Consider the following 911,277-nt stretch of genomic DNA (forward strand, 5'->3'; position numbering starts at 1 on the left):
CCGACGCGGTCGGAACAGTGGCGGGGGACAAGTTGAGAGCAGGTCGTCTGCGCGGTACGGCAATCGCCGCCGCGCTCGGCGTCGTCGCGGTGCTGGGCATCCAGGGCGTCGCGAACGGCATCGGAGCGTCCGACGGGGGAGAGGTCTCCCCGTACAGCGCCCGGGCCCGGGAGAAGGGGCCGGTCGAGGGGGAGCTGCACAAGCTCGCCCTGAAGCCGAAGGGCAGGGGAGAGGCCGTGCTCTCCCAGCAGGACACCGAGCCCTTCGGGCTCCTCGGCGTCTCCTGGAGCGACCCCGAGGCCGAGGTCAAGGGCCGGATCGAGGCCCGCACGCGGGACGCCGACACCGGCAAGTGGTCCAAGTGGGTCCAGCTGGAGCAGGCCGAGTCCGGCCTCGACGGCAAGCGGCCCGGCCTGCGCGGCGCCACCGAGCCCGTGTGGGTCGGCCCGTCCGACGGCGCCGAGGTACGCGTCATCGGCGGTGGCGGCGCCGCGCTGCCCGCCGGGATGGAGCTGACCCTCGTCGACCCCGGCGCGGGAGCCGCGAAGACCAAGAAGAAGAACGACCTGGGCCTGGCCCCGGTCGCCGCCGCCCTCCCCGCCGACGACCCCGTGCCGCCGGTGCCGACCCCGGCACCGGCCTCGACCGCGCCCCGGCCGGACGTGGTCTCCCGCGTGCAGTGGGGCGCCGACGAGTCCCTGAACAACGAGGGACCGATCTACCTGCCCGGCGGGCGGATCAAGGCCGTCTTCGTCCACCACACCGCGGCCACCACGCCGTACGAGTGCTCCGAGTCCGCGGCCATCGTCCGCAGCCTGCACGTCTACCACGTACAGGGCAACGGCTGGCGCGACCTCGGCTACAACTTCCTCGTCGACAAGTGCGGCACCGTCTTCGAGGGCCGCCAGGGCGGTGTGGACCAGCCCGTCCAGGGCGCCCACACCTACGGCTGGAACGCCGAGTCCACCAGCGTCTCCGTCCTCGGCGACTACACCAACGCCGGTGCCTCGGGCGCCGCGCTCGACGCCGTCAACAGGGTCGCGGCCTACAAGCTCGGCCAGTACGACGGCGACATCAACGGCACGACGACGCTGACCGCGGGCGACACGCAGAAGAACTACTTCGGCACCTCCTTCACCAAGGGGCAGCAGTACACCTTCAAGTCGCTCTCGGGCCACCGGGACGGCTTCAACACCCAGTGCCCGGGCAACGCCCTCTACCCCCAGCTGGACTCGGTCCGGACCTCGGGCCCCGCGGCCCAGCTGAAGATCTCCTCGGTGAACGGCGCGGCGGCCACCCCCGGCGCCACCCTTCCCAGCGGAGCCTTCCTGACGGTCGACTGGTCCACCAGCACGCCGAACGCCCGGCTGAACAAGTTCGAGCTGCTCGTCGACGGCGAATCCGTGGCCGTCACCGACGGCACGGCCCGCCGGGCGAGCGCCGCACTCACCGACGGCAGCCACCAGGTGCAGGTCCGCGCGACCACCACCAACGGCAAGGTCTCCACCGCCCTCGCGGTCACCGTCGCCGCGGACGTCAAGGGCGCCAAGTTCGTCCCGCTCGCCCCCAAGCGCCTGATGGACACCCGTACGGGCCTCGGTGTCCCGGCCGGGGCCGTCGGCGCCGGCAAGGTCGTCACCCTCCCGGTGGCCGCCGCCACCGGCGGCACGCCCACCGCAGTGGTCCTCAACGTGACCGCGACCAACCCGACCGAGGCGAGCTTCGTGTCGGTCTACCCCAGCGGCACGACCCGCCCCAGCGCCTCGAACCTGAACTTCACCCCCGGCCGCACCATCCCCAACCTGGTGGTCGTGCCCGTCCTGGACGGGAAGGTCAGCTTCTACAACAACCAGGGCAGCGTCGACCTGATCGCCGACATCACCGGCTACTTCACCTCGACCGGCGGCGGGGCCACGCAGACCAACTTCGGCCCGAAGCGGCTGATGGACACCCGCACGGGCCTCGGTGTCCCGGCCGGCGCCCTCGGCGCGGGCGGCGTCGTCACCCTGCCCGTGGCCGGCCTCGACGGCATCCCCGCCACCGGCGTGAAGGCCGTGGTCCTCAACGTGACCGCGACCAACCCGACCCAGCCCAGCTTCGTGTCGGTCTACCCCAGCGGCACGACCCGCTCCGGCGCGTCGAACCTGAACTTCACCCCCGGCCAGACCATCCCCAACCTGGTGATCGTCCCGGTCGTGGACGGGAAGATCAGCTTCTACAACAACCAGGGCACCGTGGACCTGCTCGCCGACATCACCGGCTACTTCTCGGACGCACCCGAGGGCGCCCTCCAGGCGAACTTCGGCCCGAAGCGCCTGATGGACACCCGTACGGGCCAGGGCGTGCGCCAGGGCCCCGTCACCGGGGGCGGCGTCGTCACCCTGCCCGTGGCGGGCGTCGGCGGGATCCCGGCCACCGGCGTGAAGGCCGTGGTCCTCAACGTGACCGCGACCAACCCGACCGAGGCCAGCTACGTGTCCGTCTACCCGAGCGGCACGCCCCGTACGAGCGCGTCGAACCTGAACTTCACCGCCGGGCTCACCATCCCCAACCTGGTCGTCGTCCCGGTCGTGGACGGCAAGGTCAGCTTCTACAACAACTCCGGATCCGTGGACCTGCTCGCCGACATCACCGGCTGGTTCAGCTCCTGACCGACCGCAGCACCCGCAGGTGAGGGGCCCCGCACCGGATGGTGCGGGGCCCCTCGCGTCGCCCGCGGACGACGCGGCCGCACGCACCCCGCCCCCCCACACACACACGAACGAAGCACGCACACACAGGACGGGACCGGACGATGGCGAACGACAGGGACAACGGCAGGCCGGGCATGTCCGACGAGGACTGGGCCCGCTTCCAGCAGCAGGCGGCCGCGGGCGGCGCGGCGGCTCCGCGCGAGCCCTCCGCACGGGCCCGGGAGGTCACCGCACGGCTGCGGGCCACCCAGGGGCAGGAACCGCCGGGCTGGCGCACCGGGCCGGCGTGGCAGCAGCGCCGCCGCCCGGGGCGCACGCTCAAGGCCACCCTGGCCGTCGCCGCCATCGCCGGCCTGGCCCTCATCGCGGTGCGGCCCGAGCTGCTCATCGACCGGATCACCGGCGAGGCCGAGGCCCGGCAGGAGGCGCGCAACGCCGCACCGCTCCCCGCCGAGACCGCACGCCCGCTCGCGCCCCCGCCCTCCCTGGCCCCCGACCAGCCGACGCTGTCGGAGCCCTTCCGCGGCTCCCCGGCGCTCCAGTGGGCCGACGGGGCCGCCGGCATCGAGGTGCCCGCGGCGACGCCCATGGCCGGGATGTCCGCGGAGAAGGTCGCGGACGCGCTGCAGAAGGCCAAGCAGTTCCTCGTCGCGGCCAACCTGGACCCGGCGACCCTGCGGGGGGAGCGGCCGGCCGCCGCCATCGAGCTCCTCGACCCCCGCCAGCCCGGTCTGATGAAGGACGTCGAGCGGTACCTGAGCGCGCCGACCGCCCAGGACACCCCGGTGATGCTGTTCACCCGCTTCGACCCGGCCGAGGTCAAGCCGGTCGGCGAGGTGGTCAAGGTCCGCGGCAGCATGCGCGCTGAGCCGGGGGAGCCCGGGGAGCTGCGCGTGGTCACCGACTACACCTTCGTGCACCCCGTGACCCCCACGAAGGGCGGCACCGACGTCCAGCGGACCATCGTGCGCCGGCAGGTCACCCTCTCGCTGCTGGACCCGGCGCGCTGGGAGACCACCCGCGGCCGACTGCAGCTGCACACCTACAGCTCCGAGTGGTCCAACGTGGGGTGCGAGGCGGCCGACGGCTTCCTCCACCCGCAGTTCGCCGGGGACGCGCTCCCGGGCCCGCAGCCCACCGGGCCCGCGGTGGACCCGTACGACCGGAGCAGGGAGATCAGGGGCGAAGAAGGGTGCGGGACGGTCACCCGGTCCTGACCGGAGGGGCCCCGCCGCGCGACGGGCGCGCCGCGGTTTGACCACTCAGCGTGGCGGGGTATTCTCTTCGGCCCGATTGGCCAGGTACGTGTCTCGTATGGCAGACTACTCAAGTTGCTCGGCTGAGTGCCGATGCTGCGCGCCTCCCGCCGGGAGGACCGGAAGCGAGTCCCACAGTACTCGTCGTCCTTAATCTGCCCCTCGGGGCAGCAATGGGGACGGACGTACGGGAATCTTCTGGGAAGTGTCAGCACGGTGCCCACCAGGCACTCGGTGGGTGTTTCTCCCCCGAACCGCGGTCATGGGACCGCACCCCCTTGGACGAGGGAATTTCCGTATGGGAATTTTCTGTGGAGGGAGTGCGACACGCCCGACCGCGTGGGTCGGAGAGAAGCGGCGGGATCCGTCCCGCAGCCGACCGAGGGCCAGAGCGTTTCCACACAGAGACAGGACTACGGAGTAGCCATGGCGGGACAGAAGATCCGCATCCGGCTCAAGGCCTACGACCACGAGGTCATCGACTCCTCGGCGAAGAAGATCGTCGAGACGGTGACCCGCACTGGTGCGTCGGTCGCGGGCCCGGTGCCGCTGCCCACTGAGAAGAACGTGTACTGCGTCATCAAGTCGCCGCACAAGTACAAGGACTCGCGCGAGCACTTCGAGATGCGCACGCACAAGCGCCTGATCGACATCCTCGACCCGACGCCCAAGACCGTTGACTCGCTGATGCGCCTGGACCTTCCGGCCGGCGTCGACATCGAGATCAAGCTCTGAGAGGCGTCGAGAAGATGGCAAAGCAGATCAAGGGCGTCCTGGGCGAGAAGCTCGGCATGACCCAGGTCTGGGACGAGAACAACCGTGTCGTCCCGGTGACCGTGGTCAAGGCCGGACCCTGCGTCGTTACCCAGGTCCGTACGAACGACATCGACGGCTACGAGTCGGTCCAGATCGCCTTCGGCGAGATCGACCCGCGCAAGGTGAACAAGCCCCTCAAGGGCCACTTCGCCAAGGCCGACGTGACCCCCCGCCGCCACCTGGTGGAGCTCCGCACCTCCGACGCCAGCGAGTACACGCTCGGCCAGGAGATCACTGCTGAGGTGTTCGAGTCCGGCGTCAAGGTCGACGTCACGGGCAACAGCAAGGGCAAGGGCTTCGCCGGTGTCATGAAGCGGCACAACTTCCGGGGCCTCGGCGCCGGTCACGGTGTGCAGCGCAAGCACCGCTCCCCCGGTTCGATCGGTGGCTGCGCCACCCCTGGGCGTGTCTTCAAGGGCATGCGCATGGCCGGTCGCATGGGTAACGAGCGCGTCACCACCCAGAACCTGACCATCCACGCGGTAGACGCGGAGAAGGGCCTGCTCCTCATCAAGGGCGCAGTTCCCGGTCCGAACGGCGGCCTCGTCCTGGTCCGTACCGCGGCCAAGGGGGCTTGAGGTTAATGAGCACCATTGACATCCTTTCGCCGGCAGGCGACAAGGCCGGTACCGTCGAGCTCCCCGCGGAGATCTTCGACGCGAAGACCAGCGTTCCGCTGATCCACCAGGTCGTCGTCGCGCAGCTGGCCGCTGCCCGTCAGGGCACGCACAAGACCAAGACCCGCGGCGAAGTCCGTGGTGGTGGCAAGAAGCCTTACCGCCAGAAGGGCACCGGCCGCGCCCGTCAGGGTTCGACCCGCGCTCCGCAGTTCGCCGGCGGTGGCGTCGTCCACGGCCCGCAGCCGCGTGACTACTCGCAGCGGACCCCGAAGAAGATGAAGGCCGCCGCCCTCCGCGGTGCCCTCTCGGACCGCGCGCGTCACTCCCGCATCCACGTCGTCACCGGCGTGGTCGAGGGTGCCGCCTCCACGAAGGCCGCCAAGACGCTGTTCGGCAAGATCTCGGAGCGCAAGAACCTGCTCCTGGTCGTCGAGCGTGCCGACGAGGCCGCGTGGCTGTCCGCCCGCAACCTGCCCCAGGTTCACATCCTGGAGCCGGGCCAGCTGAACACGTACGACGTGATCGTCTCTGACGACGTGGTCTTCACCCAGGCCGCGCTCGAGTCCTTCGTGTCTGGCCCCAAGGCCGATGAGACCGAAGGGAGCGACGCCTGATGTCTGAGGCGACCGTTACCAGCAAGACCTTCACCGACCCGCGCGACCTGCTGATCAAGCCGGTCGTCTCGGAGAAGAGCTACGCGCTGCTGGACGAGAACAAGTACACGTTCATCGTCGCGCCCGGCGCCAACAAGACCCAGATCAAGCAGGCCGTCGAGGCGGTCTTCTCGGTCAAGGTCACCGGGGTCAACACGATCAACCGTCAGGGTAAGCGCAAGCGCACCAAGACCGGTTTCGGCAAGCGCGCCAACACCAAGCGCGCCATCGTGACCCTTGCCGAGGGCAACCGTATCGACATCTTCGGCGGCCAGGCCTCCTAACGGAGGTCTAGTCGTCCGGAATCGGACGAGGACTGAGAAATGGGTATCCGCAAGTACAAGCCGACGACCCCGGGCCGTCGTGGCTCCAGCGTCGCCGACTTTGTCGAGATCACGCGGTCCACGCCGGAGAAGTCGCTGGTCCGCCCCCTGCACAGCAAGGGCGGCCGTAACAACACCGGTCGTGTGACCGTTCGCCACCAGGGTGGTGGCCACAAGCGCGCCTACCGCGTGATCGACTTCCGTCGTCACGACAAGGACGGCGTGCCGGCCAAGGTCGCGCACATCGAGTACGACCCCAACCGCACCGCGCGCATCGCGCTGCTGCACTACGCCGACGGCGAGAAGCGCTACATCATCGCGCCGCGCGGTCTGCAGCAGGGTGACCGGATCGAGAACGGCCCGACGGCCGACATCAAGCCGGGCAACAACCTCGCGCTCCGCAACATCCCGGTCGGTACCACGATCCACGCGATCGAGCTCCGCCCCGGTGGCGGCGCCAAGTTCGCGCGTTCCGCTGGTGCCTCCGTGCAGCTGCTCGCGAAGGAGGGCGTGATGGCCCACCTCCGCATGCCGTCCGGCGAGATCCGTCTCGTCGACGCGCGCTGCCGCGCCACGGTCGGCGAGGTCGGCAACGCCGAGCAGTCGAACATCAACTGGGGCAAGGCCGGCCGCATGCGCTGGAAGGGCGTCCGCCCGACCGTCCGCGGTGTCGCGATGAACCCGGTTGACCACCCGCACGGTGGTGGTGAGGGCAAGACCTCCGGTGGTCGTCACCCGGTCAGCCCGTGGGGTCAGAAGGAGGGTCGTACTCGCTCGCCGAAGAAGGCTTCGAGCAAGTACATCGTCCGCCGCCGCAAGACGAACAAGAAGCGCTAGGAGCGGGTTTAGATGCCGCGCAGTCTCAAGAAGGGGCCCTTCGTCGACGACCACCTCGTAAAGAAGGTGGACGCCCAGAACGAAGCCGGCACCAAGAACGTCATCAAGACCTGGTCCCGTCGCTCGATGATCATCCCCAGCATGCTGGGTCACACCATCGCGGTGCACAACGGCAAGACCCACGTCCCGGTGTTCGTCACCGAGTCGATGGTCGGCCACAAGCTCGGCGAGTTCTCGCCGACTCGCACCTTCCGCGGCCACGTCAAGGACGACCGGAAGTCGAAGCGCCGCTAAAGGCGGGGTGGTTACGACTATGACTTACACCGAAGGGACAACCATGGAAGCCAGGGCCCAGGCGCGGTACATCCGCGTCACGCCCATGAAGGCCCGCCGCGTGGTGGACCTCATCCGTGGCATGGATGCCACGGAGGCTCAGGCGGTCCTGCGTTTCGCCCCGCAGGCCGCGAGCGTGCCGGTCGGCAAGGTGCTGGACAGCGCCATTGCCAACGCCGCACACAACTACAACCACCCGGACGCCTCCACGCTGGTCATCAGCGAGGCGTACGTGGACGAGGGCCCGACCCTGAAGCGGTTCCGTCCGCGTGCCCAGGGCCGTGCCTACCGGATCCGCAAGCGGACCAGCCACATCACCGTGGTCGTCAGCAGCAAGGAAGGTTCCCGGTAATGGGCCAGAAGGTAAACCCGCACGGGTTCCGACTCGGCATCACCACGGACTTCAAGTCCCGCTGGTACGCCGACAAGCTGTACAAGGACTACGTCAAGGAAGACGTCGCCATCCGTCGGATGATGACGTCCGGCATGGAGCGCGCCGGCATCTCGAAGGTTGAGATCGAGCGCACCCGTGACCGCGTGCGTGTGGACATCCACACCGCTCGTCCCGGCATCGTCATCGGCCGCCGCGGCGCCGAGGCCGACCGCATCCGCGGTGACCTGGAGAAGCTGACCGGCAAGCAGGTCCAGCTGAACATCCTCGAGGTCAAGAACCCGGAGCTCGACGCTCAGCTGGTGGCCCAGGCCGTCGCCGAGCAGCTCTCCTCCCGCGTCTCCTTCCGCCGTGCCATGCGCAAGAGCATGCAGGGCACCATGAAGGCCGGCGCCAAGGGCATCAAGATCCAGTGTGGTGGCCGTCTCGGCGGCGCCGAGATGTCCCGGTCCGAGTTCTACCGCGAGGGTCGTGTGCCGCTGCACACGCTGCGCGCGAACGTGGACTACGGCTTCTTCGAGGCCAAGACCACCTTCGGCCGCATCGGCGTGAAGGTCTGGATCTACAAGGGCGACGTCAAGAACATCGCCGAGGTTCGCGCCGAGAACGCTGCGGCCCGTGCGGGTAACCGCCCGGCCCGTGGCGCCGGCGCTGGCGACCGTCCCGCCGGCCGTGGTGGCCGTGGTGGCGAGCGCGGCGGCCGTGGTGGCCGCAAGCCGCAGCAGGCTGCTGGTGCCGAGGCCCCCAAGGCCGACGCTCCCGCCGCCGCTCCGGCCGAGAGCACCGGAACGGAGGCCTGACCGACATGCTGATCCCTCGTAGGGTCAAGCACCGCAAGCAGCACCACCCGAAGCGCAGCGGTATGGCCAAGGGCGGTACTGAGGTCTCGTTCGGCGAGTACGGCATCCAGGCGCTCACCCCCGCCTACGTGACGAACCGCCAGATCGAGGCGGCTCGTATCGCGATGACCCGCCACATCAAGCGTGGCGGCAAGGTCTGGATCAACATCTACCCGGACCGCCCGCTCACGAAGAAGCCTGCCGAGACCCGCATGGGTTCCGGTAAGGGTTCCCCGGAGTGGTGGATCGCGAACGTGCACCCGGGCCGGGTCATGTTCGAGCTGTCCTACCCGAACGAAAAGATTGCGCGTGAGGCTCTCACTCGTGCGGCCCACAAGCTGCCGATGAAGTGCCGCATCGTCAAGCGCGAGGCAGGTGAGTCGTGATGGCGACGGGAACCAAGGCGTCCGAGCTCCGCGAGCTCGGCAACGAGGAGCTCGTTGCCAAGCTGCGCGAGGCCAAGGAGGAGCTGTTCAAGCTCCGTTTCCAGGCGGCCACCGGCCAGCTGGAGAACAACGGCCGGCTCAAGTCCGTCCGTAAGGACATCGCTCGCATCTACACCCTGATGCACGAGCGTGAGCTCGGTATCGAGACGGTGGAGAACGCCTGATGAGCGAGAACAACGTGACTGAGAAGACCGAGCGCGGCTTCCGCAAGACCCGTGAGGGTCTGGTCGTCAGCGACAAGATGGACAAGACCGTCGTCGTCGCCGTCGAGGACCGCGTCAAGCACGCGCTGTACGGCAAGGTCATCCGCCGTACCAACAAGCTCAAGGCTCACGACGAGCAGAACGCTGCCGGCGTCGGCGACCGCGTCCTCATCATGGAGACGCGTCCGCTGTCGGCGAGCAAGCGCTGGCGCATCGTCGAGATCCTCGAGAAGGCCAAGTAAGCACCTGAGGGGTTTCCCTTAGGTTCGTTCCGCCAGGCTCGGCCGGGGCCCTCCGCTCACAGAGCGGGGCCCCGGCCGGGAACCGGCAGACAAACAGGAGATAGACGTGATCCAGCAGGAGTCGCGACTGCGTGTCGCCGACAACACTGGTGCCAAGGAGATCCTTTGCATCCGTGTTCTCGGTGGCTCCGGTCGCCGCTACGCGGGCATCGGTGACGTCATCGTCGCCACCGTCAAGGACGCGATCCCCGGTGGCAACGTGAAGAAGGGTGACGTCGTCAAGGCGGTCATCGTTCGCACCGTCAAGGAGCGCCGCCGCCAGGACGGCTCGTACATCCGCTTCGACGAGAACGCCGCCGTCATTCTGAAGAACGACGGCGACCCTCGCGGCACCCGTATCTTCGGCCCCGTCGGCCGTGAGCTGCGCGAGAAGAAGTTCATGAAGATCATCTCGCTCGCGCCGGAGGTGCTGTAAGCATGAAGATCAAGAAGGGCGACCTGGTCCAGGTCATCACCGGTAAGGACAAGGGCAAGCAGGGCAAGGTCATCGTCGCCTTCCCCGCCGAGAACCGCGTCCTCGTCGAGGGTGTCAACCGGGTCAAGAAGCACACCAAGGCCGGCCAGAACCAGGCGGGCGGCATCGTGATCACCGAGGCTCCGGTGCACGTGTCCAACGTCCAGCTGGTCGTGGAGAAGGACGGCAAGAAGGTCGTCACCCGCGTCGGTTACCGCTTCGACGACGAGGGCAACAAGATCCGCGTTGCCAAGCGCACGGGTGAGGACATCTGATGGCTACCACTCCGCGTCTGAAGACGAAGTACCGCGAGGAGATCGCGGGCAAGCTGCGTGAGGAGTTCTCCTACGAGAACGTCATGCAGATCCCCGGCCTCGTCAAGATCGTCGTGAACATGGGTGTCGGCGACGCCGCCCGTGACTCGAAGCTGATCGACGGTGCCATCCGCGACCTGACGACGATCACCGGTCAGAAGCCGGCCGTCACGAAGGCCCGCAAGTCCATCGCGCAGTTCAAGCTGCGTGAGGGTCAGCCGATCGGCTGCCACGTCACCCTCCGCGGTGACCGCATGTGGGAGTTCCTGGACCGTACGCTGTCGCTCGCGCTGCCGCGTATCCGTGACTTCCGTGGTCTGTCGCCGAAGCAGTTCGACGGCCGTGGCAACTACACCTTCGGTCTCACGGAGCAGGTCATGTTCCACGAGATCGACCAGGACAAGATCGACCGTACCCGGGGTATGGACATCACCGTGGTCACCACGGCGACCAACGACGCTGAGGGCCGCGCGCTCCTTCGTCACCTCGGCTTCCCCTTCAAGGAGGCGTAAGCGAGATGGCGAAGAAGGCTCTCATCGCGAAGGCTGCCCGTAAGCCCAAGTTCGGTGTGCGTGCGTACACCCGCTGCCAGCGCTGCGGTCGCCCCCACTCCGTGTACCGCAAGTTCGGCCTCTGCCGCGTGTGCCTCCGTGAGATGGCTCACCGTGGCGAGCTGCCGGGCGTGACCAAGAGCTCCTGGTAGACCCCGCGCCCTTTGGGTGTTGAGGTATTCCAGACGCTCTCGGTAAGCATCAGGTCGGCGGACCGTCCTTCCCGCATGCCGTAGGCTTGTGGGGTTGGGCGTCCGCCGCCCTACCGACTTACTACGCCGTAGGTCCCCGTGCCGCACCCGTCCCGCCACTGAGTGGGGAGAGGGATGGCGCATACAGGAAACCCCGGCGAGAGAGGCCGAAGGCCACTTCATGACCATGACTGACCCCATCGCAGACATGCTCACGCGTCTGCGTAACGCTAACTCGGCGTACCACGACACCGTCGTGATGCCGCACAGCAAGATCAAGTCGCACATCGCGGAGATCCTCAAGCAGGAGGGTTTCATCACCGGCTGGAAGGTCGAGGACGCCGAGGTCGGCAAGAACCTCGTCCTCGAGCTGAAGTTCGGGCCGAACCGTGAGCGCTCCATCGCGGGCATCAAGCGGATCTCGAAGCCCGGTCTGCGCGTGTACGCGAAGTCCACCAACCTGCCGAAGGTCCTCGGCGGCCTGGGCGTGGCGATCATCTCCACGTCGCACGGTCTCCTGACCGGTCAGCAGGCAGGCAAGAAGGGCGTAGGTGGGGAAGTCCTCGCCTACGTCTGGTAGTCGGGAACGGAGGAAAAGCAATGTCGCGAATCGGCAAGCTCCCCATCCAGGTTCCCGCCGGTGTGGACGTCACCATCGATGGCCAGACGGTCAACGTGAAGGGCCCCAAGGGTTCCCTCGCGCACACCGTTAAGGCGCCCATCGCAGTTGTCAAGGACGAGGACGGCGTTCTGAACGTCACCCGTCCGAACGACGAGCGTCAGAACAAGGCCCTGCACGGCCTGTCCCGCACGCTGGTGGCGAACATGATCACCGGTGTGACCACGGGATACGTCAAGGCTCTCGAGATCAGCGGTGTCGGTTACCGCGTGGCCGCGAAGGGCTCCGACCTGGAGTTCCAGCTCGGCTACAGCCACCCGATCCTGGTGGAGGCGCCCGAGGGCATCTCCTTCAAGGTCGAGTCGCCGACCAAGTTCTCGGTCGAGGGCATCGACAAGCAGAAGGTCGGCGAGGTCGCCGCCAACATCCGCAAGCTGCGGAAGCCCGACCCGTACAAGGCCAAGGGTGTCAAGTACGCCGGCGAGGTCATCCGCCGCAAGGTCGGAAAGGCTGGTAAGTAGCCATGGCATACGGTGTGAAGATCGCCAAGGGCGACGCGTACAAGCGCGCTGCCAAGGCTCGCCGCCACATCCGCATCCGCAAGAACGTCTCGGGTACGGCGGAGCGTCCGCGCCTCGTCGTGACGCGTTCCAACCGCAACATCGTTGCTCAGGTCATCGACGACCTCCAGGGCCACACCCTGGCGTCCGCGTCGACCCTGGACGCTTCGATCCGCGGTGGCGAAGGCGACAAGAGCTCCCAGGCCCAGGCCGTCGGCGCGCTCGTCGCCGAGCGTGCCAAGGCCGCGGGTGTCGAGACCGTCGTGTTCGACCGCGGTGGCAACCGATACGCCGGGCGCATTGCCGCTCTGGCTGACGCCGCCCGCGAAGCCGGGCTGAAGTTCTAAGCCCCGGTTCCGGGACTCACGGACGTAACAGAGAGAGGTAATCCAATGGCTGGACCCCAGCGCCGCGGAAGCGGTGCCGGTGGCGGCGAGCGGCGGGACCGGAAGGGTCGCGACGGTGGCGCTGCCGCCGAGAAGACCGCTTACGTTGAGCGCGTTGTCGCGATCAACCGTGTCGCCAAGGTTGTCAAGGGTGGTCGTCGCTTCAGCTTCACCGCGCTCGTCGTGGTGGGTGACGGTGACGGCACCGTAGGTGTCGGTTACGGCAAGGCCAAGGAAGTTCCCGCGGCCATCGCCAAGGGCGTCGAGGAAGCCAAGAAGAACTTCTTCAAGGTTCCCCGCATCCAGGGCACCATCCCGCACCCGATCCAGGGCGAGAAGGCGGCCGGCGTTGTCCTGCTGAAGCCTGCTTCCCCCGGTACCGGTGTTATCGCCGGTGGCCCGGTGCGCGCCGTTCTGGAGTGCGCCGGCGTTCACGACATCCTGTCGAAGTCGCTCGGCTCCGACAACGCGATCAACATCGTGCACGCGACCGTGGAGGCCCTGAAGGGCCTGCAGCGTCCCGAGGAGATCGCGGCTCGCCGTGGTCTGCCGCTCGAGGACGTCGCCCCCGCGGCTCTCCTTCGTGCACGTGCCGGGGCGGGTGTCTGATGGCCCGCCTCAAGATCACGCAGACGAAGTCGTACATCGGCAGCAAGCAGAACCACCGCGACACGCTGCGTTCGCTCGGGCTCAAGCGCCTGAACGACGTCGTCGTCAAGGAGGACCGCCCCGAGTTCCGCGGAATGGTGCACACCGTCCGCCACCTCGTGACGGTTGAGGAGGTTGACTAATCATGGCTGAGAACAGCCCGCTGAAGGCTCACAACCTCCGTCCCGCCCCCGGCGCCAAGACCGCGAAGACCCGTGTCGGTCGTGGTGAGGCGTCGAAGGGTAAGACGGCTGGTCGTGGTACCAAGGGTACGAAGGCCCGCTACCAGGTTCCGCAGCGCTTCGAGGGTGGCCAGATGCCCCTCCACATGCGCCTGCCGAAGCTGAAGGGCTTCAAGAACCCGTTCCGCACCGAGTTCCAGGTTGTCAACCTGGACAAGCTCGGTGCCCTCTACCCCGAGGGTGGAGAGGTCACGGTGGCCGACCTGGTCGCCAAGGGCGCGGTTCGCAAGAACAGCCTCGTCAAGGTCCTGGGCCAGGGCGAGCTCTCCGTGGCGCTGCAGGTTTCGGTTGACGCCGTTTCCGCCTCCGCCAAGGAGAAGATTGCCGCTGCCGGCGGCACCGTCACCGAGCTCGTCTAAGACGATTTCTGTGGCTGAATAGCTCGAAACCCGACCGGGGATGCCTCACATATGGGGCATCCCCGGTTGGTCGTTCCACGGGAGGCACACTCGCCGGTAAGGTGGCGTGCACCTTTGCTTTGTCGTATACGTCGATCCCTCAGACCGTCACCTCTGACGCAGTAGCGCGGGGGTCGCAGGAGGCACCGTGCTCACCGCGTTCGCCCGGGCGTTCAAGACGCCCGACCTGCGCAAGAAGCTGCTCTTCACGCTCGGCATCATCGTGCTGTTCCGGCTCGGGTCCCACATCCCGGTACCCGGCGTGAGCTACAAGAACGTCCAGATCTGTGTGGACCAGGCGGGGAGCAGCAACGGGCTCTTCGGTCTCGTCAACATGTTCAGCGGCGGTGCGCTGCTGCAGATCACGATCTTTGCGCTCGGCATCATGCCGTACATCACGGCGAGCATCATTCTGCAGCTGCTGACCGTGGTCATCCCGAAGCTGGAGACCCTCAAGAAAGAGGGCCAGTCCGGCACGGCGAAGATCACTCAGTACACGCGCTATCTGACGGTCGCGCTCGCGATCCTCCAGGGCACCGGCCTCGTCGCCACGGCCCGTACCGGCGCCCTCTTCCAGGGCTGCCAGGTCGCCAGCCAGATCGTCCCCGACCGGTCGATCTTCACCACCGTCGTCATGGTCATCACCATGACCGCCGGTACCTGCGTCGTCATGTGGCTCGGCGAGCTCATCACCGACCGCGGCATCGGCAACGGCATGTCGATCCTGATGTTCATCTCGATCGCCGCCGGCTTCATCGGCGCCCTCTGGCAGATCAAGCTCCAGGGCAAGATCGCGGACGGCTGGGTCGAGTTCGGCGTCGTCATGCTGGTCGGCCTCGCGATGGTGGGCCTCGTGGTCTTCGTCGAGCAGGCGCAGCGACGGATCCCGGTCCAGTACGCGAAGCGCATGATCGGTCGCCGTGCCTACGGCGGTACGTCGACCTACATCCCGCTCAAGGTGAACCAGGCGGGCATCATCCCCGTCATCTTCGCCTCGTCGCTGCTCTACATCCCGGCCCTGGTCGTGCAGTTCAGCGGGTCCACCGCGGGCTGGGCCACCTGGATCCAGAAGCACTTCGTCAAGGGCGACCACCCGTACTACATCGCCGTCTACTTCCTCCTGATCGTCTTCTTCGCGTTCTTCTACGTGGCGATCTCGTTCAACCCCGAGGAAGTTGCAGACAACATGAAGAAGTATGGTGGGTTCATCCCGGGCATCCGCGCCGGCCGGCCCACCGCCGAGTACCTGAGCTACGTGCTCAACCGGATCACCTGGCCGGGGTCGCTGTACCTGGGTCTCATCGCTCTTGTGCCGACGATGGCGTTGGCAGGCTTCGGAGCGAACCAGAACTTCCCGTTCGGCGGGACGAGCATCCTGATCATCGTGGGTGTGGGTCTGGAAACCGTGAAGCAGATCGAGAGCCAGCTCCAGCAGCGTAATTACGAAGGGTTCCTCCGCTGATGCGAATCGTCCTCGTCGGACCGCCCGGTGCGGGCAAGGGAACGCAGGCCGCGTTCCTTGCCAAGAACCTGTCGATCCCGCACATCTCCACGGGTGACCTGTTCCGGGCCAACATCAGCCAGGGCACCGAGCTGGGCCTGCGCGCCAAGGCGTTCATGGACGCCGGCGACCTCGTCCCCGACGAGATCACCATCGGCATGGCGAAGGACCGGATGGAGCAGCCCGACGCCGCCGGCGGCTTCCTGCTCGACGGCTTCCCGCGCAACGTCTCCCAGGCCGAGGCCCTCGACGTGATGCTCCAGGAGTCGGGCATGAAGCTCGACGCCGTCCTCGACCTGGAGGTCGAGGAGGACGAGGTCGTCAAGCGCATCGCCGGCCGCCGGGTCTGCCGCAACGAGTCCGCGCACGTCTTCCACGTCGTGTACGCCGCCCCGAAGACCGAGGGCGTCTGCGACCAGTGCGGCGGGGAGCTGTACCAGCGCGGTGACGACTCCGAGGCGACGGTCCGCAACCGGCTGGAGGTCTACCACACGCAGACCGAGCCGATCATCGACTACTACAAGGCCCAGGGCCTGCTGGTGACCATCCCGGCCCTCGGTGAGGTCGCGGACGTCACCAAGCGCGCCATGGACGCCCTGCAGAAGTAGTCCCCAGCAGTACAGGTACGGCCGCGGTGTCCCCAGGGCATCGCGGCCGTACTGTTGAGAAGACCCGCATCAGAGGTGGAAGGCAGTTCCATGGTCCAGATCAAGACCCCCGAGCAGATCGCGAAGATGCGCGAGGCGGGGCTGGTCGTCGCGGCGATCCACGCGGCGACCCGTGAGGCGGCCGTGCCGGGCGCCACGACACGGGACCTGGACATGGTGGCCCGCAAGGTCATCGCGGACGCCGGGGCCAAGTCGAACTTCCTCGGCTACGGCGGCTTCCCCGCGACGATCTGCACCTCGGTGAACGAGGTCGTCGTCCACGGCATCCCGGACGACAAGACGGTCCTCAAGGACGGCGACATCATCTCGATCGACGCCGGCGCGATCGTGGACGGCTGGCACGGAGACGCCGCGTACACGGCCTTCGTGGGCACCGGTCACGCTCCGGAGCTGGTGGAGCTCTCCCGGGTCACCGAGGAGTCCATGTGGGCCGGTATCGCCGCGATGAAGCTCGGCAACCGCCTCGTGGACATCTCGAAGGCGATCGAGACGTACATCAAGCGCCAGCCCCGCCCCGCGACGGGTGACCACAGCCTCGGGAAGTTCGGGATCATCGAGGACTACGGCGGCCACGGCATCGGGTCCGAGATGCACATGGACCCGCACCTGCTGAACTACGTCTCGCGCAAGCGGGGCAAGGGGATCAAGCTCGTCCCGGGCCTCTGCCTGGCGATCGAGCCGATGGTCTCCCTGGGCACCGCCCAGACGGAGGTACTCGCGGACGACTGGACGGTCATCACGACGGACGGCACCTGGTCCTCGCACTGGGAGCACTCCATCGCGCTGACGGAGGACGGCCCGATCGTCCTCACCAGCCCGGACTGCGGCAAGGCGAAGCTGGCGGAGTACGGGGTCACCACCGCCCCGGACCCCCTGGGCTGACCCCGGGCCGCTCCGTGGCCGGGTCGGCGCCGCGGTCGTGCCCCCGGCGGTGCCGACGGGTGTGCGGCCGACGGACGGAGTCCGGCGCAGCCGTGCGAAGCATGTGAGGCGCGCCAGCGCCGAGCCCGCGAGCGCGGCGTGGAGAAGGAGGGGCCGGGGTGACGACGGCCCCGGACCCCCTCGGTTAATGATCTAGACTCGTGGGCAAACTTTCCGGATTCGTCTTTCTGGGTGCCCTGACGTAGACTGACTCGTCGGCTCTCGTGCACTTCCATGTCCGTATGGAGCGCGGAGCCGATCAAGGTAGCCGATTCGAAAGGCGAAGCGTGGCCAAGAAGCAAGGTGCCATCGAAATCGAGGGCACCGTGATCGAGTCCCTCCCGAACGCCATGTTCAAGGTGGAACTCCAGAACGGTCACAAGGTCCTCGCGCACATCAGCGGCAAGATGCGTATGCACTACATCCGCATCCTGCCCGATGACCGGGTCGTCGTGGAGCTCTCTCCCTACGACCTGACGCGTGGCCGGATCGTCTACCGATACAAGTAGATCTTGCTCTCACTCCTGCCTGGGCGTCCGTCCCGGTGCGGGTGGTGGCACTGACCCGGAGAACCTCACCAACATGAAGGTCAAGCCGAGCGTCAAGAAGATCTGCGACAAGTGCAAGGTGATCCGCCGTCACGGTCGGGTCATGGTCATCTGCGACAACCTGCGCCACAAGCAGCGCCAGGGCTGACGCACGCCGACCGACCTGCACTCCGCAGTTCTTCGCGCGACGTAAGAAAACGTACATACGCAGAACCCGCCCAGCCCTGTGAAGGGCCGGCGGCACCTCCGGCGGGGGCCGGGGACCCGGACGTACCACCACTCCACCCGGGGTGGTCGGCGGTCGGGAACGGTTCTGTGGAAGACCCCCGAATCACACAGGAGCCATTGAATGGCACGCGTTTCCGGTGTTGACATCCCGCGCGAAAAGCGTGTGGAGATCGCACTCACCTACGTCTTCGGTATCGGGCGCACCCGGTCCAAGGAGATCCTCGCCTCCACCGGCGTGAACCCGAACACCCGCGTTCGTGACCTGGCCGAAGAGGATCTCGTCAAGATCCGCGAGTACGTGGACGCCAACCTCCGTACCGAGGGTGACCTCCGCCGCGAGATCCAGGGCGACATCCGCCGCAAGATCGAGATCCAGTGCTACCAGGGCATCCGTCACCGTCGTGGCCTGCCGGTGCACGGTCAGCGCACCAGCACGAACGCGCGTACCCGCAAGGGCCCGCGTCGCGCGATCGCCGGTAAGAAGAAGCCGGGCAAGAAGTAGTCCTGTTCAGCGGTCTTGCGCTGTAGGACCGACCACCTCCCGTAGGAGTAAGAGATGCCCCCCAAGGGTCGTCAGGGCGCTGCCAAGAAGGTGCGCCGCAAGGAAAAGAAGAACGTCGCTCACGGGCACGCCCACATCAAGAGCACGTTCAACAACACGATCGTCTCGATCACCGACCCCTCGGGCAACGTGATCTCCTGGGCCTCCGCCGGCCACGTCGGCTTCAAGGGCTCGCGCAAGTCCACCCCCTTCGCCGCGCAGATGGCCGCCGAGTCGGCCGCCCGCCGCGCGCAGGAGCACGGCATGCGCAAGGTCGACGTCTTCGTCAAGGGTCCCGGCTCCGGCCGTGAGACCGCGATCCGCTCCCTCCAGGCCACCGGCCTCGAGGTCGGCTCGATCCAGGACGTCACCCCCACCCCGCACAACGGCTGCCGTCCGCCGAAGCGCCGCCGCGTCTGACGCAGCGACGCCCGTGCGTCCTTGAGTGTCCGGGCGGTACGGCCCCTCCGGGGGGCGTGCCGCCCGTACCCTTGCAGTACCCAGCAGTACATGTCGGGCGTCAAATAGTGGGCGTCCACGACTGAAGGAACACAGACATGCTTATCGCTCAGCGTCCTTCGCTGACCGAAGAGGTCGTCGACGAGTACCGCTCGCGGTTCGTGATCGAGCCGCTGGAGCCGGGCTTCGGTTACACCCTCGGCAACTCCCTGCGCCGTACCCTCCTGTCCTCCATCCCGGGTGCCGCTGTCACCAGCATCCGCGTGGACGGCGTCCTGCACGAGTTCACCACCGTGCCGGGCGTCAAGGAAGACGTCACGGACATCATCCTCAACATCAAGCAGCTGGTCGTCTCCTCGGAGCACGACGAGCCGGTCGTGATGTACCTGCGCAAGCAGGGTCCCGGCCTGGTCACCGCTGCCGACATCGCGCCCCCGGCCGGTGTCGAGGTGCACAACCCGGACCTGGTCCTCGCCACGCTCAACGGCAAGGGCAAGCTGGAGATGGAGCTGACCGTCGAGCGCGGTCGCGGCTACGTCTCCGCCGTCCAGAACAAGCAGCTGGGCCAGGAGATCGGCCGCATCCCGGTCGACTCCATCTACAGCCCGGTCCTCAAGGTCACCTACAAGGTCGAGGCGACCCGAGTCGAGCAGCGCACCGACTTCGACAAGCTGATCGTCGACGTCGAGACCAAGCAGGCCATGCGCCCGCGCGACGCCATGGCGTCCGCCGGCAAGACCCTGGTCGAGCTGTTCGGTCTGGCGCGCGAGCTCAACATCGACGCCGAGGGCATCGACATGGGCCCGTCCCCCACGGACGCCGCCCTGGCCGCCGACCTGGCGCTGCCGATCGAGGAGCTGGAGCTCACCGTTCGGTCGTACAACTGCCTCAAGCGCGAGGGCATCCACTCCGTGGGTGAGCTCGTCGCCCGCTCCGAGGCCGACCTGCTCGACATCCGCAACTTCGGTGCGAAGTCGATCGACGAGGTCAAGGCGAAGCTGGCCGGCATGGGCCTGGCCCTCAAGGACAGCCCGCCCGGGTTCGACCCGACCGCCGCCGCCGACGCCTTCGGCGCCGACGACGACGCGGACGCCGGTTTCGTCGAGACCGAGCAGTACTGAGAAAGCTTGCGGGGGGCTCGCGCCCCCCGCACCCACCCTCTCGCGACCGCTTGAGGGAACTGACACCGGTACCTGACACGGCCGGTGCAGATATGAAGGAGTAACAATGCCGCGTCCCGCTAAGGGTGCCCGCCTGGGCGGCTCCGCCGCGCACGAGAAGCACCTGCTCGCGAACCTCGCGAAGGCGCTCTTCGAGCACGGCCGCATCACCACCACCGAGGCCAAGGCCCGCCGCCTGCGTCCCTACGCCGAGCGTCTGGTCACCAAGGCCAAGAAGGGCGACATCCACAACCGTCGCCTGGTGCTGCAGACGATCACGGACAAGAGCATCGTCCACACGCTCTTCACCGAGATCGCCCCGCGCTACGAGAACCGCCCCGGTGGTTACACGCGCATCACCAAGATCGGCAACCGTCGTGGCGACAACGCCCCGATGGCCGTGATCGAGCTGGTCGAGGCCCTCACGGTCGCCCAGCAGGCCACCGGCGAGGCCGAGGCCGCCACGAAGCGCGCGGTCAAGGAGGCGGAGGCCAAGGCCGAGGCCACCGAGACCGAGGCCGCGGAGGAGACCAAGGAGGCCTGATCCCGACACGGGATCGAGCTTGCTTGATCGGCTCTGAACGGGCCCGCCCCTGCACGGGGCGGGCCCGTTCTGCATGTGCGTCCTTCTGAGAGGATCGGTCACGTGAGTGACGAGGTGGAGCCCGGGCACGTCCGGGTACGGCTGGACCTGAGCTACGACGGCAAGGACTTCTCCGGCTGGGCGAAGCAGCGCACGCTGCGGACCGTCCAGGGCGAGCTGGAGAGCGCCCTGCAGACCGTGATGCGGCTGAAGGAGCCCGTCGAGCTGACCGTGGCGGGCCGCACGGACGCGGGTGTGCACGCCCGCGGGCAGGTCGCGCAGTTCGACCTGGCCGAGGAGGTGTGGGCCGAGCACCACGACAAGCTGCTGCGCCGCCTCGCGGGGCGGCTGCCGCACGACGTACGGGTGTGGAAGGTCGCCGAGGCCCCCGAGGGCTTCAACGCCCGCTTCTCGGCGATCTGGCGCCGCTACGCCTACCGCGTGGGCGACCACCAGGGCGGGGTGGACCCGCTGCGCCGCGGGCATGTGCTGTGGCACCAGTGGCCGCTGGACGTGGACGCGATGAACGAGGCCTCCGCCGCGCTGCTGGGGGAGCACGACTTCGCCGCGTACTGCAAGAAGCGCGAGGGGGCCACGACGATCCGTACGCTCCAGCAGCTCGGCTGGGAGCGTGCCGAGGACGGGATCGTCACCGGGACCGTCCGCGCCGACGCCTTCTGCCACAACATGGTCCGCTCCCTGGTGGGCGCCCTGCTGCACGTCGGCGACGGCCACCGGCCCGTCGACTGGCCCGGCAAGGTGCTGGCGGCCGCCGTACGGGACTCCTCGGTGCACGTGGTCAAGCCGCACGGGCTGACCCTGGAGGAGGTCGGCTACCCGGCGGACGAGCTGCTGGCCGCCCGCAGCAAGGAGGCGCGCAACATGCGGACCCTCCCGGCGGCCGGCTGCTGCTGAGCCGCAGCGAAATCGTTTGGGCGGAACGCGCGCCGACCTGGACAATGCCCGGCATGGGACATCTCGAAGCCAGCCACCTGGAGTACTACCTTCCCGACGGGCGGGTCCTGCTCCCCGACGTCTCCTTCCGCGTGGGGGAGGGGGCGGTGGTCGCCCTGGTGGGGGCGAACGGGGCCGGCAAGACCACCCTGCTGAAGCTGATCTCCGGCGAGCTGCAGCCGCACGGCGGCGGGGTGTCCATCAGCGGCGGCCTCGGCGTGATGTCCCAGTTCGTGGGCTCCGTGCGCGACGAGACGACCGTACGGGACCTGCTGGTCTCGGTGTCCCAGCCGCGGATCCGGGAGGCCGCGAAGGCCGTCGACCGCGCCGAGCACCTGATCATGACGGTGGACGACGAGGCCGCGCAGATGGCGTACGCGCAGGCCCTCAGCGACTGGGCCGACGTGCAGGGCTACGAGGCGGAGACCCTGTGGGACGTCTGCACGATGGCCGCGCTGGCCATCCCGTACGACTCCGCGCAGTTCCGCGAAGTGCGCACGCTCTCGGGCGGTGAGCAGAAGCGGCTGGTGCTGGAGGCGCTGCTGCGCGGCCCCGACGAGGTGCTGCTGCTCGACGAGCCGGACAACTACCTCGACGTCCCCGGCAAGCGGTGGCTGGAGGAGCAGCTGAGGGCGACCCGCAAGACGGTCCTCTTCGTCTCCCACGACCGGGAGCTGCTGACCCAGGCCGCCGAGAAGATCATCAGCCTGGAGGCGAGCCCGATGGGCTCCGACGTCTGGGTGCACGGCGCCGGCTTCGGCACCTACCACGAGGCCCGCAAGGAGCGCTTCGCCCGCTTCGAGGAGCTCAGGCGGCGCTGGGACGAGGAGCACGCCCGGCTGAAGGCCCTCGTGCTGCGGCTGCGCAACCAGGCCGCGATCAGCCCCGACATGGCCTCGCGGTACCACGCGATGCAGACCCGCTTCAAGAAGTTCGAGGAGGCCGGGCCGCCGCCGGAGCCGCCGCGCGAGCAGGACATCAAGATGCGGCTCAAGGGCGGCCGGACCGGCGTGCGCGCGCTGACCGTGGAGAACCTGGAGCTCACCGGGCTGATGAAGCCCTTCTCCCTGGAGGTCTTCTACGGGGAGCGGGTCGCGGTGCTCGGCTCGAACGGCTCCGGCAAGTCGCACTTCCTGCGGCTGCTGGCGGGCGAGGACGTCAAGCACACCGGCGTCTGGAAGCTGGGGGCACGGGTGGTTCCCGGCCACTTCGCACAGACCCACGCCCACCCCGAGCTGTTCGGCCGCACCCTCGTCGACATCCTGTGGACGGAGGCGGCCAAGCCCCTGGGACAGGCCATGGGGGCGCTGCGCCGCTACGAGCTGGAGCGCCAGGCCGAGCAGCCCTTCGAGAAGCTCTCCGGCGGCCAGCAGGCGCGTTTCCAGATCCTGCTGCTGGAGCTGGCGGGCACCACGGCGCTGCTCCTGGACGAGCCGACGGACAACCTGGACCTGGAGTCGGCGGAAGCCCTCCAGGACGGTCTGGAGTCCTACGACGGGACCGTGCTCTGCGTCACGCACGACCGGTGGTTCGCGCGCACATTCGACCGTTTTCTGGTCTTCGGTTCGGACGGTGTGGTGCGGGAGACTCAGGAGCCCGTCTGGGACGAACGCAGGGTCGAGCGCAAGCGCTAGGAACGGGGGAGGGGCACCGTGGGCCTGAGGCCTGGTAGACGGCTCGTGAAGTGGCGGGAGCGGGTCGCGGGGGCGGGGGGACGGCCGGCCGGGCTGCTGCTCGCGCCGGCGCCCCGGACCTGGCAGGTCCTCTCCCTCGCCGTGCTCCTCGGGATCTGCGTCTCGGCGAGCCTGCGGGAGAACTGGGGCTCGGACAACGCCTTCGTGGTCAAGGCGGCCGACACGCTCCTGGCCGGCGGGTCCCCGTACGAGGACAAGCGCTTCCTCTACCTGCCCAGCGCGGTGCTGATGGCGGTGCCGGAGGCGCTGGTGCCGCGCGGGGTGCTGCGGTGGATCCTGCCGGTCGGGATGGCGGCACTGCTCGCCGGGGGCTGGGCGGCCGCCCTGCGGCTGTTCGCGGTGCCGCTGCGCTCCCGCTTCGCCGTCGGCGGGCTCGCGGTCCTCGCGCTGGCGTACAAGCCCTTCGAGAACCTCGTGCTCATCGGCAACTGGACGGCGATCTCGGCGGCGGCGCTGCCCGCCGCGCTGCTGCTCGCGCACCGCGGGTCCTGGGGCAGGGCCGGGCTGGTGGTCGGGCTGGCCATCGCCTGCAAGCCCATGCTGGTGCCGATCGGGCTGCTCTTCCTGCTGGCCCGGCGGTGGCGGGCGCTGGCGGCGGCCGTCCTGGTGCCGCTGGGGCTCTCGCTGGCCGGGGCGCTGCTGATGCCGAGCCCCTCGCTGTTCTTCACCAAGACCCTGCCGTTCCTGCTCCAGGGGCAGGACGCGTACGCGCTGCCCTGGGACGCCTCGCCCATCGCGGTGCTGCCCCGGCTGGGGGTGCCCCAGGCCCTGGCGGTGCTGGTGGCCTTCGCCGGGGCCGGGGCCGGGCTGTGGGCGGCCCTGGTGCGCTGGCGGCGGCCGGATCCGGAGGGTGACGACGGGGCGCTGCGGCTCGCGGAGACCGCCTGCATGGTGATGCTCGCCGCATTCCTGGTGTCCCGGCCGTCCTTCGACCACTACCTGCTCGTGGTGCTTCCGCTGCTGCTGGCCTCGGCCCCGCGACCGGGCTCGATGCCCCGCTCGCCCTGGTTCTGGCTGGCCCTGACCCCGCAGATGGCGCTCCTTCCGTGGCCCTCGGAGCTGGCCCACAAGAGGCGCGCCTTCAAGGACTGCGCCACCCTCTGCGGACTGGCGATCCTGCTGACGCGTCGTGCACTGCGCTCCGGTCGGGTTATTCTGGAGCCCGTAACAACTGCGGGGTCCCCACCCAGGACCGAACCGGAGTGCGCCGCGACGCCAGCAGCATCGGCATCGCGGACCGCGTTTTGACCCGTACGGGTCTGCTTGGGTATCCTGCTGGTTTGTTATGCGTATTGGCTTTCTCATTCTCACGTGAAAGGGCCTTACGCCGGTCCACCGGACCGATGACCAGCAGTGGCCGTTCACACGGGTTGCGTCCCCGAAGTGAACGAGGGCTGTCGTGATCGTCCGTGGTGACCCTGTCAGGACCTTCCCGCCGGGCTTGCGCCCGTGGGATACCACCACTGAAGAAGCGAAGGCATACGCGTGCGTACGTTCAGCCCCAAGCCCGGCGACATCTCGCGCCAGTGGCTCGTCATCGACGCCCAGGACGTCGTCCTCGGCCGTCTGGCGACCCAGGCCGCTGCCCTCCTGAAGGGCAAGCACAAGCCGACCTATGCCCCTCACATGGACATGGGCGACTTCGTCGTCATCATCAACGCCGACAAGGTGCACCTGTCCGGCAACAAGGCCTCCCAGAAGATGGCCTACCGCCACTCCGGCTTCCCGGGTGGTCTGCGCGCCGTGCGTTACGACGACCTGCTGGCGAACAACCCGGAGAAGGCCGTCGAGAAGGCCATCAAGGGCATGCTCCCCAAGAACACCCTGGGCCGTCAGATGCTCTCGAAGCTGAAGGTCTACTCGGGCGACCAGCACCCCCACGCTGCCCAGCAGCCGGTGCCGTTCGAGATCACCCAGGTCGCGCAGTAGTTCCGGCCACCCCCTAAGACGTAGAAAATTCTGAGGAGCATCGTGGCCGAGACCACCGCCGAGACGACCGTCGAAGAGTTCGAGGGCAACGTCGAGGAGTACACCAGCGAGTCTGAGGTCGTCGTCGAGGGCGACTACACCTCCGAGTCCCTTGCCGGTCGCTTCGGCGACCCCCAGCCGGCCGCCGGCCTGGGCCGTCGCAAGAACGCCATCGCCCGCGTCCGGATCATCCCGGGCACCGGCAAGTGGAAGATCAACGGTCGCACCCTTGAGGACTACTTCCCCAACAAGGTGCACCAGCAGGAAGTCAACGAGCCCTTCAAGCTCCTCGAGCTTGACGGCCGCTACGACGTCATCGCCCGCATCTCGGGTGGCGGCGTCTCCGGTCAGGCCGGCGCCCTGCGCCTCGGCGTGGCCCGCGCGCTGAACGAGGCGGACGTGGACAACAACCGCCCGGCGCTGAAGAAGGCCGGCTTCCTCTCCCGCGACGACCGTGCGGTCGAGCGCAAGAAGGCCGGTCTCAAGAAGGCCCGTAAGGCTCCGCAGTACAGCAAGCGTTAATCTGCGCCTGCTGTTCTGCAACGAAACCGCCCCGGCAGCACTCTCTGTGCTGCCGGGGCGGTTCGTTTACCGCCACAAGCGGCAAATACCTGTCACAAGCGGTCATACGCGAAGCGCAAACTCGGGAGGACAACAGTGGGACGACTCTTCGGGACGGACGGTGTACGCGGCGTCGCCAACGCGGATCTGACGGCGGAGCTCGCGCTCGGCCTCTCCGTGGCGGCTGCCCACGTACTGGCCGAGGCGGGCACCTTCGAGGGCCACCGGCCGACCGCCGTGGTCGGGCGGGACCCCCGTGCCTCCGGCGAATTCCTGGAGGCCGCCGTCGTGGCCGGCCTCGCGAGCGCGGGCGTGGACGTCCTGCGCGTCGGTGTGCTGCCCACCCCGGCGGTGGCGTATCTCACCGGTGCGCTGGGTGCCGACCTCGGCGTGATGCTCTCCGCCAGCCACAACGCCATGCCGGACAACGGCATCAAGTTCTTCGCCCGCGGCGGCCACAAGCTCGCCGACGAGCTGGAGGACCGCATCGAGTCCGTCTATGAGGAGCACCGCACCGGAGCCCCCTGGGACCGGCCCACCGGCTCCGGCGTCGGCCGCGTCTCCGACTACACCGAGGGCTTCGACAAGTACGTCGCCCACCTGATCGGCGTCCTCCCCAACCGTCTCGACGGCCTGAAGGTCGTCCTCGACGAGGCCCACGGTGCCGCCGCCTTCGTCTCGCCCGAGGCCTTCGCCCGCGCCGGCGCCGAGATCGTCACCATCGGCGCCGAGCCGGACGGCCTGAACATCAACGACGGCTGCGGCTCCACCCACCTCGGCCTGCTCAAGGCCGCCGTGGTCGAGCACGGCGCCGACTTCGGCATCGCGCACGACGGCGACGCGGACCGTTGCCTGGCCGTGGACCACACCGGCGCCGAGGTCGACGGCGACCAGATCCTCGCCGTGCTGGCGCTGGCCATGCGCGAGGCGGGGCAGCTGCGCGAGAACACCGTCGTCGGCACGGTCATGTCGAACCTGGGCTTCAAGCTCGCCATGGAGACCGAGGGCATCCAGGTCGTGCAGACCGGCGTCGGCGACCGCTACGTGCTGGAGGCGATGAAGGAGCACGGCTACGCCCTCGGCGGCGAGCAGTCCGGCCACGTGATCATCCTCGACCACGCGACCACCGGCGACGGCACCCTGACCGGCCTGCTGCTCGCGGCCCGGGTCGCCGCCACCGGCAGGTCCCTGGCCGAGCTGGCGGGCGTCATGGAGCGGCTGCCGCAGGTGCTGATCAACGTTCCCGACGTGGACAAGTCCCGCGTCGCCACCTCCGCCGAGCTGGCCGTGGCCGTCGCCGACGCCGAGCGCGAGCTGGGCGCCACCGGCCGGGTCCTGCTCCGTCCGTCCGGCACCGAGCCGCTGGTCCGGGTGATGGTCGAGGCCGCGGACATCGAGCAGGCCCGCGCGGTCGCCGGCCGCCTGGCCGACGCCGTGAAGTCCGCCCTCGGCTAGGCCGTCTTTCCGGTCGTGCCGGGCCCGCGGGCCCGGCACAACCCGGGTCCCCCGTCCCGGGGACCCCGTACCGCGCCCCGCTCAGATCCGGGACGCGGGCGGCGCCAGCCGCTTCCAGCGGCCCCGCTGGGTGGACCACAGCAGCTTCCAGCCGTAGAGCGTCAGCGTTCCGGCGACCATGATCCCGCCCAGGTTCAGCAGGAGCTGCTCCATCGAGCCCCACATCTGGGCGAAGTCCCCGTAGCTGAGGGCCACCGCGGCGTTCGCGCCCGCGGGGACGGTCGTCACCGAGATCGCGACGCCCACCAGCGCCCCGGACTTCGCCGAGGTCAGCGACAGCATCCCGACCACCCCCGCGAGCACGGCCACCACCAGCGAGAACGGGTCCGGGTTCCAGATGAAGGCCGTGTTCGGCCGCGGGTCCTCCAGCATGCTCGCCTCGAACAGGCCGAAGGCGTCCATCACCAGGCTGAACACGGTGGTGGCCGCGATCGCCGCGCCGAAACCGATCAGCAGGGCCGTCAGCGAACGCCAGGCCAGTCGCGGCCTGCGCTGCACCATACCGGTGCACACCCCCGCCAGCGGCCCGAACTCCGGGCCGACGGCCATGGCGCCCACGATCAGGATCGCGTTGTCGAGCACCACACCGCAGGCAGCGATCATCGTCGCGACGATCATGAACGCGGCGTAGGTGATGGTGAGGGTGGACTCCTCGTGGGTGGCCTCGGCCAGCTGCTCCCAGATCACCGCGTCCGCGGGCTCGCCGGGTGCCTCCTCCTCGGCCGCATCGGCGCGCGCCGACAGGGAGAGGTCGATGTTCTCCACCGCGACGGAGCCGTCCCGGTCGATGCGCAGCTCCCGGAGCCCGTGCAGCAGCTGGTCCCCGGCCTCGCGGGCGACGTCGCACATCACCAGGTCGCCCCGCGGGTCCAGAGCGGCGCCGGGGAGCACCGCCAGGTGGGTCGTGCCCACGGTCGACGTGATGAGCCCGACCACGGCCTCCGTCCGCTCCGCCGGGACGATCAGCCTCAGATGCATCATGTGCGCACCCTACGCACGACGGGGTCAGAGCTTGCGCAGGCTCAGTTTCTGCACCTTGTGGTCCGGGCCCTTGCGGACGACGAGGGTGGCCCGGCCGCGGGTGGGCGCCACGTTCTCCAGGAGGTTGGGCCGGTTGATCGTCCGCCACATGGTCTGCGCGTACTCCATCGCCTCCTCCTCGGAGACCTGCGTGTACTTGCGGAAGTAGGAGAACGGGTTCTGGAAGGCGGTCGCGCGCAGCTTGCGGAAGCGGTTGAGGTACCAGCGCTCGATGTCCTCGGGGCGGGCGTCCACGTACACGCTGAAGTCGAAGTAGTCGGCCAGCGCCACCCGCGTGCGGCCGTCCGTGCCGGGCAGGGCCGGCTGGAGGACGTTGAGGCCCTCGACGATGAGGATGTCCGGGCGGCGTACGACGAGCTCCTCGCCCGGCACGATGTCGTAGATCAGGTGCGAGTAGACGGGTGCCCGCACCTCGTCCTTGCCGGCCTTGATGTCGGCGACGAAGCGGGTCAGCGCGCGGCGGTCGTAGGACTCCGGGAAGCCCTTGCGGGAGGTGAGTCCGCGGCGCTGGAGCTCCTTCATCGGATACAGGAAACCGTCGGTGGTGACCAGCTCCACCCGCGGGTGCTCGGGCCAGCGGGCGAGGAGGGCCTGCAGCAGACGCGCCACCGTCGACTTGCCGACGGCGACCGATCCGGCGACCCCTATGACGAAGGGCGTGCCGGACTGGGCGCCGTGGCCGTTGCCCGCGTCGCCGAGGAAGGTGTTGAGGGTCCCGCGGAGGTTGCTGGTGGCGCCCACGTAGAGGTTCAGCAGGCGGGAGAGCGGCAGGTAGACGTCGCGGACCTCGTCGAGGTCGATGACGTCGCCGAGGCCCCGCAGCCGCTCCACCTCGTCGGCGGTCAGCGGCAGGGGGGTCCGCTCGCGCAGGGCGCTCCACTCGGCGCGGGAGAGGTCGACGTACGGCGAGGCCTCGGGGCCCCGGCGGTGCGTGGTGCGCGAGGGGTGCCCCTCCCGGCCGGTGTGCTCCGTTGCACCCTCGGGCGTGCTGCTTCGTGGCGGCGAAGTGATCACACCGCCATTGTCGGGGCTCGGGGCCGGTTGTGGGTGGTGGGGTCGGTCACGTGACCAACGGCGCGCAGGCCGCGACGGTCTCGATCCGGGGTGCCGCCGGTCTCGCCTGCATCACGATCCGCGTTCCGGGTCGCGAACGGCGGAACGCCCGGCCCGGGCGGCCGTACAGTGCGGAACATCGCAGTCCGGATCATCGTCCGCCCTCGGGGCCGGGGCGCGTTCCCGGCTGCCCGAACGACACTCTTCCCGGGGGAGCCCTCACGTGCGCACCGCACTCGTCCGTCGTGCCGTCCTGACCGCGTCCGCGCTGTCCTTCAGCCTGCTGGCCACCGCCTGCGGCCCGTCCGGCGACGCCGACGGCGCGGCCGGGAGCAAGCCGTCGGCCGCCGCCCCCTCGCCCTCTCCCACCCCCGAGGCCAAGGCCCTCGGCGCCGCCGAGCTGGAGAAGCTGACCCTCGCCGACGGCGACGTCCCGGGCGTCAAGACCGAGAAGGCCGGCGCCGACGACGTCGCCAGGACCGCCGAGGTCACCACCGACAAGGCGGCGTGCCAGCCGATCGCGCAGGCCGGCGGCCTGGCCCCGGTGGGCAAGGCCGTCACCACCACCGAGCGCATCGCCGCCACCGTGCCGGCCGACGAGGCCGGGCTCAAGAGCATGTCCGTGACCTCGGTGCAGCTCGCCTCGTACGACGGCAAGGGTGCCGAGGAGGCCCTCGCCTCGCTGAAGGCCGCCGGCGAGGCCTGCGCCGGCGGGTTCGTGACCACCGTGAAGGGCGAGAAGACCCGGATCAAGGCGGTCGCGCCGGCCCCCGTGACGGCCGGCGACGACGCCGCGGGCTGGGCCATCACCGGAGAGGACGAGGGCGAGGACCTGCACAGCCGGATGGTCGCCTTCCGCAAGGGCAACAACCTCGTCGTCATCCACACCTTCCGGTTCGATACCAAGCCCGACGTGCCGCAGGCCTTCATCGACGCGCAGCTGAAGAAGCTCGGCTGACCCGGAAGCTGTCCGTCCGGCCGTTCCGCTTCCTCTGTTGCGTTCCCCCCGGTCCGGCCGTGACGGTCTCGTGCTGATCACGATGTTGCGGCTGTGCCGGGAATTCGCGAGCCGCTGATCGTTTGCCTCTGTAGATTGCGCATACAGCAGTCCGAGCCGCTCCCCGCGTCCGCGGGGGCCGCTCCTGCATGCCGTTTTCTTCGCTGTTCCTGGGGGAGTCCTTCCGTGCGTACCGCATTCGTCCGTCGTTCCGTCATGACCGCTTCCGCGGTGTCCCTGGCCGTGCTGGCCACCGCCTGCGGCTCGTCGGACAAGGCCGACACCAAGGCCGACGCCAAGCCGTCCGCCCCCGCCTCGGCCCCCGCCGCGGCGAAGGGCAAGACGGACGCCGAGCTGGCTCCCCTCCTGCTCACCCAGGCGGAAGCCCCCAAGGACACCCTGGTGAAGGCGCCCTCCGCGGCCCAGGTCGCGGGCCTCGCGGGCACCTCGGACAAGGCCGAGTGCAAGCCGATCGTCCAGGCGGCCTCCATGGCGCCGCAGGGCACCTCCACCGGTGTGGCCCGCACCAACGTCGCCGGCACCTCCGGCAAGCCCGCCGACCCGAACGCCTCGGAAGCGGACAAGGTCAAGGCCGGCCTGGAGATGCTCACCGGTGTCACCGGCACCGCCGTGACCCTGACGTCCTACGACGGCAAGGGCGCCGAGGAGGCGTTCGCCGCCTTCAAGACGGCCGGCACCGCCTGCGCCGGCGGGTACACGATGACCCAGGACGGCGAGGCCGTGAAGATCAACAAGGTGACGCCGGGCGAGGCCGTCACCGCCGGCGACGAGGCCGTCTCCCTCATCGCCGACTTCAGCGACGCCGAGGCCTCCATGGCCGCGCAGATCATCGTGGTGCGCAAGGGCAACACCCTGGCCACGTTCTCCGTGCAGAACCTCGGCGGCAAGCCCGCGCTCCCGAAGGACATCATCGACGCCCAGGCGAAGAAGCTCGGCTGAGGCTCCGGCCGACGCACCGTCAACCCCGCCCCGGCCGCCGTGCCGGGGCGGGGTTTTCGTCTTGTTCGGCTACGGGGCAGACGGCCGGGCGAGGCGTACGCTGCGCCCTATGTGCGGAATTGTGGGTTACGTGGGAGCGCAGTCTGCGCTCGATGTGGTCATCGCCGGACTGAAGCGGCTGGAGTACCGCGGCTACGACTCGGCGGGAGTCGCCGTGCTCGCCGACGGGAGCCTGGCCACCGCCAAGAAGGCCGGAAAACTCGTCAATCTGGAGAAGGAGCTGGTCGGGCATCCGCTGCCGGCCGGTTCCACGGGGCTCGGGCACACCCGGTGGGCGACCCACGGCGGGCCCACCGACGTCAACGCCCACCCCCACCTCGACAATTCGGGGCGCGTGGCCGTCGTCCACAACGGCATCATCGAGAACTTCGCAGCCCTGCGCGCCGAGCTCGCCGAGCGCGGGCACCGGCTGGACTCCGAGACGGACACCGAGGTCGTGGCGCACCTGCTCGCCGAACAGTTCTCGGCGACCGGCGACCTCGCCGAGGCCATGCGGCAGGTGTGCCGGCGCCTCCAGGGCGCCTTCACGCTCGTCGCGGTGCACGCCGACGACCCCGACGTCGTGGTCGGCGCCCGCCGCAACTCGCCCCTCGTGGTGGGCGTCGGCGAGGGCGAGAACTTCCTCGCCTCCGACGTGGCCGCGTTCATCGCCCACACCCGCTCCGCCATCGAGCTGGGCCAGGACCAGGTCGTCGAACTGCGCCGCGAGGGCGTCACCGTCACCGACTTCCACGGGGCGGCCGCCGACGTGCGCGCCTACAACGTGGACTGGGACGCCTCGGCCGCCGAGAAGGGCGGCTACGACTACTTCATGCTCAAGGAGATCGCCGAGCAGCCGAAGGCCGTCGCCGACACCCTCCTGGGCCGCGTCGACGGCAGCGGCTCGCTCAGCCTGGACGAGGTGCGCATCCCCGTCTCCGTGCTCCGCGAGGTCGACAAGGTCGTCATCGTGGCCTGCGGCACCGCCTACCACGCGGGCATGATCGCGAAGCTGGCCATCGAGCACTGGACCCGCATCCCCTGCGAGACGGAACTGGCCAGCGAGTTCCGCTACCGCGACCCGATCCTCGACCAGCGGACGCTCGTCGTCGCGATCTCCCAGTCCGGCGAGACCATGGACACCCTGATGGCGCTGCGCCACGCCCGCGAGCAGGGCGCCAGGGTGCTGGCCATCTGCAACACCAACGGCTCGACCATCCCCCGCGAATCGGACGCCGTGCTCTACACGCACGCCGGTCCCGAGGTCGCCGTCGCCTCTACCAAGGCCTTCCTGACGCAGCTGGTGGCCTGCTACCTCGTCGCCCTCTACCTCGGACAGGTGCGCGGCACGAAGTGGGGGGACGAGATCCGGGCCGTGGTCCGCGAACTGTCCGACATCGCGGCGGCCGTCGACACCGTCCTGGAGACGATGGAGCCCGTACGGGCGCTGGCGCGGTCCCTCGCCGACAAGGACACCGTGCTCTTCCTCGGCCGGCACGTCGGCTACCCGGTGGCCCTGGAGGGCGCGCTGAAGCTGAAGGAGCTGGCGTACATGCACGCCGAGGGCTTCGCCGCGGGGGAGCTCAAGCACGGGCCCATCGCCCTCATCGAGAAGGACCTGCCGGTGGTCGTCGTGGTGCCGTCGCCGCGCGGCCGCTCCGTGCTCCACGACAAGATCGTGTCGAACATCCAGGAGATCCGGGCCCGCGGCGCGCGGACCATCGTGATCGCGGAGCAGGGCGACGAGGCGGTCGTCCCGTACGCCGACCACCTGATCCGGATCCCGGCGACGCCCACGCTGCTGCAGCCGCTCGTCGCGACGGTCCCCCTCCAGGTGTTCGCGTGCGAACTGGCGACGGCGCGGGGCAACGAGGTGGACCAGCCGCGTAATCTCGCGAAGTCGGTGACCGTGGAGTAGTCGGGCAGTGGGGTAGTCGTTGTGATTGTCGGCGTCGGGATCGATGTGGCGGAGATCGAACGGTTCGGCGCGGCGCTGGAGCGCACGCCGAACCTTGCCGGGCGGTTGTTCGTCGAGGCCGAGCTGATGCTGCCGAGCGGCGAACGGCGCGGGGTCGCCTCGCTCGCCGCCCGGTTCGCGGCGAAGGAGGCGCTGGCCAAGGCGCTCGGCGCGCCCGCCGGGCTGCTGTGGACCGACGCCGAGGTGTACGTGGAGGACAGCGGGCAGCCGCGGCTGCGGGTGTCGGGGACGGTGGAGGCGCGGGCGCTGGCGCTGGGAGTGAAGTCCTGGCACATCTCGCTCAGCCACGACGCGGGTGTGGCGTCCGCCGTGGTGATCGCAGAAGGGTAGGGGCAGTCCGTGCGAACTGCTTACGGAGTGGAGACCGTCCGGACGGCCGAGCGGGAACTGATGGCCCGGCTGCCGGAGGGCGCCCTCATGCAGCGGGCCGCGGCCGGGCTCGCCGCCGTGTGCGCGCGGCTCCTGGCCCGGCACCGCCGGGTGTACGGGGCGCGGGTCGTGCTGCTCGTCGGCCCCGGGGACAACGGCGGCGACGCCCTGTACGCGGGCGCCCGGCTGGCGCGCCGCGGGGCCGCGGTGACGGCCGTCCCGATGGACCCGGAGCGGATGCACCCGGGAGGCCTGGCCGCGCTGCGGGCCGCCGGCGGACGCGTGGAGCCCACCGTGCCGCAGCGGGCGGACCTCGTCGTGGACGGGCTGCTCGGGATCGGCGGCCGGGGCGGCCTGCGGCCCGCCGCCGCGGCCCTGGTCGAGCGGATCCCGGCGGGGGCCCCGGTGCTCGCCGTCGACCTGCCGAGCGGCGTGGACGCCGACACCGGTGAGGTGACCGGACCCGCCGTGACCGCCGACGTGACGGTGACCTTCGGGGCGTACAAGCCCGGCCTGCTCATCGACCCGGGCGCCTCGCACGCCGGCGCGGTGCACCTCGTCGACATCGGGCTGGAGCTGCCCGAACCGGAACTGGAGGCGCTCCAGCACACGGACGTCGCGGCGCTCCTGCCGCAGCCGACGGCGTCCAGCGACAAGTACCGGCGCGGGGTCGTCGGCGTCGTCGCCGGTTCGGCGCAGTACCCGGGCGCGGCGGTGCTGGCCGTGGCGGGCGCCCTGCGTGGCGGCGCGGGCGCCGTGCGCTACGTCGGCCCGGCCGCCGACGCCGTCCTGGCGCGCTACCCGGAGACCCTCGTCGGGCCCGGACGGGTCCAGGCCTGGGTGGTCGGGCCCGGCCTGGGCGAGGGCCGCGCCGGGGAGGTCGCGGACCTCCTCGCCGGGGACGCGGCGGTACTGGTCGACGCGGACGGGCTGCGTGGCCTGGACCCGGCGGTGCTGCGCGCGCGGACCGCCCCGACCCTGCTGACCCCGCACGCGGGCGAGGCGGCGGCACTGCTCGGCGTGGCACGGGAGGCGGTGGAGGCCGGCCGGCTGTCCGCCGTACGGCGGCTCGCGGAGCGGTACGGGGCGACGGTCCTGCTGAAGGGATCGACGACGCTGGTCGCCTCCGCCGGCGTGCGCGCCGTCCGGGTCAACCCGACGGGGACGCCGTGGCTGGCCACCGCGGGCAGCGGCGACGTCCTGTCCGGCCTGGCCGGCTCCCTCCTGGCGGGCGGGCTGTCCGGCGCGGACGCCGGCGCGGTGGGCGCGTACCTGCACGGCCTGGCGGCCCGCCGGGCCGGCGGCCCGCTGGTGGCCCACCAGGTCGCCGAGGCCCTGCCCGCGGCCTGGCAGGACACCACCCGCACCTGACGCCCGCGCCGCCGCGGGCCCGTTCTCCCGCCCCGTGCGGGGACTCTGAGAGACTGTCCGCGATGAACGAGACAGCGACGCGCGTGTACGCCGAGATCGATCTTGACGCCGTACGGGAGAACGTGCGCGCCCTGCGCGAGCGGGCCCCCCGCTCCCAGCTGATGGCCGTGGTCAAGGCCAACGCCTACGGCCACGGCGCCGTCGAGTGCGCCCGGGCCGCCCGGCAGGCCGGTGCCGGCTGGCTCGGCACCGCCACCCCCGACGAGGCCCTGGCCCTGCGGGCGGCGGGGGTCGAGGGCCGGATCATGTGCTGGCTGTGGACCCCCGGCGGACCGTGGCGGGAGGCCGTCGAGGCCGACCTCGACGTCTCCGTCAGCGGCATGTGGGCGCTCGACGAGGTCCGCGCGGCCGCCCGCGCCGTCGGCCGCACCGCACGGATCCAGCTCAAGGCCGACACCGGCCTCGGCCGCAACGGCTGCCAGCCCGCCGACTGGGAGGCGCTGGTCGGCGCGGCCGTCGCCGCACAGGCCGAGGGCACCGTAAAGGTCACCGGCCTCTGGTCGCACTTCGCGTGCGCCGACGAGCCCGGCCACCCCTCCATCCGCATCCAGCTCGACGCCTTCCGCGACATGCTCGCGTACGCCGAGAAGGAGGGACTCGACCCCGAGGTCCGGCACATGGCCAACTCGCCGGCCACCCTCACCCTCCCCGAGTCCCACTTCGACCTCGTCCGCCCCGGCCTGGCCGTCTACGGCGTCTCACCCGCGCCCGAACTGGGCACCCCCGCCCAGCTGGGCCTGCGCCCCGCCATGACCCTCAAGGCCTCCCTCGCCCTGGTGAAGACCGTGCCCGCCGGCCACGGGGTCAGCTACGGCCACCACTACGTCACCGGCACCGAGACCACCCTCGCCCTGGTCCCGGCCGGATACGCCGACGGGATCCCGCGCCACGCGTCGGGCGCCGGGCCGGTCCTCGTCGGCGGCAGGATCCGCCGGGTCGCCGGGCGCGTCGCCATGGACCAGTTCGTGGTCGACCTGGAGGGCGACGAGGCCCGGGCCGGTGACGAGGCCGTCATCTTCGGTGACGCGGAGCGCGGCGAGCCCACCGCCGAGGACTGGGCACAGGCCGCGGGGACCATCGCGTATGAGATCGTCACCCGTATCGGTGGACGCGTGCCCCGGGTGTACCTGGGCGGCTGAACGCAGAGAGGGCGGCGGCGTGAGCGAGAACTGGCGCAGGGCGGGCTGGGCCGGGGCCGCGATCGGCGTGCTGGCCGCGGGTGCGGCGGCCGGTGTCGCCGTCGAACGGATCACCGTCGGCCGGGGCGTGCGCCGCAAGGCACGCCTGGCCCTCGACGCCGCCGGCGACTACGGCTCCCTGCGCGGCACCGAGGGCAGCTGCCGCGCCGACGACGGCACCGAGCTCTACTACGAGGTCGACGAACTCCCCGAGGACGGCAAGCGGCGCCGCCTGCGGCGCAAGGGCGAGGAACGGGCCACCGTCGTCTTCTGCCACGGCTACTGCCTCGGCCAGGACTCCTGGCACTTCCAGCGGGCCGCCCTGCGCGGCGTGGCCCGCGCCCTCTACTGGGACCAGCGCAGCCACGGCCGCAGCGCGCGCGGCCTGGCCCAGGCGGACGGCGAACCGGTGACGATGGAGCAGCTCGGCCGGGACCTGAAGGCCGTCATCGACGCCGCGGCCCCCGAGGGCCCGCTGATCCTCGTGGGCCACTCGATGGGCGGTATGACCGTCATGGGATTCGCCGAGCAGTTCCCCGAACTCGTCCGCGACCGCGTCGTGGGCGTGGCCCTGGTCGGCACCTCCAGCGGCCGGCTCGACGAGGTGACGTACGGGCTCCCCGCCGTAGGCATGGGCGCCGTGCGGCGGATCCTGCCCGGGGTCCTGAAGGCCCTCGGCTCGCAGGTGGAACTGGTGGAGAAGGGCCGCAGGGCCACCGCCGACCTCTTCGCCGGGATGATCAAGATGTACTCGTTCGGCTCCCGGGACGTCGACCCGGGCGTCGCGCGCTTCGCGGAGCGGCTCATCGAGGCCACGCCGATCGACGTGGTCGCCGAGTTCTACCCGGCCTTCCAGGTCCACGACAAGACCGCCGCGCTCCAGCGGTTCACCGACATCCCCGTGACCGTCGTCGCCGGGGACAAGGACATGATCACCCCGGCCGCCCACAGCATCGCCATCAAGGAGGCCCTGCCCTCCGCCGAGCTCGTGGTCCTGGAGTCCACCGGGCACCTGATGATGCTGGAACGCCCGGAGACGGTGACCCGGCTGCTCACCGAGCTGCTCGCCCGCACCGGGGCGGTGGCGGTCCCGGCAGGGACTACCGTTGGGACGCATGGAAGAAGCACCGCTCGAAGCGCAGCACAGCCAGGCACCGGCACCTGAGACCGCGGGAGCCGTGGGAACCGCCGGGCCCGCGGCCGCGGAGGTCCTGGAGGCCGTGGAGGCCCGGATCACCGTCGGCTCCCCGGACGCCATGCAGGACCTCGGCCGCAGGATCGCCGGTCTGCTGCGCCCTGGCGACCTCGTCCTGCTCACCGGTGAGCTGGGCGCCGGCAAGACCACGCTGACCCGGGGCCTGGGCGAGGGGCTCGGCGTGCGCGGGGCCGTGACCTCCCCGACCTTCGTGATCGCCCGGGTGCACCCCTCGCTGACCGGCGGGCCGGCGCTGGTGCACGTGGACGCGTACCGGCTGGGCGGCGGCCTGGACGAGATGGAGGACCTGGACCTCGACGTCTCGCTGCCCGAGTCCGTGGTCGTCGTGGAGTGGGGCGACGGCAAGGTGGAGGAGCTGTCCGACGACCGGCTGCACGTGGTGATCGCCCGCGCGGTCGGCCACGAGGAGGTCCTGGACGACGTACGGGAGGTATCCGTGCGCGGCATCGGGGCGCGCTGGGCCTCGGGCGCCGGGCAGGCCGTACTGGCCGGGGCGCTCGCGGGGTAAACGTGCCGACAACTCGTCGGCAACATATTGCGCTGGTGGCGGCGCTCGTGGTCACATGGTACCGAGAGTTTCTTAGGTATACCTAAGTGCGGTGTCCCCGGGTCCAGGAGGCAGCCATGTCGGCACCAGCAGGAGCACAGCGCGAACCCCGCCCGCACGTCGTCTCCATGCATGCGCTGCTGGCCGCCGGAGAGGCCGCGATCGCCGTGTCCACACCGCCCGCGCGCGACCGCGCACCGGGCGAGAACGAGGCGGCGGCCCGCACGCGCGAACAGGCCGCTCCGGAATCCGAAGCGGCCTGAGCACTCACTCGTACGGGTGAAAGCGGGTGTTCCGTCAGGGAACGACGACGACCTTCGAGTTGATCGTGGCGAACGCCCACATCGCATCGCCGTCCGCGCGCGACATCCGGATGCCGCCGGTCTTCTTCGACAGGTCCGGCTCCGGGGTCGCGCCGTCCACCCGGGCGCTGAAACCGACCGCCACGCCCTCCGCCGTCGCGAACCGCACGACGTGCTCGATCGGGACCCCGTCCGAACCCGTCACGGCACCCGAACGCGAACCGACGACATAGGTGCCCGGCTTCGGATGCACCGTGCTCGGCACCACCGTGAACGACTTCGGCGGCTGCGACGGGTCCCCGACCAGCCACGCCCGCTTCTGGCCCACCGAGTACACGACCCGCACCCCGGTCCCGGAACCCTCCGGCACCGGCACCGGCTTCGTCGGGTCCTGCTTGCCCGCCGCCGCGCTCTCCACGGGAGCCGGCTGGGGAGCCGCGGCCTTCGGCGGGACCGCCGGAGCGGACGCGGAAGCCTGGTAGCCGAGGAAGGCGATCGCGACCAGTGCCGCGGCGGTGAGCCCGGCCACGATTCCCGAGCTGCTGCGTGCCACCTTGCTCCACCTCTCCGCGCCGACGTGATCCCTGGTGATCCCGGTGATCCCTCGGTCGAAAGGTAGCAGCCACCCCGCTCCACGACCGGGCGCGAGGGGCCCGGCCGCAGGAGTCGTACGCTGTTTGCGTGCTCTTGCTTGCCGTAGATACCGCCACGCCCGCCGTCACCGTCGCCCTGCACGACGGCGAGTCCGTCGTCGCCGAGTCCAGCCAGGTCGACGCCCGCCGCCACGGGGAGCTCCTGCTCCCCTCCGTGGACCGGATCCTCGCCGAGGCCGGACTGAAGCTCGACGCCGTCACCGGCATCGTCGTCGGAGTCGGCCCCGGCCCCTACACCGGGCTGCGCGTGGGCCTCGTCACCGCCTCCACCTTCGCCGCCGTCCTGGGCGTGCCCGTCCACGGCCTGTGCACCCTCGACGGCCTCGCCCACGCCGCGGGGACCGCCGGCATCGAAGGCCCCTTCACCGTCGCCACCGACGCACGGCGCAAGGAGGTCTACTGGGCGCGCTACGAGGACCCGCGCACGCGCGTCGGCGAACCCGCGGTCGACCGCCCCGCCGACATCGCCGAGCAGGTCGCCGGCCTGCCCGCCGTCGGCCAGGGCGCCCGCCTCTACCCCGAGGTGTTCCCCGACGCCCGCGACCCCGAGCACCAGTCGGCCGCCGCGCTCGCCTCCCTCGCCGCGGAACGCCTCGCGTCCGGCGCCGGGTTCCTCCCCCCGACCCCCCTCTACCTGCGCCGCCCCGACGCGCAGGTGCCCAAGAACTACAAGGTGGTCACCCCGCAGTGACGGCCCACAGGCTCCGCGAGATGCGCTGGTGGGACATCCCGCCCGTGCTGGAGCTGGAGCACGACCTGTTCCCCGAGGACGCCTGGTCCGCCGGCATGTTCTGGTCCGAACTCGCCCACGCCCGCGGCCCGCACGCCACCCGCCACTACGTGGTGGCCGAGGACGACACCGGCCGGCTCGTCGGCTACGCCGGGCTGGCCTCCGCCGGCGACCTCGCCGACGTACAGACCATCGCCGCCTCACGCGACCAGTGGGGCACCGGACTCGGCGCCCGGCTCCTCACCGACCTGCTGCGCGCCGCCACCGCCTTCGAGTGCGCCGAGGTCCTGCTGGAAGTGCGCGTGGACAACACCCGCGCCCAGAAGCTCTACGAGCGCTTCGGCTTCGAGCCCATCGGCTTCCGCCGCGGCTACTACCAGCCGGGCAACGTCGACGCCCTCGTCATGCGACTGACCGACCCCGCACAAGCACGAACTGAGAGCAGTGAGAGCAATGGCTGACGAACCGCTCGTCCTCGGCATCGAGACGTCCTGCGACGAGACCGGCGTCGGCGTCGTCCGCGGCACCACCCTGCTCGCGGACGCCATCGCGTCGAGCGTCGACGAACACGCCCGCTTCGGCGGCGTCGTGCCCGAGGTGGCCTCGCGCGCCCACCTGGAGGCGATGGTCCCCACCATCGAACGCGCCCTGAAAGAAGCCGGGGTCAGCGCCCGCGACCTCGACGGCATCGCCGTCACCGCCGGACCCGGCCTCGCCGGCGCCCTCCTGGTGGGCACCTCCGCCGCCAAGGCCTACGCCTACGCCCTCGGCAAGCCCCTCTACGGCGTCAACCACCTGGCCTCGCACATCTGCGTCGACCAGCTGGAACACGGACCGCTGCCCGAGCCGACCATGGCGCTCCTGGTCTCCGGCGGGCACTCCTCGCTGCTCCTCGCGCCCGACATCACCTCCGACGTACGGCCGCTCGGCGCGACCATCGACGACGCCGCGGGCGAGGCCTTCGACAAGATCGCGCGCGTGCTCCAGCTGGGCTTCCCCGGCGGCCCGGTCATCGACCGGCTCGCGAAGGAGGGCGACCCGAAGGCGATCAACTTCCCGCGCGGCCTGACCGGCTCGCGCGACCCCGCCTACGACTTCTCCTTCTCCGGCCTGAAGACGGCCGTCGCCCGCTGGATCGAGGCCAAGCGGAACGCGGGCGAGGAGGTGCCCGTGCGCGACGTCGCCGCCTCCTTCCAGGAGGCCGTGGTGGACGTCCTGACCCGCAAGGCGATCCGGGCGTGCAAGGACGAGGGCGTCGACCACCTGATGATCGGCGGTGGCGTGGCCGCCAACTCCCGGCTGCGCTCCCTCGCGCAGGAACGCTGCGACGCGGCCGGGATCACCCTGCGCGTGCCGCGCCCCAAGCTGTGCACGGACAACGGCGCGATGGTCGCCGCCCTGGGCGCGGAGATGGTCAAGCGGAACAGACCGCCGTCCGACTGGGACCTGTCGGCGGACTCCTCGCTGCCGGTGACCGACCCGCACGTGCCGGGTACGTCGCACACCCACGGCCACGACCAAGGCCACGGCCATGCGCACGGCCACGGTCACGACCACGACCACGTGCACGAGCTGAGCAAGGACAACCTCTACTCGTGAGCACCGTCGCGCTGATGTGGGAGGCCCGCGCCGCCGACGGCCGCGGGAACGAGCTGCTGGAGTGGGCACGGTCCCGGGTCCTCGCCCGGGACCCGGTGCGCCGCGAGGTCTTCCGGGCCCCGCAGGACCGGGTCCTCGTCATCACCTGGTGGGAGGCGGCCGAAGGAGTCGCGGCGGACCTGCCCGAGCTCCCCGAGCCGCCCGCCGACCTGATCACGCGGGCGGTGCACCGCTGGCGCTTCGAGTCGGTGGAGGTCGACGGGGACTAGCCGGCCGGGCCGCTCGGGGCGATCAGCCCGGCGTGGCGGCCTCCCGCCCTTGCGCCGCCCGCCGCGCCAGTGCCCGCTGCGTCACCGGCCGGGCGTCGCCGCAGGCGGCACGGCGGGCGCGCCGATCAGCATCGAGGGAGCCCCCGCCACCCGCGTCAGGAACACGGTGGCCGCGTTCGGCCCCTGCGGCTTGACCTTCTTGCGCAGCTCCTCGGGCTCGATCGCCGAACCCCGCTTCTTCACCGTCAGCACCCCCACCCCGCGCTCGCGCAGCAGCGCCTTCAGCTTCTTCAGCCCGAAGGGCAGCACGTCCGTGATCTCGTACGCCGTCGCGTACGGCGTCGCACGCAGCTCGTCCGCGGTGACGTAGGCGATGGTCGGGTCGATGAGCCGGCCGTCCAGCTGCGCCGCCACCTCGGCGACCAGGTGGGCGCGGATGACGGCCCCGTCCGGCTCGTACAGCCAGCGACCGACCTGCCCGGCCTCCGGATCCGGCAGCGGATCGGCGGTGTGCAGCGCCCGCGGCCCGGGGAGCAGCGTGGCGCGCACCGTCCCGGGCTCGGTGCCGAACCACAGCACGGCCTCCTTGACGTCACCCTGGTCGGAGATCCACTCCGCCTCGGCCTCCGCGGGCACCGCCTCGTGCGGGATGCCGGGGGCGATCTTGATGGCCGCGTACTTCGCCGCACGGGCCGCCCCCACCGCCCACGACAGGGGCGGGGAGTAGGACTCCGGATCGAAGATCCGGCCGCGCCCGCCGCGCCGGGCCGGGTCGATGAAGACGGCGTCGAAGCCGGCGGTGTCCACCTCCGTGACGTCCGCCTCGCGCACCTCGATCAGATCGGCCAGGCCCAGCGCCTCGGCGTTGGCGCGCGCGACGGCGGCCGTCAGCGGGTCGTGGTCCACCGCGAGCACCCGGATCCCCAGCCGGGCCAGGGCGAGGGCGTCCCCGCCGATCCCGCAGCACAGGTCCGCGACGCTGCGCACGCCGAGGGCCGCGAGCCGCTCCGCCCGGTACGCGGCCACGGACGCGCGGGTGGCCATCTCGCCGCCCCCGGGCGTGAAGAACATCCGGTGGGCGTCCTCGGCGCCGAACTTCGCCACCGCGCGCTGCCGCAGCCGGGCCTGTCCGAGCGCCGCGGAGACCAGCCCGGTCGGGTGCTCGCGGCGCAGCCGGGTCGCCACGGCCAGCTCCTGGGCCGGGTCGTGGTCGCGGAGCGAGTCGAGGAGGGCACGGCCCTCGTCGGTGAGGAGGGCGGCGAAGTCTTCGGGGGTCACGGCTCCATTGTCGGCGACGCGGGGTGTGGGCCGGTCGGAGGAACGTCGCGCCCCGGCGCGCGGTGTCTTCCGGGAACGCCGCGCGCCGGGTGCCAGGATGCGCTGCTATGCAGCTAGTCGGACAAAAGGGAAATAAGGCGCAACAGGGTCACCGGCACGCGGCGGGTCCGCGCGGCCGGTTCGGGGTGGCCGTGGCCGCCCTTCTGGTGGCCGCACTGGGAACGGCCTGCGGTTCGGGGCAGTCGGGAGCCCCGGACCAGGCCGAGAAGGCCAAGGCCGCGGCCGAGAAGGCCAAGGCGGCGGGCGCCGCGGGAGCGCTCAGCGCCGCCGAGAAGGCCAAGGCGCTGCAGCAGGCGCGCGTCGCGGCGGCGAAGAAGTGGGGCCTGCGCGCGACGCCCCTCGCCGCGCCGCCCGCCCCCAAGGAGAAGCCCGAGATCACCACGCGGGACGGCTTCGAGGTGTACGACCACGAGGAGGACGAGCTGCCTCCGGTCTTCACCACCGTCCCGACCGAGGACAAGGTCGTCTTCCTCACCATCGACGACGGCTCGGAGAAGGACCCCGAGTTCCTGAAGATGATGCAGGAGCTGAAGATCCCGTACACGGCCTTCCTCAGCGACTACCTGGTGCGGGACAACTACCCGTACTTCAAGCAGATGCAGGCCGCCGGCGTCACCATCAACAACCACACCATCAACCACCGCTACATGCCCGGTCTGTCCTACGAGCAGCAGCGCGAGGAGATCTGCGGCCAGCAGGACACCATCCAGAAGCGGTTCGGCAAGCGGCCGACCCTCTTCCGGCCGCCGTACGGAAACTACAACCAGGACACCCTGCGCGCCGCGAAGTCCTGCGGTATCAAGGCCGTCCCGCTCTGGAACGCCGAGGCGTTCACGAACCGGATGGACTACCGGGAGTGGGACCGGGACCTGCACCCCGGCGACATCATCCTCACGCACTTCCGGGGCAAGGAGGACTGGAAGGGCACGATGCCTGACATGATCCGTCAGGTCATGAAGACCGTCACGGAGAAGGGCTACGCCGTGGCCCGCCTGGAGGACTACTTGTGAGGTACGCGCGCCGGTTGGTAGCCGGAACGCTGGCGGCCGGCGCGCTCGCGCTGTCACTTACGGGGTGCGGGGACAGCGTGGACCCCATCGAACGGCTGGGACGCAAGACGACGCAGGAACCGCAGGAGTCCAAGGACCCGAAGGGCGCGGCCGGGGCGACACCGTCGGCCCCCGCCTCGCCCTCGGGTCCGGCCGACGAGGCGTACCGGAAGTGGGGCCTGACGGCCCCCGTCCAGTACGCCCCGAAGCCGGCGCAGAAGCCGCAGATCCCGAAGGCGGCCCCGGGCAAGGTCCCGGTCGTGGACCGAATACCCGTCCCGGCCGGGGAGAAGGTCGTCTTCCTGACCTTCGACGACGGCGCAGAGAAGGACCCCGAGTTCCTGAAGATGGCCGCGGACCTCAAGCTGCCGATCAGCATGTTCCTGACGGACAGCGTGGCCTCGTCCGACTACGGCCACTTCGAGAAGCTCCGCGACAACGGCTCGGCGAGCACGATAAACAACCACACGCTGACCCACCCGAACCTGCGCACCCTGTCCTTCGAGGCCCAGAAGAAAGAGATCTGCGGGCAGCAGGACACGCTGGAGAAACGTTTCGGGAAGCGCCCGCCCTACTTCCGCCCGCCCTTCGGCAACTACAACGACGACACCCTCCGAGCGGCCTCGGAGTGCGGTGTCCAGGCGGTCCTCCTGTGGCGGGTGTCGATGCAGATCAACAACTTCCAGTACGCCCAGGGCTCCGCCCTCCAGCCCGGTGACATCGTCCTCGCCCACTTCCGCGGCCCTGCAGAACTCAAGGGCGCGACGGAAACCCAGATGACCACCCGCATGCTCCAGCGCATCCAGGAACAGGGCTACCGGATCGCGCGGCTGGAGGACTATCTGTAGGGGGGGGCGGGGGTTCGGGGAGACGGGGGCTTCGGCGGGGCGGTGTCGGAGGGGGCTTGGGGGTTTCCCGTCAGTCCCATCGTCTCTCCGTGTCGGGCCGGCCCGTCAAGGGCGCTCCTTCGTCGCGTCGCTTCGCGATGGCCTTCGGCCACCCTTGACCGACCGTCCCGCCCCGGACATACGAGGACAGCCGGGAAACCCCCAAAGGAACGGGCCGGGCGACAGGACCAGAGACGGGGAGTCGGAGAAGGCCGGGCCGAGCCCAGGGGACGCCCCGGATCGCTACGCGCTCCTCACCTCTCGGCGTCCGCCCCTCGTCCGTGGCGGGTGGACGCCCTCTCATCCGCAGGGGCACCCCGCTTGGGCGGCTGCGACCTCCGATGGCCGGGCACAAGCCGCCACCGATCGCTACGCGCTCCTCCAGGACAGCGACCGCCGGCTGACGGGGGCTGACCTCACCCGAGGTGAAGCACGGGCCGGGTCAGATCTCCTGCGGGCATCGTGGAGGGAGGGACGGGTCGGTGCTAGGCGTCGAAGTCGTATTCGAGGACGTAGGAAGCGGAGTCGAGGATCATCTCGTTGACCTCGACCGCGCGCCCGCCCTCCGTGAAGGCGGTACGGACGATCTCGATGACGGGTGTTCCCGTGCCGAGGGTCAGCAGGTCGGCTTCGTCTGCGGACGGCATCCGGGACCGCACTTCCTCACGGAAGTGCACGGGGACGTGCCCCAGTTCCGCCAGGCGCGCGTACGTCCCACCCGGGCCCGTATCGGTCTGGGTGATGGGGGAGCCGGCGACGATGTCCGACGGCAGGTGGGACGTCGCGAACAGGACGGGCTTCCCATCGAGGACGAAGCGGCGGCTGCGGGACCAGACCCGGTCCCCGGGAACGATGTCGAGAGCGAGGGCGATCCGATCGTTCGCACCTTCTTCGTGCACGACGATCTGATCGACGACGAGCTCGCGGTCCTCCGAATCGACGGACCAGACGGACCGTCCTGAGCCCCACTGCTCCTGGGCCAACCGCTGAATGCCGCGCCTGCGCAGCGGACGGAACGCGCGCACGAACACCCCGGCGCCCTTGCGGGCCTCGGTGAGACCTTCGTTCTGCAGCACCCCGAGGGCCTGGCGCGCGGTCATCCGGGCGACTTCGTAGGTGGCCATGAGGTCGTTCTCGCCCGGCAGCCGGTCACCCGGGCCGTACTCACCCGACTGGATAGCCGTCCTCAGCGCATCGGCGATCCGCTGGTACTTCGGCTGCTGGCTGCTCACGAAACCGATCACTCCCTCTCCTCTCTAGACACCCTAGATCGGGAGGGTGGCCACCGCACTCACCTCCATCGGGCGTATTTGCGCGCGGATCTCTAGAGATGTATTGACCATGTGGGGCTCGGTCGGCTGTAGTGGGATATCTCTAGAGATGTTGTGCTAAGGAGTGTTTGTGATGCGGCAGCCCCGCGATCTCTTCGCCATCGACACCGAAGAGATCTCCTCGGCCGGCTTCGAGGTCAGGGGTGAGCCGGGCTCGGACCTTCTGGACCGGGCCCAGGTCGGGTGGGAGCGATTTCTGGGCACTCTGCGAGAGGCGTCGGATGAGCGATGGATTTGAGTACGTGCCGCACCGGCTCCTGCGGCGCCGGGTTCGCGACATCGCCTCCGGGGTCGAGGGGGAGTTGATGGCCGTCGTCAACGAGAACGTCTCGGCCACCGAGGTGGAGCACTGGATCGAACTGGCCTACATCCGCACCTCGTCCGGCCGAGAGTTCACCACCGCGGTCTCGAACGTCGAGCCCGCCGGCTGAGAGTTCATCTGCCGCTCGCCCCACCGAACCGGCAGCCCGAGACGGGCCGCCGTGCCGGGCGGGGATGCAGCGCGATAAGGGTGCCATCGGACGCTCTTCCCGCCGCAGCCCGCAATCGGATGCACCCGCCTCGACAACTCCCGGTCGCCGTCCCTGAACGCGCCCACCTCCCTCTGCCGGCCCCGTGCTTCACCTCAGGTGAGGTCAGCCCCTGTCAGCCGACAGTCGCCCTCGCAGAGGAGCACGTAGCGATCGTGGGCGGCCTATGCCCGGCCGCAGGGGCTCGCAGCCGCCCAAGCCGGGGCGACCCCGCGGGTGAGAGGGCGTCCATCGGCCACGGACGGCCTGCGGACGCTGAGACGTGAGAAGCGCGTAGCGATCTGGGGCGTTCCCTGGGCCGGGCTCCGCCCGGGCAGGACGCTCCCTCGTCTCGTGATGGATTGTCCCGGCCCGTTCCTTTGGGGGTTTCCCGGCTGTCCTCGTTTTTCCGGGGCGGGGCGGTCGGTCAAGGGTGGCCGTAGGCCATCGCGTAGCGACGCGACCGGAGGGAGCGCCCTTGAGGGGCCGGCCCGACACGGAGAGACGATGGGACTGACGGGAAACCCCCAGGACTGCTGTGATGCCGTTCCGGTGGCTCCCGCCCCTACCCCGCCCCGCCGAAGCCCCCGCTCCCCCTACACCCGCACCACCGGCGTGATCGTCGTTTCCACCGGGCCCTGGGCGTCCGCCTCGCGCTGGCGTTCCGCGCTGTCGCTGATGCGGAGGAGGAGGGCGATCATGATCCAGTTGGCCAGGAGGGAGGAGCCGCCCTTGGCCAGGAAGGGCAGGGCCTTGCCCGTCAGCGGGATCAGGCCCGTCACGCCGCCCGCGACCACGAAGACCTGCAGGGCGAGTGCCGAGGCGAGGCCCACCGCCAGCAGTTTCCCGAACGGGTCGCGGGCGCCGAGGGCCATGCGCAGCCCCCGCTGCACGAGGAGCGCGTAGAGGATCAGGACGGCCATGACCCCGGCCAGGCCGAGTTCCTCGCCCACGGTCGTCAGGATGAAGTCGCTGCGCCCGGCGAACGCGATGAGATCGGGGTGGCCCATGCCCAGGCCGGTGCCGGACACGCCGCCGGTGCCGAAGCTGAAGAGCGCCTGGGCCGACTGGTCGGAGGTGACGCCCGGTGGCCGGTTCTCCCAGTAGTACGACAGCGGGTTGAGCCAGGCGGCGACGCGCGCCTTGACGTGCGGCTCGGTGGAGCCGACGACGAAGGCGCCCGCGGCGGCCATGAGGACCCCGCAGACGATCCAGCTGGTGCGCTCGGTGGCGACGTAGAGCATCACCACGAAGACGCCGAAGAAGATCAGGGACGTACCCAGGTCGCGTTCGAAGACGAGCACCAGCATGGAGACGATCCACACGGTGACGATCGGTCCGAGCTGCCGCATCGGGGGCAGGCGCATGCCGAGGAACTTGCGGCCCGTCAGGGCAAGCGAGTCGCGGTGCACGACCAGGTAGCCGGCGAAGAAGATCGCGATCATGATCTTCACGAACTCGCCGGGCTGGAGCGAGAAGCCGAAGAGTTTGATCCACCGCTTCGCGCCGTAGGTGTCCGCGCCGAAGAAGGCCGGTGCGATCAGCAGCACCAGTGCGACGGCCATGGTGATGTAGATGAAGCGCTGCAGCAGCCGGTGGTCGCGCAGCAGGGCCAGCACCAGCAGGCAGGCGGCGACTCCGACCACCGTCCACATCAGCTGGCCGGGGGCGTTCGCGTCGGAGTTGTAGCGCTCGATGTAGCCCTGGTCGAGGCGGTGGAGCAGCACCAGCCCGAGCCCGGTCAGCAGCATGGCCAGCGGCAGGACGAGCGGATCCGCGTAGGCCGCGAAGCGGCGCACGCCCAGGTGGGCCACCAGCGACAGCAGGGTCAGGCTGAGGGTGAATCCGGCCAGGTTGGGCGGCAGCCGGTCGTTCATGGCGAGTCCGGCGGCCGCGTGCCCGAACACGGCGATGACGATGACGAAGGCGAGGAGCAGCGCCTCGGTGCGCCGGCGGGCGCCCGCCGGCGTCAGAGGTTTCAGTCCACGCACGGGATGCCGCCACCGTCCTTGGGTATGGAGGAGGGTGCCGGCGACGAGGACGAGGGCGCGCTCGCCGTGGGGCCGGCCGTGGCGCCGGGCGCACCCGGCGTGGCCGGGGCGTTCGGGCTGATGGCGGCCTTGGGTCCGATCTGATCGGCAATGAGGCGCTTTATCTTCATATCGTCTACGACGTTTATGTCCTCCCCGTGGTTCCGTCCGAAGCCCTCGATGGGCAGTGTCGTGAACCGCACCCGCCCTCCCGACAGGTTCTTCGCCTGCTTCACGAAGGCCGACAGGTCCCACCCCGCGTCCGTCACCAGGTCCTTCTTCGCGGCCTCCACGAGCTTGAGCAGCTTGGCCGGATCGGTGAAGGTCCCGGCCGAGTTCAGCTTCTTCGTCGCGCCCGCCAGGAACGCCTGCTGCCGCTTCGTCCGGTCCAGGTCGCCCCCGTCCAGACCGTGCCGCTGCCGTACGAAGGCGAGCGACTGGCGGCCGTCGAGGGTCTGCGGGCCCGCGGGGAAGTCCGCCCCCGAGTACCGGTCCTTCACCGCCTTGTTCAGGCACACGGGTACGCCGCCCAGCGCGTCCGCGAGGTGGTAGAAACCGGCCAGGTTCAGCTCGGCGAAATGGTCCACCGGGACGCCCAGGAACGCGCGCACCGTCTCGATCTGCGCCTTGCGCCCGGCCTCCCGCCCGGCCTGCTCCAGCTGCCGGCGGTCCGTGACGCCCTGCCCGGACAGGCGCGCCTGCTCCTTCGCCTTCGCCAGCCCGTACGCCTTCTTGATCTTGTCCTTGCCGTGGCCGGGTATGTCGACGAAGTCGTCCCGCGGAACCGAGAAGCCCTGCGCCTGGCTCCCGTCCCCGGGCACGTGCAGCAGGATCAGGGTGTTCGCGTTGTAGCCGCCGATGTCCGAGCTGCCCGCGTGCAGCGCGTCCAGGACCTCCTCCGGGAGCTCCTCGCCGTTCTGGTCGCGGCGGCTGTCCAGGCCCATGAGCAGGATGTTGGTGTCGCCGGACCGGGACTTCTCCGCGCCCTCCAGGGCCCGGGAACTGCCGATGCCGGCGGCGAGGTCCCGGTAGAGGTACCAGGCGCCGCCGCCCGCCATGACCGTGAGGGCGCAGCCCCCGACCAGCAGCGTGCGGACCAACCTGCGCCGTCGTGACACGGGGCGGCGTCGGGTGCTCGTCTTCCTCGTCCTGTTCGTCCTCCGGTGCGCGCTCATGCCTCTCGATGCTGGCGCAGGCGTGCTGAAGGAATCCTGAGTGTCCTGAAATCGCCTTCAGGACGGCAGTAGCTGCCCCGGGGGTCGGCGCGGGACCCTCAGCACCAGCCGTGCGCCGCCGGCCGGTGCGGGCAGTGCGCGGACGTCGCCCCCGTGCGCCCGGGCGATCTCCCGTGCGATGGCGAGGCCCAGCCCGGTGCCGCCCGCGGCCCGGCCCCGGTCCGCGTCCAGCCGTACGAACCGCTCGAAGACCCGCTCCCGGTCGGCCTCCGGGATCCCCGGCCCGTCGTCGGTCACCTCCAGCAGCACCCAGCCGTCGGCGTCGGCCGCCCGTACGACGACCTCCGTACGGGCGTGCTGCACCGCGTTGTCCACCAGGTTGGCCAGGGCCCGTTCCAGCCGGGCGGGGTCCCCGGCGGCCGGTACGGGCGCGGGCGCGTCCAGCCGGGTAGCCACCCGGGCGCGGCCCCGGCGGGCCACGTCCTCGGCGGCCAGCAGGGCCAGGTCCACCGGTTCGGTGCGCGGCAGCGGGCCGCCGTCGAGGCGGGCCAGCAGGAGCAGGTCGGCGGCGATCCGCTGGAGCCGATCGGTTTCGGCCAGTGCGGCCTCGACGGACTCGCGGTCGGGGCGGTCCGCGGCGAGCGCCACCTCCAGCCGGGAACGGACGGCGGCCAGCGGATTGCGCAGCTCGTGCGAGGCGTCCGCGGTGAACTGCCGCTGCCGGGCGTCGGCGTGCTCCAGCCGGTCCAGGGTGTCGTTGACGGTGCGGGCCAGCCGGGCGATCTCGTCCGCCCCGCCCGGGTCGGGGACGCGCCGGTCCAGCTCGCTGGAGGTGACCGCCGCCAGCCCCGTCCGGATCGCGTCCACCGGGCGCAGCGCACGGCCCGTCACCCACCAGGCGAGCGCCGCCGCGAAACCGGTCAGCGGGGGAGCGCCCGCGAGCAGCCCGACGGCGACGGCCCGGGTCGCGTCGTCGACGTCGCCGAGCACCGTCATCGCGTACACCGTGTGCGCCCCCGGAGCCTGCACCACGACGACGGCACGCCGGTGCCCGCCGGGGTGCGCGGGCGGCAGGACGGCCGAGACGGAGTCCTCGCCGTGGGCGGGGCGCGGCGCGCCGTCCAGGCCGGGCGCGGCCGCGCCCGGGCCCGTACCGCCGGTGCTCGCGACGGTGCGGCCGGCCGCGTCCCGTACGAGGACCAGGTCCACGCCGTTCTCCGGCGCCGGCAGCCGGCTGCCGGGCGGCGGGGTCCGGACGTCGAGCTGCGCGGCGACCTTGCGGGCGGCCAGCTCGGTGCGGCCGGTGGTGTTGTCGAGCAGGTTGGCCCGCAGCAGGGCGTGCAGCCACAGCCCGCCGGCGGCCAGGACGCAGGCCATGGCGAGCGCGGCGGCCGCGGCGGTGCGCGCCCGGATGCCGGGGCGCCTGCGGCGCGCCGGGCGGACCGCGCCGGGCCGGGGCCTAGCCACCGTCGGGGGCCATCCGGTAGCCGGTCCCGTGGACGGTGAGGATCGAGCGGCGGCCGAAGGGGGCGTCGATCTTCCGGCGCAGCGAGGAGACGTACACCTCGACGATGTTCGGGTCGATGTCGTGCGGGGCGTCCCAGACCTCGTCCAGGATGTCCTGCTTGGACACCGCCCGGCCGGGCTGCTCCATGAGGCAGGCGAGCACGCCGAGTTCGCGGGCGGTGAGCTCGATGTCCCGCTCGCCCCGGCGGCAGCGGCGGCCGCGGGGGTCCAGGAGGAGGTCGCCGGCCCGGAGGGTGCCGCGGTCGGGGGCTCCGGCGCGGCGGGCCAGTGCGCGGATCCGGGCGGCGAGGACCACGCGGGAGAACGGCTTGGTGAGGTAGTCGTCCGCGCCGGCGTCCAGGCCGTCCGCCTCGTCGTGCTCGCCGTCGCGGGCGGTGAGCATCAGGACCGGGGTGGTGTCGCCGTGGGCGCGCATCCGCGTGCAGATCGCGTGGCCGCCGGGACCCGGGAGCATCAGGTCGAGCAGCACGACGTCGTACGGGCCGCCGGCGAGGGCGAGCTCCAGGCCGCGGTGGCCGTCGTGGGCGATGTCGACGTGGTGCCCGTCGGCGGACAGGCCGCGCCGCAGGGACTCGGCGAGGCCTTCTTCGTCTTCGACCACGAGAATGCGCACGGGCCCAAGCGTTGCATATCCCCCATAACGGGTGCCCTGTGGGCCTGCTCGGCTGGCCGGGGCGGCTTCGGCGGTCCGGGCGTCGACCTGCTGGGCGGTGTCCTGCGGCCCTGGTCGGCGGGGCGGTGGTGGTCGGGGGGCGGGGGTCGGTGCCGGGTGCCCTGCGGGCTTGCTTGGCTGGTCGGGGCGGCTTCGGCGGTCCGGGCGTCGACCTGCTGGGCGGTGTTCTGCGGGCCTGGTCGGCGGGGCGGTGGTGGTCGGGGGGCGGGGGTCGGTGCCGTGCCGGGGTGTCTCCTCGGCTCGGCGCGTGCGGGCATGTCGCGGTTGTACCCGGTGGTCGCGCCTCGTCCTGCGGGGACACCCCGGCACGTCCCCGCCCCCCTCGGCCGCGGACCCCGGCCCCCGGCACAGCGCCCCCTGGCCGTTCCCCGGCCGGCCGGCGGGCCAGTGGGCCCGGCTGCGTTCCCGCCAGGCCGGTCGGAGAGCCAGTGGCCCGGCTGGCTTGCAGCCCGGCCGACCGGCGAGCCACGGGGCCCCGGACGCGCTCCCGCCCGGTCGGGTGGCGAGGCGGTGGGACCGTGCCGCGTTCGCCCGGCCGGTCGGTGAGGCGGTGGGCCTTGGTCGTGTGGGCCTCGGCGGGGCAACTGGGCGGTGGGTGCGGGCTGGGCGGAGTCGGCCCGTGGGGTGGGGACACGGAGGAGGGTCCCCGCAGGACGAGCGCGCGACCCAGGCCGCCTGGCCGCGACACACCCGCACGCGCCGAGCCGAGGAGACCCTCCTCCGGGTCCCCGCCCCACACCCCGCCGCCCCCGCCGTCGAATCCCGCCGTCACCCGCGAAGCCACCCCGCAGGGGAACCGCGCACCCCCGTCACAGCAACCGCCGCCACCCGCGCAGCCGCCCCGCAACGGGCCCGCCCCACAGGCCCGGCCGTCACCCGCGAAGCCACCCCGCAGGGGGAGTCGGCCGAGCGGGCCCGCAGGGCGATCCGCAACACCCCGGCAGCGGGAATTGGCACTCCGCTTGACCGAGTGCTAATCGCCGGAATAGTCTCGCACCTGGCACTCACCCCCGGTGAGTGCCAACACAGCGACAGGCAGGTCCGGCACCCGCGACGACGGATCGACCTGGTCGCCACCTCAGACAGTTAACCCCGGATCTCCGAAGGGGGAGGTCGGACAGTGACGACCGCCAGCTCCAAGGTTGCCATCAAGCCGCTTGAGGACCGCATTGTGGTCCAGCCGCTCGACGCCGAGCAGACCACGGCCTCCGGCCTGGTCATCCCGGACACCGCGAAGGAGAAGCCCCAGGAGGGCGTCGTCCTCGCGGTCGGTCCGGGTCGCTTCGAGGACGGCCAGCGTCTCCCGCTGGACGTCACCGTGGGCGACATCGTGCTGTACAGCAAGTACGGCGGCACCGAAGTGAAGTACAGCGGCGAGGAGTACCTCGTCCTCTCGGCTCGCGACGTGCTCGCGATCGTCGAGAAGTAATTCGCTTCACGCACTGCTTTGAGCTGCGCCCCTGGTCACCCCGCTGATTGCCGGGCGGCGAGGGGCGCAGCCCGTTAAACCGAGTTTTCGAGAGGGCTGAACCGCTCCCATGGCGAAGATCCTGAAGTTCGACGAGGACGCCCGTCGCGCCCTCGAGCGCGGCGTCAACAAGCTTGCCGACACGGTCAAGGTGACGATCGGCCCCAAGGGCCGCAACGTCGTCATCGACAAGAAGTTCGGCGCCCCCACCATCACCAACGACGGTGTCACCATCGCCCGCGAGGTCGAGCTGGACGACCCGTACGAGAACCTGGGCGCGCAGCTCGTGAAGGAGGTGGCGACCAAGACCAACGACATCGCGGGTGACGGCACCACCACCGCCACCGTGCTGGCCCAGGCGCTGGTCCGCGAGGGTCTGCGCAACGTCGCCGCGGGTGCTTCCCCGGCCGCCCTGAAGAAGGGCATCGACGCCGCGGTCAAGGCCGTCTCCGAGGACCTCCTCGCGACCGCCCGTCCGATCGAGGACAAGTCCGACATCGCCGCCGTGGCCGCGCTCTCCGCGCAGGACTCGCAGGTCGGCGAGCTCATCGCCGAGGCGATGGACAAGGTCGGCAAGGACGGTGTCATCACCGTCGAGGAGTCCAACACCTTCGGCCTGGAGCTGGAGTTCACCGAGGGCATGGCCTTCGACAAGGGCTACCTCTCCCCGTACATGGTCTCCGACCAGGAGCGTATGGAGGCCGTCCTCGACGACCCGTACATCCTGATCAACCAGGGCAAGATCTCCTCGATCCAGGACCTCCTGCCGCTGCTGGAGAAGGTCATCCAGGCGGGTGGCTCGAAGCCGCTGCTGATCATCGCCGAGGACGTCGAGGGCGAGGCGCTCTCCACCCTCGTCGTCAACAAGATCCGCGGCACCTTCAACGCGGTGGCCGTCAAGGCCCCGGGCTTCGGTGACCGTCGCAAGGCGATGCTGCAGGACATGGCCACCCTCACCGGTGCCACCGTCATCGCCGAGGAGGTCGGCCTCAAGCTCGACCAGGCCGGTCTGGACGTACTGGGCTCCGCCCGCCGCGTCACGATCTCCAAGGACGACACCACCATCGTCGACGGCGCGGGCAGCTCCGACGAGGTCCTCGGCCGCGTGAACCAGATCAAGGCCGAGATCGAGGCCACGGACTCGGACTGGGACCGCGAGAAGCTGCAGGAGCGCCTGGCGAAGCTCGCCGGCGGCGTCTGCGTCATCAAGGTCGGCGCCGCCACCGAGGTGGAGCTCAAGGAGAAGAAGCACCGTCTCGAGGACGCGATCTCCGCGACCCGCGCCGCGGTCGAGGAGGGCATCGTCTCCGGCGGTGGCTCCGCGCTCGTCCACGCCGTGAAGGTCCTGGAGGGCAACCTCGGTCTGTCGGGCGACGAGGCCACCGGTGTCGCGGTCGTGCGCCGCGCCGCCGTCGAGCCGCTGCGCTGGATCGCCGAGAACGCGGGCCTCGAGGGCTACGTCATCACCTCGAAGGTCTCCGAGCTCGACAAGGGCCAGGGCTTCAACGCCGCCTCCGGCGAGTACGGCGACCTGGTCAAGGCCGGCGTCATCGACCCGGTGAAGGTGACCCGCTCCGCGCTGGAGAACGCCGCCTCCATCGCCTCCCTGCTGCTGACGACCGAGACCCTCGTCGTCGAGAAGCCGGCGGAGGAAGAGGGCGACGCCGGTCACGGCCACGGTCACGGCCACAGCCACTGATCGCGCTCCACGTCGAAGGCCCCGTTCCGCAGTCGCGGAGCGGGGCCTTCCCCGTGTTCGGGGCTCAGGTTCCGTAGGGCGTTCCGGTCCCGCCCATCTGGCGTTGCAGGGCTCCGGTGTCGTAGTGCCACCAGCCTTCGGTGATCTCTCCGTCCAGGCACCGGAAGGTGGTGGTCCCGGACATCTCGTACGTCTTCCCGGTCGGTGCGACCCCCATGAACTCTCCCTTGTGGGTGCCGCGCCAGTTCCACACCGTCGTGACCATGTCGCCCTCGGCCACCTGGGCCGTCGGCTCGAAGGTCATGTCGAAGGCCGCGCGCCACATCTCCAGGTCCGAGCGCATGCCCTCGCGCCCGATGACGGTGGACTCCTCCTTGCCGGCGTCGTGGTCGATGTAGTTCACCGCGAAGCACTCGTCGAGGACGCTCATGTCGCCGGCCATGGCGGCTTCCTGGAACACCCGGTTCGCGAGCTGCTTGTTGAGGTGCTCGTCGCGGACGACGTCGAGGTTCATGAACTTCGGCATCCCCTCGCAGAGGGACACCATCTCCTGGAACATCCGGTCCGTCTCGGGGAGCTGAGAGTTCCTCATCGCCTCCTCGTACGAGGCGAACTCCACCATGTCCACGTAGTGGTTCCGGGCCTCGCGGTCCTGACCGATCATCGTGTGCGTGGCGGTGCGCCTGCCGCTGCTCTGTTCCGCCCAGCGGTCTATGAGCGCGTTCATCTCGTCGAACCGCGTCGTCTCGTAATCGATCACTTGTACGAATGTCATCGCGCCGCCTCCCGCAATGGATGGGACAGGTCCATTTTAGGGAGATTTCACCCGATCGGCCGCATCTCGGGGCGGCCGCCACGGCTACTGGGGGCCGTACTTCCGCCCCGTCCGCGAGGACATCCCGCCCAGCAGACCGCGCGGCGTCAGCTTCACCACGCCCATCAGCGCCTTGTACCGCGGATCCGGGATCGACACCGTCTTCCCTCGCGCCAGGTCGGCCAGGGCCGCGGCCACCAGCTTGTCCGCGTCCAGCCACATCCAGCCGGGGATGTTGTCCGTGCCCATGCCGGCCCGCTGGTGGAACTCCGTCCGCACGAAGCCGGGGCAGAGCGCCATCAGCCGCACCCCCGAGCCCGCCATGTCCCGCGCCGCGCCCTGGGTGAACTGCACGACCCACGCCTTGCTGGCCCCGTACGTACCGCGGGGTACGAAGGCGGCCACCGATGCCACGTTGATCACGCCGCCGCGGCCGCGCGAGCGCATCGACTCCGAGGCGGCCGAGGTCAGCCGCAGCACCGCCTCGACGTGCACCTTCAGCATGGTCAGCTCGTCGGCCATGGAGACTTCCAGGTAGCGGCCCTTGTTGCCGAAGCCCGCGTTGTTGACCAGCAGGTCGACCGGGTGCGTACGGTCGCCGAGCCGGTGCTCGACGGCCGCGATGCCCTCCTCCGTGGCGAGGTCGGCCGCGAGCACCTCGGCCTCGATGCCGTGCCGGTCGTGCAGCTCGGTGGCCTGTTCGCCGAGCCGCTTCGTGTCACGCGCCACCAGCACCAGGTTGTGCCCCTGGGCGGCGAGTTTGCGTGCGAAGGCGGCGCCGATGCCCGCCGTGGATCCCGTAATCAGCGCAGTCGTCATAGGCGCAACCTAGCCGCCCCGTCCGACGGCGCTATCGCGCCCCGGCCCCGTCCCCGTACTTCTCGACGTACTGGCGCACCGTCTCGTGGGCCGCCGGCTCCATCGCGGCGCCCGCGGCCAGGGTCCGCGGCAGCAGCGCCCGTTCGGTGGTGAAGGCCCGGAACCAGAACTGCACGGTCACCTCGTGGTCCGCCCGGTGGACGATCTCGATCGGGTCGCCGGGGGAGACCGATCCCTCCCGGACCACCCGCAGGTACGCGCCCGGGCGGGCCTCCCGGGTGAACCGCCTGACCCAGCCCGGCTCGCCGAGGACCCCCTGGAAGGTCCGGCACGGGATGCGGGCGGAGGCCACTTCGAGGACGAGGTCCGAGCCCACCCGCCAGCGGTCGCCGAGCCGCGCGGTGTTCAGGTCGATGCCGGAGGTGGTGAAGTTCTCGCCGAAGAGTCCGCCGGGCAGCTCGCGGCCGAGCTCGCGCTCCCACAGGTCCAGGTCCTCGCGGGCGTAGGCGTAGACGGCCTGGTGGTCGCCGCCGTGGTGGCGCCGGTTGCAGACGGCGTCGCCCTCCAGGCCGCTGCCGAGGCCCTCGGCCTTGGAGCCGGGGGCGAAGACGCGGACCGGCCCGGGGACCGGGCGCTTGCCGATGCCCGTCACCCCGCCCTCGTGGTCGGTGTGCTCGTCCGGCTCGGCGCGGCCGATGTTCACGGAGATCAGATGCATGGGGCCCATGGGACCACGCTAGCCCAGGCATCCCAAAGGGTCCCGGGATTATTCGCGCATCGATGAAAGCGGGCCTTATGCTCGAAGGGTGATCGAGGCACGTCATCTCCGCGTACTGCGCGCCGTCGCCGGTACCGGTTCCTTCTCCGCCGCCGCCCGCGAACTCGGCTGCACCCAGCCGGCCGTCTCCCAGCAGATGAAGGCGCTGGAGCAGTCGGCCGGCACCCCGCTGCTCATCCGCACCGGCCGCGAGATGCGGCTGACCCAGGCCGGCGAGGCGCTGGTGCGGCACGCCGCCGGGATCCTGGCCGGGCTGACGGCGGCCGAGGAGGAGGTCGCCGCCATCGCCGGTCTGCGCGCGGGGCGGGTCCGCCTGGTCTCGTTCCCGAGCGGCAGCTCCACCCTGGTGCCGACCGCGCTCGCGGCGATGCGCGCCGAGCACCCGGGGACCCGCGTCTCCCTGGTGGAGGCGGAGCCGCCGCGGTCGGTGGAGATGCTGCGCGAGGGCGACTGCGACGTCGCGCTGGCCTTCCGCTACGGCGCGGACGGCGGTCCGGCCGGGGCGGGCGGGTCCGCGGGGTCCGCGGCGTCCGTTGCGGAGTGGGAGGACCTGGTCGTGCGGCCGCTGCTGACCGACCGGCTGGTGGGGCTGGTGCCGGAGGGGCACCGGCTGGCCGGGGCGGAGCGGGTGGGCATGGCCGAACTGGCCGGCGAGCCCTGGATCGCGGGCTGTCCGCGCTGCCGCCGGCACCTGGTGGAGGTGTGCGAGGAGGTGGGCTTCACCCCGCGCATCGACTTCGCCACCGACGACTATCCGGCGGTGGTCGGCCTGGTCGGCGCGGGTCTGGGTGTGGCGGTGCTGCCGGAGCTGGCCGTGGAGTCCGTACGGGCCAAGGGTGTGAGCACGCTCGTGGTGGAGCCGGCCGTCGAGCGCGAGGTGGTGGCGCTGACCCTGCCGGACCTGGCGCGGGTGCCGGCCGTGGCCGCGACCATGGCCCAGCTGGAGCGGGCGGCCACGCGCTGACCGTACGCACGGGGGTGCGTACGGCCGAACGCGTGAAACCGGGCCGGGGGGCGACACGCCCGGGCGTGCTGTGTGCGGAGGGTTCGGAGGAAACGTTCCTTCTTGTCGTGCCGGTCGTGGTTCCGTCGGTTCTCAGTCCGGAGTGATCCGTCCGATCGCGCTCGACGCGGGGATGAGTCGGTGCCGGGCGCGGCCCATCAGTTCCTCGCGCTCGTCCTCGGTGAGGCCCCCCCACACCCCGTAGGGCTCACGGACGGCGAGTGCGTGTGCGGCGCATTCCGAGCGAACCGGGCAGCGCATGCAGACCTCTTTAGCCGAGGCCTCGCGCGCGCTCCTGGCCGCACCCCGCTCGCCTTCCGGGTGGAAGAAGAGGGAGCTGTCGACCCCGCGGCAGGCTGCGAGCAGCTGCCAGTCCCAGAGGTCGGCGTTGGGTCCGGGGAGGCGGGAGAAATCTGCCATTGGTAGTCCTCTTGGTGCCGGTACTGAGGCGGATACGGTCCATGTCTCCACACCTACTGTCCGAGTAGATGTAAATATGACTCATTGGGAATCTAGCCTCAGACACGTGCCAAACGGAAGGAAAGCCGCCAAATAGGGCATAGCTCCAGATGGAGGACAGGCGGCTTGCGCCTCCACCGCCGTGTTCGCTTCCTCACGTAGAGTGCCGAAGGTGTCCGTCCGACCCGTAACTCTTTCGAGTGACCATCGTTGAGAGTGCGAAGGCGGTTGAACCGACAAGTTCTCGGACAGGTGTCCGGGGGCATCGACCGCACAGGTGACGATACGTACCAGCCTGGAGGCTCAAGGTGACGCGCATCAGCAGCTGCGGAGGGCGGTCATGACTTCCGTCCTCGTCTGCGACGACTCCCCGCTTGCCCGAGAGGCGCTCCGTCGCGCGGTTGCCACCGTGCCCGGCGTCGAGCGTGTGACGACGGCTGCCAACGGCGAGGAAGTCCTCCGCCGCTGGGGCGCCGACCGCTCCGACCTGATCCTGATGGATGTACGGATGCCCGGGCTCGGCGGTGTGGAGACGGTCCGCCGCCTCCTCTCGGCCGACCCCGGCGCCCGCATCATCATGCTGACGGTCGCCGAGGACCTGGACGGCGTGGCCCTCGCGGTCGCCGCCGGCGCCCGCGGTTACCTGCACAAGGACGCCTCGCGCGCCGAGCTGCGGGCCACGGTCACCCAGGCCCTCGCCGACCCGACCTGGCGACTGGCCCCGCGCCGGCTCCGCTCGGCGGAGATGGGCGCCGCGCCCACCCTCACCGCGCGGGAGATCCAGGTGCTGGAGGGCATGAGCCACGGCCGGTCCAACGCGGAGATCGGGCGCGAGCTCTTCCTCTCGGAGGACACGGTCAAGACGCACGCCCGCCGGCTGTTCAAGAAGCTCGGCGCATCGGACCGCGCGCACGCCGTGGCGCTCGGCTTCCGCTGGGGTCTCGTCCGCTGACCCCCGATGCGGCCGGGCCCGGCCGGGTCCGCCGCGGACCGCGCATCGTCGCGAGCGGTCCCGTCCGCCGCCGACGGACGGGGCGGCGCGCCGCCCCGGTCCTCCTCCGGCGCCCCGTGCCGCCCCGGCGCCCCGTACGTCTCGGGTCGCCGCGCCGCCCCGGGTCGCCGGGCCTTTCCCGTCCCGCCGTACCCGGTGCGCACCCGAGGGTTGGCGGGGCACAATCCGGGAAACGTCTCGCTTCGTGCGCGATGCCGCATCCTTGAGGGTGTGGAGTCTCTCGGGGACCAATCGGCCGAGCGGGAAGGGGAGGGCGCAGATGAAGAGTTCCGGCGCACCCGCTCATAACGCTTCGACGCACAACAAGGGCCACGGTGCCGCGGATGCTCCGGCGTCAAGGCACCATGGACGGATGCGTGACGACGAGGCCCTGGGGTCCCCCGCGGCCACAGGCCCCACCGGCGCCGCCGGAGGCGGCGGTACCGGGGGCGTCAGCGCGCTCGTACGCCGGGCGGTGGAAGGTGACGAGCAGGCCACGCACGACCTGCTCGCCTTCGTCCACCCCCTCGCGATCCGCTACTGCCGCACCCGGCTGTCGCGACTCCCGGGTGATGCCCGCCACTTCGTGGAGGACTTGGCGCAGGAGGTCTGCGTCGCGGTGCTGATGGCGCTCCCGCGCTACCGGGACACCGGCCGGCCCTTCGAGGCCTTCGTCTTCGCCATCGCCGCGCACAAGGTCGCCGACCTGCAACGGGCCGCGATGCGGCACCCGGGCAGCACGGCCGTGCCCTCGGACGAGATGCCCGAGCGGCCCGACGACTCGCTGGGCCCGGAGGAGCGCGCGCTGCTCAGCAGTGACGCGGCCTGGGCCAAGAAGCTGCTGGCCAACCTCCCGGAGAATCAGCGCGAGCTGCTCGTCCTGCGGGTGGCCGTCGGGCTGACCGCGGAGGAGACCGGGCAGATGCTCGGGATGTCCCCGGGAGCCGTCCGGGTGGCCCAGCACCGGGCCCTCAGCAGGCTCCGCGCGCTCGCCGAGCAGTAGGCCGGACGTAGGAACCTACGAATCTTGCGGTTGACCTTGGTCGTGGAATGAGACGCGTCGGGATCCCGTTAGCATGGACATCCGCGCTGAGCAAGACCATTTGGGAAGGTGTCATGACCGCCGACGGAGTGCCCGACAAATTCGCCACGCTCGGACTGACCTACGACGACGTGCTGCTGCTGCCGGGTGCGTCGGACATGGCCCCGGACGACATCGACACCTCTTCCCTCATCTCGCGCAACGTGCGCGTGAACATCCCGCTGCTCTCTGCGGCCATGGACAAGGTCACCGAGGCCCGCATGGCCATCGCGATGGCCCGCCAGGGCGGCGTCGGCGTGCTCCACCGCAACCTCTCCATCGCCGACCAGGCCAACCAGGTCGACCTGGTCAAGCGCTCCGAGTCCGGCATGGTCACCGACCCGATCACGGTGCACCCGGACGCGACCCTGCGCGAGGCCGACGAGCTCTGCGCGAAGTTCCGCATCTCCGGCGTCCCGGTCACCGACCCCGCGGGCAAGCTCCTCGGCATCGTCACCAACCGCGACATGGCCTTCGAGTCGGACCGCAGCCGCCAGGTGCGCGAGGTCATGACCCCGATGCCGCTGGTCACGGGCAAGGTCGGCATCTCGGGCGTGGACGCCATGGACCTGCTGCGCCGCCACAAGATCGAGAAGCTTCCGCTGGTCGACGAGGCGGGCATCCTCAAGGGCCTCATCACGGTCAAGGACTTCGTCAAGGCCGAGAAGTACCCGAACGCGGCCAAGGACAAGGAAGGGCGTCTCCTCGTCGGCGCGGCCGTCGGCGTCGCCGGCGACGCGTACGAGCGCGCCCAGGCCCTGATCGAGGCCGGCGCCGACTTCATCGTCGTCGACACCGCCCACGGTCACTCCCGGCTGGTCGGCGACATGGTCGCCAAGATCAAGTCGAACTCCTCGGTGGACGTCATCGGCGGCAACGTCGCCACCCGCGACGGCGCCCAGTCCCTGATCGACGCCGGCTGCGACGGCATCAAGGTCGGCGTCGGCCCCGGCTCCATCTGCACGACCCGCGTCGTCGCCGGCATCGGCGTCCCGCAGGTCACCGCCATCTACGAGGCCTCGCTCGCCGCGAAGGCGGCCGGCGTGCCGGTCATCGGCGACGGCGGCCTGCAGTACTCGGGCGACATCGCCAAGGCCCTGGTCGCGGGCGCCGACACGGTGATGCTCGGCTCGCTGCTCGCGGGCTGCGAGGAGTCCCCGGGCGAGCTGCTCTTCATCAACGGCAAGCAGTTCAAGTCCTACCGCGGCATGGGCTCGCTCGGCGCGATGCAGTCCCGCGGCGACCAGCGCTCCTTCTCCAAGGACCGCTACTTCCAGGAGGGCGTGGGCGGCGACGACAAGCTCATCCCCGAGGGCATCGAGGGCCAGGTGCCCTACCGCGGCCCGCTGTCCGCGGTCGTCCACCAGCTCGTCGGCGGCCTGCGCCAGTCGATGTTCTACGTCGGCGGGCGCACGGTGCCCGAGCTCCAGGACAACGGCCGCTTCGTCCGGATCACCTCGGCGGGCCTCAAGGAGAGCCACCCGCACGACATCCAGATGACGGTCGAGGCACCGAACTACTCCCGCAAGGGCTGAGCAGGCAGAACGCGCGAGGGGCGGACCCGGGTCACCGGGTCCGCCCCTCGCGCGTGGCGTGCGCGGACGTCGGCAGCCGGGCCGCGGGCGTCCGTACGGCGGGCACGGGAACGCGGCTCTCCGGCGTTCGGGGATACTGGACGGGCAGACCCAGAGGAAAGGCCACCACACGTGACTGAGATCGAGATCGGGCGCGGCAAGCGCGGCCGCAGGGCGTACGCGTTCGACGACATCGCCATCGTCCCGAGCCGGCGTACCCGGGACCCGAAGGAGGTCTCGATCGCCTGGCAGATCGACGCGTACCGCTTCGAGCTCCCCTTCCTGGCCGCCCCCATGGACTCGGTCGTCTCCCCGCAGACCGCCATCCGCATCGGCGAGCTCGGCGGCCTGGGCGTGCTGAACCTCGAAGGCCTGTGGACCCGCTACGAGGACCCGCAGCCGCTGCTCGACGAGATCACGGAGCTGGACGAGGAGTCGGCCACCCGCCGCCTCCAGGAGATCTACTCCGCGCCGATCCAGGCCGACCTGATCCGGCAGCGCATCAAGGAGGTGCGCGACTCCGGTGTCGTCACCGCCGCCGCGCTCTCCCCGCAGCGCACCGCCGAGTTCTCCAAGGCCGTCGTCGACGCGGGCGTGGACATCTTCGTCATCCGCGGCACGACCGTCTCCGCCGAGCACGTCTCCGGCGCCGCCGAGCCGCTGAACCTCAAGCAGTTCATCTACGAGCTCGACGTCCCGGTCATCGTGGGCGGCTGCGCCACCTACACCGCGGCCCTGCACCTGATGCGCACCGGCGCGGCGGGCGTGCTGGTCGGCTTCGGCGGCGGCGCCGCGCACACCACGCGCAACGTCCTCGGCATCCAGGTCCCGATGGCGACCGCCGTGGCCGACGTGGCCGCCGCCCGCCGCGACTACATGGACGAGTCCGGTGGCCGCTACGTGCACGTCATCGCCGACGGCGGCGTGGGCTGGTCGGGTGACATCCCGAAGGCCGTGGCCTGCGGCGCCGACGCCGTGATGATGGGCTCCCCGCTGGCCCGCGCCACCGACGCGCCGGGCAAGGGCAACCACTGGGGCATGGAGGCCGTGCACGAGGACGTGCCGCGCGGCAAGAAGGTCGACCTCGGCACGGTGGGCACCACCGAGGAGATCCTCACCGGCCCCTCGCACAGCCCCGACGGCTCGATGAACATCTTCGGCGCGCTGCGCCGCTCGATGGCCACCACGGGCTACAGCGAGCTGAAGGAGTTCCAGCGCGTCGAGGTCACCGTCGCGGACTCCCAGCACCGCCGCTGACCCCGCGCCGCAGGCGCAACGCCGGAGGGCCGGCACCCCGAGCGGGTGCCGGCCCTCCGGTGCGTCGGGGTCAGGCCGCCGTCTTGCGGGCGGTCTGGAAGGCCGCGTAGCCGCCGATGGCGAAGAAGAGGAAGGTCATCGGGTTGGCCTCCTCCTTCCAGCCGTCGAACAGCACGGTGACGCCGAGGCCGAGGACATCGGGGAGGGAGAGGGCGTTCTGGTCGGCGACGATCATCGCCATGCCGAGGATCTGGCCCGCGAGCACGGCGGCGAGGGCGAGGAGGACGCTCAGGACCGGCAGGACCGGGTTGCGGCCGCCGACCTTGCCGGCGACGACGCCGATCAGGGCGCCGACGGCGACGGCCGCGTAGCCGATCTCGTACTTGGTCGCACCGATGATCGCGCCGTACACCCCGGCGAGGACCAGCGCGGAACCCACCGTCGCGGCGATGCCCAGTCCGAGGTTGCCGCTGCGGGCCGGCGCCGGCGCGGGGGCCGGGGTGTAGGACGCGGGCGCGGGCGGCTGGAAGTTCTGGGTCATGCGGAGGTCCCCCCAGGGATGAAGATCGCACGCCTGCCCTCGGGACATAAGTGCGAGATAAGTGACGCCGAAGGCTAGCAGCCTCGTCGGACATCGCCAGGGGGATTTCCGGGGGGTCAGAGGCGGTGGGCCGCGCCGGCGGGGCTGGCGCCGCGGGTGTCCAGGAGGAGCTGGGCCTTCACCGCGAGACCCTGGAGGTCGTAGGTGCGGTGGTGCTGGAGCAGGATCGTCAGATCGGCGTTCGCGGCCGCCTCGTACAGGGACTCGGCCCGGGGGACCGGCCGGTCGCGCACCCGCCAGCCGGTGATGTACGGGTCGTGGTAGCTGATCAGTGCGCCCAGGTCGATGAGGCGGCTGGCGATCTCCCGGGCCGGGGAGCCCTCCTGGTCGGCGAGGTCGGGCTTGTACGTGACGCCGAGCAGCAGGACGCGGGCCCCGCGGGCGGATTTGCCGTGCTCGTTCAGCAGGGTGGCGGAGCGCTGGATGACGTACTGCGGCATCCGGTTGTTGATCTCCTGGGCCAGCCCGACCATGCGCAGCGGGTGACCGGGGGTGCGGGTGGTGTGGGGGAGGTAGTTCGGGTCCAGGGGGACGCCGTGGCCCCCGACGCCCGGGCCGGGGCGGAAGGCCTGGAAGCCGTACGGCTTGGTCTCGGCGCAGCGGATGACGTCCCACAGGTCGACGCCGAGGTCGTGGCAGAGCACGGCCATCTCGTTCATGAGGGCGATGTTGACGTGCCGGTAGTTCGTTTCGAGGAGCTGCACGGTCTCGGCCTCGCGCAGCCCGCGGGCGCGGACCACCTTCTCGGTGAGGCGGGCGTAGAAGGCGTGCGCGGACTCGGTGCAGGCGGGGGTGAGACCGCCGATCACCTTGGGCGTGTTGGAGATGCCGTGGGTCCGGTTGCCCGGGTCGTGGCGGCTGGGGGAGTAGGCCAGGTGGAAGTCGCGGCCGGCCCGCAGCCCGGAGCCCGCTTCCAGGACGGGGCGCAGGTAGTCCTCGGTGACACCCGGATGGGCGGCGGATTCGAGGATCACGGTGGTGTGCGGGCGCAGGCGGGCCGCGAGGACCCGGCCGGCCTCGCCGACGGCGGAGAGGTCCAGCGCGCGGTCGGCCCCGAGCTGGGTGGGGGCGCAGATGACGGCCGTGCGGACCCGGCCGAGCTCGGCGGGGTTGGTGGTGACCCGGAAGCCGGCCGCCGACATGCGGCGGATCTCGGCAGCGGTGAGAGTGGAGTCCGTGACCGGACCGCTGTCGTAGCCGACCGTCTCGATGCCGGCGGCGACGGCCGCCTGGGCGAGCGGCAGGCCGAGGTGGCCGAGTCCGATGACGGCGAGGTCTGCGGGCATGGGGGTGCCGTCCCTTCCCTGACGTGAGGGGGATGCCGCGCAAGTCCTCCGTGGGGCAGGGGAGCTGGCGCAATGTCAGACTAGGCTTATATATGACAGATATGTCGCATTCTGGAGCGAACGCCACCGTTGTGTTGTCCACAGGCGGTGGCTGATGTGGGTCCGGGGGGTCAGAATCATGAAACGGGGCATGTGAGCGGGATCTCACCCGCACCAACGGGAGGCAGCCGTGAGGACAGCGACACTGGGGCCGGCGCAGCGGGCCGAGGCCCTCACCCGGATGGCCGAGCGAGAGGTGGACGTGCTGGTCGTGGGCGCCGGAGTGGTGGGCGCCGGCACCGCGCTGGACGCCGTCACCCGCGGCCTCTCCACCGGACTGGTCGAGGCCCGGGACTGGGCCTCGGGCACCTCCAGCCGCTCCAGCAAGCTGATCCACGGCGGCCTGCGCTATCTGGAGATGCTCGACTTCGCCCTGGTGCGCGAGGCCCTGAAGGAGCGCGGCCTGCTGCTGGAGCGCCTCGCGCCGCACCTCGTCAAGCCGGTGCCGTTCCTGTACCCCCTGCAGCACAAGGGCTGGGAGCGGTTCTACGCGGGCTCGGGCGTCGCGCTGTACGACGCGATGTCCGTCTCCAGCGGGCACGGGCGCGGGCTGCCGGTGCACCGGCACCTGTCGCGGACGCGCGCCCTGCGGGTGGCGCCGGCGCTGCGCAAGGACGCGCTGGTGGGTGCCCTGCAGTACTACGACGCCCAGATGGACGACGCGAGGTACGTCGCCACGCTCGTGCGGACGGCCGCGGCGTACGGGGCGCACTGCGCCAACCGGGCGAGGGTCGTCGGCTTCCTGCGCGAGGGTGAGCGGGTCGTCGGCGCGCGGGTGCGGGACGTCGAGGGCGGCGTCGAGTACGAGATCCGCGCCAAGCAGATCGTGAACGCCACCGGGGTGTGGACGGACGACACCCAGGCGCTGATCGGGGAGCGCGGGCAGTTCCACGTGCGCGCGTCGAAGGGGATCCACCTGGTCGTGCCCAAGGACCGGATCCATTCGAGCACCGGGCTGATCCTGCGGACCGAGAAGTCGGTGCTGTTCGTCATCCCGTGGGGGCGGCACTGGATCGTGGGGACCACCGACACCGACTGGGACCTGGACAAGGCGCATCCGGCGGCGTCGAGCGCCGACATCGACTACCTGCTGGAGCACGTGAACTCGGTGCTGGCGGTCCCGCTGACGCGCGACGACGTGCAGGGCGTGTACGCGGGCCTGCGGCCGCTGCTGGCCGGCGAGTCGGACGCGACGAGCAAGCTGTCGCGCGAGCACACCGTCGCCCACCCGGTGCCGGGGCTGGTGGTCGTCGCGGGCGGCAAGTACACGACGTACCGGGTCATGGCGAAGGACGCGGTCGACGAGGCGGTGCACGGGCTGGACCAGCGGGTGGCGCCGTGCGTGACGGAGGACGTGCCGCTGGTGGGCGCCGAGGGCTACCGGGCCCTGTGGAACGCGCGGGCGCGGATCGCCGCCCGGACGGGTCTTCACGTGGTGCGGGTGGAACACCTGTTGAACCGCTACGGGGCGCTCACGGAGGAGCTGCTGGACCTGATCGCCGCCGATCCGGGGCTCGGCAAGGGGCTGACCGGCGCGGACGACTACCTGCGGGCGGAGATCGTGTACGCGGCGTCGCACGAGGGGGCGCGGCACCTGGACGACGTGCTGACGCGCCGTACGAGGATCTCGATCGAGACGTTCGACCGGGGGACGCGGTCGGCGCGGGAGTGCGCCGAGTTGATGGCGCCGGTGCTGGGCTGGGACAAGCAGCAGATCGAGAAGGAAGTGGAACACTACGAGAAGCGGGTCCAGGCGGAGCGCGAATCCCAGCGCCAGCCCGACGACCAGACGGCGGACGCAGCACGGCTGGGGGCGCCCGACATCGTTCCGTTGTAACTCCGGAATGCGGAAGGGGGAACCGCAGACCCGGGGGGCCCGTCCGTTGCGGAGTGAGGAACAATGAGGGCTCTGCCGGGGCGGGTTACCGTGAGCCCCGGCCGCCGGGTCGCTCAGCCGCTGGGGCAGGCGGAGCAGCGGCGCGATCGCAGAGGGGACGCATGTCGAAGCCGGAGCACACCGAGTCACCTGCCGTTGCGCCTGCGGCGTCGCTCGAGGGTACGGATTCGGCCGGGGCCGGGTCCGCGGCTGCGCCTGCGTCCGCGGGGGATGCCGAGGGGGCGAAGCCCGGCCGGGACAAGTCCGCTGCCGCTTCGCCTGCGGCGTCGCCCGAGGGTAAGGATTCGGCCGAGTCCGAGTCCGGGTCCGGGGCTGCGCCCGTGTCCGCGGCGGCTGCTGACGGGGCGAAGCCCGCCTCCGCGAAGCCGCGCCCGGACGAGGCTGCTGCCGCAGAGTCGGGGGACGGGGCGGAGCCCGCGTCCGCGGAGCCCGGTCCGGAGAAGGCCGGGGCCGCGGAGTCCGAGGGCGGGGCGAAGTCCGCGTCCGCGGGGCTGCGGTTGGACAAGTCCGCTGCCGCGGAGGCCCAGGGCGGGGCTGCGCCTGCGTCCGCGGAGCCTGGTCCGGAGAAGACCGGGGCCACCGAGGCCCAGGGCGGGGCTGAGCCTGCGTCCGCCGAGCCCGGCTCGGAGAAGGCTGCCGCCGTGGAGTCCGAGGGCGGGGCGAAGCCCGTGTCCGGGGGGCTGCGGTTGGACAAGTCCGCTGCCGCGGAGCCTGTCTCCGCGAAGTCTCGCTCGGGCAAGGGCGGTGACGAGGCGGCAGGCGTCGAGGAGCGGCCCGCAGCGAAGGCCGCGGCCTCCAAGCCGAAGGCCGTGCCCGGCGGCACCGGGGTCAACCCCGTCGTGGAGAAGGCCGACGCCATGGCCGCCGCCGTGAAGGCCGCGGCCGCCAAGGCCGCCGACGACGGCCAGGACGAGGGCCGGCTGCTGGCCGGCCGCTACCGGCTGCGGTCCGTGCTCGGCAAGGGCGGCATGGGCACCGTGTGGCGGGCCCAGGACGAGACCCTCGGCCGCACCGTCGCCGTCAAGGAACTCCGCTTCGGCAACGGCGTGGACGAGGACGAGAAGCGCCGCCTCATCACCCGTACCCTCCGCGAGGCCAAGGCCATCGCCCGGATCCGCAGCGGCGGCGCCGTCACCGTCTACGACGTCGTCGACGAGGACGGCCGGCCGTGGATCGTCATGGAGCTCATCGAGGGCCCGTCGCTCGCCGAGTTCATCCGGGAGAACGGCCCCCTCACCCCGCACCGCGCCGCCGAGGTCGGCCTCGCCGTGCTCGACGTGCTCCGGGCCGCCCACGGCCAGGGCATCCTGCACCGTGACGTCAAACCCTCCAACGTGCTCATCGCCGGCAACGGCCGTGTCGTCCTGACGGACTTCGGCATCGCCCAGGTCGAGGGCGACCCCTCCGTCACCTCCACCGGCATGCTCGTCGGCGCCCCCTCCTACATCTCCCCCGAGCGCGCCCGCGGCCAGAAGCCCGGCCCGCCGGCCGACATGTGGTCGCTCGGCGGTCTGCTGTACGCGTCCGTCGAGGGAGTCCCCCCGTACGACAAGGGATCGGCCCTCGCGACGCTCACCGCCGTCATGACCGAGCCCGTGGAGCCGCCGAAGAACGCCGGCCCGCTCACCGAGGTCATCTACGGACTGCTCGTCAAGGACCCTGACCGCCGACTCGACGAGGGCCGCGCCCGGGACCTGCTGACGGCCGTCCTCGCCGCGCCCGAGCCCGCACCCGCCCCTCCGGTGGCGGCCGCCGAGGAGACCCGGCAGATCTCCCTCGCGGACGCCAAGGAGGCGGCGGAGAAGGCCACCGCCGAGAAGGCGGCCGAGAAGGCCGCGAAGAAGGAGCGGGACCGGCGGGAACGCGAGCAGCGCGAGCGCGCCCGCGCCGCGCTGAAGGCCGCCCGCAAGGCGGCGTCGGCAGCCCCCGCGGCCGCCGCCACCGCGACGGCCGCCTCGGCCGCCGAGGCGCCCAGGCCCAGGCCGGGCCGCGTCCCCGCACCGCTCACCGACGTCATGCCGCGCCGCACCATCGCGCTCGCCATAGCGGCCTTCGTCGTGGTCCTCGCGGTGGTCGGCTCGCTCATCGTCTACGCCTTCAGCGGCGACGACGACAAGGCCGGGAAGAACGAGGGCAAGGACGGCAAGGCCACCCCGGCCGCGTCCGCCCCGCAGAACCCGGGCGGCGACAAGCCGTCCTCCCCGCAGCCCGCCCCCAACGGCGTCGGGACGGCCGGCAACGCCAACGCCGGCACCGGTACGGGCGACGGCGGCCAGCCGGGCGGCGGTCAGGGCCAGCAGACCCCGGGCGCCGGCCAGGGGCAGGGGCAGGGGAACACGACCGGCGGCGCCGGCGGCGGTGAACTGCCCGCGGGGTACGCCACGGTGCAGGACTTCGCCTTCCGCTTCTCCATGGCGATGCCCGAGGGCTTCACGATGGACGCCATAGCGGGCGAGAACTCCGGGGCCATATACAACCGCGACGGCGGATTCCCGCGGATCCAGGTCGACTACACCGGCACGCCGGGCAACGACGCCCGTCTCGCCTGGAGCAAGGCCGTGAGCGGCGTGGCCGGCAGCAGCAAGGACTACCGGACGATCCGGATCGACGCGGTGGAGTACCGCGGCTATCCGACCGTCGCGGACTGGGAGTTCGAGCGGGAGCAGAAGGGCATCAAGGTCCGCGTCCTCAACCGCGGCTTCAAGGTGGACGCCACCCACGGCTACGCCATCATGATCAGCTGCCCGGCCGACCAGTGGGACGGTCCGGAGTGCACCCAGATCCGCGACGTCGCCTTCCGGACCTTCCAGCCTCTCGGCTGACCCCGGGACGCGGGTGCCCCCGGCGACGTATCGTGTCAGCGGGGCCATGGGGGACCTGCCGCACTCGGGGGAGGCGATGTGGAGGAGTACGCGGGCCGGATACTGGCCGGCCGCTACCGCCTGCCGCTGCCGCCGTCCGACGAGTACGAACTCGTCGAGACCCGCGCGTTCGACACCCGCAGCGGGCAGGAAGTCCTGGTCCGGCAGGTGCCGTTGCCGGAGGTGGTGGACGCCGAGCTGGTCGAGGGGACCCGCGCCGTCCCGGCCGCTCCGGGCCGCGGCCCGGCCGATCTGCCCGCCGTGCGGCGGGCGATCGAGGCGGCTCAGGCGGCGGCCTCGATCCCCGACCATCCGCGGCTCGACCAGGTCTTCGACGTGTTCGCCGAAGGCGGCTCGTTGTGGATAGTGAGCGAACTGGTCCCGGCCAGGCCGCTCGCGGCGCTCATCGCCGACGAACCGCTCAGCCCCTACCGCGCGGCCGAGGTCGCGTCGGACGTGCTGACGGCGCTGCGCGTGCTCCACGCGCACGGCTGGACCCACCGCAACATCACCGTCCGCACGGTGCTGGTGTGCGAGGACGGCAGGGTCGTGCTGACCGGCCTCGCGGCCGGGGCGGCGGAAGAGGCCCTGTGCGGGTACGACCCGCTGCCCGAGTCCGCCGACGCGGAACCCGGCACGGGATGGGGTGCCGCGCCCACGCCCCGGACCCCACGGGCACCGCAGACCCCTCAGGCACCCCGGATCCCGCAGGGACCGCCCGCGCCCCGGGCCGCCTCTGCCGCCGTTCCCCCGGAGCGACCGAGCCCGCCGCCGGGCCCGGACCCCGCGACGGCACCGGACCCCGGCCCCCGGTACGCCCCGCTCGTCGCGCCCGGTTACGACACCGGGCCCCGCTACAACGACCACATCACCCCCGACCGTCCGCAGGAGCGGCCCGACCCGCAGGCCGCGGCCCGGGCCGGGGCCATCGCCGCCTACCGGGCCGGGGCGCAGGCCGCCGCCCGGATCACCGCCCAGCGCAGGGCCGGCGTCGCCCCGGGCCCGGCCGCGCCGGAATCCGGAACCGACGGCGGGACCGGCACGGAGACCGGCGCCGACGCGCAGAACGGTGCCGCCCCGGGCACCGGGCTCGAACCGGCCCAGGCGCCCGAGCGCAGGCCCGCCGGATCGACGGTCCCGCAGGGCTACGCCTACCCGTACGGAGGTCCGGAGGCCGCGGGCACCGGCGCCTGGCACGGTGCGACCCCGCGACGGCCCGCGCTGCCCGAGGCCGGACCGGCACCCCGTCCCGCCCCGGCACGGCTCCCCGCCCCGGAGCAGGCGCCCGAACGGGCCCCGGAGCCGGATTCCCTCCACGCACCGGCCCCGCGACCGGGCGCTTCACCGGCAGCCCCCGTACCGGCCCCGGGCCGCCCCCAGCCGGACCCGGCCGTCCTGCCCGCCCGCATCCCGCTGCCCCAGGGCTACCGGCAGGCCGACGCCGCGGCCGTGCCCGTCCCCGTTCCGGCCGCCGGACCGGCCGAGCCCGCCGCCGGCGCCGGGAACGGCGGCAGCGGGTGGTCCGCCCCGCGGACCGGCCCCCGTACCGGGCTGGACGCCGAACGGGCCCGCCAGACGCGCATGGCCGTCGTCGGTGCGGTCACCGAGCGCTGGGCGCCCGAACAGGCCGGTCCCGTGCACGGCCACTGGCAGCTCGCGGCTCCCGTCGGGCCCGCCACCGACCTCTGGGCGCTGGGCGCGCTGCTCTACCGGGCCGTGCAGGGCCACGCCCCCTACCCGGAGGACAGCGTCGCCGAGCTGGTCGAGATGGTGTGCGCGGAGCCCCCCGCCTTCGCGGAGGACTGCGGTGCGCTGCGCCCCGTGGTGGAGTCGCTGCTGCGCCAGGACCCCACCGAGCGGCCCGACTTCGAGGAGCTGCGCGGCTGGCTGCGCTCGCTCGTCCGGTCCGCGCCGGAGCCCGACGCCGGTCTGGGCGTGCTCCCGATGCCGGAGCCGGACCCGGCGCGCCTGCCCGTGGTCCGCCGCCGCGGCGAGGTCCACGGGCGCCACCGCAACCCCGCGGGCCCCCGCAAGCCGCTCGCCCTGGGCCGGACCCTGCTCCTCGGAGTCCTCGCCCTGCTCGCCGCGGGCGTCGCGTACGCCGTGCTGTTCCTGCCGCGCGCCGATGTGGGCGGGGCCGGGGACGAGCGGCCCGGTGCCGAGGCCCGGCCCTCGCCGTCGGCCACGGCCGGCAGCCCCACCTCCCGGCCGGCGCCGCAGACGACCGCCCCCGCCGCGTCGCAGCCCGCACCCGCGCCCGCTCCGCCCGGCTACACCACCCAGCAGGACCCCGAGCACTTCGAGATCGCCGTGCCCGACGGCTGGGAGCGCCGCGGGATCAACGAGGCCGGCCAGGTCCGGTACACCGACGGGCAGTTCGTGCTGACCGTGGTCCCCGGCCGGGACAAGGTGCAGGGGAATCCGGATCCGGCGGCCTACCAGAAGGACAAGGAGCCGGAGCTGACGCCGTACCGGACGTCCACCTGGTCGACCGTCGGGGAGGTGAAGACGACCACTGTCGGTCAGCAACTGCGGGCCACGGGACGGTACACGTGGATCGACGGGACCGGCCGCAACGTCTACGCCCGCAACTTCGTCGTCGCGCTGGCGGGCAGCTACCACGTCGTCCTCGTCACCGGACCGGAGGACGAACAGTCCAAGGTCACCGAGGTCTTCGAGAAGGCCACGGCGAGTTACAAGGCGGGCGGTTGAACGGATACTGACGACGGATCAGTACGGCGATTGCGTCACAGTGCCGTCTTTCGGCGCCCCGGCGGTTCCAGCAGCCCCCGTGGGCTCCGTAATCTGGCCTGAAGTGCAGAGAGCGGCGGGAATTCGTGGAACAGCAGACAGGTGGGGGCGCCGTGCTGGCGGGCCGGTACCGGCTCGTCGAGCCGATCGGCCGGGGCGGCATGGGCAAGGTGTGGCGCGCGCATGACGAGCTGCTCCACAGGACCGTTGCCGTCAAGGAACTGACGGCGGGTCTGTACGTCGCGCAGGCCGACCGGGACGTCATGCACGCCCGGACCCAGAAGGAGGCGCGGGCCGCGGCCCGCATCCAGCACCCGGCGGTCGTCACCGTCCACGACGTGCTGGAGCACGACGACCGGCCGTGGATCGTCATGGAGTACATCGACGGGCCCTCCCTCGCGGAGGCGGCCAAGGCGGCCGGGCGGATCGAACCCCGCGAGGCGGCCCGGATCGGGCTGCACGTGCTGGGCGCGCTGCGCGCCGCGCACGCGGTCGGCGTACTGCACCGGGACGTGAAGCCCGGCAACGTGCTGCTGGCCAAGGACGGACGGGTGCTGCTCACGGACTTCGGCATCGCCGCCATCGAGGGCGACTCCTCGATCACCCGGACGGGTGAGATCGTCGGTTCCATCGACTACCTGGCGCCCGAGCGGGTGACCGGCGGGATCCCGGATCCGTCCTCGGACCTGTGGTCGCTGGGCGCGACCCTGTACACGGCGGTCGAGGCGCGCTCCCCGTTCCGCCGTACCTCGCCCATCTCCAGCCTGCAGGCCGTGGTGAACGAGGAGCCGCCGGCGCTGCGCCAGTCCGGGGTGCTCGGCCCGGTGATCACGGCCCTGCTGCGCAAGGACCCGATGCAGCGCCCCTCGGCCGAGGAGGCCGAGCGGATGCTGCTGGAGGCGATGGAGGGGCGCGAGCCGAAGGCGGCGCAGGCGTTCGTGCCGACGCGCGCCGTCCGCTCCGAGGAGCTCGCTCCGGCGCAGGACAGACCCGAGGAAACGTCCCCTCCGGTGGAGCCCACCGCCTCGCAGACGGCCCCGATGCCGGAGTCGGCTCCCCGCCCGGCCGGGCCCGTGACCGTGCCCGCGGTGGCGGCGGACCCGGCCCGCGGCTGGAAGGGGCGGGCCGTGGCCGTGGCCCTGGTGGCGGCGCTGGTCGGCGGCGGCGGAGTGTTCGCCGTGCTCAAGTACACCGGTGACGCGGGCTCCGGCTCGGACCGGGCGGTGAGCGCACCGGACGGGCAGGGCGACGACGACGGGAAGCCGAAGGCGGCTACCCCGCCGGCCGGCTGGCAGAAGGTCACCGACCCCACCGGCTTCACCCTCTTCGTCCCGGACGGCTGGACCCGTCAGATGGACGGCGACCAGATCGACTACACCCCGGACAACGGCAAGCACTTCATCCGGATCGCCGCCGATCCCACCCCCGACTTCCGGGATCCGTACGCGCACGTCCTCGACCTGGAACAGCAGGTGCAGAAGCGGACGGACTACAAGCGGCTGAAGCTCAACCAGAACACCTTCCGGGACAGCACCCGGTCCGCGATCTGGGAGTTCACCTGGACGGAGAAGGGCACGCACGCCGGTCCCCGGCGGGCGAAGGAGCAGATGTACATCGCGCCGGACGGCACCGAGTACGCGATCTACATGTCGGGTCCCGTGGCCGGCTGGGCGACGACCAGCCAGCAGTTCGACGTCGTGCTGAGCGGCTGGGAGCCGCCCGCGAAGACGGGCTGACCGGGCCGGCGCCGCCATTCCGCCAGTGTTCACTGGCGGAAAAGGGAAAATCCGGTTACCGGCGGGTACCCAAAGCCTGCCGGGCGCAATACGCTCACCGGCATGACGGACTCGCAGGCCCCCGCCGCCCCCCTCCGGACCGCACCGCAGCCCACCAACCCGGTCGCCCCGGCACCGGCCGGTGCCCGCACCGCCGCCGACGTGGTGACCCCCGACCTGGTCGCCCGGCTGACCCGCGGGGTGATCGGCTCCGGTCGCACCGCCAACCACACCCCCTTCACCGGGGACCGGCTGGCGGAGCTCCCCGAGGCCACCCCCGCGGACGTGGCGGAGGCCTTCGAGCGTGCCCGCGCCGCCCAGCCCGCCTGGGCGGCGGTCCCGGTCCGCAAGCGGGCGGCGGTCATGCTCCGCTTCCACGACCTGGTGCTGGCCCGGCAGGCCGAGATCCTCGACCTGATCCAGCTGGAGACCGGCAAGGCCCGCCTGCACGCCCACGAGGAGGTCCAGGCGGTCGCCGTCTCGGCCCGCCACTACGGCCGCAAGGCCCCCTCGTACCTGCGTCCCAAGGGCCACACGGGCGCCATGCCCACCCTCACGAAGGTCACCGAGCTGCGCCAGCCGCGCGGGGTCGTCGGCCAGATCGCGCCCTGGAACTACCCCCTGGAGCTGTCGGTCGGCGACGCCCTGCCGGCCTTCGTCGCGGGCAACGCGCTGGTCATGAAGCCCGACACCGAGACCGCGCTGACCGCCCTGTGGGCCCGCGACCTGCTGATCGAGGCCGGACTGCCCGCCGAGGTGTTCCAGATCGTGCTCGGCGAGGGCCCCGTCGTCGGCCCCGAGGTGGTCCGCCACGCCGACTACGTCTCCTTCACCGGCTCCACCCGCACCGGCCGGGAGGTCGCCCAGGGTGCGGCGGCCCGCCTCGTCGGGGTCTCCCTCGAACTCGGCGGCAAGAACGCCATGCTCGTGCTGCACGACGCCGACGTGGAGAAGGCCGCCGCGGGCGCCGTCCGTGCCTGCTTCTCCTCCGCCGGGCAGCTGTGCATCTCCATCGAGCGGCTCTACGTCCACGCCTCGATCGCCGACGCCTTCGTCGAGCGGTTCGCGGCCCGCACCCGGGCCATGCGGCTCGGGGCCTCCCTCTCCTACGGCGCCGACATGGGCTCGCTGGTCGGCGAGCGCCAGCTCGAGACCGTGCAGCGGCACGTGGACGAGGCCGTCGCCAAGGGCGCCACCCTCGTCGCCGGCGGCACCGCCCGCCCCGACATAGGCCCGCTGTTCTACGAGCCCACGATCCTCGACGGCGTCGAGGCGCCGATGGCGGTGTGCGGCGAGGAGACCTTCGGCCCGGTCGTGTCGATCTACCGCTTCACCGACGAGGAGCAGGCGATCGCCGAGGCCAACGCCACCGCCTACGGCCTGAACTCGAGCGTCTGGACCAGGGACGCCCGCCGCGGTCACTCCGTCGCCGCCCGGCTGCGGACCGGCACCGTCAACATCAACGAGGGCTACGCCCCCGCCTACGGCAGTGCCCAGGCGCCCATGGGCGGCATGAAGGACTCCGGCCTCGGTCGGCGGCACGGCTCCGAGGGCATCCTCAAGTACACCGAGGCGCAGACCGTCGCCCACCAGCGGCTGGTCCCGATGGCGCCCTCGCTGGGCATGGACGACGAGAAGTACGCGGCGTTCATGACCCGCAGCCTCAAGGTCATGAAGGCTCTCCGACTGCGCTGAGGAGGTATCCGTGTCGCACGACGTGTCGGACGACGAGGCCTACGACTACGACGTCATCGTCGTCGGGTCGGGCTTCGGCGGGGCGGTCTCGGCCCTGCGCCTCACCGAGAAGGGGTACCGGGTCGGTGTCCTGGAGGCGGGGCGCCGCTTCACGCGCGAGAGCCTGCCGAAGAACAGCTGGGACCTGCGCAACTACCTGTGGGCGCCGGCGCTCGGCCTGTACGGGATCCAGCGGATCCACCTGCTCGGCAACGTGATGGTGCTCGCCGGCGCGGGCGTGGGCGGCGGCTCGCTCAACTACGCCAACACCCTGTACGTGCCGCCGGACGCCTTCTTCCAGGACCGGCAGTGGGCGTCCGTCACCGACTGGCGGGAGGAGCTCGCCCCGTACTACGACCAGGCCAGGCGCATGCTCGGGGTGCGGCTGAACCCGACCATGACCCCCTCGGACGTCCATCTGAAGGCCGCGGCCGCGCGGATGGGCGTGGAGGACTCCTTCCACATGGCCCCGGTCGGCGTCTTCTTCGGCGACGGGGACGACGCCGGGGGCGAGGTCCGGGCCCGGCCCGGCGAGGAGGTCGCCGACCCGTACTTCGGGGGCGCCGGACCGGCCCGCAGGGCGTGCACCGAGTGCGGCGAGTGCATGACGGGCTGCCGGCACGGGGCGAAGAACACCCTGAACGAGAACTACCTGCACCTCGCCGAGAAGGCCGGCGCGGTGATCCACCCCATGACGACCGTCACCGCCCTGTCGGAGCACCCGGACGGCGGCCACCGCGTCCGCACCGTGCCCACCGACGGCCGCCGCCGCGGGAAGGCGAAGGTGCTGCGGGCCCGGCACGTCGTCCTCGCCGCCGGCACGTACGGCACGCAGACCCTGCTGCACACCATGAAGGACCGCGGCGAGCTGCCGCGCCTGTCCGAGCGGCTCGGCGCGCTGACCCGTACCAACTCCGAGGGCATCGTGGGCGCCCAGACCGACGACCGCCGCTACCGCAGGCGCCGCGGGGCGGGCCCCGGCGGGCAGGAGCGGGCCGACTTCACCCGCGGCGTGGCGATCACCTCCTCCGTGCACCCCAACGCCGACACCCACATCGAGCCGGTCCGCTACGGCAAGGGCTCCAACGCCATGGGGTTCATGACCGTCCTCCAGGTCCCCTACGGCGCCCACCGGGTCCGCGGCTGGCTGGCCAGGACCGCGAGGCACCCGCTGCAGCTGGCCCGTTCGCTGTCGAACCGGCGCTGGTCGGAGCGGACCATCATCGGCCTGGTGATGCAGTCCCTGGACAACTCGCTGACGACGTACCGCAAGCCGGGCGGCATCGGCAAGGGGCTGCTCACCGCCCGCCAGGGCCACGGCGCCCCGAACCCGGTGCAGATCGCGGAGGCCACGCGGGCGGCGACCCTGCTGGCCGAGGAGATCAACGGCTTCCCCGGCAGCAACGTCGGCGAGCTCATGGGGACCCCGCTCACCGCGCACTTCCTCGGCGGCTGCCCGATCGGGGCGTCGGCGGAGGAGGGCGTGGTGGACCCGTACCACCGGCTGTACGGGCACCCGGGCATCTCGGTGGTGGACGGCGCGGCCGTCTCGGCGAACCTCGGGGTCAACCCGTCGCTGACGATCACCGCGCAGGCGGAGCGGGCGATGTCGTACTGGCCGAACAAGGGGGAGCGGGACCCGCGTCCCGTGCAGGGGGCGGGGTACGTCCGCCTGGACGCGGTGGAACCGGTTCGTCCGGCGGTGCCGAAGGAGGCCTTCGGCGCACTGCGGCTGCCGTTCCTCGCGGTGCCGGAGGTCCCCCCGCGGCATGCGGAGCCGACCGGCTGACAGCGGCGGGTACCGCGCTCCCCCTCCGAGCGCGGTACCCGCCGCGGTACATACGTGACAGATGTTCAGCCTTGATGGTTGTACCGGAATCCGCCAGGCCGGGCTGTGGTGTCGATCACACGGCGAAGTGTGCAACTGCGACCGGCGCTGGGCCGTCAACGCTGTATGAGAAAGCGCATCTCCTTGCTGGCTGCCTGCGGCCTCGTCGCCCTGGGGCTCGCCGCCGCTCCCGCGCACGCCGCGGACCCCGTCTTCACCCTGGCCGGACCGGCCGAGACCGGACTGCGCCCGCACCCGGGCCAGGGCGCCGAACCGCAGAAGACCTCGGTCGAGTTCCGCCTGGTCAACGAATCGGCGGCGGCGTTCGACCGGGAGAGCACCTTCACGATCGACCTCGCGCCCCTCAAGGGCGTCGCCGACGTCGCGCTCGGCGAGCACCAGGGCTCGGACTGCGCGCTCACCGCGGCCACCGTCACCTGCAAGCGCCCGGCGCTGTGGCGGGGCGAGACCACGGTCGTGGACCTGGACCTCAGCGCGGCCAAGGGCAGCACGGTCGGCGCGACCGCGGCCCTGACACTGACCGGCACGGCGCAGGGAGCCACCTTCAGGCCGGTGACCACCACGGTGCGGGTCGGCGGCCCCGACCTGGTGATGGAGCGCGCCCGGCTCACGACGGAGCAGAAGCCGGGCGACAAGCAGGCGCTGTCGGTCGTCTTCGCGAACGAGGGCACGCAGTCCGTCCACGGCGTCGTGCTGGAGATCCGCACCACCCACGGCATCGGCCTGGTCGAGCAGTACGACAACTGCTCCTACTCCGAGGACCCGGTCCAGGACCAGCCGTGGAACGCCGGCTGGAGCACCGTGCAGTGCCTGCTGGAGGGCGAGTACCTGGCCGGGGCCGTGTACGGCCTCGACGGTTCGCTGACCCTGAAGGCGGCCCCGCACGCCTTCATCGACTCGCTGACGTACGCGGTCTACGCGAGCGGCCACCAGCCGAAGACGGAGAAGACGCGCAAGCCGGCCGGCGGCAGGATGCTGACCACGCAGGCCCGCCCGGCCAAGGCCGGGGCGCGGTCGGTGGACCTCGACCCGTGGAACAACCTCCAGGAGTTCGACTTCAGGACCAGGAACAGCGCCGACCTCGTGGCCGGTGCGCTGTCCCTCGGCGGCAAGGTCGGCGACACGGTCAAGGCCGACCTCGGCTTCCGCAACAACGGCCCGGCGTGGGTGGCCTACCTGCGTTCCGGCGAGTCCGTCGCCCGCACGGACTTCGTCGTCCCGCCCGGTGCGCGGGTCACCAAGGTGCCGGCGGGCTGCCGCGGGGTCAACGCCGACGGCAGCACCCGCGAGCAGAGCCTGGGCGCCCCGCGCTACTTCTGCTCCACCGGCCATGTGGTGGGGGAGAAGGAGAAGGTCGGCTACCCGTTCGAGCTGAAGATCGAGGAGGCGGTGACGGACGCCGCGGGCTCGGTCTCGGTGGGCCAGTGGACGCCGCAGGGCACCCGGGGTCAGGAGTGGGACCCGAACCACTCCAACGACAAGGCGCAGGTCGTGATCAACGGCAAGACCGGTCCCACGCCGACCGCGACCGCGACGGCGACCCCGACCGCCACGGTCTCCGCGTCGCCCAGCGCCTCCGCCTCGACGGCCGCGGCCACGCCCACCGCCTCCTCCTCCGGCACCGGGCAGGGCGGCGACCTGGCCTCCACCGGCTCCTCGGTCGGACCGCTGGCGCTCGGCGGCGCGGTGCTGCTGGTGGCCGCCGGCGGCGGGCTCGTGCTGGCCTTCCGCCGCAGGAACGGCAGCCACGCCTGACGGTGTACGGGGCGTGCGCACGCGCCCCGTACGCGGTGGCAGAACGCAGAACGCAGAACGCAGAACGCAGAACGGCCGGCCCGGGGCGTCCCCGGGGCCGGCCGTCCTTACGGGGTGACCGGGCTGCTGTCCCCTGCCGTCCGGTCACGCGAGGGAGCGAGGTCCCACGACGCGCGCGCCACGAGGGGCGTGCGTCTCATCGCTCCGGCGGAGCCACGCGTGGTGTTGCGGTCCCGCGGCTGGCTGTCGCGGACATCCTCACCAACGAAGGGCCCCGGGGCCGGTCACGGTCCGGACGAGTGACGAACAGCCGTCACACCCGGCCCCGGCACAGCTCCAGCAGGGTCATGGCGAGCGAGGTGCCCGGCTTGCCGAGCGCGTCGCTCCAATGGGACAGCACCTCCATCTCCCGTGAGAGGTGCACCCGGCGCCCGCCGGAGGCGATGCGCGCGTCCTGGATGACCGTCGAGACGGCCATCCGCTCCTGGATCAGTCCGATGATCCGGTCGTCGATGGCGTCGATGCGCGTGCGGGACTCGGCGATCAGCTGCTCGGGCGCGGTGGTGGTGGTCGTGCTCATGGTCTTCTCTCCTGTCGGGGGTGGGCCCGCAGGTCCGGGAAGACGCAGAGCGCCCCGGTCCTGTCGGACCGGGGCGCTCTGGGAAGTCAGCGGCTCAGGCGAGCATCACGATGACCCATGGCGACCGGACCGGCCGGTGCCATAGGTAAAGAGGAAGCTCAGCTGCTTGCGCACGGAACGGATTATGTCCGTACGTCCCCGTCCGTGCCAACCCGATTCGGATGGTGAGACGAAAGGGCCCCGGCGTCCCCCGTTAGAATCGACAAAACAGCCACCTCTTCCGCCGGAAGGCCGCCCCGTGCCAGAAGCACCCTCCGCCGCCCACGACAGCGCCCCGGACACGGTTCTCGTCGTCGACTTCGGCGCCCAGTACGCCCAGCTCATCGCCCGCCGCGTCCGCGAGGCACGGGTCTACAGCGAGATCGTGCCGAGCTCGATGCCCGTCGACGAGATGCTGGCCAAGAGCCCCAAGGCGATCATCCTCTCCGGCGGTCCGTCCTCCGTCTACGAGGAGGGTGCCCCGCAGCTGGACCGTGCGATCTTCGAGGCCGGCGTCCCCGTCTTCGGCATGTGCTACGGCTTCCAGCTGATGGCCGTCACCCTCGGCGGCACCGTCGACAACACCGGCGCCCGCGAGTACGGCCGCACCCCGCTGCACGTCTCCAAGGTCGGCTCCACCCTCTTCGAGGGCACCCCGGAGAACCAGTCGGTGTGGATGTCCCACGGCGACGCCTGCTCCGCCGCCCCGGAGGGCTTCACCGTCACCGCGTCGACGAACGTCGTTCCCGTGGCGGCCTTCGAGAACGACGAGAAGAAGCTGTACGGCGTGCAGTACCACCCCGAGGTGATGCACTCCACGCACGGCCAGCAGATCCTGGAGCACTTCCTCTACCGCGGTGCCGGACTGGCCCCCACCTGGACCACCGGCAACATCGTCGAGGAGCAGGTCGCGGCCATCAAGGCGCAGGTCGGCGACAAGCGCGCCATCTGCGGCCTGTCCGGTGGCGTCGACTCCGCGGTCGCCGCGGCCCTCGTCCAGAAGGCCATCGGCTCCCAGCTCACCTGCGTGTACGTCGACCACGGTCTGATGCGCAAGGGCGAGACCGAGCAGGTCGAGAAGGACTTCGTGGCCGCGACCGGCGTGCAGTTGAAGGTCGTCGACGCCGAGGAGCGCTTCCTGACCGCGCTCGCCGGGGTCTCCGACCCGGAGACCAAGCGCAAGATCATCGGCCGTGAGTTCATCCGCGTCTTCGAGCAGGCGCAGGCGGAGATCATCGCCGAGGGCGGCGCGGACGTGGCCTTCCTGGTGCAGGGCACCCTGTACCCGGACGTCGTCGAGTCCGGCGGCGGCACCGGCACCGCGAACATCAAGTCCCACCACAACGTGGGCGGGCTCCCCGACGACATCGAGTTCGAGCTCGTCGAGCCGCTGCGCCAGCTGTTCAAGGACGAGGTCCGGATGGTCGGCCAGGAGCTCGGCCTGCCCGAGGAGATCGTCCAGCGCCAGCCGTTCCCCGGCCCCGGCCTCGGCATCCGCATCGTCGGCGAGGTCACCAAGGAGCGCCTGGACCTGCTGCGCGAGGCCGACGCCATCGCCCGCCACGAGCTGAGCGCCGCCGGTCTCGACCGTGAGATCTGGCAGTGCCCGGTGGTGCTCCTCGCCGACGTCCGCAGCGTCGGCGTCCAGGGCGACGGCCGCACCTACGGCCACCCCATCGTGCTGCGCCCCGTCTCCTCCGAGGACGCGATGACCGCGGACTGGACGCGCATGCCGTACGAGGTCCTCGCGCGGATCTCCACCCGCATCACCAACGAGGTGCCGGAGGTGAACCGTGTGGTCCTGGACTGCACGAGCAAGCCCCCGGGCACCATCGAATGGGAGTGACAGGGGCCCCGCCCCGGTGACGGTGCCGCCGCCCGGTCCTTCCGGGCGGCGGCGCCGTCGTCTTCGCCCCGTGCGCGGCCCTGTTCTCCTCGCGCGGCGCCGAGTACCGTGCGCCGACGGCGGCGGAGCCGGACCGGAGGAGGGCGGGCGATGTCCGAGGAGACGGGGACGCCGGGCGCACGGCCCGGCCCGGTGCCGGTGGACCGGCTGCGCCTGGAGCTGCCGCCCGTGCACGGCACCGCCGGGGAGGAGCGCGCGCACCGCAAGGAGCGGCTCGCCGGCGCGCTGCGGCTGTTCGCGCGCCTCGGCTACGAGGACGGGGTCGCCGGACACATCAGCGCCCGCGACCCGGAGTTCGAGGACTGCTACTGGGTGAACCCCTTCGGCCGCGCCTTCGCCGGCCTCGGCCCCGAGGACCTCCTGCTCGTCGACGGCGACGGTCGGGTGCTCCGCGGCGGACGGCGGGTCAACGAGCTGGCCTTCGCCGTGCACGCGGCCGTGCACCGGGCCCGCCCCGAGACGGTCGCCGTCGTCCGCACGCACGCGCCGTACGGGCGGGCCCTGTCCTGCCTCGGCGAGCTGCTGGCACCCGTCACCCACGAGGCGTGCGCCTTCTACGAGGACCACGCGCTGCTCGACGAGTACACCGGTGCGGAGGACGGTGAGCGGATCGGCCGCGCGCTCGGCCCGTACAAGGCGCTGCTCCTGCGCAACCGCGGACTGCTGACGGTGGGAGCCTCGGTCGACGCGGCCGCCTGGTGGTTCGTCGCGGCCGAGCGCGCGGCGCAGGTCCAGCTGATCGCCCGGGCGGCCGGGAAGCCCGTGCTCATCGACCACCGAGCTGCCGTGGCCGCGCGCGAGCGGTTCGGCGGCGACCTGGCCGCCTGGGTGAGCTTCCAGCCCCTGTGGCAGACGGTGGCGTCAACATCATGAACCGTTAATCACCTGCTCTGACATCGTGCGCAATCCGGAGCACTGCCGCAGTGGTGCACAATTCGCTGGCATTGCCCCGTAGTTCAGAGAGGCGGCACGTACGTGGCTGTCCAAGAGATGTCCCGCGGCACGCACACCACTGCCTGTGCCTGCGAGGAGTGCGCGCGCGAAGGGCACCGCCGAGCGGTCGCCGCCTTCCTGGAGAAGCGCGACGAGTTCGCTTCCGGCCAGGGCGTGCCCTCCGCCGTCGCCCACTCCCTCGGCGCCTCCCGCCAGTGGGTGTCCGACGAGCTGACCCTGTCCGCGCGCCACGTCGCCGACCGCGGCCGGGAGGCCGGCAACACCTGGCTGTACGTGTTCTCCCGGCGGGCCGTCCTCGCGGTGTGGATCGCCGCCGGGGTCCTCCTCGTGATCCAGGTCGCCGCGGCCCTGGGCACCGGCTGGTCCACCGCGCGCACCGCGGGACTGCTGGCGGCCCTGCTCCTCGCCGGACTGCTCACCTTCGCCGCCCGGGCCCAGTCGGTGCGCGGCGGTCTCCTGGCCCCGCTGATCGGCGAGGACAACCGGCTGTCCACCTCCAAGGCCGTGCCCGGCACCTGGGTGCTGCTGACGGCCTTCGCGACGCTGCTGCCCGCGCTGCGGCTGGCGGCCTCGACGCCCGGGCCCGAGCGGCAGGCCCTGTACGCGGGCCTCGCCCTGGAGCGGGCGCTGCCCCTGCTGGCGGTGGTCGCGCTCACCTCGGCCGTGGCGGTGCTCGTCCGCCGCGTGGTCTCCGTACGGATCATGGGGCAGCGGCTGCAGAAGCTCCCCGCCGACCGGCCGCGCGGAGCGGACCTGCTCACCGACGACGCGGGCCGCGGCAGCTTCCCCGACGCGCAGTACGTCCTCGTCTCCACCGCCGTGCTGGTCTACGCGGCGGCCTCGCTGGCCCGCTTCCCGGCCCGGCTGCCGCAGCTGCCGTGGGCGCTGGCCCTGCTGGTGGCGCTGTCCGCGGCGGTGTACCTGGCGGCCAAGTACGCCGAGGGGAACCGCCCGCTGGTGCTGTCGGTGGTCCGCAGGCGGGAGCCCGGCGGCCTGGACTCCGCCGTCCGGCCCGGGGACGACATCGAGATCCGCGGCGTCGGCTTCGTCCCGCCGGGAGCGCAGACGCCCGAGATGCTCGCCCGGATCGTGGTGCGGATCGGCGCGGTGCACGTGCACGTCCCGCTGGTGCCGGTGCCCGGAGGCTTCAGCAACCCCTCCGACGCCGTGCTGACGGTGCCGGTCCCGGCCGAAGTGGAACCGGGCCGCGTGGAGGTCCAGGTGGTCACGGCCGCCGGAGTGGAATCCAACAGATGCACCATCGACGTTGCCGAATGATCGGGGTAGACATGGTCCGTGACCAGAACCGAAGCACCTCCCCGGACCGACGTACCGCGCGGGCTGCGTGACCAGGCTGCCCGGTACCACCTGCTCCCCCTGCGGCTCTTCCTCGGCGTGACCTTCGTCTACGCGGGCCTGGACAAGCTCTTCGACCCCGCGTTCCTCTCCTCCTCCGGCGAGGGCTCCATCGGCGACCTGATGCGCGGGGTGCGCGACACCTCCGCCGTCCCCGCCCTGGTGGACCTCTCCCTGGCGTCCCCCGTCGGCTTCGCCGTGTTCCTCGCCGTCGCCGAGGTCCTGGTGGGCCTGGGCACCCTGGCCGGGCTGCTCTCCCGGACCGCGGCCCTCGGCGGAGCCCTGATCTCGCTCAGCCTCTGGCTCACGGTCTCGTGGGCGGTGACCCCGTACTACTACGGCAACGACCTCATCTACCTGATGGCCTGGACCCCGCTGGTCCTCGCCGGTGCGCCCTACCTGTCGCTGGACTCCGCGATCCGGTCGCGCCGGTCGCGCCGCACGGCGTAGGTGACCAGGCCCACCAGCGCCGCCAGGGAGAGCCCGCCCATGGTGATCGGGACGACCGCGTACCACGGCACGTCCGCCTCACCGGTGGTGTCGAGCAGGTAGAGCACGCCCGCCAGCAGCAGGACCAGCCCCGCGATCAGCCGTCCCGGCTGGAACTCATGACGCCGCACGGGCCACCTCCACCTGTCCGAGACCCGCGCTCAGGTCCAGTTCGATCGTGCCGCCCGCCTCCACGCCGGCGTCCGGCGCGAGGGTCGCCGTGCGGTGCTGCCGGCCGGGCTGCTCGATCCGGCCGGCGTAATCCCCGGGCAGCTGTACGTCGCCCAGCCGCCGGATGGTGATGTCGGCCCGCGCGGTGACCTCCCGCGGCAGGATCACCTTGAGCCGGCCCGCCTCGATGGAGGCCCCGACGGGCACCGTGGTCCCCTTCGGCACGTCCAGACCGCTCAGGTCCAGGGTCGCGAGCCCGGTGCCCGCCTCGTACACCGGCCGCACCTGGGCCACCGCGGCCGGCCGCCACTCGACCTCCCGCCAGTCCGTCCCGATCTCCCGCGGCAGCACCGCGGCGCCCGCGAGCAGCCCCGACGTGAACACGGCCAGCACCACCGTGCCGAAACCGGTACGGCCCATCAGCGAGCTCACCGCGAGGCCCAGACCGAAGACGACCAGCGCGGCGGCCAGCCCCGTCTGCAGGGCCTCGCCCAGCGGGCTGCCCTCCCAGTCGGCGGCCGTGCCCGCCGCGCCGGCGAGCAGCGCCAGCACGAACACCCGGCCCCCGATGCCGCCGCCCCGCTGCCGCACCGGCCCGTCCGGCCGCCGCTCGGTCTTCCGCGGGCCGCCCCCGGCCTCCGGTACGGCGGCCTCCTCGGGACCCCACAGATAGCCCGTGGACCCGACCGGGCCCGTCGTACCGTCCTTGACCAGCGGGTCCCGCCACCAGGACGGGCCCCCCGGGGAGGGCGGGGCCTGGGTCTCCGGCGGGGCCGGCGGGTGCGCCGCGCGCTGCGTGCCGCCGGCCGGGGCCTCGGCCTCCGCGTCCGGGCCGGAGGCCAGCCGCCGCCGCTGCGACCAGTAGGAGGCGCCGCCGAGCGCGAGGACCACCAGGACCGAGAACACCGCCAGCGCGCCGTTGTCCAGCATCGACAGGAACAGCGCGCAGCCCACCAGGGCGGTGAACACCGCGGCCAGCGTCGCCCCCTCGACCCGGCCCGTCAGCAGCCTCTTCGCCTCGCTGTCCTCCTCGCCGTCCTGCGCCAGCAGCAGCCAGGCGAACCCGTAGAAGATCAGGCCGACGCCGCCGGTGACCGCGAGGACACCGAGGACGACCCGGAAGACCACGGGGTCCAGGTCGAAGTACCGGCCGAGGCCTCCGCACACGCCCGCGAGGACCTTGTCGCGCTTGCTGCGCCGCAGGGGCGGCCGGGCCGCTGCGGCGGCCTGCGGTGCCCCGGGGCCGGCCGGCGGGGCGTCGTGTACTTCGGTCATGCGTCCATGGTGACGGGCCGCGGCCGCGGCCCGTATCCGGCCCGACCCTGGGACAACCCTGATATCCGCGGGCCGGAACTGGGGGGATGCCCTGATGCCGCACCACGGCCGCGCGTGTGAACCTTGGTGACATGCCCGTAGCCGCCGCGCCCCGCGCCCCGCACGCCCCGGACACCGACGACCCGCCGCAGCGCAAGCTCTACCGGAGCGTCGACGGCCGCATGCTCGGCGGTGTCGCGCGCGGGCTCGCCGGGCACCTCGGGCTCCCCGTGGGCTGGGTACGGCTGGCGTTCCTGCTGCTGTTCATGTGGGGCGACGGGCTGGGCGTGCTGCTGTACGCCGCGTTCTGGGTGTTCGTCCCGCTCGGCGTCGGCGGCCGGGCCGGGCACCGCTCCTACTTCGAGGTCCTCCCCGACGGCACCCGCCGCCTGCGCAAGCCGGACCGCGGCCAGATCACCGCGCTGATCGCGCTGTTCGTCGGCGCGGGCATCTTCATCTCCAAGGTGCAGGTCGGCGGCGCGTCCGGCCGGTACGTGTGGCCGACGCTGCTGGTCGGCGCCGGGGTCGTGCTCGTGTGGCGGCAGGCGGACAACGCCCGCCGGGACCACTGGAAGTCCTCGCCCGGGCGGTACGGACGGCTCTTCCAGGCGGCCCGCGCGCTCGCCGGGGTCGTCCTGGTCGGGGTGGGCCTCACCGTCTTCATCGTCGTCCGGGGCTCCGCGGCCCAGCTCGGCAACGTCCTGACCGCCACCCTCGCCGTCCTCGTCGGCGTCGCCCTGCTCGCCGGACCCTGGCTGATCCGGATGACCCAGGACCTCTCCGAGGAGCGGCTCATGCGCATCCGCGCCCAGGAGCGCGCCGAGGTCGCCGCCCACGTCCACGACTCGGTGCTGCACACCCTCACCCTGATCCAGCGCAACGCGGAGGACGCCGGCGAGGTCCGCCGGCTCGCCCGCGCCCAGGAGCGCGAGCTGCGCAACTGGCTCTACAAGCCCGAGGGCACCGGCAAGGACGAGGCGGAGGAACCGGACAGCCTGGCCGAGGCGGTGAAGAAGACCGCGGCCGAGGTGGAGGACCACCACGGAGTGCCCATCGAGGTCGTCGTGGTCGGCGACTGCGCGCTCGACGAGAGGCTGGGGGCGCAGATCCAGGCCGCGCGCGAGGCGATGGTCAACGCCGCCAAGTACGGTGGCGAGGGAGGGCCGGTGCAGGTGTACGCGGAGGTGGAGGGGCAGACCGTCTTCGTGTCCGTACGGGACCGGGGACCGGGCTTCGACATCGACGCGGTACCCGACGACCGCATGGGCGTACGAGAATCGATCATCGGCCGGATGCAGCGCAACGGCGGGACGGCACGACTGCGGTCCGCGCCCGACGGCGGCACGGAAGTCGAGCTGGAGATGGAGAGGGCGGCGAACACGGCATGACCGAGGCCGGAGAGAACACGGGCACGGGGGCCACCAGGCAGGTCCGGGTGGTGCTCGTGGACGACCACAGGATGTTCCGTACGGGCGTGCAGGCCGAGATCGGCGAGACCGGTCGCACCGGCGTGGAGGTCGTCGGCGAGGCCGCCGACGTCGACCAGGCCGTCACCGTCATCACGGCCACCCGTCCCGAGGTGGTCCTGCTGGACGTTCACCTGCCCGGCGGCGGCGGGGTCGAGGTGCTGCGGCGCTGCGCCCCGCTGATGGCGGCGGCGGAGCGGCCGGTGCGGTTCCTGGCACTGTCGGTGTCCGACGCGGCGGAGGACGTCATCGGGGTGATCCGCGGCGGCGCCCGCGGCTACGTCACGAAGACGATCACGGGCACGGACCTGGTGGACTCGATCTTCCGGGTCCAGGACGGGGACGCGGTGTTCTCGCCGCGGCTGGCGGGCTTCGTGCTCGACGCGTTCGCCTCGACGGACGCCCCGCCGGTGGACGAGGACCTGGACCGGCTCACCCAGCGCGAGCGCGAGGTGCTCCGGCTGATCGCCCGCGGGTACGCGTACAAGGAGATCGCCAAGCAGCTCTTCATCTCGGTGAAGACGGTGGAGTCGCACGTCTCGGCGGTCCTGCGCAAGCTCCAGCTGTCGAACCGGCACGAGCTGACCCGCTGGGCGACCGCCCGCAGGCTGGTGTGACGCACGTGGTGCGGGTGACATCCGACACCTGAGGCCCGCCGCCCGTCGCGCACCGGGCGCCGTTGACCTGCGGTGTGACGAAAACCGCAGGTCGACCCGGCAACCGGGGCCCGGCGAGCCGCCCTCTACGGTGGCGTGATGAGCCTGACCGGGACCCCCTTCTTCGCCACGGTGATCGCGCTGACCGCGATCGCCGTCATCCTGCCCCTGGCCGTGTGGAGCAAGGTGCGCGGCCCTGCCGCCGCGCGGACCGCCCAGCGCTTCCTGATGCTGGCGTTCGCGCAGGTCACAGCGGTCGCCGTGGTGTTCGTCGGGGTCAACAGGGCCGAGCACTTCTACAACTCGTGGGGCGACCTGCTCGGCACGGGCACGTACGTCACGGCGGCCCCCGACCTCGGCCCGGACGGACTCGGCGGCAAGAAGGCCGAAGAGGCGCCGAAGGTGAAGCAGGTCTTCGAGCCCGTCGAGGGACTCGGCGGGCGGGTCCGCAAGACCGAGCTCGACGGGAAGATATCCGGCGTCAGGGGAGACGTCCTGGTGTGGCTGCCGCCGCAGTACGACGACCCCGCCTTCAAGGACAAGAAGTTCCCGGTGGTCGAGCTGATCCCGGGCATCCCCGGCACGGGCAAGTCCTGGTTCCAGGGGCTCAAGGCGCACGAGGTGCTGGAGCCGCTGATGAAGAGCGGCAAGGTGCAGCCGTTCATCCTGGTCTCACCGCGCGCGATGCTGCTCGGCAACGGCGACACCGGCTGCGCCAACCTCCCCGGCAAGGTCAACGCGGACAGCTGGTTCAGCGTCGACGTCCGCAAGATGGTCGTCGACAACTTCCGCGCCTCGGACGAGGCCCGCACCTGGGGCGTGGCCGGCTACTCGGCCGGCGCCTACTGCGCGGCCAAGCTGGCCATCTCCCACCCCGACCGCTACAGCGCGGCCGTCTCGCTGTCCGGCTACAACGACCCGGGCCAGGAGCCGACTTCGCTCGTGGCGCAGGACCCGCAGACGCGGACCGCCCACAACCTGAAGAACATCCTCAAGGCGCAGCCGGCCCCGCCCGCCGTCTCCCTGTGGCTGTCGGGCGCGGAGCAGGACGGCTACCTGTCCGGCCTGGACCTCAAGGGCCTCGCGCAGAAGCCGACCACCGTGCACGCGGAGAAGGTCGTCGGCGGGCACAACCTCGAGTCGTGGTCCAAGCAGCTGCCGCAGACCTTCGGCTGGCTGAGCGGCGTGGTCAAGGCGCCGTAGCGGCACAGGGGGCCGGGCCGGGGCTCACGCGGGACGGGACGCGCCGGCCCAGGGCATCGAGTCGATCGGGGCCAGGCGGACCGTCGAACCGGGGCGCGGGGCGTGGATCATCTGGCCGTTGCCGACGTAGAGGCCGACGTGGGTCACCCCGGAGTAGAAGAACACCAGGTCGCCCGGGGCCAGCTGGTCGCGGGCGACGCGACGGCCGGCGTTGATCTGCGTGTAGGTGGTCCGGGGCAGGGTGACACCGGCCGAGCGCCAGGCCGCCTGGGTCAGGCCGGAGCAGTCGTAGGAGCCGGGGCCGGTCGCGCCCCAGACGTAGGGCTTGCCGATGGCCCCGTACGCGAAGGCCACGGCGCGGGCCGCGCGCGAGCCGTCGGCGGGGGCCGGGGGAGGGGCGGCCGCCGGGGCGGCGGTGGAGGGGGAGGCGTTGCCGGGCGCCTGGGCCTCGTAGGCGGCGCGTTCCTCGGCGGTGAGTTTGGCCAGCAGCTGCTTGGCGGCGGCGAGCTTGCCCTCGATCTCCGCCTTGTGGCCGGCGAGTTCGTCCCGGCGGGCGCGGAGGTCGGCGAGGCGGCCGGAGGCCCGCTCGCGCAGGGCGCCGACCTCGTCGAGCTTGCGGCGGACGCTGGTGATCCCGGCGGCGTTGCGTTCCCCGGCCCGGGAGATGAAGGAGGCCTGCGCGAGGTACTCCTGGGGGTCGTCGGCCAGGGCCAGCTGTACGGCGGTGCCCAGGGAACCGCTGCGGTACTGGGAGGCGGCGAGGGTGCCGAGCGCGCCGCGGGCGGTGTTGAGCTGTTCGGTCCTGCGGGCGGTCTCCTCGCGCAGGCCGGTCAGCTCGCGCTCGGCCTCGTCGGCCCGTTCCTTCGCCCCGTTGTACCGCTCGGTCGCGGCCTCGGCCTCCTCGTAGAGCCGGTCCACCTCGGCGGTGATCTGCCCGGTGGTGGGCCGGGGATCGGCCTGGGAGGTGCCTTCGAGGGCAGTGGCGGTGGCAGCGCCCGCGAGGGCGATGGTGGCGGCGGTGCGTACGGTGCCGCCGGAGAGCGGGCGCTGCCTGGGCTTTCGATGACTGGCCACGAGGGCCTCACGTCCTTTCCTCTGCCGGTGCTCGGCCGGTGCTTGGAGGAGGACGCTAGACCCGGAGGTAACGGGGGGATGACGAGATGACCGCAAGTGCCCCGATGCGACCGGAGCTGGCCGCCCGAGGCCGGAACGGATCGTTCCGGTGCGGGTCAGTGCCAGAGAACGGCGATGAAGATGTTGATCACGGTCAGCCCGCCGACCGCGCCGAACAGCGCCTTGTCCACCCGCTCCTCGTCGCGCTTGACGTAGACCAGGCAGAGGATCACGAAGAGGATCGCGAGCTTCACGCCGACCTTGACGTTGTTGACGGGCGAACCGTCCATCTCGTTGAAGCCGACGAGCAGCACGCCGGTGAGGAGCATGGTGAGCGCGCCGTGCAGCATGGCGGGCGTGAAGCGCGCGGTGCCCGCGCTCATCGCCTTCGTCTGGGTCAGGAACCCGCCGAGGAGCGAGGCGATCCCGATGATGTGCAGGCCGACGAAGACATTGATGAGTACGTCCATGGCGTCGAGCGTACGGGGACGTCCCGCGGGCCCGAGCGGCGCCCCGGGGTGATCGTTCCCGGGCTCCGGGAGCGGTCGCGGCGGTACGGATCCGCGGACCGTCCGGCCGGGTCCTTACGAGATCTGCGTACAGTGGGGGCATGCCCGCCGCCGACCCGACCCACCCCGCCGCGGACCGGATCGAGCTCGCCGAGGTCCTGGCGGCCCTCGGGCACCCCGTCCGGCTGGAGATCGTCCACAGGCTCGCCTCCGGAGCGGAGGCCTTCTGCGGCGAGGTGGTGCCCGACCTGCCCAGGTCGAGCGTGACGCACCACCTCAGGACGCTGTGCGAGAGCGGAGTGATCCGCCGCAGCCCCCGGGGCCGCAGGCAGTACCTCGCGCTGCGCCGCGAGGAACTGGACCTCCGCTTCCCCGGTCTCCTGGAACTCGTCCTGGCCTGTCGGTCCCGCCCCCTAGACTCGGATTTGCGATGAGCAGCCTCTTTGACGACAGCTTCCTGGCGGACCTCACCCCCTCCGACGAGGTCCCGCCGCCACCCGAGGAGCACCCCGCCCCGGAGGCGGGCGCGGACGATCTCTTCGGGGGCCACTTCGACGTGCCCATGACCGGGGACGCGTACTACAGGGACGGCGCCCCCAAGCCCGTCATCGACCCGGCGACGCTCCTCGACGGGCTCAACGAGCAGCAGGCCGCCGCCGTGGTGCACGCGGGCAGCCCGCTGCTCATCGTGGCCGGTGCCGGCTCCGGCAAGACCAGGGTGCTCACCCACCGCATCGGCCACCTCCTGGCCGCGCGCAACGTCCACCCCGGCCAGATCCTGGCGATCACCTTCACCAACAAGGCCGCCGGTGAGATGAAGGAACGCGTCGAGGGCCTGGTCGGCCCGCGCGCGAACGCCATGTGGGTCTCCACCTTCCACAGCGCGTGCGTCCGCATCCTGCGCCGCGAGTCCAAGAGGCTCGGCTTCACCTCCTCGTTCTCGATCTACGACGCGGCCGACTCCAAGCGCCTGATGGCCCTGGTCTGCCGGGACCTGGACCTGGACCCGAAGAAGTTCCCGCCCAAGTCCTTCAGCGCCAAGATCTCGAACCTGAAGAACGAGCTCATCGACGAGGACGCCTTCGCCGGCCAGGCTGCCGACGGTTTCGAGAAGACGCTCGCCCAGGCGTACGCGATGTACCAGGGGCGGCTGCGCGAGGCCAACGCGCTCGACTTCGACGACATCATCATGACCACCGTCCACCTGCTCCAGGCGTTCCCGGACGTCGCCGAGCACTACCGGCGCCGCTTCCGGCACGTCCTGGTGGACGAGTACCAGGACACCAACCACGCCCAGTACACCCTGGTGCGCGAGCTGGTCGGCACCGGCTACCCGGACCTGCCGCCCGCCGAGCTGTGCGTGGTGGGCGACGCCGACCAGTCGATCTACGCCTTCCGCGGCGCGACCATCCGCAACATCCTCCAGTTCGAGGAGGACTACAAGGACGCGACGACGATCCTGCTGGAGCAGAACTACCGCTCCACGCAGACGATCCTCTCCGCGGCCAACGCCGTCATCGAGCGCAACGAGAACCGCCGCGCCAAGAACCTCTGGACCGAGGCCGGCACCGGCGCGGTCATCACCGGCTACGTCGCGGACACCGAGCACGACGAGGCCCAGTTCGTCGCCGACGAGATCGACCGGCTCACCGACGCAGGGGACGCCAAGGCCGGCGACGTGGCGATCTTCTACCGGACCAACGCCCAGTCGCGTGTGTTCGAGGAGATCTTCATCCGGGTCGGACTGCCGTACAAGGTCGTCGGCGGCGTCCGCTTCTACGAGCGCAAGGAGGTCCGCGACGTCCTCGCGTACCTGCGCGTCCTCGCCAACCCGGAGGACAACGTCCCGCTGCGCCGCATCCTGAACGTGCCCAAGCGCGGCATCGGCGAGCGCGCCGAGGCAATGATCGACGCCCTCGCGCTGCGCGAGAAGATCACCTTCCCGCAGGCGCTGCGGCGCGTCGACGAGGCCTTCGGGATGGCCGCCCGCTCGACCAACGCGGTGAAGCGCTTCAACGTGCTGATGGAGGAGCTCCGCACGATCGTCGACTCCGGAGCCGGCCCGGCGGTCGTGCTGGAGGCGGTCCTGGAGCGCACCGGCTACCTCGCCGAGCTGCAGGCCTCCACCGACCCGCAGGACGAGACCCGCATCGAGAACCTCCAGGAACTCGCCGCGGTCGCCCTGGAGTTCGAGCAGGCGCGCGAGGCCGCGGCCGCCGAGGCGCCGGAGGGCGCCGCCCCGGCCGGACCGGGCACGCTCGCCGAGTTCCTGGAGCAGGTCGCCCTCGTGGCGGACTCCGACCAGATCCCCGACGAGGACGAGGACGGCTCCGGGGTCATCACGCTGATGACCCTGCACACCGCCAAGGGCCTGGAGTTCCCGGTGGTCTTCCTGACCGGCATGGAGGACGGGGTCTTCCCGCACATGCGCGCGCTGGGCCAGACGAAGGAGCTGGAGGAGGAGCGCCGCCTCGCGTACGTCGGCATCACCCGGGCGCGCGAGCGGCTCTACCTGACCCGGTCGAGCATGCGCAGCGCCTGGGGCACGCCCTCGTACAACCCGCCGTCGCGGTTCCTCGAGGAGATCCCCGACCAGTACCTGCACTGGAAGCGCACGGGCGCGGCCCAGAAGCCGGCCGGTCCGATGCGCAGCTCCGGATACGGCTCGGGGTCCGCGGGCGGTCGGGCCTCCTTCGGCACCTCGCCCGAGGCGTTCCTGTCGTCGTCGCGCACGAAGTCCGGGCCGTCCGGGTTCGCGACGCGCCGGGCCGCCGACAAGCCGGTGATCGCCCTGCTGGTCGGGGACCGGGTCACCCACGACCAGTTCGGGCTCGGCACGGTGACGGAGGTCAAGGGGGCCGGTGCGGACGCGCAGGCCACCATCGACTTCGGGGACGACAAGCCCAAGCGGCTGCTGCTGCGGTACGCGCCGGTCCAGAAGCTCTGAGGTCCGGGGCGTACGGCCCCCGCACACGCAGGAGCCCGGCAGCGTGAACGCTGCCGGGCTCCTGCGTGGAGTCCGTGGGACCGGGGCGACTACCTCGGGTCCAGGCCCTTGCTGCGCAGCCAGGACAGGGGGTCGATCGCGGAACCCCCGCCCGGCCGGACCTCGAAGTGCAGGTGCGGACCGGTGGAGTTGCCCGAGTTGCCGGAGTAGGCGATGACATCGCCCGCCTTGACCTTGCCGCCGCGGATCTTGGTGGAGCTGAGGTGGCAGTACCAGGTCTCGGTGCCGTCGGGGGCGGTCACTATGGCCATGTTCCCGTAGGCGCTGTTGTACTGCGTGCGCACGGTGCCGTCGGTGGCCGCCATCACGGGGGTGCCGTAGGAGACCGGGAAGTCGATGCCGGTGTGGACCGACATCCACATGCCGCCGGCCTGGCCGAAGCTGGCACTGAGGCCGTGCTGCGCGACCGGGACGGCGAACTTGGGGCGGGCGGCCTCCTTGGCCGCGGCCTCCTCGGCCTTCTTCTTCTTTTCCTCTTCCTGGCGTTCGCGCAGGTCGATGCGTTCCTGCGTGCGGCTCGCGCGGTCGGCGAAGTCGCCGGCGTCGGCGCTGAGCGCGACCAGCTGGGTGTCCAGCTTGGTGTTCGCCGCGACCGGCTTCACGGAGGCCGGGTCGGGCGCGGCCATCGTGGTGGTGTCCTCGGCGGGCTTGTCCGTGCCGGTGAGGCCGCCGACGGAGGCTGCGGCCACACCCGCCACACCCATCACACAGGCCGAGGGAACGGCCACCGTCAGCAGGGCGGAACGCTTCGCCGGGCTGCGTCGGCGGTTGCCCGCCGCCTTCGCGGCACCGGACTTGGCGGCGGCGGACTTGGCGTTGCCCTTGCCGGCGGTGCGGCGCGCGGAGCGCGGGACGGAGGGCGTCACGGGCATGGCCTGCGTCGGCATGTCGTGGACGCCGTGCAGTTCGTGGACCTCGGGCAGTTCGTAGGCCTCGGCCGCGCCGTGGGTGTCGGCGTCCGGTCCGGGCGTGCCGTCGGTCAGCACCTCGAAGACGGCGGTCTCGCTGTACGCGGCGGTTGCGTGGTCGGCCGCGAGGTCGACGGCCTCGATGCCCCCGACGGTGGTGGCCTCGTACGCGTACTCCTGCTGCTGCTGCGCGGGCTGGTAGCCGTACCCGTAGTCGGTGCCCTCGTGCAGGCCGGGCGTCTCGGCCGGGGCGGGCGCCGGGGTGGCGGTGTTCCAGGCGGTCGCGTCGTAGGCGCCGGTCTCGGTGCCGGTCGCGCCGTAGCCGGGCACGGCCCAGTGGCCGGTCTGCGTGGCGGAGGCGTCGTAGCCGAAGGAGGCGGTCCCGTAGGCGGGGTAGCCGGAGTGGTCGGTGCCCGCGGTGTTCCAGGCGCTCGCGTCCCAGGTCCCGGTGGTGTCCTCGGGGAGCGACTGGGAGGGGATCGTGCCCGGGTAGGTGTCCTGGGGGAGCCAGGAAGTGGTGTCGTACGTGCCGGTCTCGTAGGAGCCGTAGGCCGCGTAGTTGACCCCATGTCCCTGTGTTTCATGGGAAACATAGGGCGAGTCACCTGCGAAAGCGGTGGTGGAAAGGCCGTCATACCCGGTTTCCGGGTACTGGCCCGACGTGGGGCGGTCGTTCACCAACTTCTCTTTCGCCTCGGCAGTGGGGGCCTGGGTGGCCGGGAACTCGAAGTTCACCGGAGGAGAGCAGTGGCGTGACTGTACCCGGCGGTTACTCGCCTCGACAATCTTCGCCGGGTCCCCAGATCTCCGGAACCGGGCATTCGGCCGCCTTTCGGTCGCCGAAAGACGCAGCCTTGGCCTTGAGTTCGAAATTAGTTCGACTGACGGTCGTCGGTCGGCTAGGCGACGGAAGCGGCGCCCGCGTCCGGTACGGCGACCGGTCCGGGCCCGTCGAGGGCGCGCCGGACCGCCGCGATGACGGCGGGGTGCGCGGGCAGTGCCAGGTGTCCGATCCCGGTGACCTGCACGTTCTCCACACGTAAGTCCGCGTGTTCGATCCGGGCGGAGCCGGCCGGGGACAGCAGCGCGTCGAACTCGCTCCAGAACGCCACGCACCGGGTGGCGCAGCCGGGCGCCGGCGCGGCCAGCTCGGCGAGCACCTCGGAGTCGGGCCGCATCTGCCGCACCAGCGGGTGCGCGTCCATGAAGGGGGCGACCCGGGTGCCGGAATGCGGGGTGCCGAGCGTGACGAGGGTGCGGACCCGGGCGTCGCCGCCCAGCCGCTGCACGTAGTACCGGCCGACCAGTCCGCCCAGGCTGTGGCCGACCAGGTCCACCCGGTCATGCCCGGTGCGCGCGCACAGTTCCTCGACGCGCCGGGCGAGATGGCGGGCCGTGACCCGCAGGTCCACGGTGAAGGGGGAGTAGTTGTACGCCTCCACGTGCCGCAGCCCGTCCGCCCCGAGGGCGCGGCGCAGCAGGACGAAGACCGAGCGGTTGTCGGTGAAACCGTGGAGGAGGAGGACGGGCGGACGGTCGGCGGGCCGGCGCGGGGCCACCGCCGGCTTCTCCTGGCGCACCCCGGTGGGATAGAGGAGGAGATGCCCGCCGAGCACCACGATCTCCAGCGCGCCCGCCCGCAGCGCGGCGCCGGACAAGGGCATGGACATGGGTATGAGCAGCCCCATCGACGGCCTCCCCTGAGCCTCGTGGGACTGCGGACGCCGCGCCACCGTGCCGTGCGGCTGGCGGCACGGTGGCGCAATGCCGTCCCACGTGTGATTTCCCCCTCGTGATTGACCGCGAAACGGCAGCGTGCGCGATGCTGTACTTAACGTTCGTTCACTCGGGAGGCAGTGCGATGGGTGTGACCGGTCCGATCCGTGTGGTGGTGGCCAAGCCGGGTCTCGACGGCCACGACCGCGGGGCCAAGGTGATCGCGCGGGCGCTGCGGGACGCTGGCATGGAGGTCATCTACACCGGCCTCCACCAGACCCCCGAGCAGATCGTGGACACCGCGATCCAGGAGGACGCCGACGCGATCGGCCTGTCGATCCTCTCCGGCGCCCACAACACGCTCTTCGTGCGCGTGCTGGAACTCCTCAAGGAGCGCGACGCGGAGGACATCAAGGTCTTCGGCGGCGGCATCATCCCGGAGGACGACATCGCCCCCCTGAAGGAGAAGGGCGTGGCGGAGATCTTCACCCCGGGCGCGACGACGACGGCGATCGTGGACTGGGTCAACGCCCACGTCCGCCAGTAGCCTCCGGCGTTCCGGCAGCGCGGCGGGACCGGCCGGTCCCGCCCCGCGCGGCGGGCTTCGGCGCGGCGCGGATCCGGGTGGCCGGGTGCCCCGCAGGGATCAGGCCGGGATCAGGCCGGGGTCAGCTCCGACAGCATCGTCGCGCGCAGGCGCAGGGTGGCCGCCAGGCGCTGGAAGGCCTCCGCCCAGTAGGACGCGGCGCCCGGCGAGGCGTCCGCGGGATCCGCCTCGAACGCCGTCAGGGATTCCAGGCGGCCCGCCTCCGCCGGGTCGAGGCAGCGCTCGGCCAGCCCCATCACCCCGCTGAAGCTCCACGGGTAGCTGCCGGCCTCGCGGGCGGTGTCCAGAGCGTCCACGACCGCGTGGCCCAGGGTCCCCGCCCACGGCACCACGCACACGCCGAGCAGCTGGAAGGCCTCGGACAGTCCGTGGGCGCGGACGAACTGCGCCACCCACTCGGCCCGTTCCCCGTCCGGCAGGGTCTCCAGCAGCTTGGCCCGCTCCGCGAGCGAGGCCGTGCCCGGACCTGCCGCCGGCGGCGCCGACGCCGGCCCGAGCAGGGCGCGCGACCACTGCGCGTCGCGCTGGCGCACCGCCGCCCGGCACCACGCCGCGTGCAGTTCCTCCGTCCAGCCGTCGGCCGCCGCCACCGGCAGCGCGACGATCTCCGCCGGGCCGAGCCCCCCGAACCGCTCGTGCCAGCAGGACAGCGGCGCCGCCTCCACGAGCTGGCCGAGCCACCAGGCCCGTTCCCCCCGTCCGGCGGGCGGCCGCTTCACCACCCCGTCGCGGAGCATCCCGGCGTCGCAGTCGTCCGGCGGGGTCACCCCCTCCGGGCCCACACAGGCCAGCGCCCGCTCGGCCATCCGTCCCGCCAGCGCCGACCGCGGCAGGGCCGAGAGCAGCTCGGCGGCGGTCGCACGGACGTTCCGGCTGCGGTCCCCGAGCGCGGCCTCCAGGAACGGCTCGTCCCCTTCCGACAGTCCCGCCCTCAGCGAGTCGAGGAACATCAGCCTGTCCTCGGCCCGTTCGCTCGCCCAGGTCGTCGCGAGCAACCGGGGCGCGGCCGCCGCCTCGTGCGCCCGTACGGCGCCCAGCAGGGCCACCCGTTCCGCGAACAGGCCCTCCTGCCACAGCCGTTCGACCGCGGCCTGATCCGTCACGTCGGGCAGCTCGCCGCCGCCCGCCCCGCCCCGCAGGGCGAAGCGCCAGTCCGGATTCAGCCGGGCCAGCCACAGCCCCCGCGTTCCCGCGAGGGCCAGCGCCTGCGGTCTCAGGTCCGTGCGGGCGCGGGCGGCGTCCAGCAGCGCCGGTACGAGCGCGGCCGGCGCGCGGTAGCCGTGGCGGGCGGCGGCCGCCAGCCACTGGGGGAGCAGCTCCGTCAGGTCCGGGGCGGACCCGCGCCGCCCGCCGCCGCTGCCCGCGCCGGTCCGCCCGGCCAGCAGCTGGGCCAGCCGCCGGCCGGCCGCGTCCGGCGGGGCCGGCCGCGGGTCGTGGGCGGCCGGCCGCGGCCGGTCGGCCGCCGGGCCGGGCCGCAGCCCGGCCCGGCGCCGCACGGTGTGCACGGCCGCCGCGTCCAGCAATGCCTCCGGAGAACCGGCCGGGCCCCCGCCCCGGCGCCGGTCGGTGCCCAGCAGGGCGGTGCCGACCAGCTCCTGCCACTCCCCGTACCCCTCGTCACCCTTGCCCATCGGTGCCCCTCCCTCGTCCCTCGGCCCTCGTGCCGCCGTGTGCCGCCCCGGTCCCGCCCCCTCCGCGGGACCGGGGCGGCTCTCAGGGCCCGCTTCTGCGGATGCCCCCTTCAACCGGCGTCTCAGCTCGCGTGGTTGTCGTTCATGAAAGCCCCCCGGCTTCTCGTCGTTCCCTGTGCGGCGCCCCCCGGCGCCGCACCTCTCCTGTGCCGCCCCCGTGACGGCACAGGCCCCCCGGGACCCGTTCGCCCCCGTTCAGGACAGGGCGACGGGCTCCGGCACGTCCGGCTGCCAGGCCGTCAGCGGGGTGAAGCCGCGGTGGCCGCACTCGCCGAAGACCGTCACCGGGCCCCCGCCCGACAACGCGGCCAGCTGCCACAGCCCCCCGCGGGAGCGGCTGCCGGCCCCGGTCAGGGGGACCGGCAGGGCGGTGTCGCCCTCCGCGTCCGCGAGCTGCCAGCCGAGCTCGCCCGGGATCGGAACCACCGGGCCGAGCACGACGGGCCAGGACTCCAGCCACGGGTCCTCCCGCAGCGCCGCCCCGTACGCCTCCAGGGCCGCCCGCGTGCTCACCCCGACGGGAACCTCCGCGCACGGCACCGCCGCCACGGATCTCTCCCCGAGGTCCGCCCGCAGCCCCGCGGACCCGGGCCGGAAGCGCACCTCCGCCTCCAGCACCAGCCCCACGGGCAGCGCCAGCGCCGGCGGCCGCCCGGGCGGCCCGAAGTCCAGCACCAGCGCCGGACGCCCGCCGTCCAGCCCCCGCAGCCATATCCGGCGGGTGGTGAGACGGCCGTCGGGTGACGCCGTGTCGTACTGGGACAGCACCAGCCAGCGGTCCCGTACGGCCTCCCCCTCCCCGGAGGCCGGCAGTCCCACCCGGCTGCGCACCGTCGCCGCCAGTGGATCCGGCAGTCCTGAAACCCCCATCCAGGACCGGTCCAGCAGGTGCAGCAGCGCCGCCTCCTCCAGCATCCGGGCGGGCCAGCCCGGCCCGCAACTGGGTATCGTCCCCAACTCCCTTACACGGCCCGCCAGTCCGGGAGCCTGGGCGTCGACCATCCGGGCCGCCGTCTCCTCCCATCCCGCGTAGCCCGTCCGCTCCTGGCCCGCGAGGCCGTCGCGGACCAGGTCGGTCAGCCGCCGCTCCAGCTCGGTGACCCCCGCCCCGACGCGCGCCGCCCGCCGCCCGGCCCGCCGCCGGGCCGCCTCCTCGTCGGCCGGCCCCGCCCCGGCGGCCGGACGGGCCGCCCTCGCGGCCCGGTCGGCCAGCCATTGCGCGGCCCACTCGGGCGCCTCCCCGGGCTCGCCGACCCCCTCGGCGGACCAGAGCAGGAGCAGCCCCAGCGCGTGCTTGCACGGGAACTTCCGGCTCGGGCAGGAGCACTTGTACGCCGGTCCCGTCAGGTCGACCACCGTGCGGTACGGAGTGCTGCCGCTGCCCTTGCACGACCCCCACACAGAACCGGAAGCGGAACCTCCGATCTGTGACCACGGCCCCGCCCCGCCGAGTCGCCCGCCCGCCTTGCGCGAGGCCTCGTCGGGAGCCAGGGCCAATACCTGTTCCGCCGTCCAGCGGACCCCCTGCTCAGTCATGTCAACCACCGTAGAGACCCCCACTGACAATCCGTCTGACCTGCAACAACGCCCCGAGGGGCGGGCGTTGTCAGTGGCGTGGTGCACCGTGGGAGCAGCAGTCGGGAGCGGCTGCGGAGCCTTGGAGGGGGACCATGAGCACGTCCGAGAACGGCACCGGCGCGCAGGCGCTGCGACCGCACGCCGAAGACGCCTTCGCACACGAACTGAAAGCCCTGTCGGCCGCCGACGACCGGCCCCGCCCGGCCCGTTGGAAGCTCTCCCCGTGGGCCGTCGCCACCTACCTCCTGGGCGGCACGCTCGACGACGGCACGGTCATCACGCCCAAGTACGTCGGCCCGCGGCGCATCGTGGAGGTCGCCGTCACCACCCTCGCGACCGACCGCGCCCTGCTCCTGCTCGGGGTCCCGGGCACCGCCAAGACCTGGGTCTCCGAACACCTCGCGGCCGCCGTCAGCGGGGACTCCACCCTCCTCGTCCAGGGCACCGCCGGCACCCCCGAGGAAGCCATCCGGTACGGCTGGAACTACGCCCGGCTCCTCGCCCACGGCCCCAGCCGCGAGGCCCTCGTCCCCAGCCCCGTCATGCGCGCCATGGCCGACGGCATGACCGCCCGCGTCGAGGAGCTCACCCGCATCCCCGCCGACGTCCAGGACACCCTGATCACCGTCCTGTCCGAGAAGACCCTGCCGATACCGGAGCTCGGCGAGGAGGTGCAGGCCGTCCGCGGCTTCAACCTCATCGCCACCGCCAACGACCGCGACCGCGGGGTCAACGAGCTCTCCAGCGCGCTGCGCCGGCGCTTCAACACCGTCGTCCTGCCGCTGCCCGCCACCCCCGAGGCCGAGGTCGACATCGTCGCCCGGCGCGTCGACCAGATGGGCCGCGCCCTCGACCTGCCCGGCGCGCCGGAGGGCCTGGAGGAGATCCGCCGCGTCGTCACGGTCTTCCGGGAGCTGCGCGACGGGGTCACCGCCGACGGCCGGACCAAGGTGAAGTCGCCCAGCGGCACCCTGTCCACCGCGGAGGCCATCTCCGTCGTCACCAACGGACTGGCCCTCGCCGCCCACTTCGGGGACGGCGTGCTGCGCCCGTCGGACGTGGCCGCCGGGATCCTCGGCGCCGTCGTCCGCGACCCGGCGGCCGACACGGTGGTCTGGCGGGAGTACCTGGAAGCGGTGGTCCGCGAGCGCGACGGCTGGAAGGACTTCTACCGCGCCTGCCGGGAGGTGACGGCATGAGCCCCGGCCCGGAGGGCCCGCTCCTCCTCGGCGTGCGGCACCACGGGCCCGGTTCGGCCCGCGCAGTGCGGGCCGCCCTGGACGCGGCCCGGCCGGCCGCCGTCCTGGTCGAGGGGCCGCCCGAGGGGGACGGGCTGCTCGCCCTCGCCGCGGACCCCGGCATGCGCCCGCCCGTGGCACTGCTCGCGCACGCCGCGGACGACCCGGGCCGGGCCGCCTTCTGGCCGCTGGCCGAGTTCTCCCCCGAGTGGGTGGCGATCCGCTGGGCGCTGGAGGCGGGCGTACCGGTCCGCTTCATGGACCTGCCCGCCGCCCACTCGCTCGCCGCCGCCCCGCAGCCGGAGGAGGACGACACCGACGCGGTGCGGGTGGACCCGCTCGCGGTGCTGGCCGAGACCGCCGGGTACGAGGACCCGGAGCGCTGGTGGGAGGACGTGGTCGAGCACCGCGGCACCGCCGGCGCCGCGGCCGAGCCGCTGCGCGCGTTCGAGGTCCTGGGCGAGGCCATGGGCGTCCTGCGCGAGGCGTACGGCGACGGGGGACACCGGCGCGACCTCGTCCGTGAGGCGTACATGCGGCAGCGGATGCGGGCCGCCCGCCGCGAGTTCGGCGACGGGTACGCCGTCGTGTGCGGCGCCTGGCACGTCCCGGCGCTGCGCGCCAGGACGACCGTCGCGGCCGACCGGGCACTGCTGAGCGGCCTGCCCCGGACCAAGGTGGAGACCACCTGGGTGCCCTGGACCCACCGCCGGCTCGCCCGGGCCGGCGGGTACGGCGCGGGGATCACCTCACCCGGCTGGTACGCCCACCTCTTCGCGTCCGCCGACCGGCCCGTCGAGCGGTGGCTGACCACGGTCGCCGGCCTGCTCCGCGAGGAGGGCCTGCCGGTCTCCTCGGCGCACGTCATCGAGGCGGTCCGGCTCGCCGAGACCCTGGCCGCGATGCGGGGGCGGCCCCTGCCGGGGCTGGCGGAGACCCTGGAGGCGGTCCGGGCCGTCATGTGCGACGGGTCAGACGTGCCGCTCGCCCTGATCGAGGACCGCCTGGTGGTCGGGGACGTCCTCGGGGAGGTCCCGGACGGGGCGCCCGTCGTCCCGCTCCAGCGGGACCTGACGCGCCGGCAGCGCTCGCTGCGGCTCAAGGCGGAGGCGCAGGAACGCGAGCTGGAGCTCGACCTGCGCAAGGACACCGACACCGCCAAGTCCCTGCTGCTGCACCGGCTGCGGCTGCTCGGCATCGGCTGGGGCACCCCGACCGCCTCCCGCGGCAGCACCGGCACCTTCCGCGAGACCTGGCGGCTGCGGTGGGACCCGGAGCTGTCCGTGCGGGTCGCCGAGGCCGGCATCTGGGGCACGACCGTCCTCGCGGCGGCCACCGCCAAGGCGGAGGCGGACGCCGCCGGCGCCGGAGAGCTCGGCGAGGTCACGGCGCTGGCCGAGCGGTGCCTGCTGGCCGGGCTGTCCGACGCGCTGCCGGCCGTGCTGCGGGCCCTCGCGGACCTGGCCGCGCTGGACACCGACGTGGCGCGGCTCGCCGAGGCCCTGCCGGCCCTGGCCCGTTCGCTGCGGTACGGGGACGTGCGCGGCACCGACGCGTCGGCGCTCGGTGCGGTCGCCTCCGGCCTCGCGGAGCGGATCTGCGTCGCGCTGCCGCCGGCCTGCGCGGCCGGCCTGGACGCCGACGCGGCGGCGGGGCTCCGGGGCCACGTGGACGGGGTGCACGCAGCCGTCGGCCTGCTGGCGGACGGGGACGGAGGGCTGCGGGAGCGCTGGTCCGCGGTGCTGCGGACGCTGGCCGGCCGGGACACCGTGCCCGGCGTGATCCGCGGCCGGGCGGCCCGGCTGCTGCGGGACGACGGACGGCTGGAGGCCGCGGAGACGGCCCGGCTGATGGGGCTGGCCCTGTCCCCGGCGGCCCCGCCGGCGGACGCGGCGGGATGGATCGAGGGGTTCGCCGGCGGCTCCTCCGGCGGCGGCACGCTGCTGGTCCACGACGAGGACCTGCTGCGGCTGATCGACACCTGGCTTTCGGGGGTGCCGGAGCAGGCCTTCACCGACGTGCTGCCCCTGCTGAGACGGACCTTCGGGGCGTACGAGCCGGGGGTGCGGCGGACCCTGGGCGAGCTGGTCCGCCGCGGCCCAGGAGGGTCCTCCGCGGCGCGGCCGGCGGGAGACGCCCCCGAGGGCTTCGCCCCCGGCCTGGACCCGGAGCGGGCGGACGCGGTGACGGAGCTGGTCCTGATGCTGCTTGCGTCCTCCGACGGGGCGGAGGCCGCCTGAGGGGCGGAGCCGCCGCGGGGGCGGGGCCGAACGGACAAGGACGACCACGACGAATGCAGGGGGACGGACGGATGAGCGGTGACGGGACGGGCACGGCGGCGGGCCGGGACGGCGCGGACCACGCCGGGGCAGAGCGGCTGCGGCGGTGGCGGATGGTCCTCGGCGGGGGCGAGGCCGACGGCACCGGGCACGCGCTGACCGGGCGGGACGCGGCGATGGACGCCGCGCTGGGCGCGCTGTACGGGGGGAGCGGCGAGGCGGGGGCGCGCCGGGCCACGGGCACGGCGCGGTCGGCCGGGCTCGGCGGTTCCGCGCCGAACGTGGCCCGCTGGCTGGGGGACATCCGTACGTACTTCCCCAGCCCGGTGGTCCAGGTGATGCAGCGCGACGCGATCGACCGGCTGGGCCTGTCCGCGCTGCTGCTGGAGCCGGAGATGCTGGAGGCCGTCGAACCGGACGTGCACCTGGTCGGCACCCTGCTCTCCCTGAACAAGGCGATGCCGGAGGCGACGAAGGAGACCGCGCGGGCGGTGGTCCGCAGGGTGGTCGAACAGCTGGAGCAGCGGCTCGCGGCGCGCACCCGGGCCACCCTCACCGGCGCCCTCGACCGCTCCGCCCGCGTCAGCCGTCCCCGCCACCGCGACATCGACTGGGACCGCACGATCCGGGCCAACCTGAAGAACTACCTGCCCGAGTACGGCACCGTCGTCCCCGAGCGGCTGATCGGCTACGGCCGGGCGGCGCAGTCGGTGAAGAAGGAGGTGATCCTCTGCATCGACCAGTCGGGTTCGATGGCGGCCTCCGTCGTCTACGCCTCCGTCTTCGGCGCGGTTCTCGCCTCCATGCGCTCGATCGCCACCCGCCTGGTCGTCTTCGACACCGCCGTCGTCGACCTCACCGACCAGCTTGACGACCCGGTCGACGTCCTCTTCGGCACCCAGCTGGGCGGCGGTACCGACATCAACCGGGCCCTCGCGTACTGCCAGTCGAAGATCACTCGGCCCTCCGACACGGTCGTGGTCCTCATCAGCGACCTCTACGAGGGCGGCATCCGCAACGAGATGCTGAAGCGGGTCGCCGCCATGAAGGCGTCGGGCGTGGAGTTCGTGACCCTGCTGGCCCTGTCGGACGAGGGCGCCCCGGCCTACGACCACGAACACGCCGCCGCCCTGGCCGCGCTCGGCGCGCCCGCCTTCGCCTGCACGCCCGACCTGTTCCCGGAGGTGATGGCCGCGGCGCTGGAGAAGCGCCCCCTGCCGACCCCCTGAGGTTCCTCCGACACGCCCGTCCCGGCAGCTCGTGTGAATCGGTGGATCGCACGAATTTCCAGTTCAACCGTGAGGCGTTCTGTGACAGGTATCACCGCTCAGGTGTGATCTGCGATTTAGGGTCGCACGCCCCACGGGGATAACCTGCCGGACGGACATGCCGCGTCCACGGTCACCGTGTGCGCCTTCCTTGTGACAGCACCGTCACGTTGCCCTCCGCGGCACGCCCACGCAGATAGCAGACAACCGCGAATCACTGCGAATCTTTAAAAAGACAAGGGACGGACGCGCGTGGACCTGTTCGAGTACCAGGCGAGGGACCTCTTCGCCAAGCACGGTGTACCGGTGCTGGCCGGTGAAGTCATCGACACGCCTGAGGCGGCTCGCGAGGCCACCGAGCGGCTGGGCGGCAAGTCGGTCGTCAAGGCGCAGGTGAAGGTCGGCGGCCGCGGCAAGGCCGGCGGCGTGAAGCTGGCCGCCACCCCGGACGAGGCCGTCGCCCGCGCGACGGACATCCTGGGCATGGACATCAAGGGCCACACGGTCCACAAGGTGATGATCGCGGAGACCGCTCCCGAGATCGTCGAGGAGTACTACGTCTCGTACCTCCTCGACCGCACCAACCGCACCTTCCTGGCCATGGCCTCGGTCGCGGGCGGCATGGACATCGAGCAGGTCGCCGAGGAGACCCCGGAGAAGCTCGCCAAGGTCCCGGTGAACGCCAACGAGGGCGTGACCATCGAGAAGGCCCGCGAGATCGTCGCCCTGGCGAAGTTCCCGGCCGAGGTCGCCGAGAAGGTCGCCGAGGTCCTCGTGACCCTGTGGGACACCTTCATCGCCGAGGACGCGCTCCTCGTCGAGGTCAACCCGCTCGCGAAGGTCGCCTCCGGCGAGGTCATCGCCCTCGACGGCAAGGTCTCCCTCGATGAGAACGCCGAGTTCCGCCAGCCGGGTCACGAGGAGTTCGTCGACCACGCGGCCGCGAACCCGCTCGAGGCCGCCGCCAAGGCGAAGAACCTCAACTACGTCAAGCTCGACGGTGAGGTCGGCATCATCGGCAACGGCGCGGGTCTCGTCATGAGCACCCTGGACGTCGTCGCCTACGCCGGTGAGAACCACGGTGGCGTCAAGCCCGCCAACTTCCTGGACATCGGCGGTGGCGCCTCCGCCGCCGTCATGGCCAACGGTCTCGAGATCATCCTCGGGGACCCGGACGTCAAGTCCGTCTTCGTCAACGTCTTCGGTGGCATCACCGCGTGCGACGAGGTCGCCAACGGCATCGTCCAGGCGCTGGCCCTGCTGGAGGAGAAGGGCGAGGCGGTCACCAAGCCGCTCGTCGTCCGTCTCGACGGCAACAACGCCGAGCTGGGTCGCAAGATCCTCTCGGACGCCAACCACCCGCTGGTGCAGCGCGTGGACACCATGGACGGCGCGGCCGACAAGGCCGCCGAGCTCGCGGCTGCGAAGTAAGGGCAGAGGTCACAGACTCACATGGCTATCTTCCTCAACAAGGACAGCAAGGTCATCGTCCAGGGCATGACCGGTGCCACGGGCATGAAGCACACCAAGCTGATGCTGGCTGACGGCACCAACATCGTCGGCGGCGTGAACCCGCGCAAGGCCGGCACGACCGTCGACTTCGACGGCACCGAGGTCCCGGTCTTCGGTTCCGTCGCCGAGGCGATGGAGAAGACGGGCGCCAACGTCTCCGTCCTCTTCGTCCCGCCGGCCTTCGCCAAGGCCGCCGTCGTCGAGGCCATCGACGCGGAGATCCCCCTCGCCGTCGTCATCACCGAGGGCATCGCGGTGCACGACTCCGCCGCCTTCTGGGCGTACGCGACCGCCAAGGGCAACAAGACCCGCATCATCGGCCCGAACTGCCCGGGTCTGATCACCCCCGGCCAGTCCAACGCCGGCATCATCCCGGGCGACATCACCAAGCCCGGCAAGATCGGTCTCGTGTCCAAGTCCGGCACGCTGACCTACCAGATGATGTACGAGCTGCGCGACATCGGTTTCACCTCCGCCGTCGGCATCGGTGGCGACCCGGTCATCGGCACCACGCACATCGACGCCCTGGAGGCCTTCGAGGCCGACCCGGAGACCGAGCTGATCGTCATGATCGGCGAGATCGGCGGCGACGCCGAGGAGCGTGCGGCGGACTTCATCGCGAAGAACGTCACCAAGCCGGTCGTCGGCTACGTCGCGGGCTTCACCGCCCCCGAGGGCAAGACCATGGGCCACGCCGGCGCCATCGTCTCCGGCTCCTCCGGCACCGCGCAGGCCAAGAAGGAGGCCCTCGAGGCCGCCGGCGTCAAGGTCGGCAAGACGCCGACCGAGACCGCCGAGCTCGCGCGCGCGATCCTGAACGCCGCTCAGTAGGCAGAGGCCGTACGGCCGAACGGGCGTGGCCCGCACCCCTCGGGGTGCGGGCCACGCCCGTTCCGCGTCTCCGTACCCCCGTCATTCGATCCGGGGGGCGACGCGGGCCGGTCCGGCCTCCGGGTCCGCGCGCAGCCGGTCCCTCAGCTCCTGGCTCCGCTCGGTGAGCCGCTGGGGGCCGCTGAGCGGAGGCACCCCGGAGACGCTCTCCCCGGGCCACATCGGGGGTTCGTAACGGGTCGGCGCGGTCGTGGCCGTGTAGGCCGTGGCCATGGTGATCATCGCGGTGAGGCTCAGGGTGGCGCGGGTCCACATGCGCACGCGCCGCTCGCCGCCGCCGCGCACCGCCGCCGCCGGGCGCGGTTCGAGCCCGAAGGGCGGCCTGAGCGAGCCGAGCAGCTCGCGCAGGACCGCGGAGTGCTTCTCCGGCGGTACGTCGGCCAGTTCGGGGACGCGGTCGGCCAGGTCCGCGTGCGCGTGCAGGAGGCGGTTGCCGGTGGCCGGGGTGGTGGCCTCCGTCTCGGCGGCCGTGTCCGGGAGGTCGAGGCCCACGCCGTCGTAGAGCATGACGGTCCGCCGGTGGACCGAGGACAGCGCGAGCAGGGCGTCGAGCAGGATCCGGTCCGCGGGGTCGGCGGGCGGCTGGTCCGGATGCCGGTGGGTGCGCCGCAGCCTGTTCCAGGGGGAGAGGGCGTACTCGTAGGCGAGCGCGCGCACCCAGCCCACCGGGTCCGGGTCGGTGGCCACCTCGGGCCACTGGTCCCAGGCGCGCGTGAACGCCTTGTCGACGGCCTCCAGGGCGAGCAGCCTGCGTCCGGTGAGGAGGTAGGTCTGCCGCACCAGCCCGGGTGCGGCCCGGGTGTAGAGCTCGTCGAAGGCCTCGGCCGCCCCCGGTGCCTCCAGTGCCTCCGGCCCCTCCGGCGCCGCCCGGGTCCGCGGTGGCGGCGGGCCGTCGGGCGCCGCCGCGGCCTCCGGCTCCGTCGCCCCGGGGGGCCGTACGGGACCGGCGCGCGGGTCCGGCGGGTCGGTCCGCGGATCCGGTGGGGCCGGTTCGGCCGTCCGGGGCGGGTGAGCGGGGCGCGCCGCTTCCGCCGTTGCGGCGACCGGGTCTGACGCGGCGTCCGGGACGGGCTCGGCCGGGGCGCCGAGCCGGGCCAGGAACTGCGCGTACACCAGGCGCTTGCGTCCGCGCGGTGCCGTGCGGCCCGCCTCCCAGGAGCGGACCGTGCTCGTGGTGACCCCCACCGCCACCGCGGCCTGTTCGAGCGTCAGGCCCGCCTCCTCGCGCAGTCCGCGGCGTTCCTTGGGGGTGGGCAGGCTCGGATCCGGGGCGGGTGAGGAGGCCGGATCGGCGCTTCGTGTCATGCCACGCTCCCCGCGTTCCGGCAGCACTGGGCAATAAAGTACATAAACGTATATTGGGCGACACCACGGGCATTCGCCTGTTACCCGCCCATAGCGCGTGTCGTTGGCACCATGGCGGGGTGACCCAAGTGACCGAACGCGGGACCCCGTTGCGGACGGCCCCGCGAGCCGGCGTGCGCCGCCGCTCCCCGGCCGCCGCCGCGTGCGTGGTGGGCGGCGCCGTGGCGGCAGGACTCGGGCTCGGCTTCCTCGCCGTGCTCGTCATCGTGCTGTGGATCAGCTCCCCCTATCCCGACAGCGGCCCCGGCGGGGCCCTGCACCTGGCCGCCGGGCTGTGGCTGCTCGCCCACGGGACGGAACTGGTGCGCTACGAGACCCTCTCCGGCGTCCCGGCACCCGTCGGGGTGACCCCCCTGCTGCTCGTCGCGCTGCCCGTCCTGCTGATGCGGCGCGCCGCCCGGCTCGGGGTCGCCTCGGAGGAGGACGACGAGGAGGTGCTGCCCGCGGCGGCGGTGTTCTCGGCCGTGCTCTGCGGGTACCTCGGCGTCGGGGCCCTCGCCACGGTCTACGCGGCCGGTGGCCCCATGCCGGCCGACCCGATCAGCGCCGCCTGGCACGTCCCGCTGGTCGCGGTGGCGGCCGCCGCCGGAGGGGTGTGGAGCGCGAAGGGCCGCCCGCTCGGGCCCTTGCCGGACCGCCTCCCGGAGGGCGTACGGAGAGCCTTCGCGCGCCCCCGGTACGCGCTTGCGCTCCGGGCGGGCGCGGGCGGAGCCATGGTGCTCCTGGGCGGCGGAGCGCTGCTCGTCGGAGCCTCGCTCGCCTGGCACGGCGCACAGGTCCAGGGCTCCTTCCTGTCACTGACCGGGGTGTGGTCGGGCCGGTTCGCGGTCCTGCTGCTCGCCGTGACCCTCATTCCGAACGCCATGGTCTGGGCCGCCTCCTACGCCCTCGGGCCCGGTTTCGCCCTCGGCGCCGAGGCGACGGCCACGCCGATGGGGTTCACCGGGGTGTCCGCGCTGCCCAGGTTCCCGCTGCTGGAGGCGCTGCCCCCCGCGGGCCCCGGCACGCCGCTGACCTGGGCGTCGGCCGCGGTGCCGGTGGTGGCGGGACTGGCCGTGGGCTGGTTCGCCGTACGCCGGGCGCGTGAGGTCTCGTACGGGGAGACGGCGCTCACCGCCGCCCTCGGCGCGGTGGTGTGCGCACTGGCGATGGCCGGGCTGGCGGCCGCGTCGGCGGGGTCGCTGGGATCGCAGCGGCTGGCCGAGGTGGGGCCGGTGTGGTGGGCGGTGGGCACGGCGGCCCTCGCGTGGACGCTGGCGCTCGCCGTGCCGGTGGCCGTGGGGGTGCACGCCTGGCGCAACCGGCCGGCCGGCGGGCCGGCCGCCGCCCCGGACCTGGGCGGGGTGGTCACCGACCGGTGGCACGACAGCGGGGTCCGGGAGATCCGCTGGGAGGCGATGCGGAAGGTCGCGGGCGCGCTGGTGCCGGACATGGCGGCGGAGCCGGTGCTCGGGCCGCCGGTGGTGGAGCCGGCCGGGCCGGCGGCCGGTTCGTCGGCCGTTGCGCCGGCTGGGCCGGGTGTGCGGGCGCACCGGGCGGTGACCGTGGTGGCGGGGCTCGGGGCGGAGCTGGGGGCGCTGCCGGTGCGGGGTGTTCCGGGGGCGGGCGGGACTCCGGTGGCGCCGGCGCCGCCGGACGCGGGTGTGGTGCGGCCCGACGGTGCGGGGCTGGCTCCGCCGGTGCTCGGGGCCAGGGTGCTGGCGCGGCGGCGGCCCCCGGTCTGAGGGCCGGCTGCGGCCCGGCCTCCGGGGGCGCCGCCCCCGCACCCCCGCGCCTCAAACGCCGGCGGGGCTGGGGTGTGGGGCGCCGCTCGGTGTCCCGGGCCTCGAACGTGTCGGCGCGGCTGAATGAGCGGGGCGCCGCCCCGGGCCCCGCGCCTCAAGCGCCGGCGGGGCTGGGGGGTGCGGCGGTGGGGCTGGGGTGGGTCAGCGGACCTTCATGACGTCGCCCAGGACGTTGTCCGGCAGGAGCGTGTTGCACTGGAGTTCCGCAGCGTTCGTCAGGGCGTCGTCGCGGCAGACGTAGAAGTCCTTGTACGCGAGCTGCACCCCGTACGAGGCCATCGCCAGCAGGATCGCCAGCGAGGCTGTGACCAGCCCGCTGATGGCCGCCGTGCGCTGGGGGCGGGCCGCCGGGCCGAGGGCCTGGAGGCCCGTCGGGGCCTCCGGGTCGGTGGTCGACGCCGGCTTGCCGCGCAGCGCGCTGATGCCCCAGTACAGGGCGAGCGCGCCCAGCAGGAGTCCGACCGACGGGACCCCGAAGATCCCGAAGAAGAAGCCCCACATGCCCGCCAGCAGCGCGTAGCGGGCGCGGCGCTGGATCGGGTCCGTGGGGTCCCAGCGTGCCGGTCCCCGCCGGTCGTCCGAGTCCTTCGGGCCGTCGCCGTCGCCGTTCCCGCCGCCGGTACCGCTGCGCGGCTCCCACGGCTGGTCGGGCCGGCCTTCCGGCGGCGCCGCGAAGGGGTTGTCGTCGGTGGGGGAGTCGGGCTGACGGCGGTCCGGCATCGGGTGTGTTTCATCCCCTGTGTCATGGACGTCGCGAGGACATCGTGGCGAGGTGGGCCAGTTTGAGCCTTGTGGGCCCGACGCTACCGCCCGCCCGTCCCCCCGTCCCTCGGGGGCCGCCCGGTGTGCCGGTATCGTTGCAGGCGGTCGGTGGCTTCGTATGGTTCCCCGTATATCGGTACCCCGAAGTTTCGTATGACCACACAAAGACGAACGCCGCAATTCCGTGAGAAAGGGCCTCCCATGGCCGCCTCCCGCCTGGTCGTGCTGGTCTCTGGTTCCGGCACCAACCTCCAGGCCCTGCTCGACGCCATCGACGCCCACCCCGGCGGACCGGAGGGCTTCGGTGCCGAAGTCGTCGCGGTGGGGGCGGACCGGACGGACATCGCCGGCCTGGAGCGGGCGGAGAAGGCGGGGATCCCCACCTTCGTCTGCTCGGTGAAGGACTTCGCCGACCGGGCGGAGTGGGACGCGGCCCTCACGGAGGCGACGGCGGCGCATGCGCCCGACCTCGTCGTGTCGGCCGGGTTCATGAAGATCGTGGGCAAGGCGTTCATCGACCGCTTCGGCGGCCGGTTCGTCAACACCCATCCCGCCCTCCTCCCCTCCTTCCCCGGCGCGCACGGCGTGCGCGACGCGCTCGCCTACGGCGCGAAGGTCACCGGCTGCACGGTCCACTTCGTGGACAGCGGCGTGGACACGGGTCCGATCATCGCCCAGGGTGTGGTCGAGGTCCGGGACGAGGACGACGAAGCCGCTCTCCATGAGCGCATCAAGGAAGTCGAGCGACAGCTGCTCGTCGATGTCGTGGGGCGCCTGGCCCGGCACGGCTACCGCATTGAGGGACGAAAGGTAACAATCCAGTGACCGCCGCAGACACCGCAGCGAGCAACGACCCGACCACGAACCAGCGGCCGATCCGGCGTGCGCTCATCAGCGTCTACGACAAGACGGGACTGGAAGAGCTGGCCCGCGGCCTGCACGAGGCAGGTGTCGCGCTGGTCTCCACCGGCTCCACCGCCTCGAAGATCGCCGCCGCCGGGGTGCCCGTCACCAAGGTCGAGGAGCTGACCGGCTTCCCCGAGTGTCTGGACGGCCGGGTCAAGACCCTGCACCCGCGCGTGCACGCCGGCATCCTCGCCGACCTGCGCCTGGAGGACCACCGCAACCAGCTCGCCGAGCTGGGAGTGGAGCCGTTCGACCTCGTGGTCGTCAACCTCTACCCCTTCCTGGCGACCGTCCAGTCGGGCGCCACCCCGGACGAGTGCGTCGAGCAGATCGACATCGGCGGCCCCTCGATGGTCCGCGCCGCCGCCAAGAACCACCCGTCGGTGGCCGTCGTCACCAGCCCCGCCCGCTACGCCGACGTCATCGCGGCGGCCCAGGGCGGCGGCTTCGACCTCACCGCCCGCAAGCGGCTGGCGGCCGAGGCCTTCCAGCACACCGCCGCCTACGACGTGGCCGTGGCCTCCTGGTTCACGAACGCGTACGCGCCGGAGGACCCGGAGAACACCGAGGGCGCGCTGCCCGAGTTCCTCGCCGGCGCCTGGGAGCGCAAGTCGACCCTGCGCTACGGCGAGAACCCCCACCAGGCCGCCGCGCTCTACACGGACGGCATGCCGGGCGGGCTCGCCAACGCCGAGCAGCTGCACGGCAAGGAGATGTCCTTCAACAACTACGTGGACACCGAGGCCGCGCGCCGTGCCGCGTACGACCACGACGAGCCGTGCGTCGCGATCATCAAGCACGCCAACCCGTGCGGCATCGCCGTCGGCGCGGACGTCGCCGCCGCGCACCGCAAGGCGCACGCCTGCGACCCGCTGTCGGCGTTCGGCGGGGTCATCGCCGTCAACCGCCCGGTGACCGTCGAGCTGGCCGAGCAGGTCGCGGAGATCTTCACCGAGGTCATCGCCGCACCCGGCTACGAGGACGGCGCGGTCGAGATCCTCGCGAAGAAGAAGAACATCCGCGTCCTGAAGGTGGACGGTTCCCCGGCCCAGCCCGGCGACCTGAAGCCGATCTCCGGCGGCGTGCTGCTCCAGCAGTCCGACGTCTTCCAGGCGCAGGGCGACGACCCGGCCCACTGGACCCTCGCCACCGGCGAGGCCCTGTCCCCGGCGGACCTCGCCGAGCTGGCCTTCGCGTGGCGGGCCTGCCGGGCCGTCAAGTCCAACGCGATCCTGCTCGCCAAGGACGGCGCCTCGGTCGGCGTCGGCATGGGCCAGGTCAACCGCGTCGACTCCGCGAAGCTCGCCGTCGAGCGGGCCGGTGCCGAGCGCGCGCAGGGCGCGTACGCCGCGTCCGACGCCTTCTTCCCCTTCCCGGACGGGCTGGAGATCCTGACGGCCGCGGGCATCAAGGCCGTGGTCCAGCCGGGCGGTTCGGTCCGTGACGAGCAGGTGGTCGAGGCCGCGCAGAAGGCCGGCGTGACCATGTACTTCACCGGCACCCGCCACTTCTTCCACTGAACCGGTCCGTACACGGCGAGGGCCGCGACCCGCACTGCGGGTCGCGGCCCTCGCCGTGTACGCCGGCTTCGGCGGCCGGGTGGTGCGCTCCGCTCAGTACCGCGGGCGGTTGAAGTAGGCGCCGGCCTTCGCCAGGCCGATGACGATCGTGAGACCGAGCGCGAGGGAGATCAGCGACGGCACGATGCTGATGGCGGTGACGCCGGCCGCGGAGTGCTCGTCGGCGCCCAGCGCCACCAGGTTGACCAGGATGCCGAGGACGGCGAACAGGGTCTGGACGGATCCGTAGATGATGCCGGAGACGCGGACCCCGCCGCGGCCCTTGCCCATCTTGGCCGCGGTCAGGATGGGCCACAGGGACAGGCCGATGACGATGACGCCGATGACCACGCCCGCCGTGCCGGCGAGGGCCCCCGCCTCGTTCGCGGAGGAGCTGGAGGAGTCCGAGAGCGCCGCGGCGAACAGGGCGCCGCCGATGATGAAGAACAGGCCGCCCAGCAGCTGCAGGATGCCGAGGATCCACAGGATGACGCGGGCGGCCTTGGCGCCGCCCGGCACCTCCGCGAAGCCTCCCGGGTAGCCGCCCGGCGCGCCCGGGTAGCCCATCGGGGTCTGCTGCGGGTAGGCGTAGCCGCCCTGCGGCGGGACGCCGGGCGGGGCCTGCTGCGGGTAGCCGTAGCCGGGCTGGCCCTGCGGGGGCTGGGACGGCTGCTGTCCGTACGGATTGTGCGGGTCGCCGAAGCTCATCTTGGGGTGTTCCTCCGTGGAAGTGCGGGGACGCACGGCATGAGCACGGAGGATCCTTCACGGTGCGGTCCGCCCCCCGGCACTGCCCGCGGCACTCAGTCGATTCATCGTGGTCCGATCCGCACGGGCTTGTCCAGCGGGTTGCGCCACGGGGTGTGACTTGTTGTGCAAGTGCAATGAACACCGTGCACCCGCGAACACCGTGACTGGAACAGGGGCCGCCTCATCCGGGAGGATGGGGGCATGACCGCCCAGATTCTCGATGGCAAGGCCACCGCCGCCGCGATCAAGTCCGAACTGACCGCCCGCGTGGCGGCCCTGAAGGCGCGGGGCATCACCCCCGGCCTCGGCACCCTGCTGGTCGGCGACGACCCGGGCAGCCGCTGGTACGTCAACGGCAAGCACAAGGACTGCGCCGAGGTCGGCATCGCCTCCATCCAGCGCGAACTCCCCGCGACGGCCTCCCAGGAGGACATCGAGCAGGTCGTGCGGGAACTGAACGACAACCCGGACTGCACCGGCTACATCGTGCAACTCCCGCTCCCCAAGGGCATCGACACCAACCGGGTCCTGGAGCTGATGGATCCGCTGAAGGACGCCGACGGCCTGCACCCCATGTCGCTGGGCCGGCTGGTCCTCAACGAGCCGGGTCCGCTGCCCTGCACCCCGTACGGGATCGTCGAACTGCTGCGCCACCACGACGTCGAGATCGCCGGCGCGCACGTCGTCGTCCTCGGCCGCGGCATCACCGTCGGCCGCTCCATCGGCCTGCTGCTGACCCGCAAGTCCGAGAACGCCACCGTGACCCTGTGCCACACCGGCACCCGGGACCTGTCCGGGCTGCTGCGCCAGGCGGACATCGTCGTCGCGGCGGCCGGTGTGCCGCACCTGGTCAAGCCCGAGGACGTGAAGCCCGGCGCGGCCGTCCTCGACGTCGGCGTCAGCCGCGACGAGAACGGCAAGATCGTCGGCGACGTGCACCCCGGCGTCGCCGCGGTGGCCCGCTGGATCTCCCCTAACCCGGGCGGCGTCGGTCCGATGACCCGCGCCCAGCTGCTCGTCAACGTCGTCGAGGCGGCGGAACGGGCCGGCAGTGCGGGCTGAACCGGGCGCGGAGCACGTCGGCGGCCCGGGCGCGGAGCACGTCAACGGGAGCGCGGCCGCCAAGTCCCGCCGCTTCCCGTCCGTCACCCGTGACACGGCCCGCCCGGAGGGCAGCGGCCGGGCCGTCCCCGGCGCGGTGTCCACGCCCGCCCGCCAGTGGCCGATGCTCAGCGTGCTCGCCGCGACCGCGGTGGGCCTGCTGATCACGGCCCTGGGGCAGGCGAAGATCGGGTGCCTGGTGATCGGCGTGGCCCTGATCGCCGCGTCGGTGCTGCGGCGGGTGCTGCCCTCGGTGGGGATGCTCGCGGTGCGCTCCCGCTTCACGGACATGATCACGTACGGGCTGCTGGGTGTGGCGATCACGCTGCTGGCGCTGGTGATGGCCCCGAAGCCGTGGCTGGACCTGCCCTTCGTGGAGGGCGCGGTCCGCTTCACCGTGCGCTGAGCACCGCCAGCGCGGCCGCGACGGCCGGACGGGTCTCGGTGCCCGTCCGCACCAGTGCGTGCAGGGTCCGCCCCGGGCCCGGCAGTTCCCGTACTACGGCGCCGGGCGGCGGGGCGTCGCACATCAGCTTCGGCAGGATCGAAACGGCCCGGCCCGTGCCGACCAGCCAGAGCCCGGCGCGCAGGTCCGCGCACTCGTGCGCGATGCGCGGGGTGAACCCGGCGTTCCGGCAGGCGTGCAGGAGCATCTCGCGGCAGCTGCCCGGGGCCGGGGCGGACACCCAGTCGGCGTCCCGCAGCGCCGCGAGCCCGCTGCGTTCGTACGTGGGGAGCAGCTCCCGCGGCAGGGCCAGGCACAGCGGGTCGTCGAAGAGCGGCACGGCCGTGGTCCCGGGCGCGGGCGGGGCGCCGAGCAGCGGGTAGGTGTACGTCACCGCCAGGTCCAGGCGGCGTCCGCGCAGCAGCGGCACCGCGTCCTCCGGGTCGGCCTGCACGATGCGCGGCCGCAGCCGGGGGTGGCGGACGGCCAGCTCGGCGACGAGCGGCGCGGCCACCGTGGCCAGGGCGCTGGGGGCGCAGCCGACGGCCAAGTCCCCGCCGAGGCCGGCGTCGAGGGCCCGTACCGCGCCCTCGGCGCGTTCCAGGGCGGCCAGGACCGGTTCGCAGGCCGCCGCCAGGGCCGTGCCGGCCGGGGTGAGCCGCAGCCCGCGTCCCTCCCGTTCGACGAGGCTCGCCCCCGCCTCGCCCTCCAGGGCGCGCAGCTGCTGGGAGACGGCGGAGGGGGTCACTCCGTGCAGGTCGGCGACGGCGGTGACCCGGCCGTGCTCCGCGAGGTCCCGCAGGATCACCAGGCGCTTCACATCAAGCATGAGTTCATCTTAAAGAACGCTGTAGAAGAGGTAGCTGGACTTCAGCGTGCCCCGGGGCGGATGCTCGACGGCATGAACGAGTCGCAGAAGATCCTCCTGGTCGGAGCCGGTGGAACCCTCGGCCGAGCGGTCCACGCGCTCCTGGACGAGCGCGGACACCAGGTCGTCACCGCCTCCCGCACGGGCGCCGACCTCCACGTCGACATCACCGACCCCGCGTCCGTCCGCTCCCTCTACGAGCAGCTCGCCGACCGCCACGGCCCCGTGGATGCCGTCGCCTGCGCGGCCGGCAGCGTGCCCTGGCGCCCCCTGGCCGAACTGACCACCGAGGACGTCCGGGCGGGCCTCGAGGGCAAGGTCGTCAGCCAGATCGAACTGGTCCGCCAGGGCGCCGCCCGGCTGCCCGCCCACGCCTCGTACACCCTGGTCACCGGCATCCTGGCCCGCGAGCCGTTGCGCACCGGCTCGGTGGCCGCGCTGGCGAACGGCGCCGTCGAGTCCTTCGTGCGGGCCGCGGCCCTCGAACTGCCCGGCCGCCAGCGGATCAACGCCGTCAGCCCCACCGTCTTCGAGGAGTCCCTCGGCGCGTACGGGGACACCTTCGCGGGACACGACGCCGTGCCGGTGCGCCGCGCGGCGCACGCCTACGTGAAGTCGATCGAGGGCCACCGGACCGGGCAGGTCTTCCTGGTCGAATGAAGGTCCGCGGCGCGGCCCCGCCTTCGAACGGCGTGCTCCGTGTGCCGTGCACCACAGGGACCCGGGGGTTGGGGCGCTCCCGGGTCGGATAGCCTGACCGCGGATGTCTCTTCACGTCAAGATTCACAGGGGAGCGGCGTCCTCCAGCACATGGGGCAGGGACGCCCCACCGCCAGCTGTCTAACGGAGAAGGCCATGACCCGCACTCCCGTGAATGTCACCGTCACCGGCGCCGCCGGCCAGATCGGCTACGCGCTGCTCTTCCGCATCGCGTCCGGCCACCTCCTCGGCGCGGACGTGCCGGTCAAGCTCCGGCTCCTGGAGATCCCCCAGGGCATGAAGGCCGCCGAGGGCACCGCCATGGAGCTCGACGACTGCGCCTTCCCGCTGCTCGCCGGCATCGACATCTTCGACGACCCGAACCAGGGCTTCGACGGTGCGAACGTCGCGCTGCTCGTGGGCGCCCGCCCGCGCACCAAGGGCATGGAGCGCGGTGACCTGCTCGCCGCCAACGGCGGCATCTTCAAGCCGCAGGGCCAGGCCATCAACGCGCACGCCGCCGACGACATCAAGGTCCTCGTCGTGGGCAACCCGGCCAACACCAACGCGCTCATCGCGCAGGCCGCCGCCCCGGACGTCCCGGCCGAGCGCTTCACCGCGATGACCCGCCTGGACCACAACCGCGCGATCTCGCAGCTGGCCGCCAAGACCGGCGCCCCCGTCTCCGACATCAAGCGCCTGACGATCTGGGGCAACCACTCGGCGACCCAGTACCCGGACATCTTCCACGCGGAGATCGCCGGCAAGAACGCCGCCGAGGTCGTGAACGACCAGGCGTGGCTCGCCGACACCTTCATCCCGACCGTCGCCAAGCGCGGCGCCGCGATCATCGACGCCCGTGGGGCCTCCTCGGCCGCCTCGGCCGCCAACGCCGCCATCGACCACGTGCACACCTGGGTCAACGGCACCGCCGAGGGCGACTGGACCTCGATGGGCATCCCGTCGGACGGCTCCTACGGCGTGCCGGCCGGTCTGATCTCCTCCTTCCCCGTCACCTGCAAGGACGGCACGTACGAGATCGTCCAGGGCCTGGACGTCAACGAGTTCTCCCGCTCCCGCATCGACGCCTCCGTCCAGGAGCTGTCGGAGGAGCGCGACGCGGTCCGCGAGCTCGGCCTGATCTGACCACCCGCCGCCCCGGCCGACCGGACCGGGGCGGCCGGCGGGTCCCACCGCAGAGCCCCGGCGCCACCAGGCGCCGGGGCTCTGCGCGTTCCGGTGCGCGGCTACTTGTCGTACATGCCGGCCTTGTAGTGGCCGGGCACCATGCGGGTGCCGACCCCGAAGCGGTTCCACACGTTGATCGTCGCGATGACGCCGATCAGCTGGGCCAGTTCGCGCTCCTCGAACTGCTGCGCCGCCCGCTCGTAGACCTCGTCCGGCACGAAGCCGTCCGTCAGGACGGTGACCGCCTCGGTCAGCTCGATCGCGGCGAGTTCCCTCTCCGTGTAGAAGTGCCGCGCCTCCTCCCACGCGGGCAGCAGGACGAGCCGTTCGACGCTCTCGCCCGCGGCGATGGCGTCCTTGGTGTGCATGTCGATGCAGAAGGCGCAGTGGTTGATCTGCGAGGCGCGCAGCTTCACGAGCTCGACCAGGGCCGGGTCCAGGCCCTTCTTCGCGGTCATCTCCAGGGCCAGGACGGCCTTGTAGAGCTCCGGCGCGGCCTTGGCCCACTGCATGCGGGGGGTGTGCTCGTGTCCGTAGCGGGTGCCCTCGGTGTTCGCTTCGTTCGTCATGCGATCCACCGTAGGCGGGAGGCGGCCCACCGGTATGGTCCATATCCATGACGGATTCGTGGGCCACTTTCGGCGCCGACCTGCATCTGGACCTGACGGCCGGGCGGGGCCTGCGGGCCGGCCTCACGGAGGCGCTGCGGGAGGCCGCGCGCAGCGGGCGGCTCGCGCCCGGGACGCGGCTGCCGTCCTCCCGGAGCCTCGCGGCGGACCTGGGCGTCGCCCGGAACACGGTCGCCGAGGCCTACGCCGAGCTCGTCGCCGAGGGCTGGCTGACGGCCCGCCAGGGCTCGGGGACCCGGGTGGCCGAACGGGCCCGGCCGCGCCGGCCCGGGGCGCCCGCGCCCGTACGGCGTCCCGTGCGCAGGGGGCCGGCGTACAGCCTGGTGCCCGGCTCCCCGGACCTGGGCGCCTTCCCGCGCGCGGCCTGGCTGTCGGCCGCCCGGCGGGCGCTGACCGACGCGCCGAACGACGCCTTCGGGTACGCGGAGGAGGCGCGCGGCCGGATCGAGCTGCGGGAGGCGCTCGCCGGATACCTGACGCGGGCGCGCGGGGTGTACGCCGACCCCGGGCGGATCGTGCTGTGTGCCGGGTTCCTGCACGGGCTCACCCTGCTGGCGGGGGTGCTGCGGGCGCGGAAGGTCCGGGAGGTGGCCGTCGAGGGGTACGGGCTGCACTTCCACCGGGACCTGCTGACGCGGGCGGGGCTGCGGACCCGGCCGTTGGGGGTGGACGGCGAGGGGGCCCGTACCGGGGAGCTGACGGCCGGCCCGGGGGCGGTGCTGCTGACCCCGGCGCACCAGTTCCCGACGGGTGCGGCACTGGCCCCGGCCCGCCGGGCGGCCGTCGTCGACTGGGCGCGGTCCACCGGCGGGCTGGTCCTGGAGGACGACTACGACGGGGAGTTCCGCTACGACCGGCAGGCGGTGGGCGCCCTCCAGGGCCTGGACCCGGAGCGGGTGGTGTACCTCGGCACGGCCAGCAAGTCCCTCGCCCCCGGCCTGCGGATCGGATGGATGGTGGTCCCGCCGGGCATGGTGGACGAGGTCCTGGCGGTCAAGGGGGCCACGGACTGGACGTCCAGCGCGCTGGAGCAGCTCACGCTGGCGGCGTTCATCACGTCGGGGGCGTACGACCGGCACGTGCGCGGGATGCGGCTGCGCTACCGGCGGCGGCGCGACGAGCTGGTGGCGGCGGTGGGGGACCGGGTGGCGGTCTCCGGGATCGCGGCGGGCCTGCACGCGGTGCTGGACCTGCCGGCGGGCACGGAGCGGTCCGTGGTGCAGTCGGCCGCGTGGCAGGACCTCGCGGTGCACGGCCTCTCCGCCTTCCGGCACCCGCAGGCCGAGCTCGCCCCGCGGGACGCGCTGGTCGTCGGCTACGGGACCCCGTCGGACAGCGCCTGGTCGCCGACGCTCGCGGCGCTCGCCGCCGCGCTGCCCTGACCCGGCGGCGCCGTGCCGGCGCCCCGGGCCCGTCCGCCGGGTGCGGGCATCACGGCGGGGGCGGCGCCGCGGGTGGAGCCGGGGCCGGTGGAGCCTCCGGTTCGCCGAAGCGGGACAGGGCCAGGGAGCCGGCCACCGCCACCGCGAAGCCCGTCACCGCCAGCCAGGTCAGGCCCTCCCGGGTGCGGTCGCCGAGCCAGACCACGCCCACCACCGCGGGGCCGACCGTCTCCCCGAGCACCAGGCCGGCCGTCGCCACCGTCACCGAGCCGCGGGCCAGCGCCGAGGTGAGGAGCAGGAAGCCGGCCGCCCCGCCCAGCAGGAGCGCGTACAGGGCGGGGTTCGTGACGTCCCACAGCGAGTCGACGAGCCGCACGGAGACCTCCACCACGCCGAAGCCCGTGCCCGACCCGAGGCCGAGGACCAGCGCGCGCGGCCCGTCCGGCAGCCCGCCCGCGACCGCCCCGACCAGCAGCACCAGGGCCGCCACTCCCAGCAGGCCCAGCTCCAGCGCGAGCGAGCCCGTCCCGGTGCCCTCCCTCCCGGCGGCGAGCCCCAGCATCAGCAGTCCCGCGCACACCACGCCCACCGCGGTCCACTCCGCCCGCGACAGCCGCACCGCCATCAGCCGCGAGGCGACCACCGCCGTCACGGCCAGACTGGCCGCCAGCGCCGCGCCGACCACGTAGATCGGCACGTGCCGCAGCGCGACGATCTGCAGCACGAATCCGGCGGCGTCCAGGCCGAGGCCCAGCACGTAGCGCCACTGCCGCGCGGCCCGCAGCAGCAGCGCGGCGTCCACCCCGGACCCGCTGCCCGGCTCCACGGACCGCGTCGCGACCGCCTGGAGGACGGACGCCGTGCCGAAGCACACCGCCGCACCGAGCGCGCAAATCATCCCAATCAGCACGAACTGACTCTAGGTCACGGATCTCACGGCGGCCGGATTCCATCGGCCGGTATGCCCGCTCTACTCTGTCGGCAGTACGCGAGGCCCCAGGGGGAGCAGCAGACATGGACAGCAGCAGCACCAACCAGCGCCGCATGCGCTCCGGCGCCGTCGCCCTCGGAGGGATGGGCCTGCTCGCGGCCACCCTCGTGGCCTGCGGCAGCAGCGACGAACCGGACCGGCGCTGTGCGTCCCGCTCCACGCTGCAGCACCTGAACAACAAGGAGTGCAAGAGCGGCGGCACCGGCTCCTACTACTACGGCGGCCACGTGAGCGCCGGCAAGGTCACGGGCGGCAGCTTCGACAAGTCCGCCGTCACCCGCGGCGGCATCGGCGGCCACTCCGGCTCCGGCTCCAGCGGCGGCTGACCCGACCATGCAGCGCCACACCATCGAGCCGCGGCCCGGCTGGCAGAAGACGGTCGAGGAGCAGGGGCTGATCTACCCCCTCACCCGGTACCCGGACGACACGCTGCGCCCCTACTGGGACGAGAGCGCCTACTACTCCTTCACCCTGCCCGAGGTGGAGGCGCTGGAGAACGTCGTCGAGGAACTGCACGCGATGTGCCTGGCCGCCGCCGCGCACATCGTCGAGCACGACCGCTTCGCCGACCTCGGCATCACCGATCCGGAGCTGGCCGCGCTGATCGCGCGGTCCTGGCACCGGCGGGCGGAACAGCCCTCCCTCTACGGCCGCTTCGACCTGCGCTACGACGGCACCGGCCCGGCCAAGATGCTGGAGTACAACGCGGACACCCCCACCTCCCTCGTGGAGGCGGCCAGCCCGCAGTGGTTCTGGATGGAGGAACGCTTCCCCGGCGCCGACCAGTGGAACTCCCTCCACGAGCGCCTCGTGGACGCCTGGCGCCGCCAGGCGGAGCTGCTGCCGCCCGGACCGCTGCACTTCGCCCACTCCGAGACCGACGAGCTCGGCGAGGACCTGATGACGGTCGCCTACCTCCAGGAGACCGCCGAGCAGGCCGGCCTGGACACCCAGGCGCTGTCCGTCGAGCAGATCGGCTGGGACAGCCTCTCCGGCCGGTTCGTGGACGAGAAGCTCCGCTTCATCCGCAGCTGCTTCAAGCTCTACCCGTGGGAGTGGCTGGCCACGGACATCTTCGGCCCGCAGGTCCTCGGCACCTACGACCACGGCGGCGGCTCCGGCACCACCTGCTGGATCGAGCCCCTGTGGAAGATGCTGCTCTCGAACAAGGCGCTGCTCGCGATCCTCTGGGAGCTCTTCCCCGAGCACCCGAACCTGCTGCCCGCCTACCTCGACGGCCCGCGCGAACTGGCCGGTCCCGAGTCGGCCGGCTACGTGGCCAAGCCGCTCCTCGGCCGCGAGGGCGCGGGGGTCACCCTGCACCCGGCGGGTGAGGACACCGAGCCGTTCGAGGCGCAGCCGGGGGAGCGGTACTGCTTCCAGGGCCTGGCCCCGCTGCCCGACTTCGACGGCAACCGGGTGGTCCTCGGCGCGTGGGTGGTCGAGGACGAGGCGGCCGGGCTCGGCATCCGCGAATCGGCGGGGCCGGTCACGGACGAGTACGCCCGCTTCCTGCCCCACGTCATCCTCTGAGTCCCGCGGCCCGGGCCCGGGACACCCGGCCCCGGGCTTCCGGGCGGCGGCCTCCGGTCCTCAGGCCGACAGCACCGCCCGGAGCTGGTCCAGCCCCCAGTCCAGGTCCTCCTTGCCGATGACCAGCGGCGGGGCGAGCCGGATGGTGGAGCCGTGGGTGTCCTTGACGAGCACGCCCCGCTCCATCAGCTTCTCGGAGATCTCCCGGCCGGTGCCGTGGGACGGGTCGATGTCGACGCCCGCCCACAGGCCGCGCCCCCGTACGGCGGTCACGGCGCCCCCGCCGACCAGCAGGCCCAGCTCCTGGTGGAGGTGGTCGCCCAGCTCGGCGGCCCGCTGCTGGAACTCGCCGGTCCGCAGCATGGCGATGACCTCCAGGGCGACGGCGCAGGCGAGCGGGTTCCCCCCGAAGGTGGAGCCGTGCTCGCCGGGCCGGAACACGCCGAGCACGTCGCGGTCGGCGACGACGGCGGAGACCGGGACGACCCCGCCGCCGAGCGCCTTGCCGAGGACGTACATGTCCGGGACGACGCCCTCGTGCTCGCAGGCGAAGGTGGCGCCGGTGCGCCCGAGGCCCGACTGGATCTCGTCGGCGATGAAGAGGACGCTGCGCTCGCGGGTCAGCTCCCGGACGCCGGCGAGGTACCCGGCGGGCGGCACCAGCACCCCCGCCTCGCCCTGGATCGGCTCCAGCAGCACGGCCACGGTGTTCTCGGTGACGGCGTGGGAGAGCGCGGTGAGGTCCCCGTACGGGACGATCTCGAAGCCCGGCGTGTACGGGCCGAAGTGGTCGCGGGCGTCGTGGTCGGTGGAGAAGGACACGATGGTCGTGGTCCGGCCGTGGAAGTTGTCGGCGGCCACCACGATCTTGGCGTGCCCGTCCGGGACGCCCTTGACCTCGTAGCCCCACTTGCGGGCGGTCTTCACGGCCGTCTCCACCGCCTCCGCGCCCGTGTTCATCGGCAGCACCATCTCCTTGCCGCACAGCGCGGCGAGTTCGGCGCAGAAGTCGGCGAACCGGTCGTGGTAGAAGGCCCGGGAGGTGAGGGTGACCCGCTCCAGCTGGGCCCGCGCGGCGTCGATCAGCCGCCGGTTGCCGTGCCCGAAGTTGAGCGCCGAGTACCCGGCGAGCATGTCGAGGTATCTGCGGCCCTCGACGTCGGTCATCCACGCGCCTTCGGCGGACGCGACCACGACGGGCAGCGGGTGGTAGGTGTGCGCGCTGTGCGCGTCGGCGGAGCGGATGGCGTCAGCTGTTGTCGACACGGGGTCTCCGATCGTCCGTCTGGCCGTTGAAGCGGTGACGAGGGTGGCGTCACCTTCTTATCGTCGCTCGGATCCCGGACGCAGAAACCTCCACCGCGGCGCGCCCGCTAAGGTGTTCGGTACGCACGGCGACTGGCGCACGGAGAACCGACTCCGGGGGAGTCGTGCGCGTTCGACCGCACACAGGGCCGCTCGCCTGGGCCTCGCGGGGTACCGATCACATCGACCCCGGAGGAGCCCGCATGAACGCGAGCCGCCATCCCGCCCTGTCCGCGACCGACCCCGAACTGGCGTCCTTCGTCGCGGCCGAAGAAGTGCTCCAGGCGCAGACCCTGCGCCTGATCCCCAGCGAGAACTACGTGTCCGCGGCCGTGCTCGAAGCCTCCGGCACCGTGCTGCAGAACAAGTACAGCGAGGGCTACCCCGGCCGCCGCTACTACGAGGGCCAGCAGAACATCGACCGGATCGAGGCCCTCGCGGTCGAGCGGGCCAAGGGCCTGTTCGGCGTGGACCACGCCAACGTGCAGCCGTACTCCGGGTCCCCGGCGAACCTGGCCGTTTACCTGGCCTTCGCGCAGCCCGGCGACACCGTGATGGGCATGGCCCTGCCGATGGGCGGCCACCTGACGCACGGCTGGGGCGTCTCGGCGACCGGCTCGTGGTTCCGCGGCGTGCAGTACGGCGTACGGGCCGACACCGGGCTGATCGACTACGACGCGGTGCGCGAGCAGGCCCTCGCCGAACGGCCCAGGCTGATCTTCTGCGGCGGCACCGCCCTGCCGCGCACGATCGACTTCGCCGCCTTCGCCTCGATCGCCCAGGAGGCGGGCGCGGTGCTCGTCGCGGACGTCGCCCACATCGCCGGCCTGATCGCGGGCGGCGCGCACCCCTCCCCGGCGGGGCACGTGGACGTCGTCTCCACCACCACGCACAAGACCCTGCGCGGTCCGCGCGGCGCGATGCTGATGTGCCGCGAGGAGCACGCGAAGGCGATCGACAAGGCGGTCTTCCCCGGGCTCCAGGGCGGCCCGCACAACCAGACGACGGCGGGCATCGCGGTGGCCCTGCACGAGGCGGCGCAGCCGTCCTTCGTCCGGTACGCGCACGCCGTCGTCGCCAACGCGAAGGCGCTGGCCGCGGTTCTGCTGGAGCGGGGCTTCGACCTGGTCTCGGGCGGTACGGACAACCACCTGATCCTGATCGACCTGACCGGCAAGGACGTGCCGGGCAAGGTGGCGGCCAAGGCCCTGGACCGGGCCGGGATCGTCGTGAACCACAACACCGTGCCGTTCGACCCGCGCAAGCCGTTCGACCCCTCGGGGATCCGGATCGGCACGCCGTCGCTGACCTCGCGGGGGCTGACCGCGGAGCACATGCCGCTGGTGGCGGACTGGATCGCGCGCGCGGTGGACGCCGCCGCGAAGGGGGACGAGCAGGCCCTCGGGGTGATCCGCGCCGAGGTCACCGACCTCATGGCCGCCTTCCCGGCCCCCGGGCTTCCGCTGTCGTGAACCTGCGGCGCCGTGCCGGGGGCGCTGCCCCCGCACGCCCGCGCCTCAGACGCCGGCGGGGCTGGACGTGCGGCCCCGCCGGGGTGCCCGAGCCTGCTTCCGTACCTGAGACAATGAGGCCATGGCTTCTGATCGTCCTCGCGCGCTCTCCGGCATCCAGCCCACCTCCGGTTCGTTCCACCTCGGGAACTACCTCGGAGCCATCCGCCAGTACGTGGCCCTGCAGGAGACGCACGACGCGTTCTACATGGTCGTCGACCTGCACGCGATCACCGTGCCCCAGGACCCGAAGGACCTGCGCGCGAACACCCGCCTCTCCGCCGCCCAGCTGCTGGCGGCCGGCCTGGACCCCGAGCGGTGCACGCTCTTCGTCCAGAGCCACGTGCCCGAGCACGCGCAGCTCGGCTGGGTGATGAACTGCATCACCGGCTTCGGCGAGGCCAGCCGGATGACCCAGTTCAAGGACAAGTCCGCGAAGGGCGGGGTCAACAGCGCCAGCGTCGGCCTGTTCACCTACCCGATCCTCCAGGTCGCCGACATCCTGCTCTACCAGGCCGACGCCGTCCCCGTCGGCGAGGACCAGCGCCAGCACATCGAGCTGACCCGCGACCTCGCGGAGCGCTTCAACGGCCGGTTCGGCCAGACCTTCACCCTGCCCGCCGCGCACATCGTCAAGGAGGTCGCGAAGATCTACGACCTCCAGGACCCGGCGATCAAGATGTCGAAGTCCGCGTCGTCCCCCAAGGGCCTGATCAACCTCCTCGACGAGCCCAAGGTCACCGAGAAGAAGATCAAGAGCGCGGTCACCGACACCGAGGCCGAGATCCGCTTCGACACCGAGAAGAAGCCCGGCGTCAGCAACCTGCTCACGATCTACTCCACCCTCACGGGCGAGTCGATCACCGCCCTGGAGGAGAAGTACGAGGGCAAGGGCTACGGCGCGCTGAAGACCGACCTGGCCGGTGTGATGGTCGATTTCGTCACACCGTTCAAGCAGCGCACCCAGGAGTACCTGGACGACCCGGAGACGCTGGACTCCCTCCTGGCCAAGGGCGCGGAGAAGGCCCGCGCGGTCGCCGCCGAGACCCTGGCCCAGGCCTACGACCGGCTGGGTCTGCTGCCCGCCAAGCACTGACGAACGCAACTACGGACAGACGGCTCTGGCACGAACAGGGGTCCTGGCCGCACACTGGGGCGGCAAGGGTCCACAGGGACTAGCGGAGGAGACACACGTGGGGACCGTAACGCTCGGCGTTTCGATCGCGGTCCCGGAGCCGTACGGCAGCCGACTCCAGGAGCTGCGCGCGGGCTTCGGGGACACTGCCGCGCACGGCATCCCCACGCACGTCACCCTCGTCCCGCCCACCGAGGTCGAGGCCGAGCGGCTCCCGGGGATCCGGGCCCACCTGGCCGCGGTGGCGGAGGCCTTCCGAGCCTTCCCGATGCGGCTCGAAGGGACGGGCACCTTCCGTCCCCTCTCGCCGGTCGTGTTCGTCCGGATCGTCGAGGGGGCCGAGGGCTGTACCCGCCTCCAGGGCGAGGTCCGCGACCCGCAGGGGCCGATCAACCGCGAGCTGGCCTTCCCGTACCACCCCCACGTCACCGTCGCCCACGGGATCTCCGAGGAGGCGATGGACCTGGCGTTCTCGACCCTGTCCGGCTACGCCGCCGAGTGGGTCTGCGACGGCTTCGCCCTCTACGAGCAGGGCTCGGACGGGGTCTGGCGCAAGCTGCGCGAGTACCCCTTCGGCACCGGCGTGACCGGGGTGCCGGCACAGCCCGGCTCGCCCGTCGACCAGGCGGCCGGATCGGCGAGCGCACGCCCCTCCTGACGGAGCGGGCGCAGCGTCAGCCGGGCGGTGCGCCGGGCGCGGAACCTCAGCCTCCGCAGGACCAGGGCGTGGAACGGGTGTCCCTTCGGGGGCACAGGGCGAAAAGTCACAATGGAGGACCGTAGTCCCTGAAAGTGGCAATCCCGGCTATTTCCGGCGGCTCATTTACGGTGACTCCATGGACTGGCTGACGAAACTCCCGGTGATCGGGCCACTGGCGGCCCGTCTGATGCGGACGCACGCGTGGCGCTCCTACGAACGCCTCGACCGCGTCCACTGGACCCGGCTCGCCGCCGCGATCACCTTCATCAGCTTCCTCGCCCTCTTCCCGCTGATCACCGTGGCCGCGGCCGTCGGCGCGGCCCTGCTCAGCCCCGAGCAGCTCGACAGGCTGGAGAAGAACCTCGCCGAGCAGGTGCCCGGCATCTCCGACCAGCTGAACATCGAAGGGCTCGTCGACAACGCCGCCACGGTCGGGCTCATCGCCGGCGCCGTCCTGCTCTTCACCGGCATCGGCTGGGTGGGATCCATGCGGGACTGCCTGCGCGCCGTCTGGGAGAAGGACGACGAGGACGACGGGAACCCGATCGTCCGCAAGGGCAAGGACACCCTCGTCCTGCTCGGCCTCGGTGGGGTGGGCCTGGCCTCCGCCGCCGCGTCGATCCTCGGGGCCAGCGCGGTGGGCCGGTCCGCCGACTGGCTCGGCATCGCCCGCGACGGGGCCGGCGGGGTGCTGCTGCGCTCCCTGGCTTTCCTCGTGGGGGTCGTCGCCGCGTTCCTGCTGCTGCTCTACGTGCTGACGCTGCTGCCCGGCGTCGAGCCGCCGCGCGGCCGCCTCATCCAGGCGGCCCTGATCGGCGCCGCAGGCTTCGAACTGCTGAAGCTACTGCTCAGCGGCTATATGCAGGGGGTCGCCACGAAGAGCATGTACGGGGCCTTCGGCGTGCCGATCGCCCTGCTGCTCTGGATCAACTTCATGGCGAAGCTGCTGCTGTTCGTCTCGTCCTGGACGGCCACCCGCGACGACGGGGACGACAGGGGCGACGCGGGCGACGCGCACGACGGGGACCACGGGAGCGACGGGAACGGGGCCGGGGAACCCCCGTCCCCGGCCCCGTCACCCCGGATCGCCGACCGCCCGGCGGACGCGGGCTAGACCAGGTCCTCGCCCCGGCTGCGGCGGCCGCGCGGCCAGCGCCGGTTGACCACGAAGGCACCGCCGGCCAGGACGGCCAGGGCGCCGCCGGCGACGCCCAGGGCGGTGCCGAACCCGCCGCCCGCCCCGGCTCCGGCGGCGGAGGCGTTGTTCTCGTGCGACTGGGCGGGCGAGCCCAGCGAGGAGGTGTCCGCGCTCTTCGGGGGCACCAGCTCACCGACGGGCTTGACCTTGCCGGCCGCCGAGAAGCCCCAGTCGAAGAGCGCGGCGGTCTCCTCGTAGACCGAGTTCACACCCGCCGTGTCCGGGTTCATCACGGTGACCAGCAGCTTCTTCGAGCCCTGCTGCGCGGCGCCGGTGAAGGTGGAGCCGGCCATGGTCGTGTTGCCGTTCTTCACGCCGGCGATCCCCTTGTAGGGGGAGAGCCCGGCCGCGCCCGTCATCAGCCGGTTGGTGTTCGAGATCTCGAAGTAGTCCCGCGGCTTGCCCGGCTCCTGGAGGCCGGGGAACTTCGCGCTCGCCGTGCCGCAGTACTCCCGGAAGTCCTGCTTCTGCAGTCCGGAACGGGCGATGAGCGTGAGGTCGTACGCGCTGGACACCTGGTCCGGGGCGTCGTAGCCGTCCGGGGAGACGACGTGGGTGTCCAGGGCCTGGAGCTCCTCGGCATGCGCCTGCATGTCCCTGACGGTCTTCTCCACGCCGCCGTTCATGGCCGAAAGCACGTGCACGGCGTCGTTCCCCGACCGCAGGAACACCCCCAGCCACAGGTCGTGGACGGAGTACTCGTGGTCCTCCTTGACCCCGACCAGGCTGCTGCCCGGGCCCACGCCCTCCATGTCCTGGTCGGTGACCTTGTGGATCTGCTCCTTGGGCAGGCTCGGCAGCAGGGTGTCCGCGAAGAGCATCTTCATGGTGGAGGCGGGCGGCAGCCGCCAGTGGGCGTTGTGCGCCGCCAGGACCTCGCCCGACTCGGCGTCCGCCACGATCCACGACCGGCCGCTGAGGTTCGTGGGCAGGGCGGGCGCGCCGGGCAGCAGGTTCACCTGGGTGCCGGGCTGGCCGAGCCGCGACCCGCCGATGGTGGACATCGACACGGGCGGCGCGGGCGCCGCGGGGGCCTTGGCGGGCTGCCCCTTCCCGTCGGCCGGCGGGGACGGCGCGGCGTGTGCCGGAGCCCCGAGGACGGCGGGGAGCAGCAGCGCGGCGGAAAGGACCGTCAGGGCGGTCTTCTTGGCAGACACGCAGGTGAAAGTACATCCCGATGAGCTGGATGGCGTCGCTGACCGGCCATTTCGCGGCAACCACCCCCGGGACAGCCCACCCCGGAGCATCCGCCCCGGGGACCGATCCGATACTGGGGGCATGAGACTCAGCCGTACCGCCTCCTGGTTCCTGCTCGCGTTCGGAGTGTGGAGCTGGTTCATCTGGGTGTCTTTCGTCCGGAACCTGTGGAAGAACGGCAGCGGCCTGGCCTTCGACGCGGCGGGTGATCCCACGGCCTACTTCTGGGTGCACCTGACGCTCGCGGTCTCGTCCTTTCTCCTGGGGACGGCGGTCGGTGTGATCGGGTTGCGCGGGGTCCTCGCGCTGCGGCGAGGGTCACGCGGCGACGGCGCGGACGCGGAGGGCACCCCGGCATGACCGTCCTGATCTTCGCCCTGGTCGCGCTGGCCGTCTGCGCCCTGCTGGCCGGCGTGCACCGCTGGCTGTGGATCCGCCTGGTCCGCGACACCACGGCCCCCGGGGGCCTGCCCCGCAGGATCGGCACGGCTCTGGCCATCGCCCTGCCCCTCCTCTCCGTGGCCGCCCTGACCGCGGGCCGGGCCGGCGCCCCCTTCTGGCTGCAGCAGACGGTGTCCTGGCCGGGGTACATGTGGCTCGCGGTGCTCCTGTACCTGACCCTGACGATGCTGGTAGCGGAGCCGATCCGCGCGCTGTTGCTCCGCCGTCTGGCCCACCGCACACCCCCGGGGGCGGTAGCCGTGTCCCCCGGGCCGGGCAGCGCACCCGCGACCGGACCGGCCACCGCGGCCGCCCCGGCCGTCACGGGCGGTGCCGCCGCGGGCGGTGCCGTCACCGCCGCGCCCGGCGAGGTGGTCGCCGAGGCCCCGCCGGAGGAGCCCGGGGCAACCGCGCCCGCGCGGCCCGCCCCGGGCGGCGGGCTCAGCCGCCGTACCTTCGTCACGCGGACGGTGGGCGGCACGGCCGCCGCCGTGGCCCTCACGACCGTGGGCGCCGGGACGTACGGTGTGCTGCGCGGGCCGAGCGTGCGGCGGGTGCAGGTGCCCCTGGCCAAGCTGCCCCGCGCCGCGCACGGCTTCCGCATCGCCGTGGTCAGCGACGTGCACCTCGGCCCGGTGCTGGGCCGCGCCCACGCCCAGCGCATCGTCGACACGGTCAACCGCACCCAGCCCGACCTCATCGCGATCGTCGGCGACCTGGTCGACGGCAGCGTCCCCGACCTCGGGCCCGCCGCCGAGCCGCTGCGCGAGCTGACCGCCCGCCACGGGTCCTTCTTCGTCACCGGCAACCACGAGTACTTCTCCGGCGCCGAGCAGTGGGTGGAGCACGTGCGCGAGCTCGGCCTGACCCCGCTGGAGAACGCCCGCAGGGCCCTGCCCCACTTCGACCTCGCCGGTGTCAACGACGTCCAGGGGGAGCAGGAGGGCAGCGGCCCGGACTTCGTGGCGGCCCTCGGGGACCGCGACCGCTCGCGGGCCGCGGTGCTCCTCGCCCACCAGCCGGTGGTCATCCACGACGCCGTCAAGCACGGCGTCGACCTCCAGCTGTCCGGCCACACCCACGGCGGTCAGCTCTGGCCCGGCGAGTACCTCGCCGAACTCGCCAACCCCACCGTCGCCGGTCTGGAACGCTACGGAGACACCCAGCTGTACGTGTCCCGCGGCGCCGGTGCCTGGGGCCCGCCGGTCCGGGTGGGCGCACCGTCCGACATCACCGTCGTCGAACTCGCCTCATATCAGGCCTGAACCCCTTCAACTGCCCTTGGAACGCGGTGGATTCGGCCTTCCGGCGGCTGATATTCCGTGATGGGATGACCGTTAATCGGACAGCGGGGAGCTGTCAGCGGTACACAGGGGTGGGGTTCACGGATGCGGTCTGTCCGCTCGAAGATCATTGCGGCCGGGCTGGTGCTCGCCGTGGCCGGCGTGGGGGCCTGGCAGCTGCTGCCGGAGGACGGCAGCGACCTCGGGGCGATCCGGGTGGGGACGAGTGACGTCGTCTCCTCCCTCGACCCGGCCGGCGCGTACGACGCGGGGTCCTGGGCCCTGTTCAGCAACGTCTACCAGGCGCTGATGACCATCCGGCCCGGGTCCGACGCGCCCGTCCCGGACGCCGCGTCGTCCTGCGCCTTCGTCGGCCAGAAGCTCACCACGTACCAGTGCGAGCTCCGCCCCGACCTGAAGTTCTCCGGCGGCCGGGCGGTCACCGCGGAGGACGTCAAGCACTCCTTCGACCGGATCAAGGCGATCAACTCCGACCAGGGGCCGGCGCCGCTGTTCAACACCCTGGAATCGGTGAAGGCCGAGGGCCTGACCGTCACCTTCAGCCTGTCCGCCCGGGACGCCACCTTCCCCTTCAAGATCGCCACCGGTGCGGCCTCGATCGTCGACCGGGAGAAGTACCCGGCGAAGTCCCTGCGCGAGGACGCCGCGGTGGACGGCTCGGGCCCCTACACCCTGAGCTCCTACCAGGCCGACGCGAGCGCCGAGCTCAAGCCCAACGCCTCGTACAAGGGACAGGCCCGGCCGGCCCACGCGGCCGTCACGGTCAAGTACTTCAAGGACTCCGCCCACCTCGACCAGGCCTGGAACGCCCGCCGGATCGAGGTCGCCCACCGCGAGATGCCGCCGGCCGTGCTGGCCGGCCTCAACCCGGGGATGAAGGACACCCGCTACCAGGCCTCCGGCGGCAGCGAGACCCGCTCCGTCGTCTTCAACGTGCGTCCCGGCTCCGCCGCGGCCCCGCAGGCCGTCCGGCAGGCCGTCGCCGCCGTCCTCGACCGCGGCAGGGTGGCCGGCGAGGTCTACCGGGGCACCGTCACCCCGCTGTACTCCCTGGTCCCCGCGGGCATCGCGGGCCACAGCACGCCCTTCTTCGACGCCTGGCCCTCGCCCAGCGCGGCCACCGCCAAGAAGCTCCTCAAGGACGCCGGCGTCAGCACGCCCGTCGCCCTCCGGCTCGGGGTGAACGTACGCGGCGCGAACGTGCCCGAGGCGGAGGAGATCAAGCGGCAGCTGGAGGGCACCGGCCTGTTCCAGGTGACGCTCAAGCCCGTCGAGGAGTGGAACGACTTCCAGAAGGGCTACGCGGCCGGTGAGTTCGACGCCTACACCATCGGCTGGATCGCGGACTTCCCGGACGCCGACAACTTCCTCGCCCCGCTCGTCGGCGCCGACTCCTCCATGAACAACGGCTTCTCCGACAAGCACGTCGACGAGCTGATCACCCGCACCCAGTCCCACTCGGAGCGGGCCGCGGCCTCCTCGGACTTCCGCGACCTGCAGAAGCTGGTCGCCCAGCAGGTGCCGATGCTGCCGATCTGGCAGAAGAAGGACTACGTGATGTCCCGCGAGGCCGTGACCGGAGCCCAGAACCTCTCCGACGGCACGGGCGTCTGGCGCCTGTGGGAACTCGACTGGCTGTAGCCCCCGCCCCCCGGCCCGAGCCCCCCGGCCCCGGTCCGGGCCCTCAGTCCTTGTCCGGCTCCGGCTGCGGGTCGGGGTCCGAGGCCCGGCGCCGGCCCTTCGCGGAGGCCGCCTGCGCCATCCCCGGCAGGAAGTCCGCGAAGAGCTCGTGGACTTCCCGCACCAGCGGCCGCAGCACGCGGAACCGGGCCAGGACGATGCCCCGGGTGGTGAGCTGCGCGCCGCGCTCGGCGAGCCGCCGGGTCTTCTCGCTGTCCGGGGAGCGGTCGAAGACCCAGTACAGGACCAGACCCATCTGCGAGAGCCACATCAGCTCGGGCAGTACGTCGGCCAGTTCGGCCGGCACCTTGGTCTTCGCCCCCGCCAGCGTCTCGCGGTGGATGTCGATCGCGGCCTGGCGGGCCGGCTCGGACTCCGCGGAGAAGGGGCTGAGCGGGCTCTCCGGGTCGGCGGCGTTCTTGAAGAACTGGTACGCGAACTCGTGATAGGGAGCCGCGATGTCGAGCCAGCTCGTCAGGACGCCCGCGAGACGCTTCTGCAGGTCGGTCTCGTTGTCCAGGATGGGCCGGACCGCTGCCTGGTGGGCGGCGCCGATCCGGTCGTAGAACCCCTGGACCAGGTGTTCCTTCGACTCGAAGTAGTAGTAGGCGTTGCCGACCGAGACACCGGCCTCCTTGGCGATGGCCCGCATGGTCGTCTTGTCGAAGCCGCGCTCCTGGAAGAGCCGGAGCGCGGTTTCGAGGATGAGCGTGCGGGTCTGCTCGCTCTTGGGAGCCTTCTGATCAGTCACGGTGTATGAGCCTATCGGGGGGCCGGGCAGTGGTCGTCACAGGCCGGTCTCCCCACCCCCTCCTCGGCGCCCTCCCGGGCGTCCCCGGTGCGCACCGCCTGCCGCCAGGCGGAGGCGGTGTACATGGCGGCCCGGGCGAAGGGCCGGCCGGCCGGGGTGGCCAGCCAGTTGGCCCGCGGCCGGTGCCCCGTCAGCGCCCACAGGCACACGATGAAGGCGTCCGTGCCCCGCCAGAGCTGTCCCGAGTCCCCGACGACGGTGATGTCCCGCAGGGTCTCCGCGTGGTCGAGCTGCGGGAAGCGCCTGCGTGCCTCGTGGGAGGCCGCCGGGACCAGGTCGAGCGGGACCAGCCGGGGCTGCACCAGCAGCCAGTGCCGGATGTGGACGCAGAGCGGGCAGTGCGCGTCGTAGAGGACGGTCAGCCTGCGCACCGGCCAGCCGGGCGCCCCGGAGGGAGCTGCGGCCGGCGCTGCGGCGGTCGCCACGGTTCAGGCCCCCGCGGGTGCGGTCCACCCCTGAGGGGCGACCGGCGGGATCTGCTGGCGCTCCATGATGCCGCGCCGGCGCATCTTGTTGAGCGCCCAGACGTTGCCGAGGTGCATGACGCCGAGGACGAGCAGGACGACGCCGAGCTTGACCGACAGCGCCTCGAAGAGCTCGCGGGCGGTGGCGATCTCGTTGTCCGACCGCAGGAAGAGGGTGACGAAGCCGATGTTCACCAGGTAGAAGCCGACGACCAGGAGCTGGTTGACGGCGTCCGCGAGCTTCTCGTTGCCGTGGAGGACGTCTCCGATGAAGACGCGGCCGTTGCGGCTGAGCGTGCGGGCCACCCAGACGGTCAGCCCGATGCTGATGAGCAGGTAGACGACGTATGCGACCACGGTGAGGTCCATAGCCCTCAGCCCCCTTGAACGTGTTCAAATGCTCTGACGTCGATGACTCTAGAAGCTTTTTTGAACAAGTTCAAGCGAAGTGGCCGGGAGGCTCGCGGGCATACGGAAGCGCCCGGGCCGTGGCCCGGGCGCTCGGTGGGGGAAGGCTCAGACGCTCAGCGAGCGGGCGTGGTTGACCTGGGACATCACCCAGTGGAAGGTGCCCTGGTCGACCGCCGGGATCATCGTGGAGTGGTGGCGTCCGCCACTGGTGACGGTCACCTGGATGTAGCCGGTGGTGGTCTTCTCCTTCATCAGGAGGAAGAGCAGGCCGAGCAGGCAGAAGAGGAAGAAGACGATCGCCAGCACGATCGCGTGCGCCGGCATCCTCTCCTCGGTGCGCGAGAAGTCGCTCGCGTTCCAGATCGCGCCCCGCAGCGGCATCGTGCCGGAAGGGGTGATGATCTGGTCGCCCGCGACGGTGATGTCCCCGAGGAGCAGCCCGGCGCCGCCCATCGGCGCGGCCGGATACCCGCCGGGCGCGGGCAGGCCCGCGCCGATGGTCGGCTGGTACGCCGGAGCCGCCGGCCAGGGCTGCGGGTAGCCGTAACTCGGCTCCCCGGGCCCCCACCTGTAGTCGCCCTGCCCGGCCCCGTAGGAGGGCCCGCCCTGCCCGCCGGGGCCGCTCGCGTACGGATTCGGCTGCTGCTCGCTCATGCCGCAGATCCTTCCACAGCGGCTGCCGCCGGGGGCGGTTGTCAGTGGACGCCCCTACCGTCGGGGACATGGCAAGGGTGACCTTCGTCGACGAGACGACCGCCGGGAGCCGCGGTGACGGCTGGAGCCTCGACCTGGCCGAGGAGCGGCTCCCGCTGCGCGAACTGATCCGTCGCAGGGTGTTCCAGGAGGTCGCGGAGTACCACGCGCGGCGGCCCGAGGTCTTCCAGGGCTTGGTCCGGCCGGAGGGCGCCGAGCGGCTCCTCAACGGCTACGCGCTGCGCACCCCGCGCCGCATCGACCCGGAGACGCAGACCGCCCTGGCACTGCGCGCCTTCGAACGCAACGGCTTCCTGGTGCTGGTGGGGGACCGTCAGATCACCTCCCTGGACGAGGAGATCGACCTGCGCCTCGGCGCCGAGGTCACCTTCCTCCGGCTCGTCGCGCTGGTGGGCGGCTGATGGCGCACGACCACGCGCCGACGGCCGCCGAACTGGCCCGCGAGGCCGCCCGCAGCGCCTTCCCCCACCACGGCCTGGAACGCCTCCTGACCCGGGTGCGGGAGCTCCCCGGCGAAGAACGCCGCCGCCTGGCCGAGGCGCTCGCGGAGCGCTACCTGCACGGCACCGAGACCGAGCCGGCGCGCTCCGGGCTGCTGGTCCTGATGGCCCGCGTCGGCCGGGGCCTGGACGGGCTCCCGCTCGCCGCGCAACGGGCCGCGTACGTCGAGGGGTTCTCCCTCAGCCACTGCCTCTGGGGAGCGGAGGGCCGGGAGCTGCTCTGCCGCGCCGAGACGGACGAGGGCCGCCCCCTGTCCGCGCCCGTGATCGCGACCCTCCGGCGCAGCGCCCTGGTCCTCGCCCACGACACCGGTCTGGTCTCCTTCGCGAAGCGGTTCACCGAGCCCGTGCTCAACGTGGGCGAGGAGTGGGCGGAGGCGGCCCTGGAGGACGGGCGGTGGCGGGGGCTGCTGGCCCACGCGGTCACCGCCCGGTCCGCCAGACCCTCCGCGGCCTGGGAGAGGACCGCCCGGACCCTCGTCGACGGCCTCGGCGCCGAGGCCGTGCGCACGGCCGTGCTCGGCTGGCTCGCGCTGGTCGGCCGCCCCCGCACCTTCGCACTGCGGCGTGAGACCCACGAACCGGACGTGAACGCCTCCTTCGACCCGTACAACGCCAACGCCCTGCGCGGTCTCACCTGGCTGCTGGCCCTCCTCCCGCCGCACCCCGCCACCGCGCGCGCACTCGGCACGCTGGCAGAGACCTCGCTGCGGAAGGCGGCCGGGCTCGGGCCCCGCGCCCCGAAGGTCGCCAACGCCGCGGTCGGAGCCCTCGCCCGGACCGACGGCGAGGCCGCCCTGGCCGAACTGGCCCGGCTGGGCACCCGGGTGACGTACAAGGGCACCCGCAAGCTCGTCGACGCCGCGCTGGAGGCCCGGTCCGCCGCCCTCGGGCTGAGCCGCGAGGAGATCGAGGAGCTCGCCGTGCCCGGGTACGGCCTGACCGGGACCGGAACGGCCGCGTTCCCCCTGGGGGAGGCCACGGCGCTGCTGGAGGTCCGCGGCAGCCGCGCCGTCCTCCGGTGGCGCAACGCCGCCGGCCGACAGGTCACGACCGTTCCGGCCGCCGTCCGCCGGGACCACGCCGAAGCGCTGAAGGACCTCAGGGGCCTGGCCAAGGACGTCGACACCACCCTGTCCGCGCAGGCGGAGCGGCTGGACCGGATGTTCCTGGCCCGCCGCGGCTGGACGTACGACCGGTGGCGGGCGCACTACCTCGACCACCCGCTGGTGGGCACCCTGGCCCGACGGCTGATCTGGACCGTGGACGGCACCGCCGTCGCCTTCGCCGAGGGCGCCCTGCGCACCCTCGCGGGCACGCCCCTGACCGGGGGCGGCACCGTCGGACTGTGGCACCCCGCAGGCCGCCAGCCCGCCGAGGTCGTCGCCTGGCGGGACTGGCTGGAGCGCCACGGCGTGACCCAGCCCTTCAAGCAGGCCCACCGCGAGGTCTACCTGCTGACCGACGCCGAACGGCGGACGAAGCGGTACTCCAACCGCTTCGCCGCGCACATCCTGCGCCAGCACCAGTTCCACTCGCTGGCCGCGGTCCGGGGCTGGAACGACACGCTGCGCCTCTGCGTCGACAGCTCGGCGCCGCCCGCCGTGCGCGAGCTGCCCCAGTGGGGTCTGCGCGCCGAGTTCTGGGTCGAGGGCGACGGCCACGAGTACGGCACCGACACCAACGACGCGGGCACCTACCTCCGGCTGCGGACCGACCAGGTCCGCTTCTATCCGGCCGACGCCCCGCAGAACCGCGCGAGCACCTACGGCGGCGGGTACACGATGTGGCCGCACCTGGGCCGGCGGGTCCGCCCGCTGCGGCTCGACCGGATACCGGAGCTGGTGCTCAGCGAGGTCCTGCGCGACGTCGACCTGTTCGTCGGCGTGGCCGGCGTGGGCAACGATCCGACCTGGTCCGACGGCGGGCCCGCGGGCCGCTTCCGCACGTACTGGCACTCCTGCGCCTTCGGCGAGCTGGGCCAGAGCGCCGAGACCCGGCGGGCCCTGCTGGAGCGGCTGGTGCCCCGCCTCGCCATCGCCGACCGGTGCACGGTCGAGGGCCGGTTCCTGCACGTCCGCGGGGACCTGCGCACGTACAAGATCCACCTGGGCTCTGGGAACGTCCTGATGTCGCCCAACGACCAGTACCTGTGCATCGTCCCCGGCGGAACGGACACCGCCGCCGGCGCCGCACCGGACTACCTGCCCTTCGAGGGCGACCGCACCCTCGCGGTCGTCCTGTCCAAGGCCGTGCTCCTCGCGCACGACACGGCGATCACCGACCCGGCGATCGCCGGCCAGATCCGCCGCTGACCCCGCCCACGGACGAGGGCCCCGCCCCCGGACGAACCGGGGAGCGGGGCCCTCGTGCGCAAGGGACCGGAAGGTCAGAAGCGGCGCGTGATCAGCGCACGCTTGACTTCCTGGATCGCCTTCGTGACCTCGATGCCGCGCGGGCACGCGTCGGTGCAGTTGAAGGTCGTGCGGCAGCGCCACACGCCGTCCTTGTCGTTCAGGATCTCCAGGCGCTGCTCGCCGGCCTCGTCACGCGAGTCGAAGATGAAGCGGTGCGCGTTGACGATCGCCGCCGGGCCGAAGTACTGGCCGTCGTTCCAGAACACCGGGCACGAGGACGTGCACGCGGCGCACAGGATGCACTTGGTGGTGTCGTCGAAGCGCTCGCGGTCCTCGGCGGACTGCAGGCGCTCGCGCGTCGGCTCGTTGCCCTTGGTGACCAGGAACGGCATGACGTCGCGGTACGCCTGGAAGAAGGGCTCCATGTCGACCACGAGGTCCTTCATCACCGTGAGGCCCTTGATGGCCTCGACGGTGATCGGCTTCTCCGGGTTGATGTCCTTGATCAGCGTCTTGCAGGCGAGCCTGTTCTTGCCGTTGATCCGCATCGCGTCGGAGCCGCAGATGCCGTGCGCGCACGAGCGGCGGAAGGTCAGCGTGCCGTCCAGGTCCCACTTGATCTTGTGGAGACCGTCGAGCACGCGCTCCTTCGGGTCGATCTCGATCTGGAAGTCCTGCCACTCCGACTGGTCGGAGACCTCGGGGTTGAAGCGGCGGATCCGGAAGGTGACCGTGATGTAGGGCGAGGCCGCGGCCGCCGCCTCCATCTTGTCCAGGGTCGGGGTTGCCATCAGTACTTACGCTCCATCGGCTGGTAGCGGGTCGTGACGACCGGCTTGTAGTCGAGCCGGACCGAGTCCGAGCCGTCGGCTCCGACCTCGCGGTACGCCATGGTGTGGCGCATGAAGTTGACGTCGTCGCGGTTGGGGTAGTCCTCGCGGTAGTGACCACCGCGGGACTCCTTGCGCGCCAGCGCGGACACGGCCATGACCTCGGCCAGGTCGAGCAGGTTGCCCAGCTCGATGGCCTCCAGCAGGTCCGTGTTGAAGCGCTTGCCCTTGTCCTGGACGGACACGTTCTTGTAGCGCTCGCGCAGCTCCGCGATCTTCTCGACCGCGGTCTTGATGGTCTGCTCCGTACGGAACACCATCACGTTCGCGTCCATCGTCTCCTGGAGCTCCAGACGCAGGTCGGCGACCCGCTCGTGGCCCGTGGAGTTGCGCAGGCGCTCGACCTGCTCCTCGACGAGCGCGCCCGGGTTCTCCGGCAGCTCGACGAAGTCGTGGCCGTGGGCGTACTCCGCCGCGGCGATGCCCGAGCGCTTGCCGAAGACGTTGATGTCCAGCAGCGAGTTGGTGCCCAGGCGGTTGGCGCCGTGCACCGACACGCACGCGACCTCGCCGGCCGCGTACAGGCCCGGGACGACGGTGGTGTTGTCGCTGAGGACCTCACCCTCGACGTTGGTCGGGATGCCGCCCATGGCGTAGTGCGCGGTGGGCTGGATCGGGATCGGGTCCGTGTACGGCTCGATGCCCAGGTAGGTGCGCGCGAACTCGGTGATGTCCGGGAGCTTCGCGTCGAGCTGCTCCGGCGGCAGGTGCGTGAGGTCCAGGTACACGTGGTCACCGGCCGGACCGCAGCCGCGGCCCTCACGGATCTCGGTGTAGATGGAGCGCGAGACGACGTCACGGGACGCGAGGTCCTTCATGACCGGCGCGTACTTCTCCATGAAGCGCTCGCCGTCCTTGTTGCGCAGGATGCCGCCCTCACCGCGGGCGCCCTCCGTCAGCAGGATGCCCATGCGCCAGATGCCCGTCGGGTGGAACTGGAAGAACTCCATGTCCTCCAGCGGCAGGCCGCGGCGGTAGCAGGCCGCCTGGCCGTCACCCGTGAGGGTGTGCGCGTTGGAGGTCACCTTGAAGAACTTGCCGGTGCCGCCGGAGGCGTAGATGACGGCCTTGGCCTGGAACACGTGGATCTCGCCGGTGGCGAGCTCGTACGCGACCACACCGGCCGACTTCTTGACGCCGTCCTCCTCGACCAGGAGCTGGTCCAGGACGTAGAACTCGTTGAAGAACTCCACGCCCTCCTTGACGCAGTTCTGGTACAGCGTCTGGAGGATCATGTGGCCGGTGCGGTCCGCGGCGTAGCAGGACCGGCGGACCGGGGCCTCGCCGTGGTTGCGCGAGTGGCCGCCGAAGCGGCGCTGGTCGATGGTGCCGTCCGGGGTGCGGTTGAACGGCAGGCCCATCTTCTCCAGGTCGAGGACGGCGTCGATGGCCTCCTTCGCCAGGATCTCGGCGGCGTCCTGGTCGACCAGGTAGTCACCGCCCTTGACCGTGTCGAAGGTGTGCCACTCCCAGTTGTCCTCCTCCACGTTCGCCAGCGCGGCGGCCATGCCGCCCTGCGCGGCGCCCGTGTGGGAGCGGGTGGGGTACAGCTTCGTCAGCACGGCGGTACGGCTGCGCTTCGTCGCCTCGATGGCGGCGCGCATGCCCGCGCCGCCGGCGCCGACGATGACGGTGTCGTACTTGTGGATCTTCATTGGTTTCGCCTCAGCCCCGTTGCCTAGCGGATGTTCGGGTCGAAGGTGAAGATCACCAGCGTGCCCAGAAGGATGGTGAACACCGTGGCGGTGTAGAGCAGGCCCTTCAGCCACAGCCGCGTGTTGGCGCGCTCCGCGTAGTCGTTGATGACGGTACGCAGGCCGTTCGCGCCGTGCAGCATCGCCAGCCACAGCATCAGCAGGTCCCAGACCTGCCAGAACGGGGACGCCCAGCGGCCGGCCACGAAGGCGAAGCCGATCTTGGAGACGCCGCCGTCGAGCACCAGCTGGATCACCAGGTGGCCGATGACGAGGACGACGAGGACGATGCCCGAGAGGCGCATGAAGAGCCACGCGACCATCTCGAAGTTGCCGCGGGTCGAGCGGGGCGTCTTGCCCGTGCGCTTGCGCGGGGCCTCGATGTACGGCGCCGGGTTGTCGACGTCGTAGAGGGTCACGCCCTCCACGTCACCGATGACCTTGGCAGAAGAAGTGTCAGAGGACATGCGCGTCACTTCCCGAACAGTTCAGCGGCTGCGTGGCCGAGCACGGGGTACAGGGCCCCGACCATCAGCACGACCCAGATGCCCACGACGGTCCAGAGCATCTGCTTCTGGTAGCGCGGGCCCTTGGACCAGAAGTCCACGGCGATGACACGGAGACCGTTGAGCGCGTGGAACAGGATGGCGGCCACGAGGCCGTACTCCAGCAGCGCGACGATCGGAGTCTTGTAGGTAGCCACGACATCGTCGTACGCCTCGGGGGAGACGCGGACGAGAGCGGTGTCGAGGACGTGTACGAACAGGAAGAAGAAGATGAGGACGCCGGTGACTCGATGAGCCACCCAGGACCACATTCCTTCCCGGCCGCGGTACAACGTTCCAGCCGGCACGGAAAACCCTCCGGAAGCGGGGCGGGGGCCAGCCGGCTTCTTTGTCGGTCGGGCCCGGCCGGGTACGGTCCACCGGCCCCGGACATCGTAGCGACGACTTGTCGGTTCCCTCGCGCGGGGTCCCGCGGTGTGATCAAACAGCCACGTACGGACTATCCCACAGGGGCGAATAGCCCGATTTCCACAGCAGACGACCCCGTCGGCGCACCCAGTCGGCGCGTCAGGTCCAGCAGTCGGCCCTGCGCGACGCGCCGGAGCTCGTCCGCGGAGATCGAGCGCTCCTCGTCCACCTCGTGCCCCATCCGCCTGCGGATCCCGCCCAGCAGCCGGTCCGCGTGCTCCTCCGGCGGATGCCCGTCCAGGCAGATCACGAAGGCATGGCCGAACTTCCGCTCGTACTCCGCGCGGGCGGCGCCGAGCGCCAGCAGCGCCGCGTACGGGGCCCCGTGGGCCAGCTCGGCCGAGCGCTCGGCGGCCAGCGCCTCGGTCAGGTCGGCCTGCGAGAGGTCGTACGAGGCCTCGTCCGCGCCGGCCAGCAGGGCCCCGGCGTCCGGGTAGGGGCGGTGCGCGGTCATCCGGTGGGCCCAGCGACGGCTCCCGCAGCATTCCAGGAGGGCGGCCCTGGCCTCGTCCGGGGACAGGGCGTTGAACCGTGCCAGTCCGGGACCGTGGGAGGGTCCGGGGTGCGCCCCGGAGCCCTTCCGGGAAATGCCGCCGGCGGCCTGTGCCGGAAGGTGGCTGGACAGCGGGGGGCTCCTCGGGGCGTGGCGCGGGTGTGCCGCAACGCTATCGACGCGGAGCCGGGTGTGTCGTACCCGTGCGGGGATTTCACCCGGAAGTGATCCGAAAGGATGACGTGAGCGTGACGGGCGGGCATGGTGGAATGCCCGGAAGGGGGAGGGCGACCGAGGCCGCCACCCCCCACAGGAGAGGCCCCGGCCGCCATCCGTCACGGGCTCGTGCGACAAGCCCGTATCCCTGTCAGCGCCGGGAGTGCGTTTTGTGTCACACCTCGCTCCGCGCAGGATTGGTTGCACGTTGTATCACTCGTGGACGAGAGGTGCTTGAACGCCGTAACGTGCTGATTTGCGCCACACGTACAGGACAGTGAACGGGTTGGGGACTTTGCTGGGGGACGACGCGGAGCTGACCACCGCGGTGCTCGCGGCACAGGACGGCGACGAGAACGCGTTCCGTGCTGTGTACCGCGCCGTGCACCCACGCCTGCTCGGCTACGTACGCACGCTCGTCGGGGACGGCGACGCCGAGGACGTGACCTCCGAGGCCTGGCTGCAGATCGCCCGCGACCTCGACTCCTTCACCGGTGACGCCGACCGCTTCCGCGGCTGGGCGGCCCGCATCGCCCGCAACCGCGCCCTCGACCACATCCGCATGCGCGGCCGCCGCCCGGCCATCGGCGGCGACGACACGGAGCTGACCGGCTGGGCCGCCGAGTGCGACACCGCGGGCGCGGCCATGGAGTCCCTGGACACCGGTCGGACCATGGCGCTCATAGCCCAGCTCCCGCAGGACCAGGCCGAGGCAGTCGTCCTGCGGGTGGTGGTCGGACTCGACGCCAAGAGCGCGGCCGAGACCCTCGGCAAGCGGCCCGGGGCCGTGCGCACCGCCGCCCACCGCGGCCTGAAGAAGCTCGCGGAACTGCTGGCGGCGCAGGGTCCCGACGGCGGAGCGGGGCCGGGCCCGGACACCGCCGCGGGGCAGGGAACGCCCGTCGGTCATAATGCCGAGGGCCGCGCATGGGACGGCAGGGCCGGGAGGGATCTCGACGCCGTACCCGCGCAGCGCGGCCGAGGCGGGGGCTTCGTGGAGAAAACCGGTGTGACGCATTCACGTTGGCGGACGCAGAAGGACATGTGATGGCCGACGAGCGCGACAGGTGGCTGGACAGGGCCGCAGCGGACGAACTGCTGCGCGGCGGACCGGCGGAACCTGTGGGGCCCGCCGCGAACGCTCCTGCCCGGACGGAGGCTGCCCGGCTGCGGGCCGCCCTGGACGCCCTGGCCGCCGTGGCCGAGCCGCCACCCGCAGGGGTGGAACTGCCCGGGGAGGAAGCGGCCGTGGCCGCCTTCCGCACCGCCCGCGGCGCCGCGCCGGCGGCCGCCGGCGCCAGGCCCCGCGGCCGCGGGGCCCATGAACCGCTGATCGACCTCGGCCGTCCCGAGCCCGCGCCCGCGCGCCGCCGCGGACGGACCGTGAGCTTCGGGCTGGCCGCCGCCCTGGCGAGCGTCGCCGCGGGCGGACTGGCCGCCGCGGCGGGCGCGGGACTGCTCGACGGCCCCCGGCGCACCGCCGCGGGCCCCGGTCCGGCGCTGTCCGTCAGTGCCGAGGCGGACCGGATCGAGGGCGTCGGCAGCGGAGCCCCGACCTTCACCCCGAAGCTGCGGCCCACCCCGCTGCCGGACGGCTCGCTCCCGCCCGTTCCTCCCGAGCCGGCGCGGCCGACGGCGGGGACCGGCCGTACGACCCCCGAGTTCGGGGGCATCGGCGGCGCCACGGCGGGTGCGTCGGTCACGGGCGGCGGCGGCGCGGGCAAGGACAGCCGCGACGACCAGAGCACCCTGGGCGGACAGGACGGCGGCCGGGAGACCCCCGCGGCCGGAGGCACCGCGGGCAAGGACCGGGACCGCGAGCTGGACGGCCGGCTCAAGACGGACCTGTGCGAGGACTACCGCAGGAACCGGCTCGACGAGGCCCGCCGCGAGCGGCTCTCGCGCCTGGCCGACGGCCTCACCCGGATCCCGGCGTACTGCGCCTCGGTGCTGGGCGGGGACACCGACGGGCCCAAGCACCGCGACTCGCCGCTGGGCGGGACGCTCCGCTCGTCGACCCTGGAACCTGCCGTTCCGATGGGGTCGGAGAGTCTGCGGTCCGGTCGCTGATTCATGTGCTGACCTGGCTGTAACACTTTTCGGAGCGGTGGCGCAGTACCTAGTGAGCCGACTGGTCATCGGCCGCGCATGAGCCGGGGTTCCCCCCGTACCCCTGGGCTCTGCGCACCCGGCGCGGGCGGGGCACGTTCCCCCGGCCCTGCCCGCGCCCTTTGCGTCCGGCCCGTACGGGCCGCCACATGACGATGGGCCGCCCGTGAGGGCGGCCCATCGTCATGTGCGGGTGTCCTGCCGGGCTCACCAGTAGACGACGACCTTGTCGCCGACCTGCACCTGGTCGAAGAGGGCGGACAGCTTGCCCTTGTCGCGGACGTTCACGCAGCCGTGGGAGGCGCCGTTGTAGCCGCGGGCCGCGAAGTCGGCCGAGTAGTGCACCGCCTGGCCGCCGCTGAAGAACATCGCGTACGGCATGGGCGTGTGGTAGATCGTCGACGTCCAGTCCTTGGCCTTCCAGCCCACGTTGAACACGCCCTCGCGGGTGGGGGTGTTCTCGGAGCCGAAGCGGACGTCCATCGTGGAGACGACCTTGCCGTCGATCATCCAGGCGAGGGTGCGGCTCTCCTTGCTGATGCACATCACGCGGCCCTGCATGCAGCGCGGGTCCGGCGCGTCGACCTCGTTGACGGTCGGCGGGCGCAGCTCGTCGGCGGTGGGCTTCTTGCTGGCGCCCTGGATCTTCTTCCAGGTGGCGTCGTCGACGCCGCCGGTCGCCGTCAGGCCGTTCTTCGACTGGAAGGTCTTGACCGCGGCGGTGGTCTTCGAACCGTAGAAACCGGTCGGCGCCACGGTCATCAGCTTGAGCTGCTTCAGGCGGGCCTGGAGCTCGCGCACCTGCTCGCTCTCGTCGCCGTTGGCCATGATCTGCTTCACCGAGGGGGAGGGCGAGGCCGAGGCGGACGGGGAGGCGGAGGCGGACGCGGAGGCCGACGGCGAGGCCGAGGGCTTGTCGTCGGTGGAGGCGGAGACTTCCGGGGTGGCACCCGCCGCGGACGCCGACGGTGCCGCGGAGGCGGAGCCGGCCGACTCCGACTTCTGCGGACCGCAGGCGGTCGCGGCGAGCGCGACGGCGGTGGCCACCCCGATCGTGCGGATTATGAATCTCTGGCGCTGCATTGCGGTCCCCCGGTTTCTACGTCGTGTATCTAGGTGATGCTCCGCGTGCGTGGACAGTTGCGCTGGGTCCCGGGATGTTGCGCCATTGTGACCAGCAGTCGTCCGCGGCCTTGCGAAGCGGTGCGCGGGGACGGTTGTACCAGCCCCGGACCCGGTCGCTCTACGGAGGTCTTCGTCACATGGCACGCACCGAGAGCGGGATCCCGATCGAACCGGTCTACGGTTCGGGCGACCTGACGGGCTTTGACCCGGACACCCGGCTCGGGGCACCTGGCGACTTCCCCTACACTCGGGGGATTTATCCGAACATGTACACCGGCAGGCCGTGGACGATGCGGCAGTACGCCGGCTTCGGCACGGCCGCCGAGTCCAACGCCCGCTACCGGCAGCTCATCGAGGGCGGCGGCACCGGGCTGTCCGTCGCCTTCGACCTGCCGACCCAGATGGGCCACGACTCGGACGCCCCGCTCGCGCGGGGGGAGGTGGGCAAGGTCGGGGTCGCCGTCGACTCGCTCGACGACATGCGGACCCTCTTCGAGGGGATCCCCCTCGACCGGGTCTCCACGTCCATGACGATCAACGCGCCCGCCGCCCTGCTCCTGCTGCTGTACCAACTGGTGGCGGAGGAACGGGGCATCTCGGGCGCGCAGCTGACGGGGACGATCCAGAACGACGTCCTGAAGGAGTACATCGCGCGGGGCACCTACATCTTCCCGCCCGGCCCCTCGCTCCGGCTGACCGCCGACACCTTCCGCTACTGCCGGGCGGAGATCCCCCGGTGGAACACCATCTCCATCTCCGGCTACCACATGGCCGAGGCCGGAGCCTCCCCCGCGCAGGAGGTGGCCTTCACCCTCTCCGACGCCGTCGCCTACGTCCGCACCGCCCTCGCCGCCGGGATGACGGTGGACGAGTTCGCGCCCCGCCTGTCCTTCTTCTTCGTCGCCCGCACCACCCTGCTGGAGGAGGTCGCGAAGTTCCGCGCGGCCCGGCGGATCTGGGCCCGCGTCATGCGCGAGGAGTTCGGTGCGCGGGACCCGAAGTCGATGATGCTGCGCTTCCACACCCAGACCGCGGGCGTCCAGCTGACCGCGCAGCAGCCCGAGCTGAACCTCGTACGGGTCGCCGTCCAGGCCCTCGCCGCCGTGCTCGGCGGCACCCAGTCGCTGCACACCAACTCCTTCGACGAGGCGATCGCCCTGCCGACGGAGAAGTCGGCCCGCCTCGCGCTGCGCACGCAGCAGGTCCTCGCCCACGAGACGGACGTCCCGCACACCTCGGACCCCTTCGCCGGCTCCTACGCGGTGGAGCGGATGACGGACGACCTGGAACGGGCGGTGCTCGACCTGATGGCGCGGGTGGAGGAACGGGGCGGGGCGGTGGCCGCCATCGAGGCCGGCTTCCAGAAGGCGGAGATCGAGCGCAACGCCTACCGCATCGCGCGCGAGACCGACGCCGGGGAGCGGGTGGTGGTCGGGGTCAACCGCTTCGCCCTGGACCGCGAGGAGCCGTACGAGCCGCTGCGCGTGGACCCGGAGATCGAGGTCCGGCAGTGCGCGGCCCTGGTCCGGCTGCGGGCGGAGCGAGACGGGGCGGCCGTGACCGCCGCGCTCGCGGCGCTGCGGGAGGCGGCGGCGGGCACGGAGAACGTGCTCCCCCCGATGCGCGAGGCGCTGCGGGCGCGGGCCACGGTGGGGGAGGTGTGCGGCGCGCTGCGGGAGGTCTGGGGCACGTACGAGCCCCCCGGGTCCACATGGTGAAATGCCCTGGCGCGACAGGTGCGTACCCATGCGACACTCCTGCACATGCTGGGTGTCATCGAACTGCCGACCTACCTGGCCGGCCTCGTCCTGATCATTCTCCTGCCGGGACCGAACTCGCTCTACGTGCTGTCCGTCGCGGCCCGCCGCGGGGTGCGCACCGGCTACCGGGCCGCCGCCGGGGTGTTCACCGGTGACGCGGTGCTCATGGCGCTGACCGCCGTGGGGGCCGGCGCGCTGCTCCGGGCCAGCCCGCTGGTGTTCACCGTGGTCAAGTTCCTCGGCGCCGGGTACCTGGCCTGGCTGGCCGTCGGCATGATGCGCGGCGCCTGGGCGCTGTGGCGCACGCGGCGGGAGCGGGACGAGACGGCCGCCGCGGCTCCGGCCGACTCCGGCGAGAGCGAGCGTCCCTACCGGCGGGCGCTGCTGATCAGCCTCCTCAACCCGAAGGCCATCCTGTTCCTGATGTCCTTCTTCGTGCAGTTCGTCGACCCGTCCTACGCCTACCCGGCCCTGTCGTTCCTGCTCCTCGGCGGTCTCCTGCAGGCCGGCAGCTTCCTCTACCTGACGCTGCTGATCTTCGGCGGCACCCGGCTGGCGGAGGCATTCCGCCGCCGCAAGCGGCTGTCGGCCGGGGCGACCTCGGCGGCGGGGGTGCTCTTCCTGGGCTTCGCGGCCAAGCTCGCCGTCAGCTGAGCACCCGGCGCAGCCTGCGGGCCACCCGCCTCGCGGTCCGGCTGCGCGGCAGGAAGGACAGCCGGGCGGGGATGCCGCCCGGCAGCCCGAGCGAGGTCAGCCGGCGCCGGGTGAAGTACCTCCGGGTGTGCGGCGTCAGGTGCGCGGCCAGCCAGGCCTCGGCCGAGGGGCGGCGCGCGGACAGGATCTGCGGCTGCATGCTGAAGCCGACGGCGGTCAGCAGGCCGGCGGTCTCCCCGCGGACCCGCTCGGGCGGCGGCGGGGTCCAGGACAGGACCGCGTCCGCGTCGGCGAGATCGGGCAGCAGGGCGTCCACCAGCACCAGCGGCACCCGGTTGCTGTTCTGGTAGGGGGTCAGGCGGGCCAGCACGGCATCGGTGCCGGTCCGCGCCACCGGAAGCCCGTACAGCGTGGCGGCGGTCAGCAGCCCGGTGGAGAAGCAGCCGACGACCAGCGCCGGACGCAGCCGCTCGTAGAGGGTCTCGGCCAGGGCCGGGGCGCTCGTCACGGTGAGCCGCACCCCGAGCCGGCCGGCCTCCTCCACGGCCCGGCGGGCGTACGCGGCCGGCGCGCCGGGATGGGGCTTGAAGACCAGCTCGCGGTGGCCGAGCGCGTGCGCGCCCCGGACCATCGAGGCGTGCAGCTCCTCCTCCTCGTCCGCCGACATCAGGTCGAGCGCCGACAGGTACTGGCCCAGCAGCAGGGCGGGGGAGTCCCCGACGCCCTCCAGCTCCGGGCCCGGCGGCGGCAGCTCGGCGAGGACCTTGAGCAGGGACCGGGCGGGCACCACCTCCACCCGCGCCCCGAACTCGGTCAGCAGCAGCGGCTCCAGGCCGGGCACCAGGTCCGGGTGGAGCACCCGCCGCACCCGCATCCCGATCTGCGGGTCGAGCCGGAAGCGGGTGGGCCCGTAGCTCATCAGCCCGTCGGCGTAGACGTCGACGGCCGCGCCCGGGAAGAGCCGGCACAGGGTCTGGGCGGGCGGCACCTGGAGGGACTCCACGACCAGCTCGACACGGTCGTCGCCGAGGCCCCACAGGGAGCGCAGCTGCCGCTCCCAGAGGGGTACGTCCTCGGCGCGCGGGGCCCAGGTGCTCGGGTGCTGCGGCGCGATGACGGCGTTCCAGTCGAGGACCTCGTCGAAGCGCGTGCGCAGTGCGGCGAAGCCCGGCGCGTCCGCGATCCCCGGGGTCACCTCGGCGGCCACCGCGTGGTTGCTGGTCAGGAGGATCCGGCGGCCCGCGGGCGGGAAGCCGCCCGCGTCCACGCCCGCGGCGAGGGTGGCCGCGCCGTAGAGGGTGGAGGCCAGGAAGATCTGGGTGGTCATCGGACGACGGCCCCCGACGGGGTGCGGCGGCCCGGGCGCAGCCGGCGCAGCAGGCCGGCGCGTTCGGCGTCCATCGCGTCCAGGACGCGGTCGAGCACGTCCTGGGGCATGCGGCCGAGCGCGGCCGTGCTCATCGAGCGGAGTTTCCTGGCCACGGCCGGTTCGAACCTTTCGACGGATCCGAAATGGTGCGCGATAATCGCGCAGTATGTTCGTACGGATTTGGGGAGCAACAGCGCGGAATCGCGATCTTCGGCGACCTCGGCGAGCACCTGGTCGAATGCCCGGATGAAATCGAGCTGTCGTTCGTCGCCGATCTGCGTCAAAGAGGTCGGAACTCCGCGCCGGTAGAAGACCCCCGGGAGCCCCACCGCCGCGAAGGACGCCGCCTCCCGGTGCAGCCGCCAGATCCACGGCCGGTCCTCCGCCGTCCGCAGCCCGTCGGTGAAGCGCAGCAGCCCGCGGTCCAGCAGCCGCCGGTGGTACATGCCGGCCCAGGCGTACGGGTAGTCCACCGAGGTGGCGCGGTCGGCGGGCAGGATCGCGGTCCGCGGATCCGCCACCACCGACTCGGGACCGTGCGGGACGCGCTGCACGCTCCGCGTACGGCCGGTGCACCGCACATGGTCGGTACGGACGAAATCGCAGCCCAGGGCCTCTATGGCGGCCAGCGTGCGGGACAGGTGCCCGGGGGCCAGCCAGTCGTCGCCGTCCAGGAAGGCCAGGTACTCGCCGCGCGCCGCGTCCAGCCCGGTGTTCCGGGCGGTGGCCAGGCCCCCGTTGCGTTCGTGTCTGAGGTGCACCGCCCCCGGCAGCTCGCGCGCCGCCCGCTCCAGCAGGCCGGCGGTCCCGTCCGTCGAGCAGTCGTCGACGAGCAGGAACTCGAAATCCTCCCGGGCGTTCAGTTCGAGACTCTTCAGGGCGTCCGGTGCGTACGTCTGCACGTTGTAGAACGGCACGACAACAGAGAGCTTGGGCACCCGCGAGACATTAGGACGCCGCCCGGCATTCACCGTGGCCCGGATGCGGATTCCATGTGAACGGCGCCGGTCGGACGGGTGAACCCGTACGCTTTCGCATTTCGTCGACGCGTTGTTAACCGGCTGTTGTGCGCTCGTTGGGCCGATCACCGAAATCACGGAATAGCTTCTGCCGCGTGCCAGAACGCAAACGCGTCGCCGTACTCGCCGATTCCGACACGCGATGGAAATGGGGCGCACTCACCGCCCGCCGTCTCGTGCCCGACCACCAGCTCACCGGTTTCCTGCTGCGCGGCCGCGCCACACCGACCGCGCGCCAGCTCGGCGAGGTGGGCGTGCGGGCCGACCGGCTCACCGAGGTGACCTGCGCCGAGTTCCTCGCGGAGATCGAGGGCGAGCACTACGACGTGGTCGTCCTCGCCCTCGTCGGAGGCGCCGTCCAGGCCGTCCTGCACGGGGCCCGCGCCCTGTGGCCCACGCCGGCCCGCCGCCCCGTGCTCGTCACCGGATACGTGGGCGTCGTGTACGAGAAGCTCGCCGACGGACTCCTGCTGCGCCACGGCGCCGACCTCGTCCTGGCCAACTCCCGCCACGACGCGCAGCGCTTCCGGGCCGTGTACGAAGGCGTCGGCGCGGACGCCGGGGCCGTCACCGAGACCGCGCTGCCCTTCCTCGGCGGGGCGCCGTACGCACCGGCGGGCAGCCGGGCCCACACGGTGGTCTTCGCCGTCCAGCCGTCCGTGCCCGACAGCCGCGCCGACCGGGCCTACCTGCTGGAACGGGCCGCCGGGCACGCCCGCCGACACCCCGGCCGCGAGGTCCTCATCAAGCTGCGCAGCAAGCCCGGGGAGCACACCACGCACCTGGAGGAGCAGCCCTACCAGCGGCTCGCCGAACGGATCCCGGGCGGGCTCCCGCCCAACTGCCGCCTGGTGTACGGGAACATGAGCGAGGTCCTGGACGGCACCGACCTGCTGGTCACCGTCTCCTCGACGGCCGCCCTGGAATCCCTCCACCGCGGCGTCCCGACGGCCGTCCTCACCGACCTCGGCATCCGCGAGGCCCTCGGAAACCACCACTTCCTCGGCTCCGGCTGCCTGGCCTCCTGGGACCAGCTGGACTCCGGCCTGCTCCCGGAGGGCGACCCCGTCTGGCTGGCCGCGCACGGCGTCCTGCCGGCCCGGCCGGGCCCCGACGCCCGGACCGCGCCGCCCGTCCCGGCCCGCCCGGCGGACGCCGCCCGCCGGGACGCGGCCGCGGGCGAGGACACCGCCCACGACCCGTACGCCGTCGCCCGGGCCAGGGTCGCCGGACTGCTGGCCGCCGCCCGGCTGCCCGCACCCGCTCCCTACTACACGGCCACCACCGCCCCCCGCTACCTCCCCGGGATCCTCGCCCGCCACCACCTCGCACCCGACGGCACCCCGCTGCCCGGAGCCGTACGCGCCACCGCCGGGGAGTCCCGGCTGCGCCGCAGGCTCCGCGGGCACCTGCGGGACGCCGCCCGCGGCGCCTACCGGCACGGCGTGCAGCGGGTCGCCCCGGTGATCCGCAGGCTGGGGGAGCTGTGAGGGTCCTCGCCGTCATCCCCGCCCGCGGCGGCTCCAAGGGGGTCCCCGGCAAGAACCTCGCCGAGGTCGCGGGCGTACCGCTCGTCGCCCGCGCCGTCGCCGCCTGCCGCGCCGCGCCGACCGTCACCGACGTGGTCGTCTCCACCGACGCCCGGGAGATCGCCGCGGCGGCCCGCGCCGCGGGGGCCGACGTCATCGCCCGCCCCACCGCCCTCTCCGGCGACACCGCGAGCAGCGAGGCCGCCGTCCTGCACGCGCTCGCCTCCTTCGAGGAACTGCACTCCCTCACCGTCGACGTGGTCCTCCTCGTCCAGTGCACCAGCCCCTTCCTCGCCACCTCCGACGTCGAGTCCGTCGCCGTCGCCGTCGCCTCCGGGGCGGCGGACTCGGCCCTGACCGTCGCCCCCTTCCACGGCTTCCTCTGGCGCGCCGCCGCCGACGGGCCCGGCACCGGGGTCAACCACGACCCCGCGCACCGGCCCCGCCGCCAGGACCGGCCCGAGGACCTGCTGGAGACCGGCGCCGCCTATGCCATGGACGCCGCCGGCTTCCGCACCGCCCGTCACCGCTTCTTCGGCCGCGTCCTCCCCGTCCCCACCGACCCCGCCCGGGTCCTGGAGATCGACGACCCGCACGACCTGGCCCGCGCCCGCCTGCTGGCACCGCTGCTCGACCCGCGCCCCGCCGCCGACCAGGCGCCGCCCCCGCCCCGCACCCTCCGTACTCCCCAGCCCCGAAGGAACACCCCTGCCATGAGCTCCCAGCCCGACCCCCGCCTGCGCACCTTCGGATCCCGCACCGCGGGCCCCGGCCGGCCCGTCTACGTCGTCGGCGAGATCGGCATCAACCACAACGGCGACCTCGGCAACGCCTTCGCCCTGATCGACGCCGCCGCCGAAGCGGGCTGCGACGCCGTCAAGTTCCAGAAGCGCACCCCCGAGATCTGCACCCCGCGCGACCAGTGGGACATCGAACGCGACACCCCCTGGGGCCGGATGACCTACATCGACTACCGCCACCGCGTCGAGTTCGGCGAGGAGGAGTACCGCGCCATCGACGAGCACTGCGCCCGGCGCGGCATCGACTGGTTCGCCTCCCCGTGGGACACCGAGGCCGTCGCCTTCCTGGAGAAGTTCGACGTCCCCGCCCACAAGGTCGCCTCCGCCTCCCTCACGGACGACGAGCTCCTGCGCGCCCTGCGCGCCACCGGCCGCACCGTCGTCCTCTCCACCGGCATGTCCACGCCCCGGCAGATCCGGCACGCCGTCGAGGTGCTCGGCAGTGCGAACATCCTCCTCTGCCACGCCACTTCGACGTACCCGGCCAAGGCCGAGGAGCTGAACCTGCGCGTCATCGACACCCTGCGCGACGAGTACCCCAACGTCCCGATCGGCTACTCCGGCCACGAGACGGGCCTGCAGACCACCCTCGCCGCCGTCGCGCTCGGCGCCACCTTCGTCGAGCGGCACATCACCCTCGACCGCGCCATGTGGGGCTCCGACCAGGCCGCCTCGGTCGAGCCCGGCGGCCTGGCCCGCCTCGTCCGCGACATCCGCACCATCGAGACCGCCCTCGGCGACGGGGTCAAGCGGGTCTACGAGTCCGAGCTCGGCCCCATGAGGAAGCTCCGACGCGTCATGGGCGAGCCGGTGGCCGTCTGAGCCGTCCGGGAGCACCCGGTCCGGCGAGCACGCACGAGTCCCGCCCCCGACAAGGAGCACGTGGTGACCCCCTCCGCCCCCACCCTGGCGTTCGTCGAGAGCCCGGTCCAACTCCTGAACGTGCTGGAGTGGGCGTACGCCCGCGCCACCCCGGCCGGCCCCCTGCCGCTGGACGGGATCCCGCCGCAGCGGGCGCGCTCCGGCCCGGCGCCGGGGGAGGGGCCGGGCCCGGCGGCCCCCGTACGGATCGTCGTCCTGCCGCCCACCGACCCCATGTCACGGGGCCAGCTGCGCCGGATGGCCGCACTGGCCCGGGACGAGGGCCACGACGTGTGCTGGCAGGAGGCGCGCGGCAGCCGGCTCGCCCCGCTCAGGGCGCTCGCCGCCCTCGCGCGCGACGTCCGGGCCGCACGCACCGTCGTCGTCGGCGACCCCTTCTCGCGCTACGTCCAGCTCCTGCTGACCCTGGTCCGGGCGGAGGAGCTGGTGGTGGTCGACGACGGCACCGCCACCATGGAGTTCGTGGCGCAGACCGCCCGCGGCGAACGCCTCGTCCGCTGGCACCGGGCCGGCGGGGGAGGACTGCCCGGCCGCGTCCGCGAGCTGGCCTACGCGCCCGTCTCGGCGACCGCGCGGCGCCGCTTCACACCCGGCCCCGCCGCCGCCGGCGGGGCCCGCCGCGTCGAGGTGTTCACCTCGATGCCGGTCGTCCCCCACGGCACGACCGCCCTGCGGGCCAACGACTTCGCCTGGACCCGCGCCCGCTTCGGCCCGCCCCGTCTCACCCGGGGCACCGACCTGGTGGGGACCTCGCTCGTCGAGACCGGAGTGGTGGACCCCGGCCGCTACCTGGACGCGGTCCGGGCGCTCACCGCGGAGCACGGCGCCACCCGCTACTTCGCGCACCGCAGGGAATCCGCGGAGAAGCTGCGCACCCTCGGCCGGGAGACCGGGCTGGAGATCGTACGGCCCGACCTGCCACTGGAGCTGATCGCCCGTCGGGGACCGGTCGGGCGGACGATCCTCAGCTTTCCGTCCACCGTCGTCCACACGCTGCCCTACGCCCTGGCCGGTACGGGCGTCACGGTCGCCGTGTGCGACGTCGATCCGTCCTGGCTCACGGGGTCCGCCTCCCCGCGCGCCCGCAGCTTCCTCGCCGGGGTCAGCGACACCGCCCGTGATGTGCGCAGACTGCCCGCACGGACCGCCTCCACGGCCGGATGAGCGCGCGAGTTTACCCCCGGGCCCACCCGGTCATGCGTCCGGAGGCCGGGTTTCTTTCCCCTAACGGCATGAACTTTTCGTGATCCCCGGCCAGTTGACCCGTCCGTGGGCCTACCCTTCAACGGGTGAACCAGTTGATGTCCCGCGAGTCCCAGACCCTCCTGCCCGTCGCGTCCGACCGGCCCGAGCTGCCCGGCAAACTTCCGGACCACCTGCGCACCGAACTCATCGCCTTCCGCCGTGACTTGCACATGCACCCGGAACTCGGCCACCAGGAATTCCGTACGACCGCCGCGATCAAGGCCAGGCTCGAAGAAGCCGGGCTGCGACCACGCGTACTGAAGTCCGGCACCGGCCTGATCTGTGACGTGGGCACCTGGGACGGCGGCCGGCCGATGCTGGCCCTGCGCGCGGACATCGACGCCCTCCCCATCCCGGACGCCAAGACCCACGTGTCCTACCGCTCCACCGTCCCCGACCGCGCCCACGCCTGCGGGCACGACGTGCACACCACGGTCGTCCTCGGCGCCGGCCTTGTCCTCGCCGAACTCGACCGCCAGGGCCTGCTGCCCCGCCCCGTGCGGCTGCTCTTCCAGCCGGCCGAGGAAGTGCTCCCGGGCGGCGCCACCGAGGCCATCGAGTCCGGCGTCCTGGACGGCGTGGGCCGGATCGTCGCCCTGCACTGCGACCCCCGGGTCGACGCCGGGCGGATCGGGCTGCGCCCCGGACCGATCACCTCCGCGTGCGACCGGCTGGAGGTCAGCCTGTCCGGCCCGGGCGGCCACACCGCCCGCCCGCACCTGACCACCGACCTGGTGACGGCCGCCGCCCGCGTGGCCGTGGACGCTCCCGCCCTGCTGGCCCGCCGGATGGACGCCCGCTCGGGCATGTCCGTCACCTGGGGCCGGATCGAGGCCGGGCACGCCTGCAACGTGATCCCGATGCAGGCGGAGCTGTCCGGAACCGTGCGGTGCCTGGACCTGAACGCCTGGCACGAGGCACCGGACATGATCCACGCGGCGATCGACGAGATCGCGAGCATGCACGGGGCCAAGTTCGAGATCAACCACGTGCGCGGGGTGCCGCCGGTGGTCAACGACCCGGTGATCACCGAGCTGCTGCGGGAGTCGATGGCGGCCCGCCGCGGCGCCGAGTCGGTCGAGGACACCGAGCAGAGCCTCGGCGGCGAGGACTTCTCCTGGTACCTGGAGCACGTCCCCGGGGCCATGGCGCGCCTGGGCGTCCGCACTCCCGGCGACACCGCCAAGCGGGACCTGCACCGCGGGGACTTCGACGTGGACGAGGACGCCATCGCCGTCGGGGTGGAGTTCTTCACGGCCGCGGCACTGATCGACGGGCGCCGGGTGCTGCCGTCCCGGTAGGGATCCGGCCGGTGTCCCTACAACATCGGCGGGCCTTCCGGCGGAGCCGTCCAGCCCTTGGTACACAAGGGCTGGACGCTTTGGCAGTTACCGATCGGTCACTGTCCGGTTCGCGACGATCCGATAACGACTCATGAACGGGCCTTTAACTGACATCTACGCGCGTTACGATCGCCGCGAAACCAGCGCCGGTCGTGGCGCTTCGGTCAGGTTTTGAAGGAGCCTCCCCTTGCGCCGGATCACCAGGATCGCCACCGTGGGCATCGCGTCCGCGGCGCTGGCCCTCTCGGCCACCGCCTGTGGCGGTAAGAAGTCCTCTGACGCCTCTGCCTCCCCCTCCGAGGCGGGTCAGAAGTCCGCAGCCATCGCGTACGACATCGGTGGCCGCGGCGACCAGTCGTTCAACGACGCCGCCTACGCCGGTCTGAAGAAGGCCGAGACGGACCTCAAGATCAAGGGCGCCGAGGCGGAGCCCACCGACGGTGAGGGCGAGGCCGACAAGGTCCAGCGCCTGACCGAGCTCGCCCGCAAGGGCAACAACCCGGTCATCGGCGTCGGCTTCGCCTACGCCCCGGCCATCAAGAAGGTCGCGCCGAAGTTCCCGAACACCACGTTCGGCATCATCGACGACACCTCGGTGACCGGCCCGAACGTCGCCAACATGGTCTTCAACGAGGAGCAGGGCTCCTACCTGGCCGGCGTCGCCGCCGCCAAGGCGTCCAAGACCGGCACGGTCGGCTTCATCGGCGGTGTCGAGGTTCCGCTGATCAAGAAGTTCGAGGCGGGCTTCGCGCAGGGCGTCAAGGACACCAACCCGAACGCCAAGGTGCTCTCCGCGTACCTGACCCAGCCGCCGAACTTCGACGGCTTCGCCAAGCCCGACCTGGGCAAGGCCGCCGCGCAGGGCCAGCTCGACGCGGGCGCCGACGTGATCTACGCCGCCGCCGGTCTCGCCGGTTCCGGTGCGATCGAGGCCGCTTCCACCAAGGGCAAGTGGGCCATCGGCGTCGACTCCGACCAGTACAACCAGGCCGGTCTGGCGAAGTACAAGGACTCCATCCTGACCTCGGTCACCAAGGACGTCTCGGACTCCGTCTTCGACCTGATCAAGTCGGTCGAGGACGGCAAGCCCACCACCGGTGAGATCCGCTACGGCCTGGACAAGGACGGCGTCGGCCTGGCCGACTCCAACCCGAAGTACAAGGAGATGACCGACGTCATCGCCGCGGTGGAGAAGGCCAAGGCCGACATCATCGCCAAGAAGATCACTGTCAAGACCGCCCCGTAAGGCAGTCTGCGACATGTAGTCCTGGGTCTCCGGGGCCCGGGAAGCGATCGATGTCGCTCCCGGGCCCCGAGCCTCATTCTGTGATCACTAGTCTGTGACCAAGCAGCCTTCGTGGCCGCGAGTTTTCACTTCCGACAGTGCTACGCGCGTAGAAGCATCGTGGACGCGATACTTTCACTCCCCGCCCTGTCCTCCCTGCCTTCCGCTCCTTTCGCGCCAAGGAGAGTGCGTCATCAACGCGTCCAGCCCGCCCCCCGCCGTAGAACTGCACGGCATCACAAAGCGCTTCCCCGGCGTCGTCGCCAACAAGGACATCGCGATCACCGTCCGCAAGGGCACGGTCCATGCCTTGATCGGTGAGAACGGCGCCGGCAAGTCGACTCTGATGAAGATCCTCTACGGCATGCAGAAGCCGGACGAGGGCACCATCGCCATCGACGGGGAGCAGGTCGCCTTCACCAGCCCGGGTGACGCCATCGCCCGCGGCATCGGCATGGTGCACCAGCACTTCATGCTCGCCGACAACCTCACCGTCCTGGAGAACGTGGTCCTCGGCGGCGAGAAGCTCTACGGCATCGGCGCCAAGGCCCGGAAGAAGATCAAGGAGATTTCGGACGCGTACGGCCTGGGCGTTCGCCCGGACGCGCTCGTCGAGGACCTCGGCGTCGCCGACCGCCAGCGCGTGGAGATCCTCAAGGTCCTCTACCGCGGCGCGAAGATCCTCATCCTCGACGAGCCGACCGCCGTGCTCGTGCCGCAGGAGGTGGACGCCCTCTTCGACAACCTGCGCGAGCTCAAGGCCGAGGGCCTGACCGTCATCTTCATCTCGCACAAGCTGGGCGAGGTCCTGAAGGTCGCCGACGACATCACCGTCATCCGCCGCGGCACCACGGTCGGCACCGCCGACCCGAAGACCGCCACCCCCAAGCAGCTCGCCGAGCTGATGGTCGGTGCGGAGCTGCCGTCGCCGGAGACCCGCGAGTCGACCGTCACGACCGTCCCGATGCTCCAGGTCCAGGGCCTGACCCTGGCCGCGGGCGACGCCGTCGTCGCCGAGCCGGAGGTCCTGGTTCCCGCGGGCGCCCCGGACTCCTCGACCCTGGAGAAGGCCGAGGCCGGCCGCCTGCTGCTGGACGACGTGAACTTCACGATCCACAAGGGCGAGATCCTCGGCATCGCCGGTGTCGAGGGCAACGGCCAGACCGAGCTGATCGAGGCCCTCATGGGCATGATGGCCCCCGACGCGGGCGTCATCAGCCTCGACGGCAAGGACATCACCAAGCTCCCGGTGCGCAAGCGCCGCGAGGGCGGCATCGGCTACATCCCCGAGGACCGCCACCGCCACGGCCTGCTGCTGGAGTCCCCGCTCTGGGAGAACCGCATCCTCGGCCACGTCACCGAGGCGCCCAACTCCAAGAAGGGCATCCTCGACCCGAAGGCGGCCCGCAAGGACACCGAGCGGATCGTGCGCGAGTACGACGTGCGCACCCCCGGCATCGACGTCACCGCGGCCTCGCTCTCCGGCGGCAACCAGCAGAAGCTGATCGTCGGCCGCGAGATGAGCCACAACCCGAAGTTCCTCATCGCCGCCCACCCCACCCGCGGTGTGGACGTCGGCGCGCAGGCGCAGATCTGGGACGCGATCCGCGAGGCCCGCCGCGAGGGCCTGGCCGTGCTGCTGATCTCCGCCGACCTGGACGAGCTGATCGGCCTGTCCGACACGCTCCGCGTGATCTACCGCGGCCGCCTGGTCGCTGACGCCGACCCCGCGACCGTCACGCCCGAGGAGCTCGGCACCGCCATGACGGGCGCCGCCTCGGGTCACCTGGAAGCAACCGACAACCACTCCGCCGCTGCCGACGGTGACACGACGGAGGACGAGGCCCGATGAAGAAATTCGACAAGGACCGGCTGCTGCTCGCCATCGCCGGGCCCCTGCTCGCGCTGGTCAGCGCCTTCGTACTGACCATGATCGTGCTGGCGGCGACGGGCATCAACCCGATCGAGCCGCTGCGCATCATGGTCGAGAACGGCGGCTACGAGGACGTCCAGATCCTCATCGTCAACCAGGCCGGCACGTACTACCTGGCAGCCCTGGCCGTCGCCATCGGCTTCCGGATGAACCTCTTCAACATCGGCGTCGACGGCCAGTACCGCCTCGCCGCGATGATCTCCGCGCTCGTCGGCACGGCGGTCACGCTGCCCGGCCCGCTGCACATCCTGGTGATCGTGCTCGTGGCGATGCTGACCGGTGCCTTCTGGGCCGGCATCGCCGGTGTCCTCAAGGCCAAGCGGGGCGTCAGCGAGGTCGTCTCCACGATCATGCTGAACGCCATCGCGACCAGCCTCATCGCCTGGCTGATCCTGCCGAAGAACCTCGGCGTGCAGGTGGAGGGCTCCAACGACCTCACCACCGGTGAGATCGCCGAGTCCGGCTGGTTCCCGGCCCTCTCCATGGGCGACTCGGGCGAGATCTACGGCTTCACCTTCATCGCCTTCGCCCTCGGTGTCGTCTACTGGTTCGTGCTCAACCGCACCCGCTTCGGCTTCGACCTGCGCGCCAGCGGCGCGAGCGAGTCCGCCGCCGCGGCCTCCGGTGTCGACTCCAAGAAGATGATCATCACCGCGATGCTCATCTCGGGCGCCGTCGCCGGCCTCTCCGGCATGCCCCAGCTCCTGGGCGAGACGCACACGTACAACCTGGGCTTCCCGGTCGGCGTCGGCTTCACCGGCATCACCATCGCGCTGCTCGGCCGCAACAGCCCCATCGGCATCTTCTTCGCCGCCCTCCTGATGGCCTTCATCGACAAGGCGTCCGCCGGTCTCGACACGGAGGGCTACGCCAAGGAGATCGGCACGATCATGAAGGGCCTGATCGTGATCGCGGTGGTCGTCTCCTACGAGCTGATCCGCCGCTACGGCATCCGCCGGCAGCAGCAGAAGGTCGGCGAGGAGCTGGCCGCGGGCCACGCCATGAAGACCGAGAAGGAGGTCGCGGCGTGAGCGCCAGCACCGTTTCCACGAAGAAGGCGGCGCCCGCCCCGGGCGGCCGCAAGAAGCTCACCCTGCCGTGGATCCTGCTGATCATCGCGGGTGGTCTCGCGCTGGTCTCGCTGGTCCGCCTGATCAGCGGCGCCCAGGACCTGACCTCCATCGGCCAGGTCTCCGGTGCCCTCTCCCTCGCCGTGCCGATCGGCCTCGCCGGTCTCGGCGGTCTGTGGGCCGAGCGCGCGGGCGTGGTCAACATCGGCCTCGAAGGCATGATGATCCTCGGCACCTGGTTCGGTGCCTGGGCCGGCTACCAGTGGGGCCCGTGGACCGGTGTGCTCGTCGGCATCGCCGGCGGCGCCGTCGGCGGCCTGCTGCACGCGATCATCACGGTCACCTTCAACGTCAACCACATCGTCTCCGGTGTGGCCATCAACATCCTGGCGCTGGGCTTCACCCAGTACCTGTCGAACTTCACGTTCGCCGAGGCCCCGGGCGGCTCCTCCAAGCAGTCCCCGCAGGTCGAACCGATCGCCAAGATCACCATTCCGGGGCTCTCGGACTGGATGGCCGACCTCCAGGCCAAGCACTGGTTCTTCGTCTCGGACCTCGCCGGCGTCATCGGCGGCCTCATCACCGAGATCTCGCTGCTGACCATCGTGGCCCTGCTGCTGATCCCCGCCACCTGGTGGGTGCTGTGGCGGACCTCCTTCGGTCTGCGCCTGCGCTCCTGCGGTGAGAACCCGATCGCCGCCGAGTCCCTCGGCGTCAACGTCTACAAGTACAAGTACATCGCCGTGATCGTCTCGGGCGCCCTCGCGGGCCTCGGCGGCGTGTACCTGTCCGAGGTCGCCAGCCCCATCTACCAGGAGGGCCAGACCGGCGGCCGCGGCTACATCGGTCTCGCCGCGATGATCTTCGGTAACTGGATGCCGGGCGGCATGGCGCTCGGCGCCGGCCTCTTCGGCTTCATCGACAGCCTCAAGCTGCGCGGCGGTGCCGAGAACGTCCACGCGATGCTGCTGCTGATCGCGATCCTGCTGGTCATCGTCTGCGTCTGGCAGCTCTACAAGAAGAAGTACATCCAGGCCGGCATCTCGGCGGCCTTCGCCGCGCTGCTGTTTGTCTGGTACGCGGTGACCGACGCGGTGCCGAGCCAGTTCGTCGACGCGGCCCCGTACCTGACGACGCTGCTCGTGCTCGCCCTGTCGGCGCAGCGCCTGCGGATGCCCAAGGCGGACGGCATGCCGTACCAAAAGGGTCAAGGCAAGTGACCCCGGAGCAGACCGTGGACTGGGAAGCCCTGCGGACGCACGCCCGGGACGCGATGACCCGGGCGTACGCCCCGTACTCGGGCTTCCCGGTCGGGGTCGCGGCCCTCGTGGACGACGGCCGCGTCGTGACCGGCTGCAACGTCGAGAACGCGAGCTACGGGCTGGGCCTGTGCGCCGAGTGCGGACTGGTCTCCTCCCTCCAGGCCACGGGCGGCGGCCGCCTCACGCACTTCACGTGTGTGGACGGCAAGGGCGAGATCCTCGTCCCGTGCGGGCGCTGCCGCCAGCTGCTGTACGAATTCGGCGGCGACGAGCTGCTGGTGGACACTCCGGACGGGGTCCTGCCGCTGGCCGCGATGCTGCCCCAGGCCTTCGGGCCCGGTCACCTGAGATAGCCGTGCCGACGGCCCTTCGCCCTGCCGGGCGGAGGGCCGTCGCACTTGCCGTTCCCTGATCCCCTCTCCTCCCCCTCTCTATGCGCGTAGAAGGAAGCACCTCATGGACGTCATCTCCGTCATCCGGACCAAGCGGGACCGCGGTGAGCTGAGCCCCGAGCAGATCGACTGGGTCATCGACGCCTACACCCGCGGCGTCGTGGCCGACGAGCAGATGTCCGCGCTGGCCATGGCCATCCTGCTCAACGGCATGAACCGGACCGAGATCGCCCGCTGGACCGCGGCGATGATCGCCTCGGGCGAGCGCATGAACTTCGACGCCCTCTCCCGCCCGACCGCCGACAAGCACTCCACCGGCGGCGTCGGCGACAAGATCACCCTCCCGCTGGCCCCGCTCGTCGCCGCGTGCGGCGCGGCCGTTCCGCAGCTGTCCGGCCGCGGCCTCGGCCACACCGGCGGCACCCTCGACAAGCTGGAGTCCATCCCCGGCTGGCGCGCACTGCTCTCCAACGAGGAGATGATGCACGTCCTCGACACCACCGGCGCGGTCATCTGCGCGGCCGGCGACGGCCTGGCCCCGGCCGACAAGAAGCTGTACGCGCTGCGCGACGTCACCGGCACCGTCGAGGCCATCCCGCTCATCGCCTCCTCGATCATGTCCAAGAAGATCGCCGAGGGCACGGGCTCGCTCGTCCTGGACGTCAAGGTCGGCAGCGGCGCCTTCATGAAGAACATCGAGGACGCGCGCGAACTGGCCCGCACCATGGTCGGCCTCGGCACCGACTCGGGCGTCAGGACCGTCGCGCTCCTCACCGACATGTCCACCCCGCTCGGCCTGACCGCAGGCAACGCCCTGGAAGTCCGCGAGTCGGTCGAGGTCCTCGCCGGCGGCGGCCCCGCGGACGTCGTCGAGCTGACCATCGCGCTCGCCAAGGAGATGCTGGACGCGGCGGGCATCAAGGACGCCGACCCGGCGAAGGCCCTGGCCGACGGCTCCGCGATGGACCACTGGCGCCGGATGATCGCGGCCCAGGGCGGCGACCCGGACGCGGCCCTCCCGATCGCCCGCGAGCAGCACGTGGTCGCTGCCCCCGAGTCGGGCGTCCTGACCCGCCTGGACGCGTACGGCGTGGGCGTCGGCGCCTGGCGCCTCGGCGCGGGCCGCGCCCGCAAGGAGGACCCGGTGCAGGCGGGCGCCGGCATCGAGCTGCACGCGAAGCCCGGCGACACCGTCACGGCCGGCCAGCCGCTGATGACCCTGCACACGGACACCCCGGAGAAGTTCGACTACGCCCTGGCGGCGCTGGACGGCTCCTTCGACATCGCCGCGGCCGGCACGGCCTTCTCCGCCACGCCGATCGTCCTGGACCGCATCGCCTGACCTGCGGCTTCCCGTACGAGTGAACGGGACCGGTGGCCCCCCACCGGTCCCGTTCGGCATGCTGGGACCGGTGACGAACGATTGAGGAGCACACCATGAGCGCACTCGCGGTCGAGCACCCGCCCTTGAGCGGTGACGACTGGGACTCGGCGGTCGGCCTCTGGAAGGGGACGGGCGCGCCGAAGGGCTGCAAGGTGGAGATCATCGAGGGGATCGTCACCGTGGCACCACCGCCCGTCAACGACCACAACCTGATCGCGGACCTGGTACAGCAACGGCTGTACTCGGTGGTCCCGGACGGCTGGGGTGTCTTCCAGACCCTCAACGTCGCGATTCCGAGTCGCGACGGCCTCTACATCCCGGACCTCGTGGTCGTCCCCAGGAAGGCCGTTCCCCGGGGGGAGAACTTCACTCCTGCGGACGTCGCCGAACTCGTCGTGGAGATCACCTCCCGGTCGAACGCTGTCCACGACCGCATCGCCAAGCTCAACGGCTACGCCGCAGCCGGAATCCCGCTCTATCTGCTCATCGACCCGCATGCGACCGGCAGCCCCACGATCCACCTGTACGGCGAGCCCGGTGACGGCGCGTACCGCGTCCTGTGGGCGGGCAAGTTCGGGGAGGCCGTCCCCATCCCGGCGCCGTTCGACCTCGCCCTCGACACCTTCGGCTTCCCCCGCCCCTGAGTGCAGAGCCGCGGCAGGGCCTCGCCCGACCGCGGCGATGAGTTCCGGCGGGCGGGGGAGTCAGCCCCTCGTGGAGACCACCCGACTCGTCCTGTCCGGACCCGCCCCGAACGCGCGCGACGCCGCCGCGCTCTGCGCACGCCTGGCCCGGCTCTACGCCGACGGGGCCCGCGCGGTGGAGTGCGACGTGCGCGCCGTCACCGCGCCGGGCCTCGGCGCCGTCGAGGTGCTGGCCCGGCTGCGGCTCGCCGCCGGGGGGAGGCCGTTCCGGGTGACCGGGGCCGCGCCCCCGCTACGCCTCCTGCTGGACCTCGTGGGCCTCGTCGAGCTGCTCGGGGAGCCCGAAGAGCGGGAACCACCGCGCGGTGTCCAGGAAGGCGTTGAGCCCGACGATCCGGCCCTCTGAGACCTCCAGCACCTGGAGCGCCCACGGGGTGTGCCCGGGCAGTCCGTCCTCGCGCGGCCGGTACTGGCCGAAGGCCGGCATGCCGTTCGCCGTGGTCGGGACGAGGCGGGAGCCCTTGCAGCCGATGCCCTGGTGGAGGTGCCAGGCGGCGATGTCCTCCTTGCCCTGCAACCACAGGTCGTACGGCGGCATCGACAGGACCGCGTCCTCGTGCAGGAGCGTGGTGAGCCGGCCGATGTCGTAGGCCTCGAAGGCGGAGAGGTACTGCTCCAGCAGCTTCTTCTGCTCGGCGTCCAGCGGGTCGGCGGGCTCGCTCGCGCGCAGCCGCTGCCCGGAGAGGGTGGCGCGGGCCCGCTGCAGCGCGCTGTTGACGGAGGCCACCGTGGTGTCCAGCAGCTGCGCGACCTCGTCCGCCTTCCAGGCGAGCACCTCGCGCAGGATGAGCACCGCCCGCTGCTTGGCCGGCAGGTGCTGGAGGGCCGCCACGAACGCCAGCCGTACGGACTCCTTGGCGAGGGCCGCCTCGGCCGGGTCGGCGCTCTGCGGCAGCACCCGTCCGTCCGGGACGGGCTCCAGCCAGGTCACCTCGGGGCGCTCGTTGAGCACGGCGGAGGCCTGGTGCTGCGGTGCGGTGAGGTCCATCGGACGGGCCCGCCTGTTGCCGGCGTTGAGGAGGTCGATGCAGACGTTGGTGGCGATCCGGTACAGCCACGAGCGCAGCGAGGAGCGGCCCTCGAACTTCTCGTGGCTGCGCCAGGCGCGGATGTAGGTGTCCTGCACCGCGTCCTCGGCGTCGAAGGAAGAGCCGAGCATCCGGTAGCAGTAGCCGGTGAGCTCGACCCGGTAGCGGTCCATCGCCGCGTCGAGCTCGGTGGTGGTGGCGAGGTCGCTCATGTCGATCGGTCCCCCTGGTCGTCGTGGCTCCTTCGGAACCTACCCGAGGGGTCCGACAACGGCAGCCGGAAGCGCCCTCCCCGGCAGATCCCGGCAGGTCTGTCGACGTCAAGTATCTTGACGTCGAGATGAACCTCCGGCAGGCTCCCTTGTATCTCGACATCGAGATACATGACGGGGGGTACGGGGTGCGGCGCGGCGGCGGGATCCGGAAGGGGCCGAGGGACGGGACCGAGCGACGGGGGCGGTCCGGTCTGTGGGCTCAGCTGCGCCGCCCCCCGGGCGGCCGCGACGCGCGGATCATGCTCCTCGCCCAGCTGCTGGACCGCGCGGGCACGGGGGTGTGGGCCGCGGCCTGCGTCCTGTACTTCACCTTCGTCATCGGCCTCGACGCAGGACAGGTCGGCCTGCTGCTGGGAGCGTCCGGGGTCGCCGGCATCGCCGGGTCGCCCCTGGCCGGCCACCTGGCCGACCGCTTCCCGGTGCGCTCCCTGCTGATCGGGGCCCACCTGCTCCGCCTCGGCACGCTCTGCCTGATGCTCGTCGTCACCGACTTCGCGCTGCTGCTGCTCGTGGTGGCCGTCACCCACCTCGGCGACCGCGGCGCGAAGACCCTGGAGATGCTCTTCGCCACCCGGGTCGCGGGCGACCGGCGCGCCACCTACCAGGCGCTGTCCCGCAGCTCGGCGAACGCCGGCTACGCGCTCGGCGCCGGCCTCGCCGCGATCGGCCTCGCCGTCGGCACCCGCGGCGCCTACCAGGTGCTGATCCTCGCCGACGCCCTGTCCTTCCTCGTCGTGGCGGCCCTGGTGTGGCGGACGAAGGAGCCGCGGGGCCACGGCCTCGTCGTCCCGCCCGCCGGACCGGCCGACGCCACCGGACCGGCCGCCGCCGCGGCCCCCGCCGGGCGCGGCCCGTGGCGGGACCGCGGCTACCTGCGCTTCGTCCTGCTCGACATCCCGATGCACCTGGACGACTCGATCCTGGGCATCGGCATCCCGCTGTGGCTGGTCGGCCGCACCGAGGCCCCGCACGAGCTGATCCCCGCCTTCCTCGTCGTCAACACCGTGCTCGTCGTCCTCCTCCAGCTGCAGGTCTCCGCGCGGGTCGAAACGGCCCGCCAGGCCGCCGGGGCCGTCGCCCTGTACGGGGTGGCGACGTTCGCGTGCTGCGCCCTGCTCGCCGGCGCCGGGGCGGGCGGAGTGTGGGGGGCTTCGGCCGCCCTGCTCGCGGCCGCGGTGCTCGCCACCGCGGCCGAGCTGGTCCGGTCGGTGAGCTCGTGGGAACTGGCGGTCCGTCTCGCGCCGAAGGAGGCGCGCGCCTCGTACCTGGGCGTGGCGGGCATGGCGCAGTCCGTGCAGAAGTCCGCCGGGCCGCTGCTGCTGACGGGCGTGGTGATGGCCGCCGGCCCGGCGGGCTGGCTGGCCCTCGGCACGGCGGTCGCGGGCCTCTCCCTCGTGCAACGCCGTTCCAGCCTGCGCAGGTTGGACCGGCTGGAGCGGCTGGAGCGCACGCCGCCGGTGCCCGCCGCCTTCGGCTGACCGCCGTCCGGGCACGGGCGCCCGGACGGCGGCCGCTGCCTCACGTACCCGGCTTGCGGCCGTACACGTAGACGTCCTCGCCCTTGCCCAGCAGGTTCCAGTACGCCTTCGCGTCGGCGGAGCGCATGTTCACGCAGCCTGCCGAACCGGGCGGGTTCCACATGCTCTTGGTGGTCGAGTGGAAGGCGATGCCCCCGTCGAAGAACTGCGCGTACGGCATCCGCACGCCGTAGAGCGTCGACCAGTGGTCGATGCTGCGCTGGTAGATCTTCTTGAGGCCGGTCCGGGTCTCCGTGCCGTTCTTGCCGGTGCGCACCGGCACGGGGCCGTACTTCAGGGTGGCGCCGTCCTGGATCCAGCTGAGCTGGCGGGTGAGGTCGACGCAGGCGATCCGCCCGCGGTCCACCGGGCAGGCGCCGGCCTTGTTCGGGGTGCGGCCGGCGGCCCGCTGGGCCAGCATCGTGTTCATCGTCTGCCAGGTCAGCGGGCCCGCGTACCCCTGGGCCGGCGTGATGCCGTGGGTGGTCTGGAACGACCTCACGGCCGTGCAGTCGGCCGCGGACTGCTTCCCGTCGACGGGACGGCCCAGGAACCGTTCCACCTGCCTCTGGTGCGGGCCGGTGGACAGGTTGCAGGAGGCGGCCTGCGCCGTCCCGCCGGCCCCGGCCACCGCCATCGGCAGCGCCAGGGCCGCCGCCCCGCCCAGAACCGCCATCCGCTGCCGCATCCGCATTCGCGTCCCCGCCGGCGTCCGAATCCGCCCGCGCCCGCGCGCCGTTCGCGTCCCCATCCGGTCCTCCCCTGCTCACCGCACTTCGTTCTCCCGGTTCAATGCCCGGAAAACGAGCAGGAGTCGCCTCGGACGGAAGCGAACCTTCCGTCAGCGCGCGCCCGCCACGGACGCCGGTATGCGCCGCTGTGCGCGGGCCGCGTGCGTCCCGTAGAGGGTGATGGACACGACGCCCAGCACCGCGAGCAGCGCGATCCCGACCGTGGCCGCCCACCCGGCCTCGTGGTAGGCGAGCGCGCCGAGGGTGCCGCCCGCGCTGGAGCCCAGGTAGTACGCGGACTGGTAGAGCGCGGAGGCCTGCGCGCGGCCGGTCTTCGCGGTCCGGCTGACCGCGGCGGAGGCGACGGCGTGTCCGGCGAAGAAGCCGGCGGTGATCAGGACGAGTCCGAGCACGACCGCCGTGAGGGAGTCCGACAGCGACAGCAGCAGTCCCAGCGCCGTGGTGGTCACGGCCAGGTACAGGGCTCCGCGGCGGCCCGTCCGGGCGACGAGCTTCCCGGCGGCCGCGGAGGAGACGGTGCCGACCAGGTAGATCAGGAACACGGAGCCGATCACGCCCTGCCCGAGCGAGAACGGCTCGTCGACCAGGCGGTAGCCGATGACGGTGTACACCGCGCCGAACACCGTCATGAACAGCGCGCCGATGCCGTACAGCCGCAGCAGCAGCGGGTCGCGCAGGTGTCCGGCGACGGTACGGCCCACCGCGCGCGGGTTCAGCGAGGCGGGGCGGAAGAACCGCGCCCGGGGCAGCAGTACGAGGAAGGCGACCGCGCACGCGAACGCCATCAGGGCGACGGCCGCCAGCCCGGCCCGCCAGCCCCACAGCTGCGCCGCCCAGCCGGTGACGAGGCGGCCGCTCATCCCGCCGATGGAGTTGCCCGCCACGAACAGGCCGATGGCGCCGACCAGCGCCCGGGGCCGGACCTCCTCGGCCAGGTACGCCATCGCGGACGCCGGGACGCCGGCGATCGCCGCGCCCTGGACGGCGCGCAGGACGACCATCCACTCCAGGTTCGGGGCGAACGGCACCAGCAGGCCGACGCCCACGGCCACCACCATCGAGCAGGTCATCATCCGGGTGCGGCCGAACCGCTCCGACAGCGCGCTGAGCGGGAGCACGAAGAGGGCGAGGGCACCGGTGGCGGCGGAGACCGTCCAGCTGGCCTGCCCCGCCGTCACGCCGAAGTCGGCGGAGATCGCGGGCAGCAGCGCCTGGGTCGAGTAGAGGAGGGCGAAGATCGCCAGTCCGGCGGCGAAGAGCGCGAGGCTCATCCGGCGGTAGCCGGGGCGGCCGGGGGAGAGGGGTTCCGGTGCGGGGGACGACGCGGTGGAGGCACCCGGGATGACGGGTGCCCCGGTATGAACGGGAGGCATGCCTTCGACGGTAGGCCCGTGTTTTTCATGCGTCCAATGCACAGAATCGCGATAATCGATCCACAGCCGCATCAGTAGAGGTCAGGAGCGCGGGTGTCGACGAACCGTTACGTAGAAGACATGCCGGTGACAACCTTGCTGGCGCCCCGGCTGGCCCATTTCGTGGCGGTCGCCCGGCACGAGCACGTCACCCGCGCCGCCCACGAGCTGGGCGTCCCGCAGTCCACGCTGTCACGGTCGATGGTCCGCCTCGAACAGGACCTGGGCGTCTCCCTGTTCGCCCGCAAGGGCCGCACGGTCGCCCTCACCACCGCGGGCCGCACCTTCCTCGCCTCCGCCGAGCAGGCCCTCGAAGGGATCGCCCGCGCCGCCGAGTCCGTCCAGCAGGACGCCGACGCGGCCTACGGCAAGGTCGCCTTCGGCTTCCTGCACACCCTCGGCTCCGAGACCGTGCCCGGCCTGATCCGCGCCTTCCGCGCCGACCACCCCCGCATCCGGTTCTCCCTCGTCCAGAACTACGGCGAGGCCATGCTGGAGAAGCTGCGCGCCGGCGAACTGGACCTGTGCCTCACCTCGCCGCTGCCCGACGCCCCCGACCTCGTCACCCGCCGGCTCGACGAACAGCGGCTGCGCCTCGTCGTCCCCGACGACCACCGCCTCGCCGGCCGCAAGCGCATCCGCCTCGCCGAGGCCGCGGAGGAAACCTTCGTCACCCTGGAGGCCGGCTACGGACTGCGCCGCATCACCGACGACCTGTGCGCGGAAGCCGGCTTCACCCCGCGCGTCGCCTTCGAGGGCGAGGAGGCCGAGACCCTGCGCGGGCTGGTCGCCGCCGGCCTCGGCGTGGCCCTGCTGCCGCCCCCGGCCGTGGCCCGGCCCGGGGTGGTCGAGCTGAACGTCACCGCGCCGCGCGCCGTCCGCGAGATCGGTGTCGCCTGGCTCGACGGCCATCCGGACACCCCGCCGGTCGCGGAGTTCAAGCGCTTCCTCCTCTCCCACCGCGGCCGCCTGATCCCGGAACTGGAACCGCCCGCCGCCTGACGGGGCTACGTCGCGCACGCACCCCCGGCACCGTCGCGCGGGGGATGCCCCGAGAGCAGGCACCCGGCCTGGAAGCGGGACTTCGCGCCGACCGCCCGCATGATCTCCGCGATGTGGCGCTGGCAGGTCCGCTCCGACATGCCCAGGCGGCGGGCGATGACCTTGTCCTCCAGCCCCTCGGACAGCAACCGCACGATGGTGCGGCGCAGTTCGTCCGAGAGGGAGCGCGCCGCGTCCGGGCTCACCGACGTGGGGAAGGGCTCCGCGCCCGGCCAGGACCGCTCGAAGGCCGACGTCATGAAGTGCACGACGCTCGGCTCCCGCACCACCAGGGCCGCCCCGGTGCGGTCGGGCACGGACATCAGGCCCGTGTGCCCGTCGAAGACCAGCATCCGCATCAGCCCGTCGCCCAGCGTCCGCACCTGGGCGCCCAGTGCCGTCACCCGCTCCACGTACGCGGCCGTCGGCCGCGAGTAGCGGGCCGTGTGCTGGTAGATCGTCCGCATCCGGACCCCGCGGGTCAGCAGCGACTCGTCCCGCCCGATCGACTCCTCCAGGCTCTCCAGCGGCCGGCCGCCGCCGGGCTGCGAGGTCAGCAGCTCCCGCTCGCACGCCGCGACCAGCTCGGCGATCAGCCCCCGGACCGCGCCCAGGTCGGTGACCAGCTCCAGCCGCCCCGACCCGGCGAGGTCCCGGTGCGCCGCCCCGGCCTCGTAAGCCGGCACCAGGGCCTCCAGGCGCCCCCGCAGCCGGTCCATCTCGTCGTGGGTCTCCCGTACGAGCAGGGCCAGCGGGGCCAGGGCCCGGGCCGCCGCGGCCCGGGGGGCCACCGCGCTCCACCGGTCCGGGCCGCCGCCCGGCGCCCGCTGGAGCAGGTGCGCGGCGGCCAGCTCGGTGATGGCGGCGGCCGCGCGCGCCCCGAGGGCCCCGGTGGCCTCCGCCGCGTCGAAGGCGTGCCGCTCGACCGCGTACGCGTACAGGCGACGGGCGGCGGGGCTCAGCTCCGCGGACACCCCGGGCGTCCCGGAGGCTCCGGGCGACGCTCCGGCTTCCTCGGCTGGCATAGCCATATTGGTCCCGGTTCGTCACCGTTCGTAAACCCCTCGTGTTCCCGCAAGGCGGCAAGACGACGCCTGATCGGGCGCATCCGGCACCCGCCCGCGAGGCAGAGTGGCGGGACGGCGTGGAGGGGGAGCGCGGTACGCGGACGGGGGACGCCCGCCGTGCGGGCGCGCACACCGTGGTGGTCGCGCCGGATCGATCGGTGCCATCCGACCGTGAGGGGGCGGAGCGGCAGGCCCGACCGCCCCGGCGCGACCACCGCCCGCAGGCCCGCGCCGCGGCCCCGCCCTGCCCGGCGCGTCAGCCGGAGGGCTTCGCGTAGTCCGCGAAGCCGGTCCAGTCCAGCGTCACGCAGGGCTCGTCGCCGAGGACCCACGCGTCGTGCCCCGGCGGCACCCGCATGTAGTCGCCGGGACCGAAGTCGGCGCTCTCCCCGTCGTCCATGACCACGTGCATGCGGCCGCTCACCACGTACCCCGTGTGGTCCGCCCGGCAGCTGTCCGTCCCGGCCAGCGGCCTGACGTGCTCCGACCACTTCCAGCCCGGCTCGAAGACGGCGCGCCCCACGGCGGCGCCGCCCGTCTCCAGCAGGTCCAGCCTGCCCTTGCCGTCCGTGAACGGCCGGGTCTCGTCGGCCACGTCGAAGTTCCTGGACACCAGTCCGGCCATGATCCATCGCCTCCGGAGTGAAGCCCCCGCTCTCCTCACTCTACGCGCGGCGTCCGCCGCCTCAGCCGCGCAGTGACCTCCCGAAGCCCGAGGCCAGGGGCATGCGCAGGCCGAGGGGCGGCGGTGCGGCGAGGGCGTCGGTCACCGGGCGCGAATACCTCCCCGAGAAGACCGCCCCCAGGACGAAGTCGACGCCCAGGGCGACCACTTCCGCCTGGTGCTCGCGCAGCCCGTGCCCGTCCGAGTGCACCTCGAAGCGGCACGTCGTGCGGTTCGCCTTCTTCGCCCGCTCCGCCAGCCGGTAGGACCGCTCCGGGTCGCTGCGCGCGTCGTTGGTGCCGTGCACGATCAGCACGTGCCGCCCCGACAGCTGCTTCACCGGTTCAGGGGGGTCCGACGCGGACGCCCCCTCCAGACAGGGGGCCATCGCCAGCACCGAGTTGACGGCCTCGTGGCCCGCCGCGCGCAGCGCGGCCAGCCCGCCCGCCCCGTAGCCGGCCAGGCAGACCGCCACGTCGCCGTAGCGCCGTACGGCCTCGTCCGCCGCCCAGCGCGCCTGGTCCTCCCGGGGGGAGTCCCCGCCGTGGATGACGGTGTGCGTGACCAGCCCTTCCGCCGCGCCCGCCCGGGCCAGCGCCCGCGCGAGCGGACGGACCGGGCCGGGGGAGAATCTCAGGGCCCCGGGAAGCAGGAGCACCACCCCGTTGACCGGGCTTTCCGTCGTACCCGAGCCGGTTCTCGCGCCGGCCGCCCGCCCCAGGCGGGCCCCGCGCGCCGGCGGCGCATGCTGTGCCATGGCGGAACAGTCTCAGACGCGGAGGTGTACGCCATCCGTCCGCGCGGTCTCTGTTACATATCGACGGCCGTCGCGGACCCCCCGCTCTACGCGCGTAGGAGTTAGAGTGCGCAGATGACGAGCGACACCCCCAACCTGCCGACCCCGGATCAGATCCGCCGTTCCCCGAAGGTGCTGCTGCACGACCACCTGGACGGCGGGCTGCGGCCCGGGACCATCATCGAGCTGGCCCGCGAGGTCGGCTACGAGAACCTCCCCGAGACCGACGCCGACAAGCTCGGCGTCTGGTTCCGCGAAGCCGCCGACTCCGGCTCCCTCCCGCGCTACCTGGAGACCTTCGCGCACACCTGCGCGGTCATGCAGACGAAGGAGGCCCTCTTCCGGGTCGCCGCCGAGTGCGCCGAGGACCTGGCCGAGGACGGCGTCGTGTACGCCGAGATCCGCTACGCCCCCGAGCAGCACCTGGAAGCCGGCCTGACCCTCGAAGAGGTCGTCGAGGCCGTGAACGACGGCTTCCGCGAGGGTGAGCGCCGCGCCAAGGCCAATGGGCACCGCATCCGGGTCGGCGCCCTGCTGACCGCGATGCGCCACGCGGCCCGCGCGCTGGAGATCGCGGAGCTGGCCAACCGCTACCGCGACAACGGCGTGGTCGGCTTCGACATCGCCGGCGCCGAGGCCGGGTTCCCTCCCACCCGCCACCTCGACGCCTTCGAGTACCTCAAGCGCGAGAACAACCACTTCACCATCCACGCGGGCGAGGCCTTCGGCCTGCCGTCGATCTGGCAGGCGCTGCAGTGGTGCGGCGCCGACCGCCTCGGTCACGGCGTGAAGATCATCGACGACATCGAGGTCGCCGAGGACGGCTCGGTCACGCTGGGCCGCCTGGCCAGCTACGTCCGGGACAAGCGCATCCCCCTGGAGATGTGCCCGACCTCGAACCTGCAGACGGCCGCGGCCGCCTCGTACGCCGAGCACCCGATCGGCCTGCTGCGGAAGCTGCACTTCAGGCTGACGGTGAACACCGACAACCGCCTGATGAGCGGCACCAGCATGAGCCGCGAGTTCGAGCACCTGGTGGACACCTTCGGCTACACGCTCGACGACATGCAGTGGTTCACCGTCAATGCGATGAAGTCCGCGTTCATTCCTTTCGATGAACGACTGGCGATGATCAATGAGGTCATCAAGCCCGGGTATGCGGAGCTGAAGTCGGAATGGCTGTTCCGCCAGACCGCTTCCACCAGCGGTTCCATCACGGCGTAGGCCATGGCGTGACACAGGGGAAGCGCCCGGGAAACACAATTCCCGGGCGCTTCCTCGTATTAAAGGATGTTTGCGGGCGGGGGATCGCAGTGACTAACTTGCGGAGCTGCTCAATTCCCCGTCGCAAGGAAACCCTTTCATGAAGCAGTCAGCTGCCAAGACCCTCGGTGTCGCCGCCCTCGGTGCCGCCTTCGCCGCCGTCGCCGCCGGCACCGCCTCCGCCGCCGTTCCCGCCATCGGCGTGACCGACGCGCTGGGCACCGCCACCGGCGCGCTCCAGAGCGTCACCAGCCAGCAGCAGATGGGCGCCGAGGGTGGCCAGCAGGCCAGCGACCCGGCCGCCGCGCTCGCCCCGGTGACCGGTCTCCTGGGCGGCCTGCCGACGAGCGGCCTGGGCGCCTGATCCCTGCGGGACCCGTACGCGCGCACACGTGGCGCACGCCCGTTCGAGCGGGTGGGCGCCACGTCGTGCCGTGTGCCACGATCACCACCAACTGCCCGCCGACGTACGGGGTATGAGGTTCTCGGTCATGCGCATGAAGGTACGAGCGACGATGGTCGCGCTGGTTCCCGCCCTGCTGATGGCGGCCGTGGGGTGCAGCAGTACGAACACCCCCGCGACGGGCAAGGCCCCCGACCCCAAGGGCTCCTCGGGCGCGGCCTCCGGCGCGCCCGGCGCCCCCGCACCCTCCGCCGGATCCTCCGCGCCGTCGGCCGGCGCGAGCCGGCCGGAGCGGGCCGCCCTCGCCCAGGGCGATCTGCCCGGCTACCAGGTCTCCGCCCAGGGCAAGAACCCGGGCGCCCCGGACGGCCAGCCGCAGGCCGACAAGAAGGCCTGCCAGCCGCTGGCCGACATCATGGGCGACAAGCCGGATCCGAAGGCGCGCGAGACCGTCAACCGCGGCATCGGATCGCAGAAGCAGGTCGGACTCGCCGTCTCCGCCTCCGTCAGCTCCTACTCCGAGAGCGACGCCAAGGCCCTGGTCGCCCGCCTGAAGGCCGCGATCCCCGCCTGCGGCACGGGCTTCTCCGCCACCGTCGAGAAGCAGACCGGCAGCTACCGCGAGGTCCGCGCCGCCGACTACCGCGCGGTCGGCGACGAGAGCGTCAGCTGGACGATGACCGCCGCCGCCCAGGGCGTCTCGGCCCAGGTCCACCTGGTCGTCGTACGCCAGGGCGACACCGTCGTACGGCTCATGGCCCTCAACGTGGCGGCCGCCGACCAGAAGGCCCAGGTGCCCCAGGAAGTGACGGACAAGCAGCTGGAGAAGGTCCGCAAGGCCGGCTGAGCGGCGGCCGACGGGCCGCCGCCCGGCCCGTCACCAGGCGGCCGAGGTGGACTTCTCGTTCGGCAGCAGCACCCACAGCGCGATGTAGACGAGGAACTGCGGGCCGGGCAGCAGGCACGAGACGGCGAAAATGGCGCGCATCGTGTTCGCGGAAATTCCGAAACGCCGCGCCAGTCCGGCGCAGACTCCACCGATCCAGCGGCCGTCACGGGGGCGGACCATGGCGCTCATGAGATTCTCCTTCGTCGGGATCGCTTTCCTTGCGATGCCTCAATACTCCCGCTGGACCGCCGACAGAACGTCGGTCCAGGGGCCGAGGCCGACCCTGGGAATCCTCGGGGTGTCCCCCTGATAAGCGGTGTGTGAGCGCCGCAGCCGGGCCCGCAGCGCCGGTACGACGGCCGCGTGCGCGATCAGCACGCCGAGGGTGTTCAGCAGCACCGCGTCCACGTCGACGACCCGGCCCGGGACACCGCTCTGCAGCATCTCGATGCTGAGCGAGACCAGCGCGCCCGCGGCGGTGGTCCGCACCAGCGAGGACCACTCGGCCAGCCGCGACATCCAGAGCCGTCCGCTGACCAGCGGCACCAGCACCCCGAGCGGGGCCAGCAGCGCGAGTCCCTCACCGATCCGCCGGGCGGCCTCCAGGGGCCCGAGGGCCAGGTCCGCCCTGATCCCCGCCAGCGGGGTCAGATTGCTCGCGGCGGCCCAGGGGAGGTCCAGGGGGCTCAGGGTCAACCAGCCGACGACCAGGAGGTGGGCGGCGAGCAGGACCCCGGCGGTGAGTCGGAGACGGAGATCGATCGCGGTGGCGTTGGCGGTGCTCCCGCCGGCCTCATGACGCTGCACACCTGCGAGGACGCACGCGTCGGCGGCGCCGGTTCCGTTCGGGAGGGTCGTGTGGCGGGAGCCACGGCAGGGGCCGGGCGGGCGGCCGCTCCGTCAGCGCGTCGCCAGCAGGACGATCAGCAGTGCCGCGCCGGCCACCGCGGGCGCGATGATCTCGTACGACCACCGGACCCGTACGCCGCCCTGGGCGCCGGGGCGCTCCGCACCGCGCTCGGCCAGCTCCTGGAGCTGGTCCACGACCTTGTCCGCGTTCGCCCGCATCGGCTCCGCCGGCACCCGGACCCGCTGGCCCGGCTCGCGCTGCTCCCGGTCGCGCAGGCCCTCCTGGCGCAGCCGCTGGCGGTTGGCCTTCTTGCGCTCGCGCAGGGACACGGGCACCGACCACAGCTGGTACTTCGACCCCTCGGCCAGCACCTCGGCCGAGTACCCGGCGCGTACGGCGTCCACCGCCGCCCAGGGGAGCTCGATGATCCGGAACGGATTGCGCACGCGCATCCGGTCGTCGTTGGCGAAGACGGCCGGGCGGATCGTGAAGGCCACGATGAGCGGTACGACGCACAGGGCGACCGCCAGCGAGATCCAGGGCGTGGCGCCGGTGCCGCGCAGGACGGCGTCGCCGCACAGCCACGCCGTCAGCGCGAGCAGCAGAACCCCCGAGACGACGCCCATGGAGGAGCGGTAGACCCGGTCGTGGTAGACCGGCTCGCCGGTCGGCTGCTGCTGGCTGCTCATGGGGTCGATTCTGCCCCACGCCGTCTCACCCGACGAGATCGGAGTGTGCGAGGTCACCGGTGGGGAGGCGGGGCCGCTGCGGAAAAATCCGGAAAACGTGTGCGAGTGGGGGACCGGGTGCCCGTCACCACCGTGCGACGGGAAAAGCGGAGGTCAGCGGTCCGCGACGCGGTGCCGCGCCGACGCCCCGCTCCGCCCGGATGTGACCCGCCCCGCACAGATGTGCACCGGCGGGGGGTGACAGGTCGCTACGCGCGTAGATATGCTCATCTGGTGACCATGCCCACCACCCTCACCGCATTCGCTGACGTGACGACGTCCGACAGTGCGCTGCGCCGCTTCCTGCACGGGCTGCCCGGCGTCGACACTGTCGGTCTGGAGGCCCGCGCGGCCTCGCTCGGCACCCGTTCGATCAAGACGACGGCCAAGGCGTACGCCATCGACCTGGCCATCTCGATGATCGACCTGACGACGCTGGAAGGCGCGGACACCCCGGGCAAGGTCCGGGCGCTCTCCGCCAAGGCCGTCCATCCCGATCCGACCGACCGCACCACCCCGATGACGGCCGCCGTCTGCGTCTACCCCGACATGGTGGCGACCGCCAAGGCCGCCCTGAACGGCGCCGACGTCAAGGTCGCCTCCGTGGCCACCGCCTTCCCGGCCGGCCGCGCCGCCCTCCCGGTCAAGCTCGCGGACACCCGCGACGCCGTCGCCGCCGGTGCCGACGAGATCGACATGGTCATCGACCGTGGCGCCTTCCTCGCCGGCCGCTACCTGGAGACGTACGAGCTGATCAAGGCCGTCAAGGAGGCCTGCGTCCGCGCCGACGGCACCTCCGCCCGCCTCAAGGTCATCTTCGAGACCGGCGAGCTGTCGACCTACGACAACATCCGCCGCGCCTCCTGGATCGGCATGCTCGCGGGCGCCGACTTCATCAAGACCTCGACGGGCAAGGTCGGCGTCAACGCCACGCCCGCGAACACCCTGCTCATGCTGGAAGCCGTCCGCGACTTCAGGGCGCAGACCGGGATCCAGATCGGCGTGAAGCCGGCCGGCGGCATCCGCACCACCAAGGACGCCCTCAAGTTCCTGGTCCTGGTCAACGAGACCGTGGGCGAGGACTGGCTGACCAACGAGTGGTTCCGCTTCGGCGCCTCCAGCCTGCTCAACGACCTGCTGATGCAGCGCCAGAAGCTGAGCACCGGCCGTTACTCCGGTCCCGACTACGTGACGGTGGACTGATCACCATGGCATCCCTCTTCGAGTACGCACCGGCCCCCGAGTCCCGCTCGGTCGTCGACATCGCCCCCTCCTACGGGCTCTTCATCGACGGCGAGTTCACCGACGCCGCCGACGGCAAGGTCTTCAAGACCGTCTCCCCCTCCTCGGAGGAGGTCCTCTCCGAGGTCGCCCAGGCGGGCGCCGCCGATGTGGACCGCGCCGTGAAGGCCGCCCGCAAGGCCTTCGAGAAGTGGTCCGCGCTGCCCGGCTCCGAGCGCGCCAAGTACCTCTTCCGCATCGCCCGGATCATCCAGGAGCGCAGCCGCGAGCTCGCCGTCCTGGAGACCCTGGACAACGGCAAGCCGATCAAGGAGACCCGCGACGCGGACCTCCCCCTGGTCGCCGCCCACTTCTTCTACTACGCGGGCTGGGCCGACAAGCTCGACCACGCGGGCTACGGCCCGAACCCGCGCCCGCTGGGCGTCGCCGGCCAGGTCATCCCCTGGAACTTCCCGCTGCTCATGCTCGCGTGGAAGATCGCCCCGGCCCTCGCCGCCGGCAACACCGTCGTGCTGAAGCCGGCCGAGACCACCCCGCTGTCCGCGCTGTTCTTCGCGGACATCTGCCGCCAGGCCGGGCTGCCCAAGGGCGTCGTCAACATCCTCACCGGCTACGGCGACGCGGGCGCGGCCCTCGTCGAGCACCCGGACGTCGACAAGGTGGCCTTCACCGGCTCCACCGCCGTCGGCAAGGCCATCGCCCGTTCGATCGCCGGCACCGACAAGAAGGTCACCCTGGAGCTCGGCGGCAAGGGCGCCAACATCGTCTTCGACGACGCCCCCATCGACCAGGCCGTCGAGGGCATCGTCACCGGCATCTTCTTCAACCAGGGCCAGGTCTGCTGCGCGGGCTCCCGCCTCCTGGTCCAGGAGTCGATCCACGACGAGCTGCTGGACTCCCTCAAGCGCCGGCTGTCCACGTTGCGCCTGGGCGACCCGCTCGACAAGAACACCGACATCGGCGCGATCAACTCCGCCGAGCAGCTCGCCCGGATCACCGCGCTCGCCGAGACCGGCGAGGCCGAGGGCGCCGAGCGCTGGTCCCCGGCGTGCGAGCTGCCGTCCTCCGGCTACTGGTTCGCCCCGACGCTCTTCACGAACGTCACCCAGGCGCACACCGTCGCCCGCGACGAGATCTTCGGCCCGGTGCTGTCCGTGCTGACCTTCCGCACGCCCGGCGAGGCCGTAGCCAAGGCCAACAACAGCCAGTACGGCCTGTCCGCCGGCATCTGGACGGAGAAGGGCTCGCGCATCCTCGCCGTCGCGAACCAGCTCCGCGCCGGAGTGGTGTGGGCCAACACCTTCAACAAGTTCGACCCGACCTCGCCCTTCGGCGGCTACAAGGAGTCGGGCTTCGGCCGCGAGGGCGGCCGCCACGGTCTGGAGGCCTACCTCGATGTCTGATTCCTCGGCGGCGCCTGCACGCCTGACCGTCTTCAAGACCTACAAGCTGTACGTCGGGGGCAAGTTCCCCCGCTCCGAGAGCGGCCGGGTGTACGAGGTGAGCGACTCCAAGGGCAAGTGGCTGGCCAACGCCCCGCTGTCGTCCCGCAAGGACGCGCGTGACGCCGTCGTCGCGGCCCGCAAGGCCTTCGGCGGCTGGTCCGGCGCCACCGCCTACAACCGCGGCCAGATCCTCTACCGCATCGCCGAGATGCTGGAGGGCCGCCGCGAGCAGTTCGTCCGCGAGGTCGGCGAGGCCGAGGGCCTGTCCAAGTCGAAGGCGGCCGCCGTCGTCGACGCGGCCATCGACCGCTGGGTCTGGTACGCGGGCTGGACCGACAAGATCGGCCAGATCGTGGGCGGGGCCAACCCGGTCGCGGGCCCGTTCTTCAACCTCTCCACCCCCGAGCCGACCGGTGTCGTCACCGTCGTGGCCCCGCAGGACTCCTCGTTCCTGGGCCTGGTGTCGGTGATCGCCCCGGTCATCGCGACGGGCAACACCGCCGTCGTCATCGCCTCCGAGAAGTCGCCGCTGCCGGCGCTCTCCCTCGGCGAGGTGCTGGCCACCTCCGACCTGCCGGGCGGCGTCGTCAACATCCTGTCGGGCAAGGCCTCCGAGATGGGCCCGCACCTGGCCTCGCACCAGGACGTCAACGCCATCGACCTGGCCGGCGCCGACACGGCGCTCGCCAAGGAGCTGGAGATCGCGGCCGCCGACAACCTCAAGCGCGTCCTGCGTCCACAGCCTGTGGACGACTGGAGCGCGGACCCGGGCACGTCCCGCATGACGGCGTTCCTGGAGACCAAGACGGTCTGGCACCCCACCGGGTCGCTGGGCGCGGGCGGCTCGTCCTACTAGGACCCCCGCCGCAAGGAACGGCCCCGGCAGCGTCCCCCGCGCTGCCGGGGCCCTTCTCTTTCGCCGGCTCGGTTCGCCTCCGGCGGCGCCGATGCCGCCTTCGCCGACGCGCCGCCTTCGGCTCACTCGCCGGGCGGGGCCTCAGCGGGCGGTCAGGGGGCCCAGCAGTGAGGAGGCCGCCGCCGTCGGGAGCTCGCCCACCGACGGGCCCTGCGTGAGGATCCCCGTCACCGCCGTCGTGCCCACCGCCGGGAAGTCCGCGACCTTCGTCGCGACGCCGTTGTCCAGCGGGTCCACCCCGGTGTGCGCGAGCGGGTTCACCTTGAGGTTCGCGATCGGGTCCGTGACCCCCGCCAGGGCCGCCGGGACGTCCAGCTCCCCGGCCTGCGCACCCCCCGCGGCCATCGCCAGGGCCGCGCCGGCCATCGAGAGGGTCAGGCCCGCGCTGCGGAGCCGGTTCGGTGTCGAAGGGCTTGCGTGACGTGCCATGAGGATCCCGCCTGAGGTCGTGTTCGCGTGCGCACGCAGCGTAGTGGAGGTGTGTTCCTGGACACCAACCGGCCACCGGGAGGATCCCCTACCCGGGGGAATGGTTCAGACTGGTGTCCCGTGAGCTCCTCCTCTCCTTCGCCGACCCGTGTCGTCCTGCTGACCGGTCCGTCGGGCTCCGGAAAATCCTCGCTGGCCGCCCGCTCAGGGCTGCCCGTCCTGCGCCTCGACGACTTCTACAAGGAGTGCGAGGACCCGACCCTCCCGCTGGTGGAGGGCAGCTCCGACATCGACTGGGACTCCCCGCTGTCGTGGGACGCCGACGCCGCGGTCGCCGCCATCGCGCAGCTCTGCGCCGCGGGGCGGACCGACGTGCCGGTCTACAACATCTCCACCAGCTCCCGCACCGGCTGGGACACTCTCGACATCGCCCGCACCCCGCTGTTCATCGCGGAGGGCATCTTCGCCGCGGACATAGCCGCCCGCTGCCAGGAACTGGGGCTGCTCGCCGACGCGATCTGCCTGCGGGGGCGGCCGTCCACGACCTTCCGCCGCCGGCTGGCACGCGACCTGCGCGAAGGCCGCAAGTCCGTCCTGTTCCTGATCCGCCGCGGCTGGCGCCTGATGCGCGCCGAGCGCGGGATCGTCGCCCGGCACGTCGCGCTGGGCGCCCACGCCTGCGGCCGCGACGAGGCCCTCGGCCGTCTCGCGGCGGCCGCCGCCGGCCGTCACCGCTCGGCGAGCACCGCCGCCGCGTGACGTCGTCCCCCCGTACCTGAAAAAGGTGCGCGGGGTCGGTCGGACCCCCGGCCGACCGACCCCGCGCGTCTACCCCTGTTGGCCGCCGTCTCACCCCCGCAAGACGGTCCCCCGTGGCCGGGGTGGTCCATCCGCCGCCGTCAGGCGACGAGCTCCTCGAACGACTCCGCCTCGTCACGGCCGAAGCTCAGCGCCTCGTCCTCCCGCAGGCGGCGCAGCGAGCGCCAGATGCTCGACTTCACGGTGCCGACGCTGATCCCGAGGATCTCCGCGATCTCCGGGTCCGTGCGGCCCTCGTAGTAGCGCAGCACCAGCATCGTGCGCTGCGGCTCCGGGATCCGGGTCAGCGCCTGCCACAGCACCGCGCGCAGCTCCGTACCGCGCATCGCGTCCGTGTCGGAGGCCGTCTCCGGCAGCTCCTCGGTCGGGTACTCGTTCAGCTTCCGCCGGCGCCAGGCGCTGATGTGCAGGTTCGTCATCGTGCGGCGCAGGTAGCCGCCGACGGCCGCCTTGTCGCTGATCCGGTCCCAGGCGCGGTACGTGGAGAACAGCGCGCTCTGCAGCAGGTCCTCGGCCTCGTAGCGGTCGCCCGTGAGGTGGAAGGCCGTCGCGTACAGCGCGGCCCGTCGCTCCTGGACGTACGCCGTGAACTCGGCCTCGGACGTGGAGGACGGGGTCGGCTGGGCGGGAACCGCCTGGTACTGGTGTGCGTCAATGGCTACGACGTGGGCCGGCCGGGGCCGGGAGACCGCCACCGAACGGACACCCGCCCGGCGGTTCACATCGTGCAGCCGCGTGACAACCGCGCCGGTGCTGGTGCTGTGCAGCGTGTTCATCTCGCGCCCCCCGTCGTGGAGTGTGTCTGCTTCGGTTCGCTGTGCGTTGCCTAGAAGACTGCCGCGCCGACATAACCGGGGTGTCCGTCGACTGTCACAGCACTGTCACAGCGGCCCCGCGCGGCCCACGCTCCGACGTGGTGGCGATCCCCTCCCCCCGACGGTCGAACTCCCGACGGCCGATGGGTCAGAATGAGCCCGTGCCTTTCCTGTTGCTGATCGAGGACGACGACGCCATCCGCACGGCCCTCGAACTCTCCCTGTCCCGCCAGGGCCACCGTGTGGCCACCGCGGCGACGGGCGAGGACGGCCTGAAACTGCTGCGCGAGCAGCGGCCGGATCTGATCGTGCTGGACGTGATGCTGCCCGGGATCGACGGCTTCGAGGTGTGCCGGCGGATCCGGCGCACCGACCAGCTGCCGATCATCCTGCTCACCGCGCGCAGCGACGACATCGATGTCGTCGTCGGCCTGGAGTCCGGGGCCGACGACTACGTCGTCAAGCCCGTGCAGGGCCGGGTCCTCGACGCGCGCATCCGCGCCGTGCTGCGCCGCGGCGAGCGCGAGTCCAGCGACTCCGCGAGCTTCGGCTCCCTGGTCATCGACCGGGCCGCCATGACGGTGACGAAGAACGGCGAGGACCTCCAGCTCACCCCGACCGAGCTGCGGCTGCTGCTCGAACTGAGCCGCCGGCCCGGGCAGGCCCTGTCACGCCAGCAACTGCTGCGCCTGGTCTGGGAGCACGACTACCTCGGCGACTCGCGGCTCGTCGACGCCTGCGTCCAGCGCCTGCGCGCCAAGGTCGAGGACGTCCCCTCCTCGCCCACCCTGATCCGCACGGTCCGGGGCGTCGGATACCGCCTGGACTCCCCGCAGTGATCCGCTCGTTGCTCGCGGGCCGGCGCTGGACCAGCCTGCGGCTGCGGCTCCTCGTCGTCTTCGCGCTGGTCGCGCTGACCGCCGCCGTCTCCGCCTCCGCGATCGCCTACTGGCTCAACCGCGAGGCGGTGCTCACCCGTGTCCAGGAAGCCGCCCTCGGCGACTTCCGGCAGGAGATGCAGAACCGCGCCGCCGCACTGCCCGCCGACCCGACGCCCGAGGAGCTGCAGCGCACCGCCGAGCTGATGGCGGGCAGCAGCCCCGGCTACAGCGTGCTGCTCGTCGACACCGGCAAGGACAACCGCCTGATGTACGGCGCGGCCGGGCCGGACAACTTCCGGCTGACCGACGTGCCGAAGTCCCTGCAGCACGCGGTGAACGACCGTCAGAAGACCACCGCCGCCAACGACGCCGAGTACCACATGTACTGGCAGCGCACGAAGCCGCGCGGCAACCCCTACCTCGTCGGCGGGACCCGGATCGTGGGCGGCGGGCCGACCGGCTACATGTACAAGTCCCTCGCCCAGGAGCGGGACGACCTGAACGCGCTGGCCTGGTCGCTGACCATCGCCACCGGCCTCGCCCTGCTCGGTTCGGCGCTGCTGGCGCAGGCCGCCGCCCGTACGGTCCTCAAGCCCGTCCAGCGGCTGGGCGACGCCGCCCGCCGGCTCGGCGAGGGCGAACTCGACCACCGGCTGGAGGTGTCCGGCACCGACGAGCTCGCCGACCTGTCGCACACCTTCAACAAGACGGCCGAGGCGCTGGAGAAGAAGGTCGCGGACATGAGCGCCCGGGAGGAGTCCAGCCGCCGCTTCGTCGCCGACATGTCGCACGAACTGCGCACGCCGCTCACCGCCCTGACAGCCGTCGCCGAGGTGCTGGAGGAGGAGGTCGACGACCTCGACCCGATGATCGCGCCGGCCGTCGGCCTGGTCGTCAGCGAGACCCGGCGACTGAACGACCTGGTGGAGAACCTGATGGAGGTCACCCGCTTCGACGCGGGCACGGCCAAGCTGGTGCTGGACGACGTCAACGTGGCCGACCAGGTCACCGCCTGCATCGACGCGCGCGCCTGGCTCGACGCCGTCGAACTCGACGCCGAGCGCGACATCATGGCGCGCCTGGACCCGCGCCGGCTCGACGTCATCCTCGCCAACCTGATCGGCAACGCCCTCAAGCACGGCGGCTCGCCGGTGCGGGTGTCGGTGTCCGTCGAGGGCGAGTGGCTGGTCATCGCGGTCCAGGACAACGGCCCGGGCATCCCCGAGGAGGTCCTGCCGCACGTCTTCGACCGCTTCTACAAGGCCAGCGCGTCCCGCCCGAAGTCGGACGGCAGCGGGCTCGGCCTGTCGATCGCCGTGGAGAACGCGCACATCCACGGCGGCGACATCACCGCGGCGAACGTGGAGGGCGGCGGTGCGCTGTTCACCCTGCGGCTGCCGGTGGACGTGGGGAGGGTGATCGCGGGTGAGCAGGATGCGTAGGTCCCGGCGGACGGCTCCGGCCGTGCTGGTCCCCCTCGTCGGCGTCGCGCTGCTCGCGGCCTCCGGCTGCGGGATCCGGGCGACGACCGTGCCGGTGGACGTGGGCGCGGCGCCCTCCCGGGTCTCGTGCGACACCCCGGCGGTGCCGGGCGGCCAGACGGCCGCGGGCTTCCGGGCCACGGTGGAGCTGGTCTGCGGCTCGCAGCTGGTCGGGGTCGAGCGGGTGGTCCCGATGCCCGAGAAGGGCGCCGTACGGGACCCCGCCGTGCAGGCCGCGCAGGCGCTGCTGGAGGCGCTGGAGCGGCCGGTGTCGGCGGAGGAACGGGACGCGGGCTTCTCGACCGGGGTCCCGGCCGGACTGACGGCGGGCGTGCCGCGGCCCGGCGACCCGGCGGGCACGGTGCGGCTCAGCCGCAAGCCCGAGGACCTGCCGCCGGTCGCGCTGTCGCAGATCGTGTGCACGATGGCCGGCAGCGACGCGGTGTCGGCCGGGCCGGGGCCGGTGGTCCTGGGCGGGCCGGACGCCGATCCGCCGCGGGCCTGGGAGTGCACCGACGCGGTCCGCTCACGGCCGGAGTCGGTGCCGACGCTGGGCGAGATCGTCCGCCCCTCCGCCTCGCCGAGCTGACCCGGCGCGGCTGAACATTCAGCCTCGCCGGCGATTGAGGCGCGGGTCCGGGCAGAGCCCGGGACATGTCGACGGCCCCCGAGCCAGGGGCTCGGGGGCCGTCGGGGCCGGACTCGCCGGACGGGGCGGGTCAGGCCGGTCCGTGCCGAAGGGTTACAGGCCCATCGCCGCCGCGAGGTCCTTCTTGATCGCGTCCAGGACCTCCTGGCCGGTCACCCGGGCCGCCGCCAGGTCGGAGGCGCCGGCCACCGGGACGACGACCTCCAGGTAGCACTTCAGCTTGGGCTCCGTGCCCGACGGGCGGCAGATCACCCGGGCCTTGTACGCACCGTCGAGGTAGTAGCGCAGGCCGTCCGTGGGCGGCAGCGACTCCGTGCCCTCGGCCAGGTCCTCCGCGGAGACCACCCGCAGGCCCGCCAGCGACGCCGGGGGCTCCGCGCGCAGCGCGGCCATCGCCGAGGCGATCACCGACAGGTCGGAGACGCGGACCGACAGCTGGTCGGTGGCGTGCAGGCCGTGGGCGACCGCCAGGTCGTCCAGCAGGTCGCTCAGTGTGCGGCCCTGCTCCTTCAGCTCCGAGGCCAGCTCGGCCACCAGCAGGGCGGCGGTGACGCCGTCCTTGTCGCGGACGCCCTCGGGGTCCACGCAGTAGCCGAGCGCCTCCTCGTAGCCGTAGCGCAGGCCCTCGACGCGGGCGATCCACTTGAAGCCCGTCAGGGTCTCCTCGTAGCCGACGCCCGCGGCCTCCGCGATCCGGCCCAGCAGGCTGGAGGACACGATCGACTCGGCGAAGACACCGGTCGCGCCCTTGCGGACGAGGTGCGCCGCCAGCAGCGCGCCGACCTCGTCGCCGCGCAGCATCCGCCAGCCGTCGGCGGTGGGGACGGCCACCGCGCAGCGGTCGGCGTCCGGGTCGTTCGCGATGACGATGTCCGGGCCGGCCTCGGCGGCCTTCGCGAAGGCCAGGTCCATCGCGCCCGGCTCCTCCGGGTTCGGGAACGCCACGGTCGGGAAGGCCGGGTCGGGCTCGGCCTGCTCGGCGACCAGGACCGGCTCGGGGAAGCCGTGCCGGGCGAAGGCCGCCAGCACGACGTCCTTGCCGACGCCGTGCATCGCCGTGTAGACGGTCCGCACGCCGCGCGGCCCGCCGGGGGTCAGGACGGCGTCCGTGCGGGCCAGGTAGGCCTCCAGCACCTCGTCGCCGAGGTCCTCCCAGCCGGATTCCGGGCGGGGGACCGAGGCGAGCGCGCCGACGCGGGCGATCTCCGCGGCGATCTCGGTGTCGGCCGGGGAGACGATCTGCGAGCCGTCGCCGAGGTAGACCTTGTAGCCGTTGTCCCGGGGCGGGTTGTGGCTCGCGGTCACCTCGACGCCGGCCACGGCGCCCAGGTGCCTTATGGCGTACGCGAGGACGGGCGTGGGCAGCGGGCGGGGCAGGACGGCCGCGCGCAGCCCGGCGCCGGTCATGACGGCCGCGGTGTCGCGGGCGAAGTCCGCCGACTTGTAGCGGGCGTCGTAGCCGACGACGACCAGGCCGCCGGCGTGGCCCTGGGCCTTCAGGTAGGCCGCGAGGCCCGCCGCGGCCCGGATGACCACGCTGCGGTTCATCCGCATCGGGCCCGCGCCGATCTCACCGCGCAGTCCGGCGGTGCCGAACTGCAGGGTGCCGGAGAACCGGTCGGCGAGCTCCGCCGTGTCGCCCGCGTCGAGGAGCGCGGCGAGCTCGGCCGCGGTCTCCGGGTCGGGGTCCTCCGCCAGCCAGGCCTGCGCCCGGGTGATCAGGTCGTCCTGTTCCTGCACTACTTCCGCCTTACCTCTCGTACGGTCCCGGGGCCTCAGATGCGGGCGAGGACCTGGGTCAGCAGCTTGCCCATGCGTGCGGCCGAGTCACGGCCGGCCTGGAGGACCTCTTCGTGGTTCAGCGGCTCGCCGGAGATGCCGGCCGCCAGGTTGGTGACCAGGGAGATGCCGAGCACCTCGGCGCCGGCCTCGCGGGCGGCGATGGCCTCCAGCACGGTGGACATGCCGACCAGGTCGGCGCCCATGACGCGGATCATGTTGATCTCGGCCGGGGTCTCGTAGTGCGGGCCGGGGAACTGGACGTAGACGCCCTCCTCCAGGGAGGGGTCGATGTCCTTGCACATCGCGCGCAGCTTCGGCGAGTACAGGTTCGTCAGGTCCACGAAGTTCGCGCCGATGATCGGCGAGGTGGCCGTCATGTTGATGTGGTCGCTGATCAGGACCGGCTGGCCGGGCTGCATGCCCTGGCGCAGACCGCCGCAGCCGTTGGTCAGCACGACGGTCTTGCAGCCGGCGGCGACGGCGGTGCGGACACCGTGGGCGACGGCGGCGACGCCGCGGCCCTCGTAGTAGTGGGTGCGGCCGAGGAAGACCAGCGCGCGCTTGTCGCCGATCTTGTACGAGCGGACCTTGCCGCCGTGTCCTTCGACGGCGGCCGGCGGGAAGCCGGGCAGCTCGGTGACGAGGAACTCGGCCTCGGGGGCGCCCAGGGCCTCGGCGGCGGGGGCCCAGCCGGAGCCCATGACGAGGGCGACATCGTGGGTCTCGGCGCCGGTGAGCTCCCGCAGGCGGGCTGCGGCGGCGTCGGCGGCGGCGGTGGGATCGGTAACAGATGCGTTCACGCAGACGAGCGTAGCCGCTCATTGCCTACGCGCGTAGATGGCACAGCTCACGGTGTTCGGATCGTTGCCTTGTCGGTTCTGCCCAAATGTCCGGCGGGACCGGCCGTGACCTGCGGCGATGTGGTCGTCCCCGAAGGCCGGACCGCCCCGCGGGAGGTCAGCAGGGGCGCTTGCGGAGCTCCATCACGTAGTCGTGCGGCGCCCCGGCGGACTCGGCGGCGTCCGCGATCTCGCCCAGGTAGCGCGCCGAGGGCAGGCCGCCCTCGTAACCGTTCAGCACGTAGCACCAGGCGGCTTCCTCGCCGTCCAGCGTGTGCACCCGGATCCGCATGCGCCGGTAGATGTCGAGGCCCACGCCCTCCCAGCGGTCCATCGAGTCCTCGTCCAGCGGGGCGATGTCGTAGAGGGCGACGAAGACCTGGTGCCGGGGCGCCTCGACGATCGTGGCGAGGGAGCCCTCCCAGCCCATCTGCTCGCCGCCGAAGGTCAGCCGCCAGTCGTTGATCCAGCCCGTGCCGCGCAGCGGCGAATGCGGGGCGCGGCGCGTCATCAGCCGCGGGTCGAGGTTGCCGGCGTACGCGGCGTAGAGCGACATGAGGTCGAGGGTACGGGAGGGGCGGCCGTGGAGGTGTGCCAGGCGGGGGTGCACCCGGACGGAGCCCCGGCGCGGGGACCGGGCGCGAAGCACCTTGAAGCGTGCGGGACAATGGAGCACGGAATGCATCCCCCGGGGAGACCCCCCGGACGCCGGCCGGGGCGGCAGCCGGCCGGGTAGACGTGAGGCGGACTTTTCGTGACCCGGATCGTGATCATCGGCGGCGGACCCGGCGGGTATGAGGCGGCGCTGGTAGGCGCCCAGCTCGGCGCGGAGGTGACCGTCGTGGACTGCGACGGCCTCGGCGGGGCCTCGGTCCTCACCGACTGCGTGCCCTCCAAGACCCTGATCGCGACCGCCGAGGTGATGACCACCTTCGACTCCTCCTACGAGGAGCTGGGGATCATCGTCGCCGACGACACCCCGCACGTCGAGCAGGCGGCGCGCGTGGTCGGCGTGGACCTCGGCAAGGTGAACCGGCGCGTGAAGCGCCTCGCGCTCGCCCAGTCGCACGACATCACCGCCTCCGTCACGCGAGCCGGCGCCAAGGTCATGCGCGGCCGCGGCAAGCTGGGCGGCCCGCAGGGCATCGACGGCACCCGGGACGTCATCGTCACCGCGGCCGACGGCACCGAGACGATCCTGACGGCGGACGCCGTCCTCATCGCCACCGGCGGCACCCCGCGCGAGATCCCCGACGCCCAGCCCGACGGCGAGCGCATCCTGAACTGGACGCAGGTCTACGACCTGGAGGAGCTCCCCGAGGAGCTCATCGTGGTCGGCTCCGGTGTCACCGGCGCCGAGTTCGCCGGCGCCTACCAGGCCCTCGGTTCCCGGGTGACCCTCGTGTCCTCCCGCGACCGGGTGCTGCCGGGCGAGGACCCCGACGCCGCCGCCGTCCTGGAGGACGTCTTCCGCCGCCGCGGCATGAACGTCGTGGGCCGCTCGCGCGCCGAGTCCGCCAAGCGGGTGGGCGACCGGGTCGAGGTCACCCTCTCGGACGGCCGGGTCCTCACGGGCAGCCACTGCCTGATGGCCGTCGGCGCGATCCCGAACACCGCGAACATGAACCTGGAGGAGTCCGGGGTCCGACTCAAGGACTCCGGGCACATCTGGACCGACAAGGTCTCGCGCACCTCCGCCCCGGGCGTGTACGCCGCGGGCGACGTCACGGGCGTCTTCGCGCTCGCCTCCGTCGCGGCCATGCAGGGCCGTATCGCGATGTACCACTTCCTGGGCGACGCGGTGGCCCCGCTCAACCTCAAGACGGTGTCCTCCAACGTCTTCACCGACCCCGAGATCGCCACCGTCGGCTACACGCAGGCGGACGTGGACGCGGGCAGGATCGACGCCCGTGTGGTGAAGCTCCCGCTGCTGCGCAACCCGCGGGCCAAGATGCAGGGCATCCGGGACGGCTTCGTGAAGCTGTTCTGCCGCCCGGGCACCGGCATCGTCGTCGGCGGCGTGGTCGTCTCCCCGCGGGCGAGCGAGCTGATCCATCCCATCTCGATCGCGGTCGACAACAACCTGACGGTCGAGCAGATCGCAAAAGCGTTCACCGTGTACCCCTCGCTGTCGGGTTCGATCGCGGAAGTCGCCCGCCAGCTCCACACCCGCAAGGCCGGCGAAGAGGCGTAGGCTCGGCCAACCGCCTTACTCTGCAAGGGGTTTGGGGCGGGGCGCCACTCGGTGGTGAGAAGTTCACGCAACCCTCGGGCTGCGTATACCACTAGTCGCCCCGCCGTATGGACAACTTCGGAATTCCGGCGCAAAGAGCTGAAAGCAGATGGTCGTTGGGGTTACTGTCAGTTTCGTGTTCGCTGCAGAACGTCGCCAATTGATCCTCGAAATGGTGCGGGCCAACGGAGCGGTGTCGCTCCGGGAGCTCGCCCGCGTCGTCCAGACCTCCGAAGTGACCGTACGGCGGGACGTGCGGGCGCTGGAGGCAGAAGGACTCCTGGACCGCCGACACGGCGGTGCGGTCTTGCCGGGCGGTTTCACGCGGGAGTCCGGCTTTCCGCAAAAGTCCCATCTCGCGACGGCGGAGAAGACCGCCATTGCCGATGTCGCGGCCGGCCTCGTCGAAGAGGGCGAGGCCGTCGTCGTCGGCGCGGGCACCACGACGCAGGAGCTGGCCCGTCGGCTCGCCCGCGTGCCCGGGCTGACCGTCGTCACCAACTCGCTGCTCGTCGCCCAGGCCCTGGCCCATGCCAACCGGGTCGAGGTCGTGATGACCGGCGGCACCCTGCGGGGCTCCAACTACGCCCTCGTGGGGAGCGGTGCCGAACAGTCCCTCCAGGGGCTGCGCGTCTCGCGCGCCTTCCTCTCCGGCAGCGGCCTGACCGCGGAGCGCGGGCTGTCCACGTCCAACATGCTGTCGGCGAGCGTCGACCGGGCGCTGGTGCAGGCCGCGGCCGAGGTGGTGGTCCTGGCGGACCACACGAAGCTCGGCACGGACACCATGTTCCAGACCGTGCCGACGGACGTGATGACCCGCCTCGTCACGGACGAGCCCCCGCCGCACGACGACCGGGCGGCCACGGAGCTCCAGGCGCTGGCCGACCAGGGAGTGCAGATCACCGTGGCGGGCGGGAACGCGGCAGGAGGGGTGGACGGGATGCAGGGTCGGCGCCCGCGCCGCGAATCCCCCCTGCCGGTCCAGCGCCGCGGCGGCCCTACGGCCCAGCTGCGGGCCGCGGGCATGATGCCGGAACCCCAGCAGGGCGAACGCGCCCGCGTGGCGGACATGCGCCGCCGCTGAGCCGGGAGCCGGAGCCGGAGCCGGAAGGAGTCTGCCGCGCCGCCCGTCATCGGGCGGCGCGGCAGACTCCTTGCGGACGGGGCCGGATCAGCCCACGAAGTAGCCGTTCAGGTCGGCGATGAGGTCGAGCGAGCCGGCCGCTCCGTAGAAGCTCACCTGACCGTCGACCACCGGGACGATGACCAGGTTGGAAACGGTCTGCCCGCGAAGGTAGTTGAGGTTCGACGCACCCGGTCGGGCCACTCCGTGCGGCCAGACCACGAGGTGGCTGTCCTCGGTGGGTGCGGTGACCGTGACGTTCAGGACCACGGCCGTCACACCGGTCGCCGGTACGCCGGCCACGCCCGCCACCTTGAGGTGGAGCGTGCCGCCGCTCCCCAGGGAGCCCGGGTGGCCGCCGAGGCCGGTCCGGGTGTCGAGGAGCCGGGTCGGTGCGGCCGCCGAGAAGGTGGATCCGGTCGCCGCGTAGTAGCCGGTGACGTCGGCGACGAGGTCGACCGATCCGGAGTTGTTGCGCAGGTCCACCTTGCCGTTGACCACCGGGACGGTGACCAGGTTGGGGACGATCTGCCCCGCGGTGAAGTTGAGGTTCGACACGCCCGGGGCCGCCTGGCCGTTGGGGTAGACGCTGACGTGCCCCGCCTCGGTCGGCATGACCGCAGTGACGTTCATGACCACGGCGGTGACCCCGCTGGCCGGGATCCCCTTCACGCCGGCGACCTGGAGGGTGACGACGCCGCCCGGCCCGACGCGCTGCTGCTTCGCGCCGGTGCCGTCCCGGGTGTCCAGGAACCGGGAGGGTGTGATCGGGTTCAGCGCGGACCCGGGGCCCTTGTCGGTGTAGTAGCCCGTCACGTCGGCGATGAGATCGACGGACCCGGCGTTGTTGCGCAGGTCCACCTTGCCGTTGACCACCGCGACGGTGACCAGGTTGGGCACGATCTGCCCGGCCGTGAAGTTGAGGTTCGACACCGACGGCCGCGCCTGGCCGTTCGGGTAGACCATCACGTGCCCCGCCTCGGTGGGCTGGACCGCGGTGACGTTCATGACCACGGCGGTGACCCCGGAGGCCGGGATCCCCTTCACGCCGCCGACCTGGAGGGTGACGACGCCGCCCGGCCCGACCCGCCCCTTCGGGGCGCCGGTGCCGTCCCGGGTGTCCAGGAAGCGGGAGGGGGCGATCGGCACGAAGCGGCCCTTGCCCGTGGTGTCCTCGGCGGTCACGGTGTACGCCTTGGGGAGGTAGCCCTGGGAGGGCACCCCGTCGGTGTGGCCCACCCCGTCGAGCACCACGTCGTACGCGCCGGGCTCCAGGCCGGCGGTGTCCACCCGCACCGTCAGCGCGGTGCGGTCGTCGCTGACGGAGACCGGGGTCAGGACCGGCTGCCTGTCGCTGCCGCTGCGGGCCAGCTTCACCTTCGTCTCCATGCGGAGCGAGGTGCCGCGCAGGACGGCCTGGGTCTGCGTCCCGGCCGGGCTGGTGGCCGGGCCGATCGAGGTGAACGTCTCGATGCCGGGGGCCCAGCACGTGCCGCAGACGGCGCGCACGCTGTAGACGGCCGGGGTGGCGACCCGCGCGGGGCTCAGGATGAGGACGGCCTCGGCGGCCTGCCCCTCACGGTCCACGCCGCACTCCGCGCTGAACTCGTTCCACCTCTGGCCGCACCGGTACGTGGGCGTCGCACTGTTCCACTCCGGCGCACTGTGCAGGCTCACCGCCGGGACCTCGCGGTTGGTGGTGTCGGTGATGCCCGTGACGTAGAAGGACTCGTCGGGCTTCATGTCGACCACGGCGCACAGTGCCGTGTTCGTCTGCGAGAACACGCCGTTGCGCAAGGGGAACCCGCCCACCGGGACGCGGTTGGCGGTGCACTCGGGGGCCCAGCCGGCGGCCGTGCCCACGCGCCACACGTCCAGGTCGCTGCGGACGGGCCGGTCCTCGTAGGCGAAGGGGGACAGGACCGCCGCGTAGGAGGTCGAGCCCGTCACCCGGCAGGCGACGCTGCGCAGCTGCGCGCACAGGACCCTGCCCTCGGCGTCGACGACGGTCAGCCACGTGGACGTGTCGGTGCTGGAGTAGCGCCCGGGCATGCGGTCGTTCAGCCAGAACCGGTCCGTCGCGGCGCCGCTGATCCGCAGGCACCGTGCGTCCAGGGTGGAGCGCAGTTCGACCGGGGTCGACGGGCCGCCGACCGTGCCCGCGGGCACGGGGGTGCACGCGGCCGTCGGCGAGAGGTCGCGACGGACCATCTTGAGGGTCGCGGCCTGATGGGGGAGGACCATCGCGACGTAGGGGACGCCGGGGGTGAGCCGGCAGCTGAGGGGTACGCCGCCGCTGCAGGCGGCGGCGCCGGTCGCGTCGACGACCTGGACCGTGCCGAGCCGGTCGTTGCTCCCGTCGACGAAGTCGATCATCTCGGCGGTGGAGTGCTGGTCGGCGGGGAGGCTCAGGCACGCCTGCGGGGCCGCGGTGACCTGGGCTCCCCAGGTCCCGTCGAAGCCGGTCCGCGGCCACGCGGCGCACCCGGTGTGCTCACCGGTGCGGTGGACGACGAGCCGGTAGGTCGAGGCCGGGGTGCCGTCGAGGACGACCCGGAACGGCGCGGTGCCGGTCAGCCTGCAGAGCGCGTACCGGTCGCCGTAGGGGCCGTTCATACGGCACTGCTCGGCGCCGGTCGCGTCCCTGACCACGGCCAGGAGGCCGTCCCTGGGGTTCTGGTTGAGCAGGTGGATGCCCTGGCCGGTCGCGGTCGGCAGGGTCAGGCAGAGCTGCTGGCCCTCTCCCGCGAACGTGCCGGAGGCCGGCCCGGCGGCCATGCCGTTGTCGTGGGTGGGGGTGCACCCGCGGGTCTCCCTGGAGGAGTGGAACTCCATGCCGAACGGGGTGGCGTCCAGGATCTGGTTGGTCTTGGTCCACGTGTAGTCGCCGGCGGCCAGTTCGCACGAGCCGAACGCACAGTCGTTGTTCACCCACTGCCCGGCGGACGACAGGAGCTGTCCCATCGGCGGGTAGTGGGACGCGGACGTGACGGGGCCGAAGGTGTAGCGGGTGGACTGCGGGGCCCGCAGGATGCGGCAGGGCACGGTGGAGTCCAGGCCGGGTGACGTACCGAAGGCCAGCGGCTCCACGACCGTGCAGCCCTCGGGGCGGGAGAGCCGCGCGAAGGAGAGGTCGTAGGAGGGGCCCGAGAGGTTGGTGACGGCGGCCCGGAAGGGCGCCGGTCCGGTGAGCGTGCAGTCGACGTGGCTGGTGCCGGTCTGCGGTGCGCACGGCACCGCGGTGCCGACGCCGTCGTAGACCGCCGTGGAGAAGATGCCGTTCGTGTGCATGCGGAGCACGTCGCCGGACGCCAGGTCCAGCGTGAAGCACTCGCCGACGGCGAGGGGCGCGACCGTCGCCCGGAAGCGGGTGGGTGCGCCGAGCGTGCGGTCACCCGCGCCCACGGTCCGGCAGGCGGAGGTGGAGAGCAGCGGGACGTACGACAGCGATACCTCGCCCCGCCGTTCGCCGTCGTTCCTGACGACCAGGGTGTAGGTGCCGGCCTTGGTGGTGGGGCACTCCCCGACGGCGCCGGACCGGCAGTTCACCGTGGTGCCGTCCGGGGCGACCAGCCGGACCGTCGTCCCGTTCTCGGCCGCGACGAACCGCAGCAGGACGAGATCGGCCCGCAGCGCCGGCGAGAGCGCCAGCGACGCGGTCGCGCCCTTGTCGAGGGAACAGGTCACCACGGTGTGCGGTGCGACGGTCGCGGGGCAGGCCCCGGGCACGTCGGCGGCCTCCAGCGCGCGGGCACCGGCCGCCCGGGCGGCGGCCTCGGGGTCCGGCGCGGCCGGCGCCTGCGGCCCGGCCTTCGCGGCCGGCGCCGGGCCCGGTTCGGCGGCGGGCGCGGCCGCGGCTGCCGGTGCGGGCGGCGCGGTCTGTCCGGGCGGGGCCGCGAGCGCGGTCGCGGACTGGCCCGTCAGGGAGGCGACGAGCGCGAGCAGCAGGGCCCCCGCGGCCAGGCCACGGCCTCCGGTACGTCTCCCGCGTCTTCTTCCGCGCGTCGGCATCACGCTCATGGACCCCCCAGTCGAGCCGGCCCGGTCCGTGGTCTTCACAGTGCTTCGGGCAGCGGGAGCTTAGCCTGACGGGCTCCGCGCCCGGCGACCGGTGGGGGGTGACGTCGCAGGTGGGGGCGTTGGTGCCGATTCGTACCGGCCGGGACGGCCGGCTCCGGCGGCCGCCCCGGAACGCCGCGAGGCCCCGCCCGGTCGGACCGGGCGGGGCCTCGTCGTGTGCGGGAGGGGCGTCAGTCCTTGATCTCGCAGATGGTGGCGCCCGAGGTGATCGAGGCGCCGACCTCGGCGGTGAGGCCGACCACCGTGCCGGAGCGGTGCGCGTTGAGCGGCTGCTCCATCTTCATGGCCTCCAGGACGACGACCAGGTCGCCCTCGTTGACCTGCTGGCCCTCCTCGACCGCGACCTTGACGATCGTGCCCTGCATCGGGGAGGCGAGCGTGTCGCCGGAGGCGGCCGGGCCGGACTTCTTGGCCGCGCGGCGCTTCGGCTTCGCGCCGCCCGCGGCGGCCGTGCGGGCCAGGGTCATGCCGAGGGAGGACGGCAGCGAGACCTCCAGGCGCTTGCCGCCGACCTCGACGACGACCGTCTCACGGCCCGGCTCGTCCTCGGTGTCCTCGGCGGCCGGGGCCGTGAAGGCCGGGATCTCGTTGACGAACTCGGTCTCGATCCAGCGGGTGTAGACCGTGAACGGGCTGCCGTCGGTGGGGGCGAACGCCGGGTCGGCGACGACCGCACGGTGGAAGGGGATGGCCGTGGCCATGCCCTCGACCTCGAACTCGGCGAGCGCGCGGGCGGCGCGCTGCAGCGCCTGCTCACGGGTGGCGCCGGTGACGATCAGCTTGGCCAGGAGGGAGTCCCAGGCGGGGCCGATGACCGAACCGGACTCGACGCCCGCGTCCAGCCGGACGCCGGGGCCGGTCGGCGCGACGAACTTGGTCACGGTGCCGGGCGCGGGCAGGAAGCCGCGGCCCGGGTCCTCGCCGTTGATGCGGAACTCGATGGAGTGGCCGCGCAGGACCGGGTCGCCGTAGCCGAGCTCCTCGCCGTCGGCGATGCGGAACATCTCGCGGACCAGGTCGATGCCGGCGACCTCTTCGGTGACCGGGTGCTCGACCTGGAGGCGGGTGTTGACCTCCAGGAAGGAGATCATGCCGTCGGCGGAGACGAGGAACTCGACGGTTCCGGCGCCGACGTATCCGGCCTCCTTCAGGATGGCCTTGGAGGCGGCGTACAGCTCCGCGTTCTGAGCCTCGGTCAGGAAGGGCGCGGGGGCCTCCTCCACGAGCTTCTGGTGGCGGCGCTGCAGGGAGCAGTCACGGGTGGAGACGACGACCACGTTACCGTGGGAGTCGGCCAGGCACTGGGTCTCGACGTGGCGCGGCTTGTCGAGGTAGCGCTCGACGAAGCACTCGCCCCGGCCGAAGGCGGCGACGGCCTCGCGGACGGCGGAGTCGTAGAGCTCCGGGACCTCTTCGAGGGTGCGCGCGACCTTCAGGCCGCGACCGCCGCCACCGAACGCCGCCTTGATGGCGATCGGCAGCCCGTGCTCCTTGGCGAAGGCGACGACCTCGTCGGCCCCGGAGACCGGGTCCGGCGTGCCGGCGACCAGCGGGGCACCGGCGCGCTGGGCGATGTGACGGGCGGCCACCTTGTCGCCGAGGTCGCGGATGGCCTGCGGCGGCGGGCCGATCCAGGTCAGGCCCGCGTCGAGCACGGCCTGGGCGAAGTCGGCGTTCTCGGACAGGAATCCGTAGCCGGGGTGGATGGCGTCCGCACCCGAGTCGGCGGCGGCCTGGAGGACCTTGGAGATGTCCAGGTAGCTGGCGGCCGGGGTGTCACCGCCCAACGCGAACGCTTCGTCGGCCGCGCGGACGTGCAGAGCGTCCCGGTCCGGGTCGGCGTAGACGGCTACGCTCGCGATCCCGGCGTCCCGGCAGGCCCGAGCAACGCGGACAGCGATTTCGCCACGGTTGGCGATGAGCACCTTGCGCACGATGGCTCCCTCCTTGAAACAAGCTGAGTTTAGGGACAGCCCACACGGCCTTTCGACCCTTCTCCAGTGGTGACCTTGCCCACACAGAGTGTGATGCGAGGCCTTCTCCACCGGAGAAACCCTTGTGGCGCCCCAGGTCAGGGGGATCCCCGACTGCACAGTAACCCCGTGGCACATCCGAGGTCTCTGTCTCCCGGGTCAGCGGCCCCGGGTGATTCTTTGTCGAGTCCCTACGAACGGCTCGCGGATTCTTTGCCGCCGTGCGAGGAGTTGTCCCCTTGTTTACTGATTGGTAGCTGCGTCGTCCCGCAGGGCGAACCGGGAGAACACCGTACCCACAGCCATGCGGCGCGCGGCCGCCCCTGCGGGGGGCAGCGCGCCGGGCGTGTCCTTCGTATGGCCGTGCGACGAGGGGTGTGCGCGATGTCTTGCCCGCCGCGCTACCCGTTAGTAGCCTCCAGGCGTCGAACGGGCGTATGACTTTCGGGGGGTGGGACGTCGTGCTGCGAAGACTCGTGGCCGGACTGGCCGCGATCGTGCTCGTCGCGGAAGCGGCCGTGCTCGTGCTCGTCCACCTCGTGCTGGGCCGGACGACGGCGAACCAGTCGATGTCCATCGCGGGCAGCGATCCGGACGTCATGTCCAAGGCGACCTACGCCATGGGCGCGGGCATGGGCGCCTTCCTGGTCCTGTGCGCCGTGCTCACCGCCGTGGCCGCGCTCGGCGACCGGCCCCCGGGCCGCCCCGCCCGCGTCCTGCTCGTCATCGCCGCCGTCGTCCACGCGGTCCTCGGCGTCGTCACCGTCGCCCTGGTCGGCTGGCCCGCCTTCGCGGCGACGATGCTGATCCTCTGCCTGCTGGTGCTGACCCTGACGCTCTACGCCGACGGGCGCGCCGGCCGGGACGGCGGCGGGAGCGGGGACGCCCCGCAGCCGCCGCCACCGCCCCACGGAGGGCTCAAGCCCACAAGTCCGTGATGGACACTCCCAGTTCGCCCAGCAGCGAGCGCAGCAGCGGCATGGACAGGCCGATCACGTTCCCGTGGTCCCCGTCGATGCCGTCGATGAACGGCGACGACAGCCCGTCCAGGGTGAACGCGCCCGCCACGTGCAGCGGTTCGCCGCTCGCCACGTACGCCGCGACCTCCGCGTCCGTCGGCTCGCCGAAGCGGACCGTCGTCGACGCCGTCGCCGAGACCTGGCGGCCCGTCACCGTGTCGATCACGCAGTGCCCCGTGCGCAGCACGCCCGCCCGGCCGCGCATCGCCTTCCAGCGGGCCGTGGCCTCGTCGGCGTCGGCCGGCTTGCCGAGCGCCTCGCCGTCCAGCTCCAGCACCGAGTCGCAGCCGATGACCAGGGCGCCCGCGGCCTCGTCCAGGGCCGCCACGACGGCCGCCTTCGCCTCGGCCAGCGCCAGGGCGAGCCCGGCCGGCTCCTCGTGCTCCAGGGTGTCCTCGTCGAAGCCGCTCACGATCACGTGCGGGGCGAGCCCGGCCTGCCGCAGCAGGTTCAGCCGGGCGGGGGAGGCGGAGGCGAGGACGAGCCTGCGCACGTCCGAGGGCTGAGGTGTGGCAGTCATGGGGGCCATCGTAGGGGCGCCGTCGCCGCCCCGGCGGACGGCCCCGGAACCGGCGGCACGACCGCGCGGGGCACAGTGCTAGAAGTGGCCCACGCCCAGTACGTAGACCACCACGAGCATGGCGAGGGCGAGCACCAGGCTCAGCCGCCGGATCATCGCCTGCGCGTCGCGCATGTCCTTCGGCGGCTCGTTCTTCGGGTCGGACCAGAGCATGCTCCGATCCTGGCCCCGGAGACGGCCGCGGCGCCTGAGTACGGGTACTCAGGCGCCGCGTTCCGTTCACACCAGGGCGGCTTGGTCGTGTCGTCGAAGTCCCGTCTGGTCGGCGGGGTCTGGCACGCACGCTCGCGGCGTTGTCGTCGGTCACCGACGCTCCGCGTCGACTCCCTCCTCCGCCTTGCGATCGCACGCACCAGACCCCGCCGACCCCGCCCTACGGGCGGCCGACGCCACTTCGACGAGACTCCCTAGCCGGGCCAGTACGTACGGCCCCAGGCCCGCGGCCCCGGCCGCGGCAGGCGGCGCCGGGCCACCCGGGCCGGAACCGACCACTCGTCCGCGACCCGCGGGGCGCCCGGCGCCGCCGCGGCCAGCGCCGCGGCGCGCGCCTGGACCACCGCCAGGGCGGCGGCCAGCTCCTCCGGGGTCGGGTTCCCCTTGACGACCTTGATCACCACAGAGACCTCCTGGAGGGGCTAGAGGGGGATGTTGCCGTGCTTCTTCGGCGGCAGGGACTCCCGCTTGGTGCGCAGCTGGCGCAGCCCCTTGACCACGTGGGCACGGGTCTCGGACGGCATGGTCACGGCGTCGATGTAGCCCCGCTCGGCGGCCGTGTACGGGTTGAGGAGCGCGTCCTCGTACTCGGTGATCAGGCGGGCCCGGACGGCCTCCAGGTCCTCGCCCGCGGCCTCCGCCTCGGCGAGGGTGCGCCGGTGCAGGATGTTCACCGCGCCCTGCGCGCCCATGACGGCGATCTGCGCGGTCGGCCAGGCCAGGTTGAGGTCCGCGCCGAGGTGCTTGGAGCCCATGACGTCGTAGGCGCCGCCGAAGGCCTTGCGGGTGATGACGGTGATCAGCGGCACGGTGGCCTCGGCGTACGCGTAGATGAGCTTCGCGCCGCGTCGGATGATCCCGTTGTACTCCTGGTCGGTGCCGGGGAGGAAGCCCGGGACGTCGACGAAGGTCAGCACCGGGACGTTGAAGGCGTCGCAGGTGCGGACGAACCGCGCCGCCTTCTCCGAGGCGTCGATGTCCAGGCAGCCGGCGAACTGCATCGGCTGGTTGGCGACGATGCCCACCGGGTGGCCCTCGACCCGGCCGAAGCCGGTGAGGATGTTCGGGGCGAACAGCGACTGGGTCTCCAGGAACTCCCCGTCGTCCAGCACGTGCTCGATCACCGTGTGCATGTCGTACGGCTGGTTCGCGCTGTCCGGGATGAGGACGTCGAGCTCGCGGTCGTACGCGGAGACCTCGGTGTCGGCGTCCTCCGGGAAGGACGGCGGCTCGGAGAGGTTGTTCGACGGCAGGTACGACAGGAGCGACTTCACGTACTCGATGGCGTCCTTCTCGTCGCCCGCCATGTGGTGCGCGACGCCGGACGTGCTGTTGTGCGTGCGCGCACCGCCGAGCTCCTCGAAGCCGACGTCCTCGCCGGTGACCGTCTTGATGACGTCCGGGCCGGTGATGAACATGTGCGAGGTCTGGTCGACCATCACCGTGAAGTCGGTGATGGCGGGGGAGTAGACGGCGCCGCCCGCACAGGGTCCGACGACCAGGCTGATCTGCGGGATCACGCCCGACGCGTGGACGTTGCGGCGGAAGATCTCGCCGTACATGCCCAGGGCGTTGACGCCCTCCTGGATGCGCGCGCCGCCGGAGTCGTTGATGCCGACGAGCGGGCAGCCGGTCTTCAGCGCGAAGTCCATGACCTTCATGATCTTCTGGCCGAAGGTCTCGCCGAGGGCGCCGCCGAAGACGGTGAAGTCCTGGGAGAACACGGCGACCGGGCGGCCGTCGACCGTTCCGTAGCCGGTGACGACGCCGTCGCCGTACGGGCGGGTCTTCTCCAGACCGAAGTTGGTGGACCGGTGCCGGGCGAACTCGTCCAGCTCGACGAAGGAACCCTCGTCCAGCAGCAGGGCCACCCGCTCACGAGCCGTCAGCTTGCCCTTGGCGTGCTGCTTCTCCACGGCCCGGGCGGAACCGGCGTGGGTGGCCTCGTCGATGCGGCGCTGCAGATCCGCGATCTTGCCCGCGGTGGTGTGCATGTCGATCGGCTCTGACGGATGTGACATCGGGGTCGCGGCTCCCTGCGTGGTGTCAACTGCCTGGTCAATTGATTGACTACTGCTGGCTACTGGTGCGTAGCGTATCGGCGGCCATGGCGCTCGGCAGTGCGGCGTTTGACACACCTGCATTGGGTTGCCTGGCCTCGCCGCCTTCCCTAAGGGGAAGGGGCGGCCGCCCTCGCCGGGCGGGCTGCGTGCCGTGTCGCGCGGCGCCGCGGCCGGGGGTCCCGCCCCTCCCAGTATGTGCCGCGGACCGGGCCGCGGCGCGGGCGGCGGCACGGGCGGCGGAAAGCCCGTTCGGCTCGTCCGCGCGTCGTCGGGGCGTCAACGGAAGCCGAATGCCCCCTTTACCGCAGAATTTCCCGGGGGCCGGGCGGCTAGGGTCGGTCGGCACCCGCACCCGGGCCGCCCGGGTCGGAAGATCACACACGGCGACAGAAGGATCCGGTCATGCCATCAGATGCCTCAGCAGGTGCCTCCTCCGGTCGCTGGTCGAGCCTGGACCGGCCTCCCCTCAACGCGGCCGCGCTGCAGCGGGCCCTCGTCACCGGGGACGGGCTGTGGAGCTCGGTCGAGGTGGTGGCCGCCACCGGGTCCACCAACACGGACCTCGCCGCGCGGGCGCCGCAGCTCCCCGAAGGGGCCGTGCTCGTCGCCGAGGAGCAGAACGCCGGCCGCGGCCGGCTCGACCGCAGCTGGGTCGCGCCCGCCCGGTCCGGGCTGTTCTTCTCCGTGCTGTTCAAGCCCGGCGAGAGCGTCCCGCAGGAGCACTGGGGATGGCTGACCCTCCTCGCGGGCGTGGCCACCGCGACCGGGCTGTCCCGGGCCGCGGGGGTCGACACCGCCCTCAAGTGGCCCAACGACCTCCTGGTCACCGTGGACGGCGAGGAGCGCAAGACGGGCGGCATCCTCGCCGAGCGCGTCGCGGACGGCGTCGTCGTCGGCATCGGGCTCAACGTCAGCCTGACCGAGGACGAGCTGCCGGTCCCCACCGCCGGCTCGCTCATCCTGGCCAAGGCCGCCGTCACCGACCGCGACCCGCTGTTGCGGGCCGTGCTGCGCTCCCTGGAGGAGTGGTACGGGAACTGGCGCGCGGCCGGCGGCGACCCCGCCGCCAGCGGTCTCCAGGAGACCTACGCGGCAGGCTGCGCGACCCTCGGCCGGCACGTGCGCGCCGAGCTGCCCGGCGGGCGCACCCTCACCGGAACGGCCGAAGCGGTCGACAGCGATGGCCGCCTGGTCATCCGTACCGCCGAGGGGACCCACGAGGCGGTGGGCGCGGGCGACGTGGTCCACCTGCGTTCGGTGCACTGAACCCCCTGCGGGGCCTGCGGAGGCCGGACGTCCGGCGAAATGAGCGGAAGGTGCCGTTTCGCCCGCGAACGGCCCCGTAGGGCGCTGCCGGCGGCGCCCCGGGTGGCCCGTCTCCGGGGGCGGGGAGGGGAGTGAGCTACGGCACACCTGCCGTATGGTTTAGGCGATCCCGGTGCTCGTGGTGATCAACCGGTTCGGCAGGGCACTGCGCACGGAATGGACAGGAGGCGGCCCTTGACCGTCGACGACTCTACTTCCGGCGCGTCCGCCGCGGGCCCCAGCGGTCCGGGGACCCCGATCGGGCGCGACCAGCACACTCCGCACCACGAGGTGGACCACACCGCCCACCCCACGGCCGACCCGCTCGCCATCCGGCTGGAGCAGCTGATCCTGGGCGCGGAGCGCCGCTACACGCCGTTCCAGGCCGCCCGCAGCGCCGGGGTGTCGATGGAGCTGGCCTCCCGCTTCTGGCGGGCCATGGGCTTCGCCGACATCGGCCAGGCCAGGGCCCTCACCGAGGCCGACGTCCTGGCCCTGCGCCGGCTTGCCGGCCTGGTGGAGGCCGGGCTGCTCTCCGAGCCGATGGCCGTGCAGGTGGCCCGGTCCACGGGGCAGACCACCGCGCGGCTCGCGGAGTGGCAGATCGACTCCTTCCTGGAAGGGCTGACGGAGCCGCCGGAGCCGGGCATGACCCGTACGGAGGTCACGTACCCGCTGGTGGAGCTGCTCCTGCCGGAGCTGGAGGAGTTCCTCGTCTACGTGTGGCGCCGCCAGCTGGCTGCCGCGACCGGGCGGGTCGTGCAGGTCGCGGACGACGAGGAGATGGTCGACCGGCGGCTCGCCGTGGGCTTCGCCGACCTGGTGGGCTTCACCCGGCTCACCCGCCGGCTGGAGGAGGAGGAGCTCGGCGAGCTGGTCGAGTCCTTCGAGACCACCGCGGCCGACCTGGTCGCCGCGCACGGCGGCCGGCTGATCAAGACCCTCGGCGACGAGGTGCTGTACTGCGCCGACGACGCGGCGACGGCGGCCGAGATCGCGCTGCGGCTCATCGAGACGATGGAGGCCGACGCGCAGATGCCCGAGCTGCGGGTCGGGATCGCCTTCGGCACGGTGACGACGCGCATGGGCGACGTCTTCGGCACCACGGTGAACCTCGCCAGTCGGCTGACCTCGATAGCGCCGAAGGACGCGGTGCTCGTCGACGGGGCGATGGCCGAGGAGCTGTCCCGCACCGGTGCCGCGCCGAAGTCGGAGAAGGAGGCGGAGGCGGAGCCCGACGAGGGCGCGGCCTACCGCTTCGCCCTCCAGCCGATGTGGCAGCGGCCCGTGCGCGGACTGGGCGTCGTGGAGCCCTGGTCGCTGACGCGCCGCAAGCGCCGCTGACCGCGCCGGACCGGCCGCGCGCCGATGCGCCCCCGCGCCGCCTCGTGCCGCCCTGCGCCGCCCTGCCCCGCCCCGCGGCGGGGGCGGGCCCGGCGGGCAGGTCACGAGCAGGGTGCGATGCGGCTCCGCCCGGTGCCCGGGCGGCCCGCCTGACCCTAAGATCCCGGGGTAACGTTCGTTAACCGGGAGGGTGAGGGTCCTATGGCGTCCGAGTTCGAGTCGGATTTCGTGACGGTGCGCCGCCACGAGGGCGGGGTCGCGGAGCTGGTCCTGGACCGCCCCAAGGCGATGAACGCGGTGTCCACCGCGATGGCCCGCGACATCGGCGCGGCCTGCGCGGCCCTCGCCGCGGACCGTTCCGCGCGGGTGGTCGTGCTCTCCTCCGCCGCGGAGCGGGCCTTCTGCGTGGGGGCCGACCTCAAGGAGCGCAACGCGCTGTCGGACGCCGAGCTGGTGCGCCAGCGGCCGACCACGCGCGGGGCGTACGGCGGGGTGCTGGAGCTGCCGATGCCGACGGTCGCGGCCGTGCACGGCTTCGCCCTCGGCGGCGGCTTCGAGCTGGCCCTCGCCTGCGACGTGATCGTCGCCGACGAGACCGCCGTGGTCGGTCTGCCCGAGGTCTCGGTGGGCGTGATCCCGGGCGGTGGCGGCACGCAGCTGCTGCCCCGCCGCGTGGGCGCGGCCCGCGCGGCCGAGCTGATCTTCACGGCCCGCCGGGTGGAGGCGGCCGAGGCGCTCTCCCTGGGCCTGGTGGACTCCGTGGTGCCGACGGGCCGGGACACCTCCGAGGCCCTCGCCCTGGCGGCCCGGATGGCGGCTAACTCCCCGGTGGGCCTGCGGGCGGCCAAGCGGGCGCTGCGGCTGGGGCACGGCATGGACCTGGCGGCCGGCCTGGAGATCGAGGACGCGGCCTGGCGCACGGTGGCCTTCTCCGGCGACCGTGCGGAGGGCGTGGCGGCGTTCAACGAGAAGCGCAGGCCGAACTGGCCGGGTGAGTAGACCGGCGGCCTCCCCGCTACCTCGGGTGGTCCGGTCGGCACCGAAAGTCGCGCCGATTATCCCTAAATCGGACGAAAGTCCCTAATCTGGGGTGATGGGAGTCGACGGGCGGTTGCGAGCCGTGGTGGGCCTGGCACAGGCGATGGCCGCGGCGGGCACGCCGCGCGACAGCGTGCGGGCCGCGGCGCGGGGCGCGCGCCTGGCGATGGACGGCTCGTTCGCCGCGATCTCCGCCTGGGAGCGGGAGCGGGGCTGCCTGCGCGTGCTGGTCAACGAGGGCGAGCGGCGCGCGGGGGAGGAGGAGTTCCCCGAGGACGAGTCCTACCCGGTGCACGACTTCCCCGAGATCACCGAGTTCCTGCACGAGCGGTGGGCGGGCGGCTGTGGTCCGCACGCCTGGGTCGAGAGTGCCGTCGGCGACCGCCCCGGGCGGCGCGGGGAGGCCCTGCGCCGCCGCGGCCGCGGTACGTGCGTGGTCGCGCCCGTGGTGCTCAGCGGGCGGGCGTGGGGCGAGCTGTACGTCGCCCGGGACGAGGGCCTGCCCGACTTCGACGAGGACGACGCGGAGTTCGCCGCCGTCCTCGCCGCCGTGGTGGCGGCGGGGCTCGCCCAGAACGAACGGCTGGAGGAGGCGCGCCGGCTCGCCTTCACCGACCCGCTGACCGGCCTCGCGAACCGCCGGGCCGTGGACATGCGGCTCGACGGGGCGCTGGAGGAGCACCGGCGCACCGGCGTGGTCGTCAGTCTGGTCGTCTGCGACCTCAACGGCCTCAAGAAGGTCAACGACACCCTCGGGCACGCCATGGGGGACCGGCTGCTGGAGCGCTTCGGGTCGGTGCTGAGCCTGTGCGGGGCCATGCTCCCCGGCGCCCTGGTGGCCCGTCTGGGCGGGGACGAGTTCTGTCTGGTCGGGGTCGGCCCGCCCGCCGACGAGGTCGTCCGGGTCAGCGAGGAGCTGTGCAGCCGTGCGGCCGAGCTGGAGCTCGGCGAAGGAGTGGCCTGCGGGGTGGCCTCCACCGGGGACCCGATCGGGCCGGTGAAGTCCTCGCGGCGGCTGTTCCGGCTCGCGGACGCCGCCCAGTACAAGGCCAAGGCCGCCCGTTCGGCCCGGCCGGTGGTGGCCGGGCGGGACACCGCCGTGGTCCCGCTCGCCGACGCCGCCGCGCAGGAGGCGCACGGGGAGCGGCGGCGCTTCCGCGGCCGTCGGTGATCCCCGTCCCCGGCCTGCGTCCGTAAGGGGTCCCGTAGCGGCGCGATCGTGACGGAACCAGCTAGTGACATGAAGCGATTCAATCCGTAGGGTGCTGAATATGGATATGCACACTGTCGTGGTGGGGACGTCCGGGACCACCGCAGAGGACGTCATCGCCGTTGCCCGCGGCAACGCACGGGTCGAGCTGTCCGGCGAGGCGCTCGAAGCGCTCGCCCGCGCCCGCGGGATCGTCGACGCGCTGGCCGCCAAGCCCGAACCCGTCTACGGGGTGTCCACCGGGTTCGGCGCCCTCGCCTCCCGGCACATCAGTCCCGAGCTGCGCGCCCAGCTCCAGCGCAACATCGTCCGCTCGCACGCCGCCGGCATGGGCCCGCGCGTGGAGCGGGAGGTCGTCCGCGCGCTGATGTTCCTCCGCCTCAAGACCGTCGCCTCCGGCCACACCGGTGTGCGCCCCTCCGTCGCGCAGACCATGGCCGACGTGCTCAACGCCGGGATCACCCCCGTCGTCCACGAGTACGGCTCCCTCGGCTGCTCCGGCGACCTCGCCCCGCTGTCCCACTGCGCGCTCGCGCTCATGGGCGAGGGCGACGCCGAGGGCCCCGACGGCACCGTGCGCCCCGCCGGCGAGCTGCTCGCCGAGCACGGCATCGAGCCGGTCGAGCTCCGCGAGAAGGAGGGCCTCGCCCTCCTCAACGGCACCGACGGCATGCTCGGCATGCTGGTCATGGCCCTCGCCGACCTCGACAGGCTCTACAAGTCGGCCGACATCACCGCCGCCCTCACCCTGGAAGCCCTCCTCGGCACCGAGAAGGTCCTCCAGCCCGAGCTGCACGCCATTCGCCCGCACCCCGGCCAGAGCGCCTCCGCCGCCAACATGGCCGCCGTCCTGAAGGGCTCCGGGCTGACCGGGCACTTCCAGGAGGAGTCCGCCCCGCGCGTCCAGGACGCCTACTCCGTGCGCTGCGCCCCGCAGGTCGCCGGCGCCGGCCGCGACACCATGGCGCACGCCGCCCTGGTGGCCTCCCGCGAACTGGCGGCCGCCGTGGACAACCCGGTCGTGCTGCCCGACGGGCGCGTGGAGTCCAACGGCAACTTCCACGGCGCACCCGTGGCCTACGTCCTGGACTTCCTCGCCATCGCCGCCGCCGACCTCGGCTCCATCGCCGAGCGCCGCACCGACCGCCTGCTCGACAAGAACCGCAGCCACGGCCTGCCGCCCTTCCTCGCGGACGACGCCGGCGTCGACTCGGGCCTGATGATCGCCCAGTACACGCAGGCCGCCCTGGTCAGCGAGATGAAGCGGCTCGCCGTCCCGGCCTCGGCCGACTCCATCCCCTCCTCCGCCATGCAGGAGGACCACGTCTCGATGGGCTGGTCGGCCGCCCGCAAGCTGCGGACCGCCGTCGACAACCTGACCCGGATCATCGCCGTCGAGCTGTACGCGGCCACCCGCGCCATCGAGCTGCGCCACGGCCTGACCGCGGCGCCCGCCAGCCTCGCCGCGATCGCCGCGGCCCGTGAGGCCGGCGTGCAGGGTCCCGGGCCGGATCGTTTCCTCGCCCCCGACCTGGCGGCCGCGGACGCGTACGTCCGCAGCGGCGGCCTCGTCGCCGCCGTGGAGCAGGTGACGGGCCCGCTGGCCTGACCCCGCGCACCGCGCACGCCGAAGGGCCGCCCCGGGATCCGCTCCCGGGGCGGCCCTTCGGCCTTCGGCGGCTCCGCCTACGCGGAGGGGGAGCGGCGTACCGAGAAGGCCACGGCGGCGGCCCCGACGCCGAGGAAGAGCGTGCCGCCCAGGACGTAGGGCGTGGTGTCGACGGAGCCGGTGTCGGCCAGCAGCAGCGGCTCGGCGCGGGTGCCCGCCTGCAGGGCGACCGTCCCGGTGCCCGGGCCGGAGGCGTTCGCGCCGGCGGGTACACCGGACGGTCCCTCCTCGGCCCCGGGCGAGGTGGCCCCCGCCGAGGGCACGAACCACAGGGCGGCGAGGAGGGTGGTCGCTCCGAGAGCGGTGAGCAGCGGTCGGCGTGCGGACACGGTGCGATCCCCCTTGTGGCAGCAGCGAATTGGCCGTGTGCGGTGATGCTACGGAAAGGGGCGGGTCGTGGGAAAGTCGAGGCTCCCGCGGGCTTACTCTCCGTCGTATGAACCCTTCTGAGACATCACGGTATGTACGGCTTCGGGTGGATCTGGTGCTGGAGGTGCCCGACGCCCGGGCACTGACCGGAGCCGCCCTCGCCCACATCAAGGCCGACGAGTTCATGCCGGACGAGGAGCGCAGCCACGCCGAGGCCGCCGTCCGCGAGGACGAGTCCGAGGCCCTGGCCTATCTGGTCGACCCCACCGACCTGGTCGCGGAGATCCCCGGAGTGGAGCTCGCACAGGCCTCCTGGAGCAGCGAGCCCGTCGAATACGACCCCGAGTCGATGGAGTGGGACCTCGACGAGGAAGATGGGGAGTTCGACGAAGAAGAACCCGGCAACGCCTGACCGTGTGGTCGCCCACATCCCGACGGAATGTGGAACCGGCCCGCGCCGTTATCGCGTTGTCAGGACCAGGGAGGGGGCCGGCCCCCTCCCGGGCCAACCCCGGGGACGGCAGCCCCGGGGTTCCCGGCAACGATGGAGTGGCGTGTGAGGACGGACAGCAAGCGGCGGAGAAGGTCCCTGGCGGCCATATCCGTCGTGCTCGGCGGCGTACTGGTGCTCTCGGCGTGCAGCGACGAGGGCGGCGGGGACCCGAAGGGCAACGGGGAGGCCAGCAAGTCCCAGGCGGACGTGGACGCGGCAGCGGCCAAGGACACGTCGAAGGCCAAGATAACCATCACGCCGAAGGACGGCGCGACCAACGTCGGCCTCAACGATGCGGCGAACGTGACCGTCACCGACGGCACGCTCACCCAGGTCGAACTGAAGAGCAGCGAGGGCACGGCCGTGGCCGGCGACCTGGCCGCCGACGGCAAGAGCTGGAAGCCCAAGGGGGCCCTGAAGCGCTCCACGAAGTACGCCCTCTCGGCGACCGCGAAGGACGCCGACGGCAAGGAGGCGCACGAGAACGCCTCCTTCACGACCGTCTCCCCCGAGAACAGCTTCGTGGCCTCGTTCGTGCCCGAGGACGGGCAGACCGTCGGCGTCGGCATGCCGGTCTCGATCACCTTCAACAAGGCGATCAAGGACAAGAAGGCCGTCCAGGCGGGCATCACGGTCTCCTCCAGCAGCGGCCAGGAGGTCGTCGGCCACTGGTTCAGCGCCCAGCGCCTGGACTTCCGCCCCGAGCAGTACTGGCAGGCCGGCTCCACCGTCACGCTGAAGCTGGCGCTGGAGGGCGTCCAGGGCGCCCCGGGCGTCCAGGGGGTCCAGAGCAAGACCGTCACCTTCAAGATCGGCCGCAGCCAGGTCTCGACGGTCGACGCGAAGACGAAGAAGATGACGGTCACCCGTGACGGGGCGGTCCTCAAGACCATCCCGATCTCCGCGGGCGCCCCGGCCAACCCGACGTACAACGGCCAGATGGTGATCTCCGAGAAGTTCAAGGAGACCCGGATGAACGGCGCCACCGTCGGCTTCACCGACGCCGACGGCAAGGGCGAGTACGACATCAAGGACGTCCCGCACGCCATGCGGCTGTCGACCTCCGGCACCTTCCTCCACGGCAACTACTGGGGCGCGGACTCGATCTTCGGCAGCGCCAACACCAGCCACGGCTGTATCGGCCTGAACGACGTCAAGGGCGCGGGCGACCCGAACCAGCCGGCCGCCTGGTTCTACGACAACTCGCTCATCGGCGACGTCGTCACCGTGGTCAACTCCCCGGACAAGACCATCAAGCCGGACAACGGCCTCAACGGCTGGAACATGAACTGGGCGGAGTGGAAGGCCGGCTCGGCCGCGTAACCCACGCGCGGCCCCCGGGCCGCTCCCGCAGGACCCGCACCGACGGCGGGGAACCCTCCCGGGGTTCCCCGCCGTCGGCGTTGCGGGCGGCCGCCCGGCAGCAGCGGCGTGTCGCGGCCACGTGGCCGAAAACGCCCGGGCAGCCGGCCGGGAGCCGGTCTAGGGTCGGACCCATGAAGATCAACACCCTTGCGCTGCCCCTGTCCGGTCCGCAGGAGGACTCCTGGCACGCGGTGCTGACCGAGGCCGCCGCCGCGGACCTGCCCCGCCTGCCCGCCCCCTCCGGGGCCGAGGTCCGCGGACGCCTGCGCCTGCCGACCGCCCGCGGCCGGGCCGTGCTCTGGACTGCGGAGGGCGACGAGGGCGTGGCCTGCCTGATCCTGTTCTCGGACGAGAGCAACCGGCACGCGGCCTTCGTGGACGCGCTCACCGTCCGCCCGCGGGACCGCCGCAGGGGCGTCGGCACGGCCCTGTGGGAGCGGGTCCGCGAGGAGCTGGTGGCGGACGGCCGGACCTCCGTCGCGGCCATGGTGGACCTCGGCGGCCCGGGCCAGGCCTTCGCCGAGTCCCTCGGCTTCGAGAACGTCCTGCCGATGGGCTGGTACACGCTGGAGCTCCCGGCCGACGGCGCCGTCCCGGCCCCGGCCACGTCCGGCTACGAGATCCTCGTCTGGCGCGGCCTGGTGCCCGACGCCTGGGCCCAGGCCGCGGCGGACGCCCACACGGCCATGGAGGACGCGCCCAGCGGCGAGATGGACCAGCACATCGAACCCTGGACCCCGCAGCGCCTGCACGCCATGCAGCAGATCATCCTCGACCGCGGCGGCGAGATGACCACCGTCGCGGCCGTCACCCCGGCGGGCGAGGTGGCCGCGTACACGGAGCTCGTCCTCCCGGACCCCTCCGGGGCGCGCGCCCTCCAGTACGACACCGTGGTCCTGCCCCGCCACCGCGGCCGAGGCCTCGGCCGGGCCGTCAAGCTCCACATGGCGGCGGACGCCGCCCGCCGCCACCCGGAGCTGCGCCACATCGCCACGACCGTGGCCGACGAGAACACGCCCATGCGCACCGTGAACGAGTCCCTCGGCTACCGCAGGGAGCGCGGGACGGGCTACTTCCAGCTCAAGCTCTGACCCGGCGGCCCCCCGGCGCGGGAGCGGCCCCGGCGGCTCCGCTCCGGCCCCGGCTACTCCCCGGCCGCCGGGGCCACACCGATGGGGCAGGACACGCCCGTGCCGCCGATGCCGCAGTAGCCGCCGGGGTTCTTGTCCAGGTACTGCTGGTGGTACGCCTCCGCAGGCCAGAAGGGGCGCTCGGCGGCCGGCAGGACCGCCGTGGTGATCTTCCCGAAGCCCGAGGCGTCCAGGACCTGCTGGTAGGCCGCGCGCGAGGCCTCCGCCGCGGCCTGGTGGGCGGCGGAGTGGGTGTAGACGGCCGAGCGGTACTGGGTGCCGACGTCGTTGCCCTGCCGGAAGCCCTGCGTGGGGTCATGGGACTCCCAGAACAGCTTCAGCAGCGCCTCGTAGGACACCAGGGCCGGGTCGAAGACCACCCGGACCACCTCGGTGTGCCCGGTCAGCCCCGAGCAGACCTCGTCGTACGTCGGATTCTCGGTGTACCCGCCCTGGTAGCCCGCCAGCGTGGTCCACACCCCCGGGGTCTGCCAGAACTTGCGCTCCGCGCCCCAGAAACAGCCGAGGCCGAAGTCCGCCACCTCCAGGTGGGCGGGGTACGGGCCGGACAGCGGGTTGCCCAGGACGGTGTGCTTCTCCGGGACGGGGAACAGCGGCTCCGCGCGGCCCGTGAGGGCCTCCTCGCGGGTGGGCAGCTCGGGCGTGCGGCGGTACGAGAACATGGTTCGCCTCCTTCGGTACCCCCTCAACGGCGGCGGCCGGGCCGGGATTCCCCGACCCGGCCCCGGACCGCGCACGCCCTACCCGTCGTACGGGCTCAGTCGTCCGCGGTGACCAGCCCCACGGCGAAGTCACGCGCGTACAGGTACCGCTGCTTCGGGTTGCCCGAGTACGACCACGGCATGGCCCCGATGTACCCGTCGATGTACCGGAACTGCTCGACGGCCTCGGCGTCCCGGTCCTGCCAGAACAGCAGGAACGCCAGCATGTGCCGCATCAGCGGCGCCTGCGGGTGGTCGGCGCCGGCCGCCGCCAGGTCCGCGAGGGCGGCGTCCACGGCCGCCAGGATCTCCGGCTCCTTGAAGTACGTGTCGACCGACAGGTCCTCCTCGTACGTCTGCCGCTCGAAGTACGCCACCAGCGGCAGCAGCGACAGCAGCTCCCCGGGCCGGCCCGCGGCCGCCGACGCGCGGGCGAAGCCGAGCGCCAGGTCGTGCGAGCCGTGCCACTTGCGGCACCAGTACTGCAGGGCCGAGTAGTGCGCCCACAGGACCCGCGGCGCGCGCCGGGTGATCTCCTCCCACAGCTCCCGGTAGCGCTCGTGGGAGTAGCCCAGGCCGAAGGCGATGGGCTGCTCCACCATGTACGGCGTCGGGTCGGCGGGGTCTGCCAGCCGCTGCGCCTCATGGGTGTCCGCCTGGGCCTTCGCCAGCAGCTCGTGGAAGATCCGGAACTGCTCCTGCGTGGTGTGGCGCGACCCCTTCGAACCGCGGACGTTCCAGGCGACCTGCACCCCGGTGTCGGCGTTGACCAGCGCGGCCGTCGGGTCCCCGGGCCGGGCCGTCAGCCAGGCCAGCAGCCAGGCGTCGTCCTCGGCGGCCGCCTCGGCCAGCGGGCGCACCCGCTCCATGCGCTCCTGCCAGTCCTGCCCGGCCGCCTCGACGTAGGCGGCCGCGGTCTGCCAGTCGCCGGCCCGGGCGGCCTCCAGCACGGCGGCGCGCTCCGCGGGCACCGGTGCCGCGTTCTCGGTGTCGAGATCGGCCTCGGCGACGAAGCCCAGGGCGACGACGGCCGCCGCCTTCTCGGCCTCCTCCCTGGCTTCGGTCTCGGCCTCGACGGCCGTCGTACGGGCGTTCAGGGTCCCGATCTCGGCCTCCAGGGCCCGGGCCTTGCGGATGTAGTAGACGCCCCGCAGGAACCAGACGGCACCGGCGAGGAGGAGGACGCCGAACACGGCGAGGGCGATCATCACGGGGCGAGCACCAGCTTTCGGAGGGGTTCGGTGTCGGGCCGGTCGGCGACGGCCGCGTCCAGGGCGGGCCCCAGCCGGTCCTCGAAGTCCGCGACCGGGTAGAGCAGTTCGGGCGAGTCCGTCCAGGACATCCGCCAGCGGGCCGCGCCGTCGGCCGTCAGCTCGGCGGTGACCAGCCGGTCCAGGGCGCCACGCAGCACGGGACGGACGAACTCGCGGGCCGCGCGGCCGGTGGCGGCCGCCGCCTCCTCGGACTTCGGGAAGCGGTCGGCGACGCGCCAGCGCACCGCCGGATCGGCGTCGATCGCGTCCAGCAGGGCGGCCAGGCCGGGAGCGGCGACGGCGCCCTCCGCGGCGAAGGCCGCACGGATCTCCTCCGCCTCCCGGCCCGCGTCCAGGCTCAGGGCGGCGTGCACCAGGTCGTCCCAGTCGACCCGGGCCAGCGCGAGCGCGTCCGGGGTGAGGACGGCCCCTTCCAGCGCGGCCAGCGTCGCCGCGGCGTCGGACAGCAGGTCCAGCGCCGGGCGGGCGGGCAGGTCGGCGCGCCCGTCGTCGGGCAGGGCCTCGATGCGGGCCACGCGCTCGGCGAGCGGGGGGTGGGAGTCGTAGGGCGAGACCGGCTGCGTGGGCAGCTCCCGGCGCAGCGCCTCCAGCTCGGGCGTGCGCGCCTCCAGGAAGTGCCGCAGCCCGCCGAAGACCTCGCCCGGCCGGGGCAGCAGACCGGCCCGGACACCGAGGGTGGCGTAGGCGTCCATGTAGAACGCGTGCGCCTCGCCCAGGGCGTTCAGCTCGCGCAGCGCGGAGGCGGCCGCGTCGCGCCCGGCGACGCGGACGGAGGCGAGGTCCGCCTCCAGCTCCTGGCGGCGGGCGGTGGACCAGGTGGCCCGCAGGTAGAAGTTGCCGTAGGCCATGTAGACCCGGGCCATGGCCCGGTACATCACACCCTCGCCCGTGGTGTCGACGCCCTTGGCCTTTTTGCCCTTGGAGATCCGCTTCTCGTCGCGCTTCTCCTGCCGCGCGACCTCCTTGGCGACCTTCTTGGCGGCGCGTTCCTGGAAGTGGCCGACCGTACGGATCAGCTGGGCGCGCCCGCGGGCGATCAGCGGGGTGAGGCGGGTGTCGAAGTTCGCGTAGTGGCCCATCTCGTGGGCGAGCACGGCCCGCAGCTGCGCCTCGTCGAGGCCCGTCAGCACCGGCAGGCCGATGCACAGGCGACGGGTGCCGGGCAGCAGGCCGAGGAGGCGGGCGTCCTCGGAAACGCCCGCGTTCACCTCGGCGACGAGGACGATCTCGTCGGGGGCGCGGGTGCCGACCTGCGCCGCGGTCTCGCGGACGGCCTGCCACAGGAGCGGCTCCTGCGCGTCCGTGACGGTGATGCCGGCCGGCGGCTCGTCCCTCGGGGAGCGCAGCATGAACAGGCCGCGCACGATCGGGACCGCGAGGACGACGGAGACGAGCAGGACCTTGACGAGGGCCGGCCCGTGCAGTGTGCCGATCACGGCGTAGTCGATGCCGGCGAGCACCGCCAGCAGGATGACGCCGAGCAGGTAGAACCCTGCGAGCAGGACGAGCGCGCGCACGGCGCGCAGTGATGCGCCCATATGGACAGATCCCCCCACGGGATGGAAAAAGGTGCTGGAGCGGGTGGCGCGGGACCGCCCGCCGCCACCGCCGCATGATGCGGCCTGTGATCACTCACAGCAACCTTATTCCCGCAGGTCCCGCCCCCTTGCCCCGGGGCTCCCCCGGGGCTGCCCCCAGGGCTTCCCCCGGGGCGGTCCCGGCCGGGGTCAGTGCGGGAGCGTCGCCGGCGAGCCGCCGTTCGCCTCGTACCCCGCCACCGCCAGCGCCCGGTACACGGCGTACTGCGCCGCCGGGTCCTCGGCGGCCGACCACGGCAGCGCGCCCACGTAGCCGTCCACGTGCCGCACCTGCTCCATCGCCTCCGCCCAGCGCTCCATGTTCACCAGGAACATCAGCAGCAGGTGCCGTACGTGCGCCACCATCGGGTCGTCGGCGCGCGCCGAGTTCACCGCGTACAGCGCCCCGCCCACCGCGCGCGTCACGGCCTCGCTCCGGTGGAAGCCGCTGCTCAGGACCAGGTCGGGCAGGTTCTCGTACAGGGCGAACAGCGGCAGCGCCGCCAGCAGCGAACCCTGCGGCGCGCGCGCCGCCGCCGCGTGGGCGAAGGCGTCGGCCTTCTCGCGCGAGCCGTGCCACTTCGCGCCCCAGTAGTGCAGGGCGGCCAGGTGCGCACCCATGTGGTCCGGTGCCCGGTCGATGACCTCCGCCCACAGACGGTCGAAGTCGGCCTCCGGGTACGCGAGCCCCCGCGCGATCGCCAGCAGCGTGATGTACGGGACGGGATCCTGCGGCGACAGCAGCGCGGCCTTGCGGCAGGCCTCCCGCGCCTCCTCCAGGATGATCCGGTGGTCCTCGGAGCCGACGCCGCCCGAGTGCCGCCAGGCCTGCTGCACCAGCAGCTCCGCGTGCACCTGCGCGCCGCCCGCGTCCTGGTCGGCCTCCAGCCGCCACGCCTTCAGCCACGCCGCGCCCACCCCGGGCCGGGCCACGAGCTCCAGCGCCGCCGAGCCGCCGAACGCCTGCACGCGCTGCCAGCGCTGCTCACCCTCCCGCGGGGTCCCCGCGAGCAGCTGGGAGGCGGCCTGCCACTGCCCGGTGCGCTGCACGTTGTCGAGGGCGTCCATCAGGTCCTGGTCGGGGCCGGGGACCCGGATGTCGAGGTCCTCCTGCCGCTCGAACCCGTAGTTCGCGGGATCGGCCGCGTCGGGGCTGCCCGGGGCGACGAGGCGGATGCCGCCGCGCCTGCGCCTGAGGTACGGACCGACGACGAACACGATCATGAGCATCGCGAACAGGATCCACAGAATCTCCATGCCTCCAGCGAACCAGACGCAAGGGCCGACAGGCCAACAGGGGGGTGCACACCGGACCGGGGCATAGCATCTGACCATGAGCGACGACAGCCACGAGCACCAGAGCTTCGAGACCCGCGCGATCCACGCGGGCAACACCGCCGACCCGCTGACCGGCGCGGTCGTGCCCCCGATCTACCAGGTCTCCACCTACAAGCAGGACGGCGTCGGCGGCCTGCGCGGCGGTTACGAGTACAGCCGCAGCGCCAACCCGACCCGCACCGCCCTGGAGGAGAACCTCGCGGCGCTGGAGGGCGGCCGGCGCGGCCTCGCCTTCGCCTCCGGCCTGGCCGCCGAGGACTGCCTGCTGCGCACGCTGCTCTCCCCGGGCGACCACGTGGTCATCCCCAACGACGCCTACGGCGGCACCTTCCGCCTCTTCGCCAAGGTCGTCTCCCGCTGGGGCGTGGAGTGGTCGGTGGCCGACACCTCCGACGCCGAGTCCGTACGGGCGGCCCTCACCCCGAAGACGAAGGTCATCTGGGTCGAGACGCCCTCCAACCCGCTGCTCGGCATCACCGACATCGCCGTCGTCGCCGACATCGCGCGCTCGGCCGGCGCCCGGCTCGTCGTGGACAACACCTTCGCCTCGCCGTACCTCCAGCAGCCGCTGGCGCTGGGCGCGGACGTGGTCGTGCACTCGCTGACGAAGTACATGGGCGGGCACTCCGACGTGGTCGGCGGCGCGCTGGTCACCGCGGACGCCGCCCTGGGCGAGGAGCTCGCCTACCACCAGAACGCCATGGGCGCGGTGGCCGGGCCGTTCGACTCGTGGGTGGTGCTGCGCGGCATCAAGACCCTGGCCGTGCGCATGGACCGGCACGCGGAGAACGCCGCGAAGATCGTGGAGGTGCTCAAGCGGCACCCGAAGGTCACCAAGGTCCTCTACCCGGGCCTGCCCGAGCACCCCGGTCACGAGGTCGCCGCCAAGCAGATGCGCAACTTCGGCGGCATGGTGTCCTTCCAGGTCGCCGGCGGCGAGGAGGAGGCCGTGGCGGTCTGCGCCCGCACCAGGATCTTCACCCTGGCCGAGTCCCTGGGCGGCGTCGAGTCCCTCATCGAGCACCCGGGCCGCATGACGCACGCCTCGGTGGCCGGTTCGGCGCTGGAGGTCCCCGCGGACCTGATCCGCGTCTCCGTCGGCATCGAGAACGCCGACGACCTGATCGCGGACCTGACGCAGGCGCTGGGCCAGTAGCCCCGGACCCCGCCGGGCCCGGTGTGAGCCGGGTCCGGCGGGGCTACCAGCCTTCCAGCGGTGGGGAGATGCCGCTCGGCGGCCCCACCCAGGGGCGGGTCAGCGACGCCCAGACCACGAAGGCCACCGCGGCGGCGAAGAGCACGGCCCAGCCGAGCCGGCGCAGGGCCCGGCGGCGGCGCAGCAACCGGCCGCCGCGGGCCGCGGCGCCCGCCGCCAGCCCGGCCGGAACCACCGGGTACGGGCCCTCCAGTAACTGTCTGACCTGCGCTTCCTTCCGGTCCGGGATCCCGCTCACGCCGCCTCCCGGGACCGCAGCACGTGCACGGCCCGGTTGCACAGCACACGGACCCGCTCCACCGGCATCCCCAGCTGGGCGGCCACGACCTCCTCCGCGACGCCCTCGTAGAGCCGCAGGACGAGGACGAGCCGTTCGGCCGGGTTCAGCCGGGCCAGCACCCCGCTCCCGCCGTGGTGGCGCCAGCCGGTGCGGGCGAACGCCGCGCACAGCTCGTGGCGGGTGTAGTCGTAGGGGTCGTCGCGGCGCAGGCGCTGCCAGTTCGCGTACGCGCGGGCCAGTGCGCCCGCGAGCAGCCGCCGCGCCGCGTCCGGTTCCCCGGTGAGCAGGACCGCGACGTGCAGGAGCCGCCCCGCCGCCCCCGCGACGAAGGCCTCGAACTCCGCGTAGGAGCCAGCCTGTTGATCAACCGCCCGCATAGCCCACATAGTGCGGGCAGCGGGACCGCTCCGGTCAAGAGGACGGACGTACTCCGCTCAGGAGGCCGGATCGGCTTCGGCCACCGAGGCCATCAGCTCCGACAGCGACAGGTTGAAGCGGGTCAGCAGCCCGGTGAAGGACTCGCGCTCGTCCTCGCTCCAGCCCTCCGTCACCCGGGCCATCAGCTCGCGCCGCGAGGAACGCACCTCCTCCAGCCGCGCGAGGCCCCGCGGGGACAGCGCGAGGACCACGGCCCGCCCGTCCTCCGGGTGCGAGGTCCGCTTGACCAGACCGCTGTCGACCAGCGGCGCGACCTGCCGGGTCACGGTGGAGGAGTCGATGCCCATGCCGCCCGCGAGCGCCTTGACGCCCATCGGTCCCTCCAGGTCGAGCCGGTTCAGCAGGAGGTAGGCCGCGCGGTCCATCGAGTTGCGGGCCTGGCCCACGCCGCCCAGACGGGTCTGCTCGGCGCGACGGGCGAAGACCGCCACCTGGTGCTGGAGCGCGTCGAGGAGACCGGCACCGGCGGGCGATTCGGCCACCGTGGGCAGGTCGGAACTGGCCGGGGAGGAAGGCATGGCCATGGGCTCTCTTCGCGTGGGTCCGACAGGATGGGGGACAGAGTACGCGGCCCCGCCGCGCCCCGTCCGCCGCGTACGAGAACTGGTACGGCCCGCGCGGACGGCCGCCCGGCGGGCGTCCCGGATGGCGAGATCTCGCCCCTCGGGAGCCCGCGTCCGTGTCCGGGCCCGCGTCCGACGCCGACGCCGTTGCCGGGCGCGGGGGCCGCCGCCGGCGTCCGGGGCCGGGCGCGCGCCGGGCTGCGAGACTGGCGGCATGAACTACCGCGTGCCCGTGCCCGTCCCGCAGGTCATCCTCGACGACGTCCGGGGAGCCCAGAAGATGCTCTCCGGCGTCGCCCGGGTCACGCCCATGGAGGGCAGCCGGCACCTCTCCGCGCTCACCGGCGCCCCGGTGCACTTCAAGTGCGAGAACCTCCAGCGGACCGGCTCCTTCAAGCTCCGCGGCGCGTACGTGCGCATCGCCGGCCTGCGCCCCGAGCAGCGCGCCGCCGGTGTGGTGGCGGCCAGCGCCGGCAACCACGCCCAGGGCGTGGCGCTGGCCTCCTCGCTCCTCGGCGTCCGCTCCACCGTGTTCATGCCCGTCGGCGCCCCGCTGCCGAAGGTCGCCGCCACCCAGGAGTACGGCGCCGAGGTGCGGCTGCACGGCCAGGTCGTCGACGAGACCCTCGCCGCCGCCGAGGAGTACGCCGACCGCACCGGGGCGGTGTTCATCCACCCCTTCGACCACCGCGACATCATCGCGGGCCAGGGCACGGTGGGCCTGGAGATCCTGGAGCAGTGCCCCGAGGTGCGCACGATCCTCGTGGGCATCGGCGGCGGCGGCCTGGCCGCCGGCATCGCGGTCGCCGTCAAGGCCCTGCGCCCCGACGTGCGGATCGTCGGCGTGCAGGCGGCCGGCGCGGCCGCGTACCCGCCGTCCCTGCTCGTGGGGCACCCGGTGTCCATCGACGAGCCCGCCACGATGGCCGACGGCATCAAGGTCGGCCGGCCCGGCGACGTTCCCTTCAGAATCATCGGCGATCTTGTCGACGACGTCCGTACGGTGTCGGAGGACGCCCTCTCCAGCGCGCTGCTGCTGTGCCTGGAGCGGGCCAAGCTGGTCGTCGAGCCGGCCGGGTGCAGCACGGTGGCGGCGCTGCTGAGTGAACCCGAGCGGTACGGCGCCGGCCCGGTGGTCGCCGTCCTGTCCGGCGGGAACGTCGATCCGCTGCTGCTGCAGCGGATCCTGCGCCACGGCATGGCGGCCGCGGGCCGGTACCTGTCGCTGCGGCTGCGGGTGGCCGACCGCCCGGGCGCCCTGGCCGGACTCCTGGGGGTGTTGTCGGTGGTGGATGCGAACGTGCTGGACGTGAGCCATGTGCGCACGGACCCGCGCCTGGGGCTCACGGAGGTGGAGGTGGAGCTGCAGCTGGAGACCAAGGGGCCGGAGCACTGCGCGGAAGTCGCGCGTTCCCTGCACGGCGCGGGTTACAAGGTGATGAGCTAGACCGGTCCGACGGATCGGACCGCTGCGCGGACCGGCCCCGCCGTGTCACCCGTCCGGCCGAGCGCTGCCCGCCCGGCGCCCCTAGGATTTGCGGAGAAAAGCCCCGAACAGCTCGATTCAACCGGCCCCCTTCACCCTGGGAGAATCCACATGCCAGGCGCTATCCACGCCGAAGGTCTGGTGAAGACCTTCGGCGACGTACGGGCTCTGGACGGCGTGGACCTCGATGTCCCCGAAGGCACCGTCCTCGGTCTGCTCGGCCCCAACGGCGCGGGCAAGACCACGACCGTGCGCGTCCTGACCACCCTCCTGCGACCCGACAGCGGCAAGGCCGTCGTCGCGGGCATCGACGTCCTGAAGAACCCCAACGAAGTCCGCCGCTCCATAGGCCTGTCCGGCCAGTTCGCGGCCGTCGACGAATACCTGACCGGCCGGGAGAACCTCCAGATGGTCGGCCAGCTCTACCAGATGAAGGGCAGGGCGGCGAAGGCCCGGGCCACCGAGCTGCTCGAACGCTTCAACCTCTCCGACGCGGCCGACCGCACCGCCAAGACCTACTCCGGCGGCATGCGCAGACGCCTCGACCTCGCGGCCGCACTCGTCGTCAGCCCGCCCGTGATGTTCATGGACGAGCCGACCACCGGCCTCGACCCGCGCAACCGCCAGCAGTTGTGGGGCATCATCCAGGAGCTCGTCGCCGGCGGCACCACCCTGTTGCTGACCACCCAGTACCTGGAGGAGGCCGACCACCTCGCGCACGACATCTGCGTGGTCGACCAGGGCCGGGTCATCGCCCGCGGCACCTCCGACGAGCTCAAGGCCCGCACCGGGGGAGAGCGGGTCGAGGTGGTGGTCCACGAGCGCGACCGGATCGCCTCCGCCCGTGAGGTGCTCGCCGGCTTCGGCAAGGGCGAGACCACCGTCGAGGAGCACACCCGCAAGCTGACCGTGCCCGTCGCGGGCGGGGCCAAGCTGCTCGCCGAGGTCATCCGCGAACTGGACGGCCGGGGCATCGAGATCGACGACATCGGCCTGCGCCGGCCCACCCTCGACGACGTGTTCATCTCCCTGACCGGGCACGCGGCGGAGCTGGGGACCGAGGAGGAGGCCGGCGCCGGCGGGACGAAGGGCCGCAGGGCGGCCGGGAAGGAGGCGGTGAAGTGACCCTCACGACCCCGACCCGAGACCTCGCCGCACCGAGCCCGCGCGGCGGCGTCGTCCAAAGCGTCAGCGACTCCCTGGTGATCGCCAAGAGGAACCTGATCCGGATGTCCCGGATCCCCGAAATGATCATTTTCGGGGTCATCCAGCCGGTGATGTTCGTCGTCCTGTTCAGCTACGTCTTCGGCGGCTCCATCAGCGTAGGCGGCAGCACCTCGCCCGCCGCCTACCGCGAGTTCCTGATGGCCGGCATCTTCGCCCAGACCGTCACCTTCGCCACCGCGGGCGCCGGCGCGGGCATCGCGGACGACATGCACAAGGGCCTGATCGACCGCTTCCGCTCACTGCCCATGGCCCGCGGCGCGGTGCTGACCGGCCGGACCCTGGCCGACCTCGTCCAGACCACCCTGACCGTCATCGTCCTCGCGATCGTGGCCCTCCTGGTGGGCTGGCGCACCCACACGAGCTTCGGGGAGGTCCTCGCGGGCTTCGGCCTGCTGCTCCTGCTCGGCTACGCCTTCTCCTGGATCGGCGCGCTGATCGGCCTGTCGGTGCGCACCCCGGAGGCGGCGACCTCGGGCGGGCTGATCTGGCTCTTCCCGCTGACGTTCATCTCGAACGCCTTCGTCCCCTCCGAGAACATGCCGACCTTCCTGCGGACGATCGCGGAGTGGAACCCGTTCAGCGCCACCGTCCAGGCCTGCCGGGAGCTGTTCGGGAACCTCCCGCCCGGCTATCCGGTCCCGGACGCCTGGCCGATGCAGCACCCGGTGATCGCGTCGATCCTCTGGTCGCTGGTGATCATCGTGGTCTTCCGGACCCTGTCGGTGCGCAAGTACCGCTCGGCGACGGCCTGACCCCGGCGGCCCGGGGCGCGGCCCCGGGTCCGGCCCCGGTCCTCCGGGAACGCGCGATGCCCGGCCGGAGGATCCGGCCGGGCATCGGTGGTGAACAGGGGGTGATCGGTGGTGATCAGCCGGTGAAGGGCTTGACGTCGAGGATCTTGACCGAGGCGGTCTTGCCGTTCGGCAGCTCGTACTCGGCGTCCTCGCCGATCGCCTTGCCCAGCACGCCGGCGCCCAGCGGCGACTGCGGCGAGTAGGTCTCGAAGTCACCGGACGCGTACTCGCGGGACGCCAGGAGGAACTCCATGGTGTCGTCCTCGTCGCCGTCGAAGGCGATCGTGATGAGCGTGCCGGGGGCCACCACGCCGTCCGAGGCGGGAGCCGTCCCGACCTTGGCGTTCTCCAGGAGCTGCGTGAGCTGGCGGACCCGCAGCTCCTGCTTGCCCTGCTCCTCCTTCGCCGCGTGGTACCCGCCGTTCTCGCGCAGGTCGCCCTCCTCGCGGGCGGCTGCGATCTTGGTGGCGATCTCCGTGCGGGCGGGACCAGAGAGGTAGTCCAGCTCCGCCTTCAGCTGGTCGTACGCCGCCTGGGTCAGCCAGGTGACGCTTTCGCTCGTCTGGGTCACGGGTGCTCCTCGTCGGTACATGGGACTACATGCCCGCCTGCGGCGGACGAAACCACGAGCCTAACAATTCGGGAAGAAAAGGGGGAGGACCCCTGAGTCTCAATGCCCCGCGGCGCACGCGTCCAAGCGTCAGCGCGAAGAGGCCGCCGGCTGGCATCCCACCAGCTCGATCATGGTGGCGCGGCCGGTGGTCCTCAGCGACACGACCTCGTCCACCCGCGACTCCGCCTGGGGGAAGGTGAAGTCGGCGCGGCCCACCTCGGCGTGTTCCTCGTCCTGCGAGCTCATGGTGCAGACGCCGGTGACCGAGGCGTCCTTGCGGACCTCCAGGTGCACCTTCACCTCGGTGTCCGAAATCACCTGGAACTTGATCACTTCGGCACTCACGCTCTGGCCCGCGACGTAGTCCCAGCCGATCCAGCCGATCAGCCCCAGCATGCCCGCACCCAGCACGGATCCGATGATCTTGAGCTTCCGGTCCGTACGCTCGTCCGCCGACCGGCCGTACCGGCCCTCGGGCAGTCCCTCGCGTACCGCGCTCATGATCGTTTCCTCTCGCTGGGGAGGTCGGGTCACCCCTGGAATTTTCCGTCCCCCAGTTCGGTCACTATAGAAGCCGAGTGTCGCGCCGATTCGCAGAGGATCCTGTTTTGACCGAGCAGCTTCGACTGATGGCCGTCCACGCCCACCCCGACGACGAGTCGAGCAAGGGCGCGGCCACGATGGCCAAGTACGTGTCCGAGGGGATCCCGGTGATGGTCGTCACCTGCACCGGTGGCGAGCGGGGCTCGGTGCTGAACCCCAAGCTCCAGGGCGACAAGTACATCGAGGAGAACATCCACGAGGTCCGCGCCCGCGAGATGGACGAGGCGCGCGAGATCCTCGGCGTCGAGCAGGAGTGGCTGGGCTACGTCGACTCCGGCCTCCCGGAGGGCGACCCGCTGCCGCCGCTGCCCGAGGGCTGCTTCGCCCTCGCGGACGTCCACGAGGCGGCCGGCGAGCTCGTCAAGAAGATCCGCGCCTTCAAGCCGCAGGTGGTCACCACCTACGACGAGAACGGCGGGTACCCGCACCCCGACCACATCATGACCCACAAGATCACGATGGTGGCCTTCGACGGCGCGGCCGACACCGAGAAGTTCCCCGAGGCCGAGTTCGGCCCCGCCCACCAGCCGCAGAAGCTCTACTACAACCAGGGCTTCAACAAGCCGCGGACCATCGCCCTGCACGAGGCGATGCTCTCGCGCGGCATGGAGTCGCCCTACGGCGAGTGGCTGGAGCGGTGGAAGGAGTTCGAGCGCAAGGAGCGGACCCTCACCACGCACATCCCGTGCGCGGACTTCTTCGAGATCCGTGACAAGGCGCTCATCGCGCACGCCACGCAGATCGACCCGGACGGCGGCTGGTTCCGCGTCCCGATGGACCTCCAGAAGGAGGTCTGGCCCACCGAGGAGTACGAGCTCGCGAAGTCGCTCGTCGACACCTCCCTCCCCGAGTCCGACCTCTTCGCGGGCATCCGGGAGAATGCGTAGCTATGAGCGCTACGCAGGCAGCACTGACCCAGCTCCTCCCGCTGGCGGGTGACACCTTCGACAAGAACAAGGTGACGCCCGGCGTCCTGGGCTTCATCGTGTTCGCGGTCCTCGCCATCGGCGTGTGGGCCCTGATGAAGTCCATGAACCGCCACATGGGACGGGTGAACTTCGAGGAGGCCCCGGAGCCCGGCCCGGCCGGCGCCGCCCCCGCGGCGGACCGGACCCCGTAGCGCCGGGGCGGCCCCCGGCCGCCTCACCGGCTCCCGCTCACCGCCTCCCCGCCGACCGCGGCGGGGAGGCCGGCTGCGCATGCCCGGCCCGTCACCGGGCCGGGTCCCGCGCCGGGGCCGGGTCCCGCGTCAGGGGCGGGGGACCCCCATGACCTCACGGGAGTGGAGGTCCGGCACCAGGCCCAGACGCCAGGCCTGCCAGCCCTCGACCGGGTCCACGCCCCGCCCCAGCACCACCCCGTACGTCTCCAGGCAGTCCTCCAGCCTGCGGTCGCGCGCCGGGTGCCGCGCCTGCGCGAGCCGCGCCAGCTCCGCCCGCGCCTCCTCCGTGACCCCCGGCCCGCCCGGCCCCGCGTACGGCAGCAGCGTGCACCGCAGGAAGCGCGCCCAGTCCTCCCCGCGCCGGTCCCCGTACGACACGAACAGCCGGACCGCCTCCTCGCACAGGCCGAGCGCCTGCGAGAGCCGCCCGTTGCCCGCGTCCACCACCGCCAGCTCCAGGCAGGTCCACGCCTCGCCGTGCGCCAGCCCGATCCGCTGGAAGTCGGCCCGGGCGTCCACCAGCAGCTGCCGGGCGAAGCCGGAGTTGCGCAGGTTCCCCGTCCGGGCCGCCCGCTGGTCGCGCGTCACCCGGCCCGAGTGGTGCCGCGCGTGCGCCAGCCCGTACACGTCCCGCATCCGCGAGAACATCGTCCGCGCCCGCTCCAGCTCCCGGACGGCCTCGTCACGCTCCCCGCTCACCTCCAGCGCCTGACCCAGGTAGTACTGCGTCCACGCCTCGCCCCGCGCGTCCTCCGCCTCCCGGTGCCGCAACAGGGCCTCCCGCAGCCGTTCCACCGCCGGCCCCGCGTCCCCGTCCACCACCCGGGCGCGGCCCAGCTGCGTCAGGGCCCACGCCTCCCCGCGGTCGTCACGGGTGCGCCCGTACAGGTGCAGGGCCTGCTCCAGCTCCTCCTCCGCCCGCGCCACGTCCCCGAAACGCAGGTGCACCTGGCCCAGCTGGAAGTGCGCCCACGCCTCGCCGTGCACGCTCTCGTTCTCCCGGTGCAGCGCCAGCGAGGTCTCCAGCAGCCGCGCCGCCTCCGCCAGGTGCGCCAGGTCCCGTTCCACCGCCGCCAGCGCGTGCAGCCCCCAGGCCCGGTCGCCCGCCAGCTCCGGCGGCTCCTGCAGCACCAGCGCCTCCCGGATGCGGACGGCCGCCTCGGGGAGGTTGCCCTGGTGGTGCAGCGTGATGCCGAGCGAGACCAGGGCCATCGCCGCCCCCGCCTCCTGGCGCGCCTCCATGTACTGGTCCACCACCGAGGTCAGCGTGGTGCGCGCCTTGTCCAGCTCGCCCAGCTGACGCGCGGCGATACCCGTACGCCACTGCACCGAACGCGCCAGCCTCCCCTTCGGCCCCGCCTGCCCCTGGCGTCCGGCCTCCACGGCGCGGGTGAGCTCGTCGATCTCCCCGAGCCGGTACAGGTCGCCGCGCAGCAGGCAGAAGTCGCACAGCGCCCCCAGCAGGTCCAGCACCGCCTGCTGGTCCACGTCCTCCGCGTGCCGCAGCGCCGCCGTGATGAAGCTCGACTCGTCGTCCAGCCAGCGCAGCGCGGCGTCCAGCGAGGTGAAGCCGTGGCCCCCGAACTGGTTCGCGCGCGTCGACATCTTCCCGTCGACCATCCGGATCACCGAGTCCGCGAGCTGCGCGTAGGTCCGGATCAGCCGCTCCAGCGCCGCCGCCGACTCCGCCCGGTCCCCGTCCGCCGCGAGCCGGGCCGCCGCGTACGCCCGCACCTCGTCGTGCATCCGGAAGCGCTGCCCCCGGACCCGCTCGATCAGTCCCGCCTCCCACAGCTCCTCCAGCGTCCGCAGCGCCGCCTGCTCCGGTACGTCCGCCAGCGCGGCCGCGGCGGCCCCGCCCAGGGAGGCCCGCCCGGCCAGCGGCAGCCGCCGCAGCAGCAGCCGCGCCGGCTCGGCCAGCCGGGTGGAGGCGGCCCGCAGCGCCGCCTCCACCGGATGCGCGGCCCCGCCGGCGACGTAACCCCCGCCGGGCACGCCGCCGTCCGGCACCAGCGGCGCCAGCATCCGCAGGGCGAGCGGCAGCCCGCCGCTCAGCTGCACCACCGAGGCCACGGCGGGGGAGTCCTCCGGGCCCGCGCCGGTGCCGGACGCCGCACCGGCCGCCGCCCCCGGGCCGGCCACCCGCAGCAGCTCCGCCGACTCCGCCGCGTCCAGCCGCTCCACCGGCAGCTGGTGCACCCACGCCGGCAGGTCCGCCGGGAGCTCCAGCGGCTCGCGCGCCGTCACCAGCACCAGGCTCTCGGAACGCTCCGGCACCAGCGTCCGCACCTGCTCCGCGTCCACCGCGTCGTCCAGCAGCACCGTCACCGGCAGCCCCCGCAGGTGCTGGTGGTACAACTCGCCGAGCCGCCGCACCTGCTGCTCCGCCGTCGCGCCCTCCCGGAACAGCAACTGCTCCCGGGGTGCGCCCAGCCGGTTCATCAGGTGCAGCAGGGCCTCCCGCGTCGACAGCGGCGCCTCCCCGGCCTCGCCCGTCTCCGGCACGGTCGAGCCGCCCCGCAGGTCCACCACGCACGCGCCCCGGAACTGGTCCCGCAGCGCGTGCGCCGCCCGCAGCGCCAGCGCCGTCCGCCCCACCCCCGGCTCGCCGTACAGCACCACGACCACCGGGCGGGTCTCCGTACTCGCCCGCGCCGCCTGCACCCACTGCGCGATCCGCGTCAGCTCCGCCCGCCGCCCCGCGAACCGGCCCGCCGAGTCCGGCAGTTGCCCGAACGACTGCTCCAGCGCACTGCGCCGCCGCGCCTCCGCGCTGCGGTCCGCGCCGCGCAACTGCGGCGGCGTCCGCGCGAGGGAGACGGACACCCCCGCGCGCGGCGCCCGCGCCGCGGCCGCCACCGCACGCTGCTGCTCCAGGAACGGGCGTATCCCCCGCACCTCCAGCGCCGTCAGCCACTGCAGCTTCAACTGCTCGGCACCGCCCGGCCTGCCCAGCTCCCCGGCCCGCCGGTTCGCCGCCGGCAGGTGCGTCGCCGTCACCTTCACCACCGTGGCCACGGCCCCGGCGATTCCCACCACCGCCCCGGCGGTCAGTGCCGTACCGGCCGCGACACCGAGCGACAGGTCCGCGCCCACGGCGGCCGCCGCCGCGACCGCCGTGACCAGGGCCGCCGTGGAGGTGTTCCCGCGCCGGAAGGCCTCCCCGAGCGACTGCTCCCCGGCCGCGGCCTCGTCCAGGGCCCGCACGTACGCCTCGTACTCCGGGGCCGCGCCCGCCGCGAGCGAGTCCAGCAGCTCCCGGCCGCGCGCCAGGAGCACCGCCCTCTCCACCCCGGTGCCGGTGGCGTCCGGCCCGCCCGACCCGCGCCGGACGGCCTCGTCCACAGCCCGCACCAACAGGCGCTCGGCCTCACCGCGATGGCTGTCCCGCATCGGCATCCCCTCAGAGAGCTCCGGCAACGTGCCCCAAGTGTCCTGCGGCACCGCCCCGGACGCGAGGGAATCTGAGCTACTTCAGAGGAAGCCGCCGCCTCCACAGCAGGCCGGACCGAACCGCCAACTCGCCTTGGCTACAGTCCTCATGACGCGCCAACGGGTACGCCTTCCCGTCCCCTACGAGGTCGCGAGATCGACCGTGACGGAGAACGGTGCGGTGGCCTTCACCGTGCCGGTGAACAACTCGCCGTCCCTGTACGCCTTGGTGGCCGGGTCGAGGACGTACGTGTAGACGATCGGGACACCGGTGGCGGCCTGCTCGACCCGCCAGTAGAAGGGGATGCCGGCCTTGGCGTACTGGTCCACCTTCACGATCCGGTCGGTGGTCTCCGAACCGGGCGCCACGACCTCGACGACCAGGAGCACGTGCTCGGGGCGGGTGGGCGTGGTGTCGATGGTCTGCGCGCGGTAGACGATGACGTCGGGACGGCGGTTGGTGAGCGGAACGTCCTGCAGACGGACGTCGAAGTCCGTGTCGGCGTTCCAGTCCGCGCCCGCGGCGGCGTCCAGGGCGTTGGCCAGGAGGCGAGTCAGCCTGTTGTGCCGCTTGGAGGCGCGCGGGCTCACGACGACCATCCCGTCCACGATCTCGATGCCGGCGCACTGCTCCTCGGACCAGGACTCGTACTGCTCCGTGCTGATCTGCGTGTGCATCCACGCGGGCGCCACCATGTGGGCGGTCAGGGTGAGCCTCCTTCGAGGGCCTCGGCCGTTCGGTACTGCCGGCCCCAGCGTACTGTCCGCGGCCGCATCGGGCCCCGGAACCGCAACCGGAACGGGGGCCGGGGCCGTGCCGGGCCCGCGGAGGGGCAGGGGCACCGCATAGATTGGCCGCATGCCGAATCGCCTCGCGAACGAGACCTCGCCGTACCTGCTCCAGCACGCCGACAACCCCGTCGACTGGTGGCCCTGGTCGCCGGAGGCCTTCGCGGAGGCGCGGGAGCGGGGGGTGCCCGTGCTGCTGAGCGTGGGGTATTCGTCCTGCCACTGGTGCCACGTCCTCGCCGGCGAGTCCTTCGAGGACGAGCGGGTCGCCGCCTACATGAACGAACACTTCGTCAACGTGAAGGTGGACCGCGAGGAGCGCCCCGACGTCGACGCCGTCTACATGGAAGCCGTGCAGGCGGCCACCGGGCAGGGCGGCTGGCCGATGACCGTCTTCCTCACCGCCGACGCCGAACCCTTCTACTTCGGCACCTACTTCCCGCCGGAGCCCCGGCACGGCATGCCCTCCTTCACGCAGGTCCTCGAAGGCGTGCGCGCGGCCTGGGTGGACCGGCCCGAGGAGGTGGCCGAGGTCGCGCAGAAGATCGTGCGGGACCTCGCCGGGCGCCAGCTCGACTACGGCAAGGCCGGAACCCCCGGGCCCGAGGAGCTCGCGCAGGCGCTGCTCGGGCTGACGCGGGAGTACGACGCCACGCACGGCGGCTTCGGCGGCGCGCCCAAGTTCCCGCCGTCCATGGTGCTGGAGTTCCTGCTGCGCCACCACGCCCGCACCGGGGCCGAGGGCGCCCTGCAGATGGCCGCCGACACCTGCGAGGCGATGGCCCGCGGCGGGATCTACGACCAGCTCGGGGGCGGTTTCGCACGCTACTCCGTGGACCGCGAGTGGGTCGTCCCGCACTTCGAGAAGATGCTGTACGACAACGCCCTGCTCTGCCGGGTCTACGCCCACCTCTGGCGGGCCACCGGGTCCGATCTGGCGCGGCGGGTGGCGCTGGAGACCGCCGACTTCATGGTGCGGGAGCTGCGCACCGCGCAGGGCGGGTTCGCCTCCGCGCTGGACGCCGACAGCGAGGACCCGCTGACCGGGGAGCATGTGGAGGGTGCCTACTACGCCTGGACCCCGGCGCAGTTGCGGGAGGTGCTCGGGGAGGCCGACGGGGACCTCGCCGCCGGCTGGTTCGGGGTGACCGAGGAGGGCACCTTCGAGCACGGCACGTCCGTGCTGCGGCTGCCCCAGGACGGTCCCGTGGCCGAGGCCGGGAAGTTCGCCGAGGTCAGGGCCCGGCTGCTGGCCGCTCGCGATCGCCGTCCGGCGCCGGGCCGGGACGACAAGGTCGTCGCCGCCTGGAACGGCCTGGCGGTGGCCGCGCTCGCCGAGTGCGGGGCGTACTTCGAGCGCCCCGACCTGGTGGAGCGGGCGACGGAGGCCGCGGACCTGCTGGTGCGCGTGCACTTCGACGCGACCGGCGGCCGGGTGCGGCTCGCCCGGACCAGCAAGGACGGCCGGGCCGGGGCGAACGCCGGGGTCCTGGAGGATTACGGGGACGTCGCGGAGGGCTTCCTCGCGCTGGCCGCCGTCACCGGCGAGGGCGTCTGGCTGGAGTTCGCCGGTTTCCTCCTGGACCTGGTCCTGGACCGCTTCACGGCCGAGGACGGGACGCTGTACGACACGGCGCACGACGCGGAGCGGTTGATCCGCCGGCCGCAGGACCCGACGGACACCGCCGCCCCGTCGGGGTGGACGGCCGCCGCGGGCGCGCTGCTCTCGTACGCGGCGCACACCGGCTCCGAGGCCCACCGGACGGCTGCGGAGCGGGCCCTCGGGGTGGTGCACGCGCTCGGTCCGCGGGTGCCGCGGTTCATCGGGCACGGGCTGGCGGTCGCGGAGGCGCTCCTCGACGGGCCGCGCGAGGTCGCGGTCGTCGGCAGTCCCGGGGATCCGGCGCTGGCCGCGCTGCACCGTACGGCGCTGCTGGGGACCGCCCCCGGCGCGGTGGTGGCGGTCGGTCCGCCGGGGGCCGCGGACGGCGGGGAGTTCCCGCTGCTGGCCGGGCGCACGCTGGTGGAGGACCGGCCGGCGGCGTACGTGTGCCGGCACTTCGTGTGCGCGCGTCCCACGACGGATCCGGCCGCGCTGGCGGACGAGCTCGGGACGGCCCGCGCCTGAGCCGGCCCGCCCCGACAGCGACCGAGGGGCCCGTCCGCGCGGTGCGGAGGGGCTCCTCGCGGCGGACAGGCTCCCCGGTGCGTACGGGCCCCCTGGGTGCGGACGGACCGCTCCGTGTTCGGCCCCGTGCCGCGTCAGTGCTGGTAGGCGGCGATCGAGATGCCGACGTAGTGGGCCACGAAGGCCACGAGGGTCAGGGAGTGGAAGACCTCGTGGAAGCCGAAGAACCGCGGTGAGGGGTTCGGCCGCTTCATGCCGTAGATGACCCCGCCGACGCTGTAGAGCAGACCGCCGACGATCACCAGCACCAGGACGGCGATGCCGCCGGTGCGCATGAAGTCGGGGAGGAAGAAGACGGCCGCCCACCCCATCGCGATGTAGCAGGGCGTGTAGAGCCAGCGCGGGGCGCCGACCCAGAAGACGCGGAAGGCGATCCCGGCCGCCGCGGCGAGCCACACCGCCCACAGCAGGGTCCGGCCGGTGGAGGGCGGGAGCAGCAGCACGGTCAGCGGGGTGTAGGTGCCCGCGATGATCAGGAAGATGTTGGCGTGGTCGAGGCGCCGCAGGACGGCCTCGCCGCGCGGACCCCACGTACCGCGGTGGTAGACGGCGCTCACTCCGAAGAGCAGGCAGGCCGTGAGGATGTAGACCCCGCAGGCCACCCGGGCCCGGGTCGAGTCGGTGAAGGCCATCAGGGCCAGCCCGGCGACGATCACGGCGGGGAACATGCCGAGGTGGAGCCAGCCGCGCAGCAGCGGCTTGGCCTCGATGGCGGACTCGACGGCCTCCGCGGCCTGGACGACCGGGGAGGTGCCGGAGGCCGCTGCGGCCTCGGCGGCGGGGACGGCGGCGGCGTCAGAAGTCATGCGCGCCATGCTACCTACGGGTCCGTAGGTAGCCGGTGGTGCTCTTTACGGAAGATTGACGGACGTGGCAATGCTCACGTGAGAGGCCCTCTGGACATATGCGCACATCCACCGGATGATCAGATGAGTGCGGTCGACACCGGATGAGCGGAGCGCGAAGCGTCCGGGTCGCAGCCCCCACGGGGCCAACACCAAACAAACCCCTCAACAAGGAGCAATCGTGGCGCGCGAGAACGCGGCTCCCACCAGCACGACCCTTCCGACCAAGCACGACGCCCTGATCTCCTGGGTGGACGAGATCGCAGCCCTCACCCAGCCGGACCGTGTCGTCTGGTGCGACGGCTCCGAGGCCGAGTACGAGCTCCTGTGCGAGGAGCTCGTCGCGAAGGGAACGTTCAAGAAGCTCGACGAGAGCAAGCGCCCGAACTCGTACTACGCCGCCTCCGACCCCTCCGACGTCGCGCGCGTCGAGGACCGGACCTTCATCTGCTCCGAGAAGGAGGAGGACGCGGGCCCCACGAACCACTGGAAGGCCCCGGCCGAGATGAAGGAGATCTTCGCCGGCGAGCAGGGGATCTTCCGCGGCTCCATGAAGGGCCGCACGATGTACGTCGTGCCCTTCTGCATGGGCCCCCTCGGCTCCGAGCTCTCCGCGATCGGCGTCGAGATCACCGACTCCGCCTACGTCGCGGTCGCCATGCGCACCATGACCCGCATGGGCCAGGCCGTCCTCGACGAGCTCGGCACCGACGGGTTCTTCGTCAAGGCCGTCCACACCCTCGGCGCCCCGCTCGCCGACGGCCAGGCCGACGTGCCGTGGCCCTGCAACACCACCAAGTACATCTCGCACTTCCCGGAGACCCGCGAGATCTGGTCCTTCGGATCCGGCTACGGCGGCAACGCCCTCCTCGGCAAGAAGTGCTACGCCCTGCGCATCGCGTCCGTCATGGCCCGCGACGAGGGCTGGCTCGCCGAGCACATGCTGATCCTCAAGCTCACCCCGCCGGCCGGCGAGGGCGAGACGAAGTACGTCGCGGCCGCCTTCCCGTCCGCGTGCGGCAAGACCAACCTCGCCATGCTGGAGCCCACGATCCCCGGCTGGACGGTCGAGACCATCGGCGACGACATCGCCTGGATGCGCTTCGGCGAGGACGGCCGCCTCTACGCGATCAACCCCGAGGCCGGCTTCTTCGGCGTCGCCCCCGGCACCGGCGAGCACACCAACGCCAACGCCATGAAGACCATGTACGCGAACACCGTCTTCACCAACGTCGCGCTCACCGACGACGGCGACGTCTGGTGGGAGGGCATGACCGAAGAGGCGCCCGCCCACCTGGTCGACTGGAAGGGCAACGACTGGACTCCGGACTCGGAGACCCCCGCCGCCCACCCCAACGCCCGCTTCGCCGTCCCGGCGTCCCAGTGCCCGACGATCGCCCCCGAGTGGGAGGACCCCAAGGGCGTCCCGGTCTCCGCGATCCTCTTCGGCGGCCGCCGCGCCTCCGCCGTCCCGCTGGTCACCGAGTCCTTCGACTGGAACCACGGCGTCTTCATCGGCTCGAACATCGCCTCCGAGAAGACCGCCGCCGCCGAGGGCAAGGTCGGCGAACTGCGCCGCGACCCCTTCGCCATGCTGCCGTTCTGCGGCTACAACATGGGCGACTACATGGCCCACTGGGTCAAGGTCGCCGCGGACAAGGACCAGTCCAAGCTCCCGAAGATCTACTACGTGAACTGGTTCCGCAAGAACGACGCGGGCAAGTTCGTGTGGCCCGGCTTCGGTGAGAACAGCCGCGTCCTGAAGTGGATCGTCGGCCGCCTCGACGGCACCGCCGAGGGCACCGAGACCCCCATCGGCATCCTGCCGACCAAGGACTCCCTCGACCTCGACGGCCTCGACCTCCCGGCCGAGGACCTCGACTTCCTCCTCACCGTGGACAAGGAGGTCTGGCGCGAGGAGGCCGCCCTGGTCCCCGAGCACCTCAACACCTACGGCGACCACACGCCGAAGGAGCTGTGGGACCAGTACCACGCGCTCGTCGAGCGCCTCGGCTGAGCGCCTGAGCCGTAGCACGCCCTGAAGAAGGGCCTATGAACGTGGGAGCCCCCGACCAAGCGGCGCCCACCGCTGTGGGAGCCCCCGACCAAGCGGCGCCCACCGCAGCACCGGCCTGTCAGGAAGAGCGTCCGCGCTCCTCCAGATAGGCCGTGTGCGTCTGCTGACGGCGGGCCTCCACCTCGTGGAGGTCCGCCGTCACGCGTCGCGCCTCCTCCCGCAGCATCCCCAGCTGCCGCCCCAGATGCCGCTCGGGCGACTCCCCGCCCGGCACCATCCGGTCCCACCAGCGGGTCCGCTGGTAGGCGTCCACGCTCTCCGGCACGTCCTGCCGCACCGCCCGCGACACCGCGTGCACCGCCTCCGGATCGGCCGCCAGCACATCGGCCACCCAACCCGGCTCCAACAGCGCCGCGTACAGCCCCAGCAGCTCCTCCAGCGTGTCCCGGGCCTGCGCCGGCAGCTCCACCGCGTCCGCGTACTCCCGCAGCCGCCCGAAGTCCCCACGCAGGACACCGAGCTCCTCGCGCGGGTCGAAGGGCGGCGGAGCCGTCCGCTCCGGCGGTGCGATCAGCGCGCCCGCCCCGTACAGCCCCGCGACCACCAGCGGCCAGTACGCACCCGCCGCCCCGGCCAGCGTCAGGCCCAGCCCGGCCACCCCGCAGGCCGAACCGGCCAGGTTCTTGCGCGACTCCAGGTACGCCAGGACCCGGGCCCGGCCCGCCCGCCTACTGGTAGCCACGGATCTCCTCGAAGGCTCCGGCCAGCGCGCCGCTCCCGCCGGTGGCGTCGAAGAGCCTGCCGCCGGTCAGCTCGGTGATGCGGGTGAGCTCCTTGCGGTCCGAGTCGCCGAACAGCACCGCGAACACCGGCGTCCGCTTCTGCGCCTCGGGCAGCTTCGCGTAGAACGAGCCGAAGTGCCCGGCCCCGACGCCCTCGGTGTTCTCGCCGTCCGTCATCAGCACGATCGAGGTGAACGCGTCCCCGCCGCCCCGGCCGATCTGCTCGTACGCCGCCTCCAGGCTGCCGTAGACCGCCGTACCCCCGTCCGGCTCCAGCGACTTCACGTCCCGGCGGATCGCGTCCAGGGCCGGCCCCGGATCGCCCGGCTCCACCACGTGCGTGGTCACCTTCTTCACCTTCGACCCGAAGGACAGCAGCGTGACCTCCTCACGGTCCCGGAAGCGCCGCCCCGGCCCGGAACTGCCCGTGCCCGTCAGGTCGGTGAGCGCCGACCTCAGCCGCCCGATGCGGTCCTCCTCGCTCATCGACCCCGAGGTGTCCAGCACGTACACCGTCCGCGAGGGACGGCGCAGCTCGTTCTCGTAGCCGGCCAGCAGCCCGTCGGCGACGGCGCGCGTCCCCGGGAAGGGCAGCTCGCGCCGCTGGTCCCGGTCCAGCCCGTCGGCCGGCGCCACGCCGGGCGCGACCGGGCGGCGGAAGGTCTGCCCGGTGATCGCCCGCTGCGCGTCCGGGCCGCGCAGCCAGTCCGTCAGCGCCCGCCCGGCGTCGCGCGCCCCGGCCGGGGCCGAGGTCAGCAGGGTCAGCGGGTAGTGGGCCGTGACCACCCCGTCGCGCGGCCGGACCACCGTCAGCGGCGCCCCGCCGCCCTTCGCGTCCCGGTTCATCGACAGCAGCACCGACTCGTAGTTCACCAGCGCGTCCACGTCCCCGCGCCTGCCGTACGCGGTGGCCAGCCAGCCCGAGGAACCCGACGTCAGCTTCTGCCCGGCGAAGAACTCCTTCAGCCGGGGCGTCGCCGCCTTCACGTCCGCGTCCGTCAGCGCCGCCTGCGCCCCCGACAGCCCCGACGCCACCGACACCAGCGCGGAGAAGCCGGAGTTCGAACGCACCGGGTCGGTCATCCCGTACGTCAGCCTCCCCGCGGCGACGGCCTCGTGCACCGTCGGCCAGGTCACCTCCCCGGGCTTCCAGCCCAGCCGGGCCATCGCCTCCGGCTTCACGCCGAGGGCGACGGGCGAGGACATCACCGGGGTCTCGCTGGACAGCTTCCCGGCGGCCTCCGGCCGCAGCCGCAGGTAGTCGTTGGAGGAGAGCCAGATCGCGTCGTACCTGCCGTCGGCCTGCCCGGAGGCGACCTGCTCGACGGCGTCCAGCGTCCCGGACCACGTGAACCTCACGGTGATCCCGGTCGCCTTCCGGGCCCGCTCCAGCACCGGCTCCATGTCCGCGAGCTCACTGGAGGCCAGCACCCGCAGGGTGCCCTCCTTGTAGGCCGTCTCCGCAGGCCCTTCGGGCCCGTCGGAGGTACAGGCCGTCGCCGCGGCGAGCACGGCCAGAGCCAGCGCGATGCCCGTCGCGGCCCGCCGGCGCCGCGGGCCCGCGGGCCGGGGCGGAGCCCCCGCCGCGGCCGGGAACCGCCCGGACGCGCTCACAGGGCACCGCCCTCGACGGCACCGGCGGTCCGCGTCCGCGCCAGGTACGCCGACGCGTTCTCCAGCTCACCGGCCAGGGACTCCACCGTCGCCGCCATGTTCTGCGCGGCCTGCGCCTTGAACGCGTCGATCGCGTCCAGCGTCCTGTAGATCTGCGCGAAGGCCGCCCGCAGGGTCTCCGCGCCCACCGCCGGATCCGCCGCGATCCGCTGGATCTCGCCGCTCTGCGCGGCCAGCATGTCCGCGTTGCCGCGGATCAGCTCCTCCGTCGTCCCCTTCAGGGCGTCGACCTGCTCGATCACCGCGCGCTGGCGGTCCAGCGCCGAGGCCAGCATCACCGCGATGCGCAGCGCCGAGACGGTGGTCGTGGCCGCCCGGTCGACGCCCTTGACCAGCTCGTCGTTGGTGCGCCGGACCAGGTCCATCGCCAGGTAGCCCTGGGCGCAGACGGCCAGCTGCGTCAGCAGGTCCTGGTGCTTCTGCCGGACCGGGAAGAGCACGTCCGCGCGCAGCGCGTCGGCCTCCCGCGGGTCGGTCTGCTCGGCCTCCGCGACCCGCCGGGCGACGGCGTCGTCCAAGGCCTCGGTGAGGACCGCGTACTCCTGGAGCCTGCCCATCGTCTCCCACAGCCGGGAACGCTCGGTGTGCAGGGCCGCGTTGTCGCGGCGCAGCTCGTCCTGACCGCTGCGCAGCGCCCCCACGATCCGGTTCAGGGTGGCCTGCGAGGAGGCGTACTTCGCCACGTGGTCGCGGAAGCGGTTGCCGCCCGGCAGCTTCGCCAGCAGCCTGCGGGCGCCCGAGGCGGGCGTGTCCCGCGGGCCGAGGTCCTCGACCGTGCGCCGCAGCTCGACCAGGGAGCCCGCGACGCGCGCCTGCGCGTCTCCGCCGCCGTCGGAGCCGAGGGAGCGTACGGCCCGCTCCAGCATCCGGTTGGACTGCCGGGCGGCGGTGCGGACGTCGGCCGAGCCCAGCGCGGCGATCTCACCGACACGCTGCGCGAACTCGGGGGAGCGGGCGTCGGTCCCGGCGAGCGAACCGACGTACTCCGCGGCCCGGCGGGCCATCTCGTCGTGGACGCCGTCCGGGAGCGGTACGAGTCCCGCGGCCTGCTCCCGGCGGACGGGGGCGACGGGCTCGGGTGCGCTGAGGACCAGCGGGGTGTCCTCGGGAGGTGTCAACGTCATGTGTGCAGTCCCCCTAGCCCTTGGCGCGCTGGGCGAGCGCCATCAGGATCTTGACGGTGGGTGTGCCGACCTGCCGGATCCCGGTGAGCCCCGGGTTGAGGTGGTCGGCGTGCGGGGCGGTAGCGGCGGTGAACTCGGCCACGCCGTCCTGCGGGCGGAACCCGCGGAGCACGGCCAGCTCGCGCAGCCGCGGATCGGTGGCCAGGAGCGCGCCCAGCTCCCTCGCGGCGTCGCTGAGCGGCACGAAGGTGTGCGCCGTGTTCACGGTGGTGTCCGGGTAGAGCACCACCATCGCGCCCGGATCCTGCTTCTGCAGGAGCAGCGAGGCCACCTGGGACTCGTACACCAGGATCAGCGGTTCGCCGCTGCCGCTGATGAACGCCCGGAACGGGTCGTCGCTGCTGCTCTCCAGGGCCCCCTGGACGGAGATCAGCTTGCGCATCAGGGGCGCGGTCCGCTCGACGCCCGCTTCGTCCGCGACCACGCTGTTGCCGTTCGCGACGTTCGAGGCGGCGGCGAGGAAGAGCGCGCCGGAGTTGGAGGAGGCCGGGTCGGTGGTCTTCACGAACACCGTGCCGGTCAGCTCGGCGTGGGCGGAGGCCCCGGACAGCTGCTGCCAGGTCCGGTCCTCGGCGGCGGCCTTCAGGAACGGGCCCATGAGCAGGGTCCCGGTGCTCTTGCCGGTCAGGGTGGCCAGACCGTTGGCGGCCAGCACCCCCGCCGCGTTCGGACGGGCGACGACGACGAGCGGGGAGTAGAAGGGCTTGGTCTCCTGCACCCCCTTCAGGCCGGCCGCGGCCGCGACCTCCCTGGCGGGTTCACTGCTGCCGGGGAATGCGAAGTCGTACTCCTTCAGGGCGAGTTGGTCCATCGCCCAGGAGCCCGAGGTCTCCGTCTTCACGGTGTAGCCCTTGGCTGCAAGGGCCTTGACGACGTCAGGGTCGCGGAAGAACTCGGACTTCTCCGAACCGATGACGCCACGCACGGTCTTCGTTGCCGTGGATTCCCGGCTCTGCCCCTGGAACGCGACGTAGAGGACGCCGCCGATCAGGAGGAGACCCAGGACGATACCCAGGATGCGTCTCACGGGGGCAGCGTGCTCGCGGAAACCCACATTCCACGCCGGGTCGGGTGAACGCCGGGTGTCCAGGCGGTCCCACTTCGAAATGCTGTGTGAGCCTGCGGGTGCTGGTGGGCGGAGCGGTGGGCCGGGAGGATCGGGGCATGGGCGTGAGCGCGTTGAAGTGGCAGGGCTGGCTGGTCGCCCTGGTGGCGGTGTCCGGGCTGCTGGTGTTCGCCCCGCTGGGCCTGTACGTGTGGGCGAGCGGCGGCGGGACACCCCAGGAGGAACCACCGCGGCCGGCAACCCAGGACGTACGGGTCACCGGGTGCCGCGTCGATCCGGCCAGCCGGCGGGTGAGTGCCACGGTGGAGGCGCGCGGACGCGCCGAGGGCACCGGTACCTACGTGGTCACGGTGGAGTTCCGTGACCGCGCCGAGGCCGATCCGGCCCGGCGGGCCGCCCAGGCACTGGTGAAGGTGCCGGGCGTGGCCCCGGGCGCGACCGAGTACGCGGAGGCGGTCGGACCGGTGTGGCCGGTGGCGACGGTGCCCTGGTGCGGGGTCGCCGGCGCGGAGTTCACGCCGGCCCCCACGGACGGGCCGTCGTCGTCACCGGCCCTCGGCGACGGTCTCAGCCGTTGACCTTGATGACGACCGTGCTGCACACCTTGTCGGCGAAGGTCTGCTTCTTGGCGTCCCACAGCGGCCACAGCCAGCCGATGTAGCACGGCAGGCCGTCCAGGATGTGCGCCAGCTTGCGGACGAACGCCATGCCGAAGCCGAGGACGGCGCCGTCGGCCTCGCGGCGCACGCTGATGCCGACGACCTTCTTGCCGATCGTCTGACCGGTGGTGCCCTCGCGGTACAGCTGGTAGATGAGCATGCCGACCGCGTACAGCATGCCGACCAGGCTGAGGATCCCGGCGACCGTGTCGCCCGACTCATCGCCGGAGACCGCCGCGCCGATGCCGATCAGCGCGTACATCGGACCGGCGATGATCAGCATGTCGAGCAGGTAGCCGCCGGCGCGCAGGCCCCAGTGCGCCAGCGGAGGCATGCCGGCCGGCATCCCCATGCCCGGCATGCCCGGCGGCGGGTACGCGCCGTACGCCGGCGGCGGGGTCTGCTGCTGCGGGTAGCCGTACTGCGGCGCCGTGCCCTGCGGGGGCTGCTGGGGGTAGCCGTACTGGGGCGGAACGCCCTGCGGGGCCTGCTGCGGGTAGCCGGGCTGGCCCTGCGGGGGCTGCTGGCCGTACGGATTGTTCGGATCGCCGAAGCTCATGGGCGAGTCTCTCCAGGCTGCTCGATGGGGACGAAGCGGAGTGGAGGAGATGGAACCCGAGGAGCGGCCTCCCCCGTGCTGCCGCCGTGTTTCAGCCGACATCGTTGTTCGGAGCCCGGTGATCTGTCCAATTCAATGCGCGCGGCGACGCGCGGTGAGAGGCGCTCGAGAGTCGATTGCGGGGGATTCGCGAGGCGTTCGCGAGCTGTTCCGGGCGGCCGCGGGACGCGCCGCGCCGGCCTCCCGGAGGGAGCATGGCACCCGGTCCGGAGCCTCCGCGGCCCCGGACCGGGGCCGTCTAGAGGGCGCCGGCCAGGTCCGGGGACTTCAGGGCGGCGGCGTGCGCGTCCATGCGTTCGGCGGCGAGGATCGCGACGGTGGTGTCGGCGCGGGACGCGGCGACGAGGAGCGCGCGGGCGGCGAGGTCGTGCGCACGCCGGTGGAGGGCGGCCGTGTCCGTGGCGGTCTCCCGCGGAGCGCGGACGGGCTGCGCCCGGCGCAGCCGGGCCACCTGGACGGAGATCTCGGCGGCGGCCTCGTCGAGCCCGAGCTCGTCGGTGACGGCGAGCAGGGCGGCGAGGTGGCCGCCGAGCTGGATGTCCAGCGCCTCGGCCCGGCTGCTGTGCGGGTAGTCGTCGGGGTCGCCGCCCATGCGATGGACGACCGGCTTCGTGCGGATCGGCTCGTACATGAGGAGGCCTCCTGCGTGGTCAGGAGACCATCCTACATTGGATTGGTTCTAAAGTTGAGCTGGATCCTGTTGTGGGTCGGCCGACGGGGCCGGCCGACCGGGCCGCGCGGCGGTTAGAGCTGGCCGTACCCGTCGAGGAAGTTCCCGATCCGCGTCACCGCGTCCGCCAGGTCCTTGGCGTTCGGCAGGGTCACGATGCGGAAGTGGTCGGGCTCCGGCCAGTTGAAGCCGGTGCCGTGCACGACCATGATCTTCTCCGCCCGCAGCAGGTCCAGGACCATCTGCCGGTCGTCCTTGATCTTGTAGACCGCCGGGTCCAGCTTCGGGAAGGCGTACAGCGCGCCCTTCGGCTTCACGCAGGTGACGCCGGGGATCTGGGTCAGCAGGTCGTAGGCGACGTTGCGCTGCTCCAGGATCCGCCCGCCGGGCAGGACCAGGTCCTCGATCGACTGCCGGCCGCCGAGTGCGGTGGCCACCGCGTACTGCGAGGGCATGTTCGCACACAGGCGCATGTTCGCGAGGATCGTGAGGCCCTCGATGTAGCAGGTGGCGTGCTTCTTCGGGCCGCACACGGCCATCCAGCCGGCCCGGTAGCCGGCGACCCGGTAGTTCTTGGACAGGCCGTTGAAGGTGAGGGTCAGGACGTCGGGGGCGATGGCGGCGGTGTTGAAGTGCTGGGCGCCGTCGTACAGGATCCGGTCGTAGATCTCGTCGGAGCAGACGACCAGGTTGTGGCGGCGCGCGATGTCCGTCAGCCCGCGCAGCATCTCCTCGTCGTAGACGGCGCCGGTCGGGTTGTTCGGGTTGATGATCACGATCGCCTTGGTGCGGTCGGTGACCTTGCGCTCGATGTCGGCGAGGTCCGGCATCCAGTCGGACTGCTCGTCGCAGCGGTAGTGCACGGCCGTGCCGCCGGCCAGGGAGACGGACGCCGTCCACAGCGGGTAGTCCGGGGCCGGGACCAGTACCTCGTCGCCGTCGTCGAGCAGTGCCTGCATCGACATCGTGATCAGCTCGGAGACGCCGTTGCCGAGGTAGATGTCCTCGACGTCCAGGTCGATGCCCTTGGTCTGGTAGTGCTGCATGACCGCGCGGCGCGCGGACAGCAGACCCTTCGCGTCGCCGTAACCGTGGGCGGAGCCCAGGTTGCGGAGCATGTCCTCAAGGATCTCCGGCGGGCACTCGAAGCCGAAGGCCGCGGGGTTGCCGGTGTTGAGCTTGAGGATGCGATGACCTGCTGCTTCGAGCCGCATGGCCTCTTCGAGCACGGGGCCGCGGATCTCGTAGCAGACATTGGCGAGTTTGGTTGACTGGATCACCTGCATGACGGGAGCTTACGGCGCCGGGTGGGCGCTTGACCTGCGTTTTCGAAGAGAGGATCGAAGGTCGATTTGCCCGGTTTGATGCGATGGGTGGGTGGGAGCGCGCCCTTCCCTTGGAATCCGGGGCCGAGCCGTCTCCCGGCCTGCGGAATGGGGTGGGCCCGACCCGCCCCGGACCTGCCCGGGGCGACGCGTGTTGCGCTCGTCACCCCCCGGGAGGGCGAGGTGAGTGAGTACGCGGGCTGAGTACGCGCACTCATGCGGGCCGTCGGCCGTGTTGGGGAAGCTGGGACTCCAGGCGAGAGGTGCCGCGGCGGCGGCGGTTAAGGGGCACGGGGCAGTGGAGTTCGTAGTGGGTGACATGGCGATCACCACGGTCGGCACGGACGGGGACGACCGGGCGATCGAGTTCCTCGTCAGGCCGCAGGGAGGCGCGCCGGAAGGCCACTTCGCGATCTTCTGCGAGCACGACCACGACTGGGAGTCTGCCCGCCTCGCCATCTCCCCGGACTCGGGAGCCGTCCCGGTGGCGGCGGTGGCCTGGGCGGTGGAATTCGCCCGGGAGTACCTCTGAGGGGGGTGGGGGGCTTCGGCGGGGCGGGATCAGAGCAGTGTTGGGGGGTTCCCGGCAGTCCCATCGTCTCTCCGTGTCGGGCCGGTCCCTCAAGGGCGCTCCTTCGTCGCGTCGCTGCGCGATGGCCTGCGGCCACCCTTGACCGACCGTCCCGCCCCGGAAATCCGAAAGACTGCCGGGAACCCCCCAAAGGAACGGGCCGGGCGACAGGACCAAAGACGGGGAGTCGGAGAGGGCCGGGCGGCGCCCGGCCCGGGGCGCCCCAGATCGCTACGCGCTCCTCACGTCTCAGCGTCCGCCCCCCGTCCGTGGCGGGTGGACGCCCTCTCACTCGCAGGGTCGCCCTCCTTGTGCGACTGCGAGCCCCTGTGGTCGGGCATAAGCCGCCCACTATCGCTACGCGCTCCTCAAGGACTGCGACCGCCGGCGGTCGTGGGTCGACAGACGTAGGCGCCAGGTGCGCACGGTCGTTGTCGGGGGCTGACCTCGTTGGCGATGAGGTACAGGCCGCCAATGAGTGTCGGGTGGGCGCAGGGATGGCGACTGCGGGCAGTCAGGAGCCCAGCAATTCCCGAAACCCCCTTTGGGCGCGTGCAGGCTGGCCGCGGAAGTCGAATGGGGGTTGGAAGCGGGTCGGATGACGCTCACACCGAGCTCAATCCAGGTCGGCGCAACGACGACAGCAGAGAGGGCCCTTCGCGTGCACCATTCGTGTCCATTTGAGCCAGAGATGGGGTGCCGTACTCGCGCTGACCTGGATTGAGCTCGGCTGACACGAACAATCCCCGCGACTTACCTCCATCACCCGGGAACGGGGACCCAAGAGGCTCGCGGTCGCCATCGCAGAGGAGTGCGTAGCGATGGGTGGCGGCCTATGCCCGACCACAGGGGCTCGCAGTCGCTCTGCTGGAGAAGCGCGTAGCGATCTGGGGCGTTCCTGGGCCGGGCTCCGCCCGGACAGGACGCTCCCTCGTCTCGCTCCTTCTGTCCCGGCCCGTTCCTTTGGGGGTTTCCCGGCTGTCCTCGTTTTTCCGGGGCGGGACGGTCGGTCAAGGGTGGCCGCAGGCCATCGCGTAGCGACGCGACCGGAGGGAGCGCCCTTGAGGGACCGGCCCGACACGGAGAGACGATGGGACTGACGGGAAACCCCCAGGACAACTCTGATCCCGCCCCAGCGGCTCCCGCCCCCTGCCCCCGACCAGCCGAAGCCCCCGCCCCGCCCCCCCGTTGTCCGAGGTGGCGCCTAAGGTCGGGGTGTGAAGGCGTTGAGGGTGGTGGCCGGGGATGCGACGAGTCCGCAGGCCAAGGGGGTCAAGATCGTCGCTCATGTCTGCAACGATCTCGGGGGGTGGGGGAAGGGCTTCGTGGTGGCCGTTTCGCGGCGCTGGGCCGAGCCAGAGGCCGCCTACCGGGCGTGGCACCGGGGGCGCAGTGGGAACGATTTCGGGCTGGGCGCCGTGCAGTTGGTGCGGGTGAAGCCCGACGTGTGGGTGGCGAACATGGTTGGGCAGCGCGGGATGCGGACCGGCAGTTCCGGTCCGCCGATCCGCTACGACGCCCTGGAGCGCTGCCTCGTGGCGTTGGCGGGGCACGCCGTCGAGCTGGGCGCGAGCGTCCACATGCCCCGCATCGGGTGCGGGCTCGCCGGCGGCAGGTGGTCGCGGGTGGAACCGCTGATCACCGAGGCGTTGTGCGCGCGTGACGTCGAGGTGACCGTCTACGACCACGGCTGAGGCCGCGGCCGCCGGCCCGCGCGGCCGCGGGCGCGCGGGCCTCGGCGGTCACCGTGCCCGGTGTTCCAGGATCACCAGGGGGATCTCGCGGGGGCGGGCGGCGGCCTGGTCGTCCTCGAAGGCGGGCCAGAGCGCCGTCATCATCTCCCAGTACGTCTCGCGCTCCTCGGGCGTGGCCGTGCGGGCGACGGCCTCGAAGGCCGCGGCGCCGACCTGGAGGCGGACCTCCGGGTGCGCGGTGAGGTTGCGGTACCAGCGCGGGTGCTCGGTGGCGCCGTCGGCCGAGGCGAGGACGATGTGGCGGCCCGCGTCCTCGGCGTAGATCAGCGGGACGCGTGCGGTGCGGCCGGTGGCGCGGTCGAGCGTGGTGAGCAGGAGGGTGGGGACTCCGTGCCAGAGGTGTCCGTCGGCGCCCGCCGTGCTGACGTAGGCGCGGACGTGGTCGAGCCTCGGGCCGGGGCGGGGGTCCGTGGGGTGGTCCCAGTCGATGTCGATCGTGTGCATTTACCTGTCCTTAGGGTTGCGGCCCTCTGGCGGCTAACGAGCATTAACGATTCTGGATGCGTTGGACCCGTAGCGCACGACTATAGGTCTGGACCAAGCTCGACGCATGGATCTGGAGCTGAGACACCTCAAGATCGTCAGGGCCGTCGCCGACGCGGGAAGCCTCACCCGCGCCGCAACCGTCCTGGGGCTCGCGCAACCGGCGCTCAGCACGCAGCTGAAGCGGGTCGAGCGGGTGCTGGGCGGGATGCTCTTCGTGCGGGGGCGGGAGGGCGTGCGGCCCACCGCGCTCGGGGAGCTGGTGCTGGAGCGGGCGCGGGTCCTGCTGCCCGCCGTGTGCGAGCTCCAGGAGGACGCCGTGCGGCTCGCCCGGCAGGGGGCGCAGGGATACCGGCTGGGCGCGACCCACGGGCCGCTGCTGGGCGGGCTCGTCGACCGCATCGCACGGGACGAGCCGGGCGTGCCGGTGACCACCTACACCTCCTGGTCCGAGAAGGAGGTCGCCGGAAGCGTCGCCGACGGCCGCCTGGACTTCGCGCTGGTCGGGGTGTGCGGGGAGAGCGCGCCGCCGGAGCCCGGGCGGCTGGCGTGGATGGAGGTCGCGCGCGATCCGGTGCACGTGATGCTCGCCGAGGGCCATCCGCTCGCGCTGGCCCCGTCCCGGGAGGTCGAGCTGGCCGAGCTGGCGGCCGAGGCGTGGGCCGACGTACCGGGTGACGGGTGTTTCGGCGACTGCTTCGCCGCGGCGTGCGTGCGGGCCGGGTTCACGCCCGCGTCCGTCTACGAGGCCGACACCGCCTCGTGCGTGCACCTCGTGCAGGTGGGGCGGGCGGTCGGGCTGTGCCGGGCCACGTTCCCGGCGACCCCCGGGGTGGTGACCCGGCCGCTCGCCGGGACCCCGCTGCTCTGGCGGCACCTGTTGGGCTGGCATCCGGCGGCGCGGGCCGCGGCGCGCGCCCCGGACGTGCTGGAGCGGGCGCGGGCCGCGCACGCCGAGGCGCTGGCCAGGGCGGTCGCGGCGCCGCAGCGGCCGGCGGGCTGACGCGCCGGCCGGGCACCTCCCCGGGACGGGGCCCACGGTGGCCGTGCGCAGACGAGATGCCCCCGGCAGGGGCGGGCCGGGGGCGGGGTGGTGACCCTCTTCGGGGGCTTCGTGCTCGGCTACGGCAGGTAGCGCTCGATGACCTGGGGGCCTTCCTTCTCGATCATCTTGCGCGCCTTCTCGACCCGCTCCGGAGTCGGGTCGTGGCCGGTCGCCATCACGAGGTCCTCGGGGTCGTACGGTCGCTCCCCGCCCGTGAAGAGCCGGTCCGACCGGGTGGGCTGCTCGTCGGGTTCACTGACCATCGCGTACCTCCTACGGTTTTCCCCTGGCCCCATACTCCGGCCGACGCCCCATGAACGCACTTCGGCCGCTGCGAGGGCCCGGCCATAACACCGGGGGAGGGGCCAACCGGCAGCTCCCGCACGGCGGTTCGGATTTCTACGGTTTCCGCAGACCCCCCACCGGAAACCGAGGAGATCCCCCATGCTCAAGCGACACGCCCGCGCGGCGTGTACCGCCCTGGCCGCCGCCGGGCTGCTGCTGGCCGGGACGGGCGGCGCCACCGCCGACCCCGCTCCGGCCGCCCCCTCGGCGGCGACCTCCCTGCGCACCGCCGACGCCCCGCCCGAGCTGCTCGCCGCCCTGCAGCGCGACCTCGGCCTGACCCCCACGCAGGCCAAGGCACGGCTGGTCCACGAGGCCGAGGCCGGTGCCACCGCGGCCCGGCTGCGGGACCGGCTGGGTGCCGCCTTCGCCGGTGCCTGGGTGGAGGGCGCCGACGCCGGCACCCTCACCGTGGCCACCACCCGGCCCGCCGACACCGCCGCGATACGCGCCGCCGGCGCCGAGGCGAGGGTCGTCGTACGGGCCCTCGCCGACCTGGACTCCGCCAAGGCCGCCCTGGACCGGGCCGCGGACCCGCGCACGCCCGTCCGCTACGTGGACCCGCGCACGAACACGCTCGTCGTCGAGGAGACCGAGGCGGGGGCCGCGGCCCGGCTGCTCGCCGCCACCGGCACGGACTCCTCCCTGGTCACGGTGGTCCGCACGGCCGAGGCCCCGCGTCCGCTGTACGACCTGCGCGGCGGCGACGCGTACTACATGAACGGCTCCGGCCGCTGCTCGGTCGGTTTCCCCGTGACCAAGGGGACCGTGCACGGCTTCGCGACCGCCGGGCACTGCGGGCGCGCGGGCACCAGCACCACCGGCTTCAACCGGGTCGCCCAGGGCTCCTTCCAGGCCTCGGTCTTCCCCGGCAGCGACATGGCGTGGGTCGCGGCGAACGGCAACTGGACGGCGACCCCGTACGTGAAGGGCAGCGGCGGGGCGAACGTGCAGGTCACGGGCTCGGTCCTGCAGCCGGTCGGGGCCTCGGTGTGCCGTTCGGGCTCGACGACCGGCTGGCACTGCGGCACGATCCAGCAGCACAACACCAGCGTCACCTACCCCGAGGGCACCATCTCCGGCGTGACCCGTACGACGGTCTGCGCCGAGCCCGGCGACTCCGGGGGCTCCTACATCTCCGGGAGCCAGGCACAGGGCGTGACCTCGGGCGGTTCCGGGAACTGCTCCAGCGGCGGCACCACCTTCTTCCAGCCGCTGAACCCGATCCTGTCCGCGTACGGGCTGACCCTCAAGGTCGCCGGGTCGGACCCGGGTCCGGGCCCCGGTCCCGGTGAGCCCGAGCCGGGCGGCACCTGGAAGGCGGGCACGGTCTACGCGGCCGGCGCCACCGTCACGTACGGGGGCGGGACCTACCGCTGCATCCAGGGGCACCAGGCGCAGACGGGCTGGGAGCCGCCGAACGTTCCGGCGCTCTGGCAGCGGGTCTGAGCCGGCGCGCGAGGACGGGATCCGGTGCCGTGACTGCCAAGGGGGGAGTCACGGCACCTTCCCCGTCCGGGGCCGGGCCTCAGACGAGGACCGCGGCCAGGGTGCCGAGGGCGCCGAAGACGGTCAGCAGGCCGCAGATGGACAGGTTGACCGTCCGGTGCTCCCAGAACACGGCGACGAACTCGCGGATGGTGGCGCTCGGCCAGTAGTACTTGGCGGTGGGGGAACCCAGCACCTGCCCGTTCACCCCCGTCTTGCGGGCCAGCATCGCGGCGCGGAAGGCGTGGAAGTTGTTGGTGACGATGACGCACCGGTAGGCCGGGTCGTGAGCCTCCATGATCTCGCGGCTGAAGCGCATGTTCTCCTCGGTGGTCGTGGAGCGGTCCTCCAGTACGACGTGCTCCGCCGGGACGCCCTCCGCGATCAGCCAGTCCGCCATGGCCCGGGCCTCGGAGACCTTCTCGTCCGTGCCCTTGCCGCCGGACACCAGCAGCAGCGGCGGCGGGCCGCCCCGGGCCAGCTGGCGGTCGTAGATCTGCTGCCCCTTGCGCAGCCGGGAGGCCAGCAGCGGCGGCACGCGGTCCCCGCCGACCAGGCCGGAGCCCAGCATGACCACGTGTCCGACGTCGCCGCGCACCTTGATCCGGCCGTAGAGGAAGGCGTAGCCGAGGAAGCAGAAGAAGACGAAGGAGACGTAGCCGGCGACCACGGTGAGGGTTCCGGCGATGCCGCCGAGGAGGGGGGAGCCCACCACGGCGACGAGGACCAGCAGCGCGATCAGCGCGAAGATCGACAGGCCGGCCAGCAGCGACAGCATGGTGGCCGGGCGGAAGCCCTCCTTGCGGACCATCGTCATGCCGTTGCGGACGAGGAGCACGCCCAGCGCCAGGACGCCGAACGCCGGTGAGGCGAAGGTGAGCACGACGACGGTGACGGCCGCCCAGAAGGGGAGCTTGGCCACCTGGAGGAAGAGGGCGGAGAAGGCGCTGAGGAAGGTCAGCCCGAGGAGTACGGCGTTGCTGAAGCGCCGCCGGTCCTGTCTGACGCTTATGCAGAACGCTGTGAAGAGCAGGGCGGCGAGGGCGAAGGCGACCATGGCGCCATCGTAGGCGGCTGATCTACCCCGGGACGTGGCCGGTTCGGCGCACGGACCGCCCGGCGAGCACGGGGGTGCGGCGGCCGTCGCGGACGACGAACCGGCCGTCGATCAGGACGTGCGGGATTCCGGTGGGCTGGGTGCGGGGCCGCTCGTACGTGGCGCCGGCCGCGACCGTGGCCGGGTCGAAGAGGACGAGGTCGGCGCGGTACCCGACGCGGACCAGCCCCCGGTCGGGCAGGCGCAGCCGGGCGGCGGGCCGCCCGGCCAGGTGGGCGACGCACTCCTCCAGGGTGAGCAGGCCGAGTTCGCGGACGTAGTGGCCGAGGTAGTGCGGGAAGGTGCCGTAGGCCCGCGGGTGCGGCTTCGCGCCCTGGAGGATGCCGTCGGACCCGCCGGTGTGGACGCGGTGGCGCATGATCGCGCGGACGTTGTCCTCGTGGCCGACGTGCTGGAGGACGGTCGGTCCGAGCCGGTCGCCGAGCAGGAGCCGGCGGGCGGCGTCCCAGCCGTCCAGGCGCCTGCCGACGTACGGGGCGTACGCGGGGTCGGTGACGCCGGAGATCTCCACGGTGGACCAGTCGACGGGGACGCCGTGGCAGCCGTCCGAACCCTCGGTCTCCAGGGCGTGGCGGATCCGCTCGGCGTGGTCGTCGTCGCGGAGGCGGGCCAGGAGGGCGTCGGGGCCGCCCTCGTGCGCCCAGCCGGGCAGGAGGGCGGCCAGGGTGGTGCAGCCCGGGGTGTACGGGTAGGAGTCGAGGGTGATGTCGGCTCCGTCGGCGAGGGCCGCGTCGAGCAGGGCGAGGAGGTCGGCGGCCCGGCCGGCGTTCTCGGCGAAGTTCATGGTGGCGTGGGCGAGGTGCAGGGCGCAGCCGGCCTCCCGGGCCAGGTCCGTCATCTCGGCGTAGGCGGCGAGCGCGCCGCGGCCGTAACTGCGGTGGTGGGGGCAGTAGTAGCCGTCGTAGCGGGCGACGACCCGGCACAGCTCGGTGAGTTCGGCGCCGGTGGCGTACATGCCGGGGGTGTAGGTGAGGCCGGAGGACATGCCGACGGCGCCCTGGGCGAGGCCGTCGGCGACGAGCCGGCGCATCCGGTCGAGTTCGGCGGGGGTCGCGGGGCGGTCGTCCCAGCCGAGGACGAGGGCGCGGACGGTGCCCTGGGGGACGAGGTAGGCGGCGTTGACGGCGATGCCCTCGCCGCCGAAGCCGCGGTCCAGCCGGTCGAGGTAGCCGCCGACCGTCCGCCAGTCGAAGTCGATGTCGTCGCCGGGCCCGTTCCAGCCGGTGACGGCGGCGCGGACGGCGGCGAGGGTGCGGTCGTCGACGGGTGCGTACGACAGTCCGTCCTGGCCGAGCACTTCGAGGGTCACGCCCTGGGCGGCCTTGGCGCTGTGGTCCGGGTCGCGCAGCAGGGCGAGGTCGCTGTGGGCGTGCATGTCGACGAAGCCGGGGGCGAGGGCCAGCCCGTGGGCGTCGAGGGTCCTGCGGCCGCCGGAGAGCCGGCCGACGGCGGCGACGCGGCCCTCGTGGACGCCGACGTCGGCGGTGTACGAGGGGCCGCCCGTGCCGTCGACGACACGGGCGCCCCGTATGACGAGGTCCACGGCCCGGGGCCTAGAAGAAGGTGCGGACGTAGTCGGTGACGGTGCCGTCGGCCTCCACCACGGGGATCAGCGGCCACTTCTCGAAGATCGTGCAGGGGTGGGACATGCCGAGGGCCACCCAGTCGCCCACCCGGACGTCGTCGGCGGTGTCGGTCTCCAGCCAGGCGTGCTGGTCGGACAGCTTGACCACGCGGACGCCGGTGGCGGGGCGCTCCTCGCCGGTGAGGGCGTCGCGGACCAGTTCGGCCTCGGGCAGGCCGAGGTCGTAGGCGATGTCGCGCTTGCCGGCGTTGACGAACGCCTGGGTGGGGGAGGGGCGTGAGACGACCTGGGTCCACAGGCGGAACGCGGGGCGCAGCCCGCCTTCGTCGGGGTGACGGTTGAAGGGGGTCAGGCGGGTGTACCAGCCGTGGTCGTGCGAGACGTAGGCGCCCGAGCGGAGCAGCTTGAGCACGGGGCGGGAGAGTGCGGGCAGTTCGGCGAAGACGTCGGCGACGGCGTCGAACCAGGCGGAGCCACCGGCGCTGACGACGATCTCGTCGAGGTCGGCCGCGAACCGGCCCGCCCGGTCGAACTCGACGGCGAGGGCGGTCAGCCGGCCGAGGTAGGCGTGGACGCTCTCCGGGTCGGCGCCGGGGACCTCGGCCTCGTAGCCGCCGGTGCCGACGAGCCGCAGGGTGGTGGTGGCGGCCACCGCGTCGGCGACGGCCCGGCAGTCCTCCTCGGTGCGGGCGCCGGTACGGGCCCCCTCGCCGGCGCCGAGTTCGACGACCACGTCGAGGGGGCGCGGCGCGTGGCCGGTGAGGGCGCGGTCCATGAGCTCGACCCCGCGGACGGAGTCGACGTAGCAGATGAAGCGGAAGCCGGGGTCGGCGGCGAGTTCGGCGGCGACCCAGCGCAGGGCGGCGGGGTCGACGAGCTCGTTCGCGAGGAAGATCCGCGAGATGCCGAAGGCGCGGTAGACGCGGGCCTGGTGCGGGACGGCGGCGGTGATGCCCCAGGCGCCGTGGTCCAGCTGGCGGCGGAAGAGCTGCGGGGCCATGCAGGTCTTGCCGTGCGGGGCGAAGGCGAGGCGGTGGCGGGCGGCGTAGTGGCCGAGGGCGGTGAGGTTGTGCTCCAGGGCGTCCGCGTCGAGGGTGAGGACGGGGGTGGTGAACCCGCCGGTGTGCAGGTCCCGGCGCTGCGCGGCGAGCTGCCCGACGGTGAGGCCCTGGGCGTCCGGGGGGAGTCCCTTGAACCGGTGGTCGACCGGCTCGTCGGCGAGGTCCTTGACGGGGTCGCTGGCGGGGTCGCTGGCGGTGGCCATGCGGGTGCCTCCCGGGAGTTGCGTGGTGTGCAACGGTCGTTGCGTGTACCGCTGCATCGTGTCTAACATCCCGGGTGACGGCGGGTCAACGTGCGGCTCCGCCGCGGGGGCTCCGGCCCCGGATCCCCGCCGGAGCCCGGTGCGCCGGCCGGTCCGGTCGTGCGGTGGCCGCGGGAGAGGGCGAGCGATGAGCCAGTCGGTCGAGAGGGCGCTCGGCATCCTGCCGCTGCTCGCGCGGGGCCCCGCCGGCCTCGGCGAGGTCGCCGACGAGCTGGGCGTCCACAAGAGCACCGCGCTGCGCCTCCTGCGCACCCTGCACGAACACGGGCTGGTCTACCGCCGCCCCGACGGCCGTTACCGGCTCGGCGCGCGGCTCTTCGCCCTGGCCGCCGAGGCCATCGAGAACCTCGACGTGCGCGAGGTCGCGCACCCCCACCTGGTGGAGCTCAACCGGGCCACCGGGCACACCGTCCACCTCGCCCTCCACCAGGACGGCGAGGTCGTCTACGTGGACAAGGTCGACAGCCGCTACCCGGTCCGCATGTACTCCCGCATCGGCAGGCCGGTGGCCCTCACCGTCGCCGCCGTCGCCAAGCTGATCCTGGCCGACCTGCCCGAGGCCGAGCGCCGGGCCCTGGCCCACCGGATCGACTACCCCCGCTACACCGCCCGCTCCACCCCGGACGCCGCCGCCTTCCTGCGCGAGCTGGACCTCGTACGGGAGCAGGGCTGGGCCGCCGACTTCGGCGGGCACGAGGAGTCCGTGAACTGCCTGGGCGCGCCCGTGCGCGGGCCGGACGGGCGGGTCGTGGCCGCACTGTCGGTCTCCGCGCCCGGGGTGGTCGTACCGGCCGACGGGCTGCTCGGCCTGCTGCCGCAGGTGCTGCGCACCGCCGAAGCCATCAGTCAGGACTATTCCGGAGTACAGGAGAGAGCGTGACCGAGAAGACGGCCGTCACCCCCGCCACCCACACCGTTCCGCCCGCGAGGTTCTCGCACGGGGTGCGCAAGGGGAACATCCTCCAGGTCGCGGGCCAGGTCGGGTTCCTCCCGCACGCCCCGGGCCGGCCGCCGACGGTGGCGGGACCGACGCTGCGCGAGCAGACCCTGCAGACGCTGGAGAACGTCCGTTCCGTCCTGGAGGCGGGCGGCGCGGGCTGGGACGACGCGGTGATGATCCGCGTCTACCTCACCGACACCGCCCACTTCGCCGAGATGAACGAGCTGTACGACGCCTACTTCGACGAGCAGGGCCTGAAGCAGGCGCCGGCCGCGCGCACCACGGTCTACGTGGGCCTGCCCGCCGGGCTGCTGATCGAGATCGACGCCCTGGCCGTGCTGGGCTGAGCCGGGACGGCGGAGCGGGGCGCCCCCGGTGGGGACGCCCCGCTCGGCGTGCGGCCGACGCTGCTTCCACGGCACGGCCTAGGAGCAGTACTGGGCTTCCTTGCCGATGGAGCGGTACATGCAGTCGGCGTTCTCCAGGAGCTGGAGCACCGCGTCCTTGTTGCGTGCGGTCTCGCGGTCGATCACCTCGTCCGGCGGGTAGAAGCCGCCCCCGCCGCTCTCCGGGTACATCTCGAAGGTGTAGGAGAAGATCTTCTGGTTGCCCCACAGCCAGTCGTCGATGGTGCCGTCGGTGATGTAGAGGTCGCTCGCCTGCTCCGGCGTGTAGCCGTTGCTCGCCGCCATCGAGGTGCCGATCTTCTTGTAGACGGCGAGGTCGTCGGCGGTCAGCCCCGGTGCGGTGTCGTTGTAGGTGTAGCCGAAGGGCCACAGCACGAGCTCGCTGTAGGTGTGGAAGTCGATGGCGGCCTTGATCTGCTGCTTGCCGCCGATCACCCTGCTGCGGACGAAGTCGGAGACGGCCTTCACCTCGGGGGCGGACTCGGCCGCCGGGCCGCGGTAGGTCTCGGAGCTCTTGCTGCTGCTGGAGCCGCCGCAGCAGCCCCACTTGTAGCCCCAGTTGCGGTTCTCGTCGGTGCCGACGTAGGAGGAGCCCGAGTTCGGCTGCCGGTTCTTGCGCCAGGAGCGGTAGGAGCCGGTGGCGATGTCGTACTCGCCGCCGTCGGGGTTGAGGTCGGGGACGATCCAGATCTCGCGGCCGTTGACGGCGTTGGTGACGCGGGAGTCGCTGCCGTACTTGGAGGTGAACTCCTTGAGCAGGTAGAGCGCCATCTCGACGGTCAGGTGCTCGCGGGCGTGCTGGTGGGCGGTGAAGAGCACCTCGGGCTCGGACTCGTCCGTCGCCACGTTGTCGCTGATCTTGATGGCGAGGAGGTCCCGGCCCTGGTAGGACTTCCCGATCACCCGCTTGCTCGCGATGGCCGGGTACTGCGCGACGAGCTGGTTGATCTCCGCGGTCGCCTCGGCGTAGTTGTGGTACTTGGAGTCGGCCGAGGGGAAGTCCATCGGGCTCGCGGCGATGCCGGGCAGGGCGCGGTCCGGGGGGCCGGGCAGCGGGGTCAGCTTGTAGCCGAGGGCCGTGAGCTTCTTCGCCTGGAGGGTGTCGGCGCTCACCACGACCGTGTGGTCGTCCACCTCGTCGATGGACACGCCCGTCTGGAGCAGCGCGGTGCGGTCGGTGACGGTGGAGGGGCCGTGGATCCGGTACTGGACGATGGCCTCGTCCTGCGTCGCGGTCGAGGGGCTGGGCGGAGGGGATGCCGTCGCGCTCATGCCGTAGGCGGGTGCGCCCAGTGCGAGCGCCAGCAGGGCCGCCGTCAGGGCGGCCCTCCGGCGGGTATGGAGCCGCATGCGTTCTCCTGGGTCGGGAGTGTGGGGGTAGCCGTGCGGACGCGCTCAGCGTCCTCTTGTGGCATGTCCCGGTCAAGGACTCCGAGGTCCCGGGCGAGCCGTTCCGGCCACCCCCCACACGTACCGCCTACGGGAGCCCGTGGACCTTGGGACCCACCGAGTTCGACCAAGCACTACCCGCCTTGGCGTCCCAGTTGGTCGACCAGGTCATCGCACCGCGCAGCCCCGGGTAGGTCTTCGACGGCTTGAAGGACCCGCAGTTCGTGCCCCGGGTCAGGCAGTCCAGCGCGTTGTTGACGACGGTCGGGGAGACGTAGCCGCTGCCCGCGCCGCTGGGGGAGGCCGGGACGCCGATGCCCACCTGGGAGGGGTCGAGGCCGCCCTCCAGCTGGATGCAGGCCAGGGCGGTGAGGAAGTCCACCGAGCCCTGGGAGTAGACCTTGCCGTCGCAGCCGTTCATCGCGCCGCTGTTGTAGTACTGCATGTTGACCACGGTGAGGATGTCCTTGATGTTCAGGGCCGTCTTGAAGTAGCCGCCCTGCGGGGACTGCATGTCGATCGTCTGCGGGGCCATGGTGATGACGAGCGAGGGGCCCGCCTTCGCCGACAGGGCGCGCAGCGCCTGGGTCATGTAGGTCGGGTTGAGGCCGTTCTCCAGGTCGATGTCGATGCCGGTGAAGCCGTACTCCTGCATCAGGGCGTACGCCGAGTTCGCCAGGTTGGTGGCGGAGGCCGAGTCGTTGACCGTGATGGTGCCCTTCTCGCCGCCGATGGAGAGGATGACCGACTTGCCGGCCGCCTTCTTCGCGGCGATGTCGGCCTTGAACTGCGCGACGGTGTAGCCGCCGAGGCCCGCCGAGTCGAGGTTGAAGGTGATGGCGCCGGGCGTGGCGGTGGCGTCGGCGAAGGAGACGGCGATGATGTCGTACTGCGCCGAGACGTCGGAGATCCTCTGGACGGTGGCGCCGTTGTCGAAGTTCTGCCAGTAGCCGGTCAGCGCGTGCCTGGGCACGGCCGGGTTGCCCGGGTCGCCGCCGCCGGTCGTGGTCCCGGTGACGGGCGCGGACTTCGGGCCCTCGCCCGCCGTGTTGTACGCGCTCACCTGGAAGGAGTACGAGGTGGACGGCGCGAGCCCGGTGATCGGGGCGGAGGTCGCGGTGACGGTCCGGACGCGGACGCCGTCCTGGTACACGTGGTAGCCGGCGGCGCCGCCGACGTTGTTCCACGAAAGGGTGAGGCCGTTCGCGCTCTGGCCGGAAACGGCGGCTCCGGCCGGTGCGCCCGGGATGCCCGGCCCGGGGTCGGTGCCCCCGCCGCCGTCCGGGCCGAAGACGCTGAACTCGTCCACGTGGTAGGCCGGCTGGCCGTACCAGCCGTGGGTGTAGACGGTGACCTGGGTGGTGGAGGGGCCGGTGGTGAAGGTCGTGGACAGCTTCTGCCAGCCGGAACCCGATCCGGGGGTCCAGGTGGAGACGTCCTGGGTGCCCGTACCCGTCGCGCCGAGGTAGACGTAGCTGCCCTGCACCTGGGTGCTCAGCGTGTACGTCGAGTTCGGCTTGACCGTGACGGTCTGGCTGCAGCGGGCGTTGTCGGACCCTGCCGGGGTGGCCTTCAGGGCCCCGGCTCCGGCGTACACGGGCGAGGAGACGGCGGAGCCGCTCCCGCCGGTGCAGGACCAATTGGCGAGGCCGGACTCGAAGCCGCCGTTGCGGGCGACGTTGATGTCCGCGGCCTGTGCGGCACCGGCCGTGAGGGCCGTCAGGGCCCCCGCGGCGAGGGTGGCGGCGAGCGGCAGGGCGAGGGCGCGTATGCGGTTCACGTGGGCTCCGTGGGGGGAGGGGAGGGGTGGGTGAAGGGCCGGACCGCGTGGGGTGGTTCCGGCGCACGGCATGCGCCGCCCAAGTTGGTCCAGACCAATCCCCGTGTCAAGACTCTTCGCAAAGTGGCTTGAAACCGCCCAGCGCGCGTTCCCTGTTGTCCGGGTTTCCGGCTACCTGTGACAACGGGATCACGCACGGGAATCACCAAGCCCCTGACCAGGCAGGGGTCACGCGGATATGGTGCAGAGGCAAGGGGGAAGGGCGTCGATCGTCCGCGATCGCGCATGCGTGCGCGCTCGCCGGCGACTCCTCGCCGAGGGCCGGCCGGTGCCCGCGGGCGTCCGGGGCGCCGACGTGACCGTGGGGGAACGGGGGAATGCGCGTGCCGACCGCCATCGCTGTCACCAGCGCCGATCTGGTGCTTCCGGCCCCCGACCGGCACACGCCCGGGGCCGCCCTGCTGCACCCGCCCGACCAGCTCGACCTGGACTCCGCCCTCGCCGAGACGGCCGCCCTCCTGGAACGCCACGGCCACCTCGTGGCCCTCGTACCGCCGTGGCTCCCGCGCGCCACCGTACAGCGGCTGCACACCGTACGGGCCATCCTCGAAACCGACCGGATGGCGCTGCTCGGCATCGACCTCCCGCCGCTGGGAACGGCCCTGCTGGCCCGTCAGCTGCGCCAGCTCAGCGTCTGCGACTTCAGCCCCGGGGTCATCGCCTCCGCCGCCCGCCTGCTCTCCCACTACGTCTACGCGGGCGCCCTGCTCGGCTCGGTCGCCAAGCTCGACCGGGTCCGCGTCCCCGTCGGACTCGGCGCGCACGCCCGGTCCTGGTCGCCGGGCGCGCAGTTCTCCGTACTCGCCCACCCCACCCCGCACCTGGCCCGGCTCGGCTCCTCCGGAGGGGCCCACTCCGGGACGCAGGCCGTCCCGGCCGGACCCGGCTTCGCCACCCAGCTCACCTTCGCCCGCGGCCAGCTCGGCTCCGACTGGGTCACGGCCGAACTCGCCCCCGCCTGGCAGGTGCAGGGCGTCATGGAGAACCCGCTCCCGGCCGCCTCACCCGGCTGGTGGGGCACCCCCAAACTCGTCGAGTTCGCCGCCGGCATCCCCGACCTGTCCGTGCTCTACCAGCTCGTCGCCTCGGTGCGCCGCGAACGGTGCCACTGGTGCGGGCTCGAACTCATCGGTGACCGCTGCGGCTTCTGCGCCGCCCCGCTCACCGCCCCGCCGCCGACGAGCACCGCCCGCTCCAGACCCTGACCACTCGAACGCACGAATGAATGAAGAACGGCGAGGTAGGTAAGGCCCATGAACTCACGCCAGCGCCGCGGCGTCATCCTGCTGATCCTGTCGGTCCTGTGCGCACTGGGGGCCTTCGCCGGGGTCCTCGTGGTCATCGGTGACGTCAACTCCAAGGTGGGCTCCGAGGTCGTCGCCTACCGGGCCAAGGGCGACATAGCCCCGTACAGCCCCCTGGGCGCGGCGCAGTTCGAGGAGGTCAAGGTCCCCCGGCGGTGGCTGCCGGACACCGCCGTCACCGACCTCGGCACCCTCAAGGACAAGATCGTGCTCACCACCCTGAAGAAGGGCTCCCTGCTCCAGGCGGACATGGTCGTCGACCGGCCGCAGCTCCAGCCCGGCGAGCAGGAGATCGCCATCATGATCGACGCGGCGACCGGCGTGGCCGGGAAGATCACCTCCGGGGCCAAGGTCAACATCCTCGCCACCTTCAAGGGGGCCAAGGAGGGCGACCCCGCCCGCTCCGTGATCATCGTCGCCAACGCCCGCGTCCTCAACGTCGGCAAGCTCACCCCCCTCGACAAGAACAGCGAGAAGAAGGGCCCGGCCGAAGCCGTCCCCATCACCTTCGCCCTCGGCACCAGGGACACCCAGCGCGTCGCCTACGCCGAGTCCTTCGCGGAGCACGTACGCCTGGCCCTGGTGGCCCCCGGCACCGACTCCGCACCCGCCCCCGGCGACCGTACGTACACCCTCGACGGGGACAAGTGAGGCCCGGATGAGCACCCGAATCCTCCCCGCCTGCGGCGACCCGGACGCCGCACGCTCCCTCGCCACCCTCCTCGGCCAGCTCCCCTCCGCGGAGCCCGCCGCCACCGTCCACGACTCCACCACCCTGCTGGACACCCTCGCCCGGCTCGCCCTCGACTCCCTCGACGAACTGCCCGAGGTCGTCCTCGTCCACGAGCGGATCGGCCCGGTGCCCGCACTGGAACTCGTCCGGGAGGTCGCCCTGCGCTTCCCGGCGGTCGGCGTCGTCCTGCTCTCCTCCGACGCCGGACCCGGCCTCTTCTCCGCGGCGATGGACTCCGGCGCCCGCGGCCTGATCGGCCTCCCGCTCTCCTACGACGAACTCGCCGCCCGGGTCCAGGCCGCCGCCCAGTGGTCCGCCGGCGTCCGCCGCCACCTCGGGGGCGCCCACGCCGACACCCCCGCCGGACCCGGCGGGCGGGTGGTCACCGTCACCGGGGCCAAGGGCGGCGTGGGCACCACCTTCACCGCCGTACAGTTCGCCCTCGCCGCGGCCGCCTCCGGGCGGCGCACGGCGCTCGTCGACCTGGACCTCCAGGCCGGAGACGTCGGCTCCTACCTCGACGTGCAGTTCCGGCGCTCCATCGCCGACCTCGCCGGGATCCAGGACATCTCCTCCCGGGTCCTCCAGGACGCCGTCTACGAGGACAGCAGCGGTCTCGCACTGCTGCTGGCCCCCGCCGACGGCGAACGCGGCGAGGAGGTCGACGAACGCGCCGCCCGGCACATCGTCGGAGCCCTGCGCAGCCGCTACGAACTCGTCGTCGTCGACTGCGGCACCCAGGTCACCGGCGCCAACGCCACCGCGGTGGAGGCCGCCGACGTGGCGGTCCTCGTCACCACCCCCGACGTCGTCGCCGTCCGCGCCGCCAAACGCATGGTCCGCATGTGGGAGCGGCTCCAGGTACGCAAGGCCGAGGACACCACCATGGTCGTCAACCGCTGGAGCAAGCACACCGAGATCCAGCCCGCCCTGATCGAGAAGATCACCAAGACCCGCGCCACGCGCACCCCCGTACCCGCCGCCTTCAAGGAGCTCCAGGCCGTCGTCGACGCCGGCCGGGTCCAGGACCTCGACAACCGCTCCACCGTCAAACAGGCCCTGTGGACCCTCGCCGGCGAACTCGGCCTGCTCGCCGTCCCGGACACCGCGACCGCCCCGGCCGGCCCGGGCGGCGCCCTCACCCTGCGCGCCGCGGGCACCGTCTCCCGCCTGCGCCGCGGCCGGGAGGGCTGACCCGTGCCGCCGCGGAGAAGGGCGGGCGCCCCGGACCGGGACCGGGGCCAGGTGGCGATCGAGTTCGTCGGCACGGTGCCGCTGATCCTGCTCCTCGTCGCGGCGGTGTGGGAGTGCGTCCTCATCGGCTACGCCTTCTCCCTGGCCGGCAACGCGGCCGACGAGGCGGCGCGGGCCGCGGCCGTCGGCCGGTCCTGCGAGGAAGCCGCGGGCCGGCACGTCGGCAGCGCCTGGAACATGACCGTCACCTGCTCGGAGACGGGCGGCATCGTCACCGCCAGGGTCAGCCTCAACCTCCCGATCCTGCACCCCGGCCTCGGCATCGGCGTCCCCATCGAGGGCGAGGCCGGCTCCCCGAAGGAAGAGGAGGACTGACATGGAGCGCCCCATCCGCCTCAGCGGTGCCCTCCGCGCCTTACCGGACCGCGCCTTCCGTGACGGCCGCCCTCACGAGCGTGACCGCGGCCAGGCGGCCCTGGAGTACCTCGGCTTCCTCCCCTTCCTGCTCCTCGTCGCCCTGGCCGGCATCCAGCTCGGCTGGGCCGGGTACGTCGTCCAGCAGGCGGAGACCGCCGCCCGCACGGCCGCCCGCGTCGAGGCCCGCGAGCCCGGCGCCGGAGCGGCGGCCGGCCGCGCCGCCATCAAGGAGAGCCTGCGCTCCGGCGCCGAGATCGACGTCAGCACCTACGGCGGCGCGGTGACGGCCACCGTGCGGCTGTCCATCCGCTCCATCGTGCCCGGCGTCGGCGACGGCTCGGCCCTGCGCAGCGCCACCATGCCCGAAGACGACCCCGAGGGGCCCCGACCATGAGCCTGCGTTCCCGGGTCAACACCCCCGACGACCGCCACAGCCCCCGCGAGGACGGCCGGCTGGTCTCCTCCTACCGCGCCAAGCTGCTGGAGGAGATCGACCTCGCCGAGATGTCCGCGCTCGCGCCCGCCGAACGCCGGGCGCGCCTGGAACGCGTACTCGGCCACATCATCAGCCGCGAGGGCCCCGTCCTCTCCACCGCCGAACGCTCCCAGCTCATCCGCCGGGTCGTCGACGAGGCCCTCGGACTCGGCGTGCTCGAACCGCTCCTGGAGGACGCCTCCATCTCCGAGATCATGGTCAACGGCCCCGACCAGATCTTCGTCGAGCGCGCCGGCCGCGTCGAGCAGCTCCCGCTGCGTTTCGCCTCGCACGAGCAGCTCATGCAGACCATCGAGCGCATCGTCTCCACCGTCAACCGGCGCGTCGACGAGGCCAACCCGATGGTGGACGCCCGCCTGCCCAGCGGCGAACGCGTCAACGTGATCATCCCGCCGCTGTCCCTGACCGGCGCCACCCTCACCATCCGGCGCTTCCCGCGGGCCTTCACCCTGCACGAGATGATCTCCCTCGGCTCCCTCGACGAGCAGATGCTCCTGCTGCTGTCCGGACTCGTCGCCGCGAAGACCAACGTGATCGTCTCCGGGGCCACCGGCACCGGCAAGACCACCCTCCTCAACGCGCTCTCCGGCCTGATCCCGGAGGGCGAGCGCATCATCACCATCGAGGACTCCGCCGAGCTCCAGCTCCAGCAGGCCCACGTCATCCGCCTGGAGTCCCGCCCGCCCAACGTCGAGGGCAAGGGCCAGATCACCATCCGCGACCTCGTGCGCAACTCCCTGCGCATGCGCCCCGACCGCATCATCGTCGGCGAGGTCCGCGGCGGCGAGACCCTCGACATGCTCCAGGCCATGTCCACCGGCCACGACGGCTCCCTGGCCACCGTCCACGCCAACAGCTCCGCCGACGCGCTGATGCGGCTGCAGACCCTCGCGTCCATGTCGGAGGTCGAGATCCCCTTCGAAGCCCTCCAGGACCAGATCAACAGCGCGGTCGACGTCATCGTCCAGCTGACCCGCTTCGGCGACGGCTCCCGCCGCATCACCGAGATCTCCGTACTCGACTCCCACGGCCGCGACCCCTTCCGGATCACCACCGTCTGCCGGTTCGCCGCCCAGCCCCTGGCCGGCGACGGCCGCGTCCACGGCCGCTTCGAGTACCACCCGCTGCCGCGCCGCCTCGCCGAACGCCTCTACATGAGCAACCAGCCCGTCCCGCCGGCCTTCGGCATCGCCCTGCCGGACGACCCGCTCACCACCCCGCACATCACACGGACCGCCCTGTGAACCCACTCGTCCTCCTCACCCTCGGCATCACGCTGCTCGCGTGCGTGCTCGCCGTCGTCGGCCTCCACGCGTACGCCGCCGGCCGCGCCCAGCGGGCCGCCCTCATCGAGCGCCTCTCGGCCAGCGGAGTCCCCGGCCCGCCGGGCCGCGCCCGCCGCTTCCGCACCATCGACCGGCGGCTGCGTCGGACCGCCCTGGGCCGCCGCATCGAGACCAAGCTCGCCGTCACCGGACTCGACCTGACGGTGGGCGAGTTCTTCGTCGCCATGTGCGCGGCCGTCGCCGGACTGTGGATGGTCGCGGCCTCCTTCCTGGCACCCTTCTTCGGGCCCGTGGCCGGGCTCATCGGCCTGTGGGCGGCCAACGCCTTCCTCAACTGGCAGCGCGCCCGCCGCACCGAACGGTTCGTCAACCAGCTCCCCGACCTCGCCCGCATCCTCGCCAACGCCACCCAGGCCGGACTGGCCCTGCGCACCGCCATCGGGATGGCGGCCGAGGAGCTGGACGCCCCCGCGGGCGAGGAGCTGGCCCGGGTCGCCGACCGGCTCGCCGTCGGCCACTCCATCGAGGAGGCCCTGGGCGAGATCGCCGAACGCCTCCCCTCGCGGGAACTCGTCGTGCTCGTCTCCACACTCGTCCTGTCCGCCCGCGCCGGCGGCGCCATCGTCGACAGCCTGCGCAACCTGACCGTCACGCTGGAACAGCGCAAGGAGACCCGGCGCGAGATCCGCACCCAGCTCTCCCAGGTCACCGTGACCGCCTACCTGGTACCGGTCATGGGCGTCGGCTCGCTGCTCCTCGTGGACACCCTGATGCCCGGCGCCCTGGACCGCATGACCGGATCCGTCATCGGCCAGAGCGCCGTCCTCGTCGCCCTCGGGCTCTTCGCGGTCGGCTTCGTCCTCATCCGCCGCCTGTCCAAGATCGATGTCTGAGGGGGACGGAATGATCGCCCTGCTCCTGGCACTGGCCGTGGCCCTCGCCGTCCTCGGCGCCTTCCACGGCATCCGCCTCTACCGCGCCGACGTCAAACTCCCCAGCGACCTCGCCCTCGCCCTCGAAGTCGGCTCCACCCGCACCACCGCCGTCGGCTCCGTCGTCGACCGCGCCGGCATCCGCTACGCCCCGCTCGTCCTGCGCCTGATGGGCCCCGACCGGGTGGCGCGCAAACGCCGCCAGATCGACACCGCCGGCAACCCGTCCGGCCTCACCATCGACCGCTACGCGGCCCGCCGCGCCGTCTACGCCTTCCTCGGCGGCCTCGGCGCCTTCGCGATGCTGGTCAACGGGCAGCTCGTGCTGTCCCTGCTCATGGTGGCCTTCGGCTTCTTCTGGATCGAGGTGGGCCTCTGGTCCGCCATCCGCATCCGCCGCGACCACATCGAACGCACCCTGCCCGACTTCCTCGACGTCCTCGCCGTCGTGGTGAGCGCCGGACTCGGCTTCCGGCCGGCACTGGAGCGGGTGGCCGACAAGTACCAGGGCCCGTGGTCGGACGAGATCCGCATCACCCTCCAGCAGATGGCCATGGGCGTCAGCCGCCGCCAGGCCTTCGACGAGCTGCGCCGGCGCAACGACAGCGAGCAGGTCGCCCAGTTCGTGACCGCCCTCCAGCAGGGCGAGGAGCTCGGTTCGCCGATCGTGGAGACCCTGATCGCCATCGCGGAGGACATGCGGCGCACGGACGCCCAGAACGCCCGGCGCCGGGCCGCACGGGCCGTCCCCCGGGCGACGCTCGCCGTCACCATGTTCATGCTGCCGGGCACGATGATCCTGCTCATCGGCGGGTTCGTGTACGGGGCGGACGTCGACTTCGGCACGATGTTCGGGGTCGGATGATGGCGCCCGCACCGGGCCTGCGCGTCCTGATCGCCGACGGCGACCCCGTCGTCCGGGCGGGCCTTGCCGCCCTGCTGGGCGCCGCCCCGGACATCGAGGTGGCGGCCGCCGCCGCGGACGGCGGCGCGGCCCTCCATCTGACCCGGCTGCACACCCCCGACGTGATCCTGCTGGACGTGCGCATGCCGGGCGTGGACGGCATGTCCGCCCTGCCGCACCTCGTACAGCTGGCGCCCGTACTGATGCTGACGTACAGCCAGGAGACGCAGATCGTCCGCGAGGCCCTGCTGCTGGGCGCGGGCGGCTACCTGGTCCATGGCGAATTCACGCCGGAACAGCTGGTCGCGGCCGTGCGCGACGTACGGGTCGGGCGGGCGCACTTCAGCCCGACGGCGGCCAGCGCGGTCCTCGCGGAGCTGAGGGCCTCTTCGCAGCCGCAAGGGAATGTGGCACAGTCGTCTGAGCATCACCGTCTCAACCGCATTGCATTCGGGCTGAGTTCGCGTGAGGAGGAGGTCATGGACCTCATCGCGTCCGGGATGAGCAACCAGCAGATCGCCGCCACCTGCTTCATCAGTGAGAAGACGGTAAAGAACCACATCAACCGGATCTTCGCGAAGCTCCGGAGTGCGACGCGCAGCGAGGCGATGGCCCGATGGCTGGGAACCGCCCGTCCAGGGGTGACGGGACATGGGTAGACGGAGTGCGCAGTGGGTCCGTATTTGGGCCCCGGGACCCTTTGCAACTGCTGGTGCCTCGCCGTACCGTCCGCGAATCGACAACGGCGCCGGCCCTGGAGGGGACCCCGATGCGGAATCTCAAGCTGCTCAAGTCGATCGTCGAACGACAGAACCGGGCACGAGCGGCGGGCCGGGGCGGGGACGAGGGCCAGACGGTCTTCGAGTACCTGGGGATCATCGTCATCATCGTGCTGATCATCGGCGCGATCGTGGGGTCGGGACTGGCCGCGGCCATCGCCAACGCCATCACACAGGCCCTGGCGGACATCACCGCCAACTGACGGGTGTGGCAGGGGCACGGGACCGAGGGCAGGCCTTCCCGATCTACGTGGTCGTGGTGACGGGCCTGCTCTTCGCCGCGCTCGCCTTCGTCGTCATCGGCATGGGCGGGGCCAAACGCAGCGACGCTCAGGGCGCGGCGGACGCGGCCGCTCTGGCCGCCGCCCAGGAGGCGCGGGACAACGTGTTCGTGGGCCTGGACCTTCCCGGCCTCGCGCGGGGCGACTGGGAGAGGATCCTCCGGGGCGATCGCCTGGACACGGAGGGCGCCTGTGGGAAGGGGCTCGCCTTCGCTGCCATGAACGACGCCCAGGCGACCTGCGAGGAGGACCTCCCCGAGTTCCGGGTCTCCGTGGTCACGAACGGCACCGTCGGGGACTCGGTGATCCCGGGCACCGAAGCGGTGCACGCCAATGCCAGGGCGACCGCCGTGATCGAACCGCGCTGCACGCTCACATCGATGCCCGCCCCGTCGCCCACCCCCTCGGCCTCGGCCACGTCCTCTCCCTCGGCGTCCTCCGGTACGGGAATGCCTGCGTCCATCGGCATCCGGTGCAAGGGTGGTGTCGTACTCACGCTCGACCCCAAGAAGCCGGGGTCGTTGACCAAGCTGGCGAGGAAACTCTTCAGCGTGCGGCTGGCCGACTGACCACGAATGAGAGACAAGGAAGCGTCGTACATGAGCATTCGGCAGATGGCGAAGGTCCGCGGGGGAGCGGCCGTTGCGGTTGCGGCGGCGATGACCCTCGTGTTGGCCGGGTGTGGCGGCGGCGACGAGAAGTCGAAGGATTCGCAGAAGCCGTCGGCTTCTCAGGCACAGGGCAGCGCCTCGCAGAAGCCGGCTGCTCCTTCCGGCGGCAACGCCAAGCCCGTCGAGGTGATCGCGACATCGCAGGGTCCGTCGGGCATCGTGATGGAGATCAATGCGGCCACACGTGACGAGGATGGCTATCTCACGGTAAACGGCCAGATCAAGAACACGGGTTCCACACCGTTCGCGCAGACGGCTACGTGGCGTGGTGACGAGAAGTCGGCGAGTCCGGCTTCGGTGGCCGGTGCCACCGTGGTCGACAACGCGGGCAAGAAGCGGTACTACGTCCTGAGGGACACCGAGGGCAGGTGCGCGTGCACTACCGGTCTCACAGTGATCAAGGCCGGCGAATCCGTCCCCTTCTTCGCCCAGTTCCCCGCACCCCCCACCAGCACCACCGAGGTCGTCTTCGGCCTGCCCACCTTTGCCGCGACCCCCATCAAAATCTCCGGGTGACGCCATGACCACACGCCATCGCACCACCGCAGCCGCGGCCGTCGCCGGTCTCGTCATGGCCGGCGTCCAGTTCGGCGGGGCCGTCAGCGCCCACGCCGACGACGTCACGCCCTCCGTCCCGCCCGGGACGGAGGCCTCCGCCGCCGCTCCCGTACCCGTCAAGCAGGACTCCCCCCGCCTCAAGCTCCCGCAGGGCGGCACCCTCGCGCCCCCCAAGGTGCTGGACCTGGTCGAGGTGGTCGAGGACATCGGCGGTGAGCAGCGCCGTCAGGAGACCAACCAGACCGTGATGATGGCGCTGCAGTCCGAGGTGCTCTTCCCCGAGGACAGCGCGGTGTTCAACGCGCAGGCCGCCGCCCGGATCCAGGCCATCGGCAACGAGATCAACCAGTCGAAGGCGACCCGCATCCGGGTGTTCGGCTTCACCGACGACCAGGGCAGCTACGAGCACGGCAAGGAGCTGTCGAAGAAGCGCGCCGACGCCGTGCACGCGGAGCTGGCCAAGACGGTGACGAACCCGAGCGTCGTGTTCGACGTGCGCGGATACAGCGAGGACTATCCGATCGCGGACAACAGCACCGAGGAGGGCCGCAAGAAGAACCGCCGAGTCGAGATCACCTTCCCCCGCGGCTCTTGACCTCGACCGAGCTTGAGGTAGCACCGTGGTCCGCATGACCACCACAGAACCCGCCACCACCACGCACTCCGCCACCACCACGCACTCCGCCGACGGCGACGCCGACTCCGCCCGCACCGCGGACCTCGCCGCCATCGAACGCGTCGTCGCAGTCGTCGAGCACTCCCAGCGGCACAAGGACCCCGAGGAGTTCCTCGCGCTCTTCCACTCGGACGCCGTCTGGACGACGGCCCACGGCAAGGTGCTCATCGGCCTGGACGCGATCGCCGCGTTCACCCGGAAGGTGCTGCCCGCCGCCGAGTGGGACGGCGAGGTCACCTACGAGGTGGTCCACACGCTGTTCGTCCGGCCCGACGTCGCCGCGGTGAAGGTGCGCCAGCGCTACGTGTCCCCGGGATCGGAGAGCGAGGGCGCCCCGCTGTACGTGATGGCGCGGCAGGACGACGGCCGCTGGCTCCTGACCGCCTGCCAGAACACCGGCGTCGTCGCCGACCACTGATCCACCGCCCGGCCGCCGGGCGGATGATCAAGGTCGTAGGGTGGGGGCCGTACGGACGCGGCGGGGTACGGGGCACGGGGGCGGGGGAGCGGGATGGCGCGGGCTCGGGTGAACGGGGTCGATCTCTTCCACGAGATCCGGGGTGAGGGCGAGCCCCTCGTCCTGGTGCACGGCTCCTGGACCGACCACACGGCCTGGCAGGCCGTCCTGCCCCGGCTCGCCGCCGACCACCGGGTGCTCGTGTACGACCGGCGCGGCCACAGCCTGAGCGAACGTCCCCCGGGCCGGGGCACCCGGGTGCAGGACGAGGACGATCTCGCCGCGCTCGTCGAGATGATCGGCGCCCCGGTGCACGTGGCCGCGAGTTCCTTCGGCGCGTCGGTAGCGCTGGGCCTGGCCGCCCGCCGCCCCGAGCTCTTCCTCAGCCTCGCCGCGCACGAACCGCCGCTGAACGCCGTCGTCGCGGGCGACGACCCCGGGCTCGACCGGGTGATGCGGGAGGCGCAGGCGCGCGTGGACGGAGTCCTCGCGGACGTGCGGGCGGGCGACGAGGAGGGCGGTGCGCGCCGGTTCGTCGAGGAGATCGTCTTCGGGCCGGGCGCATGGGAGAGGATGCCCGATGCGGTCCGCGCCACGTTCACCGCCAACGCGCCGACCGCCGCCGACGAGCAGGACGACCCGGACTGGGACCGCGTGGACCTCGCCGCGCTCGCCGGCTACACCGGCCCGCTGCTGCTGACCCGGGGGACCGAGAGCGCGCCGTGGTTCGCCGCGATCGCCGACCGGCTCGCGCGGGCGCTCGGCCGGGAGCGGGCGGTGGTCCTCGAGGGCGAGGGGCACGTGCCGCACCTGAGCGGCCCGGCCCGCTACGCCGAGGGCCTCGCCGCGTTCGTCGCGTCCGCGACGCGCTCCCGCTGACGGAGCGCACGGCCAGGGCCCGGAATCCGGGGCCGGGGTGACCTACGACTCCTCGTGGGCCTGGGTGATGAGGTCCGTGGCGACCTCCAGGGCGGCCAGCCGGGTCTCCTCCGGGTCGCCCTCCACGTGCTGGAGGAACATCATCCCGGCGTGCAGCGTGAACAGCGCGCTGACGCAGCGGACCTGGTCGGTCAGCGGGCCGTCGTCCGTGCGCAGCAGCTCCACCAGGCGGTACAGCCGCTTCTTGACGGTCTCCCCGATGCTGAGCTCGCGCGTCGTCGCCTGGTTCTCCTGCATGAAGCGGTACAGGGCGGCGCCGGCGGCCATCGCCTCGCTGTAGCGGCGCAGCACCTCGCGCTTGGTCTCCAGGGTGCGGGGCTGCTGCTCGGCCCACTTGATCAGCTCGTCGATGGGACGCGTCACGTCCTCGAAGAGGCTGATGATGATGTCTTCCTTGGTCTTGAAGTGGTAGTAGAGCGCCGCCTTCGTGACGTCCAGTCGTTCCGCGATCTCGCGCAGTGACGTCTTCTCGTACCCCTGCTCGACGAAGAGCTCCAGTGCGACGTCCTGGATGCGCTGGCGCGTGTCGCCACGGCGCCGCTGCGGACTGCTGCTGGACATGACTCTCCTCGGATGCTTGCTTGACGCCCGGCAAGTTACGGGTCTACCGTCCCAGTGTAGTGAACTAGCCGGGCGGCAAGTAAGTGCCGGTACGGAAGGCGTACCAGGGGAGTGGACAGGACATGGTGGACACAGTCAAGCCTGCGGGGACCTCGTCGGAGGTGAAGCCACGCAGCGTGCGGGTCGTCCTCATGGCGCTCATGATCGCGATGCTGCTGGCGATGCTCGACAACATGATCATCGGCACGGCCATGCCCACCATCGTCGGTGAACTCGGCGGCCTGGAGCACCTGTCCTGGGTGGTCACCGCCTACACCCTGGCCACGGCCGCCTCCACGCCCATCTGGGGCAAGGTCGGCGACATGTACGGCCGCAAGGGCGCCTTCCTCACCTCGATCGTCATCTTCCTGATCGGCTCCGCCCTCAGCGGCATGGCCCAGGACATGGGCCAGCTCATCGGCTTCCGTGCGGTCCAGGGCCTCGGTGCCGGCGGTCTGATGGTCGGCGTCATGGCGATCATCGGCGACCTGATCCCGCCCCGCGAACGCGGCAAGTACCAGGGCATGATGGCCGGCGTGATGGCCCTCGCCATGATCGGCGGCCCCCTCGTCGGCGGCACCATCACCGACCACATGGGCTGGCGCTGGTCCTTCTACATCAACCTGCCCCTCGGCGCCGTGGCCCTCGCCATGGTCACCGCGGTGCTCCACCTGCCCAAGCAGGCCGAACGGCAGCGCCCGAAGATCGACTACCTCGGCGCGGCGCTGCTGACCGTCGCCATCACCTCCACCGTGCTCGTCACCACCTGGGGCGGCACCGAGTACGCCTGGGGCTCCGCCGAGATCATCGCCCTGATCGCGACGGGCGTGCTGTCGACCGCCGCGTTCCTCTACGTGGAGACCAGGGCGGCCGAGCCGGTCATGCCGCTGCACATCTTCCGCAGCCGCAACTTCACCCTGATGTCCGTCATCGGATTCCTCGTCGGCTTCGCGATGTTCGGCGGCGTGCTCTACCTCCCGCTGTTCCAGCAGTCGGTCCAGGGCGCCTCCGCCACCAACTCGGGCCTGCTGCTCCTGCCCATGCTGCTCTCGATGATGCTCGTCTCGCTCATCGCCGGACGCGTCACCACCAGCAGCGGCAAGTACAAGGTCTTCCCGATCGTCGGCGGCGCCCTGATGGTCGTCGGCATGTTCCTGCTCGCCACGATGGACACCGGCACCACCCGCCTGGTGTCCGGGCTCTACATGGCGGTGCTCGGCGCGGGCCTCGGCTTCCTGATGCAGATCACCATGCTGGTCGCGCAGAACAGCGTCGACATGAAGGACATGGGCGTCGCGTCCTCCTCGGCCACCCTCTTCCGCACCCTCGGCGGCTCCTTCGGCGTGGCCCTGATGGGCTCCCTCTTCACCTCCCGCGTCACGGACACCATGTCCGAGCGCCTGGGCCCGGAAGCTGCCGGCGCCGCGGGCTCCGCCCAGTTGGACGCGGCGAGCCTGGCCAAGCTCCCGGAGGCCGTGCGCGAGGCGTACCAGCACGCGGTGGCCGCCGGTACGCACTCGGCGTTCCTGCTCGGCGCGGCCGTGGCCGTACTGGGCTTCCTGGCGGCCTGGTTCGTCAAGGAGGTCCCGCTCCGGGGCGCCGGTCCGGCGCCCGCCGAGACGAGCACCGACGCCGCCGACGCGGCCGACGACTCCGCGGACGGGGCGCCGTCCGTCGGCAGGCCGGCGGCCCCCACGGCGCAGCAGCCCGTCACGCACTGACCCGTCGCGCACCGGCCCTCCGTACCAAGGCCCGGCCTCGGCAGACCACATCGGTCCGCCGGGGCCGGGCCTTCGTGCGCGACGGGTCGTCACGGCCGAGGCAGGGGCGACGGCCCGGACCGCAAGGGCAAAAGTCCCTTCGGTCCCAACAGGGCGGAGAATCCCATGCGTTGGCTTTGGGGGTTATTTGACTGGAACTTCTGTGCGGTTTTGGGCGTCTTGATCCACAGAGGCGCTCGTACGGCGGATGGGGAGTGGACGGTTCATGGGTTTCTCGGCGCGCGCGCACAAGAAGGGCCTCAGGGCGGGAGCGGCCGTCGTGGCCTCGGCCGTCGCCGTGGCGGCGACGGTGTGGGGGGTGGCCGTCCTCGCGGAGCCGGGCGGGGCGGCCGCGGACCGGCAGGTCCCCGGTGCGCACGGCGCCGGCGAGGGGGACCGGGGGCGCGCGCCCCGGGCGATACCCGAGGGCATCGCCCACGCCTCGGAGGACGGCGCGGACGCGGTCAACATCACCATCGACGACGGTCCCGACCCCCGCTGGACGCCCCGGGTCCTGGACGTGCTGGCACGGCACGGCGCCAAGGCCGTCTTCTGCATGGTCGGCCCGCAGGCCGAGGCCCACCCGGATCTGGTCCGCGCGGTGGTCGCGGCCGGACACCGGCTCTGCGACCACACCATGGACCACGACACCGCCATGGACCGCAAGCCGGTCCCCTACCAGGAGCGGCAGATCCTGGACGCGAAGAGGCTCATCGAGGCGGCCTCCGGCGGCGCCGAGGTCGCGTACTACCGGGCCCCCGGCGGGGCCTTCACCCCCGACAGCCGGCGCATCGCCGCGGCGCACGGCATGCGCCCGCTGGGCTGGAACGTCGACACCAAGGACTTCGAGAAGCCGGGCGTGGCCGCCATCGTCGACGCCGTCGAGCGCGGCACGCGCAACGGCCCGACCGTCCTCCTCCACGACGGCGGGGGCAACCGCTCCCAGACGGTCGAGGCCCTCGACCGGGTGCTGGACCGGCTGGAGGAGCAGGGCCGGCCGACGGGCTTCCCGGTCCGCACCGCCCCCGGCGCCCCGTGAACCGCCCCGCCCGGACACGCCGTCCGCCGCTCGAACGGGTGAGGGTCGACGACGGGGCGCCGTGCGCGTAGTTCCCTGGTCGGGCACGAACACACGCCCGACCAGGAGGCTCCCGTGGCCATCGCCCCCGGCAAACTGTCCGACCCCGTCGTCGGCGCCCTCGTCGCCGCCGTCAACGCGCACGACAGGGACGCCTTCCTGGCGCTGCTGACCGCCGACGCGACCATGTCCGACGACGGCTCCGACCGCGACCTCCACGACTGGGTCGACCGTGAGATCTTCGACTCCCGGGGGCACATGGACGTGGTGTCCGAGTCCGACGGCGGCCGCGCCCTGGTCGTCGACTACCGCAACGACACCTGGGGCGAGATGCGCACCGCGTGGCGTTTCACCATCGCCCCGGGCGGCGGCCGGATCAGCCGTTTCGAGACCGGCCAGGCCTGAGCCGCGCGAGGGCGGCCCCGCCGCGGCCGGGCCGCCCCCGCCGCTCCCGTACGGGTGAAAGGGCGGGCGGCGTCGTTCCGGCACGCCGCGGGCCCCCGTTGGGCCGGGCATGAAGCGCACCCGCACCGCCGCTCTCGCCCTCGCCGCCGCGGCCCTCGCCCCCGTCCTCGGCCAGCCGGCCACCGCCGCCGGGGGGACGTACCTCCAGGACCCGGCCGGCGGCGAGAAGACCATGAAGTCGATGTGGACCGCCGACGACATGCACAAGGTGGAGGGGCAGTTCCGCTTCCACCCCGGCGTGCAGTACGACAAGGTCACCCGCCCGGGCCACCCGGCCGCCCCGGACGTCGAGCGGAAGTCCGGCGACCCCGAGACGCTGCGGTGGCTGCCGTCGTACGAGTTCGCCTGGTCGGTCTCGGACTCGACCGTGCTGAAGAGGGCGGTGACGGTCAAGGAGGGTACGCACCCGATCGTCGTGCACGCCGTCCTGCGCAAGGGCGGCAGCGGCGGTGCGAAGGTCGCGGAGGTCCGCCGGGAGCTGGAGGGCAAGGCCGCGACGGGGCGGGAGAAGGTCGCCGGGGACAAGCGGATCGCCTGCGACACCGGCGAGTACACGGTGGAGTGGTCGGTGACGCGCACCGGCTACGGCACGCTCACGGGCTCGCTGCCCTGGAACTCCGACTGCGGTCAGTACCGGACGGCGTTCTCGTCGCAGCACGGCCGGCAGGGCTGACGCCGGGAGGGCCGACGCGGCAGGGGGCCCGTCGGGGGCCGGTCGCCCCGCGCACCTCGTGAGTGCTCGGCGGGCGACGGGGCCGTGGCCTTGGATCAAGTGCCGTCGGGCCCATGGTGCCGCACGGGGTGGTCTGCGGCCCGGGTCGAAGGTCCCGTGTCGGCGGGGACTTCAGCGCTGCTTCCTGGCGGCCTGGCCCGCCTGGGAGGCGATGTCCTCCAGGACGGCCTTGGGGTCGCCGGCCGGTTCGACGGCCCGTCCGATGTTGCGCTTGATGGTGTCGCTGACGGTCACCCAGGACGGGTCGTTGACCGGGTAGAGCTGGGCGCCGCGCAGCGCGTTCAGGAACTGCTGGTCGTTCTTGTCCAGCCCGCCGCCGGCCGGGGTGCGCGAAGCGGTGACCGTCGACGGCAGCAGGTGGTAGCGGTTGGCGAACTCCGACAGGTTCTTGTCCTGGTAGACGAAGTCCAGGAACTTGCCGATCTCGGCGCGCCGGCCGTTCTGCCGGAAGGCCATCATCCAGTCGGCCACGCCGACGGCGGGCGGGGTCTCCCCGGTGCCGAGGTCGTCCGAGACGGGCATGGAGACGGTCCCGACCTCGATCCCCTTGGCGCGGGCCTCGTGGGCGAGCGACGGGTAGCCGTTGAGCATGCCGACGTCGCCCTGGAGGAACGCGGCGAAGGCGTCCGCGCGGTTGGTCCGGGACGGCGCGGTCGGGCCGGTGAACCCGGTGTCGACCATGTTCTCCTTGACCCACCGCCAGGTCTCGATGTTCTGCTCGGAGGCCAGGTTGTAGTTGCCGCTGCTGTCGGCGTAGCCGCCGCCGTTGCTCAGCTCCCAGATCATGGCCTCGGCGTGCGCCTCCTCGGGGCCCAGGGGCAGGGCGAACGGGTACTTCACGCCCTTGTCCTTGAGGGCCTTGGAGGCCGCCTTCAGCTCGGACCAGGTCTTGGGCGGCGTCTTGACGCCCGCCTTGTCGAGGAGGCCCTTGTTGTAGAACATCAGGCGGCTGCTCGCGACGAAAGGCAGGCCGTAGAGGGTGCTGCCGACCGAACCGGCATCGGCGAGCGGCTGGAGGAAATTCGCCTCCGCGGTGATCGACAGGAGTTCGTCCGCGGGATAGAGCTCGCCCCGTGCGGCGAAGTCCGAGTAGGAACCCATGAGCGCGACGTCGGGGGCCTTGCCGGCCTTCACCATGCGCGTGACCTCGCTGTCGATGTCGGCCCACGGCAGGAGGGTGACCTCGACCTTGATTCCCGGATTCTGCTCGCTGAAATCGGCCGCCAGCTTCTCCCAGTAGGGATTGGAACTGGTGGCCGCGCTGTCGCCGTATTCGGCGGCGACCAGCCGCAGCGTGCCCTCGCCACCTGGGCCGTCATCGGAGCCGCCACATCCGGCCAGAGGTATGAGCAGACCGAGCACGACCGTGGTGGAGGTCGCGCCGAAGATATTTCGTTGCACGGGTGTATTCCCCTGAAATTCTTTTGGATCCCGTTGTTACTTATGAGTTGCTCCGGGCAGAGGTGTCCCTCGATGGCCCGTTGGCCGGAATTCTCTCCCGAGGGGGGTCGGGTTCGTTCCACGGGGGCGCCACTTGTGGGCAATGCTCCAAAGGGCGCTTTTCCGCATTGTGTTTTCCGATGTGCGACGGAAATGTGGACGCGCGTAGATTCGCCGGCATGCCGAAAAGCCCGTTCCGGTCGGGGAACGGGCTTCGGTCGGGTCGGTCGGGTCGGTCGCGCGTGCCGGGGGTCAGTCGGCGAATTCGCCGGCGTACGGGTCGGGCTCGCCCGTCTCGGGATTGCGGCCCTCCTGCCAGCGGCGCTGGGCCTTGCGCCAGTGCACGAAGCTGAGGTGGCCGCCGTCCCAGAAGGTGATGCCGACGGGGCTCACGTCGAACTCGTCGGAGCAGAGCCGGTGGAGGAACTCGGCCATGCCGTACGGGTACACGGCGAAGGAGTCGGCGGTGTGCCGGCCGCACACCAGGACGGGCCACCGGTCGGGGTCGGGGTCGGAGGTGAGCCAGCACAGGATGTCCGCGCCGCCCGTGACCCCCCAGGCGATGATCGACTCGGGGTCCACGTCGAAGGCGGCCCGGCCGCCCTCCGCCTCCCAAGCCTGGCGGGCGTTGTCGGTCTCCTCCGCCATCCCGGCCGGGTCCCACTGGAGACCGGGCTTGGGCAGCGGCAGCAGGATGCTCGCCTCGCCGTTGATGGAGCCCGCGCCGAACCGCCCCATGAAGGCGACGAAGTCGGCCGGGAACCGGGTCCCCCAGAACGCCTCCGCCGCGGGCCAGTCGATGTCCTCGTCGGCGCCGTGGGTCGCGGGCATGATCTGCTCCAGCGCCTTGATCCGCGCGTTCTCCGTCATGCCGCTCCCCAGTTGCCCCAGCTCAGCCGCCCCAACCTACTGCGGGGACACGGCAACTCCTAGCCGCCGGTGAGACGCCCGGAAAGGTCCACTTCCACCACGGCCCCCGCCGCCAGCCCCCAGCCCGCCATGGACCCGGCCGCCGCCTCCAGGACGTGCCGGGCGCGCGGCCTCGGCAGGCCGATCCGGCCCGGGCGCATCGTGACCACCGAGAGCACCCGCAGGCCGCGGTCCAGGTGGGCCACGTCGATCGCGAAGCGCATGCCGAAGGTGTGCACGCTCGCGGCCGGGGTCAGCAGCATCGCCCCGGCGATGCCGTCCCGTCCGAGCAGTCCGCGCGTCCGCGCACGGTACGAGGCGGCGATCTCCAGCGGGACCTCGCACGGGACCTCGCGCGCGACCTCGCACGGGACCTCCCGCGGGGTCACCCCCGGGTCCGCGCCGATCCGCAGCACCGCGGGACCGTCATGCCAGTGGGCCATGGCGGCCACCCTAGGGGACGCCCTACGGTCGCCGGATGGGTCTGCTCGTGATCGTCCTCGCCGCCGGGTACGGCGCGGCCGCCGGGATGCTGCTGCCGCGCGCCGCCTACCGGCTGTCCGTCGAGCCGGGGAACGCCTGGCGCGCACACTGCCCGGACGGGCACGTGCTGCGCGGCTGGCTGGGCCCGGCCCGCTGTCGGCCGCCCGGTGCACCGCCGCCCGGTGCGCCGCCCGCCCACGGCTACGGGAGGCGGGCCGCGGCCACGGCCGTCCTCACCGCCGGGGTCTGCGCCCTGCTGGGGGCCGGTGTCGGGGCCCGGCCCGAGGTCGTGGCGTACGCGGGGCTCGCGCCGCTCCTGGTCCTGCTCGCCCTCGTCGACCGGGACGTGCACCGGCTGCCGGACGTGCTGACCCTGCCGCTCGCCGCCGGCGTCGCGGCCCTGCTCGGCGCGGCCGCGCTGCTGCCGGGTGCGGCCGGGTCCTGGCTGCTCGCCCTGCTCGGCGGGGGAGCTCTGGGAGCGGCGTACTCCGTACTCCACCTGATCAACCCCGCCGGGATGGGGCGCGGCGACGTCAAGCTGGCGCTCTCCCTGGGGGTCGCTCTTGGGTGGTACGGGTGGGGGGTATGGGTGGCCGGGGCCTACCTCGGCCTCGTCTACGGCGCCCTGTACGGCCTCGCGACGGTTCTGCTGAGGTCCGGGGGCATGCGCCAGGGCTTCGCCTTCGGCCCCTTCATGGCGGCCGGAGCCCTCACCGGAGTGCTGCTGGGTGGTTTCGGAGCGTAATCATGGTGCGCCGATGCACGCATCATGCTTTACGAAGGGTTATGGTGGAACCCCCCCCTCGGGCCGGTCCGTATCCCCCCCACGGACCGGCCCGTTTTTCATTTCCCCGCCCCTCGGACCGGCTCCGCGGTAAACGCGCAGGTCAGCCGCGCTGCGCCCAGATGTTGGTGCCGGGCGTCGACACGGCGAAGGAGTCGATCTCCTTCAACTCGGCCTCGGACAGCGGCGCTCCGGCCAGAGCGGCCACGTTCTGCTCCAGCTGCCGGACGCTCGAGGCACCGATCAGGGCGGAGGTCATCCGCTCGTCGCGCAGGACCCAGGAGAGCGCCAGCTGGGCGAGGGACTGGCCGCGCCGGGCGGCGATCTCGTTCAGTCCGACGAGCCGCCGGAGCACGTCGTCCGAGAGCAGGTCCGGGTTGAGGGACTTGCCCTGGGCGGCGCGCGAGTCGGCCGGGATGCCCTTGAGGTACTTGTCGGTCAGCAGGCCCTGCGCGAGCGGGGCGAAGGAGATGCAGCCCATGCCGGCGTCCTCCAGGGCGTCCAGCAGCCCGTCCTCCTCCGTCCAGCGGTTGATCATGGAGTACGAGGGCTGGTGGATCAGCGGGCGCACGCCCATCCCGCGCAGGATCCGGACGGCCTCCACGGTCTGCTCCGCCGTGTAGGAGGAGACGCCCACGTACAGCGCCTTGCCCTGCTGGACCGCGGACGCGAGCGCGCCCATGGTCTCCTCCAGCGGGGTCTGCGGGTCGAAGCGGTGGGAGTAGAAGATGTCGACGTAGTCCACGCCCATCCGCTTCAGCGAGGCGTCGAGCGAGCCGAGCAGGTACTTGCGGCTGCCCCACTCACCGTAGGGGCCCGGGTGCATCAGGTAGCCGGCCTTGGTCGAGAGGACGAGCTCCTCCCGGTGGGACGCGAAGTCCTGCGCGAAGATCTTGCCGAAATTCAGCTCGGCGGATCCCGGGGGCGGCCCGTAGTTGTTCGCGAGGTCGAAGTGGGTGACGCCGAGGTCGAAGGCGCGGCGCAGGATCGCCCGCTGGGATTCCAGCGTCCTGTCGTCACCGAAGTTGTGCCAGAGGCCGAGGGAGATGGCGGGAAGCTTGAGGCCGCTGTGGCCGGTGCGGCGGTACTCCATGGAGTCGTACCGCGAGGGCTCCGCCCGATAGGGATTGGTATCAGTCACGTTGTCCTCCCTATCACGGAGTTGTGACAGACCGAGTTGGGTACCCGATCCCGGCGCGCAGTAATGTGGCGCTCTCGGGGGACCGCAATTCGCACGGGGGCAAGGCACGGAGGGGCTGGAAGATCGTGAAGCTGCGCGACCTGGTGTACAGGCTCTATGCACGCCGGGTGGAGGGCCGCATCGACCACGACGCGGCGCCCAAGCACATCGGCGTGATCCTGGACGGCAACCGCCGCTGGGCCAAGGCGTCCGGAGGGACGACCGAGCAGGGCCACCAGGCCGGAGCCGACAAGATCTCCGAGATGCTCGGCTGGTGCACCGAGACCGACGTCGAGGTCGTCACCCTGTGGATGCTCTCCACGGACAACCTGGACCGGCCCGAGGTCGAGCTCCGCCCCCTGCTCAACATCATCGAGAACACCGTGCGGGGCCTCGCCGCGGACGGCCGCTGGCGCGTCCACCACGTGGGCAACCTCGACATCCTTCCCACCGGCACGCAGACGGTCCTCAAGGAGGCCGAGCAGGCCACCCACGACGTCGACGGGATACTCGTCAACGTCGCCGTCGGCTACGGCGGCCGCCAGGAGATCGCCGACGCGGTCCGCTCGCTGCTGCTGGAGCACGCCCAGAAGGGCACCTCCTTCGAGGAGCTCGCCGAGATCCTCGACATCGACCACATCGCGGAGCACCTCTACACCCGCGGCCAGCCCGACCCGGACCTGGTGATCCGCACCAGCGGCGAGCAGCGGCTGTCCGGCTTCATGCTCTGGCAGAGCGCGCACTCCGAGTACTACTTCTGCGAGGTCTTCTGGCCGGCCTTCCGCAAGGTCGACTTCCTGCGGGCGCTGCGCGACTACGCCGCCCGCCACCGGCGCTACGGCACCTGATCCCTCCTCGGTCACTCCCGTGTGGCCGGAAGGACACCCCACCGGCCCCGCGCCACCCTCCCCTCGAAGCCTTCACCAGGGGTTCACCGAGCGTCCGTCATATGCCATGGCATGTCCTGGCCTGATCGGGGAATATCCCTTTCAGGTCGATGCCCGATCCACGGGTGTCGAGTCTCAGCGGACGGCATGGGGCCGTCCGCCCGGGAGGCCCTTTGCACCAGGACGCACGTGCGGTTCGCACGGACGCAGTGGAGGGCCGGAAATCGGCCCTGGCATGGGTGCCGATGACCGGTCCGGTCTTCATGGCCCGACCTCTTCCGAGGGGGTACGTCCTTCCGTGGTGACCAGCACAAAGCGCCGCCTGTCAGACAGGCGGACCTACGTCCTCGACACCAGCGTCCTGCTGGCAGACCCCAACGCGATCTCCCGCTTCGACGAGCACGAGGTCGTGCTCCCGATCGTGGTGATCACCGAGCTGGAGGCCAAGCGGCACCATCCCGAACTCGGCTACTTCGCGCGCCAGGCCCTCCGCCTGCTCGACGACTTCCGGGTTCGCAACGGCCGCCTCGACGCCCCCATCCCGCTGGGCGATCTGGGCGGCACCCTGCGCGTCGAGCTCAACCACTCCGACCCGGGCGTCCTGCCCGCCGGCTTCCGACTGGGGGACAACGACTCGCGGATCCTCGCGGTCGCGCGCAACCTCCAGGCCGAGGGCTACGACGTCACGGTGGTCTCGAAGGATCTCCCGCTGCGCATCAAGGCCTCCTCCGTGGGGCTGATCGCCGAGGAGTACCGGGCCGAGCTCGCCATCACCGATGCCGGCTGGACCGGCATGAGCGAGGTCGCCCTCTCCGGCGAGCAGGTGGACCTCCTCTACTCGGAGGAGCGGATCCACGTCCCCGAGACCGCCGAACTGCCCGTGCACACCGGACTGGTCCTGCAGTCCGAGCGCGGCAAGGCGCTCGGCCGGGTCACGGCGGACGGCGACGTCCGGCTCGTACGGGGCGACCGGGAGGCCTTCGGCCTGCACGGGCGCAGCGCCGAGCAGCGCATCGCGCTGGACCTGCTGCTCGACCCCGAGATCGGGATCATCTCGATGGGCGGCCGGGCGGGCACCGGCAAGTCCGCCCTGGCGCTCTGCGCGGGCCTGGAGGCCGTGCTGGAGCGCAGGCAGCACCAGAAGGTGATGGTCTTCCGGCCGCTGTACGCCGTGGGCGGGCAGGACCTGGGCTACCTGCCCGGGGACGCCTCCGAGAAGATGAGCCCCTGGGCGCAGGCGGTCTTCGACACGCTCTCGTCGGTCGCCGGGCGCGAGGTCATCGAGGAGGTCCTGAACCGCGGGATGCTGGAGGTCCTGCCGCTCACGCACATCCGGGGCCGTTCGCTGCACGACGCCTTCGTGATCGTGGACGAGGCGCAGTCGCTGGAACGGAACGTCCTGCTGACGGTCCTGTCCCGGATCGGCGCGAACTCCCGGGTGGTCCTGACCCACGACGTCGCCCAGCGGGACAACCTCAGGGTCGGGCGGTACGACGGAGTGGTCGCCGTGGTCGAGAAGCTGAAGGGGCATCCGCTCTTCGCGCACATCACGCTGACGCGTTCCGAGCGCTCCCCGATCGCCGCGCTGGTCACGGAGATGCTGGAGACCCTCTGACCCGGAGGGCGACACAAACGGTCAAAAACCTCATAGCGGGAAGGTGAGTTGACGCCGCCCGGCAAAGGCCCGAGAGCCTAGCCGGGCGGCGTCGCGCTGCACAGCCCTTTCGCCAAATCGGCGGCGACAGGCCAGGTGTGACCTTTCACACGCAACGGAGAATTGCCTTGCGGCGTCGAGGTCCGGCAGAGTCTGGTTTCCGTCAGGCCCCGCATACGGCACTCCTGTATCTCCCGTGAGGTACGCGCAGCACCACAACTCCAGAACCGATGGCCGTATGTCGCCCGGAGATTCACGCGGCAGCCCCCGCAGGGGAGTTGCCCACGGGCCCGCGCCTCCAGTGACCGTAGAACCACGGAGGCCAGTGTCGAGGGCACTCTTGCGCCCGCGCGGTCACTGCGGACGCTGCTGGAAGGACACCGTGTGAGCCGGATCTCGGTCCGGGGGTTCGCAGTGGCTTCGGCCACCGCGGTCACCACCGTCGGCGCAGTCGTGGGCGTTGCCACCGGCGACCCCACGAACGATCTCGAAACGACCGCGTCCGGCGCGACTCTCCTCGCCGACATCCCGGTCGGCGACCAGGCGCAGGTGCAGAGCGCCTCCCTGACGCAGCAGGCCGACGCGATCACCCACGCCGCCGAGACCGACGCCAAGCGCTCGGCCGAGGAGGCCGCCCGCGTCCAGGCCGCCGAGGACGCCAAGTCCAAGAAGGCGGAGGCCGAGAAGGAGAAGGCCGACGCCGAGGCCAAGGCGAAGAAGGAGCGCGAGGAGAAGGAGCAGGCCGCCAGCCGGTCCGCCCGCGACTCCGGCGACTTCCCGGTCCAGGCGTCCTACACGGTCGCCCAGGTCAAGGCCATCGCCCAGCAGATGGTCCCGGCGAGCCAGTTCCAGTGCTTCTCGAAGATCATCAACCAGGAATCCACCTGGAACTACCTGGCCGTCAACAAGTCCTCGGGCGCGTACGGCCTGGTCCAGGCGCTCCCCGGTTCGAAGATGGCTTCGGCCGGTGCCGACTGGCGCACCAACCCGGCCACGCAGATCAAGTGGGGCCTCAACTACATGGAGGACCGCTACGGCAGCCCCTGCGCCGCGTGGACCTTCCACCAGGCCAACGGCTGGTACTGACGGGCCCGCCGCGCCACGCGCGGCACCCCTGCCCGGCTCCGGGAAGCCCCGCACCGTTCGACGGTGCGGGGCTTCCCGCGTGTACGGTCTTTCGAGGTGCCCGGTAGAACGGGGGAACGGGGGAAGGAAGCAGAAATGACGAAGCGGGAAGGCTGGCTCGGCCGGCTGGGCAGCAGACTGAGCGCCGTGGAGGCGCGGCTCAACGAACGCCGGGCCGAGGTGGAGGCCGAGACCAGCGGCGACCTGCCGCCGCGCCGCGGGACGTCCGAAGGGACCCCGCAGGCCGTGGAGGAGGCCCAGGCCGCCCAGACGGTCCCCATGCCGCCGCAGGGACCCCCGCGGGTCTCCGCACCCGCGGTCCCCGTGCGCCCGGACCCGGCGAGCGTCGTCCCCTGGGGGATGCGCGTCGCCGCGGAGGCGAGCTGGCGGCTGCTGCTGCTCGCCGGGATGCTCTGGGTGCTGATGAAGGTGATCAGCGAAGTCCGCCTGGTCGTCCTCGCCTTCGCCGCCGCGATGCTCGTCACCGCGATGCTCCAGCCCTTCGTCGTCCGGCTGCGCCGGCTGGGGCTGCCGCGCGGGCTGGCCACGGCCGTCACGGCGATCCTCGGCTTCGTGGTCATCGGCCTCGTGGGCTGGTTCGTCGTCTGGCAGGTGATGGACAACCTCGACGACCTCTCCGACCGGGTCCGCGACGGCATCAACGAGCTCAAGCTCTGGGCGCTGGACAGTCCGTTCCACGTGACCGAGAAGCAGATCAACGACATCGCGAAGAACCTCAGCGAGACCATCGGCACCAACACCGAGCAGATCACCTCCGCCGGTCTGCAGGGCGTGACCGTGCTCGTCGAGGTGCTGACGGGCATTCTGCTCGCGATGTTCTCGACGCTGTTCCTGCTCTACGACGGAAAGCGCATCTGGACCTGGGCCCTCGGCCTGGTCCCGGCCGCCGCCCGCGCCGGAGTCGCCGGGGCCGGCCCGCGCGCCTGGCGCACGCTGACCGCGTACGTCCGCGGCACGGTCATCGTCGCGCTCATCGACGCCATCTTCATCGGCCTCGGGCTGTACTTCCTGGACGTCCCGATGGCGGTCCCGCTGGCCGTCTTCATCTTCCTCTTCGCCTTCATCCCGCTGGTCGGCGCGGTGATCTCGGGCGCCCTCGCCGTGGTGGTGGCGCTCGTGACACAGGGGGTGTTCACCGCCCTGATGACCCTGCTGGTGGTCCTGGCGGTGCAGCAGATCGAGGGCCACGTGCTCCAGCCCTTCATCCTCGGCCGGGCCGTCCGGGTGCACCCGCTCGCGGTGGTGCTGTCGGTCGCCGCCGGCGGGATGATCGCGGGCATCGGCGGTGCCGTGGTGGCCGTACCGCTGGTGGCCGTCACCAACACGGTGGTGGGCTACCTGAAGGCGTACTCGCGCGACCAGCACCACCTCGGCGTCGGCATGATCGGCCCGGGCCCGCACGGGTCGACGCCGCTGAGCCAGGTCCCGGACCGGGAGCCGTAGGAGAGGACGGGGCCCGACGGGCGCCCACGACAGGGGAAAAGGGGGGGCGGAGAGTGATCGGAGAACCCGAGCTCGACGGGGAACAGGGGTGGGAGGGGGAACGGGCCGGCCCGCACGGGGCCGGCCACGAGGAGGCCGAGCGCTCCCGCGGCGCACGTCCGCCGTGGGTGTGGGTCCTGCTGACGGCCGCGGCCGTCTCGGTGCTCTGGGCGGTCGGCCTGTACGCCTTCGGCGACCGGCTGGCCGCGCCGCCGCTGTCGTACCGCGCGACGAAGAACCTGTGCCAGGACTTCAAGGCCGAGGCGCTCGGCCGGATCGCGGGGGACCTGCACCGCAACCCGAAGGTGAACCAGGAGAGCGGCCACCACGCCGTGGACGGGGCCGTGTGCCTCCTGCAGAGCGGCCAGGAGGTCTCGACCCTCGTCGTACGGGCCCACGTCGACCTGCACAAGAAGACCGATCCCGAGGCCGAGTTCGACGTACCGGCCCTCGGGGAGGGGATCGGCGGCGCCGCCCCGGACTCCGAACCGGTGCCGGGGCTGGGAGAACGCGCCTTCGTCACCCGGGAGGCCCACGGCGCGGCCTCGATGCTCAAGGTGCTGGACGGCGGCGCGGTGTTCACCGTCCGGGCGTCCGGCTTCGTCAACAACGACGGCGTGCCCGCTGCGGACCCCGCGGTGCTGCGCAAGGCCCTGATCGACGACACCCGCAGACTGATGGCGGACCTGAAGGAGCGGACGCGGTGATCAGCGAGCCCGAGCTCGACGGCGAGTGGCAGCCGGCGCGCCCGGCCGGGGCCGCACGGGCCGCGGGGGAGGACGAGGAGACCGGGGAGACAGGGGAGACCGGGGGTGCCGGGGAACGGCCCCGCGCGCACCGTCCGCCCTGGTGGTGGGTGGCGGGAGCCGTCGTGGTCACGTCCGCGCTCTGGGCGGGCGGGCTCCAGGCCTTCGGGGACCGGGGCGGGGACCCCGAGGTCCGCTACCGGGTCGTCGACGACCTGTGCGCACGCTTTCCGGCCGTGGCCCTGTCCGAGGCCCTGGGCGGTTTCTCCGACGCCGCCCCGGTGAAGGGCGACCGGCACCCCGCCCTGGACTGGGCGTCGTGCAGCCGCGACGGCGAGGGACCGGACGGGTCCGGCGGGTTCTTCGTCGCGGCCCTGGTGGAGCTGCACCGCAAGAGCGACCCGGGGCCCGAGTTCGCCGTCGGCTCCTCGTACGACCGCCTGCTCGGCGGCGTCTTGGAGCCGTGGGAGTCGGTGCCCGGGCTGGGGGAGGAGGCCCTGGTCAACGCGGCCGGCGCCGATGACGGGGTCCACCTGCGGGTGCGGGACGGCGGCGCGGTGTTCACCTTCGAGGTGATGTTCTACGACGAGGCCTCGGACGCCTCCGATCCGGAGGCGAAGCCCTCGGCGCGGCCCGACCGGGAGACCCTGATCGCGGCGGTGGCCGAGGACGCGCGGGCCCTGATGGCCGACCTGCGCACGGACTGAACGACCGGGGCCCCGCGACCGGTTACGGTCGCGGGGCCCTGGAGCGCGTGCACGCGGGGCGGTGTCACTCGCCCGCGATGGCCGCCTCGGCGTCGAGGGTGACGGCCACGGCCTGGATCACCGAAGCGATCTTGAAGGCCTCCTGGATGACCTCGCGGTCGACGCCCGCCTTGCGCAGGACCTGCTCGTGCGAGTCCAGGCACTGGCCGCAGCCGTTGATCGCGGAGACCGCGAGCGACCACAGCTCGAAGTCCACCTTCTCCACGCCCGGGTTGCCGATGACGTTCATCCGCAGGCCCGCGCGCAGCGTGCCGTACTCCGGGTCGGAGAGCAGGTGCCGGGTGCGGTAGAAGACGTTGTTCATCGCCATGACCGCGGCGGCGGACTTGGCGGCGGTGTACGCCTCGGCCGACAGGTTCGCCTTCGCCTCGGGCTCCAGCTCACGCAGGACGCGCGGGGAGCGGGCGGCGATCGCGCAGGACAGGACGGTGCCCCACAGCTGCTGCTGCGGCAGGTCGCTGTTGCCGATGACCGAACCGAGGTTCAGCTTCAGGTCCTTGGCGAAGTCCGGGACCTGCGACTTCAGGGAGTCGAGGGACATCCGTCACTCACCGGCCAGCAGCGCGCCGGCGTCGATGGTGGCCTCGCCCTTGTTCCAGTTGCAGGGGCACAGCTCGTCGGTCTGCAGGGCGTCGAGGACCCGCAGGACCTCCTTGGGGTTACGGCCCACGGAACCGGCGGTCACCATCGAGAACTGGATCTCGTTGTTCGGGTCCACGATGAAGACGGCGCGCATCGGCAGGCCGTCCTCGCCCAGGATGCCCAGCTCGGCGGAGAGCTCGCGCTTGATGTCCGACATCATCGGGAAAGGCAGGTCACGCAGGTCGGCGTGGTCCTTGCGCCAGGCGTGGTGCACGTACTCGGAGTCGAGGGAGAAGCCGAGGACCTGGGCGTCACGGTCGGCGAACTCGTCGTTCAGCTTGCCGAAGGCGGCGATCTCGGTCGGGCACACGAAGGTGAAGTCGAGCGGCCACGCGAAGACGACCTTCCACTTGCCCTCGTAGGTCTTGTGGTCGATCTGCGCGAACTCGGATCCGGCCTCGAGCGAGACACAGGCGGTCAGGTCGAAGGCGGGGAACTTGTCACCAACAGTGAGCACGCGCTCTCCTTGAGGGAGGGGAAGAGACCCCTTTTGGGGGCTTTCCGATGGGTTGGACGTGTCTCACATGCTGGCACAGCCTGCATTGATTGCGGAAATAGCTAGTCTTGTCGTGGGTGATCGGAGGTACCTATCAGTGGCTGTCGGTAATAGGGGAGCGAAGCAGCCGACGCTCGCGCAGCTGCGTGCGTTCGCGGCGGTCGCCGAGCACCTGCACTTCCGGGACGCCGCCGCGGCCATCGGCATGAGCCAGCCCGCGCTGTCCGGCGCCGTCTCCGCCCTGGAGGAGGCGCTCGGCGTGCAGCTGCTGGAGCGCACCACGCGCAAGGTGCTGCTCTCCCCGGCGGGCGAGCGGATCGCCGGCCGTGCGCAGGTGGTGCTCGACGCCGTCGGCGGGCTGCTGGAGGAGGCCGAGGCGGTCCGTGCCCCCTTCACCGGGGTCCTGCGGCTCGGGGTGATCCCCACGGTGGCCCCCTACCTGCTGCCCACCGTCCTCGGGCTGTTCCACCGGCGCTACCCGCGCATGGACCTCCAGGTGCACGAGGAGCAGACCGCCTCACTGCTGGACGGGCTGGCCGCCGGGCGCCTGGACCTGCTCCTGCTCGCGGTGCCGCTCGGGGTCCCGGGCGTGACGGAACTCCCCCTCTTCGACGAGGACTTCGTCCTGCTCGCGCCGCGCGAGCACGCGCTGGCCGGGCGCCGGGACATCCCCCTCGACGAACTGCGCGACCTGCAGCTGCTCCTGCTGGACGAGGGGCACTGCCTGCGCGACCAGGCCCTGGACATCTGCCGGGAGGCCGGGCGCACGACCGGAGCCGACGTCACCACGACCGCCGCGGGCCTGTCCACGCTCGTGCAGCTGGTCGCGGGAGGCCTGGGCGTCACCCTGCTGCCGCGCACCGCGCTGCGGCTGGAGACCGCGCGCAACGAGTACCTGTCCACCGGGTACTTCGCCGAGCCGGCCCCGTCGCGGCGGATCGCCCTGGCCATGCGTACCGGCACCGCCCGCCTGGACGAGTTCCGGTCGATCGCGGCGGCCCTGCGCGAAGCCGTGCGCCCGCTCCCCGTCTGGCCCACCGACTAGGGAGCCGGCACGGGCGGGTGCGGGGAGCGGGCGTACGGGGCCGGGGCGTGCCTGGTCACTCCGTGCGCAGGCCGTCCGGGCGCATCATCCGCAGCAGCGGCGGCAGGCTGCACACGGTCACCGCGGCGACCACGGCCGCGCCGACCCCGGTCATCCCGAGCACCGAGGCCCAGTCGATCCGGACGGGCTGGGCGGCCATCGACATCAGGACCGCCCCCAGGCCCACGCCCGCCGCCGCGGCCAGCAGCAGCCCGAGCGTGATCGGCACGGCCGTCTGCCACAGCACCGACAGGCTGAGCGTGGAGCGCCTGGTGCCGAAGGCGACCAGGGCGGACAGCAGCCTGCGGCGTTCGCGCAGTTGCTCCAGCTGCGAGACGAACAGGCTCCCGCCGATCAGGACCAGCACGGCGGCCGCGCCGAAGAACAGCCCGGTGCGGATCGAGGAGAAGCCCGCGGTCTGCGCGGTCTCCCGCAGCGTCATCGCCGTCACGAACGGGTCCGCCCCGAACACGGCGTTGCGCGCCCGCTCCAGCGCGTCCGGGAGCGACTCGTCGACCTGCACGAAGATCCGCGCGTCCGGGAAGCTGCCGAGCTCCTTCGGCGCGGCCGACGGGGTGACCAGCAGGCCGCCGCGCAGGTCCCCGGTGGGGTCCTCCCGGCTGGGGACCGTACGGGCGCCCGCCGGGACCTGCCACTTCACCTGTGCGGGAGCGGCGTCGGGCCCGGAGCCGTAGCCGTAGCCCCTCACGTCGCCCACGAACAGCTCGTCGCCGGGGCGGGCCGTGCCCCCGTAGAAGTCCTGCGTGGTGGAGCCGGTCAGGACGAAGGCGTCGCCCTCCGCGCACGAGTCGAGCGCGGCCACCTCGGCGAGCGCGTCGCAGGTGCCGATGGTCACCCGGACGGTCTCCTCCTCGGCCGGCATCCGGTGGGAGGCCTGCGTGGAGGTCAGCGGGACCGTCCGGGTGACGCCCGGTACGGCGGCGATCCGCTGGGCGAGGCCGTCCATCCGGTCCTGGTCGCCGTCCTGCACCAGGACGGCGACGGCGGCCCTGGCGGGGTCCTGGCCGGTCGAGCGGGTGTAGTCGCCCTCGATGCCCGTGAACAGCATCTGCAGGGCGATGGCTCCGGCGACGGCCACGGCGATGCCGTTGACCAGGCGGGCGGCGGTGCCGCTGTCGACCTGGAGCCGGCGCACGGCCAGCTGCCAGGAGACCGGTCCGCCCGACATCCGGGCCACGAGGCGTTCCAGCAGCCAGGGGAGCAGCACCGTGACCCCGACCAGCAGCAGCACCACGCCGGCTGCGACCTGGTACTGGTTGAACCGACCGTGGTCGTTGCCGCGGCCGCCCAGCGGGACGAGCAGGCCGAGTCCGACCAGCGGGAGCAGCAGCCGCCACCAGATGCGGCGGCGGGCGGGCCTGGCCGTACGGACGACCCCCAGCGGCTCGATGACCACGCCGCGCAGCGCGAACAGGGTCACGGCGACCGCCGCCGCGGGCACCGCCACGGCGACCAGGGCGGCCAGCCACGGCGCCGGGTCGAGGTCGGCGGGGAAGACGCTGCGCTGGCGGAGGCTGAAGCTGCCGACGAGGGAGCGGCCGACGGCGAAGAAGCCGGCGCCCAGCACCAGTCCGACCAGGGAGCCGGCCAGCGCCTCGCCGGCCGCGATGCGCCGTACCGCCCTGCTGTCGGCGCCGACCAGCCGCAGCGCGGCGAGCCTGCGGTCGCGGCGTTCCCCGCCGAAGCGGACGGCGGTGGCGATGAACACGGCGACGGGCATCAGCAGGGCGACGAAGGTGAGGACGACCATCAGCATCAGGACGGGGTCGAGACCGTCGCGGTCCGCCTCGTAGCCGAAGCTGGTGACGCGCTCGACGCGGTGGTCCTCGGGGCCGCTCTTGGCGAGGGTGTCGCTGCCCAGGTAGAAGAACAGCTCACCCGGCCCGACCAGCCCCGGCGCGCCGATGGTCTCGCTGACGGGACCGGCCAGCCGTTCGCGCAGCAGGGCGCCCTCGGAGGAGTTCAGCAGCTCGCCCAGGGCGGGGGAGACGGCTAGTTCGCCCGGGCCGGGGACCTTCCGCAGGCCGGGGGGCAGCGGGGCCTGCGGGCCCTCGGCCCGCAGCGCGTACCCCTCGATGTCCTTGTGGTGGTAGGTCTGGCTGATGCGGGTGATGAGCAGGGTGTCCGGCCCGGGGGCGTCGGCGCGTTCGGAGCTCATCGTCGAGCGGGCGTCGCCGCGCTCGTAGCGTGCGGCGAGGGCGCCCGGGATGGCCGTGCTGATCAGCAGCAGTGCGACGCCGAGACCGACGCCGACGCCGGTGAGCGCCGTGCGGATCCAGCCCTCACGGCCGCCGCCGAAGGCGAAGCGGGCCCCCATGGCGAGGTCGCGGGTCCAGATCTGGAGCCGGCTCATATGATCCGCTCCATGTCGCGGGACTTGCCGTCGCGCACGACGATCTCGCGGTCGGAGTAGGCGGCCACGCGCGTCTCGTGCGTGACGAGCACGACGGCGGCGTTCGCGGACCGGGCGGCCTCGGTGAGCAGTTGCATGACGAGCTCGCCGTTGAGGGAGTCCAGCGCCCCGGTGGGCTCGTCGGCGAAGATCACCCGCGGCCCGGTGACGAGTGCGCGGGCGACGGCCACGCGCTGTCCCTGGCCGCCGGACACCTCCCCGGGGCGCTTCACGGCGAGGTCCTCCACCTGGAGCCGTTCCATCCAGGCCAGGGCGGTGCGTTCGGCCTCCTTGCGCCGGACACCGGACAGCCGCAGCGGGAGGGCGACGTTCTCCACGCAGGTCAGCTCCGGTACGAGCTGTCCGAACTGGAAGACGAACCCGAACTCGGTGCGGCGCAGTTCGCTGCGCGCGGCGTCGCTCATCGCGGTGAGCTCGCGGCCGGCGTAGGTGATGGAGCCCGAGTCCGGGGGGACGATCCCGGCGAGGCAGTGCAGCAGGGTCGACTTGCCGGAGCCGGAGGGGCCCATGACGGCGACGACCTCGCCGGGATGGATGGAGAACTCGGCGCCGTCGAGGGCGTGGGTGGGCCCGTACGCTTTGCGCAGGTCGGTGGCGGCGAGGAGCGAGCCGGCCGGGGGCATCATCGGCGCACCTCCCGTGCGAGCTGGTCGAGACGGGCCGCGGTCAGTTCGAGCCACCGCAGGTCCGCCTCCAGGTGGAACAGGGCGTGGTCGCAGATCAGCTGGTCGGCGATGTCGCCCTTGCGCTTGCGCTGGGTCAGGATGCGCATCAGGCGCAGGTGCTCGGCCCGCTGGCCGTCGAGCAGTTCGTCCGCCCGCCGTCCGGTGAGCAGGGCGAGGACGACCTTCGTGTAGAGGGTCGAGTGGAGGTACGGCTCCGGCTTCTCGGGCTGGGAGAGCCAGGTCTCGACGTCGGTGACACCGGCGTCGGTGATGGCGTACCGCTTGCGGTCGGGACCGCCGCCCGCCTCTATGCCCTCGACCTCGACGAGGCCGTTCTTCAGGAGGCGGGACATGGTCGAGTAGACCTGCCCGTAGGCGAGGGGGCGGTCGTGGCCGAACTTCTCGTCGAAGGCCCGCTTGAGGTCGTAACCGTGGCGCGGGCCGGCCTCCAGGAGGCCTAGGAGGGTGTGACCGATGGACATGGCGGCGACTATACACGGGGTGTATACGCACGGTGTATAGACCTCGATGGGGGCGTGGCCTCGTGGGAAAGACGGAGCCGCTCCCGTGCGGGGCACGGGAGCGGCGGTCAGTTCGTGGGCTTCGGGGGGCGTCCCCGGCGCGGGAGGGGACCCGGCGCGGAGGGGAGCCGTCCGGCTTCGGCGAGGGCCCGGCGCAACAGGAACTCGATCTGCGCGTTGGCGCTGCGCAGCTCCTCGCCCGCCCAGCGCGCCAGCGCGTCGTGCACCTGCGGGTCGAGTCGCAGCAGTACCTGCTTGCGGGCCGGGCGCCCCGCCGGTTTCTCCTCGCCGGCGGGGGTCACTGGTACAGCGTCCCCGTGTTCACCACCGGCTGGGCGGCGCGGTCGCCGCACAGGACGACCATCAGGTTGGAGACCATCGCCGCCTTGCGCTCCGGGTCCAGGTCCACGATGTCCTCCTCCGCCAGGCGGGTCAGGGCGAGCTCGACCATGCCCACCGCGCCCTCGACGATCTGCTTGCGGGCCGCCACCACGGCGCCGGCCTGCTGGCGCTGGAGCATCGCCGAGGCGATCTCAGGAGCGTACGCGAGGTGGGTGAAGCGGGACTCGATGATCTGCACACCGGCCGCGTCGACGCGCGCCTGCAGCTCGGCGGCGAGCTTCTCGGTGATCTCCTCGGCGTTGCCCCGGAGGGACAGGCCGCCCTCCTCGTGGGCGTCGTACGGGTACTCGATCGCGATGTGCCGCACCGCGGCCTCGGTCTGGGTCTCCACGAACTCCGTGAAGTCCTCGACCTCGAAGACGGCCCGCGCCGTGTCCCTGACCCGCCAGACCACGACCGCGGCCAGCTCGATCGGGTTGCCGTAGGCGTCGTTGACCTTCAGGACGGCCGTCTCGTGGTTGCGCACGCGGGTGGAGATCTTCTCGCGGGAGGTCAGCGGGTTGGTCCAGCGCAGCCCGTCGGTGCGGATGGTGCCCCGGTAGCGGCCGAAGAGCTGTACGACGCGGGCCTCGCCCGGCGCCACCATGTTCAGCCCGCCCATGGCGAACAGGGAGCCGATGCCCACCAGGACGCCGAGCGCGATGAGGGTGAGCTTGACCGCGAGGCCCGACGTCACGGCGCCGGCCGCGGCCAGCCCTCCGCCCGCCAACAGGCCTGCCAGGCCCAGGAGTAGAGCCAGCCCGCCGCCCACGCTGTGCGCGGTGAACTCCTCTGTGCCTGCGGGTTCGGCCGCCTGGTTCGTCATGGTTCGCCCCGTTTCTCTCCCGGCGACCGGTCGGATCGCCTATCAAAGTGATATCACTTTTTTGCGTAATGGCAACCCATCCGCTTATGTGAGCGTCGGTTCCTGTGATGTGGGTGCTGATTCTCACGTCCGAATTGAACGGAATTAGTCGGGATTGGCCGACCTTAGTCACAGCTCACGGTGTTAGCTTTCTGAGTTGACGTCGGGGGGTAATCGAGCGGAGCGGGAGCGATGGGCCGAGCAGAAGCGCGTAAGGCGCAGCAGCAGCGCGGTGCGCGGCGGGCGCCGAGCGGACGCGCGAAGGGCGCCGAGGGAGGCGGGGGCTCCGGGAAGCGCACCGGTATACGCCGCTTCTTCACCTGGAAGAAGATCCTCGGCGCGTTCTTCGGGATGATCCTGCTCATGATGGCCGCGGCGGTCGTCCTGTACTTCTCGGTGAACGAACCCACCGACCCCAACAAGCAGGCGACGCTCCAGAGCAACACCTACCGGTGGTCCGACGGCTCCATCATGGCCAACACCGGCACGATGAACCGCGAGATCGTCTCCCTCGACAAGATCCCGCAGGACGTCCGCACGGCGTTCATCGCCATCGAGAACAAGTCCTTCTACCAGGACCGCGGCATCGACCTGATGGGCGTGGCCCGGGGTCTGTTCAACACGGTCCGCGGCAAGGGCACGGCCGGTGGCTCGACGATCACCCAGCAGTACGTCAAGAACTACTACCTGACGCAGGACCAGTCGGCGACCCGGAAGCTGCGGGAGCTCGTCATCTCCCTCAAGGTCGACCAGCGCATGGAGAAGGACGACATCCTCGCCGGCTACCTGAACACCAACTTCTACGGCCGCAACGCCTACGGCATCCAGGCCGCCGCGCAGGCCTTCTACGGCGTCGACGCCGGTCAGCTCACCCTGGAACAGGGTGCCTACCTGGCCTCCGTCATCCAGGCCCCCAGCCAGTACGACCTGGCCACGGCCGGCCCGAACGGCACCCGCCTGGTCAACATCCGGTTCAACGCCGTCCTCGACAACATGGTCGAGATGGGCAAGCTGGACCCGGAGAAGCGCAAGACCATGACCCTCCCGCCGCCCATCAAGCCCAAGCCCCGGCCGGGCATGGACGGGCAGAAGGGCTACCTGGTCCAGGCCGCCAACGACGAGCTGAACAAGCAGCACATCGAAGACGCCCAGATCGCCGCGGGCGGCTGGAACATCACGCTCAACGTCGACAAGGACAAGCAGTCGGCGCTGGAGAAGGCCGTCCACGACGAGCTGGAGTCCAAGCTCGACCGCAAGGACACCAAGAACCGCCCCCAGGACCAGAGCGTCCAGGCCGGCGCCACCTCCGTGGACCCCAAGACCGGTGCCATCGTCGCCATGTACGGCGGCGTGGGCCTGGAGGAGAAGTCCGAGAGCAACGCCCTGCGCACCGACTACCAGCCGGGCTCGACCTTCAAGCCGATCGTGCTCGCCTCCGGCCTGGAGAACGGATCGAACACCCAGGACGGCAAGCCGATCACGCCGAACGCGCTCTACGACGGCACGAGCAAGCGCCCCGTCGTCGGCAGCAAGATCCCCTTCAACCCGCAGAACCAGGACAACCGCAACTTCGGCACCCCGATGATGACGGTCCAGGAAGCGACCAACTACTCGGTGAACTCCGTCTACGCCCAGATGATCGTGGACGTGAAGCCGCAGAACGTGAAGAAGACGGCCCTGGCCCTGGGCATGAAGGACCGCAAGGGCTGGCCCGAGGACAAGCCGGCCATGGCGCTCGGCACGATGAGCGCCAACACCCTGGAGATGGCCGCCGTCTACGCCACCCTCGACAACCACGGCAAGAAGGTCACGCCGACCATCATCCAGAAGGCCGAGCACAAGGACCGCGAGTTCACCCCGCAGCAGGGCGTGGGCAGCCAGGCCGTCAGCCGCAAGACCGCCGACACCGTCACCAAGGTGCTCCAGGGCGTCGTGGAGGACGAGGGCGGTTCCGGCAACAAGGTCCGCAGCAGCGCCTACGAGGCCGGCGGCAAGACCGGCACCACCGAGTCCAACGTGGCCGCCTGGTTCACCGGGTACACGCCCGAGCTGGTCACGGTCGTCGCGATGTTCGGCGAGGACCCCACCACCCACAACCAGGTCACCCTGACCGGCACCGCCGGTCTCGGGCGCGCGGGCGGTTCCAGCTTCCCCGCCTCCATCTGGCGGGCATACACCCTGGCCGCCCTCAAGGGCGTGGACACCGGCAAGTTCCAGCTGACCGAGGCCGAGATGGGCGCCGTCCAGACGCCGTCCCGCAGCGCCTCGCCGACGCCGTCGACCAGCCCGTCCTCCAGCGCCCCGGCCGCGACCACCTCGCCGACGACGTCCCCGACGCCGCCGACCACGTCCCCGACGCCGACGAAGACGGGCACCTCGCCGACCACGTCGACCTCCCCGTCGCCGACCAACACCAAGACCGGCGGCCCCAAGCCGCCGGACCCGCCGATCCTGTCCGAGAACGACGGACGGTGAACGCAGACCGCCCCGCAGCCGGAAAGGCTGCGGGGCGGTTCCGTTCTCCCACCTGGCGCGGGCGTCAGCGCCGATCGGCCGACGGCGGCAGCGGCAGCTCGAACCAGACGACCTTGCCGCTGCTGAGCCGGGTCGCACCCCAGCGCCGCGCCAGCCGGTTGACCAGGAACAGGCCGCGGCCGCCCTCGTCGGTGTCCCTCGCACGCCGCTGCCGGGGCAGCTGCGGGGAGTCGTCGCCGACCTCGCAGCGCAGGACGTCCGTACGCAGCAGACGCAGGGTCACGGGCCGCTCCGCGTAGCGGACCGCGTTGGTGACCACCTCGCTCACCAGCAGCTCCAGCGAGTCGCTCAGCTCCTCCAGGCCCCACCGGGTCAGCGCACGGCGCGCGAAGCGGCGGGCCCGGCCCGGGGCGGTCTCCTCCGGGTCCAGGAACCAGTACGCGACGTCGCTGGGCGCGATCCCGTCGAAGCGGGCCGCGAGCAGCGCGATGTCGTCGTCCCGGTCACCGGGTCCGAGCATGTCCAGCACGTCGTCGCAGAGCGCCTCCAGCGGCGGCGGGTGGTCCAGCCCGGTCAGCTGCGCGGTGCTGGCGAGCCGCTCGCGCAGCTGGTCGATGCCGGTCCACACGTCCCGCAGCCGCGACTCGACCAGCCCGTCGGTGTACAGCAGCAGCGTCGCCCCGGCGGGCGCGTCCAGCTCCACGGCCTCGAAGTCCACGCCGCCGACCCCGATCGGGGCGCCGGGCGGTACGCGCAGCACCTCGGCCCGGCCGCCCAGGTGCAGCAGCACCGGCGGCGGGTGCCCGGCGTTGGCGATGGTGATGCGGTGCGCCACCGGGTCGTAGACGGCGTACAGGCAGGTGGCCATGCGGTCGGAGCCCAGCCGCTGCGCCTGCTCGTCCAGGTGGTGCAGCACCTCGGCGGGCGGCAGGTCCAACTGGGCGAGGGTCTGCGCGGTGGTGCGCAGCTGTCCCATGATCGCCGCGGAGGTCATGGAGTGGCCCATGACGTCGCCGACGACGAGCGCCACCCGGCTGCCGGGCAGCGGTATGGCGTCGTACCAGTCGCCGCCGACCCGCGCGGTCTCGGCCGCCGGCAGGTAGCGCGAGGCGAGCCGCACCCCGGTGGGCTGGGGCAGGCCGTCGGGCAGCATGGTGCGCTGGAGCTCGTCGGCGATGTACGCCTCGCGGCCGTACAGGACGGCCTTGTCGATGCCGAGGGCGGTGTGGGTGGCCAGCTGGGCGGCGACCAGCAGGTCGTTCTGCTCGAAGGCGGGCCGTTCCGGGCTGCGCAGGAAGACGGCGGCGCCGATCACCCGCCGGCGGCCGCGCAGCGGCGCGAGGACGGCCCGGTTGCCGCGCGGCAGCGGATGGTCCAGGCCGAGCAGCTCGGGCAGGGCGGCCCGGGCGGCGGCGGAGGAGCCGAACACGGGCCGTACGCCGCGCAGCACCTCGGCGAGCGCGCCGCCCGAGCGGATCTCGCACAGCTCGGCCGCGGGCAGGTCGCCCTGCGGTCCGACCAGCGGCAACTGGCTGAAGTCGAGCTCGCCGGTGGCCCCCGCGGCCCCGGCGAGGTCCATCCCCGCGCCGATCGTGCTGCTGATGTCGGTGAGATCGTCGATCGGCCGGAGCCGGTCGGTACGGCGCAGCCTTAAAACGACCGGGCCGACGGGGCGTTCGTCCCCGACGGGCAGCGGGTCGCGCAGGTAGACCAGGATGGCGTCGGAGAACGTGGGGACGGTCGCCCGGCACAGCCCGAGAACGATCTCGTCGAGGTCGATGCCGCGGGCGATCCGCCGGGTGGCGGCTCCCACGAACCGCAGCCGGTCCGCCTCGCGGCGCGCGGCCGAGTCGGCGGAGCCCTGGCCCGGTGTTCCCGCGGCCCCGCCGCCGTGGCGACCCGCTCCGCCGGACCCGGTCTGCGTCCGGGGAGCGCCGATCACCGGACCGTCGGCCTCGGTGCCCGTCCGGGGTCGTGCGGTGTCGTGGCTCTGTTCCAGGCCCGGGCCCTGGCCCGGACCGGGGTCCGCGGCGGCCGGCACGTCCGGCGCGGCCGCGGCGCGCGGCCGGGGGAGCCCGGCCGGCGGACCCGCCGCGGACCGTGCCGCCCGCACGTCGGCGGCCGTGCCGCCCGGCTCCGCGGCCGTGCCCGGGGCATGCGTGCGCACGGCCTCGGTGGCCGCGATGGGCGCCTTGCCGTGGCCGGCCTCGTCCGTACCTCCGCCGGAGGCGACGGGCTGTGGGCCCTCCTGGGAGGTGGGGTACTCCGTCACGCGTGGAATTCCGTCCGTTTGCGCTCGATGTGCGCTGCACTCAACTCGGTCAGTCGCGGTATACCCGCTCAGCGGCCCGGGCACCATCGGCCCGAGGTTCCTCGCCCAAACTTCTCCACCGGCCCGCGGCCGGAAGTGCCCCGGGCGGACCCCCGCCCCTCGTCGCCTCTCGTCGTGTGCTGACCTCCGGTCACATTCGGCGTGCGGCACGACACTTGCAGATGTGCGGCCCGACCGCACTCATCCGCGTGCTTTCCGCGGATGACGATCCTACGTTTCGACCCCAGGGGCGCATCAAGGGTCTCATGAGCTCATATGCGCCGGGGTGCGGTCCCAGTCGTCCGGAAGGGCCGGAATCCTCCAGGCCGGATCCGGCCGCCAGTCCTGCCATCCCGCGGAGAACGGAGCGCCCCACTCCTCGATCGCCGAGACCGCCGCGCGCCCCGCCTCCCGCACCCGCCGGGCCTGCCGGGCGTCCATCAGGCCGGACCGCTGGGCCTGGTCGAACTCGTCCTCGTCCAGCCACTTCCAGGTGCGGTCCGGATACACGGCGATGTCGAGGAAGTGGTCCACGGAGTCCACCCCGCCGGCCCATCTGGCCCGCGGCTCCTCCAGGTTCACGTACCAGTTCTTGAACTGCCAGCCCGGACCCCAGAACAGCCACACCGACCAGGGGTCCCCGGGCCGGGCCAGCTTCAGCACGCCGCCGCCGAACCAGCGCGACCGCGCGGTGGTGCGCGGCGCGGTGTAGCGGGTGGGGAGCGGCTCCTCGTGCACGGGCGTGCCGTCCGCGAGGACCGGCTTGACGCATTCGGTCCCCGGGGCCATCCAGACGGCGAGCAGCTCGTCGGTGTCCTGCACCACCGTCACGGGGCGGCAGATGTGGACGGCGCCCTCCAGCCCCGGGGCGTGGTCGCGGTAGCGCCAGAGGATCTGTTCCCCGGGCGTCCAGCGCCTGCCGTCGCCGTCGCCGGGCGGCACGTCCGCGCTCCGCGCCGGGCCGTTCCCGGGCTTGAAGGTACCTGTCATGCGCAGATCTTAGGGCGGGGGCCGTCGAGCCCGCTGCGGTGCAGGTCACTGGGGGTGTCCGGGGTGGGTCCGAGGGGCGGATCCGGGCGCGGGAAACGTCCGGATCCCGCCCCTGTCCGACGCCTTGCGAGGGTGCTCGCGGGCCGGACCGCGGGGGTCCGGCCGCGGTCAGGGGTGCGTCATCCGCAGGACGTCGAGGGCCTCGTCGAGCTGCTCCAGGGTGAGGTCGCCGCGCTCGACGTAGCCGGAATCCAGGACCACCTCGCGGATGGTCCGGCGTTCGGCGAGGGACCGCTTGGCCACCTTGGCGGCCTCCTCGTAGCCGATGTAGCGGTTGAGCGGGGTCACCACGGAGGGGGAGGACTCGGCGTACTCCCTGGCCCGCGCCTCGTTGGCGGTGATTCCGTCGACCGTGCGGTCGGCCAGCAGGCGGCTCGCGCTGCCCAGCAGCCGGATCGACTCCAGGAGGTTCCTTGCCATCACCGGGAGCATCACGTTCAGTTCGAAGTTCCCGGCGGCGCCCGCCACGGCGACCGTGGCGTCGTTGCCCATCACCTGTGCGGCGACCATCAGAACGGCTTCCGGCACCACCGGATTGACCTTGCCCGGCATGATCGAGGAGCCCGGCTGAAGGTCCGGCAGATTGATTTCGGCCAATCCGGTGCGCGGCCCGGAAGCCATCCAGCGCAGATCGTTCGCGATCTTCGTGAGGGAGACCGCGACGGTGCGCAGCATCCCCGAGGTCTCCACCAGCGCGTCCCGGGCCCCCTGGGCCTCGAAGTGGTCGCGGGCCTCGGTCAGCGGCAGCCCCGTGGCGACCGCGACCTGCGCGATCACCGCCGCGGAGAAGCCCGCCGGGGTGTTGATGCCGGTGCCCACCGCGGTTCCGCCGAGGGGCAGTTCGGCCAGGCGCGGCAGCGAGGCGCGCAGCCGCTCGACCCCGTAGCGGATCTGCGCGGCGTACCCGCCGAACTCCTGACCGAGGGTCACCGGAGTGGCGTCCATCAGGTGGGTCCGCCCCGCCTTGACCACGTGGGCGAACTCGGCGGCCTTGCGCTCCAGCGCCGCGGCCAGGTGTTCCAGGGCCGGGATCAGCTCGCCGGTGACGGCCGCGGTGGCCGCGATGTGGATGGAGGACGGGAAGACGTCGTTCGAGCTCTGCGAGGCGTTGACGTGGTCGTTGGGGTGGACGGGGCGGCCGAGGCGCTCGGTGGCGAGCGTGGCGATCACCTCGTTGGTGTTCATGTTGGACGAGGTCCCCGACCCGGTCTGGAAGACGTCCACGGGGAAGTGGTCGTCCCAGCGGCCCTCGGCGACCTCGGCCGCGGCGGAGCCGATCGCGTCGGCCACGTCCTGCTCCACCACGCCCAGCCGCGCGTTCACCACGGCGGCGGCGGCCTTGATCCGGGCGAGGGCCTCGATGTGGGCGCGCTCCAGCCGCTGCCCGGAGACGGGGAAGTTCTCCACCGCGCGCTGGGTCTGCGCCCGCCACTTGGCGTGCGCGGGGACCCGTACGTCGCCCATGGAGTCGTGCTCGATACGGAACGCGCCGGCCTGCCGGTCGTCGGCCTGCTGGTCATCGGTCTGCCGGTCATCGGTCATGGTGTCGGCCTCCTCGAAAAGCTGAGCAATTCTCTCGGTGCACGTGTTCCCCACTGCCCACCTGCCAGTAAGTACCCTGGGCCACAGCGGTATTCGGGGAGGCGCCCATGGCGCGCACCCGGCCGGGGCCGGGACGGGCTCAGAAGGACCCCAGGTACTCCCGCACCTCGCGCGGCCGGTTGGTGATCAGGGTGTCCACTCCGAGCCGGACGCACAGCTCCACGTCCTCGGGCTCGTCCACGGTCCACACCCGCACCCGCAGCCCCTTCGCCCGCAGCCGTCCCACCAGCCCCGGATCCTTGCGCACCAGGTCGATCCCCGGACCGGCGTGCCCCGCGAACGGCGGCCGCGGCGGCCGCACGCGCCGCTCGATCAGGTAGACGGCGGGCAGGCCTGGGGCGAGCCGGTTCAGTCTGACCAGGGCGTTGCGCGAGAAGCTCATCACCTCGACCAGGCCCGCCCGGCCGTCGGCCAGCCCGTGCTCCTTCAGGACCCGCACGAGCTCGGCCTCCAGCCGGCCGCCGGCCCGCGTGGGGTGCTTGGTCTCCACGGCCAGCCCGACGGGCCGCCCCGCGCCCAGCGCCTCCTTCAGCAGGTCCTCGAACAGCAGCACCTGCGCCCCCCGGTGCCCGGCGCCCTTCCAGCGGCCGAAGTCGAGGGCGGACAGCTCCTCGTAGGTCATGGCGGAGACCGCCCCGCGCCCGTCGGAGGTCCGCTCCACGCGCCGGTCGTGCACGCACACCAGCCGGTGGTCGGCGGTCAGCCGCACGTCGCACTCCAGGGCGTCGGCCCCGTCGGCGATGGCCTGCCGGTAGGCGGCCAGCGTGTGCTCGGGGTGCTCGTGGGAGGCCCCCCGGTGGGCGACCACCCGGACGGCGCGGTCGGTGCGGAGCTGCGTGTGCGTCATGCCCCGACGTTATCCGCATGCGCCACCCACGCCGGTTACCGCATGCTGCCCGGATGGCGGAACAGCAGATGTACGGAGTCACGCACTGCGAACCCTGCGAGGAGTGCGTCCGGGAGGAATGGCAGTTCGTCGCGGACGGCGAGCTGCGCTGGGAGGCGTACGACGCCTGTACGCGCTACGTCTTCCAGGCGTGCGACCGGGGCCGGGGCGTACCCCCGCCCTGGATCCGGGAGCGGATCCTCGCCCGGGAGGGCAGCGTCCACCTCGCGGTCGGCGGGCCCGACGGGGTGCCGATCGCGCTGCTGCGCCGGGTGTACGGGCTGAGCATCGCCGAGGTGGTGGCGGCGCGGGGCACGGGGTACCGGGCCACCCCCGTTGAGGCCCGGTACCTGAAGTCTTCGACGCCGTGACCACCGCTTCGGTTGCGGTGCCGTGACTACGGCTGCGGCGTGGGCCGCGGTGCCAGCGGGGCCGGGGTGACCCTGAAGCCGCCCCTGGTGACCTCGGTGAACGGCGCCGGGGCCATGCAGGTGCCCACCGTCGGTTCGGCGACCGTGCCGTCCGGCTTCGCGTCGACGTTCGCGATGCCCCACGAGAAGCCGACGCGCTCGGGCGCACCGCGCTCGCCGTCCTGGACGCTGAGGCCGATCCGCTGCCCCACCAGGCCGATGTTCGAGCTCGTGACCACCGCGGTGACCGTGGCCGTCCTGCCGCCCGTGACCGTGCAGTCCACCTCGGCCTCGGCGACGGCGGTGAAGTCCCGGTCCGGCATCGCGTGGTAGACGGTCACCCGGCCGCGCGCGTCCGTCGGCAGGCCCTGCTCCAGGTTCTGGCCCTTCAGCGGCCTGCTCCACGGCACCGACTCCGCGTCGACCGTGAAGCGGATGTCGTCCGAGGCGGGTGCGTACGGGTAGCGCACCGTGCCGCCCCCGTGCACCGAGGCGGTCTTCGGCGCGGCCGGGGCCGCCGGGGCGGGAGCGGCCGCCATCAGGGTGCCCAGGAGGGCCGCGGATCCGGCGAGGGCGAGGGCGCGCGTGCGGTTCTTCATCGTGGACTCCCTTGTTCCATCGGGCTGTTCGGGTACGGGAGAAGCCTCGCCGCCCGGCGCCCCCGGCTCCCTCCGCCGATCGGCAGGAACGCCCGAGGGGCCCTCCGCCGATCGGCGGAGGGCCCCTCGTCGCGAGATCCGGTCGGCCTACAGGCCCGGACCCCGCACCGGAATGTGGGTGAACGTCGGCTCCGGGGCCGGGTTCTGGAAGAAGTCGTTGCCCTTGTCGTCGACGACGATGAACGCCGGGAAGTCCTCGACCTCGATCTTCCAGACCGCCTCCATGCCGAGCTCCTCGTACTCCAGGACCTCGACCTTCTTGATGCAGTCCTGGGCCAGGCGCGCCGCCGGGCCGCCGATCGAGCCCAGGTAGAAGCCGCCGTGTGCCGCGCACGCGTCCGTCACCTGCTGGGAGCGGTTGCCCTTGGCCAGCATGACCTTGGAGCCGCCCGCCGCCTGGAACTGCTCCACGTAGGAGTCCATGCGGCCGGCCGTGGTCGGGCCGAAGGAGCCCGAGGCGTAGCCCTCGGGGGTCTTCGCGGGGCCCGCGTAGTAGACCGGGTGGTCCTTCAGGTACTGCGGCATGTCCGCGCCCGAGTCCAGCAGCTCCTTGATCTTGGCGTGCGCGATGTCGCGGGCCACGACCAGCGGGCCGGTCAGCGACAGGCGGGTCTTGACGGGGTGCTTGGTCAGGGTCGCCAGGATGTCGTCCATCGGCTGGTTCAGGTCGATGGAGACGACGTCCGAGGACGCGGACAGGTGCTCGTCCGTGGTGTCCGGCAGGAAGCGGGCCGGGTCGCGCTCCAGCTGCTCCAGGAAGACGCCCTCGGCGGTGATCTTCGCGGTGGCCTGGCGGTCCGCCGAGCAGGAGACGGCGATGGCCACGGGCAGCGAGGCGCCGTGGCGGGGCAGGCGCACCACGCGGACGTCGTGGCAGAAGTACTTGCCGCCGAACTGCGCGCCGATGCCGATCTTCTGCGTCAGCTCGAAGACCTGCTGCTCCAGGTCGAGGTCACGGAAGCCGTGGCCCAGTGCCGAGCCCTCGGTGGGCAGCTCGTCCAGGTAGTGCGCGGACGCGTACTTGGCGGTCTTCAGCGCGTGCTCGGCGGAGGTGCCGCCGACCACGATCGCCAGGTGGTAGGGCGGGCAGGCCGCCGTACCGAGCGAGCGGATCTTCTCCTCCAGGAACTTCATCATGGAGGCCTCGTTCAGGACGGCCTTGGTCTCCTGGTAGAGGAAGGACTTGTTCGCCGAGCCGCCGCCCTTGGCCATGAAGAGGAACTTGTACGCGCCGCCGTCGGTCGCGTACAGCTCGATCTGCGCGGGCAGGTTCGAGCCGGTGTTCTTCTCCTCCCACATGGTGAGGGGGGCCATCTGCGAGTAGCGCAGGTTCAGGCGGGTGTAGGCGTCGTAGATGCCGCGCGAGAGCGCCGCCTCGTCGCCGCCCTCGGTCAGCACGTTCTGGCCGCGCTTGCCCATGACGATCGCCGTGCCGGTGTCCTGGCACATCGGCAGGACGCCGGCCGCCGCGATGTTCGCGTTCTTCAGCAGGTCCAGCGCGACGAACTTGTCGTTCGAGGAGGCCTCGGGGTCGTCGATGATGCGGCGCAGCTGCGCGAGGTGCGCGGGGCGCAGGAAGTGCTGGATGTCGTGGATGGCCTCCTCGGCGAGCTTGCGCAGCGCCTCCGGCTCGACCTTGAGGAACGTACGGCCGTCCGCCTCGAAGGTGGACACGCCCTCGGCGGTCACCAGCCGGTAGGGGGTGGTGTCCTCGCCCAGGGGCAGCAGGTCGGTGTACGCGAACTCCGGCATTGGGGCCATTCCTCACTCGGCAGACAGCACTGACGACCAATTTGGCAGCGCAGTCCTCCAGCGTAGAACCTCCCGCCCGGCGTGTGTTTGTGAGGTAAGGCTCAGTCGGGAGTATCGCGATCTATCGTGTCTCGCTATGCTGGCGCCGTGGACCTGGAAAAGCACGCCTCCGCCCCCGCAACCCCTCCCACCGCCGGGCTGCGCGCCTCCGACGCCGACCGGGACCGGATCGCCCGGATCCTCGGAGACGCCGTCGCCGAGGGCCGGCTGACCGCCGAGGAGCACTCCGAACGCCTGGACTCGCTGTACGCCGTCAAGACGGTCGGCGAGCTGGAGACGCTCGTACGGGACCTTCCCGCACCCGGCGACGCCCATGCCGCCCCCGCGTACCCGGGCGGGAGCGCGGGAGCCGACGGCGCCGAGACCATCGTCGCCGTGTGCAGCAGCGCCAGCCGCAAGGGCCGCTGGCGGCCCGGCGCGCACACCCGCGCGGTCTCCGTCATGGGCGACGTGACCCTCGACCTCACGGAGGCGGTGTTCGAGCAGCAGGTCACCGAGATCAACGTGACCTGCGTCCTCGGCAACGTCGAGGTGCTGGTCCCGGAGAACGTCACCCTGCGCGGCTACGGCAGCGGCGTCCTCGGCAACTTCGAGGTGCGCGGCGAGGGCCGCGGGCAGACGGACCCGCAGGCTCCGGTGGTGATCGTCCGCGGCTTCTCCCTGCTGGGCAACATCGAGGCGAGGCCCCGGCTCGGCGCCCGGCTGGTGGACCTGGCCCGCAGGATGCGCAAGCACATCGACGGCTGAGGAACGGGGGCGCACGCGGGTGCGGACCGGGAGCGGAGTGGGAGTGGACCGGGAGCGGATCCGGAGGGTCAGGTTTCGGCCGAACCCCGGCCGCCCCGTCGCACACAGTGCATAGGGGCGCGTACAGCGGGTAGGGACAGGTGCGTCGTCTCTCGCTCACGTATACGTCGTCAGGAGTAGACCGTGCCCCAGCCGCCGCATCAGTCCCTGCAGGTAGCCCCCGTGAAGAGCCTCCAGGGTCTCGCAGGGCGCTCTTCGGCCGTGCCCCAGCCGCGGGTGCCGGCCAGGACGGAGGACGGCCCATGGCACGCGGAGGCGGTGTGCCGCCGGGACGAGGCGGGACTCTTCTTCGCCCCGTCCAAGGAGCCGACGGCGGCCCGGCTCTCCCGCGAGGAGGCGGCGAAGCGCGTCTGCGCGCGCTGCCCCGTGATGGTCGCCTGCCGTGAACACGCACTGCTCCAGCCCGAGCCGTACGGCGTCTGGGGCGGGCTGACCGCCGCCGAGCGCCGGGTGGTGCTGGCGCGCATGCGCCGCCGCTCGGCCGAGCTGCGCCAGGCGCCGGGCGCCGGACCGATCGCCGCCGCCGGCTGAGGACCGGGACCCACCGCCGACCGAGGTCCGGGATCCACTGCGGTCCTGGGGCCGGGACCCGCCGCCGGCCTGGGGCCGGGACCCGCCGCCGGCTGAGGTCCGGGACCCGCCATCGGCCGAGGTCCGGGGTCCTCTGCCGGGCCGGATGCCTGTCCGCGCCGCCTGCCCGCCCGCGCGCCGTACGTACGCCCGCCCGTACCCCCGTCGCCCCCAGGGCCCGCCGCTCGCCCCCCGCACCTCTTGGTCCGCGCACGCCCCGTACGCGGACACGCGAGAGGGGCGGTCACCCCCGCACAGGGTGACCGCCCCTCTCGCGTCGTGCGTCCCCGCCCGCTACTGGGCGCGGTCGAAGTCGATGGCGCTGTACGCGCGCAGCTTCGACAGGCGGTGCGTGGAGTCGATCTTGCGGATGGTGCCCGACTTCGAGCGCATGACGAGCGAGGAGGTCGTCGCGGTCTCGGAGCGGTAGTGCACGCCCCGCAGCAGCTCGCCGTCGGTGATGCCGGTGGCGACGAAGAAGACGTTCTCGCCCGACACCAGGTCGGTGGTGGTCAGGACGCGGTCCAGGTCGTGGCCGGCGTCCAGGGCCTTCTGCCGCTCGGCGTCGTCCTTCGGCCACAGCTTGCCCTGGATGACACCGCCCAGGCACTTGATCGCGCAGGCCGAGATGATGCCCTCGGGGGTGCCGCCGATGCCGAGCAGCAGGTCCACGCCGGTGCCCTCGCGGGCGGCCATGATGGAGCCGGCGACGTCGCCGTCGGAGATGAACTTGATGCGGGCGCCGGTCTCCCGGATCTCCTTGACGATGCCCTCGTGGCGGGGGCGGTCCAGGATGACCACGGTGACGTCCTCGGCGGCCATGCCCTTGGCCTTGGCGACCCGGCGGATGTTCACCGAGACCGGGGCGTTGATGTCGACGAAGTCGGCGGCCTCCGGGCCGGTGACCAGCTTGTCCATGTAGAAGACCGCGGACGGGTCGAACATGGTGCCGCGGTCCGCGGCGGCCAGGACGGCGATGGCGTTCGGCATCCCCTTGGCGTTCAGGGTGGTGCCGTCGATCGGGTCCACGGCGATGTCGACCTCGGCACCGGTGCCGTCGCCGACCTGCTCCCCGTTGAAGAGCATCGGGGCTTCGTCCTTCTCGCCCTCGCCGATGACGACGACGCCGTTCATCGAGACGGTGGAGATCAGGGTCCTCATCGCGTTGACCGCGGCGCCGTCGGCGCCGATCTTGTCGCCGCGTCCGACCCACCGGCCGGCGGCCATGGCCGCTGCCTCGGTGACCCGTACGAGTTCCAGGGCGAGGTTGCGGTCGGGAGCCTCCGGAGAGACTTCGAGCTGGGGCGGCAGGTTGTGCTCGGTCATCGGAGCGCACCTTTCTGTACGGCGACGGCCGGGAAGTGAGGGTGCTGGAACTCTATCGGTACGTCGACATATTGAGCAGGGCGGGTCACGTATGAGCGGAATATCGGTCAGCCGATTGTCCTGAGCGGACGTCTTGCCGTCCCCGGCGGGGGACTCAAGGGTGCGCCGCCCCGGGCGCCCGCGCGACCCCGGCGGTGATCGCCCCCGGGAGATGCGGGACGATGGTGCCGTGGCAGGTATGAAAGGCAAGCAGACGATCTGGGACATGGTCCGGTCGCTGGCGGTGATCGGCATCGTCGTCGCCGGGATCTACATCTTCGTCCCGCACGACGAGGACGCCGACCCCACGCGCAGGGTCGACTACCGGGTGGAGACCATCACGGCCCGGCGCGCGGCCCCGTACCCGGTGGCCGCCCCCGTGGGCCTCCCGGACGAGTGGCGGGCGACCTCGGTGACGTACGAGCGCAAGAACGCCGACGCCTGGCACCTGGGCTTCCTCGACCCGGAGCAGCAGTACGCGGCCGTCGAGCAGTCCACGGACACCTCCGCCAAGTACCTCGCGCGCGTCACCCAGCAGGCGGCGGCCACTGGGCAGACCCAGCAGGTCGGGGACACGGCCTGGGAGCGCTGGGACGGCGAGAAGTACGACGCCCTCGTGCGGCAGGAGCAGGGCCACGTCACCGTCGTGACCGGAACGGCCTCCTTCGAACAGCTCGCCAAGCTGGCGGCGTCGCTGGAGTTCAAGCAGGGCAAGTAGGGCCCCCGGAGCCTCGTGGGCCCCCAGGGCTGCACGGGGCCCCAGGGCTGCACGGGGCCCCAGGCCTTCATGGCGTTCCGGGTGTTCCCGGTGTTCCGGGTGTTTCCGGTGTTCCCGGTGTGGATGAGGTGCCCGTGCCCGGTGTCCCCGGTGCGCCGGGGTCTCCCGGTCCGAAGGACAGGTCCCGGTCCCCGGACACCCGCCCCTCGCCGGCCATGAAGCGCCAGACCAGGGCGTGCCCCAGGACGATCAGGCCGATCAGCATCAGCGCCTCGGCCTGGATGGGCCGCAGCCCCAGCGGCCGGGCGGCCTCGGGGAAGGCGCCGACCACGGCGATCAGCAGGTAGAGCAGCGTCGCGGCGGCCTGCTGCCAGGTCAGGAAGCGGTTGCCGCGCGCCCGCGCGAGCAGCCGCAGGGTGCAGGCGCAGCCGATGAGGGCGAGCACGACGAACGCCGCCCGCCAGACCTGCGGCTGCTCGGTCCCGCCGACCTGGGCGAACAGGCCCATCAGCGCGGGCAGCAGGAACGACAGGCAGATCCCGCCGACGATCCGGCGCAGGGCGGCCTCGCGCATCCAGTCCTGGTGGCCCTGCACGACGTTCCACCACAGGCCCACGAGGGTGAAGCAGGTGGCGGAGAACAGGGCGTAGAAGGTGCTGACGTCCATGGGCGACGAGGGTGCCGGACCCGCGGCGCCCGCGGCCGCCCCACGCCCGGCGCCGTGCCCTGATCCGTCGGTACGGACCAGCCCGGCCGCGCCGCGTCGGTGCGGACGGGCGCGGCCCCGCGGAACACCGAAGGGCCGTGGCCCGGACGATCCGGTGCACGGCCCTTCGCTGCGCCGCGGCCCGGGGCGCGCGGCATCCGCTCAGACGGTGGTGACGACCTCGTCGAAGGCCAGGCGCGGGGAGCGGTCGAACCAGGCGCCCTCGGCCGGCTTGCCGATGTTGACGACCATGATCGGGGTGTGGTCGTCGTCCAGGAACTCCTTCTGTATGCCGGCGAAGTCGGCGCCCGTCATCGGGCCCGCGGCCAGGCCGGCGGCGCGGACGCCCACGATGAAGTACGCGGCCTGCAGCGCGGCGTTGACCAGCGAGGACTGCTCGCGGGCCGGGCGCTCGGAGAAGAAGAGGTCCTTGGCCTGGGGGAAGTGGGGGAGGAGCTGCGGGAGCTCCTCGTGGAACTCGTTGTCGGCGGAGAGGATCGCCACCAGCGGCGCGGCGGCGGTCTTCGCCTGGTTGCCCTCGGCCATGTGCTGCACGAGGCGCTCGCGGGCCTCGGGGGAGCGGACCAGGGTGATGCGCAGCGGGGTGCCGTTGAAGGCGGTGGGGCCGAACTTCACCAGGTCGTAGATCGCCTGGACCTGCGCCTCGGTCACCGGCTCGTCGGAGAACGCGTTGGCGGTGCGGGCCTCGCGGAACAGCAGGTCCTGGGCGGCCGGGTCGAGAACGAGAGACATCGGAAAGCCTTCTTCCAAGGGGAGGTGAAGCGGTGGAACCACTGTACGGCGCAAGTAGATGAATTTTCAACTAAAGCCCTCGCTCCGTGAGAGGGATCACCCCACCCGGGCCACCCCGGGTGCCTCCGGCCTCGGGCGCCCGGCCGTCCGGGCCGCTCGTCCCCGGGCCGCCCGGCCGTACCGGCGCCCGCCGTCACTCCTCCCCGGCCGCCTCCCGGGCCGCCAGCGCGGAGTCCAGCCGTGCCCGGGCCCCCTCCAGCCAGTGCCGGCACACCTTCGCCAGCTCCTCGCCGCGTTCCCACAGGGCCAGCGACTCCTCCAGCGAGGTCCCGCCGGCCTCCAGCCTGCGGACCACCTCGATCAGTTCGTCGCGTGCCTGCTCGTAGCCCAGCGCCGTTTCGGCCTCTGCCATTCCCGGTCCCATCCTCTGCCTGTAGTGCGAAGCCGCCGTTGCGGCCGTGTGTCATTGCCCCGGGGCGTGTGCCGTCACTCGGGAACGCCGCCGGAGCCCCCGTCGGCCACCGTCGCGTCCTCGGCGGGGGCCGGGGCGGGTTCGGCGGCGCGGTCCGCGGTCCCGGCGCCCTCCGGGCCCTGGTCCTCGGCGTCCGGATCCTCGGCGTCCTCCCGGGCGCCGACCTCCACGCTGAAGCCGCCCTCCGCCACCCGTGCCCGCAGCACCTCACCCGGCGCGACCTCCCGCGGCGAGCGCACCACGTGCCCGTCGGCCCGCTGCAAAACCGCGTACCCGCGCTCCAGCGTCGCCGCCGGGGACAGCGCCACCACCCGGGCGCGCGTGTGCGCGAGCTCGGAATCGGCCCGGTCCAGCAGGTGCCCCAGCGTGCGCCGACTGCGCGCCAGCAGCGCGTCCACCTCGTCCTCGCGCATCTCCACCATCCGCTGCGGGTGGACGAAGACCGGCCGGCCCAGGGCGTGCGCGAGCCCGCGCTCCTCGCGGTCGAGCAGGGCGCCGACCGCTCGCAGCCCCCGGCCCTGTAGCTGGCGTACGCGCTCCAGCTCCTCGCCCACGTCCGGGACGACCTTCTTCGCGGCGTCGGTCGGCGTCGAGGCGCGCAGGTCGGCGACCAGGTCCAGCAGCGGGGAGTCCGGTTCGTGCCCGATGGCGGACACCACCGGCGTACGGGCCGCCGCGACCGTCCGCACCACCTCCTCGTCGGAGAACGGCAGCAGGTCCTCCACGCTGCCGCCGCCGCGCGCCACGATGATCACGTCGACGTCGTCCATGGCGTCGAGCTCCTTGACGGCCCGGACCACCTGGGGCACCGCGTGCACGCCCTGCACGGCGACGTTGCGCACCTCGAAGCGGACCGCGGGCCAGCGGCGCCGGGCGTTCTCCAGTACGTCCCGCTCGGCGGCCGAGGCGCGTCCCACCACCAGCCCCACCAGCTGCGGCAGGAACGGCAGCGGCTTCTTGCGGTCCGCGGCGAAGAGCCCCTCGGAGGCCAGGGAGCGCTTGAGCCGCTCCAGCCGGGCGAGCAGCTCGCCGATGCCGACCGGCCGTATCTCCGTCGCCCGCAGGGACAGCTGCCCGCGCGGGGCGTACCACTCCGGCTTCGCGAGCAGGACGACCCGGGCGCCCTCCGCGACCACGTCCGCCACCTCGTCGTAGACCTGGCGGAAGCAGGTCACGCTGACCGAGATGTCGTGCGACGGGTCGCGCAGCGTCAGGAAGACCACCCCCGCCCCCGGCCGCCGCGAGAGCTGCGTGATCTGCCCCTCCACCCACACCTGGCCGAGCCGCTCGATCCAGCCTCCGATGAGCCGGGACACCTGGCCCACGGGCAGCGGCGCCTCGGCCGACGTATTCAGACCCATGTGCGCAGGTTATCCGGCTCCGCTGACAGCGTCTCAGGCTCCGCAACCTCCGGCCGCGCCGTCGCGCCCCCCCGCGAGCGGACCGACCGCACCCGGCGCCACTCCGTCCGGAGTCACCCCGTCCGGTGCCGACCCATCCGGTGCCGACCTGTCCGGCGCCGGCTCGCCCGGGGCCGACCCATCCGTCGCCGGACCCTCTGGCACCAGCCCGTCCGGCGCCACTCCGTCCGGAGTCACCCCGTCCGGCGCCTGCCCGTCCGGCTTCGCGTGGGCCTCGGCCGGTCCCGCATGGGTTTGCCCCCGGCCCCCCCGCGGGCCCCGCCTGCGCCCCGCCTCGACCCGCTCGCCCTCACCCCCGCCCGTCCCGCGGACGCCGCCTCACCTCCCGCCGGTCCCGCTGCCCCCGCCCGCCCCGCGGCGCCCGCGCTGGACGGCGAGGACCAGCAGGCCCGCGGCCAGCCACACCGCCCCCAGCAGCTGCGCCACCGGCGAGGCCTCGACGATCACCGCCACCGTCACGGCAGCCCCGAGCACCGGCGCCACCAGGTGCTTCCACCAGTTCGGCGGGCCCTCCCGCCGCCGCACCACGAACCAGCCCACCACCGAGGCGTGCAGCAGGGTGAACGCCACCAGCGCACCGACGTCCACCACCGACACCAGGTGCTCCAGGCCGTCGTCGCGCCGGGCCGCCCACACCGCCGCGACCGTCGTGACGGCCGCGGCCGCCAGCAGCGCGGCCCGCGGGGTCCCGCCCGACGTCCGCGCGAGCGCCCGCGGCAGCCGCCCCTCCCGGGCCATCGCGAACAGCAGCCGGCCGGCCGCCGCCTGTCCGGCCAGCGCGGCGAAGGCGGCCCCGACCGCCTTCCCGGCCGCCACCAGGTCGTGCAGCCATGGCCCCACCGAGGACTCCACCGCGTCGTAGAAGGCCGGCCCCTGCCGTTCCGGGGCCGCCGCCAGCTCCGCCGCGGACACCGGCATGAGCAGCGCCGCCAGATAGCTCTGCACGACGAACAGCGTCCCCGCCAGCGCCAGGCAGAACAGCACCGCCCGCGCCACCCGCCGCGACCCGCCCGTCGCCTCCTCGGCGAAGGAGGCGATCGCGTCGAAGCCCAGGTAGGACAGGACCGCGACCGACACCGCGCCGAGCACCGCCGCGGTGCCGAAGCCGGGCGAGCCGTCGCCGGTCAGCGGGGAGAGCCAGCCGCGCCGCGGCCCGTCCTGGACCAGTACGGTCACCGCGGCCGCCACGAAGACCAGCAGGACCACGACCTCCAGGGCCAGCACGGCGAACCCCACCCGCGCGGCCGCCCGTACGCCCCACAGGTTGAGCGCGGTGGTCACCGCCACCGCCAGGGCCGTCCACACCCACCGGGAGACCTCCGGGACCAGGGCGTTCAGCGCGATCCCCGAGAAGAGGTACGCGACGGCCGGGATCAGCAGGTAGTCCAGCATCGCCATCCACCCGGCGATCAGCCCCGGCCCCTCGCCCAGCCCCTTGCGCGCGTACGTGAACACCGAGCCGGCCTGCGGCGCGACCCGCACCATCTGCGCGTAACTGAAGGCCGTCAGGGCCATCGCCACGGTCGCGACGACGTAGACGAGGGCGACCGCCCCGTGCGAGGCCGCGTCGAGCGTGCCGAAGACCCCGACCGGGGCCATCGGGGCGATGAAGAGCAGCCCGTAGACCACCAGGTCCCGGAAGCCGAGACTGCGCCGCAGCGCCGCGGGTGCCTCCCTGCCGGAATCCGCAGCGGACGCCATCACTCCTCCGAGGGGCGGGTGGAACGTTCCTTCGGTGACTCGGGGCCAGTCTGTGCCGAACGGGCGACGTTCGGCCTGCTGGAGACCCCCGTACGATGGAGCCCATGACTGCTCCCGCCCCTGCCCCCGCTTCCCGCCGTGTCCTGCTCGCCGCGCCCCGCGGTTACTGCGCGGGCGTGGACCGAGCCGTGATCGCCGTCGAGAAAGCCCTCGAGCAGTACGGGGCGCCCGTGTACGTCCGCCACGAGATCGTGCACAACAAGTACGTCGTGCAGACCCTGGAGAAGAAGGGCGCCATCTTCGTCGAGCGGACGGAGGAGGTCCCCGAGGGGAACATCGTGATGTTCTCCGCGCACGGCGTGGCCCCCGTCGTGCACGAGGAGGCCGCCCGCGGCAAGCTCGCGACCATCGACGCGACGTGCCCGCTGGTCACCAAGGTGCACAAGGAGGCCATCCGGTACGCCAAGGAGGACTTCGACATCCTCCTCATCGGCCACGAGGGCCACGAGGAGGTCATCGGCACCTCCGGCGAGGCCCCCGAGCACATCACCATCGTCGACGGCCCGCACGACGTGGAGAAGGTCACCGTCCGTGACGAGTCCAAGGTCGTCTGGCTCTCGCAGACCACGCTGTCGGTCGACGAGACCATGGAGACGGTCGACGCGCTGAAGACGAAGTTCCCGCTGCTCGTCTCGCCGCCGAGCGACGACATCTGCTACGCCACCTCCAACCGCCAGGCCGCCGTCAAGGTGATGGGCGCCGACTCCGACCTGGTCATCGTCGTCGGCTCGAAGAACTCCTCGAACTCCATCCGGCTGGTCGAGGTCGCCAAGGACGCCGGCGCCAAGGCCGCGTACCTCGTCGACTTCGCGAGCGAGATCGACGAGGCCTGGCTGGAGGGCGTCACCACCGTCGGCCTCACCTCGGGCGCCTCGGTGCCGGAGGTCCTGGTCGAGGAGGTCCTGGAGTGGCTGGCCGCGCGCGGCTACGCCGACGTGGAGATCGTCAAGACGGCGGAGGAGTCCATCACCTTCTCCCTGCCCAAGGAGCTCCGCCGCGACCTGCGGTCCGAGGCCGCGGAACTGGTCGCCGACAAGTAACTCGTTTCGTACGGTATGCCCATGCAGATCTTCGGCGTGGACATCGGCGGAACCGGGATCAAGGGCGCTCCCGTGGACCTGGAGCGCGGCGACCTGGCGCAGGAGCGCCACAAAGTACCCACACCACATCCGGCCACCCCCGACGGGGTGGCCGGATGCGTCGTCGAGGTGGTGCGCCACTTCGGCTGGGACGGCCCGCTCGGCGTCACCTTCCCGGGCGTGGTCACGGGCGGCGTCACCCGTACGGCGGCCAACATGGACCCGTCCTGGATCGACGTCGACACGGCCTCGCTGCTGTCGCGGGCACTGGACGGGCAGCCGGTCACGGTGCTGAACGACGCGGACGCGGCGGGCGTCGCGGAGATGACCTACGGGGCCGGGCGCGGGCGGGACGGCACGGTCATCCTGCTGACCCTGGGGACGGGCATCGGCAGCGCCCTGTTCACGGACGGGCGGCTGGTGCCGAACTCGGAGCTGGGGCACCTGGAGCTGAAGGGCCACGACGCGGAGAAGCGGGCGTCGTTCAAGGCCAAGGAGGACGGCGACCTCACGTGGGAGCGGTGGGCGCACCGGCTCGGCAAGTACATGGCGCACGTGGAGATGCTCTTCTCGCCGGACCTGTTCATCCTGGGCGGCGGCGTGAGCCGCAAGCCGGAGAAGTTCCTGCCGCTGATCGAGGGGGTCCGCGCGGAGATCGTCCCGGCGAAGCTGCAGAACAACGCGGGGATCGTGGGGGCGGGCATGGCGGCCAAGGCGTCGTCGTCGAAGGGCGGCGGGGCGTAGGCACGGCGGGGCGGGCCCGCACTCCGGCCCGGCGGCACGACGCCGCCGGGCCGGCCCGTACGGGTACGGTCGGACGGGGGTGGAAGGGCTAGGCGGCGCGGCGGGGGAGCCGCCGGCGGCCGATCAGCACGGCCTTGCGCACCAGCGCGATCAGCGCCGCGACCAGGGTCCCCGCGTACAGCCAGCCGGCGTGCAGCGACAGCGCGGACACCAGCCCCATCAGCTGACCGCCGAACCCGCCGGAGCCCCCGGAGATCGGCCACACCCCGGCGGCGAACGCGATGGGCACGCCGATCGGGGCCGTGATCAGGTCGGCGGGCCGCACCCAGAGCGCCGTGGCGGCCGCGACGGGCGGGAAGAGCAGCCCGTACACGAACAGCGAGGAGCTGAAGAGCAGCCAGCAGACCCCGCCGACCAGCACCATCGCCGTGCACGCGAACAGTCCGCCGCCGAGCCCCGTCAGCCGGGGCCGGGGCAGCCGCCGGGCGACCGCCGGCCGCCGCGGGGCCCCACCGCTCTGCGCGGGCACGCCGGTGGGCGGCCGCCGACGCTGGGCCGGGGGTCGCTGCGGGTGAGGGGCCGGACGCGTCCTGTATTGCTCCACCCGACCAAATTAGGCGCGGAGGCCACCGGATCCGGTCCTGGACACGCGTACATCGACCGCCACTCATCGGAAAGTAAACTGTCCGGTGGCCCACTCCCGGGCCGCCGCCCCCTCCAGCTACGGGAAGTCGCCAACGTGTCGCTCACGATCGGAATCGTCGGCCTGCCGAATGTCGGCAAGTCGACCCTGTTCAACGCCCTGACCAAGAACGACGTGCTGGCGGCCAACTACCCGTTCGCCACCATCGAGCCGAACGTCGGCGTCGTCGGCGTCCCGGACCCGCGCCTCGCCGTCCTCGCGGGCATCTTCGGCTCGGCGAAGGTCCTCCCGGCGACCGTCGACTTCGTCGACATCGCGGGCATCGTGCGCGGCGCCTCGGAGGGCGAGGGCCTGGGCAACAAGTTCCTCGCGAACATCCGCGAGTCGGACGCCATCTGCCAGGTCATCCGCGCCTTCAAGGACGAGAACGTCGTCCACGTCGACGGCAAGGTCTCGCCGAAGGACGACATCGAGACGATCAACACCGAGCTGATCCTCGCCGACCTCCAGTCCATCGAGAAGGCCGAACCGCGCCTGACGAAGGAGTCCCGCCTCCAGAAGGACAAGGTCGCGGTCCTGGCCGCGGTCGTCGAGGCGAAGAAGATCCTCGAAGCCGGCGACACCCTCTTCTCGAAGGGCATCACCAAGGGCACGGAGCAGGGCGACCTCCTCCACGAGCTGCACCTGCTCACCACGAAGCCCTTCCTCTACGTCTTCAACGTGGACGAGGACGAGCTGACGGACGACGCCTTCAAGGCGGAGCAGTCGGCCCTGGTCGCCCCGGCGGAGGCCATCTTCCTCAACGCCAAGCTGGAGCAGGACCTCTCCGAGCTGGACGACGAGGAAGCCCTCGAGCTCCTCCAGTCGGTCGGCCAGGACGAGCCCGGCCTCGCCACCCTCGGCCGCGTCGGCTTCGACACCCTGGGCCTGCAGACCTACCTGACGGCGGGCCCGAAGGAGACCCGCGCCTGGACGATCAAGAAGGGCGCGACGGCCCCGGAGGCCGCCGGCGTGATCCACACCGACTTCCAGCGCGGCTTCATCAAGGCCGAGGTCATCTCCTTCGCGGACCTGGTCGAATGCGGCTCGGTGACCGAAGCCCGCGCCAAGGGCAAGGCCCGCATGGAGGGCAAGGACTACGTGATGCAGGACGGCGACGTGGTCGAGTTCCGCTTCAATGTGTAGCGGGTGATATACCACCACGTCACTGATCTGGCAAACGTGCAGGTCGGAGAGGGTCCGGCTCTTCGGGGTCGGACCCTTTGCTCTTTCCCGTGCTGGGATGGTGCTGGGATAGCTGACCCCTTGTCACCTGTCGTCATCCCTGGTCACCCGTACTGTGCTGGGATTGTGCTGGGGCGTGGATGTGGTCCCGATGCTGGGTTCTGCTCTGGTGAGTGGCCGAACCGTGGGACGGCGGCTGCTGGCTCTGGCAAAGTGATCGGCACTGCTAGACGATTCTCGTGAGGAACTTGTGAGCACGCTCGGTAGCTTCATCTGGTCCATCGCTGACCAGCTTCGGGGCCCCTATCGCCCCAACCAGTACGGGACAGTGATCCTCCCGTTCACGATCCTGCGGCGGCTCGACTGCATCCTTGAGCCCGATCAGGCGGCGGTGCGAGAGCTGGCAGCGAAGTTCGAGAACCCGAACCGGCTCAAGGTCGAGGTTAAAAAGGCCACAGGCCGGACCTTCTACAACACCTCGAAATACTCGTTCGCGAACTTGCTGGCCGACGCGGACGGGCTGGCGGACAACCTGGCCGACTACGTCGACCGGTTCTCCGCCGACGTGGACGTGTTCGAGTATTTTGACTTCAAGAACGAGATCCTGGCTCTGGAGAAGGCCGGGCTCCTACGCGAGATCGTCAAGTCCTTCGGCAAGGTCGACCTCCATCCTGATGTGGTGTCGAACTCCGATATGGGCGACGCCTTCGAATACATCATCCGCAAGTTCAACGAGGCAGCGAACGAGACCTCCGGCGACCACTACACGCCGCGCGACGCGATCCGGCTGCTGGTCGACCTGCTCTTCGCGGAGAAGGACGTCGACCTCACCGAGGGCGGCATCATCCGATCGCTGTACGACCCCACCGCCGGCACCGGCGGCATGCTTTCCCTGGCAGAGGAGCACCTGCTCGCAGGGAACCCCGACGCGAAGCTCGGCCTGTACGGCCAGGAGTACAACCCGCAGTCGTACGCCATCTGCAAGTCCGACCTGCTCGCCAAGGGCCACGACGCGACCAACATCGCCTTCGGCAACACGCTCACCGACGACGCCTTCAAGGGCCGCCAGTTCGACTACTGCATGTCCAACCCACCGTATGGCGTGGACTGGAAGCAGTACGCCAAGGCGATCAAGGAGGAGCGAGACTCCGCCGGCCCCTACGGCCGCTTCGCACCGGGCCTCCCCGCGACGTCCGACGGGCAGATGCTCTTCCTGCTCCACCTTGCCCACAAGATGCGCGCACCCGAGGACGGCGGCGGCCGCGTTGGCATCGTTATGAACGGCTCTCCGCTCTTCAATGGCGCCGCCGAATCCGGACCGTCCAACATCCGCCGGTGGCTGCTTGAGAACGACCTCGTCGAGGCAATCGTCGCCCTACCGACCAACATGTTCTTCAACACCGGCATCGCCACCTACATCTGGATCCTGGACAACACCAAGCACCCCGACCGCCAGGGCAAGGTGCAGCTGATCGACGGCACGTCGTTCTGGACCAAGATGCGCAAGAACCTCGGAGCCAAGGGACGCGAGATCAGCGACGCCGACCGCGCCGAGATCCTGCGGCTGTACGACGACTTTGAGGACGCCGATCCCGAGCTCTCCAAGGTGCTGCGCAACGACGAGTTCGGCTACTGGGCGGTCACCGTCGAGCGCCCTCTGCTGGACGAGGACGGAAACCCTGTCGTCAACCGCAGGGGCGAGGCGAAGCCCGATTCGAAGAAGCGTGACACCGAGAACGTGCCGTTCACCTATGGCGGCTCCACCGCCGGCGCGGCCGCGGAGCGCGAAGTCATTCAGGCGTACTTCGACGCGGAGGTGAAGCCGCACGTTCCCGATGCCTGGATCGACTGGGCTAAGACCAAGACTGGGTACGAGATCCCCTTCGCGCGGCACTTCTACAAGTACGTTCCGCCTCGTCCGCTCGCGGAGATCGATGCCGACCTAGAGAAGCAAGTCGCCAAGATTCTCGATCTGCTGCGGGAGGTTGAGGGATGACACGAGCGCATTTTGATCTTGAGCAGGCTTGGGTCGGCAACGTCCCATCCCACTGGCGCTGGAGCAGAAACAAAGAACTCCTGGCGGAGTCGCTGTCTGTCTCGCCCGAAGGTACAGAGGAACTTCTCAGCGTGTCGCATCTGACCGGGATCACCCCGAGGTCAGAGAAGAACGTGACAATGACTGCAGCGGAGAGCCTCGACGGCTACCGCCTTGTGGACGCGGGCGATCTCGTAATCAACACGATGTGGGCGTGGATGGGGGCGCTCGGCGTCTCGAAGCAGGCTGGCATCGTGAGCCCTGCGTACGGTGTTTACAGGCCGCGTCCGAACGCAGCCTTCTGCCCTGGATTTTACGACTACCTCTACCGATCGACCCCGTACGTGATGGAGATGACTCGCCTCTCTCGCGGCATCTGGTCATCGCGCCTTCGTATCTACCCCGACGTCTTCCTCAGCATGGCGATCCCAGTGCCGCCGCTGGAAGAACAGCGCGCCATCGCCGACTACCTCGACCGCGAGACGTCCCGCATCGACATCCTCATCGAAGAGCAGCAGCGACTGATCGAGATGCTTAGAGAGCGGCAAGCGGCGGCGATCTCGGGCGCAGTGGCGCGAGGCCTTAATGAGGGCGTTGCGCTCAAGGATTCCGGACTTCCCGGAGCTGGACCAGTGCCAGGGCACTGGGACGTTGTGCCCCTCCGCTACACGATCACGTTTCAGGAGGGGCCAGGCATTATGGCTGCAGACTTCCGCGATGACGGCATCCCGCTCCTGAGGGTCAGCTCAGTGCGCACGGCTCGATCGACGCTTGAGGGCTGCAACTACCTCGACCCCAACGAAGTCGATCGGCGGTGGTCACATTTCCGGGTCGAACTTGGCGATCTGCTCATCAGCGCAAGCGCAAGTATGGGGACGGTTTCCGAAGTTACTGAGGAAACTGCGGGGGCGGTCCCCTACACAGGGATCATTCGGATCAGGCCTGGGCGCATGTGTAAGGAATTCATTCGGTGGTTCGTAGTCTCGGGCGAGTTTATTGACCAGGTCAATTCACTCAAGACAGGATCGACGATCCAGCACTTCGGCCCAACCCACCTCGCTCAGATGAGGGTCGCGTTGCCGCCTATCGATGAACAGCTCCGGATCGCTGCCTATCTCGACGAGGAGGCAGCGAAGATTAGCAGGCTCATCGTCGAATCGGAGCGGCTCATTGAGCTCTCTAAGGAACGGCGGGATGCATTGATCACGGCGGCCGTGACAGGACAGATCGATGTACGAGAGGCCGCGTAATGGCCGACCACAACGAGGCGGTCTTCGAGAAAGAGATCTGCGAGTACCTCGAGGCCCGGGGCTGGCTGTACTCGGTGAACGACCACGACGGTGGTGAGTACGATCGCGAGCGGGCGCTGTTCCCGGCGGATTTGTTCGCCTGGCTGGAGGCGACGCAGAAGACGGCGTACGAGAAGGCACTGAAGGCGGCGGGCTCGCAGGCGAAGTTCCTTGACGTGTTGACCGCGGCGCTAGACAAGCCGCTTGAGCACGGTGGCGGGACGCTGAACATCCTCCGCAATGGGGTTCAGTACATCGGTGGCGGCCGGTTGAAGATGGCGCAGTTCCGCCCTGAAACCGCTCTCAACGCGACCACCGTGTCGCATTACGAGGCGATGCGGGTGCGGGTGGTGCGGCAGGTGCACTTCTCGACTGCCGACCAGCGCACTATCGATCTGGTGTTCTTCATCAACGGGCTCCCGGTGGCCACGGTGGAGTTGAAGACCGACTTCACCCAGTCGCTGGACGAGGCGATCAACCAGTACAAGCACGACCGTAAACCGCTGACGAACGGGCGTTCAGAGCCGCTACTGTCGTTCGGTCACCGGGCGTTGGTGCACTTCGCGGTCTCCAACGGCCTGGCGGCCATGACCACGAAGCTGGAGGGGGAGAAGACCCACTTCCTTCCGTTCAACATTGGTTTCGACAGCGGTGCTGGCAACCCGCCTGGCGCGGACGGTGGGTCGGCGACGTCATATCTATGGGAACGCGTCTGGGAGAAGCACGCTTGGCTGAACATCATCGGGCGGCTGATGATCGTGCAGACCAAAGAAGAGTGGGATGTCACCACCGGCACCTCGGTGCGGCGTACGAGCATGCTTTTCCCGCGCTTCCACCAGTGGGAGGCCGTCACGAGCATCATCGCAGCAGTGAAGGAGGAGGGTGTCGGGTGCCGGTACCTGATCGAGCACTCGGCCGGGTCAGGCAAGACGAACACCATCGCCTGGACCGCCCACGGGCTGGCCCGACTTCATGATGCCGACGACAAGAAGGTCTTCGACTCCGTAATCGTGGTCGTCGACCGTACGGTGCTCGACTCCCAGCTGCAAGATGCGATCCGGCAGATCGACGGGAACAAGAAGATTGTTGCGACGATCAGTCCCGAGGACGTCCGTAAGGCCGGCGCGAAGTCGAAGTCGGGTCTACTGGCGCAGGCGTTGAAAAGCGGCGAGCTCATCATCGCGGTGACGGTGCAGACCTTTCCATATGCGCTGGAGGAGATCCGGACCGACACCGGCCTGAAGGGCAAGCGGTTCGCCGTGATCGCTGATGAGGCGCACTCCTCACAGTCGGGGCAGATCTCCTCGAAGCTGAAGCAGGTGCTGACGGCCGAGGAGATCAAGGAGATCGAGGAGGGCGGCGAGGTCGATGTGGAGTCGGTGCTGGCCTCGGAGATGACCGAGCGTGCCGAGTCGGAGAACATCTCCTACCTCGCCTTCACCGCGACGCCGAAGAGTAAGACCCTCGAGCTGTTCGGCCGCAAGGGCCCCGACGGCAAGCCGCGCGAGTTCCACCTGTACTCGATGAAGCAGGCGATCGAGGAGGGCTACATCCTCGATGTCCTCAAGGGCTACCAGCACTACGACACCGCGTTGAAGATCGCCGGTAAGGCCGAGAGCGGTGACGGGAACAAGGAGGTCGAGGAGGCTACAGCCCGCAAGGGGCTGATGAGGTGGGTGCAGCTCCACCCGACGAACATCAGCCAGAAGGTACAGATCATCGTCGAGCACTTCCACGCCAACGTCGCCTACCTCCTCGAAGGCAAGGCGAAGGCGATGGTGGTCACCGGCTCACGAAAGTCCGCGGTGAAGTACAAGCTGGCGATAGATGCCTACATCGCCAAACGCCGCGCCGAGGACGCCTCGTACAACTACCGCACTCTCGTCGCCTTCTCGGGTGGGGTCACCATGCCCGAGGACGAGACCTGGCACAGCGACTGGGGCCCGCAGCCATCGAAGGACGACGAGTTCACCGAGGCCAACATGAACCCGGGCGCCGGGGCTGACCTGGCAGCCGCGTTCAAGGGCGACACCTACAAGATCATGCTGGTCGCCAACAAGTTCCAGACCGGCTTCGACCAGCCCCTGCTCTCAGCGATGTACATCGACAAGAAGCTGCCAGGGGTCACCGCCGTGCAGACGCTCTCACGGCTCAACCGCACCCACCGCACCGCAGGCGGGGAGCTGAAGCGCAAGACGTTCGTCATCGACTTTGCAAACAAGCCCGAGGACATCAAGACAGCCTTCGAGCCGTACTTCAAGAATGCGACCCTGGAGACCGAGACCGACCCGTACGTCGTCGTCCACCTGGCCAACAAGCTGGCCCAGGCCGGCATCTACACCGAGGACGACGTCCGTAGGGTCGCCGAGCTGTGGGTGACCCGGAAGGGCAACAACGCGCTCTCGGCAGCGATCAGCCCAGCACAGCACGACTTCCGGCGCCGCTACGCGCGGGCGATCGAGGAGGAAGACAAGGTCAAGCTCCAGGAGCTTGACCTGTTCCGCAAGGACGTCTCCACCTACGTACGGCTCTACGACTTCATGTCCCAGATCGTCGACTATGGCGATCCCTACATGGAGATGCTTTCGATCTTCTTGCGCCTGCTGGAGAAGGTGATTGCCGAGTCTTCTTGGGCGGCCGACGTGGATCTCTCCGATGTTGTGCTGGTCGGGGTCAAGCACAACAAGGCGATCCCGGTCGACATCTCACTCGTGGGTGACGGACAACTGAAGGGCATCAGCGCCGCCGGCACGGGGGCGAAGAAGGACCCGAAGTACGTCGCGCTTCAGGTCGTCATAGACAAGATGAACGACCTTTTCGGCGCCGAAACGTTCGCTGCCTCCCAGATTCGGGAGTTCGTACAGGGCCTCGTGCAGCGGTTGCTCGCTGACCCGAACCTGGTCCAGCAAACCAAGGTGAACTCCAAGAAGCAGTTCCTGGAGTCACAGGACTTCCAAGCCGCCGTCACGGAGGCAGTCGCAGACAACCAGGACGCCCACAACACGATGGCTGACTACTTCTTCACCGACGGGCCGGCCATCAACGCGATCATCGTTGCCCTCGCGGATGCCTTCTACGAAGCAGCAGTCGATCAGCAGGTGGATGCAACCTGAGTAAGCGCCGAAAGGTCAGACGTCCTTGATCTGTACGCGGTCGCCGCACAGTTTCGACCAATCGTCGCGGTCCGAGGTCAGTACGAGGACGGGTCCCGGGGAGCGGAGCGCCATCGCGACGACGAGGGCGTCGATGGCGTACTTGTGGCCGTGCAGGCCGCCTGCGTCGCTCAGCAGCTGCACGGCGGTGAGGCTGTCTGCCTGGGTGACGTCCTGGACCTGAAGGCGGGAGAGCAGCCATCGCAGCCGGGCGGTATCCGTCTTCCCGTGGACGGCCTCCACCACTGTCAGCGCCGACACGAGGACGGGCACCCCTACGCGCCGAGCCGCCTCGATTCGGGTGATCATCTGGCGGTCGTTGCGCAGCAGCAGCGACAGCGCCTGGGAGTCGAGCACCAGGGACCTGGCCGCGGGCTCCTTCATGCGGCGCTGTCGTTCGACGCGTAGGGCGCCGGTGCGTCTCCGAACAGTTCGCTCTGCGCGACCTGGACTTCGGCCTCGCTCAGTGGCTCGTGCTCGGCTTCGTAGGCGGCCACGATTTCGGCGAGGCCGTCCATGGCGAGCTGATGCCGGACCGCCGCCGTCACGTACGCGGACACGCCGCGCTTACCGGTACGGGTGCGCAGAGCACCGAGGAGTTCCGAGGGCATCGAGACGGAGATGTTCTCCGTGCCGCCGGGGCGAGGTGACTTCATGGTCGCAAGTCTAGTACAGAAACTATTACAGCGCCGAGGTTCTGTACGGCTGCCCCCCTGGCGCATAGTCTTGGCGTTCTGGATCTTCTTGTACTTTGCCAAGAATCCCGTGCTGGGATGGTGCTGGGATGCGCCCGCATAACCGCAGGTCAGAGTCGTTGTGGTGGAGTTCCGCTTCAACGTCTGAGCGGACGGCACGGCCCCACATCTCTGATGTGGCGGGCCTGCAGATCGGAAGGGGTCGGCTCCATCGGGAGCCGGCCCCTTCGTCGTCACCGTGCCCGGCCGGGGTGCCGGATGCTTTGGGTGCCTGGTCGGTCTGGTCAGGTGTCGTAAATGGTGGAGCGGTGTCCGACGTGGACGACCCACACCACGAGCTCTCCGTTGTCGATCGTGTAGACGACGCGGTAGTCGCCGACCCGGAGTCGACGGCGTTCCGGCTGTGATACGAGGGCCGTGGTGTTGAAGCCGAAGGGGTCGCTCTCCAGCTCGGTCAGCTTCGCCAGGATGCGCAGCGCCATGTCGCGCGGGATCTTCCGGAGTTCGGCCTGGGCCTCAGGTCGGAAAACGGTCCGGTACTCACTCACCGCGCGCCAGCGTCTCCCTCATGACGTCCTCGATCGGGATGCCGGGTGCCGGGCTCGCCATGCGCTCGTCGATGATCCGGTTGATCTCGCGCTCTTCCCATTCCTGGTACTTGCGCAACACCTCGATGGACACCACGGCGGCGACTTCCTTGCCGCGGCGTGTGATCACTGTGGGGACGTCGTCGCGGTCCGCGCGCTCCACGACCTCGGCGAGGTGCGCGCGGACATCCCGGATGGACTCTATGGGCAGCGGCTGCGTCATGGCTCAAGTGTACCGAGTGCCCCATGTGTACACAACGGCTGGGCTCTGGGCTGCTGCGGGGCGGTCTGAGGGCGTCGCGGTCTCGGTGGGTCCTTCTCAGCCCGCGGGGCTTGCCGGCCCCTCTCGGCGCCTTCCGGGGGCCGACTGGGAAGGTCGGCCCCCGTGAGCGGGCGTTTCGGGTGTCAGTCGCCGTGCTCGTCGGTGCTGTCCCAGGGCCGAGACGCCGCGGGTCGGCGGACCGTGTACGAGGGGTCCCAGAGGTGCGGTGCTGCCGTGTCGGGTTCGGCCGTCTGCCGCCAGCTCCGGACGGTGTTCCCGTTCGGCTCGCCCGTGGGGCCGTCCGTGGCGGCGGTCGCGAACGTGTTCGCACCCGCTTCGGCATCCGGGCGAGCGGGCGTGCCCACGGGTGCGAGGTCGTCGTGGTCCGGGAAGCGCGGAGGCCAGGGCCCCTCCGTACTTCCTGCGTCCTGAGGCGCGCCCGCGTTCTCCACCCCTTGGGCCTCGCCTTCTTCGGAACTCATGAGGAAGCTGTGCCTGATCTCCTCGGCTGCCTCCTCCAGCCCTGCCTCCTGGAAGCTCCGCATCACACGGTGCACGAACACCGTGTGGCCGTCCATGTCCGGCTTCAGGCCCGCCACGGCGAGCAGCAGACGCAGCCGATCAGAGACACCCAGACCCTGCTCGGGGTCGGACATCTCCTCGCTCCCATCACCCCGACCCCTCGAGGGCTGTCCGGCAGCCACGTCCGCGGGCGTGCCCACAGGCGGAACGAGGAGGTGGCGGAAGAGCTCGGGGACTTCCGTGTCGTTGGCCGCCGCCGAGATCCGGGCGAGCGGGCCGATCATGTCGACCGCCGTTTCGATCTCGTCCTCGTGGCGGGCGAGCCACCACACCACCGCGCTCCCCGCGCTCTTGAGCACGTCGTCGCCGAGGTAGCGCCTCTTGTTGCGTTCGTGCTGCCGCTCGTACTCCCAGATCTCCTCGTCCTTGCGGAGGTCGTTCAGTTTCCGCAGGCGCTCGCGGTCGGCGGGGGAGAGCGTGAGTGTCACATCGGCTGCGAGTGCTTTGACGCGGCGGCTCCGGTCCAGAGCCGGGACGCCCAGCTCGCCCTCCAGGCGGTACCGCGCGAAGCTCGCCCGGCCCGGCTCCTCGTGACGTACGACCTCCAGGGCGCGGCTGACGACCGAGGACACGGCGACGGCGGGGGAGGCGCCTTCGGACGGACGGGGGTGTTCGGGTGTCGGCTGCCACCACACCGTGGCCGAGAAGAGGAAGTCGTAGCCGTCCGTCGCGCTCGGCAGTACCGCGTCGACCACCCGGGTCTCCTGGTACGGCAGCTCCGTCGGAGGCGCAGGAGGTTCGGCTTCCGCGGGCTGCCTCGATGCCGGATCGCCGCTGAGGAGCGTCATCATGAGCAGCAGGGACCCCGAGGTGGTGACCATGGACAGGAACCCCCACAGCCATGCCGACCAGTGCAGGAGGTTTCCGAGCGCGGCCGGTGCGATGCCGCAGAGGGCGACGAACAGCAGACCGGCAGAACGGTGTTTCATCGTGCCTCTTCCATGGTTCGTGGTCCGGCGCCCGACTGCTCCGTAACCGGTGTACGGGCGTACCGCGCGTGGTCGATGTGCTGCCAGAAGCGATTCGCGACGGCCGCGCGGGAAGCGCTGGGCGTGGGTCCCGCCCAGTCGTAGGCGATGACGTAGAGGCGGTGGAGGGTGGCTGCACGGCCGTGCGTGGCCCCCACCATCACCTCCAGCGCCATCTCGCGGGTCCCGTCGTCCGCCACGGCGCTCAGCCAACTGCCCGCCAGTGGGTGCCAGAGCTCCGTCGGAGGCTGGGCGAACACGGCCTCCCAGCCCAGGAACAGGTCCGGCCAGCGTGGAGGATCCGGTGCCCGGTCACTCCCCAGCAGCGCCGTGAGCAGGTCGAGGTGGGGATTCCCCCGGTCGGTGTCCCTGCCTGCCCCGGGCCGCAGGCGGTCGATGAGCAGCCGGTAGAGCCTGCGGTCGCGGCTCGCGAGTTCGAGAAGGGCCTCCTTGGCCTCCTGCGAGGCCTCCGTCTCCCGTACGGCGAGGTAGCGGAGCCGCACCACTGCCTGGTCCGGGTGGGTTGCGGCGAGGCTGCGGCGGCAGACGACGGTCAGGACCCGAGCGAGCCCGTCCGACAAGGCGGGCGATCTCACGTACTCGTACATTCGCCGGCGGAACCATCCACCCAGCCGCTCGTGGCCGAGTCCGAGCTCGAGGGCGGCCACCGCTCGCGGATCGCACTGCGCTCCGGGCGCGCGGTCCGCCCAGCGTGCGGCCAGGTCGAACAGGTGGTCGGGGCGTCCGGCGGCCAGAGACCGCTCGCAGAAGCGGACGACGACGTCCACCCGCTCGTCGGTGGTCAGGCCGCGCAGTTCGGAGGACGTGTCGATCCAGTCCCTGAGGTCGTCCCGCACGCCGGGGAAGTTCGCCCAGAAATACGTCCTTACCGCGTCGGCATAGGCGAGGCGCTCGAAGCGGAGCCGACCGTCCGCGTCACGCCCGATCCCGAGGACCTTCAAGCGCGCTCCGAAGTCGGTCCGCCCGAGTTCGGACGTCGCCTCCTCCTCGTGCCTCACCGTTCCCATCAGGCGCTGCCACGCCGCGTAGACGATGTCGGCGTGCATCTTCTCGAACAGCGCGGCCGCGAGGAACAGGGCCCGCTCGGGGGTGTCGCGGACCTCGGCCACCTGCCGTTCCACCTCGTCGGCGCGGTTGGTCACCGCGTGCAACGCCTGCCCTAGCCACGCCGAGAAGCCGTCTCCGAACCGGCCGCTGTCGTGGGCTTCCCTCACCAACCCGGCGAGTCGTACCAGTTCCCGTACGGCGGACTGGTCGCACAGGCGCTGGAGGTCGGTGCTCGCCAGGTCCGCGGCCCGGAACTGCATCCCCTCCATGCGGAGGTACCGGGTGAGGACGGCGAGGCCCCGGGGCCGGCCGAGCGTCACCGTGTGCCGTGCGAGGTCCGGCGGGTGGTCGTATCTCATGGCCCACGGCAGGACGACGACCATGTGGGCCCCCGCCTCCTGTACCTGCGTACGGTGCCTGGCCAGGCGGCGTCGGGCCTCGCCGTACTCCGCCTCGTCGGTGATCCCGGAGAGGTCCAAGAGGAAGCGGTCCCCCCTGCCGGGGGATACCTCGTCCTCGTCGCTGCCCGCGTCGCGGTCCTTGCCGGTGACGGGGAGCTCCTCGACACGGACCCCCTCCTCGTCGACGTTCCGGTCCTCACCGAACCGGTGGAGCAGCATGATCGCGGCGGCGCGGCGGCCACTGCCGGGCCGTCCGTTCACGAGCACCACCGAGCCGGGCTCCTCCAGGAGGTCGGCGGCGATGCGGTAGCGGGCCGGAGGGACGAACCTGTCCGCGAGGTGCAGCCGATCGTCGCGGCTGATCCGGAGGGACTCCGCCCGCCTTCGGATCAGCCGGTCGGTGGCGGCGTAGATGACGTACTGGTCCCCGGAGCCGGTGTTCACCGGGCCGCGCGCATCGGTGACCGTGGTGTGGTCCCGGTCGGTCATCGCCCGTCGTCCGAGCGCCGGCGATCCCGCCCGAAGCGCTGATGGACCGTGCCGCTGTTGTCGCCCGCCGTGAACTGGACCCCGCTGTTGTCGCCCTCGAAATGGGGCGCGTTGTACTGGTTGCCGGGGCCGGTGTTCACCGGCCCCTGCGGCTCGTTGACGAAGGTGCCGGACAGGTTTCCGTTGAGGTTCCCGATACCGCCGCGGACACGCTGTTCGAGGTCGCGCGCCTGCATCCTGGGGTGGCCGGCCCCTCCGGCCGGCTCTTCTCGGTCACCGGCCTTCTGCGGCTCGTCCCGCACCTGGGCGTCGCGGTCCGCACGGCCCAGATCGGGCAGCAGCCGGGCGAGGGTGTCTCCGAGCGCTTTCAGGTCCGGCTGGGCGTTGCGGTGGTCAAACCGCTTGTACTGGCAGTCCGCCAGCTCCAGCAGATCCTCGGGGAGGACTGCGCGGTCGATCCGCGTGGCCTTTCCGACGAGTACGGGGATCACCAGGACTCCCCGGTCGAGCGCGGTCCGGATCTCATGACGGGTCCAGTCCTGCTCGGCTTCGAGGGCGGGGCGACCGTCGGCCCCGCGCACCTCTGCCCACCGCGGGCCGATCACGGCGAGCAGCGCCTCGCACTCCTCCGCGGCCTTGACCAGCTCCGCGGGGAATCGGCGTCCGGCGGGGATCGACGTGCTGGCGAAGAAGATCGAATCGGGTCCGAACCGTCGCGTCAGCTCGTACGCGATCATGGCCGCGGCTGATTCCTCATCGCCTGTGCGGTAGTTGACGAAGATCTCGTGCATGAAGGTTCCCTTCTTGAGGAGAACTGCGGTGGGCGGGCGCGTGCTTGTACGTACGGGCCCCGGACCGCGGTGAATTCGGGCGTGGTGGGACCGGGGTCAGGGCGTGCCGGGCCGTGCGAGGGCACGGCGCGTCGAAGAGGTGGGTGCGGAAGCGGGTGCGCCACGCGGGCTGCGGTCGCTCGCGAGCAGCCGAAGCTGCCGAGCGTGTGACACGGCGCCTTCCGGCTGACGGGTGTCGGCGATTCCGCGGGAGTCGTGGGTGGGCGGTGTTTCCCGCCGGGCGGTCCGGCGAGCCGGCGTTGTGGTGCGGGCTCAGTCAGGTGCGGGGGCGAGCGCCCGGGCCAGCGCCGGTTGCAGATCCCGTACGGTCGGGCTGCTCTGGAACCGGGACAGTTCCCGTGCCAGTCGGCGGACATCGCTGTTCACCGTGGCCGAGGGCACGGCCGGCATCACGGTCAGGAGTTCCCCGGCAACCGAACAGGCGTGCTCGACCTCCCCGGAGGCGGCGAGAGCCAGGGCCCTGCGGAAGCCGTACCGGGTGCGGGTGCGCAGTGCCTGCGCCGGAAGGCGTCGGCACTCACGGTCGAGCGCTTCTGCGGCGGCCCCCGGACGGCCGAGGTCGTACAGGCACCAACCGGTGGTCATCGCCGCAGGATCGCTCACGTGGGTGGTGCCGATCACGGGCTCGGTGCCACTGTGCGCGCCGTCGCTGTCGAGCAGTTCGCGTGCCCTTTCGAGGCTGCTGAGGCACGCGTGCTCGTCGCCTGCGAGTGCGTGACCCTGTGCTTCCCGCTGGGCCGCGAGTCCGCGGATGCGGGGTGGAAGTCCGCTGCCCTGAGCCCTGCGGGCAAGGGTGATGGTGGCCGCGGCGTCCCCGTCGTAAAGGGTGACCAGGGCGCGTCGCACGAGCGCGTAGGAGCTGAGGTGGGGATCGCCCCCGGCGTGGGCCAACTGGACGGCCTCACCCGTCCAGCCGAGCGCAGTGTTGCTGTCCCCGGCTTCCTGCGCCATCCAGCCGGTGAACTCGGCGAATCGCGAAGCGAGCAGGAGTGCGGCAGCCCGAGTGGCGGACGGGGCGTCGGAAGCCAGGCTGACGACCATGCGTGTCTGGGTCTGGAGCAGCGGGAGCAGGACGCCGGGTGCGGTGGACTGGCCGAGCTTCCGGAGCAGGTCGAACTGAGCGCGGAAGGAAGGGAGAAGAGGATCGGATGCGGGGTGCGACGGGCCACCCAGACTCAGGCCGATGTCGATCAGTGCCCCCGCGCCTGCCGCGAGGACTTCCCGGCGCCCGACGAGCCAGGGGCTCGACGTGGCGTCGGCTTCGGAGCCGGCATCGGGGCGGACGGCCAGGCGCTGCAATTCACCGTTGGCGCCGAGGAAGGCGTCACATCGCCGGGCCAGGTCGAGCGAAGCGGACCGCTCTCCGCGTTCGACCTTGCTCAGGTGTCCCTTGTCGTAGTTGAGCGCTGCGGAGAACTCGGTCAGAGTCAGCCCCGCTTCCTGTCGTAAGCGGCGAAGTTGCGGGCCAAAACCTAAAGGTGTGCTCATCATCAACCTCCCCCTGGGCGGTTGCCGTGGAGGAGATGCGCCCCCGTGCATGGCTTCCGCTCGATGTTCGTCGGTCGATGCGAAGTCCGGCGGTGACCAGCCGTGATGGCCGTTCCCGCCGCGCATCCGAGATCGAGTCTGGCACGCGGCGCGCCGCGGGGATCGGCGTTCGGCGGCGTTGCCCGTTGCCTCTTCCGCCTACGTGTAGGACTCGCCGGACTCGCCGTCGAGCTGCTGGACGAGTCTCTCGATGTGGGTGGTCATGACGCCGTACGGTCTCGGCGCCAGAAGGTGGGGAGCCACCAGCAGAGCACCGAGCGGTCGTCGGGCCACGGGGCGCGGTCCTCGGCCTGCCCGTCCTCGAAGGAGTCGCGGGTCAGGTCGATGGGGCGCCAGGCGGGGTCGAGCGGCTCGTCCTCGGCCGGCGGGCGGACGTGCCGCCGGCCGTGCGGGTCGCAGGCGCCGAACTCCTGGTAGTTGCGCTGGGCCTCGATCAGGGAGACCTTGTTCGCGCCGCCGTCCATGGTCGGCCAGCGGAACTGGATCCCGTCGTCCTCCCAGAAGCAGACGGGGCAGATCTCGTACGAGCCGGGCATCGCGTCCAGCACGCGGTGCCCGCAGCAGGGACAGGGGCAGGAGTCGCTCACCTGCGCAGTCTCGTTGCCGGTACTGCCGGTGCGCCACGGGTTTCTCGGCCTCGGGGGCACGGGCAGTCCGCAGCCAGTCCGCCGGACGCCCGTGAACGGTCGTCGGGAGTCAACGCATGTCACCGAGGAAGTCCCAGGGTCTGCGCTCACGTGCCGTGCGCCGGTGTTCCCGCAGGGCGTCCTCGTCGCGGATGGACCGTGTGCGCGGGGGCTGTGTCGTACGGTCGCCCTCGTTCCCTCCGCAGAGGGTGATCGGTGCTGCCTTCAGCCGCTGCGGGGCGGTGTGAGGGTGTCGAGGTCCAGGGTGATCTCGAAGGGCACCGGGCGGTGGAGGGTGCTGCGGAAGATTCCGGCGGGCGCGTAGGCGCCGGTGGGTTCGTCCAGCTCGTAGACGTGGACGACCGGCGCCCCGTCCTCGTCCTCGATGCACCAGTAGTGCGGGATGCCCGCCTCCGCGTGCTTGCGGAGTTTCACGGTGCGGTCGCGGTGGGCGGACTCGGGGGAAACTGCCTCCACGACGAGGTGCACGTCTTCCGGGGCGTACCAGGTGCGGTCCGGGTCGTAGGGCAGGTTCGTCAGCAGGAGGTCCGGCTCCGGGCGGTTGCGTGCATCGAGACGGATCGTCATCTTCCGCTCGACCTCGAAGCCGGCCGGCACCTGCGCCATGAGCGTGGTGGTCAGGGCGGTGACGAGGCGGCCGTCCCAGGACCTCTGGGGGGACATCATGAAGACGAGGGCTCCGTCGATCAGCTCGGTGTGCCGGGGGGCCTCGGGGAGGTGGTCGAGGTCCTCCGCGAACCAGCCCTCCGCGCGCGGCGGGCGCATCCAGTCGGGCAGTGCGGTCATGGGTCAACCCTAGCGATCGCAGCCGTCACGCGGGGTGGTCGTGCTGCCTGGGGTGCGGTCGCTCGCGCCCGCGGAAGGCCGGGGCGTGGGAATCGGCCTAAAGTGGGGCGCAAGGGAATAGCCGTTCGTTCGGCCCCCGGGAGGCGTGATGACCGTACGTCCCGACGCGGCGGCGCAGCACCGGCACAGTGACCCCGAGGCCGAGCTGAAGCAGCTCGGGAGTTCGTGGCACTGGGCGCTCGGAGTCGCCCTCGCGACCTTGATCCCCGGCATTCTGGTGCTCGTCTGGCCCGACGAGACGCTGCACATCCTGGCCGTCATCATCGGCCTGCAGCTGCTCGTGGCCGGCGGCTTCCGGTTCGTCTCGGCGTTCTCGCACGGCAACGAGGCCGGCGGCAGTCGGCTGGCGGGGGTGCTGATCGCGATCCTCGCCTTCCTCGCCGGCGTCCTCGTGCTGCGGCATCCGATGCAGACCATCGGTGCGCTGTCGCTGATCGTCGGGGTGTTCTGGCTCCTGACCGGCCTGCTCACCGTGTACGTCGCGATCGCCGACCACGCGCTCGTGCACCGCGGGATGCTCGTCGGCCTCGGTGCGCTCGGCACCGTCGCGGGGATCGTCGTGCTGTGCTTCCCCGTGGACTCCGCCGTGGCCCTGACCCGGCTGCTGGGTCTGTGGCTGGTGCTGCTCGGTGTGGCCGAGGTGGTGATGGCGTTCATGCTGCGGTCCGCCGTCCGCCGGCTCGCGGCGGAGGTTCCGCCCGCGCCCCCGGCTCCTCCCGTGTCCCCGGTGTGAGGCGGGCGCCCATTGCCTTGCGGCGCAAGGTAGTCACTGACTATCTTGTGCCGCATGACAAAGGATGCGGGCGCGACCGGTGATCAACGGCGCAGCCAGCTCCTGCGCGGAGTGCTCGACCTGTGCCTGCTGGCACTGATCGCCGAACGGCCCCGGTACGGCTTCGAGTTCGCCGAGGCCCTCGCCGCCGGCGGACTGGAGCTCGTCAGCGACGGCAGCATCTACCCGCTGCTCGCGCGGATGGAACGGGCCGGGCTCGTGTCCTCCTACCGGGCCCCGTCCCCGAGCGGGGGCGCCCCGCGCAAGTACTACCGCCTGACCGGGGCGGGACACGCCGAACTGAACGGGGGGCGGGCCGACTGGCGCGCCTTCGCCGGGCCGGTGGACCGCATCCTGACCGGCGCGACGGACGCCGGACGGGGTGCGCGGACCGCGCAGGACCCGGCCGACACGGGGGAGAAGACGCCTTGACCGAAAACGCCTCGGCCGAAGACACCATGACCGACGAGCGGATACTCGCGACCTGCCGCACCAACTGGGAGTACCGCGGCGTCGACGACGCCTCCGTACGGGAGATGCTCGACGAGCTCTCCGCCCACCTGGAGGACGCGCGGGCGGCAGGACGCACCGGGCGGGACGTCGTCGGCGGTGACGTCCGCGCCTTCGCCGCCGCGTGGGCGCGGGCCCGGGCGCCGCTCCCGCGCCGGGTGCTGCGCTCCGCGTCCCTCGCGTGCTTCCTGGCCGGCTGTGTCCTGCTGTTCCCCTACCTGACCCGGTGGACCACCCGGCTGGACGTGGCCCCCGGGAACCTCGCCTTCTGGGCGGCCCTCGCCACCGTCAGCGTGGTCTGGGGTCTGCGCCGCGGCCGCCTCGGCATCCGCCTGAGCTGGGCCTTCGCCTTCGCCGTCGGGCTCCCCGTGGCCATCGCCGCCGACCTGCTGTTCGGTGAGGCGCCGCTGTTCACGCTGCCGTTGTGGGTGCCGCCGCTCCTGCTGCTGCCGGGACTGCCCTACGCCGTCGCCGACGCGCGGGCCAGGAGGCGGGGCGCCGAGCAGGCCGGCCTCGGAGCCGAGGCCGACGGTCACACCGGTACCGGCTCCCGCGCGGTGTGACCCGCGAGCCCAGGGGAGCGCGGGCCCGCCCTCAGAGGCCGCTCACCGCGGCCACCGTGAAGACGCCGGGTGTGCCCGGAGTGCCCGGGCCGGTGTCCATCGGGCCGCCCTTGTCGAACTGCGAGCGCACCACCAGGGTCCGACCCGGTGTGTGCGCGAGGGTCGTGGGGATCTGCAGGGACGGGTCGGTGACCGTGCGCACCAGCCGCGCGCGGGTGCCGTCCGCGGAGACCTGCCAGCGCGTCAGCGTGTTGGTGGTGTTGTGCGCGACCCGCAGGCTGCCGTCGGGGGCCAGGTCCAGGCCGTCGGCGGCCTTCATGTCCCCGCCGGTGAGCGCGACCCGGCGGACGGCGCCGCTGCGCAGGTCCACCCGGTAGAGGTCGCCCTCCGTCATGTCGACGGTGAGCAGGTAGCGGCCCGTACGGTCCGAGGTGATCCCGTTGAGGCTGAAACCGCCGGCCGGGCGGGGGCGCAGGGCCGGGGTGAGGTCGTGGGCCACGGTCAGGACGCCGCCGCCCGCCGCCAGCTGCCGCGGCGTCACCCGGTAGAGCACCCCGCGGACGCTGTCCGTCAGGTACGCGGTGCCGTCCGGGGTGAGGGTGAGGTCGTTGACGAAGCGGGCGGGCGCTCCGGCGGCCACCTCGAAGTGGGCCAGGCGGGTCCCCGTCGCGGTGTCGTAGACCGCCACGCCGGTGGTGGAGTCCGTCACCCACAGGCGGCCGAGGGCGTCGACGCGCAGGCCGTTCGCCGTGCGGCGGCCGTCGGTGCCCGAGGGCAGGAACACCTCGGCCTCGGCGCGGCCGGGCCGGGCCCGGTAGACGGTCCCGTCCGCGTACGAGCCGACGTACACCGCGCGCGTCCGGGGGTCCACGGCGATGCCCTCCGGGTAGACCCGCGCGCCGGGTAGGGCGAAGGCCGTGCCGATGCGTACGCGCGAGGCCTCTGCGGCCTGCGCTGCCTTCGCGGCCTGCGCGTTTGCTGCGGCCGGTGCGTGGGCGTGGGCGGGGGCCGCGCCGAGACTCAGGGATCCGGCCAGGAGCAGGGCCAGGGTGCCCGCGGCCACTCCGGTCGAGCGTGCCGGTGTCCTCCGGCTCCGCGAGCCGCCCGGGCCCTGCGGACCCTTGAGGCCCTTCAGACCCGTGGTGGTGCCGTCGGTGTTGTCGCGCTTCATCGGATGTCCTCTACTGATCGACTGAGGGCGAATGTAGATTAGAGCTCTAATGCATGCAAGGGTCGTAGGATGCCGTCCATGACCTCCATGGCCCCCGAGGAGCGCATCGGCTCTCACCTCAAGCGCGCCGAGCAAGCCCTCCTCGCGGCGAAGAACGCGGCCTGCAAGCCGGCGGCAGTAACGGTTCCGCAGTACGCCGCCCTGCTCTGGCTGGCGGAGAAGCCGGGGATCTCGGCCGCCGCGCTCGCCCGCCTGTGCGGGGTGACGGCGCCGACCATGAACACCGTCCTGAAGAACCTCCAGGAGCGCGGCCTCATCGAGCGGACCCCGCACGAGTGGCACCGCAACGTCCTGGAGACCCGGCTCACCGACGAGGGCCGCGCGGCCATGGAGCTCGCGGACGAGGGTGCGGTGCGGGTGGAGCGCGCCCTCGCCGCCGCGTTCACCCCGCAGGAGCGGGAGCTGCTCGTCGGGCTGCTCGGGCGCTGCGCGGAGGTCCTCGACACCCAGCGCTGATGCGCCCCGGACCCGCCCGGCGCGGTGCGCGTTCCGTTCTCTGCTCGAATTTGGAACTGTGCGGGGGATTTGCGCATCAGGACTAGGGGGGTGCCTTGTCGATCGGGCCGGATCGGGGAGTGGGGTCCGGTGCGTGGATCGTGAGGCGGACGAGGGAGGCGGCGCGGAGCGTCGCCGACCGAGGACGGCGCGGTGCGGTACCGGGGCCCGCGGGTCCGGCGCGACCGGCGAGGCACCCCCAGGGATGCCCAGCCGTTCTGCCCCCGGGGCAGTCAAGACCGTTCGGAGCGAAGTCCGTGCACCAGTACCCGCAGCGCCCGCGGCCTGATGACCAGTCGTCGTACGAGGAGTACCCGTCCCAGGGCCGGGGTGGTGCCCACCAGGACCCGCAGCCGTACGGGCAGCCGCACGGCGGCTCGTACGAGCAGCCGTCGTACCCGCCGCAGCAGGGCGGCGGGCCGCACCCGCACCCGTACGAGCAGCAGGGACGGCCGGAGCAGCGCGGATACGACGAGGGCGGTCCGCGGTACCGCTACAGCGAGGAGCCTCCCGGCGGGTCCGAGCGGCCGGGGCGGTCCCGGCGCCGAATATGGATCGCCGCGGTGGTGGCCCTCGCGGTCCTGCTGGGCGGCGGCGGTTTCGCCGCGTGGAAGCTCGACTGGTTCTCCGGCAACGGCGAGGCCGTGACCTTCGGCAAGAACCCGCCCCCGGCCGCCGCGAAGCCGGACGCCGGCGGCGCCTCGGCCGGCGCCACGCCGAGCGGGGACCCGGACGTGCTCATGCCGACCGGACCGAAGTCCGACTTCAAGCAGACCACCAAGCTCGACGACGGCACGATCATCGCCAAGACCCGCGTCACCGGCGCGAAGTCCGGTTTCGAGGGCGACGTGTGGGTGTGGGCCCCGAAGGAGTACGACGACCCGAAGTACGCCAAGAGCGGCTTCCCGGTCCTGATCGCCCTCCCCGGCGGCAACGGCTTCCCCGCGAACTACTGGTCCGACCGCAGCCTCGGCCTCCAGAAGGCCATCAGCGAGGGGGTCGGCGCCGGTACCAGCCTGCCGTTCATCGTGATCATGCCGGTGCTCAACCCGGACAACAAGTACTACTACGACGGCTCCGACATCCCCGGCCAGGCCAAGATGGGCACCTGGATCGCCGAGGACGTCCCGGCCTTCACCAAGGCCAACTTCCGTACGTACAAGTCCCGTGACGGCTGGGCCTTCATGGGCTCCTCCTCCGGCGCCTTCGTCGGCATGAAGACGGTTCTCCAGCACCCGGACAAGTTCAAGGCCGTCATCGCCAGCGGTGGCGAGATCGTCCCGGACTCCCCGCTGTGGAAGGGCCGCCAGGCGGAGATGGACGCGAACAACCCGGAGAAGCTCGCCCAGAAGCTGATCGACACCAAGGGTCCGGAGGTCTACATCAACTTCCAGGTCGGGACCAAGGAGAGCGGCAAGGACCGCATGGTGAAGTTCCAGCAGCAGTACGGCAAGGGTCCCGTCAAGACGACCATCCGCGACATCCAGAACGGCGAGCACAACGGCTGGCACTACGTCCGGGGCATGAAGGAAGGCTCCCTGGAGTGGATCAGCAAGGTCCTGAAGGCCCCGAAGCCCGAAGCGGGCTGACCCCGGCCCCGGCGCGCCCCCCCCGCGCGTGGCGCGCGCCACGTCACGGCCGTCCCAGGCAACCCGTAGCGTCGTTCATACCTCTGTAATGGGTGTAAGGGGGGACCGATCGGTCCGGCCCGCGCCCCTGGGTGGGCGCCGGAGAAGGAACGGGACACAACCGTGCAGCATGACCAGCAAGGCGACGGCAGCCCCATGACCGAGGGCGGCCGTCGCCCCCACCGCCTGCGCCTGCTTCTGATCGGCGGCGGTCTCGCGCTCGCCCTCGCCGGGGGCGGCGCGGCCTACACATTCGGCCTCTTCTCGGACATAGGGGATCCGGTCTCCTTCGGGAAGGTGCAGGACAAGCAGGCGAAGCCCGCCGCGGCCACCGAGGTCCTGCCGGAGGTGCTCATGCCCACCGGCCCGGCGGCCTCGTTCGTGCGCACCAGCCGGCTGCCCGACGGCACCCAGATCGGCAAGGCCACCCTCACCGGCAAGAAGTCCGGGTTCACGGGTGACGTGTGGGTGTGGGTGCCCAAGGAGTACGACGACCCGAGGTACGCCCGGAGCGGCTTCCCGGTCCTGATCTCGCTGCCCGGCGGGCGCGGCTACCCCACGAACTACTGGGGGACGGGCCCCGGCCTCGGCCTCCAGCAGGCGGTCGCCGACGGGGCCAGGTCGGGCAAGAGCCTGCCCTTCATCCTGATCATGCCGGTGACCAACGCGGACACCAAGCACCACTTCGACGGCTCCGACATCCCCGGGCAGCCCAAGATGGGCACCTGGATGGCCGATGACGTACCGGATTTCGCGAAGGCCAATTTCCGCACCTTCACCTCCCGCGACGGGTGGGCCTTCATGGGGTCCTCGGCGGGCGGGTTCAACGGCTTCAAGCAGCTCCTGAAGTACCCCGACCGCTTCAAGGCGGCCATCGCGAGCGGCACCGACATCGTCCCCGACTCCCCGCTGTGGAACGGGAACACGCAGGCCATGGACGCGAACAACCCGGAGAAGCTCGCCCAGAAGCTGATCGACACCAAGGGCCCCGAGGTCTACATCAACTTCCAGATCGGGACCAAGGAGACCGGCCGCGAGCAGGCCGAGAAGTTCATGAAGGAGTACGGCAAGGGCCCCGTGCACACCTCGCTCCAGGTGATCCAGGATGGTGAGCACAACGGAAAGTCCTACGTGCGCGGCATGAGGGAGGGCTCCCTGGAGTGGATCAGCAAGGTGATGAAGGCACCGACACCCGATCCCGGCGTGCGATGAGCACGGTGGTGAAGGGGGCGTCGGCCGCTGCCGCCGCGGGGGTCGTGGCGGTGTTCGCCGTGACCTTCCTCAAGGCGCCCGGCGAGCGGCCGACGCTCCCCTTCCCCACCGTCGGCGTCCTCATGGCGGGCGGCGAGCACTGGTGCACGGCGAGCGTCGTCGACAGCCCTCGGGGCAACGTCGTCGCCACCGCCGCGCACTGCGTGGCGCCCGCGGGGGAGGACGGGGCGCCGGGCGAGGTGGCCCACGACGGCCTGGCCATCGGTGAGCTCTCCTTCGCCCCGGCCTTCTCGGGCGAGGGCAGGGGCACCCAGCCGCTGGGGGTGTGGAAGGTGAGCTCGATCCACGTCGACGACCGCTGGACGAAGTGGGGCGAGGACACGGCCGACTTCGCCTTCCTCACCATCGAGCCGGACGAGGACGGGCGAAGCGTCCAGGAGGCTGTGGGTGGCAGCGCCGAGGCCCCGCAGCCCGAATGGACCTCCGGCTACGACCGGGACGTGACCGTCGTCGGCTATCCGGAGTCCGACCACAACCCGCAGAACAAGCCCGTCTCCTGCACGACGCAGACCCGCCACGACGAGGACGACCCCGACATGCTCTACATGAGCTGCGCCGGCTTCTGGACGGGGACCAGCGGGAGCCCCTGGATCGCCGACCGCGGCGGAGCGCAGCCCGCCGGCCGGCTCATCGGCGTGCTCAGCGGCGGGGACACCGACGTGGACTCCACGGCGGCGCTGTTCGACGAGCGGGCGAAGGCCCTCTACGAGCGGGCGGCGCGGGGCTGACCCCGCCCACCGCCCGGGCGCGGGGGCCGACGCCGCGCCACCGGCAGCACCCGTCGCCCCGCGCGGCAGCCGTCCCTACCGGCCGTCCCGGTCCTTGAGCAGGGCGTTGATCTCGCCGTAGGGGAGGGACTGCGCGAGCGCGCCGTACGTACCGGTCGCGGCCAGCTCCTCGGAGGCGCGGCGGACCACGGCGTACGCGGCCTCCGCGACCCAGGAGCCGAGGCTGACCCGGGAGACCCCGAGGGCGCCGAGGGCGGCGACGGACGGGGCGTCGGGCCCCAGGAGGATGTTGAGCGGGGCGTCGATGCCCTTGGCCAGCTCTGCGACGGTGGAGGGGTCGAGGACGCCGGGCACGAAGATGCCGGTGGCCCCGGCGCGGAGGTAGGCGGCGGCCCGGGAGAGGGTCTCGTCGAGCCGGTCCGCGGGGTCGCCGAGGCCCTTGAGGTAGGTGTCGACCCGGGCGTTGACGTAGAGGGGCACCCCGGCCGCGTCGGCCGCGGCGCGCGCCGCGGCGAGCCGTTCGATCTGCTCGGCGGGTTCTCGGAGGCCGTCCTCGATGTTGATTCCGACCGCGCCGGCGGCGACGACCCCGGCGACGGTCTCCCCGACGGCGGCCGGATCGGCGCCGAAGCCGCCCTCGATGTCGGCGGTGACGGGGACGGAGACGGCCGCGGTCACCCGGGCGATCAGGTCGAGCGCCCGGTCGCGGGCGAGGGCGTCGCCGTCGGGGGAGCCCAGCGACCAGGCGACACCGGCGCTGGTCGTCGCGACGGCCGGGGCGCCGCTCGCCTCGACGATACGGGCGCCGGCGACGTCCCAGGCGTTGGCGAGGGCGAGGGGGGCGGAGGGGGTGTGCAGGTCCGCGAACGCGGTTGCCCTGGCGACGAGTTCGGAGTGCGAGGTCATGGGGCCAGTTGATCAGACGGGTCGGGCCCGGTCTCGCGGTTTTGCGACAGGGAAGCGGGCCGTCCGCCGGCCCGCCCCCACCCCGAAGCCCCCCGCCCCCGGCGTCAGGGTGCCGCCGCCAGGCCCGTCTTCGCGCCCGCCCCGCACAGCGGGACCACCGCCGTTCGGCCCTGCAGGGGATCGTCCGGGGCGTCGGGTCCGACCGCCGCCCAGCAGGCCGCCGCCGTCGGTTCCACGAAGAGGCCGCGGCGGGCCAGGTCCCGCTGGGCCTCGCGCAGCCGCGAGTCCGGGACCGTCAGGAAGGTGCCGCCCGAGGCGCGGACCGCGGCCAGGATCTGCCGGGCGCGCGGCGGCGCCGGGATCGCGATGCCCTCGGCCAGGGTCGGGCGCTGCTCCACCGGCGCGGCGTCCTGCGCACCCGCGGCGAAGGCCTGCGCCAGCGGGGCCACCGCCTCGGACTGCACGGCGATCAGCGCGGGCGGCCTGACCCCCCGCCGGGCCAGCTCCTCCACGGCCAGCGCGGCCCCGAGCAGCAGGGTGCCGTTGCCCACCGGCACCACCAGCGCCTCCGGCAGCCGCCGGCCCATCTCCTCCCACACCTCGTACACGTAGGTCTTCGTCCCGTGGAGGAAGTACGGGTTGAAGACGTGGCTCGCGTAGAAGACCCCGGGCGCGTCCGCCTCCGTACGGGCGGCCTTCGCGGCCGCCTCGCGGCCGCCCGGGACCACCCGTACGACCGCCCCGTGCGCCCGCATCTGCTCGGTCTTCTTCGCCGAGGTGCCCTCCGGCACGAAGACCTCGCAGGCCAGTCCGGCGCGGGCGCAGTACGCGGCCACGGAGGTCCCGGCGTTGCCGCTGCTGTCCGCGACCACCCGCTCAGGGGCGAGCCGCCGGGCCAGTTCGGCGAGCATCACGGCCCCCCGGTCCTTGAAGGACAGCGTCGGCATGAGGAAGTCCAGCTTGGCGTGGATGCGGTCGGTCAGCGGCACCAGCGGGGTGTGGCCCTCGGCGAGCGACACGGAGAAGGCCCCCGGCAGCGGCAGCACGGACCCGTAGCGCCACAGGGAGTTCGGCCCGGCCGACGGCTCCAGCACCGCGTCCGGGTCCGGTGTGAAATCGAGGTCCCAGGGGCCGCCGCAGAGGGGGCACCCCCAGGGCGCGGTCCGGACGTCCGCGCGTGTACCGTCCTCTGAGCAGACGTAACCGGGGGGTGCGTGAGTCATGTGCGAGCACCTTTGTTCGATCATGGGCGGTGTGTGGCTCGGATGCTACGCGTCCGGTGTCCCCTCGTGGGTCGTGCCGAGGGGTGGGTCAACCTTTCGGAGGCGGCAGCCTGTTGGGCCGTCTGCGTTGTCATGGCCACGTTTTTGCGGATCCGTCACACCCCTCGCAGCGCACCACTAGGAGGAGTACCGTCACATGCCCGTGATGCGTCACACCCGCCGGAAGATCGCCGGCATCAGCGCGACCGCGGTCGCGGCCCTCACGCTCGGCTCGGCCGCCGCACTGCCCGCCTCCGCCGCCGACACCGGCGCCCGCGGAGTGATCCAGAACGCCGGCGCCCCCGGGTCCGTGCCGAACAGCTACATCGTGACCCTGAAGTCCTCCGCCGCGCTCTCGACCGCCACCAGCGGCAAGACCGTCGCGAAGCGCTACGGTGCGCAGATCGACCGGACCTACAGCGCCGCGCTCAACGGGTACTCCGTCAAGGTGTCCGAGGCGCAGGCCAAGAAGCTCGCGGCCGACCCGGCGGTGGAGTCCGTGGTGCAGAACCGCACCTTCTCCGTCAGCGCCTCCCAGCCGAACCCGCCGTCCTGGGGGCTGGACCGCGTCGACCAGCGGGCGCTGCCGCTGAACAAGGGCTACGCGTACCCGGACAAGGCGGGCGAGGGCGTCACCGCCTACGTCCTCGACACCGGTGTCCGCATCAGCCACCAGGACTTCGGGGGCCGTGCCTCCTACGGCTACGACGCCATCGACAACGACTTCACGGCGCAGGACGGCCACGGCCACGGCACGCACGTCGCCGGCACCGTCGGCGGCACCGCCTACGGCGTGGCCAAGAAGGCGAAGATCGTCGGCGTGCGCGTCCTCGACAACGAGGGCTACGGCACGACCGCCCAGGTCGTCGCGGGCATCGACTGGGTGACCCGCAACGCCGTCAAGCCGGCCGTCGCCAACATGTCGCTCGGCGGCGGCGCGGACTCCGCGCTCGACGCAGCCGTCCGCAACTCCATAGCCTCCGGCATCACCTACGCCGTGGCCGCGGGCAACGAGTCGGCCAACGCCTCCACCAAGTCCCCTGCGCGCGTCACCGAGGCCATCACCGTCGGCGCCACCAACAGCGCGGACGGCCGGGCGGGCTACTCCAACTACGGATCCGCGCTGGACCTCTTCGCGCCGGGCTCCTCCATCACCTCGGCGTGGAACACCGGCGACTACGCCACCAACACCATCGACGGCACCTCCATGGCCACGCCGCACGTCGCGGGGGCGGCCGCCGTCTACCTCTCGCAGAACCCGGCCAGCACCCCGGCCCAGGTGGGTACGGCCCTGATCGGCTCCTCCACGCCGAACCTGGTCACCGGCGGCGGCACCGGTTCCCCGAACCGCCTGCTCCACGTCACGGCCCAGGGCCCCGTCCCGCCCGGCAAGCGGTTCGACAACACGGCGGACGTCACGATCAACGACAACGCCACGGTGGAGTCGCCGATCACCGTCAGCGGTGTCGTCGGCAACGCCCCGGCGACGCTGAAGGTCCCCGTCGACATCAAGCACAGCTACATCGGCGACCTCCGGGTCGACCTGGTGGCGCCCGACGGCACGGTCTACAACCTGCACAACCGGGCCAACGGCGGCGACGTCAACATCGTCCGGACCTTCACGGTCAACGCCGCGGCCGAGACCGCGAACGGCGTCTGGAAGCTCCGCGTGAACGACTACGCCGCCGGGGACTCCGGCAAGATCGACTCCTGGGCCCTGCAGTTCTGACGGGCGTTGGCGGCGGACCCTGAGCGGTCCGCGGGACGAAGTGCGGGGGCGACCGAAGCGACGGTCGCCCCCGCTGCGTACTATTCGCGCATTCGTTCGCGCCCTTCGTGGTGCCGCCGTGATGCCCTCGACGCCCTCTGCGATGGAGTCCGATCCCGTGAGCACCCCGCCGAGCCCCCCTCCCGGAGACGGCCCCTCCTGGCCTCCGCCGCAGCCCCCGTACGCGGGCCGGGGCCCGCAGCCCGGCTGGGCGCCGCCCGGCCTCGCGCCCCAGCCGCCGCCGCTGAACGGCTTCGCGCTCGCCTCGCTGCTGGTCGGCCTGCTGTGCTTCCCGCCGCTCGGGATCGTCTTCGGCATCGTGGCCCTCGTGCAGACGGCAGGGAAGCGCCAGGCGGGGCGGGTCCTCGCGATCGTCGGACTGGTGGTGTCGGTGGTGATGACCGGCGTGCTCGTCCTCACCGTCGACCGGGCCGTCTCGGCGGTCGTCAGGGAGTTCGAGGGGCTGGGCGAACTCCCCGAGCTGGAGGTCGACGGCGTCCTCACCGACATGGACGCCCTGCGGGCGGGCGACTGCTTCAACGTGCCCGGCGGGGAGCTCTTCGACGAGCGGCCCCTGACCTACAAGGTGGACTGCTCCCAGGTGCACCACGGGGAGGTCACCGCCTCCCGCACGGCGGGCGCGCCCGACACCTCCCTGATGGGCGGGGCCGACCGCGCCGCGGAGGACGCGTGCTGGAAGGCGCAGGACGAGTACGCGATGGACACCTGGGCCCTGCCCGAGTACGCGGAGATGTTCTACTACGCGCCCTCCGCCGAATCCTGGAGCGAGGGGGACCGGCTGCTGCTCTGCGTGATCGGCACGACCGAGGAGGAGTGGAGCGGGAGCCTGCGGCAGGACGCCGGCATGCTCAAGCCCGGGCAGGCCGCTTTCCTCCGGGCCGCCAACGCGGTGGAGTTCGTGATGAGCCGGCCCCCGGAGGAGGACGTCGCGGACGCGCTGGGGAAGTACCAGGCGTGGGCGCGGGAGGTGAACGCGGCGCTGGGCGAGGAGGCGACGGTGCTGCAGCAGGAGGCCTCCCGCCCGGACGCGGTCCCGGCCGTCGCGGTGCAGCTGAAGGCCGTGGAGGCTGCGCGCGCGGAGTGGCAGGCGGCCGCCCGGGCGCGGACGGCCGCGGATTTCGACCGCCAGTGGGACCGGGCCCTGCGCGCGCTGTCGGTGGAGACGGAGAAGGCGTTCCGCGGCGCGTTCGGCCTGTCGACCCAGGTGCCGCCGTGGCTGGAGGAGCCGGGGGAGGGGACCCAGACGCCGTCCCACAAGCCCGGCCGGGAGCCCGCGTCCGCGTCGGTGTGACGTCCTGCGGATAACGCGCCGTCATGGGTTTGAGTGACCTGGCTTCATCACTTCGGGTGAAACTCTGGCCCTTGCTTGCGGTCTACAACCGTCGGTTGCCAGGGTGTGGCTGTCTGTCAACCTGATGGGAGTGGCCAGTGACTTTCGGTGAGCAGCCGGCCTATCTGCGCGTGGCCGGGGATCTTCGACGGAAGATCGTCGACGGTTCTCTGCCCCCGCACGCCCGGCTCCCCTCCCAGGCCCGCATCCGCGAGGAGTACGGGGTCTCCGACACCGTGGCCCTGGAGGCGCGCAAGGTCCTCATGGCGGAGGGGCTCGTCGAGGGCCGTTCCGGATCCGGCACGTACGTGCGCGAGCAGCCGGTGCCGCGGCGCGTCGCCCGCTCCGGCTACCGCGCGGGCGGTGCCTCGACGCCGTTCCGGCAGGAGCAGGCGGACGCGGCGGCCCGGGGCACCTGGGAGTCGAACAGCGAGCAGACCGGGGCGCCCGCGGAGATCGCCGAGCGGCTCGGCATCGAGCCGGGCGACCGCGTCATGCGGACGCGGTACGTCTTCCGGGACGCCGGCGAGGTGATGATGCTGTCCACCTCGTGGGAGCCGCTCGCCCTGACCGGCCGGACCCCCGTGATGCTGCCGGAGGAAGGGCCGCTGGGCGGCTCGGGGGTCGTCGACCGGATGGCCGCGATCGACGTCGTCGTCGACAACGTGGTGGAGGAGGTCGGGGCGCGGCCCGGCCTCGCGGAGGAGATCCTCCTGCTCGGCGGGGTCCCGGGGCACGTCGTCCTGGTGATCGGCCGCACCTACTTCGCCTCCGGCCGGGCCGTCGAGACGGCCGACGTGGTGGTCCCCGCGGACCGCTACCGCCTCGCCTACCACCTCCCGGTGCGGTAGCCGACCCGGCGGGTTTCGGCGCGATCGTGAGTCTCCCGGTCACCGCCTTCCCCGCCCTTTTCGGGCCGTCCGGCCCCTGAGTCGCCCTCCGGGGCGGTCTCGCGGTGGCCGGACCCCGTCCTTCACCCGGGCCCGTGGAGTGCCCGGACGACCGGTTCCCCCGAAAGCTACCTGCGGGTATTCCCCGGGCGCGTGAGCGCGGAGGGCAGGCGGGAGGCCGTCCCGAGGCCGTTCGCGCCCGGTTCCGCACCGGCGCGCGCGGCGCACTCGTACGCGTGGCCGGATGCGTACGCCTGCCAGGTATCTCTTCGTGAAAAACCGTATCCGCTCCGTAAAGGTCGGGCGTAAGCTCGGGCATATGCGCAATGCGGTTTCCCGGGCAGATACGTCGGCGGAGGGTGAAACGCGATGAACGACAGCGGTGCCCTGCTCCCGTGGCTGGTCATACGTCAGGACGACAACGGCAACCGCTACCGGGTGGGCCGGTACCCCACCCGGGCCGAGGCCCAGAAGGTCGCCGACAGCCTCGACGACCGAGGCCACAAGCAGCTCTACTGGGTCGAGCGGATCGGCCAGACCGCCACGATGAACTGAGACGGGCGGCGCCCCACGGCGCTGGCATAGGCTCCGCCCATGACGGTACGCGTGGTCGTGGGCGGAGCCCTTTGTCATCAGGGGCGCCTGCTCGCCGCCCGCCGCAGCGCCCCGCCGGCGCTCGCCGGACGCTGGGAGCTGCCGGGAGGAAAGGCGGAGCCCGGCGAATCCGTCCCCGAGGCGCTCGTGCGCGAACTGCGCGAGGAGCTCGGGGTGGAGAGCGAGCCGCTGGAGCGGATCCCGGGTGAGTGGCCGCTGGCGCCCGGCCTCGTCCTGCACGTGTGGACCGCCCGGCTGCTGTCCGGGGAGCCCGCGCCGCTGGAGGACCACGACGAACTGCGCTGGCTCGCGCCGGAGGAACTGGATTCGGTGGACTGGCTCGACCAGGACCGGCCCGCCGTCGCCGAGGCGGGACGCCGGCTGCGCGCGGAGCGCGGGAGCGGGTGACACCCCCTCCGGGGAGTAGGCCGTCCGCGCCACCGGGCGCGGTGAGGGACGATCGGGTGGTACGACGCCCCGAATATCGGGTATGTCGCTATTAATCCGTATCTCGCCCCTTTTCGTCCTCGACGAACGTACTTGGGGTCGCTGCCGGCCCGGGAAGTGATCGGCGTGATCGACACAGACGGCGAACGCGCCGAGTGGGCCTTCCCCGCCGAACCCGGTTCCGTCCGTACCGCACGCCACGCCGTGCGCGGCACCCTGCGCGAATGGGGCCTGGACGCCGTGGGCGACGTGACCGTCCTGCTGGTCAGCGAGCTCGTCACCAACTCGCTGCGCTACGCCTCCGGCCCCATCGGCGTCCGGCTGATGCGGCTGGATCCGGCCGCCGGCCGCAGCGCCGACCACCCCGGTCATCCCGGTCACCCCGCGGACGGCCCCGCCCTGCTCGTGGAGATCTCCGATCCGCTTCCGGATCCGCCCCGTGAGCGGGTCGCGCACCCCGACGACGAGGGGGGCCGCGGACTGCACCTGGTGGCCGCGTCCTCGCAGCGTTGGGGAACACGCCACGGGAAAACAGGGAAGACTGTGTGGTTCGAGTTGGCTCTTCCTGGTGAGTAACAAGAAGAGCGGTGGCGCGGGAACCCCCGCGGGCGCCTCCCGGCCGCGGCCGGGAAGGGGGTCCGGGGCGATCGCGTGACATGGCTCGAAATCATCGAGACCGTGCTGTGATCGGGAACGCCGTGCCGTCCGGGGTCGTGGTGCTGAATACTGCCGTCATGGCCGGTCCGGTTGCGGTGAGCTGGAGGGGACGGTCGCGTGAGCGAAATACCTGCGCAGGCACATCAGGCCAATGTGCCTCGGGAGTCATGGCACGACGCCCTGTGGCACAGCAGTCCGCCTGGCTCGATATATGACTACATAAAGGTCGCGTCCTTCTCGATCGGCCCCGACGGGTACATCGATCAGTGGAGCCTGCGCGCCGAGGAACTGTTCGGCCTCACGGCCGCCCAGGCCGTCGGCCGGGACCCGGTCGACGCCTTCATGCCGCCCGAGTTGCGCGCCGACGCGCACCGCAAGGTCGCCGAGATCCTCGACGGCAAGGAGTGGACCGGCCTGATCCCCTTCCGGATCCCGGGCGGCAACGGCGCCCACGGCGTGGCCGAGATCTACGTGATGCCCACCCTGACCGAGACCTCGGAGCGGGCCGCGCTGTGCGTCGTCGTGGACGTACGCGCCCTGCGCCGCATCGAATCCGACCTCGCCGCCTCGCAAGCCATATTCGGCCAATCTCCTTTCGGATTCCTGCTCTTCGGCACCGACCTCACCGTGCAGCGCGCGAACCGCCGCTTCGCCACCGTCTTCGGCGGCCCCGCCGAGACCCACCGCGGCCGCACCGTCCACGACTACCTGCCGGCCCACGAGGCCGACCGGATGGCCGAGGCCCTGCGCCGCGTCCTGGACACCGGCGACTCCGTCACCGACCTGCGGATCACCGGGGCCACCCCGCGCAGCCGCGAGAACCGCCACTGGTCCATCAACCTCTACCGCGTCCACGGCGGCAGCGGACGCCCCATCGGCGTCGCCGGCATCGGCACCGACGTCACCCGCCGCCACCTCGCCGCCCGCGAGGCCGCCGGAGTACGGCGCAACCTCGCCCTCCTCAACGAGGCCGGGCACCGCATCGGCAACTCCCTCGACCTGGAGACCACCGCACGCGAACTCCTCGACGTCACCGTCCCGGGCTTCTGCGACCTGGCCGCCGTCGACCTCTACCAGGGACTGCTCCTCGGCGACGACGACAGCCCCGCCCGCCCGCAGGGCCCCGGCGTCCCCAGCCTGCCCGGCCAGGGACCCGCCCGGACCCCGTCCGCCGCACTGCGCCGCGTCGCCTTCGCGTCCGCCGTCTCCGACGCCCCGCTGTCCGGCCCCGGCGCCCTGGTCGCCGTCGGCGACATCCACCGCTACCCGGCGGCCTCCCCGGGCGCCCTCGCCCTGCGCACCGCACGGCCCCGGCTGATCGAGGGCGACAGCCCCGAGGACCTCGTACAGTCCACCCTGCTGGTGCCGATGGTCGCGCACGACACCGTCGTCGGCCTCGCCCAGTTCTCCCGCACGAAGGGCAGCGAACCCTTCGGCGAACGCGACCGGGCCGTGGCCGTCGAACTCGCCGCCCGCGCCGCCGTCTGCATCGACAACGCCCGCCTCTACCGGCGCGAGCACGAGCGCGCGCTGATCCTCCAGCGCAGCCTGCTGCCCCCCGGGGACCCGGAGGCGGCCGGCCTGGACATCGCCTGCCGCTACCTCCCGGGCAACGCGGCCACCGAGGTCGGCGGGGACTGGTTCGACGTGATCGAACTGCCCGGCCACCGCACCGCCCTGGTCGTCGGCGACGTCATGGGCCGCGGCCTGCGGGCCGCCGTCGCCATGGGCGAACTGCGCACCGCCGTACGCACCCTGGCCCTGCTCGACCTCGAACCGGCGGAGGTGCTCACCGCGCTCGACGAGATCGCGCGCGGCCTCGGCGCCCCCGGCGGCGCCCAGCAGGCCTCCCGGGCCGCCCTGCACTCCCGCGACTCCGACCGCTCGGAGGTCTACCTCGCCACCTGCGTGTACGCCGTCTACGACCCGGTGACCCGCCGCTGCACCATCGCCAACGCCGGCCACATGCCCCCGGTGCTGGTCTCGCCGACCCCCGACGACGGCTCCGGCGAGGACCGCGACCCCATGCCCGCCCTGCTGCTGGAGGTGCCGCCCGGCCTGCCGCTCGGGGTCGGCGGCGAACCCTTCGAGGAGGTCGAGGTCGAACTCCCCGAAGGCGCCCTGCTCGCCCTCTACACCGACGGGCTCGTGGAATCCCGCGACCACCCGCTGGAAGAGGGGCTGCGCGGCCTGCGCGCGGCCCTCGCCGACCCGGTCCGCCCCCTGGAGGACGTCTGCGACCACGTCCTCAACACCCTGGACACCCGGCACGGCGAGGACGACATCGCCCTGCTGATGGCACGGGTCCAGGGCCTGCCCGTCGACGCCGTCGGCGACTGGCAACTGCCCCGCGAAGCCCGGTCCGTGGGCCGCGCCCGCGAACTGGCCCGCGCCAAACTCCCCGCATGGGGCCTGGAAGGACTGCTGGACACCACGGAGCTGCTGGTCAGCGAGCTCGTCACCAACGCCCTGCGCTACGGGGAGGGCGAGATCCGGCTGCGGCTGCTGCTGGACCGGACCCTGGTGTGCGAGGTGTGGGACGCCAACCTGGTCCAGCCGCGCCGCCGCCGCGCCCGGGACACCGACGAGGGCGGCCGCGGCCTGCAGCTGGTGGGACTGCTCTCGGCGGGCTGGGGCACGCGCCGCACCCACCGCGGCAAGACCGTCTGGTTCGAGCTCCCGCTCCCCGGCGCGGCGCAGGACGCCGTCGTCGAACTCTCCGCGGAGCAGCTGCTCAACATGTACGGCTGACCGCCCACCCGCCCCCGGCCTGCCGGTCGGGGGCGGGGCGAGGCGGGTGGGTGCGCTAGGCGGCCTTCCCGGACTTGAGGGCGGCGAGGCGCGACTCGATCTCCGCGGTCTTCCCGAGGTCCTCCAGGGACTCGAACTGGGCGTCCAGCGAGGAGGCCGCGAGCTCCTGCTTGCCCAGCGCCATCGCCTCCTCCCGGCGCACCTTCTCCTCGAAGCGGCCGAGGTCGCTCGTCGGGTCCATGACGTCGATGTTCTTCACCGCGTCCAGCATCGTGTTCTGCGCCTCGGCGGTCCGGGACCGCGCCACCAGCTCGTCCCGCTTGGCCTGGAGCTCGGTCAGCTTGTTCCGCATCGAGTCCAGCCCCGACTTCAGCTTGTCGACCACCTCCGTCTGCGCCGCGATCGTCGGCTCGGCCGTCTTCGCCTCCTTCTCCGACTGCAGCTGCCGGCCCAGCGCCACCTTCGCCAGGTTGTCGAAGCGGTCGGCCTCCGTCGCCGACCCCGACTCCCGCAGCCCGTCCGCCCGCCGGCTTGCCGCCAGGGCCTTGGCGCCCCACTCGGCGGCCGCGTCCACGTCCTCCTTGTGGTCCGCCTCCAGCATCCGCAGGTTCCCGATCGTGGTCGCGACCGCCTGCTCCGCCTCCGAGATGTTGTTGGTGTAGTCCCGGATCAGCTGGTCCAGCATCTTCTGCGGGTCCTCCGCCTGGTCCAGCAGCGCGTTGATGTTGGCCTTGGCCAGCTGGGTGACCCGCCCGAGGATGGTCTGCTTGCTCATGATCGGTCTCTCCAGGTGAGGGATGGTGGTGGTCCGTGCCCGCGCGACCGCGGCACCGTTCAGAAGCGGCCGCCCCCGCCCATCCGGCCGCGGGTCCCGCCGCCGCCGAAGGACCCCGGACCGCTGCCCCCGCCGCCTCCGAAACCTCCCCCGAAGCCCCCGCCTCCCCTGCCGCCCCCGCCTCCGAAGCCGCCCCGCAGGATCTCGCCGAGGATGATTCCGCCCAGCACGGCCCCGCCCTGACCGCCGCCGCGCCGGCCCGCGTACGGGTCCTGGTACCCCCGTACGTCCTGCTCCGCCAGCTGCTGGGCCTGCCGGGCCAGCGCGTCCGCCTGCTGCGCCTCCGCCAGCGCCCCCGCCGGGTCCGAGGCCGCCAGGGCCCCCGCCCGCTCCAGGTGCCGGCCCGCCTCCGCGAGCCGGGTGCGGGCCTGGCTGCCCACCGCGCCCCTGCTCGTCGTGACGTAGTCCGTCGCCGCGTCGATCGCACTGCGTGCCGACAGCACGGCCTGGTCGAGCAGGGCCGCCGCCCGCTGCCGCCCCGACTCCCGCTCCCGCGCCCCGGCCAGCGCCTCGTCCAGCGCCGCGTCGGCCTCCTCCACCCGGCGCAGCGCGCCCAGCGGGTCGTACCGGCCGGCCGCCACCTCCCGCCGTACGTCCGCCACCACGGACTCCGCCCGGCCGATGCGCCCGCGCAGGTCCGCCGTCGAGGTGCCTTCCGGGGTGCCCGACAGCAGGCCGCGGGCGTCCGCCAGGTCGGTCTCCGTCTCGGTCAGCGACCCCGGCAGCTTCCCGGCCGCCTCCGCCAGCTCCTGCGCCCGCCGCTCGATCGCGTCCATCAGGGTCGCCGCCTGGTCCACCGCACCCTCCGCGGCCCGCACGTGCACGGCCGTCGTACCGTTCTCGCCCGCGTCCAGGGCCGCATGGGCCTGCCCCAGACGGGTCGCCGTGAACAGCAGCCGGTCCTCGGCCTGTTCGGCGTTGGAGGCCACGGGCGCGGAAGCGGCGTCCGCGTACCGCCCGGCCAGCGCCGTCAGCGTCGCCCGCGCCGTGGTGGTGCGCCCGGTCAGCTCCAGATAGCGCGCCTCCACGACCGCCAGCGCCTGCGCGGCGTTCTTCTCCAGGTCCCGCAGCCGGTCGAAGGCCGCCGCCTCCGCGTCCAGGCGCCGGTTGGCCTCCGTGCAGCGGGCGACGATCTCGTCCAGCATCCGCCGCCGCGTCGCGTCGTCCTCCGGGTAGGCGTCGTCGAGCTGCTGGCGCAGCCGGAAGGCGTGCGTCAGCTCGTCCTTGGCATGGGCCACGGCCTGCGTGAACGGCTCCGCCGCCTCCTCGCCGAACTGCGCCGACGCGAAGCCGAGTTCCTCCGTGCTGGTGCGCACCGCGTCGTCCGTCTCCACCAGCAGCGCCTTCGCCCTGCCGTCCAGCTCCGCCAGCGGGAGCCGGTCCGGAGCCCCCTCGGGCCAGCCCGGTCCGGTCGTCGTACCGCGGCCGCCGCCCGCGGCGTCCTTGCGCCTGCGGCGGCTGTACGCGTACACCCCGAGCGCCCCCGCCGCACCGACCGCGATCACCGGCAGGACGAAGTCCCCGGCCCCGCTCTCACCGCTCCCGCCGCCGGGGTCGGCCGGGCCGGGCGTGATGGTCGGGGCGGGCACCGGCTCGCCGCCGAGGACGGCGTCGTACCCGTTCGCGGCGCCGATCGCCGCGCCCGCCCAGTCGTTCTGCCGGAGGGCCGGCTCGATGGCGGTCCGCGCCACCTCGGCCAGCTGCCGCTCGGTGAACCCGGAGTCCACGTCGGCCGAATAGGCGTACTGGCGTTCGCCGGTCGCCACGGCCAGCAGCACGTCGTCCTGCCCGAGGCCGTTGCGCTGGGCGGTGGCGTCGGCCCAGCCCTGCGGGGAGCGCCCCGAGAAGTCCCGGACGTACGCCACGAAGAGCTGGATCCGCCGGTCGGCGTACAGCTTGTCCAGGGCGGCCGTGACCGACGGCCTGCGGTCGCCGAGCGCCCCGACCAGGTCGGTGATCTGCCCCTGCTCCGACAGGGCCACGGGATCCTCGGCCCGTGCGGCCGGAGCCCCGGCCACCAGGGGAGCGCCGACGGCCAGCAGCGCCGCGGCGAGCGCGAGCGCGGCCCGTACGGACCTCACGGCGACGGTGCGCCCCTGCGTCCTGCTCCTCGGCGGCATCACATTTGGGAGGGTATGGGTGGCTCTTGGCTCCCGCATCCGGAGTCACCGGAGGTGGCCGCCCCCGCTCCGGCCGCCCGGCCCCTCCGGCCGGTGCCGCCCGGCCCCGTGCGGCGCGGACGTCGCGCACGGGGCCGGCCGGGCACCGGGTCAGCGGCCGTCGGAGCGCCGCCGGATCCGGCTGCCCAGCCACACCAGCGGGTCGTACTTGCGGTCCACCGCCCGCTCCTTCAGCGGGATCAGGGCGTTGTCGGTGATCGCGATGCCCTCGGGGCAGACCTCCGTGCAGCACTTGGTGATGTTGCAGTAGCCCAGCCCGTGCTCCTCCTGCGCCGCCCGCCCGCGGTCCAGGCCCGCCTCGCGCGCCGCGTCCAGCGGGTGCATGTCCAGCTCCGCCACCCGCATCAGGAAACGCGGACCGGCGAAGGCGCCCTTGTTCTCCTCGTGGTCACGCACCACGTGGCAGGTGTCCTGGCACAGGAAGCACTCGATGCACTTGCGGAACTCCTGCGAGCGCTCCACGTCCACCTGCTGCATCCGGTACGCACCCGGGGCGACCCCCTCCGGCGGCACGAACGCCGGCACCTCCCGCGCCTTCGCGTAGTTGAAGGACACGTCCGTGACCAGGTCGCGGACGACCGGGAACGCACGCAGCGGGGTGATCGTGACCGTCTCGGACCGCTCGAAGGTCGACATCCGCGTCATGCACATCAGCCGCGGCCTGCCGTTGACCTCCGCACTGCACGAGCCGCACTTGCCCGCCTTGCAGTTCCAGCGCACCGCCAGGTCCGGGGCCTGGGTGGCCTGGAGCCGGTGCACGATGTCGAGGACCACCTCGCCCTCGTGCACCTCGACGGTGAAGTCCCGCAGCCCGCCGCCCTCGGCGTCGCCCCGCCAGATCCGGAAGCCCGCCTCGTACGCACTCATCAGTGGAGCTCCTCTTCGGCGAGGTACTTGACCAGCTCTTCCTTCTCGAACAGCGCGAGCAGGTCCGGGCGGATGGGTTCGGTACGGGTCCGGACGAGCGTGATCCGGTCGGCCGCCGGGTCCGCCGGGACCGGGTCCACCGGCCGGCACAGCAGGTTCACCGGGCGCCAGTCGCGCTCCATCGCCGGGCAGTCCTCCCGGGTGTGGCCGCCCCGGCTCTCGGTGCGCTCCAGCGCCGCGCGGGCCACGCACTCGCTGACGAGGAGCATGTTGCGCAGGTCCAGGGCGAGGTGCCAGCCCGGGTTGAACTGCCGGTGCCCCTCGACCCCCGCGCGCGACGCCCGTACCCGCAGAGCCGCCAGCCGCTCCAGTGCCTCGGCCATCTCCCCCTCCCGGCGGATGATCCCGACCAGGTCGTTCATGGTCGTCTGGAGCTCCTGGTGCAGGGTGTACGGGTTCTCCGCGCCCTCGGCCGCGTGGAACGGCGCCAGCGCCTCCGCGGCCGCCGCGTCGATCTCCGCCTGGGAGACCACCGGGGGCCGGTCGCGCAGGCCCGCCGCGTGGCCGGCCGCGTGCAGCCCGGCCCGCCGCCCGAAGACCAGCAGGTCGGACAGGGAATTGCCGCCCAGCCGGTTGGAGCCGTGCATGCCGCCCGCCACCTCGCCCGCCGCGAACAGGCCGGGCACCCCGACCGTGGCCGCGGTCTCGGAGTCGACGGCGATCCCGCCCATCACGTAGTGGCAGGTCGGGCCGACCTCCATCGCCTCCGCCGTGATGTCCACGTCCGCCAGCTCCTTGAACTGGTGGTACATCGACGGCAGCCGCCGCCTGATCCGCTCGGCCGGCATCCGGGTGGACACGTCGAGGTAGACCCCGCCGTGCGGGGAGCCGCGCCCCGCCTTCACCTCGGAGTTGATAGCGCGCGCCACCTCGTCGCGGGGCAGCAGCTCGGGCGGGCGCCGGTTGTGGTCCGGGTCCTCGTACCAGCGGTCGCCCTCCTCCTCCGTCTCCGCGTACTTCTCCTTGAAGACGTCGGGGACGTAGTCGAACATGAACCGCCTGCCCTCGGAGTTGCGCAGCACCCCGCCGTCGCCGCGCACGGACTCCGTGACCAGGATCCCCTTCACCGACGGCGGCCAGACCATGCCCGTCGGGTGGAACTGCACGAACTCCATGTTCAGCAGGGGCGCCCCGGCGAGCAGGGCCAGCGCGTGGCCGTCGCCGGTGTACTCCCAGGAGTTCGAGGTGGTCTTGAAGGACTTGCCGATCCCGCCGGTGGCCAGCACGACCGCGGGGGCCTCCAGGACGAAGAAGCGGCCGGACTCGCGCTCGTAGCAGAAGGTGCCCGAGACCCTCGGCCCGTCCTTCGGGCCGTGGTCCTTCAGAACCCTGGTGACCGTGCACTCCTGGAAGACCTTGAGCCGGGCCTCGTGGTCCCCGTGCTCCCTGAAGTCCTCCTGCTGGAGGGCGACGATCTTCTGCTGGAGGGTGCGGATCAGCTCCAGGCCGGTGCGGTCGCCGACGTGCGCGAGCCGGGGGTACTCGTGCCCGCCGAAGTTGCGCTGCGAGATCCTGCCGTCGGGCGTGCGGTCGAAGAGCGCGCCCCAGGTCTCCAGCTCCCACACCCGGTCCGGGGCCTCCTTGGCGTGGAGCTCGGCCATCCGCCACTGGTTGAGGAACTTGCCCCCGCGCATGGTGTCGCGGAAGTGCACCTGCCAGTTGTCGCCCTCGTTGACGTTGCCCATGGAGGCCGCGATACCGCCCTCCGCCATCACGGTGTGGGCCTTGCCGAACAGGGACTTGCAGATCACCGCCGTACGGGCGCCCCGCTCGCGGGCCTCGATCGCGGCGCGCAGCCCCGCACCGCCCGCCCCGACCACGACGACGTCCCACTGCTGCCGTTCCACTTGGGTCATGTCAAAAGATCCTCGGGTCGGTGATGGCGCCGCTCGCGAGCAGGTAGACGTAGAAGTCGCAGAGGGCCACGCTGATCAGGGAGGCCCAGGCCAGCTGCATGTGGCGGGAGTTGAGCCGGCTGACCCAGCCCCAGAGGCGGTAGCGCACCGGGTGCCTGGAGAAGTGCTTCAGCCGGCCGCCCATGACGTGCCGACAGGAGTGGCAGGACAGCGTGTACGCCCAGATCAGCGCGATGTTGACGAGGAACAGCAGGGTGCCGAGGCCCATGTGGCCCCACGCGTAGTGCTCGTCGCGGAAGGTCAGCACCGTGTCGTAGGTGAGGATGCCGGCGACGGGCACGGCCGCGTAGAAGAAGTACCGGTGGGCGTTCTGGACGATCAGCGGGAAGCGGGTCTCGCCGGTGTACCTCGTGTGCGGTTCGGCGACGGCGCAGGCGGGCGGTGAGGCCCAGAAGCCCCGGTAGTAGGCCTTGCGGTAGTAGTAGCAGGTCAGCCGGAAGCCGAGCGGGAAGACGAGGATCAGCAGGGCGGGGGACAGGCCCCACCAGCTGCCGAAGAGGTCCCAGTTGGGGCCGCCGCGCATCTCCTGGCAGTTCTCCGCGAGGCACGGGGAGTAGAACGGGGAGACGTACGGGGCCGCGTAGTAGTCGGCGTTCGCGAAGGCCCGCCAGGTCGAGTACACGATGAAGGCGAGCAGCCCGGCCGCGGTGCCGGCGGGGGCGAGCCACCACCGGTCGGTCCGCAGGTGCCGGGCCGCGATCGCGGCCCGCGAGGCGTCGTGGACGCCGCCGGGCCGCTGCTGGGGTCGTTCCGTGCCTGTGGCCAAAGGGGACTCCGGGAGGAGTGGAGGAGGGGTGGCCCGGGAGGCCCGGCCGCGGGCGGCCGGGCCCGGTGGATGCGGGCGTGGACGGGCGGTGCGGAGGGTGCGCGGGGTGCGTGGGCGGGGCCGCCGGGCGTTGCCGACGGCCGCCGGGGGACGCCTGCGGTGCCCGACGGACGGTCGGAGGCCGCCGGGGCCGTCAGGGGGCGCGGCGGTCGCGGGCGCCCAGGCCCTCGTCGTCGGCGTCCGTCCACAGGGAGCTGTCGTACGGGGTGTCGGGGACGGTCACCATCCCCGACGGGTGCGGTGTCGGCGGCGCCGCGGCCTTGCTCCGGCCAGCGGCCTGCCGCTCCAGCCGTTCGACCTTGCGGGTCAGCTCGTCCAGGGTGCGCCGAACGGCAGTCAGATCGTCGTGCAGGGACATGATTTGCCCTCACTTCCGCCAGGGTGCGGTGGCAACGCTCATGTGCGCCTGAGAGTGTCGTGCCTCCTGTCCCCGGTTGTGAAGGGGCGTGCAGCGATTGCGGGCGCGCAGGCGTGATCCGTGCGCCCCTCCCGGGAGGCCGTTCCCGGGCTCCTCGCGGTGGGGCGGGTCCGGCCCCCGGACGGGGGATTGGTCCGCACGGGTGGGGTTCGCGGCGTGGCGAGAGTCGGCTGCGGAGGGTGCGGAGCGGCGTGGATTTCAGTGGGTTCCGGCAACCGGTGTGATCAGCTCCATATACCGCCGAACGTGATCACGCCTCCCCCAAGCCCCGCCCCGGAGGTACCACCCATGTCCCAGAGAAGGCGCAGGTCCTTGGCGCTCCTGACCTCGGGAGTCCTCGCACTGCCGCTGCTCGCGGGCTGCGGCGCGGGTGACGACGAGGGCGGCCCGGCCGCAGCAGGGCAGGACATCGCCACGACCGCCCGCGAGAAGGTCGCGGACGGGGGTGTGCTGCGCTGGGCGGTGGACGGCCTGCCGGACACCCTCAACGCCTTCCAGGCCGACGCCGGGACCACCACCAACAGGATCGCGGGGGCGGTCCTGCCCCACCTGTTCGTGCTGGACGCCAAGGGGCGGCCGGTGGCCAATCCCGACTACCTGGAGAAGGCCGAGGTCGTCGAGCGGGAGCCGAAGCAGGTCGTCCTGTACAAGCTGAACCAGCAGGCGGTGTGGAGCGACGGCCGCGAGATCGGAGCTCCCGACTTCGTGGCCCAGTGGCGGGCGCTGAACGGCAAGGACTCGGCGTACTGGACGGCGCGCAACGCCGGCTACGACCGCATCGAGAAGATCGAGCGGGGCAAGACCGACCTGGAGGTCAGGGTCACCTTCGCCAAGCCGTACGCGGACTGGCGCTCGCTGTTCTCGCCGCTCTACCCGAAGCAGGTCATGGGCACCCCCGACGCCTTCAACGAGGGCGCCCGCGGCGCGCTGAAGGTCACCGCGGGACCCTTCGCGCTCGGGGCGATCGACAAGAAGGCCGGCACCGCCGCCCTGACCCGCAATCCGCGTTGGTGGGGCCGGCCGGCGAAGCTGGACACCCTGCTGCTGACGGCGGTGGCACGGGCCGACCGCCCGGCGGCGCTCGCCTCCGGGAAGCTCGACATGGCGGAGATCGACCGGGCGGGCGCCGAGCGGATCGCGCTGGCCCGCAGGGACGCCGCGGGCAAGAGCGGGCCGGGGGCGGGCGGGGCCCCGGCGCACGGTCCGGGCGCGGCGCTGACCCCGGCGCAGGCGACGCTGTCGTGGGCGATCGCGTTCGGCGCGGACGAGGACAAGGCCGCGGCGGAGCAGGAGACCCGCACCAAGCACGTCGAGTCCGTGAAGCGGTACGCCGACGAGCAGACGGCCCTGCGGCGCTTCTCGGTCCGCAAGTCCCTGGAGCCCGCCTACACCCAGCTGGCGATGAACGGCTCCTCCGGCCCACTGGCGGACGAGCGGGTGCGCCGGGCGGTGGCCCGGGCCCTGGACCGCCAGGCGCTGGCCGAGCTGGTGCTCAAGCCGCTCGGCCTGCCGGCGAAGCCGGTCGGCAGCCACCTGGCCCTGGCCGGCCAGCAGGCGTACGCGGACAACAGCGGGGCCCTCGGCGGCCAGGACACGAACGCGGCGCAGGCCCTGCTGACGGACGCGGGCTGGCGCCGGGGCGGCAAGATCACCGAGCCGGTGGGCGCCAAGGCCGGCCCGGAGAGCGCGCCCGAGGACGACGGGAAGACCCCGTCCGGCCCGGGGACGGGCAACGACGGCCTGTACATCGTGGGCCAGGACGACGGGGCAAACGGCGAGCAGGAGGCCGCGCCGGCCGTCGGCGCCGCCGGGAGCGGGGACGCGGACGCGGCGGAGCGGACCTCCCCGGTGCTCGCCCCGGCACCCTTCGCCGCGGGGCAGTCGGCCTCGCTGCTGGCCCAGGCGGCCGCGGTCGGGACCGCCGACGGCGCCGCGGACGACGACGGCAAGAGCACGGCGCGCGAGCGCGACGGGGCCGACCCGGCGAAGGCCTCGCAGCCCCCGGCCGAGCAGGCCACCCGTACCTCGGGGGCGATGCTCGCCAAGGACGGCAAGCCGCTCACCCTGCGCTTCGTCGTCCCGGCCGGACCCGGCTCGGAGTCGCTGCGCACGGTCGGCGAGCGGATCGCGCAGATGCTGAAGAAGCTCGGGGTGGCCACGGAGACGACCAAGGTGGCCGACGACAGCTTCTTCAAGGACCACGTGGCCTCCGGCCAGTACGACCTGGCGCTGTACTCCTGGCCGACGACGGCGTTCCCCGCCACCGACGCCCGGCCGATCTTCGCCAAGCCGGAGCCGGCCGCGGACGGCTCGCTGCTCGTCGAGCAGAACTACACCCGGGTCGGGACCGACCACATCGACCAGCTGTTCGACCAGGCGCTCGGCGAGCTGGACGAGCAGCAGGCCCGCGAGCTGATGCGCAAGGCGGACGCCCGGATCTGGGCCGCGGCGGGCTCCATCCCGCTCTACCAGCGCCCCGAGCTGGTGGCCGTCAAGCCGGGCGTGGTGAACGCGGGCGCCTTCGGTCTCGGTGCTCCGCGCTACCAGGACATCGGCTGGAAGAAGGCCGCGTCCGCCAAGGACAAGGCGAAGAAGTAGCCGCGGGGAGCGGCAGGAGAAGATGTGGTGACAAAGCGGTGCCTGTCAGGTTGACCCGCCGGTCACAAGCTCAGATGTGACTCAAGTCCCTTGCCCGCCGGATCTCCGGCGGGCAAGGTCGTGTACACCCGTTGACCCGCAGGTTTTCCGGCCGGCGCAGCGGTCCGAGCCCCCCACCTCCTGCTCGGCCGCGCTCATTCGTCCGGCCCCTTGACAGACCCCCCGGCAGGCAGTTCCCGTCATTCGACGTACCATGGGGTAAGGCCGTGGCAGGTTTTCCGCCCGGCAGAGGCTCGCGTGCCAGGCCGTACGCGACGCCATCCACGATCCCGGGAGAAGCGCCGAAGTGCCCACGCGCCACGACATCCGTAACGTCGCCATCGTCGCCCACGTCGACCATGGCAAGACGACCATCGTCGATGCCATGCTCAAGCAGGCCGGTGCCTTCGCCGCCCACCAGCAGCTCGACGACCGCATGATGGACTCGAACGACCTGGAGCGTGAGAAGGGCATCACGATCCTCGCCAAGAACACGGCGGTGAAGTATCACCCCAAGGACGGCGGGGCCCCGATCACGATCAACATCATCGACACCCCCGGCCACGCCGACTTCGGTGGCGAGGTCGAGCGCGGTCTGTCGATGGTCGACGCCGTCGTCCTGCTGGTGGACGCCTCCGAGGGTCCGCTGCCGCAGACCCGCTTCGTGCTCCGCAAGGCGCTCCAGCAGCGCAAGCCGGTCATCCTCTGCATCAACAAGACGGACCGCCCGGACTCCCGGATCGACGAGGTCGTCAACGAGACCTACGACCTGTTCCTGGACCTGGACGCCGACGAGGACCAGATCGAGTTCCCGATCGTCTACGCCTGCGGCCGTGACGGCATCGCCTCGCTGACCAAGCCGGAGGACGGCACCGTCCCCGCCGACAGCGAGAACCTGGAGCCGTTCTTCTCCACCATCCTGGAGCACGTCCCGGCCCCGGTGTACGACGAGGAGGCCCCCCTCCAGGCCCACGTCACCAACCTGGACGCCGACAACTTCCTCGGCCGCATCGCGCTGCTCCGCGTCGAGCAGGGCGAGCTGCGCAAGGGCCAGACCGTGGCCTGGATCAAGCGCGACGGCTCGATCTCCAACGTCCGCATCACCGAGCTGATGATGACCGAGGCGCTCACCCGCAAGCCGGCCGAGGTCGCCGGCCCCGGTGACATCTGCGCCGTCGCCGGTATCCCCGAGATCATGATCGGCGAGACCCTGGCCGACCCGGAGAACCCGATCGCCCTGCCGCTGATCACGGTGGACGAGCCGGCCATCTCCATGGTCATCGGCACCAACACCTCCCCGATGGTCGGCCGCGGCGGCTCCGGCAAGGGCGCGGACGCCAAGGCCGCGGTCAAGGACCGCAAGGTCACCGCCCGCCAGGTCAAGGACCGCCTGGACCGCGAGCTCATCGGCAACGTCTCGCTCCGCGTCCTCGACACCGAGCGCCCGGACGCCTGGGAGGTCCAGGGCCGCGGTGAGCTCGCGCTGGCGATCCTCGTCGAGCAGATGCGCCGCGAGGGCTTCGAGCTGACCATCGGCAAGCCGCAGGTCGTCACGCGCGAGATCGACGGCAAGGTGCACGAGCCGGTCGAGCGCATGACGATCGACGTGCCCGAGGAGCACATGGGCGCCGTCACGCAGCTCATGGGCGTCCGCAAGGGCCGCATGGACAACATGTCGAACCACGGCTCCGGCTGGGTCCGTATGGAGTTCGTCGTCCCGTCCCGCGGCCTCATCGGCTTCCGTACGGAGTTCCTGACGCAGACCCGCGGCACCGGCATCGGCCACTCGATCCACGAGGGCCACGAGCCGTGGTTCGGCCAGCTGGTCACCCGTAACAACGGCTCCCTGGTCGCCGACCGCGCCGGTGCGGTCACCGCGTTCGCGATGACCAACCTCCAGGAGCGCGGGGTGCTGTTCACCGACCCCGGCACCGAGGTGTACGAGGGCATGATCGTCGGCGAGAACTCCCGCGCCGACGACATGGACGTGAACATCACCAAGGAGAAGAAGCTCACCAACATGCGCTCCTCCTCCGCCGACAGCTTCGAGGCGATCGTCCCGCCGCGGAAGCTGTCCCTGGAGCAGTCCCTGGAGTTCTGCCGCGACGACGAGTGCGTCGAGGTGACCCCCGAGGCCGTCCGCATCCGCAAGGTCGTCCTGGACCAGAAGGAGCGCTCGCGCACCGCGTCGCGCGCCAAGTCCGCCAAGTAGTACGCGAGTTCGGTCCGCCGTTCCCGGGTTTGCCCGGGCATCGGCCGCGGTAGCCATAGTGGGCCGCAGGACCCGTGGGAACACAGCAGCCCCTTCCGTCATGGAGTCCGTGACGGGAGGGGCTGTTCGCTTCTGTCAAGCGGATTTTTGCGTTCAGGTGTCCGCATACCGACCGTGACACTCCGGAAGATGAGCTAACCGTCCGTTTCGCACGTGTCTGTCTCCTATCCCTTTGTCCGGATTTCGGGTTTCTGCCGCGGATCGATGTTGTGAAAACGAGACCACTTAAGTGTGGTTTACGGCCTGGCGGTACTTGAGGATGGCTCCATTGAGCTCGGGTCAATGGGTCACGCGATGTGGGGATCGCGCCGACTCACGAGCACACTATGGGCAGGAACTCACTCGCCGTCAGGGGTGTCGGCGAGGTTTTCGTGCCCCTCAAGTCGATCAGTGGACTCATGAGGAGGAAACCCATGCGCGGTGCCAAGAGCGCCAAGTGGGTCGTGGGCGCGGTTGTCGTCGCCCTGGCCGCGACCGCCTGTGGCGGCGGTAGCGGTGACAGCAAGGACAAGGGCAACGCTGCCGGCGGCGGCACGTTCCGCCTGGGCAGCACCGAGCCGGACACCATCGACCCGGGGCGTGCCCACGAGTCCACGGGCGTGCTGCTCGCCAACGCCCTGTTCACCGGCCTGTACGGCAACACGCCGGACGGCCTGGCCGAGCCGATGCTCGCCGAGTCGGCGACGTCCGACGAGGGTTGCACCTCCTGGACCTTCAAGATCAAGCCCGACACCAAGTTCTCCAACGGCGAGGTCGTCGACGCCGAGGCGTTCGCCCGTGGTTGGGCCCGTGCCGCGCACAAGGCGGCCGCGTCCGACGTCGCGTACCACTTCGCCGGCATCAAGGGCTACGCCGAGCTGCAGGACGGCTCCGCCAAGACCTTCTCCGGTGTCACCACCCCGGACCCGCACACCATCAAGGTGGACCTGTCCAAGGCGGACTGCGAGTTCGTCCTGAAGACGGCGCACAACGCCTACAGCCCGGTCCCGAAGGTCGCCAAGGTCGGCGAAGAGGACAAGGCGTTCGGCGAGGCCCCCATCGGTAACGGTCCGTTCAAGATGGACGGCGTCTGGGAGCACAACAAGGCGATCAACCTCGTCCGCAACGACGACTACTCGCTCGAGAAGGCGAAGCTGGACAAGGTCCAGGTCACCCTCCTCAACGACAAGACCGCGCAGCAGCTCGAGTACGACGGCTTCCAGGCCGGCACCTTCGACTACGCGCACATCCCGACGCCGATGCTGAAGACGGCCGAGGCGAAGTACAAGCCGCAGAACAAGTGGTTCGCCAAGGACACCAACGGCATGAACTTCGTTCTGCCGATCGGTGACAACGGTCCGACCAACAGCAAGGACGCCCGTCTGGCGATCTCCTACGCGATCGACCGTCAGGCCATCGCCAAGGGTGTCTTCCAGGGCTACCAGACCCCGTCGACGACCATCGTGCCGCCGGCGTTCCCGAAGGCGTACCAGAAGGACCTGTGCACCTCCTGCATCAAGCAGGACGTCGCCAAGGCCAAGGAGCACGCCGAGAAGGCGGGCCTGAAGCCGGGTACGGAGATCAAGTTCTCCTTCAACACCGGTGCGGGCCACGAAGAGTGGGTCCAGGCCATCGCCCGTCAGCTCGAGGACGTCCTCGGCCTGAAGGTCAAGCTGGACGGCAAGGACTTCCCGGGCATGCTCAAGGAGCAGCAGGGCTCCGGCGCCACCGGTGTCTACCGCTTCGCGTGGGGCGCGGACTACCCGACCCCGGAGAACTTCCTCTACCCGCTGCTGCACTCGACCTCGATGTCCAAGGACGCCGAGGGCAACGTGACCGGTGACAACCGTGCGCGTTACAACAACCCCGAGTTCGACAAGCTGATCGACACGGCCCGCGCCACCAAGGACGAGGCCGCGCGACTGGCGATGTACAAGCAGGCCGAGAAGATCGCCATGGACGACATGGCCCTCATCCCGACCTTCAACCGCTCCCAGTTCCGCCTGATGGCGACCGACAAGTTCAACGGTCTGGACGACATCAACTTCAACGAGGACCCGATCCTCGAGAAGATCTCGCTCAAGAAGTAATCGGTTCGGACGGTATATCCGTCAGGAGCGAACGTGCCGCGGCCCCCGGGTGACCGGTGGGCCGCGGCCCCGCTCGGCAGGCCGTTTTTACTTCGGCACCCCTCACATCCGCGGGCAATCCCCGCCGGCCGAGAGCCGGCCCCTTCGTCGGGCCGGAGGCCGCTGCTCCCAGAAGCGGCCAGGTAGAGAGGCACAAACATGGGAAGGTACGTCGCCCGTCGCCTCGGGCAGATGGTCATAGTCCTCATCGGCGCGACCATGGTTCTGTTCGCTTGTCTGTTCGTCCTCCCCGGTGACCCCGTGGGATCGATCGCAGGCAGCGACAAGGCTCGTGACCCCGCAGTGGTCGCGGAGCTCAAGGCGCGGTACGGGCTCGACAAGTCGCTGCCCGAGCAGTATGTGAACTACGTGTCGAAGGTCGCGACCGGAGACCTCGGCGAGGACTTCGTCCAGCGCCGCGAGGTGTCCGAGATCCTCGGCCCCAAGCTGGCGAACACCGCGAAGCTGGCCCTGCTGGCCATCGCTCTCGTGACGGTGTTCGGTATGGGCGTCGGCATCATCGCCGCCCTGTACAGATACAGCATCTTGGACATGGCCACGACATTCTTCACGACCATGATGGTCGGCTTCCCGACCTTCGTGATCGGCATGTTGCTCATGAAGTGGTTCGCGGTCGAACTCCAGTGGTTCCCGCAGCTCGGCGGAGACAAGCTCGAAGGCATGATCCTGCCCGCGGTCACCCTCGCCATCACCGACATCGCGTTCGTCGCCCGCCTCACCCGCGGCACGATGCTCGAGGTGCTGCGCGCGGACTACGTGAAGACCGCCGTGGCCAAGGGACTTCCGCGCCGTCGCGTGCTGTTCAAGCACGTGCTGCGCAACTCGTCCATCCCGGTCGTCACCTACCTGGGCATCTCGTTCGGCGCGCTTCTCGGTGGCGCGCTCATCACCGAGGCGATCTTCAACTGGGACGGTGTCGGTCTGGCACTGGTTCAGGCGATCCAGCAGCAGAACAACCCGATCGTGATCGGCGTGGTGACGTACAGCGTCGCCATCTTCGTCGTCCTCAGCCTCATCGTGGACCTGCTGTACGCGGCCCTCGACCCGCGTATCCGCCTCAGCTGACCGCCCCCAAGGAGGATTTCCTCATGTCTGAGCTCGTCAAGAGCCCGGCGATCGGGGACGAGAGCCCCGTGCCGGCCGCCCCGGCCGCCCCCGAAGCAACCCCCAAGCAGCTCACCCAGTGGGCCGAGATCCGCCACCGCTTCGTCCAGAACAAGCTGGCCGTCGTCGGTCTCGTGATCATCTCCCTGCTGTTCATCACCGCGATCTTCGGCAACATGTTCACGCCGTTCGACCCCGGTGCGCAGGACCTCGAGAACACCCTCGCGTCGCCCAACGGCACGCACTGGATGGGCACCGACGCCCTGGGCCGCGACATGTTCTCGCGCCTCATAGCCGGTACCCGCGTGGCCATGTTCGTCGGCCTCGCCTCGATCTTCTTCGCCGTGCTGATCGGTGTCGCCCTCGGCGCCATCGCCGGTTACTTCGCCGGCTTCGCCGACACCCTCGTCATGCGCATCGCGGACGTCTTCCTCGCGTTCCCGCTGATGATCGGTGCCGTCGTCATCATCCTGGTCACCGGCCGCGGCATCACCCCGGTGATCATCTCGCTCGCGGTGTTCTCGTGGGCGACCGTCTCCCGACTGCTGCGCAGCTCGATCCTGTCGGTGCGCGAGATGGACTACGTCCACGCGGCCAAGGCGCTCGGCGCCAGCGGCGGCCGGATCGTCCGCACGCACATCCTGCCCAACTCGCTGACCCCCGTCCTGGTCTACGCGACGTTCAACGTCGGCACCACGATCATCGGCGTCGCGGCCCTCTCCTTCCTCGGCGCCGGTGTCCCGGTCGACGTCCCGGAGTGGGGCAACATGCTGGCGGCCGGTCAGGCCTTCATCGGCGTCCACGACTACCTGTGGCTGTACCCCAGCCTCTTCGTCGTCGTCACCGTGCTCGGCTTCGCCTTCGTCGGCGACGGCCTGCGTGACGCGCTCGACCCGAAGCTGCGGTAGGGCCGCCCGATGCTCCGAGACAACATCAGCAAGCAGGACGAAGGTGGCGGCGTGACGACGTCGGAGATTCTCAGCGTTGCGGAGACGCGCGGCGGGTCCGCCGTGCCGCTGCTGGAGGTGGACAACCTCCAGGTCGAGTTCAAGACCCGTGACGGGGTCGCCAAGGCCGTCAACGGCGTGAGCTACAGCGTCAGCGCCGGCGAGACCCTCGCCGTGCTCGGCGAGTCCGGCTCCGGCAAGTCCGTCACCGCGCAGGCGATCATGGGCATCCTCGACAGCCCGCCCGGACGGGTCGCCGGCGGCGAGGTGCGCTTCCACGGCAAGGACATCCTCAAGATGTCCGACGAGGAGCGGCGCAAGCTCCGCGGCGACAAGATGGCGATGATCTTCCAGGACGCGCTGTCCTCGCTGAACCCGGTCTACTCGGTGGGCGACCAGCTCGGCGAGATGTTCCGGGTCCACCGCGGCATGTCCAAGAAGGACGCCAAGGCCAAGGCCATCGAGCTCATGGACCGCGTGAAGATCCCCGCCGCCAAGGCGCGCGTGGGGGACTACCCGCACCAGTTCTCCGGCGGTATGCGCCAGCGCATCATGATCGCCATGGCGCTGGCCCTGGAGCCGGACCTGATCATCGCCGACGAGCCCACCACGGCCCTCGACGTGACGGTCCAGGCCCAGGTCATGGACCTGCTCGCGGAGCTCCAGCGCGAGATGAACATGGGCCTGATCCTGATCACCCACGACCTCGGCGTCGTCGCCGACGTCGCGGACAAGATCGCGGTCATGTACGCGGGCCGGATCGTCGAGACCGCTCCGGTCCACGAGATCTACAAGCGCCCCTCGCACCCGTACACCCGGGGCCTGCTCGACTCGATCCCGCGCCTGGACCAGAAGGGCCAGGAGCTCTACGCGATCAAGGGCCTGCCGCCCAACCTGCTCCGCATCCCGACGGGCTGTGCCTTCAGCCCCCGGTGCCCCAAGGCGCAGGACATCTGCCGTACGGAGATCCCGGTCCTGCACCCGGTCACCGAGCTGGACGGCACCGAACTGCCCGGCCGCGGGAGCGCGTGCCACTTCTGGAAGGACCAGATCCATGGCTGAGCTCAGCAAGAACACCACCGAGCGCGAGCCGATCCTCCAGGTGCGCAACCTGGTCAAGCACTTTCCGCTGACCCAGGGCATCCTCTTCAAGAAGCAGGTCGGCGCGGTCAAGGCCGTCGACGGCGTGTCCTTCGACCTGTACCAGGGCGAGACCCTGGGCATCGTGGGCGAGTCCGGCTGTGGCAAGTCCACGGTCGCCAAGCTCCTGATGAACCTGGAGCGGGCCACCGCCGGTGAGGTCTTCTACAAGGGCCAGGACATCACCAAGCTGTCCGGGCGCGCGCTGAAGGCCGTCCGCCGCAACATCCAGATGGTGTTCCAGGACCCGTACACCTCGCTGAACCCGCGCATGACGGTCGGCGACATCATCGGGGAGACCTTCGAGATCCACCCCGAGGTGGCCCCGAAGGGCGACCGGCGCCGCAAGGTCCAGGAGCTCCTGGACGTCGTGGGTCTGAACCCGGAGTACATCAACCGCTACCCGCACCAGTTCTCCGGCGGTCAGCGCCAGCGCATCGGCATCGCCCGCGGCCTCGCGCTCAACCCGGAGATCATCATCTGCGACGAGCCGGTCTCCGCGCTCGACGTGTCGGTGCAGGCGCAGGTCATCAACCTGATGGAGAAGCTGCAGGACGAGTTCAACCTGTCCTACATCTTCATCGCGCACGACCTGTCGATCGTCCGGCACATCTCGGACCGCGTCGGCGTCATGTACCTCGGCAAGATGGCCGAGATCGGCACCGACGCGCAGATCTACGACCACCCGACGCACCCCTACACCCAGGCGCTGCTGTCGGCGGTCCCGGTCCCGGACCCCGAGGTCCGCGAGTCCCGCGAGCGCATCATCCTCACCGGTGACGTCCCGTCCCCGGCCAACCCGCCGTCGGGCTGCCGCTTCCGCACCCGCTGCTGGAAGGTCCAGGACAAGTGCTCCACCGAGGAGCCGCTGCTGGCGATCCCGGAGCGCTTCAAGGGGATCAACACCCCCGCGGCGCACGAGTCGGCGTGCCACTTCGCCGAGGAGAAGGCGATCCTGGCGGTCTGATCCGCGCCCGCTCCACGCACACGGCCGGTCCCCGGCGCCGCACGGCGCCGGGGACCGGCCGTTTCCGCGTCGCGGCGCCGGCGCCCCGCCGGGCGGGGTCGCCCCCGTCCCCGGAAACCGGTTGCGGCCCCGGGAGCGGGGACCGGAAGGTAGCGGGATGACCCTCACCGTACGGCCCGCCGGGCCCGGGGACGCGGCCGACGTCTGCGCCCTGCTCAACGCCGTCGACATGATCGAGATCGGCCGCCCGGACACCGACCTCGGCACCGTCGAGTCGGACCTGGGCGCCCCCGACATCGACCTCGCCACCGACTCCTGGCTCGCCTTCGAGGACGGCCGGCTCGTCGCGTACGCCCTCGTCTGGGCCGACTCCGGGCCGGGCCGCGTCGACGGGGACCACTACGTGCTCCCCGGCCACGACGAGGCCGCCACCCTGCTGCTGGAGCGGATGGAGACCCGGGCCCGGGAGATCACCGGAGGCAAGGGCACCCTCAAGCTGCAGCTCAACGTGGAACCCACCCTCGACCTGGCCCTCCTGGCCTGCCGCGGCTACCGCACCGTCCGCCGCTTCCAGGTCATGACCCGCACCCTGTCCGCGTCCGCCGACCGCCCGCCCGCCGCGCCGGCCGGACTGACCCTGCGCCACTGCGGCGACGACGAGGCCGACCGCCGCCGGGCCCACGCCCTGGTGGAGGAGACCTTCGCCGCGCACTTCGGCCATGTGTACCGCCCGTACGAGACCTGGCTGGACCACGTCGAGGGCCGCAGGCTCGACTGGTCCCTGGTGTGGATCGCGAGCCTCCCCGAGGAGGGCGACGTGGCCGTGCTGCTCACCCGCGACGACCGGACGAGCATGGCCTGGGTCAGCCACCTCGGCGTACGGGGGGACCTGCGCGGCCGGGGCATCGGCGGCTTCCTGCTGCGCCACGGCTTCGCCACCTACGCGGGCCGCGGCCGGGACACCCTCGGCCTGGGCGTGGACACCCTCAACGAGACCGGGGCGCTCGCCCTCTACGAGGCGCACGGCATGGTCCGTCACTACGGCGTCGACGCGTGGGAGCTGGCTTTGCACTCGCAGGAGTGACAGGGGCGTGACGCGCGGGTGCAATCGGTCCAACGAGGAGTGCGGGAACCCCCACGTGGGGTGACATTGGCCCCTAAGTGAATCTTGGGATCCATAGGAGGCACTCCATGCGCGGAGCCACCCACGCCAAGTGGGCCGCATGTGCGGTGGCCGTCGCCCTCGCGGCGACGGCCTGCGGCGGCGGGAGCGACAGCGGCGGCGGCGACGCGGGGATCGTGAGCTCGTCCTGGGGTGACCCGCAGAACCCGCTGGAGCCCGCGAACACCAACGAGGTGCAGGGCGGCAAGGTCCTCGACATGCTCTTCCGGGGCCTCAAGCGCTACGACCCCAAGACCGGCGAGGCGAAGAACATGCTCGCCGAGTCGATCCAGACCACCGACAGCCAGAACTTCACCGTCACCCTGAAGGACGGCTGGAAGTTCAGCAACGACGAGCCGGTCACCGCCCAGTCCTTCGTGGACGCCTGGAACTACGGCGCCGACGTGCGCAACAAGCAGAACAACTCGCCCTTCTTCTCCGACATCGTCGGCTACGACGACGTCCACCCGGCGTCCGGGGAACCCAAGGCGAAGACGATGTCCGGGCTGGTCGTCAAGGATCCCAAGACCTTCACCGTCGCCCTCAAGGACAAGTTCTCCACCTGGCCCGAGACCCTCGGCTACCAGGCCTTCTCCCCGCTGCCCCGGTCCTTCTTCACCGACCACGCCGGCTGGCTGGACAAGCCCGTCGGCAACGGCCCGTACCTGGTGGACTCCTACACCAAGGGCACCGGGATGAAGCTGCGCGCGTGGGACGCCTACCCGGGCACGGACAAGGCGCAGAACGGCGGCGTGGACCTGAAGGTCTACACCGACAACAACACCGCCTACACCGACCTGATCTCCGGCAACCTCGACCTCGTCGACGACGTCCCCGCGCAGCAGCTGAAGAACGTCAAGGACGACCTCGGCGACCGGTACATCAACCAGCCGGCCCTCATCATCCAGACCCTCACCTTCCCGCTGTACGACCCGCAGTGGAGCAAGCCCGGCATGGAGAAGGTCCGCCAGGGCATCTCCCGGGCCATCAACCGCGACGAGATCACCCAGCAGATCTTCCAGGAGACCCGGACCCCGGCGAAGGACTGGACCTCGCCCGCGCTCGGCGAGAAGGGCGGCTTCTCCTCGACGGCCTGCGGCGACGCCTGCGTCTACGACCCGGCCGAGGCCAAGAAGCTCATCCAGGAGGGCGGCGGCCTGCCCGGCGGCAAGGTCACGCTGACCTCCAACGTGGACACCGGATCGCACCGCGACTGGATGGACGCCGTCTGCAACAGCGTCAACAACGCGCTGGGCGAGGGACCGGTCTGCACCGTCAACCCGGTCGGGACCTTCGCCGACTTCCGCAACCAGCAGAGCAGCTACAAGCTGACCGGGCCCTTCCGCTCCGGCTGGCAGGCCGACTACCCGCTGATCCAGAACTTCCTCGAGCCGCTCTACTACACCGGCGCCTCCTCCAACTACGGCAAGTTCAGCAACAAGGAGTTCGACACCCTGGTCGACGAGGCGAACCGGGAGAGCGACGCGGCGAAGGCCACCGCCACCTTCCAGGAGTCGGAGAAGATCCTCGCCGAGCAGATGCCGGCCATCCCGCTCTGGTACCAGAACGGCAGCGCCGGCTACTCCGAGCGGCTCTCGGACGTGACCCTCAACCAGTTCAGCGTCCCCGTGTACGACCAGATCAAGGTCTCCTGACCCCTTCCGGATCCGGGCCCCCCGCCGTGCGGGGGGCCCGCCGCGCCCGCCAACAGCATGGAGCACTCCATGGGACGTTATGTGATCCGGCGGCTGCTCCAGATGATCCCGGTGTTCATCGGCAGCACGTTCCTGATCTTCTTCATGGTGTACGCGCTCGGTGACCCGGTCGCGGCCCTCTTCGGCGACAAGGCCCCCGATCCCGCCACCGCCGCCCGCATCCGCAAGGACCTCTACCTCGACCAGCCCCTGTGGAAGCAGTACCTCCACTACATGGGGCAGATCTTCCAGGGCGACTTCGGCACGGCCTTCAACGGACAGTCCGTCACCGAGCTGATGGCCAGCGCCTTCCCGGTCACCCTGCGGCTGACCCTGGTCGCGATCTTCTTCGAGGTGGTCATCGGCATCACCCTCGGCGTGCTCAGCGGCCTGCGCCGCGGCAAGACCGTCGACACCTCCGTGCTCGTGCTCACCCTGGTCGTCATCTCGGTGCCCACCTTCGTCACCGGCTACCTGCTGCAGTTCGTCTTCGGCGTCAAATGGGGCTGGGTACGGCCCACCGTCTCGCCGGACGCCCCCCTCAACGAGCTGATCCTGCCCGGCATCGTCCTCGCCCTGGTCTCCCTGGCGTACGTCACCCGCCTCTCGCGCACCTCCATCGCCGAGAACGTCAAGGCCGACTACGTCCGCACCGCCGTCGCCAAGGGCCTGCCCCGCCACCGGGTCGTCACCCGCCACCTGCTGCGCAACTCGCTGATCCCGGTGGTCACCTTCATCGGCACCGACATCGGCGCCCTGATGGGCGGCGCCATCGTCACCGAGCGGATCTTCAACATCCACGGCGTCGGCTACCAGCTCTACCAGGGCATCCTGCGCAACAACTCGCCCACGGTCGTCGGCTTCGTGACCATCCTCGTCATCGTCTTCCTGCTGGCGAACCTGCTCGTCGACCTGCTCTACGCGGTCCTGGACCCGAGGATCCGTTATGCCTGATCCCGAGCGCCCCGAGCCCGGAGGCTACGACCCCGTGGGACCCCGCCCGAAGGAAGCCGTGTCGCCCACCGGCCAAGGGGGGCCGATGGATCTCGCCCTGGACGAGGCCGAGAGCGTGGAAGGGATCGAGAAGACCACCGGACCCGTCGGGCCGGCCCCCGCCGAACGGGCCCGCTCCCTGTGGTCCGACGCCTGGCACCAGCTACGCCGCAACCCCGTCTTCGTCCTCTCCTCGCTGCTCATCCTCTTCCTCGTCGTCATCTCGATCTGGCCCCAGCTCATCGCCTCCGGCGACCCGCTCCAGTGCGACCTGTCCAAGTCCCAGGAGGGGGCGGAGCCGGGCCACCCCTTCGGCTTCGACCGGCAGGGCTGCGACGTCTACACCCGCACCGTCTACGGGGCCCGCGCCTCCATCACCGTCGGCGTCTGCGCCACCCTCGGCGCCGCCCTGCTCGGCTCCGCCCTCGGCGGGCTCGCCGGCTTCTTCGGCGGCTGGAGCGACTCGCTGCTCTCCCGCGTGGCCGACATCTTCTTCGGCATCCCGGTGGTCCTCGGCGGCCTGGTCTTCCTGTCCGTCGTCACCAGCACCACCGTCTGGCCGGTGGTCGGCTTCATCGTGCTCCTGGGCTGGCCGCAGATCGCCCGCATCGCCCGCGGTTCGGTGATCACCGCGAAACAGAACGACTACGTCCAGGCCGCCCGAGCCCTGGGCGCCGGCAACGGCAGGATGCTGCTGCGGCACGTGGCGCCCAACGCCGTCGCCCCGGTGATCGTCGTCGCCACCATCGCGCTCGGCACGTACATCGCCCTGGAGGCCACCCTGTCCTTCCTGGGCGTCGGCCTGCGCCCGCCCACCGTCTCCTGGGGCATCGACATCTCCAACGCGGCCCCGCAGATCCGCAACGCGCCGCACATGCTGCTGTGGCCGGCCGGAGCCCTGAGCCTGACCGTGCTCGCCTTCATCATGCTCGGCGACGCGGTGCGCGACGCCCTCGACCCCAAGCTGCGCTGAGGAGCCCCGTAGATGCTGCTCGAAGTCCGCGACCTGCACGTGGAATTCACGACGCGCGACGGCGTCGCGAAGGCGGTCAACGGGGTCGACTACTCGGTGGACGAGGGCCAGACACTCGCCGTGCTCGGCGAGTCCGGCTCCGGCAAGTCGGTGACGGCGCAGGCCGTGATGGGGATCCTGGACATGCCGCCGGGCCGGATCGCGGGCGGCGAGATCCTCTTCAAGGGCCGCGACCTGCTGAAGATGAAGGAGGAGGAGCGGCGCCGGATCCGCGGCGCCGAGATGGCGATGATCTTCCAGGACGCGCTGTCCTCCCTCAACCCCGTGCTCAGCGTGGGCAAGCAGCTCGGCGAGATGTACGAGGTCCACCGCGGGATGTCCCGCAAGGACTCCCGGGCCAAGGCCGTCGAGCTGATGGACCGGGTGAAGATCCCTGCGGCGAAGGCGCGGGTGGGGGACTACCCGCACCAGTTCTCCGGAGGCATGCGCCAGCGCATCATGATCGCCATGGCGCTGGCCCTGGAGCCCTCGCTGATCATCGCGGACGAGCCGACGACCGCCCTGGACGTCACCGTCCAGGCGCAGGTGATGGACCTGCTGGCCGAGCTCCGGCGGGAGCTCAACATGGGCCTCATCCTGATCACCCACGACCTCGGGGTGGTGGCCGACGTCGCCGACAAGATCGCGGTCATGTACGCCGGCCGGATCGTCGAGACGGCCCCCGTCCACGAGATCTACAAGGCCCCGGCCCACCCGTACACGCGCGGCTTGCTGGACTCCATCCCGCGCTTGGACCAGAAGGGCCAGGAGCTCTACGCGATCAAGGGCCTGCCGCCCAACCTGCTCCGCATCCCGCCCGGCTGCGCCTTCAACCCGCGCTGCCCGATGGCGCAGGAGGTCTGCCGCACCGACGTCCCGCCGCTGTACGAGGTGACGCAGTCGCCGGTGCCGCGGGCCAGCGCCTGCCACTTCTGGAAGGAGTGCCTCCGTGGCTGAGTCCCTTCTGGAGGTCAAGGACCTGGTCAAGCACTACCCGCTGACCCAGGGGGTGCTGTTCAGGAAGCAGGTCGGCGCGGTGAAGGCCGTCGACGGGGTCTCCTTCGGCCTGCGGGCGGGCGAGACCCTGGGCATCGTGGGCGAGTCCGGCTGCGGCAAGTCGACGGTCGCCAGGATGCTGGTCAACCTGGAGCGGCCGACGGCCGGCTCGATCCTCTACAAGGGCCAGGACATCAGCCGGCTGTCGGGGCGGGCGCTGAAGGCCGTGCGCCGCAACATCCAGATGGTGTTCCAGGACCCGTACACCTCCCTGAACCCGCGCATGACCGTCGGCGACATCATCGGCGAGCCGTACGAGATCCACCCGGAGGTGGCCCCGAAGGGCGACCGGCGGCGCAGGGTCCAGGAGCTGCTGGAGGTCGTCGGCCTCAATCCCGAGTACGTCAACCGCTACCCGCACCAGTTCTCCGGCGGCCAGCGCCAGCGCATCGGCATCGCCCGCGGCCTCGCCCTGCGCCCCGAGATCATCGTCGCCGACGAGCCCGTCTCCGCCCTGGACGTCTCCGTCCAGGCGCAGGTCGTCAACCTGCTGGAGAAACTCCAGAGCGAATTCGACCTGTCCTACGTCTTCATCGCCCACGACCTGTCGATCGTGCGGCACATCTCCGACCGCGTGGGCGTCATGTACCTCGGCCGGGTCGTCGAGATCGGCACCGACACCGAGATCTACGAGCACCCCACCCACCCGTACACCCAGGCACTGCTCTCGGCCGTCCCGGTCCCCGACCCGGAGGCGCGCGCCCACCGCGAACGGATCATCCTCTCCGGTGACGTCCCCTCCCCGGCGAACCCGCCGTCGGGGTGTCCCTTCCGCACCCGCTGCTGGAAGGCCGAGGACCGCTGTGCGGCGGAGGTCCCGCTGCTCGCGGTGCCGCAGGCCTTCGCCTCGGGGCCCGCGGCGCACCCGTCGGCGTGTCACTTCGCCGCCGAGAAACAGGTGGTTCCGCCCGCGCCGCCGCCGGAGCCGGGAGCGGCCCCCGCGTGAGGGAAGGGGTCCCGTGGACCGATGATTTCCGGCCACCCGCGGGGTCCCACATGGCGAGACGGTCGGGAGGGCCCAACTCGGTTTACCTGCGGGCAACTTGACCGTTTCTGCCCCGAGATCTGGGGCGTGCAGCCTGGACGCCGTGCGGCCGTGCGGGTGCCGACAGCCGGCCGGGGGGCGCAATCACCCCCCGGCCGGCCTCTGTGTGACCCCGGCCGTGCGCGCCATGCGCCCCTCGTGCTGCCGGATTTCGATCGATGCGCTGGCACGGATAGTTATGATCCGTAGCGCACGGTGGGTATGACTCTCGCCGAGCACGAATACGCGACCGATGTCCGCTCGACGTGGAGGTGAAACGCCGTGGCACTCTCGATCTCAGCCGTGGTGCTGCTGGCGATCATCGTTTTCCTGCTGGTCCGCAGGGCGGGCCTGAAGGCAGGGCACGCGGTGGTCTGTGTGCTGCTCGGCTTCTACCTGGCGAGTTCCACCATCGCCCCGACCCTCAGCCAGCTCACCTCGAACGTGGCGAGCATGATCAGCGGCCTGAAGTTCTAGCGGGGCCCCGCGGCCGCGGGGTGCGTTCCCGTCCGGCCCGCCGGGCCGGACGGGCGGGCCCGGCCTGCGGCGGAGCACCCCCTACGCTAGGCCCATGAACGGTCTTCCCGCCCGTCGTCTGCTCTTCGTGCACGCGCACCCGGACGACGAGTCGATCAACAACGGCGTCACCATGGCCAAGTACGCGGCCGAGGGCGCCCACGTCGCGCTGGTGACCTGCACCCTGGGCGAGGAGGGCGAGGTCATCCCGCCCGGGCTCGCCCATCTGGCGGCCGACCGCGAGGACACCCTCGGCGCGCACCGGATCGGCGAGCTCGCCGCCGCCATGGCCGAACTGGGCGTCCACGACCACCGGTTCCTCGGCGGCCCCGGCCGCTACCGGGACTCCGGCATGATGGGCGCCCCGCAGAACCGCCGCCCCGGGGCCTTCTGGGCCGCCGACGTCGACGAGGCCGCCGCCCACCTCGTCGCGGTGATCCGCGAGCTGCGCCCGCAGGTGCTCGTCACCTACGACCCGGACGGCGGGTACGGGCACCCCGACCACATCCAGGCCCACCGCGTGGCCATGCGCGCCGCCGAACTGGCCGCCGAGACCGCCTACCGGCGCGACCTCGGCGCGCCGCACACGGTCGGGAAGATCTACTGGAACCGGGTACCGCTCTCGGTGGTCGAGGAGGGCTTCGCCCGGCTGGCCGCCGCGGGCGACGCGGTCGCCTTCCCCGGCGTCGCCTCGCCCGGGGACGTGCCGGGCGTCGTCGACGACGCCCGGATCACCGCCGAGATCGACGCCGACGAGGCCCTCGTGGCGGCCAAGGCGGCCGCCATGCGGGCCCACGCCACCCAGATCGCCGTCGACGGGCCCTTCTTCGCGCTCTCCAACGACCTGGCGCAGCCGCTGTTCGCCCGCGAGTACTACGAGCTCGTCGCGGGTCGGCCGGGCGCCCCGGCGGGCCGGCGCGAGCACGACCTCTTCGCGGGGGTCGACGCATGACCACGAAGCCCACGGTGGCGCGGGTCGCGGGAGCCCTCGCGCTGCTCGTCCTCGGAGTGCTGACCGGCGCGGCCGGCTGGCTCGTGGTGGACCTGTGGTTCCCCGGCGGGCTGCTGCTCGCCCTCCTCGCCCTCTTCGGGCTGTTCCTCGGCGGCCGGATCTCCCTCGGGACCGGCTTCGGCGTCGGCGGCGCCGCGGCCGGCTGGTTCCTCTCCTACGTGCTGCTCGGCGCCCCGCGGCCGGAGGGGGACTTCATCCTCAGTTCGTCCGGAATCGGTATGTACGTCTACCTTTTGGGTGGAACCGTACTGGCTGTGATGTGTGCCACGATGCGCCTTCCGGCCGATCGGCCGGTTTCGGCCTCGGGGCCTGCCAAGTGACGTGATGTCGGACGCCGTAGGCGATCCGGCCGTCCGGTGCGCGGCACCGCCCGCGGGGCGGTTCAGGGGGGTTTGGCGGCAGGTCCGGGGAACCCCTGATTCCCGGCGGACAGTTGCCCGCGGGCGGCGGCCAGTATGGTGGACGGGCCGCCGAGCTGCCCGCGCACGGTATGACGGGCGGCGGAGCCAACCGGGAGAACCTGCCTTGAGTCGTGAAACCGACAGTTCGTCCTCCGGGCCCAAGGGGTCCGGAGGAGCCGCCTACCCCTCGGGTACCCCGCCGTACGGAACCGGCCAGTCCCCGTCCACGACTGTGCCACCCGGGCCTGGCGCGGCGACCGCCCCGGAGGAGAACCCTGTGACTTCCAAGCCGTCCACGCCCGAATCCGACGGGCCCAAGACCGAGACCACCCTGACGACCCGGATCCGGATCAACATCCCCGGTTCGCGGCCGATTCCGCCGGTGGTCGTGCGCAAGGCGATGGGCACCAACTCCGGCTCGTCCGACACCGGGGGACAGGAGCCGGCCCCGCAGCAGGACGCCGCGCCGGCCCGGGAGACCAGGCCGGCCCTCCCGCCGCGCCCGCAGCCGACCCGGATCCAGGCCGCGCCGGAACCGGAAGGGGCGCCCGGCGCCGAGGGCGAGCAGCCCGCCGCGAACAACTGGTTCGCCCCGCGCAAGCAGCCCGCCCCGACGCCGCCGCCGTCCGCGGCGCCCGCGCAGATGCCGGAGGCCGCCGCGGCCCCGCCGCCGCTCGCCCGGCGCGTGCCCGGCGTGACGCCGACCCCCGGACCCGCCCCGCAGGCCGGTCCCGCCGCGGGCTTCCCGCCGCCGGCCCGCCCGCAGGCGCAGGCACCCCAGCCCCAGGCGCAGGGTCCCGACGCCGCCTACGCGCCGCCGCGCACCCCGCCGCCGCCGGTCGCCGACTTCGGCGCGGGCTACGCCCAGCCGCCCGCCCCCGCCCCCGCTGTCGGCGGCCCGGGTGTCGGGTCGACCCAGGGCTTCCCGGCGTACGGCAACGACGGCACGGACACCGGACCCGTCACCGAGGCGTTCCCCGCCTTCGGCAGCCAGGACCCCGGCCCGGCCGGCCCGACGGGCGGCCCGGGCTTCGGCTCCGGCGCCGTCGGCGCGCCCGCCGCGCCCGACGCCTGGCCCGGCCCCGACCTGGACGGCCCGCTGGCGACGCCCGTACCGGCTCCCGCCCCCGCCGCCCCGCGTCCCGCGCCCGCGCAGCCGAAGGCCGATGCCAAGCCCGCCAAGAAGAAGGGCCGCTCCAAGCTGGTCCTCGTCGGCGGCGGCATCATCGCCCTGGTCGGTGTGGCCTACGGCGCCGGGCTGCTCCTGAACCACTCCGACGTCCCGAAGGGGACCACCGTCCTCGGCGTCGACATCGGCGGCAGCCGCGACGAGGCCGTCTCCAAGCTGCAGATCGCCTTCGGCACCCGGGCCGCCGCCCCGATCCAGGTCGGCGTCGGCGGCAAGCAGGTCGAGCTGAAGCCCGAGAAGGCCGGCCTGAGCCTGGACGGTCCGACCACGGTCCGCAACGCCGCCGGCAGCGACTACAACCCCGTCACCGTCATCGGCTCCCTCCTCGGCAACGAGCGGGTCGCCGACCCGGTCATGCCGGTCGACGAGGAGAAGCTGCGGGACGCGCTGGAGGAGCTCGCGGGCACCTCGGGCTCCGTCACCGAGGCGACGATCACCTTCGACACCGGCAAGGCCGTCGCCGTCCCCGGCAAGGCGGGCACCACCCTGGACGTGGACGCGTCCGTCGACCTGGTCACCAAGGCCTTCCGCGACCAGGTCGCCACCGGCAAGCCGGGCGTGGCCGAGCTGCCGACGGCGGCCAAGGAGCCGAGCGTCGGCCAGGCCGAACTGGACCGCGCCATGAAGGAGTTCGCCGAGCCCGCGATGTCCGCGAACGCCACCGTCAAGGCCGGCGGCAAGTCCATCGCCTTCGGCAAGCTGTCCCTGCCGAAGTTCCTCAGCATGCAGGCGGTCGACGGCCGGCTGACGGAGAAGTTCGACCTGGACGCCCTCAAGGCGGCCTACGGCAGCACCTTCGACGGCGTCCAGATCACCCGCGGCACCGGGGCGAAGACGGCGGTCACCCCGCAGGACGTCGCCGGCGCGCTCGGCAAGGCCCTGCGCGGCAAGACGGCCGCGGAGCGCACCGTGGTCATCGACACCGACCCCAGCTGACGCCCCGCCCGTCAGGACCGCACACCGCCGCCCGCCCCGCATCCGTACGGGGCGGGCGGCGGCGTGCGCGGATCCGGAGGGGGACGGTCTCAGTTCATCAGCGCGCGCGCCGCGGCCGCCTCGGCACGGACCCGGGCCGCGGCGTCCGCGTCCACCGCCGACACCACCACCGCGTACGCGTCGAGTTCCGCCGCACCCTCCCGGAAGGCCCCCCGCTCCACCAGCAGGCGGGCCCGCTCGTAGCGCAGGGACGCGGGGTGCGAGGGCAGCAGCAGGGACAGCTCCAGGGCCCACAGGGCCACCCCCGACTGCTCCGGACGGGTGGCCGCCCAGGCGCGGATGTTGGTCAGGATCCGCAGCACGATGTCCAGCGTCCGGGCCGGGGTGCGCGGTCCCGACGCCAGCTCGGCGGGGCCGGTGCCCAGCGAGGCCCCGCCCGCGAACGGGTCCACCACCAGGCCCTCCGCGGGGTCTCCGAAGCCGACCACGAAGTGCCCCGGCAGGCCCAGGCCGTACACCGGCGCCCCGGCCCGGCGGGCCACCTCCAGCCACACCACGGACAGCAGGATCGGCAGGCCGCGCCGCCGCCGGAGCACCTCGTGCAGCAGCGAGGACGACAGCTTGTCGTAGTCGGCCGGAGTGCCGTGGAAGCCCAGGCGCCCGCCGAGGAGTTCCGTGACCGCGGAGGCCCAGGCCGCTCCGCCGCGCAGCCCGTAGGGCAGCATCCCGGCGATCCGGTCCAGCTCGATCTGCGCCCAGTCCAGGGCCCGTTCGTCGAGCTCCGGATCGGCCTCGGCGGCCAGCAGCAGGCACAGCAGCACCAGGTCGGGCCGTTCCGACCGGGCCTCCGCCGCGAAGCGCTCGCGGCGCTCCTGCGGGTTCACCGGGGCGCCCGGTAGTGGTGGTAGGCGTGGTGCGCGGCGAAGCCCAGGCGGTCGTACAGCGCGAGGGCGTCCGCGTTGTCCGTCTCGACCTGCAGCCAGGCGGCCGAGGCACCCTCCTCCAGCGCCCGCCGCGCCAGCGCCGCCATCACCGCCGTCGCCAGGCCCTGCCGCCGGTGCGCGGGATCGACGGCGACCGCGGCGAACCCGGCCCACCGGCCGTCCACCACGCACCGTCCCACGGCGCGGCCGCCCTCCAGCGAGGCGAACCACACCGACGGCCCCTCCACGAGGACCCGTCGCGCCACCTCCGGGTCGTCCACCCGCCCGTAGCGGCCGAGCCACTCCTCGTCCGGGACGCGGGTCAGACGTACGGACCCGCTCGCGGGCGCGTCCACGTCGCCCACCGGGGCCAGCGCCCCGATCCGTACCTCGGCCGACGCCTCGGACACCCAGCCGCGCCGCTCCAGCTCGGCGCAGAGCAGCTCCTGCGTACCGGCGGCCCCCGTGGCGGCCTGCACGTACGCCGGGAGGTCCCGGCGGGCGTACCAGGAGGTCACCCGCGCGAGTGCGTCGTCCAGGGGTATCCCGGGCTCGCCCTCCGGCAGCACCGAATTGGCCCGCCGGGTGAATCCGGCGGCCGAGCGCAGCGTCCACCCGCCGAGCCGCTCGCTCTCCAGCGGCTGCCAGGACCGCGCCGCTACCCGCGAGAGCTCCTCGAAGGAGGCCGCCGGGCCCCGTCTGCGGGCCGGCGCCGCGGGCACGACCTTGCCCGCGACCAGCGAGGACTGCGCGATCCGGACGGACCGGCCGTCCTTCTTTGTGATCAGCAGCACACCCTGGTCCCAGGATGTGAGAACGCCGATCGTGTCCGTGAACTCGGGTGATCCGCTCAGTCCGGCCTCCACCCGTCGTACAGAGACACGTTTACCCACGTCAGCCGGGGTGATTCGGACCTCCAGCAGCCCTCCGGCAGTGATTTCCACAGCTCTGTCCGCCCCTCCTGTTCGGATCGTGCCCGGGAACGGAGATACTAGGTGCGGGCATCGACGACGCCGCGCTCCCGCGCGATATGGAAAGCCCTACCGAGGAGGAACGAGAGCGTGACCTACGTCATCGCGGAGCCTTGTGTCGACGTCAAGGACAAGGCATGCATCGAAGAGTGCCCCGTCGACTGCATCTACGAGGGCCAGCGGTCCTTGTACATCCACCCGGACGAGTGCGTCGACTGCGGCGCGTGTGAGCCGGTCTGCCCGGTCGAGGCCATCTTCTACGAGGACGACACCCCGGAGGAGTGGAAGGACTACTACAAGGCGAACGTCGAGTTCTTCGACGAGCTCGGTTCGCCCGGTGGTGCCTCCAAGCTGGGCCTGATCGAGCGCGACCACCCCTTCGTCGCCGGGCTGCCCGCCGGCATCAACGGCGAGCACTGACCCTTCCCGGCAGCAGCGCCCCTCGGTCCCGTACGGCCTTCCCGCCGCACGGGACCGAAGTGTTTTCCGACCCGCACCCCAGCCCGCAGAGAGAGCAGAGACCACCGTGGCCGCAGTATCCGACCGTCTTCCCGCCTTCCCCTGGGACAAGCTGGAGCCGTACAAGAAGACGGCCGCGGCGCACGCCGACGGCATCGTCGACCTGTCGGTCGGCACGCCCGTGGACCCGGTCCCGCAGCTGATCCGGCAGGCCCTGATCGACGCGGCGGACTCCCCGGGCTACCCGACGGTGTGGGGGACGCCCGCCCTGCGCGACGCGATCACCGGCTGGGTGCGCGGCCGCCTGGGCGCGAGCGCCGCGGAGCACCGCAACGTCCTGCCCGTCGTCGGCTCCAAGGAGCTGGTCGCCTGGCTGCCGACCCAGCTGGGCCTCGGTGCCGGCGACAAGGTCGCCTACCCCCGCCTCGCCTACCCGACGTACGAGGTGGGCGCCCGGCTGTGCGGCGCGCAGGCCGTGGTCTACGACGACCCGACCGCGCTCGATCCGGCCGGCGTGAAGCTGCTGTGGCTCAACTCCCCGTCCAACCCCACCGGGCAGGTCCTCCCCAAGGAGGAGCTGATCCGGATCGTGGCCTGGGCGCGTGAGCACGGGATCCTGGTCTTCAGCGACGAGTGCTACCTGGAGCTGGGCTGGGAGGCGGAGCCCGTCTCGGTCCTGCACGACGAGGTGTGCGGAGGCTCGTACGAGGGGATCGTCGCGGTCCACTCCCTCTCCAAGCGCTCCAATCTGGCGGGCTACCGCGCCGCGTTCGTCGCGGGCGACGCGGCCGTCCTCGGGGAGCTGCTGGAGATCCGCAAGCACGGCGGCATGATGACCCCCGCCCCGGTGCAGGCGGCCACGGTGGCGGCGCTCGGCGACGACCTGCACGTCGAGGAGCAGCGCCGGCGCTACGCGGCGCGCCGTGCGGCGCTGCGCACGGCCCTGGAGGCGCACGGCTTCCGGGTCGAGCACAGCGAGGCCAGCCTCTACCTGTGGGTGACCCGGGACGAGCCCTGCTGGGACACCGTCGCCCACCTCGCGGAGCGGGGCATCCTGGTCGCGCCGGGCGACTTCTACGGGGAGGCGGGCGCGCGGCACGTGCGCGTCGCCTTCACCGCCACCGACGAGCGCGTGGAGGCGGCGGTCAAGCGCCTCGGCTGAGCGGCTACGGCCGTGGCCGCGGCCGGAACGGCCCGAGGGGGCCGGGAGTTCGCACTCCCGGCCCCCTCGGCGTACGCGCGGTGATCAGCCGCCGAGCGGCAGGCCCCCGGGCAGCCCGCCCGGCAGGCCGCCGGGCAGACCCGCCGGCAGGACGCCCTCGGAGGGCAGCGAGGAGACGGGCAGCTGCTGGGTCGTCGGCAGCCCGCCCAGCAGACCGCCGGCGGCGCCGGCCACGTCGGAGGCGGGCGCGGGCAGGGTCTTGGCGGCCTCGCCCGCGGTGTTCACGACGTCCGTGGCCGAGCCCGTCGCGTCCGAGGCGGCGGCGGGGGCGTCGGTGGCGGTGAGTGCGCCCAGCTGCGGCACGGACTCCAGACCGGCGGCGTTGGCAGCGCCGGCGGCACCGACCACGGGCGCTGCCCCGGCTGCGACGAGCAGCGCGGCACGGGCGATCCGACGGGTCAGGGGGAGGGACATGATGCTCCTAAGCGGTAGCGGCTGAGTACGGCCTGACTAACCGCTCGCGGGGCGGGAGGAGTTGCGGCGCCGCCGGGTAAAGGATCGGTAACGCATCGTTTAATCGGTCCGGGCGGTGAGGGCGTGGAAGCTGCGCCGACCAGGGCTTCGACCCGTTTCCCGGGCCGGGCCCCGCGGAGGTGATCACCCCCGCAGGGGTGATCGTTCGTACGCGCTGCCGGGCCCTCCGCGGCGCCCGCGGACCGCCGCGGACGGCGTCAGCGGGTGCCGCGCGACAGGAAGATGCGGACCTCGCCCGGCCCGGCTCCGCGCGGGTCGTCCGCGCCGTTCTTCGCGTCCGCGCCGTCCCGGTCCTGCCAGCGGCCGCGGTCCTGGCCCGCGACCCATTCGCGCTGCCCGTAGGAGACCCTGGAGATCCCGAGCTCGCGCGAGTTGGCCACCGCCCAGTGGGCCATCGCCCGGCTGTGCCGCGCGGCGCTCTCGCCGCCGTCCCGCTTCTCCACCAGGGTGACCTCGGGCTCCGCGCCGCCCCCGCCCGTGCTCCGGCCGGCCTGCCCGGCCTGCTCACCCTGCGGGCGGACGGTGTGCAGGGCGTCCTTGCCGAAGATCCGGTCCAGGCCGTCCCGCACCCGCTGCGGATCGCCGGGTTCGGTGGGCGCCGGCCCGCCGCAGTCCACCGAGCCTGCCCCGCCGAACGCGGCCGTCAGCACGGTCGCGTCCGGCTCGTGCTTGGCATACGCCTGCGGGTAGCCGCTGCGCTGGACCTTCTGCGCCGCCACGGTCAGCGGCAGCCGGGAGTAGCCCGGCACGTCGACCAGGTGGTCGTAGAAGATCGCGGCCGAGTAGACCGGGTCCGTGATCTGCTCCGGGGTGCCCCAGCCCATCGACGGGCGCTGCTGGAACAGGCCCAGCGAGTCGCGGTCGCCGTGGTCGAGGTTGCGCAGCGCGGACTCCTGCATGGCCGTCGCCAGCGCGATGGTCACCGCCCGGTCGGGCAGCCCCTTGGCGATGCCGACGGCGGCTATGGTCGCCGCGTTCGCCGCCTGCTCCGGGGACATCTCGTACGTTTCGGCGGAACCGCCCGGAGCGGACGCCTGCGCACTGGCCACGCAGTACGGTGCACCGCCGCCGTTGGAGGCGCGCTGCACGGCGAAGTACCCGATCACCGCGAGGAGAACGAGCAGACCGACGACCGTACGCAGCGGCCTGCGGCGGCGAGGACGGGGAACACGGATCTCGGACACGCGGCCCACCGTACTTGAGGCATATGACGCGTCCGGCGGCCGGACGCGGGACGCTTCGCCACACCCTGGGGCGTTAGGGTCAGTTCCATGTCCGAATCCGAGCTGGACCTCACCCTGGACGCCGCCGAGCTGACCGCCCGGCTCGTCGACATCCCCTCCGTGAGCGGCGACGAGAAGGTCCTCGCCGACCTCGTGGAAGAGGCGCTGCGCCGCCTGCCCCACCTCGCCGTGGAACGTTTCGGCAACAACGTCGTCGCACGCACCCGCCTCGGCCGCGCCGAGCGCGTCGTCCTCGCCGGCCATCTCGACACGGTGCCGATCGCCGACAACGTGCCGTCCCGCCTCGACGAGAACGACGTCCTGTGGGGCTGCGGCACCACCGACATGAAGTCCGGCGTCGCCGTGCAGCTGCGCATCGCCGCGACCGTGCCCGAGCCCAACCGCGACCTCACCTTCGTCTTCTACGACCAGGAGGAGGTCGCCGCCGACCTCAACGGCCTCGGCAAGGTCGCCGAGGCCCACCCCGACTGGCTCGCGGGCGACTTCGCCGTCCTGCTGGAACCCTCGAACGCCGAGGTCGAGGGAGGCTGCCAGGGCACCCTGCGGGTCCTGCTGCGCACCCGCGGCGAGCGCGCCCACTCCGCCCGCAGCTGGATGGGCTCCAACGCCATCCACACGGCGGGCCCGATCCTCGCGAAGCTCGCGTCCTACGAGCCCCGCAAGCCGGTCATCGACGGCCTGGAGTACCACGAGGGACTCAACGCGGTCCGCGTCGAGGGGGGCGTCGCCAACAACGTCATCCCCGACGCCTGCACCGTGACGGTCAACTTCCGCTACGCGCCGGACCGCACCGAGGCCGACGCGCTCGCGCACGTGCGCGAGGTCTTCGCGGACTGCGACATCGCCGAGTTCGTGGTCGACGACTCCTCCCCGGGCGCCCTGCCCGGTCTGTCGCACCCGGCGGCCGCGGCCTTCATGGAGGCGGTCGGCGGGCACGCCATGCCCAAGTTCGGCTGGACGGACGTCTCGCGCTTCAGCGCGCTCGGCGTGCCGGCGGTCAACTACGGCCCGGGTGACGCCCTGCTGGCCCACAAGGTCGACGAGCGCGTCGAGACGAAGGCGATCCTGCACTGCGAGGAACGACTCCGTGCCTGGCTGACCTCCTGAATTCCGCTTGCCGTCACCTTCGTGCGCCTACTCTGATCCAACGATCAGCAGGAGGGAGCACAACATGGGCAACCCCAGCAACTCCGACGGGACTGCTCGCCGCCGGCCCGAGGAGCAGCAGCTCGGGCCCGTGCTGAGGAGGCGCGGCCAGGTGCAGGCGGGAAGCACGACGGACCAGCGGCTGCTGGACTCGGCCGGTCCCACCGAGTGGGTGCACACCGATCCCTGGCGGGTCCTGCGCATCCAGTCGGAGTTCATCGAGGGCTTCGGCACGCTCGCCGAGCTGCCGCCGGCGATCAGCGTCTTCGGATCGGCCCGCACACCCGCGGGCTCCGCGGAGTACGAGGCCGGCGTGCGGATCGGCGGCGCGCTGGTGGACGCCGGATTCGCGGTGATCACCGGCGGCGGTCCGGGCGCTATGGAGGCGGCCAACAAGGGCGCGCGCGAGGCGAACGGCATCTCGGTCGGCCTCGGCATCGAGCTCCCCTTCGAGCAGGGGCTGAACCAGCACGTCGACCTCGGGCTGAACTTCCGCTACTTCTTCGTCCGCAAGACGATGTTCGTGAAGTACAGCCAGGGGTTCGTCGTGCTGCCGGGCGGCCTCGGCACGCTCGACGAGCTCTTCGAGGCGCTCACCCTGGTCCAGACCCAGAAGATCACCCGCTTCCCGATCGTGCTGTTCGGCACGGAGTACTGGAGCGGGCTGGTCGACTGGCTGCGCGGCACGGTGATCGCCCAGGGCAAGGCCTCGGAGAAGGACCTCTACCTGTTCCACGTCACCGACGACGTGGACGAGGCGATCGCGCTGGTGACGAAGGAAGTCGGGAAGTAGCAGCCGGCCGTCCGTACGCGGGCGGTCCCGGCGGGACCGCCCGCCGCACGCGGCCCCGGTTCAGGCCAGGCCGCGGCGGGCGACCGCCGGGGGCCGGTGGCCCTGGATGGAGCGGACCATCTCCAGCACCTGACGGGTCTCGGCGACCTCGTGGACGCGGTAGACCTGGGCCCCCAGCCAGGCCGACACGGCCGTGGTGGCCAGGGTGCCCAGGAGACGCTCCTTGACCGGCTTGTCGAGCGTCTCGCCGACGAAGTCCTTGTTCGACAGGGAGACCAGCACCGGCCAGCCCGTCGCCGTCATCTCCTCCAGCCGGCGCGTGGCCTCCAGGGAGTGGCGGGTGTTCTTCCCGAAGTCGTGGCCCGGGTCGATCATGATGGCGTCCCGGCGGACCCCGAGGGCCGCGGCCCGTTCGGCCAGGCCGACCGTGACCCGCAGGATGTCCTCCATGACGTCCTCGTAGGCCGTGCGGTGCGGACGGGTGCGCGGCTCGACCCCGCCCGCGTGGGTGCAGACCAGACCCGCGCCGTGGCGCGCGGCGACCTCGGCCAGCTTCGGGTCCACCCCGCCCCACGCGTCGTTGAGCAGGTCCGCCCCCGCCTCGCACACGGCCTCGCCGACCTCGTGCCGCCAGGTGTCCACGCTGATCACCACGTCCGGGTGACGGCGCCGGACCTCGGCGACGAAGCCGACCGTGCGCCGCGCCTCCTCGGCCGCGTCCACGTGCTCGCCCGGGCCCGCCTTCACCCCGCCGATGTCGATGATCGCCGCGCCCTCGGCGACCGCCTGCTCCACCCGGTCCAGCGCCGGCTCGTCACGGAACGTCGCGCCCTGGTCGTAGAAGGAGTCCGGCGTCCGGTTCACGATGGCCATGATCACCGGCTTGTGGGTGTCGAACTCGCGCCTGCCCAGTCGCAGCATCCTGCTCTTTCCTCCTTCGGCGGCCCTTGCGCCTCGCCTGCGACCTTAACCTGGTGGCCGGAGTCTCTCAGGGGAGTTGATCGTGTTCTTCTTCTTGATGATCGCGCTGGTCGTGGTCGTGGCAGCGGTCACCCTCGCGGTGATCGGCGGCGGCTCGGAGGCCGTCCTGCCGGAAGCGGAGCCGGACCGGGTGGCCGACGGACTGCCGGAGTCCCGGCCCGTGGTGCGCGCGGACATCGACGCGCTGCGCCTGCCCGTCGCCCCGCGCGGCTACCGGATGGCCGAGGTGGACGACGTACTGGAGCGGCTCGCGGCCGAGCTGGCCGAGCGGGACGCCCGCATCGCGCAGCTGACCGGCGGCGCGGCCGCGCCCGCGGCCCCGCAGGACGCGGCCGCCCGGGTGGACCTGACCAAGGGCGGTGAACGGTGAGCGGCCCCCTGGCCGGCCCGGACGGGCGGCTGCGCTGCCCCTGGGCCCTGTCCACGGAGGACTACGTCGCCTACCACGACACGGAGTGGGGCCGCCCGGTCCGCGGCGACGACGCCCTGTACGAACGGCTGTGCCTGGAGGCGTTCCAGTCCGGCCTGTCCTGGCTGACGATCCTGCGCAGGCGCGAGGGCTTCCGCAAGGCCTTCTCGGACTTCTCCATCGAGGCCGTCGCCCGGTTCGACGCCGCCGACGCCGAGCGGCTGCTCGCCGACGAGGGGATCATCCGCAACCGGGCCAAGGTCGAGGCGACCCTCGCCAACGCCCGGGTGCTGGCCGGCTGGGAGAAGGGCGAGCTGGAGACCCTCATCTGGTCCCACGCCCCGGAGGAGCCCGGACCCGCGCCGCTCACGACCGCCGACGTCCCGGCCGTCACCACCGAGTCCACCGACCTCGCCAAGGCGCTGAAGAAGGCCGGCCTCCGCTTCGTCGGCCCCACCACGGCCTACGCCCTCATGCAGGCCTGCGGGCTGGTCAACGACCACCTGGCCGACTGCGCCCTGCGCGACCCGGCCTGAGCCGGGCCGCGGCGCGCGTCCTCAGCGCCCGAGGTAGCGGGGCGGCTGCTTCGCCAGGAAGGCCTGGACGGCGATGGAGTGGTCCTCGGAGGCGCCGGCCCGCGTCTGCAGGACGTCCTCGTGCTCCAGGGACTCGGCGAGGGTGTGCGAGGCCCCGTACGCGAGGGACTCCTTCAGCGCGGCGTAGGCGACGGTCGGTCCGGCGGCCAGCGTGCGGGCCACGGCCTCGGCCTCGGCGTGCAGGGACTCCGAGGGCACCAGCCGGTTGACGATGCCGAGGTCGTAGGCCTCCTGGGCCTTCACGGACCGCGGGAAGAGCAGCAGGTCCGAGGCGCGCGAGGCGCCGATCAGGCGGGGCAGGGTCCAGGAGACCCCGGAGTCGGCCGTGAGCGCCACCCCGGCGAAGGAGGTGTTGAAGGAGGCGGTGTCGGCGACGACGCGGAAGTCCGCCGCCAGCGCGAAGCCGAAGCCGGCTCCGGCCGCGACGCCGTTGACCCCGGCCACCACGGGCTTCGGCATCTCCGTCAGCGCCCGCACGATCGGGTTGTAGTGCTCCCGGACCGTGTTCATGCTCAGGGAGGAACCCGTCTCGCGGTCCGCCGCCAGGTTGCCGATGTGCTCCTTGAGGTCCTGCCCGACGCAGAAGGCGCGGTCGCCGGCCGCGGTCAGCAGGACGGCACGGACGGCGGTGTCCTCGGCGGCGGCCCGGACCGCGTCGCGCAGGGCGACCTTGGCCTCGGTGTTCATCGCGTTCATCGCCTCGGGGCGGTTGATCGTGATGGTGGCGAGTCCGTCCGTCACTTCGTAGAGCACGCTGTCGGCCATGGCAGGGGGTCCCCCTTCGTCGCGGGCTTGGCTACCGGCCGGTACCGGCCGGTGCAAGGGCCAGCATGGCGGACCGGACGCGGAGCGCACATGTGATGTGCGTCAAAGAAAGCCGGAGGTGTTCCCGGTGCGCGGCGGCGAAGTATCGCAGGCGGGTCCCCGAAATGAGTGGTTTTGGCCGAGCGCGTTGCCCAAGCGTTCCCTTGCGATGTTGGTCATCGGGTCCTGACATGCGGGATAATGGCTGGGAAGCAATGTGTTCGATGCCGGGTACTAGGCGCCTGAATGGGGCCGTCGGCTGACGATGAGCTGGTTTCAGGAAGGGGAACGAGCATGGCGGCCATGAAGCCGCGGACGGGCGACGGCCCGCTCGAGGTCACCAAGGAGGGGCGGGGCATCGTCATGCGCGTACCGCTCGAGGGCGGCGGTCGGCTTGTCGTCGAGCTGACCCCCGATGAGGCGGACGCCCTGGGTGACGCCCTGAAGAAGGTCGTCGGCTGACCCGCTGACAGCACTTCCACCTTCTCTGCATTCCCTGCGCTGCCCCGACCGCGATCCCGCGGCCGGGGCAGCGTTGTGTCCTGGGCCCGAACCGTCCGTGGAGCCGCCCCCGTGACCTTCTCCCCGCCCGCGCCGCCGGCATTCGCCGACTGCACCCCCCGCCAGAAGGCGGCCCGGGTCCTCTCCGACGCGCTGGCGCCCGCGCACACCGTGGTCGCCCTGCTCCTGCTCGTCGGATGGCACAGCACCGCATCGTGGAACGGACTCGGCTGGGGCCTGCTCGCCGCCTTCTTCTGCGGCCTGGTCCCGATCGCCGTCGTCACCCTGGGCGTACGTCGGGGTGCCCTGACCGACGCGCACATCCGGGTGCGGCGCCAGCGGATCGTGCCCATGGTGCTCAGTCTGGTCTCCGTGGCCGCCGGACTCGGCCTGCTGCACGGCCTCGGCGCCCCGCGCGAGGTCTTCGCGCTCGTCGTCGCCATGCTCGTGGGCCTCGTGTCCTCCCTGCTGGTGACCGTCGGCTGGCAGATCTCCGTCCACATGTCGGTGGCGGGCGGCACGGTGATGATCCTGCTGCTCGTCTTCGGCCCGCGGGCGCTCCCGGCCGCCGCGGCCGCCGGGGCGATCGCCTGGTCCCGGCTGGTGCTGCGGGCGCACACCCCGGCGCAGCTGCTCGCCGGCACCGCGCTGGGCGGCGCGTCGGCGCTCACCTTCGCGCTGCTGGCCTGAGCGGGGGCGCCGAGCCTCAGCGGCGTACGGCGCAGAGCAGCCCGTCGCCCACCGGGAGCAGCGCGGCCTCCAGCGCCGGGCTCTCCCGGACGCTGCGCAGCAGCTCGCGGACCCGGAGCACCTCCACCGGCTGGGCCGCGGAGTCGACCGTACGGCCGTCGGAGAAGACCCCCTCGAAGCACACCAGTCCCCCGGGGCGCAGCAGGCGCAACGATTCGGCGAGGTAGTCGAGGGACTCGGTGGGGTCGCCGTCGCAGAAGACGAGGTCGTAGCCGCCGTCGGCGAGGCGGGGGAGGACGTCGAGGGCGCGGCCGGGGATGAAGCGGGCGCGGTTGCCGGCGAAGCCGGCGGCGCGGAAGGCCTGGCGGGCGAAGGCCTGCCGGTCGGGTTCGGGATCGACCGTGGTCAGGACCCCGTCCGGCCGCATGCCGTGCAGCAGGTGGATCCCGGAGACGCCGGTCCCGGTGCCGATCTCGGCGACGGCCTTGGCGTCCGCCGTGGCCGCCAGCAGGCGCAGCGCTGCGCCGGTGCCGGGGGAGACGGAGCGCAGGCCCGCCTCCCTGGACCGGTCGCGGGCCCATCGCAGAGCGTCGTCCTCGGCGACAAACGCGTCGGCGAACGCCCAGCTCGTCTGCCGGTTGCCGCTAATGACCCTCTCCTGTCCCCATAGTTGGCGCAACGGTGACTGTATCCGCTGACGTCGGGAACCCGCAGATGGGACCGGGCGTTGTGTGGGGTGGGAGCGGGGCCAGAAGGGACGCCGCCGGGCAGAACGGCGGCCGGGACCGCTTGAAGATCAAGATCTCGCGTAAAGAAAATGCAAAAACCCTTATCCGGAGCTGACAGAGGGGGTGGCTATGGTAGGGACTCCACTGGACACCACCAGAGCCGACAGGGGAGGTGCGGCTGCGCCCGTGGATCGAAGGGGCGCGCTGAGGCGCCTCCTCTGGTCGTCGGGTGAGCCGAAATCCGTGACCTACATTGCTGACCGCTTCCACACCGCCGACACCGCAACCTTCGCCGCAGATGCGGGCCCGCAGGCGTGGACCCCTCCCTCGTGGGAGGAGATCGTCAGCACGCACAGCGCGCGGGTGTACCGCCTCGCCTACCGCCTGACGGGCAACCAGCACGACGCCGAGGACCTCACGCAGGAGGTCTTCGTCCGCGTCTTCCGCTCGCTGTCCACCTACACGCCCGGCACCTTCGAGGGCTGGCTGCACCGCATCACGACGAACCTCTTCCTCGACATGGTCCGGCGCAAGCAGCGCATCCGCTTCGACGCGCTCGGCGACGACGCCGCGGAGCGGCTGCCGAGCCGCGAGCCGTCCCCGCAGCAGGTCCTGCACGACACCCACTTCGACGCGGACGTGCAGCAGGCCCTGGACACCCTCGCCCCCGAGTTCCGCGCCGCCGTGGTGCTGTGCGACATCGAGGGCCTGTCCTACGAGGAGATCGCCGCCACGCTCGGCGTCAAGCTGGGCACGGTGCGCAGCCGCATCCACCGCGGCCGCTCCCACCTGCGCAAGGCGCTCAAGCACCGCTCGCCCGCGGCCCGGGCCGAGCAGCGCGCGCTGGCCGGCGTCGCGACGGGCGCCCCCGGCGCCGGGGGAGAGGGCGGAGCCGAGTGAGCGGAGCCAGTCCGTCCCCTGCCGAACAGCACCTGGGCGACCGTCTCGCCGCCCTGGTGGACGGGGAGCTGAAGCACGACGCCCGCGAGCGGGTCCTGGCCCACCTGGCGACCTGTGCCAAGTGCAAGGCCGAGGCCGACGCCCAGCGCCGTCTGAAGACCATGTTCGTGGAGAGCGCGCCGCCACCGCTGTCCGCGGGGCTGCTCGCGCGGCTCCAGGGACTTCCCGGCGGTGGTCAGGACGGCCCGCCCGGCCCGGGAGGACCGTCGGGCACCACCGGTCCCGACCCCTTCGACGCGTTCGCGTACGGGCTGCCCGTGGCGGCCGCCGCCCCCCAGGAGGAGGGCTTCCGCATCCACGAAGTGGGCCGGCCGCGCCGCCGGTTCGCCTTCGTGGCCGCCGGAGCGGTGTCCCTGGCCGCGCTCGCCCTGGGCGGGACGCTTCCGCTGGAGGGCGCCGATCCGAACGTACGCGGTGACTCCCCGGCCCCCGCCACCCGAACCGGCCCGGCCCTGCCCGTGTCCGACGCGGCGGTCCGCGACCGGCTCCCCACCCCCGCGGCCGTACCGACGCTCCTGTCGGCCGTGGCGACCCCGCTGGGGCCGCTCCAGCCCTCCCCGCCCGTACCGGCCCGTCCGGTCTCCCTGCTGCGCTGACCCGGGACCTGGTTGAATCGGCCGGGCAAGCGCACAGGTACGCGGGGAGCGCCCATGGCCGACAGCCAGCAGACCGATCCGGCTCCGAAGTGGTGGAGCCGGCCCGAGGGGACCGGGACGGCCGACGGTCCCCCTGCGGGGGTGCCCGCCCCGCGTCCCGGCACCGCTGAGGGGCCGGGGGGCGGCGCGGACGGGCCCGCGGCCACCGCCGAGGCCGGTACGGCCCCCGATGCCGCAGCCGGCGCCGGCTCCCCGGAGCCCGGCGTGCGCTACGACCCCTGGGGCGACCGGCCCCTGCAGATCGTGGACCGTGGCGCGCGGGACCGGGGCTTCCGGCTGTGGCAGGTCGCGGCGGTCGGCGCGGCGGCGGCCCTGCTCGCGGGCGCGATCGGCGGATACGTCGGGGTGCTCGCCGAGCGCAGCAGCAGCACCCGGCTGGAGCTGCCGCAGGCCGCGGTCGCGGACAAGGGCCGGGCGCCCGAGAGCGTCGCCGGGATCGCGGCGACCGCACTGCCCGGGGTGGTGACCCTGCACGTGCGCGGCGAGAAGGGCGGCGGCACGGGGACCGGCTTCGTCCTCGACCCGCAGGGACACATCCTGACCAACCACCACGTGGTCGCCGGGGCCAAGGAGATAGCGGTCACCTTCAGCACCGGCGAGAGCGTCACCGCCGAGCTGGTCGGCCGCGACTCGGGCTACGACCTGGCCGTGGTCAAGGTCGCCGGGGTGCGCGGGCTGCGGCCGCTGAGCCTGGGCAACTCCGAGAACGTGAAGGTCGGCGACCCGGTCGTGGCCATCGGCGCGCCCTTCGACCTCTCCAACACGGTCACCGCCGGCATCATCAGCGCCACCGGCCGGCCGGTCACGGCGGGCGGCGACAAGGGGGACGGCAGCGACATCAGCTACGTCGACGCGCTGCAGACGGACGCCCCCATCAACCCCGGCAACTCCGGCGGCCCCCTGCTGGACGCCCGGGCCCACGTCGTCGGCATCAACAGCGCGATCCGCGGGGCGGACAAGGACGACCCCACCCGGCAGGGCGGCTCCATCGGCCTGGGCTTCGCCATCCCCATCAACCAGGGCAAGCGCGTGGCGGAGGAACTCATCGCCACCGGCCGTGCCACGCACCCTGTCATCGGGGTCACCCTCGACATGGACTACACGGGCGACGGAGCCCGGGTGGGGGACAAGGGGGAGGACGGCAAGCCGTCCGTGGTCGCCGACGGGCCGGCGGCGCGCGCCGGGATCAGGGCCGGCGACGTGATCACCAAGGTGGACGGGCAGCGCGTCCGGGGCGGTGACGAGCTGATCGTCAAGATCAGGGCCCACCGGCCCGGCGACCGCCTGACGCTGACCGTCGAGCGCGGCGGCCGGGACCGCACACTGGAGGTGGTGCTCGGGTCGGCGAACGGCTCGTGAGCGCGTGATGACGGCCGGGTGAATCCGCCGGCGGTCCGGTACGCAGGTATGGGCGCGGGGACAAGGCCGGGTACCGTGTCTTCGGGCCCGAAGTGACAGAGAGCCGAGGAGCGGCAAGGTGTTCAACGACATAGGCGCACTCGAACTCGTCACGATCGTGGTGCTGGGCATCCTCATCTTCGGGCCCGAGAAGCTCCCCAAGGTCATCCAGGACGTCACCGGCTTCATCCGGAAGATCCGCGCGTTCTCCGACAGTGCCAAGCACGACATCCGCTCGGAGCTGGGGCCGGAGTTCAAGGACTTCGAGTTCGAGGACCTGAACCCCAAGACGTTCATCCGCAAGCAGCTCAGCGAGAACGAGGACCTCAAGGACATCCGCGGCAGCTTCGACCTGCGCAAGGAGCTGAACGACGTCGGCGACGCCGTGAAGAACTCCGCCGCCGACCCGGCCGCCCCGGCGGCCGGTCCCGACCTGCTGAAGAAGCCCGCCGCCCCCGCCGTGGAGCCGCGCGCCCGCTTCGACGCCGACGCCACCTGACGCAGCCTGCCCGGGGATCCGGGACGGGATGGCTATCCTCCATCTGTCCGGATCGCGGGACGCCCGAGGGAGGGGGTCCCCCCAGCACGACGAGGGGGAGGGCCGTTCCGGACCCCACGGAACGAGAGGCCGCCCAATGGAGACGACGCGCAGCAGCCTGGTAGGCGCACAGACCGCCGAGGCACCCGCCGCCGCACCCGATCAAGAACCGGGCAAGGACCCGCACACCGAAGCGCATACCGGCCCCGGGGCCGAGACGCAGCCGCCGGAGGGCTCCGCGCCCGTCCCGGCGGCCCGCCGGACGGCCGAGGGGTTCCTGGCTGCCGACTTCCCCTGGTACGGCCTGGACGGGGCCTTCACGGGCCCGCGCCGGCTGATGCAGGTCGGCACCGCCGCCGACGGCACCGTGGAGCACGGCTCCACCGGGCACGGCGACGAGCCCTCCGCCCGCGGCGAGCTGGCGACGGGCGAGAAGGAGCGGTTCGCGGTGGTGATCACCGTCGCGAGCAACCCGCTGCGCCGCAGCAGTGACGGCACCGGGGTCCTGGAGGCCACCTCGGTCTCCTCGGCGGCCTGGCTGGCCGGCTCCGGTCTGCTGGCGTACAGCTGGCCCGGGCAGATGGACCACGCCCTGCGCGACGACTGGCTCGACCAGCAGACCGAGGCGGCCTGGGAGCTCGCCGACGACCTCGACGGCGAGGACTGGTCCACGCTGTCGCTGCCCGTGGACGGCGAGCCGACGACCTTCCACTACCGCGAGTCCGAGTTCGGCTGGGTGCTGGCCGGCTCCACCGGCAACGGCGTCCACCTGGGCGCCTACGGACGAGGGATGAGCGCCTACGGGCTCGGCTTCGCCGCCATCACCGACCTCGGCACGTACGAGTAGGCCGCGCTGCGGGCCCGGCCGACGGGCCCGCCGCAACGCGAAGGGCGCCGCTCGGTGAGCGGCGCCCTTCGTGGTGAAGCCGGGTCAGAACTTGTTGCGCGGGGTGATGCCCAGCGACATGCCCGACAGGCCGCGGGCCCGGCCGCCCAGCTTGCCCGCGATCGCGCGCAGCGCCGCGCCGGCCGGGGAGTCCGGGTCGGACAGGACGACGGGCTTGCCCTCGTCGCCGCCCTCGCGCAGCCGCACGTCGATCGGGATCTGGCCCAGTACGGGCACGGTCGCGCCGACCGTCTTCGTCAGGCCGTCCGCGACCTTCTGGCCGCCGCCCGAGCCGAAGACGTCCACCATCTCGTCGCAGTGCGGGCACGGAAGGCCCGACATGTTCTCGACGACACCGACGATCTTCTGGTGGGTCTGCACGGCGATGGAGCCGGCCCGCTCGGCCACCTCGGCGGCCGCCTGCTGCGGGGTGGTGACCACGAGGATCTCGGCGTTCGGCACGAGCTGCGCCACGGAGATCGCGATGTCGCCCGTGCCCGGCGGGAGGTCGAGCAGCAGCACGTCCAGGTCGCCCCAGAACACGTCGGCCAGGAACTGCTGGAGGGCCCGGTGGAGCATCGGGCCGCGCCACACGACCGGCGCGTTGCCGGGGGTGAACATGCCGATGGAGATGACCTTCACGCCGTTGGCGGAGGGCGGCATGATCATGTTCTCGACCTGGGTGGGGCGGCCGTCGACACCCAGCATCCGCGGCACGCTGTGGCCGTAGATGTCCGCGTCGACCACGCCGACCTTCAGGCCGTCCGCGGCCATCGCCGCGGCCAGGTTGACCGTGACGGAGGACTTGCCGACGCCGCCCTTGCCGGAGGCGACCGCGTAGACGCGGGTCAGCGAACCCGGCTTGGCGAAGGGGACCTCGCGCTCGGCGGTGCCGCCGCGCAGCGTGGCCGCCAGGTCCTTGCGCTGCTCGTCGCTCATGACGTCCAGCGTCACCGAAACGGAGGTGACGCCGGCGACCTTCTCGACCGCCTCGGTCACGTTCTTGGTGATCGTCTCGCGCATGGGGCAGCCCGACACGGTCAGGTAGACCGTGACGGCGACCGCGCCGCCGTCGCCGATCTCCACCGATTTGACCATGCCGAGCTCGGTGATCGGCCGGTGGATCTCGGGGTCGTTCACCGTCGCCAGAGCGTCCAGGATCGCGTCCTGCTCAGGCACGGCGGCGGAGCTTGTGTCGGTAGCCATGTCCCGATGGTACGGCTCGGTAGCAGGGCTCGGGTAAGCCGATCAGCGGTCGCCTTCATCACGTTCCGCGGGGAATAGCCGGCGCTCGTCCATCTCCTTGATCAGGTCCTGGAACTCCGAGCGGATCCAGTCGCGCGTCGCCACCTCGCCGAGGCCCATGCGCAGTGCCGCGATCTCCCGGGTGAGGTACTCGGTGTCGGCGATCGACCGCTCGTTCTGCTTGCGGTCCTGCTCGTGCGTGACCCGGTCGCGGTCGTCCTGGCGGTTCTGCGCGAGCAGGATCAGCGGGGCCGCGTACGAGGCCTGGAGCGACAGCATCAGCGTCAGGAAGATGAAGGGGTACTCGTCGAAGCGCAGGTTGTCCGGGGCGAAGACGTTCCACAGCACCCAGAGGATGATGACCAGCGTCATCCAGACGATGAACCGGCCCGTGCCCAGGAAGCGCGCCACCCGCTCCGACAGCCTGCCGAAGGCCTCCGGGTCGTACTCGGGCAGCAGTGAGCGCCGCGGCGCCCGCGGCAGGTCCAGGCGCACCCGGGGCCGGTTCAGGGCGCTCGACCCCGTCGGCGCGGACTTGGCCGCCCGTTCGGCGGAACGTTCCGCCCCCTCCGGCGGCTGCCCGTGCTCGCGCGCCGACTGCAGCCGGGCCTGCTCCCGCCGCTCCCGGATCTGCTCCCGGCGCCGCTCGCGCGACTGCTCGCCGCGCCCGCGCTCAGTGCCCACGCAGCGCCTCCTCCGAGTGGAAGTCCGTCTCGCGCCAGTCGTCCGGCAGCAGGTGGTCCAGGACGTCGTCGACCGTCACCGCGCCCAGCAGCGACCCGCTCTCGTCGACCACCGGCACGGCCACCATGTTGTACGCGGCGAGGTGCGTGGTGACGGCGGGCAGCGAGGCATCGGGCCGCAGCGGCGGGAGGTCGGTGTCCACGATGGAGCTCACCAGCGTGAACGGCGGGTCGCGCAGCAGCCGCTGGAAGTGCACCGTGCCCAGGTACTTGCCCGTGGGCGTCTCGTCCGGCGGCCGGCACACGTACACCTGCGCCGCCAGCGCCGGCGACAGGTCCGCCTGCCGTACCCGGGCCAGCGCGTCCGCGACCGTCGCGTCGGGCCGCAGCACGATCGGCTCGGTGGTCATCAGCCCGCCCGCGGTGTTCTCCTCGTACGACAGCAGGCGGCGCACGTCGGCGGCGTCGTCGGGCTGCATCAGCGTCAGCAGCCGCTCCTTGTCGTCCTCGGGCAGCTCGGAGAGCAGGTCGGCCGCGTCGTCGGGGTCCATCGCCTCCAGGACGTCGGCGGCGCGCTCCTCCTTCAGCTTGCCGAGGATCTCCACCTGCTCGTCCTCGGGCAGCTCCTCCAGCACGTCGGCGAGCCGGTCGTCGTCGAGGGCGTTGGCCACCTCGGCGCGCCGCTTCGGCGTCAGGTGGTGCAGGACGTTCGCCACGTCCGCGGGCCGCATCTGCTCGAAGGTGGCGACGAGGTTCTCGGCGCCCTGCCCGTCCTCCTCCAGCGAGAAGCCCGTCACGGCCGACCACTCCACCGTCACGGCCTCGCCGCGCCGGCGCAGCGCACCCGACTTGCCCTTCCGTACGAAGATCTTGTCGATCTCCCAGTCCCGGCGGGCCGGCAGCTGCTGGATGGCCACGTCCAGGACGGTGACCTCCTCCTCGGTGGCGACCAGCGTCACCCGCCGGTCCAGCAGCTCGCCGAGGACCAGCCGCTCGGTGGGGCGCTGTTCGAAGCGCCGCATGTTGATGACGCCGGTGGTGATGACCTGGCCCGACTCCACGCCCGTGACCCGGGTCATGGGGAGGAAGATGCGGCGCCGGCTGACCACCTCGACCACCAGCCCCAGCAGCCGCGGCGGACGGCCGCCGACCCGGAGCATCGCGACGAGGTCGCGGACCCGGCCGACCTGGTCGCCGTTGGGATCGAAGACGGGCACACCCGACAGATGCGAGACGAAGATCCGCGGGGCGCCTGCAGCCATCCGAGCGCCTCCTAGAGCGTCAATCAACAGTCGTGCCGCCCCTCAGGCTAGCCCGTGCCGCGGCGAAGCGTCCTGGTGGGGAGGGCCGCCCGGGGCCGCCCGGAGCCCGGGGAGCGGTCGCGGGCCGCCGAGCACGGGCGGGTACGCTGCCTGCTGCCCGCAGACGACCGACGAGAGGCACCCGCACGTGACCGCCTACTTCCCTGCCGCGCGGCTGCGCCGGGCCGCCTTCATCGGTGTGCTGTGCGCGGGTCTCTCCGTCACCGGTACGGGGTGCGGGGAGGACCCCGACGAGGGCACGAACGGTGTCGGCAAGCTCTCCGCGGACAAGATCGAGGCGAAGGCGAAGGCCGCCGCGACGGAGGCCGGGTCGGTGCACCTGTCGGGCACGCTGGTGAGCGGGGGGAAGTCCTTCACCGTCGACATGCGGCTGAAGTCGGACGGCGGTTCCGGCGAGGTGAAGTCCAAGGAGGACACCTTCCAACTGCTGCGGGTGGGGGAGCAGCTGTACCTGAAGGCCAGCGCGGCCTTCTGGGGGGAGTCCGACTCGGCCGGCAAGCTCGGCGACAAGTACGTGAAGGTGCCCGAGGGCGACCCCTCCTACAAGCAGTTCCGCGGGTTCACGGACATGAACGTCCTCCTGGACGGGCTGCTGGGCCTGGAGGGCAAGCTGTCGAAGGGCGCCTACGCCAAGGTCGGCTCCACCCGAGCCGTGCAGGTCACCGCGGACGAGGGCAAGGGCGGCAAGCTGTCGGTGTCCCTGGAGGGGACCCCGTACCCGCTGCTGATGGAGCGGGCGGGCGGCGCCGGCCGGGTGGAACTCGCCGAGTGGGGCAAGCCGTTCCAGCTCGACCCGCCGGCGCAGGACCAGACCGTCGACTACGGGAGCCAGCTGCCGACGACGAAGGAACAGGGCGGCGAGCCCGCTCCCGGCTCCACCAAGGGATCCGGTCAGGGCGCGAACCCGACCACCCCGTAGCGCCGTCGGCGGTCCGGGGCCCGGTCGCCCGTCAGGACCTGCCGGCCCGCTTGCGCCGGAACAGCAGCTTCGGCAGACCGGCCGGCACGGGGCGCCGGGTCGTCGCCGGGGACCCGAGCGGGGCCGCGGCCAGGGACCCGTCCGGGAGGGAGCGGACCGACTCCGGCTCCAGCCGCAGCAGCCGGCACTCCCGCGCCCACCGCTCGGTCATCTCCTCCGAGTCGGGCGCGTTCAGCCGCTTGCCCTTCAGCTCGGCGACGGCCGCCTGCCACTCCTCCCCGCGGGGCGGGAGCTCGCGCACGGTCGCCGTCCAGGCCACGAGCCGTCCGCCCTTGTCCTTGCTCCGTACGGTCACCTCGGCGGAGGAACCGTCCGCCAGGCCCGGGAACGGCTGCTCGCCCGGTCCGTCGCCCAGCACGTGCGCGGCGCCGTCCAGCCAGGCGTGCCACAGGGCCCGGTCGGCCCCGGCGCCGCGGACCCAGATCAGGCCGGACTTCTTGGTGGCCTCCTCGACGAGGGCCAGGTCGAGCGCGCTGAGAGTCATGCGCACAGGGTAGGGGGTCCGCCGTTCCGGCCGGGGACGGGTCCGGGGCACGGAAGGACGGCGGGCCGGGCGGAGCCCTAGATGTATTGCCCTGTGAGGTTGGGGACGCGGCTGGCGGGTGGTTTGCCTGCGAGCGCGGTGTGTCCGCGGTGGTGATTGTAGGAGTGCAGCCAGCCGGGGAACGCGTCACGTCGTTCCTGCTCTGACTGGTAGGGGCGGGCGTAGGCCCATTCGTCGAGCAGGGTGCGGTTGAGGCGTTCGACTTTGCCGTTGGTCTGGGGCCGGTAGGGCCGGGTTCGTTTGTGGGTGATCCCGGCCGCCGCCAGGGTGTCGCGCCAGGCCTGGGACTTGTAGCAGGCGCCGTTGTCCGTCAGGACGCGTTCGACGGTGATCCCGACGCTGGTGAAGTAGGCCTGTGCCCGGGCCCAGAACGCGGTGGCGGTCTCCTTCTTCTCGTCGGTGTGGATCTCGCTGTAAGCGAGGCGGGAGTGGTCGTCGACGGCGGTGTGGATGTAGCTGTAGCCCGTGCCGGACCTGGTCTTGCGGCCGGCCTGTCGGCCGAGGGCCTTGTGACCGCCGCCGTCGGGGATGTTGCCGAGCTTCTTGATGTCGACGTGGACGAGTTCGCCGGGCTTGTCGCGTTCGTAGCGTCGTATGGGCCGGCCGGTGGCCCGGTCCAGGTGAGACAGGCGGGCCAGGCCGAACCGGGTCAGCACTCGGTGCACGGTGGAGGGCACCAGGCCGAGCAGGTGGGCGATGCGGGCGGGTCCCCACCGGCGCAGGACGCGGACCTTGATGATCCGGCGTTCGGTGCGGGTCAGGGTGCGGCGCGGGCTGTGGTGCGGGCGGGAGGACCGGTCGTACATGCCGGCCTCGCCCAGGGTCCGGTAGCGGGCGGCCCACCGCTGGGCAGTGGTGGGCGAGACCTGGAACCGGTCGGCCGCGCGTCGCAGCGGCCAGCCGTCTTCGACCACGCAGCGGGCCAGGCGCAGTCGTCCGGTCTCGGTCAGGGGTGCATTACGGTGGGGCATGAGGGCCTTCTGCCGGTTGGTGTAGACGTCGCAATCCACACCGAACCCGGAAGGCCCTCACCCATTCAAGATCCCTCAGCCGAGACCTGCATCACCCGGCCACAACCTCCCTTGACAGAACACCTAGAGCCAGCCGTGGCGGCGCAGGGCCCGGTGGATGGTGAAGCAGGTGCCGACGATGGTGCCCATCACCATCGGGTAGCCGTACTCCCACTGGAGCTCCGGCATGTGGTCGAAGTTCATCCCGTACACCCCGCAGATCATCGTCGGCACGGCGATGATCGCCGCCCACGAAGTGATCTTGCGCATGTCCTCGTTCTGGGCGACCGTCGCCTGCGCGAGGTTGGCCTGGAGGATCGAGTTGAGCAGCTCGTCGAAGCCCACCACCTGCTCGTGCACCCGGGCGAGGTGGTCGGCGACGTCGCGGAAGTACTTCTGGATGTCGGGGTCCACCAGCCGCATCGGCCGCTCGCTCAGCAGCTCCATCGGGCGCAGCAGCGGCGACACCGCCCGCTTGAACTCCAGCACCTCGCGCTTGAGCTGGTAGATGCGGCCCGCGTCACCGCCGCGCGCACGGCCCTTGGCGGGGGGCGCGAACACGTCGCTCTCCACCTCGTCGATGTCGTCCTGCACCGCCGCGGCGACCGCGATGTAGCCGTCGACCACGTGGTCGGCGAGGGAGTGCAGGACGGCGGAGGGGCCCTTGGCCAGCAGGTCGGGGTCGTCCTGGAGGCGGTGGCGCAGGCCCCGGAGGGAGCCCTGGCCGCCGTGCCGGACGGTGATGACGAAGTCCGGGCCCGTGAAGCACATCACCTCGCCGGTCTCCACCACCTCGCTGGTGGCGGTCAGTTCGGCGTGCTCGACGTAGTGGATCGTCTTGAAGACGGTGAAGAGGGTGTCGTCGTACCGCTCCAGCTTCGGCCGCTGGTGCGCGTGGACCGCGTCCTCCACGGCCAGCGGGTGCAGTCCGAAGGTCGCGGCGATCCCCGCGAACTCGGCCTCCGTCGGCTCGTGCAGGCCGATCCAGGCGAAGCCGCCGTCCTCGCGCACCCGGCGGATCGCCTCACGGGGGGTCAGGCAGGAGGTTCCCTGCACCCGCCGCCCGTCGCGGTACACGGCGCAGTCGACCACCGCGCTGCTGGCCGACGGGTCGCGGGTGGCGTCGTAGCCGGGCTGGACGGGGGTGGACTTGCGCAGCGACGGACGTACGGCCGCACGCAGGTAGGGCAGCATCGACATGGCAGGCTCCTTCGCACGCACGGCTGCGGACCGTACGGGTGGGAGACCCTCGGTACCGCGGGCGGGCAGGCCCGGGCCGGCACGAGGGAAACAGGACGGGAGGACAACGTTCTGCCGTCGCTCTTCTACCGATCAGGGATCACGAAGATCACAGAAGATCACAGAGGGCGGGAAGCGCCCGCCGGAGAAGCGGAAGAGCGATTGGTACTGCACGATCGACTTCGGTCCACCGCAGCCCCACCTCCTCCGGCCGGTCCCCCGTAGGGGACGTCCTGTCTTCGGGGCACCGAAACAACGCTTCTGCGTGCGGCCCCGAACAGCTGTCAACACTATCAGCCGACGGATGGTCAAGACCCGCCCTTTACCCGCCTGATACGAGTTCTATGCTCGCTGCATGGCAGAAATTCTGGCCCTCGTCGAAGCCCGGCTGCGCACCGCGTTCGGTGAACCCGACGCGCGCGCCGCCGTCACCTTCCTGGGCACCGACCGCATCGAGGTACTCCGTTTCGCCGAGGGGGACCTCGTGCGGTACGCGACCCTCGGCATGTCCGCGCACCCCATGACCGACCCGACCGCCGTGGTCGCCGATCCCGTACGGGGCCCGCGCGCCGAGCTCGTACTGACCGTGCGGGCCGGACTGGCGGCCACCGACAAGCTCCTCCGGCCGCTCGCCGTGCTGGCGGCGTCCCCGCAGGTGGAGGGGCTGATCGTGGCTCCGGGCGCCTCGCTGGACGTGGGCGGGCCGCTCTGGGACGGGGCCCCGTTCACCTCCGTCCTCGTCGCCGAGCCGGGCGGCCTGGTCGAGGACCTCGACCTCGACGAGCCGATGGATCCGGTGCGCTTCCTCCCCCTCCTTCCCATGACGCCCAACGAGGCTGCCTGGAAACGGGTGCACGGCGCGGCCGCCCTCCAGGAACGCTGGCTCGCGCGCGGAACGGACCTGAGGGATCCGCTGCGCGGCGCCGTCGCCCTGGACTGACAGCCCGGACGGGTGACCATGCCTTGACGGGCGGCCGGGCGGGGAGGAGCGTGGCTACCTATGAGGGGTGAACCGAGTTGCCCGAAGTGCGGTGGCCGGGTCAGGGCGCCCGGACTCTTCTCCGACTCCTGGCAGTGCGCGGCGCACGGCACCGTCCACCCCCTGCAGCCCGTCATCCCGCCGAGCGTGGAGGGCCTCGGCGTCGTCGTCCACCGGGCGCGGGTGCCGGTGTGGATGCCCTGGCCGCTCCCGGTGGGGTGGCTGTTCACGGGGGTGGCCTCCGCGGGTGACGACCGCAGCGGCGGCCGGGCCACGGCGGTGGCCTGCTCGGGCCCCGGGCCGCTGGGGGGCATCGGCGAGCTGCTGCTCATCGCGGAGGAACTGGGCGTGGGCCTGGGCGCGCGCTACGCGGGCATCGACGGCCCCGACCCGGGCACCTCCATCGACGTGGCGGGCCCGCCCCACGCCAAGGTGGTCGCGGCGGGCCGCCCGACCCCGCTCTGGCACGTCAGCGGCGGCCCCGAGGACCGGGCCGTCTTCGCCGGGGAGGCGCGCGGCCTGTGGCTGTGGGCGATCGTCTGGCCGCAGCAGTCCGGCCTGCTCCTCTACGACGAGCTCGTCCTCACCGACCTCCGCGACGCGGGCGCCGAGGTCGAGCTCCTCCCGTGCGGTGCCCTGAGCCCGCGGATCCTCGGCCCGGCCTGAGCTCCCCGGCCCGGGGCCGTCGGTGCGGAGGGCCTGCGCCCGGTTATCCTGGAGCGTCCCCCGACCGTACGTACGACCCCTGGAGCCCGGCTGTGCGCATCGACCTGCACACCCACTCCACGGCCTCCGACGGTACGGACACCCCGGCCGAACTCGTGCGGGGCGCCGCCGCGGCCGGGCTGGACGTCGTCGCGCTGACCGACCACGACACCGTGGGCGGGCACGCCGAGGCGCTCGCCGCCCTTCCGGCCGGCCTGACGCTGGTGACCGGTGCCGAGCTGTCCTGCCGGCTCGACGGGATCGGCGTGCACATGCTCGCCTACCTCTTCGACCCGGAGGAGCCCGAGCTCGCCCGCGAGCGCGAACTCGTCCGCGACGACCGGGTCCCGCGGGCCCGCACCATGGTCGACAAGCTGCGGGCGCTCGGCGTGGACGTCACCTGGGAACAGGTGGCGCGGATCGCCGGCGACGGCTCGGTCGGCCGGCCGCACATCGCGACCGCCCTGGTCGAACTCGGCGTCGTGCGCACGGTCTCGGACGCCTTCACGCCGCAGTGGCTCGCCGACGGCGGTCGCGCCTACGCCGACAAGCACGAGCTCGACGCCCTCGACGCCGTACGCCTGGTGAAGGCGGCCGGCGGCGTCACCGTCTTCGCGCACCCCGCCGCCGTCAAGCGCGGCCGGTGCGTGCCGGAGTCCGCGATGGCCGAGCTGGCGGCCGCGGGCCTGGACGGCATCGAGGTGGACCACATGGACCACGACGCCGGCACCCGTGTGCGGCTGCGCGGCCTCGCGGCGGAACTCGGCCTGCTGACCACCGGATCCAGCGACTACCACGGCAGCCGCAAGACCTGCCGCCTCGGGGAGTACACCACCGACCCCGAGATCTACGGCGAGATCACGCGCCGCGCGACGGGGGCCTTCCCCGTGCCCGGCGCCGGCGGACGCGAGCGCTGACCGGCCCCGACCCGGCCCGCTCCACCCGTTCTCCACTCCTTTCTCGCGACACCCCTCTCTCCTGCAAGGCATCTCTGTGTTCGACTTCGCCGTCTTCGGATCCCTCTTTCTCACCCTTTTTGTGATTATGGACCCCCCGGGGATCACGCCGATCTTCCTGGCCCTGACCTCCGGACGCCCCGTCAAGGTGCAGCGCCGGATGGCCTGGCAGGCCGTCTGCGTGGCCTTCGGCGTCATCGCGGTCTTCGGCATCTGCGGTCAGCAGATCCTGGACTACCTGCACGTCTCGGTCCCGGCGCTGATGATCGCCGGTGGTCTGCTGCTCCTGCTCATCGCGCTCGACCTGCTCACCGGCAAGACCGACGAGCCCAAGCAGACCAAGGACGTGAACGTCGCCCTGGTCCCGCTCGGCATGCCCCTGCTCGCCGGCCCCGGTGCGATCGTGTCCGTCATCCTCGCCGTGCAGAAGGCGGACGGGGCGGCCGGGCAGATCTCCGTCTGGGCCGCGATCGTCGCCATGCACGTGGTGCTGTGGATCACCATGCGCTACTCGCTGGTGATCATCCGGGTCATCAAGGACGGCGGCGTGGTTCTCGTGACGCGGCTCGCGGGCATGATGCTCTCCGCCATCGCCGTCCAGCAGATCATCAACGGCGTGCTCCAGGTGGTGCAGGGGGCCTGACCGCCCCGGCGCGCCGCCCGCCTACGACGACGCCCCCGCACCGGTCCCGGTGCGGGGGCGTGAACGTCTCGTGCTGGGCGTCAGCAGGACGCACTCTCGGCCGGTCGGATCAGGATGCGCTGGCCGATCGACGCGGCCTGCTGCACGATCCGGTTGACGGAGGACGCGTCCACGACGGTGCTGTCCACGGCGGTCCCGTCGACGTCGTCCAGGCGCAGAATCTCGAAGCGCACGGGCTTCTCCCTTCGTCAGTGTTCTCTTGCACTGGTCCAACGAAGTGTAGACCTCAATCATTCCCTACGCTAAAGAAATTTTTTCACTGGCTAACGACAGGGTCCCCGGGCGCGCCCCAGAACGCGGCCAGCGCGGCGGCCGTGGTCTGCGGGTCCTCGGCGTTCGGCGAGTGCTCCGTGCCCGGCACCACGACCCTGCGCGCCCCCAGGCGCCGGGCCATGTCGTCCAGCAGCGGAACCGGCCAGGCGTAGTCCACGGCCCCCGACAGGACCAGCTTCGGCAGCGGGACCCGTCCCAGCTCCGCCACCCGGTCCGGCTCGCAGATCAGCGCCCTGCCGGTGACGATCAGCTGCTCGGGCACGGTCGCCAGCCACCGCTCGCGCAGGAACCGCGTCAGCTCGGGGGAGTCCGGCACGGCGTCCTGCGGATCGTGGGCGCGCATCGCCTCCCAGATCCCCGGCATGTCGTCGCCCATCGCCTCCAGCGCCGCCACCAGCAGCTTCGTCCGCTCCTGCTGCTCCTCCGCGATGGCGGCCGGGCCGCTGCTCATCAGGGTGAGCGAGGCGAAGGGCGAGGCGTCGCGCAGTACGGCGGCGCGCGAGACCAGCCCGCCGAGGGAGTGCCCGGCCAGGTGCACGGGACCCGTCCCCAGCGCCCGCACCTGGGCGAGCACGTCCCGCGCCAGCTCCTCCAGCCCGTACGCCGACTCCTCGCGCGGGCCGGGGGTCTCGTACTGGCCGCGGCCGTCGACGGCGACCGTCCGGAAGCCCGCGGCGGCGAGCGGCTCCAGCAGGGCGATGAAGTCCTCCTTGCTGCCCGTGAAGCCCGGGACCAGCAGGGCCGTGCCGCGGACCGGCTCGCCGGCCTCGTGCACGGCGAAGGGGCCGCGGTCGGTGGACAGGCGGTACGCGCGGGCGACAGGCGGCAGCGTCAGGCGGGGCGGCTTGCTCATGGCCAGAGGTTACCGGCCCGTAGCCCCCGGCGCGGCCGGGGAACGCCGACGGCCCCGCACCCTCCGGAAAGGGGTGCGGGGCCGTGGCAGGTACCTGCGGCCCTACGCCTCCGGCGCGGCCGCGGCCTTGCGGGTGCGGGTCCGCTTCGGCTTGGCCGGAGCCTCCTCCGCCACGACGGCGGCCTCGGCGACCGGAGCCGCGGCGGCCTTGCGGGTGCGCGTCCGCTTCGGCTTGGCCGGAGCCTCCTCCGCCACCTCGGTGGCGACGGCGACGGCCGGCGCGGCCTCCGCGGTCTTGCGGGTGCGGGTCCGCTTGGGCTTGGCCGGGGCCTCCTCGGCCACGACCGGGGCCTCGGCGACCGGGGTCACCGGGGCGGCCGCGGCCTTGCGGGTGCGGCGCGCGCGGACCGGCTCGACCGGCGGGGCCATCTGGAAGTCCGGCTCCGGGGTGGTCTCCACGATCCGCCGCGGACGCCGGGCCCGGACGGGCTCGACGGGCGGGGCCATCTGGAAGTCCGGCTCCGGGGCGGCCTCGACCTTGCGGACGCGGGCGCGCCGCGGCCTGGCCGGGGCCTCCTCGGCGACCGGTACGGCCGCTGCCACGGGGGCGGCGGCGGGCGCGGCGGCCGGCGCCTCGGCCACCGGGGCCGCGACGGCCGCCTGGGCCGGAACCGCACCCACGCGGGTCCGGCGACGGCGCGGCTTGCGCGGCTCGTCGGCGGCCGGCGCCTGCGGAGCCTCGGCGATCGGGGTGACGGCGGCCTCCGCACCCACCTCGGCACCGCCCCGCGTACGGCGCCGCTGGCGCGGCGTGCGCGTACGGGCCGGACGCTCCTCGGTCACGGTGGCGGAGCGGGCGCCACGGCCACCGCGGCCGCCGGTCTCACCCAGGTCCTCCAGCTCCTCGGCCTTCAGGCCGGCCCGCGTGCGCTCGGCGCGCGGCAGGATGCCCTTGGTGCCGGCCGGGATGTTCAGCTGCTCGAACAGGTGCGGCGAGGTGGAGTACGTCTCCAGCGGGTCGTGGAAGTCCAGCTCCAGCGCCTTGTTGATCAGCTGCCAGCGCGGGATGTCGTCCCAGTCGACCAGGGTGACGGCGGTGCCCTTGTTGCCCGCGCGGCCGGTGCGGCCCACGCGGTGCAGGAAGGTCTTCTCGTCCTCCGGCGTCTGGTAGTTGATGACGTGGGTCACACCCTCGACGTCGATGCCGCGTGCGGCGACGTCGGTGCAGACCAGTACGTCGACCTTGCCGTTGCGGAACGCGCGCAGCGCCTGCTCGCGGGCGCCCTGGCCCAGGTCGCCGTGGACGGCGCCGGAGGCGAAGCCGCGCTTCTCCAGCTGCTCGGCGATGTCGGCCGCCGTGCGCTTGGTACGGCAGAAGATCATCGCCAGACCGCGGCCCTCGGCCTGCAGTACGCGGGCGACGAGCTCCGGCTTGTCCATGTTGTGCGCACGGAAGACGTGCTGCGTGATGTTGGCGACGGTCGCGCCCTCGCCGTCCTCGGAGACGGCGCGGATGTGCGTGGGCTGCGTCATGTAGCGGCGGGCCAGGCCGATGACCGCGCCCGGCATGGTCGCCGAGAACAGCATGGTCTGGCGCTTCGCCGGAAGCAGGTTCATGATCTTCTCGACGTCGGGCAGGAAGCCGAGGTCGAGCATCTCGTCGGCCTCGTCCAGGACGAGCGCCTTGACGTGCGACAGGTCGAGCTTCTTCTGCCCGGCCAGGTCGAGCAGGCGGCCCGGGGTGCCGACGATCACGTCGACACCCTTGTTCAGGGCCTCGACCTGGGGCTCGTAGGCCCGGCCGCCGTATATGGCCAGGACGCGGACGTTGCGGACCTTGCCGGCGGTCAGCAGGTCGTTGGTGACCTGGGTGCACAGCTCGCGGGTCGGAACCACCACGAGGGCCTGCGGGGTGTCGGTCAGCTGACCGGGCAGGGCCCGGCCGGCCTCGACGTCCGCGGGGACGACGACCCGCTCCAGCAGGGGAAGGCCGAAACCGAGCGTCTTGCCGGTACCGGTCTTGGCCTGGCCGATGACGTCCGTGCCGGAGAGGGCGACGGGGAGGGTCATCTCCTGGATCGGGAAGGGGGACACGATGCCGACGGCTTCAAGCGCCTCGGCCGTCTCGGGAAAGATCCCGAGGTCTCGGAACGTAGTCAGGGTGCTGCCTCTTCTGTGAGACGCGGCGCGAGGCGGCGAAGGGGGTCCTACCGTGCCGTGCTTGCAGTACTACGACGTACGAAGCTGCGCGGGACCACTGGCCTTCGCTCAAGCGCATCTGCCGCTGAGGGGGCCCCTCGTGGGAGGCGGTACGCATGGACGTACGCACCACACCGAGGGCGGTCGGTTGGAGCCGATCGGGCCACCGACCGGGCATCCTCATTCGGATGGCCCGCCGAGTATTCGGCAGGCGCATTACCACTGTACCTCGGAATCGCGCAGGTGTGTCGGGTGAATTCACCGGGGAGGTGGGTTTAGCTGGACAGGGCAGGTGGTTCATGGCCCCATTCGGCGGGCTATTGTGCGGTGCATGCCGACCGTAGAAAACGCCTCGCCCGCCGACGACAGCACCCCCGCCGAATCCACGGGGATCGCCTCCCAGGACTGGGCGACCGCCTCTGCCTCGCCGCAGTACCGGGCCGCCGTCGTGGACCTGCTCGGCGCGCTCGCCTACGGAGAGCTCGCGGCCTTCGAGCGCCTCGCGGAGGACGCGAAGCTCGCGCCCACCCTGGACGACAAGGCCGAGCTCGCCGCGATGGCCTCCGCCGAATTCCACCATTTCGAGCAGCTGCGCGACCGTCTCGCGAAGATCGAGGCCGAGCCCACCGCCGCCATGGAGCCCTTTGCCCGCGGCGTCGACGACTTCCACCGCCAGACCGCGCCGTCGGACTGGCTGGAGGGCCTCGTCAAGGCGTACGTCGGCGATTCCATCGCCAGTGACTTCTACCGCGAGGTCGCCTCGCACCTGGACACCGACACCCGCGCCCTGGTGCTCGGTGTGCTCGACGACACCGGCCACGGCAACTTCGCCGTCGAAAAGGTGCGCGCCGCGATCGAGGCGGACCCGCGCTGCGGCGGCCGGCTCGCGCTGTGGGCCCGCCGCCTGATGGGCGAGGCCCTGTCGCAGGCCCAGCGCGTGGTCGCCGAGCGCGACGCGCTCTCGACCATGCTCGTCGGCGGAGTCGACGGGATGGCCGCCGGCTTCGACCTGGCGGCCGTCGGGGAGATGTTCACGCGCATCACCAAGGCGCACACCAAGCGGATGGCGGCCCTCGGCCTGGCCGCCTGACCGGACTCCGGCACACCTCGGCCCCGGCGCGTCCGACGCGCCGGGGCCGAGCCGTGCGTGCCTCAGGGGTCAGCCCCGCGACGGAAGCGAAATCGGAGTCCTCGGGGACCGCCTGCGCGCCCGGGGTGCGGGACGCAGCAGCAGCGAGAGCACGACCGCGGACACCAGGACCGACCCGACGAACGTCGCCATCAGCGTGTAGTGCCCCGGGCCCAGCGCGAAGTGGGTCAGATAGGCGCCGAACAGCGCCCCCAGCACCCCGCTGGCCAGCACCACTCTCGGAGAGGGGAGCCGGGGCGCGAGTGCCCGGACGGCCGCCGCGGACAGGCCGAGGCCCAGCAGGGCGGATCCGAACACTTCCAACAGCACCATCTGGTCTCTCCCATACGTCAGGGCAAACCGGGTCACTGCGGTCCTACCCGAAGCGGAAGAAAGAGAAACGGCCCGGTGGAGTCAACCACCGGGCCGTTTCGGACAGTTCTCAGAGCGCGCCGAAACCGACCTTGCGCGCGGCCGGCTCGCCCAGGTCGATGTACGACAGACGGTCGGACGGCACCAGGACCTTGCGGCCCTTGCTGTCGGTGAGGCTCAGCAGCGGCACGTTGCCGGACAGCGCGGCGGTGACGATGCTCTCCAGCTCCTCGGCGCTCAGGTCGCTCTCCAGCACGATCTCCCGGGGTGCGTGCTGCACGCCGATCTTGACCTCCACGGCTTTGTCCCTCCGACGATCCGGTTCGCGCGATCAGCCGCGCCGTACGCGGTCCACATTAGCCCGGAGAGGGGACACGGATCGCGCGTGGCGGACATGCTCGCAGCGAACACCGGCGGCAGCGGCCCGCCGGGCCGTCAGGTCTCACCGCCGTCGGGCCTGCGGACCGTCAGGCCTCCGTGCCGTGCAGCGGGAAGCCGGCGATGCCCCGCCAGGCCAGCGAGGTCAGCAGACCGACGGCCGTCTCACGGGCGACCGGGCTCTCGCTCGACAGCCAGTAGCGGGCGACGACCTGCGACACCCCGCCCAGGCCGACGGCCAGCAGCATCGACTCGTCCTTGGACAGGCCGGTGTCCTCGGCGATCACGTCGGAGATGGCCTCGGCGCACTGCAGCGAGACGCGGTCGACGCGCTCGCGCACCGCCGGCTCGTTCGTCAGGTCGGACTCGAAGACCAGCCGGAAGGCGCCGCCCTCGTCCTCCACGTACGCGAAGTACGCGTCCATCGTGGCGGCCACGCGCAGCTTGTTGTCCGTCGTCGACTCCAGCGCCGTCCGCACGGCGTGCAGCAGTGCCTCGCAGTGCTGGTCCAGCAGGGCCAGGTACAGGTCCAGCTTCCCGGGGAAGTGCTGGTAGAGGACCGGCTTGCTCACTCCGGCGCGCTCGGCGATGTCGTCCATCGCGGCGGCGTGGTAGCCCTGCGCGACGAACACTTCCTGGGCCGCGCCCAGCAGCTGGTTGCGCCTGGCGCGGCGCGGCAGTCGCGTACCCCGCGGACGCGCTGCCTCGGTCTGCTCGATGGCTGTCACGCCGCCTCCCACTTTCTCATCGGAACACAGGCGCTCTGCGCCGCGCCGCCATCGTACTTTTCGGTAACCGAATCTGGAGGGTTCCGGCCGAGTTTTCTCGCGGTACGGACCGCCCGGAGGCGCTGGTCAGCGGTCGGTCAGCGGTAGTCGTCCTCGTCGAGCTGCACCACCCGCGCCTGCTCGGCGGCATCGCCGTCCGCGGCCTCGTCCGCCTCCCGGGCGTCGGCCGGGTCGTCCTCGCCCGGCGTGAGATCCGCCAGCTGCTCCGCCACATCGGCCTCGGGCGCCTCAGGATCGAGGGATTCCGGAAACGGCTGCCGGAAGGTGTCCGGCTCCGCAGGGTCGACAGTCATGCCGCTCCCCTCGCTTCCTTTGCTCACTTACGAGCGTAGGAGGATCGGGGTGGCACCGCTATGCGGATCCGTCATGTGTCTGTGACCGCGAACACAACAAGTGGAGCGTGATCCTCTCGTAACATTGCCCGCATGTCTTCGACCGAGCCGCCGGGTGTGCGGTCCCCCTCCGAACCCTCCTCCGCCGGAGGAGGGGCCCGGCCGGCCGACGGAGAGCAGCTGCGCACCGCCCGCCTGCCCGGACTGGAAGTCGCCGTCCGGACGCGCCCACCGCGGCGCACGGACCTGCCGCCGGCGCTCTTCGTGCACGGCCTGGGCGGTTCCTCGCAGAACTGGTCCGAGCTGATGGCCCGGCTGGAGGACACCGTCGACGGCGAGGCCCTGGACCTGCCCGGCTTCGGCTGGTCCCCGCCCTCGGCCGACCGGGACTACTCCGTCACCGCCTTCGCCCGCGCCGTCATCCGCTACCTCGACGCGGCCGGCCGCGGCCCCGTCCACCTCTTCGGCAACTCCCTCGGCGGCGCCGTCTCCACGCGCGTCGCCGCCGTGCGGCCCGACCTCGTGCGCACCCTGACGCTGGTCTCGCCCGCCCTGCCCGAGCTGCGCGTGCAGCGGTCGGCCGTGCCGACCGCCCTGCTCGCCGTGCCCGGGGTGGCCGGTCTCTTCACCCGGCTGACCCGGGGTCTCACCGCCGAACAGCGCACCCGGGGAGTGACGGCCCTCTGCTACGGCGACCCCTCCCGGGTGACGCCCGAGGGCTTCGCGCGCGCCGTGGAGGAGATGGAGCGGCGGATGGCCCTGCCGTACTTCTGGGACGTGATGACGCGCTCCTCGCGGGGCATCGTCGACGCCTACACCCTCGGCGGCCAGCACGGACTGTGGCGCCAGGCCCAGCGGGTGCTCGCCCCGACCCTGCTGGTCTACGGCGGCCGCGACCAGCTGGTCTCGTACCGTATGGCCCACAGGGCCGCAGCGGCCTTCCGGGGTTCGCGACTGCTGTGTCTGCCCGGGGCCGGGCACGTGGCGATGATGGAGTACCCCGAGGTGGTGGCCGCGGCCTTCACGGAGCTGCTGCGGGACACCGAAGGGGCGGCCGGGGCAGCCGGGAACACCGAGGACGGGCGGGGCTAGAGCACAGTGGGACGACACAGTCGAAAATCCGCGGCGCCCGCTCCGGAGTCCGCTCCGGTCGCGGCGCCCTCCGCAGCACGCCCGACGGCGCAGCCGGACTCCTTCGCCCCCGGTGACCCCTTCGCGTACGACGACGTGTTCGCCAACGGCGACCCGTTCGCCGGGTGGCCCGAACCGACCGTCACCCACCAGGGGTACGCGCAGCAGGACCCGCCCTCCGCCGCGCGTCCCGCCGGTCACCCGCAGCAGTACGAGCCGGGCGGCGCCTGGGGAGCCCGGCCCGACTCGGTGTACGGGGACTGGCACGGGGTGCCGCGCCCCCGCCCCGCGGAGGAGCCCGCCCCGAGATCCGCCGCCCCCTCCGAGCCCCGCGACGGCGACACACCGGCCTTCGGCACGCCCGCGGTCGGCTTCCCGCAGGTCACCCTGGCCCCCCAGGCACCCGTGCCGGACTTCGACGCCTTCACCTCCACCGGTTCGCACCGCCGCGTGCCGGGCCCGCGCAGGCCCGCCGACGCCGGCCCGGGACCCGTGCCCGCCGCCACCGGCACCGCCACCACCGCGGCCGCCGCCGAACCCGTGGCGCCCGCCGAGGACCGGCCCGCCTCCGGACGCGGCAAGAAGGCCCTGACGTACACCGGGATGGCCGCGGCCGCGGTCACCACGGTCCTCGCCGTGGTCGTCGCGGGCCAGACCTTCCTCGACGGGGGCGACGCCGACGCCCGGGCCGGCGCACCCGCCGCCACCGGCAAGGAACGCTCCGACTCGGCCGCCTCCCGGTCCGAGGGGCGCCCGACCCCGAACGGTGCCGTGGCCGCGCCCCTGCCCTCCGCCAGCGCACCCGCGCCCGCGCCGGAGCTGACGTACGAACAGCAGATGGCGCTGCAGATGCCCATCGACGCCAAGCTCGCCGGGCCGGGCACCTTCGACACCGTGCCCGGCGTGGCCAAGGCCCCGGGCAAGGGCAAGGTCGTGCGCTACCGGGTCGACGTCGAACAGGGCCTCGGCCTGGACGCCCAGCTCTTCGCCGAGGCCGTCCACCGCACGCTCAACGACGACCGCAGCTGGGGCCACGGCGGCAGCAGGACCTTCGAGCGGGTGCCGGGCGGCGAGTCCGACTTCGTCATCACCCTCGCCAGCCCCGGGACCACCGGCGTCTGGTGCGCCAAGTCCGACCTCGACACCACCGTCGACAACGTCTCCTGCGACTCCGCGTCCACGGAGCGGGTGATGATCAACGCCTTCCGCTGGGCGCAGGGCTCCGCGACGTACGGACCGGAGCAGATGTTCGCCTACCGGCAGATGCTCATCAACCACGAGGTCGGCCACCGGCTCGGCCACGGACACGTGAACTGCCGCACACCCGGCGCCCTCGCCCCGATCATGCAGCAGCAGACCAAGTCCCTCGACATCAACGGAATCCAGTGCAAGCCCAACCCCTGGGCGTTCCCCGGTAATTGACCGGTGCGCGCGGAAGCGCGTTGACAACGTGTCCGATCATCGGCAATGGTTCTCCGCATGTCGCACCACCACACCATGACCGCGAGCGCCGCCATCCAGCGCGCGCTGCTCGGTGTGACCGCGCACAGCGTGGCCGACATCTTCTGTCGCTGACGCCGGCCCGACCGCGCAGCGTCCCTTCTCCCGTCCTTCCGTGACGCCGCCGCGCGCCCGGGCACTTCCCTGCCCGCAGGCGCGGCCTTCCCCTGCCCGGTTCCGGTCCCGCACCGTCCCCGGTCGCCGATCGCTGCCCCTCGCGTGGCCCTTCCGCTGTTCCCTTCACGCCGAGAGGTGCCTTTCCGATGGCCCGTCAGTCCCACATATCGCGCCGCGCCGCCGCGGTCGCCGTCAGCCTCGCACTGGCCGGGGGCGCCACGGCCTGCGGTCCCGAGGACGCCGCGGACAAGGCAGGCCCGGGCGGCAGGCCCGGAGCCGCCGGCGCCCCGCAGAAGGGCGGCACCCTGACCGTCCTCAACTCCGAGCCGCAGAACGACTTCGACCCGGCCCGCCTCTACACCTCCGGCGGCGGGAACGTCCCCTCGCTGGTCTTCCGCACGCTGACCACCCGCAACCGCGAGGACGGCGCGGCCGGCACCAAGGTCGTCCCCGACCTGGCCACCGACACCGGCCGGCCCAACGCCGACGCCACCGAGTGGACGTACACCCTCAAGGACGGCCTGAAGTACGAGGACGGCTCCCCGATCACCACCGCCGACATCAAGTACGGCATCGAGCGGTCCTTCGCCGCCGAGCTGTCCGGCGGAGCCCCGTACCTGCGGGACTGGCTGGTCGGCGGCGAGTCCTACGAGGGCCCCTACAAGGACGGCGGCAAGGGCCTCGACTCGATCGTCGTGCCCGACGCGAAGACCATCGTCTTCAGACTCCGCAAGCCCGAGGGCGAGTTCCCCTTCGTCGCCACCCAGACCCAGTTCGCTCCCGTCCCCAAGGCCAAGGACACCGGCGCCACGTACGAGGAGCACCCCGTCTCCTCCGGCCCGTACAAGGTCGTCAAGAACGACAACGACGGCGAACACCTCACCCTGGAGCGCAACGAGCACTGGGACGAGAAGACCGACGAGGAGCGCAAGGCCTACCCCGACCGGATCGACGTCCGCTCCGGACTCGACTCCGCCGTCATCAACCAGCGCCTGACCACCAGCGCCGGCCCCGACGCGGCCGCCATCACCACCGACACCAACCTCGGCCCCGCGGAGCTCGCGCAGATCGGCGACGACAAGGAGCTCGCCGGACGGGTCGGCACCGGCCACTTCGGCTACGTCAACTACATCGCCTTCAACCCCAAGGTCGCTCCCTTCGACAACCCGAAGGTCCGCCAGGCGATCTCCCACGCCGTCAACCGCACCAGCGTGGTCAACGCCGCCGGCGGCTCCGCCCTCGCCGAGCCCGCCACCACCTTCCTGCCCGAACGAGAGGCCTTCGGCTTCACCCCCTACGACCACTTCCCGGCGGGGAGGACCGGCGACCCGGCCAAGGCGAAGGAACTGCTCAAGGAGGCGGGCTTCCCCGACGGACTCACCGTCACCCTGACCCACTCCACCGCCCAGAACCGCCAGACCAGCCCCGAGGTCGCCACCGCCGTCCAGCAGGCGCTCGCCGCCGCCGGCATCACCGTCAAACTGGAGGGCCTGGAGAACAACGCCTTCAACGAGCGGCGCTGGGACGCCGCGAACACCCCCGGCTTCTTCCTCTCCCGCTGGGGCGCCGACTGGCCCTCCGGAGGCCCCTTCCTCGCCCCGATCTTCGACGGCCGGCAGATCGTGACCGGCGGCTCCAACTACAACCACGCCCAGCTGAACGACCCGGCCGTCAACGCCGAGATCGACGAGATCGCCAAGCTGACCGACCTCGCCGCGGCCGGCAAGCGCTGGGGAGCCCTCGACAAGAAGATCGGAGAGCAGGCCCTCACCGTGCCGCTCTTCCACCCCGTCTACAAGCGGCTCGTCGGCAAGGACGTCAAGAACGTCGTCATCAGCGACTGGACCGGCGTCCTCGACATCTCGCAGGTCGCGGTCAAGTGAGCATCACCCTCGAACGGTCCGCGCCGGCACCCGGGGCCGTCCCCCCGGGCGCCGGCGCCGGACGCCGGGTGTGGCGGCGGCTGCGCCGACGGCCCTCCGCCGTCCTGGCCGCCGCCGTCCTGGCCCTGCTCGTCCTGCTCGCCCTCGCCGCGCCGCTGCTCTCCCACCTCACCGGCCAGGACCCGAACACCTACCACGACGACCTCGTGGACTCCGCCCGCGGCGGCGTCCCGATCGGATCCTTCGGCGGGATCTCCGCCGAGCACTGGCTCGGTGTCGAACCGGGCACCGGCCGCGACCTGTTCATCCGGCTCGTCCACGGCGCCCGGATCTCCCTGCTCGTCGCCGTCGGCGCCGTCCTCGTCCAGACGCTCGTCGGCGTCGCCGTCGGACTCGCCGCCGCGCTCGGCGGCCGGGTCGCGGACCAGGTCGTCGGCCGCACCACCGACGTGATGATCGCGCTGCCGCTGCTGGTCATCGGCATCGCCCTCACCGCCGTCGTGCCGCCCGACTTCCCCAGGCCGCTGCTGCTCGTCCTCCTCATCGGCCTGCTCGACTGGGGCGCCACCGCCCGGATGGTCCGCGCCCAGGCCCTCGCCCTGCGCGGCCTGGACTTCGTCGACGCCGCCCGGCTCTCCGGCAGCGGGAAGCTGCGCATCGCCCGCCGCGAACTGCTGCCCTCGCTCGCCGCACCCGTGATCACCCATGCCGCGATCAAGGTGCCCACCGCCATCGTCGCCGAGGCCTCGCTGTCCTTCCTGGGCGTCGGCGTGAAGCCGCCCACCCCCTCCTGGGGGCAGATGCTCTCCGGCGCCCAGACCTGGTTCCGCGCCGACCCGGCCTACGTGCTGCTGCCCGCCGGGCTGCTCTTCGTCACCGTGCTCGCCTCCACCGTCCTCGGTGACGCCGTGCGCACGGCCCTCGACCCGCGCGAAGACTCCCGCCTGCGGGTCGGTACCGGAAAGGAGCGCAAGGGGTGACCCGGTTCGTACTCCAACGCGCCAGCGGCGCACTGTTCGTGCTGCTCGCGCTGTCCGTCATCGTCTACTCCCTCTTCTACCTCGTCCCCGGGGACCCCGCCCGCCTCGCCTGCGGCGAGCGCTGCAACCCGCAGCAGATCGCCCAGGTCCGCGAGCAGCTCGGACTGAACGACTCCTCCCTCGCCCAGTACCTGCACTTCCTCGGCGGGCTGGTCGCCGGACGCGACTACTCGGCCGGCGCCGGGCTGGTCCTCCGCTGCGAGGCGCCCTGCCTCGGCCTCTCCTACCAGACGGACCAGCAGGTCACCGAGCTGATCCTGAGCAGGCTGCCCGCCACCCTGTCCCTCGCGCTCGGTGCACTGGTCATCTGGCTGCTGGTCGGCGTCGGCACCGGGCTGCTGTCCGCGCTGCGCCGCGGCGGGATCACCGAACGCCTGCTGACCGTCCTCACCCTCGCCGGGACCGGCACCCCCGTCTTCATCCTGGGGCTGCTGCTCCTCATGGCGGTCTGCGCCCACCTGCGGTGGCTGCCCTTCCCCACGTACGTGCCGCTGACCGAGGACCCCGAGCAGTGGGCCTGGAACCTGCTGCTGCCCTGGCTGACCCTCGGCCTGTTCGAGAGCGCCAAGTACGCCCGGATCACGCGCAGTTCCACCCTGGAGACGCTCGCCGAGGACCACATCCGCACCTTCCGCGCCTACGGCGTGGGGGAGCGGGCCCTGGTCACCCGGCACGCCGCGCGCGGCGCCGTCGCCCCCGTGATCGCCCTGAGCGCCGTGGACTTCGGCACGATGATCGGCGGCGCCGTGCTGACCGAGTCGCTGTTCGGCATCCCCGGCCTCGGGAAGACCCTCATCGACGCCGTGCGGGCGGTGGACCTGCCCGTCGTGGTGGGCGTCGTCCTCACGATCGGCGCCGCCGTGGTCCTTGCGGGCGCCGTCGCCGACCTGTTGTACGCCGCGGCGGACCGAAGGGTGGCCCTCGCATGACACCGGCACTGGTCGACGTCACCGACCTCGTGGTCGACTTCCCCGTCGGCGGCGCCGACGCGCACGTACGGGCCGTGGACGGGGTCTCCTTCACCCTGGACGCGGGCCGCGCCCTGGGCATCGTGGGGGAGTCCGGCAGTGGCAAGTCCACTGTGGCCGCCGCCCTGCTGGGCCTGCACCGCGGTACGGGCGCCCGCCTCTCCGGCACCGTCACGGTGGCCGGCACCGACGTGGCCGCGGCCACGCCCGCCGCACTGCGCCGGCTGCGCGGAGGCACGGCCGCCATGGTCTTCCAGGACCCGCTGAGCTCCCTGGACCCGTACCACGCCATCGGCGACCAGATCGCGGAGGTCCACCGGATCCACTCCGGGGCCTCCCGCCGGGCCGCCCGCGCCCGGGCCGTCGACGTGCTGGAGCGTGTGGGCATCGCGGACGCGGCGCGCAGGTCCCGCGCCCGGCCCCACGAGTTCAGCGGCGGCATGCGGCAGCGGGCCCTCATCGCGATGGCGCTGGCCTGCGAACCGCGGCTGCTGATCGCCGACGAGCCCACCACCGCCCTCGACGTCACCGTCCAGGCGCAGATCCTGGACCTGCTGCACGGCCTGCGCGAGGAGCGCGGGCTCGCGCTGCTGCTGGTCACGCACGACGTGGGCGTGGCCGCCGAGAGCGTGGACGAACTGCTGGTCATGCGGGACGGCCGCGCCGTCGAGCGCGGGCCGGTCGCGGAGGTCCTCGCGGCCCCGGCCGAGCCGTACACCCGGGCCCTGCTGGCGGCCGTACCGCGACTGGACGCGCCGCGCGCGGCCACCCGGACCGGCCCGGACGTTGTGTTGTCGGAGCGCACGTCCCCGGAGCGCACGTCCCCGGACCCCGCGGTCCGCGACGGCGCGGCCGGACCGCAACCGCCCGTCGTGGAGGCCGTTGCGCTGCGCCGCGGGTTCGGCCGGGGCCGGCGCCGGGTCGAGGCGGTCGCGGGGGTGTCGCTCGCCGTGCGCGCGGGCGAGACCCTCGGCGTCGTCGGCGAGAGCGGCTCGGGCAAGAGCACGCTCGGCCGGATGCTCGTCGGCCTGGTCCGCCCCGACGCGGGGGAGGTCCGGCACGCGGGGGTCCCCGTCACCGGGATCGCCGGCGGGGTACAGATGGTCTTCCAGGACCCGGTCTCCTCCCTCAACCCGCGCCGCTCCGTCGGGCACTCCATCGCCGACCCGCTGCGCGCCGCCGGCGAACGGGACATCGCCGCGGTCCGGGCCCGGGTCGGTGAACTCCTGCTGCGGGTCGGGCTGGAACCGGAGCACTACGACCGCTACCCGCACGAGTTCAGCGGCGGCCAGCGCCAACGGGTCGGCATCGCCCGCGCGCTGGCACCGAACCCGAGGCTGATCGTCTGCGACGAGGCCGTCTCCGCACTCGACGTGACCACGCAGGCGCAGATCACCGCGCTCCTCGCCGAACTCCAGCGGGAGCTCGGCATCGCCCTGGTCTTCATCGCCCACGACCTCGCCGTGGTCCGGCAGGTCAGCGACCGGGTCGCCGTCATGCGGGCCGGCGAGATCGTCGAGCAGGGACCGGTGGACGAGGTCTACAACCGCCCCGCCCACCCCTACACCCGCCGGCTGCTGGCCGCCGTGCCGGCACTGGATCCGGGGCTCGCCGCGGCCCGCCGCACCTCGCGCAGGGAGGCCCTGGCAGTGCTCTAGTGCCGGGACCGCGGAGCTTCAGCGTGCAGCGGCGCCCTCCGGCTTTCTGAGACCGTACTTCTAGCGTGCTCGAACGCGAACCGTACGGGAAAGTTACGACTCTTCACCCCTTCCGGTGGCGCGACGGACAACCGTCCGTCGCGCCTCCGGCGCATCCGCTTGAGTTCTCCCGCGGCTGGTCGCCCGACCGCCCGCGACCGCCTCAACGGGAGATCGGGGGTGCCACTCGTGCGGATCGGACTGCTCACGGACGGCGGATATCCGTATGCGACGGGGGAGTCGGGGCCGTGGTGCGACCGGCTCGTGCGCGGGCTCCCGCAGCACGAGTTCGAGCTGTACGCGCTGAGCCGCAGCGCCGAACAGGAACGCGCCCGGGTCCCGCTCCCCGACCACGTCACCCAGGTCCGCACCGCCGCCCTGTGGGCCCCCGCCGACGACGGCCGGACCTACTCCCGGCGCGAGCGCCGGCGGTTCACGGACTGCTTCGGGGAACTGGTCCGCGGGATCTGCGCCGGACTGCCCGACCCCTTCGCCGCCGGACTCTACGGACTGGCCGAACTCGCCCGGGACCAGGGCGGGTTGTACGCCGCCCTGCGCTCCGAGGCGGCGGTGCGCGCGCTGGAGTCCGCCTGCCGGGCCCCCGGCGCGAACCGTGCCGTGCAGGCCGCACAGGTCGCCGACCTCCTCGACTTCGCCGATGCGCTCGAGGTCATGCTGCGGCCGCTGTCCCTCGACTGGTACGAGGCGGACGCCCCGGGCGAGGGGCTCGGCGCGGCCGACATCTGCCACGCGACGGCGGGCGGGGTCGCGGCCCTCCCCGGCCTGCTGGCCAAACGCTTCTTCGGGGTGCCCCTGCTCGTCACCGAGTACGGAGTCCAGCTGCGCACCCACTACCTGACGCACCTCGCGGCCGGACCCGACCAGGGACCCCGCCCCGCCGTACGGGCCCTGCTCGGCGCCTTCCACCTGCGGCTCGCCACGGAGATCTACGCCAGGGCCGACTTCCTCACCCCCGGCAACACGCACGCCCGCCGCTGGCAGGAGCGCTGCGGAGCCACCCGTGACCGGCTGCGCACCGTCCACCCGGGGATGGAGGCGGACCGATTCGCCGCCGTCGGGGAGGGCGCGGACTGCGGGGACCCGGACACGCTGGTCTGGGTCGGGCGGATGGAACCGGCCAAGGACATCGTCGCCCTGCTGCACGCCTTCGCCGAGGTCCGTCGGGCCGAACCCCGCACCCGGCTGCGGCTCTTCACCCTCTCCGCCGACCCGGGCTACCTCGCGGACTGCCGCTCGCTCGCCGCGCAGCTGTTCCCCGACGAGGCCGCCGACCGCGTCACCGCCGGGGAGAACCCGGTGACCTTCGAGGAGATCGGCGGCCCCGAGGTGCCCTCCACGGCGGAGGCCTACGGGGCCGGACGGGCCGTCGTGCTGTCCTCCGTGATCGAGGGTTTCCCGCTCACCCTTGCCGAGGCCATGTTCTGCGGGAGGGCCACGGTCTCCACCGACGTGGGCGCCGTGCGCGAGGTCATCGGAGGCACCGGCCTCGTCGTCCCGCCGCGCAATCCGTCGGCCCTGGCCGAAGCCTGCCTGTCCCTGCTGGGCGACCCCGAACGCGCCCGGCGGCTCGGCGCCGCCGCCCGGGCCCGGGCCCTGGAGCTGTTCACCGTCGAACAGAACGTGGCCGCGTTCCAGGAGATCTACCTGAGGCTCCTGGCCCGGGGGTCCGAACGGCCCGACGGCGCGGTCCCCTTCGCCCGGCCGCCCGAGGCGCGGGTACCGGGGCACTGGACCAGCCCGACCTGGGCGCCGGGCCCGGACGCGAACTCGGAGGCCGCCGTATGACCACCGCCGACCCGTCCGCCCCGGCGGCGCCGCAGTCCGCCCCGCCGTCCCCGCTGCCGTCAGCCCCGGCCACCGACCGGGCCGCGCACCTCCCCGGCCCGACCGCGCCGCCGTCCGCACCGGCCGTGGCGGTCCCCGCCCCGGCGGCCGGTGGCGTACGGACGCCCGGGCCGTCCGCCGGTCCCCGCGCCGTCCGGGTCCTGCCGCCCTCCGGACCGCCGCCCGGCGCGGAGCCGCAGGCCGGCCCGCCCACCCCGGACGACCGCACCGCCGGGCCCGGCACCGACGCGTCCGGCACGTCCGACGCGCCGGTCGCCGCCGACGGCAGCCACGAGGCCGCGGTGGCCGGTACGGCCGGCGCCGACGTGCCCCCCGCGCCGCGCACCGGCGACGGCGGGATCACCCGCGCCGTCGCGCCCCCGGCCCGCCGGAGGGCCGGCGCGGACCCCGTCAAGGCCCTCCTCCACCGGCACCGGGAGCTGTGCGAACGCGCCGTGGACCCCCTGGAGATCGCCGCCGGACTGGAGGCCCACGGCATCACCGACCGCACCGCCGCGCGCTTCCGGCACCGGGACGTCTTCTCCCTCGCCGAGGAGCTGTACGCCCGGACCCCCCGCACGGAGACGGCCGCCACCGCTCCCGTCCGCACCGCCGCCGGGCCGGCCGCCCACCGGGCCTTCGGCCTCGCCCTGCTCCCCGGGGCGCTCGCGCTGGCCGCGGCCGCCTCCGGGCAGGCCTGGACCGGTCCCGCCGCCGTGGCCGCCACCGTCGCCGCGCTGGTCCGGCCCGGCCGGGCCGCCGGATCCCGGTTCCCGTGGCTCGCGCACCTGCTCGCCGCCGCCGTCTGCGGCTGGGCCGCGCACCGCCACGGTCCGGCCCTCGCGGTCGGCCTCGCCCTGGCCGTGGCCCCCGGACACCTGGCCGCCGTCGCCTTCGCCGCCGCGGCGCGGTCCCGACTCCACGCGAGCCGCGTCCTGGAGGACTTCACCTTCGGGGTGAGGCCGCTGCTGGTCGCCGCCGCGGTGGCCTTCACCGCGGCCGCCGCCGGGGCGGCCGCACTCGCCGAGGCACCGCTCCCCGTGGCCGTCCCGCTCGCCCTGCTGCTCTTCCTCACCCGGCTGCTGCTCCGGCACGGTGCCCGCCGCGAGCCCGTCGCCGCGGCCCTCGCGCTCGCCCTCGTCCCGCTCCCGGCCGCGGCCGCCGCCGCGGCGGCCGGACTCCTCCTCCACGCCGTCCTCGCCCTGTCCCGCGCCTCCGCGCACGCCAGGGCCTGACCTCCCGGGGCCGCCACCGGCCTTCGGAGCCGGCCCGGGGCACTCGACCCGTCCCCTTCCCCCCGACCCACTCACCCGCCCGTCCGCAAGGAGACACCGACATGACCGGCCAGCCAACCGACCAAGGGGGCACACGATGAGGGTGCTGCTGATCGGAGCCAACGGATACCTCGGCCGCTACGTCGCCGACCGGCTCCTCGCCGACCCCGCCGTACAGCTCACCGCGCTCGGCCGCGGCGACGACGCCGACGTCCGCTTCGACCTCGCCACCGGCAGCCCGGGAGCGCTCACCCGCTTCCTCGACGCCGTCCACCCGGGCGTCGTCATCAACTGCGCCGGGGCCACCAGGGGCGGAGCCCGCGAGCTCACCCGGCACAACACCGTCGCCGTCGCCACGATCTGCGAGTCGCTGCGCCGCAGCGGCTGCGGGGCCCGGCTGGTGCAGCTCGGCTGCGCCGCGGAGTACGGGCCCAGCCAGCCGGGATCGTCCACGGCCGAGGACGCCGTCCCGAGACCCGGCGGACCGTACGGCGTCAGCAAACTGGCCGCCACCGAACTGGTGCTGGGCTCGGGCCTGGACGCGGTCGTCCTGCGGATCTTCTCGCCCGTGGGCCCCGGCACCCCCGCCGGATCCCCCCTCGGCCGGCTCGCCGAGGCCATGCGCCGGGCGATGCAGTCCGGCGACGGCGAGCTCAAGCTCAGCGGACTCGGCGTGCAGCGCGACTTCGTGGACGTACGGGACGTGGCGCGCGCCGTGCACGCCGCCTCGCTGTCGGCCGCCCAGGGCGTGGTCAACATCGGCACCGGCCGCGCGGTCCGGCTCCGGGACGCGGCCTCCGTGCTGGCCCGGGTCGCCGGGTACGGCGGCGCCCTGCACGAGCTGGACGTACCGCACGGCGGCCCGCACGGACCCCAGCAGGGGCACGGGCACCCCGGCCGCCCCGGGCTCGGCTCCATCGGCTCGCCGCGCGCCGAGGCCACGGCCGAACAGCTCACCGCCGCCCCCCAGTCGTACCCCTACCCCGACGGCTGCGGTGCCTGGCAGCAGGCGGACGTCCGCACCGCCCGGGACCGGCTCGGCTGGCGGCCCCGGATCGGCCTGGAGGAGTCGCTCGCCGACATCTGGATGGAGGCGGCGTGCCGCATCTGACCACGCCGCCGGGGGCCGTGGCCGGTGCCGCGACCGAGGCGGGCCGGCTCGGCCTGGGCATCCCCGGCTACGCCCACCCGCTCCTCGCGCCCGTGGAATGGGCCGAGCTGACCCGCCCCGGCACCCCGCTGCACTGGGCCGTGCTGAACGTCTCGGACGGCCCGGGCGGGCGGCCCGACCCGCACTGCACGGAAGCCGCCGCGAAGCTGCGCGGCGCGGGCGGCCGCATCCTCGGGCATCTCGCGATGCGGGACGGTTCGCGGTCCTTCGGGGAGCTGGTCTCCGACGCCCACCGCTTCCGCGACTGGTACGGGGTCGGCGGCTTCTACCTGGCCGGCACCCCGGCCGACAAGGAGGACCTGGCCGCCGTCTGCCGGGTGGTGGACGCCCTGCGCGGACTCGGGTCCGACCTGAAGATCGTGCTCGGGCACGGCACGCACCCGTACGAGGGCTACGCCGAGGCCGCCGACCAGCTGGTCACCTTCTCCGGGGCGTGGGCCGACTACCGCTGGTCGCAGGTCGCGGAGTGGACGGCCGACCATCCGGCGGAGCGGTTCTGCCACCTCGTCCACGGCGTTCCGCGCACCCACCTGGAGGAGGCGATGCGGGTCGCGCGGTGGCAGGGCGCCGGCACGATCTGGTTCACCGACCGGCGTGCGGTCCAGGACCGCGACCCGTGGGCCTCCATGCCCGGCTACTGGGACGAAATCGTCTCACGCATCGGGACGGGTGTCTTGGAATGAAGAGGGGCGTGGCAGTGTTACGGGGAGAACCACCTTTGAGTCGTAACCATCTACGGAGTCCCCGTGTCGCTGCCACCCCTGGTCGAGCCGGCTGCTGAGCTCACCGTTGACGAGGTCCGTCGGTACTCCCGCCACCTGATCATCCCGGACGTCGGGATGGACGGCCAGAAGCGCCTGAAGAACGCCAAGGTGCTCGCCGTGGGAGCGGGCGGCCTCGGTTCTCCCGCCCTCATGTACCTGGCCGCGGCCGGCGTGGGCACGCTGGGCATCGTGGAGTTCGACGAGGTCGACGAGTCGAACCTGCAGCGCCAGATCATCCACAGCCAGTCCGACATCGGCCGTTCCAAGGCCGAGTCGGCCCGCGACAGCGTGCTGGGCATCAACCCGTACGTGAACGTGGTCCTTCACGAAGAGCGGCTCGAGGCCGAGAACGTGATGGAGATCTTCAGCCAGTACGACCTCATCGTCGACGGCACGGACAACTTCGCCACGCGCTACCTGGTCAACGACGCCTGCGTCCTGCTGAACAAGCCGTACGTGTGGGGTTCGATCTACCGCTTCGACGGCCAGGCCTCGGTCTTCTGGTCCGAGCACGGCCCCTGCTACCGCTGCCTCTACCCGGAGCCCCCGCCGCCGGGCATGGTTCCGAGCTGCGCCGAGGGCGGCGTGCTGGGCGTGCTCTGCGCGTCCATCGGCTCGATCCAGGTCACCGAGGCCATCAAGGTCCTCACGGGTGTCGGCGAGCCGCTGGTCGGCCGTCTGATGATCTACGACGCCCTGGAGATGCAGTACCGCCAGGTGAAGGTCCGCAAGGACCCCGACTGCGCGGTCTGCGGGCCGAACGCGACCGTCACCGAGCTCATCGACTACGAGGCCTTCTGCGGCGTCGTGTCGGAGGAGGCCCAGGAGGCCGCGGCCGGTTCGACGATCACTCCCAAGCAGCTCAAGGAGTGGATCGACGACGGCGAGAACATCGAGATCATCGACGTCCGCGAGATCAACGAGTACGAGATCGTCTCGATCCCGGGCGCCAAGCTCATCCCCAAGGGCGAGTTCCTCATGGGCACCGCCCTCCAGGACCTCCCGCAGGACAAGCGCATCGTCTTGCACTGCAAGACGGGTGTCCGCAGTGCGGAAGTCCTCGCCGTCCTGAAGTCCGCGGGCTTCTCGGACGCGGTGCACGTCGGCGGCGGCGTCATCGGCTGGGTCCACCAGATCGAGCCGGACAAGCCCGTCTACTAGCGGACGCGTACGGCGACGCGGTCCGGACATCGGCCGCGAACCGTCTTCGAACGAAGGGGTGCCCCTGCCCGGGGGCGCCCCTTCGGCGTACGGGCGGCGTCCGTCCCCGGCTCAGGCGCCCAGGGGGGCCGCCGGTTCCGACGGCGGGGCCGAGGAGTCCGGGGTCGGGGTCGGGGCCGCCGTGCAGACGGTGCCGTCCGCGGGCACCTTCCCGTCCAGCAGGTAGGAGTTGACCGCCTGCTGCACGCACGGGTCCCCGCTGTTGTACGCGCCGTGCCCCTGGCCCTTGTAGGTGAGCTCCACCCCGACACCCGGCCCGAGGCGCTCGACCATCTTGCGGGCCCCCTCGTACGGGGTCGCCGGGTCACCGGTGTTGCCGATCACCACGATCGGGGCGGCTCCGGGGGCCGAGACGTCGGGGGTCTCCCAGGTCCCGGGGACGGGCCAGCCGGTGCAGCTCATCATGGCCCAGCCGAGGAAGTCGCCGAAGACCGGCGAGGCGGCGCGGAAGGCGGGCAGCTTCGCCTTCGTCTGCTCCAGCGTGTAGCGGTCCTTCGAGTCCACGCAGTTGATCGCCGTGTTGGCCGCGCCGATGTTGCTGTAGTTGCCGTTCTGGTCGCGGCCGTTGAGCGAGTCCGACAGGGCCATCAGCAGCTGGCCCTGGCCGCCCTGGGCCTCGTCGATGCCCTGCTCCAGCAGCGGCCACAGCTCCTGGGAGTACAGGGCCTGCGCGATGCCGTTCGTCGCCGAGGACTCGGTGAGCATCCGGTCGCCGATGCCGGGGACGGGCTTGGCGGCCAGCTGCTTCTGGAGCCGGACGACGTTGTCCTCGATCTCCTTGGCGGTGCTGCCCTGGAGCCGGCACTCGTCGCCCCGGTCCACGCAGTCCTGCGCGAAGTTGTCCAGGGCCAGCTGGAATCCCTTCGCCTGGCCGAGGGCCCCCTCCTCCGAGGTCTTGGTCGGGTCGACGACGGCGTCGAAGACGGCCCGGCCGACCCGTTCGGGGAAGAGGTGGGCGTAGACCCCGCCGAGCTCGGTGCCGTAGGAGATGCCGAAGTAGTTCAGCTTGTCGTCGCCGAGGGCCTGCCGGATCCGGTCGAGGTCGCGGGCGGCGTTCTCGGTGCCGACGTAGGGGAGCACCTTGCCGGAGTTCGCCTTGCAGGCCTCCTGGTAGGCGCGGGTGTTGTCGATGTACTGCTTCTGCGCCTCGGGGGTGTTGGGGGAGGAGTCGGAGGCGTAGTAGGAGTCGAGCTGCTTGTCGTCCAGGCACAGGACGGGGTCGCTGCGGCCCACGCCTCGGGGGTCGAAGCTGACGAGGTCGTAGCGTTCGCGCAGGGCCTCGTACTCCTCGGCGGCGCCGGGCAGCGTGGTGATCCCGGAACCGCCGGGACCGCCGAAGTTGAACACGAGCGAGCCCAGCCGGTTGTCCTGGTCCCGCGCCTTGGCCCGGATCAACGCGAGAGGAATCGTTTCTCCCTCGGGCTTCGCGTAGTCGAGCGGCACATGGAGCGTGGCGCACTGCCAGTCCTTGGGCGGGGCCTGCCCGCCGCCCTCGGCGGCGGTCGGGGCCTCGCAGTCCCCCCACTTCAGGGGTGGTGCTCCCTCGGTGCCGCCGGCTTTGGGCGCCTTCTCCTCCCCGCTGTCGGAACAGCCACTGGTACCGGCTGCCCCGGCGACGAGAGCAACGGCGACGGCGACCCGCAGGAGGTATCTCGACATGCCCCCATCCTGCGCGCCCCCGCCGCCGCCCGCCCCCGAGCTGACCCTTTCGGGTGGCGCCCCCGCCGGACGTCTGCGCCGGGGCCGCGGGCGGAGCCCCGTACCATCGCCTGCCGGGCCGGAGGCTAGATCGCTTCCTTGCGGGTCAGGAAGTTGAACGAGATCCAGCCCGGCAGGACCGGCAGCCAGAAGGTCATCAGGCGGAACAGCAGCACGGCCGAGATCGCGACCTCCTTCTCCAGGCCCGCCGCGATGAGACCCAGCGTCAGAGTCGTCTCCACCGCGCCCATACCGCCGGGTGTGGGCGCCGCCGAGCCCAGCGCGTTGCCCGCCAGGAAGACCACCGCGATGCTCGCGTAGCTGATCGCCTCGCCGCCGCCGAACGCGCGGATCGACGCGTCCAGGCACATCACGAAGCAGCCGGTGAGCAGCAGCATCCCGCCGATGCCGGTGAGCAGCTTCTTCGGCCGCTGCAGCACGTCCAGCATGCGCGGCACCACGCCCGCGAACAGCGCCCGCACCCGGGTCACCACGAACTTCCGCAGGAACGGCACCGCCGTCACCACCAGCACCAGCACCGCGACCGTCAGGAGGCCCGCGATGACGGCCCGGGACGGCGTCATCTCGGGAGTCTTCTCGGTCCCGGTCAGATAGCCGAAGGACAGCAGCAGCAGGATGTGGCTCGCCAGTCCGAAGAGCTGCGAGGCACCCACGCTGGCGACCGCGAGGCCCGGCCGGACCCCCGCCCGCTGCAGGAACCGGGTGTTCAGTGCGACACCGCCGACGGCCGCCGGGGCGACCAGCTTCACGAAGGACCCGGCGACCTGGGCGACCACGGTCCGCAGGAACGGCACCCGTTCCGGCACGAAGCCCAGCAGGCTCATCGCCGCCGCGAAGTACGTCAGCGCCGAGAAGGCCAGGGCCGCGCCGACCCAGCCCCACTGCGCCTCGCCGATGATCGTCGCGAAGTCCACGTGCGCGAGCTGCGTCAGCAGGAAGTACGCGCCGAAGGCGCCCGCGATGAACGACACCAGGGTGCGCGGCCGGATCCGCTCCAGCCGGGCCGGCTCCACCGGGGCCTGCGGGCGGATCAGCAGCACCTGCCGGCGGATCTGGCTCAGCAGGTCCTCCTCGCGGGCCTCGTCCAGCGCGTCGTCGAGGGCCCGCTTCTCGGCCTTGCGCTCCGCGGCGGCCGAGGTCGGGGCCGAGGGGGCCGCGGCCCCCGCCTCGCGGGCCGCCTTGGCCGCGCGCGAGGACTCCAGCACGGCCTCCCGTTCGCGCTCCGCCCGTTCCCGCGCCAGCCTGCGCAGCGTCGCCCGGGTGGAACGGCTCAGCGCGATCGGCTGGAGCAGCGGGAGGCAGTCCGCCACGATGTCCGGGCCGAGCACCGACACCGCCGAGGTCACCGAGCGCTCCGCGCCGACCCGCAGGCCGAGCGTGGCCAGCAGCTGGGCCACGTCCATGCGCAGCACCAGGTCGCCCGCGGCGATCTCGCCGCCCCGGAGGTCGGTGAGCGTCACGTTGCCGGAACGATCCACCACCAGCGCGTCCCCGGTGAGCCTGCGGTGGGCGATCCGCCGCGACTGCAGGGCGTGCACCTGTTCCCACGCGTTGCGGATCAGCCCGTCGGTGATCTCCTCGTCGGGCAGGGCGTCCAGGGGACGGCCGCCGAGGTGCTCGTAGACCAGCATCACCGCGTCCGGGCCGAGCTCGGAGGTGGCGATCAGCTTCGGGGCGTTCGCCCCGGCCGCGATGGCCGCGTACGCGAGGAGCGCCTCCTGCTCCAGGGCCTGGCGCAGCGACTGGATGCTGCGGCCGGTGGTGATGCCGCGCAGGGTGAGCCGGCGCCAGACCCGGTAGAAGAAGCCCTGTGCCTGCTGCTCGCGGTCGACGACGGTGACGTCGAGCGGCGGACCGTCCTCCAGGGTGACGTGGTAGCGCCGTCCGCGGTCGCCGACCTCGGCCGCCTCCGGGCCCCCCGGCATCTCGGCGCGGGTCGCGCTGACCGGCTGGAAGCCGACGCGGCGCAGGCCGGCGAGGAGGTTCTGGCCGGTGGGGCGGACGTTGGGGGAGCCGACGGCGTAGAGGGTCCCGTAGGCGACGCTCCAGCCGATCAGCACGGTGAGGATGATCGAGAAGGGGGTGGTGTAGCCGTTGACCAGCATGGTCAGCGCGTTGAGCAGCAGGACCACCCACAGGGCGACGCGCCAGTGGGGCCTGCGGGTCATGCCGACCGCGGTCATGTACGCGATCACCGGAGCGAGGTAGCCGTGCACCGGGTCGGTGAGGGTCCCGCCGCCCGCGGGACGGGTCAGGGCGTCCTGGATGGTGTCGGGGGCCGCCTGGGAGACCCACAGGTCGGTGGCGAGGGTGACACCGTGCGCGAGGACCGCGGCGAGCACGCCGTCGGCGATGCGCAGGCCGTCGCGTTTGATGAGGCGCTCGATGGCGAAGGCCACGGGGAGCAGCAGCACCGCGATGCTGGAGACCAGCGCGGCGACCTTGATGAGCAGGTCGGGCGCCTGGCCGGTGCCCTTGGTGATGTCCTCCTCCAGCCCGACGGTGGTGCCGTGGGCGAAGGCGGCGATGCCGAGGAGGACGGCGATCCCGAGGATGCCGACGAGGAGGCGGACCAGGTCGGAGGGCCGGTGCACGCGGGCGGCGAGGAGCGGTTCGTCCACCTCGACGGGGTCGGCGGCCGCGGCGGCGTGGCCGTGCGGCCCTTCGGCGCCCGCACCGTCCTCGGTGGGGGACCCGGATCCGGCTGCCGTGCCGTCGTCGGAGCGCCGGGCCTTGCGGCGGCGCTTCGCCCGGGGCGGCGCGGCGGGTTGCGCGGCAGGCTCGGCGACGGGGTCCGGGCCCGGCTCCGCGGCGGTTTCCGGGAGGGGCTCCGGGAGCGGCCGGGGGAGCCCGCCCGGGTCGCTGCCGGGACGGTCCTGGGGGCGGCGGGCGTGGCCGTCGTCGGGGCGTGCGCCGTCGTCCGCCGGCGCGCCTTCCGGAGGGCTCACACCCTGCTCCTTCGTCGTCACATCCGTCTCTTCTTGATCACGTATCACCAGTCACCGCCCGGAAGATGGTGGCACGGACCGAGCGGCCATGAGGGCATCAGGGTGCGCGCCGGTCCGGAACCACAACTTCCACCGGGGGGTGTCCGGCGTACTGCACCATGTGCCGAATGAGCGAAGAGCTGCCCGCGTACGCGGAGCGCGTACTGGAGGCCGTCGAGAGTATTCCGTCCGGCCGGGTGATGACATACGGCGACGTCGCCGAATGGCTCGGCGAGGGCGGACCGCGCCAGGTCGGCCGCGTCATGGCCCTCTACGGAGGGGCCGTGCCCTGGTGGCGCGTGGTCCGAGCGGACGGCATGCCGCTGCCCGGCCACGAGCGGCGCGCCCTGGAGCACTACCGCACGGAGGCCACCCCGCTGCGCCTGACCGCGCAGGGCCGGCCCCGGCTGGACATGCGCCGGGCGCGCTGGGACGGGGACCCCGGAGGAGACGGCGGACGCGACGAGGCTCACACCTGACAGCTTCGGCCATGCGCGGCCCGGACGGGCCATCGGGCGACGGCGCGAACGCCCGTACGGGGTACCCGGGGGGACTGCGCGGTACGGGCCGGTTGCCGTAGCGTTGCCCCTTCGGCTTCCGCGCGAGCCGGCACGGCACCACCGCCCCACCCCGCAGACCCACCAGGACCGGCACCTCACGTGATCACCTCTTCCTCCGACCGCACCGAACGGCGGCACACGCGGACCACCGACGCGTACCGCCTCGTGCGCACCGGGCCGGAACGGGTGGATCCCCCTGTGCTGGACGCAGCGCAGCGGGCGGTGGTTGACCACGCGCACGGACCGCTGCTGGTCCTGGCCGGACCGGGCACCGGGAAGACGACCACGCTGGTGGAGGCCGTGACGGCCCGGGTGGAGGCGGGCACCGACCCGTCCCGGATCCTCATCCTCACCTTCAGCCGCAAGGCGGCCGTGGAACTGCGCGACCGGGCCGCCCTGCGGCTGGGCGGAGCACGGGCCCCGCAGGCCACCACCTTCCACTCCTTCTGCTACGGCCTGGTCCGCGCCCACCAGGACACCGACCTGTTCGCCGACCCGCTGCGGCTGCTGTCCGGACCCGAGCAGGACGTCATGGTCCGCACCCTCCTGGAGGGCCAGCGCCGCATCCGCTCCATCCGCTGGCCCGACGACCTGCGGGCCGCGCTCACCACGCGCGGCTTCGCCGACGAGGTCCGGGCCGTCCTGGCCCGCGCCCGCGAGCTGGGCCTCGGCCCGCAGGCCCTCGCCTCCTTCGCCGACCGCATCGGACGGCCCGACTGGAAGGCGGCGGCCGCCTTCCTCTCCGAGTACCTGGACGTCCTGGACATGCAGGGCACCCTGGACTACGCCGAACTCCTGCACCGGGCGGTGCTCCTCGCGGAACGCACGCCCGCCCTGGCCTCCGCGTACGACGCGATCTTCGTCGACGAGTACCAGGACACGGACGCCTCGCAGCTGCGGCTGCTGCGCGCCCTGACCGGCCCCGGAGGCACGCTCGTCGCCTTCGGCGACCCCGACCAGTCGATCTACGCCTTCCGCGGCGCCGACATCAACAACACCCTGGACTTCGCCTCCTCCTTCCCGGGCGCGCAGGTGAAGGCCCTGACCGTCGGCCGCCGCTCCGGAGCCGGCCTGCTCGCCGCCACCCGGCTGCTGGCCACCCGGATGCCCCTGCCCCGCCTCCCGGCCGCCGCGGTCCGGGCCCACCGCGACCTGCGCGCCGTACGGGACGGGGGCCGGGTGGAGGTCTTCACGTACCCGACGGCCGGCGCCGAGCTGGACAACATCGCCGACATCCTGCGCCGGGCGCACCTGGAGGACGGCGTGCCCTGGCAGGACATGGCCGTCCTGGTCCGCTCGGGCGGCCGCACCCTCCCCTCGATGCGGCGCGCCCTGATCGCGTCGGGCGTCCCGGTGGAGACGGACGGCACGGACACCCCCCTGCGCCACGAACCGGCGGTGGCCCCGCTGCTGACCGCCCTGCGCCTGACGGCGACCCCCCTGACGGCGCCCGCGTCCCCGGAGGACGCCGACGCGGGTCCGGGCCCGGAACAGGACCCGGAACAGGCCCCGGACGATGCCGCCGACGCCGCCGACACGGCGCCGACCGAGACCGGCTCCGGCTCCGCCTCCGGCCTCGACGACCGGACGGACCCCGCCGCCCCGGACACCGGCGCCGAGGACGCGACGGGCCCCGGCGACGGCCCCGTACCGGCAGCGGACGCCGACCCGGCTGACGACCCGCGCGCCGACCCGGACGCCGACGGCCCGGCCGCCCCGGCCGACCCCGCCGGAGGCCACCCGGCGCATCCGGCCGGAGCCGAGGGCGTCGAGGCCGCCATCGAGCTGCTCACCTCGCCCCTCGGCGGGATGGACGCCGCCGACCTGCGGCGGCTCGGCCGCGCCCTGCGCGACGAGGAGCGGGCCGCGGGCGTCAAGGTCCCCGCACCCTCCGACGTGCTGCTCGCCCGCGCCCTCGCCGAGCCCGAACGCCTCACCGCCCACGACCCCGCGTACGCCCGCGGCGCCCAGCGCCTCGGCCTGCTCCTGCGCAAGGCCCGCGAGCTGCTCCAGGGCGGCGGCACCGCCGAGGAGGCCCTGTGGGTCCTCTGGGACGGCACGCCCTGGCCGCAGCGCCTGGAGCGCAACGCCCGCCGCGGCGGCGCGGCCGGCCGCAACGCCGACCGCGACCTCGACGCCGTCTGCGCCCTCTTCGACACCGCCGCCCGCGCCGAGGAGCGCACCGGCGGCCGCGGCGCCCTCAACTTCCTCGAACAACTGGAGGCGGAGGACATCGCCGCCGACACGTTGACGGCCCGTGCCACCCGCCCCGACGCGGTCCGCCTGATGACCGCCCACCGCTCCAAGGGCCTGGAGTGGTCCCTCGTCGTGGTCGCCGGGGTCCAGGAGGGACTGTGGCCCGACCTGCGCCGCCGCGGCTCCCTGCTGGAGGCCGACCGGATCGGCCGCGACGGCCTCGCCGAGCCCCTCACCCCCGGCGCCCTCCTCGCCGAGGAGCGCCGCCTGTTCTACGTCGCCGCCACCCGCGCCCGCGACCGGCTCGTGGTCACGGCCGTCAAGGCCCCCGCCGAGGACGGCGACCAGCCCTCCCGCCTGCTCACCGAGCTCGGCGTCACCCCGAAGGACGTCGGCGGCCGCCCCCGCCGCCCCCTCGCCGTGCCGGCGCTCGTCGCCGAGCTGCGGGCCACCACCGTGGACCCGGAAGCCTCGCCCGCCCTGCGCGACGCGGCCGCCCGCCGCCTCGCCCGGCTCGCCGCGCTCACCGACGACGAGGACCGCCCGCTGGTCCCGGCCGCGCACCCGCAGCGCTGGTGGGGCCTGTACGAGCCCACCCGCAGCAGCGTCCCGCTCCGCGACCGGGACCGGCCCGTCGCCCTCTCCGGCAGCGCCCTGGACCAGCTCGCCAACACCTGCTCCCTCCAGTGGTTCCTCGGCCGCGAGGTCAAGGCCGACAGCCCGTCCACCGCCGCCCAGGGCTTCGGCAACGTGGTCCACGTCCTCGCCGACGAGGTCGCCTCCGGCCGGACCCCCGCCGACCTGGCCGTCCTCATGGAACGCCTCGACTCCGTGTGGGACGCCCTCGCCTTCGACGCCCCCTGGAAGTCCCGCCAGGAGAAGGAGAACGCCCGCGCCGCCCTGGAACGCTTCCTGCGCTGGCACCACACCGACCGGGGCGGCCGCGAGGCCGTCGCCACGGAGCACGAGTTCGACGTCACGCTCGAAGCGGGCGACATCGCCGTCCGCATCCGCGGCTCCATGGACCGCGTCGAGGCGGACCCGCAGGGCCGTGCGTACGTCGTGGACTTCAAGACCGGCAAGTCGGCCCCCACCAAGGACGAGGTCGCCCGCCACCCGCAGCTCGCCGTCTACCAGCTCGCCGTGCGCGAAGGCGCCGTCGACGAGGTCTTCGACGGCCTGCGCCCCGCGCCCGGCGGCGCCGAGCTCGTCCAGCTCCGCCAGGGCGCCGCGCAGCGCGACGGCGGGGACACGGTCCCCAAGGTCCAGGCGCAGGAGCCGCTCGACGGGCAGTGGGTCGGCGACCTGCTCGCGACGGCCGCGGGACGGGTCCTGGACGAGCGTTTCGCCCCCGCCACCGGCCGACACTGCGACCACTGCTCCTTCCGCAGCGCGTGCAGCGCCCGCCCCGAGGGCCGCCAGACCGTGGAATAGCGGCCTCCCGCTCCCCTCCCGCACCGGTCCGGCCGGGCGGCGGCCGGTCCGCGGAGCGGACGGCGGCGGAGGGTGTCGGCGACGGCGGCTAGCCTTTTCACGTGTCCGCGCGTGCCCCCGTCCTCACCGACCCCGAGCAGCTGAAAGAGCTCCTCGGGATCCCCTTCACGCCCGAACAGATGGCCTGCGTCACCGCCCCGCCCGCCCCTCAGGTCGTCGTCGCCGGAGCCGGATCCGGCAAGACGACCGTCATGGCCGCCCGTGTGGTCTGGCTCGTCGGCACCGGCGCGGTGGCCCCCGAGCAGGTGCTCGGCCTCACCTTCACCAACAAGGCCGCCGGTGAGCTGGCCGAGCGCGTACGCGGCGCCCTGGCGCGGGCCGGCATCACCGACCCCGACCCCTCCCCGGCCGACGCCGGGGAGGCCGGCGGCGAGCCGCGCATCTCCACGTACCACGCCTTCGCCGGGCAGCTCCTGAAGGACCACGGCCTGCGCATCGGCCTGGAGCCCAGCTCCCGGCTGCTCGCCGACGCCACCCGCTTCCAGCTCGCCGCGAAAGTGCTCCGCGAGGCCCCCGGCCCCTACCCCTCGCTGACCAAGTCCGTCCCCGACCTCGTGGGCGACCTCCTCGCGCTCGACGCCGAACTCTCCGAGCACCTCGTGGACCCGGACGCCCTGCGCGCCCACGACACCGCCCTGCTGGACACCCTCGCCGGCACCCGGCTCACCAACGAGGAACTGCGCAAGATCCCCGGCGCCGTGCGCGGCCGCCTCGAACTGCTGGAGCTCGTCCGCCGCTACCGCGCCGCCAAACGCTCCCGCGACCTCTTCGACTTCTCCGACCAGATAGCCCTCTCCGCCCAGCTGGCCACCACCCGGCCCGAGGTCGGAGCGCTGCTGCGGGAGGAGTTCCGGGTGGTGCTGCTCGACGAGTACCAGGACACCTCGGTCGCGCAGCGGCTGCTGCTGTCCGGCCTCTTCGGCGCGGGCACCGGCCACGCCGTGACCGCCGTCGGCGACCCCTGCCAGGCCATCTACGGCTGGCGCGGGGCCTCCGTGGCCAACCTCGACGACTTCCCGGAGCACTTCCCGAACGCCGACGGCACCCCCGCCACCCGCCTCTCCCTCAGCGAGAACCGGCGCAGCGGCGGCCGCCTGCTCGACCTCGCCAACGGGCTCGCCGCCCCCCTGCGCGCCCTGCACGAAGGGGTGGAGGCGCTGCGCCCCGCGCCCGGGGCGGAGGCCGCCGGGCAGGTCCGCCTCGCCCTGCTGGAGACCCACGCCCAGGAGCTGGAGTGGCTCGCCGACTCCGTCGCGCACCTCGTGCGCACGGGGACGGAGCCGCGCGAGATCGCCGTCCTGTGCCGGTCCGCCGGCGACTTCGCGCAGATCCAGGCCGTGCTCGTGGACCGGGACGTCCCGGTGGAGGTCGTCGGCCTGTCCGGGCTGCTGCACCTGCCCGAGGTCGCGGACCTCGTCGCCGTCTGCGAGGTGCTCCAGGACCCGGGTGCCAACGCCTCCCTGGTCCGCCTCCTGATCGGCCCCCGCTGGCGGATCGGCGCGCGCGACCTGGCCCTGCTGGGCCGCCGGGCCCGGCTCCTGGTCGGCCGGACCCCGGCCGAGGCCGACCCGGACGAACGGCTCGCCGCCGCCGTGGAGGGCGTGGACCCCGCCGAGGTCGTGTCCCTCGCCGACGCCCTGGAGACCTTCCTCGACGGCGCCGGGCAGGCGCCCGACGAGCTGCCGTTCTCCGCCGACGCCCGGGTCCGCTTCGCGCACCTCGCCCAGGAGCTGCGCGACCTGCGGCGCTCCCTCGCCGACCCGCTGATGGACGTCCTGCACCGGGTGCTGTCCGCCACCGGCCTGGAGGTGGAGCTGTCCGCCTCCCCGCACGCGCTCGCCGCCCGCCGCCGCGAGACCCTGTCGAACTTCATGGACGTCGCCGCCGGGTTCGCCGCCCTCGACGGCGAGGCCACGCTCCTGGCCTTCCTGGCCTTCCTGCGGACGGCCGCCCGCTACGAGAAGGGGCTGGACCACGCGCTGCCGGGCGGCGAGAACACCGTCAAGGTGCTCACCGCCCACAAGTCCAAGGGCCTGGAGTGGGACGTGGTCGTCGTCCCCGACCTGTGCGCCGGGGCCTTCCCCAAGGAGAAGCCGCCGGAGGCCTGGACCTCCTACGCCAGGGTCCTCCCGTACGCGCTGCGCGGCGACGCCCCGACCCTGCCCGCCGACCCGGCCCTGACCTCGGCGGGCCTGAAGGCCTTCAAGACCGCCCTCAAGGACCACAAGGCGCTGGAGGAGCTGCGCCTCGGCTACGTGACCTTCACCCGCCCGCGCTCCCTCCTGCTGGCCTCCGGCCACTGGTGGGGACCGAGCCAGAAGAAGCGCCGCGGCCCGTCGGAGTTCCTGGAGGCCCTGTACGCGCACTGCGCGGCCGGCCACGGCGAGATCGAGGCCTGGGCCGAGGAGCCCGAACCGGCCGCGGAGAATCCGGCGCTGGCCGGCGGATCCGGCCCGGACCACTCCTGGCCGCTCCCGCTCGACCCGCACTCCCTCGCCCTGCGCAGGGCGGCGGCCGCCCTCGTCGAGTCCTACCTGGCGGCCCCCGTCCCGGCCCCGGCGCCCGCCCCGGCCGGGGACGACGAGGCCTACCTGTGGCCCCCGGACTGCGAGGACCCCTCCTACGAGGACGAGCCGTGGCCCCCGGACCCGGAGGACCCCTTCGGCGAGGAGCCGCCCGCCGCCGCCCCACGGACCGGCGCCGTCCCACCGCCGCGCGACGCCCGCGACGGCGCCCGCGACGAGGCCCGCGCGGCGGAGGCGTCCGCCGCACCGCGGGACCCGTGGGCCGACGAGGCCTGGGCGGCCGACGCCGAGGCGGCGCCGGCGCCCCGTCCGGCCGGCCCCGGTGCCGCGCCGCGGACCCGTACCGCAGAGACCGCCGCGGGCGCACCGCTCACGCCCGAGGACGCCCGCGCGATCGCCTCCTGGGACCGGGACCTCGACGCCCTGGAGGGCGAGCTGCGCCGTGCCCGCGCGGCCGTCCGCGACGTGGAGCTGCCCGGCGCCCTGTCCGCCAGCCAGCTGCTCCGGCTCGCCGCCGACGAGCAGGGCTTCGTACGCGACCTCGCCCGCCCCATGCCCAGGTCGCCGCAGCCGGCCGCCCGCCTGGGCACCCGCTTCCACGCCTGGGTCGAGTCCCGCTTCGACGAGCTCCCGCTGCCCTTCCTCGACGTCCTCGACCCCGTCGCCGACCTCCCCGGTGCTGGCTCGGACCAGGAGATCGCCGACGAGGCCGACCTCGAGGCGCTCAAGGCCGCCTTCGAACGCAGCCCGTACGCCGACCGGCCCCCGTACCGGATGGAGGCCCCGGTGCAGATCACCCTCGCCGGACGCGTCATCCGCGGCCGGATCGACGCCGTCTACCGGACCACCGGCGAGGACGGCGACGCGTACGAGATCGTCGACTGGAAGACGGGCCGCACCACCCAGGCCGATCCCCTCCAGCTCGCCGTCTACCGGCTGGCCTGGGCGGAGGCCACGGGCACCCCGCTCGACCGGGTCTCGGCCGCCTTCCTCCACGTCCGCAGCGGACGGGTGATCCGCCCCCGTGACCTGCCCGGACGGGCCCGCCTTGAGCGGATCCTCCAAGGCGAATCGGGCCCCGCCGGTGACCGGCGGACGGACGGCTAGGCTCGGGGCATGAGCGACACCTCGCCGGACAACGCCGTCCGCACGTACATCGACACCCACCGCGGCGCCTTCCTCGACGACCTCGCCGAGTGGCTGCGCATCCCGTCCGTCTCGGCCCGGCCCGAGCACGCGGACGACGTGCGCCGCAGTGCCGAATGGCTGGCGGCGAAGCTCAAGGAGACCGGCTTCCCGGTCGCCGAGGTCTGGGAGACGGACGGCCTGCCCGCCGTGTACGCGCACTGGCCCAGCGAGGACCCCGAGGCCCCCACCGTCCTGGTCTACGGCCACCACGACGTGCAGCCCGCGGCGCTCGCCGACGGCTGGCACACCGACCCCTTCGAGCCGGTGGTCCGGGACGGCCGCATGTACGCGCGCGGCGCCGCCGACGACAAGGGCCAGGTGTTCTTCCACAGCCTGGGGGTGCGCGCCCACCTGGCGGCGACCGGCGCCGCCGCGCCCGCGGTGAACCTCAAGCTGATCGTCGAGGGCGAGGAGGAGTCCGGTTCGGCGCACTTCCGCGCCCTGGTGGAGGACCGTGCCGCGGAGCTCGCCGCCGACGCCGTGATCGTCTCCGACACCGGCATGTGGTCGGAGACCACGCCCACCGTCTGCACCGGCATGCGCGGCGTCGCCGACTGCGAGATCGACCTGCACGGCCCGGACCAGGACATCCACTCCGGCGCCTTCGGCGGCGCCGTGCCCAACCCGGCCACCGTCGCCGCCCGCCTGGTCGCCGCCCTGCACGACGAGGACGGCCGCGTCACCGTCCCCGGCTTCTACGACGGCGTCGCCGAGCTCACCGACGCCGAGCGGGCCCTGATCGCCGAGCTGCCCTTCGACGAGGCGGAGTGGCTGCGCACCGCCAAGTCCCACGCGGCCGCGGGCGAGGCCGGCTACAGCACCCTGGAACGCGTCTGGACCCGCCCCACGGCCGAGGTCAACGGCATCGGCGGCGGTTACCAGGGCCCCGGCGGCAAGACGATCGTCCCCGCCTCCGCCCACGTGAAGCTGTCGTTCCGGCTGGTGTCGGGCCAGGACCCCTACGAGGTCGAGGCCGCCGTACGGGACTGGACCGCCGCCCGCATCCCGGACGGCATCCGCCACAGCATCACCTTCGGCGCGCCCACCCGCCCGTGCCTGACCCCGCTGGACCACCCGGCGCTGCAGTCCGTCGTACGGGCCATGGGCCGCGCCTTCGGCCAGAAGATCCGCTTCACCCGCGAGGGCGGCTCGGGTCCGGCGGCCGACCTCCAGGACGTCCTCGGCGCACCCGTCCTCTTCCTCGGCATCTCGGTGCCGTCCGACGGCTGGCACGCGCCGAACGAGAAGGTCGAGCTCGACCTCCTGCTCAAGGGCGTCGAGACCTCCGCCTACCTCTGGGGGGAACTGGCCGACGGCCTCCGCGCCCACCGGCCGCCCCGCACGCCCGCCTGAACCGGCGCCCACACCTTCGTACCGAGCCTGCCTGTCCACCACCGGGGGAGTTGGAAGTACCTGTGAGCATCCATACCGAGCGCCCTCTCTCGCTCACCGCGCCCAGCGGGATCGACCGCGCGGCGCACCACCGCCTCGACGAGGCATGGCTCGCCGCCGCCTGGAGCCACCCGACGACCCGCGTCTTCGTCGTCTCCGGCGGCCAGGTCCTGATCGACGACACCCCCGACGGCGGCACCGGCATCGTGATGACCCCGGCCTTCGAGGCCCCGGTCACCGAGACCCACCGCTACTTCCTGGGCACCGACGAGGACGGCGTACGGTACTTCGCGCTGCAGAAGGACTCCCTGCCGGGCCGGATGGACCAGTCGGCCCGCCCGGCCGGGCTGCGCGAGGCCGGGCTGCTGCTGAACGACCGCGACGCCGCCCTGATGGTCAACGCCGTCGCCCTGGAGAACTGGCAGCGGCTGCATCGCTTCTGCTCCCGCTGCGGCGAGCGCACGGTGGTCGCCGCCGCCGGGCACATCCGCCGCTGCCCGGGCTGCGGCGCCGAGCACTACCCGCGCACCGACCCGGCCGTGATCATGCTGGTGACGGACGAGCACGACCGGGCGCTGCTGGGCCGCCAGGTGCACTGGCCGGAGGGCCGCTTCTCCACGCTCGCCGGGTTCGTGGAGCCGGGCGAGTCGATCGAGCAGTCCGTGGTCCGCGAGGTGTGGGAGGAGGCGGGCGTCCGGGTCGGCCGGGTCGAGTACGTGGCCAGCCAGCCGTGGCCCTTCCCGTACAGCCTGATGCTGGGCTTCACCGCACGCGCCACCACCTCGGAGATCACCGTGGACGGCGAGGAGATCCAGGAGGCCCGCTGGTTCTCCCGCGACGAGCTGCGCGCGGCGTTCGCCTCGGGCGAGGTCCTGCCGCCGTCGGGCATCTCCATCGCGGCCCGCCTGGTCGAGCTCTGGTACGGCGAGCCGCTGCCGAAGGCCGCCGCGTAACGTCCGCCACCCCGCCCGCGACACGCGGCAGGCCCCCGCCTCGACGGGGCGGGGGCCTGCTGCGGACGGCGCGGCCGGAGAGGGCCGGCTCAGACGGCGAGAGCCTGCTTGACCTGGGCCAGGCTCGGGTTCGTCATCACGGACTCGCTGCCGGCGGCCGACTTCACGAGCACGGTGGGGACCGTCTGGTTGCCGTTGTTCGCCTTCTCCACGAACGCCGCGGACTCCGGGTCGAGCTCGATGTTGATCTCGTTGTACGCGATGCCCTCGCGGTCCAGCTGCGTCTTCAGCCGACGGCAGTAGCCGCACCAGGTCGTGCTGTACATCGTGACGGTGCCCGTGTCCTGCATCCTGCGCTCTCCTTCGTGAGGGCTCGGTGGTCCGAGTAGTCGAACGTACGCGACCGCACGGCCATTCCCTCCCGTCCCCGACCGCACCGCCGGTGTGACCGATACGACGAATCCCGGCGGCCTGTGGACGGATTTCCCGCCCGGCTCACCGGACCTGGCAGCATGGCGGGGTGACAGCAGCAACGCACTCCTCTCCTTTCCCCGCCGGCGCGGACTCGGCCGACGCGGTGCTCCTGGGCCTCGACCCGGAGCAGCGCGAGGTCGCGACGACCCTGCGCGGACCGGTGTGCGTGCTGGCCGGAGCCGGGACGGGCAAGACCCGCGCGATCACCCACCGGATCGCCTACGGGGTCCGGTCCGGCCTGCTCATGCCCGCCAGCGTGCTCGCCGTCACCTTCACCAACCGCGCCGCCGGGGAGATGCGCGGACGCCTGCGGGCCCTGGGCGCGGGCGGGGTCCAGGCCCGCACCTTCCACTCCGCGGCGCTGCGCCAGCTCCAGTACTTCTGGCCCAAGGCCGTCGGCGGGGAGGTCCCCCGGCTGCTGGAGCGCAAGGTCCAGCTCGTCGCCGAGGCGGGCGCCCGCTGCCGCATCCGCCTCGACCGCAACGAGCTGCGCGACGTCACCGGCGAGATCGAGTGGGCCAAGGTCACCCAGACCGTGCCCGCCGACTACCCGGCGGCCGCCGTCAAGGCCGGCCGCGAGGCCCCCCGGGACATGGCCGAGATCGCCCAGATCTACGGCACGTACGAGCAGCTCAAGCGCGACCGCGGCATGATCGACTTCGAGGACGTGCTGCTCCTGACCGTCGGCATCCTCCAGGACCGCCACGACATCGCCGAACAGATCCGCGCCCAGTACCAGCACTTCGTCGTCGACGAGTACCAGGACGTCAGCCCGCTCCAGCAGCGCCTGCTGGAGCTGTGGCTCGGCGAGCGCGAGAGCCTCTGCGTCGTCGGCGACGCCAGCCAGACCATCTACTCCTTCACCGGCGCCACCCCCGACCACCTGCTGAACTTCCGCACGCGCTACCCCCAGGCCACGGTGGTCAAGCTGGTCCGCGACTACCGCTCCACCCCCCAGGTGGTGCACCTCGCCAACGGACTGCTGAAGCAGGCCAAGGGGCGGGCCGCCGAGCACCGGCTGGAGCTGCTCTCCCAGCGGGAGCCCGGCCCCGACCCGGTCTACGCCGAGTACGCCGACGAGCCCGCCGAGGCCGAGGGCGTCGCCCGCCGCATCCGCGACCTGATCGCCGCGGGCGTCCCCGCCGGCGAGATCGCCGTCCTCTTCCGCATCAACGCCCAGTCCGAGGTCTACGAGCAGGCGCTCGCCGACGCCGGGGTCCCGTACCAGCTCCGCGGGGCCGAGCGGTTCTTCGAGCGGCAGGAGGTGCAGAAGGCGATCCTCGCGCTGCGCGGAGCCTCCCGGTCCGCCGGGAACGACCCCCTGCTCGAAGAGGTCGTCGAGCTCGGCTCCCAGGCCCGTGCCGTGCTCAGCTCCACCGGCTGGGCCGCGGAGCCGCCCGCAGGCTCCGGCGCCGTGCGCGACCAGTGGGAATCGCTGGCGGCGCTGGTGCGCCTCGCCGAGGACTTCGCCCGCGCCCGGCCCGGGGCCACGCTCGCGGACCTCGTGGTCGAGCTGGACGAGCGCAGGGCCGCCCAGCACGCCCCGACCGTCCAGGGCGTCACCCTCGCCTCGCTGCACGCGGCCAAGGGCCTGGAGTGGGACGCCGTGTTCCTCGTCGGCCTCACGGACGGCATGCTGCCGATCACGTACGCCAAGACCGACGAGCAGGTGGAGGAGGAGCGGCGGCTCCTCTACGTGGGGGTCACCCGGGCGCGTGCGCACCTGACGCTGTCCTGGGCCCTCTCACGCGCCCCCGGCGGCAGGTCCACCCGGCGCCCCAGCCGCTTCCTGAACGGCCTGCGGCCGGGCTCGGCGGACCGGGGGAGCGGCGCCCGCCCCGGGGCCGAGCCGGGCACGCGGACGCGCCGCAGACGCGGCCCTGTGCTGTGCCGCGTCTGCGGCAGGACGCTGACCGAGGCCGGCGAGCTGAAGCTCATGCGCTGCGAGGACTGCCCGTCGGACATGGACGAGGGCCTCTACGAGCGGCTGCGGGACTGGCGCGCGGCCGAGGCAGGGGATCAGGGCCTGCCCGCGTACTGCGTCTTCACGGACAAGACCTTGATGGCGATCGCGGAGGCCTCCCCCTCCGAGCCCGGGGAGCTCTCGATGATCTCCGGGGTGGGCCGTCGCAAGCTCGACCGGTACGGAGCCGATGTCCTGGCCATCTGCGCAGGTCAGGAGCCCGGCGCCGAGGATCCTGACGACGCGTAGAAACTCGTCGGAAAAATAGTTTGCACATGCCCAGCGAAGACCCATAGGTTCTTAGCAACGGAAACGGTGGCTTCTCCGAAGCCCCGGTTCCGTGCTGTACTTATCCGAATACGCATGGGACAGGCCCTCGGGCCGGGTCCCCGAGACGCCGAGAGGAGGCGAGACCAGTGACCAGCTTCATGACCTTCACCAAAATGACCGATCGCTCGGTCGATGCTTCCTGCCTGCTCGGTTCCGTCTCCCTCCTGGGTACCGGTGTGTCCGCGATTTCCGCTGGCGCCCCCGCCCTGTCGGCGACCCTCCCCGTCAGCGAGCGCATCGAGCGACCGACCGGGGCACCGGTGGCAGTACTGGCAGCAGAATCCCAGGCGCATGGCGCCTACGGATTCGCCGCCGCGGCCGGTGCCGGAAACCAGACGAAGCAGACGAAGCAGTACCACCTGATGTGGGCCTTCCGCGGGCTCGAACCCTGGAGTGATCCAGCCTGATCGCATGATCAGGCCGGCGCCTTCAGGGCCGCGGAACCCCACCCGGGATCCGCGGCCCTTCTGTTTGTCCCCGACCGGGGACGACGGAGCGAAGGGGCCTCGGGACTGGCAGGACCAGGTACCAGCCGAACCCGGCCGACCGGCCGGAACGACTAGCCGAACAAGACGAGGAAGAAAACACCGTGCAACTCGAAGCGCACGCCCCGTCCGTACCGCAGACCCAAACGATCTCCCCGCCCGCAGTCCCGGAGGACCACGCCTTGACCCCGCTCACCGCGCTGACCGCGCTCGACGACGCCATCGAGAACCTCGGCGTCCCGGTTCCCTGCCGCACCTTCGACCCCGAGGTCTTCTTCGCCGAGTCCCCGGCGGACGTCGAGTACGCGAAGTCCCTCTGCCGCACCTGCCCGCTGGTCGAGGCCTGCCTCGCCGGAGCGGTCGAGCGCCGCGAGCCCTGGGGTGTCTGGGGTGGCGAGCTCTTCGTCCAGGGTGTCGTCGTGGCCCGCAAGCGGCCGCGTGGCCGTCCGCGCAAGAACCCGGTCGTCTCGGCATGACCACCACCGGAACCATCGACCGCCCCCTGACGCACGACCCCCTGAAGCAGGCCCTCATGACCGCCTACACCACGAGCGAGCAGCCCCACGGCGCCGCCCACGCAGACTTCATCACCACCGGCGCGATCACCTCGCGTCAGAACAGGACCCGCGAAATGCAACTCATCCCAGAAGCCCTGGCCCGCGCCCATATGGACGACCGCATGCGCGAGGTGGACGCCGAGCGTCACGCCGTGCGCCTGGTCGCCGCCCGCCGCATGCAGCGGCGAGCCGAGCGCGTCTCCATGCGCGCCCGCCGCGCACTGGCCATGGCCGTCATGCACTGAGAGCCGGAAGACGGCAGCATCCGGGGGGACCGGTCCGAAGGGACCGGTCCCCCCGGGGCGTTGCGCGCCGCGCTCCGCCCCGGACGGCGATATCGTCCGGAAATGGACCAGCCGACACCCCCGCCCGAACCCGAACCGCCGGGATCCGAGGCCCAGACCGCCGTCTGCGCGCGCTGCGGCACGCGGTCACCCGGCGGCGCCCCGCCCACCTGGACCTGCTCCGTGGAGAACGGGGCCCGGCAGTACTTCTGCGTGGACTGCGCCCGCGCCAACCTCCGCGCGATCGAGGGCAGGCTCGACTCGTCCTGGTGGTGACCGCACCACCCGGCACCGCACCGCGGTGCCGTCACCGCCTCAGGTCGCGTTCGCGAACCCCGGCAGCCAGGTGTCCAGTTCGTCCCGCAGTCGTACCGTCGCGCCCAGCTGGCACAGCACGCCGATCGTGCTGAGGGTCACCCGGTGGATCAGCAGGTACGACGGGGGCAGGTTGATCTGCCGGCCCAACTGGTGCGCGGGGGAGCGGGGATCGGTGATCCGCGCCGCCTGCCCGCGCAGCCACGGCCGGGTGAAGGTGAACTGATCCGCCTCGGCCGGTTCGATGATCGGCTTCAGGTAGTCCAGCACGGCGTCCGGGTCCAGCGCGACGGAATCCCGGACGAACCCCTCGGCGCGCAGGTGCCCGTAGACCCCCTCGGCGTCCCCGTCCAGGGTCATGCGCAGGGACCTCCCGATGGGCCGGGGCCAGCCGCCGGGCAGCCGGTCGACCGTGCCGAAGTCCAGTACGCCCAGCCGCGTGCGGCCGTCCTCCGCCGTCACCAGGCGGAAGTTCCCCGGGTGCGGATCGGCGTGGAGCAGGCCCGTGCGGGCGGGGCCGGAGAAGAGGAAACCGGCCAGCAGCTGACCGGCGCGGTCGCGGTCCTCCTGCGTGCCGTCGGCTATCACCTCCGACAGCGGAGTGCCCTCCATCCACTCGGTCACCAGCACCTGATCGCCCTGGTGCACCACGTCCGGGACGACCACGTCCGGATCGTCGGCGAAGGCGTCCGCATGCGTGCGCTGGGCCTCCGCCTCCAGCTCGTAGTCGAGCTCCTCCGCGACCCGTTCGCGCAACTCCCTGATCAGGGGCTTGATCTCCATGCCGGGAATCAGCGGCCCCAGCAGTCCCGCGAAGCGCCCCAGTTGCTTCAGGTCCGACAGCAGCGCCTCACCGGCCCCCGGATACTGGACCTTGACCGCCACCCGCCGGCCGTCGTGCCACACCGCCCGGTGCACCTGGCCTATGGACGCGGCCGCGGCGGGCGTGTCCTCGAACTCCTCGAACAGATTCCGCCAGTCCGCCCCGAGACGCTCCGTCAGTACCTGGTGCACCGTCGCCGCGGGCAGCGGCGGGGCCGCCTCCTGGAGCTTGGTCAGGGCGGCCCGGTAGGGGCCGGCCACCTCCTCCGGCAGCGCCGACTCGAACACCGACAGGGCCTGCCCGAACTTCATGGCGCCGCCCTTCAGTTCGCCGAGCGTGCGGAACAACTGCTCGGCGGTGCGCTGCTGGAGCTCGCGCGCCACGATCTCCGCCGACTTGCCCCCGATCCGCTTGCCCAGCCCCCAGGTCGCCCGTCCCGCGAGGCCGAGCGGCAGCGCGGCCAGCTTGACGGTGCGGGTGACCGCCTTCCGGGGAAGATCAGACATGCGCCCCTCCATTTCCCAGACAGCTGCGCCGCAAGCGGCGGTTCTCCACGACCTTGTGGGTCCCGACGCATCCTGTCACGGCTCCCCGGGCGCACCGCAGGGGCATTCGGGGTGGGTCGGTACGGGGGAGCGTTCCCAGTGCAGCGCGGGCAGGGCCGCCTCCCACCGCGCACCCGCCGAGGCCGGCACCTGCCCGTCGAGGAAGGAGAGCGCGTGCGCCGCGGCCAGCCCGGCCACCGCGGTGGACAGGCCCAGGTCGCAGGCGGCGTTCGGGCGGCGCCGGTGCGAGGAGCGCCACTGCACCAGCATCCGCGGCCAGGCCGGATCCCGGTCCACGCGCTCGCGCTCCATGCATCCCGCGCACGCGGTCGTGCCCGGCAGCACCAGGGGCCCGACCAGCCCCGTCCCCTCCAGCACCCCCGCGTACAGGTGGGGTACGCCCGCGGCGACCCAGTCGGACGCCAGCCCCGGATCGGGGGCCCAGGCGTCCAGCCCGTCCCGCGGCGCGACCACCACCAGGGCCAGCCCCGGTTCCCCGCCCTCCTCCCCGGACCTCGGGGCCCGCCCCGGCGCCGACTCGCGCACCGCGCCCGCGGCCGCCTCTGCCCGCATCCGGCCCACGGCCTCGGGGCCGAGACCGCCCGGCGCCACGTCCGCCGGCTCCACCCGCCCGCCGTCGAGCACCTCGACGCGCCCCACGCCCGCCCCCGCCAGGACGGCCGCGATCACGGTCCCCACCCGGCCGCTCCCGCGCACCCGGACCTTCGTCGCCCGGCGGGCGGCGATCCCCCGCAGTCCGCCGCCGGGCTCCCGGTGGACCAGCGAGAGCGACCCCAGGTCGGGCTCCAGCCGGTCCGCCGTCCCCGGCTGCCCGCGCACCGCCTGCGCGCGCGGCCCGCCGGCGGTGGCGTCGTCGAGCAGACCCGCCCCTGCCAGCCACCGCACCACCGCGTCCGCCCGGCCGTCCGGCAGCCCCATCCCCGAGGCCTCCGCCCGCAGCAGCTCCATGCCCCGCGTCCCGTCGATCCGGTCCAGGAGCGCGCCCGTCGCGGTGTCCACGGGGCCCAGCACCACCGCATGGGCGGGCGTCACCCCGAACTGCACCGTCTGCAGGTCCCGCCACGCCCGCGCCAGCGCGGGCTTCACCTTCGGATACACGTCGCGTCCCCCTCCGACTGCCGCGCGGGCCCTCGCCGCCCGCGTCCCGTTCCTCCGCAACACTGCCCGTCCGCCGGCATCCGTGCGGAGATTTGTCCACAGGCAAGGGGTATTGGGCATATGAGATGAAAACCGAAGAGGGGAGGAGGGGAAGAGGGGGAAGGGCGGAAGGGCGGGCGACGGGAGCCGCTCCGGACGCGGGCTCCACGCCGCCCGTGTGCGAACCCCGGACGCGCGGGACTTCCGCCGCCGCCAGCGGGTACCGTCGTGCCGTGTCCGCCGACCCATCCCAGCGCCCGGTCGAAGTGCGCCGGAGCGCGCGCCGCCGCAGGACCGTGTCCGCCTACCGCGAGGGCGACCGCACGGTCGTCCTCATCCCTGCCCGGATGTCCGAGGCGGAGGAACGGCGCTGGGTGGGCGTCATGCTCGACAAGCTCGCCGCGCAGGAGAGCAAGCGCACCCTCGGCGACGCCGAACTCGCCGAGCGCGCCGGCCGCCTGTCCGAGCAGTACCTCGACGGCCGGGCCCGCCCCCGGACGGTCCGCTGGGTCACCAACCAGAACACCCGCTGGGGCTCCTGCACCCCGGCCGAGGGCAGCATCCGCCTCTCGCACCGCCTCCAGGGCATGCCGGAGTACGTCGTCGACTACGTGCTCCTGCACGAGCTGGCGCACCTCCTCGTGCCCGGTCACGGACCGCGTTTCTGGGAGCTGCTGGAGGCGTACCCGCGGACCGAGCGGGCCCGCGGATACCTGGAGGGCGTGGTCGCGGCCGAGCGGCTCCCGCAGGTCCCCGCCGCGCGCGAGGAGTGAGCGGGCGCCAGCGGGCACCCGGCGTGGCCCGGCTCACAGACCGTCCGTCATGTCACACAGCGTGATGTGTACCGGCTTGGTACCGGCTTGGCCCGATGTCGCCGGATGCCGTTAGCCTGAGCGGCACGAAATTCACAGTCGGGATGGGGGACGTCGTTTCGCATGGCAAGGGAATTCCAACGCGGCCACAAGGCCAAGATCAGTGACCTCACGGCGGGCACGGATCTGTACGTAGGCGTCCAGATCGCCGGGCCCGGACTCACCTTCGACATCAGCTGCTTCGGCCTCGACGCCAACGAGCAGCTCTCGGACGACCGCTACTTCGTCTTCTTCAACCAGCCGAAGTCGCCGGAGGAGTCCATCCAGCTGCTGGGCGCGCAGGCGGGCGACACCGAATCCTTCCGGGTGACCCTGGACCGGATTCCGGCGTCCGTCCACAAGCTGTCCTTCACCGCCACCATCGACGGTGCCGGGCAGATGTCGCAGATCGGCCCCGGCTACATCCGCATCGTCGCCGGCGGCGAGGAAGTGGTCCGCTACGCGTTCACCGGCTCGGAGTTCACCACCGAGCGGGCCGTCATGCTCGGCGACTTCTACCTCAAGGACGTCTGGCGCTTCGCCGCCGTGGGCCAGGGCTTCGACGGCGGACTGGAGGCCCTGCTGAGGAACTTCGGCGGCGAGGTCGCCGAGGAGGCCCCGCAGCAGCAGGCCCCGGCCGCCGCGAACCCCGGCTTCGCCCCGCCGCCGCAGGCGGCCGCCCCGGCCCCGTCCTTCGGCGCCCCGGCCGCACCCCCCGCCCCGCAGGCCCCCCAGGCCCCGGTCCCCGCCCCGTCCTTCGGCGCGCCGGTACCGGCCGCGGCCCAGGCCCCGCAGGCGCAGCCGCAGCAGTACCAGCAGCAGCCGCCGACCCCCGCGCCGGTGCACGCCGCGCCCACGATGGCCGCGCCGATCGCCCCGCAGGCCCCCGCCCCGTACGGCCAGCCGCCGCAGCCCTCCTACGGGCAGGTCCCCGGCCAGTACCCGGGCCAGGTCCCGCCGCCCGCCCCGGCCCCCGCCCCCTACGGCCAGCAGCCCGGCCAGACCACGCCGCCCGGCCAGTTCCCCGGCCAGCAGCCCGGTTACGCGCCGCAGTCCGCCGCCCCCGGGGCGGGTCTCGCCGCCGCGCTCCAGCCGTACAAGGAGGCGCCCACCGGCGCCCGCTGGACCGCGCAGAACCAGCAGCTCATGCGGGTCGACCTCGCCATGGGCGGCCAGGGCGTCCTGGCCCGCCAGGGCAGCATGGTCCTCTACCAGGGCAAGGTGGACTTCAGCTACAAGGGCGCGGGCTTCGCCGGCCGCATCGTCGGCAACGCCACCGGCCAGGAGATGCAGCTCATGCGCTGCACCGGCCGCGGCCAGGTGTTCCTCGCCGAGAACGGCGCGCACCTGCACGCCATCGAGCTCCAGGGCGACGCGATCTGCGTCTCCGCCGAGGCCGTCCTCGCCTTCGACGAGACCCTCCAGCACGAGGTCCGCCGCATCGAGGGCCACGGCATCCCCGGCGGCGCCCTGTTCACCATGCAGTTCCAGGGCACCGGCACGGTGATCGTCAAGACGCACGGCGTGCCCGTCGTCCTGCCCGTCACGCCCACCACGTTCGCGGACAGCAACGCCATCGTCGCCTGGTCCGCCGCCTCGCAGGTGATCATTTCCAGCCAGGTCCGGCTCCGGCGCACCGCCTACCCCGGCCACAGCGGGGAGACCGTGAACCTCCAGTTCCGCGGCGCTCCCGGCAACTTCATCGTCGTCCAGCCGTACGAGGTCTGAGGGAGCCCGACATGAACGCAATGAACCAGCAGCTCGCGGGCTACGCCCCGACCCCGGTCACGGCCCGCATGGAGAACCACGGCCGGTCCATGCTCAAGGTCGCCATGCAGAGCGGCCAGGACCTCTACGCCCGCACCGGGTCGATGGTCGCCTACGAGGGCTTCGTGCAGTACGAGCCCAACCCGCCGGCCGTCCGCCAGATGGCCTCCCAGTGGATCACGGGTGAGGGCGCCCCCGTGATGAAGTGCACCGGCGACGGCCTGCTCTACCTGGCCGACTACGGCGCCGACGTCGTCGTCGTCAACCTGAACAACGACGCGCTCTCGGTCAACGGCACCAACCTGCTCGCCTTCGACGCACACCTCCAGTGGGGCGTCGAGCGGGTCAAGGGCCTCGCCAAGTTCGCCGGCCAGGGCCTGTTCAACGTCCAGGTCTCGGGAACCGGCTGGGTGGCCCTGACCTCCCGCGGCACCCCGATCGTGGTCGACTGCGGTCGCGGCGAGGACGAGACGTACGTCGACCCCGACGCGCTCGTCGCCTGGTCGCCCAACCTGAAGGTCAAGGGCAAGCGCAGCTTCAAGGCCTCCTCGATGATCGGCCGGGGCAGTGGAGAGGCCTACCAGATGGCCTTCTCCGGCCAGGGGATCGTCGTCGTACAGCCCAGCGAGGACAGCACCGACCGGCTCCGGGCCCGGGGCTGAGGGGAGCGGACACATCATGCAGAGCGCACTTTTCGCCCACGCCGAGGTCCCGTCCCAGGACCGCTACGCCATCCAGAACCCGCAGCTGCTGCGGGTCTCGCTGACGGGCTCCGACGACGTCCTCGCCCGCAAGGGCGCGATGGTCGCCTACCAGGGCCTCATCGACTTCGACGGCGAGTACCAGTCCAGCAACCAGCGCGGCGCCCGCCGGCGCACCGGTGAGGGCCTGGACCTCATGCGCTGCTCCGGCCAGGGCACCGTCTACCTGGCCAACCTGGCGCAGTACGTGCACGTCGTGGACGTGGACCCGGACGGCCTCACGGTCGACAGCAGCTACGTCCTCGCCCTGGACTCCACCCTGCACACCGAGGTCATCGCGGTGGACAGCCAGTACGGGATCTCCGGATCCGGCAAGTACCAGCTCAACATCAGCGGCCGCGGCAAGGTCGCGCTGATGACCTCCGGGCAGCCGCTGATGATGCACGTCACGCCCGACAAGTACGTCAACGTCGACGCGGACGCCATCGTCGCCTGGTCGACGTCGCTGCGGGTCCAGATGCAGGCCCAGACGCACTCCAGCGGTGTCTGGCGGCGGCGCGGCAACACCGGTGAGGGCTGGGAGCTCAGCTTCCTCGGCACCGGCATCGCGCTGGTCCAGCCCAGCGAGGTGCTGCCCCCGCAGAACGCCCAGCTCGGCCAGGGCGCCGCCGCGCAGTTCGGCATGGGGCAGCACGGCTCCCACGCCCAGAACCAGAACAACGCCTGGAACTAGTTCCCGGTCCGCACACGCCTGAGGGGCGGCCCCGCCGGGGCCGCCCCTCAGGGCGTTCGCGGGCCGCCGCTCAGCGGCCGAGCCGCGCCAGGGTGTCCTCCAGCAGCCGTACGACCGAGGTGTCGGCCACCGCCGCCACCTCCGCGTACGGGAACCAGCGCAGGTCCAGGGACTCGTCGCTGATCCCCTCCTCGGCCCCGGCCGGGGCCAGCGCCGCGTACTGCACGTCCAGGTGCCAGTTGCAGGGCGCCGGGATCGGGTGCCGGTCGAGCCGCACCGGACCGCCGGGCAGCAGCCTCAGCCCCTGCTCGATGCCCGACTCCTCGCGGGCCTCGCGCAGGGCCGCCTCCTCCGGGGTGGCGTCCCCGGGCTCGCAGTGGCCGCCCATCTGCAGCCACATGCCCAGCTTCTTGTGCAGGGTGAGCAGCACCCGCTCCCGCACCGGGTCCACGACCAGCGCGCTCGCCGTGACGTGCCCCGCGGAACACGGCTTGTAGACCCCGTCCGGGTGGGCCGCCAGGTGCTCCAGGTACAGGTCGCGCAGCTCGGGCTGGGCCTCGTACGCCTTGAGGACGAGGACCGTTTCTTCGTGCAGGCTCACTTCTTCTCGTCGCCCTCGTCGTCGCGCTCGGTCGTGCCCTTGCCCTGCTGCTCGGCGGCCTCGCCGAGCATCTTGTCGATCTCCGAGAAGTCGAGCTGCTCGCGGTGCACGAACCCGTCCGGGTCGTCCAGGTCGGAGGCGGTCGGCAGCATGTCCGGGTGCTCCCACAGCCCGTCGCGGCCGTCCACGCCGCGCGCGTCGGTGAGCGAGGCCCACAGGCGCGAGGCGTCGCGCAGCCGGCGCGGGCGCAGCTCCAGACCGATCAGCGTCGCGAAGGTCTGCTCCGCGGGGCCGCCCGAGGCACGCCGCCGGCGCATGGTCTCGCGCATCGCGTCCGCCGAGCCCAGCCGCGGCTTGGCGGCCTCGTGCACCACCGCGTCGACCCAGCCCTCGACCAGCGCGAGCGCCGTCTCCAGGCGGGCCAGGGCGGCCTTCTGCTCGGGGGTGTCCTGCGGCTGGAACATGCCGCCCTGCAGCGCTTCCTGCAGCTGCTCCGGGTTGGACGGGTCCAGCTGTCCGACCACGTCCTCCAGCTTCGAGGTGTCCACCTTGATGCCGCGGGCGTAGCCCTCGACGGCCCCGAAGAGGTGCGAGCGCAGCCACGGGACGTGCGCGAAGAGCCGGGCGTGGGCCGCCTCGCGCAGCGCCAGGTACAGGCGCACCTCGTCCGGGGGGACCCCCAGGTCCTTGCCGAAGCCCTCGATGTTCAGCGGGAGCAGCGCGGCCTTGCCGGCCGGGCCCAGGGGCAGCCCGATGTCGGTCGAGCCCACGACCTCGCCCGCGAGCACGCCCACGGCCTGGCCGATCTGCTGGCCGAACATGGCGCCGCCCATGGAGCGCATCATGCCGAGCAGCGGGCCCGCCATGGCCTGCATCTCCTCGGGCAGGACGTTGCCCATCGCCGCTCCGACGCGCTCGGCGACCGGGTCCACGAGCTCCTTCCACACCGGGAGGGTCGCCTCGACCCACTCGGCGCGGCTCCACGCCACCGCCGTGGTGGCGCCCGAGGGCAGCGAGGTCACGCCGTCCAGCCAGTGGTCGGCGAGGCGCACGGCCTCCTCGACGGCCGACCTCTCGGCGATGCCGACGCTCGTGTCCTTCGTGCCGTCCGCGGTGCCCTGCGCGACCGTCTGGCGGGCGATGTCCTTGGCCATGTCCCAGTTCACGGGACCGCCCTCGTAGCTGAGCATCTGGCCGAGCTGCTGGAAGGCGGCCCCCAGGTCGTTCGGGTTCATCGAGCCGAACATCGCGGCGAAGGGGTTGTCCGCGCCGCCGGGCAGGCCCGATCCGAACCCGAAGGGATTCGCGGGGCCGCCCTGACCGCCCTGACCGCCCTTCTTGCCCTCGTCGCCGTTGTCCGGCTCCTCCGGCGGAAGGCCGAATCCGAATGGGGTGTCGCTCACGGGTTTCCTCGGCTCGTAGGGCCGTCGGCGGGTGCCGACGGGCAATGGTCCGACAACACCACCCAGCGTAGACACCGGAACCCGCATCCGGGCTCGGTGCTCCGCCGACTCCTGGGCTGCGGCAGGATGGACATCACCTGGTGGGTACGCGTCACGGCGCGTCCCCACTGAAGACAACCGCTGGAGACGCCCGGTGAGTTCCCCAGATCCGCACGTTTCGGATAAGCGCAACGACGCGACGCACGACGAAAACGGCCCCGACCAGGGGGACGGCGCCCTCGGCGTTCGCCAGGCGCGAAACCCGGCGGGCCCGCGCCGGCCCAGCCCGGTGATCGCCGTGACCGGCGCCGCCTCGGGCGTCGGCGCCGCCCTGGTGAGCCGCCTGGCGGCCTCCGACGAGGTCAAGCAGGTCGTCGCCATCGACGAGCGGCGCGGGGAGTGCGCGGATGCCCAGTGGCACCTCCTGGACGTACGGGACCCCGCCATCGCCGAGAAGCTGCGGGGCGCCGACGTCGTGGTGCACCTCGCCCTCGACCTCGACCTGGAGACCGACCCCGCGGCCCGTACCGCGTACAACGTGCGCGGCACCCAGACCGTCCTCACGGCGGCCGCGGCGGCCGGCGTGCACCGGGTCGTGCTCTGCACCTCGGCGATGGTCTACGGGGCCCTGCCGGACAACGACATCCCGCTCTCGGAGGACTCCGAGCTGCGGGCCACCGCCGAGGCGACCGGCGTCGGCGACCTGCTGGAGATCGAGCGCCTCGGCCGCCGGGCACCGCGCGCCCACCCCGGTCTGAACGTCACGGTGGTCCGCCCCGCCGTCCTGGTCGGCGGCACGGACACGGCCCTGACCCGGTACTTCGAGTCCCCGCGCCTGCTCGTGGTGGCGGGCTCCCGCCCCACGTGGCAGTTCTGCCACGTCGAGGACCTGGTCAGCGCCCTGGAGTACGCGGCTCTGGAGAAGGTCGAGGGCGAGCTGGCCGTGGGCTGCGAGGGCTGGCTGGAGCAGGAGGAGGTCGAGGAGCTGAGCGGCATCCGCCGCATGGAGCTGCCCTCGGCGGTCGCGCTGGGCGCCGCGGCCCGGCTGCACCGCATCGGCCTGACCCCGTCCCCGGCCGGAGACCTCGCGTACACGATGCACCCCTGGGTGGTGAGCGTCAGCAGGCTGCACGCCGCGGGCTGGCGGCCGCGCTGGACCAACGAGGAGGTGCTCGCCGAGCTGCTCCAGGAGGTCGCGGGCCGCCACACCGTCGCCGGGCGCCGGCTCGGCCGCCGGGACGCCGCCACGGCCGCCGGTGCGGCGGGCGCGACGGTGGCCCTGCTGGGCGCGGCCGCGGCCGTAAGGCTGGCGCGCAAGCGGCGCGGCATCTGACCCGCCCCGGCCCGCGGACGCCCGGGCGGCGGCCGCGGGCCGGCGCCCGGTCTGTAGGAGGCTCCCAAGCGGGCCGCCGGAGGCCGGGTGAATCAGCTATTTCGCCGTGTCCGCGGCTGGGGCAGGATGGACGGTATGGCACCGCACTTCGACCACCCCGGTGAGCAGGCCGCTCAGGACCCGATCCGGCTGCTCGCGATCCGTGAGACCCCGCTGTCGATCGACGAGGTCTTCCGGGCCGTCGGCGACGACGCGACGGGCGGTACGACCCTCTTCGTCGGCACGGTGCGCAACCACGACGGAGGCGCGGACGTCGACTCGCTCGGCTACTCCTGCCACCCGACGGCCGAGGCGGAGATGCGCCGGATCGCCGAGCGCGTGGTGGCCAAGTACCCGGTGCGCGCGCTGGCGGCCGTGCACCGCGTGGGCGACCTGGCCGTGGGCGACCTGGCGGTCGTCGTCGCGGTCTCCTGCCCGCACCGCGGGGAGGCCTTCGAGGCCTGCCGGATGCTCATCGACGACCTCAAGCACGAGGTCCCGATCTGGAAGCACCAGACGTTCGCGGACGGCACGGAGGAGTGGGTCGGCGCCTGCTGACCCCCGGTCGGGGAGCGGCCGTCGGCAGGGGGTAGCCTCGCACCCGTTCGGCCGCGCAACACGCCCTCGATTTGCGTAACCCCCCCACGGGCACGAGCGTTGAAGCCACCAACGAAACGTAGTCCGGGGTAAGGAGGCACGCCCATGGCGTCTCTGGCGTGGTTGCTGATTCCGCTGTGCGCCGCGATCGGTGCGGGCATATGGGGCAGCTGGGCGGCGCGCGACCGCACGCAGGGTGACATATCCGAGCTCGCTGGCTACGCACGCTTCCGCGAAGCCATGGGCAACGCCCACACCGCCCCGGCCGACCGGTCCAGGGCCACGGCCGAAGCGCACTCCGCTTCCGACGCCGTCTGACGCCCTCCGGCACCGCCCGGACCGGCACGGGGCGACCGCCCCGTCCCGCCTCCTGAGATTCTCGTGAGAGTTCCGCGCACGCCCCCGTACGGACCGGCCCCGAGGGCCGCCCGGCGGGCCCGTCCCGTACTGTCGGAACCATGCCACGCCGCACCGCGACGATGCTCGCCTCCACCCTCGTGCTGTTCGCGCTGCTCTGCGCCGGCGTGTTCATCAAGGTCCCGTACTCCGAGATGAGCCCCGGCCCGACCGTGAACACCCTCGGGGACTCGCACGGTGCGCCCGTCCTGAACATCTCGGGGCGGCAGACCTACCCGACCAGCGGGCACCTGAACATGACGACGGTCCGGGTCACCGGCGCGGACTATGACATGAACCTGCTGGAAGCCGTCTACGGCTGGCTGGCCGGCGACAACATCGTGGTGCCGCACGAGAACCTCTACCCCGACGGCAAGACCGACGCGGAGTCCACCCAGGAGAACGCCGAGGAGTTCAGCCAGTCGCAGCAGAGCGCCAAGGTGGCGGCCCTGAAGCAGCTCGGCATCCCGGTCACCGCACGGGTGATCGTCGCCTCCGTGGTCAAGGACAGCCCGTCGGAGGGCAAGCTGCACGCCGGTGACGTGGTCAAGGCGGTGGACGGCGCCCCGGTCACCGCCCCCGAGGACGTCGCGAAGCTCGTCACCAAGCACAAGCCCGGCGAACCGGTCGAGTTCACCATCGTGCCCGCCGCCGACGCGGCAGCCGCCGCGAAGGCCGGACGCGAGGCCACGGAGACGAGCAAGGTCACGGTCACCGCGGGCAAGGCGGAGGGCGACGGCCGCGCCATCGTCGGCATCCGGGCCGGGAGCGACCACACCTTCCCGTTCACGATCGACATCAAGCTCGCCGACGTCGGCGGCCCGAGCGCGGGCCTGATGTTCGCCCTCGGCATCGTCGACAAGCTCACCCCGGCGGACCTGACCGGCGGCAAGTTCGTCGCGGGCACCGGCACCATCGACGACACCGGCAAGGTCGGCCCGATCGGCGGCATCCAGATGAAGACCATCGGCGCCCGCAAGGCCGGCGCCGAGTACTTCCTGACCCCGGCGGACAACTGCGCCTCCGCCGCGACGAACGTCCCGGACGGGCTGACCCTGGTGAAGGTCTCCACCATCGCCGACGCCACGGAATCGCTCCAGAAGATCAGCAAGGGGGACACGGCCGGGCTGCCGCAGTGCACGGCCAAGCCCTGACCGGCCCCCCGGCAGCGCCTCAGGCGAAGGTCGCCGAGAGGGCCTCGGCCAGGCCCGGCACCAGGCCGCCGCCCGTGAGGACCTCCGTCGAGGAGTCCTTCGCGCGCAGCCGTACGGCCGACTCGCGCGAGCCGTCGCGCAGCACGGCCACGGTGAGGCGGACCTCCTGGCGCTCCGGGTGCCCGGCGACCCACTTCGCCAGCTGCTTGTCGGACAGGCCCTCCGGTACGGACGCCTCCGCGGACGGCGGCAGCATCAGCCGCTCCACCGTCAGCGCGCAGCCGACGACGGCGTCGGGCCAGGCGATGGTGCCGAGGAACTTGTCGAGCGGAGTCCCCGAGGGGACCTGGTCCTGCTCGATCGGGGTGAGGGAGCTCTTGCCGGCGTCGTCCTGGTCGACGCCGAGCTGGGAGGCCAGGCGCGGCTCCTGCTTCCTGAGCCGGGCGGTGTCGACCAGCGCGAACAGCCGCGCGGGCTTGTCCCAGCCGAGGCCCGCCGCGTATTCGTCGATCTCGAGACAGGCGCGGGTGAGCGGGGAGGCCGCCATGGGGGTGCCGGGGGAAGGCGAATCGTTGGACATGGACAACATCCTGCCTCCTTTCCACCTGATAACGGGAACTGACTAAAGCCTCAGTAAGTTGCATGAGTGGGCTCTACGATCGGGGGCCCGTTCATCACCAGACTCAGCGACTTTCGAGGTGGCACACCTTGGCTTTCCAGATGCCGGACCGCGGCGGAGGCCCTTCCGGGCCACGGATGAGAGTCGGCCGCCCCTCCCGGCGGGCGCGCACTCTCCTCATGACCCTGGGCGTGCTCGCCGTCCTGGCCATGCTCTTCATCATGTTCGCCGGGTTCTGGACGGACTGGCTCTGGTTCCGTTCCGTGAAGTACTCCACGGTCTTCACGACCACGCTGTGGACCAAGATCGGCCTCTTCGCCGTCTTCGGGCTGCTGATGACCGGTGCGGTCGGGCTGAACATCTGGCTGGCCCACCGGCTGCGGCCGCCGCTCAGCGCGATGTCACTGGAGCAGCAGAGCCTGGACCGCTACCGGATGAGCATCGCCCCGTACAAGAAGTGGCTGCTCCTCGGCATCTCCGTGCTCGTCGGCCTGATCGCGGGCGCTTCCGCGGCCGGCCAGTGGAAGACCTGGCTCATGTACGTGAACGGGGTGCCCTTCGGCACGAAGGACCCCCAGTTCAACATGGACGTGTCCTTCTACACCTTCGACCTGCCCTGGTACCGCTTCCTGCTCGGCTTCGGCTTCGCCGCGGTCGTCCTGTCGGTGATCGCCGCCGCCGTCGTGCACTACCTGTACGGCGGACTGCGCGTGACCAGCCCCGGCGCCCGTGCCACCGCCGCCGCGACGGGGCACCTGTCGGTGCTGCTCGGCCTCTTCGTGACCTTCAAGGCCATCGCCTACTGGCTCGACCGCTACGGCCTCGCCGTGAAGTCCAGTGACTTCAAGGCCTCCGACAACTGGACCGGCCTGCGCTACGTCGACGCCAACGCCTACCTCCCGGCGAAGACGATCCTCGTCGCCATCGCCGCGATCTGCGCGGTGCTGTTCTTCGCGACGCTGTGGCGGCGCACCTGGCAGCTGCCGGTGATCGGCTTCGGCCTGATGGTGCTCTCGGCGATCCTGATCGGCGGGCTCTACCCGGCGATCGTGCAGAAGTTCCAGGTCCAGCCGAACGAGCAGGCCAAGGAATCCCCCTACGTCCAGAAGAACATCAAGGCCACGCGCGACGCCTACGGGATCGCCGGGGCCGAGGTCAAGGACTACCCCGGGGCCCCGCAGACCGAGGACCGCACCAAGCTGCGGTCGGCGGCCGACACCACGGCCAGCCTGCGCCTGCTCGACCCGAACATCGTCTCGCCGGCCTTCCAGCAGCTCCAGCAGGTCAAGGGCTACTACGCCTTCCCCTCCACGCTGGCCGTGGACCGCTACAGCGGCCAGGACACCGTGATCGGTCTGCGCGAGCTGAACATCGGCGGCATCCCGAAGAACAACTGGATCAACGACCACTTCAAGTACACGCACGGCTACGGCGTGGTCGCGGCCAAGGGCACCACCGTCAAGGACGGCGCCCCCGACTTCACCCAGTCCGACCTGCCCTCCAAGGGGATGTTCGGCACGGACTTCGAGCAGCGCATCTACTACGGCGAGCAGACGAAGCAGTACTCGATCGTCGGCGGCCCGCAGAAGGAGCTCGACTACTCCGACGACAAGGGCGAGAAGGAGACCAGCTACGAGGGCGACTCCGGGGTCAACCTGGACAACCCGGTCAACCGGGCCGCCTACGCGCTGACCTTCAGCGAGCCGCAGATCCTCTACTCGGGAGCCATCGGCGAGGGCTCGCGGATCCTCTACAACCGCACGCCCAAGCAGCGCGTCGAGGCCGTCGCCCCCTGGCTGACCATCGACGGCGCGCCGTACCCGGCGGTCATCGACGGCCGGATCAAGTGGATCGTCGACGCCTACACGACCACCAACGGCTACCCGTACGCCTCGCGGACCACTCTGGGCCAGAGCACCGCGGACTCGCTGACCAACAGCCAGCGCGCCGTGGTCGCCCAGGAGAACCAGGTCAACTACATCCGCAACTCGGTGAAGGCCACCGTCGACGCCTACGACGGCTCGGTGGACCTCTACCAGTGGGACACCCAGGACCCGGTCCTGAAGACCTGGATGAAGGCCTTCCCGGGGACGGTCAAGCCCAAGGGCGAGATCTCCAAGCCGCTCATGGACCACCTGCGGTACCCGCAGGACCTCTTCAAGGTCCAGCGCGAGCTGCTGACCCGGTACCACGTCACGGACCCGCAGACCTTCCTCAGCGGCAGTGAGGCCTGGGCCGTCCCGGACGACCCGACGACCAAGGCCGGCACGGCGGTCCCGCCGTACTACCTGTCGATGAAGATGCCGGACCAGAAGGAGAAGGACCAGGTCTTCTCGCTCACCACGACGTTCACGCCGAACGAGCGGCCCAACCTGAGTGCCTTCATGGCGGTCAACGCCGATCCGGGCACCGAGGACTACGGCAAGATCCGCATCCTGAAGATGCCGACCAGCAAGCCGCCGGAGGGCCCCGGCCAGGTGCAGAGCAAGTTCCAGTCGGAGCCGAAGATCGCAGAGTCCATCCGCCTGCTGCGCGGTGGCGACTCCGAGATCGAGTACGGCAACCTGCTCGCGGTGCCGCTCGACGGCGGGATGCTCTACGTCGAGCCGGTCTACGTCCGCAGCTCCGGCCTGAAGTACCCGCTGCTGCGCAAGGTCCTGGTGACCTACGGCAACCAGACGGCCTTCGAGGACACCCTGGAGAAGGCGCTGAACGTGGTCTTCGGTGCCGAGGCGCCGACCACGCCGGTGCCCCCGGCCCAGCCGCCGGGCGAGGGCACGGTCACGCCCCCGACCAACCAGGACCCGACGGTCAAGGCGGCCCTCGCCGACGCCCAGAGGGCGATCGAGGAGGCCGAGAAGGCCAGGCAGTCCGGCGACTGGACGGCCTTCGGCAAGGCCCAGGACGACATCAAGGCCGCGCTGAAGAAGGCGATCGAGGCGGAGGCGAAGGCCACGCCGCCTCCCGCGACGCCTCCTCCGGGCGGCTGATGATCAATCCGTGAGGGCTCCGTCCCGCGTCGTGATACTGTTGTTTCACCGACGCGGGGTGGAGCAGCTCGGTAGCTCGCTGGGCTCATAACCCAGAGGTCGCAGGTTCAAATCCTGTCCCCGCTACTGAAGACGAAGGCCCGGATCCGATGGATCCGGGCCTTCGTCATGTCCGGACGGGACACGCGGTAACCGAGACGGGTGAGTTGGGGTGGGAGCGTGTTTGACTTGCCTCACTGTGGGCATGTCGACAAAACGCTGTAGTGACCTCACTGACTGCGACATACCAGGTGTACGCGGGTAGCAGGTGATGCGACGATGGGATATATGGGGGACAGGTCAACTCTGCTGGAGACAGGGCGGTTTGTGAGGGCGCGGGCCGAAGCGGGCACAGGAGCCAACGAGTCGGCACGGGGCGCCGACACGCAGACTGCACTGACCGATGCGGATTTCGCGGAGGAGATGTTCGCCGAGACCGACACGGCGAGCGACGCCGCCGAGCTGGAGGCCCGGCACCGGGTGGCCGCCGACAAGGGCGACCCCGGTGCCATGAGCGTGCTCGGGGCGCTGCTGCTGCGCCGCGGAGACCTGGACGGCGCCGAGCCGTACCTGCGGGGGGCCACCGCCGAGGGTGACCGGGCCGCCGCCAACAACCTGGGCGTCCTGCTGCTCCAGAGGGGTTACCCGGACGAGGCCGCGGGCTGGTGGCGCGTCGCCGCCGTGGCCGGATCCGCGCCGGCCGCGCACGCCCTGGGCCGTCACTTCCGCGAGCGCGGGGACGAGCCGGCCGCCGAGTACTGGCTGCGCCAGGCGGCGGAATCCGGCCACGCCCTGGGCGCGTTCGGGCTGGCCGATCTGCTGGAGCACCGCGGGGACAAGGGCGTCGAGCGGTGGTTCCGCGCCGCCGCCGAGCAGGGCCACCGCGAGGCCGCCTACCGGCTGGCGCGGCACCTGCGCAAGGGCGACCCGGCCGAGGCCGAGCAGTGGTACCGGCAGGCCGCCGCGCGCGGGCACCGCCGGGCCGCCCTGCACCTGGGCGCGCTCCTGGAGGCGCGCGGAGAGCTCAAGGAGGCCGGGCGCTGGTACCTGACCTCCGCCAAGCAGGGCGAGGCGCGGGCCGCGTGCGCCCTCGGCTTCCTGCTGCGCGACGCCGGTGACGAGGAGAGCGCGGCGGCCTGGTGGCACCGGGCGGCGGAGGACGGCGACGGCAACGCCGCCAACGCCCTGGGTGCGCTGCACGCGGCCCGCGGCGAGACCCAGACCGCCGAGCGCTGGTACCGCACCGCCATGGACGCCGGAGACCAAAACGGGGCGTACAACCTTGCTTTGCTGTGCGCCGCACAGGACCGGACCGCGCAGGCCGAGCAGTGGTACCGGCGCGCGGCCTACGCCGGGCACCGCGAGGCGGCCAACGCGCTGGCCATCATGCTGCTCCAGGTCGGCGACGCGGCGGGCGCCGAGCCGTGGTTCTCGAAGGCGGCGGAGGCGGGCAGCGTGGACGCCGCGTTCAACCTCGGCATCCTGTTCGCCAGCCGCGACGAGGACCGTACGGCGCTGAAGTGGTACGAGCGGGCCGCCTCGGCCGGGCACACCGACGCGGCCCTCCAGGTCGGCATCGCGCTGGTCCGGGACGGCGAGGAGCGGGCCGCCGAGCGGCACCTGCGGTGCGCCGCGGGCGGTGGCAGCGCGGAGGCGGCCTTCCGCCTGGCCGCGCTGCTGGAGTCGCTGGCCCCGCCGCCGGAGCCGCCGGCCCTGGGTGAGCCGGTGGGCGGCGCCCCGCGTACGGAGAGCGAGGAGTGGTACGAGCGGGCCGCCGAGCTGGGGCACCGCCGGGCGCAGGTGCGGGTCGGCATGCTGGCCGCCGCCCGCGGCGACATGGCGGTCGCGGCCCGCTGGTACCGGGAGGCGGCCGAGGCCGGCTCCCGTAACGGGGCGTTCAACCTGGGGCTGCTCCTGGCGCGGGAGGGCAACGAGCCGGAGGCCGCCCTGTGGTGGACCCGGGCCGCGGTGGCCGGTCACGGCCGGGCCGCCCTGCGGCTGGGCCTGCTCGCGGCCCGGCACGGGGACCTCGCGGAGGGGCAGAAGTGGTGCGCCCGTGCCATGGAGCTGGGCCCGGCGGAGGTCTCCGAACGGGCGGCCCGGCTGCGCGAGGCGCTGGCCGAGGAGCTCTCGGCCTGAGGGCCGGCCAAGGGATTTGCATCTGCCGGGGGCCTTCACGTAACGTGGGGTTCACCGACGCGGGGTGGAGCAGCTCGGTAGCTCGCTGGGCTCATAACCCAGAGGTCGCAGGTTCAAATCCTGTCCCCGCTACTGAAGACGAAGGGCCCGGATCCCATGGGATCCGGGCCCTTCGTCGTTTTCTCCTGCAAGGCCGTGCCGTCGGAGCCGGCCGTGCACGAAGGGCCCGGACCCCCGCGGTGTGCGGGGGGCCGGGCCCTTCGTCGTTGCGTTTCAGGCCGCGGCGCAGCCCGGGCAGAGGCCCCGGTAGGTGACCTCGACCGCCGACACCACGAAGCCGAAGCGTTCCGCCGCGGGCAGGTCGGCCAGCGGGTCGCCCGCCGGGTGGACGTCGCGGATGGCCCCGCACCGGGCGCAGACCAGGTGCTGGTGGGGGCGGTGGGCGTTGGGGTCGTACCGCTTGGCGCGGCGGTCCGTGGAGACCTCCAGGACCTCGCCGAGGGTGACGAGCTCGCCCAGCGTGTTGTACACGGTGGCGCGCGAGATCTCGGGAAGCCTGACCACGGCGCGCGCGTGCACCTCGTCGGCCGTCAGGTGCACGTGGTCACCGTCGAGCACCTCGGCCACGACGCGTCGCTGTGCCGTCATGCGCCAGCCGCGTCCGCGAAGTCGTTCCAGCAGGTCACTCATGGGCATCAGCCTAACAGTGAGGGATTCGGTGCAACTCCCGAACCCGTGTGGACTTGGATGCTTACTTGACTTAGACAAAGTCCATCGTAGGATCGAGTACGGCAGACGCCAAGGACAGGACACGCTGGACATGACGCAGGAGGCGCGCGTGACGCAGGGACCGCTCACCACGGAGGCCGGAGCGCCGGTCGCCGACAACCAGAACAGCGAGACGGCCGGCGTCGGCGGGCCCGTGCTGGTCCAGGACCAGCTCCTGCTGGAGAAGCTCGCCCACTTCAACCGCGAGCGCATCCCGGAGCGCGTGGTGCACGCCCGCGGCGCCGGTGCGTACGGCACCTTCACGCTGACCCGTGACGTCTCGCAGTGGACGCGTGCCGCGTTCCTCTCCGAGGTCGGCAAGCAGACGGAGACCTTCCTGCGCTTCTCCACCGTCGCCGGCAACCTCGGCTCCGCCGACGCCGTGCGCGACCCCCGCGGCTGGGCGCTGAAGTTCTACACCGAAGAGGGCAACTACGACCTCGTCGGCAACAACACCCCGGTGTTCTTCATCAAGGACGCCATCAAGTTCCCGGACTTCATCCACACCCAGAAGCGCGACCCGTACACGGGCTCGCAGGAGGCGGACAACGTCTGGGACTTCTGGGGCCTCTCGCCCGAGTCGACCCACCAGGTGACCTGGCTCTTCGGCGACCGCGGCATCCCGGCGTCCTACCGCCACATGAACGGCTACGGTTCGCACACGTTCCAGTGGAACAACGAGGCCGGCGAGGTCTTCTGGGTCAAGTACCACTTCAAGACCGACCAGGGCATCAAGAACCTCACCCAGGCCGAGGCCAACGTCCTCGCCGGCGAGGACCCCGACAGCCACCAGCGCGACCTGCGCGAGGCCATCGAGCGCGGCGACTTCCCGACCTGGACCGTGCAGGTCCAGATCATGCCCGCGGCCGACGCGGCGACCTACCGCTTCAACCCGTTCGACCTCACCAAGGTGTGGCCGCACGAGGACTACCCGCCGATCGAGATCGGCAAGCTGGAGCTCAACCGCAACCCGGAGAACGTCTTCGCCGAGGTCGAGCAGTCCATCTTCAGCCCGGCGCACTTCGTCCCCGGCATCGGCCCCTCCCCGGACAAGATGCTCCAGGGCCGCCTCTTCGGCTACGGCGACGCCCACCGCTACCGCGTCGGCATCAACGCCGACCACCTGCCGGTGAACCGTCCGCACGCCACCGAGGCGCGCACCAACTCCCGTGACGGCTACCTGTACGACGGCCGCCACAAGGGTGCGAAGAACTACGAGCCGAACAGCTTCGGCGGCCCGCACCAGACCGATCGCCCGCTGTGGCAGCCGGTCCCGGTCACGGGCGGCACGGGCAACCACGCCGCCCCGGTCCACTCCGAGGACGACGACTTCGTGCAGGCCGGCAACCTCTACCGGCTGTACTCGGAGGACGAGAAGGCGCGTCTGATCGAGAACCTCTCCGGCTTCATCGCCAAGGTCTCGCGCGACGACATCGCCGAGCGCGCGATCAACAACTTCCGTCAGGCGGACGGTGACTTCGGCAAGCGGCTGGAGGCTGCGGTCCAGGCCCTCCGCGGCTGACCAGGCCGGCACGCCGAGGGCTGGAGGGCCGGATCCCCGAGGGGGTCCGGCCCTCCGCCCGTTCCCGGTTCCTACGCCGCCACGCTGCTGCGCCGCGCGGGCACCCAGCAGCGGATGACGTCGCGCACGGACACGATGCCGACCGGCCCGCCGTGCTCCAGGACGATCAGATGCCGGAAACCGCCGTGCGCCATGGCCTCGGCGGCCTCCTGCAAGGTGGCGTCCGGGGTGCAGAAGACGACGTTGTTGGTGGTGTGCGCGGCCACGGACTCGCGGTCCGGGTCGTGGCCCGCGCCCAGTGAATTGAGGATGTCGCGCTCGGTCAGGATGCCGATCCCGCAGTGTTCGGGGTCGAGGACGACGGCCGCGCCGATGCGCCGGCCGGACATCAGGCAGGCCGCCTGTCGGAGGGTGTGTGCGGGTCCGAGGGTGAGGATCACGGTGCTCATGGCGTCACGGACGAGCATGAAGAGAGCCACCTCCTGGGGTGAGCCCCCGCGCCGGGGTGGGTGCGACCCGTGGAGCGTCTCAAGAGAAACGCTTCACAAGCGCACAAGCGTGGGGATTCTCAGATTCCCACGGACCGGGAGGGCCAGCAAGGAGGCGTGCGAAAGGAGCGCGCCGGGTGTGCGGGAGCCGCGCGCCCGGCGCGTACGGCGCTCTCAGCCGCGCGGGCGCAGCAGCGTGAGCATCTCGTCGTGGAGCAGGCCGTTCGACGCGGCGGCGTTCCCGCCGTGGACCCCGTCCACCCCGTCCAGGCTGGTGAAGCGGCCGCCGGCCTCCTCGACCACGACCGCGACGGCCGCCATGTCCCACAGGTTCAGTTCCGGCTCGGCGCACAGGTCCAGCGAACCCTCCGCGACCATCATGTACGGCCAGAAGTCGCCGTAGCCGCGGGTGCGCCAGCAGGCGCGCGTGAGCTCCAGGAAGCCGGGCAGCCGCCCCTGCTCCTCCCAGCCCCCCAGCGAGGAGTAGGCGAACGAGGCGTCGCCGAGGCCGCCGACCTTCGAGACGCCGATCGGGGTGGGGCGGCCGAGCGCGCCGCCCGCGAAGGCGCCGCCGCCCTTGGCGGCCCACCAGCGGCGGCCCAGCGCCGGCGCGGACACCACGCCCACCACCGGGCGGAACGTGCCGTCCGCGTCCTCGGCCATCAGGGAGATCAGGGTCGCCCAGACGGGCACCCCGCGCACGTAGTTCTTCGTCCCGTCGATCGGGTCCACGACCCAGCGGCGGGGGCCGCTGCCCTTGAGGCCGTACTCCTCGCCCAGGATGGCGTCCTCGGGCCGGGCCGCCTCGATGCCGGCCCGGACGACCTCCTCGGCCGCCCTGTCCGCCTCGGTCACCGGGGTCATGTCCGGCTTCGTCTCGACCTTCAGGTCGAGGGCGCGGTACCGCTCCATGGTGGTGGCGTCCGCGGCGTCGGCGAGTGCGAGGGCGAGGCGGAGGTCATCGTCATACTCGGGCATGTCCGAACAGTATCGGGGCCGGCCGCCCCCGGCGAACGAGGTCCACAGTGCGGCCGGATACCGCCCCCGGCGGGCATCGGGGTCCTTGACAGGGTCTGGCGGCCCGTCAACTCTGGCCGGAGGGCCGAGCGGGGAGGCGCGGATGCCGGCAGCCCGGGAAAGCCTGCTGGACGCGGCGGCGGCGGCACTGCGCGCACACCCCTGGCCCGCCGTGCGGATGGTCGAGGTGGCGGCCGCGGCCGGGGTGTCCCGGCAGACCCTCTACAACGAGTTCGGCGGAAAGGCGGGCCTGGGCCGGGCCCTGGTGCGGCGGGAGGCCGACCGGTACCTGGAGGGCGTGGAACGGGCCCTGTCCGGCCCCGCCCGGCCGTCGGAGCGGCTCGCCGCCCTCGCCGAGTGGACCGTACGGGCGGCCCGCGCCCGTCCCCTGCTGAGGGCCCTGCTCACCGGGAGCTGGGACCCGGGCCTGCCCGCCGCGGGCGGCCGGACCCCGGGGCCGGGCGAACTGGCCCGCGACGTCCGGGACCGGGCGGCCGCCGCGCTCATGCCGGGGGAGGGGCCGCAGCGGTGCGAGCTCGCCGTACGGCTGGCGCTCTCCTACGTGGTCGCCCCGGGCGAGGGGCCGGGGGAGGGCGAGCTGCTCGGGCTGCTCAGTGCGCCGATCCGGACAGCTGGAGCCCGATGACCCCGAGGATGACCAGCGTGATCGAGACGAGTTTCAGGGTCGAGACCAGGTCGCCGAGGAAGATCATGCCGTAGATCGCGGTGCCGGCCGCCCCGATGCCCGTCCACACCGCGTACGCCGGGCCGACGTCGAGCTTCTTCAGCGCAAGCGTCAGCAGGCCGAAGCTGCCGAGCGCGAAGCACGCGAAGGCGACGGTCGGCCACAGCCGGGTGAATCCGTGGGAGAGCTTCAGGCAGACCGCGAAACCGGTCTCCAGGAGTCCGGCGACCACGACCAGCAGCCACGCCATGTCGAATGCCTCCCCGCGTCACGTGACATTGCGTCACTTGGTGCGATTATGCATTTATCCAGAGCGGTTCCCCGACAAACACGGCATACCCACCGGAGGGGTCAGTCGCCCTCCCGGCGCTCCCGCGTCTCCAGCAGCCGCCGCAGCGAGTACAGCCGCGCCGGATCCGCGTGGCCGTCCTCCACCCACTGGTCGAGCGCGCAGTCCTGCTCGTCGTGGCTGCACGCGCGCGGGCACTCCTCCGTGCCCGGCACCAGGTCCGGGAAGGCCAGGATCACCCGGGACGGGTCCACGTGGTGCAGGCCGAACGAACGCACGCCCGGGGTGTCGATCACCCAGCCGTCCCCGCCCGGCAGCGGCAGTGCCAGCGCCGAGGTGGTGGTGTGCCGGCCGCGGCCGGTGACCGCGTTGACATGGCCGGTGGCGCGCTGGCGGCCCTCGGCGACCAGCGAGTTCACCAGCGTGGTCTTGCCGACGCCCGAGTGCCCGACGAAGGCGGTGATCCGCCCGGTCAGCCGCTCCCGGACCCGCTCGGCCGCGTTGCCCGCGGCGAGCTCCTCGCGGTTGGTGACCACGTAGTTCAGGCCGAGCGTCGCGTAGATCTCCAGGATCTTGTCCGCGGAGGTCAGGTCGGACTTGGTGAGCACCAGCAGCGGCTCCAGCCCGGCGTCGTACGCCGCGACCAGACAGCGGTCGATCATCCGGGGCCGCGGCTCCGGATCGGCCAGCGCGGTGACGATCGCCAGCTGGTCGGCGTTGGCCACGACCACCCGCTCGTAGGGGTCGTCGTCGTCCGCGGTACGGCGCAGGACGGACTTGCGCTCCTCGATCCGCACGATGCGGGCCAGGGTGTCCTTCTTGCCGGACAGGTCACCGACGATCCACACCCGGTCGCCCACCACCGCCGCCTTGCGGCCCAGTTCCCTGGACTTCATGGCGGTGATCGTGCGGCCGTCGACCAGGCAGGTCAGCCGGCCGCGGTCCACGGTGAGGACGAAACCCTCGGAGGCGTCCTCGTGCTTGGGCCGGATGTTCGTCCGGGGCCGGTTGCCCTTGGGGTTCGGACGCTGGCGGATGTCGTCCTCGTCGGTGTGCTTGCCGTACCTGCGCATGACGGGCCCTACGCTCCCGCACCCGCTTCGGACACCGGGTCCCCGGCCAGCATGTCCGTCCACATCTTCGGGAAGTCGGGCAGGGTCTTCGCGGTCGTCGCCACGTTCTCGATCTGCACACCCTCGACCGCCAGGCCGATGACCGCGCCCGCGGTGGCCATCCGGTGGTCGTCGTACGTGTGGAACACCCCGCCGTGCATCCGGCGCGGGCGGATGCGCAGGCCGTCCTCGGTCTCGGTGACGTCGCCGCCGAGGGCGTTGATCTCCTTGGTCAGCGCGGCCAGCCGGTCCGTCTCGTGCAGCCGCAGGTGGGCGACGCCCCGCAGCACCGACTCCGAGTCGGCCAGCGCCGCGACCGCGGCGATGCCGGGGGTGAGCTCGCCGACCTCGCTCAGGTCCACGTCGATGCCGTGGATCTTGCCGGTGCCGGTGAAGACCAGGCCGGCGTCGGTCAGTTCGCAGGAGCCGCCCATCTCCGTGAAGATCCGGCGCAGCGCGTCGCCGGGCTGCGTGGTGCGGCGCGGCCAGTCGGGGATGGTGACCGTCCCGCCGGTGATCAGCGCCGCGGCCAGGAAGGGCTGGGCGTTGGACAGGTCCGGCTCCACGACCATGTCGCGGCCGAGCAGGGCGCCCGGGGTGACCCGCCACACGTCCTTCTCGCCGCCCGCCTCCGGGGTGTCGACCTGGGCGCCCGCGGCGCGCAGCATCTCCACGGTCATCCGGATGTGCGGCATCGACGGCAGGTTGGTGCCCACGTGCCGCACCTCGACGCCCTGGTTGAAGCGCGGGGCGGACAGCAGCAGCGCGGAGACGAACTGGGAGGAGTTGCTGGCGTCGATCTCGACCGTGCCGCCCTCCAGGGCCCCGCCGCCCTGGACGGTCATCGGCAGCGCGCCCCGGCCGTCGTCGTCGATCCGGGCGCCGAGCGTGCGCAGGGCCGTGATGACCTGGCCGAGCGGGCGCTCGTAGGAGCGCGGGTCGCCGTCGAAGCGGATGTCGCCGTCGGCCAGGGTGGCGACGGGCGGGAGGAAGCGCATGACCGTCCCCGCGTTGCCGACGTCGACGGTGGTCGGGCCGTGCAGCGCCGCCGGGATGACGCGCCAGGCCTCGCCGCCCGCACCCGCCCCGGCCGAGCTGGAGGAGACGGTCTCCTCGATGCCCACGCCCATCGCGCGCAGCGCGTCCGCCATCAGCTGGGAGTCGCGCGAGCGCAGCGGGCGGCGCACCCAGCCGGGCTCCGAGGCGAGCGCGGCCAGGACCAGGGCACGGTTGGTGACCGATTTGGAACCCGGCACCGTGACGGTGGCGTGGACGGTCCCCTCGGCGAGCGGAGCGGGCCAGAGGGCAGGGAGCGCGGGGGTCTCGGTCATGGCCCCCACTTTAGTGGCTTCCTCCGGGCCCAGATCTTGATCGCCGTCCGGTCTCGAAGGGTGGTCGGATCACAGGGCGAGCAGCCAGCGGCCGCCACCGAGCAGCGAGCACAACGCGACCACGTGGAAGAAGAGCAGCCACACCACCGGGTGCAGGTGGGTGAGCCGGCCCAGCTGGTCGGCGTCGGAGTCCGGCGCCCCGCCGTTCCTGCGCTTGGCGCCGAGCTCGAAGACCGGCCGCACCCCGCCGAGCAGCAGGAACCACACCACCAGATACGCGAAGCCCGCCTGTACCTCCGCGGGGGCCAGCCAGGACACCAGCAGGAAGGTTCCGCCGGTCAGGACCACCGTCAGCGCCCCGTAGGCGTTGCGGATCATCACGAGCATGACCACCAGCAGGGCGGTGGCCGCCCACAGCAGCAGGGTGATCCGGTGCGCCGAGAGCAGGGCAGCCCCGCCCAGGCCGAGCAGCGAGGGCGCCGTGTACCCGCCGGCGGCGGTGAGGATCATGCCCAGTCCCGTCGGCCTGCCCCGGCTGACGGTCACCCCGCTGGTGTCGGAGTGCAGCCGTATGCCGCTCAGGCGCCGACCCGTGAGCAGGGCGAGCAGGCCGTGGCCGCCCTCGTGCGCGATGGTGATGGCGTTGCGGGAGAGCCGCCACAGCGGCCGCGGCCCCACGGCGGCCAGCGCGACCAGACCGGTGACGATCACCAGCCACCGGTCGGGCGGGGTCTGTATGCCCGTGAGCCGGTCCCAGAGGCCGGCGGTCGTGCTGCTGTCCATGGGGTGGCGGACTCCTTGCGGTGGTGTACGGGTGACATGGCAGTGTGGCAGCCATGTGCGGACGGTATGCAGCGAGTCGTGGGGCCGGGGAACTCGTGGAGGCCTTCGGGATCGAGAGGTGGGAACCCGAGGAGGCCCTGGCGCCCGACTGGAACGTGGCACCGACCAAGGAGGTCCACGTCGTCCTCGACCGCCCCCTCAAGGACGCCTCGCACGCGCGTCCGGTTCGCCAGCTGCGGGTCCTGAAATGGGGACTGGTCCCCTCCTGGGCCCAGAACCCCGACGGCGCCGCCCGGATGATCAACGCCCGGTCCGAGACCCTGCACGAGAAGCCGTCCTTCCGCCGCGCCTTCGCGCAGCGCCGCTGCATCGTCCCGGCCGACGGCTACTACGAGTGGGTCACCGCCCACGACGAACGGCAGCTGGAGGTCGAGGGGAAGAAGAAGCGGGCCGCAAGCAGCCCTACTTCGTGCTGCCCTCCGACGGCGCCCCCTTCGCCATGGCGGGCCTGTACGAGTTCTGGCGCGACCGGACCCTGCCCGACGCGCACCCGCTCGCCTGGTGGGTCACCTGCTCGGTGATCACCACCGAGGCCGAGACCACACCCCTGGGCGTGGCCCCCGCCGAAGGGCCCCGCTCGCTCTCCGACATCCACCCGCGGATGCCGCTGATGCTCACCCCCGACCGCTGGGACGCCTGGCTGGACCCCGCGAACACCGACACCGAGGGCTCCCTGAGGGAGCTGCTGGCGCCCCCGCCGGGCGGGCTGATGCGCGCCTACCCGGTCTCCACCGCCGTCAGCAGCGTGCGCAACAACGGGCCGGAACTGCTCACGGAGCTGGCCGCCCCGGAGGAGCAGACCCTCTTCTGAGCCTCTCGGGTCCTGGCTGCGACCCGGCTCCGACCCGCCTGCGACCCGCGCGGCACGGGCCCTTCGCGGGCGCCCGGCACGGCCGCCCGCGTGCAGGATGGGGGCATGACCACGACCGAGAGCGTCGACACCCCGACGGGCGAGGCCCGCATCACCTGGCACACCGCCCGCCGGGCCGCGCTGGTGCTCGCCGTGGGCCACGGCGCCGGCGGCGGCATCGAGGCCCGGGACCTCGCGGCACTGGCCGCCGCCCTGCCCGCCCGCGGGATCACCGTGGCCCTGGTCGAACAGCCCTGGCGGGTCGCCGGGAAGAAGGTCGCCGCCGCCCCCAAGGTGCTCGACGAGGGCTGGCGCGGGCTGTGGCCGGCCCTGGCGAAGCCCGGACAGCCGGTGGTCGCCGCGGGGCGCAGCGCCGGCGCCCGGGTGGCCTGCCGGACCGCCGCCGACCTGGGCGCCGCCGGAGTGCTGGCGCTGGCGTTCCCGCTCCACCCGCCGGGCCGCCCCGAGAAGTCCCGCGCCGGGGAGCTCACCGGGACGGGCCTGCCCACCCTGGTGGTGCAGGGCGGCCGTGACCCCTTCGGGCGTCCCGAGGAGTTCCCGCCCCCGGCCGGGGACACCCCGTACGAGCTGGTGGAGGTCGCCCACGGCGACCACGGCTTCGCGGTGCCGAAGAAGGCGGACACCACCCAGGAGGACGCACTGCGGACGATCACCGGGGCGGCGGGGGAGTGGCTCGCGCGGCTGGCGGGGTGAGCGCCCGCCGGGCCGTCCGGCCGCCGCCCGCCGCGGCCGGAAAACCCGCCCCTCGCCCGGGAATGCCGGGCCCGGCATTCCCGGGCGGGAATGCCGGGCCCTGCCCCTCTGTTGTCTCGTATGTCGGTACGTACGGGAACGTCGGAGGAGAGGGAGCGCATGACCCAGGTCATCAGCCAGAACCGTCCGCAGGCCGCTGACCTGGACTGGACGGTGCTGCCCGCCCCCAAGCGCAGCTCGCTTCGGGCGGCGGGGGGCCGGGAAGGTCGACTATTCTCCGATTCGAGCGGATCCGCTTTCGGAGCCGCCACGCAGTCGGAGGAGGTGGGTCCTGTCGCTGGGACCGACGAAGGCCACGCGGAGGAGACGACCCAGGAGCGCAACGCGCGCTTCGAGCGGGACGCCCTCGGCTACCTCGACCAGATGTACTCGGCCGCGCTGCGCATGACGCGCAACCCGGCCGACGCCGAGGACCTGGTCCAGGAGACGTACGCGAAGGCGTACGCGTCCTTCCACCAGTTCCGCGAGGGCACCAATCTGAAGGCCTGGCTGTACCGCATCCTGACCAACACGTTCATCAACTCCTACCGCAAGAAGCAGCGCGAGCCCCAGCGCAGCGCCGCGGAGGAGATCGAGGACTGGCAGCTGGCCCGCGCCGAGTCGCACATGTCGACCGGTCTGCGCTCGGCCGAGTCGCAGGCGCTCGACCACCTGCCCGACTCGGACGTGAAGGAAGCCCTGCAGGCCATTCCGGAAGAGTTCCGCATCGCGGTCTATCTTGCCGACGTAGAGGGCTTTGCGTACAAGGAGATCGCGGACATCATGGGTACACCCATCGGAACGGTCATGTCGCGACTGCACCGTGGCCGCCGCCAACTCCGCGGAATGCTGGAGGACTACGCCCGCGAGCGCGGGCTGGTTCCCGCGGGTGCGGGAGAGGCGAACGACCGGAAAGGCTCGGGCTCATGAGTTGCGGAGAGCCGCACGAGACAGAGTGCTCTGAGGTCCTGGACCACCTGTACGAGTTCCTCGACCATGAGATGCCCGACAGCGACTGCACGAAGTTCGAGACCCACTTCGGCGAGTGCAATCCCTGTCTGGAGAAGTACGGCCTGGAGCAGGCGGTGAAGAAGCTGGTCAAGCGCTGCTGCGGGTCGGACGACGTGCCGAGCGACCTGCGGTCGAAGGTGATGGGCCGGATCGAACTGATCCGCTCGGGCCAGGCCGTGCCCGACCACGACGTCACCGCGGACAACCCCGCTCCCGGCTGACCGCGCCGGTAACCGGCCGCGCACTCCACCACCGCCCCCGGAAGAGCCGTTCGTTCACCCGAATGTGCTAATCCGGGGGCGTCCGCATGGCGCAATACGAAAATGTGGCCCGCCCCGCTCGGGGCCCCACCTATTCTCCCGAAACGGTGCCGGTTCCATTCGGCGCCAGGCTTTGCACGGCCCAGGGGAGGAGAACGCCCATGCGGGAACTTCCGCCGGCGGTCCGCGGCTGCGTCCTGTGCGCCGTCCTCGCGGCCGTCGTGTGCGCGGTGCCCGCCCTCACGGATTCCGCAACGCCCTGGGCGGCCGTCCTCCTGCTCGCCGCGCTCTACCTCGGCTGCGAACTCGTCCGCGCCCTCCCGCTGCCCGGCACCCGGGTGCCGGAGGGCCTCGGCTCCTTCCTCCCCGTGGTGCTCGCCGCCGTCTGCCTGCTGCCGCCCGCCGCCGCCGCGCTGGTGGCGCTGCCCGGCGGGTTCGCGGGAGCTGTCGCCCAGCCGCCCGCCACGGTGCGCCGGGTCTGGCACGGCGCCCAGCAGGCGACCGCCGCGTGGGCCGCGGCACAGGTCTTCGGGCTGCTCGGCGGTCCGGCCGCCCTCGGTGGCGGCCCCACGGCCGGCTCGGGAGCGCCCGCGGCCCTGGCCGACTTCCCCGCCGTCCTGCTCCCCGCGACCGCCGCCGCCGTCGCCTTCGGCCTCGTGACCACCGTGCTCGACGGGGCCGTCCTGGCCGCGGCGGGGGGCCGGACCGCCTCCGCCGCCTGGCGGGAGCCCCCCGTCCGCTGGCTGGCCCCGCACTGCGTCCACGGACTCGCCGGCCTGATGATGGCGGTCATGTGGCGCAGCCCGTACGGGATCCCGGCCGCCCTGCTCGTCCTGCTGCCGATGTACGTCTCCTGCTGGGTCTTCGCCCAGTACCACCGCGAGAGCGCCGCCCACCGGGCCACCATCCGCGCCCTCGTACAGGCCGTCGACATCAAGGACCGCTACACCCGCGGCCACAGCGAACGCGTCGGCCAGGCCTCCACGATGATTGCCCGCGAGCTGGGCATGGCCGGGGACCGGCTGGAAGTGGTCCGCATCGCCGGGATCCTGCACGACGTCGGCAAGCTGGGCGTCCCCACCCGGCTGCTGCGCAAGGACGGCCCGCTCACCCCGCAGGAACGCCGCACCATCGAACTGCACCCGGAGTACGGGCACGAGATGGTCCGGGGCATCGGCTTCCTCGGGGAGGCCCGGTCGGCGATCCTGCACCACCACGAACGGGTGGACGGCTCCGGCTACCCGTACGGGCTGCGGGGCGAGCAGATCCCGGAGCTGGCCCGGGTGGTGGCCGTCGCCGACGCCTTCGACGCGATGACCTCGACCCGCTCCTACAGCCGGGCCCGGCCGGTGCCCACCGCCCTGACCGAACTGCAGCGGTGCGCGGGCTCCCACTTCGACCCGGCGATGGTGCGGGCCCTCACGGACGCTATCGGCCGACACGGCTGGCACCCCGTGGTCACCTCCGACGAGGACCTCCAGGTCATCTCCGACCCCGCCCCCGGAGAGCCACCGGGCCCCCGGCCCGGACCGGGCGCGCCGGCGCGGCGGCGCGGGCCGGACGGTCCCGGCCCCGCACCGCACGGCCGCCCGGCCGGCGCGGGCGGGCCGACGGCCGCCGGGACCGCCGCGCTGCGCGTCCTGCCCGCGCAGGACGGGAAGGCCCCGCCCGAGCGCGGCGCGGACGCCGCACCGGGGCCCGACGAGCCCGGCGCCCGGGGCGTGCGGTGAAGGGGGCCGCGCCGGGCGCGGTCCGCGCCGCCGCCGTCCTGCTCGCCCTCGCCGCCCTCGCCGACACCCTGTGGCACGGCGTCGCCGAACCGGGCACCGCCCTCGCCTTCGCCGCGCTGATCGCCGTCGGAGAGCTCGCCCGCCGGGATCCGGGCGGCGTGGCCGGACCGCAGCCCGCCCCGCTCGGCCTGGCCGGCGCCCTCGCCTACGCCCTGCTCTGCCAGAACGCCGGCGTGCCCACCCGGCACGGCGTGCTCCAGACCGTCGCGGTCGTCGTCGCGGCCGCCCTCGCCGGGATCGTCCCGCACGTGGCCCGCGGTCGCGGCCCCGCCGCCGACCACCTGGCCCGGCGGGTGCTCACCGTCGCCTTCGCGGCGGTCTGCTTCCAGCCGCTGCACACCCCCGGCGGGTTCGCCGAGCCGCTGGGCCAGGGCCCGGCCCTCGTGCTCTGCCTGGTCCTCCTGCTGGGCCTCACCGCCCTGTGCGACGCGGTGCTCGCCGCCGCCCTCGCCGCCGGGCGCACGGGACGTCCGTACTGTCCGCTGCTGCGCGACGAACTGCGCGCCCAGCTCGGCATCGGTTCGGCGATCTGCGCCACCGGCGTGGTCATGGCGCTCGGCGTCGCCGTCGCCGGACTGTGGGCGGTCCCGGTCCTCAGCGTGCCGCTGCTGCTCACCCAGCTGTCCTTCCACCGGATCACCGCGGTCCGCACCACCTATCGGCAGACCATCACCTCGCTGGCGCGCGCCACCGAGATCGCCGGCTGCACCCGCCCCGGGCACTCCCGCCGGGTCGCCGCCCTCAGCTGCGCCGTCGGCCGCGAGCTGGGCCTGTCGCAGCGCGAGCTCGTCGTGCTGGAGTACGCCGCCCTGATGCACGACATCGGCCAGCTGTCGCTGGTGGACCCGGTGCCGGACGGGGCCACGGCCGGGCTGCCCGCCGCCGAGGCGCGCCGGATCGCCGGGCTGGGCGGTGAGGTGGCCCGCCGGACCGGGGTGCCGGTCGAGGTCGCTGTGGTGGTGGAGCGGCAGGCGGACCCGTACCGGGAGCAGCCCGTCTCGGCGCGGATCGTGCGGACGGTGAACGCGTACGAGGACCTGGCGGCCCGCCCGGTCGACGGACACCGTCACCCGGGCGGCTCCCTGGAGGCCCTGGAACAGCTCCGGCTGGGCACCGGGCGGGATTTCCAGCCGGAGGTGGTGGAGTGCCTGGCGAGGGTTCTGGCCAGGGGCGAAGGGGCCCGAGTCGTTCCCGTTCCACCTGGGTAACCCATGGGTAATGAGCGGCCGTCCGAGTGGGCATGGTTGGATGCGAGTAAGAGTGTCCGCAAGGCTGCACCACAGGCCCCCGGCTTCCGCGGGGTGGGTGCCCCCAGGCAGGCGGGAATCGTGAGGATCTTCGGGAAGGTACGGCACAGGCCCTCCGCCTCGTGGCGGCAGGCCACCGACCGCGCGTTCACGCTGATCGGCGACGGTCGGTACGAGGACGCGGGAGCGCTCCTGACCAGAGCGGCGGACCTGGAGCCCTGGCTGTCCGAGTCCTGGTTCAACCTGGCGCTGCTGCACAAGTTCCGGCACGACTGGGAGCAGGCGCGGGCCGCCGGCCTGCGCGCCGTGGCCCTGCTGGACCGGGAGGCCGGAGCCCCGGACTGGTGGAACGTCGGCATCGCCGCCACCGCGCTGCAGGACTGGCCGCTGGCCCGGCGGGCCTGGCAGGCGTACGGGCTGAAGGTCCCCGGGGACCCGCACGGCGGCGGGAACGGCGAACCGGTCGGCATGGAGCTCGGCAGCGCCGCCGTGCGGCTCTCGCCGGAGGGCGAGGCCGAGGTGGTGTGGGGCCGACGGCTGGATCCGGCCCGCCTGGAGGTGCTGTCGATCCCGCTGCCGTCCTCGGGCCGGCGCTGGGGCGAGGTCGTGCTGCACGACGGGGTCCCGCACGGGGAGCGGGTGACCGCGGCCGGCCCCTCGTACCCGGTCTTCGACGAGATCGAGCTGTGGGCGCCGTCGCCGGTGCCGACCTGGGTGGTGCTGCTGGAGGCCGCCTCCGAGGCGGACCGGGACGCGCTGGAGCAGCTCGCGTCGGACGCGGGGTTCGCCGCGGAGGACTGGTCCTCGTCGGTGCGGCTGCTGTGCCGGACCTGTTCGGAGAGCGAGATGCCGAGCGACGAGGGCGACGGGGAGCACCTGGACCCGCACGACCACAGCGAGCCCGGGCACCCCGGCCCGCTGGGGCACCGCACGGCGGGCTCGGGTTCCCTGTGGGTGCCCGAGCGGGAGTGCGGGATCGCCGCCCCGGCCGGGCTCGTCCGCGGACTCCTGGACGGCTGGGTCGCGGACAGCCCGGACACCCGTGAGTGGCGGGATCTCGAAGAAGTCTGCTGAGCCGGGGCCGTAGGCTGTACGGGCACATCGGTGACGGGCAGCACTTACGGAAGGCGTACGGCGGAGACATGGCGCAGCAGGAGAACGAGGTCGTCGAGATCGTGAACGACGGGTACGTCGTGGACACCGAGGACTGTGAGGCGCGCGAGCTCGCCCACCGTGAGCGCGGTACCGCCCGCCCCATCACCGTGGTCGGCAACCCGGTCCTGCACCGCGAGTGCAAGGACGTCACCGAGTTCGGCGACGAGCTGGCCACGCTGATCGACGACATGTTCGCCAGCCAGAAGGCGGCCGAGGGCGTGGGCCTGGCCGCGAACCAGATCGGCGTGGACGCCAAGGTCTTCGTCTACGACTGCCCGGACGACGAGGGCGTCCGCCACACCGGTGTCGTGGTCAACCCGAAGCTCGTCGAGCTCCCGGCCGGCTCGCGGGTGCTGGACGACTCCAACGAGGGCTGCCTGTCCGTCCCCACGGCCTACGCCTCGCTGGCCCGCCCGGACTACGCCGAGGTCGAGGGCCAGGACGCCCAGGGCAACCCGATCAAGGTCCGCGGCACCGGCTACTTCGCCCGCTGCCTGCAGCACGAGACCGACCACCTGTACGGCTACCTGTACATCGACCGGCTCTCGAAGCGGGACCGCAAGGACGCCCTGCGGCAGATGGCGGAGGGCACCCCCCGCTACGAGACCGTCCCCAACGCCTGATCCGGATCCTCAGGCGGCCTGCGGGCCCCGGAACGCGCGCCGGAAGGAGTTCGGCGTGGTGCCCAGGGTCCGCAGGAAGTGGTGGCGCAGCGCGGCCGCGTTGCCGAAGCCGCAGCGGCCGGCGATGGCGTCCACCGTCTCGCTCGTCGACTCCAGCAGCTCCTGCGCCAGCAGGACCCGCTGGCGCAGCACCCACTTGTACGGGGTGGTGCCGGTCTCCTGGAGGAAGCGCCGGGCGAAGGTCCGCGGGGACATGTGCGCGCGGTCCGCGAGCTGCTCGACGGTGATCTCCTCGTCCAGGTGGCGGGCCATCCACTCGATCACCTCGCCCACCGTGTCGCAGGCCGTGCGCGGCAACGGCCGCTGGATGAACTGGGCCTGACCGCCGTCCCGGTGGGGCGGTACGACCATCCGCCGCGCGATGATGTTGGCCACCTCGGCGCCGTGCTCCTGGCGGACCACGTGCAGGCACGCGTCGATGCCCGAGGCGGTGCCGGCGGCGGTGATCACCGACCCCTCGTCCACGTAGAGCACGTCCGGGTCGACGACCGCGCGCGGGAAGCGGCGGGCCAGGGCCGCGGAGTGCATCCAGTGCGTGGTGCAGCGGCGGCCGTCCAGGAGCCCGGCCGCGCCGACGACGTACGCCCCGCTGCACACGCTCAGCACGCGGGCGCCGCGGTCCACGGCCCGGCGCAGGGCGGCGAGCAGGGGCTCGGGGTAGATGCGTCGGTCGGCGTCCTTGGCGGCGGGCAGGCAGATCAGGTCCGCCTCCTCCAGCCGTTCGGGCCCGTGCGCGGGGGTGATCGCGAAGGCGCCCCCTCCCACGGACAGCGGTCCCTCCTCCACCGCGCACACGGCGAAGTCGTACACCGGAAGTCCCATGTCACTGCGATCGATTCCGAACACCTCGCAGAAGATCCCCAGCTCGAAGGGGGCGACTCCGTCGACGAGGGCCACGGCCACGTTTTTCAGCATGGAGACAGTGTGGCAGTAATTCTGTCTTCTGTGGCAGTACTGCCACTGTCGATCATGGGCGATCAGGCGGACAGTAGAGACATGACCACCTTCCTGAACTACCTCGTCGTCCTCGCCCTCGCCGCCTTCCTCATCGGGCCGGCCCTCTACCTCAACTGGCGCGACCGGCGCTCCGACCGCCAGATGCGCGCCGTCGCCACCCGCATCGTCTGGCTGCCCCGCCAGCGCTCGGGCGGCATGCCGCCCACCCCGCGCCGCCGCGGCGGCTGGCACCTCGGCCCCGTCATCCACTGATTCCGGGACCACCGCGGGCCGGGAACGCGAGAAGCCGGGACACGGATCGTCCGCATCCCGGCTCCCCGGACCCGGGCGAGCCCCCGGGGGCTCCTCGAAGCTCCCCCGGAAGGTCCGCCCAAGGTCCCCTAGAAGTCCTCGTCCAGGTCCACCGTGCCCTCGACCGCCACCTGGTAGGCCGACGGGCGGCGCTCGAAGAAGTTCGTCAGCTCCTGGACGCCCTGGAGCTCCATGAACGAGAACGGGTTCTGCGAGCCGTACACCGGCGCGAACCCGAGGCGGACCAGACGCTGGTCCGCGACGCACTCCAGGTACTCGCGCATCGACTCGGTGTTCATGCCCGGCAGGCCGTCGCCGCACAGGTCACGGCCGAACTGCAGCTCCGCCTCCACGGCCTCCTTCAGCATGTCGGTGACCTGCTGCTGGAGCGCGTCGTCGAAGAGCTCGGGCTCCTCCTTGCGGACCGTGTCCACGACCTCGAAGGCGAAGTTCATGTGCATGGTCTCGTCACGGAACACCCAGTTGGTGCCGGTGGCCAGGCCGTGCAGCAGACCGCGCGAGCGGAACCAGTACACGTACGCGAAGGCGCCGTAGAAGAACAGGCCCTCGATGCACGCCGCGAAGCAGATCAGGTTCAGCAGGAAGCGGCGGCGGTCGGCCTGGGTCTCCAGGCGCTCGATCTTCTCGACCGAGTCCATCCACTTGAAGCAGAACTGCGCCTTCTCGCGGATGGAGGGGATCTCCTCGACCGCGTCGAAGGCGGCCGCGCGGTCGTCCGGGTCGGGCAGGTAGGTGTCGAGCAGCGTCAGGTAGAACTGGACGTGCACGGCCTCCTCGAACAGCTGGCGCGACAGGTACAGGCGCGCCTCCGGGGAGTTGATGTGCTTGTAGAGCGTCAGCACCAGGTTGTTCGAGACGATCGAGTCGCCCGTCGCGAAGAAGGCGACCAGACGGCCGATCATGTGCTGCTCCGCCGGCGTCAGCTTCGCCAGGTCCGCGACGTCGGAGTGGAGGTCGACCTCCTCCACCGTCCAGGTGTTCTTGATCGCGTCCCGGTAGCGCTCGTAGAAGTCCGGGTAGCGCATCGGGCGCAGCGTGAGCTCGAAGCCCGGGTCCAGGAGGTTCTTGTGGTCGTTGGAGCTCATTACTGGCAGGCCTCGCAGGACTCGGGGTTCTCAAGGGAGCAGGCCAGCGCGTCGGCGTCGACGGCCTGCGGGAGGGCCACCGGTGCGGCGGTGGCTGCCTGGGCGGCGCGGGCGATCTTCGTCGCCGGGCGCGAACGCAGGTAGTACGTGGTCTTCAGGCCCTGCTTCCAGGCGTACGCGTACATCGAGCTGAGCTTGCCGATGGTGGGCGTCTCCAGGAACAGGTTCAGCGACTGCGACTGGTCCAGGAACGGCGTACGGGCCGCCGCCATGTCGATCAGACCGCGCTGCGGGATCTCCCACGCCGTGCGGTACAGCTCGCGCACCTCGGCCGGGATCCAGCCGAAGCCCTGAACCGAGCCGGATGAGTCGCGCAGCGCCTCGCGGGTCTGCGCGTCCCACACGCCGAGCTGCTTCAGCTCCTCCACCAGATAGCCGTTCACCTGGAGGAACTCGCCCGACAGGGTCTCGCGCTTGAAGAGGTTGGAGACCTGCGGCTCGATGCACTCGTACACGCCGGCGATCGAGGCGATCGTGGCCGTCGGGGCGATCGCCAGGAGCAGGGAGTTGCGCATGCCGGTCTCGGCGACGCGGGCGCGCAGCGCATCCCAGCGCTCCGGCCAGTTCAGCTCGACGATCGCGCTCTCGAAGTGATCAGGGTGCAGCACACCGCGGGCGGTGCGGGTCTGCTCCCAGGCGGGCAGCGGGCCGCTGCGCTCGGCGAGGTCGCAGGAGGCCTCGTACGCGGCGAGCATGATGCGCTCGGAGAGCTTGGTGGACAGCGCCTTCGCCTCGGGGGAGTCGAAGGGCAGCTTCAGCTTGAAGAAGACGTCCTGGAGGCCCATCGCGCCCAGGCCCACCGGACGCCAGCGGGCGTTGGAGCGGCCGGCCTGCTCGGTCGGGTAGAAGTTGATGTCCACCACGCGGTCGAGGAAGGTGACGGCCGTGCGGACGGTCTCGTCGAGGCGCTCCCAGTCGATCTCGCCCGTCTCCGTGAGCACGAAGGCGCCCAGGTTGACCGAACCGAGGTTGCAGACGGCCGTCTCGCCGTCGTTGGTGACCTCGATGATCTCGGTGCACAGGTTCGAGGAGTGGACGACGGTGCCCGGCTCGGCGGTCTGGTTCGCCGTGCGGTTGGAGGCGTCCTTGAAGGTCATCCAGCCCTGGCCGGTCTGCGCGAGGGTGCGCATCATCCGGCCGTACAGGTCGCGGGCGGGCATGGTCTTGCGGGCCAGGCCGTCGGCCTCGGCCTTGCGGTAGGCGGCGTCGAAGTCGTCGCCCCACAGGTCGACCAGCTCGGGCACGTCGGCGGGGGAGAACAGCGACCACTCGGCGTCGGCGTTCACGCGGCGCATGAACTCGTCCGGCACCCAGTGGGCGAGGTTGAGGTTGTGGGTGCGGCGCTGGTCCTCGCCGGTGTTGTCGCGGAGCTCCAGGAACTCCTCGATGTCCGCGTGCCAGGTCTCCAGGTAGACCGCGGCGGCGCCCTTGCGGCGGCCGCCCTGGTTGACCGCGGCCACGGAGGCGTCGAGGGTCTTCAGGAACGGCACGATGCCGTTGGAGTGGCCGTTGGTGCCGCGGATCAGCGAACCGCGGGCGCGGATGCGGGAGTACGACAGGCCGATGCCGCCCGCGTGCTTCGACAGGCGCGCGACCTGGTGGTAGCGGTCGTAGATCGAGTCGAGCTCGTCCAGCGGGGAGTCCAGCAGGTAGCAGGAGGACATCTGCGGGTGCCGGGTGCCGGAGTTGAAGAGCGTCGGGGAGGACGGCAGGTAGTCCAGCCGGCTCATCAGCCGGTAGAGCGAGGCCACTTCCTCGACGGCCTGGACGCTCTCGTCCGCGGCGAGACCGCAGGCCACGCGGAGCATGAAGAACTGCGGGGTCTCGATGACCTGACGGGTGATCGGGTGGCGCAGCAGGTAGCGGCTGTGCAGGGTGCGCAGGCCGAAGAAGCCGAAGCGGTCGTCCGCGCCCTCGGCGAGGGTGTGCTCGACGAGCGCGTCCAGGCGGGCCGCGTGCGCGCGCACGAACTCGGCGGTGCGGTCGGCGATCAGGCCTTCGCGGTGGCCGACCTCGACGGAGGCGGAGAACGAGGTGGAGCCCTGGCTCGCGGCCTCGTCGCGCACGGCCAGCGTCAGCAGGCGGGCGGCGAGCCGGGAGTACGCAGGGTCCTCGGAGATCAGGCCGGCGGCGGCCTCGGTGGCGAGCCCCCGCAGTTCGGCCTCGTCGGCGGCGGAGCTGCGGCCGCGGAGCGCGGCGGCGGCCACCCGGCCGGGGTCGGTGTCGGGGAGGTCCGCCGTCAGTTCGGTGAGGGTACGCAGCAGCGTGGCCCCCGGGCCCTCGGTGTTGTCGCCAGAAGTGGACTCGGCGCGCGGTGCGGAAGGCGCGATGGTCACGGCGGGAGCTCTCCCTCGCTCGGCCCGGGTCGTGCGCGGGCGGGCGCGGGCGCGCATGCGGGCGTGGCAGGAACGGGCACACCGCACGGCGTCCACCGGCCCAACCGCGAGACCCGGACGTGTCGGCACCCGGTTCGGTCGACCCGGGCGCACCGTCGGCAGGTCATCGGACTTGGCGTCCGGATGCCGGACACTTCATACCGTTGCGGGACAGTTCCGGATTCCCACCGGATTCCCCTGCGGCGACAGCAGGCATGAGCATACATGTGGGGGCGGCCCGTTGCCGCAACCCCCACATGTAGTGTCGGCGTGGCTACAGCTTGAGCCGATACGTGAGGAGTGTCAGGCCCTCGACGGGCGCCCAGTCCCGCTCCGGCGTGCGCACGAAGCCCAGGCGCGCGTAGATCCGGTGGGCCCCGGCCATGCTGCGCTGGGTGGAGAGCACCACCCCCGTGACGCCCGGCAGGGCCCGTGCGCGCTCGACACAGGCCCGTACGAGCGCCTCCCCGGCTCCCCTGCCCCGCGCGGCGTGATCCACCGCCAGCATCCGGAACTCGGCCTCGTCCGGACCGGCTATGTCGGCGAGCGGGCTGCCGGGTGCGGCGAAGGTCACCCCGCCCAGCAGGCGCCCCTCCTCCTCGGCGACGAGCACCTCGGCCAGGGCGGCCCGGCCGGCGACGTCGCGCAGCACGTTCAGGTAGGCGTCGTCCTCGCCGAAGTCCAGATGCCCGTCGGCGAGGTAGGCCCGCGCCGTGATCCCACCGAGGTCCGCGTAGTCGGCGGGCAGCGCCCTCCTGATCACCATGTCCATGCGTCCGAGTGTGCAGGACGCCGTGGTGTGCCGGCCGGGCCCGGCACGCCCGAAGGCCCCGCCGCGGGCAGCGGCGGGGCCTTCGGGGCGGGGCGGCTCAGCAGCAGCGGAAGCCCTCGCGGGGGTCCGCCTCGCGGGCGTCCGTGCGGGCGCGCTCGAAGGCCCGCCGGGTGAGGACCTCCGCCTGCGGGTCGTGGGAGCGGGCGTGGGCCACGTACCGGTCGTACGCCGCCTCCCCGGAGAACTCCCGTACGTAGAACCGCACCTTCGCCAGCGCGCCGCGCACACCGCTCACGCCACCGGCTCCTTGACCTGTCCGCCGCCCGTCTCGGGGCCCACCGCGGCGAGCTGCGCCCGCTCTTCGGGGGTCGCGATCAGCCCGGCCGGCGCGACGATCTTCGACTCGGTCCAGGGGACCTCGGAGAGGGTCGCCGACTGCGGATCGCGGACCGCCTTCCAGCAGGTCCGGGCCGCGTCCGCGAGGACCACCAGGATCAGGACCGCGAACAGCGCGCACAGGACGCCGTCGACCGTGGCGTTGGTGACCACGGTGTGCATGTCGTCCATGTTCTTCGCCGGCGGCAGGACCTTGTCGGCGTCGATCCCGGCCTGGTACTTGTCGCGCTGGGCGAAGAAGCCGACCTTCACGTCCTCCGAGAAGATCTTCTGGTAGCTCGCGGTGAGGGTCACCGTGGCGTCCCACACCAGCGGGACCCCCGTCACCCAGGCCCACTTGAGCCGCCCGGACTTCACCAGCAGCGTGGTGCAGACGGCCAGGGCGACCGCGGCGAGCAGCTGGTTGGCGATGCCGAAGAGCGGGAAGAGCTGGTTGATGCCGCCCAGCGGGTCCTTGATGCCGACCCACAGGAAGTAGCCCCACCCGCCGACGACGATCGCGCTCGCGAACCACACGCCGGGCTTCCAGCTGACGTCCTTGAAGGACTTGTGGACGTTGCCGAGGGTGTCCTGGAGCATGAACCGGCCCACGCGGGTGCCCGCGTCCAGGGTGGTGAGGATGAAGAGCGCCTCGAACATGATCGCGAAGTGGTACCAGAAGGCCTTCATGCCCGCTCCGCCCACCACGGCGGAGAAGATCTCGGACATTCCGAGTGCGAAGGTCGGAGCGCCGCCCGTACGGGACAGCAGGCTGGCTTCCTCGACGTCCTTGGCGGCCTGGGCGAGCGCCTCGGGGGAGATGGCGAAGCCGAAGTTCGTCACGGCCTGGGAGGCGGACTCGACCGTGGTGCCGATGATCCCGGGAGGGGAGTTGACCGCGAAGAAGAGGCCGGGCTCGATGATGCAGGCGGCGATGATCGCCATCACGGCCACGAACGACTCGGTCAGCATGGCGCCGTAGCCGATCATGCGGACCTGCGTCTCCTTCTGGATCATCTTCGGGGTGGTGCCCGAGGAGACCAGGGCGTGGAAGCCGGAGAGGGCGCCGCACGCGATGGTGATGAAGACGAAGGGGAACATCGACCCGGCGAACACGGGACCGTCGCCGCGGGCCGCGAACTCGGTGACCGAGGGCATCTTCAGCGTGGGCATCGCGATGACCACGCCGAGGGCGAGGAGCGCGATGGTGCCGATCTTCATGAAGGTGGACAGGTAGTCGCGGGGGGCGAGCAGCATCCACACCGGCAGCACCGACGCCAGGAAGCCGTACACCACCATCCAGATGACCAGCGTCTCCTTCTCCAGGGTGAAGGTCCCGGCGAAGGAGGACTCGGCGACCCAGCCGCCCGCGACGATGGCGAGCAGGAGCAGCGCGACGCCGATGACGGAGACCTCGGTGACCCGGCCCGGCCGCAGCACGCGCAGGTAGAAGCCCATGAAGACGGCGATCGGGATGGTCATGCCGATGGAGAAGACGCCCCAGGGGGAGTGCGCCAGGGCGTTGACGATGACCAGTGCCAAAACCGCCAGCAGGATGATCATGATGGCGAACACGGCGATCAGGGCGGCGGCCCCGCCGACCGGTCCGATCTCGTCCCGCGCCATCTGCCCGAGGGAACGCCCGTCGCGGCGGGTGGAGAAGAAGAGGGTGACCATGTCCTGGACCGCGCCGGCGAAGATCACGCCCGCGACGATCCAGATGGTCCCGGGCAGGTAACCCATCTGCGCGGCGAGCACGGGGCCGACGAGCGGGCCGGCGCCGGCGACGGCGGCGAAGTGGTGGCCGAAGAGCACGCGACGGTCGGTGGGATGGAAGTCGACACCGTTGTCAAGGCGTTCGGCGGGGGTGGCCCGGGTGGCGTCCACCTTCAGGACGCGGTGCGCGATGAAGCGGGCGTAGAAGCGGTAGGCGATCGCGTACGAGCCCAGTGCGGCGGCGAGCAGCCAGGCCGCGGAGATCTCCTCGCCGCGGGAGAGCGCGAGCACTCCCCAGCCGATGGCGCCGACGAGTCCGACGAGCACCCACACGGCGATGGACTTGGGGGAGAGCGGGCCCGGCGTACCGGCCGGAGGCGCCGCGTCCCGTTCTGTCCCTGTTGCTTCCGGTTCAGGCATGACCTCGTCCCCTCGTCGATCATCTGCGTAAGCAGGCGGAATCTACGGGGGAATGCCTGGTGAACGTAAGCCCCCGTCCGCATTCCGGTCGACGGATTCCGGTACGCGGGGCGGGGGCGCGGGGGTCAGGCGGTCGGCCGCTTGAGCCGGGCGACGAACTTGTAGCGGTCGCCGCGGTACACCGACCGCACCCATTCGACCGGTTCGCCGTCGGCGTCCAGGGAGTGCCGGGAGAGCATCAGCATCGGCAGTCCGACGTCGGTGCCGAGCAGTCCGGCCTCGCGCGGGGTGGCCAGGGAGGTCTCGATGGTCTCCTCCGCCTCGGCCAGGTGGACGTCGTACACCTCGGCCAGTGCGGTGTAGAGGGAGGTGTACTTGGCGAGGGAGCGGCGCAGCGCGGGGAAGCGCTTGGCCGACAGGTGGGTGGTCTCGATGGCCATCGGCTCGCCGCTGGCCAGGCGCAGCCGTTCGATGCGCAGGACCCGTCCACCGGTGTTGATCTTGAGGAGCCCGGCGAGGGTGTCGTCGGCGGTCACGTAGCCGATGTCGAGGAGCTGGGAGGTCGGCTCCAGTCCCTGCGCGCGCATGTCCTCCGTGTAGGAGGTCAGTTGGAGCGCCTGGGAGACCTTGGGCTTGGCGACGAAGGTGCCCTTGCCCTGGATCCGCTCCAGCCGTCCCTCGACGACCAGTTCCTGGAGGGCCTGGCGGACGGTGGTCCGCGAGGTGTCGAACTCGGCCGCGAGCGTGCGCTCCGGCGGCACCGGCGTCCCGGGCGGCATGGTTTCGGTCATGTCGAGCAAGTGCCGCTTGAGTCGGTAGTACTTGGGTACCCGGGCCGTGCGCGTGGCGGCCCCGCCGTCCGGCTCCGTGAGTGCCCCTTCGGTGGCCATCGCCGCCCGCCTTCCCGACTCCAGTTTCGCTGCCGTCACCGGCTCCTCCGATATGTGCGGTCACATGGTGACACGAGTGGGGGTACAGGCCTTCTCTCTCCCCAGGTGTCGGTCCGATAACGGACCGGGCACCCGCTCATTAGACCCTTGACACCCCTAAAGGTCTAGGCCAAGCTCCAGCTACTGGTCTACACCAATATGGATCAGATCCCAGCCCCACGGCAGTACTTCGCGTATGTCACCGCGGCGGGCAAGGGAAGTGCAGGCAGGCATCCCTGAGGAGGGTGGCGTGAAGCGCAAGCTCATCGCGGCGGTCGGTGTCGCGGGCATGATGGTCGGTCTCGCGGCGTGTGGCAATGGGGACGACGACACGGCCAAGGCCGACGCGGGTCCCAAGGAGATCACCGTCTGGGTCATGGACGGCTCCGCGCCGAAGGCCTGGATCGACGAGGTCAACAAGGAGTTCTCGGCCAAGCACCCCGGTGTGACGGTCAAGGTCGAGGAGCAGAAGTGGACCGGCATCCAGGAGAAGGTCACCACGGCCCTCTCCGAGAACAACCCTCCGGACGTCCTCGAACTCGGCAACACCCAGACCGCCGGCTACGCGGTCACCGGCGGCCTCGCCGACCTGACGAAGGACAAGGCCGCGCTCGGCGCCGACGCCTGGCAGAAGAGCATGCTCGCCTCGGCCGAGGTCGACGGCAAGCTCTACTCCGCCCCCTGGTACGCCGCCAACCGCGTGGTGGTCTACGACAAGAAGGCCTTCGCGAAGGCCGGCGTCACCCCGCCCACCACCCGTGACGAGTGGATCGCCGGCCTGGAGAAGCTGAAGGCGGCCGACCCGGCCACCCAGCCCATCTACCTGCCCGGCCAGAGCTGGTACGTCCTCGCCGGTCTCATCTGGGACGAGGGCGGCGACCTCGCCGTCAAGGACGGCGACAAGTGGAAGGGCTCCCTCGCCACCCCGCAGGCCGGCGCCGCGATGGAGTTCTACAAGAAGCTCCAGTCCTTCTCCACCGCCCCGAAGGACAAGGACGAGGCCACCCCGCAGCAGTCCACCGACATCGTCCCCAAGGGCGGCGTCGCCTCCTGGATCGGTCTCGGCTGGGAGGCCGGCGGTGCCGAGAAGGCCCTGAAGGACGCGGGCAAGGAAGCCGACTTCGGCTACTTCCCGATCCCGGGCAAGACCGCTGACAAGACCGGCACCGTCTTCCTCGGCGGCTCCAACCTCGCCGTCGCCGAGCGCTCCAAGAACAAGGAGCTCGCCAAGGAGTGGCTGGCCCTCGCCGCAGGCAAGGACCAGATGACCAAGTACGCCGCCGAGACCAAGGGCGCGCTGCTCCCGAACCAGACCGGTGCCAACTTCACCCCGGCCGCGGGCTCCTTCGCCGAGGCCATGGCCAAGGCCGGCGTCAACGGCAAGATCACCCCGGTCACCGCGGGCTGGGCGAACGTCGAGACCGAGCCGAACCCCATCAAGGAGTTCATGACCAAGGTCCTGAAGGGTGAGGACGCGGCCAAGGCCGGCGCCGAGGCGGACGCGGAGATCGCGAAGCGCATCAACAAGTAGTCCCGCCCGCAGTACTCGCAGTACTCGCAGTACCCGCAGGTCCCAGCAGTGTGAACGCACCGGGGGGTGCGGCAGGTGCCCGGACACCTGCCGCGCCCCCGGTCGCGCATTTGACTCCACAGTCAACCGCGAGGAAGCCAAGCCATGACCGTGCACTCCCAGGGAGCGGTGACCAGCGCTCCACAGGACGCACCACCGAAGTCCGCCGGACGGCCCCAGCCGCCGACCCCAGCAACCGGCGCCGGCCGTACGCCGCCTCGCGGAGGCAGAAAGCCGCTCCCCACCGGGTGGCTGCCCTACCTGCTGGTCGCGCCCGCGGTGCTCGCCCTCGCGACGCTCCTGCTGTACCCGCTGATCAAGAACGTGATCCTGTCCCTCCAGGACATCAACAAGGTCGAGTTCATCCAGCGGAAGTACCCCTTCGCGGGGCTCGACAACTACACCGAGCTCCTGGGTGACTCGGCCTTCTGGACCGTGGTCGTCCGCAGCTTCGCCTTCACCCTGGCCAACGTCGCGCTGATCATGGTGCTGGGAAGCCTCATCGGCATCCTGCTGAACCGGCTCGGCACGAAGATGCGCCTGGTCCTCTCCATGGCGCTGGTGATGGCCTGGGCCATGCCCATCGTCGCGTCGGTCCAGGTCTTCCGGTGGCTGTTCGACGAGCAGTTCGGCGTCATGAACTGGGTCATGCGCACCGCCGGCCTCTCCGGCTACGAGCAGCACAACTGGATGGAGACCGGCCTCTCCACCATGGTGATCGTCACGATCCTGGTGGTCTGGGGCTCCATCCCCTTCGTGGCCCTCAACATGTACGCGGGCCTCACCACGGTCGGCGCCGAGCTGTACGAGGCCGCCCGCATGGACGGCGCCAACGGCTGGCAGACCTTCTGGAAGATCGTCTTCCCGAACCTGAAGCCCTTCTTCCTCATCACCACCTTCCTCGAGGTGATCTGGGTCTTCAAGGCCTTCACCCAGGTCTACGCGATGAACAAGGGCGGCCCGGACCGCGGCTCCGAGATCCTCCCCGTCTTCGCCTACGTCGAGGGCCAGAGCCAGGCCCACTACGGCCTCGCCGCCGCGATCTCCGTCCTGACGATCCTGATCCTGATCATCGTCATGTCCTTCTACTTCCGCCTGATCCTGAAGCAGGAGGAGGAGCAGTGAGCACGACCACCGCCCCCAAGCCGGCGGCTCCCGAGCGGCCCGCGCAGCAGCTCCGCACCCGCCGCCCGGTGCGCCCCGCGGCCGTGGCCAAGAACCTCGGCGCGCTCCTGCTGGCCCTGGTCTTCGTCTTCCCCGTGTACTGGATGTTCTCGTCGGCCCTCAAGCCGTCCGACCAGATGCTCACGAAGGACCCCGTCTTCGTCTTCACGCCGACCCTGGACAACTTCACCAAGGCCACCGGCGTCGAGAACTTCTGGACGTACGTCACCAACAGCGTCCTGGTCACCGTCGGCGCCGTCGTGCTGGCCCTGCTCGTCGCCCTCGCCGCGAGCTTCGCCATCGCCCGCATGAGGTTCAGGGGCCGCAAGGGCCTGGTCCTGACCGTGATGATGGCCCAGATGGCCCCCTGGGAGGTCATGGTCATCGCGATGTACATGATCGCCCGCGACGGCGAGATGCTGAACAGCCTCCCGCTGCTGACGGCCATCTACTTCGTCATGATCCTGCCCTTCACCATCTGGACCCTGCGCGGCTTCATCGCCGCCGTCCCGGTGACCCTGGAGGAGGCCGCCCAGATCGACGGCTGCACCCGCGGCCAGGCCTTCCGCAAGGTGATCTTCCCCCTGCTGGCTCCCGGCCTGATGTCCACCTCGCTCTTCGGCTTCATCACCGCCTGGAACGAGTTCGCCATGGTCCTGATCCTCAACAAGGACAAGACCGCGCAGACCCTGCCGCTGTGGCTGACCGAGTTCATGACGGCCTTCGGCAACGACTGGGGTGCCACCATGGCCGCGTCCTCGCTCTTCGCGGTCCCGGTCCTGCTCATCTTCATCTTCCTCCAGCGCAAGGCCGTCGGGGGCATGACCTCCGGCGCAGTGAAGGGATGACGCCGTCATGACTGTCCTTGCGCACCGCGCCACCGCCTCCGACGAGGTCACCCGCGACGCCCTCGCCGTCCTCCAGCCCGGGTTCGAGGGCACCACCGCCCCCGCCTGGCTGCTGCGCCGGATCGGCGAAGGACTCACCGCCGTCGGCCTGTTCGGCCGCAACATCGCCTCCCCCGAGCAGCTCGCCGCCCTGACCGCGCAGCTGCGCGCGGAGCGGGAGGACGTCCTCGTCGCCATCGACGAGGAGGGTGGCGACGTCACCCGCCTGGAAGTGCGGGGCGGCTCCTCCTTCCCCGGCAACCTCGCCCTGGGCGCCGTCGACGACACCGCCCTGACCCGGGGCGTCGCCCACGAGATGGGCCGCCGCCTCGCCGAGTGCGGGGTCAACCTCAACTGGGCGCCGTCCGCGGACGTCAACTCCAACCCGGACAACCCGGTGATCGGCGTCCGCTCCTTCGGTGCCGACACCCACCTGACGGCCCGGCACACCGCCGCCTACGTCGAAGGACTCCAGGCCGCCGGCGTGGCCGCCTGCACCAAGCACTTCCCCGGGCACGGCGACACCAACGTCGACTCCCACCACGCGCTGCCGCGCATCGACGTGGACCTGGACACCCTCTCCGCACGGGAACTCGTCCCGTTCCGCGCCGCCATCGAGGCCGGGACCAAGGCCGTCATGAGCGCGCACATCCTGGTGCCCGCCCTCGACCCGACCCGCCCGGCCACCCTCAGCCCGCAGATCCTGACCGGACTGCTGCGCAAGGAACTCGGCTACGAGGGCCTCATCGTCACCGACGGCATGGAGATGAACGCCATCGCCGGCACCTACGGGATCGAGCGCGGCTCGGTGCTGGCCATCGCGGCCGGCGCCGACGCCATCTGCGTCGGCGGCGGACTCGCCGACGAGGACACCGTCCTGCGGCTGCGCGACGCCCTGGTCGCGGCCGTACGGGAGGGCACGCTCCCGCAGGAGCGCCTCGCCGACGCCGCCGCCCGGGTGCGGGCGCTGGCCGCGTGGACCGTGGCGGCCCGGCCGGACGCGCGGCCGGAGGGGGGCCGCGCGTCCGGCATCGGCCTCGCCGCCGCCCGCAGGGCCCTGGCCGTCACCGGTTCGGCGGGCCCGCTGACCCGCGCCTACGTCGCTACCCTCACCCCGGTCGCGAACATCGCGGTCGGCGACGAGACCCCGTGGGGCCTCGCCGACGAGCTCGCCGCCCTGGTGCCGGGGACCGTGTCGGGCCGCTACCCGCAGGGCGCCACGGCCGCGGACGTGCTGGCCGCGGCGGGGGACCGCACGGTCGTCGCGGTCGTCCGCGACGCCCACCGCCACCCGTGGATGACCGAGGCCCTGGACGCCCTGGTCGAGGCCCGCCCGGACACGGTCGTGGTCGAGATGGGCCTGCCGCGCGCCGAGCCCCGCGGGGCCCTGCACATCGCCACCCACGGCGCCGCCCGCGTGTGCGGACGTGCCGCCGCCGAGGTCATCGCGGCCGGCGCGGGGGTCTGACCCGCCCCGGCCCGCGAGCGGACCGCCTCGCCCCCCGGACAGGGGTCCGGAGGGCGAGGCGTGCGCCGGCCCGTACGGCCGGACCGGGGCCGGCGCACAGCGAAGGGCCGGTCCCTCCCCCTGCGGCGGGGGAGGGACCGGCCCTTCGTGCGTGCGGCTCTACAGGCCCTGCCAGGACGGCTTGTCGGCGTAGGTCTGGCGGAAGTAGTCGGCCAGCTTCAGCTTCGAGGCGGCGGCCTCGTCCACGACCACGGTCGCGTGCCGGTGCAGCTGCAGCGCGGAGGCCGGCACCAGCGCCGACAGCGGGCCCTCGACGGTCTGCGCGACGGCCTCGGCCTTCCCTTCGCCGGTGGCCAGGAGGACCAGGTGGCGGGCGTCGAGGATGGTGCCGATGCCCTGGGTGATGACGTGGTGCGGCACCTGGTCCATGTCGTCGCCGAAGAAGCGCGCGTTGTCCACGCGGGTCTGGTGGGTGAGGGTCTTGATGCGCGTGCGGGAGGCGAGCGAGGAGCAGGGCTCGTTGAAGCCGATGTGCCCGTCCGTGCCGATGCCCAGCAGCTGGAGGTCGACGCCCCCGGCCTCGGACAGGGCCCGGTCGTAGTCCTCGCACGCCGCCACGATGTCCTCGGCGGAGCCGTCGGGACCCATGAAGGAGGCCTCGGACAGGCCGAGGGGCTCTATGACCTCGCGCAGGACGACGGCCCGGTAGGACTCGGGGTGTCCGGCGGGCAGGCCGACGTACTCGTCGAGCTGGCAGATGCGGGCCGCGGAGGCGTCGACCTCACCGGCCGCGACCTTGGCCGCGAGGGCCTCGTAGACGGGCAGCGGGGTAGAGCCGGTCGCCACGCCGAGCAGGGCGTCGGGCTTGCGGCGTACCAGGGCGGCCATGGCCTCCGCGATGAGCTCTCCGCCTGCCTTGGCGTCCGGGACGATGACAACTTCCACGCGTGGCCTGCCGATCTGGAGTGGTGATGTGGTATAGACCAATCTAGCAGAGCGGGGCGGGTGCGGAGGGGGCTCCGGCCGTCTTTTCCATGGTGGTCCGGAACGGGGGGCCCGGCCTCCCGGGCCCGGTGCGCGGCCCGGCGGGTGCGCCGCCGGACCGCGCGCGGGAGCCGTGCCGGCGCGGCTACATCAGGGCGAGCTGCAGCCCGCCCGTGGCGTCCAGGTGCTGGCCGGTGACCCAGCGGGAGTCGTCCGAGGCCAGGAAGGCCACCACGTCCGCCACCTCCTGCGCCGTCCCCACCCGGTGGAAGACCGAGCGGGCGGCCAGGTGCGCCCGGGTCGCCGGGTCCGCGAGGAGGGCGGCGTTCAGGTCGGTCTCGGTGATCCCCGGCCCCACCGAGTTCACGGTGATCCCCCGCGGGGCCAGCTCGGCCGCCAGTGAGCGCGTCATCGCGTTCGCCGCGCCCTTGGCCGCCACGGTGGCCAGGATCGCGGGCAGGGCGAGGTCGGGCGTCCCGGTCACGTTCACGATCCGGCCGCCGTCCCGCAGCCGGTTCAGCCCGTACTTGATCACGAAGAACGGGGCCTTGGCGTTGAGCGCGTGCGCCCGGTCCCAGGCCTCCTCGTCGGTGTCCTCGATCCCGGCGAAGGCGGCCGCCCCCGCGTTGTTGACGATGACGTCCACCTCCTCGGTGTGCTCGGGGTGGGCCGCGTACGCCGCCCAGAGGGCCTGTGCGTCGCCGGGCACCCCGAGCTCCGCCCGGACCGCGAACGCCCGTCCGCCGGCCGCCCCGATCGCCGCCACCGTCTCCGCGGCCGCGTCCGCGTCGCGCCCGTAGTGCACCGCGACCAGCGCCCCGTCCCGTGCCAGCCGCTCCGCCACGGCCCGTCCGATGCCCCGGCTGCCGCCCGTGACCAGGGCCGTCCTTCCGTCGAGCACGCCCATGACGCGCCCCCCTCCGCATTTCCGTAATGGTCGCTACAGAAGGGACCGTACCAGATTGACTAGCGACCGCTATAGAATCCGGGGATGGTGACCGGACAGCGCGGCAGGCCCCGCTCCTTCGACCGCGACGCCGCCCTCGACAAGGCCATGACCGCCTTCTGGGAGCGCGGGTACGAGGCGACCTCCATCGCGGACCTCACCGCCTCGATCGGCATCGGCGCGCCCAGCCTCTACGCCGCCTTCGGTGACAAGCGAAAGCTCTTCGACGAGGTCGTGGTGGTGTACGGGAGCCGGTACGGGGACTTCGCCGCCGTGGCGCTCGCCGAGGAGCCCACCGCCCGCGCGGCGGTCGAGCGGGTGCTGCGCGAGGCCGCCGAGGTCTACACCGACCCTGCCCACCCGCGGGGCTGCATGGTGCTCAGCGCGGCCGTGAACACCACCTCCGACGAGGTGGCCGAGACCCTGCGCGAGCGGCGCGCGGCGAACCTGGCCCTGTTCGAGAGCCGGATCCGCGCCGACGTCGCGGCCGGGGTGCTGCCCCCCGACACGGACGCGTCGGCACTGGCGCGGTACGCGGGGGCGGTGCTCCAGGGGATGTCCCAGCAGTCGCGCGACGGGGCGACCCGGGAAGAACTGCGGGCGGTGGCGGAGCGGGCCCTGCTGGCCTGGCCCTGACGTCGGGGCGGGCGCCCGGAGGCGGCGGCCTGCGGGGCCCGGCCGGCTGCGGCGCCGTGGATCGTTCCTCTGGGCCACGGTGCAGGACGGGACCCTCAACCCGCCCGGCACCGTAGCCCGGAGTACTTACGGCCGTCAGGTGTGCGGTTCCCGGCGGCCGGTGCGAGGTGCCTGCGCAGTCAGGGCAGAGTGCGCCGCTCCCTCGATCCGTCCTCCTGTGCGGGGAGGGCGGAGACTGTGGGTCAATTCTGGACTAGACCATTCTGTTCTGTCCATCCAATGACGGTGTACGGAAACCCGTCACTTCCTCCAACAGTACGCGGAGTGAACCCCTCCTGGATACTCCCGAGTACCGGCGTGGGGAAAGTCATCACGCGTACCCGGGGTACGCTCGCCACGTGCCCTCCATGAACGACCTCGTACGCCAGCACACCGCTCTCGGTGAAACCGACCTGGAGTGGCTGCACCTGCTGGTCTCGGAGTGGCAGCTGCTCTCCGACCTCTCCTTCGCCGACCTCGTGCTGTGGGTGCCCACCCTCGACGGCACGCGGTACGTCTCGGTCGCCCAGATGCGCCCGAACACCGGTCCGACCTCCTACCAGGACGACATGGTCGGCCACCTGGTGCCGCGCGGCCGCCGCCCGCTGCTCGACGCCGCGCTCGACGAGGGCCGCATCGTGCGCGAGGGCGACCCGGAGTGGCGCGAGGAGGTCCCGGTCCGCGTCGAGTCGATCCCCGTCCGCCGCGAAGGACGGGTACTCGGAGTGATCGCCCGGAACACCAACCTGCTCACCGTGCGTACACCGAGCCGGCTGGAGCTGACCTACCTGCAGTCCGCCTCGGACCTCGCGCAGATGATCGCCGCGGGCTCCTTCCCCTTCCCCGGGCAGCAGGTCGACATGGACGCCTCCCCGCGCGTCGGGGACGGCCTCATCCGCCTGGACGCCGACGGCGTGGTCACCTACGCCTCCCCGAACGCGCTGTCCGCCTACCACCGCCTCGGCCTCGCCTCCGACCTGGTCGGCCAGGACCTCGGCGCCACCACGGCCGAACTCGCCCCCTCCCGCGGCCCCGTGGACGAGGCACTGGTCAAGCTCGCGAGCGGCTGGGCCCCCCGGGAGACCGAGGTCGAGGGCAACGGCGGCGTCATCCAGCTGCGCGCCATCCCCCTCAAGCCCAAGGGGACCCGGATCGGCTCCCTGGTGCTCTGCCGCGACGTCACCGAACTGCGGCGCCGCGAGCGCGAACTGATCACCAAGGACGCCACCATCCGGGAGATCCACCACCGGGTGAAGAACAACCTCCAGACGGTGGCGGCGCTGCTGCGCCTCCAGGCCCGCCGGATGGACTCGCCGCAGGGGCGCGAGGCGCTCAACGAGGCGGTGCGCAGGGTCGGTTCGATCGCGATCGTGCACGAGACGCTCTCTCAGAACCTCGACGAGCGCGTCGAGTTCGACGAGATCGCGGACCGCGTGATCGCGATGGTCTCGGAGATCTCGCCGGGCAAGGTCGACTGCCGGCGCACCGGCCGCTTCGGGATCCTGGACGCCGAGGTCGCCACGCCCCTGTCGATGGTGCTCACCGAGATCCTGCAGAACGCCCTGGAGCACGCCTTCCCCGAGGAGGGTGCGCGGGGCGCGGTGGAGGTGTCCGCGATGCGTTCGGGGACCGGCCGCACGGACGGACGCCTGCTGATCACCGTGGTCGACGACGGCAAGGGCCTGCCCGAGGGCTTCGACCCCCAGCGGGCCGGCAACCTCGGGCTGCAGATCGTACGGACCCTCGTGGAGGGGGAGCTCGGCGGGACCTTCGACATGGTCCGGGCGGAGCCGCGCGGCACGAAGGTGGTCCTCGACCTGCCCTCCAGCCCGCAGAAGTAGCGGCCCGCAGATGGAGCGGCCGGACCGTCACCTTGCGTGATCGGGCCCGCTCCGGGGCCCCTCACGCACCGTAGCCGCCGCACAGCACTGAGCCCCGGACCGGTTGACCCGGTCCGGGGCTCAAGAGCACGTTGCTGAGCGCTTGTTCGGTACTACGCGCTGCGCGTCGAGGCTCGAAAGTCGTTGTCAGGCGCTGGCGTTGCGCGCCCGGTTGCGAGCGGCGCGGCGCTTCATGGCGCGGCGCTCGTCCTCGCTGAGACCGCCCCAGACACCGGAGTCCTGACCGGACTCGAGCGCCCACTGCAGGCACTGCTCCATGACGGGGCAACGGCGGCAGACGGCCTTGGCTTCCTCGATCTGCAGCAGCGCGGGACCGGTGTTGCCGATGGGGAAGAAGAGTTCCGGGTCTTCCTCGCGGCAAACGGCGTTGTGACGCCAGTCCATGGCTGCTCCATCTCCTTGTATTGCGGGCAGGTTGCTTGTGAATGTGAACGCTTTCACGAATCCCCCCGTGAGGGAAGGGCGACCGCCCGGTTTCACGCGGGTGATCAGTCAGAGATTCGTGGAGGGGTTCTGGCGGTCTGTGTGGGTGCCGGGTCTTGCGGGCTGTCCCGATCGCCATGAAGAGATTCGCAAACCTCGGACGGGGATACAACCCCTTCCGGAAAGTTTTTTTTGATTCGTCGGTGTCTACTAGGTCACAGCCCTACATCGTGAGGGTGGACCGGCGCGTAAACGTTCGAGTGAAAGGCCCCGAGGGCCTTCTACTCACACAATCACACGCAGTGCACGGCGTACGCCTGTGAACCGAACGCTGGTGCGCAGTCCGAGGTGATCGCCGTCCATCTGGAACGGAAGCGGAACCTTCGAATGCAAGGTGAAGTCGGTCAGATCGTGCAGAGACACCGCGTGCTTGCCGTGTGGACCCCGTTCAGGAGTGGAGGTCAGGAGCTGTGTCGCGTACCGAGCGACCGCCGGAGTTGACAAACGGTTCAGTGCCAATACGTCAAGCGCAGTATCGAACGACGCCTCCGGGGAGGCGTAAAGCGGACGATTCCCCAGATACGTCCAGGGTGAGGTGTTGCACACTATCGACAGCACCAGGTCGGTCACCGGGTCCGCGCCGGGGCGTTCCAGCGTCACCGTGCCGTGCCGGCGGTTGGGCTCCTCCCAGAACTGCCGCATCAGCTGTCGTACGTACAGTGCGTGCGTCGAACGCTTGCCCCGTTCGCGCTGCTGCTCGACCCGGCCCACCACGCCCGCGTCGAAGCCGAAGCCGGCGCAGAAGGTGAACCAGCGCGCCGGCACCCCTTCGTCCTCCGTGCCCGGGGCGCCCGCGGCCAGACCGAGGCCCACCGTCCGCTCGCGCTCCTCGCGCAGCGCGTCGAGCAGGGCGCCGGTCGCCTGCACCGAATCGTTGGGCAGCCCGAGGGCGCGGGCGAAGACATTGGTGGACCCGCCGGGCACCACCGCCAGCCGGGGCAGCCGCGCGGGGTCCGGCCCGTTGTGGAGGAGGCCGTTCACGACCTCGTTCACCGTGCCGTCGCCGCCGAGCGCCACGACCAGGTCGAGCCCCTCGTGGGCGGCCTTGCGTCCGAGGTCCCGGGCGTGCCCGCGGTACTCGGTGGTGACCGCCTCCAGCTTCATCTCGCTGGCCAGGGCGTGGATCAGGACGTCGCGCGTGCGCGCACTGGTGGTCGTCGCTGCTGGGTTGGCCACGAGAAGTGCACGCATGTGCGCCAGACTACCCACCCCGTCCCGGGCCGACCCTACTGCCCGTCCCCTCCGTGCTCCGGGGGCGGGGCTACCCTGCTGGGGTGAGTAAGAAGCAGCCCGCGAAGACCCCCGCCCCCGCCGCCGAGCCGGCCGCCGTGCCGAGCGCCGCGCTGCCCGGCCGGCTGACCGCCGCCGCCGTGCTCACCGCCCTGGAGGGCCTGGCGCTGGCCGGCCTCGGTGTCTACATGCTGTTCGTGGGCATCGCCGGCGACCCCGACTCCCCGCAGCAGGCCGAGACGGGCGGGATCACCCTGCTCGCCCTCGCCGCGCTGCCGCTGGTCGCGGCCCGCGGGCTGCGCCTGGGCCGCCGCTGGAGCCGCGGCCCGGCGCTGATCACCCAGCTGATGGCGATGCCGGTGGCCTGGACCCTGTACACGACCGGCGGCGCGATGGTCGCCGCCGCCGTTGCCCTCGCCGCTGCCGCGGTGGCCGTCGTCGTCCTGCTGGTGAACCCGACGGCGACCGAGGCACTCGGCATCGGCGAACCTTCCCGCTGAGGTCCTGCCGAGGTCCTGCCGATGTCCCGCCGAGGCGCCCGGCCCCGGTCGGGGCCTACTCCTCGACGAGGAGCTTCTCGCGGAGCTGGGCCAGGGTGCGGGCCAGCAGGCGCGAGACGTGCATCTGGGAGATGCCGACCTCCTGCGCGATCTGCGACTGCGTCATGTTGCCGAAGAACCGGAGCAACAGGATCCGCTTCTCTCGCGGCGGCAGTCCCTCCAGCAGGGGCTTGAGGGACTCGCGGTACTCGACGCCCTCCAGCGCCTCGTCCTCCGCGCCCAGGGTGTCCGCGACCGCCGGCGACTCGTCGTCGGTGTCCGGGACGTCCAGGGACAGCGTGCTGTAGGCGTTGGCGGACTCCAGCCCCTCCAGCACCTCCTCCTCGGAGATGCCCAGCCGCTCGGCCAGCTCGTGCACCGTCGGGGAGCGGCCGTGCTGCTGGGACAGTTCGGCCGTGGCCGTCGTCAGCGAGAGCCGCAGCTCCTGCAGCCGCCGCGGCACGCGCACCGCCCAGCCCTTGTCGCGGAAGTGGCGCTTGATCTCGCCGACCACCGTGGGCGTGGCGTACGTGGAGAACTCCACCCCGCGGTCGGGGTCGAACCGGTCCACCGACTTGATCAGGCCGATGGTCGCGACCTGCGTCAGGTCGTCGAGCGGCTCGCCGCGGTTGCGGAAGCGCCGCGCCAGGTGCTCGACCAGCGGCAGGTGCATCCGTACGAGCCGGTTGCGCAGCTCGGCCTTCTCCGGGGAGCCGTCGGGCAGGGCCCGCAGCTCGACGAAGAGGGCCCGCGCACTGCTGCGGTCCCGCGGATCGGGCAGCGCCGCCGGCGGCGGGGACACCGGGAACACCGGCAGCCCCTCCGCCGGCGCCGCGGCCTCCGGAAGCCCCGCCGGCCGCGCCGGCTGTGACTGGTCGTGCTGGTTCTCGCTCATAGGGCCCGCCCGTCGCTCCGCCGAGTCCAAAAAGCCGTCTTCCGCATCCGCGTCGGCAGGGTGCGGCCGGGCGTGCTGCTGTTCCGGGATGCCGCCGTCGGCCTCGTGTCGAACCCGGGGCCGATCACCGCCCCGTACTGGGGTCTCCCCGCCGCTCACGCCGGGCCTGGTCCCGCGCCGCGCTGTTTGTAGAGACTGATGCTCACCGTCCGGTCCTCCTCGACCGTGGACTCCACCTTGCCGGCGAGCGCCGACAGGACCGTCCACGCGAACGTGTCACGCTCCGGCGCGCGCCCGTCCGTGGTCGGAGCCGAGACGGTCACCTCCAGCGAATCGTCGATCAGCCGGAAGACGCAGCTGAGGACGGAGCCCGGCACGGCCTGCTGGAGCAGGATCGCGCAGGCCTCGTCCACCGCGATGCGGAGGTCCTCGATCTCGTCGAGGGTGAAGTCCAAACGTGCCGCGAGACCGGCCGTGGCCGTTCGCAGCACCGACAGGTAGGCACCCGCAGCGGGCAGCCGGACTTCCACGAAGTCCTGAGTCCCGGGCTCGCCTGCGATCTGGGACACCCTCACCTCCAAGGTGGTACGAGCTCTGTTCGCCGGTGACGCTACCGCGATCCGGTCGATCGTGTCGCGGCACCCCTGCTGGCGCCCGCTCGGAGCACCCGCCTTGCGGCCAGTGACTGATGGTAGGCCCATGGGTACGCTCAGTGGCTAGGGGTCTGCGGGGTTCAAATCCGGGGAGCCGGCGGAGGGTTGATCTACCCCGCCTCAGACGATCGAACCGTCGACGAAACACCATCGCCAGGTCTCGCCCGGCTCGAAGCTCCGCATCACGGGATGGCCGGTCTCCTGGTGGTGTGCCGTGGCGTGCCGGAAGGGCGAGGAGTCGCAGCACGCAACATACCCGCATCCCAGACACATCCGCAGTTGCACCGGATGACTGCCGACGGCCAGACATTCGGGGCACGTCTGGTCAGACGGGACCGGTTCGGGGCGCGGCAGTTCGGCAACGTGAGTGCACTCGCTCATGATGGCCAGCGTACGGCCAGGGTGCGGGCGCGCGACGGATGAGGATGGATCTTCCATGGAGGTATTGCCGCTGGTGGGGCTGGTGGCGTTCAGCGCGGCCATCGCGGGCCTCGCGCGCCGCACCCCGGTGCCGGCGCCCCTGCTGCTGGTCGCCGCCGGACTCGCGGCCTCGTACGTCCCGGGCGTGCCCGAATACGCCCTCGACCCGCACATCGTGCTGCCGCTGCTGCTCCCGCCGCTGCTGCACACCGCCGCCGTGGACAGCTCGTACCTGGACATGAGGGCCAACATCCGGCCCATCGCCATGCTGTCCGTCGGCTACGTGCTCTTCGCGACGCTGGTGGTCGGCTACGCCGCCTACCTGGTGGTGCCCGGGCTGTCGCTGCCGGTGGCCCTGGTGCTGGGCGCGGTCATCGCCCCGCCGGACGCGGTCGCCGCCACCGCCATCGCCCGCCGGCTCGGGCTGCCGAACCGCATGACGACCATCCTCCAGGGGGAATCCCTGGTCAACGACGCGACCGCGATCACCGCCTACAAGGTGGCGCTGGCCGCCGCCGTCGGCGTCAGCGCGGGCTGGGCGGGCGGGATCGCGGAGTTCCTGCTCGCCTCGGTGGGCGGCATCGGCGTCGGCCTGCTCCTCATGGTGCCGATCCACCAGCTGCGCAAGCGGCTGAAGGAGCCGCTCCTGCAGAACACCCTGTCGCTGCTCATCCCGTTCGTGGCGTACGCGGCGGCCGAGCGGGTGCACGCCTCCGGAGTGCTGGCGGTCGTCGTCGTCGCCCTGTACCTGGGGCACCGCAACTGGCAGGTCGACTTCGCCACCCGGCTCCAGGAGGAGGCCGTCTGGAAGATGGTGGCCTTCATCCTGGAGTCGGTGGTCTTCGCGCTGATCGGACTCCAGCTGCCGGTGGTGCTCCTGGGGCTCGGGGAGTACGAGGGCGCCGCGGCGGCCTGGTACGCGGTCGCGGTGTTCCTCGTGGTCGTGGTGGCCCGCTTCGTGTGGGTGTTCCCGGCGACCTTCGTGCCGCGCATGCTGTCGCCGCGGATCCGCGCGCGGGAGCCCGGGACGGACTGGAAGGCGCCGGTGATCGTCGGATGGGCCGGCATGCGCGGCGTGGTCTCGCTGGCCATCGCCTTCTCGGTGCCGATGACGGTGCCGCACCGCAACCTGATCCTCTTCCTCACCTTCACGACGGTCATCGGCACGCTGGTGATCCAGGGGCTGACGCTGCCGCCGCTCATCAAGGTGCTGAAGCTGCCGCCGAAGGACGTGCAGGCCGAGACCCTCGCCGAGGCCCAGGCCCAGAGCGAGGCCTCGCGGGCGGCGGAGGAGCGGCTCGCGGAACTGCTGGAGGAACCGGAGAACTCCACCCTGCCGCCGCCGCTGGCCGACCGGCTGAGGACGGTCCTGGAACGGCGGCGGAACGCGGTGTGGGAGCGGCTGGGCGAGGTCAACGCGCTGACGGGGGAGTCGGCGGACGACGTCTACCGGCGGCTCGCGCGGGAGATGATCGAGGCGGAGCGGGAGGTCTTCGTGACCCTGCGGGACCAGCGCCGCATCGACGACGAGATGCTGCGGGTGCTGCTGCGCCGCCTGGACCTGGAGGAGGCGGCGGCCTTCCGCGAGGAGGCCTGACCCTCCCCGTGCCCCCGTGCCCCTGTGCCCCCGTGCCGCGCCGCCTCCGGGGAGGGCCCGGGGGCGGGGGTTACGGGCGGCCGGTGACGATCGCGGCGAGGGTCGTGCCGCGGGGGAAGGCGTCGTCGGCGGCCAGGGCCGCCAGGGCCCACAGCAGCTTGGCGACGTAGATCCGCTCCACCGGGAACCCGTGCCGGGCCCCGAAGCCGGCGGCGAACTCCTCCAGCTCCGCGGGCACGCGGGCGTAGCCGCCGTGGTGGAAGCCCTCGGCGAGGGACCAGGAACCGGCCGGGCCGCCGAAGGCCGCCAGCTGGAGGGAACGTATCTCCCCCTCCAGGAACCCGCCCGCGAGGACCGGTACGCCCAGCGCCCGCTGCTCCGGGGCCAGCCCGGCGGCGAGCCCGGCCAGGGTGCCGCCGGTCCCGCAGGCGACCGCCACCACGTCGGCGGCACCCCGCAGCTCCCGGCCGAGTTCGGCGCAGCCGCCGAGGGCGAGCGCGTTGCTGCCGCCCTCGGGGACCACGTACGCGCCGTCGGCGCCGGCCTCCCGTACCAGCCGCGCCAGCTCCTGGGGATCGGCCTTGGCCCGGTAGCGCGACCGGGAGACGAAGTGCAGCCGCATGCCGTCCGCCGCGCAGCGGGCGAGGGAGTCGTTCAGGGGCCGCCCGGCGAGCTCGTCGCCGCGCACGATGCCGGTGGTCGGCAGCCCGAGCAGCCGGCCCGCGGCCGCGGTGGCCCGCAGATGGTTGGAGTAGGCGCCGCCGAAAGTGACGATCCGCTCGTGCCCGCCCGCGACGGCGGCCAGGAGATTGGGGGCGAGCTTGCGCCACTTGTTGCCGGGAGGGTACAGGTCCACTGGTCCAAGTAGGTCCGTGTCCCACGGGATGGTGGTGTGGATCAGGTCGTCCCGCTTCAGCAGCAGGCGGACGCCGTGCCGCTCGAACCGCTCGTCATGGATCTCCTGCAATGGGGACGGCGGGCGCGGCTGCAAGAGCACGTCAAGGTTCGCGGGGCGGTTCACCCGTCCATTGTGGGGCGCGCCCGTCCTCGCCGTCGCACGTCAGAGCCCCGCCCACACGGTTCGGGTCGTGTGAGCGGGGCCGAAGCCGGCGCGCTGGACTGCCTTGCTCGCCGTCGCCCAGCGGGCCGGGGTCTACGCGTCGCGGCTGACCCGGGCGTGATCGGTGAACACGCGCCGGAACAGGTCGTGCCCGGTCCGCCCGGCGTGCCGGAGCGCCCAGTCCTGCGGCCCTTCCTGTTCGTCGTGCGCGCCCGACTCGGCTCCGCAGCCTTCGGCGACGCAGAACGCCTCGTAGGTCACCCCGCCCTCTGGGGCGTGCCGAATGGTGTGGGGGACGTAGCGCAGCACGGCGCGGGTCATCGGCTCACCTTCGTGTGGGGGTGCTGACGGATCTCGACGTTGCAGTCCACGACCCCTGACAGGTCCCGCAGCCGGTAGCACTCCGCGCGCTGAACGACCAGGGCCGCACACACGTCGCACGTCGGGTCCGTCGGATCGGGATCGGGCACCGGAAACGGATCACGCTGTTCGACCTGCTGCCACAGTCCCCGCACCATTCCGGATCCCTTCGTACCTCGCTGGTACCGGGATCGTCGCCGTGGTGATCGGGACGGGGGAACCTCGTACGTTTCCCACTTCGGGACGTCCCACGGCCTGTAGAACGTCCCTATGCAGAACGAGCGGTTAAGGGCCCTGATGGCATCGGGCGGCTGGACTCATGAGTCGCTGGCGAGCGCCACGGGCGTCGATCCGAAGAGCGTGGAACGCTGGGTCAACCTCGGACGCACCCCACGGCGGGCACGGCGCTGTTGGCTGCCGAGACGCTGGGCGAGGACGTCCACGCATTGTGGCCGGCGCTGAGACAGGCCCGTGCCGCGCGGGCCGTCAGTCCCGAACTGGTGGCGCTGTACGACCAGCGAGCGGACCTTCCCGTTTCCGTGTTCGTGGACCTGCTGACGTCCGCTCGCGAGCGGATCGACGTGCTGGTCTATGCGGCGGTGTTCCTGCACGAGGCGTATCCCCGCATGAACGAACTCCTTCGGGAACGTGCGGCCGACGGCTGTACGGTCCGGATCGCCATCGGTGACGCGGACAGCGAGAACGTCCGGCAGCGTGGACAGGAAGAGAGATTCGGGCACGGCATCGAATCCCGCTGCCGTCTCGCCCTCATGCACTACCGACCCTTGGCCGACGTTCCCGGCATCGAGCTTCGAACGCACGACACGACCCTCTACAACAGCCTGTACCGGGCGGACGACGAAGCCTTGATCAATGCCCATGTCTGGGGTGTGAATGCGTACGGTGCGCCCGTGTGGCACCTTCGCCGCCACGAAGCCGGGGGCATCTTCGACACCTACGCCGAGAGCTTCGACGCGGTGTGGGAGACAGCTCGTCCCGTGGAGGAGTGACCCGATGGCCCGGACCGAGTACTACGACGATCCCCACGCGCCTGCGCCGAACAGCATGGTGGTGGCGGCCTCCGCCGTCGTCGCGGACGACCGGGGCCGGATCCTGCTGCAACGGCGCCGTGACAACGGCCTGTGGGCCCTGCCCGGCGGCGGGATGGACCTCACGGACTCCCTCCCCGGAACGGCCGTCCGAGAGGTCAAGGAGGAGACGGGCCTCGACGTGGAGATCACGGGACTGGTCGGCACCTACACGGACCCGAAGCACATCATCGAGTACAGCGACGGCGAGGTCCGCCGCCAGTTCAACGTCTGCTTCACGGCCCGCATCGCCGGGGGCACGCTGGCGATCTCGGACGAGAGCACGGAACTCCGCTTCGTGGAGCCGGCCGAGTTGGGGGCCTTGCCCATGCACCACACCCAGCGTCTGCGGCTGCGGCACTTCCTGGAGGGGCGCCCCGCCCCGTACCTCGGCTGAGGGGGCGGCGTGGGGCCGGGCGTCCGCCGGGGTGGGCGGACGGCCGGCGGGGGTGGGTCACTTCAGGCGTTCGGCGATGCGGTCGCGCAGGGAGGCCATGGTGAAGCCTCTCGGGTCGATCTTGCCGGGCTGCCATTCGAGGTGGCCGATCACGGAGCGGGCCGTCCAGCCGTGAACCCGGCAGAGGGCCGCCGCCGCGCGGGCCATCGCGTCGAGCTGGACCGCGGGCCACGGGTCCTTGCCGTCGCCGAGGTTCTCGCACTCGAAGCCGTAGAAGTGGCGGTTGCCGTCGGTGTCGGTCTCGTTGTCGGGAGGGAGGCGCTTCTCCGCGATCACCGCCGCGAGGACGTCCGAGTCGCCCCGGCCCGCGTGGTTGGCGCGGCCGTAGCCGACCAGGTGGACGCGTCCGTCCTTGGCGATCACGCCGTGGCAGAGCGGGCCGGGGAGGTCGCTGTGACCGTTGCGGCAGAGTTCGACGGTGAAAGGGGTTCCGCGGGTGACGGTGTGATGGATCATCACCCCGTGCACGGGGCCCCAGGGGCCCTTGTGGTTGCGGTTGTGGGTGCGCCAGGCGCCGACCTCGACGACGGTCAGGCCTTCGCCCCGTAGTGCGTTGATGAACCGGTCCGCGGACATGGGTGCGGCCATGGCCGCCTCCCTTCGTGCGGTGCGCGACGGACACCCCATGTGTCCGTATCGTCACGCTCCGGTTTAGTGGAGGCGGCCCTTCCGCGGCTAGTGTTTTCGTACGGCGAGCGAGCGGATCCGGACAGCCGTCATGTGGAGGCGAGCCACAGGTCGGGGCCGAACACCTCGTAGCGGACGGCGGACGCCGGGACGCCCTTGGCGAGCAGCTGCTCGCGCACCGCGCGCATGAAGGGGAGCGGCCCGCACAGGTACGCGAGGGTCCCCGGGGCGACGGTCACGCCGGAGAGGTCCATGAAGCCGGTGGTGTCGCCCGGCTCCGCCCCCTCCTCGTACCAGAACCGGGCCGTGGCGTCGGCCAGCTTGTGCGTCAGGGCGCGGTGGTCGTCCCGCAGGGCGTGGTCCGCGGGGGAGCGGTCGGCGTGCAGCACCGTCACGGGGGCGGCGTGCCCGGTCTCGGCGAGGTGCTCCAGCATCGACAGCATCGGGGTGCAGCCGATGCCGGCCGAGGCGAGCAGGACCGGCGCCCCGGAGTCCTCCAGCGTCAGATCGCCGCAGGGGAGGGAGACCCGCAGGGTGTCGCCGACGCGGACGCGGGTGTGCAGGTGGTGGGAGACCTCGCCGTCGGGGCCGTCCGCGGCGGGGCCGTGGACCCGCTTGACGGTGATCGCGCGGACCGGGGAGCCGGGGGCGGTGGACAGGCTGTACTGGCGGATCTGGCGTGCCCCGTCGGGCAGTTCGACCTGGACGGAGACGTACTGGCCGGGCAGGTGCGCGGGCGCCGGGCGGCCGTCGGCGGGGGTCATCCGGAAGGTGGTGCAGTCGGCCGTCTCGGCCACCCGTCCGGTGACGGTCCACTCGCGCCACACGTCCCCGGCGGCGGTCCGGCGCTCGGCGTAGAGGCGGTCCTCGATGGCGATGAGGGCGTTCGCCATCAGCCAGTACACCTCGTCCCAGGCGCGGGCGACCGCCGGGGTGACGGCCTCGCCGAGGACCTCGGCGATCGCCTCGAAGAGGTGGAGGTGGACGACCTCGTACTGCTCCCGGGTGACACCGAGGCTGGCGTGCTTGTGGGCGATCCGGCCCAGCATCACGTCGGGGCGGGTGTCCGGGTGGGCGAGGAGGTGGGTGGCGAAGGCGGCGATGGAGCCGGCGAGCGCCTGCTTCTGCAGGCCGGCGTTCTGGTTGCCCCGGTTGAAGAGGTCCCGGAGCAGCTCCGGGTGGGCCGCGAAGAGCTTCGCGTAGAACAGCTCCGTTATGTCGCCGATGGCCGCCCCGACGGCGGGGAGGGTGGCTCGTACGGTCGCGGTCGACGTCTCGGACAGCATGCGGGACTCCTCGTGTGCGTGTGCGGGTGGAGCAATAAATCGGCATCTTAGATGCGTATTTTTGGGTGCAGGGGTCCGTGGTGATGCGGACTTCTGTTCGATCTCTCGCCGGGGTTTGATCCGGGCGGGTGGGGGAGCGGCGCTAACCGGCCATCAGTCCGCCCCAGCGGGTGACCTGCCGGAAATGCCCAGCAGCAGCGGTCCGGTCGGGGCTGCCACCAGGTCGTTCACCGTCAGGTCGTCCAGTGCGGCGAAGAAGGCCTCCTGGGCCCGGCGCAGCGCGCCGCGCAGCAGGCAGGCGCCGCGCAGGGGGCAGGGGGTGATGCCGTCGCAGTCCACGACGTCCCCGGCGCCCTCCAGTTCGCGGACCACCGCGCCCACCGAGGCGGCCCGGCCGGCGGAGGTCAGCGCGAGCCCGCCGCCGCGGCCCCGGCGCGCCTCGACCAGGCCGAGATGCTGCAGCCTGGCGACCACTTTGGCCGTGTGGGTGTAGGGGACCTCCATCGAGGACGCCACCTCGCGCGTGGTCGGGAGGTCCGTCTCCTCGACGGCGAGGCGCATCAGGGTGCGCAGCGCCAGGTCGGTGAATCGCGTGAGCCGCATGGGTCCACCGTAGGAAACTTGCATCAGAGATACAAATTAAGCGGCGAGGGCTCTCCGTGGTTGGCCGAAAAGAGCCGGTCCCGGGGTCGTCGGGCGGGCCGCCCGGGTGGAGTGCGGTCCGAGAGAGTTCCCACACCCGGACGGAGTAGTCCCACCCTTTTGTGTAATGGTCCCACCACGTTGCGTGCTGCAAGGCTGCCTCCCGCAGATCCATGGAGTGATCGAAAGGGAAAGACATGTCGGTCCAGGCAGGTTCCGAGTCCGAGGTCCAGGCACCGCAGAGCAGTCTGGGGACGGCGGCCGCACGGAACTTGGCAACCACGACCAAGTCCGCGCCGCAGATGCAGGAGATCACCTCCCGGTGGCTGCTGAAGATGCTGCCCTGGGTCTCCGTGCAGGGCGGCACCTACCGCGTCAACCGCCGCCTGACCTACTCGGTCGGCAACGGCGTCGTGGAATTCGTCCAGACGGGGTCCCAGGTCCAGGTGATCCCGGCCGAACTGGGCGAGCTGCCCCTGCTGCGCGACTACGACGACCTCGACGTCCTCGGCGAACTCGCCCAGCGCTGCCGCCAGATCGACTTCGAGCCCGGCCAGGAGCTCACCTCCTTCGGCAGCCCCTCGGACCAGGTCTTCCTCCTCGCCCACGGCCGCATCGAGCACATCGGCCCCGGCCCGTACGGCGAGGACGCCGTCCTGCGGACCGTCGCCGACGGCGCCTACTTCGGCGAGGGCGCCCTCGTCGATGAAGAATCGATTTGGGAGTACACCGCGCGCGCCGCGACCTCGGGCACCGTGCTGTCCCTCTCCCGCCAGGACTTCCAGCTTCTCGCCGACCGCGTCGAGTCCCTGCGCGAGCACGTCGACCGCGTGCGCTCCGCCCCCTCCCGGCCGGCCAACACCTTCGGCGAGGCCGAGATCGAGCTCTCCGCCGGCCACCGCGGCGAGGCCCTCCTGCCGCGCACCTTCGTGGACTACGAGGCCCGCCCGCGCGAGTACGAGCTCTCCATCGCCCAGACCGTCCTGCGGGTCCACACGCGCGTCGCCGACCTCTACAACCAGCCGATGAACCAGACCGAGCAGCAGCTCAGGCTCACGGTCGAGGCGCTGCGCGAGCGCCAGGAGCACGAGATGCTCAACAACCGCGACTTCGGGCTGCTCCACAACGCCGACTACGACCAGCGCATCCAGCCGCACGACGGCGCGCCCACCCCCGACGACATGGACCAGCTGCTCAGCATGCGGCGCGGCTCCAAGCTCTTCCTGGCACACCCCAAGGCCATCGCCGCCTTCGGTCGCGAGTGCAACAAGCGCGGCATCTACCCGGAGACCGTGGACGTCGACGGCCACCGGGTGCCGGCCTGGCGCGGGGTGCCGATCTTCCCGAGCAGCAAGATCCCGATCAGTGACGCCCGCACCACGTCCATCCTCTGCATGCGCACCGGCGAGGACGACCAGGGCGTGATCGGCCTGCACCAGCCGGGCATCCCGGACGAGATCGAACCGAGCCTGTCGGTCCGCTTCATGGGGATCAGCGAGCAGGCGATCATCTCCTACCTGGTCACCGCGTACTTCTCCGCGGCGGTACTGGTCCCCGACGCGCTCGGTGTGCTGGAGAACGTCGAGATCGGCCGTTGGCGCTGAGCGGCGTGCAGATCATCGCGACCGGCGAGGGCCAGGAGGCCGCGGCCCTGCTGGAACGGACGAGGGAAGCGGTCGACCCGGAACTGCGCCGCACGGTGGAGAGCCTGCCCGGTCCGATGCGGCGTGTGGCGATGTACCACTTCGGCTGGGAGGACGAGGACGGCACCCCGGCCGCGGGCGGGGCGGGCAAGGCCATCCGTCCGGCGCTGGTGCTGGCCGCGCTCCAGGCCCTGCAGGGGCCGGGGGGCGGTCCGGTCGGGCACGCCGTACGTCCGGCGGCGGCCGTGGAGCTGGCCCACAACTTCACGCTGCTGCACGACGACGTGGTCGACAAGGACGACCGGCGGCGCGGCCGGGCCACCGCGTGGACCGTCTTCGGCACGCCGGACGCGATCATCACGGGCGACGCCATGATGATGCTCGCACTGCGGCTGCTCGCGGAGGACCCGCACCCGGCCTCGGCGGCCGCCTCCTCGCGGCTGGCCGACTGCATCATCGAGCTCTGCGCCGGGCAGCAGGCCGACTGCGCCTTCGAGAGCCGTCCGCACGTCACCCTCGACGAGTGCCTGGCCATGGCGACGGCCAAGACCGGGGCGCTGCTCGGATGCGCGTGCGCGCTCGGCGCGCTGTACGCGGGTGCCGGGCCCGACGAGGTCGACGCAATGGACGCCTTCGGCCGGGAGGCCGGGCTGGCCTTCCAGCTGATCGACGACCTGATCGGCATCTGGGGGGACCCCGGGCACACCGGCAAGGCCGCCGGGGCCGACCTGGTCGCGCGCAAGAAGTCCCTGCCCGTCGTGGCGGCGCTCACCTCGGGCACCGCGGCGGGGGAGGAGCTGGCCGGGCTGTACGCGGGTCCCATGACCGGGGACGACGTGCGCCGGGCCGCCGAGGCGGTGGACCGGGCCGGCGGGCGCGACTGGGCGCAGGCGCACGCGGCGGACCGGATGGGCCGGGCGGTGCAGCAGCTGTCCCGGGCCGTGCCGGACCTCGCGGCGGCGGGCGGCCTGCTGGCACTGGCGGAGTTCGTGACGCGCCGGACGAGGTGATCGTCCCAGGATGCGGGGGGAGGCCCGTTCCGGCACCGCCCGGTGCCGGAACGGGCCTTACCGCATGAGGGCGCCAACTCTAGGATCGCTGACGGTTGTTGACACGTGAGCGAAGGGTGTGACCAGTGGTGCTGGAGATACGTCAGGCGACCGACTCGGACCGGGACGCGGTGGCGCGGCTGCTCGACGAGGCCTTCCGCAGCGACCCGGTGAGCAGCTGGGTGTTCCCGGACCCGGGCCACCGGGCCGCCGTGCACGGGAAGTTCCTCGGCGTCTTCGTGGACGTGGCGCTGGCCGAGGGTCGGATCGACTACGCGGCGGACGGCTCGGCGGCGGCGCTGTGGCTGCGGATCCCGGCCGGTGAGCCGGAGGGTGAGGACGAGGTCCCGGCGAGGATGCGGGCCGTGGCCGACCCGGACAACGAGCGGTGCGAGCTGGTGGGCCGGCTGACGGGCGCGGTGCACCCGACGGCCGAGGAGCACGAGTACCTGCTGATGATCGCGGTGGCGCCCGGCCGGCAGGGCGAGGGGCTGGGCACCGAGCTGATGCGGCCGGTGCTGGAACGGTGCGACCGCGAGGGCGTGCCGGCCTACCTGGAGGCGAGCAGCGAGCGCAGCAAGGGCCTGTACGAGCGGCTCGGCTGGGAGTTCACGGGGGAGGCGGTGCGGCTGCCGGACGGCCCGCTGATGTGGCCGATGTGGCGCAAGCCGCGCGGCTGACGGCTGGCGGCCGGCGGCGGATCCGCGGCGGAGCCGGGCGCGGGCCGTCGCGTCCGGCCCGCGGAAATCCTTGCGTAACCACTACACCTGAAGTACTTTCGTCGTCGTGCTCCGATGGGGGCAGCCGTCCGACGAAAGAGAATCGCTTGCGCAGGCTCACGTACTTCATCGCCACCTCCGTCGACGGGTTCATCGGGGCCCCCGACGGCGACGGCGAGTTCTTCAACTCCCACGTGGACCCCGAGTTCCTCGACCACCTCATGACCGAGTACCCGGAGACCATCTCCGCCCTGGGCCGCGAGCACCTCGGCATCGCCGACCGCGCCCCCCGGCACTTCGACGCGGTCGTCATGGGGCGGCGCACCTACGAGCCGGGCCTCAAGGTGGGCATGACCAGCCCCTACGGCCACCTGCCCGAGCAGTACGTCGTCAGCCGCTCCCTGGCCACCGCCCCGGACCCGCAGGTGCGGCTGCTCGGCGGGGACCTGGTGGCCGCCGTCCGCGAGCTGAAGGCACGCGACGGCCTCGGCATCTGGCTCTGCGGGGGCGCCGACCTCGCCACGCAGCTGATCGACGAGATCGACGAGTTCGTCGTCAAGACCTACCCGGTCTTCCTCGGCACCGGCATGCCGATGTCCCGGGCCGGCTTCGGGCAGCGCCCCCTGGAGCTCACCGGGTCCCGGACCTTCGGCGGCGGCCAGACCGTCACCGGCTACGCCGTCCGGCGCTGACCCGCCGAACGCGCGAAACCGGCCTACCGTGGAGGTATGGCCGGTGAACAGCAGCAGCGCGCACACCCGACGGTGGCCCCGCACGCCGGACACGAACAGCGGATGTGTCCGGCGTGCGGCCGCCACGTCGAAACGGTGGTCGGGCGGCGGAAGTCCCTCGGGATCTTCGTCCCGGTGTGGAGCCGGGGTCCCTGCCGGAACCCCGACTGCCGCGACTTCACGCAGCCCGACGGGCGGTGATTCAGCCCTTGGCGGCGACGTCCTTCGCGCCCAGGCCGGAGGCGAAGCCGTTGGCCCAGAGCTGGTTGACGCGCGAGCGCTCGGCCGAGTTCGGCACGGCGTTCGTGCAGGAGGTGCCCGGGCCGCCGCCCGACATCAGCTCGCTGCACGGGCCCGAGTAGTGGTCCGGCAGGCCCAGCACGTGACCGGTCTCGTGCGAGGTCACCCGGGTGGAGTTGTACTGCTGGTTCTGGCGGTAGTCGAGGAAGATGTAGCCGCGGCCGTGGCCGTCCGTGCTGGCGTACGAGCCGCGTGAGTCGTTGCCCTCGCGGTAGGAGAAGTTTCCGCCGGAGGACACCTCCTGCAGCTTCACGTTCGTCACCGAGCTGTTCCAGATCTGCGTGGAACGGGCTATCTGGGTGCGGAAGCTCGGCGCGCTGCGGGTGTTGTACGTGACCGTCACGGCCAGGGCGCCGGGGTTGGCGGCCCGCTGCTCGGCCACCGAGCGCTGCACGGCCTCGAAGAACGCCTGGTTCGCGGCCGCGTTCTCCGGCGAACGCTCGTAGGCTGCGTAGCTCGCGGCGTTCCCGGCGGGGGCGGGAGCGGCGGTCGCGGTGGGGACGGCGCCGAGGGTGGCGGCGAGGCCGATGCCGACGGCGGTGGCCAGCATGGCGTTACGGGAGTGGCGCATGTGGGGGAGCTCCTACTCGTTTCCGGTGCGGTGGGGGGTGGTGGTTCGGTACCGGAGTCTGCGGGAGCGGAAGTGCCCGGCGGATGATGTCACCAGCCGATAGCGCCGGCCTATCGGGGGGATTTCGGCAGCCCAACTAGAGTGAGAATGGCGGGATTCGGGGGGCTATCAGTGGCTGGTGCGGTCCACCGTGACCGGCCTACTCTCGGGACATGGAGCTTGAGGTCAGGCACCTGCGCGCACTGTGCGCCATCGCCGACGCCGGGAGTCTGCACAAAGCGGCCCGGCAACTCGGCGTGAGCCAGCCCTCGTTGACCACCCAGCTGAAGCGCATCGAACGGGCCCTGGACGGCGAGTTGTTCCTGCGCGAACGGACCGGATGCCGCCCCACGCCTTTCGGCCGGACGGTCCTCGGCCGGGCCCGCCCGCTGCTCGCCGACATGGCCGCGCTGGTCGCCGAGGCCCGCGCCCAGGCCCGCGGCCCCCGGCTGCGCATCGGCTCGACGGCCAGCCGGGCCCTGCCGGGGTGGCTGCGCCGGCTGCACCGGAGGCTGCCCGACACGGAGACCTCCCTCGTCGTGGACGTCTCCGCGAACGCCCTGCTGCGGATGGTGTCCTCCGGGCAGCTCGACGTGGCCTTCGTGCACGAGGTGGAGGGCAGCCCGCTGCGCCTGCCGACCGGGTTGCAGGTGCACGTGCTCATGGAGCGGGAGCCGCAGTTCGTCTCGATGTCCCGGGACCATCCGGCCGCCGAACAGGCGGTGGTCTCCTTACGGGACCTGGCCGAGGACCGCTGGATGGTGGACCCCTCGGTCGATGGGGAGTGGGACGGCCTGCGCCGGGTGTTCGCCGGGGCGGGCCTCGATCCGCCGGTGCTCCACGCCGACTACCACACAGCCACCTCGCTGATCATCTCCGGCGAGGCCGTCGCACCCTGCCAGCCGACCTCCGGGCCGCGCGAGGACATGGCGATCCGGCCGCTGTGCGGGGACCCCCTGGCCGTCCGCCTGCTCCTGGCCACCCGGCCGGGCGAGCACGCCGACGTCTACGAGGACCTGCGCGCCGCCTACCGGGAGGCCGCCCTGCGCACACCCCCGTACCGGGCCTGGCTCCACCACCACGCGAGCCCGCTCCTGGCGGCCTGAGCACCCTGCCGCGAGCCGGCCGCAGGCCGTCGTCGCAGCTCTCAGGCGCGCCGGACGGGCCGGGACCGCGCACGGTCGTAGGCCAGGAACAGGGCGCCCTGGGCGGTCAGCAGGGCACCGGCGGAGAGCCGGGCCGGGCTGCCGCGGCGCAGACCCCACAGCACCAGCGGTGCCCCGGCCGCCAGGTGCGCCGCCCCCAGGGCGCGGGCCCGCGGTCCGCGCACCCACGGGCCCAGCGGCCCCTCCTCCACCGCGTCGAGTTCGCTGCGGACGGCGTCGCGCCAGCCGGACCACTCCAGCGTCTCGACGCCGGGCGCCATCCGGGCCGCGCCCCGCAGCCGGTCGGCGGGCTCGCCCGGGCCCAGGCCGGGCGGCAGGGCCAGTCCCGTCCGGGTCAGCAGGGCGACCAGCGCCCGGAGCCTGCCCTCGCCGTCCATGACCGGGTCCGGGTCCGGGCGGCCGAGCCGCTCCAGGTCCTCCAGGTCGAGCACGGGGTCCAGGCCGAGCCGCGCGGCCAGGGAGCGCATCGCGTCGGGTGAGCCGACCGGCACGCCGGCCGCGTCCCAGGCGTGGTCGGCGGTGCGCCGGAAGCCGCTCGACAGCGCGAAACCGGTCCGGCCGGCCTCCCACCACAGGCTCAGCACCGGCCAGTCGGTGCCGACGGCGATCGCCGCACCCCACCCGGCCAGCACCTCGGCCACGCTCTCCTCGCCCTGCCGCCAGGGCTTGTCCTCGGGGACGAGCACGCTCCACTCGCCGGCGGGGGCCAGCAGCAGGCGGGCGCGCAGCAGGTGTGCCGGCCGGCGGACTGCGGAGGGCTCGGCGCGGCAGAGCAGAACGCCGCCGGTCGCGGCCGGGAAGATTGACATGCGCACACCCTATTGCAAACAGCCCCAAACGGCCCATTCCGACACCGCCCTTGACTTCACCCAACCGCGATATATCGTGTTGTTCGGAAGACGCGATATGTTGCGTGCGTCGAGCCCGGTCCGTGTACGTCCGAGGAGGATCAGCACCATGACAGAGCAGCCGTCTCAGCCGTCCCGGCCGTCGCAGTCGACGTGGCACGTCGACGGACCGCGGAAGCTGGTCTTCGAGGAGCCGGTGAACGAGCTCCGCGTCCGCGTGGTGAGCGGCGAGGTCAACGTCGTCGCCGCCGAGGAGGGCGCCGCGCGCCTGGAGGTGACCGACGTGGAGGGCCAGCCGCTGTACGTGGTCCACGACGACGGCGTCCTCACCGTCTCCTACGAGGACCTGCCGTGGAACGGGTCCCACGGCCTCAAGCAGTGGTTCGAGGCCAAGCCGTGGAAGGCCTGGGCGGGCTCCGCCTCCGGCCGCAAGGCCTGGGAGCGCCGGGCCGCCGTCACCCTCACCGTGCCCGCCGCCACCCGGGTCCACGTGACCACCGTCGACGCCACCGCCTTCGTGTCCGGCATCGAGGCCTCCACCGACGTCAACGGCGTCTCCGGCGACACCACGCTGGTCGGGCTGTCCGGCCGGGTCAAGGCGCACACCGTCTCCGGCGGGGTCGAGGCCCAGTCCGTCACCGGCGACCTCGGCTTCCACTCGGTCTCCGGCGGCCTGACCGTCGTCGACGGCGCCGGCGTGAGCGTACGCGCCGACTCCGTCAGCGGGGACATGCTCATCGACCTGGACCCCGGTCCGGACGCCGAACGCCCCGTGGACATCGCGCTGAACTCCGTCTCCGGGCAGGTCGCCATCCGCCTCCCGCACCCCGCCGACGCCCGGGTCGAGGCCAACACCGCCACCGGCGGGGTCTCCAACGCCTTCGAGGACCTGCGCGTCTCGGGCCAGCTGGGCGCCAAGCGGATCACCGGCACCCTCGGCTCCGGCGCCGGCACCCTGCGGGCGACCACCGTCTCCGGCGGCATCGCCCTGCTGCGCCGCCCGCCGGCGGAGAACGACGAGACCGCCCCCGCCCCGCTCGCGCCCGCCCCGACGCTCGACAAGAAGGTGCTCTGACATGCCGCCCGTCTTCGCCCACGGCCGCCTCCGCCTGTACCTCCTCAAGCTGCTGGACGAGGCCCCCCGTCACGGGTACGAGGTGATCCGCCTGCTGGAGGAGCGCTTCCAGGGCCTCTACGCGCCCTCCGCGGGCACCGTGTACCCGCGCCTGGCCAAGCTGGAGGCCGAGGGACTGGTCACGCACGCCACCGAGGGCGGGCGGAAGGTGTACTCCATCACCGACGCGGGCCGCGCCGAACTGGCCGACCGCAGCGGCGAGCTGGCCGACCTGGAGCTGGAGATCCGCGACTCGGTCAGCGAGCTGGCCGCCGAGATCCGCAGCGACGTCCGGGGCGCGGCGGGCGACCTGCGGCGCGAGATGCGCGAGGCGGCGAGCGCGTCGGCGACGCAGGTCGAGGACGAGTCCTGGAAGGCGGCCAAGGAGGAGCTGCGCAAGGCCAGGCAGGAGTGGAAGGAACAGGCGCGCCGGGCGAAGGACGAGAGCCGCCGGGCCCGCGAGGAGGCGCAGGCCGCGCGGCGCCAGGCGAAGGAGGCCCAGGACCGGGCCCGCGAGGAGGTCCAGCGCATCGCGGGGCAGCTCCAGGAGCAGCTGGCGAAGTCGGGCGGGGTCCTCGGCAGCCTGGCGGGAGCCTGGCTGGGCGGCACCACCCCGCCGTCCGCGGCCGGTGCGGGTGCCGCGGCGAGCCCGGGTGCGGGTGCCGGTGCGGGCGTACGTGACGACGCCGGTGCGGCGGGTCCGCAGGCCGCCGGTGCGGCCGCGGACTGGGCGGGGGACCTGGAGCCCAGCGGTGACCCGGCCTGGGACCTGGACCGGCTGCTGGACCGTTTCCGCGACGAGGTGAGGGACGCCGCGCGCGACCACGGGGTCACCGCGGACCGGCTGGCCGAGGCCCGCCGGCACCTCGCGGCGGCGGCCGCCCGGCTGGGGACCACGTTCGGCCCCGGGGCCTGATCGGCCCCGCTCCGGCCGGTGCCCCCGGCCCCCGGTCCCCGGCCTGAGCGGGCGGGAGCGAGAGCCGGGCGGCGACCCGTCCGGCGCCCCGTGGGGACGTTCCGCCCGTACCCGACCCGCCCGCCCGGCCCGGCCCGGCCCGTGCCCTCGGCCCCGCCGCGGCCCACCGGCGTTCCTACGCCGCCGGGGCCAGGGCCTCGGCCTCCGCGTAGGTGATGCCGTGGTCCGTCAGGACCTCGGAGACCGTGCCCGGCCGGGAGAGCAGGGCGAGCAGCAGGTGCAGGGTGCCGATGTGCCGGTCCTTGCGGCCCAGGGCGATCCGCAGCGACTGCTCCAGGACCTTCTTCGAGCCCTCGGCGAAGGGCACGTGCCGGCTGCCGGCCCGGTCGTCGGGCGTGGCGCGGCCGAGGGCCGAGCGGAGCGAGGACCCCACGGTCCGCCTGCGCGGCGCCGGGGCCGCGAGGGCCCCCTCGCCGTGGGTCTCCTCCACGCGGGAGACGATCTCGGTGAGGTCGATGCCGAGTCCGGCGAGCGCCTCCTCGTCGGCGCGGGACATCCCGCCCCGGCGGCGGGCCGCCGCCAGCCCGGCGGTCACCGCCGGGCGGTCGACGCCGAGCGGGTCCAGGGCTCCCAGGGCCAGCAGGGACAGGAGCAGGTGTTCCTCCGTGACCGCGGCGGCGCCGGCCCGCTGGGCCTCGGCCACGGCGCCCGTCACGGCCGAGCGGGCGTCCCGGGTGAATCGTTCGAACATCAGAGCCTCCCGTACTTCTTGTGCACGGCCTGCCGGCTGACGCCCAGCTCGGCCGCGATCTCCTGCCAGGACCAGCCCTGCGCGCGGGCGCTGCGCACCTGTACGGCCTCCAGCTGCTCCAGCAGCCTGCGGAGTGCCGCGACGGCACGCAGGCCCACGCGCGGGTCGCGGTCCCCGGCCCGTTCGGCGAGATCGGTCGCTTCCGTCATGATGTCAATGTAGGTTGACGCGGGAGGGTCGTCAACCCCGGTTGACGCCTACGGCTTGAGGACGATCTTGCCGAAGAGGTCGCCCGACGCGAGCTTCTCGAAGCCCTCGCGCGCCCGGTCCAGCGGCAGCACCTCGTCGATGACCGGCCGCAGCCCCGTCGCGGCGCAGAAGGCCAGCAGGTCCTCCAGCTCGTCCTTCGAACCCATGGTCGAGCCGACCACCTTCAGCTCCAGGAAGAAGATCCGGGTCAGCTCCGCGTGCGCGGGCCGGTCGCCGCTGGTCGCCCCGGAGATCACCAGGGTGCCGCCGGGGCGCAGGGACTTCACCGAGTGCGACCAGGTGGCCGCCCCCACCGTCTCGATCACCGCGTCCACCCGGTGCGGGAGCCGCGCGCCCGGCTCGTACGCCTCCACGGCGCCCAGCTCCACGGCCCGCTTGCGCTTGGCCTCGTCCCGGCTGGTGGCGAAGACCCGCAGGCCCGCCGCCTTGCCGAGGGCGATCGCCGCGGTGGCCACGCCGCCGCCTGCGCCCTGGACCAGGACGGAGTCGCCGGGGCGGACCCCGGCGTTGGTGAAGAGCATCCGGTACGCGGTCAGCCAGGCCGTCGGGAGGCAGGCGGCCTCCTCGAAGGACAGCTCGGCGGGCTTGCGCAGGACGTTCCAGGCGGGGACGGTCACCTGCTCGGCGAAGGTCCCCTGGTAGCGCTCGGTCAGGATCGAGCGCGGCTCGTCCGGGCCGACCCCGTGGCCGCTCTGGCCGATCACGGAGTGCAGGACGACCTCGTTGCCGTCCTGGTCGATCCCGGCGGCGTCGCAGCCGAGGATCATGGGGAGCCTCTCCTCCCCGATGCCGACCCCGCGCAGCGACCAGAGGTCGTGGTGGTTGAGGGAGGCGGCCTTGACGTTCACGGTCACCCAGCCGGGCCTGGCCTCCGGAGCCGGGCGGTCGCCCAGTTCAAGGCCGTTCAGCGGCTGGTCACGGTCGATTCGGGCGGCGTAGGCAGCGAACATGCGGCGACGCTACCGCTCGGTAGCCCCCACATCCACCCCCGTTCCCGTCACACCCCCGCGCGTCCGCACCCGGCCCGGCGTTCGCGAAGGGGCCCGTCCGGAGATGTCCGGACGGGCCCCTTCGCGTACTGCTCGGTCCGCGGTCAGGCCAGGCGGGCCACGCCGTCGGCCTTGGCGGCGGCGGCGACGGCCGCGGCCACGGCCTCCGCCACGCGCGCGTCGAACGGCGAGGGGATCACGTAGTCGGCGGCGAGCTCGTCACCGACGACGCCGGCGATGGCGTCGGCGGCGGCGATCTTCATGCCCTCGGTGATCCGGGTGGCGCGCACCTTGAAGGCACCGGCGAAGATGCCCGGGAAGGCCAGGACGTTGTTGATCTGGTTCGGGAAGTCCGAACGGCCGGTGGCCACGACCGCCGCGTACTTGTGCGCGACGTCCGGGTGGACCTCCGGGTTCGGGTTGGCCATGGCGAAGACGAAGGAGTCCTTCGCCATCGTCGCCACCGCCTCCTCGGCGACGGAGCCGCCGGAGACGCCGATGAACACGTCCGCCCCGACCAGCGCCTGCTCCAGCGAACCGGTCTGCCCCGTCGTGTTGGTCAGGCCCGCGATCTCCGCCTTGACGTCCGTCAGGTCGGAGCGGTCCGCGGACACGACGCCCTTGCGGTCGGTGACGCAGACGTCGCCGATGCCCGCGTCCACCAGGATCTTGGCGATGGCGATGCCCGCCGCGCCGGCGCCCGCGATCACGGCGCGCAGGTCGCCGAGGGTGCGACCGGTGAGCTTGGCGGCGTTGCGCAGGGCGGCCAGCGTCACGATGGCCGTGCCGTGCTGGTCGTCGTGGAAGATCGGGATGTCCAGCGCCTCCTGGAGGCGCCGCTCGATCTCGAAGCAGCGGGGCGCGGAGATGTCCTCCAGGTTGACCCCACCGAAGGACGGCGCCAGACGGATGACCGTCTCGACGATCTCGTCCGTGTCCTTGGTGGCGAGCGCGATCGGGACCGCGTCCACACCACCGAACTGCTTGAAGAGGATGGCCTTGCCCTCCATCACGGGGAGGGAGGCTTCCGGGCCGATGTCACCGAGGCCGAGCACGGCCGTGCCGTCGGTGACGACGGCGACCACGTTGGACTTCCAGGTGTACTCGTTCACCAGCTCCGGCTGCTCGGCGATGGCGGTGCACACCTTCGCCACGCCCGGGGTGTACGCCAGGGACAGGTCGTCCTTGTCGTTCACCGGAACGGTGGCCTGGATGGCCATCTTGCCGCCCCGGTGCAGTGCGAACACCGCGTCCGGGTTGTTGTCCGTAGCACTGTCGCTGCGAGGGTTGACGATCTCCGCTGCCACTTCGTGTGACCCCTTAATTCCTTTTGTTCGTTGAGGGTGGCCACTCCTGGTTAAGGGGTGGGCGGGCACCGCGTCCGTACTCCGCATCGCCGGTTGGCCCGTCTCCGCGGAGGGGAGGTTCGTACGCGCGGGCGCGCCGCACGCGCGCCCTGAGCCCCGGATGAGGGGTGTAAGGATCTGTTCTACCCGAAGAACACTCGCTCAGACGAGTCGATTCCGGCTCAACCGTAGGTCACTTGCCCGCCTTTTGGCGAAAAGTCCAAACCTTGCCGTCCGGTGGGCGAGACGCCCCGGAGAAACTGCGCCCAAAAGGCCAGGTCACGGCAGTATCTGCGGCCTCGAACCCCCTTGCCCGCAGTCCTGTTGGCCTACCCGGGTCGCCCGTTATGCGATTTTGACCTGACGGGCAGCCTGAATGTCTCAGTCCGAATGGCAAGATGCCGTAATCACACAAGGTCGCGACACTCGATGGTGCGTGTCCGACCGTTTTTCGATGCTTTTCCACCCCTGTCGGAGGAACGAAGCCATGACCGCAAGCACCACCCGTCGTACGACCGCCGCTCGGTCCCGGATCGCCGCGGTCGGCGCGATCGCGGTCGCCGGCGCCCTGATCCTCACCGGTTGTGGCGACCAGACCGACAAGGCGTCCTCGACCCCGTCGGGTGCGGCGAACAACAGCAGCGCGCCGCTCTTCTCCAAGCTCCCGAAGAAGATCCAGGACGCCGGTGTGATCAAGGTCGGCACCGACGCCACCTACGCGCCGATGGAGTTCACCGAGGGTGGCAAGATCGTCGGCGTCGACCCGGACATCGCGGCGGCCCTGAGCAAGCAGCTCGGCGTCCAGTTCAAGTTCGAGTCGGGCACCTTCGACACGCTGATCGGCAGCATGCAGACCGGCCGCAGCGACCTGGTCATGTCCTCCCTCACCGACACCAAGGCCCGCCAGGAGGGCCTGGACGACAAGGGCGCCAAGACCGGTGCGGGCGTCGACTTCGTCGACTACTTCTCCGCCTCGACCGGCATCCTGGTCAAGAAGGGCAACCCCCAGGGCATCAAGACCCTCGACGACCTGTGCGGCAAGACGGTCGCCGTCCAGCGCGGCACCACGTACGAGGAGTCCGCGAAGACCCAGGCCGAGAAGTGCAAGACGGACGGCAAGGGCGAGCTCAAGGTCGAGTCCTTCCCGACCGACGCCGAGGCCCAGACCCGTGTGAAGGCCGGTGGCGCCGCCGCCGACCTGAACGACTCCCCGGTCGCCGCGTACATCGCGCAGACCGCGGGTGGCGGCAACGACTTCGAGGCCATCGCCAACCCGACCGACGCCGGCCTGTTCGGCATCGCGGTGGACAAGAAGAACACCGAGCTGCGCGACGCGCTCAAGGAAGCCCTCGACGCGATCATCAAGGACGGCACCTACAAGGCCGCCCTCGACAAGTGGAACGCGGGCTCCGGCGCCGTCACCGAGGCCAAGATCAACGCCGGTTCCTGACCTCCGCGTACCACCGCAGCACACTGAAGGGCAGTCACTGTGACTGACAAGCTCGACAAGGACCCGGGTCCTGCGGACACCCCGCCGGCCGGTTCCGTCCCCCCCGAGGCGATCCGTGCCATCCCGGTCCGCCACTACGGCCGCTGGATCAGTGCCGTGGTCGTCATCGGCCTGGTCGCGGCCCTGATCGTCGCCTTCTCGCAGGGCAACGTGCGCTGGGCGACCGTTCCGGAGAAGCTGTTCGACCCGTCGATCCTGCGCGGTGTCGTCAACACCATCTGGATCAGCGTCACCGCCATGGCGCTCGGCCTGGTGCTCGGCGTCCTGTTCGCCGTCATGCGCCTCTCGAAGAACCCGGTGACCAGCACCATCGCCTGGTTCTACATCTGGCTCTTCCGCGGCACCCCGGTGTACGTGCAGCTCCTCATCTGGTTCAACCTCGCCCTGATCTTCCCGATCCTGAACCTCGGGTTCTACAAGGACGAGATGACCCAGGTCATGACGCCGTTCCTGGCCGCCCTGCTGGGCCTCGGCCTCAACGAGGGCGCGTACATGGCGGAGATCGTCCGCGCCGGCATCCAGTCGGTCGACGAGGGCCAGACCGAGGCCTCGCACGCACTCGGCATGACCCGGACGCAGACCATGCGCCGCGTCGTGCTGCCGCAGGCCATGCGGGTGATCGTGCCGCCGACGGGCAACGAGTTCATCAACATGCTCAAGACCTCGTCGCTCGTCGTCGCCGTGCAGTACTTCGACCTGCTGCGGGCGGCCCAGGACATCGCGTCCACCTCGTTCGCGGTCATGGAGATGTTCTTCGTCGCCTCGATCTGGTACCTGGCGCTGACCAGCGTGTTCAGCGTCGGCCAGTACTACCTGGAGCGCCGCTACGCCCGTGGCGCGCTCCGGACCCTGCCGCCCACGCCGCTGCAGAAGATCAAGGCGAAGCTGTCCAGCTTCTCGAACAGCAAGGCGGTGGCCTGATGACGGCCATGGTGAAGGCCGAGGGCGTCCACAAGTCCTACGGTGCGGCGCACATCCTCAAGGGCATCGACCTGGAGGTCGCCCCGCGTGAGGTCTTCTGCCTGGTCGGCCCGTCCGGCTCCGGCAAGTCGACCTTCCTGCGGTGCATCAACCACCTGGAGCAGATCAACGCCGGACGGCTGTACGTCGACGGGGACCTCGTCGGCTACCGCCAGAAGGGCGACAAGCTCTACGAGCTGAAGGACAGCGAGGTCGCGGCGCAGCGCCGGGACATCGGCATGGTCTTCCAGCGCTTCAACCTCTTCCCGCACATGACGGCCATCGAGAACGTGATGGAAGCCCCGGTCATGGTGAAGGGCGAGTCCAAGTCGGTGGCGCGCGAGCGCGCCATCCGCCTCCTGGACCGGGTGGGCCTCGGCGAGAAGGGCGGGAACTACCCCTCCCAGCTCTCCGGCGGCCAGCAGCAGCGCGTGGCGATCGCCCGCGCGCTCGCCATGGAGCCGAAGCTGATGCTCTTCGACGAGCCCACGTCGGCGCTCGACCCCGAGCTGGTCGGCGACGTCCTGGACGTCATGCGGGACCTGGCCGAATCGGGCATGACCATGATCGTGGTCACGCACGAGATGGGCTTCGCCCGCGAGGTCGGCGACAACCTCGTCTTCATGGACGGCGGCGTGGTCGTCGAGTCGGGCCACCCCCGTGACGTGCTGGGCAACCCCCAGCACGACCGGACGAAGGCCTTCCTCTCCAAGGTGCTGTAGTCGGCGCGAGCCCCGAGGGGCGGTACGGGATCCCCGTACCGCCCCTCGGGCGTTCGGTCCGGGCGGCTGCCGACCGGCCCGGACCGGGGCGTCATTTCACGGCCAGGACCAGGGCGTCGGAGGGCGAACGCCAGACCGTGCGGGCCTCGGCGAAGCCGGCGGCGCGCAGGGTCGCGGCGTGCCAGGCCTCGGTGGGGGTGTCGCCGTCGGCGTGCTCGCCGTAGATCGCGAAGCGGCGGGCGGTCGGCTCCGCCAGTACCGGGTCGGCGGCCGCCAGCGCCCACCACTCGCGCCAGTCCAGTGCCCCGGCCGCCTTCGCCCGGTCCATGCCGGCGTGCCGGTGGGCGTGCTCGGCGGCGTCGATGCGGGGGGTGTCCGGGTCGGGCATGTGGTCGGCGTTCATGAACACCCCGCCCGGGGCGACCAGCGGGGCGAGCTGCCCGTACAGGACCGCCAGGTCCGTGCTCGGCAGCCAGTGCAGGGCGGTGGCGGTCAGCACCGCGTCGTACGAGTCGTGGGGGAGGCGGGCGCGCCAGTGCGGGTCCTTGAGGTCGGCGGTGACCAGCGTGACCCGCTCGTCGCCCGCGAAGTGGCCGGCGGCGATGGCGAGCAGGGCCGGGTCGAGATCGACGCCTGTGCTCGTGGCGTCCGGGAACCGCTTGAGGGCGCGGTCCGTAATACTTCCCGTACCGCACGCGAGGTCCAGCAGCCGGGGAGCGGGGCCCACCAGTGCCTCGACCATGTCGAGCATCACCCGGAAGCGCTCCTCGCGGTCGGGCATGTACCACTCCTGCTGGCGGTCCCAGCTGTCCTGCCAGGCCTGCCAGTCGGTCGTGCCCGTCGCCCCGGTCGTATCCGTCATCCCGAACCCCTCCAGTCGTAATACCCTCGAAGACGTCTCAGTCGTTACCAGAGACACTAAGCCGCAGCCGTAAGGACTACAAGTGGAACTGGCCCATTACTCGGACTTCGCCGTGCGCCTGGTCAACACCGAGGAGCCGGCCCGCAACAAGGACACGCTCACCTCGGTGGACGCCGTCCGCGCCCTGTTCGGCGCCAGCCAGCAGATGGCCCGCCGCGTCAACGACGGCGACGTCACCCGCTTCCGCAACGTCCGCGGCCGCCTGCGCGCCGTCTTCGAGGCCGCCGACGGCGGCGACCACGTCCTCGCCGTCGACCTGCTGAACTCGCTCCTCATGGAGTTCCCCGTCAGCCCCCAGGTCTCCGGCCACGAGACCCTCAAGGACGACGGCGGCCCCGACTGGCACATCCACCTCGCCGAGCACCCCTCGAACGCGTCCGCGGGCTACGCCGCCATGGCCGCCATGGGCCTCGCCTTCGCCCTCACCGAGCACGGCCCCGACCGCCTCGGCCTCTGTCAGGCCGCACCCTGCCGCAACGCCTACCTGGACACCTCCACCAACCGCTCCCGGCGCTACTGCTCCGACCGCTGCGCCACCCGGGCCAACGTCGCCGCCTACCGGGCCCGCAAACGGCTGGAGGCCGAGGAGTCCGCCCGCAGCACCCGCAGCGCCGACACCGCCCAGGACAGCCGGGCCCTCAGCGAACGCTGACCCGCCTCGCGCGGCCGCAGCCGCAGCACGGCCGTCGCCAGCACCAGCTCGCCGGGCACAGCCCCGTAGTCGGTGCTGTCACCCGTCTCGTTGTACGGGTTGTCGCCCAGCACCCACCAGCGGCCGCCCGGCCGCCGCTCCACCGCCCGCTTCACCACGAGCAGGTCCTGCTGCAGGGGATGGCGCAGCACCACCACGTCACCGGGCCGGACGGCGCCCCCGTACCGCACCACCAGGGTGTCCCCGTCCAGCAGGGTCGGGACCATCGACGGCCCCGTCACCTCCACGAGCCCGAAGCGCCTGCCCGGGCGCCCGCCGTCCACCATGCACGTCCTCCTCGTCACCCCCGCATGCTGCCCCAACGCCCCGTACATTCGCTCACCGGTCCGGCCGCGACCCTGGACTTTTGTCCCAAGCCCATGGGGGCGCCCGCGAAAACCTGCCCTTCAGCGAGTAATCTCCCCTCTTGAGAAGACGATCACGAGGAGGACCCATGCTTTCCCGTCTCTTCGCCCCCAAGGCGAAGGTCTCGGCCCACTGCGACCTGCCGTGCGGCGTGTACGACCCGGCCCAGGCCCGCATCGAGGCCGAGTCCGTGAAGGCCGTCCAGGAGAAGTACCAGGCCAACGAGGACGCCGACTTCCGCGCGCGCGCCATCACCATCAAGGAGCAGCGCGCCGAGCTCGCCAAGCACCACGTCTCGGTGCTGTGGAGCGACTACTTCAAGCCCCCGCACTTCGAGAAGTACCCGCAGCTGCACACCCTGGTCAACGACACCCTGAAGGCCCTCTCGGCCGCCAAGGCGTCGAACGACCCGGCGACCGGCCAGAAGGCCCTCGACCTCATCGCCGAGATCGACCGCATCTTCTGGGAGACCAAGGCCGCCTGAGCCTTCCCGTCCCCCGCACGGAGGGGCCCGTCCGCGATGCCGGACGGGCCCCTCCGTCGTCGCCGGACGGGCCTCCCGTCCGCGCCGCCTTGCCTACGGGACTACTCGTCCTCGTCGTCCTCGTCGTCCAGCCGGGCCAGCCAGGTGGCCAGACGTTCCACCGGGACCTCGAAGTCCGGGTTCAGGTCGACGAACGTGCGCAGCTGCTCGGCGAGCCACTCGAAGGTGACCTCCTCCTCGCCGCGCCGCTTCTCCAGCTCCTCGATGCCGCGATCGGTGAAGTACAAGTCGGGCTCCGTGCCGTGATGGGGATGTGCGGGGAATGTTTCCCGCCAGGATAGTCCGCGGCGATTTCGCGACCTCCCGCCCGCGGCACCCGCGGCGCTAGCCTGGACGCCTCACGAGCGGGGGTGCCGATGACCGACGGGCGCACGACCGGGACGGCGCGCGCCTTCGAGCTCCTCGAACCCCTCGTCCAGGCCGCGACGGTACGCGTTCACGCCCCGCCCCGCGGGTATGACACCTCCGGCAGCCTTCGGACCGGTCCCACGTGGGGGAGCGGTTTCTTCATCGCCCCCGGCTGGGTCCTGACGTGCGCGCACGTGGTCGGCGAAGGGGGTGCCGCGGTGCGTCTGACGGGCCGCGAGGTCGGCATCACCTTCCACTCCGGCAGACCCGGCGGACACGGAGCCGTCACCGGCACCGTCACCGGGCGCGTGGAATGCGTACTCCCCGAACGCCTGGAGGAGCGCAGGCCCGCCCGGCACGCCCTGTGGGACCTGCCCGACCTCGCCCTCGTCCGGGTACTGGCCCCCGTCTCCCACGCCTGCGTCTGGCTCACCGACCGCTCCCGGCCGCGCTTCGACGAGGTCGCCTACTTCGGCTGCACCGAGGACCTCGGCGCCCCCGAGATCACCGGACGCACCACCCGGCTGCGCGGCACCGCGGGCCAGGGCGCCGCCATCCGGCTCGCCCACGACGACGAGATCGACCCCGGCATGTCCGGCGGCCCCGTCGTGGACCTGGCCCGCGGCGAGGTCGTCGGCGTGGTCAAGGCCCGGCGGCACACGGGCGGCGGCGGGCTGGCCGTCTCCGTCGTGCAGCTGCGCACCCTGCCCATGCCGGCCCGCGGCCAGGTGGGCCTCTACCGGCGGGTCATGCAGGCCCACGACCTGCACCACTACGACCAGCACCTCAGCGACCTCGACAACCGCCGCACCTGGACCGACGTGCACGGCGAACTCCCGCCCGAGGAACGCGACCCCTACGGCGGCCGCGGCCGGCTCACCCCCGGCGAACGCACCACCCTGTGCGGCCTGCTCGCCGAACTGCCCCCGCCCGGCTCCTCCGAGGTCGTCCGCGCCCTGGTCGAGGCCGCACGCGGAGAGGAGCCCGACCCGCAGCCCCCCGCCCCGCTCAGCTGGCGCGACGGCCTCGGCCTGCTCCACGACCCGCCGGCCGGCACCGGCGAGGCGGCGGCGATGCTCCGCTACGCCACCGACGTCAGCGTCGCCGACCACCGCGAACCGCCGGCACCAGGAGCCGACGAGGAACTGTGGGACTGGGTACGGGCCACCGCCGAACGGCTGTGGCGCCCGCTGCGCCGCGAGCTCGGCGAACGCCACGAGCGGGGCCTCGCGGAGCGCGAGCGCCGCCGCCGCGCCTCGGCCGGCCGGATCCTCCAGGGCGCTCCGCGGCGGTCCGGCGGCCTGCCGCCCGGGGCCTCGGTACTGCTGGAGGTGTGGGCGCACGGCTGGGAGAACCTCTACGACTGGCGGGTCTCCGTCCTCGCCGGACCGGCCCACCCCGGCCGGGTGACCCCGGTGGACTCGGGCGTACGGGCGACCGTGGCGGCCCTGCCGGAACACCTCGGGGTCCCGCTCGCCGAGGCCTTCAGGCGGTGCGACACCCACGAGGCGGCGGCCCTGCTCGAAGTCGCGGTCGCCCCGGAGCTGTTCGGCCTCGGGGTCGACGAGTGGGTGGTGACCGGCGGCGTACCGCTGGGCGTGCAGCGGCCGGTGGTGCTGCGCCACCCGGGCGGGCCGGGGACGCGTCCCGGCCTCGCCGGCGCGCACCCCGCCGACCACGAGGCCTCCGCCGCGGCCGCCCGCTGGGCCCGGGTCCAGACGGGACCGCTCCAGGACGAACGGGCCGACTGCGCGGGCGGACGCCCCCGGGCCCCCGCCGCCGCATGGCTCGCCGCCCTGCCCGACAACACGGTTCCGGTGCACTGCCGGGCGGCCGACCAGGAACCGACCCTGGGCGCCCTGCACGCGGTGCGGGACGCCGGGTACGGGGTGGCCGTGACCCGCAGGCCCCCCGAACCGGGCGGCTCGTGCGCGCCGTTCCACCGCGGCCTCCGGGAGGAACTGGCCGACGCGGGGCGGGCGGAGGTGCTCCCGGTACGGCTGCAGACCCTGCGCGGCCGGGCGTACGGGGCGGACCCCGACGCCTACTGGGCCGCCGGCACCGGGCTGGTGTGGGAGGACCCGGCCCGCCCGCTGCCGGACGTCGAGCCGCTGCACGGGGACCTGTGACGGGCGCCCCCGGGGACGGGGTCCGGGACGGGCGGCGGATGACGGGTGAAGGGTGATGGGTCACGGTTGGCAGGTGGCAGGTGGCAGGTGGCAGGTGGCAGGTGGCAGGTGGCAGGTGACGGACGGCGGGTGAGGGGAGACGGGTGACGGCCCGCGGGACGGGCAAGGGCCGACGGGCCGTGGCGAACGGGTGCCGGGCCGGGTGCGAACACCGGCGGCCGGACACGACCGGGCCCGGCCCGGGGGACGCCGGCCGGCCGATCCGGGCCGGCCGAGGCGAGGGAGGGAGCACGCACCATGAACGACGAATGGCTCATCTACCGCGGGGCCGGTGAACCCCACGACGGCATCGACGCCCTGCCCGACCCGCCGCCCTGGCGGGACTTCGACGGCGGACCCGTGACCGAACCGGGCGCCGCCGCGGCCGCCGCCGAGGGGAACGTGGCCCGCCGGCTCGGGGCGCACCGGCAGGCCGCCGCGCTGCACCGCCCGGAGCCCGAGGAACTGGAGGCCATCAACGCGGCCCTCTACCTGCGCCGGCCCCTCCTCGTCACCGGCCTCCCCGGCACCGGCAAGTCCACCCTCGCCCACTCCGTGGCCCACGAGCTCAGACTGGGCCGGGTCCTGCGCTGGCCCGTGGTCTCGCGGACGGTCCTCCAGGACGGCCTGTACCGCTACGACGCCCTGGCCCGGCTCCAGGACGTACAGCTCGCGGCCGGCGGCGCCGGACCCGCCGCCGCGACACCCGGCGGGGTGCCCGGCATCGGCAAGTACATCCGGCTCGGGCCGCTCGGCACCGCCCTGCTGCCCTCCGCCCGCCCCCGCGTCCTCCTCGTCGACGAACTCGACAAGAGCGACATCGACCTGCCCAACGACCTCCTGAACGTCCTGGAGGAGGGCGAGTTCACCCTCCCCGAGCTGGAACGCGTCGCCGACACCGAACCCGAGGTGCAGGTCCTCACCGACGACGGGACCAAGGTGACCGTCCGCGGCGGCCGGATCCGCTGCCGCGCCTTCCCCTTCATCATCCTGACCAGCAACGGCGAACGGGACTTCCCGGCCGCCCTGTTGCGCCGCTGCATCCAGCTGGGTCTCGGCCAGCCCGGCGAGAAGCGCCTCGCCACCATGGTCCGCGCCCACCTCGGCGAGGAGGCCGCCCGCCTCGGCGCCGACCTGATCCGGGAGTTCCTCAGCCGCTCCCAGTCCGAGCTGGTCGCCGCCGACCAGCTCCTCAACGCCGTGTACCTCACCCACTACGCCTCCCCGCCGACCCGGGAGGACCTCGCGGACCTGCTCATCCAGCGCCTCGACCGCCCGAGGTGACCCGCCGTGCCCGATCCCGCCACCCCGCCCGCCGTACCCGACCCCGCCGCACCACCCCCCGCCGTGCCACCGCCCCGCGGCGCACCGCCCTCGCCCGCCGCCCCCGTGCGTGACCTGGCCGCCCTGCTGCGCGGCGCCGGCCTCGACCCGTCCGCCGAGGAACTCGCCGACGCGCTCTGGCTCGCCGGCCACATCCGGGGCCCCGGCCCGCCCGCCCCGGCGGACCGGGACCCCGAACCGGGCGGGCAGCCCGGGGAACCCGCGGCGGAACCGGCCGACCCCGCCCGCCCGGAAGCCGAGGCCGAGGACCCCGTACGGCTCTACGCGCCCGGGGAACACCACCCCGACGGGCCCGGCGACGGCGTCCCGCCGCAGACGCCCGAGGAGTACGGGGTCCCCGTACGGGTGCCCGGCGCCACGGCGCTGCCCCGCATCCTGGACATCCAGCGGGCCCTGCGCGCCCTCCAGCGGCACCGCCCGCCGGCCCCGCCCGTCCGGCTCGTGCTCGACGAACCCGCCACCGCCGAGGCCAGCGCCCGCGCCCTCGGCCTGGTCATCCCCGTACTCCGCCCGGACAACCGGCGCGAGGCGACCGTACGGCTCGTCATGGACGCCTCGCCCTCGATGGCCGTCTGGCAGGACATGTTCGAGGAACTGCGCTCCGTGTGCGAGCGGCTCGGCGCCTTCCGCGACGTCCAGGTGCACTACCTCCACCGCCTCGCCGACGGCACGGTCGCCCTCGGGCGCAGCCCCCACCCGGCCACCGGGACGCGTTCCGGGGACCAGCTGAGGGACCCCACCGGCCGGGCCCTGACCATGGTCGTCTCCGACTGCGCCGGCCCGCTGTGGCGCGAGGGAACCGCCCAGCGGCTGCTGCACCGCTGGGCCGAGTGCACCCCGTGCATGGTCGTCCAGCCCCTGCCGCAGCGGCTGTGGGGCCGCAGCTGGCTGCCCACCGAACGCGGCACCCTCGCCCGGCCCGACGGCGGCGGACACCGCCTCCGCTTCCGCCCCGACCGGCCCCCGCCGCCCGGCCGGCCCGACGGCGGGATCGCCGTGCCCGTGCTGCCGCCCAGCCCGGCCGCCCTCGGCACCTGGGCCCGGCTCGTCGCCGGCCTCGGCACCGGACCCGTCCCGGCCGAGGTGGGACGCGTCCTGCCCGACCACCCGGCCGCACCCCTGCCGCCACCGCGCGTGGTCCGCCCGCCCCGCGAACTCGTCGCGCGCTTCCGCTCCTCGGCCGCGCCACGCGCCGTACAGCTCGCCGTGTACCTGTCGGCGGCCCCGCTGACCCTGCCCGTCATGCGTCTGGTCCAGCGCACGATGCTGCCCGACTCGGAGCCCTCGGACCTGGCCGAGGTGCTGCTCAGCGGGCTGCTGCGGCGCAGCGCCTCCGGCCCCGGGCACTGGTACGCGTTCGTCCCCGGGGTGCAGGACGTCCTCCTGGGGCCGCTGGGACGCGACGACGCCGCGCTGGTCCTCAAGCACTGCTCGGAATACGTCCGGGCGCACTTCGGCGCGGGCGTACGCAACTTCCCCGCGCTCGCCGTGGCCCAGCTGACCGGCACGGCCGCCGCCCAGCCGCCCGCCGCCCAGCCGCCCGCCGCCGGACCCGGGGACGACGCGCGGGGGGCACCGGAGGGGGCGCCGGAAGGGCGGCTCCCGCAGGCCTTCGCACAGGTTTCGGCCAAAGTCGTCCGCCGCTACCTGCCGGGGATGCCGCAGGAGCCGTCGGCGCCGCGGCCCGCCACCGTGCCGCCCGCCGCCGCACCCGCCAGATCCGGGGCCCTGCGCACGGCCCGGGACCGCCTCGCCGACGCCGACGCGGACGCGGACGGCGACGCCGGGGCACGCGCCCTGCACGAGGCCGTGGCCGTGCTGCGCAGGGTCGTCACCGCCCCCGCGGGCCCCGGCGACCCGCCGGAGGAGGCCGAGACCGAACTGGCGGGGGCACTGCTGCGGCTGTGGACCGCCCGGCGCGACCCCGAGCTGCTCGCCGAGGCCGAACGGGCCGTGTCCGGGCTGCGGACCGCCCCGGCCGTGGCCGTCCGCGGCCGGGTGCTGTACGAACGGGCCCTCGCCTCCGGACCGGACCCGGAGCTGCTGGCCGCCGCCGACCGGGAGTTCGCCGCGGCGGCCACGGCCGCCGCAGCCGCCGGCGACGCGGGACTGCGCAGGGACTGCACGGTCCGGCGGGCCGAGACCCTGATCCGGCTCAGCGGGCTGCGCGACGACACGGGGGCGCTCCGCGAGGCCCGCGCCGCCCTGGAGCCCCTGGCGGGCGCGGTCCCCGGCGCGGCCGCGCACCACGCGGCGGACTCCGACGCCGCCGAGGCCGGGCCGGCCGCTCCGGGTCTTGTTGCTCCGGGTCCGGCCGCTCCCGGCCGGGGTGTTCCTGGTCCGGCCGCTCCCGGCCGGGCCGACTCCGCCGCCGCCGACCCCGGCCCGGGCGGCCAGGGTGCGGGCGGCGCCGGTGCGGGCGGCCCCGGTGGCCCGCCGGACGGGGCGGCCGCCGAGACGCACCCGGAGGTGCAACTGGCGCTGGCCCGTGTCCTGCTGGCGCTGCTGCCCCGCACCCCCGAAGCGGCCGAGCGCACGGCCCTGGCCGAGCAGGCGGCGGCCCGCCTGTCGGCGGTCCTGGCCTCCACCCCGTCCGCCGCCCCGCACTCCGGGCCCGGTCGCGGCGGCGCCGCGGCCGCGCGGGTCCGGGTGGACCTCGCGGACGCCCTGCGGCACCTGCCCGCACGGCTGGACGAGGCCGCCGGACACCTCGACGCGGCCCTGGAGGAGACCGTCGCGGACCCCGAGCTGCGGGTGGCGGCCCTGGTCTGCCTGGGCCGCACCCACCGCGAGAGGTACGTCCGCGACGCCGACCCGGCCGCCCTGGAGGACGCCGCCGAGGCCTACGGGCGCGCCCGCAGGCTGCTGCCCCGCGACGGAGAGGCCTTCGCGGAACTCCTCCCCGAATGGGGCGAGGTGCTCCTGGAACGGGCGCGGGCCGTCGGCGGACGGCGGTTCACCGGAGCGGCCGTGCGCATCCTGCGGGAGAGCCGGGCGGCGGTGCCGCAGTCCGACCCCGGGGCCGCCCACCGGCTCGTACGGCTCGCCGCGGGCCTGCGGCTGCGGCACGCCTACGAGCACGACGCGGTGGACCTGCGCGAGGCGGAGCACCTCCTGGAACTCGCCGTCCGGCACAGCCGCGGCCCCCTGGAGCGGGCCCGCGCCTGGCGCGACCACGGGGACGTCCAGCAGGAGATCCACGGCCACACCCGTGCCGCGGACCGGCTCGACCGGGCCGCGGAGTCCTACCGGCTGGCCTGGCGGGCCGCCCTGGAGGCCGACCGGGAGGGCCGCGACGACCACGAGGGCCGCGACGACCGGTCCGGCCCCGGCGGCCACGGCGGGCTCCCCGGCAGGGAGGACACCGCGCTGCGGCTCGCCGCCCGCGTGCAGGAGTCCCGCGGGGCGGTCCTGGAACGGCTCGCGCGGCCGCGGGCCGCGCTGGAGGAGTACCGCGCGGCCCTCCAGCTGTGGAAGCGGATCGGCGCGGACCCCGACGGGCGCTCCGCGGGACTCCGCGCGCGGGTACGGGCGCTGGAGACGGGAAGGTGAGCGGAGCGGGGGTGGTGCGGCGGCCGTCGCGCGGGACCGTTTCCGCGTACCGGCCGGAGGGAAGAGGCAGGGGACCGTCCGGAATGCGACGCGACTGGGGGAGCGGCGGCACATGGTGACCAAACGTCAGGACGCGGACCCGGCCGCCCCGGCCTGCTCCGGGCGGCTGCCGGACCTCTCCGGCCTGGACCTGGCCGCCCTGCGCGGCATCGACCACCCCGTATTGGCCGAGGTGATCGAGGGCCTGGTGGAGCGGGTGACCCACCCGGCGGAGATCCTCAACGCCTTCGACTCCAGCGTGGCCTGACCCCCGCGCACGGGTTCGCCCCGCCGCCCCATGGGCTGCGGCGAACACCGGCCCGGCCGAACCGGGTTGACCACTTTCCGCCGTTAGCCGGGACGGTGCCGGGGGCAGGGATGCACCGTTCGCCGGGGCGCCCCCGGCGGAGGCGGGGAGGGAGCGCGGCGATGGGACGACCCACGGACGACGCCCCGCCCCCCTCGCCCGGGCCCCCGCCACGAACCACGACGAGCCGTGAAGAACCCGCCCGGTCCACCCCCGCCGACGGACCACCACCCGAGCCTGCCCCCGGCACCCCGGCCTCGGCGGACTCCGGGCCCAGGCCAGGCCCCGCCCCGGGCCCGGAACCGGCCCCAGGTCCGGCACTCGCCCTCCGCCCGGACTCCGCGCGGAGCCCGGAACCCGCATCCCGCCTTGCGCCCGGGCCCCGGCAGGAACCCGTACCGCGCCCTGCGCCCGGGCGCCGCCCGGAACCGGCCCTCGGCCCGGAGCCCGCCCCCCGCCCGGACTCCGCCCCGCGCCCGCAGGACCCCGGTGGGCTCGCGCGGCACGTTCGGTACGCGCCGTGGCCGTACGCCCGGCTCGACGTCCGCGCCGCGCGGGCGGACGGGCACCGGCCGCGCCCCATCCGCCAGTTCGTGCTCAAGACCCGCAGCCGCTGCAACCTCGCCTGCACCTACTGCTACGTCTACGCCATGGCAGACCAGGGCTGGCGCGGCCAGCCCGCCGCCATGACCGCCGCCACCGCCACCCGCGCCGCCCAGCGCATCGCCGAGCACGCCGCCGCCCACGCACTGACCCGGGTCGACCTGGTCCTGCACGGCGGCGAACCCCTCCTCGCCGCCCCCGCCGACCTCGCCGCCCCCGTACGGGCCGTACGCGCCGCCCTCGCCGCCACGGCCCCGCACACGCGCGTCACCGCCACCGTCCAGACCAACGGCACCCTCCTCACCCGCGGCCGGCTCACCGCCCTGGCCTCCGCCGGCATCCGCGTCGGCGTCAGCCTCGACGGCGGCCTGCCCGCCCACAACGCCCGCCGCGTCGACCACACCGGACGCCCCGGCTTCGGCGCCGCCGCCCGCGGCCTGCGCCTGCTGGCCCGCCACCCCGACAGCTACGCCGGAGTCCTCTGCGTCGTCGACCTCGACCAGGACCCCGTGGAGACCTACGAGTCCCTGCTCGCCTTCGCCCCGCCCGCCCTCGGCCTGCTCCTGCCGCTCGCCAACTGGAGCGCCCCGCCCCCCGGCCACCACCCCGGCCGCACCCCGTACGCCGACTGGCTCCTCGCCGTCTTCGAACGCTGGTGGCACGACGGCGCCCGCCGCACCCGCATCCGGCTCTTCGAGGAGATCATCGCCCTGCTCCTCGGCCTGCCCACCACCACCGAGACCCTCGGGCTCGCGCCCGCCGCCACCGCCGTCATCGAGACCGACGGCTCCATCGAACAGGCCGATTCGCTGAAATCCGCGTACGAGGGGGCCGCCGCCACCGGCATGGCCCTCGACACCCACAGCTTCGACCAGCTCCTCGACCACCCCGGCTTCGCAGCCCGCCAGCTCGGACGCGACGCCCTCGCCCCCGCCTGCCGCGGCTGCGAACTGGTCCAGGTGTGCGGAGGCGGCCACTACCCGCACCGCTACCGCGCCGGCGAGGGCTTCCGCCAGCCGTCCGTGTACTGCGCCGACCTCCAGGTCCTCATCCGGCACGTCGCCACCGCCCTCCGCCGCGCCGCCGACGTCCCGCGCGCCGCCGACGTGCCCCGTGCCGCCGACGTCCGCCACCGGCCCACCGCCGCCGTCCGGCCCCCGGCAGCCGCCTCATGACCGCCGCCCTCACCGCCTTCACCGTCCCCACCCGCACCCTGCGGGCCCTCGCCACCACCGAACCCTGCGCCGAGGGCACCCGCCTGGTCCGCGACGTACGCCGCTCCAAACGCCTGGTCCTCCTGCGCGCGGTCCTCGACGCCGCCCCCGGCGGCCGCTCCGGCGCGACCGCCGACCACTGGGCCCTGCTGGAGGAGGCCGAGCGGCACGACCCCGGCGCCGTCCGCGACGTACTGCACTACCCGGCCACCGGAGTGTGGGCCGAGGAGACCCTGCGCCGTCTGCACGCCCCCTACGGACCCCCGGCCGACCTCGCACACCTCGGGGCCCTCGCCGCGGCCGCCGCCCTGCGCGCCGGCATCTCCTTCACCCACACCCTGCGCCCCCTGCACGGCCGCCTCGTCCTGCCCACCCTCGGCGTGCTGCGCCCCGGCCGCCCCGGCCCGCTGGCCCTCACCGAACGTTCCTGGGACCCCGACGACCCCGCCACCCTCCCCCTGCACGCCCTCCCCGGCGGCCGCACCGCCCTCGACGACCTCGACCCCTACCGGGCCCCCGGACCCGCCCGGCCCGCCCCCCTGCGCCCCGCCCGTCGACTCACCCCCAAGGGACACAAGCGGTGGGACACCCAGTGGTCCGGCGCCCTCACCCTGCTCCGGCGCTACAACACCGCCCGCGCCGAGGAGACCCTCCAACTCCTGCGCTCCGTCGTCCCGCTGGGCGGCGCCTCCCGCTCCCACGGCGCCACCCTCCCCGCGGCCGCCGGCTCCGTACTCGCCCGCACCCAGGCCCCGCCCGCCCTCGCCGCGACCCTCGTCCACGAGGTCCAGCACGGCAAGCTCACCGCCCTCTCCGACGTGCTCACCCTGCACACCGCCGACCGTACGGCCCGCCACTGGGCACCCTGGCGCAGCGACCCCCGCCCCCTCGAAGGCCTCCTCCACGGGACCTACGCCCACCTCGCCCTCGCCGGCTACTGGCAGCGCGCGGCCCTCTACGGCGCCCGCGGGGCCTGGGCCCAGCACGCCCGCATCCGGGCCCAGGTCGCGGCCGTCCTGCCCGCCCTGCATACCGACGAACGACTGACCCCCGCAGGACGGGAGTTCACCGACTCCATGGCCGCCGCCGAGCGCGCCATGGACGAGCTCCCCCCGCCCGGCGACCAGCACGCGGCCGCCCGCCGCGCCGTCGACCGGGAGCGCCGCGCCTGGTGCGAGAAGCACCCCGAACTCGCCCCGTTCACCCAGGTCTGACGGAACGTCCGCTGCGGTACCTTTTCAGTCCCGTCCACCGCCCGCAGCCCAGGGAGACGGCCGCATGACCACCGGTAGCCGGCAGGACCGCGACGCGGCGGCGCAGCAGCCGCAACCACCCCACCAGGCACAGCACCCCCAGCGATTCGTCATCAGCTTCGCCGGGTTCAACCGCCCCTGGGCCGTCTGGATCGCACACCGGCTGGAGGAACACGGCCACCGCGTCGCCCTCCAGCGCTGGGACCCGCAGAACGGCCCCGGCCTCACCCCCGCCCTCGACGACCTCGCCCGCTCCGGCAGCCGGGTCCTCCTCGTCCTCAGCGAACGCTTCTTCTCCGCCGGCACCCACACCGACGAGGAGTGGAACTCCGCCCTGCGCACCGTCACCGACGACCACCCGGACCGCTTCGCCGCCGTCTGCCTCACCGACGCCCCCCTCCCGAGCGCCGTCGCCGCACTGGAGAAGACCGACCTGTGGGGCCTGGACGCCTACGAAGCCGAATACCGCGTCCTGCGCCGCCTCGAACTCCCCACCGACCGCATCGGTACCGAAACCGGCCGACGCGGACCCCGCTTCCCCAACGACCCGCCCGAGATCTGGGGCCGCGTACCCCGCCGCAACCCGCGCTTCACCGGCCGCAACGACGTCATCGGCACCCTGCGCCAGGCCCTCGCCGAAGCCCCGTCCGGCGCCTCCACCGTCACCCTTCTCGGACTCTCCGGCGTCGGCAAGACCCAGGTCGCCACCGAATACGCCTACCGCTTCGCCTCCGAGTACGACGTTGTCTGGTGGGTCCCCGCCGAGGACCGGCCCACCCTCCGCGAACGCCTCGCCGACCTCGCCCCCGCCCTCGGACTGCCCCGCGGCGCCGGAAGCTACGGAGAGCAGATCCGGGCCGTCCTCGAAGCGCTGCGCCGCGGCACCCCGTACGGCCGCTGGCTGATGGTCTTCGACGGCTGCGACAACCCCGACGACCTCATCGACCTGCTGCCCTCCGGCGGCGCCGGCGACGTCATCATCACCTCCCGCAACCGCGAATGGGCCGCCCGCCACACCAGCCTCGTCGAGGTCCCCCTCTACGCCCGCCCCGAATCCATCACCTTCATCCGCCGCCGCGCCCTGCGCCTCACCGCCGCCGAGGCCGACCGGCTCGCCGAAGCCCTGGAGGACTACCCGCTCGCCCTCGACCAGACCGCCGGCTGGCTCGCCGACTCACCCCTGCCCGTCGGCGACTACCTCGCCCTGCTCCAGCGCCGCATGGACTCCCACGGGGCCGTCACCCTCTCCGAGGACTACCCGCTGCCCTTCCCCACGGCCCTCGCCATACTGCTCAACAACGTCCGCGAGAACTTCCCCGACGCCCTCGCCCTGTTGCGCCTGTTCGTCTTCTTCGCGCCCGGCCCCGTACCGCTGCGGCTGCTGCGCGAATTCCCCGCCGACGACGTACCCGAACAGCTCGCCGGGCTCATCAACGACCAGATCCGGTGGAACGGCGCCCTCAACAAACTCGTCCAGTTCTCCGTCGTACGGCTGGAGTACTCCGACCTCGCGGTGGAGGAAGGCGGAGGCGGACTGGAGACCGTACAACTCCACCGCATGGTCCACGGCATCGTCCGCGACAACCTCTCCGAGGAAGAAGCCGAGCCCCTGGCCCGCGCCGTCCGCCAGGTCCTCGCCGCAGCCGACCCCGGCCGGCCCGCCGACTCCCGCCTGTGGCCCCGCTACGCCGAACTCGTCCCCCACCTCACCACCTCCGGCGTCCTCACCAGCAGCAACCCGCGCATCCAGAACTTCCTGCTGCACTGCCTGCGCTACCTGATCCTCGCCGGCGAATACCGCACCTGCCTGCGGCTCTGCGAGGAGACCGACCAGATCTGGCGCGCCCGGCTCGGCGACGACCACCCCAAGGTGCGCGAGCTCAGCTACCAGTACGGCAACTCGCTGCGCAACCTCGGCCTGTTCCGCCGCGCCGAAGCCCTCACCCGGACCGTCGCCGACCGGCTCACCGGCGAACGCGGCGACCAGGACCTGGAGAGCCTGCGCGCCCGCAGCGCCTACGGCGGCGTCCTGCTGTGCATCGCCAAGTTCGAACCCGCCCGCGAGATCTTCGAACACTGTCTGGGCACCTACCGCGAACTCCTCGGCGAGGACGACTCCACCACCCTCGACGCCCAGAACAACCTCGCCGCCACCTACCGCCTCCTCGGCCGCTACCAGGACGCCTACGACCTCGACCTCGACACCCTGCGCCGCCGCGAACGCGTCCTGATGCCCCTGCACATCTCCACCCTCGCCTCCGGCATCGCCTGCGCCATGGGCCTGCGGCTCATGGGCCGCTACCGCGAGGCCCAGACCCGGCAGGAACAAGGCGTCAAACTCAACACCCAGGTCCTCGGACTCGGCCACCCGCAGACCCTGCGCGCCGAACACAACCTCGGCCTGTGCCTGCGCCGCTCCGGCGACATCCCCGGAGCGGGACTGCGCCTGCGTACCGTCTGGGAACGCGCCACCCGCGTCTTCGGTGTCGACTACCCCTGGACCCTCATGGTCGCCTCCGACTACGCCACCTACCTCAGGGAGTACGGCGACGTCGGCGAGGCCCGCCGCATCTCCGAGGACGTCGTCCGCGGCTACCAGTCGCAGCTCGGCCTCGCCCACCCGTACAGCATCGGCACCGTCGGCAACCTCGGCCTCGTCCTGCGCGCCCAGGGCGAACGCGCCGAAGGCCTCTCCCTCGCCGAACAGGCCCTCGTCGGCATGCGCGGAGCCCTCGGCAGCCGCCACCCCTGGACCCTGGGCTGCGCCCTCAACGCCACCGGCCACCGCAACATCACCGGTCGGCTGGAGGACGCCCTCGACCTCAGCCGGGACACCCTGCGCACCGCCGAACGGGTCCTCGGCCCCGACCACCCGATGACCCTGAGCGCGCAGATCGCCCTGGCCGCGGACCTGCGGTCCGTACGGGAGGACACGGAGGCGGGCAAACACGAGGACGCGGGCATCAAGGGCCTCACCCGCACCCTGGGCCCCCAACACGTCCACACGGTCTCGGCGAAACAACGGTCAAGGCCGTACTGGGACTTCGAGCCCCAGCCGTAGGGGGTACGCCAGCACCCGCACCCGGTGCCTTCACCCCCGCGGCCCCATCGCCCCGGGCCGGCGGCTGCCCACCCACCTCCCTGCGTCGGGGTGGTGCGGGGGAGCGGGGGCTTCGGCGGGGCAGGGTCATGGCTGTCCTGGGGGTTTCCCGTCAGTCCCATCGTCTCTCCGTGTCGGGCCGGTCCCTCAAGGGCGCTCCCTCCGGTCGCGTCGCTACGCGATGGCCTGCGGCCACCCTTGACCGACCGTCCCGCCCCGGAAAAACGAGGACAGCCGGGAAACCCCCAAAGGAACGGGCCGGGACAGAAAGAGAGAGACGAGGAAGCGTCCTGCCCGGGCCGAGCCCGGCCCAGGCACGCCCCAGATCGCTACGCGCTCCTGCGAGACAGCGGCCGCCGGCTGACAGGGGCTGACCTCACCCGAGGCGAGGCACGAGCCGTGTCAGGGAAAAGCAGTCGTTTCCCGATGGCGGGCTGCCTACCCTGGGGCGCAGCGGGAGTGCGCACTCCCGCAGGTTGTGGTGCCGTGGCAGAGCGGTCCATTGCGATCGCCGTGGCGGAGGTCCCCCCACGGCGACTGACGGGGACGGGGCGGACCTGCTCCCACCTGTCCGCGGGTTCGAATCCCGTCGGCACCACAACCGGCCCATCACATGTTGCTTTTGGATCGAGTTCATACGTCCAGAACGCCATTGCGGCGCGCCTTCACCGCATCGGTGTACAGCTGGCGTGTCAGATCGGCTTCCCCGATGCCGAGCTCGGCGAGCGTTTCGCGGATGTCTGCAAGCGCTCTTGGCACGTCCTTCTCCTCAACCAGGGTCTCCAGCTCCAGGAACGTCCCATCGAGCTCGGGCACCCGGACGAGGGTGGCGACCATCTCCCTGCCCTGGGCCTCGAAGGCATAGTTCCGGCACCTCTTTTCCAGCACCTCTCAGACCGTACGCCGGGCAGCATGGCGTACCGGTGGACCTCGATGTCGCACATCCCGACACGCTCCGTCATGCGTTCCCCCGAGGTAGAGGGGGCTCACCCGTCCGTGGGTCCGAACAGGCCCTGGGGTACTGACGCGGGGCAGACACCCCTTTCCGACTACGGCCGTACGCTGGCGGGATGATTCGGACCGTGGTTCTGGACATCGGTGAGACCCTCACCCGAGACGATCGCTACTGGGCCGCATGGGCGGACTGGCTGGGCGTGCCCCGGCATACCCTTTCCGCGCTGGTGGGTGCCGTGGTCGTGGACGGGCGGGACAACGCGGATGCGATTCGCCTCCTACGCCCGGGCATCGACATCTCCGCCGAATACGCCGCGCGCGAAGCCGCGGGGCGCGGGGAGCGGCTCGATGAGAGCGACCTCTATGAAGACGTCCGGCCGGCGCTGGCCGCTCTCCGCGCGTCAGGAGTACGAGTCATCGTTGCGGGCAACCAGAGCCCCCTGGCAGGTGACCTGCTGCGCGCGCTGAGCCTGCCTGCCGACCTCGTCGTCACGTCGGGTGAGTGGGGTGTGTCCAAGCCTGCACGAGCCTTCTTCGACCAGGTGCTGGAAGTAGCCGACTGTTTCGCCGAGGAGACCCTCTACGTCGGTGACCACCCGGCCAACGACATCCACCCGGCGCGAGCCGCTGGCCTGCGCACCGCCCACATCCGGCGTGGCCCCTGGGGCCACTGGTGGGCGGACGACCCCGAGGTCCGGGCGGCCGCCGACTGGTCCATCAGTTCCCTCCTGGAACTCCCCGACATCGTGAAGCAGTAGGAACGGGCGGCCCGGTACGGTCCCGGCATGACCGAACACATCGGACAGCGCGTCGCCGCTCTGCGGCGAACCCGGCGCATGACGCAAGCCGACCTCGCTCGCGAAGCACACGTCTCACTCCCGATGGTCAAGGCCTGCGAACGAGGTGTTCGTTCACCTGGCCCGTCCACTCTGGAAGCGATCGCCTCCGCTCTCGGTGTGGATGCCTCCCGCCTGGATCCGTCCTACGTCGGTACCAGCCGCCACGTTCACGCCGCGCTTCCGGCGATCTCCGCAACGATCGCCGGGTACGAATGCGCGGTGGACCCAGCCGACAGGCCACCGGCCCAGTTGCGGAGCGACATCGATGTCGCCGTCGGCCGGCGCCTTGCGGCCCAGTACAGTCTGATCGCGAAAAGTGCTCCCAGCCTCCTCGGCGACGCGCTGGCACACCTGCATTCCGCCCCCGGCGCCCGTGTCCGGGAAGCGGCAGGTCTTGTCGTCGCGGCAGCGAGGACCGCCGATGCGGTGGCCTACAAATTCGGTGCACACGACCTCTCTGCTCGCCTGATCGACGTGATGCGGTGGGCGGCCGCGTACTCCGAGGACGCGGACCTGAACGCTTGCGTGGCCTACGTACGCGCCGAGACCTTCCTGGCCGCCCGTGCCTTCCGGGTGGGCCACCTCTTACTGGAGCAAGCCCTCGATGCGGGCCCTGCACCGAACACTGCTCAGTCGACGGCGACCCTAGGCGCTCTCCACATGAGGACCGCCGTCGTCGCTGCGCGAGCAGGCAGCGCGGACGCCGCGAACAACCATCTGAACGAGGCCCGGACGCTGGCCTCGGGTCTTCCGGAGGGTGTCTACCTCGGCACCTCGTTCGGACCCTCCAGTGTCCGCATCCACGAGGTGGCCGCATCGGTCAGCCTCGGCAAGGGCCACATCGGCCGTGCCCTGGACATCGCCCGTGATTGGAGCCCGGGCCCGGAGATCCCCGCGGAGCGTCGCTCCGGCTTCTGGATCGAGGTGGCGCGTGCACGACTTTGGTCCGGCAACCCGGATGGGGCCTTCAAGTGCCTCAAGGAAGCGCGCAAGCACGCACCCCAACACGTGCGCGAACACCCTTGGGTCCGCGAGGACATCGGGAAGATCCTCCGCCTCAGGCGCGCAAGCGCCGATTCACTGACGTCCTTCGCCGAGTGGATCGGCGCCGTCTGATCAAGCTCTGCAGGGGATACAACCCGTATCCCTTACCGGACTCGCAGCGCCTCACCATCTGTCTGCACACATCGCACCAACAGATGGGAGAGCTCATGACCGAGCACGTCGAACGCCCCAGGCCATGCGCGTGCCCTCCGGCCGACGGGGATCCCCCAGCCGGGCCCAGCAGCGCCCTCCTCGAACGGGCGCGCGTCGGCTGGGAGCGTTTCATCTCCTCCTTCGGAGACCCGTCCGATGACTGACCGGTACGAATACCTGCCCCATCGCCTGCTCCGCGGCCGTGTACGAGATGTCGCGTCAGGCATCGAGGGCGAGTTGATGGCCGTGATCAACGAAGACGTCTCGACCACCCCGCGCCCTCGCTGGGTCGAACTCGCCTACGTCCGTGGCCCGTCCGGCCGTGAATTCTCCACAGCGCTCAGCAACATCGAGTCAGCCGAGTTCCACCCGAATCAGCGCACCTGACCACGCGCGTCGGGTCGTCGTCGCCCCTCGCCGCGCTTCAGGTGAGGTCAGCGCCTGTCAGCCGGCGGCCGCTGTCTCGCCGGAACGCGAAGCGACGCGACGAAGGAGCGCCCTTGAGGGGCCGGCCCGCCACGGAGAGACGAGGGGACTGACGGGAAACCCCCAGGGCTGCTGTGATTCCGCCGCGGAGGCTCCAGCTCCCCGAAGCCCCCACAGCCGGAAGGCCCGGCCCCCCCGAGGGGGGCCGGGCCTTCCGTGTGCTGCCGCCGCCGCTACGGGGCTCAGCGGGGTGATCAGGCCTCGAAGACCTCGTTGATCAGCTGCTGCTGCTCCGCCTGGTGGCGCTTCGCGGAGCCCACCGCCGGGGACGAGCCGTGCGGGCGGGAGATGCGCCGCAGGCGCTCGCCGGCCGGGACGTCCGCGCCGACCGCGAGGTCGAGGTGGTCGATCAGGTTCAGGGCGATGAACGGCCACGCGCCCTGGTTCGCCGGCTCCTCCTGCGCCCAGATGTACTTGGCCGCGTTCGGGAACTTGGCGATCTCCGCCTGGAGCTCGGCACCCGCGAGCGGGTACAGGCGCTCGATGCGGATGATGGCGGTGTCCGTGATGCCGCGCTTCTCGCGCTCGGCCTCCAGGTCGTAGTAGACCTTGCCGGCGCAGAAGACGACCTTGCGGACGGCGTTCGCGTCCACCGTGGTGTCACCGATGACCGGACGGAACGAACCGCTCGTGAACTCCTCCGCCTTCGACGCCGCGGCCTTCAGACGCAGCATCGACTTCGGGGTGAAGACGATGAGCGGCTTGTGGTGCGGGTTGTGGACCTGCCAGCGCAGCAGGTGGAAGTAGTTCGACGGGAGGGTGGGCATGGCCACCGTCATGTTGTCCTGTGCGCACATCTGGAGGAAGCGCTCGGGACGGGCGGACGAGTGGTCCGGGCCCTGGCCCTCGTAGCCGTGCGGGAGGAGCAGGGTGACGCCGGAGGTCTGGCCCCACTTCTGCTCGGCCGAGGAGATGAACTCGTCGACGACGGTCTGCGCGCCGTTGACGAAGTCACCGAACTGGGCCTCCCAGAGGACCAGCGCGTCCGGACGGGCCAGGGAGTAGCCGTACTCGAAGCCCATGGCCGCGTACTCGGAGAGCAGCGAGTCGTAGACGTTGTAGCGGGCCTGGTCCTCGGACAGGTAGAGCAGCGGGGTGTAGTCCTCGCCGGTCTCCCGGTCGATGAGGACCGCGTGGCGCTGGCCGAAGGTGCCGCGGCGGGAGTCCTGGCCGGACAGCCGGACCGGGGTGCCCTCCATCAGCAGCGAGCCGAAGGCGAGGGTCTCGCCCATGCCCCAGTCGATGGTGCCCTCGTCGATCATCGCCGCGCGGCGCTGCAGCTGGGGCAGCAGGCGCGGGTGGACGGTGACGCCCTCGGGGATGGTGACCTGGGACTCGGCGATCCGCTTGACGACGTCCTGGGAGATCGCCGTGTCGACCGCGACGGGGAACTCCTGCGCGGTCTGCGCGGGCGCGACCGGAGCGCCGGCGGCCGGGGCGGTGGCGGCCTCGCGGACCTCCGCGAAGACCTTCTCCAGCTGGCCCTGGAAGTCCTGGAGCGCCTGCTCGGCCTCTTCCAGGGTGATGTCGCCACGACCGATGAGGGACTCGGTGTAGAGCTTGCGCACCGAGCGCTTCTTGTCGATCAGGTCGTACATCAGCGGCTGGGTGAAGGCCGGGTTGTCGGACTCGTTGTGGCCGCGGCGGCGGTAGCAGATGAGGTCGATGACCACGTCCTTGTTGAACGCCTGGCGGAACTCGAAGGCGAGCCGCGCGACGCGGACGACGGCCTCCGGGTCGTCGCCGTTCACGTGGAAGATCGGCGCCTCGATCATGCGGGCCACGTCGGTCGCGTACATCGAGGAACGCGAGGACTCCGGGGCGGCGGTGAAGCCGACCTGGTTGTTGATGACCACGTGCACGGTGCCGCCGGTGCGGTAGCCGCGCAGCTGCGACATGTTCAGCGTCTCGGCGACGACGCCCTGGCCGGCGAAGGCCGCGTCGCCGTGGAGGGCGAGCGGGAGGACGGTGAAGTCCGTGCCGCCCTTGTTGATGACGTCCTGCTTGGCGCGGGCGACACCCTCCAGGACCGGGTCGACCGCCTCCAGGTGGGAGGGGTTGGCGACGAGCGAGACCTTGATCTGCTCGCCGTCGAGGCCGGTGAAGGTGCCCTCGGCGCCCAGGTGGTACTTGACGTCGCCGGAGCCGTGCATGGACTTCGGGTCGAGGTTGCCCTCGAACTCGCGGAAGATCTGCGCGTAGGACTTGCCGACGATGTTCGCGAGGACGTTCAGGCGGCCGCGGTGGGCCATGCCGATGACGACCTCTTCGAGGCGGGCCTCGGCGGCGGAGTCGATGACGGCGTCGAGCAGCGGGATGACGGACTCGCCGCCCTCCAGGGAGAAGCGCTTCTGGCCGACGTACTTCGTCTGCAGGAAGGTCTCGAAGGCCTCTGCGGCGTTCAGGCGGCGCAGGATGCGCAGCTGCTCCTCGCGCTCCGGCTTGGTGTGCGGGCGCTCGATGCGGTCCTGGATCCAGCGGCGCTGCTTCGGGTCCTGGATGTGCATGAACTCGACGCCGGTGGTGCGGCAGTACGAGTCGCGCAGGACGCCGAGGATGTCGCGCAGCTTCATCATCGACTTGCCGGAGAAGCCGCCGACGGCGAACTCGCGCTCCAGGTCCCACAGGGTGAGGCCGTGCTCGGTGATGTCGAGGTCGGGGTGCTTGCGCTGCTTGTACTCCAGCGGGTCGGTGTCGGCCATGACGTGGCCGCGGACCCGGTAGGAGTGGATCAGCTCGAAGACGCGGGCGGCCTTCGTGACGTCGTCGTCGTGGCTGGCGTCGATGTCGCGGTTCCAGCGGACGGGCTCGTACGGGATGCGCAGCGACTCGAAGACGGAGTCGTAGAAGCCGTTCTCGCCGAGCAGCAGGTTCGCGACGATGCGCAGGAACTCGCCGGAGGCGGCGCCCTGGATGACCCGGTGGTCGTAGGTCGAGGTCAGGGTCATGACCTTGGAGATGCCCAGCTTGTTCAGGGTGTCCTGGGAGGTGCCCTGGAACTCGGCGGGGTAGTCCATGGAGCCGACGCCCATGATGACCGACTGTCCGGGCATCAGGCGGGGCACGGAGTGCACGGTGCCGAGGCCGCCGGGGTTGGTCAGGGAGACGGTGACGCCGGTGAAGTCGTCCATCGTCAGCTTGCCGACGCGGGCGCGGCGGACGATGTCCTCGTAGGCCTGCCAGAACTCGAAGAAGTTCAGGGTCTCGGCCTTCTTGATGCCGGCGACGACGAGCTGGCGGTCGCCGTTGGCCTTGACCAGGTCGATGGCGAGGCCGAAGTTCACGTGGTCGGGCTTGACCAGGGTGGGCTTGCCGTCCTTCTCCGCGAAGGAGTAGTTCATCGACGGCATGGCCTTGATCGCCTGCACCATCGCGTAGCCGATGAGGTGCGTGAAGGAGATCTTCCCGCCCCGGGCGCGCTTGAGGTGGTTGTTGATGACGATGCGGTTGTCGAACAGCAGCTTCACCGGGACGGCGCGGACGGACGTGGCCGTCGGGACGTCGAGGGAGGCGTTCATGTTCTTGGCGACGGCAGCCGCCGGGCCGCGGAGCGTCACCAGCTCGGGCCCGGCGGGGGCCTCGGTGGCGGGCGCGGCCTGACGAGGGGGTGCGGCGTTGGCCGCTCCGGTGGAGCCGCCGCTTGCGGCGGGGGAGGCGGAGGCGGGCGCGGCCGGGGCCTGGGAGGTGACAGTCACAGCAGGGGCACCAGAGGGGGTGGCAGGAGCAGGGGAGGTTGCTGACGCGGGCGGAGTCGGCGCGGCGGGCGCAGGCGCGGAGGCGGCGCCTGCCGCTCCGGCGGGGCCGTGGCCCGTACCGGGGCTCGCCGCCCCCGTGGCGGCGTCGGCGGTCTGCGGGGATCCGGCGGCGGTGGTGGCGGCCTGTGCGGAGGCGCCGTCCGTCGTCGGGTGCTTCTCGGGACCGTCCGACTTCACCGGAGCGGCAGCGCCCCCCGGCTTGTAGTCGGCGAAGAAGTCCCACCAGGCCCGGTCGACCGACTGCGGGTCCTGGAGGTACTGCTGGTAGATCTCGTCGACGAGCCACTCATTCGCGCCGAAGCCTGAGGCAGGGTTCTTCCCGCCCTCTGCTGCTTCGGTCGTGGTGCTCGGGTTACTGGGGGACTGTGGCGACACGGCGGCAACCGCCCTCTTCCGCTTCACAAGGTATGGACAGCGGGGATAAAGGCTACGCCTCCTGGACCGTGAGATGCAGACCGGGCGGGAGATCCGTCGCGCAGGTCACATCGAACGGCGGGTTTCGCCACCTGGAATGGCGGGAAACACGTGTGGTTCGGGTAGGCGGCAGCGAGGTTGCGGCCCCCTGGCTTCGCACCCCTGACGGACCCCGGGTACGTGTGGCCGAGATCATGTCCTTCCCAGTCGAACCCTACGTCAACGTGGTGCCTACGAGCTGCCCGGAAGCGTGACGAGGATGCGGCAGCCGCGTGACGATTCGGCCACTCCGATCCGGCCTCCGTGCAGCTCCACGGCCCAGCGGGCGATCGCGAGGCCCAGCCCGGTGCCGCCGTCGCCGCTGCGGGCACTGCCCCGGTTGAAGCGCTCGAAGACCCGGTGGCGCTCGTCCTCGGGGATCCCGGGCCCCTCGTCGCGGACCTCCAGCGCCAGGCTGCCGGGGCCGTCCCCGGCCCGTGCCCGGACGGTGACCCGGCCGTGCGGGGGGCTGTGCTTGACCGCGTTGTCGATCAGGTTCGCGACCACCTGGTGCAGCCGCTCCGCGTCCGCGTACGCGCACAGCTCGGGCGGGAAGACGTCCAGGTGCAGGTGCACGTCGTTGCGGGTGTGGCCGCCCGACCCCGACAGCAGGCCCGGCCGGCCGGCGGCGGCCAGACCCGATTCCTTCAGCACCCCGGACAGGTACGGCCAGACCTCGAAGCGGCGGGCCTTCAGCGGGACCACGCCGTTGTCGACCCGGGACAGGTCCAGCAGGGTCTCCACGAGCCGGCCGAGACGCTCGGTCTGCTTCAGCATGGTGCGCATGGTCTCGGGGTCGGCGGCGGAGACCCCGTCGACGACGTTCTCCAGCACCGCGCGCAGGGCGGCGATCGGGGTGCGCAGCTCGTGCGAGACGTTCGCGACCAGCTCCTTGCGGTGCCGGTCGACGGCCTCCAGGTCGTCCGCCATCAGATTGATCGTGGAGGCGAGGTCGCCCAGCTCGTCGCGGCGCCCGGCGCCCCGCACCCGGCGGGTGTAGTCGCCGTGGGATATGGCCCGGGCCACCCGGGTCATGTCGTCCAGGGGCGAGGTGAGGCTGTGAGCCACGAACTGGGTGATCAGCATCGACGCGATCACCGAGAACACCGTGATGAAGCGCAGCTCGGTGTCGGTGCGCAGGGCGACCAGCAGCAGGCCGGTGGTGATGAAGACCGAGACGACGACGAGCGTGCCCAGCTTGGTCTTGATCGAGAACGGGGAGAAGGGCCGCAGCCCTCCGGTAGGCCGCTGCCGCTGCCCCGTCGGGGTGCCGTTCACGGCTGGGCCGGGGTCTCCAGGGCGTACCCGACGCCGTGGACCGTACGGATCCGCTCCGCTCCGATCTTCCGCCGCAGGGCCTTGATGTGGCTGTCGACCGTACGGGTCCCGGAGGCGTCGGCCCAGTCCCAGACCTCGGCGAGGAGCTGCTCGCGGGAGAGCACCGCCCGCGGGGTCCCGGCCAGGCACACCAGCAGGTCGAACTCGGTCGGGGTCAGGTGCACGTCCTCGGCCTGGACCCGCACCCGGCGCTGCGCGTGGTCGATCTCCAGGTCGCCCAGGCGCAGGGTGGCCCCGCGCGGGGTGTGGGCGGCGATCGTGGCCCGCTCCACCCGGCGCAGCAGCACGTGGACCCGGGCGGCCAGCTCGCGCATCGAGAACGGCTTCGTCATGTAGTCGTCGGCGCCCACGCCCAGCCCGACCAGCATGTCGGTCTCGTCGTCCCGCGCGGTGAGCATCAGGACCGGGACGGGGCGCTGCGCCTGGACCCGGCGGCAGACCTCCAGCCCGTCGAAGCCCGGCAGCATGACGTCGAGGACGAGCAGCTCGGGCAGCCAGCTCTCGGCCGCGGCGACGGCGGCGGGGCCGTCGGTGGCCGTCTGCACCTGGAAGCCCTCCGCGCGCAGGCGTGCCGCGATGGCCTCGGCGATGGTGCGGTCGTCCTCGACGACGAGCACACGCCGCTGGGCGCCGGGGGTCGCCGCGGCGCCGTTGTGGGTGGTGTGTGTCTGTTCCATGTCCGCCCCTGAAGATCCCGCTGAATGGGGTGCAGCGTAGAGGAGGCTCCGGCCTGCGGCTACGTGGGGTTCGGACACGGCATATGCGCTGGACCGCAGGAAATGGAACGGGTTGTACCGGGTGTCGGGTCCGCTGGGGGACCGGTGTCCGGCGCGGGCGGCGGTCCACCCTTGGCACCGTGCTGACCTGCTGCGCAGCCTCGTACGGGCTGGTGGGCGGGCCGGTCCGGGACGGCCCCGCGGACCCGGCGGGAGGACGGGGAGTGAGCTCGGGGGCCCGGTCCGTGACCGTGCGGGAGGACGCGTCGGCGGGTGTCGTTCGGCACATCGGGCGCGGGCCGGCGCATCGGGCGCGAGCCCTCGCATCCGCCCGCCGGCGCAGCGGGCACGTCCGCGGACGGGCGCGTTCAGTCCGCCGTGAACGGCGGCATCGCCTCCAGCACCCCGGCCAGGGCGGGCGGCAGCGAGCCGTCGTCGCTCGCGACCTCGCGGCCGGCGTGCGCGAAGGCGTAGAAGAAGCCGTCGTAGATCGTCGGACCGCCCGTCGTGACCCGCGGCAGGGCGGGGAAGTCCGCCTCCCGCAGGGCGGTGCGCAGCGCGGCCAGTTCCGCCCCGGTGAGCCGGCCGGTGCCCTGCGGCTCGGCCTTCGCGCCGAGCCGGGTCCACGAGCCGTCGTCCTTGACCACCAGGGTGTGCGTGCGGCCCGCGAAGCCGCCGGTACGGGTGACCCGCACCAGGGTCCCGCCGGGGGCCGGGGTGCGCCCGTCGGCCGGGCTCGCGGTGGGGGAGGGGCCGCCGTCCGACGCGGTGGGGCCGCCCTCGGTCGGGGTCGGGGACGGGGATGTGGTCAGGGACGTCGACGGGGACGGGCTCGCGCCCGGTCGCCCGGAGTCCCCCGACGGGGCCCCGCCAGCATCGGAATCCGAGGGTCCGCACCCCGTGAGGAGCGCCAGGCCCAGCACTGCCGCCACCACCGTCCGTACCGCGCGCACACCCACCTCCGCAGCCCGCCGGGTCCACCCCCGAGTATGGAGTCCGCCCACCCGTTCCGACAGCCCCGGAGGACGCCATCAGCCGCACCGCCTGGCGCCTGGCGCCCCCGCTGCTCGCGGTGCTCCTCGGCCTGTGGGGCCTGGAACGGGGCGGCAGCATGTGGCGCGACGAGTCCGTCACCTGGCAGGTCGCCCACCGGCCGCTCGGCGCCCTCGGGGAGCTGCTGGGCCGGGTGGACGCCGTCCACGGCCTGTACTACCTGCTGATGCACGGGGTGTTCGGGCTGTGGGAGGGCGGGCTGTGGGCGCTGCGGCTGCCGTCCGTCGCCGCGACCGCGCTCGCCGCCGCCGGGGTGGCCGCCGTCGCCCACCGGCTCGGCGGGGAACGGGCCGCCCTCCTCGCCGGATGCGTGTACGCGGTGCTGCCGCCCGTGCAGATGTACGCCCAGGAGGGCCGCTCGTACGCCCTGGTCGCCGCCGCGGTGGTGTGGGCGACGTACCTGATGCTGTGCGAGCGCTGGGCCGCCTACACCGTGGTGCTGGCGCTCGGCTGCTGGCTGCACGAGTTCGCCGCGCTGGCCCTGCTCGCCCACGCCGTCACGGCGCGGCGCTCGCCCGGCTGGCGCCGCAGCGCCGTCGTCGTCGTGGTCCTCGTCCTGCCACTGGCGGTGGTCGGCGTCCGGCAGGCGCACCGGCAGCTCGGCTGGCTGGGCCGCCCGAGCTGGCAGGACTGGGCCGCGTACGCGCTGGTCGGCGCCACCGCCCTGCTGCTCGCCCGCGGCGCGCCCCGGTCCCTCGTACGGGTGGCGCTGCCGCTGGTGCTGCTGCCGCCCGGCCTGCTGATGGCGGTGTCCCTGATCAACCCCTGGTACGTCGACCGGTACGTGCTCTACGCCCTCTCCGGGTGGGCCCTGCTCGCCGGGGCCCGACTCGCGGAGGTGCGCGCCGTGCGGTGGCCGTGGGTGCCGGTGGGCGCCGCCGCGCTGGCCGGACTGGCCGTCTGGTCGGTGTGGCTGCGCACGCCCGAGGCCCGCAAGGACGATGTCCTGGCGGTCGCCGCCGCCGTCCGCGAACGGGCCGGACCGGGGGACACGGTGGTGTTCATGCCCGCCCGCAGGCGCGAGTGGCTGCTGTCCTCGCCCGACACGTACGCCGGGCTGCACGACGCGGCCCTCTCCCGGAGCCCAGAGGCCTCCCGGAGCCTCCAGGGCACCGAACTGCCCCCGGACCGGATCCGGGCGGCCCTGCTCGCCTCGCCCCGCGTCGTCGCCCTGCTGGACCCGGCCGACCAGCCGCTCGACCCGTACCCGCGGGAGGCGGTCAAGCGCGAGGTGCTCGCCGACCGCTTCGAGCGGTGCTCGGTCACCGAGGTCCGCGGCGCCCGCGTCGCGGTCTACGCCCACCCCGGCACCTGCGACTGACCCGCCGGGGCCTGCGGCTGCCCCGGCCCCGTGAGTCCGCCGCCGCCCCGTCCCGGCCTGCGGCCGACCCGTCGACGACCGTGGCCGACCCGCCCGGCGCCGGCCCGCCGGGGCCTGCGGCCGACCCCGTCCCGGCCTGCGGCCGACCCCGTCCTGGCCTGCGGCCGACCCCGTCCTGGCCTGCGGCCGACCCCGTCCTGGCCTGCGGCCGACCTCGTCCTGGCCTGCGGCCGACCTCGTCCTGGCCTGCGGCCGACCTCGTCCTGGCCTGCGGCCGACCTCGTCCTGGCCTGCGGCCGACCTCGTCCTGGCCTGCGGCCGACCTCGTCCTGGCCTGCGGCCGACCTCGTCCTGGCCTGCGGCCGACCTCGTCCTGGCCTGCGGCCGACCTCGTCCTGGCCTGCGGCCGACCTCGTCCTGGCCTGCGGCCGACCTCGTCCTGGCCTGCGGCCGACCTCGTCCTGGCCTGCGGCCGACCTCGTCCTGGCCTGCGGCCGACCTCGTCCTGGCCTGCGGCCGACCCCGTCCCGGCCTGCGGCCGACCCGCCGGGGCCGCAGATCCGCTCCGGCGCCTGCCGCCGACCGCTCCGACACCTGCGGCCGGCCCGGCCCGGCAGGCCGCCGCCCTGTCCCGGTGCCCGCGGCCGACCCCGCCCCGGTGCCCGCGGCCGACCCCGCCCCGGCGCCCGCGCCTGACCCGCCGGGGCCTGCGGCCGCCGACCCGCCCCGGCAGGCCGCCGACCAGCCCCGGCCACCTACCGCCGACCCGCCGGGGGGCCTTCGCGGTGCGGGCTGGAGGATGGGGCGGACCACGTCGCCCAGGCGGTGGGGACCGCCCGGCGGGCGGGACCGGCCGTACTCACCGGAGGTGCCCCATGACCCCGTCCCAGCACGCCGCGCCGCTGCCCGGCCCCCTCGTCGGGACGGACTGGCTGGCGGAGCACCTCGGCACGCCCGGGCTGGTCGTCCTCGACGCCTCCGTCGGCGCCCACCGCGGCGCGGCCCGGCGGATTCCCGGGGCCCGTCCCTTCGACCTCGACGGCGAGCTGTCCGACCACGACGCACCCGCACCGCACACCATGCCGGGGCCCGAGCGGTTCACCGAGGCCCTGCGCCGCCTCGGCATCGACGACACCGACACGGTCGTCGTGTACGACGGCGCCGGCCTGTACTCCGCCCCGCGCGCCTGGTGGATGCTGCGCGCCACCGGCTTCGACCGCGCCGCCGTCCTGGACGGCGGCCTGCCCGCCTGGACCGCCGCCGGCCGGCCGGTCGAGGCCACCGTCGCGGCGTACGCGGGCCCGCGCGGCTCCTTCACGGCCCGCCCCCGGGCCGGCGCGTTCGCCGACGCCGCTGCCGTCGCCGCCGCGCTCGCCGATCCCGCGGCCGCCGTCGTCGACGCCCGCACCCCGGGCCGGTTCGCCGGAACCGCCCCCGAACCCCGGCCCGGCCTGCGCGGCGGCCACATGCCGGGCGCGGTGAACCTGCCGTTCGGCGACCTCCAGGGCCCCGACGGCCTGATGCGCCCCGCCGGGGAGCTCCGGGAGGCCTTCCGGGCCGTGGCCGGTGACCGCGAGCGGCTGTACCTCAGCTGCGGATCGGGGGTGACCGCGTGCGTGCTGGCCCTCGGCGCCGAGCTCGCCGGCTACCGGGACCCGGCCGTGTACGACGGCTCCTGGAGCGAATGGGGCATGCCCTCGCAGCGGCCCGTCGCCACGGGCCGGGGCGCCGCCGGGCCCGCGGCCGGGCCGGCGGCCGGGGGATAACCCCACCCCGGTCCGGGTACCGGCCCCATCGGCAGGGGCGCCCGCGCCGCCCAGGATCGTGGCATGACCTCTCACACCACCCGGGCACGGGTCCTGCGCGTCCCGGCCGCCGTCCTCGCGGCCGCGGTCCTGACGGCCGGCTGCTCCTTCGTGGGCGGGGGCCCGCGCAGGACCGCCACCGCCGACGCCACGGTCACCGAGGCCGTCGCCGCCGTGGAGCTGACGGGCGTGCGGTCCGGCTCGATCGAGGTGACGCCGGGCGCCGGGCCCGGCGTCACGGTGCGCCGTACGGTCCACTACCGGGGCGCCACCGCTCCCGTGCCCGGCCAGCGGGTGTCCGGGGGCGTGCTCACCTTCACCGACGGCTGCTCCGGCGACTGCCGCGTCGACTACCGGCTGGAGGTCCCGGCCGCCGCCACGGTCCGGCTGGAGAGCGCCAGCGGCCGCATCTCGGTGACGGGAGTGGCCGGAGCCGACCTGCGTGCCTCCTCCGGCGACGTCACGGCGGACCGGATCGCGGGCCCGGTGCGGATCCGCACCTCCTCCGGCGGGATCACCGCCACCGGGCTGTCTGCCGCGCAGGCGGACGTCCGCTCGGACTCGGGGGACGCCCGCCTGGACTTCGCGCAGGCCCCGGCCTCCGTCCGGGCCGAGACCACCTCGGGCGACCTCGCCCTGGAGGTGCCCCGGGCCCGCTACCGCCTGGCGGTCTCCACCACCTCCGGCGACCGCGAGATCGACCTGCCCGACGACTCCGCGGCCCCCTCGCACCTGACGGCGAGGACCACCTCGGGCGACGTACGGATCACCGCCCGCGGCTGACGGCGGCCACGGCCCCCGTGCCTGGTGCGGCCGAAGGCTGCACCAGACTGTGGTCGTGACCTGCAGGGTGAAGAGTTATCTGCACAGGGGGCTGCTTAGTTGTGCAGATCAACCTTGCACTTTCGAAAGGTTGAGGCGCCCGGCTCTCTTCGCGAGCCCCAACAACAGGTGTGCGGCACCGGCTACTACTGACGAACTCAGTCGACCGCCGAGCTGAGTTGGGGGCGCTACTGGGGCCGGGCGCCTCTGCCGCGCAGCTAGAAACATCAACAGAAAAATGAGTGAACATGTAGTCTGGTGCGGTGACAGACGGCCTCGAAACAGCCCTTCAGAAGCGTGCTGATCTTGATCAGTACGGCTCCAACAAGCGGTTGCTGCTCGCGCTGCAACTCATGCTCGACATCGAGGATATCGGCACGGTCGCCGCCTCGTCGCTGACTGACCATCCCAACGATAAGTCATGCGATCTGCTCTACATTGACCGTGGTTCTGGCCGCGTTGTTCTCGCCCAGGGCTACGAGTCCGAGAACGCCGCGAAGTTGCAAGCGCCTGCGAGAAAGGCCGCTTCCCTTCACCAGGCGGTTAACTGGTTGTTCAGTAAGAGCGAGCCCGACGGGGTGCCGGATACCCTTCGCGTTGCTTGGCGCGAGCTTCACGATGCACTGGCAGAAGACGCCATCGGGCATGTAGCGATCTGGTACGTCCATAACCTTCCAGAATCGCAGCAGGTCGTCGGAGAGCTCGAAGCGGCCCGCGACGCCGCCTACGCCCAGTTGAGGCACGGCTACCCGAGCAGTGAAATTGAGGTCTCTTGCGAAGAGTTGGGGCGCAAAAGGCTGTCTGAGCACTACGAAAACTCGCAAACTCCGATCCTGGTGTCAGACACGTTCACGATTGAGGTTCCGGGGGCGTTCGAGGAGCGCGGCGAAAAGTGGACTGCCTTGTGTACGAGCGTGCCGGTGAGCTGGCTGCATGAGCGGTTCGAGCAGCACGGAGCAGGTCTCTTCTCGTCGAACGTTCGTGACTACCTGGGAAGCCGTCGGTCGCAGAGCAACATCAACAACGGCATCCAGGAAACGGTCCTGAAGGAGCCGGCGAACCTGTGGGCCTACAACAACGGCATCACCGCTCTCGTGCACGATTTCAGCTTCATCGACGGCACGGTTGAGATCACGGGGCTGGGTATCGTCAACGGCGCCCAGACGACCGGAGCGATCGGCTCGGTCCCGGCGGGGGATATTGGTAAGAAGAGCCATGTCCTTACTCGGTTCATCCGCTGCAACGACCCCGAGACCGTCAAGAGCATCGTCCGCTTCAACAACCGGCAGAACCCCACGCAAGCATCGGACTTCCGTAGCAACGACGGTGTGCAGAGGCGGCTTGTACGAGAGTTTCAGAGGTTGGGGGTCGTCGGCTACAACGGCGGCCGGCGCGGGGGTGCGGAGGATGTCATCCGCCGCCCGGGAGAAAACCATCTCTCGGCAGAGGTCGCGGCACAGGCACTGGCCGCCTTTCACGGCGAATCTGGCGTGGCCTACCACGAGAAGAGTAAAATCTGGGAGCAGGATGCCATCTACAGCCGGGTCTTCCCGGAACGCGTCACCGCCGAACACATCGTGTTCGTCGCGAGCCTGCTGCGCGCTGTTGAGCTAGAGAAGGCGAGACTCGGGCGCATCGAGGCAGGGGCACGGACCGAGGACGAGATCGAGCTGTTTGAGTGGTTCGGCCTGCGGGGGTCGATCATGCTTGCTGCGGAGGCCATCGGAGCCACGAGAGAGACGCTCGTCGGAGAAGCTGTCAGCGACGCCTACGTCATGCGGTTCAAGAAGAACGTGACCATGTCCGAGGCAGCCGCAGCGTGGGAGCCCATCGTGGAGTCCCTGTTGGCCTTCGCCCCGGGGCAACTTCGGGACCCCCTGGTGACGTCGACTCTACGTAACCGGCAGGCGGTGGACACGGCGCTTCGCAACTTCCGCTCGCAGGTAGTGGCGGCACGCAAACACAACCGAACAACCTACGAGCTGTTCATGGACCAGGTGGTGTCCCGGTAGGGAAATGGATCTGCCATTCCGGCGATGCTCCTTAACAGGAGGGCCCGTGACTCTAGAGCACCGTCGGGATGGTCATCAAGAGAGCTTGTAGTAGCTATCTCCATTCGCAAGAAGGCTGTGGGTTCGGAAGGGGTCCCAGGCGCGCCGGAACACCGTGGCTAGGTGGCGGTGCGCGATGAGTGCATCGCCAGCTCGGTGGGATGGGTTGAAGGCGTGGGCATGGCGTTGCTGTGCGCGCTGGGTGGCGGTGCGCTGGGCTGGTTCCCGGAGGTGATGTTTCGGGTCATGGACACGGATCGGAGCAAGCGGCGGGCGCTTGGCCGTCATGTTGGCCCAGTGGCTGATGGGGTCGTTTTCATGCTGGCCATAGCGAGGGTGTCGTAGTCGTCGGGCGATTTCGGCGTTGAAGAGACGGCGGTCCCAGGCTGTTCTCTGTGCCTGTTGTCTCCAGTAGGGCGATGCTAAGAGTGTGGCCAGAACGACGGCTTCGGGATAGACCGCGGCGCAGAGGCGGGCGACGGAGAAGGTCGTTTCGGCTGTGCCGGGAGGGATGAGGATGTTGGCCCGGCGGATCCAGTCGTGCCGCGCTTCGCCGTTCTCGTTTTCTGGGAGTGACCAGAGCTGGCCGCAGATGAGTATGGCGCTGAGGACGGCGTCGTAGGTGATGGCCCAGCCGTGGCGCTGAAGGATACGCAGGTGTCGGCGTTGTGCCTGGACGATTTCGGGGAGGGCGTCGAGGGGTGTGGTGTGCCCGTCAGCGTCGGACGGGCAGAGCCATAGCCGGTGTCGGGTGCAGACGTAGCGGTGGTGCGGCAGGATCCTCGTGACCTCGCCGCCGGGGTGCTTGGCATTGCAGTGGTGGCAGCCGCGTTGTGGCTGGTGACGGAACATGGCCCACTCGGGCTGTGGGGTGCGTAGTTCGGGCAGAGCTCCGGCGAGGGAATGGACGGTCCGGCCGGTGATGGCAGCGAGGCGTTCCGGGACGACGACGCGACGCATGCCGCCGGAGGCTTCGCGTTCGGTCACGCACCGCCAGAGGGTGTTGATGTCGAGACCGTGGAGGCGGGCCAGGCGGCCGATGTAGGAGGCGGCGATCTCGTGCTGTGCGGGCGGGACGGGGTCGGGCAGGCGGGGAAGGAGCATCAGGCGATGCGCTTCCGGCGGGAGCGGGGCTTTTCCGGGGCTGTGAGGGCTTGGGAGCGTTCGGCGGCGTAGTCCACCGGGACCGTCTCCAGAAGGTCTTCTGTGATGCGTTCGCTGCCGTCCTCGATAGCGAGGACGGCAGCGCCCCGGACGAGCTGCGACAGGCTGCCGATCATGCCGCCGGAGCGGTGGTAGAGATACTCGCTCAGACCGGTCAGCGTTCCGGGCTGGTGGTGGTGCAGTCGGAGCATGGACTCCAGGGTGCCGACCAGGGAGTGCCAGGATTCCCGGTCCGTTCCGGAGGCGTAGGAGAACGGGGCGGCGGGGATGACGGTGAATCGTCCGGCGATCTGGCGGCCGCGGGTGCCGGCGAACAGGCCCTGGTCCTCGACATCGATGCCCGCGTAGGCGAAGGTGGCGGGCAGCCGTTCGGCGAAGTACTTCAATTGATCAGAGGCTTCGGCACCTGTCCGAGTGGCCAAGTTCAGGTTGTGCAGCTCGTCTACCAGGACCAGGTCGACATGGACGTGAGCACCAGTTGCGCACACCGCGTTGACGACGTCGGTGATGTTGAAGCGAGTGGGGAAGTCCAGGCCGAAGAACCGGGCGAACTCCATCGCCAGCATCTTCGGGGTAGCGGCCGGCGGGACGGTGACATAGACGACCGGAAGCCGGGAGCCGTCGCGTGGGTGGCGCTTGCGGACAGCGATCTCGTGGGCCCGCCCGAGCTGGGAGAGAGCGGTGGTCTTCCCCGTGCCGGAGGCGCCGCTGATGATGATGCCCCGACGCGCTGAGATCTGCTGGCGGTTGAGCTGGACCAGCAGCCGTGAGGTGGCGATGACCTTCCGGATGGTCGGGGTGTTTACCAGCGGCAAGTCGGCGTGGTAAATCCGGCGAAGGTCGTCGTCGCGCAGTCTTTTCTTCGGCGACAGGGCGCCACGCTGCGTTGCGGTCAGCAGTGAGGGCGGGGACGACTCGTGCTCTACGAAGCGACGCCATCCCTCCTTCGTGGTCAGCGGGCTGTCCGGCGGCAGCTCCGGCTCCGGGGCCTGCTGCGGGACGAAGGAGGTGGGGGAAGGCCTGGTCATAGCCACCTTTCAGCCTCTGCATGGACGTCGAAGACACCGAATGGGATCACCTGGGCCGGTTCGGTGCCGTGGTCGAGCGGTGCGGGTTCGGGGGCCGTTCTCGGTGCGGCTGGCCGATGGGAGGCGGCACCGGCTCGGGTGCGGGCGGCGACCTTCGCCGTGCGGGTGTCCGGGCCGTGCTCGGCGCGGGTGAGGAGTGCGTCCAGGACCCTGGCCACCGCCGCTTCGTTGGCGCTGTCCAGACCGGCCGCGGCGGCCAGGCGGCGCGCGTGCTGCCAGGTGAAATCCGCGAACGGAGCGTTCACCAGCGGAAGATGAACCCAGGGGGCGGTAATCCAGCCCTGCTGGGTGCGGACGAACACCTGGGACAGGTCGTAGGGGTCGTAGTGCACCTCCCAGAGCCCGCGCTTGGCCACGTTGCCGGAATGCTGACGCCGGTGCGGTCCCAACTCGGCGCATTCGTAGGTGCGGTAGTTGATCCGGATGCCGTAGTCGTTGATCGCGCGCCAGGCCACCGGCAGCAGTTCGAGGTAGTCCTCGCCGCGCAGGGTCAGCGGCAGGTAGCCGCAGGCGGCGACCAAGGAGGTGTATTTGTCGTTCGGTGACATCGCCCTCTTCGGGCGGAACGGATCGCGCAGAGCATCATGTGGCCTGGCCTGCCATCCGGCCAGAAGCCACTCGTCTAGCAGGTCCTGGAGTTCGGGGATCGTCCAGGCCGCCTGTTCCTCGACCCGTTCACCGCGGCGCGAGACGTTCGCCCCGGTATAGCCGGGAAGGTGCTGGACGAACAGTGTGTTGATCGCGGAGAACGTGGCCTCCACGATCGCTTTGTCCGTCGGCGTGCGAGGGCGTGATCGTTGTACTGAGATGCCGAGCCGGTCGCAGGCCCGAATGAAGGTGTCGGAGATGAACACCTTCCCGCCGTCGATGACGACGGTGTCTGGCACGATCACCGGTTTCGCCGCAGCCTGTTCCATTCGCGCGTCCACGTCCAGCAGCCGCCGGTGCGGCATCCGCGAGGCCGCCATCCGCAGTGCGGCGGACCAGCCCGGTCGCATTGGTTCGGGCACCAGCATCTTCGCCAGCAGCAACGAGGCGTCCACCGCCTTGGTGCCCACCGGCCGCAGCACCGCGGCGCAGATCGTTCGGGTCGCGACATCGATCGCGATCGTCAGATCCGCGCGGGCAGTGAGCCCCGAATCGAGCACCACCATCACGTCCAGCGGAGTGGAGTCGATCTGTACTTGTTCTCCGGGCCGGTCCGCGAAAGTCGGCGTGAACGGCCCCTCGGGTCGGTTCGCCGTCTGCCGCCGTGTGACTGCTGAGCCGAAGGTGTGCCTGCCCGTGGAGAGCGCGTCGATCAGCTTGTAGAAGGTGCTTTTGCCCGGCAGCGGCACCACCCCCTCGCCATGGGTGACCTCCACCATCTTGACCACACGGCGGATCAACCGGGAGCGGGTTCCCGTCGAGGTGAGCGTCTCAGCGTCCAGGGCCTCGCGGATCGCCGCGACCAGCCGGACATCGGCCTGCCCGGTCACCTGTGACATCCGCACCAGCCGCTGATCGACCAGCCCCCACAACCCCTGCTGGGAATAGCGCGACCGCTTGCCCATCACAGTGCGCAGGCTCACCCCCAACTCAGCAGCCTTTGCCCGCGCTCGCTCCAGAAGCGCACGGTCCTGTGGGTCGTACTCGGGCCGCGGTGGCGTGCCCGGGGCGGCGCTGGGCGGCAGTCCGGTATCGACTTCCACGATGTGGCGTTCCCACTCGCGCGCGGCTGTCTGAACGGCCTCCGGCAGCGTCGCCAGCAAGCCGGACGGCTCCAGTGCGGGCAGCGGCTCGGTGCCGGTGACCGAGAAGTCCGGCGAGGACATCAGGTGTGAGGCCAACATCACCGATTCCGCCCCGCTGTCCGAGCGCAGCCGCACCGACGTCCCCGCCAGGCCCACCACCTGATGGTCATCGCCGTCGTAGGTGATCCAGTCCCCGGGCCGTAGCACCGAGGTACCCCGGCCGGCCGTCACCGTGCGGATCCGGACGACACCAGCGATTCCGCATGCAGCGGCACCGACACGTCCACCGCCAGGTCGTGCAGCCAGAGCAGATGGAACAGCACCGGCAGCACCGAGACCGGGTCTCCCACTTCTGTTGCGCCGCTGACCAGCGGACGCGGCTCGGCGAACACATCCCGTAGGGCCACGGCGACCGGCTCCAACCGGTGCCGCGGGTGGCGATATCCCGCCAACCACCTCACATTGCGCACCGTGATCGCGTCAGGCGCTCCCACCAGCCGGAATTCCCATCCCGCCTGGTCACAGGCCGCCTGTGTCGCCGCGAACTTGGCCCAGTCCCTCGGTTTGCGGCGGTCTGCGGGGCGGCAGTCGATCACCACTGCCGAGCCGTCGTCACGGCGTACGAAGTAGTCCGGTGCGTGCGAGACGCCCTTGCCCTTTTCCGAGGCCCAGAACAGCCAGAAGGGCTGGGAGGACACCCCCACCACGGTCGGGTCGAAATCCAGCAGCATCACGTGATCGCGCTCCAGCCAGGACTCGTACCCGATGTGCCCGCCGACCGTCGCTGACCACCACAGCCCTGGCAGGTGGCGCTGACCCTTGTACGACTTGAATCCGCGTACCGGCGCCGAGTCCTCGAACCGCACCGCCCACACATCCGCCAGCGGACGCCGTAGCTCCGAACCGCCCGGCTCGATGTACCCGACCTCGAATCCGTACGGGGGAGGGCCCGCTGTACCGCCCTGGACGACATCCAACACGCGATCCACGACCTGCTAACTGAGCACCCCGATGCAAGGTCACGCAGTCCGATGCAAAGTCACATGCAGCTTTGGCCTGGAAAGTGCAGCGTCTACCCGGATGAGACACCCGAACCCGTTCGCCCCGGGCGAACAGGCTTCGGGGAACATCAGGAGGCGCACATGCATTGAGTCGGCATAGCTCAACTTCACTGCCGGAGGGAAGATCATGGCTTCGACGCCCGCAACGCTCACTCTGCCCGTGCTGCCGCTCGACGACGAGGTCGTGCTGCCCGGGATGGTCGTCCCGCTGGACCTCTCCGACCCCGAGGTGCGCGGCGCCGTCGAGGCGGCCCAGGCCGCCGCGGGGAGCGGGAAGCCCCGGGTCCTCCTCGTCCCGCGCGTCGACGGCACGTACGCGGGCACCGGTGTGCTCGGGACCGTCGAGCAGGTCGGCCGGCTCTCCGACGGCGATCCCGGGGCCCTGATCCGCGGCCGCGGGCGCGTCCGCATCGGCGCCGGGACCACCGGCCCCGGCGCCGCGCTGTGGGTCGAGGGCGAGACCGTGGACGAGGCGGACCCCGAGCCGCTGCCCGGCGCCGTCGCCGAGCTGGTCAAGGAGTACAAGGCGCTCGCCACCAGCTGGCTCAAGAAGCGCGGAGCCTGGCAGGTCGTGGACCGGGTCCAGCAGATCGAGGGCGTGTCCGCCCTCGCCGACAACTCCGGCTACTCGCCGTTCCTGACGGTCGGCCAGAAGGTCGAACTGCTGGAGACCGCCGACCCCGTCGCCCGCCTCCGGCTCGCCGTCCAGTGGCTCGGCGAGCACCTCGCCGAGCAGGACGTCGCCGAGTCCATCGCCAAGGACGTCCAGGAGGGCGTCGACAAGCAGCAGCGCGAGTTCCTGCTCCGCCGCCAGCTGGACGCCGTGCGCAAGGAGCTGCGCGAGCTGAACGGCGAGAGCGACGGCGAGGAGTCCGACGACTACCGGGCCCGCGTCGAGGCCGCCGACCTCCCCGAGAAGGTGCGGGAGGCGGCCCTGAAGGAGGTCGAGAAGCTGGAGCGGGCCAGCGACCAGAGCCCCGAGGGCTCCTGGATCCGCACCTGGCTCGACACCGTCCTCGAACTGCCCTGGAACGAGCGCACCGAGGACGCGTACGACATCCGCGGCGCCCGGGCCGTGCTCGACGCGGAACACGCGGGCCTCGGCGACGTCAAGGACCGCATCACCGAGTACCTCGCCGTCCGCAAGCGCCGCGGCGACCGCGGCATGGGCGTCATCGGCGGCCGCCGCGGCGGGGCCGTGCTCGCCCTGGTCGGACCTCCCGGCGTCGGCAAGACCTCGCTCGGGGAATCGGTGGCGCACGCGATGGGCCGCAAGTTCGTCCGCGTCGCCCTCGGCGGCGTGCGCGACGAGGCCGAGGTGCGCGGCCACCGCCGCACCTACGTCGGCGCCCTGCCCGGCCGGATCGTCCGGGCGATCAAGGAGGCCGGGTCGATGAACCCGGTCGTGCTGCTCGACGAGATCGACAAGGTCGGCTCCGACTTCCGCGGCGACCCCGCCGCGGCCCTGCTCGAAGTCCTCGACCCGGCCCAGAACCACACCTTCCGCGACCACTACCTGGAGGTGGAACTGGACCTCAGCGACGTCGTGTTCCTGGCCACCGCGAACGTCCTGGAGGCCATCCCCGAAGCCCTGGCCGACCGGATGGAGCTGGTCCGCCCCGACGGCTACACCGAGGACGAGAAGGTGGTCATCGCCCGCGACCACCTGCTGCCGCGCCAGCTGGAACGCGCGGGCCTCGCCGCCGACGAAGTGGTCCTGGAGGACGACGCCCTGCGCAGGCTGGCGGGGGAGTACACCCGCGAGGCCGGCGTGCGCACCCTGGAGCGCTCCCTGGCCCGCCTGCTGCGCAAGGTCGCCGCACAGCACGAGCTGGGCGAGCGGGACCTGCCCCTGCGCATCGCGGCCGACGACCTGCGCGGCCTGATCGGGCGCCCGCACCACGTGCCGGAGTCCGCCCAGGACCCGGCCGAGCGGCGCACCTCGGTCCCCGGCGTGGCCACCGGCCTCGCGGTGACCGGCGCGGGCGGCGACGTGCTGTTCGTGGAGGCCTCGCTGGCCGACCCGGAGACGGGCGCGGCCGGCCTGACCCTCACCGGCCAGCTCGGCGACGTGATGAAGGAGTCGGCGCAGATCGCCCTGAGCTTCCTGCGCTCCCACGGCGCGGAGCTGGAACTGCCGGTCGCCGACCTGAAGGACCGGGGCGTGCACATCCACTTCCCGGCCGGTGCGGTGCCCAAGGACGGCCCGAGCGCGGGCATCACCATGACCACCGCGCTCGCCTCCCTGCTCTCGGGACGGCAGGTGCGCACGGACGTGGCCATGACCGGCGAGGTCTCCCTGACCGGGCGGGTCCTGCCGATCGGCGGGGTCAAGCAGAAGCTGCTGGCCGCGCACCGGGCCGGGCTGACCACCGTCATCATCCCCAAGCGGAACGAGGCCGACCTCGACGACGTCCCCGCCGAGGTGCTGGAGGGCCTGGAGGTGCACCCGGTGACCGACGTGCGCCAGGTCCTGGAACTGGCCCTGGCGCGGGCGCAGGAGCCGGTCGGCGCCGCCGCCTGACGGCCCCCCGTGCGGCCCGGGTGCCCCCTCCGGCGGGGCCCCGGGCCGCCGGCCCAGCCGCTGCGAAATACTGGCCCCCACCCACCGGGGTGCCTGACGGCGGAGAAGGAGCGGGACGTGCACGGGAGTGAAGACCAGGAGTTCCTTGCCCTGGAGCGGGAGCTGTCCGTCTTCCTCCGGCGGGCCCGGGCGTCCTCCGGCGAGATGGCCCGCGAGCTCCACCCCGAGCTGGAGCCCGCCGCCTACGGACTCCTCGTACGGCTGGAGGCGGCGGGCCGGCAGCGCGCCACCGACCTCGCCTCCTACTTCGGCGTCGGCAAGGCCACCATGAGCCGGCAGCTGCGGGCCCTGGAGACCCTCGGCCTGGTGGCCCGCGAACCGGACCCCGCCGACGGCCGGGCCTTCCTGGTCGGGCTGACGGAGGAGGGCCGCGAACGGTTCCTGCGGGTCCGGGGCGCGCGGCGGGAGCAGTACATGCGCAAGCTCGCCGGCTGGGACCGCGGAGAGGTGGCGGAGCTGGCCCGCCTGCTCCACCAGCTCAACGCCGGCGCGGAGTAGGCGCACCGCGCGGGGCCGTCAGAGCTCCGCGTAGACCGCCGACGCGTCGTCATGGCGCTTGTGGCGGGCCGGCGGCCGGTCCGGTTCGGACTCGATCGCGCGGACCCGGTCGATCAGCGCCCGCGCCCCCTCCTCGCGCAGGACCCCCAGGCAGTCGGCCCAGTCGCCCTGCCCGAACGTGTCCGTCCAGCGGCTCGCGCCGTCCGTCAGGGCCGCCACGGCCCGCACCCGCTCCCGGGGTGTGCGCCCCGTGACCGCCCGGCCCGCCACCGCCGGGTCCGCCGCCGCCGTGAAGAAGCCGCCCTCCGCGTTGCGCAGGGCGTCCGTCGCGGCCGTCGAGCGCAGCACCTCCCGCGGGATCCGGTCCAGCCGGTCGTCGAGGACCGCGCTCACGCCGCCCCCGGGCGCCTGGAGGAGCAGGACGGAGTCCGAGAGCACGAGGTGCTCCACGGACGCGTCGTCCCAGCGCACCACCACCACCGTGGCCTGCGGCGTGCGGACGTGAGAAAGGTCACAGGTGTCGCGGTGGGCGTCGGCCGTGGCGCGGACGGACTCGGCGAGGATCCGGTCCAGCGGCAGGTCCCGGCGCGACCCGGACAGTTCGGTCAATCGGCCGCCGAGTCGCGTCACGAACCACGGGACGCCGTGCACGCACCCGTCGCCGCCGCCCGGTGGCGTGACCCCGTCCAGGACGACCAGGACGCCGCCGCCCGAAGCGGGGATCGCCGCCGACAGCCAGTCCTCATTGGGGCGTTCCCGATTCCCGGGCGCCGTGGCGAGGTCGATGCGCATACGGACATTCTGCCGCGCGACGGCCTGAAAAGGGGCCATGGTCCGTACCAACTCGGCGGAGGCTTCGCCTCCTGCCCGCCGCCCGCCCGGACGCGGCCGCCCGCGGACCGCGGTGGCGGCGCGGCCGATGTGGGCGGGCATACTGCCAAAGGCCCCGGCGATCTTTCAACCACCTGTCCATGACGGCGCTCTGGGGCATGCTGCCCGAGTTGGTGGCCAACTCATCCGTGATGTTCACTCGTTCGAGTGGCCGGGTGGGCGATGTGCGGCTCTCTCCCCAACACGCTGCAAAGGTCTGAGGCGGTACGAGGGGGCAGGGGGCGTTTACTTGTTGACCGGCCGTTACCTCGGCCACACGAGTAGACGAGCACAAGCACACGTACAGGATTGCGAGCACCGGTGCAGAAGAAGCGGTCTCGGAAGAACGGCACCGCCGCCGACGGCCCGGCCCCCGCAGGACGCCGCGTCCGCGTGCGCAGCCGACTCGTCGTCGGCGTGGCCGTCGCAGGACTCACCGTCCTCGCGGCCGGCACTCCCGCCGTCGTCACCGCCGCGCGGGAACTGAACGACTCCCAGCGGCTGGTCACCCTCGCGGACCAGAACCGTCACGTCCTCACCCTCACGCACGTCCTCGCCGACGAGCGGGACGCCGTGGTCGAGTACGCCGCCAAGGGCCGCCCCGAAGCGGCCCGGGCCACCCTCCAGGACCGCATCCTGCGCACCGACCGGCAGACCGCCGAGGCCGCGGCCGAGGTCGACGAGCCGCTCGCCATGGTCCTCTCCCGCATCGCGCCCGTCCGCACCGAGGCCGTCGGCGGCAAGGGCACCGCCCTCGCCGCCCACCAGGCCTACACCGGCCTCATCACCGCCCTCCTCGCCCCCGGTGACCGGCTCGCCGAACTCACCCCGCCGCGCGCGGAGGCCGCCCTCCTCACTACCCGCCCCCTGGCCCCTCTCGGCCAGGCCGTGGAACAGGCCTCGGCCACCCGCGGACTGCTCCTCGGCGCGCTGGCGGTCCCCCGCGGGGACCAGCCCTCCGGCTCCGCCGCCGTCGACGAACTGACCACCGCCGCCCAGCGTTCGCGCGTCCGCGAACAGGCCGCCCTCGACGACTTCGCGCGGGCCGCCCGGCCCGACGTGCGCCAGACCCTCACCGCCACCGTCACCGGCCCCGAGGTCAAGGCCGCCGAGGACCACCTCAAGCGGCTCACCGACCGGCCCACCCTGAACGCCGCCGACCGCAAGACCGACGGAGCCGCCGTCGGCGCCGCGCTCACCGCCCGCATCGACCGGATGCGCACCGTCGAGTCCACCCTGGCGGGCCAGCGCGCCACCGCCTTCGCGACCCTGCGCGACGACGACGTGACCCGGCTCGAAATCCTCGTCGGCGCGCTCGGCCTGCTCTTCCTCGTCGCCGTCGGCTTCTCCACGGGCGTGGCCCGCTCCCTCACCCGGCCCCTGTCGGTGCTGCGCCGCGGCGCGGAACGCCTCGCGACCCCGGAAGGCTCCGTCGAACCTGTGCGGTTCACCGGCCGCAACGACGAGTTCGCCGAAGTCGTCCGCCACCTGAACGCCGTGCGCGACCAGACGGTCTCCCTGCACACCCGGATCGCCGGCCTCGACGCCGACCGGCGCCGCCTCATCGGCCGCAACGAGGCGCTCTCCTCCGGCCGCGAGGTGCTGGAAGAAGAACTCACCGCGCTGCGCGAGGGGCTGGACGAACAGCGCCGCATCATGTCGACGACCTCCGTCTCGCTCTCCCTGCGCACGCTCGGCCTGGTGGAGCGCCAGCTCGCCGTCATCGAGGAACTCGAATCCAGGGAACAGGACCCGGACCGCCTGGCCACCCTGTTCAAGCTGGACCACCTCGCGACGGTCATGCGCCGCCACAACGAGAACCTGCTGGTGCTCGCCGGCCAGGAACACGGTCACGGGCAGGGCCTGCCGGTCGCCCTGGTCGACGTGATGCGGGCCGCCGTCAGCGAGATCGAGCGCTACGAGCGCGTCGACCTCACCGCGCTGCCCTCCTACACCCAGGTCGCCGGGCACGCCGCCGACGACATCTCGCACGTGATCGCCGAACTGCTGGAGAACGCCACGACGTTCTCGCCGCCCGAGGTCAAGGTCAAGGTGTCCGGCTGGACGCTGGACTCCGGCGACGTGGTCATCTCCGTCGTCGACGAGGGCATCGGTGTCAGCGGCGACCGGCTGCAGGCCCTGAACGAGCGCCTGTCCACGCCCGAGGCCTACGACGAGGAGCCCGAGGAGGAGCACGGCCTCGGCCTCGGCCTCTACGTCGCCGGACGCCTCGCCGCACGGCACGGCGTGACCGCCGAACTGCGCGCCGGACGGCACGGCGGCACCGAGGCCCTCGTGGTCGTCCCCGCCGCCCTGCTGCCCGCCACCCCGCCCGTCTCCCCGGTCCACACCCTGGCCACGCCCGGCGCGCCCGCGCTGCGACTGCCGGGCGTCATAGCGGAGGCGAACGAGAACACCCTGCACTCCCGGCGGCGCGGAGCGCACGCCGCTCCCGAGGCGGGCGCCGACGTCGGCGACCTCCCGGCCGCGGAAGCCGTTCCGGCCGACGAACCGGCCGCGGAAGCCCTTCCGGTCACCGACCCGGCCGCCGGCCCCGGCCCGGAAACGGGCGCGGCGCCCGACGCTGCCCCGGAGACGGGTGAGCTCGCCGCCGACACCGCCCCGGCCGCGGACGCGGACCGGGATGCCGAGCCGCTCCCGGACGCCCACCCGGCCGCGGAAGCGGGCCCCGGCACGGATCCGGCGCAGGACTCCGGTCCGGCCGCCGCGCCGTTCCCGGCCGCCGACCCGGAGCCGGGCTTCGCCCCGCAGCCGGGCTCCGGGCCGGCGGACGGGGCCGTGCCTCCGGCCGACCAGGTGTTCACCGTCCCCGCACCCGCCGCCGAGCCGGCCCCGGAACAGGTGCCCGCCCCCGCCGAGGAACTCCTCGCCCGGGTGGTCCCCGACACCACCGCCGACCCGCAGCTGCCCCCCGCCGAGCAGGTGTTCGTCGCGTCCCCCGCGGCGGCCCCCGCCGAGGAGCTGCTCGCCCGCGTCGTCCCCGGCACCACCGCGGAGACCCCGGCCGAGCCCGCCCCCAACGCGGAACCGGACGCCGCCCCCGTGGCCGACGTACACCCGGCCGCGCCGGAGGCGGAGCCGCACAGCCACACCCCGGCCGAGGGCAACTGGCTGCCCCGTCAGGGCAGTCACCCCGCAGACCCCGCCGACGGCCCGGCAGCCGTCACCGACAAGGGCCTGCCCAAGCGGACCCCGCGCGCCGTGGCCGCCCCCCGCGCCGAGGCCGCACGACCCCAGCCGCCGCGCCGCGTCGACGCCGAGGACCTGCGGCGCCGCCTCGGGGGCTTCTACCAGGGAGCCCAGGACGGACGGCGCGTCGCCGCCGCCGAGCTCGCACAGGAGAACGGTCCCGAACAGGGGCGGGACCGCCGGCAGGGACAGAGCAAGACCGACCAGGGGGACAGCGCACAGGAGGCACGCACATGACCGCGCCCAGTACGTACGGACTGAGCACCCAGGCCCGCAACCTGCAGTGGCTGCTGACCGACCTGGTCGAGGAGGTGCCCGGCGTCAACTCCGTCGCCGTGGTCTCCTCGGACGGGCTGCTGCTCCTGTCATCCGACCCCGGAGCGGGCGGCGCGGGCGAACCGCAGGGCAAGGCGAAGGGGCCGCGCGGCGCCTCCGCCGACCTCGCCACCATCGTCTCCGGCCTCGGCAGCCTCACCACGGGAGCCGCCGCCCTCATGGAGACGGGCGCCGTCAAGCAGACCATGGTGGCGATGGAGCACGGCAGCGTCTTCGTCATGGCCATCAGCGACGGCTCGCTGCTCGGCGTGCACGCCACGCCCGACTGCGACATGGGCGTCGTCGCCTACCACATGGCCCTGTTCGTCGGCCGTGCCGGCCACGTCCTGACCCCCGAAGTCCGCAGCGAGCTGCGCCAGTCGATGGAGAACACCCCGTGAGGAGCCCGGCCTCGGACCGCCTCCCGATACGCGGCGCCGACCGCCGCCCGGCCCGGGTCCGCCCGTACTCCCTCACGGGCGGCCGGACCCGCTTCACCCAGGTCCTCCAGGTCGAGACCTTCGTCGCAGCCCTGGACACCAAGGCGTCGGAACCGCAGAAGCCCGACCGGATGCCCGAGATGCCGGCCATCGTCGAGGTCTGCCGCCGCATGCGGACGATCGCCGAGATCTCCGCACTGCTGAAGCTGCCGCTGGGCGTGGTCCGCGTCCTCGTCAGCGATCTCGCCGACCAGGGACGGATCCGTGTCTACGGCACGGGCCACGGCCCCGGCCGGCCCGAACGCGCGCTGCTCGAAAGGGTGCTCGGTGGTCTTCGCCGTCTCTGACAAGTCCGTGGTCGACGACGAGCCCGTCCAGCCCTGGCAGTACGACCGCTCCCGCGCGCCCGTCGCCGTCAAGGTGCTGGTCGCGGGCGGCTTCGGCGTCGGCAAGACCACCTTCGTGTCCTCCGTCTCCGAGATCACGCCGCTGCGCACCGAGGCGGTGATGACCCAGGCCAGCGTCCCCACCGACGACCTGTCCGGTACCCCGGACAAGGCCACCACCACCGTCGCCATGGACTTCGGCCGCGTCACCCTCGACGACGACCTCGTCCTCTACGTGTACGGGACGCCGGGCCAGGAACGCTTCTGGTTCATGTGGGACGACCTGGTGCGCGGCGCCATCGGCGGGCTGGTCATGGCCGACACCCGCCGGCTGCGCGACTGCTTCCCCGCCCTCGACTACTTCGAGAGTTCCGGGCTGCCGTACGCCGTCGCCGTCAACCACTTCGACGGCTCGCAGTCCTACGAGCCGGACGACGTGCGCGAGGCGCTGAGCGTTCCGCCGCACGTCCCCGTGGTGATCATGGATGCGCGGGAGCGCCGCACGGTGGTCGAATCCCTGCTGGCGCTCGTGGGCCACGCCCTCGACAGCACTCCCGAAGAGAGGACCTGAGAGATGCGCAGGATACTCGTCGTCGGAGCCGGCCAGTCCGGTCTCCAGCTCGCCCTCGGGCTCCAGGCCAAGGGGTACGAGGTCACGCTCATGTCCAACCGGACGGCGGACGAGATCCGCTCCGGGCGGGTCATGTCCACGCAGTGCATGTTCGACACCGCGCTCCAGCACGAACGCGACCTCGGGCTCGGCTTCTGGGAACAGCAGGCCCCGAAGATGGAGGGCCTCGGGGTCTCGGTCGCGGGACCCGACGGCACCCGCGCCGTCGACTGGCTGGGCCGGCTCAAGGGCTACGCGCAGTCCGTCGACCAGCGCGTGAAGATGGCCGGCTGGCTGGACGTCTTCGTGCAGCGCGGCGGACAGCTCGTCATCCACGGCGCCTCCGTCGCCGACCTCGACTACTTCACCCGCAGTCACGACCTGGTGCTGATCGCCGCGGGCAAGGGCGAGCTGGTGTCGCTGTTCGGCCGGGACGCGGCACGCTCGCCGTACGACAGCCCGCAGCGCGCGCTCGCCGTCTCCTACGTGCACGGCCTCGGCCCGCGCCCCGAGCACCCCGGCACCGAAGCCGTCCGCTGCAACCTGGTCCCGGGCGTCGGCGAGTTCTTCGTCATGCCGACCCTCACCACCTCCGGCAGGGCGGACGTCCTCTTCTGGGAGGGCCTCCCGGGCGGTCCGCTGGACGTCTTCCGCGGGGTGACCGACCCGGCCGAGCACCTGGCCCTCACCCTCGGGCTCATGGAGACGTACACGCCGTGGGAGTACGCCCGGGCGACGAAGGTCGAGCTGACCGACGCGGGCGCCACCCTCCAGGGCCGCTACGCCCCCGTGGTCCGCAACCCCGTCGGGCGGCTGCCCGGCGGCGGGCTCGTCCTCGGTGTCGCGGACGTGGTCGTCGCCAACGACCCGATCACCGGCCAGGGGTCGAACTCCGCCTCCAAGTGCGCCGCCTCGTACCTGTCGTCGATCCTGATGCACGGCGACAAGCCGTTCGACGAGGCGTGGATGAAGGCGACGTTCGACAAGTTCTGGTTCACCACCGGCAAGCCGGTGACCCAGTGGACGAACGCGATGCTGGGCGTCCCGCCGGAGCACGTCCTCAACCTGATCGGCGCCGCCGGGCAGCTCCAGCCGGTGGCGGATCGATTCGCCAACGGCTTCGACAACCCGGCCGACTTCGACGGCTTCTTCTACGACCCCGAGGACGCGGCCGACTACCTTGCCGAGGTGTCCGCGGCCGCGGGCTCGGGCGCCTCCGCCGGAGCATCCGCGGGGGACTCCTCCGCGGAGTAGCCGGCGTCGTCCCCCGCCGCGGCCGGGCCGGTGGCCTCCGGCAGCCGCGGCGGGGTGAACTCGGCGAGCGGCGTCCCCTCCGGGTCCGGCCGTACGGCCCCCAGCAGCGGGTTCGCGGCGATCGGCGACACCTTGACCACCGCACCGGGGCGGGGGGCCTGGATCACCTTGCCGTCCCCGACGTACAGGCCGACGTGCGTGGCCTTGGGGAAGTACACCACCAGATCACCCGGCCGCAGCCGGTCCAGGGGCACCCGGGTCAGCCGCGCCCACTGCTCCTGGCTGGTGCGCGGGATGGACCGCCCCGCGTGGGCCCAGGCCTGCGAGGTCAGCCCCGAGCAGTCGAAGGACCCCGGCCCCTCGGCGCCCCACACGTACGGCTTGCCGATCTGGGCCGCCGCGTAGGCGAGGGCGGCGCCGCCCGCGGCCGTCGGGGTCCCCGTACGGGCGGGCAGCCGGCCCGAGTCCACCAGGCTGCGCTGCGCCGCGGCCGTCTCCTCGGCCTCGCGCGCCCCGAGCCGGGCGAGCTGCTCCGGCGTCAGCGAGGACAGCAGCCGCTCCACCTGCTTCAGCTGTGCGGACACCTGTTCCTTGTGGGCCTTCTGCCGGGCGGCCAGCGTCTGGCGGGTGTCCAGCGCCTCACGGGCCCGCAGGGCGAGCGCGTCGGCCTCCCGTTCGCTCCGCGTGAGCCGGCGCAGCGCGGCGGCCCGCCGGGCGCCCTCGCGGGCGGCCAGCCGCCGTTCCTCCAGCGCGGCCCGCGGGTTCCCGGCGAGCAGCATCCGGGCGTAGGGGGCCAGGCCCAGCCCGCCCTGGTACTGCTCCCGGGCGAGCCGTCCGGCGAGGATCCGCTCGGAGTCGAGGGCGGTACGGGCCCGGCCGAGGGCGGCGGTGCGCCGCCGGTCCTCCGCCTCGCCCGCCTTGAGGGCGACCTCGGTGGCGTTGAAGGCCTCGGAGGCCTCCTCCGCCTTCTGGTAGAGGCCCTGCAGGCGGGTGAGCAGCATGCCCACGTTCTCGCCCTCGGGCACTCCCGGCTCGGCGCCGGCCTGCGGCACCGGCCCGGTGACGAGGAGCACCGCGGCGATGCAGGCGGCGCGGAACAGCCGATGTGACACGGGATCACCTCCGAGGCGCCGATGCTGCCACGGCCGGTATGACAATTCCCCCAACGGAGTCGGCCGCGTCGCGCCGGCCACCCGGTTGGGGGCTCGTCCGGTGCGGCTGGTCGCAGCACTAGTCGCGCAGGAGCTTCGCCTTGGCCGTGGCGAACTCGTGGGGGGTGAGGAGGCCCTCGCGGGCCAGGCCGGCCAGCTGGGTCAGTTCCGCGGCCAGGCCGCCGTGTTCCGCGTGCGGGTGGTGCTCGGGGGCGGGCTCCGGGGCATCCTGCTCGTCCCGCGGCCAGGTCCCGTCCTCGGCGTCCTCCTCCGGCTCGGACCACTCGCCCCAGTCCACCTCGTCGCGTTCCTCGTCGGGGTCCGGGGCCGGCGCCGGGCGGACGTCCCGGCGGGGGAGGTCCTCCGGGCCCACGGTGCCCGTACCCGACGCGCGGGCCAGCAGGCCCCGGAGCAGCGGGCGCCCCGCCGGGCGGTTCGCCGCGCGGACCGTCACCCCCATCGGGCGGATGAACATCAGGCCACCCCCGCCCGGGGGTCCGCCGGGACCCGGTCCGGCGGGATGCGGACCGAGCCGACGATCCGTCCGCCCGCCGCCCGTACGGCGGTCGCGGCGTCCTCGGCCCATACGTGCTCGACGACGAGGAGCAGTGCGCAGCTGCCGCGTTCCAGCAGGTCCGCCGCCTCGTGGACGTCCTCCGGGCCGATCAGGCGGGCCACGTCCCGTCCCGTGAGCAGGCCGTGCAGCTCGACGAACTCGTCGAACTCGGCCGCCAGGACCTCGCCCGAGGCCGTCTTCGTCGCCACGAGCCCGTCGATCAGGCGGACCACCCCGGTCTTGCGCAGGCCCATCACGGCCTCGACGGCCGGCACCCGCAACTGCTCCTCCGGGAAGGCGAGGACGATGAATTCCACGGGTCCCATGCGCCTCGGCTCCTCGTTTCCGACCGTTTATGACGACTCTTCGGCACACTATGACATAAGCGGACATAGCGTCTGCCCGCTTGCTACGTTTCGGTGTATGACCGCTCTGACGGCGAAGGTGGCGGAGCCCACCCCGCCCCCGCCCCCCGACGCGGGCGCGCCCAAGCGCCGGGGCGTCGAGCTGATGCTCCTGACCGGCGCCGTCCTCATCTCCGTCCTCGGTCACCTCCACGTCGGCGCCGCCACCGCCGGCCGCGTCCCCGGCTCCGCCGACCGCTACGCCGCGGGCCTCGCGGTGGCCGCCCTCCTCGCCCACCTGGCCGTCCGCTTCGCCGCCCCGTACGCAGACCCCGTCCTGCTGCCGATCGCCGTCCTGCTCAACGGGCTCGGCCTCGTCCTCATCCAGCGGCTCGACGCGACCACGCCCGGACACCTCACCGCCGACGACCAACTCCTCTGGTCCGCCCTCGGCGTGCTGCTCTTCGTCCTGGTCGTCGCCCTGCTGCGCGACCACCGGGTGCTCCAGCGCTACGCCTACCTCTCGGTCGCCGCGGCCCTGGCGCTGATGCTGGTCCCCGTCTTCTTCCCGGCCGTCAACGGCGCCCACATCTGGATCCGCTTCGCCGGGCTCTCCTTCCAGCCGGGGGAGTTCGCCAAGATCCTGCTCGCCGTGTTCTTCGCGGCCTACCTCGCCGCCAACCGCACGGCCCTGGCCCTGACCGGCCGCCGGCTCTTCTGGAAGCTGCGCCTCCTGCCCGGCCGGGTGCTCGGCCCCATCCTCGCGATCTGGCTGCTCAGCGTCGGCCTGCTGGTCCTGGAGCGGGACCTGGGCACCTCGCTGCTCTTCTTCGGGCTCTTCGTCATCATGCTGTTCACGGCCACCGGCCGGATCGGCTGGATCGCCATCGGACTGATGCTGGCCGCCGTCGGGGCGTACGCCGTGGGGACCTTCGAGCCGCACGTGCACGGCCGTGTCGAGGACTGGCTGAATCCTTTCGCCTCCATCGAGCGCGGTGAGGGCCCCGGCCAGCTCGCCCAGTCCCTCTTCGCCTTCGGAGCCGGCGGGCTCCTCGGCGCGGGCCTCGGCCAGGGCCAGTCCTTCCTGATCGGCTTCGCCGCCAAGTCGGACTTCATCCTCGCGACCGCCGGAGAGGAGCTCGGCCTTGTCGGCCTCACCGCGATCCTGCTGCTCTACGGACTCCTCGTCGCCCGCGGCTTCCGCGCCGGGCTCGCCCTGCGCGACCCCTTCGGCCGGCTGCTCGCCACCGGCCTCGCCTCGATCGTCGCCCTCCAGGTGTTCGTCATCGCGGGCGGCGTCACGGGCCTGATCCCGCTCACCGGCATGGCCATGCCCTTCCTCGCCCAGGGCGGCTCCTCCGTCGTCACCAACTGGATCATCGTCGCCCTGCTGGTCCGCCTCAGCGACAGCGCCCGCAGACCCCGCCCCGCGCAGGAGGCGCCCGCGTGATCCGCTACATCCGCTGGTGCGCCTGGTTCTGCGCGCTGCTGCTCCTCGCCCTGCTGGTGAACGTGGCCCGGGTACAGGTGTGGGAGTCCGCCTCGTACGGCGCCAACCCCGCGAACAAGCGTCCCGCCATCGCGCGCTACGCCGAGCCGCGCGGGGACATCCTGGTCGACGGACGGCCCGTCACCGGCTCCCGCGACAGCCGCCAGCTGCTGCGCTACGAACGCACGTACACCGACGGCCCCCTCTACGCGCCCGTCACCGGCTTCTCCTCCCAGACCTACGGGACCAGCTTCGTGGAGCGCGCCGAGGACGCGGTGCTCTCCGGCACCGACCCGGGGCTGTCCGTCTTCCCCCTCTGGTACGACCTCGCCCGCGGCCGTCCCGCCGGCGGCAACGCCGTCACCACCGTCCGGGCCGCCGTGCAGCGCGCCGCGTACACCGGGCTCGGGGGCAAGCGCGGCGCGGTCGCCGCGGTCGAGCCCGCCACCGGGAAGATCCTCGCCCTGGTCAGCAGCCCCTCCTACGATCCCGCCGAACTCTCCGGCACGGGCAGCCGGGTCAAGGCCGCCTGGGCGCGGCTGAACGCCGATCCGGCCCGGCCGATGCTGAACCGGGCCCTGCGCGAGACGTACCCGCCCGGCTCCACCTTCAAGATCGTGACGGCGGCGGCCGCCCTGGACGCGGGCGTGGTGACCGACGTGGACGCCCCGACCCGCACCCCCGACCCCTATCCGCTGCCGGGCACCAGCACCCTGCTCCCCAACGCCGCCACGGGCTGTGAGGACGCCTCGATGGCGGAGGCGGTGCAGTGGTCCTGCAACACGGTGATGGCGAAGATCGGCGTACAGGTCGGGCTGCGGGGGATGGTCGAGGCCGCGCGGCGCTTCGGCTTCAACACGGAGGGGCCGCGGGTGCCCTCGTGGGTGTCGCGGTCGAACTTCGACACCGACATGAGCCGGGACCAGCTGGCTCTGTCCTCGATCGGGCAGTTCAACACGAAGGCGACCCCGCTGCAGATGGCGATGGTGGCGGCGGCCGTCGCCAACGGCGGCGAGATCCGGTCCCCCTACCTGGTGGAGCGGACCACCCAGGACGACGGCTCCCCGGTCCGGCGCGGCACCGAGCGCAGTCTCGGCCGCGCCATGAACCCGGCCACCGCGCTGCGGCTGCAGGAGCTGATGGTGAAGGTGGTGGAGAACGGTACGGGGAAGAACGCGGCGATCCCGGGCGCGGTGGTCGGCGGCAAGACCGGCACCGCGCAGCACGGCGTCGGCAACGCGGGGACCCCGTACGCGTGGTTCATCGCCTGGGCCCGCGCCGAGGGGGCGGCCCTGCCGCAGGTGGCGGTCGCGGTGGTGGTGGAGGACGCCTCGGCGGACCGGGGGGACATCAGCGGCAACGGCGCGGCCGCACCCATCGCCCGCGCGGTGATGCAGGCGGCCCTGCGCCCGCACTGACGGCCCCCGGCGCGGAGCCGGCGAGCGGGTGTCAGCGTTCCGGGTGGGGGCCGGTCGTGGCCTGGCCGGCCGCGGTCCGGGTGACCGTGGCCCGGGTGGCTGTGGCCCGGGTGGCTGTGGCCTGGGTGATCGTCGCCTCCACCTCCGCCACCCGGGCCGCCTCCTCCGCCGCGAAGCGTTCGCGGTCGAGGGCGTCCGCGATCTCCTCGTCCTGGGTCATCAGCAGGTCCAGGTTGGAGTCGCCCATGTGGAAGACGCCCAGGTCCAGGTAGGCCCGTTGCAGCCGTTCGCCCCACAGGCCGATGTCCTTCACGCAGGGCACGATCCGGCTGAAGAGCATCCTGCGGAACAGGTGCAGGAACTCGGAGCCCTCGCTGAGCCGCTGCGCCTCCGCCGCGGGGATGCCGAAGTTCTCCAGCACCTCCGTCCCCAGCAGCCGGTCGTGCATCAGGTGGCAGCCCTCGATGACGAACTCCTCGCGTTCGCGCCGCTCGGCGTCGCTGAGCTGCCTGTAGTGGTCGCGCAGCGCCATCCGCCCGAAGGCCACGTGCCGGGCCTCGTCCTGCATCACGTAGGCCAGCAGCTGTGTGGGCAGCGGCTTGGTGGTCGTGTCGCGCAGCAGGCCGAAGGAGGCCAGGGCCAGTCCCTCGATGAGCACCTGCATGCCCAGGTAGGGCATGTCCCAGCGGGAGTCGCGCAGGGTGTCGCCGAGCAGCTCCCGGAGGCTGTCGTTGACCGGGTAGAGCAGGCCGACCTTCTCGTGCAGGAAGCGGCCGAAGATCTCGGCGTGGCGGGCCTCGTCCATGGTCTGGGTGGCCGAGTAGAACTTGGCGTCGAGGTCGGGGACGGACTCCACGATGCGCGCCGCGCACACCATGGCGCCCTGCTCGCCGTGCAGGAACTGGCTGAAGTTCCAGGCGGTGTAGTGCCGGCGCAGTTCGCCCCGGTCCTTCTCGGTGAGCTTGTCCCAGTACCGGGTGCCGTACAGGGGCAGGGCCTCGTCGGGGGTGCCCAGCGGATCGTACGGGTCCACCTCGATGTCCCAGTCGATGGGCTTGGCGCCGTCCCACTGCTTGTCCTTGCCCTTCTGGTAGAGGGCGAGGAGCCGTTCGCGGCCGTCGTCGTATTCCCAGGTGAAGCGGGCGGAGCCGGCGGCGGGGATCCGCCAGACGGCCTCGCCCGGGTCCTCGGTGTAGAGCTCGTGCGTCGACACTGACGCCACCTCGTCTCGTGTACTGCCGTGCAGGACCGGACGGTTGGCAGGGTCACACGTTGGTAGACGCGGGGTCAACAAGTCGCGCACGGGGGATTGACGACCTTGCTGACAACCAGTCTCATAAGTAGTGACCGCCGGTAACTCGACGACGAGGTGTCCGAAGCCATGACGACCGTGACCGAACGAGCCGCGCTCAGGGACGCCCTCGGCCTGCTCAAGGATCGGGAGCAGATAGCCGAGCGCCTGCTCGAATCCTCGGCCAAGCACTCCTTCGACCCCGACAAGGAACTCGACTGGGACGCCCCCATGATCGAGGGCAAGTACTACTGGCCGCCCGAGCTCCTCTCCCTCTACGACACCCCGCTGTGGAAGAAGATGGGGGAGGAGCAGCGCATCGAACTCTCCCGCCACGAGGCGGCGGCGCTCGGCTCCCTCGGCATCTGGTTCGAGATCATCCTCATGCAGCTCCTCGTCCGCCACATCTACGACAAGTCACTGACCAGCAATCACGTCCGGTACGCGCTGACCGAGATCGCGGACGAGTGCCGGCACTCCATGATGTTCGCCCGCATGATCACGCAGAGCGGCACCCCCGCGTACCCGGTCTCCCGCCTCAACCACAACCTCGCGCGGATCCTCAAGACCGTCTCCACCACCCCCGGCTCCTTCGCCTGCACCCTCCTCGGCGAGGAGATCCTCGACTGGATGCAGCGCCTGACCTTCCCGGACGAGCGCATCCAGCCGCTGGTCCGCGGCGTCACCCGGATCCACGTCATCGAGGAGGCCCGGCACGTCCGCTACGCCCGCGAGGAACTGCGCCGCCAGATGCTGACCGCCCCCCGCTGGGAGCAGGAACTCACCCGCATCAGCTGCGGGGAGGCCGCCCGCGTCTTCTCCCTCGCCTTCGTGAACCCGGCCGTGTACGACAACGTCGGCCTGGACCGCCGCGAGGCCGTCGCCCAGGTCCGGGCGAGCGGACACCGCCGCGAGGTCATGCAGACCGGCGCCAAGCGGCTCACCGACTTCCTCGACGACATCGGCGTGCTCCGGGGCGTGGGCCGGAAGCTGTGGCGCAGCTCGGGACTGCTGGCGTAGGGCGTGCCGCCGCGGAGGAGTTCGCGGACGCCGACCGGCCGCGGCCGCTCCGGGGTTACCCTGCGGGCATGACCGTACGCGCGTACCGCAGGCTGAGCGTCGAGGAGCGCAGGGCCCAACTCCTCGACGCCGCCCTCTCGCTGTTCGCGCACCGGGCGCCGGAGGAGGTCTCCCTCGACGACGTCGCGGAGGCGGCCGGCGTCTCCCGCCCCCTCGTCTACCGCTACTTCCCCGGCGGCAAGCAGCAGCTGTACGAGGCCGCCCTGCGCTCGGCGGCCGACCTGCTGGAGCAGTGCTTCGCCGAGCCCCAGCAGGGCCCCCTGACCCAGCGGCTGTCCCGCGCCCTGGACCGCTACCTCGCCTTCGTCGACGAGCACGACACCGGCTTCGCCGCCCTCCTCCAGGGCGGCAGCGTCGTGGAGACCTCCCGCACGACCGCGACGGTGGACGGCATCCGCCGGGCCGCCGCCGACCAGATCCTCCTGCACCTGGGGGTCCCCGCGCCCGGCCCCCGGCTGCGCATGATGGTCCGGACGTGGATCACCGCGGTCGAGGCCGCCTCCCTGATCTGGATCGACGAGGGCAAGCAGCCCGGGGTCGACACGCTCCGGGACTGGCTGCTCGACCAGTTCATCGCCCTGCTCACGGCGACCGCGGCCACCGACCCGGAGACCGCGGCCGCCGCCCGCGCCGCCCTCGCCCTGGAATCGGCGGACGGCCCCGTCGGCTCCCTGGCCCGACGCGTGATCCCCGTGGTCTCCGAGGCCGCCCACCTGCTGTGACACTGGTGGGGTGAGAAGCGAACCGACGCCGTTCGAGGGCGGCCCGATGGACGGCCGGGTCCTCCCGATCCTGACCGGCCCGACCGGGCACCCGCCGAAGTGGTACGAGATCCCCGTCCCTGCCCCGGACGGCCCCCCGACGGTGCTGCTCTACGAGCGTGTCCCCGCCGGGTACACCAAGCGGCTCGGCCTGCAGAAGGGCTGGAAGTACCGCCACGTGCCCTCGGGCACCAAGCCGAAGCTCCGCTGGCCCTGGTCGAAGCCCCCACGCCCCGACGCGTCCGCCTCCTGACCCTCCCGGTCCGGCCGGGCCGCTCCCGCCGGGGAGCCGCTCCGGGCCGCCGCGGCGCGTACGCACCGGGCCCGCGGGGCCTGCCTGTCGCGGCCGGCCTTCGGGGGCCGCGGCCCCGGTCCGTCGGGTGCTGCGCGCCGCGCGCTGCTCCCGTCGGGGCCTGCGGCCCGCGCGCGCCGCGGCCGGCTCAGGGCGTACGTGCCGTCCCGGGCGGCGGCGCCGCGGCATCCGTCGGGGCGGCCTCGGCGGCGGGCTCCGGCTAAGGGCCCGGCAGGGACAGGACGGCCAGCCCTCCGCCCCCTTCCGCCGGGCGGAACCGCAGGGTCGCCCCGATCACCCGCGCCTGGCCCGCGGCGATGGTCAGCCCCAGCCCGTGCCCCGTACCGCCGCCGCTGCGGAAGCGCTGCGGGCCGTGGGAGACCAGGTACTCGGGAAACCCGTCCCCGTGGTCCCGTACGGACACCACCGGCCCGTCCACCGTCACCACCACCGGCGCCCCCGCCCGTGGTGGTGCGCGTTGGCCACCAGGTTCCCCAGCACCCGCTCCAGCCTGCGCCGGTCCGTCTCCACGTGCGCGTCCCGCAGGACCACCACCCCGGTGTCCGTACCGGACGCCCGCACCACGCGCCGGGCCAGCCGCGCCAGCTGGTGCAGGTCCGACTCCACCACCTCGCGGCCCGAGTCCAGCCGGGAGATCTCCAGCAGGTCCTCCGTCAGCTGCCGCATGGTCCGCACCCGCTCGCGCACCAGCTCGGTCGGCCGGCTCTCGGGCAGCAGCTCCGACGCCGCCTGCAACCCCGTCAGGGGCGTGCGCAGTTCGTGGGCCACGTCCGCCGTGAACCGCCGCTCGCTCTCCAGCTTCGACTGCAGGCTGCCCGCCATCGTGTCCAGCGCCGCGGCCACCGTCGCCACCTCGTCCTGGTGCCGCGACACGTCCCGCGTCCGCGGATCGTCCACCCGCGCGTCCAGATCACCGCCGGAGATGCGCCGCGCCACGTGCGCCGTCTGGTGCAGCCGCCGGGTCACCCGCGTCACGGCGAAGGCCCCCACCAGCAGGGTCCCGCCGATGGCCAGCACCGACGACCCGATGATCGCGTTGTCCAGGCCGCGGATCGTCCGGGCGCTCTGCCCGTAGTCCACGGCGGCCGCCAGCGCCCGCCCGTCGGCCGGTGCGGCCGCCCACATCGTCGGCCGCCCCCGGTACTGCGCCACCACCGTGCCGCGGTGGCCGCCGAGCGCGAGCGCGCGCAGCTCCGGCGGCAGCCCCGCCGGATCCAGTCCCGCGTCGGGCGGCAGGGCCTCGCCCGCCTCGTACGCGACCGTGACGTCCTGCAGTTTGCCGAGCGCCTTCTCCCGGGCCGAGGCGACCGTCTGGCGGGTCACCTCCACGTGCACGAGCGCCCCCAGGACGGCCGCGAGCGAGCAGCACATGACCGCGATGAAGCACGCCGACTTGAAGGTCAGCGTGGCCGTCCGGGCGGGCAGTTGCAGTCGCAGTCGCAGTCGTGACCATGTCCTTGCCCGCCGCGGGGCGTCGGGGCCCCGCCCCGTCACGGCCGGCCCGCGGCGGGACCAGGGCCGGGACCGGGGCCGCGCCCGCCGGGCCCCTGGGGTCCGCCCTCGGGCCCGCCCGGTCCCTTCGGGCCCTGGGGACCGCCCGGCACCCGTACGATCTGCTCGCGCGTCGGCAGCATGGTGAGCTGCCGTTCGTCCCAGGACCAGGCGGTGACCAGTTCGTAGCCGTGGTTCCCGCTGGGCACCCGCAGGATCACGTCCCGCCCGGCCAGCTCCACCGAGACGACGGTCTCCGTGGTCGCCATGATCCGGTTGAGCCGGCCGTCCCCGTCCGCCGTGTACACCCGTACGGACATCATCGTGTCGGGGAACTCGATGCCCACGATCAGCTCGTCCTTGCCGTTGCCGGTGAGGTCCCGGTAGTACGGCTTCAGCACCGGGCACTTCCCGGCCTCGGACCCGTCCGCCCCGTCCGCCCCCTGCGATGCGCACGCCCGGATCGCGTCGGCGGTCTCGCGCGGTATGCCGTCGGGGCCCGAAGCGGCCCGCGGATGGGCCTGCAGTTCCGCCTGGACGAGGGCGACCGGATCGACGGCGTGCACGTTCTCGTCCCGGACCGGCGGGATGCCCTTCACGTACTCGGGCGGCGCGCCCCCCGGGTCGGCCGGCGGCACGGTGGCTCCCCGCCGGTCAGGCCACAGGTGCACCGGACCGATCGCGGTCGCCGTGGCACCGGCGCCCACGAGCCCGCCGGTGTCGCCGCAGCCCGCCAGCAGCGGAAGCGCACCGAGGAGCGCCGACAGCGCGAGGACCGGCAGGCGGCGGGTCGGGCGGCGAGGCGTGGGGCCGGGGGTCCGCAGGCGGCGGGTCGGCATCGCGCCGGGCGATCGCATCCTGTTCACAGCCCCCGTGCCCTTCTGCCCGCACCCCGACGGCGCACGATCCGCGCCGATCACGTCAACCCTAAGCGGACCTGCGCCCCTTTTGCCCAATCCGGTGCCGGTACCAGTGCCGGTACGGGTGTCGGCACCGTCAGCGCCGGCGCGGAGCCGGCGGCAGGCGCCGCGGCGAGCCGGAACCGGTCGTGGCCGGCGGCTCAGCCGTCCGTGCGCCCCCGGCGCAGCATCGCGAAGCCGAGCCCGGCCGCACCGACGGCCGCGATCCCTCCGCCGGCGGCGAGCAGCAGCACGCCGTGGCCCGGGCCGTCGGCCAGCGTACTCAGTCGCCGCCCGCTCGCGGACGAGGCCTCCAGGGCGCGGGTGTCCCCGGTGGCCGCCCGCTGCGCGGCGGACACGGGCACGACGCGTCCGTCCCGGATCCCCGTCTTGTGGCCGGCGCCCGCGACGACGTGTCCGTCCTGTCCCGACGGCTCGCCCACCCACGAGGTGAGCCTGCCGGCCGGGTCCAGCGCGGCGTGCAGGCCGCCCGTACCGCCGAAGTCGGTCACCCCGTCACGGCTGTTCAGGACGGCGGCCCGGGTGCCGTCGGCGGAGAGGATCTCGGCCTGGTAGGCGCCCGCGGCCGTCCGGTAGACCTTCGCCGTGGAGACGCCGTCGGCGAGCGCGAGGCTCTTGAGCAGCGTCCGCTGCGGGCCCGCGGAGTGCGCGGCGGCGGCCGCCGGGACCCCCTCCGCCAGCGCGGCCGCGGCCGGCAGCGCCAGCAGGCTGCCGGCACACGCGGTCACGGCGGCGGCGCGGACGAGAGTGCGGCGGCGGACGCGGCTCACGGGAAGTCCTTCGGTACTGGTCGGGGCCCGGCGTCTCCGGGCGCCACCAACCTAGGGCTCCGCCGTTGCGGAGGAGCCCCGTTCGTGTAACAGCGGAGCCGCAACGACCCGTCGGAGTCGTTACACAACCGAGGGATTGCCGAGCGGCCCCCCGACTGCTCCCATGGACGCGGGGGTGAGGCGAATGCGCGGACTCAAGGTACTGCCGAGCGGCCGGCCCGGCCGCGGCCGGCTGTACGTCAACCTGCCCGACGGGCGGTCGGTCGCCTGGTACGACCGTCAGGCCAACCGGATCAGCGTCCTCGCGGACGACCACCGCGAAGCCGTCCTGGCCGCGCTGCGGCCCTACTTGAGCGGCGCCGTCACCATCGGCCCGCCCCCGGTGCCCACCGCCGCCGACCTGTGCCGCCTCGCGATGCCGCCCGACGCGGACCTGGCCCCGAACCGCCCGGGGGAGACCCTGCTGGGCGAGCTCGAACACGGCCCCGCGGGCACCCGGACCCGCCACCGGCTCCGCCAGGACCTCACCGCGCAGACCCGCATGGGCGACGCCTTCGACGCACTCGAACCGGACGGCTGGCGCACCCTGCACCACGTCCCGCTGCCCGGCCTCGGCCACCTCGACCACCTGCTCATCGGCCCCGCCGGGGTGTACTGCGTGCGTACGGTCCCCGGCCGGCGCCAGCGCGCCGCGGTCGGCGACCTCCTGCTCACGGTCGGCCGCACGCCACCGCGCCCGGACCCCCGCTGGATCCGGCGCGCGGCGGCCGGGGTCGGCCGCGCCCTGGAGGTCGCGGTCACCCCCGCCCTGGCCCTGGTCGACGCCTCCCGCCTCGAAGTCGCCCCGACCGTAAGGGACATCCGCGTCCTGCAGCACCCGACGGCGACCCCGGACCTGCTGGCGGCCCCGGCCGTCCTCGAACCACCGGACGTGGAAGCCCTGTTCGCGCTGGCCCGCGACACCAGAACCTGGCTCCCCGCCCCCCGCCGCCCCACCCCGCCCCGCCCGGGCCGCCACGCCGGAAGGCGCTGAGCGGAGCCCTGGAACGCCGTCCTGCCCGGGCCCGGCCCGGGCGGACCGGGACCGCGACGGACGCACCGCAGCAGGCTCCGGCGCGGTGGGCGGTCGAGGGCGGCGGCCGGGGGTCGCGCGGCGCGCCGGACCGCCCGTCCGCCCGCCGGCCCGTCACGTCGTCAGGCGGAGGTCTTCCTGCGCGGGGTCGCCGCCTTCGTCTTCTTGGCCGCCGCGGCCGGACTGTCCTTCGCCGTACGGGACTTCGAGGCCGTCGACTTGGTGGAGGCGGCCTTCTTGCCTGTCCCGGACCCCGCCCGGGCGGACGCGGCGCTGCCCGCCGTCTTCGTCGTCGACTTCGTGGCCCGCTTCGCAGGAGCCGATGCCGTCGCCGATGCCGTCTTCCTGGCCGAGGTGGCCGTGGACTTCTTGCCGCCCACCGCCTTCGGCGCCGCCGTGCCCTTGCGGCCCGCCGCGGGCCGACGGATCGGAGTCACCTCCGCGCCGCCGTCCCCGGCGTCGGCCCCACCGGTCCCACCGGCCCCGTCCGCCGGCTCGTCCTCCGCCTCGCCCCGGGACGCCTTCGCCGCCCGCACGCTCTTCTCCAGCGCCGCCATCAGGTCGATCACCTGGCCCCCGGCCGGCTCGCCCGCCGCCTCCACCGGCTCGAACGCGCCACCCGCCTTCGCCGCGATCATCGCCTCCACCGCATCGCGGTAGTCGTCGTGCAGCGAGGCCATCTCCACCTCGCCCAGCGTCGCCATCAGTGCGTCCGCCAGGTCGAGTTCGGCGTCCCGTACCGACACCTTCTCGTCCGGCGCCACCCCCTCCGGCGCCCGGATCTCGTCCGGCCAGAGCAGCCCGTGCATCGCGATCACGTCGTCGACGACCCGCAGCATGCCCAGCCGCTCCCGCCCCCGCAGCGCGTACTTGGCGATGGCGACCTTCCGGCTGCGCTTGAGCGCCTCCCGCAGCAGCGTGTACGGCTTGGCCGCCGTGGCCCCGTTCGCCGCCAGGTAGTACGCCGCGTCCATCTGCAGCGGATCGATCTCCTCCGCCGGTACGAACGACATGATCTCGATCGTCTTCGCGGTCGCCAGCGGCAGCTGCGCCAGGTCCTCGTCCGTGATCGGGATGACCGACCCGTCCGCCTCCTCGTACCCCTTGCCGATCTCGGCGCCCGACACCTCCTCGCCGTCCAGCTCGCACACCTTGCGGTAGCGGATCCGGCCGCCGTCGGCGAGGTGGATCTGACGGAAAGAGATCGAGTGGCTCTCGGTGGCGTTCACGAGTTTGATCGGAATGCTGACGAGGCCGAAGGAGATCGCTCCGTTCCAGATGGATCGCACGGTTCCTCCTGTTTCGTGGCAGTCTCATCGTATGACGCCGATCACATTGGTGGAGGGCCGTCGCATCGCGCTCAGCAACCTCGACAAGGTCCTCTACCCGGAGACCGGCTTCACGAAGGGCGAGGTGCTCCACTACTACGCCACCGTCGCGGAGCCCCTGCTCGCCCAGATCCACGACCGTGCGGTGTCCTTCCTGCGCTATCCGGACGGCCCCGAGGGCCAGCTGTTCTTCACCAAGAACCCGCCCCCCGGCACGCCCGACTGGGTGAGGACCACCCCCGTGCCCCGCTCCGAGGACCCCTCCGCCACCCAGGTGGTCGTCGCCGACCTGCCCACCCTCATGTGGTCCGCGAACCTCGTCGTCGAGTTCCACGTCCACCAGTGGCCCGCCGGCAGCCCCGCCGTCGCCGACCGGATGGTCCTCGACCTCGACCCCGGCCCGCCCGCCACGATCGTCGAGTGCTGCGCCGCCGCCCTCTGGCTGCGCGACCGGCTCGCCGCCGACGGCCTCGACGCCCACGCCAAGACCTCCGGCTCGAAGGGCCTGCACCTGGCCGTCCCCCTGGAGCCCACCCCCTCCGAACGGGTCTCCGCCTACGCCAAGCGGCTCGCCCAGGAGGCCGAGCGCGAACTCCCCGACCTGGTGGTCCACCGCATGGCCAAGGCCCTGCGCCCGGGCAAGGTCTTCGTCGACCACAGCCAGAACGCCGCCGCCAAGACCACCGCCGCCGCCTACACCCTGCGCGCCCGGCGGGCCCCGACCGTCTCCACGCCCGTCACCTGGGACGAGGTGGAGGCCTGCCGGACCCCCGCCGGCCTGGTGTTCCTCGCCGCGGACATCGCTCCCCGGCTGGACCGCCACGGAGACCTCTTCGCCGCCGCGGCCGACCCCGCACGGGCCCGCCCCCTCCCCGGTGCCGGGCCGTGATCCGCGTCGCGCTGGCCACCGCCGTACGCACCCTGCCGCAGGGGGCGGGCCTGGCGTACGAGCCGAAGTTCGACGGCCACCGCATGGTCGTCGTCCGCACCGCCTCCGACGTCACCCTCCAGGCCCGCTCCGGGCGGATCGTGACCAGCGCCTTCCCCGACCTGGCCGCGGCCGCGCTGCAACTGCCCGCCGGCACCGTCCTCGACGGCGAGGTCGTGGTCTGGCACGCCGGACGCACCGACTTCGCCCTGGTACAGCGGCGGGCGGCGGCCACCCCGGCGCGGGCCGCCGTACTCGCCCAGAGCCTGCCGGCCTCGTACGCCGCCTTCGACGTCCTGGAACTGGCCGGGCTCGACGTGCGCGCCCGCCCCTACGAACGCCGCCGGGCCCTCCTCGTCGACCTGCTGCTGCCGCTCGGCCCGCCCCTGCAGCCCGTACCGATGACCACCGACCCCGAACTCGCCGCCACCTGGTACGAGACCCTGCCCGCCAGCGGCATCGAGGGCCTCGTCATCAAACGCCTCGACCAGGCCTACCCGAGCGGCCGCCGCGGCTGGCGCAAACTGCGGCACACCGACGTCCGCGACGCGGCCGTCATCGGCTACACCGGCACCCCCCGCCGGCCGCTCGCCCTCGTCCTGGTCCTGCCCGTGGGGGACGAGACCCCGCTGGTGTCGAGCCCGCTCACGGCGGCGCTGCGCGCCGAGGTGGCCCAGGCCGTCGCCGAACGGCGGGCCACCCGGCCCGGAGCCACCGTGACCGCCATCGGCCTCGGCGAGGTCCCCTTCCGCACCCTCGACCCGCCGCTCACGGCCGAGGTCCGCCACGCCTCCGCCCGGCACCCGCCGCCCGAGGTGCTCCGACTGCGAACGGACCTCTGACCCGCGCGGGACGCGGGTCAGAGGTCCGAGGCCTGGGGGCCGGGGTCGGCGCCGGGTCAGGCGCCGGTCAGGCGTGGGCGCCGCGCCCGGCGTCCGGCGGAGCCCCTGGCTGCGGGTGCGGACCGGGTCCCTCGGGCTGCTTGTAGCCGGACTCGCGCTCCGCGCGGACCTCGTCCGGGTGGGCGGACGTCGTCGACCCGAAGTTCCCGTAGCCCTGCATCTCGTGCGGCCTCAGGCCGCCCTCGGGGATCTCCACCTGGTCCCGCTCCTCGCGGACCTCGTGCACCGCCCCGCCACTGGGCAGGTGCGGCTGCTCTTCGGCGGTGGGCGGCGGCGGCTCCTTGGCCCTGACCCGCTGGCCCAGCTTGAAGCCGCCCAGCAGCATGCCGGCCACGAGGATCCCCACCACGAGGAACCACACGATGTCGAGGGCGACCGCGTCCACGCTCAGGATCATGTCCATAGGGACATTTTCTCCCACGTCCTACCAAATCTCGCCTGCCGAGCACCCCGCCCACCCGCCCGCACGGGGCCGTGAAAGGCGCGCCGCTGCCGGGCGGAGGAAGGCGGGCGGGGCGGGGCGCGGGGGCGCCTCAGGGGTTGATCGGCCCAGCGCTGTCCCGCAGCGCACCGCCGGCCGTGCGGGTCCCGAGCACCCCCAGGATCTCGGCACAGATCGCCAGCGCCGTCTCCGCCGGGGTACGGGCGCCGAGGTCCAGCCCGATCGGCCCGTGCACCCGGGCCAGCTCGGCCTCGGAGACCCCGGCCGCCAGCAGCCCCTCCCGCCGCCGCGCCGTCGTACGCCGCGAGCCGAGCGCCCCGACGTACGGAACCCCGGCCGCCAGCGCCGCCCGCAGCGTCGGCACGTCGAAGTCCTCGTCGTGACTCAGCACGACCACGCACGCGGCGTCCCGCCGCGCCTCGATCGCCTTGCCCGCCTCCTCGGCCGCCTCGACCCGTACGGCCTCCCAGCCCAGCAGCAGCGCCTGCCGCTCGATGATCTCGGCCAGCTCACCGCCGCCCCCGATCACCACGTACGGGGCCGACGGGTACGCCTCGACCAGCACCAGCCCCGCCTCCCCGTACAGCGCGTCCCGCCCGGGCCGCCGCGTGGCCAGCAGCTCCCCGGCCCGCCGCGCCGCGTCGTCCTCCGCGCGCCCGGAAGCCCGTACGACCACACTGGACGCCCGGTCCGCAGCCTCGTTCAGCCGCGTCACCAACGCCACCCCGACGCCCTCGCCGAGCAGCTCCCACCACTCGGCGGGGATCTCCGCCAGCGGCTGCAGCAGCACCTCGGCCCGGCCACCGCAGGTCAGCTTCGCGGCCTCCGCCTCGGCCCGCCGCACCGACACCTCGCAGACCCGCGCCGTGGCCCCGGCGGGCACGGCACCCGCCTCCGCGACCAGCTCGGCGTCGAACACCCCCCGGTACAGCGCCCCCGCACACTCCCCGCGCGCGTCCACGAGCAGCGCACCGCCGGGATCCCGCGGGCCGAAGCCCTCCTCGGTCAGGGGCCGGGCGAGATACGCCGACCGCCCCTCGGCCACCCACCGCTTCGCCGTCTCCACCAGCTCACGCATCCGTGCCGCCCCATCCACTCCGAGCTCGTCCCCACAAAGCACCAGGCCGGCGGCGCTCTGCGGGCCTCGTCTACCACCTTAGGCAGCGCACTCTTCCCCGCCCATCCGCCGAACCCACAGACTCCCTGCCCCAGGCCTCGTACGGACGTGCAACACCTGGCAGACCGAACCACGCCGCCCGCATCCGAGGCCTCTCGGACGGGCGGGACTCACAGCGCCCGACGGGACGCGTCACCCCGCTCGGCAGCGAGTGTGTGCGCGAATGCGTCACGTTCGGAGTCGAGCGCGGAGAGCATCCGCGCGCGGGTCCGTTCGAAGTCGGGATCGACCTCGACGCCGAGGTCGTGGCGGAGCACGACCCTCAGGAGGTACACACCGTCCGACAGGGGACCGGAGAACCACCGCCGGTCCCGCTGGAACGCCGCGTCCGACCGCGGTCCGACGGGGAGCTGCTTCACCACCGAATACCCCACCCCGAGCGCCCTGTTGAGGGCCGATGCCACGTGCAGCACATCCTGAGCGAGTGTCATCTGCGCCTGGGAGTACTGCTCCGCCCAGGCCTCCTTGGCAGCCTCCAGCAGACCCGGATCCATGTCCTCGCCGCGCCCGGCAGCTTCCACGGCGTCACGGGCGGCGACCCGGTAGGCCCGTGCCGCGGTGTTCAACTGGGCATAGAGCTCCCGCTTCGCCTGCAAGGCCTGCTCGGAACGCTCCTCGCCCCGCTCACGGTCGGCACGCTGGTTCTGCTCCGCAGCCTGTGCGCGGGCGGCCCGCTCGCTCAGCACCGCCCCACCGAGCGTTCCACCCAACGCCCCTCCGACGCCGATGAGCGCGACGGCAAGAGTGGTCACATCCACGAGATCCCCCAGATCGTCGTTCGATTCACTGGAGCCATCCTCCAAGATCCCCTCACACCGACCCGACGCCCGCACAGCACGGCAGTTGGCTGCACATACGCGAAGACCCCGGCTTCAGCGTTGCCGCTGATGGCGGGGTCTTTGGGCACTTCCTGCGAAGTGCCCCCGGCAGGATTCGAACCTGCGCACACGGCTCCGGAGGCCGTTGCTCTATCCCCTGAGCTACGGGGGCGTGTCGTCCGTCGTGCGGCGACGGGTTGAACACTACCAGCTTCCGCGGGGTGATCAGGAACCGTTTTGCGGGGCGGAGGGGTGTGCGTCGTCCGCGCGGGGTGGAAGTGGCGAAAACCCGGACGCGGGGCCCCGGCTCGACCTACTCTCGAGTTGTGCCAGGCGTCTCTGGCCGGGTCCTCGTTGTCGACGACAACAAGGTCATCCGGCAGCTGATCAAGGTCAACCTCGAGCTGGAGGGCTTCGAGGTGGTGACCGCGAACGATGGTGCCGAGTGTCTGGACATCGTGCACCGGGTGCGCCCCGACGTGATCACGCTCGACGTGGTCATGCCGCGGCTCGACGGGTTCGGGACGGTCGCCCAGCTGCGTGCCGATCCGCAGACGCGGGACCTGCCCGTCGCGATCGTCAGTGCCTGTACGCAGCAGGAGGTCGAGAGCGGGAACGCCGCCGGGGTCGACGTCTTCCTCGCCAAGCCCTTCGAGCCCGCCGAGCTGGTGCGGGTCGTCCGCCGACTGGTCGAGCGCAAGGGCCGCCGCGACGGGAGGAGAGGGGCACCCGCCGGCAGAGGGCGCGGCTGACGTCCGTCGGCCCCCCGGCCCGTTCGGAGGCTTCTGTCACGCCGCCCCGCCGTCGTTCTCGCGAGGCTGTCGTCCCGGCTCGGCGTCGTTCTTGCGCGGCTTGTGGCGTGCCCCTCGGTCGTTCCCGTGGGGGCGTCGTCTCGGCCCGGTGTTCACATGGCGAAACCCTTCGCAGGATGACGGGGCGTCTCCCCTAGGCTGGTCCCGTGACCCCCGCCGACCTCTCGCCCTGCGTCGTACGTGCCGTGCGCCGCGCCGTCGCCGACGGGGAGCTGGGCGTCGGGACGGTGGTGCCCGAGCGGGTCGTCGTCGAGCGGACGCGGCCCGGCGGGGTGGGGGAGTACGCCACCCCCGCGGCCCTCGCCGTCGCGCGGAGTGCCGGACGCCCGCCCCGGGACGTGGCCGGTGTGCTCGCCCGCCGGCTCGGAGCCGAGCCGGGCATCGAGCGGGTGGAGGTCACCGGACCCGGGTTCCTGAACTTCGTGCTGCCCGCCCCCGCCGCCCCCGCGCTCGTCGCCCAGGTGATCGTCCTCGACATCGCGATCCGCGACGTGCGCGGCGGGGCCGCCTTCCTCCCCGACGACCTCGACGGCCCCGACGGTGCCGACGCCCCCGACGACGCAGGTACCGCCGCCGGGCTGCGCCAGCGCGTCGTGCGGCGGTGCGTGCAGCGGCTCGTGCGGGCGCAGGGCGGCAGTGAGCAGGACGTTCCCGCCGACCTGCCCGTCGCCCCGCTCGCCCGGCGGGACGCCGACGCCGTCCGCCGGTACGGGGCCGACGCCGCGTGCTGGGCCATGCTCGCCGTGCCCGCCCGCGAGACCCCCGCCTTCTCCGACGTGCTGCTGCACCAGGGCGAGGCCTCCGAGTTCTTCCGGGTGCGGTACGCGTACTCCCGCAGCCGCGCCCTCGTGCGCAACGCCGGGCAGCTGGGCTTCCACCCGGAGGCGGGCGAGGTCGACGACGCCCCCGCCCTGCTGCGCCTGCTCGCCGACCACCCGCTCGTCCTCGAGGCCGCCGCGCACCACCGGGCCCCCGAGCGGCTCGTCCGGTACCTCGTCGAGCTGGCCGACGCACTGCTCGACTTCCACCACCGCGTACTGCCCCGGGGGGACGAGAAACCCTCGGCCGCCCACCGTGCCCGGCTCGCCCTCGCCGAAGCCGCCGGGACGGTGCTGGCCGGCGGCCTGGCCCTGCTCGGCACGGACGCACCCGAACGCCTGTGAACCGCGAAGAGAGATACCGATGAGCCGTTCCGCGCACCCCGCCGGTCCCCGTCACGCCGACGTCCTGCCCGAGGGGCACTACTCCCCGCCCCCCGCCGACCTGAACGCGCTCGACGAGAAGGTCTGGGCCCGTACGGTCCGGCGCGGGGACGACGGGGTCGTCTCCGTCGGCGGTGTCGAAGTCACCAGGCTGGCCGAGGAGTTCGGCACCCCCGCCTACTTCCTCGACGAGGAGGACTTCCGGCAGCGCTGCCGGGCCTGGGCCACCGCCTTCGGCAAGGACGCCGACGTCTTCTACGCCGGCAAGGCGTTCCTCTCCAAGGCCGTCGTGAAGTGGCTCAAGGAAGAGGGGCTCAACGTGGACGTGTGCTCCGGCGGGGAGCTGTCGACCGCGCTCGCCGCGGGCATGCCCGCCGACCGGATCGCCTTCCACGGCAACAACAAGTCCGAGAGCGAGATCAGCCGGGCCGTCGAGGCGGGGGTGGGCCGGATCGTCCTCGACTCCTTCCAGGAGATCGCCCGCGTCGCGCACACCGCCCGCGAGCTGGGCGTACGCCAGCCCGTGCAGATCCGGGTGACGGTCGGCGTCGAGGCGCACACGCACGAGTTCATCGCCACCGCGCACGAGGACCAGAAGTTCGGCATCGCCGTCGCGGACGGGTCCGCCGCCGAGGCCGTGCGCCGCGCCCTCGGCCACGACTCGCTGGAGCTGCTGGGCGTCCACTCGCACATCGGCTCGCAGATCTTCGACATGGCCGGCTTCGAGGTCTCCGCCAAGCGCGTCGTGCGGCTGCTGGCCGCCGTCCGCGACGAGCACGGCGTGGAGCTGCCCGAGATCGACCTCGGCGGCGGCCTCGGCATCGCCTACACCTCGAACGACGACCCCCGCGAGCCCCACGAGATCGCCAAGGCGCTCACCGAGATCGTGGCCCGCGAGTGCGAGAGCGCGGGGCTGCGCGCCCCCCGGATCTCCGTCGAGCCGGGCCGCGCCATCGTCGGCCCGACCGCGTTCACGCTGTACGAGGTGGGGACGATCAAGCCGCTGGAGGGGCTGCGCACGTACGTGAGCGTGGACGGCGGGATGTCGGACAACATCCGTACGGCCCTCTACGACGCCGAGTACTCCATCGCGCTGGTGTCCCGCAGCTCCGACGCCGAGCCCATGCTCGTCCGCGTCGTCGGCAAGCACTGCGAGAGCGGGGACATCGTGGTGAAGGACGCGTTCCTGCCTGCCGACCTCGCGCCGGGCGACCTGCTCGCCGTGCCCGCGACCGGCGCGTACTGCCGCTCCATGGCCAGCAACTACAACCACGCGCTGAGGCCGCCCGTCGTGGCGGTGCGTGACGGGGAGGCCCGGGTGATCGTTCGCCGCGAGACGGAGGAAGATCTCCTGCGTCTCGACCTCGGATGATGAAATAGGCATCTCAGTCAATGGACCGAGGATGGAAACTGCTGTCCATTGAGTGAGACTGGTTCAGACCCCGCGCGCAATCCGCGCGCGGGGTATTGATGGAAGATCGAAAGGCGTAGGTCGAATGATGCGTACGCGTCCGCTGAAGGTGGCGCTGCTGGGCTGTGGAGTGGTCGGCTCAGAGGTGGCTCGCATCATGACGACGCACGCCGACGACCTCACGCAGAGGATCGGGGCGCCCGTCGAGCTCGCCGGCGTGGCCGTGCGCCGCCCCTCCAAGGTGCGCGAGGGCATCGACCCGGCCCTGGTCACCACCGACGCCACCGCCCTCCTCAAACGCGGTGACATCGACATCGCCATCGAGGTCATCGGCGGCATCGAGCCCGCCCGCTCCCTGATCACCACCGCCTTCGAGCACGGCATCTCGGTGGTCTCCGCGAACAAGGCGCTGCTGGCCCAGGACGGCGCCGCGCTGCACGCCGCCGCCGAGCAGGCCGGGCTGGACCTCTACTACGAGGCCGCCGTCGCCGGCGCCATCCCGCTGATCCGCCCGCTGCGCGAGTCCCTCGCCGGCGACAAGATCAACCGGGTGATGGGCATCGTCAACGGCACCACGAACTTCATCCTCGACAAGATGGACACGACGGGCGCCGGCTACCAGGAGGCGCTCGACGAGGCCACCGCGCTCGGGTACGCCGAGGCCGACCCGACCGCCGACGTCGAGGGCTACGACGCCGCCGCCAAGGCCGCGATCCTCACCGGCATCGCCTTCCACACCCGCGTCCGCCTGGACGACGTGTACCGCGAGGGCATGACCGAGGTCAGCGCCGCCGACTTCGCCTCCGCCAAGCGGATGGGCTGCACGATCAAGCTCCTCGCGATCCTGGAGCGCGCCGCGGACGGCGAGTCCGTCACCGCCCGCGTGCACCCGGCGATGATCCCGCTCAGCCACCCGCTCGCCTCCGTCCGCGAGGCGTACAACGCCGTCTTCGTCGAGGCGGAGGCCGCCGGACGGCTCATGTTCTACGGGCCCGGCGCGGGCGGCGCGCCGACCGCGTCCGCGGTCCTCGGCGACCTCGTCGCGGTCGCCCGCAACAAGCTCGCCGAGGCAACGGGGCCCGGCGAGTCGGCGTACACCCAGCTGCCGGTCAGCCCCATGGGGGACGTCGTCACCCGCTACCACATCAGCCTCGATGTGGCGGACAAGCCGGGCGTCCTCGCCCAGGTGGCGACGACCTTCGCGGAGCACGGTGTCTCGATCGACACCGTCCGCCAGCAGGGCAAGGACGGCGAGGCTTCCCTCGTCGTCGTCACCCACCGCGCGCCCGACGCCGCCCTCTCGGGGACCGTCGAGGCGCTGCGGAAGCTGGACACCGTGCGCGGTGTCGCCAGCATCATGCGTGTTGAAGGGGAGTAAGGACCCATGAGCAGCAATCGCACCCACCAGTGGCGCGGCATCATCGAGGAGTACCGCCACCGGCTGCCGGTGACGGACACGACTCCCGTGGTGACGCTCCGCGAGGGCGGCACTCCTCTCGTCCCCGCGCAGGTGCTGTCCGAGCGCACGGGCTGCGAGGTGCACCTGAAGGTCGAGGGGGCCAACCCCACCGGGTCCTTCAAGGACCGCGGCATGACCATGGCGATCACCCGGGCGAAGGAGGAGGGGGCGAAGGCGGTCATCTGCGCCTCCACCGGCAACACTTCGGCCTCCGCCGCCGCCTACGCGGTGCGCGCCGGGATGGTCTGCGCGGTGCTCGTGCCCCGCGGCAAGATCGCGCTGGGCAAGATGGGGCAGGCCCTCGTGCACGGCGCCAAGATCCTCCAGGTGGACGGCAACTTCGACGACTGCCTCGACCTGGCCCGCGCCCTCTCCGACAACTACCCGGTGGCTCTGGTCAATTCCGTCAACCCGGTGCGCATCGAGGGCCAGAAGACGGCCGCGTTCGAGATCGTGGACGCGCTCGGCGACGCCCCCGACGTGCACGTGCTTCCGGTGGGCAACGCGGGCAACATCACCGCGTACTGGAAGGGGTTCAAGGAGTACAAGGCCGACGGCTTGGCCTCCCGTACGCCCCGCGTGTGGGGTTTCCAGGCCTCCGGCTCCGCGCCGATCGTGCGCGGCGAGGTCGTCAAGGAGCCGCACACCGTCGCCACCGCGATCCGGATCGGCAACCCGGCCTCCTGGGACTACGCCCTGCAGGCGCGGGACGAGTCGGGTGGCTTCATCGATGAGGTGACGGACCGCCAGATCCTGGCTGCCTACCGACTGTTGGCCTCCCAGGAGGGTGTCTTCGTCGAGCCCGCCTCGGCCGCCTCCGTGGCCGGTCTGCTCAAGGCGGCCGAGCTCGGACTGGTCGACCCGGGCCAGCGGATCGTGTGCACCGTCACCGGCAACGGCCTGAAGGACCCCGACTGGGCGGTCGCCGGCGCTCCGCAGCCCGTCACCGTTCCGGTGGACGCCGAAGCCGCCGCAGTGCGGCTCGGACTGGTCTGACCGAGCGACCGAGTGAGCCGGGTTCCGGAGGGTTCCCGTACGCCTTCGAGGTATTCCCGAGGCGGGCGGCCGGCCCTCCGAAACCCGGCAACTCACCCCGTACGACGACAAAAGTGCGGCTGAACCGGTCGAAGTCGACGACACGCATCGTGCGCCTCCTGTGCGCCCTATGTCGCGAGAGAACCTTCCTTCGATACGCTGTACTTACATCCGCCACCGCGCATATGACTGCGGTGCTGCCCCGAGGGCCTTCGGGTGTCGTGCGTTCTCCAGTACATTCACAGCGAGCCAGCGAAGAGCGAAGTCCTCGCACAGTCACAAGGAGTGTCATCGGACGATGGCCGGTCCAGCGTTCCGCGCCGCCGCCGTACGGGTGCGCGTCCCCGCCAGCAGTGCCAACCTCGGCCCGGGCTTCGACGCCCTGGGCCTGGCCCTGGGGCTCTACGACGACGTTGTCGTCCGGGTGGCCGACTCCGGCCTGAACATCGACATCGCGGGCGAGGGTGCCGACACCCTCCCGCGGGACGAGAGCCACCTGCTCGTACGGTCCATGCGCACCGCCTTCGACCTGCTGGGCGGCCAGCCGCGCGGCCTGGAGGTCGTCTGCGCCAACCGCATCCCGCACGGCCGCGGCCTCGGCTCCTCCTCCGCCGCCATCTGCGCCGGCATCGTCGCCGCCCGCGCCGTCACCATAGGCGGCGAGGCGAAGCTCGACGACGCGGCGCTGCTGGAACTCGCCACCGAGATCGAGGGTCACCCCGACAACGTCGCCGCCTGCCTGCTGGGCGGGTTCACCCTGGCGTGGATGGACGGGGGCAGTGCCAAGGCGATCCGCATGGAGCCCGCCGAATCCATCGTTCCGGTGGTCTTCGTACCGTCCCGGCCCGTCCTCACCGAGACCGCGCGCGGCCTGCTGCCGCGCACCGTCCCGCACGTGGACGCGGCCGTCAACGCGGGCCGCGCGGGCCTGCTCGTGGAAGCCCTGACCAGGCGTCCCGAGCTCCTGCTGCCGGCCACCGAAGACCGGCTCCACCAGGAGTACCGGTCCCCGGCGATGCCCGAGAGCGTGGCACTCGTCAACCGACTGCGGGCGGACGGCGTTCCCGCGGTCATCTCCGGCGCGGGCCCCACGGTCCTCGCGCTGGTCGACAACGGCGCGGCCGACAAGGTCGCGCAGCTCGCGGGCGAGGGATGGGCCGCCAACCGGCTGACCCTCGACGCCGCGGGCGCGAGCGTGCTTCCGCTGGGAACCCAGGGCGGCTAGTCCTGCCGGTCGGCAGGACAGCCGGTCAGGGGCGGACGGCCGGGGCAGGGCGTCCGCGCGGAGGACCGCGATTGCCCGTGATTGAGAGGGGGAATATCTATTGGATCCGGTAGTGTTAGTCTCAAGTGCGCATCGGAAGCCGCCGTGGCTCGGTGCTCAGTGTCCCCATCCGGGACCACCTTTCTTCCGGGAGCCTCCCCGACTGCTCTGATTCACTTCCAGCAGTTTCGAGCACGCTCCGGAATCGGCGTGAATTTCCCACGCTTTCAGCTCGGGGGCTCTCGCCGGAACCCACGCACGTTTCTTTCCGCCGTATCTCTATCGGCGGACCACCGCCCCGGCACGGTCCACACCTAGGACCGCAGCCGGACAGCACAACCGGTCGCCGAGCCAGACAGGCCGACGTCCGCTCCAGGGAAGGACCCTTCGTGAGCGACACCACCGATCTGATGGGCGCTGCCGACACCTCTGTCGACGCCAGTGCCCCCGCCGCGGGCGCCGCACCCAAGCGTCGTCGCACCGGCACCGGCCTTGACGGCATGGTCCTGGCCGAGCTGCAGCAGGTCGCGTCGGGCCTCGGCATCAGGGGCACCGCGCGCATGCGCAAGAGCCAGCTGATCGAGGTCATCAAGGAGGCGCAGGGGGGCAGCGGTGCCCCCAAGGCCTCCGCCACCGCGGACACCGCAGAGGCCAAGCCGAAGCGCCGCGCCACCAGCAAGGCCCGTACGACCGCCGCCGACGCCGCTCCGGCGGAGGCCCCCGCGGCCCCCGCCGAGAAGCCCGCCGCGCAGACGCAGATCGAGATCCCGGGCCAGCCGGCCGGGGGCCCCTCCCGTTCGAGCGCGGCCGAGAGCGGGGGAGAGGACGCCCCGGCCGGCGAGCGCCGCCGCCGTCGCGCCACCGCCCCGTCCGGCAGCCCGGAGGGCTCGGCCGCCGGTTCCGTGCAGGTCGAGCAGAAGGCCGACACGGCCACCGCTCCCGCCGAGCCCAAGGCCGAGGCCGCCACCGCGGTCTCCGCGGGCCAGGCCCAGGGCACCGACGGCGAGGGCCGCAGCCGCCGTGACCGCCGTGAGCGCGGCGACCGCCAGCGCGACCGCCGTGACCGCGGCGCCAAGGCCGACGACCAGGGCCAGGGCGGCCAGGGCCAGGGCGCGCAGGGCGGCCAGGGCGGCGGCCGGCAGGACCGCGCCGACCGGCAGGACCGCGCCGACCGCCAGCAGCAGGGCGGCCGGGGCCAGGGCCAGGGCCAGCAGGGCCGCCAGGACAACGGTCCGCAGGACGACTTCGACGACGAGGGCGGCCGCCGTGGCCGCCGCGGCCGCTACCGCGACCGCCGTGGCCGTCGCGGCCGCGACGAGTTCGCGCCGAACGAGCCGCAGGTCGCCGACGACGACGTGCTGATCCCCGTCGCGGGCATCCTCGACATCCTGGACAACTACGCGTTCATCCGGACCTCGGGCTACCTGCCCGGCCCCAACGACGTGTACGTCTCCCTCGCCCAGGTCCGCAAGGCCGGCCTGCGCAAGGGCGACCACACCACCGGTGCCGTGCGCCAGCCCAAGGACGGCGAGCGCCGCGAGAAGTTCAACGCCCTCGTGCGCCTGGACTCCGTCAACGGCATGGCGCCCGAATCCGGCCGCGGCCGACCGGAGTTCCAGAAGCTGACGCCCCTGTACCCGCAGGACCGGCTGCGCCTGGAGACCGACCCGGGCGTGCTGACCACCCGCATCATCGACCTCGTGTCGCCGATCGGTAAGGGCCAGCGCGGCCTGATCGTGGCCCCGCCGAAGACCGGCAAGACCATGATCATGCAGGCGATCGCCAACGCGATCACCACGAACAACCCCGAGTGCCACCTGATGGTCGTCCTGGTCGACGAGCGTCCGGAAGAGGTCACCGACATGCAGCGGTCGGTCAAGGGCGAGGTCATCTCCTCGACCTTCGACCGTCCGGCCGAGGACCACACCACCGTCGCCGAGCTGGCCATCGAGCGCGCCAAGCGTCTCGTCGAGCTGGGTCACGACGTGGTCGTCCTGCTCGACTCCATCACCCGTCTGGGCCGCGCGTACAACCTCGCGGCGCCCGCCTCCGGCCGCATCCTGTCCGGTGGTGTCGACTCGACCGCGCTGTACCCGCCGAAGCGCTTCTTCGGTGCCGCGCGCAACATCGAGGACGGCGGCTCGCTGACCATCCTGGCCACCGCGCTGGTCGACACCGGCTCGCGCATGGACGAGGTGATCTTCGAGGAGTTCAAGGGCACCGGCAACATGGAGCTCAAGCTCGACCGGAAGCTCGCCGACAAGCGCATCTTCCCGGCCGTCGACGTCGACCCGTCGGGCACCCGCAAGGAGGAGATCCTCCTCAACGCGGAGGAGCTCGCCATCGTCTGGAAGCTGCGCCGGGTGCTGCACGCGCTCGACTCGCAGCAGGCGATCGAACTGCTCCTCGACAAGATGAAGCAGACCAAGTCGAACGCCGAGTTCCTGATGCAGATCGCGAAGACGACCCCGTCGGGCAAGAACGACGACTGACGTCCGCCCCGCGGTCCCGTCACAGCAGCCCCCGCCGCACCCGCGGCGGGGGCTGCCGCGCGTCGCGGCCCCTGCCCGGGCCCCGGGCCCGAGGGCGCGGCAGGAGCCCCGCGGGGAGCCTCGCGGGGCCCCCGTACGCCCCTGCGAGCTTCGCCACATCCGCGCCCGGCACGCACCCTACGGAACCCTTCGGGGCATTAGCCCGTCTGTGTCAGGGGACCCGCGGGAGGGGACGGCGGGCCTGAACGGAGCAGGGGACCGGACTCAGGACTGAGGAGAGCATGACCGAGGACACCAAGGGCCGCGGCCGGAGGGCCACGGGCCGGCGACGCAAACCGGCGAGGCGTCGCAGAGCCCTCGTGACGGCGGCCTGGAGCGCCGCAGCCGTGGTCTTCCTCGGCGGCGCGGGGCTGGGCTGGTTCTACTTCAAGCTCAACGGCAACCTGAAGACCGTCGACATCGACCAGGCCCTGGGCACCGACCGCCCGGCGAACGTCGACAACGGCTCGATGGACATCCTCGTCCTCGGTTCCGACTCCCGCGGCGGCGCCAACGGCGAGTACGGCCCGGACGACGGCGGCTCCGCCCGTTCCGACACCGCGATGGTCGTCCACCTCTACGAGGGGCACCAGAAGGCCAGCGTGGTCTCCATACCCCGGGACACCATGACGGCGCGGCCCGAGTGCCCCGTCGGCAAGGGGAAGACCGACCCGGGCGGCAAGCGTCGGCAGTTCAACGAGGCGTACACCGTCGGCGGGGCCGCCTGTGCGGTCAAGACCGTCGAGAAGATGTCGGGGATCCGCATGGACCACTACATCGAGGTCGACTTCACCGGCTTCAAGAAGATCATCGACACCCTCGGCGGCGTCGAGGTCACCACGACCAAGCCGATCAAGGACGGCGCCAGCCACCTGGACCTCGCGGCCGGCCCCAACAAGCTGAACGGCGAGCAGGCCCTCGGACTGGTCCGGACCCGCAAGAGCGTCGGGGACGGCAGCGACCTGGGCCGAATACAGCTCCAGCAGGCCTTCATCAAGGCGCTGATCAAGCAGGTCAAGAGCGTCGGGGTGTTCGACAACCCCAAGCGCCTGCTGGACCTCGCCGACGCCGGCACCAAGGCGCTCACCACCGACAAGGGCCTCGGCGACGTGAAGTCCCTAGCCGGGTTCGCCCAGGGGCTCCAGGGCATCGACGCGCAGGACATGCAGATGATCACCCTGCCGGTGGCGGCCGACCCGCTCGACGCCAACCGCGTCGCCCCGCTGCAGAAGGAGTCCGCACTGGTCTGGGAGGCCCTGCTGGCGGACCGGCCCATCCCCGCCGAGGCCACCGCGAACTCCGCCGGCGACAAGGGCACGGCCGGGTCGATCGTCCAGTAGGCACCGCCCGCCGGGGCCTCGGCAGGGGGTCCGGACGCCGGCCGGAATAGATGCGGCCCCCCTCCCGTTGAAGGAGGCGTCCTCAGAATTTTGACAGGCAGCCCGGTCCTGGCAGACTGGTCTGTCGGCCCCGGTTCACGCAGTACGCAATTCGGCTCCTGCGACCCGGCGCCCTCCCGAATCTAGGAGACACCTTGAAGCGCGATGTTCACCCCGAGTACGTCGAGACCGCGGTCAGCTGCACCTGCGGCGCGTCGTTCACCACCCGTAGCACCCTGACCGAGGGCACCATCCGTGCCGAGGTCTGCTCCGAGTGCCACCCGTTCTACACGGGCAAGCAGAAGATCCTCGACACCGGTGGCCGTGTGGCCCGCTTCGAGGCGCGCTTCGGCAAGGGCGCGGCCAAGAAGTAGCGCGACCCAGGCGCCGGTCTCCGGCCGCCCCCTGTCCACTCGGGGGCGGCCGGACCGGCGCCTTTGTCGTCGTCGAAGCCCGTCACCCGTGCAGTCCCCCCGCACTTTCACCACAGGAGTCCCCCGATGTTCGAGGCGGTCGAGGAACTGGTCGGCGAACACGCCGACCTCGAGAAGCAGCTCGCCGACCCTTCGGTCCACTCCGATCAGGCCAACGCGCGCAAGCTGAACAAGCGCTACGCGGAGCTGACCCCGATCATCGCGACCTTCCGTGCCTGGAAGCAGACCGGCGACGACATCGAGACGGCCAAGGAGCTCGCGGCCGACGATCCCGACTTCGCCGCCGAGGTCAAGGAGCTGGGCCAGCAGCGCGAGGAGCTCACCGAGAAGCTCCGCCTGCTGCTCGTCCCGCGCGACCCCAGCGACGACAAGGACGTGCTCCTCGAGGTCAAGGCCGGCGCGGGCGGCGACGAGTCCGCCCTGTTCGCGGGCGACCTGCTGCGCATGTACCTGCGCTACGCCGAGCGCGTGGGCTGGAAGACCGAGATCATCGACGCCACCGAGTCCGAGCTCGGCGGCTACAAGGACGTCCAGGTCTCCGTCCGCACCAAGGGCGGCAACGGCGCCACCGAGCCCGGCCAGGGCGTGTGGGCCCGCCTGAAGTACGAGGGCGGCGTGCACCGCGTCCAGCGCGTTCCGGCCACCGAGTCCCAGGGCCGCATCCACACCTCCGCCGCCGGCGTGCTCGTCACCCCGGAGGCCGAGGAGGTCGAGGTCGAGATCAACGCGAACGACCTGCGCATCGACGTGTACCGCTCCTCCGGCCCCGGCGGCCAGTCCGTCAACACCACCGACTCGGCCGTGCGCATCACGCACATCCCGACCGGTGTGGTCGCCTCCTGCCAGAACGAGAAGAGCCAGCTCCAGAACAAGGAGCAGGCCATGCGCATCCTGCGCTCGCGCCTGCTGGCCGCCGCCCAGGAAGCCGCCGAGCAGGAGGCCTCCGACGTGCGCCGCAGCCAGGTCCGCTCCGTGGACCGGTCCGAGAAGATCCGCACGTACAACTTCCCGGAGAACCGGATCTCCGACCACCGCACCGGCTTCAAGGCCTACAACCTGGACCAGGTGCTCGACGGAGACCTCGACGCGGTCATCCAGGCCTGCGTGGACACGGACTCCGCGGCCAAGCTCGCCGCCGCGCACTGACCGAACCCCCGCACCACCCCCCGTACGACAGCAGCCCGGAGGACCAGCGTGAACTTGCTGCTTGCCGAGGTGGCCCAGGCCACCCAGCGGCTGGCCGCCGCCGGCGTGCCCTCACCGCGCTTCGACGCGGAAGAGCTCGCCGCCTTCGTCCACGGCGTCAAGCGGGGGGAACTGCACCACGTCAAGGACGCGGACTTCGACGCCCGCTACTGGGAGGCCGTCGCCCGCCGCGAGGCGCGCGAGCCGCTCCAGCACATCACCGGCCGCGCCTTCTTCCGCTACCTGGAGCTCCAGGTCGGGCCCGGGGTCTTCGTGCCCCGGCCCGAGACCGAGTCGGTCGTGGACTGGGCCATACAGGCCGTCCGGGCCATGGACGTGGTCGAGCCCCTGATCGTCGACCTGTGCACCGGCTCCGGCGCGATCGCGCTGGCCATGGCGCAGGAGGTGCCGCGCTCGCGCGTGCACGCGGTCGAGCTGTCCGAGGACGCCCTGCGGTGGACCCGTAAGAACGCCGAGGGCTCCCGGGTCACCGTCCACCAGGGCGACGCCCTGAGCGCGCTGCCCGAGCTCGACGGCCAGGTCGACCTGGTCATCTCCAACCCGCCGTACATCCCGCTCACCGAGTGGGAGTACGTGGCGCCCGAGGCCCGCGACCACGACCCGGAGATGGCGCTCTTCTCCGGCGAGGACGGCCTCGACACCATCCGCGGCCTGGAACGCACCGCGCACCGTCTGCTGCGGCCCGGCGGGATCGTCGTCGTCGAGCACGCCGACACCCAGGGCGGCCAGGTGCCGTGGATCTTCGCGGAGGAGCGGGGCTGGGCCGACGCGGCCGACCACCCGGACCTCAACAACCGCCCCCGTTTCGCGACGGCACGCAAGGCCCTGCCGTGACCGGCGCGACGACTCCCGCCACCCCCCTGCTGCACGAGGAGGCCCGCTGATGGCCCGGCGATACGACTGCAACGACGCGACGGACCGCAAGACGGGCCTGCGTGAAGCCGCATCCGCCGTGCGCCGCGGCGAGCTCGTCGTGCTGCCCACCGACACCCTCTACGGGATCGGCGCGGACGCCTTCAGCCCGGAGGCCGTCCACGACCTGCTCGCCGCCAAGGGCCGCGGCCGCGGCATGCCCACCCCGGTGCTGATCGGCTCCCCGAACACCCTGCACGGCCTCGTCACGGACTTCTCCGAGCAGGCCTGGGAGCTCGTGGACGCCTTCTGGCCGGGCGCGCTCACCCTCGTCGCCAAGCACCAGCCGTCCCTGGCGTGGGACCTGGGCGACACCGGCGGCACCGTCGCCGTGCGCATGCCGCTGCACCCCGTCGCGATCGAGCTGCTCACCGAGGTCGGCCCGATGGCCGTGTCCTCGGCCAACCTGACCGGGCACCCGGCGCCCGAGGACTGCGACGCGGCCCGCGAGATGCTGGGCGACTCGGTGTCCGTGTACCTCGACGGCGGCCCGACCCCCGGAATCCAGCCGTCCTCGATCGTCGACGTCACGGGGAAGGTGCCCGTCCTGCTGCGCGAGGGGGCACTGACCGCCGACCAGCTGCGGGAGGTCGTACCCGACCTCGAGGTCGCCCCGTGAGCCCTGAGGGGCGTGGCATAGCTGGGGGAAGCAGTTTCCGCATACTCCACGTCAGCACCGGCAACGTGTGCCGCTCGCCCATCACCGAGCGGCTGACGCGGCACGCCCTCTCGCACCGCCTGGGCGGTCCGCTCCACGGCGAGCTCATCGTGGAGAGCGCCGGGACCTGGGGGCACGAGGGCGCCCCCATGGAGGCGAACGCGGCCGCCGTGCTCGCGGACTTCGGCGCCGACGCCTCCGGCTTCACCGGGCGGGAGCTCCTGGACGAGCACGTCATCCGGGCCGACCTGGTGCTGACCGCCACGCGCGACCACCGGGCGCAGGTCATCTCTATGGGCCATTCCGCGGGGCTGCGGACCTTCACGCTGAAGGAGTTCACCCGGCTGGTGCGGGCGATAGATCCGGCCACCCTGCCGCCGCTCGACGACGGCATGGCGGAGCGCGCGCGGGCCCTCGTCCGGGCCGCGGCCGCGCTGCGCGGCTGGCTGCTGGCGCCGTCGCCCGACGCCGACGAGGTGTACGACCCGTACGGGGCGCCGATCACCTTCTTCCGCTCCATCGGCGACGAGATCAACCAGGCCCTGGACCCGGTGGTCACGGCCCTGACGGGGGTCACCACCCGCCGCTGACCCCGGCGGCCGGAGGCCGACGCAGCGGGCCGAGGCCCGGGAGGCCCCTGGGGCCGAGCGGTGCGAGGGGCGCGTCGGGAAGGTGTTCAACCAGGCCCTGGACCCGGTGGTCACGGCCCTGACGGGGGTCACCACCCGCCGCTGACCCCGGTGGCCGGAGGCCGACGCAGCGGGCCGAGGCCCGGGAGGCCCCTGGGGCCGAGCGGTGCGAGGGGCGCGTCGGGAAGGTGTTCAACCAGGCCCTGGACCCGGTGGTCACGGCCCTGACGGGGGTCACCACCCGCCGCTGACCCCGGTGGCCGAGCGGTGCGAGGGGTGGTTCGGGGAGGTGCTCGGCCAGGCGCTGGACCCGGTGGTCATTGCCCGGACGGGGGTCGCGGGCCGACGCCGGGCGCGGGCCGCATGGACCCGCCGGCAGGGCGCCGCCGGGGCCGCGGGCCTAGAGTGGCTGGTAACCCGGTACTCCTGGAGCCGCGCCATGAGCGTCATCACCCAGCCCACGGACCTGCTGCGCCGGCAGGACCCGCAGATGGCCGACGTGCTCGACGGGGAGGGCCGGCGCCAGGCCGCCACCCTGCAGCTGAGCGCGGCCGAGAACTTCACCTCCGCCGCCGTGCTCACCGCGCTCGGTTCGCCGCTCGCCAACAAGTACGCCGAGGGGTACCCCGGCGCCCGCTACCACGGGGGCTGCGAGTACGCGGACACCGCCGAGCGGACGGCCGTGGAGCGCGCCGAGGCCCTCTTCGGGGCCGAGCACGCGAACGTGCAGCCGCACTCCGGCTCCTCCGCCGTGCTCGCCGCCTACGCCGCGCTGCTGCGGCCCGGGGACACCGTGCTGGCGATGGGGCTGCCGTACGGGGGACACCTCACCCACGGCTCGCCCGCGAACTTCTCCGGGCAGTGGTTCGACTTCGTCGGCTACGGGGTCGACGCCGACACCGGGCTCATCGACTACCGGCAGGTGCAGGAGCTGGCCCGCGCGCACCGCCCCAAGGCGATCGTGTGCGGTTCCATCTCCTATCCCCGTCACCCGGAGTACTCGGCCTTCCGCGAGATCGCCGACGAGGTGGGGGCGTACCTGATCGCCGACGCCGCGCACCCGATCGGCCTGGTCGCCGGGGGAGCCGCGCCCAGCCCGGTGCCCTACGCCGACATCGTCTGCGCGACCACGCACAAGGTGCTGCGGGGACCGCGTGGCGGGATGCTCCTGTGCGGCGCGGAGCTGGCCGAGCGCGTGGACCGCGCGGTGTTCCCCTTCACGCAGGGCGGCGCGCAGATGCACACCATCGCCGCCAAGGCCGTGGCCTTCGGCGAGGCGGCGCGTCCGGCGTTCGCGACCTACGCCCACCGGGTCGTGGCCAACGCCAGGACCCTGGCCGCGGAGCTGGAGGACCACGGGTGCGTGATCACCACGGGCGGCACCGACACCCACATGATCACCGCCGACCCCTCGGCGCTGGGCGTGGACGGGGCGGCCGCCCGCGGCCGGCTGGCCGCCGCGGGGATCGTGCTCGACACCTGCGTCCTGCCGTACGGGGACCGGAGGGGCGTGCGCCTGGGTACGGCGGCCGTGACCACCCAGGGGATGGGGGAGCCGCAGATGCGCCGGATCGCCGAGTTGCTCATCGCGGCGCTGCGCGGGGACACGGCGGGTACACGTACGGAGGTCGGCGAGCTGACGGCAGGATTTCCCCCGTACGGGGAGTAAGCAGGACAAGAGCGTCGTACCGCAACCGCGATACGGCCACCTCGCGTCCTCGGTGGAGGGGACATCGCAGCTAATGTGTGGGGCTGAGATGGCCGGCGATACATCTGGGGCAGCCCGTGCGTGAATATCTGCTGACGCTTTGCGTCACGGTCGCGGTGACCTACCTGCTGACCGGACCCGTGCGGAAGTTCGCGATCGCGGCCGGGGCCATGCCCGAGATCCGCGCCCGCGACGTGCACCGCGAGCCGACGCCGCGCCTCGGCGGGATCGCCATGTTCGGCGGGCTGTGCGCAGGCCTGCTGGTCGCCGACCACCTGCAGAACCTGAACGCGGTCTTCGAGAAGTCGAACGAACCGCGCGCGCTGCTCTCCGGTGCCGCGCTGATCTGGCTGATCGGCGTCCTCGACGACAAGTTCGAGCTCGACGCCCTGATCAAGCTCGGCGCGCAGATGATCTCCGCAGGCGTGATGGTCATGCAGGGCCTGACGATCCTGTGGATCCCGGTGCCGTTCATCGGCACGGTGCCGCTCACCCAGTGGCAGGGCAACCTGCTCACCGTGGCGCTGGTGGTGATCACCATCAACGCGGTGAACTTCGTCGACGGCCTCGACGGCCTGGCCGCCGGCATGGTCTGCATCGCCGCCGCGGCCCTGTTCCTGTACGCGTACCGCATCTGGTTCGGCTACGGCATCGAGTCCGCGGCCCCCGCGACCCTCTTCGCCGCGATCCTGATGGGCATGTGCCTGGGCTTCCTGCCGCACAACATGCACCCGGCGCGGATCTTCATGGGGGACTCCGGATCGATGCTGATCGGCCTGGTCCTGGCCGCCGCGGCGATCTCCCTGACCGGGCAGGTCGACCCGGACACGCTGGCCCTGTTCGCCGGTGGTGAGCGCAACGCGACGCACGCGATGCTGCCCGCGTACATCCCGCTGATCCTGCCCCTGACGGTCATCGCGATCCCGATGGCGGACCTGATCCTGGCCATCGTGCGCCGTACATGGAAGGGACAGTCGCCCTTCGCGGCGGACCGCGGCCACCTGCACCACCGCCTGCTGGAGCTCGGCCACTCGCACAGCCGTGCGGTCCTGATCATGTACTTCTGGTCCGGGCTGATCGCCTTCGGCACCGTGGCGTACTCGGTGCACTCCACCGCCATGTGGATCGTGCTGGTGATCGCGGTGCTCAGCGCGATCGGGCTGTTCCTGCTGCTCCTGCCGCGCTTCACGCCGCGCGCACCGCGCTGGGCCGAGGGCCTGGTGCCCCCGCGCTACCGGCACGCGGCGCGGGCCGCCGAGGCCGCCGCGGAGGCGGCGGCGCAGGACGCCTCCGGTGCGGAACCCCAGCCCGCCCGGCCGATCGCCGCGGGCGTCTCGGGCGTCAACGGAGCGACCGCCGTGGGCCCCCGTTCGCGCTTCCCCGACCGGCGTAAGGCTGAATCCGCTCGCTGACCGGCCGGGAGCATGTCGGACATGGGTGCCCTTTAGCATGCAAGTGGACCCCTTGTCGCGCACACACGCGCAGGGTCACTCTCATGTGTGACAGTCGGCACACCAGGCAGGTAAAGCTCTCATCAAATAGTTTGTGATACCGTTCACTAAACCCGGCGACAGAGCCGAAGGACCGTAGTGCGACGGTCCCTTGGCCCGAGGCCCTCTCTCGGTCCGGGCTTACGCTCGTCCTGTACGAGTCCAGTGCCCCCACCACCACGCGGAGCGAAACCGCCATGCGGTCTGATGACGTCCGATCCCTCCTGCAAACCGCTGTGCCCACAGCCATCGCCGGCGCTGTAGCCGCCGTCGTCGGCGGGTTGGTCGCCGGTGGCAAGGGAGCCGTCGGGGCCATCGTCGCGACGCTGGTCGTGATCCTGTTCATGGGCATCGGATTCGTCGTCCTGCAGCGCACCGCGAAATCCCTGCCGCACCTGTTCCAGGCGATGGGCCTCATGCTCTACGCCACGCAGATCCTGCTGCTCTTCGTGTTTCTCGCCGCGTTCAAGAACACGACACTCTTCAACCCCCGAGTGTTCGCGATCACGCTCGTCGTCACCACCCTGGTGTGGATCGGCGCACAGACGCGTGCTCACATGAAAGCCAAGATCCTCTACGTCGAACCGGACTCGGCAAAGGGCGAAAAGCCCGAAAATCCGGGGCCGAAGTCGTGAGGGGTAGGGCCGGGATAAGTGCGCGTTCGAGATGCTGCTATCGTCCGGTTCAAACTGCGGCACTGCGGGCGCGGGCATCTGAGCTGACGCCTGTTCCATCGCGAGGCTCGATGCCTGACTGCCGCCCCACCATCCGTAACACCAGTCCAGTGCCGAACCGCGGCTGCGCGCCGCGCCGACACAACGAGGTTGCCGTACCTATGCGCCACGCTGAAGGAGCCCGCGGTGAGTGCTGACCCGACGCAGGTCCTCGCCTTCGAGACCGACTGTCACATCTTCGACGGATGTGGCTTCCCCGGCCCGGGCCTGCACTCGTTCCTCTTCGAGCCGCTGTGGGGCGAACCCGGCACCACGAGTGTCTACTTCAACAAGCCGATGCTGCTGGCCCTCCTGGGCTCCGTCATCATCGTGGGCTTCTTCTGGGCCGCCTTCGCCAAGCCGAAGATGGTCCCGGGCAAGCTCCAGATGGTCGCCGAGGCCGGCTACGACTTCGTGCGCCGCGGCATCGTCTACGAGACGCTCGGCAAGAAGGAGGGCGAGAAGTACGTCCCCTTCATGGTCTCGCTGTTCTTCTTCGTCTGGATCCTGAACGTCTGGTCGATCATCCCGGTGGCGCAGTTCCCGGTGACCTCGATCATCGCGTACCCGGCGATCCTCGCGTTGATCGTCTACGTGATCTGGATGTCGGTCACCTTCAAGCGCCACGGCTTCGTCGGCGGCTTCAAGAACCTCACCGGCTACGACAAGAGCCTCGGCGGCGTGCTCCCGCTGATCATGATCATCGAGTTCTTCTCGAACGTCCTGGTCCGCCCCTTCACCCACGCGGTCCGACTCTTCGCGAACATGTTCGCGGGTCACACCCTGCTGCTGCTCTTCACGATCGCCAGCTGGTACCTGCTGAACGGCATCGGCATCGCCTACGCGGGTGTCTCGTTCGTGATGGTCATCGTCATGACCGCCTTCGAGCTCTTCATCCAGGCCGTCCAGGCGTACGTCTTCGTCCTCCTGGCCTGCAGCTTCATCCAGGGCGCGCTCGCCGAGCACCACTGAGTCGGACCCCGTCCCGCCCAGCCCCCCGTATTCGTCCGGTGGCCAACCCCCACCGGTCCGTGAAAGAGAAGGAAGAACTGGCATGTCCCAGACCCTTGCCGCCGTCACCGGCTCCCTCAGCTCCGTTGGTTACGGTCTCGCGGCCATCGGCCCCGGCGTCGGCGTCGGCATCATCTTCGGTAACGGCACCCAGGCCCTCGCCCGCCAGCCCGAGGCTGCCGGCCTGATCCGCGCCAACCAGATCCTCGGCTTCGCCTTCTGTGAGGCGCTCGCCCTGATCGGTCTGGTCATGCCGTTCGTCTACCCGAGCTCCTGATCCTCGGTCTCGACGAACAGCCCACTAGACGAAAGGCACTGATGTGAACCTCATGGTTCTCGCGGCTGAGATGGAAAACCCTCTCATCCCGCCGATCCCCGAGCTCGTCATCGGTCTGATCGCCTTCGTCATCGTCTTCGGGTTCCTCGCGAAGAAGCTCCTCCCGAACATCAACAAGGTTCTGGACGAGCGCCGCGAGGCCATCGAGGGCGGTATCGAGAAGGCCGAAGCCGCTCAGACCGAGGCCCAGAGCGTGCTGGAGCAGTACAAGGCCCAGCTCGCCGAAGCCCGGCACGAGGCCGCGCGCCTGCGCCAGGAAGCGCTGGAGCAGGGCACTGCGCTCAAGGAAGAACTGCGCGCAGAGGGCCAGCGGCAGCGTGAGGAGATCATCGCTGCCGGTCACGCCCAGATCGCGGCAGACCGCAAGGCCGCCTCTCAGGCGCTGCGTCAGGACGTGGGCAAGCTCGCCACCGACCTGGCCGGAAAGCTCGTCGGTGAGTCCCTCGAGGACCACGCCCGGCAGAGCCGCACGATCGACCGCTTCCTCAGCGAGCTCGAGGAGAAGGCCGAGGCGGCCCGATGAACGGAGCGAGCCGCGAGGCGCTGGCCTCCGCGCGCGAGCGTCTCGACGCGCTGACGGACAACACGTCCGTCGACGCGGCGAAGCTCGCCGGCGAGCTGGCAGCCGTCACCGCGCTGCTCGACCGTGAGGTCTCGCTGCGTCGGGTCATCACGGACCCGGCGCAGTCCGGCGAGGCCAAGGCCGAGCTGGTCGGCCGGCTGCTGTCCGGCCAGGTGGGCGGGGAAACCCTCGACCTGGTGTCCGGCATGGCGCGCTCCCGCTGGTCGCAGTCCCGCGACCTGGTGGACGCGCTGGAGGAGCTGGCGGCCACCGCCGACCTCACGGCGGCCCAGCGGAGCGGCGCGCTCGACGACGTCGAGGACGAGATCTTCCGCTTCGGCCGGATCGTCGCCTCGAACACCGAGCTGCGCAGCGCGCTGACCGACCGCGCGGCCACCGTCTCCGCCAAGGGCGGGCTGCTCCGCAGCCTCCTCGGCGGCAAGGCGAACGCCGTCACCGAGCGTCTGGTCACCCGTATCGTCACGCACCCGCGTGGACGTAGCCTGGAAGCGGGACTCGAGTCCCTTTCCAAGCTCGCCGCCGAGCGCCGTGACCGCATGGTCGCCACCGTGACCAGCGCGGTTCCGCTCAGCGACGTGCAGAAGCAGCGTCTCGGTGCGGTGCTGGCCAAGCTGTACGGCCGCCAGATGCACCTGAACCTCGACGTGGACCCCGAGGTCCTCGGCGGGATCACGGTGCGTGTCGGCGACGAGGTCATCGACGGCACCATCGCGGAGCGCCTTTCCGAGGCGTCCCGCCGCATGGCCGGCTGACCAGCCACCAAAAGAACAAAGCATTCCTAGCGGCCCGGTTGGGCCGTGCAGAACTTGCAGAAGATTCCTGGGGGTCACCCCCAGACCCCTAAGAAGCTTCAGGCCCAACAAGGAGAGCAGGGAACCCAGATGGCGGAGCTCACGATCCGGCCGGAGGAGATCCGGGACGCACTGGAGAACTTTGTCCAGTCGTACCAGCCGGACGCGGCCTCGCGCGAGGAGGTCGGAACGGTCAGCGTTGCCGGCGACGGCATCGCGAAGGTGGAGGGCCTGCCCTCCGCCATGGCGAACGAGCTGCTGAAGTTCGAGGACGGCACCCTCGGTCTCGCCCTCAACCTCGAGGAGCGCGAGATCGGTGCGGTCGTCCTCGGCGAGTTCAGCGGTATCGAGGAGGGCCAGCCGGTGCAGCGCACCGGTGAGGTGCTCTCCGTCGGCGTCGGTGAGGGCTACCTCGGCCGTGTCGTCGACCCGCTCGGCAACCCGATCGACGGTCTCGGCGAGATCGCGACCGAAGGCCGTCGCGCCCTCGAGCTGCAGGCCCCGGGCGTCATGGTCCGCAAGTCGGTGCACGAGCCGATGCAGACCGGCTACAAGGCCGTCGACGCGATGGTGCCGATCGGCCGTGGCCAGCGTCAGCTGATCATCGGCGACCGCCAGACCGGCAAGACCGCTCTGGCCGTCGACACGATCATCAACCAGCGCGACAACTGGCGCTCGGGCGACGTGAACAAGCAGGTCCGCTGCATCTACGTCGCCATCGGCCAGAAGGGCTCGACCATCGCGTCCGTTCGCGGCGCCCTGGAAGAGGCCGGCGCGCTCGAGTACACGACGATCGTCGCCGCCCCGGCGTCCGACCCGGCCGGCTTCAAGTACCTGGCGCCGTACACCGGTTCCGCCATCGGTCAGCACTGGATGTACGCCGGCAAGCACGTCCTGATCATCTTCGACGACCTGTCGAAGCAGGCCGACGCCTACCGCGCCGTGTCGCTGCTGCTGCGCCGCCCGCCGGGCCGTGAGGCCTACCCGGGTGACGTCTTCTACCTGCACTCCCGCCTGCTGGAGCGTTGCGCCAAGCTCTCCGACGACATGGGCGCCGGTTCGATGACCGGTCTGCCGATCGTCGAGACCAAGGCCAACGACGTGTCGGCGTTCATCCCGACCAACGTCATCTCCATCACCGACGGCCAGTGCTTCCTGGAGTCCGACCTGTTCAACGCGGGCCAGCGCCCGGCGCTGAACGTCGGTATCTCGGTCTCCCGCGTCGGTGGTTCCGCGCAGCACAAGGCCATGAAGCAGGTTTCCGGCCGTCTGCGCGTCGACCTGGCCCAGTACCGCGAGCTGGAGGCGTTCGCCGCCTTCGGTTCCGACCTGGACGCCGCGTCGAAGGCCTCGCTGGAGCGCGGCAAGCGCATGGTCGAGCTGCTGAAGCAGGGCCAGTACCAGCCCATGCCCGTCGAGGAGCAGGTCGTCTCCGTCTGGGCCGGTACCACCGGCAAGATGGACGACGTCCCGGTCGAGGACATCCGTCGCTTCGAGTCGGAGCTGCTGGAGCACCTGCGCCGCGAGCGCAAGGACCTCCTCACCTCCATCGCGGACGGCGGCAAGATGTCGGACGACACGCTCGGCTCGATCGCGGACGCCATCGCCGGCTTCAAGCGCCAGTTCGAGACCTCGGACGGCAAGCTTCTGGGCGAGGACGTTCCGGCCGTCAACGTCTCCAAGTGACGACGGAAGGGACCTGACTCATGGGAGCGCAGCTCCGGGTCTACAAGCGTCGCATCCGTGCCATCACGGCGACCAAGAAGATCACCAAGGCGATGGAGATGATCGCCGCCTCGCGCATCGTCAAGGCGCAGCGCAAGGTGGCGGCGTCGATGCCGTACGCGACCGAGCTCACCCGCGCGGTGACCGCGGTGGCGACCGGTTCGAACACCAAGCACGCCCTGACCACCGAGGTCGAGGCGCCGACCCGCGCCGCGGTCCTGCTCATCACGAGCGACCGCGGTCTGGCCGGCGGCTACTCCTCGAACGCCATCAAGCAGGCCGACCGGCTCATCGAGCGGCTCCGCTCGGAGGGCAAGGAGGTCGACAGCTACATCGTCGGCCGCAAGGGTGTCGCCTACTACGGCTTCCGTGAGCGCAAGGTCACGGACTCGTGGACCGGCTTCACCGACAGCCCGGCCTACGCCGACGCCAAGCGCGTCGCGGCGCCGCTGATCGAGGCCATCCGGACCGAGACGGCCGAGGGCGGCGTCGACGAGCTGCACATCGTCTTCACGGAATTCGTGTCGATGATGACGCAGAACGCGGTGGACGGCCGGATGCTGCCGCTGAGCCTCGAAAAGGCCGCGGAGGAGGACAGCGCGAAGGGCGAGATCCTTCCGCTGTTCGAGTTCGAGCCGTCGGCGGAGGACGTCCTCGACGCCCTTCTGCCGCGCTACGTCGAGAGCCGCGTCTACAACGCGCTGCTGCAGGCCGCTGCTTCCGAGCACGCCGCCCGCCGCCGCGCGATGAAATCGGCGACCGACAACGCCGGTGAGCTCATCAAGAGCCTCTCCCGGCTTGCCAACGCGGCCCGCCAGGCCGAAATCACCCAGGAAATCAGCGAGATCGTCGGTGGCGCGAGCGCCATGGCTGACGCGACCGCGGGGAGTGACAAGTAATGACGACCTCTGTTGAGACGGCCGCTGCCACGGGCCGCGTCGCCCGGGTCATCGGCCCGGTCGTCGACGTGGAGTTCCCCGTCGACGCCATGCCCGACATCTACAACGCGCTCGAGGTCCAGGTCTCCGACCCGGCCGAGGACGGCGCGCTCAAGACCCTGACCCTCGAGGTCGCGCAGCACCTGGGTGACGGCCTCGTCCGTACCATCTCGATGCAGCCGACCGACGGCCTGGTCCGCCAGGCCCCGGTGACCGACACGGGCACGGGCATCACCGTCCCCGTCGGTGACTTCACCAAGGGCAAGGTCTTCAACACCCTCGGTGAGGTGCTGAACTACCCGGAGGAGAACGCCAACGTCACCGAGCGCTGGCCGATCCACCGCAAGGCGCCCCGCTTCGACGAGCTCGAGTCGAAGACCGAGATGTTCGAGACCGGCGTCAAGGTCATCGACCTTCTCACCCCGTACGTCAAGGGTGGAAAGATCGGCCTGTTCGGTGGTGCCGGTGTCGGCAAGACCGTTCTGATCCAGGAAATGATCTACCGCGTCGCCAACAACCACGACGGTGTGTCGGTGTTCGCGGGCGTCGGTGAGCGTACCCGTGAGGGCAACGACCTCATCGAGGAGATGGCCGAGTCCGGCGTCATCGACAAGACGGCGCTCGTCTTCGGCCAGATGGACGAGCCCCCGGGCACCCGTCTGCGCGTCGCCCTGGCCGGTCTGACCATGGCGGAGTACTTCCGCGATGTGCAGAAGCAGGACGTGCTCTTCTTCATCGACAACATCTTCCGGTACACCCAGGCCGGTTCCGAGGTGTCGACCCTGCTCGGCCGTATGCCCTCCGCGGTGGGTTACCAGCCGAACCTGGCCGACGAGATGGGTCTCCTCCAGGAGCGCATCACCTCGACCCGTGGTCACTCGATCACCTCCATGCAGGCGATCTACGTCCCCGCGGACGACCTGACCGACCCGGCGCCGGCGACCACCTTCGCCCACCTCGACGCGACGACGGTTCTCTCCCGTCCGATCTCCGAGAAGGGCATCTACCCGGCCGTGGACCCGCTGGACTCGACGTCCCGCATCCTCGACCCGCGGTACATCGCGGCGGACCACTACGCCACGGCGATGCGCGTCAAGGGGATCCTGCAGAAGTACAAGGACCTCCAGGACATCATCGCGATCCTCGGTATCGACGAGCTGGGCGAGGAGGACAAGCTCGTCGTCCACCGTGCCCGTCGTGTCGAGCGCTTCCTGTCGCAGAACACCCACGTCGCCAAGCAGTTCACCGGCGTGGACGGTTCGGACGTTCCGCTCGACGAGTCGATCACCGCGTTCAACGCGATCTGCGACGGTGACTACGACCACTTCCCCGAGCAGGCGTTCTTCCTGTGCGGTGGCATCGAGGACCTGAAGGCCAACGCCAAGGAGCTGGGCGTCTCCTGATCCGGCGCGCTCCGCGAGGAGCGCTCCGGTTCGCAGGCCCGCCGGTTCGCCGGCCGGTGTCTCGTCGGAGGGGGCCGGGTCTGTCCCGTCCCCCTCCCCACGCCCATTAGAATTTGACCCAACACCCGGCTGACCCGCCGGGTGGTGACCCGAGGAGCCACCTTGGCTGCTGAGCTGCACGTCGAGATGGTCGCGGCGGACCGCAATGTCTGGTCCGGCGAGGCCACCCTTGTTGTCGCCCGCACCACGTCCGGCGACATCGGCGTCATGCCCGGTCACCAGCCGCTTCTCGGTGTGCTGGAATCGGGCCCGGTGACCATCCGTACCAGCGAGGGCAACACTGTCGTCGCAGCGGTGCACGGCGGATTCATCTCGTTCGCGGACAACAAGCTGTCCCTGCTGGCCGAGATCGCCGAGCTCGCGGACGAGATTGACGTCCAGCGTGCGGAGCGGGCACTGGAGCGCGCGAAGGCGGAGGCGGACGCCGCCGCCGAGCGTCGCGCTGATGTCCGGCTGCGCGCCGTAACGGGCTGAACGCCCGTCGGAGTTTGAACCGCTGAGCCGCGGAGGGAGACCTCCGGGGCGCGGCAGACCTCAGCCGCGGTCCGTGCTGGAATTTTCCAGACCGGGTCGCGGCTGAGGCGATGCAGGTCTGTTTTTTTCTCATGCGTATTCGATGAGCGAGGAGGTCGGTGAAGATGCTCCTCGCTCTGCTTGTGAGCGGCCTGGTCGTCGCCCTGGTGGTGATCGGCCTGTTCGTCTTCGGTCTGCGTCGCAGACTCATCCAGCGGTCCGGCGGGACCTTCGACTGCAGCATGCGCTGGGGCGTGTCGGAGGAGCCCGACGTCTCGGGCAAGGGCTGGGTGTACGGGGTCGCGCGCTACAGCGGTGACCGGATCGACTGGTTCCGGGTGTTCTCGTACTCGCCGCGGCCGCGCCGGCTGCTGGAGCGTTCCTCCATCGAGGTGCTGGCCCGCCGCGCCCCGGAGGGCGAGGAGGAGCTGGCGCTGCTGTCCGACGCCGTGGTGCTCGGCTGTCTCCACCGGGGGACGCGCCTGGAGCTGGCGATGAGCGAGGACGCGCTGACCGGCTTCCTGGCCTGGCTGGAGGCGGCTCCGCCCGGACAGAGGGTGAATGTGGCGTAGGTCGCTCACGGCATGAAGAAGCCGGGGACACGGGGGACGGGCCCGTGTCCCCGGCTTCGGTCTTTCTACTGCAGCCCGGTGTGGACCGCGCCTGCGAGCTCACCGTTCGTCGTGTCGCCGCTGAACTCCCAGTAGAAGGCTCCCCGGAGGCCCTGCTGCTTGGCCCAGGTCATCTTCCCGGCGATGGTGGCGGGGGTGTCGTAGCTCCACCAGTTGCTGCCGCACTTGGCGTAGGCCGTGCCGGCGACGGTGCCGGTGGCCGGGCAGCTGTTCTTGAGCACCTTGTAGTCCTCGATGCCCTGCTCGTACGTGCCCGGGGCCGGCCCGGTGGCGGTGCCGCCGGGGGCGGCCTGGGTGACACCGGTCCAGCCGCGGCCGTAGAAGCCGATGCCGAGGTTGAGCTTGGAGCCGGGGACTCCCTTGGCCTTGAGCTTGGCGATGGCGTCGGCCGAGTTGAAGCCGGCCTGGGGGATGCCCGCGTACGAGGTGAGCGGGGAGTGCGGGGCCGTCGGTCCCTGGGCGGCCCAGGCGCCGAAGAAGTCGTACGTCATGACGTTGTAGAAGTCGGTGTACTGGGCGGCGCCCGCGTAGTCCGCCTTGTCGATCTTGCCGCCGTCCGAGGCGTCGGCGGTGATGGCGGCGGTGACCAGGTTGTTCGCACCGAACCGGGCCTTCATGGCCTGCATCATGTTCTTGAAGGCGGCCGGGCCGCTGCTGTCGCAGGACAGCCCGCAGGCGTTCGGGTACTCCCAGTCGAGGTCGATGCCGTCGAAGACGTCGGCCCAGCGGGGGTCCTCGACCAGGTTGTAGCAGGACTGGGCGAAGGCGGTCGGGTTGGCCGCGGCCTGCGGGAAGCCGCCGGACCAGGTCCAGCCGCCGAAGGACCACAGGATCTTGATGTTCGGGTAGGCCTTCTTCAGCTTGCGCAGCTGGTTGAAGTTGCCGCGCAGCGGCTGGTCCCAGGTGTCGGCGACGCCGTCGACACTCTGGGCGGCGGTGTAGGCCTTGTCGTAGTCGGCGTAGCCGTCGCCGATCGTGCACTGTCCGTTCTGGACGTTGCCGAAGGCGTAGTTGATGTGCGTGATCTTGCTCGCCGTACCCGAGGTGACCAGGTTCTTCACGTGGTAGTTGCGTCCGTAGACGCCCCAGTTGGTGAAGTAGCCGAGCTTGACCTTGTCGCCCGGGTCCGGCGGGATGACCCCGCCGGTCGTGGTGACCGTGGTGGAGCCCGAGGAGGGTCCGGTCTGGTCGATGGTGTCGCGGGCGGTGACGCTGTAGGTGTACGTGGTGCCCTTGGTCAGGCCGGAGTCCGCGTAGCCGGTGCCGGTGACCGTGGCGATCTTGGCGGAGCCCCGGTAGACGTCGTAGTTCTTGACGCCCTTGTCGTCGGTGGCCGGGGTCCAGGTCAGGGTCAGCGAGGTCTCGGCGACGTTGCTCGCGGTGGGGGCGCCGGGAGCGGTGGGGGGATTGTCGCCGGGCTGGGTGCCGCCGTCGCAGGAGGCCCCGTTGATCTTGCAGCCGGTCGGGGCTCCGGATCCGACGCCGTTGAAGCCGAAGCTGGCGGTGGCGCCGGGGGCCAGGGTGCCGTTCCACCCGAGGTTCTTGGCCGTCCAGTGGGTGCCCGAGCTCGTGACGGTGGCGTCCCAGGCCGAGGTGACCGAGGTGCCCGCCGGGTAGTCCCACTCCACGGTCCAGCTGCTCAGGGTGGTGGTGCCGGTGTTCTTCACCACCCACTTGCCCTCGAAGCCGGAACCCCAGTCGGAGGCCTTGGTGTACGTCGCGGTCGCGGAGGCGGCGGCCTGGGCGGGGCCTGCCAGGGCGACCAGCCCGGTGACGGGCAGGGCCAGCGTGGCGACGACCGCCGCGACCCTGGTGAAGAACCTGCCGCGCCGGGTGCGGGGTGGGGATGCTGTGCTCAAGGGTGCTCCTCCGTAGGTCCGTCGCAGCCGTGGGGCCGGCTGCGACATGGGGGTGGGACCTGCGCCGCCCGTGAGCACGCTTTGTCATGGCACGCTCACCACAGTGTTGCGGTGAGCGTAGAAAGGTCTGGACCAACCGTCAAGAGGTCCAGACCGGTGCGCGTCACCTCGCCTCAGAGGCCCAACTCCTGCGCCAGGACGGCGGCTTGGAGTCGACTGCGCAGCTCCAGCTTGCCCAGCAGCCTGCTGACGTGGGTCTTCGCCGTGGCCTCCGCCATCTCCAGCCGCTCGGCGATCTCCGCGTTCGACAGGCCCTCGCCCAGGGCGCTCAGGACCTCCCGCTCGCGGGGGGTCAGGGAGGCGACCGCCGCCGCCTTCTCCGGCGCCGGGGCGGTCCGTACCGGACGCGGCGCCGCGAACTCGGCGATCAGCCGCCTGGTCACCGCCGGCGAGATCAGGCCCTCCCCGCGCGCCACCGTGCGGACCGCCGAGATCAGCTCGGCCGCATCCGCGTTCTTCAGCAGGAACCCGGCGGCCCCGGCCCGCAGCGCCCCGAAGACGTACTCGTCCAGATCGAAGGTGGTCAGCACCAGCACGTCCGCGAGCGACTCCGCGACCACCTGCCGGGTCGCGGACACCCCGTCGAGCCGCGGCATCTGCACGTCCATGAGGACGAGATCCGGCCGCAGCTCACGGGCCAGGCGCACCGCCTCCTCCCCGTCGCCGGCCTCGCCCACCACCTCGATGTCGCCCGCACTGCGCAGGATGAGCACCAGCCCCGCGCGCACCGCGCCCTGGTCCTCGGCCACCACCACCCGGATGGTCATCTCTCCACCGTCTCCTTCCATGTCCTGCCCGGCCTCACGCGGGCAGCGCCGCCCGTACGCGCCACACCGCGCCCGCGCGGCCCGCCGTGAACTCCCCGCCCAGCAGCTCCGTCCGCTCCCGCATGCCGATCAGGCCGGCCCCGGAGCCCGGGGCGCGGGGCCCGGGCCGGTCGCCGTAGGGCGAGTCCACCCCGACGGTCAGCAGCCCGTCCGCGCGGGCGACGCGGACGGTGACCGTGCCGGGCACGGCGTGCTTGAGGGCGTTGGTCAGGGACTCCTGCACGATCCGGTACGCCGCCAGCTCCACCGGCGCCGCCGCGGGCTCCCCGGGCGGCCGGTCGTCGTGGAGCTCGAAGGTCAGACCGCTCGCAGAGCCGTTGGTCCCCGCCTGCGCGACGAGCGCGTCCAGGCCGTCGAGGGAGGGCACGGCGACCGGCTCGTGCGTACCGTCGGCGTCCCGCAGCAGTCCGATCAACCGACGCATTTCGGCCAGTCCCTGCACGCTGTTCTCCCGGATCACCCCGAGCGCGTCGCGGCTGGTCGCCTCCGTGTCGATGGAGAGCGCCGCCGTGGAGTGGATCGCGATCGCGGAGAGGTGGTTGGCCACCATGTCGTGCAGCTCGCGGGCCATCCGGGCGCGCTCTGCGGCCACGGCCTGGCTGCGGTCCATCTCGGCCAGCAGCGCCGTCTGCTCGGCGCGCAGCCGGGCGGCCTCGGCCGCCTCCCGGTGGTTGCGCAGCGTGGCACCGGTCAGGGCCGGGGCGAAGCTGACGATGCCGGTGACCGCGCCGATCAACAGGGCCTGCGGAGTGCGCAGCCAGGCCAGCGAGGCGATGGTGATCACGACGGTGATCAGCCCGGTGGTGACCGGGAGCCGCCGGGCCATGGCCGGTTTCCCGTAGACCACGGCGGCGTACATCAGGTCGGTGAAGATGATGACGGTGGCGAGGCTGCCGACGGTGAACTGGTCGGCGATCACCCCCACCGTGCCGACGCTCAGGGTCACCCGCGGCGCCGTGCGGCGCAGCAGCTCCATCGCGCCCAGCACCACGAGGGGCACCAGCGCGGCCCAGGCGGGCAGGGAACCGCGCCCGGGGCTGCTGTAGACGCCGAGCGACCAGAAGACGAGGCCCGCGGCGACGCTGACCACCGCGAGGAGGACGTCGTCACGGTGGGGGCGCATGTTCTTCGGGGTCACGGTCCCATCCAACAGTGTGTACGCGCCCCGCACGTCGGCGGAGCGGCCGAGGTGCGGCTACATCGAAGGGTGCAGGTCCGGATGGTCATTCGCGACGACGCGACGCGCGGTGGCGGACGGGAGCCTTGAGGGGAACGACCAACCGAACGGACGGAGAGTCCCGTGATCGTCGCGCTGATCATCGCCTGTGAGATCGGCTTCTGGGTCCTGCTGGCGGCCGGGCTGGCCCTGCGCTACCTCGCGAAGATGCCCCGGCTGGGAGCGGCGGTCCTGCTGTGCGAGCCGCTGATGGAGCTGGTGCTGCTCGTCGTCACCACGATCGACCTCAAGAACGGCGCCGCGCCGGACTGGAAGCACGGCGTGGCCGCCCTCTACATCGGCTACACCGTCGCCTACGGCCACTACACGATCAAGTGGCTCGACGGGCACGCCGCGCACCGCCTGGCCGGCGGGCCCAAGCCGGCCGGCGCCGGTCACGGCCGGGCCCGGGTCGTGCACGAGTGGAAGCTGTGGGCCCGTACGGTTCTCGCCGCCGCGGTCGGCGTCGGCCTGCTCCAGGCCGCCATCTGGTACGTCGGGGACGCGGGCGACATCAGCTCGCTGCGCGCCTGGCAGTCCGGCGCCCTGCGGGCGGTCGCCATCCACGCGCTCGTCGCGCTCGGCTACAGCGTGTGGCCGCCGAAGGAGCCCGGGGGCGCGGGGGAGAAGCCCTCTGCGGCCCACGCCGGGCGCTGACCGCGTCCCGCGGCCCCGGTCCGCACCCCGGCCCGGACCCGCGTACGGGCCCGCGTCCGTCTCAGCGCTCGCCGCCCGGCACCCACAGCACGTCCCCGACCTCCTTGTTGGCCACCCGGGCCAGGATGAACAGGAGGTCGGAGAGGCGGTTCAGGTAGGTGGCGGTCAGCGGGTTCATCACCTCCGCGTGCACCTCCAGCGCCGCCCAGGTGGACCGCTCCGCGCGCCGGACCACCGTGCAGGCCTGGTGCAGCAGGGCGGCGCCGGGGGCGCCGCCGGGCAGGATGAAGCTGCGCAGCTTCTCCACCTGCTCCAGGAAGAGGTCGCAGTCCGCCTCCAGCTTGTCGATGTAGAACTGCTCCACCCGCAGCGGCGGGTACTCGGGGTTCTCCACCACCGGCGTGCAGAGGTCCGCGCCCACGTCGAAGAGGTCGTTCTGCACGCGGACCAGCACCTTCACGACCTCCGCCGGCAGGCTGCCGAGCGCGATGGCGGTCCCGATGGCCGCGTTGGCCTCGTTGGCGTCGGCGTACGCGGAGATCCGCAGGTCGGTCTTGGCCGTGCGGCTCATGTCGCCCAGGGCGGTCGTGCCCTTGTCGCCGGTACGGGTGTAGATGCGCGTGAGGTTCACCATGCGGCCAGGGTAGACGGACCCGGCGGGGCCCCTCCCGCGGCGGGTCCGGGCGAACTGGGGGGCCGGGCAGGGCTGCTGGGCCGTACCGGTGTGATGTCCGTCATCTGAGACGTGACGCGTGTTACTTCACGGTCACACCGCACCGCCCGGACGCTAGTCTCCGCCGGAGTGGCTGCGAAGCCGTGCCGTATTTGAGAACAACGAGGGGTGTGCAGTGGCTGGGAAGCTCGCCGTCATCGGTGCGGGACTGATGGGTTCCGGGATCGCTCAGGTCTCCGCTCAGGCGGGATGGGACGTCGTGCTGCGCGACGTCACCGACGCCGCGCTGACCCGGGGCACGGACGGGATCAAGGCCTCGTACGACAAGTTCGTCTCCAAGGGCAGGCTGACCGCCGAGGACGCCGAGGCGGCGCTCGCGCGCATCACCACGACCACCGACCTCGACGCGGTGGCCGACGTGGACATCGTGGTGGAGGCGGTCTTCGAGAAGATCGAGATCAAGCACGAGATCTTCCGTGCCCTCGACAAGATCGTGCGCGAGGACGCCATCCTCGCCTCCAACACCTCCGCCATCCCGATCACCAAGATCGCGGCCGTGACGGAGCGTCCGGAGCGCGTCGTCGGTGCCCACTTCTTCTCGCCCGTCCCGATGATGCAGCTCTGCGAGCTGGTCCGCGGCTACAAGACGAGCGACGAGACCCTCGCCACCACCCGCGCGTTCGCCGAGTCCGTCGGCAAGACCTGCATCGTCGTCAACCGCGACGTCGCGGGCTTCGTGACGACCCGTCTGATCTCCGCGCTGGTCGTCGAGGCCGCCAAGCTCTACGAGTCGGGCGTGGCCACCGCCGAGGACATCGACATCGCCTGCAAGCTGGGCTTCGGCCACGCGATGGGCCCGCTGGCCACCGCCGACCTCACGGGCGTGGACATCCTGCTGCACGCCACCAGCAACATCTACACCGAGTCCCAGGACGAGAAGTTCGCGCCGCCGGAGCTCATGCGCCGGATGGTGGACGCCGGGGACTTCGGCCGCAAGAGCGGTCAGGGCTTCTACAAGCACTGAGCTCGGGCGGGCCACTGAGCGCCATCGTTCGAACGCCCTTCACCCGTCAGGGTGAATTAGGTATCGGTTCGCTCACGGTCGGCAACTTCCCTGCCCGCGCGGCAGTCAGTTGCAGTGAGAGTTGCCGACCACGGACCAGTGGAACCACTACGTACGCAGTACTGCCGGGAGTACACATGCACATCAGGGGCGACCACGCCGAACTCGCTGTCGGGGGCCGCCTCGACGTGCGCAGCGCGGCGGACGCCCGTACGGCCCTCCACACCGCCCTCGACGACGGCAGCGGCGACCTCGTGCTCGACCTGACCGCGCTCGACTCCTGGGACGCGACCGGGCTCGGCGTGATCATGGGTGCGCACCGGAGGGCCGGCCGGACGGGACGACGCCTCGTCCTGCGCGGCGTGCCGCCGCAGATGCAGCGCCTGCTCGTGGCGACCCGCCTGCACCGGATCCTCGCGATCGAGGGCGGCCTGGAGGCGGAGTCCCTGCCCCGGGTCTGATCCGGAAGCCGCCGGCCTCCGCATTTCCTGCGGAAACGTAACGGTCCGGTGGTGATCGAGCCGCTGCGGGTTTCCCGCACGACCGGCCACGGTCTAGGGTTCGGGCGGAAACCGGAACCAGTGGCGACAGCGGGAGCGCGACGGCCGGGAGGCACGACGGCGAGGCGCGCGGCCCGCGATCGGGGGACTGGGTCATGGACCGTACACAAGGGCAGACCGGGCGGACCGGACCGGAGGAGCGGCCCGCCGACGAGGCCCCGGTGCCCGCGGCCGCCCCGTCCGCACCCGCCCCGGCGGCGCCCGCGGCGGGCCCCGCGCGCGGCGGCTCCGCACCGGCGCAGCCCGCACGGGTCGTCACCCTCACCGCCGGGGACTACACCCTCACCGTCAATCCGGTCGACGGCAGCGAGATCGAGCCGCCGCGCCCCGGGACGGAACGCACCCGCCCCGCCCGGCGGACCGCAGCCGACCGCTCGGCCCGTGACGCCGCCGCCCGGCCGCCGGTGCCGCCGGGCGCCGCGATACCCGGCCGGCCCCTGCTCGAACGCGACGAGGAACGGGACCGCCTGGTCAGGCTGCTCGGCCGCGGCCGCTCCGTCCGCCTGACCGGCCCCTCCGGCTCCGGCCGCACCGCCCTGCTCGACGCCGTCGCCGCCCGCTGCGCCGGCCTCGCCCCCGACGGGGTCGTACGGCTCAGCGGCCACGGGCACCAGCAGCCCGGCGAACTCCTCCACGCCCTGTACGCGGCCGTCTACGAGGCCCCGCAGGCGCGGCCCGGACAGGGCGAGCTGCTCGCCGCCGTCCGCGAGATCGGCGCGGTCGTCCTCCTCGACGACCTGGAGATGGGCGGGCCCGCCCTCGACGAACTGCTTCACGCGACCCCCGAATGCGCCTACCTGCTGGCGGCCACCCCCGACACCCGGGCCCCCTCCGACGATTCCCACATCGAGGAGGTCTTCCTCGGCGGACTGGGCAGGGCCGCCTGCCTGGAACTGCTGGAGTCCGGCCTCGGCCGCCCGCTGACCGACGAGGAGGCCGCCTGGGCGGCAGACCTGGTCTTCGCCTCCGAGGGGCTGCCGCTGCGCTTCGTCCAGGCCGGCGCCCTGCTGCGGCAGCGCGACGAACTCAACCGCACGGACGCCGAGGACGACGACGAGGAGCCCGGCGTCTTCGAGGGGCGCCCCCGCGACGCCGCCCACGTGCCGCTCCCCACGCTCGCCGAGGGTGCGGCCCCCGCCGAGCTGCTGGCCTCACGGGTCAGCGAGTCGGCGCGCGCCGCCCTGCGCACCGCCTGCGCGCTGGGCGGCGAGCTGCCGCACCACGCGCACCTGCCCGCGCTGGTGGGGGACACCCACGCCGACACGGCGGTGGCGGAACTGCTGGCCTGCGGACTGCTCACGCCCGTCGGGACGCGCTACCGGCTGGCCGCCGGGGTCGCCCGGCAGCTGGAGGAGGCCGCGTACGGGGACACCGCGGCGGAGGAGGCCCGTACGGCGGCCCGGCACTACGCGTGGTGGACCGGCCATGCCTCGGTGGTCCCGGAGCGGGTCGCGGCCGAGGCGGACGCGGTCCTCGCGGCCCTCGCGGGTGCCGACGTGGTCGCCGCGGTGCTGCTGGCCCGTACGGCGGCGCCGGCCTTCGCGGCCTCCTTGCACTGGGAGGCCTGGGAGCGGGTGCTGCGCTCGGGCGCGGAGGCCGCCCGCAAGGCGGGGGAGGTCGCCGAACAGGCCTACTTCCACCACGAACTGGGTGTGCTGGCCCTGTGCGAGGGACGCGTGGACCGCGCCCGGGCCGAGCTGGAGACCTCGATCGGACTGCGCGGCGCGCTGGCCGACAAGCGGGGCACGGTGGCGGGCCGGCGGGCGCTGGCCCTGGTGGTGGACCGCGAGAAGGCGGGGACGGACGCGTCGCCGCCGCTGCGGCTCGCGGCGCCCGACGGGACCCCCACGGCCCCGGAGGCCGTGACGGCGGCGCTCCCGGCCGCCGGTGCCGCTGCCCCGGCGGCTCCGCCCACCCGCCCCGACGCGGTCACGAAGCCCGACGCGGTCACGAAGCCCGTCCCGGCGGCGAAGGCGGCGTCCGGCACGGGGCCCGTCGCGGCCCTCGGCGCGGGTCCCGGCGCCGCCGCGGCCCCCGGGGCGGCGCCTGCCGTCCCGGAGACGGCCGTGACGCGCGTGGCCCCCGTGACGCCCGCCGTGCCGGTCTCCTCCGAAGCGGTCACCCGGATGACCCCGGTGGTGCCGGTGACCGAGCGTTCGCAGACGCCCGCGACGCTCTCCGCGGTCTTCGAGGACGCCTTCCCGATGTCGCCGCAGCCGGCCCCGCCCACCGTCCCGGTCCCCGCCGCGGCACCCGGTCGGCCCTCCCGGGCCGCGGGCCGCCGCCGGCTGGTGCTGCTGGCGGCCGCGGGAGCGCTGGCCGTGGTCACGCTGGGCACCGTGGTGAGCCTGGCGATGAGCTCCTCGGACGCCGAGCCGCCCGCGGAGGGGCCCGCCTCCTCCTCCACCCCGGCGTCGTCGGCGCCCACCGTCGTCCAGCAGAACAGCGGGAACGATCCTGCACCCGAACCGCCCGTGACGGCACCGAGCGGCGGCGGCGCCACCGCCGGCACCCCGCAGGCGAGCTCCGCCGCGCCCTCGCCCGGCCGGACGCCGGGGCGCACCCCGAGCCGCCGTCCGTCCACGACGCCCACCAACTCCTCGCAGCCGGGCACCCCTTCGACCGGCCCGACCTCCGCGGGGCCCTCCCCGGCGCCCTCGGACACCGGCGAGCCCACGCCCACCGCCACCGCCCCGACCGGACCGGGAACGGCCACCGCCACCCTGCCCACCGCGACCCCGTGAAACGCCGACGGCTCCGTCCTCGCGGACGGAGCCGTCGTACGCGGCGCGAACGGGATCAGAACAGGCGGAGCTTGTCGTCCTCGATGCCGCGCATCGCGTCGTAGTCCAGCACCACGCAGTCCATGCCGCGGTCCGTCGCCAGCACCCTCGCCTGCGGCTTGATCTCCTGTGCGGCGAACACACCGCGGACCGGGGCCAGATGGGGGTCGCGGTTGAGCAGCTCCAGGTAGCGGGTCAGCTGCTCGACGCCGTCGATCTCACCGCGCCGCTTGATCTCCACGGCCACCGTCGCGCCCGAGGCGTCCCGGCACAGGATGTCCACGGGGCCGATCGCGGTCATGTACTCGCGCCTGATCAGGGTGTAGCCCTCGCCCAGCGTCTCGATGCGGTCCGCGAGCAGCTCCTGGAGGTGCGCCTCCACGCCGTCCTTGATGAGGCCGGGGTCGGTGCCGAGCTCGTGGGAGGAGTCGTGGAGGACTTCTTCCATGGTGATGATGAGCTTCTCGCCCGCCTTGTTGACGACCGTCCACACGCCCGCGTCGTCACCGCTCCCTTCCTTGAGGGTGCACGGGGGCGACATCCAGTTGAGCGGTTTGTACGCCCTGTCGTCCGCGTGGATCGAGACACTGCCGTCGGCCTTCACGAGGATCAGACGGGGTGCCGAGGGCAGGTGGGCGGTGAGCCGGCCCGCGTAGTCGACGGAGCAGCGGGCAATCACGAGACGCATGGTCGGCAACGCTACTCGACCCACGGCCCTCCACGCGATTCGCCCCTGAAAGCCCCGTTCGCCGATGGCGCGTTGTATGCGCATTCTCCTGGTGCGTCACCCTTGGGGCGCCTACCGTGGTGAGCGGGAGGTTGCGGTGCGTGCACGCTGCGTCGTCACCTCCTTCCCTGCCCGTAAGACTCCGGCAACCCGAACGGCCGGGGTCGCGAGAGGAGAACCCATGTCGCTCGACGTCTCACCGGCCCTACTCGAACAGGCCGAGCGAGGCGAGGTCGACGAAGCCGCTTTCGTCGACTGCGTCCGGACCTCCCTGCCCTTCGCATGGGAGATGATCAGCTCGCTGGTGGCACAGCTGAAGGTGGACGGCGGAGAGTTCGCCGACAACCAGACGCCGCCGCCGGACGAGCAGGCGCGCGGGCAGCTGCTGCGCGCGCTCGCGAGTGACGCGATACGCGGCGCGCTGCAGCGGCACTTCGGAGTGCGCCTGGCGTTCCAGAACTGTCACCGGGTGGCGGTCTTCCCGCTGGATCCCTCGGTGGACGACCGGTTGGCCAAGTTCACTTCGATCCGCGGCCAGCTGCTCAACCAGTCCCCGGAGCTGCGGGACTGCTGAGCAGGGGGCGCCGTCGTCGGTGATCTCAGCCGAGACGGGGCAGGACCTCGACGCCGAGCCGTCGGACGTTCTCCTCCGTCGCGGCGAGATCACCGGAGCCCTCCGTCATGAGGGCGAACCGCGTGATCCCCGTACGCGCGGCCGTGGCCGCCAGCCGGTCCGCCGCCAGCTCGGGCGTGCCCACCGGGTGCAGGTCGCAGAGCAGTTCCGTGTACGCCACCGGGTCCCGCATCGCACGCACCCGGCCGTCGACGGTCACGTGTGCGTCCAGGCCCTGCTTGAGCCAGCCCGGCATCGCCTTGAGCAGGACCTCGCGCGCGTCCGCCGTGCTGTCCGCGATCTGGCACACCCCTGCGGAGACGTGTCCGGCCGAGGCCACCAGCTCGGGCGCATGGCCGGCCGCCAGCGCCGTGCTCCGCCACAGCGCGACCATCTCCGCCTTGTTCTCGTCCCCGCAGTGCATGCCCAGCAGCATCGGCAGGCCCCGGCGGGCCGCCATCCGCACCGAGCCGGGCGAGGTGCACGCCACGATGACCTCCGGGCCGGTGCCGTCCCCGTCCAGGGCCTCCGACGGCCGCGGTACGACGGCCACCTCGCGGAAGGCGTACCGCTCGCCGACGGCGCCCACCCGGGCCTCGGTCAGCCAGCGCCGCAGCAGGTCCAGGGACTCCGGGAAGCCGTTCTCGTAGGCGTCCAGGCCGCTCCCGAACACCTCCAGGTCGACCCAGGGACCCCCGCGGCCCACCCCCAGCGTGAAACGGCCGCCCGAGACCATGTGCAGCAGGGCCGCCTGCTCCCCGAGCGCGACCGGGTGCGTGCTCGGCAGAACGCTCACCGCCGTGCCCACCCGGAGCCTCTCGGTGCGGCCCAGCAGCAGCCCCGCGAGGGTCACGGCCGAGGGGCAGACCCCGTACGGGACGAAGTGGTGCTCGGCGAGCCAGACCGAGTCGAGCCCCGCCCCCTCGGCCACCTCCGCCGTCCGCACCGCCCGGTGCAGTGCCTCGCCCTGTCCCTGGCCCGGGAACTGGGCCGCCAGTACAAACGCTCCTACGCGCATCGCCTTAGCCTCCTCGCGGCTGACGCGGCCTCCCCCAGGTGGACCGGTTCTTCCTATGGCAACAACGTCTGACACGTGCCAAAGGCACGGGCTGACACGAAAGTTATTGGGATTGTCTGGCCAGTCCTCGACGGTGGACCGCCCGTCCCTCGGACACCCTGCGGGTACCCGGCCTCGCTGCGCGTAGTCTGGAAGAAAGTCACTGCCGCCCGCCCCTCCGTGAGGTATACGTGTCACCGCGCAACAACCGCCCCAGGGGCGGCGAGACCCCGGACGACCGCCCCGGCATCGGTCTGGACCGCTTCGGCCTGGAGCGCACCGAGGAGTACCAGGGCGAGGACTGGAAGGTGCGGCACGTCGCCGGCGCGAGCGCGGCGGGCAAGCGCTACCGCTGCCCGGGCTGCGACCAGGAGATCCCCTCCGGCACCCCGCACCTGGTGGCCTGGCCGGAATACGGCGGAGTGGACGACCGGCGGCACTGGCACAAGGCCTGCTGGAACGCGAAGGACCGCCGCACCACGAAGGTGCAGCGGTCCCGCAACGCGCCCCGCCACTAGCGGGCGCGGAGGTTCAGACGTCCCGGCGGCCCACCAGGACGTAGGAGGCGGCCACGGCGCCGCCCGCGACGAGCACGATGAGCAGCAGGTGCGAGAGGTTGCTCGGCGCCTGGCCCAGGTCGCCGCCCTCCTCGATGCCGAACAGCTGGCTCAGCGCCACGGGCACGTTGCGCTGGAGGATCGACCGGCTCAGCGGGGCGACCGCCTCCCACATGGTCAGCATGGCCCCTATCACCGGCGGCAGCGTGACCACGCCGAGCATGACCGCGATCGCTCCGGCCGAGTGCCGCACCAGCGCCCCGATCGCGAGGGCCAGCACCCCGAGCAGCGTGACGTAGAAGCAGCCCATCAGCGCGCCGAACCACTCGTGGGCCGCGTGCGGGCCGGCCGCGGCGCCGCCGTGCGCGAGCGCCGCGGTGATCCCGACGACGAACACCGACAGCGAGGTGGCGACGAAGGCCGTGGCGCTGAAGACCAGGTACTTGGCCGTGAGCACCCGGTAGCGGTCGGGGGCGGCGGTGAAGGTGGTCCGCACCAGGCCGGTGCCGTGCTCCGAGGTGATCGTGAGCACGCCGAGCACCATCACCGCGAGCTGCCCGACCAGCAGGCCGAAGAGCGCGGGGGTGGTGAAGGAGATCGAGACGTAGTTCTCGTCGGAGGTCTGGGAGACGACCGCCAGGCCGACGCCCACCACCGTCACCACCAGGGCGCCCAGCGTGAACAGGGTCGAGCGGATGGAGACCAGCTTGGTCCACTCCGAGGCGAGGGCGTGCCCCAGGTGCGGCCGCGGCGTGGGGAGGGGCGAGCTGTAGCTGCGCGGCTCCGGCGTCGTGGTCGTCGTGGTCATCGGCTGTCCTCGGGGGTGTTCTTGGCGCTGCCCGCGAGTTCGCCGGGGCTGCTGGGCATCAGGAAGGGCTGCCCGCCCTCGCCGGGCGGCGGGGGAGCGAAGAAGCCCGTCTGCGGCACCTCGGGGGCCGCCGGCTCCTCCCACGCGGGGAGGGTGAGCGGCTCGGGTTCCCAGAGCTCGGCCCGCGGGTCCTCGGTGGAGGTGTACTCGACCGCGGACTGGGTCATCCGCATGTACGCCTCCTCCAGGGAGGCCCGGTGCGGCGACAGCTCCCAGAGCCGTACGCCGGCCGCGTGCGCGAGGTCGGAGATGCGCGGGAGGTCCAGCCCGGTCACGCGCAGTGCTCCGTCGGGCTCCTGGAGGACCCGGCCGCCCGCCCGGGCGAGGGCCGTACCCAGCGCTTCCCGGCCATCGGGGCCGGTGTCGGCCGCACGCACCCGAGCGAATCCGGCCGAGTTGTGGGCGATGAACTCCTGGGTGCCCATGTCGGCGAGCAGCCGCCCCCGCCCGATGACGATCAGGTGGTCGGCGGTCAGCGCCATCTCGCTCATCAGGTGGGAGGAGACGAAGACGGTGCGGCCCTCGGAGGCGAGCCGGCGCATGAGGTTGCGCACCCAGAGGATGCCCTCGGGGTCGAGTCCGTTGACCGGCTCGTCGAACAGCAGCACCTGGGGGTCGCCGAGCAGGGCGGTGGCGATGCCGAGCCGCTGGCCCATGCCGAGGGAGAAGCCCTTCGTGCGCTGCCGCGCGGCGTCCTGCAGGCCCACCACGGCCAGCACCTCGTCCACCCGCTTCTCCGGGATCCCGGAGAGCTGGGCGATGGAGAGCAGGTGCGTACGGGCGCGCCGCCCGCCGTGGACGGCCTTGGCGTCGAGGAGGGCTCCGACGTGCCGCTGGGCGTTCGGCAGCTCGCGGAAGGGGGCTCCGTTGATCGTGACATGACCGGACGTGGGCCGGTCCAGGCCGAGGATCATCCGCATGGTGGTGGACTTCCCGGAGCCGTTCGGCCCCAGGAATCCGGTCACGTGACCCGGCTTGACCTGGAAGGACAGCTGGTCGACGGCGGTCTTGGCGCCATAGCGCTTGGTCAGGCCGACTGCCTCGATCATCTGTGTGCCCCTTACCAGGCCGGGACGACTTTCGCCCGCGTAAGGCTTAAGAGGATAACGAGGGTCGTGCGGTTCCGTCCCGTGCCGGATCCCTGAGGCATCCCTGAGACCGCCCCGGGGATTGCCCGGAGGGCGGCCCGGGCCGTCAGGCGTCGCGCTTGTTCAGGACGAGGAGACCGCCGAGCACCGCCGCGGCCACCCACAGCAGCATGATCCCGAAGCCGCCCCAGGGTCCGTAGGGAGTGGTGGCGCCGTCCATGGCGTTCGGCACCACCTGCATGATCTTGGATCCGGCCTGGTCGGGGAGGTACTGGCCGAACTTCCGGGTCGCCGACACCGCTCCGAGGATGTTGGAGATCAGCAGGAAGAACGGCACCAGGATGCAGATCGCCAGGACCGAGCTGCGCATGATGGCCGTCGCGCCCATCGAGAACAGCGCGATCATCGCCATGTAGAGGCCCGCGCCGACGACGGCGCGCAGGACGTTCTCCTCCCCGATGCCGATGCTGCGGTCGCCCAGGATGGCCTGCCCGAGGAAGAACGACAGGAAGCTGGTCACCAGACCGACCACCAGGGCCAGGGCGGTGGCGACGGTGAGCTTGCCGAGCAGGAGGGTGGGCCGGGACGGCACCGCGGCCAGGGAGCTGCGGATCATGCCGGTGCTGTACTCGGTGCCGACGACGAGCACCCCGAAGACGATCATCGCCAGCTGGCCGAGGGTCATGCCGGCGAAGCTGGCGAGCGTCGGGTCGAAGGTGAGCTGCTGCTCGCGCGGCATGTCCGAGAAGGTCGCGTTCACGGCCAAGCACAGCGCGGCGCTGATCCCGACGGTGACCACGAGGGCGGCCACGAGGGTCCAGGTGGTGGAGGCGACGGTACGGATCTTGGTCCACTCGGAGCGGAGGACGGCGGGGAAGGCTGCCACGATCACTCACCGCCCTTGCGGCCGGACTCGAAACCGGCGCCCCAGGCGGGGACGTCGGCGGGGCGGGCCGGGTTGCCGCCCGGCGCGTGGGCGTGGTACTCGACGGTGTCCGCCGTCATCCGCATGAACGCCTCCTCCAGTGATGCCCGTTGCGGGCTGAGTTCGTGAAGCACGATCCCGTGCCGGGCCGCCAGCTCGCCGAGCTGCTCCGCACCCGTCCCGTCGATCTCCAGTGCGCCGGAGTCCGGGACGGCGACGGCGGTGATCCCGGCCTCGTGCAGCAGGTCCTTCAGCCGCTCCTGCTGCGGCGAGCGCAGCCGGACGTAGCTGCGCGAGTTCTCCTGGATGAAGTCGGCCATCGACATGTCCGCCAGCAGCCGGCCCCGTCCGATGACGATCAAATGGTCCGCGGTCAGGGCCATTTCGCTCATCAGGTGGGAGGACACGAAGATCGTCCGGCCCTCCGAGGCCAGGCCCTTCATCAGATTGCGGATCCACAGAATGCCCTCGGGATCCAGGCCGTTCACCGGCTCGTCGAACATGAGGATCTGCGGATCACCGAGCAATGCGGCGGCGATTCCCAGTCGTTGCCCCATGCCCAGCGAAAATCCTTTGGACTTCTTCTGGGCGACGGGCGTCAGGCCCACCAGATCCAGTACTTCGGCGACCCGGGCTTCGGGGATGCGATTCGACTGGGCCAGACAGAGAAGGTTGTTGTATGCACTTCGGCCACCGTGCATCGATTTTGCGTCAAGTAGTGCGCCGACGTATTTCAGTGGCTCCGGGAGTTCCCGGTAGCGCCTGCCGTCGATCCGGACCCTGCCGGCGGTGGGGTTGTCGAGGTCGAGCATCATGCGCATCGTCGTCGACTTCCCGGCGCCGTTGGGGCCGAGGAAACCGGTCACCACTCCCGGCCGGACCCGGAAGCTGAGGTTGTCCACGGCGGTCGTCGTACCGAATCGTTTGGTGAGTCCCTCGAGCTCGATCATGCGGCCACGCTAGAACGCCCGAGGGCCCTACGCCACCTCGATCGGGTGACATAGGGCCCTCGAACCGGGCTGCCGCGCCTCCGGCGTGAGCCGGGTGTGCTCAGCGGGTCTGCTGCGCCGGGACGCCGCGGGTGACCGGCTCGTCGTCGACGATCGGGTTGGCCGCCGCGACGGCCGCGCCGGTGAGCGTCGCCAGCATCTCGCGGACGTTGGTCAGCTGGGCGTTGATCGAGTCGCGGCGGTTGGTGAGCGCCGCCAGCTCGCGCTCGGACTCGCTGCGGATGCGGTCGGCCTTGGCGTTGGCGTCGGCCACGATGTCCTCGGCCTGGCGCTGCGCGGTCTCCACCGTCTGGCGGGCCCGGCGCTCCGCGTCCGTACGCAGCTTCTCGGCCTCCAGGCGCAGCTGCTCCGCGCGGTGCTCGATCTCCGCGAGGCGCTTCTCGGCCTTGGCCTGGCGCGAGGCCAGGTCGCGCTCGGACTGCTCGCGGCGCTTGGCCAGGTTGGTCTCGAAGTCCGCGGCGGCCTGGGCGGCCTTGGCGCGGGTCTCCTCGAAGAGCGCGTCGGCCTCCTCGCGCTTGGACGCCGCGTCCTTCTGGGCCTCGGCGCGCAGCGTCGCCGCGTCGCCCTTGGCCTTCTCGACGATGCGGACGCCCTCGTCCTCCGCCTTCGACTTGCGGTCGGCCGCGAACGACTCGGCGTCGTTGCGCACCTGCTGGGCGGCCGACTCGGCCAGCTCACGGTGCTGCTCGGCCGCGCGACGGGCCTCCTCGCGCAGGTCCTTCGCCTCCTCCTCGGCCAGCCGGAGGATCTTCTCGACCCGGGCGCCGAGACCCGCGTACGACGGCTCCGCGTCGTTCACCTGGGCCTGGGCGTTCTGCGTCTCGAGGTGCAGCTCCTCGATCCGCTTTTCCAGAGCGTTGATACGTCCAAGGGCGCTGTCGCGGTCGGAGACCAGCTTGGTAATGCGGTCGTCCACCTGACCGCGGTCGTAACCACGCCGCACGAGCTCGAAGCCGAAGGGGGAGGAAGTGTCGCTCATGGGGTTCCTGTCGAATGAGACCGATGAGGTGCTACGTGAGGTGTTAAGGGGAATCCTAGGCGCCCAGACGGCGTGTCATCGAGTCAATCCGCGTTTGATCTGGACAATGACACCCCTTTTGAGTGGCAAGGCGACGGAATGCTTGTCACCCGTTCGCCTGAACCTTCATCAGGTGCACACATCACCGAGCACTCGGCTAGCTCTCTGACGACTTGCCACCCGAACGAGTGGATCCCGCTGTCGCTCCGGCCTTCACGCCCCCCGCGCCCTGGCCACCGACCGCCGGCTTTCCGCCGCCCGAAGGCGCCTCGAATGATTCCAACGCCTCAAGAACGTCCTGGACACGGGAGATCTCCCCCTGAATGTCCTGCCGCCTGCGCACCAGGACCTCCAGCTCGCGGCGGCCCTCCTCGACGAGGCGCTCGGCCTCCGCCTTGGCCTCCGACAGTGCCTTCTCGGCCTCCCGCGCCAGCTCGGCCTTCTTCTGCTCGGCCTCCTTCAGCAGGGCCTCGGCCTTGCGCACCGCGGCGATGCGGACCTTGCTCGCCTCGCTGCTCGCGTCCGACACCAGCTCCTTGGCCTTCGCCTCGGCCTCGACGCTCTGCTCGGTCGCGGCACGCACCAGCTTGTCCACGCGCTCGCCGGCCGACTTCATCTGCTCGGCGGACTCCCGGCGGGCGCGCTCGTGGAGCTCCTCGACCTCGCCCTCGACCCGGCCGCGCAGCTCCTCGGCCCGCTCCCTTATGGCGGCGGCGTCGCTGCGCGCACCGACCAGCAGCTCGTTCGCGTCCGTACGGGCCTTCTCCACCATGGAGTTGCCCTCTATCGTCGCCTCCGAGGTGATCCGCGCGGCCTCCTTGCGGGCGGCGTCGACCATCGCGTCGGCCTGCTCCTCGGCCGCCGTGGTGGCGGCGAGGGCCTGGGCCTGGGCGTCCGCGGTGAGCTTGTCCGACTCCACCGCCGCTTCCGTGATGAGCCGGTCGACCTGCTCCGCGGCCTCGCTGCGGCGCTTGTTGGCCTCCTCGCGGGCCTCGTCCAGCAGCCGCTCGGAGTCCGTACGGGCCTCCGCGCGCAGCCGCTCCGCCGCGGCGGCGGCCTCCGCCTTGACCCGCTCGGCCTCCTGCCGGGTACGGGTCGCGTGCTCCTGGGCCGAGGACAGCGCCTCGGAGGCCTCCGCCCGCAGCCGCTCGGCCTCGGACGCCGCCTCGCCGACCGTGCGCTCGTTGTCCTTGCGGGTCTGCTCGGTGAGCTTGTCGCACTCGGACGCGGCCTCGGTGACGAGCCGGTCCGCCTGCTCGGCCGCCTCGGTGCGCAGCCGGTTGGCCTCGGCGCGCGCCTCGTCCATCGTCTGCGCGGCGTCCCGTTCGGCACCGGCCAGGGTCTCGGCCGCGGCGGCCGTGACGCGGTCCGCCTCGGCGGTGGCCTCGCCGATGATCCGGCCGCCCTCCGCGCGGGCGTCGTCCAGGACCTTCGCCGCCTCGGCGCGCAGCCGGTCGGCCTCCGCCGCGGCCTCGCCGACGGTGGCCTCGTTGGCCACCCTGGTCTCGTCGATCAGCCGGTCGCCCTCGGCGCGCGAGTCGACCATGATCTTCGCCGCGTCCCGCTCGGCGCTCGCCAGGGTCTCGGCGGCCTGCGTCTTGAGCCGGGCGGCCTGGGTGGTGAGGCGTTCGGCCTCCGCCGCCGCCTCGCGCACGGTCGCCGCGTTCGCGGCGCGGGTCTCCTCGGTCAGCCGCTCCGCCTCCGCGGCGGCCTCCGTGATGAGGTGGTCGACCTGCTCGGCCGCCTCGGTGCGCAGCCGGTTGGCCTCGGCGCGCGCCTCGTCCAGCGTGCCCGCGGCCTCGATGCGGGTCGCCTCCGCGATCTCGGCGGCGTCGGTGGTGATCCGCTCCGCCTCCGCCTGCGCCTCGGCGACCGTGGCCGCGTTCGCGGCGCGGGTCTCCTCGACCAGCCGGCCGGCCTCGGCCTGTGCCTCGGCCGTGATCCGGGCGCCCTCGGCGCGCGAGGACTCCAGGGACTCCGCCGCCTCGCCGCGGATGCGGTTCGCGTCGTCACGGGCGTCGGCCCGGGTCCGGGCGGCGTCCCGCTCGGACGCGGCGAGCGCGTCCGTGGCCTCGGTGCGCACCCGCTGCGCGTACTCGGCGGTGTCCGCGCGCAGTTGCTCCGACTCGGCGATCGCGTCGCCGACCGTGCGCTCCGCCAGGGCCTTCGCCGCGTCCGTCTCCGCGCGCGCCGCGCTGCGGATCCGGTCGGCGTCCGCGGTCGCGCGCTCGCGCTCCTCGTGGGCGTCCGCGCGGACGCGCGCGGCCTCCTCCTCGGCCTCCGTCCGCGTCCGCTCCGCCACGTGCTCGGCGGCGCTGCGCAGCCCGGCGATCTCCTCCTCGGCCTGCTCGTGCAGACCGGCCACGGAGTCGCGGACCTGCTGGGCGGTGGCCTCCGCCGCCGACACGAGCTCGGCCGCGCGGCGCTCCGCCTCCTCGGTCAGGCGGGCCGCCTCGGCCTGCGCCTCCTCCGAGCGGCGGCGGGCCGCGGCCAGCAGCTCCTCGCTCTGCTCACGGGCCTGCGCCCGCTCCTGATCGGCGTCGGTCCGCGCCGACGCGAGGGTCTCCTCGGACTCCCGGCGGCGGCGGGCGGCCTCCTCCTGGGCGGCGGCCAGCGCCTCCGCGGCCTCCGCGGCGACCCGCTCGGCGGCGGCCTTCGCCTCGGCGCGCAGCCGGTCCGCGGTCTCCTGGGCCTCCGAGCGCACCCGCTCGGCCTCGGCCTCGGCCTCGCCGCGCAGCCGCACGGCCACCTGCTCGGCCTCCGCGCGCACCCGGCCGGCGTCCTGGGCCGCCTCCGTGCGCAGCTGGTCCGCCTCCGCCTCCGCCTGCGTCTGCAGGGTGCGGATGCGCTCCGCCGACTCGGCGCGCAGCCGGTCGGCCTCCTCGGAGGTCTCCCGGCGGATGTTCTCCGCGGCCGTACGGGCGTCGCGCAGGGTCTGCTCGGCGGTGGCCAGGCGGCCCTCGGCGTCCGTGTGCAGCCGGACGAGCTCCTCGTCGGCCTCCGCCCGCTTCGCGGCGAGCGCCTGCTCGGTCTCCTCGCGCCGTGCGAGCGCCGCGGCGTCCGCCTCGGCGCGTACGGCCTCGGCCTGCTCCTCGGCCTCCGCGCGCAGCCGTTCGGCCTCGGCGCGGGTCCGCTCCAGGGTCTCCTCGGCCTGCTTGCGCAGGGTGCCGGCCCGCTCGACGGCCTCGGCGCGGACCCGCTCGCTCTCGGTGGTGGCGCCGCCGCGCAGTTCGTCCGCGTCGGCCTTGGCCTTGCCGAGCAGCTCCTCGGCGGTCTTGGCCGCCTCCTCGATCTGCTGGACCGCCTCGCGGCGGGCCTCGCCGCGGATCCGCTCGCCCTCGGCGACGGCCTCCGCGCGCAGCTGCTCGGCCTCGCCGCGCAGCCGGCGGGCCTCCTCCTGGAGCTCGACCGTACGGGCCCGGTACTCCTCGGTGTCGTCCTTCGCGGCGCCCTTGAGCTCGTCGGCGGTCGCCGCCGCCTGCAGGCGCAGCCGGTCGGCCTCCGCCTCGGCCTCGCGGCGGATCCGCTCGGCCTCCTCGGACGCCGAGCGGGTGGTGGCCCGGGCGTCCTCCGAGGCCTTGTTGAGGATGTCCTCCGCCGTCCGCGCCGCCTTGGCGAGCTGCGCGGACATGTCCTCGGCCGCGGCCGTACGGGCCTGCTCCCCGGCCTCGGTGCGCTGGCGCTCGGCGTCCGCGCGGGCGTCGGCGAGAGCCTGCTCCGCCTCGGCCTTGAGGAGTTCGGCCTCCTTGGTGGCCTCCCCGACCAGCCGGGCGACCTGCTCCTTGGCGGTGCGGGTGCGCTGCTCGTTGACCGATTCGGCCGAGGCGAGCTGCCGCGCGGCGCTCTCCTTGGCGTCGGCGAGGACCTTCTCGGCCTCGGCGCGCGCCTCGCGCAGCGCGGAGTCGGCCTCCTGCATGCGGGACTCGGCGATGCGGCCGAGGTCCAGGGTCTGCTGCCGGGTCTGCTCGGCCTCGGCGGAGGTGGTGGAACGCAGCCGCTCGGCGTGCTCGCTGGCCTCCTGGGCCTGCGTGGAGGCCGCGGTCAGCAGCCGCTCGGCCTCCTTGCGGGCGCGCAGCAGGGTGGCCTCGGCCTCGGCGCGGCCGGCCTCGGAGGCCTCGGCGAGCCGGCGCCGGGTCTCCTCGGCGACCCGGGCGGCCTCGGCGCGGGCCGCGTTCAGGGCCTGCTCGGCCTCGGCGCGGGACTCCTCCATGAGCCGGCGCGCCTGGGCCTCGGTGCGGGCGCGCAACTGCTCGGCCCAGGCCACGTTCTCGTTGACGTGCGCCTCGACGGTCTGGCGGCGCTCGTTGAGCTCCTGGTCCAGCCGCTGGCGGCGGTTGACGGCCTCGGCGTGCAGTTCGGCCTGGAGGCGTGCCTGGTGCTCGGCGTGCTCCTGGAGGATGCGCTGCGTCTGTGCCCGGGCGTCGCGCAGCTCCCGCTCGGCGTCGGAGCGCATCTGGTCGGCCTGGATCTGGGCGTTGCGCAGCAACTGCTCCGCCTGGTAGCCCATGTCGGCGCCGTCGTAGGCGGGCCGGGACGCGAGGGCCCGGCGTACCTCGTGGAGCTTGGCGCGCAGCACCTCGACCTGGTAACCCAGGTCCTCAGCGTGCTGGACGGCCTTCCCGCGCTCCTTCTTCAGCCGCTCCATCTCGGCCTCGAAGCGCGAGAGATGGTCGGCCTCGGCCTGATGGCTCTCCTGGCTTTCGTAGCCCCGCACAGCGCGGTCCCATCCGTCCCCTGGTCGCAAGCTCACTCCAATGAGCATCGCTCGCCCGCTGAACGACGCCCCCGGGGAATGGTGTCAGATACCGGGGCAGGGGTCACAGGCCCCGACCCCGTCTCCGCACCGAACCCCGGCCGAGCCATGGCCACTCTACCGGCCGGGGAATCGGGCCATCAGTGGTCCGTCAATGGTCGGGGTTCGCGGTGACGAGTTCGGTGAGGACTCCGTGGCAGTCCTTGGGGTGCAGGAAGGTGATCGAGGAGCCCATCGAGCCTGTTCGCGGCTGGTCGTAGAGGACGCGGACGCCCTTGCCGCGGATGGCCTCCGAGTCGCCGAGGACGTCCTCGGTGCCGAAGGCGATGTGGTGCACGCCCTCGCCGTTCTTGGCGAGCCACTTGCCCACCGCGGAGTCCTCGCGGGTGGGCTCCAGGAGCTGGATGTAGGAGGCGCCGCCGTCGGAGGTCCCGTTGATCTTCAGCATGGCCTCTCGGACGCCCTGCTCCTCGTTGACCTCGGAGTGGAACACCTCGAAGCCGTACGTGGCACGGTAGAACTCGACGGTCTTGTCGAGGTCGAAGCAGGCGATCCCGATGTGGTCGATTCTTGTCAGCATGGTGACAGTGCACCGCCGAAGGGGGTCGTCACGCAACGTGCGCGCGATCACACCGGCAGCCCGGTGACCGTCGCGGTACCGCCCAGTACATTCACGTAAACCCTCGTTCACTCCTCATCCAAGGGGCTGTGCCTCATGTCCGGATCGAACAACACCACTTCCGTGATCGTCGCCGGGGCCCGCACGCCCATGGGGCGGCTGCTCGGCTCGCTGAAGTCCTTCTCGGGTGCCGACCTCGGCGGCTTCGCCATCAAGTCCGCCCTGGAGCGGGCCGGCATCTCCGGGGACCAGGTCCAGTACGTGATCATGGGCCAGGTGCTCCAGGCCGGCGCGGGCCAGATCCCCGCCCGCCAGGCGGCGGTCAAGGCCGGCATCCCGATGAACGTCCCGGCCCTGACCATCAACAAGGTGTGCCTCTCCGGCCTGGACGCGATCGCGCTGGCCGACCAGCTGATCCGCGCGGGCGAGTTCGACGTGGTGGTCGCGGGCGGCCAGGAGTCCATGACCAACGCCCCTCACCTGCTGCCGAAGTCCCGCGAGGGCTACAAGTACGGCGCGATCGAGATGCTGGACGCGATGGCCTACGACGGCCTGACCGACGCCTTCGAGAACATCGCGATGGGCGAGTCCACCGAGAAGCACAACACCCGCCTGGGCATCGAGCGCGCTCCGCAGGACGAGTTCGCCGCCGCCTCCCACCAGCGCGCGGCCGCCGCCCAGAAGAACGGCGTCTTCGAGGCCGAGATCACCCCGGTCGAGATCCCGCAGCGCAAGGGCGACCCGGTGGTCTTCTCGGCGGACGAGGGCATCCGCCCCGAGACCACCGTGGAGTCCCTGGGCAAGCTGCGTCCGGCCTTCGCCAAGGACGGCACGATCACCGCCGGCACCTCCTCGCAGATCAGCGACGGCGCGGCCGCCGTGGTCGTGATGAGCAAGGCGAAGGCCGAGGAGCTCGGCCTGGAGTGGATCGCGGAGATCGGCGCCCACGGCAACGTGGCCGGCCCGGACAACTCGCTCCAGTCGCAGCCGTCGAACGCGATCCTGCACGCCCTGGAGAAGGAGGGCCTGGAGGTCTCCGACCTGGACCTCATCGAGATCAACGAGGCCTTCGCCGCGGTCGCCGTGCAGTCGATGAAGGACCTGGGCGTGACCCCGGAAAAGGTGAACGTCAACGGCGGTGCCATCGCCCTGGGCCACCCGATCGGCATGTCCGGCGCCCGCGTGGTGCTGCACCTGGCGCTGGAGCTGAAGCGCCGCGGCGGCGGTGTCGGCGCGGCCGCGCTGTGCGGTGGCGGCGGCCAGGGCGACGCGCTGATCGTCCGCGTCGCGAAGTAGGCGGCGGCCCGGCCGCCGGGCGGGTACCGGCCCGGCGGCCCCCACGTATCCCGTACGAGAACCGAGGAGCGCAGCACGTATGACGGCGGTGGACGTCCCCCAGCTGGTGGCCCAGGCGCGGGAGGGCCGACCGAGAGCGGTGGCCCGGCTGATCTCGCTGGTCGAGGGGGCGTCCCCGCAGCTGCGCGAGGTGATGGCCGCGCTGGCCCCGCTGACCGGCGGTGCGTACGTGGTGGGCCTGACCGGCTCGCCCGGCGTCGGCAAGTCCACCTCGACCTCGGCGCTGGTCTCGGCGTACCGCAAGGCGGGCAAGCGCGTCGGCGTGCTGGCCGTGGACCCGTCCTCGCCCTTCTCGGGCGGGGCGCTGCTCGGTGACCGGGTGCGGATGTCGGACCACGCCTCCGACCCGGGCGTCTACATCCGTTCCATGGCCACCCGCGGCCATCTGGGTGGTCTCGCGTGGGCTGCCCCGCAGGCGATCCGGGTGCTGGACGCGGCGGGCTGCGACGTGATCCTGGTCGAGACGGTCGGGGTGGGGCAGTCGGAGGTGGAGATCGCCTCGCAGGCGGACACCTCGGTGGTGCTGCTGGCCCCCGGGATGGGCGACGGGATCCAGGCCGCGAAGGCGGGCATCCTGGAGATCGGCGACGTGTACGTGGTCAACAAGGCGGACCGGGACGGCGCGGACGCCACCGCCCGGGAGCTGAACCACATGCTGGGGCTGGGCGAGGCCCGCGGCAGGCACGACTGGCGGCCGCCGATCGTCAAGACGGTCGCGGCCCGCGGTCAGGGCATCGACGAGGTCGTCGAGGCGCTGGAGAAGCACCGGGCGTGGATGGACGAGCGCGGGGTGCTGGCCGAGCGGCGCGCGGCCCGGGCCGCACGGGAGGTCGAGACCATCGCGGTGACGGCCCTGCGGGCGCGGATGGCGGACGTCCACGGCGACGCGCAGCTGGGCGCACTGGCCACCCGGGTCGCCGAGGGCGACCTGGACCCCTACGCGGCGGCGGACGCCCTCCTGGCGAGCCTCACGGAGGCCTGACAGCGCGCGTCCGGCGGGAGCGGGGAGCCGCTCCCGCCGGGTGCCGCGTCAGTTGTTCCCGTCGCCCGAGTCGGAGTCGGAGCCACCGGAGTCCGAGCCGGACGTGGTGACCTTGCCCGTGGCGTGGTCGACCTGGACGTCCCAGGTCTTCCCGTCCTTGCCCGTGATCTCGACGTGCCAGGAGGCCGTGCCGTCGTCGTCGTCCCATTCGACGGTGGTGACCTGGCCCGCGTGGGCGGCGAGCGCGGCCTTCGCGGCCTGCTCGGCGGTGACCTTCGCGCCGGTCAGCGGCTTGTTCTCGGCCGCGTTCTCGTTGGTGTCCTTGTTCTGTTCGGTGACCGCGCCGGTCGCGGACACCTCCAGTTCGGCGTGGCCCCGGCCGTCCTTGCTGACGACGTCGACCTGCCAGACGGCGCCGTCCAGGTCGAGGGACTCGATCACGCCGGGGTAGTGCTTCAGGGCGGCCGCGGCCGCCTCCTCGGCGGACACCTGGGCCGGTACGGCGGCGGCCGCCGCGGCCGTCCTCGCCGTGTCGGCGGTGGCCGCGGACGCGACCGCCGCCGGACCTCCGGCCATCAGGACGACGGCCGTGGCCGCGGAGACGTACAGGGTGCGGGTGCGCTTCATGGCTGGACCTCCTCAGGCCGGCCATTGCGCTCACGGGTGCCCGGCGGCGGCCGGCAGCGGGCGGACACCGCCCATTGTCCGGCCGCCCGCCGTCCGGGGCGCGCCCAGCGCCCGCGGGGCTCAGATCTTGCCGCGGGTGCCGCGCAGGTGCTCCGCCACGGGGGTCAGGGAGGCGCGCAGGTCCGCGAGGGCCTCCGGGGGCAGCAGGTCGATGAAGTGCCGGCGCACGGACGCCACGTGGTGCGGGGCGACCTTGCGCATGGTCTCCATGCCCTCGTCGGTGAGCACCGCGTAGAGGCCGCGGCGGTCGGACTCGCAGTTGACGCGCCGGACCAGGCCGGAGGTCTCCATGCGGGTGATCTGGTGGGACAGCCGGCTCTTGGACTGCAGGGTCGCCGTCGCGAGATCGCTCATCCGCATCCGGTGGTCCTGGGACTCCGAGAGGTTCACGAGGATCTCGTAGTCGTTGTTGGTGAGTCCGAAGGGCTGGAGATCCTTTTCCAGCTGGTGCATCAGCAGCCGGCTGACGTCCAGGTGGGTGCGCCAGGCGCACTGCTCGGCGTCGGTCAGCCAGGGGGTATCCCCGGACGGGGTCCGGGGAGCTGCGGCCGTCTCGGTCTCCATGGTCTCCATGAATGAACTCTACCTAAAAAGTTGAATTACGTACAAAGATCGGGGTGCGGGCCGGTCACAGGCCCAGGCGGCGCTGGAGGTCGCCCAGCTGCCCCGGCATCCGCGGCACGCCCAGTTGGCCCATGGGTCCCTGGCCCGCGCCCGGGACGCCCTGGTTGTTGCCCGCGGCCGCGCCGGCGCCCACCGTGCCCACCGCATGCTCGGCCATGAGCGCCTCCGAGGACTGCAGCAGCACCGTGCCGGCCCCGACGAACTCGAACTGGTGCTCCTCGCCGGAGCTGCCCCCGATGCCCGTCAGCGACCGCAGCCCGCCCATCACGCCGGACATGTACCCGTGGTCGTAATGGTGGCAGGGGGACGGGCAGTCCGCCCAGCCGACCAGCGCCTGCGGGTCCACGCGCAGCGGCGGCTCCATGAAGACCACCGGGCCGTTCGACGCCGCCACGAACTTGCCGGTCCCGATCAGGGTCAGGAAGCCGGGGACGATCGACTGCTTCAGTGCGAGGGAGGGCTCGTAGGCGAGCAGGTTGCCCGAGCGGATCGTGAGGTTGCCGTTGTCCAGGTCGAACGAGTTCACGTCGAAGGCCCGGTCGGCCAGCAGCATCTTGCCCTGGCCCTCGGCGACCACCCAGTCGCTCGCGTGCAGCGGGGAGTGGAAGCTGGTGCGCAGCAGGCGGTCGAAGCGGCCGTGGCCGATGCCGTTGAACTCGATGCGCCCGTAGTACGAGATCATCTTGCCCTTCTGCAGGAACCACTGGTTCCCCTTGAGCTCCACGCAGAAGGTGTAGGCGTTCACGTTGTCGTCGGACGGCAGCGTGTACGGGTCGAAGACCGTCGGGCCGCCGGGCCCGGCCATCACGGGGCCAAAGTTCACAGCTTCTCCTCGGAGGCCTGTACGTACACCGCGCCCTGGCCGGACAGTTCCAGCTGGAACGCCTCGCCGGAGCCGCGCCCCACCATGTCCCGCCAGCCGAGGGCGGTGGAGAGCTTGTTCCTGACGTCCCCGTGGTGGGCCACGTACGCCTGCGGGTCCACGTGGACCGGCCGGTTCGGGGTGATGGGGAGCTCGATGACCCCGCCGTGCGCCATCACGGCCACCGATCCGTGGCCCTTGAGGGTGGTGGTGAACAGGCCCTGGCCGGTCACCTGGCCGCGGACCATGCCCATGACCCCGCCCTGGGAGCCCATGAACATCGTGCCCTGCTGGAGGGTTCCGTCGAAGGCGAGCAGCCGGTCCGCCTCGACGTAGAGGGTCTCGCCGGTCAGGTTGATCACCTGGATGTGGTGGCCGCCGTGGCCGAACATCACGGTGCCGCTGCCCTCGACCGTCATCAGCGGGGTCTGCTCGTTCGCCACCCGGCGCCCGATCATGCCCATGACCCCGCCCTGACCGCCCGTCAGGCTCGGGGTGAAGGAGACGTCGCCGCGGTAGGCGAGCATCGCGCCGCGCTGGCTGAACATCCGCTGGCCGGGGACCACCTGGGCCTCGACCATCTTGGAGTTGATCTCGCGGAACGGCATCAGATGTCGCCCCCGACGGTGTTGCGCTCGCTCGGCTGCACGTAGACCAGGCCCTCGCCCTCGAAGCGGATCTGGAACGCCTCGCCGGAGCCCTCGCCCATCAGCGTGCGGAAGGTCACACCGGACTGGAAGGACTGCTGGAGGTTGCCGGTGTGCGCGATGTACGCGCCCGGGTCGACGGACAGCGGGTACTGGGCGCTCACCCGCAGCACCACGGCCGGGCCGTCGGACATGATCGCGGCCTGGCCCGAGCCCTCGACCGTCGTGGTGAACAGGCCGTTGCCCGTCGACGCCCCGCGCAGCCCGGTGAAGGTGGTGCCGGTCCGCAGGCCGGCGTCCGTGCACAGCAGGTTGCTGGACTCGACGTAGAGCTTCTCGCCCTGCAGGCTGACCAGGTTGATCTCACTCGCGCGGTCGGCGAAGAAGCAGGTGCCGTGCCCCTGTACCTCCATCACCGTCATCTGCTCGCCGGTCAGCCGGCGGGTCACCATGCCGCGGAGGCCTTCGCCGCCGCCGCTCATCTTCTTGAAGGCCATCTGCCCGTCGTACGCGACCATGGAGCCGTTCTTCGCTTTCACGGCGTCCCCGGTCAGGTCGACGGCCAGCACCTTGCTGCCTTGGAGTCGGAACTGAGCCACGGGGAGACGTTATCCGCAGCGGGCGGACGCGAACAGGGTCTCGTGGCCGGATATGTGACACACCCGGGCGATTGGGCGCGATCCCGGTGCGGCCCGCGGCCGCCGCGCAGGAGGGGTCGGGTCAAGATCGAGCAAAGAGGCTGAGACACTGGGTCCCGACCCTGGCCTCCACCACCGAAGGTTCCACGTGGACATCAAGACCGCCTCCGCCCTGCACCGCCTGCGCCTCATCTCCGTCCCGGAGGCGCTGTCGTTCCCGGCCCTGCTGCTCTTCGGTTCGGTGCTGAGCCGGGTCTCGGACATCGACTACCTGATGATGCCGCTCGGTGTCCTGCACGGGATCCTCTTCGCCGTCTACGGGGTCATGCTGCTCGACGTGTGGGTCAAGGCGAAGTGGCCCTTCAAGAAGGTCCTGTTCTTCTTCGTGCTCTCGCTGATCCCCTTCGGCGGCCTGTACGGCGACAAGGTGCTCAAGCGCGAGGAGGCCGACAGCGTCGTGGCGGCCCGCGCCCGTGAGGCGGCCCAGGCGTGATCGTCGCGTTCTCGGTCACCCCGCTCGGGGTCGGTGAGGAGGTCGGCGAGTACGTCGCCGACGCGGTCCGCGTGGTCCGCGAGTCCGGGCTGCCCAACCGTACCGACGCCATGTTCACCACCGTCGAGGGCGAGTGGGGCGAGGTCATGGACGTGGTCCGGCGCGCGGTGGCCGCCGTCGAGGAGCGGGCGCCCCGCGTCTCCTTCATCCTCAAGGCGGACATCCGTCCCGGCGTCACCGACGGGATCACCTCCAAGATCGACACGGTGGAACGCCACCTCGCCCAGGGCTGACCGCCCGCCCGCGCCCCGAGAAAGCGCCCCCGGCCCACCGGCCGGGGGCGCTTCTGTCGTCCCCGGGGCCGGAGCGTGTGAGCGGGATCACCGTTGAGCGAGTGCTCAAATCTGGCTAGGGTCCCGGTTGAGCGATCGCTCAAAGAGGGGAAGTGGGGGGTGGGATGGGTCTGTACGTCGAGGCCGTGATCCGGGTGGGGATGGACGAGCTCTGGGAGCGCAGCCAGGACCCGGCCCTGCACCAGCGGTGGGACCTCAGATTCACCTCCATCGACCACCTCCCCCGGTCCGGGGACGAACCGCAGCGGTTCCGGTACGCGACCCGCGTGCTGCCCTTCGTCCGCGTCCACGGGACCGGCGTCTCCGCGGGGGAGCGCCGCCGGCCCGACGGGACGCGGGTGTCGGCCCTGCGGTTCGCCTCGGACCATCCGCTCTCCCTGCTCGCCGAGGGCAGCGGGTACTGGCGCTACGTCCCCGACGGCGACGGCATCCGCTTCCTCACCGGCTACGACTACCGGCCCCGCTGGGGCCGCTTCGGGGCCCTCGCCGACCGGTTCGTCTTCCGGCCGCTCATGGGCTGGGCCACCGCCTGGTCCTTCGACCGGCTGCGGCTGTGGTGCGAACGCGGCACCCCGCCGGGCCGGTCCCTCGCCCGCGCCGCGGGCGAGTGCGCCCTGCGCCTCCTGCTGACCCTGGCCGCCCTGCTGTACGCACCGCCGGCCGCGGCCCTCGCCGTCCTCGCCGGCGCGCTGCTGCTGCCGCCCCTGCCGGGCACCCCGGCCGCCCGCCGCTGCCTGCGCACCCCGCCCGGCCGCACCCCGGCCACCGCCCCGAGCCTGCTCGCCACCCTGGAGCCGTCGTGACGTCCATCTTCCGCGCCCACATGGGCGCCGACTTCGACCGGCTGCACCCGCAGCTCCAGCGCCGGTTCTCGGTCGGGCTGGCCGCGGGGGAGGGCTGCGTCGGGCGCGGCACCATGGACCGGATCTGGCACGGACCCGGCTACGTCAAGCCCTTCCTCCGGCTCGGCGGCACCCGCAACATCCTCGTGCCGCGCGCGGGCCGCGACATCCCCTTCGTCATCGAGAACCTCCCCTACCTCGACTCCTACGGGCGGGAGACCGTCACCTTCGTGCGCACCTTCCAGCTGCCCGGCGGCCCGCGCCGGTTCGACGCCACGATGGTCCACAGCCCCGAACGCGGCTGCGTCCTCGACTACCTGGGCACGCACCAGCACCTCGCCAGCGACCTGCACATGAGTGCCGAGCCCGACGGCTCACTGCTCATCCGCTCCGGCGAGCACCGCTTCCGCGAAGGCCCCGTCGACGTCCGCGTGCCCCACCTCATCGGCGGCGACGCCGAGGTGCGCGAGTCCTTCGACGAGACCACCGGGCGCTTCCGGATCCGGGTACGGGTGGTCAACCGGCGCTTCGGACCGCTCTTCGGCTACGAGGGCTCCTTCACCGCGGAGTACGTCGACGTCCGCGCGCACGGGGTCCGCGCCGGCCTGCGGCCCGTCCGTGAGGAGGTCCGCGCATGAGCGCCGCCACCCGGGAGAAGCTGCTCGAAGGAGCCCTGCGCACCCTCGTCGAGCAGGGCGTGGCCAAGACCTCGGCCCGCACCATCGCGGCCACCGCCGGGGTGGGGCAGGGGCTGATCTTCTACCACTTCGGCTCGGTGGACGAGCTGCTCGCCGCCGCCTGCCGGTACGGCGCCGAGCAGCGGGTGGCCCGCCACCGCGACCGGCTCGCCGCCGTCGGCAGCCTCGGCGCCCTGCTGGAGTTCGCCCGCGAGATGCACGCCGAGGAGCGGGCCGCCGGGTACGTCGCCATGCTCGGGCAGCTGCTGGCCGCCGGCCAGAGCTCACCCACCCTCGCGGCAGCCACCGCCGACGGGATCGGCCTGTGGATCGCGGAGCTGGAGGCGGTCCTCACCCGGCTGCTGGAAGCGACCCCGCTGGCCGGGTTCGCCGACCCCGCGGGACTGGCCAGGGCCACGGCCGCCTCCTTCGTCGGCATCGAGCTGTACGAAGGGGTGGACCCGGCGGGCGCCGGCCACGCGCTCGACGCCCTGGAACAGCTCGCCGGTCTGGCCTCCGTCCTGGAGGGCCTCGGGCCGCTCGGCCAGCGCGCGGTCCGGCACGGCCTGCGCCGCGGCACCCGCGGCTGACCACCGGCCGGGGCTGGCCCGCACGACCGTCCGGCCCGGCCCGGTCCGTTCAGCCCGCCGGCTCGCCCGAGGTCAGGGCGATCGCCAGCGGCGTGCGCTCGTAACGCACCTGGTGGCCGTGGCGGGCGGAGAGGAGCAGGCCCGCGTCCTGAAGGATCCGCAGGTGCGCCGAGACCGTGGACGGGGCCAGGCCGAGCCGGTGGGCCAGCGCCGTGGTGGAGGCGGGCTCCTCCAGCGCGCACAGCACGTCGGCGCGGCCCCGGCCCAGCAGCCGCGCCAGCGGGGCCGGGGTGTCCTCGCCCGCTGGGGTCCACAGGGCGCCGATGCCCCGGGCCGGGTAGACGACGGTCGGCTGCCAGGGCGGATCGAACCCGCCCGCGATCTGCGGCCAGACGAAGGCGCTCGGCATGAGGAGCAGTCCCCGGCCGCCCAGCACCCGCTCGTGGTGGGAGGGCCGCTCGATGGTCAGGGTGAGGGAGGCCGAGTCCCAGGACAGGTCCGGGTGCAGGCCGTCGAACAGCGCCTCCAGCCCCCCGGCGGCGAGCCGGCGCGAGTGGAAGAGGACGTCCGCCTCCAGCAGCGCCCGCAGCCGCGGCCAGTGCGGCTCGACCAGCGCGTTCCAGGCCCGCTCCAGCAGATCGGCCAGCTCCTGCACGGACCGCGCGGGATCGGCGAGCAGGGCCCGGCCGGTCTCGCTCACCAGCGCGCCCGGCGTGCAGACCAGCGCCCGGCGCATGTCCTCGCGCGCCGCGGCCGGGTCCGCCCCGCGGATCAGGGCGAGCTCCTCCTCGAAGGAGACCCCGGGCCCGCTCGGCGGCGGGCTGATGAAGTCGGCGCTGTGCCCCCGCCGCGGCATCAGCAGCCACAGCGGCCGCAGGTCCAGGCCGGCCGCCGCGGCCCGGATCCCCCGCAGCCAGGGCAGGTGGTAGCCCTGCCGGTCCGGCCGGGTGAGGGTGCGGACCGCCTCCTGGGTCTCCCACGCGGGCGACAGCGCGAACCGGCAGCGCAGCAGGTCCTCGTGCCCGAAGTGGTGGAGCAGCCCCATCGCGTCCCCTCCCTCCCGCCCCGGGCCCCTGCCCGCGGCGGGCCCCACTGTGCCCCAACATTCGGCCACTGGCGAATCCCTGGGGCCCCGCCCCCGCGGCCGGGACGCTGGACCCATGCCAGCCGACACCCTGGAGTCCGGGCGGTCCACGCCGCCGCCGGGCTACTCCGCCGTCTTCCGCACCCCGGAATTCCCGTCCGTCTTCGCCGCGCACCTGCTGTCCGTGCTCGGCCTGGTCGTCGCCGAGATCTCCCTCTCCGTCCTCGTCTTCCGGGTGACCGGCTCCCCCCTGATGAGCGCGCTCGCCTTCGCCCTCGGCTTCCTCCCGTACGCACTCGGCGGCACCCTCCTCGCCGGGATCGCCGACCGCTATCCGGCCCGGCGGGTGCTCGTCGTCTGCGACCTCGTCTGCGCCGCCTGCGCGGCGGCCATGGTCCTGCCCGGCACCCCCGTCGCCGTCCTCCTCGCCCTGCGGTGCGCGATGGCCTTCGTCGCCCCCCTCTTCCAGGGCACCCGCAACGCCTCCCTCGCGGACATCCTCGGCCCCGGCGAGGTCTACGTACTGGGCCGCTCGCTGATGCGCATGGTCGCCCAGAGCGCCCAGCTGGTGGGCTTCGGCCTCGGCGGGCTGCTGCTCACCGTGCTCGCGCCCCGCCAGGCCATCGCGCTGACCGCCGCCGGACTCCTCGGCTCCGCGCTCCTGCTGGCCCTCGGCACCCGCGACCGCCCCGCCCGCGCGGGGGTGCGCACCTCGCCGCTCGCCGGGATGCGGGCCGTCCTCGGCCGGCGCCGGCTGCGCGCGCTCACCCTGCTGTTCTGGCTGCCGTCGGTGTTCCTGGTCGTCCCCGAGGCGCTGCTCGCGGCGTACGCCGACGGCCTGGGGGCCGGCACCGCCGCCCTCGGGCTGCTGATGTGCGCCCTGCCCGTCGGCACCATCGCCGGGGAACTGTGGGCGGGCTCCGCGCTCAGCGCCCGGACCCGGTCGCGGATCGTCGCCCCGCTGGCCGCGGCCGGACTGCTGCCGCTGCTGCTCTACGCCGTACGCCCCGGCGTGGTCCTGGCCCTGGTCGCGCTGCTGCTCGCCGGACTGGCCCACGCCTACACCCTCGGGCTGGACCAGTGGTACGTCGACGCCGTTCCCGAGGACCTCCGCGGCCGGGCGATGACGCTGCTCAGCACGGGCCTGATGACCCTCCAGGGCGTCGGCATGGCCCTCGCCGGCGTCGCCGCCGAGTTCTTCCCCGTGCACCGGGTCGTCACCGGCGCCGGGGTGCTGGGCACGGCGGTCGTCCTGCTGCTCCTCGCCGAACTGCGGGCCGCCGCACGGGAGGAGGAACGACTGAAGGATGAGACGGGGCCTGCCGTGAAGTGACCTCCGGGTAGTGTCGGAGGCGTGCCCAAGCCGCTCAGCCTTCCCTTCGACCCCATCGCCCGAGCCGACGAGCTCTGGCAGCAGCGCTGGGGTCCCGTGCCCTCGATGGCCGCGATCACCTCGATCATGCGCGCCCACCAGATCCTGCTCGGCGAGGTCGACGCGGTCGTCAAGCCGTACGGGCTGACCTTCGCGCGGTACGAGGCCCTGGTGCTGCTCACCTTCTCCAAGGCCGGCGAACTGCCCATGTCGAAGATCGGCGAAAGGCTGATGGTCCACCCGACGTCGGTGACCAACACCGTCGACCGGCTGGTGCGGTCCGGGCTGGTCGCGAAGCGGCCCAACCCGAACGACGGCCGCGGCACCCTCGCCTCCATCACGGACAAGGGCCGCGAGGTGGTCGAGGCCGCCACGAAGGACCTGATGGCCGTGGAGTTCGGCCTGGGCGCCTACGACGCCGAGGAGTGCGCGGAGATCTTCGCCCTGCTGCGCCCGCTGAGGGTGGCGGCGGCCGACTTCGACGAGTCCTAGGGCCTCTCAGGCGGGGGCCGGGGCCGGGGGCCGCGTCAAGATCGAGCAAAACGGAAGGCTACGCTCGTCCGCATGAAACGAAGCGTGCTGACCCGCTACCGCGTCATGGCCTTTGTGACCGCGGTCATGCTCCTGATCCTCTGTGCCTGCATGGTGGCGAAGTACGGCTTCGACACCGGTGCCGACCTCACGTTCGTGGTCTCGCAGACCCACGGCGTGCTCTTCATGATCTACCTGGTCTTCGCCTTCGACCTGAGCTCCAAGGCCCGCTGGCCCTTCGGGAAGATGCTCTGGGTCATGGTCAGCGGCACGATTCCGCTGGCCGCGTTCTTCGTCGAGCGCAAGATCCGCGCCGAGGTCGAGCCGCTGGTCAGCGACGCCGTGGAGCCCGCCAAGGCCTGACGCGCGGCGCGCGTCACCCACCCCCGGGGCGAGTCCCCGGGGGTTTGCCATCGACATTTACTAGGACGTCCTAGTAAATTCGTGGGTATGGACGCTGACGCCATCGAGGAGGGCCGCCGCCGCTGGCAGGCCCGTTATGACAAGGCCCGCAAGCGCGAGGCAGACTTCACCACGCTCTCCGGCGACGAGGTCGAACCGGTCTACGGGCCCCGCCCCGGCGATGCCTACGAGGGCTTCGAGCGGATCGGCTGGCCCGGGGAGTACCCGTACACCCGCGGCCTGCACGCCACCGGCTACCGCGGCCGGACCTGGACCATCCGCCAGTTCGCCGGCTTCGGCAACGCCGAGCAGACGAACGAGCGCTACAAGATGATCCTGGCCGCCGGCGGCGGCGGGCTCTCCGTCGCCTTCGACATGCCGACCCTCATGGGCCGTGACTCCGACGACCCCCGCTCCCTCGGCGAGGTCGGCCACTGCGGCGTCGCCATCGACTCCGCCGCCGACATGGAGGTCCTCTTCAAGGACATCCCGCTCGGCGACGTCACGACCTCCATGACCATCTCGGGCCCGGCCGTGCCCGCCTTCTGCATGTACCTCGTCGCCGCCGAGCGCCAGGGCGTGGACCCCGCCGTCCTCAACGGCACGCTCCAGACGGACATCTTCAAGGAGTACATCGCCCAGAAGGAGTGGCTCTTCGAACCGGAGCCGCACCTGCGCCTCATCGGCGACCTCATGGAGTACTGCGCGAAGGGCATCCCGGCCTACAAGCCGCTGTCCGTCTCCGGCTACCACATCCGCGAGGCCGGGGCCACGGCCGCGCAGGAGCTCGCGTACACCCTCGCCGACGGCTTCGGCTACGTGGAGCTGGGCCTCTCCCGCGGCCTGGACGTGGACCACTTCGCCTCCGGCCTCTCCTTCTTCTTCGACGCGCACCTCGACTTCTTCGAGGAGATCGCCAAGTTCCGCGCGGCCCGCCGGATCTGGGCGCGCTGGATGAAGGAGGTCTACGGGGCGAAGAACGAGAAGTCGATGTGGCTGCGCTTCCACACGCAGACCGCAGGCGTCTCCCTCACCGCGCAGCAGCCGTACAACAACGTCGTGCGCACCGCGGTGGAGGCCCTCGCGGCCGTTCTCGGCGGCACCAACTCGCTGCACACCAACGCCCTCGACGAGACCCTCGCGCTGCCGAGCGAGCAGGCGGCCGAGATCGCCCTGCGCACCCAGCAGGTGCTGATGGAGGAGACCGGCGTCGCCAACGTGGCGGACCCCCTCGGCGGCTCCTGGTTCGTCGAGCAGCTCACCGACCGCATCGAGGCCGACGCCGAGAAGATCTTCGAGCAGATCAAGGAGCGCGGCCTGCGCGCCCACCCCGACGGCCGCCACCCCATCGGGCCGATCACCTCCGGCATCCTGCGCGGCATCGAGGACGGCTGGTTCACCGGCGAGATCGCCGAGTCGGCCTTCCAGTACCAGCGTTCCCTGGAGAAGGGGGACAAGCGGGTCGTCGGCGTCAACGTCCACCACGGTTCGGTCACCGGCGACCTGGAGATCCTGCGGGTCAGCCACGAGGTGGAGCGCGAGCAGGTCCGCATGCTCGCCGACCGCAAGGGCCGCCGCGACGACGCCAAGGTCGCCGCGTCCCTGAAGGCCATGCTGGACGCGGCCCGCGACGGGTCGAACATGATTCCGTCCATGCTGGACGCGGTGCGCGCCGAAGCCACCCTGGGCGAGATCTGCAACGCGCTGCGCGACGAGTGGGGCACCTACACCGAGCCGCCCGGCTTCTAGCCGGCCGTCGGCCCGCGGGTCCTCCAGGCCGGTCGCACTCCCTTCGTGGGGGTGCGGCCGGCCTTGTCGTACCCGGCTCCGCGTGGCGAGGCGGGCGGCCGCCGGGTTCAGGCCGGGGCCGCGCCCCGCAGGCCGTGCATCAGCAGGGCCGTGAAGGTGGCCACCCAGAGCTCGTCCACCGGCTCGGAGCTGACCAGCGCGCGGTGCACGACCGTGCCCGCGATCACGTCGAAGATCAGGTCCGTGGTGCGGCCGGCCAGGAAGGCGTCCTCCTCGTAGGGGAGTTCGCCGCGGGCCTGGGCCCGCTCGCGGCCCAGTACGACAAGACGTTTCTGCCGGTCGACGATGGCCGACCGGATCCGGTCGCGCAGGGCCTCGTCGCGGGTCGACTCGGCGACCACCGCCATCAGCGCGGTACGCGCCTCCGGGCGCCGCAGCAGCTGGGCGAACTGCAGGACGACGTTCTCGATGTCGGCCTCGAGGGAGCCCCGGTCCGGGAGTTCGAGCGCGTCGAAGAGCTCGGCGACCGCGTCCACCACCAGCTCGTTCTTGTTCGCCCAGCGCCGGTACAGGGTGGTCTTGGCGACCCCCGCGCGGGCCGACACGTCGCCCATCGTCAGCTTCGACCAGCCCAGCTCGACCAGTGCGTCCCGGGTCGCGGCGAGGATGGCGGCGTCCGCTGCCGCGCTGCGTGGACGACCGGTCCGGCCGGGGCTGGGGTTGCGCATGGCCGAGACCATACCCGTCGGTAGCCGAACGGGCGGCTGTGGTTCAGATCACGGTCCGGGTGGGGCCCCGGGGGAGCGCCGGGCGAGTTACGCTACGGCTCGTAGCGTAAGAGCGACAACCACGCGAATGAGCTACAGGCGCCAGGTGGGGACCCGGCGCCGCCCACAGCAACACGATCGCGCCGGCACGGTGGTACGGCCAATTCGCGCGATCTTTTTCGTCGGCGCGGGCACACGGGGGAGGATGTACGCATGCAGCCCAGAAACATGTCCATGAGCGGCGTCGTAGACCTCGCCGCGGTGAAGGCGGCCGGCGAGGCCAAGGCCAAGGCAGAACAGGCCCGTGCCGATGCGGCGCGGCAGGCCGCTCAGGGTGGCGGGGCCGGCCCGGCCGCCGGCGCCGTCCCGCCCTCGGCCCTCGTCGTCGACGTCGACGAGGCCGGCTTCGAACGCGACGTGCTCCAGCTCTCCGCCGAGGTCCCGGTCGTCCTGGACTTCTGGGCCGAGTGGTGCCAGCCGTGCAAGCAGCTCAGCCCGCTCCTGGAGCGCCTGGTCACCGAGGCGAACGGACGCCTCGTCCTGGCGAAGGTGGACGTCGACGCCAACCAGATGCTGATGCAGCAGTTCCAGATCCAGGGGATCCCGGCCGTCTTCGCCGTGGTCGCGGGTCAGGTGCTGCCGCTCTTCCAGGGGGCGGTCCCCGAGCAGCAGATCCGCGAGACCTTCGCCCAGCTGGTGCAGGTCGCCGAGGAGCGCTTCGGGATCATCGGCATCGAGGTCGACCCGAACGCCGAGGGTGCCGTTCAGGCCGGCCCCGCCGAGGTCCCCGCCGGCCCGTACGACGCGCTGCTGGAGGCGGCGGTCGTCGCCCTGGACGCCGGCGACCTGGGCGGTGCGGTCCAGGCGTACAAGAACGTCCTCGCGGACGACCCGGGCAACACCGAGGCGAAGCTGGGCCTGGCCCAGGCGGAGCTCCTGGCCCGCGTCCAGCACATGAACCCGCAGGCGGTGCGCGCCGCGGCCGCCGAGAACCCCCGCGACCCGGCGGCGCAGATCGCCGCGGCCGACCTGGATCTGGTGGGCGGGCACGTCGAGGACGCCTTCGGACGCCTCGTGGACACCGTGAAGGTCACGTTCGGTGACGACAGGGACGCCGTACGGGTCCGGCTGCTGGAGCTCTTCGAAGTGATCGGCGCGGACGACCCGCGGGTGACCGCGGCGCGCACGGCGCTCGCGCGGGTGCTCTTCTAGCCGGACCGCGCGCCCCCGCCCAGGGACCGCTCGGAGCCCGCTCCCCGCAGGCCTCCGGAGGCGGGCGGGCCGCCGCCGATTTGTTGACACGTAGATAAACAGCGGCCGCACTTTACCAAAACTTGGGAATTGCGGCCGCTGTTACTCGCAGTAAATCGAATCCTTCGAAGTGTCCGGTGTGTTCTCCGGTCCGCCGTTTTGTCATGGCCCAGGGCGGCACCCTGTGTGGCCGACGGACGGTTACAGGCAGCATTCAGGTTATCTGGCCGTTACCCGCCAGTAACGAACCCCCTTGTGCCCCGGCCGGGAATGGACCACGATCGGCGACGCTCGGTCCTTCCCGCAGAGCCGCTCACTCGGAGCCGCGGTGGAGGGTCCCCACCGGGCCGGCCGGTGGCAGTGGCACCGGCCGTGGGACAGGGGGGTCTCCGCCGCACCGGCGGGGCCTGTCCTCCAGGTTGCGCGAACGCGTGGCCCAGTGGTTGTCGCTCGGGGGTGAACGCCGGTGTATCGGACGTGGCACGGCCGCGGCCCGGCCGCCTGCGCTCCTTCCCGAGGACGTAGCACTTCTCCCATCCCAGGACGGGCTCTGCCCGGACCGGAGATGTACGTCCGAGAAGGAGGAACGAAATGAGTTCTCAGGTTCGTGGCGGGACCAGATGGAAGCGCTTCGCGCTCGTCATGGTGCCGAGCATCGCGGCCACCGCCGCGGTCGGTGTGGGTCTGGCGCAGGGTGCCCTCGCGGCGTCCTTCAGCGTCTCCGGTCAGGACTTCAAGGTCACGGCCGACAAGCTCGACGGTGACAACCTCATCCAGTACGGCGGCATCGCCGAGGGGCACGACCTCAAGGGCAATGCGAAGCACCACCCGGTGACCATCTCCGGGTTCAGCCACGCCGAGATCACCAACATGTGCCAGTCGCTGGTGACCCCGACGCCGCTGGGCAACATCACGCTGCAGCTGCGCACCGGCCACAAGGGCAAGCCGGCCGTCGCCGACAACATCTACCTGGATGTTGCGGAGCTCGACACGGACGCCGAGTTCAAGAACCTGGACATCGGTGTCGCGGTCGGCGACCCGAGCCACAAGACGAAGCCGCAGGCCGGCACCGTCGCCAGCCCCTACGCGTTCTCGCAGCGCGCGGACAAGGCGATCCTGACGAACGTGCGCCAGAAGGCGTGGGCGACCACCGCCGGTACGTTCAAGCTGCCCGACCTGAAGCTGCGTCTGCTCGGTGGCGACCAGCCGTGCTACCAGGACATCAAGGACTGAACAGGTCCTGGTGACTGACCGGACGGACGGGCGGCGGCGGCCGTCGCCGCCCGTCCCTCCGGGCTCCACAGAGTTCTCCGTACCACCGTTTCCAGGGAGCTGTTGTCCATGAACCCCCAGGCCCCGGTTTACGTTCGCGCAGAAGACGACGCCTGGCTCACCGTGGTGTACTACCACTTCCACGCCTGGCGCGGTCGCCGCCCCTTCTGGGCCGGGCTGTTCACGCTCCTCGGTGGCTTCCCGATCGCGTACTTCCCGTATGCGGACCTCCGGTTGGGCAACGTCAGTCTCGCCATGGCCACCACCGGCGGCGCCGGCGCACTGATCATCGGTGTACTGCTCATCACGCTCGGCCTGGCCCTGTGGTTCCAGCAGACCATCCGCGTCTTCGCCGGCGTGGCCTCGATCCTGCTGGCCCTGGTGTCCCTGCCGGTCTCCAACCTCGGCGGCTTCGGGATGGGCTTCATCTGCTCCCTCATCGGCGGCGCGCTCGCGCTGTCGTGGGCCCCCGGACAGCCGGTGGACGAGGAGCCGGCGGACCAGCCGCCGGCCGCCGTCGCCCTGACCAAGCCGGAGGCGATGGCGGGCACCCAGGGCATCCCGGGACCCCGCGAGACGGAAACGGCACACGCGACCGAGACGACTGCCCACGCCGATGGCGGGAGGAACAGTGCGGGGTGACGAGACGCAGCGGGCCGTGGCCCCGGGCGCAGAGTCCCGTGAGAGGAAGGGCCCGCGCCACGCGGCGCCCAGGAAGTCGCTGCTGAACAAGATCCAGATACCCGTCGGCAAGACGATGGCGCTCGCGGCGATGCCGACGGCCGTGTTCGTCGGGATGGGCATGGCGCCCAAGCTCGCCGTGGCCGACGACAAGGAGATCCCCTTCGCGCCCGGTCCGTGCGTGACCCGCTCGGACGAGCCCGCGGAGAACGAGTCGAAGTCCCCGTCGCCCAAGCCCTCGGCCACCCCTTCGCCGAGCGCGTCGGCCGGGGTGACGCCCAAGCCGTCCGCCTCGCCGTCGGCGTCCGGGGCGGCGAAGGCCAAGCCAGGTGCCTCCCCGAAGGCCCCCGAGCCCCCGGCCGAGAAGGGGACGACACCCTCCCCGGCCGCCACCGCGACCCCGTCCGCGACCACGAACCCGCTGGACCCGCTGGGTGTCGGTGACAAGATCAAGGACTTCTTCGACGGACTCGGCAAGCCCGCCGCGGACCCGAAGGCGACCCCGACCCCCACGCCGACCGGCACGGCCACCCCGGCGCCGGACCCGGTCGCGGACGCGATCCGCGACGCGGCGAAGAAGGCCGGCGCCGAGGTCGAGGAGCTGTCAGACGAGGTCAAGGACACCGTCAAGAAGCCGAAGGACGAGACGCCCAAGGGCGAGGACGAGGCCGACGACACGGCGGACAAGGCCGACAAGGCCGACAAGGCCGAGGACGACGCCGACGAGGACGGGCCGGAGAAGGGCCCGGACGGGAAGGAACCCTTCCCCTGTCCGACCTACGACGCCGAGGCCCTCGCCAACGCCGAGCTGGAACAGGGCATCCCCCTCGTTCCGGACGAGCCCTGGTACCTCGACAGCTCGCTGCTGACCCTCTACGGCCTGAACTACCACGGCATCGTCGAGGTGAAGACGGCCGGCGGGAAGACCAAGAAGGTACTGAAGTTCACGGCCGACTCCCTGGACATCAAGGACCTGTACCAGACGGTCGGGAAGGGCGGGAACGTCGCCCACCTGAAGTCCCGTCCGGGCTCCACGTCCAAGATCCGCGGCGGCACGGTGACGATGTACACCGAGAGCCTCAAGGGGAACCTCTTCGGACTGATCCCGATCGAGTTCACCCCGAACAGCCCGCCGCCCCTGAACGTCCCGTTCGCGTTCTTCACGAACGTCAAGGTCGTCCAGGCGGCGCAGTTCGGCGGGACCCTCACCGTCCCGGGCCTGAAGAACTACATCGGCCCGCCGGAGTAGTCCCGAGGCGTCGTACGCACCGAGGGCGGCACCCCGCAGCGCATGCGGGGTGCCGCCCTCGGTCTCTGTGCGGCAGAGTGCTCCGGCGGTGCGGAGGCGTCAGGCGCGGTCGACGCCGCCCAGGTGGTGGACCCGGACCATGTTGGTCGTGCCCGGGACGCCGGGGGGCGAGCCGGCGGTGATCACCATGGTGTCGCCCTCGTTGTAGCGGCCCAGCTTGAGCAGCTCGCCGTCCACCAGGTCGACCATCGCGTCGGTGGTGTCCACGTGCGGCACGATGTACGACTCCACACCCCAGCTCAGCGTGAGCTGGTTGCGGGTGTTGACGTCCGTGGTGAAGGCCAGGATCTGCTGGGTGGCGCGGTAGCGCGACAGGCGGCGGGCGGTGTCGCCGGACTGGGTGAAGGCGATGAGCGCCTGCCCGTCGAGGAAGTCGGCGATCTCGCAGGCCGCACGGGCCACGGAGCCGCCCTGGGTGCGCGGCTTCTTGCCCTGGACCAGCGGCTGGAGGCCCTTGGAGAGGAGCTCCTCCTCGGCGGCCGTGACGATCTTCGACATGGTCTTGACGGTCTCGATCGGGTACTGGCCCACCGAGGACTCGGCGGACAGCATGACCGCGTCCGCGCCGTCGAGGATCGCGTTGGCGACGTCCGAGGCCTCCGCGCGGGTCGGGCGGGAGTTGGTGATCATCGACTCCATCATCTGGGTCGCGACGATCACCGGCTTGGCGTTGCGGCGGCACATCTCGATGAGCCGCTTCTGGACCATCGGGACCTTCTCGAGCGGGTACTCCACGGCCAGGTCGCCGCGGGCCACCATCACCGCGTCGAAGGCCGCGACGACGGCCTCCATGTTCTCGACGGCCTGGGGCTTCTCCACCTTGGCGATGACCGGGACCCGGCGGCCCTCCTCGTCCATGACCCGGTGGACGTCCTTGACGTCGTTGGCGTCGCGGACGAAGGACAGGGCGACCATGTCGCAGCCCATCCGCAGGGCGAAGCGGAGGTCGTCGACGTCCTTCTCCGACAGCGCGGGGACGTTCACGGCGGCACCCGGCAGGTTGATGCCCTTGTGGTCCGAGATGACACCGCCCTCGATGACGATGGTCCGGACCCGCGGGCCCTCGACCTCGGTCACCCGGAGCTCGACGTTGCCGTCGTTGATCAGCACCTGGTCGCCCTTGGCGACGTCGCCCGGCAGGCCCTTGTAGGTGGTGCCGCAGATGGACTTGTCGCCCGGGACGTCCTCGGTGGTGATGGTGAACTCGTCACCGCGCACCAGCTCGACGGGACCCTCGGCGAAGGTCTCCAGGCGGATCTTCGGGCCCTGGAGGTCGGCGAGGACGCCGACGGCGCGCCCGGTGTCCTCGGAGACCTGCCGGACGCGGTCGTACCGCTCCTGGTGTTCTGCCTGGGATCCGTGGCTGAAGTTGAATCGGGCCACGTTCATGCCTGCCTCGATGAGTGCTTTCAGCTGCTCATACGAGTCGACGGCGGGGCCCAGCGTGCAGACGATTTTGGAACGGCGCATGAAGCGGATCCTATCCGGTTTGTTTCGTAGCGGAATATTCCGTCTGGTGGAAAGTCCAAGTGACTAGCGGGTAACCAACGCGTACGCCTGGGTGGCGATCTCCAGTTCCTCATCCGTCGGAACCACCGCCACGGCCACCCGGGCATGATCCGCCGAAATCAGCCGCGGACGCGCGGAGCGCGCCGCATTGGCCTCGGGGTCCAGCACCAGACCGAGCCCGTCCAGGCCCTCCACCGCGGCCTCCCGGACCTGGTGGGCGTTCTCGCCCACACCTGCCGTGAAGGCCACCGCGTCCACCCGGCCGAGCACCGCGGAGTACGCGCCGATGTACTTCTTCAGCCGGTGCACGTACGCGTCGAAGGCGAGGCGCGCCGTCTCGTCGCCCTCGCCCGCCCGCCTCAGCACCTCTCGCATGTCGTTGTCCCCGCACATGCCCAGCAGACCGCTCTTCTTGTTCAGGAGCGAATCGATCTCATCCACCGAGAAGCCGCCCACCCGCGCCAGGTGGAAGACGACCGCCGGATCGAGGTCGCCCGAACGGGTCCCCATGACCAGCCCCTCCAGCGGGGTCATCCCCATGGACGTCTCCACGCAGACCCCGCCCCGCACGGCCGAGGCGGAGGCGCCGTTGCCCAGGTGCAGCACGATCACGTTCACGTCCGCCACCGGCCGGCCCAGCAGGGCGGCCGTCGCCCGCGACACGTAGGCGTGGGAGGTGCCGTGGAAGCCGTACCGCCGCACGGAGTACCGCTCGGCCGTCGCCGCGTCGATCGCGTACCGGGCCACGTGCTCCGGCATGGTCGCGTGGAAGGCGGTGTCGAAGACGGCGACCTGGGGGACGTCCGCGCGCAGCGAGCGGGCGACCTCGATGCCGGTGATGTTCGCCGGGTTGTGCAGCGGGGCCAGGGGGATCAGGCTCCGGATCTCCGCCAGCACCTCCTCGTCGATCACCGTGGGCCGGGTGAACCGCGTCCCGCCGTGCACCACCCGGTGCCCCACCGCCGCGAGCTCGGGGGAGTCCAGCCCCGTACCGTCGGCGGCGAGTTCGGCCGCCACCGCCTTCAGCGCCGCCTCGTGGTCCGCGATCGGGCCCGTCCGCTCCCGCCTGCCGCCGGCCGCGGCGGCACCGGCGAGCGGTTCGTGCACCAGCCGGGAGGTCTCCTCGCCGATGCGCTCCACCAGGCCGGAGGCCAGCCGGGACCCGTCCGCCATGTCGAGCAGCTGGTACTTGACGGACGAGGAACCGGAGTTGAGGACGAGTACGCGCGATGCGGTCACGGTGGGGTCTTTCCTTTGTCGCGGGCGGTGGGGCGAAGGAGGGGGAGGGGAGGTTCGGGGCTCAGGCCGGGCCGGCCGGACCCGGCGCGCCCTGCGACTGGATCGCGGTGATGGCGACCGTGGTCACGATGTCCTGAACCAGGGCGCCGCGCGAGAGGTCGTTGACCGGCTTGCGCAGGCCCTGGAGCACCGGGCCGACCGCGACCGCGCCGGCGGAACGCTGCACGGCCTTGTACGTGTTGTTGCCGGTGTTGAGGTCCGGGAAGATCAGCACGGTGGCGCGCCCGGCCACCGCGGACCCGGGCAGCTTGGTCGCCGCCACCGAGGGCTCCACGGCCGCGTCGTACTGGATCGGGCCCTCGATCTGCAGGTCGGGGCGCTGCGCGCGGACGATCTCGGTGGCCTTGCGGACCTTGTCCACGTCCGCGCCCGAGCCGGAGGTGCCCGTCGAGTACGAGAGCATCGCGATCCGCGGCTCGACCCCGAAGGAGGCCGCGGTGGTGGCCGACTGGACCGCGATGTCGGCGAGTTGCTCGGCGTTCGGGTCCGGGTTGACCGCGCAGTCGCCGTACACGAGGACCCGGTCGGCCAGGCACATGAAGAAGACCGACGAGACGATCGACGCCTCGGGCCTGGTCTTGATGATCTCGAAGGCCGGACGGATGGTCGCGGCGGTGGAGTGCACCGAGCCGGAGACCATGCCGTCGGCCAGGCCCCGCTGGACCATCAGCGTGCCGAAGTAGTTGACGTCGGTGACCACGTCGTGGGCCAGCTCCACGGTCATGCCCTTGTGCGCGCGGACCTCGGCGTAGTACTCGGCGAAGCCCTCCCGCAGCGGGGAGGTCGCCGGGTCGATGAGCTGCGCGCCCGAGATGTCGACGCCGAGGTCGGCCGCCTTCTTCAGGATCGCCTGCTCCTCGCCCAGCAGGGTCAGGTCGCAGACCCCCCGGCGCAGCACCACGTCCGCGGCGCGCAGCACCCGCTCCTCGGCGCCCTCCGGCAGGACGACGCGGCGGCGCTCCGACCGGGCGCGCTCCAGCAGCTCGTGCTCGAACATCATCGGGGTGACGCGCTCGGACCGGGCCACCGAGAGCAGGTCGCGCAGCCGGACCGTGTCCACGTGGCGTTCGAACAGGCCGAGCGCGGTCTCCAGCTTGCGCGGGGTGGCGGAGTTCAACCGGCTCTGCAGGGAGAAGAGTTCGGCGGCGGTGGGGAAGCTGTTGCCGGCCACCGACACCACGGGCGTGCCCGGCGCCAGCTTGGAGGCCAGCGTCAGGACCTCCGGGCTGGGGCGCTCGTTCAGGGTGAGCAGCACGCCGGCGATCGGCGGGGTGCCGGAGGTGTGGGCGGCCAGCGCGCCGACGACCAGGTCGGAGCGGTCGCCGGGGGTGACCACCAGGCAGCCCGGGGTCAGGGCGTTCAGGAAGTTCGGCAGCATGGCGCCGCCGAAGACGAAGTCCAGGGCGTCGCGGGCCAGGCCCGCGTCGTCGCCGAGGAGCACCTCGCCGTCGAGCGCCCGGGTGATCTGGGCGACGGTCGGGGCGGACAGCGACTTGTCGTCCGGCAGGACGTAGCAGGGCACGGGGAGGCGGGCGGCGAGCCGCTCGGCTATGGAGTCGCGGTCCTCCGCGGCCACGCGGTTGACGACCATCGCGACGACGTGGCAGCCCAGGCTCTCGTAGGCGCGATAGGCGTTGCGCGCCTCGGCGCGCACGGCCTCCGCGGGGTGCTTGGTACCGCCCACGACGGGGACGACGACCGCGCCCAGTTCGTTGGCGAGGCGGGCGTTGAGCGCCAGCTCGTCGGGGAGGTTGGTGTCCGCGTAGTCGGTGCCGAGGACGAGGACGACCTCGTAGTCGCGGGCCAGCCGGTGGTAGCGGTCGACCAGCTGCGACACCAGCTCGTCGGTGCCCTTCTCGGCCAGGATCGCCGAGGCCTCCTCGTATTCCATCCCGTAGGCCGTCGACGCGTCCTGGTCGATCCGGTAGCGGGCCTTGAGCAGCTCGAAGAGGTGGTCGGGTGCGTCGTGGAGCAGCGGGCGGTAGACGCCGACCCGGGCGGTCTGCCGGGTCAGGAGTTCCATGATTCCCAATTCGACGACCTGGCGGCCGTCCCCCCGCTCGATACCGGTCACGTACACGCTGCGCGTCACGCGTGCTCTCCGTCTCTGGTCTGATCGATTGACCCGGTTGGGATGGGCTTGCCCTCTTGACAATACCTCTACGGATGGCTAAGGCGCCCCTGGGGCGAAGGGCCCCGGAGGAGGGGGCCGAAGGCCTTCCCGGCCGACCGGCACCGGGCGCGCCGCACCCCCGGCCCGTGGAACAATCGGACACGCTTCATCACATACCCCCTTCATATGTACGGCCGCCCGCCCGCACCCGGACGGCCAGGTACGTCCAGGAGCAGGAGACACAGCACGATGCGTATCGGAGTTCTCACCGCAGGCGGCGACTGTCCGGGGCTCAACGCTGTCATCCGGTCGGTCGTACACCGCGCCGTCGTCGGACACGGGGACGAGGTCATCGGCTTCGAGGACGGGTTCAAGGGCCTCCTCGACGGCCACTACCGCCCCCTCGACATCAACGCCGTCAGCGGCATCCTCGCCCGCGGCGGCACCATCCTCGGGTCGGCGCGCATGGAGCGGGCCCGGCTGCACGAGGCCGCCGCGCACGCGCACGAGCTGGCGACGCGCTACGGCATCGACGCGCTCATCCCGATCGGCGGCGAGGGCACCCTCACCGCCGCCCGGATGCTCTCGGACGCGGGCATGCCGGTCGTCGGCGTCCCGAAGACCATCGACAACGACATCTCCTCCACCGACCGCACCTTCGGCTTCGACACCGCGGTCACGGTCGCCACCGAGGCCATCGACCGCCTCAAGACCACCGCCGAATCGCACCAGCGGGTGATGGTCGTCGAGGTCATGGGCCGCCACGCGGGCTGGATCGCCCTGGAGTCGGGCATGGCCGGCGGCGCCCACGGCATCTGCCTGCCGGAACGCCCCTTCGAGGTGGACGCGCTGGTGAAGATGGTCGAGGAGCGGTTCGCCCGCGGCAAGAAGTTCGCCGTCGTCTGCGTGGCGGAGGGCGCCCACCCGGCCGCCGGTTCCATGCCCTACGAGAAGGGCGCGATCGACGCCTACGGCCACGAGCGCTTCGCCGGCATCGGCAACCGCCTCGCCATCGAGCTGGAGCACCGCCTGGGCAAGGAGGCCCGCCCGGTCATCCTGGGCCACGTCCAGCGAGGGGGCACCCCTACCGCGTACGACCGGGTCCTCGCGACCCGTTTCGGCTGGCACGCCGTCGAGGCCGTGCACCGCGGCGACTACGGCAACATGACCGCCCTGCGCGGCACCGACATCGTGATGGCGCCGCTGGCCCACGCGGTCACCGAGCTGAAGACCGTTCCCGGGGACCGGATGTACGAGGCCGAGTCCGTCTTCTGACCCGGCGCCCGCAGGCCCTGCCGGCCGGGACCCGGGTCCCGGTCCGCCGGGCACGCGCTACGACGACCCGCCCGCGAGCTGCCAGAAACGCTCGACGATCCCCGCGAGGAACTCCCGGCCCGCGTCGCCGCTCCCGGCCCCGCCCTCGGCGCCGCCCCAGCTGAGGGTCGCCACCATCCGCGACTGGTAGTCCCCGTGCAGCCGCTCCAGCACCTGCTCCAGGTGGTGCTTGGGGATCGGCAGCAGCTTGCCCAGCGGCTTCACGTAGGCCTGCCAGCGCGTGGTGACCGCGCTGCGCAGCAGTTCGGCGAGCTCCTCGTGCTTGCCGGTCGCCGTCACGAACTGGGCCAGGGTCAGGCCGAGCACCGTCGCCAGGGCCGCGGACTGCCGCTCGTTGCCCTTCCAGCGCCCGGTGTCCTCCATCTTCTGGTAGGCGTTCGTCTCGAGGCCGATGCGCCGGGCCAGTTCGTCCGCGGCCAGGCCCCGGGCGATCCGGTGCTCCCGCAGGGTCACCGGTTCGGCGAGGAGTTCGCCGGGCGAGCACCACAGGACGCCGGCCAGCGCGGTCAGCTCGGCTGACGAGGGCGATATCTCGCCACGCTCCCAGGCCATTACGGTCTCGGGTGCGACGACGAGTCCGTACTGGGCACGCAGGCCGTAGGCGACATGACCGGGAGCCATGCCCAGGGCCGCGCGCAGACGGCGCGCGGCGGGGGCATTGAAAGGTGGGCTGGAGTGCACACCGCACACCGTAGAAGTCGCCGGCCCACGGCGCCTACAGACCAAACAAACAAGCCCATACCTCGGAGGAACATCCGAGAAAAGTACGGGCAATTACCGGTTTTCCCAGCGACTGTCCGGTAATCGGTGAACTCGAAGATCCTTTCATGTATACGGTTCCAGCCATTCCGCTCCGGCGCAACACTCCTCACAGGCTCCACACGAAATGTCCCCGGGGGCGCGCCGGTCCCCGGGGACTCCGGACCTCCCCGTTACGGCCTGAGCCAGATCGTCGCCAGCGGCGGCAGGGTCATCCGCAGGCTGGCCGGACGGCCCTGGGCCGGCACCGGCTCGGGCCGCAGCGGCTTTGCGTGGTGCACTCCGCTGCCGCCGTACGCCTCCAGGTCGGTGTTGAGCACCTCGCGCCACAGCGGCACCTCCTCCGGCACCCCGATCCGGTAGCCGTGCCGGACCACGGGCGAGAAGTTCGAGACCGCCAGCAGCTGGGAGCCGTCCTGCGCGTAGCGGAGGAACGCGAAGACGTTGTCCTCCGCCGCGTCCGCCTCCACCCAGGCGAACCCCTCGGGCACGCTGTCGCGCTCCCACAGGGCGGGCGCCGCCGTGTACGTCCGGTTCAGGTCCCGCACGAGGGCGCGCACCCCCCGGTGGTCACCGGCCGCCGCATAGGACTCGTCCAGCACCCACCAGTCCGGCCCGTACATCTCCGACCACTCCGAACCCTGCGCGAACTCCTGCCCCATGAAGAGCAGTTGCTTGCCCGGGTGGGCCCACATGAAGCCCAGGTACGCCCGGTGCGCGGCCCGCTGCTGCCACCAGTCCCCGCTCGGCATCTTCGACACCAGCGAGCGCTTGCCGTGCACCACCTCGTCGTGCGAGATCGGCAGCACGTAGTTCTCGCTGAACGCGTACACCATCCCGAAGGTCATGTCGTGGTGGTGGTACTTGCGGTGCACCGAGTCCTTCGACATGTAGCGCAGCGTGTCGTGCATCCAGCCCATGTTCCACTTCAGGCCGAAGCCCAGCCCGCCCGAGTCCGTCGGCCGGGTCACCCCGTTCCAGGCGGTGGACTCCTCCGCGATCGTCACCACGCCCGGGCAGCGCCGGTACACCGTCGCGTTCATCTCCTGGAGCAGGGCCACCGCGTCCAGGTTCTCCCGCCCGCCGTGCTCGTTCGGCGACCACTCGCCCTCGTTGCGGGAGTAGTCGAGGTAGAGCATCGAGGCCACCGCGTCCACGCGCAGCCCGTCCACGTGGAACTCCTCGCACCAGTACACCGCATTGGCGACGAGGAAGTTGCGCACCTCCTTGCGGCCGTAGTCGAACTCCAGGGTCCCCCAGTCCGGGTGCGCGGCCCGCCGCGGGTCGTGGTGCTCGTACAGCGGCCGGCCGTCGAACTCCGCCAGCGCCCACTCGTCCCGCGGGAAGTGTGCCGGCACCCAGTCGACGATCACCCCGATCCCGGCCCGGTGCAGGGAGTCCACGAGGAAGCGGAAGTCGTCCGGACCGCCCATCCGCGAGGTCGGCGCGTAGAAGCCGGTCACCTGGTAGCCCCAGGAACCGCCGAAGGGGTGCTCGGCCACCGGCATGAACTCCACGTGCGTGAAGCCCAGGTCCTTGACGTACGCGGGCAGCTGCTCCGCCAGCTGCCGGTAGCTGAGCCCCGGCCGCCAGGAGGCCAGGTGCAGCTCGTACACCGAGAGGGGAGCCTGGTGCGGGGGCCTGCTGCCGCGCGCGGCCATCCAGTCGGCGTCCTGCCACGTGTAGGCGGACTCCGTGACCACCGACGCGTTCGCCGGCGGCACCTCGGCGGCCCGCGCCATCGGGTCGGCGCGCAGCGTGTGGCTGCCGTCCGGGCGGGTGATGTCGTACTTGTACAGGGTGCCCGCGCCCACCCCCGGCAGGAACAGCTCCCACACCCCGCTCGACCCCAGCGACCGCATCGGGTGGGCGACGGAGTCCCAGTAGGAGAAGTCGCCCGCGACCCGGACGCCCTGGGCGTTCGGGGCCCACACCGTGAACCGGGTCCCCATGACCCCCTGGTGCTCCATCGTCCGCGCGCCCAGAGCCGTCCACAGCTGCTCGTGCCGGCCCTCGCCGATCAGGTGCAGGTCCAGCTCGCCGAGGGCGGGCAGGAAGCGGTACGGGTCGTGCACCTCGATCTCGTCGCTGTCGTACGCCACCAGCAGCCGGTACTCCGGCACCCCGGTCAGCGGCAGCAGCCCCGAGAACAGCCCGTCGCCCTCGTCGAACAGCTCGGCCCGCAGCCCCTTCGCCACGATCGTGACGGACTTGGCGTACGGGCGCAGCACCCGGAAGGACACCCCGCCCCGCTGCGTCCGGGCCCCCAGTACCGCGTGCGGATCGTGGTGGCGGCCCTCCAGCAGCCGCGCGCGTTCCTCGCTCCCGAGCGCCGGCGCCGGCCGGACCCCGTGTGGCGGGGCGGCCCGCCGGGCCCGTGGGGTACGGGGCTTCTTCGGCGCCGCGGGGGCGGGTACGGACTCGTCGCGGACGGTCGGTGACGGCTGTCGTGCGGCGCTCACGCGAGCGGCCTCCTCGGGGGCTTCGGGTGGGGGTGCGGATGGGGGGCGGTACCGGGGACGGGCGGGGCCGGCGGCATCCGGTGCGCGGGCCGCACCGGCTCCGAGAGCCGCCGGACCGCGGCCATCGGCACGTGCAGCCAGTCGGGCCGGTGCCGGAACTCGTACCGGGCCTCGTACACCGCCTTGTCGGTCTCGTACGCCCGCAGCAGGACGGGATCCTCGCGCGGGTCCCGGCCCGTGGTGCGGGCGTAGCCCTCGCAGAAGGCCGATCGGCAGTCGTCCGCCCAGGCGGGGGCGAACGGCCGGTGCGAGCGGGCGGCGTAGTCGAAGGAACGCAGTATCCCGGCGATGTCGCGCACTGCCGGTTCGGGACGGCGCCGGTCGGCCAGCGGCCGGGCCGGCTCGCCCTCGAAGTCGATCAACGACCAGGTGCCGTCGAGGGTGCGCAGGGTCTGACCCAGATGGAGGTCCCCGTGGATGCGCTGGGCCGAGACCCCGGTCCCGCGGGAGGCGGCCAGGGCGTCGAAGGCGCCCCGCAGGCCCGACTCGTACGGGCGCAGCGCCGGCACCTCGCGGGCGGTGGCGGCCAGCCGCGCCGTCATCCCCGCGGCGAGCCGGGCCGTCTGGTCGGGATCGAGGGCCACGGTGGGCAGCGCACCGGCGAGCGCGCTGTGCACCTCGGCGGTGGCCCGGCCCAGCGCGTGCGCCTCGGTGGTGAAGTCCGCCCCGGCGGCCAGCCGGCGCAGCGCCAGCTGCCAGCCGTCGTCCGAGCCGCGCAGGTACGGCTGGAGCACGCCCAGGGTCAGCGGCTCGCCGCCGGCATGCTCGGCCTCGTACCAGGCGACGGGCGCCGGGACCCGGGTGCAGCCCGCGGCGGCGAGGGCCCGCGGCAGCTCCAGGTCCGGGTTGACGCCCGGACCGACCCGCCGGAACACCTTGAGGATGAACGAATCTCCGTAGATGAGCGAGGAGTTCGTCTGCTCCCCGGACAGCGGGCGCGGAGCGAGCCCCGCCGGGATCGGCGTGAGCGGGTCCCGGTCGAAACGCAGCGGTCCCAGCGTCCCGGGGGAGCGCAGCCGCTCCAGCAGCATGGCCGCTAGCCGCGGGTCCCCCAGCGCCTCGTAGACCGCGCGCCCGGCGTACGGGCCGTCCTCGGGGTGCCCGATCAGCGTGGGCGCGAGCGCGGGCGGCAGGGACGGGCGCACCCCCAGCAGCAGCTGGTAGCAGTCCCCGTCGACGTCGAGGAGCAGGTGCAGCAGCCCGGGGGTGGAGCCCGGGGGCAGCAGATCGGCCGCCGACACGATCCTGAGCCCGCTGATGGTGCGCCCCTTGCCCGCGAACCAGCGCTGCGCGGGCAGCCAGGCCCGCAGCATCGGTTCGAGTGGGGCGATCCCGGCGGCCCGGTCGGCCGTGAGCCGGCTCCGGGCGGATGCAGCCTCCGACATGGCGTCGCGTCCTTTCCCCGGGCCGTCACAGAATGCGCAGAGTGTCCCGGATGCGCGGCAGTTGCTTCTCCGGCATGTGCGAGTGTCGGGTCAGGATGATCCGTACAGGGGCGGGCGATTGACCCATTCGAGGCGCCCGCCCCTCTTTGTTCGAGGGTTCGTTCCACCTCAGGGGCGCTTCCCCAGGCGCGCCCCTTCGGCTCGTTCGCCCCCGCTGCCGGCCGGCTAGCCGGTGCGGCGCCGGCCGCCGCGCTGTTCCGCGCGCAGCCGGAACCAGTAGAAGCCGTGGCCCGCCAGGGTCAGCAGGTACGGCCACTCGCCGATCGGCGGGAAGCGCACGTCACCCGTGAGCTCCACCGGGACCCGCCCGTTGAACGACTGCAGGTCCAGCTCGGTGGGCTGCGCGAAGCGCGAGAAGTTGTGCACGCACAGCACCAGGTCGTCCCCGTACTCGCGGAGGAACGCGAGGACCGCCGGGTTCGACGACTGCAGTTCGGTGTACGAGCCGAGGCCGAAGGCCGGGTTCGCCTTGCGGATCTCGATCAGCCTGCGGGTCCAGTGCAGCAGCGACGAGGGCGACGCCATGGCCGCCTCGACGTTGGTGACCTGGTATCCGTGGACCGGGTCCATGATGACCGGCAGGTTCAGCCTGCCCGGATCGCACGAGGAGAAACCGGCGTTGCGGTCCGGGGTCCACTGCATCGGGGTGCGGACGCCGTCGCGGTCGCCCAGCCAGATGTTGTCGCCCATGCCGATCTCGTCGCCGTAGTAGAGGACGGGCGAGCCGGGCAGCGACAGCAGCAGGGCCGTGAACAGCTCCATCTGGTTGCGGTCGTTGTCCAGGAGCGGGGCGAGCCGGCGCCGGATGCCGATGTTGGCCCGCATCCGCGGGTCCTTGGCGTACTCGGCGTACATGTAGTCGCGCTCTTCGTCGGTGACCATTTCGAGCGTGAGCTCGTCGTGGTTGCGCAGGAAGATGCCCCACTGGCAGTTCTTCGGGATGGCCGGGGTCTTGGCCAGGATCTCGGAGACCGGGTAGCGGGACTCTCTTCGCACGGCCATGAAGATGCGCGGCATGACGGGGAAGTGGAAGGCCATGTGGCACTCGTCCCCGCCCTTGGCGAAGTCCCCGAAGTAGTCGACCACGTCCTCGGGCCACTGGTTGGCCTCCGCGAGGAGCACCGTGTCCGGGTAGTGGGCGTCGATCTCCGCCCGCACCCTCTTGAGGAGCTCGTGGGTGCGCGGGAGGTTCTCGCAGTTGGTGCCCTCCTCGGCGTACAGGTAGGGCACCGCGTCGAGGCGGAAGCCGTCGATACCGAGGTCGAGCCAGAAGCGCAGGGCGGAGATGATCTCCTCCTGGACCGCCGGGTTCTCGAAGTTGAGGTCCGGCTGGTGGGAGAAGAAGCGGTGCCAGTAGTACTGCTTGCGCAGCGGGTCGTACGTCCAGTTGGAGGTCTCGGTGTCGACGAAGATGATGCGGGCGTCCTGGTACTGCTTGTCGTTGTCGGCCCACATGTAGTAGTCGCCGTAGGGGCCGTCGGGGTCCTTGCGGGACTGCTGGAACCACTCGTGCTGGTCGCTCGTGTGGTTCATCACGAAGTCGATGATCACCCGCATGCCCCGGGTGTGCGCGGCGTCCACGAACTCCACGAAGTCGGCGAGGTCGCCGAACTCGGGAAGCACGGAGGTGTAGTCGGAGACGTCGTAGCCCCCGTCGCGCAGGGGTGAGGCGAAGAAGGGCGGGAGCCAGAGGCAGTCGACGCCGAGCCACTGGAGGTAGTCCAGCTTGGCGGTGAGGCCCTTGAGGTCACCCACGCCGTCGCCGTTGCTGTCGTGGAAGGAGCGGACGAGGACCTCGTAGAAGACCGCCCGCTTGAACCAGTCGGGGTCGCGGTCCTTGGCGGGGGTGTCCTCGAAGGTGTCGTGGACGGGATCGTTGATCATCATGTGGTGGGTGACCCTCCGGTGGGCGGGGACGGTCGCAGAGCGGCCAGAACGTGCGCGGGCGTGCGGCCCGGCTCTAGGCGCACGTAGTTCGCTCTGCCCCAGTGATAGGTCTCGCCGGTGAGCTCGTCGCGCACCGCGAGGGACCCGTGCCAGTCGAGGCCGAGTACCGGCATGTCCAACGAGACCGTCGCCTCCTGGGTGTGGTGCGGATCGAGGTTGACGACCACCAGTACGGAATTGGCGCCCGCGTGCTTCGAATAGGCGATCACCTGTTCGTTGTCGGTCGAGTGGAAGTGGACGTCGCGCAGCTGCTGGAGCGCCGGGTTGCGCCGGCGCAGCAGGTTCAGCGTGGTGATCAGCGGGGCGATGGTGCGGCCCTCGCGGTCGGCGGCGGCCCAGTCCCGCGGGCGCAGCTCGTACTTCTCGGAGTCCAGGTACTCCTCGCTGCCCTCGCGCACCGGCGTGTTCTCGCAGAGCTCGTAGCCGGCGTAGACGCCCCAGGTCGGGGACAGGGTGGCGGCGAGCACGGCCCGGACCTCGAAGGCGGGACGACCGCCCCGCTGGAGGTACTCGTGCAGGATGTCGGGGGTGTTGACGAAGAAGTTCGGCCGCATCACGGACGCCGACGCGGTGCCCGCCAGCTCGGTCACGTACTCGGTCAGCTCGGCCTTGGTGTTGCGCCAGGTGAAGTACGTGTACGACTGCTGGAAGCCGACCGCGGCCAGCGCGCGCATCATCGCGGGCCGGGTGAAGGCCTCCGCCAGGAAGATCACGTCCGGGTCGGACTTGTTGATGTCGGCGATCACCTTCTGCCAGAAGACGACCGGCTTGGTGTGCGGGTTGTCGACCCGGAAGATGCGGACCCCGTGGTCCATCCAGTGCCGCAGGATCCGGCAGGTCTCCTCGACGATGCCGGCCATGTCGGTGTCGAAGTGGACCGGGTAGATGTCCTGGTACTTCTTCGGCGGGTTCTCCGCGTAGGCGATCGTGCCGTCGGCGCGGTGGCGGAACCACTCCGGGTGCTTCTCCACCCAGGGGTGGTCGGGGGAGCACTGGAGGGCGAAGTCGAGCGCGATCTCCAGGTCCAGCTCGCGGGCGCGGGCGACGAACGCGTCGAAGTCCTCCAGCGTGCCCAGCTCGGGGTGGACGGCGTCGTGCCCGCCCTCCGTGGACCCGATGGCCCACGGCACACCCGGGTCCCAACTCCCGGCCGACAACGTGTTGTTGGGGCCCTTGCGGTAGGTGCTGCCGATCGGGTGGATCGGCGGCAGGTAGACCACGTCGAAGCCCATACCCGCGATCGCGGGGAGCCGCTCCGCCGCGGTGCGGAAGGTCCCGCTCACGGGTGCCTCGCCGGGCTCCAGCACCGCTCCCTCGGAACGCGGGAACATCTCGTACCAGGAGCCGAACAGGGCCCGCTTGCGCTCGACCAGGACGGGCAGCGGCTTGGCGGCGCTGACCAGCTCCCGGTACGGGCGCCGGGCGAACGCGGCGTCCACGGCGGGGTCGAGGGCGGCCGTGTACCGCTCCGCGGCGGGCCGGTCCTCGTCCCGCATGACCGCGGCGGCGCCCATGACGGCCTTGCGGCCGTCGCGCTTGGGGATCCTGGATCCGGCGCGCTCGTAGAGCTCCGCGCCCTCCAGCAGGACGAGTCCGGTGTCGATGCCGGCGGGGATCTTGACGGCGGCGTGGGCCCGCCAGGTGGCGACCGGGTCGCTCCACGCCTCGACGGTGTAGGTCCACCTCCCCTCGGTCTCGGCGGAGACCCGGGCGCCCCACCGGTCGGTGCCGGGGGCGAGTTCGCGCAGGGGTACGGGGGGCCGCAGCCGCCCGCTCGGATCACGCAGGACGACGTGGGCGGCGACGGCGTCGTGCCCTTCGCGGAACACGGTGGCCGAGATCTCGAAGACCTCGCCGACCACCGCCTTGGCGGGTCTGGCGCCGCAGTCGACGGCGGGGCGGACGTCCAGCACGGGAATGCGACCGATCATGATGGGATCACCTGGGGGCAGTTCGCAGGGCTCGGTGGAAACAGGCCAGCCGGGATCACGGCTGGTAGTGCACGCTCTGTTCGCTCTGTTTCTAGCCGCTCAGTGGACGGCTGGGCTGCGGGCATGGCCGCTCCTGTCCGCGTTCACTCGGGTGGCGGGGAGAGGGTTTGTGGGCGGGTGCGCCGTGCGTGTACGAACGTGTACCCGGGGAGCCCTTCCCCATCCTGCCCGGCCCAATCCGCGCGCTCTGTTAACTACTCGTACGTAGTGGAACCGGCGATACCAACCCCCGTGCCGACATCCGCCGGGGCTCCGTCAAGTCGGCCGGGACCGGCTCCCGCACGGGCTCGGACCGCCCGTCGCACCCGTCACGTGAGCCCCTCGGGAACCACCCGTGCGGGGGAGGGCGGCCAGGGCGCCCGGCCCCGGGAGGCGGGAGTGACCGGTGTTCCGGGAGGGGCCACGAGGACCCCGCCGGCGCCCTCCGCCGTCGCGGCCGCACCGCCCGGCGGCCCGGCGGACGAAACGATTCGGACGATCGCACCCGGGCCGGGCCGGGGGCGGGCCGTACGCTGAAGGGCATGCCTTCCGAATGGTTGGGGGCCTACCGGCTGGACCGGGCGGTCCTGGCGAGCGGGATCGTCCTCGTCGCCGACTGCGCGCTGCGCAGCCTGGGGCCCGAGCCGGCCGCGCCGTGGACCACGGTCCTCGGCTGGGGACTCGCCCTCGTCGGCTGGCTCGCCCTCGGACTGCGCTCCTCGTACCCGGTCGCCGTCGCCGCGGTCTCCCTCGTCGCCGCCGTCGGGTACTACCAGATCACCACGGCCGACGGCCCCGCACCGATGATCGTCTTCATGGTGGCCCTCTACACCGTCGCGCGTGCCGGACGGCCGGTCGCCGTGGTCGCCCTCACCTCAGCGGTCATGGTGTTCGTCGGGTACGGCGAGTTCATCGCCGTCGGCGACCAGCGCAAGATCGACAACATGGCGATCGCACTCCTCAGCGGCTGGTTCCTCAGCGTGATCGCATTCGGGCACGCCATGCGCGCACGCGCCGCCTACCAGGCCGAGGCGGAACAGCGGGCCCTGGCCGCGGAACGGGAGCGCGACGCCCAGACCGGCATGGTCACTCCGGGCTGGCTCGGCTGACGGTCCGCAACCCCTGACCCGCAACCACGGGGGTACGGGCGTGCCATGGGCCGTAACCCGTGGGGTACGAGGGGTGTCCTCCGGTGGCCGACGCGCGGGGAAGGCCGCGCGGCGAGAGTGGGGACGCGGTCGAACACCGCTCCCCGGACCGGGCCGGCGGCCCCGCCGGCCCGGTCCCTCCACCCGTGCACACCACCGTCCCGTCCGGCGCCCCGCTGCGCGCGCCGGTCGGTCGATGACCCATGCGAGGAAACGAGACGATGAGCCTCACCGACAAGTCTCCGGCCCGGTCGTCGGGTTCACCCGGACCCGGTTCCGGTTCGCCCGGACCCGGTTCCGGGCGGCAGCCCGGCCCGGTGGGCGGCTTCGCCCGCATCGCCGCCTTCTCCCACCGCCGCCGCCGGCTCGCCCTCGTCCTGTGGCTGGTGGTCATGGCCGGGGTCTGGGCCGCCGCCACGACGGCCGGCGACGACTACCGGGAGGACTTCTCCCTCCCCGGCACCCAGTCGCAGGCCGCGGCCGACCTCCTGGCCGAACACGGAGCGGCCCGGGCGGGCGACACCGTGCAGATCGTCCTCCAGGACCAGGGCGGTCTGAAGGACCCCGCGGTGCAGGACCGGGTCGGGCGGATGCTCGCCGAGGTCGCCGGGCAGCCGCACGTCGAGTCGGTGCGCAGCCTCTACGAGGACGCCGCCGCCATCGCCCCCGACGGCACCGTCGGCTATGCCACGGTCACCCTCGACGTGCCCTCAAAGGAGATGCCGAAGGAGGACAGCCAGAAGATCCTCGACACCGCGCGCAAGGCCGCCGGGGACGGACTCCAGGTCGAACTGGGCGGAGAGGCGGCCCGGTTGCTCGGCAAGGGCGCCGGCGGCGCCGCCGAGGGCGCCGGCATCCTCGCGGCCCTGGTCATCCTGGTCCTCATGTTCGGCACCGTCATCGCGGCGGGCCTGCCGATCATCACGGCCGTCTTCGCGGTGGGGTCGACGCTGGGCGCCATCATCCTCGCCCTCCTCGGACTCGTCGCCCTCGGCCTCGGCTCGCTCCAGGGCATGGCCCTGTCGGTGGCCCTCACCGTCCTCGTGACGATGGCCGCCTCCCTCACCCTGCTGCCGGCCCTGCTCGGCATCTTCGGCGAGCGCTTCGCCCGGCAGTTCACCGCCCGCGACGCCAAGCGGCGGGCGAAGGGCAAGGCGCCCGAGGGCACGGTCTGGCGCAACCTCGCCGCCAGGGTGCAGCGCCGCCCCCTCGCCGCGATGCTGGTCGCCGGGGTCGCCCTGGGGGCCCTGTGCCTGCCGGCCTTCGACATGCGCCTCGGCTTCGCCGACGCGGGCAGCGACGCGCCGAAGACCACCAGTCGCAAGGCCTACGACCTGCTCTCCGACGGTTTCGGCCCGGGCTTCAACGGACCGCTGATCGTGGTGGTCGACGACCTCGACGGCGGCAACGCCCAGCAGGCGGCGGAGTCCGCCGCCGTGGTCCTGCGCGAGACGCCCGGCGTCCGGGCCGTGTCCCCGCCGATCCCGACGAAGCACTCCGGCGTGGCCACGGTGATCGCCTTCCCCGCCACCTCGCCGCAGGACGAGGGGACCTCCCGGCTGGTGACCGACCTGCGCGACGACGTCCTGCCGCAGGTGTCGGAGCGCAGCGGTGCGCGCTACCTGGTCGGCGGCGGCACCGCCGCGGCCGAGGACTACTCCGGGAAGGTCGCCGAGCGGATGCCGCTCTTCATGGCGATCGTCGTCGGGCCCTCCCTCGTCCTGCTCATGATGGTGTTCCGGTCGGTCCTGATCCCGCTCAAGGCCGCGGTCCTCAACCTGCTGAGCATCGGCGCCGCCCTCGGTGCGATCACCCTGGTCTTCCAGGAGGGCTGGTTCGGGGTGGAGCCCGGGCCGATCGAGGCGTACCTGCCCGTGATGATCTTCGCGGTCGTCTTCGGGCTCTCCATGGACTACGAGATCTTCCTGGTCTCCCGCATCCACGAGGAGTGGACGAAGACCAAGGACCACGCCCTGTCGGTCCGTGAGGGCCTCGGCCACACCGGCTCGGTGATCAGCGCCGCCGGAGCGATCATGGTCGCGGTGTTCGGCGCCTTCATGCTCAGCTCCGAGCGGCTGCTCCAGCAGACCGGCTTCGGCATGGCGGTGGCCATCTTCGTGGACGCGGTCGTCATCCGTCTGCTGATCGTGCCGGCGGCCATGCAGCTGATGGGCCGCCGGACCTGGTGGATGCCGGCCCCGCTGGCCCGGATCCTGCCGAAGGTGAACCTGGAGAAGAGCTGACGCCCCGAGGAGCCGTGGCGGGGCGGACGGGCGCGGCGCTAGCCTTCCCGGGGTGATGCGCGGATGCACAGCGTGGTGCGACCGCTCCGATCCGCAACCCCCTGCGAAGGTGGAACGTGTGAAGGCTATCCGTCGATTCACCGTGCGCCCCGTCCTCCCGGAGTCCCTCCTGCCGCTCACCGGCCTCGCGCGCAACCTGCGCTGGTCGTGGCACGTGGAGACCCGCGAACTCTTCCAATCCGTCGACCCCGAGGGCTGGCAGGCAGCCGGCGGAGACCCCGTGCGGATGCTCGGTACCGTCTCCGCCGCCCGCCTCGAGGAGCTGGCGTCCGACCGCCGCTTCCTGCGGCGGCTCGCCGTCGCCGCCGCCGACCTCGATGACTACGTGAACGGCGGGAGGTGGTACCAGAGCCGCGAGAACGGCGCGGAACTGCCTGCCGCCATCGCCTACTTCTCGCCCGAGTTCGGGATCACCGCCGCCCTCCCGCAGTACTCCGGCGGCCTCGGCATCCTCGCCGGCGACCACCTGAAGGCCGCCAGTGACCTCGGCGTCCCGCTCATCGGCGTGGGACTCCTCTACCGGCACGGCTACTTCCGCCAGTCGCTCTCCCGCGACGGCTGGCAGCAGGAGCACTATCCCGTCCTCGACCCCAACGAACTCCCGCTCGGCCTCGTCCGCCAGGACGACGGCACCCCGGCCCGGGTCTCGCTGACCCTGCCCGGCGGCCGGGCCCTGCACGCCCACGTCTGGCAGGCGCGCGTCGGCCGCGTACCGCTGCTGCTCCTGGACTCCGACGTGGAGGACAACGACGCCGCGGCCCGCGAGGTGACCGACCGGCTCTACGGCGGCGGCAGCGACCACCGGCTGCTCCAGGAGATGCTCCTCGGCATCGGCGGCGTCCGCGCCGTGCGCCTGTACTGCGCCCTCACCGGCCACCCCGAGCCCGAGGTGTTCCACACCAACGAGGGCCACGCGGGCTTCCTCGGCCTCGAGCGCATAAGGGAACTGGAGCGCGGGCAGGGCCTCGGCTTCGACGCCGCCCTGGAGGCTGTACGGGCCGGGACGGTCTTCACCACGCACACCCCCGTCCCCGCCGGGATCGACCGGTTCGAGCGGAGCCTGGTCGCCCGGCACTTCGGGGAGGGCGGGGAACTGGCCGGCGTCCCCGTCGACCGGATCCTGGAGCTGGGCGCCGAGACCTATCCCGGCGGCGACCCCGGGGTGTTCAACATGGCCGTCATGGGACTGCGCCTGGCGCAGCGGGCCAACGGGGTGTCCACCCTGCACGGAGCGGTCAGCCGGGAGATGTTCGCCGGGCTGTGGCCGGGCTTCGACCCGGCCGACGTGCCCATCACCTCCGTGACCAACGGGGTCCACGCCCCGAGCTGGGTCGCCCCCGAGGTGGTCCGGCTCGGCGCCCGCCAGATCGGCCCCGGCCGCACCGAGGACGCCCTGTCGGTCGGCGGCTCCCGGCGCTGGGACGCCGTCGCCGACATCCCGGACCAGGACGTGTGGGACCTGCGGCGGGTGCTGCGGGAACAGCTGGTGCAGGAGGTACGGGACCGGCTGCGGGCGTCGTGGCTCCAGCGCGGGGCCGCGGCCGCCGAACTGGGCTGGGTGGACTCCGTGCTCGACCCGGACGTGCTGACCATCGGCTTCGCCCGCCGCGTGCCCTCGTACAAGCGGCTGACGCTGATGCTGCGTGACCCGGACCGGCTGCGCGGTCTGCTGCTGGACCCGGACCGCCCGGTGCAGATCGTCGTGGCGGGCAAGGCGCATCCGGCCGACGACGGCGGGAAGCGGCTGGTGCAGGAGCTGGTGCGGTTCGCGGACGACCCCCGGGTGCGCCACCGGATCGTGTTCCTCCCCGACTACGGCATGGCCATGGCGCAGCGCCTCTACCCGGGCTGCGACGTCTGGCTGAACAATCCGCTGCGGCCGCTGGAGGCGTGCGGGACGAGCGGGATGAAGGCCGCGCTGAACGGCTGCCTCAACCTGTCCGTGCTGGACGGCTGGTGGGACGAGTGGTTCGAGCCGGACTTCGGGTGGGCCATCCCGACCGCCGACGGGCTCGGGGCCGACGAGGACCGCCGGGACCAGCTGGAGGCCAACGCCCTCTACGAGCTGATCGAGAACCGGGTCGCGCCGCGCTTCTACGACCGGGCCGGCCGCGCCGGACTCCCGGTGCGGTGGATCGAGATGGTCCGGCGCACCCTGGTCTCCCTCGGGCCGAAGGTGCTCGCCGGGCGCATGGTGCGCGAGTACGTGGAGCGGCTCTACGCCCCGGCCGCGCTCGCCCACCGGTCGCTCGACGCCGCGGCGGCCCGGGACCTGGCCTGGTGGAAGGGGCGGGTACGGGAGGCCTGGCCGAGGGTGTCCGTGGAGCATGTGGAGGCGCTGGCGGCGGCCCCCGTGAACGGGACGGCCGAGCTGGGCGCGACGCTCACCCTGCGGGTCCGGGTCGCGCTGGACTCCCTCGCGCCCGAGGACGTCGAGGTGCAGGTGCTGGCCGGACGGGTGGATCCGCAGGACGTGATCCGGGACGGCCGCAGCTTCCCGCTGAAGCCGGCGGCGGGTCCGGACATGGAGGGCCGCTGGGTGTACGAGGGACCGCTCGCCCTCGACCGCACCGGCCCGTTCGGCTACACCGTGCGCATCCTGCCGACGCATCCGCTGCTGGCGACCCCGGCCGAGCTGGGCCTGGTCGCCGTCCCGGCGGACTCCGACGCGGGCGGCGGCGTACTGCTGAGGTAACGCGGGCGGACGGCTCCGCGTGAGGGGGCGGGCGGCCCGGGCGGCCGCCCGCCCCCGCCGCGGCGGGGCGCCGCGGCGGGGACCTCCCGGGTGAACCTTCGAACGCGCTCCGCATGCCGAAACGTTTCAGCGGTGGTTCCCGCTCCTACGCTGCCCGCGGATGTCACCGGACCGGACATCCACGGACCCCGAGGAACGGACTCACCCATGCGCCTTCGCACCACCGCCGCCGTGTTCGTCGGCGCCCTCGTGCTCGTCCTGCCCACCGCCGGCCCCTCCGCGGCCGAGCACCGGGACGGCCGCCCCCTCGGCTCGCTCCAGTACCGGTACGTCGACGACGCCGGCCGCACCCGCGAGGGCCGGATCCGCCCGGCGGACAACGACACCTGCTACCTGCTGACGGCCACCTCCCGCAGACACCCCGCCGTCGAGCTGACCAACCGGACGCGTTCGCGGGCGGTCCTCTTCGCCGACACCGGCTGCAGCGGCCGGTCGGTCGCCACCCTGGACCCGCGCGAGTCGGTGCGGGGCGTCAAGGTCGTCGCGGCCCTGTTCCGGTCGGCGGAAGGGGGCCGCGGGGACCAGGGCGGGAACGGTGGCGACGGGGGCAACGGCGGGGACTGGAGCAACGGCGGGAACGGCGGCAACGGCGGCGACTGGGCCAACGGCGGGAACGGTGGGAACGGCAACAACGGCGGCTGGAGCGAAGGCGGCGAAGAGGGCCGCGGGGACCAGGCGGCGGACGAGCGGGACGAGCAGGACGGACAGGAGGCGGGAGAGGACTTCCTCTCCCGCCTCCTGCGCGCCGTCGGCTGACCCGGCCGGAACGGGGCCCCGCCACGGGCCCCATGGGACAGGGCCGCCCGGGGAGGTTTCCTCCCGGGCGGCCCCGTGTCATCGGTTCAGCCGGTGCTCATCCGGACCCCGGTGGGGTCAGAAGGTGAGCTTCCAGCTGTCGATCTTGCCGGTGTCGAGGCTCGCGAGGTCCGCGACACGCAGCTTCCAGACACCGGCCGCGACCTCGGACGAGGCGTTGACGGTGAACTGCTGGACGATGTTGTCCGCGCTGCCGCCGGTGCGGTTGCGCAGGTTGTAGACGGTGCCGTCGGGGGCGACCAGGTCGACCCGGAGGTCACCGACGTAGGTGTGCTGGATGTTCACGTCCACCTTGAGGGCGCTCGACGCGTTGCCCGTGCGGTTGACCGTGATGGGCGACTCGACGGTCGCGTTGTCCGCGATCGCGTAGTCGGTGGTGTTCTCGAAGACGGTCTGCTGCGAGGTGCCGACCGTCCAGGTGAAGGACGCCGTGCCGGTCTGGTTCTGGGCGTCGCGCACGGTCACGGTCACGTTGGACGTGCCCGCGGTGTTCGCGGTGCCGGTGATCAGACCGGTGGAGGAGTTGATCGACAGGCCGGCCGGGAGACCGGTCGCCGAGTAGGTCAGCGCGCCCGGGTTGGTGCTGGTCGCCTGGACCTGGAGGCTGACGGCGCTGCCCGTGACGGTGTTCTGGTTGCCCGGGTTGGTGACCGAGACGCCGTTCACGATGCGGGGGCCGACGTTGATGGCCGCCCAGGCGTTGGCCGCGTTGTTGTAGGTGACCGAGCCGGCCCCGTACAGGTCGGCGGCGGCCTGGAGGGTGGCGGTGCGCGCGGCCGCGTAGTTGGTGTTCGACTTGAACAGGCCGGTGGTCAGCGCGCGGAACCAGATCTTCGAGGCGGCGTCCCGGCCGATCGCGGTGACCGGCAGGCCGTCGGAGGTCGGCGAGTCGTAGCTGACGCCGTTGACGACCTTCGCGCCCGAGCCCTCGGAGGCCAGGTAGTACCAGTGGTTGGCCGGACCCGAGGAGTAGTGGACGTCGATGGAGCCGATGCCCGAGTACCAGGCGTCCTTGGACGAGCCGTCCTTGCTCGGCTTGTCCATGTAGCGCAGCGGGGTGCCGTCGCCGTTGATGTCGATCTTCTCGCCGACCAGGTAGTCGCCGACGTCCTGGGCGTTGTTGGCGTGGAACTCGACGGCCGCCGCGAAGATGTCGGAGGTCGCCTCGTTCAGGCCGCCGGACTCGCCGCTGTAGGTCATGTTGCCGGTGACCGAGGTCAGGCCGTGGGTCATCTCGTGCGCGGCCACGTCGATGGACGTGAGCGGCTTGTTGTTGCCCGCGCCGTCGCCGTAGGTCATGCAGAAGCAGGAGTCCTGCCAGAACGCGTTGATGTACGCGTTGCCGTAGTGGACCCGGGAGTACGGCGCGACGCCGTCGTTGCGCAGGCCGTTGCGCCCGTGCACGTTCTTGTAGTAGTCCCAGGTCAGCTGGGCGCCGTACTGGGCGTCGGCGCCGGCCGTCTCCAGGTTGGAGGGCGAGCCGTTGCCCCAGATGTCGTCCGGGCCGGAGAAGAGCGTGCCGGTGCCGGAGGTGCCCCGGTTGAGGTTGTAGGTCTTGTGGCTGCCGCGCGTGGCGTCGGTCAGGTTCCAGGTGCTGCCCGACTGGGTGCTGCCGATGGTGACCTGGCCGCTGTACTGGGTGTTGCCGGTGCCGGTCTCCACGGCCTGCCACTCGGTGATCTTGGCGCCGGTCTTGGCGTTGGTCACCACGTGCAGCTCGTTCGGCGTGCCGTCGTGCTGGAGGCCGCCGACGACGGTCTCGAACGCGAGGACGGGGGCGCCTTCGGCGGCCCAGATCACCTTGCGGGCGTTCTTGGAGGGCTTGGCCTCCTTGGAGCCCTCGGCGCTGGCCGCGGCGACGGCCTGGCTCTCGGCGGCGGCCGGCGTGACGGTGGCGTCCGTGTCCGCGACCTTGATCTCGTGCTGGGTTGCCTTCGTCACACTCTTGGTGACGCCGCCCTTGGCGTGGACGGTGAGGTCACCGCCGAGGACGGGCAGCCCGTTGTAGGTCCGCTCGTACGTCGTGTGCGTGGTGCCGTCCGCATCCTGGACGACGTCGCGGACGACGAGCTTCTCGCCGCTGCCGAGGCCGAGCGCCTTGGCGGCCTGCGCGGTGGTCGAGTTGGCCTCCGCGAGGAGCGTCGCACGCTCCGATGCGCTGAGTACGCGGTTGGCCGCTCCGGGGTTGGCCTGAGCGGCCTTGGGTGCCTGTGACGCGGTGGCGTCGGCGGTGGCGGTTCCGGTCTGTATGCCTACGGCGAGCAGGGCCGCCGCGGCAACGAGCGCGCCCGCCGCGGTGGCACGCCTCTGGGGGGTGGACCTCAACGCAGACTCCTTCTGCAAGGGGGGTTCCGGATGGCTGGGTGGGCCTCCGGGCAGAACAGGGCTGGTGCGATGAACGGTCGAAGAGTGCCACTTGGGGACCTGAATGTCAGGGCCGCGTCAAAAGGTTGGCCGGAAACGGTTCGTTGTTCGAAGCGACGTATCCGGTATCCGGAACATTCACCTTTGTGTGCGCGCCAGCACGTCCAACATTCGGAACGCCTGCTACCGGTTGCTAACACTTGCGCAACAAGAGGCTGGCTTGACCGAAACGGCATTTACCGTACGGGTGTTTGTCGTACTGTTTGCCGGTGCGGCAGATGTTCGGTGCCAGGGGAAGCACGGACACCCGCCACTGTCATAGACCACGTGCCAGGGGGGCCCATGAGGCATGTCCATTTTCCTGCGCAAAGTGTGGCCATAGCGGCCCATGAGTCCCTTGCGCCCGCGCGGCGCCTCGGAGACAAGGCCCGTTGGTACCGTCCGGCCGCCGTCGCGGCCGACTTCCTCGGAGCCGCGATCCCCGTGGGGCTCGTGTTCGACGCGGCCCAGCAGGTCCGGCCGCTGTACTGCGCCCTGGCCGCCGCGCTGGCGTGGACCGGTGTGCAGGCGCTGCGCCGCCGCTACGCCACGCGCGCGCTCGGCGAGTCCCGGGGCGTGCTTCCGGTCGTCCACGACTGGCTCATTCTGATCGGCGTGCTGGCCGTGGCGCGTGTGGTGACCGAAGAGGCGACGCCCCGGCTGTCCGCCCTCGGTGCCCTGCTGCCCGCCCTGCTGATCACCGTCGCCTGCCACAAGCTGACCTACCGCCATCTCTCGGCGGCCCGCCGGGAGGCGCAGGCCGTCAGCCGCGTGCTGGTGATAGGGGAGCCGGACGCGGCCGAGGACGTCATCGCGCACCTCGCCGCCCGCACCGACCACCCGTACGTCGTCGTCGGCGTCGTCCCGGTCGGCACCGGACCGCTCGCGAGCGGGGTGCCCGTCGCCGCACGGCTCGAAGCCGACGCCCCCGACGCCCCGGCCGGCGACTCCACGGCCGTGCTCGGCGCCGTCCGCAGCCACCACGCCGACCTGGTCCTCGTCGCCCCCGGTGTGCGGATCACCGGGGAGCGGCTGCGCCGCGTCGCCTGGGCCCTGCACGACGCCGGGCTGGAGCTCGCGGTCTTCCCCGGCCTGGTGGAGGTCTCCGTCAAGCGTCTGGAGACCCTCTCCGCCGGCGGACTCGCCGTGCTGCGCGTCGCGCCGCCGGTCAGCCGCGGGGTGCAGACCGTGCTGAAGTCGGCCCTGGACCGGGTCGGCGCCGCGGTGGGCCTGCTGCTGCTCTCCCCGTTCTTCCTCGGCATCGTCCTCGCGATCCGCTTCGGCTCGCGCGGCCCGGCCTTCTACCGCCAGCGGCGCATCGGCCGCGACGGAGTCCCGTTCGTCATGTGGAAGTTCCGCACGATGGTCGTCGACGCCGACGCGCGCAAGGCCGAGCTGGCCGGGGCCAACGAGAACGACGGCCTGATGTTCAAGATGCGCCGCGACCCCCGGGTCACCCGGGTGGGCCGGCTGCTGCGCCGCACGTCCCTGGACGAGCTGCCGCAGCTCGTCAACGTGCTCGTCGGCGACATGTCGCTGGTCGGCCCGCGCCCGCCGCTGCCGGAGGAGGTGGCCCAGTACGACGAGGTCGAGCTGCGCCGGCTCACCGTGCGCCCCGGCATGACCGGGCTGTGGCAGATCAGCGGCCGTTCCGACCTGTCGTGGGACGAGACCATCCAGCTGGACCTGCAGTACGTCGACAACTGGTCCTTCACCAGTGACGTCGACGTGATGGGCCGTACGCTCCGCGCCGTCGTCGACGGTCGCGGAGCCTACTGAGGGGCCGAGGCCGCCTGTGCGATCAGCTCTGCTCGCGCCACCACTTGTACGTGGAGGCGATGCCGTCCCGCAGCGGGATGCCGGGCTTCCAGCCGAGCGAGGTCAGGCGGCCGACGTCCAGCAGCTTGCGCGGGGTCCCGTCCGGCTTGGAGGTGTCCCAGGCCAGCCGGCCGCGGAAGCCCGTCACCTCGGCGACGGTCTCGGCGAGCTCGCGGATCGTCAGGTCCTCGCCGCAGCCGATGTTCACCGGCTCGTCCCCGTCGTAGTCGCGCAGCAGGACGGCGCAGGCCGCGGCCAGGTCGTCCACGTGCAGGAACTCCCGCCGCGGGGTTCCCGAACCCCACAGGGTGACCTCCTCGCGGCCCTCCGCGGCGGCCTCGTGGAAGCGCCGGATCAGGGCGGGCAGGACGTGCGAGGTCTCCAGGTCGAAGTTGTCCCCGGGCCCGTAGAGGTTCGTCGGCATGGCCGAGATGTACGAGGCCCCGTACTGCTTGCGGTACGACTGGACCTGGACGATCCCGGCGATCTTCGCGAGGGCGTAGGCCTCGTTGGTCGGCTCCAGCGGGCCGGTCAGCAGCGAATCCTCGTGGATCGGCTGCGGGGCCAGCTTCGGGTAGATGCACGAGGACCCGAGGAACAGCAGCCGGCCCACGCCGGCGGCGTGGGCGCCGCCGATCACGCTGAGCTGGATCCGGAGGTTCTCCTCCAGAAACTGCACCGGGTACGTGCTGTTGGCCATGATCCCGCCGACCTTGGCGGCGGCCAGCACCACGGCGTCCGGGCGGACGTCCTTCAGGTAGGCCTCGGTGGCCGCGGCGTCGCGCAGGTCGAGGTCGGCACGGCCCCGGGTGAGCACCTCGTGGCCGTCGGCGGTCAGCCGCCGGGCGACCGCGGACCCCACGAGGCCGCGGTGGCCCGCGACGAAGACACGGGCGTTCGGGGGCAGGAGCGGCAGCGAACTTGTCATACCGCCGATGATGCCAGTCCGCCCCCGCGGGGGCGGCAACGGTCCACGCCCCGGGCTCCGGCCCGCGGGACGGCCGGAACCGGGCGCGGGCCCGCGCGCGTCCGCAGCACAGAACGGCGGCCGCCCCGACGGGGCCGCCCCGGAGCGGCCGTGTACGGTACGCATCCACACCCCGGGCCGCGGCCCGGACGCCGGGCCGGCCGCCCGGCACGGCCCGCTCCGCAGCCACCCCGAGGCACCGCCTCACCACGACCGACAGCCACCACCAGCAAGGGGACCCCATGGGCAAGACCGCACTGATCACCGGAGTCACGGGACAGGACGGCTCGTACCTCGCCGAGCTCCTGCTCTCCAAGGGCTACACGGTGCACGGTCTCGTGCGGCGGTCCTCCAGCTTCAACACGGAGCGGGTCGACCACATCTACCAGGACCCGCACACCGCGAACCGGTCCTTCGTCCTGCACCACGCCGACCTCTCCGACGGCGTCGCCCTGGTGAACCTGCTGCGCGACATACGCCCCGACGAGGTCTACAACCTGGGTGCGCAGTCCCACGTCCGCGTCTCCTTCGACGCCCCGCTCTACACGGGCGACGTGACGGGCCTCGGCGCGCTGCGGCTGCTGGAAGCCATCCGGGCCAGCGGCGTCGACACCCGCATCTACCAGGCCTCGTCCTCGGAGATGTTCGGCGCCACCCCGCCGCCGCAGAACGAGGGGACCCCCTTCCACCCGCGCAGCCCGTACGGCGCCGCGAAGGTCTTCGCGTACTGGACGACGGTGAACTACCGCGAGGCGTACGACATGTTCGCCGTCAACGGGATCCTCTTCAACCACGAGTCCCCGCGCCGCGGCGAGACCTTCGTGACCCGCAAGATCACCCGCGCGGTGGCCCGGATCAAGGCGGGCCTGCAGGACCACCTCTACCTGGGCAACCTCGACGCGGTCCGCGACTGGGGCTACGCCCCCGAGTACGTGGACGCCATGTGGCGGATGCTCCAGCAGGACGAGCCCACCGACTACGTCGTCGCCACGGGCGTCGCCGCGACCGTGCGCGAATTCGTCGAGTCCTCCTTCTCCCACGCCGGTCTCGACTGGACCGAGCACGTCCGCTACGACGCCAAGTACGAGCGCCCGAGCGAGGTGGACGCCCTGATCGGCGACGCTTCCAAGGCCCACGACCTGCTTGGCTGGAAGCCGTCGGTCCTGGTGGCAGAGCTGGCGCAGATCATGGTGGACGCCGACATCCGCCAGGTCGAGGACCAACTGGCGGGCGTGACGGTCCGCATCGACCGCTGAGGCCTTATATTTCCCCTACGATTTGCCGTGTTCCGGTCATGCAGGCGGTTCTGCGCCAGCGTGGCCGGGGCATACGTGCCGTATGTCCCTAGTGCACCCTCCATGCTGAACCTTTGATTCCAAGTTGGTATGCAATGGGTCAAGGGAGGTGACCGGGCCCTCGGGTGAGCCCTAGTCTGCGCCAGATACATATGGCTGTTCGGATAGTTCCAGCCATCAAAACCGGGCGATTGCCCTGGGGGGCTCATGCGTAGATCCAGAGGGCTGACTGCCGCCCTCGTCCTGTCACTGGCCGGTGCGGGCACCGGCATAGGCCTGGTGCTGATGCCCCAGGCGTCGGCCATCACGGCCCCGGTGGCATTCACCGCCGACGAGCTGCCCACCTGGCAGCCCGACGGCATCGTCTGGGCGATGGCCCAGGCGGAGGGCACCGTCTTCGCCGGCGGTACCTTCTCGGCCGTCCGTCCGCCCGACGGCACCGCGGGCGCCGAGCAGGATGCCGTCAACTTCGTCGCGCTCGACGCCGCGACGGGCAAGCCGACCTCCTGCAAGCTGGCCTTCACCATCGGCGACGGCACCGCGACGGTCCGTACGCTGGTCGTCTCGAAGGACAAGAAGACCCTCTACGCGGGCGGCTACTTCGGCGCCGTCAACGGCACCCCGGTCTCCAGCCTCGCGGCCATCGACATCGCGAGCTGCACCCCCAAGGCCGCCTTCCACCCGGGCTTCCCGGCCACCGTGCGCGCACTCGCCGTCACCGACGACACCCTGTACGTCGGCGGCGACTTCACCACCGTCGAGGGCCAGACCCGCGAGCGGTTCGCCGCGGTCGACGCCTCCTCCGGCGCGCTCAAGCCCTTCGTCGCCAACGTCGACGAGCCGGGCCGCGCTGTCGAGGTCACCCCCGACGGCAAGAACGTGCTGCTCGGCGGCGACTTCTTCACGGTCAACAACTCCAACAGCCACGCGCTGGCCGTCGTCGACGCCACGTCCGGCGCCGTGAAGAAGACCTACACCAACATCCCGTCGAACTCGGTCGTCAAGGACATCTCCACCGACGCCACCGGCTTCTACACGGGCAACGAGGGCTCCGGCGGCGGCGTCTTCGACGGTCGCATCGGCCTGCGCCTGAGCGACTTCACCGAGAAGTGGCGCGACCGCTGCCTCGGCGCCACCCAGTTCGTCCTGCCGTACGAGGGCGTGCTCTACAGCTCCTCGCACGCGCACGACTGCTCCACCGAGCAGGAGTTCCCCGACGGCAAGCGGCACTTCCTGCTGGCCCAGCCGACCGACCACGAGGGCGCCGCCCCCGCGCCCGTGGACGGCTTCGTCCGCGGCCCGGGCAAGCTCGGCTGGCACCCCACGGCCAACGACGGCCTCGGCGAGGGCATCGGCCCGCGCGTGATGGCCGTGGCCGAGAAGAACGACGTCAAGTACATGTGGGTCGGCGGTGAGTTCACCCTCATCAACGGCAAGCCGCAGCAGGCCCTGACCCGTTTCGCCTCCACCGGCGACGTCGGCGCCCCGACCACCCCGGTGGCCAGCGCCTCCAGCGTCAAGCCCGGTGAGGTCCAGGTCCGCTGGCGCACCAGCTACGACGCGGACGACAGCAAGCTGACGTACCGCATCTACCGCAACGGCTCGGCCACCCCGGCCGCCACCGTCACCGCCGGCTCGCTGGAGTGGGAGCGCCCGCAGGCCTCCTGGAACGACACCACGGTCAAGGCCGGACAGTCGTACACCTACCGGGTGACCGCGACCGACGCCGCCGGCAACACCAGCGCGCTGTCGGCCACCGCCTCGGTGACCGTCCCGACCTCGGTCCAGTCGTACCCGAACCAGGTCCGCACCGACGGCGCCGAGCTGTACTGGCGTTACGACGACGCGGTCAGCCCGTACGTCGCCGACTCCTCGGTGTCCGGCAACCGCAGCGGCATCCAGGTCAACGCCCCCGCCCTGAAGCAGTCGCCCGGCGCCGTCCCCGGCAGCTCGGCGATGGGCTTCAACGGCACCAGCCAGAAGCTGCACAGCGACCGCCGCCAGTCGGTCGGCAGCACCTTCACCATCGAGACGTGGTTCAAGACGAACAGCACGCGCGGCGGCAAGCTGATCGGCTTCGGCAACAACACCACGCGCAACAGCGGCTCCAACGACCGCCACATCTACATGACCAACACCGGTCGCCTGGTCTTCGGCGTCTACAACGGCTCGACCCGGACGGTCTCCACCGGCCTGTTCGACACCTACAACGACAACAAGTGGCACCACGTGGTCGGCACCCAGGGCCCCGGCGGCATCACGCTCTACGTCGACGGCCAGAAGAAGGACACGCTGAACGCCACCAGCAACGGCACCTACGCGGGCTACTGGCACGCCGGCGGCGACAACCTCTCCGGTTGGCCGACCCGCCCGACGAGCAACTTCTTCGCCGGTCAGCTCGACGAGACCGCCGTCTACCCGTCGGCGCTCACCGAGGCCCAGGTCAAGAAGCACTTCGACCTGGCCAAGGCCCCGACCGACACGGTCTCCACGGTCAAGACGACCGAGGACACCTACATCAACCAGGGCGCCCCGAGCACCGCCTACGGCACCTCCACCTCGCTCGCGGTCCGCGGCAGCGGTTCGCTCTACCAGACGTACCTGCGCTTCGACGTGCCGGCCGCCCCGGCGGGCCAGGTCCTGAAGTCCGCGGTGCTGCAGTTCAAGACCAGCACCCAGGCGAACGCCGGCACCGCCGACACCGTCTCCGTGGTCCCGGTCACCGGCAACTGGAGCGGCGCGAGCACCTCGTTCAACACCAAGCCGGCCCTCGGTGCCACCCCGCTCGGCAGCATCGCGGGCGTGCCGGAGGGCTCGGCCGTGCACACCGTGGAGCTGGACACCGCCGCGGTCACCGCGGTCCTGGGCACCAGCTACAGCATGGGCCTGACCAGCAACGGGACCGACCCGCTGTGGATCTGGTCCGCCGAGTCCACGGCGGCGGAGGGCACTCCGCAGCTGGTCCTCACCTTCGGCGCGAAGTAAGCGACACCGAAAACACCGCCTGACGGACAATGCGGGGCCCGGCTCACGTGGCCGGGCCCCGCACTCCTGCAACCCCCCTTGAGCATGTACGGGAGCCACCCGATGTACCGACGCTCCGCAGCGGCTGCTGTCCTGCTGTCCGCCGCCCTGACGCTGACCGCCTGCAGTTCGGGCGGGGACGACTCCGACGCCCAGGCGAAGGCGAAGCCCCCGGCCTCGTCGGCGGCCCCCGACCCGGCGGACGCCCCGGCGCCGTCGGCGCCCGCGCCCGACGCGAAGCCGACGGGCCCCGTCCTGCCCGACGCCAAGCTGACCCCGAAGACGGGCAGCTTCACGGCCGAGGAGAAGAAGTACCTGAGCGGGCGGGTCCCGGAGAAGATGGACCCCGCGGCCGTCCTGCAGACCGGCCAGGAGGCCTGCCAGCGGATCGCGCGCACGGCCAAGCGCGACAAGGACGCCGCGACCGGCGCCGTCATCACCGGGGAGATCGCGGGCGCCAAGGACGCGATCACGCACCTGTGCCCCGACCAGAAGCCGGTCCTCGCGGCGGCGGAGAAGGGCTTTCCCGAGGGGCCCCGCACCTCGCCCGCGGCCGGCACCTACCGGGCGCTGACCCAGGCCACCACCTGCACCTGGGAGGCCAAGGGCAAGGACGGCTCCGTCCTCGCCTCGGGCCCCGAGGCCCCGCCGAAGGCCGGGGACAAGATCACGGCCGCCGTGCCCGCGGGCACGGCGGAGTTCAACTCCTCCGGCTGCTACGCCTGGATCCCGGCCTAGCCGGACCGACGACGCCCCCGGGGACCGGCAACCACCGGTCCCCGGGGGCGTTTTCGTACGCCGAAGCCGGGTACCCGCGCGGACACAGTCACCGTCACGGTCACCGTGATGACAGCGGAAGGCGGACCCATGGGCATCGGCGGATGCATCGTCCTGATCGTGGTGGGTGCCATCCTCACCTTCGCCACCGACTGGGAGATGGAGAGCGTCGACCTCGACCTGGTCGGCCTCATCATGATGGCGGTCGGCGGGATCGGCCTCGCCGTCTACACCAGCATCTACAAGCGCCGCCGCACGGCCGGCGCGATACCGGTGGTGGAGGAGCACCGCCGCGACGTCATCTGACGCCGCGGCGCGGCGGTTCAGCGGCGCAGCGCGCCCTCGTACACCGGCAGCAGGGTGTCCAGGACGGCGTCCATCGAGAAGGACCCGGCGGCCAGCTCGCGCGCCGCGAGCGAGGCCGCGGCGTTGGCGGCCGGGTCCAGCAGACCGAGGACGGCGTCGGACACTCCCGCGGGGCCCGGGTCCACGGCCCGGCCGGCCCCGGCCCGCGCGATGTCCCGCGCCAGCCCGTTGGAGTGGGTCACCACCGTCGGGACGCCCACCGCGAGCGCCTCCAGCACCGACATCGGGAACGGCTCCTCCACCGAGGGCAGCACGTACACGTGCGCCCGGCGCAGCTCGGCCTGCACCTGCTCGCTGGACAGCGCCCCGGGCACGGTGAACCGGTCCGTCAGGCCCAGCTCCCCGATCCGGGCCCGTACGGAGCCCAGCTCGCCCTCGTCCGGCCCCGCGACCACGAAGTGCGCGTCCGGGTGGGCGGCCAGCACCGCCGGGGCGGCGTCCACGAAGTCCACCGGCCGCTTGCGGGCCTGGAGCCGCGCCGAGTACAGGATCCGCGGGGCGCCGACCGGAGCGGGCCGCCCCTCCTGGGCGGGGGTGCCGTTGACCAGCCGGACCGTGTTCGCCAGCGGTCCGCCGACCACCGCGTCCAGACCCTCCCGCTCGTGCGGGGTCAGGTACAGCAGCGCGTCCGCGCCGCGCAGCAGCCGGCGTACCGCGAGGGCGTCCAGGACCTTCGCCAGCAGCTTCCCGCTGGGGTCCACCATGCCGTGGGTCTGGAGCACCAGCGGCCTGCCGGCCCGCAGCGCGGCCAGCGCCACCGGCAGGGTCACCAGGTCGCGCGCCAGGTGGACATGGACGACGTCCGCGTCCCGTACGAGTCGCCCGGCCGACGCCAGCAGCGCGGGCGAGGTCATCCCGCTGAAACCCAGGGGGAGCAGACGACGCGCCGGGAACAGCTTCGCCGGAACGCCCTCCACCGCGACGGGCCACTCCTCGAAGCCCTCGCCCAGCGCCAGCAGCCGGGCCTCGTGGCCCCGGGCGCGCAGCCCCTTGGCCAGGTTCAGCGCGACCCGCACGGGCCCGCCGAAGGCGTGCGACGGCGAGTGCAGGGTGACGGCGTGCAGGACTCTCACTTCGGCTCCTCCACCGGGCGGCGGTGACCGTCCTGGGTCTGCAGGGTCAGTGCGGGAAGGTCCTTGTGCACCACGGCCCCCGCGCCGGCGACCGCGCAGCGGCCCACCGTGACGCCGGCGAGCACCGTCGCCCGCGCCGCCACCCAGGCACCGTCCTCGACGGTGATCGGGGCGTTGCGGTAGCGGAAGTCGGCCGCCCGGTGGTCGTGCGAGCCCGTGCACAGCATGGCCTCCTGCGACAGGCACACGTGCGCACCGAGGGTGACCGGCTCCAGGTTCAGCAGCCAGGCACCCTCGCCTATCCAGGTGTGGTCCCCGACGGTCAGCTTCCACGGCCACAGCACCCGCACCCGGTGCCGGATCAGCACGCCCTCGCCGATCTTCGCGCCGAAGGCGCGCAGCAGGGCCACCCGCAGCCGCGCCGGACAGAACCAGGCCATGAAGACCGTGTTCATCACGGCGAACCAGAGCGCCTGCGTCAGCAGCCCGCGCCCCTTGTCGTACCCGGCCAGCGTGAAGGAAGGAAGGTCGCGCAACAGAAGCCCCCATCATGCTCTGGGCCGCGGCCTCCCCGGGCGCGGCCCGCTCAGACTAGACTGCGCGCGGACCAGGCACATCGGGTGGGGGCGGCAGTGACGACGGACATACGCAAGCCCTCCGCGCCGCCCGCGAACCCCCAGCTGCCGTCCCCCTTCGAGGACGAGAGCATGTGGGGCCGGGACACCCTCCCGCGCACCCTGCTCTCCCGGGCCCTGTCCGTGCCCCTCGCCCTCGGCTTCACCGTCTTCCTCCCGCTGTTCGTCGCCGTCCAGTCCGGCGCGGGCCAGCGCGACGCCGCCTTCTGGCTCCAGCTCCTCCTGGCCATGTACTCGGGCGCCCGGCTCTCCGCGATGGTGCTCACCAGCCGCCGCAAGCTGCTCCAGGGCTCGTTCTGGCTCTTCGTCTACATGGCCATGGGCGTGGCCCCCCTCGCCCAGGCCGTCCTCGGCCAGGTCCCCACCCCCGTCGTGGGCCCCCGCTCCGACCTGACCGTCGCCATCGGGCTGGTCCTGCTCGGCTGCACCGCCTTCGACGTCGGCGTCCTTCTCGCCCGGCACCGGCCGACCGGCCGTGCGGGGGGCTCGCAGCGCGCGTCGCGGCCCGTCATGACGCACCGGCGGCGCCTGCAGCTGCTCACCGCCCTGGCCTTCGGGTGCAGCGCGGTCTTCATCATGAAGCTCGGCGGACCCGCGGTCTTCTTCTCCAGCCGCCAGGAGATCATCGCGGGCATCGAGGAGGCCGGCGTCTCCAACGGCGACGGCCAGGCCGGCCAGGCACTGCTGCGCGGCTTCGGCACCGTCCCGGCGCTGCTGGCGATGCTGCTGTACACGCGCTGGCTGGTCACCTCCAAGTACGCCCGCCGCAAGGTGTCGGTCATCGTCACCTGGGGCGCGCTGGCCGCCCTCAACCTGGTGGTCAACAACCCGATCTCGAACCCGCGCTACTGGTTCCTGACGGTCATGTTCGCCATGCTCTTCACGCTCTTCCCGGTGAGCGCGGCGATGTACCGGGTGGCCCTGTCCATGGCCGTGGTCGTCGCGCTCCTCCTCTTCCCGTTCGCGGACCGCTTCCGCTACGACGAGAAGAACTACCGGCCGGTGGAGACCACGTCCTTCCTGGAGCCGATGGCGCTCAAGGACTACGACCAGGTCGGCATGTTCGCGAACACCATCACCTTCTCGAACTCCGGCCCCGGGCACTTCTACGGCCGCCAGCTCGCCGGGTCGGTCTTCTTCGCGGTGCCCCGCTCGGTGTGGCCGGGCAAGCCCCGGGACACCGGCGTGATGGTCGGCCAGTGGATGGGCACGGTCAACACCAACCTCTCCTCCCCGATCTGGGCCGAGCTGTGGCTGGACTTCGGGCCGCTGGGCATGGGGGCCGGGCTGCTCGGCATGGGGTACGCGTCCGCCCGCGTCGACCGCCGCTACGCCAAGCGGGCCACCAGGCGGTCACCGCCCGGCAGCCTCATCTCGGTGGTGGTCCCGCTGGTCGCGGGCTACTCCTTCATCCTGCTGCGCGGCCCGCTCCTCCAGGCCTCGGGCCGTGTCGCGATCGCCGCGATGTGCCTGGCCCTGGTGGCGACCTACCGCTCGGACAAGTCCACCACCCTGCGCTGACGCAGATCTTGAGCCCGTCCGGCGATTGAGGACCGGGTCCGGGCGGAGCCCGGGCGGGACGGGGAGGGGGCTCCGCGCAGCGGTCAGGCGGCGGATGCCGGAGCCGGCTGCGCCGCCGCCGGGACGGCAGCGGGCAGGCGGGCCACCCGCCACCAGGCGGCCAGGGCCTTGAGCGCCGAGCCGGCCGCCAGGCCCCACGCGGCGCCCGCCACCCCCCACACCGCGTACCCGCCCAGCAGCAGCCCCACCGACAGCAGCGAGAACACCACCTGCAACGACAGCGTGGCCTTCGGGGCCAGCACCCGCAGGGTCAGCAGGGCACACGTGCCGAGGCCCATCACCGCGTACTGCGCCCCCGTGGCCGGCAGCAGCGCGGACGCCGCCGCCCAGGTGTCGCCCAGGAGTTCCCGGCCCAGCCGGTCCGGCAGCAGGTACAGGGCCGTCGCCCAGCCGGCGCCGAGCGCGGCCAGCACCAGGCCCAGCGCGGCCGTCGCCCGTACGGTGGCCCGCTTGCCGCCGAAGCGGCCGAGCACCGGCGGCCCGAAGGCGTTCGCCGAGTTGAACAGCACGTTCAGCGGGCCGAACAGCGTGGTCGCACCCCGCAGCGCACCCACGGCGAGCGGTGTCGCGAAGACGCCGAGGCCCAGTACGGCGAGCTGGCTGGAGCCGTTGCCCACCGCGAACTCGACGACGAACCGCTGCCCCAGGTGCCCGCGCCGCAGGTACGGCCGCAGGTCCGCCCGCGCCCCGCGCACGTACGGGCGCAGCAGCCACAGCCCCAGCCCGAGCGCGGGCAGCGCGGACAGGCCCCACACCAGCACCAGCCGCCCCGCAGAGGCCCCCTCGGGCTGCACGGCCAGCGCGGCGACCACGCACGCCAGCCGCAGCGCGTCGGCGGCGAGTGCCCGTTCGGGGGCGCGCACCGCGGAGAAGCAGTAGCGCAGCCCGTCCTGGAGCAGGACCAGCGGCAGCACGAGGCCGAGGGCGAGGAAGGCACGGCCGGTGGCGCCGGGCAGCGCCAGCCCGACCAGCGCGAGCAGCACGCCCACGGAGGCCGACGCGGCCGCGGTGAAGCCGGCGGCGGAGCGGCAGGCCGCGCCGAGACCCTCGCCCTTCTCCAGGACGAGGCTCTGGCCGACGTAGGCCATGTTCAGCCCGAGGAGCACGCTGAACGCCACGTAGACCATCGAGAAGTCCGCGAACCCGGAGGCCGAGGACAGCCGGGCCGCCAGGACCAGCACCAGGATGTTGGTGGCGCTGGACGCCGCCTGGTCCAGGACCGAGGCGACGGCGGCGAGGCCGCGTCGGCTCACCGGCGGCCCGTACGGACGGTGCGCAGTGCGACGGTGTCGGTGCCGTCACCGGGGATGTGCTGCTCCGGCTCGGCCCGTTCGTAGGTCAGCGGCTGGGGCGTGGCCGGGCCGGAGGCACCGGGGGGTGCGGGCCGGGCGGCCGCCGGGGCGTCCTTGCCCTTGCCGCGGCCGCGCTTCTCCCCGGGCAGCGGGGCGTGCAGCACCGCGCCGAGGACGGTGCCGCCGGCGCCGCTGATGAGCTCGCGGATCCGGGACAGGTCGGTGCGGTGGACGGCGCGCGGGTCACAGACGACCAGGACCCCGTCGACGCGGTCGACGAGGGCGAGCGCGTCGGCGTAGGAGAGCACGGGCGGCGCGAGCACCACGACGGTGGCGTTGGGGGAGTCGGCCTCGGAGATCAGCCGGGTGGCGCGGGCGGAGGTCAGCGCGCGGGGTACGTTGCGCGCCCGGTCGCCCGGGATGAGGTCGAAGGTGCCGGACTCGCCGGCGTCGACGACGAGCTGGCGCCCGTCGGGCCACTCGGAGTCGGCGTGGCGTCCGCCGCCGGAGCCGCCGCCCGGGGTCTGGCTCCAGCGCGGGCGGCCGCCCGCGTCGGTCGGCAGCTGGCTGGCCAGCACCGGGGTGCGCAGGTCGGCTTCGATGAGCAGCACGTCCTTGCCGGTCTCGGCGAAGGAGGCGGCGAGGTTCACGGCGACGGCGGCGGCGGTCTCGCTGCTGCCGCGCGGGGCGACGACCAGCAGCCGGCGCCGGTCGGCGAACCGGGAGTCGTAGGCGAGGCGGAAGGCCACCGAGCGGTATTCCTCGGCGAGCCGGGGATCGGCCTCGCCGGCGGCGAGCAGCGGTCCGCCGCCCGTGCGGTCCCGGGGCAGGTAGCCGAGGACGGGTGCGCGCAGCGAGCGCGCCACGTCGCCCTCGGAGCGCGGGGCCGGGTCGAAGACCAGGCGGACCCACGCGGCCAGCAGGCCGAGGGCGAGGCCCACGGCGGCGCCGAGCGCGAGGGACATCAGGATGCCGGGGCCGTCGTGCCCGGTGGGCGCGGTGGCGGCGCTGGTGACCCGGCCCGGGGTCATGTCCAGGGCCTCCAGCTTGGTGATCTTGCCGTTGTAGCCGCCGACCTCGCTCTGCAGGTCGGTCTTGGAGGAGCTGGCGGCGTCGCGTCCGGCGCCGGCGGGCATCCGGGCGATCTCCTTGGACAGCTCGTCGAGCTGCTTGGCGACCGGGTCGCGCTGCTCCTTGTAGCCCTTGACCATCTTGTCGCGCGTGGCGTCGAGGGACTCCTGCCGCTTGAGCAGGTAGGCCTCGGTCATCGCGTTGGCGCGCTTGGCGGCCTCCTTGGGGGAGTCCGCGGTGTAGGTGAAGCGCAGCACCATGGTCTGCGGCGGGTTGGTCACCTGGAGGCCGGCGCGCAGCGCGGCGAAGTCCTTGGCGGACACGCCGAGCTTCTTCGCCGCCTCGTTGGCTATGGAGGAGCTGAGGGCGACCTGCCGCTCGGAGCCGATGTTGATCGCCTTGTCGGGGGCGAGGCTCGGGTTGAACGGGTCGTCGGTGGGGGCGCGCAGCACCACGTCGGCGGTCGCGACGTAGGTGTCGGCGGTGGAGATGCCGAGGTAGACGCCGCCCAGCAGGCCGACCCCGATGCCGGCCCCGATGAGCCTGCGGTAGCGCAGGAGCTGGCGGAACTGGTCCCTGAGGAGGTCGGGTTCGTCGTCGGCCGGTGCCGCTGCCGGGCGGTTCGTCTCGATCACGGCCGGGTTCCCCCAAGTGCTTCGTCTATCAGTGCGTCGATGCGGGCCAGGCCCGCTTCGCGGCTCAGGTGGGCCGCCACGTGGCGGGGTCCGGCCGCTCCCAGTGCGTCCGCGCCCTCGGGGTCCTCGGCGAGGGCCCGTACGGCCTTCAGCAGGGCCTCGGGGTCCTCCGGCGGTACGAGCACCCCTGCGCCCGAGCGTTCCACTTCCTGCGCGGTTCCGCCCTCCGCCGCCACGGAGGCGACGACGGGACGGCCGGTCTGGAAGTAGGAGGTGAGCTTCGACGGGACGCTCATGTCCAGCACGGCGGCGTGCTGAGTGACCGCGAGAACGTCCGCCGCCGCGAGGATATCGGGGAACTCGCCGTCAGCGGCAGGGGGGATGATGTCCAGGTTCGGCACATCGGAGGAGAGGTCCGCGAGCGCGGAGCGCTGGCTTCCGTCGCCCATCAGGACGAAACGGACCTTCGGGTCCAGCCGGGCGGCGCCCACGAGGACTTCGAGGCCCTGCTTGAGGCCCATGTTCCCGGAGTGCAGGACGACGGTCTCGCCGGGGCTCCAGCCGAGGTGGCGGCGGGTCTCGCCGCGCGGCTTGGTGGGCTTCGGCACGTGCGACCAGTTGGGCACGAGGCGGATCCGGCCCGGGTCCACGCCCATGCCGACGACCCGCTCCACGAAGGTCTCGTGGATGACGCCGACGAGGGTGGCCCGCTTCAGGGCGTAGGCCTCGGCCCGGCCGGCGATCGCGGCGGCCTTGTCGCCGCCGCTGATTCCGCTTTGCGCGGCGGCGGCGCCCATCAGGTCCTGGACGACGGGGACGTACGGGACCTTCCAGCGGGCCGCGAGGCGGGCGGCGAGCACGCCGCCGGCCAGGCTGGGCATCTGGGCGAGGACCGCGTCCGGCCTGGGCATCCGCGGCGGGGCCACGGCGCCGTGCAGCAGAATCGATCCTTCGAAGAGCGCCCGCTTCACGGCGGTCTGGCGCGGCGGCACGGTGTGCGCACGCCGGTGCACGGTGACTCCCGCGCGCTGCTCCGTGCGCCGGAACGCGCCCTTGTACTCCGGCTCGAGCGACCAGGCCGGGTAGTGCGGCATGCCGGCGAGGACGTGGGTCTCGTGGCCGAGATCCGCCCAGTGCTCCGCGATCTGGGTCGCATACGGGCCGATTCCCGCGTGCTCCGGAGCGTAATTGGTGGAAACCAGCAGCATGCGCCGCTGACCGGATCTGGACACCGAGCGTCCCCTCTTCCCCTGGATGATGCGCACGTCACCCTATTCGTTCACCCGCGTGCTGCGGAACGTGCACGCTATTGTCTGCTAATCCGCTGCACCGGGGGGTGTGGCCGCTGGGGACAAAGAGATGACGGAGCGGGACATGTCCGACATAGGTGCGCCTTCGCGCCGGCCGTATCGAGTCGGCTACGCGCCGGGTGCCTACGATCTGTTCCATATCGGACATCTCAATATCCTCCGGCACGCCAGGAGTCGGTGCGACTACCTGGTCGCCGGAGTGGTCTCCGACGAGATGGCCGAACTCGCCAAGGGCCGGCGCCCGATGATCCCGCTGGTCGAGCGGCTGGAGATCGTGCGCAGCGTGAAGTACGTCGACGCCGCCTTCGTCGAGACCGTGCCCGACAAGGTCGAGACCTGGAAGCAGGTCCGCTTCGACGTGATCTTCAAGGGTGACGACTGGCGGGGCACGCCCAAGGGCGACAAGCTCGAGAAGGACTTCGCCGCCCACGGCGTCGACGTCGTGTACTTCCCCTACACCGTGCACACCTCCAGCACCCAGCTGCGCCGGGCGCTGGACGCGCTCGCGGAACCGGCCGCCGCGCCCGGCCAGGTCACCGGCGAACGGCGCTGAGCTCCCGGAACCACTTGGCCAGGAAGGCCAGCAGGAACAGCACGGCGACCGCGCCCAGCGCGGCGTACGCCCGGGCGAACAGCTCTCCTCCGCCCAGCATCAGGAACACCAGGCAGAACACCCCGTAGTCCACGGGCAGCAGGGCCACCGCGCGCAGGGTCGACGGCGCGGCGGCCGGGCTGCCCGGCTCGGGCCGGGGCTTGAGCTTCTCGGTCAGCAGCCCGCCGAAGAAGGTCACCACGGCCGCGAACTGGAAGCCGAGCGGCACCAGCAGCCAGCCGTCGGACGTCGTCCCGTACTCCTCCGGGAAGCGGTAGAACGCGATCAGCACGCACGCGTGCAGCGCCGTGAGCTTGGCGGCGTCCACGACGTGGTCCAGCCATTCGCCGGCCGCGCTGCCGCCGCCCCGCAGCCGCGCCAGCTGCCCGTCGGCGGAGTCGAAGGCGAAGCCGACCGCGAGCGCCGCCCACACGGAGATCCCCAGCGCCCACGAGGGGCCGGTCAGCGCGACCGCGGCCACCGCGGCGAAGCTGAACGCGGCGCTGATCAGCGTCACCTGGTTCGGGGTGAGCCCCAGGGCGTACGAACCGGCCGCCAGGTACCGCCCGGCGGGGCGGTTGACGAACCGCGAGTAGAGCGACACCCCCTTGGCGGACTTCTGCGCCCCGCGCAGCTCACGCAGCGCCGTCCCGACTCTCGCCATGCGTGCCTCTGTTCGTCGTTCGTATATGCGTATGAAGGCCACATCATCGCAGGGCGGGAGCGGGCGACGGTTCCGGATGCCTGCGGACGTCCGGAAGCAGCAGGACGGAGAGGTTCGCGGCGGCGCTGAGGCCGGCCGCGACCAGCAGCGGAACGGTCGTCCCCACGGCGGCGGCCAGCGGCGCCGCCACCGCCAGGCCCAGCGGGCGGGCGGCGAAGGAGATCAGGGTGTCGAACGCGCCGACCCGCCCCAGGGTGTCCCGCGGGATGCGCCGCTGCATCTCCGTCTCCCACAGGGGGCTCAGCACCCCCAGGCCGAACATGGCGGCGCAGAAGGCGGCCGCCGTCACCGGCAGCGGCAGGCGCAGGGCGAAGGCCGTGAGCGGCAGTGCCTGGGCGGCGGCCCCGAAGGCCACCCCGTACAGCGGCCGGCGCAGCGGCAGCCGCCCGGCGGCCCAGACGCCGGCCGGCATGCCGACGGTGCCTGCCTGGGCCACGATCACCCAGGAGCTCTCCCCGCCCATGCTCCGGGCCGCGATCACCGGGCCGAGGGTGAGCAGCAGCCCCGCGGCCAGGTGCCAGACGCCGTGGGCCAGCACGTTGGCGAGGAACCACGGGTGGCGCCGGGTCTCGGTCCAGCCCGCCCGCAGTTCGGTGGTGAAGGCGGCGCGCGGTGTGCTGCGCGGCGCCGGCGCGGTGCGCAGGCCCCCGAGGGTGAGGGCCGAGAGGGCGAAGAGCGCGGCGGTGAGCAGCGAGGCCCAGCCGCCGCCGACGAGCAGCGTCAGCGAGCCGGCCGCTGCGGGGGCGGCGACGTTCGCGAGTCCGGTGGCCACCCCGAGCCGTGCGTTGACGCGCAGCCGGCCCTCCTCGGGGACGGCCGCCGCGACCAGGGTGCGGACGGCGGGGGTGCCGAAGGCCACCGCGGCCCCGGTCACGGCGGCGAGCGCGGCCAGCTCCGGGACCCGGCCGTCGAGGCCGGCCATCAGCAGGACCCCGGTCGCCAGTTGCGCGGCGGCCCGCGCCAGGTCGGCGACGAGCACCACCCGCCGCGCGGGGAAGCGGTCGGCGGTCACGCCCGCCACGGGCAGCAGGAGCAGCATGGGCAGCAGCTCGCAGGCGAGCACGAGGCCGAGGTCGCCGGGGGAGCCGGCCCGCAGCAGGGCCAGGGTGAGGGTGGTGGGGACGAGGGCCGTGGCGAATGCGGCGAAGGCGCGGCCGACGAGCAGCCGCCAGATCGTCGGGGTCATGACAGCCGACATTATTTCGCCAGCGAATTATTCGTCAACGAATTACTCTTCGCCCCGCGGCGGCCGGACATAATGCGGGCATGGGAGCAGAATCGGCCGTCGGCCGCACCGGAGCCGCGCCGGCAGAGGACTCCGTCGACCGGCACATCGCCCGCTGGACCGGCAAGGTCCCCTTCGACGTGCCCACCGAGGCCGTCATCACCCGGATCCAGCTCCTGGCCAAGCACGTCGCCCACGGCAAGGAACGGGCCCTCGCCGAAACCGGACTCCAGGCCTTCGAGTTCGACACCATGCACCGGCTCGCCTCCCGCGGAGCTCCCTGGCGGGCCCCCTCCGCGGAGCTCGCCGCCGAACTGCTGCTCTCCCCGGCCGGGATGACCGGCCGCCTCGACACCCTGGAGAAGTCCGGCCTCGTACGCCGCCTGCGCGGGGCGCCCGACCGGCGCCGGGTCGACGTGGAGCTCACCGACGAGGGCCACCGCCGCTGGACCGAGGCCATGCGCTGGCGCGGGATCGCCGAGGCCGGGATGGTCGAAGCCCTCGACGACGGCGACCGCGCCGCGCTCGCCGCCCTCCTCAAGCGGATGCTGCTCCAGGTCGAGACCCGCTGAACGCCCTGCCGGACGCCCCGCCGGACGCCCCGCCGGACGACCGGCCGGGAGACCGGCTGCGGCCGCCCGGCGCGACCGGCCCGGCCGCGGCGGTCTCAGTCCACCACCCGCAGCAGCAGCACCGACCGGGCCGGCACCGTCAGCGTCTCCCCGCCCCGGTGCCGGGTCAGCGGCGCCTGCGCCTGGTCCTCCCGCGCCGTGTCCAGCACCAGCTCGTAGGTCTCCGCCCAGGGCGCCCCGGGCAGCGCCCAGGCCAGCGGCCGGTCCCCGGTGTGCAGCAGGACGAGGAAGCTGTCGTCCGTCACCTGTCGGCCCCGCTCGTCCCGGCCCGGGATGTCCCGCCCCGACAGGTACATCCCCAGCGCCGCGGCCGGCGCGTACCAGTCCCGCTCCGTCATCTCCGCACCCGCCGGCGTGAACCAGGCCAGGTCCCGCAGGCCGTCCGCGCCCTGCGCACGCCCCGAGAAGAACGCCCGCCGCCGCAGCACCGGATGGGTCTGCCGCAGGCCGATCAGCCGGGAGGCCAGCGCGAGGAGCGACTGCCAGTGCGGATCCGACAGCAGTGACCAGTCCACCCACCCCGTCTCGTTGTCCTGGCAGTAGGCGTTGTTGTTGCCGCCCTGCGTGCGCCCGAACTCGTCGCCCGCCACCAGCATCGGCACGCCCGTCGACAGCAGCAGCGTGGTCAGCAGGTTGCGCAGCTGCCGGCGGCGCAGGGCGCCGACCGACTCGTCGTCCGTCTCGCCCTCGGCGCCGCAGTTCCACGACCGGTTGTCGTTCGTCCCGTCCCGGCCCGCCTCCCCGTTGGCGTCGTTGTGCTTGCGCTCGTAGGACACCAGGTCCCGCAGGGTGAAGCCGTCGTGCGCGGTCACGAAGTTCACCGAGGCGTACGGCCGCCTGCCACCCCACGCGTACAGGTCGCTCGACCCCGACAGCCGGTAGCCCAGGTCCCGTACGTCGGGCAGCGCACCCCGCCAGAAGTCCCGCACGGCGTCCCGGTAGCGGTCGTTCCACTCCGTCCACAGCGGCGGGAAGGCCCCCACCTGGTAGCCGCCCGAGCCCACGTCCCACGGTTCGGCGATGAGCTTGACCCGCCGCAGCACCGGATCCTGGGCGATCACCGCCAGGAACGGCGACAGCATGTCCACGTCGTGCATGGAACGGGCCAGCGCCGCCGCCAGGTCGAAGCGGAAGCCGTCCACGCCCATCTCGGTCACCCAGTAGCGCAGCGAGTCCGTGATGAGGCGCAGCACGTGCGGGCGCCCGGCGTGCAGGGTGTTCCCGCAGCCCGTGTAGTCGGAGTAGCGGCGCTGGTCGGACTGGAGCCGGTAGTAGCCGCGGTTGTCGATGCCGCGCAGCGAGAGCGTGGGGCCCAGCTCGCCCGCCTCCGCGGTGTGGTTGTAGACCACGTCGAGGATGACCTCGATCCCGGCCGCGTGCAGCGCCCGGACCATCCGCTTGAACTCCCCGACCTGCTGCCCGGCCGTGCCGCTCGCCGCGTAGCCCGCGTGCGGCGCGAAGTACCCCACCGAGTTGTAGCCCCAGTAGTTGCGCAGCCCCTTGCGCAGCAGGTGGTCCTCGTGCGCGAACTGGTGGACGGGCAGCAGCTCCACCGCCGTCACCCCCAGCTTCACCAGGTGCTCGACCGCCGCCGGGTGCGCGAGGCCCGCGTAGGTGCCCCGCAGCTCCTCGGGAACACCCGGATGGCGCATCGTGAAGCCGCGCACGTGCAGCTCGTAGATCACCGAATCGGCCCACGGGGTCTTCGGCCGGACGTCGTCCGCCCAGTCGTCGTCATCGTGGACGACCACCCCCTTCGGCACGAACGGCGCCGAGTCGCGGTCGTCGCGCACCGTGTCCGCGATGTACTGCTGGGGCCAGTCCCGGACGTGCCCGTACACCTCCGGGGGGAGGGTGAAGTCCCCGTCCACGGCCCGCGCGTACGGGTCCAGGAGGAGCTTCGCCGGATTGTGCCGGACCCCCGTCCACGGGTCCCACCGCCCGTGCACCCGGAAGCCGTAGCGCTGCCCCGGACGCACCCCCGGCACGAAGCCGTGCCAGATCTCGTGCGTGAGCTCCGTCAGGGAGCAGCGCGTCTCCGTCCCGGACTCGTCGAAGAGGCACAGCTCCACCGCCTCGGCGCCCTGCGCCCACAGGGCGAAGTTGGTCCCCTCCGTCCCTCCCGACCCGCCCGCGGCCGGTCGGAACCGGGCCCCCAGGGGATGGGAGGACCCCGGCCACACGGCCGGCTGCGGGCGCACCTGGGCCCGCGGACCCTGCCCCCTGGCCCGCCCGTTGGCCCGGACGGCGGGGCGTCCCTCCGCCCGGGCGCCCGGCGGGCCGCCCGGTTGTCCGTCGACCTGCGGTACGGGTGCGGCCTGACCGCTCCGCACCGCCCCGACGGCATCGCTGGCGGTTTCCACCGCCTCCTGCTCGGCTGCGCTCGACACTGCCCGCCTCCACGGCTCTTCGGTACCGGCGGGGGTAGGGGAGAGTGCGGCCCCGGCGTCCCGGCCTGGGCCCGCCCCCGTCTGGTCCTTCCCACTGTTCTGCCCGGACAGTTCTGCCCGGAACGTCGCCCGCTCTCACGTTTCCCCCGGAGGGGCCCGGTCGTTGGAGGGAGCGTGACACTTCTGACGAGGCGGGCAGGGGCGGGCTTGGCCGCCGTGGCGGCGTGGGCGGCGCTGCTGGGAGGCCTGACCGGCTGCACCGAGGACGGCAAGGCACCGGTCGAGATCCAGCTGCCCGGCAGACCCCGCTCGCCGGACGAGGCCATCCGCATCACCCCGGAGGACAACGCCAAGGGGGTGCCGGCCGACGGGCGGCTGACCGTCACCGTCCCCGAGGGCCGGCTGGAGCGGGTCGTCGTCACCAAGGTGGAGGACGCCCAGGCCGAGCAGGTCCCCGGCAGCATCGCCCCGGACGGGCTCAGCTGGAGCCCCGCCCCGGAGTACGGCCGGCTCGCCCTCGCCGCCAAGTACACCGTCGACGCCGTCGCCCTCGACGGGCACAACCGCCGCCAGGCCCGGCACACCACCTTCACCACCTACGTCCCCGAGGAGCGGTTCATCGGCTACTTCAAGCCCGAGAACCGCTCGACGGTCGGCACCGGCATGATCGTCTCCTTCAAGTTCAGCCGGGAGATCGAGCGCCGGGCCGAGGTCGAGAAGGCCATCACCGTCACCGCCGACCCCGCCGTGCAGGTCGCCGGCCACTGGTTCGGCAAGGACCGCCTCGACTTCCGGCCCAAGCAGTACTGGAAGCCGGGCACCAAGGTGACCGTGAAGATGGACCTGCGCGACGTCGAGGGCGCGCCCGGCTCGTACGGCATCCAGGACAAGACCGTCTCCTTCACCGTCGGCCGCTCCCAGATCTCCACCGTGGACGCGGCGGCGCACACCATGGAGGTCCGCCGGGACGGCGAGCTCCTGTCCACGGTGCCGATCAGCGCCGGCGCGCCGAAGACCACCACCTACAACGGCAAGATGGTGGTGATGGAGCTCTTCGACGTCACCCGGATGAACGGCCAGACCGTCGGCTTCGGCGGCGAGTACGACATCCCCGACGTCCCGCACGCCATGCGGCTCACCAACTCCGGGACCTTCCTGCACGGGAACTACTGGTCCAGCCCCGACACCTTCGGCAGCACCAACGTCAGCCACGGCTGCATCGGCCTGCGCGACGACAAGGGGGGCGGCTCCGACACCCCGGCCGGCTGGTTCTTCGACCGCACCCTCGTCGGGGACGTGGTGGAGGTCGTCAACTCCGAGGACAAGACGGTCGCCCCCTCCAACGGGCTGGGCGGCTGGAACATGTCCTGGGCGGACTGGGTCGCGGGCTCCGCCGTGACCTGACCCCGGACGGGTGACACGAGTGATCGGAATGCCGTAGCGGACGAGTGTGCTGCCGCTCCCGGCGCGCCGCCGCCCCCAGCCTGTGCAGGCACAGGAGTGCAGGCACCGGTGACGGACGGAGTGTCATGGCAGCAAGAAGATGGACCGTCGGGCTCGCGATCGGGGCCGTACTGGCCGCCGTCGGGGCGCCCACCGCCGCAGTGGCCGCCGGGCCCGGCGGCGAGCGCCCCGCGGAGGTCCGGCGGGCCACGCTCCCCGAAGGGCTCGGCCCCTGCGTGCCGGCCCCCGGGGAGACCTGCCCCAGCCCCTTCCCGCCCATCGGCAGCGACGGCGTGATCCGGGGCCACGACAACGCCGTGAACATCTTCGTCGGCGGCGACTTCCGGGTCCGCGAGCGGGTCTCCGAGGCCGAGGGCCGGGTGGTCGTGCTCGGCTCCTTCGACCAGAACAAGACCGGACAGGACCTGCGCTACAACGTCGGCGTCGTCGGCGCGGGATCCCTCGTCCCGCCGTCCCCCGGCTCCGACTTCCTCACCACCGGCGGCGACGTGACCGTGGCCCAGGGGCAGCGGCTGCTCGCCGACACCGGCGTCGTGCGTCACGCGGGCACCCTCAGCGGCACCGTGACCGGCACCCTGCGCAGCGACCCGGCCGCGGCCGCCCCCTACGCGGGCTGGCGCGACAGCCTCGGCGCCGCGAGCCAGTGCTACGCCCGCGTCGACGGGCAGCGCCGCACCCCGACCGGAACCGTCGCCAACCTCGGCTACCAGACCACGTTCACCGGGGACGGCACCTCGCCGCTACAGGTCTTCAACGTGGACGCCGACCTGGTCGGCGGCGGCAACGGCCAGCAGGGCATCGTCTTCCAGCGCATCCCCGCGGGCGCGACGATCCTGGTCAACGTCTTCGGCACCGCCCGCACCATCAACACCTACAGCGGGGCCATCCAGGACGACCTCGACCCGCTCAACGCCCACCGCGAGCGGCTCCTGTGGAACTTCCCGGACGCCACCACGGTCGACCTGAACGGCACCGGACAGTTCCAGGGCAGCTTCCTGATCGGCAACCGGGCCTCCGAGACCAGCGTCCGGCTCCCCGGGATCAACGGCCGCTTCTTCACGACCGGTTCGCTCACCCACACCAGCGCGGCGACCGGGGGCGGCGGCCAGGAGTTCCACGCCTACCCCTTCAACGGCGACCTGCCCGACTGCGGCGGCACCCCCCAGCCGGTCACCGGCCGGGTGTCCGTCCTCAAGCGGGACGAGGCCGGCCGGCCCCTGGCCGGCGCCACCTTCGAGCTGTGGCGGGAGAGCAACGGCACCCCGGGGCTCCAGACGGGCACGCCGGGCGGGGACACCAAGGTCGGTGACGACTGCGTGACCCCCGCGGACGGCGTCTGCGCCCGGACCACCGAACTCGGCACCCTCTACTGGCGCGAGACCCAGGCACCGCCCGGATTCGACCTGCCGGCCATCACCGTCCACCGGCTGGACCTCACCACCGACAACGCCCAGGCCGGCGTGCGGGTCGAGGTGGACAACACCCGCACGCCCGAACCCCCGGACCCGGACACCTCCGTCACCGTGCGCAAGACCGACGCCGAGACCGGAGCCCCGCTCGCCGGCGCGACCTTCGAGCTGTGGCGGGAGTCCAACGGCCGGGGCGGCCTCCAGGTCGCCGACACCGACGTACCGGCCGACACCCGCCTGCGCACCACGTGCGTGACCGACGCCGACGGCAGCTGCACGGTCCGCGTGCCGATCGGGGAGACCTACTACTGGCGCGAGACCGTCACCCCCGACGGCTACCAGCCGCCGGCCGACCCGGTCACCCGCTTCGAGCCGACCGAGGCCGACCTCCCCGACGGCATCGTCCTCACCGTCGCCAACCGCCGCACGCCCGTGGAGTACGAGGGCTCGATCCGGGTCGTCAAGCAGGACTCCAAGACCCGGCGGCCGCTGCGCGGGGCCGTCTTCGAGGTCTGGCGCGAGACCAACGACACCCCGGGCCTGCAGACCCGCGGCATCAACCCCGACCGGCTCGCCGCCCCGGGCTGCGCCACCGACCGCGCGGGCGTCTGCGACTTCCCCCGGCTGCCGGAGGGCTGGTACTACCTCGTCGAGACGGACGTGCCCGAGGGCTACGTCCTGCCGGCCGACCGGGTGACGGGCCCGCTGCGCGTGGACCGGGCCGTGCCCGGCGGACGCCTGGTCGTCACGCTCCACAACCAGCGGGACGACCAGGGCAAGGGCAAGGGCGGCAAGGGCAAGGGCGACAAGGACGGGAAGGACCACCACGGCAAGGACTCCGGGCGCCCGCGCGGCTGACCCGGCCGCCGCGGCGGCACCGGACGGAGCGGCCCGCCCGCTCCCCGGTCCGCCGCGGGGGTGACCCCCTCACCCCTCCGGCGGATCAGCGCGAGCCGTCCGCCCCGCCTGCGGATTGGCTGGTCGGGACCGTACCGCGCCCGGACCGCAGGAGGCCCCGATGGCCGCACCCCGCACGGCGGGCCGCACCGGGGCGGCCGTCGCGGCCGCCGGGGTGCTGCTCGCGCTGGCAGGCCCGTACGCTCCCGGTGCGGCGGCGGCCGCGCCGGAGCCGGAGAGCCCGTGCACGGCCGGAACCGGCCCCTACCAGCGGGAGCTGGAGGAGCACCTCGGCCGCCCGGTCGACGGGGTGCAGTCGGTGCAGGACTGCGAGGCGGTCCGCGCCTTCCAGCGGGAGAACGGGATCACGCCCGCCGACGGATACCCGGACGCGGCCACCCACCGCACCGTCCTCGTCGTGACCGCGCGCCCCGCCCCCAACGCAGCGGGCGACTGCCCCGTTCGCGAGCACCGGGTCACCTGCGTCGACATGGACCGGCAGCTGCTGTGGGTGCAGCGGGGCAGCCGGATCCTCTTCCCGCCCGTGCCGATCCGCACCGGCCGCGACTTCCAGGAGACCCGCCCCGGCTGGCACGAGGTGTACTGGCGCAGCAAGGACCACGTGTCCACGCTGTACGGGTCCCCGATGCCGTACGCCCAGTTCTTCGACGGCGGCCAGGCCCTGCACGGCACGCCCGACAGCCTCTACGGGAACGGCGGTTCGGCCGGCTGCGTCAACCTTGCCGAGGCGGACGCGGCCCGCCTCTGGGAACTGCTCACGGAGGGCGACGCCGTCTACGTCTGGGGCACCAGGCCCGGCACCGAGGACTGAGCCCCGCGCACGGTCCGGGCCGCGGCGGGCGCCGAGGTCAGCGCCCGTGCCGGAGCCGTTCCACTCCTCCCCGGCAGTTGGGACGGAACGGTGACAAGACCGTGGCTCGTCGTGATCCTCCCGTGTGATTACCTGTCGACATGCGCGCACTGTCCGCGCGCGGGGGACATGGGGAGAACACGAGTGAACCTGCAGCCGATACGCGGCCGCGCCCGCACGGGCCTGCCGGCCCTCCTGCTGGGGGCGGCCCTGCTGTTCACCACGGCGTGCAGCGGTGGCGGCGGTGGTGGCGGCAACGGCAGCGGCGGCGCGGACAACGCCGGTGGCGGTGGCAAGACCGGCACCGAGGCGTCCAAGGCCGTCGTCAGCGTCAAGCCGGACGACGGGGCCAAGGAGGTCGCCACCAGCGGCATCCTGAAGATCACGAGCACCGGCGGCAAGCTCACCACGGTGACCGTCGCCGACACCAAGGGCAACGCGGTCGAGGGCAAGCTCGCCGACGACGGCTCCAGCTGGGAGCCCGCCCGTCACCTCGCCTCGGCCACCGAGTACAAGGTGCACGCGGTCGCCAAGGACGACGCCGGCCGCGAGTCCGCGAAGGACACCAGCTTCACCACCCTCACCCCGACCAACACCTTCATCGGCCACTACACGCCCGAGGACGGCTCCACCGTCGGCGTCGGCATGCCGGTCTCCATCAACTTCAGCCGGGGCATCACCAACCCCGAGGCCGTCGAGAAGGCCATCACCGTCACGGCGGAGCCGGCTGTGCCGATCGAGGGCCACTGGTTCGGCAACGACCGCCTCGACTTCCGCCCCGAGAACTACTGGGCGGCCGGCACCAAGGTCACCGTGAAGCTGGCGCTGGACGGCGTCGAGGGCCGCCCCGGCGTCCACGGCAAGCAGACCCGCACGGTCAACTTCACCATCGGCCGCTCCCAGGTCTCCACGGTCGACGCGAGCGAGAAGCAGATGCAGGTCGTGCGCGACGGCCAGGTCCTCAAGACCGTCCCGATCACCGCCGGCGCCCCCTCGACGACCACGTACAACGGACAGATGGTCATCAGCGAGAAGTACGAGGTCACGCGGATGAACGGCGCGACCGTCGGCTTCGGCGGCGAGTACGACATCGCCGACGTCCCGCACGCCATGCGCCTGTCGCAGTCCGGCACGTTCGTCCACGGCAACTACTGGGCCTCCGCGGGCACCTTCGGTTCGGCCAACGTCAGCCACGGCTGCGTGGGCCTGCGCGACCAGCGCGGCGGCGGCGACCCCAACGCCCCCGCGGCCTGGTTCTTCAACGAGTCACTCATCGGTGACGTGGTCGTCGTGAAGAACTCCAAGGACAAGCAGATCGCCCCCGACAACGGTCTCAACGGCTGGAACATGCCGTGGGCGGAGTGGATCAAGTAACGGCGCGGAGTGTCGAGAACGGCCGGAGCGGTCCGGTGCTGTGACCCACGGCACCGGGCCGCTCCGCGTTAACCGGCGCTAACCTGACCCGTATGACCATCTCTCTCGAAGTCTCCGAAGGTGTCGGCACCATCCGCCTGGACCGGCCGCCCATGAACGCCCTGGACGTCGCCACCCAGGACCGGCTGTGCGAGCTCGCGGTGGAGGCGACCGACCGGGCCGACGTCCGCGCGGTCGTCCTCTACGGCGGTGAGAAGGTGTTCGCGGCGGGCGCGGACATCAAGGAGATGCAGACGATGGACCACGCGGCGATGGTCGCCCGGTCCCGCGGTCTCCAGGACGCCTTCACGGCCGTCGCCCGCATCCCCAAGCCCGTCGTCGCGGCGATCACCGGCTATGCGCTGGGCGGCGGTTGCGAGCTCGCGCTCTGCGCCGACTACCGGATCGCCGCCGACAACGCGAAGTTCGGCCAGCCCGAGATCCTGCTCGGCCTCATCCCCGGCGCCGGCGGCACCCAGCGGCTGTCCCGGCTGGTCGGGCCGTCCCGGGCCAAGGACCTCATCTTCACCGGCCGCATGGTGAAGGCGGACGAGGCGTTCACGCTCGGCCTGGTGGACCGGGTGGTGCCCGCGGCCGAGGTCTACGAGCAGGCGCACGCCTGGGCGGCGAAACTGGCCCAGGGCCCGGCCATCGCGCTGCGCGCTGCCAAGGAGTGCGTCGACGCGGGCCTGGAGGCCGACATCGACACCGGTCTGACGATCGAACGCAACTGGTTCGCGGGCCTGTTCGCCACCGAGGACCGTGAGCGCGGCATGCGCAGCTTCGTCGAAGAGGGCCCCGGCAAGGCGAAGTTCGTCTGAGCGCCGGCCGGGCGGTCCTCCCTGGGGGTGGATTAGCCAGGCCTTAAGGCAGCCTTAAGCGCGGGAGGTGATCCACTCGGTGTGATCATCTCCCTGCGCTGTGTCACCGCAGTTCAGGGCCGGTGCGAGGCCCTCCGGAAGGCCCCCGGGGGCGCCCGGTGAGCCCCCGGGGGGCCGTCGTGTCCGGGGGGCGTATTCGCGGGGAACGGCCCGGAGGGGCGGGCGGGCCGTCCATGATGGGTGCATGGCGGGCCTGGAGGGTGTGGAACAGCCGCGGCAGCGCGGCGGTGCTTCGGCGGTACGGCTCACTGCGGCGGTCGAGGACGAACAGGGCCTCAAGGCCATGGAGTTGTACGGGAACCCGGCCGAGGCGGAGGTGACGCTGCCGTCCATGCCGGAATCGGCGGGCACGGCGCGCCGGCTCACCCAGTGCGTGGTGATCCGGCTCTGGGGGCTCTCCCCGCAGACGGCCGAGCACACCGTCCTGCTGGTCTCGGAGCTCGTCGGCAACGCCGTCCGTCACACCGGCGCCCGCTCCTTCGGCCTGCGCATGCTGCGGCGCCGGGGCTGGATCCGGGTGGAGGTGCGCGACCCCTCGCGCGGCCTGCCCTGCCTGATGCCGGTGCACGAGCTGGACACCACGGGCCGCGGCCTCTTCCTCGTGGACAAGCTGTCCGACCGCTGGGGCGCGGACCTGCTGCCGCGCGGGAAGATCGCCTGGTTCGAGATGCGGGTCGCCGACCGCCAGAACGCCTGAAGCCCCCGGGCGCCGGTTGGGCGGTGGGGGGCTTCATGGGTGCGCCGAGGATCTGAGGGGGTGTGATCCTCGGCGTGTGGACTTCGCTCGGGTCAATGGGGAAGTCGTGGTTCCGACTATGGCAGACGAGCGCCGGAACGCCAAAAGTCCCTACTCGGGCATAAGTGTGCAAATAGTAAGACTTTCTAGCTAAATCCTAGGTGAGGTGGGCCACTCACCTCGCAATCCATGAATAACTATCGACTGCTCTGAGTAAATCGTTGATCACATGACGATGGCGCCCCCCGGTTGGCCCTCTTCGGTGATCGCCTCGAATTGGGTCAATCGTTACCTTCCGGTCGATCGACCCCTTAAATGGGCAGGTGCTCTCACATCCAGGCCGCCGCGCGGCCCTGCGCGCGGCCGGTCTCGGCGCGGCGGGCGCCGCGGTGGCCGGCCTCACCAGCGGCTGCGGACCGGGCAGCCCCTCCGCCGGTCCCACCGCCCCCTCCTCCCCGCCCCCCGGACCGGCGCGCCCGGCCCGGCCCGCACGGGCGGCCCCGGCCGCGGCGCCGCGCCGGTTCCCCGGGCGGCCCGTCGAGATCGCCCACGGCCCCCGAGACCGTCCCCGGGTCGCCCTCACCTTCCATGGCAACGGAGACCCCGCCGTCGCCCGCGCGGTGCTGGCCGCGGCGGAGAAGGGCGGCGCGCGGGTCACCGTCCTGGCGATCGGCAGCTGGCTCGACGCCCACCCGGACATGGCCCGCCGGATCCTCGACGGCGGCCACGAACTCGGCAACCACACCCAGCACCACCTCGCGGTGAACGACATGCCCGAGCCGGAGGCCCTCGCCGAGATCACCGGATGCGCCCAGCGGCTCAAACGGCTCACCGGCTCCATCGGCACCTGGTTCCGGCCCTCCCAGACGCAGTACGCGACACCGCTCGTGCGGAGGCTGGCCCAGCGGGCCGGCTACCCGCACGTCCTGTCGTACGACGTGGACTCCCTCGACTTCACCTCGCCCGGTGCCGCGGCCGTCACCCGCAACGTCACCGGGACGATCCGCCCCGGATCCGTGGTGAGCCTGCACTTCGGCTACGCGGACACGGTCGACGCGATGCCCTCCCTCCTCGAAGAACTCGCGCGCCGCGACCTGCGCGCGGTGACCACCACGGAGCTGCTGACGCCATGACGACCACCCGCCTCCACCGCAACGCCGGCGTGCTGCTGGCCGGCCTGGTCCTCGCCGCCCTGGCCGGCTGCGGATCGTCCGAGGGGCCCGCCGGGGCCGTCGGGTCCAAGGGCCCGGCCAAACCCGTCAAGGCCGCGCCCGTCGCGCCGCCCGGACTGCCTGGCATGCCGCCGCTCCTCGACCCGAACGACGTCTACGCGGCGGATCGGCCAGGCAAACTCTCCCCGGTGGTCAAGGACTTCCCCTCCCGGGTCTACGTGCCGAACACCAACTCCAACACGGTGTCCGTCATCGACCCGGCGACCTACCAGGTCATCGACACCATCCCGGTCGGCGTCCAGCCCCAGCACGTGGTCCCCTCCTGGGACCTCAAGACCCTGTGGGTCAACAACAACCGCGGCCACACCCTCACCCCGATCAACCCGGCCACCGGCGAGGCCGGCAAGCCCGTCGAGGTGCACGACCCGTACAACCTGTACTTCACGCCCAACGGCAAGTACGCGATCGTCATGGCCTCCCTCGACAAGGAGCTGGTCTTCCGCGACCCGCACACCATGGACCGGGTCAAGACCGTCCCCGTCTCCTGCTTCGGCGTCAACCACGCGGACTTCTCCGCCGACGGCCGCTACTTCATCGTGAGCTGCGAGTTCTCCGGCGAGCTCCTCAAGGTCGACACCGAGCGGATGGAGGTCGTCGGCCAGCAGAAGCTGCCCTTCGAGGGCGCGATGCCGCAGGACGTGAAGGTCTCCCCGGACGGCAAGACCTTCTACGTCGCGGACATGATGGCGCACGGCATGTGGGTGCTCAGCGGGGACAGCTTCGAGACGCCCAAGCTGCTGCCCACCGGGAAGGGCTGCCACGGCCTCTACGTGAGCCGCGACTCCAAGGAGATGTACGTCTCCAACCGCGGCGAGGGCACCGTCTCGGTCTACAACTTCCCGCAGAAGAAGCTCACCAAGAAGTGGACCCTCCCCGACGGCGGCAGCCCCGACATGGGCGGCGTCTCCGCCGACGGCAAGGTGCTGTGGCTGTCCGGCCGCTACGACGGAGAGGTGTACGCCATCGACACCACCACCGGCAAGCAGCTCGCCCGGATCCCGGTGGGCGGCGGCCCGCACGGCCTCGCCGTCTACCCGCAGCCCGGCCGGTACTCGCTCGGACACACGGGGATCTTCCGCTAGGGGCGCCCCGCCGGCCCTGCCCGGTCCCTTCCGGCACCCGGGGGCTCCGCCCGCCCCGGGTGCCGCTACCCTGAGCCGGTCAACAAGCACCAAGAAGGGGTGGACCCAGTGGCGGACATCGAGAGCGCACGGGCGACGTTCGACAGGTTCGACGTGAACGGTGACGGCTTCATCACGGCCGACGAGTACAGCGCCGCGATGCGCGCCATGGGCGACGCCCACGTGAGCCCCGCCGTCGCGGACTCCGTCGTCGCCTCCAAGGACGCCAACCACGACGGCCTGCTCAGCTTCGACGAGTTCTGGGCCTCCCTGAACAAGTAGCACCCCCTGCCCGCGCCCCCGACCCCCGGGTCCGGGGGCGCGCGCACGGCCGCGGCCGGTGCCTGCTCCGGCTAGGCGCCGTCCTCCGTGGCGGAGGCCTCCCCGACCTCGTCGAGGGCCTCCTCCAGCCACTGCAGCCAGAAGGTCTCCAGGGCGATCCCGCCGTGCAGGACGAGCCGCCGCAGCCGGTCCTCCACCGCGTCCCGCCCGGGCGGGAAGTCCTTCGCCTCGATCGCCTGGTACTGCGCGAGCTGGCGCCGGTGCAGCTCCAGGTGGCGCCGCAGCTCCGGGCCGAGGCCCTGCGGCCCCACCACGCCCGCGGCCCTGATCCGCAGCAGCAGCGGGTCGCGCATCGGCTTCGGGTCCTGGCTCTCGCCGACCCACCGGGCCAGCTCCGCACCGCCCGCGGGCAGCACCTCGTACTCCTTCTTCTGCCCCCGCACGGCCACTTCGCTGGGGAGCGCCCGGATCAGCCCCGACTCCTCCAGCCGGCCCAGTTCGCGGTAGATCTGCTGGTGCGTGGCCGACCAGAAGTACCCGATCGACTTGTCGAACCGCCGGGTCAGCTCCAGCCCGGACGAGGGCTTCTCGAGCAGGGCGGTGAGGATGGCGTGCGGCAGGGACATGCCGCCATCCTAGGTTTGCGCCCGAGCGGCCCCCGCGCGCACCTCCGCCTGCCCGGCCCCGTACGGCCGCGGCCCACTGGCGGGCCCCCGCCGCCCCGCCCAGGCTGAGGGGATGACCGCCGACGACAGCGCGAGCCGGCCGCGCTACCCCGACCTCACGGCCCTCTTCGTGAACTGCACGCTCAAGCGCTCGCCCGAGACCAGCAACACCGAGGGACTGATCGACAGGAGCCGTGCCGTCATGGAGTCGGCCGGCACGCGGACCTCCCTGATCCGGGCCGTCGACCACGACATCGCGACCGGCGTCTGGCCGGACATGACCGAGCACGGCTGGGAGAGCGACCAGTGGCCGGTCCTCTACAGCCGGATCATGGACGCCGACATCCTCGTGCTGTGCGGTCCGATCTGGCTCGGCGACAACAGCTCCGTGATGAAGCGGGTGATCGAGAGGCTCTACGCCTGCTCCTCGCTGCTGAACGAACAGGGCCAGTACGCCTACTACGGACGGGTCGGCGGCGCGCTGATCACCGGCAACGAGGACGGCGTGAAGCACTGCGCCATGAACGTCCTCTACAGCCTCCAGCACCTCGGCTACGCCATCCCGCCCCAGGCCGACGCGGGCTGGATCGGCGAGGCCGGCCCCGGCCCCTCCTACCTGGACCCCGGGTCCGGCGGCCCGGAGAACGACTTCACCAACCGCAACACCGCCTTCATGTCCTGGAACCTCATGCACCTGGCCGCCCTGCTCAAGCGCGCGGGCGGCATCCCCGCGCACGGCAACCAGCGCTCCCTGTGGGACGCCGGCTGCCGCTTCGACTTCCCCAACCCCGAGCACCGCTAGAGGGGCATCCGTGGAGCAGCTGCTGAGGGTCCAGAACTTCAACGTCTCGCGGGACGGGTTCGGGGCGGGGGAGCACCAGAGCCTGGAGCGGCCGTTCGGCGACGCCGATCCGGGGGCCCTGTTCGCCTGGGCGGGAGCCACCGCGAGCCGGCCCATGCGCACGGCACCCGGAGGCAGCCGGGGCCTCGACCGCGCGCGGTCCGGCCCGGGGGCGGGTGGCCCCGGGCCGGACCGGCGTACGGCGGTCCAGCGGTCCGGCGGTTCAGCGGGCGATGTCCACGACGAACCGCTCCGGCGAGTGCAGGGCGTAGGCGCGGTAGTAGGGCAGGGTGTCGAACGCGGCCCCGAAGGTCACGTACCCCTCGTAGTCCCCGGTCATGGCGAGGCCCTTGAGCTTGGGGAGGCCGATCGTCTGGAGCTTGGGGCCCCGGTATACGCTCGCGCCCGCGTCGTCGTGGGCGGCGGCCGGGTGGAGGCGGATCTCCAGGAAGTACTTCCCGGCCAGCGGCACGGGCTGCCCGGACCCGTCGTAGCGCAGCTGCGCGACGGGGGTGACGGTCACCTCGGGGGAGTTCCCCTGGAGGTCGATGACGATCCGGTCGAAGGTGGGGTGCCCGCCCCAGCGGGCGTTGACGACGAGCGGGGTCTGCGCCTGTGTGGTGTCGGCGGCTGCAGAGGAGAGGGAGGAGGCCGAGGCGGGTGAGGCGAACGCGAGTCCGGCGGCGAGCAGAGCGCCGGAGGCCAGAGCCACGAACCGCCGAAGACGTGTGTGGATCATGATGTCCCCTCGATTCTCGGGAGACGGGGACTGATGGCACTCCCTGGGACGCCGTGCCGCGGCCCGCGGTTCCGGGGGTGCGCAACGCGGTGGGGGCCGGGCGTGCGCCGCCCGGCCCCCACCGCGTCATGCGGTCGGTGTCAGCACTCGATGACGTTGACCGCGAGGCCGCCGCGGGCGGTCTCCTTGTACTTGATCTTCATGTCGGCGCCGGTCTCCTTCATGGTCTTGATGACCTTGTCGAGGGAGACCTTGTGGGAGCCGTCGCCGCGCATGGCCATCTTGGCGGCGGTGACCGCCTTGACCGCGGCCATGCCGTTGCGCTCGATGCAGGGGATCTGGACCAGGCCGCCGACCGGGTCGCAGGTCAGGCCCAGGTTGTGCTCCATGCCGATCTCGGCCGCGTTCTCCACCTGCTCCGGGGTGCCGCCGAGGACCTCGGCGAGGGCTCCGGCCGCCATCGAGCAGGCGGAGCCCACCTCGCCCTGGCAGCCGACCTCGGCGCCGGAGATGGAGGCGTTCTCCTTGAACAGCATGCCGATCGCGCCCGCGGCGAGGAGGAAGCGGACCACGCCGTCCTCGTCCGCGCCCGGCACGAAGTTCATGTAGTAGTGCAGCACGGCCGGCAGGACGCCCGCGGCGCCGTTGGTGGGGGCGGTGACGACGCGGCCGCCGGCCGCGTTCTCCTCGTTGACCGCCATCGCGTAGATCGTCGTCCACTCGCTGCGGTGCATCATCGGGTCGCCCTCGGTGCGCAGCTGGCGCGCCGTGGAGGCGGCGCGGCGCTTGACCCGCAGGCCGCCGGGGAGGATGCCCTCGCGGGACATGCCGCGCGAGACGCAGGACTGCATGACGCGCCAGATCTCCAGGAGGCCCTCGCGGATCTCCTCCTCCGTGCGCCAGGCCTTCTCGTTCTCCAGCATCAGGGAGGAGATCGACAGGCCGGTCTCGTTCGCGAGGCGCAGCATCTCGTCGCCGGAGCGGAAGGGGTACTTCAGCGCCGTGTCGTCGAGCTTGATGCGGTCCTCTCCCACCGCGTCCTCGTCCACCACGAAGCCGCCGCCGACCGAGTAGTAGGTCTTCTCCAGCAGCGGGGTGCCCGCGGCGTCGTAGGCGAAGAGCGTCATGCCGTTCGCGTGGTACGGCAGGGAGCGCCGGCGGTGCAGGATCAGCTGGTTCGGCTCGTCGAAGGCGATCTCGTGGCCGTCCCCTATCTCCGCGCCGAGCAGCCGCAGGCGGCCGCTCTTGCGGATGCGCTCCACCTCGTCGTCGGCGGTCTCCACGTTCACCGTGCGGGGGGAGTGGCCCTCCAGGCCCAGCAGGACCGCCTTGGGGGTGCCGTGGCCGTGGCCGGTCGCCCCGAGCGAGCCGAAGAGCTCGGCGCGGACGGAGGCGGTCTGGGCCAGCAGGCCGTCCTTCTTCAGCCGCGTCACGAACATCCGCGCGGCCCGCATCGGACCGACCGTGTGGGAGGAGGAGGGGCCGATGCCGATGGAGAAGAGGTCGAAGACGGAGATGGCCACGGTGGCGGACTCCCTTGTCTGCTCGTGGGGTGGGAGGGGGGAGGGGTGGATTGTTCGGATTATGTCCGACAGACGAGCTTAGCGCGGTGCGGTGAACGTCCCGGCGGCCGGAGGAGGTGGGATGGATGACGCCCGGCGGGCGGGCAGGTGTCCACGGGCTCCCGGGGCCGCGGCGCGGGGGGAGGGGCGGCCCTCCGGGGCGGGCCCCTGGCGGGCCGGGGTGGCGGCCGCGGTCCCGACGGACCGTGCCCGCCCGGTCACGGGGCGGGTCCGGACAGGGGAAGGGCCCGGCCCGTGCACCGACGAGCCGGGCCCTTCCGTGCCATCGCTAGAGCGACGGGTAGAGCGGGAACTTCGCGGCGAGCGCCGTGACGCGGGCCTTCAGGGCCTCCGCGTCGTAGGCGGGCTTCAGCGCCTGCGCGATGATCTCGGCGACCTCGGTGAAGGCCTCGGCGTCGAAACCGCGGGTGGCCAGCGCCGGCGTGCCGATCCGCAGACCCGAGGTGACCATCGGGGGCCGCGGGTCGTTCGGGATGGCGTTGCGGTTGACCGTGATGCCGACCTCGTGGAGGCGGTCCTCGGCCTGCTGTCCGTCCAGCTCGGAGTTGCGCAGGTCGACCAGGACCAGGTGCACGTCGGTGCCGCCGGTGAGGACGTCCACGCCCACGGCCTTGACGTCGTCCTGGACCAGGCGGGCGGCGAGGATCTTCGCGCCCTCCAGGGTGCGCTCCTGGCGCTCCTTGAACTCGGGCGAGGCCGCGACCTTGAACGAGACGGCCTTGGCCGCGATCACGTGCTCCAGCGGGCCGCCCTGCTGACCGGGGAAGACCGCGGAGTTGATCTTCTTGGCCAGCTCCTGCGTCGACAGGATGACACCGCCGCGCGGACCGCCGAGGGTCTTGTGCGTGGTGGTGGTGACGACGTGGGCGTGCGGCACCGGGTTCGGGTGCAGGCCCGCGGCGACCAGGCCGGCGAAGTGCGCCATGTCGACCATCAGGTACGCGCCGACCTCGTCCGCGATGCGGCGGAAGGCGGCGAAGTCCAGCTGGCGCGGGTAGGCGGACCAGCCGGCGACGATCAGCTGCGGCTTGGACTCCTTGGCGAGGCGCTCGACCTCGGCCATGTCCACCTGGCCGGACTCGTCCACGTGGTACGGGACCACGTTGTAGAGCTTGCCGGAGAAGTTGATCTTCATGCCGTGGGTCAGGTGACCGCCGTGGGCCAGGTTCAGGCCCATGATCGTGTCACCCGGCTTGAGCAGGGCGAACATGGCGGCGGCGTTCGCCTGCGCACCGGAGTGCGGCTGGACGTTCGCGGCCTCGGCGCCGAACAGCGCCTTGATGCGGTCGATCGCGATCTGCTCGACCACGTCGACGTGCTCGCAGCCGCCGTAGTAGCGGCGGCCCGGGTAGCCCTCGGCGTACTTGTTGGTCAGGACCGAGCCCTGGGCCTCCATGACGGCGACCGGAGCGAAGTTCTCCGACGCGATCATCTCCAGGGTGGACTGCTGGCGCACGAGCTCGGCGTCGACGGCGGCGGCGACGTCCGGGTCGAGCTCGTGGAGAGGGGTGTTCAGTACAGACATCAGGGTCCCCTGGGGTCAGTTACCGGCGGTGAGCTTGGTGTACTCCTCGAAGGACAGCACGTCCTTCGGCTCCTCCGAGAGGCGCACCTTGAACAGCCAGCCGCCCTCGAACGGTGCGGTGTTCACGAGCGCGGGGTCGTCCACGACGTCCTGGTTGGCCTCGACGATCTCGCCGGAGACCGGGGAGTAGAGGTCGGAGACCGACTTGGTCGACTCCAGCTCGCCACAGGTCTCGCCCTCGGTCACGGTGTCGCCGACCTCGGGGAGCTGCGCGTAGACGACGTCACCGAGCGCGTTGGCCGCGAACTCCGTGATGCCGACCGTCGCGACGCCGTCCACGACGTCCGACAGCCACTCGTGCTCCTTGGTGTAACGCAGATTCTCGGGGGTGCTCATGGCCTGATTCTCCTGGATGCGGGGGAGTGGATGTGAACTGCGGTCTTGAGTACTGAGACGGCGCCGTACGGCTGCCCGGACGGCGGACGTCGTGCGCGGAGGGTTACTTCTGCCGCTTGTAGAACGGCAGCGCCACGACCTCGTACGGCTCATGCGTACCGCGAATGTCGACGCCGACGCCGGAGGTTCCGGGCGCGGCGTGCTCCGCGTCCACGTAGGCCATCGCGATCGGCTTGCCCAGCGTCGGGGACGGGGCTCCCGAGGTGACCTCGCCGACGACCTCTCCGCCGAAGGTGACGGCGAAACCGGCGCGCGGGACGCGGCGGCCCTCGGCGATCAGGCCGACCAGCTTGCGCGGCGCCTTCGTCGCGGCCTTCTCGGCGGCGGCCTCCAGGGCGGCGCGGCCGACGAAGTCGCCCTCCTTCTCGAACTTCACGACCCGGCCCAGACCCGCGTCGAACGGGGTGAGGGAGGTGGTCAGCTCGTGGCCGTACAGCGGCATGCCCGCTTCCAGGCGCAGGGTGTCGCGGCAGGACAGGCCGGCCGGAACCAGGCCGACGCCCTCGCCGGCCTTGGTGAGCGCCTGCCACAGCTCCACGGCGTGCTCGGGGGCCACGAACAGCTCGAAGCCGTCCTCGCCGGTGTAGCCCGTACGCGCGATCAGCGCGGGCACGCCCGCGACGGTGCCCGGCAGGCCCGCGTAGTACTTGAGGCCGTCCAGGTCGGCGTCGGTCAGGGAGGCCAGGATGCCGGGGGACTCCGGCCCCTGGACCGCGATCAGCGCGTAGGCGTCGCGGTCGTCGCGGACCTCGGTGTCGAAGCCGGCGGCGCGCTCGGTCAGGGCGTCGAGGACCACCTGGGCGTTGGAGGCGTTGGCGACGACCATGTACTCGGTCTCGCCGAGGCGGTAGACGATCAGGTCGTCGACGATCCCGCCGTCCTCCCGGCAGATGTGCGTGTAGCGGGCCCGGCCGACGCCGACCGTGGAGATGTTGCCGACCAGCGCGTAGTCGAGGGCCTTGACGGCCTCCGGGCCGGTCAGGGTGATCTCGCCCATGTGGGACAGGTCGAAGAGGCCGGCCTTGGTGCGCACGGCGTTGTGCTCGTCGCGCTCGCTGGCGTACCGCAGCGGCATGTCCCAGCCCGCGAAGTCGGTCATGGTCGCACCGAGCGAGCGGTGCAGCGCATCGAGGGCGGTCAGGCGGGGGGCAGTGCTCATGGGTGTGGCTCCCGGGTCCCAGGGCATCGACATGACATGACGAGGACGTTCCTCCCCATCTGTCATCGGAACCTGAGAGGTTCGCCGAGAGTTCCGCCGATCGTCCGATCGCCGGTCTCCCCGACTTGCACCTTGGGTGGAGCTGCCGCGCAGCTCGCTTTTCAGATCTGCCTCATCCACGCGGTACGGGGCCTGAGAGATTCAAGGGAGGTTCTTGCTCCTTCGGCGCCCGCGCACGGCCTTGCGGCGTGCCGGGACTCTCCCGCGCGGATTCAAGCGGCCGGTATGCAGTTGGTCCAGATGGCGCACATCATTGCACGGCATGTCCGTGATCGGGGGTGGGGGTCCGAAAGTTCGTACGCCCCTCCGAACGGTTCGTCCGGAACCGTAGATGCCGGATTACCGTCTCTTTACACTCGGTGGGGAAGGGTCCTGGTGACCCGATCCGGGGGGGAAGGCGAACACTGTGCGGAGATTCGGAGTGGCGACGACGACAGGGACCGTGGACGCGGTGCCGCCGCAGCGGCGCGGCGCGCGCGGGCGCGGCGGCGCGGCCGGGGCCGGCCGCGTGCGGGACCTGCGCGGCGCGGCGGTGCCCGGACCGCGCGGGCTGGGTTTCGCCCGCGGCGACATCGTCGTGGTCTCCGGCCTCCCCGGAGGGGGCAAGAGCACCCTGATCGAGCGGGCCGCGCCCGAGGGCGGGGCCGTGGACTCCCAGAACACCCGCGAGCGCTGGGAACACCGGATGCCGGCCCCGCTGCCGTACGCCGTCTACCGGCCGCTGGTCCGCGTCGCCCACTACTGGGGGCTGTGGCGGATCCTGCGCTCCGGGGACTCCGTGGTCGTCCACGACTGCGGTACGCAGAGCTGGGTGCGTGGCCTCCTCGCCGCGGCCGCCCGCCGCCGCGGCCGCGCCCTGCACCTGCTGCTCCTGGACAGCAGCCCCGAGGAGGCCCTCTCCGGGCAGGCCGCCCGGGGCCGCCGGGTGTCCGCGTACGCCTTCGCCCGTCACCGGCACGCCGTGGGGCGGCTGCTGCGCGCCGCCGAGGCGGGGCACCCTCCGGCGGGCTGCGCCTCCGTGACGCTCCTGGACCGCCGCTCGGCCGCCGCGGTGACCCGCATCGCCTTCCACGACCGCCTCCCCGGATGACCGCGGCCGACGGCGCGCTCCGGGCGGAGCCCCTTCGGCGGCGCCGGGCCGGGGCCGGTAGCCTGCGGGGCGACACGCGCGGGATCCATACAGAGGCAGGGGCGGATGCAGGGCAGCGGCTGGCCGGAGAATGAGCTGGAGCAGGTGCTCGGGGCGGCCCTCGGGCAGCCCGACGCCGGCGGCCGGATCCTGGAGGTGCTCGGCCGCAGCCGGCTCTGGGTGCCCCTGCCCGCGGGCGGCGGGCCCGAGCAGGGCGGGGCCGAGGGGCTGACCCTGCCCACCATGGACATCGGCGGGGCGGCCTACGTGCCGGTCTACAGCTCCCAGTCCCAGTTCCTGGCCTGCGTCGGCACGGGCACGGACTTCGCGGTGGCCCCCGCGGCCGAGTTCGCCCGCGGCCTGCCCCCGCAGCTGGGCATCGCCGTGAACCCCGAGGGCGCCGTGGGCGTGCCGCTGCCGCCGGCGGCCGTCGCCGAGCTCTGCCGCACCGGGCGGACCCCGCTCGACGGGCCCGCCACCGGCGGCCGCGTCCGGCTCTACGAGCCGGACTGGCAGGACGACCCGGTGGACTTCCTGTCGGCCGCGTCCGAGGAGTTCCGGGCCTCCGGAGTGGTCAGCGCCGCGCACCGCTGCCTCGCCAGCGTGGAGGGGGGCGCCCCGCAGCTGTTCGTCGGTGTCCGCCTGGTGGGATGGGAGCCGGAGACGCGCGAGGCCCCGATGCAGGCGCTCGGGCGGGCCCTGGCGCGCGTCGAGCCGCCGTGGCCGGTGCAGTTGATCCTCCTGGACGCGGCCGAGGACCCGGTCACGGACTGGATTCGTGAGCGCGTACGCCCCTTCTACCTCGCGTAGCGCCGCTTAAGCTGGTTACATCTCCCGGCCGCACCAGCGCGGGTTCGGAGAGCACGCGTGGATGACGGGCGGACGAGGAGGGGTACCGGGTGAGTGCGTCAGGCACGGCCGCGGCCGGGCAGGTCGAGCACATGATGCGCCAGGTGACCCCCGGGCGCTACGAGAGCTACGAGTCGCTTCTGCACGCCCTGTCCGAGGGGCGGCTGTGGATGCTGCTCTGGCAGGGGCAGCCGGGCTCCCCGGACGCCCAGTACGGCGGCATGGAGGTCGACGGCCTCGGGTACGCGCCCTGCGTCACCTCCCCGCAGGAGCTGGCGGCCAGTGGCTGGAACCGGGGCTACGAGGTGGTCACCGGGCGGGACATCGCCCGCGCCCTCTACCCCGACCGCTGGGGCCTGTGGCTCAACCCGCACGCCCAGGGCGGCGGCCTCGGCGTGCCCTGGGCCGACCTGCGCCGGATCGCGACCGGCCTGGACCGGATGCCGGCCGGCCCGCTGCGGCTGTCCGAGCCCTCCATCGAGCTGCCGCAGTTCTACGGCCTGCTGACCCAGCACGCGCACCGCACCCCGGCCGTCCGCTCGCTGCGCCGCGCCTGGGTGCAGCCCGCGCTGGGCTCCCCGTACCTCGCGGTCGGGCTCGACCTCTACGACGCCTCGGCGCCCGCGCTGGAATCCGTACGGGAGATGATGCGCCAGTCGGTCGGAGCCGTCCCCGAGGGGGTCCCGGTGTGCACGGTCGCGCTCGCCGACGAGCACGACCCCGTGGCGATGTGGCTGCGCGCGCAGACCCGCCCGTTCTACGACCGCGAGGGCCAGGCGCCCGCGTACTGAGCCGTCCCGCGAAGGCCCCCCGCCCGTCGGCGGGGGGCCTTCGTCATGCCCCGTGCACAGTGGGGCAACCCTCTCGAAGGCCGCACCCCGCGCATCGGTGCGGCCTTCGCCATATCCACCGAATCCGTCCAAGATCCCTGTCCGAAAAGGCAGTTGGGCGGGATGTCCGATCCGCGACGAACGGGTGGTCTTTCACCGCTCAACAGCTCTGGCGGTTCGGATAACGGAAGGTGTAGGCACAGATCACGGTTGCGCATCACATCCCCGGGGGGTCTGGCGGGCGGTTGAGAGGGCGTTGAAGACTCCCCCCACCGAAGGCCGGTCCAACTCCCGATCACCAGCTCTTCACGTGCACTTCCGGCACATTTTCTCGCCAATCGCACCACCAGCGACGCCGATTGAACCAAGCCGCCACAGCGGCGGGCATGGGCCGGCCACCGTCGGCCGAGAGGGGTCCCCACCACGATGACGGCACCACTGCACGACACCGGCGCGGCCGAGCCCGCGGCCGTGGCCGCCCCCGAAGTCCCGCAGAAGGCGATCGAAGGGCGCTCCCCCTGGAAGATCGCCTGGACGCGCCTCAAGCGCGACAAGGTCGCACTGGCCGGCGGCTTCATCGTGCTCCTGCTGATCCTCGTGGCGCTCTTCGCCCCGCTGATCGTCAAGGCGTTCGGACATCCGCCGGACGAGCTGCACGAGGACATGCTCGACCCGCTGCTCGGCCTGCCGCTCGGCGACTGGGGCGGCATGAGCGGGGACTTCCTGCTCGGCGTCGAGCCCGTCAACGGGCGCGACGTCTTCAGCCGCATCGTCTACGGCGCCCGGATCTCGCTGCTGGTGGCCTTCCTGTCCGCCTTCGTGGCGGTCTCGCTGGGCACCTTCTTCGGCATCGTCGCCGGCTACTTCGGCGGCTGGGTCGACGCGGCCATCAGCCGGGTCATGGACCTGCTGCTCGCCTTCCCGCAGCTGCTGTTCATCATCGCGCTGATCTCCGTCATCCCCAACAAGCTCTGGGGGTTCGAGGGTTCGGGTCTGCGCATCGCCGTCCTGGTCCTGGTCATCGGATTCTTCGGCTGGCCCTACATCGGCCGCATCGTGCGCGGACAGACCCTCTCGCTGCGCGAGCGCGAGTACGTGGAGGCCGCGCGCAGCCTCGGAGCCGGCCGGGCCTACATCCTCTTCCGCGAACTGCTCCCGAACCTGGTGGCGCCCATCACCGTCTACGCGACGCTGATGATCCCCACCAACGTGCTGACCGAGGCCGCCCTGAGCTTCCTCGGAGTCGGCGTCAAGCCGCCCACACCGTCCTGGGGCGAGACGCTCTCCACGGCCGTGCGGACCTACGAGGACAATCCGCTCTTCATGATCTTCCCCGGCGTGGCGATCTTCATCACCGTGCTGGCCTTCAACCTCTTCGGCGACGGCGTCCGCGACGCCCTCGACCCGAAGGGCTCCCGCTAGCCACCGCAGGGCAAACCAGGACCCGGCCTCGTGCCGTACGTACACCGGAACTACAACGGAGGGTTGCGAGCATCGTGACTACCCATCGCACGTCGAAGCGACGACTTGCTGCCGGCACGGCCGTCGGGCTCGCGGCCATGCTGACCGCGACCGCCTGTGGCGGCAACGCCAAGGACGACGAGAAGCCGGCCGCCTCCGGCGGCACCTTCAACGGCGGCATCGACAAGGTCTCCAACCCTTCGGACAAGAAGGGCGGCGAGCTGAAGTTCGTCGGCACCCAGGACGCCGACTCGTGGGACCCGCAGCGCGGCTACTACGGCTTCATGTGGGACTTCTCCCGCTACTACGCCCGCCAGCTGGTCAGCTTCAAGCCCGCGCCCGGTCAGCAGAGCACCGAGCTGGTCCCGGACCTCGCCACGGCCAAGGCCGAGATCAGCGACGGCGGCAAGACCTACAAGTACACCCTCAAGGACAACGTCACCTGGGAGGACGGCTCGCCCGTCACCGCCCAGGAGATCAAGTACGGCATCCAGCGCACCTGGGCCCAGGACGTCATCTCCGGCGGCCCGGTCTACATCCAGCAGGTCCTGGACCCGAAGGCCGAGTACCCCGGCCCGTACAAGGACACCAGCCCGGACAAGCTCGGCCTGAAGGCGATCGAGACCCCGGACGCGAAGACCATCATCTTCAAGCTCCCCGCGCCGAACGGCGACTTCGAGCAGATGCTGGCGATGCCGGCGGCCAGCCCGGTCAAGCAGGACAAGGACACCGCGGCCAAGTACGGCCTGAAGCCCTTCTCCAACGGCCCGTACAAGATCGACTCGTACGAGCCGAACAAGAGCATGAAGCTCTCGCGCAACGAGAACTACAAGCCCGAGTCGGACACCATCCGCAAGGCGCTGCCCGACACCATCTCCGTCACGTTCATGGCGAACGCCGACGACATGGACAAGCGCCTGATGAACGGCGAGTTCGACGTCGACATCAACGCGACCGGCATCGGCCAGGCCGCCCGCGCCACCGCCCTGAAGGAGCACAAGGGCAACCTGGACAACGGCCAGACCGGCTTCATCCGCTACGCGGTGATGCCGCAGACCGTGGCGCCGTTCGACAACATCGAGTGCCGCAAGGCCGTCATCTACGCCGCCGACAAGAAGTCCCTGCAGACCGCCCGCGGCGGCCCGCAGGCCGGTGGCGACATCGCCCCCAACATGCTTCCGCTGGGCATCAAGGGCTCCGACGCCAAGTACGACCCGTTCGAGGTCCTGAAGAACGACGGCAAGCCGGACCTGGAGAAGGCCAAGGCCGCCCTCAAGGCCTGCGGCAAGGAGTCGGGCTTCAAGACCACCATCGCGGTCCGCAACAACAAGCCGGTCGAGGTCGCCACCGCGGTCTCGCTGCAGAACGCCCTCAAGCAGGTCGGCATCGAGGCCGACGTCGACCAGTTCGACGGTGCCCAGCACTCCGGGATCATCGGTTCGCCGAAGGTCGTCAAGGAGAAGAACTACGGCATCATCATCATGGGCTGGGGCGCCGACTTCCCGACCGGTCAGGGCTTCTCGCAGCCGCTGGTCGACGGTCGCTTCATCCTGCAGAGCGGCAACAACAACTACGCCGAGCTGAACGACCCGGCGATCAACAAGCTGTTCGACGACGCCATCGCGGAGACGGACCCGGTCAAGGCCGGCGACATCTACAAGAAGATGAACGAGAAGGTCTCCGAGGCCGCCGTCTACCTCCCCTTCGTCTACGACAAGACGATCACCTGGCGCAGCAGCCGGCTGACGAACGCCTACACCACCGACGCCTACAACGGCCGCTACGACTACGCGTCCCTGGGTGTCATGAAGTAATAGTCCGTCAGTCCGGTTCCAGTGTTCCAGTGCCACACCCGCTAGGCACGAAGGGCAGGTGATGGCCGCGGCCACGGCGTGGGGGCGCCCTCCAGAAGAGGGCGTCCCCGGGCCGCGGCCAGGCCGAGCGCAGTGCTTGCATACCTCATCCGACGGATCTTCGCCGTCATCGTCATGCTGCTGGTCATCTCGCTGGTGACCTTCGGAATCTTCTTCCTCTTCCCGAAGCTGATCGGGACGGACCCTGCCCTGTACTTCGTCGGCAAGCAGTCCGACCCCATCGCCATCGAGGGCATCCGGCAGAAGATGGGGCTCGACGACCCGATCCTCGTCCAGTTCGGCAAGTTCGTCGTCGGGCTGGTGGCGGGTCGTACGTACGCCAACGGCACCGACGTCACGCAATGCGCCGCGCCCTGCTTCGGATACTCCTTCAAGACCGAGCAGGAGGTGTGGCCGCTGCTCCTCGACTGGTTCCCGGTCACCCTCTCCCTCGCCCTCGGCGCGGTCGTGCTCTGGGTCGCCGGAGGTGTCGCCACCGGTGTCGTCTCCGCCCTCAAGCGCGGCACGGTCGTGGACCGCTCGGCCATGGGCGTCGCCCTCGCCGGCGTCTCGCTCCCCATCTACTTCACGGGCATGCTCGCCATCGCCCTCTTCTCCGACCAGCTCGGCTGGTTCTCGCGCCCCGAGGCGACCTTCGCCGACGACCCGGCCAAGTGGTTCAACGGCATGATCCTGCCGTGGGTCTCCCTGGCCTTCCTCTACGCGGCGATGTACGCCCGCCTCACCCGCGCGACCATGCTCGAGGTCCTCAACGAGGACTACATCCGCACCGCCCGCGCCAAGGGCCTGACGGAACCCGTCGTCATCGGCAAGCACGCCATGCGCTCCACGATGACCCCGATCCTGACCGTCCTGGGCCTGGACCTCGGCGCCCTGATGGGCGGCGCCGTCCTGACCGAGTACACGTTCTCGCTGCACGGCCTCGGCTACAGCGCCGTCCGCGCCATCAGCGAGCACGACCTCCCGGTCATCCTGGGCATCACCCTGATCTCCGCCTTCTTCGTGGTCGCGGCGAACCTCGTCGTCGACCTCCTGTACGCGGTGATCGACCCCCGAGTGAGGCTGTCATGAGCGACACGACCAAGACCGCAGCCCTCAACCAGCCCTACGACGGGTCGGCGGCGCCCACCGCGTTCCTCGAGGTCCGGGACCTCAAGGTGCACTTCCCGACCGAGGACGGGCTGGTCAAGTCGGTCGACGGCCTCTCCTTCACCCTGGAGAAGGGCAAGACCCTCGGCATCGTCGGCGAGTCCGGGTCCGGCAAGTCCGTCACCTCCCTGGGCATCATGGGCCTGCACCGCGTCGGCCAGTACGGCCGGCAGCGGGCGCAGATCTCCGGCGAGATCTGGCTCGACGGCAAGGAGCTGCTCACCGCCGACGAGGACGAGGTGCGCCGACTGCGCGGCCGGGAGATCGCCATGATCTTCCAGGACCCGCTCTCGGCGATGCACCCGTACTTCACCGTCGGCAAGCAGATCGCCGAGGCGTACCGGGTCCACCACAAGGTCGACAAGAAGACCGCCCGCACGCGGGCCGTGGAGCTTCTGGACCGGGTGGGCATCCCCGAGCCGCACAAGCGGGTCGACAGCTACCCGCACGAGTTCTCCGGCGGCATGCGCCAGCGCGCGATGATCGCGATGGCACTGGTCAACAACCCCGAACTGCTGATCGCCGACGAGCCGACCACCGCCCTGGACGTCACCGTCCAGGCGCAGATCCTGGACCTCATCCGGGACCTGCAGAAGGAGTTCGGCTCCGCGGTCATCATGATCACGCACGACCTCGGCGTCGTCGCCGAGATGGCCGACGAGCTCCTGGTGATGTACGGCGGCCGTTGCGTCGAGCGCGGCTCCGCCGAGAAGGTCTTCTACGAGCCGCGGCACCCCTACACCTGGGGCCTGCTGGGCTCCATGCCGCGCATCGACCGCGAGCAGACCGAGCGCCTCATCCCGGTGAAGGGCTCGCCGCCCAGCCTCATCAACATCCCGAGCGGCTGCGCCTTCAACCCGCGCTGCCCGTACGCCGACGTGCCCAAGGGCGACGTGACCCGCACGGTGCGCCCCGAGCTCACGGCGGCGGACGGCGCGGGGCAGGACGGCGGCCGCCACTGGTCCGCCTGCCACATGTCGCAGGAGGAGCGGACCCGGATCTGGACCGAAGAGATTGCGCCGAAGCTGTGACCGACACCACGAAGACGGATCCGGCCGTCACCCTTCCGGCGCAGGCCACGGACTCGCCCGAGCCGCTGCTCAAGGTCACCGGCCTGACCAAGCACTTCCCCATCACCAAGGGACTGCTGCGGCGCCAGGCCGGTGCGGTCAAGGCCGTCGACGGCCTCGACTTCGACGTCCGGCGCGGTGAGACCCTCGGCATCGTCGGGGAGTCCGGCTGCGGCAAGTCGACCATGGGCCGGCTGATCACCCGGCTGCTCGAACCGTCCGGCGGCACCATCGAGTTCGAGGGCAAGGACATCACGCACCTGGGAGTGGCGGGCATGCGCCCGCTGCGCCGCGACGTGCAGATGATCTTCCAGGACCCCTACGGCTCGCTGAACCCCCGCCACACCGTGGGCACCATCGTCAGCGCCCCCTTCAAGCTGCAGAACGTCAACCCGGAGGGCGGGCTCAAGGCGGAGGTCCAGCGGCTGCTGTCGCTGGTCGGCCTCAACCCGGAGCACTACAACCGCTATCCGCACGAGTTCTCCGGCGGTCAGCGCCAGCGCATCGGCATCGCGCGGGCCCTCGCGCTGAAGCCGAAGCTGGTGGTCGCCGACGAGCCCGTCTCGGCGCTGGACGTGTCGATCCAGGCGCAGGTGGTCAACCTGCTGGACGACCTCCAGCAGGAGCTGGGCCTCACCTACGTGATCATCGCGCACGACCTGTCGGTCATCCGGCACGTCTCGGACCGCATCGCGGTGATGTACCTGGGCAAGATCGTCGAGCTCGCCGACAACAAGGCGCTGTACGGGGAGCCCATGCACCCCTACACCACGGCCCTGATGTCGGCCGTGCCGGTGCCGGACCCGCGGCGGCGCGGCGCGAAGAGCGGCCGCATCCTGCTCAAGGGCGACGTGCCGTCCCCGATCTCGCCGCCGAGCGGCTGCCGCTTCCACACGCGGTGCTGGAAGGCCACGCAGATCTGCGCGACGACGGAGCCGCCGCTGCTGGCGCTGAAGCCGGGCCACCAGGTGGCGTGCCACCATCCGGAGAACGCCCCGGACCAGGCCCCGGACGACAAGCCGCTCCCGGGCGCCGAGACGCCGTAGCGCGAACGGGGCGGGCCCGAGAGGGCCCGCCCCGTGTCCAGCCCCGCCGGCGTCTGAGGCGCGGGGGCAGCGCCCCCGCAACGGCGCGGCACCGGCGGTCCCGGGCCGGAGCCCCCGATTCCGCCAAGCCCGCCGCAGGCGCCCCGGCAGGTGACAATGGGCCGGTGCTCCACGATCTCTTCCCGCCCGGGATCCAGCATGCCCTGGATCTCGCCGGCATCTTCGTCTTCGCCACCGCGGGCGCCCTGCTCGCCGTCCGCAAGAACTTCGACGTCTTCGGCATCGCCGTGCTCGCCCTGGTCACCGCCCTCGGTGGCGGTCTCTTCCGGGACCTGGTCATCGGCGCGGTCCCCCCGGCCGCCTTCGGCGAGCTCAGCTTCTTCGTCACCCCGCTGATCGCCGCCGCCCTCGTCTTCTTCCTGCACCCCGAGGTCCAGCGGATCAACCGGGCCATCAACGTCTTCGACGCGGCGGGCCTCGGGCTGTTCTGCGTGACCGGCACCACCAAGGCCTACGAGTACGGCCTCGGCCTGACCGCGTCGGCCGCCCTGGGCCTGGCCACCGCCGTCGGCGGCGGCGTGCTGCGCGACGTGCTGGCCAACGAGGTGCCCTCGCTGCTGCGCGACCGAGAGATGTACGCGGTGCCGGCCGTCATCGGTGCCGCGATGGTCGCCGTCTTCATCGGACTCGACGCCCTGAACGCCGTCACCACGGCCCTGGCGATCGTCACGACCTTCGTCCTGAGGCTCCTCGCGATGCGCTACCACTGGCGCGCCCCGCTGGCCTGGAACCGCCGCTCGGCGGTGGCCGAAGAGCCGTAACAAAAGAAAGCTACCGCTTAGTAGGAAGCGGGTGTACCGTCGTTTCCATGTCATATGCAGCCGCCCAGGCATCCATCGGCGACAGTGAGTTCGACCGTGACACCCGCATCACCGAACGCGCCGACGAACCCGGCGTGTACGACGCGGAGCTCTCCGCGGGCTGGACGATCATCGCCGCGCTCAACGGCGGCTACCTGCTCGCCCTCGTCGGCCGGGCGCTGGCCGCGGCCCTCCCGCACCCGGACCCCTTCACGGTCTCCGCGCACTACCTGACCTCCTCCGTGCCCGGCCCCGCCGTGATCCGCACCGAGGTCGTCCGGGTCGGCCGCACCCTCTCCACCGGCCAGGCCTCGCTCCTTCAGTACGACGAGAACGGCAACGAGGTCGAGCGCATCCGCGTGCTCGCCTCCTACGGCGACCTCGCGGCCCTGCCCGACGACGTGCGCACCGTCGCCACCCCGCCGGTCATGCCCTCCTACGAGGACTGCATCGGCCCCGAGGCCGGCCCGGCCCCGATCCCCGGCAGCTCCGCCATCGTGGACCGGCTCCGGCTGCGCCTGGACCCGGCCACCGCAGGCTGGGCCCTCGGCGCCCCCTCCGGCAAGGGCGAGATGCGCGCCTGGTTCGAGCTGGCCGACGGCCGGGACGCCGACCCGCTGTCCATGCTGCTGGCCGTGGACGCGCTGCCGCCCACCGCCTTCGACCTCGGCCTGGTCGCGTGGACCCCGACGGTGGAGCTCACCACGCACATCCGCCGCCGCCCGGCCCCCGGCCCGCTGCGGATCTCCATCACCACCCGCAACCTGGCCGGCGGCTTCCTGGAGGAGGACGCCGAGGTCTGGGACTCCACGGACCACCTGGTCGCCCAGTCCCGGCAGCTGGCCCGCGCCCTGCGCCCCGCCTGAGCCCGCAGCCCCGCCGCCGCGGCCCGGCCCTCTCCGTCCGACGCGGCGGATCCGCGCCCGCCCGGCAGGTGTGGCGCGGCGCCGCCGGGGGCATGGCTCTCGGCGGCGCGGCACCCGCCGCATCCCGCCCGGCCCGGCAGCACCGGTCCCGCGGCGCGGACCGCCGCCGGCGGGCTCGTAGAATCGGGGGATCATGGCCTACCTCGACCACGCCGCAACCACCCCCATGCTGCCGGAGGCCGCTGCGGCGATGACCGCGCAGTTCGCCGCAGCGGGGAACGCCTCCTCGCTGCACGCCGCGGGCCGCCGGGCCCGCCGTACCGTCGAAGAGGCCCGCGAGGCCTTCGCCGAGGCGATCGGCGCCCGCCCCAGCGAGGTGGTCTTCACCGCCGGCGGCACGGAGGCCGACAACCTCGCCGTCAAGGGCCTCTACTGGGCCCGCCGGGACGCCGACCCCGCCCGCACCCGCGTCATCGCCAGCCCCGTGGAGCACCACGCCGTGCTCGACGCCGTGCACTGGCTCGCCGAGCACGAGGGCGCACAGGTCGAGTACCTGCCCGTCGACCGCTACGGGCGGGTGCACGCCGACGCCTTCCGGGAAGCCGTCGCCCGCAACCCCGACGACGTGGCCCTGGCCACCGTGATGTGGGCCAACAACGAGATCGGCACCGTCATGCCGGTCCACGACCTCGCCGCCGTCGCCCGCGAGGCCGGGATTCCCCTGCACTCCGACGCCGTCCAGGCCTTCGGGCAGCTCGACGTCCGCTTCGGCGACAGCGGCCTCGCCGCCATGACCGTGAGCGGCCACAAGATCGGCGGCCCGTACGGCATCGGCGCCCTGCTCCTCGGCCGCGACCAGAGCCCCGTTCCCGTGCTGCACGGCGGCGGACAGGAGCGGCACGTCCGCTCCGGCACCCTCGACGTGCCCGCCATCGCCTCCTTCGCCGTCGCCGCCGTGCTGGCGTCCGAGCGGCGCGAGCGCTTCGCCGCCGAGGTCGGCGCCCTGCGCGACGAACTCGTCACCGCCGTCCTCGCGGCCGTGCCCGACGCCGTCCTCGGGGGAGACCCCGAGGAGCGCCTCCCGGCCAACGCCCACTTCAGCTTCCCGGGCTGCGAGGGCGACTCCCTGCTGCTCCTGCTGGACGCCCAGGGCATCGAGTGCTCCACCGGATCCGCCTGCACCGCGGGCGTGGCCCAGCCCAGCCACGTCCTGCTCGCCGCGGGCACGGACCCGCAGCTGGCCCGGGGCACCCTGCGCTTCTCGCTCGGCCACACCTCCACCAAGGAGGACGTCGCCGCCCTGGCCGCCGCCATCGGCCCGGCCGTGGAGCGCGCCCGTACGGCGGGCCTCAGCTGAACCCGGCCGAACGGTCCGGGAGGGCTCAGGCCGGGGCGGCCAGCGCCTCCCGGACCATGCGTATGTAGCGGTCCCAGTCCCAGTGGCGGCCCGGATCGGTGTGATCGGCGCCCGGCACCTCGGAGTGGCCGACGATGTGCGTGCGGTCCGCGGGGAAGTCGTACCGCCGGCACACGTCCGCCGCCAGCCGCGCCGACGCCGCGTACATGGCGTCGGTGAAGTCCTTCGGACGGTCCACGAAGCCCACGTGCTCGATGCCGACGCTGCGCTCGTTCATCGAGCGGTTGCCCGCGTGGTAGGCCACGTCCAGCTCGCGCACCATCTGCTCCACATGGCCGTCGCCGCGCACGATGTAGTGCGCCGAGGCCTTGTGCCAGGGGTTCCTGAAGGCGTCCACGGAGGACTGGAAGCCGCCCTGCGTGACGTGCACGACGATCCGGTCCACCCGGTAGTCGTCGGGCCGGTCGGCCATCCGCCAGTTCGCCGGGGAGGCCGCGGTCCAGCCCGCGCCCGCGTGGTCTATCTCGCCCTCCTTGCGCGGCTTGGAGACACCCGGCAGCAGCCACCACCCCCGGCTGATCTCCTCCCGCCCCGCGACCGCCGCCACCGCGGCCACCCCGAGCCCGCCGAACAGCACCGCTCTGCGCGTGCGGCTCTTCGGCTTCGATCCGGACTTTCCCTGCTCGGCCATGTGATCCACCCCCCCTGACCCCACAACGCGCTGTGACCCCGCTCGGTTCCCCCGTACCCTGGACGGTGCTATGACTGAGAACCTGCCGCGCACCGACCGCCCCCTTCGCGTCCTGGCCGCCATGTCCGGGGGCGTCGACTCCGCCGTCGCCGCCGCCCGCGCCGTCGAAGCCGGGCACGACGTGACCGGCGTGCACCTCGCCCTCTCCGCGAACCCGCAGTCCTTCCGGACCGGCGCCCGGGGCTGCTGCACCATCGAGGACTCGCGCGACGCCCGCCGCGCGGCCGACGTCATCGGCATCCCCTTCTACTGCTGGGACCTCGCCGAGCGCTTCCGCGAGGACGTCGTCGAGGACTTCGTCGCCGAGTACGAGGCCGGGCGCACCCCGAACCCCTGCCTGCGCTGCAACGAGAAGATCAAGTTCGCGGCGCTGCTGGACAAGGCGCTCGCCCTCGGCTTCGACGCCGTCTGCACCGGCCACTACGCCACCGTCGTGGAGAACCCCGACGGCACCCGCGAGCTGCACCGCGCCTCCGACATGGCCAAGGACCAGTCCTACGTCCTCGGCGTCCTCGACGAGAAGCAGCTCGCCCACGCGCTCTTCCCGCTCGGCGACACCGTCACCACCAAGGACGAGATCCGGGCCGAGGCCGAGCGCCGCGGCCTCGCCGTCGCCAAGAAGCCCGACAGCCACGACATCTGCTTCATCGCCGACGGCGACACCCAGGGCTTCCTCGCCAAGCGCCTCGGCACCGCCGAGGGCGACATCGTCGACGAGACCGGCACCAAGGTCGGCACCCACGAGGGCGCCTACGGCTTCACCATCGGCCAGCGCAAGGGCCTGCGCATCGGCCACCCCGCGGCCGACGGCAAGCCGCGCTACGTCCTCGACATCTCGCCGGTGAACAACACCGTCACGGTCGGCCCCGTCGAGGCCCTCGACGTCACCGCCCTCACCGCGATCCGCCCCCGCTGGTGCGGAGCCCGCGCCGCGGAGCCCGGCACGTACACCGCGCAGCTGCGCGCCCACGGCGGCGAGACCGAGGTCTTCGCCGAGCTCGTGGACGGCGAGCTGCACGTCTCCTTCACCGAGCCGGTCCGCGGCGTGGCCCCGGGCCAGGCGATCGTGCTCTACGACGGCACCCGCGTGGTCGGCTCCGCCACCATCGCGACGACGACCCGGGCGGCCGCGGCCTCCGTCTGACGGAGGGCCGCGGCGGGCCGGCGCCGACCGTGGCGGCGGCGCCGTCCCGGCCCGTCCCCGGCTCAGACCACCGTCAGGACGATCTTGCCGGTGGTCCGGCCCTGCTCGCCGATCTCGTGGGCCCTCGCGGCGTCCGCCAGCGGCAGCACCGTCTCCACCAGCGGCTTCAGCAGACCCCGGTCCGCCAGGTCCGCGATGGCCTCCAGGCCCTTCAGGTCGGGGTCGACCAGCACCCAGGAGGCCTTGACCGCGTCGGCGCCGGCCGGGACGTCGTCCGGTCCGGGCAGGGACACCAGGTGCCCGCCGGGCTTGAGCACCTTCAGGCTGCGCTCGGCGGTGTCGCCGCCCAGCGAGTCCAGCACGACGTCGACGTCCGCGACCGCCTCGGTGAAGTCCACCGAGCGGTAGTCGATCAGCTCGTCCGCGCCCAGCCCGCGCAGCACCTCGTGCTTGGCGGCGCTCGCGGTGCCGATCACGTACGCGCCGCGGGCCTTGGCGATCTGCACCGCCAGGTGCCCGACGCCGCCGGCCGCCGCGTGCACGAGCACCCGCTGCCCCGCCGTGACGCCCGCCGTGTCCACCAGCGCCTGCCAGGCGGTGAGCGCCGCCAGCGGCAGCGCCGCCGCCTGCACGTGGTCGAGGGAGGCGGGCTTGCGGGCCAGGTGCCGCGCCGGAGCCACCACGTACTCGGCGTAGCCGCCCGCCTGCCGCGGGAAGAGCGGCATGCCGTACACCTCGTCGCCGGGGGCGTGGAGGGTCACGCCGGGGCCGACCGCCTCGACGGTGCCGGAGACGTCCCAGCCCACGATCGGGGTCTCGCCCCAGGCGATCAGCGCCCCGCTGGCCCGGGTCTTCCAGTCGACCGGGTTCACGCCGGCCGCGTGGACCCGGACGAGGACCTCGCCCAGACCGGGCTCGGGACGGTCGATCTCCCGCTCGACCAGGTTCTCCGGGCCGCCCCACTCGTTCACGACGATCGCGCGCATCTCTGTCCGCCTCATTCCATCCGATGACGTCTGTTTCCGGGTCCTTCCCCGGCGACACGTCCCAGACTCGGGCAGCGCGCACCTCCATGGTGTTGGCCGTTTGGCCACTATGTGACAGGATCTGGCCATGGGTGAAATGCGCACGGACGAGACGCAGGAGCACACCGAGGACACGCCCCGCGGCGCGGGCGGCCCGGGCGGCCGCCACCTGGTCGCCGTGCTGGCCCTGCCCGGCTTCCCGCCCTTCGAGCTCGGCATCCCCTCCCGGGTCTTCGGCAGCGCCGTGGACGACCACGGCGAGGCCCTCTACGAGGTCGTCGTCTGCACCGCCGACGGAGCCCCCGTGCCCAGCGACTCCGGCTTCACCCTCCAGCCGGCCGCAGGCCCCGAGGCCCTCGCCGCCGCCGACACCGTGATCGTCCCGCCCACCCACGCCATGCCCGAGCTGGCGCTGGGCGGCCCGCTGCCGCCCGCCGTCGCCGCCGCCATCGCCGGCATCCGGCCGGGCACCCGCCTGGTGTCGATCTGCTCCGGCTCCTACGTGCTCGCCGCCGCCGGACTCCTCGACGACCGCCCGGCCACCACCCACTGGAACCTCGCCCTCGAGTTCCGCCGCGCCTACCCGAAGGTCCGCATCGACGAGGACGTCCTCTTCGTCGACGACGGCGACGTGCTGACCTCGGCCGGGGTGTCCGCCGGAGTCGACCTGTGCCTGCACCTGATCCGCCGCGACCACGGCGCCGCCGTCACCAACCGCGCCGCCCGCATGTGCGTCGTACCGCCGTGGCGCGACGGCGGACAGGCCCAGTACATCGACCGCCCGGTCCCCGAGCCCACCGTCGCCACCACCACCGCCACCCGTGCCTGGGCCCTGGAACGCCTCGCCGAACCGGTCAGCCTCGCCGAACTGGCCGACCACGCCCGGATGAGCCTGCGCACCTTCACCCGCCGCTTCCGCGACGAGGTCGGCATGACGCCCGTGCAGTGGCTCACCGCCCAGCGCCTCGAAGTCGCCCGCGGCCTGCTGGAGTCCAGCGACCTCCCCGTCGACCTGGTCGCCCACCGCTCCGGCTTCGGATCGGCGAACTCCCTGCGCCAGCACATGCGCGCCTCCCTCGGCGTCTCCCCGATCGCCTACCGCCGCACCTTCCGGCCCGGCGCGGCGGCATGACCTCGAAAGTAATCGCCACCGCCGCCGCCCGCTGACAGGATCTGATCAACGGCCCGCACCGGCGGACCGGTTGGCATCGACAGGGGAGCAGACCATGACCGCGTACGCCATCGCCCACATACGCCCCGAGACGATGAACGAGGACATCCTCACCTACATCGAGACGATGCAGTCGACCCTGGACCCCTTCGGCGGCAGCTTCCTCGTGCACGGCGCGGAGGTGGAGGTCCTCGAAGGGCCCTTCCCCGGCACCGTCGTCGTCATCGGCTTCCCCGACATCGAGCGGGCCCGCGCCTGGTACGCCTCCGACGCCTACCGGGCCATCCTCCCGCTGCGCACGCGGCACATCCCCGGCGAGGTCATCCTCGTCGAGGGCGTCCCGGCCGGCTACGACGCCGCGAAGACGGCCGCGGCCCTGCGGGCCGAAGCGGGCCTCGGGTGAACCCCGTCGTCCTCGTCGTCGGCGGCCCGGACGGATACCGCGCCGTGGCGGACGACTGGGGCGCAGTCGGCCTCGACCTCGACCTCAGGGCCGGTCCGGACTTCGCACACGTGCTGACGGGCGGTGCCCTGGCGTACGGCGATCCCCTTCCCGGGCCGGGCACCGACGAGGACGTCCAGGCAGGGGCTCTGCTGGACCCGGACCGCCGGGTCCTGCTCCTCTTCACCCTGGAGGGCCCGACCGCGCGGATGCGCACCCGCAGGGCCGCCCTCGCCCTGCTGCGTGCCGCCTGGCCCGGCTGGGACGTGCGCTGGGCCCACGGGGGCCGGACACAGCTGCGCGCGTACGCCGGTCTGGACCCCGCGGACGACCCGCAACGCAACGTCCTCCCGTGGGATGGGAACCTCTTCGACGCGGGATCCGCCGGGTGGGTGGTCCCGGACGCCGACGTCACCGTGGTCACCGTCGACACCCCGGGCCGCTGCCACCTGGTGTGCCACGCATTCGACCACCCGGTCATGCACGGCCCGGCGCTGCTCGGCCTGCTGGACGCGGTCACCGACCACGGGACGTACCACGAACCCGTTGCGGCGGGCCTGCACATCGACCCGGAGCGGCGCCGGGTCGGCTGGTGGCTCACCGGCCACCAGGTCCACCACGACACCGCGGCGGCCCGCTGGCCCGGCTGGACCGTGGAGTTCTGGGAGGACCGGTGGGCCGAGCACCGTGCCGCCTCGGGCGGTCGCTTCGACCCGACCGAACCGGACGGCACCGCCGCGCTGGCGGACGTACGGGACGAGGCGCTGCGGCACTGGTCGCCGGTCCGCCACGAGCCGGACGGCTCCGACCTGCTGTCCCGCACGGGCGGGGCGAGCCGCGAGATTCCCCACGGGGAGGCCGCCCGCAGGGTGGTGGGGGCGGCCTACCGGGCCGCCGGGGGCGGGTGAGGGGTCGTACCCGGCCACCGGTGGCGGCATCGGGCCTCGCGCCCTCCGCGCCGCGTCGGACCTGCGAGCATGGCCGTATGGCTACTCACCTGATCACCGGTGCCGGTTCCGGCATCGGCGCCGCCGTCGCGGACCGCCTGCACGCCCGCGGCGACGACCTCGTCCTCCTCGCCCGCGACGCCGCCCGAGGCAAGCAGCTCGTCGAGCGCTACCCCGGCTCCCGGGCCCTCGTGGGCGACCTCTCCGATCCCGACCGGCTCTCCTGGGCCTTCTCCAAGCAGGCCGTCCCCGAGCGCATCGACTCGCTCCTGCACGTCGCCGGGATCGTGGACCTCGGACCGGTGGGCGAGCTGCGGCCCAGGACCTGGCACCAGCAGCTCAACGTGAACCTGATCGCCCCCGCCGAGGTGACCCGCCTGCTGCTGCCCACACTGCGCGCCTCCAGGGCCACCGTCGTCTTCGTCAACTCCGGCGCCGGCCTCAACGCCCACGCCGACTGGAGCGCGTACGCCGCCTCCAAGCACGGCCTGAAGGCCCTCGCCGACTCGCTGCGCGCCGAGGAGCGGGCCAACGGCGTCCGCGTCACCTCCGTCTACCCGGGCCGCACCGCCAGCCCCATGCAGGCCAAGGTGCACTCCCAGGAGGGCAAGGAGTACGACCCCGCCGCCTGGATCGACCCCGAGTCGGTGGCGACCACCATCGTCATGGCCGTCGACCTGCCCCGCGACGCCGAGGTCAACGACCTGACCGTCAGGCCGGGCCGATGAGCGCAGGCGCGACCGGCGTCGGCTCGCTGCCCGGCGGCGACGCCCGCGAGGCAGCCAAGACCGCGACCGGCTCCTTCGAGGACTTCCCGTACCTGCCCGAACTGCCGGCCCGCGGCCCCGGCGCCGACATGATCGGCCGCTCGACCGGACTGCTCGTCGACATGTACGCGCACGTGGAGCCCAGTGGCTGGCGGATCGGCGACCGGCCCGGGCGCGACACCCGCCGGGCCCGCTCCTGGCTCGGCGAGGACCTGGACGCCCTGGAGGAGTTCACGCAGGGCTACACCGGCAGGCTCAAGGTCCAGGCCGTCGGGCCGTGGACGCTGGCCGCCGCGCTGGAACTGCACGGCGGCGAGGCGATGCTGCAGGATGCCGGCGCCTGCCGGGACCTGGCCGGATCGCTCGCCGAGGGCCTGCGCGAGCACCTGGCGGACGTGCGCAAGCGCATCCCCGGCGCCGAGATCGTGCTCCAGCTCGACGAGCCGTCCCTGACGGCCGTGCTGCTCGGCCGGGTCCGCTCCGCGAGCGGCTACCGCACCTACCGGGCCGTGGACCGGCAGGTCGTCGAGGGCACGCTGCGCGAGGTGTTCGCCGTCCACGACGGCGAGGTGATCGTCCACTCCTGCGCGCCCGAGGTCCCCTTCGGACTGCTGCGCCGGGCCGGTGCCGCCGGAGTCTCGTTCGATTTCTCCCTGCTCACGGAGCGCGAGGACGACGCCATCGGGGAGGCCGTCGAAGCCGGCACGAAGCTCTTCGCCGGAGTGGTGCCGGGCACCGACGCCCCGTTGTCGGACCCGGGCGGTAGCGTCATGGGTGTCAGGAAGCTCTGGCGCAGGCTGGGACTGGCTCCGGGGACGCTCCCGGAGTCCGTCGTGGTCACCCCGTCGTGCGGTCTGGCGGGGGCCTCGCCCGCCTACGCGCGCGCGGTGCAGGCGCACTGCGTCAGGGCGGCGAGGTCGCTCGCCGACAACCCTGAGTGACGGACGAGACGGGTCACGGGAGGAAACGGCATGGCAGCCGAACAGCAGGACACGGCAGTACCGGCGGCGGTGCGTGAACAGCACCAGCTGCTGTCCGAACAGGTCGAGGAGCACCGCTTCCGGTACTACGTGAACGACCAGCCCGTCGTCAGCGACGCCGAGTTCGACCGGCTGCTGCGCTCCCTGGAGGCACTGGAGGAGCAGTACCCGGAGCTGCGCACGCCCGACTCGCCCACCCAGAAGGTGGCCGGGGCCTACGAGACGGACTTCGCCTCGGTCGAGCACCGGGAGCGGATGCTCTCCCTCGACAACGCCTTCGACGACGAGGAGCTGGCGGCCTGGGCCGAGCGCGTCGCCCGGGACGTGAACACCTCCGACTACCACTACCTCTGCGAGCTGAAGGTGGACGGCCTCGCCGTCAACCTCACCTACGAGAACGGCCGCCTGACCCGTGCGGCCACCCGCGGCGACGGCCGCACCGGTGAGGACATCACGCCCAACGTCCGCACCATCGCCGACATCCCGGACCGCCTGTCCGGGGAGCGGATCCCGGCCCTCGTCGAGATCCGCGGCGAGGTCTACTTCCCGATGGAGAAGTTCGAGGAGCTCAACGCGAGACTCGTCGAGGCCGAGGGCAAGCCCTTCGCCAACCCGCGCAACGCCGCCGCCGGTTCGCTGCGCCAGAAGGACCCCAAGGTCACGGCGAGCCGGCCGCTGCACATGGTCGTGCACGGCATCGGCGCCCGCGAGGGCTTCGAGATCGAGTACCAGTCACAGGCCTACGAGCTGCTGCGCGAGTGGGGCCTGCCCACCGCCCGGCACAACAAGGTGGTCTCCTCGCTCGCCGAGGTCCGGGCCTTCATCGCGGAGTTCGGCGAGAACCGCCACTCGGTGGAGCACGAGATCGACGGCGTCGTCGTCAAGCTCGACGAGATCGCCCTCCAGGGCCGCCTCGGCTCCACCGCCCGTGCCCCGCGCTGGGCCATCGCCTGGAAGTACGCTCCCGAAGAGGTCAACACCAAGCTGATCGACATCAAGGTCGGCGTGGGCCGCACCGGGCGCGTGACCCCGTACGCGCAGGTGGAGCCGGTGACGGTGGCGGGCTCCGAGGTCGAGTTCGCGACCCTGCACAACCAGGAGGTCGTCAAGGCCAAGGGCGTGCTCATCGGGGACACCGTGGTGCTGCGCAAGGCCGGCGACGTCATCCCCGAGATCCTCGGCCCCGTGGTGGACCTGCGCGACGGCACCGAGCGGGAGTTCGAGATGCCGGCCGTGTGCCCCGCCTGCGGGACGGTGCTGCGGCCCATGAAGGAAGGCGACATCGACGTCCGGTGCCCCAACGGCCAGACCTGCCCGGCCCAGTTGCGCGAGCGGATCTACTACCTCGCCGGCCGGCAGTGCCTGGACATCGAGAACTTCGGCATCGTCGCGGCGGCCGCGCTGACCGGCCCGCTGGAGCCGGCGCAGTCCCCCCTGCTGGACGAGGGCGACCTCTTCGACCTGACCATCGAGCAGCTGCTGCCCATCAAGGCCTACGTCCTGGACCAGGACAGCGGTCTGCCCAAGCGGGACCCGAAGACCGGCGAGGAGAAGATCGTCACCGTCTTCGCCAACCAGAAGGGCGAGCCGAAGAAGAACGCCCTGGCGATGCTGGAGAACATCGCCGCGGCGAAGACCCGCCCGCTCGCCCGCGTCATCAACGGCCTGTCCATCCGCCACGTAGGACCCGTCGCGGCCGAGGCCCTGGCCCGCGAGTTTCGTTCCATCGCGGCCATCGAGGCGGCCACCGAGGAGCAGCTGACCGCCACCGACGGGGTCGGCGCGATCATCGCGGCCTCCCTCAAGGAGTGGTTCGCGGTCGACTGGCACCAGGAGATCCTGCGCAAGTGGCGGGAGGCCGGGGTGCGGATGGAGGAGGAAGGTTCCGCCGAGGACGAGGGGCCGCGGCCGCTGGAAGGGCTGACCGTGGTCGTCACCGGCACTCTGCAGAGCCACACGCGCGACGGCGCCAAGGAGGCCCTGCAGAGCCGCGGCGCCAAGGTGACCGGATCCGTGTCGAAGAAGACCTCCTTCGTCGTGGTCGGCGACAACCCCGGTTCGAAGTACGACAAGGCCGTGCAGTTGAAGCTGCCCGTGCTCGACGACGCCGGATTCGCGGTGCTCCTGGAGAAGGGCCCGGACGCGGCACGGGAAGCCGCGCTCGCGGTGGACGGCGCGGCCGAAGAGGAGTAGTACCGACACGGGGGGATCCCCGAGGGGGAGTGGCGAAGGCGAACGGATGCGTGGCGTGCGGCCGTACGGGCGGGCGCACGCCAGGCGCGGCGGACGGTGGCAAACGGCCGGTACAAGGCTGGTGCCGCGCCGATGACCTGTCGGATCATCGGATGGGCGACGGGGGGTCCTGGTCCAAACTCACCCGTTCGGCGGATACCGTACTGATGAGGATGGCTGGGTCGCATTCGGGCAACCACTGCCGACCGCTGCCCCTGGGAGCCTCCCGCGGCCTACTGTTGAGGCGGTGCGCCCGTCGTGCGCGGCTGCAGGATGCGATCTCGGCCGTGGTGGCACGACATCGGGGCCACCGCGTGACATCGGCATCGCCGGCTGTGAGAGGTACGGGCATGAAACCCACCGAAAGCGCCGACCCGTCACCCGAATTCGGCGGGGAGCTCCCGTCCGTGCGGGCGGGCAGGTTCGGGCTGCTGGGTGCCAGGACACCGGAGACCCGGCCGGTCGACACCGGTGACGGCGGGCAGGGGCGGCGCGGAGTGCTGCCCTTCCTCGTCGTGGGCCTCGCGCTCGCCGTGCTCGTCACCGGCGTCGCGTCCGCGCTGAACGACCGTCAGGCGTTGTTCCCCGGAGGGGCGGTCGGCTGGGCCCTGGCCCTCCTCACCGGAATCATCGTCGGCCACCTGGTCGCGCTCGGCCGCGACCGCTGGTGGGGAGGCACCGGATCGGGCGCGGCGCTCACCCTCGGCGTCCTCATCCTCTACGGATGGGTGCCCGCCGGCCTGGTCTCGCTGGCGGTGGTCTCCCTCGTCGGGGCCGCGCGCCGGCACCGCTGGCGCCAGGGCCTGCTGCACGGATCCGTCGACATCCTCGGCATCGGAGCCGGGGCCCTCGTCCTCGCCGCCTTCGGCGAGACCCCCACCGTCGAAGCGCCGTGGCTGCCCACCACCTGGGGACTGGACGCCGTCCCCGAGATCGTCCTCGTGGCGGTCGCCTACCTGCTCGCCACCCGCGTCCTGCTGTGGATCGCGCTGGCCCCGCGCGGCGCCGGACTGCCCACCGTCGCCCGCACCGCCCTGCTCCGCCAGGCCTTAGTGGCGGTCGCGCTGCTCGGCATCGCACCCCTCATCGGCGTCGTCGCGATCACCCTGCCGGTCCTGCTGCCGCTGTTCGCCGTACCGCTCATCGCCCTGGACTCCACCCTGTGGATCGCCCGCGCCCGCGCCGAGGAACAGCTCCGCGACCCGCTCACCGGGCTGCCGAACCGCCAGTGGCTGCTGGAGCGGGCCTGGTCCGCCCTGGACGAGGCTGAACGTCTGGGCACCCGGGCCGCGCTCGTCCTCATCGACCTCGACCGCTTCCGGGCCGTCAACGACACCCTCGGCCACCTGGCCGGCGACCGGCTGCTGCTCCAGATCGCCGACCGGCTGCGACAGGCCCTCCCCGACGACGCGGAGGCCGCCCGGCTCGGCGGCGACGAGTTCGCCGTCCTGCTCCCCGTGGCCGACTCCACCACCAGCGCCCAGCGGATCGCCCGCCACCTCGTCGCCGAGCTCAGCTCCCCCCTCGACCTGGACGGCCTGACCCTCGTCCTGGAGGCCAGCGCCGGCCTCGCCGTCTTCCCCGACCACGCGCTCGACGCCGAGGGGCTGCTGCGGCGCGCGGACGTCGCCATGTACCAGGCGAAGCGGGACCGCACCGGCGTGGAGGTGTACGAGTCCAAGCGGGACAGCAACACCCCCGACCGCCTGGGCCTCCTCGGCGACCTCCGCCGGGCCCTGGACGCCGGCGAGGTGGAACTGCACTACCAGCCCAAGGTCCGCTTCGACGGGCAGGTCGCCGGGCTCGAGGCCCTGGTGCGCTGGGTGCATCCGGAACGCGGCCGGGTCCCCCCGGACGAGTTCATCGCGATCGCCGAGACCTCCGGGCTGATGCCCCACCTGACCGAGTACGTGCTGGAGACGGCGCTCGCCCAGGTGGCCCGCTGGCGGGCGCAGGGCCTGAAGGTCCCGGTCGCCGTCAACGTCTCCCCGCGCGACGTCCACACCCCCGGCTTCGCCGGCGCCGTGGCCGCACGGCTGGCCCGCCACGGGGTCCCGGCCAGCGGGCTGCAGCTGGAGATAACGGAACACGTCCTGCTGGAGGACCCCCAGCGGGCCGCGGACACCATGGCCGGCCTCACCGGGCACGGCGTGAAGATGTCCCTCGACGACTTCGGCACCGGCTACTCCTCCCTGGTCCACCTGCGCCGCCTGCCGGTCAGCGAGCTGAAGATCGACCGCTCTTTCGTGGGCCGGCTCGCGGTCGACACGCAGGACGCGGAGATCGTCCGCTGCACGGTGGACCTGGCGCACTCCCTCGGGCTGCTCGTCGTGGCGGAGGGCGTCGAGGACGACGAGACCTGGGAGCGCCTGCGGGACCTGGGCTGCGACGCCGTCCAGGGGTGGCTGGTCGCCGCCGCGATGCCGCCGCAGGAGGCCACCGCCTGGCTGCTGGCCCGCGGCGAGCGCGGCTGGCGGCGCCCGGCGGACATCACGGCGGAACTGGCCGCCGCGGAGGCCGACGCGGTCTGAACCGCCCGGCGGCGCGCCGCCCCGGCCCGTACCCCTCGGGCCGCCGGGCCCCGGCGGCCTCAGCGGCACGGGAAGGGCGCCGTCCGGCGGCCCGGCGGCGGCCCGGGCCAAACCGTTTCGCAGGCCGGGCACCGGGCCCCATAGGATTGAGCCCGAAACTACACATCCACCCACCCCCAGAGGATCGCTGCATGCCTGGCATTACGCGCGAGGAGGTCGTCCACCTCGCTCGGCTGGCGCGCCTTGAGCTGTCCAGCAACGAGCTGGATCACTTCGCCGGACAGCTCGACGACATCATCGGCGCGGTCGCCCGCGTCTCCGAGGTCGCCGACCAAGACGTCCCGCCGACCTCCCACCCGCTGCCGCTGACCAACGTCATGCGCGCGGACGAGGTCCGTCCGTCGCTCACCCCCGAGCAGGCGCTCTCCGGTGCTCCCGCCCAGGAGCAGCAGCGTTTCAAGGTGCCGCAGATCCTGGGGGAGGACTAACAGCCATGGTCGACATCATCAAGCTCACGGCCGCCGAGACCGCCGAGAAGATCGCCTCCGGCGAGCTGACGGCCGTCGAGGTGACCGAGGCCCACCTGGCCCGCATCGAAGCCACCGACGAGAAGGTCAACGCCTTCCTGTACGTGGACCGCGAGGGCGCCCTCGCCCAGGCCCGCGCCGTCGACGCCAAGCGCGAGGCCGGCGAGGAGCTCGGCCCGCTGGCCGGCGTGCCCCTCGCCCTGAAGGACATCTTCACCACCGTCGGGGTCCCGACCACCGTCGGCTCGAAGATCCTCGAAGGCTGGATCCCGCCCTACGACGCCACCCTGACGCGCAAGCTGAAGGACGCCGACGTCGTCATCCTCGGCAAGACCAACATGGACGAGTTCGCCATGGGGTCCTCCACCGAGAACAGCGCCTACGGGCCCACCGGCAACCCCTGGGACCTCACCCGGATCCCCGGCGGCTCCGGCGGCGGTTCCGCAGCGGCCCTCGCCGCCTTCCAGGCGCCCCTCGCGATCGGCACGGACACCGGCGGCTCCATCCGCCAGCCCGCCGCCGTCACCGGCACGGTCGGCGTCAAGCCCACGTACGGCGGTGTCTCCCGCTACGGCATGGTCGCCTTCTCCTCCTCCCTCGACCAGGGCGGCCCGTGCGCCCGTACGGTCCTGGACGCGGCCCTGCTGCACGAGGTGATCGCCGGCCACGACCCGCTCGACTCCACCTCCATCGACGCCCCGGTCCCGCCGGTCGTCGAGGCCGCCCGCAACGGCTCCGTCGCCGGCATGCGCGTCGGTGTGGTCAAGCAGTTCGCCGGCGAGGGCTACCAGGCCGGTGTCGTCCAGCGCTTCAACGAGTCGGTGGAGCTCCTCAAGGAGCTCGGCGCCGAGATCGTCGAGCTGGACTGCCCCTCCTTCGACCTCGCGATGGCCGCGTACTACCTGATCGCGCCCTCCGAGTGCTCGTCGAACCTCGCCCGTTTCGACGCCATGCGCTACGGCCTGCGCGTCGGTGACGACGGCACCAAGTCCGCCGAGGACGTCACGGCCCTCACCCGCGAAGCCGGCTTCGGCGACGAGGTCAAGCGCCGCATCATCCTCGGTACGTACGCGCTCAGCTCCGGCTACTACAACGCGTACTACGGCTCCGCCCAGAAGGTCCGCACGCTCATCAGCAAGGACTTCGAGAAGTCCTTCGAGCAGGTCGACGTCATCGTCTCCCCGACGACGCCGACCACCGCCTTCCCGATCGGTGAGCGCACCGACGACCCGCTGGCGATGTACCTCGCGGACCTGTGCACCATCCCGACCAACCTGGCCGGCAACTCCGCCATGTCGCTGCCCTGCGGCCTGGCCCCGGAGGACGGTCTCCCGGTCGGACTGCAGATCATCGCCCCGGCGATGAAGGACGACCGGCTCTACAAGGTCGGTGCCGCCGTCGAGGCCGCCTTCGTCGCGCGCTGGGGTCACCCGCTGCTCGAGGAGGCTCCGTCGCTGTGAGTTCCAGTGCACTGTCCAAGGCCAAGGGCTTCAAGAAGTCCAAGACCGGCACCTACCTGTCGATCGGTACCACCGCCTTCGGCGCCATCAGCGTGATCAAGCAGGTCAAGAAGGCCCGCAGCGAGAACGACGTGCTGAAGCTGGTCGACGCCGCCGTGTCCGCCGCCGCCATCGTCACCGGTCTCGCGATCCTGTACCGCGAGCTGAAGCGCCTCGGCGACGACGACGTCCTGCTGGGCTGAGAGGGAAAGTTTCACCGTGACCACCTTCACCGAACTGCTGTCGTACGAGGACGCCCTGGCGTCGTACGACCCCGTCATGGGCCTGGAGGTCCATGTCGAGCTCGGCACCAGGACCAAGATGTTCTGCGGCTGCTCGACCGAGCTCGGCGCCGAGCCGAACTCGCAGACCTGCCCCACCTGCCTCGGCCTGCCCGGCTCCCTCCCGGTCGTCAACGCGATCGGCGTCGAGTCCGCCATCAAGATCGGCCTCGCGCTGAACTGCGAGATCGCCGAGTGGTGCCGCTTCGCCCGGAAGAACTACTTCTATCCGGACATGCCGAAGAACTTCCAGACCTCCCAGTACGACGAGCCCATCGCCTTCAACGGCTACCTCGACGTGCAGCTGGAGGACGGCGAGGTCTTCCGCGTGGAGATCGAGCGCGCCCACATGGAGGAGGACACCGGCAAGTCGCTGCACGTCGGCGGCGCCACCGGCCGTATCCACGGCGCGTCCCACTCCCTGCTGGACTACAACCGCGCCGGCATCCCGCTCATCGAGATCGTCACCAAGCCCATCGAGGGCGCGGGCGAGCGGGCCCCCGAGGTCGCCAAGGCGTACGTCGCCGAGCTGCGCGAGGTCATCAAGGCCCTCGGCGTCTCCGAGGCCCGCATGGACAAGGGCCAGATGCGCTGCGACGTGAACCTGTCGCTGCGCCCGAACGGCACCGAGAAGTTCGGCACCCGCTCGGAGACGAAGAACGTCAACTCGCTGCGCTCCGTCGAGCGCGCGGCGCGCTTCGAGATCCAGCGGCACGCGGCCGTGCTGTCCTCCGGCGGCTCGATCGTGCAGGAGACCCGGCACTTCCACGAGGAGGACGGCTCCACCACGGCCGGCCGCATCAAGGACAACGCCGAGGACTACCGCTACTTCCCGGAGCCCGACCTGGTCCCCGTGGCCCCGGCCCGCACCTGGGTCGAGGAGCTGCGCGGCGGTCTGCCCGAGATGCCGCGCGTGCGCCGCAACCGGCTCCGCGAGGAGTGGGGCGTCAGCGAGCACGACATGCAGTCGATCCTCAACGCCGGCGCCGTGGACTCCATCGTCGCCACCATCGAGGCCGGCGCCGACTCGGCCGCCGCGCGCAAGTGGTGGATGGGCGAGCTGGCCCGCAACGCCAACGAGCAGGGCGTCGTCGTCGACGAGCTGCCGATCACCCCGGCGCAGGTCGCCCGGGTCGCGGCCCTCGTCGCGGCCGGCGACCTGAACGACAAGCTGGCCCGTCAGGTGATCGAGGGCGTCCTCGCCGGCGAGGGCACCCCCGACGAGGTCGTCGACAAGCGCGGCCTGAAGGTCGTCTCGGACGAGGGCGCGCTCGGCGCGGCCGTGGACGAGGCCATCGCGGGCAACGCGGCGATCGCCGACAAGATCCGCGGCGGCAAGGTCGCCGCGGTCGGCGCCCTGGTCGGCGCGGTCATGAAGACCACCCGCGGCCAGGCCGACGCGGCGCGCGTCAAGGAGCTCATCCTGGAGAAGCTGGGCGTGACCGAGGGCTGACCCGCCCCCGGCCGCCGTACGGGCCCCGCACCACCCCGGTGGTGCGGGGCTCCGTCGTCTCCCGCACACTGGACGGCCGGGGCGGGGGGCCGCGTACCGCAGGGGACACGAGCGACGGGGGTGGCCGGTGGAGATCGGAGCGGTGCTCATCGCGGTGACGGGCGTGTTGGGGACCCTCGGGGCGGCGCTGCTGACCCAGCGCGGCGCCGAGGACGCCGACCGGGAACTCCTCGACGCGGCGAAGGCCGCTCACCGCGACGCCTACTCCCAGGCGCAGATGATCGCCCCGGACGCGGTGCTGTCGCGCGCGATGACCGTGCACCGGGCCGTCAACGAGGGCTCGGGGTCTCCCGCGCTCCCCTCGTGTGACGGTCAGCGCTTGAGCACGGGGGCCGCGAGGACCGCGTTGCCGTCGTCCTTGCACCCCTGCTCCACCTTGATGCGCAGCCGCAGGGCCCCTCTGATGTCAGGGACTCGGTGACCGGCTTGCCCAGGTGGACCGACTCGGAGAACAGGGCGGGCCGGTCGTCCACGGAGATGGTCACGCGGGCCTGTTCCATGGTGGAGCCGTCGTCGACCCCGGCGGTGAACTCCAGCGTGGACCAGGCGCGGTTCACGTCGTACTCGACCGCGGCACCGTAGTAGCAGCTGCCGAGCAGCGCCGATCCGTACTCCTTCGTGTTCAGCTTGGCGGAGCCGACCTCGAAGTTGTCGACCCGGCCCACGGAGGACAGCACGGTCAGGTCGGCCACGTTGCTGTCCTTGACCTCGCCCGGGGCGTGCGGGCCGGAGGCGGAGGTCTCCGGGGTCGCGGAGGCCCCGGGCGTGGTCCCGGCCGTCTCCCCGGGCTCCGACGCCGTGGGTTCCGAGGGGCCGGGGGACTGCGGGGCCGCGTCCCGTAACGAGGCGGCCCGCGGGACGGAGCCGGAGGTGGTCGTCGAGACCACCGCGCGGCGGACGTTCTTCATCCACCCCGCCAGGTTCACCGGCCGCTCCGCGGGATCCTCCGCGCAGACCGCGGTGATCCGCGCACGCTCCTCGGCGTCCAGCAGGGCGAACTGCGGCAGGGCCGCCATCGCCCGGGCCGGCTGCTGAGCGGAGGGCGGCGGCGACTCACCGCTGAGCAGGAAGTAGGCGATCGCCCCGAAGGCGTAGCTGTCGGTGCCCGGGGTGCGCAGGCCGTCGAAGACCTCGGGGGCGGCGTACCCCGGGGTGAACCACACCTCGACCGTCCGGTGGTCCGCCGTCAGCTTGCTGAGGCCGAAGTCCATTAGCGTGGCCTGGCCGTGCGCGTCGACCATCACGTTGCCGGGGGAGAGGTCGCCGTGGACCACCTGGCGTCCCGAGGGGGTGGCCCTGCCCGAGTGCAGCCAGTCCAGCACGTCGGCCAGCTGTTCCAGCGTGCGCATGACCTCGCGCCGTTCGGCGGGCGTGGCCAGGGTGAGTTCGGCCCGCCAGTCCCGGAGGTCGAGCCCGTCCACGTGGTTCATGACCAGGACGAGCGCCCGGCCGCTCAGGGTCCCGGACTCGCCGGGCCGGTGGACGAACCTGAGCAGCTCGGCCTGCTCGTTCCACTTCCGGCTGAGGCGGTCGAAGATCTCGGGCGTGACGGTCGTCCTGGAGTCGAGCACCTTCACGACGACCGGCTCGGAGCCGCCGGCCAGCTGTAACTCCGAGAGGTAGAGCACGGCCTCCCCTCCGTGTCCGATGTCACACGGCAATCGGAATCGAGGATCTGCGCGGGGGCGCGGGCCGGGCGGGCGGTCCGTGCGACCCGCCCGCCGAACGCCGCCCGGCCCGCTCCCATGGCGCTTCCTCGCGCTTCCTCAGCGCTCCCGCGGAGCGTCGAGGAACGCGAGCCGGGCCCGCTTGGCCGGGATGTGGATCTCCGGCAGGTCGATCTCGGGGAGTTCCACCTCCGGGCCGAGGACGAAGCCGGTGCGCTCCAGGCGGGCGATGGCCTTCTCGTTGCGGGCGTCGGGTTCCGCGACCACGCGCCGGACGGCGGGATCGGCGAACACGAAGGCGAGGAAGGCCGTCATCAGGCTCGCGCTGAAACCGGGCTGCGGGGCGCCCTCGGCGGGGCCGATCAGCAGGTGCACGCCGATGTCGCCGGGCAGCACGTCGTAGCACTCGCAGACGCGGTCCTCGGCGCAGTCGTACGTCTGGAACAGGGCGACCGGAACGCCGTCGCGGCGGACGAGGAACGCGTGGTGCGTGGTGCGGCGGTCCACGTCCTCGTAGATCTCCTGCACCAGTTCGCGGCCGGCACCGGCCATCCCCCAGAACCGCGCCCGCTCCTGCGTCACCCAGCCGTGGATCAGGGCGGAGTCGGCGGCCGGGTCCACCGGCGTGATGGTGACGCTGCCGAAGCCCTCGACGACGTGGGTGTGGACGGGCCGTCCGGCCGGGGCGACGGAGGTCATGACGACTCCTTGGTGAGGCGGGCCCAGTCGGTGACGACGGGGACGAGTTCGCACCGGGCCCACAGGGGGAGCTGGTCGCGGTGATGGGGGGTGCCGGTGACGCCGTCCGCGCCGAGCGGGACCGCCCAGAGGCTGTCCTCGCGGCGGGCCAGGTCCCAGACGTACCGGGCGGCCGACGCGCGGGCGGTGAGGTCCGTGAAGCCGGGGACGGAGGAGGTGGCGTTCACGCAGTCGTGGTCGCCGCCCAGGCCCGGCCACTGCGGCGCGTCCGGGTCGGGAAGGGCCTGCCAGGGGGTCAGCCGGTGCACCTGCGACCAGGCGGTGTCGGGGCCGTCCGCCGCGGCGGTCTCCTCCAGCGCGGCGCGCACGTGCGCGGCGCGGTCCAGCTCGGGCACCAGGGAGCTGGTGAGCAGCCCTTCGAGGGCGTAGCCGATCTTCGGGACCAGGTAGAGCCAGGGGTGGAACACCTCCGGGCCGGGGGGCGCTCCCCACAGCTCGGCGAAGACGGGGTCGGCGGCGAGCCGGCGCACGGTCGCGGTCCGGAAGGCCGCGAACACGGTGGCGTCGGTGCTGTCGGCCTCCATCCGCCGGTCCCAGGCCAGCAGGCGCGTCCGCAGCGCCTGCGCGGCCGGGGTCAGGTCCGCGAAGCCGGGCAGCAGGGCGAGCAGGGGCTCGGCCGAGGCCAGGCGGGTGTCCCGGTGGACGTCGGCCATCGCCTTCGGGGACCAGTCCGCGGAGCCGCTGAGCAGTTCCCGGATGCGGTCGGCGCGGTGCGGCGGCGCGAACTCCACGCCGAGCGGGGAGGCGATCCCGCGGGCGTTCGCCATGACGGCGAAGCCCTGTACGGGCTCGGCCGGCGTCGGAGCCCAGCCCTGCCAGGCGTACTGCGGGTCCCAGGCGGGCACCGGGCGCAGCCGGTTGGCGGTGTGGCGCAGGGGTACGGCCCCGGCGACGCGGTGCAGCAGCCCGCCCTGCGTGTCGGCGGCGTGGACCACGTTGACCGGCTCCGCCCAGCCGTCGAGGGCGCGGTCGATGTCGGCGACGGTGCGGGCCCGCAGGAGGGCGGGGAGCACGGCGAAGCCGAGGTCGCGGCGGACGCGGGGCGGGTAGCGCAGGGAGAGGGTCTGCGCGCTGCCGTCGGCGCGGTCCGCGGCGCCGGCCGCGGCGTCCGCGCCGAGGTCGCCGTCCGCGTGGACGATCACGGGTCCGCGGGCGGTCTCCAGGACCTCGATCTCGACCTCGTCGCCGCCGGCCACAACGATCGTCTCGGTGTGCTGCGCGACGGGCTCCCACAGGCCGTCCGGGCCGAGGGCCTCGACGGTGCCGGACGGGCCGCGCCGCAGCTGTTCGACGTACAGGTCCTGGTAGTCGGACATGGCGTTGGTGATGGCCCAGGCGGCGCTGCCGGTGTGCCCGAAGTGGGCGAGGCCGGGGACGCCGGGGACGGCGAGGCCCAGCACGTCGTACTCCGGGCAGGACAGCCGGATCTGCTGGTAGACGCCGGGATCCTCGATGAAGCGGTGCGGGTCGCCCGCGATGATCGCCGCACCGCTGGTCGTGCGGTCGCCCGGCACCATCCAGCCGTTGCTGCCGGCGATGCGGGGTCCGTCGGTGGCGAAGAGGGTCTGCGCGCTCTCGCCGAGGGCGCGGGCCACGCGCTCGCGCCACAGCTTGGTGGGGAAGCCGGCGAAGAGGATGTGCGTGGCGACCCAGATCGCCAGCGGCACCCACGGCTCCCAGGGGGTGGGGGTGAGACCGGTGCGGGCGAAGCGCTCGTCGCGGGCGGCGCCCGCCGCGAGGCCCTCGTTGACGCCGTCCACGTACGCGCGCACCCAGGCGGCGGTGGCGGGGTCGTCGGCCTCCATCGACTCGAAGCAGAGGCGGGCGGTGTCCGCGAGGCGGCACTGGCGGGCGAAGCGGTCCCAGGTGACGGACTCGGCGCCGAGGAAGGAGGCGCTGGAGCCCTCGGCGCGGTGCCGCTCGACCTCCAGCTGCCAGGCGCGATCGCGGGCGGTGACCCGGCCCTGGGCGCGGACCAGCCGCAGCTCGTCCTCCGCGCGCACGTGGGGGATGCCCCAGGGGTCGCGGAAGACGCCGTAGGATTCCGGGGGCTGCGCGTGGGGGCCGCCTTCGGCGTCCGCGTACGGCTCCGGGTCGCTTCCGCTGCTCACACTGCTCACGCTGCTCACACTCTCCCCGATGGCGCATTAGGTTAGGCTGACCTAACTATAAGAGGTGTCAGGGGAGGGGTCGTACATGGCTGTCGGCAAGGGCTGGGAGGGCGTGGTCCTCAAGCTCCTTCGGGGCAAGGACTTCACGTTCACGGTGACCGGGGCGGAAGACGTCACGGACCACTACCGCCGGGTGTACTTCACGGACGGCGGACTGCTGGCGGCGGCCGGCGGATCGCTGCACCCGACGATGTGGGTGCGCGTCTGGTTCCAGAACGCCGGCAAGCCCCACCAGCGGGCCTACACCCTCGTCGACCCGGACCCCGAAGCGGGCACCTTCTGCTTCGAGTTCGCCCTGCACGACGGCGCCGCCAGCGCCTGGGCGCGCACGGCCGCACCGGGCGACACCATCGAGGCCACCGTCCAGGGCACCGGCTTCACCGCCCCCGCGCCCGCCCCCGAACGCCTCCTGGTCATCGGCGACCCCGCCTCCCTGCCGGCGGTCAACTCGCTGCTCGACTCCTTCCCGGAGACCCCGGCGACCATCTGGTTCGAGACCCAGCACGCCTCCGACGCGGAGCTGCCGGTGCGCCTGGACGCCGAACGGCACGACATCCGCCGCGTGGAGCGCGCCGGCACCGCCCTCGCCGACCGGGTCCGGCAGGAGCTCCCGGAACTGGTCGGCCCGGACCCGGAGGCGGCCTACGTCTGGCTGGCCTGCGACACCGCGACGACGCGGAACCTGACGGCCTGGCTCCGCAAGGACCTCGGCCTGCCCAAGCAGCGGGTCAACGCCCTGGGCTACTGGCGGCCGGACGCCGCCTGAGGCCCCCGTCCGGCGCCGCGGCAGCGGCCGCGGTCCCGCCCGGCGGGGCCGCGGTGCCCCGGCGCGGCCTCAGGCGCCGGTGGCGCCGTCGATCGCCTCGCGCAGCAGGTCCGCGTGGCCGTTGTGCCGCGCGTACTCGTGGATGAGGTGCAGCATGACCAGGCGCAGCGAGACCTCCTCCTTCCAGCTCGGCACGTAGGCGGTCACCTCCAGCGACTCGGCGGCGGCCTCGACGCGCCGGGCGTGCGCGACCTCCTCCTGCCAGGCGCCGAAGGCCTCGGCCCGGGTGGCCCCGGAGGCGTCGTAGGCGGCCTGGAAGTCACGGGTGTCCGACCACAGGTGCGGGACCTCCTCGCCGCCCATGACCCGCCGGAACCACTGGCGTTCCACCTCGCCCATGTGCCGCACCAGCCCCAGCAGGGACAGGGCGGACGGCGGCGTCGAGGTGCGCCGCAGCTGCTCGTCGTCCAGGCCCTCGCACTTCCAGGCCAGGGTGGCCCGGTGGTAGTCGAGGTAGGCGCGGAGGGTCTCGCGTTCGTTGCCGGTGAGGGGCGGGCCGGTGCGTTCCATGCCGATGATCATGCCGCCCGTACCGCGCGGGCGGAACCCCGCGGCCGCGACTCCGCGGGCCGCGGCCCGGCGGGGACCGGTGCGCACCGCGGCCCGTTACGGACGGGCCGTCTCCGCGGGCAGCGTCCGGATGTACGGCACCGTCACCCCCAGCACCCCGAAGCCCAGCCGCTCCAGGATCGGCCGGCTCTCGTCGGAGGCGTCCACCTGGAGATAGGGGATCCCGAGCTCCGCCGCGATGCGGGCCCGGTGCGCGACCAGCAGGCGGTAGATCCCCCTGCCCCGCCACCCCGGCACCGTGCCGCCGCCCCACAGGCCCGCGAACCCGGCCCCCGGACGCATCTCCATCCGGGCCGCGCTGACCGGCACGCCGTCCGCCATCGCGACCACCGCGGCGATCGTCTCCGGCTCGTTGCGCAGCAGGTCCAGCAGCGCCGCGCGGATCCGCGGCCGTTCCGTCCCGAAGGCCTTCGCATGGACCTCCATCATCAGGTCCACCCCCGCCTCGTCCGTCACGGTGCGCAGGGTGACCCCCTCCGGGGGCTCCACCGGCAACCGGGCCAGGTCGCCGGTCCGCCCCACCATCAGGGTCTCGGGCGGCTCCGGCACGAAGCCCGCCGCCCGCAGCCGGTCCCCGAGATCCGCGGGCCGGTCGTAGTCGTACGTCTTCCATTCGAACTCCGCGCAGCCGGTCCCGGAGAAGAACGCCACCTGGGCCGCGATCTCCGCGTCCGCGCTCTCCTCGTCGAGGTCCGACCACAGCACCCCGTTCCACCCGTCCCCGGGCACGCTCTGCCGGACGACCCGGCCCGCCCGCTCCACCGTGGCCCGGGTGCCGTCGGGCCGCGCGCCCTCGCGCACCTCGGCGTCGTACCGGGCGCGCACCTTCAGCAGTTCATCGAGATCCATCGTCATCGGGCCAGCCCACCAGTGTCCGGACCGTCCGCACAACTGCATTAGCCTCACCTCCGTGAACGACGACCTCACCATCCACACCGGCAAGGCCGGGCCCGACGCCGCCGCTGACCGCGGCTGGCTCCTCGGCCACTTCAAGGACCCCTCGGACCCCCGCCACAGCGAGGACGTGGAGATCAAGTGGGGTGTCCACCCGAAGGGCGACGCGCGGGAGCGCTGGGCGACCGCGGAGAAGCGCGTCGCGCTGCTGGTCCTCATCAGCGGCCGCTTCCGGCTGGAGTTCCCGGGCCGGACCGTCGTCCTGGAGGAGCAGGGCGACTACGTGCTGTGGGGCCGCGGGGTGGACCACTCCTGGTACGCCGAGGAGGACGCGGTCGTCCTCACCGTCCGCTGGCCCTCCATCCCCGGCTACCGGGTGGACGAGCCGGAGGAGCGGGCCGACGGGACGGAACCCGCCTCGGTCTGACGCTCCCGCACCTTCCCGGCGGCCCTGTGACACTGCACACGAAACGGGCCGACGATCACCGAATGCTGGGATCGTGGAGGTGCAGACCATCTGGGCCGGACGACGGGGCGACCCCCCGGGCCTTCGGCCGGGCCTTCACGAGTTCACGCGTTCTTTGCGACGGGCTGTCTCCCGGTAAAGATCCGAACCCACCAGGGAGCACGTCCGTTGGCAGTATTCGCACGGTGGTGCATGCGTCACCGTCTCCTCGCCGTGCTGATCTGGCTGCTCGCCCTCGGCGGGACCGCGACGGCGGCACTCACCGCCGGAGCGGCGTTCTCCAACGACTACGAGGTCCCCGGCACCGAGTCCGGCAGGGCCAACGACCTCCTGCGCGAAGGCTTCCACGGCCAGGGCGGCGACACCGACACCATCGTGTGGCGGGCCCCGGACGGGCAGAGCGTGCGCGCCCCCGACATCGAGCAGCGCATGACCCGCGCGCTCGACGCCGTCGCCCAGCTCCCCGGCGTCGGATCGGTCGCCGGACCCTACGGAGCGGGCCCCCAGGGGGCCGCGCAGATCAGCCCCGACGGGCGGACCGCCTATGCGGTGGTGACCTTCGACAAGCCGGCCGACGCCGTCCCCAAGGCCCAGGCCAAGGCCGTCGTCGACACCGCGAAGAACGACCGGACGGAGACCGGCGGACTCCAGGTCGAGCTCGGCGGGCGCGCCATCCAGCTCACCGAGGCCCCCACCGCGCACCTCGCCGAGGTCATCGGCGTGGCCGTCGCCGCGCTGGTCCTCTTCCTCGCCTTCGGCTCGCTCGCGGCCAGCCTCATGCCCATCGCCACCGCCCTGGTCAGCGTGGGCACCGCCTACTTCGGCATCACGCTCCTCGGACACGCGATGCCCGTCGCCGACTTCGCACCGATGCTCGGCACCCTCATCGGCCTCGGTGTCGGCATCGACTACGCGCTGTTCATCGTCACCCGGCACCGCAAGGGTCTCGCGCGCGGCCTCCCGGTGGAGGAGGCTGCCGTCAACGCCGTCGCCACCACCGGCCGCGCCGTCGTCTTCGCCGGGGCGACCGTCTGCATCGCCCTGCTGGGCATGCTCGTGCTCCGGCTGAACTTCCTCAACGGCGTGGCGATCGCGGCGTCCGTGACGGTGGTCCTCACCGTCGCCGCCTCGGTCTCCCTGCTGCCCGCGCTCCTCTCCTACACGGGGATGCGCGCCCTCTCCGGCCGCGAACGGCGCCGGCTGGCCGCCGAGGGTCCGCAGCCCGAGCAGTCCTCCGGATTCGCCGTCCGCTGGTCCGCCTTCGTGGAACGCCACCCCAAGCTCCTCGGGGCCTTCGCCACCCTCGTCATGGTGGTCCTCGCCCTGCCCACGTTCTCCCTCCACCTGGGCACCTCCGACCAGGGCAACAACCCGGTCACCAGCACCACCCGGCAGGCCTACGACCTGCTCGCCGAGGGCTTCGGCCCCGGCACCAACGGCCCGCTCGCCGTCGTCGCCCGGCTCGACGACGCAGGCGACCGGTTCGCCGTGGACCGGCTCGGCGACGCACTGCGCACCACGAAGGGCGTCGCCTCCGTCGGCCCCGCCGTCGTCAACCGCAGCGGCGACACCGCCGTGCTGACCGTCGTACCGGAATCCGCCCCGCAGTCCCGGGCCACCAGCGACCTCGTCGACACCCTGCGCCAGGAGGTCGTCCCGCGCGCCGTGCAGGGCAACTCCATGGAGGTCCGCGTCGGCGGGGTGACGGCCGCCTACGACGACTTCGCCGAGGTCATCGTCGGGAAGCTGCCGCTCTTCGTCGCCGTGGTCGTCGCGCTGGGCTGCGTCCTGCTCCTGCTCGCCTTCCGGTCCATCGGCATACCGCTGAAGGCGGCGGCCATGAACGTCGCCGCCGTCGCGTCCTCCTTCGGCGTCGTCGTCGCGATCTTCCAGTGGGGCTGGGGCAGCGAACCCCTGGGCCTGGGCAGCGCGGGCCCCATCGAACCCTTCCTGCCCGTGATCATGGTCTCGGTCCTCTTCGGCCTGTCGATGGACTACCAGGTCTTCCTCGTCAGCCGGATGTACGAGGAGTGGCTGGAGACCGGCGACAACCGGCGGGCCGTCCGCGTCGGTCTCGCCGAGACCAGCCGGGTCATCAACTCGGCCGCCGTCATCATGATCTCCGTCTTCCTGGCCTTCGTGCTCAGCGGCGACCGGATCATCGCGATGTTCGGCATCGCCCTCGCCGCGGCCGTGGCCCTCGACGCCTTCGTGCTGCGCACCCTGCTCGTCCCGGCCCTGATGCACATGCTCGGCGGCGCGAACTGGTGGCTGCCCGCCTGGCTCGACCGGCTGCTCCCCAGGATCAGCATCGAGCCGCCGGACCACGCCCCGCGTGCGACACTTCCCGCACAGCGGTCCGGCACGGTCTCCGACACCGGTGAGGACGAGGCCGAGCCCGCCACCGCCTCCCGGTGATCCGGCGATCCGCCGCACGAGACCCAAGGAAGAAGCCGCATGTTCTCCATAGACCTGGCCGACGACGCCCAGCTGTTCCCGCTGGAGGCCCGGCACGCGGAGGAGTTCTTCGCGCACATCGAGCGCGGACGCGAGTTCATCGGCCGGTACGTCGGATTCCCCGACCGGTCCACCGACGTCGAGGCCGCCCGCGCGATGCTGGCCACGTACGCCGTGAAGGCGGCCGAGGACGGCGCGCGGTTCTTCGGCATCCGCCTGGAGGGCACCCTCGTCGGCGGGGTCCTCTTCCCCGCCTTCGACGCGGCTGCCGGGAACTGCGAGATCGGCTGCTGGCTGGAGCCCTCCGCGGCCGGCCGCGGCCTGGTCACCAAGGCCTGCCGGGTACTGATCGACTACGCCTTCGGCGAGCGCGGCATGCACCGCGTCGAATGGCACGCCGCCACCGGCAACAAGAAGAGCCTCGCCGTCGCCGAACGCCTCGGCATGACCCGCGAGGGCGTCATGCGCCAGAACCACCTGCACCGGGGCGTCCGCCAGGACACCGAGGTCTGGTCGATCCTCGCCGACGAGTGGACCGCGGCCCGTTCCGCCTGATCCGCACCGCCCGGCCGGTGCCGCCCGCACCGGCCGTGGGATTCTCAGAGAACTCTCAGACGGGGACCCTACGGTGCCCCGCATGGACACCAAGAAGACCCCCGCCCCGAACCCCGCCGAGGCGGACACCACCCCGGCCGACCTGACGAAGGCCGAGACCGCCCCCGCGGCCGACGCCCCGGCCGCCACGCCCGCCGCCGACGCCCCGGCCCCGTCCGAGGCTCCCGCGCAGACCGATGCCGACCTCGAGGACGCGGACCTCGACGAGGACCTCGCCGACGAGGACCCGGCCGAGGACGCCCGGCCCGGCCACGTCGGCTCCGCCGCCTTCGCGATCGTCTCCGCGGGCCTCGGCGTCGTCGCCCTCAGCGGCAGCTGGGTCGCCGGCATCGTGTCCGAGCGCGCCAGCGTCCTCGCCCGCCTGGAACTGAGCCAGGCCGCCGACGCCAACGCCCAGATCGCCGCCCAGTTCGTCGACCCGTGGCACACCACCGCCATGGTCAACGGCGTCTTCTCCGCCCTCGCGCTGATCATCGCCACCTTCGTGCTGGCCCTGCCCGCCTTCAGCTCCCCCGAGCGCCACCTGCCCACCTGGGTCCGGTCCGTCTCCTGGGCGGGCATCGGCCTGGGCGCCATCGGCGTACTGCTCTTCGTCCTCATGTACTTCGACCTCCTCCTCGCCATTCCCAAGGCGGCGGGCGCCGCATAAGGACGGCACGGTGCCTTAGACGCCGGCGCCGTGCCCCCGCACGGACGCCGCAGGCTAAGGCCCCCGCCCCCGGCGGATGCGGCATGCGACCGATGTGCCGCCACCCCCTGGGACGTGAGTCTGGGACCACACCGCACGAGGTGCCCCACGACAGCGACCAGGGAGAACGACATGTTCGAGCACGAGATCACCGCAGCCGCCCACAGCGCCGACCTGCTCCGCGAGGCCGCCGCGTACCGGGCGGTCCGCGAGGCCCGGGCCGCCCGCCGCACCGCCTCTCGCGGCCAGGAACCCGGGGAGCGGGTGACAGCACACGGGAGGCGCACCGGCCGCTCCGCGCCCCGGCCCGCATGAGCCGGGGCGTGCCGCCCGCCGCCGCCCCCGTGACGGGTGCCGCCGGCCAGGTCACCTGTGCGATGCTCGGCATCGTGGAGACCAGATCCGTCAGCCCGGTGTTCGTCGGCCGCGCCGATGAACTGGGCGTTCTCGAGGACGCCTTGACCCGAGCGGCAGCGGGCGAGCCGCAGGCCCTGCTCATCGGCGGCGAGGCCGGAGTCGGCAAGACCCGCCTCACCGAGGAGTTCCTCGGCGAGGCCGGCCGCCGCGGCGCCGTCGTCGCCGTCGGAGGCTGCGTGGAGATCGGGGCGGAAGGGCTCCCCTTCGCCCCGTTCTCGACGGCCCTGCGGATCCTGCGCCGCCTGCTCCCCGGGGAACTGGCCGCCGCGGCCGCCGGACAGGAGGACGAACTCGCCCGGATCCTCCCCGAACTCGGCGAGACCCCCCGCGGCCCGCACGACGAGGAGAGCACCGCCCGGCTCTTCGAACTCACGGCCCGGATGCTGGAGCGGCTCGCCGCGGACCGGACCGTCGTCCTCGTCCTGGAGGACCTGCACTGGGCGGACACCTCCACCCGGCACCTGCTCTCCTACCTCTTCCGCACCCTCGGCAGCGGCCGCCTCGCCGTCGTCGCCACCTACCGCTCGGACGACGTGCACCGGCGCCACCCCCTGCGCCCACTGCTCGCCGAACTCGACCGGCTCCGCACCGTCCGGAAGATCGAACTCTCCCGCTTCAACCGGGCCGAGGTGCGCCGCCAGCTCGCCGGCATCCTCGCCGCGCCGCCCGACGACGCGTTCGCCGACTCCGTCTTCGAACGCTCCGACGGCAACGCCTTCTTCGTCGAGGAACTCGTCGCCTCCCGGGAGAGCGGCTGCCGCACCGGACTCACCGAATCCCTGCGCGACCTCCTCCTCGTCCGCGTCGAGGTCCTGCCCGACGAGGCACAACGCCTGGTCCGCGTGGTCGCCGAAGGCGGCTCCACCGTGGAGTACCCGCTCCTGCGCGCCGTCGCCGGGCTCAGCGAGGACGCCCTGATCGAGGCCCTGAGGGCCGCGGTCGGGGCCAACATCCTGCTCGCCACCCCCGACGGCGACGGCTACCGCTTCCGGCACTCGCTGGTCCGCGAGGCCGTCAGCGACGACCTGCTGCCCGGGGAACGCGCCCGCGTCAGCCGCCGCTACGCCGAGGCCGTGGAGGCCGACGGACAGCTGTTGCGCGCCGAGGAGCGGGTGATCCGGCTGGCCAGCTACTGGTACCAGGCCAACGACCCCGCCAGGGCGCTGCCCGCCGTGCTGGCCGCCTCCGTGACCGCCCGCCGTCGGCACGCCTACTCCGAGCAGCTGAGCCTGCTGGAACGGGCCATGGACCTGTGGGACAGCACCCCGCAGGACGTCCGCGAGGCGCTGCGCCCGGCGGACTACACCGACGCCTATCCGCCCTGCGGCTGCGACCAGGCGACCACCCCGCTCCAGCGCATCGACCTGATGGCGGAGGCGACCGTCGCTGCACGCTACGGCGGGGAACGCGAACGCGCCCTCAAGATCACGAAGACGGCGCTGCGCCTGCTGGAGGAGGACCAGGACCCGCTGCGTGCCGCGTGGTTCTGGACGGAACGCTCCCGCCTGACCGCCGGCCTCGGCCGCGGCGACGGCTGGGAGGAGATCGCCCGCGCACAGGAGCTGGTCCGCGGGCTGCCCCCGTCCCAGGTGCACGCCGAGGTGCTGGTCCGGGCCGCGGGCTGGGGGATGCTCCACAAGCCGGGCCCCGGCAACCTGGCCGCCGCCGAACGGGCCGTCGAGTACGCCCGGATGGTCGGCGCTGAGGAGACCGAGCTCAACGCCCGGATCACCGTCGGCGCGCTGCTCACCGACGCGGGGGACGCCCCGGGCGGACTCGCCGAGATGCACGCGGTCCGGGAAAGGGCCGCCAAGCTCGGGCTCGCCATGCTCGTGGGACGTGCGCATATCAACCTCACCTCTCAGCTGGAAAGCATGGGCCGGTCCCGCGAAGCCGTGGAACTGGCCGGACAGGGGGCGGAACTGGTCGGGAAGTCACGCCTGCCGGACATCGAGGCGTGGATCCGCGGGAACCTGGCCGAGAGCCTCTACAGCCTCGGCCGCTGGGACGAGGCCGCGGAGGCGGCCCGGCGCACCCTGCTCGTCGGCCAGGGCGCCGCCCCGCGAGGCTCCGCCTCCGTACGCCTCGCCCACCTCGCCCTGTCCCGGGGCGACCTGGCCGAGGCGGCCCGGCAACTGGACGCCGCCCGGGCCCGGTTCGGCACCCACGACGCCCAGCCCCAGCACCGGCTCCCGCTGTACCGGCTCGCGATCGGGCTCGCCGCGGGGGAGAGCCGCATCGCCGACGTCCGTGCCGAGGCGGCCGCCGCCGTCGCCGACGGCTTCCCGCTCGGGCAGCACCGCTACGCCTGGCCGCTGCTGCTCGCCGCCGCCTCCGCCGAGGCGGACGCCCGCGGGCTGCCCGCGGCCGACCCGGGCCGGGACGCCGCCCTCGCCGTCCTGCGGGACGCCGCCCGTTCCCTCGCCACACCGGTCCCGGTATGGACCGCCCACGCCGAGTACCTGCGCGCCGAACTGCTCCGGGCCGAGGCCCGGGACACCGTCGCCGACTGGGCCGCCGTGGAGGAGGCGGTCCGCCCGCTGGAGCGGCCCCACCTGCTGGCCCGGGCCCGCCGCCGGCTCGCGGAGGCCCTCCTGGCCGCCGGCGACCGGGACCATGCGGCCGCCCTGCTGCGCGAGGCCCACACCACCGCCGACCGCATCGGAGCACTGCCCTTGCGGGAGGACCTGGCCCTGCTCGCACGCCGCGCCCGGATCCCGCTGACCGCCGCCGACACCCCCGCGCCGCCCCCCGGCCCGCCCGAGGACCCGGCCGAGGCACTGGGCCTGACCAGCCGCGAACGGGACGTCCTGCGCCTGGTGGCGGCGGGCAGCACCAACCGCGGGATCGCCGAGGAGCTCTTCATCTCCCCGAAGACGGCGAGCGTGCACGTCTCGAACATCCTGGCCAAGCTGGGCGTCGCGGGCCGCGGCGAAGCGGCCGCCCTCGCCCACCGGCTGCGCCTCTTCGCGCCGCCCGTCGTGCCCGTCCCGGGGGCGCGGCCCACCCCGGCCGGCCCGGACGGCGACGGTCCGGTCAGTGCCCGCCCGCGGCCCGCCCGCCCGGGCGTATGAACACCGTGCCGGAATCGAGGTCTATCGGGCCCCGTCCCGGATCGTTGTCATTGACGTCGGTCCGTGACAGCTCCAGCCGCTTCTTCTCCTCGTCGGTGTGCTTGCGCTTGGGGTTGAACAGCTCTTCGATCATGTTGAACACCGTGTCCACCACGCCTTTCGCCCCCGTCCGGGGACATGCCGGTCACCGCACCGTCAGTGTCAGGATCCTGTCGTCGCCCGCTTCCGGCGACCCGCGCCCGTCCGTCTCGCTCGTGACCAGCAGCAGCTTGTCCCCGCCGAGCGGGACCACCGTCCGCAGCCGGCCGTACTTGCCCTCCAGGAAGGCCTCGGGCTCCGCCGCCTGCGCCGTCCCGGCCAGCGGGATCCGCCACAGCCGCTCGCCCTTGAGCCCGGCCATCCAGACCGAGCCCTCCGCCCACGCGATCCCGCTCGGCGAGGCCTCCTCGGTCCTCCACACCGCCACCGGGTCCCGCAGGCCCGGCTTCCCGGCCCTGCCCTCGGCCTCCGGCCAGCCGTAGTTCGCCCCGGGCTCGATCAGGTTCAGCTCGTCCCAGGTGTTCTGCCCGAACTCCGCCGCCCAGAGCCGCTTGTCCCTGTCCCAGGTCAGGCCCTGCACGTTGCGGTGGCCGAGGGAGTAGACGACCGAGTCCGCCTCGGGATTGCCGTGCACCGGGTCCCCGTCCGGCGTCATCCGCAGGATCTTCCCGCCCAGCGACTTCGGGTCCTGCGCCAGCCCGGTGACCCCCGTCTCGCCCGTCCCCGCGTAGAGCATCCCGTCCGGGCCGAACGCGATCCGCCCGCCGTTGTGGATCAGCCCCTTCGGGATGCCCCGGAACACCGTGTCCGGCGCGCCCAGCTGCTGGCCGGCCGGTCTCTTCTCGTCGTAGCGCAGGCGCGCGATGCGGTTGTCGGAGGCGGTGGTGAAGTAGACGTACACCAGCCGGTCCGAGGCGAAGGACGGGGACAGGGCGAGCCCCAGCAGGCCCCCCTCACCCCCCGGGTCCACCCCCGGCACCTCGCCGATCCGCGTCACCGCGCCCGATCCCGCCGCGACCCGGCTGATCGTGCCCTTGTCGCGCGAGGCGACCAGCAGGTCGCCGCCCGGCAGCGGAGCCACCCCCCATGGGGACTCCAGCCCCTTGGCGGCCTCGCCCGTCACGGTCACCGACCCCTTCGCCGGGGGCGGCGCCACCGTGGGCGAGGCCTGGCCGCCGGACGGCCCGGCCGATCCCGGTCCGGGCGAGGCCGTGCCCGGCGGGGAGCTTCCCCGCCCGCTGTCGGGGGCGCCCTCCGGGGCGCAGCCCGCCACCAGCAGCGCACCGCAGCCGGCCATCGCGGCCGCCGCCAGCAGTCCCCGGCGCCGCCCGCCCGCGCCCCCGTGCCGCCGCGGCTCCTCGTGTCCCGCCCGCCCCCACGACCCGGTCCGCCCGGGAGTACGTCCCCATCGCATCGCCCTGCTCCCTTCCCCTCGTCCCGATCCTGCCCCTCACCCCTCTCAACAGATCCGGCCGTTCCCGAAGTTCCACCACTCGTACACCCGATCGAGTGGTTGTGGCGATCAGTCCCAGGCCCCGACCTCGACCGGAAGCCCGGCGATCTCCGCCAGGTCCCCGGCCGAGAGCCGCAGCCGTGCCGCCCCCGCGTTCTCCACGGCCCAGTGCGAGCGGTCGGCCCCAGGAACCGGCACCACCTGCGGCCCCTGGGCCAGCACCCAGGCCAGCGCCACCTGCGCGACCGTGACCCCGGGCCCGTGCCGCCGCGCCACCCGCCGCAGCCCCGCCAGCAGGACCTGGTTCGACGCCATCGCCTCTGCCGTGAACCGCGGGTGCCGGGCCCGGACGTCCTGCGACTCGAAGCCCTCGCCCGGCGTGAGCGTCCCGGTCAGGAAGCCGCTGCCCAGCGGCATCGCGGCCAGCAACCCCACCCCGCGCGCCGCGCACCACGGCAGCAGCTGCCACGCGGCCTCCGGAGACCACACCGACAGCTCGGCCTGCACCGCGCTCACCGGGAACACCTGCTGCAGCCGCTCCAGGTGGCGCAGGGTCGTCCGGTAGCCGCGGTCCCCGCGCCGCCCCGCCCCCGGCCCGGCCCCCGCACCCAGCGCGCAGAACCCGAGGGCGCGCACCTTCCCGGCGCCCACCAGCTCCGCCATCGCCCCCCAGGTCTCCTCCACGGGCACGTCCGGATCCACCCGGTGCAGCTGGTAGAGGTCTATGACGTCCGTCCGCAGCCGTCTGAGCGAGGCGTCGCACGCCCGCCGCAGATAGCCCGGCCGGCCGTCCGCCACCACGTGCTGGTCGCCCGCCCGCAGCCCGACCTTCGCCGAGACGAACGCCTCGGACCGCCGCTCCCGCAGCACCCTGCCGAGGAGGAGCTCGTTGGTGAACGGCCCGTACACGTCGGCCGTGTCCAGCAGGTTCGACCCGAGGTCCAGCGCCGCGTGCACGGCGGCCAGCGACTCCGGCCCCCGCCGCCGCGAAGGCGCGTACGCCCAGCTCATCGGCATACAGCCGAGGCCGACGGCGCCCACGGTCAGCGCTCCCGCCCCGATCGACCTGCGCTCCACCCCGTCGTCCCCTCCTACGCTCCGGCCACCAAACTAACGGCTTGATCAAGACGGCTTGGCATAGCCTCGCGATCATGACTGCAACGCCCCACGACGTCTGGCTCCCCTTCCCCGCCGAAGAGGTCGCCGGTCTGCCCGGTTCCTTCCGGTACCGCCTCTGGGACGGAGAGGACGCCTTCCCGGCCGATCCGGCCGACTGCGTCTTCTACGTGACCCCCTACATGAAGTCCCCCGAGGTCACCGTGCGCCCGCTGGCCGCGATGCCGGCCCTCCGGGTCGTCCAGACGCTGACCGCCGGCATGGACCACGTCCTGGGCGGCCTGGGCGACCTGCGCCCCGGCGTCCGGCTGTGCAACGCCGCGGGGGTCCACACGGCCAGCACCGCCGAACTCGCCGTCGCCCTGACGCTCGCCTCCCTGCGCGGCATCCCCGGCATGGTCCGGGGCCAGGACCGTGAGGAATGGCGTTCCGGCTTCTACGACGCCCTCGCGGACAAGTCAGTTCTGATCATCGGCTACGGATCCATCGGGTCCGCGATCGAGGACCGCCTGGTGCCCTTCGAGTGCGAGCGCGTCGAGCGGGTCGCCCGTACGCGGCGGACCACCCCGCGCGGCCCCGTGCACGCCATCGCCGACCTGCCGCGCCTCCTGCCGCAGGCCGACGTGGTGATCCTGGTGACCCCGCTGACCGACGCGACCCGGGGGCTGGCGGGCGCCGACTTCCTGAGCCGCATGAAGGACGGCGCCCTGCTGGTGAACGTGGCACGCGGCCCCGTCGTCGACACCAAGTCCCTGCTGGCGGAGGTGGAGTCGGGCCGGCTGCGCGCGGCGCTCGACGTCACCGACCCCGAGCCGCTCCCGGCGGGCCATCCGCTCTGGCACGCACCGAACGTCCTGATCACGCCGCACGTCGGCGGGAGCAGCTCGGCCTTCGAGCCCAGGGCCAAGCGCCTGCTCGCCCGCCAGCTCACCCGGTTCGCCGCGGGAGAGCCCCTGGACCACACGGTGCTCGTCACCGAATGACCCGATTCGGGTACGCTCCGCATTCACCCGGATGCGGGCTGTCGTCGCAACTCCCCGGTGGTAACGCAGAGTAGAGCAACTATGTCCCTGAGTGACGAAAGTGGTGTATCGTCCGGAAGCAGGGGCTGCGCCGGGAACGTCTGGCGCTGGGGAGTGATCGGACACTTTGGGGGGCGACGGGCGATGCACGGCCAATGGACGAAGGATCCGACGCGGCGCAGCCGCAGAAGGCGACGCAGCCGAGGGTGGGCCGCGCCGGAACCAGCCAGCGAGGGGGACCGGTGAGCCCCCCGGGGGCGGCGCTGCTCGACCGTCCCTCCGTCTCCGGAGGAGGCAGGGCACTGGCCATGCAGCTGGTCCTCGCGGTGGTCAGCGGCGGGTACGCCGTCGGCGCCGCCCTCAACTGGGGATCCGAGGAACTGGCCGAGATCATGGGCGACTTCGGGCTCAGCGCGGCAGGTCTGCTCGCCGCCGTCTCCTGCTACACCTACGCGCGGACGATCGACAGCCGGGAACGGCCCGCGTGGCTGCTCTTCGCCTTCTCCTCGCTCATGGGCGCCTGCGGCAACGCCGTCTGGGGCTGGTACGAGGTGGTCCTCGGTGAGGAGGTGCCCAAGCCCTCCGTCGCGGACTTCGCCTTCCTCTGCTTCGCCCCGCCCGCCATCGTCGGCCTGCTCGTCCTCGCCAAACGCCCGGTCAACCGGGCCGGATGGGTGTGCCTCGGCCTCGACTCCTGGCTCATCGGCGGCTCCCTGCTCACCCTCTCCTGGAGCCTGGCACTGGCCCACGCGGCGCGCACCGCCCAGTCGGGCGCCCCCGGCAGCGTCCCGCGCGCGGCGCTCTCGCTCGCCTATCCGCTGCTGGACATCGCGCTCGTCTCGATGGTGCTGGTCCTGCACTTCCGCCGGAGCGAGACCAACCGCTCCGCCGTCAACACCGCCATCGCCGCGCTCGCCCTGACGGTGCTGAGCGACGCCCTGTTCACCTCGCCGCTGCTGAGCGCCGAGTACCAGTCGGGACAACTGCTCGACGCGGGCTGGTTCGCCGGCTCGCTGCTGCTCGCGTACGCGCCCTGGGGCGCCCGGCGGCTCCCTCCGGGGCCCGTGCCCGCCGGGCCCGCCCGCAGGGACCGGCACCACAGCCGCCCGATCACCGGATCGCTCCCCGCGCTCACCCCGTACCTCGCGGCCGCGGTCTGCACGCTGGGCATCCTCTACAACGTCGTCGACGGCCGGAAGGTCGACCGGATGGTCGTCTTCACCGGCTGCACGGTCGTGCTCGCCCTCGTCATCCGGCAGGGCATCATGCTCCTCGACAACATCGCGCTCACCCAGGAACTGGCCCAGAAGGAGAACCACTTCCGCTCCCTGGTCCAGGGCTCCAGCGACGTGATCATGATCGCCGCACCCACCGGGACCCTGCGCTACGTCAGCCCCGCCGCCGCCGGGGTGTACGGCCGCGAGGCGGAGGAGCTGGTCGGCACCGAGCTGGCCGCCCTCATCCATCCCGACGACCTCGGCAGGGTCGTGCACGAGGTGCGCCGCTTCCTCGCCGCCGCCCCCGCGGAGGAGCCCACCACGCGCATCGAGTGCCGCTTCGCTTCGGGCACCGGCGAGTGGATGAACGTGGAGTCGACGGTCAACCGCCACCAGGGCGGGCTCATCCTCAACAGCCGGGACGTCACCGAGCGCGTCCGGCTCCAGGCCCAGCTCCAGCACAGTGCCGAGCACGATCCGCTCACCGACCTGCCCAACCGCGCCCTCTTCACCCGGCGCGTGCGCCAGGCCCTCGCAGGCCGGCGCGCGGGCGACCGCAGCACCGCCGTGCTCTTCATCGACCTCGACGGCTTCAAGGCCGTCAACGACACCATCGGGCACCAGGCCGGGGACGAGCTGCTCGTCGAGGCCGCGCGCCGACTGCAGGACTCCGTCCGCGCGGGGGACACCGCCGCCCGGCTCGGCGGCGACGAGTTCGCCGCACTGATCACGGGCGACGGCAGCCGCGACCGCAGCGCCCGGGAGTTCCAGGTCCGCGAGATCGCCGACCGGCTGCGCACCACCCTGTCCCAGCCGTACCGCATCAGCGGCAACGAGGTGCGGGTGGCGGCCAGCATCGGCGTGGCCTTCGCCGATCCCGGAATCACCCCTTCGGACCTGATGCGCAACGCGGATCTCGCCATGTACCGGGCCAAGGCCGGCGGCAAGGACCGGGTCGAGCTGTACGCCCCCCAGATGCAGGCCGAGGTGGTGCGCAAGGCCGAGCTGGCGGGCCGCCTGCGCACCGCGCTGCACGAGGGAGAGTTCGCCCTGCTCCACCAGCCCGTGGTCTCGCTGGCCACCGGCGAGATCGCGGCCGTCGCCGCCCAGGCACGGTGGCGGTCGGCCCAGGGCATCCTCTTCACCCCGGCGGAGTTCCTGCGGGTGGCCGAGTACAGCGAGGGCGGCGCCGCAGGCCAGGGCACGGGCCAGTCCGACGCCTCGCGCACCGCCGAGCTCGGGCGCTGGCTGCTGGAGGAGGCCGTGGAGCAGGCCGCCGACCGGCACCGGGCCGGGCACGACGTCCCCGTGGCCGTACGGATGACCGCGCAGCGGCTCCTGGGCAGCGCCGTACCGCTCGGTTCCGTGGAGGCCCTGCTGACCCGCCACGGGCTGCCCTCCGGGGCCCTGGTGCTGGAGCTGGCGGTGTCCGACCCCCGGGTGCCCTTCGACGACCTGGAGCGTCGTCTCGCGGCCCTGCACCGGCTCGGGGTGGGCATCTCCCTGGACGGCTTCGGCAGCGGCTACGCGGCCATCAGCGCCCTGCGCCGGCTCCCCGTGGACATGCTCAAGCTGGACCGGGGCCTGGTGGAGGGTGTGGTCGAGTCCGCCCGCCTGCACAAGATCACCGCTGGTCTCTTGCGCATCGCAAACGACCTGGGGATGCGCTCGGTGGCCGACGGCGTGGACCTGCCCGAGCAGGTGATGGCCCTGCGCGCCATGGGATGCACGCACGGTCAGGGGAAGGCGTTTTCCGGCCCCCTCGACGAGTACAGGCTGCGGCGTGCGCTGGTGCGCGGTACGTTCCCAGTACCGGGTGGAGCGGCCCAGCCGGCCCTGGCGGGCGGTTCCTCCGGGGGCCCCATGGCCATCCACAGAGGCTCACATAATGAGACGCCCGTCCCACCTACTTGACATCACCCTCCCGCCAGGGGGAGGGTCAGTGCCATGCGCACCCGAATTCTCGTACTTGGAAAGCGCGTCGGCTGAAGCAGGGACCTGCATGTCCCCGCTCGACACACCCGACGCGCTCCCCTCGCTTGCCTCCGGCACGAGGGGTTTTTTGTTGCACTGGCACAGAATCGAATCCGCGTAAAACCCTCAGCTTCGAGAAGAGAATGCCGATGACCGAGCAGGCCACCGGGGCCCACCATCCGCAGCCGCGGCCCCGTTCCGGCGGACAGCAGTCCGCCGCAGTTGAGCACGTCACGGGTGCGCAGTCCCTCATCCGCTCTCTCGAAGAGGTGGGGTGCGACACCGTCTTCGGGATTCCGGGAGGCGCCATCCTCCCCGCGTACGACCCGATGATGGACTCCAAGAAGGTCCGTCACATCCTGGTCCGCCACGAGCAGGGCGCCGGTCACGCCGCCACCGGCTACGCGCAGGCCACCGGCAAGGTCGGCGTCTGCATGGCGACCTCCGGCCCCGGCGCCACCAACCTGGTCACCCCGATCGCCGACGCGCACATGGACTCCGTCCCGCTGGTCGCGATCACCGGCCAGGTCTCCTCCAAGGCGATCGGCACCGACGCCTTCCAGGAGGCGGACATCGTCGGCATCACCATGCCGATCACCAAGCACAACTTCCTGGTCACCAGGGCCGAGGACATCCCGAGGACGATCGCCGAGGCGTTCCACATCGCGGCCACCGGCCGTCCGGGCCCGGTCCTCGTCGACATCGCCAAGGACGCCCTGCAGGCGAAGACCACCTTCGCGTGGCCGCCCTCCCAGGATCTCCCCGGTTACCGGCCGGTCACCAAGCCGCACGCCAAGCAGATCCGCGAGGCCGCCAAGCTCATCTGCCAGGCCAGGCGCCCGGTCCTGTACGTCGGCGGCGGCGTCATGAAGTCCGGCGCGACCGCCGAGCTGAAGGTCCTGGCCGAGCTGACCGGCGTCCCGGTCTGTACCACCCTGATGGCGCTGGGCTCCTTCCCCGACAGTCACCCCCTGCACGTCGGCATGCCGGGCATGCACGGCTCCGTCACCGGCGTCACGGCGCTGCAGAAGTCGGACCTGCTGATCGCCCTGGGCACCCGCTTCGACGACCGGGTCACGGGCAAGCTGGACAGCTTCGCCCCCTACGCCAAGATCATCCACGCGGACATCGACCCGGCCGAGATCGGCAAGAACCGCGCGGTCGACGTCCCGATCGTCGGTGACGCCCGCGAGGTCATCGCCGACCTGATCCAGGCGGTCCAGGCCGAGCACACCGAGGGCAACGCCGGTGACTACAGCGCCTGGTGGAGCGACCTCAGCCGCTGGCGCGAGACCTACCCGCTGGGCTACGACCTGCCCGAGGACGGCAGCCTCTCGCCCCAGCAGGTCATCGAGCGGATCGGCGCGCTCGCGCCGAAGGGCACCGTCTTCGCGGCGGGCGTCGGCCAGCACCAGATGTGGGCCTCGCACTTCGTCAAGTACGAGGAGCCGCGCACCTGGCTGAACTCCGGCGGCGCCGGGACCATGGGCTACGCGGTCCCGGCCGCGATGGGCGCCAAGGTCGGCATGCCCGAGCGCACGGTCTGGGCGATCGACGGCGACGGCTGCTTCCAGATGACCAATCAGGAGCTGGTCACCTGCGCGCTGAACAACATCCCGATCAAGGTCGCGATCATCAACAACGGCGCGCTGGGCATGGTTCGCCAGTGGCAGACGCTGTTCTACAACCAGCGCTACTCCAACACGGTCCTGCACGCCGACGACACCGGCCACGACACGGTCGGCTCCCAGCTCGGCGAGTCCCTCGCACCCCGCAAGGGCACGCGCGTCCCGGACTTCGTCAAGCTGTCGGAGGCCATGGGCTGCGTGGCGCTGCGCTGCGAGGACCCGGCGGACCTCGACAAGGTCATCGCCGAGGCCAACGCGATCAACGACCGCACCGTCGTCATCGACTTCATCGTCCACGAGGACGCCATGGTGTGGCCGATGGTCGCCGCCGGCACCTCCAACGACGAGGTCATGGCAGCCCGGGGCGTCCGTCCCGACTTCGGCGACAACGAAGACGACTGAGCCGAGAGAGCCTGAGAGAGAGAACGCCTCACATGTCCAAGCACACGCTCTCCGTCCTGGTCGAGAACACGCCCGGCATCCTGGCCCGGATCGCCGCCCTGTTCTCCCGCCGCGGGTTCAACATCGACTCCCTCGCGGTCGGCGTCACCGAGCACCCCGACATCTCCCGCATCACCATCGTCGTCAACGTCGAGGACCTCCCGCTGGAGCAGGTGACCAAGCAGCTCAACAAGCTGGTCAACGTGCTCAAGATCGTCGAGCTGGAGCCCCACAACGCCATCGAGCGCGAACTCGTCCTGGTGAAGGTCCGCGCCGACAACGAGACCCGTTCGCAGATCGTCGAGATCGTCCAGCTGTTTCGCGCCAAGACCGTGGACGTCTCCCCGGAGGCCGTCACCATCGAGGCCACCGGCGGCTCCGACAAGCTCGGCGCCATGCTCAAGATGCTGGAGCCCTTCGGCATCAAGGAGCTCGTGCAGTCCGGCACGATCGCCATAGGGCGTGGCGGACGGTCCATCACGGACCGCAGCCTGCGCGCGCTCGACCGCAGCGCCTGACCCGGCCGTCCGGGCCGCTCCGGACACGCTCGGCCCGCATAGCGAGACCGACAGACTCAGATTCCGTTCCCCGCCGTACGGTGGGAGCAACACCAGCGCACCAAGGAGATATCCCAGTGGCCGAGCTGTTCTACGAGAACGACGCCGACCTGTCCATCATCCAGGGCCGCAAGGTCGCGGTCATCGGCTACGGCAGCCAGGGCCACGCCCACGCGCTGTCGCTGCGTGACTCCGGCGTCGACGTCGTCGTCGGCCTGAAGGAGGGCTCGAAGTCCAAGGCCAAGGCCGAGGAGCAGGGTCTGAAGGTCGTCCCCGTGGCCGAGGCCGCCGCCTGGGCGAACGTCATCATGATCCTCACCCCGGACCCGCTGCAGGCGGAGATCTACGAGGAGTCGATCAAGGAGCACCTCGAGGAGGGCGACGCGCTCTTCTTCGGCCACGGCTTCAACGTCCGCTACGGCTTCATCAAGCCCCCGGCCAACGTGGACGTCGCCCTCGTCGCTCCCAAGGGCCCGGGTCACCTGGTCCGCCGCCAGTACGAGGAGGGTCGCGGCGTCCCCTGCATCGCGGCCGTCGAGCAGGACTTCTCGGGCAACGCCTTCGCCCTGGCGCTCTCCTACGCGGCCGGCATCGGCGGCACCCGCGCCGGTGTCATCAAGACCACCTTCACCGAGGAGACCGAGACCGACCTGTTCGGTGAGCAGGCCGTCCTCTGCGGTGGTGCGTCCGCGCTGGTCAAGGCCGGTTTCGAGACCCTGACCGAGGCGGGCTACCAGCCGGAGATCGCCTACTTCGAGTGCCTCCACGAGCTGAAGCTCATCGTCGACCTCATGTACGAGGGCGGCCTGGAGAAGATGCGCTGGTCGGTCTCCGAGACCGCCGAGTGGGGCGACTACATCACCGGCCCGCGCGTCATCACCGACGCCACCAAGGCCGAGATGAAGAAGGTCCTGGAGGAGATCCAGAGCGGCAAGTTCGCCGAGGAGTGGATGGCCGAGTACAAGGCGGGCCTGCCGAAGTACAACGAGTACAAGAAGGCCGACTCGGAGCACCTGCTGGAGACCACCGGCAAGAAGCTGCGCAAGCTGATGAGCTGGGTCGACAACGACGAGAGCTGATCGCGCGGCGGCGGGGCCGGGACGGTGCGTCCCGGCCCCGCCGCACATCGCCCGGACGGCCCCGCGGCGCGTCGCGCGGGACGGAGCCGGGCACCGGCGTTCCGGCCGCGAAGGGCCCCGCTTGTCCACCCCGGCCAACCCCGGAAGGGTGATCCTTCCGGAGAGGCGGAAATTCGGCCCGCCGACGCCACTACACTGCTCAACACATACGCGTCAGGCCCACAGTGTCGTGCGTCTTCCACGCGGCTACCCCCTCCACCGCCTGCGGCCGTCGGGACGGCCGTCCGCACTGGACTTGTGAGGACCCACGTGAGCTCGAAACCTGTCGTACTCATCGCCGAAGAGCTGTCGCCCGCCACCGTCGAGGCGCTCGGCCCGGACTTCGAGATCCGCCACTGCAACGGCGCCGACCGCGCCGAGCTGCTGCCCGCGATCGTCGACGTCGACGCGATCCTCGTGCGCTCCGCCACCAAGGTCGATGCCGAGGCCATCGCCGCCGCGAAGAAGCTGAAGGTCGTCGCCCGCGCCGGCGTCGGTCTGGACAACGTGGACGTCTCCGCCGCCACCAAGGCCGGCGTGATGGTCGTCAACGCCCCGACCTCGAACATCGTGACCGCGGCCGAGCTCGCCTGCGGCCTGCTCGTCGCCACCGCCCGCAACATCCCGCAGGCCAACACCGCCCTGAAGAACGGCGAGTGGAAGCGGAACAAGTACACGGGCGTCGAGCTCAGCGAGAAGACCCTGGGCGTCGTCGGCCTCGGCCGCATCGGCGTCCTGGTCGCCCAGCGCATGTCGGCCTTCGGCATGAAGGTCGTCGCCTACGACCCCTACGTGCAGCCCGCGCGCGCCGCCCAGATGGGCGTCAAGATGCTGGCCCTCGACGAGCTCCTCGAGGTCGCCGACTTCATCACCGTGCACCTGCCGAAGACCCCCGAGACCCTCGGGCTCATCGGCGACGAGGCCCTGCACAAGGTCAAGCCGTCCGTCCGCATCGTCAACGCCGCGCGCGGCGGGATCGTGGACGAGGCCGCCCTGTACTCGGCCATCAAGGAGGGCCGCGTCGCCGGCGCCGGCCTCGACGTGTACGCGAAGGAGCCCTGCACGGACTCCCCGCTCTTCGAGCTCGACCAGGTCGTCTGCACCCCGCACCTCGGCGCGTCCACGGACGAGGCCCAGGAGAAGGCCGGTGTCTCGGTCGCCAGGTCGGTGCGCCTCGCGCTCGCCGGCGAGCTCGTACCGGACGCGGTGAACGTCCAGGGCGGCGTCATCGCCGAGGACGTGCGTCCGGGCCTGCCGCTCGCCGAGAAGCTCGGCCGCATCTTCACCGCCCTCGCGGGGGAGGTGGCCGTCCGCCTCGACGTCGAGGTCTGCGGCGAGATCACCCAGCACGACGTCAAGGTGCTCGAACTGTCCGCCCTCAAGGGTGTCTTCGAGGACGTCGTCGACGAGACGGTCTCCTACGTCAACGCCCCGCTGTTCGCGCAGGAGCGCGGTGTCGAGGTCCGCCTGACCACCAGCTCGGAGTCCCCGGACCACCGCAACGTGGTGACCGTCCGCGGCACCCTCTCGGACGGCCAGGAGGTCTCGGTCTCGGGCACGCTCGCCGGCCCGAAGCACCTCCAGAAGATCGTGGGCATCGGCGAGTACGACGTGGACCTCGCGCTCGCCGACCACATGGTCGTGCTGCGCTACACCGACCGCCCCGGCGTCGTCGGCACCGTCGGCCGCGTCCTCGGCGAGGGCGGCCTGAACATCGCGGGCATGCAGGTGGCCCGTGCCGAGGAGCACGGCGAGGCCCTCGCCGTCCTCACGGTCGACGCCGAGGTGCCCGCGGGCGTCCTCGCGGACATCGCGGCCGAGATCGGCGCCGTCTCGGCGCGCACCGTCAGCCTCGGCTGACACCCGTACGGCAGTGACACGAGGAAGGGCCCGGGGCCGACCCCGGGCCCTTCCGCGTCGCTGACGGCCGGCGCCGCTCAGCGGCGGCTCTCCTCGGGGACGGTACCGCGGTCGTCCACGGGCCGGTCCGCGGCCACCAGGAGCAGCGCGCTCCCGCCCCACGCCGCGTACTGCATTCCGTGGACGAAGGCCTCCCGGGCCAGGGCCAGCACCTCGGCCCCGGCCGCGCCGCCCAGCTGCCCGGCCGCGGCGACGGCGCCGCCGAGGGTCTCCCGTACGGCGGGCTCGGCGCCGGCCAGGTCGTCGCGGTAGACGGCGGTGCCCAGACTGCCGAGGACCGCCATGCCCAGGGCGCCGCCGAACTCCGCGCCGGTCTCCAGCAGGGACGCGGCGGAACCGGCCTTCTCCGCGGGGGCCGAGGCGAGCGCCGTGTCGGAGACCAGGGACATCACGGTGACGATGCCCGAGGCCAGCACCCCCGCACCGGTCAGGACCAGCCACAGCGCATCGGTGTCGACGAGGGCGATCAGCGCGAACCCGACGGCGCCGAGGACGAACCCGCCGGAGACGACCAGGGAGCGGTCCACCTTCCGGGCGAGGGCGGTCGAGGCGGGGGCCGCGGCGCCGATGAACACCGAGGGGGCCAGGCTCCACAGGGCGGCCTCCAGGGTGCCCATGCCGAGCACCGACTGGAAGTACTGGGTGGTGAAGTAGGCCGAACCCAGCATGGCGAAGGCGGCGACGGTGTTCAGGCCGATCCCCGCGCCGAAGCCGCGGCTGCGGAACAGCGCCCGGTTCACCATGGCGTCGTGACGGCCGCGCTGACGGCGGACGAACAGCACGCCGAAGAGGATGCCGGCGGCGATGCAGAGCAGGTACGGCGGTTCGAGGCCCTCGGCGGCGATCTCCTTCAGCCCGTAGACCAGGGGCAGGACGGCCGCCATCGACAGCGGGACGCTCGGCAGGTCGAACCGTCCGGGCGCCGGGTCCTTGAACTCCGGTACCAGCACCGGCACCAGGACCAGCAGGACCAGCATGGCGGGCACGTTGACCAGGAAGACGGAGCCCCACCAGAAGTGGTTCAGCATCACCCCGCTCATGACCGAGCCGAGGGCGATGCCTGCGGTCATGGCGCCCGACCAGAGGGCGACGGCCTTCCCGCGCTGCCGGTCGTCGCGGAAGAGGTTGCGTACGAGGGCCAGCGTGGAGGGCATCAGGGTCGCGCCGCCGACGCCGAGCAGGAACCGGGCCGCGATGAGCATGTCGGCGCTGGTGGCGTACGCGGCGCCGACGGAGGCGAGCCCGAAGGCGGCGGCTCCGGCCAGGAGCAGCCTGCGGCGGCCGATCCGGTCGCCGAGGGAGTCCATCGTGATGAGGAGGCCGGCGAGCGCGAAGGCGTAGCTGTCGAAGATCCACAGCTGCTGGGTGGCGCTCGGGTCGAGTTCCCGGGTGATGGCCGGGACGGCGAAGTAGAGGACGGAGACATCCATCGAGACCAGCAGCAGGGGCGGCAACAGGACGGCGGAGGCGGTCCGTTCGCGGCGGCCGGCGAGGCGCCCGGAGCGGCGGGGTTCGTCATGCCGGGAAACATACGCACGTATGAAACACTTGTCTATTACGAGCGTATGGAACTGTCGTCTAGGACAGTTGTCTTGCTACCGTGAGGCCATGGGACATCGCGAAGATCTGCTCGAAGGCGCCAAGAAGTGCCTGACCGAGAAGGGGTTCGTGCGCACCACCGCGCGCGACATCGTCAGCGCCTCCGGCACGAACCTGGCCTCCATCGGCTACCACTACGGCTCGAAGGACGCCCTGCTCGCCCAGGCCTTCATCGGGCTCATGGAGGACTGGGGGCAGAACTTCCGGCAGGGACTGGACGGTGACGGCGGCTCACTGGAGCGCTTCCGCGCGCTCTGGGAGGACGTGCTCGCCCGCACCGGCGAGTCGGGCCCGGTCTGGGCGGCCGGCATGGAGGTCGCCCTGAGCGGCGACCGGGTGCCGGGGCTGCGCGCCATGCTCGCGGCCTCGCAGGCGGAGGGCCGGCGCGGGCTGATCTCCATGCTGACGGACACCCCGGAGGACCGGCTCGACGAGCGGGACGTGCGCACCCTCGGCGCCTTCTACCAGGCGCTGCTCAACGGGCTGATGATCCAGTGGCTCTTCGACCCCGAATCGGCCGCCACGGCGGAGGAGTTCACGGAGGGCATGCGCCGGGCCGCCGAGGGGATCGTCCGCCCGGAGGAGTGAGAACGGGGCGGCCGGGGGAGGGGAGCCCTGGCCGGAAGGGGCGCCCCGGAAGGGGTGCGGGCGGTCAGGTCAGGCGTGCGGCCTTGAGGGCCATGTGCAGCAGGAGCCGGTCCTCGCCCTCGTCGAGTTCCAGGCCGGTCAGCTGCTCCACCCGGGCGATCCGGTAGTAGAGGGTCTGACGGTGGATGCCGAGGGCCGCGGCCGCACGCCCCGCCTGGCCGGCGCAGTCCAGGAACACCTCGGCGGTACGCGCCAGTTCGCGGTGGGCGGGGGTGAGCAGCGCACGGGCCACCGGATCGTCCGCGGCGTCCGCGGTGAGGCCCGCCAGCATCCGGTACGGGCCGATCCGGGACCACTGGGCGACCGGGCCGAACCGGGGCTGCGCCACCGCCGCCCGTGCCGCCGCGACGGCCTGCTCCCAGGCGGCCGGGAGGTCGGCCAGCCCTCGTACGGGATCGCCCACCCCGGCGGTCATCCGGTGCGCGTCGGAAGCCTCGCCCGCAGGGTGGGCTGACGGTGCGGCCCGGGCCGCCGCCCGGGAGCCGGCCGGCGCCCCGCCGCGCGTCGCAGCTCCGGCCGCCGTGGCCGTGGTCGTGGTCGTCGCCGCGGCCGGCCGGGCCGCGCGGGGCAGCAGCCGGGCCACCGCCGTCAGTGCCGGAGCGAGGGCGTCCGTCGAGCGCAGCCGCAGCAGGACCGCCAGCGCCAGGCCGTCGCCGGGACCCCCACCGGGCGGGCCCCCGGCCGGTCCCGCGCCCCGCCGCGGCACCACGCACACCGCCGCGGCACCCGGCACCGAGGGCGGCGCCTCCCCGGGCCACGGCGTCACGCAGACGGCCGCGTGCAGGCCGTCCCCGGCCGGGCCGAGGGCCGCCCGCAGCGCGGACACCGCCATCTCCTGCTGCCACCCCGGCCCCGCGGTCAGCACCGCGAGGAACTCCCGCGAGAGGTCCGCCCCGGCCTTCGCCTCCTCGGCGAGCAGGACGCCGATCCGCTGGGCCACCTCCATGGCGGCGTCCAGTGCCGCGGCGTCCGGGCCCGCGGCTCCCGGCTCCTGGTCCAGGAGCCACACGTAGCCCTGCACGATGCCCCGGTAGCGCACCGGCAGGCAGATCCGGCCGCGGAACACCCCCGCGTCGGGGGCCGCGGGGATCCGCACGGGGCCGGTGGCGCGGGCGATGCCGAAGCCCTCGAACCAGGCCCGGACGGCCGCCGTCGACTGCCGGGTCAGGATCGACCGGGTGCGCACCGGATCCATGGCCAGGTCGTCGTCGCTGTCGTGGGCGCCGAACGCGATCAGGCGGAAGTCCCGGTTCTCCAGCGTCGCCGGGGCGCCGAGCAGCGCGGAGATCTCGTCCACCAGGTCCTGGTAATCGCCCTTCACCCGGCCATTCTCCCACCCGCGCGGCGGCTCCTCAGACAGATGTATGAGATCCGGGACACGGATGCGTGACAGCTGTCGATGGCAGAGGATCAAAGCGATCCTTAGGTTTCACGGTGGTTTTACTTGAGCTTTCTTCTGCCACCCGCTGGAGGTGCCCCGTGCTGGGTCCCGTGATCCTCGCCGCTTCGCGCAGCGACAAGATGCGCCGTATCGTCTCTGCCGCTCCGGTGACCAAGCCCGTGGTGAACCGGTTCATCCCCGGCGAGACGGTCGACCAGGTCATCCCGATCGTGGAGGAGCTCACGCGGGACGGCCTCGAGGTCACCCTCGACGTCGTCGGCGAGGACATCACCGAGGTGGAGCAGTCCCACGCCGCCCGGGACGCCTACCTCCTGCTCATCGAGCGCCTCGCCGAGCTCGGTCTCGGCGAGAAGGCCGAGATGTCGGTGAAGCTGTCCATGTTCGGCCAGGCGCTGGAGGGCGGCCACGAGCTCGCCCTCGCCAACGTCCGCCCGGTCGTCGAGGCCGCCGCCGCCATCGGCACCACCGTGACCCTCGACGCCGAGGACCACACCACCCTCGACTCGATGTTCGCCATCCACGAGGAGCTGCGGAAGGACTTCCCGCAGACCGGCTGCGTGATCCAGGCCTACCTCTTCCGCACCGAGGCCGACGCCCGCCGGCTCGCCGCCAACGGCAGCCGCGTCCGGATCGTCAAGGGCGCCTACAAGGAGCCCGCCGAGGTCGCCTACCTGGACAAGGCCGAGATCGACAAGGCCTACGTCCGGATCCTGAAGATCCTCATGGAGGGCGAGGGCTACCCGATGATCGGGTCCCACGACCCGCGCCTCATCGCCATCGGCCAGGAGCTCGCCCGCAAGGCCGGGCGCAAGCTGGACGAGTACGAGTTCCAGATGCTGTACGGCATCCGCAGCGAGGAGCACCTGCGGCTGGCCGCCGAGGGACACCGGATGCGTGTCTACACCGCGTACGGGACGGACTGGTACGGCTACTTCATGCGCCGCCTCGCGGAGAAGCCCGCCAACCTGCTCTTCTTCGTCCGCTCGATGATCACCAAGAACTAGCCAAGAACCAGGTCAAGGAGTTACCAGCCCCATGGATGCTGTGACCCAGGTCCCCGCGCCGGTCAACGAGCCGGTCCACTCGTACGCCCCCGGCACCCCGGAGCGCACGCGGCTCGAAGCGCAGCTCAAGCTGCTGTCCGAGAACCCGATCGAACTGCCGATGACGATCAACGGCGTCAAGCGGATGGGCGGCGGCGAGCGTTTCGACGTGGTCCAGCCGCACGACCACAAGTCCGTGCTCGGCACCTACGCCAACGCCACCCAGGCCGACGCCCAGGAGGCCGTCGACGCCGCCCTGGCCGCCGCCCCGGCCTGGCGCGCCATGTCCTTCGACGACCGCGCCGCGATCATCCTGCGCGCCGCCGAGCTGCTGGCCGGACCGTGGCGCGAGAAGCTGGCCGCCTCCACCATGCTGGGCCAGTCGAAGACCGCGCAGCAGGCCGAGATCGACACCCCGTGCGAGCTCGTCGACTTCTGGCGCTTCAACGTCCACTTCGCCCGCCAGATCCTGGCCGAGCAGCCGGTCGCGAACTCCGCCGGCGTGTGGAACCGCAGCGACCACCGCCCGCTCGAGGGCTTCGTCTACGCGATCACGCCGTTCAACTTCACGGCCATCGCCGGCAACCTGCCGACCGCCCCCGCCCTGATGGGCAACGTGGTCCTGTGGAAGCCGTCCCCGACGCAGACCCACGCCGCGGTGCTCCTCATGGAGCTCCTGGAGGAGGCCGGCCTGCCCAAGGGCGTCATCAACCTGGTGACGGGCGACGGCATCGCCGTCTCCGAGGTGGCCCTGAACCACCCCGAGCTCGCCGGCATCCACTTCACCGGCTCGACCAAGACCTTCCAGTACCTGTGGAAGACGGTCGGCAACAACATCGAGACGTACAAGTCCTACCCGCGCCTGGTCGGCGAGACCGGCGGCAAGGACTTCGTCGTCGCGCACCCGTCCGCGGACCGCGCGATCCTGAAGACCGCCCTGACCCGCGGCTCCTTCGAGTTCCAGGGCCAGAAGTGCTCGGCGTCCTCGCGCGCCTACGTGCCGGCCTCCATCTGGAACGACGGCTTCAAGGAAGCCTTCGCGGCCGAGGTCGACGGCATCGCCATGGGTGACGTCCGCGACCTGACCAACTTCATCGGCGCCGTCATCGACGAGCGTTCCTTCGCGAAGAACAAGGCCGCGATCGACCGCGCCAAGGCCGACCCGACCTGCGAGATCGTCGCCGGCGGCACCTACGACGACTCCAAGGGCTACTTCGTCCGCCCGACGGTCATCGTGTGCACCGACCCGGAGAACGAGGTCTTCACGACCGAGTACTTCGGCCCCATCCTCGCCGTGCACGTCTACGAGGACGCCGACTTCGACGCGATGCTGGCCCAGATGGAGTCCGTCTCGGCGTACGCCCTGACCGGCTCGGTCATCGCGGCGGACCGCTACGCGGCCGCCGACGCGATGGAGAAGCTCCGCTTCGCGGCGGGCAACTTCTACATCAACGACAAGTCCACCGGCGCCGTCGTCGGCCAGCAGCCCTTCGGCGGCGGCCGCGCCTCCGGCACCAACGACAAGGCCGGCGCCGCGTCGAACCTGCTCCGCTGGACCTCGACCCGCTCCATCAAGGAGACCCTGGTCCCGCCGACCGAGTACGGCTACCCGCACATGGGCTGATCCCGGCCCCCCCAATGACCCCGCCCCCGTTCCGGTACCCCCAAGTCCGGAGCGGGGGCGGTTTCCATTTCCCCGCCGGACAACTCCTGCCAGCCTGGGCCCAGTTGTCGTGTACGGCAACCAGCTCCACTACCCGGGCCCGGCGCCCCGGGGGAGCCAAGGGCTCTGACGAGTTCCCGTACGGGGTGGGAAGGACCGCAGGAGATACGCAACCTCTACGCGCCCGTACCGGGACCGGCGCCCGGGGAGACGTATGTCCAGGCGCACCGACAACCGCCACCGTGCCGCAACCATCTGCCGCGCAGCCACCGGCCTGGCACACCGCACCTGCGTGCGATGGGCCGCGGACGGTCTGATCACCCGGCACCGCCCGGTGCCGGACGCGGGGACCCCGCAGCAGCAGGCTCTCGAGGCCAGGCTGTTCGCGGCACCCGCCGGGGGCACGGTGCTCGCGCTCACCGCCGTGACGTCCTCCCGTACGGACCCGGCGCTCGCCCTGCACGCCGGCCGCGCCCGAGAGTTCCTGGACGCCGTGCTGCCGCGGCTCGACGGGGCCGGTGTGCTCCACGGGGTTCCCGGGCTGCGCCTCGTACCCGACAGCGGGTCGTGGTGGCTGGCGGACGCCGTCGACCGGGCCCGGGTACGGCTGGTGCACCCCCGGCCCGGGTGGCAGCCGGGGACGAGCGGGCGGGAGGGCGGCGGACCGGACCGGCTGTGGTCCGGCGGCCGCCGTGTTCGGGGTGCGAAGGTGGTGCGGGACTGGCTCGTGCTGCGGCAGGTGCGGGCCGCCATGGAGGCCGGCACGCCCGAGGACCGGGTGCGGATCGGGTTGCGGCTCGCCGAGGCGCTCGGCGGCGGGCAGGCTCCGCCGGCTCCGGAGCAGGCCCCGGAGCCGCCGGGTGGAGAGGCGGTCACACCTCGACGATGACCTGGTCGAGGGATTTGCGGACCAGGTCCGGGACCTCGCAGTCGTCCGCCGGGTAGCCGACCGGGACGACCGCGAAGGCCTTCTCGTTCTCCGGCCGGTTCAGGACGTGGCTCAGGAAGCGCATCGGGCTCGGGGTGTGGATCAGGGCGGCCAGGCCGCTCAGGTGCAGGGCGGACAGGAGCATGCCGACCGCGATGCCGACCGACTCGTCCACGTAGTAGTGCTTGCGCTTCGTGCCGTCCGCGCCGAGCCAGTACCGCTGCTGGAAGACGACGATCAGGGCCGGTGCGTCCGTCAGGTGGGTTTTCACGGCGTCCGTGCCGAGCGGGCGCAGCGCCGCCAGCCACTCGTCGCCGAGCCGGCCCTCGTAGGAGAGCTCCTCCTCCTGCTCCGCGGCCGCGCGGATCTGCCGGCGTACGGCCGGGTCCTTGACCAGGACGAAGGTCCACGGCTGCTGGTGCGCGCCGGACGGCGCCGTCGCCGCGCAGGCGATGGCGTCCCGGACGGCCTGCTCGGGCACCGGGTCGGGGGAGAAGTGGCGCACGGTCCGCCGCTCGTCCATGCGGGTCCGCAACTCGGCGGCGCGCGCCAGGGATTCGGGCTGCGGCATCCGCTCGGGTCGGTAGGCGACCGGCTGGTACGGCAGGCCGTGGGTGGGGGTCCACTGCTGGGTTTCGGGCGACATGAGGCGAGTCTGCCGAGGCGGTGGTCCAGACCGCCAGTGCCGCTTCGGCCGATGGCGGCCGGTGTACGGCGTTCCGCGTCCGCAATCCGGTGCCGGGCGCGGCCGCGTCCTTGGTACGTTCGCCGTACGGGCGACCGGGGCGCGCAGCCCGGACTTCCGCACCTGGTACACCGACTGGCTGGAGCAGTGATGGACACGCGGACCGCGCACACCTCGGAACTGGCCGCGGGCGAGCTCCGCGCGGTCCGGGCGTTGCTCGACGACGCCTTCGACGGGGACTTCGCCGACGAGGACTTCGAGCACGCGCTCGGCGGGATGCACGTGCTGATCGCTGTGGACGGCCGGCTCGCCGCGCACGGCAGCGTCGTGCAGCGGCGGGTCCTGCACCGGGGCCGAGCCCTGCGCACCGGGTACGTGGAGGCCGTGGCCGTACGGGCCGACCTGCGCCGCCGGGGCCTCGGCGGGCGGGTGATGGCCGGGCTGGAACGGGTCGTGGCGGGCGCCTACGTACTGGGTGCGCTGTCGGCGTCGGAGGAGGGGGCCGGGCTGTACCTGGCCCGCGGCTGGTCGGTGTGGCCGGGCGAGGTGGGGGCGCTCTCGCCCGACGGGCCGGTGCGGCTGCCCGAGGAGGAGGGCTCCACCTACGTGTGGGCACCGCCCGGCGGGGTCCGGCCGGACCCCGCCGCGCGGCTCGCCTTCGACTGGCGCGACGGGGACGTCCTGTAGGACACCGGCAAGACGGCCTAGCCCGAGACGCTCGCCGAGCCCGTCTCGATGTGGCCGGTGTAGCGGCGCGACCAGGTGCCGTCGGAGTCGGCCAGGACCGTGAAGTCGTACCAGCCCTTGTGGTAGGCCACCGCGTTGAAGAAGTCCTCGCGCGAGGAGTTCGCCGGGACGGTGTACGTCCACGGCCCGTCCGTGCGGTAGGCGTTGGAGCGGATGGTGAAGGTGACGGGGGAGGCGGAGCTGTTCGTCATCCTGAACCAGATCGCCGTCTTGCCGGTACCGGGCTCCACCGCGAACCGGGCCGCCACCTCGATCGCCCGGCCCGCCTTCGTCGCGTCGCCGATGAAGCGCCGCAGGAAACGGTTCGGCCCGTACATCGAGAGGTCGTACTTCCCGGAGCCGTGCCCGAGCCCGATGTGGAAGTAGTCCGCCGCCGCGCCGCCCGGGTCCACCGTGTACTGCCAGGCCGCCGTGTCCCGGTGCTGGTGCGGGTGGATCGAGAAGTGCGCGGGCCGCTTCGCCTGGGCGCCCTGGTTGGTCATCGAGAACCAGGCCGTGATCTGGCCGGCCGCCCCGAACTCGAAGCGGTCCAGATTGCCGTTGACCTGGTACGGCAGGGCGCGGGCCGGGCGGGTCCCGGGCTCCTGCGCGGGGAGGGCGTTGTCCTGCGGCACCGGGTTGGGCAGCGGGGCGCAGGTGCCCTGGCCGATCACCTTGGCGGTCGACGGGAGGCCGGCGGGGACCCCGTGGACCGGGCGCGCGAAGTCGAAGACGCCGGTCAGGTCGCCCACCACCCTGCGGCGCCAGGCGCTGATGTTCGGGCAGCGGGCGGGGGTGCCGAGGGCGGCGGTCCAGGTCTCCATGAAGCGCAGCACCGAGGTGTGGTCGAAGACCTCCGAGCTGACCCAGCCGCCGCGCGTCCACGGGGACATGACCAGCATGGGCACGCGGAAGCCGAGTCCGATCGGGAGGCCGTCGAGGTACTCGTCGGGGGTGCCGGGCGGGGCGACCGGCGGCGGCACGTGGTCGAAGAAGCCGTCGTTCTCGTCGTAGTTGAGGAAGAGCACGGTGGAGTCGAAGACCTCGGGATCCGCGGCGAGGGCGCGGTAGACCAGGTCCACGAAGTGCGCGCCGTCCCCGGGCGGGGCGTACGGGTGCTCGGAGAAGGCCTCGCTCGCCACGACCCAGGACACCTGCGGGAGGGTGCCGGCGAGGACGTCGGCGCGGATCGCCGCGGCGATGTCGGCGGGGGTGGATCCGGTGACCCTGGGGACGGAGCCCATGCCCCGGTCCCACAGGGGATCGCCGGGGGCGGCTTCGGCGAACCGCCGGAAGTAGGCGAGCCCGTTGTCGCCGTAGTTGTCCTGGGCGTTCTGGTAGACCTTCCAGCTCACCCCGGCCCGCTGGAGCGCCTCCGCGTACGTCTCCCAGGTCAGCCCGGACTCCTCGCCGCCGTCCTTGCTGCCGGCGTCGATCCTCCCGCTCCACAGGAAGGTGCGGTTCGGGCCGGTGGCGCTGAGAGCGGAGCAGAAGTAGGCGTCGCAGATCGTGTAGTGGTCGGCGAGGGCGTAGTGGAAGGGGATGTCGCCCCGGTCCAGGTGGCCGAGCGTCCGGGTGGCACCCACGCCGAGCACCCAGTTGTCCATCCGGCCCCTGTTCCAGGCCGCGTGCTGCGAGGTCCAGCTGTGCGGGAGGTCCCCGGTGCACTGGGCGAGGGTCGCGCCGTCCGCGCCGCCCGCGGGCGGGGTGGCGGACAGCTTCCACGGGTACTGCCGGGCGCCCCAGTTGGGCTGGTTGAAGGTGCTCCAGCCGCCGGGGATGGTGCCGGCGGCGCGGTCGCCGAACCCGCGGACGCCCTTCAGCCTGCCGAAGTAGTGGTCGAAGCTGCGGTTCTCCTGCATCAGGACCACCACGTGCTTCACGTCGGTGAGGGTGCCGCTCGCGGAGGCCGCGGCCGCCGACGTGGGCGCGGCCACGGGCAGGGCCGCCCCCGCCATCAGCCCGGCGCCGATTCCCACGAAACCTCTTCGGCTGATCGGTGTCACTGGCCCCTCGCCTTCCACTGCGGTGCCCCGGCGGCACATCGACGGCAAGGGTGGCGGGGGAGCCTCCAAAGGTCTACAGCCGTGCAGTAAGGGTTCGGTGAACTTCCGTGTGACCTGGCTCAGTTGGCGATCCGCACCAGCATCTTGCCGGTGTTCTCCCCGCGGAGCATGCCCCGGAAGGCGTCCACCGTGTGCTCGAAGCCCTGGACAACGGTGGTGTCGGTGCCGATCCGCCCACTGCGCAGATGGGGGACGAGGAAGTCCTCCAGCTCGTCCTGCAGATTGGTGTGATGACGGACCAATACCCCTTCCAGGCGCAGCGACTTGTGTACGACCTCGAAGAGGTTGCGGGGCGCGGCGGGGGAGCGGTCGCCGTTGTAGGTCGAGACGGCGCCGACCCAGGCGATCCGGCCGAACTCCCGCAGCGCGCCGATCGCCCCCTCCAGGTGCTCGCCGCCCACGTTGTCCACGTAGACGTCGATGCCCTCGGGGGCGGCCTTCGCCAGCTGCTCGCCGACCGGGCCGTCGTGGTAGTCGAAGGCCGCGTCGAAGCCGAGGACGTCCGTGAGGTGGCGGACCTTCGCGGCCGAGCCCGCGCTGCCGATGATCCGCCGCGCGCCCAGCAGCCGGGCGATGTGCCCGGTGGCGGTGCCGACCCCGCCCGCGGCGGCGGAGACGAACAGGTCCTCGCCCTCCCGGAGCGCCGCGGTCCGGGTCAGCGCGGCGTACGCCGTCAGGCCGGTGCCCCCGAGGATCGACAGGTATGCCTCCAGCGGGACGCCCGCGTGGCCGCGCAGCCTGCGGGTGCCGTCCATGCCGAGGGTGACCAGGGCGTGCGTGCGCCAGCCCTCGCGGTGGAAGACCAGGTCGCCCTCGCTCAGCCCGGGGTCGCGGGAGGCGATCACCCGGCCCACCGAGCGGCCCTCCAGCGGGGCGTTCAGCTCGAAGCCGCCCTCGCCGCCGTCCATCAGGCCGCGGTGGTACGGGTCCACGGAGAGCAGCAGGTTCTCCACCAGGGCGGTGCCGGGGCGGGGCTCGGGGACGGGGGAGGAGACGTGGGCGAAGTCGGAGGCGGCGGGGAAGCCGTCGGGGCGGGCGGTCTGGTGGACGGCGCGGGCGGTGTGCGTGGTCATGTCCCGAACGCTAGGAAGGAATCCCGCAGCCGGGCAGGGGGTTGGGTTCATGGAAGTCACACGTCCATGAACGTCACTCATACAACGAGGTGGGGGCCCCGGTGTCCGAACTCCTCCCGCAGGAACTGCGGATCCTGGTCGCCGTCGCGGAGGCGCGCGGCTTCTCCGCCGCGGCCGCGGCGCTGGGCCTCACCCAGTCGGCCGTGTCGCACTCCGTGCGCGGGAGCGAGGCCAAGCTCGGCGCGGTCCTCTTCGAGCGCGGACGGTCCGGGGCGTCGCCCACCCCGGCGGGGGAGCGGGCGGTCGGCCACGCCCGCCGCATCCTGCGGCTGTACGAGGTCATGGGCGCGGAGGCGCGCGGCGCGGCCCGGGGCGGCGGCCGGGACGCGCTCGGCGGGGTCCTGCGCATCGCGGCGTTCCGCAGTGCCGCCCTGCACCTGCTGCCGCCCGCCCTGGAGCGGCTGGCCGCCCGGCACCCCGGGATCCGCCCGGAGGTCCGCGTGGTCCGCGAGATCGGGGCCGGAGCCGCCGGCGAGGTGCTGGCGGGCCGGGCCGACCTGGGCATCGCGACCCTCGGCGGCCCGCACGGCACGCTGCCCGGCCTGCTGACCGGGGTGCTCACTCGGGAGGAGTACCGCCTGGTGCACCCGGCGGGCCACCCGGACCCCAGGGCGCTGCCCCTGATGGACTGGGACGAGAACTGCGGCTCCTACACCCGCTCGTGGTGGCGGGCGCAGGACTGGATCCCGCGGGCCACGGTCACGGCGGAGGACGACGCGATGGTGCTGACCATGGTCGGCCGGGGGCTCGGCATGGCGATCATGCCGGAGCTGTCCCTGAGGGAGGCGACGGACGCCGTGGAGACCACCGGTCTGGGCCCCGGGGGGCCGGTGAGACAGGTGGGATACGTCACTACGCCGGAATCGGCCTCAACCCTGGCCATCAGGGCCCTGATCAGGGAACTCCGTTCCGGGAACGGCTGAAACGGACCTGCGCGGAAGGGCTCTTCGGGGGCTTCCGCGTCTCAGATAGTAGGAAGTCCGAGTAATCGCCGAGACATCCGGCGGGACCTGGCCTAGCTTGGTAGGAGCCGAACGTCTCGCCGATCAGGCGAATGGCGGTCGAGAGCGCGCGCCCCTGGCAGGCAACCCCTGCGGCGCACTGCTCCCCGCCTCTTCCGGCGCCTTGAAGGAACCCCTCATCCGTGGCCCCGCCACGCCGTGATCTCAAGGAGTCGATCACCATGACCGCAACCACCGCCACCCGCCGCGTCCGCCACGCCTCCGCCTCCGCCGACGAGCGCAAGAACGCCGCCGCCGCCCTGCAGCGCGCCCTGGACCGCCGTGACAACGGCGGCTCGACCGGCCACTGACCCGCCCCGGCACATCCACGAGCAGCGCCCGTCCGAGGGCATTCCTCGTCCACATCGTGGACGTGGAATGCCCGAAGGTTGGACGCGGAGTACGGTTCCGACATGTCGACCAGCATCAATCTCGCAGTGATCCCCGGTGACGGCATCGGCCAGGAAGTCGTGGCTCAGGGACTCAAGGTCCTTGCCGCGGTCCTGCCCCAGGACGTGAAGCTGGAGACCCGGCAGTACGACCTCGGGGCCCAGCGCTGGCACCGTACCGGCGAGACCCTCCCGGACGCCGAGCTCGAATCCCTCAGGCACCACGACGCGATCCTGCTGGGCGCCATCGGAGACCCCTCGGTCCCGTCCGGCGTGCTGGAGCGCGGCCTGCTGCTGAAGCTGCGCTTCGCCTTCGACCACTTCATCAACCTGCGCCCGTCGAAGCTGTTCCCCAACACGGCCACCCCGCTCGCCGGCCGTCCGGACATCGACTTCGTCGTCGTCCGCGAGGGCACCGAGGGCCCGTACACGGGCAACGGCGGCAGCCTGCGCACCGGCACCCCGGCCGAGGTCGCCACCGAGGTCAGCGTCAACACGGCCTACGGTGTGGAGCGCGTGGTCCGGGACGCCTACGAGCGCGCCAACTCCCGCCCCCGCAAGAAGCTGACGCTGGTCCACAAGAACAACGTCCTCGTCTACGCGGGCCACCTGTGGAAGAACATCTTCGACACCGTCGGCCGGGAGTACCCCGAGGTCACCACCGACTACCTGCACGTCGACGCCGCGACGATCTTCTTCGTCACCCAGCCGGAGCGCTTCGACGTCATCGTCACGGACAACCTCTTCGGTGACATCCTCACCGACCTGGCCGCCGCCGTGACCGGCGGAATCGGCCTGGCCGCCTCCGGGAACATCAACCCGACCGGCGCCTTCCCCTCCATGTTCGAGCCCGTCCACGGCTCGGCCCCGGACATCGCCGGCACCGGCAAGGCCGACCCGACCGCGACGATCCTCTCGGTCGCCCTCCTGCTGCGCCACCTGGGCTACGAGACCCAGGCCGCCCGCATCGAGGACGCGGTCTCCGCCGACCTCGCGGAGCGCGACGGAACCTTCCGCTCCACCGACGCGATCGGCGACGCACTCGCCGCGCGAGTAGCCGGCTGACCCGGCCGCTCCACCCCAGGAAGCCGCCGGGTCACAATGGGACCCGGCGGCTTCTCCTGTGCGGCCCCCGGGTGCCACCATCTCCTCTGGGCCGCGTCCCCGCTTCTCCGAAGCCTGCCCGCGCGCGATAATCGAACGCGAGGCCGCGGAATGCGGGGAAGCTCGGACGTCCTAGTACGCCGTGAGCGCGGTCCGCCATACACAACCGGTGAAGGACAAGCACTCATGACGACGCCCACGATCGAGCTCAAGCCCTCCTCGAACCCGCTGTCCGACGCGGAGCGCGAGGCGATCCTGGCCAGCCCCGGCTTCGGCCGCCACTTCACCGACCACATGGTGACGATCAAGTGGACCGAGGGCCGCGGCTGGCACGACGCCGAGCTGGTCCCGTACGCGCCGCTCTCGATGGACCCTGCGAACATGACCCTGCACTACGCGCAGACGATCTTCGAGGGGCTCAAGGCCTACCGCCAGCCCGACGGTACCGTCGCCACCTTCCGCCCCGAGGCCAACGCGGAGCGCTTCCAGGCCTCGGCGCGCCGCATGGCGATGCCCGAGCTGCCCGTCGAGCTGTTCATCGACGCCTGTGACGCCCTCATCAAGCAGGACCGCGCCTGGGTGCCGGACTCCGGCGAGTCCTCCCTCTACCTGCGGCCGTTCATGTTCGCCTCCGAGGTCGGTCTCGGCGTGCGTCCGGCCAACGAGTTCCTCTTCATGGTCATCGCCTCGCCCGCCGGCGCCTACTTCCCCGGCGGCGTCAAGCCCGTCTCCGTCTGGCTCTCCGAGGACTACGTCCGCGCGGTCAAGGGCGGCACCGGCGCGGCCAAGACGGGCGGCAACTACGCGGCTTCGCTGGTCGCGCAGGCCGAGGCCGCCTCGCACGGCTGCGACCAGGTGGTCTGGCTCGACGCCGTCGAGCACCGCTGGATCGAGGAGATGGGCGGGATGAACCTGTACTTCGTGTACGGGGACCGCATCGTCACTCCCGAGCTCACCGGCTCGCTCCTGCCCGGCATCACCCGCGACTCCCTCCTCACCATCGCCCGGGACCTGGGCTACACCGCGGAGGAGGGGCGCCTGACCACCGAGGACTGGGAGCGCGACAACGCCAACGGCACGCTCACCGAGGTGTTCGCGTGCGGCACCGCCGCCGTCATCACCCCGGTCGGGTCGGTCAAGTCCAAGGGCGCGAACTGGACCCAGGGCGACGGCGAGCCCGGCGAGGTCACCATGCGCCTGCGCAAGGCCCTGCTGGAGCTCCAGACCGGCCGCAGCGCCGACACCCACGGCTGGATGCACCCGCTCGGCTAGCCGCCACCCGCGTACGGCCACGGGCCCGCACCCCGGATCTCCCCGGGGCGCGGGCCCGTCCGCGTACGGGAGGACTCAGGCGGCCGCGGGCTCCTCGGCGGCGGCGGTCGCCGGGGCCGGAGCGGGAGCGCGGCGGGCGGTGAACGCGGCGTAGACGAGCCCGCCGGTCAGGCCGGACAGGACGAAGGAGCAGTCCACCCCGCCGGTCAGCGAGAGCAGCGGGCCCTCGTAGAAGGGGGTGCTCACGGCGAGCAGGCCGACGGCGGCGCCGATCGCCCAGGAGACGGTGGCGGCGATGTTCCAGCCGGAGCGGTACCAGTAGATCCCGCCCACCGCGCGGCGGTTGAACACCTGGAGCGCGTCGGCGTCGTAGACCCCGCGGCAGCGCGCGTAGCCGATGAGGGTGATCACCGCCCAGGGGGCGCCGATGGCGGTGAGCAGCAGGACGAAGGAGGTCATGGCGGACTGGACGTCCCACTCGAAGGAGCCGACGAAGACGAAGGCGGTGGCGGCGCCCGCCGCCACCAGGGTGGCCGTGGTGCGCGTCGCTCGCGGGACGATCGCGTCGAGGTCCAGGCCCATCGAGTAGAGCATCAGGCCGGCGTTGCCCACCGAGCCGGCCGCGGCGGCGAGCAGCAGCGGTACGAGGTACCAGAACGGCGCTGCCGCGACCAGCGGCCCGGCGTAGTCGGCGCCGGCCCGGGCCGCCAGGGCCGTCCAGGTGCCGAAGAGCTGGGGCACGAGCAGGCCGACCGCGAGGCCGAGCGCGGTGGCCGCGAGCACCTTGCGCGAGCCGTGGCGGCTCGGGGAGATGTAGCGGGTGTAGTCGCCGAGCAGGGTGATGAAGGCGACGGGCCCACTGAGGCCGGCGGCCACGGCGGCGAACAGCCAGGTGGGCCAGAAGGAGCCGAGCAGGTACGCCGTGTCGGGCGGGGCGGCGCTGGTGAAGTCCGGGGCGTAGGCGACGACGCCCAGGGCCAGCAGGGCCACCATGGCGATCGACAGGAACTTGCTCATGCGCAGCAGCAGCCGGTAGCCGAAGACGGACGCGACCACCGTGCAGGCGGCGAGCAGGCCGTACATCACCGCCCGGGTTGCCCCGGTGTCCGGGAGTCCCACGAGCCGGGAGAGCGTCCCGGCCATCACGTCGCCGCCGATCCACAGGGTGAGGGCGGTGTAGCCCAGCGAGAGCAGCAGGCCCACCACCGAACCGACGAGCCGGCCGCGCACGCCGAACTGGGCGCCGCTGGAGGTCGAGAGGTTCGTCGCGGTGCGCAGGGAGACGAGGGCGAGCGGCGCGGTGAAGGCGATGCCGACGAACGTGCCGGTCACGATGGCGGTGACCGAGGGCCACAGACCCAGTCCGAAGGACGGGGGCAGCCAGCCGAAGACGATCACGCCGAGGCAGAGGTTGGAGCCGAGCAGGATCGACATCAGGTCACGGGGCCCGCTCGTCCGCTCCTCCTCGGGAACGGTGTCGACTCCGCGCTGTTCGATGGGCATGGGGGACTCCCTTGGCAGGGCGGGGGGTGGGGCGCCCATTGATTTGAGCGACACTCAATGTGACTCAAGCCTTGCTGCCGGGTCAATGGTTCCCGGCGAGGAAACGAAGAGTTAGAGTGATGCTCTAAGTCTCCGGCCCATGAGGTGGTGGATCGGCGTGCGGCCGGCCTCCCGGCGGGACCACGGCCCGAGCCGGTCCCCCCGACCACCCGTGCCTCCGTACGGCCGGCACAGCCCCTAAGGACCTTGCTGCCATGACTGCCACACAGCCCGCCAAGCCGGTCGCCGCAGGCTTCCGGATGCCCGCCGAGTGGACGCCCCACGAGCGCACCTGGATGGCGTGGCCGAGCCCCAATCCGACCTTCACCGACGAGCGGGAGCTCGCCGCGGCCCGCGAGGCCTGGGGTGCGGTCGCCCGCGCGGTCCGCGCGTACGAACCCGTGACCCTCGTGGTCTCCCCGGGCGACGCCGAGAGCGCCCGCGCCGTCGTCGGCGAGGACGTCGACCTCGTGGAGCGCGAGCTCGACGACGCCTGGATGCGGGACATCGGCCCGACCTTCGTCACCAACGACGCGGGCGAGCTGGCCGCCGTCGACTGGACCTTCAACGGCTGGGGCGCCCAGGAATGGGCCCGCTGGGACCACGACTCGAAGATCGCCCGGCAGGTGTCCGAGCTGGCCGGCACCCGCACCTACAGCACCCCGCTGGTCAACGAGGGCGGCGCCATCCACGTCGACGGCGAGGGCACCGTCCTGCTCACCGACACCGTGCAGCTGGGCAAGGGCCGCAACCCCGACTGGACCCGCGAGCAGGTCGAGGCGGAGATCCACGCGCACCTCGGCACCACCAAGGCCATCTGGCTGCCGTACGGCCTCGCCGGCGACTACGGCACCTACGGCACCCAGGGCCACGTCGACATCGTCGCCGCCTTCGCCCGCCCCGGCGTCGTCCTGGTGCACACCCAGCCCGACCCCTCCCACCCGGACCACGAGCGCTGCAAGACCATCGCGGCCATCCTGCGCGCCTCCACCGACGCCCGCGGCCGGCAGCTGGAGGTCGTCGAGGTCCCGGCGCCCACCGTGCTGGAGGAGGACGGCGAGTGGGTCGACTACTCCTACATCAACCACTACCTCTGCAACGGCGGCGTGGTGCTGTGCGCCTTCGACGACCCGCGTGACGAGGAGGCCGCCGAGATCTTCCGCGGGCTCTTCCCCGAGCGGACCGTGACCCTCGTCGACGCACGTACGATTTTCGCCGGGGGCGGCGGCATCCACTGCATCACCCAGCAGCAGCCGAAGGTCTGACCTCCGGCGACCACACGAAGGAGTGACCATGGCGGCGGGCGGAGCACCGGTACGGGCGGCGCGCAGGAACGCGCCCCCGCGCGAGGACGTCCTCGCCGCCGCCATGGCCACGATCGCCGAACGCGGCCTCGAAGGGCTGACCATGGCCGGCCTCGGCCGCGAGGTCGGCATGAGCAGCGGCCACCTCCTCTACTACTTCCGCAGCAAGGACGAACTGCTGCTGCAGACGCTGGAGTGGAGCGAGGCGGCCCTGGGCGGCGAGCGCCGCGCCCTGCTGTCCCGCCGCGGACCCGTCGCCGAGCGCCTGCGCGCGTACGTGGACCTGTACGTGCCGACGCGGCCCCGGGACCCGCACTGGACGCTGTGGCTGGAGGTCTGGAACCGTTCGCAGAACGCCGGCCCGCAGGAGCGCGAACGGCAGGCCGCCATCGAGGGCGCCTGGCACCGCGACCTGGTGGCCCTGCTCGCCGAGGGCATCTCGCGGGGGGAGCTGCGCCCCGTGGACGCCGAGCGGGTGGCCACCCGCATCCGGGCACTGCTCGACGGGTTCAGCATCCAGCTCGCGGTGGGCCTGCCCACCCTGGACCGGACGGCGATCCTCGTCCACGTCCACGAGTTCCTGGCCGACGCGCTCACCCCCGCCGCCCCGCGGCCGTAGGCCCCGTACGTGGGTGCCCGCATGCTGAGATTGCTGTCCATCCGCGCCGGACGGTGTGGCACACTGCGAGCGTGCCTGCTCAGCTCATGATTATCGCCAGCAGCGCGCCGGTCCCCAGTGGCCGCTGAACCGTGGAAGAACTTCGCGGACGCGGCCACCGTGCCTCGGACCCGCGCGCAGACCTCTCGCTACCCGCGAGAGGTTTTTTCGTTTCCCGGCCCATCCCTGCCGGGAGCGGCCTGCGCGCGATGATGGGGGCAGTGGCCCCCCCCGGGAACCCGGAACCACTCATCCGACAGGAGTCAGATCAGCATGACGACGACACCAGAGGCGGCGCCCGCGCTGTCCGGGGGCCTGGACGACTGCTTCCACGTCTTCGACACCACCCTGCGCGACGGCGCCCAGCGCGAGGGCATCAACCTCACGGTCGCCGACAAGCTGACGATCGCCCGCCACCTGGACGACTTCGGAGTGGGGTTCATCGAGGGCGGCTGGCCGGGTGCCAACCCCCGGGACACGGAGTTCTTCGCCCGTGCCCGCACCGAGATCGACTTCAAGAACGCCCGGCTGGTCGCCTTCGGCGCGACGCGCCGGGCGGGCGGTTCGGCCGACCAGGACCCGCAGGTGCGGGCCCTGCTGGAGTCCGGCGCCCCCGTGATCACGCTCGTCGCCAAGTCCCACGACCGGCACGTCGAACTCGCCCTGCGCACCACCCTGGACGAGAACCTGGACATGGTCCGCGACACCGTCTCCCACCTGGTCGCCCAGGGCCGCCGGGTGTTCGTCGACTGCGAGCACTTCTTCGACGGCTACCGTGCCAACGCCGAGTACGCGAAGTCCGTCGTACGCACCGCCCACGAGGCGGGCGCCGACGTCGTCATCCTCTGCGACACCAACGGCGGCATGCTGCCCGCCCAGATCTCCGCGACCGTCGCCACCGTCCTCGCCGACACCGGCGCCCGCCTCGGCATCCACGCCCAGGACGACACCGGCTGCGCCGTCGCCAACACCCTGGCCGCCGTGGACGCCGGCGCCACCCACGTCCAGTGCACCGCCAACGGCTACGGCGAACGCGTCGGCAACGCCAACCTCTTCCCCGTCGTCGCCGCGCTGGAGATCAAGTACGGGCGCACGGTCCTCCCCGCGGGCGCCCTCGCCGAGATGACCCGCATCTCGCACGCCATCGCCGAGGTCGTGAACCTCACCCCCTCCACGCACCAGCCGTACGTCGGCGTCTCCGCCTTCGCGCACAAGGCCGGCCTGCACGCCTCGGCGATCAAGGTCGACCCGGACCTCTACCAGCACATCGACCCCGAGCGGGTCGGCAACACCATGCGCATGCTGGTCTCCGACATGGCCGGACGCGCCTCCATCGAGCTCAAGGGCAGGGAGCTCGGCGTCGAGCTCGGAGGGGACCGCGCCCTGATCGCCCGGGTGGTCGAGCGGGTCAAGGAGCGCGAGCTCCAGGGCTACACGTACGAGGCGGCCGACGCCTCCTTCGAGCTGCTGCTGCGGGCGGAGGCCGAGGGCCGGGCCCGCAAGTACTTCCGCGTCGAGTCCTGGCGGGCGATCGTCGAGGACCGCCCGGACGGCACCCACGCCAACGAGGCCACGGTGAAGCTGTGGGCCAAGGGGGAGCGGATCGTCGCCACGGCCGAGGGCAACGGCCCCGTCAACGCGCTGGACCGGGCCCTGCGGGTGGCCCTGGAGCGCTTCTACCCGCAGCTGGCCAAGTTCGAGCTGGTCGACTACAAGGTCCGCATCCTGGAGGGCACGCACGGCACGGAGTCCACGACCCGCGTGCTGGTGGCCACGACGGACGGCGTGCGCGAGTGGTCGACGGTCGGTGTGGCGCCGAACGTCATCGCCGCGTCCTGGCAGGCCCTCGAGGACGCCTTCACCTACGGCCTCCTGCACGCGGGCGTCGAACCGGCCGAGTAGCCGGCGGACGAGGACCCCGCCGGGCCGCCCGCCCGGTGGGGTCCTTATGTCCTGCTCACACGGGAAAGTCCGCGTTCGGGTAGCGTCGTCCGTATGAGGACCAGGCTGATATCCGTGCGCTGTGGAGCCCTGTTGTCCGGCCTGCTGCTGGCCCTGTCCGCGACCGCGCTGGCGGCCGCCCCGCAGGCGACGGCCGCCACCGGCGTCGCCGCCGTGGCCGAGGCCCTCAAGGACGGTCCGGTGTACGTGGATCCGCGGGCCGCGGACCAGCTGCCGAAGGCCGAGGCCGACGCGCTCGCGCAGAAGATCAAGGACGCCGGCAAGCCGGTCTTCGTGGCCGTGCTCCCGGCCACCGCAGAGTTCCCGGCGGACCGGGTGCTCAGCGCCGTCCGCGCCGAGACGGGCATCACGGGGCTCTACGCGATCCGCCTCGGGGACGGCTTCGACGCGCGCGCCGACCGTGCGGTCATGCCGGCCAACGCCGTGCGCAACCTCAGCGAGGCCGTGAAGACCGGGGGCCCGGTGGACGCGAGCACCCAGCTGAACAACTTCGTGGACCAGGCCCTGCCGCAGACCCGGGGCGCGGCCCCCGCCTCCTGGGGCACCACCGGCGCCGACGCCGGCGTACCGGTGGGCGGGCTGATCACCCTCGGCGCGGTGGCGGCGATCGGTGGCGGCGGCGCCTACGCGCTGGTCCGCCGCAACCGGCGGAAGAAGGAGGAGACCCGGCGCGAGGCCGTCGAGCGGCTCCGGGTGGTCGTCGACGAGGACATCACGGCCTTCGGCGAGGAGCTGGAGCGCCTGGACTTCCACCCCGGCGAGCCGGGTGCCGACGACGCCATGCGCGGGGACTACGAGCAGGGGCTCGACTCGTACGAGAAGGCCAAGCAGATCATGGCCTCGGTCCGGTACCCGGAAGAGGTCAAGGGCGTGACCCAGGCGCTGGAGGACGGGCGGTACGCCCTGGCGTGCCTGGACGCGCGCCGTCAGCGGGAGCCGGTGCCCGAGCGCAGGGCGCCCTGCTTCTTCGACCCGCGGCACGGGCCGAGCACCGAGGACGCGGAGTGGGCCCCGCCGGGCGGGGCCACCCGGACCGTACCGGTGTGCACGGCCGACGCCGTGCGGCTGCGGGAGGGCCTGGACCCGGCCGTCCGCACGGTCGACACCGCCACGGGGCCGAGGCCGTACTACGACGCGGGCCCGGCGTACGGACCCTGGGCGGGGGGCTACTTCGGCGGCGGCATCCTGCCGGGCCTGCTCATGGGCACCATGCTCGGCTCGATGATGTCCACCCCCGCCTACGCGGCGGACTTCGGCGGGGGAGCGGGTGCGGGCTTCGAGGGCGGTGACGTCTCCGGGGCCGACTACAACCCGTCCGACTTCGGCGGTGGCGACTTCGGGGGCGGGGGCTTCGGCGGCGGTGACTTCGGGGGCGGAGACTTCGGCGGCGGGGGCTTCTAGGACCGGCCCCGCCGACCGGCCGCCGTACGGGGAGGGGCCCCGGGCCCGGCGTCGCCGGGCCGGGCCGTCCCCGTGCCGTGGGCGGGCGGGTCAGGCCTGCTTGATGGCGGAGATGTCGAAGGTCAGCTTGACCTTGTCGCTGACCACGACGCCACCGGTCTCCAGCGCCGCGTTCCAGGTCAGGCCCCAGTCCGAGCGCAGGATGTCGGTGCCGCCCTCGAAGCCGACGCGCTGGTTGCCGTAGGGGTCGGTAGCGGAGCCGTTGAACTCCAGGTCGATGGAGAGCGGCCGGGTGACGTCCTTGATCGTGAGGTCGCCGGTGATCCGGTAGGTGTCCCCGCCCAGGAACGCCGCCCCGGTGGAGCGGAAGGTCATCAGCGGGAAGGTCTCGGCGTCGAAGAAGTCGCCGCTGCGCAGGTGGCCGTCCCGGTCGGCGATCCCGGTGTCGACGGAGGCGATCTTCACGTCGATGGAGGCGGTGGAGCGGGAGGGGTCCGAGCCGTCCAGGCGGAGGGTGCCCTCGTGGTCGGCGAACGAGCCGCGCACGTTGGTGACCATGGCGTGCCGGACGGTGAAGCCGATGCTGCTGTGCGCCGGGTCGATGACGTAGTCGCCGGTGAGGGCGGCGAGGGCCGGGTCCACCTCCAGGGTGGCGACGGCGGCGGTGTTCTCCTGGCTGCGGCGGTTGAAGAGGCCCATGGCTTGCTCCTGGGGAGTGTGTTCCGTGCGGGGGGAGTGCGAGTCTGTTGAAGGTTCAACGACTTCGACACCAGAGACAGTAGAGCGATTCCGTTCAAATTTCAACCACCTCTCGCGGTGTCGGTGGTTTCTGTGAAGGTCCTACAAACGGCGATGGCCCCATCTGGCGGAGTCCTTAATTCCCAGGGCTGTTCTGTGCGGGCCGGACAGCGGAAGACTCCCGAGACTGTGCGGAATGAACGGAGGTTTTTCATCACGATCTTCGTAAGGTCGGTACATGACCGTTGTGGACCAGACCCAGAGCGAGCCGACGGACGCCCGCGGGCGCGTGGCCGAGCTGCACTCCCTCCGCGAGCAGGCGCGGCGCGGCCCGAGCGACCGTGCGACCGAGGCCCAGCACGCGAAGGGCAAGCTGACCGCCCGCGAGCGCATCGCGCTGCTGCTGGACGAAGGGTCCTTCAAGGAGGTCGAGCAGCTGCGCCGGCACCGGGCGACCGGCTTCGGCCTGGAGGCCAAGAAGCCCTACACCGACGGTGTCATCACCGGCTGGGGCACCGTCGAGGGCCGGACGGTCTTCGTCTACGCGCACGACTTCCGCATCTTCGGCGGCGCCCTCGGCGAGGCCCACGCCACGAAGATCCACAAGATCATGGACATGGCCATCGCGGCCGGTGCCCCGCTGGTCTCCCTCAACGACGGCGCCGGCGCCCGCATCCAGGAGGGCGTCTCCGCCCTCGCCGGCTACGGCGGCATCTTCCAGCGCAACACCAAGGCCTCCGGCGTCATCCCGCAGATCTCCGTCATGCTGGGCCCCTGCGCCGGCGGCGCCGCGTACTCCCCGGCGCTGACGGACTTCGTCTTCATGGTCCGCGACACCTCGCAGATGTTCATCACCGGCCCGGACGTGGTCCGCGCGGTGACCGGCGAGGAGATCACCCAGAACGGCCTCGGCGGCGCGGACGTCCACGCCGAGACCTCCGGCGTCGCGCACTTCGCGTACGACGACGAGGAGACCTGCATCTCCGAGGTCCGCTACCTCATCTCGATGCTCCCCTCGAACAACCGCGAGAACCCGCCCGTCCACGAGACGAGCGACCCCGCCGACCGCCGCTCGGACGTCCTGCTCGACCTGGTGCCCGCGGACGGCAACCGCCCCTACGACATGCACAAGGTCATCGAGGAGCTCGTCGACGACGGCGACGTCCTGGAGATCCACGAGCGCTGGGCCCGCAACATCATCTGCGCCCTGGCCCGCATGGACGGACAGGTCGTCGGCATCGTCGCCAACCAGCCCGCCCACCTCGCCGGCGTCCTCGACATCGAGGCCTCCGAGAAGTCCGCGCGCTTCGTCCAGATGTGCGACGCCTTCAACATCCCGATCATCACCCTGCTGGACGTCCCCGGCTTCCTGCCGGGCGTCGACCAGGAGCACGGCGGCATCATCCGCCACGGCGCCAAGCTGCTGTACGCGTACTGCAACGCCACCGTCCCGCGGATCTCCCTGATCCTGCGCAAGGCCTACGGCGGCGCCTACATCGTCATGGACTCCCAGTCCATCGGCGCCGACCTCACCTACGCCTGGCCCACCAACGAGATCGCCGTCATGGGCGCCGAGGGCGCGGCCAACGTCATCTTCCGCAAGCAGATCGCGGACGCCGAGGACCCCGAGGCCATGCGCACACGCATGGTCAAGGAGTACAAGGCCGAGCTGATGCACCCGTACTACGCGGCCGAGCGCGGCCTCGTCGACGACGTCATCGACCCCGCCGAGACCCGCGAGGTCCTCGTCAGCGCCCTCGCCATGCTCCGCAACAAGCACGCCGACCTGCCGTCCCGCAAGCACGGCAACCCGCCGCAGTGACCGCGAAGGAGACCTGCCACCCCATGACCCACGCCACCGACACCCTGCTGCGCGTCGAAAAGGGCAACGCCGCCCCCGAGGAGCTCGCCGCGATCACCGCGCTCCTCCTCGCCCGCGCCGCCGCCACCCCCGACGCGGCCGCCGTCCGCGTGCCGCGCCAGGCCGGCTGGCGCCGCCTGGAGCGCACCCCCGGCTTCCGCGCCCCGCACAGCTGGCAGGGCTGAGCACCACGCCTCGAAGGCCCCGCACCCCTCAGGGTGCGGGGCCTTCCGCGTACCACCGCCCGGCCGGGCGCCCGCCGGGCACGCCGAAGGCCCCCGCGCCACAGGGAGACGCGGGGGCCTTGCGTACGGCGGAGAGCCCTTACCGCAGGCGCGCCATGAGGGCGTGCTCGACGAGCGTGATGAGTGCGCTCTTGGCGTCCGCGCGGTGGCGGGCGTCGGTGGTGATGATCGGTGCGTCAGGGCCGATCTGGAGGGCCTCGCGCACCTCCTCCGGCGTGTAGGGCTGGTGTCCGTCGAAGCCGTTGAGGGCGATGACGAAGGGGAGTCCGCTGTTCTCGAAGTAGTCGACGGCGGGGAAGCAGTCGGCGAGGCGGCGGGTGTCGACGAGGACGACGGCGCCGATGGCGCCGCGGACGAGGTCGTCCCACATGAACCAGAAGCGGTCCTGTCCGGGGGTGCCGAAGAGGTAGAGGATCAGGTCCTGGTCGAGGGTGATGCGGCCGAAGTCCATGGCGACCGTGGTGGTCGTCTTGTCACCGGTGTGGGTGAGGTCGTCGATGCCCGCGCTGGCGGACGTCATGACGGCTTCGGTGCGCAGCGGGTTGATCTCGGACACGGCTCCGACGAACGTGGTCTTGCCCACGCCGAAGCCGCCCGCCACCACGATCTTCGCGGAGGTGGTGGAGCGGGGAGCCGCTCCGCCGTTAGAGCTTGCGAAGTCCACTGAGCACCCTTTCGAGCAGTGTCACGTCTGGCTGGCCACCGGCAGACTCGTCGCCGCCGGGCTGGTGAATGGCGACAAGGCCCGCCTCCGCCAGGTCGGCGACGAGAATGCGGGCGACACCAAGAGGAATGGAGAGGAGTGCCGAGATCTCCGCAACGGATTTGATCTCCTGGCACAGGCGGCAGATCCGCTGGTGCTCGGGCAACTGCCCTTGCAGACGCGCGGGATCCGCCGTGGTACTGACCAGCGCCTCGATGGCGAGCTGGTAGCGCGGCCGGGTACGGCCGCCGGTCATCGCGTACGGGCGCACCAGCGGGTTGTGGGCCTTCGGCGCCGGCTGCCGGGCCGCACGCGGCGGCTGCGCAGGCATCTGCGGCTGCTGGGGCTGTCCGTACTGCTGGTGCTGGTAGGGGTTCTGCTCCGGCACGGGCCGGCTGGGGGCGGAGGGGAAGTTGAAGCGGTTCTGGTCGTGCCCACCCTGCGGCTGCTGCGCGCCGCCATAAGGATGACCTCCGGGTGTTGTCACGTCTCCTCCTCCGACTCCAAGTACGCAGTACTCCCTGTGGAACCGCGCCACCGCACCCTACGGTGCGATGGCGCGAAACGCACTGCTTGTTTGCTAGTTGAGAAGGCTTCCCTGCAGTTCGGCGCGCAGGTCCGGGGTGAGGACACTGCCCGCGCGATCCACCAGAAGAGCCATCTCGTAGCCCACGAGGCCGATGTCGCACTCCGGGTGCGCGAGTACGGCCAGCGAGGATCCGTCGGAGACGGACATGAGGAAGAGGAATCCCCGGTCCATCTCGACCACGGTCTGGTTGACGGCGCCGCCCTCGAAGATCCGGGAGGCACCGGCGGTCAGCGAGGTCAGTCCGGAGGCCACGGCCGCCAGCTGATCGGCGCGGTCGCGCGGGAATCCGTCGGACATCGCCAGAAGAAGGCCGTCGGCGGAGACCACCACCGTGTGAGACACCCCGGGGGTGTTGTCCACGAAGTTGGTGATCAACCAGTTCAGGTTCTGTGCCGCCTGGCTCATCGGGCTCACACTAACGCTCCTGGTCATAGCTGTTACTTGACTGCTCAGTACCCGCGCTGCGTCCCTGCTGGACACCGCGCCGCAGGTTGCTCAACCTGCCGCGGACGTCCTCCGGAGCGCGGGAGACCTGGGGGCCGCCCTGCGGGGTCGTCTCCGCCGCGCCCTCGACCAGGTTGGCCTTGGGCACTCGCCGAGGGAGACCGGACGAGGTGACCCCGCCCGCCTTCGGCTCACGGAGTTTGGCGGCCTGCTGCCAGCGCTCGTCGTTGCCCGAGCGCCAGTCCGCACCGCCGTCCTGGTCCTGCTCCGGGGCGGTGGCCTGGCGCGAACGCTGCGGCCGCTGCTCGAAGAGGGACCCGGGGGACTCCGCTTCCTGCTGTGCCGGCTGCCACTGCTGCTGGCTGCCGCGTCGCGGCAGGCCCGCTCCGGTCATTTCGTGACCGGTGTCGGCAGCGGCGCCCGGACGGTCGAAGCCTACGCGGTCCGAGGCCGGTTCGGGTACGGCCGGGGATTCCGATTCGGTCCCGTAGCTCTGCTGGTAGGCAGCCGGATAAGTGTTCTGCTCCGGCCAGTCGTCCTGCTCGGAGGCGGATTCGTAGCCCGCGTCGTAGCCCTGGGCGGTCTGCTGCTGGTCCGGATAGCCGTCTTCCGTATAGCCGTAGTCCTGCTGCGGGTACGCCTCGTAGCCCTGCTGTGCCCGCTGTCCGTCGTAGTTCGGGTCGTAACCCTGCTCGGACTGCTGGTCATAGCCCTGGTACGGCTGGTAGCCGTGCTCAGGCTGGGGTTCCGGATAGCCCTGTGCAGGGGACTCGCCGTACTGCTGCTGCTCCTGCGGGTAGCCGACCTGCGCCTCCAGCGCGGCACGGCGTTCCTCGCGGCCCAGCGAGCGGCCGACCGGGTCGATGGCGCGGGTCTCGCCGCCCTGCTCGTAGCGCGAGTCGTCGAAGCCGAGCTCGGCGGCCGTCCGCATCGGGGCGGCCTGCTGGGTCTTCTGCTCCGGGATGATCTGGGAGACGGTGAAGTCGTCGTCCGGGATCCCCTCGCCACCGCCACCGTGGGTGATGGCGTCCGGGAGCATGATGAGCGACGTGGTGCCGGCCGCCTCGCCCGAGGGGCGCAGCTGGACGCGGATGTTGTGGCGGTCCGCCAGCCGGCCGACCACGAACAGACCCATGCGCTGCGAGATCGCGGCGTCCACGGTCGGCGGGTTGGCGAGCTTGTGGTTGATGTCCGCGAAGTCCTCGGCGGTGAGGCCGATGCCCTTGTCGTGGATCTCGACCATCACGCGGCCGTCGGGCAGACGCGTGGCGTTGACCCGGACCTTGGTCTGCGGGGAGGAGAACGTGGTGGCGTTCTCCAGCAGCTCGGCGAGCAGGTGCACGAGGTCGGTCACGGCCTGGCCGTGGATCTCGGCCTCCGAGACGCCGGAGAGCTCGATGCGCTCGTACTGCTCCACCTCGGAGGAGGCGGCGCGCAGCACGTCCACCAGCGGCACCGGCTGGTCCCAGCGGCGGCCCGGCTCCTCACCGGCGAGGATGAGGAGGTTCTCGCCGTTGCGGCGCATGCGGGTGGCCAGGTGGTCCAGGCGGAAGAGGTTCTCCAGCTGGTCCGGGTCGGCCTCGTTGTTCTCCAGGTCGGTGATGAGGGTCAGCTGGCCCTCGATCAGCGACTGGTTGCGCATGGAGAGGTTGGTGAAGATCGCGTTGACGTTCCCTCGCAGGAGCGCCTGCTCGGCCGCGAGCCGCACCGCTTCGCGGTGGACCTGGTCGAAGGCGCGCGCGACCTCGCCGATCTCGTCCCGGGAGTCGATCGGGATCGGCAGGACACGGGTGTCCACCTTGCCCGGGTCGGTGCGCGAGAGCTGGTCGACCAGCATCGGCAGGCGCTGCTCGGCGATGTCGAAGGCGGCGGTGCGCAGGCGGCGCATCGCGCGGCCCATCTGGCGGGCCATCATGCCGGCCAGGATGAACGCGGCGAGCAGGGCCACGACCACGATGGCGCCGTTGACGATCGCGTCGGTGCGGGCGTCGTCGGAGACGGCCACCGCGTCGTTGACGGCCTTGTCGAGGAGTTCCTTCTCGATCTCGTCGTAGCCGTCGAACTTGGCGGTGGCGGCGGCCTGCCAGAAGACCGGGTTGGTGCCGTTCTGGGCGAGCTTGGTCCTGCTCTCGCCGCTGGCGATCGCCTCGGTCATGCCGACCAGCGGGTTGCCGCCGGGGGCCGGCGGCGGCACGAACTTGGTGCCGGCCTGCTCGGCCTGGTGCTTGGCCTCGGCGAGCTTGGCCTTGCCCTCGTCGGACTTCTTGCCCATGACCGTCTTGAGGCGGTTCACGTCCTCCTCGGTCCCCGCCGCGACGTACTCGCCGATGGCGATTTCCTCGAGGTAGGCGTAGGAGGAGAAGGCGACGAGCTGGGCCTTGCGGATGTTCTCGTCCGTGCTCGGACGCACCAGCAGGTGGGTGCCGACCGAGCGCTGCAGCGAGTTCGCCGCCTTGGCCAGCTGGACGGCGTAGACCATGCGGCCGTACGAGGTCACGTTGCCGGTGCCGAGACCGAGCTCGTTGGCGAACTGCATGAGGTAGTGCTGGACCAGCACGTAGCCCTCTTCGGTCGGGATGGGACCCGCCGAGGTGGGGAGGTTCTTCTTCGGGGTCTCGGCCGCCGCCAGGTACGCCTTCTCGCGGACGTCCTTCAGCTTGGGCTCCTCCGCGCGGAAGAGCTCCAGACGCCGCTCCAGGCCCTGGTTCTTGGGGATGTCCTGGACGACCTTGTCGAACTTCTCCTTGGCCGCGGTGGTGTCCGCGTAGGCCTTGGTGACGCGGTCGTCCTTGGTCTGGCCGTTCAGGAGCGGCTCGGCCGTGAGGTCACGCTCGTTGAGCAGTGCCTGGCTGTATTCCGAGGCGGCCTGGACGACCCGGGCTATCTGCTCGGCGTCCTTGGCCTCGTTCCACGTGTCGACGGACCCCTTCACCTGGAAGCCGCCCATGACCAGGCCCACGAGGGCCGGGACGAGGAGGATGGCGTTCAGGCGGGTCGGCACACGCCAGTTGCGCGGGGAGAACCTGCTGCTGCTCCCGCGGCTCTCCGACGGTTCCACGGGCACGTCGGCGGGCGACGCGGCCGCTCGCGGCGGCGGGGTGAAGTTGCCGCGCGCGGGTTCATCCGCGGGGCTTGAGTTGCTTCGCCTCACTCGACCAACAACCTCTCGGCGGTGCTACTAGCTAGTTCGTTGAATTCCAGCACGGTTAACGGCCGTGTTCCAAACAGTTGAAATCTGCCATTCCCAGAGACTTATGCCTCACATAAATCGGACATAAAGAGCGTCCTGCGGCAAAAACCGGGGCAGTTGTGAGCGCTGTGGCACCGGACGAACGCTCCCTGTCGCGAAACGGCTTCAATTCTCTGTCGAAACGTTATGAACGACACGGGGGCGGGCCGTGTCGTAGGACACAACCCGCCCCTCACGTCCGGCTCCTGGAGCCGTTCCTACTTGAGCCGCGCCATGAGGGCGTGCTCGACGAGCGTGATGAGTGCGCTCTTGGCGTCCGCGCGGTGGCGGGCGTCGGTGGTGATGATCGGTGCGCCGGGACCGATCTGGAGGGCCTCGCGCACCTCGTCCGCCGTGTAGGGCTGGTGTCCGTCGAAGCCGTTGAGGGCGATGACGAAGGGGAGTCCGCTGTTCTCGAAGTAGTCGACGGCGGGGAAGCAGTCGGCGAGGCGGCGGGTGTCGACGAGGACGACGGCGCCGATGGCGCCGCGGACGAGGTCGTCCCACATGAACCAGAAGCGGTCCTGTCCGGGGGTGCCGAAGAGGTAGAGGATCAGGTCCTGGTCGAGGGTGATGCGGCCGAAGTCCATGGCGACCGTGGTGGTCGTCTTGTCACCGGTGTGGGTGAGGTCGTCGATGCCCGCGCTGGCGGACGTCATGACGGCTTCGGTGCGCAGCGGGTTGATCTCGGACACGGCTCCGACGAACGTGGTCTTGCCCACGCCGAAGCCGCCCGCCACCACGATCTTCGCCGAGGTCGTGGAGCGGGGAGCCGCTTCGCTAGATGTTCCGAAGGCCACTGAGCACCCTTTCGAGCAGCGTTACATCCGGCGTGCCGCCGGCCTCTCCGTTGCCGGGCTGGTGGATCGCCACCATGCCGGCCTCCGCCAGGTCGGCGACGAGGATCCGGGCGACGCCCAGCGGCATGGACAGCAGCGCCGAGACCTCGGCGACCGACTTGACCTCGCGGCACAGGGTGCAGATGCGCTGGTGCTCCGGGAGCAGGCCGGACAGGTGCATCGGATCGGCGGTGGTGCTGACCAGCGCCTCTATGGCGAGCTGGTAGCGGGGCCGGGTCCGGCCGCCGGTCATCGCGTAGGGACGCACCAGCGGCTGGTCGCCTTCCGAGTACGAATCTCCGTACGCATCGGGATAGGCGGGGGGCGGGGTCATGGATCCTCCGGGCTGGACAGCAGTGGTCAGCGTGCCGTCTGACGGGGCGGCCGGTGGGGGGAACGGTATGACGGCCTGGCGGTGGTACTGGATTCCGGGGCGGGGCCCCGGTCTCCCGGCCGGTAGTACCGTCCGACCGGGAGAGGGGAAGTCAGCCGAGCAGGCTTCCCTGCAGTTCGGCGCGCAGGTCCGGGGTGAGGACACTGCCCGCGCGATCCACCAGAAGAGCCATCTCGTAGCCCACGAGGCCGATGTCGCACTCCGGGTGCGCGAGTACGGCCAGCGAGGATCCGTCGGAGACGGACATGAGGAAGAGGAATCCCCGGTCCATCTCGACCACGGTCTGGTTGACGGCGCCGCCCTCGAAGATCCGGGAGGCACCGGCGGTCAGCGAGGTCAGTCCGGAGGCCACGGCCGCCAGCTGATCGGCGCGGTCGCGCGGGAATCCGTCGGACATCGCCAGAAGAAGGCCGTCGGCGGAGACCACCACCGTGTGAGACACCCCGGGGGTGTTGTCCACGAAGTTGGTGATCAACCAGTTCAGGTTCTGTGCCGCCTGGCTCATCGAACTCAACTATCGCTCCTGCTGGTAAGTGGGGTCGATGTGGTAGCTGCCGGTCGCCTGGCCGTTGTTGCCGGCCTGACGACCCTGCTGGATACCGCGTCGGAGGTTGGTCAGACGGCCGCGGACGTCGTCCGGCGCCCGCGAGACCTGCGGACCGGCCTGGGCGTCGGCCTGCTGCTGCGCGGTGCCGGCCACGAGGTTCGCCCGCGGGACCCGGCGGGGCAGCCCCGACGTCGTGATGCCGCCGGCGGCGGGCTGGCGCACGCGCTCGGCCTGGCGCATCAGCTCGTCGTTCGGCGAGGACTTCCAGCTGACGGTCGGCATGGCGCCGGTCGTCGTCTGGGCCGGCTCGGCCGCCTGCTCCTGGCCCCGCTGCGGCAGCTGGTGCTGCTGCGGAGGCGGAGCCGCGGGAGCGGACTGCTGCGGCTGCTGGGGAACGGCCGGCGCCGGGGAGCCGGGCTGCGGCTGTCCCTCCTCGCGGAACCAGTTCGACTCCAGCGTGTCGAAGATCGGGCTGCGGGTGTCGCCGGCGCTCGGCGCCGGGGGCAGGGCCTCCGGGCGGTGCGCCTGCGGCAGCCGCGGCGTCTCGGGACGCGCCGGCGGCACCGGCGCGTAGCCGCCCGCCTGCGGGTCCTGGGGCTGCTGCGGGGCCTGGGGCTGGCGGGCGAAGCCGCCGACACCGGGGCCGCCCGGACGCTGGGGCTGGTAGCCCGGGCGCTCGAACTGGCCGGTGCCGGAGGCGTCGACCGGACCGCGTACGTCCGGGCGCTCGAACTGGCCGGTCGTGCTGCCCAGCGGGTCGGCCTGCGGCATCGGGGCGTTGAAGTCCGGGCGGGCGAACTCGGCCGTCGAGCCGGGGCCCGAGAGCTCGTCGTGTCCGCGGGCCTGGTCCGAACCCCAGCTGGTGGTCTGCGGGCCGGCCAGCTCGGGGCGGGGCGCACCGCCGCGCGGCGGCAGCTGCGGACGGGAGCCGCCCGGGGCCGGAGCCGCCGGGGGCACCGGCTGCTGCTGGGCCTGCTGGGCCTGCTGGGGCTGTGCCTGGGGCTGCTGCTGCGGCTGCTGCGGGCGCTCGAAGCCGTTGCCCTGCGGGAAGCCGCCCGGGCCGGACGCGGGACGGGCCTGCGGGCCGCCGCCGAAACCGACGCTCGGGACCGGACCGCGGGTCGGCAGCGGAGCACCGGAGCCGAAGGCACCCTGGCCCTGGCCCGCGGTGGTCGGACCACCCTGCTGCGGACGCGCCCCGGGAGCACCCGGAGCACCCGGAGCACCGGGACCGCCCTGCGGCCGTCCGCCCTGGGGACGCTGGCCCGCGCCGTCCCGGCCGGGCAGCGCGGCACGTTGACCGCCACCGCCGACCTGACCGCGCTGGGGGCCCGAGCCCACGGACGGGCGGGCGCCGGCTCCGGGCACGGAGGCCTGCTGGCCGGGAGCGCCCTGGGCACCGCTCTGGCCGCCGCCCTGACCCGGCATCGGGCCCGGCTTCTTGCCGCCCTGGGCGACGTCCACCGGCAGCATGACGAGGGCCGTCGTACCGCCCGAGTCGGACGGGCGCAGCTGGATGCGGATGCCGTGTCGCAGGGACAGGCGGCCGACCACGAACAGACCCATGCGGCGGGAGACGGAGACGTCCACGGTGGGCGGCGACGCGAGCCGCTCGTTGATCGCGGCGAGGTCCTCCGGGGAGAGACCGATGCCGGTGTCGTGGATCTCGACGAGCACGCGGCCGTCGGGCAGCGCGTGACCGGTGACCTTGACCTTGGTCTGCGGGGAGGAGAACGAGGTGGCGTTCTCCAGCAGCTCGGCGAGCACGTGCACGAGGTCGTTGACCACGCGGCCGGCGACGTCGGTGCCGGGCACCGAGGCCAGCTCGACGCGCTCGTACTGCTCCACCTCGGACGCGGCGGCGCGGAGCACGTCGACGAGCGGGACGGGGCGGGTCCACCGGCGGCCCGGCTCCTCGCCCGCGAGGACGAGGAGGTTTTCGCCGTTACGGCGCATGCGGGTCGCGAGGTGGTCGAGCTTGAAGAGGGAGGACAGCTGGTCCGGGTCGGCCTCGCGCGACTCCAGTTCGGAGATGAGCGAGAGCTGACGCTGGATGAGGCCCTGGGAGCGGCGCGAGAGGTTGGTGAACATCGCGTTGACGTTGCCCCGCAGGAGGGCCTGCTCGGCGGCGAGGCGGACGGCCTCGCGGTGCACGTCGTCGAAGGCCGCGGCCACCTGGCCGATCTCGTCGCGGGTGTGCACGCCGACCGACTCCACGGACGTGTCCACGTCCTGCGGGTCGGACTCGGAGAGCTGCTTGACGAGCTCGGGCAGACGGTCCTGGGCGACGCGCGTCGCGGTGTCCTGCAGGCGGCGCAGGGAGCGGATCATCGAGCGGGCCATGACGAACGCGCCGACGAGGGAGACGCCGAGGACGAGGAGGATCAGGGCACCGTTGATGATGGCGTCCTGCTGGGCCTCGTTCTTCAGCTCACGGGCCTTCTGCTCCATCTCCTCGAGCAGGGTCAGCTCGATGACCTTCATCGCCTGGAGCTTGGTGCCGTCCGCGTCGTACCAGTCCAGCCAGGACCGGTTCTTCTCGCGCAGGAAGGCGTCCTGGCTGGCCAGCACGCGGCGTGCGTAGTGGTCGGCGGTGGAGATCTCGGAGTTGCTGTCGCCGAGGCCGGCGAGCAGCTCCTCGGTGCGGCCCTGGTAGACGAGCTCGAAGGTGGTCTTCGCCTGCTGCTCGCCCTTCTGGGCGGAGAGGGCGTAGAGCCGGTCGTTCTCCTTGAGCGAGCCCTGCTTCTCCGCGGTGTCGGGGAGCGAGGCGGCGATGATCGCGCGCTGGATGGAGGCGTACTCCTTGGCGGCGGAGAAGGCCGCCAGGGCGCGCGTGCGCTTGATCATCTCAGGGTTCGAGGTGGCCTGCGCCATGTCCTGCGAGAGCGAGAGCAGCGAGACGATCAGACCGTTGTACTCGCTGACGGTCTGCTGGGCGCCGTTGACGTACGCCTTCTGGCGGATCGTGTCGATGTTCGTCAGCTGGCGGCCGATCTGCAGCACGTTGTTGCGGATCGACTTGAGGGTGTCGTCCTTCTCGCCCGTGCTGTCGACCCGGTCGGTCGCGGCGGCGAAGGCCTTGGCGGCGGTGTCGGTCTGCTGGCGGGCGCTCTCGACACTGCTGGTCGTCTTGCCCTGGGAGATGGTCAGCGGACCCGCGGAGAGGTCGCGCTCCTCCTGGAGCATGGCGGCCAGGTTGGTGGCCTGGCGCGTCATCGTCGTCAGCAGCTGCATGTGCTCGAGCTGCGCGATGTCGTTGAGCGAGTCGTTGATACGGAAGCCACCGAGCGTGGTGGCGGCGACGACCGGCAGGGTCAGCAGCGACACCAGTCGCGTGCTGATGCGCCAGTTCTGCATCGCCAGGCGGGACCCGGGCCCACTGGGGGCCTTCGGTATCGCCGTGTCCGGTTCGGTCGACCCGGCCTTGGCCTTGGCCTTCGGCTTGATGGACTTACCGCGGCCCTTCGCCTTCACCGCTGCGGCGGAGGTGTCGGGGCCTGCGCCTTCGACAGCCGGCCCGCGGTTCTGGGCGTGCTGGGGCGAGGAGCCACGGTCGGTCCCGGCGCGCGGCTCCTGCTCTGCCGCAGCGCTGCCATCCCTCTTGAATCGTCCCTGCACTAGCGTCGCAACCTCTGGACCAGGCGTCCCTCCGGGCGACCGGTGGGACGGTGTCGAGTCGTGGGGCGCTTTCGGCCCCATGGTGGTCGTCGGTGACCGGCGCGTCTTCCTTTCCTTCCGCCGCGCTCGGCGCGGTTTCGCGCCACCTGCGCGCCGGACTCGGTCCCGCGGCGGTCCCGCGAATTCCAGCACAGTGGCGGATCTCCAACAAGGTGCGCGTGTCGGCCCGGAGAGTCGGTCACCGGTCGTGATCAACGCGCTACGCGATGTGTGACCGCATTCGGGTGAAACCGGACTTACGCCATCCAAACAGCGTGGCTGGCAAGGTGTCCCAGTCGCGATGATCAGGAGCGGAATGGATGATTCAGTGGCGCAATGTCCGTTTCGGTGCGCGGAATTGACTGTCCGTTATGGCGTAAATGTCTGGTCGCGGGTGAGCAAACTCACATACCCATGGCCATTACTTCCCGGTTCGCGAGGGGATTCAGATGTTTAGCCTTGCCCCTTGAAGGGTTGGCGCACGGGCACGCGCGGGCGCCGACCGACACCCCCAGACCGAACCGAGGACCCCGAACTTCCATGAAGACCACGACGATGTTCCGCAACATAGCCAACCCCCGCCGCACCACCCTCGCGCACCTCAAGGACGCGGAGGACCTGCAGGCGGCCCCGGCCACCCCGGAGCACGTCGTCGAGCTGCCGACGCAGACCGCCAACCCGCGTCGCACCGTCCTCATGGACGCACCGGTCGCCGCCGCGCAGTAGCCCGCCCCGCACGGAGAGCGAAGCGCCGCTGCCCGCCGCGTTAGCCTGGGACCGCAGACTCCAGGCATCCGGAAACAGAGGGGCAGACGCAACACGTGCGCATCGCCAGGTTCTCGATCGACGGCAATGTCGCGTTCGGCGCGGTCGAGGGCGACGCCGCCCCCGGCAACGAAGCGTCGCTCGTGCTCGACATCATCAAGGGCATCCCGTTCGCGGACTTCGAGCTCTCGGGCACGAAGGTCCCGCTGAGCAAGGTCCGGCTGCTCCCGCCCGTGCTCCCGAACAAGGTCGTGGCCATCGGCCGCAACTACGCGGAGCACGCGGCGGAGCTCGGCAACGAGGTCCCGGACGTCCCGATCACCTTCTTCAAGCCCTCCACCTCCGTGGTCGGCCCGGGTGACCCGATCACCTACCCCTCCTTCTCCCAGGACCTCCACCACGAGGCGGAGCTCGCCGTGGTGATCGGCCGCATGTGCCGCGAGGTCCCCCGGGAGCGCGTCAAGGACGTGATCCTCGGCTACACCTGCGCCAACGACGTCACCGCCCGCGACGTCCAGCAGCGTGAGAAGCAGTGGGCCCGGGCCAAGGGCTTCGACAGCTCCTGCCCCCTCGGCCCCTGGATCGAGACCGACCTGGACCCGGCCGACCTGACCGTCCAGTGCACGGTCAACGGCGAGCAGCGCCAGCTGGGCCGCACCAGCGACATGGTCCGCTCCGTCGAGGACCTGGTCGTCCACATCACCGAGGCCATGACGCTGCTTCCGGGCGACGTCATCCTCACGGGGACCCCGGCCGGAGTCGGCCCCCTCAACGTCGGCGACGAGGTCGCCGTCACCATCGAAGGCATCGGCACTCTCACCAACAAGGTGATCAAGCGTGGTTAACGGACCTGTCCGCGTACGTTTCTGTCCCTCCCCGACCGGCAACCCCCACGTGGGCCTGGTCCGCACCGCCCTGTTCAACTGGGCGTTCGCGCGCCACCACGGCGGCACGTTCGTCTTCCGCATCGAGGACACCGACGCGGCCCGCGACTCCGAGGAGTCCTACGACCAGCTGCTGGACTCGCTGCGCTGGCTGGGCTTCACCTGGGACGAGGGCCCCGAGGTCGGCGGCCCGCACGCCCCCTACCGGCAGTCCGAGCGCATGGACATCTACCGGGACGTCGCGCGGCAGCTGCTGGACGGCGGCCACGCCTACCACTGCTACTGCTCCACGGAGGAGCTGGACGCCCGTCGCGCCGCCGCCCGTGCCGCCGGCAAGCCCTCCGGCTACGACGGCCACTGCCGCGAGCTCACCCCCGCGCAGGTCGAGGCGTACCAGGGCGAGGGCCGCCCCGCGATCGTCCGCTTCCGGATGCCCGACGAGCCCATCACCTTCACGGACCTGGTCCGCGGCGAGCTGACCTTCACCCCGGACAACGTGCCGGACTTCGGCATCGTCCGGGCCAACGGCGCCCCGCTGTACACGCTGGTCAACCCGGTGGACGACGCGCTGATGGAGATCACCCACGTCCTGCGCGGCGAGGACCTCCTCTCCTCCACCCCCCGCCAGATCGCCCTGTACAAGGCACTGATCGAGCTGGGCGTCGCCAAGAGCACCCCCGCTTTCGGCCACCTGCCGTACGTGATGGGCGAGGGCAACAAGAAGCTCTCCAAGCGCGACCCCGAGGCCTCCCTCAACCTGTACCGCGAGCGCGGCTTCCTGCCCGAGGGCCTGCTGAACTACCTCTCGCTCCTCGGCTGGTCCTTCTCCAAGGACCAGGACGTCTTCTCGATCGAGGAGATGGTCCAGAAGTTCGACATCGACGGCGTGAACGCCAACCCGGCGCGCTTCGACCTGAAGAAGGCCGAGTCGATCAACGGCGACCACATCCGCCTGCTCGACCCGAAGGTCTTCGCGGACCGCTGCGCCCCGTGGCTGCAGGCCCCGCACGCCAACTGGGCCCCCGAGGACTTCGACGCCGAGGCCTGGGAGCGCATCGCGCCGTACGCCCAGACCCGCGTCGGCGTCCTGTCGGAGATCACCGCGAACGTCGACTTCCTGTTCCGCAAGGAGCCCGTCGAGGACCAGGCCTCCTGGGACAAGGCGATGAAGGGCGAGCCGGCGGCCCTGCTGACCACCGCCCGCGAGAAGCTGGCCGGCGCCGACTGGTCGGACCCCGAGTCCCTCAAGCAGGCCGTCCTGACCGCCGGCGAGGCCCACGGCCTCAAGCTCGGCAAGGCCCAGGCCCCCGTCCGCGTCGCCGTCACCGGCCGCACGGTCGGCCTGCCGCTCTTCGAGTCCCTGGAGATCCTGGGCAAGGAGCGCTCGCTGGCCCGCATCGACGCGGCCCTGGCCAAGCTCGCCGGCTGACCGCACGGTACCCGTACGCCCCGCAGGGGGCGGCGCCCCGACTCCCGGGCCGCCGCCCCCTGCGGCGTTCCCGGCGGTGCCCCACGGGCTCCGGCGGAGCCGATCATCCCGCGCGGCGCCGGGGGCCGGGTCACCTGCTTCGTCACGGACTTCCTCGTCGTGCCCCCGCGGGAGAGCGCTTCGGCATAGGCTCGGGCACATGCCGATCCGCGCCGTGCTGTGGGACATCGACGACACCCTCTTCGACTACACGGGGGCCGACGCGGCGGGCCTCGCGGCGCAGCTGGAGGCCGTCCGGCTCGCGGAGCGGTACGGCACCCCCGCGCAGGCGCTCGCACGCTGGCGGGAGATCACCGACCGCCACTGGGCCCGCTTCGCGGCGGGCGTGGGCACCTTCCAGGGGCAGCGCCAGGAGCGGGTGCGGGAGTTCCTCGAAAGACCCGGCATGACGGACGACGAGACCGACGCCTGGTTCGACAGCTACGTCGAGCACTACAAGGCCGCCTGGACCGTCTTCCGCGACGTCGTGCCGGCGCTCGACGCCCTCGCGGCCGACTACCGCCACGGGGTCCTCTCCAACTCCTCCACGGCCAACCAGGACCCCAAGCTGCGTCACCTCGGCCTGCGCGAACGCTTCGAGGTGCTGGTCTGCGCCGTCGAGCTGGGGGTCAGCAAGCCCGAGGCGGGGGCGTTCCTCGCCGCCTGCGAGGCGCTCGGACTGCCGCCCGGGGACGTGGCGTACGTGGGGGACCAGCCCGAGATCGACGCCCGCGGCGCCCGCGACGCCGGGTTGCTCGCCGTCTGGATCGACCGGGACGGCGGCCGGGGGCCCGGTCCCGAGGGGGCGCACCGGATCGAAGGCCTTGACCGGCTGCCCGAGCTGCTGGCGCGGGATACCCGTTTTGGAGCACGGTCAGGCATCCGGTAATGTTCTTTCTGCGCCGCCGGAGCGGGCCGAAAGGCCGGACGGAGGCGCCACTCGAAAGAAAAGCCCCCCAAGGGGTTGACTTTCGGTGGGGTATAGTGTAATTGGCAACACGAGGGTTTCTGGTTCCCTTATTCTAGGTTCGAGTCCTGGTACCCCAGCGCAGTGCAGCAGTAACGCAGTGCTTTGCCCCCGTTGTGTAGCGGCCTAGCACGCCGCCCTCTCAAGGCGGTAGCGCCGGTTCGAATCCGGTCGGGGGTACAGATCCTTCCCGCGAGGTGTCCTGGGTAGCTCCCGTACGTCTTGATGCAGGATCGCTAGGGCCCCCGTTGTGTAGCGGCCTAGCACGCCGCCCTCTCAAGGCGGTAGCGCCGGTTCGAATCCGGTCGGGGGTACTGTTGGTCTGGTATAGACCACTTTGGGCTATGGTGTAATTGGCAACACGAAGGTTTCTGGTTCCTTTGTTCTAGGTTCGAGTCCTGGTAGCCCAGCGCAGTGCAGCGCAAGCTGTAAGGCTCGCCCCCGTTGTGTAGCGGCCTAGCACGCCGCCCTCTCAAGGCGGTAGCGCCGGTTCGAATCCGGTCGGGGGTACGTTCAGAAGAGGCCCTCCGCGTCCAGCGCGGAGGGCCTCTTCGGCGTGTTCGGCAGGCCCTCCGGGTGCAAGTGCGGGCCCGGAGGCGCGCGTTCGGACGTGTGCGGCGTCGTACGCGCCCCCGGGCCCCGGGGGTGGGCTGAGGGTGGGGGTGTCAGCCGGAGCGGCGCAGGGCCTCCGTCAGACGGGCGGCCGCGTCGATGACGGCCTGGGCGTGCATGCGCCCCGGGTGGCGGGTCAGCCGCTCGATCGGCCCGGAGACCGACACCGAGGCGACCACGCGGTTCGACGGGCCGCGCACCGGCGCCGAAACGGAGGCCACGCCGGGCTCCCGCTCGCCGATCGACTGCGCCCAGCCGCGGCGCCGTACGCCGGAGAGGGCCGTCGCCGTGAAACGCGCGCCCTGCAGCCCGCGATGGAGCCGCTCGGGCTCCTCCCAGGCCATCAGGATCTGCGCGGCCGAGCCGGCCTTCATCGGGAGCGTCGAGCCCACCGGGACGGTGTCCCGCAGGCCCGAGAGCCGCTCCGCGGCCGCCACGCAGATGCGCATGTCTCCCTGACGGCGGTAGAGCTGCGCGCTCTCTCCCGTCACGTCACGGAGGTGGGTGAGTACCGGTCCCGCCGTGGCCAGCAGGCGGTCCTCGCCGGCCGCGGCGGCGAGCTCCGCCAGCCGCGGACCGAGGATGAACCGGCCCTGCATGTCCCTCGCCACCATCCGGTGGTGTTCCAGTGCCACGGCAAGGCGATGCGCCGTGGGTCGTGCGAGCCCTGTCGCCGCGACCAGCCCGGCGAGGGTGGCCGGACCGGACTCCAGTGCGCTCAGTACCAGAGCTGCCTTGTCGAGAACGCCGACGCCGCTAGAGTTGTCCATGAAACGATATTCGCGTCTCACACTGTGAAACGCAAGTTCAATTTTTCCAAGAACCAGCGAGTCTGTATGTGCGGGTCCACGAACCACTGGGTCCGAGCCGTCGTCCGGGACGTGGGGTACGGGCGATGCGGCGCACGAGATCTCTATGAAGCGCCGGCACAACCGGCCGGCCGGAGGGAAAGCGATGGGTAGGACACTCGCGGAGAAGGTCTGGGACGACCATGTCGTCCGGCGCGCCGAAGGCGAGCCCGACCTCCTCTTCATCGATCTGCACCTGCTGCACGAGGTGACCAGCCCGCAGGCCTTCGAAGGGCTGCGCCAGGCCGGCCGCAAGGTCCGCCGCCTCGACCTCACCATCGCGACCGAGGACCACAACACCCCCACCCTCGACATCGACAAGCCGATCGCGGACCCGGTCTCCCGGGCCCAGCTGGAGACGCTGCGCGCGAACTGCGCCGAGTTCGGTGTCCGCCTGCACTCGCTGGGAGACGTGGAGCAGGGCGTCGTCCACGTGGTGGGACCGCAGCTGGGACTGACCCAGCCGGGCACCACCGTGGTCTGCGGCGACTCGCACACCTCCACGCACGGCGCCTTCGGCGCGCTGGCCTTCGGCATCGGCACCAGCCAGGTCGAGCACGTGCTGGCCACCCAGACGCTGCCGATGGCCCGCCCGCGGACCATGGCCATCACCGTCACGGGCGAGCTGGCCGAAGGGGTCACCGCCAAGGACCTGATCCTGGCGATCATCGCCAAGATCGGCACCGGCGGCGGCCAGGGCTACGTGCTGGAGTACCGCGGCGAGGCCGTCGAGAAGCTCTCGATGGAAGCCCGCATGACCATCTGCAACATGTCGATCGAGGCCGGCGCCCGCGCCGGCATGATCGCCCCGGACCAGACCACGTTCGACTACCTCCAGGGCCGCGACCACGCCCCGGTGGGCGAGGACTGGGACGCGGCCGTCGCCTACTGGAAGACCCTGCGCACGGACGAGGACGCGGTCTTCGACGCCGAGGTCGTCATCGACGGCTCCGCACTGTCCCCGTTCGTCACCTGGGGCACCAACCCGGGCCAGGGCGCACCGCTGTCCTCCAGCGTCCCCGACCCGGCTTCGTACGAGGACGCTTCGGAGCGCCTGGCCGCCGAAAAGGCCCTGGAGTACATGGGGTTGACCGCCGGCCAGCCGCTGCGCGACATCAGGGTCGACACCGTCTTCGTAGGTTCGTGCACCAACGGCCGCATCGAGGACCTGCGTGCCGTCGCCGGGATCATCGAGGGCCGCAAAGTCGCCGACGGCGTACGGATGCTGGTCGTCCCCGGTTCGGTCCGGGTCGCCCTGCAGGCCGTGGAGGAGGGCCTGGACAAGGTCTTCAAGGAGGCCGGCGCCGAATGGCGGCACGCGGGCTGTTCGATGTGCCTGGGCATGAACCCCGACCAACTGGCCCCCGGTGAGCGTTCCGCGTCCACCTCCAACCGCAACTTCGAGGGCCGGCAGGGCAAGGGCGGGCGCACCCACCTGGTGTCCCCGCAGGTGGCGGCCGCCACCGCGGTACTGGGCCATCTGGCCTCGCCCGCCGACCTGTCCGAAGCCACCGCGACCGCCGGAGTCTGAACCATGGAAGCCTTCACCGTCCACACCGGCCGGGCCGTCCCGCTGCGCCGCAGCAACGTCGACACCGACCAGATCATCCCGGCCCACTGGCTGAAGAAGATCACCCGTGACGGGTTCGAGGACGGGCTCTTCGAGGCCTGGCGCAAGGACCCGGAGTTCGTCACCAACCGCCCCGAGCGCGCCGGGGCGACCGTCCTGGTCGCCGGCCCCGACTTCGGTACCGGGTCCTCCCGCGAGCACGCCGTCTGGGCCCTGCAGAACTTCGGCTTCAAGACGGTCATCTCCGCCCGCTTCGCCGACATCTTCCGCGGGAACTCGCTGAAGAACGGCCTGCTGACCGTCGTGCTGCCGCAGGAGACGGTCGACCGGCTGTGGCAGCTGACCGAGGCCGACCCCACCGCCGAGATCACGGTCGACCTGGTCGACCGGCAGGTGCGAGCCGAGGGAATCGTCGCGGAGTTCGAACTCGACGACAACGCCCGCTGGCGTCTGCTGGAAGGCCTGGACGACATCTCGCTCACCCTTCAGAACGAAGCGGACATCGCCTCCTACGAAAGTGCCCGCCCGGCCTACAAGCCGCGCACGATTCAGGCGTGATTCCTGCCTGATCAGCGCTTATTCACCCCCGGGTGATCACATCGACACCACTGTGCCCCCCGCCTTCCGGCGGGGGGCACAGCCTTTTGTTGAGGCCCCGTGAGGCGACAACTCGCCCCAGATGGCACAATCTGTGCATGGAACGCGACAGTCAACTCGAGCTCTACGAACTCGTCGCGGACCGGTTGAAAGAAGCACACACAAGGGTGCGCTCACTGCAAGTCCCGGAGGGCGTAAGGATGGCGCTGTCCCGGAAGCTGTTGGTCGTCACGGCCGCGGCGAAGCACGATCTCGCCGATGCGGCAAGGCGCCTGGACAGGTTGATGAAGGACCTCGACGAGGGTCGATTCCCTGAAGGCGACTGATGCGAAGGAACTCCGTAACGGCCTCCACCGTTGCGGCACTAGGGTGATTAGCCCGTTTCGTGTTTGATTTGCGGTATATATCCGCCTAACGTGCGAAATAAGCTTGAACACATTCGTTCTGGCGATGTCTCCGAAGGGGAAGACGTGAACAAGGCGCAGCTCGTAGAAGCGATTGCCGACAAGCTGGGCGGCCGCCAGCAGGCCGCGGATGCTGTCGATGCGGTGCTGGACGCGATCGTCCGCGCTACCGTCGCGGGCGACCGGGTCTCGGTCACGGGCTTCGGCTCGTTCGAGAAGGTCGACCGTCCGGCCCGTTACGCCCGTAACCCGCAGACGGGTGAGCGCGTCCGGGTCAAGAAGACCTCGGTGCCCCGTTTCCGCGCCGGCCAGGGCTTCAAGGACCTGGTCAGCGGCACCAAGAAGCTGCCCAAGGGCGGCGAGGTGTCCGTGAAGAAGGCCCCGAAGGGCAGCCTCACCGGCGGCGCCTCCGCCACGGTCAAGAAGGCCGCCGCGAAGAAGGCCACCACGGCCAAGAAGGCCGCCGCGAAGACCGCGGTCGCGAAGAAGGCCACGGCCAAGAAGACCACCGCCACCGCGAAGAAGGCGGCGGTCAAGAGCACCGCCACGGCCAAGAAGGCCACCACCGCCGCCAAGAAGGCCACCACGGCCAAGAAGGCCACGACCGCGGCGAAGAAGACCACCACGGCCGCGAAGAAGACCGCGCCGGCGGCCAAGAAGACCACCGCCGCGACGAAGGCGCCGGCCAAGAAGACGGCGACCCGCAAGGCCACCGCGAAGAAGACCACCGCCCGCAAGAAGTAGGGGCACGAGTCACACACGCCGGGCCGGCTTCCCCCGCACGGGGAGGCCGGCCCGCGGTGCGTGCGCGCGCCCCGGAACGGGCGCCCGCGCCGGACGGCGTCAGAAGGTCTGCAGCGTCACCAGGGTGATCCGCAGCTCCGCGCCCCGGCCGTCGGTCTCGATCCGGACCCGTTGCCCCGGCCGCAGCAGGCGCAGGCCGCCCGCGTCGAAGGCCGGCGCCTCGAAGGGCACCGGCGTGCCGTCGTCCAGCAGCACGCTGCCGCTGCGGGTCTGGGAGTCGTACGTGTACGCGGTCGCCTGCATACCCGCACTGTATCGGGCCGTGTGGGGCCCCACCCCGAGGGCGAGGGCCGTGCGCAGATCCGCCGCGGTGTCCACGTCCCGCCGCACGCTGTCGACGTCCGCCAGTGCGATTTCCACCGCTCCCGAAGCCGAATGCCGGGTCCGGGACGGCCCTCCGAAGGCGGGTGACAATTCCACGTCCGGAGCGGCGGAAAGAAGAGTCGTCCCGATTCCGGCCGCATCGGCCAGAAATGCCCGCGGAAATACCGCGGCGTTTTCGAGCACGCGTTGCAATTCGGAGGGCCGCAGGGCCGGGAGATCGGCGTTCATGGCGGCGACCGCCGCGCCGGGACGGGCCGAGCGCACCACCCGGGCCCCGTGCGCCAGCGCCGCGTTGAGGCCCGCGCCCGGGAGGTCGGGGACGACCCGGGCCCCCAGCCCGGCCAGTTCCGCCGCGGCCGCGGCGTCGTCCGTGACCACCACCACATCCGCGACGGCCGCGCAGGCCAGAGCCCCTGCCACGGTGTCCTGGGCGAAGGCCAGGGCGAGCCCCGGGCGCGCGGCCCCCACCGCCGCCGCCAGCCGGCTCTTGGCCTCCGCCAAGGGCTTCAGCGGGACCACCAGGTTCCAGACGGCGTCCGTGGCCGACCCCCTTCCGTCCGGTGCGCCCGGACCCCTCCCCGTACCAAGGCCGGGTCATGGCCCGGTCATGTGTCGGCCCATTGTCGCCTTCGCCCGGGCCACCCGGGAGTCCGGTGGCCCGGGCGGGGCGTACGGTGTTCTCGACAGAGACCGGGCCCGGGGTGACACTTGTCCGGCCGACGACGAGGTGCCCCAGCCGCGCACCGGTCCTAGAGGAAGGTGTCCGAGTGTCCCGCCGCAGAATCGGCTTCTGGTACCGCCTGGCGGCGGTCATCGCAAAACCGCCGCTGGTAGTGCTCTTCAAGCGGGACTGGCGGGGAATGGAGCACATTCCGACCGAGGGCGGCTTTATCACCGCCGTCAATCACAACTCGTACCTGGACCCGCTCTCCTACGCGCACTTCCAGTACAACAGCGGCCGCGTGCCCCGACTGCTCGCGAAGGCCGCCCTCTTCAAGGTCCCCTTCGTCGGCTCGATCCTGCGCGGCAGCGGGCAGATCCCCGTCTACCGCGAGAGCACCAACGCCCTGGACGCGTTCCGGGCCGCGGTGGACGCGATCGAGCAGGGCGAATGCGTGGCCTTCTACCCGGAGGGCACCCTCACCCGCGACCCGGAGATGTGGCCGATGGCCGGCAAGACCGGCGTCGCCCGGGTCGCGCTGATCACCAGGGCCCCCGTCATCCCCGTGGCGCAGTGGGGCGCCAACCTGGCGATGCCGCCCTACGCCAAGGAGAACAAGGTCCGGCTCTTCCCGCGCAAGACCCTCCAGGTGCTCGCCGGACCGCCCGTGGACCTCTCCGCCTACTACGACCGCGAACCGACCCCGGAGGTCCTCAAGGAGGCCACCGCGGTCATCATGGCGGCCATCACCGGGCTGCTGGAGGAGGTGCGGGGCGAGACCGCGCCCGCGCAGCCGTACGACCATCGCAACGCCAGGGCGGAACAGCGGCGCAAGGCCGCGGGGGAGGGCAAGAAGTGACACGTCCCGTGAAGGCGACCGTCTTCGGAACAGGCTCCTGGGGCACGGCCTTCGCCATGGTGCTCGCCGACGCCGGCTGCGAGGTCACCCTGTGGGGCCGCCGCAGCGAGGTCGTGGACGCCATCAACACCGGCCGGACCAACCCGGACTACTTCCCCGACGTCGAACTCCCCGCGAACGTCCGGGCCACCACCGACCCCGCCGAGGCCGCGGCCGACGCCGACTTCACCGTCCTCGCCGTCCCCTCCCAGACCCTGCGCGAGAACCTCGCCGCGTGGGCCCCGCTGCTCGCCCCCGACACGGTGCTCGTCTCCCTGATGAAGGGCATCGAACTGGGCACCGCCAAGCGGATGAGCGAGGTCATCGAGGAGGTCACCAAGGTCCCGGCCGAGCGGATCGCCGTGGTCACCGGCCCCAACCTGGCCGCCGAGATCGTCGCCCGCCAGCCCGCCGCCTCCGTCGTCGCCTGCGTGGACGAGGACGCGGCCCGGCGCCTCCAGGCCGCCTGCCACACGGCGTACTTCCGCCCGTACACGAGCACCGACGTCATCGGCTGCGAACTGGGCGGCGCCGTCAAGAACGTCATCGGCCTCGCCGTCGGCATCGCCGACGGCATGGGCCTGGGCGACAACACCAAGGGCTCGCTCATCACCCGCGGCCTGGCCGAGGCCACCCGCCTGGGCGTGGCCATGGGAGCCGACCCGCTGACCTTCTCCGGCCTCGCGGGCCTCGGCGACCTGGTCGCCACCTGCTCCTCGCCGCTCTCCCGGAACCACACCTTCGGCACCAACCTCGGCCGCGGGATGACCCTGGAGGAGACCATCGCGGTCACCAAGCAGACCGCCGAGGGGGTCAAGTCCTGCCAGTCGGTGGCCGATCTGGCGGGCCGCCACGGGGTGGACATGCCCATCACCGAGACGGTGGTCGACATCGTCCACCACGGCAAGCCCACCCTCGTCGCCCTGAAGGAACTGATGGGACGGAGCGCCAAACCTGAACGTCGCTGACTCCGATCCGGACGCTTGAGCGGGTACTCTCATGCCGATATGAGCAGCGAGAACCTCCCCCAGACCCCTGAGCAGCAGGGCCGCAAGCCCCGCGTGGCCGTCGTGTTCGGCGGCCGCAGCTCGGAACACGCCATCTCGGTCGTCACCGCGGGCGCCGTACTGCGCTCCATCGACCGGTCGAAGTACGAGGTGCTGCCCATCGGCATCACCACGGACGGCCGGTGGGCGCTCACCGCGGACGAGCCCGCGCGGATGGCCATCGCCGACCGCAGGCTCCCGAGCGTCGAGGAGCTCGCCGAGTCCGAGGACGGCGCCGTCGTGCTCTCGGTCGACCCGGCCAGCCGCCAGGTCGTCTACACCGAGCCGGGCGCCGTCCCGAAGGCCCTGGGCGAGGTCGACGTCGTCTTCCCCGTGCTGCACGGCCCCTACGGCGAGGACGGCACCCTCCAGGGCCTCCTGGAGCTCTCCGGCATCCCGTACGTCGGCTCGGGCGTCCTCGCCTCGGCCGTCGGGCAGGACAAGGACTACATGAAGCGGGTGTTCACGTCCTTCGGGCTGAACGTCGGCCCGTACGTCACCATCCGCCCCCGCGAGTGGGAGGCCGACCGGGACGCCGCCACTGCCCGGATCCTGGACTTCGCCGACGAGCACGGCTGGCCGCTCTTCGTGAAGCCCGCCCGCGCCGGCTCCTCGATCGGCATCACCAAGGTCGACGACGCCTCCGGCCTGGAGGCCGCGGTCAGGGAGGCCCGCCGCCACGACCCGAAGATCATCGTGGAGGCGCTGCTGCGCGGCCGCGAGATCGAGTGCGGCGTCCTGGAGTTCGAGGACGGGCCCCGCGCCAGCGTCCCCGCCGAGATCCCGCCGGTGTCCAGCCACGACTTCTACGACTTCGAGGCGAAGTACATCGACTCCGCCTCCGGGATCGTGCCCGCCCCGATCACCCCGGAGCAGACCGCCGAGGTGCAGCGGCTCGCGGTCGAGGCCTTCGAGGCCGCGTCCTGCGAGGGGCTCGTGCGCGCCGACTTCTTCCTCACGGAGGACGGCGAGTTCGTCATCAACGAGATCAACACGATGCCCGGTTTCACGCCGATCTCGATGTACCCGCTGATGTGGGAGAAGTCCGGCATCGCGTACCCGGAGCTGGTGGACCGGCTGATCCAGGCCGCCCTGCGCCGCTCCACGGGGCTGCGCTAGCGCCACCTACGGCAACCGCCCGCCGGCCGCCCCGCACGGGGGCGGCCGGCGGGCGGCGGTGTGCCCGTACCCCGGTGGGGTTCAGTAGGAGGAGACGCCCTCGGGCACGGTCGCGGCGATCGCCGTGGACAGCCCGACGAGCATCCCCGCGTCCGTGGCATGCTCCTTGTCGACCCGGACCTCCGTGTACGCCAGCCGCAGACCGGTGGTGAAACGGAATCCGCCGTCGTCGAGCTTCTCCAGCAGCCAGGCCACGTCGTTCACGTGGACACCCTCCTGCTTCGGATCCAGCATCTTGGAGGGCTTGGCGATACCGCACCGCAGTACGATCGCCGAGCCGCCCCACGCGGCGGTGAGGTCCGACTCCGGATCGGTGCCGGTCCGCTCCAGTCCGGCCACCGTGTCCGGGAGCTCCTCGTGCAGTGCCGCACAGAGCTTCGCGACGGCGGCGGGCGGCGCGGGCGGCGGATCGACCCGGGCCGTGGAACCACCCGGGGAGCACGCCGCCAGTGCCGACAGGGCAAGGGCGGCGGGCAGGGCCAGGACACGGAGGGGCCGACGGTGGAGGGACATCACCGGCCAAGAGTAGACGGGGGCTACAGATGGACCACCGGGCAGGTCAGGGTGCGGGTGATCCCCTCCACCTGCTGGACCTTGGCGACGACCATGCGGCCGAGCTCGTCGACGGTGTCGGCCTGGGCGCGCACGATCACGTCGTACGGGCCCGTCACGTCCTCGGCCTGGATCACCCCCGGGATCTGGCCGATGGACTCGGCGACGAACGACGCCTTGCCCACCTCGGTCTGGATGAGGATGTACGCCTGTACCACGGAACCTCCAGGGCGGCCACGAGGATCATTTCCCCTAACCTTCGGGTGGGACTCCCGGGGGAAGAAGAGACGCCACGGTACCGCGTCGCCGTGCGCCACGGGGAGACCTGCGGGCCCGGCGCCACGCACAGCGGGGCGTACGGAGAGCAGAAGTTGACGTATCTGTTGACGGTACCCAGAGCTGTCGCGGCTCGCGACCGCAAGCGGACTGGGCAAGAAGGGGTACAGCGATGAAGGGCACTGTCGGCGAGCTGGGGGAGTTCGGGCTGATCAGGGAGCTCACCTCACGGCTCACCACCACCCCGGCGGTCCGGCTCGGACCGGGCGACGACGCCGCGGTGGTGTCGGCCCCCGACCGGCGCGTCGTGGCGAGCACCGACATCCTCCTGGAGGGCCGTCACTTCCGCCGCGACTGGTCCACGGCCTACGACGTCGGCCGCAAGGCCGCCGCGCAGAACCTGGCGGACATCGCGGCCATGGGCGCGGTGCCGACCGCGCTCCTCCTCGGCCTCGTCGTGCCCGCCGAACTCCCGGTCACCTGGCCCACCGAGCTCATGGACGGCATCCGCGACGAGTGCCAGGTCGCCGGCGCCGCCGTGGTCGGAGGGGACGTCGTACGGGGGGACACCATCACCGTCTCCATCACCGCCCTCGGGGACCTGCGCAACCACGAGCCCGTCCTGCGCTCCGGCGCCCAGCCCGGCGACGTCGTCGCCGTCACCGGCTGGCTCGGCTGGTCCGCGGCCGGTTTCGCCGTGCTCTCGCGCGGCTTCCGCTCCCCCCGGGCCTTCGTCGAGGCCCACCGGCGCCCCGAGCCGCCCTACCACGCCGGTCCCGCGGCCGCAGGACTCGGCGCCAGCGCCATGACGGACGTCAGCGACGGACTGATCGCCGACCTCGGCCACATCGCCGAGGCCAGCAAGGTCCGCATCGACCTGCGTTCGGGAGCCGTCGACATCCCGACCCAGATGCACGACATCGGCCAGGCCGTCGGCGTGGACCCGCTGCAGTGGGTGCTCACCGGGGGAGAGGACCACGCGATCGTGGCGACCTTCCCGCCCGACGTGAAGCTGCCCGCCCGCTGGAAGGTCATCGGCGAGGTGCTCAACCGCTCCGCCCTGCCCCAGGTGACCGTGGACGGCGCCCCCTGGACGAGCACGGGCGGCTGGGACCACTTCGGCGACGACCCGGCCTCCGAGGGCGGCCCGCTGTGAACGGCGCCCCGCCGCTCTGCCTGACCGTCGCCGGATCCGACTCCGGCGGCGGCGCGGGCATCCAGGCGGACCTCAAGACCATGATGGCGTTCGGCGTGCACGGCATGAGCGTGGTCACCGCCGTGACCGCCCAGAACTCGCTGGGCGTGCGGGGAGCCTGGGAGCTGCCCGCGGAGGCCGTCACGGCCCAGTACCGGGCCGTCGTGGACGACATCGGGGTGGACGCGGTCAAGACCGGCATGCTGTCCTCCGCCGCCCTGGTCGAGACCGTGGCCGCACTGCTCGCCGACACCGCCGCGCCCGCCGTGGTGGACCCGGTCGGCGTCTCCAAGCACGGGGACGCGCTGCTGGCCGACTCGGCGCTGGACGCCGTCCGCACGGAACTGCTGCCCCGGGCCACCGTGGCCACGCCCAACCTGGACGAGGTCACCCGGCTCACGGGAGTCGTCGTGGAGACCGAGGACGACATGCGCCGGGCCGCCGACGCGATCCTCGGACACGGGCCCCGCTGGGCGCTGATCAAGGGCGGCCACCTCGCCGCGCACGGCGACCTCGCGGTGGACCTGCTCACCGACGGCACCGACGAGCAGTGGCTGCGCGCACCCCGCCACTCCAACCGGCACACCCACGGCACCGGCTGCACCCTCGCCAGCGCGATCGCGGCCGGCCTCGCGCAGGGCCTCGCCGTCCCCGCGGCCGTCACGGCCGCCAAGGAGTACGTCACGGGCGGCATCGCGGCCGGCTTCGCACTCGGCTCCGGCATCGGCCCGGTCGATCACGCCTGGCGGCTGCGCTGACCCCGCAGACACCGCCCGGACAAGGCAAAAGGCCGGTTCACCAGAGGTGAACCGGCCTTCTTGGCAACCGGAAGGGGCTGCGCTACGACGGGCGTCAGCGCGAGACCTTGCCGGCCTTGATGCACGAGGTGCAGGCGTTGAGGCGCTTCGGCGTCCCATTGACCACGGCACGGACGCGCTGGATGTTCGGGTTCCAGCGACGCGAGGTGCGGCGGTGCGAGTGGGAGATGTTGTTGCCGAAGCTCGGCCCCTTGGCGCAAACGTCGCAGTTGGCAGCCACAGGTCACTCCAAAGACTTCAGATGCAATTACAGTGAATCCGGCGCACCGGAATCAGAGGTCTGAAGTGGTTTGCCGGGGGGAAGACCCGACTCTCATCGGGCAACCGGAGCAGCATACAACGACTGCGCCCGTCCAAGAAAACTACCATGGCGGCCGCCCGGCCCGCCCCGCGGGCCCGACCCCGCGGAAGCCCTTCGTTACCCTGCGGTGAACCCTGGCCCGCACAAGGAGGAACGCCCGGTGCCGCACGAGCCGCAGCCGCAGCCCGCCGACGAGCTCGACGCCGAAGCGGTGCGCACCTGGAGCTCGCTGGCCCTCGCCGCACTGGGCCGGGCCCGCGAGGACATCGACGCGATCAACGTCTACCCGGTCGCCGACGCGGACACCGGCACCAACCTCTACCTCACCGCGGAGTCGGCCGACCGCGCCCTCACCGCCTGCTTCGCCACCGCCGCGCAGAACGCCGGGGCGGACGCGGACCCGGCCGGCGAGGACCCCGCCGCCTCCCTGTCCCGGGCCGTGCGCGCCTGGGCCCACGGAGCCCTCGTCGGAGCCCGCGGCAACTCCGGCACCATCCTGGCGCAGCTGCTGCGGGGTGTGGCCGACGTGCTCGGCACCGAACCGGACGCCTCCCGAGCCCCCGGAGACGGCACGGACACCGGAGCCGGGACGGGCGCCCTGCTGGCACGGGCCCTGACCCGGGCAGCGGAGGAGGCCTACGCGGCCGTCGCGCACCCCGTCGAGGGCACCATGCTCACCGTCGCGGGCGCCGCCGCCCGGGCCGCCCGGACGGCGTCCTCGGCCGCGGGCACCGCGGCCGACGTGGCCGGCGCGGCCTACGACGCGGCCCGCGCGGCCCTGGCCGAGACCCCCGGGCAGCTCGCCGCCCTGGGCCGGGCCGGAGTGGTCGACGCCGGAGGCTGCGGGCTGGTCGCCGTACTCGGCGCCCTGTGGCAGGCGCTGTCCGGGCAGGAGCCGGCCGCGCCGCCCGCAGCGGGCCGGGCCGCGGTGGCCGCGCCGGATCCCGAGGACCCCTGCGCGCGGGAGGAGGACGGGCCCGCGTACGAGGTGATCTACCTGCTGGAGGCCTCGGAGGAGGCCGTCGCCGCACTGCGCGAGCGGCTCGACGGGCTCGGCGACTCCCTGGTCGTGGTCGGCGGCGACGGGCTCTGGAACGTCCACGTCCACGTGGACGACCCGGGCGCCGCCGTGGAGGCCGGCATCGAGGCGGGGCGGCCGTACCGGATACGCATCACGCACTTCGGGGACGAACGCCGCAGGGCCCGGGGCGAACGCGCCCAGCGGGCCGTCGTCGCCGTCGTCCCGGGCGAGGGCCTGGCCGGACTGTGCGGGGAGGCCGGGGCCACCACCGTGCTCGTGCGCCCCGGCGAGGTGCCGGACGTCGCCGAACTGCTCGCCGCCGTCCGTCGCGCCCACGCCCGCGAGGTGGTCCTCCTGCCCGGCGGCGCCGAACTGCGCGCCGCCGCCGCGGCGGCCGCGGAACGGGCCCGCGCCGACGGCGTGCGCGTGGCCGTGATCCCCACCCGGTCCGCGGTGCAGGGCCTCGCCGCCCTCGCCGTGCACGACCCGGACGGCAGCTTCGACGAGGACGTGGTCGCCATGACGGCCGCCGCCGGCGCCACCCGCTACGGCGAACTGGCCGTCGCCGAGAGCCGGTCCTTCACCTCGGCCGGCATCTGCCAGGCCGGCGACGTGCTCGGCCTCATCGACGGCGACGTCGCCGTGATCGGCGCGGACCTGGCCGGGACCGCCGAGGCCGTCCTGGAGCGCATGCTCGGCTCCGGCGGCGAACTCGTCACCCTGGTCCTCGGCCCCGAGGTCCCCGACGCCGTCGCCGAGCACCTGGAGGCGTACGTGCAGCACGGACACCTCGCCGTGGACACCGTCACCTACCGCGGCGGCCGGTACTCGGCACCGCTCCTCATCGGGGTGGAATAGCGGGCTTGTCGGAGCCATGGTGTGCAATGGAACACGTGCCCGCGCTCGACGAAGACCTCAAGAAGACGCTCGGCCCCGCCACCGCCAAGGTGCTGGCCGAGCAGCTCGGCCTGCACACGGCCCTGGACCTGCTCCACCACTACCCGCGGCGCTACGCCGAGCGCGGTGAACTGACCTCGCTCGCCGAGCTCGCCGACCAGATCGACGAACACGTCACCGTCGTCGCGCAGGTCGCCGACGCGCGCGTCCTGACCTTCAACGGCGGCCGGGGCAAACGCCTGGAGGTGACCATCACCGACGGCAGCGGCCGGCTCCAGCTCGTCTTCTTCGGCGCGGGAGTCCACAAACCGCACAAGGAACTGCTGCCGGGCACCCGCGCGATGTTCGCCGGCAAGGTCTCCCGCTTCAACAACAAGCTCCAGCTCGCGCACCCGGCATACGAGCCGCTCGGCGCGGACGCCTCCGACCGGGACGCCGCCACCGCCTTCGCCAACCAGCTCATCCCGATCTACCCGGCCTGCGCCAAGCTGGAGTCCTGGAAGATCGCCAAGTGCGTGGACGCCGTCCTGCCCGGCGCCCGCGAGGCACTGGACCCGCTGCCGCCGGCCCTGCGCGAGGACCGCGGCCTGGTCCCGCTCACCGAAGCCCTGCTGAAGATCCACCGCCCGGCCACCAAGGCCGACATCGAGGACGCCCGCCGGCGCCTGAAGTGGGACGAGGCCTTCGTCCTCCAGGTCGCCCTGGCCCGCCGCCGCCACGCGGACTCCCAGCTCCCGGCCGTCCCGCGCCGGTCCGCGCCCGGCGGCCTGCTCGACGCCTTCGACGCCAAGCTCCCCTTCACCCTCACCGACGGCCAGCAGAAGGTCTCGAAGGAGATCTTCGACGACCTGGCCACCAGCCACCCCATGCACCGCCTCCTCCAGGGCGAAGTGGGAAGCGGGAAGACGATGGTGGCCCTGCGGGCCATGCTGGCCGTCGTGGACTCCGGCGGGCAGGCGGCCATGCTCGCCCCCACCGAGGTCCTCGCCCAGCAGCACCACCGGTCCGTCGTCGAGATGATGGGCGAGCTCGCCGAGGGCGGCATGCTCGGCGGATCCGACCAGGGCACCAAGGTGGTCCTGCTCACCGGCTCCATGGGGACGGCCGCCCGCCGCCAGGCCCTGCTCGACCTGGTCACCGGCGAGGCCGGGATCGTGATCGGGACGCACGCCCTGATCGAGGACAAGGTGCAGTTCCACGACCTCGGGCTCGTCGTCGTCGACGAACAGCACCGCTTCGGCGTGGAGCAGCGCGACGCGCTGCGCTCCAAGGGCAAGCAGCCCCCGCACCTGCTGGTGATGACCGCCACCCCGATCCCGCGCACGGTCGCCATGACCGTCTTCGGCGACCTGGAGACCTCCGTCCTCGACCAGTTGCCCGCGGGCCGCTCGCCCATCGCCACCCACGTCGTCCCCTCCCAGGACAAGCCGCACTTCCTTGCCCGCGCCTGGGAGCGGGTCCGGGAGGAGGTGGAGAAGGGCCACCAGGCGTACGTGGTGTGCCCGCGCATCGGCGACGGGGAGGACGACCCGAAGAAGAAGCAGGCGGCCGAGGAGGCCGACCGGCGGCCTCCGCTCGCGGTCCTGGAGATCGCCGAACAGCTCGGCCGCGGACCGCTGGCCGGGCTGAGCGTCGAGGTGCTGCACGGCCGGATGGACCCCGCCGACAAGGACGACGTCATGCGCCGGTTCGCCGCCGGCGAGGTGAAGGTGCTGGTCGCCACCACGGTCATCGAGGTCGGCGTGAACGTCCCCAACTCCACCGTCATGGTGATCATGGACGCGGACCGGTTCGGCGTCTCCCAACTCCACCAGCTGCGCGGCCGCGTCGGTCGCGGCTCCGCCCCCGGCCTGTGCCTGCTGGTCAGCGAGATGCACGAGGCGAGCCCCGCCCGGGCCCGGCTGGCCGCCGTCGCCGCGACCCTCGACGGCTTCGAGCTCTCCCGGATCGATCTGGAACAGCGCCGCGAGGGCGACGTGCTGGGCCAGGCCCAGTCCGGGGTGCGCTCCTCGCTGCGCATGCTCGCCGTCATCGAGGACGAGGAGGTCATCGCCGAGGCCAGGGAGGAAGCCACCCGGGTCGTCGCCGAGGACCCGTCGCTCGACGGGCTGCCGGGCCTGCGCAACGCCCTGGACGCCCTCCTGGACACCGAGCGCGAGCAGTACCTGGAGAAGGGCTGACCGGTACGACCTATCGTTGGAGTGCCGCGGCGAGTGCCGCGGCACTCCCCGACGCCGTACCGAAGGACCCCAGATGACCCGCGTGATCGCCGGCAGCGCCGGCGGGCGACGGCTGGCCGTGCCCCCGGGCACCGGCACCCGGCCGACCTCGGACCGGATGCGCGAGGGCCTGTTCTCGACCTGGGAGTCGCTGCACGGCGTCGAGGGGGCCCGGGTGCTCGACCTGTACGGCGGCTCGGGCGCCGTCGGCCTGGAGGCCCTCTCCCGCGGCGCGGCCCACGCCCTGCTCGTCGAGGCCGACACCAAGGCCGCCAAGGCGATCCGCGACAACATCAGGACGCTGGGCCTGCCCGGCGCCGAGTTCCGGGTCGGCCGGGCCGAGCAGATCGTGGCGGCCCGCGCGGCCGGGGAGCCGTACGACGTCGTCTTCCTGGACCCGCCGTACGCCGTGGACAGCGCCGACCTGCGGGAGATCCTCCTCACACTCCGGTCCAATGGCTGGATCACGGACGACGCGCTCGTCACCGTGGAGCGCAGCACCAGGAGCGGTGCCTTCCCGTGGCCCGAGGGCTTCGAACCGCTCCGGTCGCGCAAGTACGGCGAGGGCACCCTGTGGTACGGCCGCGCCGCCAGCACCCGCGAAGACTCATGAACGAGGGAGTTCAGTTGCGCCGCGCCGTCTGTCCGGGGTCCTTCGACCCCATCCACAACGGACACCTCGACATCATCGGACGCGCCTCCAGGCTCTACGACGTCGTGCACGTCGCGGTGGGCATCAACGAGTCGAAGAAGGGCCTCTTCACCGTCGAGGAGCGGATCGAGCTGATCCGCGAGGCCACCGCCGACTACGGCAACGTCCAGGTGGAGGCCTTCCGCGGGCTGCTCGTCGACTTCTGCAAGCAGCGGGACATCCCGGCCATCGTCAAGGGCCTGCGCGCGGTCAGCGACTTCGACTACGAACTCCAGATGGCCCAGATGAACCTGGGCCTGTCGGGCGTGGAGACGCTGTTCGTCCCGACCGTCCCCACCTACAGCTTCCTGTCCTCCTCGCTGGTCAAGGAGGTCGCGGCGTGGGGCGGTGACGTCGCCCACCTGCTGCCCGCGCACGTGCACGCGGCGCTGCTGGAGCGGCTGGGAAACCGCTGACCCCCTGAGGGGCCGTCATGCGGTGTCGGGGCCGCGCCCCGTGGCCGTACAGTCGTCCCGTCCGTCTCGGGAACCGGTCCTGAGGCCGAGAGAGTGCGAGCCCCCATGGACGTGCAGAAGAAGCTCGACGAGATCGTCGCGGCGGTCGGCGGCGCCCGGTCCATGCCCATGTCGGCCTCCTGCGTGATCAACCGCGCCGAGCTCCTCGCCCAGCTCGACGAGGTGCGCCAGGCGCTGCCCGGCTCGCTCGCCCAGGCCCAGGAGCTCATCGGCGACCGGGAGCACTTGGTCGAGGAGGCCCGCCGCGAGGCCGAGCGGATCATCGGCGCCGCGCACGACCAGCGGGGCTCGCTCATCGCCGACACCGAGGTCGTGCGGCGCTCCCAGGGCGAGGCGGACCGGATCCTGGAGGAGGCCCGGCGGGAGGCCGAGCAGATCCGCGCCGAGGCCGACGACTACGTCGACAGCAAGCTCGCCAACTTCGAGGTCGTGCTGACCAAGACGATCGGCTCCGTGGACCGCGGCCGCGAGAAGCTGCTGGGCCGCGGCCCGGGCCTGGACGAGGACGGCTACCCGGACGCGGACGCACCCGAGCGCAGCCACGACCCGGAGACGCAGCGGCAGCAGGCCGACGCGTACGTGGACACCAAGCTCGCCACCTTCGAGGCCGTCCTGGCCAAGACCCTGGAGGCCGTGGGCCGGGGCCGGCAGAAGCTGCTGGGTCGCGTCCCCACCGACGACCTGGGGGTGCACATGGCGGCGCAGGACGCGGGGCCCGGCCAGCCCTCCCGGTCGGCGAGCGACGCGGACTTCCTGGCGGGCCTCGCGGAGCCGGAGCCCCCGGCGCACGTCCAGGCGCCGGTCCCGGCGCAGCCGGGCCCCGCGTACGACGCCTACGGCTACCAGCAGCCCGCCGCGGCCCAGCACCAGGACGGCTACGGCTACCAGGACCCCTACGGCGGCTACCAGCAGCAGCCGGACCCGTACTCCGGTGCGAGCACCGGCTCCACCGGAGCGGCTTACGCCGCGCACTACGATGCGCAGCAGCCCGACCCGTACGCCGGGTACCAGCAGGCCCACCCGCAGGAGCAGCAGCAACAGCACCCGTCGCAGCCCCAGCAGCCTGCGCTCGACGAGACCAGCTTCTTCGACACGAGCATGATCAACCTGGACCAGCTGCGCCAGTACGAGCAGGGCCGCTAGGGCCGGATTGGGCTCAGAGCGAAGCGCCGGGTATCCTGGCTCTTCGGTCGCGCGTATGCACCGCGATCCGTGCTGCCCGTACATGCGGAACATATGCAGCATTCTTCGATCTTCAGCGATCTGTGAAAGCAGGAACGGCCCTGAACACCCGCCTCGACCACCGCAACCCCCTCGTGTTCGACACGCACGAGCTGGGTCGGCGTCCTGGTGCCATGCAGCGGCTGTCCCGTGAGATCGCGGCGCCGGCGGACCTCGGTATCGCCGGTGTCATCGGAGTTCCGGAAGGCGCTCCGCTGAAGCTCGACCTCCGCCTCGAATCGGTCATGGAAGGGGTGCTTGTCACAGGCACCGTCCGTGCATCGGCGGCGGGGGAGTGCGTAAGGTGTCTGGAGGCCGTCGAGCGTGAGCTCAAGGCGGACTTCCAGGAGATGTTCTCGTACCCTGACGCCGACGACCGGGGCCGCGCAAAGGCGGAGCCGGCCGACGACGCCGAGGACGACGAGGACATGCTCTTCCTCGAGGACGGCTTGTTCGACCTCGAACCCGTGCTGCGCGATGCGGTGGTGCTCGCACTGCCGATGCAGCCGGTGTGCCGGGAGGGCTGTCTGGGACTGTGCCCCGATTGCGGGCTCAGCCTGAACGACGACCCGGAGCACCACCACGACGCCGTCGACATCCGTTGGGCGGCTTTGCAGGAACTCGTCGTGACCGATCAGGACGACGAGAAGGACAACATGAGCGGCACTGCATCTGACGACGTTCAGAGCGCCGCCGAGAAGCAGGAGAAGTAGCCGTGGCTGTTCCGAAGCGGAAGATGTCGCGCAGCAACACGCGCCACCGCCGGTCGCAGTGGAAGGCTGCGGTCCCCACCCTGGTTTCGTGTGAGCGTTGCCAGGAGCCGAAGCTCCAGCACATCGCGTGCCCGAGCTGCGGCACCTACAACAAGCGCCAGGTCCTCGAGGTCTGAGCGGCTGGTGAGAGGCGCAATGTCTGAGCTGTCCAACGCTGAGAAGCAGGCAGACAGTAACAACGCGGCCTCGTCCCACACGCTTCTGGAAGGGCGGCTCGGGTACCGACTCGAGTCCGCCCTTCTGGTGCGTGCACTGACCCACCGCTCGTACGCGTACGAGAACGGCGGTCTGCCCACCAACGAACGGCTGGAGTTCCTCGGGGACTCCGTGCTGGGCCTGGTGGTCACGGACACGCTGTACACGACCCACCCGGACCTCCCCGAAGGCCAGCTGGCCAAGCTTCGGGCCGCGGTGGTCAACTCGCGTGCACTGGCGGAGGTCGGGCGCGGCCTCGAACTCGGCTCCTTCATCCGGCTCGGCCGGGGCGAAGAGGGCACGGGCGGCCGGGACAAGGCCTCCATCCTCGCCGACACGCTGGAAGCGGTCATCGGCGCGGTCTACCTCGACCAGGGCCTCGACGCGGCCTCGGAGCTGGTCCACCGGCTCTTCGACCCGCTCATCGAGAAGTCCTCGAACCTCGGGGCGGGCCTGGACTGGAAGACCAGTCTCCAGGAGCTCACGGCGGCCGAAGGGCTCGGCGTGCCCGAGTACCTGGTCACCGAGACCGGTCCGGACCACGAGAAGACCTTCACCGCTGCTGCCCGCGTCGGTGGTGTCTCGTACGGCACCGGCACCGGCCGCAGCAAGAAGGAAGCGGAACAGCAGGCCGCGGAGTCGGCGTGGCGCGGTATCCGTGCCGCCGCGGACGAGCGGATCGCGGCGGCTGCCGCCGCGGACGGCGCTCCGGCTGCGGCCGGGGCCGGTGACGGCGCGGCGGCGACGCCCGCCGACCCGACGCCGGACGCCTGACCCTTCCTTCGGGTTCTCCACGCCCGCCCCTGCTCGTCAGGGGCGGGCGTCGGCGTTTCCGGGCGGCCGGTACGCTCGCGGGAGCGCCCAGAACCGTACCCACCGGAGGTCCCCCGTGCCCGAGCTGCCCGAAGTCGAAGTCGTGCGGCGGGGGCTGGAGCGCTGGGTCGCCGGGCGGACCGTCGAGGCCGTCGAGGTCCTCCACCCCAGGGCCGTGCGACGCCACCCGGGCGGCGGAGCCGACTTCGCGGCGCGCCTGCGCGGGGAGACGATCGGAGTGCCGCGGAGGCGCGGCAAGTACCTGTGGCTGCCGCTGGAAGGGCGCGACCTGTCCGTGCTCGGGCACCTCGGGATGAGCGGTCAGCTGCTCGTGCAGCCGGAGGGCGCCCCCGACGAGAAGCACCTGCGGATCCGGGTGCGTTTCGGCGACGACACCGGCACGGAGCTGCGCTTCGTGGACCAGCGGACCTTCGGCGGGCTGTCCCTGCACGAGGTGGCCGCCGGCAGCGCGGACGGGCTGCCCGACGTCATCGCGCACATCGCGCGGGACCCCCTGGACCCCTTGTTCGACGAGGCGGCGTACCACCTGGCGCTGCGCGCGAAGCGGACCACCGTCAAGCGGGCGCTGCTGGACCAGTCGCTGATCAGCGGGGTCGGCAACATCTACGCGGACGAGGCGCTGTGGCGCTCGAAGCTGCACTACGAGCGCCCCACCGGCAACCTCACGCGCCCGCGGAGCGCGGAACTCCTCGGCCACGTCCGGGACGTGATGAACGCGGCCCTGGCCGTCGGGGGCACCAGCTTCGACAGCCTCTACGTCAACGTGAACGGGGAGTCGGGCTACTTCGACCGCTCGCTCGACGCCTACGGGCGCGAGGACGAGCCCTGCCGGCGCTGCGGCACACCGATGCGGCGCAGGCCCTGGATGAACAGGTCGAGCTACTTCTGCCCGCGCTGTCAGCGGCCGCCGCGGGTCGAGTCGTAGGACTCCCGGGCGGACAGCACCGTCGGCATGTTCCCCTCCAGGTGGTGGATGAGCGCCAGGAGCCGGTCGGCGACCTCGATCCCGAGGGGGGTCAGTTCGTAGTCCACGCGGGGCGGGTTGGTCGGCTGCGCCTCGCGGTGGACGATGCCGTCGCGCTCCAGCGCGTGCAGGGTCTGCGACAGCATCTTCTCGCTCACGCCCTCCACGCGGCGGCGCAGCTCGTTGAAGCGGACCGGGCCCTCGCGCAGGGCGCCCACGGTGAGGCTTCCCCAGCGGCCGGTGACGTGCTCCAGGGTCTCCCGGGACGGGCAGGAGCGGGCGAACACGTCGAACGGCAGCTCGCAGCTCTCGGCTTCGGTACAGGCAGGGGTCTCCATAGAACAAGCGTACCCGCAGGCAGCGCTTACTCGGAGCTTGCGCTTTCGAAAAGTTAGTGATTCTCTTCTTGTTGTCGCACCACGCCCCGTGCTGCGGCGCACGCTTTGCCGAGGGAGAGATCAGCCTTGTCCGGTATCACGCACACCCCCGTCGTCTCGATCGCCTACCACTCCGGCTACGGCCACACGGCGGTCGTCGCCGAGGCGGTCCGCAGCGGCGCGGCGGACGCCGGGGCGACCGTCCACCTGATCAAGGTCGACGAGATCGACGACGCGCAGTGGGAGCTGCTCGACGCCTCCGACGCGATCGTCTTCGGTTCGCCGACCTACATGGGCACCGCTTCCGGCGCCTTCCACGTCTTCGCGGAGGCCACCTCGAAGCGCTGGTTCGGCGACGCCTGGCAGGACAAGGTCGCGGCGGGCTTCACCAACTCCGCGTCCAAGAGCGGCGACAAGCTGCACACCCTGCAGTTCTTCCAGATCCTGGCCGCGCAGCACGGCATGAGCTGGGTCAACCTGGGCCTGAAGCCGGGCTGGAACACCAGCACGGCCTCCGAGAACGACCTCAACCGCCTCGGGTTCTTCGCGGGCGCCGCGGCCCAGTCCAACTCGGACGAGGGCGCGGACGCCGTCCACAAGGCCGACATCGCCACGGCGGAGCACCTGGGCCGGCGTGTGGCCGAGCACGCCCGCGTGCTCGTGGCGGGCCGCGCGGCCCTGGCGGCCGCCGCGGTCTGATCGGTCCGCGGCGCGGTCCGCGCCGCACCGGAACGCCCGAAGGGGCCGGGTCGACGACCCGGCCCCTTCGGGCGTTCCGGTGCCGGGCATCGCCCGTCGGGTGTCCTGCCGTCGGATCAGAACCCGAAGTCCTGGGTCCACCAGGGGCCGCCGTCGGCGGCGTACACGCCGACGCCCAGGGTGCGGAACTCGCAGTTCAGGATGTTCGCCTTGCGGCCGGGGCTGTTCATCCACGCCTTCATCACGGCGTCGGCGTCCCCCTGGCCGCGGGCGATGTTCTCACCGCCCAGGCCCCCTATGCCGGCCTTGGCGGCCCGGTCCCAGGGGGTGTTGCCGTCCGGGTCGTCGTGCCCGAAGAACCCGCGGGTGGCCATGTCCTTGCTGAAGGCCCCGGCGAGGGAGGCGAGCGGCGGGTTGGCGCGGACCGGGCCGCACCCGGCCTGGGCGCGCGCCTGGTTCACCAGGGTGACCACCGCGTCCTCCTCGGTGGAGTGCCCGGTCAGGCTGGGCCGCGTGGCGGAGGCGGACGGCTCCGGGGTCGCGGTGGGCCGGGGCGCGGGGGAGGAGGGCACGGCGGGCTTCGAGGGCTCCGGCGCCGGCTCCTTCCGCGGCGCCTCGGTGGAGGGGGCCGGTGCGGGCACGGCCGGGCGGGTGCTCGGAGGGGCGGAGGGGACGGGCGCGGCGGAGGTGCTCGGCGGTGCGGACGGGGCCGCCGGGGCCGCCGGGGCCGACGGGGAAGGGGACGCGGCCGGGGAGGACGGGGCCGACGGGGAGGCGGGTGCCTTCGGGGCGGCGGGCCGGCTGGGAGAGGTGCTGCCGGGCGCCGTCGCGCTGCGGCCTGACAGGTTGACCAGGCCGTTCTGCTGCTGGGCCGCAGTGCCCGGCTCGGCGGAGGGGTCCGCCTTGGCGGCGGGGGTGGCGGTGTCCGCTCCGTCGACGCCCACGTAGGGGAACGACGCGCCGACCGGCACCATGCCGGTGGTCACGGCCGCGGTGCCGAGGGCCACGGCCACGGAGACGCCCAGCAGGCCGGTGCGCAGGGCGGTGCCGTGCTTGCCGCCGCGGCGCGGCGGTGCGGGGAGCCGGTGACGTCCCATCGGTGTCGTGCCTTCCTGACCGGATCAAGATCATCCCTAACCCACCCAAATGGGTGAGTTCATTGGTGCGCGACTGTACGCCATGGGCCCCTGGGGGCGATGTGACCCGAAACGGGCCGCCCGGTTAGCGTGCACGCATGAATGAAGACGTCCGCATGACCGCCTGGGTGCGCGGTCGTGTGCAGGGAGTGGGCTTCCGCTGGTTCACCAGGGAGAACGCGATGGAGATCGGCGGTGTGGTCGGCTTCGCGCTCAACCTGGACGACGGGCGGGTACAGGTGGTGGCGGAAGGTCAACGTGAGAATTGCCACCGGCTGCTCGACTGGCTGAGGTCGGCCGACACGCCCGGCCGGGTGGACGGAGTGACAGAGATCTGGGGGACACCGCGCGGTGGCTACGACGGTTTCGGAATGCGGTGAGCGATCGGCTGATCATGCACTCATCACATCTCCGGACGTCCGCATGCGGTCGGAACTGGGCATTCGTCGCCGACGCGTTGCCGCACCCGTCGATCCGTGGAAGGCTCGGAGGAGAGGATGATCTCCACATCGCTCACGCGGGCCGCGGTGCCCGCCGATACGGGGCGTGATCGTGTTGACCGTCAAACTTTTTGGTGAGACGCTGGAAGCCCCGCGCACCTGAGCTGTTTGGCAGTGTTGGCAGTAGTAAGCGCAGTGACTGACAGTCGCTGTCGGACATCCGCGGGTGCGATTCCCTCACGACCCACACCGCTTCGGTCGGTCACTCAGTGTGGAGGACCATCCATCATGGCAAAGGCGCTTCTCGGTTACGTCGGCGGTTCCGACCCGCGACTCCTCGCCGAGATGCGACGGCTTCAGCAGCGCGTCCAGGACCTCGAGTCCGAGCTCGTACGGATTCAGTCCGAAAATGACGCGCTGAACGCGGCCGCCGCTCAGCACGACGGAGACTCGCTGCTGGACAGCATCGACATCGACGTACCCCAGGCGGAGCCTGCGCTCACCTGATCCGCGCTTCACTCGTCGCTCGACTCCAGCCCCCGCATGATCTGCAAGGGACGCTCCGGCGTCCCTTCTTTCTGTCGCCGCCCCCGCGGGCCCACAGGGCCAGGTGGGGGGCCTGGTGCCTCTGACGTCGATCGTGCCCTGCACCTTCATGGGTGAAACCGGACGTGAGAGGTAGAGTCCGGCGGCGTGCACCTCAAGTCCCTGACCCTGCGAGGCTTCAAGTCCTTCGCCTCCGCCACCACCCTCCGCTTCGAACCGGGCATCACCTGCGTGGTGGGCCCGAACGGATCGGGCAAGTCCAACGTGGTGGACGCACTGTCCTGGGTCATGGGCGAACAGGGGGCCAAGTCCCTGCGCGGCGGGAAGATGGAGGACGTCATCTTCGCCGGGACCACCGGCCGGCCGCCGCTCGGCCGCGCCGAGGTCTCCCTCACGATCGACAACTCCGACGGCGCGCTGCCCATCGACTACGCCGAAGTCACCATCACCCGCATCATGTTCCGCGGCGGCAGCAGCGAGTACCAGATCAACGGCGACACCTGCCGCCTGCTGGACATCCAGGACCTGCTCTCCGACTCCGGCATCGGCCGCGAGATGCACGTCATCGTCGGCCAGGGCCAGCTGGACTCCGTCCTGCACGCCGACCCGATGGGACGCCGCGCCTTCATCGAGGAGGCGGCCGGCGTCCTCAAGCACCGCAAGCGCAAGGAAAAAGCCCTGCGCAAGCTCGACGCGATGCAGGCCAACCTCGCCCGCGTCCAGGACCTCGGCGAGGAACTGCGCCGGCAGCTCAAGCCCCTGGGCCGGCAGGCGGCCGTCGCCCGCCGCGCAGCCGTCATCCAGGCCGACCTGCGGGACGCGCGGCTGCGCCTGCTCGCCGACGACCTGGTCGCCCTGCGCCGGGCGCTCGACGCCGAGATCGCCGACGAGGCCGCGCTGAAGGAGCGCAAGGAGGAGGCCGAGCGCAGGCTCGCTGCGGCGCTGCGGCGCGAGGCCGAACTGGAGGAGGCCGTACGGGAGCTCACCCCGCGCCTCCAGCGGGCCCAGCAGACCTGGTACGCCCTCTCGCAGCTCGCCGAACGGGTCCGCGGCACCGCCTCCCTCGCCGACGCCCGGGTCAGGAGCGCCACCGCACCCGCGGAGGAGGAGCGGCGCGGCCGTGACCCCGAGGACATGGAGCGCGAGGCCGCGCGGATCCGTGAGCAGGAGGCGGAACTGACGGCCGCTCTGGAGGCGGCCTCCCGCGCCCTGGAGGACACCACCGGTCACCGGGCGGAGCTGGAACGCGAGCTGGCCGAGGAGGAGCGGCGGCTGCGCGACGCCGCCCGGGCCATCGCCGACCGGCGTGAGGGCCTGGCCCGGCTGACGGGCCGGCTCGGCGCGGCCCGCTCCCGGGCCGGGGCGGCGCAGGCCGGGATCGACCGGCTCGTCCTGGCGCGCGACGAGGCACAGGCCCGGGCCGCCGCGGCCCAGGCGGAGTACGAGGCACTGGCGGAGGAGGTCGGCGGGCTCGACGAGCCGTCGGCCGAGGAGGACCACGAGGCGGCCCGGGCGGAGCTGAAGGAGGCCGAGGCCGCTCTCTCCGCCGCCCGCGAGGCCCTGTCGGCCGCCGAGAGCGCGCGGGCGGCGGTGTCCGCGCGGCGCGACGCGCTGGCGCTGGGGCTGCGCCGCAAGGACGGTACGGGCGCACTGCTCGCGGCGCGGGACCGGCTGGCGGGCCTGCTCGGGCCCGCGGCGCAGCGGCTCACGGTCACCCCGGGGTACGAGGCCGCCGTGGCTGCGGCACTGGGCTCGGCGGCGGACGCCCTCGCGGTGGCCTCCCCGCACGCGGCGGCCGAGGCGCTGCGCCACCTGCGCACCGCGGACGCGGGCCGCGCCACCCTGCTGATCACCCCGCCGCCCGCCCTCCCCGGCGGGGCGGCGGAGCCCGGCGTCCCCGTACCCGTATCGCCCGGGCCCGTCCGGCCGGCTGACCAGGCGGCCGCGGCCGCGGTCCTGGCCGCGGACCCCGCGGCCGCCCCGGTTCCGGCGCCGGCGGCCGCCCCCGGCCACGACGCCCCGCGGCGGGCGGACGTGCCCGCGGCCGGGCCGGCCGCCCTGCCGCACCCCTCCCCGGCCCCCGACGGCGCACGCCGCACCGCGCCGGTGGCCGTCACCGAGCTGGTCGGCGGGGACGCCGAGCTGCTGCGGGCCGTGGCGTGGGTGCTGCGGGACCACGTCGTGGTCGGCACCCTCGACGAGGCCGAGGCCCTGGTGCGGGACGCGCCGACGACGGTGGCGGTGACCCTGGAGGGCGACGTCCTCGGCGCGCACCTCGCGCACGGCGGTTCCGCCGGCGCCCCGAGCCTGATCGAGGTGCAGGCGGCGGTGGACGAGGCGGCGGCCGAACTCACCCGGTCGGACGAACGCTGCCGGGAACTCACCGAGGCGCGCGCTGCCGCGCAGGCGCGGCGCCAGGACGCGGCCGCCCTGGTGGAGGAACTCGCCGAGCGGCGCAGGGCCGTCGAGCAGGCCCGCGCCGGTGTCGCACAGCAGCTCGGGCGCCTCGCGGGCCAGGCGAAGGGCGCAGCGGGGGAGGCCGAACGCGGCGCCGCGGCGGCGGCCAAGGCGCAGGAGGCCCTGGAACAGGCGCTGGCCGAGGTCGAGGAGTGCGCGGAGCGGCTGGCCGTCGCCGAGGAGATCCCGGTGGAGGAGGAGCCGGACGGCTCCCGCCGGGACCGCCTCGCGGCCGACGGGGCCAACGCCCGGCAGACCGAGATGGAGGCGCGGCTGCAGCTGCGCACCCACGAGGAACGGGTCAAGGGGCTGGCCGGGCGGGCGGATTCCCTCGATCGGGCGGCCCGGGCGGAGCGCGAGGCCCGGGCCCGGGCCGAGCGCCGCCGCGCCCGGCGCCGGCAGGAGGCGGAGGTGGCCCGGGCGGTCGCCGACGGCGCCCGCCAGCTCCTCGCGCACGTGGAGGTCTCGCTGCACCGGGCCGACGCCGAGCGTGCCCTGGCCGAGGCGGCCAAGGTGCTGCGCGAGCAGGAGCTCGACGGGGCGAGGAGCGAGGGGCGCGGGCTGAAGGGCGAGCTGGACAAGCTCACCGACTCCGTCCACCGCGGCGAGGTGCTCGGAGCGGAACAGCGGCTGCGCATCGAGGCGCTGGAGGCGAAGGCGCTGGAGGAGCTCGGCATGGAGCCCGTCGGGCTGGTCGCCGAGTACGGTCCCGACCAGCCGGTCCCGCCGTCCCCGCCGGCCGACGGCGAGGAGCTGCCCGAGGACCCGGAGCACCCGCGCAACCGGCCGGGACCGTTCGTGCGCGCGCAGCAGGAGAAGCGGTTCAAGGCGGCCGAGCGGGCCTATCAGCAGCTCGGCAAGGTCAACCCGCTGGCGCTGGAGGAGTTCGCCGCCCTGGAGGAACGTCACCAGTTCCTCAGCGAGCAGCTGGAGGACCTCCGCAAGACCCGGGCCGACCTCCTTCAAGTGGTGAAGGAGGTCGACATGCGGGTCGAGCAGGTCTTCACGGAGGCCTACCGGGACACGGCCCGCGAATTCGAGGGGGTGTTCTCGCGCTTGTTCCCCGGGGGCGAGGGCAGGTTGGTGCTGACCGACCCGGACAACATGCTGACCACGGGGGTGGAGGTGGAGGCCCGTCCCCCGGGCAAGAAGGTCAAGCGCCTGTCGCTGCTCTCCGGCGGCGAGCGCTCGCTGACGGCCGTGGCACTGCTGGTGTCCATCTTCAAGGCGCGCCCCAGCCCGTTCTACGTGATGGACGAGGTGGAGGCCGCGCTGGACGACACCAACCTGCAGCGGCTGATCAGGATCATGGAGGAACTCCAGGAGAGCTCACAGCTGATCGTGATCACCCACCAGAAGCGGACGATGGAGGTCGCGGACGCGCTGTACGGCGTGTCCATGCAGGGCGACGGGGTCTCCAAGGTCATCAGCCAGAGGCTGCGCTGACGAGTAGCTTATTCAAGAAGTGAATCCACCGGGGCCTCCTTCTGGTTCACGCGAACGTAACCCCAGGTATTGACTTCAGGAAATGAACGAATAGGCTCGCTCCGCCGTCTCCCGCCTTCGAGTGGTGCCCGATCTTGACCTGTGCGCCACTGTAAGGACGGACGAAACCCCCACGGAGCCCACCTTGACCAGCAGCACAGCGCACGCGCCGACGCCCGGCGGCGGATCCTCGCCGCAGCCCGACCACCTCGGTCACGTCATCTTCATCACCGCGGCCGCTGCCATGGGCGGCTTCCTCTTCGGGTACGACAGCTCCGTCATCAACGGCGCCGTCGTCGCCATCCGCGAACGCTTCGACGTCGGGTCCGAGGCCCTCGCCCAGGTGATCGCCGCCGCGCTGATCGGCTGCGCCATCGGCGCCGCGACCGCGGGCCGCCTCGCCGACCGGATCGGCCGCATCCGCTGCATGCAGATCGCGGCCGTGCTCTTCACCGCGAGCGCCATCGGGTCCGCCCTGCCGTTCGCCCTCTGGGACCTCGCCATGTGGCGCGTGATCGGCGGCTTCGGCATCGGCATGGCCTCGGTCATCGGCCCGGCCTACATCGCCGAGGTCTCCCCGCCCGCCTACCGCGGCCGGCTCGCCTCCTTCCAGCAGGCCGCCATCGTCATCGGCATCGCCGTCTCCCAGCTCGTCAACTGGGGGATCCTCAACCTCGCCGACGGCGACCAGCGCGGTGAGATCGGGGGCCTGGAGGCCTGGCAGTGGATGCTGGGCGTCATGGTCGTCCCGGCCGTGCTCTACGGGCTCATGTCCTTCGTCATCCCCGAGTCCCCCCGCTTCCTGATCTCGGTCGGCCGCACCGACGAGGCCCGCACGGTCCTCACCGAGGTCGAGGGCACGAAGATCGACCTCGACGCACGCGTCCGCGAGATCGAGCACGCGATGCACTCCGAGCACAAGTCCACCTTCAAGGACCTGCTCGGCGGGCGCTTCGGCTTCCTGCCGATCGTCTGGATCGGCATCGGCCTCTCGGTCTTCCAACAGCTCGTCGGCATCAACGTGATCTTCTACTACAGCTCCTCGCTGTGGCAGTCCGTCGGCATCGACCCGACCAGCTCCTTCCTCTACTCCTTCACCACGTCGATCATCAACATCATCGGCACGGTGATCGCGATGATCTTCGTCGACCGGATCGGCCGCAAGCCGCTCGCCCTCATCGGCTCCGCCGGCATGGCGATCTCGCTCGGCCTCTGCGCCTGGGCGTTCTCCTTCACCACCGGCACGGGCGACGACATCACCATGCCCGACGCCCAGGGCACCGTGGCCCTGATCGCCGCCCACTCCTTCGTGCTCTTCTTCGCCCTGTCCTGGGGCGTGGTCGTCTGGGTGCTGCTCGGCGAGATGTTCCCCAACCGGATCCGCGCCGCGGCACTCGGCGTCGCCGCCTCGGCCCAGTGGATCGCCAACTGGGTCATCACCGTCACGTTCCCGTCCCTCTCCGACTGGAACCTCTCCGGTGCCTACGTGATCTACACCGTCTTCGCACTGCTCTCGATCCCGTTCGTCCTCAAGTGGGTGCCGGAGACCAAGGGCAAGGCGCTGGAGGAGATGGGGTGACCAACCCCGCCACCACCCCTTCTCCTCGGTACTGCCCCGGCTCAGCCCTTGAGCCGGGGCAGTACCCGTTCGCACAGCAGGTGCAGACTGCGCCAGCCCTCGTCCAGCGGCATCCCGCCGCACAGCGGATGCAGGACCAGGTTCCCCGCCTCGCCCGCGCCGCGGCCGTACGCGACCGCCTCGTCCGGGGTCAGGACCCGGTAGACGCCCTCCTCGCGCAGCTCCGCCACCGAGCGCGCGCCCGACCGTACGGCGCTGCGGATGTCCTTCGACTGCCATGAGGCGTACGTGGCGGCCTCGTGCAGGAAGTGCTCGCCGTACTCCGCCCAGACCCGGTCGGGGTCCTCCGCGACGTGCAGCAGCGGGGTCTCGGCGGCCGGCATCATGCAGAAGCCCTCCGTGCCGTACTCCGCAAGCCGCGCCGTGTAGTACGCCTCCAGCTCCGGCAGGTGCGCGCTGGGGAAGAACGGGAGGCCCAGACGGGCCGCGCGCCGGGCCGCCGCCTCCGAGCTCCCGCCCACCAGCAGCAGCGGGTGCGGCCGGGTGAACGGCGCGGGGGTGACCCGTACCGTCCGGCCGCGGAACGCGAAGGGCTCGCCGGTCCATGCCTTCAGCAGGGTCTCCAGCAGCTCGTCCTGGAGCCGGCCGCGCCGGCCCCACTCCACGCCGTGCTGTTCGTACTCCTCGGGCCGGTAACCGATCCCCGCGACCGTGACGAGCCGTCCCCCGCTCAGCAGGTCCAGGACGGCGATGTCCTCGGCGACCTTCAGCGGGTCGTGGAGCGGGCCGATGACCGCCGAGACGGTGACGGCGATCCGGCGGGTGGCCCCGAAGACCGCGCCGGCGAAGGCGAAGGGGGAGGGCATCCAGTTGTTCGCCGTCCCGTGGTGCTCCTCGGTCTGGACGGTGTCGACGCCGCGGTCGTCGGCGTACCGCGCCATCTCCAGCGCCGTCCTGTAGCGGGCGGAGAGCGACTCGGGGGTGCCGTTCGGGTCGACCAGGTTGAAGCGGGCCACGGTGACGGGCATGGAGGAGTCCCCCTTCGCCGGATGGGGTGTGCGGGCGAAGGGGGACGTTAGCTGACGTGGCGTCAGTTGGACAGTGATCCGGCCGGTTCGGGCTCCCGCTCCGGCGCGGCGGCCGCGCCGCCGTGCGCCGGCGTGCGCGGCAGTACGGCGTACAGCAGGCCGGAGGTCACGATGCCCATCACCCAGCCGAGGCCGTTGCGCCCGATCCAGGTGGTGGCCAGCGGTCCGCCGAACCAGTCCACCTCGGTGAAGAGCAGGCCCACCACCAGGGCCGCCGCCCACGCGGTCATGGCCTGCCAGGCGAAGCCGCCCCGGTACCAGTAGGCGCTGGTCCGCGTGGTGTCCAGCAGGGCGGCGCCGTCGTAGGAGGTGCGGCGCAGCATGTCCACGCCGAAGACGCCGATCCACGCCGAGAACGCCACGGCGAGCAGGGTGAGGAAGGAGATGAAGGAGCCGAAGAAGCTCGTGGCCACCACCATCAGCAGGAAGCCGAAGACCAGGCTGATGACCGCGTTCACGCTGACGGCCCACGCTCGCGGCACCTTGATGCCGAGGGTCTGCGCGGTGAAGCCGGCCGAGTACATGGACATCGAGTTGATCAGCAGCATGCCGACGAGCGCGACCAGCAGGTACGGCACCGCGATCCAGGTGGGGAGCAGCTCGCCGATGAAGGAGACCGGGTCCTGGGCGGTGGCCAGGTCGGGGGTGCCGACGGCCATGACCGCGCCCATCAGGACCATCGGGAGCACGACGATGCCCGCGCCTCCCACGGTCGCCCCGACCACCGCGCGGGAGGAGGCGGTGCGCGGCAGGTAGCGGGTGAAGTCGGGACCCGAGGGGACCCAGCTGATGCCGCCCGCCGCGATGGTGCCGATGCCCGCGACCATCATCGCGGTCGAACCGGCCGGCTTGGCGAAGACCGCCGACCAGTCCGTGGTGAAGACCAGGTAGCCGAGGACCAGCACGCTGAACGCGCCGAAGAGGTACGTCGACCACGTCGAGCAGACCCGCAGCGCGGTGATGCCGAGGCCGGAGACCAGGAAGGTGCACCCCACGAAGAAGAGCAGGGTGACGACGATCAGCACGGTGTTGCTCTCGATGCCGAACAGCAGGTCCAGCACGGTCAGGACGGCGTAGGCGCCGCTCACCGCGTTGATCGTCTCCCAGCCCCAGCGGGCCACCCAGATCAGCGCGCCCGGGAAGAGGTTCCCGCGCTGCCCGAACACCGCCCGCGACAGCGCCATGCCCGGCGCGCCGCCGCGCTTCCCGGCGATGGATATCAGGCCGACGATCCCGTACGAGACCACCGGCGCGACGGCCGCGACGACCAGCACCTGCCAGATGTTCAGCCCGTTGAAGATCACCAGACCGGCGCCCATGGTCAGCAGCAGCACGCTGATGTTGGCGGCGACCCAGGTGGGGACGAGCTCGCGGACCCTGCCACCGCGCTCGGCGTCCGGGACGGGCTCCAGGCCGCGGGTCTCCATCGCGGATTCGGTTCCGCCGTCGGCGGGCTCGGCAGGCATGCGGGTGCTCCCTGGGAGGGGTACGGGGAAGTCGCCCATCATCGTAGATGTGCTGCTAAAAGCACAAACAGAGGCTTACGTCCGGCCCGGAACGCCGGGGTTCCCGGCTCCGAGGGGGCCGTGGCCGATACTGGTGGGGTTATGGACATCCTCATCCTTGCTGTAGTCATCGCCCTGGTCGCGGTCGGCGCGATCAGCGGGCTCGTGGTCAGCAGCCGCAAGAAGAAGCAGCTGCCGCCGCCCCCGCCCCCGAGCACGCCGACCATCACTGCCCCGCCTGCCGAACCGCAGGTGGGGGAGGACGCCGTAGAGACGGCGGAAGAGCCGCGCCGCACGATCGAGGAGGTCGGACTCCCGCAGGCCGAGGCTCCTGTCGAGGCCCCCGCGGCCGAGCCCGCGGTCGAGCCCGAGGCCCCGGCCGCGCCCGCGATCGAGGTGCCGGAGCCCACCGCCGGCCGCCTGGTCCGGCTGCGCGCCCGCCTCGCCCGGTCCCAGAACTCCCTGGGCAAGGGGCTGCTCACCCTGCTCTCCCGCGAGCACCTCGACGAGGACACCTGGGAGGAGATCGAGGAGACCCTCCTTGTCGCCGACGTCGGCGTCGTGCCCACCCAGGAGCTCGTCGACCGGCTCCGCGAGCGGGTCAAGGTGCTCGGCACCCGCACTCCGGCGGACCTGCGCGCCCTGCTCAAGGAGGAGCTGCTGACCCTGGTCGGCACCGACCTCGACCGCGCCGTGAAGACGGAGAGCGGCGAGGACACCCCCGGCGTGATCATGGTCGTCGGCGTCAACGGGACCGGCAAGACCACCACCACCGGCAAGCTCGCGCGGGTCCTCGTGGCCGACGGCCGCAGCGTGGTCCTCGGCGCGGCCGACACCTTCCGCGCGGCCGCCGCGGACCAGCTCCAGACCTGGGGCGAGCGCGTCGGCGCCCGTACCGTGCGCGGACCCGAGGGCGGGGACCCGGCGTCCATCGCCTACGACGCGGTCAAGGAGGGCATCGCCGAGGGCGCCGACGTGGTGCTCATCGACACCGCGGGCCGACTGCACACCAAGACCGGCCTCATGGACGAGCTCGGCAAGGTCAAGCGCGTCGTGGAGAAGCACGGCCCGCTGGACGAGATCCTGCTGGTCCTGGACGCCACCACCGGCCAGAACGGCCTGACCCAGGCCCGCGTCTTCGCCGAGGTCGTGGACATCACCGGCATCGTCCTCACCAAGCTCGACGGCACGGCCAAGGGCGGCATCGTCGTCGCCGTCCAGCGCGAGCTGGGCGTCCCCGTCAAGCTCATCGGGCTCGGCGAGGGCGCCGACGACCTGGCCCCCTTCGAGCCGGAGGCGTTCGTCGACGCCCTGATCGGCGACTGAGCGCACCACCCCCGCGCGCATACGGCTGCCCCCGCGTTCCGCACTGGAACGCGGGGGCAGCCGTATGCGCGGGGGACGGCCTAGCGGCGGAAGCGGTGACAGATGTAGGCCAGGGTGCCCAGCAGGAGGCGGGCCTGCGGCGGCCGGCCGGCCGAGTCGAGCGTGGGCGGACGCAGCCAGCCGGACTGGCCCAGCCCGGCCCGGTCCGAGAGGGGAGCCGTCACGTAGGAACCCTGCCCGAGGGCCCTGAGGTCGAGGTCGGCGTCGTCCCAGCCCATCCGGTACAGCAGCTGGGGCAGCTCCGCCGCCGCGCCGGGGGCGACGAAGAACTGCGCCCGGCCCTCCTCGGTGACGACGACCGGGCCGAGCGGCAGGCCCATCCGCTCCAGCCGCACCAGGGCGCGTCGCCCGGCCTCCTCGGAGACCTCGATGACGTCGAAGGAGCGGCCCACGGGCAGCAGGATCGCGGCGCCCGGACACTTGCCCCAGGCCTGCGTGACCTCGTCGAGCGTGGCCCCGGCAGCGACCGCCGGGGCGAAGGCCAGCGGGTGGGCGCCGGGTGCCGCGCACCGTGCGTCCCCGCAGGAGCACGCGCGGGCGGGGGAGGCCGCGCGGGCCCCGGGGACCACGTCCCAGCCCCACAGCCCGGTGTACTCCGCCACCGCCGTGCACTCCGAGGTCCGGCCGCGGCGCCGGGTGCCGGAACGGAACTCCCGGGTGCCGCGGCTGCCGCCGATCGTGAAACCCATGCCCATGCCCATGCCCCCTCCAACGGGTCGGACGCGCCGGTGGTTACGACGCCCGGGGTGACGGCGTCGGAGGGGCCTGCTGCACGCCTCCCGCGGCACCGCGCCGCGGATCCGCGGCGGTGTGCCGCCGGCCGCCGCCCGGCGCACTCCTCGCCGCGCGCGCCCCCGGCGCACTCCAGTCCAACCGGTCCGTTTCACCTTGGTGTCAAGTGAATCGCGCCTGGCCGGTGGCGAGTTCATTCGAAGGGGTGGCGAATGGTGGCGTTTCCGAGAACGGCCTCGCCGCAGGGGTGATCGTAGGATTACTTTCGGTACACGAAACCGGAGGCGGGCCCATCCGTGGGTATGCCGGAGGCAATCCGTGAAGGACCTGTGAAGGTCCGTGGGGACGCTCCGCGCCCCGGCCAGGGTTTCGTACGGAAGAGGCTGAACGGATGGGGGCGTTCCAGTGAGCGGCAACGGCGCAAGCGGAACGGGCGACAGCGCTGCTGCTGCGCGGAACGACCAGCTGACCTCGTGGTTCGTCCGCAGCGGATGGTCCAAGGGCGAACTCGCGCGCCAGGTCAACCGCCGCGCCCGCCAGATGGGCGCCCACCACATCAGCACCGACACCTCCCGGGTGCGCCGCTGGCTCGACGGCGAGCAGCCGCGCGAGCCCGTCCCGCGGATCCTCTCCGAGCTGTTCTCCGAGCGCTTCGGCTCCGTCGTCGCCATCGAGCAGCTCGGCCTGCGCACCGCGCACCAGACGCCCTCCGTCTCCGGGGTCGACCTCCCCTGGGCCGGCCCGCAGACCGTCGAGCTGCTCGGCGAGTTCTCCCGCAGCGACCTGATGCTGGCCCGCCGCGGCTTCCTCGGGACCTCGCTCGCCCTCTCCGCCGGCCCCGCCCTCATCGAGCCGATGCAGCGCTGGCTCGTCCCCGTCCCGGCCGCCGACCCGGGACCGCGGGAGCCGGGGCCGGCGGGCGCCCTCGGCGGCCACCGCCCGCCCCGGCTCTCCGAACCGGAACTCGACCTCCTCGACGCCACCACCGTCATGTTCCGCCAGTGGGACGCCCAGTGCGGCGGCGGCCTGCGCCGCAAGGCCGTCGTGGGCCAGCTCCACGAGGTCACCGACCTGCTCCAGGACCGGCACCCCGCCCCGGTGACGAAGCGGCTGTTCAAGGTCGCCGCGGAACTCGCCGAGCTGGCCGGCTGGATGAGCTACGACATCGGCCTGCACCCCACCGCTCAGAAGTACTTCGTCCTCGCGCTGCACGCCGCCAAGGAGGCCGGGGACAAGCCCCTCGGCTCCTACATCCTGTCCAACATGAGCCGCCAGATGATCCACCTCGGGCGCCCCGAGGACGCCCTGGAGCTCATCCACCTCGCGCAGTACGGCAGCCGCGACTGCGCCGGCCCGCGCACCCAGGCCATGCTGTATGCGATGGAGGCCCGCGCGTACGCCAACATGGGCCAGCCCAGCCGCTGCAAGCGGGCCGTCCGGATGGCCGAGGACACCTTCGGCGACGTGGGCCTCGGCGGCGAGCCCGAGCCCGACTGGATCCGCTTCTTCTCCGAGGCCGAGCTCAACGGCGAGAACTCCCACTCCTTCCGCGACCTGGCCTACGTCGCCGGGCGCAGCCCCATGTACGCCTCCCTCGCCGAACCCGTCATGGAACGGGCCGTCGAACTGTTCGAGAAGGACCAGGAGCACCAGCGCTCCTACGCCCTCAACCTCATCGGCATGGCCACCGTCCACCTGCTCCAGCGCGAGCCCGAGCAGGCCGCCTCGCTCGTCGACCGGGCCCTCGACGTGGCGGGAAAGGTGCGCTCCGAACGGGTGAACACCCGACTGCGCAAGACTGTCGACAGCGCCGCCCGTGAATACGGCGACGTCGCCGAGGTGGTGCGGCTCACCGACCACCTCACCTCCCGCCTCCCCGAGGCCGCGGAGGCCGTCTGACGGCCCCCGGGCCCTCCCCGAAGACCCCGGCCGCGGCGGTCACCCCGAGAAGCCCGATCAGGCTCCCCCAGCCAGGACGTCCGGGTACCGCCGCGGCCGGCCGCACCACCGCCCAGTTCATGGACGCGTAACACGCCCGACCTCTTCGTCATCGGAGCGAAACACCGAGCGGCGCCGCCGGAAACCGGCCTGCGCGAATCTCATGGCCAATAACCGGCCAGTTCCTTCTGCCGCCGCTCAGGTTCCCACGATCGCCCGCACGCGAACGTACGACGACGAGGAGACGCCGATGGCATCAGCCATCACGACCCTCGCAGCAGACGCCCCGACCCTGTCTGCCGCGAACACCGGGTTCATGCTCATCTGCTCCGCCCTGGTCATGCTGATGACCCCGGGACTCGCCTTCTTCTACGGAGGCATGGTCCGCGTCAAGAGCAGCCTCAACATGCTGATGATGAGCTTCATCAGCCTGGGGATCGTCACGATCCTCTGGGTCCTCTACGGCTTCAGCCTCGCCTTCGGCACCGACTCCGGCTCCCTCATCGGCTGGAACTCCGACTACGTGGGCCTCAGCGGCATCGGGATCACCGAGCTCTGGGACGGCTACACCATCCCCGTCTACGTCTTCGCCGTCTTCCAGCTGATGTTCGCCGTCATCACCCCGGCCCTGATCAGCGGCGCCCTCGCCGACCGCGTCAAGTTCAGCGCCTGGATCCTGTTCACCGCGCTCTGGGTCACCGTCGTCTACTTCCCCGTCGCCCACTGGGTCTGGGGCGCCGGCGGCTGGCTCTTCGAGATGGGCGTCATCGACTTCGCGGGCGGCACCGCCGTCCACATCAACGCGGGTGCCGCGGCCCTCGGCGTCATCCTGGTCATCGGCAAGCGCGTCGGTTTCAAGAAGGACCCGATGCGCCCCCACAGCCTCCCCCTGGTGATGCTCGGCGCCGGCCTGCTCTGGTTCGGCTGGTTCGGATTCAACGCCGGCTCCTGGCTCGGCAACGACGACGGCGTCGGCGCGGTCATGTTCGTCAACACCCAGATCGCCACCGCGGCCGCCATGCTCGCCTGGCTCGGCTACGAGAAGCTGCGCCACGGCTCCTTCACCACCCTCGGCGCCGCCTCCGGCGCGGTCGCCGGCCTCGTCGCCATCACCCCGGCCGGCGGCTCCGTCAGCCCGCTCGGCGCGATCGCCGTCGGCGCCATCGCCGGTGTGCTGTGCGCCATGGCCGTGGGCCTCAAGTACAAGTTCGGCTACGACGACTCCCTCGACGTCGTCGGCGTCCACCTCGTCGGCGGCGTCGCCGGCTCCCTCCTCGTCGGCCTCTTCGCCACCGGCGGGGTCCAGTCCGACGCGGCCGGCCTCTTCTACGGCGGCGGCCTGGAGCAGCTCGGCAAGCAGGCCATCGGCGTCTTCTCCGTCCTCGCCTACTCTCTGGTGGCATCCGCGCTGCTCGCCCTGCTCCTCGACCGGACCATGGGGATGCGCGTCACCGAGGACGAAGAGGTCTCCGGCATCGACCAGACCGAACACGCCGAGACCGCATACGACTTCAGTGGCGCCGGTGGCGGAGCAGCCGCGCGGAGCACCACCGCACCCACCCTCTCCGCCACGAGCAAGAAGGTCGACGCATGAAGCTGATCACCGCCATCGTCAAGCCGCACAAGCTGGACGAGATCAAGGAAGCGCTCCAGGCCTTCGGAGTGCAGGGCCTCACCGTCAGCGAGGCCAGCGGCTACGGCCGCCAGCGCGGCCACACCGAGGTCTACCGCGGCGCCGAGTACCAGGTCGACCTCGTACCGAAGATCCGCATCGAGGTCCTGGTTGAGGACGACGACGCCGAACAGCTCATCGACGTCGTCGTGAGCGCCGCCGGCACCGGCAAGATCGGCGACGGCAAGGTGTGGAGCGTACCGGTGGACTCGGTCGTCCGGGTCCGCACCGGCGAGCGCGGCGCCGACGCGCTCTAGACGACGGGAGCTCCTGGGTGACGAGCGTCGAAGACACCACCGACCACACGGCCGACCCGGGACCCAGCGGATACGCCGCGGCCCGGCTGCGACTCCTCCAGCAGGAGTCGCGGTCCGGGCCTGCACGGCGTTCCGCCCTGGCCGGGCTGACCGACGACTGGCTGGGCGCGCTGTTCGCGACCGCCGTACGGGAGACCGGGGTCCGCGGGGCCACCCTCGTGGCCGTCGGCGGGTACGGGAGGGCCGAGCTCTCCCCCCGCAGCGACCTCGACCTCCTGCTGCTGCACGACGGCAAGGCCGAACCGCGGGCGCTGGGCGCCCTCGCCGACCGGCTGTGGTACCCCGTCTGGGACCTCGGCCTGGCCCTCGACCACTCGGTACGGACCCCCGGCGAGGCCCGCAGGACCGCGGCCGAGGACCTGAAGGTCCACCTCGGCCTGCTGGACGCCCGCACGGTCGCCGGCGACGCGGGGCTCCTGGCCGGGCTGCGCACCTCCGTCCTGGCCGACTGGCGCAACCAGGCGCCGAAGAGACTCCCCGAACTGCACTCCCTGTGCCGCGAGCGGACCGAGCGGGCCGGGGAGCTCCGCTTCCTGCTCGAACCCGACCTCAAGGAGGCCCGGGGCGGCCTCCGGGACATCACCGCCCTGCGCGCCGTCGCCGCCTCCTGGCTCGCCGACGCTCCCCGCGAGGGCCTCGCCGAGGCCCGCCGCCGGCTCCTGGACACCCGCGACGCCCTCCACCTGGTGACCGGCCGCGCCACCGACCGGCTCTCCCTCCAGGAGCACGACCAGGTCGCGGCACAGCTCGGCCTGCTCGACGCCGACGCACTGCTGCGCGAGGTCTACGAGGCCGCCCGCGTGGTCGCGTACGCCGGCGACGTGACCTGGCGCGAGGTCGGACGTGTCCTGCGGGCCCGCGCCGCCCGCCCCCGGCTGCGCGGCCTGCTCGGCGGCCGCGGCGCCCAGGCCGCCGACCGGGCCCCCCTGGCCGACGCGGTGGTGGAGTCCGACGGCGAGGCCGTGCTGGCCCTGGCCGCCCGCCCGGACCGGGACCCCGTCCTGCCCCTGCGCCTGGCCGCGGCCGCCGCCCAGGCCGGCCTGCCCGTCTCGCCCCACGCCGTCCGCAGGCTCGCCACGCAGGCCAAGCCGCTGCCGGTGCCCTGGCCGGCCGAGGCGCGCGAGCAGCTCGTCACCCTGCTGGGCGCGGGGGAGCCGACCGTGGCCGTCTGGGAGGCCATGGAGGCGGAGGGCCTGATCACCCGGCTGCTCCCGGACTGGGAGCGGGTGCGGTGCCGCCCCCAGCGCAACCCCGTCCACACCTGGACGGTGGACCGCCACCTCATCGAGACGGCCGTCCGGGCCTCCGCCCTCACCCGCCGGGTCGGCCGCCCCGACCTGCTCCTGATGGCCGCCCTGCTGCACGACATCGGCAAGGGCTGGCCCGGCGACCACTCGGTGGTGGGGGAGACCATCGCCCACGACGTCGCCGTCCGCGTCGGCTTCGACGCGCCGGACGCCGCCGTCCTGGGGACGCTCGTCCGCCACCACCTGCTGCTGATCGACACCGCGACCCGGCGCGACCTCGACGACCCGGCCACGCTCCGCTCCGTCGCCGACGCCGTGGGCTCGGTGGGCACGCTGGAGATACTGCACGCCCTCACCGAGGCGGACGCCCTCGCCACCGGCCCCGCCGCCTGGAGCGCCTGGCGCGGATCCCTCGTGGCCGACCTCGTCGCGCGGGTCGCCGCCGTCCTGCGGGGCACGGCCCCCGCCGAGCGGGCCCCGGACATCCCGAGTGCCGAGCAGGAACGCCTCGCGGTGGAGGCCCTGCGCACCGGCGAGCCGGTGCTCGCGCTGCACGCCCGCCACGAGGCGGACGCGGTCGGCGTGGAGCTGGTGCTGGCCGTCCCCGACCAGCCGGGCGTCCTCCCGGCCGCGGCCGGGGTGCTGGCCCTGCACCGGCTCACCGTACGGGCGGCCGACCTGCGCTCGGTGGAGCTCCCCGACCGGCTCGGCGAGGTGCTCGTACTGCGCTGGCGGGTGGCGGCCGAGTACGGGGCGCCGCCGGAGTCGGCGCGGCTGCGCAGCGACCTGGTCCGCGCCCTCGACGGCTCCCTGGACGTCCCGGCGAAGCTCGCGGACCGGGAGGCCGCCTACCCGCGCCGCCGCGGGGTGCTCCCGCCGCCGCCCCGCGTCACCGTGGTCCCGGAGGTGTCCCCGCTGGCGACGGTCCTGGAGGTGCGGGCACCGGACGCGGTGGGGCTGCTGCACCGGATCGGCCGGGCCCTGGAGGCCGGCGGGGTCCGCGTGCGCAGCGCGCACGTCTCCACCCTGGGCGCGAACGCCGTGGACACCCTGTACGTGACCACCCCGGAGGGCAAACCCCTGGATGCCCCGGCCGCGGCCGCCCTGGCGGCCTCGGTGGAGGCGGCCCTCTCCTGACGCACGGGGGTCCGGGAGCGCCCCGGACCCCCACCGCGGGAGGGAAACCCGCCCGCCGGGCCGGACGGACGGCGCGGGCGGATACCCTGGGGGACGACCACCACGCCCCCGACCCGAGGAATCGCGACCACCGTGTTCGATACGCTCTCCGACCGCTTGGCGAATACCTTCAAGGGCCTGCGCGGCAAAGGCCGGCTGTCCGAGGCTGACATCGACGCAGCGGCCCGGGAAATCCGTATCGCCCTCCTCGAGGCCGACGTCGCCCTCCCGGTCGTCCGCTCCTTCATCGCGAACGTCAAGGAACGCGCGCGCGGCGAAGAGGTCAGCAAGGCCCTGAACCCGGGCCAGCAGGTCCTCAAGATCGTCAACGACGAGCTCATCACCATCCTGGGCGGCGAGACCCGGCGGCTGCGCTTCGCCAAGACCGCGCCCACCGTGATCATGCTCGCCGGTCTCCAGGGTGCCGGTAAGACCACCCTCGCCGGAAAGCTCGGCCTCTGGCTGAAGGGGCAGGGCCACACCCCGCTCCTGGTCGCCTGCGACCTCCAGCGCCCGAACGCCGTCAACCAGCTCTCCGTCGTCGCCGACCGCGCGGGCGTGGCCTTCTACGGCCCCCAGCCGGGCAACGGCGTCGGCGACCCGGTCCAGGTCGCGAAGGACTCCGTCGAGTACGCGCGGACCAAGCAGTTCGACATCGTGATCGTCGACACCGCCGGCCGCCTCGGCATCGACGCCGAGCTGATGCAGCAGGCCGCGGACATCCGCGACGCCGTCAGCCCCGACGAGATCCTCTTCGTCGTCGACGCCATGATCGGCCAGGACGCGGTCAACACCGCCGAGGCCTTCCGTGACGGCGTCGGTTTCGACGGCGTGGTGCTCTCCAAGCTCGACGGTGACGCCCGCGGCGGTGCCGCGCTCTCCATCGCGCACGTCACGGGCAAGCAGATCATGTTCGCCTCGAACGGCGAGAAGCTCGACGACTTCGACGCCTTCCACCCGGACCGCATGGCGGGCCGGATCCTCGACATGGGTGACATGCTCACCCTCATCGAGCAGGCCGAGAAGACCTTCTCGCAGGCCGAGGCCGAGAAGATGGCGGCCAAGCTCGCCAAGGGCCCCAAGGAGTTCACGCTCGACGACTTCCTGGCCCAGATGGAGCAGGTCCGCAAGATGGGCTCCATCTCCAAGCTGCTCGGCATGCTGCCCGGCATGGGCCAGATCAAGGACCAGATCAACAACATCGACGAGCGCGACGTCGACCGCACCGCGGCGATCATCAAGTCGATGACCCCGGCCGAGCGCCAGGACCCGACGATCATCAACGGCTCGCGCCGCGCCCGTATCGCCAAGGGCTCCGGCACGGAGGTCAGCGCCGTCAAGTCCCTCGTCGAGCGGTTCTTCGACGCCCGCAAGATGATGTCCCGCATGGCCCAGGGCGGCGGCATGCCCGGCATGCCGGGCATCCCCGGGATGGGCGGCGGCCCCGGCCGCCAGAAGAAGCAGGTCAAGCAGGCCAAGGGCAAGCGCAAGAGCGGCAACCCGATGAAGCGCAAGCAGGAGGAGGCCGCCGCCGCGGCCCGCCGCGAGCAGGGCCCGCAGACCGTCGACCCGGCGGCCGCCTCCAACCCCTTCGGCCTCCCGGCCGGCGGCCAGGACGGCCAGGACTTCGACCTCCCGGACGAGTTCAAGAAGTTCATGAAGTAACCCGCGCGCTCGCGCGACCAGAGGGCCCCGACCGTGCACCCACGGCCGGGGCCCTCTCGGCTTCCCCGGGGCGGCAAGTCGATTTGTCGCTTATGGTCGGCCGGGAGGAAGGACGTCCGGACCTCCGGACGCCCGAAGGAGGCGCCCCGTGCCCAGCCCCACCCCGGTACCTCCCCGAGACCGCTCCGACACGCCCTGGCGCTCGGAGGGCGCCCCGCCCGCCCCACAGCCCCGCAAGCGGATGCCCGGCGGCTGGCGGGGGCTGATCCTCGCGGCCGCGATCGTCTTCGTCGTCACCAACCTGGTGCTGTCCTTCTTCAACGAGGGCGACGAGCCGACGATCTCCTACACCGAGTTCAGCAAGCAGGTCACCGCCGGCAACGTCTCGAAGATCTATGCCAAGGGCGACGCCATCCAGGGCGAACTAAAGGCCGCCCGGCCCGCCCCCGACGGCGGCAAGGGCGACTACACCAAGTTCGTCACGCAGCGCCCGTCCTTCGCCGAGGACGACCTGTGGGCCGAACTCACCCGGCAGAACGTCAACGTCACGGCCTCGCCCGTGGTCGTCCAGCGCAGCTTCCTCGCCAACCTGCTGCTCTCCCTCGCCCCCATGCTCCTGCTCGTCCTGCTGTGGGTGTTCGTCGCCCGCCGGATGGGCGGCGCCATGGGAGGCGCGATGGGCGGTCTGGGCCGCAAGGCCCCGCCCCGGCCCGTCGAGCTGGACGCCGGCGCCAAGCGCACCACCTTCGAGGACGTCGCCGGCATCGACGAGGTGGAGGGCGAGCTCAACGACGTCGTCGACTTCCTGGAGAACCCCCAGGAGTACCGCCGGATGGGAGCGCGGATGCCCGGCGGCGTCCTGCTGTCCGGACCGCCCGGCACCGGCAAGACCCTCCTCGCGCGGGCCGTCGCTGGCGAGGCCGGCGTGCCCTTCTTCTCCGCCTCCGCCTCCGAGTTCATCGAGATGATCGTCGGCGTCGGCGCCTCCCGGGTCCGCGAGCTCTTCGCCGAGGCCCGCAAGGTCGCCCCCGCGATCATCTTCATCGACGAGATCGACACCATCGGCCGCGCCCGGGGCGGCGCCGCCGGCATGGGCGGCCACGACGAGCGCGAGCAGACCCTCAACCAGATCCTCACCGAGATGGACGGCTTCTCCGGCTCCGAGGGCGTGGTGGTCCTCGCCGCCACCAACCGGGCGGACGTGCTCGACCCCGCGCTGACCCGGCCCGGCCGCTTCGACCGCATGGTGGTCGTCCCGCCGCCCGACCGCGCCGGCCGCGAGGCCATCCTGCGCATCCACACCCGCGACATCCCGCTCGCCGACGGCGTCGACCTGGCCCAGGTGGCCCGCACCACCCCCGGCATGACCGGCGCCGAACTCGCCAACCTCGCCAACGAGGCCGCGCTGCTCGCCGTCAAGCGCCGCCAGGACGAGGTCACCCAGTCCGACCTGTCGGACGCGCTGGAGAAGGTCCAGCTCGGCGCGGAACGCCCCCTGGTCATGCCCGAGGAGGAGCGCCGCCGAACGGCCTACCACGAGAGCGGCCACGCCCTGCTGGGCATGCTGCAACCGGGCGCCGACCCCGTCCGCAAGATCACCATCGTGCCCCGCGGCCGCGCGCTCGGCGTCACCCTCTCCACCCCGGACTCCGACCGGTACGCGTACACGGAGGAGTACCTGCGCGGCCGGATCATCGGCGCCCTCGGCGGCATGGCGGCCGAGCACCTCGTCTACAACGTCATCACCACCGGCGCGGAGAACGACCTGGAGCAGGTCACGAACATCGTCCGCGGCATGGTCGGCCGCTGGGGCATGAGCGAGCGCATCGGCCGCCTGACCGCGGTCCCCTCCGACGGGCAGAGCCCCTACGGACTGTCCGCTGCCCCCGCCACCCTCGACGCGGTGGACCACGAGATGCGCCGGATCGTCGACGAGTGCTACGTGGAGGCCTGCCGGCTGCTGCGCGAGAACCGCACCCGGCTGGATGCCCTGGCGCAGGCCCTGCTCGCCAACGAGACCCTCGACGAACCGGCCGCCTACGCCGCCGCCGGCATCACCCGGCTGACGAAGGAGCACGGCACCGGCTGAGCGGAGCCCGGCCCCGGGGCCCTCACCCCGCCCGGGCGATCACGTACCGGAGGATGTTCGGCAGCCACACGGCGCCGTCGGGTCGCTCGAACGGGTGAAGCGCCTCCGCCAGCTCCTTCTCCGCCAGCGCCGGATCGGCCGCACCGTCGTAGAGCCCCGTCGACAGCAGCCCGCGCACCGCGCTGTCCACGTCCGCGTAGCCGAACGGGCAGAACACCCGCCCCGATCCGTCCGGCCTGAGCCCGGCGCCCTCCACGAGCGCGTCCAGGTCCTGCGGCACGGGCCCGCCCCCCAGTACCGAGGGCACCGTGCAGCGCTCGGCGGGACCCCAGCCCGCCAGCACCACGGCCCCGCCCCGCCGGACCGAGGACAGCGCCGCCGCCAGCGTCCCCGCGGACGGCGCGAAGGCGAGCAGGGCGTCGTACGGGCGGCCTCCCGACGGCGGGGCCGCCAGGACGTCGAGCAGCCGCTCGCGGGCCAGGGCCCGCCGGGCCGGATCCGGCTCCACCCCGGTGGCCGCGGCTCCCCGCGCGGCCGCCAGCAGCAGGGCCAGCCCGGCCCCGCAGCCGAGGTCGAGGAGCCGGTCGCCCGGCCCGACCTCCAGCCGTTCGTAGACCGCCTCGTACAGCGGTACCAGCATCCGTTCCTGGATCTCCGCCCAGTCCCGGGCGACGAGTGTCGCGGTCGGCGTCGGTGTCATCGAAAGAGCGCTCCTGATTCCGTGTCGCCCCCCTGCCCCCGTTGACAGAGAACTCCCCAATCGCGCCCGCGTCCAGAGGAGCGCGGCACCCGATTCACGCATCCCGCGCCGGGCGCCGTACGATTCGCGGCATGGCAAAGGCACCCGTTCTCACCCCGCAGGCGGAGGATTTCCCCCGCTGGTACCAGGATCTGATCAACAAGGCCGAGCTGGCCGACAACGGTCCGGTCCGCGGCACCATGGTCATCCGACCGTACGGCTACGGCCTGTGGGAGCGGATGCAGCAGGAGATGGACGCCCGCATCAAGGACCAGGGCGCCCAGAACGCGTACTTCCCCCTCTTCATCCCGCAGTCGTACCTGACGAAGGAAGCCGAGCACGTCGAGGGCTTCGCCCCCGAGCTCGCGGTCGTCACGCACGGCGGCGGCAAGGAGCTGGAGGAGCCCGTCGTCGTCCGGCCCACGTCCGAGACGATCATCAACGACTACTTCTCCAAGTGGGTCCAGAGCTACCGCGACCTGCCCCTGCTGATCAACCAGTGGGCGAACGTGGTCCGGTGGGAGATGCGCCCCCGGGTGTTCCTCCGTACGAGCGAGTTCCTCTGGCAGGAGGGCCACACGGCCCACGCCACCTACGAGGACGCCCGCGAGTACGCCGCGCGCATCCACCGCGACGTCTACGGCGACTTCATGAAGAACGTGCTCGGCATCGACGTCGTGCTCGGCCGCAAGACCGCCAAGGAGCGCTTCGCCGGCGCCATCAACACCCTCACCCTCGAGGGCATGATGGGCGACGGCAAGGCCCTGCAGATGGGCACCAGCCACGAGCTCGGCACCAACTTCGCCAAGGCCTTCAACACCCAGTACCTGTCGAAGGAGGGCAAGCAGGAGCTCGTCTGGCAGACCTCCTGGGGCGTCTCCACCCGCATGGTCGGCGGTCTGATCATGTCCCACGGCGACGACAACGGCCTGCGCGTCCCGCCGCGGCTGGCGCACGTCCAGGTCGTCGTCATGGCGATCAAGGGCGACGAGGCCGTCGCGAAGGTCCGCGAGCTGGGTGCCCGGCTCAAGGCCGCCGGCATCCGCGTGCACGTGGACGACCGCGTCGACACCCCCTTCGGCCGCCGCGCCGTGGACTGGGAGCTCAAGGGCGTACCGGTCCGCATCGAGATCGGCCCCCGCGACCTGGAGGCCGGCACCGCGATGCTGGCCCGCCGGATCCCGGGCGGGAAGACCCCGGTGCAGATCGACGCCCTCGCCGACCTGCTGCCCAAGGTGCTGGACGAGGACCAGGCGCAGCTGCTGCGCGAGTCCCGCGAGCGCCGCGAGGCCCGTACGTCCGACGTCGCGACCATCGAGGAGGCCGCCGAGGCCGCCATCGCCGGCGGCTGGGCGCGGATCCCGTGGGCGGACCTCGGTCCGGAGGGCGAGGCGAAGCTCGCCGAGCAGGCCGTCTCCGTGCGCTGCCTGGTGGCCGAGGACGGATCCGTCCCGGACGCCGACGACGCCCCCGGCACCCTCGCGATCGTGGCGCGTTCGTACTGACCGCGGTCCGGCGGAAGGCTTCCGGGCCCCGGCGCACGGCAGGTGCCGTGCGCCGGGGCCGGTCTTTTCCGGCCGGTCTGCGACCGCCGTCCGGTCCTCGTCCGGCCGGTGCCGGCCGCGTTCTGGTCGACGTTACGTACCGACTCCTCCGGGGTTCTGCGCACCCGTCCTCGTCGGGACGCATCAGGCTGAACTGACTGGTACGTGCAAAAAATTTGGAATGGCCCGGAATCGGAACACCCGGGCACCTCGGCTCGTTGTCACGACGTGAGCACGACACCACCTGTTCTCGCCGCAGAGCTGGCGCAGGCGTGGGCCGACATTCAGCGGTACCACCCCGAGCTGCCTGACCTTGCCGCGCCCGAGTCCCTGATCGGAGAGTCCTCGTCCGCCTGCGGCGCCGAGCTCTCCTTCGAGCGACTGCTGCACGAGGCAGTCCACGGCATCGCCGCCGCCCGCGGTGTCCGTGACACCTCGCGCGCCGGCCGCTACCACAACCGCCGGTTCCTGGCGATCGCCGAGGAGATGGGCCTCGACCACTCCGACGAGCCGCACGCCAGCAGCGGCTTCTCCCTGGTCACGCTCAACCCCGAGGCGAAGCGGCGCTACCGGCCCACCATCGAGCGCCTCCAGCGGGCGCTCAAGGCGCACACCGTGGCCACCGCCGCCGACACCAAGCGCAGCTTCCGCGGGCCCGCCGCGCGGCACGGCTCCTCCGGCGGGGGCGTGCGTGTCAAGGCGGTCTGCGACTGCGGGCGCAACGTCCGGGTGGTCCCCTCCGTGCTGGCCCAGGCGCCGATCGTGTGCGGCGGCTGCATGAAGCCCTTCCGCATCCCCGACGTGGCCATCGCCGCGGCCTCCTGACACCCCGAGCGGCCGGCGCGCGGAGCCGGGCGTGACGTGCGGGCTCGTCCGGCCGGAGAGATCCTCCCCGTCGGCCGAGCCCGGCGTGGGCGTATGGCACAATGGCTAGCTGTACTCGACAGTCGCATAGGACCCCTCTCTCCTCCGGCTGACGCGTCCATCGGGCACCCGAGTACCGCAACCCCACGTGGCATCTCATGTGCCCAACCACGTCAAGTTCAGGAGACACCACTCCAGTGGCAGTCAAGATCAAGCTCAAGCGCCTCGGTAAGATCCGCTCTCCCCACTACCGCATCGTCGTCGCCGACGCCCGCACCCGCCGGGACGGCCGCGCGATCGAGGAGATCGGCATCTACCAGCCGACCTACAACCCGTCGCGCATCGAGGTCAACGGTGAGCGCGCCCAGTACTGGCTCTCCGTCGGCGCCCAGCCGACCGAGGCCGTCCTCGCCATCCTGAAGCTCACCGGTGACTGGCAGGCCCACAAGGGTCTCCCGGCCCCCGCGCCGCTGCTCCAGCCGGCGACGAAGGAAGACAAGCGTCGCTCCTTCGACGAGTTCGCCAAGGCCCTCGAGGGCATCGGCGAGGGCAAGGGCGAGGCCATCACGCAGAAGAAGAAGGCCGACAAGAAGGCGGACGAGGCTGAGGCCGCCGCCGAGTCGACCGAGGCCTGAGCATGCTCGAGGAGGCTCTTGAGCACCTCGTGAAGGGCATTGTGGACAACCCCGACGAAGTGCAGGTCGCCTCGCGCAACCTGCGCCGAGGGCAGGTGCTGGAGGTCCGGGTCCACCCCGACGACCTCGGCAAGGTGATCGGCCGCAACGGCCGCACCGCGCGCGCCCTGCGCACCGTCGTGGGCGCCATCGGCGGCCGTGGCATCCGCGTCGACCTCGTCGACGTGGACCAGGTCCGCTGAGCAGTTGAACCACCGGCACGGGCCGGGGAGGGCACACGTGCCCGCCCCGGCCCGTCGTCGTCTGAACAGGAGAGGCACAGACAGTGGAGCTGGTAGTCGCGCGGATCGGCCGCGCCCACGGCATCAAGGGTGAGGTCACCGTCGAGGTGCGCACGGACGAGCCGGAACTGCGGCTCAGCCCCGGTGCCGTGCTGCGCACCGAACCGGCTTCGGCGGGCCCGCTGACCATCGAGACGGGCCGGGTGCACAGCGGCCGGCTGATGCTGCGCTTCGCGGGTGTCAAGGACCGTACGGCCGCGGAGTCGCTCCGCAACATCCTCCTCATCGCCGACGTGGACCCGGCGGAGCTCCCCGAGGAGGAGGACGAGTACTACGACCACCAGCTGATGGACCTGGACGTGGTGCTCGAGGACGGCACCGAGATCGGCCGGATCACCGAGATCTCCCACCTGCCCTCGCAGGACCTGTTCATCGTCGAGCGCCCCGACGGCACCGAGGTGATGATCCCCTTCGTGGAGGAGATCGTCGCCGAGATCGACCTGGAGGAGCAGCGCTGCGTCATCACCCCGCCGCCCGGGCTGATCGACGACCGCGCCGAGGTCGCCTCCGCCCGTGACGCCGAGGCCGAGGCCGCGGCCGGGGACCGTTCCGAGGGCGACGCCTGATGCGGCTCGACGTCGTCACGATCTTCCCCGAGTACCTGGAACCGCTGAACGTCTCCCTCGTCGGCAAGGCCCGCGCCCGCGGACAGCTCGACGTCCACGTCCACGACCTGCGGGACTGGACCCACGACCGGCACAACACGGTGGACGACACCCCGTACGGCGGCGGCCCCGGCATGGTCATGAAGACCGGGCCCTGGGGCGAGGCCCTGGACGAGGCGCTGGCCGACGGCTACGAGGCGGGCGCGCACGGCCCCGTCCTGGTGGTCCCCACGCCCAGCGGCCGCCCCTTCACCCAGGAACTGGCCGTCGAGCTCTCCGAGCGCCCCTGGCTGATCTTCACGCCGGCCCGCTACGAGGGCATCGACCGCCGCGTGATGGACGAGTACGCCACCCGCATGCCGGTGTACGAGGTCTCCATCGGCGACTACGTCCTGGCGGGCGGCGAGGCGGCCGTGCTCGTCGTCACCGAGGCCGTGGCCCGGCTGCTGCCCGGGGTGCTCGGCAACGCCGAGTCGCACCGCGACGACTCCTTCGCCCCCGGCGAGATGGCCAACCTGCTGGAGGGCCCCGTCTACACCAAGCCGCCCGTGTGGCGCGGCCGGGACATCCCCGACGTGCTGCTCAGCGGCCACCACGGGAAGATCGCCCGCTGGCGCCGGGACGAGGCGTTCCGCCGCACGGCGCGCAACCGGCCCGACCTGATCGAGCGCTGCGAGGCCTCCGCGTTCGACAAGAAGGACCGCGAGATCCTCTCCATCCTGGGCTGGCAGCCGTCCCCCGACGGGCGATTTTGGCGCAGGCCGGAGGCCGTGGAAGAATAGGCGGCTGTTGTGTGCCCGCCGGACGCCCCTGCCACAGGGGGACCGTCGTCCGCCGGGTGACGCGGCAACCGAAATCTCTACGGAAACCCGCACTGGCGACCTGTGGCGTCATGCGAAGAAAGCAGACGAAGAACATGTCTCACCTGCTCGATGGCGTCAACGCCGCCTCGCTGCGCTCGGACGTCCCGGCCTTTCGCCCGGGTGACACCGTCAACGTGCACGTCCGCGTGATCGAGGGCAACCGCTCCCGTATCCAGCAGTTCAAGGGTGTCGTCATCCGCCGCCAGGGCGCCGGTGTCTCCGAGACCTTCACCGTTCGCAAGGTCTCCTTCAGCGTCGGCGTGGAGCGCACCTTCCCGGTCAACTCCCCGATCTTCGAGAAGATCGAGCTCGTCACCCGCGGTGACGTGCGCCGTGCGAAGCTGTACTACCTCCGTGAGCTCCGCGGCAAGGCCGCGAAGATCAAGGAGAAGCGCGACAAGTAAGGTCGCCCACGGTGTCCGCGGGCGGCCGGATAGGCTCGCACCCGATGGACACCGAAGCACCTCACACGCAGCGCGGTCACTCTTCCTCCGGAACGGGGGAGGAGCGGCCGCGTTCTGCGTTGTCCCGGACCGGCCGGGAGGCGGAGCTACGCCCCGCCGCGGAGGGCCGCCGACCGGTGCTGACCTGGCGCCGGGCCGGGCTGCTGGGCGTGATCTGCACGGTCTTCCTGCTGCTGTTCAGCAACTTCGTCGTCCAGCCCTTCCTGATCCCGAGCCGTTCCATGGAGCCGACGTTCGCCGTCGGCGACCGGGTACTGGTCAACAAGCTGGCGTACCGGTTCGGCGAGCAGCCGCGCCGCGGGGACCTGGTCGTCTTCGACGGCACGGGATCGTTCGTGCGGGAGAGCTCCGACGGGAACCCGGTGGGCGACCTGGTGCACGGGGCCGTCTCGGCGCTCGGGCTGGCCGAGCCCTCCGACACCGACTTCGTGAAGCGGGTCGTGGGCGTCGGCGGTGACGACGTGGTGTGCTGCGACGCCGCCGGCCGGGTCGCGGTCAATGGGGTCCCGCAGGCCGAGCCGTACCTTTACCCCGGTGACGCGCCCTCGTCGGTGCCGTTCCGGATCGTCGTGCCCGTGGGGACCCTGTGGGTGATGGGGGATCATCGTTCCCAGTCCCGGGACTCCCGGGACCACCTGGGCGAGCCGGGCGGGGGGATGGTGCCGGTGGAGAAGGTGATCGGACGGGCCGACTGGATCGGATGGCCGCTGTCGCGGCTCGGCGCGGCCGGTGGCCATGGGTAGCCGCGGGCGGCCGCGGGGCCGCTCGGCGCGACAGCCCGAGCCGGAGCCGGAGCCCGTATTCGAGGGCGGCCGGGCCCAGCGCCGGCGCACGGCCCGCAAGATCCGGCGGCGGCGCCGCACGCGCCGGGTCGGAGAGCTGCCGCTCCTGGTGGTGGCGGCGCTGTGCATAGCCCTGCTCCTGAAGACCTTCCTGGTGCAGGCCTTCTTCATCCCGTCCGGCTCGATGGAGCAGACGATCCGGATCGGCGACCGCGTGCTCGTCGACAAGTTCACGCCGTGGTTCGGCTCCCGGATCGAGCGCGGCGACATCGTCGTCTTCAAGGACCCCGGCGGCTGGCTGCGGGGCGAGGCGGCCCGGCCTCCCCGCGACCCGGTCGTGGTCAAGCAGATCAAGCAGACCCTGACCTTCATCGGCCTGCTGCCCTCCTCGGACGAGCAGGACCTGATCAAGCGCGTCATCGGTGTCGGGGGCGACACCGTCAAGTGCTGCGACGGCCGCGGCCGGGTCACCGTCAACGGCTCGCCGCTCGACGAGCCGTACGTCAATCCCGGCAACACCCCCTCCGACATTCCGTTCGAGGTGCAGGTCCCCGCCGGCCGGCTCTTCGTCATGGGCGACCACCGCGCGAATTCGGCCGATTCCCGCTTCCACCTCGACGAGGCCTTCCAGGGCACCATCGCCGAGGACGGGGTCGTCGGGGAGGCCGTGGTGATCGCCTGGCCCTTCGGGCACTGGACCCGGTTCGAGCAGCCCGCCACCTTCCGCATGGTGCCCGATCAGGCACGCCGTGAGGGACGCGGGCGCCGACGGCGCCGTGGGACCGCCCCGTTCGCATAGTGTGTCCTCGGTCTCCCGAGCCTTAGGGAACTCCCGCTCGTTAAGGGAGGGGAGGGCCCGTGTCCGATCTCGACGCGGGCGGCAAGCGCGAGAAGAGGAGTGGATGTGGGGGATGTGGCGGTCGGCGCCCGATCCGGACGTGACGAGGGCGAGGAGCGGCCGGACGACGCCGTCGAGAGCAAGGTCGACGAGGACGGCGTCGAGGCGCAATCGCACCGCTCGTTCTGGAAGGAGCTCCCGCTCCTCATCGGCATCGCCCTGCTGCTGGCCCTGCTGATCAAGACCTTCCTGGTCCAGGCGTTCTCGATCCCCTCCGACTCGATGCAGGACACCCTGCAGCGCGGGGACCGGGTGCTGGTGGACAAGCTCACCCCGTGGTTCGGCTCCGAGCCGGAGCGCGGCGAGGTCGTCGTCTTCCACGACCCGGCGAACTGGCTGTCCGGCGAGCCCACGCCGGAGCCGAACCTCGCGCAGCAGATCCTCAGCAAGATCGGCCTGATGCCGGACGCCGCCGAGAAGGACCTGATCAAGCGGACCATCGCCATCGGCGGGGACACGGTCGAGTGCAAGAAGGGCGGACCGGTCGTCGTCAACGGCAAGGCGCTGGACGAGCCGTACATCTACCCCGGCAACACCCCGTGCGACGACGCCCCGTTCGGCCCGCTCAAGGTGCCCGAGGGCAAGATCTGGGTGATGGGCGACCACCGGCAGAACTCCCAGGACTCCCGCTACCACATGCAGGACTCCACCGGTGGGTTCGTGCCGGTCGACAAGGTCGTCGGGCGGGCCGTCGTGATCGCGTGGCCGGTCACCCGCTGGTCCACCCTGCCGATCCCGGACACCTTCGACCAGCCCGGCATCGGCAACCAGGCCGCGGCCACCGCCCTGGGCCTCGGGGCCTCCGGCCTCGCCCCCGTCGGGCTCGGCCCGGCCGCCCTGGGGCTCGCCGGAGCGGTGCCGCTGGTCATGTGGCGCAGGCGGAGGCTGACCGGCGGCCGTACCGACGGGTAGGGTGCCGCCCAGGTCGACGATCCCGAGGTGTGGGGGCGCTGCAATGGGCGGAACAGAAGCGATACGCAGTGGCGAGGATGGCCGCGGCGGTCTCGGCAACATCCTGTCGGGGCTGGCCGTGGCCATCGGCTTTGCGCTCTTCCTCGGCGGGTTCGTGTGGGGCGCGGTGATCTACCGCCCCTACACCGTCCCGACGGACTCGATGATGCCGACGGTCCGCCCCGGCGACCGGGTGCTCGCCCAGCGCATCGACGGCGGCGAGGTGCGCCGCGGCGACGTGGTCGTCTTCACTGATTCCATGTGGAGCGACTCGCCCATGGTCAAACGGGTCGTCGGGATCGGCGGCGACACCGTGAAGTGCTGCGACGCGGGCGGCGGGCTGACGGTGAACGGCACCCCGCTGGACGAGCCCTACGCCGACTCCACCCGGCCCGACACGGGCCTGGCGATGCCGCCCGGACAGGCCCCGGCCCCCGGCACCCCCTTCGAGGTCGTGGTCCCCGAGGGCAACCTCTTCCTGCTGGGCGACCGGCGGGCCGCGTCACTGGACTCCCGCGCCCACCTCCAGGAGGCCGGACAGGGCACCGTGCCCCGGTCGGCGGTCAGCGCCCGCGTCGACGCCCTCGCCTGGCCGTCCATGGCGATGCTGGAACGCCCCCGCACCTACGCCGGACTGCCCGGAGGGGTCTCCCAGGCGGGGCCGCTGCTGCTCCAGGTGGCGGCCGTGGCCGTCGGAGCCGCCCTCGTCGTGCTGGGAGCCGCGTACGGGCCGCTCGTACGGGTCCTGGGACGCGGCCGCCGGGAGCGCAGCGGTGTCCGCTGACCCGCCGCCCACGGGCGGCCCCCGGCAGGTCTCGCGGGTGATCCTGCTGGATCCGGCCGACCGCATCCTGCTGCTCCACGGCTTCGAGCCGGCCGACCCCTCCGACGACTGGTGGTTCACCCCGGGCGGCGGACTGGAGGGCGCGGAGAGCCGCGAGCAGGCCGCCCTGCGCGAGCTCGCGGAGGAGACCGGAATCACCGAGGTGGAGCTCGGGCCGGTGCTCTGGCACCGCTACTGCTCCTTCCCCTTCGACGGGCGCCGCTGGGAGCAGGACGAGTGGTACTTCCTGGCCCGCACCACCCAGACCGCCACCGCGATGGGCGGTCTGACCGAGCTGGAACGGCGCAGCGTCACCGGAGCCAGGTGGTGGACCTCCGAGGAACTTCTCTCGGCCCATGAGACGGTGTACCCGACCAGACTCGCCGAGCTGCTCCGCACGCTGCTCGTCGACGGTCCTCCGGGCGCGCCGGTGGTCCTGGCCCCGGAAATCGTTTAGGGGCGCACGGCCCTGGCGCACAATAGGGGGACGCACGGCTGAAGGGGAACATGCCATGAGTGCCGAGGACCTCGAAAAGTACGAGACCGAGATGGAGCTGAAGCTCTATCGGGAGTACCGCGACGTCGTCGGGCTGTTCAAGTACGTGATCGAGACCGAACGCCGTTTCTACCTGACCAACGACTACGAGATGCAGGTGCACTCGGTCCAGGGCGAGGTGTTCTTCGAGGTCTCGATGGCGGACGCCTGGGTGTGGGACATGTACCGGCCGGCGCGCTTCGTGAAGCAGGTCCGGGTGCTGACCTTCAAGGACGTGAACATCGAGGAGCTCAACAAGAGCGACCTCGAACTGCCCGGCAGCTGATCCGCTCACCCGGGAGGGTGAGCGGGTTTTCCACAACGGCCGGACTGTCCACCAAGATCCACAGAGTGGGCGGGGACGCGGGAACGTCGGTGCCGGAGGTGGTGCCGGATGAACGCGAAGGGCGTGGCACGACAGGCATTGGGGCGGTACGGCGAGGATCTCGCGGCACGACGGCTGACCGAGGCCGGGATGAGCGTGATCGCGCGGAACTGGCGGTGCCGCGGCGGAGAGATCGACATCGTCGCGCGCGACGGGGACGCACTCGTCGTGTGCGAGGTCAAGACCCGGCGGGCGGGTGACTTCGAGCACCCCATGGCCGCGGTCCGGCCGGCCAAGACCGAGCGGCTGCGGCGCCTCGCCGCGCGCTGGCTGGCCGACCACGGCGGGCCGCCACCGGGCGGCGTGCGCATCGACCTCGTCGGGGTCCTGCTGCCGCGCCGCGGCGCCCCGCAGGTGGAACACGTCAGGGGGGTGGCCTGATGGGGTTCGCGCGGGCCTGCTCGGTCGCCCTCGTCGGCGTCGACGGCGTGGTCGTCGAGGTGCAGGCGGACCTGGAGCCCGGCGTCGCCGCCTTCACCCTGGTCGGTCTCCCCGACAAGACCCTGGTCGAGAGCCGGGACCGGGTGCGCGCCGCCGTGGTCAACTCCGGCGCCGCCTGGCCGCAGAAGAAGCTCACGGTCGGGCTCAGCCCCGCCTCCGTACCGAAGTCCGGCGCCGGCTTCGACCTGGCCGTCGCCGCGGCCGTCCTCGGGGCGGCCGAGGTGATCGACCCGGCGGCCATCGCCGACCTCGTGCTCATCGGCGAGCTGGGCCTGGACGGCCGGGTCCGGCCCGTCCGGGGCATCCTCCCGGCCGTCCTCGCCGCGGCCGAGGCCGGCCACCGGCACGTCGTCGTCCCGCAGCAGTGCGCCGCCGAGGCCGCGCTCGTGCCCCACGTGTCCGTCCTCGGCGTGCGCAGCCTGCGCCAGCTGATCGCGGTCCTCACCGACGGGCCGGTCCCCGAGGAGGAACCGGACGGGCCTCCGGGCCGCCCCGACCCCATGGCCGCCGGACTGATGGTCCCCGGCGCCGCCCTGGGCACGGGCCTCGCCCCCGGCCGGGCCGGCACGGACTGCACGGACTTCCCCGACCTCGCGGACGTCACCGGGCAGCACACGGCACGCCGCGCCCTGGAGGTGGCCGCCGCCGGAGGCCACCACCTCTTCCTCAGCGGGCCCCCGGGCGCGGGCAAGACGATGATGGCCGAGCGACTGCCGTGGATCCTGCCGCCCCTCACCCGCCAGGACTCCGTGGAGGTCACCGCCGTCCACTCCGTCGCGGGGATCCTCCCGCCCGGAGAGCCGCTGGTCTCCAGGCCGCCCTACTGCGCGCCGCACCACTCGGCGACCATGCAGTCCCTGGTGGGCGGCGGCACCGGGATCCCCCGCCCCGGGGCGGTCTCCCTCGCACACCGGGGCGTCCTCTTCCTCGACGAGGCCGCGGAGTTCCACGGCCGGGCCCTGGACGCGCTGCGCCAGCCCCTCGAATCGGGACACGTCGTCATCGCCCGCGCCGCCGGGGTGGTCCGGCTGCCCGCCCGGTTCCTCATGGTCCTCGCGGCGAACCCATGCCCCTGCGGCCGCCACACGCTGGCCGGAGCAGGCTGCGAATGCCCGCCCTCGGTGATCCGCCGCTACCAGGCGAGGCTGTCCGGACCCCTGCTCGACCGGGTCGACCTGCGCGTGGAGGTCGAGCCCGTCACCCGCGGCGACCTGCTCGGGCAGGGCGGCCGCGGCGAGCCCACGGCCGCCGTCGCCGACCGGGTCCGGGACGCCAGGGAACGTGCCGACGCCCGGCTCGCCGGCACCCCCTGGCGGCTCAACTCCCAAGTGCCCGGACCCGAACTGAGGAGCCGTTGGCGGACGGCCCCCGGGGCGCTGGCCCAGGCCGAACGGGAGCTGGAGCGGGGACTGCTGACCGCACGCGGACTGGACCGGGTGCTGCGCGTCGCCTGGACCGTGGCCGACCTGCGGGGGAAGGACCGGCCGGAGACCCATGACGTCTGCGTGGCACTGGAGTTGAGGACCGGGATCGCCCGCGGGGCACTGTCCGTACCGGGAACGGGCCCATGAGCGGCGCGGGGGAGGAGGAACGGGAACGGCTGGCCCGCGCCGCGCTGACCCGGGTGCTGGAGCCGGGCGACGCCCACGGCGGGCGGTGGCTGCGCGAGCACGGCCCGACGGAGCTGATGCGGCTGCTGACCGACCCGGGCGCGCCGTGGCAACACCCGCCCGGAGTGGGCCCGGAGCGGCTCGCCGCGTACCGCGCGCGGGCGGCCGCGGCCGACCCGCTCCGCGACCTCGAACGGGCGGCCGCGTCCGGCATCCGCTTCGTGTGCCCCGGCTCGGCGGAGTGGCCCACCCAGCTCGACGACCTCGGCGACGAACGCCCCGTCGGGCTCTGGCTGCGCGGCCGGCCCAACCTGCGGACCTGGGCGCTCGGTTCGGTCGCCGTGGTCGGCGCCAGGGCCTGCACCCCGTACGGCGCGCACATGGCCCAGACCCTGGCCGCCGGTCTCGCCGAACGCGGCTGGGTGGTGGTCTCCGGCGCGGCCTTCGGCATCGACGGGGCCGCCCACCGCGGGGCCCTCGCCTCCGGCGGAGCCACCGCCGCCGTGCTCGCCTGCGGGGTGGACGTGGCCTACCCCCGCGGGCACGCCGGGCTGCTGGGGCGGATCGCCGGGCAGGGCCTGGTCCTGGGGGAGCTGCCACCCGGCAGCCATCCCACCCGCAGCCGCTTCGTCCTGCGCAACCGGGTCATCGCCGCCCTCACCCGGGGGACGCTCGTCGTGGAGGCCGCCCACCGCAGCGGCTCCCTGGTCACCGCCCGGCGCGCCCAACGGCTCGGACGGTTCACGATGGGCGTCCCCGGGCCCGCCACCAGCGGGCTCTCCGCCGGGGTGCACGAACTCCTGCGGGGCGGGGCCGAGCTCGTCACCGACGCGGCGGAGGTGGTCGAACTGGTCGGAGCCATCGGAGACCTGGCCCCCGAACGCCGCGGGCCGGCGCTCCCCCGCGACCTCCTGGAGCGGGACACCGCCGACGTGCTCGAAGCACTTCCGGCGACGGGCACGGTCACGGCGGCCGAACTGGCACGTGCCCGCGGCACCGGCACCGATGAAGTCATCGGCAGACTGTACGAACTTCACTCTCTGGGGTTCGTCGAACGGCAGGGCGACGGCTGGCGGTTGGGCCGACGAAAGGCGGAAGGAGCGACGGAAAGCGCAACCGCCCGGCGAGGCGGTCGTTGACCTGGGGAGTTCCGGTGAAAGAGTGAAGCCGATGAGAGACGCGGTCCTCCCGGTGGCAGTCGCCGGGACCGTGCGCCAGGCGCCGGTCCCGGGTCGCCCGTGCGAGTCGGGGCGCCCCTCGGGCCCCGCGCCATCCCGTACTCTTCGCGCACCGCGACACTTTCGTCACGCTACGCTCCCAAGGAATCCGGCTCCGGCAAAGGCGAAGCATGCCCCCACACACCTCAGGGTCCGACCGCGCCGCGGTGCCCCCCGCTGCCCGCGGCAGCGAGCGGTCCACCGCGCCCTCGTCCCTGGAGGTGCTCTGGCGCTCGTACAAGGACTCGGGTGACGAACGGCTGCGGGAACAGCTGATCCTGCACTACTCACCCCTGGTCAAGTACGTGGCCGGCCGCGTCAGCGTCGGCCTGCCGCCCAACGTGGAGCAGGCCGACTTCGTCTCCTCCGGGGTCTTCGGCCTGATCGACGCCATCGAGAAGTTCGACATCGACCGCTCGATCAAGTTCGAGACGTACGCGATCACCCGGATCCGCGGTGCCATGATCGACGAGCTCCGGGCCCTGGACTGGATCCCGCGCTCGGTCCGCCAGAAGGCCCGTGCCGTGGAGCGGGCCTACGCCACCCTGGAGGCGCAGCTGCGCCGCACCCCCACGGAGAGCGAGGTCGCCGGGGAGATGGGCATCGGCGTGGAGGACCTCCACGCCGTGTTCAGCCAGCTCTCCCTGGCGAACGTGGTCGCGCTGGAGGAGCTCCTCCACGTCGGCGGCGAGGGCGGCGACCGGCTGTCCCTGATGGACACCCTGGAGGACACCGCAGCCGACGACCCGGTGGAGGTCGCGGAGGACCGCGAACTGCGCAGGCTGCTGGCCCGGGCCATCAACACCCTGCCCGAGCGGGAGAAGACCGTGGTCACCCTCTACTACTACGAGGGCCTCACCCTCGCCGAGATCGGCAACGTCCTGGGCGTCACGGAGAGCCGCGTCAGCCAGATCCACACGAAGTCCGTGCTGCAACTGCGCGCAAAGTTGGCAGATGTGGGCCGGTGAGCTTGCGGCCCCTCCGTAGAGTGGAAGGGTGCCCAGGATTCGAGCGGCCTCCGTGGCCGAGCACCGGTCGATGCAGCGCGGCGCCCTCTTGGACGCCGCGCGCTCCCTGTTGTCCGAAGGCGGGACGGAAGCGCTGACCTTCCCCGCCCTGGCGGAGCGGACCGGCCTCGCCCGGTCCTCCGTGTACGAATACTTCCGTTCCCGCGCCGCCGTGGTCGAAGAGCTCTGCGCCGTGGACTTCCCCGTCTGGGCCGCCGAGATCGAAGCGGCCATGGAACAGGCCCCGTCCCCCGAGGCGAAGATCGAGGCCTACGTCCGCAGCCAGCTGGGGCTGGTGGGGGACCGGCGGCACCGCGCCGTGGTCGCCATCTCCGCGAGCGAGCTCGACGCCGGCGCCCGCGAGAAGATCCGGGCCGCCCACGGCGGGCTCGTGGCGATGATCGTCGAAGCGCTCGGCGCCCTCGGCCAGCCCGAGCCCCGGCTGTCCGCCATGCTCCTCCAGGGCGTCGTGGACGCGGCGGTCCGGCGGATCGAGCTGGGAGCCGCCGAGCACCCAGACGTGGTGACGGAGACTGCCGTCGCGATGGCACTGCGGGGCGTCCGCGGCTGAGGGCTTCCTTCCCCCCGCCCCACCCCCACCTCCGCCCTCACCCCGCCCCCCGCCCCGCCAGGGTCAGCCGGGCCCGGGGCCGGGGCGTCGTGCGTCAGGGTCTGCGGTCCGGTCGTCGGCCGGGGCGGGATCCGCTGCGGCGGGCAGCAGCCTCGGGGTGGGACGCGGCAGCAGGGCCAGGGGGTTCAGGTAGGCCTCGCCCGCCAGCAGTCCCCAGTGCAGGCACGGCCCGGGGCAGTGCGACCCCTCCGTGAGCACCGCCACCACCTGCCCCGCCTCGACCCGCTCGCCCTCGGCCACGAGCGGCCGGACCGGCTCGTACGTCGTGCGCAGCCCGTTCGGCAGGGCCAGCGAGAGCACCCCGCGGCCCGCGACCTGCCCCGCGTGGTGCACCCGGCCCGCGGCGACCGCCCGGAGCTCCGCCCCCACGGGAGCGGCGAGGTCCACCCCGCGGTGACCGGCCGCGTACGGCGTCGGCGGCGGGTCCCACCAGCGGACCACCGACAGCGGGGCCGGGAGCGGCCGGACCACGGGCGCGGGCCCGGACGGGACCGCCCGCGACAGGGCCGCCGGTGCCAGGGCCGTGGACAGGGTCAGGAGCAGGCCGAGCAGCAGAGTCGTCATGGGCCACAGCGTCCCGCGCTGCGCCGGGGCGGCGGGCCGGCCTGTGGACGGCCCGGGTTCTGTGGACAACGGCGTCACCCGGCATACCGCCGGGTCCCGTACACTTCTTGTGGCGATCCGGGTCACCGGGTCGACTTCGCACGCCCCGGCACCAGCCCGAAACGGCCAGGTGACAGCGTCTCTCGGTCCCCTTGAGGGGGCAGGGCGCGGTGGGGCGTCAGGAACCAAACCGAGAAACCAAGGAGATGGCCATGGCCGTCGTCACGATGCGGGAGCTGCTGGAGAGCGGCGTCCACTTCGGTCACCAGACCCGTCGTTGGAACCCGAAGATGAAGCGCTTCATCTTCACGGAGCGCAACGGCATCTACATCATCGACCTGCTGCAGTCGCTGTCGTACATCGACCGCGCCTACGAGTTCGTGAAGGAGACCGTCGCGCACGGTGGCTCCATCATGTTCGTCGGTACCAAGAAGCAGGCCCAGGAGGCCATCGCCGAGCAGGCGACGCGCGTTGGCATGCCGTACGTCAACCAGCGCTGGCTCGGTGGCATGCTCACCAACTTCTCCACCGTCTACAAGCGCCTCCAGCGTCTGAAGGAGCTTGAGGCGATCGACTTCGAGGACGTCGCCGCCTCGGGTCTCACCAAGAAGGAGCTCCTGGTCCTCTCCCGCGAGAAGGCCAAGCTGGAGAAGACCCTCGGTGGTATCCGCGAGATGTCGAAGGTTCCCAGCGCCGTCTGGATCGTCGACACCAAGAAGGAGCACATCGCCGTCGGTGAGGCGCGCAAGCTCCACATCCCGGTCGTCGCGATCCTCGACACCAACTGCGACCCCGACGAGGTCGACTACAAGATCCCGGGCAACGACGACGCGATCCGTTCCGTCACCCTGCTCACCCGCGTGATCGCCGACGCCGTCGCCGAGGGCCTCATCGCCCGCTCCGGCGCTGCGACCGGCGACTCGAAGCCGGGCGAGAAGGCCGCCGCCGAGCCGCTCGCCGAGTGGGAGCGCGACCTGCTCGAGGGCGACAAGAAGGCTGACGAGGCTCCGGCCGCCGACGCCGCCGCCGAGGCTGCTCCGGCCGCCGAGGCCGCCGAGGCCCCGGCCGCCGACGCCGAGCAGGCCTGACCCACTGAGAGCGCCCGGCGTTCACCCGCCGGGCACTCACAGCGCGGACGATGACGGCGGGGGAGCCGCGCCACGAGCGCGGCGCCTCCGCCGTTCACCCGTAGATCTACGACTTCGAGAGAGAATCACAGACTCATGGCGAACTACACCGCCGCTGACGTCAAGAAGCTCCGCGAGCTCACCGGCGCCGGCATGCTGGACTGCAAGAACGCGCTCGTGGACGCCGACGGTGACGTCGACAAGGCCCAGGAAGCCCTCCGCATCAAGGGCCAGAAGGGCGTCGCCAAGCGCGAGGGCCGTTCCGCCGAGAACGGTGCCGTCGTCTCCCTCATCGCCGACGACAACACCTCCGGTGTCATCGTCGAGCTGAAGTGCGAGACCGACTTCGTCGCCAAGGGCGAGAAGTTCCTGGCCGTCGCCAACGAGCTGGCCGCGCACGTCGCCGCCACCTCCCCGGCCGACATCGAGGCGCTGCTCGCGTCCGAGATCAAGCCCGGTCAGACCGTCACCGCCTTCGTCGACGAGGCCAACGCCAACCTCGGCGAGAAGATCGTCCTGGACCGCTTCGCGCAGTTCTCCGGCGGCTACGTGACCGCGTACATGCACCGCACGATGCCCGACCTGCCGTTCCAGATCGGCGTCCTGGTCGAGCTCGACAAGGAGAACGCCGAGGTCGCCCGCGGCGTCGCGCAGCACATCGCCGCGTTCGCCCCGCAGTGGCTGTCCGCCGAGGACGTCCCGGCCGAGAAGGTCGAGTCCGAGCGTCGCATCGCCGAAGAGGTCACCCGCGCGGAGGGCAAGCCCGAGGCTGCCATCGCCAAGATCGTCGAGGGTCGCGTCAACGGCTTCTTCAAGGACGCCACGCTGCTCGGCCAGGCCTACGCCCTGGACAACAAGAAGTCCGTCCAGAAGGTCCTGGACGAGGCCGGTGTCACCCTGAAGCGCTTCACCCGCATCAAGGTCGGCATCTGAGTCCGTCCGTACGCGACGGACACCGGACCCCGGTAGGGTCTGAAGCAGTCGTCCGCGCTTGCGCGAGGCGACCGCAGATCTGACGAGGAGGCCATTGCCGAAGAGGGAACCGCAAGGACCCACCGGCAATGGCCTTCTTCGTATGTGCACGAGGAGATCTCCATGAATCAGGGCGTGGACCCCCACACCGCATCCGACGACAAGAGCGACCAGTTCAAGAAGGGCCGCCGCTTCATGCTGAAGCTGTCGGGCGAGGCCTTCTCCGGTGGCGGAGGACTGGGCGTCGACCCCGACGTCGTCCACGCCATCGCGCGTGAGATCGCCGCGGTGGTCCGCGACGGCGCGGAGATCGCCGTCGTGATCGGCGGCGGCAACTTCTTCCGCGGCGCCGAGCTCCAGCAGCGCGGCATGGACCGGGCCCGGTCCGACTACATGGGCATGCTCGGTACGGTCATGAACTGCCTCGCCCTCCAGGACTTCCTGGAGAAGGAAGGCATCGACTCCCGCGTGCAGACCGCCATCACCATGGGGCAGGTCGCGGAGCCGTACATCCCGCTGCGCGCCGTGCGCCACCTGGAGAAGGGCCGCGTGGTCATCTTCGGCGCCGGCATGGGCATGCCGTACTTCTCCACCGACACCACGGCCGCCCAGCGCGCCCTGGAGATCGACGCCGAGGCCCTCCTCATGGGCAAGAACGGTGTCGACGGGGTCTACGACTCCGACCCGAAGAAGAACCCGGACGCGGTGAAGTTCGACGCGCTGGAGTACGGCGAGGTGCTCTCCCGCGACCTCAAGGTCGCCGACGCCACCGCCATCACCCTCTGCCGTGACAACAAGCTGCCGATCCTCGTCTTCGAGCTGCTCGCCGAGGGCAATATCGCCCGCGCGGTCAAGGGTGAGAAGATCGGCACGCTCGTCAGCGACGAGGAAACCCGGGCCTGAGCAGTCCGCCGCCGGACCGGAGCCCGGACCGGCCCGCCTGAACCATCCAATCAAGACATGCAGGAGCACGTGGTGATCGAAGAAATCCTCCTCGAGGCCGAGGAGAAGATGGAGAAGGCCGTCGTCGTCGCGAAGGAGGACTTCGCCGCGATCCGCACCGGCCGTGCGCACCCGGCGATGTTCAACAAGATCGTCGCCGACTACTACGGCGCCATCACGCCCATCAACCAGCTCGCCTCGTTCGCGGTTCCCGAGCCGCGCATGGCCATCGTGACGCCGTTCGACGCGTCCGCGCTGCGCAACATCGAGCAGGCCATCCGCGACTCCGACCTCGGCGTCAACCCGAGCAACGACGGCCGCATCATCCGGGTGACCTTCCCCGAGCTCACCGGTGAGCGCCGCAAGGAGTACATCAAGGTCGCCAAGAACAAGGCCGAGGACTCCAAGGTCTCCATCCGCTCCGTGCGCCGCAAGGCCAAGGACGCCCTCGACAAGCTCGTCAAGGACAAGGAGGCGGGCGAGGACGAGGTCCGCCGCGCGGAGAAGGAGCTCGACGACACCACCGCGAAGTACGTCGCGCAGGTGGACGAGCTCCTCAAGCACAAGGAAGCCGAGCTCCTCGAAGTCTGATGAACGACTCTTCCTGGCAGCCGGAGCCGGTTCCGGCGGGTCCCGCATACGATGCGCAGGTGGGCCCTCACACTCGGCCCATGCCCATCGTGCCCGATGCCGCCGGCCGTGACTTCGACGGCCGGGAAGCACGCGATCGGGGGGCCGCCCCGCACGGCGGCTCCCCCTTCCGCGCCGAGACGCCGCCGCAGGAGCCCATGCCCAGCCCCCCGCCCCCGCATGCCCAGCAGCCGCAGGACTCCTCGCCTCCGCCGCCCAAGAAGCGCGCGGGACGGGACCTGCGTGCCGCGATAGGGGTCGGTGTCGGTCTCGGTGCGGTGATCTTCGCCTCGCTGCTGATCGTCAAGGCCGTCTTCGTCGGCGTGATCGTCGTCGCGGTGGTCGTCGGCCTCTGGGAGCTCACCTCCCGGCTCCAGGAGAAGAAGGGCATCAAGGCCCCGCTGGTCCCGCTCGCGGTCGGCGGCGCGGCCATGGTCATCGCCGGGTACGTCCGCGGGGCCGAGGGGGCCTGGGTCGCCATGGCCCTGACCGTCCTGGCGGTCCTGGTCTGGCGGATGACCGAGCCGCCCGAGGACTACCTCAAGGACGTCACGGCGGGCGCCTTCGCGGCGTTCTACGTGCCCTTCCTCGCCACCTTCGTCGCGATGCTGCTCACGCCCGACGACGGCCCCCAGCGCGTGATCACCTTCCTGGTGCTGACCGTGGTCAGCGACACCGGTGCGTACGCGGTGGGCTGGCGCTTCGGCAAGACCAAGCTCGCGCCGCGCATCAGCCCCGGGAAGACGCGTGAGGGGCTCTTCGGGGCGGTCGCCTTCGCGATGGCTGCGGGCGCGCTGTGCATGGAGTTCCTCATCGACGGCGGCGCCTGGTGGCAGGGCCTGCTGCTCGGCCTCGCGGTCGCGGTCAGCGCCACCCTGGGCGACCTGGGCGAATCGATGATCAAGAGGGACCTGGGCATCAAGGACATGGGCACCCTGCTGCCGGGGCACGGCGGCATCATGGACCGGCTCGACTCCCTCCTGCCCACCGCTCCGGTGGTGTGGCTGCTGCTGGCGGCCTTCGTCGGCACCGGGTGACCGGACCGGGTCGGGTTATCCTGGAGGGCGCGCCGCGTGACGTGGCGCGCCCTTTCCGTCCAGCGGCCACGCCGCGGACCGGCCCTGCACGCGCGGGGTGACCCCCACCTCGTCGTACTGAGGAGTACCGCATGGCCCCCCGTCCCGCTCCGGGTGAGCTCACCTTCGTCGCTCCCCGCGGGGTCAAGAAGCCGCCCCGGCACCTCGCCGACATGACCCCGGCCGAGCGCCGCGAGGCGGTCGCCGCGATCGGCGAGAAGCCCTTCCGGGCCAAGCAGCTCTCCCAGCACTACTTCGCCCGCTACGCGCACGACCCGGCCGAGTGGACGGACATCCCCGCGGGCTCCCGGGACAAGCTCCGCCAGGAGCTCCTCCCGGACCTGATGAACGTCGTCCGGCACATCAGCTGCGACGACGACACCACCCGCAAGACCCTGTGGAAGCTGCACGACGGCACGCTCGTGGAGTCCGTGCTGATGCGCTACCCCGACCGGGTCACCATGTGCATCTCCTCGCAGGCCGGCTGCGGCATGAACTGCCCGTTCTGCGCCACCGGCCAGGCGGGCCTGGACCGCAACCTGTCCACCGCCGAGATCGTGCACCAGATCGTCGACGGCATGCGCGCCCTGCGCGACGGCGAGGTGCCCGGCGGCCCGGCGCGGCTGTCGAACATCGTCTTCATGGGCATGGGCGAGCCGCTGGCCAACTACAACCGCGTCGTCGGTGCCATCCGCCGGCTGACCGACCCCGAGCCCGACGGCCTCGGCCTGTCGCAGCGCGGCATCACCGTCTCCACGGTGGGCCTGGTCCCGGCGATGCTGCGCTTCGCGGACGAGGGCTTCAAGTGCCGGCTGGCCGTCTCCCTGCACGCGCCCGACGACGAGCTGCGCGACACCCTGGTCCCCGTGAACACCCGCTGGAAGGTCCGCGAGGTCCTCGACGCGGCCTGGGAGTACGCCGAGAAGTCCGGCCGCCGGATCTCCATCGAGTACGCCCTGATCCGCGACATCAACGACCAGGCCTGGCGCGGTGACCTCCTGGGCCGGCTGCTCAAGGGCAAGCGCGTCCACGTCAACCTGATCCCGCTGAACCCGACGCCCGGATCCAAGTGGACCGCCTCGCGGCCCGAGGACGAGAAGGCCTTCGTCGAGGCGATCGCCCGCCACGGAGTGCCCGTCACCGTCCGGGACACCCGTGGCCAGGAGATCGACGGCGCGTGCGGCCAGCTGGCCGCTTCGGAGCGGTAGCTTCCGCTTCTGTCCGTCGCGATTCGGCCACGGGGTACCCTGTGGCCGAACCAATTTCATATTCCGACAGGGGAGCGCCACAGCGCTGAGAGTGCGGTTCCGTCATCCGCAGACCCTCTGAACCTCGCCCCGGTCATTCGGGGTAGGAAGTTCGGTCACCACTCAAGCTGTTGCGCCCTGCCCGGCGTCCGCTCCCACAGAGCGCCGGGCAGGGCCGCGTCTTCTCCTGGACATCCCAGGAGGAATTCACCAGTGAGCACCACCAAGAAGATCGCGGGCGCCGTGCTCGCGGCCGCGCTGGGCGTCACCACGCTCGGCGCCTGCGGCGGCGGCGACACCAAGGACAAGCCGTCGGGCACGAGCGACGCCCCGAAGTCCAAGACCGTCACCCTCGTCTCCCACGACTCCTTCAACGTGACCGACACGGTCCTGAAGGAGTTCGAGCAGACCAGCGGCTACACCGTGAAGGTGCTGAAGTCCGGCGACGCCGGCACCGCACTCAACCAGGAGATCCTCACCAAGGGATCGCCGCGCGGCGACGTCTTCTTCGGCGTCGACAACACCCTGCTCTCGCGCGCCCTCGACAACGGCATCTTCACCCCGTACGAGGCCAAGGGCCTGGCCGAGGTCAAGCCGGAGTACGTGCTCGACAAGGAGCACCGGGTCACCCCGGTCGACTCCGGCGACATCTGCGTCAACTACGACAAGGCCTACTTCGCCGACAAGAAGATCGCCCCGCCGCAGACGCTGGACGACCTGATCAAGCCCGAGTACAAGAACCTGCTGGTCACCGAGAACGCGGCGACCTCCTCGCCCGGCCTCGGCTTCCTGCTCGCCTCCGTCGGAAAGTACGGCGAGGAGGGCTGGAAGGACTACTGGGCCAAGCTGAAGGCCAACGGCGTCGAGGTCGTCGACGGCTGGGAGCAGGCCTACAACGAGCGCTTCTCCGGCTCCGCGGGCGGCAAGAAGGCCAAGGGCGACCGGCCGCTGGTCGTCTCCTACGCCTCCAGCCCGCCGGTCGAGGTGCTGTACGGCGAGCCCCAGCCGGCCGAGGCGCCCACGGGCGTCTCCACCGGCACCTGCTTCCGCCAGATCGAGTTCGCGGGCCTGCTGAAGGGCGCCAAGAACGAAGAGGGCGGCAAGGCGCTCCTGGACTTCCTGATCAGCAAGAAGTTCCAGGAGGACATGCCGCTGCAGATGTTCGTGAACCCGGTCACCAAGGACGCCGCGCTGCCCGAGCTCTTCACCAAGCACGGTGTGGTGATCGAGAAGCCGGAGAACGTCACTCCGGAGAACATCGCCAAGAACCGCGAGCAGTGGGTCAAGGCGTGGACCTCGACCGTCGTGAAGTAGGCGGAACCGGAGACAGGGGAACGGGCGCGGCGTCGGGGGGCGCCGCGCCGGGCCCCGCCCCGGCCCCGGCCGCCGGCGGGGGAGCGCGGGCGGCGCTGGTGCGGCTCGCCCTGATGGCCGTCCCGCTCGCCTTCTTCGGACTGTTCTTCGCCTACCCCGTCGCCGCGATCGTCGGGCGCGGGCTCAAGACCGACACCGGATGGCAGTTCGGCCGCTTCGGCGAGGTGCTGAGCCGGCCCGACATCGCCGACGTCCTGTGGTTCACCACCTGGCAGGCGCTCGTCTCCACCGCGCTCACCCTGCTCATCGCGCTTCCCGGGGCGTACGTCTTCGCGCGCTTCGAGTTCCCCGGCAAGCAGCTGCTGCGGGCCGTGGTCACCGTCCCCTTCGTCCTGCCGACCGTGGTCGTGGGCACCGCCTTCCTCGCCCTGCTGGGGCGCGGCGGCCTCCTGGACGAGACCCTCGGCGTCCGCCTCGACACCACCGTCTGGGCCATCCTGCTCGCCCACGTCTTCTTCAACTACGCCGTCGTCGTCCGCACGGTCGGCGGGCTCTGGGCCCAGCTGGACCCCCGCCAGGAGGAGGCCGCCCGGGTCCTCGGAGCCGGCCGTTTCACGGCCTGGCGGCGGGTGACCCTGCCCGCGCTGGCGCCCGTCGTGGCGGCCGCCTCGCTGATGGTCTTCCTCTTCACCTTCAGCTCCTTCGGCGTCGTGCTCATCCTCGGCGGACCCTCCTACTCCACCCTGGAGGTGGAGGTCTACCGCCAGACCGCCCAGCTCCTGGACCTGCCGACGGCCGCCGTGCTGACGATGGTGCAGTTCGCCGCGATCGGCACGATCCTCGCCGTGCACGCCTGGACCGTGCGCCGCCGGGAGACCGCCCTGCGGCTGGTGGACCCCGGCCGCACCACCCGCCGGCCGCGCGGCTGGGCCCAGCGGACCCTGCTCGGCGGGGTGCTGCTGACCGTCGCGGTGCTGATCGTGCTGCCCCTGGGCGTGCTCGTCGAGCGGTCCCTCGACGCCCCCGGCGGCTACGGCTTCGGCTTCTACCGGGCACTGGCCGAATCGGGCGCCGGCGGCGGTACCTTCCTGGTGCCACCGCTGGAGGCGATCGGCAACTCCCTGCAGTACGCGCTGGCCGCCACCGCGATCGCCCTGGTCATCGGGGGACTGGCGGCCGCCGCGCTGACCCGGCGCGCGGGCGCCTTCGCCCGCGGCTTCGACGCGCTGCTGATGCTCCCGCTGGGCGTCTCCGCCGTCACCGTCGGCTTCGGCTTCCTCATCACCCTGGACGAACCGCCGCTGGACCTGCGGACCTCGTGGATCCTGGTCCCGCTGGCCCAGGCGCTGGTGGGCGTCCCCTTCGTCGTACGGACCATGCTGCCGGTCCTGCGCGCCGTCGACGGACGGCTGCGGGAGGCGGCGTCGGTGCTCGGCGCGTCACCGCTGCGGGCCTGGCGCGAGGTGGACCTGCCCCTGGTGCGGCGGGCGCTGCTGATCGCCGCCGGGTTCGCCTTCGCCGTCTCGCTCGGGGAGTTCGGCGCGACCGTCTTCATCGCACGGCCGGACCGGCCGACCCTGCCGGTGGCCGTGGCGCGGCTGCTGGGACGGGCCGGCGAGCTGAACTACGGGCAGGCGATGGCCCTGAGCACCATCCTGATGCTGGTGTGCGCGGTGTCCCTGCTGGTGCTGGAGCGACTGCGACCCGACAACACCTCCGGAGAGTTCTGATGACCCTGCTTCAGCTGGAAGGGGTGTCCGTCCGCTTCGCGGGGAGCACGGCCGGGAACGCCCTCGACCGCGTGGACCTCGCGGTCGCCGAGCACGAGATCGTGTGCGTGCTGGGGCCGAGCGGCAGCGGCAAGTCCACCCTGCTGCGGGTCGTCGCCGGCCTCCAGGAGGTCTCCGGCGGGCGGGTACTGCTCGGCGGCGCCGACCAGGCGGCCGTGCCCGTCCACCGGCGGGGCGTGGGCCTGATGTTCCAGGACCACCAGCTCTTCCCGCACCGCGACGTCCGCGCGAACGTCTCCTTCGGGCTGCGCATGCGCGGCGAGGGCCGCACCGCGTGCACCGCCCGGGTCGCCGAGCTGCTCGACCTGGTCGGCCTGCCCGGAGCCCAGGGCCGGGCCGTGGCCTCCCTGTCGGGCGGCGAGCAGCAGCGGGTGGCGCTGGCCCGGGCGCTGGCGCCGTCACCGCGGCTGCTCATGCTGGACGAGCCGCTCGGGCAGCTGGACCGGGGCCTGCGGGAACGGCTCGTGGTGGAACTGCGTGGCCTGTTTACCCGGCTGGGCACGACGGTGCTCGCCGTCACGCACGACCAGGGGGAGGCCTTCGCCCTGGCCGACCGGGTGGTGGTGATGCGGGACGGACGGATCGCGCAGGCCGGTACCCCACTGGAGGTCTGGCAGCGGCCCGCGTCCGAGTTCGTGGCGCGCTTCCTCGGCTTCGAGAACGTCGTCCCGGCCGACGTCTCGGGGGAGTGGGCCACGACCGCGTGGGGCAAGGTCCCCGTCCCGGCCGGGTCCCCCCAGGGCGGGCAGCGGCTGCTGGTCCGGCCGGCCGGGGTCGTCCTCGGCGCCGTCGGCCTGCGCTGCGAGGTGGTCTCCCGTACCTTCCGCGGCACCCACGTCACCCTGGGCCTGCGGCCCTCGTCGGGGCCGCCGCTGGAGGCCGAGTGCGCCCTGGCGGGTGCCCCGGCCGCGGGCGACGCGGTGGAGGTGACCTTCACCCCGGGCGAGGTGGTCGTCCTGCCGCGGAAGGAGGGACCGTAGCGCAGACCTGTGGCGCGCGGGCCGTCGGCGGCCCGGCCGCGGTCTCCGGACGGCCTCGCCCGAGTGACGTCCGCCCACCCGATGGAGCAACGGAGCACGATGCCCGACCTTCCGGCGGCGTTCACCGCCCTCCACGACGAGCCCTTCCCCGAGCTGCTGGGCCTTGCGACCCAGGCCGTGACCAGCGCCGACGGCCGGTGGACCGCCGTCAGTTCGGTGACGAGCGGGTCCAGCCGGATCGCCGTCTACCGGTCCGAAGACCTGTCCTGCGTCCAGCTGGCCACCTTCGCGGCGGAGACCGACTCGATCGCGTTCCACCCCGCGCTGCCCCTCCTGGCCGTCGCCCTCGACAACGGCGACGGGTACTGCCGGAAGGGCGGCATCACCCTGCTGGAGCCCGACACCGGCCACCGCGTCGACTTCCCCGACCCCGCCTGGGGCGTCGAAGCGGTCCGCTGGCAGGACGAGCGCACCCTCCGGGCGACCTTCATCGCCATGGACGACGGCACCTGGCACCGCACGGCCCGCGCCACGGTCGTACGCGACGACTGGCGGGGCCTGGCTCCCGACGCCGTCGACCTGTCCTCCCTCGACCGGGAGCCGCACGACGGCACCGCGGCCCCCGACGACGACCCGCCCCCCGCCCTCCCGCTGCTCCGCGCGCTCGCCGCGCGGGCCGGCCGTACCTACGGGCCGCACGGCGGGGTCCAGGCGGTGGCCGCCCTGCCCGACGGACGGGTCCTCGCCACCCGCAGCCACGTGGCGGTGGAATGCCGCTCCGCCGACGGTGCGCTGCTCTGGAGCGTGCCCGCCCCGTCCGCCGCCGGAGGCGTCCGGATCGCGCCGGCCGCCGACGGTCGGACCGTGCGAGTCGCCGTTCCCGGCCCCGACTCCCGCACCCGGACCGACGTCCTGCTCGTCGACACCGCCGACGGCACCGTCACCGAGCGCCTGACCGTGCCCTTCTCGGCCGGCCTGTCCACCCGTACGGACGGCGTCTGGGCGCTCCGCGACACCCACGACCGCTGCTCCGGCGCCGAACCGCCCACCGCACCCGACACGCGGATCCACTCCGGGACCACCCTCACCGGATCCGTCCACGTCGGCGACCGCTACGACCTGATCCCCCTCGACGTGCGCCGCTGCCCCGAACTGCTCCACCTGCGCGGCCGCCGGCAGATCGTCGCGCTCGCCCCGGACGGCGCCGAGACGGTGCTGTGCGCCGCCGACCCCGCGCCGCCCGCCCGCTCGGTGTACGTGTGCGACGACCGCGGTCCGGCCCTGCTGCACGGCGGAACGGAACTCCGCCGCCGCGACCTCGCCTCCGGCGGGATCCTGTGGACCTGCCCGACGGGCTCCCCGGTCATCGACCTCGACGCGGAGGCCGGCGTGGTGCACGCCCTGTGCGCCGACGGCACCCTCCTGCGCGCCGACGCCGCCGACGGCAGGCTCCTCGCCCGCCACCGGCTTCCCCCGTACGGGCCGCTGTCGCTGTACGCGGCCCCCGGGGGGACGGTCCTGGTCGGCACGGCCGCCGGGCAGATCCTGCGCTGCCCGGAGGCCGGTGCGGACAGCCCGTAGGGACGGCCCGCTAGGGGCGGATGCCGTCGCAGGCGACCTGGAGGTGGCGGGGGCCGCGCAGGACCGCGTTCTGACGGTAGGGCGGCGGGTCCTCCAGCAGCCGCGGGTTCTCCAGCCGGCGGGCCAGCTCGCTCAGCGCCAGCTGCGCCTCCTGCCGGGCCAGCGGGGCGCCGAAGCAGCTGTGGATGCCGCTGCCCAGGCCCAGGTGCTGGATGTCGGCGCGGTCGGGGTCGAAGCGGTCCGGGTTCTCGAACCGCTTCGGGTCCCGGTTGCCGGAGGCCAGCATCAGCCACACGGACGCGCCCTGGGGGATGGTGACACCGCCGACCTCGACGTCGCAGAGCGTGGTGCGCTGCGGCAGGAGCTGCACCGGCGGCTCGTAGCGCAGGAGTTCCTCGACGATCGGGACGGCCAGGTCCGGGTTCCCCCGCAGCCGCTGGAGGACGTCCGGGTGGCGCAGCAGCGTCAGCATGCCGTTGGTGATGAGGTTGACGGTGGTCTCGTGGCCCGCGATCAGCAGCAGCGCGGCGGTGCTGAGCGCCTCCATCGTCGTCATGGCGCCGTCCGGGCCGTCGGCCGTGGCGAGCTGCGACAGCATGTCGTCGCCGGGGTTCTTGCGGCGCTCCTCGATCAGCCCGGCCAGGTACATGCCCAGCTCCATGCGGGCGTCGCTCGAGCCCTTGCCGCGCTGCGTGGGGTCCTCGTCGGGGTCCGGGTCCAGGCTGGCCGCGAGGGTCTCCGCCCAGACGTGGAAGCGCGGTTCGTCCTCGCGGGGGACCCCGAGGAGGCGGCAGATGACGGTGACCGGGAACGGGTAGGCGAACTGGTCGACCAGGTCGATCCGGTCCAGGTTCCCCTTCGTGGCGATGGAGTCGATCAGCCCGGAGACCAGGCCGCCGAGCTCCTCGCGCATGTCGTGCACCCGGTGCGGGGTGTGCGGCGGCCCGAACGGCCGGTTCGTCATCCGCCGCAGCCGGTCGTGGTCGGGCGGGTCGAGCTTGAGGAAGGACGCCGGCAGGGTCGTTCCCTCCCCCTCGTCCTGGCCGGCCAGCGGGTCGTCCCCGGTGGCCTTCAGGTTGCGGGAGTCGGAGCTGATCCGGGGGTCGTGCAGCAGGCTGTGGATCTCGTAGTACGTACTGACGACGTACGGGCCGTCCCCGTCGTGGGACACCGGTGTCTTGCGGAGTTCCTCGTACAGCGGGTACGGATTGGCCCGGCTCGCGTAGTCGATGATCTCCCGCAGGAGGGCTTGGGTCATGGCGGGTCCTCGTGATCCTCGTGAAAGGTCATCTTCCGGGGGTGAAGGTCATCTTCCGGTCGGCCGGCGAGTAGCCGCTGAGGGTGATCGTGGGTCCGTGCGTGGGCACCGAGGGGTCCGGGAAGTCCGCCGGCAGGGGCTTGTGCCCCTCCGGGCGGCGGTCCACGGTGGAGAACGTCGGCGGGAACGGCGCGGTGGTCTCGATCTGCTGCTCGTAGAACGGCAGCCAACGGCAGTTGTCGAAGGTGACGGCCGCGATCACCCGTCCCTGGTAGCCGTAGACGGCTGCGAACCGGCGCTCGGCCAGGGAACCCTGGGTGATCAGGATCTCCGTCCCCATCGGCGGCACCCCGACCGACTTGATGTTCACGCCGAACTGCGAGGACCAGAAGGCCGGGACCCACAGGTGGGGTCGGCGGTCCGCGCTCTCGCTGAGCATGTTGTGCGCGGCGGTGTCGGCCTGGGCGACGGCGTTGCCCCAGTGCTCCAGCGACAGGAACTGGTAGCCGAACAGCGCGTGCGGGGAACGCGCCACGTCACCCGCCACGTAGATGTCGTCCGTGACGATGCCCCGGATGTCGAAGGCCCGGCATCCCGCGTCGCAGGCGATGCCCCGGGGGCCGGCTCCCAGGCCGGAGCCGGAGAGCCACTCGGTGTTGCGCTGCGCCCCCAGCGACACGACCACCACGTCCGCCTCGATGGTGGACCCGTCGGACAGGTGGGCCGCGCGGACCCGTCCGGAGGGGTCGCCCTCCAGCGAGGTCACCATGACACCGGTGCGCAGGTCCACCCCGTGCTCCCGGTGCATGTCCGCGGCCACGTCGCCGATGACCCCGCCGAGCGCGCCCACCAGCGGCGCGCCGCCGCGTTCGGCGACGGTGACCTCCAGGCCCCGTTTCCGGCAGGCCGAGGCGATCTCGGACCCGGTGAACCCGGCCCCGATGACGAGCACCCGGCGCGGGCCCGCCGCGAGGGCCCGCTGGAGCCCCTCGGCGTCGTCGCGGGTGCGGAGCACGAAGACGCCCTCCAGGGCGCCCTCCTCCTCGTTCGGCCAGGGCCGGGCGCGCACGCCGGTGGCGATGAGCAGCCGGTCGTACTCCACCTCGTCGCCGTTGCCGAGGCGGACCCTGCGGGCCGCCATGTCCAGGCCGGTGGCCGGGACTCCGAGACGCCACTCGGCGTCGACGGCCCGGCGGCGGGGGAGCGCCGTGTGGTCCGCCACCGCGTTGCCCAGCAGGACCTGCTTGGACAGCGGCGGGCGGTCGTACGGCTCGTACGGTTCGTCGCCGATCATCGTGAGCGAACCGGCGAAGCCCTTGTCCCGCAGGGTCTCGGCGGCCCGCAGACCGGCCAGCGAGGCACCCACGATGACGATGCGGCCCTCTCGCTTGAGGCGCTCCAGGGCTCCGTCGTGCGTTCCGGCAGCGGTCACCGAGAGCCTCCGGAGGGAGTGGCGGAGGCGGCGGCTTCCGCGGCGGCCGGCAGGTGCGCCATGTCCGCGTCCGTCAGTTCGAGGAGGATGGCCTGGACCGGACAGGCGGCCACCGCGCGCAGCACGTCCTCGCGCTGCTCGGCGGGCGCCTCCGGGTTGTACAGCAGCGATTCGTCGCCGTGCATGGCGAAGACGTCAGGAGCGAGGAACGCGCACTGGGCGTATCCCTGGCAGCGGTTGAGGTCGACGACAAGCCTCATGACGGATCTGCCTTTCCCTCGGCTGTTCCTCCCCGTCACCCCCGGGTCCTCCCCTGCCACCAGCATGCACGCGGGGCCCACAGGCCGCCTGCCGGAGTACGGACTCCCAGGTCAGGAAGGGTGCGGACGGTCCTGACCGGGCGTGTGGGCGGTGCCGCGGCGGGCCCGCAGGATGTGGATGCTGACGATCAGCGCCCATGCGGGGAAGAGCAGTTCGGACCAGGGCACGCCGGAACCCACCACGAGCAGCACCAGCCCCACGAGCGTGCCCAGGAGGGCCAGCGGCCGGGGGAAGACGCCGAGCATCCGACCGATGGTCGAGGTCGCGAGGACGAACACCGCCGCCACCCGCATGGCGTACGTCGACAGCAGGGTGTAGGCGTAGTGGCGGCCGAACTCGGAGGGGTTCCCCTCGCTCAGCACGGTGCCCGCCGCGGCGGCCGCGGCGAACAGCGTGGCGACGAAGACGAATCCGCTGCCGAGGAACACGGTCGCGACGAAGCGGTCCTCGGCCGCCCCGGTGTGGGTGCGCAGGGCGCCCATGAACCAGAGAAAGAAGATCCCCGCGAAGGGCACGATCTCCAGCGACACCTGGATGGCCCACCGGTTGTCCGGGTCGACCGTCGCGTCGGCGCTGCCCGAGGGCACGGCGATCCGCATGAGGACGATCGCGGCCGCGAGCAGCAGGCCGAAGGCGATCCCCGCCATCCCGGCCGCGCGCGGCGTCTTGAGCCGGTCGGTCGTGGGCTCCATGAACCCCTCACTCTCTCCCCCGGTCCAGCAAGCGGCAGCCGCCGCCGCGCCACCACCGGGGGCGGCCGACCGGGTGACGGCCGGGGGCCGTACGGGCCCGGCCGGCCGCCGGGGTCAGCCGACCGGTTGTGGCTGCTCCACCGGGGCCTGCGCCCCGTCCTCGGCCGCCTCGTGCTTGCCGTACCAGGCGACCGCCACGGCGCCGGCGACCGCCATGACGAAGCCGGCCACCGCCAGCCAGCCCAGCCCGGGTCGGGAGGCGTCGCCCAGCCAGAGCACGCCGATCGCCCCCGGGAGCACCGTCTCGCCGACGACCAGCGCCGCCGTGGCGCCGTTGACCGAGCCGATCTGCAGGGCGACGGTGTGCAGGTACATGCCGCCGACGCCGGCGATGAGGATGGCGTACAGGGCCGGGTCGGTGAGCAGGGCGCCCAGGTCGAACGGGTCGACGCCGTTCAGGATCCGCACCCCGACGCCGAGCGCGCCGAAGCCCAGGCCGGACAGCAGGCCCGCCAGGATCGCGGCCCGGCCGCCGAGCAGGCGCACGGCCACCGTGCCGCCGACCATCAGCAGCAGGGTGATGGCCAGCAGCCACCAGTGCGTGGACATCGGCGCGTGGTGCCCGCCCTCGTGGCCGGCTGCGGTCGCCAGGAGCACCAGGGCGGTGCAGACGGTCGCGATCGAGGCCCATTCCTTGCGGGTCAGCCGGATGCCCAGCATCTTCACGCTCAGCACGGCGGTGATCACCAGGTTGGCGCTGATGACCGTCTGGGAGAGGAACAGCGGCAGCAGCCGGGCGGCGAGGGCGCCGAGCCCGAAGCCCACGAAGTCCAGGACGGTGCCGACGATGAACTCCCATGTCATCGCCGCCTTAGCGGTCGACGAGAGGTTGGGGCCGCCGTGGGCGGTCACCCCGGCCGCCGCCGGGGACATCCGTGCGGCGCGGCGGGATCCGACGGCTTGCAGCACGGATCCCGTGCCGTAGCAGATGGATGCCGCGACAGCGGTCAGCAGGCCTATGAGCACCGAGGGCTCCGTTCACGTCTGGCAGGTTTTGCGGTACCACTGCCAGACGTGGGAAACGGCCGGGAAGTTGCCTGTGGACCTCAGCCCATCGAAGCGAGCACGTCCGGGACCTCGTCGACCGAGTCGACCAGGGCGATCCGCGACTCCATGGACCGGCCGCGGGCGAGGGCCCGCAGCAGGGGCCAGGCCGGCAGGTGCTCGGTCCAGTGGGTGTGGCCGACCAGCACCATCGGGGTCGGCTCGCCGCGCGACTCGTAGTGGTTCGGCGTCGCGTTGTCGAAGATCTCCTGGACGGTGCCCGCCGCGCCGGGCAGGAAGACCACGCCGGCGTTGGAGCGGGCCAGCAGACCGTCCTCCCGGACGGCGTTCGTGAAGTACTTCGCGACGTGCCCGGCGAAGGCGTTCGGCGGTTCGTGCCCGTAGAACCAGGTCGGGATGCCCACCGAGTCACCGCCGTCGGGCCAGCGCTCCCGCACGGCGAAGGCGGCGCGCGCCCAGTCGGCCACCGACGGCTCGAAGGACGGGGCCTTGGCGAGCATCTCCAGGGCCTCGGCCAGGGCGTCGTCGGGGGCGGGCGCGAGATGGGCGCCCAGGTTGGCGGCCTCCATCGCGCCGGGTCCGCCGCCGGTGGCGACGGTGAGCCCGGAACGGGTCAGCGCCCGGCCCAGCTCCGCCGCGTCCCGGTAGTCCGGGCCGCCGCGGGCCAGGGCGTGGCCGCCCATGACGCCCACCACACGGGCACCGGCGAGGTGTTCGTCGAGGGCGTCCGATATCGCGTCGTCGTGGAGGGCGCGCAGCATGGAGGAGTAGACGTCGCCGTCGGCCTTGGTTTCCTGGAACCAGGCGTACGCCTCGGCGTCCGGGGTGGCCTCGTACCCGTCGGGGAGCCCGGTGAAGAGCTCCTCCGGCGTGTAGAGCAGTCCCCGGTACGGGTCGAAGGGCAGCCCCGGGACGGGCGGGAAGACCAGCGCGCCGTCGGCGCGGACCTTCGCCGCCGCGTCGGGCTCCATCGGGCAGCCCAGGAACACGGCCGCCGAGGTGTCGGCGGACAGCAGGGCGAAGGTCCGCTCCAGCAGGTTGACCGACTGGATCCGGTAGCCGCTGAGCGAGCCGCGTGCCACGACCTGGTCGAATTCGGCGAGCGTCTCGATCTCGATGTCTGCGTTGACCATTCGGCTCACTCTAAAGGCAGTCCGCGTCAGCGTGTCAGCGCCAGAGACGTCAGCTGTGCCACACCGAAGCTGAGCGGAACGCACACCGCGACGAGGGCCGTGGCCCGCAAACCGGCCGCCGTGCGCAGGACCTTGGCGGGAGCGCCCACGTCGAGCAGTGCCTCGCGCCAGGACGGTCCGGACCGGCGGCCCTCCACCGCGGATGTGAGAAGGGTCGCTGCGGCGCACAGTGCGACGAGCGTCACGGCCGGCCAGGTCAGCTGGCCCAGCGGTACGTGCAGGCCGCCGCGGTCGCGCAGGGCGAACGCCGTCAGGGCGCCGGCCGCCACCGAGCACAGCACGCCGAGCGCGGGACCGATCCGGGGCGCCTGCTCCTGCAGGGCCCGTCCGGCCAGCAGCCGCAGCCCGCCCGGACGCACGGCCTGGATCAGACTGCCGCTGGCGTACGCCAGGCCGGGACCGGCGAGGGCGAGCCCGACGGCGGTCAGCGACCAGCCCGCGAGCATGCCCAGGCCGCGTCCCCCGAACGCCTCGACGGCGAAACCGCAGGCCGCGAGGGTGATGCCCCAGGGCAGCCCGGTCTGCGGTGCCAGCGGGCGGTGCGGCCGCAGCGCGAGGACGGTGGCCGCCGAGGCGGCCAGCGGGACCAGGGCCAGCAGGGTGAGCGCGGACGCCAGGGGCAGCGGCTGGTCACCGTGGAGCAGGCGGGAGCCTGCGCCGTCGAAGGGGAGCCCGGCCAGGTCGCCGCGCAGGTGGAGGAAGACGGCCAGGGCGACGGCGCTGCCGAGGACGCAGGCGACGGCGGTGGAGATCGCCGCGGCCAGACCGAGCCGTACGGGGCCCAGCCCGGCGGCGTCCAGTCCCTCGCGGGGACGGGTCGCCGGGTCGGCGCGGGCCACGGTGACGGCGAGGTGGACCGTGACGGCCACCGGGACCAGCGCCCACAGCAGGCGGGGGAACGATCCGGCGGGCCGGTCGACGGCGGAGGCGAGTACGTACAGCAGCAGGAAGCCTGTCCCGGCCGAGGCGGCGGCGACGAGGAGACGCCGTGCCTGGACGACTGGCCGGGAGCCGCGGGCTAGGCGGAGAGCGAGCACGCGGCCTGGCCCTCCGGGGTGTCGGGGAGCGGCGAGGCGGCGGGCGCCGGGCCGGCGAGCCGACCGTCGACCAGGGCCAGGCTCCGGTCGGCGACGGCGGCGGTGGCCTCGTCGTCGGTGGCCAGCAGCACGGTGATGTCGTGGGAGCGGGCCGCGGTGGTCAGGGTCCGCAGCAGCAGCGCGCCCTCGGCCCGGTGCAGCGGGGCCGTGGGCTCGTCGGCGTGGATCACGGACGGCACGGTGACCAGGGCGCGGGCCAGGGCGACGCGCTGGCACTCGGCACGGGTCAGGGCCGCGGGACGCTTGCGGGCGAGGCCCGCGATGTCGAGGCGGTCCAGCCATTCGCAGGCGGCGTGCTTGGCGCTGCGGTGCGAGGCCCCGGAGAGGAGCAGCGGCAGCGCGGCGTTCTCCCACACCTTCAGTTCGGGCAGCAGCTGTGGTTCGGGACCGATCCAGCCGAACCGGTCGCGGCGCAGCCGTTCGCGAGCCAGGTCACCCATGGTGTGCACGGGGACGCTGTTGAACCAGATCTCGCCCTCGGAGGGGCGCAGCTGCCCCGAGAGGCAGCGCAGCAGGGTGGTCTTGCCGCTGCCGCGGGGGCCGGTCAGCGCCAGGATCTCGCCCTGGCGGACTCCGAGGGAGACCCCGACGAGGCCGGGGGCACCGCTGTGGGAGTAGTGAAGGGAACTTGCCCAGAGGACGTCATTGTCAGGCGGGGCAATATCCGGTGGGGACACCATGGCGTACACCTCCGTCCGGGGGAACGAAGCGGTGCCCGCATCGGTCACTGGCGCCGCACTGAGATGTAAAGAGATGAACCGCTTGGATGGTGACAGCACACGGCCCGGACCCTCGCGTTCTCACTCGAACGAAGGATCCGGGCCGTGTGTTCGGACCACTGCACCCCCAGGCCGTTCACAGCCTGGTCGGGGATGTCAGAGCTTGGTCCACGCCTCGGTGAGCACCGTGCGCAGGATCCCCTCGATCTCGTCGAAGGTCCCCTGGTCCGCGGTCAGCGGCGGCGCCAGCTGGATGACCGGGTCGCCACGGTCGTCGGCCCGGCAGTACAGGCCGTTCTCGAAGAGCGCCTTGGAGAGGAAGCCGTAGAGCACGCGCTCGGTCTCCTCGTCCGTGAAGGACTCCTTGGTGACCTTGTCCTTCACGAGCTCGATGCCGTAGAAGTAGCCGTTGCCGCGGACGTCGCCGACGATCGGCAGGTCGTGCAGCTTCTGCAGCGTCTTCAGGAAGGCGCCCTCGTTGTCCAGCACGTGCTGGTTGAGGCCTTCCTTGTCGAAGATGTCGAGGTTGGCGATGGCCACCGCCGAGGACACCGGGTGTCCGCCGAAGGTGTAGCCGTGCAGGAAGGTGTTGTCGCCCTTGTAGAAGGGCTCCGCGATGCGGTCGGAGACGATGCAGGCACCGATCGGGGAGTAGCCCGAGGTCATGCCCTTGGCGCAGGTGATCATGTCCGGCACGTAGCCGAACTTGTCACAGGCGAACATCGTGCCGAGGCGGCCGAAGGCGCAGATGGTCTCGTCGGAGACGAGGAGCACGTCGTACTCGTCGCAGATCTCGCGGACCCGCTGGAAGTACCCGGGCGGCGGCGGGAAGCAGCCGCCGGCGTTCTGCACCGGCTCCAGGAAGACGGCGGCGACGGTGTCGGCGCCCTCGAAGAGGATCTGCTGCTCGATCTGGTCGGCGCACCAGCGGCCGAAGGCCTCGGGGTCGTCGCCGTAGATCGGGGCGCGGTAGATGTTGGTGTTGGGGACCTTGTGCGCGCCGGGGACCAGCGGCTCGAAGGGGGCCTTGAGGGCCGGCAGGCCCGTGATGGACAGGGCGCCCTGCGGGGTGCCGTGGTAGGCCACAGCACGCGAGATGACCTTGTACTTCGTGGGCTTGCCCTGCAGCTTGTAGAACTGCTTGGCGAGCTTCCACGCGGTCTCGACGGCCTCGCCGCCACCGGTGGTGAAGAAGACCTTGTTCAGGTCGCCCGGGGCGTAGTCCGCCAGGCGCTCGGCGAGCTCGACGGCCTTCGGGTGGGCGTAGGACCACACGGGGAAGAAGGCGAGCTGCTGGGCCTGGTTGTAGGCGACCTCGGCCAGTTCCTTGCGGCCGTGACCGGCGTTGACCACGAACAGTCCGGCGAGACCGTCGAGGTAGCGCTTGCCCTTGTCGTCGAAGATGTAGGTGCCCTCACCACGCACGATGGTGGGGACGGGTGCGTTCTCGTACGACGACATGCGGGTGAAGTGCATCCACAGGTGGTCGTACGCGGTCTTGGAGAGGTCCTGGCTCACGGGCTATCGAGTTCCCCACATGTAGGTCTGCTTCTTCAGCTTCAGGTAAACGAAGCTTTCGGTTGATCGCACGCCGGGGAGCGTGCGGATCTTCTTGTTGATCGTTTCGAGCAGGTGGTCGTCGTCCTCGCAGACGATCTCCACCATCAGGTCGAACGACCCTGCGGTCATCACGACGTACTCGCACTCGGCCATCGCGGTCAGCGCGTCGGCCACCGGGTCGAGGTCGCCCTCGACGTTGATGCCGACCATCGCCTGGCGTCGAAGGCCCACGGTGAGCGGGTCGGTGACGGCGACGATCTGCATGACGCCCTGGTCGAGCAGCTTCTGCACGCGCTGGCGCACCGCGGCCTCGGACAGGCCGACGGCCTTGCCGATGGACGCGTAGGGACGGCGGCCGTCCTCCTGCAGTTGCTCGATGATCGCCAGGGACACAGCATCGACCGAAGGGGACGGTTGTCTGTTCCTGGAATCTGCGCTTCGACTGACCACGACCTCACTGTGCACGAGGGTCGTCTGTTCCGCAAGACGGAATCAATGAAATCCGTTGTTTGAAGACTCTGATCTCACTGATTTCGTAGGTGGTGGCGTCCGGGTCTGTCGAAAGCCTCCGCCGAGGGGCTAGGCTTTGGTAAACGTCTCAATCGTTGGACATGTGATCAGGAGTGTGGCTGTAGTGACCACCGAACTGCGTCGTCTGCGCAACTACATCGGCGGGGAGTTCAAGGACGCCGCCGACGGGCGGACCACCGAGGTGGTCAACCCGGCCACCGGCGAGGTGTACGCGACCGCCCCGCTCTCGGGCCAGGCCGATGTCGACGCCGCCATGGCCGCCGCCGCGGCCGCCTTCCCGGGCTGGCGCGACACCACCCCCGCCGAGCGCCAGAAGGCCCTGCTGAAGATCGCCGACGCCTTCGAGGCCCGTGCGGACGAGCTCGTCGCCGCCGAGTCGGAGAACACCGGCAAGCCGCTGGGCCTCACGGCCAGCGAGGAGCTGCCGCCGATGGTGGACCAGATCCGCTTCTTCGCGGGTGCGGCCCGTCTGCTGGAGGGCCGCTCGGCCGGCGAGTACATGGACGGAATGACCTCGATCATCCGCCGTGAGCCGGTCGGCGTATGCGCCCAGGTCGCGCCGTGGAACTACCCGATGATGATGGCCGTGTGGAAGTTCGCGCCGGCCATCGCGGCGGGCAACACCGTCGTGCTGAAGCCCTCCGACACCACCCCGGCCTCCACCGTGCTGATGGCGGAGATCATCGACTCGGTGCTGCCCAAGGGCGTCTTCAACGTCATCTGCGGCGACCGTGAGACCGGCAAGGCCATGGTCGAGCACTCCACCCCGGCGATGGCCTCCATCACCGGCTCGGTGCGCGCCGGCATGCAGGTCGCCGAGAGCGCCTCCAAGGACGTCAAGCGCGTCCACCTGGAGCTCGGCGGCAAGGCCCCGGTCGTGGTCTTCCCCGACGCCGACATCGCCAAGGCCGTCGAGGACATCGCCGTCGCCGGCTACTTCAACGCGGGCCAGGACTGTACGGCCGCCACCCGGGTGCTCGTGCACGAGTCGATCCACGACGAGTTCGTCGCGGCGCTCGCCAAGGCCGCCGCGGACACGAAGACCGGTGCGCCGGACGACGAGGACGTGCTCTACGGCCCGCTGAACAACCCGAACCAGCTCAAGCAGGTCGCGGGCTTCATCGAGCGCCTCCCCGCCCACGCCAAGGTCGAGGCGGGCGGCCACCAGGTCGGCGACAAGGGCTACTTCTACGCGCCGACCGTGGTCTCGGGCCTCAAGCAGGACGACGAGATCATCCAGAACGAGGTCTTCGGCCCCGTCATCACCGTCCAGTCCTTCACGGACGAGGCCCAGGCCCTGGAGTACGCGAACGGCGTCGAGTTCGCCCTCGCCTCCTCCGTGTGGACCAAGGACCACGGCCGCGCCATGCGGATGTCCAAGAACCTCGACTTCGGCTGCGTGTGGATCAACACCCACATCCCGCTCGTCGCCGAGATGCCGCACGGCGGGTTCAAGAAGTCCGGCTACGGCAAGGACCTCTCCGCCTACGGTTTCGAGGACTACACGCGCATCAAGCACGTGATGACCTCGCTCGACGGCTGACCGGCGCGGATCGGCGCATCGATCACAGCTGAGCGTTGACGGGGCGGGCAGTAGACAACATGTCTATTGCCCGCCCCTCCGCGTTCCGCCGAGGCTGTGCCTATGCCTGAACTCGCCTTCTCCCGCCGCGTGATGCTCTCCGGAATCGGCGCCGCGGGCCTGTCGGCCGCACTCGCCGGCTGCGGTGTGCCCGCCGCCTACGTACCGGAGGAGCGGCGCGGGGGACCGGACCGTTCGGACCGGGACCGGAGCGTCTCCTTCTCCAACTGGCCGCTGTACATCGACACCGACGAGGAGGACGAGGAGCGCCGGCCGACGCTGGAGGCCTTCTCGGAGCGGACCGGCATCGAGGTCGCGTACACCGAGGAGATCAACGACAACGACGAGTTCTTCGGCAAGGTCAGCCCGGCCCTGATGAACCGCCAGGAGACCGGCCACGACCTCGTCGTGGTCAGCGACTGGATGGCCGCCCGCTTCGTGCACCTGGGCTGGGCCCAGAAGATGGACCGGTCGACGCAGCCCAACGTGGCGGGCAACCTCGATCCCCAGCTGCGTTCCCCCGCCTTCGACGAGGGCCGGCTGCACACCGTCCCCTGGCAGTCCGGAATCACCGGCATCGCCTACAACCGCAGGGCCCTGGGCCGCGAGATCAAGTCCGTACGGGACCTGTGGGCCCCGGACCTGACGGGCAGGGTCACCCTCTTCTCCGGCCTGGACGAGTCCTTCGCCCTGCTGATGCAGGGCGAAGGGGTGGACGTCACCCGCTGGACGGAGTCCGACTTCCACCGGATGTGCGACCGGGTCGAGGCCATGGTGCGCAAGCGGCACGTGCGCCGCTTCACCGGCAACGACTACACCTCCGATCTGAGCAGGGGCGACGTCCTTGCCTGCCAGGCCTACTCGGGCGACGCCATCCAGCTCCGCGCGGACAACCCCGACATCGAGTTCGTCGTCCCCGAGGAAGGGGGCGAACTCTGGGCAGAGAGCCTGCTGGTCCCCAACCTCGCCCGGCACAAGGCCAACGCCGAGGCCCTCATCGACCACTACTACGACCCGGAGGTCGCCGCCGAGCTCGCCGCCTCCGTCAACTATGTCTGCCCCGTGCCGGCGGCCCGCGAGGTCCTGGCCGGTTCCGACGACCGGGAGACCGCCGAACTCGCCGAGAACCCGCTGGTCTTCCCCGACGACGAGATGCGGGGGCGCCTCGCCGTGGCCCGGGACATCACCTCCGTCGAGCGCCGCGCCTTCGCCCGCCGGTGGAACGGCATCGTAGGGCTCTGACCTGACCTTCCAGTGAATTGAACGCGTTCAGGAAATTTGCTGAACGTGTTCAATTCCGGGTGTAGGCTTCCTTCCATGAGCGAGAGAAGCGCCCTCGAACGGCGTATCCGTGCCTGGCTGGTCCTGTTCCTCGTCTGCCTCGTGCTCAGCGGGCTCACGGCCTTCCCCCTGGTGACCGAACTCCGCTGGGCCAATGCCCTGATCGACAACGAGTGGCTGCGCCGGGTGGGCGAGGGGCTGGACCGGGCCGACGCCGACTACCCCTTCCTCCTCTACGGAACCGACTGGCTCGCCTTCGCCCACCTCGTCATCGCCGTCTTCTTCTACGGCGTGTACCGCGACCCGGTCCGCAACATATGGATCGTCGAGGCCGGCATGATCGCCTGCGCCGGAGTGATCCCGCTGGCTCTGATCTGCGGCCCCATCCGCGGCATACCGATCTGGTGGAGCGTCATCGACATGGCCTTCGGTGTCTTCGGGGTGATCCCCCTCCTGATCCTGCGGCGCATGATCAAGCGGCTGGAGGCCGCCCCTGCCCGGTGAAGGCCGCCATGACGATGCCGAGGGCCACGGGATTGCCGTCCCGGCCCTTGGCGTCCGTCGCGTTCACCGAATAGACCAGGGTCCGCGAGAGGTCCCGGGTCGCGCCGATCGCCGTGGCGTACCCGTACCGCCCGCCCGTCTTGCCCCAGGCCACCGTGCCGTCCGGCAGGACCAGCCGGGACAGCCCCGCCGTCATCACCGCCGGCCCGCCGCTCGTGAAGTCCTTCACCCGCGGCACGGTGAACATCTCCTCCAGCCGGCCCGCCGGCACGACCCGGCCGCCGAACAGGGCCACGGTGAACCGCTCCAGATCCGCCGTCGTCGAGACGATGTCGCCAGCGGCCCAGCGGTCGGAGGAGTTCCACTCGGTCACGTCGCGCAGCTCGCGCGAGCCGTCCGCCCCCGGTATCGCCTGGTACCCCCTGTTGTGCGGACCCTGGATCCGCGTCCCGGTCCGCCCCGGGAAGGACGTGCCGTGCAGGCCCAGCGGCCGCAGGATCCGGGCGGCCACGGCCTCCTCGTACCGCAGGCCCGTCACCCGCTCGATCAGCACACCGAGCACCGTGTAGTTGATGTTCAGGTAGTGCTGGGCCGTGCCGGGCGCGAACTCGGGCTCCTTCGCGACCGCCCCGGCGATCTGCTTCCGCGGATCGGTCACGTCGAAGCGGTGCTCCCACTGCTCCTCGAAGGAGTCCCCCGGACCGTCGGCGGCCGGTATGCCGCTGGTGTGGTCGAGCAACTGCCGCACCGTGACGGCCCCGTAGCGGTCGGGCACCGTACCGGGCAGCAGACGCCGGACGGGCCCGTCGAGATCCACCCGGCCCTCCGCCGCCAGCTGGAGGACCACCGCCGCCGTGAACACCTTCGTCACCGATCCCGCCCGGAACCGCCCCTGCGCGACGGCGTCCCGGCCGGTGCGGACATCGGCCACGCCCGAACTCCCCCGCCAGCTCCCGGCCGTCCCGCCCACCCGGACCAGCGCGGCCGTGGCGTCACGGTGCCGCGGGCCCAGGCCAGCGATCGCCGCCTCCAGCGCCGCCGCGTCCGGAGGTGGCGCGGCCTGCGCCCCGCCCCGCTGCGAGGACGCGGGCGGCGGTGGTGCGGGCGCGGCATGGGCGACGGCCGGAGCCGCCGCGACGGCGAGGACCAGCGCGGTGGCGATCAGCGTGTGCGTGCGTGCCCGCCTGGGCGTGCCTGCCCGCATGGGCGTGCGTGTCTTCATGACGGTGTGCTCCCCCTGTGAACCCCGGGGCCCGGTGCCCCGACGTCCCCTCCATGCTCCTGCTCACAGGGGTGGCCGCGGATCACCAGCGAGAGGGGTCTTCACCGGTCGTACGACTCACCTGCGCGGGGGAGACGACACGCCGCCGCCTCACTCCCCGGAGGGAGTACCCGCGCTGCCCGCCGCGATCAGGCCGGTCTCGTACGCGCAGATCACCGCCTGGATCCGGTCCCGCAGCCCCAGCTTCGCCAGCACGTTGCCCACATGGGACTTCACGGTGTGCTCGCTGACCACCAGCGCCGCGGCGATCTCGGCGTTCGACAGCCCGCGGCCCAGGTGCACCAGCGTCTCCCGCTCCCGGGCGGTCAGCACCTCCAGCCGGCCGGACGCGAGCGCGAGGGAGGGGGCCACCGTCCGCGCCGTGTACTCCTCGATCAGCCGCCGCGCCACGGACGGCGCCAGCAGCGACTCGCCCGCGGCCACCACCCGCACCGCGTGCACCAGGTCGTCCCGCCGCACGTCCTTCAGCAGGAACCCGCTCGCCCCCGCGTGCAGGGACTCGTACACGTACTCGTCGGAGTCGAAGGTCGTGAGCATCACCGTCCGGCACGCGCCGCGCGCCGAGATCGCCCGGCACGCGGCGATCCCGTCCAGCACGGGCATCCTGACGTCCAGCAGGGCGACATCGGGGGCGAACCGTTCCACCGCGGCCACCGCGGCCGCTCCGTCCCCCGCCTCCGCCACCACCTCGACGTCCTCCTGGGCGTCCAGGATCATCGCGAAGCCGCTGCGCACCAGCTCCTGGTCGTCGGCCACCACCACACGGATCGTCAACTCCCCACCTCCGGGCGCGAGGTTACAAGGACCGCCCGCACCTCGAAGCCGGGCCCGTCCCGGCGCGGCCCGCACCACGCGGTCCCGCCGTGTGCCGCCGCCCGTTCCCCGATCCCGATCAGCCCGTGCCCGCCGCCGGCCGCCCCGCCGTCATCGCCGCGGCCGCCCCCGGGCCCCCGCCCGTCGTCGGTCACCGTCACGGACAGCTCCCCGTCCCCGTGGTGCAGCCGTACGCTCACCCGCCGGGCCCGCGCGTGCTTCAGCACGTTCGTGAGTGCCTCCTGCACGATCCGGTACACGGCCGTGTCCACCGCCGCCGACAGGCCCGCGGCCCCGCCGCTCTCCTCGTACACGACCTCCGGCCCGCCCCGCCGCACCCGTTCCAGCAGCGCCGGCAGCGCCGCCACCCCGGGCTGGGGCTCGCGCGGCTCGGGGCCGTCCGTCTCGCGGAGCACCCCCAGCATCGTGCGCAGCTGCGCCATCGCCTCCCGGCCCGTCTCCGATATCGCCTCGAAGGCCGCCTCGGCCCGTTCCGGCGCCCGCCGTACCGCCACCGGCCCGGCCTCCGCCTGCACGATCATGATGCTGACGGCGTGCGAGAGGACGTCGTGCATCTCGCGTGCGATACGGGCCCGCTCCCGGGCCGCCGCCTGCTCCGCCTCGATCCGGTGGGTCCGCTCCAGCTGCGCCGCCCGGTCCTCCACGGCGGCCGTGTAAGCCTGCCGGGTGTACTGCAGCCGGCCCAGCGCGTAGGCGGCGCCCGCGCAGAACAGGGTGAAGGACAGCTCCCGGGCCGTTTTGGTGCTCAGCCCCACGGAGGTGGCGACGGCCGCCACCGATCCCGCGCCGACCCACGCCCGCACCCGGCCGGGACACTGGAGCGCGACGGTGTAGAAGGCCATCAGCCCGGCGTACGGCAGCGGCTGTCCCGGCCCGTCCACCGCCACCCGGTACACGCCGCCGACCAGCAGGATCACCACCAGTACCAGGACCGGCCGGCGCCGCCGCCACACCAGCGGCAGCACGCCCAGCGTCGTGAACGCGTACGCCGTCCACGTCACCGGGGGCAGTCCGGGCTCGCGCGGCAGCACGAACGGCATGGTGACGGCCAGCTGCACCAGCACGGTCAGCGCCAGGTCCACGGCCCACGGCCGGGCCGCCCCCGGCAGCCGGACCCGCCGCGCCGCCCCGGGTATCACCGGCCGAAGCGGGACCGTACGGCCGTCAGCGCATCCACCCGGTTGGTGGTGATCGCGTCGACCCCCGCCGCGAGGAGCGCCTTCATCGACCGCTTGGTGTCCGCCGTCCAGGCCGACACCAGCAGGCCGTCCCGGTGGAGGGCCTCCGTCAGTTCGCGGCTCACCAGCCCGAAGCGGTAGTTCAGCCAGCGCGGCTTCACCGCGTCGACGAGGACCCGACGCGGCGGCGACAGCGTGGTCCAGGTCAGGGCGATCTCCGCGTCCGGGTCCGCGGCACGGACCGCGAGCATGCTGCCGGGGCCGGCGCAGTAGTACGTCCGCTCGCGCGCCCCGCATTCGCGGACCAGGTCCACGACCGTGCGCACCGTCTCGGAGTCGGCGCCGGGCAGGTCGAGCATCAGCCGGCCCGGCCCGGTCTCCGTCAGGGCCTCGCGGAGGGTGGGCACCCCACCCTCCGTCAGCTCCTTCAACTGCGCCGCCGACACCTCGTCGAGCCGCACGTCGTGCCCCCACAGCCGCTGCAGCGACTCGTCGTGGAGGAGGACCGGCACCCCGTCCCGGGTCGTTCTGACGTCGACCTCGACCGCGTCCGCCCCGCGCGCGAACGCGGAGCGGACCGAGGGCAGGGTGTTCTCGGGGAACCGGTAGGGATCGCCGCGGTGTCCGACGGCAGTCAGGGTGCGCATGGCCCCATTCTCAGGGGGACTTCAGCGTGCGAGCCATTCGCTCGTGTACGTGTCGATCTCCGCGTTGAGCTTCGCCTTGCCCGCCGGGTCCAGGAAGGAGGCCTCGACGGCGTTCTTGGCGAGCTGCGCGAGACCGCGCTCGTCGAGGTCGAGGAGCCGGGCGGCCACCGCGTACTCGTTGTTGAGGTCGGAACCGAACATCGGCGGGTCGTCGCTGTTGATGGTGACGAGCACGCCGGCCGCGACCATCTCCTTGACGGGGTGGCTGTCGAGGTCGGTCACCGCGCGGGTGGCGATGTTGGAGGTCGGGCAGACCTCCAGCGCGATCCGGTGCTCGGCCAGGTACGCGAGCAGCTCGGGGTCCTTGACGGAGCTGGTGCCGTGCCCGATGCGCTCGGCGCCCAGGTCGCGGATGGCGTCCCAGACGGTCTCCGGACCGGTGGTCTCACCGGCGTGCGGCACGCTGTGCAGGCCGGCGGCCCGGGCCGCGTCGAAGTACGGCTTGAACTGCGGCCGGGGGACACCGATCTCGGGGCCGCCGAGGCCGAACGAGACCAGGCCCTCCGGGCGCAGGTCGACGGCGAGCCGCGCGGTCTCCGCGGCGGCTTCGAGGCCGGCCTCGCCGGGGATGTCGAAGCACCAGCGCAGGATGACGCCCAGTTCCTTCTCGGCGGCCTTGCGGGCGTCCTCGATGGCCTCCATGAAGGCCTTCTCGTCGATGCCCCGGCGGGTGGAGGAGTACGGGGTGATGGTCAGCTCGGCGTAGCGGATGTTCTGCCGGGCCATGTCACGGGCGACCTCGAAGGTCAGCAGCCGTACGTCCTCGGGGGTCCGGACGAGGTCGACGACCGACAGGTAGACCTCGATGAAGTGCGCGAAGTCGGTGAAGGTGAAGTAGTCGGCGAGCGCCTCGGGGTCGGTGGGGACCTTCGAGTCCGGGTGGCGGGCGGCGAGCTCGGACACGATGCGCGGGGAGGCCGAGCCGACGTGGTGGACGTGCAGTTCGGCCTTGGGCAGCCCCGCGATGAAGGGGTGCAGGTCGGTCATGGGGGTGCCTCCGGGAGGACGCGGGTGCGGGCAGGTGGCCTTCATCGTAGGCACCCCCGTGACCGTCGGCGGCAGCGCTTAGCATGGCTGTACGAGAGGGGCTCCGCATGAGTGACAGCAGTTCCGCGCCGCGAGACCCGTGGGCGCCGCCCGAGCGGCCCGCGGTGGACCTGGGCAAACAGCAGGGCGCGCCCGGTGCTCACGGAGTCCCCGGCGCGGCCGGCCCGCCGCCACCGTCTGTGCACGA

The 911,277-nt window shown here is 72.3% G+C and carries 834 protein-coding genes, 9 tRNA genes, 8 pseudogenes and 3 riboswitches (1 of these 854 only partly in view); of the genes and pseudogenes, 535 read left to right on the forward strand and 316 right to left on the reverse strand.

Annotation, left to right across the window (positions count from 1 at the left end):
- Nucleotides 1-32: 32 nt before the first annotated feature.
- The 38 genes from ACPU2J_RS20395 (at nt 33) to glmM (ending at nt 27,316) form a co-directional block, all read left to right on the forward strand.
- The gene (locus ACPU2J_RS20395; RefSeq protein ID WP_423833777.1) at nt 33-2,651 is read left to right on the forward strand and encodes a peptidoglycan recognition protein family protein; all 2,619 of its coding nucleotides are present in this window, start codon (nt 33-35) and stop codon (nt 2,649-2,651) included.
- Nucleotides 2,652-2,794: 143 nt separating this feature from the next.
- On the forward strand, nt 2,795-3,910 hold the full coding sequence (locus tag ACPU2J_RS20400) for a hypothetical protein (protein WP_423833778.1): 1,116 nt from the start codon (nt 2,795-2,797) through the stop codon (nt 3,908-3,910).
- Nucleotides 3,911-4,375: 465 nt separating this feature from the next.
- Nucleotides 4,376-4,684 carry a 30S ribosomal protein S10 gene (rpsJ, locus tag ACPU2J_RS20405; RefSeq protein ID WP_003948644.1) on the forward strand — a complete coding sequence of 103 codons (309 nt, stop codon included), beginning with the start codon at nt 4,376-4,378 and terminating at the stop codon, nt 4,682-4,684.
- A gap of 14 nt (nt 4,685-4,698) precedes the next feature.
- Entirely contained in the window at nt 4,699-5,343 is a 645-nt protein-coding gene (gene rplC / locus ACPU2J_RS20410; RefSeq protein WP_007265899.1) for a 50S ribosomal protein L3, read from the forward strand.
- A 5-nt stretch (nt 5,344-5,348) separates the two neighbouring features.
- Nucleotides 5,349-5,999 carry a 50S ribosomal protein L4 gene (gene rplD, locus ACPU2J_RS20415; protein WP_030959024.1) on the forward strand — a complete coding sequence of 217 codons (651 nt, stop codon included), beginning with the start codon at nt 5,349-5,351 and terminating at the stop codon, nt 5,997-5,999.
- Nucleotides 5,999-6,322, forward strand: a complete 324-nt coding sequence (gene rplW, locus ACPU2J_RS20420) for a 50S ribosomal protein L23 (RefSeq protein WP_007265901.1) — start codon at nt 5,999-6,001, stop codon at nt 6,320-6,322. Before rplD ends, rplW begins: the two co-directional genes overlap by 1 nt.
- Before the next feature lie 39 nt (nt 6,323-6,361).
- Nucleotides 6,362-7,198 carry a 50S ribosomal protein L2 gene (gene rplB, locus ACPU2J_RS20425; RefSeq protein WP_007265902.1) on the forward strand — a complete coding sequence of 279 codons (837 nt, stop codon included), beginning with the start codon at nt 6,362-6,364 and terminating at the stop codon, nt 7,196-7,198.
- Between the two features lie 12 nt (nt 7,199-7,210).
- Nucleotides 7,211-7,492: a 30S ribosomal protein S19 gene (gene rpsS / locus ACPU2J_RS20430; protein WP_007265903.1), complete on the forward strand. Its 282-nt coding sequence runs from the start codon at nt 7,211-7,213 to the stop codon at nt 7,490-7,492.
- A gap of 43 nt (nt 7,493-7,535) precedes the next feature.
- The gene (rplV, locus tag ACPU2J_RS20435; RefSeq protein WP_007265904.1) at nt 7,536-7,883 is read left to right on the forward strand and encodes a 50S ribosomal protein L22; all 348 of its coding nucleotides are present in this window, start codon (nt 7,536-7,538) and stop codon (nt 7,881-7,883) included.
- Nucleotides 7,883-8,722, forward strand: a complete 840-nt coding sequence (rpsC, locus tag ACPU2J_RS20440) for a 30S ribosomal protein S3 (RefSeq protein WP_007265905.1) — start codon at nt 7,883-7,885, stop codon at nt 8,720-8,722. The genes rplV and rpsC overlap by 1 nt, the downstream gene beginning before the upstream one ends.
- Nucleotides 8,723-8,727: 5 nt before the next feature.
- Nucleotides 8,728-9,147, forward strand: coding sequence for a 50S ribosomal protein L16 (gene rplP, locus ACPU2J_RS20445; RefSeq protein ID WP_007265906.1), 420 nt, complete (start codon nt 8,728-8,730; stop codon nt 9,145-9,147).
- Nucleotides 9,147-9,371: a 50S ribosomal protein L29 gene (gene rpmC, locus ACPU2J_RS20450; protein WP_007265907.1), complete on the forward strand. Its 225-nt coding sequence runs from the start codon at nt 9,147-9,149 to the stop codon at nt 9,369-9,371. Before rplP ends, rpmC begins: the two co-directional genes overlap by 1 nt.
- A complete protein-coding gene (gene rpsQ / locus ACPU2J_RS20455) occupies nt 9,371-9,652 on the forward strand; it encodes a 30S ribosomal protein S17 (protein ID WP_030008467.1) in 282 nt (93 codons plus the stop codon). Before rpmC ends, rpsQ begins: the two co-directional genes overlap by 1 nt.
- A 106-nt stretch (nt 9,653-9,758) precedes the next feature.
- Nucleotides 9,759-10,127 carry a 50S ribosomal protein L14 gene (gene rplN / locus ACPU2J_RS20460; protein WP_003956455.1) on the forward strand — a complete coding sequence of 123 codons (369 nt, stop codon included), beginning with the start codon at nt 9,759-9,761 and terminating at the stop codon, nt 10,125-10,127.
- Between the two features lie 2 nt (nt 10,128-10,129).
- Nucleotides 10,130-10,441, forward strand: coding sequence for a 50S ribosomal protein L24 (gene rplX, locus ACPU2J_RS20465; RefSeq protein ID WP_030026329.1), 312 nt, complete (start codon nt 10,130-10,132; stop codon nt 10,439-10,441).
- Nucleotides 10,441-10,992, forward strand: a complete 552-nt coding sequence (gene rplE / locus ACPU2J_RS20470; protein WP_030026331.1) for a 50S ribosomal protein L5 — start codon at nt 10,441-10,443, stop codon at nt 10,990-10,992. The genes rplX and rplE overlap by 1 nt, the downstream gene beginning before the upstream one ends.
- Before the next feature lie 5 nt (nt 10,993-10,997).
- Nucleotides 10,998-11,183 (forward strand): type Z 30S ribosomal protein S14, encoded by a 186-nt coding sequence (locus tag ACPU2J_RS20475; protein WP_003956452.1) that lies wholly within the window; start codon nt 10,998-11,000, stop codon nt 11,181-11,183.
- Between the two features lie 220 nt (nt 11,184-11,403).
- Nucleotides 11,404-11,802, forward strand: coding sequence for a 30S ribosomal protein S8 (gene rpsH / locus ACPU2J_RS20480; protein ID WP_007265911.1), 399 nt, complete (start codon nt 11,404-11,406; stop codon nt 11,800-11,802).
- Between the two features lie 20 nt (nt 11,803-11,822).
- Entirely contained in the window at nt 11,823-12,362 is a 540-nt protein-coding gene (gene rplF, locus ACPU2J_RS20485; protein ID WP_030773832.1) for a 50S ribosomal protein L6, read from the forward strand.
- 2 nt (nt 12,363-12,364) lie between these two features.
- Nucleotides 12,365-12,748: a 50S ribosomal protein L18 gene (gene rplR / locus ACPU2J_RS20490; protein WP_030008471.1), complete on the forward strand. Its 384-nt coding sequence runs from the start codon at nt 12,365-12,367 to the stop codon at nt 12,746-12,748.
- A gap of 45 nt (nt 12,749-12,793) precedes the next feature.
- Nucleotides 12,794-13,396 (forward strand): 30S ribosomal protein S5, encoded by a 603-nt coding sequence (gene rpsE / locus ACPU2J_RS20495; protein WP_007265914.1) that lies wholly within the window; start codon nt 12,794-12,796, stop codon nt 13,394-13,396.
- Nucleotides 13,396-13,578, forward strand: a complete 183-nt coding sequence (gene rpmD, locus ACPU2J_RS20500) for a 50S ribosomal protein L30 (RefSeq protein WP_005313525.1) — start codon at nt 13,396-13,398, stop codon at nt 13,576-13,578. Before rpsE ends, rpmD begins: the two co-directional genes overlap by 1 nt.
- 2 nt (nt 13,579-13,580) lie before the next feature.
- Entirely contained in the window at nt 13,581-14,036 is a 456-nt protein-coding gene (gene rplO, locus ACPU2J_RS20505; RefSeq protein WP_361591098.1) for a 50S ribosomal protein L15, read from the forward strand.
- A gap of 187 nt (nt 14,037-14,223) precedes the next feature.
- Nucleotides 14,224-15,537, forward strand: coding sequence for a preprotein translocase subunit SecY (gene secY / locus ACPU2J_RS20510; protein WP_360867971.1), 1,314 nt, complete (start codon nt 14,224-14,226; stop codon nt 15,535-15,537).
- Entirely contained in the window at nt 15,537-16,184 is a 648-nt protein-coding gene (locus ACPU2J_RS20515; RefSeq protein WP_031152742.1) for an adenylate kinase, read from the forward strand. The genes secY and ACPU2J_RS20515 overlap by 1 nt, the downstream gene beginning before the upstream one ends.
- A gap of 90 nt (nt 16,185-16,274) precedes the next feature.
- The gene (gene map / locus ACPU2J_RS20520) at nt 16,275-17,126 is read left to right on the forward strand and encodes a type I methionyl aminopeptidase (RefSeq protein ID WP_361591096.1); all 852 of its coding nucleotides are present in this window, start codon (nt 16,275-16,277) and stop codon (nt 17,124-17,126) included.
- A gap of 326 nt (nt 17,127-17,452) precedes the next feature.
- The gene (infA, locus tag ACPU2J_RS20525) at nt 17,453-17,674 is read left to right on the forward strand and encodes a translation initiation factor IF-1 (protein WP_003956442.1); all 222 of its coding nucleotides are present in this window, start codon (nt 17,453-17,455) and stop codon (nt 17,672-17,674) included.
- A 73-nt stretch (nt 17,675-17,747) separates the two neighbouring features.
- Complete coding sequence (gene rpmJ, locus ACPU2J_RS20530; protein WP_003956441.1) at nt 17,748-17,861, forward strand: 50S ribosomal protein L36; 114 nt, start codon at nt 17,748-17,750, stop codon at nt 17,859-17,861.
- Between the two features lie 201 nt (nt 17,862-18,062).
- Nucleotides 18,063-18,443: a 30S ribosomal protein S13 gene (gene rpsM, locus ACPU2J_RS20535; protein WP_007265919.1), complete on the forward strand. Its 381-nt coding sequence runs from the start codon at nt 18,063-18,065 to the stop codon at nt 18,441-18,443.
- A 54-nt stretch (nt 18,444-18,497) separates the two neighbouring features.
- On the forward strand, nt 18,498-18,902 hold the full coding sequence (rpsK, locus tag ACPU2J_RS20540) for a 30S ribosomal protein S11 (protein ID WP_003956432.1): 405 nt from the start codon (nt 18,498-18,500) through the stop codon (nt 18,900-18,902).
- A 137-nt stretch (nt 18,903-19,039) separates the two neighbouring features.
- Complete coding sequence (locus tag ACPU2J_RS20545; protein WP_007265920.1) at nt 19,040-20,062, forward strand: DNA-directed RNA polymerase subunit alpha; 1,023 nt, start codon at nt 19,040-19,042, stop codon at nt 20,060-20,062.
- Nucleotides 20,063-20,168: 106 nt separating this feature from the next.
- Nucleotides 20,169-20,645 (forward strand): 50S ribosomal protein L17, encoded by a 477-nt coding sequence (rplQ, locus tag ACPU2J_RS20550; protein WP_361591094.1) that lies wholly within the window; start codon nt 20,169-20,171, stop codon nt 20,643-20,645.
- A gap of 102 nt (nt 20,646-20,747) precedes the next feature.
- Nucleotides 20,748-21,599, forward strand: coding sequence for a tRNA pseudouridine(38-40) synthase TruA (gene truA / locus ACPU2J_RS20555; protein ID WP_423833781.1), 852 nt, complete (start codon nt 20,748-20,750; stop codon nt 21,597-21,599).
- A gap of 53 nt (nt 21,600-21,652) precedes the next feature.
- Nucleotides 21,653-23,272 carry an ABC-F family ATP-binding cassette domain-containing protein gene (locus ACPU2J_RS20560; RefSeq protein WP_420079892.1) on the forward strand — a complete coding sequence of 540 codons (1,620 nt, stop codon included), beginning with the start codon at nt 21,653-21,655 and terminating at the stop codon, nt 23,270-23,272.
- Between the two features lie 18 nt (nt 23,273-23,290).
- On the forward strand, nt 23,291-24,580 hold the full coding sequence (locus ACPU2J_RS20565; RefSeq protein WP_420079891.1) for a glycosyltransferase 87 family protein: 1,290 nt from the start codon (nt 23,291-23,293) through the stop codon (nt 24,578-24,580).
- Nucleotides 24,581-24,817: 237 nt separating this feature from the next.
- Nucleotides 24,818-25,261: a 50S ribosomal protein L13 gene (gene rplM / locus ACPU2J_RS20570; protein ID WP_361591089.1), complete on the forward strand. Its 444-nt coding sequence runs from the start codon at nt 24,818-24,820 to the stop codon at nt 25,259-25,261.
- Between the two features lie 42 nt (nt 25,262-25,303).
- Nucleotides 25,304-25,822, forward strand: coding sequence for a 30S ribosomal protein S9 (gene rpsI, locus ACPU2J_RS20575; RefSeq protein WP_361591088.1), 519 nt, complete (start codon nt 25,304-25,306; stop codon nt 25,820-25,822).
- A gap of 135 nt (nt 25,823-25,957) precedes the next feature.
- The gene (gene glmM / locus ACPU2J_RS20580) at nt 25,958-27,316 is read left to right on the forward strand and encodes a phosphoglucosamine mutase (protein WP_365070108.1); all 1,359 of its coding nucleotides are present in this window, start codon (nt 25,958-25,960) and stop codon (nt 27,314-27,316) included.
- An 81-nt stretch (nt 27,317-27,397) separates the two neighbouring features.
- Here the strand turns inward: glmM and ACPU2J_RS20585 are convergent, their stop codons facing one another.
- Nucleotides 27,398-28,357 (reverse strand): DUF389 domain-containing protein, encoded by a 960-nt coding sequence (locus ACPU2J_RS20585; protein ID WP_420079890.1) that lies wholly within the window; start codon nt 28,355-28,357, stop codon nt 27,398-27,400.
- A gap of 24 nt (nt 28,358-28,381) precedes the next feature.
- Complete coding sequence (gene coaA / locus ACPU2J_RS20590) at nt 28,382-29,431, reverse strand: type I pantothenate kinase (protein WP_361591082.1); 1,050 nt, start codon at nt 29,429-29,431, stop codon at nt 28,382-28,384.
- A gap of 262 nt (nt 29,432-29,693) precedes the next feature.
- Between coaA and ACPU2J_RS20595 the strand changes: the two genes are divergently transcribed.
- The 9 genes from ACPU2J_RS20595 (at nt 29,694) to ACPU2J_RS20635 (ending at nt 38,448) form a co-directional block, all read left to right on the forward strand.
- Nucleotides 29,694-30,428: a hypothetical protein gene (locus ACPU2J_RS20595; protein WP_423833782.1), complete on the forward strand. Its 735-nt coding sequence runs from the start codon at nt 29,694-29,696 to the stop codon at nt 30,426-30,428.
- Nucleotides 30,429-30,683: 255 nt separating this feature from the next.
- On the forward strand, nt 30,684-31,427 hold the full coding sequence (locus tag ACPU2J_RS20600; protein ID WP_423833783.1) for a hypothetical protein: 744 nt from the start codon (nt 30,684-30,686) through the stop codon (nt 31,425-31,427).
- A 109-nt stretch (nt 31,428-31,536) separates the two neighbouring features.
- Nucleotides 31,537-33,384, forward strand: a complete 1,848-nt coding sequence (gene glmS, locus ACPU2J_RS20605; protein ID WP_420079888.1) for a glutamine--fructose-6-phosphate transaminase (isomerizing) — start codon at nt 31,537-31,539, stop codon at nt 33,382-33,384.
- Between the two features lie 21 nt (nt 33,385-33,405).
- The gene (locus ACPU2J_RS20610; RefSeq protein WP_420079887.1) at nt 33,406-33,774 is read left to right on the forward strand and encodes a holo-ACP synthase; all 369 of its coding nucleotides are present in this window, start codon (nt 33,406-33,408) and stop codon (nt 33,772-33,774) included.
- 9 nt (nt 33,775-33,783) lie between these two features.
- Nucleotides 33,784-35,184: an NAD(P)H-hydrate epimerase gene (locus tag ACPU2J_RS20615; protein WP_423833784.1), complete on the forward strand. Its 1,401-nt coding sequence runs from the start codon at nt 33,784-33,786 to the stop codon at nt 35,182-35,184.
- 62 nt (nt 35,185-35,246) lie between these two features.
- Nucleotides 35,247-36,383: an alanine racemase gene (alr, locus tag ACPU2J_RS20620; RefSeq protein WP_423833785.1), complete on the forward strand. Its 1,137-nt coding sequence runs from the start codon at nt 35,247-35,249 to the stop codon at nt 36,381-36,383.
- A complete protein-coding gene (locus ACPU2J_RS20625; protein WP_420079884.1) occupies nt 36,328-37,587 on the forward strand; it encodes an alpha/beta fold hydrolase in 1,260 nt (419 codons plus the stop codon). Before alr ends, ACPU2J_RS20625 begins: the two co-directional genes overlap by 56 nt.
- Nucleotides 37,538-38,146, forward strand: a complete 609-nt coding sequence (gene tsaE, locus ACPU2J_RS20630) for a tRNA (adenosine(37)-N6)-threonylcarbamoyltransferase complex ATPase subunit type 1 TsaE (RefSeq protein ID WP_420079883.1) — start codon at nt 37,538-37,540, stop codon at nt 38,144-38,146. The genes ACPU2J_RS20625 and tsaE overlap by 50 nt, the downstream gene beginning before the upstream one ends.
- A gap of 116 nt (nt 38,147-38,262) precedes the next feature.
- Nucleotides 38,263-38,448: a hypothetical protein gene (locus tag ACPU2J_RS20635; protein WP_420079882.1), complete on the forward strand. Its 186-nt coding sequence runs from the start codon at nt 38,263-38,265 to the stop codon at nt 38,446-38,448.
- A gap of 34 nt (nt 38,449-38,482) precedes the next feature.
- On the opposite strand, the gene ACPU2J_RS20640 is transcribed toward ACPU2J_RS20635, so the two are convergent.
- Nucleotides 38,483-39,040: a hypothetical protein gene (locus tag ACPU2J_RS20640; RefSeq protein ID WP_420079881.1), complete on the reverse strand. Its 558-nt coding sequence runs from the start codon at nt 39,038-39,040 to the stop codon at nt 38,483-38,485.
- 128 nt (nt 39,041-39,168) lie between these two features.
- On the opposite strand from ACPU2J_RS20640, the gene tsaB reads away from it, so the two are divergent.
- From tsaB to ACPU2J_RS20660, 4 genes are read left to right on the forward strand one after another with little or no spacing between them, the layout of a single operon-like run.
- Nucleotides 39,169-39,831, forward strand: coding sequence for a tRNA (adenosine(37)-N6)-threonylcarbamoyltransferase complex dimerization subunit type 1 TsaB (gene tsaB / locus ACPU2J_RS20645; RefSeq protein ID WP_389069273.1), 663 nt, complete (start codon nt 39,169-39,171; stop codon nt 39,829-39,831).
- 20 nt (nt 39,832-39,851) lie between these two features.
- Nucleotides 39,852-40,331, forward strand: a complete 480-nt coding sequence (gene rimI / locus ACPU2J_RS20650) for a ribosomal protein S18-alanine N-acetyltransferase (protein WP_361591332.1) — start codon at nt 39,852-39,854, stop codon at nt 40,329-40,331.
- Complete coding sequence (tsaD, locus tag ACPU2J_RS20655) at nt 40,324-41,469, forward strand: tRNA (adenosine(37)-N6)-threonylcarbamoyltransferase complex transferase subunit TsaD (RefSeq protein ID WP_423833786.1); 1,146 nt, start codon at nt 40,324-40,326, stop codon at nt 41,467-41,469. The genes rimI and tsaD overlap by 8 nt, the downstream gene beginning before the upstream one ends.
- Nucleotides 41,466-41,738, forward strand: a complete 273-nt coding sequence (locus tag ACPU2J_RS20660; protein WP_423833787.1) for a hypothetical protein — start codon at nt 41,466-41,468, stop codon at nt 41,736-41,738. Before tsaD ends, ACPU2J_RS20660 begins: the two co-directional genes overlap by 4 nt.
- Nucleotides 41,739-41,819: 81 nt before the next feature.
- Here the strand turns inward: ACPU2J_RS20660 and ACPU2J_RS20665 are convergent, their stop codons facing one another.
- The gene (locus ACPU2J_RS20665) at nt 41,820-43,016 is read right to left on the reverse strand and encodes a THUMP-like domain-containing protein (protein WP_423833788.1); all 1,197 of its coding nucleotides are present in this window, start codon (nt 43,014-43,016) and stop codon (nt 41,820-41,822) included.
- A gap of 185 nt (nt 43,017-43,201) precedes the next feature.
- Between ACPU2J_RS20665 and ACPU2J_RS20670 the strand changes: the two genes are divergently transcribed.
- Nucleotides 43,202-44,086: a polysaccharide deacetylase family protein gene (locus tag ACPU2J_RS20670; protein WP_423833789.1), complete on the forward strand. Its 885-nt coding sequence runs from the start codon at nt 43,202-43,204 to the stop codon at nt 44,084-44,086.
- A gap of 14 nt (nt 44,087-44,100) precedes the next feature.
- A complete protein-coding gene (locus ACPU2J_RS20675; protein ID WP_399310061.1) occupies nt 44,101-44,973 on the forward strand; it encodes a polysaccharide deacetylase family protein in 873 nt (290 codons plus the stop codon).
- Between the two features lie 524 nt (nt 44,974-45,497).
- Here ACPU2J_RS20675 and ACPU2J_RS20680 read toward each other — a convergent pair.
- Nucleotides 45,498-46,256 carry a GntR family transcriptional regulator gene (locus ACPU2J_RS20680; RefSeq protein ID WP_423833790.1) on the reverse strand — a complete coding sequence of 253 codons (759 nt, stop codon included), beginning with the start codon at nt 46,254-46,256 and terminating at the stop codon, nt 45,498-45,500.
- 308 nt (nt 46,257-46,564) lie between these two features.
- Here ACPU2J_RS20680 and ACPU2J_RS20685 point away from each other — a divergent pair, with 308 nt between their 5' ends.
- Nucleotides 46,565-46,774 (forward strand): hypothetical protein, encoded by a 210-nt coding sequence (locus tag ACPU2J_RS20685; RefSeq protein WP_420079875.1) that lies wholly within the window; start codon nt 46,565-46,567, stop codon nt 46,772-46,774.
- Between the two features lie 674 nt (nt 46,775-47,448).
- Here ACPU2J_RS20685 and ACPU2J_RS20690 read toward each other — a convergent pair.
- The 4 genes from ACPU2J_RS20690 to ACPU2J_RS20705 all read right to left on the reverse strand — a co-directional run bounded on the left by ACPU2J_RS20690 (nt 47,449) and on the right by ACPU2J_RS20705 (nt 52,197).
- A complete protein-coding gene (locus ACPU2J_RS20690) occupies nt 47,449-48,843 on the reverse strand; it encodes an FtsW/RodA/SpoVE family cell cycle protein (protein WP_361591047.1) in 1,395 nt (464 codons plus the stop codon).
- Nucleotides 48,831-49,982, reverse strand: a complete 1,152-nt coding sequence (locus tag ACPU2J_RS20695) for an LCP family protein (protein ID WP_423833791.1) — start codon at nt 49,980-49,982, stop codon at nt 48,831-48,833. Before ACPU2J_RS20695 ends, ACPU2J_RS20690 begins: the two co-directional genes overlap by 13 nt.
- A gap of 132 nt (nt 49,983-50,114) precedes the next feature.
- A complete protein-coding gene (locus ACPU2J_RS20700) occupies nt 50,115-51,524 on the reverse strand; it encodes a sensor histidine kinase (protein ID WP_423833792.1) in 1,410 nt (469 codons plus the stop codon).
- Complete coding sequence (locus ACPU2J_RS20705) at nt 51,517-52,197, reverse strand: response regulator transcription factor (RefSeq protein ID WP_420079872.1); 681 nt, start codon at nt 52,195-52,197, stop codon at nt 51,517-51,519. Before ACPU2J_RS20705 ends, ACPU2J_RS20700 begins: the two co-directional genes overlap by 8 nt.
- 1,180 nt (nt 52,198-53,377) lie before the next feature.
- Here ACPU2J_RS20705 and groES point away from each other — a divergent pair.
- The gene (gene groES, locus ACPU2J_RS20710; protein WP_030011064.1) at nt 53,378-53,686 is read left to right on the forward strand and encodes a co-chaperone GroES; all 309 of its coding nucleotides are present in this window, start codon (nt 53,378-53,380) and stop codon (nt 53,684-53,686) included.
- Nucleotides 53,687-53,795: 109 nt separating this feature from the next.
- The gene (gene groL / locus ACPU2J_RS20715) at nt 53,796-55,424 is read left to right on the forward strand and encodes a chaperonin GroEL (RefSeq protein WP_361591039.1); all 1,629 of its coding nucleotides are present in this window, start codon (nt 53,796-53,798) and stop codon (nt 55,422-55,424) included.
- Nucleotides 55,425-55,488: 64 nt separating this feature from the next.
- Here groL and ACPU2J_RS20720 read toward each other — a convergent pair whose 3' ends face one another.
- From ACPU2J_RS20720 to ACPU2J_RS20730, 3 genes are all read right to left on the reverse strand, one after another.
- A complete protein-coding gene (locus ACPU2J_RS20720) occupies nt 55,489-56,199 on the reverse strand; it encodes an ester cyclase (protein WP_423833793.1) in 711 nt (236 codons plus the stop codon).
- 84 nt (nt 56,200-56,283) lie between these two features.
- Nucleotides 56,284-57,057, reverse strand: coding sequence for an SDR family NAD(P)-dependent oxidoreductase (locus ACPU2J_RS20725; protein ID WP_361591035.1), 774 nt, complete (start codon nt 57,055-57,057; stop codon nt 56,284-56,286).
- A gap of 31 nt (nt 57,058-57,088) precedes the next feature.
- On the reverse strand, nt 57,089-57,775 hold the full coding sequence (locus ACPU2J_RS20730) for an MOSC domain-containing protein (protein ID WP_420082375.1): 687 nt from the start codon (nt 57,773-57,775) through the stop codon (nt 57,089-57,091).
- A gap of 88 nt (nt 57,776-57,863) precedes the next feature.
- On the opposite strand from ACPU2J_RS20730, the gene ACPU2J_RS20735 reads away from it, so the two are divergent.
- The gene (locus ACPU2J_RS20735; RefSeq protein ID WP_361591033.1) at nt 57,864-58,799 is read left to right on the forward strand and encodes a LysR family transcriptional regulator; all 936 of its coding nucleotides are present in this window, start codon (nt 57,864-57,866) and stop codon (nt 58,797-58,799) included.
- Between the two features lie 132 nt (nt 58,800-58,931).
- On the opposite strand, the gene ACPU2J_RS20740 is transcribed toward ACPU2J_RS20735, so the two are convergent.
- Nucleotides 58,932-59,258 carry a WhiB family transcriptional regulator gene (locus ACPU2J_RS20740; RefSeq protein ID WP_361591031.1) on the reverse strand — a complete coding sequence of 109 codons (327 nt, stop codon included), beginning with the start codon at nt 59,256-59,258 and terminating at the stop codon, nt 58,932-58,934.
- Between the two features lie 379 nt (nt 59,259-59,637).
- Between ACPU2J_RS20740 and ACPU2J_RS20745 the strand changes: the two genes are divergently transcribed.
- The 4 genes from ACPU2J_RS20745 to ACPU2J_RS20760 all read left to right on the forward strand — a co-directional run bounded on the left by ACPU2J_RS20745 (nt 59,638) and on the right by ACPU2J_RS20760 (nt 64,200).
- Entirely contained in the window at nt 59,638-60,249 is a 612-nt protein-coding gene (locus tag ACPU2J_RS20745; protein ID WP_003948568.1) for a response regulator transcription factor, read from the forward strand.
- Between the two features lie 412 nt (nt 60,250-60,661).
- The gene (locus ACPU2J_RS20750) at nt 60,662-61,291 is read left to right on the forward strand and encodes a sigma-70 family RNA polymerase sigma factor (RefSeq protein ID WP_360873344.1); all 630 of its coding nucleotides are present in this window, start codon (nt 60,662-60,664) and stop codon (nt 61,289-61,291) included.
- Nucleotides 61,292-61,404: 113 nt separating this feature from the next.
- On the forward strand, nt 61,405-62,904 hold the full coding sequence (gene guaB, locus ACPU2J_RS20755; protein WP_361591029.1) for an IMP dehydrogenase: 1,500 nt from the start codon (nt 61,405-61,407) through the stop codon (nt 62,902-62,904).
- Between the two features lie 171 nt (nt 62,905-63,075).
- Nucleotides 63,076-64,200 (forward strand): GuaB3 family IMP dehydrogenase-related protein, encoded by a 1,125-nt coding sequence (locus tag ACPU2J_RS20760; RefSeq protein WP_030851473.1) that lies wholly within the window; start codon nt 63,076-63,078, stop codon nt 64,198-64,200.
- Between the two features lie 70 nt (nt 64,201-64,270).
- Here the strand turns inward: ACPU2J_RS20760 and ACPU2J_RS20765 are convergent, their stop codons facing one another.
- Together ACPU2J_RS20765 and ACPU2J_RS20770 are read right to left on the reverse strand one after the other, a co-directional pair.
- Nucleotides 64,271-64,741, reverse strand: a complete 471-nt coding sequence (locus ACPU2J_RS20765; RefSeq protein WP_423833794.1) for a hypothetical protein — start codon at nt 64,739-64,741, stop codon at nt 64,271-64,273.
- A 116-nt stretch (nt 64,742-64,857) separates the two neighbouring features.
- Nucleotides 64,858-66,087, reverse strand: coding sequence for a nucleotide sugar dehydrogenase (locus ACPU2J_RS20770; RefSeq protein ID WP_361591023.1), 1,230 nt, complete (start codon nt 66,085-66,087; stop codon nt 64,858-64,860).
- Between the two features lie 229 nt (nt 66,088-66,316).
- On the opposite strand from ACPU2J_RS20770, the gene ACPU2J_RS20775 reads away from it, so the two are divergent.
- From ACPU2J_RS20775 to ACPU2J_RS20805, 7 genes are all read left to right on the forward strand, one after another.
- Nucleotides 66,317-68,023 carry a glycerol-3-phosphate dehydrogenase/oxidase gene (locus ACPU2J_RS20775; protein WP_361591021.1) on the forward strand — a complete coding sequence of 569 codons (1,707 nt, stop codon included), beginning with the start codon at nt 66,317-66,319 and terminating at the stop codon, nt 68,021-68,023.
- A 917-nt stretch (nt 68,024-68,940) separates the two neighbouring features.
- Nucleotides 68,941-70,905 (forward strand): serine/threonine-protein kinase, encoded by a 1,965-nt coding sequence (locus ACPU2J_RS20780; RefSeq protein WP_423834989.1) that lies wholly within the window; start codon nt 68,941-68,943, stop codon nt 70,903-70,905.
- Nucleotides 70,906-70,983: 78 nt separating this feature from the next.
- On the forward strand, nt 70,984-73,656 hold the full coding sequence (locus ACPU2J_RS20785; protein ID WP_423833795.1) for a protein kinase: 2,673 nt from the start codon (nt 70,984-70,986) through the stop codon (nt 73,654-73,656).
- Nucleotides 73,657-73,781: 125 nt separating this feature from the next.
- Nucleotides 73,782-75,431, forward strand: coding sequence for a serine/threonine-protein kinase (locus tag ACPU2J_RS20790; protein ID WP_420079867.1), 1,650 nt, complete (start codon nt 73,782-73,784; stop codon nt 75,429-75,431).
- A 102-nt stretch (nt 75,432-75,533) separates the two neighbouring features.
- Nucleotides 75,534-77,165, forward strand: a complete 1,632-nt coding sequence (locus ACPU2J_RS20795; RefSeq protein WP_423833796.1) for a succinic semialdehyde dehydrogenase — start codon at nt 75,534-75,536, stop codon at nt 77,163-77,165.
- A gap of 10 nt (nt 77,166-77,175) precedes the next feature.
- Nucleotides 77,176-78,993 carry a GMC family oxidoreductase N-terminal domain-containing protein gene (locus ACPU2J_RS20800; protein ID WP_423833797.1) on the forward strand — a complete coding sequence of 606 codons (1,818 nt, stop codon included), beginning with the start codon at nt 77,176-77,178 and terminating at the stop codon, nt 78,991-78,993.
- 165 nt (nt 78,994-79,158) lie between these two features.
- Nucleotides 79,159-80,808 carry an LPXTG cell wall anchor domain-containing protein gene (locus ACPU2J_RS20805; protein WP_423833798.1) on the forward strand — a complete coding sequence of 550 codons (1,650 nt, stop codon included), beginning with the start codon at nt 79,159-79,161 and terminating at the stop codon, nt 80,806-80,808.
- 313 nt (nt 80,809-81,121) lie between these two features.
- Here ACPU2J_RS20805 and ACPU2J_RS20810 read toward each other — a convergent pair whose 3' ends face one another.
- On the reverse strand, nt 81,122-81,388 hold the full coding sequence (locus ACPU2J_RS20810) for a chorismate mutase (protein WP_361591010.1): 267 nt from the start codon (nt 81,386-81,388) through the stop codon (nt 81,122-81,124).
- Between the two features lie 298 nt (nt 81,389-81,686).
- Here ACPU2J_RS20810 and guaA point away from each other — a divergent pair, with 298 nt between their 5' ends.
- From guaA to ACPU2J_RS20830, 4 genes are all read left to right on the forward strand, one after another.
- On the forward strand, nt 81,687-83,273 hold the full coding sequence (guaA, locus tag ACPU2J_RS20815; RefSeq protein WP_423833799.1) for a glutamine-hydrolyzing GMP synthase: 1,587 nt from the start codon (nt 81,687-81,689) through the stop codon (nt 83,271-83,273).
- Between the two features lie 150 nt (nt 83,274-83,423).
- Nucleotides 83,424-84,206 carry a class II aldolase/adducin family protein gene (locus ACPU2J_RS20820; RefSeq protein WP_420079862.1) on the forward strand — a complete coding sequence of 261 codons (783 nt, stop codon included), beginning with the start codon at nt 83,424-83,426 and terminating at the stop codon, nt 84,204-84,206.
- A 102-nt stretch (nt 84,207-84,308) separates the two neighbouring features.
- On the forward strand, nt 84,309-85,565 hold the full coding sequence (locus ACPU2J_RS20825; RefSeq protein ID WP_420079861.1) for a hypothetical protein: 1,257 nt from the start codon (nt 84,309-84,311) through the stop codon (nt 85,563-85,565).
- 18 nt (nt 85,566-85,583) lie between these two features.
- Nucleotides 85,584-86,093 carry a DoxX family protein gene (locus tag ACPU2J_RS20830; protein WP_420079860.1) on the forward strand — a complete coding sequence of 170 codons (510 nt, stop codon included), beginning with the start codon at nt 85,584-85,586 and terminating at the stop codon, nt 86,091-86,093.
- On the opposite strand, the gene ACPU2J_RS20835 is transcribed toward ACPU2J_RS20830, so the two are convergent.
- Both ACPU2J_RS20835 and ACPU2J_RS20840 read right to left on the reverse strand, forming a co-directional pair.
- A complete protein-coding gene (locus ACPU2J_RS20835) occupies nt 86,039-86,263 on the reverse strand; it encodes a hypothetical protein (RefSeq protein WP_361591002.1) in 225 nt (74 codons plus the stop codon). The genes ACPU2J_RS20830 and ACPU2J_RS20835 overlap by 55 nt on opposite strands.
- A complete protein-coding gene (locus ACPU2J_RS20840) occupies nt 86,250-87,578 on the reverse strand; it encodes a PspC domain-containing protein (RefSeq protein WP_423833800.1) in 1,329 nt (442 codons plus the stop codon). The genes ACPU2J_RS20835 and ACPU2J_RS20840 overlap by 14 nt, the downstream gene beginning before the upstream one ends.
- A gap of 131 nt (nt 87,579-87,709) precedes the next feature.
- Between ACPU2J_RS20840 and ACPU2J_RS20845 the strand changes: the two genes are divergently transcribed.
- The 3 genes from ACPU2J_RS20845 (at nt 87,710) to ACPU2J_RS20855 (ending at nt 90,942) form a co-directional block, all read left to right on the forward strand.
- Nucleotides 87,710-89,005: a PspC domain-containing protein gene (locus ACPU2J_RS20845; RefSeq protein ID WP_423833801.1), complete on the forward strand. Its 1,296-nt coding sequence runs from the start codon at nt 87,710-87,712 to the stop codon at nt 89,003-89,005.
- Nucleotides 89,002-89,700: a response regulator transcription factor gene (locus ACPU2J_RS20850; RefSeq protein WP_365070027.1), complete on the forward strand. Its 699-nt coding sequence runs from the start codon at nt 89,002-89,004 to the stop codon at nt 89,698-89,700. The genes ACPU2J_RS20845 and ACPU2J_RS20850 overlap by 4 nt, the downstream gene beginning before the upstream one ends.
- 138 nt (nt 89,701-89,838) lie before the next feature.
- The gene (locus ACPU2J_RS20855) at nt 89,839-90,942 is read left to right on the forward strand and encodes an alpha/beta hydrolase (RefSeq protein WP_365070024.1); all 1,104 of its coding nucleotides are present in this window, start codon (nt 89,839-89,841) and stop codon (nt 90,940-90,942) included.
- A gap of 24 nt (nt 90,943-90,966) precedes the next feature.
- Here the strand turns inward: ACPU2J_RS20855 and ACPU2J_RS20860 are convergent, their stop codons facing one another.
- Both ACPU2J_RS20860 and ACPU2J_RS20865 read right to left on the reverse strand, forming a co-directional pair.
- Nucleotides 90,967-92,016 (reverse strand): C40 family peptidase, encoded by a 1,050-nt coding sequence (locus ACPU2J_RS20860; RefSeq protein WP_420079857.1) that lies wholly within the window; start codon nt 92,014-92,016, stop codon nt 90,967-90,969.
- A gap of 155 nt (nt 92,017-92,171) precedes the next feature.
- Nucleotides 92,172-92,525 carry a hypothetical protein gene (locus ACPU2J_RS20865; RefSeq protein ID WP_361590991.1) on the reverse strand — a complete coding sequence of 118 codons (354 nt, stop codon included), beginning with the start codon at nt 92,523-92,525 and terminating at the stop codon, nt 92,172-92,174.
- Between the two features lie 140 nt (nt 92,526-92,665).
- Between ACPU2J_RS20865 and ACPU2J_RS20870 the strand changes: the two genes are divergently transcribed.
- Together ACPU2J_RS20870 and pcrA are read left to right on the forward strand one after the other, a co-directional pair.
- The gene (locus ACPU2J_RS20870; RefSeq protein WP_420079856.1) at nt 92,666-92,998 is read left to right on the forward strand and encodes an ArsR/SmtB family transcription factor; all 333 of its coding nucleotides are present in this window, start codon (nt 92,666-92,668) and stop codon (nt 92,996-92,998) included.
- Nucleotides 92,995-95,511 (forward strand): DNA helicase PcrA, encoded by a 2,517-nt coding sequence (gene pcrA / locus ACPU2J_RS20875; protein WP_399310097.1) that lies wholly within the window; start codon nt 92,995-92,997, stop codon nt 95,509-95,511. The genes ACPU2J_RS20870 and pcrA overlap by 4 nt, the downstream gene beginning before the upstream one ends.
- Nucleotides 95,512-95,600: 89 nt before the next feature.
- Here pcrA and ACPU2J_RS20880 read toward each other — a convergent pair whose 3' ends face one another.
- Nucleotides 95,601-97,157, reverse strand: a complete 1,557-nt coding sequence (locus ACPU2J_RS20880) for a M23 family metallopeptidase (protein ID WP_423833802.1) — start codon at nt 97,155-97,157, stop codon at nt 95,601-95,603.
- A 221-nt stretch (nt 97,158-97,378) separates the two neighbouring features.
- Nucleotides 97,379-98,149 carry an esterase/lipase family protein gene (locus tag ACPU2J_RS20885; RefSeq protein ID WP_423833803.1) on the reverse strand — a complete coding sequence of 257 codons (771 nt, stop codon included), beginning with the start codon at nt 98,147-98,149 and terminating at the stop codon, nt 97,379-97,381.
- A 191-nt stretch (nt 98,150-98,340) separates the two neighbouring features.
- On the opposite strand from ACPU2J_RS20885, the gene ACPU2J_RS20890 reads away from it, so the two are divergent.
- The gene (locus tag ACPU2J_RS20890) at nt 98,341-98,742 is read left to right on the forward strand and encodes a cobalamin B12-binding domain-containing protein (RefSeq protein WP_361590982.1); all 402 of its coding nucleotides are present in this window, start codon (nt 98,341-98,343) and stop codon (nt 98,740-98,742) included.
- Nucleotides 98,743-98,852: 110 nt separating this feature from the next.
- Here the strand turns inward: ACPU2J_RS20890 and ACPU2J_RS20895 are convergent, their stop codons facing one another.
- Entirely contained in the window at nt 98,853-100,433 is a 1,581-nt protein-coding gene (locus ACPU2J_RS20895; RefSeq protein ID WP_420079853.1) for a DUF5691 domain-containing protein, read from the reverse strand.
- A 255-nt stretch (nt 100,434-100,688) separates the two neighbouring features.
- A complete protein-coding gene (locus tag ACPU2J_RS20900) occupies nt 100,689-102,029 on the reverse strand; it encodes an SWIM zinc finger family protein (protein ID WP_423833804.1) in 1,341 nt (446 codons plus the stop codon).
- Nucleotides 102,030-102,163: 134 nt separating this feature from the next.
- On the opposite strand from ACPU2J_RS20900, the gene ACPU2J_RS20905 reads away from it, so the two are divergent.
- The 5 genes from ACPU2J_RS20905 to sucD all read left to right on the forward strand — a co-directional run bounded on the left by ACPU2J_RS20905 (nt 102,164) and on the right by sucD (nt 109,199).
- Nucleotides 102,164-103,270 (forward strand): ATP-binding protein, encoded by a 1,107-nt coding sequence (locus ACPU2J_RS20905; RefSeq protein WP_361593619.1) that lies wholly within the window; start codon nt 102,164-102,166, stop codon nt 103,268-103,270.
- On the forward strand, nt 103,267-105,549 hold the full coding sequence (locus ACPU2J_RS20910; RefSeq protein WP_420079851.1) for a DUF5682 family protein: 2,283 nt from the start codon (nt 103,267-103,269) through the stop codon (nt 105,547-105,549). Before ACPU2J_RS20905 ends, ACPU2J_RS20910 begins: the two co-directional genes overlap by 4 nt.
- 71 nt (nt 105,550-105,620) lie before the next feature.
- The gene (locus tag ACPU2J_RS20915; RefSeq protein ID WP_420079850.1) at nt 105,621-106,817 is read left to right on the forward strand and encodes a VWA domain-containing protein; all 1,197 of its coding nucleotides are present in this window, start codon (nt 105,621-105,623) and stop codon (nt 106,815-106,817) included.
- Nucleotides 106,818-107,108: 291 nt separating this feature from the next.
- On the forward strand, nt 107,109-108,287 hold the full coding sequence (sucC, locus tag ACPU2J_RS20920) for an ADP-forming succinate--CoA ligase subunit beta (RefSeq protein WP_359126015.1): 1,179 nt from the start codon (nt 107,109-107,111) through the stop codon (nt 108,285-108,287).
- A gap of 21 nt (nt 108,288-108,308) precedes the next feature.
- Nucleotides 108,309-109,199 (forward strand): succinate--CoA ligase subunit alpha, encoded by an 891-nt coding sequence (gene sucD, locus ACPU2J_RS20925; RefSeq protein WP_030764277.1) that lies wholly within the window; start codon nt 108,309-108,311, stop codon nt 109,197-109,199.
- Between the two features lie 81 nt (nt 109,200-109,280).
- Here the strand turns inward: sucD and ACPU2J_RS20930 are convergent, their stop codons facing one another.
- Entirely contained in the window at nt 109,281-110,564 is a 1,284-nt protein-coding gene (locus tag ACPU2J_RS20930) for a helix-turn-helix domain-containing protein (RefSeq protein ID WP_423833805.1), read from the reverse strand.
- Between the two features lie 119 nt (nt 110,565-110,683).
- On the opposite strand from ACPU2J_RS20930, the gene ACPU2J_RS20935 reads away from it, so the two are divergent.
- Nucleotides 110,684-112,348 (forward strand): DUF6350 family protein, encoded by a 1,665-nt coding sequence (locus ACPU2J_RS20935; RefSeq protein ID WP_420079847.1) that lies wholly within the window; start codon nt 110,684-110,686, stop codon nt 112,346-112,348.
- 201 nt (nt 112,349-112,549) lie between these two features.
- Here the strand turns inward: ACPU2J_RS20935 and ACPU2J_RS20940 are convergent, their stop codons facing one another.
- Nucleotides 112,550-113,128 (reverse strand): hypothetical protein, encoded by a 579-nt coding sequence (locus ACPU2J_RS20940; protein ID WP_420079846.1) that lies wholly within the window; start codon nt 113,126-113,128, stop codon nt 112,550-112,552.
- Nucleotides 113,129-113,371: 243 nt separating this feature from the next.
- Between ACPU2J_RS20940 and purN the strand changes: the two genes are divergently transcribed.
- Both purN and purH read left to right on the forward strand, forming a co-directional pair.
- Nucleotides 113,372-113,995: a phosphoribosylglycinamide formyltransferase gene (purN, locus tag ACPU2J_RS20945; protein ID WP_361590923.1), complete on the forward strand. Its 624-nt coding sequence runs from the start codon at nt 113,372-113,374 to the stop codon at nt 113,993-113,995.
- Nucleotides 113,992-115,596 (forward strand): bifunctional phosphoribosylaminoimidazolecarboxamide formyltransferase/IMP cyclohydrolase, encoded by a 1,605-nt coding sequence (purH, locus tag ACPU2J_RS20950; RefSeq protein ID WP_401167827.1) that lies wholly within the window; start codon nt 113,992-113,994, stop codon nt 115,594-115,596. The genes purN and purH overlap by 4 nt, the downstream gene beginning before the upstream one ends.
- Nucleotides 115,597-115,689: 93 nt before the next feature.
- On the opposite strand, the gene ACPU2J_RS20955 is transcribed toward purH, so the two are convergent.
- Nucleotides 115,690-116,343 carry a hypothetical protein gene (locus ACPU2J_RS20955; protein WP_423833806.1) on the reverse strand — a complete coding sequence of 218 codons (654 nt, stop codon included), beginning with the start codon at nt 116,341-116,343 and terminating at the stop codon, nt 115,690-115,692.
- Nucleotides 116,344-116,586: 243 nt separating this feature from the next.
- Between ACPU2J_RS20955 and ACPU2J_RS20960 the strand changes: the two genes are divergently transcribed.
- A complete protein-coding gene (locus ACPU2J_RS20960) occupies nt 116,587-117,447 on the forward strand; it encodes a bifunctional methylenetetrahydrofolate dehydrogenase/methenyltetrahydrofolate cyclohydrolase (RefSeq protein WP_389069222.1) in 861 nt (286 codons plus the stop codon).
- Nucleotides 117,437-117,892: a DUF3017 domain-containing protein gene (locus tag ACPU2J_RS20965; protein ID WP_420079843.1), complete on the forward strand. Its 456-nt coding sequence runs from the start codon at nt 117,437-117,439 to the stop codon at nt 117,890-117,892. Before ACPU2J_RS20960 ends, ACPU2J_RS20965 begins: the two co-directional genes overlap by 11 nt.
- Here ACPU2J_RS20965 and ACPU2J_RS20970 read toward each other — a convergent pair.
- Entirely contained in the window at nt 117,879-118,760 is an 882-nt protein-coding gene (locus ACPU2J_RS20970) for a LysR family transcriptional regulator (protein ID WP_423833807.1), read from the reverse strand. The genes ACPU2J_RS20965 and ACPU2J_RS20970 overlap by 14 nt on opposite strands.
- 72 nt (nt 118,761-118,832) lie before the next feature.
- On the opposite strand from ACPU2J_RS20970, the gene ACPU2J_RS20975 reads away from it, so the two are divergent.
- Together ACPU2J_RS20975 and ACPU2J_RS20980 are read left to right on the forward strand one after the other, a co-directional pair.
- Nucleotides 118,833-119,459 carry a short chain dehydrogenase gene (locus ACPU2J_RS20975; RefSeq protein ID WP_423833808.1) on the forward strand — a complete coding sequence of 209 codons (627 nt, stop codon included), beginning with the start codon at nt 118,833-118,835 and terminating at the stop codon, nt 119,457-119,459.
- 195 nt (nt 119,460-119,654) lie between these two features.
- Nucleotides 119,655-120,644: a malate dehydrogenase gene (locus ACPU2J_RS20980; RefSeq protein WP_399815022.1), complete on the forward strand. Its 990-nt coding sequence runs from the start codon at nt 119,655-119,657 to the stop codon at nt 120,642-120,644.
- A gap of 101 nt (nt 120,645-120,745) precedes the next feature.
- Here the strand turns inward: ACPU2J_RS20980 and ACPU2J_RS20985 are convergent, their stop codons facing one another.
- Nucleotides 120,746-121,255 carry a carboxymuconolactone decarboxylase family protein gene (locus tag ACPU2J_RS20985; RefSeq protein ID WP_361590909.1) on the reverse strand — a complete coding sequence of 170 codons (510 nt, stop codon included), beginning with the start codon at nt 121,253-121,255 and terminating at the stop codon, nt 120,746-120,748.
- 47 nt (nt 121,256-121,302) lie between these two features.
- On the opposite strand from ACPU2J_RS20985, the gene ACPU2J_RS20990 reads away from it, so the two are divergent.
- Nucleotides 121,303-122,697 (forward strand): PLP-dependent aminotransferase family protein, encoded by a 1,395-nt coding sequence (locus tag ACPU2J_RS20990; RefSeq protein WP_389069216.1) that lies wholly within the window; start codon nt 121,303-121,305, stop codon nt 122,695-122,697.
- Nucleotides 122,698-122,746: 49 nt separating this feature from the next.
- Here the strand turns inward: ACPU2J_RS20990 and ACPU2J_RS20995 are convergent, their stop codons facing one another.
- Nucleotides 122,747-123,595 carry a hypothetical protein gene (locus ACPU2J_RS20995; RefSeq protein ID WP_420082374.1) on the reverse strand — a complete coding sequence of 283 codons (849 nt, stop codon included), beginning with the start codon at nt 123,593-123,595 and terminating at the stop codon, nt 122,747-122,749.
- A 116-nt stretch (nt 123,596-123,711) separates the two neighbouring features.
- On the opposite strand from ACPU2J_RS20995, the gene ACPU2J_RS21000 reads away from it, so the two are divergent.
- Both ACPU2J_RS21000 and ACPU2J_RS21005 read left to right on the forward strand, forming a co-directional pair.
- Nucleotides 123,712-124,014 carry a hypothetical protein gene (locus ACPU2J_RS21000; RefSeq protein WP_365069968.1) on the forward strand — a complete coding sequence of 101 codons (303 nt, stop codon included), beginning with the start codon at nt 123,712-123,714 and terminating at the stop codon, nt 124,012-124,014.
- A 7-nt stretch (nt 124,015-124,021) separates the two neighbouring features.
- A complete protein-coding gene (locus ACPU2J_RS21005) occupies nt 124,022-125,221 on the forward strand; it encodes a glutathionylspermidine synthase family protein (protein ID WP_365069966.1) in 1,200 nt (399 codons plus the stop codon).
- A 60-nt stretch (nt 125,222-125,281) separates the two neighbouring features.
- On the opposite strand, the gene rocD is transcribed toward ACPU2J_RS21005, so the two are convergent.
- Nucleotides 125,282-126,487 (reverse strand): ornithine--oxo-acid transaminase, encoded by a 1,206-nt coding sequence (rocD, locus tag ACPU2J_RS21010; RefSeq protein ID WP_399815031.1) that lies wholly within the window; start codon nt 126,485-126,487, stop codon nt 125,282-125,284.
- 118 nt (nt 126,488-126,605) lie between these two features.
- Nucleotides 126,606-126,696: riboswitch (ZMP/ZTP riboswitch) on the forward strand.
- A 33-nt stretch (nt 126,697-126,729) separates the two neighbouring features.
- Between rocD and glyA (ACPU2J_RS21015) the strand changes: the two genes are divergently transcribed.
- The 4 genes from glyA (ACPU2J_RS21015) (at nt 126,730) to ACPU2J_RS21030 (ending at nt 130,986) form a co-directional block, all read left to right on the forward strand.
- Nucleotides 126,730-127,998 carry a serine hydroxymethyltransferase gene (gene glyA, locus ACPU2J_RS21015; RefSeq protein WP_423833809.1) on the forward strand — a complete coding sequence of 423 codons (1,269 nt, stop codon included), beginning with the start codon at nt 126,730-126,732 and terminating at the stop codon, nt 127,996-127,998.
- A 121-nt stretch (nt 127,999-128,119) separates the two neighbouring features.
- The gene (gene trpS, locus ACPU2J_RS21020; RefSeq protein WP_361590897.1) at nt 128,120-129,133 is read left to right on the forward strand and encodes a tryptophan--tRNA ligase; all 1,014 of its coding nucleotides are present in this window, start codon (nt 128,120-128,122) and stop codon (nt 129,131-129,133) included.
- Nucleotides 129,134-129,230: 97 nt separating this feature from the next.
- Nucleotides 129,231-129,830 carry a 2'-5' RNA ligase family protein gene (locus ACPU2J_RS21025; RefSeq protein WP_399310135.1) on the forward strand — a complete coding sequence of 200 codons (600 nt, stop codon included), beginning with the start codon at nt 129,231-129,233 and terminating at the stop codon, nt 129,828-129,830.
- 178 nt (nt 129,831-130,008) lie between these two features.
- Nucleotides 130,009-130,986, forward strand: a complete 978-nt coding sequence (locus ACPU2J_RS21030; protein ID WP_423833810.1) for a YihY/virulence factor BrkB family protein — start codon at nt 130,009-130,011, stop codon at nt 130,984-130,986.
- Here the strand turns inward: ACPU2J_RS21030 and ACPU2J_RS21035 are convergent.
- Entirely contained in the window at nt 130,983-132,227 is a 1,245-nt protein-coding gene (locus tag ACPU2J_RS21035) for a D-alanyl-D-alanine carboxypeptidase family protein (protein ID WP_361590891.1), read from the reverse strand. The two genes, ACPU2J_RS21030 and ACPU2J_RS21035, sit on opposite strands and share 4 nt — an antisense overlap.
- Before the next feature lie 121 nt (nt 132,228-132,348).
- Between ACPU2J_RS21035 and ACPU2J_RS21040 the strand changes: the two genes are divergently transcribed.
- The 3 genes from ACPU2J_RS21040 (at nt 132,349) to ACPU2J_RS21050 (ending at nt 135,653) form a co-directional block, all read left to right on the forward strand.
- Nucleotides 132,349-132,627, forward strand: a complete 279-nt coding sequence (locus ACPU2J_RS21040; RefSeq protein WP_361590889.1) for an SCO4848 family membrane protein — start codon at nt 132,349-132,351, stop codon at nt 132,625-132,627.
- Nucleotides 132,624-133,973, forward strand: coding sequence for a metallophosphoesterase (locus ACPU2J_RS21045; protein ID WP_420079836.1), 1,350 nt, complete (start codon nt 132,624-132,626; stop codon nt 133,971-133,973). Before ACPU2J_RS21040 ends, ACPU2J_RS21045 begins: the two co-directional genes overlap by 4 nt.
- Before the next feature lie 123 nt (nt 133,974-134,096).
- Nucleotides 134,097-135,653, forward strand: coding sequence for an ABC transporter substrate-binding protein (locus ACPU2J_RS21050; protein ID WP_423833811.1), 1,557 nt, complete (start codon nt 134,097-134,099; stop codon nt 135,651-135,653).
- A gap of 43 nt (nt 135,654-135,696) precedes the next feature.
- Here the strand turns inward: ACPU2J_RS21050 and ACPU2J_RS21055 are convergent, their stop codons facing one another.
- The 4 genes from ACPU2J_RS21055 to ACPU2J_RS21070 form a co-directional block, all read right to left on the reverse strand.
- Entirely contained in the window at nt 135,697-136,443 is a 747-nt protein-coding gene (locus ACPU2J_RS21055; protein WP_420079834.1) for a TetR/AcrR family transcriptional regulator, read from the reverse strand.
- Between the two features lie 11 nt (nt 136,444-136,454).
- Nucleotides 136,455-136,928: a thiol-disulfide oxidoreductase DCC family protein gene (locus ACPU2J_RS21060; RefSeq protein ID WP_420079833.1), complete on the reverse strand. Its 474-nt coding sequence runs from the start codon at nt 136,926-136,928 to the stop codon at nt 136,455-136,457.
- Nucleotides 136,929-136,931: 3 nt separating this feature from the next.
- Nucleotides 136,932-137,336 carry a hypothetical protein gene (locus ACPU2J_RS21065; RefSeq protein ID WP_361590879.1) on the reverse strand — a complete coding sequence of 135 codons (405 nt, stop codon included), beginning with the start codon at nt 137,334-137,336 and terminating at the stop codon, nt 136,932-136,934.
- 147 nt (nt 137,337-137,483) lie between these two features.
- Nucleotides 137,484-138,032 carry a hypothetical protein gene (locus ACPU2J_RS21070; protein ID WP_423833812.1) on the reverse strand — a complete coding sequence of 183 codons (549 nt, stop codon included), beginning with the start codon at nt 138,030-138,032 and terminating at the stop codon, nt 137,484-137,486.
- Between the two features lie 68 nt (nt 138,033-138,100).
- Between ACPU2J_RS21070 and ACPU2J_RS21075 the strand changes: the two genes are divergently transcribed.
- Nucleotides 138,101-138,493 (forward strand): hypothetical protein, encoded by a 393-nt coding sequence (locus ACPU2J_RS21075; protein WP_423833813.1) that lies wholly within the window; start codon nt 138,101-138,103, stop codon nt 138,491-138,493.
- Complete coding sequence (locus ACPU2J_RS21080) at nt 138,493-140,907, forward strand: DUF4132 domain-containing protein (protein WP_423833814.1); 2,415 nt, start codon at nt 138,493-138,495, stop codon at nt 140,905-140,907. Before ACPU2J_RS21075 ends, ACPU2J_RS21080 begins: the two co-directional genes overlap by 1 nt.
- Before the next feature lie 74 nt (nt 140,908-140,981).
- On the opposite strand, the gene ACPU2J_RS21085 is transcribed toward ACPU2J_RS21080, so the two are convergent.
- The 5 genes from ACPU2J_RS21085 to ACPU2J_RS21105 all read right to left on the reverse strand — a co-directional run bounded on the left by ACPU2J_RS21085 (nt 140,982) and on the right by ACPU2J_RS21105 (nt 145,423).
- A complete protein-coding gene (locus ACPU2J_RS21085) occupies nt 140,982-141,740 on the reverse strand; it encodes a succinate dehydrogenase iron-sulfur subunit (protein ID WP_365069948.1) in 759 nt (252 codons plus the stop codon).
- A complete protein-coding gene (sdhA, locus tag ACPU2J_RS21090; protein ID WP_420079829.1) occupies nt 141,740-143,494 on the reverse strand; it encodes a succinate dehydrogenase flavoprotein subunit in 1,755 nt (584 codons plus the stop codon). The genes ACPU2J_RS21085 and sdhA overlap by 1 nt, the downstream gene beginning before the upstream one ends.
- 23 nt (nt 143,495-143,517) lie before the next feature.
- The gene (locus ACPU2J_RS21095; RefSeq protein WP_361590871.1) at nt 143,518-144,000 is read right to left on the reverse strand and encodes a succinate dehydrogenase hydrophobic membrane anchor subunit; all 483 of its coding nucleotides are present in this window, start codon (nt 143,998-144,000) and stop codon (nt 143,518-143,520) included.
- A gap of 5 nt (nt 144,001-144,005) precedes the next feature.
- Nucleotides 144,006-144,386, reverse strand: a complete 381-nt coding sequence (gene sdhC / locus ACPU2J_RS21100; RefSeq protein WP_360872662.1) for a succinate dehydrogenase, cytochrome b556 subunit — start codon at nt 144,384-144,386, stop codon at nt 144,006-144,008.
- Nucleotides 144,387-144,538: 152 nt separating this feature from the next.
- Complete coding sequence (locus ACPU2J_RS21105; protein ID WP_423833815.1) at nt 144,539-145,423, reverse strand: 2-oxo-4-hydroxy-4-carboxy-5-ureidoimidazoline decarboxylase; 885 nt, start codon at nt 145,421-145,423, stop codon at nt 144,539-144,541.
- A gap of 88 nt (nt 145,424-145,511) precedes the next feature.
- On the opposite strand from ACPU2J_RS21105, the gene ACPU2J_RS21110 reads away from it, so the two are divergent.
- Together ACPU2J_RS21110 and ACPU2J_RS21115 are read left to right on the forward strand one after the other, a co-directional pair.
- Entirely contained in the window at nt 145,512-146,264 is a 753-nt protein-coding gene (locus tag ACPU2J_RS21110) for an RNA polymerase sigma factor (protein ID WP_389069616.1), read from the forward strand.
- Complete coding sequence (locus tag ACPU2J_RS21115; RefSeq protein WP_420079828.1) at nt 146,264-147,286, forward strand: hypothetical protein; 1,023 nt, start codon at nt 146,264-146,266, stop codon at nt 147,284-147,286. Before ACPU2J_RS21110 ends, ACPU2J_RS21115 begins: the two co-directional genes overlap by 1 nt.
- Before the next feature lie 246 nt (nt 147,287-147,532).
- On the opposite strand, the gene ACPU2J_RS21120 is transcribed toward ACPU2J_RS21115, so the two are convergent.
- Entirely contained in the window at nt 147,533-148,408 is an 876-nt protein-coding gene (locus ACPU2J_RS21120) for a L,D-transpeptidase family protein (protein ID WP_361590867.1), read from the reverse strand.
- 179 nt (nt 148,409-148,587) lie between these two features.
- Between ACPU2J_RS21120 and ACPU2J_RS21125 the strand changes: the two genes are divergently transcribed.
- Nucleotides 148,588-150,168, forward strand: coding sequence for an acyl-CoA mutase large subunit family protein (locus tag ACPU2J_RS21125; RefSeq protein WP_423833816.1), 1,581 nt, complete (start codon nt 148,588-148,590; stop codon nt 150,166-150,168).
- A gap of 45 nt (nt 150,169-150,213) precedes the next feature.
- Nucleotides 150,214-150,864 (forward strand): leucine efflux protein LeuE, encoded by a 651-nt coding sequence (gene leuE / locus ACPU2J_RS21130; protein ID WP_399815074.1) that lies wholly within the window; start codon nt 150,214-150,216, stop codon nt 150,862-150,864.
- Here leuE and ACPU2J_RS21135 read toward each other — a convergent pair.
- Nucleotides 150,857-152,191, reverse strand: a complete 1,335-nt coding sequence (locus ACPU2J_RS21135; protein WP_423833817.1) for a polysialyltransferase family glycosyltransferase — start codon at nt 152,189-152,191, stop codon at nt 150,857-150,859. The two genes, leuE and ACPU2J_RS21135, sit on opposite strands and share 8 nt — an antisense overlap.
- Nucleotides 152,188-153,171 carry a glycosyltransferase family 2 protein gene (locus ACPU2J_RS21140; RefSeq protein ID WP_365136693.1) on the reverse strand — a complete coding sequence of 328 codons (984 nt, stop codon included), beginning with the start codon at nt 153,169-153,171 and terminating at the stop codon, nt 152,188-152,190. Before ACPU2J_RS21140 ends, ACPU2J_RS21135 begins: the two co-directional genes overlap by 4 nt.
- A gap of 176 nt (nt 153,172-153,347) precedes the next feature.
- On the opposite strand from ACPU2J_RS21140, the gene ACPU2J_RS21145 reads away from it, so the two are divergent.
- The 13 genes and pseudogenes from ACPU2J_RS21145 to ACPU2J_RS21205 all read left to right on the forward strand — a co-directional run bounded on the left by ACPU2J_RS21145 (nt 153,348) and on the right by ACPU2J_RS21205 (nt 167,427).
- Nucleotides 153,348-154,742: a DUF6716 putative glycosyltransferase gene (locus ACPU2J_RS21145; RefSeq protein ID WP_420079824.1), complete on the forward strand. Its 1,395-nt coding sequence runs from the start codon at nt 153,348-153,350 to the stop codon at nt 154,740-154,742.
- Nucleotides 154,739-155,104, forward strand: a pseudogene (locus ACPU2J_RS21150) (cytidylyltransferase domain-containing protein); the annotation flags it as partial. The gene ACPU2J_RS21145 and the pseudogene ACPU2J_RS21150, both read left to right, overlap by 4 nt.
- A gap of 390 nt (nt 155,105-155,494) precedes the next feature.
- Nucleotides 155,495-156,403, forward strand: coding sequence for an N-acetylneuraminate synthase family protein (locus tag ACPU2J_RS21155; protein ID WP_361590968.1), 909 nt, complete (start codon nt 155,495-155,497; stop codon nt 156,401-156,403).
- A 63-nt stretch (nt 156,404-156,466) separates the two neighbouring features.
- Entirely contained in the window at nt 156,467-157,627 is a 1,161-nt protein-coding gene (locus ACPU2J_RS21160; RefSeq protein WP_423833818.1) for a hypothetical protein, read from the forward strand.
- Nucleotides 157,628-157,764: 137 nt separating this feature from the next.
- Entirely contained in the window at nt 157,765-159,009 is a 1,245-nt protein-coding gene (locus tag ACPU2J_RS21165) for a M20 family metallopeptidase (protein ID WP_399815813.1), read from the forward strand.
- Nucleotides 159,010-159,238: 229 nt separating this feature from the next.
- Nucleotides 159,239-160,297, forward strand: a complete 1,059-nt coding sequence (locus ACPU2J_RS21170) for a BMP family lipoprotein (protein ID WP_361590855.1) — start codon at nt 159,239-159,241, stop codon at nt 160,295-160,297.
- Nucleotides 160,298-160,529: 232 nt separating this feature from the next.
- Entirely contained in the window at nt 160,530-162,188 is a 1,659-nt protein-coding gene (locus tag ACPU2J_RS21175) for an ABC transporter ATP-binding protein (protein WP_361590965.1), read from the forward strand.
- Complete coding sequence (locus ACPU2J_RS21180; protein WP_420079822.1) at nt 162,185-163,300, forward strand: ABC transporter permease; 1,116 nt, start codon at nt 162,185-162,187, stop codon at nt 163,298-163,300. Before ACPU2J_RS21175 ends, ACPU2J_RS21180 begins: the two co-directional genes overlap by 4 nt.
- Nucleotides 163,297-164,559: an ABC transporter permease gene (locus ACPU2J_RS21185; RefSeq protein ID WP_420079821.1), complete on the forward strand. Its 1,263-nt coding sequence runs from the start codon at nt 163,297-163,299 to the stop codon at nt 164,557-164,559. The genes ACPU2J_RS21180 and ACPU2J_RS21185 overlap by 4 nt, the downstream gene beginning before the upstream one ends.
- Nucleotides 164,556-164,954 carry a cytidine deaminase gene (locus ACPU2J_RS21190; RefSeq protein WP_420079820.1) on the forward strand — a complete coding sequence of 133 codons (399 nt, stop codon included), beginning with the start codon at nt 164,556-164,558 and terminating at the stop codon, nt 164,952-164,954. The genes ACPU2J_RS21185 and ACPU2J_RS21190 overlap by 4 nt, the downstream gene beginning before the upstream one ends.
- Nucleotides 164,955-165,057: 103 nt before the next feature.
- Complete coding sequence (locus tag ACPU2J_RS21195) at nt 165,058-166,335, forward strand: thymidine phosphorylase (RefSeq protein ID WP_423833819.1); 1,278 nt, start codon at nt 165,058-165,060, stop codon at nt 166,333-166,335.
- A gap of 95 nt (nt 166,336-166,430) precedes the next feature.
- Entirely contained in the window at nt 166,431-167,021 is a 591-nt protein-coding gene (locus ACPU2J_RS21200; RefSeq protein ID WP_399310161.1) for a Uma2 family endonuclease, read from the forward strand.
- A gap of 70 nt (nt 167,022-167,091) precedes the next feature.
- The gene (locus tag ACPU2J_RS21205; protein ID WP_420079817.1) at nt 167,092-167,427 is read left to right on the forward strand and encodes an STAS domain-containing protein; all 336 of its coding nucleotides are present in this window, start codon (nt 167,092-167,094) and stop codon (nt 167,425-167,427) included.
- Here the strand turns inward: ACPU2J_RS21205 and ACPU2J_RS21210 are convergent.
- Nucleotides 167,314-168,321: a sigma-70 family RNA polymerase sigma factor gene (locus ACPU2J_RS21210; RefSeq protein ID WP_420079816.1), complete on the reverse strand. Its 1,008-nt coding sequence runs from the start codon at nt 168,319-168,321 to the stop codon at nt 167,314-167,316. The two genes, ACPU2J_RS21205 and ACPU2J_RS21210, sit on opposite strands and share 114 nt — an antisense overlap.
- A gap of 302 nt (nt 168,322-168,623) precedes the next feature.
- On the opposite strand from ACPU2J_RS21210, the gene ACPU2J_RS21215 reads away from it, so the two are divergent.
- Entirely contained in the window at nt 168,624-169,862 is a 1,239-nt protein-coding gene (locus ACPU2J_RS21215; RefSeq protein ID WP_423833820.1) for an MFS transporter, read from the forward strand.
- A gap of 40 nt (nt 169,863-169,902) precedes the next feature.
- On the opposite strand, the gene ACPU2J_RS21220 is transcribed toward ACPU2J_RS21215, so the two are convergent.
- Complete coding sequence (locus ACPU2J_RS21220; RefSeq protein WP_399310164.1) at nt 169,903-170,577, reverse strand: L,D-transpeptidase family protein; 675 nt, start codon at nt 170,575-170,577, stop codon at nt 169,903-169,905.
- A gap of 165 nt (nt 170,578-170,742) precedes the next feature.
- Entirely contained in the window at nt 170,743-172,026 is a 1,284-nt protein-coding gene (locus ACPU2J_RS21225) for an MFS transporter (RefSeq protein WP_361590840.1), read from the reverse strand.
- Nucleotides 172,027-172,146: 120 nt separating this feature from the next.
- Between ACPU2J_RS21225 and ACPU2J_RS21230 the strand changes: the two genes are divergently transcribed.
- Nucleotides 172,147-173,067, forward strand: coding sequence for a LysR family transcriptional regulator (locus ACPU2J_RS21230; RefSeq protein ID WP_361590839.1), 921 nt, complete (start codon nt 172,147-172,149; stop codon nt 173,065-173,067).
- 5 nt (nt 173,068-173,072) lie between these two features.
- Here ACPU2J_RS21230 and ACPU2J_RS21235 read toward each other — a convergent pair whose 3' ends face one another.
- The 3 genes from ACPU2J_RS21235 to ACPU2J_RS21245 form a co-directional block, all read right to left on the reverse strand.
- Nucleotides 173,073-174,131 (reverse strand): LuxR C-terminal-related transcriptional regulator, encoded by a 1,059-nt coding sequence (locus tag ACPU2J_RS21235; RefSeq protein ID WP_420079814.1) that lies wholly within the window; start codon nt 174,129-174,131, stop codon nt 173,073-173,075.
- 298 nt (nt 174,132-174,429) lie between these two features.
- Nucleotides 174,430-174,798 carry a cupin domain-containing protein gene (locus ACPU2J_RS21240; RefSeq protein WP_399815109.1) on the reverse strand — a complete coding sequence of 123 codons (369 nt, stop codon included), beginning with the start codon at nt 174,796-174,798 and terminating at the stop codon, nt 174,430-174,432.
- A gap of 61 nt (nt 174,799-174,859) precedes the next feature.
- Entirely contained in the window at nt 174,860-175,594 is a 735-nt protein-coding gene (locus ACPU2J_RS21245; RefSeq protein ID WP_420079813.1) for an alpha/beta hydrolase, read from the reverse strand.
- A gap of 114 nt (nt 175,595-175,708) precedes the next feature.
- On the opposite strand from ACPU2J_RS21245, the gene ACPU2J_RS21250 reads away from it, so the two are divergent.
- From ACPU2J_RS21250 to ACPU2J_RS21260, 3 genes are all read left to right on the forward strand, one after another.
- Nucleotides 175,709-176,857 (forward strand): adenosine deaminase, encoded by a 1,149-nt coding sequence (locus ACPU2J_RS21250; RefSeq protein WP_361590834.1) that lies wholly within the window; start codon nt 175,709-175,711, stop codon nt 176,855-176,857.
- A gap of 139 nt (nt 176,858-176,996) precedes the next feature.
- The gene (locus ACPU2J_RS21255) at nt 176,997-177,260 is read left to right on the forward strand and encodes a hypothetical protein (protein WP_361590832.1); all 264 of its coding nucleotides are present in this window, start codon (nt 176,997-176,999) and stop codon (nt 177,258-177,260) included.
- Between the two features lie 127 nt (nt 177,261-177,387).
- Nucleotides 177,388-178,146, forward strand: coding sequence for a hypothetical protein (locus ACPU2J_RS21260; RefSeq protein WP_420079812.1), 759 nt, complete (start codon nt 177,388-177,390; stop codon nt 178,144-178,146).
- Nucleotides 178,147-178,176: 30 nt separating this feature from the next.
- Here the strand turns inward: ACPU2J_RS21260 and ACPU2J_RS21265 are convergent, their stop codons facing one another.
- The 3 genes from ACPU2J_RS21265 to ACPU2J_RS21275 form a co-directional block, all read right to left on the reverse strand.
- Nucleotides 178,177-178,377: a PspC domain-containing protein gene (locus ACPU2J_RS21265; protein ID WP_423833821.1), complete on the reverse strand. Its 201-nt coding sequence runs from the start codon at nt 178,375-178,377 to the stop codon at nt 178,177-178,179.
- Between the two features lie 39 nt (nt 178,378-178,416).
- Nucleotides 178,417-178,995 (reverse strand): VanZ family protein, encoded by a 579-nt coding sequence (locus ACPU2J_RS21270; RefSeq protein ID WP_365069914.1) that lies wholly within the window; start codon nt 178,993-178,995, stop codon nt 178,417-178,419.
- Nucleotides 178,996-179,088: 93 nt separating this feature from the next.
- The gene (locus ACPU2J_RS21275; protein WP_361590824.1) at nt 179,089-179,727 is read right to left on the reverse strand and encodes a PH domain-containing protein; all 639 of its coding nucleotides are present in this window, start codon (nt 179,725-179,727) and stop codon (nt 179,089-179,091) included.
- 279 nt (nt 179,728-180,006) lie between these two features.
- On the opposite strand from ACPU2J_RS21275, the gene deoC reads away from it, so the two are divergent.
- From deoC to ACPU2J_RS21290, 3 genes are read left to right on the forward strand one after another with little or no spacing between them, the layout of a single operon-like run.
- Entirely contained in the window at nt 180,007-180,969 is a 963-nt protein-coding gene (gene deoC / locus ACPU2J_RS21280) for a deoxyribose-phosphate aldolase (protein WP_420082372.1), read from the forward strand.
- 5 nt (nt 180,970-180,974) lie between these two features.
- Entirely contained in the window at nt 180,975-182,411 is a 1,437-nt protein-coding gene (locus ACPU2J_RS21285; protein WP_420079810.1) for an aldehyde dehydrogenase family protein, read from the forward strand.
- A complete protein-coding gene (locus ACPU2J_RS21290) occupies nt 182,404-183,309 on the forward strand; it encodes an aldehyde dehydrogenase family protein (protein ID WP_361590820.1) in 906 nt (301 codons plus the stop codon). The genes ACPU2J_RS21285 and ACPU2J_RS21290 overlap by 8 nt, the downstream gene beginning before the upstream one ends.
- A gap of 141 nt (nt 183,310-183,450) precedes the next feature.
- Here the strand turns inward: ACPU2J_RS21290 and ACPU2J_RS21295 are convergent, their stop codons facing one another.
- A complete protein-coding gene (locus ACPU2J_RS21295) occupies nt 183,451-183,798 on the reverse strand; it encodes a hypothetical protein (protein WP_420079809.1) in 348 nt (115 codons plus the stop codon).
- 51 nt (nt 183,799-183,849) lie between these two features.
- On the opposite strand from ACPU2J_RS21295, the gene ACPU2J_RS21300 reads away from it, so the two are divergent.
- Nucleotides 183,850-184,557, forward strand: a complete 708-nt coding sequence (locus tag ACPU2J_RS21300; RefSeq protein ID WP_423834991.1) for a uridine kinase family protein — start codon at nt 183,850-183,852, stop codon at nt 184,555-184,557.
- Nucleotides 184,558-184,697: 140 nt separating this feature from the next.
- Here ACPU2J_RS21300 and ACPU2J_RS21305 read toward each other — a convergent pair whose 3' ends face one another.
- Nucleotides 184,698-185,393, reverse strand: a complete 696-nt coding sequence (locus ACPU2J_RS21305) for a SigE family RNA polymerase sigma factor (RefSeq protein WP_361590816.1) — start codon at nt 185,391-185,393, stop codon at nt 184,698-184,700.
- Nucleotides 185,394-185,593: 200 nt separating this feature from the next.
- On the opposite strand from ACPU2J_RS21305, the gene afsQ1 reads away from it, so the two are divergent.
- From afsQ1 to ACPU2J_RS21320, 3 genes are read left to right on the forward strand one after another with little or no spacing between them, the layout of a single operon-like run.
- Nucleotides 185,594-186,271: a two-component system response regulator AfsQ1 gene (afsQ1, locus tag ACPU2J_RS21310; RefSeq protein WP_063754818.1), complete on the forward strand. Its 678-nt coding sequence runs from the start codon at nt 185,594-185,596 to the stop codon at nt 186,269-186,271.
- Nucleotides 186,268-187,755, forward strand: a complete 1,488-nt coding sequence (locus ACPU2J_RS21315) for a sensor histidine kinase (RefSeq protein WP_361590815.1) — start codon at nt 186,268-186,270, stop codon at nt 187,753-187,755. Before afsQ1 ends, ACPU2J_RS21315 begins: the two co-directional genes overlap by 4 nt.
- The gene (locus tag ACPU2J_RS21320; RefSeq protein ID WP_420082370.1) at nt 187,748-188,383 is read left to right on the forward strand and encodes a hypothetical protein; all 636 of its coding nucleotides are present in this window, start codon (nt 187,748-187,750) and stop codon (nt 188,381-188,383) included. The genes ACPU2J_RS21315 and ACPU2J_RS21320 overlap by 8 nt, the downstream gene beginning before the upstream one ends.
- Before the next feature lie 153 nt (nt 188,384-188,536).
- Here the strand turns inward: ACPU2J_RS21320 and ACPU2J_RS21325 are convergent, their stop codons facing one another.
- The 3 genes from ACPU2J_RS21325 to ACPU2J_RS21335 form a co-directional block, all read right to left on the reverse strand.
- On the reverse strand, nt 188,537-190,183 hold the full coding sequence (locus tag ACPU2J_RS21325; protein WP_420079808.1) for a phospho-sugar mutase: 1,647 nt from the start codon (nt 190,181-190,183) through the stop codon (nt 188,537-188,539).
- A gap of 35 nt (nt 190,184-190,218) precedes the next feature.
- Nucleotides 190,219-191,025 carry a purine-nucleoside phosphorylase gene (locus tag ACPU2J_RS21330; RefSeq protein WP_360876639.1) on the reverse strand — a complete coding sequence of 269 codons (807 nt, stop codon included), beginning with the start codon at nt 191,023-191,025 and terminating at the stop codon, nt 190,219-190,221.
- A 157-nt stretch (nt 191,026-191,182) separates the two neighbouring features.
- On the reverse strand, nt 191,183-191,620 hold the full coding sequence (locus tag ACPU2J_RS21335) for a gamma-glutamylcyclotransferase (RefSeq protein ID WP_030822886.1): 438 nt from the start codon (nt 191,618-191,620) through the stop codon (nt 191,183-191,185).
- 198 nt (nt 191,621-191,818) lie between these two features.
- Here ACPU2J_RS21335 and ACPU2J_RS21340 point away from each other — a divergent pair, with 198 nt between their 5' ends.
- Entirely contained in the window at nt 191,819-193,258 is a 1,440-nt protein-coding gene (locus ACPU2J_RS21340) for an NAD(P)H-quinone dehydrogenase (RefSeq protein ID WP_365069907.1), read from the forward strand.
- Nucleotides 193,259-193,433: 175 nt separating this feature from the next.
- The gene (locus tag ACPU2J_RS21345) at nt 193,434-194,381 is read left to right on the forward strand and encodes a DeoR/GlpR family DNA-binding transcription regulator (RefSeq protein ID WP_361590809.1); all 948 of its coding nucleotides are present in this window, start codon (nt 193,434-193,436) and stop codon (nt 194,379-194,381) included.
- 87 nt (nt 194,382-194,468) lie between these two features.
- Here ACPU2J_RS21345 and ACPU2J_RS21350 read toward each other — a convergent pair whose 3' ends face one another.
- Together ACPU2J_RS21350 and ACPU2J_RS21355 are read right to left on the reverse strand one after the other, a co-directional pair.
- Nucleotides 194,469-198,440 (reverse strand): hypothetical protein, encoded by a 3,972-nt coding sequence (locus ACPU2J_RS21350; RefSeq protein WP_420079806.1) that lies wholly within the window; start codon nt 198,438-198,440, stop codon nt 194,469-194,471.
- Between the two features lie 230 nt (nt 198,441-198,670).
- Nucleotides 198,671-200,434: an acetyl/propionyl/methylcrotonyl-CoA carboxylase subunit alpha gene (locus ACPU2J_RS21355; RefSeq protein WP_399815134.1), complete on the reverse strand. Its 1,764-nt coding sequence runs from the start codon at nt 200,432-200,434 to the stop codon at nt 198,671-198,673.
- A 500-nt stretch (nt 200,435-200,934) separates the two neighbouring features.
- Here ACPU2J_RS21355 and ACPU2J_RS21360 point away from each other — a divergent pair, with 500 nt between their 5' ends.
- Nucleotides 200,935-201,411, forward strand: coding sequence for a hypothetical protein (locus ACPU2J_RS21360; RefSeq protein WP_423833823.1), 477 nt, complete (start codon nt 200,935-200,937; stop codon nt 201,409-201,411).
- Here the strand turns inward: ACPU2J_RS21360 and ACPU2J_RS21365 are convergent.
- The 4 genes from ACPU2J_RS21365 to ACPU2J_RS21380 form a co-directional block, all read right to left on the reverse strand.
- The gene (locus ACPU2J_RS21365) at nt 201,392-202,021 is read right to left on the reverse strand and encodes a Maf family protein (protein ID WP_361590805.1); all 630 of its coding nucleotides are present in this window, start codon (nt 202,019-202,021) and stop codon (nt 201,392-201,394) included. The two genes, ACPU2J_RS21360 and ACPU2J_RS21365, sit on opposite strands and share 20 nt — an antisense overlap.
- A gap of 69 nt (nt 202,022-202,090) precedes the next feature.
- Nucleotides 202,091-202,225, reverse strand: coding sequence for a morphogenic membrane protein MmpB (gene mmpB, locus ACPU2J_RS21370; RefSeq protein ID WP_257789492.1), 135 nt, complete (start codon nt 202,223-202,225; stop codon nt 202,091-202,093).
- Nucleotides 202,226-202,479: 254 nt separating this feature from the next.
- The gene (locus ACPU2J_RS21375; RefSeq protein WP_399815139.1) at nt 202,480-202,689 is read right to left on the reverse strand and encodes an acyl-CoA carboxylase epsilon subunit; all 210 of its coding nucleotides are present in this window, start codon (nt 202,687-202,689) and stop codon (nt 202,480-202,482) included.
- Between the two features lie 18 nt (nt 202,690-202,707).
- A complete protein-coding gene (locus ACPU2J_RS21380) occupies nt 202,708-204,306 on the reverse strand; it encodes an acyl-CoA carboxylase subunit beta (protein WP_361590802.1) in 1,599 nt (532 codons plus the stop codon).
- 444 nt (nt 204,307-204,750) lie between these two features.
- Between ACPU2J_RS21380 and ACPU2J_RS21385 the strand changes: the two genes are divergently transcribed.
- From ACPU2J_RS21385 to hutH, 5 genes are all read left to right on the forward strand, one after another.
- Nucleotides 204,751-205,614 (forward strand): biotin--[acetyl-CoA-carboxylase] ligase, encoded by an 864-nt coding sequence (locus tag ACPU2J_RS21385; protein WP_423833824.1) that lies wholly within the window; start codon nt 204,751-204,753, stop codon nt 205,612-205,614.
- A 234-nt stretch (nt 205,615-205,848) separates the two neighbouring features.
- Complete coding sequence (locus ACPU2J_RS21390) at nt 205,849-206,997, forward strand: adenylate/guanylate cyclase domain-containing protein (RefSeq protein WP_365488829.1); 1,149 nt, start codon at nt 205,849-205,851, stop codon at nt 206,995-206,997.
- A 201-nt stretch (nt 206,998-207,198) separates the two neighbouring features.
- On the forward strand, nt 207,199-207,996 hold the full coding sequence (locus tag ACPU2J_RS21395; RefSeq protein WP_420079803.1) for an enoyl-CoA hydratase/isomerase family protein: 798 nt from the start codon (nt 207,199-207,201) through the stop codon (nt 207,994-207,996).
- A gap of 94 nt (nt 207,997-208,090) precedes the next feature.
- Nucleotides 208,091-209,206, forward strand: a complete 1,116-nt coding sequence (locus ACPU2J_RS21400) for a diguanylate cyclase domain-containing protein (RefSeq protein WP_423833825.1) — start codon at nt 208,091-208,093, stop codon at nt 209,204-209,206.
- A gap of 106 nt (nt 209,207-209,312) precedes the next feature.
- Nucleotides 209,313-210,854 (forward strand): histidine ammonia-lyase, encoded by a 1,542-nt coding sequence (gene hutH, locus ACPU2J_RS21405; RefSeq protein WP_361590958.1) that lies wholly within the window; start codon nt 209,313-209,315, stop codon nt 210,852-210,854.
- A 77-nt stretch (nt 210,855-210,931) separates the two neighbouring features.
- Here hutH and ACPU2J_RS21410 read toward each other — a convergent pair whose 3' ends face one another.
- Nucleotides 210,932-211,243, reverse strand: coding sequence for a hypothetical protein (locus tag ACPU2J_RS21410; protein ID WP_361590793.1), 312 nt, complete (start codon nt 211,241-211,243; stop codon nt 210,932-210,934).
- A gap of 107 nt (nt 211,244-211,350) precedes the next feature.
- Between ACPU2J_RS21410 and ACPU2J_RS21415 the strand changes: the two genes are divergently transcribed.
- The 3 genes from ACPU2J_RS21415 (at nt 211,351) to ACPU2J_RS21425 (ending at nt 214,232) form a co-directional block, all read left to right on the forward strand.
- Nucleotides 211,351-211,695, forward strand: coding sequence for a hypothetical protein (locus ACPU2J_RS21415; RefSeq protein WP_420079801.1), 345 nt, complete (start codon nt 211,351-211,353; stop codon nt 211,693-211,695).
- A gap of 132 nt (nt 211,696-211,827) precedes the next feature.
- Nucleotides 211,828-213,099: a L,D-transpeptidase gene (locus ACPU2J_RS21420; RefSeq protein ID WP_399815152.1), complete on the forward strand. Its 1,272-nt coding sequence runs from the start codon at nt 211,828-211,830 to the stop codon at nt 213,097-213,099.
- 173 nt (nt 213,100-213,272) lie between these two features.
- Nucleotides 213,273-214,232, forward strand: a complete 960-nt coding sequence (locus ACPU2J_RS21425; protein WP_423833826.1) for a GNAT family N-acetyltransferase — start codon at nt 213,273-213,275, stop codon at nt 214,230-214,232.
- A 53-nt stretch (nt 214,233-214,285) separates the two neighbouring features.
- Here ACPU2J_RS21425 and msrA read toward each other — a convergent pair whose 3' ends face one another.
- The 4 genes from msrA to ACPU2J_RS21445 all read right to left on the reverse strand — a co-directional run bounded on the left by msrA (nt 214,286) and on the right by ACPU2J_RS21445 (nt 219,101).
- A complete protein-coding gene (gene msrA, locus ACPU2J_RS21430) occupies nt 214,286-214,954 on the reverse strand; it encodes a peptide-methionine (S)-S-oxide reductase MsrA (RefSeq protein WP_420079799.1) in 669 nt (222 codons plus the stop codon).
- Between the two features lie 95 nt (nt 214,955-215,049).
- Nucleotides 215,050-216,204: a hypothetical protein gene (locus ACPU2J_RS21435; RefSeq protein WP_423833827.1), complete on the reverse strand. Its 1,155-nt coding sequence runs from the start codon at nt 216,202-216,204 to the stop codon at nt 215,050-215,052.
- A complete protein-coding gene (locus ACPU2J_RS21440) occupies nt 216,201-217,805 on the reverse strand; it encodes a M48 family metalloprotease (protein ID WP_423833828.1) in 1,605 nt (534 codons plus the stop codon). The genes ACPU2J_RS21435 and ACPU2J_RS21440 overlap by 4 nt, the downstream gene beginning before the upstream one ends.
- Nucleotides 217,806-217,994: 189 nt before the next feature.
- The gene (locus ACPU2J_RS21445; protein ID WP_423833829.1) at nt 217,995-219,101 is read right to left on the reverse strand and encodes a hypothetical protein; all 1,107 of its coding nucleotides are present in this window, start codon (nt 219,099-219,101) and stop codon (nt 217,995-217,997) included.
- A gap of 76 nt (nt 219,102-219,177) precedes the next feature.
- Here ACPU2J_RS21445 and ACPU2J_RS21450 point away from each other — a divergent pair, with 76 nt between their 5' ends.
- On the forward strand, nt 219,178-220,338 hold the full coding sequence (locus tag ACPU2J_RS21450; RefSeq protein ID WP_420079795.1) for a cystathionine gamma-synthase: 1,161 nt from the start codon (nt 219,178-219,180) through the stop codon (nt 220,336-220,338).
- A 43-nt stretch (nt 220,339-220,381) separates the two neighbouring features.
- Here the strand turns inward: ACPU2J_RS21450 and ACPU2J_RS21455 are convergent, their stop codons facing one another.
- Genes ACPU2J_RS21455 through ACPU2J_RS21465 form a run of 3 tightly spaced genes read right to left on the reverse strand, consistent with a single transcriptional unit; the run spans nt 220,382 to nt 221,634 of the window.
- The gene (locus ACPU2J_RS21455; RefSeq protein ID WP_365069881.1) at nt 220,382-220,636 is read right to left on the reverse strand and encodes a hypothetical protein; all 255 of its coding nucleotides are present in this window, start codon (nt 220,634-220,636) and stop codon (nt 220,382-220,384) included.
- Nucleotides 220,633-221,055: a sigma factor-like helix-turn-helix DNA-binding protein gene (locus tag ACPU2J_RS21460; protein ID WP_420079794.1), complete on the reverse strand. Its 423-nt coding sequence runs from the start codon at nt 221,053-221,055 to the stop codon at nt 220,633-220,635. Before ACPU2J_RS21460 ends, ACPU2J_RS21455 begins: the two co-directional genes overlap by 4 nt.
- Nucleotides 221,056-221,112: 57 nt before the next feature.
- The gene (locus ACPU2J_RS21465; RefSeq protein ID WP_361590956.1) at nt 221,113-221,634 is read right to left on the reverse strand and encodes a MarR family winged helix-turn-helix transcriptional regulator; all 522 of its coding nucleotides are present in this window, start codon (nt 221,632-221,634) and stop codon (nt 221,113-221,115) included.
- 259 nt (nt 221,635-221,893) lie between these two features.
- Here ACPU2J_RS21465 and ilvA point away from each other — a divergent pair, with 259 nt between their 5' ends.
- The 3 genes from ilvA (at nt 221,894) to ACPU2J_RS21480 (ending at nt 225,144) form a co-directional block, all read left to right on the forward strand.
- Complete coding sequence (gene ilvA / locus ACPU2J_RS21470; protein WP_420079793.1) at nt 221,894-223,126, forward strand: threonine ammonia-lyase; 1,233 nt, start codon at nt 221,894-221,896, stop codon at nt 223,124-223,126.
- Between the two features lie 150 nt (nt 223,127-223,276).
- Nucleotides 223,277-224,290, forward strand: coding sequence for an ATP-binding cassette domain-containing protein (locus ACPU2J_RS21475; protein ID WP_423833830.1), 1,014 nt, complete (start codon nt 223,277-223,279; stop codon nt 224,288-224,290).
- Nucleotides 224,287-225,144, forward strand: coding sequence for an ABC transporter permease (locus ACPU2J_RS21480; RefSeq protein WP_420079791.1), 858 nt, complete (start codon nt 224,287-224,289; stop codon nt 225,142-225,144). The genes ACPU2J_RS21475 and ACPU2J_RS21480 overlap by 4 nt, the downstream gene beginning before the upstream one ends.
- Before the next feature lie 115 nt (nt 225,145-225,259).
- On the opposite strand, the gene greA is transcribed toward ACPU2J_RS21480, so the two are convergent.
- Nucleotides 225,260-225,757, reverse strand: a complete 498-nt coding sequence (greA, locus tag ACPU2J_RS21485) for a transcription elongation factor GreA (protein WP_361590771.1) — start codon at nt 225,755-225,757, stop codon at nt 225,260-225,262.
- 129 nt (nt 225,758-225,886) lie between these two features.
- A complete protein-coding gene (locus tag ACPU2J_RS21490) occupies nt 225,887-226,300 on the reverse strand; it encodes a DUF4307 domain-containing protein (protein WP_423833831.1) in 414 nt (137 codons plus the stop codon).
- Nucleotides 226,301-226,407: 107 nt separating this feature from the next.
- On the opposite strand from ACPU2J_RS21490, the gene mca reads away from it, so the two are divergent.
- Both mca and ACPU2J_RS21500 read left to right on the forward strand, forming a co-directional pair.
- Nucleotides 226,408-227,289 (forward strand): mycothiol conjugate amidase Mca, encoded by an 882-nt coding sequence (gene mca, locus ACPU2J_RS21495; protein ID WP_361590767.1) that lies wholly within the window; start codon nt 226,408-226,410, stop codon nt 227,287-227,289.
- A gap of 2 nt (nt 227,290-227,291) precedes the next feature.
- Nucleotides 227,292-227,522, forward strand: coding sequence for a hypothetical protein (locus ACPU2J_RS21500; protein WP_420079789.1), 231 nt, complete (start codon nt 227,292-227,294; stop codon nt 227,520-227,522).
- Nucleotides 227,523-227,651: 129 nt separating this feature from the next.
- Here the strand turns inward: ACPU2J_RS21500 and ACPU2J_RS21505 are convergent, their stop codons facing one another.
- Both ACPU2J_RS21505 and ACPU2J_RS21510 read right to left on the reverse strand, forming a co-directional pair.
- Nucleotides 227,652-230,957 (reverse strand): tetratricopeptide repeat protein, encoded by a 3,306-nt coding sequence (locus tag ACPU2J_RS21505; RefSeq protein ID WP_423833832.1) that lies wholly within the window; start codon nt 230,955-230,957, stop codon nt 227,652-227,654.
- Between the two features lie 180 nt (nt 230,958-231,137).
- Complete coding sequence (locus ACPU2J_RS21510) at nt 231,138-231,704, reverse strand: Uma2 family endonuclease (protein WP_423834992.1); 567 nt, start codon at nt 231,702-231,704, stop codon at nt 231,138-231,140.
- Nucleotides 231,705-231,855: 151 nt separating this feature from the next.
- Here ACPU2J_RS21510 and ACPU2J_RS21515 point away from each other — a divergent pair, with 151 nt between their 5' ends.
- Entirely contained in the window at nt 231,856-233,913 is a 2,058-nt protein-coding gene (locus ACPU2J_RS21515; RefSeq protein WP_423833833.1) for a thioredoxin domain-containing protein, read from the forward strand.
- A 134-nt stretch (nt 233,914-234,047) separates the two neighbouring features.
- Here the strand turns inward: ACPU2J_RS21515 and trhA are convergent, their stop codons facing one another.
- Nucleotides 234,048-234,788 (reverse strand): PAQR family membrane homeostasis protein TrhA, encoded by a 741-nt coding sequence (gene trhA / locus ACPU2J_RS21520; RefSeq protein WP_420079786.1) that lies wholly within the window; start codon nt 234,786-234,788, stop codon nt 234,048-234,050.
- A 211-nt stretch (nt 234,789-234,999) separates the two neighbouring features.
- On the opposite strand from trhA, the gene ACPU2J_RS21525 reads away from it, so the two are divergent.
- The gene (locus ACPU2J_RS21525) at nt 235,000-236,835 is read left to right on the forward strand and encodes a phosphoenolpyruvate carboxykinase (GTP) (RefSeq protein WP_420079785.1); all 1,836 of its coding nucleotides are present in this window, start codon (nt 235,000-235,002) and stop codon (nt 236,833-236,835) included.
- 118 nt (nt 236,836-236,953) lie between these two features.
- Here the strand turns inward: ACPU2J_RS21525 and ACPU2J_RS21530 are convergent, their stop codons facing one another.
- From ACPU2J_RS21530 to ACPU2J_RS21545, 4 genes are read right to left on the reverse strand one after another with little or no spacing between them, the layout of a single operon-like run.
- Nucleotides 236,954-237,577: a hypothetical protein gene (locus tag ACPU2J_RS21530; protein WP_399310203.1), complete on the reverse strand. Its 624-nt coding sequence runs from the start codon at nt 237,575-237,577 to the stop codon at nt 236,954-236,956.
- A complete protein-coding gene (locus ACPU2J_RS21535; protein ID WP_420079784.1) occupies nt 237,564-239,231 on the reverse strand; it encodes a substrate-binding and vWA domain-containing protein in 1,668 nt (555 codons plus the stop codon). The genes ACPU2J_RS21530 and ACPU2J_RS21535 overlap by 14 nt, the downstream gene beginning before the upstream one ends.
- Nucleotides 239,228-240,415 carry a toxic anion resistance protein gene (locus tag ACPU2J_RS21540; protein ID WP_420079783.1) on the reverse strand — a complete coding sequence of 396 codons (1,188 nt, stop codon included), beginning with the start codon at nt 240,413-240,415 and terminating at the stop codon, nt 239,228-239,230. The genes ACPU2J_RS21535 and ACPU2J_RS21540 overlap by 4 nt, the downstream gene beginning before the upstream one ends.
- Before the next feature lie 13 nt (nt 240,416-240,428).
- Nucleotides 240,429-241,502: a hypothetical protein gene (locus ACPU2J_RS21545; RefSeq protein ID WP_423833834.1), complete on the reverse strand. Its 1,074-nt coding sequence runs from the start codon at nt 241,500-241,502 to the stop codon at nt 240,429-240,431.
- Between the two features lie 143 nt (nt 241,503-241,645).
- Here ACPU2J_RS21545 and ACPU2J_RS21550 point away from each other — a divergent pair, with 143 nt between their 5' ends.
- The gene (locus tag ACPU2J_RS21550) at nt 241,646-242,119 is read left to right on the forward strand and encodes a hypothetical protein (RefSeq protein ID WP_423833835.1); all 474 of its coding nucleotides are present in this window, start codon (nt 241,646-241,648) and stop codon (nt 242,117-242,119) included.
- Here the strand turns inward: ACPU2J_RS21550 and ACPU2J_RS21555 are convergent.
- The 3 genes from ACPU2J_RS21555 to ACPU2J_RS21565 all read right to left on the reverse strand — a co-directional run bounded on the left by ACPU2J_RS21555 (nt 242,109) and on the right by ACPU2J_RS21565 (nt 244,775).
- A complete protein-coding gene (locus ACPU2J_RS21555) occupies nt 242,109-242,759 on the reverse strand; it encodes an RDD family protein (protein WP_423833836.1) in 651 nt (216 codons plus the stop codon). The genes ACPU2J_RS21550 and ACPU2J_RS21555 overlap by 11 nt on opposite strands.
- A gap of 298 nt (nt 242,760-243,057) precedes the next feature.
- Nucleotides 243,058-243,450, reverse strand: coding sequence for a hypothetical protein (locus ACPU2J_RS21560; protein WP_365069857.1), 393 nt, complete (start codon nt 243,448-243,450; stop codon nt 243,058-243,060).
- Nucleotides 243,451-243,563: 113 nt separating this feature from the next.
- Nucleotides 243,564-244,775: a pyridoxal phosphate-dependent aminotransferase gene (locus tag ACPU2J_RS21565; protein ID WP_361590726.1), complete on the reverse strand. Its 1,212-nt coding sequence runs from the start codon at nt 244,773-244,775 to the stop codon at nt 243,564-243,566.
- A 337-nt stretch (nt 244,776-245,112) separates the two neighbouring features.
- Between ACPU2J_RS21565 and ACPU2J_RS21570 the strand changes: the two genes are divergently transcribed.
- Nucleotides 245,113-245,346: a hypothetical protein gene (locus ACPU2J_RS21570; protein ID WP_361590723.1), complete on the forward strand. Its 234-nt coding sequence runs from the start codon at nt 245,113-245,115 to the stop codon at nt 245,344-245,346.
- Nucleotides 245,347-246,602: 1,256 nt separating this feature from the next.
- On the forward strand, nt 246,603-247,079 hold the full coding sequence (locus tag ACPU2J_RS21575) for a macro domain-containing protein (RefSeq protein ID WP_365069855.1): 477 nt from the start codon (nt 246,603-246,605) through the stop codon (nt 247,077-247,079).
- 48 nt (nt 247,080-247,127) lie between these two features.
- Here the strand turns inward: ACPU2J_RS21575 and ACPU2J_RS21580 are convergent, their stop codons facing one another.
- A complete protein-coding gene (locus tag ACPU2J_RS21580; protein ID WP_399310213.1) occupies nt 247,128-247,583 on the reverse strand; it encodes a nitroreductase/quinone reductase family protein in 456 nt (151 codons plus the stop codon).
- Between the two features lie 106 nt (nt 247,584-247,689).
- On the opposite strand from ACPU2J_RS21580, the gene ACPU2J_RS21585 reads away from it, so the two are divergent.
- Nucleotides 247,690-248,625, forward strand: coding sequence for a LysR family transcriptional regulator (locus ACPU2J_RS21585; protein ID WP_420079779.1), 936 nt, complete (start codon nt 247,690-247,692; stop codon nt 248,623-248,625).
- A 119-nt stretch (nt 248,626-248,744) separates the two neighbouring features.
- Here ACPU2J_RS21585 and ACPU2J_RS21590 read toward each other — a convergent pair whose 3' ends face one another.
- Entirely contained in the window at nt 248,745-248,930 is a 186-nt protein-coding gene (locus ACPU2J_RS21590; RefSeq protein WP_361590702.1) for a hypothetical protein, read from the reverse strand.
- Between the two features lie 181 nt (nt 248,931-249,111).
- On the opposite strand from ACPU2J_RS21590, the gene ACPU2J_RS21595 reads away from it, so the two are divergent.
- Nucleotides 249,112-250,461, forward strand: a complete 1,350-nt coding sequence (locus ACPU2J_RS21595) for a carbohydrate-binding protein (protein WP_420079778.1) — start codon at nt 249,112-249,114, stop codon at nt 250,459-250,461.
- A 79-nt stretch (nt 250,462-250,540) separates the two neighbouring features.
- On the opposite strand, the gene ACPU2J_RS21600 is transcribed toward ACPU2J_RS21595, so the two are convergent.
- Genes ACPU2J_RS21600 through ACPU2J_RS21610 form a run of 3 tightly spaced genes read right to left on the reverse strand, consistent with a single transcriptional unit; the run spans nt 250,541 to nt 254,466 of the window.
- Nucleotides 250,541-251,557: a YdcF family protein gene (locus ACPU2J_RS21600; protein ID WP_420079777.1), complete on the reverse strand. Its 1,017-nt coding sequence runs from the start codon at nt 251,555-251,557 to the stop codon at nt 250,541-250,543.
- 22 nt (nt 251,558-251,579) lie between these two features.
- Complete coding sequence (locus ACPU2J_RS21605; protein WP_420079776.1) at nt 251,580-253,160, reverse strand: N-acyl-D-amino-acid deacylase family protein; 1,581 nt, start codon at nt 253,158-253,160, stop codon at nt 251,580-251,582.
- Nucleotides 253,161-253,170: 10 nt separating this feature from the next.
- Complete coding sequence (locus tag ACPU2J_RS21610) at nt 253,171-254,466, reverse strand: alanine racemase (protein ID WP_391341264.1); 1,296 nt, start codon at nt 254,464-254,466, stop codon at nt 253,171-253,173.
- Between the two features lie 187 nt (nt 254,467-254,653).
- On the opposite strand from ACPU2J_RS21610, the gene ACPU2J_RS21615 reads away from it, so the two are divergent.
- Together ACPU2J_RS21615 and ACPU2J_RS21620 are read left to right on the forward strand one after the other, a co-directional pair.
- Nucleotides 254,654-255,406 carry an IclR family transcriptional regulator gene (locus tag ACPU2J_RS21615; protein ID WP_423833837.1) on the forward strand — a complete coding sequence of 251 codons (753 nt, stop codon included), beginning with the start codon at nt 254,654-254,656 and terminating at the stop codon, nt 255,404-255,406.
- Nucleotides 255,403-255,813: a RidA family protein gene (locus ACPU2J_RS21620; protein WP_391341266.1), complete on the forward strand. Its 411-nt coding sequence runs from the start codon at nt 255,403-255,405 to the stop codon at nt 255,811-255,813. Before ACPU2J_RS21615 ends, ACPU2J_RS21620 begins: the two co-directional genes overlap by 4 nt.
- 78 nt (nt 255,814-255,891) lie before the next feature.
- Here ACPU2J_RS21620 and ACPU2J_RS21625 read toward each other — a convergent pair whose 3' ends face one another.
- Together ACPU2J_RS21625 and ACPU2J_RS21630 are read right to left on the reverse strand one after the other, a co-directional pair.
- Nucleotides 255,892-257,223, reverse strand: coding sequence for a M14 family metallopeptidase (locus ACPU2J_RS21625; RefSeq protein ID WP_420079773.1), 1,332 nt, complete (start codon nt 257,221-257,223; stop codon nt 255,892-255,894).
- Nucleotides 257,224-257,350: 127 nt separating this feature from the next.
- Entirely contained in the window at nt 257,351-259,042 is a 1,692-nt protein-coding gene (locus ACPU2J_RS21630; RefSeq protein ID WP_423833838.1) for a chitinase, read from the reverse strand.
- 377 nt (nt 259,043-259,419) lie between these two features.
- Between ACPU2J_RS21630 and ACPU2J_RS21635 the strand changes: the two genes are divergently transcribed.
- The 15 genes from ACPU2J_RS21635 to ACPU2J_RS21705 all read left to right on the forward strand — a co-directional run bounded on the left by ACPU2J_RS21635 (nt 259,420) and on the right by ACPU2J_RS21705 (nt 270,669).
- Nucleotides 259,420-260,307: a hypothetical protein gene (locus ACPU2J_RS21635; protein ID WP_365069845.1), complete on the forward strand. Its 888-nt coding sequence runs from the start codon at nt 259,420-259,422 to the stop codon at nt 260,305-260,307.
- Between the two features lie 48 nt (nt 260,308-260,355).
- On the forward strand, nt 260,356-261,057 hold the full coding sequence (cpaB, locus tag ACPU2J_RS21640) for a Flp pilus assembly protein CpaB (protein ID WP_420079771.1): 702 nt from the start codon (nt 260,356-260,358) through the stop codon (nt 261,055-261,057).
- Nucleotides 261,058-261,064: 7 nt separating this feature from the next.
- Nucleotides 261,065-262,333 (forward strand): AAA family ATPase, encoded by a 1,269-nt coding sequence (locus ACPU2J_RS21645; protein WP_365069841.1) that lies wholly within the window; start codon nt 261,065-261,067, stop codon nt 262,331-262,333.
- Between the two features lie 51 nt (nt 262,334-262,384).
- The gene (locus ACPU2J_RS21650) at nt 262,385-262,708 is read left to right on the forward strand and encodes a TadE/TadG family type IV pilus assembly protein (RefSeq protein ID WP_399815226.1); all 324 of its coding nucleotides are present in this window, start codon (nt 262,385-262,387) and stop codon (nt 262,706-262,708) included.
- 1 nt (nt 262,709) lies between these two features.
- Nucleotides 262,710-263,144: a TadE/TadG family type IV pilus assembly protein gene (locus ACPU2J_RS21655; protein ID WP_423833839.1), complete on the forward strand. Its 435-nt coding sequence runs from the start codon at nt 262,710-262,712 to the stop codon at nt 263,142-263,144.
- Nucleotides 263,141-264,490 (forward strand): CpaF family protein, encoded by a 1,350-nt coding sequence (locus ACPU2J_RS21660; RefSeq protein WP_361590662.1) that lies wholly within the window; start codon nt 263,141-263,143, stop codon nt 264,488-264,490. The genes ACPU2J_RS21655 and ACPU2J_RS21660 overlap by 4 nt, the downstream gene beginning before the upstream one ends.
- Nucleotides 264,487-265,425, forward strand: a complete 939-nt coding sequence (locus ACPU2J_RS21665) for a type II secretion system F family protein (RefSeq protein WP_420079769.1) — start codon at nt 264,487-264,489, stop codon at nt 265,423-265,425. Before ACPU2J_RS21660 ends, ACPU2J_RS21665 begins: the two co-directional genes overlap by 4 nt.
- 10 nt (nt 265,426-265,435) lie before the next feature.
- Nucleotides 265,436-266,329 carry a DUF5936 domain-containing protein gene (locus tag ACPU2J_RS21670; RefSeq protein ID WP_389069138.1) on the forward strand — a complete coding sequence of 298 codons (894 nt, stop codon included), beginning with the start codon at nt 265,436-265,438 and terminating at the stop codon, nt 266,327-266,329.
- On the forward strand, nt 266,326-267,027 hold the full coding sequence (locus ACPU2J_RS21675; protein ID WP_420079767.1) for a response regulator: 702 nt from the start codon (nt 266,326-266,328) through the stop codon (nt 267,025-267,027). Before ACPU2J_RS21670 ends, ACPU2J_RS21675 begins: the two co-directional genes overlap by 4 nt.
- Before the next feature lie 110 nt (nt 267,028-267,137).
- Nucleotides 267,138-267,350, forward strand: coding sequence for a hypothetical protein (locus tag ACPU2J_RS21680; RefSeq protein WP_361590653.1), 213 nt, complete (start codon nt 267,138-267,140; stop codon nt 267,348-267,350).
- Nucleotides 267,351-267,355: 5 nt separating this feature from the next.
- Nucleotides 267,356-267,997: a pilus assembly protein TadG-related protein gene (locus ACPU2J_RS21685; RefSeq protein WP_420079766.1), complete on the forward strand. Its 642-nt coding sequence runs from the start codon at nt 267,356-267,358 to the stop codon at nt 267,995-267,997.
- Between the two features lie 30 nt (nt 267,998-268,027).
- On the forward strand, nt 268,028-268,615 hold the full coding sequence (locus ACPU2J_RS21690; RefSeq protein ID WP_423833840.1) for a hypothetical protein: 588 nt from the start codon (nt 268,028-268,030) through the stop codon (nt 268,613-268,615).
- Between the two features lie 4 nt (nt 268,616-268,619).
- A complete protein-coding gene (locus ACPU2J_RS21695) occupies nt 268,620-269,252 on the forward strand; it encodes an OmpA family protein (protein WP_420079764.1) in 633 nt (210 codons plus the stop codon).
- A gap of 34 nt (nt 269,253-269,286) precedes the next feature.
- Complete coding sequence (locus ACPU2J_RS21700; RefSeq protein ID WP_420079763.1) at nt 269,287-269,751, forward strand: SgcJ/EcaC family oxidoreductase; 465 nt, start codon at nt 269,287-269,289, stop codon at nt 269,749-269,751.
- A 108-nt stretch (nt 269,752-269,859) separates the two neighbouring features.
- Complete coding sequence (locus ACPU2J_RS21705) at nt 269,860-270,669, forward strand: alpha/beta fold hydrolase (protein WP_361590638.1); 810 nt, start codon at nt 269,860-269,862, stop codon at nt 270,667-270,669.
- 42 nt (nt 270,670-270,711) lie between these two features.
- Here ACPU2J_RS21705 and ACPU2J_RS21710 read toward each other — a convergent pair whose 3' ends face one another.
- Nucleotides 270,712-271,290, reverse strand: coding sequence for a TetR/AcrR family transcriptional regulator (locus ACPU2J_RS21710; RefSeq protein WP_361590635.1), 579 nt, complete (start codon nt 271,288-271,290; stop codon nt 270,712-270,714).
- 122 nt (nt 271,291-271,412) lie between these two features.
- Between ACPU2J_RS21710 and ACPU2J_RS21715 the strand changes: the two genes are divergently transcribed.
- The 4 genes from ACPU2J_RS21715 to ACPU2J_RS21730 all read left to right on the forward strand — a co-directional run bounded on the left by ACPU2J_RS21715 (nt 271,413) and on the right by ACPU2J_RS21730 (nt 275,305).
- Nucleotides 271,413-273,050, forward strand: a complete 1,638-nt coding sequence (locus tag ACPU2J_RS21715; protein WP_423833841.1) for an MDR family MFS transporter — start codon at nt 271,413-271,415, stop codon at nt 273,048-273,050.
- A 265-nt stretch (nt 273,051-273,315) separates the two neighbouring features.
- Nucleotides 273,316-274,128: a polysaccharide deacetylase family protein gene (locus ACPU2J_RS21720; protein ID WP_420079761.1), complete on the forward strand. Its 813-nt coding sequence runs from the start codon at nt 273,316-273,318 to the stop codon at nt 274,126-274,128.
- A 114-nt stretch (nt 274,129-274,242) separates the two neighbouring features.
- Nucleotides 274,243-274,572: a nuclear transport factor 2 family protein gene (locus ACPU2J_RS21725; protein WP_361590627.1), complete on the forward strand. Its 330-nt coding sequence runs from the start codon at nt 274,243-274,245 to the stop codon at nt 274,570-274,572.
- A gap of 109 nt (nt 274,573-274,681) precedes the next feature.
- Complete coding sequence (locus ACPU2J_RS21730; protein ID WP_420079760.1) at nt 274,682-275,305, forward strand: hypothetical protein; 624 nt, start codon at nt 274,682-274,684, stop codon at nt 275,303-275,305.
- 171 nt (nt 275,306-275,476) lie between these two features.
- Here ACPU2J_RS21730 and ACPU2J_RS21735 read toward each other — a convergent pair whose 3' ends face one another.
- The 3 genes from ACPU2J_RS21735 to ACPU2J_RS21745 form a co-directional block, all read right to left on the reverse strand.
- A complete protein-coding gene (locus tag ACPU2J_RS21735; RefSeq protein WP_423833842.1) occupies nt 275,477-276,766 on the reverse strand; it encodes an ABC transporter substrate-binding protein in 1,290 nt (429 codons plus the stop codon).
- 291 nt (nt 276,767-277,057) lie between these two features.
- On the reverse strand, nt 277,058-277,675 hold the full coding sequence (locus tag ACPU2J_RS21740; protein WP_365069822.1) for an SMI1/KNR4 family protein: 618 nt from the start codon (nt 277,673-277,675) through the stop codon (nt 277,058-277,060).
- A gap of 59 nt (nt 277,676-277,734) precedes the next feature.
- Nucleotides 277,735-278,157: a DUF192 domain-containing protein gene (locus tag ACPU2J_RS21745; protein ID WP_420079758.1), complete on the reverse strand. Its 423-nt coding sequence runs from the start codon at nt 278,155-278,157 to the stop codon at nt 277,735-277,737.
- 35 nt (nt 278,158-278,192) lie between these two features.
- Between ACPU2J_RS21745 and ACPU2J_RS21750 the strand changes: the two genes are divergently transcribed.
- The gene (locus tag ACPU2J_RS21750; RefSeq protein WP_420079757.1) at nt 278,193-278,942 is read left to right on the forward strand and encodes a prepilin peptidase; all 750 of its coding nucleotides are present in this window, start codon (nt 278,193-278,195) and stop codon (nt 278,940-278,942) included.
- Between the two features lie 142 nt (nt 278,943-279,084).
- Here ACPU2J_RS21750 and mgrA read toward each other — a convergent pair whose 3' ends face one another.
- Nucleotides 279,085-280,122, reverse strand: coding sequence for an L-glyceraldehyde 3-phosphate reductase (gene mgrA / locus ACPU2J_RS21755; RefSeq protein WP_361590611.1), 1,038 nt, complete (start codon nt 280,120-280,122; stop codon nt 279,085-279,087).
- Nucleotides 280,123-280,247: 125 nt separating this feature from the next.
- Here mgrA and ACPU2J_RS21760 point away from each other — a divergent pair, with 125 nt between their 5' ends.
- The 6 genes from ACPU2J_RS21760 (at nt 280,248) to ACPU2J_RS21785 (ending at nt 286,783) form a co-directional block, all read left to right on the forward strand.
- Nucleotides 280,248-281,009: an isoprenyl transferase gene (locus tag ACPU2J_RS21760; RefSeq protein ID WP_389069119.1), complete on the forward strand. Its 762-nt coding sequence runs from the start codon at nt 280,248-280,250 to the stop codon at nt 281,007-281,009.
- Between the two features lie 337 nt (nt 281,010-281,346).
- Nucleotides 281,347-282,663 (forward strand): PhoH family protein, encoded by a 1,317-nt coding sequence (locus ACPU2J_RS21765; protein WP_389069118.1) that lies wholly within the window; start codon nt 281,347-281,349, stop codon nt 282,661-282,663.
- A gap of 423 nt (nt 282,664-283,086) precedes the next feature.
- Nucleotides 283,087-283,788, forward strand: a complete 702-nt coding sequence (locus tag ACPU2J_RS21770) for a transglycosylase SLT domain-containing protein (RefSeq protein WP_361590606.1) — start codon at nt 283,087-283,089, stop codon at nt 283,786-283,788.
- A 135-nt stretch (nt 283,789-283,923) separates the two neighbouring features.
- Nucleotides 283,924-285,291 (forward strand): AI-2E family transporter, encoded by a 1,368-nt coding sequence (locus ACPU2J_RS21775; RefSeq protein WP_399815266.1) that lies wholly within the window; start codon nt 283,924-283,926, stop codon nt 285,289-285,291.
- A 53-nt stretch (nt 285,292-285,344) separates the two neighbouring features.
- Nucleotides 285,345-286,037 carry a hypothetical protein gene (locus tag ACPU2J_RS21780; RefSeq protein ID WP_420079756.1) on the forward strand — a complete coding sequence of 231 codons (693 nt, stop codon included), beginning with the start codon at nt 285,345-285,347 and terminating at the stop codon, nt 286,035-286,037.
- Nucleotides 286,034-286,783, forward strand: a complete 750-nt coding sequence (locus ACPU2J_RS21785; protein WP_420079755.1) for a hypothetical protein — start codon at nt 286,034-286,036, stop codon at nt 286,781-286,783. The genes ACPU2J_RS21780 and ACPU2J_RS21785 overlap by 4 nt, the downstream gene beginning before the upstream one ends.
- A gap of 64 nt (nt 286,784-286,847) precedes the next feature.
- Here ACPU2J_RS21785 and ACPU2J_RS21790 read toward each other — a convergent pair whose 3' ends face one another.
- Together ACPU2J_RS21790 and ACPU2J_RS21795 are read right to left on the reverse strand one after the other, a co-directional pair.
- Nucleotides 286,848-287,384 carry an alkyl hydroperoxide reductase gene (locus ACPU2J_RS21790; protein WP_361590596.1) on the reverse strand — a complete coding sequence of 179 codons (537 nt, stop codon included), beginning with the start codon at nt 287,382-287,384 and terminating at the stop codon, nt 286,848-286,850.
- A gap of 3 nt (nt 287,385-287,387) precedes the next feature.
- Nucleotides 287,388-287,942 (reverse strand): peroxiredoxin, encoded by a 555-nt coding sequence (locus tag ACPU2J_RS21795; RefSeq protein WP_361590593.1) that lies wholly within the window; start codon nt 287,940-287,942, stop codon nt 287,388-287,390.
- Nucleotides 287,943-288,078: 136 nt separating this feature from the next.
- Between ACPU2J_RS21795 and ACPU2J_RS21800 the strand changes: the two genes are divergently transcribed.
- Nucleotides 288,079-289,026, forward strand: a complete 948-nt coding sequence (locus tag ACPU2J_RS21800) for a hydrogen peroxide-inducible genes activator (protein WP_361590590.1) — start codon at nt 288,079-288,081, stop codon at nt 289,024-289,026.
- A 55-nt stretch (nt 289,027-289,081) separates the two neighbouring features.
- Here ACPU2J_RS21800 and ACPU2J_RS21805 read toward each other — a convergent pair whose 3' ends face one another.
- The 5 genes from ACPU2J_RS21805 to ACPU2J_RS21825 form a co-directional block, all read right to left on the reverse strand.
- The gene (locus ACPU2J_RS21805; protein ID WP_423833843.1) at nt 289,082-291,439 is read right to left on the reverse strand and encodes an FtsX-like permease family protein; all 2,358 of its coding nucleotides are present in this window, start codon (nt 291,437-291,439) and stop codon (nt 289,082-289,084) included.
- A complete protein-coding gene (locus ACPU2J_RS21810; protein WP_420079753.1) occupies nt 291,436-292,125 on the reverse strand; it encodes an ABC transporter ATP-binding protein in 690 nt (229 codons plus the stop codon). The genes ACPU2J_RS21805 and ACPU2J_RS21810 overlap by 4 nt, the downstream gene beginning before the upstream one ends.
- A complete protein-coding gene (locus tag ACPU2J_RS21815; protein WP_361590581.1) occupies nt 292,122-292,646 on the reverse strand; it encodes a PadR family transcriptional regulator in 525 nt (174 codons plus the stop codon). Before ACPU2J_RS21815 ends, ACPU2J_RS21810 begins: the two co-directional genes overlap by 4 nt.
- A gap of 107 nt (nt 292,647-292,753) precedes the next feature.
- On the reverse strand, nt 292,754-292,987 hold the full coding sequence (locus tag ACPU2J_RS21820; protein WP_365488675.1) for a hypothetical protein: 234 nt from the start codon (nt 292,985-292,987) through the stop codon (nt 292,754-292,756).
- Nucleotides 292,984-293,892, reverse strand: coding sequence for an SPFH domain-containing protein (locus tag ACPU2J_RS21825; protein WP_420079752.1), 909 nt, complete (start codon nt 293,890-293,892; stop codon nt 292,984-292,986). Before ACPU2J_RS21825 ends, ACPU2J_RS21820 begins: the two co-directional genes overlap by 4 nt.
- 231 nt (nt 293,893-294,123) lie before the next feature.
- Here ACPU2J_RS21825 and ACPU2J_RS21830 point away from each other — a divergent pair, with 231 nt between their 5' ends.
- Nucleotides 294,124-296,406, forward strand: coding sequence for a transglycosylase domain-containing protein (locus ACPU2J_RS21830; RefSeq protein ID WP_423833844.1), 2,283 nt, complete (start codon nt 294,124-294,126; stop codon nt 296,404-296,406).
- Nucleotides 296,407-296,470: 64 nt separating this feature from the next.
- Here ACPU2J_RS21830 and ACPU2J_RS21835 read toward each other — a convergent pair whose 3' ends face one another.
- The 4 genes from ACPU2J_RS21835 to ACPU2J_RS21850 all read right to left on the reverse strand — a co-directional run bounded on the left by ACPU2J_RS21835 (nt 296,471) and on the right by ACPU2J_RS21850 (nt 302,216).
- On the reverse strand, nt 296,471-298,678 hold the full coding sequence (locus ACPU2J_RS21835; RefSeq protein ID WP_423833845.1) for a SpoIIE family protein phosphatase: 2,208 nt from the start codon (nt 298,676-298,678) through the stop codon (nt 296,471-296,473).
- A gap of 303 nt (nt 298,679-298,981) precedes the next feature.
- Complete coding sequence (gene fomD, locus ACPU2J_RS21840; protein ID WP_423833846.1) at nt 298,982-299,707, reverse strand: cytidylyl-2-hydroxypropylphosphonate hydrolase; 726 nt, start codon at nt 299,705-299,707, stop codon at nt 298,982-298,984.
- 168 nt (nt 299,708-299,875) lie between these two features.
- Nucleotides 299,876-301,309 (reverse strand): class II fumarate hydratase, encoded by a 1,434-nt coding sequence (locus tag ACPU2J_RS21845; protein ID WP_401399351.1) that lies wholly within the window; start codon nt 301,307-301,309, stop codon nt 299,876-299,878.
- 139 nt (nt 301,310-301,448) lie between these two features.
- Nucleotides 301,449-302,216 (reverse strand): glycerophosphodiester phosphodiesterase, encoded by a 768-nt coding sequence (locus ACPU2J_RS21850; protein WP_423833847.1) that lies wholly within the window; start codon nt 302,214-302,216, stop codon nt 301,449-301,451.
- Nucleotides 302,217-302,269: 53 nt separating this feature from the next.
- On the opposite strand from ACPU2J_RS21850, the gene ACPU2J_RS21855 reads away from it, so the two are divergent.
- Nucleotides 302,270-302,626: a hypothetical protein gene (locus ACPU2J_RS21855; protein ID WP_361590563.1), complete on the forward strand. Its 357-nt coding sequence runs from the start codon at nt 302,270-302,272 to the stop codon at nt 302,624-302,626.
- Nucleotides 302,627-302,652: 26 nt separating this feature from the next.
- Here ACPU2J_RS21855 and ACPU2J_RS21860 read toward each other — a convergent pair whose 3' ends face one another.
- Nucleotides 302,653-303,264, reverse strand: a complete 612-nt coding sequence (locus ACPU2J_RS21860; RefSeq protein ID WP_423833848.1) for a hypothetical protein — start codon at nt 303,262-303,264, stop codon at nt 302,653-302,655.
- Between the two features lie 147 nt (nt 303,265-303,411).
- The gene (locus ACPU2J_RS21865) at nt 303,412-305,076 is read right to left on the reverse strand and encodes a fumarate hydratase (protein WP_365488655.1); all 1,665 of its coding nucleotides are present in this window, start codon (nt 305,074-305,076) and stop codon (nt 303,412-303,414) included.
- Between the two features lie 147 nt (nt 305,077-305,223).
- Here ACPU2J_RS21865 and ACPU2J_RS21870 point away from each other — a divergent pair, with 147 nt between their 5' ends.
- Both ACPU2J_RS21870 and ACPU2J_RS21875 read left to right on the forward strand, forming a co-directional pair.
- Complete coding sequence (locus ACPU2J_RS21870; protein ID WP_420079746.1) at nt 305,224-305,883, forward strand: DUF1707 SHOCT-like domain-containing protein; 660 nt, start codon at nt 305,224-305,226, stop codon at nt 305,881-305,883.
- Between the two features lie 183 nt (nt 305,884-306,066).
- Nucleotides 306,067-306,474, forward strand: coding sequence for a WhiB family transcriptional regulator (locus ACPU2J_RS21875; RefSeq protein ID WP_389069103.1), 408 nt, complete (start codon nt 306,067-306,069; stop codon nt 306,472-306,474).
- 333 nt (nt 306,475-306,807) lie between these two features.
- Here ACPU2J_RS21875 and glpX read toward each other — a convergent pair whose 3' ends face one another.
- Entirely contained in the window at nt 306,808-307,839 is a 1,032-nt protein-coding gene (gene glpX, locus ACPU2J_RS21880; RefSeq protein ID WP_361590553.1) for a class II fructose-bisphosphatase, read from the reverse strand.
- Nucleotides 307,840-308,077: 238 nt separating this feature from the next.
- Here glpX and ACPU2J_RS21885 point away from each other — a divergent pair, with 238 nt between their 5' ends.
- Nucleotides 308,078-308,596: a DUF4245 domain-containing protein gene (locus ACPU2J_RS21885; RefSeq protein WP_361590948.1), complete on the forward strand. Its 519-nt coding sequence runs from the start codon at nt 308,078-308,080 to the stop codon at nt 308,594-308,596.
- 193 nt (nt 308,597-308,789) lie between these two features.
- Here ACPU2J_RS21885 and ACPU2J_RS21890 read toward each other — a convergent pair.
- The 5 genes and pseudogenes from ACPU2J_RS21890 to ACPU2J_RS21910 all read right to left on the reverse strand — a co-directional run.
- Nucleotides 308,790-309,263: pseudogene (locus tag ACPU2J_RS21890) on the reverse strand (hypothetical protein); the annotation flags it as partial.
- Between the two features lie 201 nt (nt 309,264-309,464).
- Complete coding sequence (locus ACPU2J_RS21895; protein ID WP_420079745.1) at nt 309,465-310,055, reverse strand: malonic semialdehyde reductase; 591 nt, start codon at nt 310,053-310,055, stop codon at nt 309,465-309,467.
- 193 nt (nt 310,056-310,248) lie between these two features.
- Nucleotides 310,249-310,467 carry an exodeoxyribonuclease VII small subunit gene (locus tag ACPU2J_RS21900; RefSeq protein ID WP_389069101.1) on the reverse strand — a complete coding sequence of 73 codons (219 nt, stop codon included), beginning with the start codon at nt 310,465-310,467 and terminating at the stop codon, nt 310,249-310,251.
- 74 nt (nt 310,468-310,541) lie between these two features.
- Nucleotides 310,542-311,888 (reverse strand): exodeoxyribonuclease VII large subunit, encoded by a 1,347-nt coding sequence (gene xseA / locus ACPU2J_RS21905; protein ID WP_423833849.1) that lies wholly within the window; start codon nt 311,886-311,888, stop codon nt 310,542-310,544.
- Between the two features lie 378 nt (nt 311,889-312,266).
- Nucleotides 312,267-313,649, reverse strand: a complete 1,383-nt coding sequence (locus ACPU2J_RS21910; RefSeq protein WP_423833850.1) for an APC family permease — start codon at nt 313,647-313,649, stop codon at nt 312,267-312,269.
- A 95-nt stretch (nt 313,650-313,744) separates the two neighbouring features.
- Between ACPU2J_RS21910 and ACPU2J_RS21915 the strand changes: the two genes are divergently transcribed.
- A complete protein-coding gene (locus tag ACPU2J_RS21915; RefSeq protein WP_389069097.1) occupies nt 313,745-314,749 on the forward strand; it encodes a 4-hydroxy-3-methylbut-2-enyl diphosphate reductase in 1,005 nt (334 codons plus the stop codon).
- Nucleotides 314,750-314,770: 21 nt separating this feature from the next.
- Nucleotides 314,771-315,532, forward strand: a complete 762-nt coding sequence (ppgK, locus tag ACPU2J_RS21920) for a polyphosphate--glucose phosphotransferase (RefSeq protein ID WP_361590536.1) — start codon at nt 314,771-314,773, stop codon at nt 315,530-315,532.
- Nucleotides 315,533-315,620: 88 nt separating this feature from the next.
- Here the strand turns inward: ppgK and ACPU2J_RS21925 are convergent, their stop codons facing one another.
- Nucleotides 315,621-316,061, reverse strand: coding sequence for a DUF6542 domain-containing protein (locus tag ACPU2J_RS21925; protein ID WP_365069787.1), 441 nt, complete (start codon nt 316,059-316,061; stop codon nt 315,621-315,623).
- 210 nt (nt 316,062-316,271) lie between these two features.
- Between ACPU2J_RS21925 and ychF the strand changes: the two genes are divergently transcribed.
- The 4 genes from ychF (at nt 316,272) to ACPU2J_RS21945 (ending at nt 323,836) form a co-directional block, all read left to right on the forward strand.
- Nucleotides 316,272-317,360: a redox-regulated ATPase YchF gene (ychF, locus tag ACPU2J_RS21930; protein WP_389069095.1), complete on the forward strand. Its 1,089-nt coding sequence runs from the start codon at nt 316,272-316,274 to the stop codon at nt 317,358-317,360.
- Between the two features lie 289 nt (nt 317,361-317,649).
- Nucleotides 317,650-319,395: a type I restriction-modification system subunit M gene (locus ACPU2J_RS21935; protein WP_423833851.1), complete on the forward strand. Its 1,746-nt coding sequence runs from the start codon at nt 317,650-317,652 to the stop codon at nt 319,393-319,395.
- Nucleotides 319,392-320,684 carry a hypothetical protein gene (locus tag ACPU2J_RS21940; protein WP_423833852.1) on the forward strand — a complete coding sequence of 431 codons (1,293 nt, stop codon included), beginning with the start codon at nt 319,392-319,394 and terminating at the stop codon, nt 320,682-320,684. The genes ACPU2J_RS21935 and ACPU2J_RS21940 overlap by 4 nt, the downstream gene beginning before the upstream one ends.
- Entirely contained in the window at nt 320,684-323,836 is a 3,153-nt protein-coding gene (locus tag ACPU2J_RS21945) for a type I restriction endonuclease subunit R (protein WP_423833853.1), read from the forward strand. Before ACPU2J_RS21940 ends, ACPU2J_RS21945 begins: the two co-directional genes overlap by 1 nt.
- Before the next feature lie 15 nt (nt 323,837-323,851).
- Here ACPU2J_RS21945 and ACPU2J_RS21950 read toward each other — a convergent pair whose 3' ends face one another.
- The 10 genes from ACPU2J_RS21950 to ACPU2J_RS21995 form a co-directional block, all read right to left on the reverse strand.
- Nucleotides 323,852-324,259 (reverse strand): DNA-binding protein, encoded by a 408-nt coding sequence (locus tag ACPU2J_RS21950; RefSeq protein ID WP_423833854.1) that lies wholly within the window; start codon nt 324,257-324,259, stop codon nt 323,852-323,854.
- On the reverse strand, nt 324,256-324,531 hold the full coding sequence (locus tag ACPU2J_RS21955; RefSeq protein ID WP_423833855.1) for a hypothetical protein: 276 nt from the start codon (nt 324,529-324,531) through the stop codon (nt 324,256-324,258). The genes ACPU2J_RS21950 and ACPU2J_RS21955 overlap by 4 nt, the downstream gene beginning before the upstream one ends.
- 323 nt (nt 324,532-324,854) lie before the next feature.
- Nucleotides 324,855-325,118, reverse strand: a complete 264-nt coding sequence (locus ACPU2J_RS21960) for a type II toxin-antitoxin system RelE family toxin (RefSeq protein ID WP_365136206.1) — start codon at nt 325,116-325,118, stop codon at nt 324,855-324,857.
- On the reverse strand, nt 325,111-325,380 hold the full coding sequence (locus ACPU2J_RS21965; protein ID WP_365136203.1) for a type II toxin-antitoxin system Phd/YefM family antitoxin: 270 nt from the start codon (nt 325,378-325,380) through the stop codon (nt 325,111-325,113). Before ACPU2J_RS21965 ends, ACPU2J_RS21960 begins: the two co-directional genes overlap by 8 nt.
- Nucleotides 325,381-325,562: 182 nt before the next feature.
- Nucleotides 325,563-326,930 (reverse strand): hypothetical protein, encoded by a 1,368-nt coding sequence (locus ACPU2J_RS21970; protein ID WP_423833856.1) that lies wholly within the window; start codon nt 326,928-326,930, stop codon nt 325,563-325,565.
- A complete protein-coding gene (locus ACPU2J_RS21975) occupies nt 326,927-328,927 on the reverse strand; it encodes a hypothetical protein (protein WP_423833857.1) in 2,001 nt (666 codons plus the stop codon). Before ACPU2J_RS21975 ends, ACPU2J_RS21970 begins: the two co-directional genes overlap by 4 nt.
- Nucleotides 328,924-329,718: a toll/interleukin-1 receptor domain-containing protein gene (locus ACPU2J_RS21980; RefSeq protein ID WP_423833858.1), complete on the reverse strand. Its 795-nt coding sequence runs from the start codon at nt 329,716-329,718 to the stop codon at nt 328,924-328,926. Before ACPU2J_RS21980 ends, ACPU2J_RS21975 begins: the two co-directional genes overlap by 4 nt.
- A gap of 312 nt (nt 329,719-330,030) precedes the next feature.
- A complete protein-coding gene (locus ACPU2J_RS21985; protein WP_423834993.1) occupies nt 330,031-331,266 on the reverse strand; it encodes a helix-turn-helix domain-containing protein in 1,236 nt (411 codons plus the stop codon).
- A 260-nt stretch (nt 331,267-331,526) separates the two neighbouring features.
- Nucleotides 331,527-331,913 (reverse strand): CPCC family cysteine-rich protein, encoded by a 387-nt coding sequence (locus ACPU2J_RS21990; protein WP_423833859.1) that lies wholly within the window; start codon nt 331,911-331,913, stop codon nt 331,527-331,529.
- Nucleotides 331,914-332,177: 264 nt separating this feature from the next.
- Entirely contained in the window at nt 332,178-332,759 is a 582-nt protein-coding gene (locus ACPU2J_RS21995; RefSeq protein ID WP_423833860.1) for a Uma2 family endonuclease, read from the reverse strand.
- A gap of 148 nt (nt 332,760-332,907) precedes the next feature.
- On the opposite strand from ACPU2J_RS21995, the gene ACPU2J_RS22000 reads away from it, so the two are divergent.
- Genes ACPU2J_RS22000 through ACPU2J_RS22010 form a run of 3 tightly spaced genes read left to right on the forward strand, consistent with a single transcriptional unit; the run spans nt 332,908 to nt 334,664 of the window.
- A complete protein-coding gene (locus tag ACPU2J_RS22000) occupies nt 332,908-333,552 on the forward strand; it encodes an HdeD family acid-resistance protein (RefSeq protein ID WP_361590517.1) in 645 nt (214 codons plus the stop codon).
- A 54-nt stretch (nt 333,553-333,606) separates the two neighbouring features.
- Complete coding sequence (locus ACPU2J_RS22005; RefSeq protein WP_423833861.1) at nt 333,607-334,023, forward strand: PadR family transcriptional regulator; 417 nt, start codon at nt 333,607-333,609, stop codon at nt 334,021-334,023.
- Nucleotides 334,020-334,664 carry a hypothetical protein gene (locus ACPU2J_RS22010; protein ID WP_423833862.1) on the forward strand — a complete coding sequence of 215 codons (645 nt, stop codon included), beginning with the start codon at nt 334,020-334,022 and terminating at the stop codon, nt 334,662-334,664. Before ACPU2J_RS22005 ends, ACPU2J_RS22010 begins: the two co-directional genes overlap by 4 nt.
- A 31-nt stretch (nt 334,665-334,695) precedes the next feature.
- Here the strand turns inward: ACPU2J_RS22010 and ACPU2J_RS22015 are convergent, their stop codons facing one another.
- A complete protein-coding gene (locus ACPU2J_RS22015) occupies nt 334,696-335,835 on the reverse strand; it encodes an SMP-30/gluconolactonase/LRE family protein (RefSeq protein WP_423833863.1) in 1,140 nt (379 codons plus the stop codon).
- 78 nt (nt 335,836-335,913) lie between these two features.
- Here ACPU2J_RS22015 and ACPU2J_RS22020 point away from each other — a divergent pair, with 78 nt between their 5' ends.
- The 4 genes from ACPU2J_RS22020 (at nt 335,914) to ACPU2J_RS22035 (ending at nt 340,018) form a co-directional block, all read left to right on the forward strand.
- On the forward strand, nt 335,914-336,351 hold the full coding sequence (locus ACPU2J_RS22020) for a MarR family winged helix-turn-helix transcriptional regulator (protein WP_399310319.1): 438 nt from the start codon (nt 335,914-335,916) through the stop codon (nt 336,349-336,351).
- Nucleotides 336,352-336,647: 296 nt separating this feature from the next.
- The gene (locus tag ACPU2J_RS22025; RefSeq protein WP_423833864.1) at nt 336,648-337,979 is read left to right on the forward strand and encodes an alpha/beta hydrolase-fold protein; all 1,332 of its coding nucleotides are present in this window, start codon (nt 336,648-336,650) and stop codon (nt 337,977-337,979) included.
- Between the two features lie 162 nt (nt 337,980-338,141).
- Nucleotides 338,142-339,230 carry an alpha/beta hydrolase gene (locus ACPU2J_RS22030; RefSeq protein ID WP_420079718.1) on the forward strand — a complete coding sequence of 363 codons (1,089 nt, stop codon included), beginning with the start codon at nt 338,142-338,144 and terminating at the stop codon, nt 339,228-339,230.
- Nucleotides 339,227-340,018: a trypsin-like serine peptidase gene (locus ACPU2J_RS22035; RefSeq protein WP_420079717.1), complete on the forward strand. Its 792-nt coding sequence runs from the start codon at nt 339,227-339,229 to the stop codon at nt 340,016-340,018. The genes ACPU2J_RS22030 and ACPU2J_RS22035 overlap by 4 nt, the downstream gene beginning before the upstream one ends.
- 75 nt (nt 340,019-340,093) lie before the next feature.
- Here ACPU2J_RS22035 and ACPU2J_RS22040 read toward each other — a convergent pair whose 3' ends face one another.
- Complete coding sequence (locus tag ACPU2J_RS22040) at nt 340,094-340,924, reverse strand: isocitrate lyase/PEP mutase family protein (protein WP_420079716.1); 831 nt, start codon at nt 340,922-340,924, stop codon at nt 340,094-340,096.
- 104 nt (nt 340,925-341,028) lie between these two features.
- Nucleotides 341,029-342,147 (reverse strand): threonine synthase, encoded by a 1,119-nt coding sequence (locus ACPU2J_RS22045; protein WP_420079715.1) that lies wholly within the window; start codon nt 342,145-342,147, stop codon nt 341,029-341,031.
- 196 nt (nt 342,148-342,343) lie between these two features.
- On the opposite strand from ACPU2J_RS22045, the gene ACPU2J_RS22050 reads away from it, so the two are divergent.
- The 7 genes from ACPU2J_RS22050 to ACPU2J_RS22080 all read left to right on the forward strand — a co-directional run bounded on the left by ACPU2J_RS22050 (nt 342,344) and on the right by ACPU2J_RS22080 (nt 350,644).
- Nucleotides 342,344-343,915: a S8 family peptidase gene (locus ACPU2J_RS22050; RefSeq protein ID WP_420079714.1), complete on the forward strand. Its 1,572-nt coding sequence runs from the start codon at nt 342,344-342,346 to the stop codon at nt 343,913-343,915.
- A 157-nt stretch (nt 343,916-344,072) separates the two neighbouring features.
- Nucleotides 344,073-345,266 carry a DUF4190 domain-containing protein gene (locus ACPU2J_RS22055; protein WP_420079713.1) on the forward strand — a complete coding sequence of 398 codons (1,194 nt, stop codon included), beginning with the start codon at nt 344,073-344,075 and terminating at the stop codon, nt 345,264-345,266.
- A gap of 137 nt (nt 345,267-345,403) precedes the next feature.
- Complete coding sequence (locus tag ACPU2J_RS22060) at nt 345,404-346,156, forward strand: GntR family transcriptional regulator (protein WP_420079712.1); 753 nt, start codon at nt 345,404-345,406, stop codon at nt 346,154-346,156.
- Nucleotides 346,157-346,564: 408 nt separating this feature from the next.
- Complete coding sequence (locus ACPU2J_RS22065; protein ID WP_361590483.1) at nt 346,565-346,750, forward strand: SPOR domain-containing protein; 186 nt, start codon at nt 346,565-346,567, stop codon at nt 346,748-346,750.
- Nucleotides 346,751-346,789: 39 nt separating this feature from the next.
- Nucleotides 346,790-347,197, forward strand: a complete 408-nt coding sequence (locus ACPU2J_RS22070; RefSeq protein WP_365069759.1) for a (deoxy)nucleoside triphosphate pyrophosphohydrolase — start codon at nt 346,790-346,792, stop codon at nt 347,195-347,197.
- Between the two features lie 156 nt (nt 347,198-347,353).
- Complete coding sequence (locus ACPU2J_RS22075) at nt 347,354-347,812, forward strand: ATP-binding protein (RefSeq protein ID WP_420082365.1); 459 nt, start codon at nt 347,354-347,356, stop codon at nt 347,810-347,812.
- 234 nt (nt 347,813-348,046) lie between these two features.
- Nucleotides 348,047-350,644, forward strand: a complete 2,598-nt coding sequence (locus ACPU2J_RS22080) for a SpoIIE family protein phosphatase (RefSeq protein WP_420079710.1) — start codon at nt 348,047-348,049, stop codon at nt 350,642-350,644.
- A 55-nt stretch (nt 350,645-350,699) separates the two neighbouring features.
- On the opposite strand, the gene ACPU2J_RS22085 is transcribed toward ACPU2J_RS22080, so the two are convergent.
- The 6 genes from ACPU2J_RS22085 to ACPU2J_RS22110 form a co-directional block, all read right to left on the reverse strand.
- A complete protein-coding gene (locus ACPU2J_RS22085) occupies nt 350,700-351,419 on the reverse strand; it encodes a PspA/IM30 family protein (RefSeq protein WP_423833865.1) in 720 nt (239 codons plus the stop codon).
- Nucleotides 351,420-351,478: 59 nt separating this feature from the next.
- The gene (locus tag ACPU2J_RS22090) at nt 351,479-353,599 is read right to left on the reverse strand and encodes a TPM domain-containing protein (RefSeq protein WP_423834994.1); all 2,121 of its coding nucleotides are present in this window, start codon (nt 353,597-353,599) and stop codon (nt 351,479-351,481) included.
- A 150-nt stretch (nt 353,600-353,749) separates the two neighbouring features.
- Nucleotides 353,750-354,526 carry a succinate dehydrogenase/fumarate reductase iron-sulfur subunit gene (locus tag ACPU2J_RS22095; RefSeq protein WP_361590475.1) on the reverse strand — a complete coding sequence of 259 codons (777 nt, stop codon included), beginning with the start codon at nt 354,524-354,526 and terminating at the stop codon, nt 353,750-353,752.
- Nucleotides 354,526-356,442 (reverse strand): fumarate reductase/succinate dehydrogenase flavoprotein subunit, encoded by a 1,917-nt coding sequence (locus ACPU2J_RS22100; RefSeq protein ID WP_420079708.1) that lies wholly within the window; start codon nt 356,440-356,442, stop codon nt 354,526-354,528. The genes ACPU2J_RS22095 and ACPU2J_RS22100 overlap by 1 nt, the downstream gene beginning before the upstream one ends.
- Nucleotide 356,443: 1 nt before the next feature.
- Nucleotides 356,444-357,268 carry a hypothetical protein gene (locus ACPU2J_RS22105; protein WP_399815381.1) on the reverse strand — a complete coding sequence of 275 codons (825 nt, stop codon included), beginning with the start codon at nt 357,266-357,268 and terminating at the stop codon, nt 356,444-356,446.
- A gap of 193 nt (nt 357,269-357,461) precedes the next feature.
- The gene (locus tag ACPU2J_RS22110) at nt 357,462-357,686 is read right to left on the reverse strand and encodes a hypothetical protein (RefSeq protein WP_420079707.1); all 225 of its coding nucleotides are present in this window, start codon (nt 357,684-357,686) and stop codon (nt 357,462-357,464) included.
- 348 nt (nt 357,687-358,034) lie between these two features.
- On the opposite strand from ACPU2J_RS22110, the gene ACPU2J_RS22115 reads away from it, so the two are divergent.
- The 17 genes from ACPU2J_RS22115 to ACPU2J_RS22195 all read left to right on the forward strand — a co-directional run bounded on the left by ACPU2J_RS22115 (nt 358,035) and on the right by ACPU2J_RS22195 (nt 379,937).
- Nucleotides 358,035-360,344 (forward strand): ABC transporter family substrate-binding protein, encoded by a 2,310-nt coding sequence (locus ACPU2J_RS22115; RefSeq protein ID WP_423833866.1) that lies wholly within the window; start codon nt 358,035-358,037, stop codon nt 360,342-360,344.
- A gap of 346 nt (nt 360,345-360,690) precedes the next feature.
- Nucleotides 360,691-362,595, forward strand: coding sequence for a translational GTPase TypA (gene typA / locus ACPU2J_RS22120; RefSeq protein ID WP_046775998.1), 1,905 nt, complete (start codon nt 360,691-360,693; stop codon nt 362,593-362,595).
- 473 nt (nt 362,596-363,068) lie between these two features.
- On the forward strand, nt 363,069-364,724 hold the full coding sequence (locus ACPU2J_RS22125; RefSeq protein WP_420079705.1) for a peptide ABC transporter substrate-binding protein: 1,656 nt from the start codon (nt 363,069-363,071) through the stop codon (nt 364,722-364,724).
- 231 nt (nt 364,725-364,955) lie between these two features.
- Nucleotides 364,956-365,849 carry an ABC transporter permease gene (locus tag ACPU2J_RS22130; protein WP_385957139.1) on the forward strand — a complete coding sequence of 298 codons (894 nt, stop codon included), beginning with the start codon at nt 364,956-364,958 and terminating at the stop codon, nt 365,847-365,849.
- Nucleotides 365,850-365,872: 23 nt separating this feature from the next.
- Complete coding sequence (locus tag ACPU2J_RS22135; protein WP_365069754.1) at nt 365,873-366,796, forward strand: ABC transporter permease; 924 nt, start codon at nt 365,873-365,875, stop codon at nt 366,794-366,796.
- 117 nt (nt 366,797-366,913) lie between these two features.
- Nucleotides 366,914-367,897 carry an ABC transporter ATP-binding protein gene (locus ACPU2J_RS22140; RefSeq protein ID WP_423834995.1) on the forward strand — a complete coding sequence of 328 codons (984 nt, stop codon included), beginning with the start codon at nt 366,914-366,916 and terminating at the stop codon, nt 367,895-367,897.
- Nucleotides 367,890-368,942, forward strand: coding sequence for an ABC transporter ATP-binding protein (locus tag ACPU2J_RS22145; protein WP_399310346.1), 1,053 nt, complete (start codon nt 367,890-367,892; stop codon nt 368,940-368,942). Before ACPU2J_RS22140 ends, ACPU2J_RS22145 begins: the two co-directional genes overlap by 8 nt.
- 157 nt (nt 368,943-369,099) lie before the next feature.
- Entirely contained in the window at nt 369,100-370,026 is a 927-nt protein-coding gene (locus tag ACPU2J_RS22150) for a GNAT family N-acetyltransferase (RefSeq protein WP_423833867.1), read from the forward strand.
- 107 nt (nt 370,027-370,133) lie between these two features.
- Nucleotides 370,134-371,759, forward strand: coding sequence for a peptide ABC transporter substrate-binding protein (locus ACPU2J_RS22155; RefSeq protein ID WP_423833868.1), 1,626 nt, complete (start codon nt 370,134-370,136; stop codon nt 371,757-371,759).
- A gap of 69 nt (nt 371,760-371,828) precedes the next feature.
- Nucleotides 371,829-372,752, forward strand: coding sequence for an ABC transporter permease (locus tag ACPU2J_RS22160; protein ID WP_361590443.1), 924 nt, complete (start codon nt 371,829-371,831; stop codon nt 372,750-372,752).
- Between the two features lie 85 nt (nt 372,753-372,837).
- The gene (locus tag ACPU2J_RS22165; protein ID WP_365488532.1) at nt 372,838-373,764 is read left to right on the forward strand and encodes an ABC transporter permease; all 927 of its coding nucleotides are present in this window, start codon (nt 372,838-372,840) and stop codon (nt 373,762-373,764) included.
- Nucleotides 373,765-373,776: 12 nt separating this feature from the next.
- Nucleotides 373,777-374,760, forward strand: a complete 984-nt coding sequence (locus ACPU2J_RS22170; RefSeq protein WP_361590437.1) for an ABC transporter ATP-binding protein — start codon at nt 373,777-373,779, stop codon at nt 374,758-374,760.
- On the forward strand, nt 374,753-375,805 hold the full coding sequence (locus ACPU2J_RS22175; RefSeq protein WP_361590434.1) for an ABC transporter ATP-binding protein: 1,053 nt from the start codon (nt 374,753-374,755) through the stop codon (nt 375,803-375,805). The genes ACPU2J_RS22170 and ACPU2J_RS22175 overlap by 8 nt, the downstream gene beginning before the upstream one ends.
- Before the next feature lie 360 nt (nt 375,806-376,165).
- Nucleotides 376,166-376,360 carry a hypothetical protein gene (locus ACPU2J_RS22180; RefSeq protein ID WP_030012369.1) on the forward strand — a complete coding sequence of 65 codons (195 nt, stop codon included), beginning with the start codon at nt 376,166-376,168 and terminating at the stop codon, nt 376,358-376,360.
- A 94-nt stretch (nt 376,361-376,454) separates the two neighbouring features.
- A complete protein-coding gene (gene mshB, locus ACPU2J_RS22185; RefSeq protein ID WP_420079701.1) occupies nt 376,455-377,351 on the forward strand; it encodes an N-acetyl-1-D-myo-inositol-2-amino-2-deoxy-alpha-D-glucopyranoside deacetylase in 897 nt (298 codons plus the stop codon).
- The gene (locus ACPU2J_RS22190; RefSeq protein WP_423833869.1) at nt 377,348-377,731 is read left to right on the forward strand and encodes a DUF6113 family protein; all 384 of its coding nucleotides are present in this window, start codon (nt 377,348-377,350) and stop codon (nt 377,729-377,731) included. The genes mshB and ACPU2J_RS22190 overlap by 4 nt, the downstream gene beginning before the upstream one ends.
- 205 nt (nt 377,732-377,936) lie before the next feature.
- Nucleotides 377,937-379,937, forward strand: a complete 2,001-nt coding sequence (locus ACPU2J_RS22195) for a peptidoglycan binding domain-containing protein (protein WP_423833870.1) — start codon at nt 377,937-377,939, stop codon at nt 379,935-379,937.
- Nucleotides 379,938-380,026: 89 nt separating this feature from the next.
- Here ACPU2J_RS22195 and ACPU2J_RS22200 read toward each other — a convergent pair whose 3' ends face one another.
- Together ACPU2J_RS22200 and ACPU2J_RS22205 are read right to left on the reverse strand one after the other, a co-directional pair.
- Nucleotides 380,027-380,821, reverse strand: a complete 795-nt coding sequence (locus ACPU2J_RS22200; protein ID WP_365069741.1) for a transglutaminase-like domain-containing protein — start codon at nt 380,819-380,821, stop codon at nt 380,027-380,029.
- Nucleotides 380,818-381,804 (reverse strand): GNAT family N-acetyltransferase, encoded by a 987-nt coding sequence (locus ACPU2J_RS22205; protein ID WP_423833871.1) that lies wholly within the window; start codon nt 381,802-381,804, stop codon nt 380,818-380,820. Before ACPU2J_RS22205 ends, ACPU2J_RS22200 begins: the two co-directional genes overlap by 4 nt.
- A 117-nt stretch (nt 381,805-381,921) precedes the next feature.
- Between ACPU2J_RS22205 and fdxA the strand changes: the two genes are divergently transcribed.
- Nucleotides 381,922-382,251 carry a ferredoxin gene (gene fdxA / locus ACPU2J_RS22210; protein ID WP_030027294.1) on the forward strand — a complete coding sequence of 110 codons (330 nt, stop codon included), beginning with the start codon at nt 381,922-381,924 and terminating at the stop codon, nt 382,249-382,251.
- Nucleotides 382,252-382,357: 106 nt separating this feature from the next.
- The gene (gene dapC / locus ACPU2J_RS22215; protein ID WP_361590418.1) at nt 382,358-383,452 is read left to right on the forward strand and encodes a succinyldiaminopimelate transaminase; all 1,095 of its coding nucleotides are present in this window, start codon (nt 382,358-382,360) and stop codon (nt 383,450-383,452) included.
- 84 nt (nt 383,453-383,536) lie between these two features.
- Here dapC and ACPU2J_RS22220 read toward each other — a convergent pair whose 3' ends face one another.
- The gene (locus ACPU2J_RS22220) at nt 383,537-383,926 is read right to left on the reverse strand and encodes an ATP-binding protein (protein WP_361590416.1); all 390 of its coding nucleotides are present in this window, start codon (nt 383,924-383,926) and stop codon (nt 383,537-383,539) included.
- A gap of 257 nt (nt 383,927-384,183) precedes the next feature.
- Nucleotides 384,184-385,170 carry a hypothetical protein gene (locus ACPU2J_RS22225; protein ID WP_389069046.1) on the reverse strand — a complete coding sequence of 329 codons (987 nt, stop codon included), beginning with the start codon at nt 385,168-385,170 and terminating at the stop codon, nt 384,184-384,186.
- Nucleotides 385,171-385,257: 87 nt separating this feature from the next.
- Between ACPU2J_RS22225 and dapE the strand changes: the two genes are divergently transcribed.
- On the forward strand, nt 385,258-386,337 hold the full coding sequence (gene dapE / locus ACPU2J_RS22230; RefSeq protein WP_420079697.1) for a succinyl-diaminopimelate desuccinylase: 1,080 nt from the start codon (nt 385,258-385,260) through the stop codon (nt 386,335-386,337).
- 64 nt (nt 386,338-386,401) lie between these two features.
- Complete coding sequence (locus ACPU2J_RS22235) at nt 386,402-387,169, forward strand: TIGR00730 family Rossman fold protein (protein ID WP_361590410.1); 768 nt, start codon at nt 386,402-386,404, stop codon at nt 387,167-387,169.
- Nucleotides 387,170-387,229: 60 nt separating this feature from the next.
- Here the strand turns inward: ACPU2J_RS22235 and folP are convergent, their stop codons facing one another.
- On the reverse strand, nt 387,230-388,090 hold the full coding sequence (folP, locus tag ACPU2J_RS22240; protein WP_423833872.1) for a dihydropteroate synthase: 861 nt from the start codon (nt 388,088-388,090) through the stop codon (nt 387,230-387,232).
- A 76-nt stretch (nt 388,091-388,166) separates the two neighbouring features.
- Here folP and ACPU2J_RS22245 point away from each other — a divergent pair, with 76 nt between their 5' ends.
- Nucleotides 388,167-388,520, forward strand: coding sequence for a DivIVA domain-containing protein (locus tag ACPU2J_RS22245; protein WP_365069736.1), 354 nt, complete (start codon nt 388,167-388,169; stop codon nt 388,518-388,520).
- Nucleotides 388,517-389,095, forward strand: coding sequence for a DNA-3-methyladenine glycosylase I (locus tag ACPU2J_RS22250; RefSeq protein ID WP_423833873.1), 579 nt, complete (start codon nt 388,517-388,519; stop codon nt 389,093-389,095). Before ACPU2J_RS22245 ends, ACPU2J_RS22250 begins: the two co-directional genes overlap by 4 nt.
- A gap of 21 nt (nt 389,096-389,116) precedes the next feature.
- Here ACPU2J_RS22250 and ACPU2J_RS22255 read toward each other — a convergent pair whose 3' ends face one another.
- A complete protein-coding gene (locus ACPU2J_RS22255; RefSeq protein WP_423833874.1) occupies nt 389,117-389,920 on the reverse strand; it encodes an enoyl-CoA hydratase/isomerase family protein in 804 nt (267 codons plus the stop codon).
- 333 nt (nt 389,921-390,253) lie between these two features.
- Between ACPU2J_RS22255 and ACPU2J_RS22260 the strand changes: the two genes are divergently transcribed.
- Together ACPU2J_RS22260 and ACPU2J_RS22265 are read left to right on the forward strand one after the other, a co-directional pair.
- Nucleotides 390,254-390,421, forward strand: a complete 168-nt coding sequence (locus ACPU2J_RS22260; RefSeq protein WP_003966491.1) for a DUF3117 domain-containing protein — start codon at nt 390,254-390,256, stop codon at nt 390,419-390,421.
- 111 nt (nt 390,422-390,532) lie between these two features.
- Entirely contained in the window at nt 390,533-391,150 is a 618-nt protein-coding gene (locus ACPU2J_RS22265; protein ID WP_420079695.1) for a hypothetical protein, read from the forward strand.
- Between the two features lie 16 nt (nt 391,151-391,166).
- On the opposite strand, the gene ACPU2J_RS22270 is transcribed toward ACPU2J_RS22265, so the two are convergent.
- The gene (locus tag ACPU2J_RS22270; protein WP_136213916.1) at nt 391,167-391,829 is read right to left on the reverse strand and encodes an O-methyltransferase; all 663 of its coding nucleotides are present in this window, start codon (nt 391,827-391,829) and stop codon (nt 391,167-391,169) included.
- Nucleotides 391,830-392,007: 178 nt separating this feature from the next.
- Between ACPU2J_RS22270 and sigE the strand changes: the two genes are divergently transcribed.
- The 5 genes from sigE to ACPU2J_RS22295 all read left to right on the forward strand — a co-directional run bounded on the left by sigE (nt 392,008) and on the right by ACPU2J_RS22295 (nt 396,277).
- Nucleotides 392,008-392,778 (forward strand): RNA polymerase sigma factor SigE, encoded by a 771-nt coding sequence (gene sigE / locus ACPU2J_RS22275; RefSeq protein WP_423833876.1) that lies wholly within the window; start codon nt 392,008-392,010, stop codon nt 392,776-392,778.
- Nucleotides 392,775-393,434 carry a zf-HC2 domain-containing protein gene (locus tag ACPU2J_RS22280; RefSeq protein ID WP_389069041.1) on the forward strand — a complete coding sequence of 220 codons (660 nt, stop codon included), beginning with the start codon at nt 392,775-392,777 and terminating at the stop codon, nt 393,432-393,434. Before sigE ends, ACPU2J_RS22280 begins: the two co-directional genes overlap by 4 nt.
- 54 nt (nt 393,435-393,488) lie before the next feature.
- Complete coding sequence (locus ACPU2J_RS22285; protein ID WP_423833877.1) at nt 393,489-394,853, forward strand: S1C family serine protease; 1,365 nt, start codon at nt 393,489-393,491, stop codon at nt 394,851-394,853.
- 118 nt (nt 394,854-394,971) lie between these two features.
- A complete protein-coding gene (locus ACPU2J_RS22290) occupies nt 394,972-395,391 on the forward strand; it encodes a sec-independent translocase (protein ID WP_361590385.1) in 420 nt (139 codons plus the stop codon).
- Between the two features lie 136 nt (nt 395,392-395,527).
- Nucleotides 395,528-396,277, forward strand: a complete 750-nt coding sequence (locus ACPU2J_RS22295; RefSeq protein WP_365488502.1) for a hypothetical protein — start codon at nt 395,528-395,530, stop codon at nt 396,275-396,277.
- Nucleotides 396,278-396,361: 84 nt separating this feature from the next.
- Here ACPU2J_RS22295 and ACPU2J_RS22300 read toward each other — a convergent pair whose 3' ends face one another.
- The 3 genes from ACPU2J_RS22300 to ACPU2J_RS22310 all read right to left on the reverse strand — a co-directional run bounded on the left by ACPU2J_RS22300 (nt 396,362) and on the right by ACPU2J_RS22310 (nt 399,506).
- Nucleotides 396,362-397,522, reverse strand: a complete 1,161-nt coding sequence (locus ACPU2J_RS22300; protein WP_401164533.1) for an Mrp/NBP35 family ATP-binding protein — start codon at nt 397,520-397,522, stop codon at nt 396,362-396,364.
- Between the two features lie 42 nt (nt 397,523-397,564).
- Nucleotides 397,565-398,071, reverse strand: a complete 507-nt coding sequence (locus ACPU2J_RS22305; RefSeq protein ID WP_361590933.1) for a DUF1003 domain-containing protein — start codon at nt 398,069-398,071, stop codon at nt 397,565-397,567.
- 163 nt (nt 398,072-398,234) lie between these two features.
- The gene (locus ACPU2J_RS22310; RefSeq protein ID WP_420079693.1) at nt 398,235-399,506 is read right to left on the reverse strand and encodes a magnesium transporter MgtE N-terminal domain-containing protein; all 1,272 of its coding nucleotides are present in this window, start codon (nt 399,504-399,506) and stop codon (nt 398,235-398,237) included.
- Nucleotides 399,507-399,693: 187 nt separating this feature from the next.
- Here ACPU2J_RS22310 and ACPU2J_RS22315 point away from each other — a divergent pair, with 187 nt between their 5' ends.
- Complete coding sequence (locus ACPU2J_RS22315) at nt 399,694-400,485, forward strand: hypothetical protein (protein WP_420079692.1); 792 nt, start codon at nt 399,694-399,696, stop codon at nt 400,483-400,485.
- Between the two features lie 31 nt (nt 400,486-400,516).
- On the opposite strand, the gene ACPU2J_RS22320 is transcribed toward ACPU2J_RS22315, so the two are convergent.
- From ACPU2J_RS22320 to ACPU2J_RS22330, 3 genes are all read right to left on the reverse strand, one after another.
- Nucleotides 400,517-401,029: a hypothetical protein gene (locus ACPU2J_RS22320; RefSeq protein ID WP_423833878.1), complete on the reverse strand. Its 513-nt coding sequence runs from the start codon at nt 401,027-401,029 to the stop codon at nt 400,517-400,519.
- Between the two features lie 77 nt (nt 401,030-401,106).
- Entirely contained in the window at nt 401,107-402,060 is a 954-nt protein-coding gene (locus ACPU2J_RS22325) for an IS481 family transposase (RefSeq protein ID WP_423833879.1), read from the reverse strand.
- 123 nt (nt 402,061-402,183) lie between these two features.
- Nucleotides 402,184-403,299 (reverse strand): magnesium and cobalt transport protein CorA, encoded by a 1,116-nt coding sequence (locus tag ACPU2J_RS22330; protein ID WP_420079690.1) that lies wholly within the window; start codon nt 403,297-403,299, stop codon nt 402,184-402,186.
- A gap of 394 nt (nt 403,300-403,693) precedes the next feature.
- Between ACPU2J_RS22330 and ACPU2J_RS22335 the strand changes: the two genes are divergently transcribed.
- The 4 genes from ACPU2J_RS22335 (at nt 403,694) to ACPU2J_RS22350 (ending at nt 406,621) form a co-directional block, all read left to right on the forward strand.
- Nucleotides 403,694-404,278 carry a suppressor of fused domain protein gene (locus tag ACPU2J_RS22335; protein ID WP_420079689.1) on the forward strand — a complete coding sequence of 195 codons (585 nt, stop codon included), beginning with the start codon at nt 403,694-403,696 and terminating at the stop codon, nt 404,276-404,278.
- A 60-nt stretch (nt 404,279-404,338) separates the two neighbouring features.
- Nucleotides 404,339-404,983 carry a DUF6758 family protein gene (locus ACPU2J_RS22340; protein WP_361590365.1) on the forward strand — a complete coding sequence of 215 codons (645 nt, stop codon included), beginning with the start codon at nt 404,339-404,341 and terminating at the stop codon, nt 404,981-404,983.
- Between the two features lie 92 nt (nt 404,984-405,075).
- Entirely contained in the window at nt 405,076-405,939 is an 864-nt protein-coding gene (locus ACPU2J_RS22345; RefSeq protein ID WP_420079687.1) for a PHP domain-containing protein, read from the forward strand.
- A gap of 76 nt (nt 405,940-406,015) precedes the next feature.
- Nucleotides 406,016-406,621 (forward strand): MarC family protein, encoded by a 606-nt coding sequence (locus tag ACPU2J_RS22350; protein ID WP_365069725.1) that lies wholly within the window; start codon nt 406,016-406,018, stop codon nt 406,619-406,621.
- 80 nt (nt 406,622-406,701) lie between these two features.
- Here the strand turns inward: ACPU2J_RS22350 and ACPU2J_RS22355 are convergent, their stop codons facing one another.
- The 3 genes from ACPU2J_RS22355 to ACPU2J_RS22365 form a co-directional block, all read right to left on the reverse strand.
- Nucleotides 406,702-406,854 carry a hypothetical protein gene (locus tag ACPU2J_RS22355; protein ID WP_361590356.1) on the reverse strand — a complete coding sequence of 51 codons (153 nt, stop codon included), beginning with the start codon at nt 406,852-406,854 and terminating at the stop codon, nt 406,702-406,704.
- A gap of 83 nt (nt 406,855-406,937) precedes the next feature.
- Entirely contained in the window at nt 406,938-407,807 is an 870-nt protein-coding gene (locus ACPU2J_RS22360; RefSeq protein ID WP_423833880.1) for an alpha/beta fold hydrolase, read from the reverse strand.
- 102 nt (nt 407,808-407,909) lie between these two features.
- Nucleotides 407,910-409,901, reverse strand: a complete 1,992-nt coding sequence (locus ACPU2J_RS22365; RefSeq protein ID WP_423833881.1) for a DEAD/DEAH box helicase — start codon at nt 409,899-409,901, stop codon at nt 407,910-407,912.
- Between the two features lie 436 nt (nt 409,902-410,337).
- On the opposite strand from ACPU2J_RS22365, the gene ACPU2J_RS22370 reads away from it, so the two are divergent.
- Entirely contained in the window at nt 410,338-411,096 is a 759-nt protein-coding gene (locus ACPU2J_RS22370) for a ferritin-like fold-containing protein (RefSeq protein ID WP_361590347.1), read from the forward strand.
- A 69-nt stretch (nt 411,097-411,165) separates the two neighbouring features.
- Here ACPU2J_RS22370 and ACPU2J_RS22375 read toward each other — a convergent pair whose 3' ends face one another.
- From ACPU2J_RS22375 to ACPU2J_RS22390, 4 genes are all read right to left on the reverse strand, one after another.
- Entirely contained in the window at nt 411,166-411,468 is a 303-nt protein-coding gene (locus ACPU2J_RS22375; RefSeq protein ID WP_420079685.1) for a hypothetical protein, read from the reverse strand.
- A gap of 109 nt (nt 411,469-411,577) precedes the next feature.
- Nucleotides 411,578-411,805 carry a DUF3107 domain-containing protein gene (locus ACPU2J_RS22380; protein ID WP_361590345.1) on the reverse strand — a complete coding sequence of 76 codons (228 nt, stop codon included), beginning with the start codon at nt 411,803-411,805 and terminating at the stop codon, nt 411,578-411,580.
- A 169-nt stretch (nt 411,806-411,974) separates the two neighbouring features.
- On the reverse strand, nt 411,975-412,613 hold the full coding sequence (locus ACPU2J_RS22385; protein WP_361590342.1) for a TetR/AcrR family transcriptional regulator: 639 nt from the start codon (nt 412,611-412,613) through the stop codon (nt 411,975-411,977).
- A gap of 137 nt (nt 412,614-412,750) precedes the next feature.
- Nucleotides 412,751-412,966, reverse strand: coding sequence for a hypothetical protein (locus ACPU2J_RS22390; RefSeq protein ID WP_399815432.1), 216 nt, complete (start codon nt 412,964-412,966; stop codon nt 412,751-412,753).
- Between the two features lie 132 nt (nt 412,967-413,098).
- Here ACPU2J_RS22390 and ACPU2J_RS22395 point away from each other — a divergent pair, with 132 nt between their 5' ends.
- The 12 genes from ACPU2J_RS22395 to moeZ all read left to right on the forward strand — a co-directional run bounded on the left by ACPU2J_RS22395 (nt 413,099) and on the right by moeZ (nt 427,556).
- Nucleotides 413,099-414,097 carry an alpha/beta fold hydrolase gene (locus ACPU2J_RS22395; protein WP_420079684.1) on the forward strand — a complete coding sequence of 333 codons (999 nt, stop codon included), beginning with the start codon at nt 413,099-413,101 and terminating at the stop codon, nt 414,095-414,097.
- Between the two features lie 6 nt (nt 414,098-414,103).
- Nucleotides 414,104-415,558, forward strand: coding sequence for a DUF3152 domain-containing protein (locus tag ACPU2J_RS22400; protein WP_420079683.1), 1,455 nt, complete (start codon nt 414,104-414,106; stop codon nt 415,556-415,558).
- A 57-nt stretch (nt 415,559-415,615) separates the two neighbouring features.
- Complete coding sequence (locus ACPU2J_RS22405) at nt 415,616-415,711, forward strand: Ms4533A family Cys-rich leader peptide (protein ID WP_361590331.1); 96 nt, start codon at nt 415,616-415,618, stop codon at nt 415,709-415,711.
- A gap of 188 nt (nt 415,712-415,899) precedes the next feature.
- A complete protein-coding gene (locus tag ACPU2J_RS22410) occupies nt 415,900-417,636 on the forward strand; it encodes an ABC transporter substrate-binding protein (protein WP_420079682.1) in 1,737 nt (578 codons plus the stop codon).
- Nucleotides 417,637-417,704: 68 nt separating this feature from the next.
- A complete protein-coding gene (locus ACPU2J_RS22415) occupies nt 417,705-418,616 on the forward strand; it encodes an ABC transporter permease (RefSeq protein WP_420082363.1) in 912 nt (303 codons plus the stop codon).
- On the forward strand, nt 418,613-419,605 hold the full coding sequence (locus ACPU2J_RS22420; protein ID WP_423833882.1) for an ABC transporter permease: 993 nt from the start codon (nt 418,613-418,615) through the stop codon (nt 419,603-419,605). The genes ACPU2J_RS22415 and ACPU2J_RS22420 overlap by 4 nt, the downstream gene beginning before the upstream one ends.
- The gene (locus ACPU2J_RS22425; RefSeq protein WP_423833883.1) at nt 419,602-421,302 is read left to right on the forward strand and encodes a dipeptide ABC transporter ATP-binding protein; all 1,701 of its coding nucleotides are present in this window, start codon (nt 419,602-419,604) and stop codon (nt 421,300-421,302) included. Before ACPU2J_RS22420 ends, ACPU2J_RS22425 begins: the two co-directional genes overlap by 4 nt.
- A gap of 228 nt (nt 421,303-421,530) precedes the next feature.
- Entirely contained in the window at nt 421,531-423,147 is a 1,617-nt protein-coding gene (locus ACPU2J_RS22430; RefSeq protein ID WP_423833884.1) for a DUF3492 domain-containing protein, read from the forward strand.
- Nucleotides 423,144-424,421 (forward strand): hypothetical protein, encoded by a 1,278-nt coding sequence (locus ACPU2J_RS22435; protein ID WP_420079677.1) that lies wholly within the window; start codon nt 423,144-423,146, stop codon nt 424,419-424,421. The genes ACPU2J_RS22430 and ACPU2J_RS22435 overlap by 4 nt, the downstream gene beginning before the upstream one ends.
- A gap of 136 nt (nt 424,422-424,557) precedes the next feature.
- Nucleotides 424,558-425,571: an NAD-dependent epimerase/dehydratase gene (locus tag ACPU2J_RS22440; protein ID WP_361605398.1), complete on the forward strand. Its 1,014-nt coding sequence runs from the start codon at nt 424,558-424,560 to the stop codon at nt 425,569-425,571.
- The gene (locus ACPU2J_RS22445; RefSeq protein WP_365069709.1) at nt 425,559-426,314 is read left to right on the forward strand and encodes a spherulation-specific family 4 protein; all 756 of its coding nucleotides are present in this window, start codon (nt 425,559-425,561) and stop codon (nt 426,312-426,314) included. The genes ACPU2J_RS22440 and ACPU2J_RS22445 overlap by 13 nt, the downstream gene beginning before the upstream one ends.
- A 63-nt stretch (nt 426,315-426,377) precedes the next feature.
- Nucleotides 426,378-427,556 (forward strand): adenylyltransferase/sulfurtransferase MoeZ, encoded by a 1,179-nt coding sequence (gene moeZ, locus ACPU2J_RS22450; RefSeq protein WP_361605392.1) that lies wholly within the window; start codon nt 426,378-426,380, stop codon nt 427,554-427,556.
- A gap of 111 nt (nt 427,557-427,667) precedes the next feature.
- Here moeZ and ACPU2J_RS22455 read toward each other — a convergent pair whose 3' ends face one another.
- Nucleotides 427,668-429,275, reverse strand: a complete 1,608-nt coding sequence (locus ACPU2J_RS22455) for an alpha/beta hydrolase (protein WP_423833886.1) — start codon at nt 429,273-429,275, stop codon at nt 427,668-427,670.
- A 125-nt stretch (nt 429,276-429,400) separates the two neighbouring features.
- Nucleotides 429,401-432,331: a lysylphosphatidylglycerol synthase transmembrane domain-containing protein gene (locus ACPU2J_RS22460; protein WP_423833887.1), complete on the reverse strand. Its 2,931-nt coding sequence runs from the start codon at nt 432,329-432,331 to the stop codon at nt 429,401-429,403.
- A 119-nt stretch (nt 432,332-432,450) separates the two neighbouring features.
- On the opposite strand from ACPU2J_RS22460, the gene ACPU2J_RS22465 reads away from it, so the two are divergent.
- From ACPU2J_RS22465 to nudC, 5 genes are all read left to right on the forward strand, one after another.
- Nucleotides 432,451-432,801 carry an MGMT family protein gene (locus ACPU2J_RS22465; protein ID WP_423833888.1) on the forward strand — a complete coding sequence of 117 codons (351 nt, stop codon included), beginning with the start codon at nt 432,451-432,453 and terminating at the stop codon, nt 432,799-432,801.
- Between the two features lie 183 nt (nt 432,802-432,984).
- Complete coding sequence (locus tag ACPU2J_RS22470; RefSeq protein ID WP_423834996.1) at nt 432,985-436,512, forward strand: ATP-dependent helicase; 3,528 nt, start codon at nt 432,985-432,987, stop codon at nt 436,510-436,512.
- Between the two features lie 101 nt (nt 436,513-436,613).
- The gene (locus ACPU2J_RS22475; RefSeq protein WP_423833889.1) at nt 436,614-440,204 is read left to right on the forward strand and encodes an ATP-dependent DNA helicase; all 3,591 of its coding nucleotides are present in this window, start codon (nt 436,614-436,616) and stop codon (nt 440,202-440,204) included.
- Nucleotides 440,205-440,213: 9 nt separating this feature from the next.
- Nucleotides 440,214-441,638: a dipeptidase gene (locus ACPU2J_RS22480; RefSeq protein WP_423833890.1), complete on the forward strand. Its 1,425-nt coding sequence runs from the start codon at nt 440,214-440,216 to the stop codon at nt 441,636-441,638.
- Nucleotides 441,639-441,688: 50 nt separating this feature from the next.
- Nucleotides 441,689-442,630: an NAD(+) diphosphatase gene (gene nudC, locus ACPU2J_RS22485; RefSeq protein ID WP_365069696.1), complete on the forward strand. Its 942-nt coding sequence runs from the start codon at nt 441,689-441,691 to the stop codon at nt 442,628-442,630.
- Between the two features lie 89 nt (nt 442,631-442,719).
- Here the strand turns inward: nudC and ACPU2J_RS22490 are convergent, their stop codons facing one another.
- Nucleotides 442,720-442,980, reverse strand: a complete 261-nt coding sequence (locus tag ACPU2J_RS22490) for a mycoredoxin (protein WP_007266404.1) — start codon at nt 442,978-442,980, stop codon at nt 442,720-442,722.
- A gap of 170 nt (nt 442,981-443,150) precedes the next feature.
- On the opposite strand from ACPU2J_RS22490, the gene ACPU2J_RS22495 reads away from it, so the two are divergent.
- From ACPU2J_RS22495 to ACPU2J_RS22515, 5 genes are all read left to right on the forward strand, one after another.
- Nucleotides 443,151-445,316 carry an ATP-dependent DNA helicase UvrD2 gene (locus ACPU2J_RS22495; RefSeq protein ID WP_420079671.1) on the forward strand — a complete coding sequence of 722 codons (2,166 nt, stop codon included), beginning with the start codon at nt 443,151-443,153 and terminating at the stop codon, nt 445,314-445,316.
- Between the two features lie 167 nt (nt 445,317-445,483).
- Nucleotides 445,484-445,804 (forward strand): hypothetical protein, encoded by a 321-nt coding sequence (locus ACPU2J_RS22500; protein WP_420079670.1) that lies wholly within the window; start codon nt 445,484-445,486, stop codon nt 445,802-445,804.
- Between the two features lie 182 nt (nt 445,805-445,986).
- Nucleotides 445,987-446,358, forward strand: coding sequence for a WhiB family transcriptional regulator (locus ACPU2J_RS22505; RefSeq protein ID WP_037919572.1), 372 nt, complete (start codon nt 445,987-445,989; stop codon nt 446,356-446,358).
- Nucleotides 446,355-446,684 carry a hypothetical protein gene (locus ACPU2J_RS22510; RefSeq protein ID WP_361605363.1) on the forward strand — a complete coding sequence of 110 codons (330 nt, stop codon included), beginning with the start codon at nt 446,355-446,357 and terminating at the stop codon, nt 446,682-446,684. The genes ACPU2J_RS22505 and ACPU2J_RS22510 overlap by 4 nt, the downstream gene beginning before the upstream one ends.
- Nucleotides 446,685-446,786: 102 nt before the next feature.
- The gene (locus tag ACPU2J_RS22515) at nt 446,787-446,999 is read left to right on the forward strand and encodes a hypothetical protein (protein WP_423833891.1); all 213 of its coding nucleotides are present in this window, start codon (nt 446,787-446,789) and stop codon (nt 446,997-446,999) included.
- 39 nt (nt 447,000-447,038) lie between these two features.
- Here ACPU2J_RS22515 and ACPU2J_RS22520 read toward each other — a convergent pair whose 3' ends face one another.
- Together ACPU2J_RS22520 and ACPU2J_RS22525 are read right to left on the reverse strand one after the other, a co-directional pair.
- A complete protein-coding gene (locus tag ACPU2J_RS22520) occupies nt 447,039-448,367 on the reverse strand; it encodes an ABC1 kinase family protein (RefSeq protein WP_423833892.1) in 1,329 nt (442 codons plus the stop codon).
- Between the two features lie 75 nt (nt 448,368-448,442).
- A complete protein-coding gene (locus ACPU2J_RS22525; RefSeq protein ID WP_423833893.1) occupies nt 448,443-449,525 on the reverse strand; it encodes a ThiF family adenylyltransferase in 1,083 nt (360 codons plus the stop codon).
- Between the two features lie 125 nt (nt 449,526-449,650).
- Here ACPU2J_RS22525 and ACPU2J_RS22530 point away from each other — a divergent pair, with 125 nt between their 5' ends.
- From ACPU2J_RS22530 to ACPU2J_RS22545, 4 genes are all read left to right on the forward strand, one after another.
- Nucleotides 449,651-450,337 (forward strand): M48 family metallopeptidase, encoded by a 687-nt coding sequence (locus ACPU2J_RS22530; RefSeq protein ID WP_420079667.1) that lies wholly within the window; start codon nt 449,651-449,653, stop codon nt 450,335-450,337.
- A 162-nt stretch (nt 450,338-450,499) separates the two neighbouring features.
- Nucleotides 450,500-452,143, forward strand: coding sequence for a TerD family protein (locus ACPU2J_RS22535; RefSeq protein WP_423833894.1), 1,644 nt, complete (start codon nt 450,500-450,502; stop codon nt 452,141-452,143).
- Between the two features lie 20 nt (nt 452,144-452,163).
- Complete coding sequence (locus ACPU2J_RS22540) at nt 452,164-452,844, forward strand: AIM24 family protein (RefSeq protein WP_361602859.1); 681 nt, start codon at nt 452,164-452,166, stop codon at nt 452,842-452,844.
- Between the two features lie 16 nt (nt 452,845-452,860).
- Nucleotides 452,861-453,616 carry an AIM24 family protein gene (locus tag ACPU2J_RS22545; protein WP_361602757.1) on the forward strand — a complete coding sequence of 252 codons (756 nt, stop codon included), beginning with the start codon at nt 452,861-452,863 and terminating at the stop codon, nt 453,614-453,616.
- 70 nt (nt 453,617-453,686) lie between these two features.
- On the opposite strand, the gene ACPU2J_RS22550 is transcribed toward ACPU2J_RS22545, so the two are convergent.
- A complete protein-coding gene (locus tag ACPU2J_RS22550) occupies nt 453,687-454,217 on the reverse strand; it encodes an NUDIX hydrolase (protein ID WP_423833895.1) in 531 nt (176 codons plus the stop codon).
- On the reverse strand, nt 454,214-455,620 hold the full coding sequence (locus ACPU2J_RS22555; protein WP_389069003.1) for a zinc-dependent metalloprotease: 1,407 nt from the start codon (nt 455,618-455,620) through the stop codon (nt 454,214-454,216). Before ACPU2J_RS22555 ends, ACPU2J_RS22550 begins: the two co-directional genes overlap by 4 nt.
- Nucleotides 455,621-455,813: 193 nt before the next feature.
- Here ACPU2J_RS22555 and ACPU2J_RS22560 point away from each other — a divergent pair, with 193 nt between their 5' ends.
- From ACPU2J_RS22560 to ACPU2J_RS22575, 4 genes are all read left to right on the forward strand, one after another.
- Complete coding sequence (locus ACPU2J_RS22560) at nt 455,814-456,992, forward strand: SDR family oxidoreductase (protein ID WP_420079665.1); 1,179 nt, start codon at nt 455,814-455,816, stop codon at nt 456,990-456,992.
- 135 nt (nt 456,993-457,127) lie between these two features.
- Nucleotides 457,128-457,589: a molybdenum cofactor biosynthesis protein MoaE gene (locus tag ACPU2J_RS22565; protein ID WP_361602769.1), complete on the forward strand. Its 462-nt coding sequence runs from the start codon at nt 457,128-457,130 to the stop codon at nt 457,587-457,589.
- A gap of 144 nt (nt 457,590-457,733) precedes the next feature.
- A complete protein-coding gene (locus tag ACPU2J_RS22570) occupies nt 457,734-457,946 on the forward strand; it encodes a hypothetical protein (RefSeq protein ID WP_361602772.1) in 213 nt (70 codons plus the stop codon).
- A gap of 140 nt (nt 457,947-458,086) precedes the next feature.
- Entirely contained in the window at nt 458,087-459,178 is a 1,092-nt protein-coding gene (locus tag ACPU2J_RS22575) for a YlbL family protein (protein WP_365069686.1), read from the forward strand.
- A 19-nt stretch (nt 459,179-459,197) separates the two neighbouring features.
- Here ACPU2J_RS22575 and ACPU2J_RS22580 read toward each other — a convergent pair whose 3' ends face one another.
- The gene (locus ACPU2J_RS22580; RefSeq protein ID WP_420079664.1) at nt 459,198-459,767 is read right to left on the reverse strand and encodes a PPA1309 family protein; all 570 of its coding nucleotides are present in this window, start codon (nt 459,765-459,767) and stop codon (nt 459,198-459,200) included.
- Between the two features lie 131 nt (nt 459,768-459,898).
- Here ACPU2J_RS22580 and ACPU2J_RS22585 point away from each other — a divergent pair, with 131 nt between their 5' ends.
- The 4 genes from ACPU2J_RS22585 to ACPU2J_RS22600 all read left to right on the forward strand — a co-directional run bounded on the left by ACPU2J_RS22585 (nt 459,899) and on the right by ACPU2J_RS22600 (nt 465,097).
- Complete coding sequence (locus ACPU2J_RS22585; RefSeq protein WP_420082360.1) at nt 459,899-462,787, forward strand: UPF0182 family protein; 2,889 nt, start codon at nt 459,899-459,901, stop codon at nt 462,785-462,787.
- 52 nt (nt 462,788-462,839) lie between these two features.
- Nucleotides 462,840-462,913, forward strand: a tRNA-Met gene (locus ACPU2J_RS22590).
- Between the two features lie 336 nt (nt 462,914-463,249).
- Nucleotides 463,250-464,965, forward strand: a complete 1,716-nt coding sequence (locus ACPU2J_RS22595; RefSeq protein WP_389068999.1) for a tetratricopeptide repeat protein — start codon at nt 463,250-463,252, stop codon at nt 464,963-464,965.
- 58 nt (nt 464,966-465,023) lie between these two features.
- Nucleotides 465,024-465,097: transfer RNA gene (locus tag ACPU2J_RS22600), tRNA-Met, on the forward strand.
- Nucleotides 465,098-465,238: 141 nt separating this feature from the next.
- Here the strand turns inward: ACPU2J_RS22600 and ACPU2J_RS22605 are convergent.
- A complete protein-coding gene (locus ACPU2J_RS22605) occupies nt 465,239-465,655 on the reverse strand; it encodes a Fur family transcriptional regulator (protein ID WP_361602784.1) in 417 nt (138 codons plus the stop codon).
- Nucleotides 465,656-465,785: 130 nt separating this feature from the next.
- Here ACPU2J_RS22605 and ACPU2J_RS22610 point away from each other — a divergent pair, with 130 nt between their 5' ends.
- Nucleotides 465,786-467,255, forward strand: coding sequence for a catalase (locus tag ACPU2J_RS22610; RefSeq protein WP_420079663.1), 1,470 nt, complete (start codon nt 465,786-465,788; stop codon nt 467,253-467,255).
- Nucleotides 467,256-467,326: 71 nt separating this feature from the next.
- Here ACPU2J_RS22610 and ACPU2J_RS22615 read toward each other — a convergent pair whose 3' ends face one another.
- Nucleotides 467,327-467,722, reverse strand: a complete 396-nt coding sequence (locus tag ACPU2J_RS22615) for a CBS domain-containing protein (protein ID WP_361602790.1) — start codon at nt 467,720-467,722, stop codon at nt 467,327-467,329.
- A 195-nt stretch (nt 467,723-467,917) separates the two neighbouring features.
- Nucleotides 467,918-468,721 (reverse strand): histidinol-phosphatase, encoded by an 804-nt coding sequence (gene hisN, locus ACPU2J_RS22620; RefSeq protein ID WP_420079662.1) that lies wholly within the window; start codon nt 468,719-468,721, stop codon nt 467,918-467,920.
- A gap of 142 nt (nt 468,722-468,863) precedes the next feature.
- On the opposite strand from hisN, the gene ACPU2J_RS22625 reads away from it, so the two are divergent.
- Complete coding sequence (locus tag ACPU2J_RS22625; RefSeq protein ID WP_420079661.1) at nt 468,864-469,406, forward strand: TetR/AcrR family transcriptional regulator; 543 nt, start codon at nt 468,864-468,866, stop codon at nt 469,404-469,406.
- Here ACPU2J_RS22625 and ACPU2J_RS22630 read toward each other — a convergent pair.
- The 4 genes from ACPU2J_RS22630 to ACPU2J_RS22645 all read right to left on the reverse strand — a co-directional run bounded on the left by ACPU2J_RS22630 (nt 469,372) and on the right by ACPU2J_RS22645 (nt 472,960).
- On the reverse strand, nt 469,372-469,695 hold the full coding sequence (locus ACPU2J_RS22630; protein ID WP_360864879.1) for a DMT family transporter: 324 nt from the start codon (nt 469,693-469,695) through the stop codon (nt 469,372-469,374). The two genes, ACPU2J_RS22625 and ACPU2J_RS22630, sit on opposite strands and share 35 nt — an antisense overlap.
- Nucleotides 469,696-469,796: 101 nt before the next feature.
- Nucleotides 469,797-470,807, reverse strand: a complete 1,011-nt coding sequence (gene rsgA / locus ACPU2J_RS22635) for a ribosome small subunit-dependent GTPase A (protein ID WP_420079660.1) — start codon at nt 470,805-470,807, stop codon at nt 469,797-469,799.
- Between the two features lie 8 nt (nt 470,808-470,815).
- Nucleotides 470,816-472,177 carry a 3-phosphoshikimate 1-carboxyvinyltransferase gene (aroA, locus tag ACPU2J_RS22640; protein ID WP_420079659.1) on the reverse strand — a complete coding sequence of 454 codons (1,362 nt, stop codon included), beginning with the start codon at nt 472,175-472,177 and terminating at the stop codon, nt 470,816-470,818.
- A 69-nt stretch (nt 472,178-472,246) separates the two neighbouring features.
- The gene (locus ACPU2J_RS22645; RefSeq protein WP_365069674.1) at nt 472,247-472,960 is read right to left on the reverse strand and encodes a M50 family metallopeptidase; all 714 of its coding nucleotides are present in this window, start codon (nt 472,958-472,960) and stop codon (nt 472,247-472,249) included.
- Between the two features lie 53 nt (nt 472,961-473,013).
- Between ACPU2J_RS22645 and ACPU2J_RS22650 the strand changes: the two are divergent.
- The 8 genes and pseudogenes from ACPU2J_RS22650 (at nt 473,014) to def (ending at nt 480,709) form a co-directional block, all read left to right on the forward strand.
- Nucleotides 473,014-473,831 (forward strand): annotated as a pseudogene (locus tag ACPU2J_RS22650) (SOS response-associated peptidase).
- 105 nt (nt 473,832-473,936) lie between these two features.
- The gene (locus tag ACPU2J_RS22655) at nt 473,937-474,584 is read left to right on the forward strand and encodes an alpha/beta family hydrolase (protein ID WP_423833896.1); all 648 of its coding nucleotides are present in this window, start codon (nt 473,937-473,939) and stop codon (nt 474,582-474,584) included.
- Between the two features lie 324 nt (nt 474,585-474,908).
- Nucleotides 474,909-475,553, forward strand: coding sequence for a sigma-70 family RNA polymerase sigma factor (locus tag ACPU2J_RS22660; protein ID WP_361602865.1), 645 nt, complete (start codon nt 474,909-474,911; stop codon nt 475,551-475,553).
- Nucleotides 475,550-475,855 carry a mycothiol system anti-sigma-R factor gene (gene rsrA / locus ACPU2J_RS22665; RefSeq protein ID WP_030032336.1) on the forward strand — a complete coding sequence of 102 codons (306 nt, stop codon included), beginning with the start codon at nt 475,550-475,552 and terminating at the stop codon, nt 475,853-475,855. The genes ACPU2J_RS22660 and rsrA overlap by 4 nt, the downstream gene beginning before the upstream one ends.
- Nucleotides 475,856-476,055: 200 nt before the next feature.
- On the forward strand, nt 476,056-477,624 hold the full coding sequence (locus tag ACPU2J_RS22670; RefSeq protein WP_423833897.1) for an HD-GYP domain-containing protein: 1,569 nt from the start codon (nt 476,056-476,058) through the stop codon (nt 477,622-477,624).
- Nucleotides 477,621-478,892, forward strand: a complete 1,272-nt coding sequence (locus ACPU2J_RS22675) for an HD-GYP domain-containing protein (protein WP_420079655.1) — start codon at nt 477,621-477,623, stop codon at nt 478,890-478,892. Before ACPU2J_RS22670 ends, ACPU2J_RS22675 begins: the two co-directional genes overlap by 4 nt.
- 120 nt (nt 478,893-479,012) lie before the next feature.
- Nucleotides 479,013-480,005, forward strand: a complete 993-nt coding sequence (locus tag ACPU2J_RS22680; RefSeq protein WP_420079654.1) for a tetratricopeptide repeat protein — start codon at nt 479,013-479,015, stop codon at nt 480,003-480,005.
- A 68-nt stretch (nt 480,006-480,073) separates the two neighbouring features.
- Complete coding sequence (gene def / locus ACPU2J_RS22685; RefSeq protein WP_365069664.1) at nt 480,074-480,709, forward strand: peptide deformylase; 636 nt, start codon at nt 480,074-480,076, stop codon at nt 480,707-480,709.
- A 9-nt stretch (nt 480,710-480,718) separates the two neighbouring features.
- Here def and ACPU2J_RS22690 read toward each other — a convergent pair whose 3' ends face one another.
- Complete coding sequence (locus tag ACPU2J_RS22690; RefSeq protein WP_361602829.1) at nt 480,719-481,684, reverse strand: helix-turn-helix domain-containing protein; 966 nt, start codon at nt 481,682-481,684, stop codon at nt 480,719-480,721.
- Between the two features lie 81 nt (nt 481,685-481,765).
- Here ACPU2J_RS22690 and ACPU2J_RS22695 point away from each other — a divergent pair, with 81 nt between their 5' ends.
- Nucleotides 481,766-481,978 carry a hypothetical protein gene (locus tag ACPU2J_RS22695; protein WP_361602832.1) on the forward strand — a complete coding sequence of 71 codons (213 nt, stop codon included), beginning with the start codon at nt 481,766-481,768 and terminating at the stop codon, nt 481,976-481,978.
- A gap of 128 nt (nt 481,979-482,106) precedes the next feature.
- On the opposite strand, the gene ACPU2J_RS22700 is transcribed toward ACPU2J_RS22695, so the two are convergent.
- The 6 genes from ACPU2J_RS22700 to ACPU2J_RS22725 all read right to left on the reverse strand — a co-directional run bounded on the left by ACPU2J_RS22700 (nt 482,107) and on the right by ACPU2J_RS22725 (nt 489,731).
- Nucleotides 482,107-483,123 carry a ribonucleotide-diphosphate reductase subunit beta gene (locus ACPU2J_RS22700; protein WP_361602835.1) on the reverse strand — a complete coding sequence of 339 codons (1,017 nt, stop codon included), beginning with the start codon at nt 483,121-483,123 and terminating at the stop codon, nt 482,107-482,109.
- A complete protein-coding gene (locus ACPU2J_RS22705) occupies nt 483,123-485,519 on the reverse strand; it encodes a ribonucleoside-diphosphate reductase subunit alpha (protein WP_423833898.1) in 2,397 nt (798 codons plus the stop codon). The genes ACPU2J_RS22700 and ACPU2J_RS22705 overlap by 1 nt, the downstream gene beginning before the upstream one ends.
- Before the next feature lie 140 nt (nt 485,520-485,659).
- Nucleotides 485,660-485,781: riboswitch (cobalamin riboswitch) on the reverse strand.
- 51 nt (nt 485,782-485,832) lie between these two features.
- Nucleotides 485,833-486,330, reverse strand: coding sequence for a GNAT family N-acetyltransferase (locus ACPU2J_RS22710; protein ID WP_361602841.1), 498 nt, complete (start codon nt 486,328-486,330; stop codon nt 485,833-485,835).
- Nucleotides 486,331-486,427: 97 nt separating this feature from the next.
- The gene (locus tag ACPU2J_RS22715) at nt 486,428-486,625 is read right to left on the reverse strand and encodes a YbdD/YjiX family protein (RefSeq protein WP_361602844.1); all 198 of its coding nucleotides are present in this window, start codon (nt 486,623-486,625) and stop codon (nt 486,428-486,430) included.
- Nucleotides 486,622-488,841, reverse strand: coding sequence for a carbon starvation CstA family protein (locus tag ACPU2J_RS22720; RefSeq protein WP_420079651.1), 2,220 nt, complete (start codon nt 488,839-488,841; stop codon nt 486,622-486,624). The genes ACPU2J_RS22715 and ACPU2J_RS22720 overlap by 4 nt, the downstream gene beginning before the upstream one ends.
- Nucleotides 488,842-488,966: 125 nt before the next feature.
- Nucleotides 488,967-489,731, reverse strand: a complete 765-nt coding sequence (locus ACPU2J_RS22725) for a GntR family transcriptional regulator (RefSeq protein WP_365488970.1) — start codon at nt 489,729-489,731, stop codon at nt 488,967-488,969.
- Nucleotides 489,732-490,020: 289 nt separating this feature from the next.
- On the opposite strand from ACPU2J_RS22725, the gene ACPU2J_RS22730 reads away from it, so the two are divergent.
- From ACPU2J_RS22730 to ACPU2J_RS22745, 4 genes are all read left to right on the forward strand, one after another.
- Nucleotides 490,021-491,301 (forward strand): extracellular solute-binding protein, encoded by a 1,281-nt coding sequence (locus ACPU2J_RS22730; protein WP_423833899.1) that lies wholly within the window; start codon nt 490,021-490,023, stop codon nt 491,299-491,301.
- Between the two features lie 144 nt (nt 491,302-491,445).
- Complete coding sequence (locus ACPU2J_RS22735) at nt 491,446-492,465, forward strand: carbohydrate ABC transporter permease (RefSeq protein ID WP_389068986.1); 1,020 nt, start codon at nt 491,446-491,448, stop codon at nt 492,463-492,465.
- Nucleotides 492,462-493,352 carry a carbohydrate ABC transporter permease gene (locus ACPU2J_RS22740; RefSeq protein ID WP_389068985.1) on the forward strand — a complete coding sequence of 297 codons (891 nt, stop codon included), beginning with the start codon at nt 492,462-492,464 and terminating at the stop codon, nt 493,350-493,352. Before ACPU2J_RS22735 ends, ACPU2J_RS22740 begins: the two co-directional genes overlap by 4 nt.
- 7 nt (nt 493,353-493,359) lie before the next feature.
- On the forward strand, nt 493,360-494,859 hold the full coding sequence (locus ACPU2J_RS22745) for a glycoside hydrolase family 3 protein (protein WP_389068983.1): 1,500 nt from the start codon (nt 493,360-493,362) through the stop codon (nt 494,857-494,859).
- 159 nt (nt 494,860-495,018) lie between these two features.
- Here the strand turns inward: ACPU2J_RS22745 and nagB are convergent, their stop codons facing one another.
- Nucleotides 495,019-495,804: a glucosamine-6-phosphate deaminase gene (nagB, locus tag ACPU2J_RS22750; RefSeq protein WP_361591361.1), complete on the reverse strand. Its 786-nt coding sequence runs from the start codon at nt 495,802-495,804 to the stop codon at nt 495,019-495,021.
- 184 nt (nt 495,805-495,988) lie between these two features.
- Entirely contained in the window at nt 495,989-496,750 is a 762-nt protein-coding gene (locus tag ACPU2J_RS22755) for an SDR family oxidoreductase (protein WP_420079649.1), read from the reverse strand.
- A gap of 84 nt (nt 496,751-496,834) precedes the next feature.
- Between ACPU2J_RS22755 and ACPU2J_RS22760 the strand changes: the two genes are divergently transcribed.
- Nucleotides 496,835-497,425, forward strand: coding sequence for a TetR/AcrR family transcriptional regulator (locus tag ACPU2J_RS22760; protein WP_420079648.1), 591 nt, complete (start codon nt 496,835-496,837; stop codon nt 497,423-497,425).
- 407 nt (nt 497,426-497,832) lie between these two features.
- Nucleotides 497,833-499,305, forward strand: a complete 1,473-nt coding sequence (locus tag ACPU2J_RS22765) for a sensor histidine kinase (RefSeq protein WP_361591684.1) — start codon at nt 497,833-497,835, stop codon at nt 499,303-499,305.
- A 186-nt stretch (nt 499,306-499,491) separates the two neighbouring features.
- Here the strand turns inward: ACPU2J_RS22765 and ACPU2J_RS22770 are convergent, their stop codons facing one another.
- Entirely contained in the window at nt 499,492-499,749 is a 258-nt protein-coding gene (locus ACPU2J_RS22770; RefSeq protein WP_003953983.1) for a WhiB family transcriptional regulator, read from the reverse strand.
- Nucleotides 499,750-500,073: 324 nt separating this feature from the next.
- Nucleotides 500,074-501,039 (reverse strand): diacylglycerol/lipid kinase family protein, encoded by a 966-nt coding sequence (locus tag ACPU2J_RS22775; RefSeq protein WP_420079647.1) that lies wholly within the window; start codon nt 501,037-501,039, stop codon nt 500,074-500,076.
- An 83-nt stretch (nt 501,040-501,122) separates the two neighbouring features.
- On the opposite strand from ACPU2J_RS22775, the gene ACPU2J_RS22780 reads away from it, so the two are divergent.
- Complete coding sequence (locus tag ACPU2J_RS22780; RefSeq protein WP_389068980.1) at nt 501,123-501,578, forward strand: hypothetical protein; 456 nt, start codon at nt 501,123-501,125, stop codon at nt 501,576-501,578.
- A 55-nt stretch (nt 501,579-501,633) separates the two neighbouring features.
- Here ACPU2J_RS22780 and ACPU2J_RS22785 read toward each other — a convergent pair whose 3' ends face one another.
- The 3 genes from ACPU2J_RS22785 to ACPU2J_RS22795 form a co-directional block, all read right to left on the reverse strand.
- A complete protein-coding gene (locus tag ACPU2J_RS22785; protein WP_420082359.1) occupies nt 501,634-502,602 on the reverse strand; it encodes an RNA polymerase sigma factor SigF in 969 nt (322 codons plus the stop codon).
- Between the two features lie 65 nt (nt 502,603-502,667).
- On the reverse strand, nt 502,668-503,081 hold the full coding sequence (locus ACPU2J_RS22790; RefSeq protein ID WP_360864799.1) for an anti-sigma regulatory factor: 414 nt from the start codon (nt 503,079-503,081) through the stop codon (nt 502,668-502,670).
- A 204-nt stretch (nt 503,082-503,285) separates the two neighbouring features.
- The gene (locus tag ACPU2J_RS22795) at nt 503,286-503,546 is read right to left on the reverse strand and encodes a UBP-type zinc finger domain-containing protein (RefSeq protein ID WP_365069650.1); all 261 of its coding nucleotides are present in this window, start codon (nt 503,544-503,546) and stop codon (nt 503,286-503,288) included.
- A 55-nt stretch (nt 503,547-503,601) separates the two neighbouring features.
- Between ACPU2J_RS22795 and ACPU2J_RS22800 the strand changes: the two genes are divergently transcribed.
- A complete protein-coding gene (locus ACPU2J_RS22800) occupies nt 503,602-505,182 on the forward strand; it encodes a Na+/H+ antiporter (RefSeq protein WP_361591371.1) in 1,581 nt (526 codons plus the stop codon).
- Between the two features lie 70 nt (nt 505,183-505,252).
- Here ACPU2J_RS22800 and ACPU2J_RS22805 read toward each other — a convergent pair whose 3' ends face one another.
- Nucleotides 505,253-506,203, reverse strand: a complete 951-nt coding sequence (locus ACPU2J_RS22805; RefSeq protein WP_420079645.1) for a 1-aminocyclopropane-1-carboxylate deaminase/D-cysteine desulfhydrase — start codon at nt 506,201-506,203, stop codon at nt 505,253-505,255.
- 132 nt (nt 506,204-506,335) lie between these two features.
- A complete protein-coding gene (locus ACPU2J_RS22810; protein ID WP_037919698.1) occupies nt 506,336-506,563 on the reverse strand; it encodes a hypothetical protein in 228 nt (75 codons plus the stop codon).
- Between the two features lie 309 nt (nt 506,564-506,872).
- Between ACPU2J_RS22810 and ACPU2J_RS22815 the strand changes: the two are divergent.
- Both ACPU2J_RS22815 and ACPU2J_RS22820 read left to right on the forward strand, forming a co-directional pair.
- Nucleotides 506,873-507,612: pseudogene (locus tag ACPU2J_RS22815) on the forward strand (DUF5919 domain-containing protein).
- 4 nt (nt 507,613-507,616) lie between these two features.
- Nucleotides 507,617-508,087, forward strand: coding sequence for an NUDIX domain-containing protein (locus ACPU2J_RS22820; protein WP_420079644.1), 471 nt, complete (start codon nt 507,617-507,619; stop codon nt 508,085-508,087).
- Nucleotides 508,088-508,144: 57 nt separating this feature from the next.
- Here ACPU2J_RS22820 and ACPU2J_RS22825 read toward each other — a convergent pair whose 3' ends face one another.
- The 3 genes from ACPU2J_RS22825 to ACPU2J_RS22835 form a co-directional block, all read right to left on the reverse strand.
- Nucleotides 508,145-508,735 carry an N-acetylmuramoyl-L-alanine amidase gene (locus ACPU2J_RS22825; protein WP_365069639.1) on the reverse strand — a complete coding sequence of 197 codons (591 nt, stop codon included), beginning with the start codon at nt 508,733-508,735 and terminating at the stop codon, nt 508,145-508,147.
- Nucleotides 508,736-508,863: 128 nt separating this feature from the next.
- A complete protein-coding gene (locus tag ACPU2J_RS22830; protein ID WP_423833901.1) occupies nt 508,864-510,060 on the reverse strand; it encodes a globin domain-containing protein in 1,197 nt (398 codons plus the stop codon).
- Between the two features lie 153 nt (nt 510,061-510,213).
- Nucleotides 510,214-510,663 (reverse strand): RrF2 family transcriptional regulator, encoded by a 450-nt coding sequence (locus tag ACPU2J_RS22835; protein ID WP_420079641.1) that lies wholly within the window; start codon nt 510,661-510,663, stop codon nt 510,214-510,216.
- 236 nt (nt 510,664-510,899) lie between these two features.
- Between ACPU2J_RS22835 and ACPU2J_RS22840 the strand changes: the two genes are divergently transcribed.
- The 5 genes from ACPU2J_RS22840 (at nt 510,900) to ACPU2J_RS22860 (ending at nt 515,045) form a co-directional block, all read left to right on the forward strand.
- Entirely contained in the window at nt 510,900-512,306 is a 1,407-nt protein-coding gene (locus ACPU2J_RS22840; RefSeq protein WP_423833902.1) for a family 2B encapsulin nanocompartment shell protein, read from the forward strand.
- Entirely contained in the window at nt 512,303-513,355 is a 1,053-nt protein-coding gene (locus tag ACPU2J_RS22845; RefSeq protein WP_423834997.1) for a family 2 encapsulin nanocompartment cargo protein polyprenyl transferase, read from the forward strand. The genes ACPU2J_RS22840 and ACPU2J_RS22845 overlap by 4 nt, the downstream gene beginning before the upstream one ends.
- 125 nt (nt 513,356-513,480) lie before the next feature.
- Nucleotides 513,481-514,074, forward strand: a complete 594-nt coding sequence (locus ACPU2J_RS22850; protein ID WP_361591381.1) for a GNAT family N-acetyltransferase — start codon at nt 513,481-513,483, stop codon at nt 514,072-514,074.
- Between the two features lie 146 nt (nt 514,075-514,220).
- Nucleotides 514,221-514,805, forward strand: coding sequence for a dihydrofolate reductase family protein (locus ACPU2J_RS22855; protein WP_420079639.1), 585 nt, complete (start codon nt 514,221-514,223; stop codon nt 514,803-514,805).
- A 36-nt stretch (nt 514,806-514,841) separates the two neighbouring features.
- The gene (locus ACPU2J_RS22860) at nt 514,842-515,045 is read left to right on the forward strand and encodes a hypothetical protein (protein ID WP_420079638.1); all 204 of its coding nucleotides are present in this window, start codon (nt 514,842-514,844) and stop codon (nt 515,043-515,045) included.
- Nucleotide 515,046: 1 nt separating this feature from the next.
- Here ACPU2J_RS22860 and snpA read toward each other — a convergent pair whose 3' ends face one another.
- A complete protein-coding gene (gene snpA, locus ACPU2J_RS22865) occupies nt 515,047-515,715 on the reverse strand; it encodes a snapalysin (RefSeq protein ID WP_365488373.1) in 669 nt (222 codons plus the stop codon).
- A 212-nt stretch (nt 515,716-515,927) separates the two neighbouring features.
- On the opposite strand from snpA, the gene ACPU2J_RS22870 reads away from it, so the two are divergent.
- Nucleotides 515,928-516,860 carry a LysR family transcriptional regulator gene (locus ACPU2J_RS22870; protein ID WP_420079637.1) on the forward strand — a complete coding sequence of 311 codons (933 nt, stop codon included), beginning with the start codon at nt 515,928-515,930 and terminating at the stop codon, nt 516,858-516,860.
- A 41-nt stretch (nt 516,861-516,901) separates the two neighbouring features.
- Here ACPU2J_RS22870 and ACPU2J_RS22875 read toward each other — a convergent pair whose 3' ends face one another.
- On the reverse strand, nt 516,902-517,729 hold the full coding sequence (locus ACPU2J_RS22875; RefSeq protein ID WP_423833903.1) for a hypothetical protein: 828 nt from the start codon (nt 517,727-517,729) through the stop codon (nt 516,902-516,904).
- 148 nt (nt 517,730-517,877) lie between these two features.
- On the opposite strand from ACPU2J_RS22875, the gene ACPU2J_RS22880 reads away from it, so the two are divergent.
- The gene (locus ACPU2J_RS22880; protein WP_423833904.1) at nt 517,878-518,843 is read left to right on the forward strand and encodes a DUF4097 family beta strand repeat-containing protein; all 966 of its coding nucleotides are present in this window, start codon (nt 517,878-517,880) and stop codon (nt 518,841-518,843) included.
- 1 nt (nt 518,844) lies between these two features.
- Nucleotides 518,845-519,798 (forward strand): helix-turn-helix transcriptional regulator, encoded by a 954-nt coding sequence (locus tag ACPU2J_RS22885; RefSeq protein WP_423833905.1) that lies wholly within the window; start codon nt 518,845-518,847, stop codon nt 519,796-519,798.
- 175 nt (nt 519,799-519,973) lie between these two features.
- On the opposite strand, the gene ACPU2J_RS22890 is transcribed toward ACPU2J_RS22885, so the two are convergent.
- The 4 genes from ACPU2J_RS22890 to ACPU2J_RS22905 all read right to left on the reverse strand — a co-directional run bounded on the left by ACPU2J_RS22890 (nt 519,974) and on the right by ACPU2J_RS22905 (nt 523,115).
- A complete protein-coding gene (locus ACPU2J_RS22890; RefSeq protein ID WP_423833906.1) occupies nt 519,974-520,549 on the reverse strand; it encodes a Clp protease N-terminal domain-containing protein in 576 nt (191 codons plus the stop codon).
- Nucleotides 520,549-520,758 carry a helix-turn-helix domain-containing protein gene (locus tag ACPU2J_RS22895; protein WP_030013034.1) on the reverse strand — a complete coding sequence of 70 codons (210 nt, stop codon included), beginning with the start codon at nt 520,756-520,758 and terminating at the stop codon, nt 520,549-520,551. The genes ACPU2J_RS22890 and ACPU2J_RS22895 overlap by 1 nt, the downstream gene beginning before the upstream one ends.
- 48 nt (nt 520,759-520,806) lie before the next feature.
- Nucleotides 520,807-521,769, reverse strand: coding sequence for a zinc-binding dehydrogenase (locus tag ACPU2J_RS22900; protein ID WP_423833907.1), 963 nt, complete (start codon nt 521,767-521,769; stop codon nt 520,807-520,809).
- Between the two features lie 143 nt (nt 521,770-521,912).
- Nucleotides 521,913-523,115, reverse strand: coding sequence for an NAD(P)-dependent malic enzyme (locus ACPU2J_RS22905; RefSeq protein WP_420079633.1), 1,203 nt, complete (start codon nt 523,113-523,115; stop codon nt 521,913-521,915).
- 526 nt (nt 523,116-523,641) lie between these two features.
- Between ACPU2J_RS22905 and ACPU2J_RS22910 the strand changes: the two genes are divergently transcribed.
- Genes ACPU2J_RS22910 through ACPU2J_RS22920 form a run of 3 tightly spaced genes read left to right on the forward strand, consistent with a single transcriptional unit; the run spans nt 523,642 to nt 526,346 of the window.
- Nucleotides 523,642-524,604, forward strand: a complete 963-nt coding sequence (locus ACPU2J_RS22910) for an ABC transporter substrate-binding protein (protein WP_046776117.1) — start codon at nt 523,642-523,644, stop codon at nt 524,602-524,604.
- A 39-nt stretch (nt 524,605-524,643) separates the two neighbouring features.
- Nucleotides 524,644-525,585 carry an amino acid ABC transporter permease gene (locus ACPU2J_RS22915; protein ID WP_389068958.1) on the forward strand — a complete coding sequence of 314 codons (942 nt, stop codon included), beginning with the start codon at nt 524,644-524,646 and terminating at the stop codon, nt 525,583-525,585.
- Nucleotides 525,585-526,346 (forward strand): amino acid ABC transporter ATP-binding protein, encoded by a 762-nt coding sequence (locus ACPU2J_RS22920; protein WP_361591398.1) that lies wholly within the window; start codon nt 525,585-525,587, stop codon nt 526,344-526,346. Before ACPU2J_RS22915 ends, ACPU2J_RS22920 begins: the two co-directional genes overlap by 1 nt.
- Before the next feature lie 91 nt (nt 526,347-526,437).
- On the opposite strand, the gene ACPU2J_RS22925 is transcribed toward ACPU2J_RS22920, so the two are convergent.
- Nucleotides 526,438-527,208 (reverse strand): class I SAM-dependent methyltransferase, encoded by a 771-nt coding sequence (locus ACPU2J_RS22925; RefSeq protein ID WP_391341476.1) that lies wholly within the window; start codon nt 527,206-527,208, stop codon nt 526,438-526,440.
- 82 nt (nt 527,209-527,290) lie between these two features.
- Here ACPU2J_RS22925 and ACPU2J_RS22930 point away from each other — a divergent pair, with 82 nt between their 5' ends.
- A complete protein-coding gene (locus ACPU2J_RS22930) occupies nt 527,291-527,920 on the forward strand; it encodes a CGNR zinc finger domain-containing protein (protein WP_361591402.1) in 630 nt (209 codons plus the stop codon).
- Here ACPU2J_RS22930 and ACPU2J_RS22935 read toward each other — a convergent pair.
- Nucleotides 527,824-528,246 (reverse strand): S24 family peptidase, encoded by a 423-nt coding sequence (locus ACPU2J_RS22935; protein WP_361591404.1) that lies wholly within the window; start codon nt 528,244-528,246, stop codon nt 527,824-527,826. The genes ACPU2J_RS22930 and ACPU2J_RS22935 overlap by 97 nt on opposite strands.
- A gap of 167 nt (nt 528,247-528,413) precedes the next feature.
- On the opposite strand from ACPU2J_RS22935, the gene sodN reads away from it, so the two are divergent.
- Nucleotides 528,414-528,809, forward strand: a complete 396-nt coding sequence (sodN, locus tag ACPU2J_RS22940; protein ID WP_048475438.1) for a superoxide dismutase, Ni — start codon at nt 528,414-528,416, stop codon at nt 528,807-528,809.
- 101 nt (nt 528,810-528,910) lie between these two features.
- Here the strand turns inward: sodN and ACPU2J_RS22945 are convergent, their stop codons facing one another.
- Nucleotides 528,911-529,096: a DUF6104 family protein gene (locus ACPU2J_RS22945; RefSeq protein WP_010061466.1), complete on the reverse strand. Its 186-nt coding sequence runs from the start codon at nt 529,094-529,096 to the stop codon at nt 528,911-528,913.
- Nucleotides 529,097-529,225: 129 nt separating this feature from the next.
- Here ACPU2J_RS22945 and ACPU2J_RS22950 point away from each other — a divergent pair, with 129 nt between their 5' ends.
- The 8 genes from ACPU2J_RS22950 (at nt 529,226) to ACPU2J_RS22985 (ending at nt 543,395) form a co-directional block, all read left to right on the forward strand.
- On the forward strand, nt 529,226-531,346 hold the full coding sequence (locus ACPU2J_RS22950; RefSeq protein WP_420079632.1) for a trypsin-like peptidase domain-containing protein: 2,121 nt from the start codon (nt 529,226-529,228) through the stop codon (nt 531,344-531,346).
- 297 nt (nt 531,347-531,643) lie between these two features.
- Nucleotides 531,644-532,669 (forward strand): AAA family ATPase, encoded by a 1,026-nt coding sequence (locus tag ACPU2J_RS22955; RefSeq protein ID WP_361591407.1) that lies wholly within the window; start codon nt 531,644-531,646, stop codon nt 532,667-532,669.
- 6 nt (nt 532,670-532,675) lie between these two features.
- On the forward strand, nt 532,676-536,281 hold the full coding sequence (locus ACPU2J_RS22960; protein ID WP_423833908.1) for an SAV_2336 N-terminal domain-related protein: 3,606 nt from the start codon (nt 532,676-532,678) through the stop codon (nt 536,279-536,281).
- Nucleotides 536,282-536,393: 112 nt separating this feature from the next.
- A complete protein-coding gene (fxsA, locus tag ACPU2J_RS22965; protein WP_420079630.1) occupies nt 536,394-536,588 on the forward strand; it encodes an FxSxx-COOH cyclophane-containing RiPP peptide in 195 nt (64 codons plus the stop codon).
- A gap of 632 nt (nt 536,589-537,220) precedes the next feature.
- Entirely contained in the window at nt 537,221-538,405 is a 1,185-nt protein-coding gene (locus ACPU2J_RS22970; protein ID WP_423833909.1) for an FxsB family cyclophane-forming radical SAM/SPASM peptide maturase, read from the forward strand.
- Nucleotides 538,402-539,658 carry an HEXXH motif domain-containing protein gene (locus ACPU2J_RS22975; protein ID WP_423833910.1) on the forward strand — a complete coding sequence of 419 codons (1,257 nt, stop codon included), beginning with the start codon at nt 538,402-538,404 and terminating at the stop codon, nt 539,656-539,658. The genes ACPU2J_RS22970 and ACPU2J_RS22975 overlap by 4 nt, the downstream gene beginning before the upstream one ends.
- Before the next feature lie 64 nt (nt 539,659-539,722).
- Nucleotides 539,723-542,758, forward strand: a complete 3,036-nt coding sequence (fxsT, locus tag ACPU2J_RS22980; protein ID WP_423833911.1) for an FxSxx-COOH system tetratricopeptide repeat protein — start codon at nt 539,723-539,725, stop codon at nt 542,756-542,758.
- Nucleotides 542,759-543,277: 519 nt separating this feature from the next.
- A tRNA-OTHER gene (locus ACPU2J_RS22985) sits at nt 543,278-543,395 on the forward strand.
- Nucleotides 543,396-543,430: 35 nt separating this feature from the next.
- Here ACPU2J_RS22985 and ACPU2J_RS22990 read toward each other — a convergent pair.
- Nucleotides 543,431-543,679 (reverse strand): annotated as a pseudogene (locus tag ACPU2J_RS22990) (class IV adenylate cyclase); the annotation flags it as partial.
- 188 nt (nt 543,680-543,867) lie between these two features.
- Here ACPU2J_RS22990 and ACPU2J_RS22995 point away from each other — a divergent pair.
- The 3 genes from ACPU2J_RS22995 (at nt 543,868) to ACPU2J_RS23005 (ending at nt 546,174) form a co-directional block, all read left to right on the forward strand.
- Nucleotides 543,868-544,509 (forward strand): HAD family hydrolase, encoded by a 642-nt coding sequence (locus tag ACPU2J_RS22995; RefSeq protein WP_423833912.1) that lies wholly within the window; start codon nt 543,868-543,870, stop codon nt 544,507-544,509.
- A 27-nt stretch (nt 544,510-544,536) separates the two neighbouring features.
- Nucleotides 544,537-545,706, forward strand: coding sequence for a helix-turn-helix domain-containing protein (locus ACPU2J_RS23000; protein WP_423833913.1), 1,170 nt, complete (start codon nt 544,537-544,539; stop codon nt 545,704-545,706).
- Nucleotides 545,707-545,943: 237 nt separating this feature from the next.
- Complete coding sequence (locus tag ACPU2J_RS23005; protein ID WP_423833914.1) at nt 545,944-546,174, forward strand: hypothetical protein; 231 nt, start codon at nt 545,944-545,946, stop codon at nt 546,172-546,174.
- Nucleotides 546,175-546,467: 293 nt separating this feature from the next.
- On the opposite strand, the gene ACPU2J_RS23010 is transcribed toward ACPU2J_RS23005, so the two are convergent.
- The 4 genes from ACPU2J_RS23010 to ACPU2J_RS23025 all read right to left on the reverse strand — a co-directional run bounded on the left by ACPU2J_RS23010 (nt 546,468) and on the right by ACPU2J_RS23025 (nt 553,488).
- Nucleotides 546,468-550,403: a multifunctional oxoglutarate decarboxylase/oxoglutarate dehydrogenase thiamine pyrophosphate-binding subunit/dihydrolipoyllysine-residue succinyltransferase subunit gene (locus tag ACPU2J_RS23010; RefSeq protein ID WP_420079624.1), complete on the reverse strand. Its 3,936-nt coding sequence runs from the start codon at nt 550,401-550,403 to the stop codon at nt 546,468-546,470.
- 270 nt (nt 550,404-550,673) lie between these two features.
- Entirely contained in the window at nt 550,674-551,759 is a 1,086-nt protein-coding gene (locus ACPU2J_RS23015; RefSeq protein ID WP_420079623.1) for a HAMP domain-containing sensor histidine kinase, read from the reverse strand.
- A complete protein-coding gene (locus ACPU2J_RS23020) occupies nt 551,756-552,496 on the reverse strand; it encodes a response regulator transcription factor (RefSeq protein WP_361591427.1) in 741 nt (246 codons plus the stop codon). The genes ACPU2J_RS23015 and ACPU2J_RS23020 overlap by 4 nt, the downstream gene beginning before the upstream one ends.
- A 407-nt stretch (nt 552,497-552,903) precedes the next feature.
- Nucleotides 552,904-553,488 carry a hypothetical protein gene (locus ACPU2J_RS23025; RefSeq protein WP_420079622.1) on the reverse strand — a complete coding sequence of 195 codons (585 nt, stop codon included), beginning with the start codon at nt 553,486-553,488 and terminating at the stop codon, nt 552,904-552,906.
- 119 nt (nt 553,489-553,607) lie between these two features.
- Here ACPU2J_RS23025 and ACPU2J_RS23030 point away from each other — a divergent pair, with 119 nt between their 5' ends.
- The 4 genes from ACPU2J_RS23030 to ACPU2J_RS23045 all read left to right on the forward strand — a co-directional run bounded on the left by ACPU2J_RS23030 (nt 553,608) and on the right by ACPU2J_RS23045 (nt 559,548).
- Nucleotides 553,608-554,909, forward strand: coding sequence for a hypothetical protein (locus ACPU2J_RS23030; RefSeq protein WP_420079621.1), 1,302 nt, complete (start codon nt 553,608-553,610; stop codon nt 554,907-554,909).
- Between the two features lie 875 nt (nt 554,910-555,784).
- On the forward strand, nt 555,785-556,675 hold the full coding sequence (locus ACPU2J_RS23035) for a sulfurtransferase (protein WP_420079620.1): 891 nt from the start codon (nt 555,785-555,787) through the stop codon (nt 556,673-556,675).
- 63 nt (nt 556,676-556,738) lie between these two features.
- Nucleotides 556,739-557,497, forward strand: a complete 759-nt coding sequence (locus ACPU2J_RS23040) for a DUF4097 family beta strand repeat-containing protein (protein ID WP_423833915.1) — start codon at nt 556,739-556,741, stop codon at nt 557,495-557,497.
- A gap of 302 nt (nt 557,498-557,799) precedes the next feature.
- On the forward strand, nt 557,800-559,548 hold the full coding sequence (locus ACPU2J_RS23045; protein WP_423833916.1) for an AIPR family protein: 1,749 nt from the start codon (nt 557,800-557,802) through the stop codon (nt 559,546-559,548).
- A 75-nt stretch (nt 559,549-559,623) separates the two neighbouring features.
- On the opposite strand, the gene ACPU2J_RS23050 is transcribed toward ACPU2J_RS23045, so the two are convergent.
- The 4 genes from ACPU2J_RS23050 to ACPU2J_RS23065 form a co-directional block, all read right to left on the reverse strand.
- Entirely contained in the window at nt 559,624-560,691 is a 1,068-nt protein-coding gene (locus ACPU2J_RS23050) for a hypothetical protein (RefSeq protein ID WP_423833917.1), read from the reverse strand.
- Nucleotides 560,691-561,779, reverse strand: a complete 1,089-nt coding sequence (locus tag ACPU2J_RS23055; RefSeq protein WP_423833918.1) for a TniB family NTP-binding protein — start codon at nt 561,777-561,779, stop codon at nt 560,691-560,693. The genes ACPU2J_RS23050 and ACPU2J_RS23055 overlap by 1 nt, the downstream gene beginning before the upstream one ends.
- The gene (locus ACPU2J_RS23060) at nt 561,776-563,671 is read right to left on the reverse strand and encodes a Mu transposase C-terminal domain-containing protein (RefSeq protein WP_423834998.1); all 1,896 of its coding nucleotides are present in this window, start codon (nt 563,669-563,671) and stop codon (nt 561,776-561,778) included. Before ACPU2J_RS23060 ends, ACPU2J_RS23055 begins: the two co-directional genes overlap by 4 nt.
- A gap of 128 nt (nt 563,672-563,799) precedes the next feature.
- Nucleotides 563,800-564,447 (reverse strand): TnsA-like heteromeric transposase endonuclease subunit, encoded by a 648-nt coding sequence (locus ACPU2J_RS23065; protein WP_423834999.1) that lies wholly within the window; start codon nt 564,445-564,447, stop codon nt 563,800-563,802.
- 313 nt (nt 564,448-564,760) lie between these two features.
- Between ACPU2J_RS23065 and lon the strand changes: the two genes are divergently transcribed.
- Complete coding sequence (gene lon, locus ACPU2J_RS23070) at nt 564,761-567,157, forward strand: endopeptidase La (RefSeq protein ID WP_423833919.1); 2,397 nt, start codon at nt 564,761-564,763, stop codon at nt 567,155-567,157.
- Between the two features lie 117 nt (nt 567,158-567,274).
- Entirely contained in the window at nt 567,275-567,715 is a 441-nt protein-coding gene (locus ACPU2J_RS23075) for a MarR family winged helix-turn-helix transcriptional regulator (RefSeq protein ID WP_361591438.1), read from the forward strand.
- An 18-nt stretch (nt 567,716-567,733) separates the two neighbouring features.
- Here ACPU2J_RS23075 and ACPU2J_RS23080 read toward each other — a convergent pair whose 3' ends face one another.
- Nucleotides 567,734-568,507, reverse strand: a complete 774-nt coding sequence (locus ACPU2J_RS23080) for a protein phosphatase 2C domain-containing protein (RefSeq protein WP_423833920.1) — start codon at nt 568,505-568,507, stop codon at nt 567,734-567,736.
- 399 nt (nt 568,508-568,906) lie between these two features.
- On the opposite strand from ACPU2J_RS23080, the gene ACPU2J_RS23085 reads away from it, so the two are divergent.
- The 5 genes from ACPU2J_RS23085 to ACPU2J_RS23105 are packed head-to-tail and all read left to right on the forward strand — an operon-like array spanning nt 568,907 to nt 574,800.
- Nucleotides 568,907-572,032, forward strand: a complete 3,126-nt coding sequence (locus ACPU2J_RS23085; protein WP_423833921.1) for a nitrate- and nitrite sensing domain-containing protein — start codon at nt 568,907-568,909, stop codon at nt 572,030-572,032.
- Complete coding sequence (locus ACPU2J_RS23090) at nt 572,029-572,511, forward strand: roadblock/LC7 domain-containing protein (protein WP_361591444.1); 483 nt, start codon at nt 572,029-572,031, stop codon at nt 572,509-572,511. Before ACPU2J_RS23085 ends, ACPU2J_RS23090 begins: the two co-directional genes overlap by 4 nt.
- On the forward strand, nt 572,508-572,897 hold the full coding sequence (locus tag ACPU2J_RS23095) for a DUF742 domain-containing protein (RefSeq protein ID WP_361591446.1): 390 nt from the start codon (nt 572,508-572,510) through the stop codon (nt 572,895-572,897). The genes ACPU2J_RS23090 and ACPU2J_RS23095 overlap by 4 nt, the downstream gene beginning before the upstream one ends.
- Nucleotides 572,878-573,507: a GTP-binding protein gene (locus tag ACPU2J_RS23100; RefSeq protein ID WP_361591448.1), complete on the forward strand. Its 630-nt coding sequence runs from the start codon at nt 572,878-572,880 to the stop codon at nt 573,505-573,507. Before ACPU2J_RS23095 ends, ACPU2J_RS23100 begins: the two co-directional genes overlap by 20 nt.
- Nucleotides 573,508-573,510: 3 nt before the next feature.
- Entirely contained in the window at nt 573,511-574,800 is a 1,290-nt protein-coding gene (locus tag ACPU2J_RS23105) for a styrene monooxygenase/indole monooxygenase family protein (RefSeq protein ID WP_423833922.1), read from the forward strand.
- Here ACPU2J_RS23105 and ACPU2J_RS23110 read toward each other — a convergent pair.
- The 3 genes from ACPU2J_RS23110 to ACPU2J_RS23120 all read right to left on the reverse strand — a co-directional run bounded on the left by ACPU2J_RS23110 (nt 574,722) and on the right by ACPU2J_RS23120 (nt 576,833).
- The gene (locus ACPU2J_RS23110; RefSeq protein WP_420079614.1) at nt 574,722-575,912 is read right to left on the reverse strand and encodes a C40 family peptidase; all 1,191 of its coding nucleotides are present in this window, start codon (nt 575,910-575,912) and stop codon (nt 574,722-574,724) included. The two genes, ACPU2J_RS23105 and ACPU2J_RS23110, sit on opposite strands and share 79 nt — an antisense overlap.
- 118 nt (nt 575,913-576,030) lie before the next feature.
- Complete coding sequence (locus ACPU2J_RS23115; protein ID WP_423833923.1) at nt 576,031-576,426, reverse strand: hypothetical protein; 396 nt, start codon at nt 576,424-576,426, stop codon at nt 576,031-576,033.
- Nucleotides 576,426-576,833 carry a DUF6325 family protein gene (locus tag ACPU2J_RS23120; RefSeq protein ID WP_361591456.1) on the reverse strand — a complete coding sequence of 136 codons (408 nt, stop codon included), beginning with the start codon at nt 576,831-576,833 and terminating at the stop codon, nt 576,426-576,428. The genes ACPU2J_RS23115 and ACPU2J_RS23120 overlap by 1 nt, the downstream gene beginning before the upstream one ends.
- Before the next feature lie 97 nt (nt 576,834-576,930).
- Here ACPU2J_RS23120 and ACPU2J_RS23125 point away from each other — a divergent pair, with 97 nt between their 5' ends.
- Nucleotides 576,931-578,301, forward strand: coding sequence for an FtsW/RodA/SpoVE family cell cycle protein (locus tag ACPU2J_RS23125; RefSeq protein ID WP_420079612.1), 1,371 nt, complete (start codon nt 576,931-576,933; stop codon nt 578,299-578,301).
- Complete coding sequence (locus tag ACPU2J_RS23130) at nt 578,298-579,758, forward strand: penicillin-binding transpeptidase domain-containing protein (protein WP_423833924.1); 1,461 nt, start codon at nt 578,298-578,300, stop codon at nt 579,756-579,758. Before ACPU2J_RS23125 ends, ACPU2J_RS23130 begins: the two co-directional genes overlap by 4 nt.
- Before the next feature lie 31 nt (nt 579,759-579,789).
- On the opposite strand, the gene ACPU2J_RS23135 is transcribed toward ACPU2J_RS23130, so the two are convergent.
- Nucleotides 579,790-580,971 (reverse strand): ferritin-like domain-containing protein, encoded by a 1,182-nt coding sequence (locus ACPU2J_RS23135; RefSeq protein WP_423833925.1) that lies wholly within the window; start codon nt 580,969-580,971, stop codon nt 579,790-579,792.
- Nucleotides 580,972-581,139: 168 nt separating this feature from the next.
- On the opposite strand from ACPU2J_RS23135, the gene ACPU2J_RS23140 reads away from it, so the two are divergent.
- The 3 genes from ACPU2J_RS23140 (at nt 581,140) to ACPU2J_RS23150 (ending at nt 583,143) form a co-directional block, all read left to right on the forward strand.
- A complete protein-coding gene (locus ACPU2J_RS23140) occupies nt 581,140-582,069 on the forward strand; it encodes an AurF N-oxygenase family protein (protein WP_365069590.1) in 930 nt (309 codons plus the stop codon).
- 68 nt (nt 582,070-582,137) lie between these two features.
- On the forward strand, nt 582,138-582,851 hold the full coding sequence (locus tag ACPU2J_RS23145) for a TetR/AcrR family transcriptional regulator (protein WP_361591464.1): 714 nt from the start codon (nt 582,138-582,140) through the stop codon (nt 582,849-582,851).
- A 10-nt stretch (nt 582,852-582,861) separates the two neighbouring features.
- Entirely contained in the window at nt 582,862-583,143 is a 282-nt protein-coding gene (locus ACPU2J_RS23150; protein WP_361591466.1) for a hypothetical protein, read from the forward strand.
- A 259-nt stretch (nt 583,144-583,402) separates the two neighbouring features.
- On the opposite strand, the pseudogene ACPU2J_RS23155 reads toward ACPU2J_RS23150, so the two are convergent.
- The 3 genes and pseudogenes from ACPU2J_RS23155 to ACPU2J_RS23165 all read right to left on the reverse strand — a co-directional run bounded on the left by ACPU2J_RS23155 (nt 583,403) and on the right by ACPU2J_RS23165 (nt 586,384).
- Nucleotides 583,403-584,640: pseudogene (locus tag ACPU2J_RS23155) on the reverse strand (histidine kinase dimerization/phospho-acceptor domain-containing protein).
- 53 nt (nt 584,641-584,693) lie between these two features.
- Nucleotides 584,694-585,551, reverse strand: coding sequence for a hypothetical protein (locus ACPU2J_RS23160; RefSeq protein WP_420082355.1), 858 nt, complete (start codon nt 585,549-585,551; stop codon nt 584,694-584,696).
- Nucleotides 585,552-585,754: 203 nt separating this feature from the next.
- Nucleotides 585,755-586,384 (reverse strand): hypothetical protein, encoded by a 630-nt coding sequence (locus ACPU2J_RS23165; protein WP_420079609.1) that lies wholly within the window; start codon nt 586,382-586,384, stop codon nt 585,755-585,757.
- A 184-nt stretch (nt 586,385-586,568) separates the two neighbouring features.
- Between ACPU2J_RS23165 and ACPU2J_RS23170 the strand changes: the two genes are divergently transcribed.
- Nucleotides 586,569-587,417 carry a nuclease-related domain-containing protein gene (locus tag ACPU2J_RS23170; RefSeq protein WP_423833926.1) on the forward strand — a complete coding sequence of 283 codons (849 nt, stop codon included), beginning with the start codon at nt 586,569-586,571 and terminating at the stop codon, nt 587,415-587,417.
- A 161-nt stretch (nt 587,418-587,578) separates the two neighbouring features.
- Here ACPU2J_RS23170 and ACPU2J_RS23175 read toward each other — a convergent pair whose 3' ends face one another.
- Entirely contained in the window at nt 587,579-588,745 is a 1,167-nt protein-coding gene (locus tag ACPU2J_RS23175; protein ID WP_423833927.1) for a Ku protein, read from the reverse strand.
- Nucleotides 588,746-588,776: 31 nt separating this feature from the next.
- Between ACPU2J_RS23175 and ligD the strand changes: the two genes are divergently transcribed.
- Entirely contained in the window at nt 588,777-589,673 is an 897-nt protein-coding gene (ligD, locus tag ACPU2J_RS23180; RefSeq protein ID WP_361591472.1) for a non-homologous end-joining DNA ligase, read from the forward strand.
- Nucleotides 589,673-590,554, forward strand: coding sequence for an ATP-dependent DNA ligase (locus ACPU2J_RS23185; RefSeq protein ID WP_420082354.1), 882 nt, complete (start codon nt 589,673-589,675; stop codon nt 590,552-590,554). The genes ligD and ACPU2J_RS23185 overlap by 1 nt, the downstream gene beginning before the upstream one ends.
- Nucleotides 590,555-590,621: 67 nt before the next feature.
- Here the strand turns inward: ACPU2J_RS23185 and ACPU2J_RS23190 are convergent, their stop codons facing one another.
- The 4 genes from ACPU2J_RS23190 to ACPU2J_RS23205 form a co-directional block, all read right to left on the reverse strand.
- Entirely contained in the window at nt 590,622-591,017 is a 396-nt protein-coding gene (locus tag ACPU2J_RS23190) for a DUF6479 family protein (RefSeq protein WP_365488261.1), read from the reverse strand.
- Between the two features lie 130 nt (nt 591,018-591,147).
- A complete protein-coding gene (locus tag ACPU2J_RS23195) occupies nt 591,148-592,134 on the reverse strand; it encodes an XdhC family protein (RefSeq protein WP_420079606.1) in 987 nt (328 codons plus the stop codon).
- 209 nt (nt 592,135-592,343) lie between these two features.
- Nucleotides 592,344-593,036 carry a hypothetical protein gene (locus tag ACPU2J_RS23200; RefSeq protein ID WP_420079605.1) on the reverse strand — a complete coding sequence of 231 codons (693 nt, stop codon included), beginning with the start codon at nt 593,034-593,036 and terminating at the stop codon, nt 592,344-592,346.
- A 115-nt stretch (nt 593,037-593,151) separates the two neighbouring features.
- A tRNA-Arg gene (locus ACPU2J_RS23205) sits at nt 593,152-593,223 on the reverse strand.
- An 82-nt stretch (nt 593,224-593,305) separates the two neighbouring features.
- Here ACPU2J_RS23205 and ACPU2J_RS23210 point away from each other — a divergent pair.
- From ACPU2J_RS23210 to ACPU2J_RS23330, 25 genes are all read left to right on the forward strand, one after another.
- Nucleotides 593,306-593,803 (forward strand): response regulator, encoded by a 498-nt coding sequence (locus ACPU2J_RS23210; RefSeq protein WP_420079587.1) that lies wholly within the window; start codon nt 593,306-593,308, stop codon nt 593,801-593,803.
- 206 nt (nt 593,804-594,009) lie between these two features.
- Nucleotides 594,010-595,026: an ArgS-related anticodon-binding protein NrtL gene (gene nrtL / locus ACPU2J_RS23215; RefSeq protein WP_423833928.1), complete on the forward strand. Its 1,017-nt coding sequence runs from the start codon at nt 594,010-594,012 to the stop codon at nt 595,024-595,026.
- Between the two features lie 19 nt (nt 595,027-595,045).
- Nucleotides 595,046-596,437 carry a diaminopimelate decarboxylase gene (lysA, locus tag ACPU2J_RS23220; RefSeq protein WP_420079585.1) on the forward strand — a complete coding sequence of 464 codons (1,392 nt, stop codon included), beginning with the start codon at nt 595,046-595,048 and terminating at the stop codon, nt 596,435-596,437.
- Nucleotides 596,438-596,561: 124 nt separating this feature from the next.
- The gene (locus tag ACPU2J_RS23225; protein WP_420079584.1) at nt 596,562-597,854 is read left to right on the forward strand and encodes a homoserine dehydrogenase; all 1,293 of its coding nucleotides are present in this window, start codon (nt 596,562-596,564) and stop codon (nt 597,852-597,854) included.
- Between the two features lie 6 nt (nt 597,855-597,860).
- Nucleotides 597,861-598,931 (forward strand): threonine synthase, encoded by a 1,071-nt coding sequence (gene thrC / locus ACPU2J_RS23230; RefSeq protein WP_423833929.1) that lies wholly within the window; start codon nt 597,861-597,863, stop codon nt 598,929-598,931.
- 337 nt (nt 598,932-599,268) lie between these two features.
- Complete coding sequence (gene thrB / locus ACPU2J_RS23235) at nt 599,269-600,195, forward strand: homoserine kinase (RefSeq protein ID WP_365069564.1); 927 nt, start codon at nt 599,269-599,271, stop codon at nt 600,193-600,195.
- Between the two features lie 428 nt (nt 600,196-600,623).
- A complete protein-coding gene (gene rho / locus ACPU2J_RS23240; protein WP_423833930.1) occupies nt 600,624-602,726 on the forward strand; it encodes a transcription termination factor Rho in 2,103 nt (700 codons plus the stop codon).
- Between the two features lie 281 nt (nt 602,727-603,007).
- Nucleotides 603,008-604,105 carry an LCP family protein gene (locus ACPU2J_RS23245; protein ID WP_361591493.1) on the forward strand — a complete coding sequence of 366 codons (1,098 nt, stop codon included), beginning with the start codon at nt 603,008-603,010 and terminating at the stop codon, nt 604,103-604,105.
- A gap of 194 nt (nt 604,106-604,299) precedes the next feature.
- The gene (rpmE, locus tag ACPU2J_RS23250) at nt 604,300-604,518 is read left to right on the forward strand and encodes a 50S ribosomal protein L31 (protein WP_030008686.1); all 219 of its coding nucleotides are present in this window, start codon (nt 604,300-604,302) and stop codon (nt 604,516-604,518) included.
- A gap of 126 nt (nt 604,519-604,644) precedes the next feature.
- Nucleotides 604,645-605,724, forward strand: a complete 1,080-nt coding sequence (gene prfA / locus ACPU2J_RS23255; RefSeq protein ID WP_361591495.1) for a peptide chain release factor 1 — start codon at nt 604,645-604,647, stop codon at nt 605,722-605,724.
- Between the two features lie 48 nt (nt 605,725-605,772).
- Entirely contained in the window at nt 605,773-606,618 is an 846-nt protein-coding gene (gene prmC, locus ACPU2J_RS23260) for a peptide chain release factor N(5)-glutamine methyltransferase (RefSeq protein WP_030853584.1), read from the forward strand.
- A gap of 49 nt (nt 606,619-606,667) precedes the next feature.
- On the forward strand, nt 606,668-607,315 hold the full coding sequence (locus tag ACPU2J_RS23265; protein WP_365069556.1) for an L-threonylcarbamoyladenylate synthase: 648 nt from the start codon (nt 606,668-606,670) through the stop codon (nt 607,313-607,315).
- On the forward strand, nt 607,312-607,944 hold the full coding sequence (locus ACPU2J_RS23270) for a protein-tyrosine-phosphatase (RefSeq protein WP_361591499.1): 633 nt from the start codon (nt 607,312-607,314) through the stop codon (nt 607,942-607,944). The genes ACPU2J_RS23265 and ACPU2J_RS23270 overlap by 4 nt, the downstream gene beginning before the upstream one ends.
- A 478-nt stretch (nt 607,945-608,422) precedes the next feature.
- Nucleotides 608,423-609,652: a serine hydroxymethyltransferase gene (gene glyA / locus ACPU2J_RS23275; RefSeq protein ID WP_361591501.1), complete on the forward strand. Its 1,230-nt coding sequence runs from the start codon at nt 608,423-608,425 to the stop codon at nt 609,650-609,652.
- Nucleotides 609,653-609,768: 116 nt separating this feature from the next.
- Nucleotides 609,769-611,103, forward strand: a complete 1,335-nt coding sequence (locus tag ACPU2J_RS23280; protein WP_361591503.1) for an MraY family glycosyltransferase — start codon at nt 609,769-609,771, stop codon at nt 611,101-611,103.
- A 275-nt stretch (nt 611,104-611,378) separates the two neighbouring features.
- Nucleotides 611,379-611,816 carry a hypothetical protein gene (locus ACPU2J_RS23285; protein WP_361591504.1) on the forward strand — a complete coding sequence of 146 codons (438 nt, stop codon included), beginning with the start codon at nt 611,379-611,381 and terminating at the stop codon, nt 611,814-611,816.
- Nucleotides 611,817-612,026: 210 nt separating this feature from the next.
- On the forward strand, nt 612,027-612,866 hold the full coding sequence (gene atpB, locus ACPU2J_RS23290; RefSeq protein WP_365134006.1) for a F0F1 ATP synthase subunit A: 840 nt from the start codon (nt 612,027-612,029) through the stop codon (nt 612,864-612,866).
- A gap of 82 nt (nt 612,867-612,948) precedes the next feature.
- Nucleotides 612,949-613,182 (forward strand): ATP synthase F0 subunit C, encoded by a 234-nt coding sequence (gene atpE / locus ACPU2J_RS23295; protein ID WP_007266589.1) that lies wholly within the window; start codon nt 612,949-612,951, stop codon nt 613,180-613,182.
- A gap of 52 nt (nt 613,183-613,234) precedes the next feature.
- The gene (locus ACPU2J_RS23300) at nt 613,235-613,765 is read left to right on the forward strand and encodes a F0F1 ATP synthase subunit B (RefSeq protein ID WP_361591506.1); all 531 of its coding nucleotides are present in this window, start codon (nt 613,235-613,237) and stop codon (nt 613,763-613,765) included.
- The gene (locus ACPU2J_RS23305) at nt 613,762-614,577 is read left to right on the forward strand and encodes a F0F1 ATP synthase subunit delta (RefSeq protein WP_361591508.1); all 816 of its coding nucleotides are present in this window, start codon (nt 613,762-613,764) and stop codon (nt 614,575-614,577) included. The genes ACPU2J_RS23300 and ACPU2J_RS23305 overlap by 4 nt, the downstream gene beginning before the upstream one ends.
- 129 nt (nt 614,578-614,706) lie before the next feature.
- Nucleotides 614,707-616,302 (forward strand): F0F1 ATP synthase subunit alpha, encoded by a 1,596-nt coding sequence (gene atpA / locus ACPU2J_RS23310; RefSeq protein ID WP_360870217.1) that lies wholly within the window; start codon nt 614,707-614,709, stop codon nt 616,300-616,302.
- Nucleotides 616,303-616,322: 20 nt separating this feature from the next.
- The gene (locus tag ACPU2J_RS23315) at nt 616,323-617,240 is read left to right on the forward strand and encodes a F0F1 ATP synthase subunit gamma (RefSeq protein ID WP_361591510.1); all 918 of its coding nucleotides are present in this window, start codon (nt 616,323-616,325) and stop codon (nt 617,238-617,240) included.
- Complete coding sequence (atpD, locus tag ACPU2J_RS23320; RefSeq protein ID WP_361591512.1) at nt 617,240-618,682, forward strand: F0F1 ATP synthase subunit beta; 1,443 nt, start codon at nt 617,240-617,242, stop codon at nt 618,680-618,682. The genes ACPU2J_RS23315 and atpD overlap by 1 nt, the downstream gene beginning before the upstream one ends.
- A gap of 162 nt (nt 618,683-618,844) precedes the next feature.
- Complete coding sequence (locus tag ACPU2J_RS23325) at nt 618,845-619,216, forward strand: F0F1 ATP synthase subunit epsilon (RefSeq protein WP_361591514.1); 372 nt, start codon at nt 618,845-618,847, stop codon at nt 619,214-619,216.
- 164 nt (nt 619,217-619,380) lie between these two features.
- Entirely contained in the window at nt 619,381-619,827 is a 447-nt protein-coding gene (locus tag ACPU2J_RS23330; RefSeq protein WP_361591516.1) for a DUF2550 domain-containing protein, read from the forward strand.
- A 65-nt stretch (nt 619,828-619,892) separates the two neighbouring features.
- Here ACPU2J_RS23330 and ACPU2J_RS23335 read toward each other — a convergent pair whose 3' ends face one another.
- The 3 genes from ACPU2J_RS23335 to ACPU2J_RS23345 all read right to left on the reverse strand — a co-directional run bounded on the left by ACPU2J_RS23335 (nt 619,893) and on the right by ACPU2J_RS23345 (nt 623,756).
- Nucleotides 619,893-621,794, reverse strand: coding sequence for a glycosyl hydrolase family 18 protein (locus tag ACPU2J_RS23335; RefSeq protein ID WP_423833931.1), 1,902 nt, complete (start codon nt 621,792-621,794; stop codon nt 619,893-619,895).
- A 125-nt stretch (nt 621,795-621,919) separates the two neighbouring features.
- Complete coding sequence (locus ACPU2J_RS23340) at nt 621,920-622,573, reverse strand: response regulator transcription factor (protein WP_361591520.1); 654 nt, start codon at nt 622,571-622,573, stop codon at nt 621,920-621,922.
- Between the two features lie 34 nt (nt 622,574-622,607).
- Nucleotides 622,608-623,756: a sensor histidine kinase gene (locus ACPU2J_RS23345; RefSeq protein ID WP_423835000.1), complete on the reverse strand. Its 1,149-nt coding sequence runs from the start codon at nt 623,754-623,756 to the stop codon at nt 622,608-622,610.
- A gap of 177 nt (nt 623,757-623,933) precedes the next feature.
- On the opposite strand from ACPU2J_RS23345, the gene ACPU2J_RS23350 reads away from it, so the two are divergent.
- Nucleotides 623,934-624,506: a hypothetical protein gene (locus ACPU2J_RS23350; RefSeq protein ID WP_423833932.1), complete on the forward strand. Its 573-nt coding sequence runs from the start codon at nt 623,934-623,936 to the stop codon at nt 624,504-624,506.
- A 61-nt stretch (nt 624,507-624,567) separates the two neighbouring features.
- Here ACPU2J_RS23350 and ACPU2J_RS23355 read toward each other — a convergent pair whose 3' ends face one another.
- Nucleotides 624,568-625,140, reverse strand: a complete 573-nt coding sequence (locus ACPU2J_RS23355; protein ID WP_361591526.1) for a cob(I)yrinic acid a,c-diamide adenosyltransferase — start codon at nt 625,138-625,140, stop codon at nt 624,568-624,570.
- 214 nt (nt 625,141-625,354) lie between these two features.
- Between ACPU2J_RS23355 and ACPU2J_RS23360 the strand changes: the two genes are divergently transcribed.
- The 3 genes from ACPU2J_RS23360 to ACPU2J_RS23370 all read left to right on the forward strand — a co-directional run bounded on the left by ACPU2J_RS23360 (nt 625,355) and on the right by ACPU2J_RS23370 (nt 629,546).
- A complete protein-coding gene (locus ACPU2J_RS23360; RefSeq protein ID WP_399815611.1) occupies nt 625,355-626,203 on the forward strand; it encodes a 3-hydroxyacyl-CoA dehydrogenase family protein in 849 nt (282 codons plus the stop codon).
- A 176-nt stretch (nt 626,204-626,379) separates the two neighbouring features.
- A complete protein-coding gene (locus tag ACPU2J_RS23365) occupies nt 626,380-626,703 on the forward strand; it encodes an STAS domain-containing protein (protein ID WP_361591530.1) in 324 nt (107 codons plus the stop codon).
- Between the two features lie 194 nt (nt 626,704-626,897).
- The gene (locus ACPU2J_RS23370) at nt 626,898-629,546 is read left to right on the forward strand and encodes an ATP-binding protein (protein WP_420079578.1); all 2,649 of its coding nucleotides are present in this window, start codon (nt 626,898-626,900) and stop codon (nt 629,544-629,546) included.
- A gap of 55 nt (nt 629,547-629,601) precedes the next feature.
- On the opposite strand, the gene nucS is transcribed toward ACPU2J_RS23370, so the two are convergent.
- A complete protein-coding gene (gene nucS / locus ACPU2J_RS23375) occupies nt 629,602-630,273 on the reverse strand; it encodes an endonuclease NucS (protein WP_361591534.1) in 672 nt (223 codons plus the stop codon).
- Nucleotides 630,274-630,493: 220 nt separating this feature from the next.
- Between nucS and ACPU2J_RS23380 the strand changes: the two genes are divergently transcribed.
- Nucleotides 630,494-630,886 carry an SCO5389 family protein gene (locus ACPU2J_RS23380; protein WP_030009605.1) on the forward strand — a complete coding sequence of 131 codons (393 nt, stop codon included), beginning with the start codon at nt 630,494-630,496 and terminating at the stop codon, nt 630,884-630,886.
- Between the two features lie 25 nt (nt 630,887-630,911).
- Here the strand turns inward: ACPU2J_RS23380 and ACPU2J_RS23385 are convergent, their stop codons facing one another.
- Nucleotides 630,912-631,943 carry an LLM class flavin-dependent oxidoreductase gene (locus ACPU2J_RS23385; RefSeq protein ID WP_420079577.1) on the reverse strand — a complete coding sequence of 344 codons (1,032 nt, stop codon included), beginning with the start codon at nt 631,941-631,943 and terminating at the stop codon, nt 630,912-630,914.
- A gap of 230 nt (nt 631,944-632,173) precedes the next feature.
- Between ACPU2J_RS23385 and ACPU2J_RS23390 the strand changes: the two genes are divergently transcribed.
- Entirely contained in the window at nt 632,174-632,500 is a 327-nt protein-coding gene (locus ACPU2J_RS23390) for an ATP/GTP-binding protein (RefSeq protein WP_361591538.1), read from the forward strand.
- A gap of 13 nt (nt 632,501-632,513) precedes the next feature.
- On the opposite strand, the gene ACPU2J_RS23395 is transcribed toward ACPU2J_RS23390, so the two are convergent.
- The 7 genes from ACPU2J_RS23395 to mce form a co-directional block, all read right to left on the reverse strand.
- On the reverse strand, nt 632,514-633,347 hold the full coding sequence (locus ACPU2J_RS23395) for an ABC transporter permease (protein WP_423833933.1): 834 nt from the start codon (nt 633,345-633,347) through the stop codon (nt 632,514-632,516).
- Nucleotides 633,344-634,456: an ABC transporter ATP-binding protein gene (locus tag ACPU2J_RS23400; protein WP_361591542.1), complete on the reverse strand. Its 1,113-nt coding sequence runs from the start codon at nt 634,454-634,456 to the stop codon at nt 633,344-633,346. Before ACPU2J_RS23400 ends, ACPU2J_RS23395 begins: the two co-directional genes overlap by 4 nt.
- 145 nt (nt 634,457-634,601) lie before the next feature.
- Nucleotides 634,602-635,381, reverse strand: a complete 780-nt coding sequence (locus ACPU2J_RS23405; protein ID WP_420079575.1) for an ABC transporter permease subunit — start codon at nt 635,379-635,381, stop codon at nt 634,602-634,604.
- A gap of 2 nt (nt 635,382-635,383) precedes the next feature.
- Nucleotides 635,384-636,370, reverse strand: a complete 987-nt coding sequence (locus ACPU2J_RS23410; protein WP_423833934.1) for an ABC transporter ATP-binding protein — start codon at nt 636,368-636,370, stop codon at nt 635,384-635,386.
- A gap of 100 nt (nt 636,371-636,470) precedes the next feature.
- Nucleotides 636,471-637,409: a cellulose-binding protein gene (locus ACPU2J_RS23415; protein WP_420079573.1), complete on the reverse strand. Its 939-nt coding sequence runs from the start codon at nt 637,407-637,409 to the stop codon at nt 636,471-636,473.
- 196 nt (nt 637,410-637,605) lie between these two features.
- Nucleotides 637,606-642,162 carry a polarized growth protein Scy gene (gene scy, locus ACPU2J_RS23420; protein WP_420079572.1) on the reverse strand — a complete coding sequence of 1,519 codons (4,557 nt, stop codon included), beginning with the start codon at nt 642,160-642,162 and terminating at the stop codon, nt 637,606-637,608.
- 190 nt (nt 642,163-642,352) lie between these two features.
- A complete protein-coding gene (mce, locus tag ACPU2J_RS23425) occupies nt 642,353-642,781 on the reverse strand; it encodes a methylmalonyl-CoA epimerase (protein ID WP_361591552.1) in 429 nt (142 codons plus the stop codon).
- Between the two features lie 135 nt (nt 642,782-642,916).
- Here mce and ACPU2J_RS23430 point away from each other — a divergent pair, with 135 nt between their 5' ends.
- Both ACPU2J_RS23430 and meaB read left to right on the forward strand, forming a co-directional pair.
- A complete protein-coding gene (locus ACPU2J_RS23430; RefSeq protein WP_361591554.1) occupies nt 642,917-644,116 on the forward strand; it encodes an acetyl-CoA C-acetyltransferase in 1,200 nt (399 codons plus the stop codon).
- A 79-nt stretch (nt 644,117-644,195) separates the two neighbouring features.
- Nucleotides 644,196-645,158, forward strand: a complete 963-nt coding sequence (meaB, locus tag ACPU2J_RS23435; protein ID WP_361591556.1) for a methylmalonyl Co-A mutase-associated GTPase MeaB — start codon at nt 644,196-644,198, stop codon at nt 645,156-645,158.
- 48 nt (nt 645,159-645,206) lie between these two features.
- Here the strand turns inward: meaB and ACPU2J_RS23440 are convergent, their stop codons facing one another.
- From ACPU2J_RS23440 to ACPU2J_RS23460, 5 genes are all read right to left on the reverse strand, one after another.
- Nucleotides 645,207-645,785 (reverse strand): PepSY domain-containing protein, encoded by a 579-nt coding sequence (locus tag ACPU2J_RS23440; protein WP_423833935.1) that lies wholly within the window; start codon nt 645,783-645,785, stop codon nt 645,207-645,209.
- A gap of 120 nt (nt 645,786-645,905) precedes the next feature.
- On the reverse strand, nt 645,906-646,409 hold the full coding sequence (locus tag ACPU2J_RS23445) for a MarR family winged helix-turn-helix transcriptional regulator (RefSeq protein ID WP_420082350.1): 504 nt from the start codon (nt 646,407-646,409) through the stop codon (nt 645,906-645,908).
- Between the two features lie 64 nt (nt 646,410-646,473).
- On the reverse strand, nt 646,474-647,274 hold the full coding sequence (locus ACPU2J_RS23450; RefSeq protein WP_361591707.1) for an AIM24 family protein: 801 nt from the start codon (nt 647,272-647,274) through the stop codon (nt 646,474-646,476).
- A 14-nt stretch (nt 647,275-647,288) separates the two neighbouring features.
- A complete protein-coding gene (locus ACPU2J_RS23455) occupies nt 647,289-647,939 on the reverse strand; it encodes an AIM24 family protein (RefSeq protein WP_030768970.1) in 651 nt (216 codons plus the stop codon).
- Nucleotides 647,939-648,577, reverse strand: a complete 639-nt coding sequence (locus ACPU2J_RS23460; RefSeq protein WP_361591560.1) for an AIM24 family protein — start codon at nt 648,575-648,577, stop codon at nt 647,939-647,941. The genes ACPU2J_RS23455 and ACPU2J_RS23460 overlap by 1 nt, the downstream gene beginning before the upstream one ends.
- Nucleotides 648,578-648,764: 187 nt before the next feature.
- Between ACPU2J_RS23460 and ACPU2J_RS23465 the strand changes: the two genes are divergently transcribed.
- From ACPU2J_RS23465 to ACPU2J_RS23485, 5 genes are all read left to right on the forward strand, one after another.
- Nucleotides 648,765-649,109, forward strand: coding sequence for a DUF3817 domain-containing protein (locus ACPU2J_RS23465; RefSeq protein WP_420079569.1), 345 nt, complete (start codon nt 648,765-648,767; stop codon nt 649,107-649,109).
- Nucleotides 649,106-649,402 carry an MTH1187 family thiamine-binding protein gene (locus tag ACPU2J_RS23470; protein ID WP_420079568.1) on the forward strand — a complete coding sequence of 99 codons (297 nt, stop codon included), beginning with the start codon at nt 649,106-649,108 and terminating at the stop codon, nt 649,400-649,402. The genes ACPU2J_RS23465 and ACPU2J_RS23470 overlap by 4 nt, the downstream gene beginning before the upstream one ends.
- 164 nt (nt 649,403-649,566) lie before the next feature.
- Entirely contained in the window at nt 649,567-650,265 is a 699-nt protein-coding gene (locus ACPU2J_RS23475) for a hypothetical protein (protein WP_423833936.1), read from the forward strand.
- Nucleotides 650,262-650,942 (forward strand): DUF4166 domain-containing protein, encoded by a 681-nt coding sequence (locus tag ACPU2J_RS23480; RefSeq protein ID WP_361591568.1) that lies wholly within the window; start codon nt 650,262-650,264, stop codon nt 650,940-650,942. The genes ACPU2J_RS23475 and ACPU2J_RS23480 overlap by 4 nt, the downstream gene beginning before the upstream one ends.
- Nucleotides 650,939-651,571 (forward strand): TetR/AcrR family transcriptional regulator, encoded by a 633-nt coding sequence (locus ACPU2J_RS23485; protein ID WP_365069532.1) that lies wholly within the window; start codon nt 650,939-650,941, stop codon nt 651,569-651,571. The genes ACPU2J_RS23480 and ACPU2J_RS23485 overlap by 4 nt, the downstream gene beginning before the upstream one ends.
- A 49-nt stretch (nt 651,572-651,620) precedes the next feature.
- Here ACPU2J_RS23485 and ACPU2J_RS23490 read toward each other — a convergent pair whose 3' ends face one another.
- Nucleotides 651,621-652,616, reverse strand: a complete 996-nt coding sequence (locus ACPU2J_RS23490; protein WP_423833937.1) for a DUF5937 family protein — start codon at nt 652,614-652,616, stop codon at nt 651,621-651,623.
- 115 nt (nt 652,617-652,731) lie between these two features.
- On the opposite strand from ACPU2J_RS23490, the gene ACPU2J_RS23495 reads away from it, so the two are divergent.
- The 4 genes from ACPU2J_RS23495 (at nt 652,732) to ACPU2J_RS23510 (ending at nt 656,709) form a co-directional block, all read left to right on the forward strand.
- Nucleotides 652,732-653,988 (forward strand): MFS transporter, encoded by a 1,257-nt coding sequence (locus tag ACPU2J_RS23495; RefSeq protein ID WP_361591574.1) that lies wholly within the window; start codon nt 652,732-652,734, stop codon nt 653,986-653,988.
- Between the two features lie 21 nt (nt 653,989-654,009).
- Nucleotides 654,010-654,519, forward strand: a complete 510-nt coding sequence (locus tag ACPU2J_RS23500) for a MarR family winged helix-turn-helix transcriptional regulator (RefSeq protein ID WP_420079564.1) — start codon at nt 654,010-654,012, stop codon at nt 654,517-654,519.
- A gap of 72 nt (nt 654,520-654,591) precedes the next feature.
- Nucleotides 654,592-654,921 carry a DUF3817 domain-containing protein gene (locus tag ACPU2J_RS23505; protein ID WP_420079563.1) on the forward strand — a complete coding sequence of 110 codons (330 nt, stop codon included), beginning with the start codon at nt 654,592-654,594 and terminating at the stop codon, nt 654,919-654,921.
- 87 nt (nt 654,922-655,008) lie between these two features.
- Nucleotides 655,009-656,709, forward strand: coding sequence for an acyl-CoA mutase large subunit family protein (locus tag ACPU2J_RS23510; protein WP_365069529.1), 1,701 nt, complete (start codon nt 655,009-655,011; stop codon nt 656,707-656,709).
- 107 nt (nt 656,710-656,816) lie between these two features.
- Here the strand turns inward: ACPU2J_RS23510 and ACPU2J_RS23515 are convergent, their stop codons facing one another.
- Nucleotides 656,817-657,437 carry a TetR/AcrR family transcriptional regulator gene (locus ACPU2J_RS23515; protein ID WP_361591582.1) on the reverse strand — a complete coding sequence of 207 codons (621 nt, stop codon included), beginning with the start codon at nt 657,435-657,437 and terminating at the stop codon, nt 656,817-656,819.
- 252 nt (nt 657,438-657,689) lie between these two features.
- Between ACPU2J_RS23515 and ACPU2J_RS23520 the strand changes: the two genes are divergently transcribed.
- From ACPU2J_RS23520 to ACPU2J_RS23535, 4 genes are all read left to right on the forward strand, one after another.
- Nucleotides 657,690-658,688 carry a tetratricopeptide repeat protein gene (locus ACPU2J_RS23520; protein WP_365069527.1) on the forward strand — a complete coding sequence of 333 codons (999 nt, stop codon included), beginning with the start codon at nt 657,690-657,692 and terminating at the stop codon, nt 658,686-658,688.
- 630 nt (nt 658,689-659,318) lie between these two features.
- A complete protein-coding gene (locus tag ACPU2J_RS23525) occupies nt 659,319-659,960 on the forward strand; it encodes a DUF6230 family protein (protein WP_399815639.1) in 642 nt (213 codons plus the stop codon).
- Nucleotides 659,961-660,068: 108 nt separating this feature from the next.
- Nucleotides 660,069-660,641: a DUF6114 domain-containing protein gene (locus ACPU2J_RS23530; protein WP_420079561.1), complete on the forward strand. Its 573-nt coding sequence runs from the start codon at nt 660,069-660,071 to the stop codon at nt 660,639-660,641.
- Entirely contained in the window at nt 660,631-661,929 is a 1,299-nt protein-coding gene (locus ACPU2J_RS23535; protein WP_423833938.1) for a hypothetical protein, read from the forward strand. Before ACPU2J_RS23530 ends, ACPU2J_RS23535 begins: the two co-directional genes overlap by 11 nt.
- A 99-nt stretch (nt 661,930-662,028) precedes the next feature.
- On the opposite strand, the gene pyk is transcribed toward ACPU2J_RS23535, so the two are convergent.
- From pyk to pta, 3 genes are all read right to left on the reverse strand, one after another.
- Entirely contained in the window at nt 662,029-663,459 is a 1,431-nt protein-coding gene (pyk, locus tag ACPU2J_RS23540) for a pyruvate kinase (RefSeq protein ID WP_361591592.1), read from the reverse strand.
- Between the two features lie 63 nt (nt 663,460-663,522).
- Nucleotides 663,523-664,737, reverse strand: coding sequence for an acetate kinase (locus ACPU2J_RS23545; RefSeq protein WP_423833939.1), 1,215 nt, complete (start codon nt 664,735-664,737; stop codon nt 663,523-663,525).
- Between the two features lie 61 nt (nt 664,738-664,798).
- Nucleotides 664,799-666,889, reverse strand: a complete 2,091-nt coding sequence (gene pta / locus ACPU2J_RS23550) for a phosphate acetyltransferase (RefSeq protein WP_420079559.1) — start codon at nt 666,887-666,889, stop codon at nt 664,799-664,801.
- Between the two features lie 270 nt (nt 666,890-667,159).
- On the opposite strand from pta, the gene ACPU2J_RS23555 reads away from it, so the two are divergent.
- The gene (locus ACPU2J_RS23555; RefSeq protein ID WP_420079558.1) at nt 667,160-668,185 is read left to right on the forward strand and encodes a 6-phosphofructokinase; all 1,026 of its coding nucleotides are present in this window, start codon (nt 667,160-667,162) and stop codon (nt 668,183-668,185) included.
- Nucleotides 668,186-668,242: 57 nt separating this feature from the next.
- Here the strand turns inward: ACPU2J_RS23555 and ACPU2J_RS23560 are convergent, their stop codons facing one another.
- The 5 genes from ACPU2J_RS23560 to ACPU2J_RS23580 form a co-directional block, all read right to left on the reverse strand.
- Nucleotides 668,243-668,866, reverse strand: a complete 624-nt coding sequence (locus tag ACPU2J_RS23560) for an XRE family transcriptional regulator (RefSeq protein WP_420082349.1) — start codon at nt 668,864-668,866, stop codon at nt 668,243-668,245.
- 311 nt (nt 668,867-669,177) lie between these two features.
- On the reverse strand, nt 669,178-671,466 hold the full coding sequence (gene glgB, locus ACPU2J_RS23565) for a 1,4-alpha-glucan branching enzyme (RefSeq protein WP_423833940.1): 2,289 nt from the start codon (nt 671,464-671,466) through the stop codon (nt 669,178-669,180).
- Nucleotides 671,463-672,911: a maltokinase N-terminal cap-like domain-containing protein gene (locus ACPU2J_RS23570; RefSeq protein WP_420079556.1), complete on the reverse strand. Its 1,449-nt coding sequence runs from the start codon at nt 672,909-672,911 to the stop codon at nt 671,463-671,465. The genes glgB and ACPU2J_RS23570 overlap by 4 nt, the downstream gene beginning before the upstream one ends.
- A gap of 225 nt (nt 672,912-673,136) precedes the next feature.
- On the reverse strand, nt 673,137-674,858 hold the full coding sequence (gene treS / locus ACPU2J_RS23575) for a maltose alpha-D-glucosyltransferase (protein WP_365497123.1): 1,722 nt from the start codon (nt 674,856-674,858) through the stop codon (nt 673,137-673,139).
- Complete coding sequence (locus ACPU2J_RS23580) at nt 674,855-676,849, reverse strand: maltotransferase domain-containing protein (protein WP_423833941.1); 1,995 nt, start codon at nt 676,847-676,849, stop codon at nt 674,855-674,857. The genes treS and ACPU2J_RS23580 overlap by 4 nt, the downstream gene beginning before the upstream one ends.
- Before the next feature lie 581 nt (nt 676,850-677,430).
- Between ACPU2J_RS23580 and ACPU2J_RS23585 the strand changes: the two genes are divergently transcribed.
- The 4 genes from ACPU2J_RS23585 (at nt 677,431) to ACPU2J_RS23600 (ending at nt 683,850) form a co-directional block, all read left to right on the forward strand.
- Nucleotides 677,431-677,997, forward strand: a complete 567-nt coding sequence (locus ACPU2J_RS23585) for a hypothetical protein (protein ID WP_420079553.1) — start codon at nt 677,431-677,433, stop codon at nt 677,995-677,997.
- Nucleotides 677,998-678,257: 260 nt separating this feature from the next.
- Nucleotides 678,258-680,279 carry an MMPL family transporter gene (locus ACPU2J_RS23590; protein WP_423833942.1) on the forward strand — a complete coding sequence of 674 codons (2,022 nt, stop codon included), beginning with the start codon at nt 678,258-678,260 and terminating at the stop codon, nt 680,277-680,279.
- Nucleotides 680,280-680,397: 118 nt separating this feature from the next.
- Nucleotides 680,398-683,034: an alpha-glucan family phosphorylase gene (gene glgP / locus ACPU2J_RS23595; RefSeq protein WP_361591675.1), complete on the forward strand. Its 2,637-nt coding sequence runs from the start codon at nt 680,398-680,400 to the stop codon at nt 683,032-683,034.
- A gap of 207 nt (nt 683,035-683,241) precedes the next feature.
- On the forward strand, nt 683,242-683,850 hold the full coding sequence (locus ACPU2J_RS23600) for a hypothetical protein (RefSeq protein ID WP_423833943.1): 609 nt from the start codon (nt 683,242-683,244) through the stop codon (nt 683,848-683,850).
- 117 nt (nt 683,851-683,967) lie between these two features.
- Here ACPU2J_RS23600 and ACPU2J_RS23605 read toward each other — a convergent pair whose 3' ends face one another.
- Nucleotides 683,968-686,235, reverse strand: coding sequence for a M4 family metallopeptidase (locus ACPU2J_RS23605; protein ID WP_423833944.1), 2,268 nt, complete (start codon nt 686,233-686,235; stop codon nt 683,968-683,970).
- 381 nt (nt 686,236-686,616) lie between these two features.
- On the opposite strand from ACPU2J_RS23605, the gene ACPU2J_RS23610 reads away from it, so the two are divergent.
- Complete coding sequence (locus tag ACPU2J_RS23610; RefSeq protein ID WP_420079549.1) at nt 686,617-688,092, forward strand: sugar transferase; 1,476 nt, start codon at nt 686,617-686,619, stop codon at nt 688,090-688,092.
- Between the two features lie 22 nt (nt 688,093-688,114).
- Here ACPU2J_RS23610 and ACPU2J_RS23615 read toward each other — a convergent pair whose 3' ends face one another.
- The gene (locus ACPU2J_RS23615; protein WP_420079548.1) at nt 688,115-689,059 is read right to left on the reverse strand and encodes a GDP-L-fucose synthase family protein; all 945 of its coding nucleotides are present in this window, start codon (nt 689,057-689,059) and stop codon (nt 688,115-688,117) included.
- A gap of 281 nt (nt 689,060-689,340) precedes the next feature.
- Between ACPU2J_RS23615 and gmd the strand changes: the two genes are divergently transcribed.
- The 4 genes from gmd (at nt 689,341) to ACPU2J_RS23635 (ending at nt 694,500) form a co-directional block, all read left to right on the forward strand.
- Nucleotides 689,341-690,354, forward strand: coding sequence for a GDP-mannose 4,6-dehydratase (gene gmd / locus ACPU2J_RS23620; RefSeq protein ID WP_365497111.1), 1,014 nt, complete (start codon nt 689,341-689,343; stop codon nt 690,352-690,354).
- A 246-nt stretch (nt 690,355-690,600) separates the two neighbouring features.
- The gene (locus tag ACPU2J_RS23625) at nt 690,601-693,378 is read left to right on the forward strand and encodes a DUF7594 domain-containing protein (RefSeq protein ID WP_423833945.1); all 2,778 of its coding nucleotides are present in this window, start codon (nt 690,601-690,603) and stop codon (nt 693,376-693,378) included.
- A gap of 102 nt (nt 693,379-693,480) precedes the next feature.
- Complete coding sequence (locus tag ACPU2J_RS23630; RefSeq protein WP_420079546.1) at nt 693,481-694,155, forward strand: hypothetical protein; 675 nt, start codon at nt 693,481-693,483, stop codon at nt 694,153-694,155.
- A 129-nt stretch (nt 694,156-694,284) separates the two neighbouring features.
- Nucleotides 694,285-694,500, forward strand: a complete 216-nt coding sequence (locus ACPU2J_RS23635; protein ID WP_365080095.1) for a DUF6458 family protein — start codon at nt 694,285-694,287, stop codon at nt 694,498-694,500.
- A 17-nt stretch (nt 694,501-694,517) separates the two neighbouring features.
- Here the strand turns inward: ACPU2J_RS23635 and ACPU2J_RS23640 are convergent, their stop codons facing one another.
- Together ACPU2J_RS23640 and ACPU2J_RS23645 are read right to left on the reverse strand one after the other, a co-directional pair.
- Nucleotides 694,518-695,633 carry a glycosyltransferase gene (locus tag ACPU2J_RS23640; protein ID WP_423833946.1) on the reverse strand — a complete coding sequence of 372 codons (1,116 nt, stop codon included), beginning with the start codon at nt 695,631-695,633 and terminating at the stop codon, nt 694,518-694,520.
- Nucleotides 695,630-696,169 (reverse strand): WcaF family extracellular polysaccharide biosynthesis acetyltransferase, encoded by a 540-nt coding sequence (locus ACPU2J_RS23645; protein WP_361595033.1) that lies wholly within the window; start codon nt 696,167-696,169, stop codon nt 695,630-695,632. Before ACPU2J_RS23645 ends, ACPU2J_RS23640 begins: the two co-directional genes overlap by 4 nt.
- Nucleotides 696,170-696,340: 171 nt before the next feature.
- On the opposite strand from ACPU2J_RS23645, the gene ACPU2J_RS23650 reads away from it, so the two are divergent.
- On the forward strand, nt 696,341-697,789 hold the full coding sequence (locus ACPU2J_RS23650) for a hypothetical protein (RefSeq protein WP_420082348.1): 1,449 nt from the start codon (nt 696,341-696,343) through the stop codon (nt 697,787-697,789).
- 83 nt (nt 697,790-697,872) lie between these two features.
- Here the strand turns inward: ACPU2J_RS23650 and ACPU2J_RS23655 are convergent, their stop codons facing one another.
- The 3 genes from ACPU2J_RS23655 to ACPU2J_RS23665 are packed head-to-tail and all read right to left on the reverse strand — an operon-like array spanning nt 697,873 to nt 702,055.
- On the reverse strand, nt 697,873-699,102 hold the full coding sequence (locus tag ACPU2J_RS23655) for a hypothetical protein (RefSeq protein ID WP_420079544.1): 1,230 nt from the start codon (nt 699,100-699,102) through the stop codon (nt 697,873-697,875).
- Nucleotides 699,099-700,847, reverse strand: coding sequence for a lipopolysaccharide biosynthesis protein (locus ACPU2J_RS23660; RefSeq protein ID WP_361595029.1), 1,749 nt, complete (start codon nt 700,845-700,847; stop codon nt 699,099-699,101). The genes ACPU2J_RS23655 and ACPU2J_RS23660 overlap by 4 nt, the downstream gene beginning before the upstream one ends.
- Nucleotides 700,844-702,055: a glycosyltransferase family 4 protein gene (locus tag ACPU2J_RS23665; RefSeq protein WP_420082347.1), complete on the reverse strand. Its 1,212-nt coding sequence runs from the start codon at nt 702,053-702,055 to the stop codon at nt 700,844-700,846. Before ACPU2J_RS23665 ends, ACPU2J_RS23660 begins: the two co-directional genes overlap by 4 nt.
- A gap of 166 nt (nt 702,056-702,221) precedes the next feature.
- Between ACPU2J_RS23665 and ACPU2J_RS23670 the strand changes: the two genes are divergently transcribed.
- Complete coding sequence (locus tag ACPU2J_RS23670) at nt 702,222-702,710, forward strand: adenylyltransferase/cytidyltransferase family protein (protein ID WP_387116697.1); 489 nt, start codon at nt 702,222-702,224, stop codon at nt 702,708-702,710.
- Here the strand turns inward: ACPU2J_RS23670 and ACPU2J_RS23675 are convergent.
- Both ACPU2J_RS23675 and ACPU2J_RS23680 read right to left on the reverse strand, forming a co-directional pair.
- The gene (locus ACPU2J_RS23675; protein ID WP_420079543.1) at nt 702,691-703,413 is read right to left on the reverse strand and encodes a CDP-alcohol phosphatidyltransferase family protein; all 723 of its coding nucleotides are present in this window, start codon (nt 703,411-703,413) and stop codon (nt 702,691-702,693) included. The two genes, ACPU2J_RS23670 and ACPU2J_RS23675, sit on opposite strands and share 20 nt — an antisense overlap.
- A gap of 43 nt (nt 703,414-703,456) precedes the next feature.
- Nucleotides 703,457-704,659, reverse strand: coding sequence for an MFS transporter (locus ACPU2J_RS23680; RefSeq protein WP_420079542.1), 1,203 nt, complete (start codon nt 704,657-704,659; stop codon nt 703,457-703,459).
- Between the two features lie 80 nt (nt 704,660-704,739).
- Between ACPU2J_RS23680 and ACPU2J_RS23685 the strand changes: the two genes are divergently transcribed.
- The gene (locus ACPU2J_RS23685; protein WP_361595021.1) at nt 704,740-705,270 is read left to right on the forward strand and encodes a MarR family winged helix-turn-helix transcriptional regulator; all 531 of its coding nucleotides are present in this window, start codon (nt 704,740-704,742) and stop codon (nt 705,268-705,270) included.
- A gap of 95 nt (nt 705,271-705,365) precedes the next feature.
- Here ACPU2J_RS23685 and glgX read toward each other — a convergent pair whose 3' ends face one another.
- Entirely contained in the window at nt 705,366-707,720 is a 2,355-nt protein-coding gene (glgX, locus tag ACPU2J_RS23690; RefSeq protein WP_423833947.1) for a glycogen debranching protein GlgX, read from the reverse strand.
- Nucleotides 707,721-707,903: 183 nt separating this feature from the next.
- On the opposite strand from glgX, the gene ACPU2J_RS23695 reads away from it, so the two are divergent.
- From ACPU2J_RS23695 to ACPU2J_RS23735, 9 genes are all read left to right on the forward strand, one after another.
- Nucleotides 707,904-709,124 (forward strand): L,D-transpeptidase, encoded by a 1,221-nt coding sequence (locus tag ACPU2J_RS23695; RefSeq protein ID WP_420082346.1) that lies wholly within the window; start codon nt 707,904-707,906, stop codon nt 709,122-709,124.
- A 125-nt stretch (nt 709,125-709,249) separates the two neighbouring features.
- On the forward strand, nt 709,250-711,451 hold the full coding sequence (locus ACPU2J_RS23700; protein WP_423833948.1) for a choice-of-anchor A family protein: 2,202 nt from the start codon (nt 709,250-709,252) through the stop codon (nt 711,449-711,451).
- Nucleotides 711,452-711,611: 160 nt separating this feature from the next.
- Nucleotides 711,612-712,322 (forward strand): L,D-transpeptidase family protein, encoded by a 711-nt coding sequence (locus tag ACPU2J_RS23705; protein WP_361595015.1) that lies wholly within the window; start codon nt 711,612-711,614, stop codon nt 712,320-712,322.
- Between the two features lie 168 nt (nt 712,323-712,490).
- Nucleotides 712,491-713,735 (forward strand): L,D-transpeptidase, encoded by a 1,245-nt coding sequence (locus ACPU2J_RS23710; protein WP_420079538.1) that lies wholly within the window; start codon nt 712,491-712,493, stop codon nt 713,733-713,735.
- 92 nt (nt 713,736-713,827) lie between these two features.
- Nucleotides 713,828-714,595: an enoyl-CoA hydratase/isomerase family protein gene (locus tag ACPU2J_RS23715; RefSeq protein ID WP_423833949.1), complete on the forward strand. Its 768-nt coding sequence runs from the start codon at nt 713,828-713,830 to the stop codon at nt 714,593-714,595.
- A gap of 244 nt (nt 714,596-714,839) precedes the next feature.
- A complete protein-coding gene (locus ACPU2J_RS23720) occupies nt 714,840-715,352 on the forward strand; it encodes an ATP-binding protein (protein WP_423833950.1) in 513 nt (170 codons plus the stop codon).
- Between the two features lie 362 nt (nt 715,353-715,714).
- Nucleotides 715,715-716,524 (forward strand): polysaccharide deacetylase family protein, encoded by an 810-nt coding sequence (locus ACPU2J_RS23725; RefSeq protein WP_420079536.1) that lies wholly within the window; start codon nt 715,715-715,717, stop codon nt 716,522-716,524.
- Complete coding sequence (locus tag ACPU2J_RS23730; RefSeq protein WP_423833951.1) at nt 716,521-717,705, forward strand: YncE family protein; 1,185 nt, start codon at nt 716,521-716,523, stop codon at nt 717,703-717,705. The genes ACPU2J_RS23725 and ACPU2J_RS23730 overlap by 4 nt, the downstream gene beginning before the upstream one ends.
- A gap of 108 nt (nt 717,706-717,813) precedes the next feature.
- Nucleotides 717,814-718,026, forward strand: a complete 213-nt coding sequence (locus tag ACPU2J_RS23735) for an EF-hand domain-containing protein (protein WP_361595005.1) — start codon at nt 717,814-717,816, stop codon at nt 718,024-718,026.
- A 71-nt stretch (nt 718,027-718,097) separates the two neighbouring features.
- Here ACPU2J_RS23735 and ACPU2J_RS23740 read toward each other — a convergent pair whose 3' ends face one another.
- Nucleotides 718,098-718,652, reverse strand: a complete 555-nt coding sequence (locus ACPU2J_RS23740) for a PadR family transcriptional regulator (protein ID WP_423833952.1) — start codon at nt 718,650-718,652, stop codon at nt 718,098-718,100.
- A gap of 112 nt (nt 718,653-718,764) precedes the next feature.
- Between ACPU2J_RS23740 and ACPU2J_RS23745 the strand changes: the two genes are divergently transcribed.
- Both ACPU2J_RS23745 and ACPU2J_RS23750 read left to right on the forward strand, forming a co-directional pair.
- Nucleotides 718,765-719,493 (forward strand): flavodoxin family protein, encoded by a 729-nt coding sequence (locus tag ACPU2J_RS23745; protein ID WP_365080007.1) that lies wholly within the window; start codon nt 718,765-718,767, stop codon nt 719,491-719,493.
- Nucleotides 719,494-719,503: 10 nt separating this feature from the next.
- Nucleotides 719,504-719,683 (forward strand): annotated as a pseudogene (locus ACPU2J_RS23750) (dihydrofolate reductase family protein); the annotation flags it as partial.
- A 72-nt stretch (nt 719,684-719,755) separates the two neighbouring features.
- On the opposite strand, the gene ACPU2J_RS23755 reads toward ACPU2J_RS23750, so the two are convergent.
- The 5 genes from ACPU2J_RS23755 to gcvT form a co-directional block, all read right to left on the reverse strand.
- Nucleotides 719,756-720,268 carry an AMIN-like domain-containing (lipo)protein gene (locus ACPU2J_RS23755; protein ID WP_423835001.1) on the reverse strand — a complete coding sequence of 171 codons (513 nt, stop codon included), beginning with the start codon at nt 720,266-720,268 and terminating at the stop codon, nt 719,756-719,758.
- Between the two features lie 143 nt (nt 720,269-720,411).
- Nucleotides 720,412-721,794: an L-serine ammonia-lyase gene (locus ACPU2J_RS23760; protein ID WP_361594997.1), complete on the reverse strand. Its 1,383-nt coding sequence runs from the start codon at nt 721,792-721,794 to the stop codon at nt 720,412-720,414.
- Nucleotides 721,795-722,122: 328 nt separating this feature from the next.
- A complete protein-coding gene (gene glyA, locus ACPU2J_RS23765; protein WP_361594995.1) occupies nt 722,123-723,379 on the reverse strand; it encodes a serine hydroxymethyltransferase in 1,257 nt (418 codons plus the stop codon).
- Nucleotides 723,380-723,394: 15 nt separating this feature from the next.
- Nucleotides 723,395-723,775, reverse strand: coding sequence for a glycine cleavage system protein GcvH (gcvH, locus tag ACPU2J_RS23770; protein ID WP_361594993.1), 381 nt, complete (start codon nt 723,773-723,775; stop codon nt 723,395-723,397).
- A 103-nt stretch (nt 723,776-723,878) separates the two neighbouring features.
- Entirely contained in the window at nt 723,879-724,994 is a 1,116-nt protein-coding gene (gene gcvT / locus ACPU2J_RS23775) for a glycine cleavage system aminomethyltransferase GcvT (protein ID WP_361594991.1), read from the reverse strand.
- A 171-nt stretch (nt 724,995-725,165) separates the two neighbouring features.
- Nucleotides 725,166-725,269, reverse strand: a riboswitch (glycine riboswitch).
- 206 nt (nt 725,270-725,475) lie between these two features.
- Between gcvT and ACPU2J_RS23780 the strand changes: the two genes are divergently transcribed.
- The 11 genes from ACPU2J_RS23780 to ACPU2J_RS23830 all read left to right on the forward strand — a co-directional run bounded on the left by ACPU2J_RS23780 (nt 725,476) and on the right by ACPU2J_RS23830 (nt 737,545).
- Nucleotides 725,476-726,144: an AAA family ATPase gene (locus tag ACPU2J_RS23780; RefSeq protein WP_391341691.1), complete on the forward strand. Its 669-nt coding sequence runs from the start codon at nt 725,476-725,478 to the stop codon at nt 726,142-726,144.
- Nucleotides 726,145-726,249: 105 nt separating this feature from the next.
- A complete protein-coding gene (locus ACPU2J_RS23785) occupies nt 726,250-726,993 on the forward strand; it encodes an enhanced serine sensitivity protein SseB (protein ID WP_420079534.1) in 744 nt (247 codons plus the stop codon).
- Between the two features lie 89 nt (nt 726,994-727,082).
- Complete coding sequence (locus ACPU2J_RS23790) at nt 727,083-727,823, forward strand: enhanced serine sensitivity protein SseB C-terminal domain-containing protein (RefSeq protein WP_030826595.1); 741 nt, start codon at nt 727,083-727,085, stop codon at nt 727,821-727,823.
- Between the two features lie 465 nt (nt 727,824-728,288).
- Complete coding sequence (locus ACPU2J_RS23795; RefSeq protein ID WP_361594987.1) at nt 728,289-729,284, forward strand: ABC transporter permease; 996 nt, start codon at nt 728,289-728,291, stop codon at nt 729,282-729,284.
- A 74-nt stretch (nt 729,285-729,358) separates the two neighbouring features.
- Nucleotides 729,359-731,137 (forward strand): ABC transporter substrate-binding protein, encoded by a 1,779-nt coding sequence (locus tag ACPU2J_RS23800; protein ID WP_423833953.1) that lies wholly within the window; start codon nt 729,359-729,361, stop codon nt 731,135-731,137.
- 132 nt (nt 731,138-731,269) lie between these two features.
- Complete coding sequence (locus tag ACPU2J_RS23805; RefSeq protein ID WP_361594983.1) at nt 731,270-732,268, forward strand: ABC transporter permease; 999 nt, start codon at nt 731,270-731,272, stop codon at nt 732,266-732,268.
- Entirely contained in the window at nt 732,265-733,377 is a 1,113-nt protein-coding gene (locus ACPU2J_RS23810) for an ABC transporter ATP-binding protein (RefSeq protein WP_365079990.1), read from the forward strand. Before ACPU2J_RS23805 ends, ACPU2J_RS23810 begins: the two co-directional genes overlap by 4 nt.
- Nucleotides 733,374-734,462, forward strand: a complete 1,089-nt coding sequence (locus tag ACPU2J_RS23815; protein WP_423833954.1) for an ABC transporter ATP-binding protein — start codon at nt 733,374-733,376, stop codon at nt 734,460-734,462. Before ACPU2J_RS23810 ends, ACPU2J_RS23815 begins: the two co-directional genes overlap by 4 nt.
- A 164-nt stretch (nt 734,463-734,626) precedes the next feature.
- On the forward strand, nt 734,627-735,283 hold the full coding sequence (locus ACPU2J_RS23820; protein ID WP_360873945.1) for a trimeric intracellular cation channel family protein: 657 nt from the start codon (nt 734,627-734,629) through the stop codon (nt 735,281-735,283).
- 47 nt (nt 735,284-735,330) lie between these two features.
- A complete protein-coding gene (locus ACPU2J_RS23825) occupies nt 735,331-736,188 on the forward strand; it encodes a thioesterase family protein (protein WP_423833955.1) in 858 nt (285 codons plus the stop codon).
- 193 nt (nt 736,189-736,381) lie between these two features.
- A complete protein-coding gene (locus tag ACPU2J_RS23830) occupies nt 736,382-737,545 on the forward strand; it encodes a cysteine desulfurase family protein (RefSeq protein WP_361594975.1) in 1,164 nt (387 codons plus the stop codon).
- 25 nt (nt 737,546-737,570) lie between these two features.
- On the opposite strand, the gene ACPU2J_RS23835 is transcribed toward ACPU2J_RS23830, so the two are convergent.
- Complete coding sequence (locus tag ACPU2J_RS23835; RefSeq protein ID WP_389068827.1) at nt 737,571-738,236, reverse strand: N-acetylmuramoyl-L-alanine amidase; 666 nt, start codon at nt 738,234-738,236, stop codon at nt 737,571-737,573.
- 70 nt (nt 738,237-738,306) lie between these two features.
- Between ACPU2J_RS23835 and mnmA the strand changes: the two genes are divergently transcribed.
- Complete coding sequence (gene mnmA / locus ACPU2J_RS23840; RefSeq protein ID WP_420079532.1) at nt 738,307-739,440, forward strand: tRNA 2-thiouridine(34) synthase MnmA; 1,134 nt, start codon at nt 738,307-738,309, stop codon at nt 739,438-739,440.
- 62 nt (nt 739,441-739,502) lie between these two features.
- Here mnmA and ACPU2J_RS23845 read toward each other — a convergent pair whose 3' ends face one another.
- Nucleotides 739,503-740,426, reverse strand: a complete 924-nt coding sequence (locus ACPU2J_RS23845) for an NADP-dependent oxidoreductase (protein WP_361594969.1) — start codon at nt 740,424-740,426, stop codon at nt 739,503-739,505.
- Between the two features lie 136 nt (nt 740,427-740,562).
- Between ACPU2J_RS23845 and ACPU2J_RS23850 the strand changes: the two genes are divergently transcribed.
- The 11 genes from ACPU2J_RS23850 (at nt 740,563) to gatB (ending at nt 753,295) form a co-directional block, all read left to right on the forward strand.
- The gene (locus tag ACPU2J_RS23850; RefSeq protein ID WP_420082344.1) at nt 740,563-741,597 is read left to right on the forward strand and encodes a GlxA family transcriptional regulator; all 1,035 of its coding nucleotides are present in this window, start codon (nt 740,563-740,565) and stop codon (nt 741,595-741,597) included.
- A 94-nt stretch (nt 741,598-741,691) separates the two neighbouring features.
- On the forward strand, nt 741,692-742,039 hold the full coding sequence (locus ACPU2J_RS23855) for a DUF1330 domain-containing protein (RefSeq protein ID WP_365497073.1): 348 nt from the start codon (nt 741,692-741,694) through the stop codon (nt 742,037-742,039).
- Complete coding sequence (locus ACPU2J_RS23860) at nt 742,036-742,986, forward strand: hypothetical protein (protein WP_420079531.1); 951 nt, start codon at nt 742,036-742,038, stop codon at nt 742,984-742,986. Before ACPU2J_RS23855 ends, ACPU2J_RS23860 begins: the two co-directional genes overlap by 4 nt.
- A gap of 77 nt (nt 742,987-743,063) precedes the next feature.
- Nucleotides 743,064-743,753 carry an SDR family oxidoreductase gene (locus ACPU2J_RS23865; protein WP_399815747.1) on the forward strand — a complete coding sequence of 230 codons (690 nt, stop codon included), beginning with the start codon at nt 743,064-743,066 and terminating at the stop codon, nt 743,751-743,753.
- A complete protein-coding gene (locus tag ACPU2J_RS23870; RefSeq protein ID WP_420079530.1) occupies nt 743,750-744,733 on the forward strand; it encodes a methionine synthase in 984 nt (327 codons plus the stop codon). The genes ACPU2J_RS23865 and ACPU2J_RS23870 overlap by 4 nt, the downstream gene beginning before the upstream one ends.
- Before the next feature lie 30 nt (nt 744,734-744,763).
- Entirely contained in the window at nt 744,764-746,965 is a 2,202-nt protein-coding gene (gene ligA / locus ACPU2J_RS23875) for an NAD-dependent DNA ligase LigA (RefSeq protein ID WP_420079529.1), read from the forward strand.
- 389 nt (nt 746,966-747,354) lie between these two features.
- Nucleotides 747,355-749,535, forward strand: coding sequence for a putative bifunctional diguanylate cyclase/phosphodiesterase (locus tag ACPU2J_RS23880; RefSeq protein ID WP_361594957.1), 2,181 nt, complete (start codon nt 747,355-747,357; stop codon nt 749,533-749,535).
- Between the two features lie 191 nt (nt 749,536-749,726).
- Nucleotides 749,727-750,023 (forward strand): Asp-tRNA(Asn)/Glu-tRNA(Gln) amidotransferase subunit GatC, encoded by a 297-nt coding sequence (gene gatC / locus ACPU2J_RS23885; RefSeq protein WP_030030671.1) that lies wholly within the window; start codon nt 749,727-749,729, stop codon nt 750,021-750,023.
- 5 nt (nt 750,024-750,028) lie between these two features.
- The gene (gene gatA / locus ACPU2J_RS23890; protein ID WP_423833956.1) at nt 750,029-751,522 is read left to right on the forward strand and encodes an Asp-tRNA(Asn)/Glu-tRNA(Gln) amidotransferase subunit GatA; all 1,494 of its coding nucleotides are present in this window, start codon (nt 750,029-750,031) and stop codon (nt 751,520-751,522) included.
- Nucleotides 751,519-751,764 (forward strand): hypothetical protein, encoded by a 246-nt coding sequence (locus ACPU2J_RS23895; protein WP_420079528.1) that lies wholly within the window; start codon nt 751,519-751,521, stop codon nt 751,762-751,764. The genes gatA and ACPU2J_RS23895 overlap by 4 nt, the downstream gene beginning before the upstream one ends.
- A 16-nt stretch (nt 751,765-751,780) precedes the next feature.
- Nucleotides 751,781-753,295: an Asp-tRNA(Asn)/Glu-tRNA(Gln) amidotransferase subunit GatB gene (gatB, locus tag ACPU2J_RS23900; protein WP_365079927.1), complete on the forward strand. Its 1,515-nt coding sequence runs from the start codon at nt 751,781-751,783 to the stop codon at nt 753,293-753,295.
- Between the two features lie 329 nt (nt 753,296-753,624).
- Here gatB and ACPU2J_RS23905 read toward each other — a convergent pair whose 3' ends face one another.
- The 3 genes from ACPU2J_RS23905 to ACPU2J_RS23915 all read right to left on the reverse strand — a co-directional run bounded on the left by ACPU2J_RS23905 (nt 753,625) and on the right by ACPU2J_RS23915 (nt 757,784).
- Complete coding sequence (locus tag ACPU2J_RS23905) at nt 753,625-754,983, reverse strand: serine/threonine protein kinase (RefSeq protein WP_423833957.1); 1,359 nt, start codon at nt 754,981-754,983, stop codon at nt 753,625-753,627.
- Between the two features lie 138 nt (nt 754,984-755,121).
- Nucleotides 755,122-755,721: a GNAT family N-acetyltransferase gene (locus tag ACPU2J_RS23910; RefSeq protein ID WP_420079526.1), complete on the reverse strand. Its 600-nt coding sequence runs from the start codon at nt 755,719-755,721 to the stop codon at nt 755,122-755,124.
- Nucleotides 755,718-757,784 (reverse strand): penicillin acylase family protein, encoded by a 2,067-nt coding sequence (locus ACPU2J_RS23915; protein WP_423835002.1) that lies wholly within the window; start codon nt 757,782-757,784, stop codon nt 755,718-755,720. Before ACPU2J_RS23915 ends, ACPU2J_RS23910 begins: the two co-directional genes overlap by 4 nt.
- A 193-nt stretch (nt 757,785-757,977) precedes the next feature.
- Here ACPU2J_RS23915 and ACPU2J_RS23920 point away from each other — a divergent pair, with 193 nt between their 5' ends.
- On the forward strand, nt 757,978-758,718 hold the full coding sequence (locus ACPU2J_RS23920) for a siderophore-interacting protein (protein ID WP_420079525.1): 741 nt from the start codon (nt 757,978-757,980) through the stop codon (nt 758,716-758,718).
- Nucleotides 758,719-758,787: 69 nt separating this feature from the next.
- Here the strand turns inward: ACPU2J_RS23920 and ACPU2J_RS23925 are convergent, their stop codons facing one another.
- Together ACPU2J_RS23925 and ACPU2J_RS23930 are read right to left on the reverse strand one after the other, a co-directional pair.
- A complete protein-coding gene (locus tag ACPU2J_RS23925) occupies nt 758,788-759,300 on the reverse strand; it encodes a DinB family protein (protein ID WP_423835003.1) in 513 nt (170 codons plus the stop codon).
- 84 nt (nt 759,301-759,384) lie between these two features.
- Nucleotides 759,385-760,197 (reverse strand): GNAT family N-acetyltransferase, encoded by an 813-nt coding sequence (locus tag ACPU2J_RS23930; protein WP_399815864.1) that lies wholly within the window; start codon nt 760,195-760,197, stop codon nt 759,385-759,387.
- 61 nt (nt 760,198-760,258) lie between these two features.
- On the opposite strand from ACPU2J_RS23930, the gene ACPU2J_RS23935 reads away from it, so the two are divergent.
- The 6 genes from ACPU2J_RS23935 to ACPU2J_RS23960 all read left to right on the forward strand — a co-directional run bounded on the left by ACPU2J_RS23935 (nt 760,259) and on the right by ACPU2J_RS23960 (nt 767,959).
- Nucleotides 760,259-760,669 (forward strand): signal peptidase I, encoded by a 411-nt coding sequence (locus tag ACPU2J_RS23935; protein WP_420079524.1) that lies wholly within the window; start codon nt 760,259-760,261, stop codon nt 760,667-760,669.
- Nucleotides 760,670-760,876: 207 nt separating this feature from the next.
- The gene (locus ACPU2J_RS23940) at nt 760,877-763,126 is read left to right on the forward strand and encodes an MMPL family transporter (RefSeq protein ID WP_423833958.1); all 2,250 of its coding nucleotides are present in this window, start codon (nt 760,877-760,879) and stop codon (nt 763,124-763,126) included.
- Between the two features lie 39 nt (nt 763,127-763,165).
- On the forward strand, nt 763,166-763,720 hold the full coding sequence (locus ACPU2J_RS23945) for a GNAT family N-acetyltransferase (protein ID WP_365079910.1): 555 nt from the start codon (nt 763,166-763,168) through the stop codon (nt 763,718-763,720).
- 82 nt (nt 763,721-763,802) lie between these two features.
- Complete coding sequence (locus ACPU2J_RS23950) at nt 763,803-764,429, forward strand: hypothetical protein (protein ID WP_423833959.1); 627 nt, start codon at nt 763,803-763,805, stop codon at nt 764,427-764,429.
- Between the two features lie 171 nt (nt 764,430-764,600).
- Nucleotides 764,601-764,783, forward strand: a complete 183-nt coding sequence (locus ACPU2J_RS23955; RefSeq protein WP_420079521.1) for a hypothetical protein — start codon at nt 764,601-764,603, stop codon at nt 764,781-764,783.
- Complete coding sequence (locus ACPU2J_RS23960) at nt 764,780-767,959, forward strand: helix-turn-helix transcriptional regulator (RefSeq protein ID WP_423833960.1); 3,180 nt, start codon at nt 764,780-764,782, stop codon at nt 767,957-767,959. The genes ACPU2J_RS23955 and ACPU2J_RS23960 overlap by 4 nt, the downstream gene beginning before the upstream one ends.
- Here the strand turns inward: ACPU2J_RS23960 and ACPU2J_RS23965 are convergent.
- From ACPU2J_RS23965 to ACPU2J_RS23975, 3 genes are all read right to left on the reverse strand, one after another.
- Nucleotides 767,922-768,113, reverse strand: a complete 192-nt coding sequence (locus ACPU2J_RS23965; RefSeq protein WP_423833961.1) for a DUF6191 domain-containing protein — start codon at nt 768,111-768,113, stop codon at nt 767,922-767,924. The two genes, ACPU2J_RS23960 and ACPU2J_RS23965, sit on opposite strands and share 38 nt — an antisense overlap.
- A gap of 30 nt (nt 768,114-768,143) precedes the next feature.
- Nucleotides 768,144-769,412, reverse strand: a complete 1,269-nt coding sequence (locus tag ACPU2J_RS23970) for a PQQ-dependent sugar dehydrogenase (protein ID WP_420079518.1) — start codon at nt 769,410-769,412, stop codon at nt 768,144-768,146.
- 108 nt (nt 769,413-769,520) lie between these two features.
- Nucleotides 769,521-770,528 (reverse strand): aldo/keto reductase, encoded by a 1,008-nt coding sequence (locus ACPU2J_RS23975; RefSeq protein WP_420079517.1) that lies wholly within the window; start codon nt 770,526-770,528, stop codon nt 769,521-769,523.
- A 74-nt stretch (nt 770,529-770,602) separates the two neighbouring features.
- On the opposite strand from ACPU2J_RS23975, the gene ACPU2J_RS23980 reads away from it, so the two are divergent.
- From ACPU2J_RS23980 to serA, 6 genes are all read left to right on the forward strand, one after another.
- The gene (locus ACPU2J_RS23980; protein WP_399815765.1) at nt 770,603-771,550 is read left to right on the forward strand and encodes a 2-hydroxyacid dehydrogenase; all 948 of its coding nucleotides are present in this window, start codon (nt 770,603-770,605) and stop codon (nt 771,548-771,550) included.
- A 281-nt stretch (nt 771,551-771,831) separates the two neighbouring features.
- The gene (locus ACPU2J_RS23985; RefSeq protein ID WP_423833962.1) at nt 771,832-774,720 is read left to right on the forward strand and encodes a putative bifunctional diguanylate cyclase/phosphodiesterase; all 2,889 of its coding nucleotides are present in this window, start codon (nt 771,832-771,834) and stop codon (nt 774,718-774,720) included.
- Between the two features lie 203 nt (nt 774,721-774,923).
- Entirely contained in the window at nt 774,924-776,810 is a 1,887-nt protein-coding gene (locus ACPU2J_RS23990) for an acetolactate synthase large subunit (protein WP_420079515.1), read from the forward strand.
- Nucleotides 776,811-776,842: 32 nt separating this feature from the next.
- Complete coding sequence (ilvN, locus tag ACPU2J_RS23995) at nt 776,843-777,367, forward strand: acetolactate synthase small subunit (protein WP_030027475.1); 525 nt, start codon at nt 776,843-776,845, stop codon at nt 777,365-777,367.
- Between the two features lie 116 nt (nt 777,368-777,483).
- Nucleotides 777,484-778,485 carry a ketol-acid reductoisomerase gene (gene ilvC, locus ACPU2J_RS24000; RefSeq protein ID WP_361594921.1) on the forward strand — a complete coding sequence of 334 codons (1,002 nt, stop codon included), beginning with the start codon at nt 777,484-777,486 and terminating at the stop codon, nt 778,483-778,485.
- Nucleotides 778,486-778,794: 309 nt separating this feature from the next.
- On the forward strand, nt 778,795-780,384 hold the full coding sequence (gene serA, locus ACPU2J_RS24005; protein WP_420079514.1) for a phosphoglycerate dehydrogenase: 1,590 nt from the start codon (nt 778,795-778,797) through the stop codon (nt 780,382-780,384).
- 77 nt (nt 780,385-780,461) lie between these two features.
- Here the strand turns inward: serA and ACPU2J_RS24010 are convergent, their stop codons facing one another.
- Nucleotides 780,462-781,874, reverse strand: coding sequence for an MFS transporter (locus ACPU2J_RS24010; RefSeq protein ID WP_423833963.1), 1,413 nt, complete (start codon nt 781,872-781,874; stop codon nt 780,462-780,464).
- Nucleotides 781,875-782,052: 178 nt separating this feature from the next.
- Between ACPU2J_RS24010 and ACPU2J_RS24015 the strand changes: the two genes are divergently transcribed.
- Complete coding sequence (locus tag ACPU2J_RS24015; RefSeq protein WP_420079512.1) at nt 782,053-782,631, forward strand: TetR/AcrR family transcriptional regulator; 579 nt, start codon at nt 782,053-782,055, stop codon at nt 782,629-782,631.
- 64 nt (nt 782,632-782,695) lie between these two features.
- Here ACPU2J_RS24015 and ACPU2J_RS24020 read toward each other — a convergent pair whose 3' ends face one another.
- A complete protein-coding gene (locus ACPU2J_RS24020) occupies nt 782,696-784,012 on the reverse strand; it encodes a PucR family transcriptional regulator (protein ID WP_423833964.1) in 1,317 nt (438 codons plus the stop codon).
- Nucleotides 784,013-784,170: 158 nt separating this feature from the next.
- Between ACPU2J_RS24020 and ACPU2J_RS24025 the strand changes: the two genes are divergently transcribed.
- The 3 genes from ACPU2J_RS24025 (at nt 784,171) to ACPU2J_RS24035 (ending at nt 787,688) form a co-directional block, all read left to right on the forward strand.
- The gene (locus ACPU2J_RS24025; RefSeq protein WP_365079882.1) at nt 784,171-785,097 is read left to right on the forward strand and encodes a proline dehydrogenase family protein; all 927 of its coding nucleotides are present in this window, start codon (nt 784,171-784,173) and stop codon (nt 785,095-785,097) included.
- Nucleotides 785,098-785,128: 31 nt separating this feature from the next.
- Nucleotides 785,129-786,760 carry an L-glutamate gamma-semialdehyde dehydrogenase gene (gene pruA / locus ACPU2J_RS24030; protein ID WP_420079510.1) on the forward strand — a complete coding sequence of 544 codons (1,632 nt, stop codon included), beginning with the start codon at nt 785,129-785,131 and terminating at the stop codon, nt 786,758-786,760.
- 253 nt (nt 786,761-787,013) lie between these two features.
- Nucleotides 787,014-787,688 (forward strand): hypothetical protein, encoded by a 675-nt coding sequence (locus ACPU2J_RS24035; protein ID WP_420079509.1) that lies wholly within the window; start codon nt 787,014-787,016, stop codon nt 787,686-787,688.
- On the opposite strand, the gene ACPU2J_RS24040 is transcribed toward ACPU2J_RS24035, so the two are convergent.
- The gene (locus tag ACPU2J_RS24040; protein WP_420079508.1) at nt 787,672-788,373 is read right to left on the reverse strand and encodes a nitroreductase family protein; all 702 of its coding nucleotides are present in this window, start codon (nt 788,371-788,373) and stop codon (nt 787,672-787,674) included. The genes ACPU2J_RS24035 and ACPU2J_RS24040 overlap by 17 nt on opposite strands.
- A 189-nt stretch (nt 788,374-788,562) precedes the next feature.
- Here ACPU2J_RS24040 and ACPU2J_RS24045 point away from each other — a divergent pair, with 189 nt between their 5' ends.
- Complete coding sequence (locus tag ACPU2J_RS24045) at nt 788,563-789,099, forward strand: GNAT family N-acetyltransferase (RefSeq protein WP_420079507.1); 537 nt, start codon at nt 788,563-788,565, stop codon at nt 789,097-789,099.
- Nucleotides 789,100-789,116: 17 nt separating this feature from the next.
- Here the strand turns inward: ACPU2J_RS24045 and ACPU2J_RS24050 are convergent, their stop codons facing one another.
- Both ACPU2J_RS24050 and ACPU2J_RS24055 read right to left on the reverse strand, forming a co-directional pair.
- Nucleotides 789,117-791,144 carry a phosphocholine-specific phospholipase C gene (locus ACPU2J_RS24050; protein ID WP_423833965.1) on the reverse strand — a complete coding sequence of 676 codons (2,028 nt, stop codon included), beginning with the start codon at nt 791,142-791,144 and terminating at the stop codon, nt 789,117-789,119.
- Between the two features lie 119 nt (nt 791,145-791,263).
- Nucleotides 791,264-792,277 (reverse strand): NADP-dependent oxidoreductase, encoded by a 1,014-nt coding sequence (locus ACPU2J_RS24055; protein WP_420079505.1) that lies wholly within the window; start codon nt 792,275-792,277, stop codon nt 791,264-791,266.
- A gap of 101 nt (nt 792,278-792,378) precedes the next feature.
- On the opposite strand from ACPU2J_RS24055, the gene ACPU2J_RS24060 reads away from it, so the two are divergent.
- The 4 genes from ACPU2J_RS24060 (at nt 792,379) to ACPU2J_RS24075 (ending at nt 796,103) form a co-directional block, all read left to right on the forward strand.
- Nucleotides 792,379-793,260 (forward strand): LysR family transcriptional regulator, encoded by an 882-nt coding sequence (locus tag ACPU2J_RS24060; protein WP_420079504.1) that lies wholly within the window; start codon nt 792,379-792,381, stop codon nt 793,258-793,260.
- Nucleotides 793,261-793,520: 260 nt separating this feature from the next.
- A complete protein-coding gene (locus ACPU2J_RS24065) occupies nt 793,521-793,649 on the forward strand; it encodes a hypothetical protein (RefSeq protein WP_257856696.1) in 129 nt (42 codons plus the stop codon).
- Between the two features lie 102 nt (nt 793,650-793,751).
- Nucleotides 793,752-794,792 (forward strand): 3-isopropylmalate dehydrogenase, encoded by a 1,041-nt coding sequence (locus tag ACPU2J_RS24070; protein WP_361594891.1) that lies wholly within the window; start codon nt 793,752-793,754, stop codon nt 794,790-794,792.
- 225 nt (nt 794,793-795,017) lie between these two features.
- The gene (locus ACPU2J_RS24075) at nt 795,018-796,103 is read left to right on the forward strand and encodes a branched-chain amino acid aminotransferase (protein WP_365497022.1); all 1,086 of its coding nucleotides are present in this window, start codon (nt 795,018-795,020) and stop codon (nt 796,101-796,103) included.
- Between the two features lie 75 nt (nt 796,104-796,178).
- On the opposite strand, the gene ACPU2J_RS24080 is transcribed toward ACPU2J_RS24075, so the two are convergent.
- Nucleotides 796,179-797,606 (reverse strand): cytosine permease, encoded by a 1,428-nt coding sequence (locus tag ACPU2J_RS24080; protein WP_420079503.1) that lies wholly within the window; start codon nt 797,604-797,606, stop codon nt 796,179-796,181.
- Between the two features lie 254 nt (nt 797,607-797,860).
- On the opposite strand from ACPU2J_RS24080, the gene ACPU2J_RS24085 reads away from it, so the two are divergent.
- From ACPU2J_RS24085 to ACPU2J_RS24100, 4 genes are all read left to right on the forward strand, one after another.
- Nucleotides 797,861-798,910, forward strand: a complete 1,050-nt coding sequence (locus ACPU2J_RS24085; protein ID WP_365079855.1) for an agmatine deiminase family protein — start codon at nt 797,861-797,863, stop codon at nt 798,908-798,910.
- A gap of 28 nt (nt 798,911-798,938) precedes the next feature.
- Complete coding sequence (locus ACPU2J_RS24090; RefSeq protein ID WP_423833967.1) at nt 798,939-799,568, forward strand: TetR/AcrR family transcriptional regulator; 630 nt, start codon at nt 798,939-798,941, stop codon at nt 799,566-799,568.
- Between the two features lie 312 nt (nt 799,569-799,880).
- Nucleotides 799,881-801,509: a citramalate synthase gene (cimA, locus tag ACPU2J_RS24095; RefSeq protein WP_361594881.1), complete on the forward strand. Its 1,629-nt coding sequence runs from the start codon at nt 799,881-799,883 to the stop codon at nt 801,507-801,509.
- Between the two features lie 93 nt (nt 801,510-801,602).
- On the forward strand, nt 801,603-802,970 hold the full coding sequence (locus tag ACPU2J_RS24100) for a hypothetical protein (RefSeq protein WP_420079501.1): 1,368 nt from the start codon (nt 801,603-801,605) through the stop codon (nt 802,968-802,970).
- A gap of 90 nt (nt 802,971-803,060) precedes the next feature.
- Here ACPU2J_RS24100 and ACPU2J_RS24105 read toward each other — a convergent pair whose 3' ends face one another.
- Complete coding sequence (locus ACPU2J_RS24105) at nt 803,061-803,669, reverse strand: YceI family protein (protein WP_361594877.1); 609 nt, start codon at nt 803,667-803,669, stop codon at nt 803,061-803,063.
- Nucleotides 803,670-803,946: 277 nt separating this feature from the next.
- Here ACPU2J_RS24105 and ACPU2J_RS24110 point away from each other — a divergent pair, with 277 nt between their 5' ends.
- Nucleotides 803,947-805,530: an acyl-CoA carboxylase subunit beta gene (locus ACPU2J_RS24110; RefSeq protein ID WP_361594875.1), complete on the forward strand. Its 1,584-nt coding sequence runs from the start codon at nt 803,947-803,949 to the stop codon at nt 805,528-805,530.
- Nucleotides 805,531-805,553: 23 nt separating this feature from the next.
- Entirely contained in the window at nt 805,554-805,754 is a 201-nt protein-coding gene (locus ACPU2J_RS24115; protein ID WP_361594873.1) for an acyl-CoA carboxylase epsilon subunit, read from the forward strand.
- A gap of 139 nt (nt 805,755-805,893) precedes the next feature.
- Here the strand turns inward: ACPU2J_RS24115 and ACPU2J_RS24120 are convergent, their stop codons facing one another.
- The 8 genes from ACPU2J_RS24120 to ACPU2J_RS24155 form a co-directional block, all read right to left on the reverse strand.
- Nucleotides 805,894-806,478: a GTP-binding protein gene (locus tag ACPU2J_RS24120; protein ID WP_007266770.1), complete on the reverse strand. Its 585-nt coding sequence runs from the start codon at nt 806,476-806,478 to the stop codon at nt 805,894-805,896.
- Complete coding sequence (locus tag ACPU2J_RS24125) at nt 806,459-807,004, reverse strand: DUF742 domain-containing protein (RefSeq protein WP_365141855.1); 546 nt, start codon at nt 807,002-807,004, stop codon at nt 806,459-806,461. The genes ACPU2J_RS24120 and ACPU2J_RS24125 overlap by 20 nt, the downstream gene beginning before the upstream one ends.
- 93 nt (nt 807,005-807,097) lie before the next feature.
- Complete coding sequence (locus ACPU2J_RS24130) at nt 807,098-807,511, reverse strand: roadblock/LC7 domain-containing protein (protein WP_030037347.1); 414 nt, start codon at nt 807,509-807,511, stop codon at nt 807,098-807,100.
- Nucleotides 807,512-807,521: 10 nt separating this feature from the next.
- Entirely contained in the window at nt 807,522-810,701 is a 3,180-nt protein-coding gene (locus ACPU2J_RS24135) for a sensor histidine kinase (protein ID WP_420079499.1), read from the reverse strand.
- A gap of 296 nt (nt 810,702-810,997) precedes the next feature.
- Nucleotides 810,998-811,579 carry a GTP-binding protein gene (locus tag ACPU2J_RS24140; RefSeq protein ID WP_389068789.1) on the reverse strand — a complete coding sequence of 194 codons (582 nt, stop codon included), beginning with the start codon at nt 811,577-811,579 and terminating at the stop codon, nt 810,998-811,000.
- On the reverse strand, nt 811,560-811,952 hold the full coding sequence (locus ACPU2J_RS24145) for a DUF742 domain-containing protein (protein ID WP_030037344.1): 393 nt from the start codon (nt 811,950-811,952) through the stop codon (nt 811,560-811,562). Before ACPU2J_RS24145 ends, ACPU2J_RS24140 begins: the two co-directional genes overlap by 20 nt.
- A gap of 151 nt (nt 811,953-812,103) precedes the next feature.
- Nucleotides 812,104-812,517: a roadblock/LC7 domain-containing protein gene (locus ACPU2J_RS24150; protein ID WP_030846990.1), complete on the reverse strand. Its 414-nt coding sequence runs from the start codon at nt 812,515-812,517 to the stop codon at nt 812,104-812,106.
- A 9-nt stretch (nt 812,518-812,526) separates the two neighbouring features.
- A complete protein-coding gene (locus ACPU2J_RS24155; protein ID WP_423833969.1) occupies nt 812,527-816,177 on the reverse strand; it encodes a nitrate- and nitrite sensing domain-containing protein in 3,651 nt (1,216 codons plus the stop codon).
- Nucleotides 816,178-816,756: 579 nt separating this feature from the next.
- On the opposite strand from ACPU2J_RS24155, the gene ACPU2J_RS24160 reads away from it, so the two are divergent.
- From ACPU2J_RS24160 to ACPU2J_RS24200, 9 genes are all read left to right on the forward strand, one after another.
- Nucleotides 816,757-816,942: a hypothetical protein gene (locus ACPU2J_RS24160; RefSeq protein WP_361604087.1), complete on the forward strand. Its 186-nt coding sequence runs from the start codon at nt 816,757-816,759 to the stop codon at nt 816,940-816,942.
- Nucleotides 816,943-817,037: 95 nt separating this feature from the next.
- On the forward strand, nt 817,038-817,826 hold the full coding sequence (locus ACPU2J_RS24165; RefSeq protein WP_361604084.1) for a fumarylacetoacetate hydrolase family protein: 789 nt from the start codon (nt 817,038-817,040) through the stop codon (nt 817,824-817,826).
- The gene (gene gltX / locus ACPU2J_RS24170; RefSeq protein WP_420079497.1) at nt 817,819-819,294 is read left to right on the forward strand and encodes a glutamate--tRNA ligase; all 1,476 of its coding nucleotides are present in this window, start codon (nt 817,819-817,821) and stop codon (nt 819,292-819,294) included. The genes ACPU2J_RS24165 and gltX overlap by 8 nt, the downstream gene beginning before the upstream one ends.
- A gap of 199 nt (nt 819,295-819,493) precedes the next feature.
- On the forward strand, nt 819,494-820,222 hold the full coding sequence (locus ACPU2J_RS24175) for an HAD family hydrolase (RefSeq protein ID WP_423833970.1): 729 nt from the start codon (nt 819,494-819,496) through the stop codon (nt 820,220-820,222).
- Between the two features lie 86 nt (nt 820,223-820,308).
- A tRNA-Gln gene (locus ACPU2J_RS24180) sits at nt 820,309-820,380 on the forward strand.
- A gap of 27 nt (nt 820,381-820,407) precedes the next feature.
- Nucleotides 820,408-820,480, forward strand: a tRNA-Glu gene (locus ACPU2J_RS24185).
- A 61-nt stretch (nt 820,481-820,541) separates the two neighbouring features.
- Nucleotides 820,542-820,614 (forward strand) — tRNA-Glu (locus ACPU2J_RS24190).
- A 24-nt stretch (nt 820,615-820,638) separates the two neighbouring features.
- Nucleotides 820,639-820,710, forward strand: a tRNA-Gln gene (locus ACPU2J_RS24195).
- Between the two features lie 27 nt (nt 820,711-820,737).
- Nucleotides 820,738-820,810: transfer RNA gene (locus ACPU2J_RS24200), tRNA-Glu, on the forward strand.
- A gap of 155 nt (nt 820,811-820,965) precedes the next feature.
- On the opposite strand, the gene ndgR is transcribed toward ACPU2J_RS24200, so the two are convergent.
- On the reverse strand, nt 820,966-821,682 hold the full coding sequence (gene ndgR, locus ACPU2J_RS24205) for an IclR family transcriptional regulator NdgR (RefSeq protein ID WP_007266782.1): 717 nt from the start codon (nt 821,680-821,682) through the stop codon (nt 820,966-820,968).
- Nucleotides 821,683-821,866: 184 nt separating this feature from the next.
- On the opposite strand from ndgR, the gene leuC reads away from it, so the two are divergent.
- From leuC to ACPU2J_RS24225, 4 genes are all read left to right on the forward strand, one after another.
- Complete coding sequence (gene leuC, locus ACPU2J_RS24210; protein WP_420079496.1) at nt 821,867-823,291, forward strand: 3-isopropylmalate dehydratase large subunit; 1,425 nt, start codon at nt 821,867-821,869, stop codon at nt 823,289-823,291.
- A gap of 3 nt (nt 823,292-823,294) precedes the next feature.
- The gene (leuD, locus tag ACPU2J_RS24215) at nt 823,295-823,888 is read left to right on the forward strand and encodes a 3-isopropylmalate dehydratase small subunit (protein ID WP_361604072.1); all 594 of its coding nucleotides are present in this window, start codon (nt 823,295-823,297) and stop codon (nt 823,886-823,888) included.
- 137 nt (nt 823,889-824,025) lie between these two features.
- A complete protein-coding gene (locus ACPU2J_RS24220) occupies nt 824,026-824,253 on the forward strand; it encodes a hypothetical protein (RefSeq protein WP_030009267.1) in 228 nt (75 codons plus the stop codon).
- 144 nt (nt 824,254-824,397) lie between these two features.
- Nucleotides 824,398-825,075, forward strand: a complete 678-nt coding sequence (locus ACPU2J_RS24225; RefSeq protein ID WP_423833971.1) for an HU family DNA-binding protein — start codon at nt 824,398-824,400, stop codon at nt 825,073-825,075.
- Between the two features lie 303 nt (nt 825,076-825,378).
- Here the strand turns inward: ACPU2J_RS24225 and cofC are convergent.
- Nucleotides 825,379-825,981 (reverse strand): annotated as a pseudogene (gene cofC / locus ACPU2J_RS24230) (2-phospho-L-lactate guanylyltransferase); the annotation flags it as partial.
- Nucleotides 825,982-826,226: 245 nt separating this feature from the next.
- On the opposite strand from cofC, the gene ACPU2J_RS24235 reads away from it, so the two are divergent.
- From ACPU2J_RS24235 to ACPU2J_RS24245, 3 genes are read left to right on the forward strand one after another with little or no spacing between them, the layout of a single operon-like run.
- Nucleotides 826,227-826,979 (forward strand): lysophospholipid acyltransferase family protein, encoded by a 753-nt coding sequence (locus ACPU2J_RS24235; protein WP_420079494.1) that lies wholly within the window; start codon nt 826,227-826,229, stop codon nt 826,977-826,979.
- On the forward strand, nt 826,976-827,986 hold the full coding sequence (locus ACPU2J_RS24240; RefSeq protein ID WP_423833972.1) for an NAD(P)H-dependent glycerol-3-phosphate dehydrogenase: 1,011 nt from the start codon (nt 826,976-826,978) through the stop codon (nt 827,984-827,986). The genes ACPU2J_RS24235 and ACPU2J_RS24240 overlap by 4 nt, the downstream gene beginning before the upstream one ends.
- A 39-nt stretch (nt 827,987-828,025) precedes the next feature.
- Complete coding sequence (locus ACPU2J_RS24245) at nt 828,026-829,183, forward strand: D-alanine--D-alanine ligase family protein (RefSeq protein ID WP_361604060.1); 1,158 nt, start codon at nt 828,026-828,028, stop codon at nt 829,181-829,183.
- Nucleotides 829,184-829,264: 81 nt separating this feature from the next.
- Here the strand turns inward: ACPU2J_RS24245 and ACPU2J_RS24250 are convergent, their stop codons facing one another.
- Nucleotides 829,265-829,756, reverse strand: coding sequence for a DUF3515 family protein (locus tag ACPU2J_RS24250; RefSeq protein WP_420079492.1), 492 nt, complete (start codon nt 829,754-829,756; stop codon nt 829,265-829,267).
- Nucleotides 829,757-829,779: 23 nt separating this feature from the next.
- A complete protein-coding gene (locus tag ACPU2J_RS24255; RefSeq protein WP_030028650.1) occupies nt 829,780-830,013 on the reverse strand; it encodes an Lrp/AsnC family transcriptional regulator in 234 nt (77 codons plus the stop codon).
- 230 nt (nt 830,014-830,243) lie between these two features.
- Between ACPU2J_RS24255 and ACPU2J_RS24260 the strand changes: the two genes are divergently transcribed.
- Together ACPU2J_RS24260 and thiD are read left to right on the forward strand one after the other, a co-directional pair.
- Nucleotides 830,244-831,227, forward strand: coding sequence for a thiamine-phosphate kinase (locus tag ACPU2J_RS24260; protein ID WP_361604054.1), 984 nt, complete (start codon nt 830,244-830,246; stop codon nt 831,225-831,227).
- Nucleotides 831,224-832,024: a bifunctional hydroxymethylpyrimidine kinase/phosphomethylpyrimidine kinase gene (thiD, locus tag ACPU2J_RS24265; protein WP_361604051.1), complete on the forward strand. Its 801-nt coding sequence runs from the start codon at nt 831,224-831,226 to the stop codon at nt 832,022-832,024. The genes ACPU2J_RS24260 and thiD overlap by 4 nt, the downstream gene beginning before the upstream one ends.
- A 94-nt stretch (nt 832,025-832,118) precedes the next feature.
- On the opposite strand, the gene rpmB is transcribed toward thiD, so the two are convergent.
- On the reverse strand, nt 832,119-832,304 hold the full coding sequence (gene rpmB, locus ACPU2J_RS24270; RefSeq protein WP_007266795.1) for a 50S ribosomal protein L28: 186 nt from the start codon (nt 832,302-832,304) through the stop codon (nt 832,119-832,121).
- Between the two features lie 241 nt (nt 832,305-832,545).
- Between rpmB and ACPU2J_RS24275 the strand changes: the two genes are divergently transcribed.
- The 9 genes from ACPU2J_RS24275 (at nt 832,546) to mutM (ending at nt 841,637) form a co-directional block, all read left to right on the forward strand.
- The gene (locus ACPU2J_RS24275) at nt 832,546-834,264 is read left to right on the forward strand and encodes a DAK2 domain-containing protein (RefSeq protein WP_423833973.1); all 1,719 of its coding nucleotides are present in this window, start codon (nt 832,546-832,548) and stop codon (nt 834,262-834,264) included.
- Between the two features lie 26 nt (nt 834,265-834,290).
- The gene (gene recG, locus ACPU2J_RS24280) at nt 834,291-836,483 is read left to right on the forward strand and encodes an ATP-dependent DNA helicase RecG (RefSeq protein WP_389068780.1); all 2,193 of its coding nucleotides are present in this window, start codon (nt 834,291-834,293) and stop codon (nt 836,481-836,483) included.
- Between the two features lie 73 nt (nt 836,484-836,556).
- Nucleotides 836,557-837,135 carry a 16S rRNA (guanine(966)-N(2))-methyltransferase RsmD gene (gene rsmD / locus ACPU2J_RS24285; RefSeq protein ID WP_423833974.1) on the forward strand — a complete coding sequence of 193 codons (579 nt, stop codon included), beginning with the start codon at nt 836,557-836,559 and terminating at the stop codon, nt 837,133-837,135.
- 14 nt (nt 837,136-837,149) lie between these two features.
- On the forward strand, nt 837,150-837,629 hold the full coding sequence (gene coaD / locus ACPU2J_RS24290) for a pantetheine-phosphate adenylyltransferase (RefSeq protein WP_361604096.1): 480 nt from the start codon (nt 837,150-837,152) through the stop codon (nt 837,627-837,629).
- 105 nt (nt 837,630-837,734) lie between these two features.
- A complete protein-coding gene (locus tag ACPU2J_RS24295) occupies nt 837,735-838,832 on the forward strand; it encodes an ATP synthase F0 subunit B (RefSeq protein WP_420079489.1) in 1,098 nt (365 codons plus the stop codon).
- Between the two features lie 122 nt (nt 838,833-838,954).
- The gene (locus ACPU2J_RS24300; RefSeq protein WP_423833975.1) at nt 838,955-839,623 is read left to right on the forward strand and encodes a YceD family protein; all 669 of its coding nucleotides are present in this window, start codon (nt 838,955-838,957) and stop codon (nt 839,621-839,623) included.
- Between the two features lie 2 nt (nt 839,624-839,625).
- On the forward strand, nt 839,626-839,799 hold the full coding sequence (gene rpmF, locus ACPU2J_RS24305) for a 50S ribosomal protein L32 (protein ID WP_003965982.1): 174 nt from the start codon (nt 839,626-839,628) through the stop codon (nt 839,797-839,799).
- A gap of 19 nt (nt 839,800-839,818) precedes the next feature.
- Nucleotides 839,819-840,652: a ribonuclease III gene (gene rnc / locus ACPU2J_RS24310; protein ID WP_420079488.1), complete on the forward strand. Its 834-nt coding sequence runs from the start codon at nt 839,819-839,821 to the stop codon at nt 840,650-840,652.
- A 115-nt stretch (nt 840,653-840,767) separates the two neighbouring features.
- Complete coding sequence (gene mutM / locus ACPU2J_RS24315; protein ID WP_365496795.1) at nt 840,768-841,637, forward strand: bifunctional DNA-formamidopyrimidine glycosylase/DNA-(apurinic or apyrimidinic site) lyase; 870 nt, start codon at nt 840,768-840,770, stop codon at nt 841,635-841,637.
- On the opposite strand, the gene ACPU2J_RS24320 is transcribed toward mutM, so the two are convergent.
- Nucleotides 841,610-842,014, reverse strand: a complete 405-nt coding sequence (locus tag ACPU2J_RS24320) for a winged helix-turn-helix transcriptional regulator (protein WP_423833976.1) — start codon at nt 842,012-842,014, stop codon at nt 841,610-841,612. The genes mutM and ACPU2J_RS24320 overlap by 28 nt on opposite strands.
- Before the next feature lie 126 nt (nt 842,015-842,140).
- Here ACPU2J_RS24320 and ACPU2J_RS24325 point away from each other — a divergent pair, with 126 nt between their 5' ends.
- The gene (locus tag ACPU2J_RS24325; RefSeq protein WP_420079487.1) at nt 842,141-842,752 is read left to right on the forward strand and encodes a flavodoxin family protein; all 612 of its coding nucleotides are present in this window, start codon (nt 842,141-842,143) and stop codon (nt 842,750-842,752) included.
- Nucleotides 842,753-842,868: 116 nt separating this feature from the next.
- Here ACPU2J_RS24325 and ACPU2J_RS24330 read toward each other — a convergent pair whose 3' ends face one another.
- Nucleotides 842,869-843,849, reverse strand: a complete 981-nt coding sequence (locus ACPU2J_RS24330) for a CAP domain-containing protein (RefSeq protein ID WP_423833977.1) — start codon at nt 843,847-843,849, stop codon at nt 842,869-842,871.
- 137 nt (nt 843,850-843,986) lie between these two features.
- Between ACPU2J_RS24330 and ACPU2J_RS24335 the strand changes: the two genes are divergently transcribed.
- The 4 genes from ACPU2J_RS24335 (at nt 843,987) to ACPU2J_RS24350 (ending at nt 850,395) form a co-directional block, all read left to right on the forward strand.
- Nucleotides 843,987-844,268 (forward strand): acylphosphatase, encoded by a 282-nt coding sequence (locus tag ACPU2J_RS24335; protein ID WP_361604021.1) that lies wholly within the window; start codon nt 843,987-843,989, stop codon nt 844,266-844,268.
- A gap of 348 nt (nt 844,269-844,616) precedes the next feature.
- Nucleotides 844,617-844,835 (forward strand): hypothetical protein, encoded by a 219-nt coding sequence (locus ACPU2J_RS24340; protein ID WP_030032603.1) that lies wholly within the window; start codon nt 844,617-844,619, stop codon nt 844,833-844,835.
- A gap of 186 nt (nt 844,836-845,021) precedes the next feature.
- Nucleotides 845,022-848,777 carry an AAA family ATPase gene (locus ACPU2J_RS24345; protein WP_423833978.1) on the forward strand — a complete coding sequence of 1,252 codons (3,756 nt, stop codon included), beginning with the start codon at nt 845,022-845,024 and terminating at the stop codon, nt 848,775-848,777.
- 184 nt (nt 848,778-848,961) lie between these two features.
- Nucleotides 848,962-850,395, forward strand: coding sequence for a sugar porter family MFS transporter (locus tag ACPU2J_RS24350; RefSeq protein WP_365496785.1), 1,434 nt, complete (start codon nt 848,962-848,964; stop codon nt 850,393-850,395).
- Nucleotides 850,396-850,436: 41 nt separating this feature from the next.
- Here ACPU2J_RS24350 and ACPU2J_RS24355 read toward each other — a convergent pair whose 3' ends face one another.
- Nucleotides 850,437-851,423 (reverse strand): LLM class flavin-dependent oxidoreductase, encoded by a 987-nt coding sequence (locus tag ACPU2J_RS24355; RefSeq protein ID WP_420079483.1) that lies wholly within the window; start codon nt 851,421-851,423, stop codon nt 850,437-850,439.
- A 62-nt stretch (nt 851,424-851,485) separates the two neighbouring features.
- Nucleotides 851,486-852,949 carry a cytosine permease gene (locus tag ACPU2J_RS24360; RefSeq protein ID WP_420079482.1) on the reverse strand — a complete coding sequence of 488 codons (1,464 nt, stop codon included), beginning with the start codon at nt 852,947-852,949 and terminating at the stop codon, nt 851,486-851,488.
- 141 nt (nt 852,950-853,090) lie between these two features.
- On the opposite strand from ACPU2J_RS24360, the gene ftsY reads away from it, so the two are divergent.
- A complete protein-coding gene (ftsY, locus tag ACPU2J_RS24365) occupies nt 853,091-854,314 on the forward strand; it encodes a signal recognition particle-docking protein FtsY (protein WP_365079767.1) in 1,224 nt (407 codons plus the stop codon).
- Nucleotides 854,315-854,394: 80 nt separating this feature from the next.
- Here the strand turns inward: ftsY and ACPU2J_RS24370 are convergent, their stop codons facing one another.
- Nucleotides 854,395-855,063 (reverse strand): bifunctional DNA primase/polymerase, encoded by a 669-nt coding sequence (locus tag ACPU2J_RS24370; protein WP_423835004.1) that lies wholly within the window; start codon nt 855,061-855,063, stop codon nt 854,395-854,397.
- 448 nt (nt 855,064-855,511) lie between these two features.
- Here ACPU2J_RS24370 and ACPU2J_RS24375 point away from each other — a divergent pair, with 448 nt between their 5' ends.
- The 6 genes from ACPU2J_RS24375 to ftsH all read left to right on the forward strand — a co-directional run bounded on the left by ACPU2J_RS24375 (nt 855,512) and on the right by ftsH (nt 865,210).
- The gene (locus tag ACPU2J_RS24375) at nt 855,512-857,005 is read left to right on the forward strand and encodes a hypothetical protein (RefSeq protein ID WP_423833979.1); all 1,494 of its coding nucleotides are present in this window, start codon (nt 855,512-855,514) and stop codon (nt 857,003-857,005) included.
- 289 nt (nt 857,006-857,294) lie between these two features.
- Nucleotides 857,295-858,638, forward strand: coding sequence for an ammonium transporter (locus ACPU2J_RS24380; RefSeq protein ID WP_361604157.1), 1,344 nt, complete (start codon nt 857,295-857,297; stop codon nt 858,636-858,638).
- Entirely contained in the window at nt 858,635-858,973 is a 339-nt protein-coding gene (locus tag ACPU2J_RS24385; protein ID WP_361604154.1) for a P-II family nitrogen regulator, read from the forward strand. Before ACPU2J_RS24380 ends, ACPU2J_RS24385 begins: the two co-directional genes overlap by 4 nt.
- A gap of 17 nt (nt 858,974-858,990) precedes the next feature.
- Nucleotides 858,991-861,417 carry a [protein-PII] uridylyltransferase gene (locus tag ACPU2J_RS24390; RefSeq protein WP_423833980.1) on the forward strand — a complete coding sequence of 809 codons (2,427 nt, stop codon included), beginning with the start codon at nt 858,991-858,993 and terminating at the stop codon, nt 861,415-861,417.
- A 132-nt stretch (nt 861,418-861,549) separates the two neighbouring features.
- On the forward strand, nt 861,550-863,121 hold the full coding sequence (gene ffh, locus ACPU2J_RS24395; RefSeq protein WP_183068623.1) for a signal recognition particle protein: 1,572 nt from the start codon (nt 861,550-861,552) through the stop codon (nt 863,119-863,121).
- A gap of 148 nt (nt 863,122-863,269) precedes the next feature.
- Nucleotides 863,270-865,210: an ATP-dependent zinc metalloprotease FtsH gene (ftsH, locus tag ACPU2J_RS24400; protein WP_420079479.1), complete on the forward strand. Its 1,941-nt coding sequence runs from the start codon at nt 863,270-863,272 to the stop codon at nt 865,208-865,210.
- 22 nt (nt 865,211-865,232) lie between these two features.
- Here the strand turns inward: ftsH and ACPU2J_RS24405 are convergent, their stop codons facing one another.
- Nucleotides 865,233-865,910, reverse strand: a complete 678-nt coding sequence (locus tag ACPU2J_RS24405) for a methyltransferase type 11 (RefSeq protein WP_420079478.1) — start codon at nt 865,908-865,910, stop codon at nt 865,233-865,235.
- A gap of 131 nt (nt 865,911-866,041) precedes the next feature.
- Between ACPU2J_RS24405 and proS the strand changes: the two genes are divergently transcribed.
- From proS to ACPU2J_RS24495, 18 genes are all read left to right on the forward strand, one after another.
- Nucleotides 866,042-867,454, forward strand: a complete 1,413-nt coding sequence (gene proS, locus ACPU2J_RS24410) for a proline--tRNA ligase (RefSeq protein WP_365496771.1) — start codon at nt 866,042-866,044, stop codon at nt 867,452-867,454.
- A gap of 267 nt (nt 867,455-867,721) precedes the next feature.
- Nucleotides 867,722-868,318: a hypothetical protein gene (locus tag ACPU2J_RS24415; RefSeq protein ID WP_361604136.1), complete on the forward strand. Its 597-nt coding sequence runs from the start codon at nt 867,722-867,724 to the stop codon at nt 868,316-868,318.
- 236 nt (nt 868,319-868,554) lie between these two features.
- Nucleotides 868,555-868,992: a 30S ribosomal protein S16 gene (gene rpsP / locus ACPU2J_RS24420; RefSeq protein WP_030031059.1), complete on the forward strand. Its 438-nt coding sequence runs from the start codon at nt 868,555-868,557 to the stop codon at nt 868,990-868,992.
- A gap of 2 nt (nt 868,993-868,994) precedes the next feature.
- Entirely contained in the window at nt 868,995-869,234 is a 240-nt protein-coding gene (locus ACPU2J_RS24425; protein WP_030011889.1) for an RNA-binding protein, read from the forward strand.
- Nucleotides 869,235-869,317: 83 nt separating this feature from the next.
- Nucleotides 869,318-869,899, forward strand: a complete 582-nt coding sequence (rimM, locus tag ACPU2J_RS24430; protein WP_361604131.1) for a ribosome maturation factor RimM — start codon at nt 869,318-869,320, stop codon at nt 869,897-869,899.
- Nucleotides 869,899-870,720 (forward strand): tRNA (guanosine(37)-N1)-methyltransferase TrmD, encoded by an 822-nt coding sequence (gene trmD, locus ACPU2J_RS24435; RefSeq protein ID WP_361604128.1) that lies wholly within the window; start codon nt 869,899-869,901, stop codon nt 870,718-870,720. The genes rimM and trmD overlap by 1 nt, the downstream gene beginning before the upstream one ends.
- Nucleotides 870,721-870,854: 134 nt before the next feature.
- Entirely contained in the window at nt 870,855-871,205 is a 351-nt protein-coding gene (rplS, locus tag ACPU2J_RS24440) for a 50S ribosomal protein L19 (protein WP_399823412.1), read from the forward strand.
- A 44-nt stretch (nt 871,206-871,249) separates the two neighbouring features.
- Nucleotides 871,250-872,008, forward strand: a complete 759-nt coding sequence (lepB, locus tag ACPU2J_RS24445; protein ID WP_420079476.1) for a signal peptidase I — start codon at nt 871,250-871,252, stop codon at nt 872,006-872,008.
- The gene (lepB, locus tag ACPU2J_RS24450) at nt 872,001-872,846 is read left to right on the forward strand and encodes a signal peptidase I (protein WP_389068761.1); all 846 of its coding nucleotides are present in this window, start codon (nt 872,001-872,003) and stop codon (nt 872,844-872,846) included. The genes lepB (ACPU2J_RS24445) and lepB (ACPU2J_RS24450) overlap by 8 nt, the downstream gene beginning before the upstream one ends.
- Nucleotides 872,847-872,945: 99 nt before the next feature.
- On the forward strand, nt 872,946-873,857 hold the full coding sequence (gene lepB / locus ACPU2J_RS24455) for a signal peptidase I (protein WP_420079474.1): 912 nt from the start codon (nt 872,946-872,948) through the stop codon (nt 873,855-873,857).
- A gap of 43 nt (nt 873,858-873,900) precedes the next feature.
- Complete coding sequence (gene lepB / locus ACPU2J_RS24460; protein ID WP_420079473.1) at nt 873,901-874,680, forward strand: signal peptidase I; 780 nt, start codon at nt 873,901-873,903, stop codon at nt 874,678-874,680.
- A complete protein-coding gene (locus ACPU2J_RS24465; protein ID WP_361604116.1) occupies nt 874,670-875,176 on the forward strand; it encodes an NUDIX hydrolase in 507 nt (168 codons plus the stop codon). Before lepB (ACPU2J_RS24460) ends, ACPU2J_RS24465 begins: the two co-directional genes overlap by 11 nt.
- A gap of 55 nt (nt 875,177-875,231) precedes the next feature.
- Nucleotides 875,232-875,540: a DUF2469 domain-containing protein gene (locus ACPU2J_RS24470; protein ID WP_005311352.1), complete on the forward strand. Its 309-nt coding sequence runs from the start codon at nt 875,232-875,234 to the stop codon at nt 875,538-875,540.
- A gap of 108 nt (nt 875,541-875,648) precedes the next feature.
- Nucleotides 875,649-876,020: a YraN family protein gene (locus ACPU2J_RS24475; RefSeq protein ID WP_365079733.1), complete on the forward strand. Its 372-nt coding sequence runs from the start codon at nt 875,649-875,651 to the stop codon at nt 876,018-876,020.
- Nucleotides 876,020-877,651: a YifB family Mg chelatase-like AAA ATPase gene (locus ACPU2J_RS24480; RefSeq protein WP_420079472.1), complete on the forward strand. Its 1,632-nt coding sequence runs from the start codon at nt 876,020-876,022 to the stop codon at nt 877,649-877,651. The genes ACPU2J_RS24475 and ACPU2J_RS24480 overlap by 1 nt, the downstream gene beginning before the upstream one ends.
- Nucleotides 877,648-878,829, forward strand: a complete 1,182-nt coding sequence (gene dprA / locus ACPU2J_RS24485; RefSeq protein ID WP_420079471.1) for a DNA-processing protein DprA — start codon at nt 877,648-877,650, stop codon at nt 878,827-878,829. The genes ACPU2J_RS24480 and dprA overlap by 4 nt, the downstream gene beginning before the upstream one ends.
- Before the next feature lie 209 nt (nt 878,830-879,038).
- Nucleotides 879,039-879,875: an RNA polymerase sigma factor WhiG gene (gene whiG, locus ACPU2J_RS24490; RefSeq protein WP_403628615.1), complete on the forward strand. Its 837-nt coding sequence runs from the start codon at nt 879,039-879,041 to the stop codon at nt 879,873-879,875.
- 52 nt (nt 879,876-879,927) lie between these two features.
- A complete protein-coding gene (locus ACPU2J_RS24495) occupies nt 879,928-880,485 on the forward strand; it encodes a TetR/AcrR family transcriptional regulator (protein WP_365079839.1) in 558 nt (185 codons plus the stop codon).
- A 63-nt stretch (nt 880,486-880,548) separates the two neighbouring features.
- On the opposite strand, the gene ACPU2J_RS24500 is transcribed toward ACPU2J_RS24495, so the two are convergent.
- Nucleotides 880,549-881,109 (reverse strand): M23 family metallopeptidase, encoded by a 561-nt coding sequence (locus ACPU2J_RS24500; protein WP_423833981.1) that lies wholly within the window; start codon nt 881,107-881,109, stop codon nt 880,549-880,551.
- Nucleotides 881,110-881,360: 251 nt separating this feature from the next.
- Between ACPU2J_RS24500 and rpsB the strand changes: the two genes are divergently transcribed.
- The 10 genes from rpsB to ACPU2J_RS24550 all read left to right on the forward strand — a co-directional run bounded on the left by rpsB (nt 881,361) and on the right by ACPU2J_RS24550 (nt 892,807).
- Nucleotides 881,361-882,236 (forward strand): 30S ribosomal protein S2, encoded by an 876-nt coding sequence (gene rpsB, locus ACPU2J_RS24505; protein WP_365079721.1) that lies wholly within the window; start codon nt 881,361-881,363, stop codon nt 882,234-882,236.
- A 135-nt stretch (nt 882,237-882,371) separates the two neighbouring features.
- The gene (tsf, locus tag ACPU2J_RS24510) at nt 882,372-883,208 is read left to right on the forward strand and encodes a translation elongation factor Ts (RefSeq protein ID WP_350987711.1); all 837 of its coding nucleotides are present in this window, start codon (nt 882,372-882,374) and stop codon (nt 883,206-883,208) included.
- Nucleotides 883,209-883,370: 162 nt separating this feature from the next.
- The gene (gene pyrH / locus ACPU2J_RS24515) at nt 883,371-884,150 is read left to right on the forward strand and encodes a UMP kinase (RefSeq protein WP_037928730.1); all 780 of its coding nucleotides are present in this window, start codon (nt 883,371-883,373) and stop codon (nt 884,148-884,150) included.
- 72 nt (nt 884,151-884,222) lie between these two features.
- Nucleotides 884,223-884,780, forward strand: a complete 558-nt coding sequence (frr, locus tag ACPU2J_RS24520; protein ID WP_030028670.1) for a ribosome recycling factor — start codon at nt 884,223-884,225, stop codon at nt 884,778-884,780.
- Nucleotides 884,780-885,856 (forward strand): phosphatidate cytidylyltransferase, encoded by a 1,077-nt coding sequence (locus ACPU2J_RS24525; RefSeq protein WP_420079469.1) that lies wholly within the window; start codon nt 884,780-884,782, stop codon nt 885,854-885,856. The genes frr and ACPU2J_RS24525 overlap by 1 nt, the downstream gene beginning before the upstream one ends.
- A 131-nt stretch (nt 885,857-885,987) precedes the next feature.
- On the forward strand, nt 885,988-887,103 hold the full coding sequence (gene rlmN, locus ACPU2J_RS24530; RefSeq protein WP_420079468.1) for a 23S rRNA (adenine(2503)-C(2))-methyltransferase RlmN: 1,116 nt from the start codon (nt 885,988-885,990) through the stop codon (nt 887,101-887,103).
- A gap of 252 nt (nt 887,104-887,355) precedes the next feature.
- The gene (locus ACPU2J_RS24535) at nt 887,356-888,456 is read left to right on the forward strand and encodes a thiamine ABC transporter substrate-binding protein (protein ID WP_361597544.1); all 1,101 of its coding nucleotides are present in this window, start codon (nt 887,356-887,358) and stop codon (nt 888,454-888,456) included.
- A 113-nt stretch (nt 888,457-888,569) separates the two neighbouring features.
- On the forward strand, nt 888,570-890,186 hold the full coding sequence (locus ACPU2J_RS24540) for an ABC transporter permease (RefSeq protein WP_420082340.1): 1,617 nt from the start codon (nt 888,570-888,572) through the stop codon (nt 890,184-890,186).
- Nucleotides 890,186-891,226: an ABC transporter ATP-binding protein gene (locus ACPU2J_RS24545; protein ID WP_423833982.1), complete on the forward strand. Its 1,041-nt coding sequence runs from the start codon at nt 890,186-890,188 to the stop codon at nt 891,224-891,226. Before ACPU2J_RS24540 ends, ACPU2J_RS24545 begins: the two co-directional genes overlap by 1 nt.
- 99 nt (nt 891,227-891,325) lie before the next feature.
- Nucleotides 891,326-892,807 (forward strand): hypothetical protein, encoded by a 1,482-nt coding sequence (locus tag ACPU2J_RS24550; protein ID WP_423833983.1) that lies wholly within the window; start codon nt 891,326-891,328, stop codon nt 892,805-892,807.
- A 10-nt stretch (nt 892,808-892,817) separates the two neighbouring features.
- On the opposite strand, the gene ACPU2J_RS24555 is transcribed toward ACPU2J_RS24550, so the two are convergent.
- The 10 genes from ACPU2J_RS24555 to ACPU2J_RS24600 form a co-directional block, all read right to left on the reverse strand.
- A complete protein-coding gene (locus tag ACPU2J_RS24555) occupies nt 892,818-894,065 on the reverse strand; it encodes a cytochrome P450 (protein WP_423833984.1) in 1,248 nt (415 codons plus the stop codon).
- A 28-nt stretch (nt 894,066-894,093) separates the two neighbouring features.
- A complete protein-coding gene (locus ACPU2J_RS24560) occupies nt 894,094-895,497 on the reverse strand; it encodes an NAD(P)/FAD-dependent oxidoreductase (protein ID WP_423833985.1) in 1,404 nt (467 codons plus the stop codon).
- A complete protein-coding gene (locus ACPU2J_RS24565; RefSeq protein ID WP_361597559.1) occupies nt 895,494-895,757 on the reverse strand; it encodes a ferredoxin in 264 nt (87 codons plus the stop codon). Before ACPU2J_RS24565 ends, ACPU2J_RS24560 begins: the two co-directional genes overlap by 4 nt.
- 111 nt (nt 895,758-895,868) lie before the next feature.
- Nucleotides 895,869-896,510 carry a hypothetical protein gene (locus tag ACPU2J_RS24570; RefSeq protein WP_423833986.1) on the reverse strand — a complete coding sequence of 214 codons (642 nt, stop codon included), beginning with the start codon at nt 896,508-896,510 and terminating at the stop codon, nt 895,869-895,871.
- Between the two features lie 114 nt (nt 896,511-896,624).
- Complete coding sequence (locus tag ACPU2J_RS24575) at nt 896,625-897,536, reverse strand: hypothetical protein (protein WP_420079461.1); 912 nt, start codon at nt 897,534-897,536, stop codon at nt 896,625-896,627.
- 80 nt (nt 897,537-897,616) lie between these two features.
- Entirely contained in the window at nt 897,617-898,708 is a 1,092-nt protein-coding gene (locus tag ACPU2J_RS24580) for an LOG family protein (RefSeq protein WP_423833987.1), read from the reverse strand.
- Between the two features lie 26 nt (nt 898,709-898,734).
- A complete protein-coding gene (locus ACPU2J_RS24585; protein WP_365079694.1) occupies nt 898,735-899,805 on the reverse strand; it encodes a hypothetical protein in 1,071 nt (356 codons plus the stop codon).
- Nucleotides 899,787-900,545 (reverse strand): ABC transporter ATP-binding protein, encoded by a 759-nt coding sequence (locus ACPU2J_RS24590; protein ID WP_423833988.1) that lies wholly within the window; start codon nt 900,543-900,545, stop codon nt 899,787-899,789. The genes ACPU2J_RS24585 and ACPU2J_RS24590 overlap by 19 nt, the downstream gene beginning before the upstream one ends.
- Before the next feature lie 195 nt (nt 900,546-900,740).
- Complete coding sequence (locus ACPU2J_RS24595; protein WP_361597577.1) at nt 900,741-902,102, reverse strand: aspartate aminotransferase family protein; 1,362 nt, start codon at nt 902,100-902,102, stop codon at nt 900,741-900,743.
- 3 nt (nt 902,103-902,105) lie between these two features.
- A complete protein-coding gene (locus tag ACPU2J_RS24600; protein WP_007266859.1) occupies nt 902,106-902,609 on the reverse strand; it encodes an Lrp/AsnC family transcriptional regulator in 504 nt (167 codons plus the stop codon).
- 169 nt (nt 902,610-902,778) lie between these two features.
- Here ACPU2J_RS24600 and ACPU2J_RS24605 point away from each other — a divergent pair, with 169 nt between their 5' ends.
- The 3 genes from ACPU2J_RS24605 to ACPU2J_RS24615 all read left to right on the forward strand — a co-directional run bounded on the left by ACPU2J_RS24605 (nt 902,779) and on the right by ACPU2J_RS24615 (nt 906,042).
- Nucleotides 902,779-904,218: a gamma-aminobutyraldehyde dehydrogenase gene (locus tag ACPU2J_RS24605; protein WP_361597580.1), complete on the forward strand. Its 1,440-nt coding sequence runs from the start codon at nt 902,779-902,781 to the stop codon at nt 904,216-904,218.
- 102 nt (nt 904,219-904,320) lie between these two features.
- Complete coding sequence (locus ACPU2J_RS24610) at nt 904,321-905,499, forward strand: polyamine ABC transporter substrate-binding protein (RefSeq protein WP_420079457.1); 1,179 nt, start codon at nt 904,321-904,323, stop codon at nt 905,497-905,499.
- A gap of 75 nt (nt 905,500-905,574) precedes the next feature.
- Nucleotides 905,575-906,042 carry a hypothetical protein gene (locus ACPU2J_RS24615; protein WP_361597586.1) on the forward strand — a complete coding sequence of 156 codons (468 nt, stop codon included), beginning with the start codon at nt 905,575-905,577 and terminating at the stop codon, nt 906,040-906,042.
- On the opposite strand, the gene ACPU2J_RS24620 is transcribed toward ACPU2J_RS24615, so the two are convergent.
- The 5 genes from ACPU2J_RS24620 to ACPU2J_RS24640 all read right to left on the reverse strand — a co-directional run bounded on the left by ACPU2J_RS24620 (nt 906,011) and on the right by ACPU2J_RS24640 (nt 911,075).
- A complete protein-coding gene (locus ACPU2J_RS24620; RefSeq protein ID WP_423833989.1) occupies nt 906,011-907,264 on the reverse strand; it encodes a serine hydrolase domain-containing protein in 1,254 nt (417 codons plus the stop codon). The genes ACPU2J_RS24615 and ACPU2J_RS24620 overlap by 32 nt on opposite strands.
- Before the next feature lie 150 nt (nt 907,265-907,414).
- Entirely contained in the window at nt 907,415-908,098 is a 684-nt protein-coding gene (locus ACPU2J_RS24625; RefSeq protein ID WP_423833990.1) for a response regulator, read from the reverse strand.
- On the reverse strand, nt 908,095-909,297 hold the full coding sequence (locus ACPU2J_RS24630; RefSeq protein WP_420079454.1) for a histidine kinase: 1,203 nt from the start codon (nt 909,295-909,297) through the stop codon (nt 908,095-908,097). Before ACPU2J_RS24630 ends, ACPU2J_RS24625 begins: the two co-directional genes overlap by 4 nt.
- A complete protein-coding gene (locus ACPU2J_RS24635; protein ID WP_389068739.1) occupies nt 909,294-909,983 on the reverse strand; it encodes a glycerophosphodiester phosphodiesterase in 690 nt (229 codons plus the stop codon). The genes ACPU2J_RS24630 and ACPU2J_RS24635 overlap by 4 nt, the downstream gene beginning before the upstream one ends.
- 21 nt (nt 909,984-910,004) lie before the next feature.
- Nucleotides 910,005-911,075, reverse strand: coding sequence for an adenosine deaminase (locus ACPU2J_RS24640; RefSeq protein WP_389069548.1), 1,071 nt, complete (start codon nt 911,073-911,075; stop codon nt 910,005-910,007).
- A 62-nt stretch (nt 911,076-911,137) separates the two neighbouring features.
- On the opposite strand from ACPU2J_RS24640, the gene ACPU2J_RS24645 reads away from it, so the two are divergent.
- Nucleotides 911,138-911,277: the 5' end (the start) of a DUF4190 domain-containing protein gene (locus tag ACPU2J_RS24645; protein ID WP_423833991.1), read on the forward strand. 601 nt of this gene lie beyond the right edge of the window; only the first 140 of its 741 coding nucleotides appear in the window; it begins with the start codon at nt 911,138-911,140; the stop codon falls past the right edge of the window.

Source organism: Streptomyces manipurensis, from assembly GCF_049570255.1.
GTDB lineage: Bacteria > Actinomycetota > Actinomycetes > Streptomycetales > Streptomycetaceae > Streptomyces > Streptomyces manipurensis.

Coding starts and splice junctions, on each gene's coding strand:
- ACPU2J_RS23980 (WP_399815765.1), top strand. CDS start 770,603: ATGACTGCAACGCCCCACGACGTCTGGCTCCCCTTCCCCGCCGAAGAG.
- rplX (WP_030026329.1), top strand. CDS start 10,130: ATGAAGATCAAGAAGGGCGACCTGGTCCAGGTCATCACCGGTAAGGAC.
- ACPU2J_RS21165 (WP_399815813.1), top strand. CDS start 157,765: ATGTCCCGCGAGTCCCAGACCCTCCTGCCCGTCGCGTCCGACCGGCCC.
- ACPU2J_RS22070 (WP_365069759.1), top strand. CDS start 346,790: ATGACGGTACGCGTGGTCGTGGGCGGAGCCCTTTGTCATCAGGGGCGC.
- ACPU2J_RS21995 (WP_423833860.1), bottom strand. CDS start 332,759: ATGACCGCACTGCCCGACTGGATGCGCCCGCCGCGCGCGGAGGGCTGG.
- ACPU2J_RS23450 (WP_361591707.1), bottom strand. CDS start 647,274: ATGGCCGGGCCCGGCGGCCCGACGGTCTTCGACCCGTACACGCTGCCG.
- ACPU2J_RS23040 (WP_423833915.1), top strand. CDS start 556,739: ATGACCTCTCACACCACCCGGGCACGGGTCCTGCGCGTCCCGGCCGCC.
- ACPU2J_RS22370 (WP_361590347.1), top strand. CDS start 410,338: ATGCCGACCGTAGAAAACGCCTCGCCCGCCGACGACAGCACCCCCGCC.
- ACPU2J_RS23490 (WP_423833937.1), bottom strand. CDS start 652,616: ATGGGGCTGCTCCACCACTTCGGGCACGAGGACCTGCTGCGCTGCCGG.
- ACPU2J_RS20995 (WP_420082374.1), bottom strand. CDS start 123,595: ATGATTTGCGCGCTCGGTGCGGCGGTGTGCTTCGGCACGGCGTCCGTC.
- ACPU2J_RS23865 (WP_399815747.1), top strand. CDS start 743,064: ATGGCTACTCACCTGATCACCGGTGCCGGTTCCGGCATCGGCGCCGCC.
- ACPU2J_RS21810 (WP_420079753.1), bottom strand. CDS start 292,125: ATGATGCCCCCGGCCGGCTCGCTCCTCGCCGCCACCGACCTGCGCAAA.
- pyrH (WP_037928730.1), top strand. CDS start 883,371: ATGAATCAGGGCGTGGACCCCCACACCGCATCCGACGACAAGAGCGAC.
- ACPU2J_RS22605 (WP_361602784.1), bottom strand. CDS start 465,655: ATGAGTGACCTGCTGGAACGACTTCGCGGACGCGGCTGGCGCATGACG.
- ACPU2J_RS23055 (WP_423833918.1), bottom strand. CDS start 561,779: ATGACCAGGCCTTCCCCCACCTCCTTCGTCCCGCAGCAGGCCCCGGAG.
- def (WP_365069664.1), top strand. CDS start 480,074: ATGGCGCAGCAGGAGAACGAGGTCGTCGAGATCGTGAACGACGGGTAC.
- ACPU2J_RS22880 (WP_423833904.1), top strand. CDS start 517,878: ATGACAGAGCAGCCGTCTCAGCCGTCCCGGCCGTCGCAGTCGACGTGG.
- ACPU2J_RS21040 (WP_361590889.1), top strand. CDS start 132,349: ATGAGACTCAGCCGTACCGCCTCCTGGTTCCTGCTCGCGTTCGGAGTG.
- ACPU2J_RS21910 (WP_423833850.1), bottom strand. CDS start 313,649: ATGGCGTCCGCTGCGGATTCCGGCAGGGAGGCACCCGCGGCGCTGCGG.
- rpsE (WP_007265914.1), top strand. CDS start 12,794: ATGGCTGGACCCCAGCGCCGCGGAAGCGGTGCCGGTGGCGGCGAGCGG.
- ACPU2J_RS23740 (WP_423833952.1), bottom strand. CDS start 718,652: ATGTCCCTGCCGCACGCCATCCTCACCGCCCTGCTCGAGAAGCCCTCG.
- ACPU2J_RS22170 (WP_361590437.1), top strand. CDS start 373,777: ATGCTGCTCGAAGTCCGCGACCTGCACGTGGAATTCACGACGCGCGAC.
- ACPU2J_RS24085 (WP_365079855.1), top strand. CDS start 797,861: ATGACTGCCACACAGCCCGCCAAGCCGGTCGCCGCAGGCTTCCGGATG.
- ACPU2J_RS23680 (WP_420079542.1), bottom strand. CDS start 704,659: ATGACCCCGACGATCTGGCGGCTGCTCGTCGGCCGCGCCTTCGCCGCA.
- ACPU2J_RS23440 (WP_423833935.1), bottom strand. CDS start 645,785: ATGAAGCGCACCCGCACCCTGTACGTCTCCGCGGCCACGGCCGTCGTC.
- ACPU2J_RS21660 (WP_361590662.1), top strand. CDS start 263,141: ATGAGCCTGCGTTCCCGGGTCAACACCCCCGACGACCGCCACAGCCCC.
- ACPU2J_RS20685 (WP_420079875.1), top strand. CDS start 46,565: ATGAGCGATGGATTTGAGTACGTGCCGCACCGGCTCCTGCGGCGCCGG.
- ACPU2J_RS23315 (WP_361591510.1), top strand. CDS start 616,323: ATGGGAGCGCAGCTCCGGGTCTACAAGCGTCGCATCCGTGCCATCACG.
- ACPU2J_RS24295 (WP_420079489.1), top strand. CDS start 837,735: ATGGACGTGCAGAAGAAGCTCGACGAGATCGTCGCGGCGGTCGGCGGC.
- rplF (WP_030773832.1), top strand. CDS start 11,823: ATGTCGCGAATCGGCAAGCTCCCCATCCAGGTTCCCGCCGGTGTGGAC.
- ACPU2J_RS22480 (WP_423833890.1), top strand. CDS start 440,214: ATGAGCGACACCTCGCCGGACAACGCCGTCCGCACGTACATCGACACC.
- ACPU2J_RS21005 (WP_365069966.1), top strand. CDS start 124,022: ATGCAGCGCCACACCATCGAGCCGCGGCCCGGCTGGCAGAAGACGGTC.
- map (WP_361591096.1), top strand. CDS start 16,275: ATGGTCCAGATCAAGACCCCCGAGCAGATCGCGAAGATGCGCGAGGCG.
- ACPU2J_RS22920 (WP_361591398.1), top strand. CDS start 525,585: ATGACGGCCATGGTGAAGGCCGAGGGCGTCCACAAGTCCTACGGTGCG.
- ACPU2J_RS21380 (WP_361590802.1), bottom strand. CDS start 204,306: ATGTCACATCCGTCAGAGCCGATCGACATGCACACCACCGCGGGCAAG.
- ACPU2J_RS22155 (WP_423833868.1), top strand. CDS start 370,134: ATGCGCGGAGCCACCCACGCCAAGTGGGCCGCATGTGCGGTGGCCGTC.
- ACPU2J_RS21295 (WP_420079809.1), bottom strand. CDS start 183,798: ATGGCACGTCACGCAAGCCCTTCGACACCGAACCGGCTCCGCAGCGCG.
- ACPU2J_RS22135 (WP_365069754.1), top strand. CDS start 365,873: ATGTCTGAGCTCGTCAAGAGCCCGGCGATCGGGGACGAGAGCCCCGTG.
- ACPU2J_RS21490 (WP_423833831.1), bottom strand. CDS start 226,300: ATGAGCGCGGTACGCGAGGGACTGCCCGAGGGCCGGTACGGCCGGTCG.
- ACPU2J_RS20560 (WP_420079892.1), top strand. CDS start 21,653: ATGGGACATCTCGAAGCCAGCCACCTGGAGTACTACCTTCCCGACGGG.
- ACPU2J_RS23930 (WP_399815864.1), bottom strand. CDS start 760,197: ATGGATCTCGATGAACTGCTGAAGGTGCGCGCCCGGTACGACGCCGAG.
- ACPU2J_RS20585 (WP_420079890.1), bottom strand. CDS start 28,357: ATGATGCATCTGAGGCTGATCGTCCCGGCGGAGCGGACGGAGGCCGTG.
- ACPU2J_RS21825 (WP_420079752.1), bottom strand. CDS start 293,892: ATGACGAACCAGGCGGCCGAACCCGCAGGCACAGAGGAGTTCACCGCG.
- ACPU2J_RS21895 (WP_420079745.1), bottom strand. CDS start 310,055: ATGTCTCTCGTTCTCGACCCGGCCGCCCAGGACCTGCTGTTCCGCGAG.
- ACPU2J_RS24550 (WP_423833983.1), top strand. CDS start 891,326: ATGCCCGACCTTCCGGCGGCGTTCACCGCCCTCCACGACGAGCCCTTC.
- ACPU2J_RS21675 (WP_420079767.1), top strand. CDS start 266,326: ATGATGGCGCCCGCACCGGGCCTGCGCGTCCTGATCGCCGACGGCGAC.
- ACPU2J_RS23395 (WP_423833933.1), bottom strand. CDS start 633,347: ATGACCACGACGACCACGACGCCGGAGCCGCGCAGCTACAGCTCGCCC.
- lepB (WP_420079473.1), top strand. CDS start 873,901: ATGGGCGGAACAGAAGCGATACGCAGTGGCGAGGATGGCCGCGGCGGT.
- ACPU2J_RS23600 (WP_423833943.1), top strand. CDS start 683,242: ATGCGCCTTCGCACCACCGCCGCCGTGTTCGTCGGCGCCCTCGTGCTC.
- ACPU2J_RS23265 (WP_365069556.1), top strand. CDS start 606,668: ATGGCCCGGCGATACGACTGCAACGACGCGACGGACCGCAAGACGGGC.
- ACPU2J_RS23635 (WP_365080095.1), top strand. CDS start 694,285: ATGGGCATCGGCGGATGCATCGTCCTGATCGTGGTGGGTGCCATCCTC.
- ACPU2J_RS23625 (WP_423833945.1), top strand. CDS start 690,601: ATGCGTAGATCCAGAGGGCTGACTGCCGCCCTCGTCCTGTCACTGGCC.
- ACPU2J_RS23035 (WP_420079620.1), top strand. CDS start 555,785: ATGACCCCGTCCCAGCACGCCGCGCCGCTGCCCGGCCCCCTCGTCGGG.
- ACPU2J_RS21065 (WP_361590879.1), bottom strand. CDS start 137,336: ATGGACCTCACCGTGGTCGCATACGTCGTCTACCTGCTCATCAGCATC.
- ACPU2J_RS22575 (WP_365069686.1), top strand. CDS start 458,087: ATGCCACGCCGCACCGCGACGATGCTCGCCTCCACCCTCGTGCTGTTC.
- tsaD (WP_423833786.1), top strand. CDS start 40,324: ATGGCTGACGAACCGCTCGTCCTCGGCATCGAGACGTCCTGCGACGAG.
- ACPU2J_RS21720 (WP_420079761.1), top strand. CDS start 273,316: ATGGGTTTCTCGGCGCGCGCGCACAAGAAGGGCCTCAGGGCGGGAGCG.
- ACPU2J_RS23590 (WP_423833942.1), top strand. CDS start 678,258: ATGAGCCTCACCGACAAGTCTCCGGCCCGGTCGTCGGGTTCACCCGGA.
- ACPU2J_RS21095 (WP_361590871.1), bottom strand. CDS start 144,000: ATGTCCTCTGACACTTCTTCTGCCAAGGTCATCGGTGACGTGGAGGGC.
- ACPU2J_RS23880 (WP_361594957.1), top strand. CDS start 747,355: ATGAAACCCACCGAAAGCGCCGACCCGTCACCCGAATTCGGCGGGGAG.
- ACPU2J_RS21230 (WP_361590839.1), top strand. CDS start 172,147: ATGCCGGTGACAACCTTGCTGGCGCCCCGGCTGGCCCATTTCGTGGCG.
- ACPU2J_RS22090 (WP_423834994.1), bottom strand. CDS start 353,599: ATGCCGCCGAGGAGCAGGACGCAGGGGCGCACCGTCGCCGTGAGGTCC.
- ACPU2J_RS23870 (WP_420079530.1), top strand. CDS start 743,750: ATGAGCGCAGGCGCGACCGGCGTCGGCTCGCTGCCCGGCGGCGACGCC.
- ACPU2J_RS22935 (WP_361591404.1), bottom strand. CDS start 528,246: ATGGTGGACGGCGGGCGCCCGGGCAGGCGCTTCGGGCTCGTGGAGGTG.
- ACPU2J_RS24480 (WP_420079472.1), top strand. CDS start 876,020: ATGGGGTTCGCGCGGGCCTGCTCGGTCGCCCTCGTCGGCGTCGACGGC.
- ACPU2J_RS20720 (WP_423833793.1), bottom strand. CDS start 56,199: ATGACATTCGTACAAGTGATCGATTACGAGACGACGCGGTTCGACGAG.
- ACPU2J_RS22625 (WP_420079661.1), top strand. CDS start 468,864: ATGCCGGCAGCCCGGGAAAGCCTGCTGGACGCGGCGGCGGCGGCACTG.
- dapE (WP_420079697.1), top strand. CDS start 385,258: ATGTCCGAATCCGAGCTGGACCTCACCCTGGACGCCGCCGAGCTGACC.
- ACPU2J_RS22800 (WP_361591371.1), top strand. CDS start 503,602: ATGGAGGTATTGCCGCTGGTGGGGCTGGTGGCGTTCAGCGCGGCCATC.
- ACPU2J_RS22190 (WP_423833869.1), top strand. CDS start 377,348: ATGACCACGAAGCCCACGGTGGCGCGGGTCGCGGGAGCCCTCGCGCTG.
- ACPU2J_RS21635 (WP_365069845.1), top strand. CDS start 259,420: ATGCGCGTGCCGACCGCCATCGCTGTCACCAGCGCCGATCTGGTGCTT.
- rpsQ (WP_030008467.1), top strand. CDS start 9,371: ATGAGCGAGAACAACGTGACTGAGAAGACCGAGCGCGGCTTCCGCAAG.
- ilvN (WP_030027475.1), top strand. CDS start 776,843: ATGTCCAAGCACACGCTCTCCGTCCTGGTCGAGAACACGCCCGGCATC.
- ACPU2J_RS23630 (WP_420079546.1), top strand. CDS start 693,481: ATGTACCGACGCTCCGCAGCGGCTGCTGTCCTGCTGTCCGCCGCCCTG.
- ACPU2J_RS22535 (WP_423833894.1), top strand. CDS start 450,500: ATGGCAAGGGAATTCCAACGCGGCCACAAGGCCAAGATCAGTGACCTC.
- ACPU2J_RS21180 (WP_420079822.1), top strand. CDS start 162,185: ATGAAGAAATTCGACAAGGACCGGCTGCTGCTCGCCATCGCCGGGCCC.
- ACPU2J_RS22875 (WP_423833903.1), bottom strand. CDS start 517,729: ATGTCAATCTTCCCGGCCGCGACCGGCGGCGTTCTGCTCTGCCGCGCC.
- ACPU2J_RS21075 (WP_423833813.1), top strand. CDS start 138,101: ATGGCAAGGGTGACCTTCGTCGACGAGACGACCGCCGGGAGCCGCGGT.
- ACPU2J_RS23850 (WP_420082344.1), top strand. CDS start 740,563: ATGCGCACGGACGAGACGCAGGAGCACACCGAGGACACGCCCCGCGGC.
- glyA (WP_361594995.1), bottom strand. CDS start 723,379: ATGTCTGTACTGAACACCCCTCTCCACGAGCTCGACCCGGACGTCGCC.
- ACPU2J_RS22810 (WP_037919698.1), bottom strand. CDS start 506,563: ATGACCCGCGCCGTGCTGCGCTACGTCCCCCACACCATTCGGCACGCC.
- ACPU2J_RS21750 (WP_420079757.1), top strand. CDS start 278,193: ATGGGTCTGCTCGTGATCGTCCTCGCCGCCGGGTACGGCGCGGCCGCC.
- ACPU2J_RS23730 (WP_423833951.1), top strand. CDS start 716,521: ATGACGACCACCCGCCTCCACCGCAACGCCGGCGTGCTGCTGGCCGGC.
- ACPU2J_RS24075 (WP_365497022.1), top strand. CDS start 795,018: ATGACGACGCCCACGATCGAGCTCAAGCCCTCCTCGAACCCGCTGTCC.
- ACPU2J_RS20955 (WP_423833806.1), bottom strand. CDS start 116,343: ATGAGCTTCGGCGACCCGCACAATCCGTACGGACAGCAGCCGTCCCAG.
- ACPU2J_RS22510 (WP_361605363.1), top strand. CDS start 446,355: ATGACCACCACCGGAACCATCGACCGCCCCCTGACGCACGACCCCCTG.
- proS (WP_365496771.1), top strand. CDS start 866,042: ATGGCAAAGGCACCCGTTCTCACCCCGCAGGCGGAGGATTTCCCCCGC.
- ACPU2J_RS24150 (WP_030846990.1), bottom strand. CDS start 812,517: ATGAGCCAGGCGGCACAGAACCTGAACTGGTTGATCACCAACTTCGTG.
- ACPU2J_RS23650 (WP_420082348.1), top strand. CDS start 696,341: ATGTGGGGCCGGGACACCCTCCCGCGCACCCTGCTCTCCCGGGCCCTG.
- ACPU2J_RS23745 (WP_365080007.1), top strand. CDS start 718,765: ATGACCGCCGACGACAGCGCGAGCCGGCCGCGCTACCCCGACCTCACG.
- ACPU2J_RS21845 (WP_401399351.1), bottom strand. CDS start 301,309: ATGACCGATGACCGGCAGACCGATGACCAGCAGGCCGACGACCGGCAG.
- ACPU2J_RS24115 (WP_361594873.1), top strand. CDS start 805,554: ATGACCCACGCCACCGACACCCTGCTGCGCGTCGAAAAGGGCAACGCC.
- ACPU2J_RS22695 (WP_361602832.1), top strand. CDS start 481,766: ATGACCACCTTCCTGAACTACCTCGTCGTCCTCGCCCTCGCCGCCTTC.
- ACPU2J_RS21900 (WP_389069101.1), bottom strand. CDS start 310,467: ATGGCAGAGGCCGAAACGGCGCTGGGCTACGAGCAGGCACGCGACGAA.
- ACPU2J_RS22515 (WP_423833891.1), top strand. CDS start 446,787: ATGGACCAGCCGACACCCCCGCCCGAACCCGAACCGCCGGGATCCGAG.
- ACPU2J_RS23000 (WP_423833913.1), top strand. CDS start 544,537: ATGACCGAACACATCGGACAGCGCGTCGCCGCTCTGCGGCGAACCCGG.
- ACPU2J_RS22020 (WP_399310319.1), top strand. CDS start 335,914: ATGACCTCCATGGCCCCCGAGGAGCGCATCGGCTCTCACCTCAAGCGC.
- ACPU2J_RS23675 (WP_420079543.1), bottom strand. CDS start 703,413: ATGGCGAGAGTCGGGACGGCGCTGCGTGAGCTGCGCGGGGCGCAGAAG.
- mce (WP_361591552.1), bottom strand. CDS start 642,781: ATGCTGACAAGAATCGACCACATCGGGATCGCCTGCTTCGACCTCGAC.
- ligA (WP_420079529.1), top strand. CDS start 744,764: ATGGCAGCCGAACAGCAGGACACGGCAGTACCGGCGGCGGTGCGTGAA.
- rlmN (WP_420079468.1), top strand. CDS start 885,988: ATGGCCCCCCGTCCCGCTCCGGGTGAGCTCACCTTCGTCGCTCCCCGC.
- ACPU2J_RS20730 (WP_420082375.1), bottom strand. CDS start 57,775: ATGCATCTGATCTCCGTGAACATCGGCCGCGCCGAGCCGGACGAGCAC.
- ACPU2J_RS22425 (WP_423833883.1), top strand. CDS start 419,602: ATGACACCGGCACTGGTCGACGTCACCGACCTCGTGGTCGACTTCCCC.
- pcrA (WP_399310097.1), top strand. CDS start 92,995: ATGAGCAGCCTCTTTGACGACAGCTTCCTGGCGGACCTCACCCCCTCC.
- ACPU2J_RS20890 (WP_361590982.1), top strand. CDS start 98,341: ATGGGTGTGACCGGTCCGATCCGTGTGGTGGTGGCCAAGCCGGGTCTC.
- ACPU2J_RS22285 (WP_423833877.1), top strand. CDS start 393,489: ATGGCCGACAGCCAGCAGACCGATCCGGCTCCGAAGTGGTGGAGCCGG.
- ACPU2J_RS21290 (WP_361590820.1), top strand. CDS start 182,404: ATGTCTGATTCCTCGGCGGCGCCTGCACGCCTGACCGTCTTCAAGACC.
- ACPU2J_RS20625 (WP_420079884.1), top strand. CDS start 36,328: ATGAGATCGTCACCCGTATCGGTGGACGCGTGCCCCGGGTGTACCTGG.
- ACPU2J_RS23485 (WP_365069532.1), top strand. CDS start 650,939: ATGAGCGCCGCCACCCGGGAGAAGCTGCTCGAAGGAGCCCTGCGCACC.
- rplS (WP_399823412.1), top strand. CDS start 870,855: ATGTCTCACCTGCTCGATGGCGTCAACGCCGCCTCGCTGCGCTCGGAC.
- ACPU2J_RS23020 (WP_361591427.1), bottom strand. CDS start 552,496: ATGGAACAGACACACACCACCCACAACGGCGCCGCGGCGACCCCCGGC.
- sucD (WP_030764277.1), top strand. CDS start 108,309: ATGGCTATCTTCCTCAACAAGGACAGCAAGGTCATCGTCCAGGGCATG.
- rplB (WP_007265902.1), top strand. CDS start 6,362: ATGGGTATCCGCAAGTACAAGCCGACGACCCCGGGCCGTCGTGGCTCC.
- ACPU2J_RS24035 (WP_420079509.1), top strand. CDS start 787,014: ATGTCCAGGCGCACCGACAACCGCCACCGTGCCGCAACCATCTGCCGC.
- ACPU2J_RS24590 (WP_423833988.1), bottom strand. CDS start 900,545: ATGGTGTCCCCACCGGATATTGCCCCGCCTGACAATGACGTCCTCTGG.
- ACPU2J_RS21745 (WP_420079758.1), bottom strand. CDS start 278,157: ATGGCCCACTGGCATGACGGTCCCGCGGTGCTGCGGATCGGCGCGGAC.
- ACPU2J_RS21500 (WP_420079789.1), top strand. CDS start 227,292: ATGAGCGCTACGCAGGCAGCACTGACCCAGCTCCTCCCGCTGGCGGGT.
- ACPU2J_RS21260 (WP_420079812.1), top strand. CDS start 177,388: ATGCGCATGAAGGTACGAGCGACGATGGTCGCGCTGGTTCCCGCCCTG.
- ACPU2J_RS21730 (WP_420079760.1), top strand. CDS start 274,682: ATGAAGCGCACCCGCACCGCCGCTCTCGCCCTCGCCGCCGCGGCCCTC.
- ACPU2J_RS23530 (WP_420079561.1), top strand. CDS start 660,069: ATGAACCCCCAGGCCCCGGTTTACGTTCGCGCAGAAGACGACGCCTGG.
- groL (WP_361591039.1), top strand. CDS start 53,796: ATGGCGAAGATCCTGAAGTTCGACGAGGACGCCCGTCGCGCCCTCGAG.
- rpmD (WP_005313525.1), top strand. CDS start 13,396: ATGGCCCGCCTCAAGATCACGCAGACGAAGTCGTACATCGGCAGCAAG.
- rpsM (WP_007265919.1), top strand. CDS start 18,063: ATGGCACGCGTTTCCGGTGTTGACATCCCGCGCGAAAAGCGTGTGGAG.
- ACPU2J_RS23090 (WP_361591444.1), top strand. CDS start 572,029: ATGACCGCGCCCAGTACGTACGGACTGAGCACCCAGGCCCGCAACCTG.
- ACPU2J_RS21655 (WP_423833839.1), top strand. CDS start 262,710: ATGGAGCGCCCCATCCGCCTCAGCGGTGCCCTCCGCGCCTTACCGGAC.
- ACPU2J_RS22050 (WP_420079714.1), top strand. CDS start 342,344: ATGCCCGTGATGCGTCACACCCGCCGGAAGATCGCCGGCATCAGCGCG.
- rsmD (WP_423833974.1), top strand. CDS start 836,557: ATGACCCGCGTGATCGCCGGCAGCGCCGGCGGGCGACGGCTGGCCGTG.
- ACPU2J_RS20400 (WP_423833778.1), top strand. CDS start 2,795: ATGGCGAACGACAGGGACAACGGCAGGCCGGGCATGTCCGACGAGGAC.
- ACPU2J_RS22925 (WP_391341476.1), bottom strand. CDS start 527,208: ATGACGGATACGACCGGGGCGACGGGCACGACCGACTGGCAGGCCTGG.
- ACPU2J_RS21560 (WP_365069857.1), bottom strand. CDS start 243,450: ATGTACGAGCCGATCCGCACGAAGCCGGTCGTCCATCGCATGGGCGGC.
- ACPU2J_RS22530 (WP_420079667.1), top strand. CDS start 449,651: ATGAAAACCGAAGAGGGGAGGAGGGGAAGAGGGGGAAGGGCGGAAGGG.
- ACPU2J_RS23920 (WP_420079525.1), top strand. CDS start 757,978: ATGGCTGTCGGCAAGGGCTGGGAGGGCGTGGTCCTCAAGCTCCTTCGG.
- ACPU2J_RS23945 (WP_365079910.1), top strand. CDS start 763,166: ATGTTCTCCATAGACCTGGCCGACGACGCCCAGCTGTTCCCGCTGGAG.
- ACPU2J_RS21975 (WP_423833857.1), bottom strand. CDS start 328,927: ATGACCGACCGGGACCACACCACGGTCACCGATGCGCGCGGCCCGGTG.
- rplR (WP_030008471.1), top strand. CDS start 12,365: ATGGCATACGGTGTGAAGATCGCCAAGGGCGACGCGTACAAGCGCGCT.
- ACPU2J_RS20725 (WP_361591035.1), bottom strand. CDS start 57,057: ATGACGACTGCGCTGATTACGGGATCCACGGCGGGCATCGGCGCCGCC.
- ACPU2J_RS21670 (WP_389069138.1), top strand. CDS start 265,436: ATGATCGCCCTGCTCCTGGCACTGGCCGTGGCCCTCGCCGTCCTCGGC.
- ACPU2J_RS24620 (WP_423833989.1), bottom strand. CDS start 907,264: ATGAAGACACGCACGCCCATGCGGGCAGGCACGCCCAGGCGGGCACGC.
- rplQ (WP_361591094.1), top strand. CDS start 20,169: ATGCCGCGTCCCGCTAAGGGTGCCCGCCTGGGCGGCTCCGCCGCGCAC.
- ACPU2J_RS23520 (WP_365069527.1), top strand. CDS start 657,690: ATGCAGCCCAGAAACATGTCCATGAGCGGCGTCGTAGACCTCGCCGCG.
- ACPU2J_RS24040 (WP_420079508.1), bottom strand. CDS start 788,373: ATGTCGCCCGAAACCCAGCAGTGGACCCCCACCCACGGCCTGCCGTAC.
- ACPU2J_RS22085 (WP_423833865.1), bottom strand. CDS start 351,419: ATGAGCAAGCAGACCATCCTCGGGCGGGTCACCCAGCTGGCCAAGGCC.
- ACPU2J_RS21680 (WP_361590653.1), top strand. CDS start 267,138: ATGCGGAATCTCAAGCTGCTCAAGTCGATCGTCGAACGACAGAACCGG.
- ACPU2J_RS21850 (WP_423833847.1), bottom strand. CDS start 302,216: ATGACGCACACGCAGCTCCGCACCGACCGCGCCGTCCGGGTGGTCGCC.
- ACPU2J_RS23830 (WP_361594975.1), top strand. CDS start 736,382: ATGGCCTACCTCGACCACGCCGCAACCACCCCCATGCTGCCGGAGGCC.
- rpsC (WP_007265905.1), top strand. CDS start 7,883: ATGGGCCAGAAGGTAAACCCGCACGGGTTCCGACTCGGCATCACCACG.
- ACPU2J_RS22125 (WP_420079705.1), top strand. CDS start 363,069: ATGCGCGGTGCCAAGAGCGCCAAGTGGGTCGTGGGCGCGGTTGTCGTC.
- deoC (WP_420082372.1), top strand. CDS start 180,007: ATGCCCACCACCCTCACCGCATTCGCTGACGTGACGACGTCCGACAGT.
- ftsY (WP_365079767.1), top strand. CDS start 853,091: ATGGACATCCTCATCCTTGCTGTAGTCATCGCCCTGGTCGCGGTCGGC.
- ACPU2J_RS21235 (WP_420079814.1), bottom strand. CDS start 174,131: ATGCCAGCCGAGGAAGCCGGAGCGTCGCCCGGAGCCTCCGGGACGCCC.
- ACPU2J_RS20805 (WP_423833798.1), top strand. CDS start 79,159: ATGAGAAAGCGCATCTCCTTGCTGGCTGCCTGCGGCCTCGTCGCCCTG.
- ACPU2J_RS23720 (WP_423833950.1), top strand. CDS start 714,840: ATGGCGGGCCTGGAGGGTGTGGAACAGCCGCGGCAGCGCGGCGGTGCT.
- tsaE (WP_420079883.1), top strand. CDS start 37,538: ATGGAAGAAGCACCGCTCGAAGCGCAGCACAGCCAGGCACCGGCACCT.
- ACPU2J_RS21415 (WP_420079801.1), top strand. CDS start 211,351: ATGAACCCTTCTGAGACATCACGGTATGTACGGCTTCGGGTGGATCTG.
- ACPU2J_RS24010 (WP_423833963.1), bottom strand. CDS start 781,874: ATGGATGTCTCCGTCCTCTACTTCGCCGTCCCGGCCATCACCCGGGAA.
- ACPU2J_RS20900 (WP_423833804.1), bottom strand. CDS start 102,029: ATGACTGAGCAGGGGGTCCGCTGGACGGCGGAACAGGTATTGGCCCTG.
- ACPU2J_RS24640 (WP_389069548.1), bottom strand. CDS start 911,075: ATGAAGGCCACCTGCCCGCACCCGCGTCCTCCCGGAGGCACCCCCATG.
- ACPU2J_RS22100 (WP_420079708.1), bottom strand. CDS start 356,442: ATGACCCAAGTGGAACGGCAGCAGTGGGACGTCGTCGTGGTCGGGGCG.
- gcvH (WP_361594993.1), bottom strand. CDS start 723,775: ATGAGCACCCCCGAGAATCTGCGTTACACCAAGGAGCACGAGTGGCTG.
- lon (WP_423833919.1), top strand. CDS start 564,761: ATGGCTTCGACGCCCGCAACGCTCACTCTGCCCGTGCTGCCGCTCGAC.
- ACPU2J_RS23125 (WP_420079612.1), top strand. CDS start 576,931: ATGACCGCTCTGACGGCGAAGGTGGCGGAGCCCACCCCGCCCCCGCCC.
- ACPU2J_RS21085 (WP_365069948.1), bottom strand. CDS start 141,740: ATGGCAACCCCGACCCTGGACAAGATGGAGGCGGCGGCCGCGGCCTCG.
- ACPU2J_RS20780 (WP_423834989.1), top strand. CDS start 68,941: ATGGCCGCCGCCGTGAAGGCCGCGGCCGCCAAGGCCGCCGACGACGGC.
- ACPU2J_RS21195 (WP_423833819.1), top strand. CDS start 165,058: ATGGACGTCATCTCCGTCATCCGGACCAAGCGGGACCGCGGTGAGCTG.
- ACPU2J_RS23515 (WP_361591582.1), bottom strand. CDS start 657,437: ATGCGCAACCCCAGCCCCGGCCGGACCGGTCGTCCACGCAGCGCGGCA.
- ACPU2J_RS21475 (WP_423833830.1), top strand. CDS start 223,277: ATGCCAGGCGCTATCCACGCCGAAGGTCTGGTGAAGACCTTCGGCGAC.
- ACPU2J_RS23555 (WP_420079558.1), top strand. CDS start 667,160: ATGCGTATCGGAGTTCTCACCGCAGGCGGCGACTGTCCGGGGCTCAAC.
- ACPU2J_RS21790 (WP_361590596.1), bottom strand. CDS start 287,384: ATGTCCCTCGACTCCCTGAAGTCGCAGGTCCCGGACTTCGCCAAGGAC.
- ppgK (WP_361590536.1), top strand. CDS start 314,771: ATGCAGATCTTCGGCGTGGACATCGGCGGAACCGGGATCAAGGGCGCT.
- ACPU2J_RS23910 (WP_420079526.1), bottom strand. CDS start 755,721: ATGACCTCCGTCGCCCCGGCCGGACGGCCCGTCCACACCCACGTCGTC.
- ACPU2J_RS21445 (WP_423833829.1), bottom strand. CDS start 219,101: ATGGAGATTCTGTGGATCCTGTTCGCGATGCTCATGATCGTGTTCGTC.
- sdhA (WP_420079829.1), bottom strand. CDS start 143,494: ATGAAGATCCACAAGTACGACACCGTCATCGTCGGCGCCGGCGGCGCG.
- ACPU2J_RS22870 (WP_420079637.1), top strand. CDS start 515,928: ATGGAGCTTGAGGTCAGGCACCTGCGCGCACTGTGCGCCATCGCCGAC.
- thrB (WP_365069564.1), top strand. CDS start 599,269: ATGGCCGGTCCAGCGTTCCGCGCCGCCGCCGTACGGGTGCGCGTCCCC.
- ACPU2J_RS24175 (WP_423833970.1), top strand. CDS start 819,494: ATGCCGATCCGCGCCGTGCTGTGGGACATCGACGACACCCTCTTCGAC.
- lepB (WP_389068761.1), top strand. CDS start 872,001: ATGGGTAGCCGCGGGCGGCCGCGGGGCCGCTCGGCGCGACAGCCCGAG.
- lysA (WP_420079585.1), top strand. CDS start 595,046: ATGAGCCGTTCCGCGCACCCCGCCGGTCCCCGTCACGCCGACGTCCTG.
- ACPU2J_RS21690 (WP_423833840.1), top strand. CDS start 268,028: ATGAGCATTCGGCAGATGGCGAAGGTCCGCGGGGGAGCGGCCGTTGCG.
- ACPU2J_RS21645 (WP_365069841.1), top strand. CDS start 261,065: ATGAGCACCCGAATCCTCCCCGCCTGCGGCGACCCGGACGCCGCACGC.
- ACPU2J_RS20850 (WP_365070027.1), top strand. CDS start 89,002: ATGACCGAGGCCGGAGAGAACACGGGCACGGGGGCCACCAGGCAGGTC.
- ndgR (WP_007266782.1), bottom strand. CDS start 821,682: ATGGACAACTCTAGCGGCGTCGGCGTTCTCGACAAGGCAGCTCTGGTA.
- msrA (WP_420079799.1), bottom strand. CDS start 214,954: ATGTTCTCGTACCGCCGCACGCCCGAGCTGCCCACCCGCGAGGAGGCC.
- ACPU2J_RS24100 (WP_420079501.1), top strand. CDS start 801,603: ATGAGGACCAGGCTGATATCCGTGCGCTGTGGAGCCCTGTTGTCCGGC.
- lepB (WP_420079476.1), top strand. CDS start 871,250: ATGGACACCGAAGCACCTCACACGCAGCGCGGTCACTCTTCCTCCGGA.
- ACPU2J_RS23505 (WP_420079563.1), top strand. CDS start 654,592: ATGAAACGAAGCGTGCTGACCCGCTACCGCGTCATGGCCTTTGTGACC.
- ACPU2J_RS23160 (WP_420082355.1), bottom strand. CDS start 585,551: ATGCGATCGCCCGGCGCGATGCCGACCCGCCGCCTGCGGACCCCCGGC.
- ACPU2J_RS22320 (WP_423833878.1), bottom strand. CDS start 401,029: ATGACTCTCAGCGCGCTCGACCTGGCCCTCGTCGAGGAGGCCACCAAG.
- ACPU2J_RS21200 (WP_399310161.1), top strand. CDS start 166,431: ATGAGCGCACTCGCGGTCGAGCACCCGCCCTTGAGCGGTGACGACTGG.
- ACPU2J_RS21045 (WP_420079836.1), top strand. CDS start 132,624: ATGACCGTCCTGATCTTCGCCCTGGTCGCGCTGGCCGTCTGCGCCCTG.
- ACPU2J_RS24220 (WP_030009267.1), top strand. CDS start 824,026: ATGGAACGCGACAGTCAACTCGAGCTCTACGAACTCGTCGCGGACCGG.
- ACPU2J_RS23955 (WP_420079521.1), top strand. CDS start 764,601: ATGTTCGAGCACGAGATCACCGCAGCCGCCCACAGCGCCGACCTGCTC.
- ACPU2J_RS22835 (WP_420079641.1), bottom strand. CDS start 510,663: ATGCGGCTCACGCGATTCACCGACCTGGCGCTGCGCACCCTGATGCGC.
- ACPU2J_RS20940 (WP_420079846.1), bottom strand. CDS start 113,128: ATGCCGGACCGCCGTCAGCCCGACTCCCCCACCGACGACAACCCCTTC.
- ACPU2J_RS24405 (WP_420079478.1), bottom strand. CDS start 865,910: ATGACACCGACGCCGACCGCGACACTCGTCGCCCGGGACTGGGCGGAG.
- fomD (WP_423833846.1), bottom strand. CDS start 299,707: ATGACAGGTACCTTCAAGCCCGGGAACGGCCCGGCGCGGAGCGCGGAC.
- ACPU2J_RS23400 (WP_361591542.1), bottom strand. CDS start 634,456: ATGATCGAGGCAGTCGGCCTGACCAAGCGCTATGGCGCCAAGACCGCC.
- ACPU2J_RS21350 (WP_420079806.1), bottom strand. CDS start 198,440: ATGAGCGTGATGCCGACGCGCGGAAGAAGACGCGGGAGACGTACCGGA.
- ACPU2J_RS23120 (WP_361591456.1), bottom strand. CDS start 576,833: ATGGGACCCGTGGAATTCATCGTCCTCGCCTTCCCGGAGGAGCAGTTG.
- ACPU2J_RS20770 (WP_361591023.1), bottom strand. CDS start 66,087: ATGCCCGCAGACCTCGCCGTCATCGGACTCGGCCACCTCGGCCTGCCG.
- ACPU2J_RS22490 (WP_007266404.1), bottom strand. CDS start 442,980: ATGCAGGACACGGGCACCGTCACGATGTACAGCACGACCTGGTGCGGC.
- ACPU2J_RS21240 (WP_399815109.1), bottom strand. CDS start 174,798: ATGGCCGGACTGGTGTCCAGGAACTTCGACGTGGCCGACGAGACCCGG.
- pyk (WP_361591592.1), bottom strand. CDS start 663,459: ATGCGCCGTTCCAAAATCGTCTGCACGCTGGGCCCCGCCGTCGACTCG.
- ACPU2J_RS24260 (WP_361604054.1), top strand. CDS start 830,244: ATGAAGGGCACTGTCGGCGAGCTGGGGGAGTTCGGGCTGATCAGGGAG.
- recG (WP_389068780.1), top strand. CDS start 834,291: ATGGAACACGTGCCCGCGCTCGACGAAGACCTCAAGAAGACGCTCGGC.
- ACPU2J_RS20905 (WP_361593619.1), top strand. CDS start 102,164: ATGAGCACGTCCGAGAACGGCACCGGCGCGCAGGCGCTGCGACCGCAC.
- ACPU2J_RS22360 (WP_423833880.1), bottom strand. CDS start 407,807: ATGAGCAAGCCGCCCCGCCTGACGCTGCCGCCTGTCGCCCGCGCGTAC.
- ACPU2J_RS23080 (WP_423833920.1), bottom strand. CDS start 568,507: ATGCGCATCGACCTCGCCACGGCGCCCGGGAATCGGGAACGCCCCAAT.
- ACPU2J_RS20870 (WP_420079856.1), top strand. CDS start 92,666: ATGCCCGCCGCCGACCCGACCCACCCCGCCGCGGACCGGATCGAGCTC.
- ACPU2J_RS22220 (WP_361590416.1), bottom strand. CDS start 383,926: ATGTCCCTCCCCCTGACCCGTCGGATCGCCCGTGCCGCGCTGCTCGTC.
- rpsH (WP_007265911.1), top strand. CDS start 11,404: ATGACCATGACTGACCCCATCGCAGACATGCTCACGCGTCTGCGTAAC.
- rpmC (WP_007265907.1), top strand. CDS start 9,147: ATGGCGACGGGAACCAAGGCGTCCGAGCTCCGCGAGCTCGGCAACGAG.
- ACPU2J_RS21220 (WP_399310164.1), bottom strand. CDS start 170,577: ATGGCGGTTCTGGGCGGGGCGGCGGCCCTGGCGCTGCCGATGGCGGTG.
- ACPU2J_RS23385 (WP_420079577.1), bottom strand. CDS start 631,943: ATGCGCGTAGGAGCGTTTGTACTGGCGGCCCAGTTCCCGGGCCAGGGA.
- ACPU2J_RS21945 (WP_423833853.1), top strand. CDS start 320,684: ATGGCCGACCACAACGAGGCGGTCTTCGAGAAAGAGATCTGCGAGTAC.
- ACPU2J_RS22300 (WP_401164533.1), bottom strand. CDS start 397,522: ATGGCTACCGACACAAGCTCCGCCGCCGTGCCTGAGCAGGACGCGATC.
- ACPU2J_RS21000 (WP_365069968.1), top strand. CDS start 123,712: ATGGACAGCAGCAGCACCAACCAGCGCCGCATGCGCTCCGGCGCCGTC.
- ACPU2J_RS23145 (WP_361591464.1), top strand. CDS start 582,138: ATGACCGTACGCGCGTACCGCAGGCTGAGCGTCGAGGAGCGCAGGGCC.
- ACPU2J_RS22765 (WP_361591684.1), top strand. CDS start 497,833: ATGAACGACCTCGTACGCCAGCACACCGCTCTCGGTGAAACCGACCTG.
- ACPU2J_RS21210 (WP_420079816.1), bottom strand. CDS start 168,321: ATGAGCGACCTCGCCACCACCACCGAGCTCGACGCGGCGATGGACCGC.
- ACPU2J_RS23950 (WP_423833959.1), top strand. CDS start 763,803: ATGGACACCAAGAAGACCCCCGCCCCGAACCCCGCCGAGGCGGACACC.
- ACPU2J_RS24425 (WP_030011889.1), top strand. CDS start 868,995: ATGCTCGAGGAGGCTCTTGAGCACCTCGTGAAGGGCATTGTGGACAAC.
- ACPU2J_RS23335 (WP_423833931.1), bottom strand. CDS start 621,794: ATGTCGCAGCCGGCCCCACGGCTGCGACGGACCTACGGAGGAGCACCC.
- ACPU2J_RS23560 (WP_420082349.1), bottom strand. CDS start 668,866: ATGGCTCCCGGTCATGTCGCCTACGGCCTGCGTGCCCAGTACGGACTC.
- ACPU2J_RS20980 (WP_399815022.1), top strand. CDS start 119,655: ATGACCCGCACTCCCGTGAATGTCACCGTCACCGGCGCCGCCGGCCAG.
- ACPU2J_RS23330 (WP_361591516.1), top strand. CDS start 619,381: ATGCTCCTCGCTCTGCTTGTGAGCGGCCTGGTCGTCGCCCTGGTGGTG.
- ACPU2J_RS20750 (WP_360873344.1), top strand. CDS start 60,662: ATGCGTGACGACGAGGCCCTGGGGTCCCCCGCGGCCACAGGCCCCACC.
- ACPU2J_RS21505 (WP_423833832.1), bottom strand. CDS start 230,957: ATGCGGGACAGCCATCGCGGTGAGGCCGAGCGCCTGTTGGTGCGGGCT.
- ACPU2J_RS24070 (WP_361594891.1), top strand. CDS start 793,752: ATGTCGACCAGCATCAATCTCGCAGTGATCCCCGGTGACGGCATCGGC.
- ACPU2J_RS21715 (WP_423833841.1), top strand. CDS start 271,413: ATGGTGGACACAGTCAAGCCTGCGGGGACCTCGTCGGAGGTGAAGCCA.
- ACPU2J_RS24570 (WP_423833986.1), bottom strand. CDS start 896,510: ATGGAGCCCACGACCGACCGGCTCAAGACGCCGCGCGCGGCCGGGATG.
- rplP (WP_007265906.1), top strand. CDS start 8,728: ATGCTGATCCCTCGTAGGGTCAAGCACCGCAAGCAGCACCACCCGAAG.
- ACPU2J_RS23475 (WP_423833936.1), top strand. CDS start 649,567: ATGGGTCTGTACGTCGAGGCCGTGATCCGGGTGGGGATGGACGAGCTC.
- ACPU2J_RS20600 (WP_423833783.1), top strand. CDS start 30,684: ATGACCGCTTCCGCGGTGTCCCTGGCCGTGCTGGCCACCGCCTGCGGC.
- ACPU2J_RS22145 (WP_399310346.1), top strand. CDS start 367,890: ATGGCTGAGCTCAGCAAGAACACCACCGAGCGCGAGCCGATCCTCCAG.
- rnc (WP_420079488.1), top strand. CDS start 839,819: ATGTCTGAGCTGTCCAACGCTGAGAAGCAGGCAGACAGTAACAACGCG.
- ACPU2J_RS22585 (WP_420082360.1), top strand. CDS start 459,899: ATGCCGGACCGCGGCGGAGGCCCTTCCGGGCCACGGATGAGAGTCGGC.
- ACPU2J_RS21940 (WP_423833852.1), top strand. CDS start 319,392: ATGACACGAGCGCATTTTGATCTTGAGCAGGCTTGGGTCGGCAACGTC.
- ACPU2J_RS21285 (WP_420079810.1), top strand. CDS start 180,975: ATGGCATCCCTCTTCGAGTACGCACCGGCCCCCGAGTCCCGCTCGGTC.
- ACPU2J_RS21425 (WP_423833826.1), top strand. CDS start 213,273: ATGAAGATCAACACCCTTGCGCTGCCCCTGTCCGGTCCGCAGGAGGAC.
- mshB (WP_420079701.1), top strand. CDS start 376,455: ATGAACGGTCTTCCCGCCCGTCGTCTGCTCTTCGTGCACGCGCACCCG.
- glpX (WP_361590553.1), bottom strand. CDS start 307,839: ATGACCGAGCACAACCTGCCGCCCCAGCTCGAAGTCTCTCCGGAGGCT.
- ACPU2J_RS24320 (WP_423833976.1), bottom strand. CDS start 842,014: ATGGAGACCCCTGCCTGTACCGAAGCCGAGAGCTGCGAGCTGCCGTTC.
- ACPU2J_RS23370 (WP_420079578.1), top strand. CDS start 626,898: ATGGACCGTACACAAGGGCAGACCGGGCGGACCGGACCGGAGGAGCGG.
- ACPU2J_RS22690 (WP_361602829.1), bottom strand. CDS start 481,684: ATGCTGAAAAACGTGGCCGTGGCCCTCGTCGACGGAGTCGCCCCCTTC.
- rpsJ (WP_003948644.1), top strand. CDS start 4,376: ATGGCGGGACAGAAGATCCGCATCCGGCTCAAGGCCTACGACCACGAG.
- ACPU2J_RS24635 (WP_389068739.1), bottom strand. CDS start 909,983: ATGCGCACCCTGACTGCCGTCGGACACCGCGGCGATCCCTACCGGTTC.
- ACPU2J_RS23380 (WP_030009605.1), top strand. CDS start 630,494: ATGTCGCTCGACGTCTCACCGGCCCTACTCGAACAGGCCGAGCGAGGC.
- ACPU2J_RS22910 (WP_046776117.1), top strand. CDS start 523,642: ATGACCGCAAGCACCACCCGTCGTACGACCGCCGCTCGGTCCCGGATC.
- ACPU2J_RS22405 (WP_361590331.1), top strand. CDS start 415,616: ATGTCGCACCACCACACCATGACCGCGAGCGCCGCCATCCAGCGCGCG.
- ACPU2J_RS24355 (WP_420079483.1), bottom strand. CDS start 851,423: ATGCCCGTCACCGTGGCCCGCTTCAACCTGGTCGACCCGAACGGCACC.
- ACPU2J_RS24370 (WP_423835004.1), bottom strand. CDS start 855,063: ATGGGTTTCACGATCGGCGGCAGCCGCGGCACCCGGGAGTTCCGTTCC.
- mmpB (WP_257789492.1), bottom strand. CDS start 202,225: ATGCTCTGGTCCGACCCGAAGAACGAGCCGCCGAAGGACATGCGCGAC.
- ACPU2J_RS21440 (WP_423833828.1), bottom strand. CDS start 217,805: ATGGGCGCATCACTGCGCGCCGTGCGCGCGCTCGTCCTGCTCGCAGGG.
- pruA (WP_420079510.1), top strand. CDS start 785,129: ATGGATGCTGTGACCCAGGTCCCCGCGCCGGTCAACGAGCCGGTCCAC.
- gmd (WP_365497111.1), top strand. CDS start 689,341: ATGGGCAAGACCGCACTGATCACCGGAGTCACGGGACAGGACGGCTCG.
- ACPU2J_RS24380 (WP_361604157.1), top strand. CDS start 857,295: ATGGCATCAGCCATCACGACCCTCGCAGCAGACGCCCCGACCCTGTCT.
- ACPU2J_RS20545 (WP_007265920.1), top strand. CDS start 19,040: ATGCTTATCGCTCAGCGTCCTTCGCTGACCGAAGAGGTCGTCGACGAG.
- ACPU2J_RS23960 (WP_423833960.1), top strand. CDS start 764,780: ATGAGCCGGGGCGTGCCGCCCGCCGCCGCCCCCGTGACGGGTGCCGCC.
- purN (WP_361590923.1), top strand. CDS start 113,372: ATGGCCGCCTCCCGCCTGGTCGTGCTGGTCTCTGGTTCCGGCACCAAC.
- ACPU2J_RS21365 (WP_361590805.1), bottom strand. CDS start 202,021: ATGGCCCCCATGACTGCCACACCTCAGCCCTCGGACGTGCGCAGGCTC.
- ACPU2J_RS22710 (WP_361602841.1), bottom strand. CDS start 486,330: ATGGACATGGTGATCAGGAGGGCGCTGCCCGCCGACTACGCGGACCTC.
- ilvA (WP_420079793.1), top strand. CDS start 221,894: ATGAACTACCGCGTGCCCGTGCCCGTCCCGCAGGTCATCCTCGACGAC.
- ACPU2J_RS21950 (WP_423833854.1), bottom strand. CDS start 324,259: ATGAAGGAGCCCGCGGCCAGGTCCCTGGTGCTCGACTCCCAGGCGCTG.
- alr (WP_423833785.1), top strand. CDS start 35,247: ATGAACGAGACAGCGACGCGCGTGTACGCCGAGATCGATCTTGACGCC.
- nucS (WP_361591534.1), bottom strand. CDS start 630,273: ATGCGTCTCGTGATTGCCCGCTGCTCCGTCGACTACGCGGGCCGGCTC.
- ACPU2J_RS22325 (WP_423833879.1), bottom strand. CDS start 402,060: ATGCCCCACCGTAATGCACCCCTGACCGAGACCGGACGACTGCGCCTG.
- ACPU2J_RS24340 (WP_030032603.1), top strand. CDS start 844,617: ATGGCAAAGGCGCTTCTCGGTTACGTCGGCGGTTCCGACCCGCGACTC.
- ACPU2J_RS22255 (WP_423833874.1), bottom strand. CDS start 389,920: ATGGCCGACAGCGTGCTCTACGAAGTGACGGACGGACTCGCCACCATC.
- ACPU2J_RS21600 (WP_420079777.1), bottom strand. CDS start 251,557: ATGGTCGCCTTCGCCCTCGCCGCCCTGCTCTTCACAGCGTTCTGCATA.
- ACPU2J_RS20795 (WP_423833796.1), top strand. CDS start 75,534: ATGACGGACTCGCAGGCCCCCGCCGCCCCCCTCCGGACCGCACCGCAG.
- ACPU2J_RS21265 (WP_423833821.1), bottom strand. CDS start 178,377: ATGAGCGCCATGGTCCGCCCCCGTGACGGCCGCTGGATCGGTGGAGTC.
- ACPU2J_RS24615 (WP_361597586.1), top strand. CDS start 905,575: ATGAGCGAGAGAAGCGCCCTCGAACGGCGTATCCGTGCCTGGCTGGTC.
- rplO (WP_361591098.1), top strand. CDS start 13,581: ATGGCTGAGAACAGCCCGCTGAAGGCTCACAACCTCCGTCCCGCCCCC.
- ACPU2J_RS23365 (WP_361591530.1), top strand. CDS start 626,380: ATGCACATCAGGGGCGACCACGCCGAACTCGCTGTCGGGGGCCGCCTC.
- ACPU2J_RS21915 (WP_389069097.1), top strand. CDS start 313,745: ATGGAGCCCATGACTGCTCCCGCCCCTGCCCCCGCTTCCCGCCGTGTC.
- ACPU2J_RS22955 (WP_361591407.1), top strand. CDS start 531,644: ATGAACGACGAATGGCTCATCTACCGCGGGGCCGGTGAACCCCACGAC.
- ACPU2J_RS22310 (WP_420079693.1), bottom strand. CDS start 399,506: ATGGCTGCAGGCGCCCCGCGGATCTTCGTCTCGCATCTGTCGGGTGTG.
- trhA (WP_420079786.1), bottom strand. CDS start 234,788: ATGGCGCGCATGACTTCTGACGCCGCCGCCGTCCCCGCCGCCGAGGCC.
- ACPU2J_RS23715 (WP_423833949.1), top strand. CDS start 713,828: ATGACCATCTCTCTCGAAGTCTCCGAAGGTGTCGGCACCATCCGCCTG.
- ACPU2J_RS21135 (WP_423833817.1), bottom strand. CDS start 152,191: ATGACCACCCAGATCTTCCTGGCCTCCACCCTCTACGGCGCGGCCACC.
- ACPU2J_RS23455 (WP_030768970.1), bottom strand. CDS start 647,939: ATGCCGTTCCGCGAGATCAACTCCAAGATGGTCGAGGCCCAGGTGGTC.
- treS (WP_365497123.1), bottom strand. CDS start 674,858: ATGATGATCAACGATCCCGTCCACGACACCTTCGAGGACACCCCCGCC.
- ACPU2J_RS22795 (WP_365069650.1), bottom strand. CDS start 503,546: ATGAGCGAGTGCACTCACGTTGCCGAACTGCCGCGCCCCGAACCGGTC.
- ACPU2J_RS24475 (WP_365079733.1), top strand. CDS start 875,649: ATGAACGCGAAGGGCGTGGCACGACAGGCATTGGGGCGGTACGGCGAG.
- ACPU2J_RS24540 (WP_420082340.1), top strand. CDS start 888,570: ATGGCCGTCCCGCTCGCCTTCTTCGGACTGTTCTTCGCCTACCCCGTC.
- ACPU2J_RS23300 (WP_361591506.1), top strand. CDS start 613,235: ATGGTTCTCGCGGCTGAGATGGAAAACCCTCTCATCCCGCCGATCCCC.
- snpA (WP_365488373.1), bottom strand. CDS start 515,715: ATGCGCCACTCCCGTAACGCCATGCTGGCCACCGCCGTCGGCATCGGC.
- ACPU2J_RS24065 (WP_257856696.1), top strand. CDS start 793,521: ATGACCGCAACCACCGCCACCCGCCGCGTCCGCCACGCCTCCGCCTCC.
- ACPU2J_RS24335 (WP_361604021.1), top strand. CDS start 843,987: ATGAATGAAGACGTCCGCATGACCGCCTGGGTGCGCGGTCGTGTGCAG.
- ACPU2J_RS22295 (WP_365488502.1), top strand. CDS start 395,528: ATGGAGACGACGCGCAGCAGCCTGGTAGGCGCACAGACCGCCGAGGCA.
- ACPU2J_RS21740 (WP_365069822.1), bottom strand. CDS start 277,675: ATGACGGAGAACGCGCGGATCAAGGCGCTGGAGCAGATCATGCCCGCG.
- ACPU2J_RS23050 (WP_423833917.1), bottom strand. CDS start 560,691: ATGCTCCTTCCCCGCCTGCCCGACCCCGTCCCGCCCGCACAGCACGAG.
- ACPU2J_RS23245 (WP_361591493.1), top strand. CDS start 603,008: ATGACCGAGGACACCAAGGGCCGCGGCCGGAGGGCCACGGGCCGGCGA.
- ACPU2J_RS22755 (WP_420079649.1), bottom strand. CDS start 496,750: ATGGGCGTGCTCGACGGAAGGACGGCCCTGGTCACGGGCGGCAGCCGG.
- ACPU2J_RS21460 (WP_420079794.1), bottom strand. CDS start 221,055: ATGCGGGCGGTTGATCAACAGGCTGGCTCCTACGCGGAGTTCGAGGCC.
- ACPU2J_RS21450 (WP_420079795.1), top strand. CDS start 219,178: ATGAGCGACGACAGCCACGAGCACCAGAGCTTCGAGACCCGCGCGATC.
- ACPU2J_RS21980 (WP_423833858.1), bottom strand. CDS start 329,718: ATGCACGAGATCTTCGTCAACTACCGCACAGGCGATGAGGAATCAGCC.
- tsf (WP_350987711.1), top strand. CDS start 882,372: ATGGCGAACTACACCGCCGCTGACGTCAAGAAGCTCCGCGAGCTCACC.
- rimI (WP_361591332.1), top strand. CDS start 39,852: ATGCGCTGGTGGGACATCCCGCCCGTGCTGGAGCTGGAGCACGACCTG.
- rplV (WP_007265904.1), top strand. CDS start 7,536: ATGGAAGCCAGGGCCCAGGCGCGGTACATCCGCGTCACGCCCATGAAG.
- ACPU2J_RS22735 (WP_389068986.1), top strand. CDS start 491,446: ATGACCGTGCACTCCCAGGGAGCGGTGACCAGCGCTCCACAGGACGCA.
- ACPU2J_RS24360 (WP_420079482.1), bottom strand. CDS start 852,949: ATGCCTGCCGAGCCCGCCGACGGCGGAACCGAATCCGCGATGGAGACC.
- ACPU2J_RS22995 (WP_423833912.1), top strand. CDS start 543,868: ATGATTCGGACCGTGGTTCTGGACATCGGTGAGACCCTCACCCGAGAC.
- ACPU2J_RS22065 (WP_361590483.1), top strand. CDS start 346,565: ATGAACGACAGCGGTGCCCTGCTCCCGTGGCTGGTCATACGTCAGGAC.
- ACPU2J_RS23925 (WP_423835003.1), bottom strand. CDS start 759,300: ATGATCATCGGCATGGAACGCACCGGCCCGCCCCTCACCGGCAACGAA.
- cpaB (WP_420079771.1), top strand. CDS start 260,356: ATGAACTCACGCCAGCGCCGCGGCGTCATCCTGCTGATCCTGTCGGTC.
- ACPU2J_RS24525 (WP_420079469.1), top strand. CDS start 884,780: ATGAACGACTCTTCCTGGCAGCCGGAGCCGGTTCCGGCGGGTCCCGCA.
- ACPU2J_RS21400 (WP_423833825.1), top strand. CDS start 208,091: ATGGGAGTCGACGGGCGGTTGCGAGCCGTGGTGGGCCTGGCACAGGCG.
- gatA (WP_423833956.1), top strand. CDS start 750,029: ATGGTCGACATCATCAAGCTCACGGCCGCCGAGACCGCCGAGAAGATC.
- ACPU2J_RS23225 (WP_420079584.1), top strand. CDS start 596,562: ATGATGCGTACGCGTCCGCTGAAGGTGGCGCTGCTGGGCTGTGGAGTG.
- sodN (WP_048475438.1), top strand. CDS start 528,414: ATGCTTTCCCGTCTCTTCGCCCCCAAGGCGAAGGTCTCGGCCCACTGC.
- ACPU2J_RS23345 (WP_423835000.1), bottom strand. CDS start 623,756: ATGCGCCCCCACCGTGACGACGTCCTCCTCGCGGTGGTCAGCGTCGCC.
- ACPU2J_RS23705 (WP_361595015.1), top strand. CDS start 711,612: ATGGCCGCACCCCGCACGGCGGGCCGCACCGGGGCGGCCGTCGCGGCC.
- ACPU2J_RS22115 (WP_423833866.1), top strand. CDS start 358,035: ATGTCCCAGAGAAGGCGCAGGTCCTTGGCGCTCCTGACCTCGGGAGTC.
- ACPU2J_RS22015 (WP_423833863.1), bottom strand. CDS start 335,835: ATGAAGCGCGACAACACCGACGGCACCACCACGGGTCTGAAGGGCCTC.
- ACPU2J_RS24245 (WP_361604060.1), top strand. CDS start 828,026: ATGAGCAGCGAGAACCTCCCCCAGACCCCTGAGCAGCAGGGCCGCAAG.
- ACPU2J_RS22235 (WP_361590410.1), top strand. CDS start 386,402: ATGGGCAACCCCAGCAACTCCGACGGGACTGCTCGCCGCCGGCCCGAG.
- ACPU2J_RS21465 (WP_361590956.1), bottom strand. CDS start 221,634: ATGCCTTCCTCCCCGGCCAGTTCCGACCTGCCCACGGTGGCCGAATCG.
- guaB (WP_361591029.1), top strand. CDS start 61,405: ATGACCGCCGACGGAGTGCCCGACAAATTCGCCACGCTCGGACTGACC.
- rpsS (WP_007265903.1), top strand. CDS start 7,211: ATGCCGCGCAGTCTCAAGAAGGGGCCCTTCGTCGACGACCACCTCGTA.
- ACPU2J_RS24470 (WP_005311352.1), top strand. CDS start 875,232: ATGAGTGCCGAGGACCTCGAAAAGTACGAGACCGAGATGGAGCTGAAG.
- ACPU2J_RS21700 (WP_420079763.1), top strand. CDS start 269,287: ATGACCACCACAGAACCCGCCACCACCACGCACTCCGCCACCACCACG.
- rpsK (WP_003956432.1), top strand. CDS start 18,498: ATGCCCCCCAAGGGTCGTCAGGGCGCTGCCAAGAAGGTGCGCCGCAAG.
- ACPU2J_RS21805 (WP_423833843.1), bottom strand. CDS start 291,439: ATGAGCCGGCTCCAGATCTGGACCCGCGACCTCGCCATGGGGGCCCGC.
- thrC (WP_423833929.1), top strand. CDS start 597,861: ATGAGCAGCAATCGCACCCACCAGTGGCGCGGCATCATCGAGGAGTAC.
- ACPU2J_RS20840 (WP_423833800.1), bottom strand. CDS start 87,578: ATGACCGAAGTACACGACGCCCCGCCGGCCGGCCCCGGGGCACCGCAG.
- ACPU2J_RS22670 (WP_423833897.1), top strand. CDS start 476,056: ATGCGGGAACTTCCGCCGGCGGTCCGCGGCTGCGTCCTGTGCGCCGTC.
- ACPU2J_RS20930 (WP_423833805.1), bottom strand. CDS start 110,564: ATGACACGAAGCGCCGATCCGGCCTCCTCACCCGCCCCGGATCCGAGC.
- ACPU2J_RS22390 (WP_399815432.1), bottom strand. CDS start 412,966: ATGACTGTCGACCCTGCGGAGCCGGACACCTTCCGGCAGCCGTTTCCG.
- ACPU2J_RS24015 (WP_420079512.1), top strand. CDS start 782,053: ATGGGACATCGCGAAGATCTGCTCGAAGGCGCCAAGAAGTGCCTGACC.
- ACPU2J_RS23855 (WP_365497073.1), top strand. CDS start 741,692: ATGACCGCGTACGCCATCGCCCACATACGCCCCGAGACGATGAACGAG.
- xseA (WP_423833849.1), bottom strand. CDS start 311,888: ATGGGTCTGAATACGTCGGCCGAGGCGCCGCTGCCCGTGGGCCAGGTG.
- ACPU2J_RS20970 (WP_423833807.1), bottom strand. CDS start 118,760: ATGCTTGATGTGAAGCGCCTGGTGATCCTGCGGGACCTCGCGGAGCAC.
- ACPU2J_RS21610 (WP_391341264.1), bottom strand. CDS start 254,466: ATGGCCACCGCCAGCGACCCCGCCAGCGACCCCGTCAAGGACCTCGCC.
- ACPU2J_RS22440 (WP_361605398.1), top strand. CDS start 424,558: ATGAGGGTGCTGCTGATCGGAGCCAACGGATACCTCGGCCGCTACGTC.
- ACPU2J_RS20885 (WP_423833803.1), bottom strand. CDS start 98,149: ATGTCCATGCCCTTGTCCGGCGCCGCGCTGCGGGCGGGCGCGCTGGAG.
- ACPU2J_RS23355 (WP_361591526.1), bottom strand. CDS start 625,140: ATGGTGAACCTCACGCGCATCTACACCCGTACCGGCGACAAGGGCACG.
- ACPU2J_RS24555 (WP_423833984.1), bottom strand. CDS start 894,065: ATGACCCAAGCCCTCCTGCGGGAGATCATCGACTACGCGAGCCGGGCC.
- ACPU2J_RS23285 (WP_361591504.1), top strand. CDS start 611,379: ATGCGGTCTGATGACGTCCGATCCCTCCTGCAAACCGCTGTGCCCACA.
- ACPU2J_RS22950 (WP_420079632.1), top strand. CDS start 529,226: ATGACCGACGGGCGCACGACCGGGACGGCGCGCGCCTTCGAGCTCCTC.
- ACPU2J_RS21830 (WP_423833844.1), top strand. CDS start 294,124: ATGGGCCGAGCAGAAGCGCGTAAGGCGCAGCAGCAGCGCGGTGCGCGG.
- ACPU2J_RS24610 (WP_420079457.1), top strand. CDS start 904,321: ATGCCTGAACTCGCCTTCTCCCGCCGCGTGATGCTCTCCGGAATCGGC.
- ACPU2J_RS22035 (WP_420079717.1), top strand. CDS start 339,227: ATGAGCACGGTGGTGAAGGGGGCGTCGGCCGCTGCCGCCGCGGGGGTC.
- rpsB (WP_365079721.1), top strand. CDS start 881,361: ATGGCCGTCGTCACGATGCGGGAGCTGCTGGAGAGCGGCGTCCACTTC.
- ACPU2J_RS24105 (WP_361594877.1), bottom strand. CDS start 803,669: ATGGGCCTCTTCAACCGCCGCAGCCAGGAGAACACCGCCGCCGTCGCC.
- ACPU2J_RS22615 (WP_361602790.1), bottom strand. CDS start 467,722: ATGCTCGTCCGTGACGCCATGAGCACCGTGATCCTCACCCTCGGACCC.
- ACPU2J_RS22340 (WP_361590365.1), top strand. CDS start 404,339: ATGAGGGGTGAACCGAGTTGCCCGAAGTGCGGTGGCCGGGTCAGGGCG.
- ACPU2J_RS24130 (WP_030037347.1), bottom strand. CDS start 807,511: ATGAGCCAGGCGGCACAGAACCTGAACTGGTTGATCACCAACTTCGTG.
- ACPU2J_RS21335 (WP_030822886.1), bottom strand. CDS start 191,620: ATGTCGCTCTACGCCGCGTACGCCGGCAACCTCGACCCGCGGCTGATG.
- ACPU2J_RS23005 (WP_423833914.1), top strand. CDS start 545,944: ATGACTGACCGGTACGAATACCTGCCCCATCGCCTGCTCCGCGGCCGT.
- ACPU2J_RS24090 (WP_423833967.1), top strand. CDS start 798,939: ATGGCGGCGGGCGGAGCACCGGTACGGGCGGCGCGCAGGAACGCGCCC.
- cimA (WP_361594881.1), top strand. CDS start 799,881: ATGACGACGACACCAGAGGCGGCGCCCGCGCTGTCCGGGGGCCTGGAC.
- rpmJ (WP_003956441.1), top strand. CDS start 17,748: ATGAAGGTCAAGCCGAGCGTCAAGAAGATCTGCGACAAGTGCAAGGTG.
- ACPU2J_RS22595 (WP_389068999.1), top strand. CDS start 463,250: ATGTTCGCCGAGACCGACACGGCGAGCGACGCCGCCGAGCTGGAGGCC.
- ACPU2J_RS21080 (WP_423833814.1), top strand. CDS start 138,493: ATGGCGCACGACCACGCGCCGACGGCCGCCGAACTGGCCCGCGAGGCC.
- ACPU2J_RS23615 (WP_420079548.1), bottom strand. CDS start 689,059: ATGACAAGTTCGCTGCCGCTCCTGCCCCCGAACGCCCGTGTCTTCGTC.
- ACPU2J_RS21275 (WP_361590824.1), bottom strand. CDS start 179,727: ATGAGCAGCCAGCAGCAGCCGACCGGCGAGCCGGTCTACCACGACCGG.
- leuE (WP_399815074.1), top strand. CDS start 150,214: ATGCTGGGTGTCATCGAACTGCCGACCTACCTGGCCGGCCTCGTCCTG.
- ACPU2J_RS23580 (WP_423833941.1), bottom strand. CDS start 676,849: ATGATCGGTCGCATTCCCGTGCTGGACGTCCGCCCCGCCGTCGACTGC.
- ACPU2J_RS22900 (WP_423833907.1), bottom strand. CDS start 521,769: ATGTTCGCTGCCTACGCCGCCCGAATCGACCGTGACCAGCCGCTGAAC.
- ACPU2J_RS20960 (WP_389069222.1), top strand. CDS start 116,587: ATGACCGCCCAGATTCTCGATGGCAAGGCCACCGCCGCCGCGATCAAG.
- ACPU2J_RS21050 (WP_423833811.1), top strand. CDS start 134,097: ATGCGGTCTGTCCGCTCGAAGATCATTGCGGCCGGGCTGGTGCTCGCC.
- ACPU2J_RS20910 (WP_420079851.1), top strand. CDS start 103,267: ATGAGCCCCGGCCCGGAGGGCCCGCTCCTCCTCGGCGTGCGGCACCAC.
- ACPU2J_RS22000 (WP_361590517.1), top strand. CDS start 332,908: ATGACCGTACGTCCCGACGCGGCGGCGCAGCACCGGCACAGTGACCCC.
- ACPU2J_RS23990 (WP_420079515.1), top strand. CDS start 774,924: ATGCCGATGACCGAGCAGGCCACCGGGGCCCACCATCCGCAGCCGCGG.
- ACPU2J_RS20635 (WP_420079882.1), top strand. CDS start 38,263: ATGTCGGCACCAGCAGGAGCACAGCGCGAACCCCGCCCGCACGTCGTC.
- ACPU2J_RS23710 (WP_420079538.1), top strand. CDS start 712,491: ATGGGGAGAACACGAGTGAACCTGCAGCCGATACGCGGCCGCGCCCGC.
- ACPU2J_RS21615 (WP_423833837.1), top strand. CDS start 254,654: ATGAGCCAGTCGGTCGAGAGGGCGCTCGGCATCCTGCCGCTGCTCGCG.
- ACPU2J_RS24045 (WP_420079507.1), top strand. CDS start 788,563: ATGGACACGCGGACCGCGCACACCTCGGAACTGGCCGCGGGCGAGCTC.
- ACPU2J_RS23525 (WP_399815639.1), top strand. CDS start 659,319: ATGAGTTCTCAGGTTCGTGGCGGGACCAGATGGAAGCGCTTCGCGCTC.
- ACPU2J_RS22465 (WP_423833888.1), top strand. CDS start 432,451: ATGAGCGAAGAGCTGCCCGCGTACGCGGAGCGCGTACTGGAGGCCGTC.
- ACPU2J_RS21985 (WP_423834993.1), bottom strand. CDS start 331,266: ATGAGCACACCTTTAGGTTTTGGCCCGCAACTTCGCCGCTTACGACAG.
- ACPU2J_RS20865 (WP_361590991.1), bottom strand. CDS start 92,525: ATGGACGTACTCATCAATGTCTTCGTCGGCCTGCACATCATCGGGATC.
- leuD (WP_361604072.1), top strand. CDS start 823,295: ATGGAAGCCTTCACCGTCCACACCGGCCGGGCCGTCCCGCTGCGCCGC.
- ACPU2J_RS21710 (WP_361590635.1), bottom strand. CDS start 271,290: ATGTCCAGCAGCAGTCCGCAGCGGCGCCGTGGCGACACGCGCCAGCGC.
- ACPU2J_RS22885 (WP_423833905.1), top strand. CDS start 518,845: ATGCCGCCCGTCTTCGCCCACGGCCGCCTCCGCCTGTACCTCCTCAAG.
- leuC (WP_420079496.1), top strand. CDS start 821,867: ATGGGTAGGACACTCGCGGAGAAGGTCTGGGACGACCATGTCGTCCGG.
- ACPU2J_RS21385 (WP_423833824.1), top strand. CDS start 204,751: ATGCCATCAGATGCCTCAGCAGGTGCCTCCTCCGGTCGCTGGTCGAGC.
- ACPU2J_RS21125 (WP_423833816.1), top strand. CDS start 148,588: ATGGCACGCACCGAGAGCGGGATCCCGATCGAACCGGTCTACGGTTCG.
- ACPU2J_RS21855 (WP_361590563.1), top strand. CDS start 302,270: ATGGCGGAACAGCAGATGTACGGAGTCACGCACTGCGAACCCTGCGAG.
- ACPU2J_RS21255 (WP_361590832.1), top strand. CDS start 176,997: ATGAAGCAGTCAGCTGCCAAGACCCTCGGTGTCGCCGCCCTCGGTGCC.
- rplE (WP_030026331.1), top strand. CDS start 10,441: ATGGCTACCACTCCGCGTCTGAAGACGAAGTACCGCGAGGAGATCGCG.
- ACPU2J_RS24580 (WP_423833987.1), bottom strand. CDS start 898,708: ATGGTCAACGCAGACATCGAGATCGAGACGCTCGCCGAATTCGACCAG.
- ACPU2J_RS22630 (WP_360864879.1), bottom strand. CDS start 469,695: ATGGCGTGGCTGCTGGTCGTGGTCGCCGGACTCCTGGAGACCGGTTTC.
- ACPU2J_RS21395 (WP_420079803.1), top strand. CDS start 207,199: ATGGCGTCCGAGTTCGAGTCGGATTTCGTGACGGTGCGCCGCCACGAG.
- ACPU2J_RS23340 (WP_361591520.1), bottom strand. CDS start 622,573: ATGACCATCCGGGTGGTGGTGGCCGAGGACCAGGGCGCGGTGCGCGCG.
- ACPU2J_RS23835 (WP_389068827.1), bottom strand. CDS start 738,236: ATGGCCGAGCAGGGAAAGTCCGGATCGAAGCCGAAGAGCCGCACGCGC.
- ACPU2J_RS21540 (WP_420079783.1), bottom strand. CDS start 240,415: ATGACGTTGACACCTCCCGAGGACACCCCGCTGGTCCTCAGCGCACCC.
- ACPU2J_RS22540 (WP_361602859.1), top strand. CDS start 452,164: ATGAACCAGCAGCTCGCGGGCTACGCCCCGACCCCGGTCACGGCCCGC.
- gcvT (WP_361594991.1), bottom strand. CDS start 724,994: ATGAGCACTGCCCCCCGCCTGACCGCCCTCGATGCGCTGCACCGCTCG.
- ACPU2J_RS20820 (WP_420079862.1), top strand. CDS start 83,424: ATGTCCGAGGAGACGGGGACGCCGGGCGCACGGCCCGGCCCGGTGCCG.
- ACPU2J_RS23510 (WP_365069529.1), top strand. CDS start 655,009: ATGGACGCTGACGCCATCGAGGAGGGCCGCCGCCGCTGGCAGGCCCGT.
- ACPU2J_RS22610 (WP_420079663.1), top strand. CDS start 465,786: ATGACGCAGGAGGCGCGCGTGACGCAGGGACCGCTCACCACGGAGGCC.
- ACPU2J_RS21250 (WP_361590834.1), top strand. CDS start 175,709: ATGACGAGCGACACCCCCAACCTGCCGACCCCGGATCAGATCCGCCGT.
- rplD (WP_030959024.1), top strand. CDS start 5,349: ATGAGCACCATTGACATCCTTTCGCCGGCAGGCGACAAGGCCGGTACC.
- ACPU2J_RS22570 (WP_361602772.1), top strand. CDS start 457,734: ATGGCGTCTCTGGCGTGGTTGCTGATTCCGCTGTGCGCCGCGATCGGT.
- folP (WP_423833872.1), bottom strand. CDS start 388,090: ATGCTGCGACTGGGCAGGCGCGAGTTCGACACCCACAAGCCGGTGATC.
- ACPU2J_RS23415 (WP_420079573.1), bottom strand. CDS start 637,409: ATGAGCGACACTTCCTCCCCCTTCGGCTTCGAGCTCGTGCGGCGTGGT.
- ACPU2J_RS20975 (WP_423833808.1), top strand. CDS start 118,833: ATGAACGAGTCGCAGAAGATCCTCCTGGTCGGAGCCGGTGGAACCCTC.
- ACPU2J_RS23140 (WP_365069590.1), top strand. CDS start 581,140: ATGACGACCGTGACCGAACGAGCCGCGCTCAGGGACGCCCTCGGCCTG.
- ACPU2J_RS20895 (WP_420079853.1), bottom strand. CDS start 100,433: ATGGGCAAGGGTGACGAGGGGTACGGGGAGTGGCAGGAGCTGGTCGGC.
- ACPU2J_RS22830 (WP_423833901.1), bottom strand. CDS start 510,060: ATGCTGTCCGAGACGTCGACCGCGACCGTACGAGCCACCCTCCCCGCC.
- ACPU2J_RS22110 (WP_420079707.1), bottom strand. CDS start 357,686: ATGTCCCTGCACGACGATCTGACTGCCGTTCGGCGCACCCTGGACGAG.
- ACPU2J_RS23665 (WP_420082347.1), bottom strand. CDS start 702,055: ATGCTGCTGGTTTCCACCAATTACGCTCCGGAGCACGCGGGAATCGGC.
- ACPU2J_RS22005 (WP_423833861.1), top strand. CDS start 333,607: ATGACAAAGGATGCGGGCGCGACCGGTGATCAACGGCGCAGCCAGCTC.
- ACPU2J_RS22520 (WP_423833892.1), bottom strand. CDS start 448,367: ATGTCTGATCTTCCCCGGAAGGCGGTCACCCGCACCGTCAAGCTGGCC.
- ACPU2J_RS20515 (WP_031152742.1), top strand. CDS start 15,537: ATGCGAATCGTCCTCGTCGGACCGCCCGGTGCGGGCAAGGGAACGCAG.
- rplC (WP_007265899.1), top strand. CDS start 4,699: ATGGCAAAGCAGATCAAGGGCGTCCTGGGCGAGAAGCTCGGCATGACC.
- ACPU2J_RS22045 (WP_420079715.1), bottom strand. CDS start 342,147: ATGACTCACGCACCCCCCGGTTACGTCTGCTCAGAGGACGGTACACGC.
- ACPU2J_RS23195 (WP_420079606.1), bottom strand. CDS start 592,134: ATGCGTGAGCTGGTGGAGACGGCGAAGCGGTGGGTGGCCGAGGGGCGG.
- ACPU2J_RS22700 (WP_361602835.1), bottom strand. CDS start 483,123: ATGAGCTCCAACGACCACAAGAACCTCCTGGACCCGGGCTTCGAGCTC.
- rplW (WP_007265901.1), top strand. CDS start 5,999: ATGTCTGAGGCGACCGTTACCAGCAAGACCTTCACCGACCCGCGCGAC.
- ACPU2J_RS23670 (WP_387116697.1), top strand. CDS start 702,222: ATGTCCGACATAGGTGCGCCTTCGCGCCGGCCGTATCGAGTCGGCTAC.
- ACPU2J_RS20810 (WP_361591010.1), bottom strand. CDS start 81,388: ATGAGCACGACCACCACCACCGCGCCCGAGCAGCTGATCGCCGAGTCC.
- gatC (WP_030030671.1), top strand. CDS start 749,727: ATGCCTGGCATTACGCGCGAGGAGGTCGTCCACCTCGCTCGGCTGGCG.
- rsgA (WP_420079660.1), bottom strand. CDS start 470,807: ATGCGCAGGTACGGCAAGCACACCGACGAGGACGACATCCGCCAGCGT.
- ACPU2J_RS23700 (WP_423833948.1), top strand. CDS start 709,250: ATGGCAGCAAGAAGATGGACCGTCGGGCTCGCGATCGGGGCCGTACTG.
- ACPU2J_RS23810 (WP_365079990.1), top strand. CDS start 732,265: ATGAGCGACACGACCAAGACCGCAGCCCTCAACCAGCCCTACGACGGG.
- ACPU2J_RS22410 (WP_420079682.1), top strand. CDS start 415,900: ATGGCCCGTCAGTCCCACATATCGCGCCGCGCCGCCGCGGTCGCCGTC.
- ACPU2J_RS23685 (WP_361595021.1), top strand. CDS start 704,740: ATGGGAGCAGAATCGGCCGTCGGCCGCACCGGAGCCGCGCCGGCAGAG.
- ACPU2J_RS22165 (WP_365488532.1), top strand. CDS start 372,838: ATGGATCTCGCCCTGGACGAGGCCGAGAGCGTGGAAGGGATCGAGAAG.
- ACPU2J_RS21815 (WP_361590581.1), bottom strand. CDS start 292,646: ATGTCCATCGGTCACACCCTCCTAGGCCTCCTGGAGGCCGGCCCGCGC.
- ACPU2J_RS23305 (WP_361591508.1), top strand. CDS start 613,762: ATGAACGGAGCGAGCCGCGAGGCGCTGGCCTCCGCGCGCGAGCGTCTC.
- ACPU2J_RS22395 (WP_420079684.1), top strand. CDS start 413,099: ATGTCTTCGACCGAGCCGCCGGGTGTGCGGTCCCCCTCCGAACCCTCC.
- ACPU2J_RS21590 (WP_361590702.1), bottom strand. CDS start 248,930: ATGGTCAGTGAACCCGACGAGCAGCCCACCCGGTCGGACCGGCTCTTC.
- ACPU2J_RS21070 (WP_423833812.1), bottom strand. CDS start 138,032: ATGAGCGAGCAGCAGCCGAATCCGTACGCGAGCGGCCCCGGCGGGCAG.
- ACPU2J_RS22770 (WP_003953983.1), bottom strand. CDS start 499,749: ATGGACTGGCGTCACAACGCCGTTTGCCGCGAGGAAGACCCGGAACTC.
- ACPU2J_RS23795 (WP_361594987.1), top strand. CDS start 728,289: ATGACGGCACCACTGCACGACACCGGCGCGGCCGAGCCCGCGGCCGTG.
- ACPU2J_RS21865 (WP_365488655.1), bottom strand. CDS start 305,076: ATGCCGGAGTTCGCGTACACCGACCTGCTGCCCCTGGGCGAGGACACC.
- ACPU2J_RS20740 (WP_361591031.1), bottom strand. CDS start 59,258: ATGGCAGATTTCTCCCGCCTCCCCGGACCCAACGCCGACCTCTGGGAC.
- ACPU2J_RS21115 (WP_420079828.1), top strand. CDS start 146,264: ATGGCCGACGAGCGCGACAGGTGGCTGGACAGGGCCGCAGCGGACGAA.
- ACPU2J_RS24500 (WP_423833981.1), bottom strand. CDS start 881,109: ATGACGACTCTGCTGCTCGGCCTGCTCCTGACCCTGTCCACGGCCCTG.
- ACPU2J_RS20475 (WP_003956452.1), top strand. CDS start 10,998: ATGGCGAAGAAGGCTCTCATCGCGAAGGCTGCCCGTAAGCCCAAGTTC.
- ligD (WP_361591472.1), top strand. CDS start 588,777: ATGACGCCGATCACATTGGTGGAGGGCCGTCGCATCGCGCTCAGCAAC.
- ACPU2J_RS20845 (WP_423833801.1), top strand. CDS start 87,710: ATGCCCGTAGCCGCCGCGCCCCGCGCCCCGCACGCCCCGGACACCGAC.
- ACPU2J_RS23190 (WP_365488261.1), bottom strand. CDS start 591,017: ATGGACATGATCCTGAGCGTGGACGCGGTCGCCCTCGACATCGTGTGG.
- aroA (WP_420079659.1), bottom strand. CDS start 472,177: ATGACCGAGACCCCCGCGCTCCCTGCCCTCTGGCCCGCTCCGCTCGCC.
- atpD (WP_361591512.1), top strand. CDS start 617,240: ATGACGACCTCTGTTGAGACGGCCGCTGCCACGGGCCGCGTCGCCCGG.
- ACPU2J_RS23170 (WP_423833926.1), top strand. CDS start 586,569: ATGCGCGGACTCAAGGTACTGCCGAGCGGCCGGCCCGGCCGCGGCCGG.
- ACPU2J_RS23825 (WP_423833955.1), top strand. CDS start 735,331: ATGTCATATGCAGCCGCCCAGGCATCCATCGGCGACAGTGAGTTCGAC.
- ACPU2J_RS20985 (WP_361590909.1), bottom strand. CDS start 121,255: ATGACGAACGAAGCGAACACCGAGGGCACCCGCTACGGACACGAGCAC.
- fxsA (WP_420079630.1), top strand. CDS start 536,394: ATGGTGACCAAACGTCAGGACGCGGACCCGGCCGCCCCGGCCTGCTCC.
- ACPU2J_RS22580 (WP_420079664.1), bottom strand. CDS start 459,767: ATGTTGTCCATGTCCAACGATTCGCCTTCCCCCGGCACCCCCATGGCG.
- ACPU2J_RS22895 (WP_030013034.1), bottom strand. CDS start 520,758: ATGACGGAAGCGACCGATCTCGCCGAACGGGCCGGGGACCGCGACCCG.
- ACPU2J_RS24565 (WP_361597559.1), bottom strand. CDS start 895,757: ATGAGGCTTGTCGTCGACCTCAACCGCTGCCAGGGATACGCCCAGTGC.
- ACPU2J_RS24055 (WP_420079505.1), bottom strand. CDS start 792,277: ATGACCACGCACACCGCCCGCGCCGTCCACCAGACCGCCCGCCCCGAC.
- ACPU2J_RS21970 (WP_423833856.1), bottom strand. CDS start 326,930: ATGAAACACCGTTCTGCCGGTCTGCTGTTCGTCGCCCTCTGCGGCATC.
- ACPU2J_RS21955 (WP_423833855.1), bottom strand. CDS start 324,531: ATGAAGTCACCTCGCCCCGGCGGCACGGAGAACATCTCCGTCTCGATG.
- ACPU2J_RS21245 (WP_420079813.1), bottom strand. CDS start 175,594: ATGGCACAGCATGCGCCGCCGGCGCGCGGGGCCCGCCTGGGGCGGGCG.
- ACPU2J_RS21155 (WP_361590968.1), top strand. CDS start 155,495: ATGAGCTCCCAGCCCGACCCCCGCCTGCGCACCTTCGGATCCCGCACC.
- ACPU2J_RS21305 (WP_361590816.1), bottom strand. CDS start 185,393: ATGAACACGCTGCACAGCACCAGCACCGGCGCGGTTGTCACGCGGCTG.
- ACPU2J_RS23570 (WP_420079556.1), bottom strand. CDS start 672,911: ATGTCGGAGGCTGCATCCGCCCGGAGCCGGCTCACGGCCGACCGGGCC.
- ACPU2J_RS21585 (WP_420079779.1), top strand. CDS start 247,690: ATGGATCTGGAGCTGAGACACCTCAAGATCGTCAGGGCCGTCGCCGAC.
- ACPU2J_RS24385 (WP_361604154.1), top strand. CDS start 858,635: ATGAAGCTGATCACCGCCATCGTCAAGCCGCACAAGCTGGACGAGATC.
- ACPU2J_RS22655 (WP_423833896.1), top strand. CDS start 473,937: ATGACCACGACCGAGAGCGTCGACACCCCGACGGGCGAGGCCCGCATC.
- ACPU2J_RS22150 (WP_423833867.1), top strand. CDS start 369,100: ATGACCCTCACCGTACGGCCCGCCGGGCCCGGGGACGCGGCCGACGTC.
- meaB (WP_361591556.1), top strand. CDS start 644,196: ATGACGGCGGTGGACGTCCCCCAGCTGGTGGCCCAGGCGCGGGAGGGC.
- dprA (WP_420079471.1), top strand. CDS start 877,648: ATGAGCGGCGCGGGGGAGGAGGAACGGGAACGGCTGGCCCGCGCCGCG.
- ACPU2J_RS22725 (WP_365488970.1), bottom strand. CDS start 489,731: ATGGCCACCGAAGGGGCACTCACGGAGCCGGACGGCGGGGCCGCCACG.
- ACPU2J_RS21555 (WP_423833836.1), bottom strand. CDS start 242,759: ATGAGCTTCGGCGATCCGAACAATCCGTACGGCCAGCAGCCCCCGCAG.
- ACPU2J_RS23410 (WP_423833934.1), bottom strand. CDS start 636,370: ATGATCGAGCTCGAGGGACTCACCAAACGATTCGGTACGACGACCGCC.
- ACPU2J_RS22130 (WP_385957139.1), top strand. CDS start 364,956: ATGGTCATAGTCCTCATCGGCGCGACCATGGTTCTGTTCGCTTGTCTG.
- ACPU2J_RS22330 (WP_420079690.1), bottom strand. CDS start 403,299: ATGTCGATGCTGCCCTACCTGCGTGCGGCCGTACGTCCGTCGCTGCGC.
- ACPU2J_RS22260 (WP_003966491.1), top strand. CDS start 390,254: ATGGCGGCCATGAAGCCGCGGACGGGCGACGGCCCGCTCGAGGTCACC.
- ACPU2J_RS23105 (WP_423833922.1), top strand. CDS start 573,511: ATGCGCAGGATACTCGTCGTCGGAGCCGGCCAGTCCGGTCTCCAGCTC.
- ACPU2J_RS22545 (WP_361602757.1), top strand. CDS start 452,861: ATGCAGAGCGCACTTTTCGCCCACGCCGAGGTCCCGTCCCAGGACCGC.
- ACPU2J_RS24250 (WP_420079492.1), bottom strand. CDS start 829,756: ATGTCCCTCCACCGTCGGCCCCTCCGTGTCCTGGCCCTGCCCGCCGCC.
- prfA (WP_361591495.1), top strand. CDS start 604,645: ATGTTCGAGGCGGTCGAGGAACTGGTCGGCGAACACGCCGACCTCGAG.
- ACPU2J_RS23585 (WP_420079553.1), top strand. CDS start 677,431: ATGCCTTCCGAATGGTTGGGGGCCTACCGGCTGGACCGGGCGGTCCTG.
- ACPU2J_RS22720 (WP_420079651.1), bottom strand. CDS start 488,841: ATGCCTGAACCGGAAGCAACAGGGACAGAACGGGACGCGGCGCCTCCG.
- mnmA (WP_420079532.1), top strand. CDS start 738,307: ATGACTGAGAACCTGCCGCGCACCGACCGCCCCCTTCGCGTCCTGGCC.
- ACPU2J_RS23430 (WP_361591554.1), top strand. CDS start 642,917: ATGTCCGGATCGAACAACACCACTTCCGTGATCGTCGCCGGGGCCCGC.
- ACPU2J_RS22095 (WP_361590475.1), bottom strand. CDS start 354,526: ATGAGTGCGTACGAGGCGGGCTTCCGGATCTGGCGGGGCGACGCCGAG.
- ACPU2J_RS24330 (WP_423833977.1), bottom strand. CDS start 843,849: ATGGGACGTCACCGGCTCCCCGCACCGCCGCGCCGCGGCGGCAAGCAC.
- ACPU2J_RS21695 (WP_420079764.1), top strand. CDS start 268,620: ATGACCACACGCCATCGCACCACCGCAGCCGCGGCCGTCGCCGGTCTC.
- atpA (WP_360870217.1), top strand. CDS start 614,707: ATGGCGGAGCTCACGATCCGGCCGGAGGAGATCCGGGACGCACTGGAG.
- ACPU2J_RS22375 (WP_420079685.1), bottom strand. CDS start 411,468: ATGGTGCTGTTGGAAGTGTTCGGATCCGCCCTGCTGGGCCTCGGCCTG.
- ACPU2J_RS22860 (WP_420079638.1), top strand. CDS start 514,842: ATGGCCGGTGAACAGCAGCAGCGCGCACACCCGACGGTGGCCCCGCAC.
- ACPU2J_RS22435 (WP_420079677.1), top strand. CDS start 423,144: ATGACCACCGCCGACCCGTCCGCCCCGGCGGCGCCGCAGTCCGCCCCG.
- ACPU2J_RS23610 (WP_420079549.1), top strand. CDS start 686,617: ATGAGGCATGTCCATTTTCCTGCGCAAAGTGTGGCCATAGCGGCCCAT.
- ACPU2J_RS23970 (WP_420079518.1), bottom strand. CDS start 769,412: ATGCGATGGGGACGTACTCCCGGGCGGACCGGGTCGTGGGGGCGGGCG.
- hisN (WP_420079662.1), bottom strand. CDS start 468,721: ATGCCCGAGTATGACGATGACCTCCGCCTCGCCCTCGCACTCGCCGAC.
- ACPU2J_RS22975 (WP_423833910.1), top strand. CDS start 538,402: ATGACCGCCGCCCTCACCGCCTTCACCGTCCCCACCCGCACCCTGCGG.
- ACPU2J_RS24110 (WP_361594875.1), top strand. CDS start 803,947: ATGACCGTTGTGGACCAGACCCAGAGCGAGCCGACGGACGCCCGCGGG.
- ACPU2J_RS21030 (WP_423833810.1), top strand. CDS start 130,009: ATGGACTGGCTGACGAAACTCCCGGTGATCGGGCCACTGGCGGCCCGT.
- ACPU2J_RS21595 (WP_420079778.1), top strand. CDS start 249,112: ATGCTCAAGCGACACGCCCGCGCGGCGTGTACCGCCCTGGCCGCCGCC.
- ACPU2J_RS21225 (WP_361590840.1), bottom strand. CDS start 172,026: ATGCCTCCCGTTCATACCGGGGCACCCGTCATCCCGGGTGCCTCCACC.
- trpS (WP_361590897.1), top strand. CDS start 128,120: ATGGCTTCTGATCGTCCTCGCGCGCTCTCCGGCATCCAGCCCACCTCC.
- ACPU2J_RS22825 (WP_365069639.1), bottom strand. CDS start 508,735: ATGGCCGCACCCATGTCCGCGGACCGGTTCATCAACGCACTACGGGGC.
- ACPU2J_RS23845 (WP_361594969.1), bottom strand. CDS start 740,426: ATGCGCGCGATCGTCGTGAACGAGTGGGGCGGCCCGGAGAACCTGGTC.
- ACPU2J_RS21775 (WP_399815266.1), top strand. CDS start 283,924: ATGACGAAGCGGGAAGGCTGGCTCGGCCGGCTGGGCAGCAGACTGAGC.
- atpE (WP_007266589.1), top strand. CDS start 612,949: ATGTCCCAGACCCTTGCCGCCGTCACCGGCTCCCTCAGCTCCGTTGGT.
- ACPU2J_RS24080 (WP_420079503.1), bottom strand. CDS start 797,606: ATGCCCATCGAACAGCGCGGAGTCGACACCGTTCCCGAGGAGGAGCGG.
- ACPU2J_RS23445 (WP_420082350.1), bottom strand. CDS start 646,409: ATGGAGACCGAGACGGCCGCAGCTCCCCGGACCCCGTCCGGGGATACC.
- ACPU2J_RS23115 (WP_423833923.1), bottom strand. CDS start 576,426: ATGTTCATCCGCCCGATGGGGGTGACGGTCCGCGCGGCGAACCGCCCG.
- ACPU2J_RS21885 (WP_361590948.1), top strand. CDS start 308,078: ATGAAAGGCAAGCAGACGATCTGGGACATGGTCCGGTCGCTGGCGGTG.
- ACPU2J_RS22335 (WP_420079689.1), top strand. CDS start 403,694: ATGGCAGAAATTCTGGCCCTCGTCGAAGCCCGGCTGCGCACCGCGTTC.
- ACPU2J_RS23785 (WP_420079534.1), top strand. CDS start 726,250: ATGCAGGGCAGCGGCTGGCCGGAGAATGAGCTGGAGCAGGTGCTCGGG.
- trmD (WP_361604128.1), top strand. CDS start 869,899: ATGCGGCTCGACGTCGTCACGATCTTCCCCGAGTACCTGGAACCGCTG.
- ACPU2J_RS24545 (WP_423833982.1), top strand. CDS start 890,186: ATGACCCTGCTTCAGCTGGAAGGGGTGTCCGTCCGCTTCGCGGGGAGC.
- ACPU2J_RS21580 (WP_399310213.1), bottom strand. CDS start 247,583: ATGCACACGATCGACATCGACTGGGACCACCCCACGGACCCCCGCCCC.
- ACPU2J_RS20745 (WP_003948568.1), top strand. CDS start 59,638: ATGACTTCCGTCCTCGTCTGCGACGACTCCCCGCTTGCCCGAGAGGCG.
- ACPU2J_RS21120 (WP_361590867.1), bottom strand. CDS start 148,408: ATGCAGCGCCAGAGATTCATAATCCGCACGATCGGGGTGGCCACCGCC.
- ACPU2J_RS22645 (WP_365069674.1), bottom strand. CDS start 472,960: ATGGACAGCAGCACGACCGCCGGCCTCTGGGACCGGCTCACGGGCATA.
- ACPU2J_RS21565 (WP_361590726.1), bottom strand. CDS start 244,775: ATGCAGGTGATCCAGTCAACCAAACTCGCCAATGTCTGCTACGAGATC.
- ACPU2J_RS20990 (WP_389069216.1), top strand. CDS start 121,303: ATGACGGATTCGTGGGCCACTTTCGGCGCCGACCTGCATCTGGACCTG.
- ACPU2J_RS20915 (WP_420079850.1), top strand. CDS start 105,621: ATGAGCGGTGACGGGACGGGCACGGCGGCGGGCCGGGACGGCGCGGAC.
- ACPU2J_RS21320 (WP_420082370.1), top strand. CDS start 187,748: ATGCGTAGGTCCCGGCGGACGGCTCCGGCCGTGCTGGTCCCCCTCGTC.
- ACPU2J_RS22455 (WP_423833886.1), bottom strand. CDS start 429,275: ATGTCGAGATACCTCCTGCGGGTCGCCGTCGCCGTTGCTCTCGTCGCC.
- ACPU2J_RS22840 (WP_423833902.1), top strand. CDS start 510,900: ATGTCGGTCCAGGCAGGTTCCGAGTCCGAGGTCCAGGCACCGCAGAGC.
- ACPU2J_RS23495 (WP_361591574.1), top strand. CDS start 652,732: ATGCCAGCCGACACCCTGGAGTCCGGGCGGTCCACGCCGCCGCCGGGC.
- whiG (WP_403628615.1), top strand. CDS start 879,039: ATGCCCCCACACACCTCAGGGTCCGACCGCGCCGCGGTGCCCCCCGCT.
- glyA (WP_423833809.1), top strand. CDS start 126,730: ATGAACGCGAGCCGCCATCCCGCCCTGTCCGCGACCGACCCCGAACTG.
- sigE (WP_423833876.1), top strand. CDS start 392,008: ATGGTAGGGACTCCACTGGACACCACCAGAGCCGACAGGGGAGGTGCG.
- ACPU2J_RS22890 (WP_423833906.1), bottom strand. CDS start 520,549: ATGTTCGAACGATTCACCCGGGACGCCCGCTCGGCCGTGACGGGCGCC.
- ACPU2J_RS21515 (WP_423833833.1), top strand. CDS start 231,856: ATGCCGAATCGCCTCGCGAACGAGACCTCGCCGTACCTGCTCCAGCAC.
- glyA (WP_361591501.1), top strand. CDS start 608,423: ATGAGCGTCATCACCCAGCCCACGGACCTGCTGCGCCGGCAGGACCCG.
- ACPU2J_RS22820 (WP_420079644.1), top strand. CDS start 507,617: ATGGCCCGGACCGAGTACTACGACGATCCCCACGCGCCTGCGCCGAAC.
- ACPU2J_RS22040 (WP_420079716.1), bottom strand. CDS start 340,924: ATGACCTCGCACTCCGAACTCGTCGCCAGGGCAACCGCGTTCGCGGAC.
- ACPU2J_RS24160 (WP_361604087.1), top strand. CDS start 816,757: ATGAAGACCACGACGATGTTCCGCAACATAGCCAACCCCCGCCGCACC.
- ACPU2J_RS21860 (WP_423833848.1), bottom strand. CDS start 303,264: ATGAAGAACCGCACGCGCGCCCTCGCCCTCGCCGGATCCGCGGCCCTC.
- ACPU2J_RS22760 (WP_420079648.1), top strand. CDS start 496,835: ATGGTGACCGGACAGCGCGGCAGGCCCCGCTCCTTCGACCGCGACGCC.
- ACPU2J_RS23060 (WP_423834998.1), bottom strand. CDS start 563,671: ATGTTGGCCTCACACCTGATGTCCTCGCCGGACTTCTCGGTCACCGGC.
- ACPU2J_RS22775 (WP_420079647.1), bottom strand. CDS start 501,039: ATGCGTGCACTTCTCGTGGCCAACCCAGCAGCGACGACCACCAGTGCG.
- hutH (WP_361590958.1), top strand. CDS start 209,313: ATGCACACTGTCGTGGTGGGGACGTCCGGGACCACCGCAGAGGACGTC.
- ACPU2J_RS22745 (WP_389068983.1), top strand. CDS start 493,360: ATGACTGTCCTTGCGCACCGCGCCACCGCCTCCGACGAGGTCACCCGC.
- ACPU2J_RS22565 (WP_361602769.1), top strand. CDS start 457,128: ATGGCACCGCACTTCGACCACCCCGGTGAGCAGGCCGCTCAGGACCCG.
- fxsT (WP_423833911.1), top strand. CDS start 539,723: ATGACCACCGGTAGCCGGCAGGACCGCGACGCGGCGGCGCAGCAGCCG.
- ACPU2J_RS21965 (WP_365136203.1), bottom strand. CDS start 325,380: ATGACGCAGCCGCTGCCCATAGAGTCCATCCGGGATGTCCGCGCGCAC.
- ACPU2J_RS21625 (WP_420079773.1), bottom strand. CDS start 257,223: ATGCGGCTCCATACCCGCCGGAGGGCCGCCCTGACGGCGGCCCTGCTG.
- ACPU2J_RS24145 (WP_030037344.1), bottom strand. CDS start 811,952: ATGACCCCGCCCCCCGCCTATCCCGATGCGTACGGAGATTCGTACTCG.
- ACPU2J_RS21215 (WP_423833820.1), top strand. CDS start 168,624: ATGCTCCTCGCCCAGCTGCTGGACCGCGCGGGCACGGGGGTGTGGGCC.
- ACPU2J_RS21420 (WP_399815152.1), top strand. CDS start 211,828: ATGGAGTGGCGTGTGAGGACGGACAGCAAGCGGCGGAGAAGGTCCCTG.
- ACPU2J_RS22160 (WP_361590443.1), top strand. CDS start 371,829: ATGGGACGTTATGTGATCCGGCGGCTGCTCCAGATGATCCCGGTGTTC.
- ACPU2J_RS20765 (WP_423833794.1), bottom strand. CDS start 64,741: ATGACCCAGAACTTCCAGCCGCCCGCGCCCGCGTCCTACACCCCGGCC.
- rsrA (WP_030032336.1), top strand. CDS start 475,550: ATGAGTTGCGGAGAGCCGCACGAGACAGAGTGCTCTGAGGTCCTGGAC.
- glmS (WP_420079888.1), top strand. CDS start 31,537: ATGTGCGGAATTGTGGGTTACGTGGGAGCGCAGTCTGCGCTCGATGTG.
- ACPU2J_RS20855 (WP_365070024.1), top strand. CDS start 89,839: ATGAGCCTGACCGGGACCCCCTTCTTCGCCACGGTGATCGCGCTGACC.